The sequence below is a fragment of the Azospirillum sp. UENF 312511 genome (genome assembly GCF_058780635.1).
Window position 1 is genome coordinate 1,302,501 of record NZ_JBSNCG010000003.1, and the last position, 889,388, is coordinate 2,191,888.

Genomic DNA, 889,388 nt, shown 5'->3' on the forward strand with positions numbered 1-889,388 from the left:
CATCACTCACGCGGCATTGCTGGATCAGGGTTGCCCCCATTGTCCAATATTCCCCACTGCTGCCTCCCGTAGGAGTCTGGGCCGTGTCTCAGTCCCAGTGTGGCTGATCATCCTCTCAGACCAGCTACCGATCGTCGGCTTGGTGGGCCATTACCCCACCAACTACCTAATCGGACGCGGGCCCCTCTCTCGGCGTAAACTTTCTCCCGAAGGACGTATCCGGTGTTAGCGTCCGTTTCCAGACGTTATCCCGAACCGAAAGGCAGGTTCCCACGTGTTACTCACCCGTGCGCCACTAGGGCCGAAGCCCTCGTTCGACTTGCATGTGTTAGGCATGCCGCCAGCGTTCGTTCTGAGCCAGGATCAAACTCTCAGGTTCAAGCTGGACCGCGATCCGAAGACCGCTTCCACTTGACAGGGCCGCTCAACGCGACCTCACCCAAGCTTTCGAAACTGAAGTCTCTTACTGCTTGACCGAGATGCTCAAGCGACCCGCGATGCCGGTCCCACTCCGGAACCGGTCCGCGACCAACGGCCAAAACCGCCGCCTGCGCATCCCTTCTCACAACACGGTATCAACGATATCCAAGATCCCGCGGCCCTCAGAGAAGGACCGCTGCCCGTCTCGCGCTGCGCTACCGGAGTTCGGTGCGGCGCGTCGGGGCGCTTTATCTAGAAGATCCGAAGCGGTCTGTCAAGCCTTTGTTTTCACGCTGGCCAAACTTTACTTCGTCTCGTCTTCGGCATCTCTGCCGATCCCTTGCCGCCGTCGCGCTTCTCAGCGGCCCCGGCGTCGTGGGAGCCGGGTTATAGGCGGGTTGGATTAGCCCGGCAAGAGCTTTTTTCATCGCTCCGCATTTTTTTCGCTGCACCGCATCACGAGCCCAAAAGGACGGTCATCGCCCCCTCGATCAGCCGCCGGGCGTTGGCGAACAGCGTCGCCATTTGAAGGGTCACGAGAAAGGCCAGCGCGTAGACGATCCCCGGCTGCGCCTCCTGCCAATCGAGGACGCGGCGGCTCAGCCGCTCCGGCACCGGGACGGCCAGCACCGCCGCCATGATGAGGACACCGACCACCCCGCCCGCCAGGATGTCCGTCGGGAAGTGAAGCCCCAGATAGATGCGCGGCAAACAGATCACCATCAGCGTCCATAGAAAGGCGAAGGCCCCGACCAGCCGGCTCGACCACCACAGTGCAGCGGCCAGCGCGAAGAACAGCACGGCGTGGTCGCTGGGAAAGGAACTCCAGCCGTCGACCGCCCAGGCGTTCACATCATAAGGAACGACGAAGCCCAGTTCCGGATCATGGACCGGGCGCAGGCGCATCGGCAGGAAGTTCTGCATCCCGCGCCCGACGGCGATGGCCAGCAGCGCTCCGGCGATGGTCTTCACCGAATAGAGGTCCGGCCCGATCAGCCGCCCGCTGCGCCGGGTCCAGCACCACCACAGCAGCGCCATCAGCACGCCGCCCTTCAGCAGGTCGCTTTGGGCAATGACATAGATGGTCTTGTCCGCCGCCATGCTGGCGCGGCTGTAGCCGTTCAGCCAGCCGATGATGACGAGGTCGAATGCCGTGGTCACGCCGTTCCCTCCGTTCCGCCGAGCCGGCCGACCTTTGGAAGGCCGACCGCTGGGAGCAGGGAACGGAAGGGCAAGCCCCGAGGGTAGTGGGTATCGGGCTTATCCCGGAAGGGTCAGCGCCGCTCGTACACGCTGTCGCCGCCCGCCCCACCGAACAGCACGACGTCGTAGGGGTCCTTCACCCCCGTCTCCATGCCGGGCGAGCCCTGCGGCATGCCGGGAACGGCGAGGCCAACCGCCGCCGGACGTTCGCGCAGCAGCCGCTGCACGCTGTCGGCAGGCACATGGCCTTCCAGGGCATAGCCGCCCACCAGGGCGGTGTGGCAGGACTGGAGCCGAGCGGGCACGCCGAGGCGCATCTTCACCGGCTCCACATCGTCGACCTCCTGCACGGTCACCGGGAATCCGGCGGCCCGCATATGGTCCACCCAGCCGCCGCAGCAGCCGCAGGTCGGCGATTTCCACACCATCACCTCCGGCTTGGCCGCGGAGGAGGCCGAGGCGGGGGAGGTGCCGGCCAGGCTGCGCACCGCGATGGCCAGGGCGCCCACCGTCAGGCTCGCCCCCATGGCCGTGAGAAACATCCGACGATCCAACATTCGCAACACCCGCTCCACAGACTTGCGGAAAGATGGCCTGCCGCCACCCAGTTTCAAAGCAGTCTGCCGCCCGCCGCCGTCGCCCGCTTTGATCGTGGTCAAACGACACGCCGCGGACCGATGGTTGCGAAAGGACGAAATTCATTCCATAAGGACAACGAACCCGTTGCGCAGGTGAAGTTGCATCGGTTACCGCTGAATGGCAGCAATCCGCGTGGCGAACCCCGACCGGCACCGCCGGGGAACCGGTATGTCGGCCGGCAACGGGCCGAACGGACGGGCAGGCTGAACGGACGGGCAGGACGGGCGGAACGCACAGCATGGAAACCGACCTTCTGTTCGCAGACGACGACCAGCCGCCGCCGCCCGAGGACGGGGCGGAGCCGTGGATCGTGCTGATCGCGGACGACGATCCGGAGGTCCACGCGGTCACCCGGCTGGCTCTGGGAGGTCTGCGCTACAAGGGGCGGCGCCTGTCGCTCGTCAGCGCTTTGTCGGCGGGCGAGGCCGCGGCCATCCTGCGCTGCACGCCCAACGCCGCCATCATCCTGCTGGACGTGGTGATGGAGACGGACGACGCCGGGCTGCGGCTGGTCCGCACCATCCGCGAGGACCTGAACAACCACGCCATCCGCATCATCCTGCGCACCGGACAGCCGGGACAGGCGCCGGAGGAGGACGTGGTCCTCGCCTACGACATCAACGACTACAAATCCAAGGCGGAGCTGACGGCGAAGAAGCTGTTCACCTCCGTCGTCGCCGCCCTGCGCGCCTACGCCGACATCGTGGCGCTGGAAACCAACCGCCGGGGGCTCCAGCAGATCATCCAGTCCACCGACCGGCTGTTCGAGCTGCGCTGCATGCAGCAGTTCGCCGCCGGGGTGCTGACCCAGCTGTCCGCCTTCCTGCGGGTGAAGCCCGACGCCATTCTCTGCGCCCAGCGCGGCGCCGCCGGCCGGCCGCTGCCGGACGGCGCCTTCTACGTGCTGGCCGGGGCCGGATGCTACGCCGAGGCGGCCAGGCAGACGGCGTCGCCGACCGGAGCGGTGATCCCGCCGGCCCTCGCCGACCGCATCACCGACGCTTTCCGCAGCCGCCGCAGCCATTATGGCGCCAACGAGACGACCCTGTTCATCCGCGTCCCCGACGGGCACGAGGTGGCGGCGTGGATTCACACCGATCGACCGCTGGACGAGGTGGACCGTGGGCTGGTCGAGGTGTTCGCCTCCAAGATCGCCCTCAGCTTCGCCAACGTCAGCCTGTATGAACGGCTGCGCGAGGCCAACGAGACGCTGGAGGCCCGCGTCGCCGAGCGCACCCGCGCGCTGGAAGCGGCGAACGCCAAGCTGGAGCGGCTGGCCACGGTCGATCCGCTGACCGCCGTGTGGAACCGCCGGCATTTCCTGGACCTCGCCGCGGCGGAGCTGGGACGGGCGCATCGCCACGGGCGGCGGCTCAGCGTCATCCTGCTCGACCTCGACAATTTCAAGGCGGTCAACGACGGCCACGGACACGCCGCCGGGGACGAGGCGTTGCGCACGGCGGTGGTCCGCGCCCGCGAGGCGCTGCGCACCTCCGACCAGATCGCCCGCTTCGGCGGGGAGGAGTTCGTCGCGCTGCTGCCGGAAACCGACCTAGCCGGAGCCCGCATCGTGGCCGAGCGGGTGCGCGCCGCCATCGCCGGAAGCCCGGTGGTGACCGACGGCCGGGCCATCCCCATCACCGCCAGCCTGGGCGTGGCCGAGTGGAACGCGTCGGAGCCCTCCATCGAACTGACCCTGCGCCGCGCCGACGCCGCGCTCTACGAGGCCAAGCTGGCCGGGCGGGACCGCGTGTGCGCGGCGGACGAGCCGAAGGCACCGGGCCACCCTTGATCCGGCCCTGATCCTGCGTCACGCCGCGCGCGTCACCGGCCGCCTTGAGAGCATGATTTTGGAAAAGATGGCGCCGGAGCCCTGGAAGAGGGGGCGTCGCTTCCGGTCAGGGGACCGGACGAGACGAAGGCCCGGCAGAAGAGCAACGCCCGCCATCCCGAACACAAGGGCCTCTCCGTTCTTTCGGTGAAGCCCTACCTCGATTGACGACCCGGACGGATAGGCTTCCCCGTTTGGGGGAGCCCCGGTGGCGGTCATCTGCCGGACGGACGGTTGCTGTCACCTCTTTTCGCTACCATGTCCTTCACAGTTGCGTCATTCTGATCGGGTCAAGCGGAGGAGCCATGATGGATCTCGATCTGGTCGTGCTCGTTGGGGCGATGGCTGCGGCCCTCGCCGGTCTCGCTGCCGCCCGCCCGGCCATGAAGCCGGTGCGCGTGCGCAGCCGGGATCGCCGCCGGCACTGACCCCCGGCGCCGCGCAACGCGGCGCTTCGGTCAGACGGCGGCTTGGCCCCGGAGGCGTTCCGGGGCTGCCGTCAGCGGTCCAGGTTGCGGATCGCGCGGTTGAGTTCGTACTCTTTGGAAGCGACATGCGCTTCCAGGTTCCCCACGCGCTTTTCGAAATCGCGGAAGCGTTGCGTCAAGCCGGCCAGGGTGCGGTCGGGCTTGATCGACACGCCGCGCCAGAAGGCCTCCTCCTCCGGATTGCGGTAGACCGCCGGCGGCTTGACCGGCAGGACCAGAACCGCGATCACATAGGCGAGGATCACCGGCGGCATGAAGAAGAACAGGCTCAGCACCAAGGCCAGCCGCGCCAGTCCGGGCCGGAACCCGAAATAATCGGCGATGCCGGCGCACACGCCCCCCACCACGCCACGCTGCGGATCGCGGTAGAGCCGGTGCGGGTTGGGCGAGTCGTAGGGCGAAGAACGGTCCATCGTCGGGCTCCCGTCAGGTCGGAATGATCGTGGAATGCGGCCGGCTCACAGCTTGTCGCGCCAATTGGGCGACTCCGCGTCGAGCACCCGTTCCAGCGCGTGGATGCGGCCCTCCAGACGGTTGGAGATGTCCCACAGCTCGGCCAGAAGCTGCTCGTCCTGGGCCGACAGCCCGCGCTGCCCACGCCATTTGGTGATGTAGTGGAAGATAATCCAAAGCGGTGCCACCACGGTCATGAAGAGCGCCGCGAGGACGAAGCTGAAACCGCTCATCAGGGGACGGCCTTTCTTGTTGTTTGAGGAAACCCCTCTCCCGCGAAGCGGCGGGAGAGGGGGCTCAACACCAACCCCGCTGTCGGCAAAGACGAAGTCGGGGCCAGTGTCGACGCCGGTGTGGGATCAGCTTCCCCGGCGCGCGGCGACGCGGGCCTTCAGCGCGGCCAGTTCGTCCTGGACCTTCTTGTCGGCCTCCAGTTCCGCGATCTCCTCGGTCAGCGTCTTGGTGCGGCCCACGTCGTAGGCCTCCACGCGGCCCTCCAGCTCGTCGAGGTTGCGCTCCACCTGCTCGAAGCGGGAGAAGGCGTCGTTGATCCGCTCGTCGTGCAGGGTGGAGCGGACACGCACGCGGTTGGCCGCCGTCTTGGTGCGGGCGACCAGCGCCTTCTCGCGGTTCTTGGCGTCGGTCAGCTTGGCCTGGAGGCGGCCGATGTCCTCGTTGGACTTGGACAGCGCCTCCTCGACCTGGGCGAGCTGGGCGGTCAGGACGTCCGCCTCCTCAGCGGCGCGCGACTTGGCGAGCAGCGCCTGCTTGGCGAGGTCCTCGCGGTCGTGGGTCAGCGCGGTCTCGGCCTTGCGGTCCCAGGAGTCGCGCTCGCGGTGCAGGTCGGCGATGCGGCGCTCGATCTCCTTGCGCTCGGCGATGATCTTCACCGTGGAGGAGCGCACCTCGACCAGCGTGTCCTCCATCTCCTGGATGATCAGACGGATCAGCTTCTCCGGGTCCTCCGCGCGGTCGAGCAGGGAGTTGAGGTTGGACTGCACGATGTCGGTGAGGCGCGAAAAGATGCTCATGGGGATGTGTCCGTTCTTGGTCGCTTTGGGTGGGCGTTGGTTGCGTCAGCCGAGGATCGTGGCGATCAGCAGGCCGGCGGCGAAAAACGCCCAGCTCTCGGTGGGGCGGCTGGTCAGGTAGGTCCGGATGCGCGCCGCCAGCGGACGGGCCTCGCGGGTGTAGCGGCGGTGGTAGTCGCTGTAGTGGCTCATGCGGGTCTCCTTGTTTGGTCTCCTTCTTCGCAATGGCCGTGCCAAAGCCGGGAATCCCCGCAAAGCCTTGGATTTTCTGGAGCGGGTGATTGGCGCCCAGGCTTGGAGCATCGCCCTTTCCGCGATAGAATAAATAAATTCGCTAACTTTTTGCCTTTTTGACCATGCAACCCAATCCGCCCTCCCTGCTCGGGGAGTCCCCGGCCTTCCACGCGGTCCTTGCCCATGTCTCCCGCGTGGCGCCGCTGGAGCGCCCGCTGCTGGTCATCGGGGAGCGCGGGACCGGCAAGGAGTTGATCGCGGCCCGCCTGCACTATCTGTCCCGCCGCTGGGACCGCCCCTTCGTGAAGGTGAACTGCGCCGCCCTGACCGAAAGCCTTCTCGACTCCGAGCTGTTCGGGCACGAGGCCGGCGCCTTCACCGGGGCGATCCGGCGGCAGATCGGGCGGGTGGAGCAGGCCGACGGCGGCACGCTGTTCCTGGACGAGATCGCCACGGCCAGCGCCGCCGTTCAGGAAAAGCTGCTGCGCGCCGTGGAGTATGGCGAGATCGAGCGGGTCGGCGGGCGGACCCAGACGGTCGATGTGCGGGTGATCGGGGCGACCAACGCCGATCTGCCGGCGCTCGCCGAGACCGGGCGGTTCCGCGCCGACCTGCTGGACCGGCTGGCCTTCGACGTGGTGACCCTGCCGCCGCTGCGCGCCCGGCGCGAGGACATTCCGGTGCTCGCCGAGCATTTCGCCCTGGGCATGGTGCGGGAGTTGGAGCGGGCGCTGTTCCCCGGCTTCGCCCCGCGGGCGCTTGAGCAGCTTCTGGACCATGGCTGGCCGGGCAACGTGCGCGAGCTGCGCAACGCGGTGGAGCGGTCCGTCGCCGCGTCCGACCCGGAGGGGCTGGTGGAGGAAATCCTGCTCGACCCCTTCGCCTCCGCCTGGCGACCGGCCGCGCCAACGGCCCCGGCCCCGTCACCGGTCGCGGAGGAGGCGCCGCCCGTTGCCGCCGAAGACTTCCAGGAGCAGGTGCGGCGCTTCGAGTCCGGCTTGCTGGAAACGGCGCTGGAGCGCAACCGCTTCAACCAGCGCCAGACCGCCGAGGCGCTGGGGCTCGGCTACCACCAGCTTCGCGGGCTGCTGAAGAAGCACGGGCTGATCGGCAAGCCCGAGTAGCCTTCTCCCTCTCCCGGGACGGGAGAGGGACTTTACTTCTTCTCCAACAGCAGCGTGCCCTTGCTCTGCAGCCGGTCCTTGACCTTGTTGGCCAGCAGGCCAAGCGCCCAGGGAAGCTGCACCTCCACGGTGACGCTGTCGTCCTGCACGTCGATGAAGCCGGTGACGGTCTGGGCCATCGCCACCACGCGGAAATCCACGCGGTCGTCGGTCCAGTGGTCGTCCATGCTGCTGGCGACTGCGGCGAGGTGGGAGCGGGCCTGTCCCACCCCCTCCGCCACGCGCCGCTTCGCCTCGTCCCGGCCGAGCTTGTGGGGAATGGAAACGGTCAGGGGCTTCGACATGAACAGGCTCTCCGCTGCGTCAACGCTTATTCATGGAAACAACAGTCCACGGCGGCTTTTCTTCCACCCCCGTCATCCATCTGCAACGGTGCTAAGACAAATCTTATCTCTTTCGAGGGCGCTCTTTCGTCGCAACGGGGCGGCGGCGTATAGCTTTCCATCACAGATTACATCGGGCATGGATTTCTTGGGGGCCGCGACCGCGCCGTGAGCAACGATCGACCGGGCGAACTCTTTGCGGGGCCGCGCCCCATCCAGACGCGGGGCGAGGAACCGGCGCTGCGCCCCCGCCTGCCCAAACGCGCGCCCAAGCCGGAAAATCCTGCCAAGCCCGAGAAACCCAAGGCTGAGAAGCCGCGGAAAGCAGCGCCGCCGCGCAAGGCCACCCCGAAAACCGCCAGAGGCGGCGGACGGCGGACGATCCTCGGTACGCTGGTCTATGCCGGGATGGTTGCGGGCGTGTGGTGCGGCATCGCGCTGGGCGCGGTGCTGGCCTGGTTCGCGCTGGACCTGCCGGACATCTCCAAGGTCGCGCAGTTCGAACGGCGCGCCTCGGTCACCGTGCTGGCGGCCGACGGGGCGGAGTTCGCGCGCTTCGGCGACCTGCACGGCACGACGCTGGGCGTGCGCGACCTGCCGCCGCATCTGATCAACGCCGTGCTGGCCATCGAGGACCGGCGCTTCTATTCGCATTTCGGCGTCGACCCCATCGGTCTGGCCCGCGCGCTCTACGTCAACTGGCGGTCCGGGCGCTCGGCGCAGGGCGGCTCCACCATCACCCAGCAGCTCGCCAAGAACCTCTTCCTGACGCCCGAGAAGTCGCTGAAGCGCAAGATCCAGGAAGCCATGCTGGCGCTGTGGCTGGAGCACCGCTTCACCAAGGACCAGATCCTCACCGCCTATCTGAACCGCGTCTATCTGGGGGCGGGCACCTTCGGCGTGGACGCGGCGGCGCGCACCTATTTCGGTAAGCCGGCGACCCAGCTCGACCTGCGGGAATCGGCGATCATCGCCGGCCTGCTGAAGGCGCCCTCGCGCTACGCCCCATCCTCCAACCCGGACGAGGCGGCGGAGCGGTCGCGCGTCGTGATGGGCGCCATGGTGGACGCCGGCTTCATCACCGCGCAGGAGCTGGAGGCGGCGCGCAACGCCCCGCCGTCGGCCAAGCGCAAGCCGGGCGGCGACGGCCGCTATTTCGCGGATTGGGTGACGGAGCTGGTCTCGGCCTTCGTCGGCTCCGGCCACGGCGACGTGGTGGTCCGCACGACGCTGGACCTCAAGCTGCAGCGCGCGGCGGAGCAGCGGCTGGAGGAGATCCTGTCCGGCCCCGGTGCCGGTGCCAACGCGCGGCAGGGTGCGCTGGTCGCCATGACCACCGACGGAGCGGTGCGTGCCCTGGTCGGCGGGCGGGACTACGACAACAGCGAGTTCAACCGCGCCACCCAGGCGATGCGCCAGCCGGGGTCGGCCTTCAAGCCCTTCGTCTATCTGGCGGCGCTGGAAGCCGGCTGGTCGCCCGACAGCCCGGTCGAGGACGCCCCCGTCCGCATCGGCGGCTGGAGCCCCGGCAACTACGACGGCAAGTTCCGCGGCACCATCACCATGGCCAACGCGCTGGCCCATTCGTCCAACACCGCGACCGTGCGCATCATCGACCGCATCGGGGTGGAGCGGGTGCGCCGGGTGGCGGCGGGGCTGGGCATCAACTCGCCGCTGGGCAAGGACCTGTCGCTGGCGCTCGGCACCAGCGAGGTCAACCTGCTGGAGCTGACCCGCGGCTACGCCGGCATCGCCAACCGCGGCGCCCCGGTCTGGCCCTACGCCATCACCGAGATCCGCGACCGCGACGGCAACGTCCTGTACCGGCGGCAGGCCGGCGGCTCCGTCCCGGTGGTCGACCCGGCGCACGCGGTGCAGCTCACCCGCATGATGACCGGCGTCATCGAGTACGGCACCGGCAAGTCGGCCAAGCTCGACCGCCCGGCGGCGGCCAAGTCGGGCACCACCCAGGATTACCGCGACGCCTGGTTCGTCGGCTTCACCGCCGACCTCGTGGCCGGGGTCTGGCTGGGCAACGACAACAACGCCGAGATGAAGCGGGTCACCGGCGGCTCGCTGCCGGCCAAGCTGTGGCAGGGCTTCATGCTGGACGCCCACGCCGGACGCCCGCCCCGCCCCCTGCCGGGGATGGAGGGCGCCCCCGCCTACGTCGCGTCCGGCATCGCGGAGCCCGCCCGTGCCAGCCCGGCGGCGGCCCCGGCGCCCGCGCGCGGGTCGTCGGGCGGCGTGGCGGGCGGCATCGGCTCGCTGATCGAAAGCCTGACCGGCAAGGGCAGCGCGCCCCAGGTGCAGTACGACTACGGCAATCCGGTGCGGTGAGGGGGAGCGCATTGCCCCCACCCCGGCCCTCCCCCGCTCTCGCGGGAGAGGGTGCCGTCTGCGAAGCGGCGGCAGTCCCCTCCCCTGCGACAGCGGGGGAGGGTTAGGGAGGGGGCAATAGGGGCGAAAACTCAGCCCCCCAGATACCCCAGCACGCCCTTCCCCGCCCGCGTGCCCATGGCGAAGGAGCCCTGGAGAAGGTAACCGCCGGTCGGCGCCTCCCAATCCAGCATTTCCCCGGCGACGAAGATCCCCGGCAGGCGGGTCAGCATAAGCGAGCCGTCCAGCTCCGCCAGCCGGACGCCACCGGCGGTGGAGATGGCGCGCTCGATGGGCCGCAACCCGGTCAGCACCATCGACAGGCCCTTGATGTGGCGGGCCAGCGCCGCCGGGTCGGACAGCTCCGACGCCGGGGTGAACTCGCGCAGCAGGGCGGCGCGTGGACCGGTCAGCGACAGGGACTTCTTCAGGAAGGTGGACAGCGACTCCGCGCCGCGGCGGCGCAGCCGTTTGGCGATCGCCGACTCCGGCAGGTCCGGCATCAGGTCGATGGTCAGGGCGGCCCAGCCCTCGCGCTCGATGGCGTCGCGCAAGGCGGCGCTCAGCGCATAGACGGCGCCGCCCTCAATGCCGGTTTCGGTGATGACGAACTCGCCCTTCAGCCGGCGGTCGCCGAAGGCGAGGCCGACGCTCTTGACCGGCTGGCCGGCGAAGCGCTCGCGCAGGTGATCGGACCAGGGCACCTCGAAGCCCATGTTGGACGGGCGCAGCGGCGCGATGTCCACCCCGCGCGCGGCGAGAAGCTCCGTCCAGGCGCCGTCGGAACCGGTGCGCGGCCAGCTCGCCCCGCCCAGCGCCAGCAGGGTGGCGCGCGGGGCGACGGTGGTCTCGGTGCCGTCGCCGCGCAGGAAGCGCAGCGCGCCGGACGCGTCCCAACCGAGCCAGCGGTGGCGGGTGTGCAGGGTGACGCCCAGCCCCTCCAGCCGTCGCAGCCAGGCGCGGACCAGGGTGGAGGCCTTCATCTGCACTGGAAAGACGCGCCCGCTGGAGCCGACGAAGGTCTCGATCCCGAGCCCCGTCGCCCAGTCGCGCAGGTCTGCCGGGGAGAGGTCGGCCAGCAGATCGGTGAACAGCGGGGCTTGCGCGCCGTAGCGGGCGATGAAGGCGTCCAGCGCTTCGGAATGGGTCAGGTTCAGCCCGCCGCGTCCGGCCAGCAGCAGCTTGCGCGCCGGGGTGGGCATCCGTTCATAGACGGCGACCGAGCGACCCGCGGCGGCGATGACCTCCGCCGCCATCAGCCCGGCCGGGCCGGCGCCGACGATAGCGACGTCGGGAGAGGAAACGGTGTCAGGGGCGTCGGTCATCGGGTCCCCCGAGGGGCAGTAGGAAGTTTACCGGTCCCGTCCGCACCGCCTTCGCCAAAGGAAAAAGCAGCGTCGGACGGGACCGGGGCACTCAAGAAGCGGGTCGGCGGCGCGGGACCGGCTCAGTCCGCGTCGTCCTCCTGGGCCACCTCGTCGGCAAGGTCGTTGGCCATGTCGGCGAAATAGCCCGCATCCACCTCCAGCCCGTTCTCCTCGCAGATCCGCATGAAGATGCGGTAGGCGTGCAGGATCGCGACGTCGAGAACGACGAGGTCGCCCTCCTCGCTGTGCTTGTCGGTGATGCCACGCTCCTGGAGCGTGCCGACGATGTCGTGAGAGGCGGCCTGAAGCACCGCTTCCATGGCTTGTTTGTGCAGAGTCGACATCGCGGGGGTCCTCTTTCTCAAGTGGTCGTCTGCCGTCGGGCGCGGCGCGTTCAGCGCCGGCCCGTGGTAGAAAACCCCTCTTAGCAGCTTCGGGTTCTCGCCGCAGCGATCATCGCGCGCCGTTCTTCGCATGGCTCTGCAGATAGGTCAGCAGCAGACGGCCCTCCTCCTCGTCCAGCCGGGTCAGCCGCTTCATGGCGTTCATCTTGCCGATCCAGGCGTTCGCGTCGAAGTCGGCCGGCGGGTGCAGCGTGTGGCAGAGCGAGCAGTTGGCGTCATAGACCCGAGCGCCGTAATCCCACAGCGCGCCGAGCGCGCCCACATAGCCACCCGCGCCGGTCCAGGCGGTCAGGCGGACCTCCGTCCACTCCTGTTCGGTCTCGGGATCGGTGACGCTGCGCAGCGCAGCAGTCTGCCCGGCCGCCGCCGCGTTCAGCTTGACCGTGGTGATGCGCTTGCCCGGCTGGGCGTAGAGCGTCTGGGTGGAGCTGCCACGCTGCCAGCCGGTGATTTCCACCCGCAGGGCGCCGCCCTCCGTCGCCAGAACCTTCACCGGCGTCGCCGCGGCGATCTCGCCGTCCCCGGCGCTCCCAGGGGTCGGTGGCGCTCCGTACAGGGCGAGGCTGGTCAGGGCGTAGGCGGTGTCGCCGGGCTTCAGGGCCAGCGCCTTCGCCTGGTCCGACAGGCCGGCGAAGAGTTGGCGATGGCCGGCGGTGACGTCGGGGAAGCTGTGGGCGATTCCCTTATGGCAGTCGATGCAGGTTTTGCCGGCCTTCTCCGCCCCTTCCATGGCGCTGGCCGCCTTCGGCGTCTGCTTGTGAAAGTCCATGGCGCCGAAGGAATGGCAGTTGCGGCATTCCTGGCTGTCGGTGGCGCGCATGCGGTCCCATTCGCGGCGCGCCAGCGTGTGACGCTTGGCCTCGAACTTCTCCTTGCTGTCGATGGAGCCGATGAGCCAGTGGTACAGCTCGCCCGACGCCTGCACCTTGCGGATCACCTTGTGCGTCCAGTCGCGCGGGACGTGGCAGTCGGCGCAGGTCGCCCTTACGCCCGAGGCGTTCTGGTAGTGCGGCGAGGTCTTGTACTCGACATACACGTTGTCGCGCATCTCGTGGCAGGAGATGCAGAATTCCATGCTGTTGGTCGCTTCCATCGCGGTGTTGAAGCCGCCCCAGCCGACCACCCCGACGACGACGCCCACCAGACCGGCCAGCGCGAGCGCCCCGAAGCCGCCCGCCAAGCCGCCTGCCGTCTTCCATCCCCACCGCATGTCGATACCCTGGACACCCTGACAATCCTCAACCCTCTCCCCTCCGGGGAGAGGGTGGCCCGAAGGGCCGGTGAGGGGGTTGCGCGTTTCCGGCACGTCCGGCACAAGCGCAACCCCCTCACCCTAACCCTCTCCCCGCTTTCGGCGGACCAAAGGTCCGCCTGTCGCGTCAGCGCAAACTTCGTTTGCGCGTGAGCCGAGGGGAGAGGGAATAGCCTCCCAACCCCGTCAGTCGAAGGGATGCGGCTTCGGCGTCTTGTCCGTGGACGGCGGCAGGATCGGCAGAGCGAAGCTCGGCTGGTCACCGGTCAGCGTCTTCAGGAAGGCAACGATCTTGCCGTTCTCGTCGGGCGAGAACTTCTTACCCAACTGGATGCGGCCCATGACGTCCACGGCGTCGGACAGCGTCGCGGCCTCGCCGTCGTGGAAGTAGGGGTAGGTCAGCGCGACGTTGCGCAGCGTCGGAACCTTGAAGTTGAAGCGGTCGGCCTCCTCCTTAGTCACCGCGATGCGGCCCTCGGCGGGGTTGTTGGTCTTGTAGGGCTCGACGACGCCCATCTTCTGGAAGGTGTTGCCGCCGACGGCCGAGCCGTTGTGGCAGGCGGTGCAGCCCGAGTCCTTGAACAGCTCGTAGCCTTCCAGCTCGACGGTGGTCAGGGCCTTCTTGTCGCCCTTCAGCCACTGGTCGAAACGGGAGTTCGGCGTGACCAGCGTCTCCTCGAAGGCAGCGATGGCCTTGGTCACTTCCTCGATGGTGATCTTGGTCTCGCCAAAGACCTCGCCGAATTCCTTCTGGTATTCGGGAATGGAGCGCAGCACCTCAACCGCCAGGGCGTGGGTGGAGCCCATCTCTCCGGGGTTGGCAATCGGCCCGCCGGCCTGCTCCTGCAGGGTCAGCGCGCGGCCGTCCCAGAACTGCGCCACGTTCAGGCTGGAGTTCAGCACGGTCGGCGAGTTGATCGGACCCTGCTGCCAGTTGTGGCCGATGGAGGTCTTCAGGTTGTCGGTGCCGCCCATGGACAGGTTGTGGCACGAGTTGCAGGAGATGAAGCCGGACTTGGACAGCCGGGGATCGAAGTACAGCTTCTTGCCGAGTTCAACCAATCCGGGATTGGTGACCTTCGCCGGCTCGATCGGCGAAATCGGTTCGTCGGCGGCGAACGCCGGCACGCCGAAGGTGGCGACGGAGGCCGCCAGCATGGCCGCGAACGACACGGCAGCACGCATGGACATCGCACTTCTCCCTTATCGAAGTTCTAATATTTTGGCTAATGCCTTGATGCAAAATGACAGTGGCATGCCCTACTCTGGTGATACCAGTGACAGGCGTGTCGCGCGGCAACTTGCCGCATGTCCGTACACAAACTATGGCTACTCAAAACAATCCTTAATGCGGGCGTGAAAAAGGGGCGGCGGGACAGCCCGCCGCCCCCATCGGGACGATGCTCGAACAATGACTTTTGGTTGCGCCTAATCGGCGGCTTGGCTGGTCATGCCGCCTTGCACACCGGACGGCATGCCCTTCACCACCTCGTCCGCCGTGGCGCGGTGGACCTTCACGGAGCCGGTCCACTGGCCCCAGGCCTTTGGGTCGATGATGTCGCCGTTCTTGCCCAGCGACTTCAGCCGCTTCTGGTCCTCGTCGGTCAGCACCTGCTTGGGCAGGGGGGCCAAGCCGGCGACGTCGGCGGCGGTCATGCCCAGCATGCCGGCGACCCGGCTGCCGTAGTCGTCATGGATCAGGAAGAAGTGCCAGAGCATCCGCTCCTGGACATCGCGTTCGCACTGGCCGAGCAGGGTGCCCATGTTCAAGACCAGATCGTCGCGCTCCCAGTCCATCATGGTGCAGTAGCGGCCCCGCGCCTGAACGTAATCGTTGCGGCGCTCGATCACGCTGCGGGTCAGGCGACCGTGAATTTCCGGCGGGTTGTTCGGCTCCTCCCGCTGGGCTTCGCTGAGGCCGTTGTGGATGGACGGCTCGAAATTGACGTGCGGGTTCTGCCCCGGCGCCAGATCGCGCTGGTAGGACATCTGCCCGCCCGACAGGTTGGTGGCGACTGGCGCGTTCTTGGCCTGATTGATCGGCAACTGCTGATAGTTGGGGCCGACCCGGTAGCGCTGCGTGTCGGAGTAGGAGAAGGTCCGTCCGACCAGCATCTTGTCGTCGGAGAAGTCCAGCCCGTCGACCAGAACGCCGGTGCCCATGGCGATCTGTTCGTTCTCGTTGAAGAAGTCCTCGACATTGCGGTTCAGCGTCATCACCCCGACGTGGCGCAGCGGGAAGTCCGACTCCGGCCAGATCTTGGTGTCGTCCAGCGGGTCCCACTCCAGCTCGGGATGGTCGTGATCCTCCATGACCTGGACGAACACATCCCACTGCGGGTAATCGCCCCGGTCGATGGCCTCGAAGAGGTCCTTGGAGGCGGAGCCGAGATCCTGCCCCTGCACCTTCGCCGCCTCGTCCGCCGTCAGGCAGGCGACGCCGCAGCGCGGGTGGAAGTGGTACTTGACCAGCACCGTGTCGCCGTTGGCGTTCACCATCTTGTAGGTGTTCACGCCGAAGCCTTCCATGTGCCGGTAGTTGGCCGGAATCCCGCGCGGGCTGAACAGATGCGTCAGCATGTGCATGGATTCGGGCGTCTGGCTCATGAAGTCGAAGATGCGGTTCGGCTCCTGGCGGAAGGTCACCGGATCGGGCTTCAGCGAATGGATGACGTCGGGGAACTTGATGGCGTCGCGGATGAAGAAGACCGCGAGGTTGTTGCCGACGAGGTCCCAGTTGCCGTCCTCGGTGTAGAACTTCACCGCGAAGCCGCGCGGGTCGCGCGCCACCTCCGACGAATCGCGCCCGCCGATGACGGTGGAGAAGCGGATGGCCAGCGGGGTCTTCTTGCCGGCCTGTTGGAACAGCTTGGCGCGGGTGTATTTGGAGGCCGGCTCGTCGCCGATCTTGCCGGTCGCCTCGAACTCGCCGTAGCAGACGAAGCCGCGGGCGTGAACCACGCGCTCGGGGATGCGCTCGCGGTCAAAGTGGGTGATCTTTTCCAGGAACTGGTAGTTCTCCAGCGTCGCCGGACCGCGCGCCCCCACGGTGCGCTGGGATTGGTTGTTGGTGATCGGGTGGCCCTGACGGTTGGTCAGAGTCTTCGATTGGTCAGCCATCGCTTTCTCCCTGAACAGCAAGCCGTGCCGGCGCACCCCTGGGGCGTCCGGTTGGGAGGTCAACGGCCCCAGTTTGGAACCGTTCCAATCCAAAACGCCGGCCGGCGGCACCCTGTCCGTCAGGGAGATGCCCAAACGGAAAAGGGCGGCCCCGAGGGACCGCCCTTTCCGCAAACGTCGTGGATGACGTGAGCTATTAGAAGCCCATGCCGCCCATGTCGTCCATGCCACCCGGCATGCCGGCCGGAGCAGCCTTCTTCTCCGGCTTCTCGGCGATCATCGCCTCGGTGGTGATCAGCAGGCCGGCGATCGAGGCCGCATCCTGCAGGGCGGTGCGAACCACCTTCACCGGGTCGATGATGCCGGCGGCGACCAGATCGGTGAACTCACCCTTCTGGGCGTCGTAGCCGAAGTTGGCGTCGTTCTGGTCCAGCAGCTTGCCGACCACGATCGAACCGTCGGTGCCCGCGTTGTAGGCGATCTGACGGACCGGGGCCTGCAGGGCGCGGCGGATGATCTCGATGCCGACGCGCTGCTCGTCGTTGATCGGCTTCAGGGCTTCCAGAGCCTTGGTGGCGTACAGCAGAGCGGTACCGCCGCCGGCGACGACACCCTCTTCCACCGCGGCGCGGGTGGCGTGCATGGCGTCGTCAACGCGGTCCTTGCGCTCCTTCACCTCGACCTCGGTGGCGCCGCCGACGCGGATGACGGCAACGCCGCCAGCCAGCTTCGCCAGACGCTCCTGCAGCTTCTCGCGGTCGTAGTCCGAGGTGGTCTCCTCGATCTGCGCCTTGATCTGGCCGATGCGGGCCTGGATGTCCTCGGCCGAGCCGGCGCCGTCGACGATGGTGGTGTTCTCCTTGGAGATCACGACCTTCTTGGCGGTGCCCAGCATGTCGATGGTGACGTTCTCGAGCTTGATGCCGAGATCCTCGGAGATGACCTGGCCGCCGGTCAGGATGGCCATGTCCTCCAGCATCGCCTTGCGGCGGTCACCGAAGCCCGGGGCCTTGACGGCGGCGACCTTCAGGCCGCCACGCAGCTTGTTCACGACCAGGGTCGCCAGGGCCTCGCCCTCGACGTCCTCGGCGATGATCAGCAGCGGACGCGAGGACTGCACGACGGCCTCGAGGACCGGCAGCAGGGCCTGCAGACCCGACAGCTTCTTCTCGTGGAGCAGGATGAACGGGCTCTCGAGGTCCGCGATCATCTTGTCGGCGTTGGTGATGAAGTACGGCGACAGGTAGCCGCGGTCGAACTGCATGCCCTCGACGACGTCCAGCTCGGTCTCGAGGCTCTTGGCCTCTTCCACCGTGATGACGCCCTCGTTGCCGACCTTCTCCATCGCCTGGGCGATCATCTTGCCGATCTCGGCTTCGCCGTTGGCGGAGATGGTGCCGACCTGGGCGATCTCGTCGTTGGTCGTGACCTTCTTGGCGCGGCCGCGGATGTCGGCCACGACGGTCTCGACGGCGAGGTCGATGCCGCGCTTCAGGTCCATCGGGTTCATGCCGGCGGCCACCGACTTCACGCCCTCGCGGACGATGGCCTGGGCCAGAACGGTCGCCGTGGTGGTGCCGTCGCCGGCAAGGTCGTTCGTCTTCGACGCGACCTCACGCACCATCTGGGCGCCCATGTTCTCGAACTTGTCCGACAGCTCGATTTCCTTGGCGACCGAGACGCCGTCCTTGGTGATGCGCGGAGCGCCGAAGGACTTCTCGATCACGACGTTGCGGCCCTTCGGACCCAGCGTCACCTTCACGGCGTCGGCGAGGATGTCCACACCGCGCAGCATCTTCTCGCGCGCGGAGGCGGAGAACTTAACTTCCTTGGCAGCCATTGCTCACTTCCTTGAATTTCGGGGGGTTGGATCGCTCAGCGCGGGCGGAGGCTCAGGCCTCGACGACGCCCATGATGTCGGATTCCTTCATGATCAGGAAATCCTCGCCCTCGATCTTCACCTCGGTGCCCGACCACTTGCCGAACAGGATGCGGTCGCCGGCCTTCACGTCGAGCGCAACGACCTTGCCGCTCTCGTCACGGGCGCCCGGACCCACCGCGACGACCTGGCCCTCCTGGGGCTTTTCCTTCGCGGTGTCGGGGATGATGATCCCGCCCTTGGTCTTGGTGTCGGACTCCAGACGCTTGACGACGACGCGGTCGTGCAGCGGACGGAACTTCATGGGGATGCCTCCAGGATCAAGGCTTATTGAAAGGATTGGCGCCGGGCTCGGGGCTGTTAGCACTCTCCCCCGGCGAGTGCCAGACAGCTAATCGAGCTGCGGTTTTGATTCAAGAGGGTCGTTGCGGCAATCGGTGCGATTCCTGGCAGCAGTCGCCCCTCCTTGCTGCTAATGCATTGAAATAGCAGAAAAATTTTTGTTGCCTGCCGCAGCCGCGAACGGCACACTTTCACAAAAGAATCATCAGGACGCAGCGGAAGGACGCCACCGGTTCCACCATCACGGAGGCAGAGCATGGCCAGTCTGGGGCTTCAGCTTCGCGATTACCGCCTGACCACGGCGGAGATTCTGTACCACATGCCGGACCACCCGCACCTGTTGCAGAGCTATCTCTGGCAGGAGTTGGACCTCGCGCCCGGCTACCCGGTGCTGCGCCGGTTCCTGGATTTCTGGCAGGCCAACCTGGACGGCAAGCTGCATTCGGTGAAGCTGGCGACCCACCGCCTGCTCACACCGGGAGAGGCCCGCGCGGTGGCCGCGGAATTCCGCTGGAACTGACGCCCCCATACCCCGGAAACGCGGGAAAATGTGAAAAAATAAACCATTATTAAGAGCATAACTCTTTCGATACCCTTCCCTCAGCACGAACTGTCCGTGCCGATGCACGTCCACGACAAACTGGGGGAACGACGATCATGACGACGCCGGTCTGCGAAGAAGCGGTCAACCTCGTGAAGCATTTCGAGGGTCTCTACCTCAAGGCCTATCTGTGCCCGGCGGGGGTGCCGACCATCGGTTACGGGCACACCGCCGGGGTCGAGCTGGGGCAGAGCATCACCTCCGCCCAGGCCGACAACTTCCTGCAGTCGGACCTGACCGCCGCCGCCGCCCAGGTGGACAAGCTGGTCACCGTCACGCTGAACCCGGACCAGCGCGGCGCGCTGGCCTCCTTCGTGTTCAACCTGGGGGCCGGCAGCCTGCAGTGCTCGACCCTGCTGCGCCTGCTGAACCAGGGCGACTACGAGGGCGCCGCCGGCCAGTTCGGCCGCTGGGTCTACGCCACGGTCAACGGCGTCAAGACGCAGCTCCCGGGTCTGGTGAAGCGCCGCGCCGCCGAGGCCGACCTGTTCGAAAGCGCCACCACGCCGCTGCCCCAGGCGTCGGTCAGCACCGCCACGGGCGCGTGAACGCTCTTAATAACCCTCTCCCCTCTGGGGAGAGGGTGGCCCGGAGGGCCGGTGAGGGGGTTGTACGTGGCCGTTCGTCCGGCAAAAGCGCATCCCCCTCACCCTAACCCTCTCCCCAGAGGGGAGAGGGAAAAATATCCCCCTCACCCCTTCCGCTGGCCGGTCAGCCGCAGGCCGCGGTCGATCCACTGGGCGGTCAGCTTTTCCTGGACGGCGTTCTGGCGCAGCCGCTGGTTCAGGTTGGCGAAATCCACCCGGTCCAGGCTCTGGTCCTGGTTGAAGCAGGAGAAGACGACCGTCTCCTCGCCGGTCACCGGGTCGGTGTGCCGTTGCAGGCACTGGGCGCAGATCTCCTTCATCATGCATTGCATGGGGGAGTTGATGGAGCCGATGGCCGCGTGGCCGGGCTTCAGGTACGGCTTCAGCAGACCGTGCCGGGCCGCCCCCACCGCCGCCATCATGCGGTCGGAGCCGATGGCGATGATGCGGTCCACCGTCTCCAGCGGAATATCCGCCGGCCCCAGCCCGCCCGCCGCGTAGGCGCGCATGGCCTCCACGATGTTGCCCACGAAACTCAGGTCGCCGGGGCGCGTCGGCGTGAAGCCCGGCGCCTCGTCGCAGCACCAGACGACGCGGTCGGCGGCGGCCTCGATCTGGTCGGTCTTGTAACGATCCTCCATCCGCTTGTAGCCGGCGAAGTAGAGGACGCGGTTGCCGCGCGCCCGGCAGGCCTGCCCGATGGAGAAGAGCACGGCGTTGCCCAGCCCGCCGCCGACCAGCGCCACCGTCTCGCCCTCCGGAATCTCGGTGGGGGCGCCGGTCGGCCCCATCACCACCACCGGATCGCCGGGCTTCAAAAGGACGCAGAGGTCGGACGAGCCACCCATCTCCAGAACGATCAGGGAGAGCAGCCCGGTCTCCTTGTCCACCCAGGCGCCGGTCAGGGCCAGCCCTTCCATCGCCAGCGTGGTCCGGCCGATCCGTTGCGCCAGCGTTTCAAAATTCTGCAGCCGGTAGAACTGTCCGGGTTCGAAACGGCGTGCCGCGGCCGGGGCCTTCACCACCACCTCCACGATGGTCGGGGTCAGGCGGGTGACGCTGTGCACCAGGGGCCGCAACTCGGCGTTCAGGCGCCGCACCAGAGCCTCCGGCGTCACGGAGGTCGGCGCCCGGCGGGCCAGCGACCGGCTGACCACCGGATAGCCGCGCTTCGCCCCGCCCATCGCCTTCACCACATTGCCGGCGAAGGACGGGTGCAGGTCGCCGAAGAAGCTGAGGAACCGCCCGTCCGGCGCCCGCGCCATCAGCACATGCGCCTGGGCCGGCTTGGCCTGCCGTTCTGGTGTCACCGGCCGCCCGTCCTCATCGATGGCACGGAAGCAGCGCCCGTCCAGTTCCACCCACTCCGGCTCCTCGCGGGCCAGGACGGTGTTCGGCTGGGTGCCGGCGGCGACCAGGATGGTGCGGGCGGGGAGGCGCGCGTCCATGGCGGCGGGGGCCACCACCCCGTCCGGCCCGACCGGGTTGATGGCAAGGTGAATGGCCTGCGCGGCGCCCGTCTCGTCGATCTCCACCCCGCGCGGGGCGGCGCATTCCAGAAAGCGGATGCCCTCGGCCAGCCCGTGCGCCACCTCCTCGTGGTTCAGCGTGTAGCTGGGGCTGTCGATCAGGCGGCGGCGATAGGCGATGGTCGAACCGCCCCAGGATTGCAGCAGCGCCGTGACGCGCGGCTCGCGCCCCTGCTCCCCCGCTTCGAGACGCTCCGCCCGGATGGCGCGGGCGTGGGCCAGGAACTCGTCGGCCAGGTCCGCCTCGTCGGGCGTCCAGCGGGCGCGCACCGCCGCCTCCCCCCGCTCGGCCGCCAGAACCTCGTAACGGGTGAGGAACTTCTCGACCTGGACGGGGTAATAGGCCAGCGCCTCCGTCGCCGTGTCGATGGCGGTCAGGCCGCCGCCGATCACCACGATGGGCAGCCGGACCTGGAGGTTGGCGATGCTATCCGGCTTGGCCGCCCCGGTCAGTTGCAGGCCCATCAGGAAGTCCGAGGCCTGCCGCACCCCGCGGGCGATCCCGTTCGCCATCGGCACGACGGTCGGCTTGCCCGCCCCCATGCACAGGGCGATGTGGTCGAAGCCCAGCTCCAGCGCCCCGTCGATGGTCAGCGTGCCGCCGAAACGCACCCCGCCGATGATGGTCATGCGCGCCCGGCGTTCCAGCAGCAGCCGGATCACCTTCAGGAAATTCTTGTTCCAGCGCACGGTGATGCCGTACTCGGCCACCCCGCCGAAGCCGGCCATCACCCGCTCGTCCAGCCGGTCGTAGAGGTCGCGCACATCGCGGATCGGCCGGAAGGGCACCCGCGTGCCGCTGGGCAGAACGCCGGAGAGGTCGGCGGGCAGCGGCTCGATCTTCAGCCCGTCGATGCCGACCACCGTGTGGCCGTCGTTCATCAGATGGTGCGCCAGCGTGAAGCCCGCCGGCCCCAGCCCGGCCACCAGCACCTTGTAGCCGCTGTCCGGCCGCATCAGCGGGCGACGCAGGTCCAGCGGGTTCCAGCGGGTCAGCAGGCTGTAGATCTCGAAGCCCCAGGGCAGTTCCAGCACGTCCTTCAGCGTGCGGGTTTCCGCCTGCGGGATGTCCACCGGCTCCTGTTTCTGATAGATGCAGGCCTTCATGCAGTCGTTGCAGATGCGGTGGCCGGTGGCCGCGCACATCGGGTTGTCGACCACCACCACGGCAAGCGCCCCGATCGGCACCCCCTCGGCCTTCAGCGCGTGCATCTCGGAAATCTTCTCTTCCAAGGGGCAGCCGGCCAGCGCGACGCCGAAGGCGCTCTTCTGGAACTCCCCGGTCTTGCGGTCGCGCAGCCCCTTGGAGCAGCTGTCCTTGCCCTGGTTGTGGCACCAGATGCAGTAGTTGGCCTCGTCCAGCGCCCCGGCCAGATCGGTGCCGGGATCGGTCAGGTGGAAGCCCTGGCGCTCGCGGCATGCCTCGTCGGGCAGGCGCATCATGGTGACGCCGTGCCGTTCCACCGTCTCCACCGGAACCAGACGCTGCGGGTCGGTGCGGTGCGGCACCTGGAACAGCACGCCGCCGCCGTGCCGGACGCGACCGGCCTCGCTGAAGACCGCCCAGGCGGCGTATTGGGCGGCGCTGTCGAGCTGATCGGCGTGAGCCGCCTCGTCCTCCATCCAGGCCAGCACCTGCCGGGCGAAGGCGGCTTCGGTCAGCGGACCGCCCAGCCAGTCCTCCAGCCGCGCGGCCAGCTCCGCCCCGTCGAGCGCGGCGACCGCCTCCGGCTTCACCGCCTTGGCGGCGCGGCGCTGAACGAACAGGCGCTTGGCGGTGTAGAGCGGCGCCAGTTCGGTATGGCGGGCGCGCAGCTCGTCGAGCGCGGGGCGGATGCCGAACAGATCGCCGATGAAATCCTCGGCGTGGGGGGCGAGCGCGATCAGCAGGTCGCTTTCCGCCCTGGCCTCCAGCCGGTCGGGCTGGGCGCGGGCGGAGAGCAGCCGGTTGGCGAGCGCCACGTCCGTGTCGGACAGCCGGGCGAGGAAGGCGCGGTCGAGCCGGGCCAGCCCGTCCTGCCCGTAAAGCTCGTGGAACGACAGGCCGAAGCCGAGGGTTAGGTCCGCCATCGCCGCCCCGCATCCGAAGCCGTTGGTAAGACTGATATTTGTAACACCCACGGCGCGCCGCCTTCACCCGAAACCGGTGTCCGGTGCGGCGGGGTAACCCGTGTCCGTTTGACGCAGCCGTTGCCGCACCCCACATGAGCCGGAGGTCCCTATCCCCCCGGACCTTGTCCGCATCATCCGGAGCCGCCCGTCCGTGACCGACATCACCGCCCCCGCCCTCGCCGGGAAAGACGTCCGCGACCCCGTCTCCACCCGTCCCATCGCCTATTGGCTTCTCGTCTGCTGCGCGATGGTCTTCGCCATGGCGGTGATCGGCGCCATCACGCGCCTGACCGAATCCGGCCTGTCGATGGTGGAGTGGAAGCCGCTGATCGGCATCCTGCCGCCTTTGTCGGAAGCGGAATGGAACCGCGTCTTCGGCCTCTACCAGACCACGCCGGAGTTCCGCATCTACAACGCGGCGATGGATCTGGCGGCCTTCAAGCAGATCTTCTGGTGGGAGTGGTTCCACCGCTTCTGGGGTCAGCTGATCGGCTTCGTCTTCCTGATCCCCTTCCTGCGCTTCTGGGTCAACGGGCGCATCCCCGCCGACCTGTGGCCGAAGTTGGCCGGGCTGTTCCTGCTCGGCGGGCTCCAGGGGGTGATCGGCTGGTACATGGTCAAGAGCGGGCTGGTCGACCGGCCCGACGTCAGCCACTACCGGCTGGCGCTGCATCTCGGCACGGCGATCGTGATCTACGGGCTGCTGCTGCGCACCGCGCTGGGGATTCTCGACCCGCTGCCGCTGGCCGGCTGGGCGACCGAGTCCGGCCGTCTGCGCAAGCATGCGCGCTGGGCGCTGGGGCTGACCGGCGTCACCATCGTCTGGGGCGCCTTCGTCGCCGGGACGGACGCCGGGCTGGCCTACAACACCTTCCCGCTGATGGCCGGACACGTCATCCCGCCGGAGGTCGCCAACCTGACGCCCTGGTGGATCAACTTTTTCGAGAACACCGCCGCCATCCAGCTGACGCACCGGGCGCTGGCTCTGCTGACCGGGCTGGTGGTTCTGGGGCTGGCCCTGCGGGTGTGGGTGGCCCGCCTGCCGGGCCGCGCCGGGCGGGTGGCCTTGCTGACCGCGGCGATGGTGCTGGTGCAGATCGGGCTGGGCATCGCCACGCTGCTGAGCGTCGTGTGGATACCGCTGGGCGCCGCCCATCAGGCGGGGGCGATCCTGCTGGTGTCCGGGCTGGTCTGGCTGCTGCACGAATTGCGCCCGGTGGGCGTTCCGAAGCGCTGACTCAATAAAAACCCCTCTCCCGGGACGGGAGAGGGGTTTTCCACTCACCTCAATCGTGCTTGCGGATGAACTCCCGCACCGCCGGCATGATGCTCTCGCGCCAGCGGCGGCCGTTGAAGATGCCGTAATGGCCGACGCCCTTCTGGAAATGGCGGGCGCGCATGTCGTCGGGCAGCGAGGCGCAGAGGCGGTGCGCCGACTCGGTCTGGCCGGGGGCGGAGATGTCGTCCAGCTCGCCCTCCACCGTCATCACGGCGGTCCGGCGGATCGCCGCCGGCTCCACCTTGCGCCCGCGCGACTCCATGGTGCCGTTGGCGAGCGAATGCTTCTGGAACACCGTCTCGATGGTCTGCAGGTAGAATTCCGCCGACAGGTCCATCACTGACAGATACTCGTCGTAGAAGCGGCGGTGCTGCTCCGCGGAGTCGCCGTCGCCGCGGACGAGGTGGCGGAACAGCCCGACATGCTCCCCGATGTGGCGGTCCAGGTTCATCGACATGAAGCCGGAGAGCTGGATGAAGCCCGGATAGACCTGACGGAAGCCGCCCGGATAATAGGCCGGGACGGTGGTGATGACGTTGCGCTCGAACCAGGACAGCGGGTGGGTCGCCGCCAGCTTCACCGGCACGGTCGGGTTGGCCATCGGGTCGATGGGGCCGCCCATCAGCGTCATGGAGCGCGGCTGCACCGCCTCGTCCCCCGCCGCCATCAGCGACACCGCGGCCAGGACCGGGACCGCCGGCTGGCACACCGCGATGACGTGGGTCTGCGGCCCGAGGACGCGGATCAGCTCCGTCACCGTGTCGATGTAGTCGTCCAGGTCGAACCGGCCGCGCGCCAGCGGCACCAGCCGGGCGTCGATCCAGTCGGTCACGAAGACGTCGTGGTCGGCCAGCAGCGCCGCCACCGTGCCGCGCAGCAGCGTCGCGTGGTGGCCCGACATCGGGGCGACCAGCAGGACGCGCGGCTGCGCCGGGGTGCCCTCCGGCTTGGCGAAGTGCAGCAGGTTGCAGAAGGGCTTGCGGTGGGCGATGCGCTCGGTGACCGCCACCGTCTCGCCGTTCACGACCGTGGTCTTCAGGCCGAATTCCGGCTTGGGGAAGCGGCGGGTGGTGCGCTCCAGCAGTTCCGCGCCGGCGGCCATGGCGCGGCCGACGCGGGTGTAGGACACCGGGCTGAACGGGTTCTGGAAGGTGTGCTGGGTCGCTTCGGCCAGGAGGCGCATCGGGCGCAGGGCGGCGTGCTGCAGATCGTAGAGATGGTAGAGCAACAGGTCCTCGCTTCGGCGGTTGTTCCCACGCCCGATCGGCTGGGTGCTGTTATTGGTCGGCCGTCATTAGTCGTATGACCAATCAACAGATTGGCCAGCCCTTATCCGAAAGGTCAATAGCCGACACCCGTTCTCGGGCAAAAAACTTACAGAGGAAACAGTCAGCCACACGAAACAGACCACGCAACGCTGCACTGCAAAGGAGGCAAGGCAGGAGGATCAAGCCCAAAGAAAAAGGCGCGCCCGCGGAACCGCGCACGCGCCTTGCAGCAATCAGGGGCCCGGCATACCCGAGCGGGAATATCGGTTATGGCACGGCCACGGTGGCGCGCACCGGCAGATGGTCGGACGCGCGGCGCGTCAGCACCGTGCGCACCACCTCGTAAGACGGGATGGTCAGCCCGTTGTTCACGTAGATGCGGTCGAGCCGCAGCGTGGGCATCCGCGCGTGGAAGCTGCGCGGGCTGGCCCAGTCGGGAAAAGCCTCGGCCAGCTTGCGCAGCCGTGGGGAGTTGGGCGCCCATTCGTTGAGGTCGCCCATGAACAGGGTCGGCAGGGCCGGCTGTTCCTCCAGCCGGTCGACGATGGCGCCGACCTGCCGCGCCCGCTCCCACGGATCGAGGCCGAGATGGGCGACGATGATGCGCACCGGGCGCCCCTCCACCTCGACAATCACGTCGATGCCGCCGCGCGGTTCCCGCCGCCCGACGCTGAGGTCGATGGGCTCGCATTTCAGGACCGGCAGCCGGGTCAGGATGGCGTTGCCGTAATGGGCGTGGGCGTTGTGCTTGGTCGGGCCGGCGTGGGCCTTCAGGCCGGTGGCGCGCTCCAGGAAGGCGAACTGGTCCAGCCCGGATTCGCCGCGGTGGTGCCAGCCGACCTCCTGGAGCCCGACCAGATCGACGTCCAGCTCCTTGATGACCTCGGCGATGCGGTCCGGCGCGAAGCGCGCGTCCAGCCCGACGCAGCTGTGGATGTTCCAGGTCGCCACGCGCAGCGGCGCCATGCCCTCCGGCACCGGGCCGCTGCGGCTGTCGACGCGGCGCTTCGGGCGGCGGACGCGGGCGGCGCGCAGCGCGGAGGCGATCCGCTGCACACGCTCTCGGCTGAATCGGATCACCGCTGTTGGTCTCCCTTGACTGCTTCTCCAATGGCCGGCCCGGCGGTTGGCCGTCTCGCCGCCAGGGCCCGCACCAGCCGATTGCCGGCCCAGCCGAGCCCCAACGCGGTCACCGCCGCCAGCCCCAGAAGAACCATGTCGGTGGGCGTCGGTTCCGTCAACACACGCTCAAGCTGGTGCCCGAGCAGGTTGAAGACAAGGATTCCCGGCGCCATTCCCAGGATCGTCCCGAACAGATAGTCGGCAAAGCGGATGCGGGAAGCCCCCGCGACGAGGTTCACCACGGTGAAGGGCGCCACCGGCACCACCCGCAGCGCTGCCATGGCCAGCACGCCGCGCTCGCCGAGCGCGTCGCTGGCCCGCCGCACCACGGCACCACCGTAGCGCTCGATGGGGCGCCGGCCGGTGAACCGTCCCACCCAGAACAGCGCCGCGGCGGAGGCCAGCACCCCGGCCAGCGCGGTCGGGAAGCCCATCCACGGCCCCAGCGCGATGGCCGTCGCCGCGATCAGCAGCAGCACCGGAAACAGCACGAAGCCCCCGGCGACATAGAGCAGGATCAGCCACAGCGGCCCGAAAGCCGACTCGCGCAGGCGCTCGAACGCCCCCAGGACGGCGTCCAGGGTCGCCCAGTCGCGCAGCGGCGTGTGGTTCCACAGCCCCCACACCCCGCCGACCACCGCCAGGATGATGCCCAGGGCCAGCCAATGGTGACGGCGCGGGATGCGCGACGGCAGGACGCGCCACACGATGTCCGCAGCCCCCACCGGGCGTTCCGGATCGAAGAGCATGGAGTCGGCGACGGCGGTGGCCAGCAGGCCAGGGTCGGCGTCCTCCAGCAACTCCAGCGTCCGCCCGCCGGGCCGGCTCAGCGCCTCCACCGTGCGGATGAGCGAGCCTGAGCGGCGCAGCTCCGCCGCCACGCTTTCCGGCGCCACCCCGAGATGCTCGGCGATCAGGTCGTCGCGCACGCCGGCGATGGCCAGCCGGGCCTCGCGCCCTTCCACCTTCCCCTGGGGCGCCTCCAGCGCCAGATCGCATTCGGTGTCCAGCCCCATCGACCGGTTGTTCAGATTGGCCGAGCCGATGCGCAGAAGCCGGTCGTCCACCACCATCACCTTGGCGTGGATGGTGATTCCGACGCTGCCGGTTTTGGCGCTCTCGGTCTTGGCGATGTAGAAGCGGAAGCGCCCGTTGCGGTCGGCCTCGCGCAGTTCCTTCACCAGCCGGGCGCGGGCGCCGAGCATCACGGTGTTCTCCAGCCAGCTCGACGTGCGGGCGGAGTTGACGACGACCACCTCCGGCCCGTCCGGCTCGGCCAGCCGCGCCTTCAGCGCCTCGGCCACGGCGACCGAGGCGAAATACTGGCTCTCCATGTAGATGAAGCGCTCGGCCGCAGCGATGGCGGCGGTGTAGAGCGCCTCGACCTCCCGCACCTCGGCGCGCCCGTTGTAGCCGGGTTCGGTGCGGGCGATGCCGACGGGCATGCCCTTGAGCAGCGGGACGAGCTGTTGCGGCCAGGGGTCGGGGCTGTCCGGCCCGGCCCGGCGCGCCTTCAGCCGCAGCCGCCGGGGGCGCTTGCCATCGGCAATGCCGCCACCGCCGCCAAGCACGTCCATGGCGGGCGGCGACAGCACGCAGCCGGTGGCGCGGCGCCAGCGCTCGCGGAACAGGTCACCCAGCGCGCGGGCGGCGTCGCCGTCCACCGCCATCATCACGTCGTGAAAGGGCTCGTAGGGGGTGCCGTCCGGCTGGCGGCGCAGCGGCTCGTCGGCGCGGTGGGCGCGGGTGTCCCAGCGGTTGGCGGTGATGTCCAGCCCGCCGCAGAAAGCCAGCCGGTCGTCGATCACCAGCATCTTCTGATGGTGGCAGGCCCCGGCGGGATGGTCGCCGTCCAGCCGGTACTGGAGCCGCGGATGGCTGAGCCAGCCGCGCAGGAACAGCGGCTGCGACCAGCGGGCCAGATCGAACAGCTCCGCGAAGTCCCACTTCAGCACATGGATGGTCAGGTCCGGGCGGGTCGCGGCCAGCCAGTTCAGCAGGTTGCCGAGCTTGTCGGGGCGGCGCGGATGGCGCGCCTGCGGGGTCAGCCGGATGCGGGCGTCGAAGTCCCAGGCGGTCAGGTAGATGCTGCGCCGCGCCTGCCGCATCGCCGCCTTGGCGAGCGCGAAGTAGTCCTCGGCATCGACGATGACCCCGACCCGCTCCGCCCGCTCCACCCGCCAGCAGGTACGGCCCGGCACCAGCAGCGGGTCCGCGGCCGCGCTGGAAAGCGCCGCGGCGGGCGCCCCGGTGAGCGCCCCGGTGAGCGCTGGTTCAGGCGGCATTGGGAAGGACGGCTGGTCGGGCATGGGACGCGGCTGGACCGGGGTTCCTGCGGGGATCGGCATCGGGGGTTCACATATGGTGCGTCCGGGACGGGCTGCGACCGGCCAGGAAGGCGAATGCCCGAACAACACCGCAGCCGCCCAACCCTCCCCACCCCCCGCCGAGAGGCGAAATTCCATTGCCCGACCGGCCGGGACCTGGGTACCGTCAGGAGGACTCCATTCGTGTCCGCCATTGTCGGATGATCCGCCTGTTGTGATCCGCTTGTCCGCCGTCCCCTCAAATCCAATTGCCGCGGCCGCCCGCTCCCGGCGGGGCCGATGCTGAGCCTCGTCCTGCGTCGGGTGCTGGCCGTGGTGCCGGCCCTGCTGGGCCTCGCGCTCGCTGCCGCCGTGGTGGCCGCGCTGGCGGGACCCGGCTGGACGCAGGCGCTGGGCGCCGTGCTGGCCGCCATGCCGACGACGCTGGCGCTGGTCGTGCCGGCGCTGGCGCTGGGGACCGGGCTCGGCGCCCTGCTCGGTGTCCTGGGCGGGGCGGGCGCCGTCCTTGGCGGGGTCGGTCCGGCCATGCCGGGCTTTCTGCTGGCCGCGGTCTTCGCCGCCACGCTGACGAGGGCACCCGTCCTGCTGGGCCTCGCCGCCCTTGCCCTGCCCGCCGCCGCCCAGGCCGCGACGCTTGCCGGGCGGGCGCGGGCCGGGGCGGAGGACACCGTTTTGCTGGCGGCGCGCGGACGCGGGATCGACGGCTCCGCCCTGCTGTGGCGGCTCTCCCTGCCGCTGGGGCTGTCGGCGGCGATGGGCGGCCTGCGCAGCGCCGTGGCGGGAACGGTGACCGCGGCCGTGGCGGTGGAAAACCTGTTCGGGACCGGCTTTTCCGGCGCCGGGCGGCTGTTCGTCGAGGCGGCGCGCGCCGGGGACACCGGCATGGCCGTCGCCGCGCTCGCCGGACTGTGCGGCCTCGCCGTGCTGCTGGGCGCCCTGGGCGGCGCGCTGCACGGCCGGATCGACCCGCGGGCCCGGATGGCCTGATGCACGGACCCGCCGGCACCGACTCCCGCACTGATCCACACTGGCGCGATGGCCCCTGGCAGAAGGCCGGGCAGCGGCTGACCGCGCATCGGCCTGCCGCGACGGGGCTGACCGTTCTCGCGGCGCTGATGCTGGCGGTGGCGGCCGGCCTCGTCGCCGGGGGCGGCCCGGTGGGGACGGCGCTGGCCGCCGGGCACCAGAGCCTGACCTTCGCGCTGCTCGCCGGGCTGGGCGGGGCCGCCCTCGGCCTGCTCTGGGCCGCCACAGCGGTTGCTCTGGGCGAGCGGGCGGAGCGGGCGATGATGGCGCCCGCCGCCGCTCTGACCGGCCTTCCCCTGGCGCTGGCCCTGCCGCTGGCCGGCGGGTTGCTGGGTCCGGAGCGCGGGCTGGTGCCGATGGCCGTGGTGACCGCCCTGATCGCCGCCCCGGCGGTGGCCGTCATCGCGCGGGACGAGCTGCGCGCCCTGCTGCGGCGGGAGTTCCTGAGCGCCGCCCAGGCCGCCGGTATCCCCAACGGACGCCGGCTCCGCCGTCACATCCTGCCCAACGCCGTCCTGCCGCTCGCCGCCGCGGCGTGGACCGCCCTTCCCCGCGCCCTGATGGCGGAAAGCCTCGCCAGCCTGCTCGGCCTGGGCCTGCCGGAGGGGGTGACCGGCTGGGGAACCGCCATCGGCGCGGCAGTGCGGGCGGGCGACGCCGTGGCGCTGGCCGGGCCTGCGCTGCTGCTGGCGCTGACCCTGTGGGCGCTGCACGGGGTGGGCGACGGGATGCGGCTGGCCTTCTCCACGGCCGCGGGAGGGCACCAGTGAGTGGAGCGGACAACGGCGCGCCGCTGCGGGTGGAGGGTCTGTCCCTGCTGACCAGCCGCGACATCCTGCTCGACCGGCTGAGCTTCGCCGTCGAGCCCGGCGAGGTGCTGGCCCTGTCGGGCGGCGCCGGGGCCGGCAAGACGCTGCTGCTGCGCGCGCTGGCCGACCTCGCGCCCAAGGGCATCACGGTGCTGGGCGACATCCACATCCGGGGGCGGCGCATCCTGGTCACCCAGGACGGCGCCCTGGACCCGCTGCGCCCGCTCGGCGCCCAGTTCGCGGACCTGCTGGCCCGCCAGTCCGGGGTGGACGAGCGCACCGCCCTGCGCTGCGCTGCGGAGGCGCTGGAGCGCTTCCAGGTGCCCGCCGCCGCGCGCCGGCTGGCGCTCCACCCGCATGAGTTGGGCGAGGCGATGCGCTGGCGGGCCGCGCTGGCGCTGGCCATGGCGGCTCAGCCGGCGTTGCTGCTCGCCGACGCCCCCGCCGCCGCGCTCGACCCCACCCAGCGCGTGCGCCTGCTGAACGACCTCGCCGCCTGGACGCGGGAGACCGGAACGGCGCTGCTGCTGGCCGGGCGCCCGCAACCCGATCCGGTCCATCCCGGTCTGGCCGACCGCCGGCTGATCCTGGCCCAAGGGCGTCTGGAAGAACCCGAGGAGGAGCCCACCCCCGCTCCGCCCCCGGCGGAGCCGGCGCCCTCCGGCCCGCCCATCCTGTCGGTGCGCGACCTGCGCGTCGCCTTTCCGTTGGGGCGGGGCTGGCGCGGCGAGGAACGCTGGCTGACCGTCGTCGATGGCCTGTCCATCGCGCTGGCCGAGGGCGAGACGCTGGCCCTGCTCGGCGAGACGGGCAGCGGCAAGTCGGTGCTGGCCCGCGCCATCCTGCGGCTGGTCCCGCCGGTCGGCGGTCAGGTCTCCTGGCTGGGGACCGACCTCGCCGCCGCCCCGCCGGAGGCGATGCGCCGGGCGCGGCGGGACCTGCAAATCCTCTTCCCCGATCCGCTGGCCGCCTTCGACCCGCTGATGACCATCGGCGCGCAGCTCGCCGAGACGCTGGAGTCGCTGCGGCCCACCCGATCGTCAGCCGACCGCTCCGCCCGGCTGGCCGAGGCGCTGGAGGAGGTCGGGCTGCCCGCAGCGGTCCTCGACCTCCATCCCGGCGCGCTCCGTCCGGCGGAGGCGGCGCGCGCCGGGCTGGCCCGCGCCCTGCTGCCGGAGCCGCGCCTGCTGGTCTGCGACGAGCCGGCGGCGGCGCTCGACGGGGCGGAGCGGGCGGACTTCCTCGCCCTGCTGCAGGCGATCCGCCGCCGCCGCCGGCTGGCCCTGCTCTACGTCACCCAGGACGCGGCGGAGGGTTTGCGGATCGCGCGGCGGGCGCTGGTGCTCCTGCTCGGCCGGATCGTCGAGTCGGCGGACAGCGCGGTGCTGGCGGCCGGGGCGCGCCACCCCTACAGCCGCGCGCTGATCGCTGCGGCCGGCTTGGTCCGCCCGGCGCTGCACGGCGATCCGCCGTCCCCCCTGCGCCCGCCAACCGGCTGCGCGCTGCGGCTGCGCTGCCCGCTCGCCCATGACGGCTGCGCCCAGGTTCCCCCGACGCTCGACCCCGTGGCGCCCGGCCACCGAGTCGCCTGCCACGTTGCGCAGGACGAGGCGCAAGACGGCACTCAGGCTGGCGGAAAAGCGCCCTAAGCTCCGTTCCGGAGCCCACCGGTGCCTTGGGCGCGGCCGCAATTCCGTCCCAAAAAGGTCTGAAACTGCGCGGGTTGGCAAGGAGGCGGGCACGGGATAACGTCCCCGGCCTTCACTGACGCATTGCCGAAATCACGAAAAAGGACAGGGATGCTTCGCGCACGCACCCGGTGGACGGCCCCCTGCATGGGCGCACTCGCCGTCCTTCTGCTGCTTCTCGCCGGCCTCGGCGCGCCGTCGCTGGCTGCCGGCCCCGTGCCGGGCGCTGCCATGCCGGCCCCCGCCGCCGCGGCCCCTGCGGAACCCGCCGCCTCACCCGATCCGACGCCCGAGCAGATGCAGGCGATGATCACGACGCTGGAGGACCCGGCGGCCCGCGCCCGGCTGGTCGAGCAGTTGAAGGCGCTGGTCGCCGCGCAGAAGGGGCTGGAGCAGGCCAAGGCCGAGGAGGCCCCGGCGGCCAGCACCCTGCCCGAGACCATCGGCGCCAGCGCCCTGTCCTTCCTGGCCGAGCGCATGGACGTGCTGAGCCGCCAGCTCGTCCAGGTCGGCAACGTGTTCAAGGAGCTGCCCGGCGCCATCGAGTGGGCGAACCGGCAGATGGTCGACCCGTCGGCCCGCGACCGTTGGGTGCAGATCGCCATCCAGCTGACGATGATCCTGACCGCCGGTCTGGCGATCGAGCGTTTTGTCGGCTGGCTGCTCGCCCGCCCGCGCAACGCGCTCGCCGCCCGCCGGGGCACCACGGTGCTGGTGCGCCTGCCGCTGCTGCTTGGCCGCGCGCTGCTGGAGCTGGCGCCCATCGCCGCCTTCATCGTCGTCGCCTACGCCATCCTGTCGGTCAGCGAGCCGGGGCCGCGCGTCCGGCTGGTCGCCCTGGCCGTCATCAACGCCACCGTCATCCTGCAGATCCTGCTGGTCGCCGCCCGCATCCTGATCTCGCCCTTCGCGCCCTCCCTGCGCATGGTGCGGGTGGGCGACGCCAACGCCCAGCGCCTCTACCGCTGGCTCCGCCGGCTGGCGGCGGTCGGCGTCTACGGCTATTTCCTAGCCGAGGGCGCCTATGTGCTGGGCCTGCCGCTCGGCGCCTACGGCGCGCTGCTGAAGCTGCTGGGGCTGGCGATCGCCGGCATGCTGATCGCGCTGATCCTGCAGAACCGCCGCATCGTCGCCGACTGGATGCACGGCAACCCGCTGTCCGGCGACGGCGACCCGGCGGCCACCGCGGAGCGCGAGTCGGAGGGCCAGGGCGCCGTCCTGCGTTCCGCCCGCCGCCGCTTCGCCGACGTCTGGCACGTCCTGGCGATCATCTACGTCGTGGTGACCTTCGGCGTCTGGGTTCTGAACGTCTATGGCGGGTTCGAGTATCTGGCCCGCGCCACCGGCACCACCATCCTGGTCGCGGTGATCGCCCGGCTGCTGGTCAACGGCATCAACCGCGGCCTGCGCCGCGGCCTGCGCATGGTCCCGGAGAGCCAGGGCGCCCTGCCGCCGCTGAAGGACCGCGCTTCGCTCTACCTGCCCTTCCTGCACCGGGCGGTGAAGACGGTGATCTGGGTTGGTGCTGCGATGATGATCCTTTACGGCTGGGGCTTCGACACGCTGGCCTGGACGGACACCCGGCTCGGCCAGCGCATCCTGCGCAGCACGGTGACCATCGGCCTCCTGTTCGTCGGCTCCGTCATCGCCTGGGAGGTGGTGAGCGCGATGATCGAGCGCTTCCTCGCCTCCACCGACCGCAACGGCACGCGGATCGAGCGCAGCGCGCGGGTGCGCACCCTGCTGCCGCTGCTGCGCAACGCCTTCCTGATCGTCCTGGTCACCATGGTGTCGCTGATCACCCTGTCGGAGCTGGGCGTCAACATCGCGCCGCTGCTGGCCGGTGCCGGTGTGGTCGGTCTGGCCGTCGGCTTCGGGTCGCAGACGCTGGTCAAGGACATCATCACCGGCCTGTTCATCCTGTTCGAGGACAGCATCTCGATCGGCGACGTGGTGGATGTGGGCGGCGGCCATTCCGGCTCGGTGGAGGCCATCTCCATCCGCTCCATCCGGCTGCGCGACGGATCGGGCGCCATCCACACGGTGCCCTTCAACTCGGTCAGCACCGTCAAGAACATGTCGAAGGACTTCTCCTACGCCCTGTTCGAGGTGCGGGTCGCCTACCGCGAGGACCCCGACCGCGTGATCGAGCTGCTGAAGGACATCGGCGCCAGTCTGCAGTCCGACACCCAATTCGCGCCCGACATCATGGGGCCGCTGGAGGTGATGGGGTTGGACAAGTTCCAGCCCGACTCGACCCAGCTGATCACCGCGCGCTTCAAGACCCGTCCGACCAAGCAGTGGGGCGTCTCGCGCGAATTCAACCGCCGCATGAAGAAGCGCTTCGACGAGCTGGGGGTGGAGGTGCCGACCGGCTCCATGCAGCTCATCGTCGGCGGGAACCACCCCGACCGCGCGCTGGCCGAGGCGCTCAGCCAAGGCTCTTAAAAGGTCGGGACTCGCAAGAAGGAACGGTGCGGCCGGGGGCTGATCTACGCCTCCGGCCCGCAGCGCTCCAGGACCGCGACGAAGGCGTCGACGACGCGCGGGTCGAAATGCCGGCCCGCCTCGGCGCGGATCAGATCCACCACCGCCGCCATCTCCCACGCCTCCTTGTAGGGGCGGCGGTGCAGCAGGGCGTCGTAGACGTCGGCGACCGCCACGATGCGGCCCGACAGCGGGATGGCGTCGCCGGCCAGCCCGTGGGGATAGCCGGTGCCGTCGAACTTCTCGTGGTGGCTCTCGGCGATCTCCGCCCCCATCGACAGGTAGCTGCGCCCGCCGACCGGGCCGGAGGCGTCGCGCAGGATGCGCCCGCCGATGGCGGCGTGTTCGCGCATCTGGACCATCTCCTCGGGGTCCAGCTTGCCGGGCTTGCGCAGGATCCGGTCGGGGATGGCGACCTTGCCGACGTCGTGCAGCATGCTGGCCAGCCCGATCAGCTCGCAGAAGCGGTCATCGGCGTCACCGCCGCAGGCACCCCGCGCCTGAAGCTCCCTTGCGATGGCGGTGGCCCAGCGGCCGATGCGCCGGACATGCTCCCCGGTGACCTCGTCCTTGTATTCGGCCAGCTTGCCGAGGGCGTGCACCGTGGCGATCTGCGCGAGGCGGAGCTGTTCGTACAGCGACACGTTGTCGAACCCGACCGACATCCGGGAGCAGAAGATCTCCAGCAGCCGCCGTTCCACCTCCGGCAGGCCGCCGTGCCCGCCGATGAACAGCGCGCCGGGGCCGGGACTCTGGGTCTGGAACAGCGCGACGCTGTGGTCGTCGCCGTGCAGGCTGCGGCCCCGGGCCAGGGCGACGGCGATGTCGGCGCAGGCCGCCTCGGGCAGCACGGCACTGACCGGCCGGCCCGCCGCCCCGGCGAAAACGCCGGTCCCGCACAGCACCTCCGCCTCCCCGGTCCGGCCTTCCGGATTCAGGCCGTGCGGCACCGCGCACAGGAAGGCGCCGGTCGCCCGCGGCAGCAGGGCGGCGACCCGTTCCACCACGCCAACGGCGAAGCGGTCCATGGAGCGCTGCTCAAACAGGGTGCCGGCGGCGTCGACGATCGTCTCCAAGCCTTGCCGGTTGCGTTCGATGGCGTCGATGTGCTGGTAGGACCGCAAGGCGGCCACCGTGGCGGTGAACAGCTTCTGCGCGGTCAGCTCGCTCTTGGCCTTGTAGTCGTTGATGTCGTAGCTGACGATCACCTGCCGTTCCGGCGCCTGGCCGGGCTGGCCGGTGCGCAGGATGATGCGGACCCGCCGGTTGCCCAGCACCTCGCGGATGTGATGGACCAGCCGCAGGCCGGCGTCCTCCGTTTCCATCACCACGTCCAGCAGGACGGCGGCGATGTCGGGATGGTCGTTCAGGATCACCCGCGCCTCGACCCCCGAATGGGCGGACAGGAACTGCAGGCGCCGCCCGTCGAAGGTCACGTCGTTCAGCACCACGCGGGTGATCGCGTGCACCTCCGGATCGTCGTCGACGATCAGCAGCTTCCAGGGGGCCACGGCGGGGCCGGAGGTCGCGGACAACGGGTCCGGAGCGTCCTCGTCGGCGAACAACAGATCGTCGTCATCGTCCTGGCTCCAGCCCTGGATGTCCGACATCGCCGCTCCCCGCCCCGCTCTGCCAAAGCTGCATGGCTACAATTCGATTCTCTTTTTCAACGCTTGTCGCGGTTCGTGTCAACCGATCTGGCGCGTCCGCGCACAGGACTGCAGTCGCTGGGAGGCTGCGACGCTTTGTCCTTCCCCGTTGCGGCTACCGCCAAAGCGCCTACTCCGACGCGAGTGGAGGGGTTGCGGCCCGCCCCGAACGGGTGATCATAGGTAGAAAGGCGTGAGGCTGAAAACAACGCGAGAACGACGGGGGCAGGCCATGATACCGGACGCTTGGGACATCGAATTGCGCGAAGGGGCCGCCAGCGTGGCCCGCCATCTGATCGAGACCGGCTGCGTCCGGTACGACCCGGAGCATTTGTGCAACCACGGTTCGGGGCTGGTCAGCCCGGTCCATCTGGAGGGGCGGCGGCTGCTCTCCTATCCCGCGGTGCGCGACGAGGTGCTCGATTTCGCGCTGCGGATGATCGGGCAGGAGATCGGCGACGGCGAACTGGACGCCATCGCCGCCGCCGAGGGGGCCGGCGTGCCCTGGGCCGCGCTGATCGCCGACCGGCTGGAGTTGCCCCTCGTCTTCGTGCGCAAGGAGGCGCCGGAGGGCCTGCAGGGCTACAAGCACCGCATCGAAGGGCGGGTGGAGCCGGGCTGGCGCGTGCTTCTCGTCGAGCAGATCGCCGCCGACGGCCACCGCAAGGCCCGCTTCGCCCAGCCGCTGAAGGAGGCGGGCTGCGACGTGCGCGACCTGTTCGTGCTGTTCCAGTACGGGATCTTCGACGAGATCCAGGAGCATCTGGCCCCACTGGGCATCACGATGCACGCGCTGGCGACCTGGTGGGACGTGCTGGAGGTGGCGAACCGCGGCCATTACCTGGACGGGCAGGCACAGGGCGAAATCCACGCCTTCCTGCAGGACCCGCGGCGCTGGACCGCAGAGCACCAGAAAGGCCGGAAAAGCGAAAAGGCGGCCTGAGGCGGGGTAGGGCCCCTCTCCCTAAATATAACCCTCTCCCCTCCGGGGAGAGGGTGGCCCGGAGGGCCGGTGAGGGGGGTTGGCGTGTCGCTGCGTTCGGCAAAAGCGCAACCCCCTCACCCTACCCCTCTCCCCGGAGGGGAGAGGGAATAATGAAGGCAGCCTCGCCGCAGCGGGCGGCCAGGACCGCGGCGGCGTAGGGCACCGCCAGCAGAAGCTGAAGCCCGGCCCAGGACAGCGCTTCCCAGTTCGGGCTGGTCCACACCACCTCGTGCAGGGCCTCCATGAAGGGAAGCTGCCCGTAGATCAGCGACTCCATCGGCACCACGCCTTCCGCCAGCACGGTCAGCAGCGCGCCGAGCAGCAGCAGGACGGCCAGCGCCGACTCCAGCGGCAGGCGGCGGACGGCGCCGCACAGGCCATTCGCCGGCAGATCGGCCACCGGAACGGCGGGGCGGAACAGCCCGCCGATGCCCCAGGCGGCCAGCGCCCCCGTGCCCTCCGGACGCCGCGTGGCGCGCATGGCGCCGAGCGCCAGCAGGCCAAGCGCCGGCAAGGCGAAGTACCAGTTGGGGAAGTCGCGGTAGCGCCCGTCGAAGACGATCAGGAAGCTCCAGACGATCCCCAGCAGGGCGAGAACCACGGCGGCGGCCTTGCCCACCGTCTCCAACCGCGACAGCGCCGGACGGCCGCGCAGCGGCGCCAGCGGCTCCAGCGCCAGACCGCCGCTGCCCAGCGCCCGCCGGGCGGCCAGCAGGACGGCCATCGACAGCACGCCCGTCGCCGCCAGCATGACGACCGACAGCGCCACGTCCTGCGGGTAGTGCTTGCCGTGCAGCGCGCCCCAGACGGCGTGGACATAGAGTGTGGACAGCGCCTGCGCCAGGAAGGCCAGGGCGGCGAAGGCCCCGGCGGTCAGCGGACGGCCGCGCAGGGTCAGCCCGACGACCAGAAGCAGCGCGAGGCCGGAGGAGACGCCGAACAGCATCGGCCATTGGCGATTCTCCACCACCGGCCCGGCCAGGGCGAACTTCGCCTGACGGTCGGCGGTGTAGAGGCCCCAGTGGCCGCCCACCGTGCCCTCCAGCTTGGCCTTCCAGCCCTGGTCGAAGGCCTCGATCACGTTGTAGTCGAAGCCCTCCTGCTCGGCGAGGCGGACGAAGCCGTTGACGAACTTGGCCTTGTTGACCAGCCCGGTGACCGCGGCGCCGCGCGACCGGCCCTCGGTCGGCCAGCCGGTCTCACCGACCAGGATCGGCTTGCCGGGGAAGCGCTGGGCGATGGTGCGGTAGCTGCCGCGGATGCGCTCCATGGCGCCGGCCACGTCGGTCGGCACGTCTTCCCAATAGGGCAGCAGATGGATGGTCAGGTAATCGACGTGATCGGCGATCTGCGGGTATTTCAGCCACCATTCCCAGACGTCGGCGTAGGACACCGGCTGCTTCACCGCCGCCTTCACGCGGTCGATGTAGCCGGCCACCTGCTCCGGCGTCAGCTCGCGGCGCAGCAGCACCTCGTTGCCGACGATCACGCGGGTGATGACGTCCGGGTAGCGGTTGGCGAGGTCGATGAGGGAGGCGACCTCCTTCTCGTTCTTGTCCAGCCGCGACGACAGCCACGCCCCCATGGTGACCTGCATGCCGTGACGGCGGGCCAGTTCCGGCACCACCTCCAGCCCTTCCAGCGAGGTGTAGGTGCGCACCCCCGCCACCTGCGGGGCGAGGGCCGCCAGATCCTCGTCGATCTGCGCGGTGCTGGGGAATTTTTGCGTCAGCGGGCTCTGGCCGTCGCGGAAGGGCGCGAAGGACACGCTTTTCAGCTTCCCTCCGGGCGGCGGGTCGAGCGGCACCGGCTGGTTCGGCAGCGACCAGACGGCAAAATTCGCGAGGCCGGCCACGAGCAGCACGGCGAGGATCGTGATGAGGCGCATGGAGGGGATGTCTACACCAAATGCGGGATCGGCAAAACGGTCTGGCGAACCAGGTCAGTTCCAGAAGGAAAACGGGCGCGCCCCCGCGAGGGAGACGCGCCCGTCAAGGACCAACCCGGCCCAGGCGGGCCGGCTGGAGTTGATGACGTGCCATCGTCACGTCCCATCAACGAACCACGGCCCGCTTTATTCCAGCAATTCCGCTCAGCGTTCCACAAAAGCCTTTTCGATCACGTAATGACCGGGTTCGCCGTTGTGGCCCATGGAGAAGCCCAGCTCGTTCATGATGCCGCTGGTCTCGTCCAGCATGGCCGGGCTGCCGCAGATCATCACGCGGTCGACCTCGCGGTCGAAGGGGGCCAGCCCGACGTCCGAGAACAGCTTGCCGTTGCGGATCAGGTCGGTGATGCGGCCCTGGTTGCGGAACGGCTCGCGCGTCACGGTCGGGTAATAGATCAGCTTCTGCTTCACATCCTCGCCGAAGAACTCGTTCTCCGGCAGGACGCTGTTGATGATGTCGCCGTACGCCAGCTCGCCCACCGTACGCGTCGTGTGGGTCAGGATCACCTTGTCGAACCGGGCGTACATCTCCGGGTCCTTGATGATGCTGAGGAACGGGGCGAGGCCCGTGCCGGTGCTGAGCAGGTACAGGTTGCGGCCCGGCAGCAGGTTGTCGGTGACCAGCGTGCCCGTCGCCTTGCGGTTGACCAGCAGCGTGTCGCCTTCCTTGAGATGCTGGAGGCGCGAGGTCAGCGGGCCGTCCTGCACCTTGATCGAGAAGAACTCCAGCGTCTCCTCGTAGCTGGCGCTGACCAGGCTGTACGCGCGCAGCAGCGGCCGGCCGTTCACCTCCAGGCCGATCATGGTGAACTGTCCGGGATCGAAACGGAACGAGGGATCGCGCGTGGTGGTGAAGCTGAACAGCGTGTCCGTCCAGTGGTGAACGCGCAGGACGCGCTCATGAATCAGATTGCTCATGGAATCCGCAGGTCCGTTTCGGTGACCGGCATGCTGTGGCCGGTGTCGTTTCAGAAGCCAAGCCGTGCCGCATTGCAGCACATCTCTTTAACAACAAATTCGTCAACAGACCACTAATTTATACCAACAATTTTGTTGTGGCTTTTCAGTTACCACAAGACGATATCGCAAAATAAACGGCCTTACTCTCCCGCCGGCGGGGCGAAGAGATAAGGCGACAAACCGCGCAGATTCTCATCGACAATCAGGCGATGGTTCAGCGGCGGGAAAGCGCGCTGCGAACAGTCCAGCCGCGGGCAGAGCCGGCAATTCACACCGATGGGCGTCGCCGCCTCGGTGTTTTCCAGATCCACACCGTCCGCATAGGTGATCTGCGCCGCGTGCTGGAGATCGCAGCCCAGCGCGATGGCAAATTGCTGCGGCGGGCTGCGGAAACCGCCGCCGGCCTTCACCACCGTGCGGGCGATGGAGAAATAGGTGGTGCCGTCGGGCATCTGGGCCAGCTGGCTGTGGATTTTTCCCGGCGTGCGGAAGGCCTCGTAGACGATCCAGCGGGCGCAGCCGCCGCCGAAGCGCGCCAGATGGAAGCCGGCGCCGGAAAAGCGCTTGGACACGTTGCCGGCGCTGTCCACCCGCATCAGGAAGAAGGGAACGCCCTTCGCCCCCGGCCGCTGCAGCGTGGTCAGCCGCTGGCAGACCTGCTCGAACGAGGCATCGAACCGGCGCCGTAATATTTCGATATCGTATCGAACCTGATTGGCCGCCTCCCAGAAGCGGGCGTAGGGCATCACCACCGCCGCCGCGAAATAGTTGGCGAGACCGATGCGGGCCAAGCGCCGCGCCTCGTCCCCCGTCAGACCGGACGACTCGACGATCTGGTTCAGCAGGTCGCGATGGCGCAGCAGGGCGATCTGGCAGGCGAGCTGGAAGTTGCGCCCGGACGGCGCCAGCATCTCCGACAGCAGGATGCGCCGCCCATGCCGGTCGAACCGGCGCACCGCATAGCCCATGATGTCGGAGGGCAGCAGCCGGACGCGGACGCTGTGGTTGTTCAGCAGATAGTCGGTCAGACCCCGATAGAGATCGCCCTTCTCCAGCCGGCCCTCCTGCCACAGCTCCTCCGCCGCCGCCTCAAGCTCGGCGAAATGGTTGGAATGGGCTTGGAACAGGTCGCGCACCTCGTCCTGCGGGAAGGAGGAGGTCTGGACCAGATGCAGCTTCTCGCGGTCGGCCACCCGTTCCGACAGGGTCTGCAGGTCGTCGCGGCTGGTGCGGAAGGCGCGGTAGAGCGCCACCACCGCCTGCCCCAGCGTCGGGGCAACCGCCGCCAGTTCGCGGAAGTCCTGGTTCTTGATGTCGGAGCCGTCGAACAGCGGGTCGGCGAACACTTCGCGCAGGCCGGCGACGAGACGGCTTTCCTCATCCTCCGCGAAGCTCTGCAGATCCACCCCGAAATTCTGGCCCAGCTTCAGCAGCAGCGGCACGGTGACCGGGCGCTGGTTGTGTTCGATCAGGTTCAGGTAGCTGGGGGAGATGCCCAGCTGCTCGGCCATCTGGGCCTGGGTCAGCCCGTGGTCGCGGCGCAGCCGACGCACCTTCGGACCCAGCATCGCCTTCTTGTCCATGACCACCTGAACTCCAGCTGAGCAGATTTACAATATTTACTGATTTACAGAACTTTTCTGACGGCAGTTTACAAACAGACCCTTTTACAAACAAGGGCATGTTGCAAGGCAGCGAAGGCCGTTTTAGTTGTTTTGTCAGGGCAGCGCTCAAAAGCAGCGCAACGGTGACGAAAAGAAGGAAAACGACCATGTCGCTCGATGAAAAGACTAAGGCCGCTCTCCGCGCCGCGCGCTTCGAAGGCATCAAGCGCGATTACACCCAGGACGACGTGAAGCGCCTCAGCGGCTCGGTCAAGATCGAGTACACGCTGGCCGAGCTGGGCGCGCAGCGCCTGTGGGAGCTGCTGAACACCGAGCCGTACATCAACACGCTGGGCGCCCTGACCGGCAACCAGGCGATGCAGGCGGTGAAGGCCGGCCTGAAGGCCATCTACCTGTCGGGCTGGCAGGTCGCCGGCGACGCCAACCTGGCCGGCCAGATGTACCCGGACCAGAGCCTGTACCCGGCCAACTCGGTGCCGGCGGTGGTCGAGCGCATCAACAATACCTTCAAGCGCGCCGACGAGATCCAGACCGCCGAGGGCAAGGGCGACACCTACTGGTTCGCGCCGATCATCGCGGATGCCGAGGCCGGCTTCGGCGGTCCGCTGAACGTCTTCGAGCTGATGAAGGCGATGATCAAGGCCGGCGCCTCGGGCGTCCACTTCGAGGACCAGCTCGCGTCGGAGAAGAAGTGCGGCCATCTCGGCGGCAAGGTGCTGATCCCCACGCAGCAGCACATCCGCACGCTGAACGCCGCCCGTCTGGCCGCCGACACCATGGGCACCTCGACCATCGTGCTCTGCCGCACCGACGCGGAGTCCGCGCAGCTCATCACCTCCGACGTTGACGAGCGCGACCATCCCTTCATCGACTTCGACGCCGGCCGCACCTCGGAAGGCTTCTTCCGCCTGAAGAAGGGCACGGGTGTCGACCACTGCATCGCCCGCGGCCTGTCCTACGCCCCCTACTCCGACCTGCTGTGGTGGGAGACCTCGCGTCCGAACCTGGAGGAGGCCAAGCGCTTCGCCGAGGCGATCCGCAAGGAGTTCCCGAACAAGCTGCTGGCCTACAACTGCTCGCCGAGCTTCAACTGGAAGGCCAACCTGGACGAGGCGGACATCGCCAAGTTCCAGCGCGAGATCGGCGCCATGGGCTACAAGTTCCAGTTCGTGACGCTGGCCGGCTTCCACAGCCTGAACTACTCGGCCTTCAAGCTGGCCAAGGGCTACGCGGCGCGCGGCATGGCCGCCTACTCGGAGCTGCAGGAGGCGGAATTCGCGGCGGAGGCCGAGGGCTACACCGCGACCAAGCACCAGCGCGAGGTCGGCACCGGCTACTTCGACGCGGTCGCCACGGCGATCTCGGGCGGCCAGTCCTCCACCACCGCCTACAAGGACTCCACCGAGGCCGATCAGTTCCATTGATCCGCCTCCCTTGAACCAAAGGCAGGGCGCGCCCGGTTCCATTCGCCGGACGCGCCCGCCTTGAACGAGACAGCACTTTGCCCCCGCAAAGTGTGAAAGGGTCATACGGCCGCCCTTCGCGGCAGCCTCCCCGGCTCGGGCCGTATGACCGGTTTGCGCCGATCCCTCGGACGGTTGGCTTCGGCCCGCCGCCCCGGTGACCGGTGGTTCCCGATCCGGTGTGCGAGCCGGATCTCTTCGAACGGCTGACGCTATTGACTTCAAACGGCCGGGGGTCCGCCCCCGGCCGCTTCTTTTTGCGCCCGCCCGCTTTCCTCACGACCATTCGTTGTCACAGCCGCGCCATGACGGCATGGCTGACCTGCGCCATCCCAACCGCCACAATCGGAAAATCGTGATTAAGTCTTGAGCGCGACCGCGAAATTGCCGTGCCGGTAGCCCTGCCCGACGGTGGGGAAGCTGCGTTGCAGTGCGGAATAAGCCATTGACTTGGGACCTCGTTGCCGCCACTTGTGTTCCATGCTCACCACAAACCGATCAGGGGCGTGACCGCCCCCCCGCCGGACCTCATCTGACGAGGGCCGGCTGCGGGTTCCATCGCCGCGCAAATCTTTGCGCGGCGTGCGCCGTTTCTTTTCCCCGACGGCGCATTCCTCGGCGATGGCCCGCACACACTGGTTGAACGATGAAAGGACAAGACAGTATGGATCAACCCCTCGCAGGAAAGAGCATTGCCATTCTCGTCGCCAACGGCTTTGAGGAACTGGAGATGACGGAGCCGCAACGGGCTCTCCTCAAGACCGGCGCTACTCTTCGTACGATTTCCCCCGAGCAGGGTCTGGTGAACGGCTGGCACGGCAAGTCCTGGGGCCATTACTTCCCGGTGGACAAGCAGGTCGGCGAGGTTCTGGGTGCCGACTATGACATGCTGCTGCTGCCGGGTGGCGAGCGCAGCGTCACCAAGCTCCAGCAGAGCGCCCACACCCGCCGCATCGTCGGCCACTTCCTGGACGCCGGCAAGCCGATCGCCGCGATCGACCAGGGCATCCAGCTCCTGGCCATCCCGGGCAAGCTGAAGGGCCGCACGCTGACCGCTCCGGAGGCCGTCCGCGCCGAGCTGGAAGCCGCCGGCGGCAAGATCAGCGACGAGGCCCTGGTGGTGGACAACGTGACCATCACGGCGCTGGGCCATGACGAGTTGGCCGCTTTCGTCGAGCAGGTCGTCAAGGTCTTCTCCGAGGCTGCCGCCGTCCGCAAGGCCGCCTAAGGCCAAGCCAGCTTAAGGCCGAGCCAGCGCGCCTCGACAGGCCGCCCGTCTTTCCTGCGGGTTTCGTCTTGTGAGTCCACGGCCGCCGCGCCTCCAGCGCGCGCGGCCGTTGCGCGTTTTAAGGCGCGCGTTTTAAGGCGCGCCTTTCAGCGTGTGTCGTGTCCGGCCTTCAGGGCCGTTGCATGCCCCCACCGACCCGGCAGGGCGGGAAGGTCAGGCGCACGGTCGTTCCGGCCCCGAGCCGGCTGTCGATGTGGAAGGTGCCGCCGTGCAGCGCGATCAGCGCGCGGGTCAGCGGCAGCCCCAGGCCGGAGCCGCGCTCCGTCGCCCGGTCGCGGCCCTGGTTGCTATGCCCCTGGTTGCGGCCATGCACCTGCCCGAAGGCGTCCAGCGCCACCGGAATTTGTTCGGGGCGCATGCCGATGCCGTTGTCGGCGACGGTCAGCGCGATGCCGCCGTCCTCCGTCAGCTCCGCGCGCACCCGCACGCACCCGTCCTTGGGCGGCGAGAACTTGATGGCGTTGCCGATCAGGTTGGTCAGCATCTGCCGGATCTGCGAGGCGTCGCCATGCAGGCTGGGCAGATCGTCGGGGATTTCCATGCACAGCGCGACCGCCGCCTCGCACGCCCGCGGCTGCATCATGCCGAAGGTCAGATCGACCAGCAGGGACAGGTTGCAGGCCTCCTCGTGCAGATCCATCCGCCCCGCCTCGATCCGCGCGAGGTCGAGCAGGTTGTTGATGAGGTCCAGCATGTAGACACCGGCCGCCGCGATCTGCCCGGCATATTCGCGGTAGCGCGGGTTGTTCGGCCCCATCATCTCGTCATGGATGATCTGGGCGAAGCCGAGCACGGCGTTCAGCGGCGTGCGCAGCTCGTGGCTCAGATGGTGGACATAGTCGGATTTGCGCTGGTTGGCCTGCTCGGCCTCGTCGCGGGCGGCGCTCAGCTCGGCCTCGCGGGCCTTGAGGTCGGTGATGTCGGCGCGGATGCCGACGGTGCCGCCCTCGTAGGTCCGCCATTCCTCGATGCGGATCCAGCGCCCGTCGTGAAGCTCCATTTCCATGGGCGGGCCGGCGCCGCGGTGCTGCTCGATGCGCCGCTCGACCCAGCCCTCCAGGTCGCCGTCCGGCACCCGATAGACGCCCCGCTCCACCCCGCCGCGCAACACCTCCTCGAAGCTGGCCCCCGGCGTGATGAGGTCGGTGTTGGCGGAAAACAGCTCCCGATAGCGCCCGTTGCACAGCACCAGCCGGTCCTGGGCGTCGTACAGCACGAAGCCCTCGGTGATGCATTCGATGGCGTCGGAGAGCAGGTGATGGGCGCGCCGGGCCGCGCGTTCCGCCTCCACCCGCTCCGTGACGTTGCGGATGCTGCACATCACGCGGTCGCTGTCGGGCAGGGCGACCAGCCGCGCCTCGAAGAATTTGGTGTCCCCCGCCGATCCGGAAGGCGGCGGCAGGGAGAAGTCCAGGCCGATGACCGTTTGGCCTTCGTTCAGCCGGCCGAGCGCCGCGGCCAGCATCCCGGCGGCGGGATCGGGCAGCACCTCCTGCACGCGGTGCGCCAGGAAACGCTCGGCGGGGACGTTCAGGTCGCCGGGGCTGGCGGCGGCGAAGTCGAGGATGGTGCCGTCGCGCAGCAGTTCGAAGCGGATGTCGGGATAGGCGTAGGACAGCGCGATGAGCTGCTCGTTCAGCCGCATCATCTCCTGCCGGGCGCCGCTGTCGGCGGGGGCTTCGACCAGGATCAGCCCGCTCGGGCGCGGCGCCGGAACCAGCCGGAGGTCCACCTCCAGCGGCAGGGTCAGGGGGGCGTGGACGGTCGCCCGCGCGTCCACCGTCCGCCCCGCAGCGGCCTGCTCCAACGCGGCGGGGAACCGGCTGGACAGGCTGACCCGGACGGCGGCGGCGGGCGCGTCGTGCTCCAGGCCGATCAGCGCGCGGGCGGCGCCGTTCAGCCACACGGTCAGCCCATCGGGACGGAGCAGCCACAGCGGCGTGGCGAGCGCGTCCAGCCATTGCAATCCCGCGGCGTCCTCCGGGGCCATGTCCAGCTCGTCCTTCTCCAGCAGGGTCCGTCCCAGCCCGGAGGGCGCCGCATCAGTGTGCGGGGCGACGGGCAGGGCGGTGGTCATGGGCGGCAACATGGCAGGTCATGCATAGCGGACATGCTATCAGAGCAAGGCAGGGCGTGAACAGGGGCAGGGCAACCGTCCGAACCGTCTATTTCCGGCCAAACCGTGGAAAATGGGACGGAAGGGTAGCGGATCAGCCTTTCGCACCGCAAGAAACCGCGGGATCGGCGCTGACACCGGCCCCCATCCATGCATAAATCCGTACCGCTCACCAGAGACATCGCTGCCGATGCACCCCTTCGGAGGACCGCCATGGCCGACGAGACTCCTCAAGATGGCCCGCAGGACGTGCCGCAGGACGGCCGGATCCGCGACAAGCTGATCGCCACCAAGGAGCAATGGGCGCGGGAGGGCCGGGGCCTGACCGGGGAGACCGCCGACCCGGCGCGCGACCGCCTGCCGCCGGGCCAGCGCCTGGTGGAGACCTGGCCGGTGCTCGATCTCGGCATCGTGCCGCGGGTGAGCGAGGCGAACTGGACCCTGGCGGTAGACGGGCTGGTCGACACCCCCGTCACCTGGAGCTGGGCGGACCTTCAGGCCCAACCGCGGGAGCGCGTCGTCTCCGACATCCACTGCGTCACCACATGGTCACGCTACGACAACCGGTGGGAGGGCGTGTCCACGCGGCACCTGCTGTCGGTCGTCCAGCCGCGGCCGGAGGCGCGCTTCGTCCTCTGCCACTCCTCGGACGGCTACACCACCAACCTGCCGTTGGACGCCTTCGCGGCGGAGAACGCGCTGCTCGCCACCGGCTGGGAAGGCCAGCCGATCAGCCGCGACCATGGCGGCCCCGTCCGAGTCGTCGTGCCGAAGCTCTATTTCTGGAAAAGCGCCAAGTGGGTGAAGCGAATCGAGTTCCTGGCGGAGGATCGCCGCGGCTATTGGGAGGTCCGCGGTTATCACAATGACGCCGACCCCTGGCGGGAAGAACGCTACAGCGAGTAGCTGTGCGACTACGCCCGCCATTCCGGTCCAGAAACAATCCTGGCAACAGTCGGTGCCAAGGGATGGCCGTTCACCAGTCAAGACTTGGTCGGACCATTCCATGACGTGACTTCGCAAAATCGTGACGTCTTTCGTCTGATTTGCGCCAGATCATTCCCCTGTTCCGCAATGCTGACGTAGCCGTACGGGCGTCGGGCGACTCACATTCGGACGCAAGGGATTAACCAATGACAGTGGACTCGGTCACGATTGCCCTGGTGGGCAGCGGTGGCGCCGGCGCGATGACCGCCGGACAGATGCTGCTGGATGCCGCCGCCAACGTGGGATGGTACGGATTGATGTCGCGGTCCACCGGCCCGCAGATCCGTGGCGGAGAAGCCGCCGCCCTCGTTCGCCTGTCGCCCACACCCGTTCACGGTCCGGGGGACCGTTTCGACATCATCATCGCCTTCGACTGGCAGAATGTGGAGCGCTTCGCGGCCGAGCTTCCCCTGTCGGACAAGAGCGTCATCATCACCGACCCCAGCCAGGGCGAGGTGCCCGCGGTCCTGGCCGCCAGCGGCGCCAAACAGGTCGAGCTGCCGATCAAGGAACTGGCCGGGCGCATCCCCGGCGGGCGCGTCAACATGGTGGGGCTGGGCGCCGTCGCGGCGATCGTCGGCCTGCCGCGCGCCGGCATCGACGCGGTGATCCAGAAGGCGCTGGGCAAGAAGGGCGACGCCGCCATCCAGGCGTCCAACGCCGGCATCGACGCCGGGTCCAAGGAGGCCGCCGGCTGGAACCTCGGCCTGGAGCTGGCCGCCCCCAACAAGGAGGGCGCCACCCGCTGGAACATCTCCGGCAACGAGGCCGCCGGGTTGGGTGCCTTGAAGGGCGGGGTGAAGTTCTGCGCCGCCTACCCGATCACGCCGGCGACCGAGATCCTGGAATGGCTGGCCCCCAACCTCGCCAAGACCGGTGGCAAGCTGGTCCAGGCGGAGGATGAGCTGGCCTCCATCGCCATGTGCCTGGGCGCCTCCTTCAGCGGCGTGCCGTCGATCACCGCGACCGCCGGCCCCGGCCTGTCGCTGATGACCGAATGCATCGGCCTGGGTGTGGCCTCCGAAACCCCGGTGGTGATCGTCGATGTGCAGCGCGGCGGCCCGTCCACCGGCATCCCGACCAAGTCCGAACAGTCCGACCTGAACATCGCCGTCTACGGCCTGCACGGCGACGCCCCGCATCTGGTGGTCGGCCCGACCTCCATCGGCGACTGCCTGTTCACCACCCAGTGGGCGGTGCATCTGGCTGAGGCCCTGCAGACCCCGGCCATCGTGCTGTCCGATCAGGCGATGGGCCAGTCCCGCGCCATCGTCGACAAGCCGGCCGACGCCCCGCACAAGGCGAACCGCCTGCTAGCGACCGATCTCGGCGGCGAGGCGAAGTACAAGCGCTACGCCGACACCGAATCGGGCGTCTCCCCCGCCGCCATCCCCGGCATGCCGGGCGGCGAGCACACCGCCGACGGCTTGGAGCATGCGGAGAACGCCCTGCCCTCCTCGCAGGCGTCCGACCACCAGAAGCAGCTCGACAAGCGCCTGCGCAAGCTGACCAGCTACGACTACGGCGACGCCTGGGCCGACATCGAGGGCGAGGGTGAGATCGCCGTCGTCACCTGGGGCTCCGCCACCGGCCCGTCGCGCGAGGCGGTGCGCCGGCTGGAGGCCGCCGGCACCAAGGCCCGGCTGGTCGCCATCCGCCTGATCTCCCCGGTCCAGCCGGCCAAGCTGGCCGCGGCGCTGGACGGCGTCTCCAAGGTCCTGGTCGTCGAGCAGACGCACGGCGCCCAGTTCCACAAGTTCCTGCGCGGGCATTACGACCTGCCGGGCGCGGTGTCGGTGTTCAGCCGCCCCGGCCCGCTGCCGATCCGCGCCCGCGAGGTGCACGAGACGCTTCTTTCCCTGATCTGACCGGCCGGAGCACGAAATCCATGGATACCCATCTGACCGACGATGTCGTGGGCCCGCTGCCCGGCGACTACAAGTCCGACGTGAAGCCCATCTGGTGCCCCGGCTGCGGCGACTATTCCGTTCTGGCCGGCATCACCCGCGCCATGGCGACCATGGGGCTGGAGCGCAAGGACACCGTCGTGGTGTCGGGCATCGGCTGCTCGTCGCGCATCCCCGCCTACACCAGCGTCTACGGCTACCACACGGTGCACGGCCGCTCCCTGGCCGTGGCGTCCGGCGTGAAGCTGGCCCGGCCCGAGCTGAACGTGCTGATCTTCGGCGGCGACGGCGACGGCTTCTCGATCGGCGGCAATCACTTCCTGCACGCCTGCCGCCGCAACGTCGACATGACCTACATCGTCATGGACAACCAGGTCTACGGCATGACCAAGGGCCAGGCCTCGCCGACCACCGAGGCCGACTGGTGCGAGTCGAAGCTGACCCCGGAAGGGCCGGGCGTCAACCCGATCCAGCCGGTCGCCCTGGCGCTGGCCTGCGGCGCGAACTTCGTCGCCCGCGGCTTCTCCAACAACCCGAACGAGGTCGCGCGCCTGATCGTGGAAGGCGTGCGGCACCCCGGCTTCTCGGTCATCCACATCCTGTCCCCCTGCGTCACCTTCCGTCCCGAGCAGCGCAACTGGAAGAGCACGGTCCATCCCTACGGCCGCGAGCCGACGGACGACCCGAACGAGGCGATGCGCGCCGTCCTGGAGGACGACGGGTTCGGCCTCGGCATCTTCCTCGCCGGCAACCGCCGTCCGTTCCAGCCGGAATCGGCGGCCACCCGCAGCATCGCCCAGATCGAAGAGGGGTTCGCGGTATGAAGACGAAAGTGCTGAACGGGGCCGCCAACGTCGGCCTGTTCCTCGCCCACGCGCTGGCCCTGGAGATCGAGGCGGCGGAGCGCTACACCGAGCTGGCCGACAGCATGGAGGCCCACAACAATGTGGAGGTCGCCAAGCTGTTCCGCGATCTGTCCACCTACTCGGCCAAACACGCCGAAGAGGTGAAGCAGATCGCCCGGGAGTTTGGCGCGCTGCCCAAGGTCGCCCCCTGGGAGTTCCAGTGGGACGCCACCACCGAGTCCCCGGAGGCCGCGGCCTTCGAGAACGCCCATTACCTGATGAAGCCGCACCACGCGCTGAAGATGGCGCTGCTGAGCGAGCATCAGGGCAACAACTACTACGCCTCGGTCGCCGCCGAGACCAAGGACCCGGAGGTCGCCCGCCTCGCCCGCGAGTTCGCGGAGGAGGAGGCCGGCCACGTCGCCCTGGTCCGCAAGTGGCTGGAGCGCTACCCGGCCCCGAAGGACGACTGGTCGGACGATCCCGACCCGCCCAACATTTCCGACTGAAACGATCGGACAAAAGGCCTTTGGGATTGAGACCGGACGCTACCGGATGGTAAGGACGGGACGGCCCAGCGCCGTCCCGTTTCCTTTTTGGCTCCCGGAATGACCGACGGAACTCCCGATACCGCTGCCCCCAACACCGCCATCGTCCCGTCCCCCTGCATCAGCGTGTGCAAGCTGACCGCCGATCGCGCCTATTGCATCGGCTGCCTGCGCACGCTGGAGGAAATCCGCGGCTGGAAGCACATGGATGCCGGGCAGAAGCGCGCCCTGCTGGCCGATCTGGAGAACCGGCAGGCCGCCGCCGCGGAGTGATCGTCCCTCAACCGGTTTCTTTCGTCAGGCCGCGGCGCCGCGCAGCAGGGTCATGCGGTCGCGGTCGGCGCGAATGCGGTCGAGATGCTGGATCGCCACCGCGGTGATCGGCAGGGGAAGCTCCTTGGCCAGGGCCTCCTCGTAGGCGCGGACGCATTCGCCCTCGCCGCGCTGCACCTCGGCGAGGATCGCCTCGCGGTCGTGCCCCAACACGTTGTTCTTCAGTTCCAGGAAGAAGCGGTGCGCGCCGCCCATCACGGTCCCGCCCATGTCCGGCGCCCCGCCCTGCTCGGCGACGAGGCGCTGCACCTCGCGCACGATGGCGCCGCGCTGGGCGGCCAGATCGTTGAACAGCGCCTTCAGATCCTCGTCCTCCAAGGCTTCCGCGGCCTGACGATAGGCTTCGTGGCTGTCCTCGACGATGCGGATCAGATCGTTGAGGGTATCGACGATCTGGTCTTTTCCCATCACGGCCGGTTCATTTGCCGACATGGCCGGTTCCTCCCCTGGCAGGCTGCCCAACCACTTGAAAACCTGCCGCCCCGGTGAAGGTTCCTTGATGCATCCGAAGGGTGCTCCGCTTGGTCAGGCCGCATCGTCCGATGGTGACGAACCGCTGCTCCGCCTGTTGTCGGTCCATCCCCAATGGACTGTCTGATAACGCAACGAGGGAGAGGACCTGTGGCCAACACCACCAAGGAAACCCTGATCGACTGGCTGCGCGACGCCCACGCCATGGAAAGCCAAGCCGTCGAGATGCTGGAGCGGCAGGCGGAGCGCATCAAAAACTACCCGGACGTCCTCGCCAAGGTGCAGGAGCACATCGAGGTGTCGAACCGGCAGGCCGACCGGCTGAAGCAGTGCCTGCAGCGTCTGGGCACCGACACCTCGGCCATCAAGACCGGCGTCGCCATGCTGATCGGCAACGCCCAGTCGCTGTCCGGTGTGGTGGCGTCCGACGAGATCGTGAAGGCGTCGATCTTCGACTATTCCTTCGAGCATTTCGAGATCGCCAACTACCGCGCCCTGATTTCCGCCGCGGAACAGGCCGGGGAGCCGGAGATCGCCCGCATGCTCCAGCCGAGCCTGGACGAGGAGCTGGAAATGGCCGCGTGGCTGGAACAGCGCCTGCCGCAGCTCACCAAGACCTATCTGGAGCGCCGGGAAACCGCCGGCACCGCCGAAGCGAAGCGCTGATCCCGATCCATCGCCAAAACCGCGCCGGGGGCACTGTCCCCGGCGCGGTTTCCGTTCGTCAATGCACAGCCAGCGCCGACCGTCGGCGAACCGCCGGGCGGGCGCGCCACAGGGCGAGCAGATGGCCGGACAGGGTCATCGCGTCCGACGCCAGCCCGAAGGCCGAACCGGCCAGCGCGTTGTGGCCGGCCCCGACCACCGTCGAGGACAGGAAGAACAGCCGCATCCGGCCGACCGTGCCCTGCCAGCGCCCGATGGTCCCCAGGATGAAGCCCGCCGCCGACAGGGCGGACATCGGCCCCTGCCATGTTGTCACCGCGACGGCCAGCGCCGCGGGCACGGTCAGGGCGAACAGGACGCGCAGCCAGCGCGGCCGCCGTTCGGGATAGGCGGCGGCCATCTGCACGAGGCCGAGCGCGCACATCAGCATGCCCGTATGGGCACCCAGAGCGAAGAAATGGACGACGAACAGCGCACCGGCCCCGGCCTGCGCGGTCAGGATCGCCCGCCGGTCCTGAAGCAGCGTGGACAGGACGCCCAACGCCAGACCGGCAAGCCCGCTCACCGCGACCAGCGACAGGGACGGCAGGTAGTGCAACAGGAAAACCATGGATAACGCCTTCACCCTTCGGAAAATGCTGCGCCGCAGCAAAAGGCCGCGGCGAAGGGGGCGGACGCTAGGCGCCGATGGTTAACCGGCTGTGAATCGGGGTGTGATCAAGAGTGGGCGTTCGGTCCCGCAGCAGCGATTCGCGATAAGGGCAAAAAGCGTTTAATGCCAACGATCTCGCGACCTATGGCCTGACCATGGGCATACCCCTGTGGTCGGGGGCACCCCATGGGCATTTCACCTTTGCGACGTTTCCCCGGGACGGCCGGGCGGTCATTCTTCGCACCGCAAGATGACACGCCCAAGAAAACACACGCTCTCACACGCTCTCGACGCCGTGCCTTCCCGAAACGCCGTGCCTGAGACGCCTCCTGGAATAAGACGCTCTGGATGAGATGCCCTATGACCCAGCTGACGAAACGGGACGCCGCACGTCTTCCCGCGCCACCCACCTGTTGCCATTGCGGGAAGCCTTTGCGGGCCGGGGAACCGCATTGGGCTGGCGATAGCGAGAACCGCCCCTGGCACTATGGCTGCGCCGAGCGGGTCGGCCTGACCATGTCGTGGACGCGGGTCCGCCATCGCCGCGCGATCGTCGCGGGAGTTTGACCGCCTCGCGCTGTTACCTCCCTGGCCGAGCTTCATCGGCAGGGGCTTTCAAAAAGGGGAAAGCATGAAGGGGACACCACAAAGCATCTGGCTGTCCATGGCCAACCGGTCGGCCAGTCAGGCGATCGGTTTCTGGAGCGGCGTGTTCAACGCCGCCGCCCGGCGCAACCAGACCGCCCTGTTCAACGCCATGACCAAACCGCCCAAGCCGAAGCGCACGACACGGAAAAAGAAAAGCCGCTGAGGTGGATGCCAGTGTGGCAAGCACCAGAACGCAGAAAAGCCGCCCAAGGGCGGCTTTCTTGTGCAGACCGGAAGGAATGGCGCGCCCGAAGAGATTCGAACTCCTGACCCCCAGATTCGTAGTCTGGTGCTCTATCCAGCTGAGCTACGGGCGCATTCCTGTTTGTCTTCCCGGCGGCGGCGGTAACCGTCCGTCGTCGAGGCGCGCAACTTACTCAAAAGGATTCCGGGCTGCAAGACCTTTTTTCGCCTTTTCACGCGGTCGATTGCCCGGCGGTGGGGCTTGCGGTATAAGCGGCGCACGTTTCTTTCGGAGTCCATAGCCGTGCCAGAAGCCGTTCCGTTCAACAAGCACTTCCCGGTGTCGTGGGAGGAGCTTCACCGCAACGCCAAGGCGTTGGCTTGGCGCCTGATCGACAAGGGTCCCTGGAAGGGCATCATCGCCATCACCCGCGGCGGCCTTGTCCCGGCGGCCATCATCGCGCGCGAGCTTGAGCTGCGCATGATCGACACCGTCTGCGTCTCCAGCTACGACCACCAGAACCAGCGCGAGGCGACGGTCCTGAAGGGCGTGGAGGGCGCCAACGCCGGAGACGGCGAAGGCTGGCTGATCATCGACGATCTGGTCGACACCGGCAAAACCGCGGTGATCGTGCGCAAGATGCTGCCCAAGGCGCATTTCGCCACCGTCTACGCCAAGCCGCTGGGCCGCCCGCTGGTCGACACCTTCATCACCGAGGTGAGCCAGGACACCTGGATCCACTTCCCCTGGGACATCGAGCTGCAATTCTCCCAGCCGATCGCCAAGCAGCACCGCGGCGCCTGACCTGCCTCATTCAACCCTCTCCCCCCTGGGGAGAGGGTGGCCCGAAGGGCCGGTGAGGGGGTTGCGCTTGTGCCGGACGTGCCGCCACGCACATCCCCCTCACCCTAACCCTCTCCCCAGAGGGGAGAGGGGACACCATGCCACTTGACACAAGCCCAAGCGTCTTGTGTCAAGTCTACAGCAACCCCGCCGAGCGGTGGCGCGGGTCGAGCGCGTCGCGCAGACCGTCGCCCAGCAGGTTCAGCCCCAGCACCGTCACCGCGATGGCCGCCCCCGGAAAGATCGCCTGAAGGGGGGAGGTAAACAGGAAGGTCTGCGCGTCGCCCAGCATCTTGCCCCAGGAGGGCGAGGGCGGCTGAATGCCCAGCCCCAGATAGCTCAGCGCCGCCTCGTTCAGCACCGCCACGGCGAACAGCACCGTCCCCTGGACGATCACCACCCCGGCGATGTTGGGCAGCACATGCACCAGCGTCACCGACAGCGGCCCACGCCCCAGCGCCAGCGCCGCCCGCACGAAGTCCCGCCGCCAGACGGCCAGCGCCGCCCCGCGCGCCACCCGCGCAAAGACCGCGGCGTTGAACAGGCCGAGCGCCAGCACGACGTTCACCGCCCCCGCCCCCAGCGCCGCCGTCAGCAGGATCGCCGTCAGCACCGCGGGAAAGGCGAACAGCAGGTCGCCCAGCCGGGCCACCGCCTCGTCCCCCCAGCGCCCCCAGGCGGAAGCGGCCAGCCCCAGCGGCACGCCCAGCAGAGCGCCCAGCGCCACCGCCGCCGCCCCGACGGCCAGCGAGTTGCGGGCGCCGACCAGGATCATCGACAGCACGTCCCGCCCGAAATGGTCGGTGCCCAGCCAATGGACCGGCCCCGGCGGGCGCAACCGGGCGACCACCCGCACCTGCTCCGCCGGGAAGGGCGTCCAGACCAGCGACAGCAGCGCCGCCCCAACCACCAGCGCGGTGAGCAGCCCGCCCAGCAGCAGGCTGACCGGCAGGCGCCTCAGCCGTCTCATCCCCCCATTTTCGTGGGCCCCGTCATGCCGTCACCCGCGGGCGCGGGTCGATGGCGGCGCAGGCGATGTCGACCAGCGCGTTGACCGCCACCACCGTGACCGCCAGCAGCACGACGACGCTCTGCACCACGATCAGGTCGTGCTGGCCGATGGCCTGATAGAGCAGGCGGCCCAGCCCCGGCAGGGTGAAGACATTCTCCACCACCACCGCCCCCGCGACGAGGAAGGAGAATTGCAGGCCGAGGATGGTGGCGACGGGGATCAGCGCGTTGGGCAGCACATGGCGCCGCAGGACCACGCGGCGCGGCAGGCCTTTGGCGACCGCCGTGCGCACATACTCCTCGCGCAGCGTGTCGAGCGCCGCCGTACGGGTGATGCGCGCCAGGATCGCCGCCTCCGGCAGGGCCAGCGCCACGGCGGGCAGCAGCAGCGCCTTCAGCGCCGGCCCCGCCCCGGCCTCCCATCCCGGAAAGCCGCCGGCGGAGAACCAGCCCAGCCGCACGGAAAACAGCAAAATCAACAGGATGGCGAACCAGAAGCCGGGCACCGCGATGCCCATCTGCCCGAAGGCCATGACCGCCCAGTCCCCGGCCCGCCCCTGCCGCCCGGCCGCGAACAGGCCGAGCGGGATGGCGATGCCAGCCGAGAGGACCAGCGCCAGCCCGGCCAGCGGCAGGGTGATGGCCAGCCGGTCGGCGACCAGCCCGGCGACCGGGCGCGCGTAGGTCAGGCTGGTCCCGAAATCGCCGTGCAGCATGCCGCCCACCCAGCCGGCGTAGCGGACAGGCCAGGGCCGGTCGAGCCCCATCTGGGCACGCAGGGCGGCCACCGCCTCCGGCTGCGCGCTGGTGCCCAGCATCACCAGGGCGGGGTCGCCGGGGATCGCCTCCAGCACGGCGAAGACCACCAGCGTGGCCAGCCACGCCGTCAGCGCCAGCGTGAGCAGACGGCGCACCAGGAAGGCGAGCACGCGGGTCAGCCCCCGCGGGGTCCGGTCCGGCCGCGCCGGATCACTTCCACCGGACGCCCGTCACGTCGTTGGCCTGGATCGGGCGGTTGACCCACATGCCCTGCACCGCCGACTTCTGCACGGTGGCCGAGGGCAGCATGAAGAGGAAGCCGTTCACCGCGTCCTCGGCCAGGATGCGCTGCTGCTCGCCGTAGAGGGCGTTGCGCTTGGTGCTGTCCTGGGTGCGGTCCAGTTCCGCCCCCACGGCGTTGAAACGCTCGCTGCGGTAGTTGAAGTAGTAGTCGGGGCGCCCGTAGATGTCGATGTCCAGCGGCTCGGTGTGGGCGATCAGGGTCAGGTCGTAATCCTTGCCCTTGAACACCTTCTCAAGCCACGGCGCCCATTCCATCGGCTCGATCGTCACGCGGATGCCGACCTCGGCCAGCATGGCGGCGATCAGTTCGCCGGAGCGGCGGGCGTAGATCGGCGGCGGCAGGCGCAGCGTCGTCTCGAACCCGTCCGGAAGGCCGGCCTCGGCGAGCAGCGCCTTGGCCTTGTCCGGGTCGTAGGGGTAGAGGCCGGTCAGGTCGACGTAGCCGGCGCGGTGCGGCGGGAAGTGGCTGCCGATGGCCGCCCCGTTGCCGAACAGCACCCCGTCGATCAGCGTCTTGCGGTCGATGGCGTGGGCCATGGCCCGGCGCACCCGCACATCGTCGAAGGGCTTGCGGGCGTTGTTGGTGCCGAGGATCGTCTCCCCCTCCGTTGTGCCGACCATGACGGTGAAGGCCCCGTCGTCGCGGAACTGGGGCAGCGCCTCATAAGTGTCGAACTGCGGGAAACTGTCGATGTCGCCGGCTTTCAGCGCGGCGACCTGGGCCGCCGGATCGCTGATGAAACGGAAGGTGACGCGCTCCAGCGCCGGCTTCGGCCCGTCATAGTCGGGATTGCGCACCAGCACCACCCGGTCGCCGGCCACCCAGCGCTCGAACTTGAAGGGGCCGGTGCCGACCGGGGTCTGCTTGTTGGTGCCCGCCGATTCCGGCGCGACGATGGCGGCGTCGCCCGACGCCATGTGGAAGAGGAACAGCCCGTCCGGCCGCGACAGGGTGATGATTACGGTCCGCGCGTCGGGCGCCTCGACACCGGCGATGGCGGCGAAATAGCCCTTCTGCGCGTTGACCGACTCGGCGCCGCGCGCGCGGTCGAGCGAGAACTTCACGTCCGCCGAATCGGCGTCGGTACCGTCGTGGAACTTCGCGCCCTCGCGCAGGTGGAAGGTGTAGGTCAGCCCATCCGCCGACACCTGCCATTTTTCGGCGAGGCCCGGCACCACCTTGCCTTCGGCGTCGATGCGGGTCAGCGGCTCGAACAGGTTGGCGTAGGTCACCTCGTCGATGGCCGCGGCCGCACCCGCCGTGGGGTCGAGGTGCGGCGGCTCCAGCCGCATCCCGACCACCAAGTCAGTACGGGGGGCCGCCTGCGCGAGGACCGGACCGGCGGCCAGCGCGCCGGCCAGCCCGAGGAACGCTCCCATGGTGATGGCGAGCGCGGCGCGCCTCTGGCGGTTCGGCATGACGGCTGTTTCCCCCAATCGTTGTCTCGGCGCGGGATGATGCGGTGAAGCCCCGCCCGAGTTCAAGACCGCAGGCAGGCTTTTCCGCTCACGCCTCCGCCAGGAAGGCGCCGTACTGGCGGGAAATCGCCTCCACCGCGGTGTCGAACAGGCGCTTGCCGTGCTCCGGCGAGGCGAGGCCGGGGGCGGAGCCGATGCGCCCGTCGGGGTGGCGGCGCCGGAAGTCGCGGGCGTCGTAGAAGCCGCCGGGCGACGCGGTCTCCGGGTCCATCGCCGCCGTCTTGATCGACTCGGGATAGGCGTACTGGGTCAGCGACACCTCGCTGGGCGTGGCGTGGGAGCCCTCCTTGCCGCCGAACAGCTCCCGCGACAGGCGGCCGATCTCCTGGTTCTCCCACCAGTTGACCAGGGTGCAGCGCAGCTCCGGCGCCTGCCGGCCGCGCAGGGCGCGGTTCTCCGCGTAGATCTCGTAGAAGGCGGCGCGGACCGACGCGACGTTGCCGCCATGGCCGTTGACGAAGAAGAAGCGCTCGAACCCATGCTCGGCCAGCGACATCACATAGTCGCGCAGCAGGGCGATCAGGGTGGAGGGCTTCAGCGTCATCGAGCCGGCGAAGTCCATGTGGTGCACGGCCATGCCGACCGGGATGGTCGGCCCGACCATGGCCCCGGTGGCGTCGCCGACGCCGCGGGCCACGACCTCGGCGCAGATGGCGTCGGTGCCGATCAGGCCGTTCGGCCCATGCTGCTCGGTGGAGCCGATGGGCAGGATGATGCCCTTGGAGGTCTTCAGGTAAGCCTCGGCCTCGGCCCAGGTGCTGAGAAGAAGCTGCACGGTCCCGGTTCCTTGTTCGGTGTGGTCTCCGCCAAAGATAGGGCAGATCGGTTGGCTTCCCAAAAATCCGTTGCCGGCGCTCCTGCGGAGCGCGGAACGGGCGCGTTGAATTTCACGATAGTTTCTATACCTTGAAAAATCGCGGCGATTGGCATTGCCGTTTTTCGATCGGCGGCATCGCAAAAATGCAACCCATTCTTATCATGCTGATGCCAAAGCATTTTTGAAAGAAAATCATAAATTATAATGGGTATGCAATTGATGAGAAGCGAAAAGAATGATGACACGCTCATCGCCTACTCCTCAAAAACCCAGCAACTTTGCCTATTAGCAGCTGCCGCGTGCTTGGCTTCGTATGGTTTATATTTGATTATCTCGTTCGACCTGACCCAGGTCCGTGCCTGGATAGGCATCGCCGTGATTGTTGTAGCAAGCCATGAATTCATGGTGGTTCTGGCCACGGTGCCCTACAAGGGGCCACTTATCAAAGCGGACGAGACTGGCTTGTTCATTTATGGGCAAACCGTATCCCCCATACGATGGGAAGACATCGCATCGGCTGAACATGGTAGTCTTTGGGGAGAAAAACGCGCGCCATCCATGTATGTTTTGAGAGTCTCAAAGGACAGCCGGTACCTCATCCAGCCAAGCCGCGCCAATTTCTACACGGGGCGGGTTCTGAGATTGAGCAGCTTCGGCACCACCGCCTCCGGAGCGGACATTCGGCGGGTTCTGAAGGCCCGCGTTCCCGCCCTGCTCTGGCACATCGAATCGGATGCAACAGACACGTAGGCCGGCTGACGCGCGCAAGCGTAGGAGCCGGCTCCGCCTCACCAAACGCGTTATCCTGGCAAAATAAACGAGCGGACCATACACTCGCGTGCATTTCCCAAGGAATGGCGTCTGGCATGGTTGCGCGGATCAACACGGTTGCGTTCCAGGGCATCGAGGTTCTGGACATCGACGTTCAGGTGCAGATGTCCGGCGGCATCGTCGCCTTCACCGTGGTCGGCCTGCCCGACAAGGCGGTGGCGGAGAGCCGGGAACGGGTGCGGGCGGCGCTGCACGCGCTCGGCCTCGCCCTGCCGGCCAAGCGGATCACCGTCAACCTCGCCCCGGCGGACGTGCTGAAGGAGGGGAGCCATTTCGACCTGCCCATCGCGCTGGCCCTGCTGACCGTCATGGGCGTGCTGCCCGATCTGGAGATGAGCCGCTATTGCGCGCTGGGCGAACTGGCGCTGGACGGGGCGCTGACTCCGGTGGCCGGGGTGCTGCCGGCGGCGATCAACGCGCTGGCCCACGACCGCGGGCTGATCTGTCCCGAGGCCTGCGGCGGGGAGGCCGCCTGGGCGGGCGAGGGGCTGGACGTGCTGGCACCCGCGACGCTGCTCGCGCTCATCAACCATTTCCGCGGCCAGCAGGTGCTGACCCGCCCCCGTCCGCGCATCCAGGAGAGCGCCGGGGCGCCGCTCGACCTGCGCGACGTCAAGGGCAACGAGACGGCCAAACGCGCGCTGGAGGTCGCCGCCGCCGGATCGCACAATCTGCTGATGATCGGGCCGCCCGGCTCCGGCAAGTCGATGCTGGCCGCAAGGCTGCCGGGCCTGCTGCCGCCGCTCGACCCGGCGGAGGCGCTGGAGGTCTCGATGATCCACAGCGTCGCCGGGTTGCTGGAAGGCGGCAAACTGCTGCGCCAGCGCCCCTACCGGTCGCCGCACCAGTCGGCCAGCCTGCCCGCCCTGGTCGGCGGCGGGTCGCGCGCCAAGCCCGGCGAGATTTCGCTCGCCCACAAGGGCGTTCTGTTTCTCGACGAGCTTCCCGAATTCCCGCGCGGCACGCTGGAGGCGCTGCGCCAGCCCTTGGAAACCGGCAAGGCCGTCGTCAGCCGGGTGAACCACCATGTGACCTACCCGGCGCGGGTGCAGTTGATCGCCGCCATGAACCCCTGCCGCTGCGGGCATCTCGACGACCCGTCGCTGGCCTGCGCCCGCGCGCCGAAATGCGCCGCCGACTACCAGTCCAAAATAAGCGGGCCGCTGTTCGACCGCATCGACCTGCACATCGACGTGCCCGCCGTCAGCCCCGCCGACCTCAGCCTGCCGCCGCCCGCAGAGGGGAGCGCCGACGTGGCCGCCCGCGTGGCGGTGGCCCGCGCCGTCCAGGCGGAGCGCTACGCCGGTTTCGGCCCCTTTCCCGAGGGCCGGGCGGTGCGCACCAACGCCGAGGCGGATGGCGAACTGCTGGAGAAGGCCGCCGCCCCCGACCAGCCGGGCCGAGCCCTGCTGACCGAGGCCGCGGAGCGGCTGAAACTGTCCGCCCGCGGCTATCACCGCGTCATGCGCGTCGCCCGCACGCTGGCCGACTTGGATGGCGGGGGCGGCGTGCGCCGCCCGCACATCGCGGAGGCGCTCGGCTACCGCCGCATCGCCCCCGGACGATAAGCTTTTACTCCGCCGCCACGGCGTTGCCGTGGTTGGAATGATGATTCCGGTCGTGTAGGCAGCGGCGCAGGCGGACGGCGGTGATGATGGCCAGCGCGCCATAGGCGATCAGATAGCTGCCCACACCCAGCGCCACGGCCAGCAGGCCCAGCGACGGCAGGACCCACATGCCGAAACCGAACAGCACCGACAGGGCGCCGGCCACGCCCCAAGCCCATTTGCCATGGGTGCGGTGCATGCGCCACGCGGTCATGATCTTGGCGAAGCCGGTGATGACCGACCAAGCGGCGATCACGAAGATCAGCGCGAACAGGCTCGCCTCCGGCCACAGCAGGGCCACGGCGCCCGCCACCAGACTGACCACGCCGTCGAGAATGAAGGGCAGGCTGCGCTCCTGCGCCTGGGCGGCGCGGACGCCGCCGATGATGGCGAACAGTCCGTCCATCAGCAGGTAGGCCGCGAGCAGAACCGCCAGGGTGGCAACCGTCGCCCCCGGCAGAAGGAAAGCCAGCAGGCCGAGCATCACCGCCCCGGCACCGCGCAACGCCAGCGCCCACCAGTTGCGCGCCAGCAGATCGTTCATGCCCTGGATCCGCCGGGCCTCGTACATCGCCTCCGTAGCCATGTCTCGTCTCCCCTCATCCGTTCGAGTGCACCGGGGGCGGGTGAGCGCCCCCGATACATCACGGCAACAGGATCAGGAGGACTTCGTTGCGGCGGCGGGTTGTCGCAGCGGCGGGATTCGCGCGACTTCCGTGCAAACCCGCCGGGGCGGATCAGTTGCTGCGGCCGTAGTCGCCCTTGCTGGGTTCGATGAAGTAGAAGAGCTTTGAGTCGAACTGCATGCCCTCGCGCGGATTCATCAGCGCCACCTCGGTCGTCAGCCCCTGGGCGTCCAGCACCCGCCATTTGCGGAGCTGGAAGGGCCGGTCCTCGAAGACCAGCGTCAGGGTGCCCTTGCCGGGGTCCTTGGTCTCGGTCAGGCTGATTTCCACCAGCCCCGGCGCCTGATAGACGCCGGTCACCGTCACGTCGCCGGACAGCCGGATGTTCTTGCGCAGGATGAAGTCGGCCAGCGTGCTGCCGATGGGGGCGCTGGACTGCTGCCGCATCTCCCCGTCCCAATAGAAGATGAAGGCGCCGTCGGCGACGACGAAGTCCTTCACCGGCGCGTCGTACTCCAGCCGCATCCGGCCGGGACGCGCGAGGTAGAAGGTGCCGGTGGTCTGGTGCCCGTTCGGGGCGACCTGCACGAACTTCGATTGCAGCGTGCCGATGCCGTTCAGATAGCTTTCCGCCTGGGCCACCAGCGCCTGGTCCTGGGTGGACAGTGCGGCGGCGCGGGGAGCGGCGAGCGCTGGGTCGAGGACCGCTCCCGCCGTGGTGACGGACAGAGCGACGGCAGCGGCAGCCAGAATGCGGCGGAACGGGATCTTCATGATGCCTGCTAGGTAACCGGACGTTCCGGGCGGAAATGGGGCGCGGCGGTGGTGGTTCCAAGGAGAAAGAGCGCTCTACCCCCTCCCCAACCCTCCCCCTCTTCGAGGGAGAGGGGGCTTGGGCGAAGCGGCGGCAGTTCCCTCCCCTGCGAGAGCGGGGGAGAGTTAGGGAGGGGGCAAGCACCCGCTCACTCCTCGATGTTGCGGGCCAGGACTTCGCGTTTGCCGGCGTGGTTGGGCTTGCTGACCACGCCTTCGGTCTCCATCCGCTCGATCAGACGGGCGGCGGAGTTGTAGCCGATGCGGAGCTGGCGCTGGATGAAGCTGGTCGACGCCTTGCGCTCGCGGCAGACCACCGCCACCGCCTTGTCGTAGAGGTCGTCGCCCGACCCGCCGCCGGCGCCCGACCCGTCGTCGAAGGAACCGCCGTCCTCGTCGTCCTCCTCGGTGATGGCGTCGACGTAGCTCGGCTCGCCCTGGGTCTTCAGGAACTTCACCACCTGCTCGACCTCGCCGTCGGCGACGAAGGGGCCGTGGACGCGGGTGATGCGGCCGCCGCCGGCCATGTAGAGCATGTCGCCCTGGCCGAGCAGCTGCTCCGCCCCCTGTTCGCCGAGGATGGTGCGGCTGTCGATCTTGGAGGTGACCTGGAAGCTGATGCGGGTCGGGAAGTTGGCCTTGATGGTGCCGGTGATGACGTCCACCGACGGGCGCTGCGTCGCCATGATCAGGTGGATGCCGGCGGCGCGGGCCATCTGGGCGAGGCGCTGGATCGCCGCCTCGATGTCCTTGCCCGCCACCAGCATCAGGTCGGCCATCTCGTCGACGATCACGACGATGTAGGGCAGCTCCTTCAGGTCGAGCGGCTGCTCCTCGAAGATCGGCTTGCCGGTGTCGGGGTCGAAGCCGGTCTGGACGCGGCGGGTCAGCAGTTCGCCGTCGGCGCGGGCCTCGCGCAGGCGGGCGTTGTAGCCCTCGATGTTGCGCACGCCCAGCTTGGACATGTTGCGGTAGCGGTCCTCCATCTCCCGCACCGTCCATTTCAGGGCGACGACCGCCTTCTTGGGATCGGTGACGACCGGCGTCAGCAGATGCGGGATGCCCTCATAGACCGACAGCTCCAGCATCTTGGGGTCGATCATGATGAAGCGGCAGCGGTCGGGCGGCAGGCGGTAGAGCAGCGACAGGATCATCGTGTTGATCGCCACCGATTTGCCCGAGCCCGTCGTGCCGGCGACCAGCAGGTGCGGGAAGCGGGCGAGGTCGGCCACCACCGACTGGCCGCCGATGTCCTTGCCGAGCGCCAGCAGCAGCTTGCCCGCCGTCTTGTCGAAGACGTCGCCGGCCAGCAGCTCGCGCAGCAGCACCGTCTCGCGCTTGGCGTTGGGCAACTCGATGCCGATGACGTTGCGGCCCGGCACCACGGCGACACGCACGGACACCGCGCTCATCGAGCGGGCGATGTCGTCGGCCAGACCGATGACACGGGACGACTTGGTGCCGGGGGCCGGCTCCAGCTCGTAGAGGGTGACGACCGGGCCGGGATGGACCTTCTGCACCTCGCCGCGCACGCCGAAGTCGGACAGCACGCCTTCCAGCTTCACCGCGTTCTCGCGCAGCGCCGCCTCGTCCACCTTCTCGCCGCGCACGCTGGTCGGGACGATCTGGAGCAGGTCGAGCGGCGGCAGCTCGTAGCCGTCCGCCTCCTCCAGATTGAGGGCGGCCTGCTTGGACGGGCGCCCCTGGTCGGCGGCCTTCGTCTTGCCCCCGGCGGGCGGGGTGACCACCGGAACGGCGCGGGTCTTGGCCTCCACGCGCGGCTCGACGCTGATGGAGTCGGACAGCCGGCCGCGCGGCGCGGCGCGCAGGGTGATGGCGGCGCCGTCCTCGTCGGGTGTGTCGTCGAGAGTCGGGGCGACGGCCTTCTTGTCCGCGGTGGCGAGGCTGGGCTCCCGGCGCAGCAGGCCACCGGTCTGGCGCGCGGCGTTGCGCGCGGCCTCCGCGCCCTTGTCGCGCATGAAGGACACGCCGGCCCGCGCGCCCCGCCCGAGGCGGGCGAGGCCGGCGGCGGTCTCGCGCAGGCTGGCCGCCCATTCGCGGATCGACAGGCCCATGGCGACGAACAGGATCAGCCCGCCGGCCACGCCGGCCACGGTGCCGACCAGCGGATTGCCGGGGCCGCCGAACAGCAGCTTGCTGACCCCGTCCAGCAGCACGATGCCGAAGCTGCCGCCGGGATGGCCGTTCAGCGGGTCCTCGCCCCCGCCGCCCATCCCGGCCAGGAACATGGCGACCAGAAGCACGCCCCACACCGCCAGCACGCTGCGGAACAGCGGATGGCGGATGCTCTTCTGCAGGCTGAGCCGCCAGCCCCACATCATCGGGACCAGGGCCAGCAGATAGGCCGCCCAGCCCAGCGACTGGATCAGGACGTCCGCCAGATGGGCGCCGAACCGACCGAACAGGTTGTGGATGTGGGTGTTCGCCGCCGGAACGGCGTTCCACGAGGGGTCGGCCGGGTTGTAGCTGCCCAGGATGACCATCAGCACCAGACCGACCACGCCCAGCGCGAAGCCCGCCAACTCGCGTGCCCGCGCCACCACGAAGGCGCGCGTGGCGGGCGAGAAGAAGGGCGGCTTTTCCGGCCGCGCTCCGGCGGGCCGTGCTCCGGCGCTTTTGCCGCTTCCGCTGCGGGGGCTTGCGGGTCGTGCCATGGGCAGAAGGTCCTCAAGAACGTGCTGAACCGGACCCGTCCTTCGGGGCGAAAGACCGGGGTGACTTGGGCCGAACCGGGTTGGGCCGAACCGGGCGGCTCTTATCCCAGGATGCGGGCGATGGTGCTGCAGGCGTGGGCGACCGTCTCGGCGTCGTTCACCAGCGCGATGCGGATGAAGGGGGCGCCGGGGTTGGCCTCGCCGGGATTGCTGCGGGTCAGGTAGGCGCCGGGCAGCACGCGGATGCCGCCCTCCGCCCACAGGCGGCGCGTCGCCTCCTCGCCGTCGCCGACCTCCAGCCACAGGAAGAAGCCGCCGTCGGGCCGGTAGTAGCCGTAGCGCCCCTTCAGCGAAGCCTCCGCCGCGTCGAACTTGGCGCGGTAGAGCGCGCGGTTCTCCTCGACATGGGCCTCGTCCCGCCACAGGGCGGCGCTGGCCGCCAGCACCGGCAGCGGCATTCCGGCGTTGGAGTAGCTGCGCAGGCGGGTGAAGCGGGACATCAGCTCCGGATCGCCGGCCACGAAGCCCGACCGCAGCCCGGCGGCGCTCGACCGCTTGGACAGGGAATGGAAGACCAGGATGTTCGCCCAGGGCTTCCCGTCATGGACCAGCCCCGACGCGACCTGGAGCGCGCCGACCGGCGGCTTGTCCAGGTAGATCTCGGCGTAGCACTCGTCCACCGCCAGGATGAAGCCGTAGCGCCGCGCCAGCCCGATCGCCCGCTCCAGATAGGCGGCGTCCGCCGCCGCCCCCTGCGGGTTGGCCGGGGTGCAGAGGTAGAACAGCGCCGTGCGTTCCAGCAGTTCCGGCGTCAGCGCGTCGAGGTCGGGCAGGAAGCCGGTCTCGCGGGTGGAGGGCAGGAACACCGGCTCCGCCCCCGCCAGCAGGGCCGCTCCCTCGTAGGGCGCGTAGAAGGGGTTGGGCATCAGCACCGCCGGCTGGCGTCCCACCTTGGACGGCGGCACGGCCAGCAGGGCGAGGAGGAACAGCGCTTCGCGCGTGCCAGACACCGGCAGGACCGACTTTTCAGCATCGAACAGCCTGTCCGGCAGGGCGTAGCGGCGGGTCAGCCAAGCGCCCACCGCCTCGCGGAACTCCGGCGTGCCGCCGACCGGCGGGTATTTGCCCCACAGATGGGCGTTGGCGCGCAACGTCTCGTCGATGATGGCCGGCGGCTGGTGCTGCGGCTCGCCCACCGACATCATGATCGGCTCGGCGTTGGCGCGCGGCGTCACCCCGGACAGCAGGGCCGCCAGCCGGGTGAAGGGGTAGTCCGACAGCCGGTCGAGCCGGTCGTTGACGAGAGCGAAGGTGCCGAGGTCCGGGAGCGACATGCCGCCGAGAATCCTTTCCATGAGGACGGCCCGAGAAGGCCGGGCCGGCCCCGAGGGGCACGGCCCGTCAGGGGCCTCTGGGGGCCTCTGCCCGATACGAAACGGAAACGATCCTACCGGCGGTGGAGTCCCGGCACAAGGGCACAAAACCGGACGAAGCCCGGTCAAGGGAAAGCATACGCCGCCCGTTCCGGCGGCCTTGGTGCCACGGTGGAAAGACTGGCGTTCCCGGCCTCAAGTCACCGGGCAGATCATCGATGCCCCGCGGCAAGAAAAAGCGGACGCGCCTTCCCCCCTCGCGGGAGGGGCCGGGCGATGATGCCCCGCCCGGTCCGCTTCCTCCAGGACGCCTCAGAGAGCTTCGGTGTTGGTCTCGCCGGTGCGGATGCGCACGGCCTGGGCGATGTCCAGCACGAAGATCTTGCCGTCGCCGATGCGGCCGGTGTTGGCGGCCTTCTGGATCGCCTCGACCACCTGCTCGTACTGGTCGTCGGACACCGCGACCTCGACCTTCACCTTGGGCAGGAAGCTCACGGAATACTCGGCGCCGCGGTAGATCTCGGTCTGACCCTTCTGGCGTCCGAAGCCCTTGACCTCGCTCACCGTCAGGCCCTGGATCCCGAGCGACGTCAGCGCCTCGCGCACTTCGTCGAGCTTGAACGGCTTGATGATGGCCATAACCAGTTTCATGTGGCTTCCCCTTGGTATGCGTGTTTGCGGGCCCCTGCGGTCGCCCGGTCCCCCCTCGGCCGATCCCGCCGTGGCGGCGGGTTTTCCGAACGTGACTCGAGCGTGTTCGCCTCGACCATAAAAAGCAATGTCTTCAAAAATCGTGCCGGTTGCAGAATCGGCCCTTTTCAGCGGTTTTTGGCTGTTTCGCCGATCGATTGGGCAGGTCATGCCTAATAATTACGCAATTCGGGGGCCGCGACGCAGCGCCGCTGGACATCCGGAGCAAGCGGAACGATTGTTCGTACCCGTCTACACTGATCGAAGGGCAGCGCCATCATGACCGAATCGGGCACCACCGCAGCGCAGGAGATCACGACCGACGTCGTCGTGTTGGGCGGCGGACTGGCCGGACTCAGCATGGCGGCGGCCCTGGCCACCGCGGGCGTTCCGGTCGTCTGCATCGACCGCGACAGCCCCGACCGGCAGGCGGGGGACGACTTCGACATCCGCACCACGGCGGTCGCCTACGCCTCGATGAAGGTGCTGGAGGGGGCGGGCGTGTGGAAGCACATGGAGCCCTACGCCGGCCCGATCCTGGACATCCGGGTGGCCGACCAGTTCTCGCCCCTGTTCGTCCATTACGACCACACGGAGCTGACCTGGGACGGCAAGAACCAGCCCTTCGGCTGGATTCTCGACAACAAGGACATGCGCCGCGCCCTGTTCGCCCGCGCCAAGGAACTGCCCGGCCTGCACCATCTGGCCCCGGCCCAGGCGGTGTCGATCGAGCGCAGCCGCGCCGGCGCCACGGTGACGCTGGCCGACGGGCGGGTGGTCAAGGCGCGGCTGGTGGTCGGGGCCGACGGGCGCCGCTCGCTGGCGCGGGAGAGCGCCGGGATCAAGCTGCGCACCTGGGCCTACGACCAGACCGCGATCATCTGCACGATCCGCCATTCAGAGCCGCACAACGGCGTGGCCGTGGAGCATTTCCTGCCCAACGGCCCCTTCGCCGTGCTGCCGATGACCGAGAACCGCTCCTCCATCGTGTGGAGCGAGAAGCGATCGCTGGTCGACATGTATCTGAAGCTGCCCGAGGACCAGTTCATCGACGAGCTGACCCGCCGGTCGGGCGGCTATCTGGGCGACATCGAGCTGGTGACCCGGCGCGACGCCTGGCCGCTGTCGGTGCTGCTGGCCGAGCGCTTCATCGCGGAGCGCGTCGCCCTGATCGGCGAGGCGGCCCACGCCATCCACCCCATCGCCGGGCAGGGGCTAAACCTGGGCCTGCGCGACGTGGCGGCGCTCGCCGAGGTGATCGTGGACGCCCACCGGCTGGGGCTGGACGTCGGCTCGCCGGAGGTGCTGGCGCGCTTCCAGCGCTGGCGCCGCTTCGACACGGTGCTGCTGGCCGTGGTCTGCGACGGTCTGGTCCACCTGTTCTCGAACAACATCCCGCCGATCAAGCTGGCCCGCGACGTCGGCATGGCCGTCGTCAACCGCCTGCCGCCGCTGAAGCGCTTCTTCATGCGGCACGCGATGGGCGTGGTCGGCGAACTGCCGCGGATGATCAAGGGCGTGCCGCTGTAAGGCGCCGCCCGCCCGTCATCCCAGCCCGTATTCCGACAGCGCCTCGTACACCGCGGCCCCTTTGCCCAGGTGGCTGCGGTAGAGCGTGAAGTGCTCCACCCGGATCGGACCGGCGCGGAACATCCCGCGCTCCTCGACGAAGCGCCCGATCCGGTCCTTCGGCGCGTCCTTCAGGCGGGCGAGCGTGACGTGGGGCGAAAATTTGCGCTCTTCCGCCGGCAGGCCGCAGCGGACCAGCGCCGACTCGACCTTGGACTGGAGGTGCGACAAGGCGTCGCTGCGCTCCACCCCGGCCCAGAGGACGCGGGCGTTGCGGCCGCTGCCGTACACGCCCACGCCGTCCAGAACCAGATCGAAGGCCGGCGCAGCGATCTGCGCCAGCAACTCGTCGATCTCCGCCGCCTGATCCTCCGGCACCTCCCCGATGAAGCGGAGTGTCAGGTGCAGGTTATCCGCGTCGGTCCAGCGGGCGCCGGGCACGCCGCCGCCCAGCCCCGCCAGACGCCGGCGCACATCCTCCGGAAAATCGAGGGCGACGAAGAGACGGATCATTGGCCTTCCGGAACGGTTATGGGCAGGGGTCGGGATAGCGGGCGTTGACCGCCTCGATGTCCTTCATCACCTCGTCCGACAGCGTGACGTCCACCGCCGCGATGTTGGACTTGAGGTCCTCCATGGTCGTCGCGCCGATCAACGAGGACGCCACGAAGGGCTGCTGCAGGGTGAAGGCGATGGCCATCTGGGTCGGCGACAGGCCGTGGCGCCGGGCGACGTCCAGATACTCCCGGGTCGCCGCGTCGGCGTTGACGGTGGCGTAGCGCGACTTGCGGTGATCCAGCGCGCGGCGGGTGCCGGCGGGCACGACGCCGTCCAAATACTTGCCGGTCAGCGTTCCGGCGGCCAGCGGCGAGTAAGCCAGAAGCCCGACATCCTCGCGCAGCGACACCTCGGCCAGGCCCTGCTCGAAGGTCCTGTTCAGCAGGTTGTAGGCGTTCTGGATCGAGGCGATGCGCGGCAGGCCCTTGTCCTGCGCCAGCTTCAGGAACTGCATCACCCCCCAGGGCGACTCGTTCGACACGCCGATGTGGCGGACCTTGCCGGACGTCACCAGCTCGTCGAGCGCCGACAGAGTCTCCTCGATGGGCGTGCCGTCCTTCTCCGGCCGGTGGACGTAGTTTCGCGCGCCGAAGCGGTTGGTCGAGCGGTCGGGCCAGTGGAGCTGGTACAGGTCGATGTAGTCGGTCTGGAGCCGGCGCAGGCTGGCCTCCACCGCCGCGAAGATGTTGGCACGGTCAAGCTTCGCCTCGCCGTTGCGCACCCAGGCGAAGCCGCCGTCGCTGGCGCCGACGACCTTGCTCGCCAGGATCACCTGATCGCGCTTGCCGTTCGCCTTGAACCAGGTGCCGATCACCTCCTCCGTACGTCCGTACGTGTCGGCGGTCGGGGGGATGGCGTACATCTCCGCCGTATCCCAGAAATTCACGCCCTCGCCGAGCGCGTAGTCCATCTGGGCGTGGCCCTCGGCCTCGCTGTTCTGGCGGCCCCAGGTCATGGTGCCCAGGCCGATGGCGCTGACCGACAGGCCGGTGCGGCCGAGCGGACGGTATTGCATTTGTCTTTGATCCTTAAAGGAACAGGGTGAGCACGCCGGTGTATCCGTACAGGCGGGCGTTGGAGATCTCGCCGCTGGCGAAGAATCCGGCCAGCGGGATGTCGCCGAAGGTTTCGCGGATCAGCGCCAGCTCCTGGCTGCCCTCGCCGAACAGGCTGGGGCCGCGGGCGATGCAGCTGACGTAGAGGGCGCCCTTCGGGGTGGTCTTCACGCGCTTCTTCAGATTGGCCAGCATGCGGCGCATGTCGGCCTCGGCGCTCTGCTGGTCGCGGCGGGTGAACAGAATGGGCTGGCCGCTCTGCACATGGTGGGCGACGGCGATCCAGCCGGCGCGCGGGTCGATGGCGATCAGGTCGCGGACCAGATAGTCCGCGGTGTCGCTGCCGGCGATCGGCAGGCCGGCGAAGATGTAGCCGGACACCCGCTTGAGGTCGCGGGCCAGCAATTCGCCGATGTCCTCCTTGAAGACCTCCAGCGCCGGGCGCCCGTCGATCTCCAGAACGACGTTGTCCTCCGCCGCGGTGATGGTGCGCACCGGCCCGATGGGCGTGCAGCCCTGGCTGAGCCCGGTGGCGACCGGCACCTGCGGCGCGAACAGCACGCCCGACACGCCGCCGTCGGCCACCGGCCCGCCGACCATCGTGGCGGTGTTGCCGGGGATGGTGAATTGCGGGAACTCCGACCGCGAGGCCGACAGGCCGCCGACCAGGAAAGCCCCGGTTGATTCCGCCAGCGAAACGACCAAGCCGGCCAGATCCTGGTGGCGCGGGTCGGCGTGGGCGAGCGCCAGCATGGCGCCGTGCTTGTCCAGCCAGCCGCCGGCCATGCGGCGCAGCGGCTCCATGTCGCCCGACACCACCGGGAACAGACGGAAGCCCTCCGGCGGCAGGCGGGCCACCATCACGGCGATGCCCGGCTTGTCGAAGATTTCCTCGTCGTTGGCGCAGACGCCGATGCCGACCGTGCCCACCCAGTCGCGGATGCCGGTGACGCCGCGCAGCAAGGTGACCATGCTCGTCGCGTGCTCGGCCAGCGCGTCGGTGATGTAGAGGAAGCCGAGATTGCAGCCCTCCACCGCGCCGAGTTCGTCCAGGCACGACTTGACGACGGCGCCCCATTCGGTGCCGGTGGCCGATGCGGCCTTGAAGTAAGTCTCGGTGGTGGCGGTGTCGCCGGCCAGGGTCGCCATGGGTGTCAGTCTCCGCTTTTGGCGATGCCGTCCAGAAGGCGGGCGACGTGGGGCGTGATGCGCTCCACGATCACCTTCACGCCGGCCGCGTTGGGATGGATGCCATCGGGCTGGTTCAGCGCGGCGTCGGCCGCCACACCGTCCAGGAAGAACGGGTAGAGCTGCACGTCGTACGTCTTCGCCAAATCAGGGTAGATGGCGTTGAAGCGGTCCATGTACGCGCGGCCCAGGCTGGGCGACGCGTACATGCCGGCCAGCAGCACGGGCAGCGTCTCGCCGGTCAGCCGCTTCAGGATGGCGTCGAGGTTGGCGCGCGCCGCGGCGGGGTCGAGCCCGCGCAGCATGTCGTTCGCCCCCAGTTCCACCAGCACGGCGTCCGGCTTGTCGGCCAGCGCCCAGTCGAGCCGCGACAGACCGCCGGCCGTGGTGTCGCCCGACACGCCGGCGTTGACGACGGTCACGTCGTAGCCCTTCGCCCGCAGTGCCGCCTGCAACTGCACCGTGAAAGCCTGCGGTTCGGGAAGGCCGTAGCCGGCGGTCAGGCTGTCGCCGAGCGCCAGCAGGGTGTAAGGCCCCTTCCCCGCCCCGCTTTGGGCGAGCGCGGGGGCGGTCATGCCGACCCCAGCGCCGATGCCCGCAACGACGGCGAGAGCGGCCAGCCCCGACCGAAGGAGGGCCATGTTGAAATGGCGGCGCACCATGCCATATGGCGTGAGGTTTTCCCGCCCATTTCCCCGCCCGTTCCAGAGACGCATGCCAATGTCCCGACCCGATTCCGTTGAGTCCACCATCGTCGATCTCGACGAGGTGCATCTGAGATTGGACAGCGCGGCCGGACCCGTCAACATCCTGAGAGGCTTGAATCTCCGCATCCAGCCCGGTGAACGGGTCGGCGTGGTCGGCCCGTCGGGCTCCGGCAAATCGACCATGATGATGGTCATGGCCGGGCTGGAACGCCCCACGGGCGGGACCGTGCGTGTCGCCGGACAGGATCTGGGCCGGCTGGACGAGGACGGGCTTGCGCGCTTCCGCCGCGACCATGTGGGGATCGTCTTCCAGGCTTTCCACCTCGTGCCGACGATGACCGCGCTGGAGAACGTCGCCATCCCCCTGGAATTCGCCGGGGCTGCCGACGCCTTTGATCGCGCGCGGCAAGGGCTGGAGGCGGTCGGGCTGGCCCACCGGCTGACCCACTATCCGGGCCAGCTCTCCGGCGGCGAGCAGCAGCGCGTCGCCCTGGCCCGCGCCTTCGTCGCCGAGCCGTCGCTGCTGCTGGCCGACGAGCCGACCGGCAATCTCGACATCGGCACCGGCGCCACCATCGTGGAGCTGCTGTTCGACCTCGCCGAGCGGCGGGGCACGACGCTGGTGCTGATCACCCACGACCCGTCCCTGGCCGACCGCTGCGACCGGACCGTGCGCCTGATGGACGGGCGCATCGTCGACGACGGCACGGCCGCCCGCGCCGAGCGCGAGCGCGTGGCGGGGGATTGAAATGTCCAGGGGCGTGGCTGAGCCGGGCCCCCACCCAACCCTCCCCCGCTGCGCAGGGGAGGGCTTCTTCCACTGCCCACACATCGTCACACCCCGCTGGACGCCCCCATGACCAACCTCGCCCTCGCCTTCCGTCTGGCCCGCCGCGAGCTGCGCGGGGGACTGAAGGGGTTCCGCATCTTCCTGGCCTGTCTGACGCTCGGCGTCGCCGCCATTGCCGCGGTCAACTCCGTGTCCGGCGGCGTGCTGTCGGGCCTGCAGGCGGACGGACGGGCGATCCTGGGCGGCGACGTCGCACTGCGGCAGATCTACGCACCGCCGACCGACGAGCAGCGCTCCTGGCTGGAGCAGGCCGGGCGCCTGTCGCAGTCGGTGGAGATGCGCGCCATGGCCCGCTCCGCCGACGACGCGCGGTCCACGCTGGTCGAGCTGAAGGCGGTGGACGGCGTCTACCCGCTCTACGGCTCCGTGGCCCTGGCGCCGGAGGGTGACCTGCACACGGCGCTGGCCAACCGCGACGGGCGCTGGGGCGCGCTGGTCGAGGACGGGCTGCTCGACCGGCTGGGGCTGAAGACCGGCGACACGCTGCGCCTGGGCGAGGGCGAGTTCGCCGTGCGCGGCGTGCTGACGCGGGAGCCGGACCGGGCGTCCAACGGCGCCTTCTCGCTGGGGCCGCGGGTGATGATCGGCCTGCCGTCGCTGGAGGGCACCGGCCTGCTCCAGCCCGGCAGCATCGTCTATTGGACCGCAAAGCTGGCCCTGCCGCCGGGCACCGACGTGGCGGCGTGGCAGACGGCGCTGACGGCGCGCTTTCCCGACGCCGGCTGGCGGGTCCGCGACTTCACCAACGCCTCCCCGCAGATCGAGCGCTTCATCGACCGCATGACGCTGTTCCTGACGCTGGTCGGGCTGACCGCCCTGCTGGTCGGCGGGGTCGGGGTGGGCAACGCGGTGCGCAGCCATCTCGATTCGCGCGCCCGCACCATCGCCACGCTGAAATGCCTGGGTGCGCCGGGCGATCTGGTCTTCCAAGTCTATCTGCTGCAGATCCTCGCCCTGTCGGGGCTGGGCATCCTGCTGGGGCTGCTGCTCGGCGCCGTGGCGCCGCTGGGGCTGGGCTCGCTGCTCGACCAGGTGCTGCCGGTGCCCACCCGGATCGGCGTCTACCCGAGCGCCCTGGCGCTGGCCGCGCTCTATGGCCTGCTGACCGCGCTGACCTTCTCGCTGTGGCCGCTGGGCCGCGCGCGGGAGGTGCCGGCGGCAGCGCAGTTCCGCGACGTGGTCGCCCCCGCCGGCGGCCGTCCTCGCGCCGTCTATCTGGCGGCGATGGCGCTGACCGTGGCGGCGCTGGCCGGGCTGGCCGTCGCCACCGCCCACAACAAAATGTTCGCCGCCTGGTTCGTCGGCGGCTCCATCGCTACCTTCATCGCCTTCCGCGTGGCCGCCTGGCTGGTGGTGCGCGGGGCCGCGGCGGCGGGGCGGCCGCGCCGTCCAGGGATGCGGCTGGCGCTCGCCAACCTGCACCGGCCGGGCAACCCGACCGGGGCGGTGGTGCTGTCGCTCGGCCTCGGCCTGACGGTGCTGGTGGCCATCGCGCTGATCGAGGGCAACTTCTCCCGCCGGGTCAACGAGACGATCCCCAAGGACGCGCCCAGCTTCTTCTTCGTGGACATCCAGCCCGACCAGTTCGAGCCGCTGAAACAGATGGTCTCCGCCCTGCCCGGCACCAGCGGGTTCGAGGCGGTGCCCAGCTTGCGCGGGCGGATCGAGACGGTGAATGGCCAGCCGGCGGAAAAGGCGTTGGTCAACCCCGAGCAGTCCTGGGTGCTGTCCGGCGACCGCGGCATCACCTATTCCGCCAAGCTGCCCGAGCATTCGGAGATCGTCGCCGGCTCCTGGTGGCCGGAGGACTACAAGGGGGCGCCGCTGATCTCCATCCATCAGAACGTGGCGAGCGCCTTCGGCATCGGTCCTGGTGCCACCATGGGGATCAACGTCCTGGGCCGCACCATCGAGGCGACGGTGGGCAACGTGCGCGCCGCCGACTTCTCGACGCTGGCCATCAACTTCGCCCTGGTCTTCGCGCCGGGCACGCTGGAGCGGGCGCCGCAGACCTGGATCGCCACCGTCCGCAGCACCCCGGCGGCGGAGCCGGAGGTCCAGCGTTCCGTCCTGCAGCGCTTCCCCAACGTCACGCTGGTGCGGGTGAAGGACGCGCTGGACACGGTGGGCACCATGCTGGGCCACATCGGCACGGCGGTGCGCATCACCGCGGGCATCACGCTGGCCGCCGGCACGCTGGTCCTGGCCGGGGCGGTCGCCGCCGGGCACCGCCGCCGGGTCTACGACGCGGTGGTGCTGAAGGTGCTCGGCGCCACGCGGGCCGACGTGCTGAAGGCGTTCCTGCTGGAGTATGGGCTGCTGGGCATCCTGACCGCGGCCATCGCCGGGGTCATCGGCACCATCACGGCCTGGGCGGTGATGACCTTCCTGATGCGCTGGGACTGGACGTTCCTGCCGTCGGCGGTGCTGACCACGGCGCTGCTGAGCACGGCGATCACGCTGGCCTTCGGCTTCCTCGGAACGTGGCGGGCGCTCGGCCAGCCCTCCGCCCCGCTACTGCGCAACGACTGACGGAAGGCGGTCAGGCGGGTTCGGGGACGCGGTCGTCGGAGACGATCCGGTTCTTGCCGGACTGCTTGGCCGCGTACATGCGCTGGTCGGCCAGATCGACCAGCCTTTCCCAGTCCACCGGGCGGTCGTGGAGGTATTCGGCGACGCCGATGCTGGCGGTCTGCAGGGTGCCATCCGGGCGCTTGCCCAGGCCCCGCTCGTGCAGCCGCTCCACCGCGGTCAGGGCGCCCTGACGGCCGGTGTTGGGCATGATGACCACGAACTCCTCCCCGCCCCAGCGGACCAGCACGTCGGACTGGCGCAGCATGGCGCGGATCGCCTCCGCCGCCCGCCCGAGCTGTTTGTCGCCCTGGTCGTGGCCGAACCGGTCGTTGATCGACTTGAAATTGTCCAGGTCGAAGAAGATCACCGACAGCGGATGGTCCGAGCGCTGGGCGTGGGCGAACTGCAGCCGCAGAAGCTCCTCGCCGATGCGGCGGGAGAAGGCGCCGGTCAGCCCGTCGTGCGACGCCTGATCGACCAGGGCCATCATGAAGTGCAGCTGGCTCATCGCCGCCAGCGTCGCCACCACCATGATGAGCACCAGCAGCCACAGGGCGCCCAGATAGGAGGGGAAGGGGAAGACCAGCGAGCCGTAGACCCCGGCCAGCATGTGCGCCGCCAGCATCGGCGTCGCGAAGGCCAGCCCCTCCAGCGCGGTCAGCGGGAAGACGCTGAGCCCCGCCACCATCACGAAGGGCAGGAAGGCGTAGCCGGCGGCCACCGCCAGCGCGCTTCCCGCGATCATGTCCTCGTTCAGCATGGGGTGCGAGGCGAGGAAGAAGATCGTCGGCACCGCCAGCAGCAGGGCCAGCCCCCGCCACGCGCTGCCCATGTCGTCGCAGATCCGGTAGCCGAGCGCCAGCGCGCCGAAGGCGAAGCTGGACACCAGCCGCAGGCCGGCCAGATAGCCCCACAGCGGCCAGGGGAAGATGAAGACGTCGATGACGATCCACAGCGGCGTCAGCACCGCAAAGACCGCCGCGACCATGCGGACGCGGGAATGGATCAGCACGGCCCGGCGACGCTGGATGATCGGGGTGTGTCCGCCCGGATGCATCAGGTCGCGCAACTGCTCGAAGGAGAGATCGCCGCTCACCGCCTGGAATGCCCTCTCCGCGAACCGCCTGAGGAGATTAAGCGCTTGTTGATACACGCGATGCCCCCCATCGGCAACGGCAATTGCTGTGATTTCCAGGGATACGTGCGTATGCGGCGCGGCCTGTGGCATCAACGCATTTGTACGTGATTTGCCGGGACAGTCTTCCCGCCGCCCGCCGCTGTCAACGCCGGAGTGGTCATACCACTGGGGCAAAAGAACGCGGCGCGCATAAAAAAGGCCCGGCTGGCGGCCGGGCCTTTCTCACGGGGCGGAACGAAGGGAAGGCACTCAGTCCTTCAGGTCTTCCCACAGCTCCTTCACCTTGGCGAAGAAGCCTTCGGACTGCGGGTGGGAGCCTTCCTTGCCGGCGGTGTCGAACTCGCGCAGAAGCTCCTGCTGCTTCTTGGTCAGGTTGACCGGAGTCTCGACGACGGCCTGGATGTACATGTCGCCGCGCTGCTGGCTGCGCAGCACCGACATGCCCTTGCCCTTGATGCGGAACTGATGGCCGGACTGGGTGCCCGGCGGGACCGTCACCTTGGTGCGGCTGCCCTCGATGGTCGGCACCTCCACCGTGCCGCCCAGCGCCGCGGTGGTCATCGGGATCGGCACCCGGCAGTGGATGTTGGCGCCGTCGCGCTGGAAGATCGGGTGCGGCGCGATGGCCAGGAAGATGTAGAGGTCGCCCGGCGGCGCGCCGCGCAACCCCGCCTCGCCCTCGCCGGCCAGACGGATGCGGGTGCCGTCCTCCACGCCCGCGGGGATGTTGACCTGGAGGGTCTTCTCCTTGCGCAGGCGCCCGGCGCCGCCGCAGCTCTTGCAGGGGTCCTTGATGACGCGGCCCTGGCCGTGGCAGGCCGGGCAGGTGCGCTCGATGGTGAAGAAGCCCTGCTGGGCGCGCACCTTGCCATGGCCCTGGCAGGTCGGGCAGGTGACCGGCTGGGTTCCCGCCGCCGCCCCGGAGCCGCTGCAGGAATCGCAGGCGACGGTGGAGGGGACGCGGACGTTGGCCGTGGTGCCCTTGAAGGCCTCCTCCAGCCCGATCTCCAGATTGTAGCGCAGGTCCTGGCCGCGGCCCGACGCGCCGCCGCCGCCGCGGCGCCCGCCCATGAACTCCCCGAACATCTCGTCGAAGATGTCGGCGAAGCCGCCGCCACCGCCGCCGAAATCGAAGCCGCCGAAGCCGCCGCCGCCGCCGCGCCCGTTCTCAAAGGCGCCGTGGCCGAAGCGGTCGTAGGCCGCGCGCTTCTGCTCGTCCTTCAGAACGTCGTAGGCTTCGCTGATTTCCTTGAACTTGTGCTCGGCGTCCTTGTCACCCTGGTTGCGGTCCGGGTGATATTGCATCGCCATCTTGCGGTACGCTTTTTTGATCTCGTCCGCGCTGGCGCCCTTCGCCACCCCGAGCAGCTCGTAATAGTCCTGTTTCGCCATGGGCCCCGACCGCCTTCACATACAATAGACCAATCATATCTCCGGCCCGCCACCGCAGGACGGATGACGGGCCGGACGATACTGCATGGCGCCGGGTTCTCCCGGCTGTGACACCGGAGGCAACGGGCGGCTGCCCAACGATTGCCTCCGGTTCCGAACGCTTAGGCCGACTTCTTCTTGTCGTCGTCCACTTCCTCGAAGTCGGCGTCGACCACGCCCGGCTCGTTCGGGGCGGCGCCCGCCGCACCGGCGGCACCGGCGCCCGGGGCCTCGCCCTGGCCGGCCTTGTACATGGCCTCGCCCAGCTTCATCGACACCTGGGCCAGCGCCTCGGTCTTCGCCTTCACGGCCTCCAGATCCTCGCCGTCCAGCACCGACTTCAGCTCGGCCACGGCGGCCTCCGCGGCGGTCTTGTCGGCGGCCGGGATCTTGTCGCCGTTCTCCTTGATCGTCCGCTCGGTGGTGTGGATCAGCGCGTCCGCGTGGTTGCGGGCGTCCACCAGCTCGCGGCGCTTCTTGTCGTCCGCGGCGTGGGCCTCGGCGTCCTTCACCATCTTGTTGATGTCGGCGTCCGACAGGCCGCCCGACGCCTGGATGCGGATCTGCTGCTCCTTGCCGGTGGCCTTGTCCTTCGCCGTGACGCTGACGATGCCGTTGGCGTCGATGTCGAAGGTCACCTCGACCTGCGGCACGCCGCGCGGGGCCGGCGGGATGCCGACGAGGTCGAACTGGCCGAGCAGCTTGTTGTCCGCGGCCATCTCGCGTTCGCCCTGGAAGACGCGGATGGTCACCGCGTTCTGGTTGTCCTCGGCGGTCGAGAAGGTCTGGGACTTCTTGGTCGGGATCGTCGTGTTGCGGTCGATCAGGCGGGTGAACACGCCGCCCAGCGTCTCGATGCCCAGGCTGAGCGGGGTGACGTCGAGCAGCAGGACGTCCTTGACCTCGCCCTTCAGCACGCCGCCCTGGATGGCGGCGCCGATGGCGACCACCTCGTCCGGGTTCACGCCGCGGTGCGGCTCACGGCCGAAGAACTGCTTCACCGCCTCGATGACCTTGGGCATGCGGGTCATGCCGCCGACCAGAATCACCTCGTCGATCTCGTTGGCCTTCAGGCCGGCGTCGCGCAGAGCGGCCTTGCAGGGCTCGATCGTGCGGGCGACCAGCTCGTCCACCAGGGCTTCCAGCTTGGCGCGGGTCAGCTTGACGTTCAGGTGCTTCGGGCCGGACTGGTCGGCGGTGATGAAGGGCAGGTTGACCTCGGTCTGCATGGCCGAGGACAGCTCGATCTTCGCCTTCTCGGCGGCTTCCTTCAGGCGCTGCAGGGCCAGACGGTCCTTGCGCAGGTCGATGCCCTGCTCCTTCTGGAACTCGTCGGCGAGGTAGTCGATGATGCGGGCGTCGAAGTCCTCACCGCCGAGGAAGGTGTCGCCGTTGGTCGACTTCACCTCGAACACGCCGTCGCCGATCTCCAGCACGGAGACGTCGAAGGTGCCGCCGCCGAGGTCGTACACGGCGATGGTGCCGGCGCCCTTCTTCTCCATGCCGTAGGCCAGGGCGGCCGCCGTCGGCTCGTTGATGATGCGCAGCACTTCCAGGCCGGCGATCTTGCCGGCGTCCTTGGTCGCCTGGCGCTGGCTGTCGTTGAAGTAGGCCGGGACGGTGATGACCGCCTGGGTCACCTTCTCGCCCAGATAGTTCTCAGCCGTCTCCTTCATCTTCTGCAGGATGAAGGCGCTGATCTGCGACGGGCTGTACTTCTTGCCGACGGCTTCCACCCAGGCGTCGCCGTTGTCGCCGGGAATGATCTTGTAGGGGACGAGGCCCTGGTCCTTCTTGGTCAGCGGATCGTCGTAGCGGCGGCCGATCAGACGCTTGATCGCGAAGAGGGTGTTCTCGGGGTTCGTCACCGCCTGACGCTTGGCCGGCTGGCCGACCAGACGCTCCGCGTTCTGCGCGAAGGCGACCATGGACGGCGTGGTGCGCGTGCCTTCGGCGTTCTCGATCACCTTGGCGCTGGAGCCTTCCATGACGGCCACGCAGGAGTTCGTGGTGCCGAGGTCGATGCCAATGACTTTGCTCATGTTCAGCCTCTGTTGTTCGGCAGATGCGTGGCGGCCCGTTTGGTCCGGCACCGCCGCGATCCCCTTGGGGTCGGTGGAACGGTTGGGTGGAATAACGTCTGTCGCCGGAGATATAGGCAGGTGCGTTTCGGGCTGCAACGTCCTGGTCAATCCGCCAACCGTCAAAAGACCAAAAGGTGACGCGCACGCCGAGGCATATCGTCGCGCCTGCGGCTTCGCGCCGCAAGTGAATACTGGGGTATTCAGAAGCATAAGGCGTGCAACCGCCCCCCTTTATCCCCCGACCGTGCCGAAAGCGGTCTGTTACAGGGCTTTAACACAAGCAAAACGGTCGCAACCCAGCCATGTTAACTTTTCATTAACAAGTAATGGTGTGCATTACAGTGCACAATCAATTGCCGGTTGCCTTGTTTCTTTGTTGTCCGAAGATTCTAATAGTGGAGAATCGAAGGAAATATGATATATCCCTCACTGGTCAAGGGGCCGCTCTTGCCAGCGGATATGGCCTTCCGAAGCGGGACCGTGTGCAGCATTCCATAGGGGGATCAAGATGATGGACGAACGGCGCGACATGGCATTGGCCATCAAGTCCTGCCTCGACAGCCTTATGGACGACGCGACGAAGTGCGACCTGGACGATCTGGCGCGCTTCATCAGCCTGGCCGCCCTGGCGGCGGAAGAGGCGGCCATGGCCTTCGATCCGAAGGCGGCGCAGTTGAAGGCCCTGATGTCCGGCGGCGCCGGCCACTGCTGACCTCCGGAATCCTGACCTCATTGAACGCTGAACGCCTGGGTCTTGGGCGCCCGGGTCTTGACCGCCTGAATGCTGACCGCCTGAGCCGGTGCGGGAACGCCGGTGACTTCGGGCCCAAACAGTCAGGCCGCAAAAGAACCGGAAAAGAAAAAGCCGCCCTCGACGGGGCGGCTTTCCTGTTTCCGGACACGTCCCGAAGTCCTTTTACAGGATCTCCGCCGCGCGAATCGCCCCGTCGAGCAGGGCCAGCGTGCCGGCGCAGGACTCGTCCCCGTCCATGACCATGGGCAGGCGGTAGCTGAACATGGCCGCCGCCGCCTTGCCGTCCCGCTCCGCCCCGACCAGCCAGAGGTAATGGGCGTCGGTGTGGCCGTCCTCCTCCGTCATCATCACGGCCTGGGCCAAGACGCCGTCGTCGCCCCAGGGCTCGACGATCCGGTCGCTGGCGCGCTGGTCGTCGGGGCGCACGAAGCGCAGAGCCATCTCGCGCAGCACCGCCACGGCGCCGTCAGGCCCGTCCTTGGGCGCCACCCGGTCGGTGACCAGCCGCAGCACGCCCCCCGCCGGGGCCGGCGGGTGGAAGGCGGCCACGGCGTGGCCCTCGTGCTCCTCGACCTCCGGGCGCCAGCCGTCCGGCAACCGGAACCGCACCACCCCTTCCCACTCCACGCTGTGGCCCGCACCGTTGCCCACGCTGTGGCCATCCTGTCCGCCCGTCACGGCATCCTCCCCTGATCCTGTGCCCCTGATCCTGTGCCGGCACTTTAGGCCGAAGCGCCGGCGAATCCAGCCTTGATCGCGGCCCGCCGAGCCACCATGGTCCGGCGATGATCATTTCCGCCAGCTACAAGACGGACATCCCCGCCTTCTACGGGCGCTGGTTCCTGAACCGGCTGGAGGCCGGGCACTGCCGCATGGTCAACCCCTATGGCGGCCAGACCTACCGCATCGGGCTGAGCCGCGCAGAGGTCGACGGCTTCGTCTTCTGGACCAAGAATCTCGGCCCCTTCCTGCCGACGCTGGAGGAGGTGTCGGAACGCGGCTTTCCCTTCGTCGTCCAGTACAGCATCACCGGCCTGCCCACCGCTCTGGAGCGCTCCGTCCCCGACGCGGAGCGCGCGGTGGAGCATATGGCCCGGCTGTGCGACCGCTGGGGGCCGCGCGCCGCCGTCTGGCGCTACGACCCCATCGTCACAGCAGACGCCACACCGCCGTCCTGGCACCGCGAGACCTTCGCCCGGCTGGCCGCCCGGATGCGCGGCCTGACCGACGAGGCGGTGGTCTCCTTCCTCCAGCCTTACCGCAAGACGGCGCGCAATCTGGACGCCGCCGGTGTGCCCTGGCGCGACCCGGACCCGGAGGAGAAGCGCGCCCTTCTGGCCGATCTGGCCGGCATCGCCGCGGACCACGGCATGACGCTGGCGCTGTGCACCCAGCCGGAACTGGCCGGTGTTCCCGGCACGGAGCCGGCCCGCTGCGTCGACGCGCAACGGCTGTCCGACGTCGCCGGGCGGCCCGTCGCGGCCAGGGAGAAGGGCAACCGCGCCGGCTGCCTGTGCGCGGAAAGCCGCGACATCGGGGAGTACGACACCTGCCCGCACGGCTGCCTCTACTGCTACGCCGTCGCCAACCGCAACACGGCGCAACGGCGCTTCGCCGCTCACGATCCGGAGGGGGAGTTCCTGTTCACGCGGGAGCGGGCGGGGTAAGGCACCCGGCCCGCCGTCTCGTCGCCTTCCCGGTTACGGGCAGACCTTCTTCACGGTCTCGACCAGCTTGTCCGGGTTGAAGGGCTTGACCAGCCAGCCTGTGGCCCCGGCCTCGCGGCCGGCGGTCTTCTTGGCGGGGTCGGCCTCGGTGGTCAGCAGCAGGACGGGGGTCGCGCGGTTGAGCGCGCTGCCGCGGATGGCCCGGGTCAGGGCCAGACCGTCCATGCCCGGCATGTTCAGGTCGGTGATGATGCAGTCGAACTTCTGACGGTTGACCTCCGCCAGACCGGCGGTGCCGTCCGCCGCCTCGGTGACGCCATAGCCGGCGTTGCGCAGCGTGAAGGCGACCATGTCGCGGATGGTCTTGGAATCGTCGACGGTCAGAATGGTCTTGGCCACGGGTCCGGTTCCCTGAATGAGCGGCCGCCCGGAACGGGCAATTCACGGGGCGCCGCGAGACTCCCCGACGCGGATCGGGGTTGCGATGCGAATAGGCGAAGGACCAGCCCGGCGCAAGCCCTTCGGTACGCAAAGGATCGCGGGTGGACACTCATTCGGAAACCGCCGGACGAAAAAAAGCGGCGCGGCGGACCATGCCGCCGCGCCGCCGCAAGAGACGTGCCGCCTGCCATCCGGAGAGCGGCCGTTCCATCCCTCCAGAGGAGGGTCGGGCTATTCGTCCAAAGGACGGTCAGGCTTTCGTATCGACGTGCTGGCCGCCCATTTCGTGAGGACCGGCCTTGGCGACGCCCACCATGGCCTCGCGCAGCAGGCGGCCGTGGATGGTGTAGCCGGGCTGGAGCACCTGCACGACGGTGCCGGCGGGCTTGCCGGTGTTCTCGATCTCGAACATCACCTGATGGAAGTTCGGGTCGAACAGCTCGCCGGTCGGGTCGATCTTCTTGATGCCCGCACGCTCGAAGGCGGAGATGAGCTGGCGCTCCGTCGCCTCCACGCCCACGGAGAGGCCCTTCAGCACCTCGTCGTTCTCGCGGCCCTCGGCGGGGACGGCCTCCAGCGCGCGGCGCAGGTTGTCGGCCACCGTCACCAGCTCCTTGGCGAAGCTGGACACGGCGAACTTGCTGGCGTCCTCGCGGTCGCGCTGGGCGCGGCGGCGGGTGTTCTCCACCTCGGCCATCTGGCGCAGGAGCTGGTCCTTCAGGCTGGCAACCTCGGCCTCAAGCTGGGCCACGCGATCCCCGGCACCGGCGTCCGCAGCCTTGTCCTGGGCGGCCTTGTCCTGGACGGCTTCGGTCTGCTCCACCTCGGCTTCGGCGGGCTTGTTCTGCTCTTCGCTCATGGCTCTCTCGTTGTCGTCTTGGGTCGTCGTCTGATGGGGTATGGGTGAAGCATTGCCAAGGTCGTCACACGACAGGTCGTCACCCGACAAGGCGGCTGATGACCTTGGCTGTATAATCCACAAGCGGGATGATCCGGGCATAATTGATGCGGGTCGGGCCGATCACGCCGATGGCGCCGATCACCTGCTCGCGGCTGTTCTGGAACGGCGAGATGATCAGCGAACAGCCGGAATGGCCGAACAGCACATTCTCCGCGCCGATGAAGATCTGCACCCCGTCGCCCTTCCCGGTGGCGTCGAGCAGGCGCAGCATGGTCTCCTTGGTCTCCAGCGCCTCGAACAGGGCGCGCACGCGCTCCAGGTCCGACAGGGCGGTGACGTCCTCCAGCAGCTTCGCCTGGCCGCGCACGATGAGCTGGCCGCTGTTCTGCCCGCCGCTGCCCGCCCAGGTGGCAAGACCGGCGGAGACCACACGCTGCGACAATTCGTCCAGCTCGGTCTTCTGGTCCTCGATCTCGCGCAGGACGGCCTGCCGCGCCTCGTCCAGCGTGCGGCCGACCAGCTTCGCGCTGAGGAAGTTGGAGACCATCTGCAGCGTCGCGGCGGGCACGCCGACCGGAACCTCGATGACGCGGTTCTCGACCAGCCCGTCCTCGTTGACCAGCACGACCAGCGCCCGGCCGGGGGCCAGCGAGACGAACTCGATGTGCTTCAGCGGCCGGTCGGTCTTCGGCGCCACCACCAGCCCGGCGCAGTGCGACAGGCCGGACAGCAGGGTGGACGCCTCGCCCAGCACGTCCTGCAGCGACCGCCCGGAGGAGGCGCATTTCGCCTCGATGGAGCCGCGCTCGTCCTCGGTCAGGCTGCCGATCTCCAGCAGGCCGTTGACGAACAGGCGCAGACCGGCCTCGGTCGGGATGCGGCCGGCGGAGGTGTGGGGGGCGTAGAGCAGCCCCTGCTCCTCCAGGTCGGCCATGACGTTGCGGATGGTCGCGGGCGACAGGGCCATGCCGAGCCTCCGCGAGATCGTGCGCGAGCCCACCGGCTCGCCGGTCGCCACATAGGCGTCGACGATCAGCCGGAAGATCTCGCGGGACCGTTGGTTCAGCTCGGTGATCATGGCGGGGCGGGGACCGGACGATGCTGTTGGGGCACGGAAAGGGGCGTCCCGAATTTAGGCAGGTGTCCGCGCTGAATCAACGTGCGCCCCGGTTGCGCGCTGGACGGCGGGGGCGGCGGGCGCTAGCTTGCCGCCGATTTCAACAAATTCGCGGATCATGCCCGATGCGTCCCTCCGGCCGCGCCCACGACCAGTTGCGCACCATTTCCCTTGAGCCCCATTTCAGCAAGCACGCCGAGGGGTCCTGCCTGGTGCGGTTCGGCGACACGCACGTCCTGTGCACCGCCAGCGTGGACGAGGGCGTTCCCCGCTTCCTGAAGAACACCGGCCTCGGCTGGGTCACCGCCGAATACGGCATGCTGCCGCGCTCCACCCACAGCCGCACCGACCGCGAGGCTGCCAAGGGCAAGCAGTCGGGCCGCACCCAGGAGATCCAGCGCCTGATCGGCCGCGCGCTGCGCGCCGTCACCGACCGCGCCGCCATGGGCGAGAAGCAGATCAAGATCGACTGCGACGTCATCCAGGCCGACGGCGGCACCCGCACCGCCGCCATCACCGGCAGCTTCGTCGCCCTGCATCTGGCCTTCCAGCATCTGATGCAGATCGGCGCGCTCAAGACCATGCCGCTGACCGACCATGTGGCTGCCGTCTCCTGCGGCATCTACAAGAACACCAGCGTGCTGGACCTCGACTACGCCGAGGATTCGACCGCGCAGGCCGACGCCAACTTCGTGCTGACCGGCAACGGCGGCATCGTCGAGGTGCAGGGCACCGCCGAGGAGCGCCCCTTCGCCGAGCCGCAGTTCATGGAGCTGCTGGCGCTCGCCCGCAAGGGCATCGATGAGCTGGTGGCCTTGCAGAAGGCGGCGATCGCGGTGAAGTAAAGGCGCGGTTGCGCTTGCCCCTCCCTGACCCTCCCCCGCTTTCGCAGGGGAGGGGAAATCGGCCCTCCCCTGCGAAAGCGGGGGAGGGAGGGACCCGCGAAGCGGGAGGGTGGGGGCAACCCGCTGTGACAGAAGGAACTCCCCATGACCACGCCTCCCCGCCGCTTCACGGGCGGCACGCTGGTGATCGCCAGCCACAACAAGGGCAAGGTCCGCGAGATCGCGGCGCTGCTCGGTCCCTACGCCGCCTCCTTCGTGTCCGCGGGCGAGCTTGGCCTGCCCGAGCCGGAGGAGACGGGGACCAGCTTCGTCGCGAACGCCGAGCTGAAGGCCCTGGCCGCCGCCAAGGCGGGGCACGTCGCGCTGGCCGACGACAGCGGGATGGTGGTGCCGGCGCTGAACGGCGATCCCGGCATCTACTCCGCCCGCTGGGCCGGTCCGGAAAAGGATTTCCAGATGGCCATGGGCAAGGTCGAGGACGGGCTGAAGGGCCAGACCGACCGCAGCGCCTGGTTCGTCTGCGCCCTGTCGCTCGCCTGGCCGGACGGCCATGTCGAGACGGTGGAAGGCCGGTGCCCCGGCACCCTGGTCTGGCCGCCGCGCGGCGCGCATGGTTTCGGTTACGATCCGATGTTCAAGCCGGACGGCCACGACATCACCTTCGGCGAGATGGACCCGGCCAAGAAGCACGAGATGAGCCACCGGGCCGACGCCTTCCGCCAGCTTGTGGAGCGATGCTTCAAGTGACTCCTGATCCTGGCTTCGGGATCTACATCCACTGGCCCTTCTGCAAGGCGAAGTGCCCGTACTGCGACTTCAACAGCCACGTCCGCGACCGGGTCGAGCATGACCGCTGGCGCGCCGCGCTGGTGCGGGAGCTGGATCATTACGCGGACGCAACGACTGGCCGCCGGGTCACCTCCGTCTTCTTCGGGGGCGGCACGCCGTCGCTGATGGAGCCGGCGACGGTCGGCGCCGTGCTGGAGCGCATCGCCGCCCGCTGGACGGTCGGCGACGACCTGGAAGTGTCGCTGGAGGCCAACCCGACCTCGGTCGAGGCCGACAAGTTCCGCGCCTTCCGCGCCGCCGGGATCAACCGCCTGTCGATGGGCATCCAGGCGCTGGACGACACCGCGCTGAAGTTCCTCGGCCGCCAGCACAGCGCGGCGGAGGCGACCGGCGCCATCGCGCTGGCCGCCCGGACCTTCCCCCGCTTCAGCTTCGACCTGATCTACGCCCGCCCCGGCCAATCCGTCGCGGCCTGGGAGGCGGAGCTGACCCAAGCGCTCGACCACGCGGTCGGCCATCTGTCGGTCTACCAGCTGACCATCGAGGAGGGCACGGCCTTCTTCCCCCTGCACGCGCGGGGCGATCTGGTGCTGCCCGACGAGGATCTGGCCGGCGACCTCTACGAGGCGACGCAGAGCCTGCTCGACCGCGCCGGGCTGCCCGCCTACGAGATTTCCAACCACGCCCGCCCCGGCGAGGAGAGCCGCCACAACCTGACCTACTGGCGCTACGGCGATTACGTCGGCGTCGGTCCCGGCGCCCACGGCCGGCTGACGCTGGACGGCGAGAAATTCGCCACCCGCGCCCACCGCGCCCCGGAAATCTGGCTGGAGCGGGTGGAGCGCGACGGCCACGGCGCCGCCGCCCCCGAGCCGGTCGCCCGCGAGTCCCGCGGGTCGGAACTGCTGATGATGGGGCTGCGCCTGCGCGAGGGGGTGGCCCGCGCCCGGCTGGTCGAGGAGACCGGCCGCGACCTCGACGGGCTGGTCGATCCCGCCGCGCTGGAGCGTCTGGTGGCCGGCGGTTTCCTGGAGGTCGGCAAGGACACGTTGCGCGCCACGCATGAGGGGCGGCAGCGGTTGAACGCCGTGCTGGGGGTCCTTCTGGCCTGACCGCGCCAATACCCGCAAATGTGGTGTGACAAAGGCGCCCAGTGCCCGGTGCGCCCCGCATTCTTATACATCCGTTTATAAGTTTCCTGTGACTGTCGATCATTCTTGGAGTCCCGGCAAAGACAAGGGCAAACAACCGCCGCTTGCCGGGACGCGGGACAGGGCAGACAGTTGCAGGCAGACATCCCATGACCCTCACGAAGCTTTCCATTCGGGCCAAGCTGTGGGCGCTCGTCGTCGCGGCTTCGGTCGCATCCTTCGCCATCGCCGGTGCCGGCCTTTATCTCAATTACAGCCGAATGCACGCCGACCGGCTGGACACGCTGCACAGCATCGTGGAAACCGGGGTCACCCTGGCCACCACGCTGGAGGCGGACGCCGCCGCCGGCAAGATCACCCGCGACGAGGCGCAGGCGCGCTTCAAGGCGGCGGTGGCCGGCATCCGCTACGCCGGCGGCAAGGAGTATCTCTTCGCCCACACCATGGACGGCTACGGCTTCGCCCACGTCAACGCCAAGCTGATCGGCGCCGACGTCAAGCCGCTGAAGTCGGCCAACGGCGTCCACATGATCGTGGAGTTCATCCGCATGGTCCGCGCCACCGGCGACGGCCTGCTGGAGTACGACTGGCCGCGCACGGTCGGCGGCAGCGATCTGGCGGTGAAGCTGGGCTATGTCCGCGGCTTCGAACCGTGGAACATCTTCATCGGCACCGGCATCTTCATCGACGACATCCGGGCCGCCTTCCTGGACCAGCTGCGGACGCTGGCCTTCGTCATCCTGGCGCTGGCGGTGCCGGCCGTCGGCCTGATCGCCTGGGTCGGCACCGACATCAGCCGGGTGCTGCGCGGGCTGGGCGCCAAGATGCGCTCGCTGGCCGACGGCGACCTGAACACCCGCTTCCCCGAGGCGGAGCGCGGCGACGAGATCGGCGCCATGGCCAAGGCCGTGCTGGTCTTCCAGACCAACGCCCGCGACAAGCAGCGGCTGGAGGCCGAGCAGGCCGCCTCGGCCCAGCGCGCCGGGGAGGAGAAGCGCCGCGCCATGCTGGCGCTGGCCGCCAGCTTCGAGCAGAGCATCGGCGCCGTCGTCCGCACCGTGTCCGACGCGGCGGCGACGATGGAGGAGCGCGCAGCCGAGATGAACCGCGCCGCCGCCCAGACCGACGAGCTGGCGACTTCGGTCGCCGCGGCGACCGAGCAGACCTCCGCCAACGTGCAGACCGTGGCCGCCGCGTCGGAGGAGCTGGCCGGCTCGATCCAGGAGATCAGCCGTCAGGTCGCCGAGTCGTCGCGCATCGCGGGCGAGGCGGTCACCCTCAGCGGGCGGGCCAACGACAAGGTCGGCGGATTGGCCGAGGCGGTGCAGAAGATCGGCGCGGTGGTGCAGCTCATCAACGACATCGCCAGCCAGACCAACCTCCTGGCGCTCAACGCAACCATCGAGGCGGCGCGTGCGGGCGAGGCCGGCAAGGGCTTCGCCGTGGTGGCGAGCGAGGTCAAGGCGCTGGCCAACCAGACCGCCAAGGCGACCGAGGAGATCGCCGCCCAGGTCGCCAACATCCAGTCCGTGACCGGTGACGCGGTCGGCGAGATCCAGGGCGTGACCCAGGTCATCCTGCGGGTGAACGAGATCGCCACCTCCATCGCCTCCGCGGTCGAGGAGCAGGGGGCGGCGACCCGCGAGATCAGCCGCAACGTCCAGGAGGCGGCGGGCGGCACGCAGGAGGTGTCGGCCAACATCACCGGCGTCACCGGTGCCGCGACCCAGAGCGGCGCCACCGCCCGCGACGTGCTGGAGATGTCGCGCCAGCTCGGCCACCAGCTCGACACGCTGCACCGCGAGGTCGGGGGCTTCCTCCAGCAGCTTCGCGCGGCGTAAGGTGGGGTGAACGGGACGGGAAAAGGGGTTGGGATGCGCATCAGTCTGGTGGTGGCCGCCGCGCGCAACGGCGTGATCGGCCGCGACGGCACCCTGCCCTGGTCCCTGCCCGGCGACCTCAAGCGCTTCCGGGAGCTGACGATGGGCAAGCCGGTCCTGATGGGCCGGCGCACCTGGGAGTCGCTCCCCCGCAAGCCCCTGCCCGGCCGCGACAACCTCGTGGTCAGCCGCAGCGTCCCAGCGGGCGAGCGGGACGGCGCGCGCTGGTTCGGCGGCCTCGACGCGGCGCTGGACTGGTGCCACAGCCGCAGCGTTCCGGAGATCAGCGTGATCGGCGGCGCCGAACTGTTCCGCGAAACCCTGCCGCTCGCCGACATCGTCCACCTGACCCGCGTCGAACAGGATGTGGAGGGCGACACCGTCATGCCCCCGCTGGGGCCGGAGTGGGTGGAGACGGAGCGCGGCCCGCTGCTGACCGAGAACGGCCTGAATTACCGGTACCTGGACCTCGTACGGCGCCCCGTCAGCGCTGGGGCGTGAGCGCGACGATCGACAGCCCGCCCCACAGCAGCGCCAGTCCCATGCTCACAATGGCGTCGAATTGCAAATCCACCACTTCCAGATACAAGTGCATCTGGTTCAGGCTCCCAAGCACCCCGAGCGAGGGCTGGTAGCCGTTCATCATCGGGAACGCCATGACCGGCATCATCACGCCCCACACGACCATCAGCCGGCCCAGCAGATAGAATGGATCGAATGGCAGCATATCGGGTTGTTCCTTCCAAACCTGCCTCGGATTTTTACTGATAATCCGAGTTCAGCTCGGTGGTCAACCACTCTGGCCGGGAGGAAAGTCCGGCCATGGACCGAAAAATCGCATTTGGACTACAACTCCGCGCCATTCGGAAAGCGCAGGGCATGTCGCAGGAGCAGTTTGCCGAATTGCTCGACCGGTCCCCTGACGCTGTCTCGAACATGGAACGTGGCATCAACCTGCCGAGCGTAGAGACGCTGATCCGGTTGAGCGACAAGCTCGACATTCCACTTGGACATTTGTTCGCCGCGCTCGATGCGGTCGAGGGCACCGATGGGAAACGGGTTTCTTTGGAGTCGGCCTTGGCCGAAAACGCACGACGCCTGACTCTCCGCGATCTGGAAATCGCTCTGAAACAGATCGAGGCGTTTCCGAAGGGCGATTAGCTTTTCGTCTGGAACTACCGTCAGGCCATTGCAACGCCCTTGATAACCCTCGCCCCTCTGGGGAGAGGGTGGCCCGCAGGGCCGGTGAGGGGGATGTGCGTGGTGGTGCGTCCGGCAGAAGCGCAACCCCCTCACCCTAACCCTCTCCCCAGAGGGGAGAGGGGATTTCCATTTTAAATGGAATAGCTTAAGCTCCCTTGTTCTCCCGATGCCGGCGCTCGATGGCGTCCCACAGGGTGGCCTCCAGCGCCGACCCGTCGAGCCGGTTGATCTCCTGGATGCCGGTGGGCGAGGTCACGTTGATCTCGGTCATGTAGTCGCCGATCACGTCGATCCCGACGAAGACCAGACCCTTCTCGCGCAGCACCGGGCCGATGGCCTTGCAGATCTCCTGCTCGCGCGGGGTCAGCTCCGTCTTCTTGGCGCTGCCGCCGGCGTGGAAGTTGGCGCGGGCCTCGCCCTCCTGGGGCATGCGGCTGACCGCGCCGGCGGGCTCGCCGTCGATCAGGATGATGCGCTTGTCGCCCTGGCGGATCTCCGGCAGGTACTTCTGCACGATCACCGGCTCGCGGTAGAGCTGGGTGAACAGCTCCAGCAGCGAGCCCAGGTTTTCGTCGTCCGGCTTCAGGTGGAAGACGCCGGCCCCGCCGTTGCCGAACAGCGGCTTGACGATGATGTCCTTGTGCTGCGCCCGGAAGTCCAGGACGGCCTGCTTGTCGCTGGTGATCAGCGTCGGCGGCATCAAGTCGGGGAAATGGGTGACGAACAGCTTCTCCGGCGCGTTGCGCACCTCCGCCGGGTCGTTCAGCACCAGCACCTTGGGCTGGATGTGCTCCAGCATGTGGGTGGCGGTGATGTAGGCCATGTCGAAGGGCGGGTCCTGGCGCATCAGCACCACGTCCATGGTCGACAGGTCGACGATCCGCGGCTCGCCCAGCGTGTAGTGGGCGCCCTTCCGGCGGACCACGGTCATCTCGCGCACGCGGGCGGTCAGGACGTTGCCGGTCAGGCTGAGGTCGCGCGGGTGGTAGTGGTAGAGCGTGTGCCCGCGCTTCTGCGCCTCAAGCGCCATCATGAAGCTCGAGTCGGTGTCGATGTTGATGGACTCGATGGGGTCCATCTGGAAGGCGACGGCGAGGCTCATCCTGCGGGTCTCCGGAACGGGCTTTTGAAATGGGGTCAGTTCAGTTGGTTCTTGAGCTGCTGGATCAGCGCGGCGACCTGATGGCGGTGCCGTTCGCTGGCGGTCAGCTCCAGGAAGGTTTCCAGCGCGGCGATGGCGGCGGCGAGGTTGCCATTGTGGGCCTCCAGAAGGCCGGTTTCCCGCCACAGCGACGCCTCGGCCGGGGCGAACAGCCGCATCGCCTCCAGCACCTCCAGCGCGCGCGGCACGTCACGGGCGGAGAGGTGGCGCAGCTTGATGTTGTTCTGCAGCCGCAACAAAATCTCGCGGTTGGACACCGTCTGGTAATGGCCGGGCTCCAGCTCCGCGGCGCTGCCGGCGGTGGCCTTCAGCAGGTCGCGCAGGTCCACGGCGGTGCGCACCTGCCCCTCGTTGAAGGGGTCGAGGATGGCGCGGGCGCCGTCGGCCTCCAACCGCACCAGGAAATGGCCGGGGAAGTTTAGCCCCAGCATCGTCCAGCCCTGCGAGCGGGCGGCGTGCAGGTACAGGATGCCCAGCGCCACCGGCAGGCCGCGGCGGCGGTCGATGACGCGCAGCAGGTTGGCGTTCTGCAGGTCGTCGTAGGTTTCCTGGTCGCCGGCGTAGCCGTGGCGCTCCACGATGACCTCGTGCAGCCAGGAGATGCGGGCCTCCAGCCCGTCGAGGGTGGGCGAGACGCGCTCCGCCAGATCGTGGGCGATGTCGGCGAGGTGACGGCGGTAGTCGGCCAGCGCGGCGCCCGGCACCTCCAGCGCGCCCAGCGCCAGGGCGGCTTCAGCCAGATCGATCTGCTCGTCCGGCTGCTGCCCCACGCGGCGCAGGATGTCACGGGCCTCGGCGCGGCTGGTCACGGGCGGCGTCCTTCCTCTTCTTCAGCCTTCGCGTCAGGCCCGCCACGCGTCCGGGACGTGGCGCGGCCACGACCAAGGGGTAACGAGCATGACGTCGAAGCGCAAGACATAGCCGGCATAGCGGGGGTTGGCCCCCAGATAGGCGTGGGCGGCGCGGGCGAGGCGGCCCCGCTGGCGGGCGTTGACCGCCTCGTTCGCGGTGTCCCAGTCGCCACGGGCCTTGACCTCGACGATCGCCAGAGTGTCGCCCCGCCGGGCCACGATGTCGATCTCTCCCATGGGTGTGCGCAGGCGGCTTTCCAGGATGCGGTAACCCTTCAGCCTCAGCGCCAGCCGGCAGAGCTGCTCGGCGTAGCGGCCGTAATTCTCGGCCCGGCGGCGCAGGGCGTCCGGCGCGCTCATGGTTTTCCCTCCCGCGACAGCTCCAGCGCGCGGGCGTAGACGGTCCGCTTGTTCTGGCCGGTGCGGGCGGCCACGTCGGCGGCGGCGTCGCGGACCGACAGGCGGGTCAGCGCCTCGCGCAGCAGGGCATCCACGTCGGCCTCGGACGGGGTGGCCTCCTCGCCGGGCGGGCCGATGACCAGCACGACCTCGCCCTTCGGCGGGCCGGCCCCGGCGTAATGGGCCGCCAGCTCCGGCAGGGTGCCGCGCCGCACCTCCTCGTAGAGCTTGGTCAGCTCCCGCGCCACCGCGGCCTCCCGCGCGCCCAGGATGTCGGCGAGGTCGGCCAGCGACTCGGGCAGGCGCTGAGGCGACTCGAAGAAGACCAGCGTGGCCGGAACGCCCTTCAGCTCCCCGGCGGCGGCGCGCCGCGCGCTGCTCTTGTTGGGCAGGAAGCCGGCGAACAGGAAGCGGTCGGTCGGCAGGCCGGACAGCACCAGCGCCGCCAGCGGGGCGGAGGCGCCGGGCAGCGTGGTGACCGCCACCCCCTCCGCCACGCACTCGCGCACCAGCTTGTAGCCGGGGTCGGAGACCAGCGGCGTGCCGGCGTCGGTGACCAGCGCGATGGACTCGCCCGCTTTCATGCGGCCGATCAGGACCGGACGCATCTTTGCCGCGTTGTGTTCATGATAGGAGACGAAGGGCGTGTGGATGCCATGGATGCCCATCAGCTTCGCCGTCACCCGCGTGTCCTCGCAGGCGATGGCGTCGGCGCGGCGCAGCGTGTCGAGCGCGCGCAGCGTGATGTCGGCGGCGTTGCCGATGGGGGTGGCGACCACATAAAGGCCGGCGCCGAGTTTACTTGCGGCCCTCGGCTCGCTACCTTCAGCGTCACCAGAGACGCCGGGCCCGGAAACGGGCTCGGGCGCCGGACCGGATGTGGAGATCGTTGGTGGCACGCTTGACGACACCTTTCTCGCGCGCTTGGGGGCAGCAGGCTGCCGCCGCCCTGTTGGTCGTTGGCACGCTTTCGGCCTGCTCGACTGTAAAGGCCCCGGCGCCGCCGACTCAAGCGCCGCAAGCGCCCGTCGCCGCCGTTCCGGCCGCCCCGCAGACCTTGAAGGTGGCGATCCTGCTGCCGCTGTCCGGGTCCAGCGCCGCCATCGGGCAGGCCATGCTGGAGTCGGCGCAGATGGCGCTGTTCGATCTGGCCGGCGACCGGTTCGAGCTGCTGCCCCGCGACACCAAGGGTACGCCCACCGGCGCCGCCGACGCGGCGCGGCAGGCCATCGCCGAGGGGGCGAGCCTGATCCTCGGCCCGCTGTTCGCCGCCGACGTGGCCGCGGTGAAGCCGGTCGCCCAGTCCGCGGGCGTGGACGTTCTGGCCTTCACCAACGACTGGACCCAGGCCGGCAACGGCACTTATGTGCTGGGCTTCGTGCCCGCCGATCAGGTCACCCGCGTGATCGGCTTCGCCCGCTCGCGCGGTGCGACGCGCTACGTCGCGCTGGCCCCGCGCACCGCCTACGGCGACGCCGTGGTCAACGCCGTGCAGGCGGCCTCGCGCCAGTTCGGCGGGCAGGTGGCGCAGGTGGAGCGCTACGACCCGGCGGTGACCGACCTCGCCCAGCCGGCGCGGCAGGTGACCCAGGCCGGCGTTCAGCCGCAGGCGGTCATGCTGGCCGAAGGCGGGCCGCGCGCCCAGGGTCTGGCGTCGGCGCTGTCCGCCAACGGGCTGAACACCCAGCAGGTCAAGCTGCTCGGCACCGGCCTGTGGGACGAGCCCGGCCTGGGCCAGGAACCCGCTCTGGCCGGCGCCTGGTTCGCCGCCCCGGCCCCGCAGAGCCGCGCCGACTTCGAGGCGCGTTTCGAAAGGACCTACGGGCGCAAGCCGCCGCGCATCGCCACCCTGTCCTACGACGCCACGGCCATCGCCGCGGTGCTGGCCAAGATGCCCGACGCGGCGGGCCGCTTCGACCGCGCGGCGCTGAACAACCCCAACGGCTTCGAAGGCATGGACGGCGTCTTCCGCCTGCGCGCGGACGGCGTCGTGGAACGCGGTCTGGCCGTTCTGGAGGTCACCCCGAGCGGCCCGCGCGTGATCGATCCCGCCCCGTCCAGCTTCGAAGTGCTGGGGCAGTGATCGCAAGGCGCTGAAGAGAGCGTTCAACCGCGGCGGCGCAAAGGCACGAAGGAGATCGTGTCTTGGGCCGTCGCGGTGAACCGCGAACTTAACCGTGCTGCTTCGCCAGACGGCGGGCGTTGGCGCGGACGGTGCGGTAGGCGGGAGTCATGCCGGCCTGGGTCAGGGCCGTGGCCGACTCGACCATGTAGAGCGCGGCGTGGATGCCGGCCTCGACCGTCTCGGTGACGGTGCGGCGTTGCAGTTCCATCAGGTCGACGGGGTTGCGGCACTGGCCGAGGCCGGTCACCATCACCATGGCGGCCTGAAGCTGGCCCTGCATCAGGGTCATCCAGGCCTGCTGCATTTCCCCGATGCCCTTGGCGACGGCGTGGGTGGCCTCCACCATCGCCTCCACCTTCTCGGAGCCCATGCGGACGAACTCCGGGTTGGCGAGGTCGATGGGGTTGTTCATCGCCGCCGCCATCATCGCGGTTCGGTAGCCGATCGTCTGGGCCGCCGCCACCCCCATCTCGCCCGTCTTGACGCCGGTCCGGGTCAGATCGCCCGCCACCGTCAGAAAGCGCTGCGTCGGTTCGCCGTTGCCGGCCTTGCGTCTCGCCATTCGCTCCACCTCACCAAAGGACCCGACCGGAGCAAAGGCCCCGGCCGGGCCAAAAAACTGTGACCCGGACGCCAACGCTGCACTGCAGCATTTGGTTCCGGGTCCAGTCTTTACAGGGAAGCGAGCGCGCGGTCGAGATCTTCAACGATGTCCTGGGCGTCCTCCAGCCCGACGGACAGGCGGAGCAGGTTCGGACGGATGTTCGCCGCCGCCTTCTCCTCGACCGTCAGCTTGGAGTGGGTGGTGGTGTCGGGGTGGGTGATCAGGCTCTTGGAGTCGCCCAGGTTGTTGGAGATCATCACCATCCGCAGGTCGTTCAGGGCGCGGAAGGCTTCCTCCTTGCCGCCCTTCAGGAAGATCGACAGCATGGTGCCGCCGCCGGTCATCTGGCTGCGGACGAGGTCGTGCTGCGGGTGGCTGGCCAGACCCGGATAGAGCACCCGCTCCACCTTCGCGTGGCCTTCCAGGAACTCCGCCACCGTCAGGGCCGCCGCGCTCTGCGCCGACACGCGCAGCTCCAGCGTCTCCAGCCCCTTCAGCAGCAGCCAGGCGTTGAAGGGCGAAATGGTCGGGCCGGTGTGGCGCAAATAGGGATGGATCACGTCCGACCCGTACTGCTTGTCGTTGGTCAGGATGATGCCGCCCAGACAGCGGCCCTGGCCGTCGATGTGCTTGGTCGCCGAATAGATGACGACGTCGGCCCCCATCTCGAACGGGCGCTGCAGCACCGGCGTGGCGAAGGCGTTGTCGACCACCACCTTGGCCCCGGCCTTATGGGCGAGAGCACTGACCGCGCGCAGGTCGACGACCTCCAGCCCCGGGTTGCTGGGCGTCTCCAGGAAGACGACCTTGGTCGGCTTGGCCAGCGCCTCTTCCCACTGGGACAGGTCGGTGCCGTCGACGAAGACCGCCTCGACCCCGAAGCGGGCCGACAGCTCCTTGATCACCCAGTAGCAGGAGATGAACAGCGAGCGGGGCGCCACGATGCGGTCGCCGGTGCGCAGGTTCGACCACAGGGCGCCGTGCACCGCGGCCATGCCGCTGGTCGTGGCGTAGGCCCAGGCCGCTCCCTCATACTCGCACAGCCGGTCCTCGAACATCGCCGTGGTCGGGTTGCGGAAGCGCGAATAGACGTGGCGGGAGCCGTCGTTGACGAAGGCGCTCTCCGCCTCCTCCGCCGAGCCGTAGACGAAGCCGGAGGTCTGGTAGAGCGCCTCGCAGGTCTCGTCGAAGGACGAGCGGCGGACGCCGCCATGGACCAGACGGGAGCGCGGGCGAAGCCCCGCGACGTTCGGATTGCGATGATCGGTGCGCGCCATGGCCGCTGTGTCTCCTGTGTCCGCCGGCGGGGCAGACCGGCACAACAAAAAACGCCCCGACCGATCGGGTCGAGGCGCGGACGCGGCTCGGACCTTTTTAGCGGGTTGTTTTACGTGGCCCGCAAGCCGGTCGACCAAATCACCACGTACCCCCGCTTGTAGGACCGCCGCGCCGCGGCGTCAAGGGACAAGGGGCCGTGACAAAAAGGGGGCACCCTGCGTCAACATCGCGCAGGACCGCAGGCCGCCGACCGCTTGCCCAGGGAAGGCCCGGACCGGATCATGGCCGCCGGACGTCAGGAAGGGGTGCGGACCGTGCAGTATCGCAAGGAGCAGGAGCGGCACTTCACCCGTCTGGTGTTCACCGGGCGCTTCACCAGCCAGGACGCCGGCCCGGTGCGGCAGGCCATCGCCGACGTGACGGGCGGGCCGGAGCGCCGCCACCTCCTCGATCTGACCGGGCTTGAGTTCATCGACAGCACGGGCGTCGGCCTGCTGCTGGTGATGAATGGGGAGGCCCTGTCGGCGGGCAAGGCCCTGTCGCTGCTCTGCGCCTCCGGGCAGGTGCGCAAGGTGGTCGACCTGACCCGCATCGCCATGATCATCCCGGTGCACGAGACGGTGACCGATTATATCGCCGCCAGCGTGCCCGAGGCCCTGCTGGCCGCCACCCATCCCTGCGCGCCGGGCGAGGACCCCATGGCCGTCGCCGCCCGCGCGCTGCACGCCAAGCCGGTCCTGCCGCCCGCGAGCGCCCCGCCGGACGCTTCCGACCGGGACGGCGCTTCCGGGTAAGGCGGCTCGCAGCGCGGGCGCGGGCTTCCCATCTGAAGCATCGGACAGAGTCCGTTCCGCGTTGGGGGAGGCACCGAATGGTTCATCTGCACAAGTCGCTGGAATCAGAAGCGTCCAAGGCCGCCGAGCGGGAGGGCCGCTCGCTCGACCAGTTCGTAAACGAGGCGGTGGAGGAGAAGCTGCGCCACGCGCAACGCCCCGCTTCCCAACGTCATGTCACCCCCATCCGCGACCGCGGCGCCCCGATGGACGAGGACGCCGTGGAACGGGCGTAGCGCTCATGGGATGACCTTGGGGATGGGATTGCGGCGGCTGTGGTTCAGCGCTATATTTCCCGTACCAGTGGTCAATAGACGACACCTCCGGTACCGCGCGCTCGGAAAGGCCAATGGCCGGAACGGCGTGCACACGAAAAGAGGGGCGGCGCTGCTACGCCGCCCCTCCGTCGTCTGGGTTACAGCACGGCGACGAGCAGCGCGAGGATCGCGACGACCGTCTGAATGACCGTGCAGATCACCAGCACCTTACCAGGGGTCAATAAACACACCCCCTTTCCGCCGCTTGGATGACAACGCCCCTTGCCCATGGCACGGGACGCTGCGGCGGCGGGTTTTCATACAACGGCGTGTATTTCTTCGCAAATATTCCCGTTTATGAGAGCAATCCCCGCAGACGATACAACTCGTCGAGCGCTTGCCGCGGCGTCAGGCTGTCCGGGTCGATGGACTTCAGCGCCTCCTCCACCCGCGACGGCTCGGGCGGGGCGGCGGGGGACGCCGCCGGGGCGGGCGGCGGTCGCTTCAGGGCGGCGCTGAACAGCGGCAGATCCTCGGCCAGACGGTGGATGGCGGCGTTCTGGTCGCCCGATTCCAGGATGGTCAGCACCTCCTCGGCGCGGCCCACCACGGCGCCGGGCAACCCGGCCAGCTTCGCCACATGGATGCCGTAGCTGCGGTCCGCCGCCCCCGCCGTCACCTCGTGCAGGAAGACCACGTCGCCTTGCCATTCCTTGATGCGCATGGTGTGGCAGGACAGGCCCGGCAGCTTGCCGGCCAGCATGGTCAGCTCGTGGTAGTGGGTGGCAAACAGCGCGCGGCAGCGGTTGACGTCGTGCAGATGCTCCACGCAGGCCCAGGCGATCGACAGGCCGTCGAAGGTTGCCGTGCCGCGCCCGATCTCGTCCAGAATGACCAGCGCGCGCTCGCCGGACTGGTTCAGGATGGCCGCCGTCTCCACCATCTCCACCATGAAGGTGGAGCGGCCGCGCGCCAGATCGTCGGCAGCCCCCACGCGGCTGTAGAGCCGGTCCACCACCCCGATGTGGGCGCTCTCCGCCGGCACGAAACCGCCCATCTGGGCCAGCACGGCGATCAGCGCGTTCTGGCGCAGGAAGGTAGATTTACCGGCCATGTTCGGACCGGTCAGCAGCCACAGCCGGTTGTCCGGGGCGAGGTCGCAGTCGTTGGCGACGAAGGGCCCGGCGTTGCCGGCGTCCAGCACCGCCTCCACCACCGGGTGGCGTCCGCCCTTGATCGAGAAGGCGAGGCTGCCGTCCACCACCGGCCGGCGGTAGCGCCGCTCCGCCGCCAGCTCGGCCAGCGAGGCGGCGACGTCCAGCGCGGCCAGCGCGTGGGCGGCCTGGGCGATGGCCTCGGCGCGGCTGGTCACCTCCTCCACGAGGTCGTTGAACAGCTCCAGCTCCACGGCCAGCGCCTTGTCGGCGGCCTCGGAGATGCGGCGCTCCAGGTCCGACAGCTCGACCGTGCCGAAGCGCACGGCGTTCGCCATGGTCTGGCGGTGCATGAAGACCTCGCGCCCCTTCTCGGACATCAGCTTGTCCGCGTGGGTCGCCGTCACCTCGATGTGATAACCCAGCACGTTGTTGTGCTTGATCTTCAGCGCCGGCACCCCGGCGATGCCGGCGTATTTGACCTGAAGCCCGGCGATCAGCCGCCGGCTCTCGTCGCGCAGGGTCACCAGCTCGTCCAGCGCGTAGGAATAGTCGCGCGCGATGAAGCCGCCGTCGCGGGCGAGCAGCGGCAGCTCCGGCGCCAGCGCCTGGGTCAACTGATTGACCAGCTCGCTGTGCTCGCCCAGCCCCTTGGCCACGGCGCCCAGCCCGTCGGGCAGCGGGCCGCCGGGATGGCCGTTGAGCAGCAGGCGGATGGCCGAGGCCTGGGCCAGACCGTCGCGCACCGCCGCGAGGTCGCGTGGACCGCCGCGCCCCAGCGTCAGGCGGGACAGGGCGCGCTCCAGGTCCGGGCAGCGGCGCAGCGCTTCGCGCAGGTCGCCGCGCAGCCGCTCCTCGTTCAGAGCGAACTCGACCATGTCCAGCCGTTTGGCGATGGCCGCGGGGTTGGTCAGCGGCGCCGAGAGCTGGGCGGCGAGCAGACGCGCGCCCGCCCCGGTCACCGTGCGGTCGATGGTGGCGAGCAGGCTGCCGCGCCGGTCGCCGGTCAGGGTGCGGGTCAGCTCCAGGTTGCGGCGGGTCGCCGCGTCGATCTCCATGACGGCGCCGGGGCCGAGCCGGCGCGGCGGCGACAGGCGCGGCACGCGGCCCTTCTGCGTCAGTTCCACATAGGCGACCAGAGCGCCGGCCGCCGCCACCTCGGCGCGGGAGAACTGGCCGTAGGCGTCCAGCGTGCCGACGCCGTAGAGGGTGAGCAGCCGCTGCCGCCCGTTCTCGCTGTCGAAGCGCGGGGTCGGCTGCACGGTCAGGCGGGACTTCCACTCGCCCCACAGCTCGTAGAGGTCGGGGCTCTGGCACAGCTTCTCGGAGACCAGAACCTCCTGCGGGTCGAGGCGGCCGAGCGCCGCGCCCAGCCCGGCGCGCTCCACCGGCTGCACCACCAGTTCGCCGGTGGACAGCTCCAGCCAGGCCAGCCCGAGCCCGCCCGCCGCTTCCGCCACCGCGGCCAGCCAGTTGGAGGCGCGGGAGTCGAGCAGGCTGTCCTCGGTCAGCGTGCCGGGGGTGACGATGCGGATGACGCCGCGCTTCACCACCGACTTGGAGCCGCGCTTCTTGGCCTCCGCCGGGTCCTCCATCTGCTCGCAGATGGCGACGCGGAAGCCCTGGCGGATCAGGCGCTGCAGGTAGGATTCATGGCTGTGGACCGGGACGCCGCACATCGGGATGTCCTCGCCCAGATGCTGGCCGCGCTTGGTCAGCGCGATGTCCAGCGTCCGGGCGGCGTTCACCGCGTCCTCGAAGAACATCTCGTAGAAATCGCCCATCCGGTAGAACAGCAGGCAGTCGGGATGGGCCTGCTTGATCTCCAGATACTGCGCCATCATCGGAGTGGCGTCGGGGGGAATGGTGATGGGCGACATGGTGGCGGGCGCGTCGGACACGGGTCTTCAACCGGTTGCGTTGTGTCGGGCAAGGTCGGGCCGGCACCCTAGCACGCCCGCGCTGGTGCCGCGATGACCGCTTCGTTAGACTGTTCGATGCCCGTAGAACGAGCAAGCAGAACGAGCAAGCCGAAGCTGAAGGAGACCGCCGTGACGCAAGCGCCCGACAACACTGATGGCCGGACCACGGACGGCCAGGACACCGTCCGGGAGGTGCGCGAGGTCGTCGCCCTGTTCAAGACCCGCGAGGCGTTCGACAAGGCCGTGGCCGCCCTTCTGGACGCCGGCTTCGACCGCGACGACCTGTCGGTTCTGGCCAGCCACACCTCGCTGGAGGCCGCCGACCAGCGCCCGCCGGCCCCGTCGGACGAGGCCCTGACCGGCTTGGTGGGTGAGCTGAAATACGCCTTCCCGCTGACCACCGCCGGGCTTCTCGCCATCGTCGGCGGACCGATCGCCGCGCCGCTGGCGGCCATCGTCGCCGCCGGCCTGGGCGGCGTCGCCATCAAGGATTACCTGGACGAGCTGACCAGCCACCCCGACACCGACGAGTTCAGCCGCGCGCTGGAGGCCGGCGGCGTCATCCTGTGGGTGCGCACCGCCGAGGTGGAGGACGAGGTCGAGGCCGCCGAGATTCTCGAAGGCAACGGCGGCGCCAACATCCACCTGTCGGTGCGCGAGGAATAGGCGGAGAAGAAAACGCCGTCCGTCAGGCGGCGCAGGCGCGCCAGTCGCCTCCGCCGCCGACCACGGTCAGCCCGCGCAGGCGGAACTGCGCCCGCACCACCGCGGCCCAGCCCTTGCGGATCTGGGCGACCTTGACGGCGTCGGAGGCCTTGGCGTCGGTGGCGGTGCCGCAAATCTCGAACAGGAGCGCGTCGCCGATGGAGCCGGGGCACAGCGCCAGGGCGTGCACCAGCCAAGCCATCAGCTCGGCCGGGGTGTGGCGCGGCAGACCGCGCTCCGCCAGGGTCAGGGCATTCCCGAGGTTCGCCAGCTCCCGCCGAGCCGTTCCGGGGTTCGGGATCATCAATGGCCTCCCTCGCGCGTGTCTCACGGACGACTCCTTACCTCTTTGGAATGGAGCGCGTCAGTGACGGCCATCACAGCACGGCCGTCTCAGCACAGCCGTCCCCGCACTGCCGTCCCCGCGGCGCTCCGAATGGGATCATGCAGGAAACAGACGGCAGCCTCTTTTGGTGTGCCGCGTGCGAATTATCCTCTTTCCCGTTATAGTCGGGACGCCGCACGGTTCGTCGCACCCCTCGCATCCCTGGGAAGGCTCACGTTTTGTCGATGCTCTCCACCCGCGCCGCCTCCGCCGACGCGTCCGACGCCAAGGACGCCGGCACCGCCAACATCCCCAACAAGCGCGCGATCCTGTCCCGGCGCAAGCTGGCGGAGGATCTGGAGAAGCTGGTGGCGGAGCATGGCACCGGCGACAAGCTGCGCCCCGCCCTGATCGCCCGCCTGCGCGGCGCGCTGAACGACGGGCGGGCGGAGGTGCGCGCCCGCTTCGAGGCCAAGGGATCGGGCGAGGACTGCGTGCGGCAGAACTGCTACCTCGCCGACGGGGTGGTGCGTTCGCTGGCCGACCTCACGGTCACCCACATCTTCCCCTCGCCCAACCCGACCTCCGGCGAGGTGTTCGACATCGTCGCCACCGGCGGCTACGGCCGGGGCGAGCTGGCGCCCTTCTCCGACATCGACCTGCTGTTCCTGCTGCCCTACAAGCGCACCCCGCGGGTGGAGCAGGTGGTCGAGTACATGCTCTACATCCTGTGGGACCTCGGGCTGAAGGTCGGCCACGCGGTGCGCAGCGTCGACGACTGCATCCGCCAGTCCAAGGCCGACGTGACCATCCGCACCGCCATCCTGGAGTCCCGCTATCTCTGGGGTCCGCGCAAGCTGTTCACCGAACTGCGCCGCCGCTTCGACCGCGAGGTGGTGGCCGGCACCGGGCCGGAATTCGTCGAGGCCAAGCTGGCCGAGCGCGACAACCGCCACCTGAAGCTGGGCGACAGCCGCTACGTGCTGGAACCCAACCTGAAGGACGGCAAGGGGGGCCTGCGCGACCTGCAGACCCTGTTCTGGATCGCCAAGTACCTGTACCGGGTCGAGGACGTCGACGATCTGGTCGGCAAGAAGGTGCTTCTGCCGGAGGAGGCGCAGCGCTTCGCCAAGGCGCAGAATTTCCTGTGGACCGCGCGCTGCCACCTGCACTACCTGACCGGGCGCATGGAGGACCGGATGACCTTCGACGTGCAGACGTCGATCGGCACCCGCATGGGCTACACCGACCACGCCGGGACCAAGGGCGTGGAACGCTTCATGAAGCATTACTTCCTGGTCGCCAAGGACGTGGGCGACCTGACCCGCATCTTCTGTGCGGCGCTGGAGGCGGAATCGAAGCGCCCGCCCAAGTTCAACATCCTGCGGCTGGCAGCCCTGGCCCGCCGCAAGGACGTGGACGGCTTCGTGGTGGACGGCGAGCGGCTGAACGTCCGCAGCGACCGCCAGTTCAAGGACGAGCCGCTGGACATGATCCGGCTGTTCCACACCGCCCAGCAGAACGACATCGACATCCACCCCAACGCGCTGCGCGCCATCACGCGCTCGCTGTCGGTGGTGGGGCCTAAACTGCGCGCGGACGCGGAGGCCAACCGGCTGTTCCTGGAGATCCTGACCGGCCGCAAGGACCCGGAGATCACGCTGCGCCGCATGAACGAGGCCGGGGTGCTGGCCCGCTTCATCCCCGACTTCGGCCGGGTGGTCGCGCAGATGCAGTACGACATGTACCATGTCTACACCGTGGACGAGCACACGCTGTTCGCTCTCGGCATCCTGCACAAGATCGAGATGGGCGAGCTGACCGACGAGCTGCCGCTGTCGTCGGAGGTGATCCACAAGGTGGTGTCGCGGCGCGCGCTCTACGTCGCGGTGCTGCTGCACGACATCGCCAAGGGCCGCGGCGGCGACCATTCCATCCTCGGCGCGCGGGTGGCGGAGAAGCTGTGCCCGCGGCTCGGCCTGACGGCGGAGGAGACGGAGACGGTCGCCTGGCTGGTGCGCTGGCACCTCGCCATGTCCTACACCGCCTTCAAGCGCGATCTGGAGGACGACAAGACGGTGCGCGACTTCGTCTCGCTCGTCCAGTCGCCGGAGCGGCTGCGCCTGCTGCTGGTGCTGACGGTGGCGGACATCCGGGCGGTCGGGCCGCAGCGCTGGAACAATTGGAAGGCCACGCTGCTGCGCGAGCTGTACAACCGGTCGGAAGAGGTGATGTCCGGCGGCCTGTCGGTCGAAGGGCGCGGGCGCCGCATCCAGGCCGCCCAGGCGGCGCTGCGCGCCGAGCTGTCCGACTTCGACGACGCCGATTTCGAGCAACATCTCGCGCTCGGCTACCCCGCCTACTGGCTGGCCTTCGACGCGGAGACGCTGGGCCGGCAGGCGCGGCTGGTCCGCGAGGCGCTGCGCGACGAACGGCCGCTGACCGTCAACACGCGCATCGACCGCAGCCGGGCGATCACCGAGGTGACGATCTTCGCCACCGACCACCACGGCCTGTTCTCCCGCCTCGCCGGGGCGCTGGCGGCGGCGGGGGCGGACATCGTGGACGCCCGCATCTTCACCATGACCAACGGCATGGCGCTGGACGTCTTCACCGTGCAGGACGCGGCGGGCGGCGGCGCCTTCGAGAGCGGCGACAAGCTCGCCAAGCTGTCGGTGATGATCGAGAAGGTGCTGTCCGGCCAGTTGAAGCCGCTGCACGACCTGGCCAAGCGCAAGGCCCCGCACGCCAGCCGCACCCGCGTCTTCCACGTGCCGCCGCGCGTGCTGATCGACAACAACGCCTCCACCACCCACACGGTGATCGAGGTCAACGGGCGCGACCGCCCCGGCCTGCTCTACGACCTGACCCGCGCGCTGACCAACCTGACCCTGCAGATCTCCTCGGCGAAGATCTCGACCTATGGGGAAAAGGCCATCGACGTCTTCTATGTGAAGGACGTCTTCGGCCTGAAAGTCACCCACGAAAGCAAGCTGGCCCAGATCCGCGAGCGGCTGCTGCACGCGCTCGCCGATCCGGCGGGCTGAGGACGGAGCTGCGGGCGTGCTTTAGGAAAGCTGGTCCTCCGCCCAGCCGTCGAGCGCCTTGGCGGCCAGACCGGCCAGCACCCCGGTCGCCATGCCGGCGGCGTAGTCGGACGCCCAGTGCCGCTCGGTGGCGAGGCTCGACCAGCCCACCGCCGCGGCAAAACCCAGGCTGACTATGGTGGCCGGAGAGAGGCCGCGGTTCAGCCCGACCGCCGTGGTCAGCGCCGACACGTTGATGGCGTGGCCGGAGGGGAAGGAGGCGTGCTTGCCGTCCGCCTTGCCCCAGCGGCTGGGGTCGCGGCCCTCGTTCGGGCGGGCGCGGCAGACGACGCGCTTGATCCCCTTGCCGGCCACCGTCCCCAGCGCGATGGCGAGCAGCCCCTGCCGGGCGAGGCGTGACCAGCCCGGCTTCTCCATGCCCAGCCCGGCGGCCCACAGAGCGCCCAGGGCCGGCATCAGCACCATGCGGGAGCTGGGCACCTGAAGCCCGTCGCGCAGGGCCGGCACCTCCGCGCCCAGGGCGACGGCCTTGCGGCGGGCGGTTCCGTCCAGCCCGTTCACGCCGTCCAGAACGCGGTCCGTGAAATCCTCGTCGCTCATCTCGCGGATCTCCCAAAGCACGCCCCCATCACCGCGGAGGCCAAGCGTAAACAGCCGCGCTGGCGTTTCGTGCCCGCATGGTCCCGCAAGGCAGGGGTGCCCGGCATGAGGGGCGCCATCCTGGGGGGCACCGTCTTGGCAATCGCCGACCGTGCGGTGATGTCCCCTCTCCCCTCCGGGGAGAGGGTTAGGGTGAGGGGGTTGCGCATTGCGGTGTGTCCGGCAAAAGCGCATCCCCCTCACCGGCCCTTTGGGCCACCCTCTCCCCAGAGGTGAGAGGGTTTTAGATAAGGTTCTGGAGTCGGCGATTGCCAAGCCGGTTCGCCGCCACACCTTGGCAATCGCCGACCACCGGCCCGGACATCGGCCAGACATCGCCAAGACCACCCCATAAATTCCCGAGTCGCGACTCGTCCGTCCCGCCCCGCCTTGGCAATCGCCGACCAATGCCCGAGTCGCCTTAAGTCTGGGCCGAGTCTCCGATGATTCCCACATGGTCCCTTGGCGAACGCCGACGAGTCTTCTGGCAATCGCCGACGCACCCCCGAGTCGTCCCCAGGCAATCGCCGACCTAGCAAATAGACTCCAGCAATTAGGTCTCAATTAGCCTCGTCGGCGATCGCCAAATGGACTCTCCCGGCGGTGCATGATCGACTGCAGGCAGAATGGACGGGGGGACCTATGGGCGACGTGCACCAACTCATCATGACGCATGGCCGGCGCGAGGCGCGGAACCTCGTGGATCCGAAGCGGGCCAGCGTCGTCGATGTCGCGGCGGCGGTGCTGGAGGACGAGTCCAACGCGCTGGGCATCACCTACTCCGGCTTTTGCCTGACCAGCCTGCCCCACCGGAAGCTGGCGCCGGACGCCGAATGGCGCCGCGACCAGGGCCGCGTCACCCTGCTGGTCGAGCCGGGCAAGGAGCGCAAGCGCGACGGCAGCCTGATGCCGGTCGGCGTGCCCTACGGCGCCAAGGCGCGGCTGATCCTCCTCTATCTCCAGACCCGCGCCATCCAGGACAACAGCCGCGAGATCGAGCTTGGCCGCTCGATGAACGACTGGCTCGACCGCATGGGCGTGTCGGCCGGCGGCTCCACCTACAAGGCGGTGCAGGAGCAGGCGACCCGCATCAACCTGTGCCGCCTGACCTTCTTCTGGGACAAGGACGGGGCCGAGGGCTTCGCCAAGGAGAACATCGTCAACGGCGGCATCCGCCTGCGCGACGACGACGGCCAGGGCACGCTGTGGCGCGAGACGGTGCAGCTGTCGGAAACCTTTTTCGCCGCGCTGAAGCGCTCCCCCGTCCCGATCTGGGAGCCGGCGATCCGCCACATCGGCGGCTGTTCGATGGCGATCGACGTCTATGTCTGGCTGGCCTACCGGCTGCACGTGCTGCGCGACCCGATTCCGGTGACCTGGAAGGCGCTCTTCACCCAATTCGGCGGCGGCTACAAGGAGCTGAAGCACTTCAAGCCGGAGTTCCGCGTCGCGCTGGACTTGGCGCTGGCCGTTTACGAGGCGGCGCGGGTGGAGTTCTCCGACACCGGCGTCCTGCTTTACCCGTCGCCCCCGCCGATTCCGGAGCGCAAGATCCTGCCCGCCGCGCGCGGGTGAGTTGGTGGCGGGTCAGTCGGCGATTGCCAACCCGCCCGGCCCCGGAATCGGAGTCGGCGATTGCCAGAGGATGGAGCGGCATCCTCCCAACGCGGACGAGCAGAGCTTCGCCTACCTCGCCTTGAAGGCTTGCAGACTGCCGCCTTCCCGCGTGTAGATCTGCATCGGACGGCATGTCTCGTCCGTATTGACGATGAGCACGCCGGGTTTGTCCTTCGCGTACAGCCAGATTTCGTATTGCGACACCCGCCCACCCGGTCCGGTGCGCAATTCGCTATAGACCGCGGCCCGGAACTGCTCCACCGGAATCCCCTCACCCGCCAGGACGGACGCGACCTGACGATTGCAGGTTCTCTGCACCAAGCCGTTCAACGCCTCCACCGCTCCGGGGGCGGGCTCCGCGGTGCGCGGCGGAGCGAGACCGGCGCAGGCGCCGAGGCCGAGAAGGCCGGCGCACAGGATGATCCTGGCGGTCCTGCGATTGCGCGAACGGCGTCCGGCGTGGCGATGCATCGCGGCCTCCCTGCTCAATGGCGGTGTCTGGTGGCGGTGTCTGGTAGCGGTGTGTGGTTACCTCTGCGCAAACACGGCGGCGGGGAAAAAGGTTCGTGCCGGTCCTTGGCAATCGCCGACCCTTTGAAGAATCGGGCGGGCCGGGAATCAGGTGGGCAGAAAAAAGGCGGGGCACGGCGGCCCCGCCTTCCTTCCTTTCCGAATCGGCCCTTTCCGAATCGGCCGGATGACTTCAGTCCACCTGGACCTTCTCGCCGTTCTTCCAGGCCCAGAACACGTAGCCCGGCTGCTTCAGGTCGCCCTTGTCGTCGAAGGACAGCGAGCCGACCACCGTGTCGAAGGACGGGCCGGCGCGCAGCGCCTTCGCCACGGCGTCGGGCTTGGCGCTGTTGGCCTTCTGCACGGCCTCGGCGTAGGTCTGCACCGCGGCGTAGGCGAACAGGGTGAAGCCGTCGGTGCGGATGTTCTTGGCCTGCAGGGCCTCCACCACCGGCTTGGCGGCGGGGTTGCGCTGCGGGTCGGGCGAGAAGGTGAACAGCGTGCCTTCCGCCGTGTCGCCGGCGATGTTCCAGTAGGACTGCGGCTGGATGCCGTCGGCGCCGATGATCTGCGGGCGGAACTGCTGGTCGGCCGCCTGACGGGCAATCAGACCCAGCTCCTGATCGTAGCCGCCGTAATAGAGCACGTCGACGCCGTCCGACTTCAGGCGGGTGACGAGCGCGGAATAGTCCTTCTCGCCGGCGGTGATGCTGGTGAAGGCGGCCTCGGTGATGCCGGCGGCGTTCAGGCGGCGCTTCACGTCGTCGGCGAGGCCCTGGCCGTAGGCCTGCTTGTCGTGGACGATGGCGACCTTCTTGCCCTTGTAGCGGTCGGCGATCAGCTTGGCCGCCACCTCGCCCTGCTGGTCGTCGCGGCCGCAGACGCGGAAGACGTTCTTCAGGCCGCGGTCGGTGAGCTGCGGGCTGGTCGCGGTGGGGGAGATCATCACGATCCCCTCCTCGCCATAGACGTTGGAAGCGGCGATGGAGGCGCCGGAGCAGACATGGCCGATCACCGCGGCGACGTTCTGGCTCACCAGCTTGTTGGCGGCGGCCACCGCCTGCTTGGCGTCGCAGGCGTCGTCGGCGATGGTCAGGACCAGCTTCTGGCCGAGCAGCCCGCCCTTGGCGTTGATGTCGGCCACGGCGGCCTCGACGCCGGCGCGGGTCTGCTCGCCATAGGCGGCGGCGGCGCCGGTCATCGGACCGGCCAGCGCGATGGTGATGTCGGCCTGGGCGGCCCCGGCCCACAGGCCGGCCCCCAGGGCGACGACGGCGGCGGTCACAGCCAGCTTCGCACGGATCATGGGTGGATTCCTCTCTCCGGGAACAGGTTCTTTTTATCGAACGCTTTCGGGTCGGAGACCGCGGACGCCGCCTCCGAAACAGGCAAACAAGCAAAGGGACGAGTCCAGCGCAATGGGCAAACAAGCACAGGCAGCCGCACGCCCGGCGCATGACACGGTTTTCAGGATGGCGAAGGGCCGGTTCGGTCGACCAACTCAGTCGACCAATTCGCGCGGCGCTGCGCCGGACGGCGCCGGTGGGGCCAGCGCGGCCGGGGCCAGGGCCAGGGCGATGGCCCGGCGCAGATCGTCGGCCAGGACGGGCTTGTGCAGGATGCTGAACTTGCCGGCCTCGGCCTCGGCAAGACGCTCCGGGGCAGTGTCGCCGGTCACCAGGATGCCGGGGATCGGGCGCTTCGACCGCCGCCGCACCTCGCGGATGGTTTCGGTGCCGGTGTGCCCCTCGCCCAGCCGGTAATCGGCGACGATCACGTCGGGATCGGGGTGGCGGCGCAGCGCCTCCACCGCCTCGCCGAAGCTGGCGGCGGGAAACGCCTCGTGCCCCCATTGCCGGATCATCGCGCACAGCCCCTCGCGCACGATGGGGTCGTCCTCGACGACCAGCACGCGGGCGCCGGCCCGCATGCGGGCGGTCACAGGGAAGTCCTCCGGCAGCGTCTCGGCCGGGGCGGGGGGATCGGCGAGCGGCACCTCCACCCGGAACACCGACCCACGCCCCGGTTCGGAGCGCAGGCTGACCGGGTGGTCCAGCATGCCGGCCAGCCGGCGCACCACGGCGAGCCCAAGGCCCAGCCCCTGGTCGCGGTCGCGGCTGGCGTTCCCGACCTGCACGAACTCCTGGAAGATGTCCTCCTGCCGGTCGGTCGGGATGCCGATGCCGGTGTCCCACACCTCGATCCGCAGCACCGCGCCGCGCCGCCGGCAGCCGACCAGGATGCGCCCGCGGTTGGTGTAGCGCAGCGCGTTCTCCACGAAGTTCTGCAGGATGCGGCCGAGCAGCATCGGGTCGCTGTCCACATGGGCGCCGCAGGGCATGATGTGCAGCAGCAGCCCCTTGCGCACCGCCACCGGGCGGCTGTTGGCGGCGATGCGGTCCAGCAGCTCGGTCACCGGGAAGACCACGCGCTTCGGCTCGACCGCCCCGGCCTCCAGCCGCGACACGTCGAGCAGCCCGTCGAGAAGCATCTTCAGGGCGCCCAGCGCGCGGTCCATGGTGGTGAGGATCTTGCGCATGGCGGGGTCGGTGGCACGGGTGGACAGCGCCTCCATCAGCAGCATCAGCGACTGCACGGGCTGGCGCAGGTCGTGGCTGGCCGCCGCCAGGAACTTCGACTTGCCGATGTTGGCGCGGTCGGCCTCCCGCCGCGCCTCGGCCAGCGCGGCCTGGGCGGTCTTGTGCTCGGTGATGTCGCGGACGGTGGCGATCACGCTGACCAGCCTCCCCCCGGCGCCGCGCACCGGCGAGGCGCGCAGCTCCAGCCAGACCTCCGACGCACCGGGACCCGCAGCGCCGCCCGAACTGAAACCGGGACGCAGGAACTCCGCGCTCATGTCCCCGGCGTCCCCGGCACCGTCGCACAGCGGGCCCAGCCCCGCCTCGTCCCCCATCAGCCCGGCCAGCACCTCCCGCGCGGCACGCCCGTCGGCGGCGCCCGGGCCGATCCCCATCAGCCGGGAAAAGGCGGGGTTTGTGTAGACCACCGGCACGCCCGGCCGGGTGGCGTCGGCGATCAGGATGCCGTCGCCGCTCCATTCCATCGCCCGGTTGCGGATGCGCAGCGCCCGGTCGCCGTGGCGGCGGCGCTGAAGCTCCACGAGGAAGGCGGTGGTGAACAGCAGGATCACCGCGGTGGTGGCGGCGGCCCAGACGATGGAATAGAAGCGGTTCTGCCGCCACGCGCCGAACACCGTCTCCACCGACTCCCCGACCACCGTCATGAGCGGGTAGTCGGCGGAAGCGCGCAAGGCGTAGATGCGCTCCACCCCGTCCACCGGACTGACGATGCGGTGGTGCCGGACCGTTCCGCTCCCCGCCTCCGGCCAGAGTTCCGGATTGCGGAAGCTGCGGCCGAACACCTGATCTTGAAGGGCTTGACGGGCCAGCAAGGGGCCGTCCGCGCGGGCGATGGCGACCGCGCTGTCGTGCGGCAGGTCCAGACGGCCATAGAAACGGGAGAAGATCTCAGCCGGTACGTCGATCACGGCCACGCCGCGGAACGTCCCGTCCGACCCCTCCAGCCGACGCGACACCGGAATGAACACGTCTGTCGTGCCCGGACTGACGAAGGGCAGGCCGATGACGAAGCCCTTCTGGTTCCCCTTCCGGTGGGCGTTCGACTTATGCCGGGCGAACTCCTCCCACTCCAGCACGGGGTTGCGGGTGGTGGTCCGCCCCAAGCCCATGGACAGCCAGCTGTTCGCATCGTAAATCCGGATGGAGGCGGCCAAGCCTTCCGCGAACGACCGCCGGGTGGGAATCAGGAGCGGAATGTCCTTTTCGACATGGGAGGCGACGTCGACCAGAAGATCGTCCAGCCGGCGGAAGGTGGCGATGGCCTGTTCCTCGACCAGCTGCGCCATCGCCGCCGTATGCTGGCGGGTCGTCTGGTCGAGGAAGCGTTCCTCACGCTCGATGCGGGTCAGCAGCGTCCACCACAGCGCCACGATGGCGACGGCGACCGCAACGGCGGGAAGCACGAGACGGGCCTCCATCCCCCGCGAAAAAGCGATCCATCGTCGCACTGCCGACCTCAAACACTGCCTAATGAGCATTATGCGCCAGAAGACTTCTCCCTTCAATGGACAAAGCGGCAGCAAATGATACGAAAAATAGAAAGCAATCAAACTTTTGCGATTTTCTTTGCTGCGATTTTCTTCGCGGCGTCGGGGCGGGTTTCGGCGACCAACCGAACCGTGCCCGGCGGGACGGTCGGCGGATGAGTTTCGCCCGCGCCATCGCCACCGTCGGCAGCCTGACGCTGCTGAGCCGGCTGGCCGGCTTCGCCCGCGACATCCTGACCGCGGCGGTGCTCGGCGCCGGGCCGGTGGCCGACGCCTTCTTCGTGGCGCTGAAGCTGCCCAACTTCTTCCGCCGCCTGTTCGCGGAGGGGGCCTTCAGCGTCGCCTTCGTCCCGCTGTTCGCGGCGGAGCTTCAGCGCAACGGCCGCGCCGCCGCGGTGGCCTTCGCCGAGCAGGCGCTGGCGATCCTGCTGACCGTGCTGCTGCCCTTCACCGCCCTGGCCATACTGGGGATGCCCGCGCTGATGCACGTCCTGGCGCCGGGCTTCGTGGACGAGCCGGCGAAGTTCGCGCTGGCCGTGGACATGGCGCGGCTGACCTTTCCCTATCTGACGCTGATTTCGCTGGTGGCGCTGCTGGGCGGCGTGCTGAACGCGCTGGACCGCTTCGGGCCCTTCGCCGCCGCCCCCATCGCCTTCAACCTGACGCTGATCGCCGCATTGCTGACCGCGCCGCGGCTGGGGCTGGAGCCGGGGCGGGCGATGGCCGCGGCGGTGACCCTGTCGGGCGTCGTGCAACTCGTCTGGATGGGCTGGGCCTGCCGGGCGGCGGGGGTGACGCTGCGCCTGACCGCGCCGCGGCTGACCGAGGGCATGCGCCGCCTGTTCCGGCTGGTCGGACCCGGGGCCATCGGCGCCGGGGTCATGCAGATCAACCTGTTCCTGAACGTCGTCCTGGCCTCGCTGCTGCCGTCGGGCGCGGTGTCCTTCCTCTATTACGCCGACCGGCTGAACCAGATGCCGCTGGGCGTCATCGGCATCGCCATCGGAACCGCGCTGCTGCCCGTGCTCGCCCGCCACGCCGCGGCGGGGGACGAGCGGATGGTCCGCCACTACCTCAGCCGCGCCTTGGAATTCAGCCTGCTGCTCGGCCTGCCGGCGGCGGTGGCGCTGGGGGTGGCCGGGGCGCCCATCGTCTCGGTGCTGTTCGAGCGCGGCGCCTTCGGCCCGGCGGAGGCGCAGGCGACCGCCTGGGCGCTGGCCGCCTACGCCATCGGCATCCCCGCCCATGTGATCGTCAAGGCGCTGAACGCCGCCTTCTTCGCCCGCCAGGACACGGCGACCCCGGTGCGCGTCGCCGTGGTGGTGACGGTGGCCAACCTGGCGCTGGGCATCGCGCTGATGCCGGTGCTGGGGCATGTCGGGATCGCGCTGGCCACCGGGCTGACCGCCTGGCTGAACCTCGCTTTGCTGGCCCTCGCGCTGCGCCGCCGCGGCTTCCTGCAGCTCGACGGGCGCTTCCTCGGCCGCGCCCCGCGCATCGCCGCGGCGGCGCTGGGCATGGGGGCGGCGCTGCTGGCCGGCGCGTCGCTGCTGGCGCCGGGGCTGGAGGCGGCGTCCACCCTGGTCCGCTTCGGCGCGCTGGCCCTGCTGGTCGGCGGCGGCGTGGCGGTGTTCGGGGCGCTGGCGCAGCTGACCGGCGCTACCGATCTGGCCGACCTGAAGGGCTTCCTGCGCAAGGACACTCCGGAATTGGAGCCGCCCGTGTCTTGACCCCGCCCGGTTCCGGCGCGATAACAGCCGCCTTCCAGAAGTTTCGAGCGAGAGTCCTCCCGTGAACCGCATCTTCTCCGGCATGCAGCCGACCCGGCAGCTTCACCTCGGCAACTATCTGGGGGCGCTGCGCAACTGGGTCGAGCTGCAGAACAGCTACGAGTGCATCTTCTGCGTCGTCGACCTGCACGCGCTGACCATCGACCAGGACGCGGAAGTCCTGCGCAACAACATCCGCGAGGTCACCGCAGCCTACATCGCCGCCGGCATCGACCCGGAGAAGAACATCCTCTTCAACCAGTCCTTCGTCCCGGCTCATTCGGAGCTGGCCTGGATCCTCTCCTGCCACACGCCGCTCGGCTGGCTGAACCGCATGACGCAGTTCAAGGAGAAGGCCGGCAAGCAGAAGGACATGGCGAACCTCGGCCTCTACTCCTACCCGGTGCTGATGGCCGCCGACATCCTGCTCTACAAGGCCACCCACGTCCCGGTGGGCGAGGACCAGAAGCAGCATCTGGAGCTGGCCCGCGACATCGCCGGCGCCTTCAACCGCCGCTACGACACCGAGTTCTTCCCGCTGCCCGAGCCGCAGATCCTCGGCGAGGCGACGCGCGTGATGTCCCTGCGCGACGGCACCAAGAAGATGAGCAAGTCGGACGAGTCCGAATATTCGCGCATCAACATGACCGACGACGCCGACACCATCGCGACGAAGATCCGCAAGGCCAAGACCGATCCGGAGCCTCTGCCGGACACCGTCGCCGACCTGGAGAAGCGTCCGGAGGCCGACAACCTCGTGACCATCTACGCCGCCCTGTCCAGCCAGACGCGCGAGCAGACGGTGCAGCAGTTCGCGGGCGCCCAGTTCTCCGGCTTCAAGGCGGCGCTGGTCGACCTGTCGGTCGCCAAGCTGGCCCCGATGACCACCCGCATGAAGGAGCTGCTGGACGACAAGGCGGAAATCGACCGCCTGCTGCGCCGCGGCGGCGAGCGCGCGGCGGCCATCGCCGAGACGAACCTGAACGGCGTGAAGGACATCATCGGCCTTCTGCGTCCCTGAGCCAAAGTGATCGGGTTCAGCCTCCTTAGCCCTCTCCCCTCTGGGGAGAGGGTGGCTCGAAGGGCCGGTGAGGGGGTTGCGCTTTTGCCGGACATATCGACACGCGCCCCCCCTCACCCTAACCCTCTCCCCAGAGGGGAGAGGGGATTTGTAACGCGATAGTTTTGGTCCCTGCCCCACCGACCGAAAGGCGTCCGCCGTGACAGCTCCCATTCTGCTCACCGGGTTCCAGCCCTTCGGGGATCACGCCGTCAACCCGACGGCGCTCCTCATGGAGCGGCTGGCCGGCGAGCCGGGGATCGTCACCGCGGTCCTGCCGGTCGAATACGACGCCTGCGGCGCGGCCTTCGCCGCACTGCTGGAGGAGCACCGGCCCGCCGCCGCCCTGTGCTTCGGGCTGGCCGCCGGGTCCGAATACATCAAGATCGAGCGGCTGGCCTGGAACCGCGACGAGAGCGAGCAGGCCGACAACGCCGGGATGGTGCGCACCGACGACGCCATCGAGCCGGACGGGCCGACCGCCTACGGTTCCACCCTGCCCGTCCCGACGCTGGTCCGCGAGCTGGCCATTGCCGGCCTGCCGGTGACCTTCAGCGACCATGCCGGCGGCTTCGTCTGCAACCACCTGTTCTACCGCGCCCGCCACCTGATCGAGACGGCGGACCTCGACGTTCCCATGGGCTTCGTCCACCTGCCGCCGCTGCCGGAGCAGGTCGCCGACCAGCCGGGCCGCTCCGGCCTGACGCTGGACCAGCAGGAACGGGCGCTGCGCGTGCTGGTCGGGCTGCTCCGCCAGGGGCTGGGGATCGCCGCCTGACCCGGCGGCGCCGCTGCGATCAGGGGGACGCGATCAGGGGCGTTGCGCCAGCCGCTCCATCTCCTTCGCCCAGCCCGCGTAGTTCTTGTGGAAATCGGCCAGCGCCGGATCGCTCCGGGTGCGCTCGGCCATCGCCTGCATCAGCGGCGCCTGGGCCGCCGCCAGCTCCCGCGCGTCGGTGCGCCGGGTCGCCGTCAGGAAGGAGGACAGACTGGTCACCAGCTTTCCCCCCGCCGGGGCCGCGGCCATCTTCGCCAGATCGTTGACGATCCACGGCATGTATTTCAGCACATAGTCGGCGTAGATGCGCATGACCGGTGCCTGCTCCAGCAACTCGGCGCGCTCGCGGTCGAAGTCCGTGCGGTCGAGGATGGCGTGGTTGCGGTAGACGACCGGCGCCTCCGCCGAGACGTCGCACTCCCAGCCCTTGCGCGGAACCAGCAGATCGGCCTGATCCTTTTCCTCGCGGTAGGGGTAGAAGGGCATGGTCCGGCAGCGCGACGGCTTGTCGGCGTGGATGCCGCAGAGGTTGTCCGGCTGGAGCGCCGGGCAGGGAAAATGGTTCGGCAGATAGGCGGTGGGCTGGATCAGCACCGCCACCGTCTTGCGGTTGGGCAGCCGCACGCTGGTGCCCAGCCGGGTGGCGAGGTCGTAGGATTTCGCGTTCGACCGCACCACCGTCCAGACCAGCGCCAGCGGGAAGCGGACGGCGTGGGCCACCGCGTCGGTGAGCGTCAGCGGCAGCAGCCCGTGGCAGCATTTTCCGCAGGCGGTGCAGGCGAAGCGCGGTTCCATGATCCGGGTCCGCCCTCAGCGGCCGCAGCAGGCCTTGAACTTCTTCCCCGACCCGCAGGGGCAGGGCTCGTTGCGGCCGACCTTGACGACCCGGCGCGGCTCGCCCTTCGGGTTCACTTCGCCGGCGCTGTAGAACCACTGGCCGTCGATGCGGCGGAAGGAGGCGCGCTCGTGGTGGCGCATGTCCTGGCCGTCGCGACGGAACTGGATGAGGAATTCGACGGTGCCCTCGTCACCCTCCTCCGTCGCGCGCAGCACGTCGAGCCGCTGCCAGTCGCACTCGTCGGCCACCCGCTCCGCCTCGGCACGGTTGAAGTCCTCGCGGATCTCCGGCGCGTGGGTGCGCTCCACATGGTCGAGGTCGTGGCGCACGAAGGCGGTGTAGCGCGACCGCATCAGCGCCTCGGCCGTCGCGGCGGGCGCGCCGGCCAGGATCGGGCCGCAGCAGGTCTCGAAGGAAAGGCCGGAACAGCAGGGGCAGGCGGAGGAGGTCATGGCGCGCGGGTCCGTCGGTGGGTCCGGGGCTGGTGTGGCAGGATGGGCCACCCCGGTCAAGCGCTGCGGACCAAACACAACGGACGGACAGGTGAGGTCAGGCCGAACGGGCGCGGCGCGGTTCGGACGGGGTGTGGACCGCCGGCTTCACGATGGCGCGCAGCTCCTCGAGGAAGGCGCGGCCGGAGTCGGTGAGCGTGACGATCTTGCGGCGGCGTTCGCGCGGGTCTTCCTGGGCCTGGACGAGATCGAGCCCGGCCTTCCCGAAGCTGTGCCAGCGGCTGAGCGCGGCGACGTTGCGCGACGCGGAGGATTGGGCGATGCCCAGGCGTTCCGCAAGCTCGCCGATGGAAATCCCTTCGTTCTGCGCGATCGTCATGAAGGACAGCGCGTACTGAATCGGCAGGTCGGGATCGAGCTTGCGAAACGCCTCGAGCACATGGACGACGGTGGTCACCTCGTCAGGGCGAACCCCGTCAGCGCGAATAGGGGCCGGCATCAGCGACCCTCCCCGAGCGAGGACCCCATCGGGCCGGTGTGTAGATGATGTTCAGGCGTCCAAGCCATATCACGAATTCCCCGTTATCCCGCCGGGCGTCGAAAAAACGATCCGGAGAGGCCCAGTGGGCGTGCTCAACGAAGACCGAACGACCGCAAAACCCCAAAAAGACACACATGGCTTCCTCTCGATATCCGGAATTCGCGTTCCAATGCGCTGGGTTGAAGAAGGGAGCCGTTAGCTCGCTGGGTGGTATGGGCGGACCAATCGCCCTGTCGGCGATTCGGGGTGGTGGGTACGATGGCTTTCATCGTGGTCTCCGTGGGTTGAAGAAAGGCAGGGGTTGAAGGAAGGCGCGGCCCCGAAGGGAAACCGCAGGATCGGGTATCGCCTGTCAGCGATACGCTTGCAACGTCAAAAATGACCGGGCTTCCGAAAAGTTCCGCTCCCGGATGTGTTGAGCCGGAACAGAGCCCGCTTCGGTTCCGTCCAGCCCGATGTCGCGCCGCAGATGGGCGCTCAGCGTCTCCACGCCGGCATCGTCGCCGTCGCGGTCCAGCCACTGCCGCAGCAGGGCGTTCCACAAGGTCTGCATGACTCCTCTCCTTGGTGCAGAGGAGCAATTAATCCGCTATCGGATGATTTCCGTCAAGCGTGATTCCTTCCTGCCGGACCAAGCGGTTGGGCTGCTCCGCCTTCGCCCTTGGCGATCCGCCGTTCCCGCCGTATAGAGTCCCGTCATGAAGGCGACCCCAAGTACCACCCGCATCGCGCTCTGACGCGTCCGACGCGCAGAGCCTGAACGCGCGCCCCCCGATAGGGGAGCCCGCGGTGTGTGTCTGCGCCCGCGCGCAGGCGGAAAGCCGCCGGATCGGCGGCTCACAAGCCGTGAGTGGTTTGATGGAAAACGTCTTCGAAAGCCCGTTCAAGGGCATGTTGCTGGACAAGCAGGTCACCAACCCGAACATCGTCGTTGGCCGCTACAGCTATTATTCCGGCTATTATCATGGCCACAGCTTCGACGACTGCGCCCGGTTTCTTCTCCCGGACGAGGGCGTCGACCGGTTGGTGATCGGCAGCTTCTGCTCGATCGGGTCCGGTGCGGCCTTCATCATGGCGGGCAACCAAGGCCACCGGAACGACTGGATCAGCACCTTTCCCTTCTTCTGGATGCCCGAGGTGTCGTCGTTCGCCGGCGCCCGGAACGGCTATCGACCAGCCGGTGACACGGTGATCGGCAACGACGTCTGGATCGGGTCGGAAGCCATCGTCATGCCCGGCGTCACCATCGGCGACGGCGCCGTGATCGGCACGAGGGCGCTGGTGACGCGGGATGTCGAGCCCTACGCGATCGTGGGTGGCAACCCCGCCCGGGTGATCCGCAAGCGCTTCGATGACGATCTCATCGCGCTGCTGCTTGAGATGAGGTGGTGGGATTGGTCCGATGACCAGTTGCAGGAGGCGATGCCGATCCTGACCAGCGGCGACGTCGCGCTCCTGCACCGCCACTGGCAGGACGTGATTAAACACACCTGACGGCAACCTTGTCGGCTTCGCCTGTTCATTGGCAGGCGAAGCCATCCCCCGTGAGCGACACCGGACGCGTCTGGAACGCTCAGGGGGAGGGGCGGCCGCCGACGCGGGCGTCCCAGCCCAGCATGGCGACCTCGGCCACGGCCTCCAGTTCGGCGCGCTCCGCGCCGTCGCGGGCGAGGATCGACATGCCGGCCTGCACCGTCTGCACGAAACGGGCGAGCGCATGGAGATCGACCGAGGCCGGGATCTCGCCCTCGGCCACGGCCCGCGCCATACGCTCCGTCAGGATATTGACCGCCGAGGCGCGTGCCGACCGGACCACCTCGCCCAGTTCGGCGTGCCCCTCGCTGCCGACCGCCGAGAGCGTCACCATGCAGCCGCGCGGGATGTCGCCGCGGCAGCCGGTGAGCGCCGCGGCCGAGTCCATCAGCAGGCCCATGACCGCCTCGCGGGCGGTGCCGGCGGTGAAGAAGCGCCCCCAGACCAGCCCCTCGTAACTCTTGCGGTAATGGTTCACCGCCTCGACGTAGAGCGCCTCCTTCGATCCGAAGGCGGCGTAGAGGCTGGGCGAGCCGATCCCCATGGCCTCCGTCAGGTCGGCAATGGAGGTCGCCTCGTAGCCCTTGCTCCAGAACAGGCGGGTCGCCTGGGTCAGGGCGGCCTCGCGGTCGAAGGCCCGCGGCCGTCCACGCCCACGGGTGGGCGGCGTGCCGGCCGTCTGGGTGGTCCTGTCGTCGGTGGGCAGGGTCGGGCGTGATTTCTGCATCGATCACTATTTAATCCCGCCGTGGCGTGGGGGCAATGGCGTCGGACAGCGGTGCTCTATTTTTGTGTCGATCAATACAAAAAACATTGACCAAGGCGCCGAACGCCTCTAGCTGTTTTTGTATCGAACGACACAGAAAGGACGGATCATGGTTGAGCCGAGTGGTGAGTTGGTTGGCAAGCGCGCCCTGGTGACGGGCGGTTCGCGGGGCATCGGCGCCGCCATCGCGCTGGCGCTCGCCGACAAGGGCGCGGATGTGGCGATCTCCTACGAGCGGTCGGCCGAGCGCGCCACCGAGGTGGTCCGGGCGATCGAGGCGAAGGGCCGGCGCGCGGTCGCCATCCAGGCCGACAGTGCCGATCCGGCGGCCATGACGGCCCTGGTCGGCCGGACGGTGGAGGCACTCGGCGGCCTCGACATCCTGGTCAACAACGCCGGCATCGCCCGCCAGGGCATGGTCGCGGAGATGAGCCTCGCCGACATCGACGCGCTTCTGAACGTCAACGTGCGCGCGGCGGTGCTGGTGGCGCAGGCGGCCATCCCGCATCTCAAGGACGGGGGGCGCATCGTCTTCATCGGGTCGTGCCTCGCCGACCGCATCACCGCCCCGGGCGTCACCGTCTATTCGATGACCAAGTCGGCGCAGATCGCCCTGACGCACGGCCTCGCCCGCGAACTCGGCCCGCGCGACATCACGGTCAATCTGGTCCAGCCGGGGGCGACCAACACCGACATGAATCCCGCCGATGGCGCCCACGCCGAAATCCTGCGCTCGCAGACGCCGCTCGGCCGTTACGGCCAGCCGGAGGACGTGGCGGCGGCGGTGGCCTTCCTGGCCAGCCCGGCGGCGCGGCAGATCTCCGGGGCCACCCTGACGGTGGACGGCGGCCTGAACGCCTGAAGCCTGAAAGCCTGACGGCCCGATGCTGGAATCGGTTCGGGGAAGCCTTTGTTCGAAAAGGCTCCCCCGGACGGCTTCGGCCAAGGATTAACGATCCGTTAACGACGAATATGGGGCGACCCGAGGAGCGCCAACACCAGCGACGGAGACGCGACAGATGCGCCACGCACCGATGAAAACGGCCGTTTCCCCCGCAACCCGGCCGCCGCGGCGGAGCGTCGCCCGATGAGCCGCTCCGCGACGCTCGACGGGCTGCGGGGTTATTTCCTCGTCTTCATGATGGTGAACCATGTGGTGCTGGCCGGCGGCGTGCTGCTCGCCAAGGTCAACCACGCCGAACTCGGCTATGTGCAGGACGCCCAGGGCTTCGTGCTGCTGTCGGGCATCGTCGCCGGGATGTACTACACCCGCGTCTGGACCCAACGTTCGCCCGAGGCGGCCCGGCGGCGCCTGTTTGCCCGCGCCCGCGAGCTGTACGTCTCGACCATGCTGGTGATCGCGCTGGTCACCGCCATGGTGGTGCTGGTCCCCGGCGCGCGGGAGCCGCTGGGCGGCTTCCTCGGGCATCTGGCCTGGCTGGAGCCCGGCACCCTGCTGGCGAGCGCGCTCCTGCTGCATTCCCCGACCTTCACGGATCTGCTGATCCAGTACATCCTCTACCTCGCCGCGACGCCGCTGCTGCTCCGCCTGATCCTCGACGGCCACGCCCGCAAGGTCGCGCTGGGCAGCGCCGCGCTGTGGGCCGCCGTGCAGATGGGCCTGCATGTGCCGGTGCTGAGCGCGCTCGACGCTGGCCTGGGGCGGCTCAGCGACGGGCTGGCGGTGCGCGGGCCGTTCAACCCGCTCGCTTGGCAGGTGCTCTACGTCGCCGGGCTGCTGATCGGCAGCGCCGTGCAGCGGGGCCGCTTCGACACCGACCGCTGGTTCCCGGTCGAGCGGCCGCCCTGGCTGGTTCCGGCGCTGGTCACCGTGGTGGTCTGCGCGGCCTGGCACCTGTCCTTCGTCCATGAGCTGGTCAGCCCGATCGTCGGCGAGCGTTTCCTGCGCTACGTCGACCGCACGGAGTTCAGCCTCGTCTACCTCGCGAACTTCGCGGCGCTGGCCTATGTCGTGTCCTGGCTGCTCATCGCCGGGCCGCGGTCGTCCCACCCGGTCGCCGCCGGCACCGCCCGGCTGCTCACCGCGCTGTTCAACCTGCCCTTCCTCCGGCTGCTGGGGCGACACTCGCTGCAGGTCTACCTGTTCCACGTGCTGGTCGCCTACGCGATCCTGCTGATCGACCTGTTCGGCGGCCCCTTCAACCAGCTCACCAAGGCGGTCCTGCTGCTCGCCAGCGTCGCCAGCCTCGCCATCCCCGCCCTGTGGCGCGAGCGGAGCCGCGCCAAGCCGGCGGAGCGGGGCGCCGTCCGGATGGGCTCGTCCCGGGGCTGATGGTGCGAGGGCGCGGACGAACAGGACCCGTCTTGTCCTGGACAAGCCCGCCCCGCTGGGTCAAAGAGAAAGCATCAAAAGTGGTGGGACCGGTGGATGGGCCATCGCCCGGCCGATCCCCGCCCGCCCTTTCGCTGCTGAGGACGATCGACCCGCGTGACGAGACGCGCCCATCATCGGTGGTTCGGAACCCTGGCCACCGCCCTGCTGGCGGTGGTGCTGGCGCCGTCGCTGGTCCCGGCGCCGGCCAAGGCCGACCCCCGCTTCGTGCCCGGCCCCTGCTGGTTCTCCGTACCGGAGGGCGAGGCCGCGCTGTGCGGGACCGTCGGCGTGCCCGACCGGCGCGACCGGCCGGCGACCCGGGCCTTCCGTCTGCCGGTCGTCGTCCTGCTGTCCACCGCCAAGCAGCCGTCCCCCGACCCGGTCCTGTTCCTGGAGGGCGGCCCCGGCGCTTCCCCCTTCGGCAGCGGCGAGGCGGTGGAGGAGCGGATGGAGGTGTGGTGGTCGCTGACCGCCGGGTTCCGCCGGTCGCGCCACGTCGTGCTGTTCGACCCGCGCGGCGCCGGGCGGGCCGAGCCGGACGCCGACTGCCCGGAGCTGGACGTGCTGGGCGCCTCGCCCCGCCTGCGCCCGGTGTCGCGGGACCGCCGCGCCACGCTGGAGCGCACGGCCATTGCCGCCTGCCGGGACCGCTTCACCGCCGCCGGGCTGGACGGCGCCATGTTCACCACCCCCATCGCCGCCGACGACGCCATGGACGTCGCCGCGGCGCTGGGCGCGCCGCGGGTCAACCTGTTCGCCGTGTCCTACGGCACGCGGGTGGCGCTGGAGATCCTGCGGCGCCATGGCGGACGGGTGCGCACGGCGGTGCTCGATTCCATCTACCCGCCCGACGTCAACGCAACGGAGGAGGCGCCCTGGCTGGTGCACCGGGCGTTCAAGCGGCTGTTCGACGATTGCGCGGCCAACCGCGTGTGCCGCGCCGCCTATCCGGACCTGGAGCGCCATCTGCTGGAGCTGGTGGAGCGGCTGGGCAAGGCCCCGGTGGACGTGCCGGTGGGCGATCCGGAGATTCCGCGCTGGGTGCGGTTGGACAGCGCCGCCGCCCTGTCGGCCCTGCTGGAGGCGATGGCCGAGGGCGAGAGCGTGCCCCGCCTGCCCGCCCTGATCGAACGGGCGTGGCGCGGGCGGTACGACCGCCTGACCGACTGGGTCCCCGCCCCCTGGCTGGGCGACCCCGACTCGGCGGAGGGCATGGCCTTCTCCATCGAATGCCGGGAGACGGTGAATCCCGCCGACCCGCTGCGGCTGGCCGACGCCGCGCGCCGCTTCGCCCCCTACGGCGCCGTCACCGCCGACGATCCCGGCCGGCGTGTCTGCGCCCAATGGCCCGCCGCCGCGCAGGAGGCGTCGGAGCGGCTGCCGGTGGCCAGCCCGGTGCCGGTGCTTCTTCTGTCCGGCGCCTACGACCCGCTGACCCCGCCGGAATGGGCGGAGCGCGCCGCGACGACGCTGCCGAAAAGCCGGCATCTGGTCTTTCGCAGCGCCGGGCATCTGGTCACCGCGTCGGACGACTGCGCCGTCGCCGTCGCCGCCCAGTTCGTGGATTCGGAAAGCCTGCCCGCCAACGCCTGCCCGGCGGCGGCCAAGCCGCCAGGGTTCCAGCCGCCATAACCCTACTTCAGCGCGTCCAGCATGAAGGCCGGCAGGGCGAAGCTGGCGACGTGGATGTCGGGCGTGTAGTAGCGGGTGGTCAGCCCCGCCGCCTCGAAGCGCGGGCGGATCGCCTCTGCCGACTGGCGGCGCAACGCCGCGTCGTCGGTGGCCCAGCCGAAGGCCATGAAGCCGCCGTAGTAGCTGGGCACCGGTGCCACGAAGAAGCCGGCGTCGCCGAACAGCCGGCCCAGCCGCCGGTGGCTGTCCTTCAACTCGCCCGGCTGGAGGAACGGCACGCCGTTCTGGGTGACCATCACCCCGCCGGGGGTCAGCCGGGCCTTGCAGTCGGCGTAGAACTCCTCGGTGAAGAGGACGGCGCCCGGCCCGTGGGGGTCGGTGGAATCGACGATGATGACGTCGAACCGCTCCGCCGTCTCCTTCACGCCCTTATTTTTTACGAAGGCGCAGCCGTCGGCGATCACCAGATCGGTGCGCGGATCGTCGAAGGCCCCGGCGCTGATCGACGGCAGATGGGCGATGGACAGGTCGACCACGGAGCGGTCGATCTCCACCATCGTCACCCGCTCCACCGCCTTGTGCTCCAGGCAGCGGCGCAGCATGCCGCCGTCGCCGCCGCCGACGATCAGGACGCGGCGGACGCGCCCATGCGCCAGGATCGGCACATGGGTCAGCATCTCGTGATAGACGAACTCGTCGCCTTCGGTGGTCTGGACGACGCCGTCGAGCGCCATCACGCGGCCCAGCACCGGGTTCTCGAAGATCACCAAGTCCTGGAGGCCGGTGCGGTCGCGGTGCAGGACGCGGCCCATGCGCAAGCGCTGGGCCACGTCCTTATGCAGCGTCTCGTCGTACCAGCCGGAGCCGGAGTCGCTCATGACCCGGTTTCGCCGCGCAGCAGCTCGTCGCACTTCACGCCGGTGGGCTTGAAGGCGCGCTCCAGCACCGGAATGGCCTTCATGGGCTGGGCGTCGCCGCACATGAAGATGTCCAGCGCGGCGTAACCGCGTTCCGGCCAGGTGTGGATGCTGATGTGCGACTCGGCGAGCACCGCCACGCCGGAAATGCCGCCGTTCGGCGTGAAATGATGCAGGTGGATGTGCAGGAGCGTCGCCCCCGCCACCTCCACGGACTCGATCAGCGTGGAACGGACATGGTCCAGCTCGTCCAGACGTTCGGCGCCCCACAGATCGACGATCAGGTGGGTGCCGGCGCAGACCTTGCCATCGCGGACGATGAAATGGTCCTTGCGGTCGTCTTGAGATTCCCTCCAGGGACCAGAAGTCACGTTGGTCCGGTTGGAGATTTGACCTTCCGTTTGGGCTTTCCTTGGATCGCTTCCCAAGTCCATCCCCAATTGGAAGAGAGAAGCGGTCTTCGCCATCGTTCTCCCCCATCAGCAGATGTTCCGCGCAAATGGCGCGGAGGAGGGGGCATATGGGACAAATTCGCATGCGAATCAACACAATTCTGTCCCTCCATCCCCTTTGTGCTTGGCGGCGGGCCTCTGGCGCGGCGCGCGGCGGCGGCGCATAATCGCCCGGCCGCCGCCTTCCGGAGCGGTCCGGAATCCTGTCTGGAGTTCATTGTCATGAACCGCAAGCCGCTGATCGGCGTTCCCGCCTGCGCCCGCATGATGGGGGAGCATCCCTTCCACGTCGTCGGCGACAAGTATGTGCGCGCAGTGTCGGACGGGGCCGGCGGCATGCCGCTGCTGATCCCGGCGCTGGGGACGGCGCTGGACATGGACGACGTGGCCGGACGGCTCGACGGGTTGCTGGTCACCGGAAGCCCGTCGAACGTCGAGCCGCACCGCTACGGCGGGTCGCCCAGCGAGCCGGGCACCCTGCACGACCCGGAGCGCGACGACACCACCCTGCCGCTGATCCGCGCCGCGCTGGAGATGGGCGTGCCGCTGCTGGGCATCTGCCGCGGCTTCCAGGAACTGAACGTGGCGCTGGGCGGCACGCTGCACCAGCGGGTGCACGAGGTGCCGGGCTACGCCAACCACCGCGAGGACAAGGAGGCGCCGCTGGCCGTGCAGTACGGGCCGTCGCACAGCGTGCGGCTGACCCCCGGCGGCGTGCTGGAAAGGCTGGCCGGCGGCGAGGCGGCGGTGACCGTCAACTCCCTGCACGGGCAGGGCGTCGACCGGCTGGCCGATGGGCTGATCGTGGAGGCGATGGCCGAGGACGGGCTGGTCGAAGGGGTGCGCGTGGCGGGGGCGCCGGCCTTCGCGCTGGCCGTGCAGTGGCACCCGGAATGGCGGTTCTGGGAGAACCCGCTGTCGGCGGCGATCCTGCGCGCCTTCGGAAGCGCCGCCGCCGACCGGGCGCGGCGGCGCCTTTCCTGAAAGATGGTTTCAGGACAATAGATTAGGTCAACAATCGGCGGGTGCCGCGTGCCCAAATCTTGAGCACGCCGCCCTCAACCCAACGGCGTCAGCCGGCCCGCGAGATGCGGCGGAGGAAGTCGATGAGCTGCGCCTGCTCCTCGGCCGAGAGATCCTTCACCATGGCCTTGTCATGGGCCTGGATGCGCGGAATCAGCTCGTCCAGCAGCTTCTCCCCTTCCGGGGACAGGCGGAGCGCGTAGGAGCGGCGGTCGTTGGGCGAGGGCGCCCGGATGACGAGGCCGCGCGACTCGAGCCGGTCGATGACCGCGACCATGGTCGAACGGTCGATGCCCACCGCCGAGCCCAGGTCGGACTGCGACAAGCCCTCGTTCTCCTTGATCATGATCAGGACGCCGAACTGTCCCGGCGTCATGTCGTGGGGCGACACGGCGTTCTGGAAGCTCTGGAACACGGCCACCTGCGCCTTGCGCAGATTGTAGCCGACGAGCTCCGGCAGAGGGCCGAGGGCCATCTTTCCGGTCTTGCTCGGACGCTGGCGGGTGCGCCGGTCCGAGGGGGTGGGGCGGTCGATGTCGGTCAACGTGAAAGCCGTCGTTTATTGACTAGTCTATTGGTCGTGTAAAATGCAGGCAGGTGCCAATTTTGTCAGCAAGAACCACACAATCCGCCTCGTATGCATAGCACCCATTCCCGTTACGCATTGGTTCCGCCCGGAAGCGGCTCCACCTCTAGCCCTAAGAAGTGATCGCGCTCCTGACCCCGGACCCCCCGGAAACAGGCATGCCGGCGCGGTTGCCCGCCGACGGTTCATTCCCCTGCCGCAGACGGGTTCCGAACACGGAGCTTCCGACGCCCGGTCCCCCCCAGACCGGGCGTCTTCGCGCCAAAGCCCCGGCCCAACGGCTGGGGCTTTTTTCTGGTGCTCTTTCCGGTAGGGTGGTTGCCCGAACCGCACCCCTCCGAAAGAAAGGCGCGCCATGGCCTACGCCATTACCCTGTGGCCCCAGCCCACCGTTCCGGTCGCCGGCGGCGATCCGTTCCCGGTCCGCCGCATCTACTGCGTCGGCCGCAACTACGCCGCCCACGCGCGCGAAATGGGCGCCGATCCGGACCGCGAGCCGCCGTTCTTCTTCATGAAGCCCGCCGACGCCATCGTCGCCGACGGCACCGCCATCCCCTACCCGCCCCGGACCGCCAACCTGCACCATGAGATCGAGCTGGTCGTGGCCATCGGCACCGGCGGGCGCAACATCCCGGTGGAGCGCGCGCTGGACCATGTCTACGGCTATGGCGTGGGGTTGGACATGACCCGCCGCGACCTGCAGAACGCGGCGAAGAAGGAAGGCAAGCCCTGGGACATGGGCAAGGGCTTCGACCAGTCCGCCCCCTGCGGCACGCTGCGCCGCGCCGCCGACATCGGCCACCCCGACAAGGGTTCGGTGACACTGTCGGTCAACGGCGAGCTGCGCCAGAAGGGCGATCTGGCGGACCTGATCTGGTCCGTGTCCGAAACGATTTCCTACCTGTCGGGTCTGGTCGAGCTGCAGCCGGGCGACCTGATCTACACCGGCACGCCGGAGGGCGTCGGCCCGGTGGTCGCCGGCGACCGGCTGGAAGGCGCGGTCGAGGGCGTCGGCTCCATCGCCGTCACCATCGCCTGACATCGGGAATACGGACAACCGGACGATGCGCATCGCCACCTGGAACATCAACTCCGTCCGCATGCGGATGGACCTGCTGCTGCGCCTCATCGACGAGACGCAGCCGGACGTCATCTGCCTGCAGGAGACCAAGGTCGTCGACACCGACTTCCCGATGGCCCCGCTGGCCGAGAAGGGCTACGTCCACGCCCACATCCACGGGATGAAGAGCTACAACGGCGTCGCCATCCTGTCGAAGCTGCCCTTCGCGTCGCGCGACGTGCAGCACTGGTGCGGCAAGCAGGACTGCCGCCACGTCTTCGCCGAACTGCCCGGCGGGATCGAGCTGCACAGCGTCTACATCCCGGCGGGCGGGGACATTCCGGACCCGGAACAGAACGACAAGTTCGCCCACAAGCTTCAGTTCGTGGACGAAATGACCGAGTGGTGGACGACCCGGCGCAGCTCGGACCGCCGCATGGTCATGGTCGGCGACCTGAACATCGCGCCGCTGGAGAACGACGTCTGGAGCCACAAGGAGCTTCTGAAGATCGTCTCCCACACCCCGGTGGAGGTGGCGAAGCTGACGGCGATGCAGGCGTCCATCGGCTGGGTCGACGCGCTGCGCCATTTCGTTCCGCCCACGGAAAAGCTCTACACGTGGTGGAGCTACCGCGCGAAGGACTGGGCGGCCTCCGACCGCGGCCGGCGGCTGGACCACATCTGGGTCACCCCGCCGCTGAAGGACGCGCTGACCGGCCACCGCGTCCTGCGCGAGGCCCGCGGCTGGGAGCCCAAGCCCTCCGACCATGTTCCGGTGATGGTCGATCTCGCCGTGTGATCTCAACGCGTGATCCGCTGGGTCAGCCCGCCGCCAGCGGCACGTTCATCGCCACGATCGACGGCGTCCCGTCCTCCGCCACCCGGAAGCGGTGGGCGCAGCCGTCGGTCAGGCGGTGGGCGGGCTTGCCCACCATGTCCCAGCCGGTGGCCAGCGCGTAGAGCGCCCGCATCACCCCGTTGTGGGCCACCGCCCCGGTCGGCACGCCGCCGGCGCCCACCTCGGCCAGCCAGGGGATCAGCCGGCTCTGGACGTCGCGCGGGCTCTCCCCGCCCGGCGCCCGGAAGTCGAGGCCCATCCGCTCGCGGTCCGCGGTCAGTGCGCCGCCCGCCCGCAGTTCCTCCAGCAGGCGGCCTTCCCACTCCCCCCAACCCATCTCGACCAGACGCGGTTCGGGCGACGGGTCGAGGCCGAGCATCCGGGCGGTCTCCCAGGCCCGCCGCTTCGGGCTGGCGACCCAGCGGTAGCCCAGAACGTCCGGCGGCAGCCTCCAGGTGGCGACTCGGGCGCGGCCCTCGTCGGACAGCGGCTCGTCGATGCCGCCCTGGAGACGGTGCGCGGCGTTCCAGGCGGTCGGCCCGTGGCGCAGGATAATGAGGTCGGTCATGGGTTCCCTTTCCGCGCGGCACGCCGGACGACGGTGTCCAGAACCTCCATCGCGTTGGTCAGATCGTGCTCCGCGGCGGCGATGCGGCGCGCCGCCTCGCCGAAACAGCGGCGTTTCTCGTGGTCGTCGAGCAGCGCCCGGACGGCGGCGGCAAAGGCCTCCGCGTCGCCCACCGGCGGCAGCAGCCCGGTCACCCCGTCGCGCACCACGTCCGGCACCCCCCCGGTCCGCCCCGCCACCACCGGCAGCCCGGCGGCCTGGGCCTCCAGCAGGGCCATGCCGTACGCCTCGTTCACCGCCGGCCAGACCATCAGGTCGGCGGCGGCGTAGAGGGCGGTGAGGGCGTCCGAATCTTGCTGGCCGAGGAACACAACTCCCTGCCCTGCCCAGCTCTCGCGCAAACCAAAGGTTTGCGCTGACGCGGCAGGCGGACCTTCGGTCCGCCGAGAGCGGGGGAGGGTTGGGGTGGGGGCAAGTGCGCCTCCCCCGAACATCGCCTCAATCCGAGCGCGAGCGGGGCCATCGCCGGCGATCAGCAGATGCGAACCGCTTGCCCCCACCCCAACCCTCCCCCGCGGGGCGGGGGAGGGAGGGAGGGCTTTCGCCAAAATCTCGTAGGAGCGTTCCTTGTCGCCGCCGCGCATCATGCCGACGGCCAGCAGCCAGGGAACGCCCGGATTCAGACCGTAACGCTCGGCCAGCGCCGCCCGGTGCCGGTCGCGCTCCGCGGCGGCGGCCGCGAAGGGGCGCGTGTCGAGGAAGGGCCGCAGCCGCACCAGCCGGTCCGGCGACCGGAGCAACGGCAACACCCCCTCCGCGTCGTGGCCGGCGAGGTTGACGACCGCCGCCGCTTGCCGGATCGCCGCCTCGGCGGCGCGGTGGCCGGCGGCGAAGGGGCCGGTGGCCCGCTTCCCCGCGAAGGACGCCTCCGCCACCACATAGGGAATGCCGAAACGGCGGCAGACCGCTGGGCCGATCCAGTCCGGCGCCTTGTGGTAGAGGTGATAGGTGAACCAAAGGTCCGGCGGGTCGTCCCGCCAGCGCGCCGTCAGGCGGTCGGCGCAGCGCGCCCCCAGCGCCGCCAGACGCTCCGCCCGGCCCGGACGGCGCCCGTCGTCCCAGCTGCGCAAGGTGCAGGCCAGGGTCACCGCGTGCCCGGCCCCCTCCAGCGCGGCCATCAGCAGCCGGGCCATGCGCCGGTCGCCCGAGGGCACCGGGTGGGTCGGGGATTTCAGCGGGGCGTAGAAGGCGATGCGCATCGCGGCCCCGGTGTCATGATGGGAAGGATGCTCAGAAGGGGGTCGGTTCCAGGGCGCAGACGACCCGGTTCCGCCCGGCGGCCTTGGCGCGGTACAGCGCCTCGTCCGCGCTGGACAGCATGGCGTCCACGTCGCGCGTCCCGGCCGCGCAGCAGGCCACGCCGATCGACACGGTGAAGCGCACCGTCTCCCTGCCCGATGGTACCGTCAGTTCCGCCGTGCGGCGGCGGATGCGCTCCGCCACCATGCGCGCCCCGGCGATGTCGGTCTCCGGCAGCAGGATGGCGAACTCCTCCCCGCCGGTGCGGCCCAGCAGGTCGTTCTCCCGCAGCAGGGCGCGGCAGGCGGCGGTGAAGGTCCGCAGCGCCTCGTCCCCCACGGCGTGGCCGTGGGTGTCGTTGATGCTCTTGAAATGGTCGAGGTCGAGCATCAGCAGGGTGACCGGCCGGCCATAGCGGCGGGCGCGGGCCAGCTCCTGCTCCGCCGCCTCGACGAAATGGCGGCGGTTGGACACGCCGGTCAGCGAGTCGGTGATCGAGAGCCGGCGCAGCCGATCCTCCGACTCCTTCAGCGCCGTCACGTCGTTGATCAGGACGTAGATGACCGGCAGCCCGTCCCAGGGGAGGGGCGACATGCTGACCTGGACGCAAGTGCGCTGACCGTCGGCGGACATCATCACCCCGTCCTGGCACCGCACCAGCTCCCGCTGGCGCAGGCAGCGCAGGAAGGCGTCCCGCTGGTCGTCGATGCCCGATTCCTCGACGAAGTCCAGGAAATGGCGCCCGACCAGGGCGTCGCCGCTCTGGCCCAGAATGCGCGCGGCCTCCTGGTTGGCGAAGACGATGCCCATTTCCTGATGGATCAGCAGCCCGGCGGGCAGCAGGTCGAGCATGTTGCCCAGCTTGCTGCGCGTCAGCGACAGCTCGTGGCTGGTCGCCACGGCGTCCCTGTCGTCGTCGAAGTCGATAAAGGAAAGGGTGTCCGGTTCGGAAGAGGCGTAGAGACTCGACATAACGTCGCACAGGTGGAGCAAAGCCGCACTCTATCCCGTCGTCAGCCGCCGTGCAATGCACAGCATCCTCCCAAGGGCAGAAGAGAAGCATCGCTATTTTTGGTTGCGAAGCGGTCATGCAGCCGGTCGATGCCCGAATCGCTGCCGAAGTCGCGGCGCACCCGCGCGGCGCCCGCCGCGCCCAGCGCCGCCCGGCGGGCCGGGTCGCGGAGCAGCGACTCGAGCGCGCCGGCCAGTGCCACGGAGTCCTCGGGGTCCACCAGCGTGCCGGTAACCCCATCCTCGATCAGCTCCGCCACCGCGGCGGCGCGGGTGGACAGGCAGGCCAGCCCCTGGCTCTGCGCCTCCATCAGCACGTTGGGCAGCCCGTCGCGGTCGCCGTCGCGCGCGGTGCGGCAGGGCAGGACGAACAGGTCGGCGCGGCGGTACTGGGCGATCACCGCGTCCTGGGCCTTCGCCCCCTGCCAGTCGATCCGCCCCTCCAGCCCCAGCGCCGCCGCCTGCGCCTTCAGCGCGGGCAGCCGGTCGCCGCCGCCGATGTGGGTCCAGCGCCAGTGCAGCCCGGCGGGCAGGCGGGCCAGCGCGTCGAGCAGCAGGTCGAAGCCCTTCTTCTCCACCGCCCGACCGACCGACAGCAGCCGCACCGGGTCGGCGGAGTCGGACCCGTCGCGCGCCGGGCGCGCCTCCGGCGGGTCGGGGAAGCGGCTGAAGTCCAGGCCGTGGTAGAGCAGGTTCACCCGTTCCGGCTCCGGCGCCAACGCGCGCAGCCGGGCGAGGCCGAGCGCGGTGCAGGTGACGCCCCAGCGCGCCTCGGCCAGCTTGTCGCGCAGGTCCCAGTCGGGCGAGGTCCAGATGTCCTTGGCGTGGGCGGAAAAGCTCCAGGGCAGGCCGGTCAGCAGGGCCGCGTAGCGCGCGACGCTGGCCGGGGTGTGCAGGAAGTGGGTGTGCAGCCAAGTGACGTCCGCTGGCAGTTCCGCCGCCAGAACGCAGGCTTGGCCGAAGCGGCGGACGCGGTTGCGGCTGGGATCGCGCCGCAGGTCGGCCAGCCAGGCGGCCCGCGCCGCCGCCCAGCCGGGGCGCCGCCGCGCCGCGGCCAGGGCGCGCAGCAGGCGGGCCGGCGCGTCGTGCAGATATTCGGGCAGATAGGTCACCGGGGCGGTGACGCGGCGGTTCAGCTCGTGCACCGCCTTGTCAGTCGGTTGACGCAGACTGACGATCAGTTGACGCAACCCCCGCCGCTCCAGCCCCAGAATCTCCTGCGCGATGAAGGTTTCCGACAGGCGGGGCCAACCCTTGACGATGACGGCAATGGTCACGCGGCGTCCCCGGCGGCCATCTGGCGTTCCGGGGCGCACGGGGGCTGCGACGGGCCCAGGCTCGGGGCCGAGACCGAGGCCGGCAGGTAGCGGGCCGACAGGCGGTTGACGCTCTCCAGCCCGCCGAGCAGGCCCGGCACCACCACCGAGGAAGGCGGCGCCTGCCAGGGCAGCCGGCGCAGCGCCGCCGCCATGGCCGCGGCGTCGCGCACCCCGTCGTCCATCAGGACGGAGACCAAGCCCAGCTCCTGCGCGCGGGCGGCGCGGATGGTCTGCTCGCGCCGCGGCACCTCGCGCGGGACGATCAGCGCCTTCTTGTCGAAGGACAGGATCTCGCAGAAGGTGTTGTAGCCGCCCATGGCGACCACCCCGACCGCCCCCTGCATCAGCCGCTCGATCCGCGCCTCGAAAGCGGTGGCTTCGACGTTGGGCAGGGCGTCGGCGCGGGCCAGGAACTCGGCCTGGAGGTCCGGCTGCATGAAGGGACCGAACACCAGCACCGCGCGGTAGGGGATGCCGGGATCGCTCTCGTAGGCGCGCAGCACCCAGTCGATCAGCGCCTCGCCGTCGCCGCCGCCGCCGGGGGTGACCAGGATGTAGGGCTCGTCCGGCAGGCCGGGGCCGTGCGGGACCGCCGGGGGCACGGTGCGGTGCAGGTAACCGGTGTAGACCATCTTGTCGCGCACCGGGCCGGGCATGTCGATGCCCTCCAGCGGATCGCAGATCTGCGGCAGGCCGTAGACCCACAGCTCGTCGTAGAGGTTTTCCAGCGCCGGCAGGACCTTCTTGCGCTCCCACTCCGGGGCGAGCAGGGCCGGCTCGTCCATCACGTCGCGCAGGCCGAGCACCAGCGGCACGCCGCGGCCCTTCAGAAGCTCCAGCGTCTCCCGCACCTCGCCGCGCAGGCCGAGCGGTTCCTTGTCCACGATGAACAGGTCGGGCTGGTAGATCTCCGCCGTGTGGCGGATCAGCGAGGCCCGCATGGACAGGATCTCGTCGATGTCCAGATGCAGGTTCAGCGCCGTGTATTCGCCGTTGCGCAGCTTGATGACGCCGGGGATGCGCACGAAGTCCACCCGCGTGCGGAAATCGAAGCTGCCGACGATCGGCGAGCCGGACAGGATCAGCACGGACAGATTGCTGTAGCGCTCCACCAGCGCATGAGCGATGGCCCGGCAGCGGCGGAGGTGGCCGAGGCCGAACGTGTCATGGCTGTAGATGAGCACGCGGCCCGAGGTCGGACGTTCGCTCATAGACTTCCTACCTCTCCCGATTGGCCTCTTGTGTCCGGCCGCGGCTTGGCCGATGAACGGGTGTGCGCCGTGCCGCCGCCGGGATGGCGGCGGACCGCTTGCGGGCTCACCATATCCTCAGCGGCCAAGCGGCAGAGGGGGTAAGGTTTCTGCCTGCTCCCGGCACCGGCGTCCCCTTGCGTAGAATGGCGCTATGGAATCCAGCATTTTCCGATTCATCCTTCGGCACAGCGTCCGTCAGCAGATCGTGCTGACCCTGATGACCCTGGCGTCCTTCCCCTTCCTTTACGCCTCGCTCGACCTCCCGAAGCGGATCGTCAACGAGGCGATTGCCGGGAAGAAGCTGCCTGAGTCCTTCCTCGGATTCCATCTCGATCAGGTGACTTACCTGTTCGTCCTATGCGGCCTGTTCCTGACTTTGGTGCTGGTCAACGGCGCGTTCAAGTACGTCATAAACACCTACAAAGGCCGCCTGGGCGAGCGGATGCTCCGCCGCCTGCGCTACGAGCTGTATGTGCGCGTCCTGCGCTTCCCCCTGCCCCGCTTCCGCAAGATGTCGTCCGGGGAGATCATCCCCATGATCACGGCGGAGGTGGAACCGCTGGGCGGCTTCATCGGGGACGCCATCGCCATCCCGGTGTTCCAGGGCGGCACCCTGCTGGTCTACATCGTCTTCATCTTCGTCCAGGACCCGGTGCTGGGGGCGGCGGCGGTGTCGCTGTACCCGTTCCAAGGCTGGCTCATCCCACGGCTTCAGCGCAAGGTCAATCAGCTTGGCAAACAGCGCGTACGTGCCATGCGCCAGATCGCCGACCGCATCGGCGAGACGGTGTCCGGCATCCAGGAGGTCCACACCCACAACACGGCGTCCTGGCATCTCGCCGATCTCAGCCACCGCCTGGGCGACGTGTACCGCATCCGTTTCGAGATTTACCAAAGAAAGTTCTTTGTCAAATTTCTCAACAACTTCATAAACCAGCTGACGCCGTTCTTCTTCTATTCGATCGGTGGTTATCTGGTGATCCACGGCCAATTGTCCTTCGGTGCTCTGGTCGCGGTGCTGGCGGCCTACAAGGACTTGGCCGCCCCTTGGAAGGAACTCCTCGACTGGTACCAGCAGAAGGAGGACAACCGGATCAAGTACGAGCAGGTGGTGGAGCAGTTCCACCTCCCCGACCTGCTGGCCGAACGCCTGCTGCGCGAGGAGGAGGACGTCCCCTTCAAGGGCAGCCTGTCCTTCCACAACGTCGGGTTCGGCGAGGACGGCGGCTCGCCCATTCTGGAGGGGGTGACCTGCGACATCCCGCTGGACGGCCACACCGCGCTGATCGGCGTCGGCTCCGGGCGGGACGAGTTGGCGCAGCTCGCCGCGCGCGTGCTGCTGCCCTCCTCGGGCCAGATCCGGTTGGGCGAGCACGATTACGCGGAACTGCCGGAGAGCGTGACCGGGCGGCGCGCCGCCTATGTCGGGGCCTCCCCCTACCTGTTCTCGGCCTCGCTCTACGACAACCTCGTCTACGGGCTGCGCCACCGGCCGCTGCGCGAGAATGGCGAAAGCGAGGAAGCCGAGGAGCATCGCAAGAGCCGGATGACCGAGTCGGTGCTGTCCGGCAACGCCACCGAGGACGTGCACGCCGACTGGATCGACTACGCCGCCGCCGGCTGCGACGGGCCGGAGGACCTGAAGGCCCGCATCCTGCGCGTGGTGACGATGGTTTCGCTTCAGGACGACGTATACGGCATGGGTCTCAACCGCACCGTCGATCCGGAGCTTCGCCCCGACGTGGCCACCCGCGTGATGGAGGCGCGCGACGCCATGCGCGCCATGATGCTGAACAACCCGGACCTGGGGCGTCTGGTGGAGCGCTTCGACCCCGACCGCTACACCGTGAACGCCACGCTGGCCGAAAATCTGCTGTTCGGAACGCCGGTCGGGCCGATCTTCCAGACTGACGCGCTGGCCTCCAATCCCTATATGTTGCATGTGCTGGACAAGGTGGGGCTGACGGACACCATTCTGGAGACCGGCCACAAGGTGGCGGAGACCATGGTCGAACTGTTCGCCGGCCTGCCGCCCGGCCACGAGTTCTTCGAGCGCTTCTCCTTCATCGGCTTTGCCGAGCTGCCGGAATACCAGGGCATCCTGGCGCGCACTGCGAAGGAGGGGCTGGGCGCGCTGCGGCCCGAGGAGCGGACGCGGCTGATGACCCTGCCCTTCAAGCTGATCGGCGCCCGCCACCGTCTGGGTCTGATGACCCCGGACCTGGAGAAGAAGCTGCTGCAGGCGCGGCACCTCTTCGCCAGCGACCTGCCGGCCGACCTGAAGCACGCCGTCGCCTTCTTCGACCCGGACGCCTACAACGCGGCGGCCAGCATCCAGGACAACATCCTGTTCGGCAGGATGGTCTACGGACAGGCCCAGGTGCAATCCAAGGTGGGCCGCATCGTGGCGGAGCTGGTGGACCAGCTCCACCTGCGCGACACCATCGTGGAGGTCGGGCTGGACCATCCGGTAGGGGTGGCGGGGTCGCGCCTGTCCGCCGCGCAGCGCCAGAAGGCGGCGCTGGCCCGCGCCCTGCTGAAGCGCCCGGACCTGCTGGTGCTGAGCGAGGCGACCAGCGGCCTGGACACCAGCAGCCAGAGCAAGGTGCATTCCGCGATCCTGGGGGAACGCAAAGGGTGTGGTCTTGTGTGGGTTCTGCAGCGTGCCGGCTTGGCACGGGCGTTCGAGCGAGTCATTGTGATGAAGGACGGTCGAATCGCCGAGCATGGACGCTTCGACGAGTTGAACAAGCCCGGTACGTTGTTGCATGAGTTGATAGCCGCCGAATAAAGCCGGCGGCGTTGAGGAGGCAGACGGCATGAGCATCGCCGAAGAAGTCAATTGCCTGCGCAGGATTCCCCTGTTCGCCAACATCGACACTTCCAAGCTCAAGCTTCTCGCCTTCACCAGCGAGCGGTTGAGCTTCCGGGCGGGCGACATCCTGTTCGAGCAGGACGAGATGGGCACCTGCGCCTACATCCTTCTGCGCGGGGAGGCCGAGGTGATCATCACCGGCCCCGGCGGGCCGCTGGCCGTCGCGACGCTGGGGTCCAACGAGATCGTCGGCGAGATCGCCATCCTGTGCGACGTGCCGCGCACCGCCACCGTGCGCGCCAGCACCGACCTGGAGGCGCTGTGCGTGCCGAAGGATCACTTCCTCCAGATGATCGCCGACTTCCCGCAGATGGGACTGGAGATCATGCGCTCGCTGGCCCATCGCCTGGAACAGACGACCGTGCGCCTGCGCGAAGTCCTGGCCGCCCAGGCCACTTGAATTCCAGCCGTTTGATATTCTGGCAATTTGATATTCTGGCGACCGGACGACCCATGCGCGTTCTCTTCCACGTCCAGCATCTGCTGGGCATCGGCCACGACCGGCGCGCCGCGCTGATCACCCGCGGGCTGGCCGAGGCGGGCGTCGCCGTTACCGTGCTGCGCGGCGGGCATCCGGTGCCGGGGATCGATTACGGCCCGGCGGCCGAGATCGTCCAGCTTCCCCCGCCCGCGCCGCCGACAGCAGCTTCAAGACCCTGCTGGACGAGCACGACCGGCCCATCGACGACGCGTGGCGCGCCCGGCGCCGCGCCACGGTTCTGGAGGTTCATGAGCGGGCGCGGCCCGACGCGCTGTTGGTCGAATCCTTCCCCTTCGGGCGCCGCGCCTTCCGGTTCGAGCTTCTGCCGCTGCTGGAGACCGCAAAGGCCGGCGGGGCGGTCACCGCCGCGTCGGTGCGCGACATCCTGGTGACCAAGGGCAAGCCGGAGCGGCTGGAAGAAACCGTTTCGACGGTGGAACGGCTGTTCGACCATGTGCTGGTCCATGGCGACCCGGACCTGATCCCCTTCTCGGCGACCTTCCCCGCCGCCGCGCGAATCGCCGACCGCATCCGCTACACCGGCTATGTCGCGGCCCCGCAAGGCGGCGCGGCGACCGGCGCCGACGGCACCGGCGAGGTGATCGTGTCGGTGGGCGGCGGAGCGGTCGGCCTGCCGCTGCTGCGGGCGGCGCTGGCGGTGCGTGCGTCAACTCTCCCCGGACTTGACGCACCGTGGCGCCTGCTGGCCGGGCCGGACGTGCCGGAGGCGGAGTTCCGCGCCCTTGCCGCCGCGGCCCCGCCGGGAACCATCGTGGAGCGGGCGCGGCCCGACTTCCCCGCCCTGCTCCGCCGCTGCCGCCTGTCGATCAGCCAAGCCGGCTACAACACCGTGCTCGACGTGCTCCAGGCCGGCTGCCGGGCGGTCGTCGTCCCCTTCGCCGCAGGCAGCGAGACCGAGCAGGCCACCCGCGCCCATCTGCTGGAGGAGCGGGGCCGGCTGGCCGTGGTCGACGAAGCCACCCTGACCCCGGACACCCTGGCCGCGGGCGTTGCCAAGGCGCTCGCCCTGCCCCCGCCGCCGGCCATCCCGTTGCGCCTGGACGGCACCGCCGCCACCGCCCGCCTGCTGCGGGACGCGGTGGCCTACCGCCAAGGCAACAGCCGCTAAACCAATCAAGGCGCTTGGATTTTTCCGGTGCGAGGGCCATGCTGACGGTCACCGCGTTCGCTGTCCTTCTAACCCTCTCCCCTCTGGGGAGAGGGGAGGGTGAGGGGGTTGCGCAAGGCGGTATGTCCGGCACACGCGCAACCCCCTCACCCTAACCCTCTCCCCAGAGGGGAGAGGGAACAGAACAGGCGATGACCGCAACTGCCCCTTCCGACAGCCCGCCGCGCGCCGGTTGGGACGCGCTGACCGCCGAGTTGGACGCCTGGGCCGCCGCCGGGCGCACCGCCACCCTCTGGTGGCGCGACGACGACGCCGTCGAGCCGACGCCTGACCTCGACCGGATGATCGCCCTGTCCATCGAGATCGGCGCGCCGCTGGCCCTGGCGGTCATCCCGGCGGGCGTCACGGACGCCCTCGCCCCCGTTGTGGACGCGGCCCCCACCATCACGGTGCTTCAGCACGGCTGGTCGCACACCAACCACGCCGCTCCCCCCGCGAAGAAGGCGGAGCTTGGCGCGGACCGGTCCGCCGCCGCCGTGCTGGCGGAGCTGGCCGAGGGGCGGAGCGTGCTGGACCGCCGGTTCGGGCCGCGCGCCCTGCCGGTTCTGGTGCCGCCCTGGAACCGCATCGCCTCCGGCGTGGCGGCTGGCCTGCCCGGCGCGGGCTTCAGCGGCCTGTCGGTTTTCGGGCCGCGACGTGTGTCAACCGTCAACATGATGTGTGTCAATACACACATCGACCCGGTGGCCTGGAAGAACGGCAAGCGCTTCCTCAGCGACGCGGAGTCGCTGGGCATGGCGGTCGCCCATCTGCGCGCTAGGCGGCTGGGCGCGGTGGACGCGGCGGAGGCGACCGGCCTGCTGACGCATCATTTGGTCATGGACGGCGAAACCTGGGCCTTCACCGAGCGTTTCCTGACCGTGACCCGCCGCCATCCGGCGGCTCGTTGGTTGGCTGCTGATACCTTGTTCGCCGCAGAAGGACTTCGCTGAGACATGGCCGAGCTGCCCATGGCCCGACCCTCGACCGGAGAGACGCCGACCGTCGCGGAGATGCGCTACCCCGCCGGGGCGCTGGCCGGCGACTATGCGCGGGCCGGGGCGGGGCTGGCGCTGACGGTGCTGCCGCTGGCCTTCCTGCCCGTCACCCCCTGGATCGCCGTGCCGCTGGCGGCCTGCGCGCTGCTGTTCGCCGTCTTCGCGGCGCGCACCCTGCAACGCCAGCTGACCCGCCTGACCATGGACGGCGAGGGCCTGCGGGCCGACGGGCCGCTGGGCGGCGCCATCCGCTGGGACGCGCTGTCCGGGCTGAAGCTGCGCTACTACGCGACCAAGCGGGGGCGCGACGACGGCTGGATGCAGGCGGCGCTGAGCGGTGGCGGCACGACCCTGCGCTTCGACAGCAATCTGGAGGGCTTCGACGCGGTGATCGAACAGGCCGCCCTCGCCGCCGGGCGCAACGGCGTGGCGCTGACCCCGGTGACGGTGGACAATCTGATCGCCCTCGGCATCGAGCCGCCGGCAGATCCCAATGAAAAAGACCCCAACGAAACGAGGCCGGCGCCATGAGCCGCACGCTGCTCCGGGTGGAGGACCTGAAGGTCGATTTCCAGGTGCCGGGCGGCGTGGTCCACGCGGTGCGCGGCGTGTCCTTCCGGGTGCGGGCCGGTTCCACCGTCGCCCTGGTCGGGGAATCCGGCTCGGGCAAGTCGGTGGCGGCGCAGTCAATCCTGCGCATCCTGCCCCGCAACGCCGCCATCGCGGACGGGCGCATCCTGTTCGACGACGGCATAGTCAACGAAGGCGCCGGCCCCGTCGACATCGCCGGGCTGAAGGCCGACGGCACGGCGATGCGGGCGCTGCGCGGCGGCCGCATTTCGATCATCTTCCAGGAACCGATGACCTCGCTGTCGCCCCTGCACACGGTGGGCGATCAGGTAAGCGAGGCGGTGCGGCTGCACCAGCGGGTGACCGCCCGGCAGGCCCGCGCGCAAGCCGAGGACATGCTGCGCCGGGTGCGCTTCCCCGACCCGAAGCGGGCGTTGGACACCTACCCGTTCGAGCTGTCGGGCGGCCTGCGCCAGCGCGCGATGATCGCCATGGCGCTGGTCTGCCGCCCCGCCCTGCTGATCGCCGACGAGCCGACGACCGCGCTGGACGTCACCATCCAGGCGCAGATCCTGAAGCTGATCAAGGACCTCCAAGCCGATCTCGGGATGGCCGTCCTGCTCATCACCCACGACCTGGGGGTGGTCGCCAACCTCGCCGACGAGGTGGTGGTGATGCACCGTGGGCGGATCATGGAATCCGGCACGCGCGAAGACATCTTCGCCGATCCGCGCCACCCCTATCTCAAGGCGCTGCTGCGCGCCGTTCCGCGCTTCCACATGGCGCCGGGGGAACGGCTGGTGCCGATCCGCTCTATCACGTCGCAGGGCGGCAGCCTGCTGGAGAAGGATCACCAGCCCTGGCCGCCCGGCGCCGATGCGGCGGGACCGCTGCTGGCGGTGGAGGGGGTGCGCAAGCGCTACGGCGCGCGCAAGGCCGGCTGGTTCGGCGCCAAGGCCGGGGCGGGCACGCTGGCAGTGGACGATGTCAGCTTCGCCATCGCGCGCGGCGAATGCGTCGGGCTGGTCGGCGAGTCGGGCTGCGGCAAGACCACCCTGTCGAAGATCCTGATGCGCGCCCTGACTCCGGACGCCGGAGACGTGCGCTTCAACGACCATGGCCGGATCGTCGACGTGCTGGGGTTGCAGGGCGACGCGCTGACCGCCTTCCGCCGCAAGGTCCAGTTCGTCTTCCAGGACCCCTTCGGTTCCCTGAACCCGCGGATGACCGTCTTCGACATCATCGCCGAACCGCTGGTCATCCACGGCATCGGCGACGAGGCGGAGCGCGCCGCGCGGGTAAAGGAACTGATGGGGCTGGTCGGGCTGGACGCGCGGCATCTGCGCCGCTACCCGCACAGCTTCTCCGGCGGCCAGCGCCAGCGCATCGGCATCGCCCGCGCGCTGGCCCTGCGGCCCGAGCTTCTGCTGCTCGACGAGCCGGTGTCGGCGCTCGACGTGTCGATCCAGGCCCAGGTGCTGAACTTGCTGAAAGACCTGAAGGAACGGCTCGGTCTGACCTACCTGTTCGTCAGCCACAATCTGGCCGTGGTGGACTACATGGCCGACCGCATCCTGGTGATGTGCCGTGGCCGGATCGTCGAGTCGGCCCCGCGCGAGGCGCTGTTCCGCAACCCGGTCCACCCCTACACCCGTGCCCTGCTGACCGCTGTGCCGGAACCGGACCCCAGCCGCCCGCTGTCGCTGACCGACCTGGAGGAGGGCCGCGCCTCCGACCCCGCGCGCTGGCCCGCCCCCTTCACCATCGACGACGACCATCAGCCCCATCTGGTCGATCTCGGCGGCGGCCATTGCGTGCGCGCCGACGCCGCCATCCGCGTGCGGGAGGTGGCGTGATGAGGCTGGCCCGCCCTGCCCTTCTGCTGCTCGCCTTCCTCGGGCTCAGCGCTTTCGACGCGGTCGAGACGCCGATGCTGGAGAACGCGGTCGGCGCCGGGTCGCTGCCGCCGGTGGAGAAGCGGCTGCCGCTCACCCCGCTGGTCGAGCCGATGGACCGGCCCTGGCAGTCGCCGGGGCGCCATGGCGGCGACCTGCGCCTGCTGATGGCGAGGACCAAGGACACGCGACTGATCTACGTCTACAGCTACGCCCGGCTGGTCGCGCTGACCCCGAGCCTGCGCATCGTCCCCGACATCCTGGAGCGGGTGGATGTGGAGGAGGGGCGGATCTTCACCTTCACGCTGCGCCGCGGCCACCGCTGGTCGGACGGCCATCCCTTCACGGCGGAGGACTTCCGCTACTGGTGGGAGGACATGGCCAACAACGCCAAGCGCTCCCCCGGTGGGCCGCCGCCGGAGATGATGGTGGCCGGGGAAGCGCCCAGGTTCGAGGTGCTGGACGCCGCCGCGGTGCGCTACACATGGAACCGCCCCAACCCCTTCTTCCTGCCCATGCTGGCCGGGGCCAAGCCGGTGGAGATCTACGCCCCGGCCCATTACCTGCGGCGCTTCCACCCCCGCTTCACCGAGCCGCTGGAGCTGAAGCAGCGGGTGGAGGCGGAGCGGCAGAAAAGCTGGCAGCAGCTTCACAACCGCAAGGACAATCTCACCGAGTTCGACAACCCGGACCTGCCGACCCTGCAGCCCTGGGTGCCGACGACCGCTCCGCCCGCGGACCGTTTCATCTTCGTAAGGAACCCCTATTTCCATCGGGTCGACCCGGCGGGGCGGCAGTTGCCCTACATCGACCGGGTCATCATGACGGTGGCCGACGCCAAGATCATCCCGGCCAAGACGGGGGCGGGCGAGAGCGATCTCCAGGCGCGCTACCTGCGGTTCGACAACTACACCTTCCTGAAGCAGGGGGCGAAGCGCAACGACCAACGGGTCACGCTGTGGCGCACCGGCATCGGGGCGCAGATGGCGCTGTTTCCCAACCTGAACTGCAACGACCCGGTGTGGCGCGCGCTGAACCGCGACGTGCGCTACCGCCGCGCCCTGTCGCTGGCCATCGACCGCGAGGAGATGAACCAGGTCATCTATTATGGCCTCGCCATCCCGACCAACAACACGCTGCTGGAGGTCTCGCCGCTCTGGACAGCGGCCTACCGCGACCGCTGGGCGCAGTTCGACGTGAAGCAGGCCAACCGGCTGCTCGACGAGATCGGCCTGACCGAACGCGACGTCAACGGCGTCCGCCTGCTGCCCGACGGCCGCCCGCTGGAGATCGTGGTGGAAACCGCCGGGGAAAGCACGGAGGAGACCGACGCGCTGGAGCTGATCGCCGACGGCTGGCGGCGCGTCGGGGCGCGGCTCTACATCCGCTCCTCGCAGCTCGACGTGTTCCGCAACCGCATCTTCGCCGGCGACACCTGCATGTCGATTTCGCGCGGGCTGGACAACGCCATCGCCACCGCGGACATGAGCCCCGCCGAGCTGGTGCCGGTCGATCAGGCCAAGTACCAGTGGCCGAAATGGGGTCAGTTCTTCCAGACCATGGGCAAGGATGGCGAGCGCCCCGACATGCCCGAGGCGCGCGACCTGCTGGAGGCCTTCCGCGCCTGGCGCGACGCCCCGGACGAGGCCGGGCGGGCAGCGGCCTGGACGCGCATCCTGACGCTCAACACCGAGCAGGTCTTCACCATCGGCACGGTGGCCGGGGTGCCGCAGCCGGTGGTGGCGCGCCGCACCCTGCGCAACGTGCCGGAGGAGGGTCTGTTCAACTACGACCCCGGCGCGCATTTCGGGCTGTACCGGCCCGACGGCTTCTGGTTCGACGAGAAGGGGTGAGGCCATGCTGGGCTATGTGATCCGCCGCATCCTCATCATGATCCCGACGCTGCTGGCGATCAGCGTCATCACCTTCGTCATCATCCAGCTTCCGCCCGGCGACTATCTGACCACGCTGGTCAACGAGATGCAGAGCCGGGGCGAGAGCATGGACCAGGGCCGGCTGGCCATGCTGCGCGAGACCTACGGGCTCGACCGGCCGATGTACGAACAGTACGCGCTGTGGCTGGCCGGCATGCTGCGCGGGGACTTCGGCTATTCCTTCGAATACAACCTGCCGGTGGCCGACGTGGTGGGCGACCGGCTGTCGCTGACCGCCATCGTGTCCTTCGCGACCATTCTGTTCATCTGGGTGGTGTCCTTCCCCATCGGCATCTATTCGGCGACGCGGCAGTACAGCCTGGGCGACTACGTTCTGACCTTCCTCGGCTTCCTGGGGCTGGCGACGCCCAGCTTCCTTCTGGCGCTGGTCATGCTGTATTTCGCCAACGTGTGGTTCGGCACCTCGATCGGCGGGCTGATGGACCCGCGCTACATCGGCCAGCCCTGGAGCTGGGGCAAGGCGATGAGCGTGTTCGAGCACATGTGGATTCCGGTGATCGTCATCGGCACCGCCGGCACCGCCGCGATGATCCGCCGCCTGCGCGCCAACCTGCTGGACGAGCTGCACAAGCCCTACGTCGTCACCGCGCGGGCCAAGGGCCTGCCGCCGGGCCGGGCGCTGGTGAAATACCCGCTGCGGGTGGCGCTGAACCCCTTCGTGTCGGACATCGGCAACCTGCTGCCGCAGGTCGTCTCCGGTGCCGCCATCGTGTCGGTGGTGATGTCGCTGCCGACGACGGGGCCGATGCTGCTCCAGGCGCTGCGCAGCCAGGACATGTATCTGGCCGGGTCCTTCCTGATGTTCCTGGCCGTGCTGACGGTGATCGGGGTCTTCCTGTCCGATCTGGCGCTGGCCGCGCTCGACCCGCGCATCCGCCTGAGCGGAGGAGCCAGCCGATGAGCGCCACCCTGCCCCCTGCACCCCCCCTGCCCCACACCGTCGACACCGCTCCCTGGGACCCGGACGAGGTCGAGCGGCTGTCGCCGGAGCAGGAGCGCTTCACCACCGCCTCGCAATGGCGGATGGTCTGGTGGAAGCTGCGGCGGCACAAGCTGGCGGTGGCCTCAGGCATCGTGCTGCTGCTGCTCTACGCCTCGACCCTGGTCAGCGAGGTCCTGGCCCCCTACGCGGTGGACAGCCGCAATTCCCACTTCATCCACGCCCCGCCGCAGACCGTGCATCTGTTCCACGAGGGGCAGTTCGTCGGCCCGTTCGTCTACGGTTACAGCTATCGGCTGGACATGGAGATCCTGAAGCGGGACTACACGCCGGACCCCACGAAGGTGCAGCCGATCCGCTTCCTCTGCCGCGGCGACCGCTATGAATTCTGGGGGCTGGTGGAGAGCGACTGGCACCTCGCCTGCCCGGCCGACGGCGGGACTCTGTTCCTCATGGGCACCGACCGGCTGGGGCGGGACCTGCTGTCGCGGATGATCTACGGGACCCGCATCTCGCTGACCATCGGGCTGATCGGCGTCGCGGTCAGCTTCGTGCTGGGCATCGTGATCGGCGGTATCGCCGGCTATTACGGCGGCTGGGTGGACAACCTGATCCAGCGGCTGATCGAGATCATCCGCTCCTTCCCCGAACTGCCGCTATGGATGGCCCTGTCCGCCGCCCTGCCCGTCACCTGGAACCCGATCTTCATCTATTTCGGGATCACGGTGATCCTCGGCCTTCTGGAATGGACCGGCCTCGCCCGCGCCGTGCGGTCCAAGCTGCTGGCCCTGCGCGAGGAGGACTTCACCACCGCCGCCCAGCTGATGGGGGCCAGCCCGGCGCGCATCATCGGCCGGCACCTGCTGCCCAGCTTCATGAGCCACCTGATCGCCTCGGCGACGCTGGCCATCCCCGGCATGATCCTGGGCGAGACGGCGCTGAGCTTCCTCGGCCTCGGCCTGCGCCCGCCGATCACCAGCTGGGGGGTGCTGCTGACCGAGGCGCAGAACATCAACGTGGTGGCGCTGTACCCCTGGCTGATGCTGCCGGTGCTGCCGGTGATCGTGACCGTGCTGAGCTTCAACTTTCTCGGCGACGGCCTGCGGGACGCCGCGGACCCGTATCGGTAACCCTCAGGGCTTCTTCTTCGCCGCAGGCTCCGGCTGCTCCTTGAGGGAGGCCAGGACCATGCGGACGCGGGCGAGGTCGGCGTCGTTGCCCTTCGCCGGGGCGGAGGCGGGCGCGGCCTTGGCCGGGGGGCGCTTCGGCGGGGCGGGCTCGGCCGCCGCGACCTGCGTCCGCGGGGCGGCGGGTGCCGGTTTGGCGGCGACCGCCTTGCCCGACGCGGCCTTCGCGGGAGTCGCCCTGGCCTCCAGGATGCGGGGGTCGCCGCCCTTCGGGCTCCAGGTACGGACCGGGCCGGTGTCCACATGGACGTGGCCGGTGTGGGGATAGAGCGCGTAGCCGCCGCGCTGCAGGGCCGCGGCCTCGTCGGCGAGGCGGCGGGGCGGGACGCCGGGGATGGAGATGTCGGCGGCCTGCCCGCGCAGGTGATAGCTGTTCTCCGCCACGTTCGGGTTGCTGCGCGCCAGCGTGACGTTGGTCAGCGGCGAGCGGTAGCCCGAGGTGATGTGGACCGGCGTGTCGGCGTCGGCGCCGCAGCGATCCCGCAGGTCGGCCAGAAGCTCCACCAGCGTGGGATCGACGGGCACCGTCTCGCCAGTGCGGCGGTCGCGGAACAGGGTGGCGATGCGGTCCAGGGCCTGCGGGTCATAGCCGTCGGCGCGGCGGTAGGTGACGCTGACCGTCTCGCCGCTGGCGGGATGGTGCAGGACGATCGAGCGGGGGCCGCCATCGAACGAGGCCTGGGGACCCGGAGTGGAAGCACAGCCGGCGAGCGTTCCGCCGGCGAGCAGGCCCAGCAACGATAAGCGCAGAAGATGCCGCATGCGTCTCCCCAGAGTTCTCTCTGCGGTTGCAGGCGGTTTTCATACCATAATTGTCACACGATCCGGCAGTGACAACGGGCCACGGGACGCGAACGGAGGCTTGGCCGTGTCATCGGCGCATCACTGTCCAAGGGGATAGTTGCCGATCAGAGGGGAAGCGCCATGCCTTCGCGGGCGACCAGCGTGCCGGGGCGCCGGGCCTCGGCGGCGGTGGCGATGACGTCCAGCTCGGCGTCGCTGCGCCGGGGATCGTGGTGGAAGATGACCGCGCGCTTCACATCGGCCTCGTCGGCGATGCGCAGGCACTCCTCCCAGGTCGAATGGCCCCAGCCGACGCGGGTGGCGTATTCGGCGTCGGTGTAGGTGCAGTCGTAGATCAGCAGGTCGCTGCCGCGCACCAGTTCCATCACGGCGGGGTCGCGCCCGGCGGCGGGGTGCTCGGTGTCGGTGACGTAGCACAGGCTGCGCCCGGCGAACTCCACGCGGTAGCCGGTGGCCCCGTCCGGGTGGTTCAGCGCGGTGGTGCGCACGGTGACGCCCGGCTTGACCGCCAGCGTTTCGCCGCTGACGAAATCGTGGAAGGTGCAGTCGGCCCGGAAGATCTCCACCGGGACCGGGAACAGCGGTGCCGACATCATGCATTCCAGGACGGAGCGCATCGTCCGCTCCCGCTCCAGATGGCCGGCCCTGATCCGCACACGGCTGGCCGCGTCGAAGGCCGGCGCGAAGAAGGGCAGGCCGCAGATGTGGTCGAGATGGCTGTGGGTCAGCAGCAGATCGACGTCCACCGGCTCCCCCTGGCGCATCAGCGCCTCGCCCAGCGGACGAAGGCCGGTGCCGGCGTCGAGAACCAGAAGAGCGTCCCCGCAGCGCAGCTCGACGCAGGGGGTGTTGCCGCCGTAGCGGACCGTGTCCGGCCCCGGGGAGGCGATGCTGCCACGCACGCCCCAGAAGCGAACGGTGAAGTCCGGCGGGGTGTCGGGCGCACCGGAACAGGCGTCGGAAACGGTTCGTGCCGTCATGGTACCGACAATTTGGCGGTAGGACCCTCGCGAGTCGAGTGAAAAGGTTGTTTCACGAAACGACCCTCCGGCGCGTCCATAGGCCGGTCCGACGGCAGGCAGGCAGACATTCCGCCTCGATAGAAGGGGGGACGGCACAAGACGGGGGTAAGAGGAAAAGGCGTGCCGCACCGCCGAGATGTGGAGATGCCCAATCCAATAAGATGTGGTAGTTTGCGCCCGTTCGCCCATCGACGCGAAAAATCGCCTCCGGACCCCGACCCCTCGGATGGACCCAGACAAACTCGCCAAAGTCCTCGCCATGGCCGAGTCGGAGCATCAGGGCGAGGCCCAGTCCGCTCTGCGCGCCGCGCGCATCATGCTGTCGAGGGCCGGCCTGTCGTTCCGCGATCTTGCCCGCGGTGCCCGTCCGGTCTCCACCACCCCGGAACCGCCGCCCGCCGCCAGCGCCCCGCCGCCCGACCGTCCGCCGCCGCCCGACCAGCTCGTCCAGGGCTTACGCCGTCAGGTGCGCGATCTGGAGCTGGAGGTGGCCGGGTTGAAGCGTCAGCTTGAGAAGAGCAACGGCGACATGGAGCGCCAGCGCGAGGAGGCCGACCGCTGGCGCGGCCTCGCCCGCGAAACCGCCGAGAAGCTCTGGGACCTCGGCAAGGCGCTGGAGCGCAAGCACAGCCGCCACACCAGCCTGGACAAGCGCCGCGCCATCCTCGATCTGCTGCAGGACCCCAACAGCGCTCTGCTGGCCGACCACGAGATCGCGCGGCGGGTCGGCACCTCGCCGAAGCTGGTCGCCCACTGGCGCCGCCGGCTGGCCATCGTCGGGCGCAAGATCCGGCTGCTGCCCGTGGTGCCGCGCGGCCGCGGCCTGTGGGGCGGCGGGCGTCCGGCCGGGCCGGCCCGCGGCGGTGCGGCCCTGGAGAACAAGCGCCAGCGCTGGATGGGCTATCCGGTCGCCGTCACCATCTCGGACCGGTCAGGACCGCTCGGCAAGCGGCCCTGACACGGTGTTCCCGTTTCAGTTGGCCCGTTTCAGTTGGCCCGTTTCAGTTGGACGATCCGTTCCCATCGGTCGTCGCGCTGCCCAGATCCGCCGGTCCTTCCGCGCTGGGCGAGCGATCGGTCACCGCGACGCGCCAGACCGTGTTCGACAGGTCGTCGGCGACGATCAGCGCGCCCTTGGGGTCCACCGTGACGCCGACCGGCCGGCCGTAGGTGTGGCCGTCCTCGCCCATGAAGCCGGTCACCACCTCGACCGGATCGCCGGCGGGGGCGCCGTCGCGGAAGGGGACGAAGATCACCTTGTAGCCGCTGGGCACGCTGCGGTTCCAACTGCCATGCTCGCCAACGAACACGCCGTCGGCGAAGCGCTCGCCCATCACCGGCGAGGAGAAGGCCACGCCGAGGGCCGCGACGTGCGAGCCCAGGGCGTAGTCCGGCTTGATCGCCGCGGCGACCAGCTCCGGCTTCTGCGGCTGGGCGCGCGGATCGACGTTCTGGCCCCAGTAGCTGTAGGGCCAGCCGTAGAAGGCGCCCTCGCGGACCGAGGTCAGGTAGTCGGGAACGAGGTTGGGGCCAAGCTCGTCGCGCTCGTTGACCACCGCCCACAGCGTGCCGGTTCCCGGCTGGATGGCGAGCGCGGTGGGGTTGCGCAAGCCTGTGGCGTAGGGTCGGTGCGCGCCCGTCTGCGCGTCGATCTCCCAGACCATCGCGCGGTCGGCCTCGGCGGGCATCCCGCGTTCGGTGATGTTGCTGTTGGAGCCGATGCCGACATAGAGGAAGCGCCCGTCCGGGCTGGCGGCCAGCGACTTGGTCCAGTGATGGTTGATGTAGGAGGGCAGGTCGGCGACCTTCTCCGGCGGCCCCTCGGCGCGGCTCTGGCCCTCGCGGTAGGGGAAGCGCACCAGCGCGTCCTGGTTCGCGACGTAGATCTGGCCGTTCACGAAGGCCAGCCCGTAGGGGGCGTTCAGCTGGTCGGCGAAGACCGTGCGCTCCTCGTACTTCCCGTCGCCGTCGGCGTCGCGCAGCAGGGTGATGCGGTTGCCGCTGGGGACCGAGGTCGTGCCCTTGGCCTTGATGATGCCCGCAATGAAATCCTTGGGCCGCAGCGGCGGGGCCGAACCGCCCCGGCCTTCGGCGACCAGGATGTCGCCGTTGGGAAGGACGAGGGTCTGGCGCGGGATGCCGAGGTCGGTGGCGATCGCCGTGACGGTGAAGCCCTCCGGAACGGTCGGTTTCCGGTCGCCCCAGGAGGCGGGGTTGGCGATCTTCATGCTGGGCAGCAGGCCGTACTGCTGTTCCGGCAGAGGCGGGTTGGCGCCGTACACGGGCTGCGACGGGTTGTTGTCGTCGCAGGCGGTCAGCAGGGCGACGAGTGCTGCGGCGGCCAGCAGGCTGGAGCGTGTCATCGCGTCTCTCCCATCCGGCGGCTCATGCCGAAGCTGGAGAAGCCGAACCAAGTCGCCAGGAGGGCGGTCACGGCGACGGCCGCCGACAGGATCATGCCCTCCGGCATGACTCCCCAGGCGTCCCGCGCGTGCACGAAGGCATTGACGAGGCCAAGCGCGACGGTGACGAGCAGCAGGACGAAGTAGACGAGTCCGCGGCCACGGCGCCGGCCGGCGCGGAACAGGTCGATGAAGGCCCAGAGGAGCGAGAAGCCGGCGAAGACCATGCCGCCGGCGATCAGCCAAGCGGCGAAGTTGCTCCACTGGATTTCGAAGCTCCTGGAATAGGCGATGTCGCAGAGCAGGCCGCCCAGGAACAGCGGAAGGGAGGCCGCAAGCAGCACCGCGTGCAAGGGATGGATGGCCCTTGCCGGTCTGCCGTGATCGACGATGGCTACCAAGACGTCATCTCCTTGCCCGACGGGGGTCCGTGCCGACGCGGCGCGGAAATCAATCTTTTCAATGGGCAGGGATGAGGATGGTTCCGCGCTGCGGTGGGCTGGCGGCCGCCGGCCGGGGATCAGGGCACCAGCCGGTAGCCGCCGGGCTCCGTCACCAGAATTTCGGCGTTGGACGGGTCGCGCTCGATCTTCTGGCGCAGGCGGTAGACGTGGGTTTCCAGCGTGTGGGTGGTGACCCCGGCGTTGTAGCCCCACACTTCGCCGAGCAGCGTCTCCCGCCCGATCACCGCGCCGCCGGCCCGGTACAGGTATTTCAGGATCGCCGTCTCCTTCTCGGTCAGGCGGATCTTGCGGGCGCCGCCGTCGGCCAGGAGCAGCTTGCCCGCCGGGCGGAAGCTGTAGGGGCCGATAACGAAGACAGCGTCCTCGCTCTGCTCGTGGACGCGGAGCTGGGCGCGCAGCCGGGCCAGCAGCACCCCCATGCGGAAGGGCTTGGTGACATAGTCGCTGGCCCCGGAATCGAGCCCGAGGATGGTGTCGGCGTCGGACACCGCCGCGGTCAGCATGATGATCGGGCAGCGCACCCCCTCGCGCCGCAGCAGGCGGCAGAGGTCGCGCCCGTCCATGTCCGGCAACCCGACGTCGAGCAGGATGGCGGCGAAGCCGCCCTCCCGCGCCACGGCCAGCGCCGAGGCGCCGTCCCCGGCCTCCACCGTCTCGAATTCCTCCAAGAGCTGGAGCTGCTCGGCGAGGGACTGCCGGAGGGCGGTGTCGTCGTCAATCAGAAGGATGCGTTTCGCAAGCGTCATTCGGGGGCGTTCACCGGTGGCTCCGGGCGCGGAACTTATCATGGCCCGCGCGGGATTGCCCTAGACTTATCGGAAGGACCTGAGCATAGCGCAACCCGGATTCGCCCGCACCGGCAGCGGTTTGCACCACCGTTGCACCGCCGGCAACGGTGTGGCGCGCGGGATTTGCTGGACAGGGGTGCGCCACCTGCGCTTTGCTTCCCGCGCTCTCCGACCCATGTCGGGATCTTTCGCCCTTCGGGGCGCAGCACGCGAAGCCTCCGTTATGTACGCCGACGCCCCTTCCGACTCCGCCCCGCCCGAAGCCGTCCTGCCCATGGACGAAGCCGCCATGCGCGCGGTGGACCGGGCCACGGCCGCCCTGCGCCGGGGCGAGGCCGTCGCCATCGAGACCGCCGACGGCAGCGTCGGCGCCGCGGTGTCGGTGGAATCCGTGGCGATCGACGCCGTGCAGCGGCTGGTGCAGCTGACCGGCGCCGCGCCGGTCCTGGCCGTCACCCGCCGCCGCGCCACCGTGCTGAAGCTGATGGGCGAGGGGACGGGCGTCGTCGCCCTGTCGCTTCCCCGCTGCCTGACCGCGGACGAGGCACACGCGCTGGCCGACCCCGAACACCGCCCGGACGGAGCGATGCCGGAGGGCCTGACCGCCACGGCCATGGATCCCGGCTCGCGCGAGACCGCGGCGGTGGACCTCGCCCGGCTGGCGCGGCTGCTGCCGGCGGCCATCGTCGCCCCCGCTACGGGACACACGACTGCCGGCCACAGCGGCAGCGCCGCGGAATGGGCGGCGAAGCACGACCTTCTTCTGGTCCGCGCCCGCGACATCGCCGATTACCGCGTCCATGTGGTGCGCACGCTGCGCCGGGTGGCCGAGGCCCGCGTCCCGCTGTCCGGCGCCGAGAACACCAGCATCGCCGCCTTCCGCCCCATCGACGGCGGGCCGGAGCATCTGGCGATCATCGTCGGCAACCCGGTGGCCGGCGAGCCGGTGCTGGCCCGCCTGCATTCGGAATGCTTCACCGGCGACCTGCTGGGCAGCTTGCGCTGCGACTGCGGCCAGCAGCTGCGCGGCGCCATCGCCGAGATCGCCCGGCAGGGCAGCGGCGTTCTGCTCTATCTGGCGCAGGAAGGGCGGGGGATCGGCCTCGTCAACAAGCTGCGCGCCTACCGCATCCAGGACCGCGGCTTCGACACGGTGGACGCCAACGAGATCCTGGGATTCGAGGCGGACGAGCGGGTCTATCTGCCGGCGGCGGAGATGCTGCGGCAATTGGGCTTCACCGCCGTGCGGCTGATGACCAACAATCCGGAAAAGCTGCGTCAGCTCGCCCGCTGCGGGATCGAGGTGGTCGAGCGCGTTCCCCACATCTTCCCGTCCAACGGCCACAACGAAGGCTATCTGCGCACCAAGGCGGAGCGCAGCGGTCACATGTTCTGAGAGTCGATTCTTCGGGAGGCAGGAAACGCCCCTTGCCCGGCAGCTCTTGCCGGGTCGCGGGTCGCATCCGAGACCGAACGCGCCCGAGGGGGCGGGATTTCAGCCCGAGGGACTGGCACGCCGGTTGCTTAGGGTAGGGCTGGACACCGCGACGGGAGACCGCCCATGGCCATCGACGCCACCACCATCGACGCCGCCGCCGCTTCGCGGCCGGTGCAGCGCGAGCGGTCGCCGGCCCAAGCGGCGCCCCCCTTGACGGCCATGGAAAGCCGGGACAGCCCCGACCGCTACGAGGCCGAGGCCGAAATGTCCTTCGGCGACTTCCTGGACATCATCAACCCGCTTCAGCACATCCCCATCGTCAACACCATCTATCGCGAGATCACCGGCGACACGATCAAGCCGTCGTCCAAGGTCATCGGCGGCATCCTGTTCGGCGGCCCACTGGGCGGCATGGCGTCCATCGCCAACGCGGTGGTGGAACAGGCCCAGGGCAAGGACATCGGCGGGCAGATCATGGCCTCGCTCGGCTTCGACGGGGACGCCGCCGCCGGCCATCCGCCCGCCGGCACCTCCGGAGCCACCGCGGTCGCCGCCCTGCCGGACTCCGCCGCCGGCACCTCCGCGCCAGCTGCGGCCGCTGCGGCGCCCACCGCTCAGCCGGCCCGCACCGTCACGGCGGAGTTGCCCGACGCCAAGCGGCCCGCAGCGCCGCCCCATGGGGTGGGGGCGGCGGTGAGCGGGTCCGGGCGCGATGGCCTGACGGACACGCCGCACCCCTCGCGGATGCCGGCGCGCGACACCCCGCTGGCGAACAGCATGATGGCCAGATACGCTGCCGCCAAGCCGCATCCCTCCACCATCGGTTTCGCCGCCACGGCGACTCCCTCCGGCGCGCCGAAGGCCGGGGAAGCCCAGGCGACCACGGCCCAACCGGCCGCTGCAACCGGGGCCGCAGCCGGGGCCGCGAACGCGCCGGCCAACGCATCTGCGCAGGCGAACGCCACCCCGGCCGCCGCCAACAGCAACGCCTTCGCGCCCGTGACACCGGACATGCTGTCTGAGACGATGATGCGCAATCTGGCCAAGTACGAGCAGGGCCGGCGGGCCGCGCAGGCCCCCGCGCCCAGCCTGAGGGTGTCGGGCTGAACGCCGGTGACCCGGGAGATGGGCGGCGCGGATGCCGGTGAGGGAAGGGGGCGATGGAGATCACGGTTCGTCTTGAGGACCCGCCATCCGAAGGCCGCCTCGACTGGCCGGGCGGGTCGTTCCGCTGCGTGCTGGGCCGCGGCGGCATCCGTTCCGACAAGCGGGAGGGCGACGGCGCCACCCCGGTCGGCCGCTTTGCGCTGCGCCGCGTCCTGTGGCGCGCCGACCGGCTGCCGCAGCCCGAAACCGTCCTGCCGGCGTCCCCCATCGCGCCCGACGACGGCTGGTGCGACGATCCTACGGACCCCGCCTACAACCGCCCGGTCAAGCGCCCCTACGCCGCCAGCCACGAGGAGCTGTGGCGCGAGGACCATGTCTACGACGTCATCGTGGTGATGGGGCACAACGACGATCCGGTGGTGCCCGGCCTGGGCAGCGCCGTGTTCATGCATGTGGCGCGGCCCGACCGGGCGCCCACGGCGGGCTGCGTCGCGCTGCCCCTGCCGGACCTTCTGCGGCTTCTCAAGGATTGCACGTCGGGCACCGCGCTGACCGTCTCGGTGCCCGCGGAATAGCGCTGCGGCTTGACCGCTGTTATCCGGCGGCGGGGGTGGGGCGCGCGCCGAAGATCGCCGTGCCGACGCGTACGTGGGTGGCGCCGAAGCGGATGGCCGTCTCGTAATCGCCGCTCATCCCCATGCTGACCTCGGGCAGGCCGGCGCGGCGCGCCATGTCGGCGAGCAGGGCGAAATGCATCGCCGGCTCCTCGTCCACCGGCGGGATGCACATCAGGCCGGCCACCGGCAGGTTCCAGGTGTCGCGGCAAGCGGCCAGGAAGGCGTCCAGCTCCGCCGGGGAAATGCCGGCCTTTTGCGGCTCCTCGCCGGTGTTGACCTCGATCAGGCAGCGCGGGCGGCGCCCGCTGCGCGCCATCTCCTCCGCGAGCGCCTCGGCCAGCTTGGGCCGGTCCACCGTCTGGATCACGTCAAACAGGGCCACCGCGTCCTTGACCTTGTTGGTCTGGAGCGGGCCGATCAGGTGCAGTTCCAGGTCCGGGAAGCGCTCGCGCAACGCGGGGAACTTCGCCTTGGCCTCCTGCACGCGGTTCTCGCCGAAGACGCGCTGGCCGGCGGCCAGGGCTTCCTCGATCGCCTCCACCGGGTGGGTCTTGGAGACGGCGACCAGCGTCACCGCGCCGGGAGCCCGCCCGCCGGCGGCGCAGCCGTCCTGGATGGACCGGCGGACGGCCTCCAGCCGGGTCGTGACGCTGCCGTCTGATGTGTCGGTGTGCGAAGCGGACATGCCGGTTCTCCCCCTTTGCGGCCCCCTTGTGCGGCCCCTTCTGCGGTGCCTGCCTGTACAGGAACCGGAGGGCGTGGTAACGGACGGACCGACGAAACGCAAGCACCCCGAGGAGAACACGGCATGCGTGGTTGGATGCGTCCCCTGATCCTGTCGGCGCTGATTCTGGGGGCCGCGCCGTTCACGGCCGGCAGCGCCCTCGCCCAGAACGCCGGAAGCCAGAATGGCGGGAAGCCCGCCGCCGGCAAGGAAGCGGCGGGAAAGGAAGCCCCGAAGGAGGCCCCCAAGACGGCGGCGGGATCGGCCATCGCCCAGGCGCCCTTCGCCGAACAGCCGTTCCCGTTGCAGGACGACGGCACCTACAAGGAGTTCCTGGGCGCCGCCGCCGCCGACCTCAACCGGCGCTGCACCAAGCAGGAGAATTATGGTTGGGTGTTCAAAAAGGACGACGACGCCCGCCGCGACCAGATCCTGGAATCCACCCTGGGCGGCTTCCGAAAGGCTGGTTGGAAGCTGGGCGAAGTGAAGGTTCGCTCCATTCGCGATCCGGGAACCACCGCCTACATGGCGGAGAAGGCCAAACAGCGCCTGCTCGCGGTCTGGACGCCGATGGAGGATGCGGCGATCCTGCTGCTTTGCGAGACCGAAGCGGCGCAAGCCACCAAGAAGTAAGGGGCAATGCCCAAAGGAAAACGGCGGCGGATGGGTATCCGCCGCCGTTTCCGTTAGATTTGCCGCAAGGCCGATCAGAAGGCCAGACGGGTGTCGATCATGATGATGTGGGCACGGTCGTCGAGCCCGACAGCGTCGGTCTTCAGATCGAGATAGCTGTACTCCAGGCCCGTCGTCAGACCCGGCGCGACGGTGTAGGTCACGCCGCCCTGATAGAGGTCAGCCTTGGCCGGAGTCGTGCCGGTCGCAACGTCGTTGCCGCGCGAATGCGAGTAGTTGGCGGCCAGGATGAGCGGACCGGCGGTGTACTGGGCGCCGACGATCCAGATGTCCTGCTTTTCCTTCGTCGTGACCGACTTGTCGTAGCCGCTATCACCGCTGTAGGCGTAGCTGCCGCCGATCTTGAAGTTGCCGTAACCGAGGTTCAGGCCGGCGTGAACCGAGCTCAGCTTTTCGAAGCGGGTGGCCGCGGCGCCGACGCCGTCATCAACGGCATCGCCGAACTGGTAGAAAGCGCTGGCCGCGACGCTGAAGCCGCCGAACTCGTTGGTGTAGGTGCCGCCGACCTCGACGACATCCTGGAAGCCGCCGTTGTCCTGACGACGGTTGATCGAGGTGTGCGAGTCGCCGCTGCGCGGCATGTAGGAGACGCCGCCCTGGAAGCCCGCGATGGTCGGGGTCAGGTAGATGATCTTGGTGCCGACATCGCCCGAGGCGAGGGCACGGAAGTTGTTGGTGGTGCTCGGCAGCAGGTCGTAGGTCGAAGAGCCGTTGAGGAACTCGACCGTGTTGTTGTCCGGACCGCCGGCGATGCCTTCGACGTTCGGGCCGATGATGCCGAACTCGTCCGACAGACCGTTGATCGTGCCGGCCTGCAGCGTGCCGAAGCTGCTGTTCACGAAGATGAAGGCGCGGTCGGCGTCCATGGTGCGGACGTTGCCAGCACCGTTGAAGGCGCGCATGCGGATGCGGCCACCATACTCCAGCCCGTTGTCGGCCGTGGCGACCGGCGTGACGATCACGCGGAAGCGGTTGGCGAACTCCGTCGAGCGGGTGTCCTGGTCACGATCCTGTTCAACGTAGGCGCCCTGGAAGAACGCGTCGCCGCCGATCTTGACCTCGAACTTGGTCTGGGCGGAAGCCACGCCGCTGCAGGCGATGATCGCGATGGCTGCGCAGCCCGTAACAAGAGAACGCTTCATTGATGGTCCATCCTTCTAGCAGGCCCCCAAAGAGACTGGAGCCGTGCGGTTGTGCTTCCCACCAACTACTAAGCCACCCGTTCTCTTACCCGGCAAGGGTGATTCAACAGGGAAACCGGTTCAACTGTAACACAGTTGCTATTTCGACACAGTCATAAGTAATTGAAGGGAAATGGTTTTTCCCGTATGCCGCAAAAATAGCACATTACTTGGCCAGATTTTGAGCGCAGTGAACAAACTTTGCGCACGAAAATGCGTCCTCTCGACAGCGCGCTGGAAGGTGAATGATGCAGCATTATGGACACGGAAAAATGAACAAAGAAAAAGGGCGGTGGCCGAAGCCACCGCCCCCTTCATCCACGGATGACCGCAGATTAGAACGCCAGGACCGTACGGACCAGGACCACGTGACCTTCGTCGTCGCGGTTGACCAGGTCGGACTTGGCCTCGAAGTAGTCGTACTGAGCCTGCAGGGTCAGGCCCGGAGCAACGGTGTAGCCCGCGCCAACCTCGTAGACCTCGAGCTTACGCTTGCCCGGGGTGAGGAGAGAGCCGGCGTCCTGGCCGTTCTTGTAGTTCGCGCCGACCACGATCGGGCCCGCGGTGTACTGAGCGCCGACAACCCACACGCGGCTCTTGTCGTTGTTCGTACCGAGGCCCTGGACCTGGCCCGACTCGCCGAAGTCGGTGTACGAACCACCGATCGCGAAGCCGGCGTAGCCGACCTGCGCACCGACCTGCCAAGCGTTCAGGTCTTCGACGCTGGTGCCGGCAACAGTGGCGTTGGCGGCATCACCCCAGTAGTAGCCGGCGCTGGCCTTCACAGCAACGCCACCGAAGGTGTTGCTGTAGTTGGCGCCAACTTCGACCATGTCCTGGAACGTGGTGGAGAAGCTGCCGGCAACACCAGCGGTCGGCTCAATGCGATTGACATCGCCAGCCGAGCTGTCGTTGCGCGGGGTGTAGCTGGCACCGAGCTGCAGGCCGGCGAAGCGCGGCGAGAAGTACACGATCTTGGTCGAGTTGTTCTCGACGACCAGCGACTGGTTCAGGATCGAGCCGTTCAGGCCAGCCAGACCACCGCCGATGTCCGCACCGGCAACAGCGTTGCCACCGATCCAAGCGGTCACGCCGTCATAGATCGCCAGCGGCAGGTAATCCTGCGGGGCGGTGACGTAGGTGGCGTCGTTGAAGGAGTTGGTCACGCCCATCTGGACCTGACCGAAGGCGCCCTGCGCGAAGATGTAGCCGCGGTCGGCGTCCATCGTGCGGCCAGAGGCAGCGGAACCGGCATTGGCGCGCATGCGGATGCGACCGCCGTACTCCAGACCGTTGTCCGCCTTGGCGGTCGGGGTCACGATGACGCGGAAGCGGTTGCGGAACTCAACCGAACGCAGGTTGGTGTCACGGTCCTGGTCGACCCAGCCGCCTTCGAAGTAGGCGTCGCCGCCGACCTTGACTTCAAACTTGGCCTGGGCGTTGGCGGCGCCGGCACCCAGAGCCAGAGCGGCAGCGGCGCAGCCCGCGAGCAGATAACGGTTCATGATTGTTGCCTCCATCCTGGCAGCAGAATTTTCAGCCCGGTTAACGTCCTGGCTGGCTCTGTGGTACGCAGATGCAGGGACGCCAGCAAGCCGGAAATCGAAAAGTTGCAGCAATGAAGGAACAGTGTGTCCGACGGAACACACCTTGATTGTGCGCCGCCGTCGGGATTCCGCGGTGCACACAGACCCGTTGCAGCGTTCCGGTCCCGGACCCGAACACAGCAAAGGCACAGGCGGAGCCCCGCATCGGCTGTTGCCGCGGGCGGGCTTTTATGGTCTTTTCAGCCGCATCCGCCGCGGTATCGTGCGCGGTACCCCGAATTTATTGATCCAGGTTCCGACCATGCGCCGTTCCCGTGTCCTTCGCCTTGCCCCCGTCGTGCTCGCGGCGTCGCTCGCCGTGGCCGGTTGCTCCAGCTGGGGCGGCCAGACGGAAACCGTCGATGAGCAGATCAAGAAGGAATACAAGTTCGGCAGCCTTCTCGGCACCGACGGCGGCTTCAGCCTGTTCGGCAAGAACAAGCGCAACGGCGCCGAGCAGGGCGACCCCAACGGCATCGGCGTCAACAGCTTCCTGTGGCGCGCCTCGCTGGACACGCTGTCCTTCATGCCGATCGTCTCCGCCGACCCGTTCGGCGGCGTCATCCTGACCGACTGGTACACGCCGCCGGACACCCCGAACGAGCGCTTCAAGGTCAACCTGTACATCATGGACCGCCAGCTCCGCGCCGACGGCGTGCGGGTATCGGTGTTCAAGCAGCAGCGCGCCGGGTCGGACTGGCGCGACAGCGCGGTCGGGCCGGAGACGGCGTCGACGCTGGAGGACGCGGTGCTGACCCGCGCCCGCCAGATCCGCGTCGCCCAGCAGGCCGCGGCACGCTGAGCGCAGGCGCCGGGCGGGGTGGGGCGCGGGCATCGGTCCGCCGCCTGTTAACCCCGCCATCGGCGCCTTATGTGTCTGGATCCACGAAATTCACGGAACGGCGTCTGCGGTCATGTCGCGTTACAATGTCAAGGAAACCGAAGCGAAGTGGCAGGGCGAGTGGGAGCGGCAGGGCTGCTTCACCGCGCGCGAGGACGCTTCCCGTGAGAAGTATTACGTGCTGGAGATGTTCCCCTACCCGTCGGGGCGCATCCACATGGGGCACGTCCGCAACTACACCATCGGCGACGTGATCGCGCGCTACAAGCGCGCCCGCGGCTTCAACGTGCTGCACCCGATGGGCTGGGACGCCTTCGGCCTGCCGGCGGAGAACGCCGCGCTGGAGAAGAAGACCCACCCGGCGACATGGACCCGCGAGAACATCGCGGCCATGCGCGCCCAGCTGAAGACCATGGGCCTGTCCATCGACTGGGACCGCGAGATCGCCACCTGCGACGTGGAGTATTACCGCCACGAGCAGAAGATGTTCCTGGATTTCCTCAAGGAAGGCCTGGCCTACCGCAAGGAGTCCTGGGTCAACTGGGACCCGGTCGACAACACGGTCCTCGCCAACGAGCAGGTGATCGACGGCCGCGGCTGGCGCACCGGCGCGCTGGTCGAGAAGCGCAAGCTGTCGCAGTGGTTCCTCAAGATCACCGCCTACGCCGACGAGCTGCTGAAGGGGCTGGACACGCTGGACCGCTGGCCGGAACGCGTGCGTCTGATGCAGGAGAACTGGATCGGCAAGTCCACCGGCGTGCGCTTCCGCTTCGACCTCGTCGGGCGGGCGGACAAGCTGGAGGTCTTCACGACCCGGCCCGACACGCTGTTCGGCGCTTCCTTCGCGGCGATCTCCGCCAATCACCCGCTGGCCGCCGAGCTGGCCGCCGGCAACCCCGCGCTGGCCGAGTTCATCGCCGAGTGCAACCGCCTGGGCACCAGCGAGGAGGCGATCGAGACCGCCGAGAAGCGCGGCTTCGACACCGGGCTGCGGGTGGCGCATCCCTTCGACCCGTCCTGGGAGCTGCCGGTCTACGTCGCCAACTTCGTGCTGATGGACTACGGCACCGGCGCCATCTTCGGCTGCCCGGCCCATGACCAGCGCGACCTGGACTTCGCCCGCAAGTACGGCCTCCCGGTCATGCCGGTGGTCGTTCCGGCGGACGCCGATCCCGCCACCTTCACCATCGGCGACGAGGCCTACACCGGCCCCGGCCTGCTGCGCAATTCCCGCTTCCTCGACGGGCTGGAGGTCGAGCCGGCCAAGCAGGAGGTCGGCAAGCGTCTGGAGCAGCAGGGGCAGGGCGAGCGCACCACCCAGTACCGCCTGCGCGACTGGGGCGTCTCCCGCCAGCGTTACTGGGGCTGCCCGATCCCGGTCGTCCATTGCGAGAGCTGCGGCATCGTTCCGGTGTCGGAGCAGGATCTGCCGGTCGTTCTGCCGGAGGACGTGACCTTCGACAAGCCCGGCAACCCGCTGGATCACCACCCGACCTGGAAGCACACGAGCTGCCCAAACTGCGGCAAGCCGGCGGTGCGCGAGACCGACACCTTCGACACCTTCATCGAGTTCGAGCTGGTATTTCGCCCGCTTCTGCTCGCCCAAGGCCGAGGACGTCGCCTTCACGCGCGAGGCGGTGGACTATTGGCTGGCCGTGGACCAGTACATCGGCGGCATCGAGCATGCCGTGCTGCATCTGCTCTATTCCCGCTTTTGGACGCGGGCGATGAAGCAGTGCGGCTACCTGAACGTGGAGGAGCCCTTCGCCGGCCTCTTCACCCAGGGCATGGTGAACCACGAGACCTACAAGGACTCCGGCACCGGCGCCTGGCTGGCCCCGACCGACATCCGCAAGAACGATCTCGGCGACTACATCCGCAACGACAACGACGGCCCGGTGACGGTCGGCCGTGTCGAAAAGATGTCGAAGTCCAAGAAGAACGTGGTCGACCCGGCGCACATCATCGGCACCTACGGCGCCGACGCCGCCCGCCTGTTCATGCTGTCCGACAGCCCGCCCGAACGCGACCTGGAGTGGACGGAAGCCGGCATCGACGGCGCCTGGCGCTACATCAACCGCCTGTGGCGGATGGTGACGGAATCGCCCGTCGCGCTGCCGCCCGCCGGCGCGCCGAAGCCGGACGCCCTTGGCGCCAAGGCCGAAGCCACCCGCCGGATGGTCCACAAGGCCATCGCCGGCATCTCGGAAGACCTGGAGAAGTTCCGCTTCAACAAGGCGGTGGCCCGCGTGCGCGAGCTGTCCAACGCCCTGGCCGAGCTGGACGGCACGGGCGAGGGCGAAGCCTGGGTGCTGCGCGAAGGCTTCGAGGCCACCGTCCGCCTGATCGCCCCGATGATGCCCCATCTGGCCGAGGAGCTGTGGGCGCAGCTTGGCCACGCCACGCTGCTGGTGAACCAGCCCTGGCCGCAGGCCGACGCGGCCCTGGTGGTCGAGGACTCGGTCACCATGGCGGTCCAGGTCAACGGCAAGCTGCGCGCCACGCTGGAGCTGCCGCGCGACATGGCGAAGGACGCCGCGGAGCAGGCCGCCCTGGCCGATCCCAACGTCCAGCGCGCCCTGGAGGGCAAGCCGGTGCGCAAGGTCATCGTCGTCCCGAACCGGGTGATCAATGTCGTCGTCTGAGCATCACAACGGCAAAGCCGGCGTCCGGCGGCGGGGGCTTCTTGCCCTCGCCGTGCTGGCGCCGGCGGTGCTGGCCACGGCGGCCTGCGGTTTCCAGCCGATGTATGGGAACCTCGGGACCAACAGCATCGGCACCGCCCAGCTTCAGCAGGTGGACATCGGGGTCATTCCGGACCGCTACGGCCAGAAGCTGCGCAACCTCCTGATCGACCGCTTCTACGCCGACGGCCGGCCGGCCGCCACGCTCTACCGGCTGGAGACCACGCTGACCGCGTCGGAGCAGAAGCTGTCCATCCAGAAGGACGCGACCGCCACCCGCGCCCAGCTCGTCGTGCTCGCCCCTTACCGGCTGATCGACGCGACGACGGGAAAGATCCTGTTCCAAGCCAACGCGCGCTCCTTCATCAGCTACAACGTGCTGGAGCAGCAATACGGCGCCCTGGCCGCGGTCGAGAACGCCTACGACCGCGCCATTCTGGAAATCTCCAACGAGATGACCATCCGCGTGGCCGCCGAACTCGGCCGCAAGACCTGATCCGCACCGGACAACGGGAGGCCGCGCCTCCGCCACCAACGGTGTCTTCGTGAAGCTGCAAGCCCGGGCGATCGACGGCTTCCTGCGCAGCCCCGATCCCAAGATCCGCGCGGTCCTGCTCTACGGTCCGGACACCGGTCTGGTGCGCGACCGCGCCATGGGGCTGGGCCGCACCGTGGTCGCCGACCTGTCGGACCCCTTCCGGGTGACCGAGATGCTGGGCCGCGCCGTCGCCGACGATCCGGCGCGTCTGGCCGACGAGGCCGCCGCCCTGTCCTTCACCGGCGGCCGCCGCCTGATCCGCGTGCGCGAGGCGGAGGACAACGTCACCGCCGCCTTCACCGCCTTCCTGGCCAACCGGACGCCCGGCGATAGCTTGGTCGTCGTCGAAGCGGGCGATCTCGGCAACCGGTCGAAGCTGCGCACCCTGTTCGAGGGGGCCGACGGCGCCGTCGCCATTCCCTGCTATGTGGAGGAGGAGGCGGCGCTCGGCCGGGTCATCGCCGACATCCTGCATGGTCATGGCCTGACCGCCGACCCCGACGCGCTGACCTTCCTCGCCGGCAACCTGGTCGGCGACCGCATGGTGGCGCGCGGCGAGATGGAGAAGCTGGCGCTCTACATGGGAGCGGAGACGCGCGTCCGGCTGGAGGACGCCCAGGCCTGCGTGGGCGACAGCGCGGCCCTGTCACTCGACGAGCCGATCTGGGCGGCGGCCGAAGGCGACTTCGCGACGCTCGACCGCTCGCTGGCCCGCTTGTTCGCCGAAGGCATGTCCCCGGTGCCGATCCTGCGCGCCGCCCAGCGCCATTTCCAACGCCTGCAGCTGGTCGCCGGGCAGGTGGCGGCGGGCAAGTCGGCGGACGCCGCGGTGGAAGCGCTGCGCCCGCCGGTGTTCTTCAAGATGAAGCCGCGGCTGACCGGTCAGGCCCGCCGCTGGCCGGCGCCGCTGGTGCGGCAGGCGCTGGAACGTCTGGTCGAGGCCGAGGCGGACTGCAAGCGCACCAACATGCCCGACCAGACGCTCTGCGCCCGCGTCCTCTTCCAGCTCGCCTCGCTGGCGCGGCGCTGACGCTCTTCCTTATTTCGCAGCCAGGAACTGAGGCACGCGCAGCAGGATCAACTCGTTGTGGTCCTGCTTGCCCAGCGCGCGGCCCGACGAGTAGGGTAGGTTGTTGTCGTTGCCGACGACGATGTGTTCAGCGTCGACCACATCGACATTCTCGATGGTCACGAAGGGAAAGGTGAACTTGCCCTTGTCGCCGCCGAGCTGGGCAACGCCCTTCGGATCGTCGATGTCCATCAGGTCGACATAACCCACCTTCTTCACGAAGCCCTCCGCGTCGGCCTGGGCGAGGTCGATCTTGTAAACGCGCTTGAACTGGGCCGGGACGTTGAAGCAGTCTGGGGTGGGTTGGCCGGTGCAGCCCTGGGCCGGGTTGCCCTCGCCGTTGTCACGCTCGATGATCAGGCCAGTGGTGGCGTCGATCATGTTGAAGTCGCCGATGTTGTTCCCGTTGGCCTCCAGCAGGTACTTGAAGCTGCGGCCGGTGAAGTCGCCCTTGGCGACATCGAATTCGGCGATGCGCAGATACTCCCGCCCGTCCTTGGTCTCCCAGGCACTCCCCGTCCACAGCGGACCTTCGAACAGTGGGTAGAGGAACCGGCCGTCTTTCGACGCCGCCATCCCTTCAAAACCACGCGAGCGCCGCACCTCGAAGCCGACGGCGCCCGGCACCGCCGGGGTGGACACCGCGTAATGGTCGGGGGAGCGCACGGGCTTGCCGTCCACCGTGCTTTCATGCAGGGACAGCAGTTTGCCGGTCCGGTCGGTCACCAGGATGTAGGGGCCGAACTCGTCGCCGAAATACATCCGATCGCCAATGATCTGCACGCTCTCGACGTCGAAGTCGGCACCCGTCAGGTAGCGTTCCCTGGTCGCCTCGGTGACGATGGGGAAGGGCACCTTGCGGTCGGGATCGCGCAGGAACAGCGTCTCGGCCACCGCCACCGCGCCGGTCTTCCAGTCGATGGTCAGCTTGTGCACCGTCAACATCGCGTCGGCGGAGTTGCCCTTGCTGCCGAAACCGTTGTCGGTCAGCACCAGGAAGCTTCCGTCGCCCAGCGCCTTGATGCCGGAGAAACCCTGGACCGGCTGGCCCTCGAAGGGCAGCGCCATGCCGGTGGCGCGCGGCGCGTTGGGAGCCGACAGGAAGGACGTCCCGTCGATGCTGCGGGGCTGGTCGACGCGCTTGCGGTCGGCGGCCGTAAACTTGCCGGAGGTGCGGAAGAGATCCGGCGCATCGGCGGGCGGCGTCACGAAGGTCGCCGCCTCGATGACGCCGTGCCCGGCCAGCTCCGCCGGGAATTTCTGGTCTGCGAGAGCCGGCCCAGCAATCAGGGCCCCGGTGAGGCCGGCGAGGCACAGGCCGTGGATGGGCTTCATAAATTTCCCCCTCTGTGTCGGCTCCGGCCGCGTCGCTGCGGCCGGACGACCCTGTTTAGGGGGAGATCATGTTAGTGCCGTTTCACTAAAGTGACAGTTTGGTTCCGCGACGTCCTACTCTCCACCAAGCCGGCGCAGCACGTCGTCAAGCTGGTCGAGCGTCTGGTAATGGATGGTGATGGAGCCGCCCTTGCCCTGGGGCGTGATGGCGACCTTCAGCCCGATGCGGGCCGAGATCTCCTCCTCCAGATTCACCAGATCGACGTCCTTGAGCGTCGGGTCGGTGGCGGCACCGCCGCGCCCGCCGGCCTTCTTGGTCTTGACCGGCGCGCTGCCGCGCATCAGGTCTTCGGTCTGGCGGACGTTCAGCCCACGCTTGACCACCTCGCGCGCCACCGACACCGGATCGGAGGAGGTGAGCAGCGCGCGGGCATGGCCGGCGCTGAGCGCCCCCTCCTGCACCATGCCCTTGACCGGGTCGGGCAGGGCGAGCAGACGCATCATGTTGGCGACGTGGCTGCGGCTCTTGCCGACCGAGCGCGCCAGATCCTCCTGCGTGTGCTCGAACTCCTCCATCAGGCGCTTGTAGCCTTCTGCCTCTTCGAGCGGCGTCAGGTCCTGGCGCTGGATGTTCTCGATCAGCGCGATTTCCAGCGCCTCACGGTCCGACAGCTCGCGGATGACGACCGGCACTTCGTGCAGGCCGGCAATCTGCGCAGCGCGCCAGCGGCGTTCGCCGGCGATCAACTCATAGGAGTTGGTCGTCTCCGGATCCCGGCGGACAAGCAGGGGCTGGAGGATGCCCTTGTCGCGGATCGACTCGACCAACCCCTGCAGCGCCTCGTCGTCGAAGGTGCGGCGCGGCTGGTACTTGCCGGGATGGATGAACTCGATGGGCACCTGCTTGGACTGGCGCACCTTGTCGAGCGCGGAGTAATCCTCCGCCGCCTCGCCGAACAGGGCGGAGAGGCCCCGGCCCAGGCTGGCGCGGCGGGCACCGCCGTCCGAACGTTTGGTATCCTCCATCACGCGCTCAGCCTCTTCTCACGGCGCAGCACCTCGCCCGCCAGATGGATGTATGCCTGCGACCCGGGGCAGCGCATGTCGTAGATCAGCACCGGCTTGCCGTGGGACGGTGCCTCCGACACCTTCACGTTCCGCGGAATGACGGTGTCGTAGACCTTCTCCCCGAAGAAGCCGCGCACGTCGGCGGCCACCATGTCGGACAGGTTGTTGCGCTTGTCGAACATGGTCAGCACGACGCCGTGGATGTCCAGCTCGGGGTTGAAGGCGCGCTTCACCCGCTCGATGGTGCGGACGAGGTGGCTGAGGCCCTCCAGCGCGTAGAATTCGCACTGCAGCGGCACCATCACGGCGTGGGAGGCGACCAGCGCGTTCAGAGTCAGCAGGCCGAGCGCCGGCGGGCAGTCGATCAGCACGTAGTCGTATTCCAGCGCGCTCTTGTCGACTGCCTCGCGCAGCCGGAACTCGCGCCGCTCGGAGGTGACCAGCTCGACCTCGGCGCCGGACAGATCGACGGAGGAGGTGATGATCGACAGGTTCGGCACCGTCGACACCGTCGCGGCGTCCTCCAACGGCATGCCGTCGAACAGCACGTCGTAGATGCCGACACGACGCTCGGCACGCGGGATGCCGAGACCGGTGGAGGCGTTGCCCTGGGGATCGAGATCGATCACCAGGACGCGCTTGCCGATGGCGGCCAGAGCGGTTGCCAGATTGATGGTGGTCGTGGTCTTGCCCACGCCGCCTTTCTGATTGGCAATCGATATGACGCGGGCGGAGGGAAGGGCGGAGGGCATGTCAGCCTCTCGGGAAGCCTCGGAGCGGGAATGCATCAGGGTCGCGGTCTTAGACACGGGCGATACCACTCACACGCAGGATGGTTCCGGTGGGGTCGGTGCGGCTGTCGAAGCGCTCGATCCGCATCTTCCAATATTTGGTGGTATCGGTCAATTCGTCCGCCACATTTTGCCCCTTGGGAAACAGTGCCGCACCCCGGTCTTGGAGGAAGGGGTGGGCCCAATTCAGCAGATCGTTCAGCGGCGCCAGGGCGCGGGCCGTCACCACGTCGGCGGCAATCGGCGGCACCGCCTCGATCCGCTTGTTGTGCACGGTGACCGACGCTCCGGCCACCCGCGCCGCCTCCCGCAGGAAGGCGCATTTGCGGGAGTCGCTCTCCACCAGATGCACCTCCGGCACGCCCATGATGGCGAGGACCAAGCCGGGAAAGCCGGCGCCGCTGCCCAGATCGACCAGGACCCGAGCGCCTTCGGGCAGCAACGGGAAAAGCTGGGCAGAGTCGAGGAAGTGCCGGCGCCAGGCGTCGGGCAAGGTGGAGGGGCCGACGAGGTTGATCTTCGGCTGCCACTTGCGCAGCGTCGCCTCGTAAGCGGCAAGGCGGTCCAGCGTTTCACGTGAAACACCGGTTTCCGCCTGGAAGGCCGCGGCGTCGAACAGGCTCATCAGACGGCCACCTTCACGTCGCGCCGTTTCACGTGGCGGAGCAGGGCGACCAGCGCCGCCGGGGTCATGCCGGGAATGCGGGCTGCTGCCCCCAAGGTCGCCGGACGAGCCTGCCGCAGCTTCTGCCGGATCTCCGCAGACAGGCTGCCGATGCTGTCGGGATCGAGATCGTCGGGAAGCTCCAACGCCTCGTCCTTGCGGAAGGCGCGGATGTCGGCCTCCTGCCGGTCGAGATAGCCGGCGTACTTCCCGTCGATCTCCAGCTGCTCGACAACATCGGAAGGTATTGCCGACAGCTCCGGCCACAGCCGGGCGAGGGTGGCAAGGTCGAGGTCCGGATAGCGCAGCAGATCGGCAGCCGTCCGCCGCACGCCGTCCTGGTTGACCGCGATGCCCTGCCGCTGCAGCTCCGCGGGGGTGGCCTGGAGCGCGCGCACCAGCGTGCGACCGGCGGACAGCGCCTCGGCCTTCGCCGTGAAGGCATCGCGCCGCGCCGACCCGACGCAGCCGATGGCCAGCCCCTTCGGCGTCAGCCGCTGGTCGGCGTTGTCGGCGCGCAGGATCAGCCGGTACTCGGCGCGCGAGGTGAACATCCGGTAGGGCTCGTTGGTGCCCCGGGTGATCAGGTCGTCGACCAGCACTCCGATGTAGGCGTCAGCACGGTCGAGCACGAAGCCCTCCGCCGAGCCGCCAGCCAACAGAGCAGCGTTGATGCCGGCCATTAAGCCCTGCGCTGCCGCTTCCTCGTAGCCGGTGGTGCCGTTGATCTGGCCGGCGAAGAACAGGCGGGGGGTCCGGCGGGTCTCCAACGTCGGCTTCAGCTCCCGCGGGTCCACGAAGTCATACTCGATGGCGTAGCCGGGGCGGATCATCACCGCACGCTCCAGGCCCGGCATCGTCTTCAGGAAGCCGAGTTGGACGTCGCGGGGCAGGGAAGTCGAGATGCCGTTCGGGTAGACCGTGTCGTCGTCCAGCCCTTCCGGTTCCAGGAAGATCTGGTGACGTTCCTTGTCGGCGAAGCGCACCACCTTGTCCTCGATGGACGGGCAATAGCGCGGGCCGGTGCTCTGAATCTGGCCGGAATACATCGGCGCGCGGTGGAGGTTGCCGCGGATCAGCGCGTGCATCTCCGGCGTCGTCCAGGTGATCGCGCAGTCGATCTGCGGCGTGTCGATGCGGTCGGTCAGGTAGGAGAAGGGCGGGGGCGGGGTGTCGCCCGGCTGCTTCTCCAGAGCGGCCCAGTCGATGGTCTTGCCGTCGAGCCGCGGCGGGGTGCCGGTCTTCAAACGGCCAAGCGGGAAGCCCAGACGCGCCAGCGTGTCGGACAGGCCAATGGACGGCGCCTCGCCGACGCGGCCCGCCGGGGTGGTTTCCTCGCCGATGTGGATCAGGCCGCGCAGGAAGGTGCCCGTGGTCAGCACCACGCTTCCCGCCGCGAGGGTCTCGCCAGAACCGGTCACAACACCGGTGACCCGTCCATCCTCGCCGATGGTCAAGTCCTCGGCGCCGCCGGCCTCGATGGACAGGTTCGGCTGTTCCGCGAGGATCGCCTGCACCGCCTGCCGGTAGAGTTTGCGGTCGGCCTGGGCGCGCGGGCCGCGGACGGCCGGTCCCTTGCTGCGGTTCAGGATGCGGAACTGGATGCCGCCGCGGTCGATGGCGCGGGCCATGACGCCATCGAGCGCGTCGATCTCGCGCACCAGATGCCCTTTGGCCAACCCGCCGATGGCCGGGTTGCAGGACATCTCACCGATGGTGTCCAGCTTGTGGGTGAGCAGCAGGGTGCGCGCACCCATGCGCGCCGCAGCGGCGGCAGCCTCGCAACCGGCGTGGCCTCCGCCGACAACAATGACGTCGAACGTTCGCATGGCCGGACCATAGCCGAGTCAGCGCCGGACGCCAAGCGCGGCGACGCAGCAAAGTTCGTGTTTCACGTGAAACAGAGCGGCGCGGCGCCTTTGTCACGCCATCCTCGGCTCACTTGCCGATGCAGAAATCCCGGAAGATCACGTCCAGCAGGTCTTCGACATCGACCCGTCCGGTGATGCGGCCAAGGGCGCGGCTCGCCAGACGCACATCCTCGGCCATCAGCTCCGGCAGGGGGGCAGTCAAGGCGCGGCGCAGGGCATCCCGACACTCCTCCAAAGCCGAGCGGTGGCGGGCACGGGTGAGGGCTGGCGCACCGCTGCCGGCCAGCCGGTCGGCGGTAAACGCCGTCAAACGCCGCTCCAACTCCGGCAGGCCGGCACCGGTCCGGGCCGAGACCGCGACCGCCTCCCAACTGCCAACCGTCGGCACCGTGGCATCGACGACGTCCGTCTTGTTCAGGACCACCACCGTGTCCTTGTCGAGCAGGGCGACCGTCGCCGGGTCGAGCGTGGGCAGGGCGGTGGCGTCGAACACGGCGACCTTCACGTCGGCGCGGGCGGCGCGGTCGAGGGCGCGGCGAATGCCTTCCTCCTCGACCTCGTCGGCGGCCGCCTCGCGCAGGCCCGCCGTGTCGGCCAGCACCACCGGGTAGCCGCCGAGGTCGAGATGGACTTCGATCACGTCGCGGGTGGTGCCGGCGCGGGCCGAGACGATGGCGGCCTCGCGGCGGGCGAGGGCGTTCAGCAGGCTCGACTTGCCAGCGTTGGGCGCGCCGACGATGGCGATGTGCAGACCCTCGCGCAGCCGTTCCCCACGGCCGCGGTCGTCGAGATGGGCGTCGATCTCGGCGGCCAGGGCGTCCAGCACGGGACGCGCAGCGTCCGACACGCCGGAGGGCAGGTCCTCGTCGGGGAAGTCGATGTCGGCCTCGATGTGGGCGAGCGACCGGGTCAGCCGCTCGCGCCAGCCGTCGTAGAGTGTGCCGAGCGCGCCTTCCATCTGGCGCAGGGCCTGACGCCGCTGGGCGGAGGTCTCGGCATCCACGAGGTCGGCGACCGCCTCGGCCTCGGTGAGGTCGAGCTTGCCGTTCTCGAAGGCGCGGCGGGTGAACTCGCCAGGCTCGGCAACCCGTAGGCCGGGCAGAGCGGACAGCGCTTCCACCACGCCGGCCACCACAGCGCGCCCGCCATGCAGGTGCAGCTCGACCACGTCCTCGCCGGTAAAACTGCGGGGGGCGGTGAAGCGCAACACCAGGGCATCGTCCAGGGCCTCCCTGGTCTTGGGATCGCGCAGCCGGACGAGCGTGGCCATGCGGGGTTCGGGAAGCAGCTTGCCAGTCAGGGCGGCGAGCGCGTCGCCGGAAGCCGGGCCCGAAACGCGAACCACCGCCACACCGGCGCGGCCGGGGGCGGTGGCGAGGGCGAAGATGGTCGGGATCATCGTGCCAAATATCATCGTGCCGGTTCCGGAACGATCAGCCGACCTGTTCCGGCAGCAACTCTTTTTGTTCCGGCTTCAGCATGAGCCGCTCCACACGGCCACCGCCGATCACATGCGTCTCCAGGATCGCGTCGACGTCGGCGAAAGAGCGGTAGGTGTACCAGACGCCCTCCGGATAGACGACCAGCACCGGACCCAGCTCGCAACGGTCCAGGCAACCGGCGGCGTTGATCCGCACCCGGCCGTCCAGGCCCAACTCGCGGGCACGCGCCTTCATGTAGTCGCGGAGCTTTTCGGAACCCCGGGCGGCGCAGGAGCCGCGCTTGTGTCCATCGGGGCGGCGGTTGGTGCAGGAGAAAACATGGGCTTCGAAGTAGGGCTTCGGATCGGTCACTTGCGTCCATCCTGTCCCATGGCGGCGGCCATCTGGGACCAAAACATTTTCTGAAGCTGCTCCATGCCCTGAATTCCCGCCGGCAGCCACGTCTTCATCATCGTCTCGGGGTCCATGGCGAGCAGGGAGGCCTGCATCCGATCCTGGATCTCCTGCATCATGGCGTCCTGCATGGGCTTCACGTCGGGAAGGCCCAGGAAGTGGCGCGCCTCCTCGGGTGTGCAGTCGATGTCGATGGTGATCTTCATGGCCCCATTTCCTTGGAAGGCGCGCGGTGCGCGGGAAATTAAGGGTTGAGCGCCGCTTCGGCTCATGCCCCACTATACAGATAGGAAGCCCTGGCGCAACGGCACCGCCGCGCCAGTTTATTCCCAACCACGCCACAGACCGGAAACGCCTGCGATGCCCGCGAACCTGCTTGGCCGGGAGACCAGCCCCTACCTGCTCCAGCACAAGGACAACCCCGTCCATTGGATGGCCTGGGGTCGCGACGCCTTCGAACGGGCCAAGCGCGAGAACAAGCCGGTGCTGCTGTCGGTCGGCTACGCCGCCTGCCACTGGTGCCACGTGATGGCGCACGAGAGCTTCGAGAACCCAGAGATCGCCGGGCTGATGAACGAGCTGTTCGTCAACATCAAGGTGGACCGGGAGGAGCGGCCCGACGTCGACCAGATCTACCAGTCGGCCCTGGCGATGCTGGGGCAGCAGGGCGGCTGGCCGCTGACCATGTTCCTGACGCCGGAGGCCGAGCCCTTCTGGGGCGGCACCTACTTCCCGCCGGCCTCGCGCTACGGGCGGCCCGGCTTTCCCGACGTGCTGCGCGGCGTGGCGGAGACCTACCGCAACAAGCCGGAGAACGTGACCCGCAACGTTGCCGCGCTGAAGGACGCGCTGGGCAAGCTGGCCGAGAACCGGGCGGCGGGGGAGGTCGACCTCGCCATGCTCGACCAGATCGCCGACCGGCTGGTCCGCGAGGTCGATCCCTTCCACGGCGGCATCGGCCACGCCCCGAAATTCCCCCAGGTGCCGATCTTCACCTTGCTGTGGCGGGCCTGGCTGCGCACCGGCAAGGAGCCCTACCGCGAGGCGGTCACCAACACGCTGGCCCATATGAGCCAGGGCGGCATCTACGACCATCTGGGCGGCGGCTTCGCCCGCTACTCGGTGGACGAGATGTGGCTGGTGCCGCATTTCGAGAAGATGCTCTACGACAACGCCCAGCTCCTCGACCTGATGACGCTGGTCTGGCAGGCGGAGCGGGAGCCGCTGTTCGAGGCGCGCATCCGTGAAACGGTGGGCTGGGTGCTGCGCGAGATGATCGCCGAGGGCGGCGGCTTCGCAGCGACCCAGGACGCCGACAGCGAGGGCGAGGAGGGCCTGTTCTACATCTGGAACGAGGAGGAGATCGACCGGCTCCTCGGCCCCGGCGCGGAGGTCTTCAAGCGCGCCTACGGCGTCACGCCGCAGGGCAACTGGGAGGGGGCGACCATCCTCAACCGGCTGCACCGCATCGAGGCGCTGGACGCCGAGACCGAGGCGACGCTGGCCGAACAGCGGGCGGTCCTCTGGCGGGAACGCGAGAAGCGGATCAAGCCGGGCTGGGACGACAAGGTGCTGGCCGACTGGAACGGCCTGATGATCGCGGCCCTCGCCCAGGCCGGCATGGTCTTCGACGAGCCGGAGTGGATCGCGGCCGCGCAGCGCGCCTACGCCTTCGTCCGCGACCGCATGACCGAGGGCGGGCGTCTGCTGCACAGCTGGCGGGCCGGGCAGCTCAAGCACCGGGCGACGCTGGACGACTACGCCCACATGGCGCGCGCGGCGCTCGCCTTGCACGAGGCGACCGGCGACGCCGGCGCGCTGGAACAGGCGCGGGCCTGGGTGCGGGTGCTCGACGCGCATTTCTGGGACGCCCAGGCCGGTGGCTATTTCTACACGGCGGACGACGCGGACGACCTGATCGTCCGCACCAAATCGGCCGGCGACGCGGCGACGCCCAGCGGCAACGGCACCATGCTGGCCGTGCTGGCGACGCTGCACCACCGCACCGGCGAGGCCGCCTACCGGGAACGGGCGGACGCTTTGGCCGCCGCCTTCTCCGGTGAGCTGAGCCGCAATTTCTTCCCGCTGCCAACCTATCTGAACGCGGCGGAGCTTCTCCAGAAGGCGCAGCAGATCGTCATCGTCGGCGACCCGCAGGCGTCGGACACCGCGGCGCTGCGCCGGGCGGTGCTCGACCGGCCGCTTCCCGACCGCATCCTCAGCGTCCTGCCGCCGGGGACCGATCTGCCCACCGGGCACCCGGCGCACGGCAAGGGCATACAGGGCGGGGTGGCGACTGCCTATGTCTGCACCGGCATGACCTGCTCCCCCCCGGTGACCACGCCCGACGCGCTGGCCGCCGCTCTGACCCGGAGATGACTTCATGACGCAGACCCTCAAAAACCCGGCCACCGGCAGCCTGACCGTCGACAGCCCGCTGGGTCTGCTGACCCTGACCAGCGCCGCCGGCGCCATCGTGGCGCTCGACTGGGGCAGGCTGGGCGACGACCGGCCGGACCCTGTGCTGGAGGAGGCGGCGCGCCAGCTCCGCGACTATTTCGCCGGGACGCGGTTGGATTTCGACCTGCCGCTGTCCCACCGCGGGACGGCCTTCCGGCAGAAGGTCTGGGCGGCGATGCAGGCCATTCCCTACGGCGGCGTCCTGACCTACGGCGACGTCGCGCGGCTGCTGGACACGGCGCCGCGGGCCGTCGGCGGGGCCTGCGGGGCCAACCCGATCCCGGTCATCATCCCCTGCCACCGCATCGTCGGGGGCGGCGGGGCGCCCGGCGGCTATTCCGGCATGGGCGGCCTGCGGACCAAGGATTGGCTGCTCCGCCACGAGCGGCGGTACCGGGTGACAGCGGAACAGGCCGGCGATACGCTGGAGCTTCAGCTTCTATAAAAAGGGAAGGGACCAACCACCATGGTTCACGCGATCCGCATCCACGACTACGGCGGACCCGAAGCGCTGCGCTGGGACGAGATCGAGGTGGGCGACCCCGGCCCCGGTCAGGTGCGGCTGCGCCAGACCGCCGTCGGGCTGAACTACATCGACACCTACCATCGCTCCGGCGCCTACAAGCTGCCGCAGCTTCCCGCCATCATCGGGACCGAGGGCGCCGGCGTGGTCGAGGCCGTGGGGCCGGACGTGACGACGCTGAAGCCCGGCGACCGGGTCGGCTACGCGCCGCTGATCGGCGCCTACGCCGAATCCCGCCTCGCCCCCGCCGACCGGCTGATTCCGCTGCCGAGCTGGATCGAGGACCGGCAGGCCGCCGCCATGCTGCTCCAGGGCATGACCGCGCAGTTCCTCCTGCGCTCCACCTACGCGGTGCAGCCGGGCGACACCATCCTGGTCCAGGCCGCCGCGGGTGGCGTCGGCCAGATCCTCTGCCAGTGGGCGAAGCATCTGGGCGCCACCGTGATCGGCACGGTCAGCAGCGACGAGAAGGCGGAACTGGCCCGCGCTGCCGGCTGCGACCATCCCATCGTCTACACGCGCGAGAATTTCGTGAACCGCGTGAAGGACCTGACCGACGGACAGGGCGTGCCGGTGGTCTATGACGGCGTCGGCAAGACGACCTTCATGGACAGCCTGGACTGCCTGCGTCCCCGCGGCTTCATGGTGCTGTTCGGCGCGGCGTCCGGGCCGGTCCCGCCACTGGATCTCCAGGTGCTGGCAGCCAAAGGCTCGCTCTACGTCACGCGCCCGACCCTGTTCAGCTACGTTTCCAAGCGCGACGACCTGATGGCCAGCGCCGCCGACCTGTTCGAGGTGGTGCATACCGGCGGGGTGACCATCAACGTCGGCCAGGCCTTCGCGCTGCGCGACGCGGCCGAGGCCCACCGGGCGCTGGAGTCCCGCGCCACGACCGGGTCCACCGTGCTGCTGCCGTAAGGTTCAAAGCCCTCTCCCGGGACGGGAGAGGGAATGACAGCTCACTCGGCGGCCCAGAGCGGGTTCTTCAGCTTCTTGAGAAGCTCCGCATGGGCCGCCAGCTCCTCCTCGCTCGGGGCGTGGGCGCGCGGGGCGCGGTAGGGGCGGTCGATGCGGATCGCCGCGGGGCCGCCCGTTGCCGGGCCGGAGGCCAGCGCCAGACCGGCCTGCCGCCCGCCGCGCAGCTCCAGATACACCTCGGCCAGAAGCTGGGCGTCGAGAAGCGCGCCGTGGTAGGTGCGGCTGGAATTGTCGACGCCGAAGCGCTTGCAGAGCGCGTCCAGGGTGGCCGGCGCGCCGGGGAACCTCTGCCGCGCCATCAGCAGCGTGTCGATGGCCCGGTCCTTCGGCATCACCGGATAGCCGGCGATCCGCAGCTCCCAGTTCAGGAAGTGCATGTCGAAGGCCGCGTTGTGGATCACCAGCGGCGCGTCGCCGATGAAGGCCACGAACTCCGCCACCACGTCGTTGAACAGTGGCTTGTCCGACAGGAACTCCGTCGTCAGCCCGTGCACCGCCACGGCGTCCGGCGGCACGTCGCGCTCCGGGTTGACGTAGCAATGGAAGGTCTTGCCGGTGGCGACGTGGTTGTGCAGCTCGACGCAGCCGATTTCGATCAGCCGGTGCCCTTCCTCGGGCTTGAAGCCGGTCGTTTCCGTATCGAGGACGATCTCACGCATGAACCACCTGTCCGGGCTGGTATCCCCGCGGCGGCCATTGCCGTCCGCGGCGCCGCTTCACGTCGGCGAGGATGTTGCGCAGCGCCCGCCGCGTGGCCCGCCGCCCGTCGCCGGTGTTGACGACGTGGTCGGCGCGCCGCCGCTTCTCCGCGTCGGGCATCTGCCGGGCCAGAATAGCGGCGAACTTGTCCGGCGTCATGCCCGGCCGCGCCAGCACCCGTGACTTCTGCACCAGGAAGGGGGCGGTGACCACCACGCTGCGGTCCACCTTGCGCTCCCCGCCGGTTTCGAACAGCAGGGGAATGTCCAGCACCGCCACGTGCACACGGCGGCGCACCGCCTGCTTCAGGAAGCGCCTCTGTGCAGCCTGCACCGCCGGGTGGAGGATCGCCTCCAGCCGCTTCAGCGCCGCCGGGTTGCCGAAGACCGCGGCGCCCAGCGCCCGCCGGTCCACCGCACCATCCACCACGACGCCGGGAAAGGCCGCCGCGATGGCCGGCACCGCCGCGCCATGACGCCCCAGTAGGCCATGCACCACGGCGTCGCTGTCGCAGACCAGCGCGCCCATACGCTTCAGCATGCGCGCCGCCGTGCTCTTGCCCATGCCGATGGAGCCGGTCAGTCCCAAGACGATCATCGCGCGACCTCAGCCCTGGAGAACGGCGGCCTTCAGCCCCTCGGTCACCTCCGGTTCGCGGCCGAACCAAGCGGCGAAGCCAGGGCGGGCCTGGTGGAGCAGCATGCCGACGCCGTCCACCACGCGGTTGCCGCGGGCCTGCGCCGCGGCCAGCAGCGGGGTCATCAGGGGCGTGTAGACGATGTCGGTGACGACGGCCGAACCGGGCAGGGCGCGCAGGTCCAGCTCCAGCGGCGGCTGGCCCGCCATGCCCTGTGTCGTCGTGTTCACCACCAGCGCCACGCCTTCGAGAAGCGTTTCACGTGAAACCCAATCGGCGGTCTCGATGGCGCCTCCGATGTCGGCTGCCAGCTCGTCGGCCCGCGCCCGCGTGCGGTTGACCAGCCAAACCCGCGGCGCCCCTTCGTCGAGAAGCGAGGCGACGACGGCCCGCGCCGCGCCACCGGCCCCGATGACCAGCGCCGGACCGTCCGCAGCAGACCAGCCCGGTGCGCCGCTCCTCAGGTTCTCGATGAAGCCGAAGCCGTCGGTGTTGCGGCCCTCCAGAGACCCGTCCTCCCCCACCACGATGGTGTTGACGGCGCCCATCCGCTTGGCGGTGGCGTCCAGCCGATCGACCGTGCGGTAGGCGGCCTCCTTGTGCGGCACCGTGACGTTGCAGCCGCGGAAGCCGAGCGCGGGCAGGGCACGCATGGCCTGCTCGATGCGGTCGGGCGGCACGGCCAGCGGCACATAGGCGCCGTCGATGCCATACTGCTCCAGCCAATAGCCGTGCAGCCGGGGCGAGCGCGAATGGCCGATCGGCCAGCCCATCACACCGGCCAGCCTCGCCTTGCCGCTGATCGTCATTCCGCAATCACCCCATGCACCCGCAGGAACCCGAGCAGCGGCAGCAGCGGCAGCCCGAGGATCGTGAAGAAGTCGCCGTCCACCCGGTGGAAGAGCTGCGCGCCCAAGCCTTCCAGGTGATAGGCGCCGACCGACCCCAACACGTCGTCGCCCGCCGCGTTCAGGTAGGAGTCGAGGAAGGCGTCGCTGAAGGGGCGCATGGTCAGGCGGGCGCGGTCCACATGGTGCCACAGCCGCTCGCCGTCGCGGATCACCACGGCGCAGCTCACCAGCCGGTGCATCTTGCCGCGCAGATCCTGCAGTTGGACCCGGGCGGCGTCACGGTCGGCCGGCTTGTCGAACCAGCGGCCCTCGCACTCCAGCATCTGGTCGGCGCCGATCACCAGGGCGCCGGGATGCTTGCGGGTGACGCGTTGCGCCTTCAGCTCGGCCAGCGTCTCGGCCACATCCTCGACCGGGGCGCCCTCGGCACGGGCGGCCAGCTTGATCTCCTCCTCGTCCACCGCGGCGGGGGCAAGCGTGACGCGCACCCCGGCGCGCTCCAGCATCTCCGCCCGCGTGCGGGAGCCGGAGGCGAGGACGACCGTGGGAACCGCTGCGCTCACGTGATCGATCCTTCGGGCGGAAGGCCGGGCAGGCCGCCGGTCTGACGGCGGGCGAGCAGCATCATGATTTCCGCCGCCGTCTCCTCGATGGAGCGGCGCGACACATCGATCACCGGCCAGCCGCGGCGGGTGAACATGCGCCGCGCGTCGGTGACCTCGGCGCGCACCACCTCGGGATCGACGTAGGTCGAGGACTCGTTCTGGTTCAGCAGCTTCAGCCGGTTGCGGCGGATCTGCACCAGACGGTCCGGGTCCTTGGTCAGGCCAACGACCAGCGGCCGGGTCAGCTTCTCGATCTCCGGCGGCATCGGGCAACCGGGAACGATCGGGATGTTCGCCGCCTTGATGCCGCGGTTCGCCAGATAGATGCAGGTCGGCGTCTTCGACGTGCGCGACACCCCCATCAGGATCACGTCGGCCTCGTGCAGGTCCCAGCTCGACTGGCCGTCGTCGTGCGCCAGCGCGAAGTCCATCGCGTCCATGCGCCCGAAATACTCGGCGTCCAAAGCGTGCTGGCGGCCGGGCTGGCGCTGCGATTCCACGCCGAGGAAGGCGGCCAGCGCGTTGATCAGCGGGTCGAGCACCGGGATGCAGGGAACCTGCACCTCGCGGCAGAAGTCCTGGAGGCGGCGGCGCAGCTTCTCGTCGACCAGCGTGAACATGACGAGGCCGCGATTCTCCTGGACGCCCTCCAGAACCATGTCGAGCTGACGCTCGGTCCGCACGAGATTCCAGAAATGCTCGACCGGGCGAACATCGTCGAACTGGATGACGCAGGCGCGGGCGACGCTGTTGATCGTCTCGCCGGTCGCGTCCGACACAAGATGCAGGTGGAACTGTCTCATCCGTCCCCAACGTGTTGTGGAGAACCCGTCCGAATCTGTGGACAACGGGGATCTCCTGGATTCTGTCCCTCCGGGCGGGACTCGTCGCCCCCGCTGGCGCCCCCTTCGGGACAATCCGCGCGCCCTCTCCGGAACATGGGTACAATGACTCCCGCGGACCATGTTATCCACGGGATTCCCAGGCTTCCCGATATAGCATTTCCGCCGTTTCCGGCGAAAGCGTCCGGAGTCGTCCACAGAATCCGATTTTCGTCCACAGCACACCGTCCGGCCTGTGGACGATTCTGCGCAAAGCGGGGATTCCCGTTTTCCACAGGCATCCACCACCCCTTCTTCCTTTCTCTCTTTAAAAAGAATACTGAGTAGAGGGGAGACAACCCGCAGACCCGATTCACTTACAGGGGAACGATCCGCCGTGTCCGAGGCCGTGTCCAAGATTGCCAAGCCGATGCTCGCCGCCCTCGCCGGCGAGGTGCGTCCCCGCCCGCCCTTCTGGCTCATGCGCCAAGCCGGCCGTTACCTGCCGGAATATCGGGAATTGCGCGCCAAGGCCGGCAGCTTCCTGGACATGTGCTACAACCCCGACCATGCGGTGGAGGTGACCCTGCAGCCGCTGCGCCGCTATGACATGGACGCGGCGATTCTGTTCTCCGACATCCTGGTGGTGCCGCACGCCCTGGGCCAGCCGTTGGCCTTCCTGGAGGGCGAGGGGCCGAAGCTGGACCCTGTGAGAAGCGTGGAAGACCTCAAGCGCCTGTCGCGCGACCGCTTCCACGAGCGGCTGGAACCGATCTACGAGACCGTCCGCCGTCTCTCCAGCGCGATTCCGGCGCACACCACGCTGATCGGCTTCGCCGGAGCGCCCTGGACTATTGCCTGCTACATGGTCGAGGGGGCCGGGTCCAAGGAGTACGCGCACGTCAAGCGCTGGGCCTACGGCGATCCCGCCGGGTTCGGCGCGCTGATGGATCTGCTGGTCGAGGTGACCGCCGATTACCTGTGCACCCAGATCGAGGCCGGGGCCGAGGTCGTGCAGCTGTTCGACAGCTGGGCGGGTGTTCTGCCGGCTGGGGAATTCCGCCGCTGGGTGATCGAGCCGACGCGGCGGATCGTGGATCTCATCAAGGCGCGCCACCCCGCGATTCCGGTCATCGGTTTCCCGCGCGGTGCGGGCCTCTCCTATGAGGAGTACGTGGTGGGCAGTGGGGTGGATGCGGTCGGGCTCGACACCACCGTCCCGGTGGCTTGGGCGGCCGGGAATCTGCAATCCAGATTGCCGGTGCAGGGCAACCTCGACCCGATCATGCTCGCCGCCGGTGGCGATGCCCTGCGCACCGCCGCGTCGGAGATTCTGGAGACGCTCGCCGGCAAGCCCTTCGTCTTCAACCTGGGCCATGGGGTGATCCAGACCACGCCGCCGGACCACGTCGCCGAGCTGGCCCGTCTGATCAAGGACTGGCCGAACCGCGGCTGAGGCACCGGACGGTAAAAAAGCGCGCAACGGGAAGGGAAGGGGATTCCAGTGCTTTATCTCTGGGTCAAGGCTCTGCACGTCATCAGCATCATCGCCTGGATGGCCGGGCTTCTCTATCTGCCGCGGCTGTTCGTCTATCATTGCGAGACGGCGCCGGGCTCCGAATCCTCGGAGCGGTTCAAGGTGATGGAGCGCCGCCTGCTGCGCGCCATCATGAATCCGGCGATGGGCGCCGCTTATCTGTTCGGAATCGCGATGATCGTGATGGAGCCGGCCTGGATGAAGCAGGGCTGGCTGCACGCCAAGCTGCTGTTCGTCCTGGCGCTCACCGGCACGCACATGATGATGGCGCGCTGGCGCAAGGACTTCGAGGCGGACCGCAACACCCGCCCGCAGCGCTTCTTCCGCATGTGGAACGAGGCGCCGACCCTGCTGATGATCGGCATCGTCATCTTCGTGATCGTTAAGCCGTTCTGAGGGGACGGGGCGGCGGTCAGCCCCGCCGTCCCATCACCCGGCGGGTGACCGCCTTCTCCGCCTCCACCGCCAGGAAGATCGCCAGACCGGCCGCCGTCATGGCCACCCACTGGGTCCAGTCCACCGCCGCCGTGCCGAACAGGCTCTGCAGGGGCGGGGCGTAGGTGAAGGCGAGCTGGAAGACCAGCATCAGCCCGATGGAGATCCACACCGGGCGGCTGCCGAACAGCCCCCGCCGGTTCATCACCGAGGCGGTGATCGCCCGGGCGTTCAGCAGGAAGAAGATCTCCCCCATCACCAGCGCGTTGACGGCCATGGTGCGGGCAACCGGCGTCGGGTCGCCGTGGCCCTCGTGCAGCAGGAAGAAACCGAAGCTGGTGGCGACCAGGAGCGCCATCACCAGCACCATGCGCCCGATCAGGAAGCCGGGCAGGATCGGTTCGTCCTGCGGGCGGGGCGGGCGCTTCATCACCGCGGCCTCCGGCGGCTCGAAGGCCAGCGCCAGGCCCAACGTCACCGCGGTCACCATGTTGACCCACAGAATCTGGACCGGGGTGATCGGCAGCGTGTAGCCGGCCAGCACGGCGACCAGGATCACCAGCGCCTGGGCGCCGTTGGTCGGCAGCATGAACAGGATCGTCTTGCGCAGATTGTCGTAGACGGTCCGCCCTTCCTCCACGGCGTGGGCGATGGAGGCGAAGTTGTCGTCGGCCAGCACCATGCTGGCGGCTTCCTTCGCGGCTTCCGTGCCCTTGCAGCCCATGGCGACGCCGACGTCGGCGCGCTTCAGGGCGGGCGCGTCGTTCACCCCGTCTCCGGTCATCGCAACCGTGTAGCCCGCCGTCTGGAGCGCGCGGACGAGGCGCAGCTTGTGCTCCGGCGTGGTGCGGGCGAAGACGTCGGCGTCGCGTGCCACGGCGACCAGCGCCGCGTCGTCCAGCCGGTCCAACTCGGTGCCCGACACCGCGTCGCCCGACAGGTTGAATTGCCGCCCGATGGCCTGGGCGGTGCCGGCGTGGTCACCGGTGATCATCTTCACCCGGATTCCCGCCGCCTGGCACTCGGCCACCGCCGCCACCGCCTCCTCGCGCGCCGGATCGATGAAGCCGCACAGGCCGAGCAGGATCAGCCCCTCCTGCACGTCGTCCATGTCCAGCATGGTCTGGCCGGGCAAAGCGGGGCGGGCGGCGAGCGCCAGGACGCGCTGGCCGCGCGCCGCCAGCTCCTCCACCCGCGCCAGCCAGTGGGCCACGTCCAGCGGCGCGCTGCCGCCGTCGGCGGCCCGTACGTGCGCGCACATGGACAGCACGCGCTCCGGCGCCCCCTTGACGTACAGCAGCCCGTGCCCCTCATGGTCGTGGTGCAGGGTGGCCATGTACTTGTGTTCGGATTCGAAGGGGATGACGTCCGTACGTGGGCGATGGACGGCCTCCTCCCTTGGATCCAGTCCGGCCTTCATGCCCAGCGCCAGCAGGGCGCCGTCGGTCGGGTCGCCGGCCACCGTCCAGCCCTCCTCGCCCCGCTGAAGCTCTGCGTCGTTGCACAGCAGGGCGGCGCGGGCCAGCTCGGTCAGGACGGGATCGGCGGCGGGGTCCAGGGCCTTGCCGTCGCGGCGGAACTCGCCCTCGGGGCGGTAGCCGGTGCCGGTCACCGCGCAATCGCCCGCCGCGGTCACCACGGTCTGCACGACCAACTCGTTGCGGGTCAGCGTGCCGGTCTTGTCGGAGCAGATGATCCCGACCGAACCCAGCGTCTCCACCGCCGGCAGGCGGCGGATGATGGCATTGCGACGGGCCATGCGGGTGACGCCGATGGCCAGCGTGATCGTCATCACCGCCGGCAGCCCTTCCGGAATCGCCGCCACCGCCAGACCGACCGCGGCCATGACCATCTCCGGCCACGGCTCCCCCTGGACCAGCGAACCGTAGAGGAAGGTCAGCGCGGTCAGCGCCAGGATGCCGATGGTCAGCCAGCGCCCGAAGACGGCCATCTGGGCGAGCAGCGGCGTGGTCAGCTCCTCCACGCTCGCCAGGAGCGTGCCGATGCGGCCCAGCTCCGTCCGGTCCCCCGTGGCCACCACGACGCCGGTGGCCTGTCCCTGGGCCACCAGCGTGCCGGAATAGGCCATGCCGCCGCGCTCCGCCAGGGGAGCGTCCGCCGCCACGGCGTCGGCGCTCTTGGCGACCGGCACGGATTCCCCGGTCAGCGCCGCCTCCTGCACGCGCAGGCCCTTGACGCGGACCAGCCGCAGGTCCGCCGGAACCTTGTCGCCCGAGGCCAGCAGGACGCGGTCGCCGGGCACCAGCTCCTCCGCTGGAACGGTGACCTGATGGCCGCCGCGCAGAACCACCGCCTGCGGCGACAGCATGCTGCGGATGGCGTCCAGCGCCTGCTCTGCCTTGCCTTCCTGGACATAGCCGATGGCGGCGTTGATCAGCACGACGCCGGCGATCACCGCGGCGTCTACGAACTCGCCGAGCAAGACCGTGACGACTCCCGCGCCGATCAGCACGTAGATCAGCAGATTGTCGAACTGCGCCAGGAAGCGCATCAGCGCCGACCGGCGGGGCGGCGGGGTCAGCCGGTTGGGGCCGTACCGCCGCCGGCGCTCCGCCGCCTTATCGGGCGTCAGCCCGTCGTCGGGGCTGTCCAGCGCGGCCAAGGCCTGGTCCGGGGGCTGGGCGTGCCAGGGCAGGGGGTCGGTGGAAGCTTCGGGAGCAACGATGGTTCCGGGTTCGGAACGGTCATGCGGGCTCATGATGTCAATCTAACCGTTTCTGTCCTGCCAAACCGCTTCTGTCCTAAACGCCCAGGTCGTGGCCCGGTGGCCTGGATAACAGGGGATGCGGCATCGTGACCCGGACGAAGACGCGCAAGAATCCACTCCGTTTCCAAGAATTCGCTTTCATTTGACTTGCAGACGGCGTTCCGCTAACCATCTTTCCCACCACGGGGCGGCAAGCCTCGCGGGCACCCATCCCACATCCGCCGTTCCGTCCCTCCCCAACGATCTGGGCGCGACGTCCGACAGGCATTCCCAGCCTTCAGCGCCGTTCGACGCTCAACCGACGCACCCTGCGCCGGCCCGGGACCTCTGGCACTCCCCCTCGCATGACCGATTCCCTTAAGGCACCCCCATGCATCTCCAAGAGCTGAAGTGCAAGAGCCCCGCCGAACTGCTGGCGTTCGCGGAGGAACTGCAGATCGAGAACGCCAGCACGCTGCGCAAGCAGGACATGATGTTCGCCATCCTCAAGCAGTTGGCGGAAAACGATGTTCCGATCTACGGCGACGGCGTGCTCGAGGTTCTTCAGGACGGCTTCGGATTCCTGCGCTCGCCGGAGGCCAACTATCTTCCCGGCCCCGACGACATCTACGTCAGCCCCAGCCAGGTGCGCCGATTCAGCCTGCGCACCGGCGACACGGTCGAGGGGCAGATCCGCGCGCCCAAGGACGGCGAGCGCTACTTCGCCCTTCTCAAGGTCAACACGATCAACTTCGATGCGCCGGACAAGGTCCGCCACCGCATCAACTTCGACAACCTGACCCCGCTCTACCCGGAAGAGCGGCTGCGCATGGAAGTCGACGACCCGACCAAGAAGAACTACACCGGCCGCATCATCGACCTCGTGGCGCCGCTGGGCAAGGGCCAGCGCGGGCTGATCGTCGCCCCGCCACGCACGGGCAAGACCGTGATGCTGCAGAACATCGCCCATTCCATCGCGACGAACCACCCGGAAGCCTATCTGATCGTCCTGCTGATCGACGAGCGTCCGGAAGAGGTGACCGACATGGCCCGCTCCGTGCGGGGCGAGGTCATCAGCTCCACCTTCGACGAGCCGGCGACGCGTCACGTCCAGGTCGCCGAGATGGTCATCGAGAAGGCTAAGCGGCTGGTCGAGCACAAGCGCGACGTGGTCATCCTGCTGGACTCCATCACCCGTCTGGCCCGCGCCTACAACACCGTCGTTCCCTCCTCGGGCAAGGTGCTGACCGGCGGCGTCGACGCCAACGCGCTGCAGCGCCCGAAGCGCTTCTTCGGTGCGGCCCGCAACATCGAGGAGGGTGGCTCGCTGACTATCATCGCGACCGCGCTGATCGACACCGGCAGCCGCATGGACGAGGTGATCTTCGAAGAGTTCAAGGGCACCGGCAACTCGGAGATCGTGCTGGACCGCAAGCTCTCCGACAAGCGCACCTTCCCGGCCATCGACATCTCCAAGTCGGGCACCCGCAAGGAGGAGCTGCTGGTCGACAAGGGCACCATCTCCAAGATGTGGATCCTGCGCCGCATCCTGATGCCGATGGGCGTGACCGACGCGGTGGACTTCCTGGTCGACAAGCTGAAGCACACCAAGTCGAACTCGGAATTCTTCGAGTCCATGAACCAATAGTTCGGAACCGCGCCTCCCCCGTCCGATCGAAGGGCGGGGGAGGGCACGAAAAAGGCGGGAGGCCCCGGTGGAGCCTCCCGCCTTTTTGTTTGTCCGAAACCGATGGCCCGGATCAGAACGCTGCCGTCACAACCGCCGTATCAGAACGGCGACTGCGGCGCCTCTTCGGCCTGGGTCTGCTGGCCGGCGGTCTGGCGGCGGTACAGGTCGACGAAGTCGATCGGATTGATCATCAGCGGCGGGAAGCCGCCGTCCTGGGTGCAGCCGGCCACGATGGCGCGGGCGAACGGGAACAGCATCCGCGGCGCCTCGATCAGCAGCACCGGGCGGTGATGCTCCTGCGGCAGGCCCGGAAGCTGGAACAGGCCGCCATAGGCGACCTCGACCAGGAAGGCGGTCGCCTCGGCCTGCTTGGCCTCGCAATGCAGCTTCAGCACGACCTCGTAGACGTCCTCGCCCATTGGCTGAACCTGCACGTCCACGCCGATGTTGACCTGCGGCTGCGGCTGGCCGGGCAGCAGGCTCTGCGGCGCGTTGGGGTTCTCGAAGGACAGGTCCTTCACATACTGCGCCAGCACATGCATCGGCAGCGACGAGGCGGCTTCCTGATCTTGACCGTTGATCTGCTGATCGGACATGGACAACTCCTGGCCGCGGGGCGGCATCACGATGGAAAGGTCTTCAAGACCCGCTGGCTAGCACGGAACCGCGGGCTCCACAAAGTGAAACCGGTGCGTTTCACCCGCGGTCGTTGCGGTGGGGCGAACCGGGCGGCGCCCAGCGGGAGTCACCGAGCTTCGGCATGTCGTCCGGCCCGTCGCGGTCCGCCGGACCGGCATTTCCCGGACGGCCGCCGTCGGGGTCGACCTCCTGGTAATCGACGTCGATCACCCCCGGCGGCGGGCGGTTGCCCGGCCCACCATGGGGGCCGTTCGGATCGCCGGCGCTCCAACTCCGATTGCCCGTCTGACCGCCCATGCGGCCGTGCATCTGGAAGGAGGCGGCGCCCTTCATACGGTCGAACAGCCAGCGGCCCAGAGCGTTGCGGACCGGGCGCACGAACAGAAGGATTCCGACGAAGTCCGTGAGGAAGCCGGGGATGATCAGCAGCAGGCCGGCGACGACGACGCAGAATCCCTCGAACACCGCGCCGACCGGGCTCTCGCCGCGCTCCGCCGCCTGCTGCGCGCGCTTCAGCACGGACAGGCCCTGCCAGCGGATCAGGACGGACCCGAGGATGGCGGACAGGATGACCAGCCCGACCGTCGGGCCGGCGCCGATCCAGTCGCCGACCTCGATGAAGGTTGCGATTTCCGCGATCGGCAGCAGAAGGAACAACAGCAACAGTGGATTCATGGCCGTCCTTGCTCTTTCAACCCCAAGGGCCTATCTACACCAGGGTACGCACCCGATCTTTGGTTGGAAGAACAGCTCCGGCACGGGTCATCGGGTGGAATCCTCGGCGGAGAGAGCGAGCAGGGACTTGGTCCCGGCACCGTTCCGGTACACTTAATGCTCACCCGCCGGAGGGTCCAGTAGTGGATCAAGCGGGGCCGGTGATTTCGGGGCCGGCCTTCAGTCACCCGGAAGGATGGATGATGGGAGATGGGTTTGTGTTCGTCGAGATCCTGATCTTCGCGATGATCGCGGCGTTTCTCGTGTACCGGCTGCGCAGCGTGCTCGGCCGCCGCACCGGTGAGGAACGCCAGCGGCCGAACCCCTTCACGGCCCGCCCCAACAACCAGCCGGACAACGTGGTGGCGATGCCCAACCGCGAGCGGCCCGTGCCGAACGCCGCGCCGTCGCCCGACGAGCCGGTGTCGCTGGCCACCGCGCTGGAACAGATCAAGGCCGCCGACCCCAGCTTCGACGAGAAGTATTTCCTTCAGGGTGCCCGCGGCGCCTTCCAGATGATCGTGGAGGCCTTCGCCAAGGGCGACACGGCCACGCTGCGCCCCCTGCTGTCGGACGAGGTCTACGATAACTTCGCCCGGGCGGTGCGTGAGCGCCAAGCGGCCGGCGAGACGCTGGAGACCCGCATCGAGACGATCACCGACGCCGACGTGGTGGAGGCCCGCATGGACGGCCGCACCGCCCTGGTCACCGTGAAGTTCGTCTCGGAGCAGATGAACGTCGTGCGCAACAGCGCCGGTGCCGTGGTGGACGGCGATCCGAACAGCGTGGTCGAGGCCGTGGACGTCTGGACCTTCGCCCGCAACACGCGCGCCGGCGACCCGAACTGGGCGCTCGTCGAAACCCGCACCCCCCAATGACCGATCGGTTCTGATGCTCTCTCATCCGGTTGTTCGTCTCAGCGCCGCGGCAGTCCTTGCCGCGGCGTTTCTCATTGGCTGCGAGCGGAAGGAGGAGGAGGCCAAGGCGCCGCCTCCTCCGCCGCCCGAGAAGCTGGTCCTCACCCCCGTCGCCTTCACGGCGCTGCCCGGCTGGAGCGCCGACCGCGTGGCGGAGGCCGTCCCGGCCTTCCAGCGTTCCTGCGCGAAGGTCAAGGCGCTGGCCGCCGACCGCTCCATCGGCCCGGACGGGGTCGGCGGCAAGGCGGCCGACTGGCAGGGCCCCTGCGCCGAGCTGGCCAAGCTGCCACCCGGCGACGACATGGCGGCCCGCGCCTATTTCGAGACGTGGTTCACCCCCTACGCCGCGGCCAACAACGCCGAGCGGCGCGGCCTCTTCACCGGCTATTACGAGGTCGAGCTGAAGGGCAGCCGGACGCCGGACCCGGCCTTTCCGGTGCCGCTCTACAAGCGTCCCGCCGATCTGGTGATGGTCGACCTCGGCGAGTTCGCCGACCGCTGGAGGGGTGAGCGCATCGCCGGGCGCGTCACCGCCGGCCGGCTGAAGCCCTTCGAGGACCGCGCTGCCATCGAGGCCGGGGCGCTCAGCGGCAAGGGGCTGGAGCTGATCTGGCTGCAGGACCCCATCGCCACCTTCTTCCTGCACATCCAGGGGTCGGGCCGGGTCAGCTTCCCCGACGGGACGGAGACGCGCGTCGGCTACGCCGCCCAGAACGGCCACAAATACGTCGCCATCGGGCGGGAGCTGATCGACCGCGGCGCCCTGAAGCGCGAGGAGGTGTCGCTCCAGACCATCCGCGCCTGGCTGCAGGCTAACCCCGGCGAGGCGGCGGCGCTGATGAACAAGAACCCTTCCTACGTCTTCTTCCAGGAGCTGAAGGGGGAGGGGCCGAACGGCGCCCAGAACGTCGCGCTGACGCCGGGGCGCAGCCTCGCCGTCGATTCCAAGTTCCTGCCCTACGGCGTGCCGGTCTGGCTGGACGCTGAGGACCCGCTGGACGCCCAGACGCGGCTGCGCCGCCTGCTGATCGCCCAGGACACCGGCGGGGCCATCCGCGGCCCGGTCCGCGGCGACGTCTTCTGGGGCCACGGTCCGGAGGCGGAGGCGAAGGCCGGCGTGATGAAGAGCGCCGGGGAGTATTACGTCCTGCTGCCGAAGACCGTCGCCCCGGCGAGCTGACCACCGCCTCTTTCCCCCGCCGAGGAACCGAAGCGCAGCGGCTTCGGTTGTGTCAACCATCGCCGATCCTGGTCGTTCTGGCCAACGGCGGCTTTGGTTGACACACGGGGGAGGGGGCCATGACCCCGCTGCAACGGCAAATCGACAGGCTCAACGAAATCGAAGGGCTGGCGAGGCTCGGCTACGCCGCGCGCGGCCTCGTTTATCTGATCGTCGGCTGGTTCGCCGTCACGGCGGCCTATGGCAGCAACCGGCCGACCGACACCAAGGGCGCGCTGATCGAACTGTTCCAGAACCCCTTCGGCTCGGTCCTGCTGGCGCTGACCGCGCTCGGTCTGGCCGGATACGCGCTGTGGCGGGTCATGCAGGCGGTGCTGGACGTCGACCATGTCGGAACCTCGCCCAAAGGGCTGGTGGTCCGCGCCGGTTTCATCGTCGCCGGGGTGATCCACGCCGGTCTGGCGGTCTTCGCCATCAAGCTCCTGGCCGGGCGCGGCGGAGGCAGCGGCGATGGCGAGGCCGCGGCGCATGACTGGACGGCGTGGCTGCTCACCAAGCCGATGGGCCGCGTCCTGGTCGCCGCGGTCGGGGTCGCCATCATCGGCGCAGCCATCGCCCACGCCGTCAAGGCCTACAAGGCCAGCTTCCGCCGTGAGCTGGACGCCGATCCGAACACCATGAAGGTGATCTGCCCGATCGGCCGCTTCGGCTTCGCCGCCAAGGGTCTGGTCTTCGCGGTGGTCGGCAGCTTCTTCATGGTCGCGGCGTGGCAGTCGGACTCGTCGGAGTCCGGCGGGCTGCTCAAGGCGCTGCAGTTCCTCCAGCAGCAGCCCTACGGCCCCTGGCTGCTCGGGGTGGTGGCCGCCGGGCTGTTCGCCTTCGGCGCCTTCAGCGTCGTCCAGGCCGTCTACTGCCGCATTGACGGCGAAGCGGCGGAGCGGCAGATCCGCGCCATGGTGTGAGCGCGGCACGGGACCGAAAGAAAAGGGCGCCGAGGGTTTCCCCGGCGCCCTTTCCATTCGAGACAATGTTTCACGTGGATCGCCACGCCGAGGCTCACCCTTTGGTGATCACCCCTTGGTAATCATCGGGCCCAGGCGGCGGCCGGCGAAGACGTGGATGTGCAGGTGCGGAACCTCCTGGTTCGCGTCCTCGCCGCAGTTGGACAGGATGCGGTAACCGGGCTCGGCGGCTCCGGCGCCGCGCGCCACCTCGCCGACCGCGCGGAACAGGCCGGCGATCTCAGCCTCCGTCGCGCGGGCGCTGAAATCGTCCATGTCGACGTAGGCGCCCTTCGGGATCACCAGGATGTGCGTCGGGGCCTGCGGGTTGATGTCGTGGAAGGCCAGCGCGTGCTCGGTCTCCAGAACCTTCTTGCACGGGATTTCGCCGCGCAGGATGCGGGCGAAGACGTTGTTCGGATCGTAGGTCTTGGCCATCGCGTCGTTTCCCCTTCCGCCTTTATCGATTCAAGCCTTGCGCGCGTTCTTCTCAGCGATGCCGCTGGTGCCCTCGCGCTGGGCCAGCTTCTCCCACACCGCGGCGGGCTCCAGCCCGGCGTCGGCCCACAGCACCATCAGGTGATAGAGCAGGTCCGCCGATTCCGAGGCCACCGCCGCCTTGTCGCCACGCACCGCCTCGATGACCGTCTCCACCGCCTCCTCGCCGACCTTCTGGGCGATCTTGGCGGTGCCGCGGTGGAACAGCTTGGCGGTATAGGAGGTCTCCGGATCGGCGCCCTTGCGCGCCTGGACGGTGGCGTAGAGCCGGTCCAGCACCGCGGCGGTGGCGGCCGCCTTATCGTCAGACATGAGCGGCCTCCGCCGTGGAAGACACTGGCCGCGCCGGGCGCACCGGGATGCCGGCGTCGGCGAGCGCCGCCTTGGCCTGCCCGATGGTGTAGGTGCCGAAATGGAAGATGGAGGCCGCCAGCACCGCCGTGGCGTGGCCCTCGCGGATGCCCTCCACCAGATGGTCCAGCGTGCCGACGCCGCCCGAGGCGATAACCGGGATGCGCAGGCCATCGGCCACCTTGCGGGTCAAAGCGAGGTCGAAGCCGCTCTTGGTGCCGTCGCGGTCCATCGAGGTCAGCAGGATCTCGCCGGCGCCGTAGGACTCCATGCGCTTGGCCCACTCGATGGCGTCGATGCCCGTGGCCTTGCGCCCGCCGTGGGTGAAGATCTCCCAGCGGCCCGGCTCGACCTGCTTGGCGTCGATGGCGACGACGATGCACTGCGCGCCGAACTTTTCCGCCGCCTCTTGCACGAACTCCGGACGGTGGATGGCCGCGGTGTTGATCGACACCTTGTCGGCGCCGGCCAGCAGCAGCTTGCGGATGTCCTCGACCGTGCGCACGCCGCCGCCGACGGTCAGCGGCATGAACACCTGCTCGGCGGTGCGGCGCACCACGTCGTAGATGGTGTCGCGGTTCTCGTGGCTGGCCGTGATGTCGAGGAAGGTCAGCTCGTCCGCCCCCTCCCGGTCATAGACGCGGGCCTGCTCCACGGGGTCGCCGGCGTCGATCAGGTCGACGAAGTTGACCCCCTTGACGACCCGCCCGTCCTTGACGTCCAGGCAGGGGATGACGCGCATCTTGAGCATCAGCCGGCCTTTCCGGTGACGGGAGCGGGGGAGAGCAGGTCCAAGGCCGTCTTCGGGTCGATGCGCCCGTCGTAGAGCGCACGGCCGCAGATGACGCCCTCGATGCCGGTGTCCTCCTCCTTCTTCAACGCAATCAGATCGTCGATGGAGGAGACGCCGCCCGACGCGATCACCGGGGTGGTCAGGTGGAAGGCGAGGTCGGAGGTCGCCTCGACGTTCACGCCGCCCATGGCGCCGTCGCGGTTGATGTCGGTGTAGATGATGGCGGCCACGCCGCTGTCCTCGAACTTCAGCGCCAGATCCAGCGCCTTGATGGTCGAGGTCTCGGCCCAGCCGGCGACGGCCACGTAACCCTCGCGCGCGTCGATGCCCACGGCGACCTTGCCGGGGAACTCCCGGCAGGCTTCACGGACCAGCTCCGGCTCGCGCAGGGCAACGGTGCCGAGGATGACCCGGCTGACGCCCTTCTCAAGCCAGTGGGCGATGGTCTTCAGGTCGCGGATGCCGCCGCCCAGCTGCACCGGAATAGTCACGGCGCCCAGGATGCTCTCGACCGCCTTGCCGTTGACCGGCTTGCCCTCGAAGGCACCGTTCAGATCGACCAGATGCAGCCATTCGAAGCCCTGGCTTTCGAACAGGCGGGCTTGGTCGGCGGGTTCGGTGTTGAAGACGGTCGCCTGGCTCATCTCGCCGCGCAGCAGCCGAACGCAGGCACCGTCTTTGAGGTCGATGGCGGGATAGATGATCATCGCGGTGTCTCGTCCTATGGCGTGTCGTGGAGCGTGTCGGGGGTGAGGTCTTTCACATAGAAATGTCCGGCCAGCCTTTTGCCGTCCACCAGCGCATAGAAGGGATGCGTGCCCCAGCGGCGGAAGCCGAGGTCCTCGTAGAGCGCGATGGCCGCGGTCTGCGTCTCGCGCACGTCGAGGTTCAGCACGCGGAAGCCGGACGCCCGCGCCTCCTCCTCGACCGCCACGGTCAGGCGGCGGGCGAGGCCATGGCCGCGCGCCCAGGGGGCGACGAAGCTGGTGGTCAGGGTGGCGGCGTGGGCCTGCGCCTCGTTGTTGCGGGCCGGCTTCACCAGCTGGGCGGAGCCGGCGATGACGCCGTCCAGCCGGCCGACGAACAGGATGCGCTCCGGCACCACCAGAACGCCCTTCCAGTAGCGTTCCATGATCTCGCGGGCGGGCGGCGCGACCCAGCCGAAGCCGCCGCCGGCCTTTACGGCGTCGTCGGCGGCGTCGCACAGGTCGTGCAGGTCGCCGGTCTTCAGTGCGTCGATGCGCTCGACCGTGACGTCGGTCATCGTCAGACCCGCCAGGTCAGGAAGTTGGCGACCAGGGCGAGCCCGGTCTCCTGGCTCTTTTCCGGGTGGAACTGGGTGCCGACCAGATTGTCCCGCCCAACCACCGCGGCGAAGGCGCCGCCGTAATCGGCGCTGGCGATCACGTCCTCCGGCCGCTCCACGGCGAAGCGGTAGGAGTGGACGAAATACGCGTGCGCCCGCTCCGGCAGGCCGGCCAGCACCGGATGCTCCCGGCGGATGTCCAGCTCGTTCCACCCCATGTGCGGGATCTTCAGGGTGGGGTCGGCGGGCTCCAGCTTCACCACCTCGCCCTTGATCCAGCCCAGCCCCTCGGTCACGCCGTACTCGCGCCCGCGCTCCGCCATCAGCTGCATGCCAACGCAGATGCCCAGGAAGGGGCGGCCCTTGCCGTGCACCACCTCGTCCAGCGCGTCGAGCATGCCAGGAACCTCCGACAGGCCGCGCTTGCAGTCGGCGAAGGCGCCCACGCCCGGCAGGACGATGCGGTCGGCCTTGCGCACGGCGTCGGCGTCGGAGGTCACCAGGACCTGGAAGGAGGCGTGGCACCCCGCCGCCGCGCGCTCCAGTGCCTTGGCGGCGGAACGCAGGTTGCCGGAGCCGTAATCGATCAGCGCAACGGTTTCCATGAAACGAGGACCTTGTGACAGAGCGCCGGCCTTGTCGAAGCCGCCGGTTTTTTTAGAGGGAGCCGCCCAGCGTCCCCTTGGTGGAGGGCACGGCGTCGCGCTTGCGCGGGTCGATTTCGATCCCGGCCCGCAGCGCGCGGGCAAGCGCCTTGTAGCAGCTTTCCACGATGTGGTGGTTGTTCTCGCCATAGAGGCATTCGACGTGCAGCGTCACGCCCGCGGCCATGGCGAAGGCCTGGAACCACTCGCGGAACAGCTCGGTGTCCATGTCGCCGATCTTGTCGCGGCTGAAGGACACTTTCCAGATCAGGTAGGGCCGGTTGGAGAAGTCCAGCGCGACGCGGGTCAGCGTCTCGTCCATCGGGATATAGGCGTGGCCGTAGCGCTGGATGCCCTTGCGGTCGCCGAGCGCCTTCGCCACCGCCATGCCGATGGCGATGCCGCTGTCCTCGGTCGTGTGGTGGGCGTCGATGTGCAGATCGCCCTCCGCCGCCACCGACAGGTCCATCAGGCTGTGGCGCGACAGCTGCTCCAGCATGTGGTCGAGGAAGCCGACGCCGGTCTTCACGTCATAGACGCCGGTGCCGTCCAGATTCACGGCGACCCGGATCCGGGTTTCGGTGGTGTTCCGCTCGATCGAGGCGCGGCGGACGCCATTGGCAAGGCTCTGGTCCATGAGTCCGGGTTTTATCAGGAAGCGCGCGGGCGCGCCAGAGGCGCAGCCTCCGAAAACGCCTATGACCGTCGGCCGCGATGCCTCATAATGCGTGTGTGTGCATGGTCGTGCGCACGCTCAACGAGCATAATAGGGTATGCCACCGGACATGCCGACGCCCGGACGCCTCTTCCTGGCCCTCGCGGCCCTGCTGGCGCTGGCCGCCTGCATGGGCGGAGACCTGCCGCAGACCCGCAAATCCCTGCCCGTCGCCCGCGGTTCGACGGAGCCAGTCCGCTTCGACGGCCTGTCGCTGGGCTCGATGCGGCGGGGCATGGTGACGGGGCGCTATGTCTGGGCGCTGGAGTGCTGGCCGCCCTACGAGGACGTCTATTGGACCAGCGGGCGCAGCCTGCACGAGAACTCCACCTTTCAGGAACGCTTCGCCGAGGTTCTGGCCGACGCCGGCTACGACGTGGCGGGTGTCCAGGGCAGCGATTACGAGGCGGAGTTCGACCGCAAGCGCGCCCGCTACATCCTGCGCGGCGACCTGCGCGCGGTGAACAGCGACCTGTGCCTCCGCCGGAGCTGGCTGACGGGGGCAGCGAGGGGGTGTCCGGCATCGGCAGCCTGCGGGTTGACTGGGCGGTCTACGACGCCGTGACGGGCCGGCTCGTCCACCGCGTCACCACCACGGGGGTGGCCCGCAAGGACAGCGGCGTGCCGCAGGGCGACGTCCTGCTGATCGAGGAGGCCTTCGGCACGGCGGTGGAGGCGCTGGGCGCCGACCCCGGCTTCCGCGCCGCGGTGTCGCGGGGCGGGGCGATAGCGTCAAGTGGCCCCGCCATAGTGTCAAGTGGCCGGAGGGGAGTGTCAACCGCCCCTCCGGGAGCGTCAAGTGCGGCCCCGGTAGTGTCAAGTGGGGTGGCAAGAGTGTCAAGTGCGCCCCCGGGAGCGTCAAGTGGCCCGGCCGTGGTGTCAACCGCGGCGGTCGAAACGGCGACGGTCGATCCCGGCGGTGCCTCCGCCGGACCGGCTCCCTTCCTGGAGGAGGCCCGCTCCCCGACCTTGATCTTGCGCATCGCCGACCCGCTCCAGGGCTACGCCGACGATCCCGCCGCCCGTGTGTCCGCCGCCACGGTTCGCGTCGGACCGGACGAGCGCAAAGGCCGGGGGATCGTGCTGGGCGAACTGGACGGCCAATCGCTTCTGCTGACGCTCGACGCCGGGCTGGACGTCACTGTCACCGTCGCGCCGTCCCGTGGGGTGTCGCTGGACGGAACGGTGATGGCGCGGGACCGCTCCGGCGGGATCGCCCTGGTCCGCGTGCCGGCCCGGCTGCGCGCGGCGCCGCTGCGTCTGGACGTTCCGGCGGTCAGCGAGCCGGTGATGGCGGTTCTGGAGCGGGGCGACGACACGGCGCCGGGAATCCTGGCGGCCCGGCGCGCCGATCTGCAAGCCGCGCCGGAGGTGGAGGCAACGCTGCTCCAGGCCGATTTGGCCGGGCCGGACCCGGCGCCGGGCGACCCGCTGGTGGACGAGGCGGGCAATCTGCTGGGCATCGCCCGCTCCGGTCCGCTGCCGAGCGGCGGGCACGGCCTGTCCGCCTTCGTCCCGGTGATGGAGGCGCTGGCCCGCCTGGGGGTGGAGGTGACGCAGCTCGCCCCCCGGCCAATTCCGTCACGTGGCAGACCCGCCCATGACGCCAGACTTGACGGGACCCGCCGTCCCCCCACATAGACCCGTGTTCCGATGTGCCTATGTCGGCCGGCGTCGCGCCGGGCCGTTCGGGCACGGGCGCCTCTTCCTTAGACCACGGTCCCGATGACTTCCCACGATCCCATCCAGTGGCACGGCACCACCATCCTCTCGGTCCGCAAGAACGGACAGGTGGTGATTGCCGGCGACGGCCAGGTGTCCGTCGGCCAGACGGTCATGAAATCGAACGCCCGCAAGGTGCGCTGGCTCGCCGGCGGCACGGTGATGGGCGGCTTCGCCGGCGCCACCGCCGACGCGCTGACCCTGTTCGAACGGCTGGAGACCAAGCTGGAGAAGCACCCCGGCCAGCTGCTGCGCGCCTGCGTGGAGATGGCCAAGGACTGGCGCACCGACCGCTATCTGCGCCGGCTGGAGGCCATGATGGCCGTGGCCGACCGCAACGTCAGCCTGATCCTGACCGGCAACGGCGACGTGCTGGAGCCGGAGGACGGCCTCATCGGCATCGGCTCCGGCGGTGCCTACGCCCTGTCGGCGGCGCGCGCGCTGGTCGACGTCGATGGTCTGGACGCGGAGGCCGTGGCCCGCAAGGCGATGAAGATCGCCGCCGGCATCTGCGTCTACACCAACGAGAACGTCACGCTCGAAAAGCTCTAACCCTCAGACCGGGTCCGCCACCATGACTGCCCCCAGCATCGCCGCCGCCACCGCCGCCTTCAGCCCGCGCGAGATCGTCTCCGAACTCGACCGCTACATCGTCGGCCAGCATGAGGCCAAGCGCGCGGTCGCCATCGCGCTGCGCAACCGCTGGCGCCGCCAGCAGCTCCCCGAGGGGCTGCGCGAGGAGGTTCTGCCCAAGAACATCCTGATGATCGGCCCGACCGGCGTCGGCAAGACGGAGATCGCCCGCCGTCTGGCGAAGCTGGCCCAGGCGCCCTTCCTGAAGGTCGAGGCGACCAAGTTCACCGAGGTCGGCTATGTTGGCCGCGACGTCGAGCAGATCGTCCGCGATCTGGTGGAGGCCGCCATCGGCCTGACCAAGGAGCGGCTGCGCAAGGAAGTGGCTGCCAAGGCCGAGCTGCGCGCCGAGGAGCGCGTGGTCGATGCGCTGTGCGGCGAGAACGCCAGCCCGGAGACGCGGCAGAAGTTCCGCAAGATGCTGCGCGAAGGCACGCTGAACGACCGCGAGATCGAAATCCAGGTGGCCGACACCGCCGGCGGCCTGCCGACCTTCGACATCCCCGGCATGCCGGGTGCCCAGATGGGCATGCTGAACCTGAACGACCTCTTCGGCAAGGCGATGGGCGGGCGCACCAAGTCCCGACGCATGTCCGTCGCCGAAAGCTACACCGTCCTGATGGCGGAAGAGTCGGACAAGCTGCTGGACCAGGAGAAGGTCGTTTCGGAAGCGATCCAGGCGGTCGAGCAGAACGGCATCGTCTTCCTCGACGAGATCGACAAGATTTCCGCCCGCTCCGACTACAAGGGCGGCGCCGATGTCAGCCGCGAGGGCGTGCAGCGCGACCTGCTGCCGCTGATCGAGGGCACGACCGTCAGCACCAAGCATGGCGCGGTGAAGACCGACCACATCCTGTTCATCGCCTCGGGCGCCTTCCACCTGTCCAAGCCGTCGGACCTGCTGCCGGAGCTGCAGGGCCGCCTGCCGATCCGCGTCGAGCTGAAGGCGCTGGAGCAGGAGGATTTCCGCCGCATCCTGACCGAGCCGGAAGCCAGCCTGATCAAGCAGTACAAGGCGCTGCTGAAGACCGAGGAGGTCGATCTCGTCTTCACCGACGACGCCATCGACGAGCTGGCCCGCCTCGCCACCGAAATCAACGCCACGGTGGAGAACATCGGGGCGCGGCGCCTGCACACCGTCCTGGAACGGTTGCTGGAGGACATTAGCTTCACCGCCAGCGACAAGGCCGGCCAGACCGTCACCATCGACGCGGAGACCGTCCGCGCCCAGGTGGGCGGCCTCGCCAAGAACGCCGACCTGTCGAAGTTCATTCTGTAAGCCGTCATACGGCGCCGCGGGGCGGTCCCCCGCGGCGCTTTTCCTCACCCGCCTTGATCGGCGGCCCGGCTGGCCTTAGGATGGCCGGCGTCTCACCACAGCAGGATGCGCAGAACGATGGATTTCAACCCGACCGCAACGTCCGTTCGTTTCGTCTTCGGGGAAATCCGCGTCCATGCCTGCTTCCATCACACCGCCCGCCATCACTCTGGCGAACCTGTCCTGGTCCACGCCTGACGGGCGTTCCGTCCTATCCGACATCAGCCTGGGATTCGGCCTTGAACGGACCGGGCTCGTCGGACGCAACGGCACCGGGAAATCGACCCTTCTCAAGCTGATGACGGGCGTGCTGCGCCCGCAATCCGGAACGGTGTCCGTCCGCGGCAGCCTGGGAATCCTGAATCAAAACCTGTCGGTGACACCGGACGACACGGTCGCCGGCCTGTTCGGCGCGACCGCCATGCTGGACCTGTTGCGCCGCGCCGAGCGGGGCGACGCGGACGCCGACGCGCTGGCCGAGGTGGATTGGACGCTGGAAGGCCGCATCCGGTCGGCGCTCGGCCGGGTGGGGCTGGAGGCGGAGCCCGAGACGCCGCTGACGCGCCTGTCGGGCGGGCAGCGCACGCGCGCCGCCCTGGCGGCGGCGATCTTTCCGGAGCCCGATGTCCTGCTGCTGGACGAGCCGACCAACGATCTCGACCGCGAGGGACGGGAGGCGGTCGTCGGGTTGCTGGCCGCCTGGCGGGCCGGGGCGGTGGTGGTCAGCCACGACCGGGAGCTGCTCGACCGCATGGACGCCATCGTCGAGCTGACCACCCTCGGCGCCACCCGCTACGGCGGAAACTGGAGCCAGTACCGCGCCGCCCGTGCGCTGGCCCTCGACGCCGCCCGCCACGATCTGGCGGATGCCGAGAAACGCGTGGCGGAGGCGGCCCGGACGGCGCAGGCCACCGCCGAACGCAAGGCGCGCAAGGACCGGGCGGGCCAGCGGAAGGCGGCGAAAGGCGATCTGCCGCGCATCCTCCTCGGCGGCCGGAAGGAGCGCAGCGAGGTCACCGGCGGCGACAACGCCCGCCGCGCCGCCCAGCAGAAGGCCGACGCGCTCGACGCTGTGGCCGGCGCCCGTGCGCGCATCGAAGTCCTTCAGCCGCTGTCGGTCGTGCTGCCGCCCACGGGTCTTCCGCCCGGCCGGACCGTGCTGACGCTCGACGCCGTCACCGCCGGCTATGAACCGGGAAGGCCGGTCGTCCGCGACCTGTCCCTCACCATCACCGGGCCGGAGCGCGTCGCCGTCACCGGCCCTAACGGGTCGGGCAAGACGACGCTGCTGGCGCTCGTCGCCGGCCATCACGCCCCCTGGTCCGGGACGGTCCGCGTCGTTGCCGGTGCGGTGATGCTCGACCAGCGGGTGAGCCTGCTCGATCCGTCGGAAACGATCCTGGACAATTTCCGGCGCCTCAACCCGCGGGAAGGGGAGAACGCCTGCCGGGCGTCGCTGGCCCGCTTCATGTTCCGCGCCGACGCCGCGTTGCAACGCGTGTCGACCCTCAGCGGCGGGCAGACGCTGCGCGCCGGCCTCGCCTGCGTCCTCGGCGGTGCCGTCCCTCCGCCCCTGCTGATCCTGGACGAGCCGACCAACCACCTGGACACCGACTCCATCGAAGCGGTGGAAGCCGGGCTGCGCGCCTATGACGGGGCGCTGCTGGTGGTCAGCCACGACGAGGCCTTCCTCGGCGCCATCGGGCTCACGCGCCGGCTGGACCTCACCAGTCCGTCAGGAAACGCTCCTTCGGCAGGTGGATGACCACCGACGTGCCGGTCCCCTCCAGCGAGCGGATCTCCAGCCGGCCACCGTGGCGTTCCACCAGGGACTTGGCGATGGACAGGCCGAGCCCGATCCCCTCGAACCGGCGGGCCAGCGAGGAATCACCCTGGAAGAAGGGCTGGAAGACGGTCTCCAGACGGTCCTCCGGAATGCCCACGCCGCTGTCGAACACCTCGGCCACCAGGGCGCCCGCGGAATCGACGCGGGCCGACACGCCGATGCGCCCGCCTTCCGGTGTGAACTTGATGGCGTTGGACAGGAGATGCAGCAGCACCTGCTTCAGAGCCCGCGGGTCGGCAAGCAGGGGCGGCAGCTCGCTGGCGATGTCGGCTTCGACCTGCAGCTTGCCGCGCTCCGCCCGCTTGGCGACCAGACGGACGCAGGACACCACCACGTCGCGGAAGTCGCAGAGCGCCTCCTCCAGACCGACCTGACCGGCCTCAATGGTGGCCATTTCCAGGAGATCGTTGATGTTGGCGAGCAGCAGCTCGCCCGACCGTTTGATTTCCGCCGCGAAGTTGACGTACATGGGGTTTTCCAGCGACCCCAGCATCTGCTGGTGAATCACGTCGGCGAAGCCCAGGATGCCGTTCAGCGGCGTGCGCAGCTCGTGGCTCATGTTGGCGAGGAAGGCGGTCTTGGCGCGGTTGGCCAGCTCCGCCGCCTCCTTGGCCTCGATCAGCGCCTGCTCGGCGGCCTTGAAGGCGCTGAGGTCGCGCAGCATCGCGACGAAGACGTGGAATCCCGGCAGGTCGATCTCCGACAGGGACAGCCAGACGACGATGACGGTGCCGTCCCGCCGGATCGCGGTCACTTCCCGCCCGACGCCGATGACCTGCCGCACCCCCGTCTCCTTGTAACGGCGCATGTAGGAGGCGTGCTGCGCGGCCTCCTCCGGCGGCATCAGGATGGTGATGTGCCGGCCGGTCAGCTCGTCCGGGCTGTAGCCGAGGAGCAGCTCCGCCGCCTGGTTGGCGGCCAGGATGATGCCGCGGGCGTCCACGGTCAGGATGGTTTCGACCGCCTGTTCCACGATGGCGCGGTTGCGCGCCTCGCTGCGCTGGAGTTCCTCATCGGCGGCGCGGGCGGTCGTCACATCCTCGATCACCGCGGCGAGAGCGCGCACCCGCCCGTCGGGGCCGTGCAGGCAGGACGGGCGCATGGCGGCGCGCATCACCCCGCCGTCGGCGCGCAGAAAGCGCTTTTCGAAGGGGTCCGGCGCCGCTTCCCCCCGCATCACCCGGCCGAAGCGCAGGCTTTCCCAGGCCCAGTCCTCCGGGTGGGTGACGTCGGCCAGATGCCGGCCGGCCATGTCCTGCGGGCTGTATCCCAGGCTGCGGGCGAAGGCGGGGTTGGCGGCCAGAATGCGCCCGTCCGGTGCGGCCACGACCATGCCGACCGACGCGCTGTCGAAGATGGTGCGGAACAGGGCGTCCGTCACGCCATCCTGGGGCATCACGGACCCGACCTCGGCGGTCATACGATAATCCCGTCTGGTCAAGCCTGGCTTCGGGGCAACCCAGGCTGGATGGTAAGGGATTCGGCGTGGCGAAAGCGAACGCGAAACGTCCGGTTGCCGAAGCCGAAGGTGCGACCGATTAACCCACAAGGCAAATCAGGACGTTGCGACGCTTCCGCCGACCGCTTTACCGCCGACCGTTCTACCGCCGCCGGGGAGCCACCCGCCGCCGCACCGCCGCACCGCCGCGGGCTGGCGCCTCGTCCAGCAGCAGGAGCAGCCGGTCCAGCGTCCCGTCGTCCAGGTCGTGGATGCGTTCGGCCAGCCGGTTCGCCAGCTTGGTCGCCTTCGGGTTGAGCCCGGCGGTGTCCACCGTCACCCGCGGGTGCGACAGGTCGGCCAGCCGTTCCAGCTCCTCCGCCTCGTCCCAGATGATGCCGAAATAGGCGCAGATCTGCCGGACGAGCTGGGCGGAGGGCTGGCCGCGCTTGCCATGCTCCAGCGCCGACAGATAGGCCGAGGAGATGTGCAGGTCGGCCGCCATCTGCTTGAGCGTCACGCTCTTGCCCTCGCGCAGGGCGCGGACCCGTTCGCCGAAGGGTGTCATCGCGGCCCCGTCCTACCGATGATGGTCGCGCCGCCGTTTGACGAGGACGTACAGCGCCCCTTCGCCGCCGTGCCGGGGCTGCGCCGGGCGCACCGCCAGCACCATCGGGCGCAGGGAGGCGTCGGCCAGCCAGCGCGGCACCGACTGGCGCAGCACGCCGACCCCGCCGGTGTAGGTCCCCTTGCCGGTGATGACCAGCACGCAGCGCCGCCCCTCGTGCCAGGCGCGGCGGACGAAGCCGGACAGCGCGCCGTGGGCCTGGTCCTGACTCATCCCGTGCAGGTCGATCCGCCCGTCGATCTCCATCTCGCCGCGCGCGAAGCGGTCGGCGGTGCGGCGGTCGATGTTGTCGAGATTGCCGACCTTCAGCGGCGGCTGCGACGGGCGCCCGCCCTTCGGCACACCGCCGCGTGGCGGCAGGGTGGGGGGTGGGGAGGCGGTGGTGGCGACCGGTTCCGGCTCGCCCGTGGGGGCGGCGGGAGGATCGGGGTCCTCGACGGTCCGGCCCGGCATCGGCTCCGCGTCGCGCATGGCGATCCGCCACAACCGCCGTTCCTCGGTGGAGACCGAGCGGCGGCGGCTCATGACGGGGACCTCGGCGCGGCCCGTCCGGGCGCGCGGGTCGAAGGGCAGGGCGGATCAAACACGGTGAAACACGGGTTCCGGCACGGACAACGCTCCGATAAACCCTTGAACGCTCAGCCGTGTCAATCCTCCACCAGCAGAATGTGAAGGCGCCGCGGCCCGTGGGCGCCCAGCTCGATCCGCATCTCGATGTCGCCGGTCCGCGACGGGCCGGTGATGAAGTTGACGGTGCGGGGCAGGGCGCCCTTTCCGCCATCCGTCGCCCCGGCGGCGCGCAGCCGGTCCCAGGCGTCCTCCATGGTGCCGACGATCTGGCCGCGCCGCAGCACGACGATGTGGGTGTCGGGCAGGAAGTTCAGCGTGGTCGGCCGCTCGGCCCCGGACAGCAGCATCAGCGTGCCGGTTTCCGCCACCCCGGCGGAGGCGCCGGTCAGCGACGCGCCGTCGCTGTCGCGGGCCCGCCCCTTGGTCACGGTCAGGGTCGGGCGCTGGTCCCAGGGGATGGCGTCCAGGGCGGCGTCCGGGGCGACGCGGACCTCGGCGGGCAGATTCAGCCCGGCCAGATAGTCGGCCACCGCCCCCGGCACCTCGGCCATCCCGCCCAGAAGTTCGACGGTTGCCGAGACCTCCGTGGCCATGGCGGCAAACAGCTCGACCTGCTCGTCGTGGGGACGCTGGGCGCGGGCCGGGATCAGGTTGCGCGGGTGGGTGGCGAGCCTCTGGCGCGCCTCCTCCGACCCCTCGGCGGAGTTCAGCGCCTTGCGGATGCCGCCCAGGATCTGGGCGCGGGCGGAGCCGGTGTCGGCCATGGTCAGCGCGTCCCCTTCTTTTCGGCCGCTTTCCGTTCGGCTGCCTTTTTCTGGGCCCACATCTGCTGGAAGGTCCTGCCTTCCGGCGCCGGCATGTCGCGGTGCTGCGTCCAGCCCTGGGCCAGCGGCAGGCGGGCGAAGCGCCCCTTGCCGCGGCCCAGCATCCCCAGCGCCCGCACCGCCATACGGGTGGCGGCGTGGTACAGCGCCGGGCGCCGGGCGAACCAGCCCCACAGGGCCAACCCCCGGCGCATGGCGGCGGGCTGGAGATTCTGTTCGAACTCCTTTTCCCGCCAGTGGCGCATCATCTTGGGCAGGGGGATGCGCATCGGGCAGACCGCCTCGCACCGCCCGCAGAAGGTGGAGGCGTTGGGCAGGTGCCCGGCCTCCTTCACCCCCAGCAACGCCGGCTGCATCACCGACCCGATCGGTCCCGGATAGACCCAGCCGTAGGCGTGGCCGCCGACCGATCCGTAGACCGGGCAGTGGTTCATGCAGGCGCCACAGCGGATGCAGCGCAGCACGTCCTGGAACTCGGTGCCCAGAAGCGCCGACCGCCCGTTGTCGAGCAGCACGACGTGGAACTCCTCCGGCCCGTCGAGGTCGCCGGGACGGCGCGGCCCGGTGGAGAAGGTGGTGTAGGCCGACGCCTCTTGGCCCGTCGCGGAGCGCGCCAGCAGGCGCAGCACCAGCGCCGCGTCCTCCAGCGTCGGCACCACCTTGTCGATGGTGGCGATCACCACATGGACGCGCGGCAGGATCTGGGTCAGGTCGCCGTTGCCCTCGTTGGTGACGATGACGGTCGAGCCGGTCTCCGCCACCATGATGTTGGCGCCGGTGATGCCGACGTCGGCCTGCTGGAACTTGCGGCGCAGCACCTGCCGCGCTTCGGCGATCAGCACCTTGGGCTCGTCCAAGACGCGGTCCGCCGGCAGGTCGGTGTGGGCTTGGCGGAAGGTGCCCTCCACGTCCGCCTTGGACAGGTGGAAGGCCGGGGCGATGATGTGGCTGGGTGGCTCGCGGCGGAGCTGGATGATGTATTCGCCCAGATCCGTCTCGATGGGGGTCAGGCCGTTGGCTTCCAGATAGTCGTTGATCCCGATCTCCTCCGAGATCATCGACTTGCCCTTGGTGACGGTCTTCGCCCTGACCTTGCGGCAGATGCCCAGGATGGCGTCGCGCGCCTCCTGGTCGGTGCGGCACCAGTGCACATGGCCGCCCTGCTCGGTGACCTTGCCCTCGAAGGCCTCCAGATAGGTGTCGAGGTTGGCCAGGACGTGGTTCTTCAGGTCGCGGCCCTGGTCGCGCAGCGCCTCGAACTCCGGCAGCCGGTCGGCGGCCTGTTTGCGGCGGTTGACGAAACCGGCCGGCGCGATGGCCAGGACCTTCTGAAGCCGCTCGTCGCTCAGCGCCTTGCGGGCGTTCTCGGGGAAGGCGTGGGTGGTCGGCTGCATCCTCTTCACGCCTTCTCGCCGATGGGAGGGGTGTCGGTGACGCCGGCCAGCACCTCCGCGACGTGGCGGACGCGGATGGCGGAGCCCTCGCGCTTCAGCTTGCCCGCCATGTTCAGCAGGCAGCCCATGTCGCCGGCCAGCAGCGTGTCGGCCTTCGTCTCCTTGATGTCCGCGGTCTTGGCCTCGACCATGCGGTTGGAGATGTCCGGGTACTTGACGCAGAAGGTGCCGCCGAAGCCGCAGCAGACCTCCGCCCCCGGAAGCTCGTTCAGCGTCAGCCCCTCGACCTTGGCCAGCAGGCGGCGCGGCTGCTCCTTGACGCCCAGCTCGCGCAGGCCGGAGCAGCTGTCGTGGTAGGTGATCGTGCCGTCGTAGCGCGCGCCGGTGTCCGTCACCCCCAGCACGTCGGTCAGGAAGGACACCAGCTCGTGCGTGCGTGCCGACAGGTGCTGCGCCCGCCCCGCCCAGGCCGGATCGTCGGCCAGAAGCTCCGGGTAATGCTTGCGGATCTGCCCGGCGCAGGAGCCGGAGGGGACGACCACGTGATCGAACCCCTCGAAGGCGGCGATGGTGCTGCGGGCGAGGTCGCGGGCGGTGGCGCGGTCGCCGGCGTTGAAGGCGGGCTGGCCGCAGCAGGTCTGGGACGCGGGCACCTCGACCGTGCAGCCGGCGTCCTCCAGCAGCTTCACCGCGGCGAAGCCGACCGTCGGGCGGTAGACATCGACGAGGCAGGTGACGAACAGCCCCACTCGGGGGGCGGGGCGGGTGTCGGCCATGGTGTCCTGTTCTTCTTGTGTGCTTATCCCCTCACGCTGGCGACTGTAGGTCGTCCTGTTGGGGATGGCAACGGGCCGGACCGGCGGCGTCCGGTCGCGGTACGCCGCTGGTCGAAGGGCCTCTGCACAACCAAAAGTAAAACGGTCGAACATACAGAAAGCGAAACAAACAATGGGGCAGGCATGCTTTCTGTTTCAAAAAGATGGAAAACGTTTTTACCAAAATGAAATCTAAATTCACATATCATCCGTATACGAAAACAGACCGGCCGATCAATTCGGTCATGGGGATCGTCTGGAAGTTGTAGCGATTATCGTGTGAGGGGAGGGGGAAGTCGATGAGTCTGATGGGATTTTTCCGGGGTGGGTCCAAGGACGGCAACGGGCGCGGCGCTGAACTGGCCGAGCTGACCGAAGCGCTCGACCTCTACGGCAACCACGCCGGCGTCGGCCTGTGGGACGCGGTGTTCCACAACGGCGACCCGGCGCATCCGCAGAGCCGCTGGACCTGGTCCGGGCAGTTCCGCCGCCTGCTCGGCTTCGAGGGCGAGCAGGATTTCCCGAACCTGATGACCTCCTGGTCGGACCGGCTGCACCCGGACGACAGCGCCCGCACCTTCGCCTCCTTCGGCGCCTTCCTGGCCGACGCCAGCGGCCGCACGCCCTTCAACGTGCGCTACCGCGTGAAGATGCGCGACGGCTCCTACCGCTGGTTCCGCGCCATCGGCGGCTGCCGGCGCAACGCGGCCGGCGTGGCGCTGCGCGCCTGCGGCTCGCTGATCGACGTCCAGGAGGAGGAGGAGATGCGCCAGCGCGCCGGCTCCCTCGCCGCCGACTTCGACGTGAAGGTCAAGAGCGTGGTGCAGGCGGTGTCCGGCAGCTCGGCCGACATGCAGGGCGTGTCGCGCCAGCTCGGCGCCCTGTCGGAACGGTCGACCCGCCAGAGCGCGGAGGCCGCTGCCGCCACCGCCCAGGCGGCGTCCAACGTCCAGGCGGTGGCGGCCGCCGCTGAGCAGCTCTCCGCCTCCATCGGGGAAATCGGCCAGCAAGTCGAGCGGTCGGTCGCCATCGCCCGCGAGGCGGTGTCGCGCACCGAGCAGATCGGCGGCACCGCCGACAGCCTCGCCCAGTCGGCGCAGCTCATCGGCGACGTGGTCAAGCTGATCCAGGGCATCGCCGGCCAGACCAACCTGCTGGCGCTGAACGCCACCATCGAGGCGGCGCGGGCCGGCGAGGCCGGCAAGGGCTTCGCCGTGGTGGCGAGCGAAGTGAAGAGCCTCGCCAACCAGACCGCCAAGGCGACCGAGGACATCTCCGCCCAGATCGCCGGCATCCAGGCGGCGACCAACCAGACGATCGGCGCCATCCAGGGCATCGGCGAGACGATCCGGTCGATCAACGAGATCTCCACCACCATCGCCTCGGCCGTGCAGGAGCAGGCGGCGGCGACCCAGGAGATTTCCAACAACGTCGCCCAGGCCGCCCGCGGCACCGACGAGATCGCCCGCAGCATCGAGGCGGTCAGCGTGGCGGCGAACGAGACGGCGCAGGCCTCCACCCTCGTCATCCGCTCCTCCTCCGATTTGTCCGGCCAGTCCGACAGCCTGAAGCATCAGGTCGAGACCTTCCTGCAGGCGCTGAAGGCGTCCTGACGGACAGCCGGCGCGGGGAAGGGGGTTCCCTGCGCCGGCCCTCTATCGACGTCCCATTGTTCAGGCCACCAGGGTCACCGCAATCGTGCACATGACGACGCCGATGCCGGTGTCGAGCGCCCGCCACGCGCCGGGCCGGGCGAAGACGGGCCGCAGCAGGCGCGCACCAAAACCCAGCGCGAAGAAGAACAGGAGGGACGCGGTCATCGCCCCCAGCGCGAAGGCGTGCTTGCCCTCGGCGAACTGGGTGGACACCGACCCGACCAGCACCACCGTGTCCAGATAGACGTGCGGGTTCAGCCAAGTCAGCGCCAAGCAGGTCGCCAGCGTCGCGCCGAGCCCCGCCGGAACCGCCGAAGCCGGGTCCAGCGCGCCGCCCGCCCGCCAGGCCGAGCGGAAGCTGCGCAGCCCGTAGACCAGCAGGAAGGCCGCCCCGGCGTAGCGGGTCGCCGTCTCCAGCCAGGGCAGCCATTGGGCGGCCTGGGCGAAGCCGCCGATCCCGGCCAGGATCAGCAGGGCGTCCGACACCGCGCAGGTCGCGCAGACGGCCAGCACATGCTCCCCGCGCAGGCCCTGGCGCAGCACGAAGGCGTTCTGCGCGCCGATGGCGACGATCAGGCTGAGACCCAGCAGAAGGCCGGGAAGAAAGGCGGAGAGCATGGCGGCCCCATTCGTTGGCGATATCGGTGGCGGAGGCCGTTCCCCTACCATCGCCGTCCGGATTAGAATAACTAAAGTCCCTTATGCTGATTAAGGAACGCTAATCCCATGCTGGACTACGCCCTGCTCGCCGCACTGGCAGCGGTCGTCCGCACCGGCAGTTTCGAGCGGGCAGCGGCGCAGCTCCACGTCACCCCCTCCGCCGTGTCGCAGCGGGTGAAGCTGCTGGAGGAGCGGATGGGGACGATCCTGGTGGTGCGCGGATCGCCCTGCACCGGCACCCCCGCCGGCCTGCGGCTGAGCCAGCACGCGGAGCGGGTGGCCCTGCTGGAGAGCGAGCTGCGCGACGGGCTCCCCGGCCTGCCGCAGGACGGGCCGGCGGTGACCGTGCGCATGGCGGTCAACGCCGACAGCCTCGCCACATGGTTCGTCGCCGCCATGGCCGGGACGCCGGGCGTGCTGTTCGACCTCGTCCTCGACGATCAGGAACACAGCGCCGACTGGCTGCGTCGGGGGGAAGTGCTGGCGGCGGTGACGTCCGGCGCCCAGCCGGTGCAGGGCTGCGACAGCACCCCGCTGGGTGCCTTGCGCTACGTGGCGACAGCGAGCCCGGACTTCCTGCGCCGGCATTTTCCGGACGGGGTGGCGGCGGCGGCTTTGGCGCGCGCGCCGCGTCTGACCTACAACAGCAAGGACCGCTTGCAGACGCAGTGGACCCGTCAGGCCTTCGGGGTGGAGATCGCCTCGCCGACGCACTGGATGCCCTCCACCCACGCCTTCGTGGACGCGGCTCTGGCCGGGCTCGGCTGGGGCATGAATCCGGAGCCGCTGGTCGCCGGCCCTCTGCGCGACGGGCGGCTGGTGGCGCTGGTGCCCGACCAGCCGCTCGACGTGCCGCTGTTCTGGCAGCGCAGCCGCATCGCCAGCCGCACTCTGGCCGACATCACGCGCTCGGTGTTGACGACGGCGCGCGCCCAGTTGACGCAAGTGTGACGCCTGAAGCGGATTGCGATCCGCTTTGGACCGCGACTGCGGCCCCGGTCGCACATGCGACCGGAGCCCGCCGGCGAATGAGGCGATGTGAACCGCTAAAGCGAACGGAAGTTCGCTTTAGCGGTTCGCCGCCGGCACCATCATGCTCGCCAGGAAGAGGGCGGCGGCGGCGACCACGATGCTCGGCCCGCCCGGCAGGTCCCAGTTCAGCGAGGAGAGCAGGCCGCCCAGCACCGCGGCGATCCCGAAGACCGAGGCCAGGGCGGCCATCGCCTCCGGCGTGCGGGAGAAGCGGCGGGCCGCCGCCGCCGGGATGATGAGGAGCGAGGTGATCAGCAGGATGCCGACGATCTTCATCGCCGCCGCGATGACCAGCGCGATCAGCAGCATGAAGGCCAGCCGCAGCGCCTCGACCGGCATGCCCTCCACCCGCGCCAGATCCTCGTCCACCGTCACCGCCAGCAGCCGGCGCCACAGCAGCAGCAGCCCGCCCAGCGCCGCCGCCCCGCCGGTGTAGATCCAGGCCAGATCGCCGGTGGTGACGCTCAGGATGTCGCCGAACAGATAGGCGACCAGATCGACGCGCAACGTCTCCAGGAAGGCGATGGCGACGAGGCCCAGCGACAGCGACGAATGCGACAGGATGCCCAGCACGGTGTCCGTGGCCAGCGCGCGGCGCCGCTGCAGCCCGACCAGCGCCAGCGCCAGCGCGACGCAGACGCCGACCACGCCGATCAGCGGGTTGACGCCCAGCAGGAAGCCCAGCGCCACCCCCAGCAGGGCGGAATGGGCCAACGTGTCGCCGAAATAGGCCATGCGCCGCCACACCACGAAGGACCCCAGCGGGCCGGCGACCAGCGCGATGCCGCAGCCGGCGGCCAGCGCGCGCAGAACGAAATCATCCATGGCAGCAATCCCCGTCATGGCCGGGCACCACGGCGCCGTCGCTGGCGTGCGCGTGGTCGTGGTGGTGGACATAGACGGCCAGCGCGTCGGCGTGGCCGCCGAACAGCGCGCGGTATTCCGGGTGGCGCCGCACGTCCTCCGGCGCGCCCTGGCAGCAGACATGGCCGTTGAGGCAGAGCACGCGGTCGGTGCGGGCCATCACCGTGTGCAGGTCGTGGCTGACCAACAGCACGCCGCAGCCGCGGGTGCGGCGCAGCGTCTCGATGCGCCCGAACAGCTCGGCCTGCCCATGGACGTCCACCGCCTGGTCGGGCTCGTCGAGGACGAGAAGCTCGGGATCGCCCAGCAAGGCGCGGGCCAGCAGCACCCGCTGCATCTCGCCGCCGGACACCGTCTGGACCGGGCTGGCGGCGAGGTGGGAGACGCCGGCCTCCTCCAGCGCCGCGGTGATGCGCGCCTCGGTCACCGGGCGCCACAGCGCCAGGAAGCGGCGGACGGTCAGGGGCAGGGTCGCGTCGACGGTCAGGCGCTGCGGCATGTAGCCGATGCGCAGGCCCCGGCGGCGCTCCACCACCCCGGACGAGGCGCGGACGAGGCCCAGCACGGCGCGCACCAGCGTCGTCTTGCCGGCGCCGTTGGGGCCGATCAGCGTGACGATCTCGCCGGGCCGCACCTCCAGATCCACGCGGTCGAGGATCGTCCGCCCGCCCAGCCGCACCGTCAGGCCCTTGGTGTCGACCAGGGGAGGGGCCAGGGACGGGGCCGGGGACGAGACTGACGAACGCGCCGCGTGGGGGGCCGCGTGATGGGCCCCATGATGGATTGACATGTTATGTTATAACGTGACATTGCTGGAAACGAAGACAGCTATGCGCCGGAAAGACCCGGCTGTCCAGTCAGACGATGAGGAACCCACCCATGCGCGCCGCGATGCGTCCCCTGCCGCTCCTTGCCCTTGCTGCGACCCTAACCGCCGCCAGCCCGGCGCTGGCCGAGGCGCCGAAGGTCGTCGCCTCGATCAAGCCGGTCCATTCCCTGGTCGCCGCGGTGATGGAGGGGGTGGCGGAGCCGGCGCTGATCGTGCGCGGCGCCGCGTCTCCACACACCTACGCCATGAAGCCGTCGGACGCGAAGGCGCTGGCCGCCGCCGATCTCGTCTTCTGGATCGGACCGGAGCTGGAGGGCTTCCTCGACAAGCCGGTGACGGCGAACGCCAGGAAGGCCACCTCCGTCACGCTGCTGGAGGCGCCGGGCGTCACCCTGCTCGACGCCCGCGAAGGCGGCGCCTGGGAGGCCCACGATCATGGGCATGAGCACAAGCACGATCACGGGCACGACCATAAGCATGACGACAAGCACGACCATGAGGACGAGCACGGGCATGACGAGGTGAACACCCACATCTGGCTTTCCCCCGCCAACGCCCGCGCCATGGTCGCGGCGATCGCCGAGGCGCTGGCGGCCAAGGACCCGGCCAACGCCGCCGCCTACACCGCCAACGCCGAGCGCACCACCCGCTCCATCGACGCGCTCGACGCGGAGCTGAAGGCAACGCTGGCTCCGGTGGCCGGCAAGCCCTTCGTCGTCTTCCACGACGCCTATCAGTATTTCGAGGCGCAGTACGGCCTGAACGGCGTCGGCGCCATCACCGTCAACCCGGAACGCCGCCCCTCAGCCAAGCGGCTGTCGGAGATCCGCGCCAAGATCGGCGGCCTCGGCGCCGCCTGTGTCTTCGCCGAACCGCAGTTCGAGCCGGCCCTGGTCAACACCATCGTCGAGGGCACCCCGGCGAAGAAGGGCGTGCTCGACCCCGAAGGGGCGGACCTGAAGGACGGCCCCGGCCTCTACCCCGCGCTGATGCGCAACATCGCCGCCTCGCTGAAGGATTGCCTGGGGTCCTGACGCGTCTCGGCGCTTAAGCCTTGCCCCCGGCTGTGCTAGACCCGTGTCGGAATTCTCCCAGGGAGGCAGGCATGAAGATCGGGGTCGTCGGGTGCGCGGGGCGCATGGGGCAGATGCTGGTGCGCGAGATCGCCGCCACGCCGGGCTGCACGCTGGCCGGCGGCACGGAGCGGGTGGGCGGCCCCGCGCTCGGCAAGGACATCGGTGTCCTCGCCGGCCTCGAACCGCTGGGCGTCGTCGCCATCGAGGACACGGCGGCGCTGTTCGCCGAGGCCGATGCGGTGATCGACTTCACCAGCCCCGACGCCAGCGTCCGCCACGCGGCGCTGGCCGCCCAGTCGGAAACGGTGCTGGTCATCGGCACGACCGGCATCGGCCCGGCCCAGCAGGAGGCCATCGCCCAGGCCGCCACCCACACCCCGATCGTCCAGTCGCCGAACATGTCGCTGGGCGTCAACCTGCTGCTGGCGCTGGTCGAGCAGGTCGGCCGCGCGCTGGGCGACGACTACGACATCGACATCCTGGAGATGCACCACCGCAACAAGGTGGACGCGCCCTCGGGCACCGCGCTCGGCCTTGGCCGGGCGGCGGCGGCGGGGCGCGGGGTGGCGCTGGAGGATGTCTGGCAGAAGGTCCGCGACGGCCACACCGGCGTCCGCCCGCGCGGCGAGATCGGCTTCGCCACGCTGCGCGGCGGCGACGTGATCGGCGACCACACGGTGGTCTTCGCCGCCGAAGGCGAGCGGGTCGAGCTGACCCACAAGGCGTCGGGCCGCCAGATCTACGCCAAGGGCGCCGTCCGCGCGGCGCTGTGGGCCAACGACAAGCAGCCGGGCCTCTACAGCATGAAGGACGTGCTGGGTCTCTGACCGGTCAGGCTGCCCCTCAAGCGGCCGCCTCGTCCTCCGGCATGGCGTGCCCCTGCTCCCAGGCGAGCAGGGCGCGCTTGCGGGGGACGCCGTAGCGGTAGTTGTGGATGATCCCCGACTTCTGGATCACCCGGTGGCAGGGGATCAGCACGCAGACCGGGTTGCGCCCCACCGCCGCCCCCACCGCCCGCATGGCGGTCGGCTGGCCGATGGCGCGGGCCACGTCCTCGTAGGACACGACGGCGCCGGAGGGGATGCGCAGCAGCGCCTCCCACACCTTGATCTGGAAATTGGTGCCCTTCATCAGCAGGCGCAGCGGTTCACCCCCTGCGGAACCGTCCCAGCGGAAGGCGCGGGCGGCGACCGGGCGGGTGGCGTCGGCGTCCTCCACCAGACGGGCGGCGGGCCAGGCGGCGGCCATCTCGGCCAGCGCGTCGCGCCCGTCCTCCTCCTCGGCGAAGCTCAGCCAGCAGACGCCGCGCTCGGTGGCGGCGACCAGCGACGGGCCGAAGGGGGTGGGGTGCAGACCCCAGCGGATGGTCAGCCCGCCGCCCAGCGCCTTGTACTCGCCGGGCGTCATCGCCTCGCAGGCGACGAACAGGTCGTGCAGCCGCGACGGGCCGGACAGGCCGACGTCCAGCGCCACGTCCAGCACGCTCTGGTTCGCGGCGAGCAGACGCTTGGCGTTGTCCAGCGTCAGGAACTGCAGGAAGCGCTTCGGGCTAATCCCCGCCCATTGGGTGAACAACCGCTGGAAATGGAAGGGGCTCATGCCGGCGACCGCGGCCAGCTCGTCCAGCCCCGGCTGGTCCTGCCAGTGGTCCACGAGATGGCGGATGGCGGAGGCGATGGCGCGGTGACGCCGCGCGTCGACCGGATCTTCAGCAGGGTTCAGGCACGGCATGGCGGTTCTCTCCCAGGCTCCATGTCCGGCGCAGGATGCGCCGCCGGAGCGGGCCGACCAACCCGTTTCTTGCGCAACGCGCCTTGCGGTCAGGGCACCGGTTCGGGGTGGCAGGGGGCACGGCGCCACAGGGCCAGCGCGCCGCGCAGCGCCTTGGCGAAGTCCGCCCGCTCGTCCGGCGTCAGGAAGGCGCCGACGGTCACCGACTGCCCATGCGAGGAGAGAGTGACTTGGCCGCCGTGCCGGGGCGGGCCGTCCAGGGTGACGCGCAGCCAGTTGGGCTGAAGGCTCCAGCGCCGCTCCGGTTTGTTCCAGACGACGCGCTGGACGGTCAGGTCGGCGTCGGTCAGGCGCACCCGCTCGTACAGTTGGGCGGCACGGTTGTTGACGCGGAAGGCCAGCCAGAGGATCAACACGTCCAGCCCGCAGAAGGGCACCACCGGCCACGCCCCGTTGGCGGCGAAGATGCCGGCGATCAGCAGGTTGACGAGAATCACCACGCCCATCAGGACACGGAACCCGTGCCGACCCAGACTGCGGTGCGGGTGCAGGATCGCGTCGAAGAAGACGCGGGAAGCCGGGGGCAGATTATGACGGGCCATGGTCATGCACACAAACTGGTGTGGCTTGGGCGCGGGTTCCAGCCGTCCTGTTTGCATGGACGGCCAGGGTCCCGCTATGCTGCGCGCCATGAAGCCCGCCGCCGTCCAGGAATTCTTCCGCCGCCTCAGCGCCGCCAACCCGGAGCCGAAGAGCGAGCTGGAATACATCAATCCCTACACCCTGCTGGTCGCCGTCGTGCTGTCGGCGCAGGCCACCGATGTCGGCGTCAACAAGGCCACCGGCCCGCTGTTCCAAATCGTCACCACGCCGCAGCAGATGGTCGATTTGGGGGAGGAGCGGCTGCGCGGCTACATCAAGACCATCGGCCTGTTCAACACCAAGGCCAAGAACGTCATCCGGCTGTCGGAAATCCTGATCGCCCAGTATGGCGGCGAGGTGCCGCGCGACCGCGAGGCGCTGGAAACCCTGCCCGGGGTCGGGCGCAAGACCGCCAACGTGGTGCTGAACGTCGCCTTCGGCGAGGAGACCATCGCGGTGGACACCCACATCTTCCGCGTCGGCAACCGCACCGGCCTTGCCCCCGGCAAGACGCCCGACGCGGTGGAGGCCAAGCTGCTGAAGGTGGTTCCCAAAGCCTACCGCCGGCACGCCCACCACTGGCTGATCCTGCACGGCCGCTACGTCTGCAAGGCCCGCAAGCCCGACTGCCTCGTCTGCCCGGTCAGCGACCTGTGCGGCTTCAAGGACAAGGTCCTGCCGGCCGCCGTGGTGTGAGGCGCGGCGCGATGTTTCCCGTGAAACGCCGGAAATCCCCGCAAAAAGAAAAAGCCCGGCGAGGGATCGATCCCCGCCGGGCTTGATCGCGAAACCGCGTTTAACGGCGTTTAGCCGTCGACCACGATGGGGTCGAGCGCAGCCGGCGCCGGGGCCGCTTCCGCCGGGACGGCGGGGGCCGCGGCCGGCTTGGCCGCCGGGGTGTATTTGCCGATCTCGCCGTTCAGCAGGGCGCCGGCCTCGACCGCCAGCTCGCCATACTTGATCGAGCCGTTGATCTTGCCGGTGGAGCGCACGGTCAGGCGGCCGCGCACGATGATGTCGCCCTCGAAGCGGCCGCCGATGTCGGCCTCGTCGATCTCCACGGCGCCCTTGAACAGGCCGGTTTCGGCGATCTCGATGGACCGGCCGTCGCGCAGCTTGGCCTCCACCGTGCCTTCCACGACCAGCACGTCACAGGACCCGATCTCGCCGTTCAGGGAGATGTCGCGGCCGACGATCAGGCGGCGCTGGTCACTGGCGAGCGGAGCGGTGGGCGCCGGGGCCGGAGCGACCGGCGCGGGGGCGGCGGCGGGCGCCGAAGCCGGGGCGCCGTACCCGTCGGGACGGCGCGGCGCGGCACCCGGCAGGTCGACGGTGCGGCGCGGAATGTCCGTCGGCTTGTAGCTCGAACCGGGGATCGGGGCGCCGGCCGGCGGCTTCGGGGTGCTCGTGTTCATCTCGGGTCCCTTGGAGGAAAACGGCTCGGGTTGCGGCGTGCGGCCGGCCGGGGCGGGGCCGGTCGGCGGATTCGTCGCGGACGGGTTGCTCAGGGAGGCGAGCGGCGACACCGCCGCCGTGGGTTCGGCGGCGCCCGCCTGCGGTGCGGCCGGGGTGGCCGGGTCGGCGCTTTGGGTCTTCGGCGCACCGACGGGCGGATTCTTTCGTCCGAACAGCATGAACGTTGATCCCCAGGTCAGTCAGGTCGTGAAGGTTGGCAGGTCGTCGAGGTCGGGTCATCGGAGGCGGTGTCGCATGACCGGGCCCGACCGACAGCAGCCAAAAGACCACCCCGCCGGGGTAACACGGTCATCCGGCCGGCCGCAAGTGGGCTTTGGTGCACGGTCGGGGCCGCACCGCACCGCGGTCCGTCACGGCCCTTCCCGGCGGGAAAGGCCGGTCATGGACCCCGTCATGGAATGGTAGATGTGGACCATGAAGGCGCTCGCGATCACCGGCACCAGCAGGTTGACGAAAGGAATTGTCGAAAGAAAGGCAATTACCGCACCAGCCAAAAATGGTTTCAACGGATTGGAGCGCCGCAGAAACCCCGCCTCCTTCCGTCCCATCCGCCGGATCGCCACCATCTCGAAATATTCGCGGCCGAGAAGATAGCCGTTGGCGGTGTAGAAGATCAGCAGGTTCAACCCCGGCACCATCAGATACAGGGGCAGGGCGAACAGATTGACCAGCAGGACGATGGCGAAAAAGCGCAGCGCGGTCAGCAGTTCTTCGCCAAGGCCGGTCTGGCGGGGTGGCGGCAACTGGGGATAGTGGCGACGCTCCACCGCCTGCACCACCTCGTCCAGGAAGAAGCTGGACACCATGCCGACCGTGGCGGGAAACAGCACCCAGGCCAGCACCAGCACGGCCAGCCCGCCCAGCACGTCCAGCACCCCGTCCACCCAGGCGTAGCCGGTCAGCGCCGTGTGGAACAGCGCCCACCACACCGCCCCGGCGAGCAGGGCGAAGGCCGCGATGGCGGACAGCACGCCGATCCACACGACGCGGCGGGACGCCGGGTCGGAAAGCTGTCCGATGGCGAGAAGCAGGGCGCGGATCATCCGGACTCTCTCTTGATGGGGCCGTTGCGGCCAAGCGACGCTTATCTACGACGGCGGGCCGTTCCATTCCAGGGGGCCTTGCGCCGCGCTTGAGATGTGAAGGCGGACCGCTATACTCGCGCCCGGTTTTCCTTCGCGGTCCAGACACCGCATTTCACCAGCAGCTCAAGGAGCGCCCATGGCCACGGCCGAATTCGACGTCACCGGCATCGGCAACGCCATCGTCGACGTGATCGCCCATGCCGACGACGCCTTTCTCGCGGCCAACGGCATCGAGAAGGGAGCGATGACGCTGATCGACGCCGCTCGCGCCGAGGAGCTGTACGGCCGCATGGGCCCGGGCATCGAGGTGTCGGGCGGCTCCGCCGGCAACACCATGGCCGGCATCGCCTCGCTGGGCGGCAAAGGCGCCTACATCGGCAAGGTCCACGGCGACCAGCTCGGCCAGGTCTTCCGCCACGACATCCGCGCCGCCGGCGTGCATTTCGAGACGGCGGCCGGCCATGGCGGCGCCCCGACGGCGCGCTGCCTGATCCTGGTGACGCCGGACGCCCAGCGTTCCATGAACACCTTCCTCGGCGCCTGCGTGGAGCTGGGGCCGGAAGACATCGACGAGGCGCTGATCGCCAACTCGCAGGTCACCTACCTGGAAGGCTATCTGTGGGACCCGCCCCGCGCCAAGGAGGCCTTCCGCAAGGCGGCGTCCACCGCCCATGATGCCGGGCGCAAGGTCTCGCTCTCGCTGTCCGACAGCTTCTGCGTCCACCGCCATCACGCGGAGTTCCTGGATCTCGTCGAGGGCCATGTCGACATCCTGTTCGCCAACGAGCATGAGATCACCGCCCTCTACAAGACCGACCGCTTCGAGGATGCGCTGGAGGCGGTGAAGCGCCTCGGCAAGACCGCCGCCCTGACGCGCAGCGAGAAGGGCGCCGTCATCGTCTCCGGTGGCGAGGTGGTCGAGGTTCCCGCATCCCCGGTCGCTCGCGTGGTCGACACTACGGGAGCCGGCGACCTCTACGCCGCCGGCTTCCTCTACGGCTTCACCCGTGGGATGGCCCCGGCGGTCTGCGGCCGCATCGGCGCGCTGGCCGCGGCGGAGATCATCAGCCATGTCGGCGCCCGTCCGGACGTCGTGCTGGCCGATCTGCTGCCGGATCTGCTGAAGGATGCAGGCGTTCCGGCCTGATTGCCGCAAGACGGCCTGTGAGGTATAAGCTGGCGGACCTTCCCGTCCGCCGGCTCCGCCCCCATGCAAGTCTATCTGCCGATCGCCGAGATGTCGGTCAACGCCCTGCTCGTGCTCGGCATGGGGGGGCTCGTCGGCTTTCTGTCCGGCATGTTCGGGGTGGGCGGCGGCTTCCTGATGACGCCGCTGCTGATCTTCATCGGCGTTCCGCCCGCCATCGCGGTGGGCACCCAGGCCAACCAGCTCGTCGCCGCCAGCGTCTCGGGCGTGCTCGCCCACTGGCGGCGCGGCAACGTGGATGTCAAGCTGGGCGTCGTCATGCTGCTGGGCGGCATGGTCGGCACGGTGGTCGGCGTCTGGATCTTCTCCATATTGCAGCGGATCGGCCAGATCGACGCGGCGATCACGCTGTCCTACGTCTTCTTCCTCGGCACCATCGGCACGATGATGATGGTGGAGGCCAGCCGCGCGCTGATCCGCCGCCGCGCCCCCACCGCCAAGCGGGGCAAGCTGCACCGCCACATGTGGCTGCACGGCCTGCCGCTGAAGATGCGGTTCCAGCGCTCCAAGCTCTACATCTCCGCCTTGCTGCCGGCCGGGATTGGGGCGGTCGGCGGGATGCTGGTGGCGATCATGGGCATCGGCGGCGGCTTCATGCTGGTGCCGGCGATGATCTATCTGCTGAACATGCCGACCGGTCTGGTGGCCGGCACCTCGCTGTTCCAGATCATCTTCACCACGGCGATGGCGACGCTGCTCCAGGCGGCGACCAACCAGACGGTGGACGTGATGCTGGCGCTGCTGCTGCTGATCGGCGGGGTGGTCGGCGCGCAGTTCGGCACCAAGGCCGGCGGCCGTCTGCGCGGCGAGCAGGCTCGCCTGCTGCTGGCCTCGCTGGTCGTCGCGGTGGCGCTGAAGCTCGCCTTCGATCTGGTGGTCGAGCCGAACGACGTCTTCACCATCTCGACGAGGATGTCGTGAGCGCTGTCCGCAAGGGCACCGGGCGGCTGTGGTCCGTCCGGATCGCCGGCGGGGTGGTGGGGCTTCTGGCGGGGGTGTTCCTGGCCGCCACGGTGTGGGCGCAGCAGCTCGTCGCCGACCTGTCCAGCCACCTGATCGCCATCACCACCGGCTTCACCGGGACGGAGGTCGTGCTGTTCGGCACCACCGACGGGGCGGGCGACGTCGCCATCGTGGTGACCGGCCCGCGCACCCCGGTCACGGTGCGCCGCAAGGAGCGCATCGCCGGCATCTGGATCAACGCGCGCAGCGTGCGGTTCGAGCAGGTGCCCGGCTACTACATGGTCGCGACGAACCGCCCGCTGGACCAGTTCGTCGGCCGCCCGGTGCTGGAACGCCACCAGATCGGCCTGCCGAACCTCCAGCTCGGCCCGCGCGAGCAGCTGGCCCCGGACCAGCTCGCCCTGTTCCGCTCCGCCCTGATCCGCAACAAGCAGCGGGCCGGGCTCTACGGCATCACGCTGGGGCAGGTGGCCTTTCTCGGCGAGCGGCTGTTCCGGACCAACATCTATTTCCCGGCCAACGTGCCCACCGGCCTGTACAATGTGGAGGCGCTGCTGATCCGCGACGGCGAGGTGGTCAGCGCCCAGACCACGCCGCTGGTGGTGTCCAAGGTCGGCTTCAGCGCGGAAATCTACGACTTTGCGCGCAACCAGCCGATGATTTACGGTGTTGCCGCGGTGATTGGCGCCATCGCCGCCGGCTGGCTGGCCGGCGCCATCTTCCGGAGGGTGTGACCCATGTCCGATCCGATTGCGACCGATCCGATTGCGACCGCTTCCACGACGACTGGTTCCATTTCGACCGGTCCGGCCGCTCCCGAACCGGATTCCACGGCCAAGCCGCCGGTCCGCATCTTCCTGGTCGTGGTGGATGAGAGCCCGGAGCTTCAGCTCGCCCTGCGCTACGCCTGCCTGCGCGCCCGCAAGTCGGGGGGCAAGGTGGCGCTGCTCTACGTCATCGAGCCGGGCGAGGTGCAGCAGTGGCTGGCCCTGGAAAACCTGATGCGCGAGGAGCAGCGCGCGGAGGCGGAGCAGAAGCTGCAGAAGCTGGCCCGCGACGTAAACCGCCTGACCGGCACCCTGCCGGCTCTGTACGTGCGCGAGGGCAACCGCCGCGACGAGGTGCTGGCCCTGATCGACGAGGAGCCGAGCATCTCCATCCTCGTGCTGGCCGCCGGCATCGAACCGGAGGGGCCGGGGCCGCTGATCTCCTACTTCACCAACCGCGGCCTCGCCAAGATGCGCATTCCGCTGACCATCGTGCCGGGCGGCATCGGCATCGACGCGCTGGACGCCATCACCTAAGAGCCTGTTTGAGAACTAGCGCAGAACACAACATATAGTAGGTGGTCTGAGGTTATTTCCCTATATGCTGCGGATTTTCCGCATTCTCAAACGGGCTCTAAGGCGTCTCAACGTCCGTAAAGGGCGGTGAGGCTGCGCTGGTCGATGTCGGACCGGTCGTCGGTCAGCACCGGGTGCCCGGCCAGTTCGGCGGGGGCCAGCGTCTCCAGGATGCGCGAGGCCGCGTACGTCGCACCCGGCGGAGCGGCGCGCAGGCGTACGCTCAGATCCTCGAGCGTACGCGCCTCCTTCGTGGCGATCAGCAGGTAATTCCCGCGCCCGGCATCAGCGACGTACACCGACGGGAAGACCGCCCCCTGCGTCGCCGCCAGCGGCCCGACCAGAGCGTCGCGGTCCATGGGGGAGGCGACGTTCATGACCAGCACGCCGCCCGGCGCCACCCGCCGCTCCACCGCCGCGAAGAACTCCCGGGTCGCCGTGAAGAAGGGGATCAGCGCGGTCGAGTAGAGATCGACGATCACCACGTCGTGCTGCTCCGGCGACCGCTCGACGTGGCGGCGGGCGTCCTCCACAGCGACGCGCACTTCGGGCCGCAGCCCGAACTTCTCGCGCGCCACCTCGACCACCGCGGGGTCCAGCTCCACCCCCAGGATGTCGGCACCGGGCCAGACGTCGAGAATCTCCTTGGCCGCCGCCCCGCCGGCCAGCCCAAGCACCAGGACGCGCGTGCCGTTTCCCAGGGCCGGAACGGCGGCGAACAGGTCGTAATAGAGGCCGGTCGGGCCGCCGTCCTTGCGCAGCCGCGACTGAGTCGCCCAGGCCACGTTCAGATGCAGGCGGATTTGCTCGGCGTCCTCCTGCACCATGATCGTGTTGTGCGGCGTCTCGCGGTAAAGGGCGAAGCCCTGCCCCTCGCCATGGCCGGCGGCCCAAGCCAGGGGAACCGCCAGGGCCGCGGCGGCAGCCACCCGTTTCCCACCCGGAACGAACAGGCAGGCGAGCGCCGGCAGCACCGCCGCCAGTGCATAGCCCGCCGACACCCCGACCTGCGGGATCGCGTAGAAGGAGGCGAAGAAGGTGCCGCCGATGCTGCCCAGCGTGCCGACTGCGTAGATCCGCCCCGCCGCCGCTGCACCGGTCAGGCTGCTCAAGCCCGCGCAGATCGGCGACACCATGGCCAGCGCGAAGGACGGCACTCCGAGGATCAGCGCCGCCCCGACGACCGACCCCTCCACCGCGTTGAAGCGGCCCGCGGCGTCGGCCAGCATCGGCTTGCCCAGCCAGGGCGTCAGCGCCGCCGCGGTGACCCCGGCCAGCAGGGCGGCGCGCAGCGCCGGCACCGCCTTCGGCCCGTCGCCGAGCTGCCCGCCGGTCCAGTAGCCGGCGGCCATGAAGGTCATCACCACGCCGATGACGGCGCCCCACTGATAGACCGAGTAGCCGAAATGCGGCGCCATCAGCCGTCCGCCGAGGATTTCCATCATCATCAGCGACCAGCCCGCCGAGAAGGCGGCGGCGGCCAGCGCGAAGGAGCGGAGGGACGGGCGGGCGGGGGAGGGATCGCGACCGCTCAAGGCCGGCGACCGGGGGTTCGTTGCAGCGCCCTATTCATCGGTCCCTTCATTGGTCCCTGTCTTCTCCTTCAGCCCATAGACTTCAATCGGGTCGTTCAGCCCCTTCACCGGGTGCCAGCCGACCGAGACGAGACGGCTGGCGCAGGCCTCGGCCACCTCGGCGGAGGTCAGGACGTTGCGCTCCAGGCGGCTGCACAGCCCCTCGATCCGGCTGACCAGATTGACCGCCGGGCCGATGACGGTGAAGTCCAGCCGGTTGGCGGAGCCGATGTTGCCGTACATGACCTCGCCCATGTGGAGCGCGATGCCGCAGCGCAGGGTCGGCTGGCCCCAGGCGGCGCGCTCGGCGTTGCGGGCGGCCATATCGGTCAGCGCCTCCTGCGCGGCGTCCAGCGCCTTGGTGCAGGCGGCGGCCCCGGTCGGGTCGCTCTCCTCCAGCGGGAAGATGGCCAGCATGGCGTCGCCGATGAACTTCATGATCTCGCCGCCGCGGCTTTCCACGGCGCCGCCCATGATCTCGAAATAGCCGTTCAGCAGGGCGATCAGCTCCTCGCGCGGCAGCCGGTCGGCCAGCGAGGTGAAGCCGCGCAGGTCGCAGTACCACAGCACGGCGCGGACGTTGGCGCCGGTGCCGCGGCGGATGTCGCCGGACAGGATGCGCGCGCCGGTGCGGTGGCCGACATAGGTGTCCAGCACCGTCGTCGCCAGCCGCCGCAGCGCCAGCGTCTCCAGCACCGCGCCCAGCGCCGGCAGCACGGCGTCGACCAGCGCCAGATCGGCGGTGGAGAAGCCGCCGGGCCTGTCGGTGGTGAAGCTCAGCACGTTGCGCCGTCCTCCGGCGAACAGCACGGTCATGGCGACATAGTCCGTCGCCCCCTGCGCTTTCAGCTCGGCGAAGACCGGGTATGGGTAGGGCGGCTCCATCTGCTCCAGCCGGTAGCGCAAGCCGTCGGCGCCGTCCTCGATCAGGGTGGCGAAGGGGCTGGTCAGATATTCGTCGCTGGTCTCGGTGCCGTGGGCGCGGGTGGCGATCTCCACCTGCTCGGCGTTGCGGCGCCAGAAGAAGGCGATGGTGCGGATCTGCGGGTGCAGCAGGGGCAGGGCGCAGACCGCGCGCAGCAGCGGGACGCCGGACGCCATCAGGCGCCGGCAGAACCGGTCCATCATCGGCTCGAAGCCGGGGGCGTGCCGGCCTTCGAGCAACAGCCATTCGACGACCTCCCGCGCGGCGTCGTCGATGGATGGGGCCCCAGGGATGGCCGCGGGAACGGCCGGTGCGGTGGCCGCGGGCGGTGCCATGCTCACGGATCGATAACCATAAAGATGCGATGCTTGATCTGTCGGCGGATTCTGCCCAAGTTTCGCCTACGCCGCCAGTGTTGTTCGGCGCCGATGGAGGATATCACCATGTTCATTCAGACCGAGCAGACGCCCAACCCGGCGACTCTCAAGTTCCTGCCGGGGCGTGACGTGCTCGGACGCGGCACCGCGGACTTCCCGTCCCGCGATGGTGCCGCCGCTTCGCCGCTGGCCCAGCGGCTGTTCGAGATCGACGGGGTCCAGGGGGTGTTCCTGGGCGCCGACTTCGTGACCATCACCAAGGCCGGCGACAAGGAGTGGTTCCTGCTGAAGCCGTCGATTCTCGGCGTCATCATGGAGCATTTCACCGCCAACCGCCCGGTGCTTCTGGAAGAGGCGGCCGGCGACGGCCACGTTGCCAGCGCGGACGACGACGAGATCGTCACCCAGATCAAGGAGCTGCTGGACACCCGCGTGCGTCCGGCGGTGGCCCAGGACGGCGGCGACATCACCTTCTACGGCTTCGAGGAAGGCGTGGTGTATCTGGAGATGAAGGGGGCCTGCTCCGGCTGCCCCAGCTCCACCGCCACGCTGAAGGCCGGCATCGAGAACATGCTGCGCCACTACATCCCCGAGGTGGTCGAGGTTCGCGCCGTCCGCTGACGGCGTCCACCGGACGGGCGTGGCCGGCACAGGCCGCGCCCGCCGGCGTGTCTCTCCGCTTACTCCGGCCGTTTTATTCCGGCCGTTTTATTCCGGAACGACGAACTGCATGCCCAGCCAGCGCCACCGTCCTTCGGGACCCGGCAGGGTGCAGTTCACGCGCGTGCGGCCCAGCGGGAAGGGGTCGCGGATGCGCACCTCCACCCGGTCCTCCGTCACGCGCTCCAGCGCCATCCGGCCCTGGCCGGCGGCGAAGCAGGCCAGCCGCGCGATGTCGCCGATCTCGTCCGAGACGGTGAAGCCGATCGACGGCGGGTTGACGGTCAGCAGCGGATCGTCGGGCGTCAGGTCGGTCACCGGCAGCGGCAGCGCGTTGGCGGCCAGCCGGAAGCGGTCGACGCTGCCGAAACTCTCGTTCATCACGAAGCGGGGCAGGGTCGCCCGGTCGGCCTGCGGGTGCAGGACGCCCGACTGCTGGCCGAAGGCGGCGGCGAAGCCCTGCTCCGTCACGATGGTCCGCAGCGCCGACGACACCTCGCCCTGCGGGTAGGCGAACAGGGTGGGGCGCTGGCCGGTCTCCGCCTGCAGCCGGTCGGCCATGCGGCGCAGATCCGCCTTCACCTCCTCGGCGGGGCGGGACACCAGCGACTGGGTGGAGGCGCCGAGCCCGCCGAGCGTGACCCCGGCGGCGGCGAGCTGCCGCACCTCCGCCCAGCTCATGTGGGCGGGCGACCCGCGGTCGATGGCGTCGGTCGCCACGAACAGGGTGAAGGGAAGACCCGCTGCCTTCAGCCGCGGCCACGCCTCGCGGAAGGCGGAGCGGCTGGCCTCGTCGATGGTGATCGCCACCGCCCGGTCGGGCAGCGGCGCGCCGCTGCGCAGCGCGTCCAGGATGCGGGGCAGGGGCAGGACCTGATAGTCGCCGTCCTGAAGCTCGTCCAGATGGGCTTCGAACTGGTCGATCCGGATGCTGATGGACGGGGTCTGGTCCTCGCCGAAGCGGTCGTAGGCGAAGACGACGGCGGTGTTCGCGGTTCCGTCTGCCGCAACGCCGGGGCTTCCCGCCAGGGCCTGGAAGGCCCAGGCGGCGGCCACGGCGAAGAGGGTGGCGGCGCGGCGGAACGGCATGGCGGCCTGTCGTGGGTCCGGAACGGTCGCGCGGCCGGACGAGGGTCCGGGCTGCGCCACGGCTGGTGTGGCACAGGCACGCCGCTGGGAACAAGTCCGCAACACATACTCTGTGCTTCGCGTGCTTTCGTGATGCAGCCTTGCAACAACCCCTATGACACTAGGCCTTATGGCGTCCGGCCGCGGAGCCGGTGCCCGCAGCCGGATCGCCAGGGGCCGGATCGACAGGGATCAGCCCATCATCAGCCCGCCCAGGGCCGCGTCGGTCAGCAGGGGGTAGCGCTGCTCGTCCGGCAGTTGATAGTGCCACCACTCGCAGCTGTAATGCCGCCAGCCCGCCGCCGTCATGACGCCGAGAAGGGCGGCGCGGTTGCGCTGCTGCTCCGTGGTCAGGTCGGTGCGGCCATGGTGGGACTGCTCGGTCATGTCGTCGAAGCCGGTGCCCATGTCCAGCGGGCGCCCGGACCCGTCGGCCAGCGTCAGATCCACCGCGACGCCGCGGGAATGGGTGGAGCCGCCCGACGGATCGGCGATGTAGGACGGATCGGGCAGCGCCCGCCACAAGGCCCATTGCGCCTCGACCGGGCGGAAGGCATCGTACAGCCGCAACCGGCAGCCGATGCCGCGGGCCAGCCGGATCGCCGCGCGCAGCGCCGCCGCCGCGTCGGGGTGCAGCAGGCAATGCGGGTGCCGGTAGATGGGGACCCCGGTCAGGTTGTCCGGCGTGGCGTACAGCAGCTCGATGTCGACGTCGAAGTCCGGTGGTGCGATGGGTGTGAGCATGATCCATGCCGTCAGGGAAGGTCGGGGCTGTCTATCACGCTCTTGACCCAGGCTTGAAGTGGGGCTTTGAAGATGGCGGATCTGACGACGCGTGTGAGGCGATGAGAGTTCTGGGACTGGACACGGCGACCTCCGGCTGTTCCGCCGCGCTGTGGGACGACGGCGCCGTCACCGTGCGGCGGCGCGAGCCGATGGCGCGTGGGCAGGCGGAAGCGCTGGTGCCCCTGGCGCAAGCGGTGATGACGGAGGCCGGCTGCGCCTTCGACGCGCTGGACCGCATCGCCGTGACCGTCGGGCCGGGCGCCTTCACCGGCCTGCGCATCGCGCTGGCGGCGGCGCGCGGCTTCGCCCTGGCCGCCGGGCTGCCGGTGGTCGGGATCACCAGCTTCGACGCGGTCGTTCATGGGTTGCCGGACGCGGAGCGGGACGGCCGCGCGGTGCTGGTTGCCGTGGATTCCCGCCGCAGCGAGCCGTTCCTGCAACTCTTCCACCCGGACCTGACGCCGTTCGGCGAACCGGCGATGCTGGAGCCCGCCGCGGTGCCGGGCTGGCTGGACGGGCTGCTTGCCGGTGAAGCCGGTGCCGTGCCATTGCTGATCGCCGGGGACGGGGCGGCCGCGCTGCGCCCGCTTCTGGAGGGGCGTGCCGACACCGCTTTCGCCGCCGGGCCGGGCACGCCCGACGCCGCCGTGGTCGCCGCCCTGGGCGCCCGGCGGGAGGTCGGTCTGCCGGCCCAGCCCTTCTACCTGCGCCCGCCTGACGTCTCCCTGCCGCGGAAGACGGCATGACGGCGGCCCCGCCCGAGCTGTCCAGCCCCCGGACGTCCCATCCGGTGCGGCTTCAGGCCGCCGGCCTCGCCGACGTCGCGGTGATCGCGGCCTTGCAGCAGGTCTGCTTTCCCGACGATCCCTGGAGCGGCGAGGCGGTCGCCAGCCTGATCGGCCAGCCCGGCTTCTTCGCCGCGCTGGCCTTGCGGGAGGGCGCGGAGGGCGACGATCCGGTCGGCTTCCTGCTGGCGCGGGTGGCCGCGGAGGATGGCGAAATCATCGCCGTCGGCGTCCGGGCCGACGCGCGGGGGCAGGGCACCGGGCGGCGGCTGGTCGCGGCGGCGCTGGACGGCGCCCGGGCGCTGGGCGCCACGGCGCTGTTCCTTGAAGTCGCCGAAGACAATGGTATGGCGCAATCCCTGTATAAATCTTGTGGTTTCTTTGCCGTTGGCCGTCGTCCCGGCTATTACCGCAGGGCGGACGGAAGGGTTGCCGCCCTGGTGTTGCGGTATTCGTACACCGACAAATAAACCTTAACCTTTCTGAATCCACAAACGGTGCACCCCGTCCGGCTCATCCGGATTTTCGGGCGTTACGGCGAGAATGGAGTGACCCAGTTCGGCTAAGGATCGGGGTACATTCTCCAAGGGTTCGCCAGCGTTCAGCCGGACTTCAAGCGTCTGCCCGGCCGCCATGCGCTCCACCGACAACTTGGTCTTGACGAAGGTTAACGGGCACACCTCGCTGGTGATGTCCAAAAACAAATCCGGAGATTTTTTTTCGTACACTGCTTCCTCTTTAAGAGCAAAGGATGGATATTGCACGCGGCCACAAACCTCTTTATATGGAGAGGAACGCCAAGCTGCGGAGCAAGCTTACATGAGCAATGGTAACCCTTCCAACGCGCTGTTGTCTCTGACCACGGAGATCGTGGCGGCGCATGTCTCGAACAATACAGTCGCTCTCGGCGATCTTCCGACGCTGATTGAGCAGGTGTACAAGTCACTCGCGAATGTCGGGACCGAGCCGGTTGCGACTGAGGAGCGTCCGCAGCCCGCGGTGCCCATCAAGAAGTCCGTTACTCCCGACTACATTGTATGCCTGGAGGATGGCAAGAAGCTGAAGATGCTGAAGCGCCATCTGAAGACGGCCTACGACATGTCGCCGGAGGAATACCGCGACCGCTGGGGCCTGCCGGCCGACTATCCGATGGTCGCCCCGAACTACGCCCGCCAGCGCAGCTCGCTGGCCAAGCAGATCGGTCTCGGCACCCGCGCCCGCCGCGGCGCGGCCTAAGATCCATCGGGCTTGTGCGTTGGTGTCCGGCGGACCGCCGCTGTTCGGTCCGCCCCGGAACCTCATCGCCCGCATGTGATCGTTTCTTCCTTCCCGCGTGATCATTGCCGTCCCGCCTTGCCGCCGTCCCCGTTCGCCGGGGCCGGACCTTGTGGCTTGCCCGGAGTCCGGGCTTGCCGGGGACGGGTTCGTCACGTCGCGGTTGACCGGCAACCGGCCATTCGTGTTATCCCTGTTCCGTGCCCGACCGGGCTCCGGAAGGAGAACCGGCGGTTGCCGCGACCCGAACAACGCCAGCGAAGCGTCGAGTATGGCTGATACAGGCACGGACCAGGGCAGCTCTTCGGATCTGCGCATGGGCTCCCTCGAAGTGCGGCTGGCCGAAAGCGCCGCCGAGATCGATTGGGCGCAGGCGCTGCGCTACCGCGTCTTCTACGAGGAGATGTCGGCGGTGCCGTCGCCGGACATGGCCGCGCGCCACCGCGACTTCGACGATTTCGACACCATCTGCGACCATCTGCTGGTCATCGACCACGCCCGCGGCGACGGCCCGGAGTCCGTGGTCGGCACCTACCGGCTGATCCGCCGCCCGGCGGCGGCCAAGGCCGGGCGCTTCTATTCCAGCGACGAATACGACATCGGGCGGCTGCTCAGCTATCCGGGCGAGATCCTGGAGCTGGGGCGGTCCTGCGTCGACGCCGCCTACCGCACGCGCGGCAGCAGCATGCAGCTGCTGTGGCGCGGCATCGCGGCCTATGTCTTTCACCACGACATCGCGGTGATGTTCGGCTGCGCCAGCCTGCCGGGCACCGACCCGGTGGCGATGGCCGAACCGCTCGCCTACCTGCATCACTTCCATCTGGCCCCGGAGGAGCTGCGTCCCGTGGCGCTGCCGGAACGCTATATCGGCATGGATCTGATGCCCCGCGAGCAGATCGATCCGAAGCGCGCGCTGACCGTTCTGCCGCCGCTGATCAAGGGCTATCTGCGGCTGGGCGGCTTCATCGGCGACGGCGCGGTGATCGATCACCAGTTCAACACCACCGACGTGTCGATCGTGGTGAAGACCGACCTGATCACCAACAAGTATTCCAAGCATTACGAGCGGCGCAGCCGCGACGCCCAGATCGCGTGATCCGCGATTGCATCAGGAGACGGGTGGCATGACGGCGGTGGATGCAACCGGTGCGCGCGCCCTGGGATCGCCGGTGCGCGGCGGCCTGCGTCTGGCGGTCTATCTGCTGTGGACGCTCCTGCTGGTCCCGGTGCAGGCGCTGGCCGTCGCTGTGCGCTCGCCGCTGCGCTTCCGGATACCGCGGTTCTACCACCGGGTCTGCGCCGCCATCCTGGGCATCGGCGTCGTGGTGCGCGGCGAGCGCGCCACGGACGGGCCGGTGCTGTTCGTTTCCAACCATTCCTCCTACCTCGACATCACGGTGCTGGGGTCGGTCATTCCAGGCTCCTTCGTGGCGAAGAGCGAGGTCGCCGGCTGGCCCTTCTTCGGGGCGCTGGCGAAGCTGCAGCAGACCGTCTTCGTGGAGCGCAAGGCCCGCTCCGGGGTGGAGAAGCAGCGGGACGAATTGGGCGCCCGCCTGGACGCCGGCGACAGCCTGATCCTGTTCCCCGAGGGCACCTCCAGCGACGGCAACCGCACGCTCCCCTTCAAGACGGCGCTGTTCGCGGTGGCCGCCCGGCGCATCGGGGACCGGCCGCTGACCGTGCAGCCGGTCAGCATTGCGCCGACGCGGCTGGACGGCATCCCGATGGGGATCGCCTTCCGTCCCTGTTACGCGTGGTATGGCGACATGGATCTCGCCCCCCATCTGTGGACGGTCTTCACGCTGGGCCGCATGACGGTGGAGGTGGAGTTCCATCCCCCGGTGACCATCGACGGCTTCTCCAGCCGCAAGGCCCTGGCCGATCATTGCCAGCGCGCCGTGGCGCGGGGCGTGGAGCGCGCGGTGTCCGGAAAGCCGCCGCCCCCCGCCGCAGCGTGACGGAAACGTTCCACACCGCGAAATGGGCCGCGAAATGAATGATCGGCCTGCGGGCACGATTGACTCGTTTTCCCGCAGTCGTGCTACCATATCGGCAAGGTGCGATGCCGCGACGCGGCGGGTCGCGCGCCGGATTGCGCCGCTTGGCCGGTGCCGTCCAGGCGCGCGTTTTTGCATTGGTCGCGATCGCGGCTGGCCAAGACACACTTGGCCGAATTCACGTTTGGTCCGGATCGTTCAGCGCTGTGGAAGGGATCGTTGAGTAAGAAGCTCTTCATCAAGACCTGGGGTTGCCAGATGAATGTCTATGACTCCGCCCGCATGGCGGATGTCCTGGCACCCCTGGGATACCGGCCGGTGGACGAGCCGGACGGCGCCGACATGGTGATCCTCAACACCTGCCACATCCGCGAAAAGGCCTCCGAGAAGGTGTTCTCGGAACTGGGCCGCCTGCGCCAGCTCAAGGACGTCAAGGCCGAGGTCGGCGATGGCCGGATGATCCTCGCCGTGGCCGGCTGCGTCGCCCAGGCCGAGGGCGAGGAGATCGTCGCCCGCGCCCCCTTCGTGGACATGGTGTTCGGGCCGCAGACCTATCACACCCTGCCGGAAATGGTGGCCAAGGCCAGCCGCAAGGCGGGCAGCGTGCTGAACACCGACTTCCCCGTGGAGTCCAAGTTCGACTTCCTGCCGGACGAGAGCGCCAGCCAGGGCGTTTCCGCCTTCCTGGCGGTGCAGGAGGGTTGCGACAAGTTCTGCACCTTCTGCGTGGTGCCCTACACCCGCGGCGCCGAGTTCTCGCGGCCCGGCGCCCAGATCGTGGCGGAGGCCCGGCGCCTCGTCGCCGGCGGCACGCGCGAGATCAACCTGCTCGGCCAGAACGTCAACGCCTGGCACGGGGAGGGGCCGGACGGCACCAGCTGGGGCCTCGGGCGGCTGGTCCGCGAATTGGCGGACATCGACGGGCTGGAGCGCATCCGCTACACCACCTCGCACCCGCGCGACATGGAGGACGACCTCATCCGCGCCCACGCCGAGGTGCCGCAGCTCATGCCCTACCTGCATCTTCCGGTGCAGGCCGGGTCGGACCGCGTGCTGGCGGCGATGAACCGCAAGCACACGGCGGACGACTACCGCCGCATCGTCGACCGGCTGCGCGCCGCCAAGCCGGACCTGGCGCTGTCGGGCGACTTCATCGTCGGCTTCCCCGGCGAGAGCGACGCCGACTTCGCGGCGACCCTGCGCCTCGTCACCGACGTCGGCTATGCCCAGGCCTATTCGTTCAAGTACAGCGCGCGTCCCGGCACCCCGGCGGCGCTGGAGCATGGCCAGCTGCCGGAGGACGTCAAGGACGCCCGTCTCGCCGCGCTCCAGCAATTGCTGAACGCGCAGCAGCAGGCCTTCAACCAGAGCTTCGTCGGGCGCACCGTGCCGGTCCTGTTCGACCGCGTCGGCAAGCGCGCCGGCCAGCTCCTGGGCAAGAGCCCCTATCTGCAGTCGGTGCACGCCGACGCCAGCGAGCGGCTTCTCGGCCGCACCGTCGAGGTGCGCGTCGACGCCGCCCATCCGAACAGCCTTGCCGGCAGCGTGGCGACCGCTGAATACCGCAGCTCCGCCACCGGCACGCAACCCGTGGAGGCGACCGTTTGAACGGCTTGCCCGATCAGCGCCCTGACCCGCGCTCCGATCAACGTCCCGATCAACGGATTGATCTGAACTTCGACGACAACCGGCTGCTGCCGATGCTGTACGGGGAGCATGACCGCCACCTCGCCCGCATCGAGAACCAGCTCGGCGTCTCCCTGATTTCCCGCGGCAACACGCTGACCATCGCCGGTCCGGCGGAATCGTCGGAAGCCGCCCGCTCGGCCATCGACGCCCTCTATGAGCGCCTCAAGCGCGGCATGACCGTCGGCACCGGCGAGGTGGACGCCGCCGTCCGCATGGCGACCGGCGTGGGCGGTGCGGTGCGCGACCAGAATCTGGCGACGCTCAGCCGGGGCGAGGTCGCGGTGCGCACCCGCCGCAAGGGCGCCATCACCCCGCGTTCCCCCATGCAGGCCGCCTATCTGCAGGCGCTGGCGGAAAGCGAGATGGTCTTCGGGCTCGGCCCGGCCGGCACCGGCAAGACCTACCTCGCCGTCGCGCAGGCGGTGGCGCTGCTGACCACCGGCCAGGTGGACCGCATCATCCTGTCGCGTCCCGCCGTCGAGGCGGGGGAGCGGCTGGGCTTCCTGCCCGGCGACCTCAAGGAGAAGGTGGACCCCTATCTGCGCCCGCTCTACGACGCGCTGCACGACATGCTGCCGGCGGAGCAGGTGAAGAAGCGGCTGGAGTCCGGCGAGATCGAGATCGCGCCGCTCGCCTTCATGCGCGGCCGCACGCTCGCCAACGCCTTCGTCATCCTGGACGAGGCGCAGAACACCACGCCCATGCAGATGAAGATGTTCCTCACCCGCCTGGGCGAGGGGGGCCGCATGGCGGTCACCGGCGACATCTCCCAGACCGACCTGCCGGCCGGCGCCAAGTCCGGCCTGCGCGAGGCGCTGGACATCCTGGAGGGGGTGGAGGGCATTCGCTTCGTCCATTTCACCGCCGCCGACGTGGTGCGCCACCCGCTGGTCGCGCGCATCATCCGCGCCTATGACCGTGTCGAGGGCGCCCGCGCCGAGGATGATCGCGCCCGGGCCGCCCGCGCCGACGGCCGGCGCAAGCCCGCCCCGGACGGGGAGGGAACACCGTGATGGCCGTCGACGTCGTCGTTTCACGTGAAGCGGGCGATTGGGCGGACAACGCCGAATGGCTGTGCGAACGCGCGGCGCTCGCCGCCCTGTCGGTCACCTACGACGAGGATGAGGGGCCGGCGGAACTGTCCGTCGTGCTGGCCGACGACGCGCTGGTGCACCGCCTGAACCGCGAATACCGCGGCAAGGACAAGCCGACCAACGTGCTGTCCTTCGCCCTGACCGAAGCGGAGGAGCCCGAACTGGGCGAGGACGCGCCGGTCATGCTGGGCGACGTGATCCTGGCCTGGGAGACTGTCGCCCGTGAAGCCGCCGAGCAGGGTAAAACACCTTCGGACCATATGACCCACCTTGTGGTGCATGGCGTTCTTCATTTGCTCGGGTATGATCACGAGACGGATGACGAGGCCGAGGAGATGGAGCAGCTCGAAACCGACGTGCTCGCGACCCTCGGAATCGCCGATCCCTACGCCGCCACGCGCTCTCCGCCCGGAGAGCCGAATTTGGACGAACAACCGCCGGACCGATGAGCGAGATTTCCGACAGTCGAACGCCCCGTGAAGACGGGGCCGAAGATCAGCAATCCTTGGGCCACCTGTTTCGCGGGTGGATGAGGACCGTTTTGGGGGGGCGCGACGACGCCACCCTGCGCGCCACGATCGAAGACCTGATCGAGGATCAGGACAGCGGCGAGGGATCGCTGGGGGCGGGCGAACGTGCCCTGCTCGCCAACATCCTGAAGCTGCGTGATCGCACCGTCGACGACGTGATGGTGCCCCGCGCGGACATCGTGGCGGTCGACGTGGACACGCCGTTCCCAGCCCTGGTCCAGCGCATGGCGGAGGAAGCCCATTCCCGCCTGCCGGTGTTCCGTGAAACGCTCGACGACGTCGTGGGCATGGTCCACATCAAGGACGTGCTGGTGGCGATGGCCAGCCGGACGCCGGTCGAACTCAAGGACATCGTGCGCGATCTCAGCATCGTCGCGCCCAGCATGCCGGTGGTCGACCTGCTGGTGCAGATGCGCCAGAAGCGCCAGCACATGGCGCTGGTGGTCGACGAGTTCGGCGGCATCGACGGCCTCGTCACCATCGAGGATCTCGTCGAGGAGATCGTCGGCGAGATCGAGGACGAGCACGACGAGGAGGCGACTCCCCATTTCGTGGAGCGCCCCGACGGCACGATCCTCGCCGATGCCCGCGTCTCCATCGAGGATTTCGAGGACCGCGTCGGCGCCTTCCTGACCGAGGAGGAGCGCGAGGAGGTCGACACGCTCGGCGGTCTCGTCGTTTCGCTGGCCGGACGCGTGCCCGGTCGCGGGGAAATGCTGACCCATCCCTCCGGGCTGGAGTTCGAGATCGTCGAGGCCGACCCCCGCCGCATCAAGCGGCTGCGCGTCCGCACCGCGCCCGCCGAGAATTCCGCCCTGGCCGAGGTCGGGTAAGCCCGGCAGGGATTTTCACCGCGAAGGCACGAAGGACACAAAGACGGCACAAAGAGGCTCTACCGCATCCCTGAAATCACGGGGGGAGCGGGGGGCCTCTTCGTGACGCTCTTCGTGTCGCCGTGCCTTCGTGGTGAATCGGTTTCCAGACCGGCGCTTGTCGCGACAGCCGTTACCGGCCCACCCGCATCCGGAGTGTCCTTCCCTTGACCGCCACCGACATGACGACCACCCCGGCCCGGCTGGGCCGCCTGTCCGCGGGTCTGGCCGGGCTGACCGGTTGGCGCCGGCTGCTGGCGGCGGCGGGGTTCGGCGGGCTGGCGACGCTGGCCTTGCCGCCGGCCGACGCGGTGCCGGTGCTGCTGATCGCCTTTCCGGGGCTGCTCTGGCTGCTCGACGGGGCGCGGACCAAGCGGCAGGCCTTCGCGGTGGGCTGGTTCTTCGGCTTCGGCCATCACCTGCTCGGCCTCTACTGGATCAGCGCGGCGCTGTTCACCGACATCGAACGCTTCTGGTGGGCGCTGCCGCTGTCCGCGGCGGGGCTGCCGATCCTGCTGGCGATGTTCACCGGCTTCGCCACGCTGCTGGTCTGGACGCTGAAAGGAAGGGGGCTGGGCCAAGGGCTGGGCCGGGTGTTCCTGTTCGCCGCCTCCTGGGCGCTGTTCGAATGGCTGCGCGGCCATGTCTTCACCGGCTTCCCGTGGAACCTCGTCGGCTATGGCTGGACGGGCGTCCTGCCGGTCCTTCAGGGCGTCTCGCTGATCGGCATCTATGGCCTCAGCCTGCTGACCGTGCTGGTGGCGTCGCTGCCGGCGGTGCTGGCCGACGCGGCGGTGCCGCGCCGTCGCGCCTGGGGGGCGCTGGCCATCGGGCTGGCGCTGTTCGCCGCGCTGGGCGCCTGGGGCGGTCTGCGGCTGGCCGGGGCGTCGGACGCGGCGGTGCCCGGCGTGCGGCTTCGGCTCGTCCAGCCGGCCATCGACCAGCGGCTGAAATGGGCGGCGGGCGAGCGGGTGCGCAACGTCCAGCAGCAGATGGAACTCTCCGCCGCACCTTCCACCGAACCCATCACCCATGTGATCTGGGCGGAGACCGCGGTGCCCCTGTTCCTCGACCAGGACGCCCGCCTGCGTCAGGCTCTCGGGTCGGTCACCCCGCCCGGCGGGCTGCTCGTCACCGGGGTGCCGCGCATGGAGGCCGGGCCGGAGGGCGAGCCGCTCTATTACAACAGCTTGGCGGCGGTGGACGGCAGCGGCGCCGTGACGGGGCGCTTCGACAAGTTCCACCTCGTGCCCTTCGGCGAATACATGCCGCTGCGCCGCTGGCTGCCGGTCGGGGCCATCGCCGGCAACGGGGCGGAGTTCTCCGCCGGGCCGGGACCGGTGTCGCTCGATCTCAAGGGCCTGCCGCCGGTCAGCCCGTTGATCTGCTACGAGGTGATCTTCCCCGGCGCCGTGCTGCCCGCCGCGCAGGACGGTGCGGCACGGCCGCGCTGGATGCTCAACCTGACCAACGACGCCTGGTACGGCAACACCGCCGGCCCGCACCAGCATTTCGCCATCGCCCGGACCCGCGCGGTGGAGGAGGGGATGCCGCTGGTCCGTGTCGCCAACACCGGCATCTCCGGCGTGGTGGACTCCCACGGCCGCGTCACAGCCATGCTTCCTCTTGGTTACAGGGGTGTGGTCGATGCGGCCTTGCCGGAAGCGCTGCCCGCCCCCACTCTCTACGGACGGGTGGGCGATGGCGCGTTTGGGTTGCTTCTTTTGACCTGTTTCGCGGTGGGCCTGCGCGCACGACATCGCAGTTAGCGCATCCGAGACTCTTTTTTCAATCACGCGCATCGGGAGCGCTCGGGCGCCCTTGACTGCATACATGGATATGTCGTATCAAGGTTGCACAACTGTTTCAGGGAATTAGAGCAATGCAAGCAACGCCAGCGCGGGGCCGCCGGGCCACTGCCGGCCGTCCCAAGACGGGAAAGCCGAACCCGATCGACGTTCACGTCGGCTCCCGCGTCCGGTTGCGCCGGACCCTTCTGGGCATGAGCCAGGAAAAGCTGGGTGAGGCCATCGGCCTGACCTTCCAGCAGGTGCAGAAGTACGAGCGCGGCGCCAACCGCATCGGCGCGTCGCGTCTGTTCGACCTCAGCCGCGTCCTGGACGTGCCGGTGTCCTTCTTCTTCGACGACATGCCGGCGGAAGCCGCCGCGGCTCCGGTCGACGACGAGGACGGCGCCGCCGCCGGCTTCGAGGAGCGTTCGGGCGGCTACGAGCCGGACCCGATGGCCAAGCGCGAGACGCTGGAACTGGTGCGCGCCTACTACCGCATCAACGACCCGTCGGTGCGCAAGCGCCTGTTCGAGCTGACCAAGGCCGTCGCCAATTCCGGCATGGTCGAAGCCGCCGAATAAAGGTTGAGAGACCCGAGCCGAGCAACCGGAAGCAATCCGGACGGCAGGATGATTGGGGAACGCGGCCCTCCGGCCCGTTCCCCGATGTTTTTTTTAGGCGAATTTCTGTTGCCTTCGCCCAACCACGGGGAGATCGCTTGACCTGGAACGCAAACCTTGTCACATACGACAAATGACTGGCTTTCCGTGGGTGCTGCGCTGGTCTCCCCTTATAATTCTGTAAAATAGCCCCCGTCCATTGCCGAGGTTCGTCGTGGCCAAGCTCAACTACGTGTTCACCAGCGAGTCCGTGTCCGAAGGCCATCCGGACAAGGTGTGTGACCGCATCTCCGACGCGATCGTCGATCTGTACCTGTCGCACGATCCCTACGCCCGCGTGGCGGTGGAGACGCTGGCGACCACCAACCAGATCGTTCTGGCCGGTGAGGTGCGCGGGCCGGAAAGCATCACCCCCGACATGCTGGTCCAGGTGGCCCGCGCCGCGGTGAAGGACATCGGATACGAGCAGGACGGCTTCCATTGGGAGAAGATGGACGTCAAGTGCTTCGTCCATTCGCAGTCCGCCGACATCGCGGTCGGTGTTGACGCCGCCGGTGAGAAGGACGAGGGGGCCGGCGACCAGGGCATCATGTTCGGCTACGCCTGCAACGAGACCCCGGCCCTGATGCCGGCGCCGATCTACTACAGCCACGCCATCCTGAAGTCGCTGGCCGAGGCCCGCCACTCCGGCGCCGCCCCGCAGCTCGGCCCCGACGCCAAGAGCCAGGTGACGCTGCAGTACGAGAACGGCAAGCCGGTGCGCGCCACCGCGGTGGTCGTCTCCACCCAGCACGCCGACGGCCTGACCCAGGAGGAGGTGCGCGAGATCGTCCGTCCGCACGTCATCAACTGCCTGCCGGCGGGCTGGATGTGCGACGAGGCGAGCTTCTACGTCAACCCGACCGGCCGCTTCGTCATCGGCGGCCCGGACGGCGACGCCGGCCTGACCGGTCGCAAGATCATCGTGGACACCTACGGCGGTGCCGCCCCGCACGGCGGCGGCGCCTTCTCCGGCAAGGACCCGACCAAGGTCGACCGTTCCGCCGCCTACGCCGCGCGTTACCTCGCCAAGAACGTGGTCGCCGCCGGCCTGGCCGAGCGTTGCACGATCCAGCTCTCCTACGCCATCGGCGTGTCCAAGCCGCTGTCGGTCTATGTCGACACCCACGGCACCGGCACGGTGGACGAGGACAAGCTGTCGGAGGTGCTGCAGAAGCTGGTGGACCTCAGCCCGCGCGGCATCCGCACGCATCTGGGCCTGAACCGTCCGGTCTACGCGCGCACCGCCGCCTACGGCCATTTCGGCCGCGAGGCGGAGGCCGACGGCGGCTTCTCCTGGGAGAAGACCGACCTCGTCAACGACCTGCGCACCGCTTTCTTCTAAGAAGCGGCTTCTTCCAAGACCGGACCCGTTCGTCCGGGACGTAGGGGCCACACGGCCCCTGCGTTCGTTTTGGGACCCTGCTGTCACGATGACCGACTCCTTCCTGGACTCGTCCAAGAGGCTCTACGGGCGGCGCAAGGGGCGTCCGCTCCGCAAGCGCAAGACCGAACTGCTCGACGGACTCCTGCCGTCGCTGGAAATCCCGGTGCCGCAGCCGGGCGACCGCATCGACCCCCACGCCCTGTTTGCCAAACCCATGCGCGACGTCTGGCTGGAGGTCGGCTTCGGCAGCGGCCACCACATGGCGTGGCAGGCGGCGAACAACCGCGACGTCGGGGTGATCGGCGCCGAACCCTTCATCAACGGCGTGGCTGGCCTGCTCAAGCTGGTCGATGACGAGAAGGTTCAGGACAACGTCCGTGTCCTTGCGGACGACGCCCGCCCGCTGCTCGACGCCCTGCCGGACGCCTCCATCGGGCGCGCCTTCGTGCTGTTCGCCGATCCCTGGCCGAAGAAGCGCCACTGGGAACGCCGCTTCATCGGTCCGGACAACCTGCCGCGTCTCGCGCGCGTGCTGAAGGATGGGGCGGAGCTGCGTCTGGCCAGCGACGATATGGGGCTGGTGCGCTGGATGCTGGAGCACACGGTCCGGCACCCCGATTTCGAATGGACCGCCCGCGGCCCGTCCGACTGGCGCCACCGCATCGCGGACTGGCCGCCCACCCGCTACGAGGAGAAGGCCATCGAGGCCGGGCGAAAGCCGGTCTTCATGCGCTTCATCCGCAAGGCGCGGGGGTAGACACCACCGACTCTCCATAATGCTCCACCACCGGGAACGGGTCGTAGAAGTGGTGGAGCAGGGACTTCCAGCGGGCGTAGCGGCCGGACCCGCGGAAACCTTCGGTGTGGTCCTCCAGCCGCTCCCAGCGGACGAGCAGAAGGTAGCGGTCCGGCGCCTCCAGGCAGGGCCGCAGCTCCAGCCCGAGGAATCCCGGAGTCGCGGCGATGAGGGGCTGAGCCTCGGTCATCGCCCGTTCGAAGGCCGGGCCCTGGCCGGGTCTGACGGTCAGCAGGGCCGTTTCGAGGATCACGATGAACTCCGTCCTGGCGGCGTTTTCCGCGCGGTGCGACGGCCGCCGAGGGCTTGACTTTACCCGGGTCGGACCCGCTCACCAAGCGCCGGGCATAGGACCTTGCGGAAAAGCGCTTGCGGCCTGCTCCGGAATGTCTATATTCACCGCATGAACCCATACGGATCGGCGGCTCGGGAAACCGGGCCGGCGGGACGCTTTGCGGGTGGGCCTTGGCCCACTTATTTTTTTATCAGCGTATGGAATCCCCGTGTTGGTCCCAGGGCGCTGTGCCAGGGGAGACCGCGGGGGCGGGTCAGGTGGAATGGAAGCAACCGGTCGTATCGAGCAGATCATCACGCCGTCGGTCGAGGCCATGGGCTACGAACTCGTGCGTGTGCAGTTGACCGGTGGGCAGCGCATGGTTCTGCAGGTCATGGCGGAACGCGCCGACGGCGCGCCCATGACGGTCGAAGACTGCGCCGACATCAGCCGCGCGATCTCCGCGGTGCTCGACGTTGAAGATCCGATCAAGAGCGCCTACACGCTGGAGGTCAGTTCGCCCGGCATCGACCGGCCGCTGACCCGTCTGAAGGATTTTGAGCGTTTCGCCGGTTTCGAGGCCAAGCTGGAGACCCGGCTCGCCGTCGATGGCCGCAAGCGCTTCAAGGGCATGCTGAAGGGCGTCGACGACGGCCTCGTGTGCATCGAATCGGAACAGGGAGCCGCCCGGCTGGAGTTCGACAACATCCTGCGCGCCAAGCTGGTCTTGACGGATGAACTGATCCGCGCCAGCCAGGGCCAGGGTTGACGGCCGCTCCGGGCTTCACTCGAAGAACAAACGCCAGTCCAGGAAGTGTGACGGATGGAACTGCTGCAAGTCGCTGACGCGGTTGCCCGCGAAAAGAACATCGACCGGGACGAGGTCCTGGAGGCGATGGAGCAGGCGATTCAGAAGGCCGGGCGCTCCAAGTACGGCCACGAGCACGACATCCGCGCCCGCATCGACCGCAAGACGGGCGACATCCACCTGACCCGCCACCTGGAGGTGGTCGAGGCGGTGGAGAACGAGGCGACCCAGGTGACCCTCGCCTACGCCCAGCGCCGCAAGCCCGGCGCCCAGGTCGGCGACTTCCTGGTCGATCCGCTGCCGCCCATCGACTTCGGCCGCATCGCCGCCCAGACGGCCAAGCAGGTCATCGTCCAGAAGGTCCGCGACGCGGAGCGCAAGCGCCAGTTCAACGAATACAAGGACCGCACCGGCGAGATCGTCAACGGTCTGGTCAAGCGCGTCGAATACGGCAACGTCACCGTCGACCTGGGCCGCGCCGAAGCGATCCTGCGCCGCGACGAGCTGCTGCCGCGCGAGCACTTCAAGAACGGCGACCGCGTGCGCGCCTACATCTTCGACGTGCGCGAGGAAGCGCGCGGCCCGCAGATCTTCCTGTCGCGCACCCATCCGATGTTCATGGCGAAGCTGTTCGCCCAGGAAGTGCCGGAGATCTACGACGGCATCATCGAGATCAAGGCGGTCGCCCGCGACCCGGGCTCGCGCGCCAAGATCGCGGTGATCAGCAACGACAGCTCCATCGACCCGGTCGGCGCCTGCGTCGGCATGCGCGGCAGCCGCGTCCAGGCGGTCGTCGGCGAGCTGCAGGGCGAGAAGATCGACATCATCCAGTGGAACCAGGAGCCGGCGACCTTCATCGTCAACGCCCTGGCCCCGGCCGAGGTCGCCAAGGTCGTGATGGACGAGGACAACAGCCGCATCGAGGTGGTGGTGCCCGACGACCAGCTGTCGCTGGCCATCGGCCGCCGCGGCCAGAACGTGCGCCTCGCCACCCAGCTCACCGGCTGGGACATCGACATCCTGACCGAGCAGGAGGAGTCGGAGCGCCGCTCGGACGAATTCCGCACCCGCTCGCAGCTCTTCATGGAAGCGCTGGACGTGGACGATGTGATCGCCCATCTCCTGGTCGCCGAAGGCTTCACCTCCGTGGAGGAGATCGCCTACGTCGAGACCGAGGAACTGGCCGAGATCGAAGGCTTCGACGAGGATGTGGCGGAGGAGCTGAAGCAGCGCGCCCTCAACTTCCTCGACGAGCAGGACGTCCGCATGACCGAGAAGCGCCAAGCGCTCGGCGTCGAGGACGCGGTGGCGGAAGTCACCGGCTTCAGCCCGACCCTGCTGGTGAAGCTGGGTGAGAACGGCGTGAAGACGATGGACGACCTCGCCGACCTCGCCGCGGACGAACTGCGCGACATTCTCGGCAAGGAGGCCCCGACGGAAGACGAGGCCAACGAGATCATCATGGCCGCCCGTGCCCACTGGTTCGACGGCGAGGAAGGCGCGCCCACCGCGGCGCAACCCTCGGCGGACGACCAGGCGGCGCAGAGCTGAGCCGGGACTTAGGACGCACAAACGGTACGGATGGTTGGGCTGAGCGACAGGAACGAACAGACTCCGGCGGACGGTGAACCGGACGGCCTTGCGGCCGAAGGGGACGCGCTGCTGCCGGCGGACCTGGAAAAGGGTCCGCTGCGCCGCTGCATCGCCACCGGCACCGTGCAGTCGAAGGACGGCATGATCCGTTTCGTGGTATCACCCGACGGCGAGATCGTGCCCGATCTGGAGGAACGGCTTCCGGGCCGCGGCCTCTGGCTGTCGGGGGACAAGGCGGCCTTCACGAAGGCCATTGCCAAGAACATGTTCGCCAAGGCGGCGCGGCGCGCGGTGCGCGTCCCGCCCGATCTGGTGGAACGGCTGGAGAAGCTGCTGGAGCGGCGGTGCCTGGATGCCTTCGGGCTGGCGCGCCGGGCCGGGCAGGCTCTGGCCGGATACGAAAAGGTGCGCGAGGCGCTGAAGACCAACCAGGTCGGACGCGCCGGACCGCCCTATCTGCTGGTCGAGGCCAGCGACGGTTCGCCCGACCAGCGGGGCAAGATCACAGCGCTGGCGCCGGATATGCCGGTCGTGGACCTGTTCGACGCCGCGGCGATGGCCGCGGCCCTGGGACGGGAAAACGCCGTGCACGCGGTGGTGGCGCGCGGGAAGCTGGCCAAGGGATTGGCACGCGACTCCGCGCGTCTCAAGGGTATCAAAGGCTTTGTCGCCGGCTCTGCGCCGGCCGGCCACGTAAGCAACGTCTGACCATTCGGGAACCGATGACCGACAGCAACGACCAGGACCAAAAGAAAGTCTTGCACCTCTCCGGCTCCGGCAAAGGGAAGCTGGAGCTGAAGAAGCCGGTCGAGACCCAGGTCCGGCAGAGCTTCTCCCATGGCCGGTCGAAGCCCGTGACCGTGGAGGTCAAGCGTAAGCGGGCCGTGGAGAAGGGCGCCCTGCCGGGCGTGGCCGACGGTGGCGCCGCCGCGCGTCAGGCCGCCCAGGGCATCCCCGTCCGGGGTGGGCCGGGCCAGCGCCAGCGCGGCGGTGGCGGCGGTGCCGTCCGTCAACTGACCAACCAGGAACGCGAGGCGCGCATCCGCGCCCTGCAGGGGGCGGCTGAAGACAACCGCCGCCGCGCCGAGGAGGAGGCCGAGGCCGCCGTCCTGGCCGCCGAGGCCGCCGCCCGCGCCGCCGAGGAGGCGGCGTCCCAGCCGGCCCAGGTGGTCGAGGAGGAGCCGGAGATTCTCGACGCCGAGACTCTGCGCCAGCGCGAGCTGGCCGAGCTGCGCGGCATCGAGGAGGCGGAGCGCGCCAAGGCCCAGGAGGCCGAGCGCCGCCGCCAGGAAGAGGAAGCCAAGCGCAAGGAGGCCGACGAGGCCAAGCGCAAGGACACCGAGCAGACCCGCCCGCAGGGCGCGGGCGCCCGTCCCGCCGCCGGTGGCGCCGGTGCGCGCACCGCGGCCACCACCACGGAGGCTCCGGCCGCCCGTGGTCCGGGGGCTCCGGCCGCTCCGCGCTTCGGCGAGGAAGAGGACGATCGCCGCGGCAAGCCCGGGAACAAGAAGGCGCCGGCGCCGGCTCCGGTCCGCAAGGCCGCTCCGGGCGCCGACCGCCGCAAGGGCTCCAAGATGACCGTCTCGCAGGCGCTGAGCGACGAGGGTGGTGAGCGCACGCGCTCGCTGGCCGCCGTCCGCCGTGCCCGTGAGCGCGAGCGGCTCCGTCAGATGAGCCGTCAGGAGACGCAGAAAGTGACCCGCGACGTCGTGCTGCCCGAGGTCATCACCGTCCAGGAGCTGGCGAACCGCATGGCGGAACGCGGCGCGGACGTGATCAAGCAGCTCATGCGCATGGGCGTGATGGCCACCATCAACCAGACCATCGACGCCGACACGGCGGAGCTGATCATCGCCGAGTTCGGCCACCGCGTGCGCCGTGTGTCGGAGGCGGACGTCGAGGTCGGCCTGCGCCTCAACGACGATGCGGAAACGGCGCTGGTGCCGCGTCCCCCGGTCGTCACGATCATGGGCCACGTCGACCACGGCAAGACCTCGCTGCTCGACGCCTTGCGTCAGACCGACGTGGTCAGCCGCGAGGCCGGCGGCATCACCCAGCACATCGGCGCCTATCAGGTGCAGCTGGAGTCGGGTGCGAAGATCACCTTCATCGACACGCCGGGCCACGCCGCCTTCACCGAGATGCGCGCCCGCGGCGCCAACGTCACGGACGTGGTGGTGCTGGTCGTGGCGGCGAACGACGGCGTCATGCCGCAGACGATCGAGGCGATCCATCACGCCAAGGCCGCGAAGGTTCCGATCATCGTCGCCATCAACAAGATCGACCTGCCCGACGCCAAGCCGGACCGTGTCCGCCAGGAACTGCTCCAGCACGAGCTGGTCGTGGAAGAGCTGGGCGGCGACATCCAGACCGTGGAAGTGTCGGCCAAGGCCAAGCGCAACCTGGACAAGCTGGAGGAGGCCATCCTCCTGCAGGCGGAAATCCTGGAGCTGAAGGCCAACCCGGGCCGCACCGCCGAAGGTGTCGTGGTCGAGGCCAAGCTGGAGCGCGGCCGCGGTTCGGTCGCCACCGTGCTGGTCCAGCGCGGCACGCTGAAGGTCGGCGACGTGTTCGTCACCGGGTCGGAGTGGGGCCGCGTCCGCGCCCTGGTCAACGACCGCGGCCAGAGCGTCGAGCAGGCCGCCCCGGCCAGCCCGGTCGAAGTGCTCGGTCTCAACGGCACGCCGCTCGCTGGCGACGACTTCACCGTCGTCGAGTCGGAAGCCCGCGCCCGTGAGATCGCCGAGTTCCGCCAGCGCAAGAAGCGCGAAGCCGCCAACGCGGCGTCGGCCCGCGGCTCGCTGCAGGACATGTTCAGCCGCATCCAGGCCGGCGAGGCCAAGGAACTGCCGGTCGTCATCAAGGGCGACGTGCAGGGCTCCATCGAAGCGATCTCCAACGCCCTGGAGAAGCTCACGGCGGAGAACACCGAGGTCAAGGTCCGCGTGCTGCACGCGTCGGTGGGTGCGATCAACGAGTCCGACATCACGCTGGCGAACGCCTCCAACGCGATGGTCTTCGGCTTCAACGTCCGCGCCAACCCGCAGGCCCGCGACATGGCCAAGCGCGACGGCGTCGAGATCCGCTACTACTCGATCATCTACAACGTGATCGACGACGTGAAGGCGGCCCTCACCGGTATGCTGTCGCCGACCCTGCGTGAGCGTTTCATCGGCTACGCCGAAATCCGCGAGGTGTTCAACATCACCAAGGTCGGCAAGGTCGCCGGTTGTATGGTCACGCAGGGCACCGTCAAGCGCGGCGCCGGCTGCCGCCTGCTGCGCGACAACGTCGTCATCCACGAGGGCACGCTCAAGACGCTCAAGCGCTTCAAGGACGAGGTCAAGGAAGTGCGCGAGGGTTACGAGTGCGGTATGGCCTTCGAGAATTACGACAACATTCTGGCCGGCGACATCATCGAAGCCTTCGAGATCGAGGAGGTGGCGCGCGAGCTGTAAGCCCGCCGCCGCACCCCGGCTCTCGGACCGGCCACAGATGACATTGCAGATGACAAGGGCGCCCGTGCGCCCTTGTCGCGTTTTCGCGGAGGGACAGACCCCTCCCGCACCGCATTCGGGATCGACAGCATGAGAAAGAAACACGATCTGGCCGGAAAGCCGCCGTCCCAGCGCCAGCTCCGCATCGGCGAGGAAATCCGCCATGCCCTGGCGGACCTGTTCCGGCGCGGCGACTTCCACGACCCCGAACTGGCGGAACTGAACGTCACGGTGACCGAGGTGCGGATCAGCCCGGACCTGCGCAACGCCACCGCCTTCGTCACGCCGCTGGGTGGCGGCCCGATGGACGAGACGCTGTCGGCCCTGCGCCGCGCCGCCCCTTTCCTGCGCGGCCAGGTTGCCCGCGCCATCAACCTGCGCCACGCCCCGACGCTGAGCTTCGAGGCCGACACCTCCTTCGACTACGCCGGTCGCATCGACGACATCCTGCACAGCCCGGCGGTCGCCCGCGACGTCGGTTACCGTTCGCTTGCCGACCGCGTGAACGGCGACGACGACCATGACGACGAGGACGACGGCTGGGACGAGGAGGACGAGACCGAGACGGACGACCTCGACGACGATGAGGACATCGACGACGAGGACGACGACGAGGATGAAGGCAACGGCGGCGAGGGCGAGGGGCGCCGTGGCTCGTAAGCGCAAGGGCGAGCCGATCCACGGCTGGATTGTGCTGGACAAGCCGGCGGGGATGACCTCGACTCAGGCGCTGTCCAAAGTGCGCCGCCATCTGAACGCGGAGAAGGCCGGGCACGGCGGCACGCTGGACCCCATCGCCACGGGCATCCTTCCCATCGCGCTGGGCGAGGCGACCAAGACCGTCTCCTACGCCATGGACGGCGAGAAGACCTACCGCTTCACCGTGGCCTGGGGCACCCGCACGACCACCGACGACCGCGAGGGAACGGCGGTGGAGACCTCCGCGGCGCGTCCCGACGCCGAGGCGATCCGCGCCGCTCTGCCCGGCTTCCTCGGCTTCGTCGAGCAGATCCCGCCGCAGTACTGCGCTCTGAAGATCAACGGCGAACGCGCCTACGACATCGCCCGCGAGGGGGAGGTGGTGGACATCGCCCCGCGCACCGTGCGCATCGACCGGCTGGAGCTGATCGAGATTCCGGACGCCGACCACGCGGTGCTGGAGGTCGATTGCGGCAAGGGCACCTATGTCCGTTCCATCGCCCGCGACCTCGCCGAACGGTTGGGGACGGTGGGGCACATCCGCGATCTGCGACGCCTGCGCGTGGGGTCCTTCACGCTGGACGGGGCGATTTCCCTGGACGATCTGACCGCGATGGAGCAAGGTGCCGCGGTCGAAAGACTTCTGCTGCCGATCGAGACCGCGCTGGACGACATCCCGGCGCTGGCCCTGACGGATGCGGAAGCGCACCGACTGAAGCACGGCCAGACGGTGGCACTCCTCACCCGGCAGGACCGCGAACGCCTCACGGCGCTGCGCGGCGATGTTGGTGGGGATGGCACCGTTATTGCGCTTTTCGGCGGCAAGCCGGTGGCGCTGGCGCGCGTGGAGGGGGCGGAGGTCCGTCCGGTGCGCGTTCTCAACCTATGAACGATGGAGACCCCGATGTCGATCACGCCCGATCGCAAGCAGGAACTCATTAAGGACTATTCGCGCGGCACCAACGACACCGGTTCGCCCGAGGTCCAGGTCGCGATCCTGTCCGAGCGCATCCGGAACCTGACCGAGCATCTGCAGGGCCACAAGAAGGACTTCCACTCCCGCCGTGGTCTGCTGGTGATGGTCGGCCAGCGCCGCCGTCTTCTCGACTATCTCAAGAAGAAGGACAACAGCCGCTACGCCACGCTCATCGAGCGTCTGGGCCTGCGTCGCTGATTTCCAAAAGGCGTCCGTGCTGGTGACCGAACATCCGTCCCGATCAGCGCTCGACCCGCCGCACCGCGTTCCGGTGCACCGGGGAGCGTCGCGCCGGTCGGGACGTTCGGTTGTTCGCGAAGGTATGTTCTAGTCAGACGGCCGGCCCGGACCTTCCGGGACCGGCCGTTTGATTTTTTTAGCCCTTTTCGGGTTTTGCCCTTTGTTGGGTTTTCACATGCGGGGTCCGACGACCGATGACCCCGGCTTAGGCCAGCAATCCGGCGGGCCTAGGTGTCGGATGGAAGGAAGAATCCATGTTCAAAGTTTTCCGCAAAGAAATCGAATGGGGTGGACGCAAGCTGACGTTCGAGACGGGCAAGATCGCCCGTCAGGCCGACGGCGCGGTGCTGGTCACCTATGGTGAGACCACGGTCCTCTGCACGGTCGTCGGCGCCAAGTCGCCGAAGCCGGGCGTCGATTTCTTTCCGCTGACGGTCAATTACCAGGAAAAGTCCTTCGCAGCCGGCAAGATTCCCGGCGGCTTCTTCAAGCGTGAAGGCCGCCCGACGGAGAAGGAGACGCTGGTCAGCCGCCTGATCGACCGTCCCATCCGTCCGCTGTTCGCCGATGGCTTCCGCAACGAGACGCAGGTCATCTGCACCGTGCTGAGCCACGATCTGGAGAACGATCCGGACATCGTCGCGATGGTCGGCACCTCGGCCGCGCTGACGATCTCCGGCATTCCGTTCCTGGGTCCGATCGGCGCGGCCCGCGTCGGCTACGTCGACGGCCAGTATGTCCTGAACCCGACCATGGACGCCGTTGACGGTTCCGCGCTCGACCTCGTGGTCGCCGGCACCCAGGAAGGCGTGCTGATGGTCGAATCGGAAGCCAAGGAGCTGTCCGAGGAGGTCATGCTGGGCGCCGTGATGTTCGGCCACAGCGGCTTCCAGCCGGTCATCGACGCCATCATCGATCTGGCCGAGCAGTGCGCCAAGGAGCCGTGGGACCTGCCAGCCCCGGCCTACGACCGCGCCGCGCTGAAGGCGAAGCTGCGCGCGACCGTCGGCGCCGACGTCGAGGCCGCCTACACCGAGACGGTGAAGCAGGTCCGCTACGAGAAGATCGGCGCCGCCAAGGCGAAGGCGCTGGAGGCTCTGGCCGAGGCCCATGAGACCCAGGCCATCGTGACCGAGTTCAAGGAGCTGGAGGCCGACATCCTGCGCGGCGCCGTCCTGAAGACCGGCCGCCGCATCGACGGCCGCGACACCAAGACGGTCCGCCCGATCGTGTCGGAGGTCGGCGTGCTGCCGCGCGCCCACGGTTCGGCGCTGTTCACCCGCGGCGAGACGCAGGCGCTGGTCGTCACCACGCTGGGCACCAGCCAGGACGAGCAGATCATCGACGCGCTGCAGGGCGAGTACCGGGAGCACTTCATGCTCCACTACAACTTCCCTCCGTACTCGGTGGGCGAGGCCGGCCGCATGGGCTCGCCGGGCCGCCGCGAGATCGGCCACGGCAAGCTGGCGTGGCGCGCCATCCACCCGCTGCTGCCGAAGAAGGAAGACTTCCCCTACACGCTGCGCGTGGTGTCGGAAGTGACCGAGTCCAACGGCTCGTCGTCGATGGCGACGGTCTGCGGCACCTCGCTGTCGCTGATGGACGCCGGCGCTCCGCTGGCGCGCCCGGTGGCCGGCATCGCCATGGGCCTGATCAAGGAAGACGACGGCTTCGCGGTCCTGTCGGACATCCTGGGTGACGAGGATCACCTGGGCGACATGGACTTCAAGGTGGCCGGCACCGACGCGGGCATCACCGCGCTGCAGATGGACATCAAGATCACCTCGATCACCGAGGAGATCATGAAGATCGCCCTGGGCCAGGCCAAGGACGGCCGCCTGCACATCCTGGGCGAGATGTCCAAGGCCCTGACCGGCGCCCGCGAGGCGGTGAACGAGAACGCCCCGCGCATCACCGTGATCAACATCCCGAAGGAGAAGATCCGCGACGTGATCGGCTCCGGCGGCAAGGTGATCCGCGAGATCGTGGAGCAGACCGGCGCCAAGATCGACATCGAGGACGACGGCACGGTCAAGGTCGCCGCGGTGGACACCAAGGCCGCCCAGGCCGCCATCGACTGGATCAAGGGCATCGTCGCCGAGCCGGAAATGAACGTGGTCTACACCGGCAAGGTCGTGAAGGTCGTCGATTTCGGCGCCTTCGTGAACTTCCTCGGTTCCCGCGACGGCCTCGTCCACATTTCCGAACTGGCGCAGCAGCGCGTCGGCAAGGTGTCGGACGTGGTGTCGCAGGGTGATTCGGTGAAGGTGAAGGTCATCGGCTTCGACGACCGCGGCAAGGTCAAGCTGTCGATGAAGCAGGTCGATCAGGCCACCGGCGAAGACCTGACCAAGAAGGACGGCCCCGCCGCCTGACGATCAGGGTTGACCCTCCCTCGCACCAGCGGGGGAGGATGCCTCTCGCCTCCCTCTCCTGCGCAAGTGGGGGAGGGACGGGGAGGGGGCAAAGGCGCCGCAAGGCGCTTTTTTTTTCGCCTACCTTCGGCGCGCCCCCGGCGGGCGGCAAGCTTTCCCCTGTCGTTATCTCGAAAGGCTCCCAACCGGCGTTCCCGCGAAGGCGCGTTTCAAGACACTTACATGCAGGGCCGTCTCGTTCCCACCTTCGCGGGGCGACAACGGAAGCGGGTGATCGCGTCGAGTTCTCCTCCCTGTCAAATTTTCACGGCGTCTCTCAGATTGGCACCTCTCAAATTGGCGCCCGTCAGGTTGACGTCCCGTACGTTGGTGTCGGTCAGTTTGGCGTCCCGCAGGTTGGCGCCCGCCAGGTCGGCTCCCGCCAAGTTGGCGCCCGTCAGGTCGGCGCCTCTCAGGTTGGCGCCCGTCAGATTGGCCCGCTTCAGTTCGGCGCCCCTCAGGTTCGCGTCCGGCAAATCGGCGCCGGTCAGGTTGGCGTTTGGCAGTTTGGCGTCCCTCAGGTCGGCAACCCTCAGCTTGGCACTCCTCAGGTCGGCATCGGGCAGGTAGGCGTTGGTCAGGTTGGTGCCCCTCAGATTGGCATCCTCCAGGTTTGTGCCCGTCAGATCAGCGTCCGTCAGTTCGGCGCATGCCAGTTCGGCGTGTGCGAGGTTGGTTCTCGCCAGGATGGCACTTCTCAAACTGGCGCCGGTCAGGTTGGCGCCGGTCAGATTGGCGTCCGCCAAATTGGCACCCGTCAGTTCGGCATCCGTAACATCAGCGAATGTCAGGTTTGCGTTCATCAGATGGGCCGCTGTCAGATTGGCTCCCGCCAGTTTGGCGTCCTGTAGGTTTGCGCCCGTCAGATCAGCGTTCCTCAGAGTGGCATTCCGCAGATTTGTGCCCGTCAGATCAGCGCCCATCAGTTTGGCGTCGGTCAGGTTTGTTCCCACCAGATCGGCGCCCGTCAGGTTGACGCAGGTCAGATCGGCTTTCGTCAGGTTGGCGCTGGCAAGGTCTGCGCCGGCCAAGTTCAGGCAGGATAAACAGGAACGGGCGATGTTCGATTCAACGGGTGACCCAAGCAGGCGATGCAGGGTCGAGGCGGCGAGTGTGGAGTTTGTCAGGTCCTTCGGCTCCAGCCGGATGATGGAACGTTCGGACTCGGGCAACGTCGCTGTGATGATGGCGTGCAGGGTGGCGAGAAGGGTGAGTTCGGCGTTGCGCACCTGCCGTTCGGCCTCCCGTGCCCGGACATGGCCGGTGGGCAGCGGCGGGCCGAGTTGGAGACTGGTGTTGAACAGGCGTCCCAAGGTCTTCCCCCAACGAACGACCTCCTGCGCCGTTTCCTTTTTAGGTCTCGCCAGCGACGCCATCTCCGACTGCAGGAAATCCAGCAAATCGGGATCCATTGCCGTTGGCCCACACAGCGCCAGCCAGTTTCTCAAACAAGCCAACTGATTATTGGCGTTTCTGTCCTTGGTCAGCAGATCATGGATCGCCGCCACCTCCCGTTTGATCCGCCTCGCTGTCAGGAACTGTCCGAAGCTCTTGTGGGTGAATTCCACCGCCCGATGTGTTTTCCCTGCATGCGCGTGGCAGAAGAAACTGTCCAGAAGGCAGGTGAGGGCGTGGCTGCGGTTCTCCGTCAGTCGATCCAACTCGTCATGGAGTTTGGCTTCCGTCAAACGCTTCTCGACCACATGGATGGGCACCGTCCGGTCACCGCCATTGTGCCATGCCGCGATCGCCACCTCTTCCAGCATCCATTCAAGTTTGTCGCGCTCCAGACCGTCGATCGCCTCCAGCGCAAGGCTGTCGCTCCGCCGGTTCACACGTTCCAGCACATGGTTGAACAGACGGCTGTAAAGGTCATAAATGCTGTTGATGGTGGCAGCGCGCTCTTCTCCCTCCAGAGCCAGGATCTGGGCAGCCAGCCAATTGAGAAGCGGTTGCTCGGTCGCTGAAGCTATATGAACATTGTTTCCTTCAAGCACCGCTGGCAGACCGCCTTCATAGCCAAAGCGCTTCCACCAGTGCGGGCGCTGGTCGAGTTCGGCAAGCGCCTGATCAATGAACCAATCTTGTCGTTGGTAGTCGATCCGGTACCGCAAGACATGCAGATGCGCACCTTTGCTGCGGGACAGGGCATTCGTGCTTTCCGCAGCACCAGGGCGACCGGCCAACAGCAGCTGCACCCGTAAGTCATTCCGGTTCCAATTCGACCACGCGCGGCTCAAACTGCCGATGAAGCCATTCAGCAAAACGACGGCTTCATTGCCCGCCTTCGCCAACTCGTCGAGCCCGTCGAGGATCAGCAACAGCGGTGGCCCCGTCTCGTTTCTCGCGTATTCCAGCGCGTCATGGCCCAGGTCTTCCTTCAGGAAGTGCGACAGTTCGGCCCGAGCATCGCCTGTGTAGTTCAACCGGCTGAGCGGGATCAGCAACACCCGCCGCCCCTGATCGGCCAGATGGGCGGCCAGCATAGCGCAAGCGCTGGATTTGCCGGAGCCAGGCTCTCCCGACAGGACGCGGATCGAGTCCTGTGGATCGGCCCGCTTGATCCAATGATTGAGTTCCTCGTCCAGCCAGAAGATCGGAAGCTTCTTATCCGAATACCATCGATGTTCAGGCGCTGGCAGATCGCCCTGCGTTGCCCGCAGTGGCACATAAAGATCGTGCAACGAGAAGCGGGGAATCTCGTCTGAAGCGAGTGAGCGCAGGGGGGTGTAAATCGCAGCGACCAAACGGGCGCGATAGGCCCGCCAGTCCAAGACCCGCTGCGCGGCGGCGTCCAGCGGGGTCTGGCGCGTCACCTCCGTCAGCATGGCGCGGTAATCGGCTTCCCGGCTGCGGTCGCGCAGTTCGGCGGCCAGGGCTAGGATGAAATTCTCGCAGAAGGTGGCCAGCATCGGCGCGCGATGTTTCTCCTCCACCTCACAGGTGCGCATCCAGCTGGTGAAGGCGACCAGAACCACCGACAGTGCGGGCCATCGCTCTGCATCGGCAAAGGTGGTGGCGGTCAGGTCCAGCGGTGTCTTGGCAGCCAGCCGTTCGAGTTCGGCCTCCATTTCCCGTGGATCGGCCTGTGTTGCCAGGATGGGGGCCTGCCGGGCGTAGCGTTGGATGCAGCGGACTGCCGCGTTGTACGCGGCGCGCTGAAGCAGCAGGCGGGCACCGTCCTCCGCCGTGGCATCGCCCGGCCCCTCGCGGGTGAATGCGTCCCCTGCGTCGACAACGTCCTTCAGCGCATCGACAAAGTTTCCTGCGGCCGTGCTCAGGACCACCTTTCCAAGCGCAATGGCAAGTTTCTTTTTATCGACCCTGATCGTCATGCGGCGGCCCCGGCGCAGGAAGGCCGAAAAAATAGCGAAAATCCGAATATTTTTCAACCGATAGGGATTGTCGTCTACAGCCGCTCCGCCCGGAACGTGTCGCAGGCGTTCAGCTCGCCACGCTCCAGACCGGTGCGGAACCATTGCACCCGCTGGGCGGAACTGCCGTGGGTGAAGCTGTCGGGAGTCACGGTGCCGCGGGACTGGCGCTGCAGGCGGTCGTCGCCGATGGCGCTGGCCGCCGTCAGCGCCTCCTCGACGTCGCCGGGCTCGATGATCTGGCGCTCGCGGTTGGCGTGGTTGGCCCACAGGCCGGCGAAGCAGTCGGCCTGAAGCTCCAGACGCACCGACAGCCCGTTGGCCTCGGCCTGGGACCCGGCTTGCCGCTGGGCCTGCTGCACCCGGTCGGAGATGCCCAGCAGGTTCTGCACATGGTGGCCGACCTCGTGGGCGATCACATAGGCCTGGGCGAAGTCGCCCGGCGCGCGGAAGCGGTCGCGCAGGTCGCGGTAGAAGCTGAGGTCGATGTACACCTTGCGGTCCTGCGGGCAGTAGAAGGGACCCATCGCCGCTTGGGCGAAGCCGCAGCCCGAATCCACTGCGCCGGAGAACAGCACCAGCGCCGGGTCCTGGTAGGTGCGGCCCAACTGCTGGAACTGCGCGGCCCAGGTGTCCTCCGTGTCGGCGAGCACGACCGAGACGAAGCGCTTCAGCTCGTCGTCCCTGTTGTCCGGGCCACCGCCGCGCGGAGCGTCGGATTGCTCGTAACGGGCCTGATCCTGCGGCGCCGTGCCCTGCAGAAGATCCAGCGGGTTGATGCCGAGCAGGAGCGAGACCACGACGATCACCGCCAGCCCGCCGATGCCGATCCCGCCGCGCCCGATGGGAATGCCGATCCCGCCGGTGCGGAACCCGCCGCTTCCGGGCGCGCCGCGCCGGTCCTCGACATTCTCGCTCTCGCGACCGTCCTGCCACCGCATCGCCCGATCCTCCCCCGACGCATTGCGAGAGGAAAACCAGCGAGGGGGCGCGGCTGTTCCGGCGCTCCGCCGGATGAGCCAAACACGCGCTTGACCGCAAGCGGAGCCGTGCCATTTCCTAAGGCATGAACCACCGCTCCTTCGTCCCGACGGAACCCGCAACCGACACCGGCCCGCTGCCCTTCCGCGTGTATTGGTGGCAGGCTCTGGTCTTCTGGCTGCTCACCAACACCTATGGCGTGTTCGACCGGGGCGGGGAGCCGTTTCCCGGCTATCAGCCCTCGCCGCTGCAGCCGGCGGGTTGGGCCTTTCCCGTCGTCTGGTTCAGCATCAGCCTGATCCAGCTCTGGGGCTGCGTGCGGCTGCTGAACGCGCCCTGGACGATCCGCTGGCGCCCGGCGCTGATCGGCATGCAGGGGGCGCTGTGGCTACTCTACGCCAGCTTCGGATTCGCCTATTTCACCATGGGCAGCCCGATCCTGGCGGCGGCCTGGACCATCGCCTACTTCATCATCGCCTCGACCTGCGTGCTGCTGGTCTGGCCGGACGACCGCGCCATCGCGGCGAGCTGGCTGCCGCTGGTGCTGTGGACCGGCTTCGCCTCCATCGTCGCCGTCCATGGCGTCGTCCTGAACCCGGACCCGCTGTTCGGGCTGGGGCCGGGGCTGGGGACGCGCTGATCAGCCGCGGTAGCGGTGCGTCGCCCCGGTGAAGTCCTCCGCCACATAACCGCCTTCCCCGTCGGGCCGCACCCAGCCCGGCGCGGCGGGGGCCTTGCCGTGCCCGCCGGGGATGTCCAGCACATAGGTCGGCTGGCAGAGGCCGGAGACGCGCCCGCGCAGCCCCTTCACCAGCGCCTGCCCCTCGGCCAGGGTCGGGCGGAAATGGCTGGTGCCGGCGGCAAGGTCGGGATGGTGCAGGTAATAGGGCTTGATCCGGTTGCGCACCAATCCCCGGAACAGCGCCTCCAGCGCCGCCGCGTCGTCGTTGATGCCTTTCAGCAGCACCGTCTGGCCCAGCAGGGGAATGCCGGCGTCGGCCAGCTGGGCGATGGCGCCGCGCGCCGGCTCCGTCAATTCGTCGGCGTGGTTGATGTGGACAGCCATCCAGGTCGCCAGCTCCGGCGCCTTCAGCGCCTCGACCAGCTCCGCGGTGACGCGCGCCGGGTCGGCGACGGGGATGCGGGTGTGCAGCCGGACCACCCCGACATGGGGGATGTCCGACAGGCTGCGGACGATGTGGGACAGGCGCCGGGGCGACAGCAGAAGGGGATCGCCGCCGGTCACCACCACCTCCCACACCTCCGGATGCGCACGCACGTACGCCAGGGCGGCGTCCAGCTCGTCGGGCGACAGGGCCTCGCCGCCCGGGCCGACCATCTCGCGCCGGAAGCAGAAACGGCAATAGACCGCGCAGGCGTGCAACGGTTTCAGCAAGACCCGGTCGGGGTAGCGGTGGACGATGCCCTTGACCGGGCTGCGCACCACGTCGCCGATGGGGTCCTCGCGCTCCTCCGGCGCGGTGTACGCCTCCTCGGGAGAGGGGACGTACTGCGCGTACAGGGGATCGCCGGGCGCGGCATCCGCCAGCGTCTCCAGCAGGTACGGGGTCAGGGCGATGGCGTAGCGGTCGGCCACGGCGGCCACGGCCTCGCCCGCCGCGGGCGTCATCAGCCCGGCGGCCACCAGATCGGTCACGCTGTGGGCTGCCTTCATCGCTCGTTCCCGATCCGCCACTTTGCGCCTAGTATGAGGGGCTCGCTCTTACTCCCGCAGGACCCATGCTGTCGACTCTTCCCCGCCTGATCGGCCATCGCGGCGCCAAGGAAAGCGCGCCGGAAAACACGCTCGCCAGCCTGCGCGAGGCCGCCCGCCAGGGCGCCGCCTGGGTCGAGGTGGACGTGATGCTCACCCGCGACCGCGTGCCGGTGCTGATCCACGACGACACGCTGGAGCGCACCACCAACGGCGCCGGGCCGGTGCCGGACCTGACCCTGGCGGAGCTGAAGGAGCTGGACGCCGGTTCCTGGTTCGACACCCGTTTCGCCGGCGAAACGGTGCCGACCCTGGAAGAGGCGCTGGGCGTGATCCGCAAGTTGGGCCTGGGCCTGAATCTGGAGATCAAACCCTATCCCGGCCAGGAGGTGGTGACGGCAGACGTTGCGCTGGATCTGCTGACGCGGCTGTGGCCCGACGGACTGCCCCTGCTGGTGTCCAGCTTCGAGGTGCCCTGCCTGGAGGTGGCGCGCGACCGTGCGCCGGAGATTCCGCGCGGCTACCTGTTGTGGGACCCGCCCGCCGACTGGGCGGCCATCGCCGACCGCATCGGCGCGGCCACGCTGAACGTCCATCAGGATCGCCAGACGGCGGAGAGCGTCGCCGCCTACCGCGCCACCGGGCGTCCGGTGCTGGCCTACACCGTCAACGACGCGGCGCGGGCGCGGACGCTGTTCGGCTGGGGCGTGGCCGGTGTCTTCACCGACGCACCGGGCCGGCTGGCGGCGGAACTGGCCGCCGCGACGACCCCGTGAGGCGGTTCTCCCAGGGACCACCGGTTGACGTTTGGGGACATGTCGCCGTGACAGATTTTTTTCTAACACCGCGAATCCGCTCGTCCGCACGGAAATTTCCTCATATATAGATCGCTCATGGCGGCATGGGCCGTCGGGGGCACGACTCCCGGCGGCGTTTTTCGTCGTCTTTCGGGTCGCGCTGTCCGGGTGCCCGCACGCGGGCGCTCTCATGGTCTTGGAGGTTTCGTTGAAGGCGCTTAAGCCGTTGCTGATGTCTGGCCGGGAGGTTCTGCCGCTCGTCGAGGGTGGCAAGGGAATTGCCGTCTCCAACGGGGAAAGCTCGGGCGCCTGGGCGGCGGCCGGGGGTATCGGAACATTCTCGGGCGTGAACGCCGACAGCTACGACGAGAACGGGAATCTCCTGCCGCAGGTCTATCACGGCAAAACCCGCCGCGAGCGTCACGACGAGCTGATCAAGTTCGGCATCCAGGGCGGCATCGCGCAGGCGCGCATCGCGCACGAGGCGTCGAACGGCCAAGGCCGCATCCACATGAACGTCCTCTGGGAGATGGGCGGCGCCGAGCACATCCTGCACGGCGTGCTGGAAGGCTCCCAGGGTCTGATCCACGGCGTCACCTGCGGCGCCGGCATGCCCTACCGCGTGGCGGAGATCGCCGTTCACTACGGCGTGCACTACTACCCCATCGTCTCCTCGGCCCGCGCCTTCCGCGCCCTGTGGCTGCGCGCCTATCACAAGTTCCGCGAGAACCTGGGCGGCGTGGTCTATGAGGACCCGTGGCTGGCCGGCGGCCACAACGGCCTGTCCAACTCCGAGGACCCGCTGAAGCCGGAGGACCCGTTCCCCCGCGTCCTGGCGCTGCGCCAGATGATGAACAGCTTCGGCCTGAACGACACCCCCATCGTCATGGCGGGCGGCGTCTGGTGGCTGTCGGACTGGGAAGACTGGATCGACAACCCCGACCTCGGCCCGGTGGCCTTCCAGTTCGGCACGCGCCCGCTGCTGACCCAGGAAAGCCCGATCTCCAACGCCTGGAAGCACCGTCTGCTGACGCTGAAGGAAGGCGACGTCTTCCTGAACCGCTTCTCGCCGACGGGCTTCTACTCCTCCGCCGTCAAGAACCCGTTCCTGATGGACCTGATGGCCCGCTCGGAGCGTCAGGTGGCCTATCTGCCCAAACCGGTGGGCGAGCATTCCGCCGAGCTGCCGCTGGGCCCGCGCGGCCGCCCGGTCTATGTGACCGAGACGGACAAGGCCCGCGCCGAGGGCTGGCTGTCCCAGGGCTTCACCAGCGGCCTGAAGACGCCGGACAGCACGGTCATCTTCGTCACGCCGGAGCAGGCGGAGCGCATCCACCGCGATCAGGTGGACTGCATGGGCTGCCTGTCGGCCTGCAACTTCTCCAACTGGGCGCAGAACGAGGAAGGCACGAACGGCAAGCGCGCCGATCCGCGCTCCTACTGCATCCAGAAGACCCTGCAGGCGGTCAGCCACACCGACGACTGCGAAAACCAGCTCATGTTCGCCGGTCACAACGCCTTCCGCTTCGCGTCGGACCCTTACTACAAGGACGGGTTCATCCCGACCGTGAAGCAGCTGGTCGAGCGGATCGCCACCGGCTACTGACGCCGGCGGTTCGCGGCTTTGCGGGGGGCACTTGCCCCCTGACCTGAAATCGTTCTAAAGTGAGCGGGCTGCGGCAGATCGCCGCGGTCCGTTTCGCGTTCCGACTTTGTGACCTGAACCACGGCGAACAGACGACGATGACCGGCACCCGACCCTTCAAGCGCGCCCTCGACCGCCTGCAGACGGCAGGCTTCCGCCCGACGCGCCAGCGTCTGGGGCTGGCCCGCCTGCTGTTCGAAGGGGAGCACCGCCACGTCACCGCCGAGCAGCTCCACACCGAGGCGATGGGGGCGGACCTGCGGGTGTCGCTGGCCACGGTCTACAACACGCTGAACCAGTTCACCGCCGCCGGCCTGCTGCGCGAGGTGGTGGTGGAGGCGGGCAAATCCTATTTCGACACCAACACCAGCGACCATCACCATTTCTTCCTGGAAGGGACGGGCCGGCTGGAGGACATCCCCGGCGACGACGTGGTGGTGCAGCATCTGCCGCCGGCCCCGCCGGGCACGCGCATCGCGCGGGTGGACGTGATCGTCCGGCTAAGCGCGGAGCAGAGCGAGGAGCGCTGAGGGGGCGGGCGGCTCATGGATGCTGCTGGAAAAAATCCGTCTCCCGACCGGGTCTTCGGGGAATTTCCGGAACATTGACGCGTTTTGGGAGCAATGGCATAAGCCGTAGCCGAGGCTCGGCCGCCGGAGGCCCCACGCCCGCGCGCGGCCGGGCCGGACAGAACCCCGTCTGGAGAACGCCGCCATGTCGCTGAAGGGCACGAAGACCGAGCAGAACCTCAAGGCGGCCTTCGCGGGTGAGAGCCAAGCCAACCGCCGCTATCTCTATTTCGCCCAGAAGGCCGACGTGGAAGGCCACAACGAGGTCGCCGCCGTCTTCCGCTCCACGGCGGAGGGCGAAACCGGCCACGCCCACGGCCATCTGGAATTCCTGGAGGAGGCCGGCGACCCGATCACCGGCCTGCCCATCGGCGACACGGTGAGCAACCTGAAGGCCGCCATCGCCGGCGAGACCCACGAATACACCGACATGTACCCGGGCATGGCCCGCACCGCCCGCGAGGAAGGCTTCGAGGAGGTCGCGGACTGGTTCGAAACGCTGGCCAAGGCCGAGCGGAGCCATGCCGGGCGGTTCCAGAGGATGCTGGACCAGCTGTCGTCATGACGGCGCGCCGGATCGCGATCACCCGCGCCGACATCCTTCCCCTGGACCGCTACGCCCGCGAACGCGCCGCCCGCCGCAGCGCGCTGGTCGCCGTGAAGAAAAAGCGCCGCGTTGCGGTCGGCCCCTACGCCCTCGTCCATTTCGAGAATTACGAGACGATGTGGCAGCAGGTCCACGAGATGCTGTTCATCGAGCGGGGCGGCGAAGACCAGATTGCCGGTGAGCTGCGCGCCTACAACGGCCTGATTCCGCAAGGGACGGAACTGGTCGCCACGGTGATGTTCGAGATCGCCGACCCGGCGCGCCGCGCCGCCGAACTCGGCCGGCTGGGAGGGGTGGAGCGGACGGTGACTCTGCGCTTCGCCGGACACACGGTGACCGGCCGGCCGGAGGAGGACGTGGCGCGCACGAACGAGGCCGGCAAGGCGTCCGCCGTCCATTTCCTGCATTTCGACTTCACGCCGGAGCAGATCGCCGCCTTCCGCACCCCCGGCACGGAGGTGATCCTCGGCATCGGCCATCCCCACTACGGCCACATGGCGGTGATGCCGGAGGCGGTGCGGGCGGAGCTTGCGGGGGATTTCGGATAGGGGAGACCCTTGCCTCCTCCCTGCCCCTCCCCCGCTTCGCAGGGGAGGGAACTGTCTCCCTCTCCTGCGAAGCGGGGGAGGGAAGGGCCCCGCGGCGCCAGCCGTGGGAAGGGTGGGGGCAAACGGCCCGTCCGTTACTCGAACGTCTCGTCCTTGTAGGCGCCCCAGAACTCGCCGCGGCTCATCCAGCCGCGATAGCCCTTCAGGTCCACCTCGCACCACTCGCCCTTGCACTTGCGCAGCCAGCCGATCACCCCCGGCTGGGCGCGGGCCACGACGGCGGCGTCGCCGCGCGGCTCCTTGCGGACGGTGCGGATGTCGCCGGTGATGACGATGCTGCGCTTGCCCGACAGCATGCTCTGATGCACCCAGCCCTCGCTGCCTTCCCAGTCGCGGATGCGGCGCCAAGTGTCGAATTCCTGGGTGATCTCCACCGGCATTTCCTTGCGGGTGAACACCCATTCGATGGGGTAGCGCACGTTGGGGCCGGTGCGCGCGTTCACCTCGCCCGAGCGCAGCGACACGAAGCGGGGGATCGGCAGGCCCGAGGCGTGGGTCGGGTCCTTCTCGCGCCGCCCGCCGTCCGACGCGTCGGCGGTGGACGGCGTGACCGGCGCCAAGGCTGCGATGGCCAGCGCCAGAACGGCGAGAGCGCGGCGGATGGCAGACGTCGTCGGCAACGGCAACACCGGCAGCCCCGTGCTGTGGAGATCGGAAGGATTTGAATCGGACGCACTATAATTAGGGGTAGCCGCCGGGAGCAAGCGCAAGGCGCGGGCGGGCGCACGGCATCGGTTCTTGTCACATGGCGGGGCGGCTCATCGGGCTGGCCGCCGCGCCGAATCGTCACTGCCATCTGGACAGCTTACCAACCGCTTGATAGGACAAGCGTCGGCCCGGAATGGGGGAGGCACCGTCTATGACCGAAAAGAAGAAGCCGCTCGTCGTCGTCACCCGGAAACTGCCCGACGTCATCGAGACGCGGATGATGGAGCTGTTCGACGCACGGCTGAACTCCGATGACGAACCCTTGACCCACGCGCAGCTCATCGACGTGGCGCAGACGGCCGACGTGCTGGTTCCCACCGTCACCGACCGGATCGACCGCGAGGTGATCGAGAAGGCCGGGCCGCAGCTCCGCCTCATCGCCTCCTTCGGCACGGGCGTCGACCACATCGACCTGAAGGCGGCGCGGGAGCGCGGCATCAGCGTCACCAACACGCCGGGCGTTCTGACCGAGGACACGGCGGACATGACCATGGCCCTGCTGCTGGCGGTCGGCCGCCGGGTGGCGGAAGGCGAGCGGCTGGTCCGTTCCGGCCAGTGGAAGGGCTGGGGGCCGACGACGATGCTCGGCCACCGCATCCAGGGCAAGCGGCTGGGCATCCTCGGCATGGGCCGCATCGGGCAGGCGCTGGCGCGCCGGGCGCGCGCCTTCGGCATGTCGATCCACTACCACAACCGCCGCCGCGTCTATCCCGACGTCGAGCAGGAGCTTGAGGCCACCTATTGGGAGAGCCTGGACCAGATGCTGGCGCGCATGGACGTGGTGTCCATCAACTGCCCGCACACCCCGGCCACCTACCACCTGCTGTCGGAGCGCCGGCTGAAGCTGCTGCGCCCGCACTGCTTCATCGTCAACACCTCGCGCGGCGAGGTCATCGACGAGACGGCGCTGACCCGGATGCTGTCGAAGGGCGAGATCGCCGGGGCCGGCCTGGACGTGTTCGAGCATGAGCCGGCGGTGAACCCGAAGCTGCTGCGGCTCGACAACGTGGTCCTGCTGCCGCACATGGGCTCCGCCACCATCGAGGGCCGCATCGACATGGGCGAGAAGGTCATCATCAACATCAAGACCTTCGCGGACGGCCACGCCCCGCCCGACCGCGTCCTGGAAACGCTGCTGTAAAGGTGGAGTGTCGATGAGGGCGTCTACAGGACGCCCTCATACAGCACGGCCATGGGGATCTCGATCCCGACCGAGGGGAAGCGCAGCGTTCCATCCCCGATGACGTCGCGGACCACCCAGCTCCGCTCATCCTCGCGGTGCCACAGCTCGGCGCGGCGCTTCGTCGAGTCGAGCAGCAGGATTTCCTGCACCGACGGGATTTCCCGATAGATTGCCAGCTTCCGGCCACGGTCGAACTGGGCGGTGGAGGGCGACAGGATCTCAACGATGATCGTCGGGTCCACCGTCCCCGGCTTGCTCGACGTCGGTCCACACGCAACGGCGACATCGGCCTGGAACCAGGCATCGTCACGATCGGGCAGGTGGATGCCGGCTTCGACCCGCGCCCGGCAGGGCAGGTGGAGACGTTTCCCGAACTCGACGACGATGTTGGCCGCGAGAAGAGCGTGCGCGTCGGACGGCGGCGCCATGGCGACGGGTTGGCCGCCGTCCAGTTCATAGCGGGTGTCCGTTCCGTCATTCCAGACGAGGAACTCATCCACGGTCATCGGGCGGGGTGCCGGATCGCTCATGCCCATGAGTATGGCCCTCTCCCTCGTCGCTTCCAAGTGGGCGCCGTCCAAGGGGCCGCCGCGGTTATTCCGCGGCCAGCCCGCCGCCCAGCTCGATCCGCACCTCGACCACGCCGGGTTCGTCCAGGTTCTCCTTGCGGATGAAGCCGAGCGCGCGGCACATGCCGAGCATGCTGGTGTTCTCGCGCAGGACCTCGCCGTAGACCTCCTTGATCCCGCGGGAGCGGGCGTAGTCCAGGATCTTGTTCATCAGCTGGTAGCCCAGCCCTTGGCCCTTCATGTCCGACCGCACCATCACGGCGTATTCGGCGCGCAGATTGTCGGGATCGGCGGTGATGCGCACCACGCCGTACATGATGGTGTCGCCGGTCTCCGGGTCCGGTCCGACGGCGACCAGACCCATCTCGCGATCGTAGTCCATCTGGGTCAGGCGGGCGGCGGCCTGGTGCGACAGCCGCTTCAGCGGCGCGAAGAAGCGCAGTCGCAAGTCTTCCTGCGTCTGGTTGGCCACCATGTGGTGTACCAGCGGCTCGTCCTCCGGCAGGATGGGGCGGACGAGGAACTGGCGGCCGTCCTTGATGGTGATCCGGTCCTCCAGCCCCTTGGGATAGGGGCGGATGGCCAGACGCTTGGCGCCGGGCAGGGCCGGGACGCCGACCTTGATGCGGGCGTCCAGAGCCAGCACGCCCTCCGCGTCGGCGAGCAGCGGGTTGACGTCCAGCTCGGCGACCTCCGGGAAATCAACGATGAGCTGGGAAATCTTGTTCAGCGTCAGTGCCACCGCCTCCAGATCGACCGCGGCGCGCGAGCGGTAGCCCTGCAGCTGGCGCCAGATGCGGGTGCGGCCCATCAGCTCGGTCGCCAGCTTCATGTTCAGTGGCGGCAGGGCGAGCGCGTAGTCCTCCACCACCTCCACCCCGATGCCGCCCTCGCCGAACAGCAGGACGGGGCCGAACAGCTCGTTCTCGGTCATGCCGACGATCAGCTCGTAGGCGTCGGCGCGCACCGCCATCTCCTGGACGGTGAAACCCTCGATGCGGGCGTCGGGCACCGCCTCGCGCACGCGGGCCAGCATGGCCTCGGCCTCGGCCTTGACCTCCGCCGGCTCGGTCAGGTGCAGAGCGACGCCGCCGACGTCCGACTTGTGGGTGATGTCCGGCGACAGGATCTTCAGCGCCAGCGGCCCGCCGATCATCTCGGCGCAGTGGGCGGCCTCCTCCGGCGTGTCGGCGCGGCGGGTGTCCACCACCGGGACGCCGTAGGCGGCGAGCACGCGCTTGGCCTCATACTCGCTCAGCCAGTCGCGCTTCTCGGCGATGGCGCGGGAGATGATCTTGCGCACCGTGATGCCGTCGGGCTGGAAATCCTCCGGCACCGACGGCGGCGTCTCCATCAGCAGCTCCTGGTTCCGGCGGTATTCCACCAGATGCAGGAAGGCGCGCACCGCGTGGCTGGGCGTGTCGTAGGTGGGGACGCGGTTGGCGGCGAACAGCTTGCGAGCCTCCGCCGCGGTGTTGTCGCCCAGCCAGCTCGTCAGCACCGGGTGCTTGCGCGTCTTGTTGGCGATCATGGTGTCGACCACCGCCTGCGCCGCGGCCCGCCCGTCGGTCACCGCGGTCGGGCAGTTCAGCACCAGCACGGCGTCGTTGTTCGGGTCGGCCATCAGCGCGTTCAGCGCGTCGGCGTAGCGCTTGGGCGGGGCGTCGCCGCCGATGCGCAGCGGGTTGCGGGCGCTGCCGGCGCCCAGCGCCTTCTCCAGCGCGTCCATCGTCTCCGGCGCGAACTGGGCCAGCCGCCCGCCGGAGAGGATCAGGCTGTCGGTCGCCATCACCCCCATGCCGCCGCCGTTGGTCAGGATGGCCAGCCGGTCGCCGGTGATCGGCGACCCGGTGCCCAGCGTGCCCACCGCGTCGAACAGCTCGTCCAGCCCGGTGACGCGCAGGATGCCGGCGCGGCGGAAGGCGGCGTCGTAGACGGCGTCGGACACCGCCAGCGCCCCGGTGTGGGAGGTCGAAGCCTCCAGCGCCTCGTCGGTGCGGCCGGACTTGATGACGATCACCGGCTTCTGGCGGGCGGCGGAGCGCGCCGCCGACATGAACTTCCGCGCGTCGCTGATGCTCTCGATGTAGAGCAGGATGGCGCGCACGGTGGCGTCGCTGGCCAGATAGTCCAGCAGGTCGCCGAAATCGACGTCCGCCTTGTCGCCCATCGAGATCAGGTGGGAGAAGCCGATCCCCCGCGCCGTCGCCCAGTCGGCGATCGACGTCACCACCATGGACGACTGCGCCACCAGCGCCACGTCACCCTTCTTCGGCGTGACGTGGCCGAAGCTGGCGTTGAGCCCGCGGCCCGGCACCATGATGCCCAGGCTGTTGGGACCCAGGACGCGCATCAGGTGGGGCTTCGCCGCCTCGCGCAGGGTCTGGGTCTGCTCCTTGGAAAAGCCGCTGGAGATGACGATGGCCGCCTTGGTCCCGCGCTTGCCCAGCGCCTCGACGGTGGCGGGCACCGTGGCGGCCGGGGTGCAGATCACCGCCAGGTCCGGCGTGACCGGCAGATCGTCCACCGACTTGTAGGTCAGCACCCCCTCGACCGCGCGCTCGCCGGTCACCGGCATGATCGGGCCGTCGAACCCGGCGTTGAACAGGTTGCGGGCCACCACGGCGCCGATGGTGTTCGGCTTTCGGGTCGCCCCGATCAGGGCGATGGAGGCGGGCTTGAACAGGCGGTCGAGGTTGCGAACGGTCATGGCCGGGTTCCGGGGGTTCGTCTCACACAGCAAGGCTCGAACAGCCGCCATTCCGCTAAAGATCGGACCAGGGCCATCGACTTGCAATCAGCGGTAAGGAGGCAATCGCAGGACGGGAACGCGACCGATCGCCGCTCATGTTGCGGTGCAACATACACTTTGGTCATACCTTTGTACAGGCGCCCTTTGTCGCGCCCCCCTCCGGAACGGATATCCCCGCCGCGCATCGGGGCTTGAGCGGGCGGGCGCGATGCTCCACCCTGTTGACCTTCAACGGAAAAAACTGGGAGCGGGAGCCATGAAGGTCGGGATCGTCGGGGCCGGCGCGGTGGGCGCCACGGCGGGATTCGCCATGGTGATGAGCGGTGCGGCCAGCGAGGTCGTGCTGGTCGACATGAACGAGAAGCTGGCGGCGGCCCAGGCGCAGGACATCGCCCACGCCGTGCCCTTCGCCCGCGCCGCCCAGGTGCGCCACGGCGGTTACGCGGCGCTGGCCGGGGCCGGCGTAGTGGTGCTGGCCGCCGGCGTGGCGCAGCGCCCCGGCGAGACGCGCCTGCAGCTGCTGGAGCGCAACGCGGCCGTCTTCGGCGCCATCATCCCGGCGGTCCTGGCGGCGGCGCCCGACGCCATCCTGCTGGTGGCGACCAACCCGCTGGACGTGATGACGCAGATCGCCACCCGCATTTCCGGCCTGCCGCCGTCGCGGGTGATCGGCTCCGGCACGATCCTCGACACCGCGCGGTTCCGCGCGCTGTTGGCCGACCGGCTGGGGGTGACGCCGAAGTCGGTGCACGCCCATGTGGTGGGCGAGCATGGCGATTCGGAAGTCCTGCTGTGGTCCGGCGCCACCGTGGCCTGCCTGTCGGTGGACCGCGGCGCCGAGCGGCTGAAGCGCCCCCTGACCGCCGAGGACCGCGCCGCCATCGACGAGGGCGTGCGCCGGGCCGCCTATCACATCATCGACGGCAAGGGCCACACCGCCTTCGGCATCGCCGGCGGCCTGTCGCGCATCGTGGCGGCCATTGCCGGGGACGAGCGGGCGGTGCTGACCTGCTCCATCCTCAACGACGAGGTTCTGGGGGTGCCGGACGTGGCGCTGTCGCTGCCGCGGGTGATCGGGGCGGGCGGCGTCCTGGAGACGGTGATGCCCGACCTGTCGGAGGAGGAGGCGGCGGCGCTGAAGCGCAGCGCGGACATCCTGAAGGAGGCGGTGACCTCGGTGGAGAAGTCGCTGCCCTGACCGGGTGAGGGAAAAAGCGGGGCCGGTCCGCGTTGCAGGACCGGCCCCGCGCTGCGGAGCCGGCCCTTGCAACCCGTCCAGTCGACAGGCGCGTCAGACCACCGGGCCGAGCTGACCCTTGGTGGCGGCGGCGGCGCGCTCCATGCCTTCCTGGATCTTCTTGGCGGCTTCCTGCTCGTCGCCCCAGCGCAGGATCTTCACCCACTTGCCCTTTTCCAGATCTTTGTAGTGCTGGAAGAAGTGGGCGATCTGCTCGGTGGTGATCTCCGGCAGGTCCTTGTAGGACTTCACGCTGCTGTAGAACGGGTGCAGCTTGTCGACCGGAACGGCCAGCAGCTTCTCGTCCTCGCCGCCCTCGTCCTCCATGAACAGCACGCCGATCGGGCGCGAGCGCAGGACGGCGCCCGGGATGACCGAATGGCGGCCGACCACGCAGACGTCCACCGGGTCGCCGTCACCCGACAGGGTGTGCGGGATGAAGCCGTAGTTGCAGGGGTAGTACATGGCGGTGTGCAGGAAGCGGTCGACGAACATCGCGCCCGACTCCTTGTCGATCTCGTACTTCACCGGCTCGCCGCGCAACGGGATCTCGATGACCACGTTCACGTCCCACGGGGCGTTCTTGCCGACCGGAACCTTGCTGAGATCCATGGAAAACCATCCTTCGACTGCAAAAGCGGGTTGCGCTTGGTTGTGGACGCGGGCCAAAGCTCCCGGCGCCGCGCGCGCGGAGTTTAGGCAGATGCGGGCATAAGTCAAAGCCACTTGCGCAGGTGCGGCAAAGGGACGAGCCTTCGCCATGCCCTGCATCCTCTTTGCGCTGCTCTGTCTCGCCTTTTTTCCCCTTGCGGCACGGGCCGACCCCCCCGCGAAGGCTGTCCACGCCATCGCCATGCATGGCGACCCCGCCTATCCGGCGGATTTCGCGCATTTCGCCTACGTCAATCCCGACGCGCCGAAGGGCGGCACGCTGCGCCAGGCGGTGACCGGCGGCTTCGACACGCTGAACCCCCATGTGGTCAAGGGCGTGCCCGCCCTGGGGCTTGGTTTCGTTTTCGAAACGATGCTGGCCCGCTCGTGGGACGAGCCCTTCTCGCTCTACGGCCTGCTTGCCGAGAGCCTGGAGGTGCCGGAGGACCGCGGCGCTGCCGTCTTCCACCTGAACCCCGCCGCGCGCTGGCACGACGGAACGCCGGTGACCGCCGCCGACGTGCTGTTCTCGCTGGAGGTCCAGCGCGCCCACGGCACGCCGAACCGCCGCCAGTTCTATGCCAAGGTGGCGAGCGCCGCGGCGCCGGAAGACCGCACCGTCCGCTTCGTCTTCGCCACCGGCCCGGACGGTCGTTTCGACCGCGAGATGCCGCTGCTGATGGGGTTGATGCCGATCCATGCCCAGGCGTGGTGGGCGGGGCGGGACTTCGCCGCGACGACGCTCGACCCGCCGCTGGGCAGCGGCCCCTACCGGGTCAAACAGGCGGAGGCCGGACGGCGCATCGTCTACGAGCGGGTGGCCGACTACTGGGGGCGGGACCTGCCGGCGCGGCGCGGGCTGTTCAACGCCGACACGCTGGATTTCACCTATTACCGCGACGACTCGGTGGCTCTGGAGGCGTTCCTGGCCGGGCAGGGCGACGTGCGGCGTGAATCCGATCCCGCCAAATGGGCCACCGGCTACGACGGCCCGGCGCTCCGCGCGGGGCGGATCGTGCTGGAGGAATTGCCGCACCGCCGCCCGGAGTTCACCCGCGGCCTGATCTTCAACACGCGGCGTCCCCTGTTCCACGACATCCGGGTGCGGCGGGCGCTCGGCCTCGCCACCGATTTCGCCTGGATCGGCAAGACCCTGTTCCACGGCGCGTTGGTCCGCACCGCGAGCTACTACCCGAACTCCGAACTGGCGGCGGAGGGACTGCCGGGGCCGGAGGAATTGTCGGTGCTGGAACCCTTCCGCGACCTCCTGCCGCCGGCGCTGTTCACCGAGCCCTTCACCCTGCCGCACACCGACGGCAGCGGCCCGGCGGGGGCGCGGGGCAACCTGCGCGAGGCGCTGCGCCTGCTGGCCGACGCCGGCTGGCGGGTGAGCGGCGGGCGGCTGACCGACGGGGCGGGGCGTCCCTTCGCCTTCGAGATCCTGCTGGGCAACCCGGCGGACGAGCGGGTGGCGCTCGAGTACGCCCGTTCGCTGGAGCGGCTGGGCATCGCCGCCACGGTGCGCACGGTGGACAACGCGCAGTATCAGGGGCGGCTTGATCATTTCGATTTCGACATGACCCTGCGCTGGTGGGTTTCCAGCCTCTCGCCCGGCAACGAGCAGCTTTATTATTACGGGTCCGAGGCGGCGGACCAGCCGGGCAGCCGCAATTACCCCGGCATCCGCGACCCGGCGGTGGACGCCATCGCCGCCTCCATCGCCGAGGCGCGGACGCGCGCCGACCTCGTGGCCCGCGTCCGCGCGCTCGACCGGGTGCTGCTGTGGGGCCACTACATGGTGCCGCTGTTCCACAGCCCAGCCGACCGCATGGCCCGCTGGTCTCGGCTGAAGCACCCGGAAGCGACGCCCCTCTACGGCCCGCTGGTCGAGTCCTGGTGGATCGAGGAGGGCGGCTGAGCCTCCGCATGTCCACCATGATTCTGCCCGCCATGGACCCGGTGGGCGTGCAGGATCACATCGACCACGGCGTCCAGGTCGGTGAAGCGGTCGGTGTTGACGATCAGGTCGTACTGCAGCGGATCGCCGTTGGAGACCTTGAAGAACTCCTTGAAATACTTGGCGCGGGCGGCGTTGACCCGCTGCACCTCATGCAGCGCGTCGGCGACCTTGGCGGGATCGCCGCCGGCCAGCCGCGCGGCGCAGACCTCGTCCGAGCCGACGATGCGGACGCGGAAGCGCGGCGCCCCGCGCAGCAGCAGATGCGCCCCACGCCCGACGATCACCCCGCCGCGGAAGGCGATGCCGTTGACCACGCGGGTCAGCAGCCGCTGATACTCGGTCAGCGGGTCGTGCAGCCCCATCAGGCTGGCGTAGAGGAACATCCCCGTCCGCCCCGGCAGCTTCTCGTCGAGCTGGCGCATCAGCGCGGGGTCGGAGGTGGCCGTCGCCACCACGGCGTCGAGGATCTCCTTGTCGAAGCAGGACACCCCCAGCGACTTGGCGAGCTTCGCCGCGATCGCCTCGCCGCCGGTGCCGTGCTCGCGGGCGATGGTGACGACGGGGGGCGGCGACTCCAGCGGGCCGGAGCGGGGCCGGTGCGGCTGGAGCTGGTCGGTTCGGATGTAGGTCAGAAGCGCCTGGAAGTCGTCGCGGGCCATGGCTTCCCTCCGCGAACGGTTGCGACGGTTCCAGTGTCCGACCGGGCGGCGGCGGGGTCAACGGCGCCCAAGGGGGAGGGGCACGCCGTCGCACCCCTTCCGCGCGCCGCCGAAAGAGACCCTACAGCACCCGGACCGCGATCACCGTCAGCAGGACGACGATGATCCACAGGGCGATGCGCTCGCTGATCCGGCGTTCCACCCAGCGGTCGAGCATGTGCTTGACCGAATGCGGGTGCAGGCGCAGGCCGCCGTCGGCGAGCTGGGAGGCCGCGCGTTCGGCCTGGTTCACCAGACGGGGCAGGCGGCGGAACGTCGAGACCACGGCCTCCAGATCGTCGAGAACCTGGGCTTCCGGCCCGCGGTTCTCGCGCATCCAGTCCTCGATCAGCGGGCGCGCCAGCTCCCACATGTTGATGTCGGGGTTCAGGATGCGGCCCACCCCCTCCGCCGTCAGCATGCTCTTCTGGAGCAGGAGGAGCTGCGGCTGGGTCTCCATCTCGAACTGCTCGGTCACCGCGAAGAGCTGGGCGAGCAGCCGGCCGACGGAAATCTCGCTCAGCGGCTTGTTCTGCAACGGCTCGCCGATGGCGCGGCAGGCCTGGGTGAAGACCTCGATCGACTGGTGGCGGGGGACATAGCCCGCCTCGAAATGCACCACCGCGACGCGGCGGTAGTCGCCGGTCAGGAAGCCGATGAGCATGTCGGCGAGGTAGGTTCGCGTCGCCCGGTCCAGCCGGCCCATGATGCCGAAATCGACGGCGGTGATGTTGCCGTCCTGGGTGACGAACAGGTTGCCCGGATGCAGGTCGGCGTGGAAGAAGCCGTCGCGGAACACCTGGTTGAAGAAGCTGGCCGAAGCCTTGGCCAGGATCTCGTCGCGGTCGAAGCCGGCGGCGTCGAGCCTTTCCGACTCGTCCACCTTGAAGCCGCGGATGCGCTCCAGCGTCAGGACGCGGCGCGCCGTGCGGTCCCAGTCGATGGCCGGGACGTTGAAGGTGGGGTCGTCCTTGAAGTTGTCGCCCAGCTCTGACGCCGCTGCGGCTTCCATCCGCAGCTCCATCTCCAGGCGGGAGGTGCGGGCGAAGGTGTCCACCACCTCGCGCGGGCGCAGCCGCTTTAGCTTGGGCATGACCGCAACGGCCAGCTCGGCCAGCCAGTAGAACAGGTCGATGTCCCGCTCGAAGGCGTTCTCGATGCCCGGCCGCAGCACCTTCACCGCGACCTCCCGCCCGTCGGCGGTGACGGCGAAATGCACCTGCGCGATGGAGGCGGCGGCGACCGGCACCTCGTCGAAGCTGCGGAACAGCTTGCCGATGGGGGCGCCCAGCTCCTCCTCGACAATAGCGCGGGCCTGGGCGCCGGGGAAGGGCGGCAGCTTGTCCTGAAGCTCGGCCAAGTCCAGCGCCATCCGCTCACCGACGAGGTCGGAGCGGGTGGACAGCAGCTGCCCCAGCTTGATGTAGGTCGGTCCCAGATCGGCCAGCGCGCGGGCCAGCCGCTGGCCGACGCGGCCCGGCTCCTTGGCGTTGCCGACCCAGCGCCAGAACAGCGCGAAGCCGGGGGCGGTCTGCGGCAGCGTTTCCGGCAGCGCGTTGTAGCGCGCCAGCGTGCGGCCGATCACGAAGAGGCGGCCGATGTTTCGGGCGGTCCGGAACAGCATCCGGTCAGATCCGCCAGCCGGAATGGATGGCGGCGATGCCGCCCGTCAGGTTGCGCACGCGCACCGCGCCGAAGCCCGCCGCCTCGATGCGCTTGACCAGGGCCTGCTGCTCGGGGAAGCGGCGGATGCTCTCCGCCAGATAGCGGTAGCTGTCCTCGTCCCCGGCCACCATGCGGCCGAGCCGCGGCAGGACCTGGAAGGAATAGACGTCGTAGATCTCGCGCAGGACCGGAAGGACCACGTGGCTGAACTCCAGGCAGAAGAACTTTCCGCCGGGCTTCAACACGCGGCGCGCCTCGGAAAGCGCGGCGTCGATGCGCGTGACGTTGCGAAGGCCGAACGCAATCGTATAGGCGTCCACCGAACGGGAGGCGATGGGCAGCCTTTCGGCGTCGCCGACCGTCCAATTCACGCCGGTCAGCAGGTTGCGGTCGTAGGAACGGTCGCGCCCGACGCGGACCATCGACTCGGTGATGTCGCAGACCACGGCCCGCCCGCCGCCGCGCTCCAGAAAGCGGAAGGCGATGTCGCCGGTGCCGCCCGCCACGTCCAGCAGCGTCATGTCGGCGCGCGGGGCGACCATCTCCATCAGCGTGTCCTTCCACAGCCGGTGGATGCCGCCCGACATCAGGTCGTTCATCAGGTCGTAGCGCCCGGCCACGCTGTCGAAGACGGCGCGGACGAGGCCGGACTTGGCGTCGGGATCGACGGGGCGGTAGCCGAACCAGTTCCCTTCGGCCCCGGCGGACACGCCGGTGGCCTGGGCCGGAGCTGCGGGCTGGGACGGGGCGGAGGGGGTGCGCGGATCGGTCATGGCGCGCAACATAGCGCGCGACCTGGGCTTGCGCCAGCCGGGGCGTTGCCGTGACGCACCCCCGGCGCGCGGTTTTTGCGGGCTTGACCCCGCGCCCCGCCTTCGCCACCGTGCCGGCCGGTGGACGACGGCGGACGGACGGGGACCATGGCCACGCTGCAGGAAGCCCTGCTGATCGCTTTCGACCTCCAGCGGGAGGGGCGCTTCGCCGAGGCTGACTCGGTCTACGGGCAGATCCTCGACGCTGTTCCCGGCCACCCGCCGGCCCTGCATCTGCGCGGCCTTCTCCTCGCCCAATGCGGGCGCTTGGAGGAGGGCTGCGCACTGGTCGAACAGGCCATCGCCGGGGATGGAGGCCAGCCCGACCTGCACGCCAATCACGCCAACCTGCTGGAGGCGCTGGGCCGCTTCGGCGCGGCGGCGGAGGCGCTGGCCCGCGCCGCCGCCCTCGATGCGGAACGGGTGGCGCTTCTCAACAATTTCGCGCTGCGCCGGCTGGCCGCCGACGATCCGGCCCCGGCGGAACAGGCCCTGCGCGCGGCCGTGGTCCTCCGGCCGGAACTGGCCGATCCGCGCATCAACCACGCCGAGGCGCTGAACGCGCTGGGCCGCGCGGAGGAGGCGCTGACCCAGCGGCGGATCGCCGCGCTGCTGGCCCCGGACGACGCCGCCCTGCTGGGGGCGCTGGCCCTGCGGCCCGACGCCGCGGAGGCCGACCTGCGCCGCGCCCTGCGGCTCGACCCGGAACGGGCGGTGCTGTGGAACCAGCTGGGCGCGCGGCGGAAGGACCGCGGCGCGCTGTCTTCCGCCCGCGACGCCTATGAGCGCGGTCTGGCGCTGGACCCCGCCGACGCCGCCCTGTGGAACAACCGGGCCAATGTGCGCAAGGGGCAGGGCGATGCGGAGGGCGCGCGGGGCATCCTGCGGCGGGCGGCGGCGCTCCAGCCGGACTTGGCGGCCATCCGCAACAACCTCGCCGACGCCCACGCGCTTTGCGGCGATCCGGCGGCGGCGCTGGCCGAGGCGGAGGCGGCGCTCACCCACGACCCCGCTCTGGCCGACGCGCGGCTGGCGCGGGCCGCGGCGTTGCTGGCGCTCGGGCGCTTCGCGGAGGGCTGGGACGCCTGGGAGGACCGCTGGACCGCCGAACCCTGGTGCCGCACCGTCGGACGCTTCCCGCAGCCGCTGTGGAGCGGGCAGCCGCTGGGCGGCGGGCGGCTGCTCGTCTGGGGTGAGCAGGGGGTGGGCGACGAGCTGATGTTCGCCATGCTGCTCCCCTTGTTGACGCAATCGTCAACAGATAAGGCGCAATCATCAACGGGGGCTTCGGTGGGCTGCCTGCTGGAGTGCGACGCCCGGCTGGCGACGCTGTTCGCCCGCGCGCTGCCGGGGGTGGAGGTGGTGCCGCGCGGCCCGCGGCCGGACCCGCGCCTGTCGGCTCCGGACATCGCCGCGCAGATCCCGTCGGGAAGCCTGCCGCGCCTGCTGCTGCGCGCCGAGGAGGATTTCCGCCGGCTCCGTCCGATCCTGGCGCCCGATCCGGAGCGGACACCGGCGCTTCGGCGGACCGGCGGGCGTCCCCTGGTCGGGATCGCGTGGCACACCACCAACCCGAAATGGGGACGCCTGCGCAACGTGCCGCTGGCCAAACTGGCGCGCCGGCTCGATGCGGCGGGCGCCGACATGGTCGTCCTGCAATACGGCGACTGGACGGCGGAGGTGGCCGCGCTGGCGGCCGACGGCGTGGCCGTCGCGCTGCCGCCTGGGCTGGACCGCAAGGACGACCTGGAGGGGCTGGCCGCGCAGATCGCCGCCACCGACCTCGTCGTCACCATCGACAACGCCACCGCCCATCTCGCCGGCGCGCTGGGCCATCCGGTTTGGGTGCTGCTCTCCCACGCGGCGGACTGGCGCTGGCTGGTCGGCCGGGACGCCTCGCCCTGGTACCCCTCGGCCCGCCTGTTCCGGCGGACGGCGGCGGGGGACTGGCGGGCGCCGCTGGGGGCCGTGGCCGAGCGGCTGCGCGCCCTTTTCCCGTAGGTCTGCTACCCTTCGCACCCTTCACCATCCAGCGCGGACACACGCGGACACATGGCGACAATCGCGGAAGCCCTGGCCATCGCCTTCGACCATCACGAGTCCGGCCGTTTGGCCGAGGCCGAGATCCTCTATGGCCGCATCCTCGACGCCGATCCCCATCAGGCGACCGCGCTGCATCTGCTGGGCGTGCTCTACGGCCAGACGGACCGGCCAAAACTGGCGGCGGCGCTGTTCGTCGGGGCGATCGGGCTGGTCCCCGATGACCCGGGGCTGCGCTACGACCTCGCCCGCGTCCGGCTGATCCTGAAGGACGGGGAGGGGGCGGTGGCCGCCCTGCGGCGGACGCTGGCCCTTCAGCCCGACCACGCGGCGGCGCTGTTCCAGCTCGCCCTGGCCTGCCGCAGCGTCGGGCGGCACGGCGAGTCGCTGCGGGTGCTGGAACGGCTCCTGACGCTCCAGCCTGACAGCCTGGAGGCGCGCTACCTCGCCGACCGCGCGGTGGAGCGGGAGGGACGGGCGCTTTTGGAGCGTGGGGAGATCGGGCGGGCGGTGGCGCGGCTCACCCGCCCGGTGGCGGAGGCTGTGGGCGTGCCGATCCTCTCCGCCCACGCCGCCGCCCTCTACCGCGATGGCCGGACGGGGGAGGCCGCCCGGCTGCTGCGCGGGATGCTCGCCGTCCTGCCGGCAGAGGCCATGGCGCTGTGGAACCTGTCGCTGGGCCGGCTCGACGGCGGCGGCGGCGGTAGCGGCGACGCGGCGGCGGCGGAACGGCTGGCCCGCCGGGCGCGCGCCCTCGCCCCGCAGGAGGCGGAAGCCCACGCCAAGCTGGGGCTGGCGCTGGCCGCCCAGGGGCGGCGGGCGGCGGCGGCGGTGGCCGCGCGCGCGGCGCTGGCCTGCGATCCGGCGCACGCGCCGTCCCTGTCCAACCTCGGCGCGCTGCTCGTCCAGACGGAGTGCGGGCAGGCCCTGCGGCTGGCCGACCGGGCGCTGCGGCTGGCCCCGGATCTGGGCGAGGCCCAGGTGGTTCGCGGCGATGCCCTGGTGCATCTCGACCGCCCGCGGGAGGCGGAGGAGGCCTTCCGCAGCGCGTTGCGCGTGGCGCCGCAACTGGTCGTCGCCCATTGGAATCTGTCCCATTTGCTGCTGCGGCTGGGCGATTACGCCGCCGGCTGGGCGGAGTACGAGTGGCGCTGGCGCAGCGAGGCCCTGGCCGGGCAGCGCCGGCCCTTCCGCCAACCGCTGTGGGACGGCACGGGCCTGGCGGGGCGGACCATCCTGATCCACGCGGAACAGGGGCTGGGCGACACCATCCAGTTCGTCCGCTTCCTCGACGCGGTTCTGCGGGCCGGACCGGGGCGCGTCTATCTGGAGGCGCATGGCCCGCTGCTGTCCCTGCTGGAGCGCAACACCGACCCGGCGCGGGTGACGGTGATCCCGCGGGCCTCCGACTTTCCGGGGGTGGGCGGGTTGCCCGACACCGACGTCCAGATCCCGCTGATGAGCCTGGCCGGCCTGTTCTGCCCGAGCCTGGAGGCGATCCCCGCCCGCGTGCCCTATCTGCGTCCCGATCCGCGGCGCGCCGCCGCTTGGAGCGAGCGGCTGGCGGACGGGCAACCGACGGGTGGGCTGCGGGTCGGGCTGGTCTGGGCGGGCAACCCGTCCTTCCACGGCGACGCGCAGCGCTCGCCCCGGCTGGCCGGGCTGCGGCCGGTGCTGGATGTGCCGGGCGTGCGTTTCTTCGGTCTGCAGAAGGGGCCGGGGCGGGAGGATCTGGACGGGATGGACCTGCCGTCCTCCTTCACCGACCTGGGGCCGGACATCGCCGATGTCGCCGACACCGCGGCGATCATGGCCAACCTGGACCTCGTCATTTCCTCCTGCACCGGGCCGGCCCATCTGACCGGGGCGCTGGGGGTGCCGGTGTGGGTCGTGCTGCCGCACCCGGCGGACTGGCGCTGGCTGATGGAACGGGACGACAGCCCCTGGTACCCCACCGCCCGCCTGTTCCGCCAGACCCGGAGCGGCGACTGGTCCGGCCCGGCGGAGGCGGTGGCGCGGGCCTTGCGGGGGCTGGTGGACGGTTTGGAGGGCTGAAGGCGCCCCTTGCGTCAACCGGCGCTTCCCACCATCCTCCTTGCCATCATGCCCGAACTTCCCGAAGTCGAAACCGTCTGCCGTGGCCTCGCCCCGCATCTGGAGGGGCGGACCCTGGTCCAGGTGCTCCAGCGCCGCGCCAACCTGCGCGTTCCCTTTCCGGACGGCTTCTGCGAGCGGCTGACCGGCCGCCGCGTCGAGTCGGTGCGCCGCCGCGCCAAATACATCCTGGTCCATCTCGACGACGGGACGGTGCTGATCGCCCATCTCGGCATGTCGGGCCGCATGATCATCACGCCGGAGCGCCCCGACGCCTGGGACGCCCACGACCATGTCGTGCTGGAGACCGACGTCGGGACGGTGGTGACCTTCAACGACGCCCGCCGCTTCGGCCTGATGGACCTCGCCATGGCGGAGACGCTCGCCGAGCACCCGCTGCTGCGCGCGCTGGGGCCGGAGCCGCTGGGCAATGAATTCTCCGGACCGGTGCTGGCCGCACGGCTGGCCGGGCGGATGACCAGCGTCAAGGCCGCCCTGCTGGACCAGAGCGTGGTCGCCGGGCTCGGCAACATCTACGTGTCGGAGGCGCTGTTCCTCGCCCGCCTCAGCCCCACGCGCATCGCCGCCACGGTGACCGGCGCGAAGGCGGAGCGGCTGGCCACGGCGATCCGCGCGGTTCTGGAGCGGGCCATCGCCGCGGGGGGATCGTCCTTGCGCGACTACCGGCAGGCGTCGGGGGAACTCGGCTATTTCCAGCACCAGTTCTCGGTCTACGACCGCGAGGGCGCGCCCTGCCCAGGCTGCACCTGCGACGTGGCGAAGACCGGGGGCGTCCGCCGGATCGTCCAGGCGGGCCGTTCGACTTTCTATTGTCCGCAACGCCAGCGTTGATATAGGTGGAAGGTATGACGGCTCCATCGGCCACCGCGAGGGCGACGCTCGCCGCCCTCCTCCTCGCCGGCCCCGCCCTTGCGGGTCTGGCCGGGGTTCCTTTGCCCGCAACCTTGTCCGCCTGGGCGGCCCCCGCTTGGGCAGCCGACTCCGCCCGTTACGTCGAAGGCATGGGGGACGTGCCGGTCATGCCGGGCCTCGCCCCCGCCGAGGAGGCGCCGCTGGTCTTCGACAAGCCCGCCGGACGCATCGCGCAGTCCGTCATGGCGGGGGCCATGGACCGCAACGCGGTCCTGTCCTTCTACAACCAGACCATGCCGCAGCTCGGCTGGAGCCGCGCCCCGCAACGGGCGGGCGGAAGCGCCAGTTTCCTGCGGGAGGGCGAGGAGCTGCGCCTGGAATTCGTCGAGCCGGCCCCCGCCGTCCAGAAGGCGGCGGCCACGGTGGTCCGCTTCTCGCTGATTCCGCGCTGATCCTCCAATAAGAGACCAAGAGCAAACCAGAAGCACCCCCGCCCGGAGCGAGGGGGCAAACCACGGGAGCCTGCTGCATCATGCCGTACGAAACCATTCTTGTCGAAACCCGCGGACCGGTCGGGCTCGTCACGCTGAACCGGCCCAAGGCGCTGAACGCGCTGTCCGACCTGCTGGTGACCGAGCTGGGCCAGGCGCTGGACGCGCTGGAGGCCGACGACTCCGTCGGCGCCATCGTGGTCACGGGTTCGGAGAAGGCTTTCGCCGCCGGCGCCGACATCAAGGAGATGCAGAACTTCTCCTACATGGACGTCTACAAGGCCAACTTCATCACCGCCAAGTGGGAGCGGCTGGCCAAGTGCCGCAAGCCGACCATCGCCGCGGTCGCCGGCTACGCTCTGGGCGGCGGCTGCGAGCTGGCGATGATGGCCGACTTCATCCTGGCCGCCGACACCGCCAAGTTCGGCCAGCCGGAGATCACCATCGGCACCATCCCCGGCGCCGGCGGCACGCAGCGCCTGACCCGCTTCGTCGGCAAGTCCAAGGCCATGGAGATGTGCCTGACCGGCCGCCTGATGGACGCCGCCGAGGCCGAGCGCGCCGGCCTCGTCAGCCGCGTCGTGCCGGCGGCGGAGTTGGTGGACGAAGCGGTGAAGGTCGCCGAGAAGATCGCCAAGCTCTCGCGCCCGGTCGTCATGATGGCCAAGGACGCCGTCAACGCCGCCTACGAGACGACCATGTCCGAGGGCATCCGGGTCGAGCGCCGAATCTTCCACGCCACTTTTGCCGTCGAAGACCAGAAGGAAGGCATGGCCGCCTTCGCCGAAAAGCGTCAGCCGGATTGGAAGCATCGCTGACATCCCCCAACTCCTCCCCCGTATCTAGCGGGGGAGGACCAGAAATCCGTCAAGATCTCGTAATCTTTCCTTTGCCGAAAAACAGTGTTGGACGGTGCCTTGACTCTCATTCGGCTGGAGCGTATAAGGCCCCCTCGCACTGGGACAGGCGTGTCGTCCGGAGTAGGGTTTTCATGGCCAATCATAAGTCTGCTGAAAAGCGCATTCGTCAAACCGCGCGTCGTACGGAGATCAACCGTAACCGCGTCAGCCGTATCCGCACCTTCGTGAAGAAGGTCGAGACGGCGATCTCGTCCGGCAACAAGGCTGAAGCCGCTGAGGCTTTCAAGGCCGCGCAGCCGGAAATGATGCGTGGAGCCTCCAAGGGCGTTCTGCACAAGAACACCGTGTCGCGCAAGCTGTCGCGCCTGTCGGCCCGCATCAAGGCTCTCTGAGTTTACTCGGCGTTATAAAGCCGCGCACCAGGTCTGGGCGCGGCTTTTTGCGTTTTTGGTAAGTACAGTCTCCGTTCTTTCCGAGTCCTCCGGCAGAACTCCGGTGGGGCAGGGGATCGCGGCTGCTGGACGGCGAGTCGCCTCCGGCGGTCCTGGTCTTTGGCAAAGGCAGGGGCGGGTTTCGGAAACGCTGCGTGATTTTTGCCGCAGTCCGGACCGTTCGCTTTCTGTCCTATTGCCACGGCGAGGGCGGCTGATTAGACTTTCCTTCCGTTGGGAATGACGCACCGATGTCGTCTTTGACGTCACGCGCCGTTCGCTGAGGGACGGAGACGTTCAAAGCCGCGGGCAAGGTTGCGGGACGCTCAAGAAGCTCGACTCAACCCGTTGCTCCTGGAGCGATGCTTTTCTTAAAACTCGACGTGGCAAAGGCGGAGTCCAACTTCGCCGAAGGGATAGTATTGCCGTCCAGTTGGGAGGCATCCACCGTTGGAGTCTTCAGGAGAGGAACGTTTTGAAGGCAAGAAGCCTAAGTTAAAGGACCTGCGTTAAGGGGTCCGGGTTCGGTCGGGCGGGATGGTGCCCCCTGCGGCGCGGGGCCGTCCGGGGGGAAGGGAGCGGGGTAGGGGAAGCATGTCGGTCGGCGCGTCGTTGGATCAGCAGTGGGCCCGCATCCGGGGCCGCCTCAAGGACGAGGTGGGCGAGATCGCCTACCGCAGCTGGCTGCAGCCGCTTTCCTTCGCCGGAATCCGCGGCGGGGAGGTGCGCATCGTCGTGCCCACCCGCTTCATGCGCGACTGGGTGCTGACCCACTACGCCGACCGCATCCGCAACCTGTGGGCCGGCGAGAATCCGGACGTCCTGTCGATCGACGTCGTGGTCGCTTCGGCCAACGCCCCATCCATGCTGATGCCGGAGGAGGACGCGGGCGAGCCGTCGCGCGATCCCGCTCCGGCCGACGGTGCCGGCGGCGGCCCGGTTCCCCCGGCGCCTGCCCCGCGGGCCGCGGCGCTCAGCCAATCCGCTCCCTATGGGGCCAATTCCTACGGGGCCAATTCCTACATCGGCTCGTCCTATTCGGCGGGACCGCCCTCTTTCGCGTCGGACGAGTCGCCCACGGCGGTCGCCTCGGTGCTGGAGGACCGGACCGACATCTCGGCGCCGCTGGACCCCCGCTTCACCTTCGAGAATTTCGTGGTGGGCAAGCCGAACGAGCTGGCCCACGCCGCCGCCCGGCGCGTCGCCGACGCCACCTCGGTCACCTTCAACCCGCTGTTCCTCTACGGCGGGGTCGGGCTCGGCAAGACGCACCTGATGCACGCCATCGCCTGGCAGATCCGGCGGAACGATCCGAACCGCAAGGTGATCTACCTGTCGGCGGAAAAGTTCATGTACCAGTTCATCCGGGCGTTGCGCTTCAAGGACACCATGGCCTTCAAGCAGCAGTTCCGCTCGGTGGACGTGCTGATGATCGACGACGTGCAGTTCATCAGCGGCAAGGACAGCACCCAGGAAGAGTTCTTCCACACCTTCAACGCGCTGGTGGACCAGAACCGTCAGGTCATCATCTCCGCCGACAAGAGCCCGTCCGACCTGGAAGGCATGGAGGAGCGGCTGCGCTCCCGCCTCGGCTGGGGCCTCGTCGCGGACATCCACCCGACCACCTACGAGCTGCGGCTGGGCATCCTCCAGGCCAAGGCCGACGCGCTGAACGCGGCCATCCCGCTGAAGGTGCTGGAGTTCCTCGCCCACAAGATCACCTCCAACGTGCGCGAGCTGGAAGGGGCGCTGAACCGCATCGTCGCCCACGCCGAACTGGTCGGCCGGGCCATCTCGCTGGAATCGACGCAGGAGGTGCTGCACGACCTGCTGCGCGCCAACGACCGCCGCGTCACCATCGACGAGATCCAGAAGCGGGTGGCGGAGCATTTCAACATCCGCGTCGCCGACATGCATTCGGCCCGCCGCGCCCGCGCCGTGGCCCGCCCGCGGCAGGTCGCCATGTATCTCGCCAAGCAGCTCACCGCCCGCTCCCTGCCGGAGATCGGTCGCAAGTTCGGCGGGCGCGACCACACCACCGTGATGCACGCGGTGAAGAAGGTGGAGGAGTTGCGCACCACCGACCCCGCCTTCGCCGAGGACGTCGAGCTTCTCCGCCGCATGCTGGAGAGCTGACGACTTCGAGACGGTCCCTTGGGCCGTTACAGGTCGATGAAGTTTGCGCCCACTCCCGCTTGAGCCATGGACGGCGCCCGGATATCGCGGCACAGTTGCCGCTGCGGCGGAGTCCGGCTGGACCGGCCCCGCGGCCGGCCCCGCGATGGGCATGGCCGGCATGAATTCGGGCCAATAAGAAAAGGGGAGAGCAGGTGCCATGACCAAGGTTCCGGAAACCACCAGCTTGGAACAGCGCTCCAGCGCCGAGACGCAGCGCGCCGCCAAGGGCTTCACCCGCCGCCTGCTGCTCCAGGGGACCGCCGCCGCCGCGGGCGTCGCCGCGGTCGGCCCCTTCATCCTGCGCGAGGGCCGCGCCGCGTCGGGCAGCGTCAAGATCTTCTCCTGGGCCGGCTACATCAGCCCGGACATGCTGGCCGACTTCGAGAAGAAGACCGGCATCAAGGCCACCCTGACCGAATACGGCACCAACGACGAGCTGCTGAACCAGCTCAAGGCCACCGGCGGCGCCGGCTTCGACATCATCCACCCCACGGTGGACCGCGTGCCGAACTATGTGGAGTTCGAGCTGGTCCAGCCGCTGGACGAGTCGAAGGTCAAATGGGACGGCTGCCTGAAGTCGGCGGTCGAGGGCTCCGCCGCCATGGGTGGCGTGGTCGGCGGCAAGCGCTTCTTCGCTCCTGCCGACTGGGGGACCGAGGCCATCGCCTACGATCAGGCCAAGGCGCCGCTGACCTACGGCACCGCCAGCTACGGCGACCTGTGGAAGCCGGAGCACGCCGGCAAGGTGACGGTGCGCGGCCATTCCGGCCTGATCGGCATCGGCCTGTGGCTGGAAGGCCAGGGCAAGCTGCCCCACCCGATCCGCGAGCAGTTCAAGGACGAGGCGAAGGCGCGCGCCAACTTCGACGCGATCCTTCAGGTCGCCGCCGCCAACAAGAAGGCCATCGGCCAGTTCTGGTCGAACGAGAATGAGGCCCAGGGCGCCTTCCGCACCAACGGCTGCGTCATCGGCCAGACCTGGGACTCGTCCGCGGTCGCCCTGCGCAAGGAGGGGCTGCCGGTCCGCTTCCTGGCGCCGAAGGAAGGCGCGCTGGCCTGGATGGAGGGCTTCGCGATCCCGGCCAAGGCGGCGAACCTGGAGCAGGCCTACGCCTGGATCAACTGGTTCTACACGCCGGAGGCGGGCGCCCTCTACACCAACCATTCCGGCATCTCCAGCACGGCGGTCGGGGCGGAGGCGCATCTGTCCGACCTGAACAAGCAGTTCTTCGCCGACGCCTATCCGGGCGACGCGCTGCAGAAGCTGTGGTGGTGGCCGATCCAGGAGGCCTGGTACGTCTCCATCCGCAACGAGTACCAGGACCGCTTCCTGGCCGCGTGACAATTCCCCTCTCCCCTCCGGGGAGAGGGCTGGGGTGAGGGGGATGCGCTTTGGCCGGACGTACCGTCACGCGCACCCCCCTCACCGGCCCTCCGGGCCACCCTCTCCCCGGAGGGGAGAGGGCTAAGGGCGGCGACGTGTGATCGCCCCACAAGGGATTGACCTTCCAATCAGGTGCCTATGAGTCAGGACGTCCAGCTCGAGTCCGTCACCATGCGGTTCGGTTCCGTCACCGCCGTCCGCGACGTGTCGCTGACGGTCGGGGCGGGGGAATTCTTCAGCTTCCTCGGCCCCTCAGGCTGCGGCAAGACCACCATCCTGCGCATGGTCTCCGGCTTCATGGAGCCGACGGAGGGTGCCATCCGCATCGGCGGCCGGGACATGCGCGGCATCGGCCCCAACAAGCGCCCGACCGCGCTGATCTTCCAGAATCTCGCCTTGTTCCCGCTGATGACGGTGGCGGAGAACATCGGCTTCGGGCTGGAGGTGCGCGGCGTGCCCTCGGCGGAGCGCCAGGGGCGGGTGCGCAAGCTGCTCGACCTCGTGGCCCTGCCGGACGCCGCGGAGAAGAAGGTGACGGAGCTGTCGGGCGGCCAGCGCCAGCGCATCGCCATCGCCCGCGCGCTGGCCGTGGAGCCCGCCGTCCTGCTGCTCGACGAGCCGCTGTCGGCGCTGGACCTGAAGCTGCGCCAGCACATGCGCGCCGAGCTGCGCGACCTGCAGAAGCGGACCGGCGTGACCTTCATCTACATCACCCATGACCAGGGCGAGGCGCTGACCATGTCCGACCGCATCGGCGTGATGTCCAGGGGCGTGCTGGAGCAGGTGGGCGACGGACGGGCCATCTACGACCATCCGGAAACCGCCTTCGTCGCCTCCTTCGTGGGGGAGAACAACCGCTTTTCCGGCACCGTCGCCGAGTCGGCGGGCGGCATGGCCGCTCTGGACACGCCCCGCGGCCGTCTGGTCGGGCGCAACCCGCGCCGCCTCTCGCCCGGCGACCGCGCCACCCTGTTCGTCCGGCCGGAGCGCATGGCGGCGGGCGCGGGGGCGGAGAACGCGCTGGAGGCGCGGGTCACCCACCGCGATTTCGAGGGCGCCTTCATCAACGCCTTCCTGGAGGGCGGCATCACCGTTCAGGTGCCGCATCTCGGCGACGAGCCGCCGCTGACCCCCGGCGAACCCGCCCGGATCGCTTTCCGGGCCGAGGACGCCGTGGTGCTGCCCGACGCGCCGGCGTAAAGCCGTTCAGCGACCCACGGGGACAACCGCGCGGAAGGGCACCTTCTCGAAGTCGCTGACCAGCGCGTCCAGCCGCACCGCCCAGGACCCGGCCACCGGCAGGGCCACCCCGTCCGCCGCGTAGACGCCGGGCGCCAGCTTGGGCAGGGGGCGGGTGATGCCCTCGATCCCGGCGGCGGGCAGGGCCAATTCCGCCGACACCTCCAGGGCGTCGATCGGCGTGCCGTCCGGTCCCGTCAGGCGCATCTCGACGCGGTTCGCTCCCGGCGTCGCCGGGGTCACCGTGACGATGGCGGTGCGCCCGCGCGCCACAACCGCGGTGCTGAAGCCCGCCGGCTTCTCGGCGAAGACCGGCAGGGCCTGGGTGCGCGGCGGCGGTGTGGTGCCCAGCCCGGCGGTGAACAGCACGACCAGCGCGGCCACCACCATTTCGGTGTGGACGCTGGCGCGCAGCCGGACCGCTCCCTCGGCGCCCATGGTCTCCAGCCGCGGGGTCAGCCGCCAGCGGTTGACGGCGGCCAGCGCCAGCAGGGCCAACGCGCAGACGATCTTGCCGGTCCAGATCTGGCCGTAGGCGGTGGTCAGGATGGCGCGCGGGTCGGCGAGTTGCAACACGCTCAGCCCCGCCCCGGCGAGCAGCAGCACCGCCACCGCCGGAACCGCCCAGCCCGAGAAGCGCCGGACCAGCCACAGCGACTCGGCCGGCGGCTCCGTCCGCAGCAGCACGGCCAGCGGCCAGAAGCTGCCGATCCAGAAGGCCACCGCCAGACCGTGCAGGGCGACCAGCGGCACGCTGAGCCAGCGCGGCTCCGCGGTCGCGGCGTGGCCGGTGGCGGCCAGCGCCAGCGCTGCCCCGACCGCCCCGATGACCAGCAACACGCGGCCCATCGTCCCGCGGTCTTCCAGCGCCAGCCCCAGCGCGGCGGCAATCAGGCTGAGCAGCGCCAGCAGGACGCTCGGCCCCGCCGTGCTGGTCAGGCCGGCGATCCAGGGCGAGGCGCCGGCCAGGGCGGACAGCGGCGCCCCTTCCAGCACCGCGCCGGCCAGCCCGGCGTTCAGCAGCGCCACCAGGGCGGCGACGCCGACGCTCAGGCACAGGCCGGGGCGCAAGCGGCGGTTCAGCGGACTCCACCGCCCCGCCACCAGAACCAGGAACAGCCCGCCGCCCACCGCGGCGAGCAGGCTTCCGTAATGGGCCGCCCGGACCGCCGCCGCGGCCAGCAGCGTCGCCGGCGGCGTCGCCCCGCCCCGCTCCGCCGGTCGTTCCGGTTCCGCACCAATCCCGAACAGGAGCGATCCGGCGACCGGGTGGCCGTCCGCCGAGCTGACGCGGTAGCTGAGGATGTGCGTCCCCACCGCCAGCCCGCCGGGCAGCGCGATGCGCAGCGCCCCGTCCCCGGCGGCCGGGGCGGGCAGGGGAAGCGTCACCCCGCCGGGACCGATCAGCGTCACCGACACCGGCCGCACCGGCTCGTTGAAGCGCAGCACGGCCTCGGCGGGCGGGCTGTCGAGCCGCGCCCCGTCCTCCGGGGCGCTCTCGACCAGCACGGCATGCGCCAAGGCCGGCGCGGACAGGGACAGCAGCATCAGGGCGGCGACCCACCCCACGACCAGCTGGCGCATGCGTTTTTCCTTCCCTTACGGCTTGGCGGTCAGGGTAACGCCGGGGGCCGGCTCCTTGTAGTCGTGGTCGGTCTTGCCCGGTTCCGGGATCTCGATCCAGCGGTGCACGCCCGTCTCGCATTCCTGCACCACGGGGAAATAGACCACGGTGCCGGGGGCGGCGTCGGGCAGGCGGGCGCGGAAGACGAACTCGTCGTAATGGGCGTCGGGCAGCGAGCCGCCGGTCCAGGCGATCTCGGTGACGCCCTTGCTCAGCGACTCGCCGTAGTAATCATAGGCCTTGGCGTACGGACCTTCCTTGGTCGTCAGGGTCCAGCCGGGCTTGGGCATCGGCTTCACCGCGATGACCCCCTCCGGAATCTGCACGCGGAGGGCGACGGTGGGGGAGGCGCCGCAGCCATGGCCGACGCGCAGCACGCCCTTGTAGGTGCTGGCGGCGGGGGCCTGCTTGGTTTCCAGCGTGGTGTGGGCGAGGGCGGCGGACAGGGGCAGGCAAGCGAGGACGGCGGCAGCCAGCAGGGCGCCGCGGGTGTTGCGAATCATGGGAACTCTCCGGTGTGTGCACAGGCGCCGGGTTTGGCCGTAGGGCCTGGTTCCGACCGACGGCGTCTCCGTTTCCGCAGCGCGGCCCCCACCCCGGCCCTCCCCCGCTTTGCGGGAGAGGGTGCCTTGCGTGAGGCAGCGGCAGTCCCCTCCACCTCGTAGAGGGGGAGGGTTAGGGAGGGGGCAACCGTCAGCGACGACGGGGAGACGGAAAGAGAAGCGGTCGCGTGTCAGAAAAGGCCGTTCAGCCGCAGGTCCGCGCCTGCGAATGCGTGTGTGTCTGCGAGGGAACTCGATTCAGACACCCACCGGAGGCGCCCGGGCGGAGAAGGCGCGCGGGGCGCGGCCGGCTCCGGCCTCGTCGTCCGCGGGCAGCGGAACGGCGGCCAGCACGATCCCGGCCGGCGGCAGCGGGGCCGGCGCCACGGCCGGACCCAGCAGGGACCCGCCGCCCAGCGACAGGCAGATCGGGCAGTAGGTGACGTGGCCCGGCGTGCCGTCGGGGACGGGACCATGGTCGGCGTGCGGTGCGGCGGAGGCGTCGGGCGCGGCGCCGGAATGGCAGATCGAGCCGGCCATGGCGAACGGCACCGACTCCGCCAGCACCCTGGCCAGCGGCGCCGGGACGTGGGTGGCCATGACCAGGGCGTGAAAGATCAGCACCAGCGCGGCGACCCACGCTGTGGCTTCCCTCATCACCCCGGATGTCCGCCATGCACGCATGACGCCACTATGGGCACAGTCCAAGCCTCCAAAAAAGGCAATAAAGTTGTGGTTATTGGACGGGGCATGGCCTCGCTTGCGCTCCGGACCTGGGTCATGAGAGGCTTTCGATCCTAGAATTTCGGCGGGTGGGGGAGTGGTCATGGGCGGCGTGCTGCGCCGGTACGGTCCGGTTCTGACCGCGGCGATCCTGCTGGCGGTGGCCGCGTGGCTGCTGCTGCTGGTCGTGCTGCCGCAATTGCTGATGGTGGATTTCTCCTTCCGCCCGTCGCTGCCGCCCAGCAAGGCCGGCGGGCCGGAGGACGTCTACACGCTGCGCAACTACGCGACGCTGTGGACCAACCAGATCCATCTGGCGATCTTCCTGAAGACGATCTGGGCGAGCAGCCTCGTCACCGCGGTGACGCTGGCCGTCTGCTACCCCATCGCCTTCTACATGGCGCAGGTGGCGCCGCGGCGGCGCCTGCCGCTGCTCGTGTTGATGCTCGTCGTGCCCTTCTGGATCAACGAGTTGCTGCGCACCTTCGCCTGGTACATCATCCTGGCCTTCAACGGGCCGCTGAACGCGCTCCTGGTCGGGCTGGGCATTTTTTCGGAGCCGCAGCGGCTGCTCGGCGGCGACGCCGGGGTGATTATCGGGATGGTCTACGTCTACATCCTCTTCATGGTGTTCCCGATCATGAACGCCATGGAGTCGCTGGACCGCAACCAGATCGAGGCGGCGCGCGACCTGGGGGCCGGCTGGCTGCGCATCCACCGCCGCATCGTCATCCCCCACGCCAAGCCGGGCATCGCGGTCGGCTGCATCATGACCTTCATGCTGGCGGCGGGCAGCTACGCCGTGCCGGCCCTGCTGGGCGGACCGCAGAGCCGCTGGTTCACCGAGGTCATCTACAACTGGTTCTTCGAGGGCGGGAACTGGAACCAGGGGGCGGCTTACGCCTTCATCCTGCTGATCCTGTGCGTCGCCTTCATCCTGCTGATGATGCGGCTGTTCCGCGTCGGCCTCACGGATATTGCGAAATGATGGGGCCGACATGACCGCCGCAAGTTTCCGCCGCTGGGTCACCGGGGCCTATCTGGTCCTGTTCTTCGGCTATCTGTTCCTGCCGCTGGGGATCATGGCGGCGGCGACCTTCAACAGCAGCCGCTTCCCGACCGTCACCCCCTGGATGGGCTTCACGCTGCAATGGTTCGGCGCCCTGTGGGCCGATCAGCGCATGTGGCAGGCGCTGGGGACCAGCCTGCTGGTCGGGGCGGGGGTGATCGCCGTGGCGGTGCCGCTGGGGCTGGCGGCGGCGCTGCTGCTTGACCGGCTGCACAGCCGGGCGCGGACCTTCCTCTACGCCGTGATGGTGTCGCCGCTGCTGACGCCGGGGGTGATCGTCGGCATCTCCACGCTGGTCTTCTGGCGGGAGTGGTTCGGGGTGACCGGCGGCCTGTTCCTGACCATCCTGGCGCAGTCGAGCTTCATCGCGGCCTATGCGATGCTGCTGTTCCTGGCGCGGTTGCAACGGTTCGACCCGACGCTGGAGGAGGCGGCGCTGGATCTGGGCGCCACCCACGGGCAGGTGTTCCGGCGGATCACGCTGCCCTATCTGACGCCGGCCATCCTGTCGGCGTCCTTCCTGGCCTTCCTGCAGAGCTTCGAGAACTACAACACGACGCTGTTCGTCCGCGGGCTGGACACCACGCTGACGGTCTACATCGCCTCGAAGGTGCGCACGGGCCTGACACCCGCGGTCAACGCGCTGTCGCTGATCCTGATCGCGCTGACCATCCTGGGCGCCGTCGTCTACGAAATCCTGCGCCGGCGCGAAGCGCGCCGGCAGCCGGACCCCGCGTGACGGCGGCGCTTGAAGCGGATGTTCATCCGCTTCGGACCGCGACGGCGGTCCCGGCCGCACATGCGGCCGAAGCCCGCCGGCGAATGAGGCGTTAAAAACTAAAGCGAGCGACGTTCGCTTTATTCTTCGCTCTCGTCCGCGTCGGCTTCGATCTGGGCGGCCAGATCGCGCAGCATGTCGATGACGTCCTCGTGGCTGGTCTCGTCCACGGCGGTGTTCACGGCGGCCTCGATCATGGCGACGGCGATGTAGGGGCCGAGGACCCCGCCTTCCTTGATCGCCGCCTCGAGATGCTTCTCGGCGACCGACAGGGCCTTCTCGAAGAGGGCCTCGGCCGTCTGGTTGGTGCTGTCCTTGCTCATCTTGCGGTCCGTTGCGGGTGTATGGTGCGACTCCTATAACACCGGCCCGCCCGGGTTGGCGCGGCAAATCGGGACGGTGCGGGGAATGACCGTCATGCCCGGGCTTGCCCCGGCCCGCCGCACCGGCCACATTCGGCCGGAACCACCATCCGACAGGCGACCATGACCGATCCGACCCGCCCCGACCTCTACCGTTTCTGGATCGCGGAGCATGTGCGCTTCGCCGACCTCGACGCGCTCGGTCACGTCAACAACAACGCCATCGGCGTGTATTTCGAGCAGCTGCGCGTGTCGCTGGTCCATGAGTGCGGCGGTTTCCGCGGCGAGTCCCCCTGGACCGTGGTGCTGGCGCGCAGCGTCATCGACTACAAGGCGGAATTGCGGTTCCCGGCGGACATCCGCGTCGGCGCGCGGGTGGCGAAGGTCGGCAACACCTCCGTCGTGCTAGGGGCGGCGATCTTCGAGGGCGACCGCTGCATCGCCGTACAGGAGGCCGTCTGCGTCATCGTCGACAAGGACAGCCACCGCCCGACCCCGGTGCCGGCCGACCTGCGCGACGCCCTGGCCCGCTACGTGTGAGGACGCCGTGCCGCCTCTGTCCTTCAACCGTCGCACTCTGCTGACCGGCTCCGCCCTGCTGGCCGGGGCCGCTCTGCTGCCGCGCGCGGCCCGTGCGGCGGTGGGGGAGGGGACGGCGGTCCACCTGTCCGCCGGTCCGGCCCGCGCCAGTCTGGCGGGGACGGGCTTTCCCGATACGGCGGTCTGGGCCTATGACGGGCGGATTCCGGGGCCGGAACTGCGCTTCCGCCAGGGCGACACGGCGCGCATCGCCTTCGCCAACGCGCTGCCGGAGCCGACGACCATCCACTGGCACGGCCTGCGCGTCCCCAACGCCATGGACGGGGTGCCCGGCCTGTCGCAAGCCGTGGTGCCGGCGGGTGGGCGGTTCGACTATGAATTCCCGCTGAAGGACGCCGGCACCTTCTGGTACCACCCGCACGTCAACAGCGGGGTGCAGGTGGCCCACGGCCTGACCGGCGCCTTCATCGTGGAGGAGCGCGAGCCGATCCGCGTGGACCGCGACCTGCTCTGGCTGCTTGGCGACTGGCGCCTGACGAAGGAGGCGGAACTGGCCGGCGGTTTCGGCCATCCCATGGACGCCACCCACGCCGGGCGCATCGGCAACACCGTCACCATCAACGGCGCCGTCCGGGACAGCGTGCCGGTCCGCGCCGGGGAGCGTGTCCGTCTGCGCCTGATCAACGCGGCGAACGCCCGCGTCTTCGCGCTCGACTTCCAGGGGCACGCGCCGCGGGTGATCGCGCTCGACGGCCAGCCGGTGACGCCGCACGCCCCGCCGGACGGCAAGGTGGTGCTGGGACCCGGCCAGCGCGCCGACCTTGTGATCGACATGGCCGGCAGGCCGGGTGAGGGGTTCGACGTGGTCGACGGCTTCTACCCGCGCATGGCCTACCGGCTGACGCGGCTGACCTACAGCGGCGAGGCGCCCCTGCGCGACTCGCCGCTGGACGCCCCGATCGCGCTGGCCGCCAACCCGCTGCCCGAACCCGATCTTGCCGGCGCCGTCCGCCAGGACGTGGTGCTGGACGGCGGGATGCACGGTGCCATGCCGAAGAGCGCCGGGCCGCGCGGCCCCTTCTGGGCGCTGAATGGCGTGGCTGCTATGGGGCATCATCATCTGGAACCGCTCATCACCGTCAAACGCGGTCAAACGCAGGTGACGGCCTTCGTCAACGAGACCGGCTGGTGGCACCCCATGCACCTGCACGGTTTTCCCTTCCGCGTCCTCTCGCGCAACGGCCGGCCGGCCGAACACCGCGAGTGGCGCGACACCGTCCTGCTCGGCCCCCGTGAGACGGCCGAGATCGCCTTCGTGGCCGAAGAGGCCGGCGACTGGATGCTCCACTGCCATGTTCTGGAGCATCAGGAGACCGGCATGATGGCCGTCCTGAGAGTGACCGCGTGAAACGACCCGCCCCCAAACACCGCCCATCCCCCCGCAGCGGCGAGCCCCGCACCGCCCCCCGTGTCGCCCCGCAGGTTGCCGAGGTGACCGTCACCGAGGTCGGCGCCCGCGGCGACGGCATCGCCAGCTTCGAAGATGCCAAGCTCTTCGTGCCGCTGACTGTCCCCGGCGACCGGGTGCGGGTGTCCGTGAAGGAGGCTGCCAACGCTAAGGGAGACGGTCTGCGCGCCGACCTGCTGGAAGTCCTGGAGCCCGGCCCCGGACGCGCCGCGCCGCCCTGTTCCCATTTCGGAACCTGCGGCGGCTGCACGCTCCAGCATATGGAGGACGCCACCTACGCCGCCTGGAAGGTCGGGCTGGTGCAGGGTGCGCTGGCCCGCATCGGGCTGGGCGACACGCCCCTGGAGCCGCTGTCGCGGACTCCACCGGCTGCGCGCCGCCGCGCCCGCTTCGCCGCGCTGAAGCGGGGGCGCCGCGTCTGGCTCGGCTTCAACGAGCGGATGAGCCACCGGCTGACCGATCTGGCGGAGTGTCCGGTGCTGCGGCCCGGCCTGTTCGCCCTGGTGGAGCCGCTGCGCGGGCTGCTGCTGTCGGTTCTGCCGGACGGCGGAGGCTGCGACGTGATCGCCACCGATCTGGAGGGCGGGATCGACCTTGTGCTGGTCGGCCCGCGCAGCCTGGACCGCGCGGCGCGGGAACGGCTGGTGGCCTTCGGCGAGGCGGAGGGGGTGGCCCGCATCTCCTGGCAGGCCGATGAACGGCAGCCGGATGGCCGTGGCACACCGGAGCCCATCGCCCACCGCCGCCCGCTGGCGGTGTCTTTCGCCGGACTGCCGGTCACCCCGCCGCCCGGTGCCTTCCTCCAGGCGAGCGCCGAGGGGGAGGCCGCCCTGGTCGCCGCCGTCCTCGCCAACATCGGGGAGCCGAAGCGGGTGGCCGATCTGTTCGCCGGGCTGGGCACCTTCGCGGTCCCGCTGGCCCGGAAGGCGGCGGTCCATGCGGTGGAAGGGGACGCCGCGGCGCTGGCCGCGCTGAACAAGGCGGCCGGGGCGCTGCGCCTGACGACGGAGCGGCGCGACCTGTTCGAGAATCCGCTGACGGCGAAGGAGCTGGCGCGGTTCGACGCGGTGGTCTTCGACCCGCCGCGCGCCGGCGCCGCCGCCCAGACGCAGGCGCTGGCCGGGTCGAAGGTGCCGCGGGTGGTGGCGGTGTCCTGCAACCCGGCGACCTTCGCCCGCGATGCCCGAACGCTGGTGGACGGCGGGTACGTGTTGAGCCGCGTTTATCCCGTGGACCAGTTCCTGTGGTCCGCCCACGTCGAGGTCGTCGGGGTGTTCAGCCGCCCGTAGAGTCCGCGAAGGGGGACCACGAAGGCACGACGATCATCCACGTCCTCGTGCCTTCGTGCCGGGTTCTTCTCAGTCCAGCTGCATCACGATGGCCTTCAGATAGGCCGACTCCGGCAGATGCGGGTGCACCGGATGGTCCGGCCCGGCCCCGGCGCTGCGCAGGATGCGCCCGGTCCGCCCGGCATCGTGCAGGCCGCGGGCGACCTGCTCGGCGAAGGTCGGCGGGTCGACGTTGTGGCTGCACGACGCGCAGAGCAGGAAGCCGCCCGGCGCCGTGATCTTCGCCGCCAGACGGGTCATCTTGCGGTAGGCGCGGCAGCCGACGGCGAGGTCCTTCTTGGACTTCACGAAGGCCGGCGGGTCGGCGATGACGACCTCGAACGTCTCACCCTCGGCGTTCAGCCGCTCCAGTTCGTTGAAGGCGTCGGCGCGGCGCGCCTCGAAGCGGTCGGCCACGCCGTTGGCCTCCGCGGCGCGGGTGGCGTTGTCCAGCGCCCCTTGCGAGCGGTCGACCGACACCACCGACGACGCGCCCTCGACGGCGCAGAGCACGCCGAAGCCGCCGTTGTAGCTGAAGAAGTCGATGGCCCGCTTGCCCTTCGCAAGCTTGGCGATGAAGGCGCGGTTGTCGCGCTGGTCGTAGAACCAGCCGGTCTTCTGCCCGCCCAGCGGGTCGGCGAAGAAGGTGGCGCCGTTCTCCTCCAGCCGGATCGGGCCGTCGATCTCACCCTTCACCAGCCGGCTTTCCTCGGGCAGCCCTTCCAGCGCGCGCTGGGTGCTGTCGTTGCGCAGGATGACCGCGCGCGGAGCCAGCACCTCGTCGATGGCGGCGAGGATGGCGTCGATCCGCTGGTCCATGAAGACGCTGTTGGCCTGCACCGTCACCACGTCGCCATAGCGGTCCACGATCAGCCCCGGCAGCCCGTCGGCCTCCGCGTGCACGACGCGGTAGTAGGGCCGCTCGAACAGCGCATCGCGCATCGCCACCGCGCTCCTCAGCCGTCCGGCGAGGAAGGCGTGGTCGACCACCGTCGCCGGGTCGCCGGAGAGCATCCGCGCGGCGATCAGGGTGTGCGGGTTGAAGGTGGCGATGCCCAGCGGTTTCCCACCGGGGTCCAGCAGGCGCACCGGGCTGCCCGGCGGGATGGCCTTGGCCGCCGTGTCCATCTGGACTTCGTTGGAGTAGACCCAGGGGTGGCCGTGCAGGACGCGCCGCTGGCGGCCGGCCTGCAGATGGATCGCCCGGTACTTGACGGGGGTGGTGGGGGTGTCGGTCATGATGGCGCATCCTAGCCGCTCGCGCCCGCCGAGCAAACGGTCACATCGCCGGAGTCGTGGGAAACGGAGGGTGGAGTCGCGGGATGGGGCAGGGCGCCGGCCCGTTCCGGCGGGACTTACGGGATGCCGAGCGGGCTTTCCGCCTGCGACCGATGCGCGCGGTTGTCGTTGGCGCCGTCCATCGCCTTGCACAGCCGCAAGGTTTCCGTGCGGTGCCCGTCCTGGTGAAAGCAGGTCAGCAGGGACCCGCGCGACCCGGTCTCCCCGGCCAGCAATTCCGGCAGGGAGGTGTGGATCGCCGTGCATCCGTGGCTGCGCGCCAGACGATCCATGGAGTGCAGCAAAGTCTCCGCCGGACCCGTCATGTCGAACAGGTCGAGCACGACGAAATTCTCCACGGCCAGAATTCGGCCATGGCGAAGATGCTCCGCAATAGCGTATGAGAAAAGTCCATGGAGGTACCCCCGTGCATTCTGCACGGTCATGATGCCCGTCGGCGTCGCGGGGGTATCAACCGGCCCGATAAGTGCTGCGGCAAATGCGCGCCATTGCTCCACCGGCAAGTCCGGGAAGATGGCCCGCACCAGCGGATAGGCCTGGTCGATCTGACGCTGACCGAGAGGTTTCGCGATGAAGCTTTCGTCCATGCCCGTCCGACCGCGTGAAGGACGGTGAACGATGGCAGGCACCGGTAAGACCGGTCGTTGACGTAGATCAATGTTGCAAGGTCCACCCCTACACATATTGGGATTATTGGAGGCAGGCGCAACCGGCGTCCGCATAAGAAGTGCATCGTATGTGAACCTGCCCCCCTCCTTAACAGTACGTACCCAGCGGTGGTGCAACCTCAGGGGAAGCGGCCCGAGCCGCCCGGGGCAAACGGGAGAGATTGAATGACATCAGCGACTCTGACGCCAGGGGCCGCCCTGGGCAGCCAGCGGGTGTCGGAAAATGTGCGTTACTACGAAGACGCCGTCCAACTCTTCGTCATCGCTGCAGTGTTCTGGGGCGTCGTCGGCTTCCTGGCCGGCGTCTTCATCGCGCTGCAGCTCGCTTTTCCGGCGCTGAATCTCGGCCTTGAGTGGACGAGCTTCGGGCGCCTGCGGCCGGTCCACACGTCGGCCGTGATCTTCGCGTTCGGCGGCAACGTCCTGTTCGCCACCTCGCTCTACTCCGTGCAGCGCACCAGCCGCCAGTTCCTGTTCGGCGGCGAGGGCCTCACGAAGTTCGTCTTCTGGAACTACAACATCTTCATCGTCCTGGCGGCGCTCAGCTACGTGCTCGGCTACACCCAGGGCAAGGAGTATGCGGAGCCGGAGTGGATCCTCGACCTCTACCTGACGGTCATCTGGGTCCTCTACGCCATCCAGTTCGTCGGCACGGTGATGACCCGCAAGGAGTCGCACATCTACGTCGCCAACTGGTTCTTCATGGCGTTCATCCTGACCGTCGCGATCCTCCACATCGGCAACAACGTCAACGTCCCGGTGTCGCTGACCGGGATGAAGTCCTACCCGTTCGTCTCGGGCGTGCAGAGCGCCATGGTGCAGTGGTGGTACGGCCACAACGCGGTCGGCTTCTTCCTGACCGCCGGCTTCCTCGGCATCATGTACTACTTCGTTCCGAAGCGCGCGGAGCGGCCGGTCTATTCATACCGCCTGTCGATCGTGCACTTCTGGACGCTGATCTTCCTCTACATCTGGGCCGGCCCGCACCACCTGCACTACACGGCCCTGCCGGACTGGGCGCAGACGCTGGGCATGACCTTCTCGGTCATGCTGTGGATGCCGTCCTGGGGCGGCATGATCAACGGCATCATGACCCTGTCGGGTGCCTGGGACAAGCTGCGCACCGACCCGGTCCTGCGCTTCCTCGTGACGTCGGTGGCCTTCTACGGCATGTCGACCTTCGAGGGCCCGCTGATGTCGGTGAAGCCGGTCAACGCCCTGTCGCACTACACCGACTGGACGATCGGCCACGTGCACTCCGGTGCGCTCGGCTGGGTGGCCTTCATCTCCTTCGGCGCGATCTACTATCTGGTCCCGGTCCTGTGGAAGCGCTCGCAGCTCTACAGCCTGCGTCTGGTCAGCTACCACTTCTGGACCGCCACCATCGGCATCGTGCTCTACATCACCGCCATGTGGGTGTCGGGCATCATGCAGGGCCTGATGTGGCGCGCCTACGACAACCTCGGCTTCCTCCAGTACTCGTTCGTCGAGACGGTCGCGGCCATGCATCCCTTCTACGTGATCCGTGCTCTGGGCGGCGTCCTGTTCCTGGCTGGTGCCCTGATCATGGTCTACAACCTGTGGCGCACGGCCAAGGGTGACGTCCGCATCGAGAAGCCCTATGCCTCCGCCCCGCACAAGGCGGCGGTCGGTGCGGCCTGACGCCGGAGGAACTGAGAAAATGGCTGAGCAAAAAAAGGGCTTTAGTCACGACACGATCGAGCGGAACACGCTTCTGCTCATCGTTCTGATCCTGATCACCGTGTCGATCGGCGGCCTCGTCCAGATCGTCCCGCTGTTCACGATCGAGTCGACGATCGAGAAGGTGGATGGGGTCCGTCCCTACTCGCCGCTCGAACTGGCTGGCCAGAACATCTACTTCCGCGAAGGCTGCTACAACTGCCACAGCCAGCAGATCCGTCCGTTCCGCGATGAGGTGGAGCGTTACGGTCACTACTCGCTGGCCGCGGAAAGCATGTACGACCATCCCTTCCAGTGGGGCTCCAAGCGCACCGGTCCGGACCTGGCCCGCGTGGGTGGCAAGTACTCCAACGACTGGCAGGTGGCCCATCTGGTCGATCCGCGCGCCGTGGTGCCGGAGTCGATCATGCCGGGCTACGCCTGGATGAAGGACCGTCCGCTGAAGTACACCGACATCCAGGATCACATGAAGACCCTGCGCATCGTCGGCGTCCCCTACTCGGACGAGCAGATCGCCAGCGCCAAGGCCGACCTCGAAGCGCAGAAGAACCCGGACGCCGACACGGCCGGTCTGATGAAGCGCTACCCGAAGGCCGTCGTGGCCAACTTCACGGGCAACAAGGGCGTCACCGAAATGGACGCGCTGGTGGCCTACCTGCAGGTCCTGGGCACCATGGTGGACTTCACCAAGTACCAGTCGCCCAAGCAGCTCCAGCAGTAACCGGGAGGGATCCATGGACTTGGATTCGATCACTGTCGCCCTGCGGTCCTTCTGGACCGTCTGGCTGGCCCTGCTCTTCACCGGCATCGTGGTCTACGCCATGTGGCCAGGCAACCGGGGCAAGTTCGAAGACGCCTCCCGGATCCCGCTCAAGGAAGATGGTCAGGAGTTTTAGGCCATGGCACAGAAAGAAAAGGACGCCCTTTCCGGCGTCGAGACCACCGGCCACGAGTGGGACGGCCTGCGGGAGCTGAACAACCCCCTGCCCAAATGGTGGCTGTACATCTTCTACGTCTGCATCGCGTGGTCCCTCGTCTACTACGTGCTCTACCCGGCCTGGCCGCTGGGCAAGAGCTACACGAAGGGCCTGCTCGGCTACTCGCAGCGCGAGGAGCTGGTGCAGAAGGTCGCCGACGGCAAGAAGGCTCAGGAAAAGTACCTGACGGCCATCGCGGCGACCTCGGTCGAGGACATCCAGAAGAACAAGGACCTCCTTGCCTTCGCGATGGCCGGCGGCCGCTCCTACTTCAACGAGAACTGCGCGGCCTGCCACGGCGCCGGCGGTCAGGGCGCCAAGGGCTTCCCGACGCTCGCCGACGACGTGTGGCTGTGGGGCGGCACTTCCGCCGACATCTACAAGACCATCCAGCACGGCATCCGTGCGGATGACGGCGACACCCGCGGGACGGTCGGCATCGGCATGACCGCCTTCGGCCGGGACGGCATCCTGAACCGCGAGCAGATCGGTCAGGTCGCCGAGTACGTCCTGTCGCTGAACAAGCGGTCGACCGACGCCGCCGCCGCGGAAAAGGGCAAGACCGTCTATGAAGAGAACTGCGCCGCCTGCCACGGCGACAGCGCGCAGGGCTCGGTCGCGGTCGGCATGGACGTCGGCGCTCCGCCGCTCGTCACGGCCAACTGGCTCTATGGCGGCGACAAGGCCACGCTGGTGGAGACCATCACGAACGGCCGCGCCGGCGTGATGCCCGCCTGGTCGAAGCGTCTGGACGACGCGACGATCAAGTCGCTGGCCGTCTACGTCCACAACCTGGGCGGCGGCAAGTAAGCCGTCCAGCCAGGAGGAACCGGCCGGGGAGGGGGACGCCCCCCTGGCGGGTCCGCCGGACTTCGGTGCCGGGGAGGCGACTCCCCGGCATTTTCTTTTTCCGGGCGGCTTGTTGTCCGGCCCGCGATGGCTGCGTCGAGGCGGGTGATGATGCTCCGATCCGCCCCCGAATCCACCCCCGAATCCTTTGATCCAGCGCAATGCCCCTGTGACGTTCTGCCGCCATAGTCCCCTCGCCACGGCCGAACCATGTCGGCATGGCCAAGCCGCCCGCGCGGCGGTCGCCAGACGAAAAAGGGCGAGGTCATGAGCACGACCACCGAACAGCAACCGCCCCAAAGCGATCGATTGGGAAGCGACCGATTGGATGGCGACCGGTTGGAACGCCCGACCGCCGGGGACGCGCCCGCCGCTGCCCCGCCGAAGGCGCAGCGTCGCGCGTCGCGCTCGATGTACCAGAAGCATGCCAAGGTCTATCCCAAGGCGGTGCACGGCACCTTCCGCCGCATCAAATGGGCGGCGCTGTCGGTTCTCCTGGCGATCTACTACGTGCTGCCCTGGGTCCGCTGGGACCGCGGGCCGAACGCCCCCGACCAAGCGGTGCTGCTCGACCTCGCCAACCGCCGCTTCTACCTGTTCTTCGTGGAGCTGTGGCCGCAGCAGATCTATTACCTGACCGGCGCGCTGATCCTGGCGGCGCTGGGCCTCTTCCTGGCGACCTCGCTGGCCGGCCGCGTCTGGTGCGGCTACGCCTGCCCGCAGACGGTGTGGACCGACCTCTATGTCTGGGTCGAACGGCTGGTCGAAGGCGACCGCGGCGAGCGCATCCGCCTCGACCAGGGTCCCTGGACCGCCCGGAAGGCCGGGCGCAAGGTTCTGAAGAACCTGATCTGGCTGCTGATCGCCGTAGCGACCGGCGGCGCCTGGATCTTTTACTTCACCGACGCGCCGACTCTGCTGGGGGAGATGCTGCGGTTCGAGGTGTCCTCGACCGCCCTCGGCTTCATCGGGCTCTTCACCGCCACCACCTATCTGCTGGCCGGTTTCGCGCGGGAGCAGGTCTGCACCTACATGTGCCCGTGGCCGCGCTTTCAATCGGCGATGATCGACGAGGACAGCCTGATCGTCACCTACCAGGACTGGCGCGGCGAAGGCCGCAGCCTGATGCGCAAGTCGCAGAGCTGGGAGGAGCGCAGGGCCGAAGGTCTCGGCGACTGCATCGACTGCTTCAACTGCGTCCAGGTCTGCCCCGCCGGCATCGACATCCGCGACGGTCTGCAGATGCAGTGCATCGGCTGCGGCCTGTGCATCGACGCCTGCGACGAGATCATGACCAAGGTCGGGCGGCCGACCGGCCTCATCACATTCGACACCCAGACCAATCAGGTGGCCATCACCACCGGCGGGCAGCCGGTGCCCTTCCGCCTGCTGCGCCCGCGCACGATCCTCTACACGCTGATGATGCTGGTCATCGCCGGCGGCATCGGGGTCGGGCTGCTGCTGAAGCCGGGGCTGGACATCAGCGTCCTGCGCGACCGCGCCCCGCTGTTCGTGGCGCTGTCGGACGGGTCGGTGCGCAACGCCTACACCTTCAAGATCTCCAACATGACCCGCGACCCGCGCGCCTACACGCTGGCGGTCTCCGGGGTGACGGGGGCCAGCCTGTCGGTGGCCGGCGACGGCCAGGACGAGCAGGCCGGCACCCGGCAACTGACCGCCGATCCGGACATGGTGGCGACCTACAGAATTTTCGTGACCGCGCCGCGCACCGGTTTGCAAGGCGCCTCCCAGCCCCTTACCTTCAGGCTTACCTCGGCCGATGGTGAGGTGGCGACCTATGACTCCGTCTTCATGGGGCCGGCCAACTGATCCCGACCGGCTCTTCGCGCTGCATTCACCAAAGGTCAAGACGACGATGACGCTGTCCACCGACGCCGGAACCCGCCGCACCCCGCCCCGCCGGACCGGCCGCCAGCCCGGCTGGTACATCCCCTGGATCTTCGTGGCCGGTTTCGCCGTCGTGATCGCGGTCAACGGCGTGATGCTGCACTTCGCCCTGTCGAGCTGGACCGGCGTCCAGACCGAGCAGCATTTCATGAAGGGCCTGAAATACAACGAGGATCTGGCCGGCGCCCGCGCCCAGGCCGAGCGCGGCTGGAAGGTCGCCACCGAATTCACCAGCACCGAGGCGCAGAAGGGCATCCTGGCGCTGACTCTGCACGACAAGCACGGCAACCTGCTGAAGGACGCCGAGGTGAAGGTCGCCTTCATCCGTCCGACCAGCGAGGGCCACGACGTGCGCCTCGACCTTCCCTATCTGGGCGAGGGCCGCTTCGCCGCTCCGGTGGCGCTGCCGCTGCCCGGCCAGTGGGACCTGCGCGTGGAGATCCACCATTCCACGGGCGACTATCAGGACGAACAGCGCCTCTTCGTCAAGTAGGCGCCCCGTCCTCAAGATTACGGCACACCAGCACACGGGTTTCGTGACATGACCGTCTGCCTCCACTGCGGGCAGGAGCATCCCGAGGGCACCGGCACCACCGCCTCCGACGGCGCCGGCCCCTTCTGCTGCACCGGCTGCGCGGCGGCCTACGACCTCGTCCGCGGGCTCGGGCTGGAACGCTATTACGAGCGGCGCTGCGTCGATCCCGCCGCCCGGCCGCTGCGCCCGGACGGCGAGGCGCCGCCGCTCGACTACGCCCCCCACGCCAAGCACGCCGAGGATGGTACCGCCTCCCTGCACCTGATGATCGACGGGCTGCAATGCGCGGCCTGCGTCTGGCTGATCGAAACGGCGCTGGCCCGCCAGCCGGGGGTGACCCACGCGCGGCTGAACATGACGACGCGCCGTCTCTCGGTGACGTGGCGTGCGGCCGAGACCGACGCCAACACGGTCGTCGACACCGTCGCCCGCATCGGCTACCGCGCCGTGCCCTTCGACCCGGAGCGGCTGGGCGATGCGCAGCTGAAGACGGAGAAGGAGCTTCTGCGCGCGCTGGCCGTCGCCGGCTTCGGCGCCAGCAACGTGATGCTGCTGTCGGTGTCGGTCTGGGCCGGGCACGCGACGGGCATGGGCTCCGCCACGCGCGACCTGATGCACTGGCTGTCGGCGCTGGTCTGCATGCCGGCCATCGCCTACGCCGTGCGGCCCTTCGCGCGTTCAGCCTTTCAGGCGCTGCGGCGCGGGCGGACGAACATGGACGTGCCGATCACCATCGGCGTCCTGCTCGCCACCAGCATGAGCCTGTTCGAGACGATCAACAGCGGCCAGCACGCTTATTTCGACGGTGCGATGATGCTGCTGTTCTTCCTGCTGATCGGGCGCTATCTCGACCAGCGGGCGCGCGGCCGGGCCCGCTCGGCGGCGGAGCAGCTTCTCGGCCTGCACGCCACCTCGGTGACCGTGCTGAGCGAGGACGGGCGCAGCGCCATCGTCCCGCCCGATCAGGTCAGCCCCGGTTCCACCATTCTGGTGGCGGTGGGCGAGCGGGTCGCGGTGGACGGCACGGTGGCTGACGGCGTGTCCGATCTCGACACCGCCCTGATCACCGGCGAGACGGTGCCGGGCAGCGTGCGCCCCGGCGACCGCGTGTTCGCCGGCATGCTCAACCTCACCGCCCCGCTGCGCGTGACCGTGACGGCGGTGGGCGAGGGTACGCTGCTGGCCGAGATCGTCCGGCTGATGGAGGTGGCGGAGCAGGGCCGCGCCAAATACGTCGCCATCGCCGACCGCGTGTCGCGCCATTACGCCCCAGTCGTCCATGTGGCGGCGCTGGGCACCTTCCTGGGCTGGCTGCTGCTCGGCGGGCTGCCCTGGCAGGATTCGCTGATGAACGCGGTCGCCGTTCTGATCATCACCTGCCCCTGCGCGCTGGCGCTGGCCGTGCCGGTGGTGCAGGTGATCGCCAGCGGGCGGCTGATGCGGCAGGGCATCCTGCTGAAGACCGCCACGGCGCTGGAGCGGCTGGCCGTCATCGACACGGTGGTCTTCGACAAGACCGGCACGCTGACCGAGGGGCGGCCCGTCCCGCAACTCGACGGCGTGGCCGAGGACGACCTGCGCCTTGCCGCGGCGCTCGCCGGGGCCAGCCGCCACCCGCTGGCCCGCGCCCTGACCCGCGCGCTGCCCAACGTCCCCGTCGCCGTCGGCGTGCGCGAGATTCCCGGCGCCGGCCTCGCCCTGGATGACTCTGGTGGGGAGATCCGGCTGGGCAGCCGCGCCTTCACCGGCGCGCCGGACACGGCGGAGGACGCCGCCGGGCCGGAGCTGTGGCTGGCCCGCCCCGGCGCCGCCCCGGTGCGCATCACCTTCCTCGACGCGCCGCGCGCCGACGCCGCGGCGGTGGTGCGCGGGCTGAAGGCGCGGGGCCTCGACGTCCGGCTGCTGTCCGGCGACCGCCGCGGCGCCGTGGCCGCGGTGGCCGCGCAGCTGGGCATCGAGGACTGGCGGGCCGGCCAGACGCCCGCCGACAAGACCGCCGTTCTGGACGCGCTCGCCGCCGAGGGCCGCAAGGTGCTGATGGTCGGCGACGGGCTGAACGACGCCCCGGCGCTGGCCGCGGCCAGCGTGTCGATGTCGCCGTCCACCGCGGTGGACGTCAGCCAGACCGCCGCCGACGTGGTGTTCCAGGGCCGCCGCCTGCGCCCCATCCTGGAGGCGTTCGAGGTGTCCCGCCGCTCCGGACGGCTGGTGCGCCAGAATTTCGGCATCGCGCTGGTCTACAACCTGTTCGCGGTGCCCATCGCCATGGCGGGCATGCTGACGCCGCTGCTGGCGGCGCTGGCCATGTCCTCCTCCTCCCTGATCGTTATCGCCAACGCCCTGCGGCTCAGCCGCGGCGCGGTGACCAAGGACCTGACCGATGACCGAGCTTCTCTATCTGATCGCGATCGCGCTGAGCCTGGGGCTGATGGGCCTGGGGGCGTTCCTGTGGGCTCTCAAGTCCGGGCAGTTTGACGATCTCGACGGGGCGGCCCACCGCATCCTGTTCGACGACGAGCCGCCGCGCCCGAACGCCGAGCCGTCGAGCCCCCCGAAAGGGCGCTGATGGGCCGCTCATAAGGCATTCGTATGGCAATTCGGCCACGGTCCCTGTGAGCACCGTTGCGAAACAGACCGAATATGACGATTATGGGGGCGTTGTACGGCTAAGGGCTGGGTCATGCCATGCCACCCTTTGACATGGGACGCGCCCGCGAAAAGGGCGCGGCGAGTGAGATGAATCCCTGTGGGGCCTGTCCCGTGCGCAGTCTGACCGTCTGCGCCGCTCTGGACCCCGAGGAACTGCGCCGTCTCGCCGACATTCTCCAGACGTCCCGCGTCGAAGCCGGACAGACCCTGTTCAGCGAAGGCGACGCGGCCGACGCGCTCTACAACGTCACCGCCGGCACCGTGAAGCTCTACAAGCTGTTGCCGGACGGGCGTCGCCAGATCACCGGCTTTCTCGTCACCGGCGACTTCCTGGGGCTGGCCGTCAACGACAGCTACGCCTACACCGCGGAAACGGTCACGGCGGCGACGCTCTGCCGCTTCCCGCGCAAGAAGATCGACGCGCTGATGGACGAGTTTCCGAAGATGCAGCGCCGTCTCTTCTCCATGGCCTCGAACGAGCTGGCGGCGGCGCAGGACCAGATGCTCCTGCTCGGCCGCAAGACGGCGAAGGAGAAGATCTGCTCCTTCCTGCTGATGCTGTCCCAGCGCGCCGCCCGGCGCGGGCACAAGGAAAACCCCGTCTACGTGCCGATGAGCCGGGCCGATATCGCCGATTACCTGGGCCTGACCACCGAGACGGTGAGCCGCACCTTCACCCAGCTGAAGACCGCCGGCGTGATCTCGCTGCAGGAAGGCAACAAGGTCCTGATCAGCGACATGGACGCCATCTACGACATGGCCGAGGGCTGCTGAAGGTCGTTGTTCGTAGGCAATGGGAAAGGGTGTCAGAGCTTCTGAGCTTCCGGCGACTCGGAGCGGTGTTGGTCATGCATTCGTCCCGGTGGAACCGATGGAACGGCGTCCGCGGCGGGGTGCCGCTTTGAACAACGTGTCCGGTGCCCCGGAAAGTCTTTGTATGTTCTTTTCAAATCAATGCATTATCGCGTGACGCGAAAGTCTTCTGAGAAGTAATAATATTTTTGTTGACGCTGGGCTGGTGTGTGGCATTGATGTTCGACGCGGAAACCAACGGAAAAGATCAGGTTGGAAAACGCCGAGTCGCTCCCGCCGATGATGGCGCCGCGATCCGGGATCCGATCCAGCCACCGAACGACCATGAATGACCCGACCATAACTCCCCTGGATTTGGAACGCATCGAAGCACTTGCTATGGAATGGGCCAGCACGCAAGGGGCTAGCATCGATCGGGCGCTGGAGCGTTCGCAAACCTCCTGCGACGCTTTCTTTGAAGGCACACGGATCGATAGCCGTTCTCTTGATCAACCCGTATCCTTCTGAACTTTCCGGCCAGGGCGGGTGCCGTGCCTTACAGCGTCATTGCGTATTCGCCGGATGCGCTGCTCGGCGCGCTCGCTGATGGCTCATATCAGGGGGACGGATCGCCAGGGGCCGTGGCGGATACGCGAAAGCGGGTGGAGTCTAAACAGCACTATCGGTTTCTGACCAAATACTTCATGGCGCTGGAGAGTCGGGCGCCGCGAACGATTGTGATCGAAAAGCAATATGTCGATCATGATTTTCTAGAAGACTATGCGGCCTATTATTCCCGCTGTTTTCAGAGCTTTGAGCGGTTTTGCCGCCGTATACATTTCTTTTCTGCTGATTTTTGTCAGGATGATCTGCGCGGGGCGTTGGAAAACGGCGCATCTCCATTATTCGACGCCCTGAAGCGGAGCTATCTGGGATTCATCGTGGTGCGGCCTCTGCCGAACCGGATCATTGGGCGCACCTGTCTGTCGACCTACCCGGACACGGACTCCGCAACCCGCGAATTTCCGGCATTGCGCTCCTATGAGGTGAGTCTGTTCGGCATTGCCTTGAAAGTCCGGTCCGTTGCATTTCAGGAGCAGGACCGCGAGGTTGCAGCATGTGCGACCAGTGCCCTCTGGTCGATGTTCCAGAAAACCGGGGTGCTGTTTCATCACGGCATTCCGTCTCCGGTCGAAATCACCCGCGCAGCCACGGCGTCGGACGAGGACGGCTCGCGATCGCTGCCGAACGATGGGCTCACCCCACGCCAACAAGCCAACGCGATCCGCAGCATTGGCCTGGAACCGTTCCTGATCGGCATGCCGGAGTCCGGGATCGCCCGGAAGTGGGACTATCTGCGGGCGGTCACCCACGCCTACAGCGGCCTGGGGCTGCCGATCCTGATCTCGCTCGAATTGCAGGCTGTCGAGAACCCGGCCGCGGCACCGGGGGAGGGTCATGCGCCCAGGACGCCCCGGTCGCTGGGGTTTCACGCCGTCACCGCCGTCGGTCACCGCCTGGAGGCTGTCGAGGCGGGGGCCGTCAAGGACGACGGTCCGCGTCTGACCGCCACGCGCCTGAGCCGGATTTTCGTGCACGACGATCAGGCCGGCCCCTTCGCGCGGCTGTGGTTTCACAACAACCACATCCAGACCGCCCTGCCGCCCCGTGACAACGGCGACGTCGTGGTGGCCGAACCGCGCCATGTGATTGTTCCGCTTTACCACAAAATCCGCATTCCCTTCGACAACGTGTACCGTGCCGTGTCGGACTTCGATTCGGCCTACAATTCGTTCGTCCTTTTCCTGCAAAGCCGGGACGTCCGCTGCGCCGGCACGCCACTCGAATGGACCATCCGACTGGAAAGCGTGCAGGGGTTGAAGGAACGCTTCCTTGCGGAAATGCCCGATGCGGTGTCCTCCGTACGGGCGGCCATGTCACGTCTGCTGACCCGGAACATGCCCAAATACCTGTGGTGCTGCCGCGCGTCAAACGGCGGCCTTCCCATGGCCGAGTTGTTGTATGACGCCACAGGGCTTGTGCAAGGAAGCTTCTTCTACGATGCCTTTGCCCGCCACAAGCTGATGGAAGGTTTTTCCGCCGCTGCCGAGAGCCCCCAGGCGCCCGAAAACATCCGCCGGTCACCGGATTGTCTGGCCGTGCTGAGAGCCATTCGCCAGCACAAAGTTTGATCCGGCATAAAGTGGCGGCTGGTCCTTTCTCCGAATGTCGCTTGAGTGCGTCATTTCGAAACAAACATGCGAAACACCCGTCGCTCGGGCTAGCTCTGCGTGTCCAGGCAGGCTAACATCCGCCGCCCGACCGGCCGGAACCGAAAACAACAACGCCGGCCGGCCCAAAGAAGAACGGCTGCAACAGCCTACGCTCAGGAACCGAACCCCGATGACCGAACCCGATACAAAGCGCGTCACCGACGAAGAAGCCCTTCTGCTGCACTCCTCCGGGCGTCCGGGCAAGCTGGAGATCGCGCCCACCAAGCCGCTGACGACCCAGCGCGACCTGTCGCTGGCCTATTCGCCGGGCGTGGCCGTTCCCTGCCTGCGCATCGCCGAGGACCCCAGCACGGCCTATGACTACACGGCCAAGGGCAACATCGTCGCCGTCATCTCCAACGGCACGGCGGTGCTGGGCCTGGGCGACCTCGGCGCGCTCGCCTCCAAGCCGGTGATGGAAGGCAAGGCGGTCCTCTTCAAGCGCTTCGCCGACGTGGACGGCATCGACCTGGAAGTCGATACGAAGAACGTCGACGAGTTCGTCAACTGCGTCCGCTTCCTCGGGCCGAGCTTCGGCGGCATCAACCTGGAGGACATCAAGGCGCCGGACTGCTTCATCATCGAGGAGCGCCTGCGCGAGCTGCTGGATATCCCCGTCTTCCACGACGACCAGCACGGCACCGCCATCATCGCCGCCGCCGGCCTGATCAACGCCTGCGACATCACCGGGCGGAACCTCAAGGACGTGACGATGGTGGTCAACGGCGCCGGGGCGGCGGGCATCGCCTGCGCCGAGCTGTTCACGACCATGGGTGTGCCGCGCGAGAACATCATCCTGTGCGACACCAAGGGCGTCGTCTACCGCGGCCGCACCGACGGCATGAATCAGTGGAAGTCGTCCTTCGCTGTGGAGACGGACAAGCGCACGCTCCAGGAGGCGGTCGCCGGCTCCGACGTCTTCGTCGGCCTGTCGGCCAAGGGCGCGATGACGCCGGAGATGGTCAAGTCGATGGCGGCCAAGCCGATCATCTTCGCGCTGGCCAACCCCGACCCGGAGATCACCCCGGAGGAGGTGAAGGCCGTCCGCTCCGACGCCATCGTGGCGACCGGCCGCTCCGACTACCCGAACCAGGTCAACAACGTCCTGGGCTTCCCCTACCTGTTCCGCGGCGCGCTCGACGTGCGGGCGACCACCATCAACGAGGCGATGAAGGTCGCCGCTGCCAAGGCGCTGGCCGCCCTGGCCCGCGAGGACGTGCCGGACGAGGTGGACGCCGCCTATGCGGGCCGCCGCCTGCGCTACGGGCCGGAATACATCATCCCGGTGCCCTTCGACCCGCGGCTGATCGTGACGGTGCCCGCCGCGGTGGCCCAGGCGGCCATGGAGACCGGCGTGGCGCGCAAGCCCATCGTCGATCTGGCGGGCTACCGGAACGCGCTGCGCACCCGGCTCAACCCCACGGCGGACAGCCTCCAGCTCATCCTGGAGAAGGTGAAGGCCAACCCGCGCCGCGTCGTCTTCGCCGAGGGCGAGGAGGAGCGGACGATCCGCGCCGCGCTCGCCTACCGCGCCGCTGGCTTCGGCACGCCGGTGCTGATCGGGCGCGAGGAGGTCATCAAGGAGCAGCTGGCGGCGATGGGCCAATCGGGCGTCTCGCTGGAGATCCACAACGCCCGCGTCTCCGACGCCAACCGCCGCTACAGCGACTATCTGTACCGCCGGATGCAGCGCCGGGGGGCCCTGCTGCGCGACTGCCAGCGCATGGTGAACCAGGACCGCAACGTCTTCGCCGCGCTGATGGTGGCGCAGGGCGACGCCCACGCCATGGTCACCGGCCTGACCCGCACCTTCGGCGTGGCCTTCGAGGAGATCCGCCGGGTCATCGACGCCAAGGCGAACGAGCCGGTCTTCGGCCTGCACGTCTTCCTGACGCGCAACCGGACGGTGCTGATCGCCGACACCACGGTGCATGTCCGCCCGGACGGCCGGACGCTGGCCGACATCGCCATCGGCGCCGCGGCCAAGGCGCGCCAGATGGGGCACGAGCCGCGGGTGGCGCTGCTGTCCTTCTCAGACTTCGGCCAGCATCCCCACCCGAACACCGACCCGCTGCGCGAGGCCATCGCCATCCTCGACAGCCGCCGCGTCGATTTCGAGTATGACGGGGAGATGTCGGCGGACGTGGCATTGGACTATCAGCTGATGAAGCGGGTCTACCCCTTCTGCCGGCTGTCCGGCCCGGCCAATGTGCTGATCATGCCCGGCCTGCATTCGGCCAACATCACGGCAAAGATGCTGCACAAGATGGCCGGCGGCCAGATGATCGGCCCGCTGCTGATCGGCTTGGACAAGCCGGCGCAGATCGTCACCATGGGCGCCTCGGTCAACGATCTGGTCACCGCGGCGGCGCTGGCGGCCCACGACTCGCTGCCCTGGTAAGCAGCGAAGCGGCGCTTTTCGGACGGCGCGCGGGCCGGGTGTTTCCCCGGCCCGCGCGTTAATCTTTTGTGACGCCCGCTCACCGGCTTGCGGGATGGTGTAAAAGCGGAGTTCCGTCTCCAAGACCGTCCGCATGACGCACGAGAAGCGCCGTCCATGACTCCCAAGCCGATGCCGCCCCTCCGGTTGATCGTCGCCGCCGCGCTGGTGCTGGTGCCGCTGCTGCCGGCCCTTTGGGGGCTGTGGCGGCAGGGAGCGATCGGGCCGCTGGTGGCGATTCTGGGCGGGCTGGCCGGGGTCGGCGGGGTGGCGCTGATGATCCAGCTGTATTTCCGCGACCTGCGAACGGTGGCCGCCCACGCCGCACAGCTCGCCGCCGGCCCGACGGAGGTGGTCCCGCCCTTGCCCGTCACCGCCTCCCGCCCGGTGCGGGCGGCGGCGGCGGCGGCGGTGCGGCTGCACCGGGTGATGAACGCCCGCACCGAACTGGCGCTGGCCCAGCTCGAAGCCAACGAGTCCATCATCGAGGCGCTGCACGACCCTCTGGTGCTGGTCGGGGCGGAGCGGCAGGTGGCGCGGGCCAACCAGGCGGCGCGCGCCCTGTTCGGCGACCGCATCCTCGACCGCGACCTCGCCGCCTCGCTGCGCAACCCGGCGGTCTTGGAGGCGGTGGACGCCGTGCTGAAGGGCGGCGCCTCGCGCATCCTGGAATTCAGCCTGCCGGTGCCGGTGGAGCGCATGTTCGAGGTGCGGGTCAAGCCCTTCCAGCGGCGCGTCCCCCGCCCGGCCCTTGGTGAGGACGAGGTGCCCGCCGGAACCGTGCCGGGGCGAATGGTCATCCTGACGCTGCACGACATCACCGCGCTGCGCCGGTCGGAGCAGATGCGCGCCGACTTCATCGCCAACGCCAGCCACGAGTTGCGCACGCCGCTGTCCTCCCTGCTCGGCTTCATCGAGACGCTGCGCGGCCCCGCCCGCGAGGATCTGGAGGCGCACGAGCGCTTCCTGTCGATCATGCAGGACCAGGCCAGCCGCATGGCCCGCCTCGTCAACGACCTGCTGTCGCTGTCGCGGATCGAGCTGGACGAGCACATGCCGCCCGCCGGCAAGGTCGATGTGCTGGACCGGCTGGACGGGGTGATGGCGGCGCTGGAGCTGAAGGCGGCCAGCCGCCGCATCCGCCTGACGCTGGAGGCGCCGGACGGCCTGCCCGCGGTGGTCGGCGACGAGGACCAGCTCACCCAGGTCTTCCAGAACCTCGTCAGCAACGCGATCAAATACACGCGCGAGAACACCGACGTGACGGTCGCGGTGTCGCTCGCCGACGGCGTGGCGGTCGGGGTGTCCGGCCCGGCGGGCCGCGGCGGGCGGGGGATGCCGATGGTCGCCGTCGCCGTGCGCGACCAGGGGGAGGGCATCGCCCGCACCCACCTGCCGCGCCTGACCGAACGTTTCTACCGCGTCGACGCCGCGCGCTCGCGCGCCATGGGCGGCACCGGGCTGGGGCTGGCCATCGTGAAGCACATCGTGAACCGCCACCGCGGTCGCCTGACCATCGAAAGCGCGGTGGGGGTGGGCAGCACCTTCACGGTCTATCTCCCCGCCGCGTCGGAGGAGTCGGGAGAGGGCCGCGCCGCGGAGCCCGCGCGGCGCCAAGCCTAGAGGTTGCGTCTACCCCGTCCGGCGTGACCGAAAGTGGGCGTCGTCATGAAACTGTCATAAAACCGTAATCAGCGCGTCGCGGACCCCGACTAGTGTCCGCCCCGCAAGCCGCCCGCCCCTGGGGGAAGCGGCACGGGGTTGAACCATCGCGTTCCCCGGCAAAGGGGCAACCGGACCATCGGAGGGATACCGTGAATTCCAAGAAGCTCGCCGTCACCGCCGCCGCGGTCGTCGCCATGACCGCCGCCTTCGCGGGTGCTGCGAACGCCCAGTCGCGCGACCAGATCCGCGCCGTCGGCTCCTCGACTGTGTTCCCGTTCACCACGGCGGTTGCTGAGGCCTTCGGCAAGGGCGGCAAGTTCAAGACCCCGGTCGTCGAATCGACCGGCACCGGCGGCGGCCTGAAGCTGTTCTGCGCGGGCGTCGGCCCGCAGCACCCGGACGTCGCCAACGCCTCGCGCCGCATCAAGAAGTCCGAGGTCGAGCAGTGCGCCGCCAACGGCGTCGCCCAGATCACCGAACTGAAGGTCGGCTTCGACGGGATCGCGCTCGCCTACTCCAAGCAGGCCCCGCACACCGACCTGACCACCCAGATCCTGTGGAAGGCGCTGGCCAAGGACGTGCCGGTCGACGGCAAGATGGTCGCCAACCCCTACAAGAAGTGGTCGGACATCGACCCGAAGCTCCCGAACAAGGAGATCGAGGTCCTCGGCCCGCCCCCGACGTCCGGCACCCGTGACACCTTCAACGAGCTGGTGATGCTCGAAGGCTGCAAGAAGGTCGCCGAGGTGAAGGCCGCGGTCGCCGATGAGAAGGCCCGCGAAAAGGCCTGCATGACCATCCGCGAGGACGGCGGCTACGTCGAGGCCGGCGAGAACGACAACCTGATCGTCCAGAAGCTGACCGCCAACCCGGACGCCTTCGGCGTGTTCGGCTACAGCTTCTACGACCAGAACCGCGACAAGCTGCAGACCGCCAAGATGGACGGCGTCGAGTTGTCGCCGGAAGCGGTCCAGGCTGGCAAGTACGAGCTGTCGCGCCCGCTGTTCATCTACATCAAGAACGCCCACGCCGGCGTCATCCCGGGCATCCGCGAGTTCATCGCCGAGTACACCTCGGAGCGCGCGATGGGCGAGGATGGCTATCTGGGCGACAAGGGCCTGATCTCCATGCCGAAGGCGGAGCGCGACGCCGCCCGCACCTCGGCGACCAACCTGACCCCGCTCCAGCTCTGACCGGCTGACGGCACCGGCGGCTCTCCTCGGAGGGCGCGGCGATAGCGTATGGTCACCTAGCCCTCTCCCCTCTGGGGAGAGGGTGGCCCGGAGGGCCGGTGAGGGGGTTGCGCAAGGCGGTTCGTCCGGCACAAGCGCAACCCCCTCACCCTAACCCTCTCCCCAGAGGGGAGAGGGGACTTTGGATGCTATCGCCTGTTTCTTGACGAGGCCGCCGGTTTCCCGTTTGTGCCAGGAGCCCGTTTTCAGCCCATTTCCGGCGGTTTCGCATGCAGCTCACGGTACTGCTCATCATTCTGGCCCTGCTCACAGTGATCGGTTACCAGATGGGCCGGTCGCGTGCCGTCGCCTCCGTCGGCGGCCGCATCGTCGAGCTTCATTCGGTGCCGTCCTACCACGGCTTCTACGTCGCCCTCTGGGCGGGGCTTCCGGCCCTGCTGCTCTTCGCCTTCTGGGGGGCGTCGGAAGGCTGGCTGGTCATGCAGATGGTCCTGTCCGGCCTGCCGGACCGGCTGGTCAACGGCGACGCCCAGTCGCTCGGCCTGCTGCGCGCCGACATCCTGAACCTCGCCCACGGCGTCACCACCGGCCGCGAGCCCGATCCGGAGGTGGTCGCCGCGGCGGAGCGCTATCTGCGGCTGCACGCGCTCGGCGACTGGAGCCTGCTGGTCATCGGCTGCTGCATCGCCATCGGCGGCCTGCTCTACGCCCGCGGCCGGATCGACCCCGACCTGCGCGCCCGCAACCGGGTGGAACGCACGGTCAACATCGCGCTGGTCATCTGCTCGCTGGTCGCCATCCTGACCACCATCGGCATCGTGCTGTCGCTTCTGTTCGAGGCGATCCGCTTCTTCGCGGTGGTCAACCCGCTGGACTTCCTGTTCGGGACGCACTGGAGCCCGCAGATGGCCATGCGCGCCGATCAGGTGGGCTCCAGCGGCTCCTTCGGCGCGATCCCGCTGTTCGCCGGCACGCTGCTGATCACCGGCATCGCCATGGCGGTGGCGGTTCCGGTCGGGCTGATGGCGGCCATCTTCATGTCGGAATACGCCAGCCCGGGCTTGCGCACCTGGCTGAAGCCGATTCTGGAGGTGCTGGCCGGCATCCCGACCGTGGTCTACGGCTTCTTCGCCGCCCTGACCATGGCGCCCTTCGTCCGCGACGTGGGCAACAGCCTGGGGCTGAGCGTCAGCTCGGAATCGGCGCTGGCCGCCGGCTTCGTGATGGGCGTGATGATCATCCCCTTCGTCAGCTCGCTGTCGGACGACGTCATCAACGCGGTGCCGCAATCCTTGCGCGACGGCTCCTACGGGCTGGGCGCCACCAAGTCGGAGACGATCCGGCTGGTCGTGCTGCCCGCCGCCCTGCCGGGCATCGTCGCCGCCGTCATGCTGGCGGTCAGCCGCGCCATCGGCGAGACGATGATCGTCACCATGGCCGCCGGCCTCACCGCCAACCTGACCGCCAACCCGCTGGACGCCGTGACCACGGTGACGACGCAGATCGCCACGCTGCTGGTCGGCGACCAGGAGTTCGACAGCCCCAAGACGCTGTCGGCCTTCGGGCTGGGCCTCGTCCTGTTCGTCGTGACGCTCACCCTCAACATGGTCGCCCTCCGGGTGGTCCAGAAGTATCGAGAGAAATATGACTGACCTCGTGGAACAGGATACGCGGGCCATGTCGGTCGCCGTCACCAAGTCGCGCTACCAGAGCGAGGAATTCTCCGCCCGGCTGCGCCGCCGTTACGCCGCGGAGCGCCGGTTCCGGATCGCCGGGATGCTCGCCGTCGGGGTCGCGTCCCTGATGCTGGTGATCCTGCTCGGCTCCATCGTCAGCAAGGGCTACACCGCCTTCTGGCAGGCGCAGATCCGGCTTGAGGTGACCCTGGACAAGCAGCAGGTCGAGGAGCGGAACTACACCGCCCTCGTCCGGCAGGCGCTCTACGCCCAGGTCCCCGCGGCCACCGACCGCGCCACCCGCCGCTCGCTGAACGACCTGCTGTCTTCCGGCGCGCCGTACGAGCTGGAGGCGATGGTCAACGCCAACCCCTCCCTCGTCGGCACCACGCAGACGGTCTGGGTCCGCGCCGACGACGAGATCGACCAGTTCATGAAGGGCTTCATCCGGCGCGACGTGCCGGAGAGCGAGCGCCGGCTGAACGACGTCAAGATCGCCGCCATCGACGCGCTGGTCGCCAACGGCTCCATCCGCAGCACCTTCAACACCACCCTGTTCACCGCCGGCGACAGCCGCGAGCCGGAACAGGCGGGCATCCTGGGGGCCGTCGTCGGCTCCGCCCTGACGCTGGTGGTGACCATGCTGCTGTCGGTGCCCATCGGCATCGCCGCCGCGGTCTATCTGGAGGAGTTCGCGCCGAAGAACCGCTGGACCGACCTGATCGAGGTGAACATCAACAACCTCGCCGCGGTGCCGTCGATCATCTTCGGCCTGCTGGGTCTGGCGGTGTTCCTCGGCTTCTTCGGGCTGCCGCGCTCCGCCCCGCTGGTCGGCGGTCTGGTGATGGCGCTGATGACCCTGCCGGTCATCATCATCGCCTCGCGCGTCGCGCTGAAGGCGGTGCCGCCGTCGATCCGCGAGGCGGCGCTGGGCGTCGGCGCCTCGCCGCTGCAGACGGTGACGCACCATGTCCTGCCGCTGGCCCTGCCGGGCATCCTGACCGGCACCATCATCGGTATGGCCCGCGCGTTGGGCGAGACGGCGCCGCTGCTGATGATCGGCATGGTCGCCTTCATCGTGGACATCCCGGGCGGCCTGACCGACAGCGCCACGGCCATCCCGGTGCAGATCTACATGTGGGCGGACAGCCCCGAGCGGGCCTTCACGGAGCGCACCTCCGCGGCGATCCTGATCCTGCTCGCCTTCCTCATCCTGATGAACGGCCTGGCCGTCTTCCTGCGCAAGAAATTCGAGAGGCGTTGGTAACCCCATGAGCGTCCAGACCCACATCCCGGCCACGGCCATGGCTTCGCGTCCCGCCGCCGGCATCCACGGCACCAAGATGGTCGCCCGCGACGTCAAGGTGTTCTACGGGGCCAAACAGGCGCTCAAGGGCATCAACCTGGAGATCCAGGAAAACCGCGTGATGGCGCTGATCGGCCCGTCCGGCTGCGGCAAGTCGACGTTCCTGCGCTGCCTGAACCGCATGAACGACACCATCGAGAACTGCCGCGTCGAGGGGCTGATCGCGCTCGACGGCGAGGATGTCTACGGCAAGTCCATCGACGCCGTGCAGCTCCGCGCCCGCGTCGGCATGGTCTTCCAGAAGCCGAACCCCTTCCCGAAGTCGATCTACGACAACATCGCCTACGGTCCGCGCATCCACGGCATCGCCAGCCACCGCGACGAGATGGACGAAATCGTCCAGACCTCGCTGCAGCGCGCCGGCCTGTGGAACGAGGTGAAGGACCGCCTGCGCGAGCCGGGCACCGGCCTGTCCGGCGGCCAGCAGCAGCGCCTGTGCATCGCCCGCGCCATCGCCGTCAGCCCCGAGGTGATCCTGATGGACGAGCCCTGCTCGGCGCTCGACCCCATCGCGACCGCCCACATCGAGGAGCTGATCGACGAGTTGCGCGAGAACTACACGATCGTCATCGTCACCCACAACATGCAGCAGGCGGCCCGCGTCTCCCAGAAGACCGCCTTCTTCCATCTGGGCGACATGGTGGAGTGCGACGACACCGAGGAAATCTTCACCAACCCGCGGGACGAGCGCACCCAGGGCTACATCACCGGCCGCTACGGCTGATCCCCGGCATCGCCGCATCCTTTCCATCAGCGAAGGACGTGAAGCATGAGCAACGAACACATCGTGCGTTCCTTCGCGCACGAACTTGAGCGCCTGTCCAATCTGATCACCCAGATGGGCGGCGTCGCCGAAGCGCAGGTGGACGCCGCCGTGAAGGCGGTGGCCCGCCGCGACGTCGCGCTGGCCGCCCAGGTCATGCAGGCCGACCGGCGCATCGACGCCTACGAGCGCGACATCGACGCCGAGGCCGTGCGCCTGCTCGCCCTGCGCCAGCCGCTGGCCCAGGACCTGCGCGAGATCGTGTCGGCGCTGAAGATCGCGTCGGACCTGGAGCGGATCGGCGACTACGCCTCCAACATCGCCAAGCGCTCGCTGGCGCTGGCCCAGGTGCCGGTGGTGCGCCCGGCGGTGGCCATCCCGCGCATGGGGCGGCTGGTCGAGTCGATCATGAAGGACGTGCTGGACGCCTACATCGAGCGCGACGTCCAGCGCGCCATCGCCGCCTGGGAGCGCGACGAGGAGCTGGACGACCTCTACACCAGCCTGTTCCGCGAAGTCCTCACCTACATGATGGAGGACCCGCGCAACATCACGCCCTGCACGCACCTGCTGTTCATGGCGAAGAACCTGGAGCGGATCGGCGACCACGCCACCAACATCGCCGAGACCATCCATTATCTGGTGGTCGGGACGACACTGCGCGCCGCGCGTCCGAAGAACGACGGCAGCAGCTTCGCCGTGGTCGAGCCGGGCGGTTCGGTCATGGATGCGGCTACGGAGTCGGTGGAACGGGGGCCAGTGGAACGGGGATTGCCGCGGGACGGCGGCCCGGATAACGATGGAGCGGGACATGCCGCGTGACGGAGAGACGCGCAGTGGGAGCGGGACAAGCATGAATTCGGCGCTGAAGCCGCTCGTTCTCATCGTCGAGGACGAAGCCGACATCGTGACGCTGCTGAAGTACAATCTGGAGAAGGAAGGCTTCCGCGTGAACGCCGCCACCGACGGCGAGGAAGCTCTTCTGCTGGCCGGCGAGCAGACGCCGAACATTGTCCTGCTCGACTGGATGCTGCCGTTGATGTCGGGGCTGGAGGTCTGCCGCCAGATGCGCCGCAACAGCAAGATGCGCGACATCCCGATCATCATGCTGACCGCCCGCGGCGAGGAGGCGGACCGCGTGCGCGGCCTGAATTCCGGCGCCGACGACTACATCACCAAGCCCTTCTCCCCAACCGAGCTGGTCGCCCGCATGCGCGCCGTGCTGCGCCGCTCGGCCCCCGGCATGACCGACGAGACGCTGCAGTTCGCCGACGTGACCATGGATCTGGCCGCCCACCGGGTGCGCCGGAACGGCCGCGACGTGCATCTGGGGCCGACCGAATTCCGCCTGCTGCGGCATTTCATGCAGCATCCCGGCCGCGTCTTCTCGCGCGAGCAGCTTCTCGACGTGGTGTGGGGCCACGACGTCTATGTCGAGCCGCGCACCGTGGACGTTCACATCCGCCGTCTGCGCAAGGCGATGAACGAGGAGACGGAGATGGACCTGATCCGCACCGTCCGCTCGGCGGGCTACGCGCTGGACAGCAAATCGGTCTGACCGAAATGCGCCAAGCGCCGGCCTTGCCCTCTCCCTAACCCTCCCCCCGCTGACGCAGGGGAGGGGATTGTTTCCCTCTCCTGCGAAGCGGGGGAGGGAAGGGGCCCACGCGTCAGCGTGGGAAGGGTAGGGGCTATGTGTGCAATGCGAAAGCTACCCCTCCAGCAGCTCCACCGCCTCCCGCAAAATCGCCACCTTCGGGCCGAAGCGCTTCGCCGGGTCGCTGTCCTCGATGAAGCCGATCATCATGCGCAGGGCGTGCGCCACCCGCGGAGCGAGATCGGGATGCGCCGTCACATGCTGCGCCAGATGGACCAGCGCGTCCCGGTAGGGCCGGCCCTCGAAGCCCTCCGCGGCGATCGCCTCGAAGCGGTTCGCGTGTTCGATCACCAGGCTGTGGTCCACCGGGCTGTGGTCGTCCGTCATCGCGTTCACACGAACAGGATCGCGCCGGTCTTCGGCGCGTCGTTCAGGAAGGTGACGACCCCGCCGGTCGTCACCGGCACGTCGGGGCGCAGCGGCACGCCGGCTGGCAGGCCGAGCGCGCGCAGCCCCATCTCGCAGGCCATGACCGTGACCTTGAGCATCACGCAGGCTTCCAGCAACTCCTCGAAGCCGGCCAGCCCGTTGGCGGTGAAGGCGGCGTCGCGCTCCGCCGGGCGGCTGCCGTCGTCGGCCGGGTCCAGCCGGTGCCAGCCCGGCACGCCGTCGGTGTCTCCGGCCAGCAGCGTGTTCAGGGCGCGGCCGGTGAAGAACAGTGTGACCTTGCGGTTGGTCGCCGCCGCCGCGCTGGCCATCACCAGGGCGTAGTGCACCCGGTCGAAGCCGCCCGCGAACAGGACGATGGACAGGGACTCGGGGCCTTCCATGACTAAAGGGCTCTCCCAATCGCCGCTCAGTGGGCGGACAGGTCGTGGATGGTCGGGTGGGTGCCGCACAGCGGGCAGTCCGGGTCGCGGCGCACGGTGATGCGCTGGAAGGAGGCGTGCAGCGTGTCCAGCATCATCAGGCTGCCCGACAGCCCCTCGCCGATGCCCATGATCTCCTTCAGCACCTCGGTCGTCTGGAGCGAACCGACGAAGCCGGCCAGCGCTCCCAGAACGCCGCCTTCGGAGCAGGACGGCACCAGACCGCGCGGCGGCGGTTCCGGGAACAGGCACCGGTAGCAGGGGTGCGGGTCGCCGAGATGCGCCTTGAAGGTGGAGACCTGCCCGTCGAAGCGCAGGATTGCCGCCGACACCAGCGTCTTTTTCGCGAAGTAGCAGGCATCGTTCAGCAGGAAGCGCGTGGCGAAATTGTCCGACCCGTCGGCCACGATGTCGTAGCGCCCGATCAGGTCCAGCGCGTTGTCCTTCGTCAGCCGTGCCTTGTGCACCTCCACCGCCACGTCGGGGTTCAGCGCGCGGATGCGGGCGGCGGCGCTCTCCACCTTCGGAACGCCGAGCGACGACTCGTCGTGGATGACCTGCCGTTGCAGGTTGGACAGGTCCACCGTGTCGTCGTCGATGACGCCGATGGTCCCCACCCCCGCCGCGGCGAGGTAGAGCAGCAGCGGCGCGCCCAGCCCGCCGGCCCCGACGACCAGGACGCGGGCGCGCAGAAGCGCTTCTTGCCCGATCCCGCCGACTTCCGGCAGGATGATGTGGCGGGAATAGCGGTGAAGCTGGGTATCGGTGAAATCCATGATCCGCAGAATAGCGCTGAACGCCCCATGCCGCGCAAGCCCCCTCGCTCGGGAGCCTGACGCGGGCGGCAGCGTCAGGCGAGCAGGCTCATCTTGTAGGGGGTGGTCTTCGACGTGCTGGACGACTTGTTCGCATCCTCCGCCGCCCACTGCTTCAGCCGCGCCTCGCGCTCCCGCATGATCTTGTCGAACGGGCGTTCCTCGGTCGATTCGGGTGTCTTGGCGACCTTCTGGATGAAGTTCAGCTGATAGGGGATTTCGCCGACCACGTTCTTCGGCGGGACGATCACCAGCTCATACTGGCCGGGGTCGATCTTGAAGCTGGGCTTCTTCAGCATGTCCTCGCCCGCCTTCGTCGGGTCCATCGTGTCGCCGGAGGCCACGACCTTGCCCTCCTTGCTCATGAGGGCCCAGCGCGTGTAGGGCAGGGACATGTTGCCGACGAACTCGCCGCCCTGGGCGACGGTCAGCGTGTGCTTCTGGACGCCGCTGTCGTTGCCGACGACGGCGCGGGCGATGCCCTTCATCTGGGCACCGGTCCCCACCATCATGATGTTCTGGCGTTCGGTGATGTCCAGCGTGTATTCGCGCTCGTTCACCCCGCGGACGGCCTGGGAGATGACCGCGGTGTAAGTGCCGGGGCCGAGCTTGGCGCTGGTTTCCGCCGCCTCGTTCTTCGCCTTCGCCTCGGCGACGACCTTGTTGTTCTGGTCGACGATCTTGATGTTGGTGTTGATGTCGGCGATCTTGAAATTGAATTCGCCGGTCTTCGACACCGTGAACTGGCGGTAGTCGGTGGATGCGAGGTTGGAGTCCAATTCGTTGGTGATGCCGCGGAACTGGAACCAGTTCATCGTCGAGGCATTCGGAATCGTGACGCCCATGGTGGCCTCCCCCGCTGGTCCTGTGCCGTCCGCTCCGCATCGTCGCGCGGCCGCGCCGCAAGCCGGTCCGTTGCCCGGAACGGCGGAGCCGCGCCGGCCGAAATTCCCAGCGCCGACAGGTTAAATTACTAAAATCCAATCTTTTTGTCAAATCGCCTCCCGATTCCGGGGGCGGACACAAAGACCGGACGCTGTCCACTCTACAGCAGGATGCGTGGCGATGCAATATTCGCCGCCCGGTTGCGCGCCGGGAGTCCCTTCCCACGCCCGTGAGCGGGCGCGGGAAGGGATGCCGGTGTTACTCCAGCCCTTCGAACAGGGCGGTGGAGAGATAGCGCTCGGCGAAGGACGGCAGGATCACGACGATCAGCTTGCCCTCGTTCTCCGGACGGGAGCCGATCTCCAGCGCCGCAGCCAGCGCGGCACCCGAGGAGATGCCGACCGGGATGCCTTCCAGCTTCGCCACCTTGCGGGCCGTCTCGAAGGCGCGCTGGTTGGAGATGCGGACGACCTCGTCGATCAGGTCCTTGTTCAGGACGTCCGGCACGAAGCCGGCGCCGATGCCCTGGATCTTGTGCGGGCCGGGCATGCCGCCGGACAGGACGGGGCTGTCCTCCGGCTCCACCGCGATGGTGCGGAAGCCCGGCTTGCGGGCCTTCAGAACCTCCGACACGCCGGTCAGCGTGCCGCCGGTGCCGACGCCGGAAATCAGGAAGTCGGCCTTGCCGTCGGTGTCCTTCCAGATCTCCTCCGCCGTGGTGTTGCGGTGGATCTCCGGGTTGGCAGCGTTCTTGAACTGCTGGAGCATGTAGGCGTTCGGATCGGTGGCGACGATCTCGTCGGCCCGGCGGATGGCGCCCTTCATGCCCTCCGCCGCCGGGGTCAGCACCAGCTCGGCGCCCAGCAGCTTCAGCATCTTGCGGCGCTCGACCGACATGCTTTCCGGCATGGTCAGGATCAGCCGGTAGCCCTTGGCGGCGGCGACGAAGGCCAGCGCGATGCCGGTGTTGCCCGACGTCGGCTCGACCAGGGTGGTGCGGCCCGGCTCGATGGTGCCGGCACGCTCCGCCGCGTCGATCATCGCGAAGCCGATGCGGTCCTTCACGCTGGCCAGCGGGTTGAAGAACTCCAGCTTGCCGACGATCTGGGCCTTGGCCCCGGCGTCCTCGGCCAGCCGGTTGACGCGCACCAGCGGCGTGGCGCCGACGGTGTCGAGAATGCTGTCGTAGATCTTACCGCGAAACTCGGAACCCGGCATTTTTCACTCCTCCGGTGTGTAGTATTTTCCCACTTTCTACATCATGTGTAGAATTTAACCGTTTTCCGTGTGGGATCAAATCGTAAAATCGATGCGGTCTTCGGTCTCGCTCTCCACGCCGGCGGTGCGGGCGCGCAGGCAGAGATCCTCGATGGTGATGTCGTCGAGCTTCTTCATGCATTCCTCCTGAAGCTCGTTCCACAGCGGGCGCACCACCTTGTGCCCCAAGATGGAGCCGGCCGGCTCCTCGATGGGGTCGGTGGCGGTCTCCATGGAGCGGACGACCTTCACGATCTCGCCCAGCGTGATCCGCCGGCGCTCGCGGGCCAGCCGGTAGCCGCCGCGCGGCCCGCGCACGCCGGCCAGGACGCCGTCGCGGACGAGCTGCTGGAGAACCTGCTCCAGATAGCGCTTGGGAATGCCCTGGCGGCGGGTGATCTCGCCGGATTGCACGGGTTCGGTGCCGGCGTTGTAGGCGATGTCCAGCACCGCCTCGATCGCGAACATCAGCTTCTTGGAGATGCGGAGCATCAGTGCGACTCCTGCGCGGGGGAGGTCGAGACGAACTGGCCGGTGGAGCCGAAGCCCCCGGTGCCGCGGGCGCTGTCGGGCAGAACGGCCGACTCGGACCAGGCGGCGCGCTCGTAGCGGGCGATCACCAGCTGGGCGATGCGCTGCCCGCGCTCCACCGTGAAGGGCTGGTCGCCGTGGTTGATCAGGATCACCCCGACCTCGCCGCGGTAGTCGGCGTCGATGGTGCCCGGGCTGTTCAGCACCGTGATCCCGTGCTTCAGCGCCAGGCCGGAGCGCGGCCGCACCTGCGCTTCGTAGCCGTCGGGCAGGGCGAAGGCGACGCCCGTGGGGATCAGCGCGCGGCGGCCCGGTTCCAGGACGACCGGCTCCGCCAGCGCGGCCAGCAGGTCCATGCCCGCCGCGTGTTCGGTCGCGTAGGCCGGCAGGTCCAGCCCCGCGGCGTGGGCGAGCCGGACGATGGGAACGGGAATGGCGGATGCCGTTGCGCTCACGGAATGGTCTCCTGGGGGGCAGGGGGGAAGGCGGGTTGAAATGCCGGGCGATGGCCTCGGCCAAGCGGGCGGCCACGGCGTCCTTGCCCATGGTGGGCCAGTCCTCGGCGCCGTCGGCGCGGATCAGATGGACGGTGTTGTCGGCCCCGCCGAAGGTGGTGGTGCCCGGCGACACGTCGTTGGCGACGATCCAGTCGCAGCCCTTGCGCGCGCGCTTGGCGGTCGCGTAGTCCACCACGTTGCCGGTCTCCGCGGCGAAGCCGACGACCAGCGCCGGGCGGCGCGGCCCGGCCTGGGACAGGGTCGCCAGGATGTCGGGGTTCTCGGTCAGGGCCAGGCTCGGCGGGCCGCCGCCGTCCTTCTTCAGCTTGCGGTCCGACTCGCCGGCCACGCGCCAGTCGGCGACGGCGGCGGCGCAGACCGCGATGTCCGCGGGCAGGGCCGACTCGCAGGCCGCCAGCATCTCCCGCGCCGTCTCGATGGGGCGCACGGTGCAGCCGGCCGGGTCGGGCAGGCGGGTCGGGCCGGTGACCAGCGTCACCTCCGCCCCCAGCCGCCGCAGCGCCTCGGCGATGGCGTGGCCCTGCTTGCCGGAGGAGCGGTTGGCGATGTAGCGCACCGGGTCGATGGGCTCCACCGTCGGGCCGCTGGTGACCAGGGCGCGCTTGCCGGCCAGCGGCTTGGGCGCGTCCAGCTCCTCGAAATGGGTGGTGATGGCCTGGACGATCTCCATCGGCTCGGCCATGCGCCCGAATCCGTACTCGCCGCAGGCCATCTCGCCCTTGTTCGGGCCGACCCGGCGCACGCCGCGCTTTTCCAGGAGGGCCAGATTGTCGCGGGTCGCCGGATGCTCCCACATGCGGACGTTCATCGCCGGGGCGACGAGCACCGGCTTGTCGGTGGCCAGCAGAACGGTGGCGGCCAGATCGTCGGCCATGCCGGCGGCCATGCGGGCCAGCAGGTTGGCGGTGGCCGGGGCGACGACCAGCAGGTCGGCGTCGCGCGACAGCTGGATGTGGCCCATCTCCGATTCGTCGGTCAGGGACCACAGGTCCTGGTAGACGGTGTCCTCGGTCAGCGCCTGCACGGACAGGGGCGTGACGAACTGCGCCCCGGCCCGGGTCAGGACCGCGCGCACGCGCACGCCCCGTTCCTTCAGGCGGCGGATCAGCTCCAGGCTCTTGTAGGCCGCGATGCCGCCCGCGATGACGAGCAGGATGCGCTTGCCGGACAGCACGGATGTTTCGGCCACGGGGGTCCGCCGCTCCTTGCTATGGATTTTGTAGAATTCAGATATTCCATCACGGCGTCCGGTACAAGCGTCCTTCGCTCATCCACACAGCAAATCCGGTGTGAAATGCACATCCATGACCGGAATGTGAAACCATGGACGGGATATTTCGTTGCGCGGCCGCATTCCAGGTCTTTCGCCCATGGCCCGTCATCGCGTAGAGTGCATTTTTAAGGATTTGCTGATAACCAAGGCAATCCGGAGGCTCTTTTCCCTATTTTCCATTTGAATTCAAACGGTCCATGCCCGCGCGCTCCACGCCCGTTCTGCTCGTCGAAGACACGCCGTCGCTGGCCCGCGTCTACGCGGAGTTCCTGAAGAAGGACTGCAGCGCCGTCACCACGGTGGAGACGGGGGCCGCGGCGCTGGAGCAGCTGGCCGATGGCGTGCCGCGGATCGTGCTGCTGGACCTCCAGCTTCCCGACATGCACGGGATGGACGTGCTGAAGCGGATCAACGCCCAGGCGCTGCCCTGCGCGGTCATCATCATCACCGCCCACGGGTCGGTCGGGGTGGCGGTGGAGGCGATGCGCTACGGCGCCTATGATTTCCTGGTGAAGCCCTTTTCGGCGGAGCGGTTGACCGTCACCGTGCGCAACGCCATGGAGCGGCTGCGCCTCGCCCAGCTGGTCGACAGTTTCGAGAAGGATCTGGGGCGCAGCCGCTACCACGGCTTCCTCGGCTCCTCGCTGGCGATGCAGGCGGTCTACCGGATCATCGACAGCGCCGCCTCCTCCCGTGCGACGGTCTTCATCACCGGCGAGTCGGGGACCGGCAAGGAGGTCTGCGCCGAGGCCATCCACCGGCAGAGCCCGCGGGCCGACCGGCCCTTCATCGCCATCAACTGCGGGGCCATCCCCAAGGACCTGATGGAGAGCGAGATCTTCGGCCACATGAAGGGCTCCTTCACCGGGGCGGTGGCCGACCGCGAGGGCGCGGCGGCGCGGGCCAACGGCGGCACCCTGTTCCTCGACGAGATCTGCGAGCTGGCGCCCGACCTCCAGACCAAGCTGCTGCGCTTCATCCAGACCGGCACCTTCACCCCGGTCGGCGGCAGCAAGCTGGAGAAGGTCGATCTGCGCATCATCTGCGCGACCAACCGCGACCCCCTGCGCGAGGTGGAGGAGGGGCGGTTCCGCGAGGATCTCTATTACCGCCTCCACGTCATCCCCATCCATCTGCCGCCGCTGCGCGAGCGCGAGGACGACGTCCTGGAGATCTGCCGCCAGTTCCTGGCCGACTACACCCGGGAGGAGGGCAAGGGCTTCGTCCGCTTCTCACCGGCGGCGGAGCAGGCGCTGCGCACCTACCACTGGCCGGGCAACGTGCGGCAGGTGCAGAACGTGGTGCGCAACATCGTGGTGCTGCACGACGGCGACACGGTGACGCCGGCCATGCTGCCGGCCCCGTTCGGCACCCCGGCGGGGACCGCCGCGCCGCCGCCCGCCAACGGTGGCGGAAACGGTCATGGCGGCGGCCACGCCCAAGGCTCCGCGGCCCAGGCGCCGTCGCCCAAGACGGTGAAGCCGCTGTGGGAGGTGGAGCGCGACGCCATCGAGGAGGCCATCGCCGCCTGCGACGGCAACATCCCCCGCGCCGCGGCCCTGCTGGAGATCAGCGCCTCGACGATCTACCGCAAGCGCCTCGCCTGGCAGGCCGAAGGGAAACTCTGAGTCCCGTCCCCTGTTCTCGGCCCCGCTCCCGGCCCCGCGCCACTGGTCCTGCCGAAGCATAGGCTTCGTGTGCGTTCAATTCACGCAAGACCATCGAAAGTCTTGCCGTGCCGGGACCTGCCGCCATCGGCTTATTTCCAAATGACCGGTCTGGCCACATTGGGCATATGCCGTGAAGCCGCCTTGCCGGTTCCGGTGCCATCCGGCTAGCCTCCCCTCGCGTTGCTTTGCTTGCGCTTCCGCGTGGCGCCACACCGGACCGCTACACCGGATCGCCGGACATGACCGCCACACCGTCCATCGTCCTTCGCCGGCCCCTTGCGCCCCGCGGCGCGGACCGGCGGCAGCCCCCCCGACCGAGGAGCAGGAGTTCGCCTTATGACCACCGGCACCGTCAAATGGTTCAACACCACCAAGGGATATGGCTTCATCGCGCCGGAGGCCGGCGCCAAGGACGTGTTCGTGCACATCACGGCCGTGCAGAAGTCGGGTCTTCACGCCCTGTCCGAGGGCCAGCGCGTCGAGTTCGAGGTCGCGCGCGGCAACAACGGCAAGGACGCCGCGGTCAACATCAGCGTCATGGAGTGAAGCGACGTCATGAGATGACATAGCCGCGCAGCCGGTAAGCCTCCACGGCTTCCCGGGTGAGGCGGGGGATGTCGCGGCACAGCGACGTCACCTCGCCCACCGCGTTGCTCCGGCAGGCCAGCTCCAGCGCCCGGGCGGCCGCCGACAGGTCGCGGGCGCCGAAGGTCCCGGCGGTGCTCTTCAGCGTGTGGGCCTCCTTCGCCAGCCCGGCGAGATCGGCCGGGCCTCCCTCCGCCGCCTCCGCCCCGCTGCGGGCGATCCTCTCGGCCCGCTCCAGCGTCTCCTCCACGAACTGGCGGATGACGTCGGCCAGCAGATCCGCGTCGAGATCCCGGGCGAGCTGCTGCAGCACCTCCATGTCCAGCACGCCCGCCATGGCGAGGGTGTCCGATGGAACGGCGGGCCCAGAAGACTCCACCAGGGCGTGCTCCGCCGGGGTGGCGTTCAGCCAGCGGGCCACGGTTTCCAGCAGATGCGGGCGGTCGATGGGCTTGGCGACATGGCCGTTCATCCCGGCGGCCAGACAGCGTTCGCGGTCGCTGTCCATGGCATCGGCGGTCATGGCGATGATCGGGACGGTGCCGACCGGCGGCGGCAGGGCGCGCAGCCGGCGGGTGGCGGTCAGCCCGTCCATCTCGGGCATGGCGAGGTCCATCAGGACCAGCCCGTAGGGCGACGGGCCGGACGCCGCGGTTTCCACCGCCTCCAGCGCTTCCCGCCCGTTGTTGGCGATGTCCACCCGATAGCCGGCGCCGCGCAGCAGCAGAGCGGCGACCATCTGGTTGGTCGGGCTGTCCTCGACCAGCAGAATCCGCTGGCCCGCTCCGCCGCCGGATGGCGTGGCAGCGCCTTGCGGACCCGGCTCCGCGGCGGGCGGTGCCTCCGCCGCGCCCCGTCCGGTCATGGCGGCGAGCAGGCGGGAGGGCCGGGCCGGCTTCGTCACCGTGGCGTCGGTGCCGTTGCCGCCCCCGCCCACGGTGCGGTGCGGCAAGGCGAGCCGGACGATCCGTTCCACCCCGTGCGCGCGCAGCCGGTCGGGCAGGGACCCGGCGACCGGGGTTTCCACGCTGCCGATCACCGCGATGCCGGCGGCGGGCAGGGTTCCGGCGTCCAGCCCGGCCACCATCGCGATCACGTCCGGCGCACTCACCGTCGCCCCCCATGAGCGGAACTGTTCGGCCAGCGCCCGCCGGGCGACGGGGTTGGATTCCAGAAGCAGGACCGTCTGCCCGGCCAGCGGCGGCGTCTCCGCGCCAGCGGTCCGCTGCGCTCCTGGCTCCAACGGCCCGGTCTCCAGCGGCAGGGTGAACCAGAAGCGGCTGCCCTGGCCGGCGGCGCTGTCGAAGCCGATGCTTCCCCCCATCATCTCGACCAGCCGCCGGGAGATCGCCAGCCCCAGCCCGGCGCCGTCGTGGCGGCGCGACAGGCGGGGATGCACCTGGGAGAATTCGGTGAAGAGATCGGCCTGCGCGTTCTGCGGAATGCCGATGCCGGTGTCGGTCACCTCGAAGCGCAGGCGCGGCGGCGCGTGGGCTTCGCTCCCACATTCCGACAGGGTGACGGCGACGCCGCCGCGGTCGGTGAACTTCACGGCGTTGCCGACGAGGTTCAGCAGGACCTGCCTCACCCGGCCCGAGTCGCCGCGCAGCATCGCCGGCAGGCCGCCGGGGATGCAGACGGCCAGCTCGATCCCCTTGGCGAAGGCGCGGGCGGCCTGCAGCTCGACCACGCTCTCCACCACCTCGGCGGGGGAGAAGCGGCCCGATTCCAGGGTCAGCTTCCCGGCCTCCATCTTGGAGATGTCCAGGATGTCGTTGAGCATGGACAGCAGCGCCTCCGCCGATTCGCGGGCGGTGCGGGCGTAGGCGCGCTGCTCCTCCCCCAGCGGGCCGTCGAGCAGCAGCCCCAGCATGCCCAGAACGCCGTTCATCGGGGTGCGGATCTCGTGGCTGATGGTGCGCAGGAATTCCGACTTGGCGCGGCTCGCCAGCTCCGCCTGCTCCTTAGCGAGGCGGAGCTGCGCTTCGGTGCGGCGGTGGGCGGTGATGTCGCGGAAGGACACCATCGCCATGGTCCGCCCGCGGTAGGGCACGTAGCGGGTCTCCCCCTGCACCGTCAGCCGCTCGCCGTTGCGGCGCAGACAGACGGTCTCGAAGGGAGTCTCGTCGCGGGCGCGGATGCGCTGCCAGGAGAGGTCGCGGTCCTCCGGCGCCATCAGCGCGGTGATGGACTGCCCCGTCAGCTCGTCCGGCGCATAGCCCAGGATGGCGGCCGCGGCGCGGTTGGCGTCGGCGATCACCCCCTGCTCGTGCACCAGGATGCCGTCGATGGCGGCGTCCGACAGTTTGCGGAAACGGTCCTCGCTCTCGCGCAGGGCCTGCTCCACCCGGCGGTGATCGGTGATGTCGGTGTAGGTCATCAGGACCGAGCGGTCGGGCAGGAAGCTGGCGGTGATCTCCAGCACCCGGCCGTCGGGGCGCGTGCGCTCGATGCGGCTGACGCCTTCGGGACGCAGGTTGGTCAGGTGTCGCCCGACGATCTCCGCCGTGTCGCCGGGGCCGAACTCGCCGCGCTCGGCCATGAAGCGCAGGAAGCCGGGCATGGTCAGGCCGGGATGGAGCGCGTCGTCCGGCAGGTCGAGCATCTCGCGCAGGCGCCGGTTGCAGGTCAGGAAATGGCCGTCTGCGCTCCACACCACGAGGCCCTGCGACATGGCGCTGAAGGTGGCCTCCAGCAGGTCGGACTTGTAGGCCAGCTCCTGCTCGCGCCGCTTCAGCTCGCTGATGTCGGTGCGCAGCCCGACATAGCCGCCGTCGCTGGTCCGCCGCTCCTCAATCTTGAACCAGCGCCCGTCACCGATCCGCAGCACTTGCGGCCCCTGTGGGTTGCGGTGCCGCTCCATCTCCCGCTCGACCCAGCGGTCGATGTCGCCGGGGCCGCAGTCGGGGTAATGGCCGGTGGCGGCGGCGCGGCGAATCAGCGATTCGAAGGGGATGCCGGGCTCCAGAGGCCCCAGCAGGGCGTAGATTTCGCGGAAACGGGCGTTGCACTGGACCAGCCGGTCGTCGGCGTCGAACAGCGCGAAGCCCTCGTTGACGACCTCGATGGCCTCCGATAGGCGGCGGTGGGCGTCCGCCGCCCGGCTGTCGGCGGCGCGGGCCTCCGCCTGGGCGCGCTGGGTGGCCTCCCGTTCGCGCAGCACCGCCAGACCCATCACCACGCCGGCCAGCCCGATCCCGAAAAAGGGCCAGATCAGCTCGTCGGTCCCATGCTCCAGAAGATGCTGCAGCGTGTGCAGCGCGCTCGCCATCAGAAGGAGGAACGCGACCAGGGTGAGCCAGCTCCAGCGGCGCGGCCGGCGGTGGGGGAACGGCATTCGGCGCTCCGCATGGGACGAGGCGAAAACGTTACGGCTTTTACGCCTCCGGAGCAACGAATCCGGGGGCGGCGCGCAGCCGGCCGACGGCGCGGCGCCGGCCCAGCAGGCCGTGGCGCGGCCCGAACAGGACGGCCAGCGCCAGGATGAGGCCGGACGCCACCGCGATCATCCCCGCTGCGTTCAGCGAATGGGAGACCCCGAGCAGCATCGGCCCGAAGGCCGCAGTACCGTAGCCGGCCAGCGCCGCCAGCACCCCCAGCGCGACGCTGAGCAGGATCTGCGCGGCCAGCCGGTCGGTCAGCAGGCGCGCCGCGGCGGGCGGGGCGATCAGCATGGCGATCACCAGGATGGAGCCCACCGCCTCGAAGGCGGCGATGGCGGTGGCCGCCACCAGAAGCACCACCCCGTAATGGAACAGCCCGGCCGGGATGCCCAGCGTGGAGGCCAGCGCCGGGTCGAAGGTGGTGATCTTCAGCTCCTTGTAGAACAGCCCGACCAGGGCGACGCAGAGCGCGAAGACCGCGGCCAGCGTCAGCACCTCCCGCGGCAGGGCCGCCCACACCGCCGGGTCGGTCAGCGACGCCCAGCCCTTGGGAGCCAGCCAGAGGATGGTCTCCAACTGGCCGTAGAGCACGCAGTCGGCGTCGAGGTCGACCCCGCCGGCCGACGCCTGCTCGATCATCACCACGCCGGCGGCGAACATCACGGTGAAGACGACGCCCATGGCGGCGCCGGACTCCAGCCGGCCCAGCCGCCGCACCGCCTCGATCAGCAGGCCGGCCAGCGCCGCGGCGGCCAGCGCGCCGAGCATCATCGGCAGCGTCTCCCGCGTGCCGGCGACCAGGAAGCCGCCGACGATGCCGGGCAGGATGGCGTGGCTGACCGCGTCGCCCATCATCCCCTGGCGCCGCAGCACCAGGAAATTGCCGACCAGCGCGCAGGCGGCGCAGGCCAGCACCGCGGCGAGCAGGGCGGGGGCGTCGATCTGAAGGAATTCCTGGACGTCGGGCATCATGACGGGGCGCTCCGCTCCTCCAGCAGCCGGACCATGTCGCCGGGCAGGACCGAGTTGATGGGGTCGACGCCCCAATTGGCGTGGGCGGGCAGCAGCGCCGGGTAGTCGGCCAGGAACCGCTCCCACAGCCGGCGGTCGCGCGCCGCCGCACGGGCGGCGGTCTGCCCGGCGGGAGTCAGGGCGCCGTCCCGGATGTAGCCGCGCAGGCGCAGCCAGAGCGCCACGGAGCCCTCCACCGGCCGGCCGTCCAGCAGGTCGGCCAGGGCGCGCCGCTCCGCGAAGGTCAGGCGCAGCCGCCCCTGGCGCAGCGCGGCGGCGACCAGCCCGCGCGCCGGGGCGAACAGGAAGCTGAGCAGGAAGAAGCCCCCGGCGACCAGGACGATCACCGCCCCCGCCGGCAGCTTGGGCAGCAGGGCCGACAGGGCGGCGCCGAGCCAGCCGGACAGCGCGCCGATCACCGCCGCGGCGACGGTCAGGGCGGGCAGCCGGTCGGTCCAGAAGCGGGCGGCGGCGGGTGGGATGATGAGGAGCGCGACCACCAGGATCAGCCCCACCGTCTGGAGTCCGATCACCGTCACCAGCGTCGCCAGCCCCATCAGCGCGAGGTCGAGCGCCCCCACCGGCCAGCCCTGCACGGCGGCGAAGCCGGGGTCGAAGGCCAGCACCCGCAGCTCCTTGAACAGCAGGGCGACGGCCAGCGCCGCCCCGGCGGCCAGCAGGCCGATGGCGATGGCCTCGCCCTGGGCCATGGCGGCGGTCTGTCCCAGGATGAAGGTCTTCAGCCCGGCCTGCCCGCCCAGCTCCAAATTCTGGATGACGCTGAGCAGCACGACGCCCAACCCGAAGAAGACCGACAGCACCGCCCCGATCGCCGAATCCTCGGTCAGCCGGGTGAAGCGGGACAGGACCTGCACGGTCAGCAGCCCGACTACCCCGCTGGCCACCGCCCCGGCCAGCAGCAGCGGCAGCGACCGCTCCGGCAGGCCGAGCGCCGCCCCGACCAGGAAGGCGATGGCGATGCCGGGCAGGGTGGCGTGGCTCAGCGCGTCGCTGACCAGCGCGCGGCGGCGCAGCAGCAGGAAGGTGCCGACCGTCCCGCCGGCCAACCCCAGCGCGGCGGTCCCGGCAACCACCACGGCGCTGTTGAAGCCGGACTGGAAGGTCAGGATGCGCAACGCCTCGTCGAACACGGAGTCGATCATGACGCCTCCGCCCCCAATGCCGCGGGTGTCGGCATGGGCCGTCCGCCGTAGGTGCGGGACAGCAGGTCGGGCGTCATCACCCGTGCGACCGGCCCTTGGGCGACCACGCGGGTGTTGAGCAGCAGGGCGTGGTCGAAATAGTCGCTGACCGTCTGCAGGTCGTGGTGGACGCAGATCACCGTCCGCCCGGCGGCGTCGAGGTCGCGCAGCACCTGAAGCACCGCGCGCTCCGTCGCCGCGTCCACCCCGGCGAAGGGCTCGTCCATGAAGTAGAGCTGCGCCTCCTGGGCCAGCGCGCGGGCCAGGAAGACGCGCTGCTGCTGCCCGCCGGAGAGCTGGCCGATCTGGCGCTTGGCGAAGTCGGCCATGCCCACCCGCTCCAGCGCGTGCAGCGCCGCCTCCCTGTGGGCGCGGGTGACCGGGCGGAACCAGCCGATCTTCCCGTAGCGGCCCATCGCCACCACGTCGAGCGCCGAGACGGGGAAGTCCCAGTCCACGCTTTCCCGCTGCGGCACGTAGCCGATCAGGCGGCGCTGCCTGGCGATCGGGCGCCCGAACACCTCGACCGTTCCCGACACCCGCGGGACCAGCCCGAGACACGCCTTGATGAGGGTCGACTTGCCCGCGCCGTTCGGCCCGACCACGGCGATCAGCCCGCCCGGCGGGGCGGCGTAGTCGACGTTCCACAGCACCGGCCGGCGGTGGTAGGCGACGGTCAGGCCGCGGATCTCCAGGGGCGGCGGCCCGATGGGCGAGGCCTCTTCGGGGGCGGTGCGGCTGCCGGGGGTGCGCCAGAGATACTGCATGGTCCGTTTCTCCTCCGCCGCGTCAGCGCTGCGCCAGGGCGAGCTTGCCCTGGAAGCCGTCGGCCGGCGCCTCGCCGCCCAGCGCGCGGGCGATGGTCGTCACATTGTGGTCGATCATGCCGATGTAGGTGCCTTCGTAGCTGCCCGGCGCGCCCATGGCGTCGGAGAACAGGGCGCCGCCCAGCGTCACCCGGTGGCCGCGCGCCCCCGCCCCTTCGACCAGCGCGCGGACGTTGCGGTCGGACACGCTGGTTTCCGGGAAGACCGCCGGCACGCCGCGGTCCGCCAGCAGCGCGGCCAGCTCCTCGATGATTCGCAGCCCGGCTTCGGATTCCGTGCTGATCCCCTGGATGCCGCGCACCTCGATCCCGTAGGCGCGGCCCAGATAGTTGAAGGCGTCGTGGGCGGTGACCAGCACGCGGGCCTTGCCGGGGATGGAGGACAGGATGCGCCGGGCGTACGCGTCGAGCCGCGCCAGCTCCGCCCCGTACGCGTCGGCGTTGCGGGCGTACGCCTCGGCGCCCGCGGGGTCGAGCCGGGCCAGCCCGTCGCGGATGGACGGCAGGGTGCTCGCCCAGATCCCCACATCCATCCAGATGTGCGGGTCGTGGGCGCCCTCGAACTCGGGCGGGCTGAGCAGCCGCTCCTTGGGCACCGCGTCGCCCAGCGCCACCACCGGCTTGCCGGACTCGCGCAGCCGGTCGAAGGCGGCGGTCATCTTGCCTTCGAGATGCAGGCCGCTGATGAACACCGCGTCGGCCCGCAGCAGCTTCACCGTGTCGGAGCGGGTGGGCTTGAACAGGTGCGGATCGACGCCTTCGCCCATCAGCGCCTCCACCACTGCCCGGTCGCCGGCCACCGCCCGCACGAGGTCGGCGACCATGCCGGTGGTGGCGACGATCTTCGGGCGCTCGCCTTGGGGCCGTTCACCCTCGGCCATCGCGGCTCCCGGCAGCAGCAGGGCGGCGGCCAAGCCCATGATGGCAATAAACTTCGTCAGGCTCTTCGTTGCGAAGGTTTTTGAACATATGTTCATATTCATTGGTCCCGACAAAGATCGGCAAGGTTAGGGCAGGCGGACCAAGTAAACGGGGCGAAGTGCATTTGCGTTCCATGAATATATGAATCGCCTCTCCGGCCTTGCAAGGCGGCTCGTGACGATCCGTGTCTTACCGAACCGGGTGGAGTGCGCTACAGTGGCGGGATGATCGTGCTCTTTACGGATTTCGGGTTGTCCGGCCCCTACACCGGGCAGATGAAGGCGGTGCTGGCGCGGATGGCGCCGGGCCTGCCGGTCATCGACCTGTTCGCCGACGCGCCCGCCTTCGACCCGCAGTTCTCGGCCTATCTGCTGGCCGCCTACGCTCCGGAATTCCCGGCGGACAGCGTCTTCCTCTGCGTCGTCGACCCCGGCGTCGGGACCGACCGCCGCCCGCTGGTGTTCGAGGCCGACGGGCGCCGCTTCGTCGGGCCGGACAACGGCCTGTTCGAGTTGCTGCGGCGGCGGGCCGAGTCGGTGCGCGCCTGGAGCATCGGCTGGCGGCCCGAGCGGCTGTCGGCCAGCTTCCACGGGCGGGACCTGTTCGCCCCGGTGGCGGCCAGCCTCGCCATGGGGAACCCGGTCGCGCTGGAACCCGTCGATCCGGCCGGCCTCGCGCGGCCCGACTGGCCGGACGATCTGGCGCGGATCGTCTATGTGGATGTCTACGGCAACGCCATGACCGGCCTGCGCGCCGACCGGCTGCCGGAGGACGCGGTGCTGCGGGCCGGCGGGCGCACGGTGCGCCGGGGCCGGACCTTCGCCGACGTCCCGGTGGGGGAGGCGCTGTGGTACGCGAACTCCAGCGGTCTGGCGGAGATCGCCGTCAACCGGGGCCGCGCCGACCATGACGCCGGGCTGGCGGTGGGGACGCCGGTGGAGGTCGTCCTATAGCCCGTCCAGGCAGCAGTCGAGCAGCGCCAGATCCACGGGGCGGGCCAGCACGGTGACCGGGCTGTTGCCCGGCTCAGCGTCCAACTGGGCGTCCGGCGCGCCGGCGGTCAGGATGATCCGGGTGTGCGGGTAGAGCATGCAGGCCAGCGCCGCGGCCCGGTCCCCCTCGTCCTCCAGCCGGTGGCGGCGGAGCAGGGCGACGGCCGGACCCTCAGCCCCGATGAGGCTCAGCGCCTCGAAGCCGCCGGACACCGTGGACACGGTGAAGCCGCGTTCGGCCAGATGGCGGGCCAGCGCGTTCCGCTGGCCGGGATCGTCGTCGGCGACGACGGCGCTGCGGCCCCCCTGGCCGGGGAGGCGAATGTCGGCGTCGATGGAAAAGCCGGTCGTCATGGGGGGCTCACCACGGGCTTCTCTGAACTTCAGGGGGGTTCTACGCCAAGCGGATGCCGGTTGCAAATCCCTGTGGGCGGCACGCGCCGTCCGATCAGCGGATCTTGACGACGGTGGGACGGTCGACAATCGACAGCATGGGCAGGTCGCTGGGCCGGTTGCCATAGCCCCAGGTCTCGCCGAAGGGGCCGTTGGCGGCGATCCAGCCACGCACCCGCTCCAGCTTGTCCAGCCGGACGCAGTTGCCGGTGCACAGGCGCCCGGTCAGGGTGTTGTCCTCCACCTCCATCCCGGTGGCGAGCAGGTCGTCGACCTCCAGCCCGCGCAGCAGGGCCGGCATATAGACGTCGAGCGCCCCGGTGGCGACCACCACCCGGCGCCCCTCGCGCCGGTGCATCTTCAGGGTCTCGACCAGCGGGGCGTGCCAGCGGATGCGGTGGACCAGCCGTTCCGCGGCGGCCAGCGCGTCGGCCACCGGAACGCCCCGCAGCGTGCGGCGGAGCAGGATGGTCTTGACCGATCCCGGAAAATCCACCCCCGGCCCGCGCCCGCGCGCGTGGCGGTGCAGGCCGGACCGCAGGGCGTCCAGGAAGGCCAGCCGGGCGCGGTTGCGCCCGATGACCTCGCCGATGAACATCAGCAGGCTGTCGCCGTGGATCAGCGTCCCGTCGAAGTCGAAGAAGGCCACCCCCGGCGCGATGGAGGCCAGGGGGCCGGCGCCATGTGTGGTGGGGCTTCCGGTGGAGGGACCGGAGGCGATGGCGTCGAAAACGGGAGTGGCGCTGGTCTGCATGCGCCCTTATCCGGCGGAACGCGCCGCGTCACAAGCCAAATGCGTTGAACGGGGCCGTCCTGGGCAACTTAGTGCAGCGACGGGCTGGGGGAATCATCCGCGTCGTCCGCGTCGATGAGCATCTCGCCCATGGCGATGTCTCCGGCGCATTCCTCCAGCCCGGCCTTGACGGCGATCAGGAGGTTGATGATCTCGCCGTTGTCCTGCTCCAGGATGCGCAGGCGCTCCTCCAGCTTGTCCAGACGGCGGGTGACGCTGTCGGTCAGCCGGTCGAGGCGGGCGAGAACCGGGTCGTTGTTCGTATCGTCCATGGCGGCGGTTGGTCCGTCGATGATTCGTGTGCGTTCCTGAAGCTAGGACCACGCATCGCCTCTGGACAGACCCGCGCCCGGCGCAACCCACAATTGATGGGATTATCGTCCGGATGGTGCCCGGCGAGTCCCAAAGGACTCAAGCACGGGCACGCCCGGTCGTTATTCCCCCTCCGATGTGGTGGTGCGGCGGCTCAGCGGAACACCATACAGTTCAAGCCTATGGCCGAGCAGTTCATAGCCCAATTCGCGGGCTATGACTTCCTTCAGCCGTTCGAGATCTTCATTTTGGAACTCCACCACCTTTCCGGATTCGAGATCGATCAGGTGGTGATGGTGCTCCGACCCGGCTTCCTCGTAGCGGGCGCGGCCGTCGCCGAAGTCCAGCCGGTCGATGACGTTCGCATCCTCGAACAGGCGCATCGTGCGGTAGACGGTGGCGATGGAGATGCGCGGGTCGATGGTGGACGCCCGGCGGTGGACCTCCTCCACGTCGGGGTGGTCGGCGGCCTCCGACAGCACGCGCGAGATCACGCGGCGCTGGTCGGTCATCTTCAGCCCTTTCTCGATGCAGAGCTGTTCGAGGCGCGAAGGCATGGAAGTCCCCTTGTTGTCGTCTCATGGGCGCGCATATTCCGGCCGATGTGGCCCGGTCCTTGCGCTGGCCGCCGTCCCTCCCCGGTACGGCCACCCGAATGCCCGAGCACCATACTGTGATTCGGAACCATTCACAAACGCCGACGTTTGGTGTCGGCTTACGGAAAGGGCGCGGGCCATGATGACCCTGGACATCCACCACACCACCACCTACCGCTACGCCAACCCGGTGACCTTCGGCGACCATCGCCTGATGTTCCGGCCCCGCGACAGCCACGATCTGCGGCTGATCGAAACGGGTCTGGTGATCAGCCCGCCGCCGGCCTCCGTGCGCTGGCTCCACGACGTCTTCGGCAACTCCATCGCGGTGGCGAGCTTCGACCAGCCGGCGACCGAGCTGCGCTTCGAAAGCCACATCCGGGTCGACCACTACCCGATGGGCGAACTGGAGTTTCCCATCGAGGACTACGCGCGCTCCTATCCCTTCAGCTATTCCGCGGAGGAGGTGCCGGATCTGGCGCTGACCACCCAGCGGCACTACCCGGACCCCGACCATCTGGTGGACGAATGGGCCCGGCAGTTCTTGACGCTGGGCGAGGGCGGGCCGCCCGACACGCAGGACATGCTGGTGTCGATGACCCGCGCCATCAAGGAGACCTTCACCTATCAGGCCCGCGACCTGGAAGGCACCCAGAGCCCGGTAGACACCCTGACGTGGAAGAGCGGCTCCTGCCGCGATTTCGCGCTTCTGATGATGGAGGCCGTGCGCTCGCTGGGCTTCGCGGCGCGCTTCGTGTCCGGTTACCTTTACGATCCCGCACGGGACGGGCAGGAGGGCGCGATGACCGGCGGCGGGGCGACCCACGCCTGGGTGGAGATCTATCTGCCGGGCTGCGGCTGGGTGGAGTTCGATCCGACCAACGGCATCATCGGCGGCAAGAACCTGATCCGCGTCGCCGTCGCCCGCGATCCCTCGCAGGCGGTGCCGCTCAGTGGTTCCTGGACTGGGGCGCCGGCGGATTTCCTCGGCATGACGGTGGATGTGCAGGTCACCGCGACCGGCGGGGCGGGTGCCGGCGGTGCTCCGGAAAACCCGATGCCGGCGGCCGGCGCCGCCTGACACGGCAACCAATTGCAAACGAACGTCTGGCAGAATGGAGGGTCCGGGGCCGTTTCGGGTCCGGACCGACCGTCCCATCCGACAGACGAGGCTGCGTCACCCCGTGCTCGATTCCGATCCGACCAGTCCCGCCCCCAGCGGCACACCGGAAACGGAGGCTGCTCCCGCCCTGGTCGCGGCCCTGCTGGCCGTCCGTGAGCCGCCCGTCGGGCCGGACACGCCCTGCCATACCCTGCGGGACCGGCTGGCCGCCCAGCCCGGCCTGCCGGCGCTCGCCGTGACGGCGGAGGACGGGCACGTTCTGGGGCTGGTGGACCGTCTGGCGCTGGCGGGGATGGCCGATCCGCAGGCGCCGGCGCGGACGGCGATGGACCCGGCGCCGCTGCTGGTCGAGGCGGATGTGCCGCTCTGCGAGGTCGCGCGGCGGATCATGCAGGACAATCCCGGCGCGCTGGCTTCCGGCTTCGTCGTGCTCGAGGACGGGCGGTACCTCGGCATCGGGTCGGGGGTGGCCCTGCTGGCGCGAACGGACGAGCAGATCATCCAGCGGACCCGCCAGCTCGACGAGGCCCGCCGCGCTGCGGAGCGCGCCAACCGCGCCAAGACCGCTTTCTTCGCCTGCATGAGCCACGAGATCCGCACCCCGCTGAACGCCATGATGGGCTTCGCGGAACTGCTGGAGCAGGAGGTTCTGGGTCCGATCGCCAACCCGCTCTACCGCGACTACGCCCGCGACATCGCGGAAAGCGGCCGCCACCTGATGGACCTCATCAACGACCTGCTCGACCTGTCGAAGGCCGAGGCCGGACGGCTGGAACTAGCCGAATCGCTGGCGGACGTGCCGCGCGTCGCCGTGGGCAGCGCCCGGCTGCTGTCCGACCGCGCCGGGCGGGCCGGGGTCGGGATCGAGACGGACCTGCCGCCCGACCTGCCGCCGCTGCGCGCCGACGAGCGCAAGCTGCGGCAGATGCTGCTGAACCTGCTGTCCAACGCGGTGAAGTTCACGCCGCCCGACGGGGTGGTCACTCTGAACGGCCGCGTGGCGGCGGACGGGACGCTCTGCCTGTCGGTCCACGACACCGGCATCGGCATGACCGCCGACGAACTGGAAAAGGCGCTGGAGCCCTGGGGCCAGATCGACAGCGCGTTGGGCCGCAACCACATCGGCACCGGCCTCGGCCTGCCCCTGACCAAGCGGCTGGTGGAGCTTCACGGCGGGAGGCTGGACATCGACACCGCCCCCGACCGCGGCACCACCATGACGCTGGTCTTCCCGGCGGAGCGGGTGGGCGGGTAGCCTTGCCCCCACCCCGGCCCTCCCCCGCTTCGCAGGGGAGGGAGACCCAATCCCCTCCCCTGCGAAGCGGGGGAGGGTTAGGGAGGGGGCAACGGGGGGCGGTTTACGCCAGCCCCTTCTCCATCGCGCTCGCCAGGCGGCGGGCGAAGGCGGCGGGGTCGGGCAGGGCCTCGCCCTCCACGATGCGCGCTTGGTCGAGCAGCAGCCACGCCGCGTCGTCCAGCGAGGTCGCCGCACCGCTCGCCTTGGCGCGCTCGGCGAGGCGCTTGATCAGCGGGTGGGCGGGGTTGACCTCCAGGATGCGCTTGGCCGCCGGGGCGTCCATGCCGAGCTGCTTGTGCTGCTTCAGCAGGCGCTCCAGATGCATGTCCATGTCGTTCTCGTCGGCGACGAGGCAGACGGCGCTGTCGGTCAGGCGCTCCGACGGGCGGACGTCCTTCACCACGTCCTGGAGCGTCAGCTTCAGCAGGACCAGCAGGTCGGTCAGCTCGCCCTCGGACGCCTTCTCCTCGGCCGGCTTCTCCTCGCCGCCCTGGATCTTGCCGAGGTCGGCGCCGCCGCGGGTCACCGACTTGAAGGGCTTGTCCTGGAAGCTGCCGACCGACGGCACCCAGAACTCGTCCACCGGGTCGGTCAGCAACAGCACCTCGACGCCCTTGGCCTTGAAGCCTTCGAGCTGCGGGCTGCGCTTCAGAGTCTCGATGTCGTCGCCGCTGATCGTGAAGATGGCCTCCTGGCCCTCCTTCATGCGGCCCAGATACTCCTCCAGCGAGACCAGACCGTCACCGGCGGTGCTGCGGAAGCGCATCAGCTTCAGCAGATCGTCCCGGTGCTCGTAGTCGTCGTAGAGGCCTTCCTTGAGGACGGCGCCGAAATTCTCCCAGAAGGCCGCGTATTCCTCCGCCTTCTCGGTGTCGCGGGCCTTCTTGCCCAGTTCCGACAGGACGCGGCGGGTGATGCCGGCGCGGATCTTGGCCAGCATCGGGTTGTGCTGGAGCATCTCGCGGCTGATGTTCAGCGGCAGATCCTCGCTGTCCACCACGCCGCGCAGGAAGCGCAGGTAGGGCGGCAGCAGGCCTTCCGCCGAATCGGTGATGAAGACGCGCTTGACGTACAGCTTCACCCGGTGGGCGCGCTTGGGGTCGAACAGGTCGAACGGCTTGGAGGACGGCACGAACAGCAGGTTCGTGTATTCGATGGCGCCCTCGGCCCTCCAGTGCAGGGTCAGCCACGGATCGTCGAAGGCGTGCCCGACATGGTGGTAGAACTCCGTGTACTGCTCCGCCGTGATCTCGTTCTTGGAGCGCATCCACAGGGCCGACGCGCTGTTCAGCGACTTGGCCTCATCCCCCTCGCCGAAGAGGATCGGGATGGCGATGTGGTCGGAGTATTTGCGGACGATGCCGGAGAGGCGGTGCTCCTCCAGATACTCGTCGTCGCCCTCGCGCAGGTGCAGCTTGATCTGCGTGCCGCGCGGCAGGTCGGCGACGTCGGAGATGGTGAACTCGCCCTTGCCGTCCGACAGCCAGCGCCAGCCCTGCGTCTCCCCGGCCTTGCGGGTCAGCACCTCCACCCGGTCCGCGACCATGAAGGCGGAGTAGAAGCCGACGCCGAACTGGCCGATCAGGTTGACGTCCTTCTTGGCGTCGCCCTCTTTCGCGCTGTCCTTGAGGTTGCGCATGAAGGCGGCGGTGCCGGAGCGTGCGATGGTGCCGAGGTTCTCGACCAGATCCTCGCGGTTCATGCCGATGCCGTTGTCGGCCACGGTGAGGGTCCGCGCCTCCTTGTCCACGAGCAGCCGGACCTTCAGGTTCGGGTCGTCGGCGGACAGTTCGGGCTGCGTCAGCGCGGCGTAGCGCAGCCGGTCGCAGGCGTCGGAGGCGTTGGAGACCAGCTCGCGCAGGAAGACTTCCTTCTCACTGTAGAGCGAGTGCGCGACGATGTCGAGCAGGCGGCTGACCTCGGCCTGGAAGCTGAGCCGTTCCTCGGTCATGGTGTCATCCTTGATCGTTTTTGTTGGTGGTGGGCTTGCCGATGGGTCCGGAGGACGGCGCAGATATGTGCGAGCGCGCCGCCCCATGCAAGAGCGATCGGCTGGCGTTGTGCGGGAGTTTCGCAACCGGAGTGGGTGTGTTCTGGGGTGGAGGCGTTTGCCCCCTCCCTAACCCTCCCCCGCTAAAGCAGGGGAGGGGACTAAGATTCCCTCTCCTGCGAAGCAGGGGAGGGAAGGGGCCCGCGGCGAAGCCGTGGGAAGGGTGGGGGCAACCCGCCCCCAAGCCTCAGCGCTTCTTGCCCTGGATCGGCTCCGGCTCCGGCGCCGGCTGGCCCATGCCCATCATCGCGCTCATGTCCGCCCCGTTCAGCAGGAACTGGCCGGTCTCGGTGACGTCGATCTTGTAGCTGCGCACGTCGTTGCCGGCATCGTCCTTGGACGCCTGCCCGAAGGCCTGGAGCATGGCGATCACGCCCAGCGCGTTCTGGGTGCTCTCGTCGGCCTTCTTGCCCGGCTTGGGCTGCATCGCCTTGGTGGCGGCGTCCAGGCCGCGCAGCAGCACGGTGCTGCTGCCCACCGCGCCGAAGGCGGAGTTGGCGGCCATGCGCATGGCGCCGGTCATGGTGCCGGAGGCCGCCGGGGTGTTGACGACGAAGCGGTCGATGCGCAGCTCCGTCCCGACCTCCGCCATGGCGCCCATCAGCCGGTTGCCGATGGCGGCCACCGCCGCCTCGTCGGTCCCAACATCGGCGCCATCGTCCGGCAGGGCGGCCTCCTCCTCGCCCTCACCCTCTTCCTCATCCTCCTCACCCGTGGCGGCCTGGGATTCGGCCAGCGTGGCGAGGTCGGCGAAGGCCCGCCACAGCGAGGCGGTCGGCAGCTTCGCGGTGCTGATCTGGATGTCCAGCTTTTCCGGCATGAAGGCCTTCGGGGCCACTTCCGGCTCCAGCGTCAGGCCGCTGGACTCGATCCCGAAGGTGGTCGAGGCCATCGGCTTGTCCAGGTCCTCGGCGCTGCCGCGCAGGACGAGCTGGCCGAGGGCGAGGCGGGTGCCGTCCTCCGGGTTCAGGGCCGTCAGGCCGGACAGGCGGACGCGCCCGCTGGCCCCGCCCATCAGGTTCTGCATCAGCGGGATCAGCTCCGCCGCCGGGGGCTGGGTGCCGGCCAGGGCGTGGGTCTGGGTCAGCCGCTGCATGGCGTCGGCGCGGGCGAGGTCGACGCGGGTGTAGGTGCCCTCCATCGTCAGGCCGCCGAGGTTCAGCACCTCCTTCTTCGTCTCGTCGAGGAAGCGCAGGTTGCTGACGGACAGGGCGCCGGGGCCGCTCCACAGCGGGCTGCCGGCGGCGGCGGTGCCGTCTGGCTTCAGCTCCCCGGCGACGGTGATGGCGCCGACGGTCAGGGCGCTCTCGTCCTTCTTGCCCTTCTTGCCCTTGCGGTCGCTGGTGACCGACAGGTCGCCAAGCTCCGCGTCCATGGACAGCGCCGTCTCGTAGGCGCCGGACCACAGGGCGCTGATGCGCTGGCGGCCCAGCTTGACGGTGGCCGACGGCTTGCCGTTGTCCAGGATGGCGACGCGGTCGGGCAGGGTGGCGGTGACGGCGTGGGTGTTGCCCTCCTGCGGCTTCACCGTCAGGCGGATGGTGCCGATGTCGGCGGTGGTGCCGTCGTCCGCCACCGCGGTCAGGGCGGGCAGCGCCACCTCGTAATGGTCGCCCGCCGGAGTCGCCACCGGCTCGCCGGTCCAGCGCAGCTCGGTCGCGTCGCCCTCGCTCTTGGGGAACCAGCGGGCCAGCCCGTCCTTCAGCGCGGCGGCCAGCGCCCTGGCCCCGTCCTCGGTCACCGGGGGGGCCTCCGCGCGGGCGGTGGCGGGCGGCAGCGCCAGGGTTGCGAGCATCAGCGCGGCGGCGAGCGGACGGGCGGGAAGACGGCGCATGAGGAATCCCTTAGGGTGGAGTGCGCCAGGGTAGACGGGATAACCGGCGCCCGTCCATCGGTCCGAGGTTTTATACCATTCCCGGAAGAGTTCGGCTCCGGATGGGCGTTGCCGCATCGCACGGCCGCCCTGACGCTTGCATTGCCGGTCCCCAGGCCCAAAACTTACGCTTATGACCTCTGTCCTTTCTTCGTCCGGGGGCGGTCTGGGTGCGGGTGGCCGGGTGGTCGCCGTGCTGGGGCCGACCAACACCGGGAAAACCCATCTCGCCATCGAGCGCATGCTCGGCCACCGGACGGGGATGATCGGCTTTCCGCTGCGCCTGCTGGCCCGCGAGAACTACGACCGCATCGTGTCGATCAAGGGCAGGAACGCCGTGGCCCTGGTGACGGGGGAGGAGAAGATCCTGCCGCCCAGCCCGTCCTATTGGGTGTGCACGGTGGAATCCATGCCGCTCGACCGGGCGGTGGACTTCCTGGCGGTGGACGAGGTGCAGCTCTGCGCCGATCCGGAGCGCGGGCACATCTTCACCGACCGGCTGCTCAACGCGCGCGGGCTGGTGGAGACGATGTTCCTCGGCTCCGACACGGTGCAGCCGCTGATCCGCCGGCTGGTGCCGCGCGCCGAGTTCATCAGCCGGCCGCGCTTCTCGCAGCTGACCTACGCTGGCTACCGCAAGCTGACGCGCCTGCCGCCGCGCTCCTGCGTCGTCGCCTTCTCGGCGACCGACGTCTACGCGCTGGCCGAGATGATCCGGCGCCAGCGCGGCGGCACCGCGGTGGTGCTGGGGGCGCTCAGCCCGCGCACTCGCAACGCCCAGGTCGGGCTCTATCAGGCGGGGGAGGTGGACTATCTGGTGGCGACCGACGCCATCGGCATGGGGCTGAACATGGACGTCGACCATGTCGCCTTCGCCCGCATCGTGAAGTTCGACGGCTTCGCCCCGCGCCGCCTGCGCGCGCCGGAGGTGGCGCAGATCGCCGGGCGCGCCGGGCGGCACATGCGCGACGGCACCTTCGGCACCACCGACGAGGTGGGGGAGCTGGAAGCCGACGTGGTCGACCGCGTCGAGAACCACCAGTTCGAGACGATCAAGACGCTGATGTGGCGCAACAGCAAGCTGCGCTTCGACACGCCGGGCTTCCTGCTGAAGTCGCTGGAGGAGCGCCCGCCGATCCCCGAGCTGCTGCGCGCCCGCGACGCCGACGACCATCTGGCGCTCCAGGCGCTGGTCCGCGACCATGAGGTGATGGACCTCGCCAAGGGCCGCGACAACGTGCGCCTGCTCTGGGAGGTCTGCCAGGTCCCCGACTTCCGCAAGGTGCTGTCGGACGCCCACACCCGGCTGCTCGGGCAGATCTTCCGGCAGCTGCGCACCGGCATCGGGCGGCTGGACGAGGACTGGGCGGCCAAGCAGATCGCCCGGCTGGACCGCACCGAGGGCGACATCGACGCGCTGGTCGCCCGCATCGCCCACATCCGCACCTGGACCTACATCTCCAACCGGCCGTCCTGGCTGACCGACCCCGTGCACTGGCAGGCGCGCACCCGCGCCATCGAGGACAAGCTGTCCGACGCCCTGCACGAGCGGCTGACGCAGCGTTTCATCGACCGCCGCTCGGCCACGCTGGCCCGCACGCTGAAGGACGGGCGGGAGCTGATCGGCGGCGTGCGCGCCGACGGCGAGGTGGTGGTGGAGGGTCACCCGGTGGGCCGGCTGGAGGGCTTCCGCTTCGTCCCCGACGCCCCGGAGCGCTCGGAGGAGGCCAAGTCCCTGCTGACCGCCGCCCGCCGCGCGCTGCGCGAGGAGGTGGCGTCCCGCCTGCGCGCCTTCGAGCAGGAGCCGGACGACGTCTTCGCCCTCGGGCCGGACGGGGTGCTGACGGCGGACGGGCTGCCGGTGGCCCGGCTCGGCCCCGGCCCGTCGGTGCTGACCCCGGCGGTCCTGCCCTTCGACGAGGGGCTGCTCGACCAGGGGCAGCTCGACCGCGTTCGCGCCCGGCTGGAGCGCTGGTTGAAGGACCGCGTCGCCGCCCGGCTGCGCCCCCTGCTGGCGTTGCGCGATGCGGACGATTTGACAGGCGCGGCGCGGGGGTTGGCCTTCCAACTCGTCGAGAACATGGGGGCGCTGCCCCGCGCGCCGGTCGCCCCGATGGTCGAGGGGCTGGAGAAGGCCGACCGCAAGGCGCTGTCCCGCCATGGGGTGCGGCTCGGCGTGTCGCACCTCTACCTGACGGCGCTCGCCAAGCCGGGTGCGGTGGAACTGCGCGGGCTGCTGTGGGCGGTGAAGCACCGGCTACCCCTGCCCGTACCGATTCCGCCGCCGGGCCGCGTTTCGGTGGAAGCCACCGGCGCGCCGCCGGCCTTCTGGGAGGCCATCGGCTACCCGGCGGCCGGGCCGCGGGCGCTGCGCGTGGACATGCTCGACCGGCTTGAGACCGAGCTGCTGACCGCCGCCAAGGAGGGCCGGGCGGTGGCCGAGCCGGCGCTGGCCCAGATGATCGGCGCCAAGCCGGACGAGTTGGGCGCCGTGATGAAGGGGCTTGGCTATACCCGCTCCGTGGCGGAGGATGGGGCGGTCTCCTGGCGCCGCCGCCGCAACCCGCGCCACAAGCCCCGCCGCGAGACCCCCGTCAACGCCGACCACCCCTTCGCCAAGCTGCGCCAGCTTTCGGGAATTGGATGAAGAGATACACACTTGCCCCCACCCTGACCCTCCCCCGCTCTTGGCGGACCTTCGGTCCGCCTGCCGCGTCAGCGCAAACCTTTGGTTTGCGCGAGAGCTGGGCGGGGGAGGGGATGACGTTTGCGTGGTGGAAAACTCCCTCCCCCGCCCAGCGGGGGAGGGAAGGGGCCCGCGGCGTCAGCCGTGGGAAGGGTGGGGGCACCGCATGACCGACCTCGACGACGATGACGATCTCCCCGACTCCGGCTCCGACCCCACCCCGGCGGGCCGCTTGCGGATCGACAAGTGGCTGTGGTTCGCGCGCTTCTTCAAGACGCGCAGCCTCGCGGCGAAGCTGTGCAACGGCGGCGGCGTGCGGGTGTCCGGCACGGTGGTCGGCAAGGCGCATTACGCGGTGAAGCCCGGCGACGTGCTGACCTTCGCGCAGGGGCGGCACATCCGCGTCATCAAGGTGGTCGCGCTCGGCAGCCGGCGCGGCCCGGCGCCGGAGGCGCAGGCCCTCTACGAGGACCTCGCCCCGCCGGTGCGCGAGGAGGCGATCCAGGACCCCTACCGCGCGCCGCCGGCCCCGCGGGAGCCCGGCGCCGGGCGCCCGACCAAGCGCGACCGCCGGGCGCTCGACCAGTTGTACGGAGAGGAGTAAGCCGGAACAGCCGGGGAAAGCGGCGGTGAAGCGCGGGCGGGGGCATTGCCATTCCGGGGCCGCAACCTCATCTGCGCAAAATAATCCCGCAACGGCCGACTTTTTCGGAGCCCGCCGCCCTCATGCTCGAACTGTTCTCCGACCCGCAGGTCTGGGCCAGCCTCCTGACGCTCACCGCGTTGGAGATCGTGCTCGGCATCGACAACATCATCTTCATTTCGATCATGGCGGCCAAGCTGCCGGTCCACCAGCAGCAGAAGGCCCGGCAGCTCGGTCTGGCGCTGGCGCTCCTGATGCGGCTTGCGCTGCTCGCCTCCATCTCCTGGGTGGCGACCCTGACGGAACCGCTGGTCACCGTGCTCGGCATGGGCTTCTCGGGTCGCGACCTGATCCTGCTTGGCGGCGGCCTGTTCCTGCTGGCCAAGGGCACCATCGAGATCCACAACACCGTGGAAGGCCACGAGGAGGACAGCGCCGCCCCCAAGCTCGCCAGCTTCGGCGCGGTGGTCGGGCAGATCATCGTGCTGGACATCGTCTTCTCGCTGGACAGCGTGATCACCGCGGTCGGCATGTCCAACGACCTGCCGGTGATGATCACCGCCGTCGTCATTGCCATGGCGGTGATGCTGTTCGCCGCCCGCCCGGTGGGCGATTTCGTGAACCGCCACGTCACCGTGAAGATGCTGGCCCTGTCCTTCCTGCTGCTGGTCGGCGTGGCGCTGATCGCCGACGGCTTCGGCTTCCACATCCCGAAGGGCTACCTGTACTTCGCCATCGCCTTCTCGACGCTGGTCGAGGCTCTGAACCTGATGGCCGCCGCCCGCCGCAAACGGAAGAAGGCCGAAGCGCACTGACGCTCCGGCCTTCCTGAACGGGTCCTCCGACGGGCCGCCCCTTCGCGGGGGCGGCCCGTTCGCTTTCCGGGGATCAGGTCCGCATCAGACTGTCGCGGAACTCCACCTCCTCCACCAGATGCTCGTAGGCGAGCTTGAACAGGTCGCGGATCGAGACGATGCCGACCGCGCGCTTGCCCTGGGTGATTGGCAGGTGGCGGTAGTGCTTGGACTGCATCAGGGTTAACGCCTCGATGGCGTCCGCGTCCGGCGGCAGGGTGTCCGGGTTGCGGGTCATGATCGCCGACACCTCGGTCTCGAAGGCGTCGATCTGGGTGGAGAGCACCTTGTTGTTCAGGTCGCGCTCGGTGACGATGCCGACGAGGTCGCCGTGGTTCACCACCAGAACGGCGCCGATGTTCTTCTCCGCCATCAGCTTCGACACGGTCAGGACGGAGGTGTCCTCCGTCACCAGGATGAGTTCCTGCGACTTCACCACGTCCGGAACCAGCTTCCGCTTCATCATTTCCCCCAATTTGTAATTTGTTTACAAACTTAAGCGCTACAGGGAAACAATAGCAAATCTCGCGGGTGCAAAACTGCGGCAGAAGACCGCACCTCGGATGGGGTGGTCCGGATGGGGGCGGGCGGGGGTCAGTTGCGCCGGAGGACGACGGTCAGGTTGTTGGCGGGCATCTCCACCAGCTCGGCGAGGGTGAAGCCGGTGGCGGCACGCTCCACCGCGCCGAGGTCGCGCACGCCCCAGGCGGGGTTGCGGGCCTTCAGGTCGGCGTCGAAGGCGGCGTTGCTGGGCGCGCTGTGCCGCCCGCCGCGCGTGAAGGGGCCGTAGAGCAGCAGCGGCGCGCCGGCGGGCAACAGCCGCTCCGCCCCGGCGAACAGGCCGAGCGCCGCCTCCCACGGGGCGATGTGGATCATGTTGATGCAGACCACCGCGTCGGCGCTGCGGACCGGCCAGTCGGGCGCGGCGGCGTCGAGGTCCAGCGGGTCGCGCAGGTTGGGCAGCGCCGCGGCGGCGGCCCAGGAACGGACGCTGTCGCGCAGGCCCGGGTCGGGGTCGCTCGGCTGCCACGTCACGGCGGGCAGCGCTTCGGCGAAGGCGACGGCGTGCTGGCCGGTGCCGCTCGCCACCTCCAGCACCAGACCTTGCGGCGGCAGGACGCGGCGCAGCACCTCCAGGATGGGGGCGCGGTTGCGCTCCGTCGCGGGGGCGTGGCGGCGAAAGTCCTCGGGGTGCAGCGGATCGAACATGCCGGGCAGGCTACCCGCGCCCGGCGCCCAGGGCAACCGCGGCGGGGTCGCGGCGCCCGGCCATCCAGGCCCCGGCGGCGAGGAGGAGCGCGCCGGCCAGCACCGCGGCGGCGGCGCCCAGCAGGGCGGAATCGAAGCTGCCGGTACGCGCCACCACCAGCCCGGCCGGCACCGGCCCGATGATCTGTCCCAGCCCGTAGACGGCGGTCAGCGCGCCGATGACGCGGGCCGACGCTCCGCCCGACAGGTGGCGCCCCAGCGTGAAGGACAGGGTGACGATGCCGACGAAGGTCCCGCCGAACAGCACGGCTGACAGCAGGGCCGCCGCCGGGGAGCCGGTGATCGGCAGCAGGATGCCCACCGCCTGCACGACATGGGCGAGGATCAGCGCCCGCCAGAGGCCGAGCCGCCGCCCCGCCGCCGCCCAGAGGATGCCGGACGGCATGGCCGCCAGACCGGTGACCATCCAAGCCGCGCCGCCGAGCTGCGCCGTCTCCGGCATGGTCTTCAGGATGGCGACCAGGAAGGTGCCGGTGACGATGTAGCCGGCCCCCTCCAGGAAATAGGCCAGCGTCAGCAGGACCATGGGAACGGAAGGGCGGAAGGCGGGCGCGGATGTGGGCCGGGCGGCGACGGTGTGGCCGGGCTCGCGCGGCGGGTCGCTCACCCACAGCCAGGACAGGGTGCCGAAGCCCAGGCAGGCCAAGCCCAGCCACAGCCAGTCGCCGCGCCAGCCCAGCCGGTCGCCCATCACGGCGACGAACAGGCCGCTCGACGCGATGCCGAGGCCGACGCCGGTGTAGAGCCAGCCGGTCCAGGACTCCCGCCCGGCGCGGGCCAGCGCGTCCAGCGTCATGGCGATGCCCAGGATGAACAGGCCGGCGCTGGCCAGCCCGGAGACGAAGCGCAGCATGGCCCAGGCCACCATGCCCTCGGTGAAGCCCATGCCGGCGGTGGAGGTGACGCTGGCGATCAGCGCGGTGCGGAAGACGGCGGTGCGCGCCGCGCCCTGCGGCACCAGCCCGACGCCCAGCGCCCCCAGGAAGTAGCCGAGATAGTTCAGCGAGGCGAGCAGCCCCGCGGCGTCGGTGCCCAGCCCGGTGGCCGCCTGCATCGCCGGCAGGATCGGCGTGAAGGCGAAGCGCCCCACCCCCATGGAGATGACCAGCACCAGCACGCCGCCGATCAGCACCCGGACCATGGCTTCCTCCCGCAGGTTCTTTTTTCGTGTGGGTCCATCCTGGCGTGACGGAACCCTCATTTCTAATGATTTGTTTCGATGCTATGCTTCACTGTGAGTGATGGGAAGCGTGCGGATCGGGGAGGAGGCGATGGACCTCGCGGGCCTGCGGGTGGTCAAGGCGGTGGCGGACACCGGCAGCGTCAGCCGGGCGGCGGAGACGCTGAACTGCGTCCAGTCCAACGTGACGGCGCGGCTGAAGCGGCTGGAGGAGGATCTCGGCGTGCCGCTGTTCCTGCGGCTCAGCCGCGGCATGGCGCCGACGCCGGCCGGGCGGGTGCTGGCCGACTACGCCGACCGCGTGCTCCGCCTCGTCGCCCAGGCGCGCGACGCGGTGGCCGACGCGGCGGGGCGGGGCGGACGGCTGTCCGTGGGCACCATGGAGACCACCGCCGCCGTGCGGCTGCCGCCGATCCTCGCCCGCTTCCACGCGGAGAATCCGAACGTCGATCTGACCATCGTCCCCGGCCCCACAGAAACCATGCTGGGGGAGGTGCTGGCCGGGCGCATCGACGGCGCCTTCGTCTCCGGGGCGGTGGAGCATCCCGAACTGGTCAGCCAGCCCGTCTTCGAAGAGGAACTGGTGCTGGTCGAACCGGCCAGCGGCATCACCAGCGAGTCCGGGCGGAACACCCTGCTGGCCTTCCGGCGCGGCTGCGCCTACCGCGCGCGGGCCGAGACGGCGATGCGCGAGGCCGGGCGGGTTCCCTACCGGGTGATGGAGTTCGGGGCGCTGGAGGCCATCCTGGGCTGCGTCGGCGCCGGCATGGGGGTCACCGTCCTGCCCCGCGTGGTGGTGGAGCGGGAGCCCTGGCGCGGCCTGTTCACCGCCCGCCCGCTACCGCCGGAACTGGCCCGCATGCCCACCCGTTTCGTCCGGCGGGTGGATTCCATGGAGACGGTGGCCCTGCGCACCTTCCTGGAGGCGGTCGCGGAGGGGAATATGGAGGGTGGGGCTGCGTCGCTTGCGCCCACACAACCGGCGGGGTTGATCCCGTCTCGGGCGGCGTGCTAGGCAAGCGCCGCGGTCGGGCCATGGTCCATTCATGCCCCCGGCCGCGCCCACGCGCGAGCACGTCAGTCGAAGCGTCCATCGAAGCGACTCGAACCCCGGCGCGTGAACACCGCCGGAACTGGCGAGAACAGCGGAGAACAAATCATGCCCTACGTCGTGACGGAAGACTGCATCAAGTGCAAGTACACCGATTGCGTCGAGGTCTGCCCCGTGGACTGCTTCTACGAGGGCGAGAACATGCTGGTCATCCACCCGGATGAGTGCATCGACTGCGGCGTGTGCGAGCCGGAATGCCCGGCCGAGGCCATCGTGCCGGACACCGACGGCCGCGCGGAGAAGTGGATGGAGCTGAACCGCGACTACGCGGCGCAGTGGCCCAACCTGACCCGCAAGAAGGACGCGCTGCCCGACGCCGACGCCATGAAGGGCGTGGACGGCAAGTTCGACAAGTTCTTCTCTCCGAAGGCCGGCGGCTAAGCGGAGTCGGGACTATTGCGGCGCATGGCATTCTTTTGCCGCCATGCAAAAACGACAGGTCGGCCATCGGCGGGCAACGTCAGAATCCGGACGGCTGCCCGCGCGTAGCCTTTGTAACCCGGCCGTAACATCGCTATAATACGCGCCCGGAGCCGGCCTCAGCGTCATTGCCGGATTTCCCATCGACCAAGGGCTCAGTGCAACAGTGCGCGGCGTGGAGGACCCCATCCCCACGGTGTGTCGTTGTCACCGGGCCTTTTTCGCCCCCTCCACCGGGGCGGCAAAATGGCGCGATCGCGAGAAGTGAGAGCCAACCCAAATGTCGAACAAGCTTGACTTCGAGGCCGGTGACTTCGTCGTCTACCCGGCCCATGGCGTCGGTCGGGTCGAGGGAATCGAGACCCACAGCATCGCTGGCATGGATGTTCAGCTCTACGCGATCACGTTCGAAAAAGAGCGCATGACGCTCAAGGTTCCGGTCGGCAAGGCCAAGGCCGCCGGCCTGCGTCGCCTCAGCACGAAGGACCGCATCAAGGTCGCCCTGGAGACGCTGCAGGGCCGTTCGCGCGTCCGCCGCACGATGTGGAGCCGCCGCGCCCAGGAGTATGAGGCCAAGATCAACTCGGGCGACCCGGTGGCCATCGCGGAGGTCGTGCGCGACCTGTACCGCGGCGCCGACCAGTCCGACCAGTCCTACAGCGAGCGCCAGATCTATCAGGCCGCCCTGGAGCGTCTGGCCCGCGAACTGGCCGCCGTCGAGAAGATCGACGAGACCAAGGCCACCGAGCGGCTGGAGCTGGTCCTGAAGAAGGCCGCCTGATTCCGGTCCGAACCCGTTTCCCGGTTCGGGGGACGGGAACCGGTTCGAGAGTGTGATGTTGACGATGAAGGCGCGGCGCTTTGGCCGCGCCTTTGTCTTAAGTTTTCGTCTTTCGCCGGGCCTGCGCGGCGCCTACACTCCCGCCCCCGGCCTGTTCTGGGCCGGTCCGTGACCGCTGGATGGGGTGAGCGTCTCCGGCATGTCTGAAGCGCAGAAATTCATCGATCTCCGAAACCCGCGGCGCATCTGGGCCGTCGGCTCGATCCACGCGCAGACGGACCATCTCCACGCTGTGCACGAGGTGATCGCGGCGCGCTTCCTGCCCGGCGACCGGCTCGTCTATCTCGGCAACATGGTCGGCTGGGGCGAGCGGGTGCTGGAGACGGTGGACGCGCTGCTGGCCTTCCGCACCTGGCTGCTGAGCTGGCGGGGCATGGAGGCCGACGACATCGTCTATCTGCGCGGCGCGCAGGAGGAGATGTGGCACAAGCTGCTCCAGCTCCAGTTCGCGCCCGATCCCCAGCAGGTGCTCGACTGGATGACCCGCCACGGCGCGGGGGCGACGCTGGCCGCCTATGGCGGCACGGTGGAGCAGGGGATGGCGGCGGCCCGCGGCGGCACCATGACGCTCGGCCGCTGGACCCAGGGGCTGCGTCAGGCGATGCACGCGCAGCCCGGTCACGAAAATGTGTTCAACACCCTGCGCCGCGCCGCCTACTGCACCGGACCGGAACAGGGGCAGGGCGGCGTGCTGCTGGTCAGCGCCGGCGTGGACATCCGCCGCCCGCTGAACCATCAGGGCGACGCCTTCTGGTGGGGGGCGCCCGGTTTTGCCCAGATGTCAGAGCCTTACGGTGGTTTCGCCCGCGTCGTGCGGGGCTACGACCCGGCCCGCAAGGGCGTTGCGGTGACCGACCGCGTGGCGACCCTGGACGGCAATTGCGGGTTGGGTGGGCATCTCGTTTGTGGATGCCTGTCGCCTTCGGGTGAGATCCTGGACCTGTTCCAGGTCTGACCCATCTCCCTTTTTCCTAACCGTCTTACCCATCCCCTCGGCCTCCGCCACCGAATCCCTTCCGGTGCGGATGATCCGAAACGTCTTGTGCTGCGTATGACGTGCAACAGGGCGAGGGGAACGGCTGTTGTCCCAACCGTCGGCAATCCGAGGCGAACCGGCCATGGTGAACCGACGGACCATTGGACCTGAGGGGGCCTGTCCCTTCGGACTCCGCAGCACAGGGCACGAGCAGCCTGAAACGCGGCCGCCCAGACGGGAAGGAAGGGACGTATGGCCTACATCGACGATCCCGAGACTCAGCGCGCGAATCTGAGTTTCATCAAGGCTTCCATGCGTGAGCCTCTGCTGACGCGCGATCACGAATTCGATCTCGCCCGCAAATGGCGCGAGGGCGGTGACGAACGGGCCCTTCACGAACTGGTCCGCGCCTACACCCGGCTGGTGGTGGCGACCGCCGCGCGGTTCCGCAACTACGGCCTGCCCATGGGCGATCTCGTTCAGGAGGGCAATGTCGGGCTGATGCAGGCGGCCAGCCGCTTCGAGCCGGACCGTGAGGTGCGCTTTTCCACCTACGCGGCCTGGTGGATCCGCTCGGCCATGCAGGACTACATCCTGCGCAACTGGTCCATCGTCCGCACCGGCACCACCGCCGCGCAGAAGTCGCTGTTCTTCAACCTGCGCCGCCTGCGCGCCCGCATCGAGAGCATCACCCAGGGGAACAGCGGCGGAGGCAACGGCCTGACCAAAGAAGGGCGGGAGTGGATCGCCGGCGAACTCCAGGTCGACGTGACCGAGGTGGAGGCGATGGAGATGCGGTTGTCAGCCTCCGACCAGTCGCTGAACTCCCCGGTCGCCGACGGCTCGGATGAGGACTGGCAGGATTTCCTGGCCGACCAGCGTCCCTCGCCGGAGGAGGTGGTGATCGGCATGCGCGACAGCCGCACCCGCTCGCAATGGCTGGCTGAGGCGCTGGGCGAACTCAGCCCGCGCGAACGCACCATCATCCAGGAGCGCCGCCTGCGCGAGGAGGGCGCCACCCTGGAGGAGCTGGGCCGCGAACTGGGGGTGAGCAAGGAGCGCGTGCGCCAGCTCGAACACCGCGCCCTGCTGAAGCTGCGTCAGTCGATGCTGAAGCGGGTGGAGGGGTTTGGGGATCTGCTGGCGGACGCGTGAGGTGTTGTTTCGAAGGATAGATCAACGCCCCCTCCCTAACCCTCCCCCCTCTTCGAGGTGGAGGGAACTGCCGCCGCCTCGCGTAAGGCACCCTCTCCCGCCCAGCGGGGGAGGGCCGGGGAGGGCGCGCGGTCGGCTACGCCTTCTCCTCCTCCCGCATCGCCCCCGCGCCATCTCCGCCGCCGTCGCCATCCAAAGTCACCCGCCACACCTCGGTCGTGCCGGTGCGGCCACGGAGCGTGCGGTCGCCGACGCAGTCCAGCGGGGCGGCACCGTCGCCCTGGAAGGCGGTGGCGGCGCTCGACAGGACGATGACCTCCTCGTCCCCCTGGAGGGCGGAGGCCAGCTCCTCGATGCGGGCGGCAACGTTCACGGTGTCGCCGACGATGGTGTAGTTGATTCGGCTGGCCGACCCGATGTTGCCGACCACCACCGGCCCGGAATGCAGGCCGATGCGAACGCGGATCGCCGGCAGCCCCTCCGCCGCGCGGCGGCGGTTGCCTTCGCGCACGGCGCGGGTGATGGCATGGGCGGCGCGCAGCGCGCGGGCGGCGTGGTCCGGCTGCTCCTCCGGCGCGCCCCAGAAGGCCATGATGGCGTCGCCGATGAACTTGTCCACGGTGCCGCCCTCCGCCTCGATGCAGTTGGCGAGCAGGGTGAAATGCTCGTTCAGCAGGGCGGCGGTGTCGGCGGCGCCCATATGCTCGGCCATGCGCGAGAAGCCGCGGATGTCGGTGAACATCACCGTCACCTCCCGCTCCTCCGACTGGAAGCTGGTCAGGCCGCCGCGGCGGTGCATCAGCCGCAGCACCAGGGCCTTCGGCACATAGGTCTCGAACCAGCGCAGGCCGGCGACCATGGCGTTGAAGGCGCTGTTGGCGCGGGCCAGCTCGCGCAGGCGCGAATCGGGAAGCTCGTCGATCGCGCGGAAGTCGAAGGTCCGGACATGGTCGGCGGCCTCGGCCAGATGGGCCACCTGGGTGCTGATGCGCCGCCCGACGATCAGCGCCACCGCCACCGAGATCAGCAGGATGCCCAGACCGGCGAGGCCGGTGGTGTAGAGGCGGCGGACCTCGGCGCTGGCCTCGTTGGCGCGGAAGCTGATGCCGATGATCCAGTCCTGCTGGCCGTAACCGGCCATGCTGCGCATCAGGAACAGGTAATCCTCGTCCAGCACGTTGACGAGCCGGCCCTCCACCCGCTTCTTCAGGGCGTCCACCGGCTGGCCGGTCTGCCAGAGCGCCGCCAGCGCCGGGTCGGCCACCTGATCGATGCGCGGCAGGGGCGGGCCGTCGGTCTTGGTGGAGAAGTCGAACTTCATGCCGGCCAGCGACGGGTGGGCCAGAACGTGCTGCCGGTCGAACAGGACGAAGGCGTTCAGCCCCTGCTCCACATAGAGCGTGGACAGAAAGCGCGACAGGTCGCCCAGCGACACGCCGACGACCACCTGCCCCAGATAGGCGCCGTTGCGCCGCACCGGCTGGAACAGGGTGACGAAGCTGGTCCCCGCCTCCTTCGACCACAGCGGGTCGGCCCAGACGGCGGTGGTGCGGTCGGAGCCGTTGCGCAGCTCCGGCCCCAGTTCCGGCTCGTGGCGCAGATCCTCCCGCCCGATGTGGAGCTGGTTGCCCAGCCGGTCGGCGCGCAGGCCGGTGCGGTCGGGATGGAAGAAGGCGATGCCCGTCACGTCCGGCGCCCCGGCCAGCGCGCCGCGCAGCGTGTCCTGGAGCGAGCGGGAATCGGCGGGGTCCAGCTCCCCCCGCTCCATCAGTCCGGTCACGAAACGGGCCATGTCCCGTGCGGGGTTGAGCTGGTTGCGGATGCGCACCTCCACCCCCGACAAGGCGAGGTCGGCGCGGTCGTTCAGCAGCGCGAAGGTGTTGCGGCTGGCGCTGACGAGTCCGAGGACGAGCACGCTGGCCACCGCCAGCAGCATCAGCGACCCGAAGCCGGCCACCAGCACCGCCGCGATGGGCAGGCGCAGGCGCGGGCGGCCCAGCGCGGGCGGGCGCGTCCGGCGTGGACCACCCTTTTTGCGCACAGCCTCCTTCAGCCGGGCGACGCGCAAGCCGGTTTGCAGAAAACGCCGTTTGGTGGGGTGGTCAGCCATGGCGCGGAGCCTACAGGACGCACGCGGCCATCGGCAATCGGCCATCGCGCCGCGTCCCGCAACGGTCACTCCGCTGTCAACCGGGCGCCGCCAACCGGGTGCCGTCAGCCGGTGATGATCTTCACCGGACGTCCGGGCTGGATCGGCGTGCCGGGCGGCAGATCGTTGATGATCCGGAACAACTCCTCCGCGTAGGGCTCCCGCGGCATCTGGCGCACGAAGCCCTCCACGCTGTCGCCGGGGCGGGCGGTCTGCACGCGGATGCGCCGGGGCTGGTAGGACGCGGCCTCCTGCTGGGTCAGCCGGCGGAAGCTGACGGCGGTCTGGCGGAAATCGCCGTCGAAGCGCGACAGCGCGCCGCCGGGCGCCAGAAAGGTGAAGCGGTAGAGGGTGCCGGAGTCGGCGCGGATGGCGACCAGCCGCACGTCCACCGCCCCGGCGTCGGTCTTGCCCTGGGTCAGCGCGGTGGCCGCCGGCATGCCGTTGACGGCGAAGGATTGCAGGTCCCGCAACGGCGCCCCCTGCGCCCAGCTGCCGGTCAGATAGGCGGCCGGGTCGCGCGCCCCCGGCGCCTTGCCGCCGTCGAAGACGATGGCCCCGCCGTTGGGACCCTTGGCAATCACCTGCTGCGCTCCGTTGAGCAGGCTGTAGCCCTGCGGCACGTCGAAGGCGATGCCCAGCTGCGGGTGGGCGAAGGTCCGGCCGCGGACGAAGCCGTTCTCCGGGCTGTCGCCGTAGATCACCCCGTCCATCGCCGTCATGTAGGGATCGACGGGCCGCGCCCCGCGGGGCAGTTCGCGGGCGATGGCCGCCGCCTCGTCGACGCGCGACGCGGTCTGCGGGTGGGTGGCGAAGAAGTCGAAGCCGCCCTCCCCGGCACCCTTGCCGGAGCGCAGGCCGGAATATTGGGTGTCGCGGCGCATGGTCTCCAGGAAGGTCGCCATGGCGAAGGGGTCGTAGCCGGCGCGGTGCAGATACTCGATGCCCAGCCGGTCGGCCTCCGACTCCTGGCCGCGCGAGTAGCGGGCGAGCAGGGCGGTGCCGCCGATGTTGGCGATCTGCGCCAGCTCCGGGCTGCCCAGCACGAGGCCGATGCCGGCGGCGAGCAGCCCGGCGATGGTCTGGTTGGTCTGCCGCTCCTGGCCGTGGTGGGCGATGACGTGGCCGATCTCGTGCCCCAGCACGCTCGCCACCTCCGCCTCGTCCTTGGCGAGCGCCAGCAGGCCGCGGGTGATGTAGACGTAGCCGCCGGGCAGGGCGAAGGCGTTGACCACGTCGCTGTCCAGGACGGTGAAGGTCCAGGGGCCGGAGCGGTCGGTCTGGGCGGCCAGCCGGTTGCCAATGCCGGTGATGTAGGCCTGCAGCCGCTGGTCGGGGTAGGCCCCGCCATACTGGGCGAGGATCTTGGGATGCTCCTGCGCGCCGATCGACTCCTCGCTGCCGCCGAGGAGCTGGGCGCTGGCCGGGGCACAGGCCGAGGTGAGCAGCAGGACGGCCAGCCCTGCGGCGGCGATCCGGCGCAGTGGAGATGAGGAAGTCGGCTTGCGTTCGGTCGTCGGTTCGGGCGTCATGAGTCGTCATATCGGAAGGGGGCTCGCTGAGATCAAACTCCCCGTCCGGCCCGCCTGTTCCACGGCTCCACCCCTTCGCCCGCCATGCTGCGCCGCATTCCTTCTCTGATGCTGTCCGCCCTGCTGCTGATGGCGAACACCGCCGGGTCGGCGGAGCTGCGCGTCGCCGCGGTGACCGATGACGCCACGCTGCTGCTGGAGGACGGCCGCGGCCTGCGTCTGGCCGGCATCGAATCCGCCGCGCCGCCCATGGGGGCGGAGCCGGGCCAGAGCTGGCCGCTGGCCGAGGCGGCGCGGCAGGCGCTGGCGGAGCTGGCCGTCGGGCAAAGCTTGAGCGTGCGGGGGGAGGCGCGGACCGACCGGCACGGGCGCGTGCTGGCCCAGGTGGTGCGCGGCGACGGGCTGTGGCTCCAGGGCGAGCTGCTGGCGCGCGGCCTCGCCCGCGTGCACACCCGGCCCGACGCCCGCGCCCTGGCCCGTGAGATGCTGGCGGCGGAGGCCGTCGCGCGGGACGCCGGGCGCGGCATCTGGCGGACCCGCACCTACGCCGTGCGGCCCGCCGACCCCGACGCGCTGCGCCGGGACCGCGACAGCTTCCAGATCGTCGAGGGGCGGGTGCTGCGGGTGAGCAAGGCCGGCGGCGACGCCTATCTGGATTTCGGCGAGGACTGGCGGACCGACGTCACGGTGCACATCGGGCGGGCTGCGCTGCGCGAGTTCGTGGCCGCCGGCATCGACCCCCTGTCCTACGAAGGGCGGACCGTCCGGGTGCGCGGCTGGGTGGGCCTGCGCGCCGGCCCGCTGATCGAGGCGACCCATCCCGAGCAGATCGAGCGGCTGGACGGAGCCGGCCCGCCCCTCCGTCCGACGCCGCGCCCGTCCGCTCCGCCGCCGGACCTTTCCGACGACGACGAGGAGTGAGCCTGTGGCGGACGACGGACGGGCGTCCTACACTTGCTTCCATTCGGCCCGGACTGACAGGACCTCTTCATGCCCCGCAGCGAGCTTTTCCCGCCCATCGACCCCTACCAGACCGGCTTCCTGCCCGTGGACGAGATCCACACGCTCTATTGGGAGCAGTCGGGAAACCCGCGCGGCGTGCCGGTGCTGTTCCTGCATGGGGGGCCGGGGGCGGGTGCCTCGCCGACGCACCGGCGTTTCTTCGATCCCGGCCATTACCGCATCGTCGTGATGGACCAGCGCGGGGCGGGCCGCTCCACCCCGCTGGGCGAGGTCCGGCGCAACACGACCGAGCTGCTGGTGGAGGACGCCGAACGGCTGCGCCGCCATCTGGGGATCGAGCGCTGGCTGCTGTTTGGCGGAAGCTGGGGGTCGACGCTGGCGCTGGCCTACGGGCAGACCCATCCGGAACGCTGCCTGGGGCTGATCCTGCGCGGTATCTTCCTGATGCGGAAGACGGAGATCGACTGGTTCCTCTACTCCATGCGCACGATCTTCCCGGAAGCCTGGGCCACCTTCGCCGGGCACATCCCGCCGGAGGAGCGCGGCGACCTGCTGGAGGCCTATTGGCGGCGGCTCAACGCGCCGGATGCGGCGACCCGCATGGCGGCGGCGCGGGTGTGGAGCCTGTATGAGGGCTCCTGCTCCTCGCTGCTGCCCTCGCCGGAGCTGATCGCGACGAGCGCGGAGGACACCCACGCGCTGGGCCTCGCCCGCATCGAGGCGCACTACTTCCGCTCCAACCGCTTCACCCCGGAGGACAGGCTGCTGCGCGACGTGCACCGCATCCGGCATCTGCCGGGGGCGATCGTCCAGGGCCGCTACGACATCGTCTGTCCCATCACCAGCGCCGACGAGTTGCGCCGCGCCTGGCCGGAGGCCGATTACCGCGTGGTACCCGATGCCGGCCATTCCGCCATGGAGCCGGGCATCCGCGCCGCCCTGGTCCAGGCGACGGAGCGGTTCAAGGAATACCGGTAGAAAGACCGGTAGGGGAGGGGGCGCGCCGCACCCCTTCATACCTCTCCCGCATTCGCTCCCCCTTGCGTTGCGGCGTGGCCGCGCGTATAACCCTGCGCTCCAACGGGCGGCGAGGCCGGGTCCGAGACCCAGGGCATGCCCAACCGTCAGTCGGGAACATCCAACGCAAGGATTGAAAATGCCCAAGCTGAAGACGAAGAGCGGCGCCAAGAAGCGCTTCAAGGTGACCGCGTCCGGTAAGGTGCGCGCCCAGGCGGCTTTCAAGCGCCACTGCCTGGAGCAGAAGAGCCCGAATATGAAGCGCAATGCGCGCGGCATGATGACCCTGGCCGAGCCGGACCAGAAGATCGTGCTGAAGAACTGGCTGCGCAACGCTTGATATCGTAAGGGAATCTGAACCATGGCTCGTGTTAAGCGCGGCGTCACCACGCACGCCCGTCACCGCAAGATCCTGAAGCTCGCCAAGGGCTACCGGGGTCGCAATTCCAAGAACTTCCGCATCGCGATCGAGAAGGTCGAAAAGGCCCTTCAATACGCGTATCGCGACCGCCGCAACAAGAAGCGCGATTTCCGCGGCCTGTGGATCCAGCGCATCAACGCCGGTGTCCGCCAGTACGGCCTGACCTACTCGCGCTTCATCAACGGCATCAAGCTGGCCGGCATCGAGATCGACCGCAAGGTCCTGTCGGATCTGGCCGCCCGTGAGCCGGAGGCCTTCAAGGCCATCGTCGATCAGGCCCAGGCCGCTCTCGCCTCCAAGGCCGCCGCCTAAAGGGTCCGCCGCGCAAGCGGAAACCCGGTCCGGCGCCGGACACGAAAGAAGGGAGCCGTGCCTCTGGGCCGGCTCCCTTTTTCTTTACGCTCGCACTTCCTTATGGCTCGCGGGAAATGACATGCTCGATGCGCTGAAAGACGAACTCCTGTCGCAGGTCAACGCCGCTGGCGACCTCGCGGCCCTCGAAGAGGTGCGGGTCACCGCGCTCGGCAAAAAGGGGCGCATCACCGGCTTCATGAAGGAGCTGGGCGGGCTGTCGCCCGACGAACGGCGCGAGCGCGGCCAGCAGCTCAACGCGCTGAAGGACGAGATCGCCGCCGCCATCGACGGCCGCAAGGCCGACCTCGCCCGCGCCCATCTGGAGGCCCGCCTCCAGGCCGAGCGCATCGACGTCACCCTGCCGGTCCGTCCGGAGACCGAGGGGCGCATCCACCCGATCAGCCAGACCATCGACGAGATGGTGGCGATCTTCGCCGAGATGGGCTTCAGCGTCGCCGAGGGGCCGGACGTCGAGGACGATTTCCACAACTTCACCGCCCTGAACTTCCCGCCGGGCCACCCCGCCCGCGACATGCACGACACCTTCTATCTGCCGGACTCCGGCGACAAGAAGATGCTGCTGCGCACCCACACCAGCCCGGTGCAGGTCCGCACCATGCTGAACAAGAAGCCGCCGATCCGCATCATCGCGCCGGGCCGCACCTACCGGTCCGACTACGACATGACCCACACCCCGATGTTCCACCAGATCGAGGGGCTGGTCATCGACGAGGCGACCCACATGGGCCACCTCAAGGGCTGCCTGATCGAGTTCTGCCGCGCCTTCTTCGACGTGGACGACCTGCCGCTGCGCTTCCGCCCCAGCTTCTTCCCCTTCACCGAACCGTCGGCGGAGGTGGACATCGGCTGCTCCCGCAAGGGCGGCGAACTGAAGCTCGGCAACTACGGCGACTGGCTGGAGATCCTGGGCTGCGGCATGGTGCACCCCAACGTGCTGGAGGCCTGCGGCATCGACAGCACCAGGTACCAGGGCTTCGCCTTCGGCATGGGGATCGAGCGCGTGGCGATGCTGAAGTACGGCATCCCCGACCTGCGCACCTTCTTCGAAGCCGACCTCCGCTGGCTGAAGCATTACGGCTTCGTGCCGCTCGACGTTCCCAGCATGGCCCAGGGCCTGACGCGCTAAAGGAGCCGGACCCATGAAGTTCACGCTGTCCTGGCTGAAGGACCATCTGGAGACCGACGCCACGCTCGACCAGATCGTGGAGAAGCTGACCGCCCTCGGCCTGGAGGTCGAAGGGGTGGAGGACCGCTCCCGGGAGCTGAAGCCCTTCCGCGTCGCCCACATCGTCTCCGCCGAGAAGCACCCGGACGCCGACAAGCTGCGCGTCCTGGTCGTCGACACCGGCACCGAGAAGCTGCAGGTCGTTTGCGGCGCGCCCAACGCGCGCGCCGGCCTGAAGGGCGTCTTCGCGCCGGAGGGAGCCTACATCCCCGGCTCCGACATCACGCTGAAGAAGGGCGTCATCCGCGGCGTCGAGTTCGAACGGCATGATGTGCTCCGAGCGCGAGCTGAAGCTGTCGGAGGAGCACAACGGCATCATCGAGCTGCCCGAGGACGCGCCCGTCGGCGTCGCCTACGCCGACTATGCCGGCCTGGGCGACCCGGTCATCGACATCAGCCTGACGCCCGACCGCGCCGACTGCGCCGGGGTGCGCGGCATCGCCCGCGACCTCGCCGCCGCCGGGCTGGGCACGCTGAAGCCGCTGGCGGCGGAGCCGGTGAAGGGCGCCTTCCCGAGCCCGCTCGGCGTGACCATCGAGGCGCCGGACGCCTGCCCGATGTATGTCGGCCGCTATTTCCGCGGCGTGAAGAACGGCCCGTCGCCGAAGTGGCTGCACGACAAGCTGGTCGCCATCGGCCTGCGCCCGATCTCCGCGCTGGTCGACATCACCAACTTCATCACCTTCGACCTGTCGCGCCCGCTGCACGCCTTCGACGCCGACAAGGTCAAGGGCGGCATCGTCGTCCGCTTGGCCCGCGAGGGTGAGACGCTGGCGGCGCTGAACGGCAAGGAATACCCGCTCGACCCGAGCATGACGGTCATCGCCGATCATGAGCGGGCCGAGGCGCTGGGCGGCATCATCGGCGGCGAGGCGTCGGGCTGCACCGAGACGACGGTCAACGTCTTCCTGGAGGCGGCGATCTTCGACACCGTGCGCACGGCGCAGACCGGCCGCAAGCTGGGCATCGAGTCGGACGCCCGCTACCGGCTGGAGCGCGGCGTCGATCCGGCGGCGGTGGTGTCGGGGATGGAGCGCGCCACCCGCCTGATCCTGGAGATCTGCGGCGGCGAGGCCTCCGACCTCGTGGTCGCCGGCGAGGAGCCGCAGTGGCGCCGCACCCTGACGCTGCGTCCGGGCCGCGTCGCCGCCCTGGGCGGCGTCGAGGTGCCGCGCGACGAGCAGACCCGCATCCTGATCGATCTCGGCTGCGAGATCGTCGGCGAGGATGTGGACGGCACCCTGCGCGTCGTTCCGCCCTCCTGGCGCGCCGACATCCACGGCGAGGCCGATCTGGTGGAGGAGGTGCTGCGCATCCACGGCTTCGACGCCATCCCGGCGACCCCGCTGCCGCGCGACAGCGTGCTGACCCGTCCGGCCCTGACCACCAAACAGCGCCGCGTCGGGCTGACCAAGCGCACGCTGGCCGTCCGCGGCCTGTCCGAAGCCGTCACCTGGTCCTTCATGGCTGGTCCGGTGGCCGAGCTGTTCGGCGGGGTTGGCGAGGGGCTGACGCTGGTCAACCCGATCAGCGCCGACCTCGACGTGATGCGCCCGTCCATTCTCGGCAACCTGATCCAGGCCGCCGGGCGCAACGCCGACCGCGGCTACGCCGACGTCGGCCTGTTCGAGGTCGGCCCGGCTTTCCGCAAGCCCTCGCCGGACGGGCAGGACATCGTGGCCGCCGGCATCCGCGCCGGCAACGCGGTGCCGCGCCATTGGGCGGAGAAGGCCCGCGGCGTCGATGCCTACGACGCCAAGGCAGACGCCATGGCCGTCCTGGAGGCCGCCGGCGCGCCGGTGACCAACCTGCAGGTCACCACCGACGCGCCGGGCTGGTACCATCCCGGCCGCTCGGGCGTGCTGCGCCTCGGTCCGACGGTGATGGCCCGCTTCGGCGAAATCCACCCGACCGTTCTGGGCACGCTGGGCGTCAAGGGTCCGGTGGTCGGCTTCGAGGTGTTCCTGGAGGTCATCCCGCTGCCCAAGAAGAAGGGCGGCACGGCGCGTCCGCTGGTCCAGCTCTCGCCCTTCCAGCCGCTGGAGCGCGACTTCGCCTTCGTTGTCGGCAAGGACGTGGAGGCCGACAAGCTGATCCGCGCCGCCAAGGGCGCCGACAAGGCGCTGGTCAAGGACGTAACCGTCTTCGACGTCTACCAGGGCACCAACCTGGAAGAGGGCAAGAAGTCCGTCGCGCTCTCCGTCACGCTCCAGCCGACCGAGCGGACCCTGACCGAGCCGGAGATCGAGGCCATCGGCCAGAAGATCGTCGCCGCGGTCGCCAAGGCCACGGGCGGCAGCTTGCGAAGCTGACGTTCGCTCTCCCGACGCGGACGCATCCAAAGGCTGCGGATCCGGGAAAGGGTTCAATTTCATAAGACAAAGTTCGGGCCTCCGCCGCAAGGCGGGGGCCCATTGTTTTTCCATGTCCGCATGGAACGGCTCCCAATCCGGACAGTTCAAAGGATTGTTCCGCAGGCGACACGTCTGGATTCGGAAAACATGCCGGGGTCCGTTGTTTGAAGCACGTTTCGGTGCGGCATCCGTGCGCGCCTCATATGCGCTTTTTCAGAGTTGAACAGAGTTGGTCCATCAGATAAAGCGAATGAACATAGGTTTGCAAAACATGCGTCCGTATTGGCGCGATGCTGCATATCTCCGCCTATAAATTTCAGAAATGGAATGTTTTCTTTCCACGATACATGACAGACATTCCAAAAATTCGTCGGGCTGATATTTCGATTTTTTTAATATTTTTCGTTCTTTTTTGAAGTGGTCATGTTGGAAACGGCGCGGGGTGTTCTGGCCCCGCCGCCCTCAGCCCTGGTGAAGAATCCGATGGTGAGCTTAACGAACGACCACGCCAGAACCTCTTCCGTCCTCGCCATGACCGGGGATGCCGGCAAAGGTTCGGTGGACGGCGGCGGCGCGTTCCGCCGCGAGGATGGCGATGGAGGGACGCCGGCCGAGGCCAGCCGGCTGGTCATCGTGGTGGACGACGACCGGTCGATCGTGGAAGGGCTGGCGCTGCTTCTCGAAGCCTGGGGATACGACGTGCTGACCGCCCTGTCGCTGAATGAACTGGCGCAGCGGCTACCCCAGGCGCCCGGCCGTCCCGGGCTGGTCCTGGCCGATCACTTCCTGCCGGCGGGAGGCACGGGCGCCCAGGCGGTGGAGATGGTGCGCGCCCATGTCGGCGCTCCGGTGCCCGCCCTGATCCTGACCGGCGACACGATGCCGGAGCGTCAGGCCGAAGCCGCCGCCCTGGGCTGCCGGCTGCTGCACAAGCCGGTGCAGATCGGTCCGCTGAAGGACATGGTGGACACGCTGATGAGCGGCGCCGGCTGAGCCCGTCCGCCTCTCTCCAAAGGGCGTCACCCCCGGCGCAGGCTGCCGGACACCGCCAGGAAGGCGTCGACCACCAGCGGATCGAACCGGCTGCCCGACAGGCGCCGGATCTCCGCCACCGCCACGTCATGGTCCAGCGCCTTGCGGTAGGGGCGGTCGCGGGTCATGGCGTCGAAGCTGTCGGCCACCGCGACGATGCGGGCGCTCAGCGGGATGGCGTCGCCCTTGAGGCGGTCGGGATAGCCGGTGCCGTCCCAATTTTCATGATGCGACCGGGCGATCTCCGCCCCCAGATGCAGATGCGTCCGCCCCTCGGACCGCTGGCTCGCGCGGTCCAGCAAATCCCAGCCCGTGGTCGTGTGGGCCTGCATGACGGCCCGCTCATCCGGGCTCAGCGGCCCGGTCTTGCCGAGGATGGCGGGGTCCAGCGTGGCGTTGCCGACGTCGTGGAGGATGGCGGCCAGACCGACCGACTCCAGGAACACCGTGTCGAGGACGGCGGGATAGCGCCCCTCCTCGGCCAGACGGCGGGCGATGCGGTCGGTCACCATGGCGATGCGCGGGCCGGTCTCGGCCTCCACGCTCGGATGACCGGCGCGCTCCGCCAGATCGGCCATGGCGATGACCGTGTGCTCCTGGCTGCGCCGCAACTGCTCGTACAGGTGCAGATTGTCGAAGCCGACCGAGATCTTGCGGCAGAACACCTCGATCAGGTTGCGGTCGAGGTCGGACAGCGGCCGGTCGGAACTCAGATAGACCACATTCTCGCGGTCGTTCGGCGTTCGGATGTAGAGCGTGCAATGATCGGCGGCGTAGCGGTTGCTGCGCGACTCCAGGCAGCGCTTCACCTCCGCCAGGACGGAGGGCTCGACATGGTTGGCGGCCGGCTCGTCGATCAGCGTCTCGAACCGGCCGGAGCCGGCCAGGACATACAGCCCGTCCGCCGCGCCGCTGATGACCGGGCCGCGCTGCACGCACAGGATGGCGTCCGGCCCGACGCCGAGGATGCCGGACAGTTGCGTCAGCACGCCCGCGGCGAACAGCTTCATCGAGCGCGCCTGGAACAGCGACGACGACGCCTCGATGATCTTCTCGAGCCCGCGCCGGTTCATCTCGATCGCCATGATGTCCTCGTAGGAGCGCAGGGCGGCGACCGTGGTGGTGAACAGCTGCTGGGCGGTGAGCTGAGTCTTGGCCTTGTAGTCGTTGATGTCGTAGTCGAGGATCACCGCGCGCTCCGGAGCCTGCCCGGGCTGGCCGGTGCGCAGGATGATGCGGACGTGGCGGTTCTTCAGCTCCTCGCGGATGTGGTGGACGAGCTGCAGCCCGGCGTCGTCGGTCTCCATCACCACGTCCAGCAGGATGATGGCGATGTCCTCCTCGCGCTCCAGGATCGTCCGCGCCTCCGCGGCGGAATAGGCGGAGATGAACTGGGCGGAGCGGCCCTTGTAGGCGAAATCGGCCAGGACGAGCTTGGTGATGGAGTGCACCTCCGGCTCGTCGTCCACGATCATCATCTTCCACCGGTTTCCGGTGGCCGGCGACCCGGTTTCGCCGTTTCCGTCGCCGTCCTGGTCGTCCAGAAAGAGGAACTCGTCGTCGGAGTCGGTCATGGGCAAAGCCTGGGGCGGAGCGGGCGGGGGGTAAGAAAGATTAACACGGCACGGCGGCACCCGCCTACCGCCACGATCGATGCATTTTCGATGAAAAAGCTCCGTAATTTACCGGAGGCGGCGCGTTGCTGCCGCTTGGCGCAGGGCGGCGCCGGGGGCAGGCCAGGGTCAGCCCCGGGGTCAGAAGGTCTCCAGCTCGATCACCCAGCAGTCCATGGAGCGCTGCGCCAGAGCGCCGCAGACATTGTCCACCTGCGTCCGGGTGAAGGGGCCGACGCCCATCTGGTAGGTGGTGCGGGCACCGCGGAAGACCGGCCAGACCATCGGCGGCAGGTCGCGGTAGGTCGTTCCGGGGCCGTAGGTGAATTCCTGCCACGCCCGCAGCCCCTCGGCGTGGCTGACATACTCGCCGAGCCGCGCGGCGAACAGCGCCCCCGGCTCGATGGGCGGCATGCCGGGCAGCGGGTAGGGGGCGACCACCCCGATCAGCCCCTCGGCGGTGGCGACCGCGCGAGTCCGACCGGGCATGCCCAGCGTCACCCGCCCGTTCGCGGAGTCGATCAGGCTGACCACGTCGCCCTTGCGCAGGGTGAAGCTGCGCCGCTTCTTGTTGTCGAGGATCTCCGTCGCCTTGATGGCGTCCGCCGCGACGACATAGCCCTGGGCCGGCACCTGGGCGGCGATCTCCCACGCGCTGCGCGGCACCACGGCGGCGCTGCGGTGGATGACCGGCGGCTTGCCGGTCGCGGGGGGCGATCCGCCGGCGTTGGCCCCGGCGGCGGTGGCGCCCATGGCGGCGGTGATCGAGCGCGACACCATCAGCGCCGGGTCCAGCGAGTCGGAGGGGACGTAGCCGATGGGCTGACCGCCGATGGCGACCTCCGTCCAGCTGGTGCCGCGGGGCGTGCCCAGCGCGTTCAGCGCCTTGCCGCGCGGCAGGGTCTGGATGATCCGGGCATCGGCGTTGGGGCCGATGCGCACCTCGATGTCGCGGTTGAGGACCACCTCGCCGGTCAGCGGCGCGCCGATGGCGACGGGGCTCTGCGCCAGGGCGGCGTCCGGGGCGAACCACATCGTCGCCGCGGCCAGGATCAGCCGCAGCGCCAGGGCGCGGAGGGCGGTGGTGGAACGCGTGCGCACGGCGGTTTGCCCCTTTGGAGGAGGGGCCATTTTGCATCGGTCCGGCCCGCCGGGGCAACCCGGCGCGTGCGCGCCGGGACGGATGTCACGGAGCGGCACGGTCGGTCAGGCCGCCCGATTCCCGCCCACCAGATCGTGGATGGCCTCGGCCAGCAGGCGGACCGGCTTGGCGGCCATGCCGGGGGCGCGGTGCAGCGCGATGTCGATGTCCGGCAGGTCGGGGAAGCCGTCCGCCGCGGTCAGCCGGCGCAGGCTGGGCGGAACGGTGCATTCCTCCATGGCGGTGACGCCGAGCCCGCCCAGCACGGCGCCGTGCACCGCCACCACGCTCTTGCTGATGAAGGCGACGCGCCAGCCGCGCCCGATGCCCTCCAGCGCCGCGACGGCGAGATCGCGCACCACGCAGCCCTTGGGGAACAGGGCCAGCGGCAGCGGGTCCTCGCGCTCGATGGGGGTGGAATCGACGGCGGTGGAGCGCGGCGGGGCGACCCAGGCCACCGGCTCCCGCCGCACCAGCTCGCCGCTGCGGCTGTCGGGGTGGCGGGTGACCAGGGCGAGGTCGTAGCGGCCCTTGTCGATCTCCGCCACCAGATCGGGGCTGTTGTCGCAGATCACCTCCACCGGCACGTCGGGGTAGACGGCGGCGAAGCGGGCGAGCACGCCGGGCAGCAGCATGGTGGCGTAATCGTCCGGCGTGCCGATGCGCACGCTGGCGATCGAGGCGGGCCGGCGCATCAGGGCCAGAACCTCGTCGTTCAGGGTCAGCATCCGCCGGGCGTAGGTCAGCAGAAGCTCGCCCTGCTGGGTCAGGTGGACGCTCTTGGTGTCGCGCTGGAAGACGCGGGTGCCCACGACCTCCTCCAGCCGGCGGACCTGCTGGCTGACGGCGGCCTGGGTGCGGCCCAGCGTGTCGCCGGCACGGGTGAAGCTGCGCGCGTCGGCGACGGCGACGAAGGCGCGCAGAAGGTCGGTGTCGAGGTTGGCCGGCATGGTCACACATTCAAGCAGAGGGGACGCGCGGGTTCAACGCGCGGAAGGACCATCACGATCTGTGATGAACCTCATAAAGCCTATTCGTTTCCAAGATTTTTCGCGCGGGCGCAGGGTGCCCTCCGATCTTGGGAGGACGGAGCGATGGGCGTGTTCGACGCGATGACGACGGTGGTGCTGGAGGCCGGACGGCTGGACCGCGAGGAGGAGCGCCGCCCGATGACGGTGACGGCGGCAGCGCCGTCGCCGTGGCGCTTCCGGCTGCTGCGGATGCCGGCTCTGCCGGTGCTGCTGCTGACGATCCTGGTGGCGTGAGGGCCGGGTCAGGTGGCGGGCGTGCCGTCGGCGGGCTTGTCCGCCGGGGCCTCGGCCGCCGGCACCGGCTCGGGAGCTGGGGTTGCTGGCGGGGTGAGGCGGATGGGCGCCGGTCCGCCGCTGTCGGGAGTCGAAGCCGCCGGAGCTTCCACGGGGACCTCCACAGGCACCTCCGCAGGGGGCGGGGCGGCAAGCTCCTTCGCCTCGATCGTCTCGGTGGGCCTAGAGTCCTTAGGTGCGTCCTTTTGGGCGTCCTTCGCCGCTTCCTTCAGGGCGGGAGCCGGCTCGGGGTCCGTGGAATAGTCGGCGACGATGCGGGCTTGGCTGCCGGCGATGACCAGCACCTTCTGCCCGATCTCGATGGGCTTCTCCTCCCGCTGGGTGACCGACAGCAGCTCGCCGTCCGGCTTGCGGACGATGTATTCCCAGCCCGTGGTGTCACCGGTCACATGCTCGATCGACGTGCCGATCAGCCCGCCGATGGCCGTGCCGCCGACCGCGCCCAGCGCCGAGTTGATGCCGAAGGTGCCGGACTGCGAACCCAGAACGCCGCCCGCGGCCCCGCCGGTGACGGCGCCGACGGTGCCGCTGGTGCTGATCTTGACCTGACGGAATCCGATGACGACCGCCCGCTCCACCTTGTTCGCCTGCTGGGTCGCGGTGGCGGCGTAGGTGTTGGGCGAGTAGTTCGGGGTGCAGCCTGCGAGGATGCCGACGACCAGGGCGGCGGCTGGCAGGCCAAACATGACAGTGCGCGTCACGGGACATCATCCGTTTGGAAGCCTGTCCGGGTGATAGGCGATTCCATGCGGGGAGTCATTCGACTTTTTGTGGGCTCTGGGCTGCTGCGCCGGGCGGACAAAAAGAAAGCGGGCCTTGCCGGACCCGCTTTCCGTCATTCCACCAAGAGGCCGGCGCTTATTCGTCGCCCATCTTGAGGGCGGCGATGAAGGCGCTCTGCGGGATTTCGACCTGGCCGAACTGCCGCATGCGCTTCTTGCCTTCCTTCTGCTTGTCCAGCAGCTTGCGCTTGCGGCTGATGTCGCCGCCGTAGCACTTGGCCGTCACGTCCTTGCGCAGCGCGCCGATGCTCTCGCGGGCGATGATCTTGCCGCCGATGGCCGCCTGCACGGCGATCTTGAAGAGCTGGCGCGGGATCAGCTCCTTCAGCCGCTCGCAGAGCTGGCGGCCGCGCCGCTCCGACTGGGAGCGGTGGACGATCATCGACAGGGCGTCCACCGGCTCGGCGTTTACCAGGATCGACATCTTGACGAGGTCGCCTTCCTCGTAGCTGTCCATCTGGTAGTCGAAGCTGGCGTAGCCGCGGCTGATCGACTTCAGCCGGTCGTAGAAGTCGAAGACCACCTCGTTCAGCGGCAGCCGGTAGACCAGCATGGCGCGGGCACCGGCGTAGGTCAGCTCGATCTGCTGGCCGCGCCGCTCGGTGCAGAGCTGGAGGATGCCGCCCAGATACTCGTCGGGCAGCATGATGGTGGCCTTGATCCACGGCTCGTCGATGCGGTCGATCTTCATCACGTCCGGCATGTCCGCCGGGTTGTGCAGATCCATCACCGTGCCGTCGGTCATGTACAGCTTGTAGACCACCGACGGCGCCGTGGTGATCAGGTCGAGGTTGAACTCGCGCTCCAGCCGCTCCTGGATGATTTCCAGATGCAGCAGGCCGAGGAAGCCGCAGCGGAAGCCGAAGCCCAGCGCCGCCGACGTCTCGGCCTCGTAATGGAAGCTGGAGTCGTTCAGCTTCAGCTTGCCCAGGCTGTCGCGCAGCCGCTCGAAGTCGGCGGCGTCCACCGGGAACAGGCCGCACCACACCACGGGGATGGAGGGCTTGAAGCCGGCCAGCGGCTCGGCCGCCGGGCGGCGGTCTTCGGTGATGGTGTCGCCGACCTTGGTCAGCGTGATGTCCTTGATGGCGGCGGTGATGAAGCCCATCTCGCCCGGCCCCAGCTCGCCGGTCAGCAGGGCCTTCGGGGTGAAGACGCCGACGCGGTCGACCTCGTGGGCGCTGCCGGCGGCCATGAAGCGGACCTTCTGGTTCACCTTCAGCCGCCCGTCCACCACGCGCACCAGGATGACCACGCCGAGGTACGGGTCGTACCAGGAATCGACCAGCAGGGCCTTCAGCTCACCGTCGGCGTTGCCCTTGGGCGCGGGCAGGCGCTGCACCACGGCTTCCAGAACGGCGTCGATGTTCAGGCCGGTCTTGGCCGAAATCTCCACGGCGTCGGTGGCGTCCAGGCCGATCACATCCTCGATCTGCTGCTTCACGCGGTCGGGCTCCGCCGCCGGCAGGTCGATCTTGTTGAGGACCGGGATAATCTCGTGGTTGTTGTCGATCGCCTGATAGACGTTGGCGAGCGTCTGCGCCTCCACACCCTGCGAGGCGTCCACCACCAGGATCGAGCCCTCGCAGGCGGCGAGGCTGCGGCTGACCTCGTAGGCGAAGTCGACGTGGCCCGGCGTGTCCATCAGGTTCAGCGTGTACTGCTGCCCGTCCTTGGCCTTGTAGAGCAGGCGGACGGTCTGCGCCTTGATGGTGATGCCGCGCTCGCGCTCGATGTCCATGCTGTCGAGCACCTGTTCGCGCATCTCGCGCGAATCGAGGCCGCCGCACTGCTGGATCAGACGGTCGGCAAGGGTCGACTTGCCGTGGTCGATGTGCGCGATGATCGAGAAATTGCGGATGTGCGAAAGGTCAGTCATCGGTGCCCGGAGCCCTGGTTTGGGGCGGAACATAGGGCGGACGGACGATGCGCGCAATGGCGGCGTGGACAGGCCCTATGGAAAGGCCCCATCCCCGTTCCACTCCTTTCGCGGGAAACGCGGGGGTCGGCCCCGCGCTCTCCTACGCCACCAGAACCGGCGCCACCGCGCGGTATAGCTCCATGTACTCCTCCGCCGGGCCGTGCCAGCCGAAGTCGCGGGTCATCGCGTGCTGCTGCATGGCGTGCCAGCGCTCGGGCTTGCGGTAGAGGGCGGCGGCGCGGCGCAGCGCCCAGGTCAGCTCCTGGACATTGGCGTTGACGAACTGGAAGCCGGTGGCGCTGGCGTCGTTCACCGCCGCCGGGTTGGCGTCCACGATGGTGTCGGCGAGGCCCCCGGTGCGGCGGACCAGCGGCAGGGTGCCGTACTTCAGCGCGTACATCTGGGTCAGGCCGCAGGGCTCCGACCGTGAGGGCACCAGGAACAGGTCGGCGCCGGCCTGGATGCGGTGGGACAGCGCCTCGTCATAGCCGATGCGCACGCCGACCGACTTCGGGTACCAGGTGGCGAGGTGGCGAAAGCCGGCCTCCAGCGCCGGTTCGCCGCTGCCGAGGACGGCGAGCTGGCCGCCCCAGGCGATCCACTGCGACGCCGCCTCCAGCACCAGATCCAGCCCCTTGTGACCGGTCAGGCGGCTGACCACCGCGGCCAGCGGGGCGTCCGCCCGGCGGTCCAGGCCGAAGGTCGCCTGGAGATCGGCCTTGCACAGGTCCTTGCCGCCGAGGTCCGCGGCGCCGTAACGGGCGGCGATGTGCGGGTCGATGGCGGGGTCCCAGATGTCATAGTCCACGCCGTTGAGGATGCCGGTCAGCGCCTCGGCCCGCGTGGCGAGCAGCCCTTCCAGGCCCGAACCGTGCTCCGCCGTCTGGATTTCGTGGGCGTAGGTCGGGCTGACCGTGGTCAGGCGGTCGGAATAGAAGCAGCCGGCCTTGAGGAAGCCGACGCCGCCGTAATACTCGACCCCGTCGATGCGGAAGGCGGCGGACGGCAGGCCGAGGTCGCCCATCATCCAGGCGCCGAACAGGCCCTGGTAGGCGATGTTGTGGATCGTCGTCACCGTGCCCGGCCGGAACGGCCCGGCGAAGCGGTCGGGGCGCAGCTCCAGATAGGCCGGGATCAGCCCGGTCTGCCAGTCGTGCCCGTGCAGCACGTCGGGACGCCACCAGGGGTCGAGGCCGTCCTCCGCCGCGAAGCCCGCCGCGCACCAGGACAGGGCGGCGAAGCGTTCCGCGTTGTCCGGCCAGTCCTTGCCGTCCGGCCCCAGATAGGGGTTGCCGGGCCGATCGTAGAGCGCCGGCGCGTCCAGCACATAGGCCAGCACCCCGTCCGGCATCCGTCCGATCCGCAAGGTCGCCGGGGCGCCGCCGGGCAAATCGGTGCCAGGCAAATCGGTGAGCGGCGTGCCGACCGGCTGCAGGTCGGTCAGCCCGTTCAGCACCGCCGGATAGCCGGGCAGCAGCAGGCGGACCTCGGCTCCGGCGCGGTTCAGGGCGGGGGGCAGGGCGGCGGAAACGTCGGCCAGCCCGCCGGTCTTCACCAGGGGATAGCATTCCGGCGTGACGAACAGGACGCGCATGGAGGCGGGGTCTTTCGGTTTCTTCTTGGTCTTGCTCATCGCCCCCTCGCCCCAGGGGGGCGAAGGGGGATGGGGAGGGTCAGTCCTTGGGCAGGCGGTCGATCATGTCCTGGGTGATCAGGCAGACGCCGCCCTCGCTGCGGTGGAAGCGCTTTGCGTCCAGTTCCGGGTCCTCGCCAACGACCAGCCCCTCGGGGATCACCACGCCGCGGTCGATCACCACCTTGGTCAGGCGGCAGTGGCGGCCGATGTCGACGTCCGGCAGGACCACCGCCTGGTGCAGCTCGCTGAAGGAGTTGACGCGCACCTCGCTGAACAGCAGCGAGTTCTTCACCAGCGAGCCGGAGATGATGCAGCCGCCCGACACCAGGCTGTCCACCGCCATGCCGCGCCGGTTCTCGTCGTCGAAGACGAACTTCGCCGGGGGCAGCTGCTCCTGGTAGGTGAAGATCGGCCACTCGCGGTCGTACATGTTGAGCTGCGGCGTGACGTGGCAGAGGTCGAGGTTGGCCTCCCAATAGGCGTCGATGGTGCCGACGTCGCGCCAGTAGGGCTCGGACTCGTGGCCGTTCAGGATGGCCGAATCGGCGAAGTCGTGGGCCATCACCCGCGCCCCGCTGGTCACCAGATGGGGGATGATGTCCTTGCCGAAGTCGCGCGAGGAGGCGGGATCGTTGAAGTCGCGCTCCAGCTGGTCGTAGAGGAACTGCGCGTTGAAGACGTAGATGCCCATGCTGGCCAGCGACTTGTCCGGGTTGCCCGGCATCGGCGGCGGGTCGGCGGGCTTCTCGACGAAGTCGATGACGCGCTGCGTCTCGTCCACATGCATGACGCCGAAGCCGGTGGCCTGGGGGCGCGGCACCTGGATGCAGGGGATCGTCACATCGGCCTTCTTGGCGATGTGGTCGAGCAGAAGCGCGCCGTAATCCATCTTGTAGATGTGGTCGCCGGCCAGGATCAGGATGTATTCCGGCTCGTGGTCGCGCAGGATGTCCAGGTTCTGGTACACCGCGTCGGCGGTGCCCTGGTACCAGGCGGTCTCGCTGATGCGCTGCTGCGCCGGCAGCAGGTCGCAGAACTCGTTCATCTCGCCGCGGAAGAAGTTCCAGCCGCGCTGCAGGTGGCGCAGCAGGCTGTGCGACTTGTACTGCGTCAGCACGCCGATGCGGCGGAAGCCCGAATTGATGCAGTTCGACAGGGCGAAGTCGATGATCCGGAACTTGCCCCCGAAATAGGTGGCCGGCTTGGCGCGACGGTCGGTCAGCTGCTTCAGCCGGCTGCCCCGACCGCCAGCCAGGACAAGTGCCACGGCGCGGCGCGGCGCCAGCCGCAGATCCCGTTTGTCGAGCATGTGTCTCCCCTTTCGGTTCTCTTTTTTGCTGTCGGCCATCCGGAAGCGTCCGGCGGACCCGTATGGGCGGAGGCCGCTTGTCCCCAGCCCCGTCCGGCTCCGCCGGTTGAGAGGGTGACCGTGCCACATTTCCCGGGGGCGGGCCAATAGGCCGAGGGGAACAGGCCGGAAATAGAGGGGGGCTGCCCAACGGTTGTGCGGAATTCAGACGCATCATTGTGCATAAAAAACAGGCAAGCGCGCGGGAAACGGGCGCGCGACGCCTCAACAGGGGGCAGGCAACCTGCAATCCATGGGCGAATCACGCTGCGGCGCAAGGCTTTGGGTGGTCCGATTTTCTGCTCAATTTCTGGGCAAGGCCGTCCGGCGACTCGGGTCCTATGCTGCTTTGCGGTCATCCGAAAGGCCGCAATCACCGCGATTCCTAGCCCTTTTGGGTTGGCACGCTTCTTGAAGAGAAATCGGCGTACACGGTCCCCTCCCGCCGCCCCGTCTGTACCGGGGACGGGGCGAAACGGGCCAGAAGCATTCGAATAAAGAGGAGCCTCGATGAGCCGTCTCTTCACCCTCGCCGCGCCGACGATGGCGGCGATTCTGGGCTTGGCCGGTCTGCCTGCCGCCGCCCTCGCCCAGGAAGCGGCCGCCGCCGCGGCCGAGCCCACCCTGAGCAGCGGCGACACGGCTTGGATGCTGGTCGCCACGGCGCTGGTTCTGTTCATGACCATCCCGGGTCTGGCCCTGTTCTACGGCGGCATGGTCCGCAAGATGAACGTGCTGTCGGTCGTGATGCAGAGCTTCGCGATCTGCTGCCTGGTCAGCATCCTGTGGTTCTTCGCCGGTTACAGCATCGCCTTCACCGAAGGCACCCCGTATTTCGGCAGCCTTTCGAAGTTCATGCTGGCCGGCATCACCAAGGACAGCCTGACGGGCGTCATTCCGGAGACGATCTTCGTCGTCTTCCAGATGACCTTCGCCATCATCACGCCGGCCCTGATCACCGGCGCCTTCGCCGACCGCATGAAGTTCTCCTCGATGCTGGTCTTCACGGGCCTGTGGTCGCTGATCGTCTACGCGCCGATCACCCACTGGGTCTGGGGTCCGGGCGGCTATCTGGCGGGTGACGGCGTGCTCGATTACGCCGGCGGCACCGTGGTGCACATCAACGCGGGCGTGGCCGGTCTCGTCGCCGCCATCGTGCTGGGCAAGCGCAAGGGCTACCCGAACGAGAACTTCGCCCCGCACAATCTGGTGCTCAGCCTGATCGGCGCCTCGATGCTGTGGGTCGGCTGGTTCGGCTTCAACGCGGGTTCCGCCGTGGCCGCCGACGGCCGCGCGGGCATGGCCATGCTGGTCACGCAGATCGCCGCCGCCACCGCCGCCATGTCCTGGCTGCTGGTCGAGTGGGCCACCAAGGGCAAGCCCTCGGTCCTCGGCATCATCTCCGGCGCCATCGCCGGTCTGGTCGCCATCACCCCGGCCTCGGGCTTCGTCGGTCCGACCGGCGCCCTGGTCATCGGTCTGGCCGCCGGCGTGATCTGCTACTGGGGCGCCACCGGCCTGAAGCGCGCCCTCGGCTATGACGACTCGCTGGACGCCTTCGGCGTGCACGGCGTGGGCGGCATCGTCGGCGCCATCCTGACCGGCGTCTTCGCCCAGGAAGCCATCGGCGGCACCGCCGGCGCCCTGGAAGGCAACGTCGGCCAGATCTGGACGCAGGTCTACGGCATCCTGGCCACCATCGCCTACTCGGCGGTCGGCTCCTTCATCATCCTGAAGGTCATCGACGTGGTGATGGGCCTGCGCGTCGACGAGGACGTCGAGCGCGACGGCCTGGACCTCGCCCTGCACGGCGAGACCATCCACTAAGCACCCTTTTGCAGTCTGGTTGTTTCCTCCATGAACTTCCGCCGCCGGGGCCTCCCGGCGGCGGATTTTTCATTTTGGAAGCGGTGAAGCGCTCAGCGGCGCAGATACATCTTGCCGACGCCGTTCAGCGCCGTGAAAAGCTGCGCGAACTGCGCCAGGAAGGCGTCCCAGGCCAGGGGACCGGCCTTTTCCGCCAGCGCCTGGTGGATGGCCCCCAGGCTGGTCCGCCCGTCCACCCGCGCCAGGATCGGCCCGGCCAGACGGGGCAGGGGCAGTGGGACGACGGCCCTCATCAACTCGGCCTCCAGCACGCCGCCGGGGGGCAGGCCCTTGGCCACCGCGGCGCCGTCGAGGTCGCGCAGCACCGGGACCACCTCCGGCCCGTCGGGGCGGGCGACGGCACCCTCGGCATCCTCGGGACGGACGAGATAGGCGATGTGCTTGGTCATGCTGCCGGTGACCTGCTCGGCCCAGGCGGCGCGCTCCAGCCGGGACAGCCCGTCGAGCCGCTTCAGCACGCGGGGGTCCTTCACCCAGACGGCGGGGTCGTAGCGGTACGGGTCCACCAGCGCGGCGATGGCCAGCCCGCCCGCCGCGGCCAGCTCCGCCAGCTCCGGCACGGTGAAGGGCCGGTCGCAGGAATGCAGCAGCAGGTCGTAGAGGTCGGCGTCGGCCTGTTTGTGGTCGTTGATGAAGGGGTTGCGCAGCAGCCAGTTGGACGTCGGCAGGCGTTCGATCAGCCGGCGGGCCAGCGCCACCTGCTCCTTCGGCGGCAGGTCCGCCGCGATGGTGCGCAGCGCCGCCTGCATGGGATAGACGCCGGTGCGCCCGTACGGCGCGTAGACCATCAGCCCGATCCCGCCACCCGGCTTCAGCGCCCCGGCCAGCGAGCGGACGCCCGCCGCCGGCTCGTCCAGATGGTGCAGCACGCCGCAGCAGTCGATGTAGTCGAACGGCCCCCCCTCCTCCAACAGCGCGCCGAGGTCGAGCAGCGAGCCGCGGCGGAAGTCGATGTTGGTCAGCCCGCGCGCCTTGGCCCGCGCCTCGGCGACGTCCCGCGCGGCGTCGGAGAGGTCGAGGTAGGTGACGCGCCCCGGATTGCCGGCGTCGGCCAGCTGCTGGGCGATCATGATCGTCCCGTCGCCGGTCCCGCCGCCGGCCACCAGCACCCTGAGGGGCCTGGCGTGGTCGAGGCGCCCGCCGAAGACGTTGTGGTTCACCTCGTCCAGATGGCTGGGCGATCCGGTGATCAGGCGCTTTTTCTCGTCGGCGGGGTTGCGCGCGGGATAGGGGAAGGCTTCGTACTGGGCGCGCAGGGTGTCGATGCTCATGGATCGGGCAACCGGTCAGGTGGACGGGTGCCGGACCATAGCATCAATGGAGCGGGCTTGGGGGATGGCGAGGGGAGGAACGCCTCCCCTCCGCCTCCTCTCACGCCAAAGGCAACCGGATCTCCGTCAGCCACTCCTCGGGGGGAAGGGTGCGGGGATTGTTCAGATATTCCTCGACGCAGGGGCGGTCGGCCGGCGCGTGGCCGCTCGACGGCAGCCAGTCGCGGTAGAGCCAACGGTAGGGGCGTTCCAACTCCGCGTAGGGACCCTTGTGGATCAGAACGGCGTGCCGGCCGCCGGGAATGTCAAGTGCGCGAACCGGTCCGTCCCCGGGGATCGGTCCGTCGACCAGCAACGCGGCCTCGGAGCGGAGGCGGTCCGCCGGAACCGACTCCGGGTCGTCGTAATAGAGGGCGAAGGACCGCGTCTCCGGTCCCACGAGGCCGCGGCCCGCGGCCCAGGCGTACAGCCGCTCGAAGGTCGTGCCGATATCCATATAGGGGCCTTGGTGAGCCATGGCGGCCACGCGCAGCGGCGGCAGATCGCGGATGGTGACGTCGTGCATGTTTCGCTCCTCGTCCGGTGGTTGGTCGGGTGGAGGAACCAGGCAGCCTTGCCGCCGGTAGGCACCGGGGCTCAGCCCATAGACCTGCCCGAAGGCGCGGGTGAACGCCTCCACGCTGCCGTAGCCGGCGCGCCGTGCGACCTGCACCATGCCGTCTCCGCCCTTCACGAGGTCGCCTGCGGCACGGTGCAGACGCAGCCGACGCAACGTGTCCGCCGCCGTTTCCCCCGCCATGGCGCGGTAGATGCGGTGGAAATGGTATGGCGAGAAGCAGGCGACGGCGGCCAGCCGTTCCAACTCCAGCGTCTCGTCCAGATGGGCGGCGATGTGGTCGATGACACGCTCGATGCGGCGGCCGTAGTCCAGCAGGGTGTCGGGCTTGGTCATGGGTCCTCCATGCCCGGCACCCTAGCCGAGGGCGGCTTGATCGCGCTTGCGGACCTTCAGCCCTCCGCCGGGCGGACCACGCCGACCTCCAGGCCGTTGCGGTTGGTCACCGGCTGGTTGATGAGCTGGCCGGCCCGCGCCCACTGCTCGTCGGACAGAACCTTGGTGGCGCGGATCAGGGCGGCCAGGGCGACCTCGCGGGCGCGCGGGGTGCCGTCGTCGATCTTCAGGGCGATGCCCAGCCCCTGCTTGGGCAGGACGGCGCAGCCCACGCCCTCGGCCCCGCCCTTGACCAGCACCAGACCGCCCGCCGCCTGCATCATGCCGGTGTCGAAGCTGTCCTTGCCGGCGATCAGGTGCGGGTGCGACCGCCAGGCGCGGCGGATGCGGGCCACCGCCTCGGCGCGGGAGTCGGGCAGGTCCTTGGGGTCGCCGATGCGGGCCATGGCGTAGGCGATGGCGCCCAGCGGGATGCCGATGGTCGGGATGGCGCAGCCGTCGACGCCCCAGGGGGCCTGCGACAGGTCCTGGCCGGTCATCTGCTCCATCACGCCCAGGATGCGCTGCTGCACCGGATGGTCGAAGCGGACATAGCCCTTGGTCGGCTCGCCCTTGTGCAGGGCGGTGGTCAGGAAGCCGGCGTGCTTGCCGGAGCAGTTGTTGTGGAAGGCGGTCGGCGTCTCGCCGTGGCGGATCATCTCGTGGGCGGTCTCGGTGTCGGTCGGCAGATGCGCCCCGCACTCGTAATCGCCCACGGTCAGGCCGATGCGCTTGATCCAGGCCTCCGCGATGCGGGTGTGGCGGATCTCCCCGTGGTGGGAGGAGCAGGCCAGAGCCAGCTCCTGGTCGCCCAGCTCGTAGGCGTCGAGCGCGCCCGTCTCGACCAGCGGGATCGCCTGGATCGACTTGATGGCGGAGCGCGGGTAGACCGGCGCCTGGATGTCGCCCCACTGGGCCAGCACACGCCCGTCGGAATCGACGATGCAGGCGCGCCCGCGATGGACGGATTCCACCATGCCGCCGCGCGTCACCTCGACGAGGATCGGCGCCTCCGGCGGTCCGGACAGGTCGGCGTGCCCCTCGGCGGGGGTGTGAGGGGCGGCGTGGCCGTGGTGGTCACCGTGGCCGCCGCAGCAGGAGGAATGGTCGTGGCTCATGGGTGGAGAGCTTGCCTCTCTCCGGGTCGCGAGGCAAGGTGTCGCACCATCGGACCCGCCGGATCATGGCCAATTCGCGGCCGATCCGTGGTGTGTGCGGGCCGAAACTACGAGTGATTGTGCAAGCCATGCGTGGATATTTCGCCATCGGGGTGGAGCGGATCAGCAAGCCGGGCAACGTCGGCAACCTGATGCGCTCCGCCCACGCCTTCGGCGCCTCCTTCTTCTTCGCCATCGACCCGGAACCCGACCTGCACGAGGCGCACATCGTCGACACTTCCGGCGCGTCGGAGCATCTGCCGCTCTATGTCTACGACCGGGTGGCCGATCTGGCGCTGCCCAAGGACTGCCAGCTCGTCGGCGTGGAACTGACCGAGGACGCGGTGGAGCTGCCCAGCTTCCGTCACCCGACGCGCGCCGCCTATGTGCTGGGGCCGGAGCGCGGCAGCCTGTCCGAACCGCTGCTGGAGCGCTGCGACTTCACGGTGAAGATCCCGATGAAGTTCTGCATCAACGTCGGGGTGGCCGGCGCCCTGGTGATGTACGACCGGATGATCAGCCTGGGCCGCTTCGCCGAACGCCCGGTGCGCGTCGGCGGCCCGACCGAGCCGCTGCGCGATCACCAGCACGGCCGCCAGATCATGCGCAACCCGGAGCGCCGCCGCCGCATGCGCGGCATCCAGAAGCCGGTGATCGTCCGCGACGATGAGTGATGTCGTCCGCGACGATGAGTGATGTCGTCCGCGCCGACGGGTGATCCGGCTCAGAATTTCACAAACGGGTTGAGGATCAGCCCCAGCGCGCCGGTGAAATGAAGCGGCGCGTCGGTCACCGCCAGACACAGGCAGCCCTCCTCGTCGGCCACCGGGCGGTGGCGCACGGAGTCGTCGGCGACGGACAGGTCGCCGCGGGCGAACTGTCCCAGATCGTCGGTGAAGCCGCCGTCCAGCACCAGCGTCAGCTCGATCCCGCGGTGGGTGTGGTGGGGCGGCCCGACGCCGCTGGCCAGCCGCATCAGCCGGGCCTTGCCGCGGCGTTCGGAATCATAGCTGGAGCCGGACCCCAGCGGGATGTCGTAGCAGTCCATGCCGCGCATCAGCCGCTTCCAGGGCAGGCGCGACAGGTCGTTGCCGACATAGCGGCGCAGCGGTTCGGGCAGCAGCGGCACCTCGGCCGGCTGGCAGACCAGCTTCGGCCGGGGCGCGCGGGGCAGGGGCGGCAGGTCGTCCAGCCGGGCCAGCACCGTCTCCAGGCAGGCGGGGTCGACCTCCTCCGGCTCGATGCTCTCCAGCAGGGCGCCGCCGACCGCCTCCATCTCGGCGACGTTCAGACGGCAGCAGGGGCACAGCGCCAGATGGGTCGCCACGATCAGGGACGCCGCCTCGCCCAGAGCGCCGCCGGCGTAGTCGATCAGCAGGGTGTCGCCGGGATGGTGGGTGGGCACGGTCATCGGGAGTCCCTCATGGCCTTGCGCAGCCGCTCCATGGCCAGCCGCAGGCGCGACTTGACGGTGCCCAGCGGAATGCCCTGTTCAGCGGAGATCAGGCTGTGCGGCTTGTCCTCGAAATAGGCCAGACGCAGCAGGTCGGCCTGCTCCGGCGGCAGGGTCCTCAGCGCGGCCCGCAGGCGTCCCGCGGTCTCCCGCGCCGCCACCCCGTCGTCGGCGCTTTCCATCGGGTCGGGCACCAGTGTGGGGTCGGCGGGGTCGATCTCGGGCCGCTGTTCCCGCCGCAGCGCGTCGATCCGACGGTTGCGGGCGATGGTGAACACCCAGGTGGCGGCGGACGCCTGGGTCGGGTCATAGGTTTCCGCGCGGCGCCACACCAACAGCATCACGTCCTGCACCAACTCCTCCGCACCGCCCGCGTCGCAGCCCTGGCGGCGCAGATAGGCCTTCAACCGCGGGGCGAAATGGCCGAACAGCGCCGCGAAGGCCGCGCGGTCGCGGTCCCGCCCGACCGCGGTCAGCAGCTCTTCGAAGGTCCGGTCGGCGCCGGCGGCTGGGGAACCAAGATCCTGCATCCACGTCTTCGGGCACGTCTTCGGGGGCGCCGTCTCTGCGCGCATGGGCTTTGCGCAAGATGGCAAGCCCCGCAACACATGGTGCGCGGAGCGCCCCGCTGCAAAGCGTGTTTGGCGCTCCCCCGCGTCCTGTGCGCAGTCGTCTGCTCGGGCGGCCAAGGGTGTCATGGGGGCTGCGACGTTCCGTCGGGCGTTGGACTTGAGGTTCGATGGGTCTTCTACGCACCCCGCATGCCATCGGATCACCGGCTTTCGATACGAAATCGAGCGATCGATTGCAGGACCGGCCGTCGGGACAACCCGTGACTTCGCCGCCGGGACGGGGCGGCGGCCCTGGAAAGCCTCACCGAATTGGGGTAGGGTCCGACCCACTCCCGAACCCGTCCGCGAAACCATTCGAGCCTTCGCCAACCGATGTTGCCCATCCGCACCATCCGTCGCACCGCCGGCGCCGCTCTGCTTCTGGCCGGTCCGATCCTCGCCGCCGCCGTCACCATGGGCACCGTCACCACGGCCTCGGCCGCCGACCCGCGCCTGCTGGGGACCTTCAAGGACTGGAACGCCTTCGCCTTCGACGAGGGCGGGCACAAGGTCTGCTACCTGTCCAGCCAGCCCAAGAAGAAGGAACCCGCCGCGGCCAAGCGCGGGGACATCTATGTGCTGGTGACCCACCGCCCGGCGGAGAAGGCGCTGGACGTCGTCAGCGTCGTCGTCGGCTATCCCCTGAAGAAGGACAGCGAGTCCACGCTGGACGTGGCCGGCAAGTCCTTCAAGCTGTTCACCGACGGCGAGACCGCCTGGGCGCGCGACGCCGACACCGACAAGGCCGTCACCGCCGCGATGCGCGACGCCAAGGGCAAGTCCATGGTGGTGAAGGGTGTTTCGGGCCGCGGCACGAAGACCACCGACACCTACAGCACCGACGGCTTCGCCCAGGCTTACGACGCGATCAACCAGGCCTGCGGCGTGAAGCGCTGAGCAGCGCTGCTCTTTTCACTTGGTCGCTCCTCGTTTCGTCTTTTGACTCCTGACGCTCGTGGCCCTATTTAGGGGGCCATGAGCGCCTCCAACCATGCTGCTGCCTTTGCCCTGCCGGCTGTTGACGCCGACGGGCGCAAGAACCTTGTCGGCCTGTCCCGCGACGAGCTGGAAGCCGAAATGCTGTCCGTCGGCCTGGAGAAATTCCGGGCCCGCCAGCTCTGGCACTGGATCTACCACCGCGGAGCCACCGACTTCGCGGTGATGACCACGCTCGCCAAGCCGGTGCGCGAGAAGCTGGCGGAGAGCTACGCCGTGGCCCGCCCGACGATCGTGCGCGACCTGAAATCGGTGGACGGCACGCGCAAGTGGCTGCTGCGCATGCCCGACGGGCAGGAGGTGGAGAGCGTCCACATCCCCGAGGAGGACCGCGGCACGCTCTGCGTCTCCTCGCAGGTCGGCTGCACGCTGACCTGCCGCTTCTGCCACACCGGCACGCAGCGTCTGGTGCGCAACCTCGACGCCTCGGAGATCGTGGCGCAGGTCATGCTGGCCCGCGACGCGCTCGGCGAATGGCCGGCGCCGCCGGACGGGCGGATGATCTCCAACATCGTCATGATGGGGATGGGGGAGCCGCTCTTTAACTACGAGAACGTCGCCAAGGCGCTGAAGATCGTCATGGACGGCGACGGGATTTCGATCTCGAAGCGCCGCATCACGCTCTCGACCTCCGGCGTCGTCCCGGCCATGAAGCGCTGTGGCGAGGAGTTGAACGTCAACCTCGCTGTCAGCCTGCACGCCGTGACCGACGAGCTTCGCGACATCATCATGCCCATCAACCGGAAATACCCGTTGAAGGAGCTGATGGACGCCTGCCGCAACTACCCCGGCCTGAACAACGCGCGGCGCATCACCTTCGAATACGTGATGCTGAAGGGCGTCAACGACAGCCCGGCGGACGCCCGCGCCCTGGTCAAGTTGCTGGAAGGCATCCCGTCGAAGATCAACCTGATCCCCTTCAACCCCTGGCCGGGCGCCCCCTACGAGCGTTCGACCGACCGGGCGATCCAGGTCTTCGGTGACATCGTCAACAACGCCGGCTACGCCAGCCCCGTCCGCACCACCCGCGGCGAGGACATCATGGCCGCCTGCGGCCAGTTGAAGAGCGCGTCCGTCCGCCTGTCCGCCGCCGACCGCGCCGCCATCGAGAAGGTGCTGGCCGAGAAGGACGCGGCGCTGGCCGGATAAGGCCGGACCTATCCCTGGGAGTGCTCCGTGCCTGAGTTCGCCGTCGATCCCGGCCTGATCCTGTTCCTGTTCAACGCCGCGGCGGTCTGGCCGCTGATGCGCATCTTCCGCCGGGCGGGCTTCTCGCCCTGGTGGGCGTTGGTGATCTTCGTGCCGGTGATCGGGCTGGTCGGCGTGCTGGGGCTGCTGACGATGCGGCGCTGGCCGGCGCGGGTCCTGGTCGACGGGCCGGCGCGTCCGCGCAAGGCGCGGAGGGCCGCGTGATGGAGATGCTCGATTCCGTCGTCGCCCTGCTCAACGCCGTCTATTGGCAGCCCTGGGCGGCGATCATGTCCACCGACCCGTGGACGGCCAACCTCGTCATGGCGATCCTGCTGATGCTGAAGCTGATCTTCGGCGGCTGGGTGCTGGCCAAGGGCGGGCGCAGCCCGCTGTGGGCGCTGGTTCTGCTGATCAACGGGGCGGACATCCTGGCGATGTGGCTCTACGCCTACATCCGCTGGCCTTTCGTGGACCGGGCGCCCGCCCGCCCCGCCGCAGAGAGCACCGTTGCGGCCGACGCCGGGACGGATTAAGTGCCCCAGCCCTCTCCCCTCTGGGGAGAGGTGACTTATGAGCGGGACCGATTGATTCGCATCGGTCGTAGGGCTACTGTCCGGCACCGATATTTTTCCCCACCCGCGTGAGTAGTCCCATGAGCGGTGCGTCCGGCAAACAGATCAAGAAAGTGGTGCTCGCCTATTCGGGCGGCCTCGACACCTCGGTGATCCTGAAGTGGCTCCAGGAAACCTATCAATGCGAGGTGGTGACCTTCACCGCCGACCTCGGCCAGGGCGAGGAGCTGGAGCCGGCGCGCAAGAAGGCCGAGCTTCTGGGCATCAAGCCGGAAAACATCTTCATCGACGACCTGCGCGAAGAGTTCGTGCGGGACTTCGTGTTCCCGATGTTCCGCGCCAACACCCTCTATGAGGGCACCTACCTGCTCGGCACCTCGATCGCCCGGCCACTGATCGCCAAGCGCCAGATCGAGATCGCCAACCAGGTCGGCGCCGACGCCGTGGCCCACGGCGCCACCGGCAAGGGCAACGATCAGGTCCGCTTCGAGCTGGGCTACTACGCGCTCCGCCCGGACATCAAGATCATCGCCCCGTGGCGCGAGTGGGATCTGAACAGCCGCACCCGGCTGATCGACTACGCCGAGAAGAATCAGATTCCGATCGCGAAGGACAAGCGCGGCGAGGCCCCGTACTCCACCGACGCCAACCTCCTGCACATCTCCTACGAGGGGAAGGCGCTTGAGGACCCGTGGGTCGAGCCGTTCGAGGACATGTACACCCGCTCCGTCGCCCCGGAGAAGGCCCCGGACACTCCGACCTACGTCGAAGTCGAGTTCAAGCGCGGCGACGCCGTGGCGATCGACGGCAAGGCCCTGTCCCCGGCGGCCCTGCTGACCGAGCTGAACCGCCTGGGCGGCGAGAACGGCATCGGTCGCCTCGACCTCGTCGAGAACCGCTATGTCGGCATGAAGTCGCGCGGCGTGTACGAGACCCCGGGCGGCACCATCCTGCTGGCCGCCCACCGCGCGATGGAGAGCATCACGCTCGACCGCGGCGCCGGCCATCTGAAGGATGAGCTGATGCCGCGCTACGCCGAGCTGATCTACTGCGGCTACTGGTTCAGCCCGGAGCGGCTGGCGCTCCAGGCGCTGATCGACCAGACCCAGGATCCGGTGAACGGCGTGGTCCGCCTGAAGCTGTTCAAGGGCAACGTCACGGTCGTCGGCCGCAAGTCGCCGAACAGCCTCTACCGCATGGACTATGTGACGTTCGAGGAAGACAGCGTCTACAACCAGAAGGACGCGGAAGGCTTCATCAAGCTGAACGCGCTCCGCCTGCGTCTGGGCGCCATGGCCCGCGCGAACGTCAAGTAAGCGCGAGACCGTTGTGAACGTGGAACGAGGGGGCTTCGGCCCCCTCGTTTCGTTTCGGGCGATGGCTGCGTGGTGCGCTCACGCCGCCCGGATGTTGACGAGGAAGCGCTCGACCTCCAGGCGGAGCGTTTCCGCCTGCCGGCTGAGTTCCTCGGCCGACGACAGCACCTGGGAGGCCGCCGACCCGGTCTCCACCGCGGCCTGATGGACCTGGACGATGCTGCCGGATACCTCCGTCGTGCCGTGGGCGGCCTGCTGGACGTTGCGGGCGATCTCACCCGTGGCCGCGCCCTGTTCCTCCACCGCGGCGGCGATGGTGGTGGCAATGCCGTTGATCTCGCCGATCGTTCCGCCGATGGTCTTGATGGCGCGGACGGTATCGGTGGTCACCCCTTGGATCGTCTGGATCTGGGTGGCGATCTCCTCGGTCGCCTTGGCCGTCTGGTTGGCCAGCGACTTGACCTCCGAGGCCACCACGGCGAAGCCCTTGCCGGCCTCCCCGGCGCGCGCGGCCTCGATGGTGGCGTTGAGCGCCAGCAGGTTGGTCTGGTCGGCGATGGCCTTGATGAGCCCGACCACCTCGCCAATCTTCTGACCGGCCTCCGCCAATCCCTGGACCGTCCGGTCGGTGCGGGCCGCCTCCTCCACGGCGTTGCCGGCGATGGTGGTGGAGGTCGCGACGTGGCGGCCGATCTCGGTGATGGAGGCGGACAGCTCTTCGGTGGCGCCGGCGACCGCCTGGACGTTGGTGGTCGCCTGCTCCGACGCGGCGGCGACCGTTGACGCCTGCCGGCTGGTCTCCTCGGCGGTGGACGACATGGACTCCGCGGTGGCGCGCATCTCGGTGGCGGCGGAGGCCAGCATCTTCAGCGTCGCGTGCACCGTGCTGTCGAAACCGACGATGTATTTTTCCACGAGCGCCTGCCGGGCTTCCTTGCGGGCCTGCTCCTGGCGCTGCTCCTCCTCCATCCGGCGGTTCGCGACGGCGGAATCCTTGAAGACGGCCAGCGAGCGGGCGAGCGTGCCGACCTCGTCCATCCGGTCCGTGCCGTCGACGGTGATGCCGAGATCGCCCTTGGCGAGGCGCTGCATCAGTTCGGCCATGGCGCGCAGCGGGCCGACCACGCGGAACAGCGTCGTCGTCACGGCGAAGGCGGCGGCCAGCACGCCGAGCAGCACCGCGATCCCCAGGATCCAGCGGGAGGTGTCGTAAGCGGCGTTGGTCCGCTCGTACACCGCCTCGGCCTCCTTCAACTGCAGGTCGACCAGCTTGCCGACGGCCGCCGCCACCGGGTCGATGCTGGGGTAGAGCGTGGACACCGCGAAGGTGTCCAGCGCGGCCTGATCCTTGGCCTGCATCAGCGCGCGGGCGGTCGTCGCGGCGGCGCGCGCCTTGCCCATGTGGCGTTCGGCCTCGTTCGCCAGCTCCTTTTCGCGGGCGTTCATCGAGGTGGCCGTGAAGGCCGACCAGCGCGTCGCGATCTCGCCGAGCGCGGCATCGATGGATTTGAGACCGCCTTCCCACGTCTCGGCGCCGCCGCGCACCTTGTGCGTGGTGTCGACGATGTTGACGGCGAACATGTCGGAAACAACCTTCAGGTCGCGCAGCGGGACGACGCGGTCCTTGAACACCGTCTCCATGCCCTGATGCGACTGCCCAAGGGCCAGCCAGCCGGTGGCCGCAATCGCTAAAAGAAAGAAGCACAGAACTGAGAGGGCAACCAAAAGGCGTGCTTTGACCGTAGACATCGGCTCGTTCCACGATGCGTTGACGTTGCAGTTCATCGCATCGTGGATGATACATATTAATATTGGGATACATTTTAACGAAAATATATTTCGTCAAAATGTAACATTTCTCGTTTTCGAACGACACCGTCATGGGTGTCATGACGGTGTCTTGCTCTGAACGGTGTCAAACGCTTCCACCACATCTTCGAGCAAAGATTGCAAGCGGGCGATGTGCCGCTCACCCCTCCAGCTTGAAGCTTCCGTCCTCGCCCAGCGCGGCGAAGGGGTTCCAGGCGACCTCCCAGGGGTGGCCGTCCGGATCGGCGAAATAACCGCTGTAGCCGCCCCAGAAGACGTCCTGCGCCGGCTTCAGGATGCGTCCGCCGGCCCGCTCGGCCTGGGCCATGACGGCGTCCACCTCCGCCTTGCTGCGCAGGTTGTGGGCCAGCGTGATGCCGCCGAAGCCCGAGGTCGGGCCGGACTCCGCCAGATGCGCGTCCTCGGCCAGCGCCTCCCGCCCGAACAGGGCGAGCGCCACGCCGCCCAGCTGGTAGAAGGTGATGGCGTCCTGGCTGACCGGGGAGGGGGTCCAGCCCAGCCCCTCCTCGTAGAAGCGGCGGCTGCGCGCGAGGTCGGCGACGCCCAGCGTGATCAGGCTGACTCTCTGTTCCATTCAGCTGCCCTTCCGTTCCATGGCGGGCGGCATGGCGACGGGCAGCCCGGCCTCCTTCCAGCCCTTGAATCCGCCTTCGAGGTGGCAGACGTTCTCCAGCCCCATCGACTGCACGGTGTCGGTGGCGAGCGCCGAGCGCCAGCCGCTGGCGCAGTAGAAGACGAAGCGCTTGCCCGACGCGAAGACCGGCTTGTGATAGGGGCTGTCCGGGTCCACCCAGAATTCCAGCATGCCGCGGGTGGCCGGGAAGGCGCCGGGGATCATGCCGTCGCGCGTCAGCTCGCGCGGGTCGCGGATGTCCACGAACACTACGTCGGGGTCGCCGTGCAGGGACAGCGCCTCCTGCGGCGTGATCGCCTGGATGCGGGCGTTCGCTTCGGCCAGCAGTTCCTTGTAGCCCTTCTTCATCGGCATGGTGGTTTCCTCCTTCTGACCCTTTGGCCGTAGTCGAACCCTTGGCGGGACCGTTGGCGCGTCTGCGCTGTTGTCACTCCACGCAACTGTGCAACAGGCCGCCCCGCCCGGTCCACCGGGAAGGGCGGTAAGGCCAGGGGGAGCCCAGGGAAAGCCATGCCGATCGCCACCGACGGACCCACCGAAGCCGCCGCCGCTTTGCCCGCCGTCATCGACCCCGTCCGCGTGGAGCGGAACGAGCGCTACGTCCGCCGCCGCTTTTGGAACACGCTGCGCGCCAACCTGCACCGCATTCCCTTCCTGGAGCAGGCGCTGGCCGCCTTCTTCTGCGCGACCGACCCGCAGACTCCCTTCAAGGCGAAGGCGATCCTGATGGCGGCGCTGGCCTATTTCGTGCTGCCCGCGGATTCGATCCCGGACTGGCTGATCGCGGTCGGCTTCGTGGACGACGCGGCGGTGCTGGCGACCGCCGTCCATGCGGTGCGGAGCAATCTGAAGCCCGAGCATGAGGAGCGTGCCCGCGCCGCCCTGCGCAAGGAGCAGCAAATGAAGCCTGCCGCGGGTGACGCTTCCGGGATGAAGCCCGCCGGAAACGGCTGACGGCTTACGCCTTGGCCGCGCTCCGCTCAGCGCGCGACTGCGCGGCGTCGCGATGCGCGGTGTAGAGGGCGGAGGCGGCGATCACCCCGGCCCCGACCCAGCCCCAGACGTCCATGGCCTCGCCGAACAGCGGCCAGGCGAGCAGGGCGGTGAAGGGCAGGCGGGCGTAGTCGTAGGGCATCATCGCCGAGGCCGGCGCCAGCTTGAAGGCGCGGGTCATCGCCAACTGTCCCAGGGTCAGGATGCCGCCCAGCAGGACGAGCCAGCCGAGCGCCGTCCAGCTCGGCCACTCCCATACGAACAGCGCCGGCACCAGCGCCATCGGGGTCAGGAACAGCCCCATGTAGGCGACCACCACCATCACCCCGTCGGAGGTCGCCAGCGCCCGCACCTGGAGCGTGGTTATGGCGGCGGCAACGCAATGCAGGAGCATGACCAGGATCGTCGGGTCCAGGGTGGCGTCGTCGGGGCGGATGACGATCATCACCCCGGCCAGCCCGACCAGAACGGCGGCCCAGCGCCGCGCCCGCACCGTCTCGTTCAGGAACAGCGCGGCCCCGGCGGTGACGAAGAGGGGAATGGTGAAGCTGAGCGCCGTGGCGTCCGGCAGCGGCATGTGGGTGACGCTGTAGAACCAGCACAGCATCGCCACCAGACTGGTCGCCGACCGCGAAGCGTAGAGCCCCGCCCGTCCGGTGCGCAGCCGCCCCAGCCCGACCGCCGCGATCCAGGGCAGCATGAACATCAGGCTGAACAGGTTGCGGAAGAAGACGATTTCGAAGGGGTGAAGCTCGCCGCTGACGTGGCGGATCATCGCGTTGCCGATGGCGATGAACAGGGCGGCCCCCAGCATCCAGAAGGCCGCCTCCAGCGGCTTTCCCGCCATGCCGGGGCCGGTGGCGGGACCTTTGGCGGTGAGCGCGTGGGTGGGCAATCGGTCGCGTCCCTGGCGGATCGGCCTGCGGGTGGCGCTCCATTGCCGGAAACGCCACCCCAGCGTGCATCGCTATCCTGCTCTTCGGACCGGTCCGGGTGCAAGGGACATTCGGGAGAGGATCAGCCGCCGGCCTTCAGCGACTCGAGGCGGGCGCGAATCAGCGTGTATTCCGGCTCCTCCGGCTTGAACTGGGCCAGCAGGCGGTTCCACAGGTCGGTGGCTTCGGCGGTCTGGCCGACGCCCGCGGCGTTCAGGCCGAGCAGCCAGAGCGCGTCTCGGTTGTCGGGTTCGGCCGCCAGCGCCTGACGGAGCGAGGCGACGGCCTCCTCCGGCATCGGGCCGGGCTTGCTGCTCCGCGGCTCCGCCGACAACAGAGCGGAGGCGTAGGCGACCAGCACGTCGGGCCGCTGGGGCGCCCGCTCCCGCGCCTTGCGGGCGGCGTCGATGGCTTTCGCCGACTCGCCCATCACGCCGTAGGAGCGCGACAGCCGCAGCCAGCCGTCCACGTCGTCCGGGTTGGCCTCCAGCCGGGCGGCCAGCCCGTCGACCATGCCGCGGATCATCTGCTGCTGGTCCTCGCCCTCGGTTTGGCCCTGGCCCTGGTTTTGGGCGACCGGCGGCTGTTGCTGGGCGGGCAGCGGTTCCGGCGTCACCTTGGCCGGGTCGAGGTTCAGCGCCTTGGCGGCCTCCGCGATCTGCGTCCGGACGATCGGCACCCAGGGCGCGTCGGCGTGGGACTCGGCGAGCAGGGCGCTCCAGCGCTCCAGCGCGTCCTTGCTGTCGCCGGCCTGGAAACGGGCCAACGCGGCGTAGAAGCGGGCGCGCGGCTCCGTCGGGTCCTTCGCCAGCACGCGGTCGAAGGTCTTGCGGGCCTCGTCCGGCACGGTGCCGCCGTTGGCCGAGATCAGGACCTCGCCGTAGCTGCCGAGAAGCTCCAGATCGTCGCCGGCCAGGGCCACCGCCTTGCCCAGCGCGTCGGCGGCCTCGGGCAGGCGGCCCATCTTGGCGTAGGCTTGGCCGAGGATGGCCCAGCCCTGCGGGTCGTCGGGGGTCTCGGCGAGCTGGGCCTTCAGCTTGTCCATCGCCGCCAGCACGTTCTTCGGCGGCCCGCCGCGCTCATGGTCGAGATTGCGCGAGGCCAGCGGCTGGGCCGGCAGCTCCGGACGGCCCAGCTTGCCATAGACGGCCAGCGTGCCGAGCGGCAGCAGGACGGCCAGCAGGGCGGCCAGCGCCATCGCGCTGCGCGGGGCGCGGGCGGCGGGCACCTTACCCTTCGCACCATCCTTGGCATTGCCCTTGCCGCGGTCGGCGATGGCCAGCATGCGGCGGCCGATCTCGGCGCGGGCGGCGGCGGCCTGCGCCTCGCTGATCAGGCCGCGGCCCTGGTCGCGCTCCAGCTCGCCGAGCTGATCACGGTAGACCTCCAGGTCGTAGGCGGCGCGCTCCTCGGCGGCTCCCTCGGGCTTCCTCAGCAGCGGCGGCACGATCAGCAGCACCACGGCCGCCGTCAGGGCGGCGGCGACGATCCAGAACAGCATCAGGCTTTGTCCTTGCGGAGCAGGGCGTCGAGGCGCCGCCGCTCGTCCTCGGTCAGCGGGGCGGTGTCGCCGCCCGCGGCAACGGCGGCTCCCTTCCGCCCGCGCAGGTACAGGGCCGTGGCGACGCCGCCGATGGCCAGGACCACGAAGGGGCCGATCCACAGGAACAGCGTCGTCGCCTTGAAGGGCGGGCGCAGCAGCACATAGTCGCCGTAGCGGTCGGTGACGAAGCTCAGCACCTGCTGGTTGCTGTCGCCGGCGGTCAGCCGCTCGCGGACCAGCACGCGCAGGTCGCGGGCGAGCGGCGCGTTGGAATCGTCGATCGACTGGTTCTGGCAGACGAGGCAGCGCAGATCCTTGCTGATCTCACGGGCGCGGCCTTCCAGCGCCGGGTCCTTCAGCACCTCGTCGGGCTGGACGGCGGAGGCGGTGACCGGGGTCAACGCCAGCAGGACAGCGAGAAGGAAGGCTCTCACGACGCGCTCCGCAGATGCTTGACCATGGGCAGGATCTGCTCCTCGACCACCTGCGGGGTCAGGGGGCCGACATGCTTGAAGCGGATGCGGCCCTGGCGGTCGAGCAGGAAGGTCTCCGGCACGCCGTAGACGCCCCAGTCGATGGACACGCGGCCGTCCAGGTCGACACCGATGCTGGCGTAGGGGTCGCCGTTGCGGTTCAGCCAGGCGATGGCGTCCTCCGCCTTGTCCTTGTGGTTGATGCCGCGCACCGTCACGCCCTGCTCGCGGGCCAGACGGGTGATGATCGGGTGCTCGGCCTTGCACGGGATGCACCAGGAGGCGAACACATTCACCAGCGTGACGTCGCCCTTCAGCGTCGCGTTGGACAGCCCTTCCTTGTAGCCCGGCAGCGGCGGCAGCGAGAATTCCGGCGCCGGCTTGTCGATCAGGGCGGAGGGGATGTCGCGCGGGTCGCGGTCGAACCCGCGCAGGAAGGCCACGCCGACACCGACGAACAGCAGCAGCGGCAACAGATAGATCAGGCGGCGCATCGGAAGCGTGTCCTTACTCGGCGGGCTGAAGGGTGCCCTTGGCGGCGCGGCGGCGCTCCGGGGCGCCGACGCGGAAGCGGCGGTCGGACAGGCTGACCAGCCCGCCCAGCATCATCCCCAGCGAGCCGATCCAGATCCACGGCACCAGCGGGTGATGGTACAGCCGCACGGTCCAGGCCGTGCCATTCTGCGTCGGGTCGCCCAGCGCCACATAGACGTCGGACAGCCAAGTGGTGTGGATCGCCGCCTCGGTCGTCGTCATGCGGGTGACCGGGTAGCTGCGGCGCTGCGGCGTCAGGGTGGCGATGTGGTTGCCGTCGCGGGTGACGGTGAAGACGCCCTGCTCGGCGCTGTAGTTCGGGCCCTGCACCGTGCCGACGCGGTCGAAATGCACGGCGTAGGCGCCGACCGTGGCGTTGTCGCCCGGCTTCATCGCCTGGATGGTCTCGCTCTGCCACGCCGAAGTGCCGGTCATGCCGGCGATGGCGATGCCCATGGAGGCGTGGGCGATGGTCATGCCCCAGGCGCTGCGCGGCAGGTTGACCGCGCGGTTCCAGCTGTCCTTCACCGGGATGCGGAACAGGCGGATGCGCTCCGCGAACTCGGCGATCGAGCCGAAGAAGGCCCAGGCGGCGAGCGCGACGCCGACCAGCGCCAGCAGCGGGCCGCCGCCGTTGGTGACGTAGGCGGCGATGGCGACGCAGGCCACGGTCGCCACGCCGGCCGTCCACAGCCGGGTCAGGGCGCCCAGCAGGTCGGCGCGCTTCCAGGCCAGGAAGGGGCCGACCACCATGGCGATCACCATCGGGATGGCGACCGGGATGAAGGTGGCGTTGAAGAAGGGCGGGCCGACCGACACCTTGCCGAGGTCGAGCACGTCGAGGAACAGCGGGTAGAGCGTGCCGATGAAGACCGTCGCCGTCGCGGTGGACAGCAGCAGGTTGTTCAGCACCAGCGAGCCCTCGCGGCTGACCGGGGCGAACAGGCCGCCGGTCTTCAGGCTGGGCGCCCGCACGGAGTAGAGCAGCAGCGAGCCGCCGGTGGCGATGGCCAGCAGGACCAGGATGAAGACGCCGCGCGCCGGGTCCACCGCGAAGGCGTGGACCGAGGTCAGGATGCCCGAGCGCACCAGGAAGGTGCCCATCAGCGACAGCGAGAAGGTGATGATCGCCAGCAGGATGGTCCAGGTCTTCAGCGCGTCGCGCTTCTCCACCACGATGGCGGAGTGCAGCAGCGCGGTGCCGGCCAGCCAGGGCATGAAGGAGGCGTTCTCGACCGGGTCCCAGTACCACCAGCCGCCCCAGCCCAGCTCGTAATAGGCCCACCAGGAGCCGAGCGCGATGCCGGCGGTCAGGGTCGACCAGGCGGCCAGCGTCCAGGGACGCACCCAGCGCGCCCAGGCCGGGTCGACGCGCCCTTCGATGAGCGCGGCGACCGCGAAGGAGAAGGCGATGGAGAAGCCGACATAGCCCGCGTAGAGGAAGGGCGGGTGGAAGGCGAGGCCGGGGTCCTGCAGCAGCGGGTTCAGGTCGTTGCCGTCGAGCGGCGCCGGAACCACGCGGATGAAGGGGTTCGACGTGATCAGGATGAACAGCAGGAAGCCGACGCCGATCATGCCCTGGACGGAGATGACGCGGGCCTTCAGCGAGGGCGGCAGGTTGCGCCCGAAGATGCCGACGGCCGCGCCGAACGCCGTCAGCATGACGACCCACAGCATCATCGAGCCTTCGTGGTTCCCCCACACGCCCGACACCTTGTAGAGCATCGGCTTCATCGAGTGGCTGTTCTGGACCACGTTCGACACGCTGAAGTCCGACACCACATGGGCCCAGGTCAGGGCGCCGTAGGCGACCAGCACCAGCAGCAACTGCGCGATGGCGGCGGGGCGGGCGACGCCCATCCAGGCGGCGTTGCCGGTGGCGGCACCCACCAGGGGGACGCCGGACTGCACCAGCGCCACGAACAGCGCCAGCACCAGCGCGTAATGGCCGAGTTCGGGAATCACGGGCCCGATGCTCCCTAAAAGAACGGAATGAAGAGGATGCAGGAAGCCGCCAGCGTCACGAGCTGGGCTTCTGCTCCTTCGAGTTCGCCTTGAAGTGCTCCGCTTCCTTCAGCGCGGCGGCGACTTCCGGCGGCATGTAGTTCTCGTCGTGCTTGGCCAGCACCTCGCGCGCCTGGAAGACGCCGTTGATCATGCGGCCTTCCGTGATGACGCCCTGGCCCTCGCGGAACAGGTCGGGAAGCTGGCCGCGGTAGCTGACCGCGACGGTGTGCACCGTGTCGGTGACGCGGAACTGCGTCGTCACCCCGTCGGGCATCTTGCTGACGCTGCCTTCCTCGACCAGACCGCCCAGGCGGAAGTTGCGGTCGCCGATGTCCTGGGTCTGCAACTGCGTGGGGCTGAAGAAGAAGACGATGTTGTCCTCGAACGCCGTCAGCGTCAGGGCGGTGGCCGCGCCAAGGCCCAGCAGGGCGAGGCCCAGCATGTAGAGGCGCCGTTTCTTGCGGGTCATCCTTCACCAACCTCCGCCGCGGGCGACGCCGCGGCTCCGTTGCGCGCCCGGCGCCGCCGCGGCGGGCGGCTGCCTTCCAGCGCCTTCAGGGTCGTCTCGGCGCTACGAAGCGCCTTCAGCGTGGCGGCCAACAGGCCGACCATCACCAGCGCCGCCAGCGCGTAGGACGACCAGACATACGCGGCGTAGCCGCCCATCGCGAAAAACTCTGCCATCCTTACCTCCGGCCCCGCCTGTTCCCGTGCCTCAGCCCTGCGCCTCGGTCAGGCGCATCGTCTGGATCTTGCGTTGCACGATCTCCGCCCGCAGGCGCAGCAGGACCACCGTGATGAAGTAGGCGGTGAAGCCCAGCGCCATGACCAGCAGCGGGACCAGCATGGACCCGTCGATGGTCGGCCCGCCCATGCGGATGACGCTGGCCGGCTGGTGCAGGGTGTTCCACCAGTCCACCGAGAATTTGATGATCGGCACGTTCACGATGCCGACGAGAAGCAGCACGTTGCCCGCCCGCGTCCCGCGCTGCGGGTCGTCGAAGGCGTTCACCAGCGCCATGTAGCCGAGATAGAGGAAGAACAGGATCAGCACGCTGGTCAGCCGCGCGTCCCACACCCACCACGTCCCCCACATCGGCGCGCCCCACAGCGAGCCGGTGACGAGGCAGATGAAGGTGAAGCCGGCGCCGACCGGGGCGGCGGCCTTGGCGAACAGGTCGGCCAGCGGGTGCTTCCACACCAGCCCGCAGGCCGCGGCGATGGCCATGTTGACGTAGACGAACAGGCTCATCCAGGCGGCGGGCACATGGATGTACATGATCCGAACGGTGTCGCCCTGCTGATAGTCGCGGGGCGAGCCGATCAGCGCGACGTAGAGCCCGACGATCAGCAGGATCACGGTCGCCCCCGCCGTCCAGGGCAGGATCGCCGCCGACAGGCGCTGGAAGCGGGCAGGATTTGCAAATCGATGCATAGGACCTATGGGCCTCTGGTCGTGCTGCGGACGATATAAGCTCAGTGATGCCCCAGCGCGAGGGGTTTCGCCTTGATCTTGGTCAGGAAACATGGCCGCACACCGTGGTGTTTTCAGGACGGTGCGGCGGCCTGTCGCACTGACGGTACGACGGGTTGACGCGGCCTTTCCATGCTACGTTGGTGTGGGACGGGTGAAAAAGTCCGGCCGGCCCGGGTGAGGGAGCGAAACCGGGCTCAGTGCCGGTGCGCGTGGTGGGCGTCCGGAAAGTGGGCGTGCCGGTGCCGCAGGCGCCCGTGGCGGTGCCGGTGGCTGTGCGGTTCGATCACCGGGCCATCTTGCGGGCCGTCATGATGGTGCCGGTGATGCGCGTCATGGACGTGCGGATGGTCATGTTCCATCTCGTCATGATCGTGCTCATGATCGTGGTCCTCCGTCAGGTGCAGCCAGACGCCAACCCCCATCAGGACTGCCGCCGCCGCCAGCCCGAGCGTCACGGGTTCCCCGAAGATCGCCAGGGAGGCGATGCCGCCGACGAAGGGGGCCGTCGAGAAATAGGCCCCGGTGCGGGCGGCGCCGATGTGGCGCAGGGCGACCACGAACAGCACGAGGCTGACGCCGTAGCCGAGCAGCCCGACCAGCATCGCCCCCGCCGCGGTTGTCGCCGCGGTCGGCGCGGCGGGCAGGGCGTCGCCGAGTGCCAGGGCGATCCCGACGTTGACGGTGCCGGCCACCAGCCCCTTGATCGTGGCGATGTCCGCCGGGTTCGCCAGGGACACTTTGCGGGTCAGGTTGTTGTCCACCGCCCACATCAGGCAGGCGGCGGCGACCGCGGCCGGTCCCCAACCGCCGTTTCCCCAGCCGGCGGCGAGACTCACCGGTTCGCCCCAGGACAGCACGACCGCTCCCGCCACGATGGCGACCATTCCGGCGACGAGCCGCCGGTCGACGCCCTCGCGGAAGACGAACCACGCCAGCAGGGCGGTGAACACCCCTTCGAGATTGAGCAGCAGCGAGGCGGTGGATGCCGGCGTCGCCGTCAGGCCGGCCATCAGCAACACCGGACCGGCGACACCACCGGCCGCTACGGCGGCCAGCAGCCACAGCCATTCGGCACCGCGGAGGCCGCGTTCGCTGCGTTTTCGCGACCCTGTCACCCCGCGGACCAGCCGGACCAGCCCCAGCCCGATGCCGGAGCCGAGATACAGCAGGCCCGCCAGCATCCAGGGGGACAGGTCGTGCACCAGCAGCTTCGCCAGCGGCGTGCTGAGGCCGAAAAGGACCGCGGCCAGGATGGCGGTCGTCGCGCCGGTTCGGGGCATGAGCGCCTCGCACGCCTGTTGAGTGAGGGAAGAACTCTTGCCCCCACCCTAACCCTCCCCCGCTCTCGCAGGGGAGGGGATGAAGGCTACCCCCGCGCCCGCAGGTAGGGGGTCATGCGCCACTCCGCGTAGCGGATCAGGCGCGAGGCGATGAAGTTCAGCAGCAGATAGATGCTGCCGGCCACGATGAACACCTCGAACACCGCGAAGCTCTGCGCGATGATCTTGCGGGCGATGCCGGTGATCTCCAGCAGCGTGATGGTGCTGGCGAGCGAGCTGGCCTTGACCATCAGGATCACCTCGTTGCCGTAGGCCGGCAGCATCTGGCGGATCGCCACCGGCATCACGATCCTGCGGAACAGCAGCGTGCGCGACATGCCGCAGGCCCGCGCCGCCTCGATCTGCCCCTGCGGCACCGACAGGATGGCGCCGCGCAGGATCTCGCTGGTGTAGGCGCCGGTGTTCAGAGTCAGCGCCAGGATCGCACACCAGAAGGGCTCGCGCAGGTAGATCCACAGGAAGCTGCTGCGCACCAGCTCGAACTGGCCCATGCCGTAATAGATCAGGAAGATCTGCACGAGCAGCGGCGTGCCGCGGAACACGAAGACGTAGGCGGCCATCAGCCGCTCGGTGACGCGGTTGCCGTACAGCCGCAGCAGCGCCACCGCGAAGGCCACGCCCGCGCCGAACAGCAGCGCCAGCCCGACCAGCTGCAGGGTCACCGGAACGCCGCGCAGGAGGGTGGGCACGCTGTCCCACATCAATTCCCAGTTCATGGGTCAGGCCCTCCGCACGCCGCGATTGGCGTAGCGCTCCGCCCGCTCGAACGCCACCGTGGAGACGGTGGTGAGCAGGAGGTAGAGCACCGCCGCGGTGGTGTAGAACAGGAACGGCTGGCGGGTCGACCCCGCCGCCACATGCGACACGCGCATGATCTCGGCCAGCGCCGTCACGGAGATCAGCGCCGTGTCCTTCAGGGTGAGCTGCCAGACGTTGCCCAGCCCCGGCAGGGCGTAGCGCAGGGTCTGCGGCACCAGGATGCGGCGCAGGATCAGCCAGCGCGACATGCCGCAGGCGCGCGCCGCCTCGATCTGGCCGTGGGGGACCGCCTGGACCGCGCCACGGATCACCTCCGTCGAATAGGCGCCGGAGATCAGCCCGACCGCCAGCACGCCGATGGAGAAGGCGTTCAGCTCGATGTAGCCCTCGTAGCCGAAAACCCGGCCGACGGCCATGACCGCGCCGCTGCCGCCGAAGAACAGCAGGTAGATGACCAGCAGTTCGGGGACGCCGCGGACGACGGTGGTGTAGACCTCCGCGACGCCGGTGAGGGCGAGGTTGCGGCTGAGCTTCGCCGACGCGCCGAGCGAGCCGAAGACGAGGCCGAGGACGAAGGCCGACACCGACACGGCGACCGTCATCGCGGCCCCGCCGAGAAGCTGGCCGCCCCACCCGTTCGGGCCGAAGGAGAGAAGTTCGAACATGCGCTCCGAAATGGGCTCCGAAAGGGCTCCGAACCGGGGTCCCCTCCCCCCGCAACGGGGGAGAGGGGCATCCCTTCACATGATGGCCGGTTTTACTTGATCGACCGGTTACTTGATCGACCAGTTACTTGATCGAGATGTCGTAGCCGAAGTGCTGGGTGCTCAGCTTCGTGATGGTGCCGTCCTGGTTGGCCTCGGCGATGGCCTTGTTGAACAGCTCCTTCAGGTCGCCGTCGGCCTTGCGCAGGCCGACGCCCACGCCCTTGCCCAGCACGCCGCGCGCGAAGGCCGGGCCGAACAGGGTCATGTTGCCGGCGTCCGTCTTGAGGATGGCGTCCACCGCCGAACGGTCGCCGAAGATGGCGTCGACGCGGCCGGCGGCCATGTCGATGCCGGCGTTGTCCAGCTTGTCGTAGGTGCGGACCGCCACCTGCGGCAGAAGCTTCTCCATGAAGTTCGCCTGGATGGTCGAGGTCTGCACGCCGACCGTCTTGCCCTTCAGCGCGTCGGCCAGGGCGGCGATGGCGGCCTTCGGGTCGTCCTTGGACAGGTCGTAGCGCTCGCCGGGGAAGGTCGCCTTGGCGAGCGGCGAATTTTTCATGGTCCCGAACATCGACGGCTCGGTGCCGTAGGGGCCGGCGAAGGCGATGACCTTCTCACGCTCGTCGGTGATCGACATCGCCGCCATGATGGCGTCGTACTTGCCCTGCTGGATGGCCGGGATCATGCCGTCCCAATCCTGGGCGACGATCTCGCACTCGGCCTTGATCCGCTTGCACAGTTCCAGGGCGAGGTCCGGCTCGAAGCCGACCAGCTTGCCCGACGGGTCCGTCGCGTTCCAGGGGGCGTAGGCGCCCTCGGTGGCGATGCGGATCTTCTTCCAGTCCTTGGCTTCGGCGGCGGTGCCGGCAACCGCCACGATGGCGCCGAGCGCCAGGGCCGCAACGATCTTCTTCACGGGAAAACCTCCTCTGTTCTGATGCCCTTATGGATGGCTCTTATGCTCGGGCAGGCTCTGAGGTTTACGGTTTTACAGCGCCAGTCAAGGGAATTGAGCGGGTCGTCCTCGCGCGACCGAATCAGCCGCCGCCGGACAGGTGGCGCGACAGGAACTGTCGCACGCGGTCCGATTCCGGATTGACCAGAACCCGGTCGGGCGGCCCCCGTTCCTCGATCCGGCCCTGGTGGAGGAACACCACCTCCGACGCGACCTCGCGGGCGAAGCCCATCTCGTGCGTCACCAGAATCATGGTGTTGCCCTCCTCGGCGAGCTGGCGGATGACCAGCAGCACCTCGCCCACCAGCTCGGGGTCGAGCGCGGAGGTCGGCTCGTCGAACAGCATCACCTTGGGCTGCATGGCCAGCGCGCGGGCGATGGCGGCGCGCTGCTGCTGCCCGCCGGAGAGCTGCACCGGGTAGGACTCGGCCTTGGCCAGGATGCCCACCTTGTCCAGCAGCTTGCGGGCGCGGTCCACCGCCTCCGCCTTCGGGACGCCCAGCACATGGACCGGCGCCTCGATGACGTTCTCCAGGATGGTCATGTGGGTCCAGAGGTTGAAGCTCTGGAACACCATGCCGAGCCGGGTGCGGATGCGGTCCACCTGCCGGGAATCGGCGGGGACGGTCTGGCCGCCGCGCGCCTTCTTCAGGCCGATGGCCTCGCCGCCGATGACGATCCGCCCCTCGTCCGGCACCTCCAGCATGTTGATGCAGCGCAGAAGCGTGCTCTTGCCGGAGCCGGAGGAGCCGATCAGCGTGATGACGTCGCCTTCGCGCGCGGTCAGGGAGACGCCCTTCAGCACCTCCAGCGGACCGAAGCGCTTGTGGACATTCTCGACGAGGACGGCTTCGGGGGCGTTGGGATTCGTGGGCGGGTGTCGGTGCATGCGGGGCTTGTCGGCGGGGAACGGGGGCGGGGAGCGGTCTGGACCGCCCAACCCTGGACGGTGCCGCTAGGCTAGACCGCCGGACAAACTCCCGCAACGCGGATTTTGCGGGCTCCGGGGCAACCGCACGACGGGGGAAGCCGGCGGGTTTTTCACCACAGCATCAGCACCAGAAGCTGCGGCGCCAGGATGCGCAGGCACATGGCCAGCGGGTAGACGGTGGCGTAGGCCAGCGCCGGCGCCTCGGACGCGACCACCGCGTTGGCGTAGGCGAGGCCCGGCGGGTTGGTCTGTGCCCCGGCCAGCACGCCGCAGATGCTGAGGAAGTTCAGCTTCATCATTCCGCGCGCCAGCAGCCCGGTCAGCAGCAGCGGCACGATGGTCACCAGCACGCCCCAGGCCATCCAGGGCAGTCCGGCGCCGCTCGCCATCGTCTCGACGAAGCGGTCGCCCGAGGCGATGCCCAGCACGGCGAGGAACAGGACGATGCCGATCTCGCGCAGGGCGAGGTTGGCGGCGGGCGGCATGAACCAGACCAGCGGCCCGATGTGGCCGATGCGCGCCAGCACGATGGCGACGATCAGCGGCCCGCCGGCCATGCCCAGCCGCAGCGGCGCCGGCATGCCCGGCAGGAACAGCGGGATGGCGCCGAGCAGCGCGCCCAGCGTGATGCCGACGAAGACCGGGATCATCTCCACCGTCTGCAGCCGCCGTTCGGAGTTGCCGATGATGCAGGCGGCCGCCTTGAGGTCGTCGGGCTTGCCGATCACCGTCAGGATGTCGCCGAACTGCAGCTTCAGCGCGGCGTTGGGCACCAGCTCCACGCCGGCGCGGTTGACCCGGCTGACCACCACGTCGCACGCCCCCTTGAGGTTCAGCGCGGCGATGGACTTGCCCAGCACCGGGTTGGCGGTGACGACGATGCGTTCCCACCGCAGGTCGCTGCCCTTGGTGGTCAGCCGGACGTCGGCCTCGCGTCCCATCAGCAGGCGGACCTGCTCCAGCTTCGGGCGCGGGCCGACCATATGCAGCACGTCGCCCTCCTCCAGCCGCGTGTCCTCGCCGGGCACGCGGAGGTGGCCGCCGCGCAGCAGCCGCGACGCGCAGACCCCCAGGCTCGGCAGCAGGGTCAGGTCGCCCAGCCGCACCCCGCGCAGGGCCGGGTTGGTGACGGCGATGTCCATGGTGTCGAGCGCCGCGACCTCGGCGCGCCGGGCGGCCTCGAAGGCCCTGGCCTCCTCCTGCGGGTCGATGCGGAAGACGATCCGCACCGCCGCCATGGCCAGCAGGTTGCCGGCGATGCCGAAGGGGTAGGTGACGGCGAAGGCCAGGCCGGGCAGGGCCATCACCGCGGCGTCGGCCCCGACCTCCTTCAGCACCTGCTGCGAGGCGGCCAGCGCCGGGGCGTTGGTCACCCCGCCCGCGAAGACGCCGAGGCCGGAGCCCAGCGGCACGAGGTCGAACAGCACCAGGATCGCGGTCAGCAGGATGCTCGACCCGACCATCAGCAGCGCCAGCCCGTTCAGCGCCAGCCCGGACTTCTTCAGCGCCGCGAAGAAGCCGGGGCCGACCTGGATGCCGATGGTGTAGACGAACAGGATCAGGCCGAAGTCGCGGATGAACTCCATCATCTCGGCGTTCAGCGTCACCCCGGCCTGCTTGGCGAAATGGCCGACCGCGATGCCCGCGAACAGCACGCCGCCGATGCCCAGCCCCACGCCGCGCAGCCGTATGTGGCCGAGCGCCAGCCCGAGGGCCGAGGTGATGCCCAGCATGAACACCACGCGCGCGATCGGCGGCATGGCCAGGAAGAGGTCGATGAGCGCGTGCATGGCCGCGTCTCCTCACGCGAGGACAGACCGCCCGCCGATCCCGTGGGAAGCGTCCCCGCCGGGCCGCTTCCTTACCAGAGGAACAGGACGATCAACTGCGGCGCAAGGATACGCAGAAACATAACCATAGGGTAAACAGTGGCATAGGCGAGGGCGGGAGCCTCCGATGCGCTCATTGCGTTTGCAAATGCGAGCGCGGGCGGGTCCGTCATGCTGCCGGACAGCAGCCCGCAGATCGTCAGGTAGTTCTGCCCGGCGAAGGCCCGCGCGATGACGCCGACGACGAGCAGCGGGATCAGCGTCACCAGCACGCCGCAGCCGATCCACAGCAGCCCGTCGCCGTGCACCAGCGTCTCGACGAAGCGGTCGCCGGACATCAGCCCGACCACCGCCAGGAACAGGACGATGCCGATCTCGCGCAGCGCCATGTTGGCGGCGGGCGGCATGAACCAGACCAGCGGCCCGATGTGGCCGATGCGCGCCAGCAGGATCGCCGCCACCAGCGGCCCGCCGGCCAGACCCAGCTTCAGCGGCGCCGGCATCCCCGGAATGTAGAAGGGGATGGAGCCGAGCAGCACGCCCAGCAGGATGCCGATGAAGACCGGCACGAACTCCACCTGCTGGAGCCGCCGCGCCGAGTTGCCCATCAGCGCCGCCACCCGCTGGAGGTCCGACGGCTTGCCGATGGCGGTCAGGATGTCGCCGAACTGGAGGTGCAGGGCGGGGCTCGGCACCAACTCCACGCCCGCCCGGTTGACCCGGCTGACCACCACGTCGTAGGCGTCGGCGAGGTCGAGCTGGCCGATGGCCTTGCCCAGCACATGCTCGTTGGTGACGACCAGCCGGTCCCAGCGCATGTCGGTGCCCTTGGTGGTCAGGGTAACCTCCGCCGCCTCGCCGAGCAGCCGCTTCGTCGCCTCCAGCTTGACCCGCGGCCCGACCAGATGCACGACGTCGCCGGCGCGCAGGCAGGTGTCCGGGTGCGGCACCTGGAGCCGCCCCTCGCGCAGCAGGCGGGAGATCATCACCCCCTGATCGCCGAACAGCTCCATCTCGCGCAGCGGCAGCCCCATGGCCGACCGGTTGCGCACGGCGACGTCCAGCGTCTCCAGGGTTTCCACCTGGGCGCGGCGCTTGCGTTCGAAGGCTTCGGCCTCCGCCGCCGGGTCGATGCGGAAGACGACGCGGATCAGCCCCATGGTGATGAGGATGCCGACGATGCCGAAGGGATAGGCGACGGCGTAGCCGAGGCTGGGCGTGTTGATCTCCGCCGCCGAGGCCCCGACCTCGCGCAGCATCTCCTGCGCCGCACCCAGCGACGGCGTGTTGGTGACGGCGCCGGAGAAGATGCCCAGCACCGCCGGCAGCGGCACCCCACCGATCTCGTGGATCGCCACCGCCACCAGCACCCCCAGCCCGACCAGCGAGGCGGCCAGCAGGTTCAGCGTCAGGCCGGACTTCTTCAGGGCGGCGAAGAAGCCGGGGCCGACCTGCACGCCGATGGTGTAGACGAACAGGATCAGCCCGAACTCCCGCATGAAATGCAGGACGTGATGGTCGAAGGTCAGGCCCAGCGCCTTGGCGACGTGCCCCGCGGCGATGCCGGCGAACAGCACCCCGCCGATGCCCAGCCCCACGCCGCGCAGCTTGATCTGCCCCAGCGCCAGCCCCGACGCCGCCACCACGCTGAGCATCAGCATGATGCGGGCGATGTCGGGAAGGCCGTTGAACAGGTCGATCAGCAAGGTCATGGCAGACACCCGGTCCGGTTGAGCATTGAGGGGGCGAAGGCGCCTATGAATGCCCGCTCCGCTTCGCCCGGGCAATGCCCTGGACTGGAAAGGGACATTCATCGGATCAAAATTTCGCCACTTTCTGGCCCTAAACCGGACGGAGCCTTACGGCATGAAGTGGCTGGCCGGACCCGTGAACCCCTGCGGCCCGGCCCCTAAGCGACGATCAGGGCTCCGGTTTTCCGGCGCCCCCAGCCAGGCCCCGGCTGGATCGGCGGCCATCGCAAGAACCCCCTTGCGATGGCCGTTTCTTTTTGGGCCGTTTCCGTTTGGCCCGACCTTTTGTGAGGCCGTTTCTTTTTGGCACCCGGACGGGCTGTGCTATAGCTCCCCCCGCTTCGTCCACCGCAAGAGCCCGCCCGTCGCCATGCCCGTTTTCGCCGGTTCCGCGCTGACCTGCCTCCGTGGCGACCGGCTGGTCTTCACCGGGCTGGACTTCCGGATCGCGCCGGGGGAGGCGCTGTTCCTGCTCGGCCCCAACGGCAGCGGCAAGTCCAGCCTGCTGCGCGTCATGGCCGGGCTGCTGAAGCCGATCCGCGGCCAGTTGTCCTGGGATGGCGTGCCGGTGACCGACGATCCCGACGCCCACCGCGGCCGCATCCACTACGTCGGCCATCTCGACGCGGTGAAGCCGGTGCTGAGCGCGGTGGAGAACCTGTCCTTCTGGGCCACGCTGGGCGGCGCCGCCGATCCGCGGGGCAACGCGCTGAAGGCGCTGGAGCGGCTGGGTGTGCCGCACATCGCCAACGTGCCGGGGCGCTACCTGTCGGCGGGGCAGAAGCGGCGCCTGAACCTCGCCCGCATCATCGCCGCCCCCGCCGCCCTGTGGCTGCTCGACGAGCCGACCGTGGCGCTCGACCGCGCGGCCATCGCCCTGTTCGAGGAGATCATCGCGGAGCACCGGGCCGGCGGCGGCATGGTCGCCGTCTCCACCCATGTGGACATCGCCATGCCCGGCGCCGGCGAGCTGCACCTCGACGAGTTCACCCCCGTCCCTCATGGCGAGGACGACGACGTTTTGGAAGAGGAGGACGCGGCGTGACCCGCTTCCTGCGCCTGATCGGGCGCGACCTGCGGCTGGCGCTGCGCCAGGGGTCGGACGCCAGCATCGCCGTGATGTTCTTCGTTCTGTGCGTGGTCCTGTTCCCCTTCGGCGTCGGGCCGGAGCCGAACATCCTCGCCCGCATCGCCGCCGGGGTGATCTGGGTGGCGGCCCTGCTCGCCTCGCTGCTGTCGCTGGAGCGGCTGTTCCAGAACGATTACGAGGACGGCTCGCTGGAGCTGCTGTCGCTGTCCACCCTGCCGATGGAGGCGGTGGTGCTGGCCAAGACGCTGGCTCACTGGCTGGTGACCGGCCTGCCGCTGATCGCCGCCGCCCCGCTGCTGGCGTTGCTGCTGAACATGGACGCGGAAGGGTTCGGGGTGCTGGTGCTGACCCTGCTGGTCGGGACGCCGATCCTCAGTTTGATCGGCAGCATCGGCGCCGCGCTGACTCTGGGCGCCCGGCGCGGCGGCGTGCTGCTGTCGCTGCTGATCCTGCCGCTCTACATCCCCGTGCTGATCTTCGGCGCCGGGGCCATCGACGCCGCGCTGAACGGCCTGACTCCGCGCCCGCATCTGCTGCTGCTGGGCGGCCTTCTGGCCGGCGCCCTGCCGCTGGCCCCCTGGGCGAGCGCCGCCGCCCTGCGTCAGGCGGTGGAGTAGAAACGGGATGCCGTCGCTATCCGGAACGCCGTTGCCTGTGCCACCCGGTCTGATAGAGTGCCGCCGACTTGCACACTTTTGAAGAGACGTTGGGCTTGCAATGGGTGTTCCCGATTTTCAGACCCTGATGCTCCCCGTGCTGAAGACCGCCGCCGGGGGTGGCGAGGTCCGCATCCGCGATGTGGTGGACATTCTTGCGGATGAGTTCGCCCTGACCGACGAGGAGCGGGCTCATCTCGTGCCGTCGAAGCAACAGACGACCTTCGGCAACCGCGTGAGTTGGGCGAAGAGCTATCTCAGCAAAGCCGGGTTGGTCGAACCGACCCGACGGGCACATTTTCGTATCACCGAGACCGGCCGGCAGGTGCTGAACTCGCCCCCCGACCGGATCACCGTTCGGTTCTTGGAGCAATTCCCGAGCTTCAAAAGTTTCCGCGACGGCGAGGCTGGGACAGCCGAGGCGGCCGAGGTCGTGCTTTCGGTTGCCGAGAGTCCCCTGACTCCCGATGAGGTGATGCGGCAGGCCCATTTGCGGATCGAGGCGTCGTTGGCGGAGGAGATCCTCCTGCGGGTGAGGTCCGGGACGCCGGCCTTTTTTGAGAAGACCGTCGTTCGCCTGCTGATCACCATGGGTTACGGCGGGTCGGTGACGGAACTCGACAAGGCTCTGGTCGGCAAGTCCGGCGACGATGGAGTGGACGGTATCATCGACCAGGACCCGCTTGGGCTGGATCGCGTCTATGTCCAGGCCAAGCGGTACGCCGACGGGAACACCGTCGGAGCCGGGGCGATCCGTGATTTCTTCGGCAGCCTGAACCTGTTCAAGGCGACCAAGGGGCTGTTCGTCACCACCTCCGCCTTCACCGCCTCAGCCAGGGAAACGGCCGACCGGCTCGGCACCCGCATCGTGCTGATCGACGGCATTCAACTGGCCAAGCTGATGATCCGGCACGAGGTCGGCTGCCGGATCGAAGAGACCCTGCACATCAAGCGTGTGGACGAGGACTTCTTCGAGTAGAAGCGGTCTTATGCCGGGGATGGACGCGATTTGGCCGACGCCGTGTGCGACAGGGCGGTGTCACACCGCGGGGAATTCCGCCGCTGCCGGGCGAATTCCTGTGTCGCATCACTGTCTTGGGGGGATTGGTGGAGCCGAGGAGGATCGAACTCCCGACCTACGCATTGCGAACGCGTCGCTCTCCCAGCTGAGCTACGGCCCCACACACCGTCACCGGCGTGCGGCGGATAATGGTGATGCGGAGGAAGCCTGTCAAGCCCCCTGAACGCGCCCGGTCGCGGGCATCGGCGGTGGCGCCAAGGGGATGGCCAAGGGCATGATAGCGGCCCGCCGCGCGGCACTGGACAGCACTCGCCGCTTGTGCTTAGGGTGCCCCGCAAAATCGGACAATAAAGGGACGGGCCGGGCATGATTGCGCTCTACCTGCTGATCGACACCGTTCTCAGCCTCTATGTGTGGCTGCTCATCGCTTCGGCGGTGCTGAGCTGGCTGGTGGCCTTCAACGTCGTCAACACCCGCAACCGCGCGGTCTATGTCATCGGCGACTTCCTCTACCGCATCACGGAACCGGTGCTGCGCCCGATCCGCCGCGTCCTGCCGAACATGGGTGGCCTGGACCTGTCGCCGATCGCGCTGATCCTGCTGATCTTCTTCATCCGCAACCTGATGGCGGAATACTGGCCGCGCTTCTGATGCCGGGACCTTTGGAAGCCGCTCCCTTCGAAGCCGTGGCGGACGGCGTCCGGCTGGCGCTGCGGGTGACGCCCAAGGCGTCGCGCAACGCCATCGCCGGGCTGGCCGCGACGGCGTCCGGAGGAACGGCCCTGAAGGTGACCGTCACCGCCGTGCCGGAGAACGGCAAGGCGAACGAGGCGGTGGTGAAGCTGCTGACCAAGGCGTGGAAACTGCCCAAGACCAGCCTGACTGTGGTGGCCGGCGCCACCGACCGGAACAAGATTGTCCATATGGCCGGCGACCCGGCCGACCTGATGCGCCGGCTGACGGCGCTGGTGGAAACAGCAAAGCCTGATACGGGGAAGAGCGATGGCTGAGGCGAGGATCATCGACGGCAAGGCGTTCGCCGCGGGGCTGCGCGCCCGCGTGGCGGAGGGTGTGGCCGCGCTCAAGGCCAGCCACGGCGTCACCCCCGGCCTCGCCGTCGTGCTGGTGGGCGAGGACCCGGCGAGCCAGGTCTATGTCCGGTCCAAGGAAAAGGCCCTGGCCGACCTCGGCATGAACAGCTTCGACCACCACATGCCGGCCGATCTCGGCGAGGCGGAGCTGCTGGCCCTGATCGACCGGCTGAACGCCGACCCGGCGGTGCACGGCATCCTGGTCCAGCTTCCCCTGCCCAGGCACATCGACACGGCCCGCGTGCTGGCCCGCATCGTCCCGGAAAAGGACGCGGACGGCTTCCACGTCGTCAACGCCGGCCTGCTGGCGACCGGCGGCGCAGGCGCCATCGTGCCCTGCACGCCGCTGGGCAGCCTGCTGCTGCTCCGCGACACGCTGGGCAACGACCTGAAGGGCAAGCGGGCGCTGGTGCTGGGCCGCTCCAACATCGTCGGCAAGCCGATGGCGCAGCTTCTGCTCCAGCAGGACTGCACGGTCACCGTCGCCCATTCCCGCACCCAGGACCTGCCCGGCGAATGCCGCCGCGCCGACATCCTGGTCGCCGCGGTGGGCCGTCCGGAGATGGTGCGCGGCGACTGGATCAAGCCGGGCGCCGTGGTCATCGACGTCGGCATCAACCGCATCCCGCACCCGACCGAGCCGGGCAAGACCAAGCTGGTCGGCGACGTCGCCTACGACGAGGCGGTCAAGGTCGCCGGCGCCATCACCCCGGTGCCGGGCGGCGTCGGGCCGATGACCATCGCCTGCCTGATGCTGAACACGCTGGCCGCCGCCTGCCGGGCCGCCGGCGCCCCGGTCCCCGCCGAGGCCCTTGCATGATCACGGTCCACGCCCGGGTGGGCGGCCGCGTGGTCGAGCAGCCGCTCGCCCTCGGCGAGCCGCTGCCGCCCAACACGGTGTGGATCGATCTTCTCCGTCCCGACGAGGCGGAGCGCGCGCATGTCGGCGCCGTCACCGGCTGCGACCTGCCGACGCGCGAGGAAATGAAGGAAATCGAGGCGTCGAGCCAGCTCTACACCGAGGGGGAGGCCGTCTACCTCACCTCCTCGGTGATCGCGCGGGCCGATTCGCCGATGCCGGAGCAGGGCGAGGTCACCTTCGTCCTGACCCCCCGGCATATGATCACGGTGCGCTTCACCGAGCCGCGCTCCGTCGCCACCTTCGCCGCGCGGACCAGCCGCCAGCCGGAGCTTCTGGCCAGCGCGGAGGACGCGCTGCTGGGAATCCTGGACGCGGTGATCGACCGGGTGGCCGACGTGCTGGAGCTGATCGGCGCCCGCATCGACGGGCTGTCCACGCGCATCTTCACCAACTCGCTGAACAGCAAGGGGGTCGGAAGCTCCAAGAAGCCGGACGAGCTGCAGGACGTGCTGCGCGGCATCGGGCGGGCCGGCGACCTGACGCACAAGGTGCGCGACAGCCTCGCCGGGCTGGACCGGCTGGTCGCCTTCCTCTCCTCCGTCGCCGCCGGGCGGCTGACCAAGGAGCAGAAGGCCGCGCTGAAGACCCTGACGCGCGACCTGCGCTCCCTGAACGAGCACGCCGGCTTCCTGGCGCACGAGGCGAACTTCCTGCTCGACGCCACGCTCGGCCTGATCAACATCGAGCAGAACGCGATCATCAAGATCTTCTCGGTCGTCTCCGTGGCGCTGATGCCGCCGACCCTGATCGCGTCGGCCTACGGCATGAACTTCCACCACATGCCCGAGCTGGACTGGGACTTCGGCTATCCCATGGCCATCGTGATGATGGTGCTGTCCGCCGTCGTGCCGCTCTGGTACTTCCGCCGCCGCGGGTGGCTTTAACACGAAGAAGGGAACCGCCGATGATCGTCCTGTCCGATGCCGCGCTCGACGCGCTCCTCGCCCAGGACGTTCCCTACGGCGACCTGACCACCGACTCGCTGGGCATCGCCGCCGCCCCGGCGCGCATCCTGTTCAAGGCGCGCGGCGCCATGGTGCTGGCCGGGACGGAGGAAGCCGCCCGCCTGATCGGGAAGGCCGGCGGCACGGTGACGTCCGTCCGGCCCAGCGGCACGGCGGTCGAGGCCGGGGCGCCCTTCCTGGAGGGGCACGGCCCGGCGGGCGCCCTGCACCGCGGCTGGAAGGTGGCGCAGACGCTGGTCGAATACGCTTCCGGCATCGCCACCCGCGCCCGCCGCATCGTCGAGGCCGCCCCCGGCGTGACCGTCGCCTGCACCCGCAAGAACTTTCCCGGCGCCAAGGACCTGTCGGTCAAGGCGGTGCTGGCCGGCGGGGCGGTGATGCACCGGCTGGGCCTGTCGGAAACGATCCTGGTCTTCCCCGAACACCGCGCCTTCCTATCCGGGTCGCCGGAGATGTGGATCGCCGATCTGCGCCGCCGGGCGCCGGAAAAGAAGATCGTGGTGGAGGTCGACACGGTGGCGGACGCCATCGCCTTCGCCCGGGCCGGGGCCGACGTGCTGCAACTGGAGAAGCGCCCGCCCGAGGAGGCCCGCGCCGTGGTCGAGGCGACGCGCGGCCTGCCGCGCCCACCGGTCATCGCCGCGGCGGGCGGCGTGACCGAGGACAACGCGGCGGCCTACGCCGCGGCCGGTTGTCCGCTGCTGGTCACCACCGCCCCCTTCTTCGGGCGCCCGGCGGATGTGAAGGTGGTTCTGGAACCGGCCTGACGCCCTCCGGGCGCGCTGGGATCAGCGGTCGCGGTTCGGGGCGATCTGGTCCACGCGGTGGGCGAAATCGACGTCGGCCTGGGTCAGGCCGTCGGCGCTGCGGGTGCACAGGATGATCTCCACCCGGCCCATGTCGTTGAACCATTCCGGATGGTGGTTCGTCCGCTCCGCCAGCAGGGCGACCTGGCTCATGAAGCCCCAGGCGGCGGGGAAGTCGGGGAAATGGTAGGTCTTGCGGATCGCGTCGCGCTCCAGCACCTCCGCCCAGCCATGCAGTTCCTTCAGTGCGGTCTGCCGCTTGGCACCCACCAGCTTGTCCGACATTCCTTCCCCCGTTGTTGGTTGGCCTAAACTTGGTTGGCTTGTGCAAGGCGTAACGGACACGGATCGATTGTGGATCAAATCGGTGTTCCGGTCCGCCTTCCGGTTTAGCGCCGCTTGGCCTGGGCGGCAAGCAACGCTACCTTCCCCCGTATGATGCGCAAACCGGCACACACCCACACCGTTCCCCCCTCCACCCCCGACCTCGAGCGGATGGCCGAGGACGCGCTGGAGACGATTCCGCGGGAACTCCTGGCCCCGATCGCCAATCTGTCGATCCATGTCGAGGATTTCCCCGACGAGGAGACCGAGCGCGAGATGGAGCTGGAAAGCCCCTTCGACCTGCTCGGCCTCTATCGGGGCGTCGATATGACGCGGCAGAGCGTCGCCGACCTGCGCAGCGGGCCGGACATGATCTTCCTCTACCGCCGCCCGATCCTGGACTACTGGTGCGAGACCGGCGAGGACCTGTTCGCCATCGTCCGCCACGTCCTGATCCACGAGATCGGCCACCATTTCGGCCTGTCGGACGAGGACATGGAGCGCATCGAGGCCATGGAGGGGTGAGTCACCCGTCCAGGGCCTCGTCGACGCGGCGGCGCAGCGCGGGCACCAGCTCCGCGTCGAACCAGGGGTTCTTCTTCAGCCAGGCGGTGTTGCGCCAGCTCGGGTGGGGCAGGGGCAGGAACTCCGGCAGGTAATCCCGCCACGCCGCCACCGTGTCGGTCATCGTCCGTTGGCGGCGATTTCCCAGATAGTGGGCCTGGGCGTAGCTGCCGACCAGCAGGGTCAGCCGCACCCCGGTCAGGGCGGCGCGCAGCGGCGGGTGCCAGAGCGGCGCGCATTCCGGGCGCGGCGGGTAGTCGCCGCCCTTCGGCGCCGTGCCGGGATAGCAGAGCCCCATGGGGACGATGGCGATCCGGCTCTCATCGTAGAAGGCGTCACGGTCCATGGCCAGCCACTGGCGCAGCCGGTCGCCGGACGGGTCGTTCCAGGGAATGCCGCTGGCGTGCACCCGCGCACCCGGCGCCTGCCCGACGATCAGCAGGCGGGCGGACGAGCTGCCGCGCAGCACCGGGCGGCAGCCGTGCGGCAACACCCCCGCGCACAGCCGGCAGGCGCGGGCCTGTTCGAACAGGCTTTCGAGATCGCCGGTCACAGGTCCAGCAGCGCGGTCACGAAGGCCGGGACCAGCTCGGTTGCCGGGCCGTTGACGGAGTCCGTGAACAGGCTGGCGCCCGCCGACGGCTCCAGGTTCAGCTCCAGCGTCAGGGCGCCGGCGTTGCGCGCCTCGGCCACGAAGCCGGCGGCGGGATAGACGTTGCCGGAGGTGCCGATGGAGACGAACAGGTCGCAGGCGCCCAGCGCGCGGTAGATCCGCTCCATCTGGTAGGGCATCTCGCCGAACCACACCACGTCGGGGCGCATGCCGCCCTTGCGGGCGCAGGACGGGCAGACGTCTTCCACCGACAGGTCGCTGGTCCAGTGCTCGACCTTGTTGTGGCAGTGGCGGCAGAAGACCGCGTTCAGCTCCCCATGCATGTGGATCAGCGTCTGCGACCCGCCGCGCTCATGCAGGTCGTCAATGTTCTGAGTGACCAGCAGCAGGTCGCCTTTCCAGCGCCGCTCCAGCTCGGCCAATGCCAGATGGGCGGCGTTCGGCTGCACCGCGGGGTCGCGCAGGCCGCGCCGCCGGTCGTTGTAGAAGCGGTGGACCAGCGCCGGGTCGCGGGCGAAGCCCTCCGGCGTGGCGACGTCCTCCAGATCGACCTTGGCCCAGATGCCGTCGGCGCAGCGGAAGGTGTCCAGGCCGGATTCCTTGGAAATGCCGGCCCCGGTCAGGATGACGATGGAGTCGGTCGGCTTCAGATGATTGGCGATGGTCGTGATGGCGGCGGTCATATTGGCGGCGGTCATATTGGCGATGGTCATGGCGCCCTGGCGGGTTCGGGGAACGGCTGCTAGATCTCGGATGCGGGAAACAGAAAGGAGGAGACCGGAATGGTCAAGGTCCTGTTCGTGTGCACGGGCAACATCTGCCGGTCGCCCACCGCGGAAGGTGTGTTCCGCGAACGGGTTCGGCAAGCCGGTTTGGCGGGCCGCATCGGCACCGATTCGGCGGGCACCCACAGCTATCATGTGGGGGAAGCGCCCGACCCGCGCAGCCAGCGCGCCGCCAAGGCCCGCGGGGTGGACCTGTCGGACCTGCGCGCCCGCAAGGTGACCGCGGCGGACTTCGCCGACTTCGATTATATCCTGGCGATGGACGGTGGGCATCTGGCGCAGTTGCGGCGCATGGCCCCGCCGGACAGCCGGGCGACGGTCGCCCTGTTCCTCGACTACGCCCCCGACGCGCCGAAGCGCGAGGTGCCCGATCCCTATTACGGCGAGGGGCTGCACTTCACCGAGGTGCTGGACCTTTGCGAAGCCGGGGCCATGGGGCTGCTGGAGGCCATCCGGCGGGACCGGCTGTGACGCGTGCCATGACCGGCGCGCCAAGCCTGCGGAAGGGTCTGGAGGAGGCGCTGGGCAGCGCGGTCCGGTCGCTCGACCGGCTGGCCGACGGGCACAACGCGGCGCTGTGGGCCGTCACCCTGGCGGACGGCCGGCGGCTGGTGGCGAAGGTCGCCTCCGGGCGCGGGGCTGGGCTGGAGCCGGAGGGCTTCATGTTGCGCCATCTCGCCGAACGCTCCGCACTGCCGGTGCCGGCGGTGCATCACGCCGACGACCGGCTGCTGGTAATGGACCGCATCGACGCCGGCGGTGGCATCACCCCGGCGGTCGAGGAGCACGCGGCGGAGCTGGTCGCCGCCCTGCACGGCATCACGGCGGACCGTTACGGCTTCCCGCGCGACACGCTGATCGGGCCGCTGCCCCAGCCGAACGGCGAGACGGCGGACTGGATCGCCTTCTTCCGCGACCGCCGCCTTCTCCACATGGGCCGCAAGGCGCTGGAGGAGGGGCGCATCGACTCCGGCCTGATGGCCGGGCTGGAGCGGCTGGCCGCCCGTCTGCCGGAGCTGATCGGGGAGCCGGGGCCGCCCTCGCTGATCCATGGCGACCTGTGGGGCGGCAACGTGCTGGCCCGCGGCGGGCGGGTGGCGGCCTTCATCGACCCGGCGCTGCACCACGCCGACGCGGAGATCGAGCTTGCCTTCACCACCCTGTTCGGCACCTTCGGGGACGCCTTCTTCCGCCGTTACGGGGAGATCCGGCCCCTCCGTCCGGGCTTCTTCGAGCTGCGGCGGGACCTTTACAATCTCTACCCGCTGCTGGTGCATGCGCGGCTGTTCGGCGGCTCCTACGTCAGGTCGGTGGAGCGGACGGTGCGGCGTCTGGTGGGGTGAGGACCAGCGCCGGACGGGTCCGCCCGGATGGATCAGCGCCAGAGCGGTTTGCGCGCCTCGGTGACGGCGTCATAGCGGCTGATGCCGATGTCCCGCAACTCGCGGTCGGACAGGGACAGCAGGGCGTCGCGCTGGCGGCTCTGTTCGCGGAGATGGGCGATCCAGGCCAACAGCCCGCGAAGCCGGCGGGCCGGTGGCGGCGCGGTGCGGGGAAGGACGTGCAGGGTCATGGTGACCTCCGGCGGGTGTGGTGAGCACCAGCATCGGGCCGTCCCCGCCGCTCCGGCAAACGGGACCTTTTCATCGTCGAATGAGCGGATTTCACCCGAAGCGGGTCACCGCCATATCACCGCCCCTGGGCGAACTCCGCCCGCATCCAGGCGCGGAAGACGGCGACCTCCGGGCGGCGCAGGCTGTCTTGGGCGGTGACCAGCCAATAAGCGCTTTTCGCGCGCAGGCGCGGCCCCATCACCTCGACCAGCTGGCCTGACGTCAGCTCCGGATCGACGGTCGGACGCCGTCCGATGATGACGCCCAGCCCGCGCACCGCGGCGTCCACCGCCATGTGGATGGCGTCCAGCCGCAGCCCGCGCTTCAGCCCGTCGTCCAGCGCCGACGGCGGCAGGCCCGCGGCCTCGGCCCAGGCGGTCCAGTCCTCCGACACGTCGGCGACGTGGAGCAGCGGGACGGTGGCGAGGTCGGCGGGGCAGGCGATGCGCGCCGCCAGGGCGGGGGCAGCCACTGGGACGAGATCCTCCTCCATCAGCTTCAGCGCGGCCAGACCGGGCCAGTCGCCGCGGCCCAGCCGGATGCCGGCGTCGATGCCGTCGCGGGGGAACTCGACCACCCGATGGGCGGTGTCCAGGGCCACCGTGATCGCCGGGTGACGCTCCTGGAAGGCGGGCAAGCGGGGGATCAGCCAGCGCAGGGCGAAGGTCGGGGCGGCGCTGACCGACAGCCGCCCGCTGGGCGCACGGCCGGGCACGCTTTCCGTCGCCAGCGCCAGCGACTGCAGCGCGTCGCGCACGCGGGGCAGATAGGCGTGGCCGGCGGGGGTCAGTGACAGGCTGCGGTTGCCGCGCAGGAACAGCTCCACCCCCAGCCAGTCCTCCAGCGTCTGGATGCCGTGGCTGACCGCGCTGGGGGTCAGGTGCAGCTCTTCCGCCGCCGCCTTGAAGCTCTGGTGGCGGCCGGCGGCCTCGAACAGGCGCAGGGTGTTGAGGGGCGGCAGTCGGTAGGCCATGGTCCGCGCAGTCTCCGACAGGCCGCAAGGCCGCGCAAACAAAAAGCCCCGCCGGAGGGGCGGGGCTTTTCGATCGTCCGGGGAGCGGGGCTCAGAGAGCCTCTTCGACCCACGTGAACAGGGCGGTCTTCGGCAGGGCGCCGATCTTGGTGGCGGCGACGTTGCCGTTCTTGAACAGCATCAGCGTCGGGATGCCGCGCACGCCGTACTTGGTCGGGGTGCCGGGGTTGTCGTCGATGTTCAGCTTGGCGACGGTGACCTTGCCGCCATACTCCTTGGCGAGGTCGTCGAGCGCGGGAGCAATCATCTTGCAGGGGCCGCACCACTCCGCCCAGAAATCGACCAGGACCGGACCGTCGGCCTTCAGCACGTCCTGCTCGAAGCTGTCGTCGGTGACCTTGATGGGATCGCTCATGTGACCTCTATGCCTGGGTTCAGGGGCACCGCCGCGCCGATTTTCCACCGGCGGCGGACCCATCCCTCATCGGTGGAATTTGCCAAAATGTATGACCGACCCCCCTCGCTGGTCAAGCCGGGGCGCGAATGCGGTCTCGTCAACCCAATCCGCCGCCCCGTGCAACGCGGCCGGGGGTGAAAAGTTCCCACGGCGGACTATCGCGCGCGCCTCACTCCGGCAACTCCATCAAAGCGGGGGTATCGGTCCACAGCAGGACGCAGCGCACCGCCTTGTCCGGGTAGATGGCGCGCAGCGCCGCGCGGTAGGCCTCCATCTGGCGGACGTAGACGGGCGGCACGTCCTCCGCGCGGACGGGCGGCGGGCGGTTGGTCTTGTAGTCGACGATCCACACCGCGTCCTCCTCGATCACCAGCCGGTCGACCCGGCCCGACAGGGCGCGCCCGGTGACCAGACCGACCACCTCCACCTCGGCGCGGGAGTTGGGGCCGAACAGGCGGGCGAAGCGCGGGTCGGTCAGGACGCGCATCGTTTCGGATGCCATTTCATCCTGGCGCTCGGCCGTCAGCTCATGCCCGGGACGAGCAAGGTAACGTCGGGCGGCGGCTTCCCGCGCGTCGGGCGGCAGGTCCGGCAGGGTCTGCATCAGCCGGTGGATCAGCAGGCCGCGTTTGAAGCGCGCTCCGTCGTCCTCGCCCAGCGGGGAGCGCATCGCCGGCTCGTCGCCATCCGGGCGGGAGGGAGTGAGGGGGCGCGACGGCTCCGGCTCCTCCGGCGCGGTGGCGGTCAGCCAGGGCGGGGCCTCCTGCGCCGTCAGCACGCGGCCGGCCCCGGCGCCGTCCGGCTTGGGCACGGCGGTCTGCGGGTCGGCCAGCCGCCAGCCCTCGCCGCTCCAGCCGTCCGGGCAGAGGGTGGAGAAGTCGAAGGGGTGCGGCACGCCGATCTCGCCCATCGCGGCCTCGACCAGCTTGTACCAGCAGGCGTCGGACGGCTCCTTCTTGCCCTGGTAGCCGCAGACGTACAGCCGGTCCTCCGCGCGGGTCAGGGCGACGTACAGCAGGCGCCTGTACTCCTGGTCGCGGCGGCGGTTGGCGCGGGCGCGCGCCTCGGCGCACAGCGCGTCCTCCTGCGAGCGGCGGGCGGCGAAGAGCGGCACGACGCAGCCCTCGTCGGGCCAGAGGATCGGCGGGCTCTGGGTCGGCGTGCCCAGCGTGTCGGGCAGGAAGACGATGGGCGCCTGAAGCCCCTTCGACCCGTGCACCGTCATGATGCGTACGCGTCCGCCGCCCTGCTCCAGCTCGCGCTTGATCTCCGCCTCGCTGGCCGCCAGCCAGGCCAGGAAGTTCTGAAGGGACGGCGGCTCGGTCTTCTCGAAGGCCAGGCATACGGCCAGGAACTCGTCCAGAGGGTCCTGCGCGTCGGGGCCGAGCCGCTTCAGGAGGGCGCGGCGGCCCGACCCGTCCGGATCGGCAGGGCAGGGGGCGGCCAGCAGCCCGGCGAAGAGCTCGTAGGGCGCCAGGAAGTCGGTGCGGGCGAGCTGGGCGCCCAGATAGCGGCGGGCCGGGCGGTAGGCCGGGTCGTCCTCCGCCTTCGCCACCAGCGCCCGCCACAGCGTGCCGCGCCGCCCGTGGGCGAGGTCGAACAGCTGGTCCTCGGTCAGGCCGATCAGCGGCCCCTTGAGGACGGTGGCCAGCGTCAGGTCGTCCTCCGGCAGCAGCAGGAACTCGCACAGCGCCATCAGGTCCATGACCGCCAGCTGCTCGGTCAGCACCATGCGGTCGACGCCGGCCACCGGAACGGCGCGGTCCTTCAGCGCCCGCACCAGCTCCGTCACGAAGGCGGTGCGGCGGCGGACCAGCACCATGACGTCGCCGGGCTGGATCGGGCGGCCCCTCGACTCGAGCGACTCGCCGCGCTGGGTCCAGTCGCGGATGGTGTCGGCGATGACCGCGGCCAGCCGGGCCGACGGCGAATCGGCGGCCTCGCGCTCCACCGGGGGCGCCCAGGCGGGCAGGTCGGCGGCCTCCGCCGGCTTCACCGGGGGCCACAGCTCGACCAGACCGGCGTGGCCGCGGCGGAAGGCGCGGTGGCGGATCACCGGGCTCGTTTCGGACGCGACACCATCCTTGGCGCCGTCCAGCCCGAACACCGCGTCCACGGTCTGCAGCACGGTGGCGGTGGAGCGGAAGGAGATGTCCAGCGCCACCGCGTGCCAGTCGCGCTCGGCGGCCTTGGCGCGGGTCTGGAAATGGCGGCGCATCCGCGCGAATTCGGCGGGGTCGGCGCGCTGGAAGCTGAAGATCGACTGCTTCTCGTCGCCCACGGCGAAGACGGTGCGCGTCGTCTCGCCCCCGTCCCGGGCGCTGAGGCCGGCGAAGAACTCCTCGGCGATGGAGCCGACGACCTGCCACTGCTCCGGGTTGGTGTCCTGGGCTTCGTCGATCAGGATGTGGTCCAGCCCGCCATCCAGCTTGAACAGCACCCAGGGCACGGCGGGCACGCCGTCCTTGCCGCGCAGCAGGGCGTTGGCCGACAGGATCAGGTCGTCGTAGTCGAGCAGCGCCTTGGCCTTCTTCTTCGCCTCATAGGCGCTCAGAAGCGACTCGGCCAAGGTCAGCAGGGCGGTGGTGGAGGCGGCGACTCCGGCCGAGCGAACCCGTTTCATCAGCGAAACGAGCCGCTCCGCCTCACGCTCCAGCGCCGTCAGGGCGGCGGGGAAGGATGTCGCCGGCTTCTTGGTGATGAGGGTCTTGCGGGCACCGCCCTCCGCGGTCAGGAAATGGCGGGCGTAGATCTGGAAGGCGCGCACCCGGCTGTCCGCGGCGTCGAGCCAGCCCTGGATGCCGACCCCGCGCTCCTCGTCGGTCTTGCTGCCGGTGGACAGCGCGCGGCAGGCGTCGCGCAGCCCCGGAACGTCGAAGGCGTGGTCGGCGCAGGCCTCGCGCAGGATCGCAGCCTCGGTGATGCCCGGCGGCACGCCCAGCGCCTCGTGAACCGCGTCCACCGCGCCGTCCAGCCCGTGGAAGCTCTCGAACAGGCGCTGGATGCGCCCGCGCTCGCTGGCCAGCTCGGCCAGGATGTCGGCGAACTCCTCGGCGTTCAGCTCGGCGGTCAGGCGAGCCATCGCCTTGCCGAGCGGGCTGTCGGGCGCGGCGCGGCCGGCGTGCAGCACCTCGTCCCGCGCCTCGGTCAGCAGGCCGGCGGCGGTGCGCTCGTCCATCACCTCGAAATGCGGGGCGAGTCCGGCCTCCAGCGGGAAGCGGCGCAGCAGCGACTGGCAGAAGGCATGGATGGTCTGGATCTTCATGCCGCCCGGGCAATCCACCACCTGGGCGAACAGCCGCCGGGCGATGGTCCGGGTCTCGGCGCTCGGCCGCTCGCCGCAGAGGTCGGCGAGCCGGTCCTCCAGCCCCTCGTCGGGCAGGGTCGCCCAGATGCCCAGCGTGCGGTTGATGCGGATGGACATTTCCGCCGCCGCGGCCTTGGTGAAGGTCAGGCAGAGGATGCGCGCCGGCGCGGTGCCGGACAGCATCAGCCGCAGCACGCGGTCGGTCAGCACCTTCGTCTTGCCGGACCCGGCGGAGGCGCCCACCCACACCGACGACAGCGGGTCGGAGGCGAGCCGCTGTGCGACGTTGGGGTCCAGCGGAAGCTCGCGGACGGGGAAGTCGAGGACGGTCATGGGCGGGTCGTGGGGTGTGGGGCGGTGGGGGTGGCGGGTGCCCCCTCCCTAACCCTCCCCCGCTTTGCGGGAGAGGGGACTGCCGCCGCTTCGCGCAAAATCCCCTCCCTCGCCGAAGGCGGGGGAGGGTTAGGGAGGGGGCCGCGGCGCATCACCCCTCACCCCCATCGCCACCCGCCGACCACTCCTGCACCCGCGCGAGGTGGGCGTAGTCGGTGTAGCGCGGGGCCATGGCCGGGCGGGGGCAGGAGCGGTAAGGGGTGGCGGGGGCGTCGAAATGGCGGATCAGCTCCTCCAGACCGGCGCGGGCCTCGGCGGCCAGAGTCGCCGGGTCGCCCTTCACCGCCTTCTCCTCGCCCGGCGGGTCGCCGCCGGACAGGCGCCAGAAAGCCAGCTCGGCCACCCGGTTCTTCGCAACCCCGGCGAAGCCGCCGGCCTCGGCCATGGCGGCCTCCAACGGCAGCTGCGGGGCGAAGCCCAGCTCGATCTCGCGGGTCGAGGGCGGGGTGCCGGTCTTGTAGTCGATCAGGACCAGCCCCTCGCCGCCCGAATCGATGCGGTCGGCCTTGGCGGTCAGCAGGAAGGGGCCGGCGGGACCGCTCAGCGTCAGCTCGCCCGACACCTCGGTGGCGAGCGGCTTCAGGGTGCGGCGGCGGTCGCGCTCCAGCCCGACGAACCACTCGGCGATGCGCTCGAAGCGCGGCCACCAGAAGGCCCAGACGTCGGGATGGCTGTGCAGCAGCGGGCCGAAGGACTCGCGGCCCATCGCCAGCAACCGGTGCAGCGCGTCGTCGGGCAGTTGGCCCGGATAGGCCTTCACGAAGGCGTCCAGCGCGGCGTGGATGAACTGGCCACGGTCGGCGGCGCCGGGGTCGGCGGCGATGGGGTCGAGCTTGCGCAGCCGCAGCACATGCTCGGCGTAGATGGCGTAGGGGTCGCGCATCCACTTCTCGATCTTGGTGACCGACAGCTTGCGCGGTCGGGCGGACACCGGCGGGCGCGGCTCCGGCGGGGAAACGGGGCGCACGGCGTCCGGCTCGTCCAGACCGCGCGCCCAGGCCAGCCAGGGCTCACCGGCCAGCTCGATCCGCCCGTCCAGACCCAGCGCGCGCAGCACCGTCTCCAGCCGCAGCAGCCAGCGCGACGGGACGGTCGGCGTGCCGTCCACCCGCTCCGCGCGGGTCAGCACGACCTCCTCGGCGCCGCAGGCGTGGGTGAAGTCGTGGGCCGACAGGCCGACCATGCGCTCCGGGCTGGGCAGGCCGAAGTCGCGGCGCATCGGGCGCGACATCCAGGGATCGGCGTCGGGGTCGGGCGGCCAGGTCCCCTCGTTCAGCCCGCCGAGGACCAGCAGGTCGAAATGCTGAAGGCGGGCTTCCATGGGGCCGAGGATGTAGAGGCGCGGGTGCAGGCCGAAGCGCGGGCGCACCGGGCGCATCGCCATCAGCGCGTCGAGCAGCGCCGGATAGTCCTTGCCGGGAACGGCGGGGAAGCCGTCCGCCGCCTCCAGAAGCTCATGGACGAAGGTCGCGGCCTCCTCGCCGTCGTCCTGCCGCCACAGGAATTCCGACCCCGGCGCGTCGGTGCGCGAGGCCAGCGCCTCCGCGAAGGCGACGTGCGCGCGGACGAGGTCGCCGAGCGGGGCCTCGCTGAACAGCGCCTCCATGAAGGGGGCGGCGAGCGTTTCGAGATTTTCCAGCCAGCCGAGCAGGGCGGCCTGCTGGTCCGGGTGGTCGAAGCGGTCGGCGGTCTTCAGCGCGGCGATCAGCCCGGCGAAGCCCTCCGCCGGGCGGGGGCCGCGCAGCACGGTGCGCTCCAGCGCGCGGGCGGAGCGGCGGAACGCCGCCGGGTCGTGCCCGCCGGCGGTCAGCGGGTGCTTGGCGAGCGCCAGCAGGGCCAGCGGGTGGGCGCGGCTGGCGGCCAGCTCGGCGGTCAGCCGCAGATAGGTGCCGACCGCGGTGTGGACCAGCGGCTGGCCCGCCGAGTCGTTGACCGCGATGCCCCAGCGGGTCAGCGCCATGGCGACCCGGCGCGCGAGGTTGCGGTCGGGGGAGACCAGCGCCGCCGTCTTGCCCGGCGTCTCCAGCGCGTGGCGCAGCAGAAGGGCGATGACCGACGCCTCCTCCTCGGCGGTCGGGGCGTCGATGCGGGTCAGCCCATCCAGGGCCGCGGCGTCCAGCCCGTCCAGCTCCCGCCAGCTTTCCGTGGTGGCGGCGGGGCGCATGGCCTCGGCCAGCAGGCGGGCGCGGGCGGCCCGCGGCTCCTCCGCGTCGTTCCAGCGGCGGACGGCGGCGCGGCCGACCGACAGCCGGTCGAGCAGATGGGCGAGGCCGTGTTGCGGGTGCGCCTCGTCGGCGCGGATGGCGTCCCAGCTCGCCTCGTCGGCCTCCAGGTCGAGGCCGGGCAGCACGACGGCGCCCTGCGGCAGGGCGGCGACCACCGCCAGCAGGTCGGCGGAGGCCGGGATGGAGCCGGTGGAGCCGGCGGCGATGACCAGCCCCTGCGGCGGCTCCGCCCGCCAGAGCGCGGCCTGGGTCTGAAGCACGAGGTTGCGGCGTTGCGCCGGGTCGGTCAGCGCGCTGGCGCCGAGGATGGCGGGCCAGTGCTCGGTGACGATCTTCAGGAACTCCAGCGTCACCTGCCAATGCTGGGCGTAATCCTCCGGCACCAGCGAGGCGAGCCGGTCGAAGGCGACGTTCTCCGTCCACACCGCGTCGATCAGCCGCCCCAGATCGGCGCCCAGCCGCACCGCCTGCGCGGTGGTGGCCGACACGCCGGTCGCCTGGAGGATCAGCCGGGCCAGCATCATCTGGCGCTTCAGCCCGCTGATCGGGTCGGGCAGCTCCAGCGGCACGCCGGGCAGCTCCTCCGCCGAGGTCAGGCTGAGGGAGGCGGCGTCCAGCTCGCCCAGCGGACTCATCCGCGGCAGCAGCATCGGCTGCCCGCCGGAGCGGCGCAGGAAGGCCTCGCGCAGCGAGCGGCAGGAGCGGCGCGTCGGCAGCAGGACGGTCACCCCGGCCAGCGCCAGCGGGTCGTTCCCCACACGGTCCAGGATGCCCGCGGCAAGCTGGTCCACGAAGGACACGCCGGTGGGAATCGAATAGACCTTGGGCTCCGCCCTGCCGCTCATGCCTGCCCCGGAAGCTGTATCGTCAGACGCGCGAGGATACTAGATGTGGGGCAATGAGACCACAAAGCGTCAAGGAATACAAAAATTCTCACAAAGGGACGGTTAGGAGGCCGGTCAGGTGGTGACCACCGACACGTCGCTCATCGACAGCATCTCCTCCGTTTCGGCCAGCGCGTCGGGGGTGCCGATGTGGAACCACAACCCGTCATGGGCGAGGCCGAAGAGGCGCCCGGCCTCCTGCGCGCGGTCCCAGACGCGGTTGGTGGAAAAGGCGCCGTCGGGGGTGTCCTGGCCGAACAGCTCCGGCTTCACGATCTGGACGCCGGCGTAGACGAAGGGGGCGATCTCCATCTCGCCGCGCCGGGTCAGCCGGCCCAGCGGGTCCATGTGGTAATCGCCGCGCCCCTCGTAGCCCACCGCCTTGGTGGTCGCCATCAGGAGCAGAAGCGCGTCCATCTCCTCCGGGTTCCAGTGGCGGGCCAGCCGCGCCAGCGTGGGGGAAGGGCCGTCGAGCCACAGGATGTCGGCGTTGACCACATAGACCGGGTCGGTGCCGAGCAGCGGCAGCGCCTTCTTCACGCCGCCGCCGGTCTCCAGCAGCGTGTCCTCCGGCGACAGGGTGATGGCCGGGGCGGTCCGTCCGGCCAGATGGGCGGCGATCATCTCGCCCTTGTAATGGCTGTTGACCACGGCGGCGGTCACGCCGGCCTCCTCCAGCCGGTCGAGCGCGTGGTCGAGCATCGGCTTGCCCATCACCGGGATCAGGGGCTTCGGGCGCTCCAGGGTCAGCGGGCGCATCCGCAGGCCCAGCCCGGCGGCCATCACCATGGCCTTGGCGGGGGCGGTTGTCACAGGCGGCGTCTTGGTACGGGTCTTCTTCGAGACAGGCGACATAATCAATCCGGCTCCGGAACGACAAGCTCCGCGCGGGTACCCGGCGGCAGATGACGGGCAAACCAATCGGCGACCGGGGCCAGTTCGGGCTTGGCGAGCTGGCCTTCCAGAAGCCGCCAGACGCGCGGCAGGTGAAGGAGATAGCCGCGTCGGCGCTGCAACGCCAGACGCACGAAGATGGCGACGATGCGGGTGTGCCGGATCGCGCCCAGCACCGCGTAGGAGCGGCGGAAGGCGTCCCAGTCACGATCCGGGAAGGCTATCCGGTAGCGGTCGAGCAGAACGCCCTCCAGCCCGGCGGGCAGGTCGCGGCGGGCGTCCTCCAGCAGCGACACCAGATCGTAGGCGACGGGGCCGAGCCCGGCGCTTTGGTAATCGATCAACCCCGCCGCCCGCAGGCCGGGCCGGGGCAGCCGCATCACGTTGTCCACATGGTAATCGCGCAGCAGCAGCGACTGCGGCCCGGCGCAGGCCTCCGGAACGACGGCGGCCCAGGCCGCGTCGAAGTCGGACCGGGCCTTGTCCGACAGGGGTTTTCCCGTCGCCGCGGGCAGGTAGACGTCGGCGAACAGTGCCACCTGCCGGGTGAACAGGGCCGCGTCGTAGAGCGGCAGGTTCAGGCAGGCTGCCTCCTCCACCGGGAAGCGGCGGTGCAGTTCGATCAGGACGTCGGTCGCCAGTTCGTAGAGCGGGCGCGGCTCCTCCCCCACGTTCAGCAGGCGGGTCAGGGTGCCGTCGCCGAAATCCTCCTGGATGGCGAGCCCCGCCTCGACCTCCGCCGCCAGGATGGCGGGGACGGAGAAGCCCAGCCGGTCCAGCGTCGCGCCGATGGCGATGAAGGGCACCAGATCCTCGGCCGGGACGGGGGTGTCGACCAGGATCAGCGTGCCGCCGTCCAGCGTGGTCAGGCGCTCGTAGCGGCGTGCCGAGGCGTCGCCGGCCAGCGGCTCGCGTTTGGCCCCCTCCAGCCCGTGGCGGGCGAGGAAGGCGGCGATCTGCGACGCGCGGTCGGTCACGGCCCCTCCAGTCCGGAAAGGCCCAGTCCGGCGAGGTCAAGGGCGTGCAAGCGCGCTTCCCAGACGCCATGGCCGGTCAGGGTGGCGCGGCGCTCGGTCGGCCCGGCGAAGCTCATCGCGACGTCGAGACGGTCGGCGGGCAGCAGCGGCCCCAGCCGGTCCGGCCATTCCACCAGCAGGACGGCCTCGGCGCGGGCCTCGTCCCAGCCCAGCTCGGTCACCTCGTCGGGGCCGGACAGGCGGTAGAGATCGAAATGCCAGACCGGGCCGATGTCGGTGTCGTAGGTCTGGACCAGCGTGAAGGTGGGGGATGGCACCTCCGCGTCCTCCTCGGTCACGGCGCGGATCAGGGCGCGGCACAGAGCGGACTTGCCGGCGCCCAGGTCGCCACGCAGGGCCACGAGGTCGCCGGGAACCAGCGCCGCGGCCAAACGGCGGGCCAGCGCGGCGGTCGCCTCCTCGCTCGGCAGCGTGACGGCGCGCGTGTTGGGGGAATCGGTCTGGGTCATGTCACGGGATCGGTCAAATCAACGGCGGCAATCAACGGCGGGAGGCGGCCTTGCGCGGCACCGGGGGAGGAGCGGGGGGCGGCTCCGTCGCCTCGACGCGGTCTTCCACCAGACGCGGCGGCTTCTTGAAGTTCATGGTGATCATCAGCGTCAGGGCGCCGTTGATCAGGTGGAGCATCTTGTCGGACTCGACGGGCAGGGGAATCTTGCGGCCCATGCAATAGGACACCAGCGCCGCGGCGACCTCGGACTCGTGCAGGGTCATGCTGCGGTCGTCGCCCTCGTCCCCGGTCACCTGGATCAGCGTCTCCACCCCGCCGCCGCCGGGCTGGCCGGGGCGGTAGGTGACCGTGCCGACCGTGCCGCTGGGCAGCGGCTCCTTCATCCGGCGGCGGCGGTCGAGCACGGCCTTCACGACCTCCTGGTCGGTGAACACGAGGCAGCGCAACTCCTTCATCGCCAGTCCTTCATTGCGGCCGCTCCGGCACGGGGGAAACGGGCAAATCCTACCCCACCGCGACCGCACGCCCAGAAGGAAATCGGCGGGACCGCACCCATTTTGCGCGCGCCGTTCGCTCTCCCCGTGCAGGGCACTGGTGACGGCGGGGTTGACCGGGCGCGCGAAACCGGACAATTGAAGGCGTCATCGTTCCCCCCGTTTGCACAAGGCAGCGCGTCCCATGTCGCACACCGTCCATCGCACCGACGTCGTCATCGTCGGCGCCGGCCCCGTCGGTCTCTTCGCTGTGTTCGAATGCGGCATGCTGAAGATGCGATGCCATGTGGTGGACGCGCTGGACATGGTGGGCGGGCAGTGCACCGCGCTCTACCCGGAAAAGCCGATCTACGACATCCCGGCCCACCCGGCCATCGAGGCCGCCGACCTGATCGACCGGCTGGCGGAGCAGGCCGCCCCCTTCAACCCGACCTATCATCTGGGCCAGCAGGTCGAGAAGCTGACCCGGACGGACGAAGGGCGCTGGCTGGTCGAGACCAGCATCGGCACCCGCATCGACACCCAGGCGGTGATCATCGCCGCCGGCTGCGGCGCCTTCGGCCCCAACCGCCCGCCGCTGGACGGGCTGGAGCAGTATGAGGGCACGTCGGTCTTCTACATGGTCCGCCGCAAGCAGGATTTCGCCGGCAAGCGCGTGGTGATCGCCGGCGGCGGCGATTCCGCCGTGGACTGGACGCTGTCGCTGGCCGACGTGGCGGAGAAGGTCTACGTCGTCCACCGCCGGCCCAAGTTCCGCGCCGCCCCGGAAAGCGTCGCCCGCATGGACGTCCTGGTCCGCGAGGGCAAGGTGGAGATGGTGGTGCCCTACCAGCTCTCCGGTCTGGTCGGCGAGAACGGCCAGTTGTCCGCCGTGCGCGTCGCCACGCTGGACGGCGAGGAGAAGGACCTGCCGGCCGACGCGCTGCTCGCCTTCTTCGGCCTGTCGATGAATCTGGGGCCGATCGCCGAGTGGGGCCTGAACCTGGAGCGCAGCCACATCGGCGTCAGTCTGCCCGGCTGCGCCACCAGCGCCCCCGGTGTCTACGCCATCGGCGACATCGCCACATATCCCGGCAAGCTGAAGCTGATCCTCTGCGGCTTCTCCGAGGCGGCGCAGGCGGCCCACGCCATCCACCCGCTGGTCCATCCGGGCGAGGCGCTGCACTTCGAATATTCGACCTCCAAGGGCGTTCCGGGCGCCGAGTAAGAACGGAAACGGGCCGCCGGGAGTACCGGCGGCCCGCTCCGTCAACGGCTGACGGGAGGCATGACAGGGGGGCTGCATTCGAAGTTTCCCTCTCCCCTCTGGGGAGAGGGTTAGGGTGAGGGGGTTGCGCTTTTGCCGGACTTGCCGCCACGCACATCCCCCTCACCGGCCCTCCGGGCCACCCTCTCCCCGGAGGGGAGAGGGTTCATAAAGTCCGAATGCGACAGCCTTGGGAGGCAAGGGATCAGCCGCCGCGGGGGCCCTTGTCGGGACCCGGACCGGGGCCATGGCCGGGGCCGTGATGGCGCGGGCCGGGACCGCCCATGCCGGCGCCCATCATGCCGTGCCCGGCGCGATCGAGGAAGCGGTCGGCCTGCTTCTGCTGGTCCGGGGTGAGCTGGGCGTAGAGGTCGGTCGCCGCCGGGCGCACCTGCTGAAGCTGGGCGAGGCGGGCCGACATCATGGCCTCCATCCGCTCAAGCCGGGCCGGGGCCGCGGCAGGCATCGGCTGGTCCTTGTACTTGGCGCAGAGGTCCTGGGTGGGCTTCTGGCTCGCCTTCGCGGCGTCGGCGAACTTGGTCCAGGCGGCGCGCTGCTGGTCGGTGATGTTCAGCTTCTTCTCGGCGTAGGCCAGCATGCCGGCCAGCCGGGCGTCCTGATCCTCGCACATCCGGGAGAAATGCCGGCCGCCGTCCGGACCGGGGCCAGGGCCGGCGCCGGGACCCGGCTGCTGCTGGGCGAAGACCGGCACGGCGAGGCCGAGGCCGAGAACCAGCGCGGCGGTGGTCATCATAGCGCGTTTCATGGGGATGCTCCTTGTTATCGACGGGGTCTTGCGTTCCCGATGACCCCGATGATGGGCCGGCAACGTATCCGGTTGATGTCCGGCCTTCCGTGAATTGGTAACGCTGTGTAACAGCCGGCCTCCCCGTAACGTGGCGTTACACATTTCTTCTTCACCCCGGCGCCCGCGCGTCGGATCATGCGTTCCATGGACCGCACCCCTCACCTGCTGGTGGTCGACGACGACCGCGAAATCCGCACCCTCCTGTCGCAGTTCCTGACGCGGCACGGCTTCCGCGTCACCGGGGCCAAGGACGGGGTGGAGATGATGCGCACGCTGGACAGCGCGCGCGTGGACCTGATCGTGCTCGACCTGATGATGCCGGGGGAGGACGGGCTGAGCCTGTGCCGCCGCCTGCGCGCCACGCCGGAGACGGCGCAGACGCCGGTCATCATGCTGACCGCGATGGGCGAGGAGACGGACCGCATCGTCGGGCTGGAGATGGGCGCCGACGACTATCTGGCGAAGCCCTTCAGCCCGCGCGAGCTTCTGGCCCGCGTCAAGGCCGTGCTGCGCCGCGCCTCCGGCCCGCCGGTGTCCGGTGGTGCGGCGGGCAAGACGCTGGGCTTCGAGGGCTGGACGCTCGACCTCGCCAAGCGGGAGCTGCGCTCGCCCGACGGGGTGCTGGTGCAGCTCTCCGCCGGGGAATACGACCTGCTGGTCGCCTTCGTGGAGCATCCGCAGCGGGTGCTGACCCGCGACCAGCTTCTTGATCTGGCGCGCGGCCGCTCGGCGGTGCCCTTCGACCGCTCCATCGACGTGCAGGTCAGCCGTCTGCGCCGCAAGATCGAGCCCGACCCCGCCGACCCCACCATGATCAAGACGGTGCGCGGCGGCGGCTATCTGTTCACCCCGGCGGTGACGGGGGCCTGAGATGAGCAATCCCGGCTTGGAGGTGGGCCGCAAGAGCCGCCTGCTGGTGGCCCGGCGCTGGCTGCCGGACAGCATCGCCTCGCGGTTGGTGCTGACCGTGGTGCTGGCGCTTCTGCTGACCCAGGCGGTCAGCGCGCTGGTCTATCTGACCGACCGCCCTCCGGGACCGCCGGCCCACAGCATGCGCGTCCTCGTCCAGCGTGTGACGGCCATCGTCCAGCTCGTGGAGAGCACCCCGCCGCAGGAGCGGCGGCGGCTGGTCAAGGCGATTGACGACCCGGTGCTGCGGGTGGACTGGAATCCCGAGACGCCGCGCTTCGCCAACCAGCGCGAGGGCTTTCCCTTCGACCGGCTGCGCCGGGCCATCCGCGGCGAGCTGGACGATCCCGACCGCGCCGTGGTGGTCGAGGTCCGGCGGGAGCGCCCCATGCCCGGCCCCTTCCCGGTGGAGGAGCACCGCTGGGGCACCGACGTCCGGCTGTCGGTGGGGCTGAAGGACGGGTCCTGGCTGACCTTCGTCGGCGGCGACCCGCTGGAGGGGCCGTTCCGGCTGCTGCGCTTCGCGCTGTGGATGGCCGGCATCGTCGGGGCGGTGGCTCTGGTCTCGGTCTGGACCGCGCGCCGCATGACCGCCCCCATCGCGCGTTTCGCCGACGCGGCGGAACGGCTGGGCGTGGACGGCGAGGCGCCGCCCCTGCCCGAAGCCGGCCCGCAGGAGCTGCGCGCCGCCACCCGCGCCTTCAACCGGATGCAGGCGCGTCTGGCCCGCTTCGTCGCCGACCGCACGCAGATGGTGGCGGCGATGAGCCACGACCTGCGCACGCCGCTGACCCGCCTGCGCCTGCGCGCCGAGCTGGTCGAGGACCCGGAGATGCAGCGCAAGATGCTTGCCGACCTCGACGAGATGGCGGCGATGATCAACGCCACGCTGGCCTTCGCCCGCGACGACGCCAAACACGAGCCGCGCGGCCCGCTCGACCTCGCCGACCTGCTGCAGAGCCTGTGCGACGACCGCGTGGACGCCGGGCACGCGGCGGCCTACGAGGGGCCGGCGCACGCGACGGTGGACGGGCGCCCGGTGGCCCTGCGCCGGGCCTTCGCCAACCTGATGGACAACGCCATCGCCTATGGCGGCGGCTTCACCGTGCGCTTGCGGCCCGCGGACGGGGAACTGCGGGTGGAGATCGAGGACAGCGGTCCCGGCATCCCGGAGGAGGAATTCGAGAAGGTCTTCGCCCCCTTCTACCGGCTGGAGCGCTCGCGCTCCCGCGACACCGGCGGGGTGGGGCTGGGTCTGGCCACCGCCCGCACGGTGGTGCGCGGCCATGGCGGCGACATCGCGCTGGCGAACCGCCCGGAGGGAGGGCTGCGGGTGACGGTGACCCTGCCGCGGTGAGGCTCATGGATCTCGCATAGGCATCAATTTCGGTAGCTTTGCCCCCTCCCTAACCCTCCCCCGCTGCGCAGGGGAGGGAGATTGTTGCGAATGGGCGGCAGTTCCCTCCCCTGCAAAGCGGGGGAGGGTTAGGGAGGGGGCAAGGGCGGCATCCGTTAGACTCCGGAATGCACCGCAACATCGGCGGCGCATTGGCGTTTAACGGTGCAGGATCAACGTCACCGGAGGTTGCCGCCGTGCCGCAGATCGACCGCACCCCCTCGCCCGTGGACAGCCGCCCCCATGTCGTGATCGTCGGGGCGGGGTTCGGCGGGCTGGCCTGCGCGGAGGCCCTGGGCGGGACGAACATCCGCGTCACCATCATCGACCGGAACAACTATCACCTGTTCGTGCCGCTGCTCTACCAGGTGGCGACCGCCGCCCTGTCGCCCGCCGACATCGCCGAGCCGATCCGCCGCATCGTCAGCCGCCACCCCAACATCGACGTGGTGATGGGCGAGGTGACCGGCATCGACCGTACGGCCAAGCGGGTGGAGCTGGCCGACGGCAGCTTCGTCCCCTACGACCGGCTGGTGCTGGCGACCGGCTCCTCCTACAGCTATTTCGGGCACGACGACTGGGCGGAGATCGCCCCCGGCCTCAAGACCATCGAGAACGCCCGGCGGATCCGCGCCCGGCTGCTGATGAATTTCGAGCAGGCGGAGATGTGCGAGGACCCGGCCCGGCAGAAGGCGCTGATGACCACCATCGTGGTCGGCGGCGGTCCCACCGGCGTGGAGATGGCCGGGGCGGTGGCCGAGCTGGCCCGCTTCACGCTCGCCCGCGACTTCCGCCGCATCGACCCGCGCACCGCCCGCGTCCTGCTGGTCGAGGCCGGGCCGCGCATCCTGTCCACCTTCCCCGACGACCTCGGCCAGTACGCCCGCCGCAAGCTGGAGGAGCTGGGCGTCGTCGTGCTGACCGGGCAGGCGGTGGAGAGCATCACGCCGGAGGGTGCGACGGTCGGCGGGCGCTTCATCCCGGCGGGGGCCATCGTGTGGGGCGCCGGGGTCAAGGCGTCGCCCGCCGGCTCCTGGCTGGGGGTGGAGACCGACCGCAGCGGGCGCATCCCGGTCGGCGCCGACATGGCGGTGCCGGGCGTGCCCGACGTCTACGCGCTGGGCGACACGGCGGCGCTGGCCGGCGACGACGGCAAGCCGCTGCCCGGTCTGGCCCAGGTTGCCAAGCAGCAGGGCGAGCATCTCGGCGGCGGGCTGGAGGCGAGTCTGCTGCGCGGCCAGCCGCTGGAGCCCTTCCGCTTCCGCAACCGCGGCAACACCGCCATCGTCGGGCGCAGCGCCGCCGTCTTCGATTTCGGGACGCGCAAGCTGAAGGGCTGGTTCGCCTGGGTGCTGTGGGCGATCGTCCACGTCTATCTGCTGGTGAACTTCCACAAGCGGGTGCTGGTCACCATGCAGTGGCTGTGGCGCTGGGCCACCTACCAGCGCGGCGCGCGGCTCATCACCACCGACCGCCCGGTGTCGGCGGCCGAGTCCGTCACCTCGCCGCATGGTGGGAGCGCCGAGCCCTTCCGGGACGCGAGGCGCGGCCAGGGCTGACGGCTTTGGATCAGGAGGGCTTTGGACCGGAAGCGGGGGAAGCGGCAGGACGCAGCGGAAGCGGGTGCCGTGGCCCGGCCACTCCTCGACCTCCAGCCGCCCGCCGTGCAGCTCCATGACGTTGCGGACCAGCGACAGGCCGAGCGCCGCGGCGCCGCGCGGGTCGTTGCGGTCGTAGCGCGAGGGCAGGGCGGCCTCGCCCGGCCCGGCGCCGCTGCCCACGGTCAGCACGATGGTCCCGGCGGTCCGTTCCCCGGACAGCAGGATGCGGCGGTCCGTCGGCGGGTGGCGGATGGCGCCGACGACCAGGGTGAACAGCGCCTGCTTGAGCCGCCGGGCGTCGCCCTCCGCCTCGCCCAGCGACGACGGGGCGGTGAGGTCGAGGCGCAGCCCCTCGCGCCGCGCCCATTCACGGGTCAGCTCGCCCACCGTCTCCAGCAGGTCGGGCACGTCCACGACGGCGCGGTCCAGCGTGGTCACGCCGGCTCCCAGGCTGGTCATGTCGACGACGTCGTCGATCAGCTCCAGCAGCCGCTCGCCCGCGTTGAGGACGCCCTTCACATACTCGATCTGGCGCGGATTCAGCTCCCCGAAATACTGGTTCGCCAGCACCTCGGCGAAGCCGATGATGCCGTTCAGCGGGTTGCGCAGATGGTGCGAGACGTTGGCGATGAACTCGCTCTTCAACTGGTCGGCGGCCTCCAGCGCGGCGTTGGAGGCGCGCAGCGCCTGCTCCAGCCGGGCGCTGTCGGTGACGTCGAGATAGCTGTTCAGCACCGCCCCGTCGGGCAGCGGCAGGGTGGAGAACTCCACCACCGACCCGTCCGCCCGCTCCAGCCGGCCCGAGCGCACGGCGCGTTCCAGCGTCGCGCCGATCATCTCGTCCTTCAGGCTGTCCCAGTCGCCGCCATTCTCCAGGAAGGGCCGCATCCGCTCGAACAGGCTGGAGATGTGCGGCTCGCCCAGCAGGTCCTCGTCGTCCAGGTCCCAGACGCGTGCGAAGGCCGGGTTGGACAGCTTCAGCCGGCCGTCGCCGCCGAACACGGCGATGCCCTCGGCCAGATTGTCCAGCGTCTCCTGCTGCACGGCGATCAGCGTGTTGTAGGAGGATTCCAGGGCCAGCGTGTTGGTCACGTCCTCCAGGATCTGCATCAGCCCGCCCAGCGGGTGGGGGGCGGCGAGGCTGCGCAGGGTCGTGCCGTCCGGCAGGTGCATCAGCTCCTCGACCGGCTCCAGCAGGCGGGTGTAGCGGCTCAGCCGCTCGCGCTTGTAGCTCTGGTAGTCGGCGTATTCGGGCAGGCGGCGGCGGGTGCGCAGCTCCTCCAGGATTTCGCCGTGGGTGGGCTGGCTGCGCAGCCAGGACTCCTCCAGGTCCCACAGCCGGGCGTAGGCCTGGTTGAAGAAGGTCAGCCGCGTGTCGGCGCCGAAGATGGCGATAGCGGCGCCCAGCCGCTCCAGCACCTCGCCGTGGGCGGCGAGATGGCGGCTCAGCTCGCCGCGCATCTCCTCCACCGCCGTGACGTCCAGCGCGTAGCCGACGACCAGCGTGCCGCCGTCGGGGGCGGGCAGGGGGGCCTCGGTGACCTCCAGCAGGCGGCGCTCGGTGCCGATGACGGCGGAGACCCGCTCCGACTGGGCGACCCCGCTGTGCAGCGCCCGCTGCGCCAGGGCGCGCCCGGTGCCGTCCGCGGTCAGTTCCCGGCCGCTGTCCGGAACGGCGGCGGGGTCGGAATCCACGGCGCGGGCGTAGGCGCGGTTGCACCAGGACAGCGTCTGCCCGGCGCCGCGCAGCCAGACCGGCAACGGCAGGGCGTCCACCGCCGCGCGCAGCTCGGCCAGCGCCGATTCGGCGTCGTGCCGCCCCTGGGTCAGCCCCTCGCGCTCGGCGCTGCGGTCGGTGATGTCCTCCAGCCAGACGACGTCCTGATGTCCGGCGGCGCCGGTCCCGGTGGACGGCTCGGCCGCCCGCCGCCCGCTCAGCAACAGGCGCCGCCCGCCGCGGGTCGTCGCCTCGATTCGGAAGCCCTCGCCCGCGGTGCGCAGGCGGCGGACGGCCTCGGCGACCCGGGGGGCGTCGGCGTCGGCGAAAGCGTTCGCGATGTCCTGGCCCGGCGCCGCGCCGAGCAGCTTGGTGCAGTCCGGAGCCGCGCTGGCGCCGCCGTCGGCGTTCCAGGCGCACCAGGGGTGGGGGGAGGCGGCCAGCAGGGCTTCCAGGCGCGCCACGTCGGCCGCCAGCCGGTCGCTGCGGCGGCGCTCCTTGCCGGTCCAGAACAGCCCGCCGAAGCCGGCGGCGCCGAGGACGCCGGCAAAGCCCAGCATGGTTGACGAGCCGGAGGGGCCGGCCATCAGGCCGACTCCCACCGCCAGTCCCAGCGCGGCATAGGCGTATGATCGGGTCAGGACGCTCACGCGGGTGAGACTAGTCCACGCCTCCCGGCGGGGCAAGGTGGGCCGGCGGTGGTGCCACTTTCGGGGTGGTGAGGCGCGTTCTCCCGGCTACACCGCTTCCCCGATCCGCAAGGCGCGGATCGCTGTTTCCACCGCCGGATAGGCGGTGCGCACCGCCGCCAGGGCCTGCGCCGCCCCGTCCGGATCGCCGCGGTGGGCGGCGAGCTCCAGGGCCGACGCGCTGCGGCCCAGCCACTCGGCCCCCGCCGTGCGGGCGGCCCCGGCCAGCGTGTGGGCGGCGCCGCGCAGGGCCTCCAGGTCGTTGCGCTCCAGGGCGGCGGCGGCCTCGTCCAGCAGCGGGCGGGTGGTCTCCAGGAAGAAATCCAGCATGTCCAGCGCCATCCCGTCGAGCGCGCCGAAGGTGGTGCGGACATGGTCGAGGTCCAGCGCCCGGTCCGCCGCCCCGGCGGCCTCCGTAGCGGGCGGCTCGTCGGGGGCCGCGGCGCTGCCCTCGCCGAAGGCGCGGTTCAGGGCGGCGGCGAGCTGGCGCAGCGTCACCGGCTTGGCGATGTAGTCGTCCATGCCCGCGGCGGTGCAGCGTTCCATTTCCCCCGCCAGGGCGTTGGCGGTCATGGCGATGATGGCGGTGCGCGGGCGGGCGCCGGGCGCCGGGTTGGAGGCCGAATCGGGGGCCGACTCGGCAGCCGACTCGGCGCTGCGGATCTGGCGCGACAGCTCGTAGCCGTCCATGCGCGGCATGTGGCAGTCGGTGATCAGCAGCCGGTAGGGCCGCGTCCGCCAAGCGGCCAGCGCCTCCAGCCCGTCGCCGGTCATGTCGGCCTCGAAGCCGAGCTGGCGGAGCTGGCGCAGGATCACCTGCTGGTTGGTCGGATGATCCTCCGCCACCAGGATCATCGGCGGGGCCGCGGCCGCACCGGGGTCCGTCATGTCTTGGGCCGCCATGTCGAGGGCGGCCGGACCGTCGTCCGTCACGGAGGAGGGTGAGTCGGCGGGACGCTCCGGGGGAACGGCGCGCCCGGCCAGGGCGGCCAGACGGCGGAACAGCGCGTCGCGGCGGATCGGGCGGCCGAGATGGTCGTGGCGCGGCGGGTGCGCCGTGGACGGCGCGCCGCTCTCACCGCTTTCCGGCGGGCAGTCGCTGGCCTGCTCCCGCCCGTCCACCAGATGCAGCGTGGGCGGCGGACGGACACCGGCGGCGGCGATGCGGGCGAGCACCGCCGGAGCGGACAGCCGCGGGTTGGGCGCGCCGGGCGCGTCGTCGGGATGGTGCTCCAGCAGGCCGTCGGCGAGGACCAGCAGGTCGGCGTCGGTCATCGTCAGCAGCTCCACCGCCTCGTCCGCCGTGGTGGCGTCGGCGACCGCGGCGCGCTTGTCCTCCAGCGTGCGGATCAGGACGGCGCGCTGCACCGGGTCGGGCTCGGCCACGATGATCGACAGGCCGGACAGGTCGGTGTCGTCGCCGGGGACCATGCGCGGGTCTCCCGGCGCCAGATCGACCGTGAACCAGAAGGTGGCGCCGCAGCCCGGAGCCGACTCCACCCCGATGCGCCCGCCCATCATCTCCACCAGACGGGCGCAGATGGCCAGCCCCAGCCCGGTGCCGCCGAAGCGGCGGGTCGTCGAGCTGTCGGCCTGGCTGAAGGGCTGGAACAGGCGGGCCTGACCGGCGCTGCTGATGCCGATGCCGGTGTCCTCCACCGAAAAGCGCAGCCGCAGCCGGTCCGACCCGGCGGCGGAGGGCTCCAGCCGGGTGCGCAGGACGACCCGGCCGGTGTCGGTGAACTTGATGGCGTTGCCGGTCAGGTTGAAGAGGATCTGGCGCAGCCGCCCGGGGTCGCCGCGCACCGCCGCGGGCACCTTGCGGTCGAGGTCGCAGACGAGAAGCAGCGCCTTGTGGTGGGCCTGCGGGGCCAGCAGCTCCGCCACCCCCTCCACCAGCTCACGCGGGTCGAGGTCCATCTCGTCGAGGTCGAGCTTGCCGGCTTCGATCTTGGACAGGTCGAGGATGTCGTCGATGATCCGCAGCAGCGCCGTCGCGCTGTCGCGCACGGTGGTGACCAGCTCGGTCTGCTCGGCGTCCAGGGGCGTCAGGGCGATCAGCTCCAGCATGCCCAGCACGCCGTTCATCGGGGTGCGGATCTCGTGGCTCATGGTCGCCAGGAATTCCGACTTGGAGCGGGCGGCGACCTCCGCCTGGTCCTTGGCGTGGCGCAGATCCTCCTCGGCGCGCTTGCGGCCGGTGATGTCGTAGCTCCAGGCGAGGATCGCCGGCTCCCCCTCGAACTCCGTGCGCTGCAGCGTCTGGAGTGCCCAGACGCGGCTGCCGTCGGGCCGGTCCACCGCCACCTCGACGTCGCGGGCGACCAGCCCGGCGCCGTCGTGCGGCGGCGCGCGCCCCTGCAGGGTGGCGCCGGGCAGGGCCAGCGCGTGGCGGCGCCCGACGAAGGCGTCCGGCGGCAGACCGGCCAGCTCCGCCGCGCGGGCGTTGGCGAAGGCCACGGAGCCGTCGGGCCGTCCGATCGACACGCCGACCGGGCTCTGCTCCAGGATCGCGCGCAGGCGGCGCTCGCTGTCCGACAGGGCGTGCTCGCGCGAGCGGATGGTGGCGACGAAATAGTGCAGGGCGCGCGCCATGTCGGCGATCTCGTCCTGCCCGTGGGTGGGGATGGCGATGGACCGACCGGCGGCCGACGCAGCCATGGCCGTCTGCAGCCCGCGTAAACGCCGCACCACGTTGCGGTGGATGTAGAGGAAGATGCCGAGGGCCCCGAGGATCGAGATCACCGCCATCGCCAGGATGGCGTGATTGCCGTCCCGGATCACCCGCTCGAACTCGCCGGAGCGCGCTGCGATGTCCTGCTCAATGGCCAGGAAATGATCGGACACGGCGCCGACCAGCCGGTCGGAGACGTTCTGGTTGCGGGCGACCGAGCCCTTGATGGCGCGGGCCAGCCCGATCTCCGTCAGGCGGCTGGTGAACAGGTTGTGTTCCCCCAGCCCCAGCGCCTCCAGCTCCCGGTACAGCGGCTCCAGGTCGAAGGCGGAACCCGGAGGCAGGCCGGACACCGCCTCCGCCGCGCGGTCCATCGCGGCGCGGTAGTCCTGCCGCAGCCGGTCCACCCGCGCCTCGTGGTCGGCGCGGGAGGCGGCGAGCATCAGCAGGATGGCGTGCTGCGCCTCCGCCGTCCACAGGTCGACCCGCCGTTCGACGCCCCGAGCCTCCTCCCAGTCCTCCGGGGTCCGGGGAGCGGCGGTCTTGTCCCGCAGCGTGCCCTCGGCGTCGCGGATGCGCTCGGCGAGCTGAATCAGGCGACCGACCAGCCCGCCCGTCTCCGCCGCGGCGGCGAGCTGGCGCTCCACCTGGGTGTTCAGGGTCATCAGGTTGGCGACCAGCTCGTTCTTGCGGCGCTGCAGCTCGGCCACGTCCGCCACGTCGGTGTCGCGGTCGCGCAGCCGGGTCATCAGGTCTTCCAGCAGGGCGATCTGGTCGCTCAGCCGGGCCATCACCGATTCGCGCACCGACTGGCTCTGCACCGCGACCAGGGCCGGGGCGTTGGCGGCCAGCGTGCCGCTCTGCTGGGCCAGCTGCGAGGCGTTGACGAGGCCCGGCACCTTGGCCGTGGCGATCTGCTCGAACCCCTGGTGGAAACGGCCGAACAGGGACACGGCCACCACGCCGGTGGCGGCGGTCAGGCCGGCGATCACGGTCAGACCCGCCAGGATGCGAAACGCCACGCCCAGACGGGGAAGCCGCATGCCCGTGCCTCGATTTCTTGTCGTCCGCTTGAGATAACACGGGCAATCGACCGGGCGCAATTCACACCCCCCGCGCCGCAATCGCACGCTGCGCACTCGGGCATCGGGAAAGGGGGCACCGGGCGGGCTTGACCCGCGCCGGTTGCCGGACCAAAGCTGATCCCCGGGCGGCAAAGGTCGGCGGCAAAGAGGGATGGTCGATGGGCTTGGTCCGGTCTTTCGCGCGCGCCGCGGTGGTCGCCGCGGTTCTGGCGGCGGTGTCCGCGCCATCCGGCGGTCCGCGGGCCGAAACCATGGAGGATGTGCGGGAGCGTGGGCTGCTGCGCTGCGGCGTCTCGTCCAGCGGCGCCGGTCTGGCGGCGGTGGACGACAGCGGCCACTGGCGCGGCTTCTTCGTGGACATGTGCCGGGCGCTGGCCGCCGCCGTCGCCGGCAAGGCCGACCGGGTGGAGTTTGTCGAGACCAACTCCGAGAACCGCTTCGCCATCCTGCGCAACGGAGAGGTGGACGTGGTGATGGAGGGGACGACCTGGACCCTGCAGCGCGACGCCACCTTCGGCATCGATTTTCCGGTGGTCTACCTGTTCGACGGCCAGGGATTCATCGCGCACCGCGCCCAGGGCGTCGCCCGCCTGTCCGACCTGCCGGCCGGCGCCTCCGTCTGCGTGATCGAGCAGACCACCACCCTGCGCAACCTGGAGGACTGGATGGCCCGCACCGGCCTGCGCTTCCGTCTGAAGCCGGTGCGCTCGACCGAGGGGGCTCTGTCGGCCTTTTTCAACCACCATTGCGACCTCTACACCAGCGACCGCATCGGCCTGCACGCCCAGCGCCTGCTGAAGGCGCCCGAGCGCGACGACTACGTCATCCTGCCGGAGGCGATCTCCAAGGAGCCGCTGGGGCCGATGGTGCGCCCGGACGAGCGGCGGTGGTTCGACATCGTGCGCTGGGTGTTCCTGGCCACCGTCCTGGCCGAGGAGAAGGGGATCACCGCCGCCAACGCCCCGCGCCTGAAGGAGGAGGCCGAGGACCCGGAGGTGCGTCGCCTCCTCGGGGCCACCACCGGGGTCGGCTGGGGGCTGGGGCTGGACGACGACTGGGCCTTCCGCGTGATCACACAGGTCGGGAACTATGGCGAGATCTTCGACCGCCATCTGGGATCCGCCTCGCCGCTGGGCATCGACCGCGGGATGAACGGGCTGTGGATGAACGGCGGTCTGCATTACGCCCCGCCGCTGGGGGGATGAAGGTGGGTGAGGGCGGGCCTGAGGGTGGCGGCGCTCTGCCATGCGGCTCGGCCGGCCATGCCGCAATGCCGCATTGCCGGATTGCCTTTGCCCCGGCTTTTCCCATGTTGTGGGCATGTTCGGCGAAAGGTTCGGCGAACGCTTCAAATCCGGGCGAACCGCCGCTATGGTGGCGCCTTCCGGGCGCCGCGCGGCCCGCTTCAGGCAGTTTCCCAGGCCATGACCAGACCCAACACTTACCGTTCCGGTCCCGACGAGCGCGGGCATTTCGGCATCTATGGCGGACGCTTCGTCGCCGAGACGCTGATGCCCCTGATCCTTGAGGTGGAGAAAGCCTACCGCGAGGCCCGGGCCGATCCCGCCTTCGAGGGCGCGATCCGCGAGCAGCTCAAGCAATATGTCGGCCGCCCGAACCCGCTCTACTACGCCGAACGCCTGACGGAGAAGCTCGGCGGCGCGAAGATCTACTTCAAGCGCGAGGAGCTGAACCACACCGGCGCGCACAAGATCAACAACTGCATCGGCCAGATCCTGCTCGCCCGCCGCATGGGCAAGAAGCGGATCATCGCCGAGACGGGCGCCGGCCAGCATGGTGTGGCGACCGCCACGGTCTGCGCGCTGTTCGACATGCCCTGCGTCATCTACATGGGCGAGACCGACATCGCCCGCCAGCAGCCCAACGTCTTCCGCATGAAGCTGCTGGGGGCCGAGGTGGTTCCGGTGACCTCCGGCGCGCGGACGCTGAAGGACGCGATGAACGAGGCGCTGCGCGACTGGGTCACCAACGTCGCCGACACCTACTACCTGATCGGCACCGCCGCCGGCCCGCACCCGTACCCCGCCATGGTCCGCGACTTCCAGTCGGTGATCGGCGACGAGGTGCGCGTGCAGATGCAGGAGCTGGAGGGCCGTCTTCCGGACAGCCTCGTCGCCTGCGTCGGCGGCGGCTCCAACGCCATCGGCCTGTTCCACCCCTTCCTCGACGACCCGTCGGTGCAGATGGTCGCGGTGGAAGCCGCCGGCCACGGCATCGACAAGGGACCGCTGGCCCACGCCGCCTCGATCACCGGCGGGCGCCCCGGCGTCCTGCACGGCAACCGCACCTACCTGCTGCAGGACGAGGACGGGCAGATCCTGGAAGGCCACTCCATCTCCGCCGGTCTGGACTATCCGGGCGTCGGGCCGGAGCATTCCTGGCTGCACGACATCGGGCGCGTCGAGTATGTCTCGGCCACCGACCAGGAGACGCTGGACGCCTTCCAGCTCTGCGCCCGCACCGAGGGCATCATCCCCGCGCTGGAATCGGCGCACGCGCTGGCGGAGATCGTGAAGCGCGCCCCGAAACTGCCCAAGGACCACCTGATGGTGCTCTGCCTGTCGGGCCGCGGCGACAAGGACATCTTCTCCGTCGCCCAGCATCTGGGAGTGAAGCTGTGAGCGCCCTCAACGACAAGGCCGTTGACAATGGCCGCATCGCCCGGCGGTTCGCCGCGCTGAAGGCGGAGGGCCGCGCCGGCCTCGTTACCTTCATCACCGCGGGCGACCCGGACCTGGAGACCTGCCGCGCCGTCCTGCACGGCCTGCCCGCGGCGGGCGCCGACCTGATCGAGCTGGGGCTGCCCTTCTCCGATCCGATGGCCGACGGCCCGGCGATCCAGGCGGCCAGCCTGCGCGCGCTCCACGCCGGGACGACGGCGCGCAAGACGCTGGACCTCGTGCGTGGCTTCCGCAAAACGGACGCCGACACGCCGGTGATCCTGATGGGCTATTACAACCCGATCCACGCCTATGGGGTGGACCGCTTCCTGGCCGACGCCATCGAGGCCGGGGTGGACGGGCTGATCGTCGTCGACCTGCCGCCCGAAGAGGACGAGGAGCTGTGCATCCCGGCGCTGAAGGCCGGGGTGAACTTCATCCGTCTGGCGACGCCGACCACCGACGACAAGCGCCTGCCGGCGGTGCTCCAGAACACCTCGGGCTTCGTCTATTACGTGTCGATCGCCGGCATCACCGGTGCTGCCAGCGCCGACAACGCCGCGGTGGGTGCTGCGGTGGAGCGTCTGAAGCGCCACACCGACCTGCCGGTGGCGGTCGGCTTCGGCATCAAGACGCCGGAGCAGGCGGCCGATGTTGCCCGCGTCGCCGACGCGGCGGTGGTCGGCTCGGCCATCGTCACGCGGCTGGCCGGCGGCCTGGACGCGGACGGCAAGGCCCGTCCGGGCTTGGCCGAGGATGTGCTGGGCTTCGTCCGGGAACTGGCCGGCGGCGTGCGCGGCGCGCGCGTCTGAGTGCGTCGGCCTGCGAGCGCTGGCTGAGCGGGATATCAGGAAGAATTCGATGAACTGGCTTACCAACTACGTCCGTCCCAAGATCCGCGCCCTCTATGCCCGCAAGGAGGTTCCCGACAACCTCTGGCACAAGTGCCCGAGCTGCGAGGCGATGCTCTTCCACCGCGATCTGGAGGAGAACCTCAACGTCTGCCAGCATTGCGGCTTCCACATGCGGCTGGACCCGATCAAGCGGCTTGCCTCGATGTTCGACGAGGGCGACTACCAGTCGGTGGAGCTGCCGAAGTCGGTGGTCGATCCGCTGAAGTTCCGCGACCAGAAGCGCTACACCGACCGCCTGAAGGAGGCCCAGACCAAGACGGGCCGGCATGACGCCATCGTCGTCGGCTCCGGCCTGATCGGCGGGCAGCCGGCGGTCGTCGCGGCCTTCGACTTCGGCTTCATGGGCGGCTCGATGGGCATCGCGGTGGGCGAGGGCATCCTGGCCGCCGCCCGCACCGCCATCGCCCAGAAGGCGGCGCTGATCGTCGTTCCGGCCTCGGGTGGGGCGCGGATGCAGGAAGGCATCCTGTCGCTGATGCAGATGCCGCGCACCACCATCGCGGTGGAGATGGTCAAGGAAGCGGGCCTGCCCTACATCGTGGTGCTGACCGACCCGACGACCGGCGGCGTCACCGCCTCCTTCGCGATGATCGGCGACATCCACATCGCCGAGAAGGGCGCGCAGATCGGCTTCGCCGGCGCCCGCGTGATCGAGAGCACGATCCGCGAAACCCTGCCGGAGGGCTTCCAGCGCTCCGAGTATCTCCAGGAGCACGGCATGGTGGACATGGTCGTCCATCGCCGCGACCTGCGCCCGACCCTGTCGCGCGTCCTGACCCTGCTGATGCAGCCGGTCCTGGCCGTGGCGCCGGAAGCGCTGCCGGTCCCGGTCGTCCAGGCGGAGGAGCCGCGCAGCCAGGCCGAGGCCGCCGACGAGACGCCGGCCCAGGCGGGCGCCGAGAGGACCGGCTCCGAGCAGGCGGCCTGATCCCGCCATGCCGCTCGCTGAGTCGCTCGCCGATCCGGTTCTCGACCGGCTGAAGGGGCTGCACCCCAAGGTCATCGACCTGTCGCTGGACCGTGTGCACCGGCTGCTCGCCGCGCTGGGCCATCCGGAGCGGCGCCTGCCGCCGGTGGTCCATGTGGCGGGCACCAACGGCAAGGGCTCCACGCTCGCCTTCCTGCGGGCGATGCTGGAGGCCGCCGGGCTGCGGGTGCATGTCTACACCTCGCCCCACCTCGTGCGCTTCCACGAGCGCATCCGGCTGGCCGGCACGCTGATCGACGACGACCGGCTGGCCGCTCTGCTGGAGGAGTGCGAGGCGGCCAACGGCGGCGGACCGATCACCTTCTTCGAGGTGACGACGGTCGCCGCCCTGCTCGCCTTCGCGCGGGAACCGGCGGACGTGGTCCTCCTGGAAACCGGGCTGGGCGGGCGGCTTGACGCCACCAACGTGGTGGACCGCCCGGCGGTCACCGCGATCACGCGCATCTCCTACGACCACCGCCAGTTCCTCGGCGACACGCTGGAGGCCATCGCGGGCGAGAAGGCCGGCATCTTCAAGCCGGGAGTCCCCGCGGTGATCTACCCGCAGCCCGCGGAAGAGGCCGCCCGCACCCTGGCCATCCGGGCCGAGACGGTGGGCGCGCCGGTTCCCGGCTGGTCGGTCACCCCGACCGAGGGCGGTTTCCGCTTCGAAAGCGACCGCCGCCGCATCGAACTGCCGCTGCCGGGGCTGGCCGGGGCGCACCAGATCCTCAACGCCGGGGTGGCGCTGGCCTGCCTGGACCATCTGCCGGTCAAGGTCGACGACGCGGCGGTGCGCCGCGGCCTCGCCGCCGTGGAGTGGCCCGCCCGCCTGCAACGGCTGACCCGCGGCCCCCTGGCCGAGGCCCTGCCCGCCGGCTGGGACCTGTGGCTGGACGGCGGCCACAACGACTCGGCGGGCGAGGTGCTGGCGATCCAGGCCGCGCGCTGGGCGGAGGAGGAGCCGAAACGGCCGCTGCTGCTGGTCTACGGCATGCTGGCGAGCAAGGAGCCGCGGGAGTTCCTGGGTCCGCTGGCGCCCTTCGTCACCGTCGCCCGCACCGTCGCCATCCCCGGCGAGGAGGCGTCGCTGCCGGCCGAGGACACCGCCGCGGCCACCCGCGCCTGCGGCATCGCCGACAGCGCGGCGGCGGCGGACGTGGGCAGCGCCCTGGAGGATCTGACGGGGCGGGTCGATGGCCCGGCCCGCGTGCTGATCTGCGGCTCGCTCTATCTGGCGGGCACGGTCCTGGCGGAGAACGGCTGAATCTGACGGATGGGCAAGCGGGGCCTCAGCGTCCCTGCTTGCCGTCCAACTCCAGCATGTTGCGCAGCGCGGCGAGGGTCTTGCCGAGCGTGCCCGAGTCGTCCTTCGCGGTCTTCTTCGCGGACTCGTTGCTTTCGGCCCGCTTTCCGGCGCCGGGCTTGGGCTTTTCCGGTTCGATCACCGGGGCCGGCTCAACGAGGTCCAGAGGCTCGTCGTCCTCGTCCGGGGCCTCTTCCGGCGTGCGGCGCGGCAGCGGCTTGAAGCCGGGCAGGGCGTCCGCCTCGGGACGGCTGGTCGCCTCGCTTGTCCAGGCCGGGCTGGGCGGGTCGTCCAGATCGCTTTCCGCCTCGACGAGAGCGCGCAGGGCGCGCAATGCCTCCTCCATCTCCTGTTCCTGGGTGGACTTGCGCAGCACCGGGGCGCCGTCCTCGTCCGGCTCGTCGTCGTCCCGGCCGGCGTCGTCGTCCGAGTCGTCGCGGCTCCAGAAGGCGTCGTCGGCGTCGCCTTGCTCCTCCTCCGCGTCCTCGTCCTCCCGATCGTCGGAGCTGTCGAGGACCGGTTTGCGCGACCGGCCGAACAGCGGAGTCACCACGCCGCCGTCGCGCTCCTCCTCCGCGTCCGGCCGGCCACGGCCCGTCCCCGCATCATCGTCCTCGTCGCGGTCGGCGGCGGCCTTCTGGACCATGCTGCGCAGGGCGGCGATGGTGCGGTCCAGCGGTTCGCTGCCGGTCGGGGCGGGATCGCGCTCCCGCGGCCGCTCCCAGGGGGGCGGGGCCTTGTCCGGGTCGCGGATGGCGAAGCCCAGGATGTCGTCGTTGGACGGCTCCGCGTCCTCGGGTTCGTCGTTAGGGAGGGCACTGGGGGCGTCTTCGTCTGGCTCGTCGTCCCGGTGATCGACGGCGTTCCTGAGCGGAAAGGCTGTCGGTTGGGCCGGCGGTGGAGGCGCCTCCTCCGCGCGAGCACCGTCGCCGCGGCCGTCGAGGATGCTGCGCAGCGCCGCGATGGTGCGGTCGAAGGAGCGGGAAGCGTCGTCGTCCGGATCGTCCTCGGCCGCCGGGTGGCTCGTCCGAGGGGCCGGAGCCATGGCCTCGACCCGATTTGCTTCGTCGTCCCCGCCGTCATCCTCGTCCGCGTCCCGGTCCACGAGCGTCCAGCGGCGCGGACTCCAGTCCCCGTCATCGAAATCCGTGTCATCGAAATCCGTGTCATCGAAATCCGTGTCATCGGCATTCGTGTCGTCGGCGTCCCTCTCGGCGTCCCGCTTGGTGCTGTCCGCGTCGTCGTCATGGCCGGCGAGATCGGCGAGCGACACCGGCTCCCACAGCGGGCGCCGGCCCGACTCGGGGGGGGCGTCACCGTCCGCAACCAGCTGTTCCAGCTCCAGGTCCAAATCCGGATCCAGAGCGGTGGGGGCGGGCCGGGCGGCGGCCGGCACCGGGATGGGCGCCCGCGTCACCGGGGCCGCGTCTTCCGCGTCGGGCTCGTCCATCGCATCGCCGCGGGCCCGCACCGCGTCGAGCAGCCCTTGCAGGGCGGCGAGCGGTCCGGCGAAGGACGGGGCCTCCTCCGCCATGGTCGTCGCCGTCACGGGCGTGGCGAAGGGCGGGGGCGCCGGGCGGCTTTCGGTGTCGCGGGAATTGCAGCGCGAGCAGCGGTAATGGGGGGCGATGGACAGGACGGGGTAGTTGGGTCCGAAGCGCCGGTTCATGTCCGCGCGCGGCAGCACGCCCTCGTGGCCGCAGGCGCGGCAGCGGACGTGCACATCGACCTCGATGTCGCGCAGGTAAAGCATGCGTGCCATGGGCGCAGTATACGCAGCGGCGTGCCCAAGCCCAGCGGATTCGCCGCACGCGCCGCGCGCCGCGCCGGTGCCGGCGGTGACCTTTTCGGTCGGCCGTCCCGACGGGTCATCCCGGCGGGCCGTCCAGAGACGGATGGTTGGCAAGTCGTGGCGGAGCCGCTATGTTCAGCGCCGTGGCCCCGTAGCTCATCTGGATAGAGCGACGGTTTCCTAAACCGTAGGCAGCTGGTTCGAGTCCAGCCGGGGTCACCACCTCATTTCCGCGACCAATCCGTCGTCCGCCAGCCGGCCATATGCCGAAGGGCTTTCCCATGACCACATCCCTGTTGCAGGACGCCGTTCTCGTCACCGGCGCGGGCCGCCGCGTCGGTTTGCATCTGGCCGAGCGGATGATGGCGTTGGGGCACCCCGTCGTCGCCCATTACCGCACGCTCACTGACGATGTGGAGCGGCTGCGCGCCGCCGGGGCGGCCTGTCTGCCGGGCGATCTGGCCGAACCGGACGGTGGGCCGCGGCTGGCCGCGGCGGTGCGCGGCGTGGCGGGCAGCCTGCGTGCGGTGATCCACAACGCCTCGGCCTTCGAAGTGACGGCGGTGGACACCGGAGACGCGCTGCGGCAGCTCGACGTCTTTTACGCCGTTCATGTCCGCGCGCCCTTCGCGCTGAACCGCGAACTGGCGCCGCTGCTGGACGCCTGTTCGGCGCGGCGGGCCGACATCGTCCACATCACCGACATCTACGCCGACAACCCCAACCCGGCCTTTGACGCCTATTGCGCCAGCAAGGCCGGGCTCCAGAACCTCGCGCTGTCCTTCGCCAAGCGGCTGGCCCCCAAGGTGAAGGTCAACGTCGTCCAGCCGGGGCCGATCCTGTTCAAGGAGTGGCACGGTCCCGAGGCGCGGGCGCGCGTGCTGTCAGAGACGCTGCTCGGCGATGAGGGCGGGGTGGAGGCCATCGGTTTGGCGGTGGAAGCCATCCTGCGGAACCACTATCAGACCGGTGCCGTCGTCGCGGTGGACGGTGGCCGGCGCCTCGCCTAACCGGGGCGAGCCAAGGCGGCAGCCCGGGATGGTGGTGGCGCACAGGTCGCCCCGCGGCGGCGGGACGGGCCGCCCAGTCAGCAGCGCGACGATTTCCGCGAAGGGGGCGGCCAGATAGGCGTCCGGGCGCAGGGCCGCCAAGCCGTCCGCCGGGAAGGAGCGGTTCACCCGCCCGATCAGGTCGATGTCGGCGGGCCGGTCGCGAGTTCTTGCAGCCGGGGTGGGCGCGGTCGCGGCCCAGCGCCAGCTCGATCCCCACGCACAGTCCCTTGCAGCAGGAGGGGTCCAGCGCGCTCGGCACATAGGCGCAGTAATTGACGAAGGCGTGGGCGCTTGCCATGCCGACCGGTGCGGTGCGGTAGAAGCGGCTGAGCAGCACACCGCCGAACACATCGGCCAGATGGGCGGCGATTCGCGCCGCGTTCCGGTCCGGGTCCAGATTGGTTCCGATTCCCAGGATGTAGCCGGCTGTCGGCGCGATGGCGGCGGGCATCGGAATCAGGGCGTCCATGGGCGTTCCGTCGATCGGGATGTGCATAGGAAAGATGTGAAAAGCCGAACAGAAACGATGATGCCGAATTGTTGCAGGCTGATCATTTCACGAGGCAAATATGAGCGAATTTCGATACATCTTTCCGTATGTGAAAATTCGATGGCTGTTTTTTACAGAATTTTCGTTGGAACGTTCATAGAAAGCAATCATGATAAAGGTTGCATGGCCGAATTGCCGACGGTTAGCCGATATGGTGAATGGAATCCTTTACCGTTTTGTCGCCCTGGCGTTGTTTGTACTTGCCGGCGCAGCGAGCGCCGGAACGCTTCCGACGCCGACGGAAAAGCCGGTCCTGGTCGTGTCAGGCCTGATCGGAACGACGAACCAGGACGGCATGGCGGTTTTCGACCGTCCCATGCTGGAGGGGCTGGGCATGGTGTCCTTCACCACCGCCACGCCCTGGTACAAGGAGCCGGTGACCTTCGAGGGCGTGCCGCTGGCCCGCCTGATGGAGCGTGTCGAGGCGCGCGGCGAAACGCTGACCGCGACGGCGCTGAACGACTACACCGGCGAAATCCCCATGGACGACGTGCGCAACCGCAAGGTGATCCTGGCGCTGAAGCGCGACGGGGCCTACATGCCGGTCAGCGACAAGGGGCCGCTGTTCATCGTCTATGATTTCGACCATGATCCGGAAGCCAACCGGCAGAAGTATTTCGCACGCTCGGTCTGGCAGGTCGCCCGGTTGACCGTGAAGTGAAGGCACCCTCCGTGAGTTTGCCGACCGAGACCGCGCCGAACGGGAGCACGCGGCTGTCCCGCCTGTTGGGCTGGGCGTCGGAGGACCGCGCGCGCCGCCTGGGTCTCTGGCTGGCCATCCTGACCGGCGCATTCGGTCTGGCCGCCGCCTATCTGTCCCTGCTGGTGGTGAATTACGGCGAGGCGCTGCGCGGGGCCGCCCCCTACAACTTCGCCTGGGCCGCCGGCCAGACGGTGGGCGAGGTGACGCGGCTGGAGCAGCGCATCCTGGCCAGCGCGCTTCCCGGAACCAACATCGATGCGCAGGAGGTGCAACTCCGCCTGGACATCGTGCGCAACCGCATCGCCGTGCTGGGGCGGGGGCAGGCCTCCCTCTTCATGGACCGCTACCCGCAGCATCGCCGCACGGTGGCGCGGCTGGAGCAGGCGCTGGACAGCGTCGGCACGATCCTGGCCGGGCCGCTGCCGCCGGCGGAGAAGGCGCTTGCCGCCCTGGCGGTGCTGGAACCGGTCGACCGCGAGCTGAACGCCTTCGCCTCCGTCGCCTCCCAGTTCGGCGGGGAGCTGGTGGACGAGGGACACGACCACCTGCTCTATCTGCATGGGCTGTTCTCCATGCTGGCCGCCGGTCTGGCGGTCTGCGGCGTCCTGTTCATCACGGTGCTGCTGATCCAGAACCGGACCATCCGGCGCGCGCACGACCGGATGGAGGCGATGGCCGGCGCCCTGCAGACGGCCATCGCCCAGGCGGAGGAAGCCAGCCAGGCCAAGACCCGCTTCCTGGCGACCATGAGCCACGAGCTGCGCACCCCGCTGAACGCGATCATCGGTTTCTCGGAGCTGATCCGCGACGACGAAGGCGTCCAGGGCGACGGCCGGGCTTCCGGCGGGGGCGCAACGGGAAGCGCGAAGGAAGGCACCCGCCGGGAACACGCCCAATATGCGGGCTACATCCTGGGCAGCGCCCGGCACATGCTCAGTCTGGTCATCGACATCCTGACGGTGGCCCAGATGGAATCGGGCCATGCCAACCTGACCTTCGAATCCGTGGACCCGCGCAAGGTGGTCGGCACCGCCATCGCCACGGTGCTGGGCACCCAGGCCGGGCGCGGCCGGACGATCCGGACGGCGGCGGGGGCGGTCTGGCCGGTGCTTCAGGTCGACGAGCGGGCGGTGCGGCAGATGCTGCTGAACCTGCTGTCCAACGCGGTGAAGTTCAGCTCCGCCCCGTCGGCGATCGAGGTTCAGGCGTGGCTGGACCCGCAGGGCGGTTTCGTCATCGCCGTGCAGGACCAGGGCATCGGCATGACGCCGGAGCAGATTGAAAAGGCCGCGCAGCCGTTCTATCAGGCGGAGGACGGGGCGACCCGCCGTTTCCAGGGGTCGGGGCTGGGGCTCAGCATCGTGAAGAGCCTGATGGAGGCGCATGGCGGCCAGCTGCTGCTGGAAGGCGAGGCGGGGGCCGGCCTTCGGGCGTCCCTCCATTTCCCGGCGGAACGGGTCGGCGGGCCGATGACGCGTCCGGAGCCGGCCGGCCAGCTTTGAGGCCCAGCTTTAGGAAGGCCGGCGTCAGTCTCGCCGGGTGTGGAAAGAAGAAAGAAGGGATCGGGTTTTATGACGGTGCAGGCAAATGTTCTCGCCCTCGTGCAAGAGGCGATGGAGGCGCGCCGGTCGAACGAGGCGCTCGACACGCCGCTGGACGCCGCGGGCGAGGCTGCCATGATCGACGCCGCGGCGCGGAAGGTCGAAGAACTGCTCGACGTGCTGCGGATCGACCACCGCAACGACCACAACACCCGCGACACGCCGCGCCGCGTCGCCAAGATGCTGGTGCGCGAGCTTCTGAAGGGCCGCTTCACGGCGCCGCCCGAACTGACCGAGTTCCGGAACGCCGAGGAGTTCGACCATCTGATCGTCACCGGCCCGATCGCCGTGCGCTCCACCTGCGCGCACCATCTGATGCCGATCTACGGCACGGCCTTCATCGGCATCCTGCCGGCCAAGGGCGGCAACATCCTGGGCCTGTCCAAGTACGACCGGATCGTCGACCATTTCGCCGCCCGCTTCCAGATCCAGGAAGAGCTGGTCAAGCAGATTGCCAACTTCATCGTGGAGGCCACGCGGCCCCGCGGGCTGGCCGTGCGGATCAGCGCCGTGCACATGTGCAAGACCCACCGAGGCGTGCGCGCCGGCCATGACAGCCGCATGGTCAACAGCTCCTTCCACGGCGAGATGCTGGAGTCGCGCGAGCTGCGCGAGGAGTTCCTGAGGGAGTGCGCGACGCTTGAGCGGTCCGCCCGCTGAGCGGGCCATCCTGCCCGCCCGGACCATCCGGACGGGCGTGGGGTGGCAACCCGGCATCGTGGGGGCGGCGGTCCTCATGGCGGCGTCGCTCGCCCTGGTGCTGACCGCCGGGGCGCTGGCCCGCGAGCTGGGCGCCCGCTACGGCGCGGCGGAGGTGCTGTTCCTGCGCTTCCTGCTGTCGCTGCTGGTGGTCGTCCCGGCGGCCGTCGCGATGGCCGGGCGGCGCGCCCTGTCCGTCACCCGGCCCAGCGGTCACGCGGTTCGGGCGCTGAGCGGCGTCGGGGCGGCGCTGATCTTCTACGCGGCGACCCAGCATCTGCCCTTCGCCGATCTGGTCGCCCTGTCCTACGCGGCCCCGCTGTTCGTGGTGCTGCTGTCCGGCCGGGCCCTCGGGGAGCGGGCGGGGACGGCCTCCGCCGTCTGCGTCGCGCTGGGGATGGCCGGGGTCTTCCTGATCGCCCCGCCGACGCGGCTGGAGCCGTGGAGCCTCGCCATGCTCGCCATGGCCTTCCTGAACGCGGTCTGCATCCTGGCGACCCGGCGGACGGCCCAGGCCGACGGCCCGGCGGCGACCGGGCTGGTCTTCGTGCTGGCCGGGTGCCTGCTGACCGCCCCGGCGGCCCTGCTGACCGGCTTCCGGCTGCCCGATGCGGCCGACCTGCCGGCCTTCCTGCTGCTGGGCCTCGCCGCGGGGGCGGCCATCCTGCTGAACGCCGCCGCCTTCCGCCGGGCGCCGGCGGCGGTGCTGGCGCCCATCGACTATCTGGGGATCGCCGCCTCGGCGGCCATCGGCTTCCTGTGGTGGGGCGAAAGCCCGTCGCCCGCGGTGCTGCTGGGCGGGGCGCTGATCGCCGCGGCCGGGCTGGGCACGCTGTGGGCCGGCGCGCGGCGGCCGGGCTGAGACCCCGCCGGTTCGATCACAGCTCGATCAGGGCGTAGGGCCTCCCCGACTCCTTCTCGATGGTTTGGGCGACGTTGTAGACCGGCGTGCCGCGCAGGGTCTTGCCGGCGTAGCTGCCGTGGTGGGCGTGGCCGTGGACGACCGCCTGGACGTGGAAGCGGTCGATGGTCTCCGCCAGACGGGAGGAGCCGAGGAAGGGGTAGATCTCGGTCGGTTCGCCGCGCACCGTCTCGGCGATCGGGGCGTAGTGCAGGACGACCATCGTCCGCTCGGTCTCCAACTGGCGCAGCGCGCTTTCCAGCCGCATCGCCTCGTTCAGGGACTCCTGCACGAACTGCTTGATCGCCGGTTCGCCGAAGGCGTCGAGCATGCGGTTCTCGAAGCCGCCGCCGAAGCCCTTCACCCCGGCGAAGCCGACGCCGCGGATCTCCACCGGGTTGCCGTCGAGGAAGCGGACGCCCGCCTGCTCCAGGATGCGCTGAAGCTCCTCGACATGGCCGCATTCGTGGTCGTGGTTGCCCAGCACGGCGACCACCGGGATGCCGATGGCGCGCAGGTCCTCGGCCAGCACCTCGGCCTCGCGCGGCTTGCCGTGGTTGGTCAGGTCGCCGGCCAGCGCCAGGACGTCCGCCCGGTCGGCGATCTCCTGGAACAGCTCGCGGTAGGGGTGGGTGGAGGTCTCCCCCACATGGATGTCGCCGATGGCGGCGACCTTGATCGTTCCTTCAGCCCGAATGTGATCAGCCATGCTTCGTTTCCTCGCCGACGACGTCGGCGAACCCCCAGTCCGTGACGTCGATCCGATAATCCTCGCGCGAGAACAGCCGCCCCCGGCAGATGCGGGTCTGCGGCACCGGCAGCTTCGCGCGCTCGTTCAGCCGGTCCAGAAGCTCCTGCAACAGCCAGCCGGGGATGTGGTCGCGCTCCGTCGGGTAGATGAAGCGGAAGTTCAGGACGTGCATCAGCAGCACCTCCCAATACTGCTCCATGTGGCCGAGCAGCCGTTTCCAGTCGATGTGGGCGTGCTGCTTCAGGATCATGTGGGCGACGTCGGGACCGTCGTACTTGTGCCGCATCTGCACGAAGGCCTTGGAGAAGACCATTTCCGTCGGCGGGATGAGCTGCACGTCGGCGCCGCAGACCAGCGCGCGGTGATCCTCCTCGAACCAGCGGTCGTTGACCGGGTTGATGGCGGCGGCGGAGTTGAAGATGACGTCGAAGAACAGGTCGCCGTGCAGGACCTTGCCGATCCAGCGTTCGTCCTCGATCTCGGTGCCGAAGCCGCGGTCCTGGAAATGCGCGAGGATGCGCGGAAAGTCGCCGCCCCGGCAGAAGATGTCGATGTCCTTGGTCGGCCGGGTGATCCCGGTGTAGGCGCTGAGCGCGTAGGTGCCGCCCAGCAGGAAGGGTATGCCGGACTCCTTCAGAACTTTCAGACTCTCCGTGTAGAAGGCCTCGGCCTCGGCCGAGACATCGGCACGGCCTTCGCGCCCCCGGCTTTCGCGGTTGCCGTCCATCGCACCCCCTCTCCCCCGCCGTTGTCCATTGCGCCTTCAACAGGAGGAGCGGGCGAAACGGCACCACCGGGTGGCGTCCATGGCGGGAAAAAGCAGGTGGAACCGTCGCCCCACTACGCCGGTTGAGGGTGGTATTGCTGATGGGGAGGCAACCGATGGCACGACATCCGATCCCACAGGGCCTTTTGCTCGCCGCCGGCCTCGTGCTGTGCGGTGCCGCTCCCGCTTTGGCGCAGGGAAGCTGCGCCGCGCTGGTCGACCGCTTCGCCGCCGAGAACAACCTGTCGGCCAGCCCGCCGCCGGTCGCGACGCCGCCGGGCAGTTCCGGCTCCACCGCAGGGGACGGGGCGTTGCCCGATGGAGGTTTGGGCGGCAGTTCCGGCACGACGCCGGACCAGCTCGCCCGCTCGGGCGGGGTGGTGGCGCCGCCGGCCTCGGGCGATCAGGCGGTGATCGAGCCGCCGCGCACCGGGGCTCCCATGCCGACCGCCCCGGCGGTGCGACCCGACGCCGCGCCGAACAGCGGCTCCTCAATGGAGAGCGGGTCGATGGGGCAGGCGGCGCGCAACGCCCAGATCGAATCGCTGGTGACCGCCGCGCGCTCCGCCGCGAAGGACGGCAACGAGCAGCTTTGCATGGAGTCGCTGGACAAGGCGCGCGGCCTGACCCGCGCCGCGCCGGGTGCTACGGGTGGCACGATGGGCGGGGGCGGCTGATGGCGACAACGCGGATGATGGCTGAACTGATGGCCGCCGACCTGAGCATTGCGGGTCCCCTTCCTCCCTCCCCGCCGACTCCCGACATGCCGGTGCCGCCGCCCGGCATGCCGGACATGCCCGGCGACCCGTCGCGGCCGCCGATCAAGGAGCCGCCGGACGCCATCCCCGTTCCCCCGGAGGAACCGCCGCCCAACCCCGAACGGCTGGCCTGAATCCCTCCGCCGGGGAGAAAAATGGCACCAGGGCCGCGGGAGCGCGAAACGGCGCTCCTGCGGTCTTGTGATTCGCGCGGGGAAAGGCGATGTGTTCTGTCGGGCACCGGAGGCCGGTGCCGAGTCGCCTTTTGGAGTTCAGTGGGTCTCATGCACCGTCAACCCCCGCGCCAGCACGTTTACCGCCAGCCCGTCGTCCTCGGCACCCAGGTTCAGGCCACCGTCAAGTGGTACGATCCCAACCGCGGCTTCGGCTTCGTCAAGTTCGAGGACGGGTCGCCCGACGCCCTGATCCCCGCCGCCATCGTCGCCACCGCCGGCCACGAATCCCTGCCGGACGGCGCCACCGTCGTGGTGGACATCGTCGAGGGGCGCAAGGGCAATCAGGTCTCCGCCCTGCATTCGGTCGACACCTCCACCGCCGTCCCGGCGCGTCCGGCCCGTGCCCAGGGTCCGCGCCCGTCTTTCGGTGACCGCGGGGGCTTCGGCGACCGCAACGACCGCGGTGGCGACCGCGGGTTCGGCAACCGTGGTTTCAACGACCGGGGTGGGGACCGCGGCGGTGATCGTGGCGGCGACCGCGGGTTCGCTGGCCGGGGCGACAGCCGTGGCTTCAACGATCGGGGTGGTGATCGCGGCTTTAATGACCGGGGCGGCGACCGCGGCGGCTTCGGCGGCCCGCGCCGTCCGGCGGCGGGCGGCCCGACCACCCAGACCGAGGGCACCGTGAAGTGGTTCAACGCCACCAAGGGCTTCGGTTTCATCGCCCAGGACGGCGGCGGCCAGGACGTGTTCGTTCACGTCAAGGCGGTGGAGCGTTCCGGCCTGCAGGGGCTGAACGACGGCCAGCGCGTCCGCATCTCCATCCGCCAGGGCGACAAGGGTCCGGAAGCCGTTTCGGTCGAAGAGGCGTAAAGCGTCGGCCTACCGAAGGTAAGGTGTCGTTCGGCCCAGTTGAACGGCGGCGCAAAGCCGCGCATCGTGGCGGGGCCGGGACGGCGGTGCGACGGCGCGCCGCCCCGGCCCGACACGACCCAAGAGAGGACGTCCAGTGGTTCCCGTCACCTGTCCGACCACGCCCTTCGACGGCCAGAAGCCCGGCACCTCCGGGCTGCGCAAGGCCGTGAAGGTCTTTGAGCAGCCGCGCTATCTGGAAAACTTCGTCCAATCCATCTTCGACTGCGTGGACGGCCTGTCCGGCGCCACGCTGGTGATCGGTGGCGACGGGCGGTATCACAACCGCACCGCCGTTCAGACCATCCTGCGCATGGCCGCGGCCAACGGCGTCGCGCGCGCGGTGGTCGGGCGCGGCGGCATCCTGTCCACCCCGGCGGCCTCCTGCGTCATCCGCAAGCGCGGCGCCATCGGTGGCGTGATCCTGTCGGCCAGCCACAACCCCGGCGGCCCGGACGGCGATTTCGGCATCAAGTTCAACGCCGCCAACGGCGGCCCGGCGCCGGAGTCGATGACCGACGCCTTCTTCGCCCGCTCCAAGGCCATCACCGAATACAGGACGCTGGAGTCGCCGGACCTCGACCTCGACCGGCTCGGCGGGACGGCGCTCGGCGGTATGGCGGTGGAGGTCATCGACCCGGTGGCCGACTACGCGGAGCTGATGGAATCGCTGTTCGACATGGCGGCGATCCGCAAGCTGTTCGCGTCGGGCTTCCGCATGGTGTTCGATGCCATGCACGCGGTCACCGGCCCCTACGCCACGGAGATCCTGGAACGCCGGCTGGGCGCCCCCGCCGGCACCGTCATCAACGGCACGCCGCTGGAGGATTTCGGCGGGCACCACCCCGACCCGAACCTCGCCCACGCCGAGGAGCTGGTGGAGCGGCTGTTCGGCCCGGACGCGCCGGACTTCGGCGCCGCCTCGGACGGTGACGGCGACCGCAACATGATCCTGGGCCGCAACGTCTTCGTGTCGCCCAGCGACAGCCTCGCCGTGCTGGCCGCCAACGCCACCCACGTCCCGGCCTTCAAGGGCGGTCTGGCGGGCGTCGCCCGCTCCATGCCGACCAGCCGGGCGGTGGACCGCGTGGCGGCGAAGCTGGGGATTTCCTGCTACGAGACGCCGACGGGCTGGAAGTTCTTCGGCACGCTGCTCGACGCCGGGCGCATCAACCTGTGCGGCGAGGAGAGCTTCGGCACCGGCTCCGACCATGTGCGCGAGAAGGACGGGCTGTGGGCCGTCCTGATGTGGCTCAACGTGCTGGCCGCCCGCGGCCTGTCGGTAGCCGAGCTGATGGCCGAGCATTGGGGCACCTACGGGCGCACCTATTACGGCCGCCACGATTACGAGGCCATCCCGCAGGAGGCCGCCGACGCCCTGATCGCCGAATTGCGCGGGACGCTGTCCTCGCTGGCCGGCACGGTCCTCGGCGGGCGCACCGTCGCGGCGGCGGACGAGTTCGCCTACACCGACCCGGTGGACGGCAGCCGGTCGGAGCGGCAGGGCCTGCGCGTCGGGTTCGAGGACGGGTCGCGCATCGTCTACCGCCTGTCCGGCACCGGCACGTCGGGCGCCACGCTGCGCGTCTATTTCGAGCGGTACGAACCGGTCGGCGGCGAGCATGGGCTGGACGCCCCGGTGGCGCTGAAGCCACTGGCCGATCTGGCCGCGGAGCTGGCCGGCATCGAGCGCCACACCGGCCGCACCAAGCCGGACGTCGCCACGTAACGGCGCGACCTGAAGGAAGGCCCTTCCTCCGGAGCCGGGGGAAGGGCCTTTTTCCTTTTTCAGAACACCGCCTGGAGCAGGCCCAGCGTGCGCCGCTTGGCCAAGGCGGCGCTGGCCGCGTCGTAGCTGGCGCGCTCGTCGCAATTGAAGCCGTGTCCGGCCGGATAGAGGTGCGTGATGGCGGCGGGATGGCGATGGCGCACCGCCTCGGCCACCGTCAGGGGAATGGCGTGGTCCGTCTCCCCGAAATGCAGCAGCACGGGCGTGCGCGGCGCCTCGTCCAGCCGGTTGCCGATTCCGCCGCCGTAATAGGCGACGGCGGCGCGGACCGGCAGGCGCGACGCGGCGGCCCAGGCGATGGTGCCGCCCCAGCAATAGCCGGCGATGGCCGCCCCCTCCGCCCCGCCGAGATGGGCGAGCCCCGCCGCCACGTCGGTCAGCGCGTCCTCGACGCTGACCGCATTCATCAGGTCGCGTCCGCGCTGGACGCCGGCCTCGTCGTAGGGCAGCTCTACCCCGCGCTCCGCCCGGTCGAACAAGGCGGGGGCCAACGTGCGGTAACCGTCGGCCGCGTAGCCGTCGCAGACGCGGCGGATGTGGCTGTTGATCCCGAAAATCTCCTGGACGATCAGAAGCCGCCCCTTCTCCGGCCCGACGGGCCGGGCTTCGTAGGCGGTCAGCCGGTGCCCGTCGGACGCCGTCAGGTGCGTCCAGGCGCTGCTCGTGCCGGTGGTCGTTCCGGTCATGGCTGGTCTCTCCCTCCATTCGTTCCGTGCAGGGAAGATAGCAGCCTGACGCCGGGTGTCATCCGCGACCGACTGGCCCATATCCCCTAGGACCGTCACCCCGTCACTGGAGCCGCCCGATGTCCGCCCCCGCCGACCGTTCCCCGACCGCTGGACCCTTCGACCTGACGCCGCCGACGCCGGAGCAGCGCGCGGTGCTGGTGGAACGCCTGTCGGACGAGGAGCGGCACGTCCTGCTGAGCCACGGGACGGAGGCGCCCTTCTGCGGCGGCCTGCTCGACAACAAGAAGCCGGGCACCTACGCCTGCCGGCTGTGCGGCCTGCCGCTGTTCCGGTCCGGGACGAAGTTCGAATCCGGCACCGGCTGGCCCAGCTTCACCGCGCCCTACGAGAACGCGCATCTGAAGCTGGTGCAGGACAACAGCTACGGCATGGTGCGGGTGGAGACGCTGTGCGCCCGCTGTGGCAGCCATCAGGGCCACGTCTTCCCGGACGGCCCGCCGCCGACCGGCATGCGCTTCTGCATCAACTCCGTCTCGCTGGCCTTCCTGCCCGAGGGGCAGCCGCTGGCGAAGAGCGTTCAGGATTGGGTGGAGGAGGGGGCGGCGTTCTAGCAGACGCTTGGCCCCTCCCTCGTGCCCCCTCCCTAACCCTCCCCCTCTACGAGGTGGAGGGGACTTGGTTCTCCCTCCCCTGCGAAGCGGGGGAGGGCCGGGGAGGGGGCAACAGCACCTCCCCCAAACCTCCCGTTTCATTGGATACCCCCGTCATGCCGACCGACGACACCTCCCGCTTCCCCATCTCCGTCCTCGACCTCGCCCCGGTGCCGGAAGGCAGCACGCCGGGCGACGCCTTGCGCCACACGCTGGACCTCGCCCGCCACGCCGAGCGGCTGGGCTACCGCCGCTACTGGCTGGCCGAGCACCACAACATGACCGGCATCGCCAGCGCCGCGACCTCGGTCGTCATCGGCCATGTGGCGGCGGGCACCGCGACCATCCGCGTCGGCGCCGGCGGCATCATGCTGCCCAACCACTCGCCGCTGGTCATCGCCGAGCAGTTCGGCACGCTGGAGGCGCTGTTCCCCGGCCGCATAGACCTCGGGCTGGGCCGGGCGCCCGGCACCGACCAGATGACGCTGCGCGCCCTGCGCCGCGACCCGTCGGTGGCGGAGCAGTTCCCCCAGGACGTGCTGGAGCTTCAGGCCCTGCTCGGCCCCGTCCAACCGGGCCAGCGCGTGCAGGCGGTGCCCGGCGCCGGATCGAACGTGCCGCTGTGGATCCTTGGCTCCAGCCTGTTCGGCGCGCAGCTTGCCGCCGCCTTCGGCCTGCCCTACGCCTTCGCCTCGCACTTCGCGCCGGACGCCCTGATGCGGGCGTTGCAGGTCTACCGGGAGAACTTCACCCCCTCGGCGCAGCTCGACCGGCCCTACGCCATGGTCGGGGTGAACGTCGTCGCCGCCGAGACCGACGCGGAGGCGCGCCGGCTCTTCACCTCCGCCCAGCAGAGCTTCGCCCGTCTGATCCGCGGCACCCGCGGCCAATTGCCGCCGCCCATCGACGACATCGAGAGCTTCTGGTCGCCGCTTGAGAAGGCGCAGGCGATGAACATGCTGTCCTGCTCCTTCGTCGGCTCGGCGGAGACGGTGCGGCGCGAGCTGGAGGCCTTCCTCGCCGAGACCGGGGCCGACGAGATCATGGTGGCCTCGGCCATCCACGACCACGCGGCGCGGGTGCGCTCCTACGAGATTCTGGCGGAGGTCCACGGGGTGCTGCGGGCCGCGGCCTGACGCGCTCCAAATTGGGGGAGAGGCCCGGCGCAACCGCACAGCGCGCTTCGCGGACTGCGCCATGGACCGCGCCCAAGGGGAGTCTTATCGTCTGTGGCCCGGCGTCGCGCGACGCGGTTCACAGAGATGGAGAGGGGATATGGCCGAGTTTCCCCACGCCAGCAGGGTCAACGTTACGCTTGATCTGCCGCTCGACGTCTATCGGCGTCTGGAACAGCAGGCGCGCTACATGAGCGTTACCGTCGAGGCGCTGCTGAAGACTATCCTAGCGCAGCAGCTCTACGACTCCAGTCTTCGCAATATGGATTAGTTCATTGTCGTGAGGCGGCGCGCACGGCGGCCTCAAGGTCGCCGTGACTCTCCAGAAGCGCCGCCAGCCCGGCCTCCTCCAGCACGCCGCGGATCGGGCCGGGCACCGCCGCCAGCACGATCCGCACGCCGGACCGCACCCCTGCGCTTCCCGCGCCCGGCCGCGCCTGCCGCACCGCCAACAGCAGCGAGCGCAGTCCCGCCGGGGTCAGTTGCGTCACTGCCGACAGGTCGAGCACCAGCCCGGCCGGCGTCTTTCCGGGCGCGTCCGATGCGGGGTCCGGGGTGGCGGGGGCCAGCGCCGCGAACAGCCGCGCCTCGAACCGGGGGGCGGCGGCGCTGTCGATCGGTCCCACCGGGCGCAGGATCGTCACGTCGCCGCGCACCTCTTCCGCGATTTGCATCAAACCCTCCGATTTCCCCATCCGGCTGGGCCTGCTATACCTCCTCCGGCGGGGGATTTCCCATCACACGGATCATCATACAGCAGAGCGGCGGCGGGGGCATGGAATCGGACGGACGCTTCGGCGGCGGGGCGGGCCTGCGGGACGGCGGGGAGTTTTCCGCGGAGTCCGGCGGTGGGCCGCGCGCGCTCCCGGCCTTCCTCGCGGCGGGGCCCGCCGTGGCCCCGGAGGACCGCACGCCGGCGGAGGCGCCGCCGGACCAGCCGGCGCGGCTGCGTGGGGCGCTGAACCCGCTGCTGGCCGCTGCCGGGCCACTGCTGGACCTCGCCGGGTCGCTGCGCGAACGCTCGGGGCACGAGAATCCGGAGGGGCTGCGCGACGTCATCCTCGCCGAGGTCCGCCGCTTCGAGGAGGAGGCCGCCGCCATCGGCGTCCCGCCGGAGGAGGTGCGCGTCGCCCGCTTCGCCCTGTGCACCATGCTGGACGACGTGGTGCGGGCAACCCCCTGGGGGGCGCGCTGCCGCTGGGCGCGCGAGGGGCTGGCGGTGGTGGTCGATCCCGGCGCCGGCGGGCCGGACCGCTTCTTCGACCTGCTCGACACCATGCTGAGCGACCCGCGCCTGCACCGGCTGGAGCTGGAGCTGTTCTACGCCTGCCTGTCGCTGGGCTTCGAGGGCAAGTTCCGCGACAAGCCGCGCGGCGCCCACGACCTCGCCCACTTGCGGGACGAGCTGTTCCGCGTGCTGCGCCGCCTGCGCGGCGAGCGGGAGCGCGCGCTGTCGCCGCAATGGCGGGGCGTCGCCGAACGCTTCCGCCCGCTGGGGCACGTCCTGCCGCCCTGGCTGGCCGCGGTGGCGGTGGCGACGCTGCTCGGCGGGCTGTTCCTGACCCTGTCGGCCTCGCTGGGCGGCCGGGCGGACGCGGTGGTGGCCCGGCTGGGCGCGCTGCTCCCCGACCGGCCATTGGAGCTGGTCCGCGCCGTTCCGCCGCCGCCGCCCAGCGCGGGTCCGGCGCTGGCCGTCCGGGTCACCGCCCTGCTCCAGCCGGAGATCCGTTCCGGCGCCGTGGCGGTGCTGGCCGGCGACGACGGGGCGCTGGTCATCCGCATCGAGGGGGCGGGCATGTTCGCCACCGGCAGCGACGCGATCCGCGCCCGCTACCGCGCCGTGGTCGACCGCGTCGGGCAGGCGCTGGGTCCCGAGGCGGGGCGCGTGGTGGTGGTCGCCCACACCGACGACCAGACCCCGCGCGGCGGCGGGCTGCCGACGCCGGAGGCGCTGACCGAGGCGCGGGCGGTGGCCGTTCTGAAGATCCTGGAGCGCACGCTGGGCGCCGAGCGCCTGACCGCCGAAGGGCGGGGCGAGCGCGAACCGCTGGCCCCCAACACCACGCCGGCCAACCGGGGCGCCAACCGGCGCGTCGATGTCCGCCTCTACCCCGAATAGGCCGCGGTCCATGAGCGAACCGTCTCCGCACACCCGCTCCAAAAAGTCCCAGGGCAGGGTCCGCCGCGCCGATCCGGCGATGGCGCCGCGCCTGCGCTGGTGGACCACGCTCGCGGTCGCCCTGTCGGTCGGGCTGCTCGGCTGGGCGGTGATGCCGCTGCTCGGCTTCGGCGGCCTGGCCCGCCTGCTGCCGGCGCTGGTCCTGCTCGGCCTGTGGTACGCGCTGAACCGGCACGAGGACGGCCGGCAGAGTGCGGCCAACGCCCGCTTCGTCGAGGCGCTGGCGGCGTCCCGCGATCCCGAGCTGAAGGCGTCGCTGGACGAGCTGGGCACGGTGCGCGAGCGGCTGGACGCGGTGATCGACCGGCTGAAGACGCAGCGCTTCGGCGCGCGCTGGGGCGGTCAGTATCTCTACCAACTTCCCTGGTATCTGGTGATCGGCGCCCCCGGCTCGGGCAAGACGACGGCGCTGGCCAACGCCCGCCTGGGCGCGGCGCTGGGCGGCGGGCTGGACGGCATGCCGGTGCAGAATCTGGGCGGCACGCGCAATTGCGACTGGTGGTTCACCGACGAGGCGGTGCTGATCGACACGGCGGGCCGCTACACCACCCAGGACAGCCGCCGGGCCATCGACGGGCGCGTCTGGTCCGGCCTGCTCGACCTGCTGAAGGAGCACCGCCCGCGCCAGCCGGTGAACGGCGTGCTGCTGACCATCAGCCTGACCGACCTCGCCGGCTGGAGCGACGCGGAGCGGCACAACCACGCCATCACCATCCGCCAGCGGCTGGGCGAACTGCGCGCCCATCTCGGCATCCGCGTGCCGGTCTATCTGCTGTGCACCAAGGCCGACCTCGTCGACGGCTTCACCACCTATTTCGACCCGCTGGACCGGGCGGAGCGCGCCCAGATCTGGGGCATCACCTTCCCGGTGGAGGACCTGCCGCCTGGCCCGCTGGCCAGCTTCCACGCACAATACGCGGCGCTGCTGCGCCGGCTGGAGGAGCGTCTTCCCGAACGGCTGCACCAGGAGCCGGACATCCAGCGGCGCGGCGACGCCTTCGCCTTCCCGCTGCGCATGGCGGGCTTCGAGGCGGCGCTGGCCGACCTCGTCGACACCGCCTTCACCGCGGAGGCCGAGGAGGCGGTGCCGCTGCTGCGCGGCATCTACCTGACCAGCGCCACGCAGCCCGGCGCCTCCGCGGAATCGCCGGCCCAGACCTTCTTCCTGGAGCGGCTGCTGCCCGAGGTCGTCTTCCCCGAGGCCAACATGGTCGGGGTTGACCGCGCGCTGGAGCGGGCGCGGCGGCGGCGCCACGTCTGGGCGCTGGGCGGGACGGCGGCGGCGGGGGTGCTGCTCGGGCTGGCCGGGCTGAGCAGCCACCGCGCCAACGAGGCGCTGCTGGCGCGGGCGGAGACCGCCGTGGCGGTGGCGGAGGAGCGGCTGCGCGTCCTCGACACACCGCCGCGCTCGCTGACGCGGGTGGAGGATGCCGATTTCCTCGCCGTCCTGCCGGCGCTCGACGCGCTGCGCGCGCTGCCCGCCGGCTGGACCGAGCGATCGGAACGGCGGGCGTCCCTGCTCGGCTTCGGGCTGTCGCAGGGGGAGCGCGTCGGCCTGCCCGCCGAGGAGGTCTATCGGCGGGCGCTGCGCAGCGTGTTCCTGTCGCGCATCGTGCTGCGGTTGGAGGAGCAGCTGCGCACCGGCTGGGCGCGGCCCGACCTGCTGCGGCAGAGCCTGCGCGCCTACGCCATGATCGGCGGGCGGGAGCCGCTGGACCCGGCGGTTCTGGCCGAATGGCTGGCCGCCGACTGGCAGCGCACGCTCCCCGGCGCCGCTCATGAGGCGGAGCGCCGGGCGCTCGGCGACCATCTGGCCGCGCTGGTGGAGGCCGGCTTCGCCCCGGTGCCCCCGGACGAGGCTCTGGTGTCGCGCGTCCTCGACGTGCTGGGCCAGCCGACCGCGCCGATGCCGCGCATCCCCAACAACGGCGGGGCCGGCTGATGAGCCCCGGTTTCGCGGTGGGCTTCCATGGGAAGGTGCCGGCGCGCGGCGATTTCGTGGGCTACGGCCTGCCGCGCGGCGTGCTGCTTCCCTGGGACGCTTGGCTGACGGAGGTCCTGGACGCGGCGGTGCGCCAGCTCGGCTCGCCCTGGGAGCGGCTGTTCCAGTCGGCCCCGGTCTGGCGCTTCGCCCTGTCGCCCGGCCTGTGCGGGGAGCCGCCGCTGGCCGGCATCATGATGCCCAGCGCCGACCGGGTGGGCCGGCAATACCCCTTCACCATCGTCGGCACGCTGCCCTACGGCACCGACCTCGCGGTGGTGCCGGTGGCCTGCCTGCACTGGTTCACCCGCGCGGAATCCATCGCCGCCGACGCCTGCCGCGCCGGGGCCGACGTGGACGCGCTGCCCGCCCGCATGGCGATCCTGGGCCGCCCGGAACCGAACGGCGCCGACCCCACCGTCGCCACAGTGGTCGAGGAGCGCGTCGGCCCGCTGCCGCCCCGCGCCAGCCTGTGGTGGAGCCGCGGCGGCGGGCGGGTTCCGCCCTCGGTGCTGACCTGCTGCGGCCTGCCGCGCTCGTCCCGCGCCGCCGCCTTCATCGACGGCGCCTGGGAGCGGCGGGGCTGGGACGATCTGGACGGGTAGGGGGAAAGGTTCAAGCGTCGAGCCCCCCTCCCGACCTCCCCCCGCTTCGCAGGGGGAGGAGAACAGTCCTCACCCGCCCAAATTCACGATCTCCACCCGCCGGTTCTCCGCGGCCTTCGGCTTTTTGGGCAGCAGCGGTTCCCGCGCGCCCATCCCGGCGGTGTCCAGCCGGTCGCGGCGCACGCCGTGCCGCTCCGCCAGATAATCCGCCACGGCGTCGGCCCGGCGCTGCGACAGCGCCCGGTTGGCCGCGTCGCCGCCCACCGCGTCGGTGTGGCCGACGATGCGGAAGCGGGCCTTGGCCGTCTCCGGCGCCGTCATCACCGCGCCGATGCGGTCGAGCACCGCCCGCGATTCCGGGCGGATGCGCGCCGAGTTGAAGTCGAAGCCGATCCGGAAGGCGGCGCGCAGCCCGGCCTTCAGCGCCGCGACGGGCGGGTCCTGCGGCGGCCCCGGCAGGGCGGGCACCGCCACCGGTGCGGGGGTCGGTGCGGGAGCCGGGGACGATGCCGCCGCGACGGGCGGCGGCGGCGGGCGCTTCATCACGATGGGCGGGCAGCCGGGTCCGGCGGCGCCGAACAAGGCGGCCTGGATCTCGCATTCGCTGGGGTTGGGGCCGAGCGGGACGGCGGGCGCCGCCGACGATTGCGCCAGGGCCGGACCTGCAAGGAGGGCCAGCCCCCCCCCGAGAAGCCCCAAGGCCAAAAACCCGATTGTTGGGAACATCCGCATTTGCATGCCCGCATTGTCCCAGGCTTGGGGGCGGGCCGTCAAATTCCGCGTGGAACAGTCGTGCGTGCCTCTGTACGATCCCGGTCCGATCTTTCGTTTGCGGTATGCGGGAGGAAACAAGAATGAAGTCGATGAAGGCGCTGTTCGCCGGTCTGGCTCTGGCCGCCATGGTTCTGCCGGGCGTGGTCGCCAACGGCGCGGCGGCGGCGGACTACAAGGCCGAGTACAAGCTGTCCACCGTGCTGGGCAAGCCGTTCCCCTGGGGCATCGGCGGCGACCGCTGGGCCGAGCTGGTCAAGGAAAAGACCAACGGGCGCATCAATGTGAAGATGTATCCCGGCTCCGCCCTGGTGAACGGCGACCAGACCAAGGAATTCACCGCGCTGCGCCAGGGCGTGATCGACATGGCGGTGGGCTCCACCATCAACTGGTCGCCGCAGGTGAAGGAGCTGAACCTCTTCTCGCTGCCCTTCCTGATGCCCGACCACAAGGCGATGGACGCGCTGACCCAGGGACCGGTCGGCAAGCAGCTGTTCGACCTGCTCGCCACCAAGGACGTGGTGCCGCTGGCCTGGGGCGAGAATGGCTTCCGCGAGGTCTCCAACTCCAAGCACGCCATCAGTAAGCCGGAGGATTTGAAGGGCCTGAAGATCCGCGTCGTCGGCTCGCCGCTCTACCTCGACACCTTCACCGCGCTGGGTGCCAACCCGACGCAGATGAGCTGGGCCGACGCGCAGCCCGCCCTGTCCACCGGCGCCGTCGACGGTCAGGAGAACCCGGTTGCCGTCTTCACCGCCGCCAAACTGCCGACGCTCGGCCAGAAGCACCTGACCCTGTGGGGCTACGTCGCCGATCCGCTGATCTTCGTGGTCAACAAGGAGGTCTGGAACAGCTGGTCCAAGGAGGACCAGGAGGCGGTGCGCGCCGCCGCCGTCCAGGCCGCCGCCGAGGAGGTCGCCATCGCCCGCAAGGGCATCACCGCCCAGGACGACAGCCTGCTGAAGGAGTTGGCCGGCCAGGGCGTGGCGGTCGTGCAGCTCACGCCCGAGCAGCAGAAGGCCTTCCAGGCCGCCACCCGCGCTGTCTACGACAAGTGGGCCAAGACCATCGGCCCCGACCTCGTGAAGGCCGCCGAGACCTCGATCGCCGGCCGCAACTAAGCCTGCCCGGCGCCCGTCCGCTTCCGCTCCGGCGGTGAGCGGGCGGGCGCCATTCCTTTCCAAAGTCCGTTCCAGCCCGCCCGTCCCCGTCCAGAGAACCCGTTCATGACCGAAGACCCCGAACTGACGCCGCGCGAAGAGCCGCGCCCGCGCGTTCCCATCCGGATCGAGGAAGCGCTGGCGGCGCTGGCCATCGCGGCGATGGGGGTGATCACCTTCGCCAACGTGATCACGCGCTATCTGACCAACATCTCGCTCGCCTTCACGGAGGAATACGCCATCGCCCTGATGGTTGTGATGACCATGCTCGGCGCCTCGGTCGCGGTCGTGCGCAACCATCACATCCGCATCACCTATTTCGTGGACCGGCTGCGCCCGGTCATGCGCCGCCGGGCCGAGCTGTTCGCCATCGCCATCACGGCGCTGGTCTTCCTGGGGCTGGCCGTCTACGGCGCGCGGATGGTCTGGGACGAGTACCGGTTCGAGGAGACGTCGCCCGGCCTGGGCGTGCCGCAGTGGATCTACTCGATCTGGCTGCCGGTCCTGTCGGTGGTCATCGTGCTGCGGGCGCTGGGCCGCGGCATCCGCGTCGCGCGGGGGAACGAGCAATGACCACCGCGCTGCTGTTCGGCGGATTCTTCGCGCTGCTGATCGCCGGCGTGCCCATCGGCGCGGCGCTGGCGCTCGCCGGGGCCGTGGTGATCGGTGTCGCCGGCCTTGGCATCATGTCGCTGCCGACCACCGTCTACACCGGCATGGCAAAATACCCGCTGCTTGCCATTCCCATGTTCGTCCTGACCGGCCTGATCTTCGAGCGGTCGGGCGTGGCGGAGCGTCTGGTGAAGTTCGCGCTGGCCGTGATCGGCAAGCGGCAGGGCGCCCTGCCAGCGGTCGCCATCATCGTGGCGATGTTCATGGGCGGCATCTCCGGTTCCGGCCCGGCGACCTCCGCCGCGGTGGGGGCGGTGATGACCGCGGCCATGCTGCGCGAGGGCTATCCGCGGGCCTTCACCGCCAGCGTCATCGGCGCGGCGGCGGCGACGGACATCCTGATCCCGCCCTCCATCGCCTTCATCATCTACAGCGTGATGGTGCCGCAGGCGTCGGTGCCGGCCCTGTTCGCGGCGGGCATGATCCCCGGCATCCTGGCCGGTCTGGCCCTGGTCATTCCGGCGGTCTGGATGTCGCGCCGCAACGGTTTCGGCGAGGTCGCGCGGGAGGGCGAGAAGCGCCCGTCGATCTGGAAGGCCTTCAAGGAGGCGATCTGGGGCCTGATGGCGCCGGTGGTCATCCTGGGCGGCATGCGCGCCGGCCTGTTCACCCCGACCGAGGCGGCGGTGGTGGCCGCGGTCTACGGCCTGTTCGTCGGCTTCTTCATCTACCGGACGTTGACCCTGCGCATGGTCTACGACGTGCTGGTGGAGTCGGCGGAAATCTCCGCGATCATCCTGATGGTGGTGGCGCTGGCCGGCGTCTTCGCCTGGGCGACCGGGACGCTGGGCGTCATCGACCCCATCGCCCGGGGGATCGTCGATCTCGGCATCGGGCAGTACGGCGTTCTCGCCCTGCTGATCGCGGCGCTGGTGGTGATCGGGATGTTCCTGGACGGGGTGTCCACCTTCCTGATCCTGCTGCCGATCCTGGTGCCCATCGCCAACCACTTCAACTGGGACTTGGTGTGGTTCGGCGTGATCCTGACCATGAAGCTGGCGATCGGCCAGTTCTCCCCGCCGATGGCCGTCAACCTGATGGTCACCTGCAAGATCGCCGGCACCACCATGGAAGCCACGGTGCGCTGGGTCGGCTGGCTGATCCTGGCGATGTTCCTGGCGCTGGCCGCGGTGGTGGTCTTCCCCGGGCTGGCGCTCTGGCTGCCGCGCAGCCTGGGCTACTGAGGGTGACGGACGCGGGGGCGCCTTGCGCGTCCCCGCCTCAGCCCTTCCGGCGGGTCGCCAGCAGGATGCCCGCCGCGATCAACCCGATGCCAGCGGCGTGGTAGAGGTGGGGCTGCTCGCCGAGGAACAGGATGGCGAGGATGCTTCCGAACACCGGCATCAGATGGATGCACATCCCCGCCGTGTTGGCGCCCACCAGGGCCACGGCGCGGTTGAAGCAGAGATAGGCGGCTATTGACGGGAACAGCGCCACATAGGCGACCGCCCCCAGCGCCGTCGGGGTGATCGGCATGGGGTTCCCGCCGACGCTTTCCCAGAGATAGAAGGGCAGCAGCATCGCCGCCCCGCCCGCGAAGGTGACGGCGATGAAGCTGAGCCCATGCACCGCCGGGCGGCGGCGCAGCAGGGCGGTGTAGGCGGCGTAGCCGAGCACCGCCGCCAGCACCCACAAATCCCCGGCGGCGAGCTGCAACCCGATCAGCACCGCCGGGTCGCCCCGCGCGATCAGCGTCAGGGCGCCGGCCAGCGACACGGCGATGCCTACCCCCTGCAGCGGGGTCACCCGGTCGCCGAACAGCGCCAAGCTCATCAGCACGATCAGCACCGGCATGGAGGACTGCATCATCACCGCGTTCAGCGCCGTGGTGGTGTGCAGCCCCACATAGAGGAAGGTGTTGAAGACGGCGATGCCCAGCGCCGACAGCAGCAGCACGACGGGCCATTGGGCGGCCAGCGCCCGCACGTCGTGCCGCAGGTGCCGCCACGCGAAGGGCAGCACCAGCAGCATCCCCAGCGTCCAGCGCCAGAAGGCCAGCCCGACCGGCGGCACCTCGCCCGACACCGCGCGGCCCAGGACGGCATTGCTGGCCCAGAACAGCGGCGGCAACATCATCAGGAGCCATGCCTGATCGAACAGGCGGCGACGGACGGGAGAAGCGTTTTCGCTCACGGCTGGCGACTCATTGGACTGGACGCGTCAAGGTGGGTTCCGCGGCTCAGCCGCGGCGGCGCGGGGAGGCGAAGGGGGAAAGGGGGCCGTCGCCACGAGAGCCCTCGCCGCGCGGACCGTCACCACGGGGACCGTCCGACCGGAAGCTCTCGCTGCGGGAGAAGCCCTCGCGGCGCGGGCGGTCGCCCCGGGGGCCGTCACCACGGGGACCATCGCCACGGGGGCCGCGCCCCTCGCCACGGGGACCGTCGCCGCGGCCTTCGCGCGGCGGCTTCGGCGGCTGGCGCATCTCCGCGTCCAGCTCGGCGATGCGCTTCACCAGCGCTTCACGGATCGCCGGGGCCGCGTGGGACTTCAGGGTGGCGAGCTGCTCCTTCAACTGCTGGAGCTGAAGCTGCTTCTGCTCCCGCGTGCGCTTGATGGCGACGTTGTCGGAATGCTGGCCGTCGAAGGCGCGCATGAAAAGGTCCTCGTTGCAGAAAATAAGACACCCGCCGCGGCGTCCCAGCGGACGCCCGGTCGGGGAGCGCGGAATATTGGAAAGGCACCGGCGCCAAAGCAAGCCGGGAGTTTGCTCCGCCTGTGCGATAAAGCGGTTGACGGCGGCAGCCCGGATCAATCCTCCAACGAACGTCGGCTGCGGAACAGCGCCGCCGCCTCGTCGAGATACCGCGACAGGTCGGCGGCGGCCTCCGCCGGCCCGGCGCGCCGCGACCCTTGGACGCGGGCCTCTGCGGCGGCGGCGGCCAAGGCGGCGGGATCGGCCGCCAAAGCGGCCAGCCGCTCGACGAAGGCGCCGTAGTCGGGTTGAATGAAGCGCGGGCCGACGACGCTGGCAACGTCTCCGCCGGGAAGCGACAGCGGCACCGTCCCGGCGGCCAGGGCCTCGGCGGCGCTGGCGCCCCCGCCGGTCCGCCGGGGATTCACATAGGCGTCGCAGACCGCCAGCAGGGCGCCCATGTCCGACACATAGCCCAGGCACCGCAGCCGTGCTGCATGGCGTGACGCGGCCAGCCGCCGGGGCAGGGCGTCGGCGTGCCCGGCGAAGACGGTGACGGCGTGCGGCGCGCGGTCGAACAGCGTTTCCAGCATGGCGAGGAAGGCGCCGTCCGCCTCCTCGTCCAGCCGGTTGCCGACGACGGCGCAGACGAAGGCGCCCTCATCGAGCCCGAAGGTGGCGCGCGATCCCTCTTTCCTCGGGGTGGCCCCGGCCAGCGAATGCAGGAAGCGGAAGGGCCGCCAGGACCGGGCCAGCGGCCCGTGGTCGGGTGCCGCGCCTCCGCCGAAATCCAGCACGATGTCGGCCAGCGAGAGGGTGGCCCCGCTGGTGGTCGGGATGCACAGGGTGGGGCGCGCCCCGGCCATCAGGTCGGCCACGACGCAGGACCCGCCGAGCGACAGAACGGCGTCCGGGTCGAGCGCCGTGATGGCCTCCAGGAACCAGGCGATCTTGCCGGGGCTGACGCAGGGCTCGACCGACGACAGCATCCGGTACGTACGCCCGTCCGCTTCGATTCTCTGATCGCCGGAGAGGGTGGGCTCCACCGACGCCGCGAAGGAGGGCACGAACAGGCTGTGCACCTCCGTCGGCATGATGTTGGTGTTGAGGATCACCACCTCCCGCCCGCAGCGGTCCTCCAGCAAGGCGGCGTAGGACAGCAGGTCGCGCGATGGCTGGTGGCGCAGCGACAGGAACTGGTTGGTCACCAGCACGACCCGCCCGGTCTCCGCTCCCCCGGCCCGGCGGGCGCGTGGGACGATGGCCTGACGGCGGCGGATCTCGTCGAGGATGCTGCGGTAGAAGGGGAACTGCCGCTCCTCGAAGAAGCCGGGGCGGCTCGCCGGGTTCATGCGCATCAAAAAGAGCTGGCGTCCGATGCCGGCGTGGATGTGCAGCAGCCCCTCCAGCCCGGATTGCGCGATGTTGGCCTCCACCATGTCGAGCAACTCGTCGTAATAGCGCAGGTCACCGGAGACGGCGGCCATGGCCGACAGCAGCAGGACGGTATCCGTTCCCCGCGCCAAGCGGGGCAACTCCCGTGCCGCCCGCGCCCGCTCGGCCCTGGGCCGGTCGAGAAAAGCCTCGCAGAGGGTTTCGATGGCCTTCAGGTCGTGCCCGTTCGTCACGGGCCGGCACATCGCGGCGGCAAGGTTGATGAGGGGGGAGGTGGTGAGTGGCTGGGACATCGGCCTTGCTGCGGAAAGCGGGCGCGATGAGTCATGCCACATATGGAAAGGCCCCGGAAGGCGTTACCTTCCAGGGCCTTAGAGTGGTGCCGCAGCAGGGATTTGAACCCCGGACCTACTGATTACGAATCAGTTGCTCTACCCCTGAGCTACTGCGGCGCCGACGTCGGTGCGTCGTGGGCGCGGAAATTAACCGCGGGGGCGGACCGGCGCAAGCGCTTTTTTGGGAGATGGATAAAATTATCCTTTCTGGCGGATGACGTCCAAAAAGGGGTCGGCATAACGCTCCAGCTTGCGGGCACCGACGCCGGGCAGGCGAGCGAAGGCGGCGCGGTCCATCGGGCGCGTCGCGACCATCTCCAGCAGCGTGCTGTCGTGGAAGATCACATAGGGCGGCACGCCCTGCGCGCGGGCCAACTCGGTGCGGCAGTCCTTCAGCGCGTGCCACAGCGCGTCGTCGGCGGGCGACAGGGCGCCGCGCGCGCCGGCCCGCGACACGCCCTCGCCGGACAGGCCGCCGGAAGGAGTAGAGCCGCCGCGGGAGACGTGGCGGCGCAGCGCGTCGTGGACGCCGCGGCGCTTCTCCACCACCGGGTCCTTGCGCAGCTTGACCGTCTGCTGGCCCTTGATCACCGGGATGCCGGCGTCGGTCAGGCGGAAGCCGCCATAACCCTCCAGATCGACCGTCAGATAGCCGGCGGCGACGAGCTGGCGGTAGACCGACTGCCATTCCGCCTTGGACAGTTCCTTGCCGCAGCCGAAGGTCTTCAGCGCGTCGTGGGCCTGCTGCGCCACCTTCTCCGTGGCGTTGCCCAGCAGCACGTCGATCAGGTGCCCGGCGCCGTAGCGCTGGCCGGTGCGGTAGACCGCCGACAGGGCCTTCTGCGCGGCGACGGTGCCGTCCCAGGTCTCCACCGGCTCCAGGCAGGTGTCGCAGTTGCCGCAGGGCGCCTCCAGCGTCTCACCGAAATAGTTCAGCAGCACCTTGCGGCGGCAGGCCGAGGTCTCGCAGAAGCCGAGCAGCGCCTCCAGCTTGGAGCGCTCGACGCGGCGGTGGGAATCGCCGGCTTCCGACTGCTCCAGCATCTGGCGCAGGCCGACCACGTCGGCCATGCCGTAGCTCATCCAGGCGTCGGCGGGCAGGCCGTCGCGCCCGGCGCGGCCGGTCTCCTGATAATAGGCTTCCAGGCTCTTGGGCGGGTCGAGGTGGCAGACGAAGCGCACGTTCGGCTTGTCGATGCCCATGCCGAAGGCCACCGTCGCCACCATGACGATGCCCTCGCCCTTGATGAACAGGTCCTGGTTCGCCTCGCGCACCTCCGACGGCAGCCCGGCGTGGTAGGGAAGCGCCTCCCGCCCCTGCTGGTTCAGCCAGTTGGCGGTGTCCTCCACCTTCGCCCGCGACATGCAATAGATGATGCCGGCGTCCTCGGGGTGGTTTTCCCGCAGGAAGGCCAGCATCTGCTGGCGCTCGCTCTTCTTCGGGACGACGCGGTAGGTGATGTTGGGCCGGTCGAAGCTGGACAGGAAGACGCGGGCCTCGGTCAGCCCCAGCTTGTCCTTGATCTCCGCGCGGGTCTGCGCGTCCGCCGTGGCGGTCAGCGCGACGCGCGGCACGGTCGGGTGCCGCTCGTGCAGGATGGAGAGCTGGAGATACTCGGGCCGGAAATCATGGCCCCACTGGCTGACGCAATGCGCCTCGTCCAGCGCGAAGAGGGCGAGCTTGGTGCGGTCCAGCAGGTCGAGAAAGCGCGGGGTGACCAGACGTTCCGGCGCCACATAGACGAGGTCGATCTCGCCGCGGACCATGGCCCGCTCCACCTCGCGCGCCTCGGCGGCGTCGAGGGAGGAGTTGAGGAAGGCCGCCCGCACGCCCAGCTCGCGCAGCGCCGTCACCTGATCCCGCATCAGCGCGATCAGCGGCGATACCACCACCGTCACGCCATCGCGCACCAGCGCCGGCACCTGATAGCACAGCGACTTGCCGCCGCCCGTGGGCATGAGGACGAGCGCGTCGCCGCCACGGATGACGTGGGCGATGATGTCGGCCTGCTGCCCGCGGAAGGCGGAATAGCCGAAGACCGACCGCAGCACCTCCAGGGCGGGGTTGCCGTCAGGGTCCTGGGCCGGCTCCGCCGGAGGGGCCTTGAGATTGAAGAGCGAGTCCACGCCGATGCGGTTCAGATGCGGGTCCGTCTCTGGACGATTCAGAATCTGGTGGTCGGGATGCGATCCCGAACGCGACGGCTATGATGTGGCACAGATCACCCGATTCGTGAAGCCGCAATCCGGAAGAGGTGTGGGGACAAGGGTGGCGCATCGCACGATGCGGGAGAAACCGTGGCGTTGTTCGGCCGGCTACAGCAGGTCGCGCAGCATCGCCACCAGCGGCACGTCGGCGGGGGGCATGGGGTAGTCGCCCATGCGGTTCGGGTAGACCCAGGCAAGCTTTTGCCCCTCCCGCGCCATCACGTCGCCCTCCCAGACGCGGCAGACGAACAGCGGCATCAGCAGGTGGAATTTTTCGTAGCTGTGCGAGGCGAAGGTGAAGGGGGCGAGGCAGCTCGCCGCCGTGTCGATGCCCAACTCCTCCTTCAGTTCGCGGACCAGGGCGGCTTCCGGGGTCTCACCCGCGTCCACCTTGCCGCCGGGAAACTCCCACAGCCCGGCCAGCGACTTGCCGGGCGGGCGCTGGGCCAGCAGGACGCGGCCGTCGGCGTCCACCAGGGCCACCGCGACGACCAGCAGGGTCGGCAGCGAACCGGGGGCTGGGGTGGAGGAAGGATCGAAGCAGGCCGGCATCACGCGGTCTCCGGGGTGAGGAACCGCCAGCGTCCGGCGGTCAGTTCATATTGGTCGGCGGCGTCGAGCGGCAGGAAGCCGACCTTGTCCAGCACGCGGCGGGAGCGGTGGTTGTCCGGCGCGGTCCGCGCCCACAGGCGGGGCAAGCCCAGCGCGAAGGCGGCGGGGATGACGGCCCGCAGCATCTCGGTGGCATAGCCGACTCCCTGGTGAGGCTGGCCCAGCCAATAGCCGACCTCGCCGTCCGCCAGGATCACGCCGATGCCGCCCACCGGCTGCCCGTCGTCCTTACGGATCGCCAGCAGGTCGAGCGACGCGCGCTCCGCCCGGTTGCGGGCGGCCAGGGCGACCCAGGCGCGCCCGTCCTCCGGGCCGTAGGGATGGGGCACGCGGGCGAGCCAGCGCGCCACCTCCTGGTCCCCGATCAGCGGCGCGAAACGCTCCACATCCTCCAGGCGGAAGGGGCGGAGCGTCAGTCGCGCCGTGTCGAGGCGGTCGGGCAGAGGCGCGCCGGTCATGGTCTCCGCTTCGATCTCAGCTCCGGTAGGAGCCGTTGATGTCGATGTAGCCGTGGGTCAGGTCGCAGGTCCAGACGCGGGACGTGCCAGTGCCGATGCCCAGGTCGATGTGCACGTCGATCTCCTGGCCCTTCATGTGGGCGGCGACCGGCGCCTCGTCGTAGCCCGGAACCTCCATGCCCTCGGCGCAGATCAGCGTGCCGCCGATGGTGATCTTGATGAGGTCGCGGTCGGCCCGCTCGCCGGCCCGCCCGATGGCGGCGACGATGCGGCCCCAGTTGGCGTCCTCGCCGGCCAGCGCGGTCTTGACCAGCGGGGAGTTGGCGACGGTGAGCGCGATGCGCTTGGCGGCAGCGTCGCTCTCGGCGCCGACCAGCGTGATGGAGACGAACTTGGTCGCCCCTTCGCCGTCGCGCACGATCTGCAGCGCGAGGTCGAGCATCACCTCCTCCAGCGCCTTGCGGAAGTCGGCCAGCTCCGGCGCGTTGGCGTCGGTCACCGGGGCGTTGCCGGCCTTGCCGGTGGCGAACAGCAGCAGCGTGTCGCTGGTCGAGGTGTCGCCGTCCACCGTGATGGCGTTGAAGCTGCGCTCGGTGAACTCCGACAGCATGGACTGCAGCGCCGGGGCGGCAATGGCCGCGTCGGTGAAGAGGAAGCCCAGCATGGTCGCCATGTCCGGGGCGATCATGCCGGAACCCTTGGCGAAGCCGCTGATCGTCACCGTCGTCCCGCCGATGGCGACCTGACGGGTCGAGCCCTTGGCGAAGGTGTCGGTGGTCATGATGGCCCGCGCCCCGGCCTCCAGCGCCGCCGAGTCGTCCTTCAGCGCCGGGACCATGCCCGGCAGGACCTTGGCGATGGCGTCGGCGGCCAGCGGGATGCCGATCACGCCGGTGGAGGCGACGTAGACCTCGTCGGTGGCGCAGCCGGCGATCTTGGCGGCGGCCTCGACGGTCGCCTGGACGGTGGCGTCGCCGGCCTTGCCGGTGAAGGCGTTGGCGTTGCCGGCGTTGACCACGACCGCGCGGGCCGAGCCGCGGGGCAGGCTGTCGCGGCACCAGATCACCGGGGCGGAGCAGGTCAGCGACTTGGTCAGCACGCCGGCCACCGTCGTGCCCTCGTCAAGCACGGCCAGCATCAGGTCGTCGCGGCCCTTGTATCGGATGCCGCTGTTGGCGGTGGCGATGCGCACGCCCGCGACGGGCGGGAGCGTCGGGAAGCCGGCGGGTGCCAAGGGGGAGACGGTCGTGGCCATGGGGACGGGCTCGTGGGGCTGGTGGAGCGGGGAGTGTTGGACGGTGATTGGGATGCAAGGCGCTTGCCCCCACCCTAACCCTCCCCCGCTGGGCGGGGGAGGGGGCCAATCTCCCTCCCCTGCGTCAGCGGGGGAGGGGCGGGGTGGGGGCAACCGCTGCCGGACCTTAGTTCTTCTTCGGCTCTTCCGCCTTCGGGGCGGTCTGGGCCGGCGCGTCCGTGGCCGGGGCCGGCTCTTCCTTCGGCATCGGCGAGCCGTCGAGCTGGAAGGTCTCGACCTTGGCGACCTTGCGCAGATCATCCACGACGTTGGTCACGATGTCCTTGCTGAGCTGCTGCTCGAGCTGCGGCTTCACCTCGTCCAGGGACGGCTGCGGCTGGGTGCGCTTGTCCTCGACCTTGATGATGTGCCAGCCGAACTGCGTCTTCACCGGCTCCTTGCTCACCTCGCCCTTCTTCATGGCGAAGGCGGCGTCGGCGAAGGGCTCGACCATCGTGTCCTTGGTGAAGTAGCCGAGATCGCCGCCCTGCTCGGCAGCCACCGGGTCCTTCGACTTCTCCTTGGCCAGCTTGGCGAAGTCGCCGCCCTTCTTGAGCTGGGCGATGATCGCCTTGGCCTCATCCTCCTTCTCGACGAGGATGTGGGCGGCCTTGACCTCTTCCTGGGCCGGGTTCTGCTTCAGGAAGGCCTGATAGGCCTCGTCCAGCTTGGCCGGGGTGATGCGCGACTGCACTTCCTTCTGGATGTAGGCGCGCTGCACCGCGCGCTCCTCGGCGCGCTTGATCTCGTCCTTGACCTCCGGCGTGCCGGCGAGGTTGGCCTTGTAGCCGGCCTCGGCCACCAGCTTGGAGTTCACGAGCTGCTCGATCACCGCCGGGTAGATCATCTCCAGCGGCATCTGCTGCACCTGCGGCGGAAGCTGGGCGACCATGCGCTGGACGTCGGAGCGGTGGACCGCCTCGCCGTTGACGCGCGCCACCACCGGATCGGCGTCCGCCGGGGCGGGGGCGGCCTGCGCGGCGGGGGCGGGCGTGGCCGCGGGGGCCGGAGTCGGCGCCGGAGTCTGGGCGTGTGCGGCCAGCGCGAGGCCGCAGGCGGCCATCGACAGCAGGGCGGCGCGGAACACTCGATTCACCATGGAGTCTTTTCCTTCCGGCGGATGTGTCTTGTCACGGTCAATGGCATGACAGGCAAAGGTGTGACAGAACGTCTTATGATTGGCGGCGGCCGTTGATTTGGTGGCGGCTGTGCGGACGATCCGGCCCCGCGCCCGAATCCGCGGGGGATTAAGCATGGGTTCGCGGCGCGGGGCAAGCGGTCGTGATGAGCGGCCATGCCGCCGTCCTTCGGCCCCTTGCTTCGACCGTGTTCAAGGCGATATGGCGGCGGAACGGTGGTGCTTCCAGGGTGCGCCACACGCCGATCCCCGCCTCATGCAGGGCCGGCACCCCCGCGATGCCCCCCTCAAAGGGCCGGGCAAAGGGGCGGGTCTCGTTGACAGAAACTTGCTTCGGGCCTATGTGAGACCGGTCAAAAAGCCGGCTTCACGACGTTCCACCCCCGAGGTTTTCATGTTCGGTGCTCTCGCCCGCAAGATTTTCGGCACCGCCAACACGCGCACCGTCAAGGCGCTGCAAAAATCCGTCCAGCAGATCAACGCGCTGGAGCCCGAGTTGGCGGCGCTCTCCGACGACGCGCTGCGCGCCCGCACCGATTGGCTGCGCGGCCGGCTGTCGCAGGGCGAGACGCTCGACGCCATCCTGCCCGACGCCTTCGCCACCGTGCGCGAGGCGGGCAAGCGCGTGCTGGGGCAGCGGCATTACGACGTGCAGCTGATGGGCGGCATGGTCCTGCACCAGGGCAAGATCACCGAGATGCGCACCGGCGAAGGCAAGACGCTGGTCGCCACGCTGGCCGTCTATCTGAACGCGCTGGAGGGCAAGGGCGTCCACGTCGTCACCGTGAACGACTATCTGGCCTCGCGCGACAGCGCCTGGATGGGCCGCATCTACGGCTTCCTCGGCCTGACCACCGGCTGCATCGTGCACGGGCTGGACGACGAGGAGCGCCGCGCCGCCTACGCCGCCGACATCACCTACGGCACGAACAACGAATTCGGCTTCGACTATCTGCGCGACAACATGAAGTTCCGGCTGGAGGACATGGTCCAGCGGCCCTTCAACTTCGCCATCGTCGACGAGGTCGACTCGATCCTGATCGACGAGGCGCGCACCCCGCTCATCATCTCCGGCCCGTCGACCGATTCGTCGGAGATGTACGTGCAGGTGGATCGCCTGATCCCGCAGCTGACGCGGGACGACTACGAGTTGGACGAGAAGAACCGCACGGTCAGCCTGTCCGAGACCGGGCAGGAGCATATGGAACAGCTTCTGTCCGAGGCCGGGCTGCTGAAGGCGGGCGGGCTGTACGACATCCAGAACGTGGCGCTGGTCCACCACTCCCAGCAGGCGCTGCGCGCCTACACGCTGTTCCAGCGCGATAAGGACTACATCGTCAAGGACGACAAGGTCATCATCATCGACGAGTTCACCGGCCGCATGATGGAGGGCCGCCGCTATTCGGAAGGCCTGCACCAGGCGCTGGAGGCCAAGGAGAAGGTGACGATCCAGCGCGAGAACCAGACGCTCGCCTCCATCACCTTCCAGAACTACTTCCGCATCTACCCGAAGCTGGCCGGCATGACCGGCACGGCGATGACCGAAGCGGCGGAGTTCGCGGAGATCTACGGCCTCGAGGTCGTGGACATGCCGACCAACGTGCCGGTCCAGCGCAAGGACATGGACGACGAGGTCTACCGCAAGGCGTCGGAGAAGTACGACGCGATCATCGACCTGATCGAGGACGCCCGCAAGCGCCAGCAGCCGGTGCTGGTCGGCACCACCTCCATCGAGAAGTCGGAGCTGATCGCCGAGCTGCTGAAGAAGCGCGGCATCCCGCACAATGTGCTGAACGCCCGCCACCACGAGCAGGAAGCCTACATCGTCGCGCAGGCGGGCCGTCCGGGCGCCGTCACGGTCGCCACCAACATGGCCGGCCGCGGCACCGACATCCAGCTCGGCGGCAACGTCGAGATGCGCATCCAGATGGAGTTGGCCAACCTGCCGGAGGGGCCGGAGCGCGAGGCCAAGGTCAAGCAGATCGAGGCCGAGGTGGCCGAGGCGCGCGAGCTGGTCAAGCAGGCCGGCGGCCTCTACGTCGTCGGCACGGAGCGGCACGAGAGCCGCCGCATCGACAACCAGCTGCGCGGCCGTTCGGGTCGCCAGGGCGATCCGGGCGCCTCCAAGTTCTTCCTGTCGCTGGACGACGACCTGATGCGCATCTTCGGGTCGGAGCGCATGGACGGCATGCTGCAGCGCCTGGGCCTGAAGGAGGGGGAGGCGATCATCCACCCCTGGATCAACAAGGCGCTGGAGAAGGCCCAGACCAAGGTCGAGGCCCACCATTTCGAGGTGCGCAAGAACCTGCTCAAGTTCGACAACGTCATGAACGACCAGCGCAAGGTCGTCTATGAGCAGCGTCGCGAGATCATGGACACCGAGGACATCGCCGAGACCGTCCTGGAGATGCGCCATCAGGTCATTTCCAACATGGTCAACAAGGCGATCCCGCCGAACTCCTACTCCGAGGCCTGGGACATCGCCGGCCTGCACGAGGAGGTGAACCGCCTCCTGGGCATGGACCTGCCGGTGGCCGACTGGGCCAAGGAGGAGGGCATCGCCGAGCCGGAGATCGAGGAACGCGTCCGCGAGGCCGCCGACCGCAAGTATGCGGAGAAGGTGGAGACCTACGGCGCCGACACGATGCGCCATGTGGAGAAGAGCCTGCTGCTGCAGATCCTCGACCAGGAATGGAAGGATCACCTGCTCCAGCTCGACCATCTCCGCCAGGGCATCTCCTTGCGCGCTTACGCCCAGAAGGACCCGCTGAACGAGTACAAGCGCGAAGCCTTCGAGCTGTTCGAGACCATGCTGTCGACCCTGCGCGAGCAGGTGACCGCCGTGCTGATGCATGTCGAGATCCGCATTGCCCCGCAGCCGGAGGAGCTGTACGCCCGTCCGCCGCAGGAGATGCACGAGGGCCGCGACGATCCGGCGCTGGCGATGGCCGAAGCGGGAGCCGGGGCCGCTCAGGGCTACCCGCCGGCCGACGCGCCGCTGCCCGCCGGCATGGTCCGCCGCGAGGCCACCGCCTCGGTGGTGCCGGGGGCCGACCCCAACGCCTGGGCGAACACGCCGCGCAACGCGCCGTGCCCCTGCGGCTCGGGCCAGAAGTACAAGCACTGCCACGGCAAGGTCGGCTAAGCGCCGCCGCGAAGAACGCCGCCGGGGATGTTTCGGAAAGGGCCGGGCCGCAGGGTCCGGCCCTTTCCTTTTGCGGCCCTGGAAACTTCGGCTGGGCTGTGGCGTTCTTCCGGTCAACAAGCGGGAGCGCAGCCATGTTGCAGGAGTTCAAGACCTTCATCAGCCGCGGCAACGTCGTTGAACTGGCCGTCGGCATCATCATCGGCGCGGCCTTCACCGGCATCGTCAACTCGCTGGTCAAGGACATGCTGATGCCGCCCATCGGCTGGGTCATGGGCGGGATCGACTTCTCCAACTACTTCCTGAACCTGTCCGGCGGCCATTACGAGAGCCTGTCCGCGGCGGAGGCGGCGGGGGCGGCGACCATCAACTACGGCCGCTTCATCAACGCCCTGATCAACTTCTTCATCGTGGCGGGGGCGCTGTTCCTCATCGTGCGGCAGGTCAACCGCCTGCATTTCCTCCAGGATTCCAAGCCGAAGGCGCCGCCCCGCCAGGAGGTTCTGCTGGAGGAGATCCGCGATGCGCTGCGCGCACGGCAGGCACCCGCCCCGGGGGACACGACGCGACCGGGGGCGTGAAAGAATCTTCTTGGATTGTGCAGCGCAACCCATTATGTAAGGCGTCTTGATCGCTGGAGGCTCGCGCGTCTCTTGAGCGAGACGCGCTTTGATATTGCGGGATGGCCTTCCTTGGGACCCGGTCGCCCGTTGCTTCGGACAGACGCCTCTCCCTCTTCCGACCTCCTCCCGGCGAAAACGCCGGCGTTCCACCGCTCACCATCCTGGTGCGGCGGCCGTGCGCCGTCTTGGTCCTGAGGAAAGGTTACCCTACTTGTCGTCCATCGAAATCACCGCCGCCGACGCCCTCGTTGTTGAGACCGCCGTCGCCGAGACTTCTGTCGTCGAGACTGCCGTCACCGAGGTTGCCGTCGCCGACGAAACCGTGACCGACACCACTGAAACCGTTACCGCCAACGCTTTCGCCGGGCTGGGCGTTCACCCGCTCGTCGTGAAGGCGCTTGAGGCGTTCGAGTACAACACCCCGACCCCGGTCCAGGCCGAGGCGATCCCGCCGGCCCTGGAAGGCCGCGACATCCTGGCGACCGCCGAGACGGGCACCGGCAAGACCGCCGCCTTCATGCTGCCGGCGCTGACCCGCACCGTCGAGCTGCCGCGCCTCGGCGTGGCCGCCCCGCGCGTGCTGGTTCTGGCCCCGACCCGCGAGCTGGCCAAGCAGGTCACCGACGCCGCCCGCAAGTACGCCAAGTTCATGAAGTACAACATCGTGGACGTGGTCGGCGGCATGCCCTACCGCGACCAGCTGCGCCTGCTGTCGCGCGCGGTGGACGTGATGGTGGCCACGCCGGGCCGTCTGCTCGACCATGTGTCGCGCAACCGCATCGACCTCAGCGCCGTCGAGGTGCTGATCCTGGACGAGGCGGACCGCATGCTCGACATGGGCTTCCTGGACGATGTGGAAACCATCGCCAAGTGCTGCCCGGACAACCGCCAGACGCTGCTGTTCACCGCCACGCTGGACCGCCGCATGGCCCAGCTCGCCGGCAACCTGCTGCGCAACCCGGTGCGCGTCGCCGTGGAAAGCGCCACCACCTCGGTGAACGTCGAGCAGCGCCTGCACCATGCCGACGACATGGACCATAAGCGCCGCCTGCTGAAGCACTTCGCGGACCTGCCCGAGGTCGGCAAGGCGATCATCTTCGCCGCCACCAAGCGCGACGCCGATGCGCTGGCCGAGGAGCTGAGCGACGCCGGCCACGCCGCCGCCGCCCTGCACGGCGACATGGACCAGTTCAAGCGCAACCGCACGCTCCAGCGCCTGCGCACCGGCCAGGTCCGCCTGCTGGTGGCGACCGACGTGGCGGCGCGCGGCATCGACGTGCGCGACATCACCCACGTCATCAACTTCGACCTGCCGCGCTCGGCGGAGGACTATGTCCACCGCATCGGCCGCACGGGCCGTGCGGGCGCCTCGGGCGTGGCGATCTCCTTCGCCGCCCGCGCCGACCGCGACGCCCTGTTCCGGATCGAGCGCTACACCGGCACCCGCCTCGACATCCACGTCGTTCCGGGCCTGGAGCCGCAGCGTCCGTTCCAGACCGGCGGCGGCGGCCGTCCGGCGGGCCGTTCGGGTGGCCGTCCGGGTGGCGGCAACGGCGGCGGCTACAACAAGAAGCCGTGGGTGCGCAACGCCAACGGCGGCGCCGAGGGCGGCAAGCCGAACGGCGCCCCGGGTGGCCGTCCGCAGGGTCGTCCGATGAACCGCAACGAGCATGGCCGCAGCGACCATGCCCGCAACGAGCACGGCGGTCACGCCCGCCGCGACTCCCAGGGCGGCAAGCCGGCGCACCGGGCGTCCAAGTGGTAACAGCGGTTCGCCGCTGACATGAAAAAGGCGCGGTCCCTCGGGGCCGCGCCTTTTTTCTTGGGATGACCGTGGCGACGGGGGCAGGGCTTTACAACCCCGCGATCCCCCACAGCAGCAGCGCCACCAGCAGCGCCAGGATCAACCCGGCCACGGCGTAGACCGCCAGCGCCCGCCCGATGTCGGCGGCGGTGGCCCGGGCGCGGCCCTCGCCGATCCAGGGTTCGGTGATGACCACGCCGCCGTCGCGGTGCGGCCCGCCCAGCGCCAGACCCAGCGCGCCGGCCATGGCGGCGGTCGGCCAGCCCATGTTGAGGGAAGCCGCCTTGCCGCCGTCCCGCATCATCGTGCGGAAGGCGCCGCCGGCCTTCGCTCCGGCAAAGGGTGCGGCCAGCGCCAGGAGAACCGCCGCCAGCCGCGCCGGGATGGCGTTCAGCGCGTCGTCCAGCCGCGCCGCGGTCTGGCCGAACCGCTCGTGCCGCACGCCGGCGTGGCCCAGCGCGGTGTCGGCGCCGTCCACCACCGCCCAGACCAGCAGGCCGGGCACGCCGAGCAGGGCGTAGCCGAAGACCGGGGCCACCAGCTTGCGGGCGAAGCCCTTGGCGGCGGCCTCGATGGCGGCGCGGGCGATGCCGTGCTCGTCCAGGCTGAAGGCGTGGCGGCGGGTGAGGGGGGCGACGGCGTCCCGCGCCGGGGCGACGCCGCCCTTGTCCAGGGCACGGCGCACCGCACGCACCCGCGCCCAGGCGCTCCGCCCGCGCAGGGTGGCGAGGATCACCGCCAGTTCCAGCAGCCAACCGCGGCTCTGCGCGCCGATCCGCTCGACGATCAGGCCAATGGCGACGGCGGCCAGCACGAGCGCCAGCACGACCAACGCGCCGCGCAGCAGGCGGGCGGTCTTGCCGCGCTCCACCCGGTTCAGCCGCCGGTCGGCCCAGGCGCAGACGCGTTGCGCCAGCGCCGCCGGGTCGGGCAGGACGCGCCCGATCCAGTCGCCCGCGGCGGCGTCGATGGCCAGGGCCAGCAGCAGCAAGAACAGCGGCCCCGGACCGTTCAGGGGGGCGGCGCCGAGGACGGAGGTGAGCAGGGCGTCGCCCATCGCGGCCTCAGCGCGCGCCGGCCTGACGCAGCAGGTTCGCCACGCGGGCGTTGCGGCTGTCCTGCGCCCAGCTCAGCGTCGTGCGGCCGGTGAAGTCGGAGCGGTCGGCCTGCGCCCCGGCCTTCAGCAGCCGCTCCACCAGATCGACGCGGCCGAAGCGCGCCGCGGTCATCAGCGGGGTGACGCCCTGGCGGTTGTCCTGGTCGACCTTGGCGCCTTTGGCCAGCAGGAGGTCCACCGCCTCCGGCGTGTCGGCCTCCACCGCGTAGTGCAGCGGGGTGTTGCCGGACTTGTCGGCGCGGTTGGGGTTCGCCCCGCCGTCCAGCAGCAGACGCACCAGCTCGGGATGGCCGTTGCCGATGGCCACCAGCAGGACGGGGCGCCCGTTGGAATCGACCTGATTCGGGTTCTCCCCCTTCAGCAGCAGCAGCCGCAGCGCGCTGACGTCGTTGGACGCCACCGCCTTGACCATGGAGGGACCTTCCAGGAGGTTGATCTGGGCCAGGGCCGGCGTGGCGACGGGGGCAGTCAGGCCGAGGGCCAGCAGGCTGAGCATCAGCAACCGTTTCATGGCGCGTCCTTTTGTGCGATCCGTGTGTGATCCGTCTTTCGGCCGGGGATACTATCCAGTTTGGCCCGGTTTGGCGACGGCGACCCGCTGCAATGGAGCCGCCCATGGTCCGCAACCCGCTCGCCCGCCACATCGCCCTGTTCCTGGCGGTGAAGGCCGCGCTGATCGCGCTGGGCCTGTGGTGGTTCCTCGGGACCATGCCGGAGCCGCGCGGCGTGGTGACTCCGCCCGCCGCCGCGGCAAAGCCCTGACGCCGCCTGGTGTCACGGCGGGAACCTCCGCTCCGCGCCCATGGTTGAAGCTCAACCGGGAAGCGCAACAGGGGAAGACCGCCATGACCTTCGAGAACGATGTGAACGCGAACCGCTCCGCCGGCCATCTGCGCGGCGCCGTGCGCGAGGCCGTGGGCATCTTCGCCAGCCGCGACGCCCTGCAGAAAACCGTCGACGAGCTGACCCTGGCCGGCTTCCAGCGCCATGAGCTGAGCGTGCTCGCCAACGACCAGACCATCCGCGACCATCTCGGCCATGTGCCGGAGCGGGCGGAGGACATCGCCCATGATCCCGACGCGCCGCGCCAGTCCTACGTCTCGCCGGAGGATGTCGGCAGCGTGAAGGGCGTGGCGGTCGGGTTCCCGGCCTATGTCGGGGCGATCCTGGCGACCGGCGCCGTCCTGGCGACCGGCGGCACGGCCCTGGCCGCGGCGGCCGCGGCGGCGGCGGCGGGCGTGGGCGGCGGCGCCATGGGCTCGGTCATGTCGAACTGGCTGACCGACAAGCGCAACGAGCCGATGCTCCAGCACCTCGACAAGGGCGGCATCCTGCTGTGGGTCAATCTGGCCGACGCCGGGCGTGAGCAGCAGGCGCTGGAGATCATGAACCGCCACGCCGCGCAGCCAGTGGAGGTGCACGAGGTGGCGCAGTCCGGTTCCGAGACCTGATCCCGAAGACCGACCCGGCGCGGGCTGGAGCGCGTTGACTCAGGTCATGGCCTTCGCGGCGGGCTTCCCCTATACACGGGCGGTCTTCCAACCGGAGGTCCGCCTTGGACGCCCACTCGGCCCTGACGCTTCTCGAAGCCGGCCTCAACCAGTGCGCCGTCGTCATCGACCGCGACGGCGGGCTGCTGGTTGCGCTGCTGACCGCGGGGCTGGTCGGGGGATCGACCCATTGCGCGGGCATGTGCGGCCCCTTCGTGCTGGCCCAGGTCACCGCCCGGCTGGAGCAGGTCCCGGCCTCGCGGATGAGCGAGTTCCACCGGCTGGCCGGGGCGGCAGTGCTGCCCTACCATCTGGGGCGCGGCACCACCTACACGCTGATCGGCGCAGCGGCGGCGGCGGTCGCCGGCCATGTCGGGGCGCTGCCCGGGCTGAAATGGCTGTCGGTGGCGCTGCTGGCCTTCGCGGCGCTGTTCTTCCTCGGCTATGCGGTGAAGGGGCTGACCGCCTGGGTGCCCAAGCTCGACGGCGTGGTGCAGCGCTGGTGGGGCGACCGGGTGTCCCGGCTGGCCCGCCCCCTGTTCGGCAACCCCACGGGCTGGCGCGGCTACGGGCTGGGGCTGGCGCTCGGCTTCATCCCTTGCGGCCTTCTCTATGGCGCCGTGGCGGTGGCGGCGGCGAGCGGCAGCGCGCTGACCGGGGCGCTGGGCATGGCGGCCTTCGCGCTGGGCACGCTGCCGAGCCTGCTGGCGGTCGGCCTCGCCGGGCATCTGGCGGGGCGCACGTGGCGCTCCGCGGTGGCGCGGGCGGCGCCGGTCATCATGGTGGTGAACGCCGGAGTGCTCGGCTGGATGGCGATCCGGATGATCGGGTGAACGCCTTCCCGCTCCGGATTACCGGAGCTTTTCCGCCGATCCCTTCAACGCCTCGCCCAGCGGGACCTCGCCGCAGCCAGGCTTGAGCGGCTGTTGCTGGCTTTCGTGCGGCGACCAGCCGGCCAGATAGAGGATCTGGAAGGTCGCCTCGATGCGCCCGTCCGGCTCGGCGTAGCGCTCGGCGTAGCGGCGGGCGGCGTCGAACAGCAGGGCGCGGGTGGCCGGCACCTTGCGGCGGGCCAGCACGGCGTTGGTCTCGCCCATGCCGCGCAGGTCGCGCATCAGGCGGAAGGCGTCGCTGTAGGTGACGGTGATGACGTCGCTGTCCACCACCGGCAGGGCGAAGCCGGCGCGCTGCATCAGCCCGCCGACGTCGCGGATCTCGGCGAAGGGCGACACGCGGGGCGACACGCCGCCGGCCACCTCCATCTCCGCCTCGTACAGGCAGCGGCGCAGTTCCAGCAGCGTTTCCCCGCCCAGCATGGCCGCGCAGAAGAAGCCGTCGGGCTTCAGCGCCTGCCGCACCTGGACCAGCGCGCCGGGCAGGTCGTTGACCCAGTGGAGGCTGAGGTTGCTGACCACGAGGTCGAAGGTCTCCGGCACGAAGGGCAGAAGTTCCTCGTCGGCGGCGACGGCCAGCGGACCGGCCCGCCGGGCGAAGCCGGGGGAGAGGTCGCAGGCGACCAGCGTCTCGACGCCCTTGCGCCCGCGCAGCGTCCGCCCCATCACCCCGTCGTGGGCGCCAAGGTCGAGCACGGTGGGAAAGGGCCGGGCCACATCCTCCAGCCGGTCGACGAGGCGTTCGGCGACCTCCTCGAACAGGAAGGCGTGCTCGGCGAAGGCGGGGACGGCGCGGTCGCGGCGGCGGCGGACGAGCGCGCGGTCAAAGACGGTCATGCTGTCGGGCGTGGTCATGCCCGCAATATAGCCCAGCCCCGGCGGGCTACAACCATCGGCGAAAGAGCGCCATCGTGCTATGGTCGGCCGCGAACCTGCGGGAGCTTGCCATGGGCATCGAGGAAGCCATCGGCGCCACCTACGAGGCGCTGATCGTCATCATCAAGATCACCACCCCGGTCCTCGTCGTCACCACGGTGCTCGGCATGCTGCTGACCATCTTCCAGCAGGCGACCAACATCAACGAATCGACGCTGCAGCAGGATCTGAAGATCTTCGCCACGCTGGCGATCCTGTTCATCACCGGGCCGGCGATCTACATCGCGCTGCGCGACTACACCTTCGTGATCTTCGACCGCATCGCCGGCCTGAATTGAGGGGGCGCGCCGCCATGGCCCTTCCGCAGCGGCTAGCGACCAGGGTTCTCGGGGGAATTCTCGACACGCTGCTGCCGCCGCGCTGCCTGTGCTGCGGCGGGGCGGTGGACCGGCAGGGCGGGCTGTGCGCGCCGTGCTGGAGCGGGCTGACCTTCATCGCACCACCGCTCTGCGCCGGATGCGGCACACCCTTCGACTTCGCGCTGGAGGGGGAGCCGCTGTGCGGCGCCTGCATCGCCGAGCCGCCGCTCTTTGCCCGCGCCCGCGCCGTCCTGGCCTACGACGACGGCAGCCGCCCGCTGGTCCTCGGCTTCAAGCACGGCGACCGGATCCACGCCGCCAGCGCCTACGGCGCCTGGATGGCCCGCGCCGGGGCGGAGCTGCTGGCCGACGCCGACCTGCTGGCCCCGGTGCCGTTGCACCGCCTGCGGCTGTTCCGGCGCCGCTACAACCAGGCGGCCCTGCTCGCCCAGGCGGCGGGCCGGCAGGCCGGGCGTCCGGTGATTCCCGACCTGCTGGTCCGCCGCCGCTCCACCCCGTCGCAGGGCGGGCTCGACCGCTCGGGGCGGCGGCGGAACGTGAAGGGGGCGTTCGCGGTCCGGCCGGGGCTGGAGCCGCGGGTGGCGGGAAAGCGGATCGTCCTGGTCGACGACGTGCTGACCACCGGGGCGACCCTGTCGGAATGCGCGCGGGTTCTGCTGCGCGCCGGGGCGGAGCGGGTGGACGCGCTGACCCTGGCGCGCGTCGTCAAGACGTGAGCCGTGGGTGTGAGCCATGAAAACGTAACGGGTGACGCCGTGCGGCGGTTGATCTTATAACCGTTCAAAACAGCCAAGGAGCCCTCCGCATGGCCGACGTCGTCATCTACACCACGCCCTTCTGCCCCTACTGCTCGCGCGCCAAGCGTCTGCTCGACAGCAAGGGGGTGGCGTACGAGGAGATCGACCTCTACATGCAGCCGGGCCGCCGCGAGGAGATGGTGCAGCGCGCCGAGGGGCGCATGACCGTCCCGCAGGTCTTCATCGACGGCAAGCCCTACGGCGGCTCCGACGACATCCACGCGCTGGACCGCGCCGGCAAGCTCGACCCGATCCTGGGAATCGGGGATGAGCGGCGTCCTGAAGGCCGCCTGCGTCCAGGTCAACGCGGGCACGGAAATCCTTCCGAACCTTCAGGCGGCGGGCGATCTGGTCCGCCGGGCGCGCGACGCCGGGGCGGACTTCATCGCTTTGCCCGAGAATGTCAGCATGATCGTCCAGGGCCGCGCCAAGGTGCTGGAGCGGGTGAAGACGGCCGACGAGCATCCGGCGATCCCCTTCTTTGCCGATCTGGCGCGGGAGACCGGGGCCTGGCTGCTCGCCGGGACGCTGGGCGTCCTGCTCGACGACGGGCGGGTGGCCAACCGCAGCTACCTGTTCGACGCCGAGGGGCGGGCCGTCGCCCACTACGACAAGCTCCACATGTTCGACGTGGACCTGAAGGGCGGGGAGAGCTATCGCGAATCCGCGACCTTCCGGCCCGGCGACCGCGCGGTGCTGGCCGCCACGCCCTGGAGCGGGGTGGGGATGACCGTCTGCTACGACCTGCGCTTCGCCTATCTCTACCGGGCGCTGGCCCAGGCCGGGGCGTCGATCCTGACGGTGCCGGCGGCCTTCACCGTGCCGACCGGGCGGGCGCACTGGCACACGCTGCTGCGCGCCCGCGCCATCGAGACGGGCTGCTTCCTGCTGGCCCCCGCCCAGACCGGCAGCCACGACCAGGGGCGGCTGACCTACGGCCATTCCCTGATCGTCGCGCCTTGGGGCGAGGTGCTGGCCGACGCCGAGGAGGCGGTGGGCTTTGTCCTGGCCGAGCTGGACATGGCCCGCGTCGAGGAGGCCCGCCGCATGGTGCCGGCCCTCACTCACGACCGGACCTTCACGCTCGACCGGGTCGGCTTCTGAGCGGCCGTCAGGCGGGCAGGGGCCGGGGTTCCGGGTCGCCGTCCAGGTCGTGTCCGGCCTCCAGGTCCTTGACCGCGCACAGCCGCTGCATCACCGCCGCCTTGGGCGAGGCGACCTCGCCATGCTCGTAGGCGACGACCTGGAGACGCCCGCGCGCCACCTCCAGAAGCTCGCCGCTGCGCAGCAGGAAGGCGGGGGAGGCGGGGCGGCCGAAGCGGGCGTTGCCCAGGGCGAAGGTCTCATAAAGGAGAAGGCCGCCCGGCTCCAGCGCGTCGAGGATGGCGGGGAACAGCGGGCGGTGCAGGTAGTTGGTCACCACGATCGCGGCGAAGCGGCGGTCGCGCAGCAGCGGCACGGGCGCTCCGCTCTCCAGATCGCCCTCCACCAGTTCCACCCCCGCCGTCCCGGACAGGTCGGCCACCCCGCGCAGGTCGCGGTCCAGCCCGACCACCGGGTGGTTGCGCGCCTGGAACAGCCGCAGGTGCCGCCCCGACCCGCAGGCGAGGTCGAGGACCGGGCCGCCCGCCCGCACCAGCGGCGCGAAACGCGCGACCCAGGGGGAGGGCGGACTGATCGCGGCGTGCGGCGACCCGGAGGTGGACGGCGGTGTGGACAAGGGACGGACGCTCCCGCTCTTCTCATGACGTGTGTTTGACCGCGACGCCGGCGTCGTGCTGAACTGGCAAGCGGTCACCGACCGTATATCATGACCATCCGGTCTTCTCATCCTGGAGCATCCGACGGGGACATGATCCTCTTCGTTCTGAAATGCACGGCCGACCACCGGTTCGAAGCCTGGTTCCGCAACGGCGACGCCTACGAGACGCAGGCCGCCGCCAAGGCCATCGCCTGCCCGGTCTGCGGCGACACGCACATCACCAAGGCCCCCATGGCCCCGCGCATCGCCAAGGGGGGGCGCGCCAAGGACGACGCGGCCCGGGAGGGCGGCGCGCCGGAGGCCGCGCCCGCGGCGGGCGGCGGCGCGGTGGCCCCGGCCGCTTCCCCGGCGCCGGCGACCCCGTCGGTGCCGGCGGAACTGCGCGAGCGTTTCGCGGCGGAAGTCATGCGTCATTTGACGGAAGTTCGCCGCACGGTTGAAACGAATTGCGATTACGTCGGGGACCGCTTCGCCGAGGAGGCGCGGCGCATCCATTACGGCGAAACCGATCCGCGCGGAATCTATGGCGAGGCCACCGACAAGGAAGCGGAGGAGTTGAAGGAGGAAGGTGTGACTTTTGGTCGCATACCTTGGCTTCCGCGCACCAATTCTTAAGCCCACGCTTCACAATATTTCGTGCACCCCTTGCCCTTTCGCTGCCATGGGTTAGTGAACGAACCTCCGGAACAACGGCCGCGGGCTGCGTCAAGGCGCTTTTTAGCGGTTGGCCTGCATCAAAGTTGTTGACGGGATAGTTCGTTACAAAGACCATATGGTCCGAGTGTCTAATATGACCTTGCAAAAATCGCTCGGCACTCGCGAGGGGACGCACTATGAAAGAAAACGCTCAGAGGATTCTCGCGAATCCCAAGTTTCAGGAGCTGGTGCAGAAGCGTAGCGCATTCGCGTGGACGCTTTCGATCGCCATGCTCGTCATCTACTTCGGCTTCATCCTGCTGGTCGCCTTCGGCAAGGGGTTCCTGGGTACCCCGATCGGCAGCGGCGTGACCACCTGGGGTATCCCCGTCGGCCTCTTCACCATCATCTCGGCCTTCATCCTGACCGGCATCTACGTGCATCGGGCGAACGGCGAGTTCGATGAGCTGAACCGGCAGATCATGGAGGAGTCGAAGTGATGCGTTCGCTGGTCAATCGTGTGGGCGTCGCGGCCGTCGCGGCCGGCGCGCTCATCCCCGCGTCGGTGCACGCGGCGGCGGTCGAAGGTGCGGTCCAGAAGCAGGCGACGAATTTTTCGGCGATCGTCATGTTCCTGGTCTTCGTGCTGGCCACGCTCGGCATCACCTACTGGGCGGCGCGCCGCACGAAGTCGGCGAAGGACTTCTACGCCGCGGGCGGCGGCATCACCGGCTTCCAGAACGGCCTCGCCATCGCCGGCGACTACATGTCGGCGGCCTCCTTCCTCGGCATCGCCGGCCTCGTCTACACCTCCGGCTTCGACGGCCTGATCTTCTCGGTGGGCTGGCTGGTCGGCTGGCCGATCATCCTGTTCCTGGTCGCTGAGCGCCTGCGCAACCTCGGCAAGTACACCTTCGCCGACGTCGCCTCCTACCGCTTCCAGCAGACCCCGATGCGCACCATGGCCGCCTGCGGCTCGCTCGCCACGGTGACCTTCTACCTGATCGCCCAGATGGTCGGCGCCGGCAAGCTGATCCAGCTGCTGTTCGGCATGGACTACCTGTGGGCGGTGGTGATCGTCGGCGTCCTGATGATCGCCTACGTGACCTTCGGCGGCATGCTCGCCACCACCTGGGTGCAGATCATCAAGGCGGTGCTGCTGCTGTCGGGCGCCTCCTTCATGGCCTTCGCGGTGCTCGCCAAGTTCGGCTTCAGCCCGGAGGCGATGTTCTCCACGGCCGTGCAGGTCCACCCGAAGGCGACCGGCATCATGGCGCCGGGCGCCCTCATCACCGACCCGGTCTCGGCAATCTCGCTGGGCATGGCGCTGATGTTCGGCACCGCCGGCCTGCCGCACATCCTGATGCGCTTCTTTACGGTGTCGGACGCCAAGGAGGCCCGCAAGTCGGTGTTCTACGCGACCGGCTTCATCGGCTACTTCTACATCCTGACCTTCATCATCGGCTTCGGCGCCATCGTGCTGCTGTTGGCCCCGGACGCCACCGGCGCCTACCCGTTCCTCGACGCGGCCAAGCTGGCGGCGGCGGGCGGCAAGCCCAACCCGTCGATGATCATCGGCGGCTCCAACATGGCGGCCATCCACACCGCGCACGCGGTGGGCGGCGACCTGTTCTTCGGCTTCATCTCGGCCGTGGCCTTCGCCACGATCCTCGCGGTGGTCGCGGGCCTGACGCTGGCCGGCGCTTCGGCCGTGTCGCACGACCTGTACGCCTCGGTGATCGCCAAGGGCCGTGCGTCGGAGCATGACGAGATCCGCGTGTCGAAGATCACCACCGTGGTCATCGGCATCGTCTCGATCTTCCTCGGCATCGCCTTCGAGAACCAGAACGTCGCCTTCATGGTCGGCCTCGCCTTCGTGATCGCGGCCTCGGCGAACTTCCCGGTTCTGCTGATGTCGATGTTCTGGAGCCGGATGACCACCCGCGGCGCCGTTCTCGGCGGCTGGATCGGGCTGGTCTCGTCGGTCAGCCTGCTGATCATGGGCCCGACCGTGTGGAAGTCGGTGCTGGGCAACCCGGCCGCCCTCTTCCCGTACGACAACCCGGGCGTCTTCACCATCCCGCTGTCGTTCCTGGCGATCTGGTTCTTCTCGATCACCGACAACAGCAAGGCGGCGCAGGACGAGCGCGAGGCCTACAAGGCCCAGTACATCCGGTCGCAGACCGGCCTGGGCGCCGAAGGGGCTTCCGCTCACTAATGCGAATGGTCGCACCCGCCTTCCGCAGATGAAGGGGCTGGTGTAATCTTCAAGGCGCCTCAAGACCGCGGTCTTGGGGCGCCTTTTTTATTCACCCCACCGGTTCGTGGAGCGGCTTTTGTCCGACGCCTTCGATTTTTCCGTTCCGCCCTTCGACCGTCTGACGCCGGAGCAGCGGCAGCGGCTCGCCGCCGCGCTCGACCTCGGCGTCTACGCGCGGGACGGGGTGATCCTGAGCCGGGACGAGCCGGCGGATTGCCTGTTCGTGGTGCGGCAGGGGCTGGTCCACGAACGCCGGGGCGGCGAGGTGGTGGCGGTGCACGGCGCCCACGACAGCTTCGACCTTCAGGCGCTGTTCTCCGATGGGCAGGCGCGCAGCTTCGTCGCGGCGGAAGACACGCTGTGCGATCTGGTGCCCCGTCCGATCCTTCTCGAACTGGCGCACGAGAACGCCGCCTTCGGCGCGGTGATCCAGCAGGAGTTCGCCGACCGGCTGAGCGCGCTGGCCAACGAGCGGTCCAACCGCGAAACCGCCGCGCTGACGATGGCGCGGATCCGGCAGGCCTACCTCCGCCCACCGGTCTTCGTCGAGGCCGGGGCGTCCCTGCGCGACGCGGCGGCGGCGATGAAGAGGGACCAGGCGAGCAGTGTCCTGGTCCGCGACGGCGATCCCAAAAAGGGTGGCCGCGTCGGCATTCTGACCGGCACCGACCTGCGCGACCTCGTGGTGCTGGAGGGGCGGCCGGTGGACAGCCCGGTGGGGCCGCTCGCCCGCTACGAGCTGCTGGCGCTGGACCGCGACGACCTGCTGTTCAACGCGCTGATCCTGATGACCAAGCATTCGGTGCGCCGTCTGGTCATCACCGAACAGGGGGCGGTCGTCGGCCTGCTGGAGCAGACCGACCTGCTGGCCGTCCTGTCCAACCATTCCCAGGTCGTCGCGCTGAAGGTCGACCGCGCCGCCACGCCGGAGGATCTCGGCCGGGCCAGCCAGGACATCGTCGGGCTGATCCGCACGCTGCACGGCACGGGCGTCAAGGTGTCCTTCATCGCCGACCTCGTGACCGAGCTGAACCGCAAGATCTTCCGCCGCCTGTTCGAACTGCTGGCGCCGCCGGACCTGCTGGCCAACTCCTGCCTGATCGTGATGGGCAGCGAGGGGCGCGGCGAGCAGCTTCTGAAGACCGACCAGGACAACGGGCTGATCCTGCGCGACGGCTACGACTGCCCGTCGCTGTCCCAGGTGACCGGCGCCTTCACCCGCCATCTGGTCGAGTTCGGCTACCCGCCCTGCCCGGGGCGCATCATGGTGTCCAACCCGGACTGGACGCGCCCGCTGGCGCTCTACAAGGATTCCCTCTTCCACTGGATCCACCGGCCCGACGAGGCGGCGCAGATGAACCTCGCCATCTTCTACGACGCGGCGGCGGTGGCCGGGGACGCCGCCCTGCTGGCCGAGGCGAAGGGCTATCTGCTCGGCCGGCTTCAGGACAACCAGATGTTCTTCACCGCCTTCGCCCGCCCGGCGCTCGCCTTCGACACGCCGTCGGGTCTGTTCGGCGGGCTGTTCGAGCGGCGCCGCAGCGAGGCGGTGGACATCAAGAAGGCCGGCATCTTCCCCATCGTCCACGGCGTCCGCGCGCTGGCGCTGGAAAAGCACATGGCGGAGACCAACACGACCGAGCGCATCTGGGCGCTCGCCGACCAGGGCGTTCTCGATCGCGGCATGGCGGGCGAACTGGCCGACGCCTTCACCTTCCTGTCGACGTTGCGGCTGAAGGCCGGGCTGGACGGCAGCGTGTCCGGCACCCAGACCGACAACCTCATCCGCACGGAGTCCCTGGGCAAGCTCGACCGCGACCAGTTCAAGGACTGCCTGGCGCTGGTGAAGAAGTTCAAGGAACTGCTCGCCTACCACTTCCACCTGAACCACTGACCCTGAACCACTGACCCGCCGGGCGCGCGGGGAGAGGAGGCGGCATGCCGACCGAAACCATTGCCAGCGTGGTCGCCAACGGTGGAGCACCGTCCGTTCCGGCGATGCCCGAGCATCCCGACCGCGCCCTGCTGCTGTCGGGGGAGGAGAGCGGGGAGCGGGTGGCGATCCATTGCGAGGCCACCTCCTTCGACGCGGCCACGGCCGATCTGCGCAGCGTCGCGGCGCTGCGCATCCGCGGCGGGCGCGTCCTGACCAGCCAGCGTCTGATCTTGTCCTTCTGGCCCACCGAACCGGCGGAGCCCGCGCTGTCCCGCCTGCTGGCCTTCATCGGCAACCGGCCGCTGGTCGGCTACTACCTGGACTTCACCGTGGGGCTTCTCGACCGGCTGGTGCAGCCGATGGTGGGCATGGCCCTGCCGAATCCGCGCATCGAGGTGTCCAGCCTCTATTACGGCCGCAAGGCCAAGGCGCCCGGCAAATACGCGGTCGACCTGCGGCTGGACAGCATCCTGCGCGATCTCGACCTGCCGCCGCGCGGCGGGGAGGACGCCTACGCCAGCGCGCTCGCCGCCGCCATGGTCTATCTGCGCCTGGAGCCGCCACGGCCCTGACGGCTCCTCAGGCAGCCCCATTCAGGCGGCTTTCGTCTGCGACTTGGCGAGGGTGGACACCGACACGATGAAGCGGGTGCCCGGCCCGCCGTCCGGCTGGCGGTCGATGGTCACCGCTGCTCCGGCCTGCTGGGCCAGCGCGCGAACCAGAACCAGCCCCAGCCCGTTCTGGCGCTTTTCGTTCGGGCGGCCCTGGGTGGCAGATGGGTCCGGCGGCAGGCCGGTGCCGTCGTCGCGCACCACCATCCGCATGCCCTCCTCACCCTCTGGGAGCAGTTCGACCGTGATCGTGCCGGGATGGCCGAGGGGGAAGGCGTGGAGCAGCGCATTGGACACCAGCTCGCTGGCGATCAGGGCGAGCGGGGTGGCCTGATCGACGTCCAGGCTCCAGGGCTGGGGGGCGTTCACCGTCAGCCGCGCGCCGGTCGGGTTGGTCGAGCGGACCAGCCCGTCGCAGAGCTGGCGCAGGTAATCGGCGAAGTCGATGCGCGCCGGCTGGTCGGAGCGGTAGAGCAGCTCCTGCATCAGGCTCATGCACTGGATGCGGCGCAGGCTCTCGTCGAAGGCGCGGCGGGCCGGCTCGTCGATGCGGGCAGCCTGGAGGCGGAGCAGGCTGCAGATGACCTGAAGGTTGTTCTTCACCCGGTGCTGGACCTCCTTCAGCAGGACCTCCTTGTCGGTCACCGCCGTTTCGAGCTGGGCGTTGGTCTGTTCCAGCTCCGCCGTGCGCTGGTGGACCCGTTCCTCCAGCGTGTCGTAGGCGTGCTGGAGCGCGCTCTCCGCCTGCCGCTCGCGCCGGGCGCGCTGAAGGGCCATTCCGCCGACCACCGACACGGCGGCCAAGGCCGCCAGCGCGTAGGAGATGTAGGTCCACAGCTGGCCGTGCCAGCGCTCCATGACGCTGCTCACCGGGATGGCCACCTCGGCGGTCACGGGCACGCTGTCCACCCGGCGCAGCGCCGAAATTTCCGGCTCCCCGGCGGCCTCCGCCGCGGCGCTGTCGGTCGCGTCCGGTCCCTGGGTCTCGTGCAGCAGCACCGTGCCGTCGGCCCGGCGCAGGGTGATGGAGCGGGCGTAGTCGAAGTCGAAGCTCTTGTAGATGTCGCGGACGTAGCGCGGCGAGACGGCGACCAGGGCCACGCCGCGGAATTGCCCCGGCGCGGCGGCCAGCGGGCGCGCGAGGAGGATCAGCGGCTCCTGGCTGTAGCGGTTGCTGTCCAGAGCGGTGATGAAGAGATTTCCCCCCGCCTCGCTGCCGCCGGCCCGCTGGGCTACGAAGTAATCGCGGTCGGCGACGTTCATCGCCGGGGTGGGAAAGCGGCGGGTGGTCAGAACGGCGTTCCCTTCGGCGTCGAACAGCCAGATCGACACCAGATAGGGCGTGCCCCGCACCAGCGCCGCGTACCGCTCCCAGCCGGCCCGGTCGCTGGGCAGCGGGGCGTCCGCCGGCCCGGCGAGCTGGACCGCCTGCTTCAGGATCAGGTCGCTGGTCTCCACCAGCCGGGCCGCGTGCTCCGCGACCAGCAGGCTGGCGTTGCCGGCGGTGTCCTGGGCGTGCTGCAGGGCCGCCGCCCGGTCGCGCAACGCGAAGCTGGCCGACAGCCCGAGCGTCAGCAGCAGCGCCACCGCGCAGACCATCAGGACCAGCGCCGACCCCGGCATCCGGTAGAGCAGAGGGGAACCTTTGGATCGCAGGGCGCGCAGGGGCATGGGGACGATGCTTCGGGGCATGGAAGGTGGTGGCTTTCGTGGCGGACCAACACTTTTTTGCAGGCTCCTGTTCCCTGGGTACGCCCGTTGAACCGCGCCGCGCCACCCCCTATTGTCGCGTCGGGCCGAAAGGCCGAAGCGGCATCGAGCGCGGGGAGTATGGCGTATGAAGATCGACGGCACGGCCTACCGCACCATCTGGCTGGCGCAGGACGGCTGGGCGGTGGAGATCATCGACCAGACGCGGATGCCGCATGATTTCGCCGTCGCGCGGCTGACCAACCTCGATGAGGCCGCCCACGCCATCCGCGCCATGCTGGTGCGCGGCGCACCGCTGATCGGGGCGACCGCCGCCTACGGCGTGGCGCTGGCCATGCGGGCCGATCCGTCCGACGCGGCGCTGGAGGCGGCCCATGCCCGGCTGCTCGCCACCCGCCCGACCGCGGTCAACCTGCGCTGGGCGCTGGAGCGGATGCGCGCCCGTCTGGCGCCGCTGCCGCCCGCCGCCCGCGCTGGGGCCGCCTACGCCGAGGCCGCCGCGCTCTGCGACGAGGACGCCGCCATCAACCGCGCCATCGGCGAGCATGGCGCCGCCCTGATCCGCGAGGCCGCCCGCCGCAAGAAGCCGGGCGAGCCGGTGAACGTGCTGACCCACTGCAACGCCGGCTGGCTCGCCACCGTCGATTGGGGGACCGCGCTGGCCCCGGTCTATGTCGCCTTCGAGGAGGGCATCCGCCTGCATGTCTGGGTGGACGAGACGCGCCCGCGCAACCAGGGCGCCAGCCTGACCGCCTGGGAGCTGAACCGCCACGGCGTGCCCCACACGGTGGTGGTGGACAACACCGGCGGCCACCTGATGCAGCACGGCATGGTCGACCTGTGCATCGTCGGCACCGACCGCACCACGGCGACCGGCGACGTCTGCAACAAGATCGGCACCTACCTGAAGGCTCTGGCCGCCCACGACAACGGCGTGCCCTTCTACGTCGCGCTGCCCTCGCCGACCATCGACTGGGGCATGGCGGACGGGGTGAGGGAAATCCCCATCGAGGAGCGCGACGCCCGCGAGGTGACCGAGCTGACCGGCATCACCGCCGACGGGCGGATCGAGACCATCCGCGTCACCCCGGCCGGCAGCCCGGCGGTCAATTACGGCTTTGACGTCACCCCGGCCCGTCTGGTGACCGGTCTGGTGACCGAGCGCGGCGTCTGCCCGGCGAGCCGGGAGGGGCTGCTGGGTCTGTTCCCGGAGCAGGGCGCTGCGCCGCGCTGACGCCCTCTTTCCGGAAAGCCGCTTACGCCGCGGCGACGACGAGCAGCGCGATGGTGAGCGCCACCGCGTCCTCGATCAGCGCCGCCGGCCGGTCGCGGTCGAAGGCGGCGGCCATGCGCCGGCGCGCCTCGTAGAAAAGGAGCGTGCCGGCGACCGCGCCGAGCCCGCCGGCGAGCAATCCGGGGACCCATGCGCCTGCGTTCGCGCCGATGGCCGCGCCCGCGATGGCGCCGCTGGCGATCCGGCTGGCGAAGGGGAAGGGGCGTTTGCGGCTGGGGGTGTTCGGCAACTTGTCGGTGACCAGCTCCCCCACCGCCATGGCGGTGAAGACCCAGGGCGAGACCGGGTGGCCGAGGAAGAACAGCCAGCTTCCCGACAGGTCAAGCCAGCCGCCATAGGCGGCCCAGGAGACCGCCGCCGGCGCCAGCATGGTGCGCGAACCGGCGACGGCGCCGATCAGGACGGCGAGGATCAAAGCTATCGTCACGGGGGTCTCCGCGTCAGTCGGTCCGGCGGTCGCGCAGGGCCTGGATCAGGGTCCGGACCGCCCCAGCGCGGGCGCCGGGACCGCCATGGAGCAGGCGGAGCGCCGCCAGCATCAGCGCCGCGTCGCCGTCGCGCGGCGGGTCGGTGTGGGGAAGCCGCCGGCCGCGCCGCACCGAAACGGTCTTCACCCGCGTCATCTCCAGCAGCCCTTCGGCCCCGCGCGTGACACCCCAGCCGCTGGCGCGGCGCCCGCCGAAGGGCAGGCGGGGGTCGGCGGTCGGCACGATCAGGTCGTTGACCGTCACTGTCCCGGCGTCCAGCCGTCCGGCCAGGGCGCGCGCCTCCTCCTCCGGCCCGAAGACCGAGGCGCCGAGCGCGTAGGGGCTCTGCGCGGCGGCCTCCAGCGCCTCCTCGACATCGCGGATGGGCACCAGCGACAGGATGGGGGCGAACAGCTCCTCGCGCAGCAGCGCCATGCCCGGCCGCGCGTCGGCCACGATCAGCGGCGCCATCGCCGGGTCGGCGTCCTCGGGCAGCGGACCAACCGGGCGGGCGCCCTCCGCCATCGCCGCGCGGACCAGCCCGACGAGGCGCCGCCGCACCGGCAGGGGCACCGCTGCCGGCGGGATCGCCGCCACGCTGCGCGTCAAGGAATGCTCCAGCTCGGCCGCCAGGGCGCGCGGCACGAAGACCCGGCGCGGCGCGATGCAGGTGGCGGAGCCGTTGAGGCGCAGGCCGAAGGCCAGCGCGCGGGCGACCGTGCCGAGGTCGGCCCCCGGCAGGACGAAGACCGCGTCGTTGCCCGACAATTCCATGGTGGAGGGCACCAGCCCGTCGGCGAGCTGGCGGGCCACCACCCGGCCGGTGCCGGCCGATCCGGTCAGCACCAGCTTGTCGATGCCGGCGGTGATCGCGTCGGACACCGCGTCGGGGGACTCGTCCAAAAGCTGGAACAGGCCGTCCGGCAGTCCGGCCTCGGCCAGCCAGTCCGCCAGCCGCTCCATCGGCGCGGAGCAGCCGGGCGCCGGCTTGACCAGCACCGTGTTCCCGGCGGTCAGCGCCTGAAGCGCCTGCACCCCCGGCAGCAGCAGCGGGTAATTGGATGGGCCGACGATCAGAACGGTGCCGAACGGCTCCCGCCGGACCTCTGCGGCAACTCCGAACAGCCAGACCGGGCGGCCACGCGCGCCCAGGCGCCGTGGCGCCAGCAGCGCGGCGGCCTCGCGCTCCAGGAAGCGGCAGGCCTCGGCCAGCGGCAGGACCTCCGCGCTCAGGCTTTCGGCCGCGCTGCGTCCGGGGCGGGTCGCCAGCGTGTGCACAAGTTCCTCCGCATCCGCCGCGATGCGGCGGCGGATTTTGCGGATGATGGACAGTCTTTCGCCTGTATTGCCGACGGCCCACGCCGCGCGCGCAGATGAAAATGGATCGCCGCTCCCGCCTGTCCAAGGGGTTACACCCGGAGGGGTGTGATTGTGGCTGTGATCCATTTCCGGTCCATGTTCGTAACTGCCTTCACACAAGTCGGCAGCTCGGGAGCGTTTGACAAGCGGATGGAACGGCAAGTCGTGATCATTGGCGCTGGGCCGGGTGGATTGGCATCCGCAATGCTTCTGGCGCTCACCGGGGCGAAGGTCACCGTGCTGGAACGGCAGGACCGCGTCGGCGGCCGGTCGGCCGGTTTTGCGCTCGACGGGTACCGCTTCGACAGCGGCCCGACCTTCTTCCTGTATCCCCGCATCCTGGAGGAGATCTTCGAGGCCTGCGGGCGCCGCCTGTCGGACGAGGTCGACCTGATCCGTCTCGACCCGCTCTACCGGCTGGTCTTCGAGGCCGGTGGGGAGCTGCGGGTCCACGGCGAGATGAAGGCGCTGATGGCGGAGATCGCGCGCCTCAACCCGCGCGACGCCCAGGGGCTGCCGCGTTTCCTGGCCGACAACCGGGCGAAGATGGGGCTGTTCCGCCCGATCCTGGAGACCGACTTCTCCAGCCCTTGGGCGCTGGCCTCGCTGCCGATGCTGAAGGCGCTGGGACGGCTCTCGCCGCAGCGCTCGGTCGACCGCGACCTGTCCCGTTACTTCCAGGACCCGCGCGTCCGCCTCGCCTTTTCCTTCCAGAGCAAGTATCTGGGCATGTCGCCCTTCCGTTGTCCCAGCCTGTTCACCATCCTGTCCTTCCTGGAGCATGAGCACGGCGTCTTTCACCCGCGCGGCGGGACCGAGGCGGTGATGGAGGCGATGCGGCGGGTGGCCGAGGATCTCGGCGTCACCGTGCGGCTGAACGAGACGGTGCGCCACATCCGCTTCCAGGGCAGGCGCGCCGTGGGGGTGCGGACGGAGGCCGGCGAGTATCCGGCCGACGCGCTGGTCATCAACGCCGACTTCGCCCGCGCGATGACGAGCCTGGTGCCCGACGATCTGCGCCGCCGCTGGAGCGACGCCCGCATCGCCACCAAGAAATTCTCCTGCTCCACCTTCATGCTCTATCTCGGGATCGAAGGGCGGATGGAGGGGCTGGACCACCACACCGTCTATCTGGCGGAGGATTACGCCCGCAACCTCGCCGAGATCGAGAACGGCCGCGAGATGCCGCGCCGGCCGTCGATCTACGTGCAGAACGCCTGCGTGAGCGACCCGGATCTGGCTCCGCCCGGCGGCAGCACCCTCTACATCCTGGTGCCGGTCGGCCACCAGCGCGGCCACATCGACTGGACGGCCGAGGCGCCGCGCTACCGCCGCCTCGTGCTCGACCGGCTGGCCAGCTTCGGGCTGACCGACCTGGAGCGCCGCATCCGGGTCGAGCGGGTGGTGACGCCGGCCGACTGGGACCGCCAGTTCGCGGTGCACCGTGGCGCCACCTTCAATCTGGCGCACAGCCTGGACCAGATGCTCCACCTGCGTCCGCACAACCGGTTCGAGGATTTGGACGGCGTCTATCTGGTCGGCGGCGGCACACACCCCGGTAGCGGCCTGCCGGTGATCTTCGAAGGCGCGCGCATCACGTCGCGGCTGCTGGCCTCGGAACTGGGCCTGCCGACGCCCTGGCGCAGCGAAACCATGGGACTGTCCGGCCTGCCCAAGCGGGCCGTAGCGGGGGGATTGGCATGACGGATCGGATCGCGGTGATCGGCGGCGGCCTGGGCGGGCTGGCGTCGGCGGTGGTTCTGGCGGCGCGCGGCCACAAGGTGGTGCTTCTGGAGAAGAACGGCTGGGTCGGCGGCAAGGCGGCGGTGCTGGAGGAGGGCGGCTTCCGCTTCGACATGGGGCCGACGATCCTGACGGTGCCGCGCGTCCTGCGCCGCATCCTGGCGGAGGCCGGCTGCGACCTCGACCGCGAGTTGGAACTGGTCCGGCTGGAGCCGCAATGGCGCTGCTTCTTCGAGGACGGCACCGTGCTGGACCTGTCGGAGAACATCGGCGCGATGGCCGCGGAACTCGACCGTCTGACCCCCGGCCGCGGCGCCGGGGAGGGCTACCGCCGCTTCCAGGCGCTGTCGGAGCGTCTGCACGGCATTTCCGAACGCTTCTTCTTCTGGAAGTCGGTGGAGGATCTCGGCGACACGCTGAAGGTCCGCGAGAGCATGAACGCCAGCACCCTGTCCGACGTGCTGGCGCTGCGCATGGGCAGCACGGTGGCCGGCACCATCCGCAGCCACGTCCCCGACGCCCGTGCCGCCCAGATGCTCGATCATTTCACCCAGTATGTCGGCTCGTCCCCCTACGGGTCGCCGGCGGTGCTCTGCGCCATCGCCCACATGCAGACCAACGACGGCGTCTGGTACCCGATGGGCGGCACCCGCGCCGTTCCGCTGGCGCTGGAGAGGGTGGCGCGGCGCCTCGGCGTCGAGATCCGCACCGGCACCGGCGTGCGCCGGCTGGAGGTGACCGACAAGCGCGTCACCGCCGTCGAGACCGAGGGCGGGGAGCGCATCCCGGTGTCGGCGGTGGTCTCCAACATGGATTCCGTCCGCACCTACGAGGAGCTGGTGGGCGGCGCCCCGGCCAAGCGCTTCCGCAAGCGCCGCCGCTACGAGCCGGCCTGCTCGGGCGTGGTCTTCTATCTCGGGCTCGACCGCGGCTACGAGCATCTGCTGCACCACGACTTCGTCTTCTCCCGCGACCCGGCGGAGGAGTTCGACTGGATCTACCGCCGCGGCGAGCCGGCGCCCGACCCGACCTGCTACATCGCCGCCCCCGCCCGCACCGAGCCCGGCGTGGCGCCGCCGGGGGGCGAGGCGCTTTATGTGCTGGTCCACACCCCCTATCTGCGGCCGCACCACGACTGGTCGCGGATGTTGCCGGACTACCGCCGCGTGGTCTTCGACAAGCTGAAGCGCACCGCCGGCATGGCCGACCTGGAGGAGCGCATCCGGGTCGAGCGCGTCCTGACCCCGCAGGACATCCACGACCGCTACCGCGTGTTGAACGGCGCCATCTACGGGCTGGCCAGCCACGGCCGCTTCATGGGCGCCTTCAAGCCGGGCAACCGCTCGCGCGACGTGGCGGGGCTGTATCTGGCCGGCGGGGCCGCCCATCCGGGGCCGGGCATGCCAATGGTGCTGATGTCGGGCTGGATCGCCGCCGACAGCCTGGACCAGGACCTCCGGAGCAGAGCGCGCGACGGCGACCTGCGGGCCGTCGCCTGAGCGGCGGGCCGGGCATGGGGCAGGGTAAGGGGGATGATGGGCTGAAGGACGATCCGGTCGCGTGGCGCTCGCCGGCGCTCTGCCGCTTCTTCGGCGCCGTCATGGCGCGGCGGATGCGGCGCGACTTCCACGCGGTGCGGCTGGCCCGGCCGGGCTGGCCGGACCTGCCGGCGGACCGGCCGGTGATCGTCTGCCTGAACCACCCGTCCTGGTGGGACCCCGCCTTGCTGATCGTGATGGGGACGACCCGCTACCGCGACCGGCCGGGCTACGGCCCCATCGACGCGGCGATGCTGCGCCGTTACCGCTTCATGGCGCGCATCGGCCTGTTCGGGGTCGAGCCGGGCCGGGCCGGGGCCGCCGCCTTTCTGCGCCACGGCCGGCGCATCCTGGCCGACCCGCGCTCCATGCTGTGGATCACCGCGGAGGGCGCCTTCACCGACCCGCGCCGCCGCCCGGTCCGCCTGCGGCCGGGCATCGCCCATCTGGTCCGCCGCGCGCCGGAGGCGGTGGTGGTGCCGCTCGCCGTGGAATACCCGTTCTGGGACGAGAGCACGCCGGAGGCGCTGGCCCGCTTCGGCGAGCCCATGCCGGCGTCCGCCTTTGCCGGCCAGCCGGTGCCGGACATCGCCGCCGCACTGGAACGGCGGCTGGAGGCGGTGATGGACGCGCTGGCGCTCGACGCGCAGAGCCGCGACCCGGCGCGCTTCCTGACGCTGATCGATGGCTCGGCGGGGGTCGGCGGCGTCTACGACCTGTGGCGCCGGGCGCGCGCCTGGGCCGGCGGGCAACGCTTCAGCCCCGCGCATGGTGATGCATCCGATAAGGAAGGGGTTTCCCGCCGATGAGCGTCCTCACGCTGCTGGCCGCTCTGTCGCTGGCGCTCGCCCTGCTGCCGCTGGGGCTGGGCCTCCTGAATCTGTGCCTCTACCGCCGCCCAAAGGCCGAGCCGCCGCCGGGCGCCGCCGTCAGCATCCTGATCCCCGCCCGCAACGAGGAGGCCACCATCGCCGCCGCGGTGCGGGCGGCGCTGTCCAGCTGCGGCGTGACGGTGGAGGTGGTGGTGCTGGACGACCATTCCACCGACCGCACGGCGGCGATCGTCCGGGCCATTGCCGCCCGCGACCCGCGCCTGCGTTTGGAGACGGCGCCACCGCTGCCGCCGGGCTGGTCGGGCAAGCAGCACGCCTGCCAAGCGCTCGCCGGTCTCGCGCGGCACCCGGTGCTGCTGTTCCAGGACGCCGACGTGCGGCTGGCCCCGAACGCCGCCCGGCTGGCCTGCGGCGCGCTGCTGGCGGGCGGGGCGGGGCTGGTCAGCGGCTTCCCGCGCCAGGAGACCGGTACCCTGGCCGAGGCGCTGGTGATCCCTCTGATCCATGTGCTTCTGCTCGGCTATCTGCCGATGGTCGGGATGCGCTGGTCGGGCAGTCCGGGATTCGCCGCCGCCTGTGGCCAGTTGATCGCGGTGCGGCGGGAGGCCTACGCGGCGGCCGGCGGCCACGCCGCCATCGCGACCTCGCTGCACGACGGGGTGACGCTGCCGCGCGCCTTCCGCCGGGCGGGGCAGGGGAGCGATCTGTTCGACGCGACCCGCCTCGCCCGCTGCCGGATGTACCGCGGCTGGCGGGAGGTGTGGTCCGGCTTCTCGAAGAACGCGACGGAGGGGATGGCGACCCCCGTCGCTTTGCCGGTCTGGACCCTGCTGCTGTTCGGCGGCCATGTCCTGCCCTGGCTGCTGCTGGGCTGGGCGGCTCTGGCCCCGCTGCCGGATGCCGCGGTCGCCCTGGCGGCGCTGGCCGTGGCGGCGGGGCTGTCGTTCCGCTTGCTGCTGGCCTTGCGTTTTCGTCAAAGTCTGGCCGGCGCGTTGCTCCACCCCGTGGGGATCCTGATCCTTCTGGCGATCCAATGGTCGGCGCTGCTGCGCGCCCGCCGGGGCCGCCCCGCGGAATGGCGGGGGCGCGCCTATCCGTCCACCTCCAGAACGGGTGCACCATGACTCAATGGCAGTTCCGGAACGCCCGCAACGCCACGGTGGGCGGATCGCTGGCCGCGCTGGCGTTCGGTCTTGCAACGGCCCAGGCGGCCGCCGCCGACCTTGCCATCACCGTCGCCAACGTCGCGAACGCGCAGGGGAAGGTGCTGGTCGCGGTGTGCACGCCGGAGACCTTCCTGGGGCCCAACTGTCCCTACACCGCGGCTGAACCGGCTCGGCCGGGCAGCGTCACCGTGGTGGTGCACAAGGTTCCACCCGGAACCTACGCCGTGCAGTCCTTTCATGACGAGAATCAGAACCTTGAACTCGACCGCAACTTCCTCGGCCTGCCGAAGGAGGGGGTCGGCTTCAGCAACGACGCCCCCATGCGCTTCGGTCCGCCGCGCTACGCCGACGCCGCCCTGACCGTCGCCGAGCCGGTGAAGCGCACGACGCTGACGCTGCGCTACTTCGTCGAGCGCTGATCGTCAGATCACCGCCTTCAGATCACGGGCACCAGACGCCGCCGCCGGGGCGGCGGGTTGCCGCCCTTGCAGGGGCTGTAGCCGCCGGGCGCCAGCTGCCCGAACGTGATGCCGGTCGCCGTGGCGATGTCGCCCAGCCGCTCCAGCCCCAGAACGCGGGTGGCGGCGAGGGCGATGCGCCCGCAGGCCTCGGCGTCGCTGCCGGCGTGGTGGTGGTCGAGCGCGATGCCCAGATGGTCGGCCAAATAATTCAGCTTGTGCGCGGCCAGCTGCGGCCACGCCTTGCGCGCCAGAACCACGGTGCAGAGGTAGTGGCAGGCCGGCCACTCCAGCCCGTAATCGTCGAGCGTGTGGCGCAGCACGCTGATGTCGAAGGAGGCGTTGTGGGCCAGCACCAGACGGCCCTCCAGCCGGCGGGCGAAGCGGTGCCAGACCTCGGGAAACTCCGGCGCGCCGGCGACATCCTCCGCCCGCAGGCCGTGGACGGCGGTGTTGAAGGGGTTGAAGCGCATCTCCCGCGGGCGGATCAGATGCTCCTCCGTCTCCACCACGCGCCCGTCCTCGATCCAGGCGACGCCGATGGAGCAGGCGCTGGTCCGCGATTCGTTGGCGGTTTCGAAGTCGATGGCGACAGCCTGCATGACGTCGTTCCTCAACCCAGGATCAGGCGGGTGACGTCCTCGGGCAGGTCGCCGTCGAGCGCCATCAGGCGGACCCTCATCAGGCAGGCCACCGCGATGGCGTCGGTGATCTCGCCGCGCTTGACCATGGCGTAGGCCTCGACGAAGGGAACGTGGCGCAGCTGCAGGACCTCCGTCTCCTCCGGTTCGGCCTGCCCCTGTTCGATCCCCCAGGCGAGAAAGCAATGGGCGGTCTCGTCGGTGATGCTGTTGGACAGGTGCATGGTCAGGATCGGCAGCCAGTGGCGGGCGGTCTGGCCGGTTTCCTCCAGCAGCTCGCGCTTGGCCGACTCCACCGGATCGACGCCCTTCTTGCCGCCGCCTTCCGGGATCTCCCAGCTGTATTGCTCCAAGGGGAAGCGGTACTGGCCGACCAGAGTGACGCGGCCCTGGTCGTCGATGGGAACCACACCGGTCGCCAGATTCTGGGCGTGCATGACGCCGTAGATGCCGGGGTTGCCGAGCGGGGTCAGCACGTCGTGCTCCACCACCCGCATCCACGGATTCTCGTAGATCGGCTTGGTCGTCAGGACGGTCCAGGGGTTGCCGGTCTTGTGCGGCACGCCGGTGCTCCTTGCGCGGGGTGGGGACGGGCTGTGGGGGTGCTGGAGCGGAACTATAGGCATTGCGTCTCGATGCTGCAACGCGGTGCGCTTCGGCCACCGTGCCGCGCGTCGCCTTCGGGACCGCAAGCCGTGGGTGTTGCGGAAATATTTCACAGTTAGATAAAATTTTCGCGACAGTTCATGCAAGTCCTTTCCAACTGTTCGTGCTGGTTACTTGACTCCCCGACTGTTGAGGTCTACCTCTATATTGTGCGGTATCCGTTGATGCCGGCGGTGGCCGTCCTTTGTGGGGCAGCAATTTTGGAAACGCAGCGCCGGATGCGGCACAATTTTCAGGATAGGGAGCGCTGGCGCAATCCCGACTGGCGGACGAAATTCGTCGCCTGGTGGGAAGGCTACGACCTCGCCGCCCTGTCCCGGCTCGCCCGCACCGCCCCCGCCTCCCGCCTGCCCCTGCGCGGCCCGGTGGCGGCGCTGGGTTCCGCCGCGCCCGCTGGCGCGCTGCCGCCCGAGGCGCCGCGGGCCGATGCCGACCTGGAACGTCTGGAAAACCTGCAGCTGGACCGCCAGGGCGAGCCGGTCTGGTCGGTCGCCCGCACGGAAGGGGCGCAGATGCTGTGGGGCCAGGACTGCGTCGGGCCCGGCGACTCGCAATGGATGGTCGAATCCGTCCGCTCCTTCGGGCTGAACCCGGCCAAGAGCGTGCTGGACCTTTCGGCGGGGCTGGGCGGGCCGGCGCGCGGCATCGTCGACAGCTACGACACCTGGGTGACCGGGCTGGAGATGTCGCCTCTGCTGGCGAAGCTGGGGATGGAGCGCTCCAAGGCGCTGGGCGTGTCGAAGAAGGCGCCGATCGGCCATTACGACCCCGAGCATTTCAATCAGGCGGGCTCCTTCGATCTCGTGCTGGCCGACCGGGTGATGCACCGGGTGCGCGACAAGGAGAATTTCCTCGACCGCGTCTGCGACTGCGTCAAGCCGAAGGGCGGCGTGCTGCTGTTCGACTATGTGATCGAGGGCACCCCGTCCTCCTGGGAAAGCTGGAACGGCTGGCGCGACTCCGAGCCGCTGGAGGTCTATCCCTGGTCGGCCACCCGCATGGCCGACGAGTTGACCCAGCGCAACCTGGACCTGCGCATTTCCGAGGATCTGACCCAGTTCCACCGCCGCCAAGCCGTGGAGCGGGTGCGCCGGCTGGGCGAGGCGCTGAAGACCGCGGTCCCCGAGCCCCGCGTCCTGAAGGCGCTGGCCCGCGAACTGGCGCTGTGGTGGTCGCGCCTGCGCGTGCTGGGCAGCGGGCTGCGCTTCTGCCGCTACGTGGCGATGCGCCCGACCTGAAGGACTTCTAATCGCAGGCTCGCGGTTCAATTTTGCGTTCCGCCGCGAAGCGCCGGGCCGACTCCGCCACCAGCTTGCGGATCAGGGCGCGGCGCGGCTCGATGGGGCCGGAGACGTCCAGCCAGCGCTCCCCGTCCCATTGCTGCACATGCAGCGGCACGATCCCCTCATGGTCGGCGCAGGTGATGCGCAGCGGCTGCATGAAGCCGTCCAGCCCCAGATCGGCCAGCCGTTCGGCGGTCAGGTCCAGATGGTCGAAGCCCCAGGCCACCTGCGCCCCGGTCAGCGGTCGGCGCCCGTATTTGCCCTGCGCGGTGCGGATGGCCTCGACCAGGACGGCGGCGTTGAAGACCCCACGGTTGTACAGCACCGTGCCGATCTGGCCGGGGTCGCCGGCCCCCAGCCCGCGAGCGTGGACCTGTTCGCGGATCGCGCGGATCACCGGCAGGTCACTCCCGGCGGCGTGGAAGGCCACCGCCTTATAGCCGATCGCAGCAGGGCCGACCGGCCGGACGTCCAGCTCCGACCCGGCCCACCAGACGCCGATCATGCGGTCGGCCGGGTAGCCGGCGGCGGCGGCCTCGCGCAGGGCGGTGGAGTTCTGCACGCCCCAGCCCCACAGGATCACGTAATCGGGCCGGTAATGGCGGGCGATCTGCGTCCACACGGCGCGCTGGTCAAGCCCCGGCGGGGCGACGGGGAAGCTGCGCATCTCGAAGCCGAGCGGGCCGCGCAGCGCCTCCAGCATGGGCAGCGGCTCCTTGCCGAAGGCGCTGTCGTGGTAGACGTAGGCGATCTTGCGCCCGCGCAGCCGCTCCGTCCCGCCCAACTCCGTTGCGATGTGGCTGATCGCGGCGTCGATGCCCGTCCAATAGCTGGCCGGGGCGTTGACCGCGTAGGGGAAGACCCGCCCGTCGGACACGTCCGCCCGCCCGTAGCCGGAGGAGAAGACCGGGATATGGTCAGCGGCGCCGCGCTCGATCAGGGCGTAGGTGATGCCGGTGGACAGCGGCAGGACGGCGGCGGCGCCGGTCGGCCCCTTGGCCTTCAGCCGCTCGTAGCAGTCCACCCCGCGGTCGGTGTTGTAGCCGGTGTCGCACTCCTCCCAGGCGATGGGCACGCCGCCGATGCCGCCGTCGCGCCGGTTGACCAGCGTCAGATAGTCGGCCACCCCGTCGGCCAGCGGGATGCCATAGGGCGCATAGGGGCCGCTGCGGTAGACGAGGTGCGGGAAGAACTGCGCCCCTTGCGGCGGCTCCGGGGCGGCCGCAACCGGGGCGCACAGCACCACCGCCGCCAGGGCCACCGCCGCCAAAGCTGGGGCGCGCCATGCCATTCCGTTTCCTCCACCCGTCGTACGCCGGGCCGTTCCGCCCGTTCGCGCGATTCTAGTACGGACCGGCCCCGTTTCGCACGAAGAGAGCGCAGCCCCCACGCTTCCGCTTGCCTGCCCTTTGCACGGCGCCGTTTGAAGGGGGGCGGGACCGGCACTAAATCAGGCGGTTGAGACATGCGGAAACCACGGCCGCCGCCCGGCCGGTCCGCCAATAACGCGAAGGAGGGGTACCGTGACGACGTTCACCGGTCAGGACTCGCTGAAAACCCGCCGCTCCCTGTCCGTCGGGGGCAAGAGCTACGATTATTTCAGCATCAAGGCCGCGGAGGACGCCGGACTGGGCGACCTCTCCCGGCTGCCCTATTCCATGAAGGTGCTGCTGGAGAATCTCCTGCGCTTCGAGGACGGGCGCACGGTGTCCACCGACGACGTCAAGGCGGTGGCCCAGTGGCTGCACGACAAGCGGTCCGACCGTGAGATCGCCTACCGCCCGGCGCGCGTGCTGATGCAGGACTTCACCGGCGTGCCGGCGGTCTGCGACCTCGCCGCGATGCGCGAGGCGATGGCCGCGCTGGGCGGCGATCCCAAGAAGATCAACCCGCTGGTTCCGGTCGATCTGGTCATCGACCACTCGGTGATGGTCGACTACTTCGGCAACCCCTCCGCCTTCGAGAAGAACGTAGAGCTGGAGTTCGAGCGCAACCTGGAACGCTACGCCTTCCTGCGCTGGGGCCAGAAGGCCTTCGACAATTTCCGCGTCGTGCCGCCGGGCACCGGCATCTGTCATCAGGTGAACGTCGAGTATCTGGCGCAGGGCGTGTGGACCGACACCGACCCGGCGGGCAAGCTGGTCGCCTATCCCGACACGCTGGTCGGCACCGACAGCCACACCACCATGGTGAACGGGCTGGGCGTGCTCGGCTGGGGCGTCGGCGGCATCGAGGCGGAGGCGGCCATGCTCGGCCAGCCCATCTCCATGCTGATCCCCGAGGTCGTCGGCTTCAAGCTGACCGGGCGGCTGAAGGAGGGCACGACGGCCACCGACCTCGTGCTGACCGTCACCCAGATGCTGCGCAAGAAGGGCGTGGTCGGCAAGTTCGTGGAGTTCTACGGGCCGGGTCTGGATCACCTGACCCTGGCCGACCGCGCCACCATCGGCAACATGGCCCCGGAATACGGCGCCACCTGCGGCATCTTCCCGATCGACGCGGAGACCATCCGCTACCTGACCTTCACCGGCCGCGACGCCGACCGCGTGGCGATGGTCGAGGCCTACGCCCGCGCCCAGGGCATGTGGCGCGACGCCGGCACGCCGGACCCCGTCTTCACCGACACGCTGGAACTGGACATGACGACGGTCGAGCCGTCGTTGGCCGGCCCGAAGCGCCCGCAGGACCGCGTGCCGCTGTCCCAGGCGGCGCAGAGCTTCGGCACCGATCTGGTCGGCGCCTTCAAGGCGGAGGACGCCGACCGCTCCGTTCCGGTGAAGGGCTGCGGCTACAATCTCGACCAGGGGGCGGTGGTGATCGCCGCCATCACCTCCTGCACCAACACCTCCAACCCGGCGGTGCTGGTGGCCGCCGGCCTGCTGGCCCGCAAGGCGGTGGAGAAGGGGCTGAAGTCCAAGCCCTGGGTCAAGACCTCGCTGGCGCCGGGCTCGCAGGTGGTCACCGACTATCTGGCCAAGGCCGGGCTCCAGCCCTATCTTGACCAGCTCGGCTTCAACATCGTCGGCTACGGCTGCACCACCTGCATCGGCAACAGCGGCCCGCTGCCCGACCCCATCGCCGCGGCGGTGGAGGAGGGCAACCTCGTGGTCGCTGCCGTGCTGTCGGGCAACCGCAACTTCGAAGGCCGGGTGAACCCGCACACGCGGGCGAACTATCTGGCCTCGCCGCCGCTGTGCGTCGCCTACGCGCTGGCCGGCAACATGAAGATCGACCTGGCCAAGGACCCCATCGGCACCGGCCATGACGGCCAGCCCGTCTATCTGAAAGACGTCTGGCCGACCAACCAGGAGGTCCAGGACGCCATCGACGCCTCGCTGTCGGCGGAGATGTTCCGCAGCCGCTACGGCAACGTGTTCGAGGGGCCGGAGCAGTGGCGCGGCATCCAGACCGCCGAGGGCCAGACCTACGAGTGGCAGGCGGGCAGCACCTACGTGAAGCTGCCGCCCTTCTTCGCCGACATGCCGAAGACGCCCGACGCGGTCAGCGACGTGCGGGGCGCCCGCGCGCTGGCCGTTCTGGGTGACAGCATCACCACCGACCACATCTCGCCCGCCGGCTCGATCAAGAAGACCAGCCCGGCCGGCGAGTATCTGCTGAGCCATCAGGTGCGCCCGCAGGACTTCAACTCCTACGGCGCGCGGCGCGGCAACCACGAGGTGATGATGCGCGGCACCTTCGCCAACATCCGCATCCGCAACGAGATGCTGGCGGGCGTGGAGGGCGGCGAGACCCGGCACTATCCCTCGGGCGAGCAGTTGCCGATCTACACCGCGGCGATGCGCTACGCCCAGGAGGGCGTGCCGCTGGTGGTCATCGCCGGCAAGGAATACGGCACCGGCTCCAGCCGCGACTGGGCGGCCAAGGGCACCAAGCTGCTGGGCATCCGCGCGGTGATCGCCGAGAGCTTCGAGCGCATCCACCGCTCCAACCTCGTCGGGATGGGCATCCTGCCGCTCCAGTTCAAGGACGGGCTGACCCGCAACGATCTGGCGCTGGACGGCACGGAGACCTTCGACATCGACGGCATCGAGCAGGACCTGCGCCCGCGCAAGGACGTGACGATGACCATCACCCGCGCCGACGGGCAAACGCGGCAGGTGCCGCTGCTGCTGCGCATCGATACGGTGGACGAGGTCGAGTATTACCGGAACGGCGGCGTGCTGAACTTCGTCCTGCGCAATCTGGCGAAGTGACGGACGCCGGCGCAGCGGGGGCGGCGGCACCGCCTTCCCGCTGCGCGGCGTCCCGGCCGGGCCTCACTCTCCATAGGACGGGTCGGGAGCGCGCAGTATTTCCTGGATGCTCTGCACGATCAGGGTACTGCCGTGGGTCGAGAAATGGCCCTGGTCCAGGAAGTAGAAGCCCTGGTCGTCCCTGATCCGGCAGAGCGGAAGAGCCTTGCAGGGATCGGGATCGCAGAAATAGTCGGAGGTGTCGATGAACCGCGCGCCTTGCGTCGCGGCGATGACCGGCTGGTCGGCGGCTTGGCCGGTGATCGAGTAGGCCCGCTCCGACTTCATGAAATAGGTGTGGTCGTAGGGGTTGCGGAAGCGGAAGACCGGGCTCTGCCCGAGCACGACGATCCGGATGCCCCGGTTCAGCAGCGCGTCCACGGTCTCGTGCAGGCGGCGGAGATCGAGGGCGTTGGTGTCCATGTACCATTCCCACCGCGCCGCCATGATGACGATGCGGATGCCGTTGCGGTCGATGAGTTCTTCGACGCGGCGGTTGAACTCCTGGCAGTTCGGGCGGGCGTTGACGGACAGATCCTTGATGGGCGGACAGCCGGATGCCGTGTACTGGACGATGTTGAAGGGCAGGGTGTCGGCGACGGCTTGAAGCCCCGGCACATAGTGGGCGGCGAAGGAATCCCCCCAGAGCAGGGCGGTGGGCGCGTCCGCCTTCGGCGAACCGATCCGGCAATTCTCCAGGCCCGGCCACGCCTCGGGCGGCTGGTCGGTTTCGAGAAAGCAGGTGTGTTCCTTGTAGAGTTCCCGTCCGGAGATGTCCTGCGGCGCGTAGTCGGCGAAGCGCTGCGGCAGCCCGTTGGACAGATGACCGAGCAGCCCGACCCCCGCCAGTCCGGCCATGGCCCAGCCGGTCCGGGCGAAGACCTTGGCCGGCTGGCGGTCCGACTCCACCCCCGACTGTGCCCCCGACGCTGCCCTGGGCTTGCGGAAGGGCACCTCGATCAGCCGCCAGGACAGCACGGACACCGCGGCGATGGCCGCGAGAAGGATCAGCGTCTCCTTGGTGGACAGGTCCCGCCCCTTGTAGAAGCGCGCGAAGACCATCAGCGGCCAATGCCAGATGTACATGGAGTAGGAGATCAGGCCGATGAAGACCATGGGGCGCAGCGTCAGCGCCTTCCCGACCGCTGTCGGACCGCTCCGCCCCGCGTGGATCACCAGCGCCGCGCCCAGGCAGGGCAGCAGGGCGGCGTAGCCCGGAAAGGCCGTGGCCTCGGATAGGGCGAACACGCTGACGAGGATCAGGGCGGCACCGACCGCGCAGGCCAGTTCCCGCACCGCGCGGCTGCGGCTGTCCGGAACGGCGCCGAAGGCCAGAAGGGCGCCCAGCACCAGTTCCCACAGCCGGGGCGGCAGCAGGTAGAAGGCCGCCACCGGATGATCCCGGACCAGCGACACGCCCAAGGCGAAGGACGCCGCCGCCGCCGCCAGCAGAACGGCAACCCACACCGAACGCCTGTAAGGAATCAGGGCCAGCACGGCGAGGGGAAAGACGATGTAGAATTGCTGCTCCACCCCCAGCGACCAAGTGTGGAGAAGCGGGTTCATCTCCGCCGCGTTTTCGAAGTAACCGGACTTCAGATAATAGACGATGTTGGACGAGAACAGCGTGGTCGCCGCCAAGTTCTGGGCAAAGCTCTTCAACTCCTGGGGCGACAGCAGGAACAGGGCGAGCACCGTCGTGACCGCCAGCGCCGCGAACAGGGCGGGAAGGATTCGACGGATGCGGCGGACATAGAAGTCGGCGAGGGAAAAGCGGCCGCGCTGCGCGTCGTTCAGAACGATCGAGCCGATGAGGTAGCCGGAAATCACGAAGAACACATCGACGCCGATGTATCCGCCGCTGAACAGGGAAAACTTCGCGTGGAACAGCAGAACCGAAAGGATCGATACCGCGCGAAGGCCGTCGATGTCGGGGCGGTACGTCATGGGACCCGCAAGGTTTGGGTGGAATGGAGACGCGGGTCGGCTGTCCCGAACCCGGTTCTGCGGCGGGAGGCGAACGACGAGGGAGTATGGGAGTGTCCGGCTACGCGAGGGAAAGCGGTAAGATTGCTTCCTGACAGTCCAATGATGCCGAAAAGACTTTACGGTATAGGCGTAAGGTTGGCGCTTTTGCCCCCTGGATTGCTTTATTGTTTTCGATGCCCTTGATGGGAAAATCCCTGTGATTTCGATGGTATGGCATCGTGGCGGCGGGTTGAAGTGAATTATTGAATGAAAGCCTTAGGGTGTCGGCACTTTGAATGACCTAACAAGAATTCAACGGTAATGGCCGCCCGATGGGGATAGAGAAAACATCCGTTATTGCGTGGGGTGCCCGCGTCTGTTCAGATTTTCACAGTGTCTTTGTGTGTGTTGAGGGGGCGCTGGTTACGGCCCCGTCTTCTCCGTCCAGCCCGCCTCGCGGACCGCCGCTGCGTAACTGCGGCTGACCGGCACGCGACGGCCGTTGCGCAGGACCAGCACCAGCTTGCCGTCCGGCTTGCGCTCCACCCCGGCGACGGCCGCGGCGGCGACCCAGTGGGAGCGGTGGACCTGCATCCCTTGAAGTCCGGCCAGCTCCGCGATGGCGTCGCGCAGCCGCATCAGGATCAGGTCGCTGCCTTCCGCCGTGTGGGCGCGGACGTAATGGTCCTCCATCTCCAGCGCCAGCAGGTCCCGGCCGAGCCGCGCGGGCAGGCGGGCAAGGAAGGCGGGCTCCGGCCGCTCCGCCGGGGGTGCCGGTGCGTTGTCCGGGACGGGCGGGGATGGCGGTGTCGTGGGGCCGGCGAGAAGCCCGCGGTCGCGCAGCTCCAGCCAGACCGGAATGGCGGACACCAGCAGGGTGACGAGGACGACGTAGACGAACAGCTCCGCCAACCCCAGCGGGCGCAGGAAATCCATCCCGCGCAATGTCCGTTCAAGCAGCGCCACGGTCAGCGTCATCAGCGCCGCCACCGCCAGGACCACCCCGGCCAGCATGGCGCGCCACGCTCCCGCCCGCTTCCGCAGCCGATGGCCGGCGGCCAGGGTCAGAAGCTCGAAGGCGAGACCGCCCAGTCCGATCAGCCCGCACCAGTAAGCCAGCCGCTGCGCCAGCGTCAGATCCGCGAAGGTGCCGAACGGACCCAGCAGGGTCAGCACCAGCGCGGCGGCCAGCAGCACCGGCAGGCGCCGCCCCAGCAGCCGGCGGCGGTAGGGCGTGCGGGGCTGCCCGGCCGCGGGAACCGTCGCTTCACGCATCGTGAAACGCCGGTTCCCGCGCTTCGCGAAGCCGCATCCCGCCGCTCCCGCAATGGCGGTGGCCCGCCGCCCGCTCCGTCAGGCATGGAAGGGACCGGTTCGGAAGGGCGACGGTTCGCCCACGGCGAAGGAAAAGGACAGGAAATGGGAACCGCATGTCGGATTGGATTGGGGTTGGTCGGTGCGATGACGCTGACCCTTGCCGCGCCGGGGGTCAACTCGGCGGAGCTTCGCGCAACCATCGGCAACGTCAAGCCCCAACAGGGCAAGCTGTGGGTCGCGCTGTATGACGGCGCCGATGCCTACAAAGCGGAGCGGCGTTTCGCCGGGCAAATTCTGGAGGCGTTGGGGACGGAGGTGACGGCGGTCTTCGTCGGTCTGCCGGCGGGGCATTATGGAATCGCGGTGTTCCAGGATCGGAACGGCGACTCGGTGCTCACCACCAACATGGTGGGCATACCAAGTGAGCCCTACGGCTTCAGCGGCGGGGCGACGGGCAGCGCCTTCGGCCCGCCCGCCTTCGACGCCTTCGCCCTGGAGGTGCCGGACGGGGGGACGGTGACCACCAGGGTGCCGCTGACCGAGTGAGCCGCCGCTCCGGTCAACCGGAACCGTGCCGTGGAGGGCTCCTCACGCGCTGGCGGAGCGGGCGGACTGTTCCAGCGACTTGATGTGGGACAGGCCGGGCAGGATTTCCGACTTCACGAACTCCATGCGCCGGTTCGGGCCGCCGCCGCCGCGGGCGAAGCGGGCCTTCCACAGGTCCATCTTCACCGCCAGACCGCACAGCACCCCGCCGATGGTGACGTGGTGGGAGGCGATCAGCTCGCGGATGGAATGGAAGGTCTCGGCGTTGATGTCGCGCCAGAAGTCCTTGGACCGGTTGTCGAAGCTCTCGAAGCGCCCGGTGATCGAGGTCGAGATGTCGGTCAGGTCGCGGCTGATCTCGTCGAGCATGCGCATCTGCCGGGCGTCGCGCTTGACCTCGGTGGAGCTGCGGATCTCGGCCATCCAGGACAGGAAGCGCTGGATCTCCGGGACGATGTCGTCCAGGCATTTCTTGAAGTAGGCCAGCGACAGGAAGATGTCGCCGTACTCCTCGAGGAACTGCGGGATCTCCCCCAGCTCGATGTCCAGCCGGTCGGCCATCATGCGCAGGTTGCGCAGCGCCTCGTCCCGGTTGGGGTTGGAGAACATGCCGATGATGTCCTTCACGTCCTGGACCTGCATGTCCTCGGACCCGTAGACATACTCGACCAGCGGGCGCGTGAAGACGCGCATGTAGTTGGTCAGCTCCTCCTTCTTGCGGTCGGACAGGGTCAGCGACTCGACGCTGTTGACGTCGATGTTCATCCGGCGCAATTCGATGCGGGAGGTGTAGACGTCGAAGCTGGAGGCGGCGGCGATCTTCTCGATCTTGACGAGGTCGCGCTCCACCTCCTCCTTGTAGGATTCGAAATAGGCGGTGAGGTGGCGCGGCGAGACCTGCCCGCTGCCGGTCTGGACGTCGTGGAACATCTCGACGACAGTCTGCAACCGCACGTTCTTGATCAGCCGGGCGTGCTGAAGACCCGGCGTTTCCAGCGGGATGGCCGACAGCGGCATGATGTGCAGCGCGTCGCGGGCCTCGTCCTCCCACTGCCTGCGCCGTCCTCCGCCCTGGGGACGTGCCGATTTGTCCCCCGCACCCTCGGCCACAGCCTCGCTGGTGTCTGCCCCGTCGCTCAATGCCATCTCCCCGCAAGCCGGCGCCCATCCGCCCGCTCGTCCACTTTCGAGGTCCCCCACAAGGATAGCGGGTTGAGGGGGGCAGGCAAGGGTTGAAGGGGGCGTCCCGGAGCAATGTCATAGCACCGGACGTACAGAAACGAAAAGGGCCGGTCCGCGGTGGACCGGCCCTTTCGAAACCTCCGGGCGTCATCGGCAGGACGTCCCGGGCGTCAATGGACGCTCAGCGGCTCCATGTCGTTCTGGCGGACGGTGGCGAAGGCGACGTCGCGCTCGGCCAGCACCGTCAGCGGCGTGCCGTCGGCGGCGTGGACGGAGAAGGCCGGGGCGTCGTCGACGGTCACCGGCCGGACATAGGCCACATGGTCCAGCCCGAAGGTGGCGAAGTCCTGGGGCGACAGTTGGCGCAGGTAGGCCGCGGCCTTGTCGGTGTCGAAGCTGTTCATGAGGCAGTCCTTTGGACGAAACGGTCGAGGAGGTGTAAGCGGCGGGCAATCGCGCTGGTTGAGCGTGAAGACCGGTCAGGCGTCGCCGCGGTCGGGCGCGACGTCGATGGTCTGCGGTCCGGCGGTGCCGCTGGCGGCCTGGGCGGGCTGCTCGATCTTGATGGTGCGGACCTTCGGTTCCGGCAGGGGCCGCTTGAGGTCGATGTTGAGCAGGCCGTTGTCGAGCGAGGCGCCGACCACCTCGATCCCCTCCGCCAGCACGAAGCTGCGCTGGAACTGCCGGGCGGCGATGCCGCGGTGCAGGTAGATGCGCGAGCGGTCGTCGGTCTGGCGGCCGCGGATGACGAGCTGGTTGTCCTCGATCTGGACCGACAGGTCCTCGGAGGTGAAGCCGGCCACGGCCAGCGTGATGCGCAGGCCCTCGTCCCCGATCTGTTCGATGTTGTAGGGCGGATAGCCTTCCGCGGAATTCTTGGCGATGCGGTCCAGCGTGCGCTCGAACTGGTCGAAGCCCAGGAGCAGCGGACTGTTGAAGAGCGAAAGACGTGTCGTCACGGCGCATCCTCCTCGAGAGGCGAGCGAGTTGCACATTGGGCCCGTTTCCGGCGCCCGGCTGGCTGGCGGCCCGAAAGGGGAGGATCGGCGCCGCTCCGTCATAGATTGGGGTAGGCCGCCCGGCGGTCAAGGTTCGCCGTTGCGGCAAAGCGACCCCGCCCTCCGGCGGAGCCGCTCGGGCCGGGGACTCAGACGAGGGGATTGGCGGCCGGTGCGGTGAAGACGAAGCGCCGGCTGGACCAGTAGTTCCAGGCGAAGGTGACGGCGGTCGCCGCGATCTTGGCGACCAGCGGCGGAACGGCGGGGACCAGCAGGCCGACCACCAGCGTGGACAGCCCCAGCCCGACGAGGTTGAAGGCCAGGAACAGCGGCAGGCGGCGGGTCATCGGAGCGGCCTCCCGGCGCATCCGGAAGGTCCAGCTGCGGTTCAGCAGGAAGCTGCACAGCACGCCGGCGCCGTAGCCCACGGCGTTGGCAGCCAGAACGGGAGCGCCGGCCAGCGACACCAGGGCCAGGAACAGCGCGAAATCCACCCCGGTGTTCAGCAGGCCGACCAGGGCGAAGCGGATGGCCGTCCAGGGAACGGCCCGTCTCCGGCCTTCCGTGCCGCTCAACTGTTGGCCCCGCTCTTGGCTTCGATGCGGGAGAAGGCTCCGGCGGCGGCGGCGATGCCGGTTCCCAGATGCACCACGACGGGGTCGGGCATGGCCTGCACGCCGGCTTCGGCGGCGGCGGCTTGGGCGGCGATCTGGGCGGCCATGGCGTCGGGATGGCGGGCGATGCGGTCCACCACGAACAGCGGCCGCTGTTTGGTCTCCATATAGAGCCGTCCCAGATACTCGCCCAGGACGCCCAGGATCAGCAGCTGCGTGCTGCCCAGCACCAGCGAGACGACCATCACGCTGGTCCAGCCGGGAACCGTCGCGTGCTGCGACCAGCTCACCAGCGCGTAGCCCAGCGCCAGCAGCGCGCACAGAGCGAAGAAGAAGCCGACGTAGGAGGCGGCGCGCAGCGGCTTGATGGAAAAGCTGGTGATGGCGTCCACCGCGAAGCGGATCATCTTGCCCAGCGGGTACTTGGTCTCGCCGACGGCGCGGGCCTGCCGGTCGTAGGGCAGCGGCTCCTGCTTCAGCCCGATCCAGCTCACCATGCCGCGGATGAAGCGGTGCTGCTCCGGCATGGCGTTCAGCACCTCCAGGGCGCGGCGGCTCATCAGGCGGAAGTCGCCGGTGTCCTTGGGGATATCGATGTCGACCAGCCGGTCGAGCAGACGGTAGAACAGCGCCGCCGTGCCCTTCTTGAACCAGGTCTCGCCGTCGCGGGCCATGCGGGTGCCGTAGACCACGTCGGCCCCGGCGTCCATGCGGGCCATCATGGTCGTCAGCAGCTCCGGCGGGTCCTGCAGGTCGGCGTCGATGATCAGGATGCGCTCGCCCCGGCAGACATGGAGACCGGCGGTCAGGGCGAGCTGGTGGCCGTGGTTGCGCGACAGCCGCACCCCCGTCACCGCCGGATCGTCTCGCACCAGAGTGGCGATGCGGCCCCAGGTGCCGTCCCGCGACCCGTCATCCACCAGGATCAGCTCATAGCTCTCCCCGACCTCGGCGCGGCAGGCCGCGGACACCCGGCGGTGCAATTCGCCGATCCCCTCGGCCTCGTTGTAGCAGGGAACCACCACGGACAACCGCGGGGCCCCGGCAACGGCGTGCTGCATGAACCTTCTCCCGTCACCGCCTCCCGTCCACACCCCCGGCCCGATGCTGTCCCGCCGCCGGCTTTCACGGCGTGAAATCCAACGGAGGACCCCTTCGGGCGAGCGCGCAGACCTCGGGCGACACCGGCGCGGTACCGCCGGCATCCCGTTTCGCCAACGGGATCGCAGGCCATTTTGCCTCGCCGGAATTCGGTACTAATCCGGTCATGCGGCCACCACGCCGGCCCGGCCGGCAAAAGTCCCCGGAACGTCACAGGCCTATGGCATTTGCGACGATTGCCGGTGCGTACGGGGTGCCCCAAAGGGCGTGATGCAGCGCGGAACGCGGGGCCTTTCCCGTGCCGGGGCACCGCCGCTCCGCCACCCCGGACGGCGATGCCGGGTGGGGTGCCTCCACCGGGTTGCCTATGACGGGCGACCACCTCCGGAGCGGCACGTCCCTTGCGTGAAAACGGCGAACGGGCGGACCGGAACGGAGCGGCATCCGCCCGTATGCCGGGAATGCATCGCACGATGCGAATCCGTGTCGCGCCACACAAGCAAAATGCAAAACGGCATCGCCAGAGGGTTGCGATGGCCGAAGGGGTTGCAATGAACATGCTTGCCAGCGAACTGCTGCTCGGGCTGGCCCAGAACATTGGACTGTTCGCGGTCGTGGCGGTCGTCTTCCTGCAGATCCGCAGCCGCGCCGCCGGCTGGCCGGCGCCGCTGGCCAACGCCCTGCTGGGCCTGATGTTCGGCGGGGTGGCGGTGCTGGGCATGGCCGATCCGGTGCAGGTGGCGCCGGGCCTGTTCATCGACGCGCGCAACGTCATTGTCGGTCTGGCCGGCCCGTTCGGCGGTCCTCTGGCCGGGGTGGGGGCGGCGGCGGTGTCCGGCGCCTTCCGCGTCTGGATGGGCGGTCCGGGAGCGGTGGCGGGAGTCACCTCTCTGACCGGGGCGGGCCTGATCGGTGTTCTGGTGGCCGCGGCGGCGCGGCGGAGCGGGCGGTTCGGCAACCGGCATCTGGCCGTGCTGGCCCTGCTGGTGACGGTGATGGCGCCCTTCAGCTTCCTGCTGCTGCCGCCCGACATGGCGCGCCGGCTGATGGACACCGCTCTGGTGCCGCTGAGTCTCGGCAACTTCTTCGGAACGCTGGCGCTGGGCACCTTCCTGCGTAAGGAGCAGGAGCGCCTCGATCTCCAGATCGCCCTCACCGAAAGCCAGCGCCGCTTCGCCGCGACGGTGGCGAACCTGCCGGGCGGCGTGTATCAGCGGGTGCTCGGGGCGGCCGGCCGGCTGCGCTTTCCTTATTGCAGCCCCGGATTTTTCCAGGTGATGGGCCTGCCGCCGACGGAGCGGGTGACGCTGGAGGCGCTGAACCGCATCCTCCATCCCGAAGACCGCCCGCGCGTCTACGCTTCGATCCACGCCTCCGCCGAGACGCTGGACCCCTGGAATCTCGAATACCGGATCGTCCGGTCCGACGGCGAGATCCGCTGGATCAGCGCTTCCAGCCGCGCCGTCCGGCGCGACAACGGCGACATCGTGTGGGACGGCATCGTCACCGACGTGACCGAGGCCAAGCGCAACGAGCAGGCGCTGATCCAGGCCCGCCTGGAGGCCGAGGCGGCCAGCCGCGCCAAGGCCGAGTTCCTGGCGACCATGAGCCACGAGATGCGCACGCCGCTGAACGGCATCCTGGGCTTTGCCCGCCTGCTTCTGGACGAGGACCTGACACCCCGCCAGAACCACCACGCCCGTCTGGTGCGCGACGCCGGGCGGTCTCTGCTGACGGTGATCGAGGATGTGCTGGACTTCTCCCGGATCGAGGCGGGGCGGCTGGTGTTGACGGACACCCCCTTCGCCATCCGCGACCTGATCGCCAACTGCGCGGCGGTGCTGCGTCTGGAGGCCGAGGCGAAGGGTCTGACGCTGCACGCCGCTGTCGGGCCGGATGTGCCGGACTGGCTGCGCGGCGATCCCGACCGGCTGCGGCAGGTGGTTCTGAACCTTCTGGCCAACGCGGTGAAGTTCACCGAGCATGGCGGCGTCGGCCTGACCATCGTGAAGATCGCCGACACCCCCGCGGGCCCGCATCTGACGATCAGCGTCACCGACACCGGCATCGGCATCCCCACCGACCGGCAGGGTCAGCTGTTCCAGCGCTTCAGCCAGATCGACCGGTCGCGCGGGGGCACCGGCCTGGGCCTCGCCATCAGCCGACGGCTGGTGGAGATGATGGGCGGAACGGTCGGGGTGCAGAGCCAGGCGGGCGTCGGCTCGACCTTCTGGCTGTCGCTGGTGCTGCCGGAATCCACTCCACCGGTCCGGGGCTGCACCCCGTGCGCGGCGGAACTGCTGGTCCGCCGCCGTCTGGTGCGCATCCTGCTGGCCGAGGATCTGGCGATGAACCGGGAACTGATCGTCGCCATGCTGCTTGGGGCGGGCCACCGCGTGGACGCCGTCGCCGATGGGCGGCAGGCGGTGGAGGCGGTGCAACGCGGCGTCTACGATCTCGTGCTGATGGACGTGCACATGCCGGAGATGGACGGTCATGCCGCCACGCGGGCAATTCGCGGCCTGCCGTCGCCGGTGGGAAGCATTCCGATCCTGGCGATGAGCGCCAGCGCCCTGCCCGACGAGGTCCAGCGCTGCCACGACGCCGGCATGAACGGCCACATCGCCAAGCCGGTGGACCGTGCCGCCATGCTGGACGCCATCGATCACGCGGTGGGCAAGGTCCAACAATATGGTACCGCCACGGCGGTCCCGGTGGCCGTGATGGGAATGGGCGCTTTGCCGGATACCGTGGCGGAGCCGATTCCGCTCCGCCAGCCGCTCGATCTGGCGATGCTGCGCCAGCTGTCGGACGACCTGGGGGAGGACGCCTGCGCCCGTCTGGCCGCCGCCTTCCTCGACGAACTCCCCCGGCGGATGAGCCGGCTGCGCGCGGGCGGCGTGGCCTTCGTCCTGGCGGGTGGCATGGCGGTGGAGGCCCAGGCGCTGATCGCGCCGTCGGCCAGCCTGGGGCTGGTCCGGCTGGCGTCCGCCTGCCGCGCGCTTTGCGCCGCCCTCCGTGCGGGGCGCCGAGACGAGGCGGCCGGGTTGGCCGGCAGCGTTGTGGATGCGGCGGAGGAGGGGGCGCGGGCCCTGCGCGAGGCCCTGCCCGGCGACCGGGCGGAGGCCCTTTTCAAGTCTCTTGCGAAGGACATCGTCCGGACGCCATAATTGCCATGTGCGGCAATTTTTTCTCCTCCGGCGTGCGCCGGACTGGGCGGACACCGGTGATGGACGAAGCTTTCCTGACGGCGGAGGGGCCCGCCGCGGCCACCCGCACGCGGCTGCGGACCTTGCTGACGACCATCGTCGGGGTGATCACCCTGTTCGGAGTTGGCCTCTGGGGGGCGGCCACCTGGGCCGACCGCGACGAGGCGGTGAGCCACGCCCGCGACCGGACGCTGAGCGCCGCCCGCCTGCTGCATGAGCATGTGCGCCGCACCGTCGCCACCAGCGATCTCGTGCTGCAGCGCGTGGACGACCGGCTGCGCGTGCGGGATATGGAGGTGGTCGGGCGCGACGTGCCGCTATGGCAGGAACTGCGCGCCATGGCCGACGCCATGCCTGAGGTCAGCGCCATCTTGATTCACGATGCCGCCGGCAACGGGCTGCTGACCACCCGTCAGTTCCCGACGCCGCCGATGAACAACGCGGATCGCGCCTTCTTCCAGGCCCACCGGAGCGGCGAGGCGTTCCACATCGGCGGGATGATCCGGGGCCGGATGTCGGGCCGGCCGACCTTCACCATCAGCCGCCGCATCGGAACGGTGGAGAATTTCCAGGGCGTTGCCCACATCGCTCTGGATCTGGACTACTTCCGCTTTTTCTTCGAAGGGTTGAACATCGGCCGCGGGGGCGCCGTCGCCCTGTACCGCGAGGACGGAACCCTGCTGTTCAGCCTGTCCGGCCAGGACAGCGGCGCGCCGCCGTCCGCGGCATCGCCGGACCTGCCCCCGGTGCCTCCCCCGATGGACGAGGCGCCGCGGTCCACCGGCGGCACGGTCTTCAGCCGGTCCCCGGTGGACGGGTCGGAACGGATCGTCGCCAACCTGCGGGTCCAGGATCTGCCGCTGATCGTTCAGGTCGGCATGTCGCAGGAGGAGGCGCTGACACCCTGGCGCGAGCGCACGATTCACGGCGGCCTGCTGGTCCTGCTGGCGGTGGCCGCCTGCGCCGCGCTGGCGGCGGCGGCGGCGCGCAGCCTGTCGCGCGAGGAGGTGGGACGCCGCCGGCTGGCCGAGACGAACGCCGACCTGGACGCCACCGCCCGCAGCCTGGAACAGGCCAATCGCGCCTTCGCGGGGGCCAACCGCCGGCTGAACCTGATCCTGCAATCCGCGTCGGAGGGCATCTGCGGCGTCGACCGGGACGAGCGGATCACCTTCGCCAACCCCGCCGCCTGCGCGCTGACCGGCTACACCAACGAGGAGATGCTGGGCCGCAGCCTGCATGTGCTGCTGCATCACACCCGCGCCGACGGCACGCCGGCACCGACCATCGACTGCCCGGTCTTCGAGGTGCTGCGCACCGGCGAGGCGCGGGGCGGCTCGGAGGACATCTACTGGCGCAAGGACGGCACCAGCTTCCCGGTGGAGTTCGCGGCGTCGCCCATGCTGGAGGACGGGCGGGTCGAGGGCGCCGTCGTCGTCTTCCACGAGATCGCCGAGCGCAAGCGGGCCGAGGAGGCGCTGCGCCAGGCCAAATCCGTGGCCGAGGCGGCCAGCCGCGCCAAGAGCGAATTCCTGGCCAACATGAGCCACGAGATCCGCACGCCGATGAACGCCATCCTGGGTCTGGTCCATCTGATCCAGCAGACTGACCTGTCGTCGCGCCAGCGCGACTATGCCCAGAAGATCCGCGTCTCGGCGCAGTCGCTGCTCGGCATCCTGAACGACATCCTGGACTTCTCCAAGGTCGAGGCCGGCAAGCTGGAGCTGGAGAGGGTGGAGTTCCGCCTCGACGACCTGCTGCAGAACCTCGCGGTGATCGTCGGCGCGGCGGCGCAGGACAAGGACATCGAGGTTCTGTTCTCGGTCGGGCCGGAGGTTCCGCTCGACCTCGTCGGCGACCCGCTGCGCCTGCAGCAGGTGCTCATCAACCTCGCCGGCAACGCCATCAAGTTCACCGAAGCGGGGGAGGTGGTGGTGTCCGTCCGCGCCGTCGAGGTGGCGGAGGAGCGGACGGTTCTGGCCTTTTCCATCCGCGACACCGGCATCGGCATCGACGCCGAGCAGAAGGAGCGCCTGTTCCAGGCCTTCAGCCAAGCCGACAGCTCCACCACCCGGCGCTACGGCGGCACCGGCCTCGGGCTGGCCATCTGCACGCGCCTGGTCGCCCTGATGGGCGGGGTGATGGATGTGGCGAGCGAGCCGGGCCAGGGCAGCGATTTCCATTTCACCGCCGTCTTCGGGAATCCCGCCTTCGGGCTGGCCGGCCTGGCCGGGGCCGGGCGGATGGGCGCCGGGCGGGCGGGAGAGCGGCCGATGCGCTCCCGTGTGGTGCCGCGCGGCCTGTCCGTGCTGGTGGTGGACGACAACCTCACCGCGCGCGAGGTGCTGGGGGAGCTGGTCACGTCCTTCGGCTGGAAGACCTCGCTCTGCGCGTCGGGGGCCGAAGCGATCGTGGAGCTGGAGCGCGCGACCGCCGCGGGGCAGCCCTACGACATCGTGCTGATGGATTGGAAGATGCCTGGGATGGACGGGCTGGAAACCTCCCGCCGCATCCGCGACGACGGGCTGGTGAAGGCGCCCGTCATCATCGTGGTCTCCGCCTTCGGACGCGAGCGGATGGGCGCCGGGTCGGGGGACGAGGGGCTGGAGGAGCTGGGACTCGGCGGCGCGCTGGTGAAGCCGGTCACCGCCTCCTCCCTGCTCGACGCGGTGATCGACGCCTATGGGCGCGGCACCCGGGGCGACGCGCCGGAGGCGACGCCGCTGCACGCCTGCGCGGCGCATTCCGCCGGTCTCCTGCGGCCGCAGCAACTGCGCCCCCTGTTCGGGCAGCGCCTGCTGCTGGTGGAGGACAACGGCATCAGCCAGGAGGTGGCTCGCGAAATCCTGGAGCGCGCCGGTGCCCGCGTCACCCTGGCCGGCAACGGGTACGAGGCCATCGCCTGCGTCGAGGAGGCTAATCCGCCCTTCGACCTCGTCCTGATGGACGTGCAGATGCCGGAGATGGACGGATTCGAGGCGACGCGCCGGCTGCGCGCCCGGCCCGCCGGGCAGGGGTTGCCGATCATCGCCATGACCGCCAGCGCCCTGCCGTCCGACCGTCAGCGGTGCCTGGACGGCGGCATGGACGACCACATCGCCAAGCCGATCGACGTGGACCAGCTGTTCTCCGTGGTGACGCGCTGGCTCGGCCAGCCGGCGGGCGGTCTGGGGGCCGGTGGCTTGGGGGTAGGTGGTTTGGGGGCGGGCGCGCCGATCCTGCCCAAGCCCATGCCGTCCGCGGCCCGCGCGGCGCTTCCCTCCGAATTGCCGGGCATCGACGTGAAGGACGCGCTGCATCGGCTCGACGGCGATGTCGGGCTGTTCCGCAAGTTCGTCACCGATTTCGCCCGGACCTATGACGGCGTGGCCGATGGCATCGCCGTCGCCCTGGCCTCCGGGGATCTGCCGCGGGCCAAGGCGCTGGGGCACGAGTTGAAGAGTCTCGCGGGCAACATCGGCGCCCGCACGCTGTCCGCCGCCGCGGACGCCGTGCAGATCGCCGCCTTCCGCGGGGACGGGGCGGCGGCGGCGGCGCAGCTGCCGGTTCTCCGCGCGGAGCTGGAAGCGGTTCTGGATTCCGCCGCCCGGCTGACCGTTGCGCCGGGGCGCGCCCACGGCAGCGTTCCTGGCGGCGGTTCCGGCGGTGCTTCCGGTGGTGTCGGGGGCGGTGGGGAACCGGCGATGGACATCCAGACGCTGGAACCCATGCTGGACCGTTTCGCCCGGTTGCTGCGCGACAGCAACTTCGCCGCCGCGGAGGAGTTCGCCGTCCTGGCGCCGCCGCTGGCCGACTGGATCGATCCGGTGTCGATGAAGGCGCTGTCGTCGGCGGTCGATGGCCTCGACTTTACAAAAGCTCAAGGAATCTTGCGCAGGATCATGCTGGATCTCGGCCTGTCCCTGCCGGCCGACTGACCCGCTTCGCACCACACGCACACCGCCTTCCGGGAACCCGTTCTCCAGGAACCGATCATGACCGATGCACGCTCCAAGATCCTGGTGGTCGACGACATTCCGTCGAATGTGCATGTGCTGAGCCGCATCCTGAAGGACGACCACGACATCTACTTCGCCACCGACGGGGCGAAGGCGCTGGAGCTGGCGCAGTCCCGGCTTCCCGACCTCGTTCTGCTGGACATCATGATGCCGGGCATGGACGGCTACGAGGTCTGCTCCCGGCTGAAGGCCGAGCCGGTCACCCGCGACATCCCGGTCATCTTCATCTCGGCCAAGAGCGAGGTGGAGGACGAGACCTATGGGCTGGAGGTCGGCGCCATCGACTTCATCTCCAAGCCGATCAGCCCGCCCATCGTCAAGGCCCGCGTGCGCAACCATCTGCTGCTGAAGCGGCAGACCGACCTGCTGCGCACCCTGTCCTTCAACGACGGCCTGACCGGCATCGCCAACCGCCGCCGCTTCGACGAGGTGATGCTGCGCGAATGGCGGCGCTGCGGGCGGGCGCAGCTTCCGCTGTCGCTCATCATGCTCGATGTCGACCAGTTCAAGCCCTACAACGATCATTACGGCCATCAGGCGGGCGACGAGTGCCTGCGCGCCGTGGCCCAGCTCCTGGCCGAGCAGATGATGAGGCCGGGCGACCTGGCCGCCCGCTACGGGGGCGAGGAGTTCGTCTGCCTGCTTCCCGAAACCGACGAGGACGGGGCGGTCCAGGTGGCCGAACGCCTGCGCCGGACGGTGGCCGAGCGGCGCCTGCCGCACGCGGTGTCCCACGTCGCCGACCACATCACCATCAGCCTGGGCGTCGCCACCGCCCGGCCGACGCTGGACGACACGCCGGACCGGCTGAGCCAGCTTGCCGACGGCCTGCTCTACGAGGCCAAGCGCGCCGGCCGCAACCGTGTGTGCAGCGGCGGCGTGGAGGTTGCGGTATAAGGGGCTGACCTGAGGCATCACGGGTGCAGCCATGACCGCGGCCAGAGCCGGAGACGACAGCGCGACCGGAGGCCGGCTTCCTTTTGCAGCGACTCCGTCCGACGTGCGCGGGCGCGGATTCTCCAGCCGCGCCTCCCTGCCGGTCATGGAAGGCTGGATCGACGCCGCCGTCACTCCTCTGCCGCCGCGCGCCGTGGCGCTCGCCGACCTCGCTGCGACCCTGGCGGAGGGCGTGGTTCTCGCCGCGCCGCTGACCGCGCCGGGAGACTGGCCGCCCGCCGACCGGGCCGCCCGCGACGGTGTGGCGGTCGCCTCCAGCGACACGCTCGGCGCCGGCTCCTACAACCCGGTTCCGCTGCCGGATGCCGTGACGGTGGCGGCGGGCGAGCCGATGCCGCCGGGAGCCGACGCGATCCTGCCCGTCGAATGCATCCAGACCGACGGCCCCTTCGTCGAGGCGCTGGGCAGCGCCGCCCCCGGCGAGGGCGTGGAGCGGCAAGGGGAGGGCCTGCGCGGCGGGACGGTTCTGCGGGTGGCCGGGCACCGGCTGCGCCCGCAAGATCTCGGACTGCTCGCCGCGCTGGGGATCGACACGGTGCGCGTCGGCGCCCGCCCGTGGGTGCGCGTCGTGCTGGCCGGAGGGCCGCGGTCCGGTCCCGAGACGCTGGGCGCCATGCTGACCGCGCTGGTGGCGCGGGATGGCGGCGTGGTGGAACTGGTGGGGCCGCTGCCGGCGGACCGCGCCGTCCTGTCCGCCGCCTACGCGGCCCCCGGCGCCGACCTGCTGATCTCCGCCGGGCGCACCGGGGTGGGGGACGACGACGTGGCCCCCCTGGCACTGGCCGACGCGGGAGGGCTTGCCCTGCACGGCGTGGCTCTGCGCCCCGGCGATTCGGCGGCGCTGGGGACGGCCGGCGGCGTGCCCGCCGTGCTGCTGCCCGGCGAACCGATGGCTTGCCTGACGGCCTACGAGCTGCTGGCGGGGCGGGCGGTGCGCCGTCTGGCCGGGCGGGACCCGGCGCTGCCGCATCCGGCGGTCCCCGCCGTGACGGTGCGCAAGCTGGTGTCGGAGATCGGCTGCACCGAACTGCACCGCGTGCGTCGGACGGCGGATGGGCTGGTCGAGCCGGTGGCCTCCCCGCACCGGCCGGGTCTGGCCGGGGCGGTGCTGGCCGACGGCTTCGTGCTGATCCCCGCGGACAGCGAGGGCGTCCCGGCGGGGGCGACCGTGACCCTGCGCTGTTTTGACGGTACAAGTCTCTGAACAGAATTAAGCGAGGGGGGAGGGCGTGTCCAACCAGGACATCCGGCGGTTTGTCGCCCAGGCGGCCCGGCAGGAGCAGTTTCTCGAGGTGGTGAGCCGCGATGAGGCGGAGGCGCGGTTCCGCCGCCATCTCGACCTGACGCCCAAGGGGGCGGAGACGGTGCCGCTGGGCGCCGCGCTGGGCCGCGTGCTGGCCGCCGACGTGGTGGCGGAGGTCGATGTCCCCGGCTTCGACCGTTCCTCGGTGGACGGCTTCGCGGTGCGCGCCGCCGACACCCAGGGGGCGGGCGAGGACACGCCGGTCGTGCTGCGCCTGAACGACGAGGTGCTGTCCGCCGGGCGCGTCCCGGCGCTGACCGTCGCCCCCGGCACGGCGACGGTGCTCGCCACCGGCGGCATGCTGCCGCGCGGCGCCGACGCCGTGGTGATGGTCGAACACACCGAGTTCGCATGAGGAGGGCGACGCCCTTCTGGTGGAGATCCGCAAGCCGGTGGTGCCCGGCGCCTTCGTCGCCGCCGCCGGGTCGGACATCGGGCGCGGCGAGACGGTGATGCGCCGCGGGCAGGTGCTGACCTCGCGCGAGATCGGCGTTCTGGCGGCCATCGGGCGGGGCGAGGTGTCGGTGGTCCGCCGCCCCCGCGTGGCGATCCTGTCCACCGGCGACGAGATCGTCGCCCCGGGCGAACCGATCCGGCCCGGCGCCGTCTATGATTCGAACGCCGCCGTCCTCGCCGCCGCTGTGGAGGAACTGGGCGGGGAGCCGGTCCGGCTGGGCATCGCCCGCGACGACGCGGCGGAGCTGGCGCCGCTGGTCGAGCAGGGTCTGGCCTGCGACGCGCTGCTGCTGTCGGGCGGCACGTCGAAGGGGGCGGGCGACCTGTCCCACCGCATCATCAGCCGCCTGAGCGACCCCGGGATCGTTGCGCACGGCGTCGCGCTGAAGCCCGGCAAGCCTCTGTGCCTGGCCGTAACGAAGGGCAAGCCGGTGGTGGTCCTGCCCGGCTTCCCGACCTCCGCCATGTTCACCTTCCACGAGTTCGTCGCCCCGGTTCTGCGCGCGCTGGCTGGTCTGCCGCCCGCAGCGAAGGAGAGCGTGGACGCGACGGTGCCGATGCGGCTGGGATCGGAACGGGGCCGAACCGAATATGTGATGGTCTCGTTGGTGCGCGGGGCGGACGGGGGGCTGGCGGCCTATCCGCTGTCCAAGGGCTCCGGCGCGGTGACCGCCTTCAGCGCGGCGGACGGCTTCATCGCCATCGACCCGCAGGCCGAGGCGGTGGAGGCCGGCACCCCGGTGTCGGTCCAGCGCATCGGGCGCGACACCCGCCCCGCCGACCTGATCGTAATCGGTAGCCATTGCGTCGGGCTGGACGCCATCACCGGCCGGCTGGTCGGGGGGGGCTGACGGTCAAGGCGCTGAACGTCGGCTCCATGGGCGGCCTCGCCGCCGCCCGGCGCGGCGAGTGCGACGTGGCGGCCATCCATCTGATGGACCCGAAGAGCGGCGCGTACAACCACCCCTTCCTGACCCCGGCGCTCGGCCTCGTGACCGGTTACCGCCGCCTTCAGGGCATCGTCTTCCGCAAGGGCGACGTTCGTTTCGAAGGCAAAACGGCGGAGGAAGCTGGTCTGGCGGCGGCGCAGGATCCCGACTGCATCCTGGTCAACCGCAACGCCGGCAGCGGCACGCGCATCCTGACCGACCGGCTGCTCGGGGCGGCGCGTCCCACCGGCTATTGGTCGCAGGCCAAGTCGCACAACGCCGTGGCGGTGGCGGTGGCCCAGGGCCGCGCCGACTGGGGCGTCGCCATCGAAAGCGTCGCCACCCTCTACGGGCTGGGCTTCCTGCCTCTGCAGGCGGAGCATTACGACTTCGTGATCCCCAACGACCGTCGGGACCGGCCGGCGGTCCAGCGCTTCCTGGCGGCGCTGGCCGATCCGGCGGTGCGGGAGAAGCTGACGGCGCTCGGCTTCACCGTTCCGGAAGCGGAATGAACTCCGTCTCGCCGGGAACGGCGTCGAACCGGCCGGCCTTCCATTCGGCCTTGGCCTGTTCGATGCGGTCCTGGCGGCTGGAGACGAAGTTCCACCAGATGTGGCGCGGGCCGTCCATCACGGCGCCGCCCAGCAGGATCAGGCGGGCGGCGGTTTCGGCCTCCACCGTCACCGCGTCGCCGGGACGCAGCACCAGCAGCCGCCCGGACTCGAAGCGGTCACCGTGGATCGTCACGGTACCGTCGGCGATGTAGAGCGCCCGCTCCTCCGTCTCGCGGTCGATGGGCAGGCGGGCGCCGGCGTCCAGCGACGCATCGACGTACAGCGTGTCCCACAGCGTGTTCATGGGCGAACGTACACCGTACGCCTCGCCCGCGACGACGCGCAGCCGCTTGCCCTCGCCCTCCACCACCGGCAGCTCGTCAGCGCCGAGATGGACGAAGGCGGGGTCGGTCTCCTCATGGGTCTTGGGCAGCGCGACCCAGGACTGGATGCCCGACAGCAGCCGGTCGCGCCCGCGCTCGTCGGTGGCGGAGCGTTCGGAATGGGCGATGCCGCGCCCGGCGGTCATCCAGTTCACCGCCCCCGGACGGATCGGCAGGACGGTGCCCAGGCTGTCGCGGTGCAGGATCTCGCCGTCGAACAGGTAGGTGACGGTGGCCAGCCCGATGTGCGGGTGGGGGCGCACGTCGATTCCCGCCCCGGCCTTGAGGATCGCTGGCCCCATCTGGTCGAGGAAGACGAACGGCCCGACCATCCGCTTGCGGACGGAGGGCAGGGCGCGCCGCACCTCGAACCCGCCGATGTCGCTGGTGCGCGGGACGACCACCGTTTCCAGCCAGCCGTCCGGAGACTCGGTCAATGTTGGCGCCGTCGTCATGCTTGTCCTCCCCTTCCCGAAGCCTGTTCCCAATGGTGGGTGCCACCAACAGGTGGGGACCGGCGCCGCGAATGGGAGGGGGAAAGCGTTCAGTGCTTGGGGGTGCCGCAGCCGCCGCTTCCGCAGCCGCAGCCGCCGGCCGGGGCGGTGACGTGGATGGCGCCGCGCGCCGTGGCCAGCAGCACGTCCAGCGGGATGCCGGTGGCCTTGGCGAGATCGTTCAGGCTGGCGCTGTCGGGCACGCCGACGCCGGGGTTGAAGACCGGGTGGATCTGCGCCAGCCGGCCCACGGCGTCCGGATCGACGGCGTTCAGCGCGCCCAGGGTGGTCTCGCCCGTCAAGGTGTTGGCGATCAGGATGTCGGCCATGGCGTGTCCGAAGCGGGAGGAAAGGGGAATCGGCGGAAGCCGACGGTGCCGCCCGACCAAAGAGCGTTCCTTGACGCCTGTCAAGACGGTGGTGGCGGAAGGAATGGGAAGAAAAAGACGCTGAAACGCCGAAGGGCCCGCGCGGTGTTGCGCAGGCCCTTCGGGTGTTTGGTGGAGCCAAGGAGGATCGAACTCCTGACCTCTACAATGCCATTGTAGCGCTCTCCCAGCTGAGCTATGGCCCCGAAACTCTGGGCGGCGAGCCTTGCGGCCTGCCTCGGTGGAGCGGGATATTGGTCAGGACGGGGGTCCGATGCAAGAGAAAAATTCAGCCCCGCCCAGCTTTTTTCCGCTCACCCGCCCCCGTCTTTCAAGGGGGAGCGCGATCAGCGCTCCTCCTCGTCCTCGCCTTCGACGTCGACGACCTCGTCCATGTCGTCCTCGCCCAGCTCCGAGGTGTCCTCGATCAGGACATCGTCCTCGTCCTCGGGCGTCTCGTCGGTTTCCTCGATGTCGTCGACGGTCACATCGTCCTCGACCTCGTCGAGTTCCGTCGAACTCTTCGTCCTCGGTCTCGGTCTCGGTGTCCTCGTCCGAGGAGACCACCGGGGCCTTCTTGACATCGTCAACCGGCGCCGGGCGCGCCTTGCGGGACTTCAGCAACGCCTCGGGATCGAACTGCGCTCCGCAGCTCGGGCACACCGGCGGGTCCTTGCGCAGATCGTAATAGCGCGCGCCACAGCTCGGGCAGATGCGCTTGACGCCCCATTCGGGTTTGGCCACGCCTCGTCCTCCGTCACGTTCCTAGGGAATGCCCAATTCGGGAATTGCAAGCCGCGCCCTTTGCCACGCCAGCGGGCGCTTGTCAAAAAAAAGTTCGCTGAATGTCGCCGTCGACGTGGCAGGGCCGTCGGCCGGTGCCAAACTTCACCCTGCGGTGGTCCTTCGGGTCGCCGACAAGGATACCATGATAATGGGGGAGGAAGCCGATGCCGATCCTGCTGTCCCGCCGCTGGCGGGCATTGCTGACCGCCGGCCTGCTGGCGGCGCTGCCGCTGGAGGCCGCAGCCCAGACGGCGCCGTCCGCGGCGGGCGACGTGGCGCCGGAACGCGCGACCGGGCGCGGCAGCCGCAGCGTCGACACCGCCACGCGGCATATGGTGGCCGCCGCGAATCCGCTGGCGGCGGAGGCCGGGCGGGAGATCCTGCGCGCGGGGGGCAGCGCGGTGGACGCGGCGATCGCCGTGCAGCTCGTCCTCAATCTGGTGGAGCCGCAAAGCTCCGGCGTCGGGGGCGGCGCCTTCCTGGTCCATTACGATGCCGCAACGAAGGCGGTGACCTCCCTCGACGGGCGCGAGACGGCGCCGGCCGCGGCGACTCCGGAGCGTTTCCTGGGGGCGGGCGGCAAGCCGATGCCCTTCTACGACGCGGTGGTCGGCGGCCGGTCCGTCGGGGTGCCGGGCACGGTGATGCTGCTGGAGCACGCCCACCGCACGCACGGCAAACTGCCCTGGCCCCGCCTGTTCGAGCGCGCCATCGCGCTGGCCGAGAACGGCTTCACGGTCAGCCCGCGGCTGAACGGCCAGCTGGCGATGGAGAAGCACCTGCCGTCCAACCCTGCGGCGCGCGCCTATTTCTATCAGCCGGACGGCACGCCCTGGCCGGTCGGCCATGTGCTGAAGAACCCGGAGTTCGCGGCGACCCTGCGCGCCATCGCCGAGAAAGGCTCTGCCGCCTTCTACGAGGGTCCGATCGCCGCCGACCTCGTCAAGGCGGTGACCGGCCACCCCACCAACCCCGGCGACATGACCGAGGCCGACCTGAAGGCTTACCGGGTGAAGGAGCGGGAACCAGTCTGCGGCCCCTACCGCGCCTACACCCTGTGCGGCATGGGGCCGCCCAGCTCCGGCGGGGTCGCGGTGCTGCAGATGCTGGCCGTCCTAGAGGGCCGCGACATGGCTGCCACCCGCAGCGATCCGGCGCTGGCGGCGCATTGGATGTCGGAGGCTGGGCGGCTCGCCTTTGCCGACCGCGGGCTCTACTTGGCCGACCCGGACTTCGTGGCGGTGCCGGTGAAGGGGCTGCTCGATCGCGGCTATCTGGCGGGCCGCGCCGCCCTGATCGGCGAGCGGTCCATGGGCAAGGCGCAGGCGGGCGAGCCGCCCTTCCGCGAAGGCCCCGCTTGGGGCTTCGCCGAGGCCGAGGAGCACGGCACCAGCCACATCTCCGTGGTGGACGGGGCGGGCAACGCCGTCGCCATGACCACCACCATTGAGGACGGGTTCGGTTCCCGCCTGATGGTGCGCGGTTTCCTGCTGAACAACGAGTTGACCGACTTCGCCTTCACCCCGACGGAGGACGGCAAGCCGGTCGCCAACCGGGTCGAGCCGGGCAAGCGGCCGCGCAGCTCGATGGCGCCGACCCTGGTCTTCCGCGACGGCGCCCTGGTGGCTTCGGTGGGGTCGCCGGGCGGCAGCAACATCATCAATTACGTGGGCAAGACGCTGGTCGCGCTGCTGGATTGGGGCCTCGACCCGCAGGCGGCGGTGGACGCCCCCAATTTCGGCAGCCGCAACGGCCCGACCGAGCTGGAGCAGGGCACCGAGGCGGAGGGCTGGATCGCGGCGCTGGAGGCGCGGGGGCACACGGTCAAGGCGATGGAGCTGACCTCCGGCACCCAGGCGATCGTGGTGACCGGTCCGGGGCTGTCCGGCGGCGCCGACACCCGGCGCGAGGGGGTGGCGGCCGGCGACTGATCGCGGGAGCCGCGCATCGCTCGCATCGCCTTGCCCGCTGTGCTAGGTACTCCGCCCTGGTCACATTCTTGTCTGGGGAGTCCTCCCATGCTGCAGGCGAAGCCGCTTCGCTCATCCTCCACCGGCGCGCTGGCCGGCACCATCCGCGTGCCGGGCGACAAGTCGATTTCGCACCGGTCGCTGATGCTGGGTGCCGTCGCGGTGGGCGAGACGGTCATCCACGGCCTGCTGGAAGGGGAGGACGTGCTGAACACCGCCGCCGCCATGCGCCTGCTGGGCGCCCAGGCGGAGCGCGGCGGGGACGGCGTGTGGCGCGTGCGCGGCGTCGGTCTGGGCGGGCTGGCGGAACCGGCGCAGGTGCTCGACATGGGCAACAGCGGCACGGCGGCGCGCCTGCTGATGGGCCTCGTCGCGTCGCACCCGATCACCTGCGTCTTCACCGGCGACGCCTCTCTGAACAAGCGCCCGATGGCCCGCGTGACCGGCCCGCTGGAGCAGATGGGCGCGCGCTTCGTCGGACGGTCCGGTGGGCGGCTGCCGCTGGCCGTGGTCGGCAGCGACCGCACGGTGCCGATCACCTACCGCCTGCCGGTGGCCTCCGCCCAGGTGAAGTCGGCGGTCATCCTCTGCGGCCTGAACACCGCCGGCACCACCACCGTGATCGAGGCGGAGCCGACCCGCGACCACACCGAGCTGATGCTGCGCCATTTCGGCGCCACCGTGACGACCGAGCGGATGGAGGACGGCGCGCTGGCCGTGTCCGTCGTCGGCCAGCCGGAGCTGACCGGGCGCGAGATCGTCGTGCCCGCCGACCCCAGCTCCGCCGCCTTCCCGGCGGTCGCGGCGCTGCTGCGCCCCGGCTCGGAGCTGCTGCTGCCTGGCGTCGGCATGAACCCGCGCCGCACCGGCCTCTACGACACGCTGGTCGAGATGGGCGCGAACATCGCCTTCGAGAACCGCCGCGACGAGGCGGGCGAGCCGGTGGCCGACCTGCGGGTGAAGCACGGCCCGCTGAAGGGCATCGTCGTTCCGGCGGACCGCGCCCCCAGCATGATCGACGAGTATCCGATCCTCGCCGCCGCCGCCGCCTGCGCGGAGGGCACCACCGTCATGCTCGGCCTGAAGGAGCTGCGCGTGAAGGAGAGCGACCGCCTCGCCATGGTCGCCGACGGGCTGACCAAGTGCGGCGTGAAGGTGGAGGTCGGGGCCGACGACAGCCTGACCGTCTATGGCACCGGCAAGCCGCCGCAGGGCGGCGCCACCGTCGCCACCGCCATGGACCACCGCATCGCCATGAGCTTCCTGGTGCTGGGCATGGCCACGGCCGAACCGGTGCAGGTGGACGATGGCGCCTTCATCGACACCAGCTTCCCCGGCTTCGTCGCCCTGATGAACGGCGTCGGCGCCAAGATCGCGGGGGTGTGAGGGCGATGGGTCTGGTCATCGCCATCGACGGCCCCGCCGCCGCGGGCAAGGGCACGCTGTCCAAGCGGGTCGCCCAGACCTACGGCTTCGCGCATCTCGACACCGGGGCGCTCTACCGCGCCGTCGGTGTCGCCGTCCTGCGCGCCGGCGGCGACCCGGCGGACGCGGAGGCCGCGGCACAGGCCGCCCGCGCGTTGCGGCCGGACGACGGCATCCTGAACGACCCCGCCCTGCGCAGCGACGAGGCGGCGCAGGCGGCCTCCAAGGTCGCCGTGGTGCCGGCGGTGCGGGCCGCCCTGCTCGATTTCCAGCGGCGCTTCGCCGCCACCCCGCCCGGCGGCGCGCCGGGGGCGGTGCTGGACGGACGGGACGTCGGAACGGTCGTATGCCCGAACGCCGATGCCAAGCTGTTCGTTACCGCTTCCGTGGAGGTGCGGGCCGAACGGCGACTCAAGGAGTTGCGGGAACGCGGGATTCCGGCTATACCGTCCGACGTCCTGGAGGACATGAAGGCCCGTGACGCGCGCGACAGCCAGAGGACGGTAGCACCGCTCCTGCCGGCTGCCGACGCTTTTGTGCTTGATACCTCCGCCCTCGACGCCGATCAGGCGTTCGCAGCGGCGACCGCCTTTATCGGAACGAAAACCGGTTTCGGCCCCAAGGTCTGAGCATCAGGGTCCGGGCGCTTCGGCCCTCCAACGGAACATATGTCAACCAAGTCGCCGGGCGTGGTGCCCGGCGCGGTGGTCCCATCGGGGGCCGGCCCGTTTTGCCGCGGGACGGACCATGGCGGGATCGCTTTCGGCCAACCTTAGGAGTTTCAATGGCACAAGCTATGGCCCGGACCGGCGAGAAGGAAAGCTTTGCGGCTCTGCTCGAGGAGTCGCTCGGCACGGCCGAGTCCCTCGAAGGCTCGGTCGTCAAGGGCCGCGTCGTCTCCGTCGAGAACGACATGGTCACCATCGACGTCGGCCTGAAGTCGGAAGGCCGCGTCGCGCTGAAGGAATTCGCCGTTGCCGGCCAGCCGCCCGAGCTGAAGGCGGGCGACACCGTCGAGGTGTATCTGGAGCGTATGGAAGACAAGAACGGCGAAGCCGTTCTGTCGCGTGAGAAGGCCAAGCGCGAAGAGGCCTGGGCGCTGCTGGAGAAGTCCTTCCAGGACCAGACCCGCGTCACCGGCGTCATCTTCGGCCGCGTCAAGGGCGGCTTCACCGTCGACCTGTCGGGCGCCGTGGCGTTCCTGCCGGGTTCGCAGGTGGACATCCGTCCGGTCCGCGACATCTCCCCGCTGCTGGGCACCCCGCAGCCGTTCCAGATCCTGAAGATGGACCGCTCGCGCGGCAACATCGTCGTGTCGCGTCGCGCCGTGCTCGAAGAGAGCCGCGCCGAGGCCCGTTCGGAGCTGGTGGCCAACCTCAAGGAAGGCCAGGTTCTGCAGGGTGTGGTCAAGAACATCACCGACTACGGCGCGTTCGTGGATCTGGGTGGCGTCGACGGCCTGCTGCACGTCACGGACATCGCGTGGCGCCGCATCAACCACCCGTCCGAGGCCCTGCAGATCGGCCAGACCGTCACGGTCCAGGTCATCCGCTTCAACCCGGAGACCCAGCGCATCAGCCTCGGCATGAAGCAGCTGGAAGCCGATCCGTGGGAAGGCGTGGAAGCCAAGTACCCGGTCAGCTCGCGGTTCAAGGGTCGCGTCACCAACATCACCGACTACGGCGCCTTCGTGGAGCTGGAGCCGGGGATCGAGGGCCTGGTGCACGTCTCGGAGATGTCCTGGACGAAGAAGAACGTCCATCCGGGCAAGATCGTGTCGACTTCGCAGGAAGTCGAGGTCATGGTCCTGGACGTCGATCCGCAGAAGCGCCGCATCAGCCTGGGCCTCAAGCAGTGCCTGGACAACCCGTGGGAGACCTTCCTCGACAAGTTCGGCCCGGGCACGGAGCTGGAAGGCGAGGTCAAGAACATCACCGAGTTCGGTCTGTTCGTCGGTCTGCCGGGCGACATCGACGGCATGGTCCACATGTCCGACCTCGACTGGAACAAGTCGGGTGAGGAGGCCATCGCCGAGTACAAGAAGGGCGACCGCGTCAAGGTCAAGGTCCTGGACGTCGACGTCGAGAAGGAGCGCATCTCCCTCGGCATCAAGCAGCTCGCGAACGATCCGTTCGAGGCTGCCACGGCCGGCCTGAAGAAGAACGAGGTCGTCACCTGCACCGTCACCCAGGTCACCGACGGTGGCATCGAGGTCACGGTCGGCGAGGGCTACACCGGCTTCATCCGCAAGTCGGACCTGTCCCGCGACCGTTCGGAGCAGCGTCCGGACCGCTTCGCCGTCGGCGAGAAGGTCGACGCGAAGGTCACCCAGATCGACCGCGGCTCCCGCCGCATCTCGCTGTCCATCAAGGCCCGCGAGATGGAGGAGGAGAAGCAGGCGATGGCCGAGTACGGTTCGTCCGACTCGGGCGCCTCGCTGGGCGACATCCTGGGTGCGGCTCTGAAGCGCAAGCAGCAGAACGACGAGTAAGGCATGTCTCTCCCCCTCCCCTGCGTCAGCGGGGGAGGGTCGGGGAGGGGCCCCGCCTCTCGCACCTGATTACGAAAAAGCCGCCGCGGTCACCCCGCGGCGGCTTTTTCCTTTTTCAAACCGCTCTCACCCCTCCTCATCCTCCTTGATGAGGTCGCGGTAAGCGTGCCAACTCGCGTGCCCGACCAGGGGCAGGGCGACGATCAGCCCCAGGAAGCCGGTCAGCAGCCCGGCGCCGGTCACCAGCACGATCAGCCCGGCCCACAGCGCCAGGACGCGCGGGTTGCGCAGCACCGCCATCGCCGAGGCCAGCGCCGCGGCGAAGACGTCCACCGGGCGGTCCATCATCATCGGCAGGGCGGTGACGTTGGTGATGAAGGCGAAGGCGGCGAAGGCGAAGCCCAGCGCCGTGATGAAGACGGTGAACACCAGACCGTCCAAGCTGAACATCTGCGCCACGAAGTGGTCGAGCGCGATGGCCTCGTGCGGGAAGAACAGGGCGAAGGCCACCACGTTCATCCGCGCCCAGATCATCACATAGAGCATCAGGATCAGGCCGGCGGTCAGGATGTGGTAGGGGTTGGCCCGCCACGCGGTCAGCGCCCGCCACAGGCTGGGCCGGCGCCCCTCCTCGACGTCCTTGGAAATCCGGTAGAGGCCGAGCGCCAGGAGCGGAGCGATCAGCAGGAAGGCGCCGATCATCGGCGCGATCAGATAGGCCATCCCGGCCAGCACCAGCCCGCCGGTCAGCGCGAATCCGATGGCGACGAACAGGGCGCCGTAGGCGAGGCTGACCCAGCCCGACGCCCGCAGGTCCATCCAGCCCGCCCGCAGCCAGCCCAGCGCCTGCGCGGTGGTGACGGTGCGGACGCGGTCCGCGTAGGGCAGGCCGGCCAGCGGGTCGGAGGGGCCGGTGTGATGGCCGGTGTGGTGAGTGTGTGTCATGGCGAACCTCCAACCGAGTCCGGCAACCGGGACCGTGCCAACCAACTCATCGGAAATGGTGCGTTCAAAGGCAATCCGTAAGACGGATTAATCACATTTCGGGCCTTTTTCGGGGCGGAGGTCGGGCAAGCCGGAGCGTTGCCGGGAAAAGGGTTCCGCCAGAAAGGCTTAGCTTGACGGTCACCGGACCCGGTGGCACGCTTGCGCGCAGGTCAAGGAGCGCGGTGCAAGGGCGCTCGAACCGGGGGAAACGGAATCGCCATGACCAAATCAGAGCTGATCCAACGGCTCGCGGAGCGCAATCCGCATCTGTACCAGCGCGACATCGAAAAGATCGTCGGCACCATCTTCGACGAGATCTCCGAAGCGCTCGCCCGCGGCGACCGGGTGGAGTTGCGCGGGTTCGGCGCCTTCTCGGTCAAGCGCCGCGACGCCCGCACGGGCCGGAACCCGCGCACCGGCGAGGCGGTGGAGGTGGGCGAGAAGGCGATCCCCTTCTTCAAGACCGGAAAACAGTTGCGCGAGCGCTTGAACACCGACGAATGATGTCCGTTCATTGACAGACCGTCGCTGACTCAATCGGCCCGGACCCGGCGCTGACCCGGCCCCCGATCATGGATACGAGGACCACACCCGTGCGTTTCATCGCCCTCATCATCGCCGTTCCCATCGCGCTGGCCGCGGTGCTGTTCGCCATTTCCAACCGTGGCCTGGTCACGCTGTCGCTCTGGCCGCTGCCCTTCACGCTGGAGGTTCCGGTCTATCTCGCCACGCTGGTGGCGCTGGTGATCGGCTTCCTGGCTGGCGGCGTCGTCGCCTGGAACGCCCAGCGCCGCCACCGCCGCCGCGCCCGCCGCTCCTCGGACCGCGTCTCCTACCTGGAGCGCGAGCTGAAGGAGACGCAGGCCCGCGCCGCCGCCGCGGAAAAGCGTCTGGCCGAGATGAACCGCCCGCTGTCCGGCACCGCCGGCCTGCCCGCGGTGACCGGGTCCGGCGCCGCCCTGCCGGCGACCACGGTCCACTGACCGCCCGCCGGTAACCCCTTCGGCCTCCCGTCCGGCCGGGGGGCGGGAGGGGGGTTCCGCTTTGCCGGACCTGTGGAGGGAGCCGCCGATGCGCACCGTCACCGGAGCCGAGCTGAAATCCGTCCTGCACTTCCGCATGCTGATCGAGCGCATGCGGCAGACCTTCCGCGCCGGGGTCGAGGTGCCGATGCGGCACCACCACACGGTCGAGACCTACGGCCAGAACGACGGCACGCTGCTGCTGATGCCGGCGTGGCAGGTCAACCAGTCCATCGGCGTCAAGGTGGTCACCGTCTTCCCCGACAACGGGGCGAAGGATCTGCCGGCGGTGCAGGGCCTCTACCTGCTGATGGACGGCAAGACGGGGATGCCCCAGGCGGTTCTGGACGGCACCGCCCTGACCAAGCGGCGCACCGCCGCGGCCTCCGCCCTCGCCGCCTCCTACCTTGCGCGGCCCGACTCGGAGCGGCTGCTGATGGTCGGCACCGGGGCGCTGGCGCCCGAGCTGATCGAGGCCTTCGCCACCGTCCTGCCGATCAAGCATGTGCTGGTCTGGGGCCGCAGCCTGGAGAAGGCGAAGAAAGTGGCCAGCCGCTTCCACCGCCCGAAATTCCGCATCGAGGCCACTGCCGACCTGGAAGGGGCGGTGCGCGGCGCCCAGGTGATTTCCTGCGCCACGCTGGCGAAGGAGCCGCTGATCCGTGGCGAGTGGCTTCAGCCGGGCGCCCATCTCGATCTCGTCGGCGGCTTCACCCCGGAGATGCGCGAGGCGGACAACGACTGCATCCGCCGCTCCCGCGTCTTCGTGGACACCCGCGAGGGCGCCTGCACGGAAGCGGGGGACATCGTGCAGCCGATGAAGGCCGGCATCCTGACCGACGCGGACATCGCCGGCGACCTCTACGACCTGACCCGCGGCCAGCGCGCCGGGCGCCGCTTCTACGACCAGATCACCCTGTTCAAGTCGGTCGGCACCGCGCTGGAGGACCTCTGCGCCGCCCAGCTGGCGGTGGAGATGGTGATCCACAACGACACGATCCGCTGAGGCGTTTTTCCATCATGACTCTCCGCATCACCGTCGTCGGCGCCGGCATCATGGGGCTGTGCACCGCCTGGGCGCTGGCCCGCGCCGGGCACGAAGTCGCGGTCTTCGACCAGGGACAGGTGCCCAACCCCTTCGGCAGCTCCGTCGACCAGCACCGGCTGTTCCGCCACGCCTACGGCGCCAGCGCCGGCTACGCCCGCATGGCCGACACCTCCTTCCAGGCGTGGGAGCGGCTGTGGACCGATCTGGGCGAACGGCTGCTCGTCCCCAGCGGTACGCTCTGCACCGCCTCGGCGGAGGACGGGCGGCGCTGGCTGGCCGACAGCGTCGCGGTGCTGGAGTCGCTGGGCCATCCCTTCCGCCGCCTGACCCCGGCGCAAATCGCCGCGGAGTTCCCGCTGGTGGACGCCAACGCGGTGGCGGAGGGGCTGCATCTGGAGTCGGGCGGCGTGCTGCTCGCCGGGCGCATCGTGGAGCTGCTCAGCCACCATCTGAACGCGCTGGGGGTGACGGTTCACGCGCGTGCCCCCGTGACGGCCATCGACGCCGAGCGCGCCACCGTGACGCTGGCCGACCGCCGGACCATCGGCGCCGACGCGCTGGTGGTCGCCGCCGGGGCCTGGGTGACCAAGCTGCTGCCGGAAACGGCGGCGCGCCTGACCCCGTCACGGCAGGTCGTGGCCTACCTGATGCCGCCGGAGGGGCTGCGCGGCGTCTGGGCCAAGGCGCCGATGCTGATCGACGCGGACGGGGAGAGCGGAGTTCTACGTCGTTCCCCCGGTGGCCGGCACGACGATGAAAGCGGGCGACCACCGCTTCTCGCGCGTCGGCGACCCGGACACCGAGCGCGATCCCGATCCCGACGAGGCGCGCGATGTGCTGGACCGCGCCCGCCGGGTGCTGGCGGACGGCCACCGCTACAGCCTCGCCAACGCGGCGACCTGCTTCTACACGGTGACCGACGACGAGGGCTTCGTGGTCGAGCCGCTGTCCGCCCGCTGCTGGCTGATGAGCGCCTGCTCCGGCCATGCTTTCAAGTTCGCCCCGGCGCTGGGCGAGGCGCTGGCGGACGCCATCGGCGATCCGGCGCGGGCGTCCGAACTGCCTGATTGGGCCGCCGGGCGCTGAGCGCCCTCCCGGAACCGGCGGAACGGTGCGGCTCCACCCCTGTTGAGAGGGCAATCAGCCTGCTTTGGCTGAAGCCTTACCGACAGGGAGTGAAGCATCCATGGCCGACGAACCTCGCAAAGTGGGTGTCTATGACACGGACGGCAACCGGACGGCGACGGGCGGTGCGGCCGGCTCCATGAACTGGTGGGTCATCGCGCTGGTCGTGCTGGTGGTCCTCGCCCTCCTCTATTTCTTCCTCTGAGTCCGGACCGCGTCCGGATCGGACCAGCACAGGAGCGGGTTCATGAACAAGAAGACCATTGTCGCGCTGTATGACGATCTGTCCGGCGCCGAACGCGCGCTGAGCGAACTCGAAGCCGCCAATCTGCGGCAGGACTTCACCATGATGGGCGCCGACAGCGCGAAGCTGGGCTCCTCGTCCAGTCTGGCCACCGAGAACCGGCTGGAAAGCTGGCGCCACGCCGCCGACTTCGGGGGGGACCCGAACTTCGACGCCCGCGACCGCCGCGTCTCCATGCTGACCGGTGTCGGCGTGACGCGGGAGGACGCAGAGGTCTTCGCCGAGGGCGTGCGCCGCGGCGGCGTGCTGCTGGTTGGCCGGGTCGAGGAGTTGATGTGCGACTCCGCGCTGGCCGTCATGCAGCGCCACGGCTCGGTGGACATTCCCGGCCGGGCGCAGGGCTACCGCGAGGCCGGCTGGAGCGGCTATGACGCCGCCACCGCCGATTACGACAGCGCCCAGGTCGCCGAGGAGCGCCGCCGCGCCGCCGCCGCCTCGCTGCGCGACGTCAACACGCAGGGCGCCAACCCGGCAGCAGGCGCTCCGGCGGCCACGCCGATCGCGACTCCGATGGGCACCCCGGCGACTCCGCCGACCGGCCGCGTCGACGTGAACCGCGAATAGCGGTTCCGACCCACTCTCCGGCCCCGGAAGTCTGGTGATTGCCGCCGGCCCTTGTTAGGCTGCGCGCCATCACCACCTTCCAGGGTTCGGAGAGCCGTTTTTCCATGAGCACGCCCAGCATCGCGCCCGCCTCGCGCATCTTCTGCGCCGTCGACACGACCGACCTCGACACCGCCCGCGACCTCGGCCGGCGGATCGCGGGGGTGGTCGGCGGGATCAAGCTGGGGCTGGAGTTCTTCATCGCCCATGGCCCGACGGGCATCCGCACGGTGATCGGCGAGGATGGCCCGCCGCTGTTCCTCGACCTCAAGCTGCACGACATCCCCAACACGGTGGCGGGCGGCATCCGGGCGGCGCTGCCGCTGAAGCCCGCCTTCCTGACCATCCACACCTCCGGCGGCCCGGCGATGATGCGCGCGGCGGCGGACGCCGCGGCCAGCGCGGGCGCGGACCGTCCGAAGATCCTCGCCGTCACCGTGCTGACCAGCATGGACGCTGCCGACCTCCAGGCCGTCGGGCAGAGCGTCCCGGTGGCCGATCAGGTGAAGCGGCTGGCGCTGCTCGCCAAGGAGTTGGGGGTGGATGGCGTCGTCTGCTCCCCCGCCGAGGTGGCGCTGATCCGCGAGGCCTGCGGGCCGGACTTCATCCTGATGGTGCCGGGCATCCGCCCCGCCTGGGCCGCCGCCAACGACCAGAAGCGCGTCATGACTCCGGCCGAGGCGTTGGCCGCCGGGGCGGACCATCTGGTCATCGGGCGCCCGATCACCGGCGCCGCCGATCCGGAAGCCGCCGCCCGCCGCATCGTTTCGGAACTGTAAGGACCCGCCCCCATGCCCGTCAGCGTGAAGATCTGCGGCCTCACCGAGCCCCTGTCGCTGCACGCCGCGGTCGCCGGCGGGGCGCGCTACGTCGGCTTCGTCTTCTACCCGCCGAGCCCGCGCTCCATAGCACCGTCCATGGCGGCAGAGCTGGCGCGGCTGGTCCCGACGGGCGTGCGCACGGTCGGGCTGTTCGTCGACCCCGAGAACGACTTCCTGGAGCATGTGGTCAGCCAGGTCCCCTTCGACCTGATCCAGCTCCACGGCAAGGAGACGCCGCGCCGCATCGCCGAGGTGAAGGCGGCCTTCAACATTCCGGTGATGAAGGCGATCAAGATCGGCGGGCCGGAGGATCTGGCCGCCGCGCTGGAGGCCGCCGAGGTCGCCGACCGTCTGCTGTTCGACGCCAAGCCGCCGGCCAAGGTGCCGGCCCTGCCGGGCGGCAATGGCATCGCCTTCGACTGGACGCTGCTCGCCGGGCGGAGCTGGCCGAAACCCTGGATGCTGTCCGGCGGGCTGAAGCCGGAGAACGCGGCGGAGGCGGTGCGGACGACCGGCGCCACGGCGCTCGACGTGTCGTCGGGCGTGGAGGACCGTCCCGGCCACAAGGACCCGGAGCTGATCCGCCGCTTCCTGGACAGCGTGGCCGGGCTGTGACGCCGCGTCGCGGCGAGGCATTTGAATAAAATTTGATGTTGCCGCGGGGCTTTCCCTTTTGGCGCATAGGCACAACTTAATCGCACGACCGGGTTGCGGACCCGGGGTATGACTTCGTGCGATACTGTTGGCATCCGCCGGCTGCGACCGATGGATGTGTCCGAAGGGAAGCCGTGCAAGCCCGATGACCAACTCGTCCGACACACGCTCGCCATCCGACAGCCTCGGCCTCGTCCTCGACGAGCATTTGCGATGGATCGGGCAGTGGCACCGCGCCGTTTTCTTCCGCGGCGGGCAGGGGGGCGAGCGGGTGTCGGCCCCGGCCTCCTTCGCGGCGTGGTGCGTGGCGGTCAACGCCGACGATCTGGCCCACCAGCCCGCCGTCGAGAAGCTGGTCACCCTGCATGAGCAGATGCACCGCAAGGCCAAGCTGCTTCTGCTGAAGGCGGCCGGCGGCGAGAGCCCCAGCGAGGCCGACTATGAGGGGGTGATCGCCCGCTTCGAGGAGTTCGTCCTGCATCTGCGCCGGGTCGAGCGCGCCTTCGGTGCGGCGGCGAGCGGGCTGGACCCGCTGACCGGCCTGCGCACCCGCCGCGGCATGCAGGAGGCGCTGGAGCGTGAGCACAACCGCTTCCGCCGCAACGGCCCGGCCTTCTGCGTCGCCATCTGCGACATCGACCGCTTCAAGGGCATCAACGACACCTACGGCCACGACATCGGGGATCGCGTCCTGGCCGCCACCGCCGCCGCCATCAGCCGGGGCATCCGCAGCTTCGACGAGGCCTTCCGCATGGGCGGGGAGGAATTCCTGATCTGCCTGAAGGAAACCGGCCTCGCCGAGGGCTTCCGGGTCATCGAGCGGCTGCGCGGCGAACTGGCGCGGACGCCGGTGACGCTGCCGGACGGGCGGCGGATCGCGGTCACCGCCTCCTTCGGGCTGGTCGAGGCCGGGGAGGATCTGCCGGTGGAGGAGATGGTGGTCTGCGCCGACCGCGCCCTCTATCAGGCGAAGAACAGCGGCCGCAACCGCGTGGTCCGCTACGGGGTCGACCAGCCGGAGGTTGCGGCGGGGCGATCGGCGCTTCCCAACCGCCGCTGATTTTCGTCTCGCGAGCGGTGCATCCGGCGGGATCGCTTAAGGGCGGCTTGGCCGAAGCGGGTCCGCCGGGTTAGGATCGGGGTCTAGACAGGCCGCGGCACGAGATCCATGCGCACCCACACCGAATTTCCCAATCTGTTCATCCTCGACCACCCGCTGATCCAGCACAAGCTGACGCTGATGCGGGCCAAGGAACGCTCCACCGGCGGCTTCCGCACCCTGCTGCGCGAGATTTCGCTGCTGATGGGCTATGAGATCACCCGCGACCTGCCTTTGACGACCGAGCGGATCGACACGCCGCTCCAGCCCATGGACGCGCCGGTCATCGCCGGCAAGAAGCTGGCCATCGTGCCGGTGCTGCGCGCCGGCCTCGGCATGGCCCAGGGCCTGCACGAGCTGGTGCCGTCGGCGCGCGAGGGGCACATCGGCCTCTACCGCGACCACGACACCAAGATGCCGCACGAGTATCTGGTGAAGCTGCCGGAGGCCGAAGGCCGCCTGTTCATCGTGGTGGACCCGATGCTGGCGACCGGCAACTCCGCCGTCCACGCCTGCGACGTGCTGAACCGCCACGGCGTGGACGACGAAAACATACGCTTCATGGCGCTGGTCGCGGCGCCTGAGGGCATGCGCGTCTTTGCCGCCGCCCACCCGCGGGTGAAGGTCTTCACCGCCTCGCTCGACAGCCATCTCGACGAGAACGCCTACATCGTCCCCGGCCTGGGCGACGCCGGCGACCGCATGTTCGGCACCAAGTAACCGTAAACGGCGGCCGCATCCCTGTCATACCATCAGGGGAAAGGGATGCGGCATGTTGTCATTGCGAGTTATTCGCACAGTGTGAGACCATAGGGCTCCCGTTCGACACATCCCTATGGGCGTAACCGGCCTTGACGACGGACACCTTTCAAACCCCCGGCCCGACACCGGGCGGCCCGGTTCAGGCCGCCGGCTTCCATTCCTCCCTGTGGCAACGCATCGGTTTCAGCGGTTGGACGCTGGCGACGCTGGTGATCGCGGCGCTGGTCACCCTGCCGGTGCTGGCGGTGATCAGCCGCGTCTTCGTGCCAACGGACGGGGTGTGGCAGCATCTGGTCGACACGGTGCTGGCGGAGTATCTGCTGAACACCGTGCGCCTCGTCTTCGGGGTGGGGGTGGGCACGCTGGTGATCGGGGTGGGCACCGCCTGGCTGGTCACCATGTGCCGGTTCCCCGGCAGCCGTACGCTGGAGTGGGCGCTGCTGCTGCCGATGGCGGTGCCGGCCTACGTCATGGCGTACGTGTACACCGACCTGCTCCAGTTCGTCGGCCCGGTGCAGACCGCGCTGCGCGAGGTTTTCCACTGGTCGCGGCGGGATTACTGGTTTCCCGACATCCGTACGCTCGAAGGCGCCGCGTTGATGATGACGCTGGTGCTGTACCCGTACGTCTATCTGCTGTCGCGCGCCGCCTTCCTGGAGCAGTCCGTCTGCGTGCTGGAGGTCAGCCGTACGCTCGGCCGCGGACCGTGGCGCAGCTTCTTCACGGTGGCGCTGCCGCTGGCCCGCCCCAGCATCGTCGCTGGTCTCGCGCTGGTGCTGATGGAGGTGCTGGCCGATTTCGGTACCGTGCAGTATTTCGCGGTGAACACCTTCGTCACCGGCATCTACCGGACATGGTTCGCCATGGGGCAGCCGGTGGCGGCGGCGCAGTTGGCCGCCGTGCTGATGATGTTCGTTCTGGTGCTGGTGCTGATGGAGCGCTGGTCGCGCCGTCAGGCCCGTTACCACCACACCACCACCCGCTACCGCCGCCTGCCCAAGCACCAGCTGACCGGCTGGCGCGCCGCCGCCGCCATGACGGCCTGCGGGCTGCCGCTGCTGCTCGGCTTCCTGCTGCCCGCCGGATTGCTGGTGCGCATGGCGGTCACCGCCGGGGACCAGGCCTTCGGGCCGGTGTTCCTGACGCTGGCCCGCAACAGCTTCACGCTGGCGGCGCTGGCCGCGGTGCTGGCGGTGTCGCTGGCGCTGGTGCTGGCCTACGGGCAGCGGCTGCGCCCGACGCCGCTGCTGAAGGGCGCGGTGCGCGTCGCCGCCATGGGCTACGCCATTCCCGGCTCGGTGATCGCGGTTGGCGTGCTGATTCCCTTCGCCCATCTCGACAACGCCGTCGACGCCTTCATGCGCCAGACCTTCGGCGTGTCCACCGGCCTGCTGCTGAGCGGCACCATCGCGGCGGTGCTGTTCGCCTATCTGGTGCGCTTCCTGGCGGTGTCCTTCAACACGATCGAGGCCAGCCTGGGCAAGATCCGCCCGACGATGGACTTCGCCTCGCGCGTGCTCGGCCACACGGCGGGGCGGACGCTGATCCGGGTGCACGCGCCGATCATGTGGGGCAGCCTGCTGACCGCCGGCCTGCTGGTCTTCGTCGACGTGATGAAGGAGCTGCCGGCGACGATGATCGTGCGGCCCTTCAACTTCGACACGCTGGCCGTGCGCGTCTACACGCTGGCCTCCGACGAGCGGCTGACCGAGGCCGCCACGGGGGCGCTGGCCATCGTCGCGGTGGGCATCGTGCCGGTGATCCTGCTCAGCCTGTCGATCAGCCGCTCCCGCCCCGGCCAGACGGACGAGTGAGGCTGTTGTCCCCGCCGCAACAGTGTTGAGCGGCGGTGGGGCTTTATCCGGTGCCCTGGAAAGAATACCTCTCTCTCAGCGATGTTGCTTGAGGAGAGCGTCCGATGACCGCCGAAACCGTCCGCCCCGTCCTGACCGCCGTCGAAGGCATGGAAGCGTCCGACGGGGCCGGCGTGCGCATGACCCGCATGGTCGGCACGCCGCGCCTGCGCATGCTCGACCCCTTCCTGATGCTGGACTACTTCGGGTCCGACACGCCGCAGGACTATCTGGCCGGCTTCCCCGACCACCCGCACCGCGGTTTCGAGACGGTCACCTACATGCTGGCCGGCCGCATGCGCCACTGGGACAACCACGGCCATGAGGGCGTGATCGAGACCGGCGGCGTGCAATGGATGACCGCCGGGCGCGGCGTGATCCATTCCGAGATGCCGGAGCAGACCGAAGGGTTGATGAAGGGCTTCCAGCTCTGGATCAACCTGCCGGCGCGGCTGAAGATGTCGGAGCCCGCCTACCAGGAGTTCGCCGCCGACCGCATCCCGGTCGAGACGCGCGAGGGCGGGACCACGGTGACGGTGATCGCCGGCACCACCGGCAAGGGCACCGCCGGCCCGGTGCGCAGCGGCCCGACGGAAGCCCGCTACTTCGACGTCAATCTGCCGTCGGGTGCCACCTTCTCCGAGCCGGTGCCCGCCGGCCACGCGGCGGCGCTGGTGGTCTTCGAAGGATCGGTGGTGGCGCCCGGCAGCTCCGTCCGGCTGGGCGGGCCGCGGGTTCTGGTGCTGGGCGAGGGCGACCGGGCGGAGATCACCGCCGGCCCGTCCGGCGCGCGCTTCCTGCTGCTCTCCGGCCGCCCGCTCGGCGAGCCGGTGGCCTGGGGCGGCCCCTTTGTCATGAACAGCCGCGAGGAGGTGATGCAGGCCTACCGCGACTACGAAGAGGGAAAATTCTAAACCCACAAACAAAAAGGGCGCGTCTCCACCGCTGGGACGCGCCCCTTTGCTACGCCGGACGGTGGCTTACTTCCAGCCGGCGCGATCCATGATCTTCAGAGCCTCGGCGTTGTTCTTGCCGTAGACGGCGGCGTTCAGCGGGTCTTCCTTGAACTTGCCCCAGGTGACCAGCACCGGCGCGGTCTCGGCCCCGGCGACGATCGGGTACTCGTAGTTCTTTTCCGTGAACATCTTCTGGGCCTCGGGGCTGACCAGATACTCCAGGAACTGGATGGCCTGCTCCTTGTTCGGCGCGTTCTTCATGACGCCGGCGCCGGAGACGTTCACATGGGTGCCGCGACCGTCCTGGTTGGGGAAGATCACGCCCAGCTTGTCCGCGATGGCCTTGTCCTCCGGCTTGGCGGAGGAGGCGATGCGGGCGAAGTAGTAGGTGTTGGTCACGGCCACGTCGCCTTCGTTGGCGGCCACGCCCTTGATCTGGTCGGTGTCGCCGCCCTGCGGCTTGCGCGCCATGTTGGCGACGACGCCCTTGGCCCAATCCTCCGTCGCCTTCTCGCCGTGGGCGGCGAGCAGCGAGCCGACGAGCGACTGGTTGTAGACGCTGGTCGAGGAGCGGACGAGGACGCGGTCCTTCCACTTCGGATCGGCCAGTTCCTCGTAGGTCTTGATCTCGTCCGGCTTCACCGAGGCCTTGTTGTAGACCAGGATGCGGGCGCGCTTGGAGATGCCGAACCAATGGCCTTCCGGTTCGCGCAGGTGGGCCGGGATGGCCTCCTCCATGACCTTGGAGCGGGTCGGCTGGAGCAGACCGGCTTCCTGGGCGCGCCACAGGCGGCCGGCGTCGACGGTGATGAACACGTCGGCGGGGCTGTTGCCGCCTTCGGTCTTCATCCGCTCGATCAGCTCCTCTTCCTTGCCCTCGATGACGTTGATCTTGATGCCGGTCTTCTTGGTGAAGGCGTCGTAGAGGTCCTTGTCCACATCGTAATGGCGCGCGGAGTAGACGTTCACCTCGGCGGCGCTGGCGAGACCCGTCATGGTCAGCAGCGTGGCGGCGAAGGTGGCGGCAAAGACGCCGCGCGATCCGATGTGCATCCTCGTGACTCCCGAATTCTTGTCGGTTCACGCCCGCAATTGCGAAGCGTTCTCATGCGCCGACTTGACCATTCGGGGGCCGGGGTGTCAAGCGTGAACGATAACCATTCTCAATATTCAAAAAGGATGCGGAGCGGAACGATCATCGCGGACTAAGACGCCAACCAAAGGTGTAAAGGCTTGTTCGTCTTTGGGGTATGCCTATAATCCGTTCGCGATACCCGCCGTTGGGCGGGAGGTCGAGCGGCCGAACGGGACGACAGATGGGGAGCGTCAGGATGCGTTGGACAGGTCTCTTCGCTTTTGGTGCGGCGCTGCTGTCCGCGCTGGCCGTCACGCCGGCCTCTGCCGTCGATTTTTCCAAGTCCGCCGCCGAGTACGGCCCGGAGGGCGCCTGGACCAGCCGCTGCGAGATCGACCGGATGACCGACACCAAGGTCTGCCGGCTGATGAACTACCGGCTGTTCGACGACGGCAAGGAGGTCGGCTTCGTGGCGCTGAGCGTCATCCCGACCGGCAACGACTACCACCTGTTCCTGACGACCAGCCAGGGTATGATCGACAACTGCGCCATCCGCGTCGACCGTCAGCCGCGGATCGAGACGCAGATCGCCACGCTCAACATGTGCATGTTCCCGAACTTCGTGTCGGGCCGCGTGGTCGACCAGTTCCGCAACGGCTCCACGGTGCTGGTCCGCGTGAATTTCCTGCGCGCCGGCAAGCGCGACATCGACTTCCCGCTGAACGGCTTCTCGCGCAACTTCGAAGAGATGCAGCGCAGCCTGCAGTGACCAGACGAACCGGGCGGCATCAACAGAAACGGCGCGGAGTGATCCGCGCCGTTGTCGATTGTGCTGTTGTCGTTTCCGGTCCTGTCTTCGGCCTCAGCGCCAGCCGCTGCGGCCCCGGCGGTCGTCCTCGTCGAACAGCTCGGCCAGCTTGTTCATCATGGTGCCGCCCAACTGCTCGGCGTCCACGATGGTGACGGCGCGGCGGTAGTAGCGGGTCACGTCGTGGCCGATGCCGATGGCCACCAGCTCGACCGGCGAGCGGGTCTCGATGTACTCGATCACCTGCCGCAGATGCCGCTCCAGATAGTTGCCGGCGTTGACCGACAGGGTCGAGTCGTCCACCGGCGCGCCATCGGAGATCACCATCAGGATGCGCCGCTGTTCGGGCCGTCCGATCAGGCGGTTGTGCGCCCACATCAGCGCCTCGCCGTCGATGTTCTCCTTCAGGATGCCTTCGCGCAGCATCAGGCCGAGATTCTTGCGGGCGCGGCGCCAGGGCTGGTCGGCGTCCTTGTAGATGATGTGGCGCAGGTCGTTCAGGCGGCCGGGGTTGGCGGGCTTGCCCGAGGAGATCCAGTTCTCGCGCGCCTGTCCGCCCTTCCAGGCGCGGGTGGTGAAGCCCAGCACCTCCACCTTCACCGCGCAACGCTCCAGCGTGCGGGCCAGGATGTCGGCGCTCATCGCGGCGATGGAGATCGGCCGCCCGCGCATCGAGCCGGAGTTGTCGATCAGCAGCGACACCACCGTGTCGCGGAAATCCATCTCCTTCTCCTTCTTGAAGGAGAGGGGAAGGACCGGATTCACGACGATGCGGGCGAGACGCGCGGCGTCAAGGATGCCGTCGTCCAGGTCGAACTCCCACGACCGCTGCTGCTTGGCCAGGAGGCGGCGCTGCAGGCGGTTGGCCAGCTTGGAGATCACCCCCTGGAGATGGACGAGCTGCTGGTCCAGCATGTGGCGCAGCCGGGCCAGCTCCTCCGGGTCGCACAGCTCCGCGGCGTCGACCACCTCGTCGAAGCGGGTGGTGAATGGCTTGTAGGCGTTGGGGTCAGGCTCGTTGCGGCGGCTGGCCTCCGGGCGCCAGGGCTGGCCGGGGCCGGCGGGCTCCTCCGCCCCTTCGCCCTGGCCCATCTCGGTGTCGCCCTCCTCGCCGGTGCCCTCGTCGGCCTGCTCGCCCTGGTCGGACTCCTGCGTCTCCTGCGAGGTCATCGACTCGGCCTGACTCTGGGTGTCGTCCTCACCCTGGGTCTGGCCCTTGTTCGGCTCGTTCTCGTTCTCGCCGGAGTCGCGCTCGTCCTCCTCCGGCTCCTGCGGCTCGTCGGGGTCGTTGCCGACCTCCATGTCCAGTTCGGTCAGCAGCTTGCGCACGGCGCGGGCGTAGGCGTCCTGATCGGCCATATGGCCGGCGAGCCCGTGCAGGTCCTTGCCCAGCCGCTCCTCGATCCAGCCGCGCCACAGGCTGACCGCGTGCTCGGCGGCGGGGGGCGGAGCGGCGCCGGTCATCGCCTCGCGGGCGATCAGGCGCAGGACCTCGGGCAGGGGAACCTGCTCGCGCTCCTCCAGCCGCTCGAAACCCTGCTTGTGGTAGCGCTCGTCCAGCGCCGCCTCCAGGTTGGCGGCCACGCCGGGCATGTGGCTGGCGCCCAGCGCCTCGCAGCGGGCCTGCTCCAGCGCGTCGTAGGCGGCGCGGGCGCTGTCGCCCAGCGGCATGCGCTGGAGATGGATGGCGTTGTCATGGAAGCGCAGCCGGAGCGACACGGCGTCCGCGGCGCCGCGCAGCGTCGCGACGTCATGCGGGTTCAGGTCGCGCGCCGGGGTGGGAATGCGCACGCGCAGGCCGGCGACGCCGGGCGGCTCGGTGGAGAAGCCCACCTGCACGTCGGCCCGGCGGGAGAGGGCCCGCACCGCGGCGGCGGTGGAGCGCTTGAAGGCCTCGACGGGGTTTTCACGGTCGGTCATGGCGGGCTGTCAGCTCAAAATCTGGAATTCCGGCAGCCGGGCTGCCTTTCGGTCGAACGTCAGCGTGGCGGCGCAGCCGGCGTCCCGGTTGCGGAGGCCGATCAGGGCGTCGGAAAAGTCGGCTCCGTTGTCGCGGTAGCGACTCAACGCGCATTGCGCGGCGTCACGATCCTCTATGCACAGGTCGTCGTTTTCAAGGAAGGCTTCGATAAACCTGGAAATTTCGGCGCGCGGCTGGTCGTAAACGCTTTCCATGACCCAGACGAATTCGACCAGCGCAATGCGATTGATGAAGCAGCGCTTGCCTTCAGCGACAATCCCACGAACCGTTGCCCGGATGAGTTCCGCCTGCTCGGCATCGTCCTTGATGACGAGCCTGACCAAAGCATTGATGTCGAGTCCGATCATCCTTTAAGAAACCTTTGGGCGGTCCGCCGACGAACGGCTTCATTCATTTCCTCGACCGAAACGGACCGATGAAAGGTTCCTCCCATCCCGATCAGATCGTCGATGGTCTTTCGGGCCTGGGCCTTCCCGCTCGCCGTGGTCTGTCCGCGAGCCTGGTCTAGAACGTACCCTCGGAAGTAGGCGGCAATGAACACACGGACCGCCGAGGTTAGAGTCGCTTCCGAACGGTCCGCAGTCGGACCGTGACGCCGGAATTGCTCCTCCAGCCGCTCCTTGATCTGCGTGCAGAGCGTGTTGACGGTGAGTCCTTCGCGACGCGCGATATCCTCCAACGCGTCCCACATGGTCGGCTCCAGCCGCATGCTCGTGCGGTGCCCGCCGACGATGATGGACCGGCTTGCCAGCGGCTCGTTGCTTCGGGAAAGGGCGGCGATGTGGTGGTGTACAGGATCAACGTCGATCCGTGCGCAATCACCTGGCTTTAAACCAAGCTGGTCGCGCACGGCTTTCGGCAGCATCAGTTCGCCGTCTGGGCCGACCACAACGTAATCCATGAACCCCATCGCCGTCTCCGCCTTACACCAAGTTCGCCTGGACCCCCGTCTCCGGCAGCTCCGTACCGAAGCAGCGCTGGTAGTATTCGGCGACGGTCGGCCGCTCCACCTCGTCGCACTTGTTCAGGAAGGTGATCCGGAACGCGAAGGCGATGTCGTTGAAGATGTTGGCGTTCTGCGCCCAGGTGATGACCGTGCGCGGGCTCATCACGGTGGAGATGTCACCGTTGATGAAGCCGGCGCGGGTCAGGTCGGCCAAGCGCACCATCGACGCCACGGTCTTGCGGCCGGCCTCGCTGTCGTACTCCGGCACTTTGGAGGCGACGATCTTCACCTCGGCGTCCACCGGCAGGTAGTTCAGCGTCGCCACGATGTTCCAGCGGTCCATCTGGCCCTGGTTGATCTGCTGCGTGCCGTGGTAGAGGCCGGTGGTGTCGCCCAGGCCGACGGTGTTCGCCGTGGCGAACAGGCGGAAGGCCGGGTGCGGGCGGATGACGCGGTTCTGGTCGAGCAGGGTCAGCTTGCCTTCCACCTCCAGCACGCGCTGGATCACGAACATCACGTCGGGACGGCCCGCGTCATACTCGTCGAAGACCAGCGCGCAGGCGTGCTGGAGCGCCCAGGGCAGGATGCCTTCGCGGTATTCCGTCACCTGGACGCCGTCGCGCAGGACGATGGCGTCCTTGCCCATCAGGTCGATGCGGCTGATGTGGCTGTCCAGGTTGATGCGGATGCAGGGCCAGTTCAGGCGCGCGGCCACCTGTTCGATGTGGGTGGACTTGCCGGTCCCGTGATAGCCCTGGACCATGACGCGACGGTTGTAGGCGAAGCCCGCCAGGATCGCGAGCGTCGTGTCGCGGTCGAAGCGGTAGGCTTCGTCGATGTCCGGCACATGCTCCGTGCGCTGGCTGAAGGCCGGCACCTGCATGTCGCTGTCGATGCCGAACACTTGACGCACCGACAGGGTGATGTCGGGAACGTGATCGAACAGGGCCGAGCTGGCCTGGGTGGCTCCTTGAGAAGGCATGGGAGGTTCTTATCGTTCCAACGTGTCTGTTGTCGGGGCCGCCCGGCCAATCTGGTCCGGCCAACCGTCGGGGTTACGCACCATAGCAGGCTTTCAGCGTGTTGTAGGCCTGATTGATCTCCTTCAACTTTTCTTCGGCCGCCTTGTCCCCGCCGTTGGCGTCGGGATGGTGGATTTTCACCAGTTCGCGGTAGCGCGCCTTGATGCGCGGGAAATCCACCGGCGGGGCGAGGTCGAGGACGACCAGCGCCTCCTCCTCCGCGCTGCGGGCGGCCTGGCGGCGCTGCTTGCTCTCCTCGGACTGGTCCTTGCCGGCCTCGCGTCCGAACTCGAAGCTGAAGCCGTGCATCGCGCGGTCGCGCAGGAACTTCTCCTGCACCCCCCAGAAGCCGAGCGGCCAGCTCGGCCGCTGCCACGTGGTGTCGCGGCGGACCTCGGCCTCGATCTGCTCGGGCTTCATGCCGGCGTAATAGTCCCAGGCGCGGTTGTATTCGCGCACATGGTCAAGGCAGAACCAGTAGTAGTCGTTGAGCTGCCGACGGCTCTTCGGCGCCCGGTACTCGCCCTCGCCGGCACAGCCCGGATGATCGCAGGCGCGCACGGCGGTGCGCGGCTGGTCGTAGCGGCTGAAGTCGTAGCGGGTGCGTGGCTTGCTCATGTGCGAAGTATGGGAAGAGGCATCCTTTCTGGCAAGCGCACGCAAGGGGACGGTGCCGACCTGCGGAAAATGGCCGGTCTGCGGCATTGGCGTCTTGACGGGAGCGATGCCGCGCCGTCACCTCAATCCAAAACCCGACCCAGCCCAAACCCAGTGAGGACCCCCATGGAATACGCCACCCGCATGCGCCGGAAGCTGACCGACGCGCTGGCCCCCGAGCGGCTCGACATCCAGGACGATTCCGGTCGGCACGCCGGCCATGGCGGCGCCCACCCGGAGGGCGAGACGCATTTCCACGTCACCATCGTCTCCGCCGCCTTCGCCGGGAAGTCGCGCGTGGAGCGCCAGCGGCTGGTCTATGGCCTGCTGGCCCAAGAAATGGCGGAGCGCGTTCACGCCCTCGGCCTGACCACGCTGACGCCCGAGGAGGCCCGCTGACAGCAACGCCGACAAGAACGCCCGGCCGCCATCCGTGCAGCAAGGGAAAAGCGCCACCCGCAAATGCATACATACGCATGCAACTACTAGAGGTTCTTTTCCGTCTTCAAACATAATTGGAGTGCTGCCGTGGTTGCAATTCTCGCTGTATTTAGTAGAGTGCAGCGCATGCAACCAATCAATGCGCCGTGGGCGATGCACTTTTCGCGCGTCGTCCGGCGGGTTCGTGGAGAGGGCGGCGTATGGCGAAGCGCGGGCCGAAGAAGCGGTTAACAGTGAATCCCACCGCGTGTGTGGAGCCGCTGAAGAGCATGAACATCATGATTGCCGGGCGCCGCACGAGCATGCGTCTGGAGCCGACCATGTGGGACGCTCTGGAGGACATCGCCCGCCGCGAAGGCCTGACGGTCAACGGTCTCTGCACCCTGATCAAGGACCGGCTGGACGAGCAGATCCGGCGGCGCGGCCCGGGCGCGGACAATGCGGAGGTCACCCTGACCTCGGCGGTCCGCGTCTTCATCGCGGCCTATTTCCGCCGGGCCTGCACGGAGGACGGCCATGTCCAGGCCGGGCATGGCGGGGGAGACCCCTTCGTCGGCACGCCCTTCGACCTGCCGCCGCTGGACGAGCTGGACCGGCCGGAAAGCGGTGCCGACACCACGGCGTCCACCATGCCGCCGGCGGCCAGCCCGGCCACGCCGGGCGAAGGCTTGCGGTCCGCTCTGGAGGCGTGACGGTCCGACCGTCCCGATTCGGGAAAAGAGAGAGGGCGCGTCCATGGGGGCGCGCCCTTTTTTTCTGTGGTCGAGGGTGCCACGGCCGAGTGTGCTGCGGTCGAGGCGGGGAAGCGCGGTTCCTCGGGGTTGGGGGCTCTCGCGTAAACCGGCCGCCGTCTCAGTCCGCGGCGTCGCGCGGACGGTCGCCGGTGTAGTGGTCGGGCCAGTTCTTCCGCACGACCTCGCCGTTGCTGTCGAAGATGTGGCAGGTGTTCAGCAGCACCGGGCGCTTGGTGCGCAGCATGTCCTCCTTGCTGCCCGCCTCGCCGCCACCGGCCGCCCGGGCCTTCTCGGCCTGCTCGCGCGCCAGGATGGGGTAGATGGTCTGGAAGGCGGTGGTGGCGATCGGCCCCAGAAGCTCCACCAGATGCGTGCAGCCCTGGACGCCGCCCAGACGCTCCTTCACCGCGCGGGTCCAGCCCGGCCCGATCTTCAGCCCGACCAGCCGCTGGAAATTGGGGGTGACGGAGCCGCAGGTGCGGTAGGGGCTCTTCTCCGTCACCGCCTCGACCGCCTGGACGGTCAGGTCGTTGTCCACCGTCAGGCGAAGCCACATGCCGTGCACCGGGTCGCCGGGCAGGATCTGGCCGCGCTGCTCGGTGTGGAAGGCGTAGCTCTTCACGTCGGTCAGATGGCCTTCGACATCCCACAACCCATCGGTCCGCCGATAGCCCCGGCAAGTGACTTCCCGGGTGTGGATCGGTTCGCGTGCGGCGGGCTCGGACAGCGGCATGGGACTCTCTGACGTTCGGCCTAATTCGGATGGCCGGGTTGTTGGGGCGTACCCTGGAATATCGGTGGGGCCAGCGTTCAGGTCAAGCCGGCTTCGCCGCATTGCAGCATTACGTCCCCGTGGTTCATGGGGGAACGCTGGCGGAGTAGTTCGACCCGAAGATGAAGGCCTCGCGGTCGCGGATCTCGTCTTCCAGATGGGCGCGGACTACGGCGAACAGGTCGCGGATGGAGACGATGCCCATCACCATGCCGTCCGACTCGCCGTCCGCGGTGACCGGCAGGTGGCGGTAGTGGTGGCGCTCCATCAGGTCCAGCGCCTCGTAGGCGTGGGCGTCCGGTCCCAGCGTGTCGGGAGAAGCGGTCATGACCTCGGCGAGCCGGGTCGCCGCAGGATCACGGCCGGTGGCGACGACGCGGGCCGCGAGATCGCGCTCCGTGAAGATGCCCTTCAGCGACCGGCCCCCCTTCGGCCGGTCCTGAGTGACGAGAAGGGCGGCGACGCGGCGCTCCGCCATCAGGACGGCGGCATCCCGGACGCTGGCCTCCGGGGGCAGGCAGACGAGCTGCTGGTCCTTGATGACGTCGGGGATGAGCTTGCGGTTCGGCATGTCCAGTCTCCCTTTTTGGGGCGGCTTTTCCTCGCATCTTGGACGCGAATCGGAACTGTCGTTAACTCTGACAGTTTGCCACCCCAACGGTCAAGGGATTATGGTGCAGCGCATCAGCGCGCGACGGCATCCTCCAGTAGCGCCCGCACCACCGCCGGATCGACGTCGCGCTGGGTGAAGGCGTCGCCCAGCGCGCGCACCAGCACGAAGGTGATGCGCCCGTCCTTGACCTTCTTGTCCTTGGCCATGGACAGGATCAGCCCGTCGACGTCCCACTCCACGCCGGGCACGTCGGCGGGGCGGACCGGCAGGCCGACGCGGGCCAGATGGGCGCGCGCCTTCTCGGCGTCCGCCGCCGGGCACAGCCCCAGCCGCACCGACAGGTCGAAGGCCAGGACCATGCCGATCGACACCGCCTCGCCGTGCAGCAGGCGGGAGCCGAAGCCGGTCGCCGCCTCCAGCGCGTGGCCGAAGGTGTGGCCGAGATTCAGCAGGGCGCGGTCGCCGCTCTCCCGCTCGTCCACGCCGACGATGGCGGCCTTGGCCCGGCAGCTTTCGGTGACGGCGTGGCGGCGGGCGTCGCTGTCGCCGGCGACCACCCGCTCGCCGTTCTCCTCCAGCCAGGCGAAGAAGCCGGGCAGGCGGATCAGCCCGTACTTCACCACCTCGGCGTAGCCGGCCAGCACCTCGCGCCGCGGCAGGGTGTCCAGCGTGGCGGTGTCGGCGATGACCAGACGCGGCTGGTGGAAGGCGCCGATCAGGTTCTTGCCGTGCGGGCTGTTGATGCCGGTCTTGCCGCCGACCGAGCTGTCCACCTGGCTCAGCAGCGTGGTCGGCACCTGGATGAAGTCGATGCCGCGCAGCGCCGAGGCGGCGGCGAAGCCGGTGATGTCGCCGATCACCCCGCCGCCGAGCGCCAGCAGGACCGCCGACCGCTCGATCCCGCGCGCCAGGACGGCGTCCATCAGCCGTTCGAAATGGGCAATGTCCTTAGTCTTCTCGCCCGCCGGCAGGACGATGGCCTGGGTCGGCTCGATGCCGGCGTCGCGCAGCGTGCGCTCCAGTGTCGGCAGATGCCGCGGGGCGACGTTCTCGTCGGTGACGACGATGGGCGCCTTGCCCCTGGTGATCGCGGCGATGCGCGGCCCGGCGCCGTCGAGCACCCGGTCGCCGACCAGGATGTCGTAGCTGCGCGGACCGAGGTCGAGGCGGACGGTGTCGATGGCGGCGGGAGTATCTGAGGTGGGGGTGTCTGAGGTCATGGCGGGATCAGGGCTTGTCGTGGTGGTGGTGCGCCGGGTGGCGGTGATGATGATGGTGCGCGTGGGGCAGGGTGATGCCGAAATGCGCCTCCAGCGCCTCGATCACCTGCTCCACGGTCGCCTCCGGCGGGCGCTCGTCGCTGATCACCGTCAGGTCGGCCTCCGCATAGACGGGGTAGCGGGCGGTCATCAGCCGGCTCAGAATCTCCTTGGGATCGCCGGCGTTCAGCAGCGGGCGGTGGGAGCGCCGCGCCGTGCGGGCCAGCAGCACGTCCAGCTCGGCGCGCAGCCAGACCGACAGGCCGTGGGCGCGGATGGCCGCGCGCGTCTCCGGGTCCATGAAGGCGCCGCCGCCGGTCGCCAGGATGTGCACCGGCTGTTCGGTCAGCAGCCGGGTGATGATCCGCCGCTCCACCGAGCGGAACACCGCCTCGCCGTCGCGGGCGAAGATTTCCGCGATGGAGCAGCCCGCCGCCGTCTCGATCTCCGTGTCGGCGTCGGTGAAAGGCAGGTGCAGCCGCGCGGCCAGCCGCCGGCCGATCGCGCTCTTGCCCGCGCCCATCAGGCCGACCAGCACCACCGTCCTCGGAAGGGTCTTCGACGGGTCCGGCGGCTGTCCCTGCGGTGATGGGCGGGCGGTCATGGTGCTGTGGACTTTCCTGATGCTGTTCCGGCCTGATGCGGCCGGAGGGCGGGTGTTCGATTCGGTCGCAGGGGCCTGCGCATGTTGCGCAGCGGCGCCCCCGTGGCTAAAGTGGTACGTCCTGCGTTCATCGGCCATCGGGCCAGCGGTGCGGACGGTGTGCGATGATTAGCATGAAAGCGCACCCTTGTCCCAAGCCGCACGGACGCAGACCGTGATACAGCGCCGCCGTTCCTTCCACAGAAACACGACTCCGATCGCCATGAGCCGGGTTATTTCCGTTCTTTTCGTCCTGTTCCTCTTCGTCATCGGGGGTGGCATGGCCTTCCTTGCCTCCTGGGACATGCCGGCACCGTCCAAGACGGTAGAAAAGGTCATTCCGGATGAGCGGTTCCCCCGCTGACGCCGGGGACGCCGGGCGCCGCCGCCGGTTTGCCGCTCCGCCACGGGGCGGACGGGCCGGGGCCGGCGCCGTTTCCATGTTTGCCGCCGCTTCTCTGGTGCTGGCTCTGTCCGGTGTCGTGATGGGAGCGGTGACGCAGGCCCAGGCCCAGGCCTATACCCAGGCGGTGCCTTCCGGGCCGCCGATCCGTCTGTTTCCGCCGCCGGAACGGATGGCCGTTCCCGACGTTGGAGTCCGGGCCGGGGCCGGGCGGGTCCTGGACGATCCGCTGGCTTCGCCGGGGCCGTCCGCCGCCCCGCTGGCCCTGATGCCGCTCCCGACTCCGCCGCCCGCCCATACGCCGTCCTTCGACGTGGTGCCCATCGTGGTGCCGCCCTCGGCCATCGCGGTGGAGACGCTGGGACCGCTCGACCCCGACGGCGCCGGACCCCTGGCGGGGACCGCCGGACTGGGCAACGACCCCTGGCGCGGCATCCCGCGCGCCGAGGTGCTGGCCCTGCTGCCGGAACTGCCCACCCTCACCCCGTCGCCCGCTGTGAAGGAATTGCAGCGCCGGCTGCTGCTCAGCCGCGGCTCGCCCGCCGCCGCTCCGGGCGAACCCGAGCCGGCGCGCCGCTTCGGCGCGCTGCGGGTGGAGACGCTGGCGGCCATGGGCGACCCGCGCGGCGCCGCCGACCTCGCCGCTCTGCTGCCCGAGGCGATGACGGCCGACGAGGCCGCCGCACGCGCCCTGACCGACGCCGAACTGCTCGCGGGCCCGCTGGACTGCGCCGCCGCGACGGAGCGCGCCAAGCCCTTCTCCGGCCCCTACTGGCAGCGGCTGGAGCTGTTCTGCCGCCTGCGCGCCGGGCGGATCGGCGGGGGAATGCCCACCGAGGCCGGGGCTGCGCCGGTGGGCGACGACCTCGCCTTCGAGATGCTGCGCGAACAGCCGGGCGGCGACCCCGATTTCCTGCGGGTGGCCGAGGCGATGGCCGGCGGCCCGGCACCGCGGCTGCGCAGCCTGAAGGACCCCAGCCCGCTGACCCTGGCCGCTCTGCGGACGCTCCAGGCCGGGGTGCCCCCGGACGTGCTGTCCCTGACCGATCCGGCCCGTCTGGCCGCGGTGGCGTCCAACAATGGCGCCGACCCAGCGACCCGCGTGACCGCGGCGGAGCGCGCCGCCGTCGCCCTGTTTCTCGATTCCCGGCGGCTGGCGGAGGCCTACCGCGCCGCGCCGGCCAAGGGCGACGAGCTTCTGCGGCTGAAGGACGCCGCGGCGCGCGACCGCACGGCCCGCACCCGCGCGCTGGTGCAGCAGGCGATGCTCGCCGCCATGGGCGGTGGGCGGCGGGTGGAGCTGGCCGGGCTGGCGCTGGAGCTTCTCGATCCGCCGATGCTGGCCGGGCCGGTGGGAGCGGTGGTGGCGGACCTGCTCGACACCCTCTCGCCGACTCCCGACGCCGCCGCCCTGGCCCCCGCCGCGGCGCGGCTCTGCTTCGCGTTGGATCGGGCCGACAAGGGCAAGCGCTGGTACGACCTCGCCCTGCGCAGCCGCCCCACGGTGGAGGTGGCGCGGCTGTGGCCGCTCGCCGTCATCGCGCTCGGTCCGCCGCCGGGTGGCGGGGCGCTGGGCCTCGCCGGCTGGCTGGACGAATCGCTGCGCGGCGCCGATCCGGAAGGCCGTGCCCGCGTCGCCGGGCAGCTGGCCCTGCTTCAGGCGATGGGCGTCGCCGTGCCGGAGGAGGCGTGGCGCCGCACCGCCGACTCCGAGGAGACGACGCCCACGCCCGCCGACGCCCGTCCCCCCACCGCCGACCCCGCCTTGTGGCAGCGGCTGACGGAGGCCTCCGCCGACCGGCGCGTCGGCGAGACGGCGCTGGCCGCCCTGCTGCTGCTCGGCAACGCCGGGCCGGCGGGCACGCCGCCCGCGGTGGTGGCGCGGGTGGTCGGTGCCCTGCGCGCCGCGGGTCTGGACAGCGATGCCCGCGCCATCGCCCGTGAAGCCGCCGCGGCCCTGGCCGGATGAGTCCCATGCCCAAAACACCCCTGCCGAAAGCCCAGCCGAAGCGGCGCGGGCGTCCCTGCAAACCGCGCCCGATCGCGGCCTCGCCCCATGTCGACGCCTTTCTGGACATGCTGACGGCGGAGCGCGGCGCGGCGCTGAACACCCGCCTGGCCTACGAGCGCGACCTCGCCGACCTCGCCCTCTGGCTGGCCCAGCGCGGCCAGCCGCTGGAGAAGGCGGTGACGGAGGATCTGCGCGCCTACCTCGCCTTCCAGTATGTCGAGGGCGGGCAGAAGCCGGCGCCGCGCACGCTGGCCCGTCGCCTGTCGGCGATGCGCCAGTTCTACCGCTTCCTGGTTTCGGAAGGCCGGCGCGTCGACGACCCGGCTTCGGCGCTCGACAGCCCCAAGCAGGGCCGCCCGCTGCCCAAGATCCTGACGGTGGAGGAGGTCACCCGCATGATCGACTCCGCCCAGACCCGCGGCGGGCCGGAGGGGCTGCGGCTGGTCGCGCTTCTGGAGGTGCTCTACGCCACCGGGCTGCGCGTGTCGGAGCTGGTCGGCCTGCCGATGGCGGCCATCCTGCGCGACGGACGCGGGCTGATCGTGCGCGGCAAGGGCGGGAAGGAGCGCATGGTGCCGCTGTCCGAACCGGCCTCCGCCGCTCTGAACGCCTATCTCCCCTGGCGGAACCACTTCATCCTGGCCGGGCGGGAGAACGGGCCGATCGCCTTCCTCTTCCCGTCGCGCAGCTCCACCAACGGGCATCTGACGCGCCAGCGATTCGCCCAGCTTCTGAAGGAACTGGCCATCGAGTCGAACATCGACCCGGAGAAGGTCAGCCCTCACGTGCTGCGCCACGCCTTCGCCACCCATCTGCTCGACCGTGGGGCGGACCTGCGCTCGGTTCAGAAGATGCTGGGCCACGCCGACATCGCCACCACCCAGATCTACACCCACGTGGTGTCGGAGCGGCTGAAACAGGTCGTGCACGAGCATCACCCGCTGGCCCGGCGAAAAACCGTTCGTACGCAATAGTGTTGCGTATGTGTGGGTTTTTCCTTTCGCATAATGCCGATGCGGCTTTGGCCGCTCCTCCCGCTGTGGTATAGCCCTTGTTCCAATGGGGTTGCCCGGCGAGTGCGCCGGACCGCCCTCGCGACGAACAGGGGGAACCGCATGGCCACGACCATCTCCGGGCTTGAGATCCTGGGTCCGATCACGCCGGGCGTCGAGACGATCCTGACGCCGGAGGCGCTGGCCTTCCTGGCGGAGCTGGAAGGGCGGTTCGGGGCGGAGCGGTTGCGCCTGCTCGACGTGCGGACCAAGCGGCGGGCGCTGATCGACCTGGGCCACAGGCTAGACTTTCTGCCGGAAACCCGCGCCATCCGCGAGGCCGACTGGACCATCGCGCCGCTGCCGCACGATCTGCTCGATCGCCGGGTGGAGATCACCGGGCCGGTGGACCGCAAGATGGTCATCAACGCGCTGAATTCCGGCGCGAAGGTCTTCATGGCGGATTTCGAGGATTCGAACTGCCCGTCCTGGGCCAACCTGATCGACGGGCAGATCAATCTGCGCGACGCCGTGCGCCGGACCATCGCCTTCGACGATCCCGCGTCGGGGAAGAAGTACCGGCTGAACGACAAGACCGCCGTCCTCAAGGTCCGCCCGCGCGGCTGGCATCTGGCGGAGAAGCACGTCCGATTCGACGGCGAACCGGTGTCCGGCGCGCTGTTCGACTTCGCCCTCTACGTCTTCCACAACGCGCGGGAGCTGCTGGCCCACGGCTCCGGCCCCTACTTCTACCTGCCGAAGCTGGAAAGCCATTTCGAGGCGCGGCTGTGGAACGAGGTGTTTTCGGTCGCCGAGGATTATCTCAAGATCCCGCACGGCTCGATCAAGGCGACCGTGTTGGTCGAGACCATCCTGGCCGCCTTCGAGATGGACGAGATCCTCTACGAGCTGCGCGACCATTCCGCCGGGCTGAACTGCGGACGCTGGGACTACATCTTCAGCTTCATCAAGACCTTCCGCAACGATCCCGCCGCCGTCCTGCCCGACCGGGCGGAGGTGACGATGGCGACGCCCTTCCTGCAGTCCTACAGCCTGCTGGCGGTCAAGACCTGCCACCGCCGCGGCGCCCCGGCCATCGGCGGCATGGCCGCCTACATCCCGGTGAAGGACGACCCCGCGGCCAACGAGACCGCCTTCTCCAAGGTCCGCGCCGACAAGGAGCGCGAGGTGTCCAACGGCCATGACGGCACCTGGGTGGCTCACCCCGGCCTCGTCCCCGTCGCGCGGGAGGTCTTCGACGCCTACATGCGCAAGCCCAACCAGATCGACCGCAAGCGCGCCGACGTCAGCGTGACCGCCGCCGACCTGCTGGCCGTCCCGGAGGGGCCGAAGACGGAGCGCGGCCTGCGCAACAACGTGGCCGTCGCCATCGGCTATCTGGAGGCGTGGCTGCGCGGCATCGGTTGCGTGCCGCTGTTCAACCTGATGGAGGACGCCGCCACCGCCGAGATCAGCCGCACCCAGCTCTGGCAGTGGGTCCACCACGGCGCCGCGCTGGACGACGGGCGCCCGGTGACCATGGAACTGGTGGACGAGACCATCGCCGAGGAGCTGGCCGCCTGGAAGACCCGCGTCGGCGACCGCGCCTTCGAGCGGGGGCTGTACGAGGACGCCGCGGTGATGCTGCGCGACCTCGTGGAGCGTGACGACTTCGTGGATTTCCTGACCCTGCCGGCCTACGACCGGATCGTCGCGCAGGGGGCGTGAGGGCGTTGCCAAGCCCACGGCGTGTTCACCATATTGGTGTCGGCACACCACCCGAAGGGGCCGCCATGGGACGCAACGCCGCCGCGTATGGAGACGATTTCTACGGCTGGACGCAGGAGCAGGCCGGGCTTCTGCGCGCCGGCAAGCTGTCCGAAGTGGACGCCGAAAACCTCGCGGAGGAGATCGAGAGCATGGGCCGCAGCGAGGCCGACCGTCTGCGAAGCTGCCTGCGCCTGATTCTTTTGCATCTTCTGAAATGGCAGGAACAACCCGCCCGCCGGTCGCGGAGCTGGCGCAACAGCATCCAGCGGGAGCGGGACAACGCGGCCCTTGTGTTGGAGGACAACCCCAGCCTGACGCCCAAGCTGCCCGCGCTGTTCGCCAAGGCCTACCAGCTTGCCCGGCGTGAGGCCGCCCGCGAAACCGATCTGCCGGTGGAGCGATTTTCCGAGGACAGCCCCTTCACGGTGGAGCAGACCCTCGACCCGGCTTTTCCGGACGATCTGGAAGACGGCTGGCGCCGTGGTCCCCGGACCCCGCGGGTCTGACATTGACCCTTCCATCCGCCACCGTCCCGCCGGCCTCGCGCGGGGCCGAATCGCTCGCGCTGCTGCTCCTGGTCGGCGGGTTGATCGGGGTGATCTTTCCGGTCACCAAGATCGCGCAGGCGGCCGGCGTGCCGCCGCTGCCCTGGGCCTTTTCCATGATGCTGGGCGCCGGCGTGATCCTGGCCGGGATGGCGCGCGTCAAAGGCCAAGCCATGCTTCCCGCTGGGCCCCTGACCGGGCGGTACCTGCGCTACTTCGCGGTGTCGGGGCTGCTGTCCATGGCGCTGCCCAACGTGGTGCTGTTCTTCGTGATGCCCTGGCTGGGGGCCGGGCTGTCGGCGGTGGTCTACACGCTGCCGCCGATCCTGACGCTGCTGATGGCCGTGGCGGTGCGGATCGAAAAGCCCGACCGCGGGCGGGTGGCGGGCATCCTGCTCGGATTCGTCGGCGCGCTGATGATCGTCGGGCCGCGCGGCAGCCTGCCCTCGCCCGATCTGGCGGGCTGGATGGCGCTGGCCTTCGTCATGCCGGCCGCGGTCGCGGCGGGCAACGTCTACCGCACCGTGGCCTGGCCGCCGGGCGGGCAGCCGGTGGCGCTGGCGGCGGGGACCATGCTGGGCGGGGCGGGCTGGGTCCTGCTGGCGCTGCTCGCAACCGGGGCTGTGGCGGACCTGCCGGCGCTGGGTCTCGCACCCTGGCTCGCCCTGCTCCAGATCGCGGTGACGGCGCTGACCTATGTGCTGTATTTCCGGCTCCAGGTCGTCGCCGGGCCGGTCTATCTCAGCCAGATCGGCTACGTGGCGACCTCGGTCGGGCTGGGCACCGGGACGCTGCTGTTCGGCGAGCGCTATTCCCCCTGGGTGTGGGGCGGGGCGGCGGTGATCGTCCTGGGCGTGCTTCTGGTCAGTTTTGGCCGGCGATTCGCGCGATAAGCTGTGGCATCGCCGCCGCGCACCGTGGTACCAAGGCCGGTCCGCGACGTCCGCGTCCTATCCTATTCGGTCCGTGATCCTTCCGGCATGCAAACCTTCCTGGAATTCGAAAAGCCGATCGCCGAGCTTGAAGGCAAGATCGAGGAACTGCGCCACCTGACCAACGCCGGCGACATCAACATCGCCGACGAAGTGACGAAGCTGCAGACCAAGGTCGACAAGCTCCTCCGGCAGACCTACGCGAAGCTCACCCCGGCGCAGAAGGTGCAGGTGGCCCGCCACCCCAACCGTCCGCACTGTCTGGACTATGTGAAGGGGCTGATCGACGACTTCACGCCGCTGGCCGGCGACCGCGGCTTCGCCGAAGACCGCGCGGTCATCGGCGGGCTGGGCCGCTTCCGCGGCCGTTCGGTCGTGGTGATCGGGCAGGAGAAGGGCCACGACACCGAAACGCGCGTGCGCCACAACTTCGGCATGGCCAAGCCCGAGGGCTACCGCAAGGCTCAGCGCCTGATGGACCTCGCCGACCGCTTCACGCTGCCGGTCGTCTCGCTGGTCGACACCGCCGGCGCCTTCCCCGGCGTCCAGGCGGAGGAGCGCGGCCAAGCCGAGGCCATCGCCAAGAGCATCGAGCGCTGCCTGCGCCTCTCCGTGCCCATGGTGGCCGCGGTGATCGGCGAGGGCGGCTCGGGCGGCGCCATCGCCATCGCGACGGCCGACCGGGTGCTGATGCTGGAGCACGCCATCTACTCCGTCATCTCGCCGGAGGGCTGCGCGTCGATCCTGTGGCGCAACCCCGACATGGCCGGCGAGGCCGCCGTCGCGCTGCGCCTGATCAGCCACGACCTCAAGGAACTTGGCGTCATCGACCGGGTGGTGAGCGAGCCGATCGGCGGCGCCCACCGCGACCCGGCGGAGACCATCAAGGCGCTGGGCGACGCCATCGAGGAGTCGCTGGGCGATCTCGACGGGCTGGACGGCGCGGCGATCCGCGCCCAGCGCCGCCAGAAGTTCCTCGACATGGGCCAGAAGGGCCTGGGGTAAGACGCCATGGCCGCCGCACCGAAGACCCGTCCCTCCAAGACCCGTCTTCTGCGTCTGGCGGCCACCGTCAACCTCGCCGCGGTGGTTGCGGCGCTGCTGGCCCTGTGGCTGCTGCCGCCGCTGTTCGCGCCGCCGCCCGGCATCGCCGATCCGGGCGCGCGCATGGCCTTCTGGGGGCGGCTCGCCCTGTGGCCGGCGCTGGTGCTGTTCCTGACGGTGGGCGGGGTGCTGGTCGCCCGCGCCCGCTCCGTCGCCCTGAATCCCATTGACGACGCCGAGTCGCGCTTCTACCGGGTCAGCCAGCGCGTGCTGACCAACACGGTGGAGCAGACGCTGATCTTCGTGCCCGCCCTGGCGGCGCTGGTGGCGCAGATGCCGCTGCCCGACCTCGGCTTCGCCCGGCTGGCGACCGCGCTGTTCGTGCTGGGCCGCCTGCTGTTCTGGGCGGGCTATCTGATCCACCCCTATGTGCGGGCGCCGGGCATGGCGGTCACGCTGACCGTCAACCTCGTCGTGCTCGGCTGGGCGCTGCTGCTCGCCGTCGTTTAAAGCCCCGCTTTTTTCACACCTTATCTCCCAGGCGCGTCGGGCTTATGGCATAGGTTGCCTTGTGCCTTCCGACCGTTGGAGATGCCATGAAACTCCTGTCACGCTGCCCGTCTCTGCTTCAGGTCGCGCTGTCCTCGGTGCTTCTGCTGAGCGCGGTGCTCGAACTGTTCGACACCATGCTGGAGGATCTCGTCGGCGTGGAGATCACCACCGCGCACGGCCTGTTCCTGTTCGCCGCCGGCAAGATGCTCAAGGAGTGGCTGGAAGTGCGGAAGGAGTATTCCGAAGCACGGGAGAAGCTGGGCGGCGCGCGGGGCCGGGAAGCGGCCTCGTCGCAAGCCGGTTGAGCCAAACCAGCCGAGCGCCCCTTACAGCCAGCGCCGCCGCTTGAAGTAGATCATGGGCAGCGTTGCCGACAGGATCATCAGCATCACCGCCAGCGGATAGCCGAAGGTCCAGTCCTTTTCCGGCATGCTCACGAAATTCATGCCGTAGATGCTGGCGACCAGGGTCGGCGGGAACAGGGCGACCGTCAGAATCGAGACGATCTTCACGATCTCGTTCTGCTCCACGTTGATGCGGCCCAGCGTGGTGTCCAGCAGCAGGCTGACCTTGCCCGACAGGAACTGGGCGTACTCGCCGAGCCCCGTTACGTCCTGCAGGGCGGCGCGCGCCCAGCGCCGGGTCCGCTTGGCCGGGGTCCAGCCCTCGCCGCGGGCCAGGAAGGTCAGCAGGCGGTTGAGCGTCGACAGGCTGACATGCGCCTTGCCGATCAGGTGTCCGGTGTGGCCGATGCGCTTCAGCGTCCGGGTGTCGTTCCGCCGCTCCCCCTTGACCGGCAGGGCGCGCCCGCGGAAGGCGCGGCTGCCCATGGTGTCCAGCTCCAGCCCGACGCGGCGCAGGACGGCGGCGGTGCGCTCCACCACCCCGTCCAGCAGGGCGGCCAGGACCGCCTCGGCCGTCAGCTCCGCGCCGCCGCTGCGGGTGACGCGGCGGCGGAAGGCCAGGAAGGGCTGCGGATCGACGGCGTGGATGGTGGCGAGCCGCCCGCCGGCCAGGACGAAGCTGACCGGGACGATGCGCGGCTGGTCGGTGTCGGCCCAGACCAGGACGAGCGCGGTCATGTGCACGGCGTCGGGGGTGACGCGCAGGCGGCTCGATTCCTCGATCTCCGCCATCTGCTCCCGAGTCGGCAGCTTGATGCCCATCAGCGCCTCGGCGCGGGCCAGCTCCTCCGGGGTCGGGTTCTGCAGGTCGAGCCAGACGGCGTCGGCGGGCAGCGGGGTGCGGACGCCCTCGGCCTCGCGGGCCCAGCGCAGCCGGTCACCGTCGCAGGCGAACACGTGGAGCATGGCGGCCCTCTGGGTTTTAGAGGAGGCGGCCGAAACGGCGGGGCTTGCGCGGCTGGGGCGGCTCCTCGGCGGGGCCAGCGGAGTCGCTCGCGGCGTCGCCATCCGGAAGGTCGGCGGACGCGCCGTCCTGGCGCAGCGCGTCCTCCAGCTTGCGGCGGAAGGCTCCGCCGTCGTCCTTGGAGTCGAGGAAATGCCCGACGGCTTCCTTCGCCGAGTCGCGGTCGTAGGGGACCTTGCCGAAGACCGACAGCTTGGCGCGCTCCAGCAGCTTCGGGTCCATCCGTTCGCGGATGGCCTTCATCTGGCGGAGCAGGTCCTTGCGCACGTCGGACATGGCCGGTCCCCTTCGCTTGACCCGGTTACTCGCGGCCGATCAGCGTGCCGGCCCCGCCCTCGGTGAAGATCTCCAGCAGCAGGGCGTGCGGCACCCGGCCGTCCAGGATGACGGCGGCGTCCACGCCCTGCTCGACGGCGTCGATGCAGGTCTCGATCTTCGGGATCATGCCGCCGGTCGCGGTGCCGTCGGCGATGGCGGCGCGCGCCTGGTCCAGCGACAGGCGCGGCACCAGCTCCTTGTTCTTGTCCAGAACGCCGGCGACGTCGGTCAGCAGGAAGAAGCGGGTGGCGCCCAGCGCCGAGGCGACGGCGCCCGCCGCGGTGTCGGCGTTGATGTTGTATGTGTCGCCGTTGCGGTCGAAGCCGATGGGGGCGATGACCGGGATGATGTCCGACTGGGCCAGCGACGTGATGATCTGCGGGTTCACCTGATAGGGCTCACCGACGAAGCCGAGGTCCAGCACCTTCTCGATGTTGCTGTCCGGGTCGCGCTGGGTGCGGCGCAGCTTGCGCGCGGTGATCAGGCTGCCGTCCTTGCCCGACAGGCCGACGGCGCGGCCGCCCGCGTTGTTGATGGCGGCGACGATCTGCTTGTTGATGGAGCCGGCCAGCACCATCTCGACCACCTCGACCGTCTCCTTGTCGGTGACGCGCAGGCCGTCGATGAAGCTGGACTTGATGGCCAGCCGCTGCAGCATCTGCCCGATCTGCGGGCCGCCGCCGTGCACGACCACGGGGTTGATGCCGACCTGCTTCAGCAGGACGATGTCGCGGGCGAACTTCTCCGCCAGGCTGTCGTCACCCATGGCGTGGCCGCCGTACTTGATGACGAAGGTGCGCCCGGCGTAGCGGCGCATGTAGGGCAGGGCTTCGGACAGGGTGCGGGCCTTGGCGAGCCACTCGTCGCGGGTCGTGTTCTGCACGGGATGGAGCCGTTCGTCGGGGTGGGCCAATCGGGTGAGATTCCGCCGACTCTTTAACGGAAAGCGCCGGGGGTGCCTAGGGGGCTTTTTCAGGGGGCGCCGCGTCCGGGAACCCTTGCTGCGCCCGGCGGTTCGCCCGGGGTAGGATGAACCGCAAAGGACGGTGCCATGAACGACCGCATCATGCCGACGCCGCGCAACCCGTTCACCGAGGCCCACAAGGCCGAGATGGAGGAGACCGCCCGGCGGGCCGAGGAGATCTACGGCTCCCCCGACGCCCAGGAGGTGACGGAGGCCAACAAGGCGCTGAAGGAGCAGGCGCGCGGGGGTGGAAAGGCCGGGTCGGAGGGGCCGGGCGCCGATCCGGTGGTGACCGGGAACGTGCGCAAGCCCGGCTGAGAGGTCAGGACGCGCCGGCGTGGCCCGCCCGGCGGCCGGCGATCCGTCCGGCCAGCAGCGTCATCGGCTGGGTCAGCGCGGTGACCACCACCGCCATCAGCACCATGGCGGAGAAGCAGGCCTCCGACAGCACCCCGGCTTCCAGCAGGATGGTCAGGACAATGACCTCCATCAGCCCCTTGCAGGACATCAGCGTGCCGAGCCGCCAGGAATCGGCGGCGCTCTCGCCCGACAGCCGGGCGGGCAGGGCGGTGCCCAGGACCTTGCCGGCGATGGTCGCCACCGTCGCCAGCGCGAAGACCCACCATTGCGCCGAGGCGGCGAGGTCGAGATTGACCTTCAGGCCGGTCAGGGTGAAGAAGAAGGGCAGCAGGATCAGCGTGGCGAAATGCTCCAGCCGGTCCAGGATGGCCGCCGCCAGCCGCCGCGGCATGACCGTGCCGGCGACGAAGGCGCCCAGGATGTAATGCAGCCCGATCAGCTCCGTCACCGCGGCGGAGCCGAGAAGGGCGGCGCAGGTGACCACCACCACCATGTCGCCGACGTCGCCGTCCGGGGCGATGCGGTTCATCAGCCGGGTCAGCAAGGGGCGGGCGAACAGCTCCGTCGCGGCGAGATAGGCGAAGCCCAGCACGGCGATCTGCGCCACCCCGGCGAAGCCGCCGCTTCCCCCCGCCGCCAGGGCCAGCACGGCGGTGATGAGAATCCACAGCAGCGCGTCGTTGACCGCCGCGTAGCCCAGCGCCAGCCTCCCGACCCGCTCGCCGATCAGCCCCATTTCGCGCAGGATGGCGCCCAGCACCGGCAGGGCGGTCACCCCGACGCAGATGCCGAACCCCGCGGCGAACAGCAGCGGGTCGGCCTTCGGCCCGGCCATCTCGGGAAAGGCGCTGACGATCCACCAGCCGAGCGCCCCGCCGAGCAGAGTCGGCACCAGCATGCTCGACAGGCTGATCCCGACGAAGGCGCGCCCGCGTCCCTTGAACTCCTCCAGATCGAGATGCAGCCCGGTCAGGAAGGCGAAGAAGACCACGGCGAGCAGAGCCAGCCCGGAAAGCGGCGCCAGCGATCCCTTGGCGAACAGCGGTTGCCAAAGCTCCGGGGCGGCCTGCCCGAGAACCGACGGACCGAGCGCGATCCCGAACAGGATCTGGATGACCACCATCGGGGCCACATGCTTCAGGCCGGACAACCGCCACAGCAGGAACGGGCCGGCGATCAGCAGGATGGCCTGGATGAGGAACAGCAGGGCCGGCGTCAGCTCGAAGGGCATCGGGTCATCCCAGGTTGGCGAGCTGGGCGAGGCTGGCCCGCAGCTCCGCGATGCCCTGGCCCTTCTCGGAGCTGGTGGCGTGGATCTCCGGGAAGGCGGCGGGGTGCTTCTTCAGGGCCGCAACGGTGCGCTTGCTCACCTCGGCCAGCTCCTGCGACCGCACCTTGTCCGACTTGGTCAGGACGACGACGTAGGGCACCGCCGCCTGATCGAGCATCGTCATGATCTCTTCGTCGTTGGGCTTCAGCCCGTGACGCGAATCGACCAGCACCAGCGCCCGGCGCAGCGTGACGCGGCCGCGCAGGAAGCGGCGGACCATGTCGTTCCAGAGTTCAATCTTCTCCTTCGACTCCTTGGCGTAGCCGTAACCGGGCATGTCCACGAGCTTCAGCCGGTTGCCGAGGTTGAAGAAGTTGAGCTGCTGGGTGCGGCCCGGCGTGTTGGAGGTGCGGGCCAGCGTCTTGCGCCCGGTCAGCGCGTTGACGAGGCTGGACTTGCCGACGTTGGAGCGCCCGGCGAAGGCGACCTCCGGCAGGTCGGCCTCCGGCAGCTGCTCCGCCGTCTGGGCGCCCCAGATGAAATCGCATTCCTTGGCGAACAGAAGCCGCCCCGCTTCCAGGGCCTCCTCGTCGAAACCGGAGATCGGGGAGCTGCTGGAAGAGGTCATGGACGGCGCTTTCGAAAGACACGGGGTACGAATGATCGTGACCGGCCCAAAACATAACCGCCGGCAAACGCCCGTCAAGGGAGGCGCTTGCCGGCGGTCGATGCCCTGAAATCAAACAGGGAAGTCAGGGAAGCCGGGTATCAGATGGGAAGGACCCTCAGGTCACCTTCACACCGTCCTGCCGCATGATGATCCACTGCTGGGCGATGGACAGGGTGTTGTTCCAGGCCCAGTAGATCACCAGACCAGCCGGGAAGCTGGCGAGCATGAAGGTGAAGATGATCGGCAGGAACTGGAACACCTTCTGCTGCACCGGATCGGGCGGTGCCGGGTTCAGCTTCTGCTGGAAGTACATGGTGATGCCCATGATGATCGGCCACAGGCCCAGCATCAGGATGTGCGGCGGCTGCCACGGGATCAGACCGAACAGGTTGAAGATGGTGGTCGGATCGGGCGCGGACAGGTCGTGGATCCAGCCGAAGAACGGCGCGTGCCGCATTTCGATGGTCACGAACAGCACCTTGTACAGCGCGAAGAAGACCGGGATCTGGATCAGGATCGGCAGGCAGCCCGACACCGGCGAGACCTTCTCGCGCTTGTAGAGCGCCATCATCTCCTGGTTCAGGCGGACCTTGTCGTCGCCGAAGCGGTCGCGCAGCTCCATCATCTTGGGCTGCAGCTTCTTCATCTTGGCCATCGCGTGATAGGACTTGTTGGCCAGCGGGAAGAAGGCCGCCTTGACGATCACGGTGAAGACCAGGATGGCGATGCCGAAGTTGCCGAACAGGCGGCCCAGCAGGTCCAGCCCGTAGAAGAACGGCTTGGTCAGGAAGTAGAACCAGCCGAAGTCGATCGCCAGGTCGAAGTTGGCGATGCCCAGCTTGTCCGAATAGTCGTCCAGCAGGCGGACCTGCTTGGCGCCGGCGAACAGGCGGTCGGTCAGCTCGATGGTGGCGCCGGGGGCGACCTCCACGGCCTTGCCGAGCGTGTCGACCTGATAGCGGTCGGCGGCGCCGGGGGCGGAGTGGACGAAGCGGGCGGTGATCGGAGCCTTCTGGTCGGGGACCAGCGAGACCAGCCAGTACTTGTCGGTGATGCCGATCCAGCCGCCGGTCGACTGGGCGGAGATGGTGCCGGCCTTGCGCAGGTCGTCGTACTTGTGCTCGTTCAGCTTGCCGTCGAAGACGCCGAGCGGGCCCTCATGCAGGATGTAGTAGCCGTCGGTGTGCGGCGTGCCGGCGCGGCTGACCAGGCTGTAGGGCAGCAGGCTGACCGGGGCGGAGCCGGTGTTGCGCACCTTCTGGGTGATCGTGAACATGAAGTTCGGATCGACCGCGATGGTGCGCTCGAACACCAGCCCGTTGCCGTTGTCCCAGGTCAGGACCAGCGGCTGCTCCGGCGTCAGCGCGGTGCCGGCGGCGGTCCAGCGGGTGTCGGCGCCGGGAACCGGCTGCGACTTGTCCTCCGGAACCCAGCCGAACTCGGCGTAGTAGGCCTCGGGCGTGCCGGCGGGGGCCAGCAGGACGATTTCCGGGCTCTTGGGATCGGGGGTGACGCGGTAGTCGGCCAGCGTCAGGTCGTCGATGCGGCCCCCAACCAGATTGACCGATCCGTGCAGCGACGGCGTGTTGATCTTGACGCGCGTTCCGGCGGCCATCTGCTCGGCGAGCAGGCCGGCGCGGTCGCGGACCGTGGCGGGAGCCGCCGTGCCGGGAACCGAACCGGGAGCGGCGCCCGGAGCGGGCGCGGCGCCGGGGGCGACCGACTGCTCCGTCTGGGCGGCCTGCTGCGCAGCCTGCTGCTGCTTCACCCGGGGTCCATCGTAGAAATACTGGAATCCCAGGAGGATGGCGATCGACAGAGCGATCGCGAGGATGAGGTTGCGTTGATCGGTCATGGCATCCCGGTTGCCGTGGGCCTTCTGTTAAGAAGGGGGCCGAACGCCGGTTTTCAGGCCGGCATGCGAATTGCTGCATCGATGCGCCGCTTCGTCCGGCCCGTGCGAACAGCGGGTGGACCGCCCCGGCTCGGGCACGGGATCATATCCCCACCCGCCCCAGGGATGGCAGCGCAGAAGCCTCCGGACGGTCAGCCAACTGCCCCGGATCGCTCCGTGCTTAGATAGCGCATCCAGCGCATAGTTTGAACAGGTCGGCTGAAATCGGCAGTGCCACCCGATGAAGGGCGACAGGGTCCACTGATAACCGACCACGAGCGCGCGCAGAAAATAGGCGAGCGGGCTCACGCGCCGACCTCCCCGCCGCCGGAACCGTTGCCGGTCCCGCCGTTGGAAGTGACGGCGTTTGGCCCGCCATTCACCTCGTTCTTTGGCGCCTCGCTCTTGGAGACGTCGCGCCACAGACCGAGGCGTTTCAGCGCCGCGATCAGATCGCCCACCAGCTCCGTCCACGGCCGTTCGGCCGTCGCGGCGCGGGCCACCAGCACGAAATCGTGACCGGGGGCCGCGTGGGCGGTCAGAATTTGGCGGGCCGCTTCGCGAAGGCGGCGGCGTGCGCGATTGCGCACGACCGCGTTCCCCACTTTGCGGCTCGCCGTCAGGCCAAGACGAATCGGCGGCTCGCCAGGGGCGGGCCGCTGCCGTTCGTCATGTCGGCGCACCTGCAGGATAAGGCCGGGAGCCACATGCTTGCGCCGTGTACCGGCCACGGCCAGAAACTCCGGCCGCCGCTTCAGGCGCCCGACCCTGGGGTCCGGCGCCGCCATGCGTATCAGGCGCTCAGGACACTGCGGCCCTTGGCGCGACGGCGGGCAATCACCTTGCGGCCACCGACGGTCGCCATGCGGGCGCGGAAGCCATGCCGGCGCTTGCGCACGATTTTGCTGGGCTGGAACGTGCGTTTCACGGCACCATACTCCTCGATCTCAGGGCAAAAAATGAGCCCCGCTGTATAGAGGTACCGACCCCCGGAGTCAATCACGCGCTGCCACCCAAGCGTGGGAAATATTCTCCGTTCGGATGGGCAGAGGCAAGAAGGGTGGCGCAAAGGAGGGTGAAAAGGGGTAGGGCCCTGCCTCCCTTGCCGTGCGGCGTGTTTACCCCCTGACATTCGCGAAAGGTCCGGGGGAAGTCGGCATGCTGCACCGGCGGCAATTCATCGTGTCCAAAAACACCCACGCGCTCCGTCCGGATTGGGTGAGCCGTGACATCGGCGGGCTCGTCCTGTCCCATTGTCCCGACCTGCCGGTCCGGCGCGTGCTGGGCGCCGACAAGACGGTCTGGCATCTGCTGGGGCTGCCCGTGCAGACCGACCCGGCGCGCCCCGACCCGGTGGAGGCGCTGGCCGCGTCGCGCGCCGGCGACATCGCGGAACTGTGCCGCTCCTGGACGGGACGCTGGCTGCTGCTCAACAACCGGGCGGTCCACTTGGACACCGGCGGGACGCTCGGCTGCTTCTACGGGATGGTGGACGGCGCCCTGACCCTCACCTCCAGCGCCGGGGTGATGGCCGAACTGCTGGGCGAGGAGGCGAGCTTCCGCCGCCCGCTGGCGCACGAGGCCGGGTTGGACTGGTACCCGCTGCCCGGCTCCGGATTGACGGGGGTGCGCCGGCTGCTGCCGACCCAAGTGCTCGACCCCGCCCGCCCGATGGACGATCCGGGCTTTCTGACCTTCCGCCGGCCCTTTCCCGCGGTTCCGCCGGGCTTTTCCGATTCGCTCGCCTATGAGCGGATGGAATCGATCCTGGTCACCGCCATCCGCAACCTGCACCGGACCCTGGCGGGGCCGGAGGGCGGCAACCGCCCGCTGATGCTCCAGCTCACCGCCGGCTATGACACCCGGCTGCTGCTGGCGGCGGCGCAGAAGGCCGAGGTGCCCTTCGCCACCTTCACCTTCGACCACCGCGACCTGACGCCGGGCGACCGCAAGCTGCCGCCGAAGCTGGCCCGGCTGGCCGGGGTGGAGCATCACCTGATCCCCTGCCCGCCGCTGGACGCCCAGCGCCAGCGCGACTACGCCGCCCACACCGGCGGGCACACCGCGGCGATGGACGGCGAGTTCTACGCCAACGGCGCCTGGGACGGTGTGCCGGAGGGCGCGGTGGTCCTGCACGGCGGTGTTTTCGAGGTGGCGCGCTGCTTCTACTGGGGCCAGATCCCGCCGGGGCTCGCCGCCGACGGCGAGGATACCGCCGCCCGGATCTTCGACGCCTTCCGCGGCAAGCTCTACAACCCACCGTCCCATTGCGAGGCGCTGCGCGAGTGGCTGGCCTGGGTGGTCAAGACGCCGGACGTGTTGCCGGGTGGTACGATGGACCTGCGCGACCGCTTCTATCTGGAGCAGCGGGTGGCCGGCTGGCTGTCGGCCATCGACCAGGGGGTGGACCTGACCGGGCGACAGCTCTTCCAGGTTGGCAACTGCGCGGACTTCCTGGCGATTGCGCTCGCCATGCCGGTGGACGTCCGGCGCTCCAGCCAGCATCAGGCGGAGCTGATCCGCCGCATGGCCCCCGACCTGCTGAGCGAGCCGATCAACCCGCCGCAGCCCGCCGTGCTGCGCCAGCTCCGCAAGCTGCCGCGCCGCCTGAACAAGCTGCGCACGGCGATCGGGCACCATCTGGCGCGGACGTCGGCTTAGGGGAGGGCTTCAGGGGAAGGTGCGGTGGATGCCGGCCGGCCCCCTCCCTGACCCTCCCCCGCTGGGCGGGGGAGGGGATGAAAGGACCGTTGTGGACAACGGTGCGGCCGTTTTGGACAGGTGCAGCCAGCGGCGGTAGGCGTCCTCACTGACGGGGGCGCGGTGCTTCAGGCCGATGCGGAGAATCTCCGGCAGGGCCAGCAGAACCTTCAAGTCGGTCAGCCGCGGGCCGTGGCGCAGGTTCTTCCAGCTGTTGCCGATCCAGCTCCGCGCGAAGCGCCAGGGCAGCAGGCCGGCGGGGCAGCGGGCCACCTCGCGGATCAGGTCGTTGCGGTGGTTGTAGAAACGCTCCAGCCCCGGCTTGCGGCCCTTCTCGCTCTTGTCGTGGTAGACCATGATTCCGGGCAGGGCGACCACCCGGTGGCCGGCGCCGATCAGCCGCAGGCAGCGGTCCTTTTCCTCCCCCTGGCGGTACAGCTCCGGCATGTAGAGGCCGACGGCGGCGACCGCGCTGCGGCGCAGCAGATGGCCGCAGCCGACATACCAGGGCGCGTCGAAGGGATCGGCCTGCGGCGGGAAATAGACCAGCCCGTCGCGTGTCTCGATGTTGCAGGCCACCGCCGCCACGTCCGCGTGCGTCTCCATGTAGGCCACCGCACGGGCGAGGCCGTCCGGCTCGGCGAACCAGGAATCGTCGTCCACCGACAGCACGTAATCGCCCGCCGTGTTTACGAAGCCGAAGTTGCGGGCGTAGATCAACCCGGCGTTGTGCGGCAGCCGGACGTAGCGGACGGTCGGGAACTCCGCGCGCACCATGGCGTCGGTGCCGTCCGTGGACCCGTCGTCCACCACCAGGATCTCCGCGACGGGGTGCGTCTGGGCGAGCAGGCGGGACAGCGCGGTGCGCAGCTCCGGCGCGCGGTTGAAGGTGGCGATGACGGCGCTGACGCTGGGCATCAGGCGACCTCGCTGGAGGAGGACGGCGCGGCGCGCGGCCGCTCGGGCAGGGGCAGCCGGACTGGCGGGCGCTTCAGCTCCTCCGGATACTCGTCGCGCAGGCCGGACAGGTAGCTGTCCAGAAAGACCCGCAGGCCCCTAAAGTCCCGGTTCACCAAGTAATATGCGGTGTATTTGGCGATCATGCGCGGGATCACCCCGGCCTTCTCGTAGTTGGCGTGGATGTAGCCCATGTTGCGGAAGAAATGCGGCGCCCGGTCGGCCCGCATCGTCTCCACCGTGCCCAGCCGGCCACCCAACACCTTGTGCTCCGTCCGCGACATGCCGGGGTGGATGTGGAGCGCCTTCACCGCCGTGCCGACCTTCAGCCCGGCGCGGCGGGCGCGCAGGGTGAACTCGTACTCGTCGCCCCAGATGAACATCTCGCGCTTCACGTTGCCGATCCGCTCGAACACTGCCCGTCCGATCAGCGTGCCGTTGAACAGGGCGATGGTGCCCGGCGCCAAGCCGTCCACCGCCCGCGCCATCAGGCTGTCCGGGTCGCGGGTGCCCTGCATGGGGAAGGCCAGGGTGGAACGGTCCTCCGCCGCCAGCACCAGAGGGCCGACCATGGACAGGCCGTGGTGCCGCGCTTGGACCAGCAACTCGGCCAGCGCGCCGGGCTGCGGGATGCCATCGTCGTCGGTGCTCCAGATCCAGCGGGCGCCGAGGCCGAGCGCCGTCTCGAAGGCGGTGTGGTAGGCGCCGGCGGAGCCGCAATTGGCCTGCCGCACCACGACCAGCGCGTCGTCCCGCTCCTCCGCCTGCGCGGCCAGCCATTCCGGCGTGCCGTCGCTGGAGCCGCTGTCCACCACGACCAGCCGCTCCGGTCGCGGCTGCTGCCCGAGGATCGCCGCGACGCAGGTGGCCAGAAGCGGCAGGCGATTGTGAGTGACGACGATCGCCACGACGCCGTGGGCGATGCCCGCCGAAACATTGTCCGCGGGAAACGTGTCGTGAGCCATGGCTTGGCGGTTCCTCCTGGTCCTGTCCATCAGTCGGTTTGGGTGCGCGTGGGGGTGCAATCGCCCTGACCCGGCCGGCAGGGCAGGATGGCGACGTCGGGCGAGGGATCGGCGCCGGACAGCACGCCCAGCCGCCCCAGCGTGCGGGCGACCGTCCGCGCCGCGTAGAGCTGCCCTTCCAGCCCCCAGCGGCTGCCGTTGGGCGCGTAGAGGTCGCGCACCCCCCCGGCGGCCAGCGCCGTCAGGCCGGAGGCCAGCGGCACCGCCTGGAGCGTCGGATCGGCGGCCATGACCTCGTCCACCGCGGACCGCTGGGGCGGCGGATCGAGCAGGAAATCGGCATAGACCGTGCCCTTGTCCGGGGCGATCAGCAGCAGGAAGCGCGTCACCCCGTTGGCCTCCACCGCGTCCTGGATCGCGTGCAGCCCGGCGCGGCGCTCCTCCAGCAGGCGGCGGTCGGTGCGCCAGGGCTGGAAATCCTCCGCGCGGAAGAGGCTGGTCGTCGCGGCGGCGGAGCTGAACAGGCCCGCATAGGCCAGGGACCGCTCCTCGACCGGGCCGCCGGTCACGTTCAGCAGGGCGCGCGGCAGCGCCTTGACCAGCAGGTCGAGCGCGTGGCCGATGGGCGGCGGGTTCCAGGCCTGGGCGCGGGCGCGTTCCAGGGTCAGCGGCTGGCGGTGCAGGGGCTGGACGGCGAGGGGGCGCGGCGTCGTCACCCCGTGGGGGCGGGGGGTGGTGACGGTGGACAGGTCCAGCCCGCCGACGGATTCCTCCAGGTCGCGCTCCGATAACTGCAGGATCACCACGCGCGGCGGGCGCTCCCGGAAGTCGGGGGAGGCCAGATAGGCGGCCAGCGGCGCGGCGCCCGCGGCCCGCACGCCGACGGTCAGGCCGGTCAGGTTGCGCAGATGGTCGGTCCAGTAACGGCCGTAGCGGCCGTGGCGCTCCTCCGCCTCGGGGCGGGAGAAGCCGTCACCGAACACCAGCGCGTCGTAATCGGCGCCGGGCCGCGCCGCCTCGGCCAGCGGCGGCACGAAGATCGCCTGGGGCGTCCTGGGGCCGAAGCGATTCTCCGCGTAGCCGCCCAACTCCGTCAGGTCGCCGTCGGGCGGGTCCAGCACGAAGGCCAGCGGCAGGACCAGAGCCGCGGCGAGGGCCAGCCCGCGCAGAACGATCCTGTTTAACCCGCCCTTCACCGGTCGCCTCACGCCCGGTCCGCGGGGAACCGGACGCCGGGCAGGCGGAAGGCGGGCTTGTGGAAGACGGACATGCGGCTTTGGGCGAGCGGCGATCCGGCGGAGTCGCCGATCCACAGGCGCAGCGCCTTGGTCGCACCGATCCACAGCAGGATGGGCAGCAGCGAGAAGAAGCCGAACTTGACGATGGTGATGTTGCCGTCGCGGTACCATTGCAGCGACAGCGGGATGAAGGCGCAATAAAACAGCACCGCGTAGCGGTTGGTGAAGCCCGACTCCCAGAACCAGCGGTGCAGCCGGCCCAGGATCAGGCCGACCACCACCATGGTGACGATCACGCCGATCCACCCCGCGCTCATCCAGCCGTCGCCGGCCAGCGAGGTGGTCAGGTTGGAGAAGTTGCCGAAATCGTGCAGCGACACCCATTTGACCGGCGCGCCGATGGGCTTGTCCGGCCACAGCATGCGCGGGATCGGCTCGGTGAAGAGCTGGAGATACTGGGTGAACCAGGTGTAGGTCCCCGACTGCTGCGGCACCGCCCACAGGATGAAGGCCAGGAAGTCGAAGTTGGCGATGTCCTGGTTCGACACGCTCTCGACGAAGGAACCCTCGCCGCCCTGGAAGATGCTGAACAGCTTGCCCGGATTCTCGGTGCCGGCCAGCACGCCGCGCAGGAAGTCGCGGTTGTTGCCCAGCGTGTGGAACAGCAGCAGCACCGGCAGGCCGCAGGCGAGCTGCCACCAGCGGAACCACTTGGTGCGCGTGTGGTAGAGGATCAGCAGCACCATGCCCAGCACGCCCATGATGATCGCCCAGCGCCCCCAGCCCAGATAGGCGCGGTAGCTGACGAAGGCGATGAAGGGGATGAAGGACAGCGGGTGGAAGCGGCTGACCCAGATGATGCCCAGCGTCAGCGGCAGGCCCATCGAATGGGCCTCGGCGATGTAGCCGGTGGTGTTGACGTAGACCGGCTGGCCGGTCAGCGGGTCGCGCTCCATCTGCACGTCGCCGGTGCCGGTGAAGTCGGCGCCGTCCTGGCGCAGGATCGCCGAATAGATGGCCAGCGGCCCCAGCGCCGCCACGGTCAGGGCGAAGGCGGTGATGTCCAGCCGGTCGAAGGTGAAGGTGGGCGCCCGGCTGAGGTCCGGCTTGACCCGCCCGGCCCAGCCGCAGGCGATGGAGAAGGCGACGAGCGCGACCGAACTGACCGTCAGCGACTTCACGAACTCCGCCGCGCTCGGCCAGTAGCCCATGAACAGCCAGGCATTGTCGATGCCGAAACCGTGCACCAGCAGCGGTCGGATCACGAAGACCAGCGTGTGGAAGATCAGATAGTAGGTCAGCGGGTGGAACATCGACGCGGTGCCGGTGCTGAGGAACACCACGGTGACCAGGGCCACCACCAGCACCTGCGCGATCAACGCCGTTTCGATCATGCCGGACTCCGCCTTACCTCGTGAACGCGCGTCACCGCCGGCCACGGCCGGTGGTGTGACGGCCGGTGGGGCGGTGTCGTCGTGCCGGCCCCCGGGAGCGAAGGCGGCACTCCGGAAAGCAACACCGCCGGCCCCGCTCGGGTCCCCCCGTCCGGGAGCGCAGACGGCGAGGGCCGTTCGGTCAGGGCTATCCGCGCGGCACCTTCGAGGCACCCCGTCCGCGCTTTTGCTTCATCCGCCCCCCGCCGCCAGTTTCGCTGGGGTGCGGAACGGAGGTGATATGACGCGCCGGATTCCTGGACTCTTCGCGGGCGGGCTGTTGTGGCTGGTCCTGCTGCTGGCTGGTCCCACCCCGTCCTTCGCGGCGGAGCCGGCGATCCACGTCTCCCCCCAGGGCGACGACCGCTGGTCCGGGCGGGTCGCCGCCTCCACCCCGGACGGGCGGGACGGCCCGGTCGCCACGCTGGCCCGCGCGGTGGAGGAGGCGCGCAAGCGCGGCCTGCACCTGATCCTGCTGCGCGGCGGCACCCACCGGCTGACCGACACGGTGACGCTGGGTCCGGAGGATTCCGGGCTGCGCATCGCCGCCTTTCCCGGCGAGACCCCGATCCTGTCGGGCGGCGAAGTGGTGACGGGATTCAAGGCGGAGCGGGACGGCGTCGTCTCCGCCCCGCTGGCGCGCGAGCCGGGGCTGGACGTCAGCGTCGGCGGCGTGCGGCTGCGCGCGGCGCAGAGCGGCGCCTTCGACCCGCAGGACCCGATCCGCAGCGGCTGGTTCGTCGCCCAGCAGACCAAGGGCGGCGGCGACAAGCGGCAGTTCCGCTTTCCGCCGGGCACCGTCCAGGCGGCCTGGGCGGTGCCCGGCGTGCGCGTCCAAGCGCTCGACCGCGAGCGGCAGGCCGACGACATCCGCGGCATCGAGCGCATCGACCGCAACGGCACGCTGGTGCTCGACCGCGACGGCTGGTACCCGTTCCGCGACGGCAGCACCTTCCGCCTGCTCGGCCATCCCGATTTCCTGAAATTCCCCGGCCAGTTCGCCTGGAGCGCCAAGGACCGGCGCCTGCTGCTCCGCCCCCACGACCCGGCGGCCTTCGCCCGCGACGGCGAGGCGGTGGTGGCCCGCACCGCCCCGCTGATCCAGGCGGAGAAGGCGGATTCCATCACCCTCGACGGGCTGTCCTTCGCCGACGTGCCCTACAACGGGGCGGCGGTGCGGCTGGCCGGCGGCTCGGGGCACCGCGTCCTCGACAACCGCTTCACCGCCGTCGGGACGGGCGTGCTGCTGGTCGGCGTCGCGGACAGCGAGGTGCGCGGCAACCGGCTGGATCATCTGGGGCGCAGCGGGATCGAGCTCACCCCCGGCAGCGCCGGCAACCGGATCGTCGCCAACACCATCCGCCATGTCGGTGAGGTGAACTTCTACGGCGGCGGCATCATGAGCGCCGGAGTGACCCGCACGCAGATCGCCCACAACGACATCCGGCACGCCGCGCGCTACGGCATCTCCATGAAGAACTGGAACCCGGAGACGAAGAACACCGACAACGTGATCGAGTACAACCGCATCCGCGACATCGGGCGGGAGACCGCCGACCTCGGCGCCATCGAGACGCTGGGGCGCAGCGACATCGACACCAAGCTGGTCATCCGCTTCAACGACATCCGGGGGACCGGCGGGATCGCCACCGACGCGGCGGGGCGCTGGATGACCCGCTACAAGGGGTTCGGCGTCTATCTGGACGACCTGACCAACGGCGTGCGGGTCGAGGGCAACTTCCTGGAGGACACCGGCTGGGCGTCGGTGTTCATCCATGGCGGCGACGGCAACCGGGTGGAGAACAACATCGCCGTGCTGACCGACGAGCGCGACCGCTTCCTGCGCTTCGAATGGGTGCCGAAGGCGGGGACGGCGGGCTTCCTGCGCGACAACGAGGCCAGCCGCAACATCATCCACGCCCGCGTTCCGGTGGAGCAGCTGGTGACGGCGCTGACCGGCGGGGAGTACCGGCTGGAGAACAACATCTTCGACCGGCCGGGCCGCGGCCTGCGCGCGCCGGGGGCGCCCGTGGAACGCACGCAGGCGCGCTCCGTTCAAGGAGGCAATCAGCCGGACCCCTATTTCATGAACCCGTCGAAGGACGACTACCGCCTGCGCCCAAACTCCCCCGCCCTGAAGATCGGCTTCCAGGAGATTCCCTGGTCGCGCATCGGTCCGGAAGGGGCGCGCTGAGCCCGTGGACGCGCTCAGTCCGTCGCCCGCCCCCTCGCCGGAGGCCCCGCCGTCCGCCACCATCGGGCTGGCGCCGCCGCAACTCGACCTGTCCGTCCTGCCGCCGCGCATCCGGCGCGAGCTGCGTGCCAGCCATGTCGGCGAGACCGTGGCGGTCGCCCTTTACGACGGCGTCGCCGGCGCCACCAGCGACCCGGAGGTCCTGCGCTTCGCCGCGTCCCACCGAAGGGTCGAGCGGCGGCACCTGCGGCTGTTCGAGGCGGTTCTGCCGCCGGACAAGCGCAGCGCGCTTCCGGCCTTCTGGCGCTGGTCGGGCCGGGTGATGGGCGGGCTGCCGGCCTGGCTCGGCCCGCCCTATTTCTACGCGGTGGTCGCCGGGGTGGAGGCCTGGGTGGACGGGCATTACACCCGGCAGATCGCCCTGGCGCGGCGGCTCGCCCCCGATCCCGACCTGCTGAACCTGCTGGAGGCCTGCCGCCTCGACGAGCGCCTTCACGCCCGCGACGCCGCCCGCCTCGACCCGGCGCCGCCCTGGACCGCCCGCGCGCTGGCCGGGCTGGCGGTGTTTCTGTCCCGTGTGGGGGTGAGGGCGGCGCGCTGGGTGTGAGGGCGGTCAGACCCTGGCGCGCTCAGCCCATGGCGCGTTTTGGCCGGACGGCTGGCCCGGCGGCTTCGGGCAGCGGTCCGGCGATGCGGTCGAGCAGCGCGTCCATGCCGCTGTGCCCGGCCTCATGGGCGGCGCGGGCGCGGGCGTGGGCCTGCTCTGAGGCCAGCGCCAGCGCGTCGCGGTCCTTGGCCCACAGGCGCAGCGCCGGCAGCACCGCCTGGATGAAGTCCCGGTCCTGCGGGACGAGGCCGGGGCGGGGGATGTCGCTGCCGATGCAGCCGCGGTCGTAGGCGAGAACCGGCACGCCCGCCGCCATCGCCTCGAACAGCACCAGCGGCTGCGCCTCGTTGCGGTAGCGGGTGGGGAAGACGAAGACGTCGATGTCGCGGTAGAAGGCCGCCTTGGCGTCGTCGTCCACCGGGCCGCGATACTCCACGTCGCCGTCGAAGGCCACCAGCCCCGCCGCGACCAGCGCGTTGTCCATGCGGCCCAAGCCCGGCCCGGCCAGCACCAGCTTGACGTCCACCCCCTCCGACCGCAGGGCGCGCAGCAAGGTGAACAGCGTGTCCAGCCCCTTCTCGGCGCACAGATTGGACAGGTGGCCGATGCGCAGCGGGCCGGACTTGCCGTGGCGCGGGCGCGGCACCGGCGGGGTGAAGATGGCGTTGGAGACGCTCATCGCCGTTTTCGCCGCCGGGTAGAGCGCCTGGAAGCGCGCCTGCATGGCCGGGCAGAGCAGCACATGCATGCAGTCCGTGCCGGCGAGGCGGGTCAGCAGGCTCATCCGCCAAGTGGGTTTGGAGATGGTGGCGAAGGAATGGTGGTGCAGCGTCCGTTCATAGCCGAACAGCCGCGCCGTTCCGGCCAGCGCCGCCGTGTAGAAGATCCCCAGCCCCGAATCGACGGGCATGTAGAAACGCCGTCCGGGGATCGTCGCCCCGGCCGCCAGCCGCAAACCCGCCAGCAGGACGCGCATGGCCTTGGCCGCGTGGTAGCGCAGGCCGCCGCCGTTCCAGCCCGGCGACAGGTCCGCGACCTCCACCGTGGCCTCCACCGGGCCGCGGTTGCGCAGGCGGTCCAGCACCAGGGCGGTGACCCGACTCATCCCGTCCATGGGCGGGGGAAGGCGGCCCGAGACGACGATGTGGGGGGTGTTGCGGCGGTCGGTCATCACGCTTCGCTTTCACGGGTGCCCTTGCGGGCGCTTTCATCGGTGCTTTGGGCGGCGCCCTGGTCGGCATCCTTGCGGGCGCCCAGGCTGTGCAGGGCCTTCTCCACGGCCTCCGCGAAATAGCCGGCGTCGGCCAGCGCCTGGAAGGGACGTCCGTTGAGGCTGAGGCGCCGCCATTCCGCCTCGTCCGACGCGACGGACAGCATGTGGCGGGCCAAACCCTCCGGGTTGTCGGGCTCGACGATGTGGCCGTTCAGGCCGCTGCGGATCAGCACGTCGCGGGCGCCGCACTGGTCGGACAGGATCGTCGGCACGCCCATGGCCAGCGCCTCGTTCACCACCAGCCCGAACTGCTCCTCCAGCGAGGGCAGCAGCAGGCACAGGGTGGAGCCCAGCGTCTCCGCGATCCCCTTCTCCTGAAGGAAGCCGCGGAAGATGATGTGCCCGTCCAGACCGCGCTTGGCGACCTCCGCCCGCAGGTCGGCCTCCAGCGGGCCGGAGCCGCAGAGGTGCAGGGGCCGCGCCGCGTCTCCGGCCAGCCGGCGGTAGAGATCGTAGGCCTCGACCGCGCGGAACAGGTTCTTCTTCGGCACGAAGCGGGCGATGATCGTGAAGTGCCGCTCGGCGAAGGGCACGCCCTCCGGGGCCGGGGTCATGCCGGACAGCCGGCGCACCCGCTCCAGCGACAGGGTGTCGTAGCCGATGAACAGCCGGTCCTTGGGCAGTCCCAGGAAGCGGTAGTAGTCGACGGTGCGGTGGCTGCCCCCGATCGCCGCCTGATAGGGCTTGTAGAGCAGGGACTTCAGCGCCTCGCGCCAGAGGACGCGCGGCTTGTCGTCGAATTTGGAGGCGTTCATGTTGACGACGCGCCGGCCCATCAGCCGCATCGTCACTGCCAGGGCGAAGACGTCCGGCTCCTCGTAATGGCACAGGAAGACGTGGCTGGCCCCCGCCTTGCGGCATTCGCGCAGCAGGGCGCGGTAGACCTGGAAGGACGGGATGTCCGCCTTGGAGCGTCCGGGGAACAGCGTGATCTTGCGGAAATGCTGCCCCTCTCCGGTGGAGTCCCAGGCGTAGGTGTGGGACTTCGACCCGACCTCCAGACCGACCACGTCGTAGAGATGGCCGAGCCGCCGCCCGACCGCCTCCAGCCGGTCCATGTGGTAGGGGCCGAACATCTCCCAGGAAAAGACCAGGGCGGGCTTCGTCATGCGGCGTCGTCTCCCAGCAGCAGCGCGGCGTATTGCGCCAGGACGGCGCTGCGGCTGGCGTTGCCCTCCACCCAGGCACGGCCCCGGCGGCCCATGGCGGCGCTCCGGGCGGGATCGTTCAGCAGCTCGGCCACGGCCTGGGCCATGGCCTCCGGCGCGTCGGGCGGGGTGCGCCGGAAGGCGTCGATCTCCGTCCCCAGCCGGTCGAGCGCCGAGCCCGGCAGGCAGGTGCAGACGAAGGGCCGCCCGGCGGCCAGGATGGTCACCGCCTTGCCCGGCATGGCGAAGGCCGCCCCCTCCGGACGCTGCGGCACCAGATGCACGTCGCCCTCGGCCAAGCCCTCGGCGAGCCGGTCGGAGGCGATCAACGGCGCGAACTCCACGTTGGGCAGCGCCATCGCCTTGGCCTGGGCCTTCAGTTCCTCCTCAAGCCCGCCCTGACCGCGCAGCAGCACGCGGGCGTCGGGGCGCAGCGCGTGGAGGTGGCGGGCCATCTCCAGCACCTGGTCCAGCCCCTGCTTGCGGGCGAAGGCGCCGCTGTAGAGGACGGTCGGCGGCTGGCCCTCCGGCCGGGGCAGGGGGCGGATGGCCTCGGCATCGACGTGGGGCGGGATGACCGTGATCGGTCGCCGCACGCCGAGGTCGCGCAGCACGTCGGCCATCGCCTCCGACAGCACGACGATGCCGTCGGCGCGGTTCAGCGCCGTGCGCTCCACCGCCTGGATGGCCTTCAGCGCGGCCCCGCCGCCCATGCCCAGCGCGCCGGCAAGGCCCGACTGGATGTCGTGCACGATGGCGATGTGCCGCCCACCCGGCGCGCGGAAGCGGTCGGCGACGGCGACGCTGAAGATGGAGGGGCAGAGCGACAGCACCGCCTTGTGCCGCCCGACGCGCCCGCGGGCGCGCGCCGCCAGGAAGCCGGCGTGAAGCACCCCCTCGTGGATCAGCCGGCCCTTCATACCGCCGCCCTTCGGCGGGATGGTGAACAGCCGCTCGATGCGGACGCCGTTCACGGTGCGGCGGTCCTCGGCCCCGTCGGCGTAGCCGTCGTAGATGGCTTGGCCCGGATAGTTGGGACGCGCGGTCAGCACGGTCATGTCCGTCCCCGCCGCGGCGAAGGCGGTGGCGAGGTCGGTCATCATCGGCGCGCTGCCGGCGGGTTCCGGCCAGTAGCTCATCGCCACCAGCAGGACCGACGGCGGGAGGGTGGCCGGATCCACGATCCGGGTGCGCAGGGGTGTGGAATCATCGGGCATCGGCGGTCACTCCGCGGCTTCGCCGGTCGTGGTGGCGGCGGGCCGGGGAGCCGGCGGTGCGGCGTTCTCCAGGAACCAGCCGTAGGTGCGATTCAGCCCCTCCTCCAGCCCGACCTTGGGCCGCCAGCCGGTGGCGAACAGGCGCGACACGTCCATCAGCTTGCGCGGGTGGCCGTCCGGCTTGCTCAGATCCTGGGTCAGCGCCCCCTCGTAGCCGACCACCCCGCGGATCAGCCGGGCCAGATCGCCGATGGCGATGTCCTCGCCGGGGCCGACGTTGATGATGTCCTCGCCGTCGTAGCGTTCCATCAGGTGCAGGCAGGCGTCGGCCATGTCGTCCACATAGAGGAACTCGCGGCGCGGCGTGCCGGTGCCCCACAGGGTGACGCTGGGCGCCTGCTCCATCTTCGCGTCGTGGAAGCGTCGGATCATGCCGGGGATGGCGTGGGAGCCCTCCGGGTCGAAATGGTCGCCGGGGCCGTAGAGGTTCGACGGCATGGCGCAGATGGCGTTGAAGCCGTACTGCCGCCGGTAGGCCTGGCACTGGGTGATGCCGGCGATCTTGGCAATGGCGTAGGGCTTGTTGGTCGGCTCCAGCGCGCCGGTCAGCAGAGCCTCCTCCTTCAGCGGCTGCTCCGCGAATTTCGGGTAGAGGCAGGAGGAGCCGAGGAACAGCAGCTTCCTCACCCCCGCCCGCCAGGCCGCGTCGATGACGTTGGTCTGGATCAGCAGGTTGTCGCGGATGAAGTCGCCGCCGAAGCGCTCGTTCGCCAGGATGCCGCCGACCTTGGCGGCGGCCAGGATCACATAGTCGATCTTTTCCCGGTCGAAGAAGGCGCGCACCGCGGCCTGGTCGGTCAGGTCCAGCTCGTCGCGGCCGCGCAGCACGAGGTCGTCGTAGCCGCCCTCCACCAGACGGCGGACGATGGCCGAGCCGACGAGACCGCGGTGCCCCGCGACGAAGATGCGGCTGTTTCGCTCCATGGCTCTCGTGTCCCTTATTCGGCGGCGCTGGCGATCGGGGCGTCGCCGTCGCGGCTGCGGGCGGCGTACCAGTCCACCACGCCGGGCAGACCGTCCTTCAGCGGGATGCGCGGCGTGAAGCCGAGCGCGGACAGGCGGGCGATGTCGGGGCTGCGCCGCTGGGTGCCGCCGGGGGCGGGCGGTCCGATCTGGATGTCCGCCACCCGCCCCAGCGCGGCGACGACCTGCCGGGCGAGTTCGGCGATGGAGATCTCCTCCGGGTTGCCGACGTGGTAGATGCCGAGATGCTCGCCGCGCTCGATCACCGTCATGATGCCGTCCACCGCGTCGTCAATGTGGACGAAGGCGCGGGTCTGGGTGCCGTCGCCCTGGATGGGGAAGGGCACGAGGACCTCCGGGCTGCGGTCGATGGCGGCCACGGCGCGGCGGACGAACTCCGGCACCACATGCTCCCACCCCATGTCGGGGCCGTAGACGTTGTGCGGGCGGAAGATGGCGACGCGGTCGAAGCCGGTGCGGCCCCAGTTGACCGCCAGAAGCTCCGAGATCAGCTTCGACCCGCCGTAGCTGTAGCGCGGGTTCAGCACGTCCGGAACGACCAGCGGGATGTCCTCCGGGGTCGGCACCATCGGCGGGGTCTGGTAGGCCTCGGAGGAGGAGGCGACGACCAGATCGCCCACCCCGTTCGACCGGCAGGCGTCCAACACGTTCAGCATGCCGCGCACGCCGACGTCCAGCACCACCTCCGGCTTCTCGTAGAAGTGCTTGGTGCCGTTGACGGCGGCCAGATGCAGCACGCCGTCGACGCCGCGCACCGCCTTGTCCACCGCCGCCGGGTCGCGGATGTCGCCGGACACGAATTCGACCGCGTCCACGGCGTCGCCGAGCCGGCGCGGGTGGCCGCGGGAGTTGTCGTCGAGGACGCGGACGCGGTGCCCGTCGCGCACCAGCCGGCGGACCAGGGCGGCGCCGATGAAGCCGCTGCCCCCGGTCACGAGATAATGTTTCGGCATTGTTTTTTCCTTAGGCGACAGCGTCAGGGGACGCTTCTTCAAGCGACGTTTCTTCAGGCGATATGTCTTCAGGCGACATGGGCGAAGCGGGCGGCGCCGTGGCTGCCCAGCGCCACGTAGGCCGTGCCCTCGGGCAGGTCCACTTCGCGGCTGTTGAAGTTGTTCCAGAAGTCGTAGATGACCCCCGGCCGGTCCATGCGGCGCGCCAGATCCGGCAGCGGCATGGAGGTGAAGACCGGGTGGTTGTTCAGGATGACGGCGAGGTTGGCGCCATCCACCGCCTCGGCCATGCTGTTGGCCGGCTCCAGCCCGAAGCCGCGGATGTCGTCCGCCGCCACCACCGCGTCGAAGCCGCGCCAGCGCGCCTTGGGGAAACGGGTGCGCAGTTCCTCGAACAGCGGCTTGGCCATGGTGCCGCGCAGGTCGTCGGTCGCTGGGCGGCCCTTGAAGGCGAGGCCCATCAGGCTGATGGTCGGCTCCTGCGGGAAGCCTTGCATGGAGCCGGTCAGCCTCTCCAGGAACTCCGACACCTCGTGGGGCTGGCTTTCGTTGATGCGGCGCCCGGCGGCGGTGATGTCCATCTCCACCCCGAACCCGCGGGCGGATTCGATCAGGATGTGCGGGTCCTTCTCCAGGCAGGGGCCGCCGACCGGGCCGGGCAGCGGCAGCTGCGTGCGCGGGTAGCCCAGCTTGCCCGCCCGCGACACCTCCAGCGCCGACACCTCCATGGCGTTGCACAGCCGGGCGATCTCGTTGGCGAAGGCGAAGGTGACGTCGCGGTAGGTGTTGTCCACCAGCTTGATCATCTCCGCCGTCTCCAGCGTCGAGACCTTGACCGTCGTCGGCGTCAGCATGCCGAAGATCTGCGAGGCGCGGGCCGCCACCTCGACGCTTTCCGCGCCGATGATCTGGGGAAGCTGGTTCAGCTCGATCAGCGCCTGCCCCTCTAGCGTGCGCTCGGGGCAGAAGGCGATGTCGAAGCGCTTGCCGGTGCGGCGCAGGATCGGCGCCACCACCTCACGCGTGGTCCCCAGCTTCACGGTGGAGCGCAGGATGACGAGATCGCCGTCGTGGATGCAGTCGGCGACCTGCCGGGTCGCCGCCTCGATCATGTCGGTGCGCACACGGCCGTCGCGGTCCAGCGGGGTGCCGACGGTGATGATGAAGACGGTGCAGTCCCGGGCGCTCTCCGGCGTGCGGCCGAAGGTGAAGCGCCCGCGCTCCATCACATGCCGCAGCTTCTCGGCGAGGCCCGGCTCATGGAAATGGGGGACGCCGCGGGCCAGCTTGTCCAGCACCTCGTCCCGCACCTCCACGCCGTGCACCTGGAACCCCGCGTCCGCCATGGCCACGCCCAGCGTCAGCCCGACATAGCCGAGACCAAGCACGCAGACGTTCCGGTCGGGAAAGGACTTTGGGAGCATAGTCTTTCGATCCTGCTAGTGATTGGAGCATGCATCCAAAGGCGCCGCCATCCGCCACCCGCGCCATGCGCAATCCGAACGTCTTGCAACGCGGCATTGTTCCGGCCGTTCGGGATGGCGTGAAATGGCTATGCCGTTGATCGGGCATTGTTTTGTTCGTGGTACCCCGGACCGGCGGCAAGGGTGCGTCCGGTCGGCGTCCTTCGGGATTCGGGATGAGGCGTACGGGTCATGCCGCCGCCACGATCAGCCGGCGCAGCCGCGACGGACGCACCAGCCCGGTGAGCAGCGCCGCCAGCGCGTAGACCGCGACCAGCACACTGCCGCCGATCAGCAACGCGGGCAGGGGGTGCGCGGGAGCCATCAGGTCCGGCAGCGCGTGGGTCAAGCCCAGCGTGGCCCCCATGGCGAGTGCTGCGCACAGCGCCGCCCGCGCGACGATTCCGAGGTAGAGCTGCCCGACCTCGCGCCGGTGCAGCCAGGCGAGGCCGGTCATGGCGGTCAGCTCCGCAACGATGGTGGCGGCGGCGGAGCCCTCGATCCCGTAGCGCGGGATCAGGATCAGGTTCAGCGCGGCGTTGGTCAGGCCGCCGATCAGGATGGCGGTCATGTAGCCGGACTGCCGGTGCCAGACGAGCAGCGGGTTGCCCATCGTCAGGTTGATGTGGACGATGGCGACCGCGATCATCAGCAGCCGCAGCGTGTCGGCGGCCGGCGCGTAGGCCGGGCCGAAGACGGTGCCCAGGATGGCCGGGGCCAGGGTGAAGCCGCCTGCCGCGATCAGCGCGCCGATGGACAGGATGGTCGCGGCGTAGTCGCGCATCCGCGCCCGCATCGCCTCGCGGTCGCCGTAGGCGGCGGCGAGCTGCGGCATGAAGGCGCTGAGGATGATGTTCCCCGCGGTCAGCGACAGCACCAGCAGCTTGGTCACCGCGGCGTACCAGCCGACCTCCGTCTGCGGCGCCATGAAGCCGAGCATCACCAGATCGAGGTGGGAGAACAGCGCCCAGGCGAAGACGCTGACCGCCATCGGGGCGGAGGTCTTCAGGATCACCCGCCACTTGGCGAGGTCCACCCGCGGCCTCGGCATCCGGAAATCGCGGCTGAAGCGGGCCAGCATCAGGGCGGCGTTGATGACGAAGGAAACCGCGGTGATCCCGGCGGCGACGGCCAAATCGTCCGGCCCGTGCACCAGCGCCAGCACGGCGACCATGTTGCCGAGCGACGTGCCGATCTCGCGCACCGCGATGACGCTCATCCGCTCCGTCGCCTGATAGACGAAGTCGAGCAGCAGCGCGTTGCCCAGCAACTGCACCGCCTGGACCAGCAGCACCGCCTTGACCAGCGCCGATTTGTCGAGCTGGAGCACGAACAGGACGTAGAGCCCGCCGACCAGCACGGCCAGCAGCATCCGCAGGGTCAGCACATGGTCCGCGAGATCGGTGGCCTTCTCCCGGTCGCGGGCAATCTCGCGCACCGCGTAGGTGGACAGGCCGAGATTCACGAACAGCGCGGCGTAGGCCAGCATGGAGGTGCCGAAGCCGAGCACGCCGAACCCGTCCGGTCCGAGCGCGCGCGCGGTCCAGGCCGTGGTGATCAGCCCGCTCAGCAGCGTGGCGACGCGGGCCAGCCCCAGCGCGCGGATGTTCAGGAAAATGCGTCGTCCGGCGGTCATTTGGCGGCAGTCATCGGGTCTTTTCTGGGTGTGATGGCAAGTGCGGGCGTCGGGCCCCCACCCAACCCTCCCCCGCTGTCGCAGGGGAGGGCTTTTTCTCCTCCCCCTGCGAAGCGGGGGGAGGTCGGGAGGGGGGCCCCGACGCGACCGCTTCTCTCAAGCAAGCGCCGCCGTCAGTTCGCGTAGTAGCGACGGTAGCCGTGGTAGCGCCCGCTGTCCGGGAACTCGTATTGGGCGTGGCGGCGGATATCGACCTGGGAGAACAGGACGCCGACCACCTCGCCGCCCGCCTCGACGATCTCCTTCAGCCCGGCCATGGCGGTTTCCCGCTTGGTCTTGCCCCAATGCACGATGAAGACCGTCTGGTCGGCCAGCGCCGCCAGCAGCTTGCCCTCCGACACCGCCAGCACCGGCGGGCTGTCCAGGATAACCCGGTCATACTCCAGCGCCAGCCGCGAGATGAGCTGGTGCATCCGGCTGGAGCCCAGCATGTCCTGGGGCAGGGCGGAGCCGCGGCCCGACGCGATGAAATGCAGGCCGGTGCGCGGGTCGGTCTGGATCACCTCGTTCGGCGCGCATTCGCCGGACAGCACCTCGTACAGGCCGTGCCGGTTCTCCAGCCCCAGCATCGGGTGCAGCCCCTTGCGGCGCATGTCGCAGTCCAGGATGATCGTCTTCTGGCCGGCGTTGGCGCAGATGCGGGCGAAGGCCGCGGCGATCGAACTCTTGCCCTCGCCGGGGACGGAGGAGCTGAACAGGATCACCCGCTGGTGGCCGTCCGGGTTGGCGAGCAGCAGCGTGGTGCGCAGGTTCTGCATCGCCTCGGCGAAGGCCGACATCGGCTTGTCGATGGCGTAGGCGGCGGGGGAGGTGCCGCGCCGCCGCCGTCCGATGGCCGGGACGATGCCCAGGGAGCGCACGCCGGTCGCCGATTCGAACTGGTGCGGGCTGCGGAAGCCGCGCTCCGACTGCTCGCGCAGCATCGCCAGCAGAACGCCCAGCGTGGCCGAGGCGATCAGGGCCAGCAGCACGATCATCTTCTTGTTGGGCTGCGACGGGTTCAGCGGGATCGCCGCCTCCGACACGATGCGGGCGTCGGGCTGCTGGATCTCGGTCTGGCCGGCGATCTCCTGGAAGCGCGTCAGCATCGCCTCGTACATGGTCTGCGAGGTCTCGGCGTCGCGCTCCAACGTGCGCAGCGTCACGTTGGATTCCTGCTGCTGGTTGCGCTGGGCCTGGAGCTGGTCGAGGTTGGTCTTCAGGGCGGCCTCGCGCCCGCGCTCCAGCTCCACCTCGTTGCTCAGGTTCTGGACGATGCGGCCCACGTCGGCCTTGATCTGGCCCTGCAGGTCGCGCAGCTCGCTCTGCAGCGCGGTCAGCGTCGGGTGGCGGGCGCCGTATTTGTTGGCGGCGTCGGCGATCTTGCGCTGAAGCTCGACCTCCTGCTGGCGCAGCGCCTGGATCAGGGGGGAGCCGAGCACGTCGCCGATGGCCGAGACGCCGCGCGGGCTCTGCGCCAGGGTGGACACCTCGCGCAGCTTGGCCTCCGCCTCCTGCCGCTTGGTGCGGGCCAGGACGTAGCTGGTGTTCAGCTCGGCCAGCTGCTGGGCGATCAGGGTGGTTTCGCCGTTGGCGTTGGTCAGCCCGCTTTCGGCGCGGTACTTCTCCGCCGCCTCGCCGGTCGTCTTGGCCTCGCGGCGCAGCTCGGTGATGCGCTCCTCCAGCCAGGCCGTGGCGCGCTTGGCCGCCTTGAACTTCTCGTCGAGCTGGTCGACGAGGTACATCTCGCCGATGGTGTTGGCGATGAGGGAGGCCTTGCGCGGGTCCTCGCTGTCGAAATCCACGGCGATGACGTAGGAGCGGCCCTGCGGGCGCACCGCCAGATTTTCGATGAAGTTGTTGACGACCGAGGTCCGCTCGTTGGCCGTCTTCTCCTCCGGGCTCAGCGTGATCTCGGGGCGGTCGCCGCGGGCGCTGTTCCACCAGGAGTCGGGCAGCCAGTTCTTCGGATTCAGGTAGTAGAACCAGTTGGTCTGTTCGGGCCGCAGCGCCGCGTTGAACTCCGGGTCGTTCATCAGGCCGAGCTTGTCGACCACCTTTTCCGCGAAGGCGGGGGATTTCAGGATCGCCACCTCGCTCTGCAGGGCGCCCAGCTCCGTCGAGAGGCCGGAGACGACCTCCTGGTAGTTCATCACCTGGTTCTTGCGGTGCTCGACCATGATCAGGGTCTGGGCGGTGTAGAGCGGCGTCATGCGCAGCGCGACGAGACCCGCGATGCCCGTCCCCAGCACGATCACCGTCCCGATCAGCAGCTTGTGGCGCAGCAGCATGCCGGTGGTGCGGCGCACCGCGCTGGCCGCCGCGGTCGACAGGTCGAACGAAACCGGTCCCGGGACCGGTGCCGACTGCCGCCGCTGGGGTTGATCCTGAATGTCCTGGGTCGCCAAAGCGGGTCCTCCTCGCATGCCGAACGGCACCCCGTTCGGGGCGTTACGGTGCCTAGAACGTCATCGACCGTCCGGCCGTTTCATGCTGCCCGCAGTGCATATGGTGGGGAAGACACGCTCATTGGGTACCCTCCCCGGAGTCTCCATTGGGTGGAGTGGCCCAGGGCGAGGGTGCGTGGTGGACCGGGGAAGCCCCTTCGCGGATAATGGTCATCGCCGATCGAAGGGGGCCGGACATGCTGCCGCAACATATTGAAAAGATTGACGTTATCTGGGCGGGTGCGTTTCCGGCGCTGGCTGCGCTGGAGCCCGACGCGCGGGCCGTCCTGCGCGCGCAGGGGACGCGGATGGCGGTGCCGCGCGGCACGGTGCTGTTCCGCATCGGCGGCCTGTGCCACAATTTTCTCATGCTGCTGGACGGCACGGTGCGGGTCCAGATGACCGCCGAAACCGGGCGGGAGATCGTCCTCTACCGCGTCGGGGCGGGCGAAACCTGCATCCTGACCACCGCCTGCCTGATGACGCGCGCCGACTACAGCGCCGAGGGCGTGGCCGAAACCGACCTCGACGCCATCGCGCTCGGGGCTGGGGCCTTTCACGAGCTGCTGGCGCGGTCCGCGGTGTTCCGCGACGTCGTCTTCGCCTCCTTCGGCACGCGTCTGCTCGGCATGATGATGCTGGTGGAGGAGGTGGCCTTCGGGCGCATCGACCTGCGGCTGGCCCGCTTCCTGGTCGACCACCGCGACGCGCGCGGCGGGCTGGACACCACCCATCAGACGCTGGCCGTCGAGCTGGGCACGGCGCGCGAGGTGGTCAGCCGCCAGTTGAAGGAGTTCGAGCGGCGCGGCTTTGTGGAACTGTCGCGCGGCCGCGTCGGGGTGCGCGATCCCGACGCGCTGCTGGCGCTGGAGCGCGCGGGCGGGGTGTGACGGAGTCACAGACCGGAGGGCGGAAAGGGGCTTGGATGGGCGCACCAACCGCCCAATCCATCCCAGCCCGTAAGGTGCATCCATGCCCGTCAACGTCGGCACCATCGACCGCGCGCTGCGCGCCATCGTCGGCCTCGTCCTGATCGCCCTCGTCTTCGTCGGTCCGCAGACCCCCTGGGGCTGGATCGGCCTCGTCCCGCTGCTGACCGCGGTGGTCGGCTTCTGCCCGGCCTACACCCTGTTCGGCGTGCGGAGCTGCCCCATCAAAAAGTGAGGGACCGGGGGCAGGGCGCCAAGCGCCAGACCGCACCGTCCCCTTTCGGCGGGTGGTCGGCGCGCCGGATTTCGGTTATAGGAAGGCGATGTCCACATCGCCGCGCCTCAGCATCGATGTCCGCAGCTACGGCGCGGCGCACAGCGCCCACCGGCACGATTTCGCTCAACTCGTCCTGCCGTTGAGCGGCGCCCTGGAGATCGACATCGCCGGAAAGGGTGGCCGTCTTGGGCCGTGCCGGGCGGCGTTCGTCGAGGCCGGCTCCTCGCACACCCAGACGAGCGACGGGCCGAACCGCTCGCTCATCCTGGACCTCGATCCGGCTCTCCTGGAACCGGCGGTCGGCGACCGGCTGATCCGCCATCCCTTCGTCGCGCTGACCCCGGTGGCCGGCAAGCTGATCGACTACATGGGCCTGATGCTGGACAGCCGTGGCGTGTCGGCGGACAACCTTCGCCTCTGGGTGCCCCTGCTGCTCGACGCGCTTGCCGAGGAACCGGCGCGGCCCCGGTCGCGGCTCGGAACCCTGCTGGCTGCGGTCGAGCCCGACCTCGCGAAGCCGTGGACCGCCGAGACGATGGCCGAGCGGGCCTGCGTCAGCGTCAGCCGGCTGCACGCCCTGTTCCGCGCCGAACTGGACACCACCCCGCGGGCCTGGCTCGCGGAGGTCCGGCTGAAACGGGCTTGCGGCTGGCTCGCGCGGTCGGAGCTGCCGATCGCGGAGATCGCCTATCGCACCGGCTACGCCGACCAGAGCGCGTTCACGCGGGCGATGCGGCGGGCCACCGGCCTGACCCCCGCGGCCTATCGGCGCCAAAGCCGCGAGACCCGGCACAAAAGTCCGTAGCCCGGGACAAGACCACGGTCGCGCTCCATGCCATCCTCGCCCCGGAAATCAGAGAGGGTTGGGAGCAAGGATGGGCGCGACGTGGTTGGGGATCGCCTGCGGCATCGGCGCGGGGGCCTTGTGGGGGCTGGTCTTCCTCGCCCCGGAACTGGCCTCGGCCTTCACGCCGCTCCAGCTCGCCGCCGGGCGTTATCTCGCCTACGGCCTGTTCGCCGTCCTGCTCGTGCTGCCGCGCTGGCACGCCCTGCGCGCCGGGCTCGGTCTGCGCGAGTGGTGGGCGCTGGCGTGGCTGAGCCTGCTCGGCAACATCCTCTACTACGCCCTGCTGGCCACCGCCGTGCAAATGGGCGGGATGGCGATGACCTCGCTGGTCATCGGCTTCCTGCCGGTCGCGGTCACCGTCATTGGCAGCCGGGATCATGGGGCCGTTCCCGTCCGGAAGCTCGTGCCGTCGCTGCTGCTCGGCGCGGCCGGCATCCTGTGCATCGGCTGGCAATCAGTGGGTGACGCCCAAACGGGAATGCCGATGGCCGAGATGACCGGTCTGCTCTGCGCGGTCGGCGCGCTCGTCTCCTGGACGGTCTACGCCGTGGGCAACAGCCGTTGGCTCGCCCGGCTCGGCCATGTCTCGGCGCATGACTGGAGCCTGCTGACCGGGGTGGTGACCGGCGCGCAGGCGCTGCTGCTCGCGGTTCCCGCCTTCCTGTTCGCCCAAGGCGGCCACGCCGCCGGGGAATGGCTGCGCTTCGCCGCCGTGGTGACCGGCTTGGCCATCCTCGCCTCGATCGTCGGCAACGCCCTCTGGAACCGGATGAGCCGGCTGCTGCCGCTGACCCTGGTCGGCCAGATGATCCTGTTCGAGACTCTGTTCGCTCTGCTCTACGGCTTTCTCTGGGAACAGCGGCTGCCGACGGGGATGGAGCTTGCCGCCCTGGTCTGCGTGACCGGCAGCGTCCTGTCCTGCGTCGCGGCCCACCGCCCGAAGCCGCCGGAGACCGCGCGGCAGCCGGCCCCGGCGTGAGGGAAGCCTGAAACGAAAGCGCCCCCTCACCGGTGTGGAGAGGGGGCGCTTTCGTGTCGGAAGGAGAAGGATCAGCCGCGCGGGGCGTGCTTGTTCAGGATGCGCTGCAGGGTGCGGCGGTGCATCTTCAGCCGGCGGGCGGTTTCGGAGACGTTGCGGTCGCACTGCTCGAACACGCGCTGGATGTGCTCCCACCGCACGCGGTCGGCGGACATCGGGTTCTCCGGCGGCGAGGGCAGCGGGCGGCCGTCGGCCAGCAGGGCGGATTCCACGGCGTCGGCGTCCGCCGGCTTCGGCAGATAGTCCACCGCTCCGGCCTTCACCGCGGCCACCGCCGTGGCGATGTTGCCATAGCCGGTCAGCATGACGATGCGGGCGTCGGGGCGGGCGTCGCGCAGGGTCTTGACCACGTCCAGGCCGCTGCCATCGGCCAGCCGCAGGTCGACCACGGCGAAGGCCGGTGCCGATTCCTGGGCGACGTCGATGCCGAGCTGCACGCTGTCCACGGCGACCACGTTGAAACCGCGCTTTTCCATGGCGCGCGCGAGGCGGGTTCGGAAAGGCGCGTCGTCGTCGACGATGAGGAGGCTGCGGGTAACGTCACCCGTGAACGTCAGCTTGGCGGTTTCGCCCGTTGGACTCTCGTCCGTGGTCATCGCGCTATCCACCACTAGTCCTCTGGTTCTAAGACACCACGGTCCCAACGTACGACAACTCGCGCGCCGCCGCTACGGTTATTGCTAAAGGCTACAAGGGCACCCGTTTTCTCTAGCAGCGTTTGTGCAATAAAGATTCCCAGCCCCATATGGCCCGACCGCTCGCTTCTTGCGGACAGGTAGGGCTCGCCGATGCGGCTCAGCAGATGGGCGGGATAGCCGGGCCCGTCGTCCATCACCACCACCGTCGCGGACCGGGCATCCCAGGAGGCGGCGACCGTCACCCGCCCGTCGGCGAACTGGTGGGCGTTCTGGATGAAGTTGCCCAGGCCATGAATGATCTCCGGGCTGCGGCGGACGATGGGTTCTTCCCCAACGGAGCCGTCGCTGCGCTCGACCGTGAACTGGATGTGGCCCAGCCGGTGCGGCGCGCCGGCCGCCTCCACCAGCGCGGTCAGGGGCAGCCGCTCGAACGGGTCGCCGCCGTCGGCCTCCGGCTTGCGGGCCAGCTCCGCCAGGATCTCGCGGCAGCGCATCACCTGGCTTTGCAGAAGCGCCACGTCCTCGGTGAAGGGGCTGTCCGGTGGCATGTCGTGCAGCAGCTCCTTCGCCACCACTGCGATGGTGCCGAGCGGCGAGCCCAGCTCGTGCGCCGCCGCCGCGGCCAGGGCGCCCAGCGAGGACAGCCGCTGCTCGCGCGCCAGCGCCACCTGCGAGGCCGACAGGGCGTTGGCGAAGCGCCGCGCCTCCTCGGCCACGCGGAAGACGTAGCCGCTGATGAAGCCGGCCGACACCGACAGCGACAGCCAGATACCGAAGGCGTAGAGCGGGGCGACCGAGGGCATCGGCTCCGGCCAGGGCAGCGGGAAGTGCCACATCGCCAGCACGGTCAGGCAGACGAGGTTGAGTCCGGTCAGCAGGACCACGCTGTAGCGCGACAGGATCGCCGCGGCCACCGTCATCGGGGCCAGCAGCAGGATGGCGAAGGGGTTGGCGAGACCGCCGGTGAGATAGAGCAGCAGCGTGAGCTGCAGCATGTCATAGCCGAGATAGAGCGCCGCGTCCCGGTCGGCCAGCCGCAGCCGCCCGCCGCGCTGGGCCATCGCCACGAGGTTCAGCAGGACCGAGGCGCCGATGGCCGCCAGCACCGGCCCCAGCGGCAAGGGGAAGCCCATGACGAGCTGCACCGTCGCCACGGTGGCGAGCTGCCCGATCACGGCGATCCAGCGGATCAGGATCAGGGTGCGCAGCGTGACGCGCCCGTCCAGGTTGGTCCACTGGGCCGGACCCGGCCGGCCGGCCTGGGTCATGGCGTGGCGAAGGGAGGTGGCGGCGGTTGCGGAACCGACGGTCATGGGGACGGACTTTCCGGCAAGGCCGCTCTTCCCGCGGCGTCACATCGAATGGCTGGGTGCTGTTTTGCCACTCTGGCGTTTGCGCGCCAAGCGGCCATATTCTCCGCCTATGGATCAATGCGCAAAACAGCACGCCATCCGGGCCGTGAACCTGACCAAACGCTACGGCACCGCCCGGTCCGGCGAGGTCACCGCCGTGGACGGCATCTCCTTCACCGTCGCGGCGGGGTCGGTCACCGGGCTTCTCGGCGGCAACGGGGCCGGCAAGACGACGACCATCTCCATGCTGCTCGGGCTGCTGCTGCCGACCTCCGGCACGGTCGAGGTGCTGGGCGTGGACATGGTGCGCCATCGCCACGCGGCGCTGCCCCGCATGAACTTCTCGTCCCCCTATGTCGAGCTGCCGCACCGGCTGACCGTGCGGGAGAACCTGACCGTCTACGGCCATCTCTACGGCCTGAAGGGAGTGAAACGGCGGGTCGAAGAGCTGGCCGGGCATCTGGAGCTGACCCGCTTCCTCGAACGCCCCTCCGGCGGGCTGTCGGCGGGGCAGAAGACGCGGGTGGCGCTGGCCAAGGCGCTGCTCAACCGGCCGGAGCTTCTGCTGCTGGACGAGCCGACCGCCTCGCTCGACCCCGACACCGCGGACTGGATCCGCACCTATCTGGAGCGCTACCGCCTGGAGTCGGGGGCCACCATCCTGCTCGCCTCCCACAACATGCTGGAGGTGGAGCGGATGTGCGACGAGGTGCTGATGATGCGCCAGGGGCGGATCGTCGACCGCGGGTCGCCGGCCGGGCTGCTGGCGCGCTACGGCCGCACCTCGCTGGAGGACGTGTTCCTCGACATCGCCCGCGACCGCGCCGGCGCGGAGAACGCCAGTCGGGAGGCCGCCGATGCTGCCGAGTGACGCCGCTGCGATGGTTCACCCGAATCCGGCCTTCTCGCTGCGCCGGGTCGGGGCGATGGTGCTGCGTTACTGGTATCTGCTGCGCGGCTCCTGGCCGCGCTTCCTGGAGCTGGCCTACTGGCCGACCATGCAGATGATCCTGTGGGGCTACATCAACCAGTTCATGGCCTCCTCCAGCGCCTGGGTGGCGCAGGGGGCGGGGGTGCTGGTCAGCGCGGTGCTGCTGTGGGACGTGCTATTCCGCGGGCAGCTCGGCGTGTCGGTGTCCTTCCTGGAGGAGATGTGGTCGCGCAACCTCGGCCACCTCTTCGTCAGCCCGCTGCGCCCCGGCGAATGGGTGGCGGCGCTGTTCGGGATGAGCCTGATCCGCACGGTCATCGGCGTCGTCCCGGCGGCGCTGCTGGCGATTCCGCTGTTCGGCTATTCGCTGTTCGACCTCGGGCTGCCGCTGGCCGGCTTCTTCGCCAACCTGATCGTCTTCGGCTGGTCGCTGGGGCTGGTCATCGTCGCGCTGATCCTGCGCTACGGCATGGGGGCGGAAGGGCTGGCCTGGATCGTCGTCTTCATGCTCGCCCCCGTCAGCGCCGTCTACTACCCGGTCAGCGTCCTGCCGGGCTGGCTGCAATGGGTGGCCCTGTCGCTGCCCTCCGCCCACGTCTTCGAGGGGATGCGCGCCATCCTGTTCGACGGCACGATGCGCTGGGACCATCTGGCCTGGGCGGTGGGGTTGAACGCGCTGTTCATGGGGCTGTGCACGGCGGCTTTCCTCTATTCCTTCCATCAGGCGCGGGTGCGCGGGGCGCTGCTGCAGACCGGGGAATGACAAAAAGCGCCGGCCCTCGCCAGCACCGGCCCGCCGTGCTAGCGTCCCGGCCACTTCGGACCGACAGCCAGAGCCCCGCCATGACTCCCGTTTCCCCCGCCGCCCCGGTCACCCTCGCCGAGATCGCCGCCGCCCTGGGCGCGGCGCTGGAGGGCGACGGCACCCTGCAAATCTCCCGCGCCGTCCATCCGTCGGAGGCCGAGGGGCCGGAGGATCTGGCGCTCGCCATGGAAAAGGGCCTGACGGAGCTGCTGGCCAACGGCAAGGCCGTCGCCGCCGTGATCGCGGAGGGGGCGGAGGTGCCGGCCAATCTGAAGGGCTGGATCGTCGTGAAGCGCCCGCGCTTCGCCATGGCCGGCCTGACCACCGTCTTCGAGAAGCCGGTCCACGCTGAGCCGGGGGTCCACCCCGCCGCCTTCGTGGCGCCGGAGGCCATCCTGGGCGCGGGCGTCTCGGTCGGTCCCTTCGCCTATGTCGGGCCGAGGGCGGTGCTGGGCGCGGGCGTGATCGTCATGCCCCACGCCACGGTCGGGGCGGAGGCGGTGATCGGCAAGGACTGCCTGCTGCACCCCGGCGCCCGCATCGGCGAGCGGGTGGTGATGGGCGAGCGCTGCATCATCCATCCCAACGCCGCGGTCGGCAACGACGGCTTCAGCTTCGTGACGCCCGAGCCGGGCAGCGTGGAGTCGGCCAAGGCGACGGGCAAGGTGGTCGGCACCAACGTGCTGATTCACCGGGTGAACTCCATCGGCACGGTGATCCTCGGCGACGATGTGGAGGTCGGGGCGAACGCCACCATCGACCGTGGCACCATCACGGCGACCCGCATCGGCTCCGGCACCAAGATCGACAACCTCGTGCAGATCGGCCACAACGTGCAGATCGGCACCAATTGCATGCTGTGCGGCCATGTCGGCATCGCTGGCAGCACGACCATCGGCGACCGCGTGGTGCTGGCCGGCAAGGTCGGCGTGGCCGACCATGTGAAGATCGGCAACGACGCGGTGGTGGCGGCGAACTCCGGCGTGGGGACGGACATCCCGGCAAAGGCCGTCTACATGGGCTACCCGGCGGTGCCGCGCGACCGCGCCTTCGACCAGTACAAGGGGCTGGCCCGGCTGAAGCGGATGCACGCGGACGTGACCGACCTGAAGAAGCGGGTCGGGGCGCTGGATGGCGGCGGGAAGCCGGCGGTCGAGGAGAAGTGAGGGAGCACTTGCCCCCACCCTGACCCTCCCCCGCTGGGCGGGGGAGGTAAGAGGTTCGCGGGAGATGACTCCCTCCCCTGCCCAGCGGGGGAGGGAAGGGGCCCATGCGAAGTATGGGAAGGGTGGGGGCAAACCCTGCCCCCTGTGATGCTCCTACTGGAACGCGATCTTCGCGTGATCGCCCGGCTTCGGCGGCTCGCCGGTGATCTTCGCCTTGACATAGCCGTAGGCGTAGACCATCGCGCTCGATGGGCTGTCCCAATATTCGGCCTGATCGACGCTGACCTTCAGCAGCGCGAGGTCGGGGTCGTCCACCCCCTGCGGGAACCAGGTGGACAGGATGTCCCGCCACAGGAAGCGGATCTTGTCGCGGTCGCGCACCGTCTCCGCCACACCGGACACCGACACGTAATCCTGCTTGTCGGGGTCGGCGTAGGACAGGTTGACGCGCCAGTGCGTCTTCAGTTCATGGACCTTCGGTGAGTCAGCCCGCGTAAAGAACCACAAGGTTCCATCGTCGAATCCCGCGTGCGGCAGGGTGGCCATCGGGCGGGAGTGCAAAATGCCGTTCTCATCCAGCGTCGTCATCATGCAGATGCGGACGCCCTTGATCATGCCCCAGAGCTTCTCGGCGGCCTCGCGATCGTCAGCACTTCTTGCCATGGTCTGACCCTCTATTGGTAGCCCAACGGAGTCCGGTCAACGCCCTCTGCCCGGAAAGGTTCCGAGCGCGTTCAGGGCCGTGACCGACCAGGAGCCGCCCCCCTCGCTGCCGTAATGGTCGATCCGCGACAGCGAGAGCGGCGCCACCGCCAGCCGCAGCGCCGCCTGCGGCGTCAGGTCCAGGGCGAGCGCCAGCGCCGCGCGGATCGACCCGCCATGGATCACCGCCACGAGGTCGCGCCCGGCGTAGAGGTCGGTCAGCCGGCCGATGGCGCCGGCCACCCGCTCCATCACCGCCGCGAAGCTTTCGCCCTCCGGCGGGGCTTCCGCTGCCGGGTCGCTCCAGAATCGGCGGGCCTCCTCGGGATGCAGCTCCGCCACGGCGTCGTGGGACAGCCCTTCCCAGCGGCCGAAATCCTGTTCGGCCAGCGCCCGCTCGACCAGCGCCATGTCGCTGCCGGGCAGCCGCAGCGCCGCGGCCGTCTGCCGGGTGCGGCGCAGATGCGAGGTCACCCAGACCGCCTGCGGGGGCAGCCGCGCCGCCAGCGCCGCCAGCGCGTCGGAATCGCCGGTGTCGGCGGCGGGATCGCTCCGTCCGTAGATCATGTTTCCCGGATTCGGGACGGGAGCGTGGCGGATGAGCCACCAGCGAGTGTTTTTCATGCAACAGTCGCGGCCAGGGTGAGCAGAACGGCGGTCTCCGCCACCTGTTGAGCGGCGCCGAACACGTCGCCGGTGTGGCCGCCGATCTGCCGCCGCGCCTGCCACGCCACCGCCAGGACGGCCAGCGCGGCCGCGAGGACAGCGGCAAAGGCAAGCCCCTTCAGCGCCGCCATGGCCACGGCCAGCGCCAGCATGAGCGACAAGGCCATCGTGCCGGGCGACGGGCGTCCCTGCCGGGCGGCGAGGCCGTCGGCGCGGGCCGGGTCCATGAATCGGGCGATCACCGCCATGCCGCCGCGCGACAGGGCGCCCGAGGCGAGCAGGGCGGGGATGACAATGCGCGGTTCGGCCAGCGCCGCCACCGCCGAAGCGCGGATGGCGACCGAGAAGACGATGGCGAGCACGCCGTAGCTGCCGACCCGGCTGTCCCGCATGATCTCCAGCTTGCGGGCCTTGTCGCGCCCGCCGCCGAAGCCGTCGGCGACGTCGGCCGCCCCGTCCTCGTGCAGGGCGCCGGTCAGCCAAACCATGGCGCCCAGCGCCAGCAGCGCCGCCGGCAGCGGCGGCAGATGGGCCAGCGCGGCCAGTCCGTGGACGGCGCCGCCGAACAGCCCGACCCCGGCGCCCACCAGGGGAAACCAGCCCATGGCGCGGGCGTGGGCGTCCTCGGCCAGTGGGCCGGACAGGCGCAGTGGCAGCCGCGTCAGGAAGACGACGGCCAGCGCCAGATCGGAGGTCCAGCGGGAGAGGGACGGGGCGGGGGAATCGGCGGACATGGCGCTTCGGAGTACGGCAACCCCAGGCCCGCCGCAACGGATAACAGCCCAGCAATGGATGACAGACCGGACGAGAGGCGCTTTGACAGCGGGTCGGGAATGGTCCAAGGTCGCGCCGCTTTTTTCATCGCTTCCCGATCACATCCTCTGCCGTCAGCGCCAGGACCCTTCGCCATGAGCAACACGCAGCCCGCCATCACCTTCGAGGAAATCCGTGCGCTGGTGCGCAACCTGCCGGGGCCGGACCTCGACGCCGGCACGGCGGCCCTCCAGCGCGAACGGCAGCTCACCAAGCCGGCGGGCGCGCTCGGCCGGCTCGAGGAGACCGCCCAGTGGATGGCGACGTGGCAGGGCCAGCACCCGGCGGAGGTGCGCCGCCCGCGCGTCGCCGTCTTCGCCGGCAACCACGGCGTCGCCGCCCGCGGCGTCTCGGCCTACCCGGCGGCGGTGACCGCCCAGATGGTCCAGAACTTCCAGAACGGCGGCGCCGCCGTGAACCAGCTCTGCGAGGTGGCCGACGCCGACCTGCGCGTCTACGAGCTGGACCTCGACACCCCCACCGCCGACTTCACCGAAGGCCCGGCGATGGGCGAGGAGGACTGCTGCCAGGCCATGGCCTACGGCATGATGGCCGTGGAGACTGGCGTCCAGCTTCTGGCGCTCGGCGAGATGGGCATCGGCAACTCCACCGCGGCGGCGGCGCTCTGCCACGCGCTGTTCGGTGGCGAGGCCAAGGACTGGACGGGCCGCGGCACCGGGGTGGACGACGAGGGGCTGGCCCGCAAGGTCGCCGCCGTCGAGGCCGGTCTGGCCGCCAACCCGCAGGCCAAGGACGACCCGTTCGAGGCGCTGCGCTGCTTCGGCGGCTATGAACTGGCGGCCATCGCCGGCGCCATCCTGGCCGCCCGCATGGCGCGGGTGCCGGTGCTGCTCGACGGCTACGCCTGCACGGCGGCCGCGGCGGTGCTGTTCAAGGCTGACCGCCGGGCGCTCGATCATTGCATGGTCGCCCACCGTTCCGTCGAGCCGGGCCACGACCATCTGCTGGCAGCCATCGGCAAGGAGCCGCTGCTCGATCTGGGGATGCGTCTGGGCGAGGGCTCTGGCGCGGCGCTGGCCATCAACATCGTGAAGTCGGCCTGCGCCTGCCACGCCGGCATGGCGACCTTCGCCGACGCGGGCGTCAGCACCCGCGGGGTGTGAGGCGGGCAAGCGTTCTTGCCCCCTCCCCGGCCCTCCCCCGCTTGCGCGGGAGAGGGGGCTTGATCCCCTCCACCGCGAAGCGGGGGAGGGTTAGGGAGGGGGCAAAAGGTCTCTTACAGCAGCCCGTCGGCGAAATCGGTGATGAGCGCCGACAGGAACAGGTCCAGCAGCACCAGGACCGCCGCCGCGACGCCGGAGATGTCCAGCGCCGTGCGCATGACGAACCATTGGTAGGTCAGCATTGCCAGCATGATGCCGAACACCAGCCCTTCGGAGATCGGGCCGGGCAAAATTCCCGTGGCGGCCAGGATCACCACCGGCAGATAGATGCTCATCTGCACGACCGACGACCAGTTGTAGGCGCACAGGAAATCGATGTAGCGGCTCTGCCGGTCCAGCAGCCCGCTCACCCCGTGCATGACCACGGGGAAGGCCGTCCAACTGATAACGTAGGCGATGGCCTCCACCACCACGAGCTGGAACAGCGGCGTGTCCGGCACTTGGCCCCACAGCCGGATCGCCAGCAGCAGCGTCCAGGCCGGGGCGACGATCACAGCGGCGTAGAAGGACTTCCACGCCCCTTCGGGGGTGCGGTCCAGATGCTGCAATCCGGTGGGGTCGAACCGCGCCAGACGATAGGCGCCGAAGACGGAAGAGGCGACGTCCCGGGCGGTCAGCGGCATGTTGCGGTCACCGGAGGGTGGTGGGAACGGGCGGAGGAAGCCTTACGTCAACCGATCCGGTCGAAGACGTTCCGCAAAACCTCGCCGTAAATGTCGGTCAGGCGGGTCAGGTCGTCCAGCGCGGTGTGCTCGTCCACCTTGTGCATCGTCTGGCCGACGAGGCCGAACTCGACCACCGGGCAGAAATTCTTGATGAAGCGGGCGTCCGACGTGCCGCCGGTCGTCGAATATTCGGGACGGCGCCCGGTGACGCGCTCCGCGGCGTCCGCCACCAGCTCGGTCAGCGGGCCGGGCGGGGTCAGGAAGCTGTCGCCCGACACGAAATGGTCCAGCTCGTAGGAGCCGCCCACCCCGTCGAGCCGCTGGCGCAGCCACGCCAGCAGCGTGTCGGCGGTGTGCAGGTCGTTGAAGCGGATGTTCAGCGTCGCCTTGCCCTGCGCCGGGATGACGTTGTGCGCCGGGTTGCCGACGTCGATGGTGGTCAGCTCCAGGTTCGACGGCTGGAAATGCGGGGTGCCGGCGTCCAGCGGCTCCGCCGTGATGGCGGTGAGCATGCGGGCCAGCCGGGGCAGCGGGTTGTCGGCCAGATGCGGGTAGGCGACGTGCCCCTGCGCGCCGTGGACGGTCAGGAAGGCGGTCATGCTGCCGCGCCGCCCGATCTTGATCATGTCGCCCAGCGCCTTGGGGTTGGTCGGCTCCCCGACCACGCAGGCGTCGAGCTTTTCACCCTTGGCCTGCAGCCAGTCCAGCACCTTGCGGGTGCCGTTGATGGCGACCCCTTCCTCGTCCCCGGTGATCAGCAGGCTGATCGAGCCCTTGGGCGCGTCCCCCGTTTCTTTGACGGCCTTGACGTGGCGGGCCGCGGCGGCGACGAAGGCGGCAATGGCCCCCTTCATGTCCACCGCACCCCGGCCGTAGAGGCGGCCGTTGTGGATCTCCGCGGCGAAGGGGTCGATGGACCAGCCCTTCAGCTCGCCGGGGGGCACCACGTCGGTGTGCCCGGCGAAGCAGAAGTTCGGCCCCTCCGTGCCCAGACGGGCGTAGAGGTTGTCCACCGGCGCCGTGCCCTCCTCCTCGAACCGCAGGCGGTGGCAGACGAAGCCCAGCGGCGCCAGCGCCGCCTCCAGAACGCCCAGAGCGCCGCCGTCCTCGGGCGTCACGCTGGGGCAGCGGATCAGGGCCTGCGCCACCGCGACGGGATCGCAGGGGTCGAAGGAGGGAGCGGCGGCGGCGGTGCTCATCGTGGCGTCTTCCCCGGCGTCAGTCGCGCAGCAGGTCGTTGATGGAGGTCTTGGCGCGGGTCTGCTCGTCCACGCGCTTCACGATCACGGCGCAATAGAGGCCCGGACCCGGCGTGCCGTCGGGCAGCGGCTTGCCCGGCAGGGTGCCCGGCACCACGACGGAGTAGGCCGGGACGCGGCCGACGAAGACCTCGCCGGTGTTGCGGTCGATGATCTTGGTGGAGGCGCTAATGAAGACGCCCATGGACAGCACGGCGCCGCGCTCCACGATCACGCCCTCGACCACCTCGGAGCGGGCGCCGACGAAGCAGTCGTCCTCGATGATGACCGGGTTGGCCTGGAGCGGCTCGAGCACGCCGCCGATGCCGACGCCGCCCGACAGGTGGACGTTCTTGCCGATCTGCGCGCAGGAGCCGACGGTGACCCAGGTGTCCACCATGGTGCCGCTGTCGACATAGGCGCCGACGTTGACGAAGCTGGGCATCAGGATGACGTTCGGCGCGACGTAGGCGGAGCGGCGGACCACCGCGCCCGGAACGGCGCGGAAGCCGGCGGCCTGGAACTGCGCCTCGGACCAGCCTTCGAACTTCGGCGGCACCTTGTCGTACCAGGAGGCGCCGCCCGGCGCGCCGGGGATCGTCTCGTTGGCGTTCAGGCGGAAGGACAGCAGGACCGCCTTCTTCAGCCACTGGTTCACGACCCAGCCGGCGTCCGTCTTCTGCGCGACGCGCAGGTCGCCGGAGTCGAGGCCGGACAGGGCCTCCTCCACGGCGTCGCGAACGGCGCCCTTGGTCGAAACATTCAGGGTGTCGCGGGTTTCCCACGCGGCGTTGACGGCGGATTCGAGGCTGGCGTGGCTCATGGCGGCATTCGCTGGGCTGTCTGTTCGAGGGTTCGGAACATGGGCCGGGCCGCGCCGCCTTGTCAACGTTGCCTTGTCAACGTTGCCTTGTTCTTAAAGGGTTTCCACGGGGGAGGGAGGGGCCTTGCGGCCGCCGCTCAGCCCGCGATCTCCTCCAGCCACGCCGGCAGATCGTCCACCGTGTGGTCGATGTGGCTGCCGGTGCCGACTCCGCCCTCGTCGGGGCGGGCCCAGTCGGCTTCGCTGCGCACCCACACCGTCGTCATGCCCAGGGCGTGGGCGGGGACGAGGTTGCGGGCGATGTCCTCCACCATGCAGGCGCGGGCGGGGTCGATGTCGTAGTGATCCACCAGGATGTCGTAGGGGCGCGGGTCGGGCTTGGGCACATAGCCAGCCTCGACGATGCCGAAGGTCGCCTCGAAGCAGCCGTCGATGCCCAGTTGCCGCGTCACGTTCTCGGCGTGACGGACGGAGCCGTTGGTGTAGATGATCTTGCGCCCCGGCAGCCGGTTCAGCGCGCCCGCCATGCTGGGGCAGGGGGCCACCGGGCTGACATCGATGTCGTGGACGTAATCCAGGAAGGGCACCGGATCGACGTCGTGCTCCACCATCAGGCCGCGCAGCGTCGTCCCGTGCTCCCGGAAGAAGCGCTTCTGCATGACGCGCGCCTCGTCGTAGGTGATGCCGAAATGCCCGGCGATGAAATCGCCGATGCGCCGGTCCACCTGGGCGAACAGGTTGCAGGAGGCGGGATAGAGGGTGTTGTCGAGGTCGAAGATCCAGACCCCGGTGTCGCGAAGGGAAGCCATCATGGCCTGAACAATGGGGCTTCGCCGGCCCGCCCGCAAGCCGCTTCGCCGCACGGCCCGATTCCGTTTGCGCGCGGCGCCGGGCTCAATGGGAGGTTGCGTATGGCAGCTATCCGGACCGCCTGAAGAAAGATTCAGGATGGTTGCGCATTTTTCCGGTATACTCCGCGCCGCGCAGTCTCAGGTTCGCACCGTGTCCGCAGACCCAACATCCGACGTTCCGCCGGTCAATCCGCCCGGCCCCCTTCCGACCTCCACGCTTCTGGCCGCCTTCCCCGGTCCGGCGATCCGGTTGGATTCCGCCCACGCGGTTGCCGCCGCGAACGCCGCCGCGGACGAGTTGCTGTCTGCCGGCGGGCGCTGGCTGGCGGACATCCAGGGGTGGCTGGCGACCTGCAGCGTGGCGCCGGGCCTGCGCTCCCTTCCGGTGGAACTGCCGCGCGGCGTGATGATCGTCGAATGGGCGGCCACGCCGCTGCCCGATGGGGAAATCCTGCTGCTCGGACGCGACGCCACGCTGGAGCGGCAGCTCCGCCAGACGCTGATCGAGTCGCGCCGCCGCTACAAGGATCTGGTCGAGGTTTCGAGCGATTTTGCCTGGGAAACGGGCAGCGACGGGCGATTTGTCTTCGTTACACCCAAGGGCGCGCTGGGTTACACCCCCGATGCGTTGATTGGTCGCAACCCCAAGGATTTGGCGGTGACCGAGTGGGGCGACCTGCCGTTGCCGTTCGACAGCCGCCGCCCGGTCGATCAGGCGGAGCTGTGGCTGAAGCGGGTGGACGACCTGCCCGCCTGCTTCGTCGTGTCGGCGGTGCCGCTGTTCGGGCCGCAGGGCGACTGGGTGGGCGCGCGCGGCGTCTGCCGGGAGACGACGGAGCAGGTGCTGCGCTCCGCCGAGCTGGCGCGGGTGCGCAACCGCGAGAAGATGCTCGCCCACATCGTCCACACGCTGCGCGACCAGCTCGACGCCCAGCAGGCGTTGCGCGTCGCCGCGGTCGAGACCGCCCGCGCGCTGGGCGCCGACGGCTGCCGCATCTACCGTGCGACGGACACGGGCACCCTGCGTCCCGCCGCCGATTTCGCCGCGGAAATCCCGGAGGAACTGCTGTCCGACCTGTCGCGGCCGGTTCTGGAGGAGATCGCCGCCGGCGAGGACGCGCAGGAGCTGACCCTGGGAGCGAACCGGCTGCTGGCCGCCCGGACGGAGCACCGTCAGGCCGTCAACGGCGCGGTGGTGGTCTGGCGTGGCGACGATTCCGATCCCTGGGACGAGGAGGACCGGATGCTGCTGTCCGGCGTGGCCGACCACATCGGCATCGCCCACGCGCATCTGGCCTATCAGGAGCGGCTGCGCCGCCTGTCGGAGCGCGACGGGCTGACCGGCCTGTTCAACCGCCGCACCTTCTTCGAGCGGCTGGAGGAGGTGCTCGGCCGTTCGGACAGCGGGCCGTCCGCGCTGCTCTATGTGGACCTCGACAACTTCAAGGCGGTGAACGACCTGCACGGTCACCAGCAGGGCGACGCCGTGCTGATGGCCATCGGCGGGTTGCTGACCAACGGCGTCCGGCCCGGCGACCTGCCGGGGCGGTTGGGCGGCGACGAGTTCGTCCTGTGGCTGGGCCGCACCGACGAGGCGCAGGCCGTGGCGGTGGCCGAGCGGCTGCTGGCCGGCATGGCCGCGCTGCGCCACCTCTCCGCCGGGCCGGACAAGCCGCTGGGGCTGTCCATCGGCATCGCCGTCCACCGGGTGGGGCGCGAGACCGTGCAGGAGCTGACCGACCGCGCCGACTCGGCGATGTACGACGCCAAGAAGCGCGGGAAGGGCCATTACGCCGTTGCTCCGGCCCCCAGGGGGAAAGCTCTCCCGTGGCGGAGGCGTCCCTATGACCACCCGCGGTGACCGCGCCGACCCCCAGCTTCTCGATCCCGCCGATTACGAGGCCGCCAAGCAGATGGCGCGCAGCGCCGACCCGGCGGTGCGCCGCCGCGTCGCCGCGTCGCCCGAGACCCGCCCGGAACTGCTCTACTTCCTGGCCGCCGACGCGGTGACGGAGGTCCGTCAGGCCATCGCCACCAACGCCGGAACGCCGCGGCAGGCCGACCTGATGCTGGCCAAGGACCGGGAGGTCGCGGTGCGCGGCGCCCTGGCCCAGAAGGTCGCCCGGCTGCTGCCCGACCTGTCCGCCGACCAAGCGTCGCAGATCGAGCGGCTGACGCTGGAGTGCCTGGAGGCGCTGGCCCGCGATCAGGCGACGGAGGTGCGCGGCATCCTGTCGGAGGCGCTGAAGGAGCTGCCCGGCGCGCCGCACGGCGTCATCAACACGCTGGCCCGCGACGTGGAACTGTCGGTCTGCGCTCCGGTCCTGCAATTCTCGCCGATCCTGACCGACGAGGATCTGTCGGACATCATCATGCGCGGGCCGGTGGCCGGCGCCCTCTCGGCCATTGCCGGACGCAAGCAGATCTCGGCCTCCGTCGCCGACGCCATCGCGCGGTCCGACGACGAGGCGGCGATGACCGCTCTGCTCGCCAACCCCTCGGCCCAGATCCGCGAGGAGACGCTGGACCGCATCCTCGACCAAGCGCCGCAGCATGAGCCCTGGCACGCCCCGCTGGTGCGCCGGCCGCGCCTGCCGGCCCGCGCCGTGGCGCGTCTGGCGAGCTTCGTCGCCGACAACCTGCTGAAGGTCCTGCGGGAGCGCACCGACCTCGACCCCGCCGCCGCCCGCGCCCTGGCCGAGGGCGTGCGGGCGCGCGTCAACCGCGGGGCCGGGGGCAACGGCGGTGGCGGAGCCGGCGTGGCCCGCGGCCTCGTCGATTTCGGTGAGGAGGAGCTTGGCCATCTGCCGGGCGACAAGGACAAGGCGGCCGAACGCCCGTCCGACAAGGCGGCCCGGCTGAACAAGGAAGGCAAGCTGACGGAGAAGCTGCTGGAAGGCGCGCTGGCGGAGGGCGACCGTGCCTTCGTCCTGGCCGGGCTGGGCGAACTGGCGCAGCTTCCCATGCCGATCATCGACCGCATCATCGGCACCCACGCCCCGCGCGCCGTCACCTCTCTGGTCTGGCGCTGCGGCCTGTCGATGCGCTTCGCCCGGCAGGTGCAATTGCGCATCGCCCAGATTCCGCCAAAAACCGCGCTTATGGCAAAGGAAGGCGTCCTCTACCCGATGTCTGACGACGAGATGCGCTGGCAGCTCGCCTTCTTCGGGGTCGAGGAGAAAGTCTGACGCCGCGCCACCACACGGACCCGTTCATGCGCGCCCTGGCCCTGCTGCTGTTGTTCCTTGGTCTTTCCCTTCCCGTCTTCTCCCTTCCCGCCGCCGCCGCCCCGCCGCCCGCCTCTCCGGAGGAGCGGGAGGTCACGGCGGTCTTCGAAAGCGCCCGCTCCGCCCTGGCGCAGAAGCGGGGCGCGGCGGTCGTGCCGCTGCTCTCCCGCGCGTCGGTCGACAAGCTGGAGCAGGTGCGCGGCGTCGCCCGCAGCGGCAACGACGCCGGCCTCGCCAAGCTGGAACCGGCGGAGAAGTTCGCCGCCATGGGCTTGCGCCGCTATGTCAGCCCGGCCGACCTGCGCCGCATGTCGCTGGGCGAGTTGGCCGATCACGGCATGAAGAACGGCTGGCTCGGCTCCAACGTCATCGGCAGCAGCGGGCTCGGCCCGGTGCGGGTGCGCGGCGACCGTGCCTCCGCTTTGCTGATGGTCGACAACCGCCCGGCCCTGGTGCCCGCCGACTTCGTGCGCGAGGGCGGGGCGTGGAAGATCGACCTGACCGGCGTCTTCAGTTTCGGCAGCCAGATGCTGAAGGGCTTCGCCGCCATGTCGGGCAAGAGCGACGAGGCCTACATCGAGGACATGCTGCAGAAGCTGCCCGCCAAGCCGGCGATGATGCACCGCTGACCGGCCGGGCGACCGCCATCGGGCGGGGGAGTGCCGGTTTTGCGTTACACCTCTTGCGACGGGGTGGGCCGTTGCGCGGAATCCGGAGATTGCGTTAGAGTCGCGCCACACGCACGACGCGTTGGTGTTCCTCATGACCGCTCCGGATGGCTATCCCTTCGCCGCGCTGACCGAAGCGGACGCCGGGTTCTTCCCGTCGGCCAGGAGCGTCGGCGCTCCGCCCGCCATTCCCTACCGGGTTTCCTGTGCCCCCGCTTTCGCAGCGGCGGCGGTCCGTCTGGCCGCCAAGCGCGGAACCGACCTGTCGGCGCTCGCCGCCGCCGCGTTGCTGGTGGCGCCCGACCGCAGGCTGGACCCAGGGGCACCGGACGATGGTGCGGAGCGGGCGGTGCTGGAATTGCGGCTGCCGCCCGGCCACAGCGACGCGGCGATCCGCCGGGCGCTGGCGGCGGCGCTGGCGTTGGCCGAACCCGGCTGCCGGGTGATGCCCGCCGAGGAGGCGGGGCGGCTGGAGGGCGCCGTGGAAACGCTGACCTACCGCAACAAGGCGCTGGCCCACGCGCTGGAGCGGGTGTCCTTCCGCCCGCTGGACGGCAAGCTGACGCAGGTGCGCGACGCCGCGCAGATGTTCGGCTTCGTCAATGAATGGTGTTTCGACGAGGACCGGGTGGTGAAGCGCTTCCGCGAGCTGGCCCCGGTCTATCACCCGGACACCGGCGTGGTCGCCTGCCGCGACCGCATGGCCCAGCTGATCGACGCGCGCAACCTGCTGATCAACCACGTCCGGACTGCCTACCGCTCCGGCCCGTGGACGCAGCGGCGTCCCTGAAGACGAAAACGGATTGGGGCTGGGAACAGGTTGAGGCCGGGATCAGGTCCCGGTCATCTCCTCGATCCCGATGGCGTCGGTCAGGCTGGTGCCGTCCAGAACCGTCCCGTCGAGGTCCGCGCCGGTCAGGTCGGTGCCGGTCAGGTCGGCCTCGCTCAGGTTGGCGCCGCGCAGGTCCGCCCCGGCGAGGTTGGCACCGGACAGGTTCACCTTGCGCAAATCGGCGTCCTTCAGGACGGCCATGCCCATGCGGGCGCGCTGCAGGTTGGCCCGCCAGACGTGGCTGCTCGACCCCTGGATGTGCACAGGGCCGAGCTGGGCCTCGGTCAGGTTGGCGCCGGTCAGGGTCGCCCGCTCGAAGTTGACGCCGCGCAGGTCGGCCTTGGTGAAGTTGACCTTGCGCAGGTCCGACAGCGACAGGTCGGCGATGGCGAGCGAGGTGCCCATCATCGACGCGCCGCGCAGCGTGACGCATTGCAGGATGCCGGCCGACAGGTTGATGCCGTCCAGCTTGCGCCCCGACAGGTCGAGCGAGGAGAGGTCGGCGCGCTTGCCGTCCTTGCCGCCGCTGTCGATCCAGGAGAGGTGCAGGGTCAGGATGTTGCGCAGGTCGTCGTCCGGATTCTCCAGAACCTTCGCCATCACCGCGGCGGACAGGTTGGGCGAGCGGAGCTGGGCTGCGTCCAGGATGGCGCCGATCAGGTTGGCGTTGGTGAAGTTGGCGCGCCCGATGGCGCAGTTGGTCATCACCGCGCCGGACAGCCGGGCGCCGGACAGGTTGGCCTCCGACAGGTCGGCGTCGGTCAGGTCGCAGCCCGTCAGGTTGGAGTTGGTCAGGTTCGCGCGCATGAACTTGGTGCCGCGCAGGATCGCGTCGGTCAGGTCGGTCTGCATCACGAAGGCGTTCGCCACCTTGGCCCGTGACAGGTCGGCGCCGCGGATGACCGCCGCCGTCAGCTCCGAGGTCAGGACCGAATCCTCGAAGTTGTGCGGCATCATCTCGCCCGACGGGGTGTAATGCAGCAGCGTGCCGTCGCGCAGGTCCACCTCCACCAGCATGGCTTCCGACAGCACGGCGCCGCGTAGGCAGGCGCCGCGCAGGTCGGCGCGGCGCAGGTCGGCCTTCTCCAGATTCGCCAGCCGCAGGTCGGCGGCGTAGAGGTTCGCGTTGGTCAGATTGGCCCGGGTCAGCCGGGCGCTGAACAGCTTCGCCCCGGACAGGTCGGCGTCGGACAGGTCGATGCCGGACAGGTCCAGATGCGACAAATCGCGCATCTTCAGGTTCGCGCGCACACCGCCCGGCTGGCTTTTCCGGAAAGCCTGATGGCGGAGCAGGATCGTGTTCAGCTGACTCTGCGTCAGCTTCGTGCGCGGTGTGTTCGTTCCGAAGCCTTGCGCGGGGGGCATCAGGGAAATCCCGGGTTGGAGTCGCGGCACACTCTAAAGGGGAGCCGCGAAGAAAAAGTTAACAATCGGTAACGCTTTATTCAAGTACGCCTCGAATGCGTTCTATCGCGGGCGCTGTTCCCGGGCCGCAAAGCCCTTGTTTGTGTAAGGAAATAGTGACCCGTCGCGCGTCTTTGCGCAAGAGGGTCCAGCGGGGCGCGGTTGTTGGGTTGTTGACTCCGCCCCCCGCGATGCGTATGGTCCGCCGACCTGCATCCGTCGAGCCATCGACCGGGTACCATCGGCCTGCGTGCCGGGGACCTCCGCCAGTCCGCGAGTTTCGCGCACTGGCTCGTTTGTGCTTGAGCCGATCGCGTTCGAGCGGATGGAGACCGAAACTGAGGACCGCTGACCCATGTTCGATGGCCTGACCGGACGCCTGGGCGACATCTTCGACAAGCTGCGCCGCCGCGGCGCGCTGAGCGAGGAGGACGTCAACGCCGCGCTGCGCGAGGTGCGCGTGGCGTTGCTGGAGGCCGACGTCGCCCTGCCGGTGGTCAAGCAGTTCGTCAACCAGGTCAAGGAACGCGCGATCGGCCAGGAGGTCCTGCGCTCGATCACCCCCGGCCAGCAGGTCATCAAGATCGTCCACGACAACCTCGTGGAGATGCTGGGGCAGGGCGAGGAGATCAACCTCAACGCCGCCGCCCCCGTGCCGATCCTGATGGTCGGCCTGCAGGGCTCGGGCAAGACCACCAGCACCGCCAAGATCGCGCTGCGCCTGAAGAACCGGGACCGCAAGAAGGTCCTGATGGCCTCGCTGGACGTGCGCCGTCCGGCGGCCCAGGAGCAGTTGAAGGTTCTTGGTGAGCAGACCGGCGTCGCCACCCTGCCGATCGTTCCGGGCCAGGACCCCGTCGCCATCGCCCGCCGCGCCATCGAGACCGGCCGGCGCGAAGGCTACGACGTGGTCATGCTCGACACCGCCGGCCGCCTGTCCATCGACGAGGAGCTGATGGCCGAGGTCGCGGCCGTGCGCGACGCGACCAAGCCGGCGGAAACGCTGCTGGTCGCCGACGCCATGACCGGCCAGGACGCGGTGACGGTCGCCACCAACTTCAACGACAAGGTCGGCATCACCGGCATTCTGCTGACCCGCGTGGACGGCGATGCCCGCGGCGGTGCCGCCCTGTCGATGCGCCAGATCACCGGCAAGCCGATCAAGCTGCTGGGCATGGGCGAGAAGATCGACGCCCTGGAGGCCTTCCACCCCGACCGCATCGCCGGCCGCATCCTCGGCATGGGCGACGTCGTGTCGCTGGTCGAGAAGGCCGCCGAGACCATCGACAAGGAAGAGGCCGAGAAGCTCGCCCGCAAGATGGAGAAGGGCCAGGGCTTCGACCTCGACGACATGGCCTCCCAGCTCAAGCAGCTGCGCAAGATGGGCGGCATGTCCGGCCTGATGGGCATGCTGCCGGGCATCGGCAAGATCAAGAACCAGCTCAAGGACGCGAACATCGACGACGGGGTGATCAAGCGCCAGGAGGCGATCATCTCCTCGATGACGAAGAAGGAGCGAAAGCACCCCGAGCTCATCAAGGCGTCGCGCCGCAAGCGCATCGCCGCCGGCTCCGGCACCAGCGTGCAGGAGGTGAACAAGCTGCTCAAGCAGTACGACACCATGCGCGGCATGATGAAGCAGGTGCAGAAGCTGGGGCAGAAGGGGCTGATGCGCCACGGGCTGCAGAGCCTCCTGCCGAAGAATTTCCGGGGACCGAACTGATCCCCGGCGAAAACAACCGCGCGATGAGCGCGATCATGTTCAACCGCCTATCAAGCGACTACACCAAGGAAGCGACTGTCCCATGTCCCTGAAGATCCGTCTCGCCCGTGGCGGCGCCAAGAAGCGCCCGTTCTACTCGATCGTCGTTGCCGACGCCCGCAGCCCGCGCGACGGCCGCTTCATCGAGAAGATCGGCACCTACAACCCGATGCTGCCGCGCGAGCACGAGCAGCGCATCGTCCTGGACGCCGAGCGCGCCAAGCATTGGCTGTCGGTCGGCGGCCAGCCGACGGACCGCGTCGCCCTGTTCCTGGCGAACGCCGGCCTGATCGCCAAGCCGGAAATCCGCGAGACCCCGAAGAAGTCCGCCCCGAAGGCCAAGGCGCAGGAGCGCCTGAAGGCCGAGGCCGCCGCCAAGGCCGCCGCCGAGGGCTGATAGGGATCGGCGTCGGCCCCCTCCCTCCCGCTTTGCGGGTCCCTCCCTCCCCCGCCTTTGGCGGTGGAGGGCTGAGATTCCCTCCCTCGCCGAAGGCGGGGGAGGGTTAGGGAGGGGGCAAGTGACGCCCCGCAACGCACACGCTCAAGCCATGTCCACAAAAGTCTGCGTCGGCCAATTCGCCGGGGCGCACGGCGTCCGCGGCCTCGTGAAGGTAAAAAGCTTCACCGAGGATGCGGCGGCCGTGGCGTCCTACGGCCCCCTCTCGGACGAGCGGGGCGCCCGGCGCTTCGCGCTGACGCTTCAGGGCACCATGAAGGACCTGTTCCTGGTCCGCGTCGATGGCATCGCCACACGCGAACAGGCGCAGGAGCTGACCGGCGTCCGGCTCTATGTGGACCGTTCCGCCCTGCCCGAGACGGAGGACGAGGACGAGTTCTACCACGCCGACCTGATCGGCCTGCGTGCGGAACTCGCCGACGGCACCGTCTGGGGCACGGTGAAGGCGCTGTACGACTTCGGAGCCGGTGACGTGCTGGAGATCCGCACGGAATCGGGGCCGCTGGAGATGCTGCCCTTCACCCGCGCCTGCGTTCCGGTGGTCGATGTGAAGGGAGGCCGCGTCGTGGTCGATCTTCCCGCGGTCATCGAAGCGCGCGAAGGCGAGGCGGAAAAGGACGGAGAGGACGCGCCGGAGGGCGCGGATGTCGCTGAAGACGACGTTGAAAACAAGGGAACCCGCCCGTGAATCACGGCGCTTCTGGTTCTCTTGTCTGGACGGCCAAGGTTCTGACGCTGTTCCCGGAGATGTTTCCGGGTCCGCTGGGGCTCAGCCTCGCGGGAAAGGCGCTGGAAAATGGAGTCTGGGCGTTGGAATCAGTGGACATTCGCTCGTTCGCGCGCGATAAACACCGCTCCGTCGACGACACCCCCTTCGGCGGAGGGGCCGGCATGGTCATGCGGCCCGACGTGCTGGACGCGGCTCTGACCGCGACGGCGGGTCCTCCGGGCACTCCTGGACGCGGACGGGCGATCTACCTGTCGCCTCGCGGACGGGTGCTCGACCAGGAGCTGGTCAAGGAGCTGGCGGCCACCCCGGTGGTCACCTTGCTCTGCGGCCGGTACGAAGGGGTGGATGAGCGGGTGCTGGACGCGCACGGCCTTGAGGAGGTCAGCCTCGGGGATTTCGTGCTGTCCGGCGGCGAGACCGCCGCCCTGTGCCTGATCGACGCCGTGGTGCGCTTGCTCCCCGGTGTCATGGGCAATGTGGAGACGGCGGGCGAGGAAAGTTTCGAACGGGGGTTGCTCGAATACCCCCACTACACCCGGCCCGCGGTCTGGACCGACGGGCAGGGTGTGGAACGGTCGGTTCCGGACATTCTGTTGTCCGGCCACCACGAGAAGGTTCGCGCCTGGCGGCTCGCCGAGGCGGAGCGGATCACCCAGGCCCGGCGACCGGACCTGTGGGACCGCTACGAGGCGGGCAGGAAGGCCGAGGGTCAGATTGGAAAACGGGGTCGCCGGCGCGGCCCGAAACCAGAGTGACGGTCCGCCGCGAGGCGCACCGATGGAAAGGGGTAGTGTCATGAACCTGTTGCAGCAGCTCGAGCAGGAGCAGATCGAGAAGGCCCTCGGCGGCAAGACCATTCCCGTGTTCTCGCCGGGCGACACCGTCCGCGTGAACGTGAAGGTGGTCGAGGGCACGCGCGAACGTGTCCAGGCTTACGAGGGCGTCGTGATCGCCCGCCGGAACGCCGGCGTGAACTCGTCCTTCACCGTCCGCAAGATCAGCTACGGCGAGGGTGTGGAGCGCGTGTTCCCGCTCTACTCCCCGCGTCTGGAGTCGATCGAGCTGGTCCGCAAGGGCGCCGTCCGCCGCGCCAAGCTGTACTATCTGCGCGACCGTCGCGGCAAGTCGGCCCGTATCGCCGAGCGCACGACCGGCCGCGGCATGAACAACACGAAGGCCGCCGCGGAGTAATCCGGCGCCCTTTCGTTCGGTACGCCTGAACCTGCACCCGCCCGGAGCAATCCGGGCGGGTGTTTGGCGTTGGGGACGTGGTTGCCCGATGCCCCCCTCCCGACCTCCCCCCGCTTTCGCAGGGGGAGGAGAAAAGCCCTCCCCCTGCGAAAGCGGGGGGAGGGTTGGGTGGGGGCTCAACGAAACTACTTCCCAAGCAACTCCCCCTACCGCGCCCGCATCGTGGTCAGGATCCCGGCGCCGATCAGCGCCACCGCGATCAGCACGCCGGCCGTCAGCGGCTCGCCCATGAAGACCGCGCTCAGCAGCAGGGCGGTGACGGGGACGAGGCAGATGATCTGCCCGGCCTGGGCCGCCGGCATGGCGGTCAGCGACTTCGCCCACCACCAGAAGCACAGGCCCGTGGCGATCACCCAGTTGAAGGCCAGGACGGTGCCCAGCGCGGGTGTCCAATGGATCGGCCGGGCGTGCTCCGCCGCAAGGGCCAGCGGCGCGGTCGCCACGGCGCTGACGGCGATCTGCCAGAAGGTCTGGGTCCAGAAGGGCGTGCGCCAGCCGCCGTGTCGGCGGCGGTAGAGAGTGGCGCCGAGCGCCCAGCTCAGCGCGCAGGCCAGCAGCAGCCCGTTGCCGAGCAGCACCGCCGGATCGCTCCAGTCCATCAGCGCCGGGTTGAAGAAGACGAGGACGCCGGCGAAGGTGAGCAGAGCGCCGATCACCCGCCCGCGCGTGAAGCGTTCCCCGGCCAGCAGCACGCCCAGCGGCAGCGCCCACATCTGCATGGTGTAGGCGAGCACCGCGGCCCGCCCCGGCGGCACCACCCGCAGCGCGATGGAGCTGAGGTCGAGCATGCCGGCGATCTGAAGCAGCCCGACCAGGGCCAGCGGCCAGCGCTCCCCCGGCGGCGGCAGGAGGGGGAAGCGCAGCACCCGCGACAGCAGGGCCAGCACCGCCGCCGCCCCGGCGAAACGGAGAAAGCAGAAGGTCAGCGGCCCGATGTCGGACAGGGCCAGCTTCATCAGGGGCCAGTTGGCCCCCCAGAACAGCACGATTCCCGCAAGCTGCGCGTAGACCACGGTGCCCGGACCGCCCACGGGTCCCTGGCCGGCCGCGGCGCGTGGCATGGCCTGATCCGCCATGAGTCCTCCCAACCCTGAATTTTGCCGCATCCTACGGCGCGGGTGGGGGCGGGAGGTCTGCGTTCCCCGTGCGGCAGCCCCGCGAGGGGCCGGCGTTACGGCGTGCCGCCGGTGGAGAAGCCGGTGAAGACCTGGATGCCGAACCAGCCGCCGATGGCGAACAGCACCAGAAGGATCATGGTGGTGGCGATGGCGATGTTGGTCTGGCGGATGCGCCGGCAGTTCGGGCAGCCGGGAAGCTCGGCGGGATAAGGCCGTTCGCAGCGTTCACAGCGGACAGTGGGGTCCGTCACGGGATGACCCTTCATCGAATGGGGCAATGGAGATCGGTGGGCGGACGCTACCATAAGGAGCGCCTTCCCCGCCAGCCGATGGGCGGGGCAGGGTGGCTGCGATTTTTCGCTGCGGGATGCGGGATGTTTTCCACAGGCTCGGCCTTGTCCTGGTTGAAAGAGACGGCTATTGTGCGGCCCTCTTACCGCACGCTTCGTTCGTCCGGTCTGTGGTTTGCGAGAGAGAATTGCCGCGAGAGAGAGTTGCTATGTCCAAGCCGCGCACCCTGTTCGACAAGATTTGGGACAGCCACGTCGTCCACCGTCAGGACGACGGCACCTGCATCCTCTACATCGACCGCCATCTGGTCCATGAAGTGACCAGCCCGCAGGCGTTCGAGGGGCTGCGGCTTGCCGGCCGTCCGGTGCGCCGTCCGGAAGCGACCCTCGCCGTTCCCGACCACAACGTCCCGACCACCGACCGCTCCAAGGGCATCACCGAGGAGGAGAGCCGCATCCAGGTCGAGACGCTGGACAAGAACGCGCGCGACTTCGGTGTCCGCTACTTCCCGATGGACGACGTCCGCCAGGGCATCGTGCACATCGTCGGTCCGGAGCAGGGCTTCACGCTGCCCGGCGCCACCATCGTCTGCGGCGACAGCCACACGGCGACGCACGGCGCCTTCGGCGCGCTCGCCTTCGGCATCGGCACGTCGGAGGTGGAGCATGTGCTGGCCACCCAGACCCTGCTGCAGAAGCCGGCCAAGAACATGCTGGTCCGCGTCGACGGCGAACTGCCGGCCGGCGTGACCGCCAAGGACATCGTGCTGGCGATCATCGGCAAGATCGGCACCGCCGGCGGCACCGGCCACGTCATCGAGTTCGCCGGCGACGCCATCCGCGGCCTGTCGATGGAAGGCCGCATGACCGTCTGCAACATGGCCATCGAGGGCGGCGCCCGCGCCGGCCTGATCGCCCCGGACGAGAAGACCTTCGAGTATGTGAAGGGCCGCGCCCTGGCTCCGAAGGCCGGCGCCTGGGAGCAGGCGGTGGAGTACTGGAAGACCCTGCCGTCGGACGAGGGCGCGGTCTACGACACCACCGTCGTGCTGAACGCCGCCGACATCGTTCCGCAGGTCACCTGGGGCACCAGCCCGGAGGACGTGCTGCCGATCACCGCGACCGTGCCGAACCCGGCCGACGTGGCCGACGCCGGCAAGCGCGCCGCCGTCGAGCGCTCGCTGGCCTACATGGGCCTGGAGCCCGGCCAGAAGCTGACCGACGTGAAGGTGGACACCGTCTTCATCGGCTCCTGCACCAATGGCCGCATCGAGGATCTGCGCGCCGCCGCGGTGATCGCCCAGGGCCGCAAGGTCGCCGAGGGCGTGCGCGCCCTGGTCGTCCCCGGCTCGGGCCTCGTCAAGGAGCAGGCGGAGGAAGAGGGTCTGGACAAGATCTTCACCGAGGCCGGCTTCGAGTGGCGTGAGCCGGGCTGTTCCATGTGCCTCGCCATGAACGCCGACCGCTTGTCGCCGGGCGAGCGCAGCGCCTCGACCTCCAACCGCAACTTCGAGGGCCGCCAGGGTCGCGGCGGGCGCACCCACTTGCTCAGCCCGGCCATGGCCGCCGCCGCGGCGGTGACCGGGCACCTGACCGACGTGCGCAGCCTGTAAGCTCTCACGGTCCGCTGTGACGCCCGGAGCGGGGATGGCCTTCCAGCCGTCCCCGCTTCGTCGTTTTTAGGGGCATCCTCCGCTGTCGCGCGCCGAACGCCTCATCGATCTGATCCAGTGCCTGCGGCGCCATCGCCGGCCGGTCAGCGGGCATGTCCTCGCCGACGAACTCGGCGTCAGCCTGCGCACGATCTACCGCGACATCGCCACCCTCCAGGCGCAGGGCGCCCGCATCGACGGCGAGCCGGGCGTCGGCTATCTCCTCCAGCCCGGTTTCCTGCTGCCGCCGCTGATGTTCGCGGAGGAGGAGATCGAGGCGCTCGCCCTCGGCATCCGCTGGGTGGCCGACCGCGCCGACGGCGCGCTGGGGGCGGCGGCGCAGAACGCGCTCGCCAAGATCGCGGCGGTGCTGCCGCTGGATCTCCGCGACCGGATGGACGCCTCCGCGCTGCTCGTCGGGCCGGGGGAGCCGATCGTCGGGGACGGCGTCGACCTCGCCGTCGTCCGGCGGGCCATCCGCGGCGAGCGCAAGCTGTCCATCGCCTACCGCGACCGCGACGGGGCCGCCAGCGAGCGCATCGTCTGGCCCTTCGCGCTCGGCTTCTTCGACCGGCTGCGCGTCATGGTCGCGTGGTGCGAACTGCGCGGGGCGATCCGCCATTTCCGCGCCGACCGCATCGTCTCCGTGACGGCGCTGGAAGACCGCTACCCGCGCCGGCGGCAGGCGCTGCTCAAGGAGTGGCGCGAGGCCGAGGGCATCCCGGTGCGGTGAGCGCGCTCACGCACGACTGCTGACAGAAACTGACAGTATCCTCGCCTAGCCTGGGCTTCGCCGGACGGGATCGCTCGTGCCGGAGACCAGCGAGGAAACCAGCCCATGTTCAGCGCCAACATCATCCTCCTCTATGTGGACAGCTCGACCGCCAGCGCCGCCTTCTACGCCGACCTGACCGGCAAGCCGCCGGTCGAGGCGTCGCCCACCTTCGCCATGTTCGCCCTGGACTCCGGCGTCATGCTGGGGCTGTGGTCGCGCCATACGGTGGAGCCGGCGGCTTCCGTCGGGCCGCTCGGCGGCAGCGGCGAGATCGGCTTCCGGGTGGCCGGTGCCGAGGCGGTGCAGGCCCTTCATAACGACTGGGTGCGGCGCGGCCTGACCATCGCCCAGCCGCCGACCGCCATGGATTTCGGCCACACCTTCGTCGCGCTGGACCCGGACGGGCACCGCCTGCGCGTCTTCGCCCCGACGGAAGCGTGAGGTCCGTCATGGATCCGACCGCCGCCAGCCGCAGCTGGATCGCCGTCGCCTCCGCCGAGCATGTCCGGCGGGGGCGGGCGGAGGGCTTCATGCAGGTCTGCCACGGCAAGGCGGCGCCGCTGCGCCGCATCCGCCCGAGGGACCGCGTCGCCTACTATTCGCCGACCGAGCGCTTCCAGGGAAAGGACCGCCTGCAGTCCTTCACCGCCGTTGGGATCGTGCGGGAAGGAACCCCTTACCCATTCGACATGGGCGGGGGCTTCGTTCCCTTCCGCCGCGACGTGCGGTGGCTGGACGGGCGGGAGACGCCGATCCTGCCCCTGCTCGACCGGCTGGACTTCTCCGCCGGTGTGCGGAATTGGGGCTATCCGTTCCGCTTCGGGCTGTTCACGGTGACCGACCGCGACCTGGACACCATCGCCGCGGCCATGGGGGCGGTTCTGTGCTGACCGGCCGGCGGTGCGGGGGGCTCAATCGCCCCGCCCGCGGCGGCGGCCCATCAGCCCGTCCGGGCGGTAGATCAGGAAGAGGGTGAGCAGGGCAAAGGCCACGATGTCCTTGTAGGCGATGGCGAAGTAGGCCGACCAGAAGGTCTCGACGAGGCCGAGCAGGGCGCCCCCCAGCATGGCGCCGGGGACCGACCCGATGCCGCCGACCACCGCGGCGGCCAGCGCCTTGAAGCCGATCAGATAGCCCGTGTAGAAATTGACCCCACCGTAATAGAGCGCGATCACCGCCCCCGCTGCGGCGGCCAGCGCCCCGCCCACCGCGAAGGTGGTGGCGACGGTGCGGTCGACATCCACCCCGACCATCTCCGCCGCACCCACATCGTCGGCGCAGGCGCGATGGGCGCGGCCGTAGGCGGTGCGCTGCATGATCGCCCACAGCAGGGCGTAGAGCCCGCCGGTCATCAGCAGGATGACGACCTGCGAGGTCAGCGCGGTGACGGTGAAGGCGCCGTCGCTGAGCAGCTCGTGCCGGTCGGCCAGGAAGGGGGCGGGCCACCAGTCGCGGGCGCCGTGCAGAAGCCGCATCCCCTCCTGATAGGCGATGGACAGGCCGACGGCGGCGATCAGCGGCGTGTGGTTGTGGGTGCGGCGCAGGCGGCGGAACACCAGCCGGTCCATGGTCCAGCCCTGGACGGCGGTGAAGGCCATCACGGTGGCGAAGACGCCCAGCACCGCCATGGGCAAGCTACCCAGCCCGGCCATGCCCAGCGCCGCCGCCCCCATGGCGGTCAGCATGGCGCCGATCATGGTCAGCTCGCCCATGGCGAGGTTGATCTGCCCGAGGATGCCGTAGACCAGCGTGTAGCCGAGCGCCAGCAGCCCGTAGACGCAGGCCACCGTGGCGGCGTTGATGACCTGTTGCAGGAAGAAGAGCAGCGGCGCCCAGTCCGTTTGCGGCCCGCGTTCCGGCCCGGCCGCGTCCGGCGGCAGGCCGAGGCGGGCGGCGGGCAGGCCGGCCCAGATGCGCAGCATGGTGAATTGCATGGGCCGCAACCGCCCCATGCGGTCGGTCGCCACCATCACCAGCTCGTGCCGGCGCGAATCGAAGAAGCGTCCGCCGAAGCGGCAGGCGATCCAGTGGGTGCCGGTGTCGGTGCGGTAGGTCAGGCGCAGCGCCGGCTCGTCGCCGCCCAGCGCTTCCGTGCCCAGGATGGTGACGGGGCCGGAGTCGAAGGCGGGGATCAGTTTGCCGCACAGCGCGGCCTGATCGCCGTCCACGCCGCAGCCGGTCAGCAACAGCGCGACGACCAGCAGGAGAAAGGGCGGGAACAGGCGCGGCGGACGGCGGTGCACGGCGGAGGAACCCCGGCCGGTTGTTCGTTCGCCGGAGAATCTAACGGTTCCCGATGTGAAACGCCAGACGCCGCCTTATGGAAGTCAGTAGCGGGCGCCGACGAAATACAGGCCATCCGGCGGGGCGGTCGGCCCGGCGGCGGAGCGGTTGCGGGCCTCCAACGCGCGGCGCAGGTCGTCGGCGCTCCACTTGCCGGCCCCGACCAGCTCCAGCGTGCCCACCATGTTGCGCACCTGATGGTGCAGGAAGGAGCGGGCGGCGGCGTGCACCCGGACCTCGTCGCCGACCCGCTCGACGGCCAGCCGCTCCAGCGTCTTGACCGGGGAGTTGGCTTGGCAGAGCGCGGCGCGGAAGCTGGTGAAGTCGTGCTGGCCGACCAGGACCTGCGCGGCTGCGTGCATCGCCTCGGCGTCCAGTGGGCGCATGACGTGCCAAGCGCGGCCCGTCTCCAGGGCGAGCGGGGCGCGGCGGTTGACGATGCGGAAGACGTAGCTGCGCCCCAGGCAGGTCATGCGCGCGTGGAAGTCCTCCGGCACCGCCTCGGCCAGCAGGACGGCGACGGGGGCGGGCCTCAGGTGGAAGTTCAGCGCGTCGCGCAGCTTCAGCCCGGTGAAGGGCTTTTCCAGGTCGAAATGGCAGACCTGACCCAGCGCGTGCACCCCGGCGTCCGTCCGCCCGGAGGTGTGGACGCGCACGGTCTCGCCGGACAGGCGCTCGATCGCCTCCTCCAGTGTCTGCTGGACGGAGGGGCCGTTGTCCTGCCGCTGCCAGCCGACGAAGGGCCGGCCGTCATATTCGAGGGTCAGTTTCCAGCGCTGCATGCGGCGTCGCCGAGACGGGTGCCGACGGGCAGGGCGCCGTGCAGGCCGCGCAGGAAGTCCGCGCCGCTCACGGGCGCTTTGCCCGGTCGCTGGACGATCAGAAGGCGTATAGCCCCGAAGTGATCTTCGCAGGCGATGGTCAGGTAATCATCCAGCAGTGTTCCGGTCGGCCTTCCATGAGGAATATCCTCAACTTCGGCCGCCAGCACCTTGATGCGCTCGACTCTGTTCGCAATCGGCACGTCGAACCAGCAACCGGGCCAAGGCGTCAGTGCGCGCACCTGCTTGTCAATATACGGAGCGCCTTTACTCCAGTCGAGCCGGCCGTCCTCGCGCGTCAGCTTGGCGGCGTAGGTCACACCCGCCTCGGGCTGCGGCTCGGCGGTCAGGCGGCCGGCGGCGAGGCCGTCGAGCGCCTCGACGATCAGGCGGGCGCCCATCTCGGCCAGCGCGTCGTGCAGGCTGCTGGCGGTGGTCTCGGCGGTGATCGGCACCGCGTCCTTGAGCAGCATGGCCCCGGTGTCCAGCCCGATGTCCATCTGCATGATGGTGATGCCGGTCTCGGCGTCGCCGGCCAGGATCGAGCGCTGGATCGGGGCGGCCCCGCGCCAGCGCGGCAGCAGCGAGCCGTGCACGTTCAGGCAGCCCAGCCGCGGCGCGTCGAGGATCGGCTGCGGCAGGATCAGCCCGTAGGCGGCGACCACCGCGGCGTCGGCCTTCAACTCGGCGAACTCGGCCTGGGCCTCGGCGTTGCGCAGCGACTTGGGCGTGCGCACGGGGATGCCCCGTTCCTCGGCGAAGCGGTGGACCGGGGATTTCTGGACCTGCTGCCCGCGCCCGGCAGGGCGGGGCGGCTGGCTGTAGACGCAGACCACCTCGTGCCCCGCATCGGCCAGGGCGCGCAGGCTGGGCACGGCGAAGTCCGGCGTGCCCATGAAAACGAGGCGGAGCGGCGTCATGAAGAGTCGTCCAACGTCAGAAGGTTAGGCGCGCTGCATCTTCTGGACTTTGCGCAGGATCATGTTGCGCTTCAGCATCGACAGGTAGTCGACGAACAGCACGCCGTTCAGATGATCGATCTCGTGCTGGATGCAGGTGGCCAGCATGCCGTCGGCCTCGATCTCGCGCGTCTCGTTGGTCTCGTCCAGATAGCGGACGCGGACCGACGACGGGCGGGTGACCTCGGCATACTGGTCGGGCACCGACAGGCAGCCCTCCTCGCAGACCGAGGTCTCGTCCGATTTCCAGACGATTTCCGGGTTGGCAAGGCGGATGGGGTTCGGCTTCTCGTCCTTGTCGTGCACGTCCACGACGATCACCCGCTCCAGGATGCCGATCTGCGGCGCGGCGAGGCCGATGCCCTTCGCGGCGTACATGGTCTCGACCATGTCGTCCATCAGCTTGGCGATGCGGGCGTCGACCTTGTCGACGGGCTTCGCCTTCTGCTTCAGGACGGGGTGCGGGGCGACGAGGATATCGAGAACGGCCATGGGAACTCAGCAACGGTGCGTGGAGGTGCGACAATCCGTCAAAATATGGGGGGCGGGCCACGAGGTCAAGGAAGGCGCAAGGCACAACCCGCGGCGACCCGCCGATCCCATCGGGACGGCCGCACCTCAGAGGGGCGAGCGGGTGATCGACTTGATGGGGCCGCGGGGATTGCCGGACATCTCGGCGATCTTGCGGTCCTGCTCCTCGATGAAGCCGCGGGCCGGCTCGTCGCCGTCCAGGCCGCCGACCAGCGTGCCGGGGACCTTGCGGTTGGAGGTGCGGGCGCCGTCTTCGTACAGCACGTCGAACAGCACGAAGGCGCTGTCCACCGGCTGCTTCTTCTTGGTCTTGGCCATGGGGGGAAACTCCGAACGTCAGGGGGGTGCTTGTAGAGGAAAAGCGCGCAACGGAAAAGGGCACCGGTTTCCCGGTGCCCCCTCCGATGCCGTGCCGTGAGACGTGGCTCAGACGGCCTTCAGGTTCTCCGCCGAGGTCTTGCCGCGCTTCGGATCGCGCTGCTCCTCGTAGGACACCTTCTGGCCTTCATTCAGGCTGCGCAGGCCCGCACGCTCGACCGCGGAGATGTGGACGAAGACGTCCGCGCCACCGTTGTCCGGCTGAATGAAGCCATAACCCTTGGTGCTGTTGAACCACTTGACGGTACCGACGGGCATGATTGCTCTCCGTTTCGTATGAAAGGCGCCGCATCGGCCGGTGCGGCGCATCAGACTGTGTCCAGGCATAGCGACGATCTGGGCACCCGAAGGCGTAGCAGGCCGGCAGTCCGAAGCAGAATGACAGGAGGGAAATTGGGACCGCTCCCCTCCTTTGCAAGGCGAAACAAGACGGGCAAATCTGGGTTGCAGTCTTCGGCCCTACGCCCTGGCTGCCGCTCGCAGTTCCGCCGCTCTCAATTCTGTTGCCCTCAATTCCGCTGCCCGAGGCTCGGCCGCGCGAAGCTCCGGCGCCTGGAGCGGGCGCGGGGCGTGGTCCAGCGGTTCCAGCAGGGGAAGCTCCTCGGCGCTGTCCGGGGTGGCGTGCAGGTCGCGGAAGCGGCGGGCGGTGACCAGGACGCGGGATTCCAGGCTGCCGACCGCCCCGTTGTAGCTGCCCACGGCCTTTTCGAGCTGCCCGCCCAGCCGCTCCATATGGCCGCCCAGGTCGTGCAGGCGCTTGTAGAGTTCGGCGCCCAAGGCGCTGATCTCGCGGGCGCTGTCGGTCAGCCGCTCCTGCCGCCAGCCATAGGCGACGGCGCGCAGAAGCGCGATCAGCGTCGTCGGGGTGGCGAGGATCACCCGGTGGTCGATGCCCGCCTCGATCAGCGCCGGGTCGTGCTCCAGCGCCGCGGAGAAGAAGTTCTCGCCGGGCAGGAACAGCACGACGAATTCCGGGGAATCCGTGAACTGGTCCCAATAGGCCTTGGTGCCGAGCTGCTTCATGTGCTCGCGCACATGGCGGGCGTGGCGCGACAACCCGTCGCGGCGGGCGCCGTCGTCGGCGGCCTGCACCCCGTCGAGATAGCCCTCCAGCGGCGTCTTGGCGTCCACCACGATGGTCTTGCCACCGGGCAGCTTGACCACGAGGTCGGGGCGAAGCCGCCCGCCGGCGGCCTCCACGCTCATCTGCTCCGCGAAGTCGCAATGATCGAGCATGCCGGCCATCTCGCAGACCCGGCGGAGCTGGATCTCGCCCCAGCGCCCGCGGGCCACCGGGCTGCGCAGGGCGCGGACGAGGTTGCCGGTCTCAGCGCGGAGCTGGGACTGGGTCTCCACCAGCGACAGCACCTGCTGCTTCAGCCCCTCATAGGCACCGGCGCGGCTGCGCTCCATCTCCTGGATCTGGCCGTCCATGCGCTCCAGCGACTGGCGCACCGGGGCGACGATGTCGGCGATGGCGGTCTGCCGTTTCTCCAGGTCGCCGCGCGCCTGCTCCTGGAAGGTCGTCAGGGTTTCCTTGGCGAGGTCGAGGAAGCTCTGGTTGTTGGAGCGCAGGGCTTCGGCCGACAGGGCCTTGAAGCTGTCGGACAGGGTGGCCTGCGCGCGCTCCAGAAGGGCCAGCTTCTCCGCCGCAGAGGCGCGCTCGCGGGCCAGCGTGGTGGACAGCTCCGCCTGCCGTTCGCGGGCGGCGGACAGCTCGCCGTTCAGCCGGGTGATCTGGTGGTCGCGGGCCTCCACCTCTTCCCGCAGGTCGCCCTCGATTCGCTCGGCGACGTCGAGCCGGGTGGCCAGTTCGGCGTGGATGGCGGCGGCTTCCGCCTCGGCGCGTGCGGCGTAGAGGCGCACGATCATGCCGACGAGGATCGCCCCGAGAAGGGCGCCGGCAAGGCCGCCGAGAAGCACCGACTGTGCGTCGAACGCGAACTGCATGAAATTCCCCGGAGATCGCTGCGAACGCCGAGAGTACAGGAACGAATCAGGAAAGAGAACGGGCAATGAACAAAGAAGAACCCCCTCCGCGGCTTCGTTCCGCCTGCGCTGCGTGTCGGTGAAGCGGGCTTGCCCGCCGTCCCCGTCTGCGCCATATCCGACGGATGCCCCACGATCCGTCCTCCTCCGGTCTTCCCGCCGGCCCCCTCAAGGGCCCCCGCGTCCGCACCATCCCGCCCGGCGAGGACCGCGAGCGGCTGACCTGTCCGGACTGCGGCTACATCGCCTACCAGAACCCGCTGATCGTCGTCGGCTCGGTGGCGACGTGGGAGGACCGCATCCTGCTGTGCCGCCGCGCCATCGAACCGCGCAAGGGTTACTGGACGCTGCCCGCCGGCTTCATGGAGGAGCGGGAGAGCACCATGGAGGGTGCCGCCCGCGAGGCGTGGGAGGAGGCGCGGGCGAAAATCGCCATCGACTCGCTGCTGGCCGTCTACGACATCCCGCGCATCAGCCAGGTGCAGATGATCTTCCGCGCCCGCCTGCTGTCGCCGGACGTGTCCGCCGGGCCGGAGAGCCAGGAGGTCGGGCTGTTCCTCTGGGAGGAGATCCCCTGGGACGATCTGGCCTTCCCGACCGTCCAGTGGGCCTTGCGCGAGCACCGGTCGCGGCTGGGCCGCCAGGACTTCGCCCCGGCGGTGAACCCCACGCCGGACGTGCTGGCGCAGTGGGAGCGCATGCTCTAGCTCCCGATCACTCCACCCCGTTATTCCACGGTGGGCGAAGCGGGGAACTTCGCCACCAGTTCCGCCGTGCCCTGCTCGCGCTTCACGGTCAGCGGCAGCCATGTGCCGGGGGCTTGGCGCTGCACCACCGTCGTCAGGTCGGAGGCCTCGCGCACCGGGGACCCCGCCGCCGCGACCACGAGGTCGCCCGCCGTCAGGCCGGCGGCGGCGGCGACGCTGCCCTCGGTGACGGAGCGCACGCGCACACCCTCCGGTCCCGGCTCCAGCATCACGCCCAGCCGGGGGCGCGGCGTCTCGGCCGGCGCCTCGCTCTCGCCCAGCCCGTAGACCGCGTCGGCGATCCGCCCGTCCAGCTCGGTGCAGGGGCGGTCCTCGTCCCAGGGCAGCAGGACGACGCTGTTCCGGATGCCCAGATCGGCCAGCTGGTGGGGCACGCCGTCGCGGCCTTCGATGTGCCCTTGGCCCAGAATGGCGACGACAGTGCGGTTGGTCTGGCGGTGGGTGTCGGCGATGCGCTCGGCCATGGCGCGGTCCCAGACCGATTGCGCCTCGACGAAGCGTTCGAAGCTGCCGGAGCGGCGCTCGGTCGGGCCATGGGCGGCCATCACCTGGCGCAGCCGCTCGGTGTAGGAGGCGGGGGGAGGGGCCGGGTCACCCACGCCTTCCCGTTCGCCGGCGGGGACGGCGGCCCAGCCCTCGCGCGCGGTGCGGCTGACCAGCCCGCGGTCGACGTTCAGCGCGACCACCGGCAGCCGGTTCATCCGGGCGAAATGCAGGATCGGCAGATAGAAGCGCGCGTCGTAGCCCCAGACCTTCGGCCAGTTGGTCTCGCGCAGCAGCTCCGCCTCGCTCAGTTGCCCGGCGCTCCAGCGGTCGAGGATCGGCTGGACGCTGCGCGGGAACATCTCCATGCCGACCGCCAGATCGGGGTTCAGCGCGTGCAGCGCCGCCAAGCTATGAAGCTGCCAGCGGTGGTGGTCGGCGTTGTCGTGCCGCTCCCCCAGCAGCACGGCGGGCGACGCCGCGGCGCGGCGCAGCAGGTCGGCGGCGTTCAGCGGGCGGGCGGTGGCGTCGGACCAGCCGCCGGGCGGCACGCAGGCACTGGTCTGGGCGGCGGCCTTCGCCGCGGTGGCGTCACCCAAGCCGGCCAAGAGGCTGCCGGAGAGCAGAAGGACGGCCATCAAACGGGGGAGCACGTCGGCGGTCCTCCTGGACTCGGTGAAACGGTTGGACTCAGGCTGAAGGTTGGGCGGTGGAGGGCGCCCGTCAACGGTGCATGGTCTGACCGGCAACGGCCGCGCTGGCGCGGTGCGGCGAAGCGGGGTATCCTTGGACATCATGCCGCACCGTAAAACCGTCATTCTGACCGGCGCGAGCCGGGGCATCGGCCACGCCACCGTGCAGCGCTTCAGCGCCGAGGGCTGGCGGGTCATTTCCTGTTCCCGCGAGGAGGTGCCGGACCATTGCCGGCGCGATCCGAACTGGACACACCACATCCCGACGGACCTGTCCGATCCGGACAGCCGCGCCCGCTTCCTGGAGGAAGCCAACCGGGCGCTGGACGGGGCGCCGCTGCACGCGTTGATCAACAACGCCGGCATCTCGCCCAAGACGCCGATCAAGGAGCGTCTCGGCTGCCTGAACGGGGCCATCGAGGGTTGGCACCGGGTGTTCGAGCTGAACTTCTTCGCCCCGCTGGTGCTGGCTCGCGGCTTCGCGGCGCCGCTGTCGCGGGCGAAGGGGGCGATCGTCAACGTGACCTCCATCGCCGGCCATTCGGTGCACCCCTTCGCGGGGTCGGCCTATTCGACGTCCAAGGCGGCGCTGTCCGGCCTGACCCGCGAGATGGCCGTGGAGTTCGCCGAGATCGGCGTGCGCGTCAACGCTGTGGCGCCGGGCGAGATCGAAACCGCCATGACCGGGCCGGAATACGATGTGCTGATCCCGCGCATCCCGCTGAAGCGCATGGGCACGCCGGAGGACGTGGCGGCGGTGATCTTCTACCTGTGCGGTCCCGACTCGGGCTATGTCACCGGAACGGAGATGTTCATCACCGGCGGGCAGCACCTGTATTGATGCGGATGGCCGACCCACGGATTGCGCGGATTTCTCTATGTAACTCCGTGTAATCCGTGAAGCCGCTGTCGCCCGCAACGGTGTTCAGCCACCTCAGCCGAGGTTGTGCTTCGCCACCACCGCCGCGAAGTCGTCCCCGAAATGCTCGCCGACGCGGATGACCGAGACGCCGTGCGGGATTTCCTTGAGGGCCGGGTTGTCCAGGCTCATCGAGGTCAGCAGCGCCATCGGCACGTTGTGGGTGACGCTCATCGCGCGCAGACCGCGGATCAGGTCCAGGCCGGACAGGCCGTCCATCACCATCGACGCGATCAGCATGTCCGGCGGGACGCGCACGGCGAGGCTGATCGACTCGATGGGGTCGCTGACCGTCACGGTGCGGAAGCCGCAGGCCGCCAGTTCACTGCCCAGCTTCTTGGCGACGACCTTGGACGGGGTGACCAGCATGATCTCGACGTTGCTGATCTGGATGTCGGTGATCTCGAACTGGTAGCGCACCGGCAGAGCGCGGATGATCCGGTTCGTTTCCGCAACCTGCGGCTGCTCGGCGCGGTCCACCAGCTCGGCGATCCGGTCCACGAAAATCTGCGCGTCGTTCAGCTCGCGCGCCTCCAGCCGCTTCAGGCCGGACAGGTAATCCTCCAGGCGGTGCGCGACGAGGCTGACGGTGGGGTAGCCGAAGCTGGTGCCCATGCCCTTGAAATTGTGGGCTTCCAGGCGGAGCACGCCGATGACCGCGGTTTCCTCCCGCGTGCCCTTGGCCACGCCTTCCAGGGCGGCGTTCATCACCTCCAGCCGGTCGCGGGCGTCGTCCATGAATTCGACGCGCAGGCGGTCTTCAAGATCGTCGGGCGACAGGTTGGAGGCCATGGCGGGGGTCCTGACTATGCTTTCGGGTTAGGCATTATGCCCCGAAAGTTACACCAGAACCCTAACGCGAAACAAACTCCCGCATGAAACGCGGCTAAAACGCCGCGACGATCACAACCGGGACAGGAGATTGTTGAACCAGTTCAGCCGTTCCTCGGCCTGGGCGATGTCGTGCTCCAGCCAATCGGCGAAATGACCGTCGGTCCCCGCACTCGCCCGCTTCAGATCGCCCAGCCGGGCCAGCTCCGTCTCGCACAGGGAGGCGAGGTGGTCGATCTGGTCGCGCTGCGACTCGACGTCCAGCAGGTGCAGGAAGCGCAGCTTCAGCGCGATGACCAGCTTGTTCAGCCCGTCCGCCGAGGGGGCGCGGACGTTGGCGCGCATCAGCGTGTCGAACTCCGCCCGTCCGGCCTCGGTCGCGCCGAGCAGGGCGTTGTCCTCCATGCCGGTGCCATCCAGCGCTTCGATCAGCCCCTCGTAGCGCAGCATCTCCAGCGACGTGCCCATGAGGTCGAGCGAGGGGCCGACGATGCGGTCGAGGAAATGGCGGAGCGCGCCGGCCAGATCGGCGTAACGCTGCGGCCCGTTCTGGATCAGCGTGCCCAGGACGGCGAGGCGCACGGCCTCCTTCGGCATCAGCGAGTTGTCACGGTACATGGCGAACCCCTGGGCGGTGGCAATTGGACGGCGGCTGTCGACGGTTGCGGACCGAACGTTGCGAAACGTTCTCATCAACGTCTAAAGGTAAGGCGCTCCGGCCCACAAGTCCAGAGCGCCGATGCCATCATCGCAGGGAGATCACCGAATCCCCTCCTCCGCACGGGCGGGGCGCGGAGGAGGGGGAGGAGTTACGCCGCCAAGCGCAGGTCCAGGCGGCTCCACACGTCGAGCAGCGCGTCGACGAGCCGCGCCATCTCGGCGTCGCTGTGCAGCGGGGTCGGGGTGAAGCGCAGGCGCTCGCCGCCGCGCGGCACGGTCGGGTAGTTGATCGGCTGGACGTAGATGTCGTGCCGTTCCATCAGCTCGTCCGAGGCGCGCTTGCAGCGGTGGGCGTCGCCGACCATCACCGGGACGATGTGGCTGGCCGACGGCATCACCGGCAGGCCGGCCTCGGCCATCAGGCGCTTCAGGGTCGCCGCGCGCTCCTGATGCTGGTCGCGCTCCGTCTGGCTGGCCTTGAGATAGCGGATGCTGGCCAGCGCCCCGGCGGCCAGGACCGGCGACAGGGATGTGGAGAAGATGAAGCCGGCGGCGAAGCTGCGGATGCAGTCGACCAGCGCGGTGGAGCCGGTGATGTAGCCGCCCTGGACGCCGAACGCCTTGCCCAGCGTGCCCTCGATGATGGTCAGCCGGTCCATGGCGCCGTCGCGCTCCGCCACGCCGCCGCCGCGCGGGCCGTACATGCCGACCGCGTGCACCTCGTCCAGATAGGTCATGGCGCCGTGCTTGTCGGCGACGTCGCAGAGGTCATGGATCGGGGCGACGTCGCCGTCCATGGAATAGACGCTCTCGAAGGCCACGACCTTCGGGCGGTCCGGGGCGATCTGCGACAGCAGCTCGTCCAGGTGCTTGGGGTCGTTGTGGCGGAAGATGTGCTTCTCGGCGCCGCTGTTGCGGATGCCGGTGATCATCGAATTGTGGTTCAGCGCGTCCGACAGGATCACGCAGTTCGGCAGCAGCTTGCCCAGCGTCCCCAGCGTCGCGTCGTTGGACACGTAGCCGGAGGTGAAGAGCAGCGCCGCCTCCTTCTGGTGAAGGTCGGCCAGTTCGCGCTCCAGCAGCACGTGGTAGATGTTGGTGCCGGAGATGTTGCGCGTGCCGCCGGCGCCCGCACCCACGCCGTCGACGGCGTCGTGCATCGCCTTCAGGACGACCGGGTTCTGGCCCATGCCCAGATAGTCGTTGGAGCACCAGACGGTGACCTCCCGCTCCTTTCCGGCGGCGTCGCGGAAGGTGGCTTTCGGAAAGTTCCCCGCGTGCCGTTCGAGGTTGGCGAAGACCCGGTAGCGGCCATCCTGTTTCAGGCTGGCGATCTGGGTGCGGAAAAAGCTCTCGTAATCCATCGCGCGTTCCGTTCGCATTCATCCGAAGGGGCGGGTGCCGTCCGGGTGGTCCAGCCACCGGGCCTAGCACGTTAGGAAGATGGCATGATCGTTGCCGTGTTGCCACCCGGCATTGACCGAGGTCAAAAGGTCTGCCCTGTGAGACGTCAATTCTCGCCGATCCGCCGCCGCGAAACCATTCGACCTATGGATGATCGCTGTGGCGAAGCGTCTCATGTCCGGGACCCGTCATGCCGTTGCCGAGGCCGGGAAACTCCCTTTCGCGTCGCTGTTCCGTTGGTGATTACAAGTCTTTTTGAATGTCCGCAATGTATAACGGGCAGCAATAAGCCGGCCGTTTGCTGTCCGATTGCGCCGAATACCTTTGTCGTGTTCTTTTACGAACAAGGTCGTATGGACGCTAACAGGGGAGAAGTGAGAGGGTTCACTCAAGCCGTTGATGGGGAGTGTTGTGCAATGAATGCCGTTCTGACGTTCGACAGCGCGCGTGGCCGGCGAATGTCCGGCACGGAGCCGAGCCGTGGTGCCATCGGTTCCGGCGGGAGCAAGGTCATCCCCTTCCGTCCGGCCCCCGCTGCGATGGTTTCTCCGGCGGTCCTCCCGGCGGCACCCCTGCCGCGGCGTCCCGCGGTGCCGTCTCCGGCCCGCGCCGATAAAGCGGCCCAGCCGGCGGAGGCCGCGCCGCAGCCGGAGCGTCTGGCGCGGCTGATCTACATGGCGAGCGTGGGCGGCTACATGGCCGTGCGTGAGGACTCGCTGGTGGAACTGGGCGGGCGCATGGTCTGGCCGACCGCCGACGCGCTGATCCGCGACGCGGCGGCGGCGGGCGTCCCGGTCTCGTCGCACGTCATCAACACCGCCCGGACCTGACGCCTGCCACCAAATGAAAAGGACCGCCTGCGCCGGATGGCTGGGCGGCCCTTTCTCGTCGCGAAACCGGCCGTTAAAGCGGATTGCGATCCGCTTTGGACCGCGACGGCGGTCCCGGTCGCACATGCGACCGGAGCCCGCCGGCGAATGAGGCGATATGAGTCTAAAGCGAACGAATGTTCGCTTTAGCCGCGCAGGACGGGGATCGCGGCGTCCAGCGCCGTGGTCAGGCGGTCGAACATCAGGTTGATGTCCTCCTCGCCGATGACCAGCGGCGGGCAGACCGCCACGCTGTCACCCATGGCGCGGATGATCAGGCCGTTCTCCTGGCTCAGCCCGTTTACGACGGCACCGGCCCGTCCCACCGGATCGAACGGGGTCTTGGTCTCCTTGTCGGCGACCAGTTCGAGGGCGCCGATCAGCCCGACGCCGCGCGCCTCGCCGACCAGCGGGTGGTCGGCCAGGGCCTTCAGCCGGCGCTGGAACAGCGGGGCGACGGCGCGGACATGGCCGACCAGGTCCCGCTCCTCGTAGATCTTCAGCGTCTCGATCGCGACCGCCGCCGCCACCGGGTGGGCGGAGTAGGTGTAGCCGTGGCCGAAGGTGCCGATCTTCTTGCTCTCCTCGACGCAGGCCCGGTAGACCGCGTCCGACACCATAACGGCGGAGATCGGCAGATAGCCGGAGGACAACTGCTTGGCGCAGGTTATGATGTCCGGCTCCATGCCCATGGTCTGGCTGCCCCAGAAATTCCCGGTGCGCCCGAAACCGCAGATCACCTCGTCGGCGACCAGGAGGATGTCGTACTTCTTCAGGATCGGCTGGATCTTCGCGAAGTAGGTCGCGGGCGGCACGATGACGCCGCCGGCGCCCATCACCGGCTCGGCGAACATGGCGGCGATGGTGTCCGGCCCCTCGGCCAGGATCAGCGCCTCCAGGCTTTCCGCCAGACGGGTCGCGAAATCCTCCTCGCTCTCGCCCGGCTCGGCGAAGCGGTAATGGTGCGGGCAGTCGGTGTGCTGGATGCGCGCGATGGGCAGGTCGAAATCGCGGTGGTTGTTCACCAGACCGGTCAGGCTGGCCGTCGCCACGGTGACGCCGTGATAGGCCTTCACGCGCGACAGGATCTTCTTCTTCTCCGGACGGCCCAGCGCGTTGTTGTAGTACCAGACCAGCTTGACGGCCGTGTCGTTCGCCTCCGACCCGGAATTGGCGAAGAACACCTTGGACATCGGCACAGGGGCCAGCTTGATCAGCCGCTCGGCCAGATCGATGCCCGGCTCATGGCTCTTGTGGCCGAACACATGGTAGGTCGGCAGCTTGCGCATCTGGCGGGTGGCGGCCTCGACAAGGCGCTCCTCCCCCCAGCCCAGCGACACGCACCACAGGCTGGCCAAGCCCTCGATGTATTCCTTGCCGCTGTCGTCGAAGACGCGCACGCCCTCGCCCCGCTCGATGATCAGCGGACCCTGGGTCTCGTGCGCGTGCAGATTCGTGTAGGGGTGGAGGAAATACGCCTTGTCGCGGCTGGCGGCGGAATTTCCAGCGCCAGAATTATCAGTCGCCGCGACGCCCTGTTCGGTCATGATCTCTATCCCTGTGTTCGCTGCCGGAGTCGGTCGTTGCCGATGCTGGTTCGCCGCTGTTGAAAATGTTAAACGGCGCTCCCGATCATAGGCATGGTTGGCCCTCCTGACAAAGCCGGAGAATCGGGGGGTGGGGCGGGCATTCCCATCCTGCATGGCGCCCAGGCCCGTCGCACAAGCTCCGGGGTTTCGGAAGGAAAGGGGAACGATGATCACCTTGTACGGAATGCCGAGCAGCGCGTCGATGGCGCCGCACATCCTGTCGCGCGAGATCGGGCTGTCTTTCGAACTGGTCCTGCTGGACCGCGCCACCGCCGCGCACAAGGCGCCGGACTATCTGCGGCTGAACCCCAACGGACGGGTGCCGACTCTGGTGGACGGCGATCTGGTGCTGTTCGAGGCGGCGGCGATCTGTCTGCATCTGGCCGATTCGCACCCGGCCGCCGGGCTGGCCCCCGCGCCCGGCACGGCGGAGCGCGCGCATTTCTACCAGTGGTTGGTCTTCCTGACCAACACCGTCCAGGCCGACATGCTGGTCTATTTCTATCCGGAACGGCACGCCGAAGGGACGGAGGCGCAGGCCTCGGTCAAGGCGATGGCGGAGGCTCGGCTGCTGGAGCGCTTCACGCTGCTGGACCGCGCGTTGGGGAGCAAGGCGTGGTTCCTTGGCGACCGCTACAGCGCCGTCGACCCCTACCTGTTCATGCTGGCCCGCTGGACCCGCTTCATGGGCACCCCGGCGCGCAGCCTGCCCAACCTCGGCCCCTACCTCGCCCGCGTGCTGGACCGCCCCGCGGTCCAGGCGGCGTTCGAGGCCGAAGGGCTCGGCGACCCTTATTATTGAGTGGACGAGGGGTGCCGCTCCGTTTTGAAAACGGAGCGGCATCCGCCGCTCAGCGCGGCACCTGCCAGGGCAAATGCTCCGCGCCGACCAGCCGGTCGGCGTCGGCGGCGGGCATCGGGCGGGCGAAGTGGTAGCCCTGCCCATAGTCGCAGGCGAGCGCGCGCAGCAGGTTGGCGTCGGCGCTCGTCTCGATGCCCTCGGCGATGACGTCGAAGCCGAGAAGCCGCGCCAGATCCATGATGATGCGGACGATGGCGCGGTTCTCCTCCGACTGGTGCATGGCCATGACGAAGGAACGGTCCACCTTCAGGCTGTCGATGGGCAGCTTGTGCAGGTAGGACAGCGACGAATAGCCGGTGCCGAAATCGTCGATGGACATCTTGATGCCCAGCCCGCGCAGGGTCTGCAGCAGGCGGATCGACTGTTCGGCCTTTTCCATGACCGCGCTTTCGGTGATCTCCAGCTTGATCCAGGCCGGCTCGGCCCCGGTCTCGCGCAGCACCTCGCGCACCAGCGCGACCATGTCGGGGTCGTTCAGCTGGCGGGTGGACAGGTTGACGCTCATGAACAGGTTGGCGGAGCCGGGCAGGCGCTTGTCCTGCCATTCGGCGATCTGCCGGCACGCCTCGCGCAGCACCCAGGCGCCCAGCGTGACGATCAGGCCGGTGCTCTCGGCGATCGGGATGAAGACGCCGGGGGGGATGTTGCCGCGCTCCGGATGGTTCCAGCGCACCAGCGCCTCGAACCCGGCCAGCCCGCCGGTGACCATCTCGACGATCGGCTGGTAGGCGACCCACAGCTCCTCGCCGCGCTCCAGCGCGCGGCGGAGGTCGTGCTCCAGCCGCACCTGCTCGACGACGCGGGCGTGCATGGCCGGGTCGAACCAGGCGTGGCGCCCGCCGCCCTGCTCGCGGGCGCGGCCGGTGGCGATCTCCGCGTCGCGCAGCACGTCCTCGGGCCGGGTGTGGGTGTCGCAGGAGGCGGCGACGCCGATGCTGGCCGACAGGAAGACCGAGGCGCCCGACGCCGTCTTGGCGGAGCGGACCAGCGACGCGATGGTGGACAGCCGCTCCTCCACCGCCAGCGGGTCCTGCGTGCCGCCGATCAGCAGCGCGAAGGCGTGGTCGCTGATGCGGGCGATCAGGTCGACCGAGCCGGCCCGCACGCTCAGCCGCGTGGCGACGTCGGTCAGGATCTCGTTGGCGAACCCCTGGCCCAGGCTGGTGCGCACGTCGACGAAGCGGTCGAAATCCACGATCACCACCGTGAAGGGTTCCCCCATCGCGTGGAAATCGGCCATGTGCTTGACCAGCAGGAGCCGGTTCGCCAGCCCCGTCACCGGGTCGTAGTAGGCCAGCCGGAAGAGGTCGTCCTGGGTGCGCCGCCGCTCCGTCATGTTCTGCATGATGACGAAATAGCCGGCGATGGAGCCGTCCGGGTCGCGGTAGGGAGCGTGCACCCGCGTCACATAGTCGTTGCCGCCGCCGGACCGGGGAAGCCAGCCCTCCACCTGCACGGTCTCGCCGTCGAGCGCGCGTTCAACCGCGGCACTGTTGTTGCGCAGCGTCTCCGGCCCGAGGATGTCGCCCACCGTGGTCCCGATGAGGGAGTCCAGCGTGCGGCCCATATAGTCCAGATACGCCTGGTTGGCGTAGAGGTGCCGCCGCTGCGTGTCGAGCAGGCCGACCATCGCCGGCATGACGTCGAGAAGTTGCCGCAGGGTGTCGAGCGCCGGAGCCCCGGAAACGGTGCCGGACAGGGCTGAGGCAAGCGAGGCGAGATGAGGGTCCGGCTTCATGGGCGGGAATGGTCGAGACACCGTTGGGAAAACCACGATCAACACTTACGCGAAAGAATGCCCGCCCGTCAAAACCAAAGCCGCCGAAGATGGTGGAAAGCATCGCCCCACTATAATTGCCGAACGACCGGGCCAACCATCATACTCGGGTATTCGTGCAAATCACGGTTGATGTTTTGATGGATGTTGATTGGATTTGTAGCATCGGCGGGGTTCGGGGCCGGCGGGTCGCGTGCCGATCCGCGCCGGACCACGGCAGGTTGCTGGCCTCGCACAGGCCATCGGCGGTTGAATCGTAGGCCCGCGACCGGACCGGACGGGCGCGCAGATGCGGCATGTCAGCGTTCTCCATTCTGACCGTCGTCAGAACCGCCCGCGCCGGGCTATAATTTCGCCCAATGCGCGAGAAGAGGTGGTGCATCACGATCGCCCACCCGCGCGAGCGAGGGAGAATCGCCATGGCACTCAAGGATCTGCTGGTGGTCGTCGACGACACCGACGCCGCAGCGGCGCGAATCGATGCCGCCGCCCAACTGGCCGCGCGCACCGACGGCCACATCACCGGCCTCTACCCCGTCGTCCCGCTGACCCTGCCGGGCTATGTCGAGGCCGAGTTGCCGGACGAGGTGCGGGCCATGCAGCGCGGCTACACCGAGAGCCAGACCGCCAGGGCCGAAGCCCTCTTCGCCGACGCGGTGCGCCGCAACGGCCTGACCGACCGCTCGGAATGGCGGGCGGTCTACGGGCATCCGACGGACAGCGCGGCGCTGCACGGGCGCTACGCCGACGTGCTGGTGGTCGGACAGGCCGATCCGCACCGCGACCGCGACCGCCCGATCGCGCTGCCGCAGGATCTGGTGTTCGAATGCGGGCGCCCGCTGCTGGTCGTGCCCTACGCCGGCAGCTTCCCCCACATCGGGGAACGCGTTCTGGTCGCCTGGAACGGCAGCCGCGAGGCGGCCCGCGCGGTGGCCGACGCCATGCCCATCCTGACCGCCGCCAAGCGCGTGGTGGTGATGGCCGTCAACCCCAAGGCCGGTCCCGTCGGCATCGGCGACGAGCCGGGCGCGGACATCGCCAAGCACCTGTCGCGCCACGGTTGCCGGGTGGAGGCCACCCACATCGTGACCGACCAGATCGATCCGGGCGACACGCTGCTGAACACGGTCGCCGACGAATCCTGCGATTTGCTGGTCATGGGGGCCTATGGGCGGTCGCGGCTGCGCGAGCAGGTGCTGGGCGGCATGACCCGCTACATGCTGGAGCACATGACGGTGCCGGTCCTGATGAGCCATTGAGGCCATTCGGTCGTCCGGGAATAGTCCGGCGAGGCCGCCTGTTCATCCCAGTGTGGCGGCGCCGGACTTCGGCCGATGGGTTCGGTCGATGGACTTCAGTCGACGGGCGCCGCCGGACCTGTGAAGGAAGGCCGGCATGAGCGCGCTGATTCCCACGTTCCTCCACCGCATGCGTCCTTCGGGCGTTGCCGCGGTGTTTCGTCCGGCGGCCCGCGTCGCGGTGCTGGGCATCGCCGGGGCGCTGGCGCTGGCCGTCCTGCCAACGGCCGCGGACGCGCACGGCCCGCGCGACCGCGGGTCCTGGTATGGCGGTCCTCCCTACGGCGGGCCTTCTGTGATCGTGCCGCCGCCGGGAAGCCGGGTGATCGTCGTACCGGGCTATCGCCCGCCGCCGCCCATCGTGGTCGCCCCGCCGCCTTACTGGGGACCGCCGCCCCGCCATCATCATCATCGCGGGTGGCGGAACGATTGGGGGCCGCGCCCCTATCCGGGGCCGAGCGTGCAGTTCTATGGCGGTTGGTCCGCGGGCCGGGGCTGGTGACGGCCCGGTCCGTTTGAGGCCGGTCTGCTTGGGGCGGGTCCGTCGGGAAAGGGCAGGCTTCCCGTCATCGGCACCGAAGCGACTCATTCTCGCATGGACATCATCCCTTTGCCCGGCCATGCTCGCCGTGGTGGCGCTTGGTTCCAGGCGCCGCGCAGTGCGTGCATGAGGGTGTGATGCTTTTTTCCAATCGAGAAACGGACGTTCGGCGCGCCCTGAGGCGCGGCTTTGCCGCGGCGATGCTGGGGGTGGTGGCTTTGTCGCTCGGCGCCTGCGCCAGCCAGAGCCAGAACCGTTACAGCTACCAGGACGTCGGCCACGCGACCTCGGTCGAGTTCGGCACCGTGATGGCGACCCGTCCGGTGGATATCCAGGGGCAGAACACGGGGGCCGGCGGGCTGGTCGGCGGCGCTGCCGGCGGGCTGGCGATGTCCAATGTCGGCAAGGGCTCCGGCAACGTGGCGGTGATCCTGGGCGGTGCGCTGGTGGGCGCTGTGGCCGGCGCCGTGGCCGAACAGGCGATCTCGGACCGCACCGGGATCGAGTATGTGGTAACTCTGGCCACCGGCCGCACGATCACCATCGTTCAGGAGCAGGCGACCAACGAGCCGATCTTCGGTCCCGGCCAGCGCGTGATGGTGCAGACGAACGGCACCTACCAGCGTGTCCTGTCCGCCGATCATCTGCCGACCGAGACCAACCGCCCCAAGGGCATCAACGTGGTGGATTGAGGCGGATCGGCCGTGGGCTGATGCCCCGGCACGGGATATCCTCCCGCCTGTTGACCCGAGGGGACGAGGGAAACGGTGTGCGGGAGGATGGTTCGATGAGGGACGGAACGGTCAGGACGGCGGGGTGCCTCCGGACGATTTTGCGGGGTGGTGCCATGGCGTCGGCAGTCCTCATGGGCGCCTGTGCCGGACTGAGCCCGCCACCGCAGGCCGCCCCCGAACCCGGCGCGGTGAGCGCCCTGGACCGGCTGAGCGCGAACCCCTGCAACGGGGCCGTCGCCTCCTCCCTCGCCGGGGTGCGGATACCGGTGTCCGACGTCCGCTATCTCGCCTACGGCCTGTACCGCAACATACCGGGCGACATTGTCGGTTACGATGCCTGGGTGGGCTTGAACAGCCAGCCCGGAGCCGTGGTGGTGCAACTCGACGAATATTGCGCGCCGCGCCAGATCTACGCGCGCGAGGGCGCCCGGCTTCCCGACGCTCGATGACGCGCCGGCGCTCCCGGACAATAAGCTCCCCGGACAAAAAAACTGCCGCTAACCCAGTGGGCTAGCGGCGAGTTGAACAGGGAGGCTTCACGTCTGGGAGACGCTGGGTCCGAGGACCCAACCCCGGAAGCGGGCTTCCGGGACGAAACGCCGGATGCTGCGGCGCAACATCCAACGCCCAAGATTTGACCATTCTGCCCAAAGGATTCCATCCCCAAATATCCAATTCGGCCATGCGCGAACCGCATAGCTTGTAAGGGATTGAAGCAACGCGAGAAATTGGCGTGCGGGTGCGTATGGTGCTGAAGGGCAGGTTGCCTCGCACGGAAAACGGCAACCGTATTGCAAAGATGCGGGATGGGTTTCGGTACAATCCGTACAAAAAGAAAGGCGCCCGGCATGGCTGCACGGACGCCTTTGCATCAAAAATAGGCAAATACCTTGCCTGCACAACGACTGGGCTGGGTCAGAAGGCCGACTCCGCCACCTTCTTCACCAGGAAGTCGCGGAACACCGCGATGCGCTTGGAATGGCGCAGCTCCTCGGCATAGACGAAGTAGGCGTCGACCTTGGGGCCGTCCACGTCCGGCAGGACGCGCGTCAACTCCTTGCTGCCGTCCACCAGGAAATCGGGCAGGGCGGCGATGCCCAGGCCGCTCTCCACGGCGCGGTACATGGCGTAGATGCTGTTGACCTGCAGGATCGGCTTGCGCACGCCCGGCGCCGGATCGCCCACCTCGTTGATCCAGTTGACGTTGGCGATGGGCGCACGGACGTCCGGCGGGTAGGCGACGATGTCGTGCCCGTCCAGGTCGGCGGGGATCTTCGGGGCGCCGCGCTTCTTCAGATACTCCTGATGGGCGTAGAGGTGGAAATGCACCGACATCAGGTGGCGCTGGATCAGGTCGGGCTGGCGCGGCGTGTTCATGCGGATGGCGATGTCCGCCTCGCGCATTGCCAGATCCAGCTCGTTGTCGTCGATCAGCAGGGTGAGCTGGATGTCCGGGTAGATCGACAGGAACTCGTTGACGCGCGGGGTCAGCCAGGTCGAGCCGAAGGCCACCGTGGTGGTCACGCGCAGCGGACCCTTCGGATGCTCCCGGCTTTCGGTCAGCATCGCTTCGGTCATCGACAGCTTGGCGAAGACATCGCGGGCGGTGCGGTGCAGAAGCTCGCCCTGCTCGGTCAGGATCAGGCCGCGCGCGTGCCGGTGAAACAGCGGCACGCCGAGGCTCTCCTCCAGCGCGCTGATCTGGCGGCTGACCGCCGACTGGCTGAGGTTCAGCGTCTCGCCGGCGTGCGTGAAACTTCCAGCCTCGGCCACGGCGTGGAAGACCCGAAGCTTGTCCCAGTCCATCATGCCTGTCTTGCTGCCCGCGCCCTGGCGGGGAGCCTCCCGTTCATTCTTGAAGACGGCGCATAGCCGCCATGCTCATTTATACCGGGAACGCGCGGCGAACGCACCCCCAACCAAAGGCCCACCGCACGAAAAAGAGCCAAGCTTGGTAAGAATTTTCCTTTGTGCTGCGAAGAGCGCACATTTGTTTATCCCGCATTGTGGGATTTTTGCCGTTCCCGCAACCGAAGGACGACTTCGCCGCGCTGGATTTGCTCGGGCGACAATCGAGGACCGGTGCGGCAGCAGGAGACTCGGGCCGGCGAACCCTGGGAAGGCGCCTCCCTCTTGTTGCGGCGGGGCTTCCACCCTTGCGCGGTTGCGCCGGGCGGTGGACGGGCCGCTAATCGGGGGCGACGCGGATTTGGGAAGGAGGGGGTTCCGAATGCCCGATCAGCATCAGCCGGCGCTTACCCGCGATCAGGTGATCGACATCTGCGGGCGCCTGGACGACATGCGCATCGCCAGCATCATCGGCACGGGCGCGACGCCCGCCGAATTGATGGAGGCCACCAGCTGGACCGGCGCCGACGATTACATGGGGGAGGCGACGCGGCATCCCCCCTCGGGCCGGGTCGCCCGGCTCCTGGAGCTTCTCAAGGCCGACGAGCCGGACTGGGAAGACCGCTGATCCGGCTGCATGTGATCCGGCTGCTGTTCAGTCGGCGGCTTCGAGCGCGCGCGGCGGTTCCTTGGCCCGCGCGCGGGCGCGGTGGCCGCTGATCTCGGCACCGGCGTCGGCCGGCAGCCGCAGGAAGAACAGGGCCGACACGCAGGCCATCCCCCCGACCGTCAGGAAGGCCGGCACGAAGTCGGTGGGGGTCAGCGCGGCGCCGGGGCCGCCGGTGACGCTCTGCGTCAGGTGCAGCACCGTCGCCCCGACCGCGACGCCCAGGCTGAGAGAGACCTGCTGCATCACGCTGGCCAGCGTGTTGGCGCGGCTCAGACACTCCTTGGGCACCTCGGCGTAGGCCAGGCTGTTCAGGCCGGTGAACTGCAGCGAGCGGAAGAAGCCGCCCATCAGCAGCGCGCCCAGGATGACCCAGTGCGCCGTCTCGGGCCGGAAGGCGGCGTAGCTCGCCAGGATCAGGCCGCTGAGCAGCGCGTTGGCGGTCAGCACCCGGCGGAAGCCCAGCCGGCGCAGGATGGGGCCGGCCAGCGCCTTCATGGTCAGCGCCCCGGCGGCCCCGGCGAAGGTCAGCGCGCCGGACTCGAAGGGCGTGCGCCCGAAGCCGACTTGGAGCATCAGCGGCATCAGGAAGGGCACGGCGCCGATGCCGATGCGGAACAGCGTCCCGCCCATGACCGAGGCGAAGTAGGTCGGCAGCCGCAGCAGAGAGGGGTCGAGCACCGGCCGCTCCATCCCGCGGGCGTGGCGCAGGTAGAGCCACGCGGCGGCGAAGCCCAGCCCGAGCACACCGGCGACCGCGGCGGGCGGCAGCACGCCGCGGCCGACATTCTCCAGCCCGAACATCAGCGCGGCCAGGGCCAGTGCGCTCAGCATGAAGCCGCGGCCGTCGAAGGGGTCGCGTTCGGTCTCGCGCACGTTGGGGATCAGGGTCAGCACCAGCGCGATCCCGATCAGCCCGATCGGCACGTTGATGTAGAAGATCCAGCGCCAGGAGGCGTAGGTGGCGATGAAGCCGCCGACCAGCGGCCCCAGCGCCGGGCCGATCAGCGCCGGCAGGGTCATCTGGGCCATGGCGGCGACCAGCTTCTCCTTGGGCACCGTCTTCAGCAGGATCAGCCGCCCGACCGGCACCATCATCGCCCCGCCCAGCCCCTGGACGATGCGCGCCCCCACCAGCTCGTACAGCCCGTCCGACTGGCCGCAGAGGATCGAGCCGACGGTGAACACCCCGATGGCCGCCGCGAAGACCGTCCGCGTGCCGTAGCGGTCGGCCATCCAGCCGCTGACCGGCAGGAACACCGCCAGCGCCAGCATGTAGGAGGTCATGGCGAGGCTGAGGCGCAGCGGGTCCTCGCCCATCGACCGCGCGATCTCCGGCAGCGCCGTGGCGATCACCGTCGCGTCCAGATTCTCCATGAACAGGGCGCAGGCGATGATGAAGGGAATGTAGCGGGTGGCGCGGGGCATGGCGGGAAGCATGGCGGGGATGGGGCGGTGGGACGGGGGTACAGCCTTCCCAATCTGGACTTCCCCCGTCCGGAAACCATCGCTATGGGGTGAACCCTGGCATGCGCGGGCGCTCACCGCCCCTTGAAGACCGGCTTGCGTTTCTCCAGGAACGCCCGGTAGCCCTCGCGGAAATCCTCCGTGCCGAAGCAGTGGTAGCATTCGGCGATCTCCGCTTCCGACAGCGGGGCGGGGTCGGACAGGCGGCGGACGAACTGCTTGTGCAGCCGGGCGGCCAGTGGGGCGCCCCCGGCGATGCGTTCGCAGGTCGCGGCGATTTCCTCCTCGAAGGCGTCGTCGGCGACGAGGCGGTGGACCAGCCGCTTGTCCTTGGCCTCCTCCGCGCCGAAGACTCGGCCCTCCAGCAGGATCTCCAGAGCCGCCGGGCCGCCCGCGATGTCGTGGAGCAGCTTCAACTCGGGCAGCGCCATGGAGATGCCAAGCCGGCTGACCGGCACGCCGAAGCGGCTGCCGGCGGTGCAGACCCGCAGGTCGCAGGCCAGCGCCACGGCCAGCCCGATGCCGCAGCAGGCGCCCTGGATGGCCGCCAGCGTCGGGTGCGGCAGGTTGCGCAGCAGGGCCAGCCCTTCGTCCATCAGCACGCCGTAGTCGGCGCCCTGCTCGGGGCTGTTGCGCTCCGTCTCGAATTCGGAGATGTCGGCGCCGGGGCTGAAGGCCCGCCCGCCGGCGCCGCGCAGCACCACCGCGCGCACCGTGTCGTCGGCGCCGAGCCGGCGCAGCAGCGGGATCAGCGCCTGCCACATCGGCTTGTCGAAGGCGTTCAGCTTGTCGGGGTTGCTGAGGGTCAGCGTGGCGACGACGCCGTCGCGGCTCAGGGTCACGGTGCCGGCCATGGCCTGTCGGGCTCCCCATCCATTCGGTTGCGTATGGGGCAGACCACAAACACCGGCGGCCCCGATCCGTCAAGGGCTTCCCTAAAGCCGCATCGGCGCTGGACCACGGGGCCGCGGGTCCCCATAGTTCGTAGCCGGGACTTCACCGGACGGAGATGACGCCGCGATGCGAACGGGATTGGCGCGAACGGGATTGGCCGCTTTCACCTTGGCCGCCGCTCTGGCCGCCGCCCCCATGGGCTCGCCCGCCTTCGCAGCGAAGGACGAGCTGGTGATCGGCATGACCCAGTTCCCGTCCAACTGGCACCCCTCCATGGAAGCGATGATGGCGAAGAGCTACGTCCTGTCCATGGCGCGCCGGCCCTTCACCGCCTACGATCCCGACTGGCGGCTGACCTGCCTGCTCTGCACCGAGCTGCCGGCGCTGGACAAGGGCACCGCGGAGTACGAGACGCGGGCCGACGGCAAGAAGGGCATCAAGGTCACCTACACCATCAACCCCAAGGCGACCTGGGGCGACGGCACACCGGTGACGACCGAGGACGTGCTGTTCACCTGGACGGTCGGCAAGCACCCGCAGAGCGGCTACAGCAACTTCGACCTGTTCGCCCGCGACATCGTGGCGGTCGACGCCAAGGACGAGCGTACCTTCACCATCCACCGCGACAAGGCGGTGTGCAGCTATGCCGAGATCAACGACTTCGAGATCCTGCCCGCCCATCTGGAGCGCGCGGTGTTCGAGGCCGACCCGGCGACCTACCGCAACCGCTCCAAGTACGAGACGGACACGACGAATCCCGGCCTGTGGTTCGGCCCCTACCGCATCGCCCAGGTCGAGCCGGGCAGCCATATGGTGCTGGAGCCCAACCCGACCTGGTGGGGGGCGAAGCCGGCCTTCAAGCGGGTGATCGTCAAGTCCATCGAGAACACCGCCGCGCTGGAGGCCAACCTGCTGGCCGGGCAGGTCGACATGGTGCCGGGGGAGACCGGCCTTCCGCTCGATCAGGTGCTCGCCTTCGAGAAGCGGCACGGCAGCCGCTACAACGTCTTCTACAAGCCGGGCCTGTTCTTCGAGCATGTCGAGCTGAACCTCGACAACCCGGCGCTGGCCGATGTGCGGGTGCGCCGGGCGCTGCTCCACGCCATCGACCGCGAGGCGATTTCCAAGCAGCTCTACGACGGGCGCCAGCCGGTCGCCCACAACGAGATCAGCCCGCTCGACCGCGTGCACGCGCCGGGCTACCCGACCTACGCCTTCGACCCGGCGCTGGCCGGCAAGCTGCTGGACGAGGCGGGCTGGAGCGAGCGGCGCGCCGGGGTGCGCCACAACGCCAAGGGGGAACGGCTGTCGCTGGAGATCATGACGACCGCCGGCAACCGCTCCCGCGAGGTGTTGCAGCAGGTGCTCCAGGCGCAGTGGCGGCAGGCCGGGATCGAGGTGCGCATCGTCAACGAGCCGGCCCGCGTCCTGTTCGGCGACACGCTGGAGAAGCGCCGCTTCAAGTCGATGGCGCTGTTCGCCTGGATCAGTGCGCCGGAGAACATCCCGCGCACCATCCTGCATTCCAGCATGATCCCGACGGAGGCCAACAACTGGGCGGGCCAGAACTACACCGGCTACCGGAATCCGGAGATGGACAAGGTCCTGGAGGACCTGGAGCATGTCTGCGAGCCCGACGCCAACCGCGCGCTGTGGGCGAAGCTGCAGACGCTCTACGCCCAGGACCTGCCGAACCTGCCGCTGTTCTTCCGCGCCGATCCGTTCATCCTGCCGCCCTGGCTGGAGGGCGTGGTGCCGACCGGGCATCTGGATTCCAGCACGCTGTGGATCGAGACGTGGAAGGCGAAGGAGTGAGGATGTCGCGGGTGGTTGCCCCCACCCTCCCACGCTTGCGCGTGGGTCCCTCCCTCCCCCGCTTCGCAGGGGAGGGAAAGTTGGCCCCCTCTCCCGCGAAGCGGGGGAGGGCTGGGGGGAGGGCAATGGGACCATGACCCGCCCATGACCCGCTTCCTCGCCTCCCGCCTGCTCCAGGCGCTGGTCGTCCTGCTGCTGATGAGCTTCGTCATCACCGTCCTGATGACGCTGATGCCGGGCGATCCGGTGGACATGATGCTGGCCGGCAACCCGCGCGCCACCCCCGCCGACGTGGCGCGGCTGAAGGCGCTCTACGGTCTCGACAAGCCATTGCTGGACCGTTACTGGCATTGGCTCCAGGCGACGCTGATGGGGGATTTCGGCTTCTCCCGGCTCTACGCGCAGCCGGTGCTGACGATCCTGCTGCCGCGGCTGGGCAACACGCTGCTGCTGCTCGGGGCGGCGATGGCGCTGACCCTGGCGGTGGCGCTGCCGCTCGGCGTCTACGCGGCGCGGCGGCCCTACGGCTGGGCGGACAACGCCATCAACCTGTTCTGCTTCGCCGGCATTTCCGTCCCGGCCTTCTGGCTGGCGCTGCTGCTGATCCTGCTCTTCGCGGTGGAACTGCAATGGCTGCCGGCCTCCGGCCTCGGCCCGGTAGGGGGGAGGGCTGGTGGGAGCGGCTGCCCTACCTCGTGCTGCCGGTGGCCTCGCTGACGCTGGCGAGCATCGGCGGCTACACGCGCTACGTCCGCGCCGCGATGATGGGGGAGCTTCGCCAGGATTACGTCCGCACCGCCCGCGCCAAGGGGCTGGGGGAGGGGCGGGTGGTCTGGCGCCACGCGCTGCGCAACGCGACCATTCCCATCGTGACCATCGTGGCGCTGGAGTTCGGCGCCCTCTTCTCCGGCGCGCTGGTGACCGAGACGATGTTCGCTTGGCCGGGCATGGGCAAGCTGATCTACGACAGCATCATGGGCAACGACCTGAACGTGGCGCTGGTGGCGCTGCTCTTCGCCACGCTGACGACGCTGGCCGGCAACCTGCTGGCCGACGCCGCCTACGCCGGGCTGGACCCGCGCATCTCCTTCAAGGGGGACGGGGCGTGAGGGCCGAGCGCTTGAAGGCCGGGCGCTTCCTGCGGCGCTTCGCCCGCCACCGGCTGGCGGTGGTCAGTGCCTTGCTTCTGCTGGTGCTGGCCGTCGCCGCGGCGGCCGCACCCTGGGTGGAGCACTGGCTGGGGGTGGAATCCACGGGCATCAGTCTGCTCGATCGCTTCGGCCCGCCCTCGGCTCTGCACCCGCTGGGCACCGACGAGCTGGGGCGCGACGTGCTGGTGCGGCTGCTCTACGGCGGGCGGGTGTCGCTGTTCGTCGGCGTGGCGGCGGCGCTGGCCTCCGCCGTCATCGGCACGGGGATTGGGCTGCTGGCCGGCTATTTCGGCGGGCGGCTCGACGATCTGCTGATGCGCGTTACCGACGGGCTGATCGCGCTGCCGCTGCTGCCGCTGCTGATCGTGCTGGGCGCCATCGACCTGACGCGGCTGGGCATTCCGCCGGAGGTGGCGGGATCGGAGGACGCCAGCCTGCTGCGCATCGTTGTTCTGGTGGCGCTGTTTGGCTGGACGACGGTGGCGCGGCTGGTGCGCGGGGCCACCCTGTCGGCGCGGCGGCGCGACTATGTGCGGGCGGCAGTGGCGATGGGGGCGGGCAGCCGCCGCATCATGCTGACCCACATTCTGCCGAACGTCGCCGCCCCCGCCGTGGTGGCGACGACGCTGACGGTCGGCAACGTGATCCTGCTGGAGTCGGTTCTGAGCTTCCTCGGGCTGGGCATCCAGCCGCCGCTGCCCTCCTGGGGCAACATGCTGACCAACGCGCAGGAACTGGTGGGAACCGCGCCGCTGCTGGCGGTGTGGCCTGGGCTGTTGATCTTCCTGACGGTGATCGCCGTCAACCTGCTGGGCGACGGGCTTCAGGACGCGCTGGACCCGCGGGTGGTGGGGAAGCGGTAGTCGTTGGTGCCCCCTCCCTAACCCTCCCCCGCTGACGCAGGGGAGGGGACAAATCTCCCTCTCCTGCGAAGCGGGGGAGGGAAGGGGCCCGCGGCGAAGCCGTGGGAAGGGTGGGGGCAACGGCAAGCGCCCCCTCACTTCTCCCTTTGAAACTTCGCCGCCCCGGCCGCCAGCGGAATCAACCGCACCGCGTAGGGCGACGTCTGCATCTGCGCCACCGCCTGGGCCGGACCCGGAACCCGTTCGCGGTAGCCGACGACCACATCGCCGCCGGCCGGCCGCGCGCTGACGATGGACACGCCGTAGCCGCCGGTGTCGCGCGGGCCGAGGAAGACCGCCGCGGCCATGCGGTCGCCGGGCAGGGGACCCGGCGCGGCCTCGCCGACGCGGGCCCAGAGGTCGTTCCATTCCTGCGGGTTGCGCGCGACCACATAGGCGCGCTCGTAGGCCTGGCTGCGGTCGCCCTGCCAATAGGTGCCGGGATCGGCGTCGGCGGGGAGCAGGGCCTGCGGCTCCGCCCCGTCCGGGGTGGTCTGGCAGGCGCCGAGAAGGGGAAGCGTCACGGCGAGGGCAAGCAGGGCGGCGGTGGGGCGGGTCATGCGGCGGCTCACTCCGGCACTGCCATGCCGCGCTTGACCGCCGGGCGCTCGGCGACCGTGGCGTGCCAGCGCTTCAGGTTGGGGTAGCGGTCCAGCACGTTGCCTTCCGCCTTGGCGGCCACGGCCACGAAGGGGAAACAGGCGATGTCGGCGATGGAGTAGGCGCCGCCGGCCAGATAGTCCGACCCGCCCAGACGCTCCTCCATCGCGGCGTGGATGCGCTGCAGCTCGCCTTTGAAATAGTCGATGGCGTAGGGGATCTTCTCCGGCGCCATGACCGCGAAGCGGAACTTGCTCAAGCCCGAGGGGCCGAGGTCGCTGACGCCCAGCATCAGCCAGCTCAGCGCCTCCGCCCGCTCGTCCTCGTCCTCGGGCAGCAGGCGGCCGGTGCGCTCCGCGTAGTGCAGCAGGATGGCCCCCGAGCCGAACAGGCGCCGCCTCTTGCCGCCGGGTAGTTCCTCGACGACGGCCGGAATCTTGCCGATCGGGCTGACCGCCAGATAGTCGGGCTGACGGCCTTCGCCGGCCACGAGGTCGACCTTGTGGACCTTGTAGGTGAGACCCAGCTCTTCGAGCAGGATCGAAGCCTTTTGCCCGTTCGGCGAGGCGAAGGTGTAGAGCGTGATCATCGGTGCCCGTCCCTGGAGCCTGTTCCTTTGCCGCGTCCGCAAAGATGTTCAACAGGCGCCAGTTTCGCCGATTTGCGCGCGGAAGGCCAGAGGCAGGAAAAAGCGTCCTTTTTCCTGCCGATCACATCCTTTTCCTGCCGGTCACAAGAGCATCACGCTCACACCGCGCGGCTGTGCTTCCCGGCGCCGGTGGACAGGTAGGTGTCGAAGCGCGCGGCGACGATGCGCATCAGCGGGCGGGCGGGCTCCGGCACATGGACGCGGCGGCCCTCCACCACGGCGACCCCGTCGGCCACCAGATCGGCCATGGCCTCCAGGTCGGCGTCGAAGGTCCCGGCGGCCAGCCCATGGGCCTCGGCCACCGCGCCGACGTCCACCGACAGGTCGCACATCAGCCGCACGATCAGGTCGCGGCGCAGCCGGTCGTCGGCGGTCAGTGTCAGCCCCTTACCGGTCGGGAACCGTCCGGCCTCGACGGCCTGGGCGTATTGGTCGAAGGGAACGGCGTTCTGCACGTAGCCCTGCGGCAGCGCCCCGATGGAGGAGGCGCCGAAGCCCAGGAGCACCTCCGCGTCGTCGGTCGTGTAGCCCTGGAAGTTGCGGCTGAGCCGCCCTTCGCTCTGCTGCACGGCCAGCTCGTCGTCGGGCCGGGCGAAGTGGTCGAGGCCGATGGGCTGGAAGCCGGCGTCGGTCAGAACCCCGGCGATGGCCGCGAACTGCTCCCAACGGCCGAGCGTGCCGGCGAGCGCCGACTCGTCGATCTTCTTCTGGTGCGTCTTCATCCACGGCACATGGGCGTAGCCGAAGACCGACAGCCGGTTCGGCGCCATGGTCAGGGCGATCTCGGCGGACCGCGCGACGCTCTCCACCGACTGGCCGGGCAGGCCGTACATCAGGTCGAGGTTGATGTGGCGGATGCCGTTGGCGCGCAGCCATTCCAGCGTCTGCTCGGTCTGCTCCCGCGGCTGGATGCGGTTGATGGCCGCCTGCACCGAAGCGTCGAAGTCCTGCACGCCGAGCGAGGCGCGGTTGACCCCGGCGCGGCCCAGCGCCTCGGCCATCGCACGGGTCAGGGTGCGCGGGTCGATCTCCACCGCGATCTCCGCGTCCGGCGTCACGTCGTAACGCTCGCGCAGCAGGGCGATCAGCGATTCGAAGTCGTCCGGCGCCATCATGGTCGGGGTGCCGCCGCCGAAATGGATGTGCCGCACCCGCAGCCGTCCGGATATGCGGTCGGCGACCATGCCGACTTCGCGCCGCAGATGGCCGAGATACTCGGCGATGGGGGCGTAGCGGGCGACGATCTTGGTGTGGCAGCCGCAGTACCAGCACATCTTCGCGCAGAAGGGCACGTGCAGGTACAGCGACCCCGTGTGGGCCGCCGTGTCCAGCTCCGCCAGCCAATCCGCGTAGCGCTCCGCCCCCACGGCGGCGGTGAAGTGCGGCGCCGTCGGGTAGCTGGTGTAGCGGGGCACCCGCAGCCCATCGTACTTGGCCAGCAGGGCGGCGTTCAGCGGGGCGGTCGGGGCGGCGGTGGCGCAGGCCACGGGGGAGATCGCGTTCATGGCCGGGAGGATCGTGCAGACCGCCGTCCGCCGCTTTGACACAAGTCAAGCGTTCGAACGCCCGCCCGTCCGGCCGGCCCGTCAGTGGTGTGCGGCCAGCCGGTTCTCCAGATGCTCCAGCAGCAGGTTCAGGTTGCGGCGGTTGGCCTTGAAGCCGATGTCGAAGAGGGCGCCGACCACCGGAACCGAACCGCCGGCCCAATCCACCGCCATGTTGGCGATCATCCGGGCGATCAGGCTTTTCGGAAGGTCGAAGCGGGCGGCCTCCATGATGATGTAGGCGGCCACCACGGTGGTCGCCGTGCTGCCGGCGACCGGGACCAGCGCGGCGATGCCGTCCAGCCCGAAGGGAATGCGCGTGCCGGGAACGCGCCAGCGCGTGTCCATCAGCCGGGTCAGCCGGCGCAGCCGCTCCAGCCGTTCCAGATCGATGGAGATGACCGGCGGCGCCGTGGCGACGCCCGAGAGGGTGGTGGCGGGCGCGGGACGCGTGCGGATGTCGCTCATGGGGCTTCACCGGAGCAGGAGAGCCGCCGTGGGGAGCCGCCGGCGGGGGAAGCCGTGGGCGGTGCCGGTCGGGCGTGTCGGGTTGAGCAACCCGCGGCTGTCCCCGGCGGTTCCCGGCCTATCTCCATCGGGTGTCCGGCACCACGGACGCGCTCACGGCCCGGGTGGAGCCGTCGTCATACGGATGATCGGGCGGACGCAGGGTCATCGTCCGAACGGAGAGGGGGGTTGACGACCGGATGCGGCGAATGGACGCGCAGTCCGGATTTGCGGAAGCCAAGCAATTGTTGTTTCGACGATTTTTCCGGAATCGCCGGATTTTCAGACGGCCATATGCCGAAGGCATCTCTGGTCTGGGGCGTCCCAAAGCACAACAATGGTGCGCGCAGGTCGAGACTTAAGACCGAAAAGAACCGAACGGGCACCCGCTCCACAGGGTGATGGGCGGGGCACCAGTCATCGGAAAAAAACAGCTCGGAAAAACAGGGAGGATAACCATGACCACGCTTTATTGCGCCTGCTGCGGACAGCCATTCCGCCGCACTTCGCCGCGCGGACCGGCGCCGCTCTACTGCTCGCGTGATTGCCGCCGCCAGATCGAGGTCCGCCGCCGCGTCTGGGCGTCGCTGCGGGCAGCGGAACGGACGGCCGCCGCACCGCTGACGCCGGTGGTTCCGGCCGGTGCGGGATCTTTCCATAGGGTGGAAATCGTGTGGGAGCGCGCCTCCGCCTGATCGGGCGCCGCACGCGGTCTGCGTATTTTTTGGCCGGTTTGGTTGTGGTCCCTCTAAAACAGCAGGGCAGCCATACCATATAGGAGGACGCTACATGAGTGAGCGTCCCCCGAACCGAGGGCTTTACCGAACACGGCCATGACCCAGAAAACGCGATCCCCCCGCACCGTTTCCCGCACCCCGGCCCGCGCCTTCGGCGCCGTCGCTCTGGCGCTGGCCGTGGCGCTGACCGCCGGCACCGCCGATGCCCGCGCCGGCAAGAGCAGCTCCGCGGGCAGCCGCGGCTCGCGCACCTACGAGGCGCCGGCCCAGACCAACACCGCGCCGCGCGCCGCCCCGATGGAGCGCTCGGCCGCCCCCGCCCAGACGCCGGGCGCGCAGCAGCCGGGCATGCAGCAGCCGGGCATGGCGTCGCCGGCGGCGGCGCAACGCGGCGGCTTCTTCTCGCGCGGCGGCTTCATGCCGGCCCTGATGGGCGGCCTGATCGGCGCCGGCATCGCCGGCATGCTGTTCGGCGGCGGCTTCCTCGACGGGCTGGGCAGCTTCGCGGGCATCCTGGGCTTCATCCTCCAGATCCTGCTGGTCGTCTTCCTGGTCCGGCTGGCCATGCGCTTCTTCCGCAACCGTTCGGCGGGCGCGGCGCGGCCGGCGGGCATGGGCGCTTCCAACGCCGCCTATGCCGGTCCGAATCCGGGCGCCATGAACCGCGAGGCGGTGGACGCGCGCTCGAACCCGCTGGGTGGTGGCGCTCGCGGCAGCGCCGCTGCGGGTCCGGCTTCTTCCGGCCGTCCGGGCGTGCGCCGTGACGACCTGGGCATCGGCCCGGCCGACTATCAGGCGTTCGAGCAGACGCTGGTCGCGGTCCAGACCGCCTACGGCAACGAGGACCAAACGGCCCTGCGCAGCGCCGTGACGCCGGAGATGGCCTCCTACTTCACCGAGGAACTGGCGGCCAACCACAACCGTGGCGTGGTCAACCGTCTGTCCGACGTCCGCCTGCTCCAGGGCGACCTGGCCGAGGCGTGGCGCGAGGGCAACGCGGAATACGCCACCGTGGCGATGCGCTTCTCGCTGACCGACGTGACGGTGGACCGCGCGAGCAACCGCGTGGTCGAGGGCGACCCGAACCGCCCGGTCGAAGCCACGGAAATCTGGACCTTCACCCGTCCGCGCGGTGGGCGCTGGGTCCTGTCGGCGATCCAACAGGCCGGCTGATCCACTCTCCACTCCTCAACCGGTCTCGCGGGGGGGCGTCCGAAAGGGCGCCCCCTTTCGCATTTCCGGACTCCCCTGGGCAGATGGGACATGATAGAACATATCAGGAACAAATGCCTGCTCAGCGGAAGCAAGTCATGCCCGAACTTCCTGTGCCTGAGTCCTGCATCAAAGCGCCCCCGCCGGACCGGGCGGCCGTTCTGGCCGATCTGCGCGCTCGCATCCGTGGCCTGGAAGGGCTGGGCGGGGAGGGGGCGCGGGTGCTGCTCTTCGGCCTGCCGGATCTCGACGGAGCCTTTCCGGCGGGCGGTCTCCCGCTCGGCTGTCTGCACGAGGTGGCGGGGGAGGAGCCGGGGGCCGGGACGGCCTTCGCCGCGCATCTGCTGGCGCGCCTCGCCAGCGCGGCGGCGCCCGCGCTGTGGGTCGTGCGCGGGCGCGACCTGCACGCCGCCGGGCTGGCCGCCTATGGGCTGACGCCGGACCGGCTGATCGCCGTGCGCGCGACCCGCGACACCGACGCCCTGTGGGCGATGGAGGAGGCGCTGCGCTGCAAGCGGCTGTCCGCCGTGCTGGGGGAGGTCGGGGGGCTGGACCTGACGGCGAGCCGCCGGCTGCAACTGGCCGCCGAGTTGTCGGGTGTGACGGGATTCCTGTTGCAGAGCACCGCCCGCCGCTCGGCGGCGAGCGCGGCGGTCACCCGCTGGCGGATCGCGCCGGCACACAGTTGGACGGCGGAGCCGGGCGTCGGCGATCCGCGCTGGCGCGCCGAGCTGGAGCGCTGCCGGGGCGGTCGCCTGGGGTCGTGGCTTCTGGAATGGCGTGATGGTGCCCTGGTCCCGGCGCAAGCACCGGAGCGGGCCGTTCCCGCGCCGGCATCCACGTCCACCCCGGTTCGGCGTCCGGCTCCGGCGGGCGGACACGGACCGTCCTGGGCCGAGGTGGCGTGATGCGGACGGAAGGACGGGCGGTGATGTCGTTTACGCGACAGCCGTTCGAGATGTCGCTTATGCGACAGCCACCCGTCGTTTTCCGGTCAGTAGTTGGTGGCCCAGTCGGGCAGGGGATGCCCGGTCTCGGTATCCGGATCGGCGTCGGGCGGAAAGGGCGCGTCGTCCGCGTAGAGCGGCAGTTGCCGGGCGAATTCGGCCGATTCCTGAGCCCGGCGTTGCTCCAGCAAGCGGGCGGCCAAATGAGCGGGCAGCATGGCAAGCCTCCTTCTGAGCGTCGGGAGAGCCTGGGGAGCGGTCCTGTCGGCCGCCCTCGGCCCAACCCGTCCTGTGTGTCTGGACGCTATCATGCAAGGTCCAGGCCTCTAAGTGATGCAGATCACGCGTTATGCAAACTTTAATGCGCCCGGTTTCTTTTTCAGGCCCCGTTTCTTTTTTGAGGCCCGTTCCTTTTTTCGGATGGGAAGCTCATAGTCCCCGCCTCCCGCTTTTTCCGCCGATGTTCCTTCTGCCGAGACCGACCATGCACGCCGAACCCTGCCCCACCTGCCTAAAACCTATGCATTTGTGCGTTTGCGAGGCGGTGGAGCCGATCGACAACGCCGTCTTCCTGCTCATCCTCCAGCACCCGCAGGAAAAGCGCGAGACACTGGGCACCGCGCAGATCGCCCATCTCCAGTTCAAGAACTCCGCGCTTAAGGTCGGGCTGAGCTGGTCGAACCTGAAGCGCATCCTGGGGCGCGAGGTCGATTACAAGCGCTGGGGCGTGCTCTATCTCGGCCCGGTCAAGCAGGGCGCCGGCCCCTTGCCAGAGGTGTCCGTGGTGGACAAGGGCGGCGTCCCGCAGAAGGACAGCGAGCTGGTGCTGGGCGACCTGGAGGGCGTCATCGTCCTGGACGGCACCTGGAGCCAGGCCAAGACGCTGTGGTGGCGCAACCCGTGGCTCCTGAAATGCCGCCGCATCGTGCTGAACCCGCAGTTCCGCTCCCTCTACGGGCAGGCCCGCAAGGAGCCGCGACGCGACAGCGTGTCGACCCTGGAGGCCGCTGCTTTCCTGCTGTCGCGGCTGGAGGCCGAACCGGCGGTCCTCGACCGCGCGCTGAAGCCCTTCGCGCTGCTGCTGAAGAAGCTGCGCGCACCGCGCCCGCGCCCCGTTCTGCCGCCCCGCGCGGGGACGACGGAGCCCGCTGCGGAGACGGCCCTAAATCAGGCCCAGGATCAGGACGGGGCGGAATAATCCGCACCTCTTCCGGGATCGCCCTTTCCGGGTAAGCCCCCCTCGACCAGGGCGGCCGTGGCAACCAATGCGCTGTTGCGCTGTTGAGGATTGCATCGGCCGCTCGGGCCTCAACCAAGGGAGCGATCCATGAAGGGCGTTTTGCTGTGGCTTGTCGGTATTCCCATTCCGATCATTCTTCTGCTGTACCTGTTCAACGTCCTCTGATCGGGCCTCTGATCGGCTTGACGGCACGGACCGGCGGCGCCACATGCGAACCGCGCCGCCCTCCGCGCGCACGGCAAGAGACGAGGACCATGGCCCGCGATTTCGTTCCCTTCGGACTGACCGTCTGCGGCATCGAGGAGCTGAACGGCTTCTGCGAAGCCGGCGTGACCCACGTCCTGTCGATCCTCGACCCCGGCCACCCGGAGCCGACCGCCTTCGGCTCTTACGGTGAGCACAAGCGGCTGGAGCTGCGCTTCCACGACATCATCGACCCCTACATGGGGCAGTCCCTGCCGCAGCGCGCGGATGTCGAGCGCATCCTGGCCTTCGGGCGCGACCTGATGACCGAGCCGACCGGGGTGGGTGGGCTGCTGGTCCATTGCCACGCCGGCATCTCGCGCTCGACCGCCGCCCTGACCATGATCCTGGCCCAGGCCAGCCCCGACCGCCCCGCCGCCGAGGCGATGGCCGCCGTGGTCGGCATCCGCCACAAGGCGTGGCCCAACCTGCGCATGATCGAATTCGCCGATGAGATCCTGGAGCGCCGGGGCGAACTGGTCGCCGCCGTCCGCGCCCGCCATCGGAGCTACGGCCTGGAGCGTCCCGATCTGGTCCAGTTCATGATCGACAACGGCCGGGTGCGCGAGGTCGCGGACCTGATCGACTGACCGTTCCTTTCCAACCGTTCCTCAGCGGAAATTCCGCCCCTCCGGGAAGACCGCGGCGGCGGAGCGGTTGGGCAGCGCGTCGGGGTCGGTCAGGTCGCGCAGCCGGTGCGTCAGGTCGCTCAGCCGCTCGACGCGCAGGTGGATGACCTCGCCGCCCTCGTCGTTGGGCTTGCCGTTGCGCTCCACCCGGCCGGTGGCGGCGATCAGGCGGGCGCCGATGATCGTCTTGCGGAATGTCTCGAAGACGTCCGGCATGATGACGAGGTTGGCGATGCCGGTCTCGTCCTCCAGCGTGATGAAGACCACGCCCTCGGCGCTGCCCGGCCGCTGCCGGACCAGCGCCAGCCCCGCCACGGTCAGCCGCGTGCCGGCCCGCACCGTGCCCAGCCGTTCGGTCGGGGCCACGCCGGCAAAACCGTCGCGCAGCAGCGCCATGGGATGCGCCTTCAGCGACAGGCACAGGCTGCCGTAGTCCATCACCACATGCTCGCCCAGCGCCATGGCCGGCAGGAGGGCCTGGGGCTCGTCCTGGGCGGAGTCGGCGAGGCCGGCGAACAGGGGCAGCGGCTGCGCCCCCAGCGCCTTCACCGCCCACAGCGCGGCGCGCCGGTCCAGCCCGACGGAGCGGAAGGCGTCGGCCTTGGCCAGCCGTTCCAGCCCGGCGACCGGCATCTGTGCCCGGCGCCACAGATCGTAGGGATCGCGGTAGCCCGCCCCACGGCACAGCACGAGTTGATGCGCGTCCTTTTCGTCCATCCCGCGGACGAGCCGCAGGCCGAGGCGCAGGGCATGCTTTATTCCCTCTCCCGCCCCGGGAGAGGGTGGCCGCGCAGCGGCCGGGTGAGGGTGCATCCAAGGGTTGGTGCGCTGATTCTCGGCGTTACCCTCACCCTCCCGCCTTTGGCGGGTCCCTCCCTCTCCCGGGGCGGGAGAGGGTGACAGCGGTTCCAGCGTGCAGTCCCAGCCGGAGGCGTTCACGTCCGGGGGCAGAACGGTCACCCCGTGCTCGCGGGCGTCGCGGACGATCTGGGCGGGGGCGTAGAAGCCCATGGGTTGGCTGTTCAGCAGGGCCGCGGCAAAGACGTCCGGGTGATGGCACTTCATCCAGGCCGACACATAAGCCAGCAGGGCGAAGCTTGCCGCGTGGCTCTCGGGGAAGCCGTACTCGCCGAACCCCTCGATCTGCTGGAAGCAGCGCTCGGCGAAGGCGCGGTCGTAGCCTTTCCCGACCATGCCCTCGATGAACCGGTCGCGGAAGAGCTGGACCTCTCCGGTCTTGCGGAAGGTCGCCATGGCGCGGCGCAGCCGGTCGGCGTCCTCCGCGCTGAAGCCGGCGCCGACGATGGCGATCTGCATCGCCTGTTCCTGGAACAGCGGCACGCCCAGCGTCCTCTTCAGCACCGCTTCCAGGTCGGGAGATGGGTAGGTGACCAATTCCTCCTTGTTGCGGCGGCGCAGGTAGGGATGGACCATGTCGCCCTGGATCGGACCGGGGCGCACGATGGCGACCTGGATCACCAGATCGTAGAACTTTTTGGGCCGCAGGCGGGGCAGCATGGACATCTGCGCCCGGCTTTCCACCTGGAAGACGCCCAGGCTGTCGGCCCGGCACAGCATGTCGTAGGTCGCCGGGTCCCCCTGCGGCACCGTCGCCAGCGTGAGGTCGCTGTCATAGTGCTGCTTCAGCAGATCGAAGCCGCGGTGCAGGCAGGTCAGCATCCCCAGCGCCAGCACGTCCACCTTCAGGATGCCCAGCGCGTCGATGTCGTCCTTGTCCCACTCGATGGTCGTGCGGTCCTTCATGGCGGCGTTGGCGATGGGGCACAGATCGCTCAGGGGGCCGCGGGTGATGACGAAGCCGCCGACATGCTGCGACAGGTGGCGGGGAAAGCCGATCAGCTCCTGCGCCAGTTCCAGCGTCTGGCGGAGCCGCGGGTCGTCGGGGTCGAAGCCGTATTGCCGGGCGCGCTCCTCGTCCACGCCGTGGCGGCTCCAGCCCCAGACGGAGGAGGACAGCCGCGCCACCAGATCGGCGGACAGGCCCATGGCCTTGCCGACCTCGCGGATGGCGCCGCGGGCGCGGTAGCGGATGACGGTGGCGGTCAGCCCGGCCCGCTCGCGCCCGTATTTTTCGTAGATGTACTGGATGACCTTCTCGCGCTTCTCATGCTCGAAATCCACGTCGATGTCCGGCGGCTCGTTGCGGGCCGAGGAGATGAAGCGCTCGAACAGCAGCTTGAAACGAGCCGGGTCAATCTCCGTGATATGAAGGCAATAGCAGACGGCCGAATTGGCCGCCGAGCCGCGCCCCTGGCACAGGATGCCCTTTGAGCGGGCGTAGCGCACGATGTCGTGCACCGTCAGGAAATAGGGCGCGTAATCAAGTTGACCGATCAGCGTCAATTCGCGGTGCAGGGTCTGCGCCACCGTCTCCGGCACACCGCCCGGATAGCGCTGGACCGCTCCGGCCCAGGTCAGGTTGGTCAGCGTCTCCTGCGGACTGCGCCCGTCCTCGGCGACCTCGTCCGGGTATTCGTAGCGCAGCTCCTCCAGCGAGAAGAGGCAGGCGGCGGCGATCTCCACCGTGCGCGCGACGGCGTCGGGGTGGCGTTGGAACAGGCGGGCCATCTCCACCCCGGCCTTCAGGTGCCGCTCGGCGTTGGCCGACAGGCGCCAGCCCGCCTCGTCGATGGTCGTGCCGCTGCGGATGCAGGTCATCACGTCGGCCAGCGGGCGGCGGTCGGGCGTGTGGTAGAGCACGTCGTTGGTCGCCACCAGCGGCACCCGCTCCGCCTCCGCCAGCCCGCCCAGCCAGGATAGCCGCCGCTGGTCGTCGCCGCGGTAGCGGTGGCTGGCGGCGAGGTGCAGGCGGTTCCCCAGATCGTTGCGCCAGCCGCGCAGCGCGTGGACGAACGCGGGGTCGCGCTGGTCCGGCGGCACCAGCAGGAACAGCATCCCCTCCGCATGGTCCAGCACGTCGGCGCGGGCGATGAAGCAGGCCCCCTTGGGCGCCCGCCGCTTGCCCAGCGTCAGCAGCCGCGACAGCCGCGCGTAGGCCGCCCGGTCGGTGGGGTAGGCAAGCAGGCTGTCCGCGTCGGTCAGGTCGAGCCGGCAGCCGACGATCAGGCGCAGCCCGTGCTTGCGGGCGGCGGTGTGCGCCTGCACCACCCCGGCCAGCGAGTTGCGGTCGGTCACCGCGACGGCGGCGTGGCCGAGGCCGGCGGCGGTCAGCGCCAGCTCGTCCGGGTGGGACGCGCCCTCCAGGAAGGTGAAGCTGGTCGAGACCTGGAGTTCGGCGTAGGGGGTCATGGCGCTCCCGTCACCCGAAGAAGCCGTGCAGGAACCACAGCGCCGCCACGCCGGGCCGGTACAGCCCCTGCCGATAGACCCAGAAGCGGCGGCCGGCCTCGTCCTCGACGCGGTAATAGTCGCGGGGCTCGCCGTCGCGTCGCCACCATTCGGCCTCGATCCGCTCCGGCCCGTCGGCACGGCGGATGCGATGCTGGACGCCGCGCCAGAGGAACATCACCGGCGGGTCGTCGGGAACCAGGGCCATGGCTTCGATGGGCTCCGGCGGGGCGAGCAGCCGCACCGGGCGGGGGCGGTCGGTCGGCCACAGCGCACCGCCGGAGGCCTCCGAGAAGGCCGAGGCGGGGGCCACGCTGCGCTCCGGCAGCCAGCTTTGCCGCGGGACCAGCCGCAGCACCGCCCGCTCCCCCAGCCGGTTGCCCAGCCGGTCCATCAGCTCGCCCAGCTCCGGCTGCCCGTCCATGCCCCCATCCGTTGTGCCGTCCAGCGCGGCCTGTGCGGCGGCGAGCGGGCTGGCCTCGGTGGCCGACAGCACCATCAGCTCCAGACCGGGGCCGGGTTCCACGCGGTCGAGTTTCTGGGCGAACAGCCGCATCAGCGCGTCCGGGCGGCGCACCGGGTGGCCGGTGCCGATAACCAGCGTCTGGGGCGCGTCCTCCAACCGGCGGTCCACCCGGTGCAACTCCAGCCGCAGCCGGCGGGCGCCCTCGCCGGTGTTCTCCAGCCCGGCGCAGAGGGCGGCCAGCAGGCGGCGCAGCGCCTCGGCGATGGCCTCGGCGGTGGTGATCGGCTCGGGCAGGGCGAGGCGGACGCTGTGCGGCGGCACCGGCAGGCGGGGGGAGAGCGGCTCGTCCAGCCGCCCGTAGGCCTGATCGAGCCGTCGCAGCAGTTCCGGCCCGAAGCGGGCGGCCAGCGTGGCGCGGGGGAGGGCATGCAGATCCCCGATCCGCCGCAGCCCCATCGCGGCCAGACCGTCCACCGTGGCGGCGGGCAGACGCAGCGCGGCGACGGGGAGGGGGGAGAGATCGGGGAGCGCTTTGCCCCCACCCTCCCGCTTCGCGGGTCCCCCCCTCCCCCGCTGCGCAGGGGAGGGCCAGATTCCCTCCCCCGCCCAGCGGGGGAGGGTTAGGGTGGGGGCACCCCCGCCGAACCGCGCCAGCGCCCAGGCCGCCGCGGGCGTGTCGGCCACGGAAATCCGCGACTCGAAGCCCGCCGCGGTCAGGCGGGCGGACAGGTCGGCGGCCACGGCCTCCTCCCCGCCGAACAGGTGGGCGCAACCGGTGATGTCCAGCGCCACCCCGTCGGGGCCGTCCGGGGCGGTCCAGGGGGTGTAGCGCGTGCACCAGCCGGCGATCCGCTCCAGCAGGCGGGCGTCCGACTCGGGCTCGGCGTCGAAGACGGCCAGGGCGGGTTCGATGGCGCGGGCATCGGCCAGACTCATACCGGGATGCACCCCGGCCTCCGCCGCGGCGCGGTTGACGGCGGCCACGCCCAGCCGCCCGCGCTCGGCCAGGATGGCGGCCAGGGGATGGTCGCGCCGCTCCGGATGGCGGCGGCTGTGGGCGTCGGTGGGCAGCCGCGGCAGCCACAGGGACAGGATGCGCCGCGCCGTCCGTTCAGCACCCCCTTTCCCCATGCCACCCTCCCTGCACCGCTCGTTTCGTCAATCGTTTCAACTCGAACAAAACAAGAACATTCTAGCGGCAAAAGCCGGCGGTTGGGAGTCCCCTTATGGCCTCACCAAGAAGGGGGAGATCGCCGGGAGGGCCTTGTCCCGTCTCCGCGGAACACGACATGGTTGGTATGACACCGATCCGCCCCACCGCCGTGTTCCTGCCCGTCGCCGTGGCGCTCGCCGCCCTTGCGCTGGGGGCCTGCGCGCCGGATGTGCACGACGAGATGCCGGGACGGGCCCAGGCGGCCCCGCCGGTGTCCGCGCAAGGCGGCGGGCTGAAGACGCTGCGCCAGATTCAGGCGGAGGAGAATGCCCGCCCGACTCCCGCACCGCGGCCGGAGCCTGCACCCGCTCCGCCGCAAAAGCTCTCCGACGCCTCGCAAACGCCCAACCAGCCGCCGCCGGTGCGTCGCCGCGGCAGTTCGTCCCCGCCGCCGCCGCCCATCGACCAGCCGGCCACCCCCGCCCTGCCGGAGCCGGGCTCCACCCAGGGGCTGACCGACCGCGCCAAGCGCGACCTGATGAGTCCGGAGGTCGACCGGTTGCGCACCGAGGACGCCATGGGCCGGCTCGACCCGTTGCAGCAGCGCGACCTGCTCCGCAAGCAGCAGGACCTCCGCCAGTACGGCCCTGGCCCCCTGGGTTACTGATCTCCCGGTTCTTGAAGCCCGCCACCCTGGTCACTTGACCCCACCCCGCGCAGCGGCCATACCGGCCCGGTGCTGGGCAGAGGCGTTGGGGAAAAGGGGTGGGGGATGGTGGCGATCCGGTCGGTTCTTCTGGCGCTCGCATTGATCGGCGCCGGTGCCGCGCCCGCGCTGGCGCGGATGACGGTGACCGGGCCGTTCGGCACCGGCCTGACCGAACCCGTGTGGGTGCTGCAGCATCTGCTCGGCTTCCTCGCCATCGGGCTGTGGAGCGGGCAGAACGGCGGCCCTTCCGTCTGGCAGCTTCCGGTGGCGGCGCTGACCGCGGTGCTGGCCGCCGGGCTGGCCGCGCAGATCGGCATCCGTCTGCCCTACGCCGCGGAAGGGCTGTCGGCGTCGTTGATCCTGATGGGCGGGCTGGTCGCCTTCGGACTGAAGGTGCCGCTGGCGCTGGGGGTGCTGACGGTCGCCGCGGCGGGGGCTTTCCACGGCTATGTGCACATGGGCGGGCCGCTGTTCTGGGCCGGGCTGTCGTCTGGCGTGCTGCTGGTCATCGGCGCCGGGCTGGGCCTGTCGGTGGCGGTGGGACAGGCGGCGTCGGGCCGGGTCGTGCAAATGTGTGGCGGCGCGGTAGCACTCGCCGGGGTTCTTGATCTGGCGGGCGTCTTTTAAGGCCCCGACGCCTTGAAAAAGCCGGGCTGCGGGTATTCTTGTAAGAGCGTGTCCAACACACGCCGCCGATGGCCCATGCCGCCGGAACGGCTGGCCAGCAGGAAAGGTGGACCCGCCGGTGCCGCGCGCAGGAGCCAACCCCCGCCTTTCCGACGCCCGCCTTTCCCCCCAGGGCCTTCCCAGCCGCCGCCATGTGTTGGCCGGCATCGCCGGGGGCGCTCTCCTGGGCCTGCTGCCGCGGGGTGCCGTGGCGCAGGACATCCGCTATTTCCGGATCGGCACGGGCACCACGTCGGGCACCTATTTCCCGATCGGCGGGCTGATCGCCAACGCCATCTCCAACCCGCCCGGCTCGCGCCCCTGCGACCGCGGAGGAAGCTGCGGCGTGCCGGGGCTGATCGCGGTGGCCCAGGCCACGCTCGGCTCGGTGGAGAACATCGAGCTGTTGCGCTCGGGGGCGGTCGAGGCCGGGATGTCCCAAGCCGACATCGCCTATTGGGCCTACACCGGCTCCGGCATCTTCCACGGCAAGGCGCCCTTCGAAGGGCTGCGCTCCATCGGTATGCTCTACGCGGAGGCGATCCAGCTCGTCGTGCGCGCCGACAGCGACCTGCACGGCGTGGCCGACCTGAAGGGAAAGGCCGTCTCGCTGGGGGAGGAGGGTTCCGGCGTGCTGGTGGAGGCGCGGGCGATCCTCGACGCCTTCGGCGTGAAAGAGGGGGAACTGCGGCCCCCGGCCTACCTGAAGCCCGGCACCGCAGCGGACCGGCTGGCCAAGAAGGAGCTGGACGCCTTCTTCATGGTCGGCGGTTTTCCGGTGGCGGCGGTGACCGATGTGGCGAACCGCGAGCCGATCCGCCTGATCCCGCTCGACGGCGACATGGCCGACCGGCTGCGCATCCGCCAGCGCTTCTACATGGACCAGATCATCCCCGCCGACACCTATCCCGGCGTGCCGGAGGTCCATACGCTGGGGGTGGGGGCGGAGTTGCTGGTCCGCGCCGACCGCGACCCCGCCCTGATCCACGGCGTCACCAAGGCGCTGTGGCACGAGAACACCCGCCGCCTGCTGATCGAGGGCCACCCCAAGGGGCGCAGCTTCGACGCCACCAAGGCGGTCGCAAACGTCTCCGTCCCGCTGCATCCGGGCGCCGAGCGCTACTACCGCGAGGTCGGGCTGATCGGCAACGCCGCCAACGAGCCGACGGGCGGGGCGACGCCCTGATGTCGTCCTATTGCGGGTCCCGTTCGTCGGCGTAGAGGTCCCACGGCTCCGCCTTGGCGGCGTCCACCCACTCCACCATGGCCGGCAGCTCCATCACCGCCCGCGCGTAGTCGCCGCACGTCCTGTCCATCTCCACCCCGTAGGTGAGGAGGCGCGTCACCACCGGCGCGTACATGGCGTCGGCGATGGAGAAGTCGCCGAACAGGAAGGGGCCGCCCGCTCCGAAGCGGGCGCGCGTGTCGCGCCACAGGGTGAAGACGCGGGCGATGTCGGCCTCGCTCTCGGCGTTGCGGCCCACGCCGGGGCGGAAGGCCTTCAGGTCCATGGACATGTGGGTGCGCAGGCCGACGAAGCCCGAATGCATCTCCGCCGAGACCGACCGCGCCACCGCGCGGGCGTGGGCGTCCGCTGGCCAGAGGGCGGCCTCGGGGAAGGACTCCGCCAGATACTCGCAGATTGCCAGCGAATCCCAGATCACCCGATCGCCGTGCCGCAGACAGGGCACCCGGCCGGAGGGCGAATGCTCGGCGATGCGGTCCGCGGTGTCGGGCTGGCGCAGCGGGATCATGATCTCCCGGAAGGGCCGGCCGGTCCGCTTCAGCGCCAGCCAGGGCCGCAGGGACCAGGAGGAGAAGGCCTTGTTGCCGATGACCAGCGTCAGGTCGTCCATGGGTGCGCCTCGGGAGCGAAAGGAGGGGGGGCGGAGCATGCCTGTCCCGCGACCTTGCGGCAAGCCGGCACGCAATCCCCCTTTTCAGGGGCGCCCCGGCGCGCCATGCTTTCCTTCATTGTTTCCGTTTCCTGACGAAGGACGCCCGCCTTGCTCGCCACCCTGCTCGCCACGGCCGGTCCCGGCACCGTGACCATCACCCCGCTGAACAAGGCCGGCCTCGCCACGTGGCTGGAGGGTCAGCCGCCCGCCACCGCGGCCTGGGTGAAGGCCGTGAACTTCACGGCGGAGGCCGGCACCATTGCCTTTTTGCCGGGGGCTTTCCTGCCGGGGGAGGGCGGGGCGGTCGCCCGCGTGCTGGCCGGCGTGTCGGCGCTGGACGACCTGTGGGGTCTCGCCGGTCTTCCCAGCGGCCTGCCGCCGGGGAACTACCAGCTGGATGAGGCGGTGGACGCCGCGCTTGACCGCCGCGCTGCCACCCGTCTGGCCCTGGGCTGGGCGCTGGGCAGCTACCGCTTCGGACGCTACAAGGCGTCGGAGAAGTCCTTCGCCAACCTCGTCTGGCCCAAGCACGCCGACCAGGGCGAGGTGCAGCGCACCGCCACCGCGACCTATCTGCTGCGCGACCTCGTCAACACGCCGGCCAACGACCTCGGCCCGGCGGAACTGGCCGAGGTGGCCCATGCCGTGGCGGAGGAATTCGAGGCCGGGCTGGACGTGATCGTCGGCGACGACCTGCTCGACCGTGACTATCCGGCCATTCACGCGGTGGGCCGGGCCAGTCCGCGCGCGCCGCGGCTGATCGACCTGCGCTGGGGCAACCCGACGCACCCGAAGGTGACCATCGTCGGCAAGGGCGTCTGTTTCGACAGCGGCGGCCTGGACATCAAGCCGTCGTCGGGCATGCTGCTGATGAAGAAGGACATGGGTGGGGCGGCGCACGCCCTGGCGCTGGGCCGAATGGTGATGATGGCGGGGTTGCCGGTGCGGCTGCGCGTTCTGATCCCGGCGGTGGAGAACGTGATCTCCGGCAACGCCTTCAAGCCGATGGACGTGCTGAAGACGCGCAAGGGGCTGAGCGTGGAGGTCGGCAACACCGACGCCGAGGGCCGGCTGATCCTGTGCGACGCGCTGGCCGAGGCGGATTCGGAGAAGCCCGCCCTGCTGGTCGACTTCGCCACCCTGACCGGAGCCGCCCGCGTCGCGCTGGGGCCGGACCTGCCGGCGCTGTTCGCCAACGACGACGCCCTCGCCAACGACCTGCTGGCCGCCGGCGAGGAGCAGAGCGACCCGCTGTGGCGCCTGCCGCTGTGGGCGCCCTACCGCAAGGGGCTGGACAGCAAGGTGGCCGACCTCAACAACGTGACCAGCAACGGCATGGCGGGGGCGATCACCGCCGGGCTGTTCCTCCAGGAGTTCGTGTCGAAGGACACGCCCTGGGCGCATCTCGACACCTTCGCCTGGAACAGCGGCGCCCGCCCCGGACGCCCGGAGGGCGGCGAGGCGCTGGGCCTGCGCGCGGCCTATGCCGTCATCGCCAAGCGGTTCGGGTGACCGGCCGGCAGTGGTGCCGGCCAGTTCTGTGATAGACCGCTCCAACAACCGGCATATGGTTAAAATTGTCACCCCCGCGGGCGTCGCGGGGGTGGCGTGCCGATTCGGAAAGGACTAAAACCTTCGGGTAGGACCGGTGGACTCGGGTGCCGGCCGGGTTTTTGGAGGCGGATACATGGCGCTGAAGGTTCGTGAGGATTATCGCACCCTCACCGGTCCGGAGAAGGCGGCCATCCTGATGCTGGCGCTGGGCGAGGAGCATTCGTCCAAGCTGTTCGCGATGATGGACGACGAGGAGATCAAGGAGCTGTCGCAGGTGATGGCGAACCTCGGCACCGTCTCCGCCAACCTGATCGAGCGCCTGTTCGTCGAATTCGCGGAGCAGATGTCGGCCACCGGCTCGCTGGTTGGTTCCTTCGACTCCACCGAACGCCTGCTGCTGAAGACGCTGCCCAAGGACAAGGTCGACTCCATCATGGAGGAGATCCGCGGTCCGGCCGGCCGCACCATGTGGGACAAGCTGGCCAACGTCAACGAATCGGTCCTGTCCAATTACCTGAAGAACGAATACCCGCAGACCGTGGCGGTGGTGCTGTCGAAGATCCGCCCGGAACACGCCGGCCGCGTGCTGACCCAGCTGCCGGAGAGCTTCGCGATGGAGGTCATCATGCGCATGCTGCGCATGGAGGCCGTGCAGAAGGAGGTTCTGGACGACGTGGAGCGCACGCTGCGCACCGAGTTCATGACCAACCTCGCCCGCACCAGCCGCCGCGACAGTCACGAAATGCTGGCGGAAATCTTCAACGGCCTGGACCGCACGACCGAGCACCGCTTCATGGCCGCCCTGGAGGAACGCAACCGCGACAGCGCCGAGCGCATCAAGTCGCTGATGTTCACCTTCGAGGACCTGTCCAAGCTCGACCCCTCCGGCGTCCAGGCCCTGCTGCGCAGCGTCGACAAGCAGAAGCTCGCCACCGCCCTGAAGGGCGCGTCGGAGACGCTGAAGGACCTGTTCTTCTCCAACATGTCCGAACGCGCGGCGAAGATCCTGCGCGAGGACATGGCCGCCATGGGCCCTGTCCGCGTCCGCGAGGTGGACGAGTCCCAGATGTACATGGTCCAGCTCGCCAAGGACTTGGCGGCCCGTGGCGAAATCGTCATCTCCGAAGGCAGCGGCGAGAACGAGTTGATTTACTGAGCGGGTTCCCGACGAGGTGCCCCCCCTCCCCAGCTCTCAGCGGACCAAAGGTCCGCCTGCCGCGTCAGCGCAAACCAAAGGTTTGCGCGAGAGCTGCGCAGGGGAGGGCGTTGTCCGAAGCCAGCGGAGTTCCCTCCCCTGCGTCAGCGGGGGAGGGTGAGGGAGGGGGCGCCTGCCCCCGCGATACACTCCTCCACCTGCGACACCCTGACCGATCGACAGGAATCTCCATGGCCCTTGAAAGCCATATTGGAGCCGCATACCCTTTCTCCAGCATTCACCCCAGCGGGGCGCACCGATGTCCGAACCGGTATCCGTGACCATTCGCGTGGATGGAAAGACAGCCGAAGCGCTCGACCGACTTGCGCGGGCGACGGCGCACGATCCGGCTTGGCATGTCGAGCGCGCGGTCGAGAGTTACCTTGCCGACCAGTGTGAGGCGTTCGAGGACATCCGCCGGGCTGTCGCCGATGCCGATGAGGGTGACTTCGCCAGTGACGACGAGGTCGAAAACGCGTTTGCCTCTTTCGGCCAGCCTTTGAGGGCGCAGTGAAGGTCCGCTATCTGCGCGGTGCCCTTCGAAACATCGACGACATTTCCCGTTACGTCCGCGAGCACAATCCCGCCGCCGCAGTGCGCATCGCGCAGCGCATCCGTCAGTCTGTGGCGCTGATCGCCGAGCGGCCAACATTGGCAAGCCGGGCATTTTTCCAGGCACGCGGGAACGGAAGCTGTCCGATCTTCCTTATCGGATCGTCTATCGGGTGACGGTGTCCAATGACATGGATGCCCAACTGGAGATCCTGCGGGTTCATCACATCCGCCGCCAGCCGCCTCCGCCCGACTGGGCGTGAGCCTCCCGCGACACCCTGACCGATCGATCCGGCTGCGAAACGCTTGCCTGTCCGGGCCGGGTTGGGGGACACTCCTTCGCCGCACGTTCCGAATGCGGGGGCCTTCGGGGCAAGGGACGCGGCACGGGGGGAAAACATGGCACGGAACCTGAAAGCGCTCGGCCTGTGGCGGACGGCTCTGATCGCCAGCGTCCGGCAGGATGGGCCGGACCTGTCGGCGCGGCAGATGGCCATCATGCTCCAGGTCTATCTGACCGATCCGCCGCACACCGTGCGCGGTCTGGCGGCGACGCTGAACATCTCCAAGCCCGCGGTGACCCGCGCGCTCGACCGGCTGTCGCTACTCGGCTTTATCAAGCGCAAGCGCGACGTCGAGGACAAGCGCAGCGTCCTCGTCCAGCGCACCGTGAAGGGCAGCGTATTCCTGTCCGATTTCGCCGAGCTGGTGGTCGCTGCGGGCGCCGTTGCGCCGGAGGACATGGCGGTCATCCGCGCCGAGGAGGAGGTGGCTGCCTCCGCCAAGGCGCGGCTGGAGGCGCAGTTGGGCGCCTCCGGACCCGTGGTGGTGCCTGCCTGACCGCCGCCGTTTTCAATAGCCCTGGCTGCGGTCTACGAGGTTCGGCAGGGGGCGCCCCTCGCGGAACGCGGTGATCGCCTCGGCCACCACCGCGGCGGAGCGCGAGGGATGGGTGACGGCGGCAACGTGCGGCGTCACATGCACCTTCGGGTGGGTCCAGAAGGGATGGCCGGCGGGCAGCGGCTCCTCCGCGAACACGTCCAAGCTGGCACCGGCGATGTGCCCGCTCTCCAGCGCCGCCAGCAGATCGTCCTCCACCAGATGCCCGCCGCGGGCGGCGTTGACGACCACCGCCCCCTTGGGCAGAGCGGCGAACAGCTTGCGGTTCAGCAGGCCGCGCGTCTCCGCCGTCAGCGGCAGCAGGCAGACCAGCAGGTTGCACTGCCCGAGCATCGCCACCAGCCCGTCGGGTCCGGAGAAGCTTTCCACCCCCGGCAGCGTCTTCGGCGTGCGGCTCCAGCCCAGCACGCGGTAGTCCATGCTCAGCAGCGTCTTGGCCGAGGCCATGCCCAGCTCGCCCATGCCCAGGATGCCGACGCTGACCTCCGACGCCGGGCAGGGGTCCAGCGGCTCCCACCGCCCGGCCTGCTGGAGCGCCTTGTACTCGTCGAGGAGCCGGTGCCAGCGCAGCACCTGGAGCGCCACATAGCCGGCCATGTCCACCGTCAGCCCCTCCGACACCATGCGGACCAGCGGCACCTCGGGCAGGGTGGGGTCGAGCAGCAGCGATTCCACCCCGGCGCCCAGCGACACGATCAGCTTCAGGTTCGGCAGGGTGGCGAGCAGCCCGTGCGGCGGCTTCCACACCAGCGCCATTTCGATGTCCGCCGGGTCCCCCATCTCGGGCCACACCCGCACCTCCAGCCCGGGCAGGCGGGCGTCCAGCTCGCTCAGCCAGCGGTCGGAGCGGTCGGTGGTGGAGCAGAAAAGCAGCGTCACGGTGCAAACCCCTGTAGTGTTGTCGTTGTTCGTCTCAAACCCGTTCGAGCCAACCGTGCCCCGTCTGATCCTGCTGAACAAGCCCTATGGCGTGCTGCCCCAGTTTACCGATGAGCAGGGGCGCCCGACGCTGGCCGACCATGTGCCGGTGAAGGGGGTCTACGCCGCCGGGCGGCTGGACCGCGACAGCGAGGGGCTGCTGGCGCTGAGCGACGACGGCGCGCTGATCGCCCGCATCGCCTCGCCGAAGCACAAGCTGCCCAAGACCTACTGGGTGCAGGTGGAGGGCGTCCCGACCGAGGAGGCGCTGCAGCGCCTGCGCGATGGGGTGACGCTCAACGACGGGCCGACCCTACCCGCCGAGGCCCGCCGGATGGAGGAGCCGGACAGCCTGTGGCCGCGCGACCCGCCCGTGCGCTTCCGCGCCGCCATCCCGACGAGCTGGATTGCCCTGACCCTGCGGGAGGGGCGGAACCGTCAGGTGCGCCGCATGACCGCCGCGGTCGGCTTCCCGACCCTGCGGCTGATCCGCTGGTCCATCGGCGATTGGACGCTGGACGGTCTGGCGCCCGGCCAATGGCGCGAGGTGCCGGTGCCGGGGCGGGAATCCCCGAAGGCACCGCCGCATCGGCCGAAGGCGCCACCCGGCAATACGAAGGCGAAGCGCCCGCGGAGCCAAGGCAATCGCACTTGACCCTCATAGCCCTCTCCCCTCTGGGGAGAGGGTGGCCCGCAGGGCCTCTCGCGCTGGCTGAAAGCCAGCGCTGACGGCGGCAGGCGGATGCCTCTGGCATCCGCTGAGAGCCGGTGAGGGGGATGGGCGTGGCAGGTACGTCCGGCACAAGCGCAACCCCCTCACCCTAACCCTCTCCCCAGAGGGGAGAGGGGACATTGAATGCGATTGCGCTACATCCGCACGGCGTCGGACTTGACGGCTTCCAGGTTCAGTGCGGCGGCGAGCAGGGCGCGGGTGTATTCCTCCCGCGGCTCCTCGAAGATGCGGCGGGTGGGGCCCTGCTCCACCACCTTGCCGTCCTTCATGACGATGACGTGGCTGCTGAGCGCCCGCACCACCCGCAGGTCGTGGCTGATGAAGAGGTAGGCGAGGTTGTTGCGCGCCTGGATGTCGCGCAGCAGATCGACGATCTGCGCCTGCACCGACATGTCGAGCGCGCTGGTCGGCTCGTCCAGCACCACGAATTTCGGCTTCAGCACCAGGGCGCGGGCAATGGCGATGCGCTGGCGCTGGCCGCCGGAGAACTCGTGCGGGTAGCGGTGGCGGCTGGACGGGTCGAGCCCCACCTCCTCCAGCGCCTTCGCCACCATCGCATCGCGTTCGGCGCCGGAGCCGATGCCGTGGATGGTCAGCCCCTCGCCGATGATCTGGCCGACCGACAGGCGGGGCGACAGGCTGCCGTAGGGGTCCTGGAAGACCACCTGCATCTCCCGCCGCAGCCCACGCAGCTTCTTCGCCTGCCAGCCCTGGATGTCCTTGCCGTCGAAGCGGATCGCCCCCTCGCTGGCGTGCAGGCGCAGCAGGGCGAGGCCCAGCGTCGTCTTGCCGGAACCGGACTCGCCGACTACTCCGACCGTGTGCCCCTGCCGCACGTTGACCGACACGCCGTCCACGGCGCGGACGTGATCGACGGTGCGGCGCAGCAGGCCCTTCTTGATGGGGAACCAGACCTTGAGGTTGTCGGCGGCCATGACTTCCGGCGCGTCGGCGGGCGGGGTCAGCGGGTCGCCCTTCGGCTCCGCGGCCAGGAGCTTGCGCGTGTAGGGATGCTGCGGGCGGGCGAAGATGTCGGCGACTTCGGCCTGCTCGACGATCTCCCCCTGGTTCATCACGCAGACCCGGTCGGCCATCTTGCGCACCACGCCCAGATCGTGGGTGATGAGCAGCAGCGCCATGCCGAAGCGGCGCTGGAGGTCCTTCAGCAGTTCCAGGATCTGCGCCTGGATGGTGACGTCCAGCGCGGTGGTCGGTTCGTCGGCGATCAGCAGATCGGGCTCGTTGGCGAGCGCCATGGCGATCATCACGCGCTGGCGCTGGCCGCCCGACAGCTCGTGCGGGTAGGCATTCAGCCGCTTTTCCGGGCTGGGCAGCCCGACCAGCCGCAGCAGCTCCAGCGTGCGCTTGCGCGCGGCGGCGCGGGACAGGCCCTTGTGCAGGAACAGCGTCTCGTTGATCTGCCGCTCGATGCTGTGCAGCGGGTTCAGCGAGGTCATCGGCTCCTGGAAGATCATCGCGATGCGGTCGCCGCGCACGTCGCGCAGCACTTTCTCCTCCGCCCCCACCAGCTCGGTCCCGCGGAAGCGGATGGAGCCATGCGGGTGGCGGGCCATGGGGTAGGGCAGCAGTTGCAGGATCGACAGGGCGGTGACCGACTTGCCCGACCCGGACTCGCCGACCAGCGCCAGGGTCTCCCCCTTGGCGATGTCGAAGGACACGCCCTTCACCGCGTGCATCGCCCCGCCGCCCGAGCGGAACTCGACATGCAGGTTGCGGACCTGGAGGAGATCGTCGGTCCCATTGGTCGTCATGTCGGTCATGGGCGGTTCCGCCTTCTTGGGCTGGTGGTCGTCGGGGACATCATTCCGCGGCCTTCTGCGCCACCGCGCCCGCCTCGTTGGCGGTCCCGGTGGCGGTGGAGAGCTGGCCGATGGTCTTGCGCGGGTCGAAGGCGTCGCGCACCGCCTCGCCGATGAAGATCAGCAGGCTCAGCATGATCGCCAGCACGAAGAAGGCGGTCAGGCCCAGCCAGGGCGCCTGGAGGTTCGCCTTGCCCTGGGCCAGCAGCTCGCCCAGCGAGGGGGAGCCGGGGGGCAGGCCGAAGCCCAGGAAGTCCAGCGCCGTCAGCGTGGTGATGGAGCCGTTCAGGATGAAGGGCAGGAAGGTCAGCGTCGCCACCATGGCGTTGGGCAGCACGTGGCGCACCATGATCGTCGCGTCGGTGGCGCCCAGCGCGCGGGCGGCGCGCACATAGTCGAAGTTGCGCGCCCGCAGGAACTCCGCCCGCACCACATGGACCAGCGAGGTCCAGGAGAACAGAAGCAGCAGGCCGAGCAGCCACCAGAAGTTCGGCGTCACCACGCTGGACAGGATGATGAGGAGGAACAGGGTGGGCAGCCCCTGCCAGATCTCGATGAAGCGCTGGAACAGCAGGTCGGTGATGCCGCCGAAATAGCCCTGGACCGCCCCGGCCATGATGCCGACGACCGAGGAGAAGGCGGTCAGCACCAGCCCGAACAGAACGGAGATGCGGAAGCCGTAGATCAGCCGCGCCACCACGTCGCGCCCCTGGTCGTCGGTGCCCAGCCAGTTGTCGGCGGACGGCGGGGCCGGGGCGGGGACCGGCAGGTTGTAGTTGATGGTGCGGTAGCCGTAGGGGATCGGCGGCCAGACGATCCAGCCCTTCTCCTCGATCAGCTGGCGCACGTAGGGGTCGCGGTAATCGGTCTCCGTCTCGAACTCGCCGCCGAAGGTGGTCTCCGGGTAGGCGGTGAAGACGGGCCAATAGAGCGCGTTGTCGTATTTGATGAGCAGAGGGCGGTCGTTCGCGATGAACTCCGCGCCCAGCGACAGGGTGAACAGCACCAGGAAGATCCAGAAGGACCAGAAGCCCCGCCGGTTCGCCCGGAAATTCGCCAGCCGCCGCCGGGTGAGCGGCGTGACGCGCAGGCCGAGGAAGCGGTCGCCGCTCATGGGCACCCCCTCCGACGGGCATTTGCCCTCTCCCCTCTGGGGAGAGGGGAGGGTGAGGGGGTTGTGCGTGGCGGTGCGTCCGGCAAAAGCGCAACCCCCTCACCCCAACCCTCTCCCCGGGGGGAGAGGGGGAAAATGCGGATGTTTCGAGGTGCATCACACCCTCCGCGCTTCGAAGTCGATGCGGGGATCGACGGCGACATAGGTCACGTCGCCGACGAGGTTCATGATGAGTCCCAGCAGCGTGAAGAAGTACAGCGTGCCGAACATCACCGGATAGTCGCGGTTGATCGCCGCCTCGAAGCCCAGCAGCCCCAGCCCGTCCAGCGAGAAGATCACCTCAATCAGCAGGGCGCCGGTGAACAGGATGCCGATGAAGGCGCCGGGGAAGCCGGCGATGACGATCAGCATGGCGTTGCGGAAGATGTGGCCGTAGAGCACCCGCCGCTCCGCCAGCCCCTTGGCGCGGGCGGTGACGACATACTGCTTGTTGATCTCCTCCAGGAAGGAGTTCTTGGTCAGCATGGTCAGCCCGGCGAAGCCGCCGATCACCATGGACAGCACCGGCAGCACCATGTGCCACGCATAGTCCAGGATCTGCTGCCACCAGGGCAGGCTCGCCCAGTTGTCCGAGACCAGCCCCCTCAGCGGGAACAGGTCGAAATAGCGTCCGCCGGCGAAGACGACGATCAGCAGCACGGCGAACAGGAAGCTGGGGATGGCGTAGCCGACGATGACCACGCCGGAGGTCCAGACGTCGAAGGGCTGGCCGTCGCGCACCGCCTTGGCGATGCCCAGCGGGATCGACACCAGATAGACGATCAGCGTCGTCCAGATGCCCAGCGAGATCGACACCGGCATCTTCTCGATCACCAGATCGACGACGCTGCGGTCGCGGAAATAGCTCTTGCCGAAATCGAACATCAGATAGTTCGACATCATGTGGATGAAGCGCTCGTGCAGCGGCTTGTCGAAGCCGAATTCCTTCTCGAGCTGCTTGATGAATTCCGGGTCCAGCCCCTGGGCGCCGCGGTAGCGGCTGCCGGTGTCGCCGCCCTGGGCCTGCTGCGCCGCCGGACCGCCGGTCTCGCCGCCGCCGGTGCCGCCGATGCGGGCGGTCGCTTCCACCGCGGTGCCCTGGACGCGGGCGATCATCTGCTCGATGGGACCGCCGGGGGCGATCTGCACGATCAGGAAGTTGATGACCATGATCCCGAACAGCGTCGGGATGATCAGCAGCAGACGGCGGATGATGTAGGCCAGCATCGCGCGGGTTCGCCTTTCTGTTTGCCGTCTCAGGGCGCCGCGCGGCGGGCCGTGTTGGCGAGCTTCGCGTTCTTGTCGGGATCGACCCACCAGGTGTCGGTGAAGGCCAAGCCGTATTTGGGCGCAACCGCCGGATGGGAGAAACGGTTCCAATAGGCAACGCGCCGCACGTCGTCGTGCCATTGCGGGATGACGTACCAGCCCCACAGCAGCACGCGGTCGAGCACGCGGGTCGCCGTGATCAGGCTCTCGCGGTCGGGGGCCTGGATCACCCGGTCGATCAGCGCGTCGACCACCGGGTCCTTGATGCCGGCCAGATTGCGGCTGCCCGGCTGGTCGGCGCGGGCCGCCTGCCAGTAGTCGCGCTGCTCGTTGCCGGGCGAGGTCGATTGCAGGATGCGCTGGATGACCATGTCGAAGTCGTAGCGGTCGATCCGGTTCTGGTACTGGGCGGTGTCCACCACGCGGATGGCCGCCTCAATCCCGGCGCGCTCCAGGTTGCGGACGAAGGGCTGGACGATGCGGTCCATGTCCGGCTGCACCAGCAGGATCTCGAAGCGCATCGGCTCGCCGGTCTTCGCGTTCAGCAGCTTGTTGCCCTTCAGCTCCCACCCGGCCTCCTTGAGCAAGGACAGCGCCGTGCGCAGGTTCGGGCGGATGTTGCCGGACCCATCGGTCTGCGGCGGCTCGAAGGGCTTGGTGAAGACCTCCTCCGGCACCTTGCCGCGGAAGGGCTCCAGCAGTTTCAACTCCTCCGGCGAGGGCAGACCGGTGGAGGCGAGTTCGGAGTTGGAGAAGAAGCTCTTGGTGCGCTGGAACAGACCATAGGACAGGTTCGCCCGCGTCCATTCGTAATCAAACAGATAATTCAACGCCTCGCGCACCTTGCGGTCGGCGAAGACCGGGCGGCGGCTGTTGAAGACGAAGGCCTGCATGCCCTGCGGGTCCTGGTGCTTGATCTCCTCGCGGACGATGTGGCCGTCGCGGACCGCGGGCACGTCGTAGCCGGTCACCCAGTTCTTCGACGAATGCTCCACCCGGAAATCGATGGCCCCGGCCTTGAAGGCTTCGAACACCACGTCGAGGTCGCGGTAATAGTCGAAGCGGATGCGGTCGAAGTTGTAGCGCCCGCGGCTGACCGGCAGGTCCTTGGCCCACCAGTCGGTCACCCGCTCGAAGACGAGGGAGCGGCCGGGCTGCACCTCGACGATCCGGTAGGGGCCGCTGCCGACGATCGGGTCCAGCGTGGTGCTGGCGAAGTCGCGCACCCCGGAGCCGTTTCCTTCGAACACATGCTTCGGCAGCACCGGCAGCTGGCCCATGATGACCGGCAGTTCGGGGTTGCCGCCGTCGCGGAAGGTGAAGGTGACCGCGCGTTCCCCCGTCTTCTCCGCCTTCACCACGTCGGCGTAGTAGGTGCGGTAGAGCGGGTGGCCCTTGTCGCGCAACGTCTCGAAGCTCCACACCACGTCGTCGGCGGTCATCGGCGCACCGTCGTGAAAGCGCGCCTGCGGGCGCAGCGTGAAGCGCACCCAGCTCCGGTCCTCGGCGACGGTGATCGTCTCGGCGAGCAGCCCGTAGCGGGTCAGCACCTCGTCCCCGCTCTCCACCGTCAGCGTGTCGAAGGGCAGGCTGGCCCCCGCGGCGGTCGACCCGCGCAGGATGAAGGGGTTCAGGCTGTCGAAGCTGCCGTAGGTCGCCAGCTTGATCTCGCCGCCCTTGGGGGCGTCGGGATTGACGTAGTCGAAATGCTGGAAGTCCGGCCCGTATTTGGGCGTCCCATGGGCCGTGACGGCGTGCCCCCCGGTTTTCAGGGCGGCTTCCGGCTGGGTGGATTGGGCACGCGCCGTGGCGAAGGGTTCCGCCAGATACAGACACATGACCGCGGCCAGGATCGCTTTACCGGTCTTCCTCATGCCCTCTCGGTCCTTATTGTTTCCGGTAAGGTAGGGTCTCCCTTGTGTCACAATCAAGGCGGAGCCTCGGCTTTAAGGGGCTGAACAGGCGATCAGGGCTTCACCCACCACGCCTCGGGGAAGCCGCTGTTGCGGAAGCCCAGGTCGTATTTCGGCGTCTTCTCCGGGAAGCCAAGCGTCGTCCGGTAGGCGATCCAGTTGTCCGGGTTGTACCAGTGCGGCACCATGTAGAAGCCCCACAGCAGCACGCGGTCGAGCGCGCGGGTCGCCGCCTGGACCGACGCCAGATCCTTCGCCGCCAGCGCCTTTTCAATCATCGCGTCAGCCGCCGGCTCCTTGATGCCGGCGTAGTTGGCCGATCCCCGGACGTCCGCGGCGGCGGAGCCGAAATAGCTGCGCAGCTCGGTTCCCGGCGGGGTGAAGAAATTGAAGTTCGCCACCACCACGTCGAAGTCGAACTCGTCGGTGCGCGCCTGGAACTGGGCGGTGTCGACCACCCGCAGCACCGCGTCGATGCCCGCCTTGCGCAGCGCCTCCACGTAGGGCTGGATCACGCGGGTCAGCGCGCCGGTGCCGTCGAGGAACTCGATGCTCAGCACCTCGCCGGTCTTGGCGCTGGTCATCCGGCCGTTCTTCAGCTCCCACCCGGCCTCGCGGAACAGGCGCATGGCCTCGCGCAGGTTGTTGCGGTTGTTGCCGCTGCCGTCGGTCTTCGGCGGCTCGAAGGGGGTGGTGAAGACGCGCTCCGGCAACTGGGCGCGGAAGGGCTCCAGCAGGGCCAGCTCATCCGGCGTCGGCGGCCCCTTGGCGCCGAAGTCGGAGTTGGGGAAGTTGGAGGTGGTACGGAGATACTGGCCGTACAGGATGTTCTTCTGAATCCATTCGAAGTCGAACAGATAGCCCAGCGCCTCGCGCACCCGCGGGTCGGCGAACTTGGCGCGGCGGGTGTTCAGGCGGAAGCCCTGGGCGCCCAGCGGCAGGTCGCTCTTCACCTCGACGTGGTTCACCCGGCCGTCCTTTGCCGCGGGGAAGTCGTAGCCGATGGTCCAACGCTGCGCCCGGTGCTCGGTGCGGAAGTCATAGGCACCGGCCTTGAAGGCTTCGAACATCACGTCATCGTCGCGGTAGTAATCGACCTTCACGCTGTCGAAGTTGTAGAAGCCGCGCGCCGTCGGCAGGTCGCGGCCCCACCAGTCGGCCACCCGCTCGTAGGTGATGGAGCGGCCGGGATCGACGGTTTTGATGCGGTAGGGGCCGCTGCCCAGCACCGGCTCCAGCGTCGTCTTGGAGATGTCGCGCCCGTTGGCGGTCCACCAATGCTCGGGCTGGGGGGCGATGCTGGTGGCGAAGTCGATGATCGGCTTCATCTCCCCGGTGGTCTTCAGGGTGATCTTCAACTGATGCTCGTCCACCGCCTCCACCGCCGCGACGCGGTCGAGGAAGGATTTCAGGAATGGGTTGCCGTGCGCCTGGATGGAATCCCAGGCGAAGACCACGTCGCCGGCGGTCACCGGCACGCCGTCGTGCCAGCGCGCGTCCTTGCGCAGATGGAAGACGGCCCAGCTCTTGTCGTCGGGCAACTCCACCGATTCCGCCAACGACCCGTACGCCGCGTCCATCTCCCAGCCGGAGCCGACCATCAGCGAGTCGGCGATCAGCCCCAGCGTGCGCGGGGTGACGCCGCGCAGGATGATCGGGTTCAGGCTGTCGAAGCTGCCCTGCGCGGCCAGGGTGATCGAACCGCCCTTTGGCGCTTCGGGGTTGGCGTGCGGGAAATGGGTGAAGCCCGGCTTGAACTCCGGCTCGCCGAACTGCTTCAGGGCGGGGACGGTGACCGTTTCCGCTTGGACCGGCGCCGTCAGCGCGAGGAGGGCCAAAACGGCGGTCGTCCGGGCGGCAGCGAGAACTCGGCGCATCGTCGGTCCTGATGTGGTTGGCCTGAGATGAAGGCGGATCAGCCTTAGCATGTACGCGCCTTGCGGCGCGTCAAGTCCGCGTACGCAACGGTATCTTACGCCCGTCCGCTGGCGCCGGCCCGTCCGGGGGCGCAAAAAAGGCGGAAATGCGGCAAGCCCGACGAGGTGGTGACATGTCGATGGTCCGGCGCACGAGCGCGGAGTTTCTCGGCACCTTCTGGCTGGTCTTCGGCGGCTGCGGCAGCGCCGTGCTGTCCGCCGCCTTCCCGGAGGTCGGGATCGGGCTGACCGGCGTCTCCCTGGCCTTTGGGCTTACCGTGCTGACCATGGCCTACTCGGTCGGCCACATTTCCGGCTGCCACCTGAACCCGGCGGTCACGGTGGGGCTGTGGGCGGGCGGGCGCTTCCCGGCCAAGGACATCCTGCCCTACGTCATCGCGCAGGTCGTCGGCGCCTTCCTGGCGGCGGTGGTGCTGTACGTCATCGCCACCGGCAAGGCCGACTGGTCGCTGGCCGCCAAGGGGCTGGCCGCCAACGGGTACGGGGAGCATTCGCCGGGCGCGTACAACCTCACCTCCGGCCTGCTGATCGAGGTGGTGCTGACCTTCATGTTCCTGATCGTCATCCTGGGCTCCACCGACCGGCGGGCGCCCGCGGGCTTCGCGCCGCTGGCCATCGGTCTGGCGCTGACGCTGATCCACCTCATCAGCATCCCGGTCACCAACACGTCGGTGAACCCGGCGCGCAGCACGGGGCCGGCGCTGGTCGTCGGCGGCTGGGCGCTGCAACAGCTCTGGGCCTTCTGGGTGGCGCCGCTGGTCGGCGGATTGCTCGGCGGGCTGGCCTACCGCGCGCTGGCCGAGGAGATGCCGCCCAAACCGGCCATCACCGGCGAGGCCCGGCCTTCCACCTGAGCCTTTGCCACCTGAGCCCTTCCTGACCCTTTCCCTTCGGGTCCCTCCCGACTCAGCGGACCGTGCCCCTCCGGCGCGGTCCGTTTTTTATGGGGATGTTCACCCCCAACCCAGCCCCACCCGGCGGAAGTCACGGCCTTGTCGCGGGAACTTCGCGGGCGTCAACGGTTATTCTGAACACCCGTTGACGCACAGGGAGTATATCATGCGGCAGTTCGACCCCGATTCCAACCCGATGACCGACGAGGATTACGGCATCGTCCTCGGCCTGTTCATCGGCATCTACCTGGGGCTGCTGGCCGTCTCGCTGCTGCCCTGACCGGCGCGGGTCTTCTTCCAGTGGTCGGCCATACGCTCCATGAGCTGACGGTAGCGGCGGTCGGACCGCATCATCCGGCGCACCGCCTTGCCGTTGCGCGGGTCGGCGAGCATCCATTCCTCCGCGGCCATCTGGTGCTCCGGGTGGATGGACAGCATGTAGATCGCCGCCTGCTCCGGCTGCGTCACGGCCTCCTCCTTCAGCCCCTCCAGGATCGCCCCGACATAGAGCGGCAGGACGTTGCGGAAGTCCTCCGGCCCGGTGCCGTCCTGGCTGCCGTGGGAGGCGGCGTCGTCCCCGGCGCCCATCAGGGTGCGGCGTTCCTCCGCCGGCAGGGCGAAGAAGGCGTCCAGCCCCAGCAGCAGGTCGCAGACCGTCTTCTTGCGGACCATCCAGTTCGCCCCGCCCGACACCCGGCCGGCCAGAGAGTGCAGGAAGGGGCGCAGCTTCTCCGGCGAGGTCTCGAAGACGGAGCGGGCGGGCGTGGCGATGGTGGCCATGGGCGTGGTTCTCCTGTCTCAGCCGGCCAGGGCGGCCAGCGTCTCGCGGTGGGTGCGGGCGTCGCCCGCGGCGACCACGCGCCCGTTGGAGGTGGCGTCGAGCGGCTGGCCGTCCCAATCGGTCATCAGCCCGCCGGCTCCGGTCACCACCGGCACCAGCGCCGCGAAGTCGTAGAGCTTCAGCCCCGATTCGACGACGAGGTCGTAATAGCCCGCCGCCAGCAGGCCGTAGCTGTAGCAGTCGCCGCCATAGACCGACACCTTGGCCGTCCCCGCCACCCGGCGGAAGGCGTCCTGGTCCGCTCCGGGGAACAGGTCGGGGGAGGTGGTGCCCAGCGTCGCCGCGGCCAGCCCCCCGGCGCAGGCGCGCACACTGGCCGGCTGGCCGTTGAACAGGGTCGGGCGGCCCTCGACGCCCAGCCAGCGGTCCTGGACGATGGGCTGGTCGATGACGCCGAGCACCGGGCGCCCGCGTTGCAGCAGGGCGATCAGCGTGCCGAAGATCGGGCGGCCGGTGATGAAGGACTTGGTGCCGTCGATGGGGTCGATCACCCAGACCCATTCGGCGTCCAGGTTCTTCGTCCCGAACTCCTCGCCATAGATGCCGTCGTCGGGGCGCTCGGCCTCGATGATGGCGCGGATGGTCCGCTCCGCCTCGCGGTCGGCGATGGTGACGGGGGAGGCGTCGGCCTTGTCGTCCACCGCCACCGGCGTGCGGAAATACTGGCGGATGACCGGGCCGGAGGCGTCGGCCAGACGCTCCGCCAGGGTCACCAGGGGGGTGGGGCAGGGTTCGGTCATGGTCGCTCCGCCGGATCGCGCGTGGTTGGGACGAGGGCGGCATCCTAGTCGGGCGTTCCGTCGGCGCAAACCATCAATGAAGGAGGAGGGTTGCGCGGGACGCCGCTTCCCCGTTCCGCGGGCTTGTGGCAGCCTCTTCGCCATGCACGACCGCTCCTCCCCATCCGACCGCCCGAACGCCCGCCCGAACGCCTATGCCGGTATCCCGCTCGACCGCGCCGGGGTGCGCCGCAAGGACAAGGACTGGCTGAAAGACGCCTGGGCCTCGCCGACCGCGCGCCTGCTGCCCGTGGCGAAATCGCGCAACTTCGTGACCGGCGACGCCGACTCGGCCCGCGCGGTCGCCGTCGCCTGTGGTGGCGACTGGGGCGTGGAGCCGGTCTTCCTCGGCCTGCTGGACGGCGTTCCGCACTTCACCGTGGACCTGACCGGCCTGGAAGCGCCGGAGGATCATCCGGCCCTGGCCGGGCTCGGCCGCTTCGAGGACCTGCGCGCCGTCGGCCCCGTGATGGAGGCGACGGAGGCCGGGCTGTGCGCCTACGCCCGCGGCATCACCTGGTGGAACGCCCGGCACCGCTTCTGCGGCGTCTGCGGCTCGGTCGCGGCGGGTGCCGAGGGCGGGCATGTGCGCGTCTGCACCAACCCGGACTGCGCCACCCACCATTTCCCGCGCACCGACCCGGCGGTGATCATGCTGATCCATGACGGGGCCGGGCGCATGGTGCTGGGCCGCAACTCCCGCTTCCCGCCGGGCATGCATTCGGTGCTGGCCGGCTTCGTCGAGCCGGGCGAAAGCCTGGAGGACAGCGTGAGGCGCGAGGTGCTGGAGGAGGTAGGGCTGGAGGTCACCGACATCCGCTACCACTCGTCCCAGCCCTGGCCCTTCCCGTCCTCGCTGATGCTGGGCTTCAGCGCGCGGGCGGTGACGCTGGACATCCAGACGGACCTGGAGGAGTTGGAGACGGCCCACTGGTTCGACCGCGAGTTTCTGCGGACCTTCACGCCCAGCGAGGCGTTCCGCCTCGCCCGCCCCGACAGCATCGCCCGCCGCCTGATCGACGAATGGATCGCCGAGGGGGAGTGAGGGAGACGGCGGGTCGCGTGCCCCCTCGGTCATTGCCCCCTCCCTAAAACCTCCCCCGCTATCGCAGGGGAGGGGATCAAGCTCCCTCTCCTGCGATAGCGGGGGAGGGAAGGGGCCCGCGGCGAAGCCGTGGGAAGGGTGGGGGCAAGCGCTGCTCGCCCCTTTCCTCAATCCTCGCCGATGCGCTGGCTTTCCTGATAGCGGAAGGGATTGGCGGGGTAGACGCCCAGGATCTTCACCTCGCCGGCGCGGGCGAAGAAGGCCAACTCCTCCAGCGCCAGACGCAGGGAGCGCTCCTCCGGATGGCCCTCCACGTCGGCGTAGAACTGGGTCTGGGTGAAGTGCCCGCCCACCATGTAGCTTTCCAGCTTCGTCATGTTGATGCCGTTGGTGGCGAAGCCGCCCAGCGCCTTGTAGAGGGCCGCCGGCACGCTGCGCACGCGGAAGACGAAGGTGGTGATGACTTTGGCCCCGGTCCCCTCGGCGGGCAGCGGGGGGGTCTTCGGGTCGCGGGACAGGATCAGGAAGCGGGTGGTGTTGTGCTCCGCGTCCTCGATGCCGCCCTTCAGGATGTCCAGACCGTAGATGTCCGCAGCCAGCGACGAAGCGATGGCGGCGTGCTGCGGGTCGCCCAGCTTGGCGATCTCCGCGGCGGCGCCCGCGGTGTCGGCGTGGGAGATCGCCGTCAGCCCGAGTTCCCGCGTCATGTTGCGGCACTGGGACAGCGCCTGGATGTGGCTGCGCACCGTCTTCAGCCCGGCCAGCGTCGCGCCCTTGGGGGCGAGGAGCTGGTGGTTCACCCGCTGGAAATGCTCGCCGATGATGTGCAGGCCGCCCTCGGGCAGCAGATGGTGGTTGTCGGCCACGCGCCCGGCGATGGAGTTCTCCACCGGGATCATGGCGAGCGCCGCCCGCCCCTCGCGCACGGCGGCGAAGGCGTCCTCGAACGTGGCGCAGGGCAGCGTCGTCATCTCCGGAAAGACCGTCCGGCAGGACAGGTCCGAATAGGCGCCGGGCAGGCCCTGGAAGGCGATCACGTTCGAGGTCGTCATCGGGAGGTCTTCTTTTAAAGGGAGGTGCGCTTGGCGAGGATCGCGCGGGCGCGCTCCAGGTCGGCGGGAGTATCGACGCCGAGCGGAACCGCGTCAACGACGGCGGCGTCGATGCGCATCCCGAAGGCCAGCGCGCGGAGCTGCTCAAGCCGCTCCCGCTGCTCCAGCGCCGAGGGCGGCAGCCGGACGTAGCGTTCCAGCGCGGCGCGGCGGTAGGCGTACAGCCCGATGTGGTGGAACAGCGGCCCGTCGCCCCACGGGGCGGTGGCGCGGCTGAAATAGAGGGCGCGGCCCCGCCGGGCGCCGGGCGGCAGCTCCAGGACGGCCTTCACCACGTTGGGGTCGGTGCGCTCCTCCTCCCGCGTGATCTCGACCACCAGGGTGGCGATGTCCACCTGCGGGTCGGACAGCGGGGCGAAGGCGGCGCGGACCACCGCCGGCTCGATGGTGGGCAGGTCGCCCTGCACGTTCACCACCGCGTCGTACTTTCCCTCCGGGTCGAGCAGGCTGACCGCCTCGAAGATGCGGTCGGAGCCCGAGGGATGGTCGGGCCGGGTCAGCACGGCGGTGCCGCCCGCCGCCTCCACCGCCGCGGCGATCTCAGGCTCGGCGCAGGCGACCACCACCGGGCCGATCTCCGCCTCCATGGCGCGGCGCCACACCTGCACGATCATCGGCGCTCCGCCGATGTCGGCCAGCGGCTTCCCCGGCAGGCGGGTGGAGGCCATGCGGGCGGGAATGACCACGATGGGATTCGAGGGCGGCGGGTTCGCCGTGCCCCGGGTGTCTGCGCTGGCGTTCATGTCGGCGTTCATGATGGAACGGCCCCCTGTCGCGTCGGAAAGGTGGCGCGGGTGAACCATGGATCGCCCTTTGCGTCAAGCGGCGTCACTCCAATATTCAGGTAGCCAACAGTCGGAGAACCGATATTCCTGTGGCAAGGGAGGGGGCCGAAGCGGTGACAAGCCGCCGCGGTCACGCTATCGTGCGGCGGAGAACCAGCCAGCCCTGGCGACGGGCCCGCGGCACGACAAAAAAGGGGAACAAGACGTTATGAGCATGGAGTGGAACAAGATTTTCGGCGCCGTGCTGCTGGCGGGTCTGATCGCCATGCTGGCCGGCTTCGCCGCGGAAGTTCTGGTGCACCCGAAGACGCCTGAGAAACCCGGCTATGTGGTGGCCATGCCGGACGGTGCCGCTCCGGCCCCCAGCGGTGGCGCCGCCCCGTCCGGCCCCGCCGAGATCGCCCCGCTGCTCGCCAAGGCCGACGCCGCCGCCGGCCAGTCCGCGGCCAAGGCCTGCGCCGCCTGCCACAGCTTCGACAAGGGCGGCCCGAACAAGGTCGGCCCGAACCTCTACGGCATCGTCGGCGCCCCGCACGGCCATCTGGACGGCTTCGCCTATTCCGACGCCATCAAGGGCAAGGCCGGCCCCTGGAACTACGACGAGCTGAACCACTTCCTCTACGACCCGAAGGCCTACGCGCCGGGCACCAAGATGACCTTCGCCGGCGTGAAGAAGGACCAGGAACGGGCGAACATCATCGCCTATCTGCGCTCCCTGTCCGACAGCCCCGCGCCGCTGCCGCAGTAACGCGCAGCGGTCTTATCTAGGAATAAGGCAAAAGCCCCGCGTTCCGCCGGACGCGGGGCTTTTCGTTCCGCCTCAAACGGAAAGCCGGCAGATTGGCCTTGCATGGGACGGCGTGATCGCCGATATAAGGCGCGGGAGGCTGGCGGCGGACGAGTCCCTCGCCAACCCGGTCAGGTCCGGAAGGAAGCAGCCGTAACGAGTTTCGGCTCGGGTCGTTCGTCCAGCCTCCCACCCTTCCCCATAAATTCCTGCAGCGAATTGAAACGGCGACAGCCCCGTGCCGTGACGCTATTCTGCGCTCCGTCGTGAAGCCGATTACCGGGCCAGCCGCGTGACCGATACCACCGTTGCCGATATGTCCTCTTCCGTTTCCGGGACGTCCGGGGGCCTCGCCTACCGGGTGCTGGCGCGGAAATACCGTCCGAAGAGCTTTGCCGAGCTGATCGGGCAGGACGCGCTCGTCCGCACCCTGACCAACGCCATCAATTCGGGCCGCATCGCCCAGGCCTTCATGCTGACCGGCGTGCGCGGCGTGGGCAAGACGACCACCGCCCGCATCATCGCCCGCGCGCTGAACTGCACCGGGCCGGACGGCACCGGCGGGCCGACGGTGACGCCCTGCGGCGTCTGCGACAACTGCCGCGCCATCGCCGAGGACCGCCACGTCGACGTGATGGAGATGGACGCCGCCAGCCACACCGGCGTGGACGACATCCGCGAGATCATCGACGGCGTGCGCTACGCCCCCGTCTCGGCGCGCTACAAGCTCTACATCATCGACGAGGTCCACATGCTCTCCAAGAGCGCGTTCAACGCGCTTTTGAAGACGCTGGAGGAACCGCCGGCCCATGTGAAGTTCGTCTTCGCCACCACCGAGATCCGCAAGGTGCCGGTGACGGTGCTCTCGCGCTGCCAGCGCTTCGACCTGCGGCGCGTCGACGCCCAGGTGCTGAAGGAGCACTTCACCCGCGTCACCGGGCTGGAGGGGGCGGGGATCGAGCCGGACGCCGCCGCGCTGATCGCGCGCGCCGCCGACGGGTCGGTGCGCGACGGATTGTCGCTGCTCGACCAGGCCATCGCGCTGGCCGCCGGGACCGTGACCGCGCAGCAGGTGCGCGACATGCTGGGTCTGGCCGACCGCAGCAAGGTGATCGACCTGTTCGAGGCCGCCGTCTCGGCCAAGCCGGCGGAGGCGATGGACCTGCTGTCCGACCTGCACCGCGTCGGCGCCGATCCGGTGGTGATCCTCCAGGACCTTCTCGACCTCGTGCACAATCTGACGCGGCTGAAGGTCGTGCCGGACAGCGCCAACGATCCCGGCCTGCCGGAGGCGGAGCGCACCCGCGGCGCCGCCCTGTCGGCGAAGCTCGGCATGCCGGCGCTGACCCGCGCGTGGCAGCTCCTGCTGAAGGGGCTGGGCGAGGTCCAGGCGGCCCCGGTGCCGCAGCAGGCGCTGGAGATGGTGATCGTGCGGCTGTCCTACGCCGCCGATATGCCGACTCCGGGCGACCTGATCCGCCAGTTCCAGAATTTGCAGAATGGCGGTGGGCAGGGTGGACAAGGTGGTGGACAAGGCGGCGGTGGCGCCCCGCGCGGTCCCGGTGGTGGGCCGGTGGCGATTGGCGGCTCCGCCGTGCGCGCCGTCGCCCAGGCCCAGCCGAGCCCGCAGCCGTCTCCCCAGCCCGTGCCGGCCGTCGCCGTGGCGGACGAGGAGCGCGTGGCGATGCCGCGCGACTTCCGCACGCTGGTCCAGGTCTTTGCCGAGAAGCGCGAGGGCGCGCTCTACGGCCATCTGACCGGCAGCGTCCATCTGGTGCGCCTGGAGCCGGGGCGGCTGGAACTGCGCCTGACGACTCTGGCCCCGTCGACCCTGCCGAATCGCGTCGGCCAACTGTTGACGGAATGGACCGGCCAGCGCTGGGTCGTCATCGTCTCGGACGCGCCGGGCGAGCCGACGCTGATCCAGCAGGAGCAGGCCGCCCAGAGGCGCGCTCTGGAGGAGGCGGAGGCGCATCCGGTGGTGCGCGCCGTTCTGGACGCCTTTCCCGGCGCGAAGATCACCGATGTCCGCGACCTCAAGGCGGCGGTCGAGGCCGAGCCCCAGGTTGCGGATGACGGGGAGAATCCCGACCTTATGGTCATGCAGCAGGACGACGGGGTTTATTACCCGCTCGACGATGAAGGAGATTTCTGACCCATGAAGAACCTCGGCCAGATGATGAAGCAGGCCCAGCAGATGCAGGCCAAGATGCAGGAGATGCAGGCCCGCCTGGGCGAGGTCGAGATGACCGGCCAGTCGGGCGCCGGCATGGTCAACGTCACGGTCAACGGCAAGGGCGAGATGAAGAAGATCAAGCTCGACAAGTCGATCGTCGATCCGGAGGACATCGAGGTCCTGGAGGACCTGATCATCGCCGCCTTCAACGACGCCAAGGCCAAGGTGGAGCAGCACGTCGCCAACGAGACCCAGAACCTGATGGGCGGGATGAAGCTGCCGCCGGGCATGAAGCTGCCGTTCTGAGTTGCTATGGCCGGGTCGAACGCGGCCCGGCCGCCCTTTGAAATCCACGAAGCCGTTTCAACGAAGCCGTGCCAACGAAGCCGTGAATGATCGGACCTGAAATCGAGCGCCTGATCCAGCTCCTGTCCAAGCTGCCGGGGCTGGGGCCGCGGTCGGCGCGGCGGGCGGCGCTGCACCTGATGAAGCGCCGCGACAGCCTGCTGGTGCCGCTGTCCGAATCCATGGCGCTCGCCGCGGAGGCCATCCGCAACTGCTCGGTCTGCGGCAACCTGGACAGCCGCGATCCCTGCTCCGTCTGTTCCGACCACAGCCGCGACCGCTCGACCATCTGCGTGGTGGAGGATGCCGGCGACCTCTGGGCGCTGGAGCGCACGCGCGCCTTCCACGGCACCTACCATGTGCTGGGCGGCACGCTGTCGGCCTTGCAGGGGGTGGGGCCGGACGATTTGAACATCCCGTCCCTGGTGGAGCGCGCGAAGGACCCGGCGGTGACCGAGGTGATCCTGGCGCTGAACGCCACGGTGGACGGGCAGACCACCGCCCATGTGGTGACCGACCGCCTGTCCGGCAGCGGGGTTTCCGTGTCCCGTCTGGCCCACGGCGTGCCGGTGGGCGGGGAGCTGGACTATCTGGACGATGGGACGCTGACCGCGGCGCTGAAGGCGCGGCGGCCGCTGTAACGTGTTAGGGAGGGGAGGTTCTTGCCCCCTCCCTAGCCCTCCCCCGCTTCGCAGGGGAGGGGACTAAATCTCCCTCTCCCGCGCAGCGGGGGAGGGAAGGGGCCCGCGCAGCGGGAAGGGTGGGGGCCCGTCCCGACCACCCACCCATTCCCCCAAACCCTTACTTCTTCTTCAGCGCGGCGACGCCCGGCAGGTCCTTGCCTTCCAGCCACTCCAGGAAGGCGCCGCCGGCGGCGGAGATGTAGGTGAACTTCTCCTCCACGCCGGCGTGGGCCAGCGCCGACACGGTGTCGCCGCCGCCGGCCACCGACAGCAGGCCGCCTTCCGACGTGCGCTCGGCGACGAGGCCGGCGACGGCGTTGGTGCCGGCGTCGAAGGGCTGGATCTCGAAGGCGCCCAGCGGGCCGTTCCACACCACCGTCTTCGCCCCCTGGAGCTTCAGGCCGAGGAACTCGACCGTCTTGGGGCCGACGTCGAGCGCCATCTCGTCGGCGCCGATGCCGTCCGCCGGGACGGCGCGGTTGGCCGCACCGGCCTTGAATTCCTTGGCGACGATGAAGTCCTTGGGCAGCAGAAGCTCGCAGTTGGCGGCCTTGGCGGTCTCCATGATGGCGCGGGCCTGATCGGCCATGTCCTTCTCGCAGAGCGAGGCCCCGACATCCACGCCCTGGGCGAAGAGGAAGGTGTTGGCCATGCCGCCGCCCAGCGCCAGCATGTCGACCTTCTTCACGAGGTTGCCGAGCAGGTCCAGCTTGGTGGAGATCTTGGCGCCGCCGACGACGGCGGCCACCGGGCGCTCCGGCTTCTCCAGCGCCTTGGTCAGCGCCTCAAGCTCGGCCTGCATCAGGCGGCCCGCGGCGGCCGGCAGATACTGGGCGACGCCCTCGGTCGAGGCGTGGGCGCGGTGCGCGGCGGAGAAGGCGTCGTTGACGTAGAGGTCGCCGAGAGCGGCGATCTGCTTGGCGAAGGCCGGGTCGTTCTTTTCCTCTTCCGCGTGGAAGCGGGTGTTCTCCAGCAGCACGATGGCGCCCGGCTGCACGCCGTCGATGGCGGCCTTGGCCTTGTCGCCGACGCAATCCTCGCCGAAGGCGACGGTCTGGCCGACGGCGGTGCTCAGCGCCTCCAGCACGTTGCGCAGCGAGTTCTTGGTGTCCGGACCGTTCTTCGGGCGGCCGAAGTGCGACAGAACCACGACCTTCGCACCCTTCTTCGCCAGCTCGGTCAGAGTCGGCGCCAGACGGTCGATGCGGGTCGTGTCGGAGACCTTGCCGTCCTGCATCGGGACGTTGAGGTCGGCACGCACCAGCACCGTCTTGCCGTTCACGTCGAGGTCGTCGATGGTGTTGAACTCGGTCATGGCTGCTGTCCCTACGGGTTGAACTTTTGTCGGGCAATCCAGCACAGGGGCGCCCGCTTTGCAACGGCCCGCGTGGGCGACCGGTTGCCCCATGCGGCGAAAAGACGGGGCTCTGGGCGGGCGGGATCGCCGATCCCATCTCTATCCCCATGAACAGGATCACCCCGCCGTCCTCCGCCCAACTGGCTTCCCGGCTGGCCCCCCGGCTGGCTTACGCGGCCAGCCAGTCCGCCCGCGTCGCCTGGTTCCTCGGCCAGTACATGATGGCCGCGCGGATCGGCCGGCGGATCACCGGACCGCCGCGGACCACGCCGCCCGGCGGGCGTCCGGTGCCCGGCACCCGCGCGATTCTGGAGGAACTGCGCGCCCTGCTGGCCCGCGACCTCGCCAACATCGAGGCGGGCTACTACCGCCTGCCGCACGATCTGCTGCCCGACCCGCGCCGGCTGCTGACCGAGGCCGCAGCCTTCTTTCGCGACGTGCCGGAGGTGTCGCGCCGCCGCCGCGACCACGCGGCGGTGGAGGTGCGCGCCAACCCACCGCCCGGCAGCGGGGGGCTGCCCGCCTACTACCGTCAGAACTTCCATTACCAGACCGGCGGCTACCTGACCGAGGAGAGCGCCCGCCTCTACGACCATCAGGTGGAGGTGCTGTTCGGCGGCGGCGCCGACGCCATGCGCCGCCAGGTCCTGGTGCCCATCTTTGAGCATCTGAAAACGCGTCGGAGCGCCGACTGCCGCCTGCTCGACGTGGCCGCCGGGACGGGGCGCTTCCTGACCTTCGTGAAGGACAACCACCCGCGCCTGCCGGTCACCGCGCTCGACCTCTCCCCAGCCTATCTGCGCGAGGCGCGGCGCAACCTTGCCCCCTGGGCGCGCAGCAGCGCGCTGGTCCAGGCGGCGGCGGAGGCGATCCCGCTGGCCACCGGGTCGCAGGACATCGTGACCTGCATCTACCTGTTCCACGAGTTGCCGCCAAAGATCCGCGCCCAGGCCGCCGCCGAGATGGCCCGCGTGCTGAAGCCCGGCGGCATCCTGGTCTTCATGGACAGCGTGCAGTACGGCGACAACCCGATGATGGACGGGCTGATCGACCGCTTCCCGCAGTCCTTTCACGAGCCCTTCTACGCCCATTACGCCCGCGACGACCTGCCCGCCCTGTTCGCCGCCGCCGGGTTGCGCCTGCGCGAGACGTCGCTGGCCTACATGTCCAAGCTCCTGGTGTTGGAAAAGACGGACCCCTGATTGCGGGGACTGCAACAAAAGCGTCATGGTTCTGTAACTTGACCGTGGCTGGGGCCTGTGCAAAACGGGGACCCACCGGAAACGACGGGGCACGAATGGTGGTCGAAGCGGAGTCCAACCAGGAAACCGAGCTGAAGCTGGCCGTCAGGGCCGAAGACATGGCGAAGCTCCGGTCCTGCCCGGCGGTCGCATCCCGTGCCAAGGGAAAAGCCGGCACCAAGACCCTGGAAAGCACCTATTACGACACCGCCGACCGGCGTCTGGCCGGGCGGCTGGTGACGTTGCGCGTGCGCAAGGTCGGCAACCAGTATCTCCAGACCGTGAAGGGCGCGGCGGAGCACGGCGAGCTTGGCCGGGCGGAGTGGGAGCATCCGGTCGCCGGACCGGCCCCCGACCTGTCGGCCATTGAATCGCAGGAGGCGCTGGACCTGCTGGGCTCGATCAGCGCGGCGGAGCTGCAACCGCTGTTCACCACGCTCATCCAGCGCACCGTGCGCGTGGTGACGATGGGCGAGGGCGACGCCGCCAGCCGCATCGAGGTCGCCTTCGACAGCGGCGAGATCCGCAGCCCCGACGGCGCCTCCATCCCGGTGTCGGAGGTGGAGTTGGAGCTTCTCGAAGGCTCCGCCGCCGCCCTCTACGATCTGGCGCTGGAGCTGGCCCAGGCCGCCCCGCTGAGGCTCGACCCGCGCACCAAGGCGGAGCGCGGTTATGCGCTCGCCGATGGCACGGTGGACAAGGTGGTCAAGGCGGGCAAGCTGGAGCTTGACCCCGACACCACGGTGGAAGGCGCGCTGGCCCGCATCCTGCGCTCCTGCATCGGCCACATGCTGGCCAACGAGGCCGTCACCCTGGTCGGCGAGGATGCGGAAGGCGTCCACCAGATGCGCGTGGCGCTGCGCCGCCTGCGCTCGGCGCTCGCTTTGTTCAAGCACTTCATCCCCGCCGACTCCTACGCCTGGCTGGTCGGCGAGGTGAAGTGGCTGGGTGGCAGCCTCGGACCGGCGCGCGACTGGGACGTCTTCCTGGCCGAGTTGCTGGAGCCGGTGAAGGACTCCTTCCACCGCGCCGACGGCCACGGCAAGCCGCTCCAGGAGGACATCGACGCGCTCGCCGCCGCGGCGCGCGCGCGCCGCGACCGCGCCTACGAAGGGGTGCGCGCGGCCATCCGGTCCGAGCGCTACACCACCTTCCTGCTGAAGTTCGGGGCCTGGGTCGAGTCGCGGGGCTGGCGCGACCAGCCGGTCAGCGAGCATTCCGCCCGGCTGTTCGACCCGGTGGAGGATCTGGCCGACCATCTGCTGTCGCGCCGTGCCAAGAAGGCCCGCCGTGCTGGCCACGGCTTCGCGAGCTTGTCGGTGACCGAGCGGCACGAGCTGCGCATCGCCCTGAAGAAGCTGCGCTACGCGGCGGAGTTCTTCCGCAGCCTCTACGACGACAAGCCGGCCCGCCGCTACATCCAGGACCTGTCGGCCTTCCAGGACGCGCTGGGCCACCTGAACGACGTGGCGACGGCGACGCGCCTGCTGCACGAGCTGCACGACGACGGCAGCCGCCCCGAGCCGGGCGAGCCGCGCGCCGCCGGCATCGTCATCGGCTGGCACGCCCGCGGCGTCGCGGAGTCCGAACCGGCACTGCGCGACCTGTGGAAGGAGTTCGCCGACGCGAAAGCCTTCTGGTCAAAGCCCGACCGGGAGGGGTAATCTTCCCGCCCATGCGGACCATCCTCGTCGCCAACATCAAGGGCGGTTGCGGCAAGACCACGATCGCCACCCATCTCGCCGCGGCCTGCGCCGCCGCGGGTCACAGCACGGCGCTGGCCGATGTGGACCGCCAGCGCTCCTCGCTCGGCTGGCTGGCCCGCCGCCCGGCCACGGCCTCCGCCCTGGTCGGTCTGGACTGGGCGAAGGACCTGTCCGACGCGCCGAAGGGCATCCAGCGCCTCGTCATCGACGCGCCGGCCGCGCTGAAGACCAAGCAGATCGAGGATCTGGTGCGGATGGCCGACGTCGTCGTGCTGCCGGTGCTGCCCAGCGCCTTCGACGAGCAGGCCACGCAGCGCTTCCTCGGCAAGCTGGAGGAGCTGAAGTCGATCGCCAAGAACCGCAAGTCGGTGGCGGTGGTCGGCAACCGCCTGCGCGCCCGCACCAAGGCGGCGGACCGGCTGGACCAGTTCCTCGGCGGGGTCGGGCACAGCGTGGTGACCCGCCTGCGCGACAGCCAGATCTACGCCGACGCCGCGGCCTCCGGCCTCAGCCTGTTCGACCTGACCGGCAAGCGCGCCGCCGAGCACCGCGCCGACTGGGAACCGCTGCTGGCCTACATCGAGAAGGCGTAAGTCACCCCCGCCCGACCGGAATGGCGACGGCGAAGCGGGTTCCCGGATCGAGGCGTTCGGCGTCCACCGTGGCGTTGATCTGCCGGACGGTGTTGACCAGCAACCGCATGCCGAGGCTCTTCGTCGGCGCCGACAGGTCGAAGCCGGCGGGAAGCCCGACGCCCTGGTCCATCACCTCCAGGATCATCGCGTCCTCGCCGTCCCGGCGCAGGGTCACGCGGATCGGCCCCCCGCGGTCGCCGGGATAGGCGTATTTCAAAGCGTTGGTCACCAGTTCGTTGACCACCAGACCGATGGGGACGGCCTGATCGGTCGGCACGATCACCCGGTCGCCGGTGAAGCTCAGGTCATGGCCCGGCGCGGTTTCCTGGAGCTTCCGGCAGAGGCCGTGCAGGAAGCCGGACATGTCGATGAAGCTCGCGTCGTACTGCCGCCACAGATGGTCGTGCACCCCAGCGATGGTCAGAACGCGGCTGTAGGCGTCCATCAGGACGCTGCGGGCGTCGTCGTTGTCCGACGCGCGGGCCTGGAGTGAGAGCTGCGCCGCCACCAGCGCCAGACTGTTCTTCACCCGGTGGCTGACCTCCTGGGTCAGCAATCGCTGGCGCTCCTGCGCCTCGCGCTGCTCGTTGATGTCGGTGCTGGTGCCGAACCAGCGGGTGATGGTGCCGGCGGCTTCGTCGCGGATGGGCACGGCGCGGAACAGGTGCCAGCGGTACACGCCGTCGCGGCGGCGCAACGGTGCCGTGTATTCCCAAGGCTGGCCCTCCGCCCGCGCGGCGGTGACGGCCTCCAGCATCAGGTCGGCGTGGTCGGGATGGATCACCGTCCACCAGCCGTCGTTCTGCATCTGCTCCATCGAGGTGCCGGTGAAGTCGAACCAGCGTTGGTTGTACCAGATGCTGTAGTCGGCGGGATCGCGCATCCAGGCGAGCTGCGGGATGGCGTTGGCCATGGTGCGGAAGTTGGCCTCGCTCTCGCGCAGGGCGGCCTCGGCGCGGACGCGGTTGTCGATGTCCGTTGCGGCCCCGATCCAGGCGATCAAGCGACCATGCAGATGGACGGGGGACACCCGCCCGATGTGCCAGCGGTGCTTCCCGTCGCTCCGCCGCCGCAGCCGGACCTGGACGTCGTAGGGCTGGCCCAGGGGAACCGCCCGGCCGCGCACCTCGTCCAGGCGCGGGCGGTCGGCGGGGTGGACGACCTCCCGCCAGTTCAGCATGCCCTCGGTGCCGCTTTGTCCGGTGTAGTCGCGCCATTCACGGTTGAAGAACTCGACCGTCCCGTCAGGCCGGGCGATCCACATCTTGCGGGGCGCGCTTTCGATGAAGGCGCGCAGGCGCTCCTCGTTCTCGTCGCGCCATGCTTCCGGCTGCTCCTGCGTGCCCATGAACCGGAAGCCCCGATGGTTGCACCACGATCACGCAGTCATCTGGACCGTGGGGCGGGGCGGTCAAGCGTGCGGGCGACGATGGGCGCCGTTACACTCTGTAACGTTCGGCGGCGGCGCGGGACATCAAGTGGTTACAATCGGGCCCCATTTTGGCCGCATTCCGTTCAACCCGCGAGCCGTCCTCCATGCCCTCTCTCACCTCCACCATCACCCGGCAGATCGTCACGCCGGTGACCATCGTCCTGTTCGTCGTCTCCACGGTGACGGGAATCATGCTGCTGCTGCACTGGAACGGCAATCTGGTGCGCTTCTCCCACGAATGGCTCAGCGTCGGCTTCTCCGCCATCGGCCTGTGGCATCTGGCGCGCAACTGGACGGCCTTCCTTCAGTACTTCAAGCGCAACGTGGCGCTGTCGGCCTTCGTGGTCAGCGTTGCCGGCTCGCTGGTCTTTACGGCGATGACTGGGACGCCGGCCTCCACCGGCGGCCCCGGCGCGATGATGCGGGCGGTGGCGAACGCCCCGCTGGCGACGGTGGCGCCGGTCTTCGGGCTGGACGCCGACAAGGCCATCCAGGCGCTCAAGGCCGCCAACATCGAGGCGCAGCACGGCGAATCGCTGTCGGCCATCGGCGCCCGCGCCGGGATGAACGCGGTGGGCGTGGCGAACATCCTCACCGCCGCGAAGCAACCCCGACCGGCCTCGTGACGCCTTGCAAAAGGCTGCCCGCCTAGATCCGCGCCACCAGAAACAGTCGCTTGAAGGGAAACAGCGTGCGGCCGTCGGGGCGCCGGGGATAGGCGGCGTTCAGCCGGGCGCGGTAGGCCGCCAGGAAGGCGTCCAGCTCCGCGCCCGCCAGCGTGTCCAGGACGGGCAGCAGCGTCGTGCCGCGCGTCCATTCCAGAACCGGGTCGTCGCCTTCCAAGACCTGGAGATACTCCGTCTCCCAGAGGTCCAGGCGACGGGTGAGCGCGGCGAGCCAGCCGTAATAGACGTCGGGCGCGTGCACCGGGGCGGTGCGCAGGACCGGGGCCAGCCGCTCGGCCCAGGGGCCGTCCGCCGCCGTCTCGTACAACAGGCGGTGCGAGGGCGCGTCGAAGTTGCGGGGCATCTGCACGGCCAGCACCCCGCCGGGGGCCAGCGCCCGCAGCAGGTCCGGAAACAGCCGTTCGTGCCCGTCCAGCCATTGCAGGGCGGCGTTGGAGATCAGCAGATCGACCGGCCGATCGGGGCGCCAGTCGCGCAGGTCGGCCTGGAGCCAGCGCACGCGGGACGGCGTGGTCCGCGCGCGTTCCAGCATGGCCGGGGAATTGTCCACCCCCAGCACCTCGGCCTCCGGCCAGCGTTCGGCCAGCCGGCGGGCGAGCTGCCCGGCCCCGCAGCCGAGATCGACCACCGTCCGCGGGGTCAGCGAGGGCAGGGCCGCCACAAGGTCGTGGGCCGGGCGGCGGCGCCAGGACTCGAACCGTGCGTATTGTTCGGGGTCCCACGGCATGCCCGGTCTCCACCGGTTGAAGGGGTTTGGGGGTTATTCCTGCTCGCGCTGGCGGGCGATCTGCTCGTCCATGTGGTTGTAGTGCTTTGTGACCATCATGAAGATCGTCCCGATGCAGCCGATGGCCAGCAGCCAGCCGCCATAATAGAACGCCGTGTCCGCCGCGCGCGACGCCGCCAGCAGGCCGATGAATGCCATGAAGCCCAGGATCCCCCCGGTGATCCACTTGCCCGTGCCTTCCAAAGTCCCGTTCCCTTCCTTCGCTGCCGGTCCCGCGCGGGGCGTGCGCCCGGCGGGAAGCCGACGGGTTGACCGTGCCGCGAATTCTGGTGGAGCGGGCGCCGGAAATCAATCCGGGATGGGCGAATCCGATGTGGGCATTTCGCCCACCCGGCCGGCTTCCTCCACGACGATCCCCGGGGGAAGCTCCAGCGCGAAGACGGTGCCCGCCGCGGTGCTCTCCACCAGCCGCAGGTCGCCGCCATGGGCGCGCAGCACCTCCCGCGCGATGGCGAGGCCCAGCCCGACGCCGCCCGCTCGCGCGGAGCCGGCGAAGGGCTGGAACAGGTTGTCCCGCGCCCGCGGCGGCAGGCCCGGCCCGTCGTCGCTCACCAGCAGGAGCAGCCCGCCGCCGGGCCGCGTCTCCACCATCACCGTCACCGCTCCGGCCCCCGCCTGCGCCGCGTTGCGCCCCAGATTGACCAGCGCGCGGGAGAGCTGGGCGGCGTCGGCGCGGACGGTCAGCCCCTCCGGCACCCGGTTGTTCCAGCGCAGCTCCACCCGTTCCCCGTCCGGGCGCACGACATCCGGGCGCAGGGCGGCCAGCGCGGTGGTCCCGGCCTCCTCGACCAGCGGGCGCAGCGGCACCGCGGTCCGCGCCAGGGGCAGCAGGCCGTCGCGGGTGTAGGTCATCGTCTGGCCGCACAGCTCCACCGCCCGGTCGATGGAGGCCATCAGCCGCGGCGTGACCCGCCGCACCTCCGGATCGGCGCTCTCGGCCAGCCGCTCCGACAGCAGGGCGGCGGTCGACAGGATGGCGCGCAGGTCGTGGTTGATCTTGGCGACCGCGGTGCCCAGCGCGGCCAGCCGTTCCCGCTGGCGCAGCGCGCTGCGGATGGTGGCCTGCATGTCGGCCAGTTCGCGCTCCGCCACGCCGATCTCGTCGGTGCGGGCGCTCGGCTGGAAGGGCGGGGTGCCGTCCGGGTCGCGGCGGATGGCGACCAGCCCCTCGGTCAGGCGGCGCATCGGCCGCACCAGCAGCTGGGTCAGCGAGACGAAGACCAGAACCGCCGCGATCAGCGAGATCGCCACCGACAGCGCCAGGATGCGGCCCGAGAAGTCGATCATCGCCTGGATCATTGGCCGCTCGTCCATCACCATGTCGACCTGGAAGGCGGGGTCCTTGGGCGACGGCCCGATCACCCGGATCACCCGGTCCCGCCGCTGGGCCAGCGCCATGAAGGCGTCGGCGGTCAGCCGCGGCGCCATGGCGGCGCGCAGGTCGAAGACGGCGTCCACCGTCGGCGGCATGGAGCGGGACAGCATGTAGACGCGGCTGTCCGGCCGGATCAGCTCCACCGCGTGGGCGCCGACATGGGCCAGCAGCTCGTTCTGAAGCTCCATCGCCACCATCATGTCCGGCGTCGCCTCCACCGACAGGGCGGCGAGATGGGCGGCGGCCAGCCGCTCCTCCAGATAGGTCAGGCGGTAGCGGGCGATGGACGGCGTGTAGATCAGCACCTCGGCCAGCAGGACGAACAGCACGGTCAGCACCAGCAGCTTGGCCGACAGGCTGCGCGTCACGGAGGGCAGGGGCATGGGAGGGATGTCCGGATGCAGGGGATGCCGGAAGATAGGGCAGGCCGCCGTGATTGCCCAGCCGGTGCCGGGCCGGTGCGGGGTTTTGTCCGGTTGAGGGCGCGGTGCCGGGGGTCCATACTGGAACCTCCGAGCAGCCCGAAATGGAGGGCAGGCCATGTCCATCCTGAGATTCGAAGCGGTTTTGCAGACCGACCGGACCGCCGCGCTGATGGCGACGACCGACGGCATCACCGGCAACGGCGGCTGGATCGTCGACCACACGCTGTTCTCCGACGTGATGGCGGTCATCGCCTTCTGCGTTCCCGCCAACCGCACGACGGCGCTGGGCGAGGCGCTGGCCGCCGCCGGCATCCTGGTCAGCCCGCCGCTGCCGCCCTCCCTTCCGGGGACCGGCGAGGCGGCGGAGCGGGAGTTGCAGGGGCAGTTGACCCTGACCTTCGCCAAGGGCACCGGCGATCTGCGGCACGAGGTCCCGGCCTTCGAATGACGCCTTCGAATGACCGCCGCGCTCCGTCCGGGGCTGCGCTCTCCTCTGGCGCGCCACTTCCAAGATTGGTAGTAGAACCGGCATGAGCGACCTTGCCCGTCACATCGACTCCCTGTCCCGCGCCAGCGTGCTGTGCGTCGGCGACGTCATGCTCGACCGATTCATCTACGGGTCGGTCGACCGCGTGTCCCCCGAAGCGCCGATCCCCGTTCTGCGGATCGAGCGCGAGACGGCCATGCTCGGCGGCGCCGGCAACGTGGCCGCCAACGTCATGGCGCTGGGCGCCGGCTGCCGCTTCGTGTCGGTGGTGGGCGAGGACGCGGCGGGGCTGGAGCTGGTCCGCCTCGTGGCGAAGGAGACGGGCGACGGCGGCGGGCTGGTCGCCGAGCCGGGGCGCCAGACCACGGTCAAGACGCGCTTCATTGGCGGCCGCCAGCAGCTCCTGCGCGCCGACGCCGAAACCATCGCCGCCATCGCGTCGGAGGAGGAGGTGATGGTCGCCGCCCGCACCGGCCTGCTGACGGTGGGTGCGGTGATCCTGTCCGACTACGGCAAGGGCGTGCTGACCGACGCTTTGGTGGCGCAGCTCATCCTGGCGGCGCGGGAGGCCGGGGTGCCGGTGGTGGTCGATCCCAAGGGCGACGATTTCGGGCGCTACCGCGGGGCCAGCGTCATCACGCCCAACCGCAAGGAGCTGATCCAGGCGACGGGGATGCCCGCCGACAGCGACGCCGAGGTCGAGGCCGCCTGCCGCTTCCTGCTGGAAACCTGCGGCATCGACGCGGTGGTCGCCACGCGCAGCGAGCGCGGCATGTCCGTGGTGACCCGCGATGGGGCCACCCATTTGCCGGCCAATGCGCGCGAGGTGTTCGACGTGTCGGGCGCCGGCGACACGGTGGTGGCGACGCTGACCTCCGCCCTGTCGGTGGGGGTGGAGCTGACCGACGCGGCGCGGCTGGCCAATCTGGCCGCCGGGATCGTGGTGGGAAAGGTCGGCACCGCGGTGGTCCGCGCGCCGGAGCTGCTGTCCGCCCTGCACGAGCAGGAATGGCGCAGCGGCGAGGAGAAGGTCGACACGCTGGAGCAGGCCGTGGAGCGGGCGGCGCGCTGGCGCGCCCGCGGCAAGCGGGTGGGCTTCACCAACGGCTGCTTCGACCTGCTGCACCCCGGCCATATTTCGCTGCTGAACCAGGCGAAGGCCGCCTGCGACGTGCTGGTGGTCGGGCTGAACAGCGACGCCTCGGTGAAGCGGCTGAAGGGCGAGACGCGCCCGGTGCAGACCGAAACGGCGCGGGCGACGGTGCTCGCCTCGCTGGCCTGCGTCGATCTGGTGGTGATCTTCGGCGAGGACACGCCGGAGGAGCTGATCCGCGCCCTGCGGCCCGACGTGCTGGTGAAGGGGGCGGACTACACCGTCGCCACGGTGGTCGGCGCCGGCTTCGTGCAGAGCTACGGCGGAAAGGTCGTGCTGGCCGACCTCGTGGACGGCCAGAGCACGACCAACACCATCAAGCGCATGCAGCGCTGAACGCTGGGATGCGGAAATCGGGGCGCCGACCGCCCCGGCTTGCGGCCGGGGCGTCCACGCCACGCGATCACATCTTCTTCTGGACGCTGTCCGACGAGCGCTCCACGGCGCGGCCGCCCGCCTGCACGTCCTGCCCCATGCCTTCGACGGTGTTGCAGGCGGCGAGGCTGGTGGTCAGGGCGGCACCCAGGGCGGCGAAAAGGACGAGCTTCTTCAGGCTACGCATGGCATTTTCCTCTTGAGGTCGAAAACAATCGGCTGAAAAACGCGAGAAACCCGCCAAAGGTTTCCGAAGCCTCGCCGTGCGGAAGGACAGTTCTCCACACTCAAACGGATAGGGGAGGGCGCGCATGTTCGAAGGGTTCACCCGCCACCGCATCGCCACCGACGGCGCCGAGATCCACACGCTGGTCGGCGGGGAGGGGCCGCCGCTCCTTCTGCTTCATGGGTTTCCGCAGTGCCACGCCCTGTGGAACCGGGTCGCGCCGCGGCTGGCCGAGCGCTTCACCGTGGTGCTGACCGACCTGCGGGGGTACGGCCAATCGTCGAAGCCGCCGGGCGATTCCGCGCACGAGACCTACTGCAAACGCGCCAACGCGCGCGATCAGGTGGCGGTGATGGCCGCGCTGGGCTTCGACCGCTTCCGGCTGGCCGGGCACGACCGCGGCGCGCGGGTGGCCCACCGGCTCGTCCTTGACCATCCCGACCGGGTCGAGCGCGTCGCTTTCCTGGACGTGGTGCCGACGCTGGAGGTGTTCGCCCGCATCGACCAGCGCATGGCGACCGCCTATTACCACTGGTTCTTTCTGATCCAGCCCAACAATCTGGCGGAACGACTGATCGGGTCGGACCCCGACTTCTACCTGGGGCAGGTGCTCGGCTCGATCGGCAGCAGCGCCGACATCTTCGAGCCGGAGGCGATGGAGGCCTACCGCGCCGCCTTCCGCGACCCCGCCACCGTCCATGCGATGTGCGAGGATTACCGCGCCGCCGCCAGCATCGACCTGGAGCACGACCGCGAGGACCGCGCGGCGGGGCGCAAGGTGGAAGGACCGGCCCTGTTCCTGTGGGGCCGCAACAGCGCGGTCGGGCGTCTCTACGACGATCCGCTGGGCATCTGGCGCGGCTACGCCCCGGCCATCGGGGGCCATGTGATGCCCGCCGGCCATTTCATCCCCGAGGAGGCGCCGGAGGAGACGGCACGGGCGCTGCTGGATTTCTTCTCCGGCTGATCCTCACGCCGCGCATCGCGGAACCGTCCCTGTGCCGAGGCCCGGACCTTCGTCCGGCCCGGCATCGAGGAAGGAGACACCACCATGCGCTGCCAGCAGTTTTTGACCACCATCCAGGGCTGCGTCGCCAACGGCACCATCAATGGCCCGCGGGCCACGGTGCTGGCCCAGAACGCCAACATCCGCGGCGGCTGGGAGGGCTGGCTCCAGGCCGAGATCGCACATGGTTTCCTGAACGTCGCGGGCAATTGGACCTGCGACCGGGAATGGGCCTATCCGTCCACCAACGCCGCGAATCCCTACCTGACCTACACGACGGTCGGCGGCCCGGCCTGGGGAGTCTCCAACAACGCCAACGCCGCCGCCCGCGCCGACTTCTACCTGCGCCGCAACGCCGGAGTGGCCGACGACGTCTACATCGAACTGAAGTGCATCCTGCCGGCTCACGCCACGCCCCTCCAGGACGCCTGGAACCGCTTCAACGCCGACGTCGTGAAGCAGCTGACCCTGCGCGGCGGCAACGCCGGCCTGAACTACGTCTCGCTCCTGGCGACCTTCGGCACTTTCCAGGCCGCGGACGTGGCGGGACCCAACCCGAACCTCGGCTGGTACTGGGCGGGCGGGCGCACCGCCTATGTGTACGATGTGGCGAACAATCAGGTCACCACCCTGGCGAACGTCGCCCAGGGCGGCGCCCCGCGCCTGTTCCTGGTCGCCGTTTCGGTGTGATGCGACCGGGGCGCGAGCCCCGGTTCCGTCCTTTTCAGCACGGGTTCCGGCAGTTCCCATGCCGGTCGTTCAACCCGGCATCCCTCCCCCCGGACGAACTGTCCCGTTGCCAGTTGGCGTGAGCGGCGGCATAAATCGGCGCGCGGCCCTCCCCGCTGGACGGGAAGGCTTTTGGCAAACACAAAAATGGCGGAAGGAAAGCCCCCAATGGCTGAAAGCACTTTCGACGTCGTCGTGGTTGGCGGCGGTCCCGGCGGGTATGTCTGCGCGATCCGTGCGGCGCAGCTCGGTTTCAAGGTCGCCTGCGTCGAGAAGCGCAGCGCGCTGGGCGGCACCTGCCTGAATGTGGGCTGCATCCCCTCCAAGGCGCTGCTCGCCGCGTCGGAGAAGTACGAGGAGGCCAAGCACGGCCTCGCCAAGTTCGGCATCAAGGTCGGCGGCGTCGAGCTGGACCTGCCGGGCATGCTGTCCCACAAGGACAAGGTCGTCAAAGAGAACACCGGCGGCATCGAGTTCCTGTTCAAGAAGAACAAGATCGCCTGGCTGAAGGGTGCCGGCCGCATCACCGCCCCGAACACCGTCGAGGTCGAGGGCATCGGCACCATCACGGCGTCGAAGGCCATCGTCATCGCCACCGGCTCGGAAGTCACCCCGCTGCCGGGCATCGAGATCGACGAGCAGAAGATCGTCTCCTCCACCGGCGCCCTGGAGCTGCCGGAGGTGCCGAAGCGCCTCGTCGTCATCGGCGGCGGCGTGATCGGTCTTGAGCTGGGCTCGGTATGGGGCCGCCTCGGCGCGCAGGTCACCGTGGTCGAGTTCCTGGACCGCATCCTGCCGACCATGGACGGCGAGGTGTCCAAGCAGATGCAGCGCATCCTCGGCAAGCAGGGCATGACCTTCAAGCTCGGCTCCAAGGTCACCGGCGCCAAGGTCACCAACACCGGCGTCACCCTGTCGGTCGAGCCCGCCGCCGGCGGCACCGCCGAAGAGATCGAGGCCGACGTCGTGCTGGTCGCCATTGGCCGCCGCGCCTACACCAACGGCCTGGGCCTCGACACCGTCGGCGTGGAGATGGACAACCGCGGCCGCGTGAAGATCGGCAAGCATTTCGAGACCAACGTGCCGGGCATCTACGCCATCGGCGACGTGGTCGAAGGCCCGATGTTGGCCCACAAGGCCGAGGAGGAGGGCGTTGCGCTCGCCGAGCTGCTGGCCGGCCAGGCGGGCCACGTCAACCACGACCTCGTCCCCGGCGTCGTCTACACGTGGCCGGAAGTGGCCGCGGTCGGCAAGACCGAGGAAGAGCTGAAGGCCGCCGGCGTCGCCTTCAAGGCGGGCAAGTTCCCCTTCACCGCCAACGGCCGCGCCCGCGCCAGCGGCACCACCGACGGCTTCGTGAAGATCCTGGCCGACGCGCGCACCGACAAGGTGCTGGGCGTCCACATGGTCGGACCGAACGTGTCGGAGATGGTCGGCGAACTGGCCGTGGCGATGGAGTTCAGCGCGTCCGCCGAGGACATCGCCCGCACCTGCCACGCCCACCCGACCCTGTCGGAAGTGACCAAGGAAGCCGCCCTCGCCGTGGACGGCCGCGCCCTGCACATCTAAGGCGCGTCTTTCTCCTCTCCCTCCCCTGCGAAGCGGGGGAGGGCCGGGGAGGGGGCAAAGCACCTCTCACCCTCCGAACTTTACGGCGTCTTCTTCGCCCGCGGGTGCGCCGAGCGGTACACCTGCATCAGCTGCTCGCTCTCCACGTCGGTGTAGCGCTGCGTCGTGGACAGCGAGGCGTGGCCCAGCAAATCCTGGATCGCCCGCAGGTCGCCGCCGTCCGCCAGCAGATGCGTGGCGAAGCTGTGCCGCAGCGCGTGCGGCGTCGCGGTCTCCGGCAGCCCCATCAGGCGGCGCAGATCGCGCATCCGCCGCTGCGCGATGGCCGGAGCGAGCTGCCCGCCACGCACCCCGACGAACAGCGGCGCCTCCGGACCCTGTTTGTAGGGGCAGGCGTCCATGTAGGCCCGCACCGCCTCCGTCACCGCCGGCAGCACCGGCACGATCCGCTCCTTGTTGCCTTTGCCGGTGACGCGCAGCGTCTCACCCAGCGGCGCCTCGCGGCGCGTCAGGTTCAGCGCCTCCGAGATGCGCAGGCCGCAGCCGTAGAGCAGCGTGAACAGCGCCCGGTCGCGCTTGCCGACCCACGGCTCGTCCGGCTCCTTCTCCGATTCCTCCAACAGCCGGTCGGCGTCCAGCACGGTCAGCGGCTTCGGCGCCGGGCGCTTGATGCGCGGGCCGGAGAAGGTGTTGATCGCCGGGTTGTGCAGCCGCCCGTCGCGGTCCAGCCAGCGGAACAGGTTGCGCACCGACGACAGGGCGCGCGACCGGCTGTTGGAGCCGATCCCCTTCATGGCGAGGTGGGACAGCCAGGAGCGGAAGTCGGTGACGGTCAGCGCGGCAAGGTCGTTCATCGACGGTGGCTTGGCCTGATAACCGGTGATGAACTCCAGGAAGGTCGCGACGTCGCCGATGTAGGCGGTCAGCGTGTGGGGCGAGACGTTGCGCTCGCTCTCCATCCAGCGGCGCCAATGGACCAGCGTGTCCTGCACGTCGGGCTGGGCGGCGAAGCCGAGGACGGGGTTCTGTTTTCCGGTCATGCGCTCTTGCGGTTCAGGCCGGCAGTTCGAGCCAGCCGCGGATCACCCGCTCGACCACGCGGGCGAGGAAGCCGACCAGTTCGGTGCCCTGGCCGCTGTGGAAGCTGTCCGGCTCGCGGCTGCCGAAGGCCAGCATGCCGTCCGGCGTCTCGCTGGACACCTGGAGGCGGATCAGAACCTCCGACCGGACCAGCCCGGCGCCGGGGCCATACAGCTCCGGGTCGCCCTGGATGTCGGCGTTCAGCGCCACGTCGGCCTTGCCCAGCCAGCGGTCGACGGTCCCCGGCTCGACCACCCGCACGCCGGAGGTCTGGACATGCGGGGTGTCGTGGCCGTTCGACTCGACGATTAGGCAGGCGACGTCCAGGTCGAGCAGCACCGCCAGATCGGTGGTGATGGTCTGGATGAGCTGCTCGAAACTCTGCGCGTCGAGGAGGAACAGCACCGCCGCGTGGATGCGGTTCTGGCTGTTCATGTTGGCGCGCGAGGTGCCGATCAGCTCGCGCTGCTGGTCCTTCAGCAGGCGGACCTCGCCGCGCAGCCGCTCGACCATGTAGGCCTGCAAATCCACCACCCCGCGACCGCGGTCCTGGGACGGCGGGGTCAGGTGGTGGACCAGATCGCCGTGATGGACCAGGAAGTCGGGATGGTCCCGCAGGTAGGCGTGCACCTCCTCGGCGGTCGGCGCGTCCTTCCCGTGGGGGGTGTGTCCCGGCTCCCGGCCCATGCTGCCGTCCTCAGAGGATGGACTGGCCGGTCTTCTGCCAGTCGGCGACGAACTGGGCGAGGCCCTTGTCGGTCAGCGGATGGTTGAAGAGCTGCTTCAGCACCGACGGCGGGGCGGTGACGACGTGGGCGCCCAGACGGGCGGAGTCGACGATGTGGATCGGGTTGCGGATCGAGGCGACCAGCACCTCGGTCTTGAAGTAATCGTAATTGCTGTAAATCTCCACGATGTCGGCGATCAGGCCCATGCCGTCCTGCCCAATGTCGTCCAGGCGGCCGACGAAGGGCGACACGAAGCTGGCGCCGGCCTTGGCGGCCAGGATCGCCTGGGCCGGGGAGAAGCACAGCGTGACGTTGACCATCGTGCCTTCGGAGGACAGCGCCTTGCAGGTCTTCAGGCCGGCCGGGGTGAGCGGAACCTTGACCGTGACGTTGTCGGCGATCTTGGCAAGCTTCTTTCCTTCCGCCAGCATGGTCTCGAAGTCGGTGGAGGCCACCTCGGCGCTGACCGGGCCGTCCACCACATCACAAATTTCGGCCACGAGGTCGAGGAAGCTGCGACCGGTCTTGGCGACGAGGGAGGGGTTGGTGGTAACACCGTCCAGCAGGCCGGTGTCGGCCAGATCGCGGATCTCGGCGATGTCGGCGGTGTCAACGAAGAACTTCATGACCTGGAATCCATGCTTGCTGAGGAAGACCGTGCCCTGTTTCCCGGGATTCGCTGCCCGGCGTCGCGGCCAGGGGGCACTCTAGCCGATGCGTGAAAATTCCGCCAGATCCGGGGCCAAATCCGGTTCCGGAGATTCAGCGCAGGCGCTTCTGCCGGGCACGGTGCCGGTGGACGCGGACCCGCGCGTCCGCGTGCTTCTGCCCCTGCCGCTGCGCGAGGCCTACGACTACCGCGTGCCCGCCGGGATGACCCTCGTCCCCGGCGACTATGTGGAGGTTCCGCTGGGACCGCGCCGCGTGCTGGGGGTGGTGTGGGGCGACGGCGCCGGAGTGGTGGCGGCCGCCCGGCTGAAGCCGGTGGTCCGCCGCTTCGACGTGCCGCCGATGCCGGAGGTCGAGCGCAAGTTCGTGGAGTGGGTCGCGGCCTACACCATGACGCCGCCGGGCCATGTGCTGCGCATGGCGATCAGCGTGCCCTCGGCGCTGGAGCCGGCGAAGGCCATGCTCGCCTACCTGCGCAAGCCCGACGCGGAGCCGCCCCCCGGCTTCAAGATGACCGACCCGCGGCGGCGCGTCCTCGCCCTGCTGGACGACGGCCCGCCGCGCACCCCGGCGGAGCTGGCGGAGGAGGCCGGCTGCGGCGTCACCGTGGTGCGCGGGCTGGCCGAGGCCGGGCTGCTGGAGCCGGTGCTGCTCCAGCCGACCAAGCTCGGGCGGCCCGACTGCCACCGTCCCGGCCCCACCCTGTCCGCCGACCAGGAGGCCGCGGCGGCGGACCTGCGCGCCCGCGTCGAGTCCGGCGTCTATTCCACCGTGCTGCTCGACGGGGTCACCGGCTCCGGCAAGACGGAGGTCTATTACGAGGCGATCGCCGCCGCCCTGAAGGCGGGCAAGCAGGCGCTGGTGCTGCTTCCGGAAATCGCCCTGTCGGCGCAGTGGCTGGAGCGCTTCGCCCGCCGCTTTGGCGCGCCGCCGGCGGAATGGCATTCCGAACTGACCGGGGCGCAGCGCCGCGACACTTGGAGGGCCGTGGCCAACGGCGAGGTGCCGGTGGTGGTCGGCGCCCGCTCCGCCCTGTTCCTGCCCTACAAGAACCTCGGCGTCATCATCATCGACGAGGAGCATGACTCCGCCTACAAGCAGGAGGAGGGGTCGATCTACCACGCCCGCGACATGGCCGTCGCGCGGGCGCACATCGGCGGCATTCCCACCGTGCTGGTCTCCGCCACGCCGTCGCTGGAGACCAAGGTCAACGCCGACAGCAACCGCTACGCCCGCATCGAACTGCCGGGCCGCCACGGCGGCGCCGTGCTGCCCGACGTCGAGCTGGTGGACCTGCGCAAGGACCGGCCGCCGGCCCGCCACTGGCTGGCCCCGTCGCTGAAGAAGGCCATCGAGCAGACGCTGGCGGAGAAGGAGCAGGTGATGCTGTTCCTCAACCGCCGCGGCTACGCCCCGCTGACTCTGTGCCGGGCCTGCGGGCACCGGCTGCAATGCCCCAACTGCACGGCGTGGCTGGTCGAGCACCGGCTGGCCCGCAAGCTCCAGTGCCACCATTGCGGCTTGTCGCAGCCGCTCTCCCCGACCTGCCCGGAATGCGGCGAGGAGGGCACGCTGGCGGCCTGCGGCCCCGGCGTGGAGCGCATCGCCGAGGAGGTGGCGGAGCTGTTTCCCGACGCCCGCGCCGCCATCATGGCGTCGGACACGCTGTTCGGCCCCCGCGCCATCCAGGAGATGGTCCGCCGCATCGCCGACCACGAGCTGGACATCCTGATCGGCACCCAGGTGATGGCGAAGGGCCACCATTTCCCCATGCTGACCCTGGTTGGGGTGGTCGATGCCGACCTCGGGCTGGCTGGCGGCGATTTGCGGGCGGGGGAGCGGACCTACCAACTCCTCCATCAGGTGGCCGGGCGCGCCGGGCGCGGCGAGCGGCCGGGGCGGGTGATGCTGCAGACCTACATGCCCGAGCATCCGGTGATGCAGGCGTTGGCCGCCGGGGACCGCGACGGCTTCTACCAGCTGGAGGCGGAGATGCGGCTGGAGGCCGGGATGCCGCCCTTCGGACGGCTGGCCGCCCTGATCGTGTCGGGTGAGGACGCGGCGGCGGTGGAGAAGCTGTCCATTGCGCTGGGCCGCGCTGCGCCGCGCAGCGACACCGTCGCCGTGCTGGGGCCGGCCCCGGCGCCGCTGGCCCTGCTGCGGGGCCGGCACCGGCGGCGCCTGCTGCTGAAGGCGCCGCGCACCGTCCAGGTGCAACCCCTGATCGCCCAGTGGCTGGAGCAGGTGGACATTCCGCCCAACGTGCGCGTGCAAGTGGACGTGGATCCCTACAGCTTCCTGTAGAGATGCGGTGCCCGCTAAGAAACGTCGGACTCCTGTAAAGGGGGGCTGCGACCGATTGTCCCTGCGCGCTCCGCAAGGCACCTGTGACGTTTGGTCCGTTGCGGCCGGCGGGTCATGGTATTACCAGAGTATGGAAGTCATCTTTCGCCGAGCGATCTCATGTCCAGGCTGCGCGGTCGTTTCCACCTCCCTACCTTGCTGACGGTTCTCCCGGTTCTCGCGCTGCTGGCGATCATCGCCCTGGCGGCGGGCGTGCCCGCCCAGACCCGGGGGACGGAATCGGACGCCAAGGCGCTGCTCGACAAGACCAGCGGCTATCTGCGCCAGCACGGCGCGGAGGGCGCGGCGGACGCCTTCGCCCAGCGGGACGGCGCGCTGATCGACCGCGACCTCTACCCGATGCTGATCGACCGCGACGGCGTGATGGTGGCCCACGGCTGGACGCCGTCGCTGAACGGCGTGAACCTCAAGGACCTGAAGGACGTCGACGGCAAGCCCTTCATCCAGGAGGCGCTGGACATCGTGGCGGAGCGGGATTCGGGCGCCGTCAGCTACAAATGGACGGACCCGCTGTCGGGCCAGATCGCGCCGAAGACGATGATCGTGCGCCGCATCGTCCTGGGCGGCGAGCCCTATCTGCTGTCGGTCGGCGTCTATCGCTGACCGGGTTCCCCGGTGGGCGATCCGGCGGGTCGGCGGCGACCGAATCGGACTTTTCCGAAGGGTGAAAAAGAGGCTCAGAGCACCGAAACGGAGCGGTCGGCCCGCGGGCGGGGGCGCCAGATCGACAGGCATTCGGCGGCGCTGCTTCCCGACCCGATGCCGTACCAGCCGGAGCGGTCGTTGAAGGACAGGCTGTAACGCCCGCGCCCGTCGCGCTCGAACCGGAAGACGGGACGGTCCACGCCGGGCAGGAGGACGAGGAGCCGGTCATGCTCCCGGCCCGTTTCGCGGATGACCCCGGCCCAATGGCCAAGGCGCAGCTTCGGATCGGCCACCGCCTCGAACTCGTTGAGGTCGGCGGGGGTGAAGCGGGCGCAGGAGAAGGCGACGACGGTCATGATTGGCCTGGGTTTGTCCTGTCAGACGGGCTGTGAGGCGACCGTGCGCGTGAATGGTTAAACGGGTGTTAAACAGGGCGTTAGGTCACAGTCTGGTCTCTGGACCGCCGCGGAACGGGCTTTGGAAATCCGGCCTCGGGAAGGGCCGCGGAGAGGGCAGGTCCTTCAGATGGCAAGGTGATCCGTTGCGGTTGTGAAGTGGTATGCCCATTTCCAGCGCCCGCCGCCAAGAACGGACCCCACGCCGCAGGGGCGCAAAACGCCGCACTCACCCCGCGCGCAAATTGTCCAGACCCCGTTGCGCAGGGCCTAATCCTGTGATATTGGACCGCTCGCTTTCGCGGGCTGGGCCGCCGCGATGTGGGTGTTGCCCTATTTAAGGCCCTGAAAATTCACCGTCTACCGAACTCAATTCGAGGGATCAGGTGGCAATCGAAGGTACAGGCGTTTCCGAACTCGCTACGCGCTACTCCATCGCGCTGTTCGAGCTTGCGGACGAGAACAAAGCGTTGGATCAGGTCGCGAGCGATCTGGTTGCGCTGAAGCAAATCCTGGCTGAGAGCGCCGACCTTCGCCGCCTCGTCCGCAGTCCCGTGATCAGCCGCGCCGACCAAGGCCGGGCGATGGCCGCGGTTCTGGACCGCGCCGAAGTGTCCGATCTGACCAAGCGCTTCATCGGGCTGGTGGCCAAGAACCGCCGCCTGTTCGCGCTGGAAGGCATGATCGAAGGCTATCTCGCCGAACTGGCCCGCCGTCGTGGCGAAGTGACCGCCCAGGTCACCTCGGCCCAGCCGCTGAGCGACGCTCAGCTGGCCGCGGTCACCGACGCGCTGAAGGCGTCGATCGGCTCCAAGGTGTTGATCAACACCACGGTCGATCCCGCGCTGATCGGGGGCATGATCGTTAAGTTCGGCTCGCGCATGGTCGACACCTCGGTGCGCACGAAGCTGAACAAATTGCAACTCGCCATGAAGGCCTCAGGGGGATCAGTCTGATGGATATCCGCGCCGCAGAAATCTCTGCGATCCTCAAGCAGCAGATCGCGAATTTCGGGACCGAGGCGGACGTCGCCGAGGTCGGTCAGGTCCTCTCCGTGGGTGACGGCGTCGCCCGCGTGCACGGCCTGGACAACGTGCGCGCCGGCGAGATGGTCGAGTTCCCCGGTGGCATCAAGGGCATGGCGCTGAACCTCGAGACCGACAACGTCGGCGTCGTGATCTTCGGCACCGACAGCGAGATCAAGGAAGGCGACACCGTCAAGCGCACGGGCACCATCGTGGACGTGCCGGTCGGCAAGGGTCTGCTGGGCCGCGTCGTGGACGGCCTGGGCAACCCGATCGACGGCAAGGGCCCGCTGGTGGACGTCACCCGCACCCGCGTCGAGGTCAAGGCCCCCGGCATCATCCCGCGCAAGTCGGTGCACGAGCCGATGCAGACCGGCCTGAAGGCCGTCGACAGCTTGGTTCCGATCGGCCGCGGCCAGCGCGAGCTGATCATCGGTGACCGCCAGACCGGCAAGACCGCCGTCGTCATCGACACCTTCCTGAACCAGAAGCCGATCAACCAGGGCGACGACGAGAGCAAGAAGCTCTACTGCATCTACGTCGCCGTCGGTCAGAAGCGCTCCACCGTCGCCCAGATCGTCAAGACCCTGGAAGACGCCGGCGCCCTGGAATACTCCATCGTCGTCGCGGCCACCGCGTCGGAGCCGGCCCCGCTGCAGTTCCTGGCGCCCTACACCGGCTGCACGATGGGCGAGTACTTCCGCGACAACGGCATGCACGCCCTGATCGTGTACGATGACCTGTCCAAGCAGGCCGTCGCCTACCGTCAGATGTCGCTGCTGCTCCGCCGTCCGCCGGGCCGCGAAGCCTACCCGGGCGACGTGTTCTATCTCCACAGCCGCCTGCTCGAGCGCGCCGCCAAGATGGGCGACGCCCACGGCAACGGCTCGCTGACCGCCCTGCCGGTCATCGAGACGCAGGCTGGCGACGTGTCGGCCTACATCCCGACGAACGTGATCTCGATCACCGACGGCCAGATCTTCCTCGAGACGGGCCTGTTCTATAAGGGCATTCGTCCGGCCATCAACGTCGGCCTGTCAGTGTCGCGCGTCGGCTCCGCCGCCCAGATCAAGGCGATGAAGCAGGTCGCCGGCACCATCAAGATGGAGCTGGCCCAGTACCGCGAGATGGCCGCCTTCGCGCAGTTCGCCTCGGACCTCGACGCCGCCACCCAGCGCCTGCTGGCCCGCGGCGCCCGTCTGACCGAGCTGCTGAAGCAGCCGCAGTTCCAGCCGCTGCCGGTCGAAGAGCAGGTCGTGTCGATCTTCTCGGGCGTGAAGGGCTACCTCGACAAGATCAAGGTCGAGGACGTCAACCGCTTCGAGCAGAAGTTCCTCGCCGAGGTCCGCTCCAAGGGGGCCGACATCCTGGCGACGATCCGCAACGAGAAGCAGATCACCTCTGCGACCGAGGAGCGCCTGAAGGCCTTCCTCGACAACTTCTCCAAGGTGTTCGTCTGATCGACGGCGGGGGCGCAGTCCCTGCGCCCCGTCCGTCAACCCGAACGACCCCGAGCGGAATGAAGGGCCGGCATGCCTAACCTCAAGGACCTAAAGAACCGGATCGCCAGCGTCCAATCGACGCGGAAGATCACCTCGGCGATGAAGATGGTCGCCGCCTCCAAGCTCCGCCGTGCGCAGGAGCAGGCGGAAGCCGGTCGTCCCTACGCCGAGCGCATGGGCCGCATGCTGGCCTCTCTCGCGGCCAACGTGCAGGACTCGGGCAACGGCCCGAAGCTGATGACCGGCACCGGTTCCGATCAGGTGCATCTCCTCGTCATCATCAGCTCCGACCGCGGCCTGTGCGGCGCCTTCAACGGCGCCATCGTCCGTGAGTCCCGCCGCCAGATCCTGCGCCTCCAGTCGGAAGGCAAGACGGTCAAGCTGCTCACCGTCGGCCGCAAGGCCCGCGACCAGCTGCGCCGCGAGTTCGGCTCGCTGATCGTCGAGACCTACGAGGATGTGGGCCGCCGCAAGCTGTCCTTCGCCGACGCCGACGTCGTCGCGCAGAAGGTTCTGGCGATGTACGACGCGGGCGAGTTCGACGTCTGCTCGGTGATCTTCAACAAGTTCAAGTCGGCGATCTCCCAGATCGTGACCGTCCAGCAGCTCGTTCCCTTCGCCGTCGAGGCGCAGGCGGACGAGGACGCCGCGGGCGCCGAGGTCAAGGCGATCTACGAGTTCGAGCCCGACGAGGAGCAGATCCTCGCCGAGCTGCTGCCGCGTAACCTGTCGATCCAGGTTTATCGCGCCCTCCTGGAAAGCGCCGCGTCCGAACAGGGCGCCCGCATGACCGCGATGGACAACGCGACGCGCAACGCCGGCGACATGATCAACAAGCTGACGATCACCTACAACCGCACGCGCCAGGCCTACATCACCAAGGAGCTGATCGAGATCATCTCCGGCGCCGAGGCGGTTTAACGGCGCAGCGTTCGCGGTCGATACGACGGCACATCCGACAATTATCGAGTTCCGAGGGAGCTTTACTCCATGGCCACCACCACCCAGGCGACGAACGCCGTCGGCAAGATCACGCAGGTCACGGGCGCCGTTGTCGACGTCCAGTTCGACGGCGAGCTGCCGGCCATTCTGAACGCTCTGCACACCCAGAACGACGGCAAGGTCCTCGTGCTCGAGGTCGCCCAGCACCTCGGCGAGAGCACCGTCCGCGCCATCGCCATGGACAGCACCGACGGCCTGGTCCGCGGCGCCGAAGTGACCGACACCGGCGCCCCGATCGCCGTGCCGGTCGGCCCGGCCACCCTCGGCCGCATCATCAACGTGATCGGTGAGCCGATCGACGAGCGCGGCGACGTCGGCGCCGAGCGCACCCTGCCGATCCACCGTGCGGCCCCGGACTTCGTCGAGCAGTCGACGGACGCCGAAGTGCTGATCACGGGCATCAAGGTCATCGATCTGCTGGCCCCCTACGCCAAGGGCGGCAAGATCGGCCTGTTCGGCGGCGCCGGCGTGGGCAAGACCGTGACCATCATGGAGCTGATCAACAACGTCGCGAAGGCGCACGGCGGCGTGTCCGTGTTCGCGGGCGTGGGCGAGCGCACCCGTGAGGGCAACGACCTCTACCACGAGATGATCGAGTCGGGCGTCATCAAGCTCGACGGCCCGGGCTCCAAGGTGGCCCTGGTGTACGGCCAGATGAACGAGCCGCCGGGCGCCCGCGCCCGCGTCGCCCTGTCCGGTCTGACGCTCGCGGAATACTTCCGCGATGAGGAAGGCCAGGACGTGCTGTTCTTTGTGGACAACATCTTCCGCTTCACGCAGGCCGGTTCGGAAGTGTCGGCTCTGCTGGGCCGCATCCCGTCGGCGGTGGGTTACCAGCCGACGCTGGCCACCGACATGGGCGCCCTGCAGGAGCGCATCACCTCCACGAAGAAGGGGTCGATCACCTCGGTGCAGGCCATTTACGTGCCCGCCGACGATCTGACCGACCCGGCCCCGGCCACCTCCTTCGCCCACCTGGACGCCACCACGGTGCTGTCGCGTTCGATCGCCGAAATGGCGATCTTCCCGGCGGTGGACCCGCTGGACTCGACCAGCCGCATCCTGGACCCGCGCGTCGTCGGCGAGGAGCACTACACCGTCGCCCGTTCGGTGCAGCGCGTTCTGCAGACCTACAAGTCGCTGCAGGACATCATCGCGATCCTGGGCATGGACGAGCTGTCGGAAGAGGACAAGCTGGTCGTGGCCCGCGCCCGCAAGATCCAGCGCTTCCTGTCGCAGCCGTTCCATGTCGCCGAGGTGTTCACCGGCACCCCGGGCGTGCTCGTCAGCCTGGAAGACACCATCAAGGGCTTCAAGGGCATCGTGAACGGCGACTACGACCATCTGCCGGAAGCGGCCTTCTACATGGTCGGCACCATCGACGAAGCCATCGCCAAGGCGAAGAAGCTGGCCGCCGAAGCCGCCTGATAAGGGTCGGCTGACGTTCGGTAACGAGGCTAACCCTCTCCTCCGCCCACGCGGGGGAGGGGGTTCTTATGAAGAGGCACCAGGAAACCCATGGCCGATAAAGTCGAATTCGAGCTGGTCTCTCCGGAGAAGCTGCTGACCTCGCAGCCCGTCGACATGGTCGTGGTGCCGGGTTCGGAAGGTGACTTCGGCGTCCTCGCCGGCCACTCGCCGATGATTTCGACCGTCCGTCCGGGCGTGATCGACGTCTACGAGGCCGACCGCGTGGTCGACCGGGTGTTCGTCGCCGGCGGCTTCGCCGAGGTGACCGAGACCCGCTGCACCGTCCTGGCCGAGGAGGCCATCGCGGTCTCCGAGATCGACCGCGCCAAGGTCGAGCAGCAGATCCGCGACCTGGGCGAGGATCTGGAAGACGCCAAGTCCGACGACGAGAAGGCCCGCGTGGAGGCGAAGATCGCCATCGCCCGCGCCAAGCTCGACGCGACCGGCGCGACCACGCACTGACACCGGGCACGGCCCGGCGGCGGCGACCGCCGGCTGGGCCGTTTCCGTTGCATTGCGCCATCGCAGCCATACATAGTATCCCGCAAGGGATCGAACGCCTCCCGGCCCGTCCGTCGAGGCGTTTTTGTTTTTATGGTCCTGTTCTCCGTCAGAGCGTGGAACAACCGGCCCGGAACGGCGGCCAGCAGCGGGAGTGGAGTGTGGCGTTGCACTGGAAATACGAAGAGCTTCCCTGGGATCAATTGGACCACAGCAAGGTCGATCCCGATCTCGTCCCGCTCATCAAGGCGGCGGCCCTGGTGGAGTTCAACGCCGACGACTACACGGCCTATCTCTGCAACGTCTTCCACGACGATCCCGAGTTCCAGGAGGTTGCGCACGGCTGGGCGGTCGAGGAGGTCCAGCACGGCCGCGCGCTCGGCAAATGGGCGGAGCTGGTCGATCCGAGCTTCGACTTCGACCGGGCCGTCGAGCGCTTCCGCGCCGGCTACAAGGTGCCGATCGACCTCGACGCCTCGGTCCGCGGCTCGCGCACCGGCGAGATGATCGCCCGCTGCATGGTCGAGACGGGCACCAGCAGCTACTACGCGGCCATCGGCGACTCGACGGACGAACCGGTCCTCAAGCTGATCTGCAAGAACATCGCCGCCGACGAGCTGCGCCACTTCAAGCTCTTCTACACCTACACGAAGAAGTATCTGGAGCTGGAGCAGCTCAACAAGTTCCAGCGCCTGAAGGTCGCGCTGTCGCGCATCGGCGAGTCGGAGGACGACGAGCTGGCCTACGCCTACTACGCGGCCAACGCGCCGGAGGGCGAACCCTACGCGCACAAGACCTACAATCAGGCCTACATGCGCCGCGCTTACGGCCGCTACCGGCCCAAGCACGTCGACCGCGCGGTGGCGATGGTCTTCAAGGCCTGCGGGCTGAAGCCGCACACCCGCTTCTACAGCGTCGCCGCCCGTGGCGCCTGGTGGCTGATCGAAAGCCGCGCCAAGCGGCTGGCGAAGGTCGCCTAACAGCTGGCGAAGGTCGCCTAACAGCTGGCGAAGGTCGCCTAACAGGAAGAACGCGGCGGGGTCAGCCCCGCCGCAGCGCCGCGATCACCGGGGCGAATTCCGCCAGCACCGACTCGTAGACCGGGCGCTTGAAGGGCACGATCAGGCCGGGCAGATCGTCAGCATCGACCCATTTCCAGGCGTCGAACTCGGGATGCTCGGTGGCGAGGTCGATGTCGGCGTCCAGGCCGGTGAAGCGGGCGGCCAGCCAGACCTGCTCCTGACCACGCCAGCGGCCCTTCCAGACCTTGCCCAGCAGATGATCGGGCAGGTCGTAGCGCAGCTTCTCCGCCGTCTCACCGAGGATCTCGGCCTTGTCGGTGCCGATCTCCTCCTTCAGCTCGCGCAGGGCGGCCTCATGCACGCCCTCGCCCTCGTCGATGCCGCCCTGGGGCATCTGCCAGGCGTCCTTGCTGTCGCAGCGCCGGGCCACGAAGACCTGCCCGCGGTCGTTCAGCAGCATCACGCCCACGCAGGGGCGGTAGGGGAGGGACTCGCGGTCGATAGGCTTCTTGCTCATGCGCCTTATTGCTTCTGCATGTTGGCCACGGCGGAGACCGGCACGATGGCGATGCCACGGTCGGCCAGCCCGGTGAGCCACAGGTTGATCCGTTCGATGGTGCTGGGGTAGGGCGCACCGATGCCCACCGCGGCGCCGTTGGCCTTGGCGATGGTCTCCAACTCGGCGAGCTGGTCGTCGATGGCGCCGCGCGACAGGTCGCGGTCGATCACCCGGTCGGCGAAGGCCCGCGGCACGCCCGCCTGACCCGCCAGTGTTCCGGCGACGCTGCGCGGGTTGGCGCGGGCGTCCAGCACCATCAGGCCGCGCGCCTTCATCGCCGCGACGACCGGGTTCACTGCGTCGGGGTTGGTGGTGAATTTGCTGCCCGTGGTGCTGGTGATGCCGACATAGCCGGCCGCCTTGCCCAGCGACCATTCCAGCCGCTCCATGTTGCGCTCAGGCGGCAGCATGGTGAGAAGGGCGTTGGGGCCGGGATCGTTGCGCGGGTAGTCCTGCGGCTCCATGGGGATGGAGAGCATCACCTCGTGCCCCTTGCCGCGGGCACGCTCGACCCAGTTGTCCAGCCGCTCGGCGTAGGGCACGAAGGCCAGCGTGATCGTCGGCGGCAGCTTCTGCAGGGCATTGCCGGTGGTCACGCCGGAGATACCCATCTCGGCCAGCACGATGGCAATGCGCGGCCGGCGGTCGGCGGCGGGGAAGGGGCGGGCGTAGACCTGCCAGGGCTTGCGCCCGTCTTCGGCGATGCGCGGCAGCGGCCCGTTGCGTGAGTCCTCCACCAAGCCGGGGACCGGCGCCGGCGCCAGGGTGACCGGCTCATTCACGACCACGGCGAAAGGCGGCGGAGGCGGTGCGACCGCGGCAGGGGGCGCAGCCACCGCTGGAGCGGCGGCCGGAGGAGCCGGCTGGACGGGAACGGCCGCCGCTGCGGCGGGCGGTGCCGCTGGCGGTGTTGGCGCTTGCGCGCCCTTCACCGCCACCTCGACGCTGGGGATGGCGGCCTGCCACGCCTCGGTGGTGTGCTCTGCGTTCATCGCCAGCCAGCCGGCCAGCCCGCCCAGCCCGAGGGCCAGCACGGCGTAGGCGCCGAGCAGCCTCTTGGCGAGGGGTGACAGCGGGCGGCGCTCCTTGCGCGCGCGGGGAGCGTCGTCCGAATCGCCGCCGCCTTTTCGGCGCCGGAGGCGGGCCAGCAGGCCGGGTCCGGAACGTTCCCGTTTCGCGGGCTTCAGGCGGCCCAGCAGGGCGGCAGCGTTCACGGACCCGTCACTCCCCTCAGTGCGCGCGGGCCTGGAACAGGGCGACGCCCCGCAGCAGGTCGAGCGCGCGGGCCAGCTGGTAGTCGAAGGGCGGCTGGTTGGGCGCGCCTTCGCCGTTCTCCGCGGACGGCGCCGCCGGGGCGTTGCCGTTGGCGGGGGCCGGCGTCGCACCCGGCGCGGGGGCCGGAGCCGCCCCGGGAGCCGGTGCGTTGCTGGCGCCCGGTGCCGGGGCCGGCTGGGTGGTGGCCGGGCGGGGGGCGTCCGGGTTGCGCAGCGCGCCGCGCAGGTCGCTCTCGCGGCGGCGGATCAGACCCTGGTCGGTCTCCTCGACGCGGGCCGGGTGCACCTCGATGTCCGGGGTGATGCCCAGCGCCTGGATCGACTTGCCCGACGGCGTGTAGTAGCGCGCCGTGGTCAGACGCATGGCGCCGTGGCCGGGCAGCGGGATGATCGTCTGGACCGAGCCCTTGCCGAAGGACTGGGTGCCAAGGACGAGCGCCCGCTTGTGGTCCTGCAGCGCGCCGGCGACGATCTCCGAGGCCGAGGCCGAGCCGCCGTTGACCAGCACCACGATCGGCAGTCCCTTGGCAAGGTCGCCGGGCTTGGCGTTGTAGCGCGTGCCCTCCTCGGCCTTGCGGCCGCGGGTGGAGACGATCTCCCCCTTCTCCAGGAAGGTGTCGGAGACCGAGACCGCTTGGTCGAGCAGGCCGCCGGGGTTGTTGCGCAGGTCGAGGACGTAGCCCTTCAGCTTGTCGCCCAACTGCTGCTGGATCGAGGCGATGGCCTTCTCCAGACCCTGCTGCGTCTGCTCGTTGAAGCTGGTGATGCGGACGTAGCCGATGTCGCCCTCGGTGCGGTAGCGGACCGACTGCACCTTGATGACGGCGCGGGTCAGCGTGACCTCGAACGGCTCGCCGGCCTCGCCGCGGCGCACGGTGACCTTGATGTCGCTGCCCACCGGGCCGCGCATCTTCTCCACCGCCTCGTTCAGCGACAGGCCCATCACGGCCTCGCCGTTGAGCTGGATGATCAGGTCGCCCGGCTGCAGCCCGGCGCGGAAGGCCGGCGTCTCGTCGATGGGCGACACGACCTTGATCAGGCCGTTCTCCATCGTCACCTCGATGCCCAGCCCGCCGAACTCGCCGCGGGTCTGAACCTGCATGTCCTGGAAGCTCTTGCGGTTCAGATAGCTGGAATGCGGGTCGAGCGAGGTGAGCATTCCGTTGATGGCGGATTCGATGAGCTGCTCGTCCGTCGTCGACTCGACATACTCGGCGCGCACGCGCTCGAACACGTCGCCGAACAGGTTGAGCTGGCGGTAGGTCTCGGAACTGTTGCCGGTGCTGTTCACCTGCGCGGTGACGGTGGCGACGCCGGCCCCCAGAAACACCAGGGCCGCGGCGGTGGCGGCACGCTTGACTATCCTCATCTACCCTTGTCCTTTCCCCTCCGGGGCGCCGAAACCGCGCTGTGGATTGATCGGCTGTCCGTGACGTCGAAGCTCGAAGTAAAGATCGGGTGACCCGTCGGCGGGCATCAGGCCGATGGGTTCCCCCGTGGCCACGCGCCGTCCGACGGCCGTGTCGATGCGGCCAAATCCAGCGATGAGACTATGATATCCGTGGCTGTGTTCCACGATCAAGATTTGGCCATAGCCGCGGAACGGCCCGGCGAAGACGATCGTTCCGGCCTGCGGTGACACCACCGTCGAGCCGGCGCGGGCCTGGATGGTGACGCCCCGGCTGGTCGCGCCGTAGCGGTCGGCCTCGCCGTAGCGGACGGTCACCCGGCCGCCCACCGGCAGGCGTTCCCCGGCGGGCGGGCTGGGCGCGGCGCGGGCGGTTTCCGTCTCGGCCCTGGCCCGCTGTTCGCTAGCCCGCTGGTCTGCGGCCCGCTGTTCGGCGAGTTTCTGTTCAGCCTGCCGTTGCTCCGCCGCTTTCTGTTCCGCCAGCTTCTGCTCGGCTTGTCTCTGCTCCGCGGCCCGTTGCTCGGCGAGCCGGCGCTCGGCTTCGCGGCGCTCCGCCTCCAGCCGTTCGGCCTCGCGCTTGGCCGCCATGGCGGCAGCGGCACGGCGTTCGGCCTCGATGCGGTCCATCAACTGGCGCAGGTCGGCGGCCTGACCGGTCAGGCGGGCGGTGCGCTGGGCGACCTGCTGCCGCTCCTCCTCGGTCTGGCGCGACAGCTCCTCGCGCCGGGCGACGAGCTGGCCGATCTCCTTCTGGCGGTCGATCAGGGTGAGGCGGGCGGCGTAGGTGCGGCTGCGCTGGGCTTGCAGCGTCTCGCGCGTCTCGGCCAGCCGCGTCAGCGCCTGGGCCAGCGCGTCGGCGCGGGCGCGCAGGGCCGGCACCGTGTCGCGCAGCAGCAGGGCCGAGCGCAGCGTGTCCACCGGCCCGTCCGGGCGGGCCAGCGCCGCTTCCGGGGGGATGCGGGCGACGCGCTGCAGGGCGGCGAGCAGGGCGGCGATCTGCTGCCGCTCGCCCTCCAGCTTTTCGGCCTGGTTGCGCTCCTGCGTCTCCAGCGCGGTCAGGGACTCCTCAAGATGGGCGAGTTCGTCCTCCTGCGCCCGCTCCTGATCGGCCAGACCGACCAGCCGGTCGCGCAGCTCGTCCAATTCCTTCTGGAGCGTCTGCGACTGGCGGTCGAGCTGCCGTTGCAGGGCCTTGTCGGTCTGGAGATCCTGCTCCACCCGCTTCAGCGTCTGGCCGGGGGACTCGGTCTGCGCCGTGGCGGCGGTGGAGACAACGAGAAGGGTGGCGGTCAGCAGGGCCGGCCGCCAGAAAAACGCCCGTCTCCGCCCGGCGCCTTGCGGAACGGAGACGGGGAGGGGGAGCAGAGCAACACCCGCCGGATGATCGCGCCCTGCGCCCATGCCCGGTTCCGCCTTATTCCGCGGCGGCCCGCGCGCTGGCGCGGTCGATCAGGCTCTTGCCGGTCATCTCCGCCGGCTGCGGCAGCTTCATCAGGTCGAGCAGCGTCGGGGCGATGTCGGCCAGACGCCCGCTGCGGATCGCCGACACCCCGGCGGGGCCGTTCACCAGCACCAGCGGCACCTTGTCCAGCGTGTGGGCGGTGTGCGGGCCGTTGGTCTGCGGGTCCTTCATCAACTCACAGTTGCCGTGGTCGGCGGTGACCAGCATCACGCCGCCCTGGGCGCGCACGGCGGCCTCCAGCCGGCCCAGGCTGACGTCCACGGCCTCCACCGCCTTGATGGCGGCGGACAGGATGCCGCTGTGGCCGACCATGTCGGGGTTGGCGTAGTTGATGACCACCAAATCGTATTTCCCGCTGTCCACGGCGACGACGACCTTGTCGGTCACCTCGGCTGCGGACATCTCCGGCTGGAGGTCGTAGGTCGCGACCTTCGGCGAGGGCACCAGGATGCGGTCCTCGCCGGGGTATACGCGCTCCTCGCCACCGTTGAAGAAGAAGGTGACGTGCGGGTACTTTTCCGTTTCGGCGATGCGCAACTGGGTCAATCCGGCCTCGCTGACCACTTCGCCCAGCACCTTGGTCAAGGATTTCGGCGGAAAGATGGTCGTCATCAGCTTGGCGAGCGTCGACGAGTACTCGACCATGCCGACGGCGGCGGCCAGCTTCGGGACCGAGGCGCGCTCGAACCCGTCGAAGGCCGGGTCGACGAAGGCGGCCAGGATCTCGCGGGCGCGGTCGGCGCGGAAGTTCGCCATCAGGATGGCGTCGCCGTCCTTCATGCCGGTGTAGCCGTCGATGACGGTCGGCAGGATGAACTCGTCGTGGGTGCCGGCGGCGTAGCTCTGCTCGATGGCCTGGATCGGGTCGGCGGCCGTCTCGCCCTCGGCGCTCACCAGCGCGGCGTAGGCCTTGGCGACGCGGTCCCAGCGCTTGTCGCGGTCCATGGCGTAGTAGCGCCCGCTGACCGTGGCGACGTTGACGCCGGGCAGGGCGTGCACGTCAGCCATGAACTCGGCCATCTGGTCCTTGGCGCTCTGCGGCGGCACGTCGCGGCCGTCGGTGAAGGCGTGGATCTCGACCGGGACGCCCTCATGGGCCAGCACGCCGGCCAGCGCCGCGATGTGGTCCTGGTGCGAATGGACGCCGCCCGGCGACAGCAGGCCCAGGATGTGGCAGCGCCCGCCCGAGGCCAGCAGCGTCTTGGCGAGGTCGTTCAGCGCGGCGTTGCGCTCCAGCTCGCCCTCGACGATGGCGTGGTCGATCATCACCAGATCCTGGCGGACGACGCGGCCGGCGCCCAGATTCATGTGACCGACCTCGGAGTTGCCCATCTGGCCCTTGGGCAGCCCGACCTCCTCCTCGCTGGCCTCCAGGAAGGCGCGGGGCTCCGACGACCACAGCCGGTCCCAGTTGGGCGTGTTGCCCTGCGCGATGGCGTTGTCCTCGCGCTCCTCGCGGTAGCCCCAGCCATCCAGGATGCACAGCACTACGGGTCGGGGACGATTGGTCTCGGTCATCACGCTCCTCATACGCCTGTCACGGTCGGGTTGCGGGTCTCGGTCGAACGGTCTGATGCCAGTCTTCTTATGGCCGGATTCTTATTGCCTTGGGCCGGATCAGAAAATGGCATGCCTGCGCACGCGCACAATGGGAGTCATGCACGGTGATAGGGGTGTCCGGCCAGAATTTGCTGGGCACGGTAGATTTGCTCCGCCAACATGCCTCGCACCAGCATATGCGGCCATGTCATTGCGCCCAAGGCCAAAAGAAAATCGGCGCGCGCCCGTACGGCGTCGCCGTGCCCGTCCGCCCCGCCGATGAGAAAGGCGATGTCGCCCGCCCCCTGGTCCCGCCAGCCGCCGATCTTGGCGGCGAAGGCTTCGCTGGTGATGGTCTTGCCGCGCTCGTCCAGGGCAACGACGATGGCCCCGGCGGGGATGGCGGCCAAAAGCAGCTCCGCCTCCTGCCGCTTCAACTCGTCGGAGGCGAGGCGTTTCTTCACCTCGACCTCGCGCAGAGTCAGCGGCCAGGACAGGCGCCCGGCGTACTCGTCATACAGGTCGCGCGCCGGACCGGTTCGTGACCGCCCAACCGCGGCAAGCCACAGACGCATCGGTCCGACTCCCGTCCCTCACCCGTCCCGAATGGTGTCCGTCAGGCGCTCATGCGCTCGGCGGAGGGCCGCGGCGTCTCCAGACCCCACATCTTCTCGATGTTGTAGAAGGTCCGGACTTCCGGGCGGAACAGGTGGATGATGACGTCCCCGGCGTCGACCAGAACCCAGTCGCACTGGTTCAGGCCCTCGACCTCGACGCCGCGCAGGCCGGCCTGCTTCATGCGGTCGGCCAGCTTCATGGCCATGGCGGCGATGTGCCGGGTGTTGCGGCCCGACGCCACGATCATGTAGTCGGCGATGCTGGTCTTGCCGGCAAGGTCGATGACGACGACGTCTTCGGCCTGATCGTCGTCCAGGGACTTCTCGACGAGCGCCTTCAGTTCGTCCGGCTGGGGAACGGGAACGGGCGCGGGCCGCACAACGGGCGCGGCCGGTTCGATGAACGTGTTGATGGTACCTACCTCGCGATACAGGGTCACGACCCGCTGGCACGTGCCCGGCGGATCGCCGTCGCCGAAGCCGGATGCAGCGGGTTGCGGAGGAAAATCCAGGCCGGTGTCTTCGAACCGGCCAACCCCTTGGCCTTGTGCATGCTCACCCGGCGACGGGCATAGCGCTGAGCGGCTATGCCACCAAGCGCCCCCATAGAATAAGTTGGACGGGCGAGAACTGCAACCGGCACCAGCCGGAAGATTCGCGTCCACTGCCGCCAGCGGGGGATTTGCCGAAGATTGTCCGCCCCCATCAGCCAGACGAAGCGCGTTTTGGGGAAGCGGAGCGTCAGCTTGGCCAGCGTGTCGGCGGTGTAGCGGGTGCCAAGCTCTTGCTCGATGGCGGTGACCCGGATGGCCGGATGGCGGGCGGTGCGCCGGGCCTCCTCCAGCCGTTCGGCGAGCGGCGCCATGCCCCGGACGGGCTTGAGCGGGTTCTGCGGGCTGACCAGCCACCACACCTGATCGAGCCCCAGCGCCTTCAGCGCGTACAGGCTGATGTGCCGGTGCCCGGCGTGGGCCGGGTTGAAGGAGCCGCCGAGCAGCCCGACGCGCAGGCCGGCGTGGAGCGGGCCGCCGTAGCGGTGGGGGGGTGTCGCCATGCTTGCCCCCTCCCTAACCCTCCCCCGCTTCGCAGGGGAGGGGATCAATCCCCCTCCCTCGCCGAAGGCGGGGGAGGGTCGGGGAGGGGGCAGACGTAAGCTCCAGGGCCGTAAACCTCACGGCCGCGTCTGGCCATCGCCGCGCACGACATACTTGTAGCTGGTCAGCTGTTCCGCACCGACCGGGCCGCGGGCGTGGAACTTGTCGGTGGAGATGCCGATCTCGGCACCCATGCCGAACTCGCCGCCGTCGGCGAACTGGGTGCTGGCGTTCCACAGCACGATGCCGCTGTCGATGCGCTGCAGGAAACGCTCCGCCGCCGCCGGGTCCTCGGTCACGATGGCGTCGGTGTGGTGGGAGCCGTGGCGGTTGATGTGGTCGATCGCCCCGTCCACACCATCCACCACGCCGCAGGCGATGATGGCGTCGAGATACTCGGTGTCCCAATCCTCCGCCATCACCGCCGTCACGCGCGGATCGACCGCCTGGGCGGCGTCGTCGCCACGGACGGCGCAGCCGGCGTCGAGCAGGTCCTTCACCAGCACCGGCAGCATGGCGTCGGCGATCCTGCGGTCGACCAGCAGCGTCTCGGCGGCGCCGCAGATCGAGGTGCGGCGCATCTTGGCGTTCATCACCACCTTGCGCGCCTTCTCCGGGTCGGCCCCGGCGTCGACGTAGACGGTGTTGTTGCCGTCCAGATGCTTGATGACCGGGATGCGGCTCTCCTCGGCGATGCGCTGGATCAGCGACTTGCCGCCGCGCGGGACGATCACGTCGATGTAGTCGCGCATGGTCAGCATGTGGCCGACCGCCGCCCGGTCCGTGGTCGGGACGAGCTGGATCGCCGCCTCCGGCAGTCCGGCGGCGCGCAAGCCGTCGGCCAGACAGGCGGCGATGGCACGGGACGAGCGGATGCTCTCCGACCCGCCGCGCAGGATCGCCGCGTTGCCCGACTTCAGGCAGAGGCCGCCGGCGTCGGCGGTGACGTTGGGGCGGCTCTCGTAGATGATGCCGATCACCCCCAGCGGCACGCGCACACGCTGGATGGCCAGCCCGTTGGGACGGGTCCATTCGGCGATGACGCCGCCGATGGGATCGGGGAAGTCGGCGATGTCCTCCAGCCCCTTGGCCATCGCCTCGATGCGGGCGTCGTTGAGGGCAAGACGCTCGATCATGGGACCGGCGAGGCCGCGCTCCCGGGCGGCGGCGACGTCCGCGTCGTTGGCCGCCTGGATCTCCGCCTTGCGGGCGCGGATCGCGGCGGCCGCGGCCCGCAATGCCTGATCCTTCGACGGGCTTGGCACGGTCGCCAGCTCCGCCGCGGCGGCGCGGGCGGCGCGGCCGAGGGCGAGCATCTGATCGTGCAAGGCGTCGGTGGTCTCAAGCAGGGCGGACATCGGTCTCACTCCAGTGGCGTTCGCCAAGCGGCATCGGCCGGTTGAAAAGGGCGGAAACCATAGCCCATCCCGCGCCGCCGCGAAAGCCATGGCGGCTAAGCCGAATTGCTGATCGGTCTACTCAACAATCCGCCTGGGCCGCGGTTGATTGCGGGCGTAGCGTGGCCCTCTGCGTCATCGGTGAGGGAGAACTCCATGGTCCGGCTTGTCCGCCGCGGCAGCGTCGCCGCGTGCCTGATGCTGTCCGGCATGATCGCGACCGCCGGGGCCGAAACGCCGCCGCAATCGCCGGTGGAGCGGGGGCGCGCCCTGGTCAACGGCATCGTCGCCTGCGGCAACTGCCACACGCCGCAGGGGCCGAACGGGCCGGTCGCGGGACGGGAGCTGGCCGGCGGGACGCCTTTCGTCGAGGAGCCCTTCACCGCCTATGCCTCCAACATCACACCGGACCCGGAGACGGGGATCGGGCGCTGGACCGACGAGCAGCTGATCGCCGCCATCCGCGAAGGCAGGCGTCCCGACGGCAGCCTGATCGGGCCGCCGATGCCCTTCGGCTTCTACCGCGGCCTGTCGGACGGCGACCTGCGCGCCATCGTCGCCTATCTCCGCAGCGTGCCGCCGGTGCGGCATTCCGTCCCGAAGTCCGAGTACCGCATGGCGTTGCCCGCCGCCTACGGACCGCCGGTCGGGTCGGTGGCGGAGGTGCCGCGTACGGACCCGGTGACGTACGGCGCGTACATGGCCGGCCCGCTCGGCCACTGCATGGAATGCCACACGCCGATGCTTCCGGACGGGCGGCTCGACATGACCCGCATGGGAGCCGGCGGGCGGAACTTCACCGGACCGTGGGGCAACGCCGTCTCCCGCAACATCACGCAGGACAAGGAGCACGGGCTGGGCGGCTGGACCGACGCGGAGATCCGCAAGGCGATCACCGAGGGTGTACGTCCCGACGGCCACCGGCTGAGCCCGCCCATGGGCTATCACTATTACAAGTCCATGAGTGACGGCGAGTTGGGGGCCCTGGTCGCCTACCTCCGTACGCTTCCTCCGACCCGCTAGACCCCACCGGCCGTGCGTGAAATACCGCACCGCCGAAAACGCAATACCGTAAGCGTCGCCGAGAGGGCATAGTCCGCGGGCTTTTTCCACCCGCCGGACCGTGGCCCCATGCTGACCCTGCTGCTGATCGTCTCCGCCTTCTTCGCGGGCGTGCTCAACGCCGTGGCCGGTGGCGGCAGCTTCCTGACCTTCCCGGCGCTGATCATGGCGGGCGTGCCGCCGCTGAACGCCAACGCGACCAGCACGGTGGCGGTGTCGCCGGGCGCGCTGGCCAGTGCTTACGGCTACCGGCGGGAACTGGGGCGGATCAAGGAGGTCAGCCTGCCGGCCTTCCTCGGCGTCAGCCTGATCGGCGGTCTGCTGGGCGCGCTCCTCCTGCTGTGGACGCCGCAGCGCGTGTTCGAGGAGATCATCCCCTGGCTGCTGCTGTTCGCGACGGTGCTGTTCGCCTTCGGCCCGAAGGTGTCGGCCTACATCCGCCGCAACTTCAAGGTCGGCCACAACACCGTGCTGATCGTGCAGTTCTTCATCGCCATCTACGGCGGCTATTTCGGCGGGGGGATCGGCATCCTGATCCTGGCGACGCTGGGCGTCTTCGGCCTGACCGACTTGCACGCGATGAACGGGCTGAAGGCGCTGGTCTCGGGCTGCCTGAACGCGGTCGCGGTGGTGGCCTTCGCCTTCGGCGGCGCGGTCTATTGGAACGAAGCGCTGATCATGATGGCGGCTGCCGTGGCCGGCGGCTATGCCGGGGCCGCGGTCGCCCGCCACATCCCGCCGCCGATCCTGCGCAAGTTCGTGATCGTCGTGGGCGTGGCGATGACGGTCTATTTCTTCGTCACGAAGGGGTGAGGCGCCTTTCATCGCGCGGTTGATTGGGGAATAAATTCCTTGCATGCTCGGTGACGGACAGGGAACACGTGCGACCGAATGGGGCTGGCCAGCGGGCCGGCCCTTTTTCTTTGGCAGATCGCACCGTCCCGCTTGCATGGCATTCGACAAGGATGGAGGGCTTTGGCAATGGGCGCGATCAACCCGATGAAGATTGAGGAAATGATCGGACTTGGCGATGAGGCCGATTTCCCGCCGCGGGATGCCGGAGCCGACGGGGGTGGTGATGCCGGCGGCGGTGATCCGCCAAAGGCGGCGGCGCCTCCTGCGGACGACCGCGGGCCGGTTTCGCAGCCGACCGGCAGCCCGGAGTCGGAGGGTCCGTCTCCGAAGTCCAGCGAGGACCCGTCCGACGATGCCGGGCCTTCCACCGACACGAAGAATGCTGCGAACGACGAAGAGTTCGACGCGGCGTCGATGCCGGCCACCGAGTCCGTTTCCGTTGACAAGGCCGACGGACTGCCAAATCCCGCGGACGCCTTGAATCACCTGATCGAGGACCCACGCTATCGGTCGGACCAGGAGTATGCCGATTACGTCACGCGCCAGTTCGAGCGGGTCTATGGGACCGACGGGGAAACCGACGCAACCGGACGTCTGATCGTCGATGGCGATTTCTCACGGTTCGAGCCGTTTGCGGACCGGTCCTCGGTTACGGATGACGACGCCGATGGAGTGGGCGCTGCATCCGGTTCCTCGGTGAGGGACACGGTGGAGCGGTCCGGTGCGCCGTCACGGGTCGAGTATGCCGACGAGATCGAGAACTGGCTGCGCGACCGCAGGATCGATGTGGCGGAGAATTCCAAGCCGAAGACGGCAACAGATGTCGTGACTGTGAATGAAAGCAAGAATCCGGACATTCCAGACTTGCCCTATTTCAAAGTCGAATATTTCAAGAAGCAGCCCGGAGCGTGGAGGAATTTCAACGAGGCCATCGCGCGGGAGCCGAACCTGTCGCCGAACCAACGGCTGATCTACGCGGAAATCTTCGCCATGGAAGGCGGAATGACGACGCATCCGGGGTCGGGAGCGGCAAGCGGGATCACGCAGGATATTCTGGATCGGGCGAAGGAGGATCTGCCGGGTCTCGAAAAGGTCCGGAAACCCGATCAACTGACGGTGGGGCAGCGCGCGGCGATTTACCCTTACTATTTCGACGATGTGCTGCGGACCGTCGGTGGCCGGAAAGCGCTGGACGAGATCGGAAACGACGAAGCGGCGGCGGCCTTCGCCGACACCCTGTTCCGGTTCGGCCGGAGCCGAGGAACGGAGATCATCCAGGATGCGATGAACCGGGTGTTTCGGGAGAATGGCTATCCTGAAATGCCGAAGGACGGGCAAATGGGGCCGGGGACCCTTGCCGCCTATTCTTACCTTGCAACGGATGAAAAATTGGCCGAGAGGCTTTCTTATTATCTCGCTAATAGAAGAATAGAGCAGCTCGGTAGCCAGAAAAACAAGGAAGAAGATAGATCAAACTATTTCTCTTTCAAGAAAAATCCGCATTGATGAGGTGCAGTTCAATAAGGCGGCGAATACCACTCGTAGACAATCCATCGGCCATCGCCGTCCTTCCGCAAGTTATAGGTCGTTCCCATCTTGATGGGGTCCTTGTAGGGTGGCGGGCAGCCGTAGCTCCAGCACGAGCGTTCGCTCAGGGTGATCTGAACATCGCCGGCCTTGCACGTCGCTTCCAGATCATCATTGAGGCAGCGTCGCGGGATGTCCCGTGGCGTGAGCCGGCGCACTGCGACCACCCGGTAGAGCGTGGTCCCTTTGAACCGCCCTTCCATGTGTATGAACCGCCGTTCTCTTCCAGTGGCAAGTGTGCAGAGGGCGTTGATGCCGTGGTCGAAGCACGCGAGCAGGGTTTCCAGCGTGCAGATGGGGCTGATCAACTGGCCGATGCAGCGGCTGCTCGACTCGGCGTCGGTGGGGCCCATCCGGTGCCAGCGGCTGGGCGGGTCCACAGGCGGCAGGTCCGGGTCCTTCCCCGCCGCCGGAAGCGCCCATAAGGCGATGAGGAGGGCGAGAAACGCGCTCGTCGCGGGGTGCGGCATGGCTTTGTGGCCTTCCGATTTCAATAAGGCGGCGAATACCACTCGTAGACAATCCATCGGCCATCGCCGTCCTTCCGCAAGTTATAGGTCGTTCCCATCTTGACGGGGTCCTTGTCGGGTGGTGGGCATCCGTAGCTCCAGCACGAGCGCTTGCTCAGGGTGATTTGGACATCGCCGGCCTTGCAGGTCGGTTCCAGATCGTCGTTGAGGCAGCGTCGTGGGATGTCTCGTGGCGTGAGCCGGCGCGCCGCGACCACCCGGTAGAGCGTGGTGCCTTTGCCTCGTCCGTCCATGTACTCCGCTCGTATTTTTCTTCCGGTCGCGAGCGTGCAGAGGGCATTGATGCCGTGGTCGAAGCACGCGAGCAGGGTTTCCAGCGTGCAGATGGGGCTGATCAACTGGCCGATGCAGCGGCTGCTCGACTCGGCGTCGGTGGGTCCCATCCGGTGCCAGCGGCTGGGCGGGTCCACAGGCGGCAGGTCCGGGTCCTTCCCCGTAGCCGGAAGCGCCCATAAAGCGATGAGGAGGACGAGAAACGCGCGCGTCGCGGGGTGCGGCATGGTTCGGCAATCGAATGCAAAGGTGTGCATCCGGATCATGTCATGCCGTGGTTGCGGCGTCGCGTGCCGACCGGCAGCGCGTCAATCCGCCGCCATGCGCTCCGCGAGGCCGCAGAGGCCGTCCCAGTCGAGCGCCGCCGGGTCCGCCACCACATGGTCGGCGGCGTCGAACAGCAGGTCGGCGTGCTGGGGCCAGGCGATGGTCAGCATGCCGGCGGCCTTGGCGGCGCGGGCGCCGGTCGGGCTGTCTTCGATCACCGCGCAGGCCGCGGGCGAGACGCCGAGGCGGGCGGCGGCGGTCAGGTAGGGCTCGGGGTCCGGCTTGCCCTTGCTCACGTCGTCGCGGCTGAGGCCGAACAGGAAATGCGGGCTGCCCATGTGGCGCAGGTTGGCCTCGACCACGCGGCGCCCGCTGTTCGACACGCAGGCCTGCAGCATCCCCCGCTCCGCGAAGGCGTCGACCAGCGCCAGGGCGCCGGCCCGCGCCTCGACCTCGGCGATGCGCTCCAGATAGAGGTCGGTGATGGCGTCCGCCCATTCCCGGAAGGTCAGGGCCATGGGACGGGCGGCGTGCAGCCGGGCGTACAGCTCGGGGAAGGCGACGCCCAGCGTGGCGGCGTAGTCCGTGTCGGACATAACATGGCCGTGCAGCCGGCAGACCGCGATGGTGGCGCGCTGGTGCCAGGGCTCGCTGTCGAGCAGCGTGCCGTCGATGTCCCACAGGATGGCCTGGAGGGGCGGGCGGGCCAGTATCGAACCGCTCACCGCACCACCAGATCGTCGCGGTGGATCATCTCGTCGCGGCCCCGGTAGCCGAGGATCGCCTCGATCTCGTGGCTCTTGCGGCCGGCGATGCGGCGGGCGTCCTCGGCGGCGTAGGCGGTCAGGCCGCGCGCCACCTCGCGCCCGTCCGGCGCCTTGACCACCACCACGTCGCCGCGCTCGAAGTCGCCCTCGACGGCGCGCACCCCGGCGGGCAGCAGGCTGGCCCCCCGGGCGAGCGCCGACAGCGCGCCGGCGTCCACGGTCAGCGCGCCGTGGGCGTTCAGGTTGCCGCCGATCCACGCCTTGCGGGCGGAGGAGGGGGAGGCGGCGGGCAGGAACCACGTGCAGAGTGCGCCGCCCTGCTCGGGCCGCTGTTCCAGCGCGGCCAGCGGGTTCATGCGCTTGCCCTTGGCGATGACCATGCGGCAGCCGGCGGCCAGCGCGACGCGCGCCGCGACGATCTTGGTCACCATGCCGCCGGAGCTGTAGCCGGGCGGCGGCTCGCCCGCCATGTTCTCGATGTCGGAGGTCAGTTCCTGGACGACCGGGATGTGCCGGGCCTCGGGGTCCTTGCGCGGGTCGGCGGTGTAGAGGCCGTCGATGTCCGACAGCAGGACCAGCGTGTCGGCGCTGATCATCTGGGCGACGCGGGCGGCCAGACGGTCGTTGTCGCCGAAGCGGATCTCCGCGGTGGCGACCGTGTCGTTCTCGTTGATGACCGGGACGGCGCCCAGCTTCAGCAGCGTGTCGATGGTGGCGCGGCCGTTGAGGTGGCGGCGGCGCTCCTCGGTATCCTCCAGCGTCACCAGCACCTGGGCGACGGTCAGCCCGTGGCGGGCCAGCGTCTCCTGATAGGCGGCTGCGAGCCGGATCTGGCCGGTGGCGGCGGCGGCCTGCTTCTCCTCCAGCCGCAGGGCGCGCCCGACGAGGCCGAGATGCTCGCGCCCGCAGGCGACGGCGCCGGAGGTGACGATCACCACCTCCTGCCCGCGTTTGCGGCAGGCGGCCACGTCGTCGGCCAGCGCGTCCAGCCACTCGCGGCGCATCCGGCCGGTGGCGCTGTCGACGAGCAGGGCGGAGCCGATCTTGACGACCAGCCGCCGCGCGTCGAGCAGGGTGGGAAGCAGGGAGAGGGTCTCAGCCTTTGGCGTTGTCGTCGCCGTTGCCGCTGTGCTCGGTGTCGTCACCGTCATCGTCGCCTTCATCGTCCCAGTCATCCCCGTCCGAGTCGGAGTCGTCCGCCTCTTCGGGGAGATCGTCGTACTCGCCCGTCTCCTCGTTCCAGCCCGCATATTCGTCGTCCATCTTCCGGCCGACCGGGGCCCGGGGGATGGAGCGCGTGACCGGAGCCTGGATGACGTCGGGCTCCTCTTCCTTGGACTGTTTGATGAGCGTGAGCAAGCGGTAAAGCACCGCCTGGACGCCCTGGCCGGTGGCGCCGGACAGAACCATCACCTCGGCACCCGACGCCGCCTCAAGCGCGGCCTTCTTCTCCGCGACTTCCTCGTCGAGCAGGGCGTCGGCCTTGTTCAGGCCGATGATCTCCAGCTTGTCGGCGAGGTTGCCGCCATAGGCGACCAGCTCGTTGCGGATGGTGGTGTAAGACTGGACCACGTCCTCCGCCGTGCCGTCGATCAGGTGGAGCAGCACGCGGGTGCGCTCCACATGGCCGAGGAAGCGGTCGCCCAGCCCGTGCCCCTCGTGCGCGCCTTCGATCAGGCCGGGGATGTCGGCGATGACGAACTCCTCGTCACCCGCGCGGACGACGCCCAGGTTGGGGGCCAGCGTGGTGAAGGGGTAGTCGGCGATCTTCGGGCGCGCCGCGGTGGTCGCGGCCAGGAAGGTGGACTTGCCGGCGTTGGGCAGGCCGAGCAGGCCGGTGTCGGCGATCAGCTTCAGCCGCAGCCAGACCCAGCGCTCCTCGCCCGGCCAGCCGGGGTGCGACTTGCGCGGGGCGCGGTTGGTCGGGGTCTTGTAATGGGCGTTGCCGAAGCCGCCGTCGCCGCCCTTCAGGATGACGACGCGCTGGCCGGGCTCCGTCAGGTCGAGCAGCACGGTCTCCTGATCCTCGTCGAGGATCTGGGTGCCGACCGGCACGCGCAGGACCACGTCCTCGCCCCTGGCGCCGTTGCGGTTGGCGCCCATGCCGTGGTTGCCGCGCTGCGCCTTGAAATGCTGCTTGTAGCGGTAGTCGATCAGCGTGTTGAGGCCGTTCACGACCTCGATCACGACGTCGCCGCCGCGGCCGCCGTTGCCGCCGTCCGGTCCGCCATATTCGATGAACTTCTCGCGGCGGAAGGCGATGGCGCCAGGGCCGCCGTCGCCGCTTTTCAGATACACCTTGGCTTGATCGAGGAACTTCATCGGGGACCGTGCCGGCCAATCTACCGTTTGCGCACCGTCCTCCAACCGTGGGAAGGGGGCGGTGACCACACCATCAAAAAAAAGAAAATCGGGGGCCGGTTGCCCGAACCCCCGATCATCCCAACACACCGTACGGGCCGGACGAGATTACTCGGCCGCGACCGCCTGGACCTCGACCGCCTCGATGGCGACGTAGGTGCGCCCCTGGGCGCTGTGCTTGAAGGCCACCACGCCGTCCGCCTTGGCGAACAGGGTGTGGTCCTTGCCGATGCCGACGTTCTCACCGGGGTGGAACTTCGTGCCGCGCTGGCGGACGATGATGTTGCCGGCGACGACGTTCTCGCCACCGAAACGCTTCACGCCGAGGCGGCGGCCGGCGGAATCGCGGCCGTTGCGCGAAGAGCCGCCTGCTTTTTTATGGGCCATGGGGAGTTACTCCTGTGACTGGTCGGCGGCCGTTCAGGCGGCGCCGTTGATCCCGGTGATGCGCAGGACGGTCAGGTCCTGGCGGTGGCCGTTCTTACGGCGGTAGTTCTGGCGGCGCTTCTTCTTGAAGACGATGATCTTCGGACCGCGATCCTGGGCGACGATCTCGGCGGTCACAGCAGCGCCGGCAACCGTCGGGGTGCCAAGGGTGGTGCTGCCGCCGTCGCTGACCATCAGCACGTCGTTGAGCGTGATGGAAGCGCCGGCCTCGGCCTCGAGCTTCTCAACGCGGATCACGTCGCCATTGGCGACCTTGTACTGCTTGCCGCCGGTGCGGATCACTGCAAACATCGTCGTCACTGCCTATCTCAAAACAAACGGAAGGGCCGCTCGCCCACCGTTTGAGGTGCAAGCCCGTTCGTGAGAGCGGGGATTTAACCGATGGGCCACCGGGAGTCAACAGGCATGGTGGCATTTTCCCGTTCATTTTCCTGCAAACAAGGGCTTGCATCCCCCCAGGCTTTTGGGTAGGTTCCGCGCCACCCCGGAAACGGGGCAGCGGATGGGTGGCAGAGCGGTTGAATGCACCGCACTCGAAATGCGGCATACCCGCAAGGGTATCGGGAGTTCGAATCTCCCCCCATCCGCCACTCTCATTCGAGCGAACGCTCAAACGAAGAAGCCTTCCCGACCGGGAAGGCTTTTTTCGTTTCCGGCCTCGTGTGTTTCTCAGGCGTCCTTGAGCATCGCCAGCGCCGCCTCGAACAGCAGGCTGCCCGGTTCGGCGAAGCGGTCGACCACGCTGAAATGGTCGGCGCCCGGCTCCACGATCTCCCGCACCGCGTTGCCTTGCGCGGCCCAAGCCAGGGCGTAGTCGGCCTGCTGGCGGTGCATCGCGTCGGTCTCAAGGCCACCCAGCGCCGGCATCAGCAGCGGGGCCGGGGCGGGAACGGCGTGGATCGGGCTCAGCCGCCGCGCCGAGTTGGGATCGAGCCGAAGCTGCTCGTTCACCTCGAAGCCGAGCATCGGCTCCAGGTCGTAGAGGCCGCTGATCGGGATGCCGCCGGCCACGCGGTCGCAATTCTCCGAGACCAGTTTGGCCGTCAGATGGCCGCCCGCCGAATGGCCGGACACCACCACCCGACGCGGATCGCCGCCGAAGCTGGCCGCGTTGGCGAACACCCAGTCCAGCCCGGCCTCGGCGTGGCCGCACAGCTCGTCCATCGTCACGTCCGGGCACAGGCCGTAGCCGAGCAGGACGACCGCCACCCTGCGCTCCACATAGGGTGCTGCGATGAAGGAGTGCAGGTCCTTCGACAGGGCGCGCCAGTAGCCGCCGTGGATGAAGACCAGCACCGGTGTGCCCTCTCCGGCGGGGAAGACGTCGGCGCGCTGGCGGGGGTGCGGGCCGGTGGGAATGTCATAGCGCCCGCCGAGCCGGGCGCGCACCGCTTCGCTCTCCGCCTGCCAGCGGGCGAAATAGGCCGGGTGCTCCGGCACCAGCTTGCGGAAATTGTACTGGCGGTCGATCTCGGCGGCGGTCATGCCACCAAACAGGGCTTCAGACGCCAAGATAGCGCTCCTTCAGGGTGGGATCGGCGAGCAGGGCGGCGGAACTGCCCGACCACACCAGCCGCCCCTTCTCGATGACGTGATGGCGGTCGGCCAGGGCGGCGAGGGCGTGGACGTTCTTGTCCACCACCAGGATCGCCTGCCCCTCGTCCTTCAGGCGGGCGAGGCAGTCCCAGATCTCCTGGCGGACCAGCGGGGCCAGCCCCTCCGTCGCCTCGTCGAGGATCAGCAGCTTGGGGTTGGTCATCAGGGCGCGCCCGACGGCGAGCATCTGCTGCTCCCCGCCCGACAGGTTGCGGGCGAGGTTGCCGGCGCGCTCGGCCAGCCGGGGGAACAGGGCGTGGACCCGCTCCACCGTCCAGGGATCGCGCCGCGCGAAGCGGTTGGCGGCGGTGGCGATCAGGTTCTCGCGCACGGTCAGGGTGGGGAAGACCTGCCGCCCCTCCGGCACCAGGGCGATGCCGGCCCGCGCGATGCGGTGCGGCGGGCGCCCGGCAATCTCCGTGCCCTCGAAGACGATAGAGCCACCGGTCGGCGCCACGAGGCCCATGATGGCCTTGATGGTTGTGGTCTTGCCCATGCCGTTGCGGCCCATCAGGGTCACCGCCTCTCCGGCGTCGACGGACAGCTCCATGCCGAACAGCGCTTGGCTGGAGCCGTAGGCGGCGGTCAGGTTGGCGACGCGCAGCATCAGACGACCTCCAGTTCGTCGCCGAGATAGGCCTCGCGCACCGCCGGGTCGTTGCGGATCTGCTCCGGGGTGCCGCTGGCGAGGTCCTTGCCGCGCACGAGAACGGTGATGCGGTCGGCCAGCGCGAAGACGGCGTCCATGTCGTGCTCCACCAGCAGGATCGTCACGCCGCCCTTCAGCTCTTGCAGCAGTTCGACCATGCGGGCGGAGTCCTCCGGTCCCATGCCGGCCATCGGCTCGTCGAGCAGCAGCAGCCGCGGCCCGGTTGCCAGGGCCATCGCCAGTTCGAGCTGCCGCTTCTCGCCATGGGCCAGCGCGTCGGCGCGGGTATTGGCCCGCGCGCCCAGGCCGACCCGCTCCAGCACGATGCGGGCGGGGTCGGCCAGCCGGCGGTCGCGCCCGGCGTCGCGCCAGAAGCGGAAGCTGTGCCCGGCGTGGGCCTGCACCGCCAGCGTCACGTTGTCGAGCGCCGTGAAGCTGGGGAAGATCGAGGTGATCTGGAAGCTGCGGGCCAGCCCGCGCTGTGCCCGCTTGTGCACGGGCAGGCGGGTCACGTCGCGCCCATCGAACAGGATGGTCCCGGAATCGGGGGTCAACTCCCCCGACAGCTGGCCGATCAGGGTGGTCTTGCCGGCCCCGTTCGGGCCGATCAGAGCGTGCAGTTCCCCCTCCGCGACGGACAGCGAGAGGCCGTCGGTGGCGGCCAGACCGCCGAAGCGCTTGACCAGCGAGTCGGTGCTCAGCAGAGGGGTGCTCACGGGCGCCTCCCGGCGACAACGCCCCACAATCCTTTGCGGGCGTACAGCACCAGAAGGATCAGCACCGGCCCCAGCACGATCTTCCAATGCTCGCCCAGCCCGGCGTGGGCGAGGTCCATCAGCTCCGGCACGAACTCCTCCAGCAGCAGCAGCGCGGCGGCGCCCAGCACCGGGCCGATCAGCGTGCCGATGCCGCCCAGCACGACCATCACGATCAGGTCGCCGGACCGGCTCCAATGCAGATATTGCGGCCCGACGAACATGGTGGCGTTGGCGAGCAGCGCCCCGGCCAGCCCGGCCAGCGCCCCGGCGATGACGAAGGCGACCAGCTTGTAGCGGGTGACCGGGTAGCCGAGCGCGGCCATCCGCCGCTCGTTGTCCTTGGCGCCGCGGATCACCCGCCCGAAGCGGGAGTTGACCAGCCGCCAGCCCAGCGCCAGCGCCGCGACCAGAAGCCCGAGCACCACATAATAGAAGGTGGTGTGGTCGGCGATGTTCAGCGGGCCGGGCAGGGTGGAGCGGCTCCACAGCGCGATGCCGTCGTCCCCGCCATAGGCCTTCAGCCCGGTCATCAGGTAGAAGAGCATCTGGGCGAAGGCCAGCGTGATCATGATGAAGGGCACGCCGGTGGTGCGCAGCGAGATCGCCCCCACCGGCAGCGCCGCCAGCGCCCCGGCCAGCATGGCCAGAGGCCAGACGATCAGCCCGTTCACCGTGCCGGGAAAGCCGAACAGCGTCGATCCGTCCGACTGGTGGGCGAACAGGATGCCGACGGCGTAGCCGCCGATCCCGACGAAGGCGGCGTGGCCGAAGCTGACCATCCCGCCGAAGCCCAGGATCAGGTCCAGGCTGACCGCCGCCAGGGCGAAGACCAGGATGCGCGTCGCCAGCCGCACGTAGAAGGGTTCCCCCATCCAGTCGGCGACGGTGGGCAGGGCCAGCGCGACGGCCAGCAGGATCAGCAGGGCGATGCGGGGGCGGGTGAGCAGGGCGGTTCGGGGCGCGGTCGGGGGCATGGAGGGCCGGAAAAGAGGGGCGGTCAACCAATTAGCAGGCCAATCGGTAGCCCCGTCTTTTCGCACAGATGGGCGGGCTTGAACACAAAAGGTCGCGCCGACAGCGGGTGCCCGCCCGCTTGGCCCCGCCCGCTTAGCCCCAGGGCGTGTCGTGGTGGCGACGGCGCCGCGACCGCTGGAGGAGCTGGCGTTCGGTGCAGCGCTTCATGTGCTCCGGCACCTCCGAATCCTCACCGATGATGGGACCGCTCAGATAGGCGGCGCCCGCGGCTTCCGCCGCTTCCAGCTCCACCGGGGTGCGCACGCCGTCCACGTAGGCGAACATGCCGAACTTGCGCGGTCCGGGGCAGAAGGTCTGGACCCGCTCCAGGATGTGCGGCTCGTCCTCCCGCCCGTCCAGCCGCAGACCGACCCCCTTGACGCCGGCGGTGGCGTAGACCGACAGGTCGCCCGCGTCGTCGTGCAGGATGACCATGGCGGCGCGGGCAAAGGGGCGCAGCATCGCCACGATCTCCGCCAGCCGCCCATAGGGAACGCCGGCCGGCAGCCCGTCCAGCTCGAAGGCCAGGAAGGGCATCAGCACGCGCGGGATCATCCGGCAGGCCTGGATGTATTCCCGCCGCCGCCGGCTGGAAGCGAGCGTGCCGAAATGGACGGGGATGGTCTGGGCGTAGCGGAATTTGTTGGCGTACAGCTCGTTGTAGGTGCTGACCGCGAGGCTCAGCGTCTCCATGTCGAGGTCGAAGACGGCCTCCTCGCGCTCCGGGTCGAAGGTGTCCATCAGGTTCAGATAGCGGGCGGTGTCGGCGTCGGTGCGGCAGCAGTAGGTCGACACCACCTTGTGCTTCACGTCGAAGACCGGGCGGAACAGCACCTTGGGCCGGCTCTGCGGCGTGATGGTGTCCGCCGGCATCTCGGGCCGGTGCGGGCGCCGTGCCTCCGCCGCCGGAATGGCCGGCGGAATCGCGCCGTCCGCCGGCGGAGGGGAGGCCGCCGCGGTGCCCTCCGGCTTGTGAACGGCGTCCTTGAGCAGGTCGGCCAGCCGCGCGGTGTCCAGGGCGACCCCGCCGCCGACATCGACCACCGCGGTCTTGACGGTGATGCGCCGCGTGTCGGCGTGGCCCAGCAGCGCTTGGTGCAGGCTTTCCATCACCTTGCTGCAGGTCAGCTGCGCCGCTTTCCGGTCGGCCTGGGCGAAGACGATGATGTAGTGGTTCTCGCCATAGCGGAACCAGACGTCGCGCGGCGACAGAACCTTCTTGAGCATGCGCTCGGTGTAGACGTGCACCCGCTCGTTCACGCTTCCCCAGCGGTCGCCCAGCTCATTCCGGATCTCGTCGAGACCGATCAGGTGGACCGACCCCGCGGTAACCGTCTGGTTGTGCGTCAGGATCTGTCGGGCGCGCTCCTTGAAGGACTCGTCGATCGATTGTCCGGGGGTGGGGGGCGAGGACGACATGGCACCGTCATCCTGTTGCGGGATGGTGCCGTCCGGACCGGAGGGGTGATGCATGACCATGGCCGAGCGTCCCTTTCCGGTTGTGGGGGAGCGCGAGCCCAACGGCAGGGCCGCCGTCTGGACCGGGTACGGGCATCAATGGAATGACCGTATGAATAGGATGGTCCTTTCGCACTTGCTAATGCGTTAACGAAGCCGTCCAGGCGGCGCCTCCTGACGTCCTATGCGGAAAGGGACGTGCCTTGGCCGGACCTCTGTCTATGCGGATTCGCGCCGTGCCTTGACCCTGGCTCGCATGAGCATCTGCCGCTCGGTGCAGCGCCGCATGTGTTCGGGAACGTCGGAATCCTTGCCGACCACGGCCCCGCCGACATAGGCCGCTCCGGCCTCGATCGCGGCCTGGAACTGCTCGACGTTCCGGATGCCGTCCAGGTAGGCGAACAGGCCATGCTTGCGCGGGATGGGGCAGAAGGCGTTGATCTTGTCGATGCAGCGCTGATCGCCGTCCCGGAAATCCATAGCCAGTCCCACGCCCTTGACGCCGGCGTTGGCGTAGGTCGCGATGTCGGAGTTCTCCTCCCGCAGGATGACGATGGCGGCGCGGCCGAAGGGACGCAGCATGGTGACCATCTCGGCCAGCCGGCCGTTGGGAATGCCCTGCGGCAATCCTTCCAGCTCGAAGGCCAGGAAGGGGATCAGGCAATTGGGGATCATCCGGCAGGACTGGAGATATTCCCGCCGCCGCCGCACCGAGGCGAGGGTCTCGAAATGGACGGGGATGGTCTGGGCGTAACGGAATTTGTTCTGGTACAGCTCGTTGTAGGTGCGGACGGCATGGCACAGGGTTTCCATGTCGTAATCGAAGATGGCCTCCTCCTGCATGACATCGTCCGCGGTGATCTGGTTGATGTGCCGGCAGGTGTGGAGATCCGGCCGGCAGGTGTAGGTGGAGATCACCTTGTTGCGCACGTCGTAGACGGGGCGGAAGAGCACCTTGGGCCGCGGCGGCGGCTCGCCGTTGCCGAGCGCGAAATCCGTCAGCGATGGCCGCTGCCGCTCTTCGGACCGTTCTTCGGGGCGCCCCGCGCGCTGTGGCTTGGCGGATGGTCGCTCCGAAGGGCTGGCCGCGTGGAGCAGCAGGTCGTCCAGCCGTGCGCTGCCGACCGCGACACTGCCGTCGATTTCCACCAGCGCGGTCTTGACGATGATCTGGCTGGTGTCGCTGTGCCCCAGCAAGGACTGATGAAGGTCTTCGACGATCTTCCCGCAGATCAGCTGGGCCGCCTGGATGTCCGCGTGGGCGAACACGATGATGAATTGGGCCTCGCCGTGCCGGAACCACACGTCGTGAGGGGAAAGCATCTTTTCGAGCAGGCGGGTGGTGTAGATGTGGACCCGCTCCTTCACCCGTTCCCAGCGGTTGCCGAGCTGGTTCCGGATGTCCTCCAGACCGATCAGATGCACCGCCCCGGCGGTGATGAGCCGTCCGCTGAACAGGATTTCCTTGGCGCGATCCCGGAAAGCCGCGTCGTTCAGATGGCAGGAGGATTGGCAATCCGCCGCCTTGGCGGCGCCGTCGCAGTGACAAGGAGGGTCGATGCCGGTCCGGTCCGCGTGGTCGTCCTGGGCGCTGGGCGGCGGTTGGACTGCGTTCACGGCAATGTCTCCCTCGCAACCGGCGGAGGCCGCAGTGCCGGTTCTATGCCTGCTTTCTGGATGTTCGTTTTGCTAACAAGGGTGTTGCAAGGGGAATTTCCGAAGCGTTAACAGCCTGACGTTTTTCCGCCCGGCTGGAGATCGCCGCCGGTTGGCCGCCGCCGTTGACCAATGGCGAGGAGGGGATTATGCCGGGGCGGCCGGTGAGCATGGGAAAGGGCAGGGACATGACGGCAAGGAACGCGGTGGTGCTGGTCAGCGGTGGGCTGGACTCCACGACGGTGCTGGCGATCGCCCGGGAGCAGGGCTACCGGCTGAACGCGCTCAGCTTTCGCTACGGGCAACGCCATGCGGTGGAGCTGGAAGCGGCCAAGCGGGTCGCCGCGGCCATGGCGGTGGACCGCCACGTCATCGCCGACATCGATCTGCGGGCCTTCGGCGGCTCCGCCCTGACCGACGCCATCGACGTGCCCAAGCACGCCAGCGCGGCGGACCTGGGGACGGGCATCCCGGTGACCTACGTCCCGGCGCGCAACACGGTGTTCCTGTCCTTCGCGCTGGCCTGGGCGGAAACGCTGGAGGCATCGGACATCTTCATCGGCGTGAACGCGCTGGACTATTCCGGCTATCCGGACTGCCGGCCCGAATACATCGCCGCCTTTGAGACCATGGCGAACCTCGCCACCAAGGCGGGGGTGGAGGGCGCCAGCCGGTTCAAGATCCACGCCCCGCTGATGACGCTCGACAAGGCGGGCATCATCCGCCGCGGGCTGGAACTCGGGGTGGATTACGGCCTGACCCACTCCTGCTACGACCCGGCGCCGGACGGCGCGGCCTGCGGGTCCTGCGACAGCTGCCTGCTGCGGCTGAAGGGCTTTGCCGAGGCCGGGCTGGCCGATCCGGTGGCCTACGGGGGCGGGTCCTGATGCGCGGCGCCAACCCGGTCCGCCCGCAGGAGGGGGGCGACGGCCAAAGCCTGTGGATACAGGAGGTCTTCTACACCCTTCAGGGCGAAGGCCCCTTCGTCGGGGAGCCCAGCGTCTTCGTGCGGACCGGCGGCTGCAACCTGCGCTGCCACTGGTGCGACACCGACTTCGAAAGCTCGCCCTGGCGCCCGTCCCTGGGCGAGCTGCTGGCCCGCATCGGGGAACTGCGCCCCGCGGTCTGCGACCTGATCGTGCTGACCGGCGGGGAGCCGCTGCGCCAGAATGTCGTCCCGCTGATCCGCGCCCTGCTGGAGCGGGGCCTGCGCGTGCAGATCGAGACGAACGGCACGCTGTGGCTGGACGGCATGCCGGACGACCCGCGGCTGACCATCGTGTGCAGCCCGAAGACGCCCGGCCTGCACCCGGACCTCGTGCCGCGGGTGTCGGTCTACAAATACGTGCTGGCGGCGGGGGAGAGCGATCCCGGCGACGGGCTGCCCACCCTGTCCACCCAGTTGCCGGGGCAGGGCGCCCGGCTGTTCCGCCCGCCGCCCGGCGCCGCCGTCACGGTGATGCCGCGCGACGATGGCGATGCGGAGCGGAACCTCGCCAACCGGCAGGCCTGCACCGCCGTGGCGCTGGCCCACGGCTACCGGATGAGCGTCCAGCTTCACAAGCTGCTGGGGATTGCCTGAAGCCTGAAGCCTGAAGACGGTGCCCGTTACAGGTCGTTGATGCTCATGTCCCCGCGCAGCCACCAGGGCGCGCCCGGCAGGCCGAGGTAGCCGGCGTCCAGGTGATGCTCCGGCACGCCGCGGAAGATCACCGTGTTGGTCGGCGTCTCCTCAATCTCCACCTCGACGCAGCGCAAGGGCGAGGTCTCCGTGGCGAACAGCGCGTTGGCCTTGGCCATCATGCAGGCGGCCAGCGCCTCCGTCGTCGGGTCGCCGGGGGTGATCAGCAGCATGGGCAGCTTTTCCGGCTCGTGCTCCCGGAAATAGCCGATCAGCGGGTCGCGGTGGGACAGCTGGAGCGCATGGTCGACATGCCCGTCGATCCAGCGGTGCCAGGTCGCCTTGGCCCGCGCGAAGGACTCCACCATGTTCGCCGCCCCGTCGAGCGGTGCGGGGTCCACGGCCTCCAGCTTCACCGAAACGGTCTCGTTGTGGCCGTGCGGCACGGCGCATTTGACGGAATCGCCGGCGATCAGGCGATGGGCCATGCTGAAGCGCCGCCGGAACAGCAGCGTGAACTCGTTCGTGGTCATAAACTGAACCTAGCCGTTCCTCAATGCGCTGGGAACAGGCCCTTGGGCCTGATCGCCAGAACCACCGCCATCAGCACGTAGATCGCCATGGAGGCGAGCGCGGCCCCGGCGGCGCTGGCGTTGGCGGCGTCCATCACCAGACGGAAGGCGGCGGGCAGCAGGGCGCGGCCCAGCGTGTCCACCATGCCGACCAGCAGGGCGCCGGCCAGCGCCCCGCGGATCGAGCCGATGCCGCCGATGACGATGACCACGAAGGTCAGGATGAGGATCTGCTCGCCCATGCCGACCTGAACGGCCAGCACCGGCCCGGCCATGGCGCCGGCCAGCCCGGCCAGCCCGCAGCCCAGCGCGAAGACCAGCCCGAACAGCAGCCGGACGTCCACTCCCAGCGCCATCACCATCTCGCGGTTGGTGGCGCCGGCACGGATCAGCATGCCGACCCGCGTGCGGGCGATCAGCAGCCACAGGAACACCGCCACGGCGATGCCCACGGCGAGAATCGCCAGCCGGAAGGCCGGGTATTTCAGCCCGAACAGGTCCACCGTCCCGGCCAGCGCCGCCGGCGGGTTCAGGAAGATGGGGACCGGGCCGAAGACGATCTTCACCAGCTCGTTGAAGAACAGGATCAGCCCGAAGGTCGCCAGCACCTGGTCCAGGTGGTCGCGGCGGTAGAGCGTGCGCAGCGCCACCGCCTCCACCACCAGCCCGAGCAGCGCCGTCAGCAGAACCGCCGCCGCCAGCGCCAGCGGGAAGCTGTCCAGCACCGGCACCAGCGCCGCCGTCAGGTAGGCGCCGACCATGTAGAAGGTGCCGTGGGCGAGGTTGATGAGGTCCATGATGCCGAAGACGAGCGTCAGCCCGGCGGCCATCAGGAACAGCATCACGCCGAGCTGAAGCCCGTTCAGACCCTGTTCGACGAGGAGGAGCGCGTCCATTCTCCGGCGTCCTGGCTGCGCCTCACTTCATCGGGCAGTCTTTGACGTAGGCGTCGGCGTGGTTGGTGAAGACCGTGGCGACGGTCTTGTTGGTCACCGCACCGTCAGCCCCCTTCACGACCTCGCGCAGGTAGATGTTGTGGATCGGGTAGTGGTTGGTGTTGAAGGCCACCTCGCCGCGCAGGCTCTGCAGCTTGGCCGACGCCAGCGCGGCGCGCAGCTTGTCCTTGTCCTTCAGGTTGCCGCCGACCGCCTTCACCGCGCTGTCGATCAGCAGCGCCGTGTCGTAGCCCTGGGCGGCGTACATGGACGGGATGCGCCCGTACTTGGCCTTGAAGTCGGCGACGAACGTCTTGTTGGCGGCGTTGTCGAGGTCCGGGCTCCACTGCGCCGAGTTCTTGACGCCAAGCGCGAACTCGCCGACCGCCGCCAGGATGTCCTGGTCGAAGGAGAAGCCGGGGCCGAACAGCGGGACGGCGCCCTTCAGCCCGGCCTGCTCGTACTGCTTGATGAAGTTGATGCCCATGCCGCCGGGGTAGAAGACGTAGACGGCGTCCGGCGCCGCGGCCTTGAGCTGCGCCAGCTCCGCCGCGTAGTCGAGCTGCCCGACCTGGGTGTAGACCTCGCCCGCGACCGCGCCCTTGTAGTAGCGCTTGAAGCCGGCCAGACCGTCCTTGCCCGCCGGGTAGTTGGGGGCCATCAGATAGACCTTCTTGAAGCCCTCGTCCTGGACATGCTTGCCGACGGCCTCGTGGATCTGGTCGTTCTGGTAGGCGGCGTTGAAGAAGTACGGGTTGCACTGCGCGCCCGCCAGCTGCGACGGGCCGGCGTTCGGGCTGATGAAGAAGGTCTGCCCGCCGGCCAGCGTCGGCAGCATCGCCAGCGCGAGGTTCGACCAGACCACGCCGGTCACCACCTGCACGCGGTCGCGCTCGACCATACGGTTGGCGAGGCCGACGGCGACGTCGGGCTTCTGCTGGTCGTCCGCCTCGATGACCTGGGTGTCCTGCCCGCCCAGCTTGCCGCCCGCATGCTCGACCGCCAGCGCGAAGCCGTCGCGGATGTCGATGCCCAGCCCCGCGCCGGGGCCGGACAGGGTGGTGATCATGCCGATCTTCAGCGTGTCCGCCGCCGCCGGGGTGGCGAGCAGGGCCAGCGCGGAGGCCAGCGTAAGCAGGTTGCGGGTCATGACGGTCCAGCCTCCAGGGGTATTATGATTGATTTATGGGCAGCGCGAATGTCAGGCGGCCCGCATCCGTTCGTCCGCCCGCTTGTCCGCCCAGGCGCGCGCCGTGGACGGGCGGCCCTCGGCGTCGATCAGGCCGCGGGTGAAGAGTTCCTCGACGTGGCGGATGAAGAAGGCGGCGGTGCTCTCCCGCTCCCAGCGCTCCATCCAGTTCTGCTCCAGGAAGGCGAGGATCGCCGGCTGGCCCAGTTCGGCCTCCCACAGCACGCCGAGCAGGGAGGTCTGCTGCTCCTCGTGCATGCAGTCCTCGAAGGTCAGCTTCTGCTGGCTGCGCGCCTCCTTGCGCAGCGTCGTCTCCGGCCCCGGCCCCAGGCCGAAGTCGTAGAGCGGACGGCGCTCGGGCGCGGCGACCAGCCAGTGGGCGACCTCATGAACGATGACCGTCGATTCCACATCGGTGCGGATCACCTCGCCGTCCCACATGAAGGAGGCGTTCGGCGGCTCGTCCAGCGTGCCGATGCCGTGGGCGTGGGCCAGCCGCACCGCTTCGGCGCGCTGCTCCGGCGTGTCGACGCCGCCGGGCACCGGCCATGTGGCGGCGATGCGCCGGAAGGCGGCGAGGGGCAGGGGCTTGCCGGCCAGCAGGCGCTCGAAGGTCGCCAGGGCCTCCGGCATCGTCTCGGCCGGGATCGGGGTCAGGATCATGATGGGAAAAGCAGTCCGGGGTGCGCAATGACCCCTATTTGCCCAACAGGGCCGGGGCGGCGCAAGAAAAACCCCTCCTCCATCGCCATCGGATGGAGGAGGGGTGAAGACGAAACCGTCAGGCGGCCCGCATGTCGGTCAGGAAGCGGGAGACGAAGCCGCGCAGCCCTTCCGCCTCGCCGCTCAGCCCGTCGGCGGCGTCGAGCACCTGACGGGAGGCGTCGCCGGTGGCTTCCGCCGCCTGGGTCACCCCGGCGATGTTGCCCGACACCTCCTGCGTGCCGCGGGCGGCCTGCTGGACGTTGCGGCTGATCTCCTGGGTGGCCGCACCCTGCTCCTCGACCGCGGCGGCGATGGTGGTGGAGATGTGGCTGATCTCGCCGATCACCCGGCCGATCTCGGCGATGGCCCCGGCGGCCTCGCGGCTGACCTGCTGGATGCCGGCGATCTGGCCGGAGATGTCCTCGGTCGCCTTGGCGGTCTGGTTGGCGAGGCTCTTGACCTCCGACGCCACCACGGCGAAGCCCTTGCCGGCCTCTCCGGCACGGGCCGCCTCGATTGTGGCGTTGAGCGCCAGCAGGTTGGTCTGGCTGGCGATGTCGTTGATGAGCTGGACCACCTCGCCGATGCGCTGGGCGGCGTCGACCAGCCCGCGCACCGTGGCGTCGGTCCGCTCGGCGGTGCTGACCGCCTGCCCGGCGATGCTGTTGCTCTGGGCGACCTGCCGGCTGATCTCCTGGATCGAGCTGGTCAGCTCCTCCGCGGCGGCGGCGACGGTCTCCACGTTGGCGGTCGCCTGGGTGGAGGCGGCGGCGACGGCGCTGGCCTGCCGGGTGGTCTGCTCGGCGGTGGCCGACATGCCCTGGGCCGTGCTGTTGAGCTGGGTGGCGGCGGAGGAGACGCGGGACAGCACCTCCATCACCATGCGGTCGAACTCGCGGGTCAGGGAGTCGATGCGCTCCGACCGCTCGCGGCGGGTCGCATGCTCGGCGGCCTGCTCGGCGGCCATGCGGTCGGCCTCGATCAGGCTGTGCTTGAAGACTTCGACGGCCTTGGCCATGCCGCCGATCTCGTCGCCGCGGTCGAGGCCGGGCACGTCCACCCGGCGGTCGCCGCCGGCCAGACGGGTCATGGTGTCGGTCATCGAGACGATGGGCCGCGACAGGCCGCGCCCGATCAGCAGGGCGGAGATCAGCCCGAGCAGCACGGCGACCACGGCGGCGGCGGTGGTCACGGTGCGGGCGCGGTCGATGTTCTCCGCCGCGGTGGTGCCGAGCGCCGCCTGCTGGCGGGCGCTGGCGTCGCGGAGCTGCTCGACCCGCGCGTTGACGGTCGGGCCGAGCGTCTCCAGCACCTGCGAGACCAGCTCGTCCCGCTTGGTGGTGGCGACGACCGCCTTCTCGAACTGGGTGGCGAAGACGCGCTGATAGGCCAGGAAGGACGAGGCGCCGCGGCGGCGCTCCAGCTCGGTCAGCTTGGCGAGCATCGCGTTGCCGCGCTCGCGGGCGTTCTGCAACTCCTTGCGGAAGATGTCGGCGCTCTCCGCCGAGCCGTCGGTTAGGAAGCGGTTGGCGGTGTTGCGGGCGGCCAGGAAGTGGCGCGCCGCCATGCCCGCCTGATAGGCGGCCTCGGTGTCGCCGTCGGCGTAGGCGCTGTCCATGACGCCGCTGAGCGCCTTCTCCATCTTGACTCCGAGATCGAGAAGCTCCGCCGACGCCTCGTTGCGGGTCGCCTGGAACTCCATGATGCGGGCGAAGGCCTCGCGGTATTGGCCCAACTCGTTGTCCATCTGGGTCACCGTGCGGTTCAGCGTCGGCTCGGTGAACAGGGTCTTGGCCTCGTCGATCCGCCCGTCCAGGTCGGCGGCCAGCGAGTCCACCGCGTGGGCGGCCTCTTCGCTGCCGGTCAGCAGGAAGGTCTTGGCCTGAAGCTGGACCTCCAGCATCGTCGCCTGGATGCGGCCGACCTCGGTGGTCTGGCGCGCCAGGGTCTGGTAGGTCGCGAAGCCGTGCTTGGCGTCCATCAGGGCATAGACCCCGATGCCGCCGATGGCGACCAGGAAAAGGAGAACCCCGGCGTTCGCCGCCGTGATCTTGGTGCCGACCCGAAGATGGTTGAACAGGCTCATGGTCGGGAAAACTCCGGATGAGGCTGAATGGTTTAGATACAAAACATGGCAGTGTCCGCTTACCAATTCATTAAGTGTGCCAACTGCTTTCCGGCCCACGAAAACGGGCATGGGGGTCCTTCGCGCACGCTTGGGGATGCCCTTATCCTTCCGGGTTCTGGCGGTTTCGCGGGGCCTTGGAATATTTGTCGGGACCGTGGCGTTAGCCCACCAGCGACGGACCGTTCCGGCGCCGGTTCCAGCGGCGTGCTGGTCACGGCTTAGGCCGTGGATGGTCACAATAGAGGCGTTTTGCTCATCCACATGTATCGTGCTATATGCCAAAGGGCGAAGCGCCCCGCCGGGGACGCCTGCCAGGACCCTTCCGACCCGGCTCGTGATCATCTGACCCAACGGCCGGCCATGTCCCTGACCGACGCGCCCACTCTGGCGGCTTCCGCCAACACCGCCCCCACACCCGCCCCCATCACCGGTGACGCCGCTTCCGCCCCGAAGCCGTCGCGCTCCGCCCGCACGAAGCGGGGGCGCCTGTCGGTGGTGATCCCCTTCTACAACGAAGGCCCCAACATCGCGGCGCTGTTCGAGCGGCTGGTGCCCGTGCTCGACCGGCTGGACGCCGAGTGGGAGGTGGTCTGCGTCAACGACGGCAGCCGCGACGACACGCTCGACCGCCTGCTGGACGTCCATGACGCCGACCCGCGGGTCAAGGTGGTCGACCTGTCGCGCAACTTCGGCAAGGAGCTGGCCCTGTCGGCCGGGCTGCGCCACACCACCGGCGACGCCGTGGTGCCGATGGACGCCGACCTCCAGCACCCGCCGGAATTGCTGCCCCAGTTCCTCGCCAAATGGCGCGAGGGCTACGACGTGGTCGTCGCCGTGCGCCACGCGCGGGTGGGGCAGAGCCTGAAGCACCGGGCGTTCGCCCGCGCCTTCTACTGGATCTTCGACAACCTGTCGGAGGTCAAGCTGCCGCGCGAGGTCGGCGACTTCCGGCTGATGGACCGCCGGGTGGTCGACGTCATCAACCGCATGCCCGAACGCACGCGCTTCATGAAGGGCATCTTCGCCTGGGTCGGCTTCCGTCAGGCCAGCATCCCCTACCAACAGGGGGAGCGCGCCGGCGGCGACACCAAATGGGGCTTCCTGAAGCTGCTCAGCCTGTCCTTCGACGGGCTGACCGCCTTCTCCACCTTTCCGTTGCGGGTGTGGAGTCTGGTGGGCATGGCGATCTCCGGCTTCGCCTTCGTCTACATCCTGCTGCGCCTGCTGCGCACCCTGATCTACGGCATCGACGTGCCCGGCTATGAATCGCTGCTGGCCGCGGTGCTGTTCATGGGTGGCATCCAGCTCGTCACGCTGGGGGTCATCGGCGACTATCTGGGTCGCGTGTTCAACGAGGTGAAGGGACGCCCCCTTTACATCGTCCGTTCCGCGCACGGCTTCGAGGACGAGGCTGCCGCTCCGGTATCCAATCCAGCGGCCAATCCGGGGGCCAACGCAGGCGCTTGGCGCCGGCCCGGAAGCGAGGACCGCCCTTCATGAGCCTGATGCCGCCGCTCGGCCTGAATCCCCTCGGGGCGGCGCCCCCGGCGGGCGCGCTGTCGCAACGCCGCGCCGGTGCCCTGTGGGACGACATGGCGCGCGCGCTTTTGCTGTGCCTGATCATCCTCGCCGCGCTGACCTTCCGGAACTACGGGATCAGCACCGACGAGGAGGTGCAGCACATCTACGGCAAGAAGCTGCTGTCCTTCTACCTGTCCGGCTTCACCGACCGGTCGGCCTTCCATTTCAAGGACCTGTACCTGTATGGCGGGCTGTTCGATCTGGTGACCGCCCTGGTGGTCCCGATCTCGCCGTTCGAGGAGTACGAGACGCGCCACCTGCTGTGCGCGCTGGTCGGGGTGCTGGGCATCGCCGGCTGCTGGCGCTACGCGCGGCTGCTGGCCGGGCCGCGGGCGGGCTTCCTGGCGGCGGCGCTGCTGGCGCTGTCCGGCGTCTATTACGGCGCCATGTTCAACAACACCAAGGACGTGCCCTTCGCCGCGGGCATGGTGTGGACGCTCTATTTCGCCACCCGCATCATCGGCCAGATGCCGGCCCCGCGCCGCAGCGCCGTGCTGAAGTTCGGGCTGGCGCTGGGCCTGACCCTGTCGATCCGGGTGGGCGGGGTGCTGGCCGGCTTCTACCTCGCGGTGGCGCTGGCGCTCTATGTGGTGCTGGTGGCGTGGCAGGGTGGGCTGCGGCCGGCCTTCGGCGTCGTCCGGCGCTCCGTGCCGCCCCTGCTGCCGGCCATTCCGCTGGCCTACGCGGTGATGGCGCTGTTCTGGCCCTGGGCGGTGCAGAAGCCGCTGAACCCGCTGGAGGCGCTGCGCGTCGTCTCGCACTTCCCCATCGACATCCAGACGCTGTTCATGGGGCAGATGGTCAGCTCCGCCGCCCCGCCGGCGCTCTATCTGCCGGTTTATCTGGGGGTGAAGCTGCCGGAGGCGGTGCTGCTGGGCACCCTGGCCGCGGTGGTGCTGGCCGCCCTGTGGGTGGTGCGCGGCGGCTGGCGGAACGTGGACGGCGCCTTCGGCGCGGTGCGCTGGGTGCCGCTGGCGCTGGCGGCGTTCCTGCCGGTGATCCTGTTCATGCTGATGCGCCCGTCCGTCTACAACGGCATCCGCCATTTCCTGTTCGTGGCGCCGCCGATGGCGGTGCTGGCCGGCATCGCCTTCGACCGGCTGTGGAGCGGGGCCGAGGCGCTGGGCCGGCGTACGGGGCAGGCGTACGGGGCGGCGGCCATCGCGGTGGCCGTGCTGTACGCGTGGCAGCTCGGCGCCATGCACCCGAACCAGTACGTCTACTACAACCAGTTCGCCGGCGGGCTGAAGGGCGCCGAGGGCCGGTTCGAGCTGGATTACTGGGGCAACTCCCAGCACGAGGCGCTGGCCGAGCTGGTCGCCCTGGTGGAGCGTGAGAACGGCGGCAAGGCGCCGCCGCGCCAGTACACCCTGTCGGTCTGTGGCAACACGCTGGCCGTCCGCTTCGAGCTGCCGCCCTGGCTGAAGCTGGTCAACGGCACCGGTCTGGATTGGCGCAAGGCCGATTTCTTCATGGCCTTCACCCAGGTCAAGCAGTGCCCCAGCCTGCTGGGCGGCCAGCCGATCATCGAGATCGCTGCCGATGACGTGCCGCTGACCATCGTGAAGGACCGCCGTCCGCCGCTGGCGGAAATTCCCACCGAGTAGAAATTGGCCGAGTAGAAATCGGCCAAGTAAATTTCGGCCGGGTGGGGCGGGCCTCACCGGTCTAACCCGCCCGGCATGGCCTGCTCCGTTGGCGTGATGTCCGTCCGCGGACGTACCGGCGGGCGGGACCGCTTCCCACTCTTCCTTCAGCGCGCCCATTCCGCGCGCCGATGACGGAGGGTGGGGATGCGGGGGCCGGTGCTCGGTGTCGTGTCGTTTCTTGCGCTCACCGTCTGGGCGACGGCGCCGGCCCCGGCGGACGCGGTGCCCCCGGACCGTCTTCGGGAGGCGGTGACGGCGTTGGCCGATCGCCGTCTTGAGGAGGCGGGGGCGGGCAGCATCGTCGTCGGGGTGATCCGCGACGGGCGCAGCCTCGTCGTCGGGCGCGGCGACAGCGGGCGGCCCGACGGCGGCCCGCCGGACGGGCGGACCCTGTTCCAGATCGCCTCCCTGACCAAGCCCTTCACCGGCACCATTCTGGCGGAGCTGATCCGCGCCGGGCGCGTCGCCCCGACCGACCCGTTGGCCCGCCATCTGCCCAAACCGGTCCACGCCCCGGACTTCGACGGCACGCCAATCCGCCTGCTCGACCTTGCCACCCACACGGCGGGGCTGCCCAACGTGCCGGAGACTCCGCGCTTCTCGTGGAGCCGGCTGGAGGACCCGCGCAACCCCTACAAGCCGCTGACGCGGGAGGAGGTGGGATCGTGGCTGTCCGGCTTCAGCCTGACGGTGCCGCCGGGCACGCGCTTCCGCTACTCCAACGTCGGCATGGCGGTGCTGGGGGAGGCGCTGTCCACCGCGTCGGGCATTCCCTACGAGACGCTGTTGAAGCGGGTGGTCACCGACCGCTTCGGCATGACCGACACCACGCTGGCACCCACGGCCGGGCAGCGTGCCCGCAAGGCGGTGGGCCACGCCCGCGGGCAGGTGGTCCCCGATTGGGAGGCGCCGGCCATGCAGCCCTCCTTCGGCCTCTACTCCACCGCCGACGACCTGCTGCGCTGGCTGCGCGCCAACATGGGCGACTGCACCGGCCTGGGAAAGGCCGCCTGCGACGACGAGACCGCCGCCACCCTGGCGCTCGCCCAGTCGGTGCAGGTGGACGGGCGGGCGTTGCGCGATCCGGGGGCGCTGGGGCAGGGGGCAATGGCGCTCGGCTGGTTCGTCGCCTGGGCGGCGGACGGCACGCCGATCCTCTGGCATTCCGGTTCCACCGGCGGCTTCAACGCCTACATCGCCTTCTCACGCGCCCACCGCTGGGCCGCGGTGGCCCTGACCAACAGCGACCCCGAGCGGATCACCGCCGACCGGGTGGTGGGCGATCTGATCTGGCAGCTGGAGAGGGCGGCGGAGCGCCGCTGAACGCGTGAGGGGAAAGAGGGGCCGCGCTCAGTGCAGCATGCCGCCGGGCGGCAGACGGTCGGGCGGCGTCAGGATCTGTGAGGCGGGTTCGGCGACCGGTCCGGCCTGGTGGTGGGCCAGCCGCCACTCGCCGTCCTCGCGCGCGAACAGGTTGGTCGCCACCAGCACCGCGTCTCCCACGATCTCCTCGCAGAGGACGACCGCGGTGTCGCCGTACAGGCTGACGCGTTCGTTGCGCGCCTGCACCGCCGGGCCGCGGGGGGAACGCAGCACGTCCTGCCAGCTCGACACCACCGCCTCCCGGCCGAACAGGATGGTCCAGCCGGGATGGATGCAGGACACGGGCAGGCGGGAGGCCCACAGCCGGTCCATGGCGGGAAAGTCACGCCCGGTGAAGGCTTGGTAGAAAGCCCGGTTCGCGGCCAGAATGGCGTTGCGGTCGGTCGTGGGGCGGTCGGTCATGGGGAAGCGAATCTCCGAAACAGCGAAAGCCGCTTCTATACAGGGAGCCGGCTCGACGGCAAGCGCCGGCCCCCGTTATCACAGATCGCACCCCTTTTGCGGGCACTCCTTCCGGGAAAACGGCCCGCTCTTCCTCACGCCGTGATGTCGACCTTCTGGGCCGTGTCCGCCGTAGCGCCGCTCTTGGCGCTGCTGCTGCCGTCGGTCAAGCCGGCGATGGGCTGCGACAGGTCGAGGTTCAAGTGCATCACGCCATCGGCGCTCTTGGTCGGGGTCAGGGCGCCGAGGCCGTTCATCCCGCCCTTCGCGGCCATGCCGTTCAGCTTTTCCAGGACGCCCTTGATCTCGTCGTCGCTGAAGCCGTTGGCGCGGACGATCATGCCGGTGGCCTTGCCGGACACCTTGGTCGTGGCGGCGGAGAACATGGCGCTGCCCGAGCCGTCGGCGTTCAGCGTGGCCGCCAGCCCACGGTCCTCGCGGGTGAAATCCAGGGTGGACTTGGCGAAGGAGATGCGGACCGACTTGTCGCCGTCCTGGATGGTCAGTTCCATGCCGCGGGACTCGATGGACCACTGCGAGCGGGCTTCCTGCATGCTCATGCCCATCTGGCTGAAATCCATGGACTTCAGCTTGTCCTTCATGGCGCTGCCGAAATCGCCGACGGCGCCCTTCACGTCGTCGTCCGACATCCCCAGCCCGCCGAGCAGGCTGCCGAGGTCGCCGGCCATGTTGTCGATGGCCTTCTCGAACAGGCCGGAGAGGCCCTTGGACTGCTCCAGCGCCTTCTGCATGATCTGCTCGGCCTGCTTGGCCCGGTCGGCCATCGCCTGGGCGCCGGTCTTGCCGCCGCTGGCCGCATCGCCCGCCGCACCGGCGTTCGCGCCATCGGCACCCGCCGCGGGCTTCTTGCCCGACAGGTTGTCGAGCAGGTTCTCCATCGACTGGCTGATCGTGTAGGCCGGGCTGGCGCTTTTCGCGGGAGTCGCGGCGTCGGTCGTGGTGGCGGCCTTGGCGCCGTCCGCGGCCTTGCTCTCGGTTGCCTTCTTGGCGTTGTTCGCCTGTTGCAGGACCGTGGTGGTCGTCCCTGTCGGTCCGGACATTTCCGAGTAATACATCGCCGCCTCCCGCGCGTGATCGTTTCGCCGTTAGGGTATGATCGTACCGGAGTCCTTTACCACAGGTTAATTCGTCGCAGGGCTCCTGCAACGCCCGGTCGAAACTCTTCGGTTTCGAAGGATTTTATCAGTTTTTGCTTGCGGAGTCCTCCACGGGCGCGAGGGGCTGGGTGGCCGGACCGTTCAGAACCGTCCCGTCCACCGCGAAGCGGGAGCCGTGGCAGGGGCAGTCCCAGCTCCGCTCGCCGGGATTCCAGCGCACCACGCATTTCAGATGAGGGCAGATGGCGGAGCGGCGGTGCAGCACCCCCGACTCGTCGCGGAAAACGGCGACGGGCCAGACGCCCGATTTCAGGACCGCGCCCTGTCCGGGCTCGATGCGGTCCTCGCCCTCCAACTCCGGCCCCTGGACGTAGGGCAGGAAGTGGCGGGCCACGTCCAGGTTCTCCCGCAGATAGGTGCCGAGCTTGTTGGTCATCTTGCGGCCGGGATCGTACAGCGCGGCCCACGGGCTGCCGCTGCCGTGGATCAGCTCGCACAGGACCAGCCCGGCGATGGTGCCGTGGGTCATGCCCATGCCGCTGTCGCCGGTCGCGACGAAGACCCGCCCGCCATAGGCCGGGTCGGGGCCGATGAAGGCCAGCCCGTCGAAGGGCTCCATCACCTGCCCGGACCAGCGGTGCTCGACCGCCCCGGCCTGGGGGAAATGCGCGCGCGTCCAGGCCTCCAGCGCGGCCCAGCGCTCGGCCATGTCGCGGGCCTCGCCGGTCTTGTGGTCCTCGCCGCCGACGATCAGCCGGTCGTGGTCGGCCTCCGGCTGGAGCCGCGCATAATGATAGGCGTCGAGCGTGTCCCAATAGAGGGCGTCGGGCACGCTGCCCTTCGGCACCCGCAGGGAGATGGCGTAGGTGCGGTAGGGCGCCTGCTTGGAATGGATGGCGAAGCGGTCGCTGATCGGGGAGTTGGTGGCGACGACCACCGCATCGGCCTCGACCAGCGCGTGGTCCGGTCCGGCCTCGACGCGCACGCGCTCGCCGTCCTGCCGGATCGTGGAGACATGCGCCCCGGTGGCCAGCGCGCCGCCGCGCGCCAGGAAGGCGCGGGTCAGCCCGGCCAGATAGTCCAGCGCGTGGATGCGCGCCTGCCGGGGGAAGCGCAGGCAGGGGCCGGGATGGCGGATGGGCGGGGCGTCCAGCCGCTCCACATCGTCCAGCCCGGCGCGGCGGGCGGCGTCGCGCTCGCGGTCCAGCCCGGCGGGGTCCTGCCCCGGCGCCAGCATCAAATAGCCGTCGAGCCGGGCGAAGCCGCAGTCGATGTCTTCCTCGCGGGCGATCCGCTCGATGGTGTCGATGGCGGCGCCGTGGCTGTCCGCCGCCATGCGGGCGCCGGACTCGCTGTGCAGCCGTTCGATCTCGGTGAAGCGGTCGTCGATGACGTTGGAGAGATGCGCCGTGGTGCGCCCGGTCTCGCCGCCGCCCGGCGGCCCGTCGTCCAGCAGCAGCACCGACTTGCCGGAGCGCTGAAGCAGATAGGCCGTGGTGACCCCGGCGATGCCGGCCCCGACGACGATCACATCGGGTTGCAGGGCGCCCAGCCCCGCGGCGGTGGGGGCGACCGTCCCGACGGGCATCGCCGCCCCGCCGCGGTCCATCCAGACGGAGGTCGTGGCACCGGAACTCTGCCCGGACTGTTGCATGACCGGTCATCCTTCTGTTGGCGTCCTGTCCTTCCGGCAACACAGCGTTTGGTGGCGCGGTTCCGCTGCGGCCGTGCGCCGCTTCCGCCCCCGGCCTCCGGCTGTTACGGTGTCGCCGATCCGCCGCTTCACCGGACGACGCTGCCATGACCGACCGCCTTTCCATCGCGCTGGCCCAGATCAACCCGACCGTCGGCGCCATCACCGCCAACATCGACCGCATCCGCACCGCGCGGGCGGAGGCCGCCGCGCGCGGCGCCGACCTGATGGTCTGCCCGGAGCTGGCGGTGACCGGCTACCCGCCGGAGGATCTGGTGCTGAAGCCCTTCTTCCTGGACGTGGTGGAGCGGGCGGTGCGTGAACTCGCCGCCGAGACGGCGGACGGCGGTCCGGCCCTGCTGGTCGGCGCGCCCTGGCGCGACGGCGACAAACGCCACAACGCCGCCCTGCTGCTCGACGGCGGGCGGATCGCGGCGACCCGCTTCAAGGTGGACCTGCCGAACTACGGCGTCTTCGACGAGAAGCGCCTTTTCGACCCCGGCCCGCTGCCCGGCCCGATCAACGTCCGCGGCGTGCGGCTGGGCGTACCGATCTGCGAGGACATGTGGTCCGCCGACGTGATCGAGACTTTGGCGGAGAGCGGGGCGGAGATCCTGGTGGTTCCCAACGGCAGCCCGTTCGAGCTGGGCAAGCACGACCAGCGCGTGCAGCTTGCCGTCCGGCGGGTCACCGAGTCCGGCCTGCCGCTGCTCTACGTGAATCAGGTGGGCGGGCAGGATGAGCTGGTCTTCGACGGCTCCAGCTTCGCGCTGGGCGCCGATTGCCGGCTGGCCGCGCAGGCCCCCGCCTTCGCCGAGCATCTGCTGATCACCCGCTGGGAACGCGGCGAGGACGATGTGTGGAGCTGCGCCGACACGGAGTGCGTCGCCCCGCCCGACGAGTTGGAGTCGGTTTACGCGGCGCTGGTGCTGGCCTTGCGCGACTATGTGGCCAAGAACCGTTTCCCCGGCGTGATCCTCGGCCTGTCGGGCGGCATTGATTCGGCGCTGGCGGCGGCCATCGCGGTGGACGCGCTGGGCGCCGAGCGGGTGCATGGCGTGATGATGCCGTCGCCCCACACCGCGCCGGAGAGCCAGGAGGACGCCGCGGAGTCGGCGGAGCTGCTGGGCTGCCGGCTCGACACCGTTTCCATCCTGCCGGCGATGGAGGCGTTCGAGCGGATGCTGCGGCCGGCCTTCGCGGGACGCGATCCGGACGTCGCGGAGGAGAACATCCAGGCGCGCTCCCGCGGCGTCGCGTTGATGGCGCTGTCCAACAAGTTCGGCCCGATGGTGCTGTCCACCGGCAACAAGTCGGAGATGTCGGTCGGCTACGCCACGCTCTACGGCGATCTGTGCGGCGGCTTCGCCGTGCTGAAGGACGTCTACAAGACGACGGTCTACGCCCTGGCGCGCTGGCGCAACGCGCATGTGCCGGAGGGGGCGCTCGGCCCGGCGGGCCGCGTCGTGCCGGAGCGGGTGCTGGTCAAGGCCCCGACCGCGGAGCTGAGTCCCGGCCAGACCGACCAGGACACGCTGCCGCCTTACGAGGCGCTGGACGACATCCTGCGCTGCCTGATCGAAGAGGACCTGGGCGTCGCGGAGATCGTCGCCCGTGGCCACGCGCCGGAAGTGGTCAACGCGGTCTGGGGCATGCTGCATTCGGCCGAATACAAGCGCCGTCAGGCGCCTCCCGGCCCGAAGATCACCCGGCGGCAGTTCGGCCGCGAGCGCCGCTACCCGATCACCAACGGGTTCGGCAGCCTCCTGTGAGGGTGGGCTCTTCCTACTCCCCGCCGGTCTTCCGCGCCAGGAAGCCCTGCGCCGGGTTGTAGCCGTAGACCGCGCCGCCCAGGAACAGGGCCAGCGCCAGCACCGTCCAGCCCAGCGCCGGCAGGTTCACGTCCAGATACAGCGCGAAGCGGATCAGCTCGACCGCTTGGCTGAACGGGTTGACGGTGCACAGAAAATACAGAAGCTCCCCGGCCTCCTGCATCTTCCATAGCGGATAGAGCGCGGTGGACAGGAAGAAGGTCGGGAAGATGACGAAGTTCATCACGCCCGCGAAATTCTCCAGCTGGCGGATGGCCGAGGACAGCAGCATCCCCAGCGCCCCCAGCATCAGCCCGCTGACCACCAGGGCCGGCAGCACCGTGAGGTAGCCGAGCGGCGGCGCCTGCACCCCGTAGACCCAGGCGACGGTGAGGAAGGCGTAGACCTGGAGGATCGACACCGCCGTTCCGGCCAGCAGCTTTGCCGTCAGCAGGAACCAGCGGGGCAGGGGGCTGACCAGCAGCATCCGCATGCTGCCCATCTCGCGGTCGTAGACCATCGACAGCGAGCTTTGCATCCCGTTGAACAGCTGGACCATCCCGGCGAGGCCGGGGACGATGTAGACCTCGTAGGGAATGTAGGTCTCGTAGGGCGGGGTGATGGCGATGCCCAGCGCCGCCCGGAAGCCCGCCGCGAAGACGAACAGCCAGAGCAGGGGCCGGACCAGGGCCGACAGGAAGCGCTCCCGCTGGTGGACGAAGCGCAGCACCTCGCGCCCGACGATTCCGCCGAGGGCGCGCGCGTAATGGGCGGGGCCATTGTGGACGGGGGCTGTCACGCCGCCTCCTTCGCGGTGAGCCGGGTGAAGCTCTCGGTCAGCGTGTCCGCCCCGGTCGCGCGGTTCACCTCCGTCACCGGCCCGGCGGCGCGGACCCGGCCGCGGTGGATCACCACGACGCGGTCGCCGTCGCCGATCTCGTCGATCAGGTGGGTGGCCCAAAGCACGGCGATGCCGCGCTCCCGGCACAGCGCGTGGACATGCTCGACGATGGCGCGCCGCGCCGGGACGTCCAGCCCGACGGTCGGCTCGTCCAGCACCAGCAGGGCCGGCTCGTGCAGCAGGGCGCGAGCCAGCTCCACCCGGCGGCGGTGCCCGCCGTTCAGCGCCCGCACCGTCTCGCCGATGCGCTCCGCCATGCCGAGCCGCTCCAGCGACTCCCGCGCCCGCGCCTTGGCGGTGCGGCGGGGGATGCCGTGCAGGGCCGCGAAATAGAGCAGGTTCTGCCGCACCGTCAGGTCGAGGTCGAGCGTGGGTTGCTGGAACACCACCCCCATGCGGCCGAGCGCCTGGGCCGGCTCCCGCCGCAGGTCGATGCCGCCGATGCGGATGGTGCCGCCCGGCGATTCGAACAGGCGGGTGACCAGGGCGAACAGCGTCGTCTTGCCCGCCCCGTTGGGGCCGAGCAGGGCGGTGAAGGACCCCGCCCCGACCGCCAGCGACACGTCCTTCAGCGCGAAGGTTCCGCGCCCGTAGGCGTAGCTCAGCCCTTCGATCAACAGCGCCGGTTCCGCCATGCCCTTACCCTTCCACCCGCTTAGCCCTTCACCGCGACGCCCCAGGGGTAGCGGCCGACCTTGATCGACTTGACGACCTTCAGGCTGTCCACGTCGATCACCGACACGTCGCCCGACACGCCGTTGGTGGCGTATAGCCGCTTCTGGTCGGGCGACAGGTCGAGCTGCCAGACGCGGCGGCCGACCAGCAGATAGTCCTTCACCGCGAAGGTCTGGGCGTCCACCACCGCGACATGGTTGGCCGGGCCGAGCGCCACGAAGGCGTAGCGCCCGTCGTCGGTCAGCTTGATGCCCACCGGCTGGATGCGGTCCTGGGGCACGCCCTTGATCTTGAAGCGGATGGTCTGAGCCACCTTGCGGCTGGCCGTGTCGATCACCGACAGGGTGCCGCCGATCTCCGCCGACACCCACAGGCGGCTGCCGTCCTTGCTGAACTGGGCGTAGCGCGGGCGGGCGTCGACCAGCGTGTTGTCGACGACGGCGCGCTTCTCGGTGTCGATCCAATGGACCATGTTCGTCGTCTCCGACGTGTTCACCGCCCATTTGCCGTCGGGGCTGACCGCCATACCCTCCGGCTCAACGCCGACATCCACCTGATAGGCGACCTTGCGGCTGGGCACGTCCACGACGGTGACGACGTTGCTCTCCTCGTTGGCGATGAACAGGTGCTTGCCGTCGGGGTGCAGGGCGAACAGCTCCGGGTCCTCGCCCGAGGGCAGGTTGTGCAGGATCTTCTTGGTCGCGAGGTCCATCACCTGCACCGTGTCGTCGTCGCTGGCGCAGATGTAGAGATGCTTGCCGTCTGCGCTCAGCGTGATGCCGCGGGGGCGCCGCCCGACCTTCACCGTCTCCGTCACCGTCAGGGTCGTGCCGTCGATGATGGACAGGGTGTTGTCCTTCTCGTTCGAGACATAGACGGTCTCCGCCAAAGCAGGAACGGCGCAGCCGGCCAGCAGGGCGGCGAGGAGAAGGGAGCGGGCGGTGGTCATCGGGGCGGCGTCCTCTTTGCGGAAATGATTGGGAATATCAGCGGCGGCAGCCTGTTTCGGGCTGGTCGTGGCCCAGCGTGTCGAGTTCGGTTCGGGGGTGCAGGAAGCCGTCCTGCGGCGAGACGGACACCAGCGAGCGGTCGGCGGCGAGAAGCACCGGCTGGCGGAGCTGCCCGTCCCAGCTGCGGAAGGACAGCGGCACGCCCTTGAAGGCGGCCAGCGTGAAATCCGGCCCGCGGATGTAGGCGGCCAGCGCCGCCGGATCGGTGGAGCGGGTGCGGGTCGCCGCCTCGCCCACCGCGCGGATTGCGGCCCAGACGGCGTGGTCGCGGGGCAGCATGGTGCGCTGGACGGCGGCCTTGAAGCGGGACTGGAGCTGCGCGGCTCCCCACGCCTCGTGGGCGCGGTGCCAGTTGGTGGGGACGAGGCCCTGCGTGCCGGCGACCGGGCGCGGCTCCCAGGTGCGGTACAGCACATAGTCGCCGAAGTCGCCGATCTCGTCGGCGACGATCACCACGTCGTGGCGCTTGCCCTGGGTGAAGACCGGCATTTCGGCCTGGGCGGTGCGGCGGGCGTCGTGATCCTCGCTCCAGGTCTTCTCCTCGACCACCTCGGCGCCGAAGCGCTTGGCCGCCCGCTTCACCGCGGCGGCGTAGAGCCGGTCCTCGGGCCGGGTGCCGACGATCAGCAGCCACTTCGTCCAGCGCTTGACCGCCAAATACTGGGCCAGCGCGTCGGCCAGCATGGCGCGGTCGGGGGCCGTGTGCAGCAGGTTGGGCGCGCACAGCGCGTTGCGCAGGCTGTCGTCGGGGGAGCCGGCGTTGAACAGCAGCAGGTTCGCCGCCTCGGGCAGGCGGGCCAGCGCTCCGGGCGTCTCGCCGGGCAGGTCCAGCACGACGATGCGGTGTCCGGCGGCGGCGAGGTCGCGCAGCGCCTGCGCCGGGTCGCCGTCGATGGGGACGGTCACCGCCTCCAGATCGAAGCGCTGCTTGAGGAAGCGGCCGGTGGAATTGTTGTCCGCCACGGCGAGATGGGCGCCGGCCAACCCTTCGTCGGCGGGCGGTTCATCGAGGTTGGACAGGGCGGGGGGATGCTCGACCTCCTGCGTCAGGTAGGCGATGCGGACGGTGGAGTTGTCCGCGGGCGCCGCCTCCTGCGAAAAGGCGGCCGGCGAGGCGCAAAGCCCGCCGGCCAGCAAGGCGATCTGCATCAAGGAGGGTAACCAAAGGCTGAAACGCATCGCGGGTTTGCACTCGCCTGGTTTCGGGAGATCAGGGTATCCCCGCCTGGCGGCGTCCCGGAATGCAACTTTGGTACGATTGCGCGGGCGGAAAATTGCGGTTCGGTCCGATCACGGCGGGCTCGACGCACGGTTGCTACCAAAGTCCAATTATTGGCGGCACGGACCGCCCGCTATGCTCCGGGGCAACGGACAACGCTCCCTTCGCATCTTCTCTGAATGAGGACGCCCCTTATGAACGCACGGCTTCTCCGGCTCGCGATGGCCGGTTTCCTGACCGGCGCGGCCGCCGTCGCCTCCACGGTTGTCCCTACGGTGGCCTTCGCCCACGGCGACGTGACCCCCCAGGCGGTGGACACCACCGGCCTCGACAAGCTGGGCGAGGACTGGCGCGACGCGAACCCCTACCGCGGCAACCCGCGGGCGATCGAGATCGGGTCCTCCGCCTTCAACCAGAACTGCGCGCGCTGCCATGGGCTGGGCGCGGTGTCGGGCGGCATCGCCCCGGACCTGCGCTTTCTGGACAAGGGCGACACCGGCGACGAGTGGTTCAAGGAGCGGGTGATCAACGGTTCCATCCGCAACGGTGTTACCTACATGCCGCGCTTCGGCGAGGCGCTGGGCCAGGAGGCGCTGTGGGCCATCCGGTCGTGGCTGGAGACGGTGCACGAGGAATGAATGTGCTTGGAATGAGGGCGCTTCCGACGCGGCGCCACCTGCTGTCCTTCGCCGCCGCCGCGCTGGCCGCCGGGGTCCTCCCCCGGCGCGTCGGCGCGCGCCCGTTGGACGACGTGGTGGCCGCCGGGCGGCTGATGGTCGCGGTCTACCGCGACAACCCGCCCTTCTCCTACCGCAAGGGCGGCGCCCTGGTCGGCGTGGACGTGGACATTGCCCGCGCCATCGCCGGGCGGCTGGGCGTCGGCGTCGAGTTCATGGAGCTGACCGCCGGGGAGGCCGTGTCGGACGACCTGCGCAACGCGGTGTGGCGCGGCCCGGTCGTCGGGGGCGGCGTGGCCGACGTGATGATGCATGTGCCCTATCAGAAGGAGTTCGGGCTGCGCAACCCGGAGGCCGTGCTGTTCGGCCCCTACCAGCGGGAGGGCTTCGCGCTGGCCCGCAACCCGATGCGCATGACCCAGCCGATGCTCGCCTCCCTGCCCGACGAGCCGGTGGGGGTGGAGATCGACAGCATCCCCGACTTCTACCTGCTGGGGGCCTTCGGCGGGCGGCTGCGCGAGCGTCTGGTCCATTACATGACGATCCCCGAAGCGGTCGAGGCCCTGGTAAAGGGCGACGTCGCCGCCGTTGTCGCGACGCAGAGCCAGGTGGAAGCTGCGCTGGGCGACCGCGCCGCCGGCTTCCCGATCACCCCGGTGACCTTCCCCGGCATGATGGCGTCGAACTGGGACATCGGCATGGCGGTGAAGGAGAACTCCCGCGACCTCGCCTACGCAGTGGGCGACGCGGTGACCGCGATGCTGGAGGACGGGAGTTTGCCGGAGATCTTCCGGAAACATGGGGTGACGCACAACGCGATTCCGCTGGAGTGATGCGGCTGCGGCCCCCTCCCTAGCCCTCCCCCGCTTGCGCGGGAGAGGGGACTGCCGCCGCTTCCGCCCAAATTCCCTCCCTCGCCAAAGGCGGGGGAGGGTTAGGGAGGGGGCAAAGGCTGTGGAGGCAAAAAGGCTGTCAAGAATCGGGAGGGACCCAAGGTGAAGACCGTTCTGAATGCCCTTGCGCTCCTGGCCGCCCTCTCCAGCCCGGCTTATGCCGGCCCGCCGGACCCCGCCGACCCGCTCGCCTCGGTCATGTGGGACGTGCTGCGGCCGGAGCTGTTCGGTACGGCCCCCGTGCAATTCGACGAGCGGGTGACCGTCACCGCCCCCGACAACGCCGAGAACGCCGCCGCCGTCCCGGTGATGGCCGACGCCACGGCGCTCGGCGCGGTGGAGGAGATGGTGCTGTTCGCCGACCTCAACCCCTTCCCGGTCATCCTGCGCTTCCAGCCGCTGGCGGCGAAGCCGGTGATCGCCACGCGTTTCAAGGTGCAGCAGGCCACACCGTTGCGCGCCGCCGCCCGCACGCCGGACGGCGTCTGGCACATCGGCGGCAAGCTGCTCGACGCGGCGGGCGGCGGCTGCACCGCGCCGCCCGCGACCTACGCCGCCGCCGACTGGGCCGACCATGTGGGGGAGGTGCAGGGCCGCGCCTGGGCGCCGACCGGGGAGGACAAGGCGACGCGCGTGCGCTTCCTCGTCCGCCACCCCATGGACACCGGGCTGGTCGCCGGCATCCCCGCCTATTTCATCGAGGCGCTGACCCTGCGCGACGCCGACGGGCGGGCGCTGGCCCGGCTCCAGACGGCAGAGCCGCTGTCCGAAAACCCCGTCTTCACGCTGGAGGTGCAGCCAGCAGCGGGCGCGCGCAGCCTGACGCTCGACGGGCGCGACAACCAGGGCGGCGAGGTGAAGGCGGCCATCCCGCTTCCCTGGGTCCAGGGAGCGCTGCCATGAGAGCGCTCATCACCTTTCTCCTGCTGGTCGTCTCCGTCGCGCCGGGCTGGGCCGCCGGCCCGCTGACCTACACTCTGAAGCCCGTCGCCATCGCGCCGGACACCTGGGTCTTCGAGGGAACGCGGGAGCATTTCACCCGCACCAACGGCGGCAACATCCTCAACCCCGGCTTCATCGTGACCGACGACGGGGTGATCGTGATCCAGACCGGCCCGTCGCGCCGCTTCGGCGAGGAGATGCGCGCGGCGATCGCCACGGTCACCGACAAGCCGATCCGCAAGGTCTTCGTCAGCAACCTGCACCCCGACTACTGGCTGGGCAACCGCGCCTTCGCCGACGTGCCCATCGCCGCGCTGCCCGGCACCATCGAGGGCATCAAGGCCGAAGGGCAGGGGATGACGGAGAACATGTACCGCCTCGTCGGCGACTGGATGCGCGGCACCGAGCCGCTGGTCCCGACCGAGGCGGTCTACGGCTCCACCGTCGTCTTCGGCGCACACCGGCTGCGGCTGATCCCGCTGGAGGGCCACACCGCCGCCGACCTCGCCATCCTGGACGAGACGACGGGCGTGCTGTTCGCCGGCGGAGTCGTCTTCTGCGACCGGACGCCGACGACGCCCCACGCCGACATCGGAAAGTGGCTGGCGGCGCTCGACGCCTTGGACGCGCTGGAGGTGACGGTTCTGGTGCCCAACCACGGGCGCATCCGCTCCGACAAGGCCGCCATTGCCCAGACCCGCGACTGGCTGACGTGGCTGGACCGAACCCTGCGCGAGCGGGCGGAGGCCGGGGCCGACATGGCCGAACTGCTCGACGCGCCGATCCCCGAGCGCTTCGCCGGGATGGGTGTGCTGCGCGAGGAGTACCGGCGCTCCGTCTCGCATCTCTGGCCGCGGATCGAGAAGGCCGTGCTGCCGCGGGTGAATTGAAGCCGTTCGCAATGAAACGGTTCCCGCTGTCCAGCAGAACGCTCCGCCCATTCGACTATTTGCCAATGGACCCCAATTGGGGCGCCGGTAAACTGCTTTATTGTCAGAAGGATAGGGGCCTCGCGATGCCGCGTCGCCCCTGCGTCGAACCCCTGATTGTTCCGAAAAGAAGCCGAGGCGGGCGGACGAGGCAGACGGATTCCGCCAATTCGTCTGCGAATGATCTCTGCCCGCGCCTCCGGCTGTCCATTCCCCTGGGAGGTATCCGCACCATGAAGCGTCTCTTCCGCACCTGCCTGCTTGCAAGCGCCATGGCCGCCGGCCTTGGTCTGAGCGGCCCCGCATTGGCCGCTGATGGGCCGGGCAACGACGACCTGCTGAACGACGCCAAGTCGACGGGCGACGTCCTGACCTACGGCATGGGTCCTCAGGCGCAGCGCTTCAGCCCGCTCGACAAGCTGAACCCGGACACCGTCAAGGGGCTGGTGCCGGTGTGGTCCTTCTCCTTCGGTGGCGAGAAGCAGCGCGGGCAGGAGTCGCAGCCGCTCATCCATGACGGCACGATCTACGTCACCGGCTCCTACTCGCGCCTCTACGCGGTGGACGTGAAGACCGGGCAGAAGAAGTGGCAGTACGACCACCGCCTGCCGGAAGGCATCATGCCCTGCTGCGACGTGGTGAACCGCGGCGCCGCGCTCTACAAGGACAAGATCTACTTCGCGACGCTGGACGCCCGTCTGGTCGCGCTGAACAAGGACACCGGCAAGGTGGTCTGGTCGAAGAAGATCGAGGACTACAAGGCCGGCTACTCGGCGACCGCCGCCCCGCTGATCGTCGACGGCAAGGTCATCACCGGCAATTCCGGCGGCGAGTTCGGCATCATCGGCATGGTCGAGGCGCGCGACGCCGAGACGGGCGAGCTGGTCTGGCAGCGTCCGACCATCGAGGGCAACATGGGCACCCTCAATGGCAAGGAATCGACCATGACCGGCGTGATGAACGCCAGCTGGTCGGGCGATCTCTACAAGACCGGCGGCGGCGCCACCTGGCTGGGCGGCACCTACGACCCGGAAACCAAGACGCTGTTCTTCGGCACCGGCAACCCGGCGCCCTGGAACTCGCACCTGCGTCCGGGCGACAATCTCTACACCTCCTCGACGCTGGCCATCGACCCGGCCAACGGCGACATCAAGTGGCACTATCAGACCACGCCGCACGACGGCTGGGACTTCGACGGCGTGAACGAGCTGGTGTCCTTCGACCTGAAGAAGGACGGGCAGACCATCAAGGCCGGCGCCAAGGCCGACCGCAACGGCTTCTTCTACGTGCTCGACCGCACCAACGGGAAGCTGCTCAGCGCCTCGCCCTTCGTCACCAAGATCACCTGGGCCAAGGAGATCGACGTGAAGACCGGGCGGCCGGTCTACAACGACGACAACCGTCCGGGCACCCCGGTCGGTGCGGAGAAGGGCACGTCGGTCTTCGCCGCTCCGGCCTTCCTCGGTGCCAAGAACTGGATGCCGATGGCCTACAGCCCAGCGACCGAGCTGTTCTACGTTCCGGCCAACGAGTGGGGCATGGACATCTGGAACGAGCCGATCACCTATAAGAAGGGTGCCGCCTATCTGGGCGCCGGCTTCACCATCAAGCCGCTGTACGACGACTACATCGGCGCGCTGCGCGCCATCGACCCGAAGACCGGCAAGATCGTCTGGGAATACAAGAACCCGGCGCCGCTGTGGGGCGGCGTGCTGACCACCGGCGGCAACCTCGTCTTCACCGGCACGCCGGAGGGCTACCTGAAGGCCTTCGACGCGAAGTCCGGCAAAGAGGTCTGGAAGTTCAACACCGGCTCCGGCGTCGTCGGCTCCCCGGTCACCTGGGAACAGGACGGCGAGCAGTATGTGGCCGTGGTCTCCGGCTGGGGCGGTGCGGTGCCGCTGTGGGGCGGCGACGTTGCCAAGCTGGTCAAGGACATCAACCAGGGCGGCTCCCTCTGGGTCTTCAAGCTGCCGAAGGCCTGACGGGGAAACCCCATGCCGTGACCGGACCAGGAAAGGGCGGCCCGAAAACTTCGGGCCGTCTTTTCTTGCGAACCGCTTGCAAGAGGATTTGGGCATGGATTTAAAACGGAATTGCCTACGATCGTCTGTTTTGGGGAATACCCGTTCCCGTCCTTGCGCATTCTTGAACAGTCCGGCATGATCGGACCCGGAAACGCCCCGAAACGATGAGCGTGGGAACCACGCCATGAGCCGAATTCTGATTGCGGACGATCATCCGCTGGTGCGCGACGCCCTGCGCAGCGCCGTCCTCTATTCCTGCCAGGCGCAGGAGATCCACGAGGCCGGTTGCCTGGACGAAACCATCTCCATCCTCGACTCCATGCACGGCGGCAAGGGGGAGCCGGACCTCGTCCTGCTCGACCTCAACATGCCGGGCATGAACGGGCTGACCGGGCTGATCGCCCTGCGCCGCCGCTTCCCGGCCATCCCCGTCGCCGTCGTCTCGGCGCACGAGGACCGCAAGGTGATGCTGGAGGCGGTGCGCTGCGGCGCCGCCGGCTTCATCCCGAAATCAACGCCGCGGGACGCCATCGCCGGCGCGCTGCGCCAGATCCTGGCCGGGGAGGTCTATCTGCCCGCCTCGGTCGAGGAGGGGGCCGCGGCGGAGGACGAGGAAACGGCGGAGATCGCCCGCCGCCTGTCCACCCTGACGGCGCAGCAGCTCCGCGTGCTGGAGATGCTGGGCACCGGCAAGCTGAACAAGGAAATCGCCTATGAGCTGAGCATCACGGAAACTACCGTGAAGGCCCACGTCTCGGCGATCCTGCAAAAGCTGAAGGTCTACAGCCGCACCCAGGCCGTGGTCTTCGCCAACCGCCTGCAACTGGAAAAGGCCCGCTTCGGCATTTGAGCCGGCGGGCCTTTTTCGGCTCAGCGGTTCCGCATCCGCCGCGCGTCCACGGCGGCGCGCGCCGCCTCCTGTCCCGGATCGCCCCGCCCGAAGCCGAGCGGCACCGGGCCGTCGAGCCAGCCGAAGCCGTCCAGGGCATGGCCGTCGAACTCCGCCCAATCCGACCAGTCCTTGTCCTTGCTGCGCCGCTTCGCCTCCGCCTTGCGCACGGCGCGCCGGGCCTCCAGGCCGGGGTCGCGTCGACCGAGCTGCTCGTCGCGCGTCGTCCGCTCGATGATGACGATGGAGGACCCGGTGGCGGAATCGCCAATGATCGCCAGATCGCGCGACCGGTCGGCGTGGTTGGGGCTGGGACCGTGCGAGTCGAGGATCACGATCTCCCCGGCGCGCGCCGCGCCGGACAGGAGCGCCAGGCCGGCGCCCAGCAGGAACAGGGGCAGGAACAGGGTGCGCATCGTCGTCTCCGCCGGTTTCGTCGCAGCGGGACAGACTGCGCCCGGCGGACGGCGGCGGGTGTGAGCCGCTTCACAGTTTCGGTGAAAGACTCAGGCGAGCAGCCGGAAGGCCGGATCGGGCCGGGCCAGCAGGTCCGTCCGCACGCGCTCGACCAGCGCGTCGTCGCGCAAGGCGCGCGGCGTTTCAAGCGGCACCTCCGCCGCCACCCGCGTCGGGCCGGGGGCCATCACCAGGATGCGGTCGGCCAGCTGGATCGCCTCGCGCAGATTGTGGGTGACGAACAGCACCGTGGCCGGGGACCGCTCCAGCATCGTCGCGAGAAGGGCGCGCATCCGCTGCGCCGTCGGTTCGTCCAGCGAGACGAAGGGCTCGTCCATCAGCAGCAGGCCCGGCTCCACCGCGAAGGCGCGGGCCAGGGCCACCCGCCGCGCCATGCCGCCGGACAGGCGGGCCGGGTATTCGTCGGCCACCGCCTCCAACCCCATGGCGGACAGCCAGCGCTCCGCCGTGCCGTCGCTCCGCCGCGCCTTGGGCAGCACCAGCGCCACGTTCTGCCGCACCGTGCGCCAGGGCAGCAGGCGGGGCGTCTGGAAGACGCAGCCGAGCACCGGCTCCGGCCCGCCGAAATCCAGCGTTCCATCGAAATCCCGGTCCAGCCCGGCGGCGATGGTCAGCGCGGTGGTCTTGCCGCAGCCGGACGGGCCGACCAGCGCCAGGAATTCGCTTGGCGCGGCCGTCAGCGACAGGCCACGGATGACCTCCCGCCCGGCGAAGCGCTTGGAGCGGATCTCAAGCCTCAGCGCGCACCGGCCGCCACCGGGTGAGCCGGTGCTCGACGGGTTGCAGGACGCAGAGCTCGAGAAGTTGGACGACGGCCACGAAGGCGACGGTGTACGCAAGAATGCCGGCCACATCGAACATCTGGAAGTAAAGGTGGATCTGGAATCCCACCCCGTCGCTGCGGCCCAGAAGCTCGACCACCAGCACGATCTTCCAGATCAGCGCAAGGCCGGACCGCGCCGCCGCGGCGAAGTAGGGGGTGAGCTGGGGCAGCAGCACATGGCGCAGCACGTCGGACCGCGCCATGCGGAAGGTCCGCGCCATCTCGACATACTGCTCGTCGATGGCGCGCGTCCCTTCGCGCAGGACGACCACGACGTTGGGGATCTTGTTGACGGCGACCGCGCCGACCGCCGCCGCCTCGGTCAGGCCGAACCAGACATAGGCGAGCACGATCACGACCAGCGCCGGGATGTTCAGGAACACGGTCAGCCACAGCCCGAACAGCCGGTCGGCGGTGGCCGAGCGGCCGAGCAGGATGCCCAGCGCCGACCCGATGGACATGGCGATGACGAAGGCCGCGGCCATGCGCGCCAGCGTGATCCCCAGGTGATGGAACAGCGCGCCGTCCGCCGCCTCGCGGACCAGTACGGACAGCACAGCGGCGGGGCCGGGCAGGCTGCGGCTGGCCGCCAGATCGGCAGCGACGGCCCACAGCCCGACCAGCAGAGCCAGCGACAGGACCGGGGCCAGCCGCCGCCACGGCATCAGAATTGGACCCCCGGCCAGAAGGTGCCGTCCGGCAGGGCCATGGCGTTGCCCACCAGCTCCCGTCCGCCGAGCTTGGCCATCAGCCCGTAGAGTTTGGCCGCGGCCTCCCGCTCCTCCTCCGTCCAGCGGTTTGGGATGCCGGCGCGGAACTGGTCGCGCAGCGCCGCCCAGGTGGCCTCGTCCTCCGCCTTCATCAGCGGGCGCAGCCGGTCCCATTCCGCGTCGGATTGCGCCATGATCGCCTTGGCCTTGCGCGAGGCGGTGACGAAGGCGTCGAGCGCCGCCGGGTTGGCCTTGGCCCAGCCTTCATGGAAGACGAAGCCGACCGCCGGTACCTGGGCCGACAGGCCGAGGTCCCGCATCATCCCGTCCACCCCGATGACCGTCCGCATCCCCGCCGCCTGGAGACGGGCGGCGTAGGGCCAGAAATTCAGCACGGCGTCCAGCTCCCCCGTCGCGGCTTTCTGGTTCAGCAGGGGCGGGGCGGCGAAGACCGGCGTCGCCGCGGCGTCGAGGTCGAGCGCGTAGCGGTCGCGGGCCAGCGCCTTCAGCAGCAGCCAGCTCTTGTCGATGGGGGTTCCGGCGACGCCGATTCGCCGGCCCTTCAGGTCGGCGACGGAGGCGATGGGCGAGGCCGCCGGCACCATCAGCGCGCCGACCGCCGCGGAATGGGGGATGAAGGTCAGGTCGGCCCCCGCCGCGCGCTGGCGCGCCACCCACAGCCAGTCGCTGGCGATCATGTCCACCGCCCCGCCCTGCAGGGCGATCTGCGCCGCTTGACCGCTCGCCAGCTCCATCAGCTTCAGCTCGAAGCCGGCGGCCTCGTCCAGCCGGTGGTGGCGGATGACGTCCAGCTCCCAGCTGACCGTGCCGAATTTCAGCACCCCGATGGTCACCGTGGGCCGGTCCGCCGCATGCGCCAAGGTGGCGACGGAGACCAGCGTCAGGAGCAGGAACAGCCGGGCAAGGGACATCAGGTGCATGGCACCGCCCCTGCGTCAAAAATTGCATTTGTATGAAGGTTGGGCCGCGTCATGGTTGTGCGGTGGACCGGGCGGCGGATTGGCCACCGCCCGTGTCCCATCACAAGGAGGCGTCGAGGATGGAGAAAATCCTCACTCTCCTGATCCTGCTGCTTCGGGTGATCAAGGGCATCCTTGATCTCCTGAACCGCTAAGGATCGGGCCGGGAGGCAGGAGGGGCAAATCTCCTGTCTCCCTAGCCTGATGATGATGCGTCTTGCGGTCGTTTGCAAGGCAGGCCTCTGCGGTGCGGTGGCGCAGCGGAACGCGGGAATCCCACGGTGGCGAACCCATGGTGGCGAACGGTGAGCTTAGGCCTCGTCCGCCAGTCCCCGGTATTCGACTATCGGGCAACTTGACCCTGTCGGGCACGGGGGGATTTCGTGGATGCCGCAGAACAATGGGGGAGGGAACGTGGTGCGCGCAGGATGGCTGGGCGCCGCCGGGCTGGCGCTGTTGCTGGCCGGGCCGGCGGAAGACGCCGCGGCGGACGCGGTCCCGATGCCGGACGGCTACCGGATGACCGAATACCGGTCGCCGACCCCGGCGTCGTTGCCCGGGGCCGAGACGGTGGACACGGTGCGGGCCCGCGCTCTGGTGGAGTTGGGGGCGGCTCTTCCCATCAACGTGATGAAGCTGGACCGCAGCACGCTGCCCGGCGGTCCCTGGCTGGTGCCGAAGCCCTTTCCGCAAATCCCCGGCAGCGTCTGGCTTCCCAACGTCGGGCTCGGCGCGCTGACGCCGGAGCTGGACGGCTACCTCCGGTCCAACCTGGAGCGGCTGACCGGTGGCGACCGCGGGCGCGGCCTGCTGTTCTACTGTTTGGCGGATTGCTGGATGTCATGGAACGCGGGCAAGCGCGCTCTGGAGATGGGCTACCGCCGCGTCCTCTGGTACCGCGACGGGGCGGACGGCTGGGCCGAGGCCGGCCTGCCGACCGAGGATGGGAAGCCGGTTCCGGTCGCCGCACCGTAACCGGCTTTTCGATGCTTACTGCTTCAGCGATTTCAGGAAGGCGATCAGATAGTCCTGCTCCGCCGGGTCGGTGATGGCGACGTGGCGCATGCGGGTGCCGGGCACGAAATTGTCGTTGCCGGCGATCCAGTGGCGCAGGTTGTCTTCGGTCCAAGTGATGTTGGACGTCTTCAGCGCGTTGGAATAGTCGAAACGCGGGATCGAGCCGGCCTTGCGCCCGACGACGTTGTACAGGCTCGGCCCGAAGGCGTTCTTGCTGGAATCCAGCGAGTGGCAGGCCGCGCACTGATGGAAGATCTGCTTGCCGGCGGCTTCTTCGGCCGTCTTGGGCTGCGGCCCGCCTTCGGCGTTGGCCGTGCCGGCGGCAAGCAGAAGGGCGGCGGCGATGACGAATCTGGAAACGGTCATGTGAGATGGCTCCCCAGCCAAAACTCCGCGGCGCCGGTCGCGGCGGCGGTCGATGCCGCGCATTTTAAGAGGCTGGGTCGGGCCGCCGAATTGGACTTTGGAACAAGCCCGCATACGCAATGAGGTTTTGGGGCCGGTCCTGTTGCCTCACGCCCCGTACTGTTCGTCGGTGACCATTTCCATCCAGTCGACGGCCTTGCCGTCCAACTGCTCCTGGATGGCGATGTGGGTCATGAACATGGTCGGCGACGCGCCGTGCCAGTGCTTCTCGCCGGGCGGGAACCAGACGACGTCGCCGGGGCGGATCTCCTCGATGGGGCCGCCCTCGCGCTGGACCCGGCCGAAGCCGGCGGTGACGATCAGGGTCTGCCCCAGGGGATGGGTGTGCCACGCCGTGCGGGCACCGGGTTCGAAGGTGACGCTCGCCGCCGCTGTGCGGGCCGGGGCTTCGGTCTGAACGATGGGGTCGATGCGGACCGTGCCGGTGAACCAGTCGGCCGGTCCGGTGACGGATGGCTGCGCGCCAACCCGGGTGATCTGCATGGTCGAATCCTCCGGTGATCGCCCCAAGGGGGCGCGGTCTTCGTGCCGCCACTCTATCGGGGACCGTCGTTTCGGATCAGGCCAGCGGCGTCACATGCCGTCATGAACCGCGTTCATGAATGAAAGGCACGGAGCGTAGGGCAGAGGCCCATGGGAAGGGGTGGTGCGGGCGGTCGGACTCGAACCGACATATCCGTGAGGACGGCGGATTTTGAGTCCGCTGCGTCTACCAATTCCGCCACGCCCGCACGGTGCCTGCCGGACCCGGCGCTCGCGGCGACCGGTGCCCGCTATATAGAGGGGAAATGGCCCTGGGACAAAGTGTTTTGTGCGGATGCGTCGGCGTGTCTGGCCTAAGCCTGTGGGGCGCGCTAATCTCACCCGCATGATGAACCGCCTCCCCATCGACGATCCGCGCTACACCGCCGGGCTTCTGGCCATCGCCAGCGCCGGCGTGCTGGCCGCCGCGCTGTTTTTCCAGTTCGTGCTGGGCTACCAGCCCTGCGTCCTGTGCCTGTGGCAGCGCGTGCCCTACGGGGCGGTGATGGCCTTCGGCATCGTCACCCTGCTGTTCCGCCAGTGGCGCGGGCTGGGCGACGCGCTGCTGGTGGCGAGTGGGCTGGCCCTGCTGGCCGGTGCGGGAATTGCCGCCTATCATGTGGGGGTGGAGCAGCATTGGTGGGCCGGCACCTCGGCCTGCGGGGCCAGCGGACGCGCGCCCCAGACGCTGGAGGAATTGCGCGCCCAGGTGCTCGCCGCCCCGGTCACCCGCTGCGACGAAGTGGCGTGGTCGCTGTTCGGGATTTCGATGGCGGGCTACAACGTCGTGATTTCGCTGGCGCTGTCCGCCTTCGCCTTCGCGGCGGCCCGCGCCGCCTACATCCGGACCTCGGTTTCCAGGACCTTCGCATGACCCCGCTCGACGCCACTGCCGCCACCGCTTCCACCCCGTCCGCCGGCGAGTCGTCCGCTCCCCGGCCCCGCCCGCGCGGACGCCTGCCCGGCGACCCGACTCCGGAACAGCGGCTGGCGCGGATCGTGCGCGTGGATCATGCCGGCGAGTATGGGGCCAAGCGCATCTACGAAGGCCAGCTCTCCGTCATGGGCCGGGGCCGGCACGCCAAGACCCTGCGCCACATGGCCGACCAGGAGCTGGAGCATCTCCAGTATTTCGAGAAGCAGCTCGTCGCCCGTCAGGTTCGCCCGACTGTGCTGCAGCCGCTGTGGCACGTCGCCGGCTTCCTGCTGGGCGCCGGGACCGCGGTGATGGGCGAGCGGGCGGCCATGGCCTGCACCGTCGCCGTGGAGCAGGTCATCGACGGCCATTACGAGGCGCAGCTGAAGCACCTCGGCCCGGAAGAGGAGGAGCTGAAGACCTCCATCCTCAAGTTCCAGGCGGAGGAGGTGGAGCATCGCGACATCGGCCTGCTCAACGGCGCGGAGCAGGCCCCGGCCTATCCGGTGCTGTCCGCCGCCATCAAGGCCGGCACCAAGGCGGTCATCTGGGTGGCAGAACGGGTGTGACGGGCGCGGGTGTGACCGGGGGCGGGCGGAGCGGCGGACTCAGGCGGCTTTGCCGTCCGCTCCGGTTTCCGCTGGGATGGGTGCCGGAGCGGGCGGCGTGCCGTAGATCTCGTCCTCGCTCCGCCCGCAGCCTTCGCAAGTGCCGTCCTCGCCGATGATGCAGATGCCCACGCAGGGATTCTCGTCGTCCATACCCAATCTTTCCCGGCTCAGCCTTCCCGATCGCGGCGTTTCTACATCGGATCGAGTTCGGTGTCCCAATAAAGAAAATCCCGCCAACTTTCGTGAAGGAAGTTTGGCGGGAATGCACGTCCGTTCTCTTGAAGCTGGTAGGCACTCGGCTGGAACGGGGGACTGAGGGGGATCATGCCGCAACTGTGCGGCAGCCTGTTTCCCTTCGCCAGATTGCAGGCCGAGCAGGAGGTGACGACGTTGTCCCAGGTGGTGCGCCCGCCGCGCGACCGTGGAATGACGTGGTCGAAGGTCAGTTCCTGCGTGGGAAAGTGGTGGCCGCAATACTGGCAGGTGAAGCGGTCGCGCAGGAAAACGTTGAATCGGGTGAAGGCCGGCCGCCGCGTCGCCGGGATGAACTCCTTCAACGAAATGACGCTCGGCAGCTTGACCTCGAAGGTGGGGGAGCGGACGACGCGATCATATTCGGAGATGATGTTCACCCGGTCCAGAAAGACGGCCTTGACCGCCTCCTGCCAGGACCAGAGCGACAGAGGGAAGTAGCTGAGCGGCCGGAAGTCGGCGTTCAGCACCAGGGCCGGACAGTGATCGGGTGGTGGAGCCAATGGCCACTCCCTTATCTGAGACGTGTCTGGAACCTTTCTGGTGTTCCGCTCCCCCTTGCGGGATGCCACGCCGCCGGGTGACCGGAACACCAGATACATAGTTGATTTGTGCTTCGAACTCAATATGTCGCGCCGCACTGCGTCATTTCTTCACGATCCTGTAACCCTTTCGATGGACCGGGTTCCGGCGTTTCCGGCGGGCCGACAGGATGCCTGTGACATTTGGTTGTGGTGCCTTGAACATGCATTTTCCGACATCGTGGTTACTGAGCGTTAACCATGATCTGGGATGGTGACGGTGCCCTAGGGGGACGCTTTCAAAGGGAACATCCATGAGCGCCACGATCATCGACCTTGCCGAGAAACGCGCCGAGCGCGAGGAGCGCGACCGCCAGCGCCGCATCGACGCCTTCGACCGCGAACTGCGCCGTCGCCTCGCCATGTATCTGGAGGGTGAGGACATCCCGGTCGAGCCGATCAAGGACAACCCTTACATCTGACCGCCCTTTGCGCCCCCACCCGTTGCGCCGGCGGTCCCGCATGCAGGCCGGGCGCGGTTGGGGTATAAGGCGGGAATGACCGACGTCGTCACCCGCTTCGCGCCGAGCCCGACCGGCCATCTCCATCTCGGGCACGCCCATTCCGCTCTGTTCGGCTGGACCACCGCCCGCAAGGCCGGAGGGCGTTTCCTGCTGCGCATCGAGGACATCGATCCCCAGCGCTGCCGTCCGGAGTTCGACCGCGACCTGCGCGAGGATCTGGCTTGGCTGGGCCTGACCTGGGAAGAGCCGGTGCGCCGCCAGTCGGAGCATCTGGAGGATTACCGCGCCGCGCTGGCGCGGCTCTCCGGTCTGGGCGCCGTCTATCCCTGCTTCTGCACCCGCAAGGACATCGCCGCGGAGATCGCCCGCGCCGGCCATGCGCCGCATGGGCCGGACGGTCCGCTCTATCCCGGCACCTGCCGCAGCCTGTCGGAGCCGGAGCGGCAGGACCGCATCGCCGCGGGGGCGGCCTATGCCGTGCGATTGGATGTGGGAAAGGCCATGGCGATGACTGGGCCGCTGCGCTGGCACGACCGGCGGCGCGGCTGGCAGGACGCCCTACCGGGCCTTCTCGGCGACATCGTCCTGGCCCGCAAGGACGTTCCGACGAGCTATCATCTGGCGGTCACCCTGGACGACCACCTGCAGGGTGTGACGCTGGTGACGCGTGGAGACGATCTCTTTTTCGCGACTCACGCGCATCGTCTTCTTCAAGAACTTCTTCGAGTCGTCCCGCCCGATTACGAGCATCACTCTTTGCTGGTGAACGAGCGGGGCGAGCGTCTTGCCAAGCGCGACAATGCCAAGACCTTGCGATCTCTTCGGGAATCAGGGCATACGGCGGCGGCGGTGCGCGCCCTGGCCGGCTTCCCAGAAGAGTTATGATCTACCACCAACTGTGTATTACAACAATGAGCAAGCTATCCGTTTGAGGCGAGTCGCCTGGAATCTTCTTCCTCTTGCACGTATCTTTTGAATCGCGACCGATTGTTTGCACTGCCCAATGGGTGGCGCTGAACGGTCGGCCGGCTTGCAATCCGGAGGAGGCAAGCGATGCGAGAGGAGGAGGCGGAGGACAATCCTTGTCCCGCCGACCCTGCCGGACTGCGGCGGGTCTTCGACACGATCGGCGTGGCGACCGCCCTGCTCGATCGACAGGGGCGCATTGCCGATCTCAACGCGGCGATGCTGCGCGCCATCGGGTGCCGACCGGACCTTCTGATTGGACAGCCCATGGCCGGCGCCTTCGTCTGGGGCGGCCGGGAGGACGCGGCGGATCGCTTCGCCCAAGCGGTGGCTGGCGCGGGCCGGGGGACGGTTCAGGAACTGACCCTGACGGGCGACGGAACATGGTTCGACATCACGCTGACGCCGCTTCCGGCGGAGTCCGGCGGAGAGCCGGCGGGCATCGTGATGACCGCGGCGGACGCCGGCCGCCGCATGGCCGCGGAGGCGCAGCTGCGTGGGCAGGAGGAACGGCTGCGCGCCGCGCGGGACGAGGTGGTGCGCGCCGGTCAGGCCAAGGTGCGCTTCCTGGCCGCGGCCAGCCATGACCTGCGCCAGCCCGCCCAGTCGCTGACCCTGTTCGGCGCGGTCCTGGCGGAGCGCCTGTCCGATCACCCGCAATTGCCGCTGGTCCAGACGATGAACCGGGCGGTCGAGGCGATGCGCGGCCTGCTCGACGCGTTGCTGGACGTGGCCCGGCTCGACTCCGGGATCGTGTCGCCCGACATGGCGCCCTTCGCGGTGACCGACATGCTGGAACGGCTGGAGGCCGACTATGGCCCGCGCGCCGCCGCCAAGGGGCTGAAGCTGCGGGTGCGTCCGCTCAAGGCGCAGGTCCGCAGCGACGCCGCCCTGCTGGAGCGGCTGCTGCGCCACCTGCTCGACAACGCGGTGCGCTACACGGCGTCGGGCGGCGTGCTTCTGGGGTGCCGGCGGCGGGGCATGATGCTGTGCATCGAGGTGGCGGACACGGGCGTCGGCATCCCCACCGACAAGCTCGATGAGATTTTCGAGGAGTTCGTCCAGCTCGGCAACGCCGAACGCGACCGCAGCCGCGGTCTCGGTCTCGGGCTGGCGGTGGTAAGGCGGCTGTCGCATCTGCTCGGCCTGCCGGTTCGCGTGCGGTCGCGTCCGGGGCGGGGCACATGCTTTACGGTGGAGGTTCCCTTGCACGCTTCCTGGAATCCCAACGGGACGGAACGCGCCATGCCGTCCCTGGACCGTCCCGGCGCGCTGGCCCTGATCATCGACGACGAGGAGCTGATCCTGCAAAGCCTGCGGCTGGTGCTGGAGCAGTGGGGATGGGATGTGCTGGCCGCCGCATCGGGGGAGGAGGCGTTGCGCCAGCTCGACGGGGCGGAGCGGCTTCCCGACGTCATCATCGCCGATTACCGCCTGCGTTACGGCCGGACGGGGGTGGACGCCATCCGCGACATCCACGCCTTCGCCGGCGACATCATCCCGGCGATCCTGCTGACCGGCGACACCAGCCCCGACCGCATCCGCGAGGCCCGGCGCAGCGGCTTCACCGTCCTGCACAAGCCCGTCACCCTGTCGGAGCTGTCGTCCCACCTGGAGGAGGCGCGGGGGCGCGCCGCGGCGGAATGACCGGCGAAATGGCCGCCGCCGCCGCGGCGTCTACCGCCGCAGGCCCTTCACGATCTCCAGATAGTCCGGCTCATCCGGCGTCAGCCAGCCGTGACGGACCATGAAGTCGATGACGACGAGATTCACGTTGAACTTCCAGTCCTTCGTCGTGCGCACCGACTCCGCGACGCGGTCCAGCGGCCACAGCTCGAACCGCTCGACCTCGCCGTCGGTGTTTTGCGGGACGAAATCCGCGTCGAGTTCCAGGTCGTAGAGGAACAGCGTGTCCTGCTTCAGCCCGGCCTCCGTCTCCATGCGGTAGGTGACGGCCCCGACGGGGACGGCGCGGGACGCCAGGGCGGCGTCGATCCCCGCCTCCTCCTGCGCCTCCTTGACGAGGTTCTCCGCCAGCGTCAGGCCGATCGGCTGGCCGCCGGCGATCATGTTGTCCAGCTTGCCCGGCGCCACCTCGCGGTCGCGGGCGCGGCGCCCGATCCACAGCGACAGGCCGCCGTCCGGCTGGCGGACGAAGCCGTTGACGTGCAGCCCATAGGCGGGGGTGCCGAACTGCGCCACCACCGCGCGGTCGATGCGCATCAGCGGCTCGGCTCCCCAGGCGGGCGTGACTGGGTAGAACTCGCCGCGCAGGGCGGAAACCGCCCCCGTCTCGACGAGGAACTGGGCGGCGTGCGCCAGCACGGAGGACCGCGCCTCGAAGTCGCGGACCTCCGGGGCCAGCGTCACCCGGTCGGCGGTGACGACGAAGCCCGGATCGACGCCGGGAAGCTGCTCGGCCAGCGCGTGGCGGACCCAGCCGAGACGATGCCCCTCCAGCTCGAACGGACGGAAGCCGGACAGGTCGTGCGCGTTGCACGCGCGGATGTGGTCGAGGAAGCTCATGCGACTCCGTGTAGCCGCAGCACCCCCCGCCGTGCAACCGTTCTTCCGTGAACCGGCTCCGCGCCGGCCGTTCCGTCGTTATTCGGGGCGACGCCAACCGGGGGGCGATGCCGGACGGGGGCGATGCCAGCCCGTTGCAAAGGACAGGCTTGCGGCGTACACACACGGCCTATCGGACTCGGGGGACAGGTCGATGCCGGCGGCGTTCGGGGATTTTTCGGTTCTGGTGATCGAAGACGAGAGCTTCACCCGCATGGTGCTGGCGAAGATGCTGGCCACGCTGGGCTTCCGCTCCGTCCTTCAGGCCGCCGACGGCGAGGCCGGGCTGGCCGCCGTGCAGGCGCACGACCCCGATCTGGTCGTCTGCGACGTGGAGATGCAGCCGATGGACGGGCTGGGTTTCCTGAAGGCGCTGCGGACCAGCCCCGACGCCCGCCACCGTGCGCTGCCGGTGGTCTTCATGACGAACCGCGCCGACCAGAGCCGGATGGACGAAGCCGCGGCCTTCGGCGCCGACACCTTCATCGTCAAGCCGGCCACCCCGGCGTCGCTCAAGGAAACGCTGGGCGCCAAGCTCGGTTGAGGGGCCTCGGGCCGGCCGGGGGCGCCCGCGCCGGTCACACTTTTTCCCCGACCTGTGGCAGGACTGCAAAAACGCGGCCAAGTGCTTGATTCCAGCCGGCTTCCGGATTCACTTGAGATTGTGCGCCGCAACGGCAAAGGCGGCTCACCCAAATTCTGCCTTGTTGATCTGCTGTGATGAGGCTCACCATCCTTCTTTGGAAGGTGTGGACCGCGCCGATCGCCCATGCGTTAATATCCGGAGGCACGGCGGTGGTCACAGGCATGGAAGTGTGTTGTTAAGAAATAGACGGCACACTTAACGTTAACCGTAGCGCCTTAGTGGGTTAAGGCGCGTGGATGCACTGGAGGTCGATGGGTGATCGGCGAAGTCCAGCGAGTCCCCGACGAACGGCATCCGGGCCGCGTTCCGGAAGCCGGCTGGAAGTTTCAACCCCATCGAACTTCGTTGCTTTTGCCGTCTTTTCCGCCGGTGCTTGCGCGCCGGTTCTCCCGGACAACCCGGCCGCGTGGTCTATTACTGACGACCGGTGTGTCCGACCGCCCGTCTTTTCAGGCTATCAAGGCTTTCCTCCTGGAAAGCTCTAGGTCGAGCATTACATTCAGTTTTGAAGCATTCGAGTTTAGCACTCCGAAGGGGGCGCTTCATTTGAAGGGCAACTGGATAAAAGGTCTGGCTTTCGACGGTGAGCGGGGGTGCCGCGGGACCGTTGTGTCCGTGACGCCCCAGAGTTCGCACCTGCGGCAGGTGCCGCCCCCGCCGCCCGGGTCCCCCGGCGGCAGCCCCGACGCATCGGACTAAGAGACACGGAGAGCGGAATGTTCCCGGCCGACGAACTGTTCACGCGCTACACACAGTCCTACGAGGGGCGCCGTGAGGTCGAGATGAGCCTCACGGAATACCTCCAGGAATGCCGCGACGACCCGATGATGTATGCCTCCGCGCCGGAGCGCATCCTCGCCGCCATCGGCGAACCGGAAATCGTCGACACCGCCAAGGACCCGCGCCTTGGCCGAATCTTCATGAACCGGACGATCAAGATCTATCCGGCCTTCGCCGACTTCTACGGCATGGAGGAGACGATCGAGCGGATCGTCGGCTTCTTCCGCCACGCCGCGCAGGGTCTGGAGGAGCGCAAGCAGATCCTCTACCTGCTGGGCCCGGTGGGCGGCGGCAAGTCGTCGCTGGCCGAGCGGCTGAAGTCGCTGATGGAGAAATGCCCGGTCTATGTCCTGAAGGCCGGCAAGGAGGTCAGCCCGGTCTTCGAAAGCCCGCTCGGCCTCTTCAACCCGGACGAGATGGGCGACCTGCTGGAGGACCGCTACGGCATCCCGCGCCGCCGCCTGACCGGGCTGATGAGCCCGTGGGCGGTGAAGCGGCTGGACGAGTTCGGCGGCGACATCTCCCGCTTCCGCGTCGTCAAGCTGCATCCCAGCAAGCTGCGCCAGATCTGCGTCACCAAGACGGAGCCGGGCGACGAGAACAACCAGGACATCTCCTCGCTGGTCGGCAAGGTCGACATCCGCAAGCTGGAGGTCTACAGCCAGAACGATCCCGACGCCTACAGCTTCTCCGGCGGCCTGAACCGGGCCAGCCAGGGCCTGCTCGAATTCGTCGAGATGTTCAAGGCCCCCATCAAGATGCTCCACCCGCTGCTGACGGCGACCCAGGAGGGCAACTACGTCGGCTCGGAGAACATCGGCGCCATCCCGTTCCAGGGCATCATCCTCGCCCACTCGAACGAGGCGGAGTGGCAGTCCTTCAAGAACAACAAGAACAACGAAGCCTTCATCGACCGCATCTGTGTCATCAAGGTCCCCTACTGCCTGCGCGTGCAGGAGGAGCAGCGGATCTACGACAAGCTGGTCAAGGGCTCCGATCTCGCGACCGCGCCCTGCGCGCCGTCGACGCTGGAGATGCTGGCGAAGTTCTCGGTGCTGTCGCGCATGCGCGACCATCCGAACTCCAGCCTCTACTCCAAGATGCGCGTCTATGACGGCGAGAGCATGAAGGAGACCGACCCCAAGGCCAAGTCCATGCAGGAATACCGCGACCAGGCGGGCGTGGACGAGGGCATGGACGGCATCTCCACCCGTTTCGCCTTCAAGGTCCTGGCCGCGACCTTCAACTACGACTCCAACGAGATCTCGGCCGATCCCGTCCACCTGATGTACATCCTGGAGCAGTCGATCAAGCGGGAGCAGTTCCCCGACGACACCGAGAAGAAATACATCGAGTTCATCAAGGCCGAGATGGCGCCGCGCTATGCGGAGTTCATCGGGAACGAGATCCAGAAGGCGTATCTGGAATCCTACAGCGACTACGGGCAGAACCTGTTCGACCGCTATGTGGATTACGCCGACGCGTGGATCGAGGACCAGGACTTCAAGGACCCGGACACCGGCCAGCTGATGAACCGCGAGCTTCTGAACCAGGAGCTGACCAAGATCGAGAAGCCCGCCGGGATCGCCAACCCGAAGGACTTCCGCAACGAGGTCGTCAAGTTCGCGCTGCGCGCGCGGGCGGCGAACGCCGGGCGCAACCCCTCCTGGACGTCCTACGAGAAAATCCGTGAGGTGATCGAGAAACGCATGTTCTCCCAGGTGGAGGATCTGCTTCCGGTCATCAGCTTCGGGTCCAAGAAGGACGGCGAGACCGAGAAGAAGCACAACGAGTTCGTGTCGCGCATGATGTCGCGCGGCTACACCGAGCGGCAGGTCCGCCGGTTGGTCGAGTGGTACATGCGCGTGAAGCAGGCCGGCTGACGGCCCGCTTCGCCACACGAGCGTGAACGGGTAGGAGGGGCTCCCCCTTGATGAACATCATCGACCGTCGCCTGAATCCGCAAGGCAAGAGCCTGGCCAACCGCCAGCGTTTCCTGCGCCGTGCCAAGGAGCAGGTGGTGAAGGCGGTGCGGGATGCCTCCGGCAAGCGTGGCATCCAGGACATCGAAAACGGCGAGAAGGTGACCATCTCGACCGGCGGCGTGCGGGAGCCCTCCTTCCACCGCTCCGGCGCCGGCGGCGTGCGCGACTACGTCGTGCCGGGCAACAAGGAGTATGTGGAGGGAGACACCATCGCGCGGCCCGAGAGCGGCGGCGGTCGCGGCGGCAACGAAGGCAGTCCGGACGGGGAGGGCGACGACGATTTCCGCTTCGTCCTGTCCCGCGAGGAGTTCCTGGACATCTTCCTGGAGGACCTGGAGCTTCCCGATCTCGTCAAGCAGAAGGTCAAGCAGACGGAGTCCCACTCGCTGACGCGGGCGGGCTACTCGGTGACCGGTTCGCCGGCCAACCTGAACCTCGTCCGCACCATGCGCAACAGCCTCAGCCGGCGCATCGCGTTGAAGCGCCCCAAGCCGGCGGACATGCTGGAACTTGAGGCTCTTCTGCGCGAAGCGGAGGACCGCGGCGAGGATCCCGAGAAGCTGCGGGAGATGCGCGATCAATTGGAGCGGCACTATCTCCGCTCCAAGCGCATCCCCTTCATCGACCCGATCGATGTCCGCTACAACCGGTTCGAGACGGTGCCGAAGCCCATCGCGCAGGCGGTCATGTTCTGCCTGATGGACGTCTCCGGCTCGATGACCGAGCACATGAAGGATCTCGCCAAGCGCTTCTTCATGCTGCTGTTCCTGTTCCTGAAGCGGCGCTACCGCTCGGTGGACATCGTCTTCATCCGCCACACCCACGAGGCCAAGGAGGTGGACGAGGACACGTTCTTCTACTCCACCGAGACCGGCGGCACCGTGGTCTCCACGGCGTTGGAGGAGATGCAGCGCATCGTCAAGGAGCGCTACCCGGAGAACGAGTGGAACATCTACGCCGCCCAGGCATCGGACGGCGACAACATGTCGTCGGACAACGCGCGGTCGGCGGGTCTGCTGCGGGACGGCATCCTGCCGCTGTGCCAGTACTTCGCCTACATCGAGGTGGCGGCGGAGCACAACATGGGCCTGTCGGCGCTGGGCCGGGAGACGGAGCTGTGGCGAACCTACAAGACGGTCCAGGGGCCGGATTTGCCGATCGCCATGCGCCGCGTCCGCTCCCGTCGGGAGATTTTCCCGGTCTTCCGCGATTTGTTTGCCCGCGAAAAGGCGGGGGCCTGATTTCCGGCCCCCTCCCCCAACCCTCCCCCGCTGGCGCGGGAGAGGGGGCCGGTTCCCTCCACCGCGTAGCGGGGGAGGGCTAGGGAGGGGGCAATGCCCGCCACCGAGACGCCGCACCAAGAATCGGGGCCAACACCCCGCAGAGTTTGAGAGGATGTGAGGCATGAGCGCTGTGATCGACAAGCCCGACAGCCTGCTCTACGACGGGGCGGACTGGGATTACGACCAGATCAAGCGCGTCTACGACGCCATTGAGGACATCGCCCTGAAGGACATGGGCCTCAACGTCTATCCCAACCAGATCGAGGTCATCACCGCCGAGCAGATGCTCGACGCCTATTCGTCCATCGGCATGCCGCTGATGTACAAGCACTGGTCCTTCGGCAAGCATTTCGCCCGCGACGAGATGCTCTACCGCAAGGGCTACCGCGGCCTCGCCTATGAGATCGTCATCAACTCCAGCCCCTGCATCAGCTACATCATGGAAGAGAACACCATGACGATGCAGACGCTGGTGATCGCCCACGCCGCCTTCGGCCACAACCACTTCTTCAAGAACAACCAGCTCTTCCAGCAGTGGACGGACGCCGAGGGCATCCTCGACTATCTGGAATTCGCCAAGTCCTACATCGCCCAGTGCGAGGACCGTTACGGGCACCACGCGGTGGAGCGGGTGCTCGACGCCGCCCACGCGCTGATGAACCAGGGCGTGCACAAGTACCCGAAGAAGCGCAGCCTCGACCTGCGGCTGGAGCAGAAGCGCGAGCGGGAGCGGCAGGAGTACCAGGAGCAGACCTTCAACGATCTGTGGCGCACCGTGCCGAAGGTCGCCATCGGCGGCAACCGCCCGTCCAAGTCGGTGTCGGAGCGCAAGAAGCTGCTCGGCCTGCCCGAAGAAAACCTGCTCTATTTCCTGGAGAAGAAGGCGCCGCGGCTCGAGCATTGGCAGCGCGAGATTCTTCGCATCGTCCGCCACATGGCGCAGTATTTCTACCCGCAGAAGCAGACCAAGCTGATGAACGAGGGGTGTGCGACCTACACCCACTACACCATCCTGAACGAGATGCACCGGCGGGGGATGATCAGCGAAGGCGCGATGCTGGAATTCCTGCATTCGCACACCTCGGTGGTGTTCCAGCCGGAGTTCGACGACCAGCGCTTCTCGGGCATCAACCCTTACGCGCTCGGCTTCGCGATGATGCAGGACATCCAGCGCATCGCCGAGACCCCGACGGACGAGGACCGCTACTGGTTCCCCGACCTTGCCGGGCGGGGCGACGGCATGGGCGCGCTGCGCGACGCCTGGGCCAACTTCCGCGACGAGAGCTTCGTGCTCCAGTATCTCAGCCCGCACCTGATGCGGAAGTTCAAGATGTTCAGCGTGCGCGACGACGCGGAAGACCCCTATCTGCTGGTCGAGAACATCCACAACGAGCGCGGCTACCGTGGCATTCGCAAGCTGCTGGCGCGGCAGTACGACCTGGGCTTCCTGGAGCCGGACATCCAGATCGTCGACGTCGATCTGGCCGGCGACCGCAAGCTGATCCTGCACCACCGCGTGACCAACGGCGTGCTGCTGGACGAAAGCGACGCCAAGGCGGTGCTGCGCCACATCGCCAACCTGTGGGGCTACGAAGTCCAACTCGTCGAGGTGTCAGCCCTGTCCGACGCCATCCTGAAGGAGCACGCCGTCACCGCGCCGAGCGGCATCGGGGGGTGATTGGGCAGGGTGGGCCGCGTGTTGCCCCCACCCCAACCCTCCCCCGCTGGGCGGGGGAGGGAGATGATGGCGAAGCGGCGACAGTCCCCTCCCCTGCGAGAGCGGGGGAGGGTTAGGGTGGGGGCGACGCCTCCGGGTCCAGCGTGTACAGCTCCTGCGGGCGGCCGACGCCGCGCAGCAGGTAGCGCCCGACCGAGATCAGCCGCTCCCGGCATTCCGGAGCAGACTCGGTGAAGGCGGAGGACAGCAGGATGTCCTGGTCGAGCGACCGGCACATGGCGGCGATGCGGCTGGCCTCGTTCACCGCCGGGCCGACCACGGTGAAGTCCAGCCGGTCCACCCCGCCGATGTTGCCGTAGAACACCTTTCCCTGGTGCAGCCCCAGATAGAAGCGCGTCACCGGCAACCCGGCGGCGGAGCGGCGGGCGTTCAGCTCCTTGCAGCGCTCCCGTGCCTCCTCCGCCGCGTCGAGGGCGGCGCGGCAGGCGTCCTCGGCGCTGGAACGGTCGAAGACCGCCAGGATGCCGTCACCGATGAATTTCAGCACCTGCCCGCGGTGCCGGTGGATGGCCGTCACCACCAGTTCCGCGTAGTCGTTCAGCAGCGGCAGGATGGTTTCCGGGGCCGCGGTGTCGGTGATGCGGGTGAAGCCCTGGAGGTCGCTGAACCACAGCACGGCGTCCAGCTCCTCCGCGACACCGCGGCGGATGTGGCCGCGCAGCACCCGGTGGCCGGCGTCCCGTCCCAGATAGGTCTCGGCCAGCGTGTTGGCGATGTGCGCCATGGCGTGGCCGCGCAGCGCCAGCGCCAGACTGCCGGTGAGGGTGAGCAGGGCGTCGCGCTGGGCGTCGCTGAAGCCGTCGGGATGGTGCGACACCCAGGAGGAGAAGATACAGTCCAGCTCGCCGATGGCGGCGCGGGGGCCCAGGCGGTTGACGATGGCCATGTAGTCGGTGGCGCCCTGCGCCCGGAGCTCGTCGACGATCGGGAACTCGCCGCCCTCCGTGCCGTCGGTCAGCCGCAGGCGCAGCATCGTCTCGCCGGAGGTGTAGAGCCGGTGGAAGGGGCTGCGCAGCCATTTCTCGTCGATGTCGGGGTCGCTGCCGTCGCCGCCATACTCGGTCCGGCGCACCTCGGCGGCGTTGCGCCCGCTGCTGTCCCAGGTGACCACATGGCCGGCGATGGTCGGGTGCAGAGTGTCCGCTCCGACCACTGTCCGGGTCAGCGGCACGCCCGCCGCGACCAGCCGTTCGCAGAAGCCGCCGATGAGGTCCGTCTCCGGCACCCCCCGCAGCCCCGCCTCCGCGATCCAGCGGCTGAGGTCGAGAATCCCTTGCGCATCCATGCCCGCCATCCTGCCACAGGTGGCGCCCTTCGGGAACGGAGGGTCAGCGGCGGGACAGGACGTCCGCGACGAAGGCCGTGACCGTTCCGAAGTCGCCGGTTGTCCGCAATTCGGCGGGCATGGCCTGAAAGTCAAGCTCCGGTCCGAAACCGATCATAGGCTTTCCGAAGCGCAGGGCGAGCCGGACCTCGTCGAGCGTTCCGTGGCGGCCCGGCAGGACGACGATCACGTCGCTGGTCAGGATGTTGACGTGGTTGCGGCTCAGTTCCGTCGGCGGTGCGCCGGCCGGCTTGCGCGCGAAGGGCGTCAGGATGGGCAGGTCGATGTAGGGGTTGGGGTAGCCGGGCAGGGGCGCATGGCCGCGGATCGGATCGGGCTCGGACGGCAGGATGCCGATCGAGCGGCCGCGCCGCCCCGGCGTGCCGTGGAAGGCCCGCGCGGCCGACCGCATCACCCCGCCGCCGCCGCCGGTCAGCAGGTCGTGCCCGGCCCCGGCGATCCACGCGCCGAGCGGCTCGGCGTAGGCCGCCCATTCCTCCTGCCCAGACCCCATCACCCCGATGATCGCCATATCCATCCGCCTCCCTGTTACCGTCCGCGTGGTTTCGCCCGCGCCGTGGGCTCGGCCTCCAGCGGGTTGTCGGGCCAATAATGCTTGGGATACTGCCCCTTGAGGTCTGCCTTCACCGCCTTGTAGGCGTTGGCCCAGAAGCTGGCGAGGTCGCGCGTCACCTGCACCGGGCGGCGGGCCGGGGACAGCAGGTGCAGCAGCAGCGGCACCCGCCCGCCGGCGATGCGCGGCGTCTCGGCCAGCCCGAACATCTCCTGCAGCCGGACGGCCAGCACCGGCTCGTCCCCGCTGTAATCGATGGGGATGCGGGAGCCGCTGGGCACCTCGACATGGGTCGGCGCCTCCTTGTCCAGCCGCTGCTGCATCGCCCAGGGCAGCAACCCACGCAGCGCGTTGCCCAGCTCCACCCGGTCGAGATGCGCGCGGCGCGCGGCGCCGTTCAGGAAGGGCGCCAGCCAGTCCTCCATCGTCTCCAGCAGGGCGGCGTCGGAGACGTCCGGCCACTCCTCGCCCTCCCGGCGGCGCAGGAACAGGACGCGCGTCTGCCACTTGCGCAGCTCGTCGGTCCAGGGCAGGGCGGTCAGCCCCATCTCCCGGATGCCCTCCAGCATGGCGGCGGCGATGGCCTCGGCGGGCGGGTTGGGCAGGCGCTTGTCCTCCAGCGCCAGGGCGAACAGCATGCGGCGGCGGCGTGCCAGCACCGTCTGCTCACGCCCGTCCCAGGCGACCACGGTCTCGCTGCGGATGTGCTCGGCGAAGGCCTCCTCCAGCTCCGCCAGGGAGAGCGGGGCGGCGAGGAAGATGCGCGACTCGCGGGCCGCCCCGTCCAGGTCGGCGACGGCCAGCCAATCCTCGGCGCTCAGCGGCTCGGCGTCCTGGAAATAGGCACCGCGCCCGTTGGACAGCCGGTATTGCGCGGCGGCCCCGCCCGCGCTTCCTCCGGGGCGGCGCTGGCCGATGCGGTCGGGATAGGCGAGGGCGACCAGCAGCCCGGTGCTGCCGAGGTCTCCGCTATTGCCTTTGACGCCCAACTGCCGTTTCCAGTTCCGGGCCTGCTTCAGCGCCTGCTGGGCGCCGCCGCGCTCCACCGTCAGGCCGCGCCCGGCGCCGCGCACCCGGCCGTCATCGTCGAGCCCGCGCAGCAGCTCCACCCGCAGCCGCAGGTCGGCGTCGCGGAAGCCGGGCTGGGCGCGGACGATGTCGCGCTCGCCGAGCAGGGCGGCGACCTCGCAGGCCAGCGCGCCCAGCCCCATCGCCTTGCCCTTCAGCATCATGTGGGCCAGCCGGGGATGCACGCCGAAGCCGGCCATGCGGCGGCCGTGAGCGGTGATGCCGCCGCCGGCGTCCAGCGCCCCCAGCTCGCGCAGAAGCTCCCGCGCCTGGGCCATGGCGGCGGCGGGCGGCGGGTCGAGCCACGCCAGCGACGCCGGGTCGGACACGCCCCACACCGCCAGTTCCAGCGCCAGCGGCGCGAGGTCGGCGTCCATGATCTCCGGCGGGGTGAAGGCGGCCAGCGCCTTGTGCGACGGTTCCGGCCACAGGCGGTAGCAGACGCCGGGCTCCAGGCGCCCGGCGCGGCCCCGCCGCTGCTCCGCCGACGCCTGGGAAACCTTGGCGGTGACCAGCCGCGTCATGCCGCTGCGCGGGTCGAAGCGGGGGACGCGCATCAGCCCGCCGTCCACGACGATGCGGATGCCCTCGATGGTCAGGCTGGTCTCGGCGATGGGGGTGGCGAGCACGATCTTGCGCGTGCCCGGCGGGCTGGGGGCGATGGCGCGGTCCTGGGCGTCAGCCGTCAGGTCGCCGTAGAGCGGGGCGATCACCGTGCCGGGGCCGAGGTCGGCGCTCTCCAGAAGGCTCTGCACCCGCCGGATCTCCCCGGCGCCGGGCAGGAAGACCAGCGCGTTGCCGCTCTCCTCGCGCAGGGCGCGGCGGACGGCGGCGGCCACGGCGTCTTCAATACGGGTGTTGGTGCCAGGGGCGTCGAGGTGGCGGGTCTCCACCGGGAAGGCGCGGCCCTCGCTGGTCACCATCGGGGCGTCGCCCAGCAGGGCGGCGACGGGCGCGCCGTCCAGCGTCGCCGACATCACCACCAGCCGCAGGTCGTCGCGCAGCGCGCCGCGCGCCTCCTGCACCAAGGCCAGCGCCAGATCGCTGTCGATGCCGCGCTCGTGGAACTCGTCGAACAGCACGGCGCCGACCGCCGGCAGCTCGGGGTCCTCCTGAAGCTGGCGCAGGAACAGGCCGTCGGTCACCACCTCGATCCGGGTCTTCGGCCCAACTTTGGTGTCCAGCCGCACGCGGTAGCCGACCGTCTCGCCGACGCTTTCCCCCAGCATCGCGGCCATGCGGCGGGCGGCGGCGCGGGCGGCCAAGCGCCGCGGCTCCAGCACGATCACCTTGCACCCGGCCAGCCAGGGCCGGTCGAGCAGGGCCAGCGGCACGCGGGTGGTCTTGCCCGCCCCCGGCGGCGCCTGGAGCACCGCCACGCCGCGTCCGTCCAGCGCGGCCAGCAGCTCGGGAAGCACGGGATCGATGGGAAGGGGCGGGATGCTCATGAGTTCTGTGAACCGGTGGAGAAGGGCGCCGCCCGTGTTCCTGGCAGCGGCGGGCGCCCCGGTCAAGCCTTCCGCCGGGCGTTGGCGGCTATTCGGTCTCCTCCCGGCAGAAAACCCCGGCCTCGGTGTCGTGGGTGAACAGCTCGGCGTAGCGGGCCCAGCCGGTGACGGCGTTCAGTGTCTCTTCGGCGTAGTCCTCGCTCATGAAGGCTTCCAGCTCGCGGGCGAACGGGGCGTAGGGAACGCGGTGGTCGGGGCGCTCCGCCAGGGCGGCGTCGATGTGCGCGGCGAGCGGCACGAAATGGACCAGATGCTCGGCGAACAGCGCCTTGCGGTCGTCCATCCCGGCCTCGGCGAACAGGTGGCCCGGTTCGGTCAGCCGGATGTCGCCCTCCGCCACCTCGGCGAATCCGAGCATCTGGAGCGTCTCGGCGATGGGGAAGAGGTCGTCGATCTCGTGCCGCAGCGCCGCCGCGAGGTACGGCAGGTCCGCCTTGCCCTGGTAGGGCGGGGCGGCCAGCGTCTCCATCAGGCCGGACAACAGGTTCGTCGAGACGTGCTGGAGCGGCTCGGCGTAGACCGGCCGCGGACGCCCGACCGTTGTCCCCGGTGCCGTCGCCGGGGCGCTCAGCGGCTTGCGCGCGGTCATCCGGCCGTAGATGTCGTCGACCAGATCGCGGAAGTCCGGGGCCAGCCGGTTGCGCGGGTGCGGGATGTTCACCCGGATCTCCGCCGCGACGCGGCCCGGGTTGGAGGCAAAGACGAGGATGCGGTCGCACATCAGCACCGCCTCCTCGATGTTGTGGGTGACCATCAGGATCGACCGGGTCGGCAGCTTGCGCTCCATCCACAGGTCGAGCAGGTCGGTGCGCAGCGTCTCCGCCGTCAGCACGTCGAGCGCCGAGAAAGGCTCGTCCATCAGTAGGATTTCCGGATGAACCACCAGCGCGCGGGCGAAGCCGACGCGCTGGCGCATCCCGCCGGACAGTTCCTTGGGGTAGGCGCTCTCGAAGCCCGACAGGCCGATCAGGTCGATGGCCTCCTCGGCGCGCGCCGCCGCCTCGTTCGCGGGAACGCGCAGCGCCTTCAGCCCGGCCAGCACATTCTCCTCGACGGTCAGCCAGGGGAACAGCGCGAAGGACTGGAACACCATCGCCACCCCGTCGGTCGGCCCGGCCACCGGCGCGCCGTGGTGCAGGACTTGCCCGGAGGTCGGCTGGGCCAGCCCGGCGACGATGCGCAGCAGCGTGGACTTGCCCGAGCCGGAGCGGCCGAGCAGCCCGACGATCTCGCCATCGCGCAGCGTCAGGTCCACACCGTCGAGCACGACATACTGCTGGCCGGACGGCTTGCGGTAGGCCTGCCGGACGCCGTGGAGTTCAAAGAGGGGCGAGTTCTGCGTCATGGTACGGCCTCTGTCAGGCAAGGCGCAGGCGGCGTTCGGCGTAGCCGTAGAGCGGACGCCAGAGCAGCCGGTTGAGCAGGGTGACGAACAGGGACATCACGGCGATGCCGAGCACGATGCGCGGGTAGTCCCCGGCGGCGGTCGCCTGGGCGATGTAGCTGCCCAGCCCGTGCGCGGTCACCTCGGCGTCGCCCCAGCGCACCGCCTCGGCGACGATGCTGGCGTTCCACGAGCCGCCCGCCGCGGTCACGGCGCCGGTCAGGTAGTAGGGGAAGACGCCGGGCAGCATGACGTCGCGCCACCACTGCCAGCCGCGGATGCGGAAGCTGGAGGCCGCCTCCTTGAGGTCGCTGGGGAAGGCGGCGGTTCCGGCGACGACGTTGAACAGGATGTACCACTGCGTGCCCAGGATCATCAGCGGGCTGAGCCAGACGTCCGGGTTCAGGTCGAAGCGCAGGATGGTGACGACGGCGACCGGGAACAGCAGGTTGGCCGGAAAGGCGGCCAGGAACTGCGCCAACGGCTGCACCGCCTCGGCGAGGCGCGGGCGCAGCCCGATCAGCACGCCGAGCGGCACCCAGACGAGCGAGGCGATGGCGATCAGCACCATGACGCGCAGCAGCGTCGCCGCCCCGAGCAGCAGCACGGTCCCGACGTCGCCCCAGCCGGCGCCGCTGGTGATGAACCGCAACATGGTCCAGCCCAGGGCGAGCGCCGCCACCGCGACGACCGCGTACCACACCCGGTCGAGCGTGCGTTCGAGCGCGGGGGAGGGCGGGCCGGCGACCCGGCGGCGCAGCGCCGGAGGCAGGGCGTCAGTCAGGGCGGAGAGGGGTGACAGGCGCAGCCACCCCACCCGGCCAAGCAGAGATTCGACCGGCGCCAGCAGCGAGCGGCAGACGCGGGTGCGCTGGAACAGCCGAAGCACCCAGGACTCGGGCGCCTCCTGCGCGCCGGTCTGCTCGAAGCGGAACTTGTCGGCCCAGGCGACCAGCGGGCGGAACAGGAACTGGTCGTAGAGCAGGATGACCGCCAGCATCGCCAGCACCGCCCAGCCGACGGCGCCGAGGTCCTTCTGCGCGATGGCCTCGGCCAAATAGGAGCCAATGCCGGGCAGCGTGACGGTGTGGTCGCCGACGGTGATCGCCTCCGACGCGACGACGAAGAACCAGCCACCGGACATCGACATCATCATGTTCCAGACCAGCCCCGGCATGGCGAAGGGCGCCTCCAACCGCCAGAAGCGCTGCCAGCCGGAGAAGCGGAAGCTGGTCGCCGCCTCGTCCAGGTCGCGCGGCACCGAGCGCAGCGACTGGTAGACGCTGAAGGTCATGTTCCAGGCTTGGCTGGTGAAGATGGCGAAGATCGCCGCGCATTCGGCGCCGAGCACGCTGCCGGGGAACAGCGACAGGAAGAAGACCACGGTGAAGGAAATGTAGCCGAGCACCGGCACCGACTGGAGCACGTCCAGCACCGGGATCAGCACCATGCCGGCCCGGCGGCTCTTGGCCGCCAGCGTGGCGTAGGTGAAGGTGAAGAGCAGCGAGGCGGCCATCGCCGCCAGCATGCGCAGCGTCGAGCGCAGCGCGTAGTCCGGCAGGTTCCAGGGGTCGAGCGAGACGGCCGGCGCGTCGAGGCTCGCCAGCGGTGCCGCCATCTGGTGACCGCCGACGGCGGCCAGGGCGAGCAGGCCGACGACCAGCGGCAGGGCCACGAGGTCCCAGCAGTTTGGCGTGGCGGTCGCCGTCTTCACGGAAACGCTTGTCTGGGTCCAGACCATGGCCCCTCCATCCTGCGGCCGGATCGGAGTCCGGTCGCGTTCGGCATGCGCAATCGGCGTGTGCAGGCACCCGACGCCGTGCGGCGTCAGGTGGGCGTCAAAGGGAGAGGATGGCGGTCAGCCCGGCGCTGGCGGCGGCAAGGGCGCGCGGAACGGCATCGGAATGGTGATGGAAGACGTCACCATGGTTCACCTGTGCGGCTGTCGGCATCGCGGCCGGCCGTGGCGAACCTGCGGAAAGGTCAGCCCAGGATCGGCAGAGTACCGAAGATTGGTCGGGGTCGACGACTGTGGCTGTCCATCTCTTGCTTTCTCGGCGCGGGACCGGATCGCGCGTCCGGACGCCCGCCAATCATGCGGTGACGTTGGTGCTGATCTATTCCTGGAATTGAAGCCGGTCAAGCGCGCGGCGGCGTTTCTTGGCGATCATTGCAGAGGTTTCATGTTGCCCGCCCTTCCCCGTCGGAGCGAGGGCTGCGCCTCCGGATGCAGATCGTCGAGGGCGTGTCAAAGTGTCGCAGAAGCCCGCAACCGGCCAGCGATCCGAGAACCTTTCGCAACAAGGCGTTATGGTTCAAATAACCACAATCCATTTGTGACTTAACGATCTCGGGACCCTATGGCCAACATTCACGACCCCGCCCTGTTCCTCGCCCACGCCTGCGCGCTGGAGGAGGACGCCGCCAACCGTTTCGCCGACCTGTCGGAGGCCATGAAGACCTACGGCAACGCGGACGTCGCGGCCTTCTTCGCCAAGATGGCCGAGTTCTCGCGCCTGCATCTGGCGGACGCCCGCAAGCGCTCCGCCTTCCGCGACGTGCCGGTGCTCGCCCCCGAGGACTTCCAGTGGCCGGACGACGAGAGCCCGGAAGCGGCCTCCATGGAAGGCTCGCATTATCTGATGACGGTGGATTACGCGCTGGAGCTGGCGCTCGACAGCGAAAAGCGCGGGCACGCCTTCTACGCCGACGTGGCGGCCTCCACCACGGACCCGGAGGTCCGCATGATGGCCGAGGAGTTCGCCTCGGAGGAGGCGGAGCATGTGGCGGAACTGGAGCGCTGGATCGAGCGCTTCCCCAAGAAAGGGTAAAGGCCGTTTCCCGCGGTTTCCGCCCTTGCGGGAACCGCGGGAAGGGCGAACGAGCGCCTTACTTGGACAGGTCGGCGTAGTCGTACTCGTACTTCTTGTCCGCCGGCTTGAAGGTCTTGAAGGCGGCGATGATGTCGTCCACCGACACGCCCGCCGGCACGTTGAGAATCTCGTACACGACCGAGCTGCCGCTGGTCGGGCCAACGTCGGCGTTGCGGTGAGCCTGGGAAATCAGGCCCTCGCCGGCCTTCTTGATCATGATCGAAGCCATATCCGTTCCGTCTCCTGTTACACGTCGCCCGACGCAGCAATATCCATAACTCGAATAAGGGTATGGGGCCAATGGATAAATTGCTGCAGCGCGTCAGCGGCGGGTGATCCAGAGCGCGGTCACGTCGTCGTTCAACCGTTCGCCATGAAGTGCGGCGTGGTGGGCCATCAGGGCGGGCAGGGGGCGCTCGGGGGCGTCCGCCGCCGCGCGCTCGGCCAGACGGAGCAGGCCGTCCTCGCCCAGCATGGCGCCCTCGGCGTTCCGGGCTTCGCTCAGCCCGTCGGAATAGAGGAACAGGCTGTCGCCGCGCCGCAGTGGAACGCGCCGGTTCGTGTAGGCCGAGTCCGGGAAGGCGCCGAGGAGCGGGCCGGACGCGTCCAGCGGCTGGACGCCGAAGTTGGTCGCCAGGAGGGGGCTGGGCGACGCGGCGGCGGCGTAGAGCAGCGTGTCGTCGGCGCGGTCGATCACCCCGTAGAAGGCGGTGGCGAACTGGCCCAGCGGCAGGATCTCGCACAGCCGCCCGTTCAGTTGGCGCAGCAGGCCGGCGGGGTCGCGCAACTCCTCCGGCGGGGTGCGGGTGAGCAGCGTGTGCAGGCGGAAGGCGTTGATCGCCGCGGCGATGCCGTGGCCCGACAGGTCGGCGGCGAAGATCCCGACGCGGGTCCCGTCGAACGCGAAGGCCGTCCAGAAGTCGCCGCCGATCTCGTCCGACGCGCGGAAGACCGAATCCACCGTCAGCCCGTTCCGCTCGGCGAGGGTGGCCAACTCCGCCGGCTCCGGGACCAGGGCGAGCTGCATGGCGCGGGCTTGCCGCAGGTCGCGCTCCACCCGCTCGTGGAAGGCGCGCAGCTCCTGCACCATGGACCGGCGCTCCAGGTGATAGCGCACGCGGGCGATGCACTCGCCGGGGTTGATCGGCTTGGCGATCAGGTCGGTCGCCCCGGCGCTGAAGCAGACCGTCCTCATCTGGTCGGAGTGCAGCGCGCTCTGCATGAGGATCGGCAGGTCGCGCCAGCGCGGGTCGCCGCGCAGGCTGCGGCAGACGCCGATGCCGTCCATCCGCGGCATGGCCGCGTCGAGCAGCAGCAGGTCGGGCGCGAAGCTCTCCAGCCGCTCCATCACCTCGTCCGCGGAGGAGGCGAAGGCGACCTGGGTGATGCCGGCCCATTGCAGGAAGCGGGTCAACGTCCGGCGGTTGAAGGCGCTGTCGTCGGCGATCAGCACCCGGCAGCCGCCGAGCGGGATGCCCAGTTCCATCCCGTAGACCGACGCGCCGGGGCGGGCGGGGCGCGGCGGAGCGGCGTCGTCCGTGCCGGGCGGCACCGTCATGGTGCGGGCGTGCCCCATCGCGTCCGTTCCCGCCGCGTCAGTCGGCGATGTTGAACATGGTGTGGAACTTGGCGATCGTGATCAGGCGCCGCACCTCGTCGCGGGCGCCGCGGATCGCGAAGTCCAGATTGCGCCGCTGCGCGGTGTCGCGGGCGATGATGAACATGCCGAGGCCGGAGGAGTCGACGAAGTCGAGCCGCGACAGGTCGAAGACCACCCGGTGCCCCGCCGGCCGTTCGAAGGTGGCGATGACGTCGCGGAAGGTGTCGTGGTCGGCAAAGGTCATGCGCCCGCTCAGCACGATTTCGGTGCTGGCCGGGGCCTCGCGGACGGAGAAATCCATGGCGGCGCTCATCTGTGGTTCACCCGTGGCCGAAGAGAGGCGCAATCCCCCGTCGGTCGGACCGGCGAGGATGCGGGCGCATTCTAGGGCCTCGGGAATTGCACTTTGATGACGCTGCCGTGTCAGCGCGGCGTTATCCGGCTGAAATGGGCGGACTTCATTGCAGCGCGGCCTCCTCCACCCGTGGATGCGACAGACGTTCGGCGATTCCGCCGACGAGCCATGCCGAATAGGCATCGCGGCCCTCCGGCCCCAGCATGCCGTTGCGGCAGAAGGCCGACGCCTTGGCCGGCTTGGGAAGCGCCGAGTCGGGGAAACGCCAGAGCGGCAGGTCGGCTTGCCCGCTCAGCCGGTCGAGCGCGGCCGGCCGGTAGCCGTTGCCCGCGCCGTACAGCCTTTCCTCCACCGCCGCCGGGCGGGGTGGAAGCAACAGGGCGATCCCGACGCCGGCGGCACGCGCCTGATCGGCGAAGCGGCGCACCCGTTCGAAAGCGGGCGAGTCCTCGTTCATCTGGACGGCGGCGTCGCGGGCCTCAACCCAACGGTCGGCGGCGGTGGCGGTCCAGCCCTGCGGGCCGACGGCGTGGCACGGCTTGGCGTATTGCAGGGCGCTCTGGTCGGGCAGGTAGGAGCGGCCGAGCATCGCCACCTCGGTCAGGTGCGAGCCGTAGCGGCGCAGGCCGGCGAAGTCGCCGCGTTCGGCGAACAGCAGGTCCACGTCCAGGAGGACCAGAGCCGGCTTGAGCTTCAGCACGTCGCCCAGCAGCGGTTCGAAGTCCTCAATCCGGGCGTGGTCATGAACGATGCGCAGGAAATGCAGGCTTTCCATCCCGTGCTTCGCCGCCAGCGCGGCCATGCCGGGTTCGTCCAAGGTGGCGTGGCGCAGCGCCGAGTTGCCGAGCGCCACCACCACGGTCGGGGACAGGTCCCGCGCCGCCCGCTCCGCCGTCGCGGCGATGCGGTTGCTGTTGTACCAGGCGAAGGGCCGGTCGTGGAGGCTGTAGCCGGTCCAGAAGGCCCCCGCCGTCCCGGCCGCGAACAGGGCGGGGATCACCGCCAGAAGGGTGATCCACAACCGCCGCGGCTTCGCTTGCGGGCCGGTTTGGTCCGTCCGGTTTCTTTGCGGTTCAACAGGCCCGGTCATGGTACTTCTGCTCCTCCCAGCGTTGCGCCCGGCGATGCGCGGTGTCCGATGACACAAACAGTCCGGGAGGGAGCAGGGTCCCGTATGCCGCCATGTTTTCCTATGACGAAGGGGGCATCCGTCCGGATCGTGCCGGAGTAGCCGGATACGGGCGCTTTCGTGTAGTCTCGCGCGAAAGGCGAGGCACGCATCGAGGCACAGGATGAGCACCGAAATCCGCACCTTCACGATCCCCGACGCGAGCGCGGACGAGGCCCAGGGGCACCTCTCCTCCTTTCTGCGCACGGTCGAGGTGCAGCGCATCGACACCGCCTACGCCGATGGCGGCTGGCGTGTCCTCGTCCTTTACAAGGACCTGAAGCGCAAGGAGGAATCCCTCCAGATCGAGGCCGCGATCAACGCCGCCCTCACCGGTTGGCGGGACCGCAAGGCGGCCGGGGAAGGGGTGTCGCGCGACGCCATCCTGGCAGACGAACTGGTGCCGGAAATCGCCCGCTTCGCCCCCACGACGGAGCGCGAACTGTCCATCATCGTCGGCGCGCGTGACTTGGATGTCAGCCACTATGGCGGGGAGATCGTGCAGGTCGTCCGGGCGACCCTGGACGAGCTGATCGACTGACGAATCCGCTCTGCGGAAAAGCATAGGCTGAAGGGCCGGGCGGCCGATTCCGCTGTGCCGAAAGAGAAGCCGGACCCGCCGTAAGCCCGATTCCAGACGCGTCCACGCTGTGCCAGCATACCCTCGTAATTTGTGGCAATGCAGCATGGCGGGGCCATGGACGGCACTTCCGGATCGAGAGGCGGCGCTCCCGATTACCGCGCGATGGCGCGGGAACTGGAGGCCTTCAGCCGACAGGCGGCGGAGCGCGCGGCGGCCACCGGCGACGGCAGCTTGGACGCCCTGGCGCGGCGTCTGGAGCGCCACGCCGAACAAATCCAACATGATCTGGCCCAAGCCCCGACGCGCCGCTTCGGCTGGCGCCTAGGCCTTCTCCACCTTCAGCAGAGTGCCCTCGGCGCCGACGATGCGGACACGGGTTCCGGCGGGGAGGTCGGGCCCCTCGACGGTCCAAAGCCCGTCGCCGATCTGCGCCCGGCCCCGCCCGTTGACGATGGGGCCGTCCAGCGTGTGCAGCGTCCCGATGTATTGCGCCGTCCGGCGGTTCAGATGCGGCGTGTGCGTCGTATGCGCTGACGCGCGGGACAGGAAGCGGGTTCCCACCAGCGCGGCGATGGCGAGCAGGGCGAACAGAAGCCCCTGATGCTCCCACGGCAGGGACGGCCAGGCCAGAAGCACGAAGCCGACCAGCGCGGCGGCGCCACCCAGCCAGAGGAAGGCCGCTCCCGGCGCCACCGTTTCCAGCGCGCCCAGCAGCACGGCCAGAACCCACCAGTGCCAGAATTCGATCATCGCGGGTCCGCCTTCGGGGTTTCGCCCAATCCTACGACTCCGGCGGCACCGGCGCATCGCGCCTGTTCGGCTCGCCACGATTCCAGGGGCCGCGCTGCGGCGGCGGCGGGGCGGCGGCCGGCGGATTCGGGGGGCGGTTCGGGAAGGCTTCGCGGGCGATCTCCGCAATGCCGCCGATGGCGCCGATCACGTTGGCGGCCTCCAGCGGCATGAACAGCACCTTCTGGTTCGGGGCGGCGGCCACCGCGGTCAGGGCGTCCACATAGCGCTGGGCGACGAAGTAGTTGATGGCCTGGACGTTGCCCCCGGCGATGGCGTCGGAGACCAGCCGGGTGGCCTCGGCTTCGGCCTGGGCGGAGCGCTCGCGCGCCTCGGCGTCGCGGAAGGCGGCCTCGCGCCGGCCCTCGGCCTGGAGGATGGCGGCCTGCTTGGCGCCTTCCGCCCGCAGAATGGCCGCTTGGCGCTGGCCCTCCGCTTCCAGGATGGAGGCGCGGCGGTCGCGCTCCGCCTTCATCTGGCGGGCCATGCTGTCCACGAGGTCGCGCGGCGGCTGGATGTCGCGGATCTCGATGCGCGTCACCTTGACCCCCCAGGGGCTGGTCGCTTCGTCCACCACGCCGAGCAGGCGGGCGTTGATCTGGTCGCGCTGGGACAGCAACTCGTCCAGGTCCATCGAGCCCATCACCGTGCGGGTGTTGGTCATGGTCAGGTTGAGGATCGCCAGCTCCAGGTTGTTGACCTCGTAGGAGGCTTTAGCGGCGTCGATCACCTGGAAGAAGACGACGCCGTCCGCCGTGACCATGGCGTTGTCGCGGGTGATGACCTCCTGCGAGGGCACGTCGAGCACCGTCTCCATCATGCTCTGCTTGCGCCCGATGCGGTCGATCAGCGGCAGCAGCAGATGCAGGCCGGGCTGGAGCGTGCGGGTGTAGCGGCCGAACCGCTCCACCGTCCATTCCTGGCCCTGGGGCACGGTCCGCACGCCCAGCAGAACCAGCGCCAGCGCGAAGATCAGAAGCGCGATGACGAAGAGTGTCAGGCCGCTGACCACCATCACCCCACCTCCCATCCGGTCGTTTCCTCTCTCGGACCATGCCACGGCAGGGCCGCCCCGGCCAGAGCTTCAGCGGCCGGAACGTCAGCCCAGCAGGGCGCCGATGGGCTTCAGCGGCTCGTGCGCGTCGAACAGGATCTTCAGGATGGCCAGGATCGGCACCGCCAGCAGCGCGCCGGGGATGCCCCACATCCAGCCCCAGAACAGGATGGACACGAACACCGCGATGGGGTTCAGCGCCAGCCGCCGCCCGACGATCATCGGGGTCAGGAAGTTGCCCTCCATCATCGTCAGCGCCACGAAGGTCAGCGGCGGGCCGAAGATGTGCAGCCCCCCGTCGAAGGTGAGCGCCGAGACCAGGAACAGCACCGCCGTCATCACCGCCGGCCCGATGAAGGGGACATAGTTGATGAGCCCGGCCAGCGTCCCCCACAGCGCCGCGTTGGGCACCCCCCACAGCCACATCGCCAGCGTCGTCGCGAGGCCGAGCCCGATGTTGATGACCGTGATGGTCGCCAGATAGGCGGCGATGTTCTGCTGCACCGTGGCGGCGACCATGGCGTAATGCACGCGGTCGTCCACGTCGCGCATCGTGCCGATCAGCGCCTCCAGGCTCTGCCGGCCGCGGGCCAGGAAGAAATAGAGCAGCACTTGGAGGATCACCACATTGGCGATCACCGCCTCCGCCTGATGCAGCACCTGCTCGGCCAGCGACGGGCCGCGCACCACCACTTCCCGCGCCGCACCGTTGCGGTCGGAGGCCATCTGCTCGATCTGGCGGGAGGCCTCGCGGGCACGGTCAATCCCCTCGCGGATATCGCCCAGCTTGAACTCCAGCTCATGGACCACGCGGGGCATCCGGTTGACCCATTCGGTGGCCGGGGTCGCCAGCGTGAAGATGGCCCCCAGCCCGGCGCCGAACACCACGATCACCACCACCGCCGCACCCAGCGCCTCCGGCAGGCCGAGCCGGTAGAGGCCGCGCACGCAGGGGCGCAGCAGAAGGCTGAGGATCAGCGCCAGCATGATCGGCAGCAGCACGTCGCGCCCGAAATAGAGCGTGAACAGCAGCGCGATGACGAACAGCCCCACCACCGCCACCCGCACCGGGTCGCGGGGGTTCCGGGCCGGGGGCAGGGGCTCGGTCACCGGCTCCGGCGGCGGGCTCAGGGGCGGGTCGATCGTGCGGTCGCTCATCGGGGGCAGGCACTCCGGGAGTAGCGGGTCGGGGGGCGCTTGACGGCGCCGGACCCCCGCCCGATTTAGGGGTATTCCAGGACCGCGCCCACGCGGCCCCGCTTCGCGATGACCGGAGTTCCACGAGATGCGCAGCCCGTTCCCTTCGATAAACATCCGCCGCGGCCTGATGGTCCTGGCGCTATCCGTGCTGCCACCGATGGCCGCCTCCACCGCTGCTTTGGCCGAGGATGCCATCGTCGGGCGCTTCTCCAACGACTGGACCGGCAACGGGCTTCAGGTGCAGGCGATCGAGGACCCGAAGGTGAAGGGCATCACCTGCCATCTGGTGGATTTCGACCGCAGCGTGCTCGACCGGTTGACCAAGGGGAACTGGTTCGAGGACCCGTCCAACGCCTCCATCGCCTGCCGGCGCACCGGGCCGCTGGTGATCGGCGACATCGAGCTGTCGCAGAAGGGTGAGGAGGTCTTTTCCGAGCGCAAGAGTCTGGTCTTCAAGTCCATCGCCATCCGCCGCATCTACGACCGGGTGAACGACACGCTGATCTACGTCGTCTACAGCCGGCAGGTGAAGGATGCCTCGGCGAAGATGGCCATCTCCAGCGTGCCGCTGATCGACACGAACCCCCAGTGGGAAAAGGGCAAACCCCCCGTGAAGTGATCGGGGGAAATGATCGGATGGCTTGCAATCGGGCGGGTGCGGAGCCATCATCAGGCTTGGGAGGCAGGGGCCCTAATCCCCCGCCTCCCGGCCCGATCACTGCCGGTTCAGAAGATCAAGGATTGCCTTGACGATCTGGAGCAGCAGGATCAGGAGACCGAGGATTTCCTTCATCCTCCGAGCCTCCTTGTTGAGCGGCGGGGTGGTGGCGCTCCACCACCCGTCCGCGCCTCCACCTCGCACGGGGCGCGGGATGGGCGCAACGGAAACTCCACGCATGCGTGTGAGACGGATTGGTCGCCGGGATTGATCGCCGGTCCCGTGGCGTTTCGTCAGGTCTTGCCGCAGCGGGACCGCCACTTGCGCCACAGCAGGTAGACACCGGGCGCCAGTGTCACGATCAGGATGATGCGCACCATGTGGTGGGTGGCGACCAGCGCCACGTCGATGTTCAGCGCCAGCGCGACCAGCGTCATCTCGGCCAGCCCGCCCGGCGCGAAGGCGAGGATCAGCGCGGCCAGCCCCAGCCCCGTCGCCTCGTCCACCATCCAGGCCGCCGCCGTGGTGACCAGCAGCATCAGCCCGGTGAGGCCCAGTGCGGTCAGCCCGTCGCGTCCGATGCGGCGGATGTTCAGACCGGTGAAGCGGCAGCCCAGCGACGCCCCGATCACCACCTGGGCCGCGGCAACCAGCACGCCCGGCGGCTTGCCCTCGGTCAGGCCGGCGAGGTGGATCGCGGCGGACAGCAGCATCGGTCCGACGATCTGGGCGGCGGGGATGCGCAGCAGCTTCGCCAGGGGGTAGCCCAGCGCGCAGGCGGACAGCAGCGCCACGTCCAGCGGGGCGAGCGACAGCAGGGGTGGGCCGAGCGTGCCGCGCCGCGCCGGGTCGTACAGCCCCAGCGCCTGGAAGGCGAAGGGGATGACCAGCACCACCAGCATCACCCGCAGCGCGTGGGACAGCGCCATGGTCCGGCTGTCGCCGCCCATCTGGGTGCCGACCATCACCATCTCGTTCAACCCGCCGGGCGTGGCGGTGAAGAAGGATGTGGGCGGGTCCAGCCGGGCCGCGCGGCGCAGGTACTGCACGCCCAGCGTGGTCGCCAGCACCAGATAGACGGCCAGCGCACTCAGCGACAGGCTCCATTCGCCGAGCCGCCCCAGGATGTCCGGGGTGAAGCCGCTGCCCAGCATCACGCCGAGGATCATGATCATGGCGTTGCGCAGCGGCTTCGGCACATGCAGCGCGACACCGGCCATGGCGGCGACCGTGGTGGCGGTCATGGCGCCGATCATCCAGGCCAGCGGCAGGTGGAAATAGCTGAACAGCGCGCCCCCCGCCGTCCCCAGCGCGAGGGCGAGCGCGAAGGGCCGGAGCCCCGGTCCGATGGTCATGCCGTTCGTTGTGTCCGGTTCAAGGAACGATCCGCCCCAGCCGGACGGCGGTCTGCCCGGATTTGGGGCGCCGCGCCGGCATGATCAGCACGCAGTCGTCGTAAGGCGTCACGATCGGGCGGCTGCCGTCATGGCCCAGAACCGTTCCGGCGCGGGGAATGATCTCCATCCCCACATAGGGCTGGTCGAAGAAGAATTCGTCGGTTTCCGCGGTCACCGCCTCGGTCACCTCGACGGTGCGCAGCGGATCGGGGTGGCGGCGGATGTGGCGATCGGCCAGCGACGGGTCGATCATCTCCTGGGCGAGCAGGAAGCGCATGGCGCTTTCCAGGGCGACCATCGCCGTCTCATCCCGCCAGTGCTGGCCGCATTCGACCAGGATGGCGGTGCGCCGCCCGTCCGCTTCGGCGAAATCCGCGTAGTCGATCACTCGCCGCCCCGCCGCGTGCCCCTCGTCGGCAACGATCCAGGCCGGGTGGCCGAGCCGGCGGGCCAGCGTGCGGGCACGGTCCGTCCGTCCACACAGCGTCAGGGGCGGGGTGTCCGCCGTCATGGAATGCAGGTCGAGGATGACGTCCGCGGCGTCGAACACCGGACGGAGTTGCCGGGCGCGGCGCAGCTCCGCGCTGTCATGCGGGCCGTCCAGCACCTCCGGCGACCAGACGCGGTTCATGTCCTCGTCGACGAAGCGGGAGGCGTAGGGACGTTCGGCATCGAAGTTCTGATAGGCGGCGGTGTTGGCGAAGACCAGGGTCAGCCGCCCGCGGGTGGGCCGGACGCCCATCCGGAACAGCCGGTCCATCGCCACAGCGCCACTGATCTCGTTGCCGTGGATCAGCGAGACAATGACGGCGTGCGGGCCGGGGCGCCCGGAGTCCAGCGTCGTGACATGGTCGATGCCGGTGTTTCCACGACGGTAGGGGCCGATGTCCGGCGGCGTCAATTCGATCGGTGGCAGGGATTCGGTCAAGCGGATCTCGCCTTTGCGGGTCTGGCCGGTGCCGGGCGCTTTCGCCGAACGGTCAGTATGGCGGAGAGTCCGGCGGCGCGCCAGTCCCGCCATTTCCCTGGCCAATCATGTCCTTTGCCTTACCGGTGTATGACGGTTTTTGGTCGACGGGCACCCGGCCATCGTCTATACCCGAATCCATCCGCCGCAGCGCCCTGCTATGCCATCCGGGCAGGCACCCTGGCGCGTCGGAGCCGTTGGTACACCGGGGTCAGCCATGAGTTTCGTGATCGAGGACGTGCTCGTCCGCAACGATCCGATCGTCCCGCGCCTGCCGGTGTTCTTCGATTCACCGCACAGCGGCACCGTCTACCCGCGCGACTTCGCCTTCGTCTGTCCGCTGTCCACCCTGCGGCAGGCCGAGGACACCCATGTGGACGAGCTGTTCGCCCACGCGCCGGAGCATGGCGCGACTCTGCTCTGCGCCCTCTTCCCACGCACCTACATCGACGCGAACCGGGCCATCGACGACATCGACCCGGCGCTTCTCGACGGGCGCTGGCCCGAACCGCTGCGCCCGACGGAGAAGAGCGCCGCCGGCATGGGGCTGATCCGCACGCTGTGCCGCCCGGGGATGCCGCTCTACGACGGGCGGCTGTCGGTGGCCGAGGTGGCGGAGCGCATCGACCGCTACTACCGGCCCTATCATTTTCAGGTTGCCAGCGTGATGGACGATCTGGCCGACCGGTTCGGCGCCGTCTGGCACATCGACTGCCATTCCATGCCCTCCGCGGTCGGGCCGGGGGCGGCGCACAAGCTGGGCATGGATTTCGTGCTGGGCGACCGCGACGGCACCACCTGCGAGCCGGGCTTCACGGCACTGGTCGAGCGGGTGCTGACCGGGCTCGGCTACAAGGTCACGCGGAACCATCCCTTCAAGGGGGTGGAACTGGTGTCCCGCCATTCCAACCCGGCGCGGGGCCGCCATTCCCTGCAGCTCGAGATCAACCGCCGGCTCTACATGAACGAGGAGACGCTGGAGCGGAACGAGGGCTTCGCCCGGCTCCAGGCCGACCTGACCACCTTGACCCGCCGCATCTGCGCCCATGCGCAGGCCACCACGGCGCGCCGCGCCGCCGAATAACGGCCGGGCCAAAGAGGCGGAGCAGGGGTGTTACGGGGAGAACTGCTCCTTGAGGATCCGCTCCTCGAAATTCAGCTCCGGATCGAACAGCAGGGTCAGCGCGACGTCGCGCGCTTCTTCCACATCGACGCGGATGACCTCGCGCACCTCGGTCGAATCGGCCACGGCGCTGACCGGGCGCTTGACCTCCTCAAGGATGTCCACGGTGATCTTGGAGCTGTGAGGCAGCAGCGCGCCGCGCCAGCGCCGCGGCCGGAAGGAGCTGATGGGAGTCAGCGCCAGCACCCCGGCGCCCAGTGGGATGATCGGGCCGTGGGCCGACAGGTTGTAGGCGGTGCTGCCGGCGGGGGTGGCGACCAGCACGCCGTCGCAGATCAGCTCCGGCAGGCGGACGACGCCGTCCACGGTGATGCGCAGCTTCGAGGCCTGTCGCGTCTCGCGCAGCATCGACACCTCGTTGATGCCCAGCGCTTCGATCTGCTCGCCGTTGCAGCGGGTTGCCCTCATGCGCAAGGGGTGCAGCTTGACGCTCTGGGCGCTGGCCAGCCGTTCGGCCAGCTCGTCCTCGCGGAAGACGTTCAGCAGGAAGCCGACCGATCCCCGGTTCATGCCGTAGACCGGCGGCGGGTTCTGCCCGTCGCGCTTCAGCGCGCGGTGCAGCGTCTCCAGCAGGAAACCATCGCCGCCCAGCGCCACGACGACATCGGCGTCCTCCAGCGGCGCGTTGCCGTAACGGTGGACCAGCCGGGTGCGCGCCCGCATCGCCTCTTCCGTGTTCGCCGCGCAGAAGGCGATGCGGAGGTCGGCGGGCTTGCGGGCCGAGGAATCGGGCGCCAGCGGGTCCAGGGTCGGATCGGCGGGCAGCTTGGCGGCGGTTTCGGTCATGGCTCGGGGACCATAGCGCAGGATGCCCGGTTGCAGAAGGCCGCTTCGGTCGAGGGGAGGAGATGCACTTCTTCCGGACGCATCGCCACGCGCAACCCCCTCACCCTCCCCACGCCTGCGGCGTGGGTCCCCTCCCTCTCCCCAGAGGGGCGAGGGCGTTCGGCGGAATGGGGATCATCCGCCGGTCACGCTCATGTGGCGGGGGACCGCCGGGCCTTGGTGGCGGCGGTCGATGATGAAGTCGTGGCCCTTGGGCTTGCGGGCGATGGCGTCGCGCACCGTCTGGACCAGAAGCCCATCGTCGTCGCTGAGGCGCAGCGGGGTGCGCAGGTCGGCGGCGTCCTCCTGGCCCAAGCACATGTAGAGGGTGCCAGTGCAGGTCAGCCGGACGCGGTTGCAGCTTTCGCAGAAATTGTGGGTCAGCGGCGTGATGAAGCCGATGCGCCCGCCGGTTTCGGCCACCCGCACATAGCGGGCCGGGCCGCCGGTGCGGTAGTCGATCTCGTCCAGCGTCCAGCGCTTGGCCAGCTCCGCCCGCACGAGGCTGAGCGGCAGGTACTGGTCGAGCCGCGCCTCGTCGCCGATCTCGCCCATCGGCATGACCTCGATGAAGGTCAGGTCGAAGCCCTGCTCGCCGCACCAGCCGACCAGCCGATGGAACTCGTCGTCGTTCACGCCCTTCAGCGCGACCGTGTTGATCTTGACCTGGAGACCCGCCTCCTTGGCGGCCTGGAGCCCGCCCAGAACCTTGTCCAGCCGGCCCCAGCGGGTGATCGCCTGGAACTTGTGGGGGTCGAGCGTGTCCAGCGACACGTTGATCCGGCGCACCCCGGCCTCCGCCAGATCCCCGGCGTACTTGAACAGCATGTTGCCGTTGGTGGTCAGCGTCAGCTCGTCCAGGTCGCCGGCCTTCACATGGCGGCCCAGGCTGTGGATCAGCTCGTGGATGCCCTTGCGGACCAGCGGCTCGCCGCCGGTCAGGCGCAGCTTGCGGGTTCCCAGCTTGACGAAGGCGGAGCAGATGCGGTCGATCTCCTCCAGCGTCAGCACCTCCGCCTTGGGTAGGAAGCTCATGTCCTCCGCCATGCAGTAGACGCAGCGGAGGTCGCAGCGGTCGGTGACGGACACGCGCAGATAGCTGACGGTGCGCCCGAACGGATCGACGAGCGGGGCGGCGGCGGTCGGCGGAACGGTCGTCATCGTCAGGCTTCTCCCCAGGGGGGTCCGTGTCATGCGGTCCGGATCGCGATTATGACGCTGAATCCGGTTCTGATATATAGGTTTGCCTTGCGGCTTTTTCGCCACCTGGAATTTCAGGCGCAGGAGACCACGAAGCGCATCGCCGGAGCTTGACGGGGATCAAGTCCCGGTGAGGCGCTTCGTGAGGCGTCCGGCCCGTCAGTGGACGCTGCCGCCATCCGGGCCGCCGCCCTTGCCGTTCTGGGCGTTCTGGGCCAGCTCCCGCTCGCGCAGATAGTCCTCGGTCGTGCGGGGTGTGCGCGGCGCGCCCAGCGCGAAGGGCGAGTCGCCCCGCTCGAACTGGTCCACGACGCGACAGTCGCCGCACATGCGCATGCGCTCGGCGGCCTCCGGCGTGGCGAACATGGCGTGCCGCCCGGCCAGCACCGCGACGATCTTGTCGATGGAGGACTTGGTGGCGAAGGGCTTGCCACACTTGACGCAGCAGAAGGGCTCCTCCTCCTTCAGCACCTTGGCGCCGCGGGCGCTGTCGCGGAAATCGATCTCTGGAACCAGCGCGATGACCTTCTCCGGACAGGTCGTCTTGCACAGGCCGCACTGCACGCAGGCGTCCTGCGAGAAGGACAGCATCGGCTTGTCGGCGTTGTCGAGCAGCGCCCCGGTCGGGCAGGCGCCGACGCAAGACAGGCAGAGCGTGCAGCCCTCCGTCATCACCTGCACCCGCCCGAAGGGCGCGCCCGGCGGCAGCGGCAGGACCTCCACCGGTTCCGGCGCGACCTTGTGCAGGTGGCGCAGCGCCAGCATGGTGACGGTGCGCTTGCCGCCCATCGGCAGGAAGGTGCCGGGTGCGGGCGCGCCCTGGCGCGGCAGGCCCCACAGCTCGGCGGCCACCGCGTCGGGGTCCTGGGCGTCGATGATCGAGACCCGGCCCGAGCCGTAGCCCAGACCCGACATCGCCGTCTCGGCGAGGCCGATCTGGCTGGCCAGCCCCGCCGTCTCGCCGGCGTTGCCCGGCCCGACGAGGACGCGGACCCGCGCTGCGCCATAGGCCAGCGCCGCCGCGAACACGTCGAAGCCGAGCTGCGTCACCTCATTCACCGCGAAGGGCAGCACACGCGCCGGCAGGCCGCGCCCGTGGCGCGCGATCAGCGAGATCATCTCGTCGCCGTGCCGCGGGTCGTGGACGAGCAGCACCGGCTCCGTCCCGCCCGCCTTGGCGTAAGAGGACAGCAGCGTGCGCAGCCGCTCGTAAACCGTCTGAAGCGGCGGCAGGGCGTAGGTGCTCGCCCCTGTCGGGCAGACCGAGGCGCAGGAACCGCAGCCGGCGCAGATGTGCGGGTCGATCGCCACATGGTCGCCGTTCGGCGTGATGGCGCCGGTCGGGCAGACCTCCAGGCAGCGGGTGCAGCCGGTCTTGCGGCTGCGCGAATGGGCGCAGAGGTCGGCCTTGAAGTCGATGTAGCGCGGCTTCTCGAACTCGCCGATCAGGTCGGCGGCCTCGAACACCGCCTTGGCGACGGCGGCGGGGCTGTCCGGGTCGGGGCGCAGATAGCCGTCGCGCTTGCCGTGCGCCGGGAACAATGGCGCCCCGCCGGTCAGGTCCACGATGACGTCGCAGCGCGAGGCGGCGCCGTGCCGCGGCTGTTCGAAGCCCAGCACGGCGCGCGAGGCCGGAAGGGCCGGGGCGTAGTCGTCGACCACGATCTCGAAGTTGCCGAGCCAGCCCTTGGCGGCGCGGATGGTGCCCTTGAAGACCGGCACGTCCATGACGCGGGGCGGGGCGACGTCCTTCGGCGACTTCAACAGAACGGTGACGTCCAGGCTGCCGGACAGCTGCCGGGCCACCTCGATGGCGCGCTCGTCGGTGCCGTAGACCAGCGCGGTGCCTTCCGAGGCCAGGGTGATCGTGCCGGTCGGCGGGATGTCCATGGCCGCTTCGGCCAGCAGCGCGGCGATCTTCGGCCCGGCCAGCGCGCCCTCCTCCGACCAGCCGGCGCGCTCGCGGATGTTGGTGAAGGCCAGGGCGGCGTCGGGGTTGTCGGCGTTAGGATTGTCCTGGGCGGCGATCTCCGCGAACAGCGGGGCCTCCTGGGTGCAGGCGACGAGCAGCGGAGCGCCCTCCGCCACGCGCGCCTCGAACCGGTCGAGCTGGGTGCGGCAGAGCTGGGTGGCGACGGACAGGTCGCCCTCCGCCCCCGCCGCGGCCCCGCAGGCCCTGGCCAACGCCTTGCCGTCGAGCGCCATGCTGTGGGCGCAATCGCAGACGAGCACCGTCCGGCCGTTGATCTTCATCGCTTCCAACCCCTTGCCCTGAAAAAGACCTGCCCCAAAAAAGCCCTGTTGCACACAGCGCGTTCCAGTTCTGTACATATCGGCTGGGTGGCACGGTTGCGACAGCAAAATGCGTGCGGCAGGATGGTGGACCTGCCCCTCCTTCGGATTCATCCGGCCATGACCAGCATCCCTACCGTCCGCGACGCCCGCATCGAGGACGTTGCCGCCTTCCAGCGGATTTACGAGCATCATGTCCGGCACGGCGTCGGCACTTTCGAGGAGGAGCCGCCCGATGTGGCGGAGTTGGAAGGGCGCTTCCGCGCCATCACCGGCGCGGGGCTGCCCTGGCTGGTCGCCGAGCGCGACGGCGTGGTCCTGGGTTACGCCTACGGCAGCGCCTACCACGTCCGCTCCGCCTACCGCTTCACCATCCAGGATTCCGTCTACATCGGCGAGGAGGCGCGCGGCCAGGGCCTCGGGCGTCTGCTGCTCCAGGCGCTGATCGACCGTTGTGTGGCGCAGGGCTACCGCCAGATGGTGGCGCTGGTCGGCGGGTCGGAGAACGCCGGGTCCATCGGGCTGCACGCCGCGCTGGGCTTCCGCACCTGCGGTGTCGTCGAGGCCGTGGGGTTGAAGTTTGGGCGCTGGCTGGACGTGGTCATGATGCAGAAGGACCTGGGGGCGGGGCGGTCGGACATTCCGCAAGGCAAGGGGCCGAGCCAGCCGGTGGCGGTGCGTTAGCCGCCGCTCCACCGGTCCAAGGCGGCGAGCGCCGGAGGAACCGCGGCGTCCAGCGCACGGCACAGGGCGTCGGGATCGCCGTCGCCGGTGTCCAGGGCGCGTTCCAGCGCCTGCGCCGCGCGCCGCAGCGCCATGCAGCCGTAAATGCCGGCCACCCCGGCGATCTTGTGGGCCATGGCCGCGGCGGTCGCCCGGTCCCCGGCGCTCCAGGCCTGCTCCAGGGCGGCGTGGTAGCCGCGCAGCGTGACGAGGGTGTTGGTCACCAGGGTGGTCACCCGTTCCGCCGGCAGATGCTCGCGCATCTGGCGGATGGCGTCCTCATCGAACACGGGCTCGAACACGGGAGGGCTGGGTTCCGGGTCCGCAATAGCCGATGCGGGGCCGGCGTCGGTGGACAGGCGCTCCAGCAGGGCGGCCAGCGCGGGCAGGCGGAGCGGCTTTTCCAGGACGGCGTCGGCCCCCGCCGCACGGCACAGCTCCTCCGTTCCGGGAAGGGCGGAGGCGGTCAGCGCAACGATGCGCAGCCCGGCCGCCGTGGTTCCGGCGCCGTCGGGAAGGGCGCGGATGCGGCGGGTCGCCTCGACCCCGTCCATGCCCGGCATCTGCACGTCCATCAGGACGAGGTCGTGGCGCTCCCGCTCCACAGCCGCCAGGGCGGCCCGCCCGTCGCCCACCACCGTCACCGCGTGGCCGGCGCGGCGCAGCAGCATGGCCGCGGCCTGCTGGCTGACCGGCTCGTCCTCCGCCAGAAGGACGCGCAGCGAGGGCGTTTCGCGCGGTGCGCCGGTTCGCTCCGCCCCGGCCGAATTGGACGGTATTGGATCGGGCTGGGCTAAATTGGGATAAGCTAAATTAGGCTGGGCGGCCCGTGGAACCCGGGTCCGCGCAATGCCCAGACCGACCGCGAGGACCGCCAACCCGGTGACCAGCCCGACCCCGGCCGGTGCGGCGGCGGACAGCTCCGCCCCCGTCGGGTGGATGGATGCGTCCCCATCCCGCAACCCGTCGCGCAGGGCCAACGCGCCGCGCCCGGCCCGTTGGGCGATGTCCATGGCGGTGCCGCGCAGCAGCGCGGCGATCCCCGCCGCCTTGGCGGCCAGCGCCTCCTGCTCCTGCCGCAGGTCGAAGACGTTCTGATCGTCCATACCCAGCGCGACGAGCTGGCGCGCGGCGTCGGCGCGGCGCGGGCTCGCGGCGTCGATCGGCAGGTCGTTCAGGGCGTCGAACAGCGCCCCGGCGGCCTTGCGGAAATCGCTCAGGGCCGTGGTGGCCGAGGGCGCCGCCGTCGCGCTGGCGAGGAGGCGGAGGGCCACCGCCTGCCGCGAGTCGTCGATCCGGCGCAGCGTGGCGCTGTCCGGCGGTGGCGTGCGCGCCGTGGCGAGCACCGCCGCCAGAGCCTCGCTGCGCGCCGCCACCTGCCCGGTGAGATCCTGAAAGCGGTCCTGGACGGCCAGACGGCGCTCCACCGTGGCATTCAGCTCGTCCGCCTCCGCGCGGATGGCCAAGGCGGCGAACCGCAGCTCGGCGTGCCATTCCGGCGGCAGGGCGTCCAGCGTGGCGCCGAGCTGCTGAGTCCTCTGGCGCAACGCGTTGTGGGCGGCCAGCCGGCGCTGGGCGGTGCCCGCCGATTCCAGCTCGGCCGCGCTGGAGGACAGCCCGGCGGCCAGCTCCGCGACGCGCATGAGGCCGAGCGCTTCATCCAGGCTGCGGGCGGCCTGACCGCGGGCGCGGGCGTCCATCTCGGCCAGGGCGAGCCAAACGGAGCCGCCGGCACCGGCGCCGGCCAGCAGCGCGGCCACGGCGAGCGCGCCAATCCACGGGGCCCCGATCCTGAAGGCGCCCATCAGCGGGCCGCGGTCCCGACGGTGCGTCTGCGCCGCGGCGGCTGGCCCGGCGTCCTCTGCGTGCATGTCCGCCCGCCCGTTCCCGTTCGTGGCGCACATTACACCGGCTTGGCGAGGCTTTGCCATGGAGCTTCGATCACAGGGCTTCGATCACACTGGCGATGTGTCCTGCGTCCAGGACGGGTCCTCGATCCGGTGCAGGCGCCCGGCCCCGGTGAGCGCGGCGCGCAGGGTCAGCGCCTTGCGCCGCGCCGGGGCCAGCCGGTGCTCCGGCGCCTCGCGCAGGATCTCCGCGCCGTAGGCGTCGGCGACCATCAGGCCGCAATCGTCGGGGATCAGCTCCGCCGGAAAGGCGTCGTCCACCGCGAAGTAGAAGGCATCGCACCAATCCCGGTATTCCGGCCATTTCTGGTCGGAGCGGAAGTCGGCCACGCAGCTTTTCACTTCCACGATGACGACGGTGCCGGCGCCGTCCATCGCCAGGACGTCGGCGCGGCGCCCGCTGGCCAGCCGGAACTCCGCCATGCTGACGAAGCCGCGGGCGGCCAGCGCCCGGCGCACCCCGCGGAAGATCGGAACGGCGCCGCTCGCCGGCATCGGCGGCTCGTCGCCGTGCAACAGGGTATCGACCATTTGAAACGGAACGGTTCAGGAACAAAGCGGCACAATGACCCGGCTTCGCACCTTTGCCAAGGGACTTTTGCCGAATCCGGGCCGCGAGAAAGGGGTATGGCGAGAGGGGCGGGCGCCGGCTCAGGCCACGCCCTGAGGGATCCCATGGGAGGCGGCATGGGGCAGGCTGCGCCGCGGCGGGAACATCAGGATGGCGGTCGTGCCGGCGCCGGGTTCGCTGTACAGGTCGAGCCGTCCGCCGTGCATCTCCATCAGCCGCTTGACCACGGGCAGGCCGATGCCCGTCCCGGTGGGGCCGCGGGGTACGGTCATGTCGGCGCTGCCGAAAGGCTCCAGGACGCGGGCCATCTCGTCCTCGGCGATGCCGGCGCCGGTGTCGGCCACCATCAGCCCGATTCCACCGTCCGGCATGGGGCTGGCCGACAGCATCACCTGTCCGCCCGACGGGGTGAACTTCACCGCGTTCGACAGCAGGTTGGTCAGCATCCGCTGAAGCGCCCGGGCGTCGCCGTAGAGCAGGGGAAGGTCGCCGGACAGGTCCTCGCCGATGTCCACGCCGCGGGCCGCCGCCTTGTCGCCCACCTGGGCCAGCGCCTGACGGGCGGCGTCGGCCACATTGATGGCCTCCTCCTGCATTTCCGTTCGCGTCGTCTCGCTCTGTGACAGGTCGAGGATGCCGTCGATCAGCGAAAGAAGATGCGTGCCGCTGGCGTGGATGTCCGCGGCGTAGCTGCGGTATCGGGGGGAGCCGAGCGGGCCGAAGGTCTCCGCCAGAAGCACTTCGGAGAAGCCGAGAACCGCGTTCAGCGGGGTGCGCAGCTCATGGCTCATGTGCGCCAGGAATTCCGCCTTGGCCCGATGGGCGCGGTCCGATTCCGGCACGGTGGGAACCTCGGGGCCGAGTTCCACCAAGGATACGCAGACGGTTGGCGCCGCGAGGCCGGCGCCAGGAGAAGGCATGTCGAACGGGGTGGCGGCGATCCGCCAGCGCGCGCCGCCGGGGGCGACCACCAGGCGGCGCACCGTCTGCTTCTCCATCAGGCAGTCGGCCAGACAGGCGAACAGGCCGGCACCGTCGCCATCCTGAAGATCGTCGGCGCGGAGACGGCGCCCGGCCAGGGGATGCCCGAACAGCCGTTCCGCCGCGCGGTTGGCCGTCAGCCACTCGAAATCGGTGATGGTGCCCGTGCCCCTGATATCCGAGCCGTCCATGATCGCAGCCAGCACGCCGACGCCGTCGGCCAGCGCAGCCATCGCCGCGCCGACCAAGGCGTCGCCAGCCGGTGCATGGCCGGTGGAGCCATGTCCGACCGAAATGTGACCATTCAAAAGCGCAACAGGGTCTGCGCCAGCCGGCGTTGCCGCCTCCGGTTGTCGGTCGCGGAAAGGGGTTTCGGTCACGGCATCCATTGGTCGCATGATCGAAAAATTTTGAGGAACATGCAACCGACAAATTGCGACAACTCCTGTCGTTACTACGGCGCTCTGGGGCTGCTCAGGGCCTTTTCTTGACTTTTATATAAAAGTGCATGAAATTGTTTGCGTGGCCAGCGGCCTCGCGGTTGCCATGCGGGTGCATGCCGAATAGTCCTGTCGGGGGTCGGACGAACGGTGGGCTTGATCCGCGACGCCGCTTTCGTAGCCTGTTCGCAAGGCGACCGCTTCCGGTCGCCGGAAAATCGCGTGCACGCAGTGGGAGACGCCGCCCGTGACGAGCGAAGGAGCTTATCCGTTTGGCGTGGGACGGCATGGCGCGGTCCTGGTCTTCGACGCCGACGACCGGCTGACCGCCTGGAACGAGGCGGCGGAGGCGCTGGCCGATGCCGGGCGCCTTCTGGTCCAGGGTGCCTTGCCGGAAGCGCTGGCCCCGCTGTTCCGCGGCCTGCCGCCCGGTCACACCGTCACGGACTGGCCGCTCAGCGGGGGCGGGTTCGTCCGCCGCACCGCCGGAGAGGGCGCCATGGACGGCGGACCCGCGGCGGGTGGCGACCTGTCGGGGCGCCTGTTCGCCGCGGCCAGCCACGACCTGCGCCAGCCGCTGGCCGCCCTGTCGCTGTTGCTGGGGGCTTTGGAAGGGCGGCTCGACGGGGCCATGGGCGGTGGGAAGAGCGCGACGGCCCGGTCCGGCGCCCTCAACGACCCGGCGGCGCGCGACCTGCTGAACGCCATGGGCAACGCGGTGCAGTCGCTGCGCGGGATGGTGGACGGGCATTTCGACCTCGTGCGGCTGGAAGCCGGTCTGGTGCAGCCGGACATCGGCACGCCCGTGGTCAACGGCATCCTGACGCGGATCGCGCTGGACGCGGCCCCGCGCTTCGACGGGCGGGGGCTGCGCTTCTCGGTGCTGCCCTGCTCGGTGCGGGTCGCCACCGACGCCTCGCTTCTGGAGCGCATCCTCCAGGGGTTCGTCGCCAGCACCCTGCGCCATACCGAGCGGGGGCGGGTCGTGCTCGGCTGCCGCCGGCAGGGGGCGGATCTGCGGATCGAGCTGTGGTCCACCGGTCGCGGGCTGCTGCCCGATCAACTGCTCGCCCTGCGGCAGGAGTTCCAGCGTCCGGACGGGTCGGGCGATCCATCGGTGATCGACCTCGGCCTGCGGCTGGCCTGCGGGCTGGCGCGGCGGCTGGGGCACCGGCTGGAGGTCGAACTCGGCGCCGGGCCACGGCACGATGCTGGCGGTGCTGGTGCCGCAGGCGGCGGATGGTGCGGACGAGTCGCCTCCCGCCGTGGAGCCCGGCGCCGGCGATGCGGGCCCCGCTCCCGGCGCGGACGTCAGCCGCGCCCGCGTGCTGGTCATCGAGGACGACCCGATGGTGCTGGAGGCGCTGGGCGCGCTGCTCGGCCAATGGGGCTGCGCGGTGGTCGCCGCGGATTCGGTGGACGCCGCGCTGGAGCGGCTGGGGCCGGACCCGCAGCCGCCCGACCTCGTCATCTCCGACCTGCGGCTGAAGGGGGCGATGAACGGGATCGTCGCCATCCGCCAGATCGGCAAGGCGCTCGACGCCACGCTGCCCGGGTTGATCCTCACCGGCGACACCGATCCGATGCGCCTGCGCGAGGCGCGGCTGTCGGGCTATCCGCTGCTGCACAAGCCGGTGGCGCCGATGGCCCTGCGGGGGGCGGTGGCGCGGCTTCTCGGTCGCGAGCGGCTGAAGTCCTGAGAAGGTTTCGGGTCGCTCTCAAAGGCGGAACGTTGCCCTGCGCCTTGTATTGCAGAATTGACATCGAAATGTGAGCGCAATCCCGCTGCAAGTGACAATCAATAGTCGGCGGGCCTCATGTCCTCGTTGAAACCAACTATCCATTTGGGAGGATAAGGGCTTTTCCATTATCGACTCGCAGTCCTGCTTGCTATAGTCGAACGATCCGACGATTTTGGTGAAAACGCCGTTGGGAACGGGTGGCATGGCGCTGCTGGATAGAAGGAGGCGGGTCTCGTTTGCGGTTCCGGTGCTGGTCGCCGCGGGCCTGACGCTGACCTTCGGCGCCTTTTTCCAGATGCGCGCCGCCAACCGGGAGGACGAACGCACGCATCACGAGCGGCAGTTCGCTCAGTTCCATGACGCCCTGACGGAGCGGATCGGAAGCCACACGCTGCTGCTGCGCACGCTGCGCTCGGCCTTTTCGGACCCCCGCCCGGCCAACCGCGACGGATTCGCGGCCGCGGTCCGGCCGATCATGCCGCTCTATCCCGGCTTATGGTCGGTTACCTGGGTGAGCCGCATTCCGTCGGCTGAGGTTCCCGCGCTGGAAGCGGAAATGCGCGCCGCCGGCCGCCGGGACTTTGCTGTCCGGGACGCGGACGAGACGGGCGACGGCATCCGCGGCCCGGCCCTGGCGGCTTCCCATGGGGATCTGTTCGTCAACACGTTGATGGAGCCGGAGCGGAGCGGTGCCTTCGGGCAGGGGATCAACATTCTTTCCCTGCCCAACCGGGCGGAGGTGCTGGTGCGGGCCTGCGCATCCGGCGACCTGACGGCGACGGAGGCCCTGCCGCCGCGCCATCAGGGGGAAACTGGTCGCAGCATCGGCCTGTATCTTCCCGTTTACCGCTACTCCGTGGACGAAATGGACGGGGCCGACCGCTGCGCCGAGATCGCCGGTTACGTCGCCTCGGTCTTCGGCATCGCCCGCCTGCTGGAGGAGGCGGGCAACCGTGTGAATGGTCTGCACGGGGCCGTGCATCTGCTCGACGGGCCGGCGGAGGATGGCGGACGCATCCTGGCGTCCCGCGACCTCGACGCCCCGTCGGCGAGCCGGGAGGGCGTGTCCTTCCGCGACATCCGCAAGGACGGCGAAACGGTGCTCGAACGCGATCTGGTGATCGGTGGGCGTCGCTGGACGCTGGTGCTGGCGATTCCGCCCGAACCGGAACTGGCGCCAGCGGATTATCCGGCCTGGATCGTCCTGGTGATGGGACTTCTGCTGACCGGCGCGCTGGCCGGCTACACCCGGCGCGAGGCGCAGGCCAAGCGTTTCCTGGTGACCGAGGCCCGCGCCCGCGCCGCCATGGCCCGCGCGCTGCGCGAAAGCGAGGAGCGCTTCCGCATGGCGCTGCGCCATTCGCGGGTCGCCGTCTTCAGCCTGGACCGCAACCTGCGCTATATGTGGATGTACAACCCGCAGACCGGGCGGGCCGCGGAAACCTTCATCGGGCGGACCAACGCCGACATCCACGCCCCGGACGACGCGGCGCGGCTGGACGCGGTGAAGCGGGCCGTTCTGGACACCGGCACCGGCGCCCGGCAGGAGGTCCGCATCGGGGCGGCGCCCGGTCCCGAGCAGGTGTTCGACCTGATCGTCGAGCCGCTGCGGGACGAAGCCGGGGCGGTGTCGGGCGTGATCTGCGCCGCCATCGACATCTCCGACGGGGTGCGCATCCGCGAAGCGCTGGCCGAGGCCCATGACGAGGCGGAGCGGGCCAACCGGGCCAAATCGCGCTTCCTCGCCGCGGCCAGCCACGATTTGCGCCAGCCCTTCCAGGCGATGAGCCTGTTCCACCACATCCTCTCCGCCCGCCTGTCCGACGCCAAGCAGCTTGAGGTGGCCGACAAGCTGGGGGAGGCGATCGCCGCCGGCAACACGCTGCTCAACACGCTGCTCGACACCTCCGCGCTGGAGGCCGGCAACGTCAAGCCGCGCCCCACCGTCTTCCCGTTCCAGGACATTGCCGACCGGCTGAACCGCGAGTTCGCCGAGCAGGCGGCCAGCAGGGGCATGGTCCTGCGGATGGTCCCGACCTCCGCCTATGTGCTCAGCGATCCGGTGCTGCTGGAGCGCATGGTGCGCAACCTGCTGGTCAACGCGCTGCGCTACGCCGGGACCGGGGCGATCCTGCTGGGCTGCCGGCACCGCGACGGCCACGCGCTGGTCGAGGTGTGGGACACCGGGCCGGGCATCCCCGCCGACCAGCTCAAGCTGATCTTCGACGATTTCTACCGCTGCGGCACCGACCAGCGGGACAGCGGGCGCGGGCTGGGGCTGGGTCTGTCGATCGTCCGGCGCACCGCGCAGATCCTCGGTCATCAGGTCGATGTGCGATCGCGCGTGGGCAAGGGCACGGTCTTCTCCATTGCCGTGCTGATGGTCGGCGACCGTCACCATCCGTTGCCCGAGGAACCCACCACATCGGTGGCCAGCGCCTGAGCCGGTCCGGCGGAGCCGGCTTTGCCGCCGCTTTGCCATGCGCGCAGCGGGCCTGTGCGCCGCAAAATCGGCAGGGATGGTCGGGTGCCTTCTTCGCCTTTTCACGAAAAACCCAACGATCCGTCAATCCTGCGTCTCCGCACGCAAGGTCTTGCCATGCTGCGCCTGCTCAGTGATACAATGCTGCGCGAGCGGTTTGTGGTGCCGGGAAGTAAACAATGTCCGTCTTCCAACCGCTTGACATAGGTCATGGGGTGAGACCTTGGGCCGTCGTAAGACCGTGACGGAACGACATTTCCGCCGGTCGTCGAAGACGGTCGGCGTGGGATGCGGTGGGGCGGCGGTGCCGACGCGGCGACGGGGGGTGCGACATTGTTGCACCGCAACGGAACCGCGAAATGCGCCACCCTGTCACATCTCTTTCACGGTGCCGCGTTATTCAGGGCACCCCGAACCGGCCCCTGGCGGGCGGCCCTTCCCGGGCCAACCGATCCAGGGGTCCAACAAAAAGGCCGCGGACGACAGGGCGATCCGCAGGCCGGGAGGATTCGGCCCGGGGATCATGCGATTCCGAGCCGCTATCCGATTGAGGAGCTTCTCCAATGGACCGTGTTATTGCGCCCGCCACCCCCGACTTCGGCAAGAACGGCTCAGCCATGATCGAGAACGTCACCTTCGAGGAAATCCAGATCGGCCAGCAGGCGAGCCTGTCGCGGCGTCTGACCATGTCCGACATCGAGCTGTTCGCCACGGTGTCCGGCGACATCAACCCCGCGCACCTCGACGAGGAGTATGCGGCGGACAGCCAGTTCCACAAGGTGATCGGCCATGGCATGTGGTCGGGCTCGCTGATCTCGGCCGTCCTGGGCACGCTGCTGCCGGGTCCGGGGACGATCTACATGGGCCAGGACCTGCGCTTCAAGCGCCCGGTGGGCCTGGGCGACGTCATCACCGTGACGGTCACCGCCAAGGAGAAGCACGCCGAGAAGAACATCGTCGTCTTCGATTGCGTCGCCCGCAACCAGGACGGCAAGGAGGTCGTCTCCGGCCTCGCCGAGGTGATCGCGCCGACCCGCAAGGTCCGCCGCGCCGCGCACGAACTGCCGCAGGTCCAGGTCATCCGCCACGACGGCCATGACGAGCTGCTGGGCAAGACGGAAACGCTGCCCCCGGTGCCGACCGCCGTCGTCCATCCCTGCGACGAAAGCTCGCTGAAGGGCGCGGTCGAGGCCGCCGAGGCCAACCTGATCGACCCGGTGCTGATCGGCCCGGCCTCCAAGATCAAGTCGGTCGCCGAGGCCCATGGGCTGGACATCAGCCGCTACCGCATCGTCGACGTGGCGCATTCCCACGCGTCGGCCGAGACCGGCGTCCGGCTGGCCCGCTCCGGCGAGTGCGAGGCGGTGATGAAGGGCAGCCTGCACACCGACGAGCTGATGGCCGAGGTCGTCCGGAAGGAGACCGGCCTGCGCACCGGCCGGCGGCTCAGCCACGTCTTCGTGATGAACGTGCCGACCTACCCGCGCACGCTGCTGATCACCGACGCGGCGATCAACATCTACCCGACGCTGGAAGACAAGGTCGACATCGTCCAGAACGCCATCGACCTCGCCAAGGTGCTGGGCGTCGAGACGCCGCGCGTCGCCATCCTGTCGGCGGTCGAGACGGTGAACCCGAAGATCGCCTCGACGCTTGAGGCCGCCGCACTCTGCAAGATGGCCGACCGCGGCCAGATCAAGGGCGGCATCCTCGACGGCCCGCTGGCCTTCGACAACGCCATCAGCCTGGAGGCCGCCCGCACCAAGGGCATCGTGTCCGAGGTCGCCGGTCAGGCCGACATCCTGCTGGTTCCGGACCTGGAGGCCGGCAACATGCTGGCCAAGCAGCTGTCCTTCCTGGCGAACTCCGACGCCGCCGGCATCGTGCTCGGCGCGCGCGTGCCGATCATCCTGACCAGCCGCGCCGACAACGTCCGCACCCGTCTGGCGTCCTGCGCCGTGGCCGTCCTGGCCGCCGCCGCCCGCCGCCGTGGCGCCGCCGCTGCGGCCGAGTGAGAGGGGCGACCGTCATGACCAGCCAGAACGCGGGTGGCGGCAACGCCATCCTGGTCATCAACGCCGGTTCCTCCAGCCTGAAATTCTCGGTCTTCCGGGAAAGCGGGGCGGGGGGGCTGCGGGTGACGATCAACGGCCAGATCTCCGGGATCGGCACCGAGCCGAAATTCGAGGCCAAGGATGCCGCCAAGCGTCCGCTGGCCGAGCGGGTCTGGGCGGCGGGCGAGCCGTCCGACCGCACCGCCCTGCTGGCCTTCCTGTTGGAGTGGATCGAAGGGCGGCTGGACGGGGCGAAGCTGCTGGCCGCCGGCCACCGCGTCGTGCATGGCGGCACCCGTCACGCCGCCCCGGTGCTGCTGACCCCGGCGGTGATGGAGGAGCTTGAGAGCTTCATCCCGCTGGCCCCGCTGCACCAGCCGCACAACCTCGCCGCCATCCGCGCGCTGGCCGAGGCCCATCCGGAACTGCCGCAGGTCGCCTGCTTCGACACCGCCTTCCACCGCGGCCAGCCCTGGCAGGCGCAGATGTTCGCCATTCCGCGCGAACTGACCGACGAAGGCGTGCGCCGCTACGGCTTCCACGGCCTGTCCTACGAGTACATCGCCCGCCGCCTGCCGGAGCTGGCTCCGGAATTGGCGGATGGCCGGGTGGTGGTCGCCCATCTCGGCAGCGGCGCCAGCATGTGCGCCATCCACGCCGGGCGCAGCGTGGACAGCACCATGGGCTTCACGGCGCTGGACGGGCTGCCCATGGGCACCCGTTGCGGCAACATCGACCCCGGCGTGCTGATCTACCTGATGCGCCAGAAGGGCATGGGCGCCGACGCCATCGAGAAGCTGCTCTACAACAAGTCCGGCCTGCTCGGCGTGTCGGGCCTGTCCAACGACATGCGCGCCCTGCTGGACAGCGAGGACCCGCATGCCGGGGAGGCGGTGGAGCTGTTCTGCTTCCGCATCGCCAAGGAGACCGGCGCACTTGCCGCGTCCATGGGCGGCATCGACGCGCTGGTCTTCACGGCCGGCATCGGCGAACGCTCCGCCCCGGTGCGGGCGCGGGTGGGCGACAAGCTGGCCTGGCTGGGCGTGGTCATCGACCCGGCGGCCAACGAGGCCAACGGCCCGCTGATCTCCGCCCCCACCAGCCGCATCCCCGTCTACGTCATCCCGACCGACGAGGAGCAGATGATCGCCCTGCACAGCCGCAAGGCGCTGGAGACCGCTTGACCGGCGGTCCGTCCGGTGCCGCCGCATGAAGGCTGAATGAAGAAGGCCCGCCGTCGTGACGGCGGGCCTTCCTTTTGCGGGGGAGAGCGGTCCGCGTTTACAGACCTTTCCAGAGCTTCAGATACTCGATCAACTTGCGCGTGTGAACCGGTGGCGGCTGGTGGAAGCGGGCGACGAGGCCGACCTGCTCGTCCATCTTCACGACGACGCCCCGGCAGGCGAAATCCAAGCTTTCCTCGCCGAGCCGGAAGAGGATGCGGAAGTCGAACTGCTGCTTGGCGATCAAATCGCCGTCATAGGGGCGGATGCGGAAAGACCCGAGGACGAACTCCTCCGGCACATATTCGTGGCTGTCGATCCGGATGGTCGGGGGATCGGCGGGGCGTTCCTTGGCGTTGGACGCGGAAGCCGCGGTGGATTTGCCTCGTCCGCTCAATTTCGACAACCACGACATGGCGGCCCAGGCCCTTTCCAGACGACATCGTGACAGAACTGCAATTGTCCGGAGTTTCGGACCTATTTCCTTTAATAATGGTTAAGCCTGATCCGCCAGCGGGAAAGGTCTGATTTTTCATGCCAGAACCACCGCCGTCGGGCAATGGTGAGTGGTTTTGTCGCATGTTGCGCCGTCATGGCAACCATGACGTTGTTTTGCGGTGGCTTTGCTCGTCAAGTGGTGAGAAAGTGATTACCTTTTTCAACACTTGATAAATAGGTCTGTGAACAGATTTCGCCCGTTTCGGCATTTCGCAGATGCGGTATTCTTTTCGCATCCGCAAATGAACGGCGAAAGGAGGCGTAAGCCGATGACGAGGCGCGGGCGCGGCGGTCAGACCAATGAAAACAGCCGCCGTGGTCTTCCAAAACATCCGCACTTGGAGGAGGAAAGCCATGATGCATCGCAACATCGGAGATCTTTTGAACCGCCGCCGCGTGGTCAGCCTTCCGGCGGGGGCGTCGGTGCGGGATGCCGCGCGGCAGATGAAGGCCGCCCATGTGGCGTCCATCGTCGTCACCGCCTCCATCAACGAACAGATCGAAGGCATCTTCACCGAGCGCGATCTGACCGACCGCGTGGTGGCCGACGGGCTGGACCCGGATCAGACCCGGCTGTCGGAGGTGATGACCCCGTGCCCGGTCACCGCGGCCCACGACATCACGGTGGGCGAGGCGTTGCGCCGGATGGCCGACCATGGCCTGCGGCATCTGCCCGTCGTCCGCGATGGCCGCGTCGTCGGCGTCGTGTCCATGCGCGACTTCATGGGCGAGGAGCTGATGCTGATCGAGCATGAGCGGGAGATGATGGACAGCCTGACCGAAGTCATGATGTGACCGCGCGCCAAGCCTCCCACGCACTCCGGGCTGCGCGGGAGGCTTCGGCGGTCACGCCTCTTACCCCAGCTTCTTGAGAGCGGTCTCGACCTTGTCGATCTTGGTCTCGGCCTTGGTCAGGGCGGCGTGCGATTCCTTCAGCCCGTCCAGGGACACCTTCGCCTCGGCGAGCAGCGGGCCGAAGTCGGGGTCCTTGTCGGAAACCATGGCCGGGAAGGACTTGCGGGTGCCGGTGATCTCGTTGGCGGCGGCGAGGATCTCCTTCTTCGCCTGGGCGGCCTGCTGGCGCACCTGGGTGATGTAGAAGGTGGCCGTCTTGATCGAAGCCGCCCGCTTGTCGTCCTCCGCCTCTTCGGCGACCATCTGCTCCTGCTGCGCGCGGTCGGCCTGCCCACCGACGTCGCGGGCGATGTTGTCGTAGAAGGAGTCGGCGTCCTGCGCCCGCTTGGCCAGCTTGCGGCAGCTCGCCAGATAGGTGGCGCGCAGGTCCAGGGCGCCCTTCAGCGCCTGGGCGGCCTCCTTGACGATGCCAGCCGCCTCGGTGGCGGCCTCGGCGGTGTCGTCCTTCAACTGGTCCAGCTTCATGACGATGGCGTCGGCGCGGTCGAAGGCCCCCTGGGCCGGGTCGCGCCCGCCATATTGCTTGGGGTCGAGCTTCATCTTGGCGACGGCGGCCTTGGCTTGGCTGAACAGCTTGGCGGCCTGGACGGCGGTCGCGGCGACCTTCTTGGCCTGGGCGTCCACCGTCTTGGCGGCGGCCTGGACCGCGGCGACCTGGGCCTTCGCCTCCTTGGCGTTGCCGGCCCCCTGCGCCTCCAGCACGTTGCGCAGCGCGAGGTCGGCGTTGGCGGCGGCCTGATCGAGCAGCTTGATGTCGGCGTTGGTGGCCTTCAGCAGCCCGTCGATCTGCACCGCGACCTTGTCGGCGATGGCGCGGGCGGCCTTGCCTTGCTCCTCGGCCTCCTTGGCCTTCTCCGCCTCGGCGTCCTCGCGCATCTCGGCGATGCGCTCGTTGACGGCCACGCCGGCGCGGCGGCCGATGTCGTCCAGCGCCTGTCCGAGCTTCTTCAGCTCCGCCGCGATGGTCGCGACGCCCTCGGTCTTGGCCGACTTCTCCAGCGTCGTCTGATAGGCGGTGGCGCTCTTCACATAGTCGAGCAGCGCCTTCTCCAGCGCCTTGGCGTCGCTCTTGCCCAGGGCGCTGTCGAGCGCCTTGGTCACGTCCTCCAGCCCGGACTTGTGGAAGACGCCCATGAACTTGGCGCTCGGCTTCTTCTTGCCGGTGGCGGTTTCAAAAGCCGTCTTGGCGGATTTCCAGTCGCTCGCGAATCCCATGGCGTTCCTCCCCGGATTGGACCGCGGCACGATGGAACGGACGGGCTGGACCGACAATCCGGGATGGGTCCATTGCGGATGGGTTCAGGGAACGCTTCATGGGGGTGATTCACAGGGCGCGGGCCGGGGCGTAGACTGCAGCGGCCCGTCCCCGGAACCTCCTGGCGTGAGCAAGGCGATGCCACTGCCCTCCATCCACGACTTCACCGCCGAAGCCGCCGATCCCGCCCATTACGCGGCGCTGGACGGCGACTGGTCGCTGGCCGTCGCCGACGTGGTGGCGAGCACCTGTCTGGCCGCGGAGGGGCGGCACCGCGACGTGAATTTCGTCGCCGCCGCGGTGGTCGCCGTCCTGTCCGAGGCGGTGCGGGAGCCGGAGCAGCCCGCCGCCTGCCAGTTCGGCGGGGACGGTGCCATCGCCGCGGTTCCGCCGGGCCGCCGGGCGGCGGCGGAGCAGGCGCTGGCGGCGCTCGCCCATTGGGCGGCGACGGAGATGGACGTGCCTCTGCGCGTCGGCCTCGTGCCGGTGCGGGCGCTTCTCGACGAGGGGCTGGAGGTGCTGGTCGCCCTGCAGGATTTCGGCAACGGCGACGCCTTCGGCCTGTTCCTCGGGCGCGGGGTCACGGCGGCGGACGCCTGGGTGAAGGCCGATCCGCGCTGGCGGCTGGAGCCGCGACCCGGCCCGCTGACCGGGCTGGAGGGTGTGTCCTGCCGCTGGAATCCGGTGAACAGCGGACGCGGGGTGATCCTGTGCGTGATCGTCGACCCGTTGCCCGGTGGCGGTCCGGGGCTGCCGGTGCTGGCCCAGGTTCAGGCCGACATCGAGCGGATCGTGCCGACCGCCAAGGCGGCGCCGCTCGGCATGGGCGAACGGCTGGCAGTGCGCTGGCCGCCCTCCTGGCGGTCGCTGTGGCTGGAGGCGCGCACGCGCCCGCGCGGGCGGCGACTGGCCTGCGTCCTGTCGCTTCTCGGGAAATCCGCGCTGCTTGCCGCGATTCTGGGCGGCGGGTGGCGGGTGGCCGGCTTCGATCCGGACCGCTACCGCCGCGGCATGGCCGAACGGTCGGACTTCCGCAAGTCGGCGGGCGGGCCGCGCCTCGTCCTCGACGTGACGGAGACGGAAGCCGCCGCCATCGAGGCCATGCTGGCCGGCCACGCGGCGGCCGGGCGCATCCGCTACGGCACGGCGCGGGCGGCGGCTTCCACGGTGACCTGCCTGGTCGGCGACCTCGCCGCCGACCGGCACGTTCATTTCGTGGATGGGGCGGACCTCGGCTTCTGGCGGGCCTCGGTCATGCTGAAGGGCATGGCGGAGCGGGAGCCGTCTGCTCAGTAGGCCCCGCGGCCGAGCAGACGGCGGCGGGATTCCGCCTCGTCCACCGTCACGATCTCGGTGCCGACCGGCCACAGGGCCAGCAGGGCGAGCTTCAGATGCGCCCAGGCGAAGGGCAGGCCGATGATGGTGATGGCGAGGCCGACCGCGGCCACCAGATGGCCGAGCGCCAGCCACCAGCCGGCCAGCACGAACCACAGGATGTTGCCCAGTGTGCCGAGCAGGCCGGTGCCGATGTCCTCGCGGCCACGGAACTCATCCCGGCGGACGGCGGTTTGTCCAAAGGGCAACAGAGTGTACCAGGCGATCGTGAAGGCGGATCGCGCCCACGGAATGCCGACGATGGTGAGGACCATCAGGACGGCCGCGAGGAGCCATCCCGCGGCCATCCAGATGCCGCCGGTCACCACCCACAGGATGTTGAGAAGAAGGCTGAGGAAGGGCATCGGGTGTTTCTCCTTTTGCCCGCACATGTGGGGATGGCGGGCGGCTTCGCCCAGAGGAGGGATCGGCGAAAGTGGCGCATCGAAAGATTCATCCCCTCCCGGCTTCCGGTGGCTTGAATGCCCTCCGGAAAGGCCACAGATCGAACGAGGGGCCTTTGAGCAAAAAGCGGTTCCGCAGGGAACCGGGGTCCGCGCCGCACGCCATCCAGGGTATCACCGGATCGGAGGCCGCATGAACGAGGTCCAGAACCACGAAGAGTCCACCGACACCGCCGTCATGGGCGACGACGCCGAAAGCATGGCGCCGGTGGTCACCGCCATCCTTGGCACCGCCATCGCGGCGGCGGCCAAGCGCGCCGGCACCGCCGACGTCGCCCACGGGGTGATCGCGGGGTTGCGCCTGCTGCGCTCCGCCGCGGAGTCGGAGGCCGGCTACACCATGGGGGCGGCGATCGACACCGCCATCCGCACGCGCCTGCTGGTGGAGAACTTGTCGGCCCTGCGCACCACCGGGTCCGCCCCGGCGCCGGTGCCGTTGCCCGAACCGGGGCCGGGGGTGGCCATCGCGTCGGCCATCTTCGTCAGCGCCGCGGAGTCCTGCCTGACCGTCAACGCCCACGCCGAGGACAACGGGCCGCTGGAGATGGCCGTGTTCGCTTTCTCCACGCAGTTGATCCAGCAGCTCGGCGGGTCGCCGGACTGGCGGGATTTGATGCGCGAGCTGCACCGCCCGTCCGAGCCGCGCGACGACCGTCCGGTTGAGGCGCTTCCCGATGGCAACACCATTCACTGATGGTGCCGGGATGGTGCCGGCCCACTGACGTTTTCGGCCCTCGATAGTCCCAATTCTTGTGCGGATTTCGCCGATAATGGCGGGACTGCACAACAATTGGGGTAAAAACCTGCGATTTTCGGGATTTGCGGCCACCGTTCGCGCCATTTCGGGCCTTTTTATGGTACGGGACAAGGCTGCAGGCCCTCCATTAGGCTCCCTGTCAATCGGCGGAGACGATCTCCGCGACGTGTTCGGGAATCGGGGAGCGGAGCCTTGACCATACACAGCAGCGCCGGGCGGCCCGCGGGGGTCGCGTTCGGCATCGTGCCGTCGTCCCCCGGCGAGGCGCCAACCGCACGCTGCGGCGCATCGCGGGAGGTGGGGCCGGGCTGCGTCGTCGCCGGCGATCCCGCCGGACGGCGCATCATCCTGGTCCATGCGGCGTCGAGCGAATCCCGGGCCTGGACCCGCCTGCTGCGCGCCGTTCCGGCCGGGCAGGAGTGGGTGGCCGTGCCGCGTCCCGACCCGGCGCCGATCAGCGGCGCCTCCCGGCTGCGCGGCGGCGACCCCGGCGTGCCGGCGGCGGCGCTGCGCCCGCTGCTGACGCTCCGCCGTTCGCGAAAGCCGCTGCTGATCGGCTGCGGCAACGGCGTGCCGGTGGCGCTGCGGGCCGTGCTGGATTTTCCGGAGCTGGTCGGCGGCCTTCTGCTGATCGACCCGATGACCGAGGAGGCGGCCCGGCCGGGCGTGTTCCGCCGCATCGCCGCCCGCATCCTGCCGCCGGTCGTCCGCGACAGCGCGGCGGAGCTTCAGGCCATGGCGCCCGCGCTCGACGCGGTTCGCGTCCCGGTCACGCTGGTGCAGGGGAAGGACGTGCCGGACGGCTTTGCGGGCGCGTCCTTCCTGGAGCAGCGCCTGACCGGCTGCCGCACCTTGACGGTGGTGACCGTTCCCGGCCAGCAGGTTCTGCCCGCCAAGCACGAATCGGCCATCCGCGGCGCTCTGGCCGCGTTGGTCGCTTCGGTGGAGCGGGGAGGGGCCTGAGCGGAGCGGGCCCGGAAAGGGCGTCCGGTCAGAGACCGTTCGCGGTGATCGCCGCCTGGGTGCGGTTGCGCACACCGAGCTGGCGCAGGATCGCCGTCACGTGCACCTTCACGGTGCCTTCGGTCAGGCCCAGTTCGTGCGCGATCTGCTTGTTGGACTTGCCGTCGCGCAGGCGGTTCAGCACGTCGCGCTGGCGCGGGGTCAACTGGTCGCCCGCCCCGTCGGCCAGGGAGCCCAGCGGATCGGCGTCGCCTGAGCCGTTGCCGGCGTGCGGCGCGCTGTCGGTCATCCGGTCGCCGCGGATCGCCTGTTCCGGCAGATAGACGCCGCCGGCCAGCACCAGCTGCAGGGCACCCATCAGCACCTTCGCGCTGCTCGACTTCGGGATGAAGCCGGCGGCGCCGTTCTCCAGCGCGGCCAGCAGGTCCGACCGCTTTTCCGATCCCGACACCACGACCAGCAGCGCCTTGGGAAGCCGCTGGTGGATCTCGCCGAGCAGGGAGAAGCCGTTCCATCCCGGCATGCCGAGATCCAGGAGGATCAGGTCGAAGGCGATGGCGCCGTCGCACAGGCGGCGGACGTCGTCGAACGTCCCGGCCTCGTGAAACACCATGCTGTCGTCCGACTGGGCGAGCAGACGCCGCAGCCCGTCCCGGAACAGCAGGTGATCGTCGGCAAGCAGAACGTTCAGGGTCGGCTTTTCCGCGCTGTATTCCATGATGCTCATCGTGTCGGGGCTGCGATCCAAACAAATTCGGAGCGTATTGCCGAAATAGCCATCATCATTTCGAGGCGGAAGAGGGCCTTTGGTCCTATGGCGCACCACTTATGGCGTGTCGTCGCACCCAAAACGGGTGCTCCGGACGCGACAACGCCGGCCGCGGGATGGCGCGGCCGGCGTTGTGGGTGCCGGGAAGGCAGAACCGCAAGAAGCAGGACGATGGATCAGACCACGTTGGCGCTGACCCCGGCGGCTTCCGCCGGCTGGTCGCCGATGCCGTTGTTCAGCGCCCAGATCGCCGCCTGGGTGCGGTTGGAGGCGTTGATCTTGCGCAGCAGGCTCTTCAGATGGACCTTCACCGTAGCCTCCGTGATGTGGAGGTGGTTGGCGATCATCTTGTTGGAGTTGCCGTTCAGCAGGCAGCGCAGGATCTGGATCTCACGCTGGGACAGGCCCTTGCGGCGGGCCGGGACCTCGGTCGCCAGCTCATCGCTGCGGCCGTTGATCAGCAGCTCGGCCAGGTGGGTGGGGAACACCTTCTCGCCCATCATCACCAGCTTCAGCGACTGCATCAGCGCTTCGCAGGCGATGTCCTTCATCAGGTAGCCGTGGGCGCCGGCGCCGAGCGCGCCCGACAGGCGGCGGGTGCACAGGTCGGTGGTCAGGATGACGACGCGGATGCCGGGGTGGCCGTCGCGCAGGGCGCGGAGCTGGTCGGCCTCGTCCTCGCCGCCGTTGACGAGGTCGATGAGGACCAGGTCGGGCTGGGTGCCCGCCGCCTCGACCGCGGGGACGCCCTCGCGCAGGGTGCCGGCCTCGCCCATCACCTTGAAGGGCGTGTTCTCGAACAGACGCTTCATGCCTTCGCGGAAGAGCTTGTTCGCGTCGATCAGGAAAACGTTCACGGGGTCCATTGTTCCTACCCGCCCTCTGTTTGTTTCAATTCGGTCGTTGACTGGCGCCTCCGTGGACATCCGGTCCGGGGGGAGGGCCGCTCTCCGCGGCTGTCCGTTTGGTTTCGGGGTGCCACGATCTGATTGGACCTTACCCCGGATTTGCGGAACAGAAAATTTCCCCAAAGGAAAAGTTATGTCTCGCAATGGGCATATGCCCTAAGCCGAAATAAGACAAACCGTCCAACGAACCATTCACGAATGTCTCACCGGGAATAATCAATCGGTCTTGAATTCGGTTCTGCCTGTGATTTGTCTGTGACTGCGGGTGATTCTTGGGCTCCTATGGCCGATGTGACTTCGAGCGATTGTGGTAAGACAAGCGCTATGGTGTCGGACATAGTGCGGGTCGCGTCCATCCCTGCCCATGGGCCTAGGTCCATGCCCATTGGCGGAGCGCCCTGGCCGTTCCGTCAAGGGAAGGGGTTCGATGCGCCGGGGGGCGTGCTATATACGGTGTCCTCTTTCGATGAAGGGCGTCTCCCGACCGCGGGGGAGCCCACCCAGGAAATCCGGTGCCGCATGTCCGATCCCTACGCCTACGACGATCCGCTGGGCCATGATCCCCTCAGCCACGCGGGCGCCCCGGCCCCCGCGCCGGCGCAGCGTTTCGCCTATCTGGACGGGCTGAACCCCGTGCAGCGCGAGGCGGTCGAGGCGCTGGACGGTCCGGTTCTGGTGCTGGCCGGCGCCGGCACGGGCAAGACGCGCGTGCTGACCACCCGGCTGGCCCATCTGCTGATGACGCGCCGCGCCGCCGCCTTCCAGATCCTGGCGGTGACCTTCACCAACAAGGCCGCCCGCGAGATGCGCGAGCGCGTCGCCCATCTGGTGGGGATCGAGCCGGAAGGCTGGTGGCTGGGCACCTTCCACGCGCTGGCCGCGCGCATCCTGCGCCGCCATGCCGAGCTGGTGGGGCTGAAGTCCAACTTCACCATCCTCGACACGGACGACCAGATCCGCCTGATCAAGCAGCTTCTGGAGGCGGCGAACGTCGATTCCAAGAAGTGGCCGGCGCGGCAGGTGCTGGGCGTGATCGAGCGCTGGAAGGACCGCGGCCTGACCCCGGACCGGCTGAACGAGGGCGACGGCGGCGACGTGGCCGGCGGGCGCGTGGTGGCGCTCTACCGCGCCTACCAGGAGCGGCTGCGCACGCTGAACGCCTGCGACTTCGGCGACCTGCTGCTGCACAACATCACGCTGTTCCAGAAGCACCCGGACGTGCTGGCGGAATACCACCGCAAGTTCAAATACATCCTGGTGGACGAATATCAGGACACCAACGTCGCCCAGTATCTGTGGCTGCGCATCCTCTCGCAGGCCCACAAGAACATCTGCTGCGTCGGCGACGAGGACCAGTCGATCTACGCCTGGCGCGGCGCCGAGATCGGCAACATCCTGCGCTTCGAGGCCGACTTCCCCGGCGCCACCGTCATCAAGCTGGAGCAGAACTACCGCTCCACCGGCCACATCCTGTCGGCGGCCTCCGGCCTGATCGCCAACAACAAGGGGCGGCTCGGCAAGACGCTGTGGACCCAGGCGGACGGCGGCGAGCCGGTGCGCGTGCGCGGCGTCTGGGACGGCGAGGAGGAGGCCCGCTGGGTCGGCGACGAGATCGAGGCGCTGCAGCGCCAGGGCGTCTCGCTCGCCCAGATCGCCGTCCTGGTCCGCGCCGGCTTCCAGACCCGCGAGTTCGAAGAGCGCTTCATCACGCTGGGCCTGCCCTACCGGGTGATCGGCGGCCCGCGCTTCTACGAGCGGCAGGAGATCCGCGACGCGCTGGCCTATCTGCGCGTCGTCAACTCGCCCGACGACGATCTCGCCTTCGAGCGCATCGTCAATGTGCCCAAGCGCGGCGTCGGCCCGGCGGCCCTGCAATGCCTCTATCAGGCGGCGCGTTCGCGCGGGATGCCGCTGACCGAGGCGGGCTGGGCGCTGACCGAGACGGACGAGTTGAAGCCCAAGGTGCGCGGCGTGATGCGCAACCTGCTTCAGGACTTCTTCCGCTGGCGCACCCTGTCGGCGACCATGCCGCACACCGAACTGGCCCGCATGGTGCTGGACGAGTCCGGCTACACCCGCATGTGGCAGGAGGACAAGACGCCCGAGGCGCCGGGCCGGCTGGAGAACCTGAAGGAACTCATCACCGCCATGGCGGAGTTCGAGAACCTGTCGGGCTTTATGGAGCATGTCGCGCTGGTCATGGAAAACGCCGAGGCCGCCGGTGTCGATCAGGTCACGGTGATGACCCTGCACGGGGCCAAGGGGCTGGAGTTCGACATGGTCTTTCTGCCCGGCTGGGAGGAGGGCGTGTTCCCCAACCAGCGCGCGCTGGACGAGACCGGCATCGCCGGGTTGGAGGAGGAGCGCCGCCTCGCCTATGTCGGGCTGACCCGGGCGCGCAAGCGGGCCTACATCAGCCACGCCGCCAACCGGCGGCTCTACGGCAACTGGGTCAGCGCCATCCCCTCCCGCTTCGTCGAGGAGATCCCCGGCGGCGACGTCGAGGCGGAGGCGGCGAGCGGCCTTTATCCGGGCGGCAACGCCGGCGGCGGGGGATTTGGCGGGGGAGGGAGCTTCCGCGATTCGTCGAGCTACGCCGCCTTCCGCGCCGGCCAGCAGGCGGCAGGCCGCCAGCAGCCCCCGTCGCCGCGCACCATCACGCTGGACAGCGGTTCCTATCAGGTCGCCCCGCGCGCCCGTCCGAACGCGCCCTTCCCGAAGGGGGCGCGGGTGTTCCACCAGAAGTTCGGCTACGGCACCGTCACGGCGGTCGACCAGGACAAGCTGGAGATCGACTTCGATCAGGCCGGCAGCAAGAAGGTGATGGACAGCTTCGTGGTGCCGGCGGAGAAGGCGGGCTGACACAGGCGGGGTGATCGGGGCGGGGTGATCGGGGCAGGGTGACCGATTGCCGCAGCGCCCCGCCGCGGTGACGATCGTCACAGGCCGGGCGGCGGCGTTCGGCTACTGGTTGTGCACAGACATCGTGCCCACAGCCACGGAACCCGCACAGTGTTCGGCAAGAGCAGCACCGCGTTCGAGGTCCAGATCCGCCGCGAGGGTCGCTGGACCATCGAAGGGACCTACGACGAGGAGCGCCGAGCCCTGGCCTCCGCCCGCAGTTGGCTGGCGGTCAGCGGGGTTGAGGAGGTCAAGGCCCTCAGGTTCCGCTCGCTGGCCGGACTGTCGCTGGAGACGGTGATCTTCCAGAAGGCCGTTCCGGTGGTGAAGGACAAGCCCATGGCGCTGGGCGGCACGGCGGAGGGCGCGCCCTACTGCACGGCCCCCGGCGATCTCTACGGGTTCGAGTCGCGGGTGGTCACCGGCCGGCTGCTGCGCCCCTTCCTCGACAAGTTCCGCATCACCCCGACCGAGCTTCTCCACAGCTGGACCTACCTGCGCAAGCTCGACGAGCAGGGCCTGCTGCTGGGCGCGGCGCTCCAGGCGGTGGCCCGCCACCACGCGGATCGCCATGGCGTCGCCGTGCCGGCGCGGGCGCGCGAGCTGCGGGGCTTCGCCGACGTCGTGATGACCCGCGCCCGCGACTTCCAGGCCGAGCGCAAGGCCCTGCCGGCGTTCGATTCCGCCGACCTGTCCCTGTCCAGCCGGGTCCTTGCCGCCGCGGTGGGGGAGGAGGGGCACGACTTCGCCTTCCTCAGCCAGCTCACGTTTCATCTGGCCGACCGCAATTCGCTGGCTGGCAAGCTGGAGATGCTGCTCGACCTGATCGGGCCGGAGGTGGAACCGCGCCACCTCGCCCTGCTCGACGGGGTGATGGCCGACGCGCTGGGCTCCGCCGATCTGGTGAAGGAGCTTCTGGGCGCACAGCCGAACCTCGCCCTGGGGCTGTGCGCTCTGGCCGACCTGATCCTGGGCCGCGACCCGCAGCCGAAGAGCGAACCGGTCAGCCCGCTGCTGGCCCATGTCGGCGCGCTGATCGTCCAGGCGCGCGCGCCGTGCTGCCGCGCCGTCCTGCTGGAGCGCATCCAGCACTCGCTGAACGGCACCCAGCCGCTCGACCGCCGCGACCCGAAGAAGGAGGCGCTGCTCGCCGACCATCTCGCCACCCATCTGCGCGATCCGCAGGGGCGCCTGCTCGGCGGCGCCGAGGTCGAGAAGGCGCTGGCCCGCCGCCTCATCCGCCACCGTCAGGCGATCCTGCGCGAGCAGGGGATGCACGACATCGCGGACCGGCTGTCGGGACGGTGATTCCGCCGGCTTCGCCTCACGACGCCGGCGGCGACCAGGGGAGTTCGGTCTGCGGCTTGTCCCGCCGCAGCGCTTCGTAGATCTCCGCGCCCTTCCTGCGGTCCGTCTCGCACATCATCATCAGCACGTCGGAGTCGGCGCTGGCCGACGTGCAGACCTTCGAATCCCGGGTGCAGGTCGGCCGCGGGTGCGGCGCCAGCCAGTATCCGGGTTGAGCCTTCCGCGCCGCCTCCCAAAAGGCCGTCGTCAGCTTGGCGCTTTCCGCCTCGCTGCCGTCGTTTCGCACTGTGAACAGCGGCGAGTGCACGCTGCTCGAGAACAGGCCCGAACCGGTCATCTGGGCCACGCAGAAGCGCTCGCGCACCGGCGCGGCCGCCAGGACCGGCGCATCGGCGTACACAGCACCCGGCGGCAGGGCCGGGGTCGTGCTGATGATCGGGCCGACGATCAGCTCGCGCGGCTCGCGGGCGCGCCACAGCTTGACCAGCACGCTCTGCCCGCTGGGCACCGCGCCCAGAACACCGCGCATCTGCACCACATCGCCCACCGCGACGCCGCGCACTTCCAGGATCACGTCGCCGCCGCGGATGCCCGACAGCTCGGCCGCCTTGCCCGGGATCAGCGCCGTCACCACCAAACCCCGCGGCGAATCCAGCCCGACAGCCTGTGCCAGTTGGGCGGTCAACGGGCCCACAGCCGCTCCCATCGCCCCCTGCGGCTCGCTTGCCGGTGCCGCGGCGGGAGCGGCCGTGCCGGCCATCGCTCCGCTGATGCCATTGGGGCCGGTGGTGACGGTCGTCGCCGGTGCGGAGCCCGCATCCGCCACCGTGCCGCCACCCTCCGCGCAGCGCTGCTCCGCCATGACTTGACGCACCGCCTTGATGTTGACCACCACCGCTTCGCGGTACGCCGGGTCCACCGTGGGCAGTTGGTCGATGTACCCTCGCTGCAGCGACGCCAGCGCCTTGCAGTCCGTGCCCCGGTAGGAGGGAACCATATCGGCCACCAGCGACGCTTCCGATGGCATGTTCACTGTGCTCACCGCCCCGATCGCCAGCCCGACCGGATCGAGCGCGCAGCCCGACACCATCGCCGCCCCGGAAACCGCCACCAGCGCGGTCATCCATGCCCTGGCCGCTTTGCCAACGCGCTGCATCAAGCCCGTCTCCCCCGTGTCGCTCTTGCGGACCCCTCGATCCGCTGATCTCCGGGTGCAGTGTGCCCGCTCAAAAGTGGTAAGAAAAGCGGCGGCAAGCCCGTAACGTGCTTTCGCCGGTCAAAACGTTGCACACTGCGGTCGATCCAGCCCGGTGGACCCGTTTCCGGATGCGGCAGTCCTGTGCCGCGATGGGCGCGTGCGCGCGGTTGCAGGACGTTCCGGCTGCAGGAAATCTTTGTGTCGCCGCGTCTCTGTGGTTAAGTCTCCCACCAGACAACGACCACCCCATCATCGGCGACCTTCCCATGTCCTCCTCCAAGCTCTGGCGCATCGCGCTCGTCATTCCCGAAGCCCACGCCCCCGCGTTCGCCGAGGCGATTGGCGATCACGCCGACGCGGTGTCCACCTTCGAGCTGGAGGAGCACGGCGACTGGCTGGTCGAGGCGACGGTCTACGGGCAGCCGGACGAGCCGCGGCTGAACGCCCGCGTCGCCGTTCTGGCCGAGGCCATGGGCATCCCCGAGCCCAAGCTGATCGTCGAGGAGCTGCCCCTGATCGACTGGGTGTCGCACAGCTACCAGGGCTTTCCGCCGATCCAGGCCGGGCGCTTCTTCGTTCATGGCTCCCACCATGAGGGCATCGTCCCGGCGGGCAGCATCCCGCTGCTGGTCGACGCCGCCACCGCCTTCGGCACGGGCGAGCACGGCTCGACCAAGGGCTGCCTGATGGCGCTGGACCGGCTGGCCCGGCGGATGAGCCTGCCGCGCGCCGGGCGGGGCGGGGCGCTCGACATGGGCTGCGGTTCGGGCATCCTGGCGCTGGCGGTGACCAAGCGCTGGCGGGTGCCCGTCACCGCCGTGGACATCGACCCGGAGGCGGTGCGCGTCACCCGCGTCAACGCCGCGCTCAACGGGGTGAAGGCCCGCATCCGCTCGCAGGGCGGCGACGGCTACCACACCGCCATCGTGGGCAAGCACAAGCCCTACCGCCTGATCACCGCCAACATCCTGGCCCGTCCGCTGGCCCGCATGGCGCCGAAGCTCAAGCGCCATCTGCAGCGCGGCGGGGTCGCCGTGCTGGCCGGCCTGCTGAACCGGCAGGAGCGCCACGTCATCCAGGCGCACCGCACCCAGGGCCTGCATCTGGTCGCGCGCATCCCGGTCGGCGAATGGACCACCCTTGTGGTGAAGCGCCCGAAGCGGACGGCCGTAAAGGGCTGACGCCCCTGGATTTCGGTCCTCCCGCCGCCAATGTCTTCCGAATGTATGGACGACCCGCGGAGGACCGATGCTGAACCGGATCAGGGCGCTGTTCCAGGAGAACGACCCCGGCGACGACCGCCACAGGCTGGAGGCCGCCGCCGCCGCCCTTCTGGTCGAGGCCGCACGCACCGACAACACCATTTCCCCGGCGGAGCGCGAGCGCATCCTCGACGTCACCCGCCGCCACTTCCACCTGAGCGAGGAGGAGGCGCAGGACCTTCTGTCCGCCGCCGTGTTCGACACGGAGGGCGCCTCGCCCTACTACCGCTACGTCACGGTGATCAACGACCACTGCCCGCCGGACAAGCGGCTGTGGATCATCGAGATGCTGTGGGAGGTCGCCTACGCCGATGGCGAGCTGAACGACCTGGAGTCCAACCTGCTGCGCCGCATCGGCGGCCTGTTGCATGTGCCCGACGTCGACCGCGGCCTCGCCCGCAAGCGCGTCCTGGAGCGGCTGGGCCTGCCCGACGATTCGGGGCTGTAGGGCGTCCCGCCGGGGCCTTCGCGCGGCTATGCCCTTTCCCGCGCTTGCGCGGTGGGGCGTCCCTGCCTAGCCTGTCGCGGACGGCTTCACCGGATGAGGATCAGCCCCCGTGTCCAGCGCTTACCGCGGCGACGAAACCCTGGCGCAGCTCCTGGCTCAAGCGGGCCTGCCCCACACCCCCGCGGACATCCGCAGCCTCGTCGCCGGGGTGCTCGCCGCGCCGGAGGGGGAGGACCCTGACGGATGGATGGTCCTGGTCGGGGCGCGGCTTCCGGAGGATCTCGCCGGGCAGCTCCGCGCCCTGAAGGCCGACCTTGCTGATGGCCGTGTCGCCGAGGCACCGGATTACCCCGCCCGCATCGCCGCCCTGCGCGGTGTCCTGGGGCGCGCCGACCTCGACGGCTTCATCGTGCCGCGCGGCGACGAGCATCAGGGCGAGTATGTGCCGCCGCGCGCCCAGCGCCTCGCCTGGCTGACCGGCTTCACCGGATCGGCCGGCCACGCCGTGGTGGGACGGCAGCGCGCCGCCATCTTCGTGGACGGGCGTTACACCCTCCAGGTCCAGACGGAGGTGTCGGGCGACCTCTACGAATACCGGCATCTGGTCGACGACCCGCTGACCGAGTGGGCGGGAGAGGCGCTGCCGCGCGGCGGACGGTTCGGCTACGATCCGTGGCTTCACACCGCCGGCTGGGTGGAGCGCACCCGCCAGCAGCTGGAGCGCATCGGCCTGTCGCTGGTGCCCTGCCCGGATAACCCGGTGGACCGCGTGTGGATGGACCAGCCGCCGCCGCCACTGGCCCCGGTGGTCGCCCAGGACCTCGTCTTCGCCGGGGACAGCGCCGCCGACAAACGCGCCCGCATCGCCGGCGATCTGGCGCGCAACGGCATCGGCGCCGTGGTGCTGACCCAGCCCGACTCCATCGCATGGCTGCTCAACCTGCGCGGCGCGGACGTGCCCTGCACGCCGCTGCCGCTGTCCTTCGCGATCCTGAAGGACGACGCGCAGGTGGACCTGTTCATCGACCGCCGCAAGCTGGCGCCGGGCGTCGAGGCCCATCTCGGCAATCAGGTCGCCGTGCGCGCCCCGGACGAGCTGGGCGCCGCGCTCGACGGGCTGGGGCGCGAGGGGCGTAAGGTGATGGGCGACCCGGCCGGCACCTCGGCCTGGATCTTCGACCGGCTGCACATGGCCGGCGCCAAGCTGGAGCGCGACCCCGACCCCTGCGCCCTGCCCAAGGCCTGCAAGAACGAGGCGGAGCTGGCCGGCACTCGCGCCGCCCACGCCCGCGACGGCGCGGCACTCGTCCGTTTCCTGCATTGGCTGTCGCAGGAGGCGCCGTCGGGCACGGTGACGGAGATCGCGGCGGCGGACCGGCTGCTGGCCTTCCGCCGCGCCAACGACCGCTTCCGCGGCCTCAGCTTCGACACCATCTCCGGGGCGGGGCCAAACGGTGCCATCGTCCATTACCGGGTGTCGGAGGCGACCGACCGCCGGCTGGAGCCGGGCAGCCTGTTCCTGCTGGACAGCGGCGCCCAGTATCAGGACGGCACCACCGACGTGACGCGCACCATCGCCATCGGCGCGCCGACCCCGGAGATGCGCGAGCGTTTCACGCTGGTCCTCAAGGGCCACATCGCCGTCAGCACGGCGCGATTCCCGCGCGGCACCACCGGGTCGCAGCTCGACACGCTGGCCCGCCTGCCGCTGTGGTCGCTGGGGCTGGACTACGACCACGGCACCGGCCACGGGGTGGGCAGCTATCTGTCGGTGCACGAGGGGCCGCAGCGGATCTCCAAGGTGCCGAACAGCGTGGCGCTGCAGCCCGGCATGATCCTGTCCAACGAGCCCGGCTACTACAAGACCGGCGCCTACGGCATCCGCATCGAGAACCTGATCGTCGTCCAGCCGCTCGACCTGCCGATGGCGGAGCGGCCCATGCTGGGATTCGAGGTGCTGACCCTGGCCCCCATCGACCGCACTCTGGTCGAGCCGGCGCTGCTGACCCAGGCGGAGATCGCGTGGCTGAACGCCTATCACACCCACGTGCGCGAGGCGCTGGAGCCGCGGCTCGCGGGCGAGGGGGATGCCGCCGTGAGGCAATGGTTGAGGCAGGCGACCTCGCCGATCATCGACTGAGGGACATGGTCCGGGATGGAGCATTGCCGGCAGTTGGAAGGCGTGCCGCGCGAGAATCAGCCCGTGCGTTCGCCTGTGAAATCTGGCAAGGTCCCCACCCGACGCAGGGGTATGTCCGTTCGGACCGTCGCCGGACGCGCGTCCGTGCCTTGAAGCGATGCCTCATCGCCTCGGGGAGCGGCGGAAATTCGGCGGTCTTGGTAACCCGATATTTACGGGCGTACGTCACTGTGGCCGTGAGGGATGACTTTTCGGCAGACTTAAGGCATCACAGTCGGACCAGACCGACCCCGGCGCACGCCACGCAGCGCCGGGCGGCTGAACGCCGGGCCGGTGCCTAGCAACGGAAGAATGCGGAGACGCGTAGATGAAGATCCTTGTCGTCGATGACTACGCCACCATGCGGCGCATCGTGCGGAACCTCCTGACCCAGATCGGCTACACGGACATCGACGAGGCCGGCGACGGCGTCTCGGCCCTGCAGAAGCTGCGCGAGAGCAAGTTCGGCCTCATCATTTCCGACTGGAACATGGAGCCGATGACCGGCCTGCAGCTCCTCAAGGAGATCCGCGCCGACGCCAAGCTCGCCTCGACCCCGTTCATCATGGTCACCGCCGAGAGCAAGACCGAGAACGTGATCGCCGCCAAGCAGGCCGGTGTGAACAACTACATCGTCAAGCCTTTCAACGCCGATACCCTGAAGCAGAAGATCCAGGCCGTCATCGGCGGGTAAGGAGTGGTTGGGTTGGATCAGCTTCCGCAGCTTTCCGAGGAAGAGTTCGACCAGATCGAGGAAGCGATCGCCCGCACGACCAAGGGGCGAGCCTTCCTGCGCCGCTTCCACCGCCGGGCCCACGGGGCCGCGGCGGAGGAGGTGCGCAAGATGCTGCTGGAGTTCCGCAGCTCCTGGCATCAGCAGAGCGAGGTGGTGGAAGCCTCCAAGCACGTCGAGGTGCTGCGGCGCGAGCTGATGGAGATGGCTGCCTCCATCGAGCAGGCGCGGCGCGAGGTCGCAGCCCTGCGTCCGCCCGACGCCGGTGGCGACAAGATCACGTCGGCCACCAACGAGCTGGACGCCATCGTCATCTCCACCGAACGCGCGTCCTTCGAGATCCTGAACGCCGCCGAGCGGCTGATGGACCTGTCGGGCAAGCTGAAGGCGGACGGCGCCGACCCCGGCCTGTGCTCCGAGATCGAGGGGGAGGTGACCAACATCTTCACCGCCTGCTCGTTCCAGGACCTGACCGGCCAGCGCACCAGCAAGGTGGTCAACGCGCTCCGCTACATCGAGCAGCGGGTCAACGCGATGATCAACATCTGGGGCGTCGAGAAGCTCGCCGGCCTCCAGATCGCGCCTGAGAACACGGACACCCGGCCGGACTCCCATCTGTTGAACGGTCCCCAGCTCGACGGCCTCGGCGTCAGCCAAGCCGACGTGGACAGCATGTTCGACAGTCCGGCGATGGCGGCACCGCAGCCGGCTCCCGAACCGCCGCCCGCTCCGCCTCCCGCCTCCGCTCCGGCGGCCGCGGCCCAGACCGGAGCCAAGGCGAGCCAGGCCGACATCGACAGCCTGTTCGACAGCCCGGCCCCAGCCCCTGCCGCTCCGGCGAAGGCCAGCCAGGCGGACATCGACAGCCTGTTCGACAGCCCAGCACCGGCCCCTGCCGCTCCGGCGAAGGCCAGTCAGGCGGACATCGACAGTCTGTTCGATAGTCCGGCTCCCGCCCCGGCCGCGGCTCCGCCGGCCCCCGCTCCGGCTCCGGCGCCCGCCGCCAAGAAGCCGGTGCCGAAGCCGGCCTCGGCGACCAAGCCCGCCCCGAAGCCGGCCCCGGCTGCCAAGCCGGCGGCCGCCCCGCCGCCCGCGGCGGACGAGCCTCCGGCGCCGCTGGATCAGGCGGCCATCGACGCCCTGTTCGGCTGACCTCACGGTCAACAAGACGGTCCGGCGTCGGATTTGTGAAGAGTTGCCGCCGCTCCAATCGGCGGGCGAATTGGGACATGCAGTTTGCTATGACGATCGTCGCCCGCCGGGCCGATGCCGGCCTTGGCGGGCAGTCCTGACCAGACGGGCCGGCGTGCGCGGATGCCCCGGACGTCCCTTCGGAAAGAGGCGCAGCCCGCATGAAGAATCTCTCGAAACCCTTCATGGCGGAGCTTCAAAAGGCCCGCCGGACCGGCAATCCCTATCAGGCGGTGGTGGATGACGCCTCCGCCCTGGCGCCGGCGCTGGCGTCGCTGCCGTCCGGCCCGGTCACGGTGGACAACAGCGACGTCATCCGCGCCATCAGCGACCTCGGCGCGAAGCTCGACCGCTTCCTGACCATGGACGCCCAGCAGATCGACCAGATCCAGGTCGAGATCGCCGACATCTCGGGCCGCATCAAGGCCACCAAGGTGGAGATGGCGGCGATCCGCCACCCGCTGGCCGGCGACGACAAGTTCGTGCAGGCGTCGCAGGAACTGAACGCCGTCGTCTCGGCGACGGAGGCCGCGACCAACACCATCATGGCCTGCGCCGAGGAGTTGGAGGAGGTCGTTCACGAGCTGAAGTCGTCGCTGCCGGAGGGCTACCACGCCGACCGCGTCAACGACATGAACGACGTGATCGTCCGCATCTACGAGGCCTGCAACTTCCAGGATTTGACCGGCCAGCGCATCACCAAGGTCGTCCGCGCCCTGTCCTTCATCGAAGAGCGCGTCGACGCGATGATGAGCCACTGGAACAAGCGCGAGTTCGAGGCGATGCCGCTGCCGCCCACCGTCACCAAGATGGACGAGACGCTGGAGCTGCACGGCCCGGCCGACCATCAGGAGATGGGCAACATCAGCCAAGCCGACATCGACGCGCTGTTCGGCTGATCGCCGTCCATTCCGGGTGTCCGTCCGCGTCATGGCGGCGAGGTTCGAAATTTGTTCGCCGAAGCGGCTTGCCGCCCCCGCGCCCCGGCGTGCTATATAGGGCCAACTTCGAAAGCATCGCGACGACCATGCCCTGCCGTTTTTCCCGTCTGCCGCTTGCGGCCCTCCTCCTGGCTTCCGCCCTGACCGCCTGCTCCTCGACCAAAACCGAGGACCAGTATGTCGAGCGTCCGGCCGAGCAGATCTACCAAGAGGCCGACGCCGCCATGCGGGAGGAGCGGTTCAAGGTGGCCGCCAAGCTCTATGACGAGGTGGAGCGCCAGCACCCCTATTCCGAATGGGCGGGCAAGGCGCAGATCATGGCGGCCTACGCCCATTACCAGGATCTGAAGTACGACGACGCGATCCTGGCGCTCGACCGCTACATCCAGCTTCATCCGGGCAGCCCCGACGTCGCCTACGCCTACTACATGCGGGCGCTGTCCTATTACGAGCAGATCACCGACGTCCGCCGCGACCAGCGTATGACCCGTCTGGCGCTCGACGCGCTGTCGGAGGTCGTGCGCCGCTTCCCGGACAGCCAGTACGCCCGCGACGCCAAGATCAAGATCGACCTGACCAACGACCATCTCGCCGGCAAGGAGATGGAGGTCGGGCGCTTCTATCTGAAGCAGGGTCAGTACACCGCCGCCATCGGCCGGTTCCGCACGGTGATTGAAAACTACCAGACCACCTCCCACGTCCCTGAGGCGCTGCACCGGTTGGTGGAGTGCTATCTGGCGCTGGGAATCACGGACGAGGCGAAGACCGCCGCCGCCGTGCTCGGCCACAACTTCCCCGGCAGCGAATGGTACACGGACAGCTACGCACTGCTGGTGGACGCCAACGTGCGTCCGGAGCGAAACGAGAAGTCCTGGATCAGCAGAGCCTGGAGCTCCCTGTTCTAGGACGATCCATGCTGGCGTCGCTGACGATCCGGGACGTCGTCCTGATCGAACGGCTGGGGCTGGGCTTCCGCAAGGGGCTGTGCGTCCTCACCGGCGAGACCGGTGCGGGCAAGTCGATCCTGCTCGACGCGCTGGGATTGGCGCTCGGTGCGCGGGCCGATTCGGGCCTCGTCCGCCACGGCGCCGATCAGGCGTCGGTGACGGCGGAGTTCGACCTGTCCGGCGACCACCCGGCGCTCGCCATCCTTAGGGAGCAGGGGCTCGACCCCGAGGAGCGGCTGGTCGTCCGCCGCACCGTCAGCGCCGACGGGCGCAGCCGCGCCTGGGTCAACGATCAGGCGGTCGGCGTCGGCCTGCTGAAGCGGCTGGGCGAGGAGCTGGTCGAGGTCCATGGCCAGTTCGACACCCACGGCCTGCTGAATCCGCAAACCCACCGCGGCGTGCTGGACGCCTACGCCGGGCTGCCCGGCCACGCTGCCCAGGTCGCCGCCGCCCACCGGGCGTGGAGGCAGGTCGAGGACGCGCGCGCCAACGCCGCCGCCGAGATCGCCCGCGCCCGCTCGGAGGAGGAGTATCTCCGCCACGCCGTGGCCGAGCTGGATGCCCTCGCCCCCAAGGCTGGCGAGGAGGAGGATCTGGCCGAGACCCGCGCCGTGCTGATGCACCGGGAAAAGCTGGTCGACGCCCTGAACGCCGCCTATGGGGAGCTGTCGGGCGACCGCGGGGTGGAGCGCGCCCTGTCCTCGGCCATCCGCACGCTGAGCCGCATCGCCGACAAGGCCGCCGGCAAGCTCGATCCGGTCATTGCCGCTCTGGACCGCGCCGCGACCGAGGCAGGGGAGGCCATTGCCGGTCTCCAGGCCGTGTCTTCCGACGTGGACATGGACCCGCAGGCACTGGAGAAGCTGGAGGAGCGGCTGTTCGCCTTGCGCGCCGCCGCCCGCAAGCACGGGGTGGACGTGGACGCGCTGGCCCCCCTGCGCAAGGACATGGCCGACCGGCTGCTGCTGATCGAGGATCAGGGCGATCTGCTGGCCCGCCTCGCCCGTGAGGCCGAGGTCGCCCGTGACGCCTACCGCAAGGCCGCCGAGTCGCTGAGCCGGGAGCGCCAGCAGGCCGCCGGGCGCCTGGACGCCGCCGTTGCCACGGAACTCGCTCCGCTGAAGCTGGAGAAGGCGAAGTTCCGCACGCTGGTCGAGCCGCTGGCCGACGAGTCGGACTGGACGGCGTCGGGCATGGACCGCGTGGCCTTCCAGGTCGCCACCAACCCCGGCTCGCCTCCCGGCGCGCTGAACAAGATCGCGTCGGGCGGTGAGCTGGCGCGCTTCATGCTGGCGCTGAAGGTGGTGCTGGCCCAGACCTCGACCGTCGGCACGCTGGTGTTCGACGAGGTGGACACCGGCATCGGCGGCGCCGTCGCCGCCGCGGTGGGCGAGCGTCTGAAGACGCTCGGGCAGGGGCTTCAGGTGCTCGTGGTCACCCACAGCCCGCAGGTCGCCGCCCGCGGCTCCATCCACCTCAAGGTGCAGAAGTCGGTGAAGGGCGAGCAGGTGACGACCGGCGTGGTCGAGCTGGACGGCGACGACCGTCGCGAGGAGATCGCCCGCATGCTGTCCGGCGCCACCGTCACCGCCGAGGCCCGCGCCGCCGCCGACAGCCTGATCGCCGGGCGGGGGTAGCGCGGTACCATGATCCCGGCGAGCGGATGAATGGGCTTTCCCTGTTCATCCGCTCGCCGGAGCGCCCGACCGGGCGCCGCGCCCAAGATGGAATTTGGCTTGGCGCGAAAAGCCTGCGTGGCGTTTGAACGCAATACGTCAAGCCAAGTCCTTGGCTTGACGGTATCAGGTCACAGCAATCGCCCGCAGCGGTCATACGGCGGCCACAGCAAAACACGCATAGTCCAGCCCTGCGCGTCCGGTAACCGGGCGCCGTTCGCCCAAGAACGAACAAGGTTGGCAAGATGTCGAACAGCTCCGCTTCCGCCGGCAACGTCGTCGTGATCGACAGTGGCCTGTCCTCCGCCTGGAACACGGGCCGGCTGGTCTACCAGCATGACTTCTACGGAAACGACAACGACGTCATGGTCGCCAACGCGAACACGCACGGCGCCCTGGTCACCGCGGAAATCCTGGAGAACGCGCCCGACGTCGGCATCATCGCGCTGAAGGTCATGCCCGACGACGGCAGCGGCGCCAGCGAGGCCAACATCGAGAAGGCCCTGCAGTGGGTCGTCGCCAACGCCGACGCCTACAACATCACGGCGGTGAACCTGTCGCTGGGCGGCGGCGCGCAGACGACCGCGGCCACCACCTCGATCTCCGACGAGCTGGCCGCTCTGGCCGCCAAGCGCGTGCTGACCGTGGCCGCCGCCGGCAACAGCGGCGACGGCGGGGTGTCGCAGAGCGTGTCCAGCTACTCGGCCGACGTGAACCAGATCTGCGTGTCGGCCTCGACCGGCGACGGCGCCTTCCCGTCCTGGGCGCAGCGCAGCCCGTCCCTGACCGACGTCTGCGCCGATGGCACCGACGTGCGGATTACCAATCTGTCGGGCGTCACCTACACGGCCAACGGCTCCTCTTTCGCCGCTCCGGCGGTCACCGCGGCGGTGGCGAAAGCGCAGCAGGCCTGGGTGGAACAGACCGGCACCCGGCTGACCCAGGACGAGTTCCTCGACCTCGCCCGCAGCACCGGCAAGGCCATGGGCACCGCCGGCTATTTCGAGCTGGACACCGATGCCCTGCTCGCCAAGATCGCCCAGTCCGCTCCGGTCTCCACGGCGCAGAGCGCCACGACGATCACCGTCAACGCCTCCGGCGCCCCGGCCGGCGGGGTGAACGCCCATTTCAAGCTGCTGGTGGACGGCAAGACGGTGGGGCAGGCCACGGTGGATTCGGCGGCGAAGGACTACAGCTTCACCACGAACCTGACCGCCGACCAGGCGCACAAGGTCCAGGTCCAGTACGACAACGACGGCTTCGTGAACGGCCAGGACCGCAACCTGTTCGTCAACAAGGTCACCATCAACGGCACCGCCCACAGCCCGACCGCCGCCAACGTCACCTATGACAAGGGCGCTCTCGATGGCAAGGATGTGGTCAAGGGCCAGTCGTCCATGTGGTGGGGCGGCACGCTGGTGGTCGATGCTCCGGCCAAGGATTTCCCAGTCCAGACGGCGCCCGCCAACACGACCATCACGGTCAACGCCTCCGGTGCTGCGGCGGGTGGGGTGAACGCCCACTTCAACCTGCTGGTCGACGGCCACAAGGTCGGCGAGGGCTTGGCCGGCACGGCGGCCAAGGACTTCACCTTCGCCACCAACCTGACCGCCGATCAGGCGCACAAGGTCCAGGTCCAGTACGACAACGACGCCGTGGTGAACGGGCAGGACCGCTCGCTGTTCGTCAACAAGGTCACCATCAACGGCCACGCCGTCGCCCCCACGGCGTCGAACGTCACCTACGACAAGGGCGCGCTCGACGGGAAGGATGTGGTCAAGGGGCAGGCCGGCCTGTGGTGGAACGGCACGCTGGTCGTCGACGCCGACAAGTCCTGGTTCCCCTCCGCCACCGGGACGGGCGCCGTGGCGTCGGCCCTCTCCCACTCCACAGACGGGCAGGACACCGTGTGGCAGCATCTCGTCGCGCAGGGGTTGGAGGCGGCCCCATCGCATGGGGATCATGCGGCGTCGCTGTACGAGGCCGTGCCGTCGATGGACGCCTACGCCCACGCCGCGGCTCTGGCGGAGCATCACCCCGACCCGCTGCATCCGCTCGACATGGTTTGAGGGCGGTCGCCTCTTCACGAAGGTCCGCTCCGCTTCGTCCTTTCCGGAGGTGTTCGGCCGGTGCGCGCCTTCGCGGGCGCCGGCGGCACCGCTGCCGATCGAGGAGGAGCGATGCCCAGGGAAAAATTCATCGGGAACGACAGCCATCACGACATGGCGTGCCATGTCTTCGCCCTGTCCGGCGATCCCGAGACGGCCGTCGAAATCAACACACGCTACGCCAGGCTGGGCGATCTTCTCTACGGGGTGGAGGACGTCCCGGTCGACGACAACGTCGCCAATGGGCTGACGGCGGTCACCAACAACGACATCTGGAAATGTCCGGGACCCGATCAGCCTGCGGCGCAGGTCGCGCCGTCCAGCCTGATTCTGTTGTGCCGGGAGTTCGGGTTCACGCCGCAGGAAGGCAGCGGCATCCGTCTGTGGGGTCGCTTTCTTCCGGGGCAAGTGCTGCCGCAGCACATGTATGTGACCACGCCCAACGGCATGATCTGGGACACCATGCCGGAAATGCCCGTCTACCGCCGCATCGACAAGGACGGACGGAATCCGGGGGCCGAGGGTGACGGACCCGACGGGCAGGACATCATGCTGGCCCCCGACGAGGTCTTCAGCATCGAGGTGGCGTCCCTGGCCCCGAAAACCCGGGAGGTCATCGAAACCCCCAACGGCCAGTGGGAAAAGGACGTCGAGGACGCCGACGCAGGTCAGGCCGGGCTGGACGGGCTTGGAGCCGGCGGCGATTTCATCGGCGACGAGGACGAGAACGCCCTGGGCGATTCCTGATCCCCGACGGCTTGCCGTCTCCGATTTCCGCCTCCGATCCCCGCGCCCCCTATCCCCCTGCCGATGGTCCGGTCACGCCGCCACGCGCAGGGACATCATGTGCGACAGGAACTTGTCCAGCGCGGCACGCAGCTCCTCCGCCGTCCCGGTCAGCCGGGCGGTGGTGTGGAAGGCGTCCTCGACCGACGTCATGACCGACCGCGCGCCGTCGGCGAGGTGCCCGGCCTCGTCGGACATGCGTTCCGCGGACTGGCTGGCCTCGTGGATGTTCTGGGCGATTTCCCGGGTCGCCTCGTTCTGCTGGCCCATGATGGACAGCACGTCCTGCGAATGGGCGCGCAGCGCCCCGACCACCGTGCCGATCCCGGCGATCTCGTCGCGGGTCCGCCCGGTCGCGCCGTCGATTTCCTGAAGCAGGCGGGTGATGTCCTCCGTCGCTCCGGCGGTCTGCTTGGCGAGCACCTTCACCTCCGCCGCCACCACGGAAAAGCCGCGCCCGGCCTCGCCGGCGCGGGCCGCTTCGATGGTGGCGTTCAAAGCCAGAAGGTTGGTCTGGTTGGCGATGGCGTTGATCAGCTTCAGCGTCCCGCCGATCCGCCCGGCGATCCCGGCCAGCGCGGTGACCGCGTCGGTGGAGCGCTGGGTGGCGGCCTGGGCCTCGTTGACGATGGAGAAGGCGCTTTCCATGCGCGACACCACGCTGTGGTTGGTGGCGGTCAACTCCTCGGCGGCGGCGGCGATGGCCCGGGCGTTGCTGGCGGTGCCGGACACCGCGCCGGTCAGATGCTCCGTGCGCACGCCGGTGTCCTGGGCAATGCCGCGCACCGCGCCGGTCGCCGCGTTGACCGCCGCCGCCGACTGTCCGACGGTCTCGATGGCGCCCTGCACCGTGTCCCGGAAATTCTCCGCCAGCTCGACCAGCATCCGGTTGGTCATGGTCGTCACGGCGGTGCTGTAGGCGTCGAAGGACAGGTCGAGATCGAGGAAGATCGCGGTTTCCACCGCCCCCATGATCTTCATGGCGCGCGGCGCGTCGCGGCGGTGCCGCTCGCCGATCAGACCGCCCAGCCGCCCCATGACCAGCCGGTAGGCTCCGAAATACCAGCGCGGGTGCAGGCCGATGCGGTAATGCGCCTGACCCACTGCCTTCACGCGCGTCAGGTAGACATCGTCGAAGCTCCCGGAAAACAGGTATCGCCAGTGGTTGACCTGGGCTTCCTTCAACCGCTCGACGGATTTTCCATCCAGGATCTTCCGGAGTTCGGCAATGGCGAGAAGGTGGTCGTAGAAGTCTTTGAGAATGACGGGCAGGTGAGGCTCGGCGATGCTCCAGGCTTCCTTCAGAAGCGGTGCCGTCTCGCCGCCAATGCGCAGAAAGGAGAGGCGTTCCTGAATACCGCCTTGGTTGCCGCCTTGATTGCCGCCTTGATTGCCATTGTCCATGGTGTTGGTCTCTTTGTTCTTGGTTGGCAAGCGTTGAACTGCGGCGGGACCGGGGCTCCTCCCGGCTGATCGCCGCCCGGCTATCACCATGCAGGCATCATGGACATGACAATTTTAACGATTGGTTTCACACTCTATTGCAGCTCTGTAAAATATTAAACTTATCCAATTGTGAGAGATAAAAAGAGAAAATCACGGAAACAACATAATTTCAGACACCAACGCCTTGATGGCGGTCATAGGAAGTAAGGCGACAGATCAAGTCTCTGAAAAATTTCGCAAAGATGTGGCGCGCCAGAGCCGCTCTGCCCTCTGGAGATTCTCTGTCGGAACGTTTTAATACTCCGGTATGCGACAACCGGGCGCAGGCCTATGCCAGTCTCAGGCGGCGCGCTTCCAGGGCTGCCAGCCGCCCAGGCGAAGCCCGACCGCGATGCCCGTGAAGGGAATGCGCAACTCCAGGTCGCGGGGCTGGAAGAAGGTCAGGCGCTCCGGTGCGCCGGTAGGGCCGTATTCCAGGCGGGCGCCCTTCGGCTCCTCGGCGAACTCGTCGCTCATCACCTGCCAGATCTCGAGGTCGTCGCCGTGGTTGGAGATCTTGTACTGGCCGCAGCGCCAGACCAGGGACTCGCCCACGCCGCCCTCGACCACCGTCTTGTCGCCGTCCATCTTCACGTCGCCCACGCCGGCGGCGCGGCCCGACATGGACGGTCCCTGGCTTTCCGCGCGGAAGCCCAGCCGCAGCCAGGGGGAGCGGGTGCGCGGAATCATGCGGCGCAGCAGGCGCGCGTCCTCCGTCGCGAAATGGTCGGGATCGTCGTACAGGATGCGGTCAAGCGCCGCGGCGATGACGAATCGATCGTCGATGGTCAGGCTGCCTGCAGTCAGGTTGCCGGCGGTCGCACGGCTGGTCGGCTCGGTCATACAGCACATCCGTTCACGGGCGCCGGCTCATCATACACGCAACCCTCGCGCCCCCGCAGCTTTCTAGGTCTGCTCAATCTCGGCGGTTTCAAGGTTGGTGCGGACGGGGCCGAATGCCAGACCGGCTCAAGGCCGGACTCCACGGCACGCCCCCGCGGCGCTATGCTGCGCCCCCGGCGGCGCCCGCCGATCCAGCGCCGTCCACACGAGAAGGCACCGAAGAGACCCGCCATGAACGACCTGTTCGATACCCCCGCCGCGCTCCGCAGCATCCCCGTGGAGGAGCTGACGGTGGAGCAGGCGCAGGCGGAACTGGCCGCGCTGGCCCAGGAGATCGCCCACCACGACCGGCTCTATCACCAGCAGGACAAGCCGGAGATTTCCGACGCCGCCTACGATGCGCTGGTCCGCCGCAACAACGGGATCGAGGCGCGCTATCCGGAGCTGCGCCGGGCCGATTCGCCGTCGCTGCGTGTCGGGGCCGCCCCGTCGTCGGCCTTCCGCAAGGTGCGGCACGCGCTGCCCATGCTGTCGCTCGGCAACGCCTTCGAGCCGGAGGAGGCGCACGAGTTCGTCGCCCGCGTCCGCCGCTTTCTCGGCCTGTCCGACGACGCCCCGCTGGAGTTCGTGGCCGAACCGAAGATCGACGGGCTGTCCTGCTCGCTCCGCTACGAGAACGGCCGGCTGGTCCTGGCCGCCACCCGTGGCGACGGGACGGAGGGCGAGGACGTGACCGCCAACGTCCGCACCATCAAGGACGTGCCGCAGACCCTGGAGGCGCCCTATCCCGCGGTGCTGGAGGTGCGCGGCGAGGTCTACATGAACCGCGACGACTTCCTGGCGATGAACCGCGCCTACGCGGAGCGGGGGGAAGACCTGTTCGCCAACCCGCGCAACGCCGCCGCCGGGTCGCTGCGCCAGAAGGACTCGAAGATCACCGCGTCGCGCCCGCTCTGCTTCTTCGGCTACGCGCTGGGCGAGCTGTCGGAGCCGATCGCCGACACCCAATGGGGCATCCGCGAACGGTTGCGCGGCTGGGGCTTCTCGCTGAACCGCCCGGCCAACCTGTGCAACGGCGCCGAGGCCCTGCTGACCCATTACCGCAAGATCGGCGAGGAGCGCTCGGCGCTGCCCTTCGACATCGACGGGGTGGTCTACAAGGTCAACAGCCTGGAGCTTCAGCAGCGGCTGGGCTTCGTCAGCCGGGCGCCGCGCTGGGCCATCGCCCACAAGTTCCCGGCCGAGCAGGCGCAGACCCGGCTGAAGGGCATCACCATCCAGGTCGGCCGCACCGGCGCCCTGACCCCGGTGGCCGAGTTGGAGGACATCACCGTCGGCGGCGTGGTGGTCAGCCGCGCCACCCTGCACAACGAGGACGAGATCGCCCGCAAGGACGTCCGCATCGGCGATCTGGTGACCGTCCAGCGGGCCGGCGACGTGATTCCGCAGATCGTCGGGGTGGTGGAGGGGCAGCGCCCCGACGACGCCGTGCCCTACGTCTTCCCCGACCATTGCCCGGTCTGCGGCAGCCTCGCCGTGCGCGAGCCGGACGAGGCGGTGCGCCGCTGCACCGGCGGGCTGATCTGCGCCGCCCAGGCCAAGGAGCGGCTGCGCCATTTCGTGTCGCGCAACGCCTTCGACATCGAAGGGCTGGGCGAGAAGACCATCGAGGAGTTCTGGGAGGACGGGCTGATCCGCTCCCCCGTGGACATCTTCACGCTGGAGCGCCGGGTGGAGGCGGGCGAGATCGCCATCCTCGGCCGTCCGGGCTGGAAGGAGAAGTCGGTCGAGAACCTGTTCGCCGCCATCAACCAGCGGCGCGAGCGCATTGATCTGCACCGCTTCATCTTCGCGCTGGGCATCCGCCACATCGGCGAGGTGACGGCCAAGTCGCTGGCCCGCCAGTACGGCTCGATCGACGGCTGGCTGGAGGGGATGGAGCGGGCCGTCGCCAACATGCCGGGCGACGCGTGGCGCGATCTGCACGCCCTCAACGGCCTCGGCCCGGTGAAGGCCGACGCTTTGCTCGCTTGGTTCGCCGACCCGGAGAACCTGCCGAAGCTAGACTTCTACGCCGGCCAGGAGGCGCTGCGGCTGGACAGCGTCATCAAGCTGCTGGGCATCAAGAAGGTGGACAGCCGCGCCGCCCAGGCTCTGGCCGAACGCTACGGCACGCTGGCCGACTGGAAGGCGGCGATGCTCGCCGCCGTGGCCGCGCAGCCCGGTCCCGGCTGGGGCGAGCTGGTCGCCATCCCGGACGTGGGCGAGGTCGCCGCGGAGGAATTGGCCGGCTTCTTCCAGGAGGAGCGCAACCGCGCCATCATCGATGACCTGCGCGCCGCGGGCGTGCGGGTGGCCGATGCCGAGCGCCCGAAGGCGGCCAGCGGCTCCCCGGTCGCCGGCAAGACGGTGGTCTTCACCGGCACGCTGGAGACCATGACCCGCACCGAGGCCAAGACCCGCGCGGAGTCGCTGGGCGCCAAGGTCGCCGGCTCGGTCTCGGCCAAGACCGACTACGTCATCTGCGGGGCGGACGCGGGCAGCAAGGCCGCCAAGGCGCGCGACCTGGGCGTGACCATCCTCAGCGAGCAGGAGTGGGCCGAGCTGATCGCCGGCTGACCGGGGCTGAAAGGGAGGGTCGGCGCGGCTGTGTGCCGCGTTGACGCCCCTCGCCGCCAGTTCCATAAAGGGTCAAGCACCATAAGAAGAATGAGACGGGGGATCGCTATGGACTCCATTCAATGGTCGCGCTGGATGAGCGTCGGCATCGAAGAACTCGATGACGACCACCGCGTTCTCGTGGACATCGTCAACAAGCTGGGTGCGGACGAAAACCGCGCCTCTCCTGACGTCGTCGAAGCGATCCTCGACGAACTGATCCACTACACCAAGGATCATTTCGCACGCGAAGAAGCGCACATGGCGCAGGCCAATTACCCGACCTTCGCCGCGCACAAGGCCTTGCACGACACCCTGACGCGCAATGTGGAATCCTACCGCGAGCGCTTCCACGCCCAGCGCGACACCATCACGGGCGACGCGGTGTTCGAATTCTGCGCCGACTGGCTGGGCCAGCACATCCTGAAGGAAGACACCCGTTTCGGCGCCTACGCCGCGGAGCAGTGAATTGTTTCATTTCCCCTCTCCCGAGGCAGGAGAGGGGACTTCGACGGCGTCAGCTCAGACGAAGTCTCAAAAACACCGTATAAAATATTGATATAATTCAATATCTCTGCAATTTCGGGGAAAACGGCGCAGAAATCATGTCCTTCCACTCCCGGAAGGGGAGGGGAGTGCGCGCGCGACTCGCTTCGCGCGAATCCGAGAGGGGAGGGGGGTGCGCAAAACGAAAATGCCCTCCCCAGAAGGGGAGGGCAGGGGCAACGCGGCGCTGTGAGGCGCGTATCAGGCGACGGCCAGCCGCTCGGTCGCGTGCCAGACGGCGCCCGGCAGCGCCGTGCTCGGCGGGGTTTCGTAGCACCAGGCGCTGGCGTCGGCGAACAGCGCGTGCAGGAGCTGGTTGTTCAGGGCGTGGCCGGACCGGACGCCGTGGAAGTGACCGACGAACATCGCGCCGGCCAGATAGAGGTCGCCGACCGCGTCCAGGATCTTGTGGCGCACGAACTCGTCGTCGAAGCGCAGGCCGCCTTCGTTCATCACCTCGTCACCGGAGATGACCACCGCGTTGTCCAGCGAGCCGCCGCGGGCGAGGCCCATCTTGCGCAGCCCCTCGACCTCGTGCAGGAAGCCGAAGGTGCGGGCGGCGCTGATCTCGTCGCGGAAGGTCTCGGCGTCCAGCTCCACCTCGTGGCTCTGCTGGGCGATGGCCTTGCTGGCGAAGTCGATCTCGAAGCTGAAGCCCGTCGTGTGGTCCGGCGTGAAGGTGGCGCTCTTGTTGCCCTCGGTCACGGTGACCGTCTTCAGGATGCGGATGGCCCGGCGCGGCGCGTTCTGCGACACGGTGCCGACGCGCTCGATGGCCTCCACGAAGGGGGCGGCGCTGCCGTCCATGATCGGCACCTCGATGTTGTCCAGCGCGACCACGGCGTTGTCCACGCCGCAGCCGGCCAGCGCCGACATCAGATGCTCGATGGTGCCGATGGTGGTGCCGTGGGCGTTGCCGATGACCGTGCACAGCTTGGTGTCGACGACATGATCCCAGCGCGCCGGGATCACCGCGGCGGGGCCGCTGAGATCGGTGCGCCGGAAGACGATGCCGGTGTTCGGCTCGGCCGGGGAAATCGTCAGGGTGACCGTCGCGCCCGTATGCAGCCCGACGCCCGAGCAACGCACCGGCTTCGCCAGGGTACGCTGCAGCATGCCTTCGGTCTTGATGCGATTCTGAGCCACGGTGTCTGTCCCGTTTCAATCTTGGTCTTGTGCGGCCGGTCCGCGAAGTGCCGCCGGTCTCCGTTGGGAGGGGGCGGGGCAGCGCTTATGACCGCATATGCTAGGTATCATTGGCCCCTATGGAGGACAAATCACTCTTTGTTACCGTTTGTTGCAGGGCGGTAGAGCACCGTCGCCGGACGCGAAACGGGCATCCCCCAGACACGAAAAGACCGCCCCCGGAGCGCTCTTGCGAAGCTCTGGAGGCGGTTGAAGTCAAACAGGTTGTGGATGCCCGCCGATGCCGCTTCGAAAGAGGCGGCGGCGACCGGCGGGTTGCTGTTGCCCTCAGATCAATTGGGCCAGCCTCTGTGACGCGTCAGTTGGCCTGACGGCGCAGGAAGGCGGGGATGTCCAGCGCTTCCTCGTCGATCTTCTGGGTGGTGCCGTCGCCCATCGCCTGCGGGCGCGGGGCCTGGGCCATCGGCGGTTGCGGGGCGGCCATCGGCGGCTGCGGCATCACCGGCTGCTGGTGCTGCGGCTGATGATGCTGCTGGGGCTGATGGTGATGCTGCGGCTGGTGCTGCGGGGCCGGCTGCGGCGCCGGGTCGGCCTTGCGGCCGGCCAGACCGGTGACCAGACCGAACAGGAAGTTCGGCTTGCGGGCCGGCGGCTCCGCCTGGGGGGCGTGGCTCGCCATCGGCGGGGCGTTCATCGGCTGGCGCGGGCCGGGGTCGGCGGCCTTCGGGGCGATGAAGTGGCCGTCGCGGCGCTCGCTGTGCAGCGGGCCGGTGGCGACGTTGCGGGCCGGAGCGGACTCCACCGGCTGCATGGCGTCATGGCTCATCGGCATGTGCGGGTGGGGAGCATGCTGCGGAGCGTGCTGGACCATCGGGTCCATGGGCTGCTGGACCGGCTGCGGCGTCGGCTGCTGCGGAACGTGCTGCTGGAACTCCGACGGGTGCGGCGGCTGAACCTGGGGCTGCGCGACTCCGCCCATCGGGCGCGGGGCCAGACCGGCGCCGGGGATCGCCGGGGCGACCTGACCGGGGGAGGCGAGCGGCGCCGGGGCGGCCTGGGTCAGGCCGGTCGCGCCGGCGGGCTTCTTGGCGCCGGCGTTGCCGCCATTGCGGTCGGAGACCAGCGACAGGTTGACCGGGTGCAGGGTGCGCGGGTTGGACATGGCCGCGGCGTCGATGCCGGTGGCGACCACCGACACGCGCATCACGCCGTCCAGCGAGCTGTCGAAGGTCGAGCCGAAGATGATGTTGGCGTCCGGATCGACCTCGTCGCGGACGCGGTTCGCCGCCTCGTCGACCTCGAACAGGGTCATGTCGTAGCCGCCGGTGATGTTGATGAGGACGCCGCGGGCACCCTTCATCGACACGTCGTCGAGCAGCGGGTTGGAGATGGCGGCCTCGGCGGCCTCGATGGCGCGGCGCTCGCCGCCGGCCTCGCCGGTGCCCATCATCGCCTTGCCCATCTCGGTCATCACCGAGCGGATGTCGGCGAAGTCCAGGTTGATGAGGCCGGGCATCACCATCAGGTCGGTCACGCCGCGCACGCCGGAATGCAGAACGTCGTCGGCCATCTTGAAGGCGTCCGCGAAGGTCGTCTTCTCGTTGGCGATGCGGAACAGGTTCTGGTTCGGGATGATGATCAGCGTGTCGACATACTGCTGCAGCTCGGCGATGCCGGATTCGGCCAGCCGCATGCGGTGCGCGCCCTCGAAATGGAAGGGCTTGGTCACCACGCCGACGGTCAGCAGGCCGCGCTCGCGGGCCGCGCGGGCGATGACCGGGGCCGCACCCGTGCCGGTGCCGCCGCCCATGCCGGCGGTGATGAACACCATGTTGGCGCCTTCGAGGTGACCGATGATCTCCTCGAGCTGCTCCTCGGCGGAGGCCCGGCCGACGTCCGGCTTGGAGCCGGCGCCCAGGCCGCGGGTCATGGTGGTGCCGAGCTGGACGCGCTTCTCGCAGAGCGAGCCCTTGAGGGCCTGCGCGTCGGTGTTGCCGACCACGAAGTCCACGCCTTCGAGGTTGGACTTGATCATGTTGTTCACGGCGTTGCCGCCGGCGCCGCCGACACCGAAGACGGTGATGCGGGGCTTCAGCTCGGGTTCGATGCTGGGGATGGTCACGTTGATCATGTTATGGCCTCCACAACCTTTTGATTGGTTCGATGCTTTGCGTCGCGGGTTCTTGCCCGGTTGGTTCCGGGGTGGATTTGTATGGCAGGAATGGCACGGCGTGCCGGGAGCCTTTTTGGGTTCGGTTCAAAGGTTCTCCCGCAGCCACAGGCCGACGCGCCCGAAGAACCCCGTGCCGGCGCCAGCCTCATGGCCCGCCACGGGAAGTTCCGCCGGATTGCGCACGGCGTGGAGAAGGAGGCCCGCGGCGGTCGAATAGGACGGACCGCCTTGCGCCTCGTTCAGACCGGTGATCCGCGTCGGTCGCCCGATGCGGACCTGTTTGTCCAGGATCAGCTGCGCCAGTTCGCGCATGCCCGGAAGCTGGCTGGCGCCGCCCGTCAGGACGACGCGCCGGCCGACCAGCTTCGCGTAGCCGGAATGCTCCAGCCGCGAGCGGACATGCTCGAAGATCTCCTCCAGCCGTGGCTGGATGATGCGCACCAGATAGGATTTCGGCAGGTTGTTGGCGCCGAGGCGCTCCTCCTCGCCGACCTGGGGGACGTCGATCATCTCGCGCTCGTCGGCGGGGCTGGTGATGGCACTGCCGTGCAGCGTCTTCATGCGCTCCGCATGGACGACCGGCGTGGTCAGCCCGCGCGCGATGTCGTTGGTGACGTGGTTGCCGCCCAGCCGGATGCAGTCCGACCAGACCAGCGTGCCTTCGGAGAAGACCGAGATCGTCGTGGTGCCGCCGCCCATGTCGATGCAGGCCGAGCCCATCTCCATCTCGTCATCGACCAGACAGGCGAGGCCGGACGCGTAGGGGCTGGCGACCAGACCCTCGATGTCGAGGTGGCAGCGGGCCACGCAGGTTTGCAGGTTGCGCACGGCCCCGGCGGGCGAGGTGATGACGTGGGCCTGGACGCCCAGCCGCTCGCCGTACATGCCCTTGGGATCGCGGATGCCGCGGCTGCCGTCGAGCGCGAAGCCGACGGGGATCGCGTGGACCAGCGCCTGGTCCGGGCCGACCTGCAGGCTGCGGGCGTGGGCCAGTGCGCGGCGGACGTCGCTCTCCGTCACCTCCTGGCCGGAAACGGGGACCTCGGCGTTGAAACCGTGGGAGATCGGGGACGACACGTTGACGATCACGTCGCGGATCGTCTCGTTGGCCATCTGCTCGGCGGCGTGGACGGCGGCGCCGATGGAGGTCTCCGCCGCCTCCATGTCGATGATGGCGCCGGCGCGAACCCCCGTGGCGATCTGGTGGCCGATCCCCACGATGCGCACGGCCCCCGCATCCTCGACGCGGGCGATGAGGCAGCACACCTTGGTCGAGCCGACGTCCAGCGCGGCGATGATCCCGCCGCGGGTGGCTCGTTTTGGCTTTTTCGCCCCGTTGAAGCCCATGTTCAGCACAACCCTATGGCCTCGATGCGTCCGGTCGTCCGCGTTTCAGAAAGAGGGGTTCAGGAAAAGGGATGAGGGAGGATCACGTCTTCTTGCCCGGCTTCTTCTTGTTCTCCTCCTCCGTCCAGGGCAGGACGGCGGTGGCGGAGGTCTGAAGCACGGCGCGGTCGTTCTGGCGCAGGTCGATGGCCACGATGTCGCGGTCCAGGACCTGACCCGTCGCGTCCATCTCCGCCAACTGGCGCAGCGCGGACGGCATGCGGGCTTCCGGAAGCTTCACCACGACACCGTTCTTCAGCTTGAGATCCCAGCGGCGGTCGCCGACCCAGGAGGCGGCGCTCACCTTTTCGCGCAGCGCCGGCACGTTGTCGAGGGCCGCGAGCAGCTTCGGCACCTGCATCGGCGCGTTGGCGCCGACGACCTGCGGCAGCGTCTCGATCCGCCGGTTGCCGCGGCGCGCCAGCTCGGTCGCGTCGGCCAGCGGGCGGCCTTCGCGGTCGATGACGGTGAACTTGCGGTCGTGCTGCCAGATCGCCATCGGCTGCCGTTCGGTCAGGCGGACGAACAGGATGCCGGGCAGGTGGCGCTCGATGGAGGCCGAGGCCACCCAGGGCAGGCTTTCCAGCTTCTCCCTGGCGTCGGACAGCGTGATGGCGAGGATCGGGTCGCCGCGCTGCACGCCGAGCACGCGCAGGATGGAGGCCGGGTCGGTCTCCGTCCGGCCCTCGACCAGCACATCGGCGATGGCGAAGCCGGCGGACGCGCTGGTCTGGATCAGGCTTTCCTGAAGCGCCGCCGTGGTCTCGGCGAAGGTGCCGCGCTGCCACGCCGACACGGCCATGCCGGCGACGACCAGGACGGGCGTCAGCAGGATGGCCGCCTTGACCGCGGGACGGGTCCAGCGCGGCCAGGCGCGGCGGCGGTTGCCTTTCTGCGCCGACTTCGCCATGGCGCGCGGCGGCACTGGCATGTCCTCGCGGCCCCGGTTCGCAGAGCCCCCGAAGCCGGCGCGGAACTGCGGATCGATGCTCAGTCGAGTTGACATGCGGCGTTCTCCACCATCCAAGCGACGAGAGCCCCGTAGGAGAGCCCCACGGCAGCGGCCTGTTCGGGAACCAGCGACAGCGGCGTCATGCCCGGCTGGTTGTTGATTTCCAGGAAAAAGAGCCCGTCGGTCCCACTTTTACGATCATCCCAGCGGAAGTCGCTGCGCGAAACGCCGCGGCACCCCAGGGTCCGGTGGGCCAGGACCGCCAACCTCTTGGCTTCTTCCGCGACATGCTCGGGAATCTGCGCGGGCACAGTATGAACGGCATGGCCCGCGCTGTATTTAGCCGTGTAGTCATACACCTGTGCTTCGAAGCGGATCTCCGTCACGGTCAGGGGGCGGCACTCGCCGTCCAGCCCGCCCATGACGCCCACGGTCAGCTCGCGGCCCGGGATGAACTCCTCGACCAGGGCGCGCTCGCCGAAGGTCCAGGCGTCGCCGACCGGGCTGTTCTGCCCCTCGCGCACCAGCGTGACCCCGACGGTCGAGCCTTCGTCCACCGGCTTGACGATGTAGGGGGCGGGCATCGGGTGGGCGCCGCCGGTCAGCTCGCCCTTGGTCAGGACGAGGCCCTTGGGCGAGCGCACGCCGACCGGGGCGAGCAGCGCCTTGGTCATCGCCTTGTCCATGGCGACCGCGGCGGCGCGCACGCCGGAATGGGTGTAGGGGATGCCGAGGAATTCCAGCACGCCCTGGATGGTCCCGTCCTCGCCGCCGCGCCCGTGCAGGGCGTTGAACACCGCGTCGGGGCGCGGGTCCGTCAGCGCGCGCAGCAACCCCTCCAGGTCGCGCTGCACGTCCACCGCGGTGACGCGGTAGCCTTCCTCCTCCAGCGCCTTGGCGACGCCGGCGCCGCTGACCAGCGACACCTCGCGCTCCGCCGACCAGCCGCCCATCAGGACGGCGACATGCTTCTTGTGGGGGGTGGTCATGCGGACGCTCCTTCGCGGGCCACGCCGACCCGCTTGATTTCCCACTCCAGCGTGACGCCGGAGGTCTCGAACACGCGGCGCCGGACCTCTTCGCCCAGCGCCTCCAGCTCCGCCGCGGTGGCGGTGCCCTGGTTGATGAGGAAGTTGCAGTGCTTCTCCGACACCTGCGCGCCGCCGACGGTCAGCCCGCGGCAGCCGGCTTGGTCGATCAGCTCCCACGCCTTGTGGCCGGGCGGGTTCTTGAAGGTCGAGCCGCCGGTGCGCGAGCGGACCGGCTGGGTGTCGGCGCGCTTGCCGGAAATCTCCGCCATGCGCTGCGCGATCTCCGCCGGGTCGCCGGCCGTGCCGCGCAGGGTGGCGCCGGTGAAGATGACGTCCTCCGGCACTCCGGCGTGGCGGTAGGTGAAGCCCATGCCGGCGTTGTCGTAGGACACGCGTTCGCCGCGGCGGGTCACGCCCTGGGCGGAGACCAGCACGTCCTTGATTTCGTGGCCGTAGGCGCCGCCGTTCATGCGCAGCGCGCCGCCGATGGTGCCGGGAATGCCCGACAGGAACTCCAGCCCGGCGACGCCGGCGTCGCGCGCCACGGCGGCGACGTTCAGGTCGAGCGCCGCGGCGCCGGCCTCCAGAGTCAGCCCGTCCGCCGCGATGCCGGCGAAGCCGCGGCCGAGCCGGATCACCACGCCGGGGATGCCGCCGTCGCGGATCAGCAGGTTGGACGCGACGCCCAGCACCGTCACCGGCACGTCGTCCGGCAGTTCGGCCAGGAAGCCCGCCAGATCGTCGGCGTCCTCCGGCCGGAACATGACCTCCGCCGGACCGCCGACGCGGAACCACGTCACGTTGGCCAGCGGTGCCGCGGCGGTCAGCCGTCCGCGGCAGGCGGGCATCCGGTCGATGAGGGAGGCGGTGGTGGCTGTCATCGGAGAACCCGTCACGCCTTGCCCGACAGCTTGTCCAGTTCACCCGGCAGGGCGTTGGCCCACTGGGTGATGTTGCCGGCGCCCAGGCAGACCACGAGGTCGCCGGACCGCGCGATCTCGCGGACCAGCTGCGGCAGCTCGTCCGGGCCGTGCAGGGCGAGCACCTGACGGTGGCCGTGCATGCGCAGGCCCTCGACAAGGCTGTCGCGGTTGACGTTCTCGATCGGCTGCTCCCCGGCGGCGTAGACGTCGGCCACGATCACCGCGTCGGCGTCGTTGAAGCAGGTGCAGAACTCCTCGAACAGGTTGGCGAGGCGCGAATAGCGGTGCGGCTGCACGACGGCGATGGTGCGGCCGGTGCCGGCGGTGCGCGCGGCCTTCAGGACGGCGGCGATCTCCACCGGGTGGTGGCCGTAATCGTCGATGACGGTGATGCCGTTCGACTCACCGGTCTTGGTGAAGCGGCGCTTGACGCCCTGGAACTTCGCCATGCTGTCGCGCATGACCACGTCGGGCAGGCCCATCTCGTTGCCCACGGCGAAGCAGGCCAGCGAGTTCTGGACGTTGTGCGGCCCGTACATCGGCAGGCGCACGCCGATGATCGTCCGGCTCTCCCCGGTGTGGCGGTCGTCGATCACCACGTCGTACTCGGCGCCCTCGGTGCCCAGCCGCATGTTCACGGCGCGCACGTCGGCCTGCGGGCTGAAGCCGTAGGTGATGATGCGGCGGTCCGACACGCGCGGGATCATCGCCTGCACCTCGGGATGGTCGATGCACAGCGCCGCGAAGCCGTAGAAGGGGATGTTCTGGACGAAGCTGTCGAAGGCGGCCCGCATGTTGTCGAAGGTGCCGTAATAGTCCAGATGCTCCGGGTCCATGTTGGTGACCACGGCGATGCAGGCCGGCAGCTTGATGAAGGTGCCGTCGCTCTCGTCCGCCTCGACGACCATCCAGTCGCCGGAGCCGAGCCGCGTGTTGGTGCCGTAGGCGTTGATGATGCCGCCGTTGATCACCGTGGGGTCGAGGTTGGCGTGCTCCAGCATGTTGCCGACCATCGAGGTCGTCGTGGTCTTGCCGTGGGTGCCGCCGATGGCGATGGCCCATTTCAGGCGCATCAGCTCGCCCAGCATCTCGGCGCGGCGGACGACCGGGACCAGGGCGGCGCGGGCGGCGACGACCTCCGGGTTGTCGCGCTTGACGGCGGAGGAGACGACGACGACCGCGGCCCCGGCGATGTTCTCCGCGCGGTGGCCGATGCTGATCTGGATGCCCAGCCCGCGCAGGCGCTTGACGTTGGCGCTCTCCGCCAGGTCGGAGCCCTGGACGGTGTAGCCGAGGTTGCGCAGCACTTCGGCGATGCCGCTCATGCCGATGCCGCCGATGCCGACGAAATGGATGGTGCCGATCGAGAGGGGGAGGGCGCGCATGTCTGGATTACTTTCCGCGGCGGAGCATCAGGCTGAGGGTGGCGTCCACGGCCATGTCGGACAGGCCGTAGGGAAGGGGCTGGGAACCGATCGTGACGTGCAGCCGGTCGCGCAGGAAGCCGGCGCCGGCACGCGGCAGCAGCGGGCAGTCGGGCCGGTTGCCCCAGGCGCCTTCGGTCCGCGTCATGGCCGCCGGCCAGTCGCCCAGGGGCCGGGACAAGGGGGGCCGGGACGAGCGGGGGCGTGCGATGGTGCTGCGCGTTGCCTTGTTCATTCCGCGGCTTCCTTGGTTCGGGCGTGGTTGGGGTTGGCGATCATGTCGAGCACGGCGTCGGCCAGCCGGCGCGCGGCGTCGGCCATGCCCCAGCCGTGGGCGGCCTGCGCCGCTGCGGTCAGCGCATCGGGCGACTCCAGCAGCGCCGTCAGGCGGGCGGCGAGCGCGTCGGCGGTGAAGTCCGGCTGCGCCATCACCCAGGCGGCCCCGGCGGCGGCGAGCTGCCGCGCGTTGGCCGTCTGGTGGTCGTCCATGGCATGGGGATATGGCACAAGAATGGCCGGGCGCCCGATGCAGGTCAGTTCGGCGATGGTCGAGGCGCCGGCCCGCGTGATGGCGAGATGGCAGGCGGCCAGCCGGTCCGGCACGTCGCGGAAGAAGCTCTCCAGCTCCAGCCCGCCGAGACCCATGCCGGCGTAAGCGTTGCGGGCGGCCTCCAGGTCCTCGGGCCGGCACTGCTGCGCCAGATGAATGCGGGCGCGCAGTTCGGTGGGCAGGCGGTCCAGCGCTTCGGGGATGACCTCTGAGAAGACGCGCGCGCCCTGGCTGCCGCCCATCACCAGGATGCGGACGGGGCCGCCGGGGGCGGGAACGGCGTAGGCGGCGTCGCGCTGGGCGGCGATGGCGGGGCGGACCGGGTTGCCGGTGCGGACGAGGCGCGGCCGGTGCTCCTCCTTTACCGAGGCGACCTTGGGGAAAGCGACGGCGATGCGGCGGGCGGCGGCGGCGAGCATCCGGTTGGCGCGGCCGAGCACGGCGTTCTGCTCGTGCAGCATCACCGGCACGCGGCCCTGCGCGGCGGCGTAGACCGTGGGGACGGAGGGGTAGCCGCCGAAGCCGACGACCGCCGCCGGCTTCAGGTGGCGCATCAGCGCGTTGGCGCCGAGCAGGCCGAGGCCCATCTGCCACGCCGCGTTCACCTTGGCCAGCAGGTTGCCGCCGGGGGCGGCGGAGCGGATGCGGTGGACCGTCACCTCCGGCAGGCTGTCGCCGAAGGCTTGGCCGCGCTTGTCGGTGACCAGCGCCACCGCCTCGCCGCGGGCCAGCAGCTCGCGCGCCAGCGCTTCCGCCGGGAAAAAGTGCCCGCCGGTGCCGCCGGCGGCGAGGATGATGGGGCGTTGCGTGGTGTCGGCCATCGTCGTCACTCCGCCGGGCCGAAGCGCTTGCGGGTCAGCGCCAGCACCATCCCCATGCCGAAGCCCAGCGCCAGCAGCGAGGAGCCGCCGTAGGAGATGAAGGGCAGCGTCATGCCCTTGGTCGGCATCAGATGCAGGGCGGAGCCCATGTTGATCGCCGCCTGCAGGCCGAACTGGATCAGCAGGCCGCTCGCCGCCAGCAGCACGAAGTAGTTGGTGTCGTTGAACACCCGCGCGAAGCCGCGCAGCACGATGAAGGCGAACAGGATGATGATGATCAGGCAGAAGATCAGCCCCATCTCCTCGCCGGCGACGGCGAAGATGAAGTCGGCGTGGCTGTCCGGCAGCGAATACTTCACCGTTCCCTGGCCGGGGCCGGTGCCCATCAGTCCGCCGTTGGCGAAGGCCTCCAGCGAACGGCTGACCTGATAGGTGTCGCCGCTCGACGGGTCGAGGAAGCGGTTGATGCGGCTGTGGACGTGCGGCAGCGTGAAATAGGCGCCGACGAGGCCGGCGACGCCCAGCACACCCAGGCCGCCGACCAGCATGATGTTCAGCCCGGCCAGGAAGAACTGCGAGAACCACACCGCCGACACCACCACCGTCATGCCCAGGTCGGGCTGGAGCAGCAGGCCGCCGACGGTGAGGCCGTAGAGCAGGATCGACAGGATCGTGCCGGGAAAACCGGGGTTGGTGCGCGACAGCGAGAACAGCCACGCCCCGACCACCGCGAAGGCCGGCTTCACGAACTCCGACGGCTGGATCGACAGGCCGGGGATGTGAATCCAGCGCCGCGCGCCCTTGATCTCGACGCCGACGACCAGCGTCGCGTAGACCAGCGCCACCGAAATCAGGAAGACCGCCAGCGCCGCCCGCCGCACGCCGCGTGGGCTGAGCAGCGAGACGCCGCACATGATGGCGACGCTGGGGATCAGCATCATCAGATGGCGTTCGACGAAGTAGAAGGTGTCCTGGATGCCGATGCGCTCCGCCACTGGCGGGCTGGCCGCGGTGATCAGGACCGTGCCGAGCGCCATCAGCACCGCCAGCGCGGCGAGCTGCCAGCGGTCGACCGTCCACCACCAGCGGCCGAAGATGGATTGGTCGGTGCGGTCGAAGGTCATCATCAGGCGCGGTCCCCCGGAACGGCGTTGCCTTCGAGGCGGATCACGGCGTCGGCGAAGGCCTCGCCGCGCTTCTCGAAATTCGCGAACTGGTCCCAGGAGGCGCAGGCCGGCGACAGCAGCACGCAGGCGCCGGGCAGCGCTTCGGCCAGCGCCAGCTCAGCCGCGGCGTTGACCGCCACGTCCAGCGTGCCGCAGCGGGTGTGCGGGACCTTGTTGGCCTCCAGCCACGCGGCGAAACGGTCCGACGCCTCGCCGATCAGGAAGGCGTGGCGGACGCGCGGTGCGTAGGCCTCCAGCCCGTCCAGACCGGTCTCCTTCGCCTGACCACCGAGGATCCAGTAGATCGGGTCGAAGGTCGCCAGCGCCTTCTCCGTCGCGTCGGCGTTGGTCGCCTTGCTGTCGTTGACGAAGCGCACGCCGTCGATGGTCCGCACCAACTGCTGGCGGTGGGCGAGGCCGGGGAAGGTGGTCATGGCGGCGACGATGGCCGGGGTGGGCACGCCCGCCGTCTTGCAGGCCGCGAAGGCCGCGGCGGCGTTCTGCCAGTTGTGCGTGCCGAGCAGCGCCGGGAAGGCGGCCAGCTCGACCACGCGCTCCGCGGCGCCGAAGGTGTCGTCGACCAGCCAGCCGTCCGCGGCGTAGACGCCGCCGGGCACCGGGCCCAGGGCGGAGACCGGCCAGATCACCTGGTCGCCCTTGGCCTTCAGCTCCTCCCAGATCGCCCGGCAAATCGGGTCGTCCACGCCGATCACCGCGGTGCGCGGCTTGGTCTGGCGGTGGAAGATGAGTTTCTTTGCCGCGACGTAGCCGTCCATGCCGCCGTGCCGGGCCAGATGGTCCGGCGTGATGTTGAGCAGCACCGCCACGTCGAAGGTGATCGAGTAGGTCAGCTCGAGCTGGTAGCTCGACATCTCCAGAACGTAGCTGCCGCCGGCCCCCACGGAGGGAAAGGTCAGCGCCGGGGTGCCCAGGTTGCCGCCGACCGCGATGCGCCGCCCGGCGGCTTCCATCACATGACCGATCAGGGTCGTGGTGGTGGACTTCCCGTTGGTGCCGGTGATGCCGATGTAGGCCGAATCGCGCTCCGACCGGGCCAGCAGCTCGATGTCGCAGACCAGCTCGATGTTCGCGGCACGGGCGCGCAGGGCGACCGGATGCGGCTTCGGGTGGGTGTGCGGGATGCCCGGCGACCAGACGATGGTGGTCAGCTCGGTCAGGTCCGCGGTGGTCAGGTCGACGACCTTGTAGCCCTTGCTCAGCGCGTCCGCGCGGCTGGACTCGTTGTCGTCCCACACCCACACGTCGGCGCCACTCTGGGTCAGCGCCTCCGCCGTGGCGAGGCCCGACTTGCCCAGCCCCATGACCGCCACCGGCAGTCCTTCCATGTAGAACAGGTTGATCATCGGGCGGCGACCCTCAGCGGAGCTTCAGCGTGGACAGGCCGACCAGGGCCAGGATGGAGGCGATGATCCAGAAGCGGATGACCACGGTGGACTCCGCCCATCCCTTCTTCTCGAAGTGATGGTGCAGAGGCGCCATGCGGAACACCCGCTTTCCGGTCAGCTTGAACGAGGCGACCTGGACGATCACCGACACGGTCTCCAGCACGAACAGGCCGCCGATGATCGCCAGCACGATCTCGTGCTTGGTGACCACGCTGACGGCTCCCAGCGCGCCGCCGAGGGCCAGCGAGCCGGTGTCGCCCATGAAGACCATGGCGGGGGGCGCGTTGTACCAGAGGAAACCGATCCCCGCACCGACCAGAGCCCCGCAGAAAACGGCAAGCTCACCAGCACCGGGCACATGGTGGATCTGGAGATAGTTGGCGAAGATCGCGTTGCCGGTGAGGTAGGCGATCAGGCCGAAGCAGCCCGCCGCGATCATCGTCGGCACGATGGCGAGGCCGTCCAGCCCGTCGGTCAGGTTCACCGCGTTCGAGGCGCCGACCATGACGAAGGCGCCCACCGGGATGAAGAACCAGGAGAGCTGGATCAGGAAATCCTTCACGAAGGGCACGGCCAGACCGCCCGACAGCGGCGGCGCCGACACATACATGATGGCGGCGGCGGCGGAGACGCCGATGATGATTTCCCAGGTCAGGCGGAAGCGGCCCGACAGGCCCTTGGTGTTGCGCTTGGTCAGCTTCAGGTAGTCATCGCCGAAGCCGATCAGCCCGTAGCCGATCGTCACCAGCAGCACGATCCAGGTGTAGGCGTTGGTCAGGTCGACCCACAGCAGCGTGCTGATCGACACGGCGATCAGGATCATCAGGCCGCCCATGGTGGGCGTGCCCTTCTTCTTCGCATGGCTTTCCGGCCCGTCGGAGCGGATCGGCTGGCCCTCGCCCTGCTTGCGTTTCAGCCACGCGATCAGGCGCGGAAAGAACACGAAGCTGATGACGAGCGCCGTCAGCACCGCGCCTCCCGTCCGGAAGGTCAGATACCGGAACAGGTTGAACGGCGTGAAGACGTCCGCCAGAGGGAAGAGCAGGTTGTAGAGCATCGTGAAGCGGTCAGCCTTTGTGCCCGTGCGCCGCGGTCTGATCCGTGTCAGCCGCGGGCGAGGAGCCGTTGTTGTTCTTTTCGGTTTGTTTGCTGTCTTTGGTGTCCAGGGCGGACAGGGCGTCCACCACCGTCGCCATGCGGCTGCCCAGCGAACCCTTGATCAGCATCACGTCGCCGCCGCGCACCGCACCGGCCAGGAGGGGGGCCAGCTCGGCGCTGGTCTCCGTCCAGGCGCCGCGCATGGCGGCGGGCAGGCGGTCGAACAGGGCGCGCATGTGCGGACCGCAGGCGTAGACCGCGTCCACACGCGCGGCGCGCAGCGGTTCGGCCAGCGCGGCGTGCAGGGCGTCGGCGCGGTCGCCCAGCTCCCGCATGTCGCCCAGCACGGCGAGGCGCCGGCCGCCGGCGCCGGGGTCGATCTTGCCGAGCACCGCGAAGGTCGCGGTCATGGCGGCGGGGCTGGCGTTGTAGCTCTCGTCGATCAGGGTAAAGGCGCCCCGCGCGGTCTGGACGCGCTTGCGCGTGCCGCGGCCCTTGACCGGCGCGATGGTCGACAGCGCGCGGGCCGCTGCGGCGACGTCGGCGCCCAGCGCCTTGACCGCTAGCAGCACGGCGAGGCTGTTCATCACCCAATGCCGGCCGGGCAAGGCCAGGCAGTATTGGACGCGCTCGCCGCGGATGACCGCGGTCACGGCGCTGCAGGTGGCGTGCAGCGAGCAGTCGACCAGACGCGCGTCCGCGTCGGCGTGGGAGCCGAAGCTCCAGATGCGGCTCAGCCCCTGGGTGCGTGCGGCGGCCAGCAGACGGGCGAAATGCGGGTTGTCGCGGTTGAGGACGGCGACCCCGTTGGGGTTCATGCCCTCGAAGATCTCGGCCTTGGCGTCGGCGATCGCCTCGACGGAGTCGAAGAACTCCAGATGCGCCGCCTCGACCGTGGTGATGATCGCGACGTCGGGCATCACCTGCCGCGACAGCGGCCCGAGCTCCCCGGCGTGGTTCATGCCAAGCTCGAACACGCCGAACTCGCTGTCCTCCGGCATGCGGGCCAGCGACAGGGGCACGCCCCAATGGTTGTTCAGGCTGCCTTCGGTGGCGAAGGTGCGGCCCTGCGCCGACAGGACGTGGCGCAGCGCCTCCTTGGTGCTGGTCTTGCCGACCGAGCCGGTGACGCCCACCACCTTGGCCTGGGTGCGCAGCCGCGCGACGTGGCCGAGATCGCCCAGCGCCGCCAGCGTGTCCTGCTCCACCGCCAGAAGGGAGGCGTCGCCCGGCACGCCGGGCGGCACGGTGCTGACCAGCGCCGCGGCGGCGCCGGCCTCCAGCGCCTTCGCCACGAAGTCGTGCCCGTCGAAGTTCGGCCCCTTGATGGCGACGAACAGGTCGCCCGGCGCCACCTTGCGGCTGTCGATGCTGACCCCGGTCGCCGCCCAGGAGCGCGTCGCCTGGCCGCTGGTGGCGGCGGCGGCGTCCTCGGCGGTCCACAGGACGGTCTTGGCCTCGCTCATGCTGCTCCAACCTCTGCCACGGCGGCTCGTGCCTCGGTCGCGTCGTCGAAGGGAAGGACCTCCGTCCCGACGATCTGACCATGCTCATGTCCCTTGCCGGCGATGACCAGGACGTCACCGGGCCGAAGGCTGCGGACGGCGGCGCGGATGGCCTCGCGCCGGTCGCCGATCTCCTCCAGGGCCGGGTGGCCCGCCAGGACCTCCTTGCGGATGGCCGCCGGCACCTCGGTGCGCGGGTTGTCGTCGGTGACGATGGCGCGGTCAGCCAGACGGCCGGCCAGCTCCCCCATCACCGGCCGCTTCCCGCGGTCGCGGTCGCCGCCGCACCCGAACACCGCGATCAGGCGGTTCCGGGCATGCTGCTTCAGCGCCAGCAGCACCGTTTCCAGCGCGTCGGGCGTGTGGGCGAAATCGACATAGACCGCCGCCCCGCAGGGGTGGGTGGCGACGTGCTGCAGGCGCCCCGGCACGCCTTCCAGGCGGGTCAGGGTGGCCAGAGCCTCGTCACGGTCCGCGCCGGAGCCGATCACCAGGCCGAGCGCGCACAGCACGTTCCACGCCTGGAAGCGGCCCGCCAGCGGCAGGTCCACGGTGATGCCGCGGCCCAGGACCGTCAGGTCCAGACGCTGGCCGTGGGCCAGCGGCTCGACCCCGTTCACCCGGATCTCGCGACCGGCCAGACCGTATCCGAAGACGCGGTGACCGCGCTGTGAACAAATCCCGGCAAGCTCGGCAAAGGTGCCGCTGTCGGCGTTCAGGACGGCGGTTCCCCCATCGGGCAACACCCGTCCGAACAGCATCGCCTTGGCCTGGAGATAGGCCTCCATCGTGCCGTGGTAGTCCAGATGGTCACGGGTCAGGTTGGTGAAGCCCGCGGCCTTGAGGACGACGCCGTCGAGACGGAACTGCTCCAGCCCGTGGCTGGACGCCTCCATCGCCAGATGCTCGATCCCCTTATCCTTGACGGCGGCGAGGTCGCGGTGGAGCGACACCGGGTCCGGCGTGGTCATCCCGCCGTAATCGTCCAGCCCCGGCCCGATCAGCCCCAGCGTGCCCAGGCTGGCCGCCTTCAGGCCCATCAGTTCCCACATCTGGCGGGCGAACTGCACGGTGGAGGTCTTGCCGTTGGTTCCCGTCACCGCCACCACGGTGTCCGGCTGCCGCCCGTGGAAGGCGGCGGCGAGGCGCGCGAAGAGGCGGCGCGGCTGCTCGTCCGCAACCAGAGTCGCGGCGCTGCCGGCGGGCAGGGCGGTCCCGATGGGCGCCACCACCGCGACGGCGCCCTTGGCGAGCGCGTCGGCGATGAAGGCGCGCCCGTCCGCCTTCGCACCCGGCAGGGCGGCAAAGACGAAACCGGGCCTGACCGCGCGGCTGTCCGCGGTCAACCCGGTCACTTCGACGGCTGGCACCTCGACGGAGGAGGACGCAGCGTCAGCGCGGCTTGTTGCCAGCAGGTGGGACAGAAGCAACGGTGCTGCCTTTCGGTTGCGCGGGCGGAGGCGGCGGTGCGGGCGGGGTCGTCTGACCGGCGGTGTTGATGTAGGTGGCGTTGATGACGTCGGGGGAAGCCTCGTCCACCGGCTGGACGCCCAGCAGCGGGCCGATCTGCTTCACGATCCGGCCGACCGCGGGAGCGGCGACCCAGCCGCCGGTGGCGAAGCCGTAGGTCTTCTTGGTGCCCTTCGGCTCGTCCACCAGGACATAGACGATGTAGCGGGGATCGTGCATCGGGAAGGCGCCGAGGAACGACGACATGCGGGAGTTCCGGGCGTAGCTCCGGCCCTTCTGCTTCTCCGCCGTGCCGGTCTTGCCGCCGACGACGTAGCCCTTGGCGTTGGCCGACTTCGCCGTGCCGTCGGTGACCACGAAGCGGAACAGGCGGCGCATCATCGCCGAGGTCTTCGGGCTGATGACCTGCTCGCCCGGCACTTCGACCGCGGGGTCGCGCTTCAGCAGGGTCGGCGGGTGCAGCACGCCGCCATTGATGATCGAGGCGGCGGCGTTGACCGTGTGCATCGGGCTGACCGACATGCCGTGGCCGAAGGAGATGGTCATGGTGTTGACCTCCCGCCACGGATTCGGCACCAGCGGCCAGCCGTTCTCCGGCAGCTCCAGCGAGGTCGGGCGGGTCATGCCCAGCTTGGTCATGAAGGACTTCTGATGCTGCACGCCCAGAGACATGGCCATGCGCACCGACCCGAGGTTCGACGATTCCTGGAACACCTCCGCCACCGTCAGGTTGTGGCGGAAGGGGTGGTATTCACGGATCGTGAAACGGCCCACCTTGATGTTGTTGATCGTGTCGAAGGTGTCGGAGACGCGGATCTTGCCCGAATCCAGCGACATCGCCGTGTTGAAGATCTTGAAGGTGGAGCCCATCTCGTACACGCCGAGCGTCGCGCGGTTGAACAGCGTGTCCGGGTCGAGCCCCGTCGGGTTGTGCGGATCGAAATCGGGCAGCGAGACCATCGACATGACTTCGCCGTTGCGGACATCGTAGATGATGCCGGTGGCGCCGATGGCGCTGAACTCGTCGATCGTCGTCTGCAATTCCTTCTTCATGATGTGCTGAAGGCGCAGGTCGATCGACAGCTGCAACGGCTTGGGGTCGGTGGTCAGCCGCTTGTTGAACTGCTGCTCCAGCCCGGCGAGGCCGTTGTTGTCCACGCCGGTGAAGCCGACCAGATGCGAGGTCAGGTTGGAGGCCGGGTAGAAGCGGCGCTCCTCCCGTTCGAAATAGACGCCGGGCAGGCCGAGCCGGAACACCGCCGCCTGCTGCTTGGGCGTCAGGTTGCGCTTGATCCAGACGAACCGCTTGTCGCCGCTGAGCTTGGTCAGCAGGTCCTTGTAGTCCAGCTCCGGAAGGGCGGTGGTCAGCTTGCGCGCCACCTCGTCCGGGCGGCTGATCAGCTTCGGGTCGGCGTAGAGCGACTGCGTGGCGAGCGAGGTCGCCAGCAGGTTGCCGTTGCGGTCCACGATGTCGGCGCGGTTGACCGGCGGGGCGTCGACCTCCGCGGCCATGCGCGGGCGCGGTTCCGCCGCGTGGTTGAACAGCGTCGCGTCCACCAGCTTCACGCCGATGGCGGAGAAGACCACGGCGACCATGGCCGCGGTCACCATCAACCGGTTCCGGCTCTGCTCCAGCGCGACCGACAGCGACGTCCGCGGCTTGGAAGCCGGGGGCGGAACGCTGTAGGCGCCGTGCGCGGGATCGATGCCGGGCGGCGGAACGCTCATCGGTTGGCTCCGAGACGGGCGACGAGAAGACCGATGCTGTCATGCTGGGCCGGCGCGGCCGGCGGCGGCGGGGCGGCCTGGAAGCCGGCCTGCTGCGGCTGCGGACGGGCCGCGGGCGGCGGCGCCAGCGTCCGCGCGGTGACCGGCGGCTTGGTGGCGACCTCCGTCGGCTTGGTCGTCACCACCGGAGCCGGGGCGGACTTGGCGGCGGAGGGCAGGGGCGGGACCTTGGCCGAGGCGGGCACGATGGCCGAGGGCTTGATCGGGGCCGGTTTGATCGGCGAGGCCGAGGCCGGGATCACCACGCCACCCTGAATGATGGCGCCGCCGCCCACGACGCTGTCCCCGGTGGAGGCCGTCGCCACGTTCGGCGCCTTGCCCGGCGTCTGGTTGCGGACCATCGGCGGCAGCGGAGCTTCCTCCGGCGCGACGGTGGGGGAGGGGCGCATCGGGACGATGTTCATCGCCACGAACTGGCGTGCCTCGGTCGGCTGCAGCGCCAGATGCTCGCGCGACAGATTCTCAAGACGGGTCGGGTCGTTGAGGAAGCTCCACTCGGCCTTGAGGACCTGGATGGCCTCCTGCTCCACCATGATCTTGCGGTTGAGCGAGCCCAGCTTTTCCTCCAGCTCCTGAACCTCGTAGCTGGTCTCGAACAGAACGAAGCCGGCGGCGGCGATCAGGCCACCCCAGAAAAGTGCGGATTTGTATTTCATGCCGCCTCCTTGCCGGGCGCCGGATAGGCCGGCGCCGCCGTGCGTTCAGCCGCGCGCAGCCGGGCAGAGCGCGCGCGTGGGTTGCTGTGGGCTTCCTGATCCGTCGGCACGATGGGCTTGCGCGACAGGAGCCGGAAGGATGGGGAACGCGCGTCCGCCGCAAGGCTCGGCGCGTGTCGGGACGGGGAGGGCGGGGGCGAGGAGCGTTCCTTCAGGAACGTCTTCACTTCCCGGTCCTCCAGCGAATGGAAGGAGACGACGGCGAGGCGGCCGCCGGGCTTCAGCAGCGATTCGGCGGCGGCGAGGCCGCGGCGCAGCTCGCCCAGCTCATCGTTCACATGGATGCGCAGCGCCTGGAAGGTGCGGGTCGCCGGGTCGATGGCGTCGCCCTTCCCCTTCGGCACCACCGACCGTACCACGTCGGCCAGCTGCTTGGTGCGCGCGAACGGGGTGTCCAGACGCGCGGCGATGATGGCGCGGGCCACGCGGCGGGCCATGCGCTCCTCGCCGTAATGGAAGATGATGTCGGCCAGCTCGTCCTGGGTGGCGGTGTTCACCACGTCGGCGGCGGTCGGCCCATCGCGTCCCATCCGCATGTCGAGCGGACCGTCGAATCGGAAGGAGAAGCCGCGCTCCGGCTCGTCGATCTGCGGGGAGGAGACGCCGATGTCCAGCGCCACGCCGTCCACCGATTCGACGCCGTGCTCGGCGAGCAGCCGGTCCATGTCGCCGAATCGGCCTTCGACGATCTCCAGTCGGCCCGGGTAGGCGAGGGCGAGCTGGCGGCCGCGTTCGATGGCTTCGGGATCGCGGTCGATTCCCCAGACCCGGCAGTCGGCCCGGTCGAGAATCGCGCGGGAATAGCCGCCGGCGCCGAAGGTGCCGTCCACATAGACGCCGCCGTCGCGCGGGGAGAGAGCGTCCACGACCTCGTTCAGCAGGACGGAGATGTGGGGGGAGGCCGGAGCGGAGGAGATGGAGGCGGGGGTGATCATGCGCCCTCCCCTCCCCGGCCGGCGGCGGCGCGGGACGCCTTGGCGACGATCTGGCTCAGCGAAATGTCCTTGCGCACGACCTGGTCGCGCAGCGTTTGTTCATGGGCCTTCAGGGCGCCGGGCTCCCAGATCTGGAAGGTCTTGCGGCGGCCGATGAAGGCGGCTTCCTCGTCGATTCCGGCGAATTCGGCGAGTTCCTTGGGCAGGACGATCCGGCCTTCGGTGTCCAGCGAGACGGGGATCAGCTTGCCGAAGATGAAGGTCTCGATCATGTCGCGCTCGTCCGAATCCAGATCGGGGGATTCCAAGCTTTCGGAAAGCACGTCGAGGTAATCCTGGTCGGCGCCTTCCAGCGCCTGATGATTCAGCGAAGGCCAGAGATAGACGGTGCCGGGAGCCGACGTCTTGGCAAGCGACTGCCGGAACTGCGCCGGGATGGAGCAGCGGCCTTTCCTGTCAACTTTGTTGACGTATGTGGACAGGAAAATGGCCATCGGCCTGACGAACGCCCCCCTTATCCCGTTGCCGGTCTTCGCCGTCGCGAAGCCCTATCCGCTCTTGCCGCTGAACGCGCCCGGTTTGGCTACCTTGGTTGGGTAGTTCCCCCTCCGAACTGGGCTTTCATGGGATAGCATGGGACAGTTTGGGCGTCAACGCCCCCTCCAGTATTCATATGGTGCTGTCAAGACTTTTGGGGCGATGTGTTGCCAGCGTGCAAATAGGTGAACCGAATCGGCGAGAATCGGCAATATACCAGCGCGCTAATGAGCGATTACGCGGCGTTGCCCCACAGAGTTCGCAGGATGTTCCGTGAGTCCCGCGAATGGTTCCCACCATGTGGCTTTCCATAAAGGCGAATCGCACCCTACGAATGGTATAGCCAGCTGGGGTAACCTGCCGTGGTGAGGCATGGGACGGCATGGGAATTTGCCCCACAGTTATCCACCGGCTGTGGATGAAGCTGGGGACATCTGTGGACAAGGGGGCGCCATCCCGGTCCCGCGCCGCGGAAAAGGGGTGGTCCGGTGATCCGGAGGTGGTGGGGATAAACGCCAGATGGCCTGTAAGCCGGGTTTTGTCCTCAGGTTACCCTGATGGATGGCCATTCATCTGGGACGCCGGTTGCCCGGCGCCTCACGCAACCAACCCGGGCGGCGGCGCGGAAACGCGCTTGGCCCCAAACCATCCCAACCGATCAAGGATCAGGGGAGATGGCGGGCCGTGCCGCCCCTATTCGGTCTTGCTCCCGGTGGGGTTTACCGTGCCGCCCCTGTTGCCAGGCGCGCGGTGCGCTCTTACCGCACCCTTTCACCCTTACCGCCGGCACGAGGCCGGTGGCGGTTTGCTCTCTGTGGCACTTTCCCTAGGGTCGCCCCCGCCGGCCGTTAGCCGGCACCGTGTTTCCGTGGAGCCCGGACTTTCCTCCCCCGATCCAAAAGGTCAAAGGCGGCCATCCGGCCATCTGGCGCGGCACTGTGTACAGAGTCGCCGTTCGATTCGCAACGGTGTTCGGGGGCGATTCGGATTCTCAGCGCCCGGTCATCCGCAGCAGCGCGCGCAGGCGGCGCAGCGTTTCCGGATCGGGCTCCCCGGTCAGGCGTTCGGGGTGGAAATGGCGCTGGAAGGACAGCAGGACCCGCGATTCGGCGGTGTCGTACCCATAGCGTCCCAGAAGCGCCGCCACATCCTCCGCGGATTCCGCCGAGTCGACCGGCGAGTTGTCCACCGCGGTGGGCTGGGGCCACAGCCCGATTCCGCGCGCGGCCAGCCCCGGCCAGTCGAACAGCTCGCCGGGGTCCTCCTTGCGGGCCGGGGCGATGTCGCTGTGGCCGAGCACATCGGCGGGCGCGATCCCATGACGGCCCATGATGTCCAGGCAGAGATCGGCCACGGCGGCCATCTGCACAGCGGGGAAGGGGCGGTAGCCGAACTCGTGCCCCGGATTGACGATCTCGATTCCGATGGAGCGGCTGTTGACGTCGGCCCGCCCCCGCCAGGAGGACAGGCCGGCGTGCCAGGCGCGCCGGTCCTCCGGCACATGGGCGTAGACGGTGCCGTCCTCGTCCACCGTGTAGTGGGCGCTGACCTGGGCGGCGGGCTCGCACAGCCGGCTCAGCGCCGACTCGGCGGTGGGCATCCCCGTGTAATGGAGGATCAGCAGCTCCACCCCCACCCCCTCGGGCCGCGGCCCGTGGTTGGGGGAGGGGCGGTCGATGCATCCGGTGCCCGTGCGCGTCATGGTGTCCTCAGGTCGGGCTTCCTCAGGTCGGATTCGTCACCTTCTCCGCCAGCGTCGTCGGGCGCCGCTTCACGATGACGGCCATGCCGCCCACGGTCAACAGCCCGCCCAGGACCAGACGGAGCGTGAAGGGATCGTCCATCAGCAGAACGCCCGCCAGCACGCCGAAGACCGGCACGGTCAGCAGGAAGGGCATGGTCTGGTTGACCGAGTATTTGCGCAGCAGCGGGTACCACATCCCATAGGCGCCGATCGTCACGCCCACCGCCATGTAGGCGATGGCGCCCCAGCCCCACAGGGTGGCGTCTGTGAGCGCGGCCATCTGCCCCTCCTCGAACAGGAAGGAGAGCAGGAGCAGCTGCGGGGCGGCGAACAGCGCCATCCAGCCGTTCAGCGCGAAGCCGTCCACCCCGACGATCAGCTTCATCTGGATGCTGGCGACGGCGAAGGCGAAGCTGGCGCCCAGGATCATGAACAGCGACAGCAGCGATCCGGACAGCCGCGGCTCCCCCGCGATGACCATGACGCCGGCGAAGGCGGCGGCCATCCCGGCGGCGCGGCGCCAGCCCAGCTTGTCCTTGAAGACCAGCGCGGCCAGCAGGGAGGAGAAGGGCACCTGCGCCTGCGCGGCCAGCGAGGCGGTGGCCGCGTCGATGCCGTTCAACCCAGTGAACATCAGCGGGAAATGCACGGTCCCCAGCGTCACCGACAGGATCGCGATGGGCCGCACCGCGCTCCACGGAATCCGCTTGAAGGGCAGGATCAGTGCCGCCACCGCGACGAAGCGCAGCGCCATGATGAACAGCGGCGGGAACTCGGCCAGCCCCCATTTCGCGACAACGAAGTTCAGGCCCCAGGTCGCCATGACCAGGAGCGCCAGCAGCGAGTCGCGCAGACTCATCCGCGGCCGCCTTCCAGCTCCTCGCGCAGGGCCTCCAACTCCAGCCAGCGCTCCTCGGCGCCGGCCAGCTCGTTTTGTTTCGCCTGCAACTGATCGGACGTCTTCTGGAACTTGGCGGCGTCGCGGGCGAACAGGTCGGGATCGGCCAGCGCCGCTTCGAGCTTCGCCACCTCGGCGGTCAGCTTGTCCATGCGGGCGGGCAGGTCGTCCAGCTCCCGCTGGTCCTTGTAGCTGAGCTTGCCCTTCGGCTTGGCGGCCGCCGGGGCGGCGGGCTTCGCCTTGGCCGGGGCGGCGGCCTTCTCCTTGGGCGGCGGGCGCTGCACCAGATAGTCGGAATAGCCGCCGGGATACTCGGCGATCACGCCGTCCCCCTCCACTGCGATGGTGCTGGTGACCAGCCGGTCGAGGAAGTCGCGGTCGTGGCTGACCAGCAGCAGCGTGCCCTGGTAGTCGCCGAGCACGTCCTCCAGCAGGTCGAGCGTGTCCATGTCGAGGTCGTTGGTCGGCTCGTCGAGGATCATCATGTTGCTCGGCCGCGCGAACAGGCGGGCGAGCAGCAGCCGGTTGCGCTCACCGCCGGACAGCGCCTTGACCGGGCTGTCGAGCTGGCGCGTGTCGAACAGGAAGTCGCGCATGTAGCCGGCGACGTGGCGCGGCTGGCCGTTGACCATCACGCTGTCGCCGCCGAAGGGGCAGAGCACCTTGCGGATGGTGTCCTCGGGGTCCAGCCCGTCGCGCCGCTGGTCGAAATAGGCGGTTTCCATGTTGGTGCCCAGCCGGACCGTGCCGCTGTCGGGCTCCATCTGGCCGGTCAGCATCTTCAGCAGGGTGGTCTTGCCGGCGCCGTTCGGCCCGATCAGCCCGACCCGGTCGCCGCGCAGGATGCGGGTGGAGAAGTCGTTGACGATGGTCTTGCGGCCGTCCGCCGTGTCGAACCCCTTCGAGATGCGCTCGGCCTCGATGACCAAGCGCCCGCCGCGCTCGGCCTCGGCGACGGCGAGCTTGGCCTGCTGGCCGCCCTTGATGCGCTCGGCGCGGTCGGTGCGGAGCTGGAGCAGGGCGCGCACGCGGCCCATGTTGCGGGTGCGCCGGGCGGAGATGCCCTCGCGCAGCCACTTCATCTCGCCTTCGATCTTGCGGTCGAGCTTCTGGGCGGCGATCTCCTCCGATTCGAACACCTCGGCCTGCCAGGTCTCGAACTCGGCGAAGCCGCGGTCGGTGGCGCGCACCGTGCCGCGGTCCAGCCACAGCGTCCGCTTGGCCAGCCGGTTCAGGAAGCTGCGGTCGTGCGAGATCAGCAGCAGACCGCCGCGGTAGGCCAGCAGCTCCTCCTCCAGCCACTCGATGGTGGGGAGGTCGAGGTGGTTGGTCGGCTCGTCGAGCAGCATGACGTCGGGGGCGCCGACCAGCGTGCGGGCCAGCGCCGTGCGCCGCGCCTCGCCGCCCGACAGCGTGTTGGGGTCGAGATGGCCGGGCACCTGGAGCCGGTCCAGAACGGCGTCCACCCGGTGCGTCTCGTCCCGCTCGTCGGCGGGCAGGCCGGCGGCGACGTAGTCGTGGACGGTGGCGCAGCCGGTGAAGTCCGGTTCCTGCGGCAGATAGGCGATGCGGGCGCCCGGCTGGGTGAAGACGGTGCCGCCGTCCGGCTGGATCATGCCGGCCAGCACCTTCATCAGCGTCGATTTGCCGGACCCGTTCCGCCCGACCAGACAGGCCTTGTCGCCCCGTCCGATGGACAGGTCGATGGTTTCGAACAGCGGACGGCCACCGAAGGTGACGGACACGCCCTGGAGCGCGGTGATCGGAGCGGGAGGAGCCATGACCCAACGGTAAGGTGTGCGGAGGTGTGCTTATATAGCGTGCGGTCCGCAGGCTCGCGACACCCGATTGCGCCGGGGCGGGGATGCGTCGGGAGGGAAGGACGGCGCGACGCCTGGCTTTAGCCGCGCGCGCGCTCCTTCTCGATCCGGTCGAAAGCGGCGTTGATGGCGGCGACCTTCTGCGTCGCCAGATCAACGAACTCCTGCGGCATGCCCTGGGCAATCAGCACGTCCGGGTGATGCTCGCGCACGAGGCGGCGGTGGGCGGCCTTGATCGCCTCGTCGCTGGCGCGGCGGGAGACGCCGAGCACGCCGTAGGGATCGGTCTCGTTCGGCGTGCCGGCGATGTGGTGGCCGGCGACGATGCGCTCGAACTCCTCGTCGGTGAAGCCGAAGATGTGGGCGACGGTGCGCAGATACTCGACTTCCGTCTCGTGCAGCTCGTCATCGGCCTCGGCGATGGCCAGCAGGCTGTCGAGCAGTTCCTCCAGAACGGCGCGGCGGTCGTCGAACAGGCCGGCGATCTGCTGGGCGTATTCCTCGAAGCCGTGGGTGTCCTTACGGGCGAGGTCGAAGACGTGGCCCACCGTGTCCAGCTCCTCCGGCGGGACGCGGAACAGGCGCTTGAAGGTGTCCACCTCCACCCGCTTCACCACGCCGTCGGCGCGGGCCATCTTCGCCGACAGGGCGATCACGCCGATGGTGAAGGCGATGGACTTGGTGGCGTCCGCCGGGCCACACAGGCCGCGGATGCCGCGCCCCACCGCGTAACCGGCGGCCAAACCGATCAGGCCCCCGATCGGGCCGCCGATGGTGAAACCGGCCGCCCCGCCCAGGACGCTGCCCCAGATGCTCATTTTTATCCGCCTTTCGCCCGCGGGAGCAGCATACCGGCAGTCCGGCGCCGCGCCAACCGGCCCATACTTTTTCGTTGTTTCCCAGAATCTTCGTGCGCCGCGTCCTTTTCATCCGTTGGAGGTACGGGATTTTCCCGCGGTGCGGAATGTTGCTGCGCCGCAACAGAGCTTTGCCGTCATCGTCAGGGGTCTTGCCCTTCGGCCGCTCCTTCGTCATGTTGCGCCGCAACAAAAGAGGGCGGCCGGTCCAGGCCGCCGACGGGGAAGCGGACGACGCGAAGCGGTGCGATGTCCCAAATCACCAGCGCCACGAGTCCCCCATGTCCGCCATCCGCAAGCTTCTCCCCGCCGAGCGCGGTCCGTACCGCGCGCATCTGCTGCGGCTGGACAAGGCGGACCGCTACGCCCGCTTCACCGGCACCGTCTCCGACGAGGTCATCGCCCAGCATTGCGAGTCGCTCGACTGGACGCGGACCACGCTGGTCGGCTTGTTCGACCGCGGCGAGCTGCGCGGCGCGGTGGAGCTGTGCTTCGACCGGCAGCTGTGGCCCGGCGCGGCGGAGCTGGCGATCAGCGTCGAGAAGGGGTTTCAGGGGCGGGGCGTCGGCTCCGCCCTGGTCCGCCGCTCGCTGTCCATCGCCGCCAACCGGGGCATCCGGCAGGTCCACCTGATGTGCCTGTCCGACAACACCCGCATGCGCGCCCTGTCGCGCCGCTTCGGCGGACAGATGGAGCGCGACGGCGGGGAGTTCGCCATCACCATCGACCTGCCGCGTCCCTCGCAATTCTCGCTGGCGCTGGAGGCGTTCGAGGACGGAGCAGGGGCGGTGAACGCCGTGCTGGACGGGTTGCCCGCGCTGCTCAAGGCGGCCTGACCGGACGGGCAGGAGACGGGGGGCGCATCCCACCCTTTCGTGCACCCCGTCTTGACCCGCGGCGGCGTATCGTCACACTCCCGTCAAGACATCAGGCGTCGAGACAAGACATCAGGGAGTTGGGTATGGCGTCCCAAGCGCAGGGTCGGTGGCAGTTCTGGATCGACCGCGGCGGCACCTTCACCGACATCGTGGCCAAACGCCCGGACGGGTCGGTGGTCACGCACAAGCTGCTGTCGGAGAATCCGGAACGCTACCGCGACGCCGCCATCCAGGGCATCCGCGACCTGCTGGGCCTCGCCTCCGGCCAGCCGATCCCGGCGGAGGCGGTCGAGGCGGTGAAGATGGGCACCACCGTCGCCACCAACGCGCTTCTGGAGCGCAAGGGCGAGCGCACGCTGCTGCTGATCACCGAGGGGCTGGGCGACCAGCTCCGCATCGGCTACCAGGCGCGCCCGAAGATCTTCGCCCGCCACATCGTGCTGCCCGAGCTGCTCTACGAGCGGGTGGCCGAGGTGCCGGAGCGGGTCAAGGCCGACGGCACGGTGCTGAAGGCCGTGGACCTGCGCGCCGTGCGGGTCCAGCTGGAGCAGGCCTACCAGGACGGCTTCCGCGCCGCCGCGGTGGTGCTGATGCACGGCTACCGCTTCCCGGACCACGAGAAGCAGGTGGCGGCGCTGGCCCGTTCCATCGGCTTCACCCAGGTGTCGGTCAGCCATCAGGTCAGCCCGCTGATGAAGATCGTCGGGCGCGGCGACACCACCGTTGTCGACGCCTACCTGTCGCCGATCCTGCGGCGCTATGTGGAGCAGGTGGCCGGGGACCTCTCCGGCGTGCGGCTGATGTTCATGCAATCGAACGGCGGGCTCACCGACGCGCGCTGGTTCCAGGGCAAGGATGCGATCCTGTCCGGCCCGGCGGGCGGCATCGTCGGGGCGGTGCGCACCGCGCGCATGGCCGGCTTCGACCGGGTCATCGGCTTCGACATGGGCGGCACCTCCACCGACGTGTCGCACTACGCCGGGGAGTATGAGCGCGCCTTCGACACGGTGGTGGCCGGGGTGCGGATGCGCGCCCCGATGATGCACATCCACACCGTGGCGGCGGGCGGCGGTTCGGTCTGCTTCTTCGACGGGGCGCGCTTCCGCGTCGGGCCGGAGAGCGCCGGGGCCAACCCCGGCCCGGCCTGCTACCGCCGCGGCGGGCCGCTGACCGTGACCGACTGCAACGTCATGGTCGGCAAGCTGCACCCCGACTTCTTCCCCCACGTCTTCGGGCCGGAGGCCGACCAGCCGCTCGACGCGACCATCGTGCGCGAGAGGTTCGCCGAACTGGCCGAGGAGGTGAACGAGGCGCTGGGCACCGAGATGACCCCGCATCAGGTGGCCGAGGGCTTCCTGAAGATCGCCGTGGACAACATGGCGAACGCCATCAAGAAGATCTCGGTCCAGCGCGGCTACGACGTCACCCAATACACGCTGAACGGCTTCGGCGGGGCGGCGGGGCAGCATGTCTGTCTGGTCGCCGACGCGCTGGGCATGCGGAAGGTCTTCCTCC

General features: G+C 69.5%; 828 protein-coding genes, 7 tRNA genes, 2 other RNA genes, 10 pseudogenes, 1 riboswitch and 1 other annotated feature (2 of these 849 cut by a window edge). Of the genes and pseudogenes, 416 read left to right on the forward strand and 431 right to left on the reverse strand.

From position 1 onward, the window contains the following. Positions 1-379, reverse strand: a sequence feature (16S ribosomal RNA rRNA prediction is too short) (it extends 547 nt beyond the left edge of the window). A 497-nt stretch (positions 380-876) separates the two neighbouring features. Together ACWPN7_RS17515 and ACWPN7_RS17520 are read right to left on the reverse strand one after the other, a co-directional pair. Then, the gene (locus tag ACWPN7_RS17515) at positions 877-1,581 is read right to left on the reverse strand and encodes a phosphatase PAP2 family protein (protein ID WP_459196177.1); all 705 of its coding nucleotides are present in this window, start codon (positions 1,579-1,581) and stop codon (positions 877-879) included. A gap of 113 nt (positions 1,582-1,694) precedes the next feature. After that, positions 1,695-2,165 (reverse strand): DUF411 domain-containing protein, encoded by a 471-nt coding sequence (locus tag ACWPN7_RS17520; RefSeq protein ID WP_137103887.1) that lies wholly within the window; start codon positions 2,163-2,165, stop codon positions 1,695-1,697. A 335-nt stretch (positions 2,166-2,500) separates the two neighbouring features. Between ACWPN7_RS17520 and ACWPN7_RS17525 the strand changes: the two genes are divergently transcribed. Then, positions 2,501-4,054, forward strand: coding sequence for a diguanylate cyclase (locus ACWPN7_RS17525; RefSeq protein ID WP_459196176.1), 1,554 nt, complete (start codon positions 2,501-2,503; stop codon positions 4,052-4,054). 344 nt (positions 4,055-4,398) lie between these two features. Next, positions 4,399-4,521: a hypothetical protein gene (locus ACWPN7_RS17530; protein WP_456523077.1), complete on the forward strand. Its 123-nt coding sequence runs from the start codon at positions 4,399-4,401 to the stop codon at positions 4,519-4,521. 71 nt (positions 4,522-4,592) lie between these two features. Here ACWPN7_RS17530 and pspC read toward each other — a convergent pair whose 3' ends face one another. From pspC to ACWPN7_RS17550, 4 genes are all read right to left on the reverse strand, one after another. Then, positions 4,593-4,994, reverse strand: a complete 402-nt coding sequence (pspC, locus tag ACWPN7_RS17535; RefSeq protein ID WP_014239102.1) for an envelope stress response membrane protein PspC — start codon at positions 4,992-4,994, stop codon at positions 4,593-4,595. 45 nt (positions 4,995-5,039) lie between these two features. Then, the gene (pspB, locus tag ACWPN7_RS17540; protein ID WP_014239101.1) at positions 5,040-5,267 is read right to left on the reverse strand and encodes an envelope stress response membrane protein PspB; all 228 of its coding nucleotides are present in this window, start codon (positions 5,265-5,267) and stop codon (positions 5,040-5,042) included. A gap of 126 nt (positions 5,268-5,393) precedes the next feature. Next, positions 5,394-6,065: a phage shock protein PspA gene (gene pspA, locus ACWPN7_RS17545; protein WP_035670837.1), complete on the reverse strand. Its 672-nt coding sequence runs from the start codon at positions 6,063-6,065 to the stop codon at positions 5,394-5,396. Positions 6,066-6,110: 45 nt separating this feature from the next. After that, complete coding sequence (locus tag ACWPN7_RS17550) at positions 6,111-6,257, reverse strand: hypothetical protein (RefSeq protein ID WP_014239099.1); 147 nt, start codon at positions 6,255-6,257, stop codon at positions 6,111-6,113. Positions 6,258-6,421: 164 nt separating this feature from the next. Between ACWPN7_RS17550 and pspF the strand changes: the two genes are divergently transcribed. Further along, positions 6,422-7,423: a phage shock protein operon transcriptional activator gene (gene pspF / locus ACWPN7_RS17555; RefSeq protein WP_459196175.1), complete on the forward strand. Its 1,002-nt coding sequence runs from the start codon at positions 6,422-6,424 to the stop codon at positions 7,421-7,423. Positions 7,424-7,455: 32 nt separating this feature from the next. Here the strand turns inward: pspF and ACWPN7_RS17560 are convergent, their stop codons facing one another. Further along, on the reverse strand, positions 7,456-7,767 hold the full coding sequence (locus tag ACWPN7_RS17560) for a polyhydroxyalkanoic acid system family protein (RefSeq protein ID WP_014239097.1): 312 nt from the start codon (positions 7,765-7,767) through the stop codon (positions 7,456-7,458). A 207-nt stretch (positions 7,768-7,974) separates the two neighbouring features. Between ACWPN7_RS17560 and ACWPN7_RS17565 the strand changes: the two genes are divergently transcribed. After that, positions 7,975-10,146 (forward strand): transglycosylase domain-containing protein, encoded by a 2,172-nt coding sequence (locus ACWPN7_RS17565; protein ID WP_459196174.1) that lies wholly within the window; start codon positions 7,975-7,977, stop codon positions 10,144-10,146. 131 nt (positions 10,147-10,277) lie between these two features. Here the strand turns inward: ACWPN7_RS17565 and ACWPN7_RS17570 are convergent, their stop codons facing one another. The 7 genes from ACWPN7_RS17570 to groES all read right to left on the reverse strand — a co-directional run bounded on the left by ACWPN7_RS17570 (position 10,278) and on the right by groES (position 18,511). Beyond that, positions 10,278-11,510, reverse strand: a complete 1,233-nt coding sequence (locus tag ACWPN7_RS17570) for a BaiN/RdsA family NAD(P)/FAD-dependent oxidoreductase (RefSeq protein WP_459196173.1) — start codon at positions 11,508-11,510, stop codon at positions 10,278-10,280. 122 nt (positions 11,511-11,632) lie between these two features. Beyond that, positions 11,633-11,896 carry a hypothetical protein gene (locus tag ACWPN7_RS17575; protein WP_014239094.1) on the reverse strand — a complete coding sequence of 88 codons (264 nt, stop codon included), beginning with the start codon at positions 11,894-11,896 and terminating at the stop codon, positions 11,633-11,635. Between the two features lie 109 nt (positions 11,897-12,005). Continuing rightward, entirely contained in the window at positions 12,006-13,166 is a 1,161-nt protein-coding gene (locus ACWPN7_RS17580) for a NapC/NirT family cytochrome c (RefSeq protein WP_200775910.1), read from the reverse strand. A gap of 228 nt (positions 13,167-13,394) precedes the next feature. Next, positions 13,395-14,399 carry a cytochrome-c peroxidase gene (locus ACWPN7_RS17585; protein ID WP_014239092.1) on the reverse strand — a complete coding sequence of 335 codons (1,005 nt, stop codon included), beginning with the start codon at positions 14,397-14,399 and terminating at the stop codon, positions 13,395-13,397. A gap of 237 nt (positions 14,400-14,636) precedes the next feature. Then, positions 14,637-16,328, reverse strand: a complete 1,692-nt coding sequence (locus ACWPN7_RS17590; protein ID WP_459196172.1) for a catalase — start codon at positions 16,326-16,328, stop codon at positions 14,637-14,639. 196 nt (positions 16,329-16,524) lie between these two features. Next, on the reverse strand, positions 16,525-18,168 hold the full coding sequence (groL, locus tag ACWPN7_RS17595; RefSeq protein WP_014239089.1) for a chaperonin GroEL: 1,644 nt from the start codon (positions 18,166-18,168) through the stop codon (positions 16,525-16,527). A 52-nt stretch (positions 18,169-18,220) separates the two neighbouring features. Beyond that, a complete protein-coding gene (gene groES, locus ACWPN7_RS17600; RefSeq protein WP_014239088.1) occupies positions 18,221-18,511 on the reverse strand; it encodes a co-chaperone GroES in 291 nt (96 codons plus the stop codon). A 294-nt stretch (positions 18,512-18,805) separates the two neighbouring features. Here groES and ACWPN7_RS17605 point away from each other — a divergent pair, with 294 nt between their 5' ends. After that, positions 18,806-19,069 carry an usg protein gene (locus tag ACWPN7_RS17605; protein WP_038529958.1) on the forward strand — a complete coding sequence of 88 codons (264 nt, stop codon included), beginning with the start codon at positions 18,806-18,808 and terminating at the stop codon, positions 19,067-19,069. A 137-nt stretch (positions 19,070-19,206) separates the two neighbouring features. Continuing rightward, the gene (locus ACWPN7_RS17610; RefSeq protein WP_103040104.1) at positions 19,207-19,698 is read left to right on the forward strand and encodes a lysozyme; all 492 of its coding nucleotides are present in this window, start codon (positions 19,207-19,209) and stop codon (positions 19,696-19,698) included. Positions 19,699-19,841: 143 nt separating this feature from the next. On the opposite strand, the gene ACWPN7_RS17615 is transcribed toward ACWPN7_RS17610, so the two are convergent. Further along, positions 19,842-23,336: a pyridine nucleotide-disulfide oxidoreductase gene (locus tag ACWPN7_RS17615; RefSeq protein WP_459196170.1), complete on the reverse strand. Its 3,495-nt coding sequence runs from the start codon at positions 23,334-23,336 to the stop codon at positions 19,842-19,844. Between the two features lie 193 nt (positions 23,337-23,529). On the opposite strand from ACWPN7_RS17615, the gene ACWPN7_RS17620 reads away from it, so the two are divergent. Then, a complete protein-coding gene (locus tag ACWPN7_RS17620) occupies positions 23,530-24,615 on the forward strand; it encodes a COX15/CtaA family protein (RefSeq protein WP_459196169.1) in 1,086 nt (361 codons plus the stop codon). A 49-nt stretch (positions 24,616-24,664) separates the two neighbouring features. On the opposite strand, the gene ACWPN7_RS17625 is transcribed toward ACWPN7_RS17620, so the two are convergent. From ACWPN7_RS17625 to ACWPN7_RS17635, 3 genes are all read right to left on the reverse strand, one after another. Next, the gene (locus ACWPN7_RS17625; protein ID WP_038529969.1) at positions 24,665-25,885 is read right to left on the reverse strand and encodes a polyhydroxyalkanoate depolymerase; all 1,221 of its coding nucleotides are present in this window, start codon (positions 25,883-25,885) and stop codon (positions 24,665-24,667) included. Between the two features lie 307 nt (positions 25,886-26,192). Continuing rightward, on the reverse strand, positions 26,193-27,005 hold the full coding sequence (locus tag ACWPN7_RS17630) for an endonuclease/exonuclease/phosphatase family protein (protein ID WP_051658011.1): 813 nt from the start codon (positions 27,003-27,005) through the stop codon (positions 26,193-26,195). Continuing rightward, positions 27,002-29,395 (reverse strand): VTT domain-containing protein, encoded by a 2,394-nt coding sequence (locus ACWPN7_RS17635; RefSeq protein WP_459196168.1) that lies wholly within the window; start codon positions 29,393-29,395, stop codon positions 27,002-27,004. Before ACWPN7_RS17635 ends, ACWPN7_RS17630 begins: the two co-directional genes overlap by 4 nt. A 258-nt stretch (positions 29,396-29,653) precedes the next feature. Here ACWPN7_RS17635 and ACWPN7_RS17640 point away from each other — a divergent pair, with 258 nt between their 5' ends. The 4 genes from ACWPN7_RS17640 to ACWPN7_RS17655 all read left to right on the forward strand — a co-directional run bounded on the left by ACWPN7_RS17640 (position 29,654) and on the right by ACWPN7_RS17655 (position 35,345). Continuing rightward, entirely contained in the window at positions 29,654-30,361 is a 708-nt protein-coding gene (locus ACWPN7_RS17640; RefSeq protein WP_459196167.1) for an ABC transporter permease, read from the forward strand. Continuing rightward, a complete protein-coding gene (locus ACWPN7_RS17645; RefSeq protein WP_149649942.1) occupies positions 30,361-31,170 on the forward strand; it encodes an ABC transporter permease subunit in 810 nt (269 codons plus the stop codon). The genes ACWPN7_RS17640 and ACWPN7_RS17645 overlap by 1 nt, the downstream gene beginning before the upstream one ends. Further along, positions 31,167-32,858: an oligopeptide/dipeptide ABC transporter ATP-binding protein gene (locus ACWPN7_RS17650; RefSeq protein ID WP_459196166.1), complete on the forward strand. Its 1,692-nt coding sequence runs from the start codon at positions 31,167-31,169 to the stop codon at positions 32,856-32,858. The genes ACWPN7_RS17645 and ACWPN7_RS17650 overlap by 4 nt, the downstream gene beginning before the upstream one ends. A 186-nt stretch (positions 32,859-33,044) precedes the next feature. Next, complete coding sequence (locus ACWPN7_RS17655; protein ID WP_459196165.1) at positions 33,045-35,345, forward strand: mechanosensitive ion channel domain-containing protein; 2,301 nt, start codon at positions 33,045-33,047, stop codon at positions 35,343-35,345. A gap of 44 nt (positions 35,346-35,389) precedes the next feature. Here ACWPN7_RS17655 and ACWPN7_RS17660 read toward each other — a convergent pair whose 3' ends face one another. Beyond that, positions 35,390-36,994, reverse strand: a complete 1,605-nt coding sequence (locus ACWPN7_RS17660; RefSeq protein WP_492273400.1) for a DUF3369 domain-containing protein — start codon at positions 36,992-36,994, stop codon at positions 35,390-35,392. A 271-nt stretch (positions 36,995-37,265) separates the two neighbouring features. On the opposite strand from ACWPN7_RS17660, the gene ACWPN7_RS17665 reads away from it, so the two are divergent. Further along, positions 37,266-37,976: an orotate phosphoribosyltransferase gene (locus ACWPN7_RS17665; protein WP_014239071.1), complete on the forward strand. Its 711-nt coding sequence runs from the start codon at positions 37,266-37,268 to the stop codon at positions 37,974-37,976. Between the two features lie 121 nt (positions 37,977-38,097). Here ACWPN7_RS17665 and ACWPN7_RS17670 read toward each other — a convergent pair whose 3' ends face one another. The 3 genes from ACWPN7_RS17670 to ACWPN7_RS17680 form a co-directional block, all read right to left on the reverse strand. Beyond that, positions 38,098-39,906, reverse strand: a complete 1,809-nt coding sequence (locus ACWPN7_RS17670; protein WP_459196164.1) for a glycoside hydrolase family 17 protein — start codon at positions 39,904-39,906, stop codon at positions 38,098-38,100. A 204-nt stretch (positions 39,907-40,110) separates the two neighbouring features. Further along, a complete protein-coding gene (locus ACWPN7_RS17675) occupies positions 40,111-40,884 on the reverse strand; it encodes a ferredoxin--NADP reductase (RefSeq protein WP_103040096.1) in 774 nt (257 codons plus the stop codon). A 182-nt stretch (positions 40,885-41,066) separates the two neighbouring features. After that, positions 41,067-42,509 carry a helix-turn-helix domain-containing protein gene (locus ACWPN7_RS17680; protein ID WP_038529987.1) on the reverse strand — a complete coding sequence of 481 codons (1,443 nt, stop codon included), beginning with the start codon at positions 42,507-42,509 and terminating at the stop codon, positions 41,067-41,069. A gap of 188 nt (positions 42,510-42,697) precedes the next feature. Between ACWPN7_RS17680 and aceA the strand changes: the two genes are divergently transcribed. Together aceA and ACWPN7_RS17690 are read left to right on the forward strand one after the other, a co-directional pair. After that, entirely contained in the window at positions 42,698-43,975 is a 1,278-nt protein-coding gene (gene aceA / locus ACWPN7_RS17685; protein WP_038529990.1) for an isocitrate lyase, read from the forward strand. Positions 43,976-44,678: 703 nt separating this feature from the next. Then, a complete protein-coding gene (locus ACWPN7_RS17690) occupies positions 44,679-45,242 on the forward strand; it encodes a DJ-1/PfpI family protein (protein WP_014239063.1) in 564 nt (187 codons plus the stop codon). Positions 45,243-45,411: 169 nt separating this feature from the next. On the opposite strand, the gene ACWPN7_RS17695 is transcribed toward ACWPN7_RS17690, so the two are convergent. Further along, on the reverse strand, positions 45,412-47,379 hold the full coding sequence (locus tag ACWPN7_RS17695) for a sensor histidine kinase (protein WP_492273401.1): 1,968 nt from the start codon (positions 47,377-47,379) through the stop codon (positions 45,412-45,414). Between the two features lie 252 nt (positions 47,380-47,631). On the opposite strand from ACWPN7_RS17695, the gene ACWPN7_RS17700 reads away from it, so the two are divergent. The 5 genes from ACWPN7_RS17700 (at position 47,632) to ACWPN7_RS17720 (ending at position 51,978) form a co-directional block, all read left to right on the forward strand. Further along, entirely contained in the window at positions 47,632-48,324 is a 693-nt protein-coding gene (locus tag ACWPN7_RS17700) for a sulfite oxidase-like oxidoreductase (RefSeq protein ID WP_349619101.1), read from the forward strand. A 227-nt stretch (positions 48,325-48,551) separates the two neighbouring features. Then, positions 48,552-50,273: a 2-oxoacid:acceptor oxidoreductase subunit alpha gene (locus ACWPN7_RS17705; RefSeq protein ID WP_456530362.1), complete on the forward strand. Its 1,722-nt coding sequence runs from the start codon at positions 48,552-48,554 to the stop codon at positions 50,271-50,273. Between the two features lie 20 nt (positions 50,274-50,293). Continuing rightward, positions 50,294-51,136 (forward strand): 2-oxoacid:ferredoxin oxidoreductase subunit beta, encoded by an 843-nt coding sequence (locus ACWPN7_RS17710; protein ID WP_051658017.1) that lies wholly within the window; start codon positions 50,294-50,296, stop codon positions 51,134-51,136. Then, a complete protein-coding gene (locus ACWPN7_RS17715; RefSeq protein ID WP_014239058.1) occupies positions 51,133-51,666 on the forward strand; it encodes a ferritin-like domain-containing protein in 534 nt (177 codons plus the stop codon). The genes ACWPN7_RS17710 and ACWPN7_RS17715 overlap by 4 nt, the downstream gene beginning before the upstream one ends. A 99-nt stretch (positions 51,667-51,765) precedes the next feature. Then, on the forward strand, positions 51,766-51,978 hold the full coding sequence (locus ACWPN7_RS17720) for a DUF1289 domain-containing protein (RefSeq protein WP_038529993.1): 213 nt from the start codon (positions 51,766-51,768) through the stop codon (positions 51,976-51,978). Between the two features lie 24 nt (positions 51,979-52,002). Here the strand turns inward: ACWPN7_RS17720 and ACWPN7_RS17725 are convergent, their stop codons facing one another. Further along, positions 52,003-52,470 (reverse strand): PA2169 family four-helix-bundle protein, encoded by a 468-nt coding sequence (locus tag ACWPN7_RS17725; RefSeq protein ID WP_038529996.1) that lies wholly within the window; start codon positions 52,468-52,470, stop codon positions 52,003-52,005. Between the two features lie 189 nt (positions 52,471-52,659). Here ACWPN7_RS17725 and ACWPN7_RS17730 point away from each other — a divergent pair, with 189 nt between their 5' ends. Further along, the gene (locus tag ACWPN7_RS17730) at positions 52,660-53,175 is read left to right on the forward strand and encodes a YciE/YciF ferroxidase family protein (RefSeq protein ID WP_014239055.1); all 516 of its coding nucleotides are present in this window, start codon (positions 52,660-52,662) and stop codon (positions 53,173-53,175) included. Between the two features lie 58 nt (positions 53,176-53,233). Here ACWPN7_RS17730 and ACWPN7_RS17735 read toward each other — a convergent pair whose 3' ends face one another. Next, entirely contained in the window at positions 53,234-53,785 is a 552-nt protein-coding gene (locus tag ACWPN7_RS17735) for a YgjV family protein (protein ID WP_456525435.1), read from the reverse strand. A 673-nt stretch (positions 53,786-54,458) separates the two neighbouring features. On the opposite strand from ACWPN7_RS17735, the gene ACWPN7_RS17740 reads away from it, so the two are divergent. After that, positions 54,459-54,638 carry a hypothetical protein gene (locus tag ACWPN7_RS17740; protein ID WP_038529999.1) on the forward strand — a complete coding sequence of 60 codons (180 nt, stop codon included), beginning with the start codon at positions 54,459-54,461 and terminating at the stop codon, positions 54,636-54,638. Positions 54,639-54,715: 77 nt separating this feature from the next. Here ACWPN7_RS17740 and ACWPN7_RS17745 read toward each other — a convergent pair. Continuing rightward, a tRNA-Arg gene (locus ACWPN7_RS17745) sits at positions 54,716-54,792 on the reverse strand. 170 nt (positions 54,793-54,962) lie between these two features. Here ACWPN7_RS17745 and gpt point away from each other — a divergent pair. Next, entirely contained in the window at positions 54,963-55,463 is a 501-nt protein-coding gene (gene gpt, locus ACWPN7_RS17750) for a xanthine phosphoribosyltransferase (RefSeq protein WP_038530002.1), read from the forward strand. A gap of 175 nt (positions 55,464-55,638) precedes the next feature. On the opposite strand, the gene ACWPN7_RS17755 is transcribed toward gpt, so the two are convergent. From ACWPN7_RS17755 to ACWPN7_RS17770, 4 genes are all read right to left on the reverse strand, one after another. Then, positions 55,639-56,472 (reverse strand): ABC transporter permease, encoded by an 834-nt coding sequence (locus tag ACWPN7_RS17755; RefSeq protein WP_247887726.1) that lies wholly within the window; start codon positions 56,470-56,472, stop codon positions 55,639-55,641. A gap of 22 nt (positions 56,473-56,494) precedes the next feature. Next, positions 56,495-57,442 carry an ABC transporter permease gene (locus ACWPN7_RS17760; RefSeq protein WP_038530008.1) on the reverse strand — a complete coding sequence of 316 codons (948 nt, stop codon included), beginning with the start codon at positions 57,440-57,442 and terminating at the stop codon, positions 56,495-56,497. Positions 57,443-57,482: 40 nt separating this feature from the next. After that, on the reverse strand, positions 57,483-58,994 hold the full coding sequence (locus tag ACWPN7_RS17765) for an ABC transporter substrate-binding protein (protein ID WP_459196162.1): 1,512 nt from the start codon (positions 58,992-58,994) through the stop codon (positions 57,483-57,485). Between the two features lie 88 nt (positions 58,995-59,082). Then, entirely contained in the window at positions 59,083-59,829 is a 747-nt protein-coding gene (locus tag ACWPN7_RS17770) for a creatininase family protein (protein ID WP_014239044.1), read from the reverse strand. A 261-nt stretch (positions 59,830-60,090) separates the two neighbouring features. Between ACWPN7_RS17770 and ACWPN7_RS17775 the strand changes: the two genes are divergently transcribed. Both ACWPN7_RS17775 and ACWPN7_RS17780 read left to right on the forward strand, forming a co-directional pair. Beyond that, on the forward strand, positions 60,091-60,621 hold the full coding sequence (locus ACWPN7_RS17775; protein WP_144243544.1) for a hypothetical protein: 531 nt from the start codon (positions 60,091-60,093) through the stop codon (positions 60,619-60,621). 116 nt (positions 60,622-60,737) lie between these two features. Next, complete coding sequence (locus ACWPN7_RS17780) at positions 60,738-62,270, forward strand: YifB family Mg chelatase-like AAA ATPase (RefSeq protein WP_038530014.1); 1,533 nt, start codon at positions 60,738-60,740, stop codon at positions 62,268-62,270. Positions 62,271-62,274: 4 nt separating this feature from the next. Here the strand turns inward: ACWPN7_RS17780 and ACWPN7_RS17785 are convergent, their stop codons facing one another. The 5 genes from ACWPN7_RS17785 to glnK form a co-directional block, all read right to left on the reverse strand. Beyond that, positions 62,275-62,895, reverse strand: a complete 621-nt coding sequence (locus ACWPN7_RS17785; RefSeq protein WP_038530016.1) for an HdeD family acid-resistance protein — start codon at positions 62,893-62,895, stop codon at positions 62,275-62,277. A gap of 151 nt (positions 62,896-63,046) precedes the next feature. Further along, positions 63,047-63,709 (reverse strand): LolA family protein, encoded by a 663-nt coding sequence (locus ACWPN7_RS17790; RefSeq protein WP_149649956.1) that lies wholly within the window; start codon positions 63,707-63,709, stop codon positions 63,047-63,049. A 188-nt stretch (positions 63,710-63,897) separates the two neighbouring features. Further along, the gene (locus ACWPN7_RS17795; RefSeq protein ID WP_038530021.1) at positions 63,898-66,423 is read right to left on the reverse strand and encodes a DNA translocase FtsK; all 2,526 of its coding nucleotides are present in this window, start codon (positions 66,421-66,423) and stop codon (positions 63,898-63,900) included. A gap of 101 nt (positions 66,424-66,524) precedes the next feature. After that, positions 66,525-67,757: an aminotransferase class I/II-fold pyridoxal phosphate-dependent enzyme gene (locus ACWPN7_RS17800; RefSeq protein ID WP_459196161.1), complete on the reverse strand. Its 1,233-nt coding sequence runs from the start codon at positions 67,755-67,757 to the stop codon at positions 66,525-66,527. 351 nt (positions 67,758-68,108) lie between these two features. Further along, on the reverse strand, positions 68,109-68,447 hold the full coding sequence (gene glnK / locus ACWPN7_RS17805) for a P-II family nitrogen regulator (protein ID WP_035670687.1): 339 nt from the start codon (positions 68,445-68,447) through the stop codon (positions 68,109-68,111). A gap of 318 nt (positions 68,448-68,765) precedes the next feature. Here glnK and ACWPN7_RS17810 point away from each other — a divergent pair, with 318 nt between their 5' ends. Continuing rightward, entirely contained in the window at positions 68,766-70,016 is a 1,251-nt protein-coding gene (locus ACWPN7_RS17810) for a UbiH/UbiF/VisC/COQ6 family ubiquinone biosynthesis hydroxylase (protein ID WP_137115435.1), read from the forward strand. Positions 70,017-70,031: 15 nt separating this feature from the next. On the opposite strand, the gene thpR is transcribed toward ACWPN7_RS17810, so the two are convergent. The 4 genes from thpR to ACWPN7_RS17830 are packed head-to-tail and all read right to left on the reverse strand — an operon-like array spanning position 70,032 to position 73,497. Beyond that, positions 70,032-70,568, reverse strand: coding sequence for an RNA 2',3'-cyclic phosphodiesterase (gene thpR / locus ACWPN7_RS17815; RefSeq protein ID WP_459196160.1), 537 nt, complete (start codon positions 70,566-70,568; stop codon positions 70,032-70,034). A 16-nt stretch (positions 70,569-70,584) separates the two neighbouring features. Next, complete coding sequence (locus ACWPN7_RS17820; protein ID WP_459196159.1) at positions 70,585-71,628, reverse strand: NADP(H)-dependent aldo-keto reductase; 1,044 nt, start codon at positions 71,626-71,628, stop codon at positions 70,585-70,587. A 13-nt stretch (positions 71,629-71,641) separates the two neighbouring features. Beyond that, positions 71,642-72,817, reverse strand: a complete 1,176-nt coding sequence (locus ACWPN7_RS17825) for an FIST signal transduction protein (protein ID WP_103040082.1) — start codon at positions 72,815-72,817, stop codon at positions 71,642-71,644. A 5-nt stretch (positions 72,818-72,822) separates the two neighbouring features. Next, positions 72,823-73,497 carry an arylesterase gene (locus tag ACWPN7_RS17830; RefSeq protein ID WP_247891737.1) on the reverse strand — a complete coding sequence of 225 codons (675 nt, stop codon included), beginning with the start codon at positions 73,495-73,497 and terminating at the stop codon, positions 72,823-72,825. 79 nt (positions 73,498-73,576) lie between these two features. Between ACWPN7_RS17830 and ACWPN7_RS17835 the strand changes: the two genes are divergently transcribed. Further along, positions 73,577-74,311: an ABC transporter ATP-binding protein gene (locus ACWPN7_RS17835; RefSeq protein WP_103040080.1), complete on the forward strand. Its 735-nt coding sequence runs from the start codon at positions 73,577-73,579 to the stop codon at positions 74,309-74,311. A 108-nt stretch (positions 74,312-74,419) separates the two neighbouring features. Continuing rightward, positions 74,420-76,945 carry an ABC transporter permease gene (locus ACWPN7_RS17840; RefSeq protein WP_451990910.1) on the forward strand — a complete coding sequence of 842 codons (2,526 nt, stop codon included), beginning with the start codon at positions 74,420-74,422 and terminating at the stop codon, positions 76,943-76,945. A gap of 10 nt (positions 76,946-76,955) precedes the next feature. Here the strand turns inward: ACWPN7_RS17840 and ACWPN7_RS17845 are convergent, their stop codons facing one another. The 3 genes from ACWPN7_RS17845 to dnaK form a co-directional block, all read right to left on the reverse strand. After that, positions 76,956-78,083, reverse strand: coding sequence for a GGDEF domain-containing protein (locus tag ACWPN7_RS17845; protein ID WP_149649961.1), 1,128 nt, complete (start codon positions 78,081-78,083; stop codon positions 76,956-76,958). Between the two features lie 291 nt (positions 78,084-78,374). Further along, the gene (gene dnaJ / locus ACWPN7_RS17850) at positions 78,375-79,517 is read right to left on the reverse strand and encodes a molecular chaperone DnaJ (RefSeq protein WP_014239029.1); all 1,143 of its coding nucleotides are present in this window, start codon (positions 79,515-79,517) and stop codon (positions 78,375-78,377) included. Between the two features lie 161 nt (positions 79,518-79,678). Continuing rightward, complete coding sequence (gene dnaK, locus ACWPN7_RS17855; RefSeq protein ID WP_257722215.1) at positions 79,679-81,850, reverse strand: molecular chaperone DnaK; 2,172 nt, start codon at positions 81,848-81,850, stop codon at positions 79,679-79,681. Positions 81,851-82,148: 298 nt separating this feature from the next. Between dnaK and ACWPN7_RS17860 the strand changes: the two genes are divergently transcribed. Then, on the forward strand, positions 82,149-82,352 hold the full coding sequence (locus ACWPN7_RS17860; protein ID WP_014239027.1) for a hypothetical protein: 204 nt from the start codon (positions 82,149-82,151) through the stop codon (positions 82,350-82,352). 204 nt (positions 82,353-82,556) lie between these two features. Here the strand turns inward: ACWPN7_RS17860 and ACWPN7_RS17865 are convergent, their stop codons facing one another. After that, a complete protein-coding gene (locus ACWPN7_RS17865; protein ID WP_349619087.1) occupies positions 82,557-83,072 on the reverse strand; it encodes a hypothetical protein in 516 nt (171 codons plus the stop codon). Between the two features lie 107 nt (positions 83,073-83,179). On the opposite strand from ACWPN7_RS17865, the gene ACWPN7_RS17870 reads away from it, so the two are divergent. Then, positions 83,180-84,061, forward strand: coding sequence for a DUF1848 domain-containing protein (locus ACWPN7_RS17870; protein WP_459196158.1), 882 nt, complete (start codon positions 83,180-83,182; stop codon positions 84,059-84,061). Positions 84,062-84,094: 33 nt separating this feature from the next. On the opposite strand, the gene ACWPN7_RS17875 is transcribed toward ACWPN7_RS17870, so the two are convergent. From ACWPN7_RS17875 to hrcA, 3 genes are all read right to left on the reverse strand, one after another. Beyond that, the gene (locus ACWPN7_RS17875) at positions 84,095-84,460 is read right to left on the reverse strand and encodes a response regulator (RefSeq protein WP_014239024.1); all 366 of its coding nucleotides are present in this window, start codon (positions 84,458-84,460) and stop codon (positions 84,095-84,097) included. Positions 84,461-84,752: 292 nt separating this feature from the next. After that, a complete protein-coding gene (gene grpE / locus ACWPN7_RS17880; RefSeq protein WP_094301315.1) occupies positions 84,753-85,361 on the reverse strand; it encodes a nucleotide exchange factor GrpE in 609 nt (202 codons plus the stop codon). Positions 85,362-85,440: 79 nt separating this feature from the next. Continuing rightward, a complete protein-coding gene (gene hrcA, locus ACWPN7_RS17885; protein WP_094301316.1) occupies positions 85,441-86,481 on the reverse strand; it encodes a heat-inducible transcriptional repressor HrcA in 1,041 nt (346 codons plus the stop codon). Between the two features lie 164 nt (positions 86,482-86,645). Between hrcA and rph the strand changes: the two genes are divergently transcribed. The 5 genes from rph (at position 86,646) to ACWPN7_RS17910 (ending at position 91,686) form a co-directional block, all read left to right on the forward strand. Beyond that, entirely contained in the window at positions 86,646-87,365 is a 720-nt protein-coding gene (gene rph / locus ACWPN7_RS17890; RefSeq protein WP_459196157.1) for a ribonuclease PH, read from the forward strand. A gap of 144 nt (positions 87,366-87,509) precedes the next feature. Continuing rightward, positions 87,510-88,112, forward strand: a complete 603-nt coding sequence (rdgB, locus tag ACWPN7_RS17895) for an RdgB/HAM1 family non-canonical purine NTP pyrophosphatase (RefSeq protein ID WP_349619085.1) — start codon at positions 87,510-87,512, stop codon at positions 88,110-88,112. Then, entirely contained in the window at positions 88,100-89,266 is a 1,167-nt protein-coding gene (gene hemW, locus ACWPN7_RS17900) for a radical SAM family heme chaperone HemW (protein WP_492273402.1), read from the forward strand. The genes rdgB and hemW overlap by 13 nt, the downstream gene beginning before the upstream one ends. A 188-nt stretch (positions 89,267-89,454) precedes the next feature. Then, a complete protein-coding gene (locus tag ACWPN7_RS17905) occupies positions 89,455-91,146 on the forward strand; it encodes a methyl-accepting chemotaxis protein (protein WP_459196155.1) in 1,692 nt (563 codons plus the stop codon). A 33-nt stretch (positions 91,147-91,179) separates the two neighbouring features. Next, on the forward strand, positions 91,180-91,686 hold the full coding sequence (locus ACWPN7_RS17910; RefSeq protein WP_459196154.1) for a dihydrofolate reductase: 507 nt from the start codon (positions 91,180-91,182) through the stop codon (positions 91,684-91,686). Here the strand turns inward: ACWPN7_RS17910 and ACWPN7_RS17915 are convergent. Then, entirely contained in the window at positions 91,670-91,912 is a 243-nt protein-coding gene (locus tag ACWPN7_RS17915) for a hypothetical protein (RefSeq protein WP_451990894.1), read from the reverse strand. The genes ACWPN7_RS17910 and ACWPN7_RS17915 overlap by 17 nt on opposite strands. Before the next feature lie 95 nt (positions 91,913-92,007). Here ACWPN7_RS17915 and ACWPN7_RS17920 point away from each other — a divergent pair, with 95 nt between their 5' ends. Then, on the forward strand, positions 92,008-92,346 hold the full coding sequence (locus ACWPN7_RS17920; RefSeq protein WP_492273403.1) for a helix-turn-helix domain-containing protein: 339 nt from the start codon (positions 92,008-92,010) through the stop codon (positions 92,344-92,346). A gap of 187 nt (positions 92,347-92,533) precedes the next feature. Here the strand turns inward: ACWPN7_RS17920 and gshB are convergent, their stop codons facing one another. From gshB to rsmI, 4 genes are read right to left on the reverse strand one after another with little or no spacing between them, the layout of a single operon-like run. After that, positions 92,534-93,490, reverse strand: a complete 957-nt coding sequence (gene gshB, locus ACWPN7_RS17925) for a glutathione synthase (RefSeq protein ID WP_456530378.1) — start codon at positions 93,488-93,490, stop codon at positions 92,534-92,536. Between the two features lie 35 nt (positions 93,491-93,525). Next, a complete protein-coding gene (locus tag ACWPN7_RS17930) occupies positions 93,526-94,359 on the reverse strand; it encodes a SirB1 family protein (protein ID WP_038530071.1) in 834 nt (277 codons plus the stop codon). 33 nt (positions 94,360-94,392) lie between these two features. Then, positions 94,393-94,761, reverse strand: coding sequence for a YraN family protein (locus ACWPN7_RS17935; protein WP_459196153.1), 369 nt, complete (start codon positions 94,759-94,761; stop codon positions 94,393-94,395). After that, positions 94,758-95,699, reverse strand: coding sequence for a 16S rRNA (cytidine(1402)-2'-O)-methyltransferase (gene rsmI, locus ACWPN7_RS17940; RefSeq protein WP_372441531.1), 942 nt, complete (start codon positions 95,697-95,699; stop codon positions 94,758-94,760). Before rsmI ends, ACWPN7_RS17935 begins: the two co-directional genes overlap by 4 nt. Here rsmI and ACWPN7_RS17945 point away from each other — a divergent pair. After that, positions 95,693-96,883, forward strand: coding sequence for a penicillin-binding protein activator (locus tag ACWPN7_RS17945; protein ID WP_459196152.1), 1,191 nt, complete (start codon positions 95,693-95,695; stop codon positions 96,881-96,883). The genes rsmI and ACWPN7_RS17945 overlap by 7 nt on opposite strands. An 88-nt stretch (positions 96,884-96,971) precedes the next feature. On the opposite strand, the gene ACWPN7_RS17950 is transcribed toward ACWPN7_RS17945, so the two are convergent. After that, positions 96,972-97,487 carry a phasin family protein gene (locus tag ACWPN7_RS17950; protein WP_014239009.1) on the reverse strand — a complete coding sequence of 172 codons (516 nt, stop codon included), beginning with the start codon at positions 97,485-97,487 and terminating at the stop codon, positions 96,972-96,974. A gap of 110 nt (positions 97,488-97,597) precedes the next feature. Further along, positions 97,598-98,806, reverse strand: coding sequence for an O-succinylhomoserine sulfhydrylase (gene metZ / locus ACWPN7_RS17955; RefSeq protein ID WP_014239008.1), 1,209 nt, complete (start codon positions 98,804-98,806; stop codon positions 97,598-97,600). A 76-nt stretch (positions 98,807-98,882) separates the two neighbouring features. Continuing rightward, a riboswitch (SAM riboswitch) is annotated at positions 98,883-98,962 on the reverse strand. A 126-nt stretch (positions 98,963-99,088) separates the two neighbouring features. On the opposite strand from metZ, the gene ACWPN7_RS17960 reads away from it, so the two are divergent. Continuing rightward, positions 99,089-99,601, forward strand: a complete 513-nt coding sequence (locus ACWPN7_RS17960; protein ID WP_051658021.1) for an STAS domain-containing protein — start codon at positions 99,089-99,091, stop codon at positions 99,599-99,601. A 77-nt stretch (positions 99,602-99,678) separates the two neighbouring features. After that, positions 99,679-99,876, forward strand: a complete 198-nt coding sequence (locus ACWPN7_RS17965) for a hypothetical protein (RefSeq protein ID WP_149649971.1) — start codon at positions 99,679-99,681, stop codon at positions 99,874-99,876. A gap of 376 nt (positions 99,877-100,252) precedes the next feature. Here the strand turns inward: ACWPN7_RS17965 and mutS are convergent, their stop codons facing one another. After that, positions 100,253-102,931 carry a DNA mismatch repair protein MutS gene (mutS, locus tag ACWPN7_RS17970; protein WP_459196184.1) on the reverse strand — a complete coding sequence of 893 codons (2,679 nt, stop codon included), beginning with the start codon at positions 102,929-102,931 and terminating at the stop codon, positions 100,253-100,255. A gap of 171 nt (positions 102,932-103,102) precedes the next feature. Between mutS and ACWPN7_RS17975 the strand changes: the two genes are divergently transcribed. After that, positions 103,103-103,639 carry a hypothetical protein gene (locus ACWPN7_RS17975; protein ID WP_051658022.1) on the forward strand — a complete coding sequence of 179 codons (537 nt, stop codon included), beginning with the start codon at positions 103,103-103,105 and terminating at the stop codon, positions 103,637-103,639. Between the two features lie 22 nt (positions 103,640-103,661). Here the strand turns inward: ACWPN7_RS17975 and ACWPN7_RS17980 are convergent, their stop codons facing one another. After that, positions 103,662-103,982 (reverse strand): hypothetical protein, encoded by a 321-nt coding sequence (locus tag ACWPN7_RS17980; protein ID WP_051658023.1) that lies wholly within the window; start codon positions 103,980-103,982, stop codon positions 103,662-103,664. A gap of 266 nt (positions 103,983-104,248) precedes the next feature. On the opposite strand from ACWPN7_RS17980, the gene ACWPN7_RS17985 reads away from it, so the two are divergent. Beyond that, entirely contained in the window at positions 104,249-107,050 is a 2,802-nt protein-coding gene (locus ACWPN7_RS17985) for a [protein-PII] uridylyltransferase (protein WP_038530088.1), read from the forward strand. Positions 107,051-107,071: 21 nt separating this feature from the next. Here the strand turns inward: ACWPN7_RS17985 and ACWPN7_RS17990 are convergent, their stop codons facing one another. Further along, on the reverse strand, positions 107,072-107,650 hold the full coding sequence (locus ACWPN7_RS17990) for a phosphatase PAP2 family protein (protein ID WP_176025312.1): 579 nt from the start codon (positions 107,648-107,650) through the stop codon (positions 107,072-107,074). Positions 107,651-108,331: 681 nt separating this feature from the next. Here ACWPN7_RS17990 and ACWPN7_RS17995 point away from each other — a divergent pair. Further along, positions 108,332-109,264: a replication protein RepA gene (locus tag ACWPN7_RS17995; RefSeq protein ID WP_014238998.1), complete on the forward strand. Its 933-nt coding sequence runs from the start codon at positions 108,332-108,334 to the stop codon at positions 109,262-109,264. A 111-nt stretch (positions 109,265-109,375) separates the two neighbouring features. Here ACWPN7_RS17995 and ACWPN7_RS18000 read toward each other — a convergent pair whose 3' ends face one another. The 3 genes from ACWPN7_RS18000 to ACWPN7_RS18010 all read right to left on the reverse strand — a co-directional run bounded on the left by ACWPN7_RS18000 (position 109,376) and on the right by ACWPN7_RS18010 (position 113,819). After that, complete coding sequence (locus ACWPN7_RS18000; protein WP_459196151.1) at positions 109,376-109,777, reverse strand: hypothetical protein; 402 nt, start codon at positions 109,775-109,777, stop codon at positions 109,376-109,378. A gap of 232 nt (positions 109,778-110,009) precedes the next feature. Then, the gene (locus ACWPN7_RS18005) at positions 110,010-111,122 is read right to left on the reverse strand and encodes an ABC transporter substrate-binding protein (protein WP_137103822.1); all 1,113 of its coding nucleotides are present in this window, start codon (positions 111,120-111,122) and stop codon (positions 110,010-110,012) included. A 195-nt stretch (positions 111,123-111,317) separates the two neighbouring features. Then, complete coding sequence (locus ACWPN7_RS18010) at positions 111,318-113,819, reverse strand: ATP-binding protein (protein ID WP_349619077.1); 2,502 nt, start codon at positions 113,817-113,819, stop codon at positions 111,318-111,320. A gap of 239 nt (positions 113,820-114,058) precedes the next feature. Between ACWPN7_RS18010 and murJ the strand changes: the two genes are divergently transcribed. The 3 genes from murJ (at position 114,059) to ACWPN7_RS18025 (ending at position 117,510) form a co-directional block, all read left to right on the forward strand. After that, complete coding sequence (murJ, locus tag ACWPN7_RS18015) at positions 114,059-115,633, forward strand: murein biosynthesis integral membrane protein MurJ (protein WP_451990884.1); 1,575 nt, start codon at positions 114,059-114,061, stop codon at positions 115,631-115,633. A 61-nt stretch (positions 115,634-115,694) separates the two neighbouring features. Further along, positions 115,695-116,693 carry a tryptophan--tRNA ligase gene (trpS, locus tag ACWPN7_RS18020; protein ID WP_094301338.1) on the forward strand — a complete coding sequence of 333 codons (999 nt, stop codon included), beginning with the start codon at positions 115,695-115,697 and terminating at the stop codon, positions 116,691-116,693. A 199-nt stretch (positions 116,694-116,892) separates the two neighbouring features. Then, positions 116,893-117,510 (forward strand): pyroglutamyl-peptidase I, encoded by a 618-nt coding sequence (locus ACWPN7_RS18025; protein ID WP_201043710.1) that lies wholly within the window; start codon positions 116,893-116,895, stop codon positions 117,508-117,510. A 33-nt stretch (positions 117,511-117,543) separates the two neighbouring features. Here the strand turns inward: ACWPN7_RS18025 and ACWPN7_RS18030 are convergent, their stop codons facing one another. The 4 genes from ACWPN7_RS18030 to ACWPN7_RS18045 form a co-directional block, all read right to left on the reverse strand. Continuing rightward, positions 117,544-118,305: a YkgJ family cysteine cluster protein gene (locus ACWPN7_RS18030; protein ID WP_451990881.1), complete on the reverse strand. Its 762-nt coding sequence runs from the start codon at positions 118,303-118,305 to the stop codon at positions 117,544-117,546. Positions 118,306-118,320: 15 nt separating this feature from the next. Then, on the reverse strand, positions 118,321-118,800 hold the full coding sequence (locus ACWPN7_RS18035; RefSeq protein ID WP_014238990.1) for a YchJ family protein: 480 nt from the start codon (positions 118,798-118,800) through the stop codon (positions 118,321-118,323). Between the two features lie 97 nt (positions 118,801-118,897). Next, a complete protein-coding gene (locus ACWPN7_RS18040; protein ID WP_451990879.1) occupies positions 118,898-119,299 on the reverse strand; it encodes a MarR family transcriptional regulator in 402 nt (133 codons plus the stop codon). A 394-nt stretch (positions 119,300-119,693) separates the two neighbouring features. Further along, a complete protein-coding gene (locus ACWPN7_RS18045) occupies positions 119,694-119,894 on the reverse strand; it encodes a hypothetical protein (protein ID WP_038530109.1) in 201 nt (66 codons plus the stop codon). 305 nt (positions 119,895-120,199) lie between these two features. On the opposite strand from ACWPN7_RS18045, the gene catB reads away from it, so the two are divergent. Next, positions 120,200-120,835 (forward strand): type B chloramphenicol O-acetyltransferase, encoded by a 636-nt coding sequence (gene catB, locus ACWPN7_RS18050; protein ID WP_459196183.1) that lies wholly within the window; start codon positions 120,200-120,202, stop codon positions 120,833-120,835. A 79-nt stretch (positions 120,836-120,914) separates the two neighbouring features. Here the strand turns inward: catB and ACWPN7_RS18055 are convergent, their stop codons facing one another. Then, positions 120,915-121,601: a TetR/AcrR family transcriptional regulator gene (locus ACWPN7_RS18055; RefSeq protein WP_459196150.1), complete on the reverse strand. Its 687-nt coding sequence runs from the start codon at positions 121,599-121,601 to the stop codon at positions 120,915-120,917. 148 nt (positions 121,602-121,749) lie between these two features. Here ACWPN7_RS18055 and ACWPN7_RS18060 point away from each other — a divergent pair, with 148 nt between their 5' ends. The 3 genes from ACWPN7_RS18060 to ACWPN7_RS18070 all read left to right on the forward strand — a co-directional run bounded on the left by ACWPN7_RS18060 (position 121,750) and on the right by ACWPN7_RS18070 (position 125,607). After that, positions 121,750-122,502, forward strand: coding sequence for an SDR family NAD(P)-dependent oxidoreductase (locus tag ACWPN7_RS18060; RefSeq protein WP_407825296.1), 753 nt, complete (start codon positions 121,750-121,752; stop codon positions 122,500-122,502). 225 nt (positions 122,503-122,727) lie between these two features. Continuing rightward, the gene (locus tag ACWPN7_RS18065; protein ID WP_459196149.1) at positions 122,728-123,933 is read left to right on the forward strand and encodes an OpgC family protein; all 1,206 of its coding nucleotides are present in this window, start codon (positions 122,728-122,730) and stop codon (positions 123,931-123,933) included. A 156-nt stretch (positions 123,934-124,089) separates the two neighbouring features. Then, positions 124,090-125,607, forward strand: coding sequence for an alpha/beta hydrolase (locus ACWPN7_RS18070; RefSeq protein ID WP_456523048.1), 1,518 nt, complete (start codon positions 124,090-124,092; stop codon positions 125,605-125,607). Positions 125,608-125,609: 2 nt separating this feature from the next. On the opposite strand, the gene speE is transcribed toward ACWPN7_RS18070, so the two are convergent. Continuing rightward, positions 125,610-126,485: a polyamine aminopropyltransferase gene (gene speE / locus ACWPN7_RS18075; RefSeq protein WP_038530120.1), complete on the reverse strand. Its 876-nt coding sequence runs from the start codon at positions 126,483-126,485 to the stop codon at positions 125,610-125,612. Continuing rightward, the gene (gene speD / locus ACWPN7_RS18080) at positions 126,482-126,895 is read right to left on the reverse strand and encodes an adenosylmethionine decarboxylase (protein ID WP_236778146.1); all 414 of its coding nucleotides are present in this window, start codon (positions 126,893-126,895) and stop codon (positions 126,482-126,484) included. Before speD ends, speE begins: the two co-directional genes overlap by 4 nt. A gap of 303 nt (positions 126,896-127,198) precedes the next feature. Here speD and ACWPN7_RS18085 point away from each other — a divergent pair, with 303 nt between their 5' ends. Beyond that, positions 127,199-127,960: a gamma-glutamyl-gamma-aminobutyrate hydrolase family protein gene (locus tag ACWPN7_RS18085; protein WP_456523047.1), complete on the forward strand. Its 762-nt coding sequence runs from the start codon at positions 127,199-127,201 to the stop codon at positions 127,958-127,960. Between the two features lie 88 nt (positions 127,961-128,048). Here ACWPN7_RS18085 and ACWPN7_RS18090 read toward each other — a convergent pair whose 3' ends face one another. After that, positions 128,049-128,543, reverse strand: a complete 495-nt coding sequence (locus tag ACWPN7_RS18090; RefSeq protein WP_051658026.1) for a MarR family winged helix-turn-helix transcriptional regulator — start codon at positions 128,541-128,543, stop codon at positions 128,049-128,051. Positions 128,544-128,940: 397 nt separating this feature from the next. Between ACWPN7_RS18090 and ACWPN7_RS18095 the strand changes: the two genes are divergently transcribed. Both ACWPN7_RS18095 and xth read left to right on the forward strand, forming a co-directional pair. After that, complete coding sequence (locus ACWPN7_RS18095) at positions 128,941-129,624, forward strand: fumarylacetoacetate hydrolase family protein (protein WP_103040054.1); 684 nt, start codon at positions 128,941-128,943, stop codon at positions 129,622-129,624. A gap of 25 nt (positions 129,625-129,649) precedes the next feature. Then, positions 129,650-130,444 (forward strand): exodeoxyribonuclease III, encoded by a 795-nt coding sequence (gene xth, locus ACWPN7_RS18100; RefSeq protein WP_103040053.1) that lies wholly within the window; start codon positions 129,650-129,652, stop codon positions 130,442-130,444. Positions 130,445-130,466: 22 nt separating this feature from the next. On the opposite strand, the gene ACWPN7_RS18105 is transcribed toward xth, so the two are convergent. From ACWPN7_RS18105 to ACWPN7_RS18125, 5 genes are read right to left on the reverse strand one after another with little or no spacing between them, the layout of a single operon-like run. Then, complete coding sequence (locus tag ACWPN7_RS18105) at positions 130,467-131,051, reverse strand: histidine phosphatase family protein (RefSeq protein ID WP_103040052.1); 585 nt, start codon at positions 131,049-131,051, stop codon at positions 130,467-130,469. Next, complete coding sequence (locus ACWPN7_RS18110) at positions 131,048-132,310, reverse strand: glycosyltransferase family 4 protein (protein WP_146041826.1); 1,263 nt, start codon at positions 132,308-132,310, stop codon at positions 131,048-131,050. The genes ACWPN7_RS18105 and ACWPN7_RS18110 overlap by 4 nt, the downstream gene beginning before the upstream one ends. A gap of 31 nt (positions 132,311-132,341) precedes the next feature. Further along, on the reverse strand, positions 132,342-133,322 hold the full coding sequence (locus ACWPN7_RS18115; RefSeq protein ID WP_459196148.1) for a GGDEF domain-containing protein: 981 nt from the start codon (positions 133,320-133,322) through the stop codon (positions 132,342-132,344). Between the two features lie 41 nt (positions 133,323-133,363). Next, positions 133,364-134,638, reverse strand: coding sequence for a glycosyltransferase (locus ACWPN7_RS18120; RefSeq protein ID WP_149649988.1), 1,275 nt, complete (start codon positions 134,636-134,638; stop codon positions 133,364-133,366). Continuing rightward, positions 134,635-135,891 carry a glycosyltransferase family protein gene (locus ACWPN7_RS18125; RefSeq protein WP_038530133.1) on the reverse strand — a complete coding sequence of 419 codons (1,257 nt, stop codon included), beginning with the start codon at positions 135,889-135,891 and terminating at the stop codon, positions 134,635-134,637. Before ACWPN7_RS18125 ends, ACWPN7_RS18120 begins: the two co-directional genes overlap by 4 nt. Positions 135,892-136,084: 193 nt before the next feature. Here ACWPN7_RS18125 and ACWPN7_RS18130 point away from each other — a divergent pair, with 193 nt between their 5' ends. The 9 genes from ACWPN7_RS18130 to ACWPN7_RS18170 all read left to right on the forward strand — a co-directional run bounded on the left by ACWPN7_RS18130 (position 136,085) and on the right by ACWPN7_RS18170 (position 147,945). Continuing rightward, positions 136,085-138,724 (forward strand): ABC transporter ATP-binding protein, encoded by a 2,640-nt coding sequence (locus ACWPN7_RS18130; protein ID WP_103040049.1) that lies wholly within the window; start codon positions 136,085-136,087, stop codon positions 138,722-138,724. Positions 138,725-138,752: 28 nt separating this feature from the next. Continuing rightward, entirely contained in the window at positions 138,753-139,208 is a 456-nt protein-coding gene (locus ACWPN7_RS18135; RefSeq protein WP_038530137.1) for a cyclic nucleotide-binding domain-containing protein, read from the forward strand. Between the two features lie 355 nt (positions 139,209-139,563). Then, positions 139,564-140,418, forward strand: coding sequence for a glycosyltransferase family protein (locus ACWPN7_RS18140; protein WP_492273404.1), 855 nt, complete (start codon positions 139,564-139,566; stop codon positions 140,416-140,418). 191 nt (positions 140,419-140,609) lie between these two features. Further along, positions 140,610-141,410, forward strand: a complete 801-nt coding sequence (locus tag ACWPN7_RS18145; protein WP_349619060.1) for a polysaccharide deacetylase family protein — start codon at positions 140,610-140,612, stop codon at positions 141,408-141,410. 3 nt (positions 141,411-141,413) lie between these two features. Then, entirely contained in the window at positions 141,414-141,986 is a 573-nt protein-coding gene (locus tag ACWPN7_RS18150) for a hypothetical protein (RefSeq protein WP_038530141.1), read from the forward strand. Next, positions 141,983-143,881 (forward strand): ABC transporter ATP-binding protein, encoded by a 1,899-nt coding sequence (locus tag ACWPN7_RS18155; RefSeq protein WP_038530143.1) that lies wholly within the window; start codon positions 141,983-141,985, stop codon positions 143,879-143,881. The genes ACWPN7_RS18150 and ACWPN7_RS18155 overlap by 4 nt, the downstream gene beginning before the upstream one ends. Beyond that, positions 143,881-145,773 carry an ABC transporter substrate-binding protein gene (locus ACWPN7_RS18160; RefSeq protein ID WP_451990849.1) on the forward strand — a complete coding sequence of 631 codons (1,893 nt, stop codon included), beginning with the start codon at positions 143,881-143,883 and terminating at the stop codon, positions 145,771-145,773. Before ACWPN7_RS18155 ends, ACWPN7_RS18160 begins: the two co-directional genes overlap by 1 nt. Positions 145,774-145,777: 4 nt before the next feature. After that, complete coding sequence (locus tag ACWPN7_RS18165) at positions 145,778-146,776, forward strand: ABC transporter permease (RefSeq protein WP_014238963.1); 999 nt, start codon at positions 145,778-145,780, stop codon at positions 146,774-146,776. After that, on the forward strand, positions 146,773-147,945 hold the full coding sequence (locus tag ACWPN7_RS18170; protein ID WP_459196147.1) for an ABC transporter permease: 1,173 nt from the start codon (positions 146,773-146,775) through the stop codon (positions 147,943-147,945). The genes ACWPN7_RS18165 and ACWPN7_RS18170 overlap by 4 nt, the downstream gene beginning before the upstream one ends. 3 nt (positions 147,946-147,948) lie before the next feature. Here the strand turns inward: ACWPN7_RS18170 and ACWPN7_RS18175 are convergent, their stop codons facing one another. Both ACWPN7_RS18175 and ACWPN7_RS18180 read right to left on the reverse strand, forming a co-directional pair. Beyond that, complete coding sequence (locus ACWPN7_RS18175; RefSeq protein WP_407823569.1) at positions 147,949-148,764, reverse strand: YcbK family protein; 816 nt, start codon at positions 148,762-148,764, stop codon at positions 147,949-147,951. 146 nt (positions 148,765-148,910) lie between these two features. Next, positions 148,911-149,786, reverse strand: a complete 876-nt coding sequence (locus ACWPN7_RS18180) for an MBL fold metallo-hydrolase (RefSeq protein ID WP_459196146.1) — start codon at positions 149,784-149,786, stop codon at positions 148,911-148,913. Between the two features lie 268 nt (positions 149,787-150,054). Between ACWPN7_RS18180 and ACWPN7_RS18185 the strand changes: the two genes are divergently transcribed. Further along, positions 150,055-150,786 carry a hypothetical protein gene (locus ACWPN7_RS18185; protein WP_247896215.1) on the forward strand — a complete coding sequence of 244 codons (732 nt, stop codon included), beginning with the start codon at positions 150,055-150,057 and terminating at the stop codon, positions 150,784-150,786. A 43-nt stretch (positions 150,787-150,829) separates the two neighbouring features. Here the strand turns inward: ACWPN7_RS18185 and ACWPN7_RS18190 are convergent, their stop codons facing one another. From ACWPN7_RS18190 to ACWPN7_RS18200, 3 genes are all read right to left on the reverse strand, one after another. After that, positions 150,830-152,191 (reverse strand): PQQ-dependent sugar dehydrogenase, encoded by a 1,362-nt coding sequence (locus ACWPN7_RS18190; protein WP_459196145.1) that lies wholly within the window; start codon positions 152,189-152,191, stop codon positions 150,830-150,832. Beyond that, entirely contained in the window at positions 152,188-152,631 is a 444-nt protein-coding gene (locus ACWPN7_RS18195; RefSeq protein ID WP_103040040.1) for a DUF2231 domain-containing protein, read from the reverse strand. Before ACWPN7_RS18195 ends, ACWPN7_RS18190 begins: the two co-directional genes overlap by 4 nt. Positions 152,632-152,750: 119 nt before the next feature. Next, positions 152,751-153,440, reverse strand: coding sequence for a response regulator transcription factor (locus ACWPN7_RS18200; protein ID WP_459196144.1), 690 nt, complete (start codon positions 153,438-153,440; stop codon positions 152,751-152,753). Between the two features lie 265 nt (positions 153,441-153,705). Here ACWPN7_RS18200 and ribA point away from each other — a divergent pair, with 265 nt between their 5' ends. The 3 genes from ribA to ACWPN7_RS18215 all read left to right on the forward strand — a co-directional run bounded on the left by ribA (position 153,706) and on the right by ACWPN7_RS18215 (position 156,602). Then, a complete protein-coding gene (ribA, locus tag ACWPN7_RS18205; protein WP_175428644.1) occupies positions 153,706-154,878 on the forward strand; it encodes a GTP cyclohydrolase II in 1,173 nt (390 codons plus the stop codon). Positions 154,879-155,043: 165 nt separating this feature from the next. Continuing rightward, a complete protein-coding gene (locus ACWPN7_RS18210; RefSeq protein WP_176025313.1) occupies positions 155,044-156,027 on the forward strand; it encodes a hypothetical protein in 984 nt (327 codons plus the stop codon). Between the two features lie 53 nt (positions 156,028-156,080). Continuing rightward, entirely contained in the window at positions 156,081-156,602 is a 522-nt protein-coding gene (locus tag ACWPN7_RS18215; RefSeq protein ID WP_459196143.1) for a L,D-transpeptidase family protein, read from the forward strand. Between the two features lie 19 nt (positions 156,603-156,621). Here the strand turns inward: ACWPN7_RS18215 and ACWPN7_RS18220 are convergent, their stop codons facing one another. Next, on the reverse strand, positions 156,622-157,329 hold the full coding sequence (locus ACWPN7_RS18220; protein ID WP_200475365.1) for a YggS family pyridoxal phosphate-dependent enzyme: 708 nt from the start codon (positions 157,327-157,329) through the stop codon (positions 156,622-156,624). 123 nt (positions 157,330-157,452) lie between these two features. Between ACWPN7_RS18220 and ACWPN7_RS18225 the strand changes: the two genes are divergently transcribed. Next, positions 157,453-158,001, forward strand: coding sequence for a hypothetical protein (locus ACWPN7_RS18225; protein WP_038530169.1), 549 nt, complete (start codon positions 157,453-157,455; stop codon positions 157,999-158,001). A gap of 74 nt (positions 158,002-158,075) precedes the next feature. On the opposite strand, the gene ACWPN7_RS18230 is transcribed toward ACWPN7_RS18225, so the two are convergent. Together ACWPN7_RS18230 and ACWPN7_RS18235 are read right to left on the reverse strand one after the other, a co-directional pair. After that, positions 158,076-159,203 carry a porin gene (locus tag ACWPN7_RS18230; protein ID WP_038530172.1) on the reverse strand — a complete coding sequence of 376 codons (1,128 nt, stop codon included), beginning with the start codon at positions 159,201-159,203 and terminating at the stop codon, positions 158,076-158,078. Positions 159,204-159,577: 374 nt separating this feature from the next. Further along, a complete protein-coding gene (locus tag ACWPN7_RS18235; RefSeq protein ID WP_038530175.1) occupies positions 159,578-160,747 on the reverse strand; it encodes a porin in 1,170 nt (389 codons plus the stop codon). A 343-nt stretch (positions 160,748-161,090) separates the two neighbouring features. Here ACWPN7_RS18235 and ACWPN7_RS18240 point away from each other — a divergent pair, with 343 nt between their 5' ends. The 4 genes and pseudogenes from ACWPN7_RS18240 to holA all read left to right on the forward strand — a co-directional run bounded on the left by ACWPN7_RS18240 (position 161,091) and on the right by holA (position 165,921). Next, on the forward strand, positions 161,091-161,630 hold the full coding sequence (locus tag ACWPN7_RS18240; RefSeq protein ID WP_038531557.1) for a DUF3576 domain-containing protein: 540 nt from the start codon (positions 161,091-161,093) through the stop codon (positions 161,628-161,630). A gap of 112 nt (positions 161,631-161,742) precedes the next feature. Beyond that, positions 161,743-164,314 (forward strand): annotated as a pseudogene (gene leuS / locus ACWPN7_RS18245) (leucine--tRNA ligase). Beyond that, positions 164,301-164,849: an LPS assembly lipoprotein LptE gene (gene lptE, locus ACWPN7_RS18250; RefSeq protein ID WP_459196141.1), complete on the forward strand. Its 549-nt coding sequence runs from the start codon at positions 164,301-164,303 to the stop codon at positions 164,847-164,849. Before leuS ends, lptE begins: the two are co-directional and overlap by 14 nt. 49 nt (positions 164,850-164,898) lie before the next feature. Continuing rightward, a complete protein-coding gene (gene holA, locus ACWPN7_RS18255; protein WP_200475370.1) occupies positions 164,899-165,921 on the forward strand; it encodes a DNA polymerase III subunit delta in 1,023 nt (340 codons plus the stop codon). Positions 165,922-165,930: 9 nt separating this feature from the next. Here holA and ACWPN7_RS18260 read toward each other — a convergent pair whose 3' ends face one another. The 8 genes from ACWPN7_RS18260 to ACWPN7_RS18295 form a co-directional block, all read right to left on the reverse strand. Next, positions 165,931-167,295: an esterase-like activity of phytase family protein gene (locus tag ACWPN7_RS18260; protein WP_349619049.1), complete on the reverse strand. Its 1,365-nt coding sequence runs from the start codon at positions 167,293-167,295 to the stop codon at positions 165,931-165,933. Between the two features lie 114 nt (positions 167,296-167,409). After that, positions 167,410-168,321, reverse strand: a complete 912-nt coding sequence (locus ACWPN7_RS18265; RefSeq protein WP_014238939.1) for a ParB/RepB/Spo0J family partition protein — start codon at positions 168,319-168,321, stop codon at positions 167,410-167,412. Further along, the gene (locus tag ACWPN7_RS18270) at positions 168,321-169,115 is read right to left on the reverse strand and encodes a ParA family protein (protein WP_014238938.1); all 795 of its coding nucleotides are present in this window, start codon (positions 169,113-169,115) and stop codon (positions 168,321-168,323) included. Before ACWPN7_RS18270 ends, ACWPN7_RS18265 begins: the two co-directional genes overlap by 1 nt. Before the next feature lie 49 nt (positions 169,116-169,164). Beyond that, positions 169,165-169,779 (reverse strand): 16S rRNA (guanine(527)-N(7))-methyltransferase RsmG, encoded by a 615-nt coding sequence (rsmG, locus tag ACWPN7_RS18275; RefSeq protein ID WP_014238937.1) that lies wholly within the window; start codon positions 169,777-169,779, stop codon positions 169,165-169,167. Continuing rightward, positions 169,779-171,647 (reverse strand): tRNA uridine-5-carboxymethylaminomethyl(34) synthesis enzyme MnmG, encoded by a 1,869-nt coding sequence (mnmG, locus tag ACWPN7_RS18280; RefSeq protein ID WP_459196140.1) that lies wholly within the window; start codon positions 171,645-171,647, stop codon positions 169,779-169,781. The genes rsmG and mnmG overlap by 1 nt, the downstream gene beginning before the upstream one ends. A gap of 109 nt (positions 171,648-171,756) precedes the next feature. After that, positions 171,757-173,088, reverse strand: a complete 1,332-nt coding sequence (gene mnmE / locus ACWPN7_RS18285) for a tRNA uridine-5-carboxymethylaminomethyl(34) synthesis GTPase MnmE (RefSeq protein ID WP_459196139.1) — start codon at positions 173,086-173,088, stop codon at positions 171,757-171,759. A gap of 34 nt (positions 173,089-173,122) precedes the next feature. Further along, positions 173,123-173,482, reverse strand: coding sequence for a (2Fe-2S) ferredoxin domain-containing protein (locus tag ACWPN7_RS18290; RefSeq protein ID WP_014238934.1), 360 nt, complete (start codon positions 173,480-173,482; stop codon positions 173,123-173,125). Next, entirely contained in the window at positions 173,479-173,730 is a 252-nt protein-coding gene (locus ACWPN7_RS18295) for a DUF6489 family protein (RefSeq protein WP_014238933.1), read from the reverse strand. The genes ACWPN7_RS18290 and ACWPN7_RS18295 overlap by 4 nt, the downstream gene beginning before the upstream one ends. Positions 173,731-173,884: 154 nt before the next feature. Between ACWPN7_RS18295 and ACWPN7_RS18300 the strand changes: the two genes are divergently transcribed. The 3 genes from ACWPN7_RS18300 to ACWPN7_RS18310 are packed head-to-tail and all read left to right on the forward strand — an operon-like array spanning position 173,885 to position 177,425. After that, complete coding sequence (locus tag ACWPN7_RS18300) at positions 173,885-175,903, forward strand: thioredoxin domain-containing protein (protein ID WP_459196138.1); 2,019 nt, start codon at positions 173,885-173,887, stop codon at positions 175,901-175,903. A 4-nt stretch (positions 175,904-175,907) separates the two neighbouring features. After that, positions 175,908-176,429, forward strand: a complete 522-nt coding sequence (locus ACWPN7_RS18305; protein WP_459196137.1) for a methylated-DNA--[protein]-cysteine S-methyltransferase — start codon at positions 175,908-175,910, stop codon at positions 176,427-176,429. Positions 176,430-176,450: 21 nt separating this feature from the next. After that, a complete protein-coding gene (locus ACWPN7_RS18310; RefSeq protein WP_038530204.1) occupies positions 176,451-177,425 on the forward strand; it encodes a quinone oxidoreductase family protein in 975 nt (324 codons plus the stop codon). Positions 177,426-177,466: 41 nt separating this feature from the next. On the opposite strand, the gene dnaQ is transcribed toward ACWPN7_RS18310, so the two are convergent. From dnaQ to ACWPN7_RS18335, 5 genes are read right to left on the reverse strand one after another with little or no spacing between them, the layout of a single operon-like run. Next, on the reverse strand, positions 177,467-178,144 hold the full coding sequence (dnaQ, locus tag ACWPN7_RS18315) for a DNA polymerase III subunit epsilon (protein ID WP_456521798.1): 678 nt from the start codon (positions 178,142-178,144) through the stop codon (positions 177,467-177,469). After that, on the reverse strand, positions 178,137-178,781 hold the full coding sequence (gene coaE, locus ACWPN7_RS18320; RefSeq protein ID WP_456521797.1) for a dephospho-CoA kinase: 645 nt from the start codon (positions 178,779-178,781) through the stop codon (positions 178,137-178,139). The genes dnaQ and coaE overlap by 8 nt, the downstream gene beginning before the upstream one ends. A 9-nt stretch (positions 178,782-178,790) precedes the next feature. Continuing rightward, positions 178,791-179,630: a shikimate dehydrogenase gene (locus tag ACWPN7_RS18325; protein WP_038530210.1), complete on the reverse strand. Its 840-nt coding sequence runs from the start codon at positions 179,628-179,630 to the stop codon at positions 178,791-178,793. Beyond that, a complete protein-coding gene (locus ACWPN7_RS18330; RefSeq protein ID WP_459196136.1) occupies positions 179,627-180,235 on the reverse strand; it encodes a Maf family protein in 609 nt (202 codons plus the stop codon). The genes ACWPN7_RS18325 and ACWPN7_RS18330 overlap by 4 nt, the downstream gene beginning before the upstream one ends. Then, positions 180,232-181,080 carry a pyruvate, water dikinase regulatory protein gene (locus ACWPN7_RS18335; protein WP_038530215.1) on the reverse strand — a complete coding sequence of 283 codons (849 nt, stop codon included), beginning with the start codon at positions 181,078-181,080 and terminating at the stop codon, positions 180,232-180,234. Before ACWPN7_RS18335 ends, ACWPN7_RS18330 begins: the two co-directional genes overlap by 4 nt. 448 nt (positions 181,081-181,528) lie before the next feature. Here ACWPN7_RS18335 and hemE point away from each other — a divergent pair, with 448 nt between their 5' ends. Continuing rightward, positions 181,529-182,554, forward strand: coding sequence for a uroporphyrinogen decarboxylase (gene hemE / locus ACWPN7_RS18340; RefSeq protein ID WP_459196182.1), 1,026 nt, complete (start codon positions 181,529-181,531; stop codon positions 182,552-182,554). A gap of 48 nt (positions 182,555-182,602) precedes the next feature. After that, positions 182,603-183,031: a protoporphyrinogen oxidase HemJ gene (gene hemJ, locus ACWPN7_RS18345; protein ID WP_038530217.1), complete on the forward strand. Its 429-nt coding sequence runs from the start codon at positions 182,603-182,605 to the stop codon at positions 183,029-183,031. A gap of 16 nt (positions 183,032-183,047) precedes the next feature. On the opposite strand, the gene ACWPN7_RS18350 is transcribed toward hemJ, so the two are convergent. After that, the gene (locus ACWPN7_RS18350) at positions 183,048-185,789 is read right to left on the reverse strand and encodes a cation-transporting P-type ATPase (RefSeq protein WP_459196135.1); all 2,742 of its coding nucleotides are present in this window, start codon (positions 185,787-185,789) and stop codon (positions 183,048-183,050) included. A gap of 379 nt (positions 185,790-186,168) precedes the next feature. Here ACWPN7_RS18350 and rho point away from each other — a divergent pair, with 379 nt between their 5' ends. Next, the gene (rho, locus tag ACWPN7_RS18355) at positions 186,169-187,425 is read left to right on the forward strand and encodes a transcription termination factor Rho (RefSeq protein ID WP_014238917.1); all 1,257 of its coding nucleotides are present in this window, start codon (positions 186,169-186,171) and stop codon (positions 187,423-187,425) included. 140 nt (positions 187,426-187,565) lie between these two features. Here the strand turns inward: rho and secB are convergent, their stop codons facing one another. Together secB and ACWPN7_RS18365 are read right to left on the reverse strand one after the other, a co-directional pair. Beyond that, the gene (gene secB, locus ACWPN7_RS18360; RefSeq protein ID WP_459196134.1) at positions 187,566-188,063 is read right to left on the reverse strand and encodes a protein-export chaperone SecB; all 498 of its coding nucleotides are present in this window, start codon (positions 188,061-188,063) and stop codon (positions 187,566-187,568) included. 100 nt (positions 188,064-188,163) lie between these two features. Beyond that, entirely contained in the window at positions 188,164-188,781 is a 618-nt protein-coding gene (locus tag ACWPN7_RS18365) for an FxsA family protein (protein ID WP_051658030.1), read from the reverse strand. 242 nt (positions 188,782-189,023) lie between these two features. Between ACWPN7_RS18365 and ACWPN7_RS18370 the strand changes: the two genes are divergently transcribed. The 3 genes from ACWPN7_RS18370 to ACWPN7_RS18380 all read left to right on the forward strand — a co-directional run bounded on the left by ACWPN7_RS18370 (position 189,024) and on the right by ACWPN7_RS18380 (position 191,879). Continuing rightward, positions 189,024-189,698, forward strand: coding sequence for a Tim44/TimA family putative adaptor protein (locus tag ACWPN7_RS18370; protein ID WP_038531572.1), 675 nt, complete (start codon positions 189,024-189,026; stop codon positions 189,696-189,698). Positions 189,699-189,711: 13 nt separating this feature from the next. Further along, positions 189,712-190,917 (forward strand): murein transglycosylase A, encoded by a 1,206-nt coding sequence (mltA, locus tag ACWPN7_RS18375; protein WP_459196133.1) that lies wholly within the window; start codon positions 189,712-189,714, stop codon positions 190,915-190,917. 119 nt (positions 190,918-191,036) lie between these two features. After that, complete coding sequence (locus tag ACWPN7_RS18380) at positions 191,037-191,879, forward strand: DUF1206 domain-containing protein (RefSeq protein ID WP_051658031.1); 843 nt, start codon at positions 191,037-191,039, stop codon at positions 191,877-191,879. A gap of 108 nt (positions 191,880-191,987) precedes the next feature. Here ACWPN7_RS18380 and ACWPN7_RS18385 read toward each other — a convergent pair whose 3' ends face one another. Genes ACWPN7_RS18385 through hisB form a run of 7 tightly spaced genes read right to left on the reverse strand, consistent with a single transcriptional unit; the run spans position 191,988 to position 196,147 of the window. Then, positions 191,988-192,356, reverse strand: a complete 369-nt coding sequence (locus ACWPN7_RS18385; protein WP_014238910.1) for a histidine triad nucleotide-binding protein — start codon at positions 192,354-192,356, stop codon at positions 191,988-191,990. A gap of 30 nt (positions 192,357-192,386) precedes the next feature. After that, positions 192,387-192,728 carry a phosphoribosyl-ATP diphosphatase gene (locus ACWPN7_RS18390; RefSeq protein WP_038530223.1) on the reverse strand — a complete coding sequence of 114 codons (342 nt, stop codon included), beginning with the start codon at positions 192,726-192,728 and terminating at the stop codon, positions 192,387-192,389. Beyond that, positions 192,721-193,518, reverse strand: a complete 798-nt coding sequence (gene hisF / locus ACWPN7_RS18395; protein ID WP_014238908.1) for an imidazole glycerol phosphate synthase subunit HisF — start codon at positions 193,516-193,518, stop codon at positions 192,721-192,723. Before hisF ends, ACWPN7_RS18390 begins: the two co-directional genes overlap by 8 nt. Further along, on the reverse strand, positions 193,518-194,267 hold the full coding sequence (gene hisA, locus ACWPN7_RS18400; RefSeq protein ID WP_038530226.1) for a 1-(5-phosphoribosyl)-5-[(5-phosphoribosylamino)methylideneamino]imidazole-4-carboxamide isomerase: 750 nt from the start codon (positions 194,265-194,267) through the stop codon (positions 193,518-193,520). The genes hisF and hisA overlap by 1 nt, the downstream gene beginning before the upstream one ends. 14 nt (positions 194,268-194,281) lie before the next feature. Further along, on the reverse strand, positions 194,282-194,824 hold the full coding sequence (locus tag ACWPN7_RS18405) for a GNAT family N-acetyltransferase (RefSeq protein ID WP_038530228.1): 543 nt from the start codon (positions 194,822-194,824) through the stop codon (positions 194,282-194,284). A gap of 2 nt (positions 194,825-194,826) precedes the next feature. Then, positions 194,827-195,471, reverse strand: coding sequence for an imidazole glycerol phosphate synthase subunit HisH (gene hisH / locus ACWPN7_RS18410; RefSeq protein ID WP_103039967.1), 645 nt, complete (start codon positions 195,469-195,471; stop codon positions 194,827-194,829). Positions 195,472-195,523: 52 nt separating this feature from the next. Beyond that, positions 195,524-196,147 carry an imidazoleglycerol-phosphate dehydratase HisB gene (gene hisB, locus ACWPN7_RS18415; RefSeq protein ID WP_145623151.1) on the reverse strand — a complete coding sequence of 208 codons (624 nt, stop codon included), beginning with the start codon at positions 196,145-196,147 and terminating at the stop codon, positions 195,524-195,526. Between the two features lie 148 nt (positions 196,148-196,295). Between hisB and ACWPN7_RS18420 the strand changes: the two genes are divergently transcribed. The 5 genes from ACWPN7_RS18420 to ACWPN7_RS18440 all read left to right on the forward strand — a co-directional run bounded on the left by ACWPN7_RS18420 (position 196,296) and on the right by ACWPN7_RS18440 (position 201,663). Then, positions 196,296-196,790 carry a hypothetical protein gene (locus tag ACWPN7_RS18420; protein ID WP_492273405.1) on the forward strand — a complete coding sequence of 165 codons (495 nt, stop codon included), beginning with the start codon at positions 196,296-196,298 and terminating at the stop codon, positions 196,788-196,790. Continuing rightward, positions 196,739-197,866, forward strand: a complete 1,128-nt coding sequence (locus tag ACWPN7_RS18425; protein WP_492273406.1) for a hypothetical protein — start codon at positions 196,739-196,741, stop codon at positions 197,864-197,866. Before ACWPN7_RS18420 ends, ACWPN7_RS18425 begins: the two co-directional genes overlap by 52 nt. Positions 197,867-197,950: 84 nt before the next feature. Further along, positions 197,951-198,499 carry an ATP-dependent protease subunit HslV gene (gene hslV, locus ACWPN7_RS18430; RefSeq protein ID WP_014238902.1) on the forward strand — a complete coding sequence of 183 codons (549 nt, stop codon included), beginning with the start codon at positions 197,951-197,953 and terminating at the stop codon, positions 198,497-198,499. Positions 198,500-198,521: 22 nt separating this feature from the next. Then, a complete protein-coding gene (gene hslU, locus ACWPN7_RS18435; RefSeq protein WP_038530235.1) occupies positions 198,522-199,859 on the forward strand; it encodes an ATP-dependent protease ATPase subunit HslU in 1,338 nt (445 codons plus the stop codon). A gap of 175 nt (positions 199,860-200,034) precedes the next feature. Beyond that, positions 200,035-201,663, forward strand: coding sequence for an ABC-F family ATP-binding cassette domain-containing protein (locus ACWPN7_RS18440; protein WP_459196131.1), 1,629 nt, complete (start codon positions 200,035-200,037; stop codon positions 201,661-201,663). On the opposite strand, the gene ACWPN7_RS18445 is transcribed toward ACWPN7_RS18440, so the two are convergent. The 6 genes from ACWPN7_RS18445 to ACWPN7_RS18470 form a co-directional block, all read right to left on the reverse strand. Next, positions 201,623-203,164 (reverse strand): sensor histidine kinase, encoded by a 1,542-nt coding sequence (locus ACWPN7_RS18445; RefSeq protein ID WP_200475389.1) that lies wholly within the window; start codon positions 203,162-203,164, stop codon positions 201,623-201,625. The genes ACWPN7_RS18440 and ACWPN7_RS18445 overlap by 41 nt on opposite strands. Before the next feature lie 181 nt (positions 203,165-203,345). Then, the gene (locus ACWPN7_RS18450) at positions 203,346-203,750 is read right to left on the reverse strand and encodes a helix-turn-helix domain-containing protein (RefSeq protein ID WP_149650018.1); all 405 of its coding nucleotides are present in this window, start codon (positions 203,748-203,750) and stop codon (positions 203,346-203,348) included. A gap of 12 nt (positions 203,751-203,762) precedes the next feature. Next, on the reverse strand, positions 203,763-204,335 hold the full coding sequence (locus ACWPN7_RS18455) for a Smr/MutS family protein (protein ID WP_038530243.1): 573 nt from the start codon (positions 204,333-204,335) through the stop codon (positions 203,763-203,765). A gap of 122 nt (positions 204,336-204,457) precedes the next feature. Beyond that, a complete protein-coding gene (locus ACWPN7_RS18460) occupies positions 204,458-205,144 on the reverse strand; it encodes a LutC/YkgG family protein (RefSeq protein WP_459196130.1) in 687 nt (228 codons plus the stop codon). A gap of 2 nt (positions 205,145-205,146) precedes the next feature. After that, entirely contained in the window at positions 205,147-206,598 is a 1,452-nt protein-coding gene (locus ACWPN7_RS18465; RefSeq protein ID WP_459196129.1) for a LutB/LldF family L-lactate oxidation iron-sulfur protein, read from the reverse strand. 5 nt (positions 206,599-206,603) lie between these two features. After that, positions 206,604-207,374: a (Fe-S)-binding protein gene (locus ACWPN7_RS18470; RefSeq protein WP_038530250.1), complete on the reverse strand. Its 771-nt coding sequence runs from the start codon at positions 207,372-207,374 to the stop codon at positions 206,604-206,606. Between the two features lie 338 nt (positions 207,375-207,712). Between ACWPN7_RS18470 and ACWPN7_RS18475 the strand changes: the two genes are divergently transcribed. Continuing rightward, entirely contained in the window at positions 207,713-209,026 is a 1,314-nt protein-coding gene (locus tag ACWPN7_RS18475; protein WP_103039963.1) for a methyl-accepting chemotaxis protein, read from the forward strand. A 60-nt stretch (positions 209,027-209,086) separates the two neighbouring features. Here the strand turns inward: ACWPN7_RS18475 and ACWPN7_RS18480 are convergent, their stop codons facing one another. Continuing rightward, entirely contained in the window at positions 209,087-209,686 is a 600-nt protein-coding gene (locus ACWPN7_RS18480) for a LysE/ArgO family amino acid transporter (RefSeq protein ID WP_201042880.1), read from the reverse strand. Positions 209,687-209,794: 108 nt separating this feature from the next. Between ACWPN7_RS18480 and ACWPN7_RS18485 the strand changes: the two genes are divergently transcribed. Further along, on the forward strand, positions 209,795-210,679 hold the full coding sequence (locus ACWPN7_RS18485) for a LysR family transcriptional regulator ArgP (RefSeq protein ID WP_459196128.1): 885 nt from the start codon (positions 209,795-209,797) through the stop codon (positions 210,677-210,679). A gap of 117 nt (positions 210,680-210,796) precedes the next feature. Here ACWPN7_RS18485 and znuB read toward each other — a convergent pair whose 3' ends face one another. After that, the gene (gene znuB / locus ACWPN7_RS18490) at positions 210,797-211,585 is read right to left on the reverse strand and encodes a zinc ABC transporter permease subunit ZnuB (RefSeq protein WP_038530258.1); all 789 of its coding nucleotides are present in this window, start codon (positions 211,583-211,585) and stop codon (positions 210,797-210,799) included. Continuing rightward, positions 211,578-212,414, reverse strand: coding sequence for a zinc ABC transporter ATP-binding protein ZnuC (gene znuC / locus ACWPN7_RS18495; protein ID WP_211103695.1), 837 nt, complete (start codon positions 212,412-212,414; stop codon positions 211,578-211,580). Before znuC ends, znuB begins: the two co-directional genes overlap by 8 nt. Before the next feature lie 89 nt (positions 212,415-212,503). On the opposite strand from znuC, the gene znuA reads away from it, so the two are divergent. Both znuA and dapB read left to right on the forward strand, forming a co-directional pair. Then, positions 212,504-213,487, forward strand: coding sequence for a zinc ABC transporter substrate-binding protein ZnuA (znuA, locus tag ACWPN7_RS18500; protein WP_456530413.1), 984 nt, complete (start codon positions 212,504-212,506; stop codon positions 213,485-213,487). 71 nt (positions 213,488-213,558) lie between these two features. Next, positions 213,559-214,356 (forward strand): 4-hydroxy-tetrahydrodipicolinate reductase, encoded by a 798-nt coding sequence (gene dapB / locus ACWPN7_RS18505; RefSeq protein WP_014238885.1) that lies wholly within the window; start codon positions 213,559-213,561, stop codon positions 214,354-214,356. 16 nt (positions 214,357-214,372) lie between these two features. On the opposite strand, the gene ACWPN7_RS18510 is transcribed toward dapB, so the two are convergent. Both ACWPN7_RS18510 and ACWPN7_RS18515 read right to left on the reverse strand, forming a co-directional pair. Beyond that, complete coding sequence (locus tag ACWPN7_RS18510; RefSeq protein ID WP_459196127.1) at positions 214,373-215,260, reverse strand: bifunctional transcriptional activator/DNA repair enzyme AdaA; 888 nt, start codon at positions 215,258-215,260, stop codon at positions 214,373-214,375. A gap of 89 nt (positions 215,261-215,349) precedes the next feature. Beyond that, on the reverse strand, positions 215,350-215,862 hold the full coding sequence (locus tag ACWPN7_RS18515; protein WP_459196126.1) for a DUF2244 domain-containing protein: 513 nt from the start codon (positions 215,860-215,862) through the stop codon (positions 215,350-215,352). A gap of 76 nt (positions 215,863-215,938) precedes the next feature. Here ACWPN7_RS18515 and nth point away from each other — a divergent pair, with 76 nt between their 5' ends. Beyond that, a complete protein-coding gene (gene nth, locus ACWPN7_RS18520; protein WP_247881595.1) occupies positions 215,939-216,598 on the forward strand; it encodes an endonuclease III in 660 nt (219 codons plus the stop codon). Positions 216,599-216,708: 110 nt separating this feature from the next. Here the strand turns inward: nth and ACWPN7_RS18525 are convergent, their stop codons facing one another. Beyond that, positions 216,709-217,536, reverse strand: a complete 828-nt coding sequence (locus ACWPN7_RS18525; protein ID WP_038530265.1) for a bactofilin family protein — start codon at positions 217,534-217,536, stop codon at positions 216,709-216,711. 192 nt (positions 217,537-217,728) lie between these two features. Further along, on the reverse strand, positions 217,729-218,421 hold the full coding sequence (locus ACWPN7_RS18530) for an EI24 domain-containing protein (RefSeq protein WP_038530267.1): 693 nt from the start codon (positions 218,419-218,421) through the stop codon (positions 217,729-217,731). Positions 218,422-218,599: 178 nt separating this feature from the next. Between ACWPN7_RS18530 and ACWPN7_RS18535 the strand changes: the two genes are divergently transcribed. The 4 genes from ACWPN7_RS18535 to ACWPN7_RS18550 all read left to right on the forward strand — a co-directional run bounded on the left by ACWPN7_RS18535 (position 218,600) and on the right by ACWPN7_RS18550 (position 221,937). Further along, positions 218,600-219,610 carry an adenosine kinase gene (locus ACWPN7_RS18535; protein ID WP_407823538.1) on the forward strand — a complete coding sequence of 337 codons (1,011 nt, stop codon included), beginning with the start codon at positions 218,600-218,602 and terminating at the stop codon, positions 219,608-219,610. A gap of 63 nt (positions 219,611-219,673) precedes the next feature. Beyond that, the gene (locus tag ACWPN7_RS18540) at positions 219,674-220,591 is read left to right on the forward strand and encodes a sulfite exporter TauE/SafE family protein (protein WP_014238878.1); all 918 of its coding nucleotides are present in this window, start codon (positions 219,674-219,676) and stop codon (positions 220,589-220,591) included. Further along, positions 220,588-221,367 carry a TIGR02186 family protein gene (locus ACWPN7_RS18545; protein ID WP_038530271.1) on the forward strand — a complete coding sequence of 260 codons (780 nt, stop codon included), beginning with the start codon at positions 220,588-220,590 and terminating at the stop codon, positions 221,365-221,367. The genes ACWPN7_RS18540 and ACWPN7_RS18545 overlap by 4 nt, the downstream gene beginning before the upstream one ends. 3 nt (positions 221,368-221,370) lie before the next feature. Further along, positions 221,371-221,937, forward strand: coding sequence for a universal stress protein (locus tag ACWPN7_RS18550; protein ID WP_407823537.1), 567 nt, complete (start codon positions 221,371-221,373; stop codon positions 221,935-221,937). Between the two features lie 107 nt (positions 221,938-222,044). On the opposite strand, the gene ACWPN7_RS18555 is transcribed toward ACWPN7_RS18550, so the two are convergent. Then, on the reverse strand, positions 222,045-223,511 hold the full coding sequence (locus ACWPN7_RS18555; RefSeq protein WP_459196125.1) for a fused MFS/spermidine synthase: 1,467 nt from the start codon (positions 223,509-223,511) through the stop codon (positions 222,045-222,047). 30 nt (positions 223,512-223,541) lie between these two features. Next, positions 223,542-224,810, reverse strand: coding sequence for an adenylate/guanylate cyclase domain-containing protein (locus ACWPN7_RS18560; RefSeq protein WP_456525340.1), 1,269 nt, complete (start codon positions 224,808-224,810; stop codon positions 223,542-223,544). A gap of 108 nt (positions 224,811-224,918) precedes the next feature. On the opposite strand from ACWPN7_RS18560, the gene ACWPN7_RS18565 reads away from it, so the two are divergent. After that, positions 224,919-225,473 carry a NifU family protein gene (locus ACWPN7_RS18565; RefSeq protein WP_149650030.1) on the forward strand — a complete coding sequence of 185 codons (555 nt, stop codon included), beginning with the start codon at positions 224,919-224,921 and terminating at the stop codon, positions 225,471-225,473. An 87-nt stretch (positions 225,474-225,560) separates the two neighbouring features. Here the strand turns inward: ACWPN7_RS18565 and ACWPN7_RS18570 are convergent, their stop codons facing one another. Next, positions 225,561-226,601 (reverse strand): polysaccharide deacetylase family protein, encoded by a 1,041-nt coding sequence (locus ACWPN7_RS18570; protein WP_492273407.1) that lies wholly within the window; start codon positions 226,599-226,601, stop codon positions 225,561-225,563. A 231-nt stretch (positions 226,602-226,832) separates the two neighbouring features. Beyond that, entirely contained in the window at positions 226,833-227,384 is a 552-nt protein-coding gene (gene ddpX / locus ACWPN7_RS18575; RefSeq protein ID WP_103039957.1) for a D-alanyl-D-alanine dipeptidase, read from the reverse strand. A gap of 101 nt (positions 227,385-227,485) precedes the next feature. Between ddpX and tsaB the strand changes: the two genes are divergently transcribed. Together tsaB and ACWPN7_RS18585 are read left to right on the forward strand one after the other, a co-directional pair. Next, positions 227,486-228,172 (forward strand): tRNA (adenosine(37)-N6)-threonylcarbamoyltransferase complex dimerization subunit type 1 TsaB, encoded by a 687-nt coding sequence (tsaB, locus tag ACWPN7_RS18580; RefSeq protein ID WP_459196123.1) that lies wholly within the window; start codon positions 227,486-227,488, stop codon positions 228,170-228,172. After that, positions 228,169-228,681, forward strand: a complete 513-nt coding sequence (locus tag ACWPN7_RS18585) for a GNAT family N-acetyltransferase (protein WP_149650033.1) — start codon at positions 228,169-228,171, stop codon at positions 228,679-228,681. Before tsaB ends, ACWPN7_RS18585 begins: the two co-directional genes overlap by 4 nt. A gap of 3 nt (positions 228,682-228,684) precedes the next feature. On the opposite strand, the gene ACWPN7_RS18590 is transcribed toward ACWPN7_RS18585, so the two are convergent. Beyond that, positions 228,685-228,975 (reverse strand): sulfurtransferase TusA family protein, encoded by a 291-nt coding sequence (locus ACWPN7_RS18590; protein WP_014238868.1) that lies wholly within the window; start codon positions 228,973-228,975, stop codon positions 228,685-228,687. Between the two features lie 55 nt (positions 228,976-229,030). On the opposite strand from ACWPN7_RS18590, the gene ACWPN7_RS18595 reads away from it, so the two are divergent. The 11 genes from ACWPN7_RS18595 to trmB all read left to right on the forward strand — a co-directional run bounded on the left by ACWPN7_RS18595 (position 229,031) and on the right by trmB (position 240,261). Further along, a complete protein-coding gene (locus ACWPN7_RS18595) occupies positions 229,031-229,447 on the forward strand; it encodes a Ros/MucR family transcriptional regulator (RefSeq protein ID WP_014238866.1) in 417 nt (138 codons plus the stop codon). 310 nt (positions 229,448-229,757) lie between these two features. Continuing rightward, positions 229,758-230,582 carry a GNAT family N-acetyltransferase gene (locus tag ACWPN7_RS18600; RefSeq protein WP_349619016.1) on the forward strand — a complete coding sequence of 275 codons (825 nt, stop codon included), beginning with the start codon at positions 229,758-229,760 and terminating at the stop codon, positions 230,580-230,582. Between the two features lie 28 nt (positions 230,583-230,610). Further along, positions 230,611-231,444 (forward strand): lysophospholipid acyltransferase family protein, encoded by an 834-nt coding sequence (locus ACWPN7_RS18605; protein ID WP_014238864.1) that lies wholly within the window; start codon positions 230,611-230,613, stop codon positions 231,442-231,444. A gap of 258 nt (positions 231,445-231,702) precedes the next feature. After that, entirely contained in the window at positions 231,703-233,091 is a 1,389-nt protein-coding gene (gene miaB / locus ACWPN7_RS18610) for a tRNA (N6-isopentenyl adenosine(37)-C2)-methylthiotransferase MiaB (protein ID WP_459196122.1), read from the forward strand. Between the two features lie 5 nt (positions 233,092-233,096). Further along, positions 233,097-234,185 (forward strand): PhoH family protein, encoded by a 1,089-nt coding sequence (locus tag ACWPN7_RS18615; protein WP_137104264.1) that lies wholly within the window; start codon positions 233,097-233,099, stop codon positions 234,183-234,185. Next, positions 234,185-234,715 carry an rRNA maturation RNase YbeY gene (gene ybeY, locus ACWPN7_RS18620; protein ID WP_014238860.1) on the forward strand — a complete coding sequence of 177 codons (531 nt, stop codon included), beginning with the start codon at positions 234,185-234,187 and terminating at the stop codon, positions 234,713-234,715. The genes ACWPN7_RS18615 and ybeY overlap by 1 nt, the downstream gene beginning before the upstream one ends. Then, positions 234,712-235,629 carry a hemolysin family protein gene (locus ACWPN7_RS18625; protein ID WP_038530302.1) on the forward strand — a complete coding sequence of 306 codons (918 nt, stop codon included), beginning with the start codon at positions 234,712-234,714 and terminating at the stop codon, positions 235,627-235,629. Before ybeY ends, ACWPN7_RS18625 begins: the two co-directional genes overlap by 4 nt. 206 nt (positions 235,630-235,835) lie before the next feature. Continuing rightward, positions 235,836-237,437, forward strand: a complete 1,602-nt coding sequence (lnt, locus tag ACWPN7_RS18630; protein ID WP_407823529.1) for an apolipoprotein N-acyltransferase — start codon at positions 235,836-235,838, stop codon at positions 237,435-237,437. A gap of 113 nt (positions 237,438-237,550) precedes the next feature. Then, complete coding sequence (locus tag ACWPN7_RS18635; RefSeq protein ID WP_038530305.1) at positions 237,551-238,039, forward strand: helix-turn-helix domain-containing protein; 489 nt, start codon at positions 237,551-237,553, stop codon at positions 238,037-238,039. Between the two features lie 253 nt (positions 238,040-238,292). After that, positions 238,293-239,462 carry a methionine adenosyltransferase gene (gene metK, locus ACWPN7_RS18640; protein ID WP_038530307.1) on the forward strand — a complete coding sequence of 390 codons (1,170 nt, stop codon included), beginning with the start codon at positions 238,293-238,295 and terminating at the stop codon, positions 239,460-239,462. Positions 239,463-239,550: 88 nt separating this feature from the next. Next, entirely contained in the window at positions 239,551-240,261 is a 711-nt protein-coding gene (gene trmB, locus ACWPN7_RS18645; protein ID WP_459196121.1) for a tRNA (guanine(46)-N(7))-methyltransferase TrmB, read from the forward strand. Here trmB and ACWPN7_RS18650 read toward each other — a convergent pair. Next, positions 240,239-240,553 carry an antibiotic biosynthesis monooxygenase family protein gene (locus ACWPN7_RS18650; RefSeq protein WP_038530314.1) on the reverse strand — a complete coding sequence of 105 codons (315 nt, stop codon included), beginning with the start codon at positions 240,551-240,553 and terminating at the stop codon, positions 240,239-240,241. The two genes, trmB and ACWPN7_RS18650, sit on opposite strands and share 23 nt — an antisense overlap. A gap of 304 nt (positions 240,554-240,857) precedes the next feature. On the opposite strand from ACWPN7_RS18650, the gene rimP reads away from it, so the two are divergent. The 8 genes from rimP (at position 240,858) to pnp (ending at position 250,762) form a co-directional block, all read left to right on the forward strand. Continuing rightward, positions 240,858-241,343: a ribosome maturation factor RimP gene (gene rimP / locus ACWPN7_RS18655; RefSeq protein ID WP_014238849.1), complete on the forward strand. Its 486-nt coding sequence runs from the start codon at positions 240,858-240,860 to the stop codon at positions 241,341-241,343. 54 nt (positions 241,344-241,397) lie between these two features. Beyond that, a complete protein-coding gene (gene nusA, locus ACWPN7_RS18660) occupies positions 241,398-242,933 on the forward strand; it encodes a transcription termination factor NusA (RefSeq protein WP_014238848.1) in 1,536 nt (511 codons plus the stop codon). Positions 242,934-242,963: 30 nt separating this feature from the next. Then, on the forward strand, positions 242,964-243,683 hold the full coding sequence (locus ACWPN7_RS18665) for an RNA-binding protein (RefSeq protein WP_137103736.1): 720 nt from the start codon (positions 242,964-242,966) through the stop codon (positions 243,681-243,683). Between the two features lie 14 nt (positions 243,684-243,697). Beyond that, positions 243,698-246,433, forward strand: a complete 2,736-nt coding sequence (gene infB / locus ACWPN7_RS18670; protein ID WP_451990757.1) for a translation initiation factor IF-2 — start codon at positions 243,698-243,700, stop codon at positions 246,431-246,433. Positions 246,434-246,562: 129 nt separating this feature from the next. Continuing rightward, the gene (gene rbfA / locus ACWPN7_RS18675) at positions 246,563-247,132 is read left to right on the forward strand and encodes a 30S ribosome-binding factor RbfA (protein WP_349619010.1); all 570 of its coding nucleotides are present in this window, start codon (positions 246,563-246,565) and stop codon (positions 247,130-247,132) included. Beyond that, positions 247,122-248,060, forward strand: coding sequence for a tRNA pseudouridine(55) synthase TruB (gene truB / locus ACWPN7_RS18680; RefSeq protein WP_456510680.1), 939 nt, complete (start codon positions 247,122-247,124; stop codon positions 248,058-248,060). The genes rbfA and truB overlap by 11 nt, the downstream gene beginning before the upstream one ends. A gap of 15 nt (positions 248,061-248,075) precedes the next feature. Next, positions 248,076-248,345, forward strand: coding sequence for a 30S ribosomal protein S15 (gene rpsO, locus ACWPN7_RS18685; RefSeq protein ID WP_035670129.1), 270 nt, complete (start codon positions 248,076-248,078; stop codon positions 248,343-248,345). A 296-nt stretch (positions 248,346-248,641) separates the two neighbouring features. Further along, positions 248,642-250,762, forward strand: coding sequence for a polyribonucleotide nucleotidyltransferase (pnp, locus tag ACWPN7_RS18690; protein ID WP_459196120.1), 2,121 nt, complete (start codon positions 248,642-248,644; stop codon positions 250,760-250,762). 296 nt (positions 250,763-251,058) lie between these two features. On the opposite strand, the gene ACWPN7_RS18695 is transcribed toward pnp, so the two are convergent. Then, positions 251,059-254,136, reverse strand: a complete 3,078-nt coding sequence (locus ACWPN7_RS18695; protein WP_459196119.1) for a pentapeptide repeat-containing protein — start codon at positions 254,134-254,136, stop codon at positions 251,059-251,061. 74 nt (positions 254,137-254,210) lie between these two features. Then, positions 254,211-255,116, reverse strand: coding sequence for a KPN_02809 family neutral zinc metallopeptidase (gene ypfJ, locus ACWPN7_RS18700; protein ID WP_459196118.1), 906 nt, complete (start codon positions 255,114-255,116; stop codon positions 254,211-254,213). A 125-nt stretch (positions 255,117-255,241) separates the two neighbouring features. On the opposite strand from ypfJ, the gene ACWPN7_RS18705 reads away from it, so the two are divergent. Next, positions 255,242-255,796: a TspO/MBR family protein gene (locus tag ACWPN7_RS18705; protein ID WP_038530330.1), complete on the forward strand. Its 555-nt coding sequence runs from the start codon at positions 255,242-255,244 to the stop codon at positions 255,794-255,796. Here ACWPN7_RS18705 and ACWPN7_RS18710 read toward each other — a convergent pair whose 3' ends face one another. Next, positions 255,797-256,831, reverse strand: a complete 1,035-nt coding sequence (locus ACWPN7_RS18710) for a lysine-2,3-aminomutase-like protein (protein ID WP_459196117.1) — start codon at positions 256,829-256,831, stop codon at positions 255,797-255,799. Between the two features lie 65 nt (positions 256,832-256,896). On the opposite strand from ACWPN7_RS18710, the gene ACWPN7_RS18715 reads away from it, so the two are divergent. The 5 genes from ACWPN7_RS18715 (at position 256,897) to ACWPN7_RS18735 (ending at position 261,036) form a co-directional block, all read left to right on the forward strand. Further along, a complete protein-coding gene (locus ACWPN7_RS18715; RefSeq protein ID WP_459196116.1) occupies positions 256,897-257,646 on the forward strand; it encodes a glycerophosphoryl diester phosphodiesterase in 750 nt (249 codons plus the stop codon). Positions 257,647-257,875: 229 nt separating this feature from the next. Next, entirely contained in the window at positions 257,876-259,273 is a 1,398-nt protein-coding gene (locus ACWPN7_RS18720) for an NAD(P)H-dependent flavin oxidoreductase (RefSeq protein ID WP_038531606.1), read from the forward strand. Between the two features lie 137 nt (positions 259,274-259,410). Next, positions 259,411-259,842 carry an iron response transcriptional regulator IrrA gene (gene irrA, locus ACWPN7_RS18725; protein ID WP_038531609.1) on the forward strand — a complete coding sequence of 144 codons (432 nt, stop codon included), beginning with the start codon at positions 259,411-259,413 and terminating at the stop codon, positions 259,840-259,842. Positions 259,843-260,026: 184 nt separating this feature from the next. Continuing rightward, positions 260,027-260,446, forward strand: coding sequence for a rubrerythrin family protein (locus ACWPN7_RS18730; RefSeq protein ID WP_014238831.1), 420 nt, complete (start codon positions 260,027-260,029; stop codon positions 260,444-260,446). Next, positions 260,443-261,036 carry a DUF3501 family protein gene (locus ACWPN7_RS18735; protein ID WP_149650042.1) on the forward strand — a complete coding sequence of 198 codons (594 nt, stop codon included), beginning with the start codon at positions 260,443-260,445 and terminating at the stop codon, positions 261,034-261,036. The genes ACWPN7_RS18730 and ACWPN7_RS18735 overlap by 4 nt, the downstream gene beginning before the upstream one ends. A 134-nt stretch (positions 261,037-261,170) precedes the next feature. Here the strand turns inward: ACWPN7_RS18735 and ACWPN7_RS18740 are convergent, their stop codons facing one another. Further along, the gene (locus ACWPN7_RS18740) at positions 261,171-261,725 is read right to left on the reverse strand and encodes an SH3 domain-containing protein (protein ID WP_038530340.1); all 555 of its coding nucleotides are present in this window, start codon (positions 261,723-261,725) and stop codon (positions 261,171-261,173) included. A 230-nt stretch (positions 261,726-261,955) separates the two neighbouring features. Between ACWPN7_RS18740 and ACWPN7_RS18745 the strand changes: the two genes are divergently transcribed. After that, positions 261,956-262,945, forward strand: coding sequence for a 2-hydroxyacid dehydrogenase (locus ACWPN7_RS18745; RefSeq protein WP_038530341.1), 990 nt, complete (start codon positions 261,956-261,958; stop codon positions 262,943-262,945). Between the two features lie 23 nt (positions 262,946-262,968). Here the strand turns inward: ACWPN7_RS18745 and ACWPN7_RS18750 are convergent, their stop codons facing one another. Both ACWPN7_RS18750 and ACWPN7_RS18755 read right to left on the reverse strand, forming a co-directional pair. Beyond that, positions 262,969-263,523: a Uma2 family endonuclease gene (locus ACWPN7_RS18750; protein ID WP_038530344.1), complete on the reverse strand. Its 555-nt coding sequence runs from the start codon at positions 263,521-263,523 to the stop codon at positions 262,969-262,971. 58 nt (positions 263,524-263,581) lie between these two features. After that, a complete protein-coding gene (locus ACWPN7_RS18755) occupies positions 263,582-266,266 on the reverse strand; it encodes a bifunctional acetate--CoA ligase family protein/GNAT family N-acetyltransferase (protein WP_038530347.1) in 2,685 nt (894 codons plus the stop codon). Between the two features lie 298 nt (positions 266,267-266,564). Between ACWPN7_RS18755 and ACWPN7_RS18760 the strand changes: the two genes are divergently transcribed. Beyond that, positions 266,565-267,506, forward strand: coding sequence for an L-lactate dehydrogenase (locus ACWPN7_RS18760; protein WP_459196115.1), 942 nt, complete (start codon positions 266,565-266,567; stop codon positions 267,504-267,506). 93 nt (positions 267,507-267,599) lie between these two features. Here the strand turns inward: ACWPN7_RS18760 and ppa are convergent, their stop codons facing one another. Then, entirely contained in the window at positions 267,600-268,157 is a 558-nt protein-coding gene (gene ppa, locus ACWPN7_RS18765; RefSeq protein ID WP_035670072.1) for an inorganic diphosphatase, read from the reverse strand. 148 nt (positions 268,158-268,305) lie between these two features. Between ppa and ACWPN7_RS18770 the strand changes: the two genes are divergently transcribed. Then, on the forward strand, positions 268,306-270,114 hold the full coding sequence (locus ACWPN7_RS18770) for an extracellular solute-binding protein (protein ID WP_492273408.1): 1,809 nt from the start codon (positions 268,306-268,308) through the stop codon (positions 270,112-270,114). Here ACWPN7_RS18770 and ACWPN7_RS18775 read toward each other — a convergent pair. From ACWPN7_RS18775 to ACWPN7_RS18785, 3 genes are all read right to left on the reverse strand, one after another. Further along, positions 270,069-270,815: a cytidylate kinase-like family protein gene (locus ACWPN7_RS18775; RefSeq protein ID WP_038530356.1), complete on the reverse strand. Its 747-nt coding sequence runs from the start codon at positions 270,813-270,815 to the stop codon at positions 270,069-270,071. The two genes, ACWPN7_RS18770 and ACWPN7_RS18775, sit on opposite strands and share 46 nt — an antisense overlap. 121 nt (positions 270,816-270,936) lie before the next feature. Then, positions 270,937-272,478, reverse strand: coding sequence for a 2-polyprenylphenol 6-hydroxylase (gene ubiB / locus ACWPN7_RS18780; protein WP_247881596.1), 1,542 nt, complete (start codon positions 272,476-272,478; stop codon positions 270,937-270,939). A 4-nt stretch (positions 272,479-272,482) separates the two neighbouring features. After that, a complete protein-coding gene (locus ACWPN7_RS18785; protein WP_246472384.1) occupies positions 272,483-273,292 on the reverse strand; it encodes a class I SAM-dependent methyltransferase in 810 nt (269 codons plus the stop codon). 147 nt (positions 273,293-273,439) lie between these two features. Here ACWPN7_RS18785 and ACWPN7_RS18790 point away from each other — a divergent pair, with 147 nt between their 5' ends. The 9 genes from ACWPN7_RS18790 to ACWPN7_RS18830 all read left to right on the forward strand — a co-directional run bounded on the left by ACWPN7_RS18790 (position 273,440) and on the right by ACWPN7_RS18830 (position 284,882). Beyond that, complete coding sequence (locus tag ACWPN7_RS18790; protein ID WP_459196114.1) at positions 273,440-275,332, forward strand: glycosyltransferase family 9 protein; 1,893 nt, start codon at positions 273,440-273,442, stop codon at positions 275,330-275,332. Between the two features lie 51 nt (positions 275,333-275,383). Further along, complete coding sequence (locus tag ACWPN7_RS18795; RefSeq protein WP_492273409.1) at positions 275,384-277,426, forward strand: tetratricopeptide repeat protein; 2,043 nt, start codon at positions 275,384-275,386, stop codon at positions 277,424-277,426. 48 nt (positions 277,427-277,474) lie between these two features. Continuing rightward, on the forward strand, positions 277,475-278,317 hold the full coding sequence (mutM, locus tag ACWPN7_RS18800) for a bifunctional DNA-formamidopyrimidine glycosylase/DNA-(apurinic or apyrimidinic site) lyase (RefSeq protein ID WP_459196181.1): 843 nt from the start codon (positions 277,475-277,477) through the stop codon (positions 278,315-278,317). 14 nt (positions 278,318-278,331) lie between these two features. Continuing rightward, positions 278,332-278,790 (forward strand): hypothetical protein, encoded by a 459-nt coding sequence (locus ACWPN7_RS18805; protein ID WP_459196112.1) that lies wholly within the window; start codon positions 278,332-278,334, stop codon positions 278,788-278,790. A gap of 80 nt (positions 278,791-278,870) precedes the next feature. Next, complete coding sequence (locus ACWPN7_RS18810; RefSeq protein WP_038530361.1) at positions 278,871-279,647, forward strand: enoyl-CoA hydratase; 777 nt, start codon at positions 278,871-278,873, stop codon at positions 279,645-279,647. Between the two features lie 173 nt (positions 279,648-279,820). Beyond that, the gene (gene rpsT / locus ACWPN7_RS18815; protein WP_014238814.1) at positions 279,821-280,081 is read left to right on the forward strand and encodes a 30S ribosomal protein S20; all 261 of its coding nucleotides are present in this window, start codon (positions 279,821-279,823) and stop codon (positions 280,079-280,081) included. 633 nt (positions 280,082-280,714) lie between these two features. Continuing rightward, positions 280,715-282,256, forward strand: coding sequence for a chromosomal replication initiator protein DnaA (gene dnaA, locus ACWPN7_RS18820; protein WP_459196111.1), 1,542 nt, complete (start codon positions 280,715-280,717; stop codon positions 282,254-282,256). Positions 282,257-282,455: 199 nt separating this feature from the next. Next, on the forward strand, positions 282,456-283,640 hold the full coding sequence (locus ACWPN7_RS18825) for an extracellular solute-binding protein (protein WP_456529632.1): 1,185 nt from the start codon (positions 282,456-282,458) through the stop codon (positions 283,638-283,640). Between the two features lie 180 nt (positions 283,641-283,820). Further along, the gene (locus tag ACWPN7_RS18830; protein ID WP_492273410.1) at positions 283,821-284,882 is read left to right on the forward strand and encodes an ABC transporter ATP-binding protein; all 1,062 of its coding nucleotides are present in this window, start codon (positions 283,821-283,823) and stop codon (positions 284,880-284,882) included. Positions 284,883-284,888: 6 nt separating this feature from the next. On the opposite strand, the gene ACWPN7_RS18835 is transcribed toward ACWPN7_RS18830, so the two are convergent. The 3 genes from ACWPN7_RS18835 to ACWPN7_RS18845 all read right to left on the reverse strand — a co-directional run bounded on the left by ACWPN7_RS18835 (position 284,889) and on the right by ACWPN7_RS18845 (position 287,744). Beyond that, positions 284,889-286,505: a copper resistance CopC/CopD family protein gene (locus ACWPN7_RS18835; RefSeq protein ID WP_459196109.1), complete on the reverse strand. Its 1,617-nt coding sequence runs from the start codon at positions 286,503-286,505 to the stop codon at positions 284,889-284,891. Between the two features lie 15 nt (positions 286,506-286,520). After that, the gene (locus ACWPN7_RS18840; RefSeq protein ID WP_456510673.1) at positions 286,521-287,048 is read right to left on the reverse strand and encodes a YcnI family copper-binding membrane protein; all 528 of its coding nucleotides are present in this window, start codon (positions 287,046-287,048) and stop codon (positions 286,521-286,523) included. A 297-nt stretch (positions 287,049-287,345) separates the two neighbouring features. Then, a complete protein-coding gene (locus ACWPN7_RS18845) occupies positions 287,346-287,744 on the reverse strand; it encodes a DUF2946 family protein (RefSeq protein ID WP_459196108.1) in 399 nt (132 codons plus the stop codon). Positions 287,745-287,913: 169 nt separating this feature from the next. On the opposite strand from ACWPN7_RS18845, the gene ACWPN7_RS18850 reads away from it, so the two are divergent. Together ACWPN7_RS18850 and ACWPN7_RS18855 are read left to right on the forward strand one after the other, a co-directional pair. Further along, on the forward strand, positions 287,914-288,798 hold the full coding sequence (locus ACWPN7_RS18850; RefSeq protein ID WP_459196107.1) for an ABC transporter permease: 885 nt from the start codon (positions 287,914-287,916) through the stop codon (positions 288,796-288,798). 10 nt (positions 288,799-288,808) lie between these two features. Further along, positions 288,809-289,618: an ABC transporter permease gene (locus ACWPN7_RS18855; protein ID WP_103039937.1), complete on the forward strand. Its 810-nt coding sequence runs from the start codon at positions 288,809-288,811 to the stop codon at positions 289,616-289,618. A 119-nt stretch (positions 289,619-289,737) separates the two neighbouring features. Here the strand turns inward: ACWPN7_RS18855 and ACWPN7_RS18860 are convergent, their stop codons facing one another. Continuing rightward, positions 289,738-289,980, reverse strand: a complete 243-nt coding sequence (locus ACWPN7_RS18860; protein WP_035670021.1) for a hypothetical protein — start codon at positions 289,978-289,980, stop codon at positions 289,738-289,740. A 162-nt stretch (positions 289,981-290,142) separates the two neighbouring features. On the opposite strand from ACWPN7_RS18860, the gene ACWPN7_RS18865 reads away from it, so the two are divergent. Genes ACWPN7_RS18865 through ACWPN7_RS18875 form a run of 3 tightly spaced genes read left to right on the forward strand, consistent with a single transcriptional unit; the run spans position 290,143 to position 293,316 of the window. Further along, complete coding sequence (locus tag ACWPN7_RS18865; RefSeq protein ID WP_038525544.1) at positions 290,143-290,559, forward strand: acyl-CoA thioesterase; 417 nt, start codon at positions 290,143-290,145, stop codon at positions 290,557-290,559. A 7-nt stretch (positions 290,560-290,566) separates the two neighbouring features. Further along, positions 290,567-291,967: a multicopper oxidase family protein gene (locus ACWPN7_RS18870; RefSeq protein ID WP_459196106.1), complete on the forward strand. Its 1,401-nt coding sequence runs from the start codon at positions 290,567-290,569 to the stop codon at positions 291,965-291,967. Next, positions 291,964-293,316 carry a class I SAM-dependent RNA methyltransferase gene (locus ACWPN7_RS18875; RefSeq protein ID WP_149650051.1) on the forward strand — a complete coding sequence of 451 codons (1,353 nt, stop codon included), beginning with the start codon at positions 291,964-291,966 and terminating at the stop codon, positions 293,314-293,316. The genes ACWPN7_RS18870 and ACWPN7_RS18875 overlap by 4 nt, the downstream gene beginning before the upstream one ends. A 69-nt stretch (positions 293,317-293,385) precedes the next feature. On the opposite strand, the gene ACWPN7_RS18880 is transcribed toward ACWPN7_RS18875, so the two are convergent. Next, complete coding sequence (locus ACWPN7_RS18880; RefSeq protein ID WP_038525551.1) at positions 293,386-294,594, reverse strand: class I SAM-dependent rRNA methyltransferase; 1,209 nt, start codon at positions 294,592-294,594, stop codon at positions 293,386-293,388. Positions 294,595-294,710: 116 nt separating this feature from the next. Beyond that, positions 294,711-295,241 carry a hypothetical protein gene (locus ACWPN7_RS18885; protein ID WP_014238796.1) on the reverse strand — a complete coding sequence of 177 codons (531 nt, stop codon included), beginning with the start codon at positions 295,239-295,241 and terminating at the stop codon, positions 294,711-294,713. A 246-nt stretch (positions 295,242-295,487) separates the two neighbouring features. On the opposite strand from ACWPN7_RS18885, the gene ccoN reads away from it, so the two are divergent. The 18 genes from ccoN to phoB all read left to right on the forward strand — a co-directional run bounded on the left by ccoN (position 295,488) and on the right by phoB (position 317,667). Next, entirely contained in the window at positions 295,488-296,984 is a 1,497-nt protein-coding gene (gene ccoN / locus ACWPN7_RS18890) for a cytochrome-c oxidase, cbb3-type subunit I (RefSeq protein WP_492273411.1), read from the forward strand. 19 nt (positions 296,985-297,003) lie between these two features. After that, positions 297,004-297,744, forward strand: coding sequence for a cytochrome-c oxidase, cbb3-type subunit II (gene ccoO / locus ACWPN7_RS18895; RefSeq protein ID WP_014238793.1), 741 nt, complete (start codon positions 297,004-297,006; stop codon positions 297,742-297,744). Positions 297,745-297,757: 13 nt separating this feature from the next. Next, the gene (locus ACWPN7_RS18900) at positions 297,758-297,919 is read left to right on the forward strand and encodes a cbb3-type cytochrome c oxidase subunit 3 (protein ID WP_014238792.1); all 162 of its coding nucleotides are present in this window, start codon (positions 297,758-297,760) and stop codon (positions 297,917-297,919) included. A 3-nt stretch (positions 297,920-297,922) separates the two neighbouring features. Then, entirely contained in the window at positions 297,923-298,810 is an 888-nt protein-coding gene (gene ccoP / locus ACWPN7_RS18905) for a cytochrome-c oxidase, cbb3-type subunit III (RefSeq protein WP_014238791.1), read from the forward strand. Between the two features lie 306 nt (positions 298,811-299,116). After that, the gene (ccoG, locus tag ACWPN7_RS18910; RefSeq protein ID WP_459196105.1) at positions 299,117-300,679 is read left to right on the forward strand and encodes a cytochrome c oxidase accessory protein CcoG; all 1,563 of its coding nucleotides are present in this window, start codon (positions 299,117-299,119) and stop codon (positions 300,677-300,679) included. A gap of 46 nt (positions 300,680-300,725) precedes the next feature. Next, complete coding sequence (locus tag ACWPN7_RS18915; RefSeq protein ID WP_038525559.1) at positions 300,726-301,250, forward strand: FixH family protein; 525 nt, start codon at positions 300,726-300,728, stop codon at positions 301,248-301,250. 48 nt (positions 301,251-301,298) lie between these two features. Continuing rightward, a complete protein-coding gene (locus tag ACWPN7_RS18920; RefSeq protein ID WP_459196104.1) occupies positions 301,299-303,767 on the forward strand; it encodes a heavy metal translocating P-type ATPase in 2,469 nt (822 codons plus the stop codon). Then, positions 303,721-303,858, forward strand: coding sequence for a cbb3-type cytochrome oxidase assembly protein CcoS (gene ccoS, locus ACWPN7_RS18925; protein WP_247873944.1), 138 nt, complete (start codon positions 303,721-303,723; stop codon positions 303,856-303,858). Before ACWPN7_RS18920 ends, ccoS begins: the two co-directional genes overlap by 47 nt. A 194-nt stretch (positions 303,859-304,052) precedes the next feature. Beyond that, positions 304,053-304,715, forward strand: coding sequence for a Crp/Fnr family transcriptional regulator (locus tag ACWPN7_RS18930; protein ID WP_247873943.1), 663 nt, complete (start codon positions 304,053-304,055; stop codon positions 304,713-304,715). Between the two features lie 569 nt (positions 304,716-305,284). Continuing rightward, on the forward strand, positions 305,285-306,925 hold the full coding sequence (locus tag ACWPN7_RS18935) for a hypothetical protein (RefSeq protein WP_456521764.1): 1,641 nt from the start codon (positions 305,285-305,287) through the stop codon (positions 306,923-306,925). 211 nt (positions 306,926-307,136) lie between these two features. Then, positions 307,137-309,407: an NADP-dependent malic enzyme gene (locus ACWPN7_RS18940; protein ID WP_149650055.1), complete on the forward strand. Its 2,271-nt coding sequence runs from the start codon at positions 307,137-307,139 to the stop codon at positions 309,405-309,407. A gap of 156 nt (positions 309,408-309,563) precedes the next feature. Continuing rightward, the gene (locus tag ACWPN7_RS18945; RefSeq protein ID WP_451990713.1) at positions 309,564-311,069 is read left to right on the forward strand and encodes an ATP-binding protein; all 1,506 of its coding nucleotides are present in this window, start codon (positions 309,564-309,566) and stop codon (positions 311,067-311,069) included. 191 nt (positions 311,070-311,260) lie between these two features. Beyond that, a complete protein-coding gene (locus ACWPN7_RS18950; protein ID WP_114861506.1) occupies positions 311,261-312,304 on the forward strand; it encodes a PstS family phosphate ABC transporter substrate-binding protein in 1,044 nt (347 codons plus the stop codon). A gap of 269 nt (positions 312,305-312,573) precedes the next feature. Next, positions 312,574-313,956, forward strand: coding sequence for a phosphate ABC transporter permease subunit PstC (gene pstC / locus ACWPN7_RS18955; RefSeq protein ID WP_014238780.1), 1,383 nt, complete (start codon positions 312,574-312,576; stop codon positions 313,954-313,956). After that, positions 313,949-315,247 carry a phosphate ABC transporter permease PstA gene (gene pstA / locus ACWPN7_RS18960; protein WP_081862837.1) on the forward strand — a complete coding sequence of 433 codons (1,299 nt, stop codon included), beginning with the start codon at positions 313,949-313,951 and terminating at the stop codon, positions 315,245-315,247. Before pstC ends, pstA begins: the two co-directional genes overlap by 8 nt. A 37-nt stretch (positions 315,248-315,284) precedes the next feature. Then, on the forward strand, positions 315,285-316,070 hold the full coding sequence (pstB, locus tag ACWPN7_RS18965) for a phosphate ABC transporter ATP-binding protein PstB (protein WP_451992867.1): 786 nt from the start codon (positions 315,285-315,287) through the stop codon (positions 316,068-316,070). Between the two features lie 45 nt (positions 316,071-316,115). Beyond that, positions 316,116-316,931, forward strand: a complete 816-nt coding sequence (gene phoU / locus ACWPN7_RS18970) for a phosphate signaling complex protein PhoU (protein WP_137103702.1) — start codon at positions 316,116-316,118, stop codon at positions 316,929-316,931. 31 nt (positions 316,932-316,962) lie between these two features. Further along, entirely contained in the window at positions 316,963-317,667 is a 705-nt protein-coding gene (gene phoB / locus ACWPN7_RS18975) for a phosphate regulon transcriptional regulator PhoB (RefSeq protein ID WP_137103701.1), read from the forward strand. 153 nt (positions 317,668-317,820) lie between these two features. Here phoB and ACWPN7_RS18980 read toward each other — a convergent pair whose 3' ends face one another. The 8 genes and pseudogenes from ACWPN7_RS18980 to coaBC all read right to left on the reverse strand — a co-directional run. After that, positions 317,821-318,093, reverse strand: coding sequence for a hypothetical protein (locus ACWPN7_RS18980; protein WP_149650101.1), 273 nt, complete (start codon positions 318,091-318,093; stop codon positions 317,821-317,823). A 5-nt stretch (positions 318,094-318,098) separates the two neighbouring features. Beyond that, positions 318,099-318,536 (reverse strand): DsrE family protein, encoded by a 438-nt coding sequence (locus ACWPN7_RS18985; protein WP_038525582.1) that lies wholly within the window; start codon positions 318,534-318,536, stop codon positions 318,099-318,101. 26 nt (positions 318,537-318,562) lie between these two features. Next, positions 318,563-319,351 (reverse strand): HesA/MoeB/ThiF family protein, encoded by a 789-nt coding sequence (locus ACWPN7_RS18990; RefSeq protein ID WP_038525583.1) that lies wholly within the window; start codon positions 319,349-319,351, stop codon positions 318,563-318,565. Between the two features lie 74 nt (positions 319,352-319,425). Next, positions 319,426-320,235 carry a hypothetical protein gene (locus ACWPN7_RS18995; protein WP_051657711.1) on the reverse strand — a complete coding sequence of 270 codons (810 nt, stop codon included), beginning with the start codon at positions 320,233-320,235 and terminating at the stop codon, positions 319,426-319,428. A 298-nt stretch (positions 320,236-320,533) separates the two neighbouring features. Beyond that, positions 320,534-321,493, reverse strand: coding sequence for a cysteine synthase A (gene cysK / locus ACWPN7_RS19000; protein ID WP_014238771.1), 960 nt, complete (start codon positions 321,491-321,493; stop codon positions 320,534-320,536). Between the two features lie 75 nt (positions 321,494-321,568). After that, positions 321,569-322,024 carry an RrF2 family transcriptional regulator gene (locus ACWPN7_RS19005; RefSeq protein WP_014238770.1) on the reverse strand — a complete coding sequence of 152 codons (456 nt, stop codon included), beginning with the start codon at positions 322,022-322,024 and terminating at the stop codon, positions 321,569-321,571. Then, positions 322,024-322,518, reverse strand: coding sequence for a dUTP diphosphatase (gene dut / locus ACWPN7_RS19010; RefSeq protein ID WP_038525586.1), 495 nt, complete (start codon positions 322,516-322,518; stop codon positions 322,024-322,026). The genes ACWPN7_RS19005 and dut overlap by 1 nt, the downstream gene beginning before the upstream one ends. A gap of 34 nt (positions 322,519-322,552) precedes the next feature. Then, positions 322,553-323,755, reverse strand: a pseudogene (gene coaBC, locus ACWPN7_RS19015) (bifunctional phosphopantothenoylcysteine decarboxylase/phosphopantothenate--cysteine ligase CoaBC); the annotation flags it as partial. Positions 323,756-324,051: 296 nt separating this feature from the next. Between coaBC and ACWPN7_RS19020 the strand changes: the two are divergent. Beyond that, positions 324,052-325,482: a sigma-54-dependent transcriptional regulator gene (locus ACWPN7_RS19020; RefSeq protein ID WP_038525592.1), complete on the forward strand. Its 1,431-nt coding sequence runs from the start codon at positions 324,052-324,054 to the stop codon at positions 325,480-325,482. Positions 325,483-325,860: 378 nt separating this feature from the next. Next, on the forward strand, positions 325,861-326,070 hold the full coding sequence (locus tag ACWPN7_RS19025) for a cold-shock protein (protein WP_014238764.1): 210 nt from the start codon (positions 325,861-325,863) through the stop codon (positions 326,068-326,070). Between the two features lie 7 nt (positions 326,071-326,077). Here ACWPN7_RS19025 and ACWPN7_RS19030 read toward each other — a convergent pair whose 3' ends face one another. Genes ACWPN7_RS19030 through ACWPN7_RS19050 form a run of 5 tightly spaced genes read right to left on the reverse strand, consistent with a single transcriptional unit; the run spans position 326,078 to position 333,451 of the window. Next, positions 326,078-329,446 (reverse strand): PAS-domain containing protein, encoded by a 3,369-nt coding sequence (locus ACWPN7_RS19030; RefSeq protein WP_201044679.1) that lies wholly within the window; start codon positions 329,444-329,446, stop codon positions 326,078-326,080. Positions 329,447-329,486: 40 nt separating this feature from the next. Next, positions 329,487-330,464 carry a metal ABC transporter permease gene (locus ACWPN7_RS19035; protein WP_038525595.1) on the reverse strand — a complete coding sequence of 326 codons (978 nt, stop codon included), beginning with the start codon at positions 330,462-330,464 and terminating at the stop codon, positions 329,487-329,489. Further along, a complete protein-coding gene (locus ACWPN7_RS19040; protein ID WP_492273412.1) occupies positions 330,461-331,666 on the reverse strand; it encodes a metal ABC transporter permease in 1,206 nt (401 codons plus the stop codon). The genes ACWPN7_RS19035 and ACWPN7_RS19040 overlap by 4 nt, the downstream gene beginning before the upstream one ends. Beyond that, complete coding sequence (locus tag ACWPN7_RS19045; RefSeq protein WP_137115287.1) at positions 331,663-332,472, reverse strand: metal ABC transporter ATP-binding protein; 810 nt, start codon at positions 332,470-332,472, stop codon at positions 331,663-331,665. Before ACWPN7_RS19045 ends, ACWPN7_RS19040 begins: the two co-directional genes overlap by 4 nt. 22 nt (positions 332,473-332,494) lie before the next feature. Next, a complete protein-coding gene (locus ACWPN7_RS19050; protein WP_149650063.1) occupies positions 332,495-333,451 on the reverse strand; it encodes a metal ABC transporter solute-binding protein, Zn/Mn family in 957 nt (318 codons plus the stop codon). A gap of 225 nt (positions 333,452-333,676) precedes the next feature. Here ACWPN7_RS19050 and ACWPN7_RS19055 point away from each other — a divergent pair, with 225 nt between their 5' ends. Next, entirely contained in the window at positions 333,677-334,405 is a 729-nt protein-coding gene (locus tag ACWPN7_RS19055) for an SAM hydrolase/SAM-dependent halogenase family protein (protein WP_038525602.1), read from the forward strand. Here ACWPN7_RS19055 and ACWPN7_RS19060 read toward each other — a convergent pair. From ACWPN7_RS19060 to ACWPN7_RS19075, 4 genes are all read right to left on the reverse strand, one after another. Beyond that, positions 334,400-334,798, reverse strand: a complete 399-nt coding sequence (locus ACWPN7_RS19060; RefSeq protein ID WP_459196102.1) for a response regulator — start codon at positions 334,796-334,798, stop codon at positions 334,400-334,402. The two genes, ACWPN7_RS19055 and ACWPN7_RS19060, sit on opposite strands and share 6 nt — an antisense overlap. Positions 334,799-334,892: 94 nt before the next feature. Further along, the gene (locus tag ACWPN7_RS19065) at positions 334,893-335,591 is read right to left on the reverse strand and encodes an HAD family hydrolase (protein ID WP_137103691.1); all 699 of its coding nucleotides are present in this window, start codon (positions 335,589-335,591) and stop codon (positions 334,893-334,895) included. 68 nt (positions 335,592-335,659) lie between these two features. After that, on the reverse strand, positions 335,660-335,902 hold the full coding sequence (locus ACWPN7_RS19070; RefSeq protein ID WP_247887732.1) for a hypothetical protein: 243 nt from the start codon (positions 335,900-335,902) through the stop codon (positions 335,660-335,662). Between the two features lie 162 nt (positions 335,903-336,064). Continuing rightward, positions 336,065-336,499, reverse strand: a complete 435-nt coding sequence (locus ACWPN7_RS19075; protein WP_038525613.1) for a Fur family transcriptional regulator — start codon at positions 336,497-336,499, stop codon at positions 336,065-336,067. Positions 336,500-336,677: 178 nt separating this feature from the next. Between ACWPN7_RS19075 and ACWPN7_RS19080 the strand changes: the two genes are divergently transcribed. Further along, complete coding sequence (locus tag ACWPN7_RS19080) at positions 336,678-337,619, forward strand: transglutaminase family protein (RefSeq protein WP_492273413.1); 942 nt, start codon at positions 336,678-336,680, stop codon at positions 337,617-337,619. A 103-nt stretch (positions 337,620-337,722) separates the two neighbouring features. Next, positions 337,723-338,916 (forward strand): sensor histidine kinase, encoded by a 1,194-nt coding sequence (locus ACWPN7_RS19085; RefSeq protein ID WP_459196101.1) that lies wholly within the window; start codon positions 337,723-337,725, stop codon positions 338,914-338,916. 103 nt (positions 338,917-339,019) lie between these two features. Here the strand turns inward: ACWPN7_RS19085 and htpG are convergent, their stop codons facing one another. Both htpG and ACWPN7_RS19095 read right to left on the reverse strand, forming a co-directional pair. Then, a complete protein-coding gene (htpG, locus tag ACWPN7_RS19090) occupies positions 339,020-340,909 on the reverse strand; it encodes a molecular chaperone HtpG (RefSeq protein WP_137115281.1) in 1,890 nt (629 codons plus the stop codon). A gap of 286 nt (positions 340,910-341,195) precedes the next feature. After that, the gene (locus ACWPN7_RS19095; RefSeq protein WP_492273414.1) at positions 341,196-342,842 is read right to left on the reverse strand and encodes a hypothetical protein; all 1,647 of its coding nucleotides are present in this window, start codon (positions 342,840-342,842) and stop codon (positions 341,196-341,198) included. A gap of 172 nt (positions 342,843-343,014) precedes the next feature. On the opposite strand from ACWPN7_RS19095, the gene ACWPN7_RS19100 reads away from it, so the two are divergent. From ACWPN7_RS19100 to ACWPN7_RS19110, 3 genes are all read left to right on the forward strand, one after another. Beyond that, complete coding sequence (locus ACWPN7_RS19100) at positions 343,015-345,528, forward strand: helicase-related protein (RefSeq protein WP_459196099.1); 2,514 nt, start codon at positions 343,015-343,017, stop codon at positions 345,526-345,528. 205 nt (positions 345,529-345,733) lie between these two features. Then, positions 345,734-346,171 (forward strand): RNA-binding S4 domain-containing protein, encoded by a 438-nt coding sequence (locus tag ACWPN7_RS19105; RefSeq protein WP_014238746.1) that lies wholly within the window; start codon positions 345,734-345,736, stop codon positions 346,169-346,171. A gap of 122 nt (positions 346,172-346,293) precedes the next feature. Beyond that, positions 346,294-347,025, forward strand: coding sequence for a TerC family protein (locus ACWPN7_RS19110; RefSeq protein ID WP_459196098.1), 732 nt, complete (start codon positions 346,294-346,296; stop codon positions 347,023-347,025). Positions 347,026-347,098: 73 nt separating this feature from the next. On the opposite strand, the gene ACWPN7_RS19115 is transcribed toward ACWPN7_RS19110, so the two are convergent. The 3 genes from ACWPN7_RS19115 to ACWPN7_RS19125 form a co-directional block, all read right to left on the reverse strand. Further along, complete coding sequence (locus ACWPN7_RS19115) at positions 347,099-347,527, reverse strand: CBS domain-containing protein (protein WP_014238744.1); 429 nt, start codon at positions 347,525-347,527, stop codon at positions 347,099-347,101. Positions 347,528-347,658: 131 nt separating this feature from the next. After that, positions 347,659-348,273, reverse strand: a complete 615-nt coding sequence (locus ACWPN7_RS19120; RefSeq protein WP_149650067.1) for a DUF938 domain-containing protein — start codon at positions 348,271-348,273, stop codon at positions 347,659-347,661. 10 nt (positions 348,274-348,283) lie between these two features. Continuing rightward, the gene (locus tag ACWPN7_RS19125) at positions 348,284-349,474 is read right to left on the reverse strand and encodes a YbfB/YjiJ family MFS transporter (RefSeq protein ID WP_459196097.1); all 1,191 of its coding nucleotides are present in this window, start codon (positions 349,472-349,474) and stop codon (positions 348,284-348,286) included. A gap of 130 nt (positions 349,475-349,604) precedes the next feature. Here ACWPN7_RS19125 and ACWPN7_RS19130 point away from each other — a divergent pair, with 130 nt between their 5' ends. The 5 genes from ACWPN7_RS19130 (at position 349,605) to ACWPN7_RS19150 (ending at position 354,016) form a co-directional block, all read left to right on the forward strand. Continuing rightward, positions 349,605-350,528 carry a LysR family transcriptional regulator gene (locus ACWPN7_RS19130; protein ID WP_459196096.1) on the forward strand — a complete coding sequence of 308 codons (924 nt, stop codon included), beginning with the start codon at positions 349,605-349,607 and terminating at the stop codon, positions 350,526-350,528. 144 nt (positions 350,529-350,672) lie between these two features. Next, on the forward strand, positions 350,673-351,005 hold the full coding sequence (fdxA, locus tag ACWPN7_RS19135) for a ferredoxin FdxA (protein ID WP_014238741.1): 333 nt from the start codon (positions 350,673-350,675) through the stop codon (positions 351,003-351,005). Positions 351,006-351,324: 319 nt separating this feature from the next. Further along, on the forward strand, positions 351,325-351,825 hold the full coding sequence (locus tag ACWPN7_RS19140) for a CarD family transcriptional regulator (RefSeq protein WP_014238739.1): 501 nt from the start codon (positions 351,325-351,327) through the stop codon (positions 351,823-351,825). Positions 351,826-352,024: 199 nt separating this feature from the next. Further along, positions 352,025-352,840 (forward strand): hypothetical protein, encoded by an 816-nt coding sequence (locus ACWPN7_RS19145; protein WP_038525635.1) that lies wholly within the window; start codon positions 352,025-352,027, stop codon positions 352,838-352,840. Between the two features lie 273 nt (positions 352,841-353,113). After that, positions 353,114-354,016 (forward strand): RNA polymerase factor sigma-32, encoded by a 903-nt coding sequence (locus ACWPN7_RS19150; RefSeq protein ID WP_038525638.1) that lies wholly within the window; start codon positions 353,114-353,116, stop codon positions 354,014-354,016. A gap of 136 nt (positions 354,017-354,152) precedes the next feature. Here ACWPN7_RS19150 and ACWPN7_RS19155 read toward each other — a convergent pair whose 3' ends face one another. Then, positions 354,153-356,126, reverse strand: a complete 1,974-nt coding sequence (locus tag ACWPN7_RS19155) for an adenylate/guanylate cyclase domain-containing protein (RefSeq protein ID WP_459196095.1) — start codon at positions 356,124-356,126, stop codon at positions 354,153-354,155. A gap of 104 nt (positions 356,127-356,230) precedes the next feature. Further along, positions 356,231-357,697 (reverse strand): M48 family metalloprotease, encoded by a 1,467-nt coding sequence (locus ACWPN7_RS19160; RefSeq protein ID WP_459196094.1) that lies wholly within the window; start codon positions 357,695-357,697, stop codon positions 356,231-356,233. Between the two features lie 108 nt (positions 357,698-357,805). Between ACWPN7_RS19160 and ACWPN7_RS19165 the strand changes: the two genes are divergently transcribed. The 7 genes and pseudogenes from ACWPN7_RS19165 (at position 357,806) to ACWPN7_RS19195 (ending at position 365,045) form a co-directional block, all read left to right on the forward strand. Further along, complete coding sequence (locus tag ACWPN7_RS19165) at positions 357,806-358,618, forward strand: thermonuclease family protein (RefSeq protein WP_456525309.1); 813 nt, start codon at positions 357,806-357,808, stop codon at positions 358,616-358,618. Between the two features lie 69 nt (positions 358,619-358,687). Then, a complete protein-coding gene (gene pip, locus ACWPN7_RS19170; RefSeq protein WP_014238731.1) occupies positions 358,688-359,638 on the forward strand; it encodes a prolyl aminopeptidase in 951 nt (316 codons plus the stop codon). Positions 359,639-359,816: 178 nt separating this feature from the next. Then, complete coding sequence (gene rpmI / locus ACWPN7_RS19175) at positions 359,817-360,017, forward strand: 50S ribosomal protein L35 (RefSeq protein ID WP_014238730.1); 201 nt, start codon at positions 359,817-359,819, stop codon at positions 360,015-360,017. Between the two features lie 21 nt (positions 360,018-360,038). Beyond that, positions 360,039-360,410 carry a 50S ribosomal protein L20 gene (gene rplT, locus ACWPN7_RS19180; protein ID WP_014238729.1) on the forward strand — a complete coding sequence of 124 codons (372 nt, stop codon included), beginning with the start codon at positions 360,039-360,041 and terminating at the stop codon, positions 360,408-360,410. A gap of 121 nt (positions 360,411-360,531) precedes the next feature. Beyond that, the gene (gene pheS / locus ACWPN7_RS19185) at positions 360,532-361,599 is read left to right on the forward strand and encodes a phenylalanine--tRNA ligase subunit alpha (RefSeq protein ID WP_459196093.1); all 1,068 of its coding nucleotides are present in this window, start codon (positions 360,532-360,534) and stop codon (positions 361,597-361,599) included. A 13-nt stretch (positions 361,600-361,612) separates the two neighbouring features. Beyond that, a pseudogene (pheT, locus tag ACWPN7_RS19190) lies at positions 361,613-364,010 on the forward strand (phenylalanine--tRNA ligase subunit beta). A 525-nt stretch (positions 364,011-364,535) separates the two neighbouring features. Next, entirely contained in the window at positions 364,536-365,045 is a 510-nt protein-coding gene (locus ACWPN7_RS19195; RefSeq protein WP_247887735.1) for a response regulator, read from the forward strand. Between the two features lie 26 nt (positions 365,046-365,071). Here ACWPN7_RS19195 and ACWPN7_RS19200 read toward each other — a convergent pair whose 3' ends face one another. From ACWPN7_RS19200 to ACWPN7_RS19210, 3 genes are all read right to left on the reverse strand, one after another. Beyond that, complete coding sequence (locus ACWPN7_RS19200; RefSeq protein WP_456525307.1) at positions 365,072-366,658, reverse strand: DUF3369 domain-containing protein; 1,587 nt, start codon at positions 366,656-366,658, stop codon at positions 365,072-365,074. Positions 366,659-366,838: 180 nt separating this feature from the next. After that, a complete protein-coding gene (locus ACWPN7_RS19205; protein WP_456510654.1) occupies positions 366,839-367,798 on the reverse strand; it encodes an SH3 domain-containing protein in 960 nt (319 codons plus the stop codon). 105 nt (positions 367,799-367,903) lie between these two features. Further along, the gene (locus tag ACWPN7_RS19210; protein WP_103040539.1) at positions 367,904-368,788 is read right to left on the reverse strand and encodes a LysR substrate-binding domain-containing protein; all 885 of its coding nucleotides are present in this window, start codon (positions 368,786-368,788) and stop codon (positions 367,904-367,906) included. A gap of 144 nt (positions 368,789-368,932) precedes the next feature. Here ACWPN7_RS19210 and ACWPN7_RS19215 point away from each other — a divergent pair, with 144 nt between their 5' ends. Further along, complete coding sequence (locus ACWPN7_RS19215) at positions 368,933-369,103, forward strand: hypothetical protein (protein ID WP_459196091.1); 171 nt, start codon at positions 368,933-368,935, stop codon at positions 369,101-369,103. Between the two features lie 8 nt (positions 369,104-369,111). Here the strand turns inward: ACWPN7_RS19215 and ACWPN7_RS19220 are convergent, their stop codons facing one another. The 4 genes from ACWPN7_RS19220 to glgC all read right to left on the reverse strand — a co-directional run bounded on the left by ACWPN7_RS19220 (position 369,112) and on the right by glgC (position 374,811). Next, entirely contained in the window at positions 369,112-369,864 is a 753-nt protein-coding gene (locus ACWPN7_RS19220) for an outer membrane lipoprotein (protein ID WP_349618968.1), read from the reverse strand. 157 nt (positions 369,865-370,021) lie between these two features. Beyond that, positions 370,022-371,824: a translation elongation factor 4 gene (gene lepA, locus ACWPN7_RS19225; protein WP_014238719.1), complete on the reverse strand. Its 1,803-nt coding sequence runs from the start codon at positions 371,822-371,824 to the stop codon at positions 370,022-370,024. A 142-nt stretch (positions 371,825-371,966) separates the two neighbouring features. Continuing rightward, positions 371,967-373,460, reverse strand: a complete 1,494-nt coding sequence (glgA, locus tag ACWPN7_RS19230; RefSeq protein WP_459196180.1) for a glycogen synthase GlgA — start codon at positions 373,458-373,460, stop codon at positions 371,967-371,969. Positions 373,461-373,539: 79 nt separating this feature from the next. Continuing rightward, entirely contained in the window at positions 373,540-374,811 is a 1,272-nt protein-coding gene (gene glgC / locus ACWPN7_RS19235) for a glucose-1-phosphate adenylyltransferase (protein ID WP_038525668.1), read from the reverse strand. A gap of 549 nt (positions 374,812-375,360) precedes the next feature. On the opposite strand from glgC, the gene ACWPN7_RS19240 reads away from it, so the two are divergent. Further along, positions 375,361-376,677 (forward strand): ammonium transporter, encoded by a 1,317-nt coding sequence (locus ACWPN7_RS19240; RefSeq protein WP_014238715.1) that lies wholly within the window; start codon positions 375,361-375,363, stop codon positions 376,675-376,677. Positions 376,678-376,769: 92 nt separating this feature from the next. On the opposite strand, the gene ACWPN7_RS19245 is transcribed toward ACWPN7_RS19240, so the two are convergent. From ACWPN7_RS19245 to ACWPN7_RS19255, 3 genes are all read right to left on the reverse strand, one after another. Further along, the gene (locus ACWPN7_RS19245) at positions 376,770-378,008 is read right to left on the reverse strand and encodes a class I SAM-dependent methyltransferase (RefSeq protein ID WP_459196090.1); all 1,239 of its coding nucleotides are present in this window, start codon (positions 378,006-378,008) and stop codon (positions 376,770-376,772) included. Between the two features lie 100 nt (positions 378,009-378,108). Continuing rightward, positions 378,109-378,960, reverse strand: coding sequence for an AraC family transcriptional regulator (locus tag ACWPN7_RS19250; RefSeq protein WP_103040542.1), 852 nt, complete (start codon positions 378,958-378,960; stop codon positions 378,109-378,111). A 56-nt stretch (positions 378,961-379,016) separates the two neighbouring features. Beyond that, positions 379,017-380,117, reverse strand: coding sequence for an asparaginase (locus ACWPN7_RS19255; protein ID WP_149650080.1), 1,101 nt, complete (start codon positions 380,115-380,117; stop codon positions 379,017-379,019). Between the two features lie 128 nt (positions 380,118-380,245). On the opposite strand from ACWPN7_RS19255, the gene ACWPN7_RS19260 reads away from it, so the two are divergent. After that, positions 380,246-380,830 (forward strand): RNA methyltransferase, encoded by a 585-nt coding sequence (locus tag ACWPN7_RS19260; RefSeq protein WP_145623014.1) that lies wholly within the window; start codon positions 380,246-380,248, stop codon positions 380,828-380,830. A gap of 50 nt (positions 380,831-380,880) precedes the next feature. On the opposite strand, the gene ACWPN7_RS19265 is transcribed toward ACWPN7_RS19260, so the two are convergent. Together ACWPN7_RS19265 and ACWPN7_RS19270 are read right to left on the reverse strand one after the other, a co-directional pair. Further along, a complete protein-coding gene (locus ACWPN7_RS19265; RefSeq protein WP_103040545.1) occupies positions 380,881-381,567 on the reverse strand; it encodes a ChrR family anti-sigma-E factor in 687 nt (228 codons plus the stop codon). After that, a complete protein-coding gene (locus ACWPN7_RS19270) occupies positions 381,564-382,139 on the reverse strand; it encodes a sigma-70 family RNA polymerase sigma factor (RefSeq protein WP_103040546.1) in 576 nt (191 codons plus the stop codon). Before ACWPN7_RS19270 ends, ACWPN7_RS19265 begins: the two co-directional genes overlap by 4 nt. 414 nt (positions 382,140-382,553) lie before the next feature. Between ACWPN7_RS19270 and ACWPN7_RS19275 the strand changes: the two genes are divergently transcribed. The 5 genes from ACWPN7_RS19275 (at position 382,554) to ACWPN7_RS19295 (ending at position 386,295) form a co-directional block, all read left to right on the forward strand. Next, positions 382,554-383,117, forward strand: a complete 564-nt coding sequence (locus ACWPN7_RS19275) for an invasion associated locus B family protein (RefSeq protein ID WP_407823492.1) — start codon at positions 382,554-382,556, stop codon at positions 383,115-383,117. A gap of 78 nt (positions 383,118-383,195) precedes the next feature. Continuing rightward, positions 383,196-384,365, forward strand: a complete 1,170-nt coding sequence (gene rlmN / locus ACWPN7_RS19280; protein WP_459196088.1) for a dual-specificity RNA methyltransferase RlmN — start codon at positions 383,196-383,198, stop codon at positions 384,363-384,365. A 27-nt stretch (positions 384,366-384,392) separates the two neighbouring features. Continuing rightward, positions 384,393-384,629, forward strand: a complete 237-nt coding sequence (locus ACWPN7_RS19285; protein ID WP_094301545.1) for a DUF805 domain-containing protein — start codon at positions 384,393-384,395, stop codon at positions 384,627-384,629. Beyond that, positions 384,629-384,940, forward strand: coding sequence for a hypothetical protein (locus ACWPN7_RS19290; protein WP_114857868.1), 312 nt, complete (start codon positions 384,629-384,631; stop codon positions 384,938-384,940). The genes ACWPN7_RS19285 and ACWPN7_RS19290 overlap by 1 nt, the downstream gene beginning before the upstream one ends. Before the next feature lie 119 nt (positions 384,941-385,059). Beyond that, positions 385,060-386,295 carry an argininosuccinate synthase gene (locus ACWPN7_RS19295; protein ID WP_459196087.1) on the forward strand — a complete coding sequence of 412 codons (1,236 nt, stop codon included), beginning with the start codon at positions 385,060-385,062 and terminating at the stop codon, positions 386,293-386,295. 78 nt (positions 386,296-386,373) lie between these two features. On the opposite strand, the gene ACWPN7_RS19300 is transcribed toward ACWPN7_RS19295, so the two are convergent. The 3 genes from ACWPN7_RS19300 to ACWPN7_RS19310 all read right to left on the reverse strand — a co-directional run bounded on the left by ACWPN7_RS19300 (position 386,374) and on the right by ACWPN7_RS19310 (position 389,113). After that, complete coding sequence (locus ACWPN7_RS19300) at positions 386,374-388,080, reverse strand: methyl-accepting chemotaxis protein (RefSeq protein WP_492273415.1); 1,707 nt, start codon at positions 388,078-388,080, stop codon at positions 386,374-386,376. Between the two features lie 184 nt (positions 388,081-388,264). Continuing rightward, positions 388,265-388,699 (reverse strand): VOC family protein, encoded by a 435-nt coding sequence (locus ACWPN7_RS19305; protein ID WP_035669751.1) that lies wholly within the window; start codon positions 388,697-388,699, stop codon positions 388,265-388,267. Next, entirely contained in the window at positions 388,700-389,113 is a 414-nt protein-coding gene (locus tag ACWPN7_RS19310; protein WP_459196086.1) for a rhodanese-like domain-containing protein, read from the reverse strand. Positions 389,114-389,269: 156 nt separating this feature from the next. Between ACWPN7_RS19310 and ACWPN7_RS19315 the strand changes: the two genes are divergently transcribed. Further along, positions 389,270-389,713: a YkvA family protein gene (locus ACWPN7_RS19315; protein ID WP_137103668.1), complete on the forward strand. Its 444-nt coding sequence runs from the start codon at positions 389,270-389,272 to the stop codon at positions 389,711-389,713. A gap of 4 nt (positions 389,714-389,717) precedes the next feature. Here ACWPN7_RS19315 and ACWPN7_RS19320 read toward each other — a convergent pair whose 3' ends face one another. The 15 genes from ACWPN7_RS19320 to ACWPN7_RS19390 form a co-directional block, all read right to left on the reverse strand. Beyond that, positions 389,718-390,647 carry a DMT family transporter gene (locus ACWPN7_RS19320; RefSeq protein WP_200475416.1) on the reverse strand — a complete coding sequence of 310 codons (930 nt, stop codon included), beginning with the start codon at positions 390,645-390,647 and terminating at the stop codon, positions 389,718-389,720. A 122-nt stretch (positions 390,648-390,769) separates the two neighbouring features. Continuing rightward, complete coding sequence (gene ccmI / locus ACWPN7_RS19325; RefSeq protein ID WP_459196085.1) at positions 390,770-392,188, reverse strand: c-type cytochrome biogenesis protein CcmI; 1,419 nt, start codon at positions 392,186-392,188, stop codon at positions 390,770-390,772. Continuing rightward, entirely contained in the window at positions 392,188-392,664 is a 477-nt protein-coding gene (locus ACWPN7_RS19330) for a cytochrome c-type biogenesis protein (RefSeq protein WP_459196084.1), read from the reverse strand. The genes ccmI and ACWPN7_RS19330 overlap by 1 nt, the downstream gene beginning before the upstream one ends. Next, on the reverse strand, positions 392,661-393,197 hold the full coding sequence (locus ACWPN7_RS19335; RefSeq protein WP_038525709.1) for a DsbE family thiol:disulfide interchange protein: 537 nt from the start codon (positions 393,195-393,197) through the stop codon (positions 392,661-392,663). The genes ACWPN7_RS19330 and ACWPN7_RS19335 overlap by 4 nt, the downstream gene beginning before the upstream one ends. Positions 393,198-393,210: 13 nt before the next feature. Beyond that, complete coding sequence (locus tag ACWPN7_RS19340; RefSeq protein ID WP_149650085.1) at positions 393,211-395,202, reverse strand: heme lyase CcmF/NrfE family subunit; 1,992 nt, start codon at positions 395,200-395,202, stop codon at positions 393,211-393,213. 55 nt (positions 395,203-395,257) lie between these two features. Then, complete coding sequence (gene ccmE / locus ACWPN7_RS19345) at positions 395,258-395,713, reverse strand: cytochrome c maturation protein CcmE (protein ID WP_038525715.1); 456 nt, start codon at positions 395,711-395,713, stop codon at positions 395,258-395,260. Continuing rightward, on the reverse strand, positions 395,710-395,928 hold the full coding sequence (ccmD, locus tag ACWPN7_RS19350) for a heme exporter protein CcmD (RefSeq protein WP_038525718.1): 219 nt from the start codon (positions 395,926-395,928) through the stop codon (positions 395,710-395,712). The genes ccmE and ccmD overlap by 4 nt, the downstream gene beginning before the upstream one ends. A 31-nt stretch (positions 395,929-395,959) precedes the next feature. Further along, positions 395,960-396,679, reverse strand: a complete 720-nt coding sequence (locus ACWPN7_RS19355; RefSeq protein WP_014238690.1) for a heme ABC transporter permease — start codon at positions 396,677-396,679, stop codon at positions 395,960-395,962. 236 nt (positions 396,680-396,915) lie between these two features. After that, positions 396,916-398,001, reverse strand: a complete 1,086-nt coding sequence (locus ACWPN7_RS19360; RefSeq protein WP_200475414.1) for a DMT family transporter — start codon at positions 397,999-398,001, stop codon at positions 396,916-396,918. Between the two features lie 86 nt (positions 398,002-398,087). After that, entirely contained in the window at positions 398,088-398,777 is a 690-nt protein-coding gene (locus tag ACWPN7_RS19365) for an ABC transporter permease (RefSeq protein ID WP_035669708.1), read from the reverse strand. Positions 398,778-398,780: 3 nt separating this feature from the next. Then, the gene (locus ACWPN7_RS19370) at positions 398,781-399,485 is read right to left on the reverse strand and encodes an ABC transporter permease (protein WP_014238679.1); all 705 of its coding nucleotides are present in this window, start codon (positions 399,483-399,485) and stop codon (positions 398,781-398,783) included. A gap of 124 nt (positions 399,486-399,609) precedes the next feature. Next, a complete protein-coding gene (locus ACWPN7_RS19375) occupies positions 399,610-400,443 on the reverse strand; it encodes a transporter substrate-binding domain-containing protein (RefSeq protein ID WP_349618961.1) in 834 nt (277 codons plus the stop codon). 121 nt (positions 400,444-400,564) lie between these two features. After that, complete coding sequence (locus ACWPN7_RS19380; RefSeq protein ID WP_014238681.1) at positions 400,565-401,371, reverse strand: ABC transporter ATP-binding protein; 807 nt, start codon at positions 401,369-401,371, stop codon at positions 400,565-400,567. A gap of 152 nt (positions 401,372-401,523) precedes the next feature. Further along, positions 401,524-403,203 carry a putative transporter gene (locus tag ACWPN7_RS19385; RefSeq protein ID WP_459196083.1) on the reverse strand — a complete coding sequence of 560 codons (1,680 nt, stop codon included), beginning with the start codon at positions 403,201-403,203 and terminating at the stop codon, positions 401,524-401,526. 71 nt (positions 403,204-403,274) lie between these two features. Continuing rightward, positions 403,275-404,954, reverse strand: coding sequence for a putative transporter (locus ACWPN7_RS19390; RefSeq protein WP_459196082.1), 1,680 nt, complete (start codon positions 404,952-404,954; stop codon positions 403,275-403,277). A 409-nt stretch (positions 404,955-405,363) separates the two neighbouring features. Here ACWPN7_RS19390 and ccmA point away from each other — a divergent pair, with 409 nt between their 5' ends. From ccmA to ACWPN7_RS19405, 3 genes are all read left to right on the forward strand, one after another. After that, a complete protein-coding gene (ccmA, locus tag ACWPN7_RS19395) occupies positions 405,364-406,038 on the forward strand; it encodes a heme ABC exporter ATP-binding protein CcmA (RefSeq protein ID WP_459196081.1) in 675 nt (224 codons plus the stop codon). After that, positions 406,035-406,700 carry a heme exporter protein CcmB gene (ccmB, locus tag ACWPN7_RS19400; RefSeq protein ID WP_014238686.1) on the forward strand — a complete coding sequence of 222 codons (666 nt, stop codon included), beginning with the start codon at positions 406,035-406,037 and terminating at the stop codon, positions 406,698-406,700. Before ccmA ends, ccmB begins: the two co-directional genes overlap by 4 nt. 100 nt (positions 406,701-406,800) lie before the next feature. Further along, the gene (locus ACWPN7_RS19405) at positions 406,801-407,718 is read left to right on the forward strand and encodes a restriction endonuclease (protein ID WP_407825847.1); all 918 of its coding nucleotides are present in this window, start codon (positions 406,801-406,803) and stop codon (positions 407,716-407,718) included. A gap of 126 nt (positions 407,719-407,844) precedes the next feature. Here ACWPN7_RS19405 and ACWPN7_RS19410 read toward each other — a convergent pair. Beyond that, positions 407,845-407,920: transfer RNA gene (locus tag ACWPN7_RS19410), tRNA-Ala, on the reverse strand. A gap of 206 nt (positions 407,921-408,126) precedes the next feature. Here ACWPN7_RS19410 and ACWPN7_RS19415 point away from each other — a divergent pair. The 5 genes from ACWPN7_RS19415 to modD are packed head-to-tail and all read left to right on the forward strand — an operon-like array spanning position 408,127 to position 411,505. Beyond that, positions 408,127-408,411 (forward strand): YggT family protein, encoded by a 285-nt coding sequence (locus ACWPN7_RS19415; protein ID WP_014238675.1) that lies wholly within the window; start codon positions 408,127-408,129, stop codon positions 408,409-408,411. Continuing rightward, a complete protein-coding gene (locus ACWPN7_RS19420; protein ID WP_459196080.1) occupies positions 408,411-408,770 on the forward strand; it encodes a DUF167 family protein in 360 nt (119 codons plus the stop codon). Before ACWPN7_RS19415 ends, ACWPN7_RS19420 begins: the two co-directional genes overlap by 1 nt. Beyond that, complete coding sequence (gene folD / locus ACWPN7_RS19425; RefSeq protein WP_038525739.1) at positions 408,763-409,671, forward strand: bifunctional methylenetetrahydrofolate dehydrogenase/methenyltetrahydrofolate cyclohydrolase FolD; 909 nt, start codon at positions 408,763-408,765, stop codon at positions 409,669-409,671. The genes ACWPN7_RS19420 and folD overlap by 8 nt, the downstream gene beginning before the upstream one ends. Next, on the forward strand, positions 409,668-410,657 hold the full coding sequence (locus ACWPN7_RS19430; protein ID WP_492273416.1) for a magnesium transporter CorA family protein: 990 nt from the start codon (positions 409,668-409,670) through the stop codon (positions 410,655-410,657). Before folD ends, ACWPN7_RS19430 begins: the two co-directional genes overlap by 4 nt. 20 nt (positions 410,658-410,677) lie before the next feature. Beyond that, positions 410,678-411,505, forward strand: a complete 828-nt coding sequence (modD, locus tag ACWPN7_RS19435) for a ModD protein (protein ID WP_201044766.1) — start codon at positions 410,678-410,680, stop codon at positions 411,503-411,505. Positions 411,506-411,526: 21 nt separating this feature from the next. On the opposite strand, the gene ACWPN7_RS19440 is transcribed toward modD, so the two are convergent. Further along, positions 411,527-411,829 carry a 4a-hydroxytetrahydrobiopterin dehydratase gene (locus ACWPN7_RS19440; protein WP_014238670.1) on the reverse strand — a complete coding sequence of 101 codons (303 nt, stop codon included), beginning with the start codon at positions 411,827-411,829 and terminating at the stop codon, positions 411,527-411,529. 150 nt (positions 411,830-411,979) lie between these two features. On the opposite strand from ACWPN7_RS19440, the gene ACWPN7_RS19445 reads away from it, so the two are divergent. Then, positions 411,980-412,393 carry a metallopeptidase family protein gene (locus ACWPN7_RS19445; RefSeq protein WP_035669725.1) on the forward strand — a complete coding sequence of 138 codons (414 nt, stop codon included), beginning with the start codon at positions 411,980-411,982 and terminating at the stop codon, positions 412,391-412,393. Position 412,394: 1 nt separating this feature from the next. On the opposite strand, the gene ACWPN7_RS19450 is transcribed toward ACWPN7_RS19445, so the two are convergent. Beyond that, positions 412,395-412,985, reverse strand: coding sequence for a uracil-DNA glycosylase family protein (locus tag ACWPN7_RS19450; RefSeq protein ID WP_459196079.1), 591 nt, complete (start codon positions 412,983-412,985; stop codon positions 412,395-412,397). After that, complete coding sequence (locus tag ACWPN7_RS19455; RefSeq protein WP_459196179.1) at positions 412,982-413,728, reverse strand: NAD-dependent deacylase; 747 nt, start codon at positions 413,726-413,728, stop codon at positions 412,982-412,984. Before ACWPN7_RS19455 ends, ACWPN7_RS19450 begins: the two co-directional genes overlap by 4 nt. A gap of 99 nt (positions 413,729-413,827) precedes the next feature. Between ACWPN7_RS19455 and ACWPN7_RS19460 the strand changes: the two genes are divergently transcribed. Then, entirely contained in the window at positions 413,828-414,301 is a 474-nt protein-coding gene (locus tag ACWPN7_RS19460; protein ID WP_451990583.1) for a low molecular weight protein-tyrosine-phosphatase, read from the forward strand. Between the two features lie 8 nt (positions 414,302-414,309). Continuing rightward, positions 414,310-415,173 carry a fructosamine kinase family protein gene (locus ACWPN7_RS19465; protein ID WP_459196078.1) on the forward strand — a complete coding sequence of 288 codons (864 nt, stop codon included), beginning with the start codon at positions 414,310-414,312 and terminating at the stop codon, positions 415,171-415,173. A gap of 32 nt (positions 415,174-415,205) precedes the next feature. Here ACWPN7_RS19465 and ACWPN7_RS19470 read toward each other — a convergent pair whose 3' ends face one another. From ACWPN7_RS19470 to ACWPN7_RS19510, 9 genes are all read right to left on the reverse strand, one after another. Beyond that, positions 415,206-415,403 carry a DUF1127 domain-containing protein gene (locus ACWPN7_RS19470; RefSeq protein ID WP_038525756.1) on the reverse strand — a complete coding sequence of 66 codons (198 nt, stop codon included), beginning with the start codon at positions 415,401-415,403 and terminating at the stop codon, positions 415,206-415,208. Positions 415,404-415,519: 116 nt separating this feature from the next. Beyond that, a complete protein-coding gene (gene gcvA, locus ACWPN7_RS19475) occupies positions 415,520-416,416 on the reverse strand; it encodes a transcriptional regulator GcvA (RefSeq protein WP_459196077.1) in 897 nt (298 codons plus the stop codon). A gap of 91 nt (positions 416,417-416,507) precedes the next feature. Next, positions 416,508-416,831, reverse strand: coding sequence for a thioredoxin TrxA (trxA, locus tag ACWPN7_RS19480; protein WP_201044769.1), 324 nt, complete (start codon positions 416,829-416,831; stop codon positions 416,508-416,510). A gap of 211 nt (positions 416,832-417,042) precedes the next feature. Then, positions 417,043-420,513, reverse strand: coding sequence for a double-strand break repair helicase AddA (addA, locus tag ACWPN7_RS19485; protein WP_459196076.1), 3,471 nt, complete (start codon positions 420,511-420,513; stop codon positions 417,043-417,045). A gap of 151 nt (positions 420,514-420,664) precedes the next feature. Further along, positions 420,665-423,643: a double-strand break repair protein AddB gene (addB, locus tag ACWPN7_RS19490; protein ID WP_459196075.1), complete on the reverse strand. Its 2,979-nt coding sequence runs from the start codon at positions 423,641-423,643 to the stop codon at positions 420,665-420,667. 114 nt (positions 423,644-423,757) lie between these two features. Beyond that, positions 423,758-424,537, reverse strand: a complete 780-nt coding sequence (locus tag ACWPN7_RS19495) for a nucleotidyltransferase family protein (protein WP_459196074.1) — start codon at positions 424,535-424,537, stop codon at positions 423,758-423,760. A 2-nt stretch (positions 424,538-424,539) separates the two neighbouring features. Beyond that, the gene (locus tag ACWPN7_RS19500; protein WP_459196073.1) at positions 424,540-425,553 is read right to left on the reverse strand and encodes an aminoglycoside phosphotransferase family protein; all 1,014 of its coding nucleotides are present in this window, start codon (positions 425,551-425,553) and stop codon (positions 424,540-424,542) included. After that, positions 425,550-426,062: a tRNA (adenosine(37)-N6)-threonylcarbamoyltransferase complex ATPase subunit type 1 TsaE gene (tsaE, locus tag ACWPN7_RS19505; protein ID WP_459196072.1), complete on the reverse strand. Its 513-nt coding sequence runs from the start codon at positions 426,060-426,062 to the stop codon at positions 425,550-425,552. The genes ACWPN7_RS19500 and tsaE overlap by 4 nt, the downstream gene beginning before the upstream one ends. Before the next feature lie 31 nt (positions 426,063-426,093). Then, positions 426,094-426,519 carry a hypothetical protein gene (locus tag ACWPN7_RS19510; protein ID WP_038525767.1) on the reverse strand — a complete coding sequence of 142 codons (426 nt, stop codon included), beginning with the start codon at positions 426,517-426,519 and terminating at the stop codon, positions 426,094-426,096. A 223-nt stretch (positions 426,520-426,742) separates the two neighbouring features. Between ACWPN7_RS19510 and ACWPN7_RS19515 the strand changes: the two genes are divergently transcribed. Continuing rightward, positions 426,743-427,765: an NAD(P)/FAD-dependent oxidoreductase gene (locus tag ACWPN7_RS19515; protein ID WP_035669587.1), complete on the forward strand. Its 1,023-nt coding sequence runs from the start codon at positions 426,743-426,745 to the stop codon at positions 427,763-427,765. A 244-nt stretch (positions 427,766-428,009) separates the two neighbouring features. Here the strand turns inward: ACWPN7_RS19515 and ACWPN7_RS19520 are convergent, their stop codons facing one another. Further along, complete coding sequence (locus tag ACWPN7_RS19520; RefSeq protein WP_137139436.1) at positions 428,010-428,570, reverse strand: Spy/CpxP family protein refolding chaperone; 561 nt, start codon at positions 428,568-428,570, stop codon at positions 428,010-428,012. 186 nt (positions 428,571-428,756) lie between these two features. Between ACWPN7_RS19520 and ACWPN7_RS19525 the strand changes: the two genes are divergently transcribed. The 3 genes from ACWPN7_RS19525 (at position 428,757) to ACWPN7_RS19535 (ending at position 432,476) form a co-directional block, all read left to right on the forward strand. Further along, positions 428,757-429,482 (forward strand): response regulator, encoded by a 726-nt coding sequence (locus ACWPN7_RS19525; protein WP_038525773.1) that lies wholly within the window; start codon positions 428,757-428,759, stop codon positions 429,480-429,482. Position 429,483: 1 nt separating this feature from the next. Then, the gene (locus tag ACWPN7_RS19530; RefSeq protein WP_459196071.1) at positions 429,484-430,878 is read left to right on the forward strand and encodes an ATP-binding protein; all 1,395 of its coding nucleotides are present in this window, start codon (positions 429,484-429,486) and stop codon (positions 430,876-430,878) included. 167 nt (positions 430,879-431,045) lie between these two features. Then, complete coding sequence (locus ACWPN7_RS19535; protein ID WP_492273491.1) at positions 431,046-432,476, forward strand: NAD(P)/FAD-dependent oxidoreductase; 1,431 nt, start codon at positions 431,046-431,048, stop codon at positions 432,474-432,476. A 48-nt stretch (positions 432,477-432,524) separates the two neighbouring features. Here the strand turns inward: ACWPN7_RS19535 and ACWPN7_RS19540 are convergent. Together ACWPN7_RS19540 and ACWPN7_RS19545 are read right to left on the reverse strand one after the other, a co-directional pair. Continuing rightward, a pseudogene (locus ACWPN7_RS19540) lies at positions 432,525-434,822 on the reverse strand (PAS domain-containing sensor histidine kinase); the annotation flags it as partial. Positions 434,823-434,972: 150 nt separating this feature from the next. Next, on the reverse strand, positions 434,973-438,641 hold the full coding sequence (locus ACWPN7_RS19545) for an ATP-binding protein (protein WP_103040560.1): 3,669 nt from the start codon (positions 438,639-438,641) through the stop codon (positions 434,973-434,975). 206 nt (positions 438,642-438,847) lie between these two features. Between ACWPN7_RS19545 and ACWPN7_RS19550 the strand changes: the two genes are divergently transcribed. The 5 genes from ACWPN7_RS19550 (at position 438,848) to ACWPN7_RS19570 (ending at position 444,512) form a co-directional block, all read left to right on the forward strand. Then, a complete protein-coding gene (locus ACWPN7_RS19550) occupies positions 438,848-439,888 on the forward strand; it encodes an amino acid ABC transporter substrate-binding protein (RefSeq protein ID WP_459196069.1) in 1,041 nt (346 codons plus the stop codon). 219 nt (positions 439,889-440,107) lie between these two features. Beyond that, positions 440,108-441,325 (forward strand): tryptophan synthase subunit beta, encoded by a 1,218-nt coding sequence (gene trpB / locus ACWPN7_RS19555; protein ID WP_014238652.1) that lies wholly within the window; start codon positions 440,108-440,110, stop codon positions 441,323-441,325. Further along, a complete protein-coding gene (gene trpA / locus ACWPN7_RS19560; protein ID WP_459196068.1) occupies positions 441,322-442,176 on the forward strand; it encodes a tryptophan synthase subunit alpha in 855 nt (284 codons plus the stop codon). The genes trpB and trpA overlap by 4 nt, the downstream gene beginning before the upstream one ends. 49 nt (positions 442,177-442,225) lie before the next feature. Continuing rightward, positions 442,226-443,206, forward strand: coding sequence for an acetyl-CoA carboxylase, carboxyltransferase subunit beta (gene accD / locus ACWPN7_RS19565; protein ID WP_459196067.1), 981 nt, complete (start codon positions 442,226-442,228; stop codon positions 443,204-443,206). 7 nt (positions 443,207-443,213) lie between these two features. After that, positions 443,214-444,512: a bifunctional folylpolyglutamate synthase/dihydrofolate synthase gene (locus ACWPN7_RS19570; RefSeq protein WP_038525786.1), complete on the forward strand. Its 1,299-nt coding sequence runs from the start codon at positions 443,214-443,216 to the stop codon at positions 444,510-444,512. Positions 444,513-444,537: 25 nt separating this feature from the next. Here ACWPN7_RS19570 and ACWPN7_RS19575 read toward each other — a convergent pair whose 3' ends face one another. Next, positions 444,538-446,313, reverse strand: coding sequence for a hypothetical protein (locus ACWPN7_RS19575; protein ID WP_492273417.1), 1,776 nt, complete (start codon positions 446,311-446,313; stop codon positions 444,538-444,540). Positions 446,314-446,488: 175 nt separating this feature from the next. On the opposite strand from ACWPN7_RS19575, the gene ACWPN7_RS19580 reads away from it, so the two are divergent. Both ACWPN7_RS19580 and ACWPN7_RS19585 read left to right on the forward strand, forming a co-directional pair. Then, a tRNA-Arg gene (locus ACWPN7_RS19580) sits at positions 446,489-446,565 on the forward strand. Between the two features lie 59 nt (positions 446,566-446,624). After that, positions 446,625-447,353 carry an SDR family NAD(P)-dependent oxidoreductase gene (locus ACWPN7_RS19585; RefSeq protein ID WP_200776100.1) on the forward strand — a complete coding sequence of 243 codons (729 nt, stop codon included), beginning with the start codon at positions 446,625-446,627 and terminating at the stop codon, positions 447,351-447,353. Between the two features lie 235 nt (positions 447,354-447,588). Here the strand turns inward: ACWPN7_RS19585 and ACWPN7_RS19590 are convergent. Then, a pseudogene (locus ACWPN7_RS19590) lies at positions 447,589-447,891 on the reverse strand (hypothetical protein); the annotation flags it as partial. Positions 447,892-448,204: 313 nt separating this feature from the next. Here ACWPN7_RS19590 and ACWPN7_RS19595 point away from each other — a divergent pair. The 4 genes from ACWPN7_RS19595 to ACWPN7_RS19610 all read left to right on the forward strand — a co-directional run bounded on the left by ACWPN7_RS19595 (position 448,205) and on the right by ACWPN7_RS19610 (position 451,810). Further along, positions 448,205-448,606 carry a putative pterin-binding protein gene (locus ACWPN7_RS19595; protein WP_247881600.1) on the forward strand — a complete coding sequence of 134 codons (402 nt, stop codon included), beginning with the start codon at positions 448,205-448,207 and terminating at the stop codon, positions 448,604-448,606. Between the two features lie 11 nt (positions 448,607-448,617). Continuing rightward, positions 448,618-450,150: a sensor histidine kinase gene (locus ACWPN7_RS19600; RefSeq protein WP_146041841.1), complete on the forward strand. Its 1,533-nt coding sequence runs from the start codon at positions 448,618-448,620 to the stop codon at positions 450,148-450,150. A 69-nt stretch (positions 450,151-450,219) separates the two neighbouring features. Further along, on the forward strand, positions 450,220-450,909 hold the full coding sequence (gene folE, locus ACWPN7_RS19605; RefSeq protein WP_038525793.1) for a GTP cyclohydrolase I: 690 nt from the start codon (positions 450,220-450,222) through the stop codon (positions 450,907-450,909). Beyond that, complete coding sequence (locus ACWPN7_RS19610) at positions 450,890-451,810, forward strand: DMT family transporter (RefSeq protein ID WP_451990558.1); 921 nt, start codon at positions 450,890-450,892, stop codon at positions 451,808-451,810. Before folE ends, ACWPN7_RS19610 begins: the two co-directional genes overlap by 20 nt. A 16-nt stretch (positions 451,811-451,826) precedes the next feature. Here the strand turns inward: ACWPN7_RS19610 and ACWPN7_RS19615 are convergent, their stop codons facing one another. Both ACWPN7_RS19615 and ACWPN7_RS19620 read right to left on the reverse strand, forming a co-directional pair. Next, positions 451,827-452,558 (reverse strand): metallophosphoesterase family protein, encoded by a 732-nt coding sequence (locus ACWPN7_RS19615; RefSeq protein WP_207198044.1) that lies wholly within the window; start codon positions 452,556-452,558, stop codon positions 451,827-451,829. Beyond that, positions 452,551-453,327, reverse strand: coding sequence for a nucleotidyltransferase family protein (locus ACWPN7_RS19620; protein ID WP_137115185.1), 777 nt, complete (start codon positions 453,325-453,327; stop codon positions 452,551-452,553). The genes ACWPN7_RS19615 and ACWPN7_RS19620 overlap by 8 nt, the downstream gene beginning before the upstream one ends. 155 nt (positions 453,328-453,482) lie before the next feature. On the opposite strand from ACWPN7_RS19620, the gene ACWPN7_RS19625 reads away from it, so the two are divergent. From ACWPN7_RS19625 to ACWPN7_RS19640, 4 genes are all read left to right on the forward strand, one after another. After that, positions 453,483-454,043, forward strand: a complete 561-nt coding sequence (locus tag ACWPN7_RS19625; RefSeq protein ID WP_146041842.1) for a hypothetical protein — start codon at positions 453,483-453,485, stop codon at positions 454,041-454,043. After that, positions 454,043-454,258 carry a hypothetical protein gene (locus tag ACWPN7_RS19630; protein ID WP_149648232.1) on the forward strand — a complete coding sequence of 72 codons (216 nt, stop codon included), beginning with the start codon at positions 454,043-454,045 and terminating at the stop codon, positions 454,256-454,258. The genes ACWPN7_RS19625 and ACWPN7_RS19630 overlap by 1 nt, the downstream gene beginning before the upstream one ends. Positions 454,259-454,408: 150 nt before the next feature. After that, on the forward strand, positions 454,409-455,173 hold the full coding sequence (locus ACWPN7_RS19635) for a cold-shock protein (RefSeq protein ID WP_103040575.1): 765 nt from the start codon (positions 454,409-454,411) through the stop codon (positions 455,171-455,173). Between the two features lie 136 nt (positions 455,174-455,309). Then, on the forward strand, positions 455,310-456,941 hold the full coding sequence (locus ACWPN7_RS19640; RefSeq protein WP_459196065.1) for an alpha-D-glucose phosphate-specific phosphoglucomutase: 1,632 nt from the start codon (positions 455,310-455,312) through the stop codon (positions 456,939-456,941). Positions 456,942-457,000: 59 nt separating this feature from the next. Here ACWPN7_RS19640 and ACWPN7_RS19645 read toward each other — a convergent pair whose 3' ends face one another. Beyond that, positions 457,001-457,687: a dienelactone hydrolase family protein gene (locus ACWPN7_RS19645; RefSeq protein WP_459196064.1), complete on the reverse strand. Its 687-nt coding sequence runs from the start codon at positions 457,685-457,687 to the stop codon at positions 457,001-457,003. 119 nt (positions 457,688-457,806) lie between these two features. On the opposite strand from ACWPN7_RS19645, the gene msrB reads away from it, so the two are divergent. From msrB to ACWPN7_RS19660, 3 genes are all read left to right on the forward strand, one after another. Next, positions 457,807-458,301, forward strand: a complete 495-nt coding sequence (msrB, locus tag ACWPN7_RS19650; RefSeq protein WP_103040577.1) for a peptide-methionine (R)-S-oxide reductase MsrB — start codon at positions 457,807-457,809, stop codon at positions 458,299-458,301. A 155-nt stretch (positions 458,302-458,456) separates the two neighbouring features. Further along, entirely contained in the window at positions 458,457-459,476 is a 1,020-nt protein-coding gene (locus ACWPN7_RS19655; RefSeq protein ID WP_459196063.1) for an LLM class flavin-dependent oxidoreductase, read from the forward strand. Positions 459,477-459,615: 139 nt separating this feature from the next. Beyond that, on the forward strand, positions 459,616-459,786 hold the full coding sequence (locus tag ACWPN7_RS19660) for a hypothetical protein (protein WP_014239127.1): 171 nt from the start codon (positions 459,616-459,618) through the stop codon (positions 459,784-459,786). Between the two features lies 1 nt (position 459,787). Here ACWPN7_RS19660 and ACWPN7_RS19665 read toward each other — a convergent pair whose 3' ends face one another. Further along, a complete protein-coding gene (locus ACWPN7_RS19665; RefSeq protein WP_014239128.1) occupies positions 459,788-460,189 on the reverse strand; it encodes an STAS domain-containing protein in 402 nt (133 codons plus the stop codon). A gap of 101 nt (positions 460,190-460,290) precedes the next feature. Here ACWPN7_RS19665 and icmH point away from each other — a divergent pair, with 101 nt between their 5' ends. From icmH to tagF, 3 genes are read left to right on the forward strand one after another with little or no spacing between them, the layout of a single operon-like run. Next, positions 460,291-461,634 (forward strand): type IVB secretion system protein IcmH/DotU, encoded by a 1,344-nt coding sequence (gene icmH / locus ACWPN7_RS19670; RefSeq protein ID WP_103040579.1) that lies wholly within the window; start codon positions 460,291-460,293, stop codon positions 461,632-461,634. 10 nt (positions 461,635-461,644) lie between these two features. Beyond that, a complete protein-coding gene (gene tssM, locus ACWPN7_RS19675; protein ID WP_459196062.1) occupies positions 461,645-463,636 on the forward strand; it encodes a type VI secretion system membrane subunit TssM in 1,992 nt (663 codons plus the stop codon). Further along, the gene (gene tagF, locus ACWPN7_RS19680; RefSeq protein WP_014239131.1) at positions 463,636-464,280 is read left to right on the forward strand and encodes a type VI secretion system-associated protein TagF; all 645 of its coding nucleotides are present in this window, start codon (positions 463,636-463,638) and stop codon (positions 464,278-464,280) included. The genes tssM and tagF overlap by 1 nt, the downstream gene beginning before the upstream one ends. A gap of 69 nt (positions 464,281-464,349) precedes the next feature. On the opposite strand, the gene ACWPN7_RS19685 is transcribed toward tagF, so the two are convergent. Then, positions 464,350-464,979 (reverse strand): OmpA family protein, encoded by a 630-nt coding sequence (locus tag ACWPN7_RS19685; protein ID WP_459196061.1) that lies wholly within the window; start codon positions 464,977-464,979, stop codon positions 464,350-464,352. Between the two features lie 155 nt (positions 464,980-465,134). Here ACWPN7_RS19685 and ACWPN7_RS19690 point away from each other — a divergent pair, with 155 nt between their 5' ends. The 3 genes from ACWPN7_RS19690 to ACWPN7_RS19700 all read left to right on the forward strand — a co-directional run bounded on the left by ACWPN7_RS19690 (position 465,135) and on the right by ACWPN7_RS19700 (position 468,067). Beyond that, positions 465,135-466,172 (forward strand): DctP family TRAP transporter solute-binding subunit, encoded by a 1,038-nt coding sequence (locus ACWPN7_RS19690; RefSeq protein ID WP_162473406.1) that lies wholly within the window; start codon positions 465,135-465,137, stop codon positions 466,170-466,172. Between the two features lie 105 nt (positions 466,173-466,277). Continuing rightward, a complete protein-coding gene (locus tag ACWPN7_RS19695; RefSeq protein ID WP_038525812.1) occupies positions 466,278-466,784 on the forward strand; it encodes a TRAP transporter small permease in 507 nt (168 codons plus the stop codon). Further along, positions 466,781-468,067, forward strand: coding sequence for a TRAP transporter large permease (locus ACWPN7_RS19700; protein ID WP_200776280.1), 1,287 nt, complete (start codon positions 466,781-466,783; stop codon positions 468,065-468,067). Before ACWPN7_RS19695 ends, ACWPN7_RS19700 begins: the two co-directional genes overlap by 4 nt. A 37-nt stretch (positions 468,068-468,104) precedes the next feature. Here ACWPN7_RS19700 and ACWPN7_RS19705 read toward each other — a convergent pair whose 3' ends face one another. The 9 genes from ACWPN7_RS19705 to ACWPN7_RS19745 form a co-directional block, all read right to left on the reverse strand. Beyond that, complete coding sequence (locus ACWPN7_RS19705; protein ID WP_459196060.1) at positions 468,105-469,016, reverse strand: DMT family transporter; 912 nt, start codon at positions 469,014-469,016, stop codon at positions 468,105-468,107. A 46-nt stretch (positions 469,017-469,062) separates the two neighbouring features. Further along, positions 469,063-469,476 (reverse strand): hypothetical protein, encoded by a 414-nt coding sequence (locus ACWPN7_RS19710; RefSeq protein ID WP_459196059.1) that lies wholly within the window; start codon positions 469,474-469,476, stop codon positions 469,063-469,065. Between the two features lie 155 nt (positions 469,477-469,631). Next, positions 469,632-471,203 (reverse strand): glycosyltransferase, encoded by a 1,572-nt coding sequence (locus ACWPN7_RS19715; RefSeq protein ID WP_459196058.1) that lies wholly within the window; start codon positions 471,201-471,203, stop codon positions 469,632-469,634. Between the two features lie 84 nt (positions 471,204-471,287). Then, positions 471,288-471,362 (reverse strand) — tRNA-Thr (locus ACWPN7_RS19720). Positions 471,363-471,443: 81 nt separating this feature from the next. Beyond that, positions 471,444-473,372: a DNA helicase RecQ gene (recQ, locus tag ACWPN7_RS19725; protein ID WP_103039823.1), complete on the reverse strand. Its 1,929-nt coding sequence runs from the start codon at positions 473,370-473,372 to the stop codon at positions 471,444-471,446. Positions 473,373-473,561: 189 nt separating this feature from the next. Beyond that, entirely contained in the window at positions 473,562-474,005 is a 444-nt protein-coding gene (locus ACWPN7_RS19730; RefSeq protein ID WP_051140063.1) for a (deoxy)nucleoside triphosphate pyrophosphohydrolase, read from the reverse strand. Continuing rightward, positions 474,005-474,523 (reverse strand): GNAT family N-acetyltransferase, encoded by a 519-nt coding sequence (locus ACWPN7_RS19735; protein WP_459196057.1) that lies wholly within the window; start codon positions 474,521-474,523, stop codon positions 474,005-474,007. Before ACWPN7_RS19735 ends, ACWPN7_RS19730 begins: the two co-directional genes overlap by 1 nt. A gap of 16 nt (positions 474,524-474,539) precedes the next feature. After that, positions 474,540-475,778, reverse strand: a complete 1,239-nt coding sequence (gene argJ, locus ACWPN7_RS19740; RefSeq protein ID WP_201044652.1) for a bifunctional glutamate N-acetyltransferase/amino-acid acetyltransferase ArgJ — start codon at positions 475,776-475,778, stop codon at positions 474,540-474,542. Between the two features lie 166 nt (positions 475,779-475,944). After that, a complete protein-coding gene (locus tag ACWPN7_RS19745; RefSeq protein WP_407823652.1) occupies positions 475,945-476,916 on the reverse strand; it encodes a peptidylprolyl isomerase in 972 nt (323 codons plus the stop codon). A 433-nt stretch (positions 476,917-477,349) separates the two neighbouring features. On the opposite strand from ACWPN7_RS19745, the gene secA reads away from it, so the two are divergent. The 3 genes from secA to ACWPN7_RS19760 all read left to right on the forward strand — a co-directional run bounded on the left by secA (position 477,350) and on the right by ACWPN7_RS19760 (position 482,488). Next, positions 477,350-480,100 carry a preprotein translocase subunit SecA gene (secA, locus tag ACWPN7_RS19750; protein ID WP_201043784.1) on the forward strand — a complete coding sequence of 917 codons (2,751 nt, stop codon included), beginning with the start codon at positions 477,350-477,352 and terminating at the stop codon, positions 480,098-480,100. 134 nt (positions 480,101-480,234) lie between these two features. After that, positions 480,235-480,681 carry a large conductance mechanosensitive channel protein MscL gene (gene mscL, locus ACWPN7_RS19755; protein ID WP_103039819.1) on the forward strand — a complete coding sequence of 149 codons (447 nt, stop codon included), beginning with the start codon at positions 480,235-480,237 and terminating at the stop codon, positions 480,679-480,681. A 253-nt stretch (positions 480,682-480,934) separates the two neighbouring features. Next, positions 480,935-482,488, forward strand: a complete 1,554-nt coding sequence (locus ACWPN7_RS19760) for a DEAD/DEAH box helicase (RefSeq protein ID WP_247874881.1) — start codon at positions 480,935-480,937, stop codon at positions 482,486-482,488. Between the two features lie 88 nt (positions 482,489-482,576). On the opposite strand, the gene ACWPN7_RS19765 is transcribed toward ACWPN7_RS19760, so the two are convergent. Further along, complete coding sequence (locus tag ACWPN7_RS19765; RefSeq protein WP_051657729.1) at positions 482,577-483,584, reverse strand: cobalamin biosynthesis protein CobD/CbiB; 1,008 nt, start codon at positions 483,582-483,584, stop codon at positions 482,577-482,579. A 7-nt stretch (positions 483,585-483,591) separates the two neighbouring features. Continuing rightward, the gene (locus ACWPN7_RS19770) at positions 483,592-484,155 is read right to left on the reverse strand and encodes an ankyrin repeat domain-containing protein (RefSeq protein WP_038525827.1); all 564 of its coding nucleotides are present in this window, start codon (positions 484,153-484,155) and stop codon (positions 483,592-483,594) included. A 104-nt stretch (positions 484,156-484,259) separates the two neighbouring features. Between ACWPN7_RS19770 and ACWPN7_RS19775 the strand changes: the two genes are divergently transcribed. The 3 genes from ACWPN7_RS19775 (at position 484,260) to ACWPN7_RS19785 (ending at position 485,967) form a co-directional block, all read left to right on the forward strand. After that, positions 484,260-484,406, forward strand: coding sequence for a hypothetical protein (locus ACWPN7_RS19775; protein WP_014239193.1), 147 nt, complete (start codon positions 484,260-484,262; stop codon positions 484,404-484,406). An 83-nt stretch (positions 484,407-484,489) separates the two neighbouring features. Next, on the forward strand, positions 484,490-485,095 hold the full coding sequence (locus tag ACWPN7_RS19780; protein WP_038525829.1) for a hypothetical protein: 606 nt from the start codon (positions 484,490-484,492) through the stop codon (positions 485,093-485,095). Positions 485,096-485,199: 104 nt separating this feature from the next. Continuing rightward, positions 485,200-485,967, forward strand: a complete 768-nt coding sequence (locus ACWPN7_RS19785; RefSeq protein WP_459196056.1) for a sulfite exporter TauE/SafE family protein — start codon at positions 485,200-485,202, stop codon at positions 485,965-485,967. Between the two features lie 18 nt (positions 485,968-485,985). Here ACWPN7_RS19785 and ACWPN7_RS19790 read toward each other — a convergent pair whose 3' ends face one another. After that, positions 485,986-486,882: a methyltransferase domain-containing protein gene (locus ACWPN7_RS19790; RefSeq protein WP_038525832.1), complete on the reverse strand. Its 897-nt coding sequence runs from the start codon at positions 486,880-486,882 to the stop codon at positions 485,986-485,988. 92 nt (positions 486,883-486,974) lie between these two features. Between ACWPN7_RS19790 and ACWPN7_RS19795 the strand changes: the two genes are divergently transcribed. From ACWPN7_RS19795 to ACWPN7_RS19810, 4 genes and pseudogenes are all read left to right on the forward strand, one after another. Continuing rightward, complete coding sequence (locus ACWPN7_RS19795; RefSeq protein WP_035669536.1) at positions 486,975-487,241, forward strand: flagellar biosynthetic protein FliQ; 267 nt, start codon at positions 486,975-486,977, stop codon at positions 487,239-487,241. A gap of 14 nt (positions 487,242-487,255) precedes the next feature. After that, positions 487,256-487,999, forward strand: coding sequence for a ComF family protein (locus ACWPN7_RS19800; protein WP_459196055.1), 744 nt, complete (start codon positions 487,256-487,258; stop codon positions 487,997-487,999). An 89-nt stretch (positions 488,000-488,088) separates the two neighbouring features. Next, positions 488,089-488,343, forward strand: a pseudogene (gene grxC / locus ACWPN7_RS19805) (glutaredoxin 3); the annotation flags it as partial. Between the two features lie 4 nt (positions 488,344-488,347). Beyond that, entirely contained in the window at positions 488,348-489,184 is an 837-nt protein-coding gene (locus ACWPN7_RS19810; protein ID WP_459196054.1) for a carbon-nitrogen hydrolase family protein, read from the forward strand. Between the two features lie 7 nt (positions 489,185-489,191). Here ACWPN7_RS19810 and ACWPN7_RS19815 read toward each other — a convergent pair whose 3' ends face one another. After that, positions 489,192-489,800 (reverse strand): class I SAM-dependent methyltransferase, encoded by a 609-nt coding sequence (locus ACWPN7_RS19815; protein WP_459196053.1) that lies wholly within the window; start codon positions 489,798-489,800, stop codon positions 489,192-489,194. A gap of 132 nt (positions 489,801-489,932) precedes the next feature. On the opposite strand from ACWPN7_RS19815, the gene ACWPN7_RS19820 reads away from it, so the two are divergent. The 5 genes from ACWPN7_RS19820 to ACWPN7_RS19840 all read left to right on the forward strand — a co-directional run bounded on the left by ACWPN7_RS19820 (position 489,933) and on the right by ACWPN7_RS19840 (position 495,246). Next, positions 489,933-490,457, forward strand: a complete 525-nt coding sequence (locus tag ACWPN7_RS19820; RefSeq protein ID WP_103039815.1) for a DUF1178 family protein — start codon at positions 489,933-489,935, stop codon at positions 490,455-490,457. Between the two features lie 218 nt (positions 490,458-490,675). Then, positions 490,676-490,978: a DUF485 domain-containing protein gene (locus ACWPN7_RS19825; RefSeq protein ID WP_014239204.1), complete on the forward strand. Its 303-nt coding sequence runs from the start codon at positions 490,676-490,678 to the stop codon at positions 490,976-490,978. After that, on the forward strand, positions 490,978-492,696 hold the full coding sequence (locus tag ACWPN7_RS19830) for a cation acetate symporter (protein ID WP_038525843.1): 1,719 nt from the start codon (positions 490,978-490,980) through the stop codon (positions 492,694-492,696). The genes ACWPN7_RS19825 and ACWPN7_RS19830 overlap by 1 nt, the downstream gene beginning before the upstream one ends. 118 nt (positions 492,697-492,814) lie before the next feature. Continuing rightward, positions 492,815-494,632: a putative nucleotidyltransferase substrate binding domain-containing protein gene (locus ACWPN7_RS19835; protein WP_459196052.1), complete on the forward strand. Its 1,818-nt coding sequence runs from the start codon at positions 492,815-492,817 to the stop codon at positions 494,630-494,632. A 44-nt stretch (positions 494,633-494,676) separates the two neighbouring features. Next, positions 494,677-495,246 (forward strand): 3'-5' exonuclease family protein, encoded by a 570-nt coding sequence (locus tag ACWPN7_RS19840; RefSeq protein WP_349618925.1) that lies wholly within the window; start codon positions 494,677-494,679, stop codon positions 495,244-495,246. Positions 495,247-495,267: 21 nt separating this feature from the next. Here ACWPN7_RS19840 and ACWPN7_RS19845 read toward each other — a convergent pair whose 3' ends face one another. Then, a complete protein-coding gene (locus ACWPN7_RS19845; protein WP_459196051.1) occupies positions 495,268-496,956 on the reverse strand; it encodes a sensor histidine kinase in 1,689 nt (562 codons plus the stop codon). A gap of 166 nt (positions 496,957-497,122) precedes the next feature. Here ACWPN7_RS19845 and mtnA point away from each other — a divergent pair, with 166 nt between their 5' ends. Then, positions 497,123-498,229, forward strand: a complete 1,107-nt coding sequence (gene mtnA, locus ACWPN7_RS19850; RefSeq protein WP_349618923.1) for an S-methyl-5-thioribose-1-phosphate isomerase — start codon at positions 497,123-497,125, stop codon at positions 498,227-498,229. Positions 498,230-498,251: 22 nt separating this feature from the next. Here mtnA and ACWPN7_RS19855 read toward each other — a convergent pair whose 3' ends face one another. Together ACWPN7_RS19855 and ACWPN7_RS19860 are read right to left on the reverse strand one after the other, a co-directional pair. Then, the gene (locus ACWPN7_RS19855) at positions 498,252-498,716 is read right to left on the reverse strand and encodes a DUF4126 family protein (protein WP_349618922.1); all 465 of its coding nucleotides are present in this window, start codon (positions 498,714-498,716) and stop codon (positions 498,252-498,254) included. Positions 498,717-498,729: 13 nt separating this feature from the next. Further along, positions 498,730-500,202: an aldehyde dehydrogenase family protein gene (locus ACWPN7_RS19860; protein WP_459196050.1), complete on the reverse strand. Its 1,473-nt coding sequence runs from the start codon at positions 500,200-500,202 to the stop codon at positions 498,730-498,732. A gap of 63 nt (positions 500,203-500,265) precedes the next feature. Between ACWPN7_RS19860 and crtI the strand changes: the two genes are divergently transcribed. Genes crtI through ACWPN7_RS19885 form a run of 5 tightly spaced genes read left to right on the forward strand, consistent with a single transcriptional unit; the run spans position 500,266 to position 505,814 of the window. Next, positions 500,266-501,819: a phytoene desaturase family protein gene (gene crtI / locus ACWPN7_RS19865; RefSeq protein WP_492273418.1), complete on the forward strand. Its 1,554-nt coding sequence runs from the start codon at positions 500,266-500,268 to the stop codon at positions 501,817-501,819. After that, a complete protein-coding gene (locus ACWPN7_RS19870) occupies positions 501,816-503,357 on the forward strand; it encodes a phytoene desaturase family protein (protein WP_459196048.1) in 1,542 nt (513 codons plus the stop codon). Before crtI ends, ACWPN7_RS19870 begins: the two co-directional genes overlap by 4 nt. A 14-nt stretch (positions 503,358-503,371) precedes the next feature. Next, positions 503,372-504,205 (forward strand): lysophospholipid acyltransferase family protein, encoded by an 834-nt coding sequence (locus ACWPN7_RS19875; RefSeq protein ID WP_459196047.1) that lies wholly within the window; start codon positions 503,372-503,374, stop codon positions 504,203-504,205. Then, positions 504,202-505,353, forward strand: a complete 1,152-nt coding sequence (locus tag ACWPN7_RS19880; protein WP_349618917.1) for a glycosyltransferase family 2 protein — start codon at positions 504,202-504,204, stop codon at positions 505,351-505,353. Before ACWPN7_RS19875 ends, ACWPN7_RS19880 begins: the two co-directional genes overlap by 4 nt. Then, on the forward strand, positions 505,350-505,814 hold the full coding sequence (locus ACWPN7_RS19885; RefSeq protein ID WP_103039811.1) for a DUF2141 domain-containing protein: 465 nt from the start codon (positions 505,350-505,352) through the stop codon (positions 505,812-505,814). The genes ACWPN7_RS19880 and ACWPN7_RS19885 overlap by 4 nt, the downstream gene beginning before the upstream one ends. Positions 505,815-505,831: 17 nt before the next feature. Here the strand turns inward: ACWPN7_RS19885 and ACWPN7_RS19890 are convergent, their stop codons facing one another. Both ACWPN7_RS19890 and ACWPN7_RS19895 read right to left on the reverse strand, forming a co-directional pair. Then, positions 505,832-506,455, reverse strand: a complete 624-nt coding sequence (locus ACWPN7_RS19890; protein WP_459196046.1) for a 3'-5' exonuclease — start codon at positions 506,453-506,455, stop codon at positions 505,832-505,834. An 11-nt stretch (positions 506,456-506,466) separates the two neighbouring features. Continuing rightward, positions 506,467-507,057, reverse strand: coding sequence for an NUDIX domain-containing protein (locus tag ACWPN7_RS19895; RefSeq protein WP_038525860.1), 591 nt, complete (start codon positions 507,055-507,057; stop codon positions 506,467-506,469). Between the two features lie 321 nt (positions 507,058-507,378). On the opposite strand from ACWPN7_RS19895, the gene ACWPN7_RS19900 reads away from it, so the two are divergent. Then, complete coding sequence (locus tag ACWPN7_RS19900) at positions 507,379-508,398, forward strand: class I SAM-dependent methyltransferase (protein WP_407823644.1); 1,020 nt, start codon at positions 507,379-507,381, stop codon at positions 508,396-508,398. Between the two features lie 7 nt (positions 508,399-508,405). Here the strand turns inward: ACWPN7_RS19900 and ACWPN7_RS19905 are convergent, their stop codons facing one another. Then, complete coding sequence (locus tag ACWPN7_RS19905) at positions 508,406-509,734, reverse strand: ABC transporter substrate-binding protein (protein ID WP_459196045.1); 1,329 nt, start codon at positions 509,732-509,734, stop codon at positions 508,406-508,408. Positions 509,735-509,966: 232 nt separating this feature from the next. Here ACWPN7_RS19905 and acnA point away from each other — a divergent pair, with 232 nt between their 5' ends. Next, positions 509,967-512,657 carry an aconitate hydratase AcnA gene (gene acnA, locus ACWPN7_RS19910; protein ID WP_459196044.1) on the forward strand — a complete coding sequence of 897 codons (2,691 nt, stop codon included), beginning with the start codon at positions 509,967-509,969 and terminating at the stop codon, positions 512,655-512,657. Positions 512,658-512,720: 63 nt separating this feature from the next. On the opposite strand, the gene ACWPN7_RS19915 is transcribed toward acnA, so the two are convergent. Then, a complete protein-coding gene (locus ACWPN7_RS19915; protein WP_459196043.1) occupies positions 512,721-514,643 on the reverse strand; it encodes an acyltransferase family protein in 1,923 nt (640 codons plus the stop codon). 444 nt (positions 514,644-515,087) lie between these two features. Next, a complete protein-coding gene (locus ACWPN7_RS19920) occupies positions 515,088-515,939 on the reverse strand; it encodes a LytTR family DNA-binding domain-containing protein (RefSeq protein WP_459196042.1) in 852 nt (283 codons plus the stop codon). A 186-nt stretch (positions 515,940-516,125) separates the two neighbouring features. Between ACWPN7_RS19920 and ACWPN7_RS19925 the strand changes: the two genes are divergently transcribed. Further along, on the forward strand, positions 516,126-516,527 hold the full coding sequence (locus tag ACWPN7_RS19925; RefSeq protein ID WP_459196041.1) for a DUF2141 domain-containing protein: 402 nt from the start codon (positions 516,126-516,128) through the stop codon (positions 516,525-516,527). A 42-nt stretch (positions 516,528-516,569) separates the two neighbouring features. Here the strand turns inward: ACWPN7_RS19925 and ACWPN7_RS19930 are convergent, their stop codons facing one another. From ACWPN7_RS19930 to ACWPN7_RS19950, 5 genes are all read right to left on the reverse strand, one after another. Next, positions 516,570-517,667 (reverse strand): hypothetical protein, encoded by a 1,098-nt coding sequence (locus ACWPN7_RS19930; protein WP_035671054.1) that lies wholly within the window; start codon positions 517,665-517,667, stop codon positions 516,570-516,572. Between the two features lie 212 nt (positions 517,668-517,879). Further along, a complete protein-coding gene (locus ACWPN7_RS19935) occupies positions 517,880-518,113 on the reverse strand; it encodes a DUF1150 family protein (RefSeq protein WP_038525869.1) in 234 nt (77 codons plus the stop codon). Between the two features lie 75 nt (positions 518,114-518,188). Continuing rightward, the gene (locus tag ACWPN7_RS19940; protein WP_014239222.1) at positions 518,189-518,668 is read right to left on the reverse strand and encodes an Hsp20 family protein; all 480 of its coding nucleotides are present in this window, start codon (positions 518,666-518,668) and stop codon (positions 518,189-518,191) included. A gap of 188 nt (positions 518,669-518,856) precedes the next feature. Then, positions 518,857-519,282 (reverse strand): GtrA family protein, encoded by a 426-nt coding sequence (locus ACWPN7_RS19945; protein WP_459196040.1) that lies wholly within the window; start codon positions 519,280-519,282, stop codon positions 518,857-518,859. After that, positions 519,279-520,382 carry a glycosyltransferase family 2 protein gene (locus ACWPN7_RS19950; protein WP_459196039.1) on the reverse strand — a complete coding sequence of 368 codons (1,104 nt, stop codon included), beginning with the start codon at positions 520,380-520,382 and terminating at the stop codon, positions 519,279-519,281. The genes ACWPN7_RS19945 and ACWPN7_RS19950 overlap by 4 nt, the downstream gene beginning before the upstream one ends. Positions 520,383-520,973: 591 nt before the next feature. On the opposite strand from ACWPN7_RS19950, the gene ACWPN7_RS19955 reads away from it, so the two are divergent. From ACWPN7_RS19955 to ACWPN7_RS19985, 7 genes are read left to right on the forward strand one after another with little or no spacing between them, the layout of a single operon-like run. Further along, entirely contained in the window at positions 520,974-523,592 is a 2,619-nt protein-coding gene (locus ACWPN7_RS19955) for an ATP-binding protein (protein ID WP_459196038.1), read from the forward strand. 59 nt (positions 523,593-523,651) lie between these two features. After that, positions 523,652-527,548, forward strand: a complete 3,897-nt coding sequence (locus tag ACWPN7_RS19960) for a response regulator (protein WP_451990490.1) — start codon at positions 523,652-523,654, stop codon at positions 527,546-527,548. Positions 527,549-527,605: 57 nt separating this feature from the next. Further along, complete coding sequence (locus ACWPN7_RS19965; protein ID WP_038525874.1) at positions 527,606-528,526, forward strand: diguanylate cyclase; 921 nt, start codon at positions 527,606-527,608, stop codon at positions 528,524-528,526. A 31-nt stretch (positions 528,527-528,557) separates the two neighbouring features. Then, positions 528,558-529,790 (forward strand): molybdopterin molybdotransferase MoeA, encoded by a 1,233-nt coding sequence (locus ACWPN7_RS19970; protein ID WP_459196037.1) that lies wholly within the window; start codon positions 528,558-528,560, stop codon positions 529,788-529,790. Positions 529,791-529,815: 25 nt separating this feature from the next. Beyond that, positions 529,816-530,244, forward strand: a complete 429-nt coding sequence (locus tag ACWPN7_RS19975; protein WP_492273419.1) for a hypothetical protein — start codon at positions 529,816-529,818, stop codon at positions 530,242-530,244. A 19-nt stretch (positions 530,245-530,263) separates the two neighbouring features. Further along, entirely contained in the window at positions 530,264-531,196 is a 933-nt protein-coding gene (locus ACWPN7_RS19980; RefSeq protein WP_492273420.1) for a molybdopterin-binding protein, read from the forward strand. Between the two features lie 26 nt (positions 531,197-531,222). Next, complete coding sequence (locus tag ACWPN7_RS19985; RefSeq protein WP_492273421.1) at positions 531,223-531,786, forward strand: substrate-binding domain-containing protein; 564 nt, start codon at positions 531,223-531,225, stop codon at positions 531,784-531,786. Here ACWPN7_RS19985 and ACWPN7_RS19990 read toward each other — a convergent pair. The 5 genes and pseudogenes from ACWPN7_RS19990 to ACWPN7_RS20010 form a co-directional block, all read right to left on the reverse strand. Beyond that, complete coding sequence (locus tag ACWPN7_RS19990; protein WP_459196035.1) at positions 531,764-532,666, reverse strand: pirin family protein; 903 nt, start codon at positions 532,664-532,666, stop codon at positions 531,764-531,766. The two genes, ACWPN7_RS19985 and ACWPN7_RS19990, sit on opposite strands and share 23 nt — an antisense overlap. 89 nt (positions 532,667-532,755) lie before the next feature. After that, positions 532,756-533,034, reverse strand: coding sequence for a hypothetical protein (locus ACWPN7_RS19995; protein WP_035671069.1), 279 nt, complete (start codon positions 533,032-533,034; stop codon positions 532,756-532,758). Between the two features lie 169 nt (positions 533,035-533,203). Further along, a tRNA-Ala gene (locus tag ACWPN7_RS20000) sits at positions 533,204-533,279 on the reverse strand. A 141-nt stretch (positions 533,280-533,420) separates the two neighbouring features. Then, the gene (locus ACWPN7_RS20005) at positions 533,421-533,561 is read right to left on the reverse strand and encodes a hypothetical protein (protein WP_492273494.1); all 141 of its coding nucleotides are present in this window, start codon (positions 533,559-533,561) and stop codon (positions 533,421-533,423) included. 91 nt (positions 533,562-533,652) lie between these two features. Further along, positions 533,653-533,817 (reverse strand): annotated as a pseudogene (locus ACWPN7_RS20010) (TIGR02300 family protein); the annotation flags it as partial. A gap of 206 nt (positions 533,818-534,023) precedes the next feature. Between ACWPN7_RS20010 and ggt the strand changes: the two are divergent. The 4 genes from ggt (at position 534,024) to rpsA (ending at position 539,745) form a co-directional block, all read left to right on the forward strand. Next, complete coding sequence (ggt, locus tag ACWPN7_RS20015) at positions 534,024-535,790, forward strand: gamma-glutamyltransferase (RefSeq protein ID WP_492273422.1); 1,767 nt, start codon at positions 534,024-534,026, stop codon at positions 535,788-535,790. An 87-nt stretch (positions 535,791-535,877) separates the two neighbouring features. Then, complete coding sequence (gene aroA / locus ACWPN7_RS20020) at positions 535,878-537,215, forward strand: 3-phosphoshikimate 1-carboxyvinyltransferase (RefSeq protein WP_038525883.1); 1,338 nt, start codon at positions 535,878-535,880, stop codon at positions 537,213-537,215. Between the two features lie 5 nt (positions 537,216-537,220). Continuing rightward, on the forward strand, positions 537,221-537,883 hold the full coding sequence (gene cmk, locus ACWPN7_RS20025; protein ID WP_349618904.1) for a (d)CMP kinase: 663 nt from the start codon (positions 537,221-537,223) through the stop codon (positions 537,881-537,883). 155 nt (positions 537,884-538,038) lie between these two features. Continuing rightward, the gene (rpsA, locus tag ACWPN7_RS20030) at positions 538,039-539,745 is read left to right on the forward strand and encodes a 30S ribosomal protein S1 (protein ID WP_038525887.1); all 1,707 of its coding nucleotides are present in this window, start codon (positions 538,039-538,041) and stop codon (positions 539,743-539,745) included. 126 nt (positions 539,746-539,871) lie between these two features. On the opposite strand, the gene ACWPN7_RS20035 is transcribed toward rpsA, so the two are convergent. Then, positions 539,872-540,690, reverse strand: a complete 819-nt coding sequence (locus ACWPN7_RS20035) for a DUF2189 domain-containing protein (RefSeq protein WP_459196033.1) — start codon at positions 540,688-540,690, stop codon at positions 539,872-539,874. A gap of 261 nt (positions 540,691-540,951) precedes the next feature. Between ACWPN7_RS20035 and ihfB the strand changes: the two genes are divergently transcribed. From ihfB to ACWPN7_RS20100, 13 genes and pseudogenes are all read left to right on the forward strand, one after another. After that, positions 540,952-541,236 carry an integration host factor subunit beta gene (gene ihfB / locus ACWPN7_RS20040; protein ID WP_014239239.1) on the forward strand — a complete coding sequence of 95 codons (285 nt, stop codon included), beginning with the start codon at positions 540,952-540,954 and terminating at the stop codon, positions 541,234-541,236. A gap of 89 nt (positions 541,237-541,325) precedes the next feature. Continuing rightward, on the forward strand, positions 541,326-541,715 hold the full coding sequence (locus tag ACWPN7_RS20045) for a lipopolysaccharide assembly protein LapA domain-containing protein (protein WP_038525891.1): 390 nt from the start codon (positions 541,326-541,328) through the stop codon (positions 541,713-541,715). A gap of 88 nt (positions 541,716-541,803) precedes the next feature. Then, positions 541,804-542,760 (forward strand): bifunctional Delta(1)-pyrroline-2-carboxylate/Delta(1)-piperideine-2-carboxylate reductase, encoded by a 957-nt coding sequence (lhpI, locus tag ACWPN7_RS20050; protein ID WP_201044521.1) that lies wholly within the window; start codon positions 541,804-541,806, stop codon positions 542,758-542,760. A 14-nt stretch (positions 542,761-542,774) separates the two neighbouring features. Further along, positions 542,775-543,494: pseudogene (locus ACWPN7_RS20055) on the forward strand (NAD(P)/FAD-dependent oxidoreductase); the annotation flags it as partial. A gap of 61 nt (positions 543,495-543,555) precedes the next feature. Continuing rightward, positions 543,556-543,888 carry an FAD-dependent oxidoreductase gene (locus tag ACWPN7_RS20060; protein ID WP_492273423.1) on the forward strand — a complete coding sequence of 111 codons (333 nt, stop codon included), beginning with the start codon at positions 543,556-543,558 and terminating at the stop codon, positions 543,886-543,888. Between the two features lie 100 nt (positions 543,889-543,988). After that, positions 543,989-544,132, forward strand: coding sequence for a hypothetical protein (locus tag ACWPN7_RS20065; RefSeq protein ID WP_014239243.1), 144 nt, complete (start codon positions 543,989-543,991; stop codon positions 544,130-544,132). 42 nt (positions 544,133-544,174) lie between these two features. After that, entirely contained in the window at positions 544,175-544,795 is a 621-nt protein-coding gene (locus tag ACWPN7_RS20070) for a hypothetical protein (protein ID WP_492273424.1), read from the forward strand. Positions 544,796-544,899: 104 nt separating this feature from the next. Beyond that, positions 544,900-545,613, forward strand: a complete 714-nt coding sequence (gene pyrF, locus ACWPN7_RS20075; protein ID WP_492273425.1) for an orotidine-5'-phosphate decarboxylase — start codon at positions 544,900-544,902, stop codon at positions 545,611-545,613. A 12-nt stretch (positions 545,614-545,625) separates the two neighbouring features. Continuing rightward, positions 545,626-546,270 carry a phosphoribosylanthranilate isomerase gene (locus tag ACWPN7_RS20080; protein WP_459196031.1) on the forward strand — a complete coding sequence of 215 codons (645 nt, stop codon included), beginning with the start codon at positions 545,626-545,628 and terminating at the stop codon, positions 546,268-546,270. 184 nt (positions 546,271-546,454) lie between these two features. After that, positions 546,455-547,369 (forward strand): diguanylate cyclase, encoded by a 915-nt coding sequence (locus ACWPN7_RS20085; RefSeq protein ID WP_038525904.1) that lies wholly within the window; start codon positions 546,455-546,457, stop codon positions 547,367-547,369. 108 nt (positions 547,370-547,477) lie between these two features. Then, positions 547,478-548,128: a uracil phosphoribosyltransferase gene (upp, locus tag ACWPN7_RS20090; protein ID WP_014239248.1), complete on the forward strand. Its 651-nt coding sequence runs from the start codon at positions 547,478-547,480 to the stop codon at positions 548,126-548,128. A gap of 131 nt (positions 548,129-548,259) precedes the next feature. Next, positions 548,260-549,984, forward strand: a complete 1,725-nt coding sequence (locus ACWPN7_RS20095; RefSeq protein ID WP_149648271.1) for an ABC transporter permease — start codon at positions 548,260-548,262, stop codon at positions 549,982-549,984. 104 nt (positions 549,985-550,088) lie between these two features. Next, complete coding sequence (locus ACWPN7_RS20100; RefSeq protein ID WP_459196030.1) at positions 550,089-550,937, forward strand: pirin family protein; 849 nt, start codon at positions 550,089-550,091, stop codon at positions 550,935-550,937. 66 nt (positions 550,938-551,003) lie between these two features. On the opposite strand, the gene ACWPN7_RS20105 is transcribed toward ACWPN7_RS20100, so the two are convergent. Next, complete coding sequence (locus tag ACWPN7_RS20105; protein WP_038525913.1) at positions 551,004-552,032, reverse strand: Fe(3+) ABC transporter substrate-binding protein; 1,029 nt, start codon at positions 552,030-552,032, stop codon at positions 551,004-551,006. 278 nt (positions 552,033-552,310) lie between these two features. Between ACWPN7_RS20105 and ACWPN7_RS20110 the strand changes: the two genes are divergently transcribed. Then, the gene (locus ACWPN7_RS20110) at positions 552,311-552,823 is read left to right on the forward strand and encodes an invasion associated locus B family protein (RefSeq protein WP_014239253.1); all 513 of its coding nucleotides are present in this window, start codon (positions 552,311-552,313) and stop codon (positions 552,821-552,823) included. Positions 552,824-552,916: 93 nt separating this feature from the next. Here the strand turns inward: ACWPN7_RS20110 and cobT (ACWPN7_RS20115) are convergent, their stop codons facing one another. From cobT (ACWPN7_RS20115) to ACWPN7_RS20135, 5 genes are all read right to left on the reverse strand, one after another. Then, complete coding sequence (cobT, locus tag ACWPN7_RS20115) at positions 552,917-554,782, reverse strand: cobaltochelatase subunit CobT (RefSeq protein WP_407823631.1); 1,866 nt, start codon at positions 554,780-554,782, stop codon at positions 552,917-552,919. Positions 554,783-554,791: 9 nt separating this feature from the next. After that, positions 554,792-555,190 (reverse strand): type II toxin-antitoxin system VapC family toxin, encoded by a 399-nt coding sequence (locus ACWPN7_RS20120; RefSeq protein ID WP_459196029.1) that lies wholly within the window; start codon positions 555,188-555,190, stop codon positions 554,792-554,794. After that, complete coding sequence (locus tag ACWPN7_RS20125; protein ID WP_247887538.1) at positions 555,187-555,753, reverse strand: ribbon-helix-helix domain-containing protein; 567 nt, start codon at positions 555,751-555,753, stop codon at positions 555,187-555,189. The genes ACWPN7_RS20120 and ACWPN7_RS20125 overlap by 4 nt, the downstream gene beginning before the upstream one ends. 13 nt (positions 555,754-555,766) lie before the next feature. After that, complete coding sequence (gene cobS, locus ACWPN7_RS20130; protein WP_014239256.1) at positions 555,767-556,771, reverse strand: cobaltochelatase subunit CobS; 1,005 nt, start codon at positions 556,769-556,771, stop codon at positions 555,767-555,769. Between the two features lie 73 nt (positions 556,772-556,844). After that, positions 556,845-557,429, reverse strand: a complete 585-nt coding sequence (locus ACWPN7_RS20135; RefSeq protein ID WP_038525925.1) for a J domain-containing protein — start codon at positions 557,427-557,429, stop codon at positions 556,845-556,847. A gap of 165 nt (positions 557,430-557,594) precedes the next feature. Here ACWPN7_RS20135 and ACWPN7_RS20140 point away from each other — a divergent pair, with 165 nt between their 5' ends. Both ACWPN7_RS20140 and ACWPN7_RS20145 read left to right on the forward strand, forming a co-directional pair. After that, the gene (locus tag ACWPN7_RS20140; protein ID WP_014239259.1) at positions 557,595-557,867 is read left to right on the forward strand and encodes a BolA family protein; all 273 of its coding nucleotides are present in this window, start codon (positions 557,595-557,597) and stop codon (positions 557,865-557,867) included. Positions 557,868-558,178: 311 nt separating this feature from the next. Beyond that, complete coding sequence (locus ACWPN7_RS20145; protein WP_247875127.1) at positions 558,179-558,601, forward strand: ribbon-helix-helix domain-containing protein; 423 nt, start codon at positions 558,179-558,181, stop codon at positions 558,599-558,601. A gap of 160 nt (positions 558,602-558,761) precedes the next feature. Here the strand turns inward: ACWPN7_RS20145 and ACWPN7_RS20150 are convergent, their stop codons facing one another. The 4 genes from ACWPN7_RS20150 to ACWPN7_RS20165 all read right to left on the reverse strand — a co-directional run bounded on the left by ACWPN7_RS20150 (position 558,762) and on the right by ACWPN7_RS20165 (position 561,891). Then, a complete protein-coding gene (locus tag ACWPN7_RS20150) occupies positions 558,762-559,376 on the reverse strand; it encodes a DUF2889 domain-containing protein (RefSeq protein ID WP_035671124.1) in 615 nt (204 codons plus the stop codon). 124 nt (positions 559,377-559,500) lie between these two features. Then, positions 559,501-559,986: a CBS domain-containing protein gene (locus ACWPN7_RS20155; RefSeq protein WP_200775712.1), complete on the reverse strand. Its 486-nt coding sequence runs from the start codon at positions 559,984-559,986 to the stop codon at positions 559,501-559,503. 113 nt (positions 559,987-560,099) lie between these two features. Next, positions 560,100-561,248 carry a 3-dehydroquinate synthase gene (gene aroB, locus ACWPN7_RS20160; protein WP_349618898.1) on the reverse strand — a complete coding sequence of 383 codons (1,149 nt, stop codon included), beginning with the start codon at positions 561,246-561,248 and terminating at the stop codon, positions 560,100-560,102. Between the two features lie 7 nt (positions 561,249-561,255). Then, a complete protein-coding gene (locus tag ACWPN7_RS20165) occupies positions 561,256-561,891 on the reverse strand; it encodes a shikimate kinase (protein ID WP_459196028.1) in 636 nt (211 codons plus the stop codon). 214 nt (positions 561,892-562,105) lie between these two features. On the opposite strand from ACWPN7_RS20165, the gene ACWPN7_RS20170 reads away from it, so the two are divergent. The 9 genes from ACWPN7_RS20170 (at position 562,106) to ACWPN7_RS20210 (ending at position 570,484) form a co-directional block, all read left to right on the forward strand. Continuing rightward, positions 562,106-562,294, forward strand: coding sequence for a hypothetical protein (locus ACWPN7_RS20170; protein ID WP_103039827.1), 189 nt, complete (start codon positions 562,106-562,108; stop codon positions 562,292-562,294). Continuing rightward, a complete protein-coding gene (locus ACWPN7_RS20175) occupies positions 562,275-564,302 on the forward strand; it encodes a hypothetical protein (protein WP_459196027.1) in 2,028 nt (675 codons plus the stop codon). Before ACWPN7_RS20170 ends, ACWPN7_RS20175 begins: the two co-directional genes overlap by 20 nt. After that, a complete protein-coding gene (gene xerD / locus ACWPN7_RS20180; protein ID WP_459196026.1) occupies positions 564,299-565,318 on the forward strand; it encodes a site-specific tyrosine recombinase XerD in 1,020 nt (339 codons plus the stop codon). Before ACWPN7_RS20175 ends, xerD begins: the two co-directional genes overlap by 4 nt. A 141-nt stretch (positions 565,319-565,459) precedes the next feature. Beyond that, positions 565,460-567,064: a malate synthase A gene (gene aceB / locus ACWPN7_RS20185; RefSeq protein ID WP_459196025.1), complete on the forward strand. Its 1,605-nt coding sequence runs from the start codon at positions 565,460-565,462 to the stop codon at positions 567,062-567,064. Positions 567,065-567,129: 65 nt separating this feature from the next. Continuing rightward, positions 567,130-567,612: a DUF29 domain-containing protein gene (locus ACWPN7_RS20190; protein ID WP_103039786.1), complete on the forward strand. Its 483-nt coding sequence runs from the start codon at positions 567,130-567,132 to the stop codon at positions 567,610-567,612. 2 nt (positions 567,613-567,614) lie between these two features. Next, positions 567,615-568,544, forward strand: coding sequence for a DMT family transporter (locus ACWPN7_RS20195; RefSeq protein ID WP_051657735.1), 930 nt, complete (start codon positions 567,615-567,617; stop codon positions 568,542-568,544). An 87-nt stretch (positions 568,545-568,631) separates the two neighbouring features. Then, positions 568,632-569,588 (forward strand): acetyl-CoA carboxylase carboxyltransferase subunit alpha, encoded by a 957-nt coding sequence (locus ACWPN7_RS20200; RefSeq protein ID WP_038525944.1) that lies wholly within the window; start codon positions 568,632-568,634, stop codon positions 569,586-569,588. Between the two features lie 6 nt (positions 569,589-569,594). Continuing rightward, a complete protein-coding gene (locus tag ACWPN7_RS20205; RefSeq protein WP_459196024.1) occupies positions 569,595-570,137 on the forward strand; it encodes an MAPEG family protein in 543 nt (180 codons plus the stop codon). A gap of 86 nt (positions 570,138-570,223) precedes the next feature. After that, positions 570,224-570,484, forward strand: coding sequence for a hypothetical protein (locus ACWPN7_RS20210; RefSeq protein ID WP_200775844.1), 261 nt, complete (start codon positions 570,224-570,226; stop codon positions 570,482-570,484). 21 nt (positions 570,485-570,505) lie between these two features. Here ACWPN7_RS20210 and ACWPN7_RS20215 read toward each other — a convergent pair whose 3' ends face one another. The 3 genes from ACWPN7_RS20215 to argB are packed head-to-tail and all read right to left on the reverse strand — an operon-like array spanning position 570,506 to position 572,748. Further along, positions 570,506-571,489, reverse strand: coding sequence for a magnesium transporter CorA family protein (locus tag ACWPN7_RS20215; protein WP_459196023.1), 984 nt, complete (start codon positions 571,487-571,489; stop codon positions 570,506-570,508). 16 nt (positions 571,490-571,505) lie between these two features. Next, positions 571,506-571,823, reverse strand: a complete 318-nt coding sequence (locus tag ACWPN7_RS20220; RefSeq protein ID WP_200775846.1) for a hypothetical protein — start codon at positions 571,821-571,823, stop codon at positions 571,506-571,508. A gap of 25 nt (positions 571,824-571,848) precedes the next feature. Next, entirely contained in the window at positions 571,849-572,748 is a 900-nt protein-coding gene (gene argB, locus ACWPN7_RS20225; protein ID WP_094302012.1) for an acetylglutamate kinase, read from the reverse strand. Positions 572,749-572,916: 168 nt separating this feature from the next. Between argB and ACWPN7_RS20230 the strand changes: the two genes are divergently transcribed. Next, positions 572,917-573,147 carry a hypothetical protein gene (locus ACWPN7_RS20230; protein WP_038525955.1) on the forward strand — a complete coding sequence of 77 codons (231 nt, stop codon included), beginning with the start codon at positions 572,917-572,919 and terminating at the stop codon, positions 573,145-573,147. Between the two features lie 4 nt (positions 573,148-573,151). On the opposite strand, the gene ACWPN7_RS20235 is transcribed toward ACWPN7_RS20230, so the two are convergent. The 6 genes from ACWPN7_RS20235 to rpmH all read right to left on the reverse strand — a co-directional run bounded on the left by ACWPN7_RS20235 (position 573,152) and on the right by rpmH (position 577,951). Continuing rightward, complete coding sequence (locus tag ACWPN7_RS20235) at positions 573,152-574,420, reverse strand: cation:proton antiporter (protein ID WP_459196022.1); 1,269 nt, start codon at positions 574,418-574,420, stop codon at positions 573,152-573,154. 4 nt (positions 574,421-574,424) lie between these two features. After that, on the reverse strand, positions 574,425-575,087 hold the full coding sequence (yihA, locus tag ACWPN7_RS20240) for a ribosome biogenesis GTP-binding protein YihA/YsxC (RefSeq protein WP_014239276.1): 663 nt from the start codon (positions 575,085-575,087) through the stop codon (positions 574,425-574,427). A 157-nt stretch (positions 575,088-575,244) separates the two neighbouring features. Then, the gene (gene yidC / locus ACWPN7_RS20245) at positions 575,245-576,984 is read right to left on the reverse strand and encodes a membrane protein insertase YidC (protein ID WP_349618891.1); all 1,740 of its coding nucleotides are present in this window, start codon (positions 576,982-576,984) and stop codon (positions 575,245-575,247) included. 27 nt (positions 576,985-577,011) lie between these two features. Beyond that, positions 577,012-577,446 (reverse strand): membrane protein insertion efficiency factor YidD, encoded by a 435-nt coding sequence (gene yidD / locus ACWPN7_RS20250; RefSeq protein ID WP_307832865.1) that lies wholly within the window; start codon positions 577,444-577,446, stop codon positions 577,012-577,014. Beyond that, positions 577,329-577,811 (reverse strand): ribonuclease P protein component, encoded by a 483-nt coding sequence (gene rnpA / locus ACWPN7_RS20255; protein WP_038525967.1) that lies wholly within the window; start codon positions 577,809-577,811, stop codon positions 577,329-577,331. Before rnpA ends, yidD begins: the two co-directional genes overlap by 118 nt. Before the next feature lie 5 nt (positions 577,812-577,816). Next, on the reverse strand, positions 577,817-577,951 hold the full coding sequence (gene rpmH / locus ACWPN7_RS20260) for a 50S ribosomal protein L34 (RefSeq protein WP_014239280.1): 135 nt from the start codon (positions 577,949-577,951) through the stop codon (positions 577,817-577,819). Between the two features lie 230 nt (positions 577,952-578,181). On the opposite strand from rpmH, the gene ACWPN7_RS20265 reads away from it, so the two are divergent. After that, positions 578,182-579,684 carry a hypothetical protein gene (locus ACWPN7_RS20265; RefSeq protein WP_038525970.1) on the forward strand — a complete coding sequence of 501 codons (1,503 nt, stop codon included), beginning with the start codon at positions 578,182-578,184 and terminating at the stop codon, positions 579,682-579,684. 9 nt (positions 579,685-579,693) lie between these two features. On the opposite strand, the gene ACWPN7_RS20270 is transcribed toward ACWPN7_RS20265, so the two are convergent. From ACWPN7_RS20270 to ACWPN7_RS20285, 4 genes are read right to left on the reverse strand one after another with little or no spacing between them, the layout of a single operon-like run. Continuing rightward, entirely contained in the window at positions 579,694-580,641 is a 948-nt protein-coding gene (locus tag ACWPN7_RS20270; protein ID WP_459196021.1) for a glycosyltransferase family 2 protein, read from the reverse strand. After that, positions 580,641-581,645 (reverse strand): glycosyltransferase, encoded by a 1,005-nt coding sequence (locus tag ACWPN7_RS20275; RefSeq protein WP_459196020.1) that lies wholly within the window; start codon positions 581,643-581,645, stop codon positions 580,641-580,643. Before ACWPN7_RS20275 ends, ACWPN7_RS20270 begins: the two co-directional genes overlap by 1 nt. Before the next feature lie 29 nt (positions 581,646-581,674). Continuing rightward, positions 581,675-582,841 carry an alginate O-acetyltransferase AlgX-related protein gene (locus ACWPN7_RS20280; protein WP_459196019.1) on the reverse strand — a complete coding sequence of 389 codons (1,167 nt, stop codon included), beginning with the start codon at positions 582,839-582,841 and terminating at the stop codon, positions 581,675-581,677. 8 nt (positions 582,842-582,849) lie between these two features. Beyond that, positions 582,850-584,277: a hypothetical protein gene (locus ACWPN7_RS20285; RefSeq protein ID WP_459196018.1), complete on the reverse strand. Its 1,428-nt coding sequence runs from the start codon at positions 584,275-584,277 to the stop codon at positions 582,850-582,852. A 280-nt stretch (positions 584,278-584,557) separates the two neighbouring features. On the opposite strand from ACWPN7_RS20285, the gene ACWPN7_RS20290 reads away from it, so the two are divergent. Continuing rightward, on the forward strand, positions 584,558-586,510 hold the full coding sequence (locus tag ACWPN7_RS20290; protein WP_492273426.1) for a right-handed parallel beta-helix repeat-containing protein: 1,953 nt from the start codon (positions 584,558-584,560) through the stop codon (positions 586,508-586,510). 4 nt (positions 586,511-586,514) lie between these two features. After that, a complete protein-coding gene (locus ACWPN7_RS20295; protein WP_459196016.1) occupies positions 586,515-587,117 on the forward strand; it encodes a demethoxyubiquinone hydroxylase family protein in 603 nt (200 codons plus the stop codon). A gap of 22 nt (positions 587,118-587,139) precedes the next feature. Here ACWPN7_RS20295 and ACWPN7_RS20300 read toward each other — a convergent pair whose 3' ends face one another. From ACWPN7_RS20300 to ACWPN7_RS20335, 8 genes are all read right to left on the reverse strand, one after another. Further along, the gene (locus ACWPN7_RS20300; protein ID WP_175428619.1) at positions 587,140-588,288 is read right to left on the reverse strand and encodes a glycosyltransferase family 4 protein; all 1,149 of its coding nucleotides are present in this window, start codon (positions 588,286-588,288) and stop codon (positions 587,140-587,142) included. Then, positions 588,288-589,499 (reverse strand): glycosyltransferase family 4 protein, encoded by a 1,212-nt coding sequence (locus tag ACWPN7_RS20305; RefSeq protein WP_456521699.1) that lies wholly within the window; start codon positions 589,497-589,499, stop codon positions 588,288-588,290. The genes ACWPN7_RS20300 and ACWPN7_RS20305 overlap by 1 nt, the downstream gene beginning before the upstream one ends. Further along, a complete protein-coding gene (locus ACWPN7_RS20310) occupies positions 589,496-590,755 on the reverse strand; it encodes a glycosyltransferase family 4 protein (protein ID WP_459196015.1) in 1,260 nt (419 codons plus the stop codon). The genes ACWPN7_RS20305 and ACWPN7_RS20310 overlap by 4 nt, the downstream gene beginning before the upstream one ends. A gap of 6 nt (positions 590,756-590,761) precedes the next feature. Beyond that, on the reverse strand, positions 590,762-591,739 hold the full coding sequence (locus tag ACWPN7_RS20315) for a GDP-L-fucose synthase family protein (protein ID WP_103039776.1): 978 nt from the start codon (positions 591,737-591,739) through the stop codon (positions 590,762-590,764). A 14-nt stretch (positions 591,740-591,753) separates the two neighbouring features. Continuing rightward, positions 591,754-592,752 (reverse strand): NAD-dependent epimerase/dehydratase family protein, encoded by a 999-nt coding sequence (locus ACWPN7_RS20320; RefSeq protein ID WP_149648291.1) that lies wholly within the window; start codon positions 592,750-592,752, stop codon positions 591,754-591,756. Between the two features lie 68 nt (positions 592,753-592,820). Beyond that, positions 592,821-594,176 (reverse strand): nucleotide sugar dehydrogenase, encoded by a 1,356-nt coding sequence (locus ACWPN7_RS20325; protein ID WP_103039775.1) that lies wholly within the window; start codon positions 594,174-594,176, stop codon positions 592,821-592,823. Between the two features lie 229 nt (positions 594,177-594,405). Further along, complete coding sequence (locus tag ACWPN7_RS20330; RefSeq protein WP_349618882.1) at positions 594,406-595,851, reverse strand: flippase; 1,446 nt, start codon at positions 595,849-595,851, stop codon at positions 594,406-594,408. Between the two features lie 173 nt (positions 595,852-596,024). Further along, a complete protein-coding gene (locus tag ACWPN7_RS20335; RefSeq protein ID WP_103039773.1) occupies positions 596,025-598,298 on the reverse strand; it encodes a GumC family protein in 2,274 nt (757 codons plus the stop codon). 236 nt (positions 598,299-598,534) lie between these two features. On the opposite strand from ACWPN7_RS20335, the gene ACWPN7_RS20340 reads away from it, so the two are divergent. The 4 genes from ACWPN7_RS20340 to ACWPN7_RS20355 all read left to right on the forward strand — a co-directional run bounded on the left by ACWPN7_RS20340 (position 598,535) and on the right by ACWPN7_RS20355 (position 601,369). After that, positions 598,535-599,227: a Crp/Fnr family transcriptional regulator gene (locus ACWPN7_RS20340; protein WP_459196014.1), complete on the forward strand. Its 693-nt coding sequence runs from the start codon at positions 598,535-598,537 to the stop codon at positions 599,225-599,227. 82 nt (positions 599,228-599,309) lie between these two features. Next, the gene (locus tag ACWPN7_RS20345; protein WP_145681332.1) at positions 599,310-599,501 is read left to right on the forward strand and encodes a YgaP family membrane protein; all 192 of its coding nucleotides are present in this window, start codon (positions 599,310-599,312) and stop codon (positions 599,499-599,501) included. 88 nt (positions 599,502-599,589) lie between these two features. Next, a complete protein-coding gene (locus tag ACWPN7_RS20350) occupies positions 599,590-600,348 on the forward strand; it encodes a helix-turn-helix transcriptional regulator (RefSeq protein WP_103039826.1) in 759 nt (252 codons plus the stop codon). 70 nt (positions 600,349-600,418) lie between these two features. Beyond that, a complete protein-coding gene (locus ACWPN7_RS20355; RefSeq protein ID WP_103039772.1) occupies positions 600,419-601,369 on the forward strand; it encodes a DMT family transporter in 951 nt (316 codons plus the stop codon). A gap of 71 nt (positions 601,370-601,440) precedes the next feature. On the opposite strand, the gene ACWPN7_RS20360 is transcribed toward ACWPN7_RS20355, so the two are convergent. Further along, positions 601,441-602,025: an ActR/PrrA/RegA family redox response regulator transcription factor gene (locus ACWPN7_RS20360; RefSeq protein WP_014239303.1), complete on the reverse strand. Its 585-nt coding sequence runs from the start codon at positions 602,023-602,025 to the stop codon at positions 601,441-601,443. Positions 602,026-602,039: 14 nt separating this feature from the next. Beyond that, positions 602,040-603,380, reverse strand: coding sequence for an ActS/PrrB/RegB family redox-sensitive histidine kinase (locus tag ACWPN7_RS20365; RefSeq protein WP_459196013.1), 1,341 nt, complete (start codon positions 603,378-603,380; stop codon positions 602,040-602,042). Between the two features lie 109 nt (positions 603,381-603,489). Between ACWPN7_RS20365 and ACWPN7_RS20370 the strand changes: the two genes are divergently transcribed. The 3 genes from ACWPN7_RS20370 (at position 603,490) to ACWPN7_RS20380 (ending at position 606,321) form a co-directional block, all read left to right on the forward strand. Then, positions 603,490-604,290 carry an ABC transporter ATP-binding protein gene (locus tag ACWPN7_RS20370; RefSeq protein WP_456529727.1) on the forward strand — a complete coding sequence of 267 codons (801 nt, stop codon included), beginning with the start codon at positions 603,490-603,492 and terminating at the stop codon, positions 604,288-604,290. Beyond that, positions 604,277-605,113 (forward strand): ABC transporter permease, encoded by an 837-nt coding sequence (locus tag ACWPN7_RS20375; RefSeq protein ID WP_051657739.1) that lies wholly within the window; start codon positions 604,277-604,279, stop codon positions 605,111-605,113. Before ACWPN7_RS20370 ends, ACWPN7_RS20375 begins: the two co-directional genes overlap by 14 nt. Before the next feature lie 80 nt (positions 605,114-605,193). Next, a complete protein-coding gene (locus ACWPN7_RS20380) occupies positions 605,194-606,321 on the forward strand; it encodes a UDP-3-O-(3-hydroxymyristoyl)glucosamine N-acyltransferase (RefSeq protein ID WP_014239307.1) in 1,128 nt (375 codons plus the stop codon). 153 nt (positions 606,322-606,474) lie between these two features. On the opposite strand, the gene ACWPN7_RS20385 is transcribed toward ACWPN7_RS20380, so the two are convergent. From ACWPN7_RS20385 to cobS (ACWPN7_RS20395), 3 genes are read right to left on the reverse strand one after another with little or no spacing between them, the layout of a single operon-like run. Next, positions 606,475-606,984 (reverse strand): pyridoxamine 5'-phosphate oxidase family protein, encoded by a 510-nt coding sequence (locus ACWPN7_RS20385; RefSeq protein ID WP_014239309.1) that lies wholly within the window; start codon positions 606,982-606,984, stop codon positions 606,475-606,477. Between the two features lie 36 nt (positions 606,985-607,020). Continuing rightward, positions 607,021-607,647, reverse strand: coding sequence for a histidine phosphatase family protein (locus tag ACWPN7_RS20390; protein ID WP_459196012.1), 627 nt, complete (start codon positions 607,645-607,647; stop codon positions 607,021-607,023). Further along, positions 607,644-608,423, reverse strand: coding sequence for an adenosylcobinamide-GDP ribazoletransferase (gene cobS, locus ACWPN7_RS20395; protein WP_103039768.1), 780 nt, complete (start codon positions 608,421-608,423; stop codon positions 607,644-607,646). Before cobS (ACWPN7_RS20395) ends, ACWPN7_RS20390 begins: the two co-directional genes overlap by 4 nt. Before the next feature lie 174 nt (positions 608,424-608,597). Here cobS (ACWPN7_RS20395) and cobT (ACWPN7_RS20400) point away from each other — a divergent pair, with 174 nt between their 5' ends. Further along, complete coding sequence (gene cobT / locus ACWPN7_RS20400) at positions 608,598-609,626, forward strand: nicotinate-nucleotide--dimethylbenzimidazole phosphoribosyltransferase (RefSeq protein ID WP_459196011.1); 1,029 nt, start codon at positions 608,598-608,600, stop codon at positions 609,624-609,626. Between the two features lie 113 nt (positions 609,627-609,739). Here the strand turns inward: cobT (ACWPN7_RS20400) and ACWPN7_RS20405 are convergent, their stop codons facing one another. The 4 genes from ACWPN7_RS20405 to ACWPN7_RS20420 all read right to left on the reverse strand — a co-directional run bounded on the left by ACWPN7_RS20405 (position 609,740) and on the right by ACWPN7_RS20420 (position 613,221). Beyond that, positions 609,740-610,309, reverse strand: a complete 570-nt coding sequence (locus tag ACWPN7_RS20405; protein ID WP_014239314.1) for a hypothetical protein — start codon at positions 610,307-610,309, stop codon at positions 609,740-609,742. Positions 610,310-610,356: 47 nt separating this feature from the next. Then, positions 610,357-611,550, reverse strand: a complete 1,194-nt coding sequence (gene dapE, locus ACWPN7_RS20410) for a succinyl-diaminopimelate desuccinylase (RefSeq protein ID WP_201044782.1) — start codon at positions 611,548-611,550, stop codon at positions 610,357-610,359. Between the two features lie 19 nt (positions 611,551-611,569). Continuing rightward, positions 611,570-612,412, reverse strand: a complete 843-nt coding sequence (dapD, locus tag ACWPN7_RS20415; RefSeq protein WP_014239316.1) for a 2,3,4,5-tetrahydropyridine-2,6-dicarboxylate N-succinyltransferase — start codon at positions 612,410-612,412, stop codon at positions 611,570-611,572. Between the two features lie 137 nt (positions 612,413-612,549). Further along, on the reverse strand, positions 612,550-613,221 hold the full coding sequence (locus ACWPN7_RS20420) for a pyrimidine 5'-nucleotidase (RefSeq protein WP_372441578.1): 672 nt from the start codon (positions 613,219-613,221) through the stop codon (positions 612,550-612,552). A 193-nt stretch (positions 613,222-613,414) separates the two neighbouring features. Between ACWPN7_RS20420 and ACWPN7_RS20425 the strand changes: the two genes are divergently transcribed. The 4 genes from ACWPN7_RS20425 to ACWPN7_RS20440 all read left to right on the forward strand — a co-directional run bounded on the left by ACWPN7_RS20425 (position 613,415) and on the right by ACWPN7_RS20440 (position 617,948). Then, complete coding sequence (locus ACWPN7_RS20425) at positions 613,415-615,124, forward strand: sensor domain-containing diguanylate cyclase (RefSeq protein WP_492273427.1); 1,710 nt, start codon at positions 613,415-613,417, stop codon at positions 615,122-615,124. Further along, on the forward strand, positions 615,108-616,451 hold the full coding sequence (locus tag ACWPN7_RS20430; protein ID WP_200775249.1) for a DUF2336 domain-containing protein: 1,344 nt from the start codon (positions 615,108-615,110) through the stop codon (positions 616,449-616,451). The genes ACWPN7_RS20425 and ACWPN7_RS20430 overlap by 17 nt, the downstream gene beginning before the upstream one ends. Positions 616,452-616,477: 26 nt before the next feature. Next, entirely contained in the window at positions 616,478-617,119 is a 642-nt protein-coding gene (locus ACWPN7_RS20435) for a hypothetical protein (RefSeq protein WP_459196009.1), read from the forward strand. Between the two features lie 133 nt (positions 617,120-617,252). Next, a complete protein-coding gene (locus tag ACWPN7_RS20440; protein ID WP_451992832.1) occupies positions 617,253-617,948 on the forward strand; it encodes a hypothetical protein in 696 nt (231 codons plus the stop codon). A gap of 42 nt (positions 617,949-617,990) precedes the next feature. Here ACWPN7_RS20440 and ACWPN7_RS20445 read toward each other — a convergent pair whose 3' ends face one another. Then, positions 617,991-619,355 carry a pentapeptide repeat-containing protein gene (locus ACWPN7_RS20445; protein ID WP_038526049.1) on the reverse strand — a complete coding sequence of 455 codons (1,365 nt, stop codon included), beginning with the start codon at positions 619,353-619,355 and terminating at the stop codon, positions 617,991-617,993. Between the two features lie 394 nt (positions 619,356-619,749). Between ACWPN7_RS20445 and ffh the strand changes: the two genes are divergently transcribed. The 5 genes from ffh to rplS all read left to right on the forward strand — a co-directional run bounded on the left by ffh (position 619,750) and on the right by rplS (position 623,534). After that, positions 619,750-621,117 carry a signal recognition particle protein gene (ffh, locus tag ACWPN7_RS20450; RefSeq protein ID WP_038526052.1) on the forward strand — a complete coding sequence of 456 codons (1,368 nt, stop codon included), beginning with the start codon at positions 619,750-619,752 and terminating at the stop codon, positions 621,115-621,117. 82 nt (positions 621,118-621,199) lie between these two features. After that, the gene (gene rpsP, locus ACWPN7_RS20455; RefSeq protein WP_014239325.1) at positions 621,200-621,553 is read left to right on the forward strand and encodes a 30S ribosomal protein S16; all 354 of its coding nucleotides are present in this window, start codon (positions 621,200-621,202) and stop codon (positions 621,551-621,553) included. Positions 621,554-621,704: 151 nt separating this feature from the next. Continuing rightward, on the forward strand, positions 621,705-622,301 hold the full coding sequence (gene rimM, locus ACWPN7_RS20460) for a ribosome maturation factor RimM (RefSeq protein WP_103039765.1): 597 nt from the start codon (positions 621,705-621,707) through the stop codon (positions 622,299-622,301). Then, positions 622,298-623,098: a tRNA (guanosine(37)-N1)-methyltransferase TrmD gene (gene trmD / locus ACWPN7_RS20465; protein WP_119509113.1), complete on the forward strand. Its 801-nt coding sequence runs from the start codon at positions 622,298-622,300 to the stop codon at positions 623,096-623,098. The genes rimM and trmD overlap by 4 nt, the downstream gene beginning before the upstream one ends. Positions 623,099-623,138: 40 nt before the next feature. Further along, the gene (gene rplS / locus ACWPN7_RS20470; protein WP_014239328.1) at positions 623,139-623,534 is read left to right on the forward strand and encodes a 50S ribosomal protein L19; all 396 of its coding nucleotides are present in this window, start codon (positions 623,139-623,141) and stop codon (positions 623,532-623,534) included. Between the two features lie 206 nt (positions 623,535-623,740). Here the strand turns inward: rplS and ACWPN7_RS20475 are convergent, their stop codons facing one another. After that, entirely contained in the window at positions 623,741-624,655 is a 915-nt protein-coding gene (locus tag ACWPN7_RS20475) for a DMT family transporter (RefSeq protein WP_456524145.1), read from the reverse strand. Positions 624,656-624,765: 110 nt separating this feature from the next. Then, positions 624,766-624,963, reverse strand: coding sequence for a hypothetical protein (locus ACWPN7_RS20480; protein ID WP_014239330.1), 198 nt, complete (start codon positions 624,961-624,963; stop codon positions 624,766-624,768). Between the two features lie 248 nt (positions 624,964-625,211). Between ACWPN7_RS20480 and leuC the strand changes: the two genes are divergently transcribed. The 5 genes and pseudogenes from leuC to ACWPN7_RS20505 all read left to right on the forward strand — a co-directional run bounded on the left by leuC (position 625,212) and on the right by ACWPN7_RS20505 (position 628,319). Further along, entirely contained in the window at positions 625,212-626,615 is a 1,404-nt protein-coding gene (gene leuC, locus ACWPN7_RS20485) for a 3-isopropylmalate dehydratase large subunit (protein ID WP_094301772.1), read from the forward strand. Between the two features lie 109 nt (positions 626,616-626,724). Further along, a pseudogene (locus ACWPN7_RS20490) lies at positions 626,725-626,862 on the forward strand (helix-turn-helix domain-containing protein); the annotation flags it as partial. A 45-nt stretch (positions 626,863-626,907) separates the two neighbouring features. Continuing rightward, positions 626,908-627,387, forward strand: coding sequence for a helix-turn-helix transcriptional regulator (locus ACWPN7_RS20495; RefSeq protein WP_459196007.1), 480 nt, complete (start codon positions 626,908-626,910; stop codon positions 627,385-627,387). Positions 627,388-627,492: 105 nt separating this feature from the next. After that, positions 627,493-627,870 carry a VOC family protein gene (locus ACWPN7_RS20500; RefSeq protein WP_459196006.1) on the forward strand — a complete coding sequence of 126 codons (378 nt, stop codon included), beginning with the start codon at positions 627,493-627,495 and terminating at the stop codon, positions 627,868-627,870. Positions 627,871-627,878: 8 nt separating this feature from the next. Continuing rightward, positions 627,879-628,319: an EVE domain-containing protein gene (locus ACWPN7_RS20505; protein WP_459196005.1), complete on the forward strand. Its 441-nt coding sequence runs from the start codon at positions 627,879-627,881 to the stop codon at positions 628,317-628,319. 21 nt (positions 628,320-628,340) lie between these two features. On the opposite strand, the gene ACWPN7_RS20510 is transcribed toward ACWPN7_RS20505, so the two are convergent. The 7 genes from ACWPN7_RS20510 to ACWPN7_RS20540 all read right to left on the reverse strand — a co-directional run bounded on the left by ACWPN7_RS20510 (position 628,341) and on the right by ACWPN7_RS20540 (position 634,351). Beyond that, positions 628,341-629,672, reverse strand: a complete 1,332-nt coding sequence (locus ACWPN7_RS20510; RefSeq protein ID WP_459196004.1) for a branched-chain amino acid ABC transporter permease — start codon at positions 629,670-629,672, stop codon at positions 628,341-628,343. An 84-nt stretch (positions 629,673-629,756) separates the two neighbouring features. Continuing rightward, the gene (truA, locus tag ACWPN7_RS20515) at positions 629,757-630,494 is read right to left on the reverse strand and encodes a tRNA pseudouridine(38-40) synthase TruA (protein WP_038526072.1); all 738 of its coding nucleotides are present in this window, start codon (positions 630,492-630,494) and stop codon (positions 629,757-629,759) included. Next, positions 630,476-631,453 (reverse strand): methionyl-tRNA formyltransferase, encoded by a 978-nt coding sequence (gene fmt, locus ACWPN7_RS20520; protein WP_149648309.1) that lies wholly within the window; start codon positions 631,451-631,453, stop codon positions 630,476-630,478. The genes truA and fmt overlap by 19 nt, the downstream gene beginning before the upstream one ends. A gap of 24 nt (positions 631,454-631,477) precedes the next feature. Further along, positions 631,478-631,984: a peptide deformylase gene (gene def / locus ACWPN7_RS20525; RefSeq protein ID WP_014239338.1), complete on the reverse strand. Its 507-nt coding sequence runs from the start codon at positions 631,982-631,984 to the stop codon at positions 631,478-631,480. 126 nt (positions 631,985-632,110) lie between these two features. Further along, positions 632,111-632,341 carry a hypothetical protein gene (locus tag ACWPN7_RS20530; RefSeq protein ID WP_014239339.1) on the reverse strand — a complete coding sequence of 77 codons (231 nt, stop codon included), beginning with the start codon at positions 632,339-632,341 and terminating at the stop codon, positions 632,111-632,113. A 108-nt stretch (positions 632,342-632,449) separates the two neighbouring features. Further along, positions 632,450-632,659 carry a cold-shock protein gene (locus ACWPN7_RS20535; protein ID WP_014239340.1) on the reverse strand — a complete coding sequence of 70 codons (210 nt, stop codon included), beginning with the start codon at positions 632,657-632,659 and terminating at the stop codon, positions 632,450-632,452. Positions 632,660-632,860: 201 nt separating this feature from the next. After that, positions 632,861-634,351 (reverse strand): DNA recombination protein RmuC, encoded by a 1,491-nt coding sequence (locus ACWPN7_RS20540; RefSeq protein ID WP_456521687.1) that lies wholly within the window; start codon positions 634,349-634,351, stop codon positions 632,861-632,863. A 164-nt stretch (positions 634,352-634,515) separates the two neighbouring features. On the opposite strand from ACWPN7_RS20540, the gene ACWPN7_RS20545 reads away from it, so the two are divergent. After that, a complete protein-coding gene (locus ACWPN7_RS20545; protein WP_349618867.1) occupies positions 634,516-635,097 on the forward strand; it encodes an NUDIX hydrolase in 582 nt (193 codons plus the stop codon). 20 nt (positions 635,098-635,117) lie between these two features. Here the strand turns inward: ACWPN7_RS20545 and ACWPN7_RS20550 are convergent, their stop codons facing one another. Beyond that, positions 635,118-636,293 carry a ChaN family lipoprotein gene (locus ACWPN7_RS20550; RefSeq protein WP_201044664.1) on the reverse strand — a complete coding sequence of 392 codons (1,176 nt, stop codon included), beginning with the start codon at positions 636,291-636,293 and terminating at the stop codon, positions 635,118-635,120. A 142-nt stretch (positions 636,294-636,435) separates the two neighbouring features. On the opposite strand from ACWPN7_RS20550, the gene ACWPN7_RS20555 reads away from it, so the two are divergent. Next, positions 636,436-637,173, forward strand: a complete 738-nt coding sequence (locus ACWPN7_RS20555; protein WP_014239345.1) for an SDR family NAD(P)-dependent oxidoreductase — start codon at positions 636,436-636,438, stop codon at positions 637,171-637,173. A 93-nt stretch (positions 637,174-637,266) separates the two neighbouring features. Here the strand turns inward: ACWPN7_RS20555 and ACWPN7_RS20560 are convergent, their stop codons facing one another. The 3 genes from ACWPN7_RS20560 to hemA all read right to left on the reverse strand — a co-directional run bounded on the left by ACWPN7_RS20560 (position 637,267) and on the right by hemA (position 640,106). Beyond that, a complete protein-coding gene (locus ACWPN7_RS20560) occupies positions 637,267-638,043 on the reverse strand; it encodes a response regulator (RefSeq protein ID WP_038526086.1) in 777 nt (258 codons plus the stop codon). A gap of 111 nt (positions 638,044-638,154) precedes the next feature. Further along, positions 638,155-638,700: a transcriptional regulator gene (locus ACWPN7_RS20565; RefSeq protein WP_038526089.1), complete on the reverse strand. Its 546-nt coding sequence runs from the start codon at positions 638,698-638,700 to the stop codon at positions 638,155-638,157. A gap of 191 nt (positions 638,701-638,891) precedes the next feature. After that, positions 638,892-640,106: a 5-aminolevulinate synthase gene (hemA, locus tag ACWPN7_RS20570; protein ID WP_038526093.1), complete on the reverse strand. Its 1,215-nt coding sequence runs from the start codon at positions 640,104-640,106 to the stop codon at positions 638,892-638,894. A gap of 456 nt (positions 640,107-640,562) precedes the next feature. Between hemA and ACWPN7_RS20575 the strand changes: the two genes are divergently transcribed. Then, the gene (locus tag ACWPN7_RS20575; protein ID WP_201044665.1) at positions 640,563-640,976 is read left to right on the forward strand and encodes a hypothetical protein; all 414 of its coding nucleotides are present in this window, start codon (positions 640,563-640,565) and stop codon (positions 640,974-640,976) included. 185 nt (positions 640,977-641,161) lie between these two features. On the opposite strand, the gene ACWPN7_RS20580 is transcribed toward ACWPN7_RS20575, so the two are convergent. Beyond that, positions 641,162-642,562 (reverse strand): aspartate aminotransferase family protein, encoded by a 1,401-nt coding sequence (locus ACWPN7_RS20580; RefSeq protein ID WP_456521685.1) that lies wholly within the window; start codon positions 642,560-642,562, stop codon positions 641,162-641,164. Between the two features lie 208 nt (positions 642,563-642,770). Between ACWPN7_RS20580 and ACWPN7_RS20585 the strand changes: the two genes are divergently transcribed. Continuing rightward, on the forward strand, positions 642,771-643,406 hold the full coding sequence (locus ACWPN7_RS20585; RefSeq protein WP_459196003.1) for a glutathione S-transferase family protein: 636 nt from the start codon (positions 642,771-642,773) through the stop codon (positions 643,404-643,406). Between the two features lie 49 nt (positions 643,407-643,455). On the opposite strand, the gene ACWPN7_RS20590 is transcribed toward ACWPN7_RS20585, so the two are convergent. Then, positions 643,456-645,204, reverse strand: a complete 1,749-nt coding sequence (locus ACWPN7_RS20590) for a putative bifunctional diguanylate cyclase/phosphodiesterase (RefSeq protein ID WP_459196002.1) — start codon at positions 645,202-645,204, stop codon at positions 643,456-643,458. A gap of 458 nt (positions 645,205-645,662) precedes the next feature. Between ACWPN7_RS20590 and ACWPN7_RS20595 the strand changes: the two genes are divergently transcribed. The 4 genes from ACWPN7_RS20595 to ACWPN7_RS20610 all read left to right on the forward strand — a co-directional run bounded on the left by ACWPN7_RS20595 (position 645,663) and on the right by ACWPN7_RS20610 (position 648,265). After that, complete coding sequence (locus ACWPN7_RS20595) at positions 645,663-646,502, forward strand: universal stress protein (RefSeq protein WP_038526106.1); 840 nt, start codon at positions 645,663-645,665, stop codon at positions 646,500-646,502. A 136-nt stretch (positions 646,503-646,638) separates the two neighbouring features. Continuing rightward, positions 646,639-647,043, forward strand: coding sequence for a hypothetical protein (locus ACWPN7_RS20600; RefSeq protein ID WP_137115066.1), 405 nt, complete (start codon positions 646,639-646,641; stop codon positions 647,041-647,043). Positions 647,044-647,219: 176 nt separating this feature from the next. After that, a complete protein-coding gene (locus ACWPN7_RS20605) occupies positions 647,220-647,774 on the forward strand; it encodes an outer membrane lipoprotein (RefSeq protein ID WP_459196001.1) in 555 nt (184 codons plus the stop codon). A gap of 155 nt (positions 647,775-647,929) precedes the next feature. Further along, positions 647,930-648,265, forward strand: a complete 336-nt coding sequence (locus tag ACWPN7_RS20610; protein ID WP_038526114.1) for a hypothetical protein — start codon at positions 647,930-647,932, stop codon at positions 648,263-648,265. Positions 648,266-648,731: 466 nt separating this feature from the next. On the opposite strand, the gene ACWPN7_RS20615 is transcribed toward ACWPN7_RS20610, so the two are convergent. After that, a complete protein-coding gene (locus ACWPN7_RS20615; RefSeq protein ID WP_035675533.1) occupies positions 648,732-649,622 on the reverse strand; it encodes a LysR family transcriptional regulator in 891 nt (296 codons plus the stop codon). A gap of 424 nt (positions 649,623-650,046) precedes the next feature. On the opposite strand from ACWPN7_RS20615, the gene ACWPN7_RS20620 reads away from it, so the two are divergent. Then, complete coding sequence (locus ACWPN7_RS20620; RefSeq protein ID WP_014239362.1) at positions 650,047-650,292, forward strand: hypothetical protein; 246 nt, start codon at positions 650,047-650,049, stop codon at positions 650,290-650,292. 27 nt (positions 650,293-650,319) lie between these two features. Here ACWPN7_RS20620 and ACWPN7_RS20625 read toward each other — a convergent pair whose 3' ends face one another. Together ACWPN7_RS20625 and ACWPN7_RS20630 are read right to left on the reverse strand one after the other, a co-directional pair. Then, the gene (locus ACWPN7_RS20625; RefSeq protein WP_349618859.1) at positions 650,320-651,759 is read right to left on the reverse strand and encodes a DHA2 family efflux MFS transporter permease subunit; all 1,440 of its coding nucleotides are present in this window, start codon (positions 651,757-651,759) and stop codon (positions 650,320-650,322) included. A gap of 113 nt (positions 651,760-651,872) precedes the next feature. After that, positions 651,873-652,652 carry an enoyl-CoA hydratase-related protein gene (locus ACWPN7_RS20630; RefSeq protein ID WP_149648319.1) on the reverse strand — a complete coding sequence of 260 codons (780 nt, stop codon included), beginning with the start codon at positions 652,650-652,652 and terminating at the stop codon, positions 651,873-651,875. 193 nt (positions 652,653-652,845) lie between these two features. Between ACWPN7_RS20630 and ACWPN7_RS20635 the strand changes: the two genes are divergently transcribed. From ACWPN7_RS20635 to ACWPN7_RS20650, 4 genes are all read left to right on the forward strand, one after another. Continuing rightward, positions 652,846-654,507, forward strand: coding sequence for a peptide ABC transporter substrate-binding protein (locus ACWPN7_RS20635; RefSeq protein WP_459196000.1), 1,662 nt, complete (start codon positions 652,846-652,848; stop codon positions 654,505-654,507). A gap of 144 nt (positions 654,508-654,651) precedes the next feature. Next, positions 654,652-655,224: an ABC transporter permease gene (locus ACWPN7_RS20640; protein WP_492273428.1), complete on the forward strand. Its 573-nt coding sequence runs from the start codon at positions 654,652-654,654 to the stop codon at positions 655,222-655,224. Then, complete coding sequence (locus tag ACWPN7_RS20645; RefSeq protein ID WP_492273429.1) at positions 655,203-655,616, forward strand: ABC transporter permease; 414 nt, start codon at positions 655,203-655,205, stop codon at positions 655,614-655,616. The genes ACWPN7_RS20640 and ACWPN7_RS20645 overlap by 22 nt, the downstream gene beginning before the upstream one ends. Further along, positions 655,613-656,521 carry an ABC transporter permease gene (locus tag ACWPN7_RS20650; RefSeq protein ID WP_456521684.1) on the forward strand — a complete coding sequence of 303 codons (909 nt, stop codon included), beginning with the start codon at positions 655,613-655,615 and terminating at the stop codon, positions 656,519-656,521. The genes ACWPN7_RS20645 and ACWPN7_RS20650 overlap by 4 nt, the downstream gene beginning before the upstream one ends. A gap of 134 nt (positions 656,522-656,655) precedes the next feature. Here the strand turns inward: ACWPN7_RS20650 and ACWPN7_RS20655 are convergent, their stop codons facing one another. The 4 genes from ACWPN7_RS20655 to ACWPN7_RS20670 form a co-directional block, all read right to left on the reverse strand. Then, positions 656,656-657,120: a protease complex subunit PrcB family protein gene (locus ACWPN7_RS20655; protein ID WP_459195998.1), complete on the reverse strand. Its 465-nt coding sequence runs from the start codon at positions 657,118-657,120 to the stop codon at positions 656,656-656,658. 8 nt (positions 657,121-657,128) lie between these two features. Beyond that, positions 657,129-657,749, reverse strand: coding sequence for a glutathione S-transferase family protein (locus tag ACWPN7_RS20660; protein WP_407823586.1), 621 nt, complete (start codon positions 657,747-657,749; stop codon positions 657,129-657,131). A gap of 158 nt (positions 657,750-657,907) precedes the next feature. Continuing rightward, positions 657,908-659,314: an oxygen-independent coproporphyrinogen III oxidase gene (gene hemN / locus ACWPN7_RS20665; protein WP_176025189.1), complete on the reverse strand. Its 1,407-nt coding sequence runs from the start codon at positions 659,312-659,314 to the stop codon at positions 657,908-657,910. A gap of 81 nt (positions 659,315-659,395) precedes the next feature. Then, positions 659,396-659,821 (reverse strand): DUF4112 domain-containing protein, encoded by a 426-nt coding sequence (locus ACWPN7_RS20670; RefSeq protein WP_459195997.1) that lies wholly within the window; start codon positions 659,819-659,821, stop codon positions 659,396-659,398. 497 nt (positions 659,822-660,318) lie between these two features. Here ACWPN7_RS20670 and ACWPN7_RS20675 point away from each other — a divergent pair, with 497 nt between their 5' ends. The 3 genes from ACWPN7_RS20675 (at position 660,319) to ACWPN7_RS20685 (ending at position 662,717) form a co-directional block, all read left to right on the forward strand. Continuing rightward, the gene (locus ACWPN7_RS20675; RefSeq protein ID WP_201044904.1) at positions 660,319-660,555 is read left to right on the forward strand and encodes a hypothetical protein; all 237 of its coding nucleotides are present in this window, start codon (positions 660,319-660,321) and stop codon (positions 660,553-660,555) included. A gap of 138 nt (positions 660,556-660,693) precedes the next feature. Continuing rightward, positions 660,694-661,770 carry a TIM44-like domain-containing protein gene (locus ACWPN7_RS20680; RefSeq protein WP_349618852.1) on the forward strand — a complete coding sequence of 359 codons (1,077 nt, stop codon included), beginning with the start codon at positions 660,694-660,696 and terminating at the stop codon, positions 661,768-661,770. Positions 661,771-661,907: 137 nt separating this feature from the next. Then, entirely contained in the window at positions 661,908-662,717 is an 810-nt protein-coding gene (locus ACWPN7_RS20685) for an ImuA family protein (RefSeq protein ID WP_492273430.1), read from the forward strand. Positions 662,718-662,803: 86 nt separating this feature from the next. Here the strand turns inward: ACWPN7_RS20685 and ACWPN7_RS20690 are convergent, their stop codons facing one another. After that, positions 662,804-662,974 carry a hypothetical protein gene (locus ACWPN7_RS20690; RefSeq protein ID WP_014239377.1) on the reverse strand — a complete coding sequence of 57 codons (171 nt, stop codon included), beginning with the start codon at positions 662,972-662,974 and terminating at the stop codon, positions 662,804-662,806. A gap of 302 nt (positions 662,975-663,276) precedes the next feature. Between ACWPN7_RS20690 and ACWPN7_RS20695 the strand changes: the two genes are divergently transcribed. Together ACWPN7_RS20695 and ACWPN7_RS20700 are read left to right on the forward strand one after the other, a co-directional pair. Continuing rightward, positions 663,277-663,954 carry a tRNA-uridine aminocarboxypropyltransferase gene (locus tag ACWPN7_RS20695; protein ID WP_459195995.1) on the forward strand — a complete coding sequence of 226 codons (678 nt, stop codon included), beginning with the start codon at positions 663,277-663,279 and terminating at the stop codon, positions 663,952-663,954. A 296-nt stretch (positions 663,955-664,250) separates the two neighbouring features. Then, positions 664,251-664,829, forward strand: a complete 579-nt coding sequence (locus ACWPN7_RS20700; RefSeq protein WP_038526139.1) for a tyrosine phosphatase family protein — start codon at positions 664,251-664,253, stop codon at positions 664,827-664,829. A gap of 21 nt (positions 664,830-664,850) precedes the next feature. Here the strand turns inward: ACWPN7_RS20700 and ACWPN7_RS20705 are convergent, their stop codons facing one another. Beyond that, positions 664,851-668,138, reverse strand: a complete 3,288-nt coding sequence (locus ACWPN7_RS20705) for an error-prone DNA polymerase (RefSeq protein ID WP_459195994.1) — start codon at positions 668,136-668,138, stop codon at positions 664,851-664,853. 10 nt (positions 668,139-668,148) lie between these two features. Further along, positions 668,149-669,774, reverse strand: a complete 1,626-nt coding sequence (locus ACWPN7_RS20710) for a Y-family DNA polymerase (RefSeq protein ID WP_456524168.1) — start codon at positions 669,772-669,774, stop codon at positions 668,149-668,151. A gap of 158 nt (positions 669,775-669,932) precedes the next feature. On the opposite strand from ACWPN7_RS20710, the gene ACWPN7_RS20715 reads away from it, so the two are divergent. From ACWPN7_RS20715 to ACWPN7_RS20725, 3 genes are all read left to right on the forward strand, one after another. Continuing rightward, entirely contained in the window at positions 669,933-670,463 is a 531-nt protein-coding gene (locus ACWPN7_RS20715) for a hypothetical protein (protein ID WP_014239382.1), read from the forward strand. 105 nt (positions 670,464-670,568) lie between these two features. Continuing rightward, complete coding sequence (locus ACWPN7_RS20720) at positions 670,569-671,132, forward strand: HupE/UreJ family protein (protein ID WP_014239383.1); 564 nt, start codon at positions 670,569-670,571, stop codon at positions 671,130-671,132. Between the two features lie 118 nt (positions 671,133-671,250). Beyond that, positions 671,251-672,357 (forward strand): TAXI family TRAP transporter solute-binding subunit, encoded by a 1,107-nt coding sequence (locus ACWPN7_RS20725; RefSeq protein ID WP_459195993.1) that lies wholly within the window; start codon positions 671,251-671,253, stop codon positions 672,355-672,357. A 7-nt stretch (positions 672,358-672,364) separates the two neighbouring features. Here ACWPN7_RS20725 and ACWPN7_RS20730 read toward each other — a convergent pair whose 3' ends face one another. Beyond that, positions 672,365-673,027: a glutathione S-transferase family protein gene (locus tag ACWPN7_RS20730; RefSeq protein WP_456524170.1), complete on the reverse strand. Its 663-nt coding sequence runs from the start codon at positions 673,025-673,027 to the stop codon at positions 672,365-672,367. A 150-nt stretch (positions 673,028-673,177) separates the two neighbouring features. Here ACWPN7_RS20730 and ACWPN7_RS20735 point away from each other — a divergent pair, with 150 nt between their 5' ends. The 5 genes from ACWPN7_RS20735 to ACWPN7_RS20755 all read left to right on the forward strand — a co-directional run bounded on the left by ACWPN7_RS20735 (position 673,178) and on the right by ACWPN7_RS20755 (position 677,210). After that, positions 673,178-674,581 (forward strand): leucyl aminopeptidase family protein, encoded by a 1,404-nt coding sequence (locus ACWPN7_RS20735; protein WP_456524171.1) that lies wholly within the window; start codon positions 673,178-673,180, stop codon positions 674,579-674,581. Positions 674,582-674,756: 175 nt separating this feature from the next. Then, complete coding sequence (gene fliG / locus ACWPN7_RS20740) at positions 674,757-675,779, forward strand: flagellar motor switch protein FliG (protein ID WP_014239388.1); 1,023 nt, start codon at positions 674,757-674,759, stop codon at positions 675,777-675,779. A gap of 298 nt (positions 675,780-676,077) precedes the next feature. Beyond that, positions 676,078-676,332: a CopG family ribbon-helix-helix protein gene (locus ACWPN7_RS20745; RefSeq protein ID WP_038526152.1), complete on the forward strand. Its 255-nt coding sequence runs from the start codon at positions 676,078-676,080 to the stop codon at positions 676,330-676,332. Continuing rightward, on the forward strand, positions 676,329-676,547 hold the full coding sequence (locus ACWPN7_RS20750) for a type II toxin-antitoxin system RelE/ParE family toxin (protein ID WP_149648330.1): 219 nt from the start codon (positions 676,329-676,331) through the stop codon (positions 676,545-676,547). The genes ACWPN7_RS20745 and ACWPN7_RS20750 overlap by 4 nt, the downstream gene beginning before the upstream one ends. 222 nt (positions 676,548-676,769) lie before the next feature. Then, positions 676,770-677,210, forward strand: a complete 441-nt coding sequence (locus tag ACWPN7_RS20755) for a MarR family transcriptional regulator (protein ID WP_038526155.1) — start codon at positions 676,770-676,772, stop codon at positions 677,208-677,210. A 12-nt stretch (positions 677,211-677,222) separates the two neighbouring features. Here ACWPN7_RS20755 and ACWPN7_RS20760 read toward each other — a convergent pair whose 3' ends face one another. After that, entirely contained in the window at positions 677,223-678,149 is a 927-nt protein-coding gene (locus ACWPN7_RS20760) for a 2-hydroxyacid dehydrogenase (RefSeq protein ID WP_459195992.1), read from the reverse strand. A 55-nt stretch (positions 678,150-678,204) separates the two neighbouring features. Here ACWPN7_RS20760 and ACWPN7_RS20765 point away from each other — a divergent pair, with 55 nt between their 5' ends. Then, the gene (locus ACWPN7_RS20765) at positions 678,205-678,843 is read left to right on the forward strand and encodes a pseudouridine synthase (RefSeq protein WP_149648332.1); all 639 of its coding nucleotides are present in this window, start codon (positions 678,205-678,207) and stop codon (positions 678,841-678,843) included. Between the two features lie 212 nt (positions 678,844-679,055). Here ACWPN7_RS20765 and ACWPN7_RS20770 read toward each other — a convergent pair whose 3' ends face one another. The 5 genes from ACWPN7_RS20770 to ACWPN7_RS20790 all read right to left on the reverse strand — a co-directional run bounded on the left by ACWPN7_RS20770 (position 679,056) and on the right by ACWPN7_RS20790 (position 686,953). Next, positions 679,056-680,693, reverse strand: a complete 1,638-nt coding sequence (locus ACWPN7_RS20770) for an ABC transporter ATP-binding protein (RefSeq protein WP_451992915.1) — start codon at positions 680,691-680,693, stop codon at positions 679,056-679,058. A 49-nt stretch (positions 680,694-680,742) separates the two neighbouring features. Next, complete coding sequence (locus ACWPN7_RS20775; protein WP_149648333.1) at positions 680,743-681,855, reverse strand: ABC transporter permease; 1,113 nt, start codon at positions 681,853-681,855, stop codon at positions 680,743-680,745. A gap of 156 nt (positions 681,856-682,011) precedes the next feature. Then, positions 682,012-683,121 (reverse strand): microcin C ABC transporter permease YejB, encoded by a 1,110-nt coding sequence (locus tag ACWPN7_RS20780; protein WP_114861849.1) that lies wholly within the window; start codon positions 683,119-683,121, stop codon positions 682,012-682,014. 29 nt (positions 683,122-683,150) lie between these two features. Further along, positions 683,151-685,037 carry an extracellular solute-binding protein gene (locus ACWPN7_RS20785; RefSeq protein ID WP_492273431.1) on the reverse strand — a complete coding sequence of 629 codons (1,887 nt, stop codon included), beginning with the start codon at positions 685,035-685,037 and terminating at the stop codon, positions 683,151-683,153. A 92-nt stretch (positions 685,038-685,129) separates the two neighbouring features. Continuing rightward, positions 685,130-686,953 carry an extracellular solute-binding protein gene (locus ACWPN7_RS20790; RefSeq protein ID WP_459195990.1) on the reverse strand — a complete coding sequence of 608 codons (1,824 nt, stop codon included), beginning with the start codon at positions 686,951-686,953 and terminating at the stop codon, positions 685,130-685,132. A 173-nt stretch (positions 686,954-687,126) separates the two neighbouring features. Here ACWPN7_RS20790 and aqpZ point away from each other — a divergent pair, with 173 nt between their 5' ends. After that, entirely contained in the window at positions 687,127-687,867 is a 741-nt protein-coding gene (aqpZ, locus tag ACWPN7_RS20795; RefSeq protein WP_451992779.1) for an aquaporin Z, read from the forward strand. Positions 687,868-688,149: 282 nt separating this feature from the next. On the opposite strand, the gene ACWPN7_RS20800 is transcribed toward aqpZ, so the two are convergent. Together ACWPN7_RS20800 and hisN are read right to left on the reverse strand one after the other, a co-directional pair. Then, the gene (locus ACWPN7_RS20800) at positions 688,150-688,686 is read right to left on the reverse strand and encodes a hypothetical protein (RefSeq protein WP_451992777.1); all 537 of its coding nucleotides are present in this window, start codon (positions 688,684-688,686) and stop codon (positions 688,150-688,152) included. A gap of 18 nt (positions 688,687-688,704) precedes the next feature. After that, positions 688,705-689,487, reverse strand: a complete 783-nt coding sequence (gene hisN / locus ACWPN7_RS20805) for a histidinol-phosphatase (protein WP_451992775.1) — start codon at positions 689,485-689,487, stop codon at positions 688,705-688,707. 142 nt (positions 689,488-689,629) lie between these two features. Here hisN and nudC point away from each other — a divergent pair, with 142 nt between their 5' ends. Then, the gene (gene nudC / locus ACWPN7_RS20810; RefSeq protein ID WP_459195989.1) at positions 689,630-690,571 is read left to right on the forward strand and encodes an NAD(+) diphosphatase; all 942 of its coding nucleotides are present in this window, start codon (positions 689,630-689,632) and stop codon (positions 690,569-690,571) included. A gap of 167 nt (positions 690,572-690,738) precedes the next feature. Here nudC and ACWPN7_RS20815 read toward each other — a convergent pair whose 3' ends face one another. Together ACWPN7_RS20815 and ACWPN7_RS20820 are read right to left on the reverse strand one after the other, a co-directional pair. Continuing rightward, positions 690,739-691,623: a prephenate dehydratase gene (locus ACWPN7_RS20815; protein WP_459195988.1), complete on the reverse strand. Its 885-nt coding sequence runs from the start codon at positions 691,621-691,623 to the stop codon at positions 690,739-690,741. 14 nt (positions 691,624-691,637) lie between these two features. Next, complete coding sequence (locus ACWPN7_RS20820; RefSeq protein ID WP_051658053.1) at positions 691,638-692,426, reverse strand: 3-deoxy-manno-octulosonate cytidylyltransferase; 789 nt, start codon at positions 692,424-692,426, stop codon at positions 691,638-691,640. 250 nt (positions 692,427-692,676) lie between these two features. Here ACWPN7_RS20820 and ACWPN7_RS20825 point away from each other — a divergent pair, with 250 nt between their 5' ends. From ACWPN7_RS20825 to recR, 5 genes are all read left to right on the forward strand, one after another. Then, the gene (locus ACWPN7_RS20825) at positions 692,677-693,216 is read left to right on the forward strand and encodes a c-type cytochrome (protein WP_014239407.1); all 540 of its coding nucleotides are present in this window, start codon (positions 692,677-692,679) and stop codon (positions 693,214-693,216) included. 134 nt (positions 693,217-693,350) lie between these two features. Next, positions 693,351-693,448: signal recognition particle sRNA small type (gene ffs, locus ACWPN7_RS20830), an RNA gene on the forward strand. 99 nt (positions 693,449-693,547) lie between these two features. Then, positions 693,548-695,410 carry a DNA polymerase III subunit gamma/tau gene (locus tag ACWPN7_RS20835; protein WP_459195986.1) on the forward strand — a complete coding sequence of 621 codons (1,863 nt, stop codon included), beginning with the start codon at positions 693,548-693,550 and terminating at the stop codon, positions 695,408-695,410. A gap of 3 nt (positions 695,411-695,413) precedes the next feature. Further along, positions 695,414-695,737 (forward strand): YbaB/EbfC family nucleoid-associated protein, encoded by a 324-nt coding sequence (locus ACWPN7_RS20840; protein WP_014239409.1) that lies wholly within the window; start codon positions 695,414-695,416, stop codon positions 695,735-695,737. An 86-nt stretch (positions 695,738-695,823) separates the two neighbouring features. Continuing rightward, positions 695,824-696,417: a recombination mediator RecR gene (gene recR, locus ACWPN7_RS20845; protein WP_014239410.1), complete on the forward strand. Its 594-nt coding sequence runs from the start codon at positions 695,824-695,826 to the stop codon at positions 696,415-696,417. A gap of 160 nt (positions 696,418-696,577) precedes the next feature. Here the strand turns inward: recR and ACWPN7_RS20850 are convergent, their stop codons facing one another. Beyond that, positions 696,578-697,774: a phosphoglycerate kinase gene (locus ACWPN7_RS20850; protein ID WP_459195985.1), complete on the reverse strand. Its 1,197-nt coding sequence runs from the start codon at positions 697,772-697,774 to the stop codon at positions 696,578-696,580. Positions 697,775-697,923: 149 nt separating this feature from the next. On the opposite strand from ACWPN7_RS20850, the gene ACWPN7_RS20855 reads away from it, so the two are divergent. The 3 genes from ACWPN7_RS20855 to ACWPN7_RS20865 all read left to right on the forward strand — a co-directional run bounded on the left by ACWPN7_RS20855 (position 697,924) and on the right by ACWPN7_RS20865 (position 701,356). After that, positions 697,924-699,018, forward strand: coding sequence for a class I SAM-dependent methyltransferase (locus ACWPN7_RS20855; RefSeq protein ID WP_459195984.1), 1,095 nt, complete (start codon positions 697,924-697,926; stop codon positions 699,016-699,018). 95 nt (positions 699,019-699,113) lie between these two features. Further along, positions 699,114-700,721: a CYTH and CHAD domain-containing protein gene (locus tag ACWPN7_RS20860; RefSeq protein WP_459195983.1), complete on the forward strand. Its 1,608-nt coding sequence runs from the start codon at positions 699,114-699,116 to the stop codon at positions 700,719-700,721. An 11-nt stretch (positions 700,722-700,732) separates the two neighbouring features. After that, positions 700,733-701,356 (forward strand): nucleotide-binding protein, encoded by a 624-nt coding sequence (locus ACWPN7_RS20865; protein WP_014239415.1) that lies wholly within the window; start codon positions 700,733-700,735, stop codon positions 701,354-701,356. A gap of 1 nt (position 701,357) precedes the next feature. Here the strand turns inward: ACWPN7_RS20865 and ACWPN7_RS20870 are convergent, their stop codons facing one another. Then, the gene (locus ACWPN7_RS20870; RefSeq protein ID WP_349618830.1) at positions 701,358-702,746 is read right to left on the reverse strand and encodes a sensor histidine kinase; all 1,389 of its coding nucleotides are present in this window, start codon (positions 702,744-702,746) and stop codon (positions 701,358-701,360) included. 188 nt (positions 702,747-702,934) lie between these two features. Here ACWPN7_RS20870 and ACWPN7_RS20875 point away from each other — a divergent pair, with 188 nt between their 5' ends. Continuing rightward, a complete protein-coding gene (locus ACWPN7_RS20875) occupies positions 702,935-703,456 on the forward strand; it encodes a DUF4405 domain-containing protein (protein ID WP_174452408.1) in 522 nt (173 codons plus the stop codon). Between the two features lie 22 nt (positions 703,457-703,478). Here ACWPN7_RS20875 and ACWPN7_RS20880 read toward each other — a convergent pair whose 3' ends face one another. From ACWPN7_RS20880 to ACWPN7_RS20890, 3 genes are all read right to left on the reverse strand, one after another. Then, positions 703,479-704,243: a methyltransferase domain-containing protein gene (locus ACWPN7_RS20880; RefSeq protein ID WP_451992758.1), complete on the reverse strand. Its 765-nt coding sequence runs from the start codon at positions 704,241-704,243 to the stop codon at positions 703,479-703,481. A 33-nt stretch (positions 704,244-704,276) separates the two neighbouring features. Then, positions 704,277-704,441 carry a hypothetical protein gene (locus ACWPN7_RS20885; RefSeq protein WP_160174793.1) on the reverse strand — a complete coding sequence of 55 codons (165 nt, stop codon included), beginning with the start codon at positions 704,439-704,441 and terminating at the stop codon, positions 704,277-704,279. Between the two features lie 150 nt (positions 704,442-704,591). After that, positions 704,592-706,061, reverse strand: a complete 1,470-nt coding sequence (locus tag ACWPN7_RS20890) for a sensor histidine kinase (RefSeq protein ID WP_459195982.1) — start codon at positions 706,059-706,061, stop codon at positions 704,592-704,594. A 157-nt stretch (positions 706,062-706,218) separates the two neighbouring features. On the opposite strand from ACWPN7_RS20890, the gene ACWPN7_RS20895 reads away from it, so the two are divergent. Beyond that, complete coding sequence (locus ACWPN7_RS20895; protein ID WP_038526210.1) at positions 706,219-706,551, forward strand: hypothetical protein; 333 nt, start codon at positions 706,219-706,221, stop codon at positions 706,549-706,551. An 82-nt stretch (positions 706,552-706,633) separates the two neighbouring features. Then, positions 706,634-708,079 (forward strand): D-glycero-beta-D-manno-heptose-7-phosphate kinase, encoded by a 1,446-nt coding sequence (gene rfaE1, locus ACWPN7_RS20900; protein ID WP_459195981.1) that lies wholly within the window; start codon positions 706,634-706,636, stop codon positions 708,077-708,079. Positions 708,080-708,146: 67 nt separating this feature from the next. Here rfaE1 and ACWPN7_RS20905 read toward each other — a convergent pair whose 3' ends face one another. After that, positions 708,147-708,305 carry an entericidin A/B family lipoprotein gene (locus ACWPN7_RS20905; protein ID WP_038526216.1) on the reverse strand — a complete coding sequence of 53 codons (159 nt, stop codon included), beginning with the start codon at positions 708,303-708,305 and terminating at the stop codon, positions 708,147-708,149. A 124-nt stretch (positions 708,306-708,429) separates the two neighbouring features. On the opposite strand from ACWPN7_RS20905, the gene ACWPN7_RS20910 reads away from it, so the two are divergent. The 3 genes from ACWPN7_RS20910 (at position 708,430) to lpdA (ending at position 711,648) form a co-directional block, all read left to right on the forward strand. Continuing rightward, positions 708,430-709,311 carry an alpha/beta fold hydrolase gene (locus ACWPN7_RS20910; RefSeq protein WP_103039263.1) on the forward strand — a complete coding sequence of 294 codons (882 nt, stop codon included), beginning with the start codon at positions 708,430-708,432 and terminating at the stop codon, positions 709,309-709,311. Between the two features lie 84 nt (positions 709,312-709,395). Then, entirely contained in the window at positions 709,396-710,040 is a 645-nt protein-coding gene (locus ACWPN7_RS20915; protein ID WP_038526222.1) for a hypothetical protein, read from the forward strand. 207 nt (positions 710,041-710,247) lie between these two features. After that, complete coding sequence (gene lpdA, locus ACWPN7_RS20920) at positions 710,248-711,648, forward strand: dihydrolipoyl dehydrogenase (RefSeq protein ID WP_456524187.1); 1,401 nt, start codon at positions 710,248-710,250, stop codon at positions 711,646-711,648. Between the two features lie 80 nt (positions 711,649-711,728). On the opposite strand, the gene ACWPN7_RS20925 is transcribed toward lpdA, so the two are convergent. Genes ACWPN7_RS20925 through fsa form a run of 3 tightly spaced genes read right to left on the reverse strand, consistent with a single transcriptional unit; the run spans position 711,729 to position 714,082 of the window. Continuing rightward, positions 711,729-712,688: a tyrosine recombinase XerC gene (locus ACWPN7_RS20925; RefSeq protein WP_137115023.1), complete on the reverse strand. Its 960-nt coding sequence runs from the start codon at positions 712,686-712,688 to the stop codon at positions 711,729-711,731. Between the two features lie 13 nt (positions 712,689-712,701). Then, positions 712,702-713,415, reverse strand: a complete 714-nt coding sequence (locus ACWPN7_RS20930) for a DUF484 family protein (protein ID WP_038526230.1) — start codon at positions 713,413-713,415, stop codon at positions 712,702-712,704. Positions 713,416-713,425: 10 nt separating this feature from the next. After that, positions 713,426-714,082 carry a fructose-6-phosphate aldolase gene (fsa, locus tag ACWPN7_RS20935; RefSeq protein ID WP_014239434.1) on the reverse strand — a complete coding sequence of 219 codons (657 nt, stop codon included), beginning with the start codon at positions 714,080-714,082 and terminating at the stop codon, positions 713,426-713,428. An 88-nt stretch (positions 714,083-714,170) separates the two neighbouring features. Here fsa and ACWPN7_RS20940 point away from each other — a divergent pair, with 88 nt between their 5' ends. Together ACWPN7_RS20940 and ACWPN7_RS20945 are read left to right on the forward strand one after the other, a co-directional pair. Continuing rightward, positions 714,171-716,429 carry a primosomal protein N' gene (locus ACWPN7_RS20940; protein ID WP_459195980.1) on the forward strand — a complete coding sequence of 753 codons (2,259 nt, stop codon included), beginning with the start codon at positions 714,171-714,173 and terminating at the stop codon, positions 716,427-716,429. Positions 716,430-716,588: 159 nt separating this feature from the next. Then, the gene (locus ACWPN7_RS20945) at positions 716,589-717,092 is read left to right on the forward strand and encodes a cache domain-containing protein (protein ID WP_038526233.1); all 504 of its coding nucleotides are present in this window, start codon (positions 716,589-716,591) and stop codon (positions 717,090-717,092) included. Between the two features lie 74 nt (positions 717,093-717,166). On the opposite strand, the gene ACWPN7_RS20950 is transcribed toward ACWPN7_RS20945, so the two are convergent. Next, a complete protein-coding gene (locus tag ACWPN7_RS20950; protein ID WP_035671444.1) occupies positions 717,167-717,490 on the reverse strand; it encodes a hypothetical protein in 324 nt (107 codons plus the stop codon). Between the two features lie 425 nt (positions 717,491-717,915). Here ACWPN7_RS20950 and ACWPN7_RS20955 point away from each other — a divergent pair, with 425 nt between their 5' ends. The 6 genes from ACWPN7_RS20955 (at position 717,916) to ACWPN7_RS20980 (ending at position 724,009) form a co-directional block, all read left to right on the forward strand. After that, positions 717,916-718,485, forward strand: a complete 570-nt coding sequence (locus ACWPN7_RS20955) for a F0F1 ATP synthase subunit delta (RefSeq protein ID WP_038526237.1) — start codon at positions 717,916-717,918, stop codon at positions 718,483-718,485. Further along, entirely contained in the window at positions 718,485-720,014 is a 1,530-nt protein-coding gene (atpA, locus tag ACWPN7_RS20960) for a F0F1 ATP synthase subunit alpha (RefSeq protein ID WP_035671446.1), read from the forward strand. Before ACWPN7_RS20955 ends, atpA begins: the two co-directional genes overlap by 1 nt. 72 nt (positions 720,015-720,086) lie before the next feature. Then, complete coding sequence (locus ACWPN7_RS20965) at positions 720,087-720,977, forward strand: F0F1 ATP synthase subunit gamma (protein WP_038526240.1); 891 nt, start codon at positions 720,087-720,089, stop codon at positions 720,975-720,977. 69 nt (positions 720,978-721,046) lie between these two features. Beyond that, a complete protein-coding gene (atpD, locus tag ACWPN7_RS20970) occupies positions 721,047-722,486 on the forward strand; it encodes a F0F1 ATP synthase subunit beta (protein WP_014239441.1) in 1,440 nt (479 codons plus the stop codon). Positions 722,487-722,576: 90 nt separating this feature from the next. Then, complete coding sequence (locus tag ACWPN7_RS20975) at positions 722,577-722,990, forward strand: F0F1 ATP synthase subunit epsilon (protein ID WP_103039260.1); 414 nt, start codon at positions 722,577-722,579, stop codon at positions 722,988-722,990. A gap of 200 nt (positions 722,991-723,190) precedes the next feature. After that, positions 723,191-724,009 (forward strand): acyl-ACP desaturase, encoded by an 819-nt coding sequence (locus ACWPN7_RS20980; RefSeq protein WP_038526243.1) that lies wholly within the window; start codon positions 723,191-723,193, stop codon positions 724,007-724,009. A gap of 61 nt (positions 724,010-724,070) precedes the next feature. Here the strand turns inward: ACWPN7_RS20980 and ACWPN7_RS20985 are convergent, their stop codons facing one another. From ACWPN7_RS20985 to ACWPN7_RS21025, 9 genes are all read right to left on the reverse strand, one after another. Beyond that, a complete protein-coding gene (locus tag ACWPN7_RS20985; protein ID WP_038526246.1) occupies positions 724,071-724,568 on the reverse strand; it encodes an RNA pyrophosphohydrolase in 498 nt (165 codons plus the stop codon). 5 nt (positions 724,569-724,573) lie between these two features. Further along, positions 724,574-725,824, reverse strand: a complete 1,251-nt coding sequence (locus ACWPN7_RS20990; protein ID WP_459195979.1) for a divergent polysaccharide deacetylase family protein — start codon at positions 725,822-725,824, stop codon at positions 724,574-724,576. Between the two features lie 16 nt (positions 725,825-725,840). Continuing rightward, entirely contained in the window at positions 725,841-727,253 is a 1,413-nt protein-coding gene (locus tag ACWPN7_RS20995) for a S41 family peptidase (protein ID WP_038526251.1), read from the reverse strand. Then, entirely contained in the window at positions 727,254-728,693 is a 1,440-nt protein-coding gene (locus tag ACWPN7_RS21000; RefSeq protein WP_081862853.1) for a murein hydrolase activator EnvC family protein, read from the reverse strand. It lies immediately after the preceding gene. Positions 728,694-728,706: 13 nt separating this feature from the next. Next, positions 728,707-730,272, reverse strand: coding sequence for a 2,3-bisphosphoglycerate-independent phosphoglycerate mutase (gene gpmI, locus ACWPN7_RS21005; RefSeq protein ID WP_459195978.1), 1,566 nt, complete (start codon positions 730,270-730,272; stop codon positions 728,707-728,709). Between the two features lie 137 nt (positions 730,273-730,409). Further along, positions 730,410-730,868: a 23S rRNA (pseudouridine(1915)-N(3))-methyltransferase RlmH gene (gene rlmH / locus ACWPN7_RS21010; protein ID WP_014239449.1), complete on the reverse strand. Its 459-nt coding sequence runs from the start codon at positions 730,866-730,868 to the stop codon at positions 730,410-730,412. Positions 730,869-730,909: 41 nt separating this feature from the next. Next, positions 730,910-731,350 (reverse strand): ribosome silencing factor, encoded by a 441-nt coding sequence (gene rsfS, locus ACWPN7_RS21015; protein ID WP_014239450.1) that lies wholly within the window; start codon positions 731,348-731,350, stop codon positions 730,910-730,912. Next, complete coding sequence (locus tag ACWPN7_RS21020) at positions 731,347-731,964, reverse strand: nicotinate-nucleotide adenylyltransferase (protein WP_038526258.1); 618 nt, start codon at positions 731,962-731,964, stop codon at positions 731,347-731,349. The genes rsfS and ACWPN7_RS21020 overlap by 4 nt, the downstream gene beginning before the upstream one ends. 117 nt (positions 731,965-732,081) lie before the next feature. Beyond that, positions 732,082-733,362: a glutamate-5-semialdehyde dehydrogenase gene (locus ACWPN7_RS21025; protein WP_492273432.1), complete on the reverse strand. Its 1,281-nt coding sequence runs from the start codon at positions 733,360-733,362 to the stop codon at positions 732,082-732,084. Between the two features lie 195 nt (positions 733,363-733,557). Between ACWPN7_RS21025 and ACWPN7_RS21030 the strand changes: the two genes are divergently transcribed. The 3 genes from ACWPN7_RS21030 to ACWPN7_RS21040 all read left to right on the forward strand — a co-directional run bounded on the left by ACWPN7_RS21030 (position 733,558) and on the right by ACWPN7_RS21040 (position 736,824). Then, the gene (locus ACWPN7_RS21030) at positions 733,558-734,424 is read left to right on the forward strand and encodes a c-type cytochrome (protein WP_459195976.1); all 867 of its coding nucleotides are present in this window, start codon (positions 733,558-733,560) and stop codon (positions 734,422-734,424) included. 108 nt (positions 734,425-734,532) lie between these two features. Further along, the gene (locus ACWPN7_RS21035) at positions 734,533-735,276 is read left to right on the forward strand and encodes a sulfite exporter TauE/SafE family protein (protein ID WP_038526266.1); all 744 of its coding nucleotides are present in this window, start codon (positions 734,533-734,535) and stop codon (positions 735,274-735,276) included. Between the two features lie 168 nt (positions 735,277-735,444). After that, a complete protein-coding gene (locus ACWPN7_RS21040) occupies positions 735,445-736,824 on the forward strand; it encodes a lysozyme family protein (RefSeq protein WP_459195975.1) in 1,380 nt (459 codons plus the stop codon). 11 nt (positions 736,825-736,835) lie between these two features. Here the strand turns inward: ACWPN7_RS21040 and ACWPN7_RS21045 are convergent, their stop codons facing one another. From ACWPN7_RS21045 to rplU, 7 genes are all read right to left on the reverse strand, one after another. Further along, positions 736,836-737,417 (reverse strand): hypothetical protein, encoded by a 582-nt coding sequence (locus tag ACWPN7_RS21045; RefSeq protein WP_200776730.1) that lies wholly within the window; start codon positions 737,415-737,417, stop codon positions 736,836-736,838. Continuing rightward, positions 737,396-737,965 carry a hypothetical protein gene (locus ACWPN7_RS21050; protein ID WP_200776729.1) on the reverse strand — a complete coding sequence of 190 codons (570 nt, stop codon included), beginning with the start codon at positions 737,963-737,965 and terminating at the stop codon, positions 737,396-737,398. The genes ACWPN7_RS21045 and ACWPN7_RS21050 overlap by 22 nt, the downstream gene beginning before the upstream one ends. Positions 737,966-738,016: 51 nt before the next feature. Further along, positions 738,017-738,700 (reverse strand): HAD family hydrolase, encoded by a 684-nt coding sequence (locus ACWPN7_RS21055; RefSeq protein WP_200776728.1) that lies wholly within the window; start codon positions 738,698-738,700, stop codon positions 738,017-738,019. Continuing rightward, complete coding sequence (proB, locus tag ACWPN7_RS21060) at positions 738,697-739,905, reverse strand: glutamate 5-kinase (protein WP_456521655.1); 1,209 nt, start codon at positions 739,903-739,905, stop codon at positions 738,697-738,699. The genes ACWPN7_RS21055 and proB overlap by 4 nt, the downstream gene beginning before the upstream one ends. Next, the gene (obgE, locus tag ACWPN7_RS21065; RefSeq protein WP_200475953.1) at positions 739,838-741,064 is read right to left on the reverse strand and encodes a GTPase ObgE; all 1,227 of its coding nucleotides are present in this window, start codon (positions 741,062-741,064) and stop codon (positions 739,838-739,840) included. Before obgE ends, proB begins: the two co-directional genes overlap by 68 nt. A 147-nt stretch (positions 741,065-741,211) precedes the next feature. Continuing rightward, the gene (rpmA, locus tag ACWPN7_RS21070; protein WP_014239458.1) at positions 741,212-741,490 is read right to left on the reverse strand and encodes a 50S ribosomal protein L27; all 279 of its coding nucleotides are present in this window, start codon (positions 741,488-741,490) and stop codon (positions 741,212-741,214) included. A 33-nt stretch (positions 741,491-741,523) separates the two neighbouring features. Further along, complete coding sequence (gene rplU, locus ACWPN7_RS21075; RefSeq protein ID WP_014239459.1) at positions 741,524-741,841, reverse strand: 50S ribosomal protein L21; 318 nt, start codon at positions 741,839-741,841, stop codon at positions 741,524-741,526. Positions 741,842-742,050: 209 nt separating this feature from the next. On the opposite strand from rplU, the gene ACWPN7_RS21080 reads away from it, so the two are divergent. Then, a tRNA-Ser gene (locus tag ACWPN7_RS21080) sits at positions 742,051-742,140 on the forward strand. A 79-nt stretch (positions 742,141-742,219) separates the two neighbouring features. On the opposite strand, the gene ACWPN7_RS21085 is transcribed toward ACWPN7_RS21080, so the two are convergent. The 6 genes from ACWPN7_RS21085 to ACWPN7_RS21110 form a co-directional block, all read right to left on the reverse strand. After that, entirely contained in the window at positions 742,220-743,062 is an 843-nt protein-coding gene (locus tag ACWPN7_RS21085; protein ID WP_492273433.1) for an alpha/beta hydrolase, read from the reverse strand. Beyond that, the gene (locus ACWPN7_RS21090) at positions 743,052-743,753 is read right to left on the reverse strand and encodes an ABC transporter ATP-binding protein (RefSeq protein WP_459195973.1); all 702 of its coding nucleotides are present in this window, start codon (positions 743,751-743,753) and stop codon (positions 743,052-743,054) included. Before ACWPN7_RS21090 ends, ACWPN7_RS21085 begins: the two co-directional genes overlap by 11 nt. Further along, positions 743,753-744,511, reverse strand: a complete 759-nt coding sequence (locus tag ACWPN7_RS21095) for an ABC transporter ATP-binding protein (protein WP_459195972.1) — start codon at positions 744,509-744,511, stop codon at positions 743,753-743,755. Before ACWPN7_RS21095 ends, ACWPN7_RS21090 begins: the two co-directional genes overlap by 1 nt. After that, complete coding sequence (locus ACWPN7_RS21100) at positions 744,508-745,527, reverse strand: branched-chain amino acid ABC transporter permease (protein ID WP_014239463.1); 1,020 nt, start codon at positions 745,525-745,527, stop codon at positions 744,508-744,510. The genes ACWPN7_RS21095 and ACWPN7_RS21100 overlap by 4 nt, the downstream gene beginning before the upstream one ends. Positions 745,528-745,660: 133 nt before the next feature. After that, complete coding sequence (locus ACWPN7_RS21105) at positions 745,661-746,986, reverse strand: nucleotidyl cyclase domain-containing protein (RefSeq protein ID WP_459195971.1); 1,326 nt, start codon at positions 746,984-746,986, stop codon at positions 745,661-745,663. A gap of 258 nt (positions 746,987-747,244) precedes the next feature. Then, the gene (locus ACWPN7_RS21110; protein WP_051657754.1) at positions 747,245-748,642 is read right to left on the reverse strand and encodes a hypothetical protein; all 1,398 of its coding nucleotides are present in this window, start codon (positions 748,640-748,642) and stop codon (positions 747,245-747,247) included. A 227-nt stretch (positions 748,643-748,869) separates the two neighbouring features. Here ACWPN7_RS21110 and queC point away from each other — a divergent pair, with 227 nt between their 5' ends. Next, positions 748,870-749,568, forward strand: coding sequence for a 7-cyano-7-deazaguanine synthase QueC (queC, locus tag ACWPN7_RS21115; RefSeq protein WP_149648365.1), 699 nt, complete (start codon positions 748,870-748,872; stop codon positions 749,566-749,568). Continuing rightward, positions 749,568-750,263 carry a 7-carboxy-7-deazaguanine synthase QueE gene (locus tag ACWPN7_RS21120; protein ID WP_103039249.1) on the forward strand — a complete coding sequence of 232 codons (696 nt, stop codon included), beginning with the start codon at positions 749,568-749,570 and terminating at the stop codon, positions 750,261-750,263. The genes queC and ACWPN7_RS21120 overlap by 1 nt, the downstream gene beginning before the upstream one ends. Before the next feature lie 26 nt (positions 750,264-750,289). Here the strand turns inward: ACWPN7_RS21120 and ACWPN7_RS21125 are convergent, their stop codons facing one another. The 5 genes from ACWPN7_RS21125 to ACWPN7_RS21145 form a co-directional block, all read right to left on the reverse strand. Further along, a complete protein-coding gene (locus ACWPN7_RS21125) occupies positions 750,290-750,835 on the reverse strand; it encodes a 6-pyruvoyl trahydropterin synthase family protein (protein WP_038526290.1) in 546 nt (181 codons plus the stop codon). A 20-nt stretch (positions 750,836-750,855) separates the two neighbouring features. After that, positions 750,856-751,770, reverse strand: coding sequence for a branched-chain amino acid ABC transporter permease (locus tag ACWPN7_RS21130; protein WP_038526293.1), 915 nt, complete (start codon positions 751,768-751,770; stop codon positions 750,856-750,858). Positions 751,771-751,792: 22 nt separating this feature from the next. Next, positions 751,793-752,959 (reverse strand): ABC transporter substrate-binding protein, encoded by a 1,167-nt coding sequence (locus tag ACWPN7_RS21135; RefSeq protein WP_492273434.1) that lies wholly within the window; start codon positions 752,957-752,959, stop codon positions 751,793-751,795. A gap of 51 nt (positions 752,960-753,010) precedes the next feature. Further along, complete coding sequence (locus tag ACWPN7_RS21140) at positions 753,011-753,661, reverse strand: elongation factor P hydroxylase (RefSeq protein WP_038526299.1); 651 nt, start codon at positions 753,659-753,661, stop codon at positions 753,011-753,013. A gap of 118 nt (positions 753,662-753,779) precedes the next feature. Next, positions 753,780-755,789 (reverse strand): methyl-accepting chemotaxis protein, encoded by a 2,010-nt coding sequence (locus tag ACWPN7_RS21145; protein WP_103039246.1) that lies wholly within the window; start codon positions 755,787-755,789, stop codon positions 753,780-753,782. A 402-nt stretch (positions 755,790-756,191) separates the two neighbouring features. On the opposite strand from ACWPN7_RS21145, the gene ACWPN7_RS21150 reads away from it, so the two are divergent. The 3 genes from ACWPN7_RS21150 (at position 756,192) to ACWPN7_RS21160 (ending at position 760,384) form a co-directional block, all read left to right on the forward strand. Further along, a complete protein-coding gene (locus ACWPN7_RS21150; protein WP_459195970.1) occupies positions 756,192-757,331 on the forward strand; it encodes a glycosyltransferase family 2 protein in 1,140 nt (379 codons plus the stop codon). After that, positions 757,328-759,019 carry a glycosyltransferase family 39 protein gene (locus tag ACWPN7_RS21155; RefSeq protein WP_456521649.1) on the forward strand — a complete coding sequence of 564 codons (1,692 nt, stop codon included), beginning with the start codon at positions 757,328-757,330 and terminating at the stop codon, positions 759,017-759,019. Before ACWPN7_RS21150 ends, ACWPN7_RS21155 begins: the two co-directional genes overlap by 4 nt. Before the next feature lie 210 nt (positions 759,020-759,229). After that, positions 759,230-760,384, forward strand: a complete 1,155-nt coding sequence (locus ACWPN7_RS21160) for a serine hydrolase domain-containing protein (RefSeq protein ID WP_247881610.1) — start codon at positions 759,230-759,232, stop codon at positions 760,382-760,384. Positions 760,385-760,411: 27 nt separating this feature from the next. On the opposite strand, the gene ACWPN7_RS21165 is transcribed toward ACWPN7_RS21160, so the two are convergent. The 3 genes from ACWPN7_RS21165 to ACWPN7_RS21175 form a co-directional block, all read right to left on the reverse strand. After that, a complete protein-coding gene (locus ACWPN7_RS21165; RefSeq protein WP_137103439.1) occupies positions 760,412-760,846 on the reverse strand; it encodes a nuclear transport factor 2 family protein in 435 nt (144 codons plus the stop codon). 134 nt (positions 760,847-760,980) lie between these two features. After that, entirely contained in the window at positions 760,981-761,961 is a 981-nt protein-coding gene (locus ACWPN7_RS21170) for a hypothetical protein (RefSeq protein ID WP_459195969.1), read from the reverse strand. A 127-nt stretch (positions 761,962-762,088) separates the two neighbouring features. Further along, complete coding sequence (locus ACWPN7_RS21175; protein WP_459195968.1) at positions 762,089-763,657, reverse strand: FAD-dependent oxidoreductase; 1,569 nt, start codon at positions 763,655-763,657, stop codon at positions 762,089-762,091. Positions 763,658-763,803: 146 nt separating this feature from the next. Between ACWPN7_RS21175 and ACWPN7_RS21180 the strand changes: the two genes are divergently transcribed. Further along, positions 763,804-765,468 carry an NAD+ synthase gene (locus ACWPN7_RS21180; RefSeq protein ID WP_459195967.1) on the forward strand — a complete coding sequence of 555 codons (1,665 nt, stop codon included), beginning with the start codon at positions 763,804-763,806 and terminating at the stop codon, positions 765,466-765,468. A gap of 13 nt (positions 765,469-765,481) precedes the next feature. Here ACWPN7_RS21180 and ACWPN7_RS21185 read toward each other — a convergent pair whose 3' ends face one another. From ACWPN7_RS21185 to ACWPN7_RS21200, 4 genes are read right to left on the reverse strand one after another with little or no spacing between them, the layout of a single operon-like run. Next, positions 765,482-766,306: an ABC transporter permease gene (locus ACWPN7_RS21185; protein WP_459195966.1), complete on the reverse strand. Its 825-nt coding sequence runs from the start codon at positions 766,304-766,306 to the stop codon at positions 765,482-765,484. After that, positions 766,303-767,043: an ABC transporter ATP-binding protein gene (locus ACWPN7_RS21190; protein ID WP_459195965.1), complete on the reverse strand. Its 741-nt coding sequence runs from the start codon at positions 767,041-767,043 to the stop codon at positions 766,303-766,305. Before ACWPN7_RS21190 ends, ACWPN7_RS21185 begins: the two co-directional genes overlap by 4 nt. 20 nt (positions 767,044-767,063) lie before the next feature. Continuing rightward, a complete protein-coding gene (locus tag ACWPN7_RS21195; protein ID WP_459195964.1) occupies positions 767,064-768,032 on the reverse strand; it encodes a YVTN family beta-propeller repeat protein in 969 nt (322 codons plus the stop codon). Positions 768,033-768,069: 37 nt separating this feature from the next. Further along, on the reverse strand, positions 768,070-769,242 hold the full coding sequence (locus ACWPN7_RS21200; protein ID WP_459195963.1) for an ABC transporter substrate-binding protein: 1,173 nt from the start codon (positions 769,240-769,242) through the stop codon (positions 768,070-768,072). Between the two features lie 264 nt (positions 769,243-769,506). Here ACWPN7_RS21200 and pedF point away from each other — a divergent pair, with 264 nt between their 5' ends. From pedF to ACWPN7_RS21230, 6 genes are all read left to right on the forward strand, one after another. Further along, a complete protein-coding gene (gene pedF / locus ACWPN7_RS21205) occupies positions 769,507-769,950 on the forward strand; it encodes a cytochrome c-550 PedF (protein WP_103039239.1) in 444 nt (147 codons plus the stop codon). Between the two features lie 11 nt (positions 769,951-769,961). Next, complete coding sequence (locus ACWPN7_RS21210) at positions 769,962-770,822, forward strand: substrate-binding periplasmic protein (RefSeq protein ID WP_459195962.1); 861 nt, start codon at positions 769,962-769,964, stop codon at positions 770,820-770,822. A gap of 162 nt (positions 770,823-770,984) precedes the next feature. After that, entirely contained in the window at positions 770,985-771,785 is an 801-nt protein-coding gene (locus tag ACWPN7_RS21215; protein ID WP_200775321.1) for a quinoprotein dehydrogenase-associated SoxYZ-like carrier, read from the forward strand. Beyond that, positions 771,782-772,714: a quinoprotein relay system zinc metallohydrolase 1 gene (locus tag ACWPN7_RS21220; RefSeq protein ID WP_459195961.1), complete on the forward strand. Its 933-nt coding sequence runs from the start codon at positions 771,782-771,784 to the stop codon at positions 772,712-772,714. Before ACWPN7_RS21215 ends, ACWPN7_RS21220 begins: the two co-directional genes overlap by 4 nt. Positions 772,715-772,986: 272 nt before the next feature. Further along, on the forward strand, positions 772,987-774,738 hold the full coding sequence (locus tag ACWPN7_RS21225; RefSeq protein WP_103039235.1) for a methanol/ethanol family PQQ-dependent dehydrogenase: 1,752 nt from the start codon (positions 772,987-772,989) through the stop codon (positions 774,736-774,738). 226 nt (positions 774,739-774,964) lie between these two features. Continuing rightward, complete coding sequence (locus tag ACWPN7_RS21230; protein WP_014241328.1) at positions 774,965-775,630, forward strand: response regulator; 666 nt, start codon at positions 774,965-774,967, stop codon at positions 775,628-775,630. A 20-nt stretch (positions 775,631-775,650) separates the two neighbouring features. On the opposite strand, the gene ACWPN7_RS21235 is transcribed toward ACWPN7_RS21230, so the two are convergent. The 4 genes from ACWPN7_RS21235 to ACWPN7_RS21250 form a co-directional block, all read right to left on the reverse strand. Continuing rightward, a complete protein-coding gene (locus ACWPN7_RS21235; RefSeq protein WP_459195960.1) occupies positions 775,651-776,085 on the reverse strand; it encodes a hypothetical protein in 435 nt (144 codons plus the stop codon). A gap of 90 nt (positions 776,086-776,175) precedes the next feature. After that, positions 776,176-776,985 carry an ABC transporter ATP-binding protein gene (locus ACWPN7_RS21240; protein ID WP_459195959.1) on the reverse strand — a complete coding sequence of 270 codons (810 nt, stop codon included), beginning with the start codon at positions 776,983-776,985 and terminating at the stop codon, positions 776,176-776,178. Further along, positions 776,876-777,634, reverse strand: coding sequence for an ABC transporter permease (locus tag ACWPN7_RS21245; RefSeq protein WP_459195958.1), 759 nt, complete (start codon positions 777,632-777,634; stop codon positions 776,876-776,878). The genes ACWPN7_RS21240 and ACWPN7_RS21245 overlap by 110 nt, the downstream gene beginning before the upstream one ends. Then, entirely contained in the window at positions 777,634-778,620 is a 987-nt protein-coding gene (locus tag ACWPN7_RS21250; RefSeq protein ID WP_459195957.1) for an ABC transporter substrate-binding protein, read from the reverse strand. Before ACWPN7_RS21250 ends, ACWPN7_RS21245 begins: the two co-directional genes overlap by 1 nt. Before the next feature lie 426 nt (positions 778,621-779,046). Here ACWPN7_RS21250 and ACWPN7_RS21255 point away from each other — a divergent pair, with 426 nt between their 5' ends. Continuing rightward, positions 779,047-779,634, forward strand: coding sequence for a PQQ-dependent catabolism-associated CXXCW motif protein (locus ACWPN7_RS21255; protein WP_492273435.1), 588 nt, complete (start codon positions 779,047-779,049; stop codon positions 779,632-779,634). 15 nt (positions 779,635-779,649) lie between these two features. Here the strand turns inward: ACWPN7_RS21255 and ACWPN7_RS21260 are convergent, their stop codons facing one another. From ACWPN7_RS21260 to ACWPN7_RS21270, 3 genes are all read right to left on the reverse strand, one after another. Beyond that, positions 779,650-780,042: a c-type cytochrome gene (locus tag ACWPN7_RS21260; protein ID WP_200775315.1), complete on the reverse strand. Its 393-nt coding sequence runs from the start codon at positions 780,040-780,042 to the stop codon at positions 779,650-779,652. Positions 780,043-780,189: 147 nt separating this feature from the next. Beyond that, positions 780,190-780,585: a (R)-mandelonitrile lyase gene (locus tag ACWPN7_RS21265; RefSeq protein ID WP_459195955.1), complete on the reverse strand. Its 396-nt coding sequence runs from the start codon at positions 780,583-780,585 to the stop codon at positions 780,190-780,192. Between the two features lie 161 nt (positions 780,586-780,746). After that, positions 780,747-780,833, reverse strand: a tRNA-Leu gene (locus ACWPN7_RS21270). A 137-nt stretch (positions 780,834-780,970) separates the two neighbouring features. On the opposite strand from ACWPN7_RS21270, the gene ACWPN7_RS21275 reads away from it, so the two are divergent. Continuing rightward, entirely contained in the window at positions 780,971-781,498 is a 528-nt protein-coding gene (locus ACWPN7_RS21275; protein WP_081862857.1) for a disulfide bond formation protein B, read from the forward strand. Then, complete coding sequence (locus ACWPN7_RS21280) at positions 781,495-782,109, forward strand: demethoxyubiquinone hydroxylase family protein (protein WP_144243448.1); 615 nt, start codon at positions 781,495-781,497, stop codon at positions 782,107-782,109. The genes ACWPN7_RS21275 and ACWPN7_RS21280 overlap by 4 nt, the downstream gene beginning before the upstream one ends. Positions 782,110-782,148: 39 nt before the next feature. Here the strand turns inward: ACWPN7_RS21280 and ACWPN7_RS21285 are convergent, their stop codons facing one another. Next, positions 782,149-782,301 (reverse strand): DUF1289 domain-containing protein, encoded by a 153-nt coding sequence (locus tag ACWPN7_RS21285; RefSeq protein ID WP_459195954.1) that lies wholly within the window; start codon positions 782,299-782,301, stop codon positions 782,149-782,151. Positions 782,302-782,342: 41 nt separating this feature from the next. Continuing rightward, complete coding sequence (locus tag ACWPN7_RS21290; RefSeq protein WP_038526361.1) at positions 782,343-782,906, reverse strand: HNH endonuclease; 564 nt, start codon at positions 782,904-782,906, stop codon at positions 782,343-782,345. Between the two features lie 332 nt (positions 782,907-783,238). Between ACWPN7_RS21290 and ACWPN7_RS21295 the strand changes: the two genes are divergently transcribed. From ACWPN7_RS21295 to ACWPN7_RS21305, 3 genes are all read left to right on the forward strand, one after another. Further along, positions 783,239-783,406: a hypothetical protein gene (locus tag ACWPN7_RS21295; protein WP_014241314.1), complete on the forward strand. Its 168-nt coding sequence runs from the start codon at positions 783,239-783,241 to the stop codon at positions 783,404-783,406. A gap of 75 nt (positions 783,407-783,481) precedes the next feature. Next, positions 783,482-784,333 (forward strand): tRNA glutamyl-Q(34) synthetase GluQRS, encoded by an 852-nt coding sequence (gluQRS, locus tag ACWPN7_RS21300; protein WP_137103419.1) that lies wholly within the window; start codon positions 783,482-783,484, stop codon positions 784,331-784,333. A gap of 168 nt (positions 784,334-784,501) precedes the next feature. Then, complete coding sequence (locus tag ACWPN7_RS21305) at positions 784,502-786,061, forward strand: hybrid sensor histidine kinase/response regulator (protein WP_103039232.1); 1,560 nt, start codon at positions 784,502-784,504, stop codon at positions 786,059-786,061. Positions 786,062-786,091: 30 nt separating this feature from the next. On the opposite strand, the gene ACWPN7_RS21310 is transcribed toward ACWPN7_RS21305, so the two are convergent. Continuing rightward, a complete protein-coding gene (locus tag ACWPN7_RS21310) occupies positions 786,092-786,940 on the reverse strand; it encodes a DUF4743 domain-containing protein (RefSeq protein WP_459195953.1) in 849 nt (282 codons plus the stop codon). Positions 786,941-787,133: 193 nt separating this feature from the next. On the opposite strand from ACWPN7_RS21310, the gene ACWPN7_RS21315 reads away from it, so the two are divergent. Further along, entirely contained in the window at positions 787,134-787,523 is a 390-nt protein-coding gene (locus tag ACWPN7_RS21315; protein WP_038526370.1) for a response regulator, read from the forward strand. A gap of 34 nt (positions 787,524-787,557) precedes the next feature. Here ACWPN7_RS21315 and ACWPN7_RS21320 read toward each other — a convergent pair whose 3' ends face one another. Then, positions 787,558-787,788 carry a hypothetical protein gene (locus ACWPN7_RS21320; protein ID WP_137103416.1) on the reverse strand — a complete coding sequence of 77 codons (231 nt, stop codon included), beginning with the start codon at positions 787,786-787,788 and terminating at the stop codon, positions 787,558-787,560. A 553-nt stretch (positions 787,789-788,341) separates the two neighbouring features. Here ACWPN7_RS21320 and ACWPN7_RS21325 point away from each other — a divergent pair. The 3 genes from ACWPN7_RS21325 to ACWPN7_RS21335 all read left to right on the forward strand — a co-directional run bounded on the left by ACWPN7_RS21325 (position 788,342) and on the right by ACWPN7_RS21335 (position 793,351). Next, positions 788,342-790,288: a PrkA family serine protein kinase gene (locus tag ACWPN7_RS21325; RefSeq protein WP_038526373.1), complete on the forward strand. Its 1,947-nt coding sequence runs from the start codon at positions 788,342-788,344 to the stop codon at positions 790,286-790,288. Positions 790,289-790,338: 50 nt separating this feature from the next. Beyond that, on the forward strand, positions 790,339-791,631 hold the full coding sequence (locus ACWPN7_RS21330) for a YeaH/YhbH family protein (RefSeq protein WP_035682340.1): 1,293 nt from the start codon (positions 790,339-790,341) through the stop codon (positions 791,629-791,631). A gap of 163 nt (positions 791,632-791,794) precedes the next feature. Continuing rightward, complete coding sequence (locus ACWPN7_RS21335) at positions 791,795-793,351, forward strand: SpoVR family protein (protein ID WP_038526379.1); 1,557 nt, start codon at positions 791,795-791,797, stop codon at positions 793,349-793,351. Between the two features lie 112 nt (positions 793,352-793,463). Here ACWPN7_RS21335 and ACWPN7_RS21340 read toward each other — a convergent pair whose 3' ends face one another. The 5 genes from ACWPN7_RS21340 to ACWPN7_RS21360 form a co-directional block, all read right to left on the reverse strand. Next, positions 793,464-794,696, reverse strand: coding sequence for an adenylate/guanylate cyclase domain-containing protein (locus ACWPN7_RS21340; RefSeq protein ID WP_137103414.1), 1,233 nt, complete (start codon positions 794,694-794,696; stop codon positions 793,464-793,466). 43 nt (positions 794,697-794,739) lie between these two features. Beyond that, positions 794,740-795,267 (reverse strand): SLOG cluster 4 domain-containing protein, encoded by a 528-nt coding sequence (locus tag ACWPN7_RS21345; protein ID WP_459195952.1) that lies wholly within the window; start codon positions 795,265-795,267, stop codon positions 794,740-794,742. A 17-nt stretch (positions 795,268-795,284) separates the two neighbouring features. Then, positions 795,285-797,825 carry an ATP-dependent helicase HrpB gene (hrpB, locus tag ACWPN7_RS21350; protein WP_459195951.1) on the reverse strand — a complete coding sequence of 847 codons (2,541 nt, stop codon included), beginning with the start codon at positions 797,823-797,825 and terminating at the stop codon, positions 795,285-795,287. Between the two features lie 88 nt (positions 797,826-797,913). Beyond that, positions 797,914-799,230, reverse strand: a complete 1,317-nt coding sequence (locus tag ACWPN7_RS21355) for an ABC transporter ATP-binding protein (protein WP_459195950.1) — start codon at positions 799,228-799,230, stop codon at positions 797,914-797,916. A 13-nt stretch (positions 799,231-799,243) separates the two neighbouring features. Beyond that, complete coding sequence (locus tag ACWPN7_RS21360; protein ID WP_456510543.1) at positions 799,244-801,010, reverse strand: ABC transporter permease; 1,767 nt, start codon at positions 801,008-801,010, stop codon at positions 799,244-799,246. Between the two features lie 619 nt (positions 801,011-801,629). On the opposite strand from ACWPN7_RS21360, the gene ACWPN7_RS21365 reads away from it, so the two are divergent. After that, positions 801,630-802,100: a ferritin-like domain-containing protein gene (locus tag ACWPN7_RS21365; RefSeq protein WP_014241291.1), complete on the forward strand. Its 471-nt coding sequence runs from the start codon at positions 801,630-801,632 to the stop codon at positions 802,098-802,100. A gap of 58 nt (positions 802,101-802,158) precedes the next feature. On the opposite strand, the gene ACWPN7_RS21370 is transcribed toward ACWPN7_RS21365, so the two are convergent. The 4 genes from ACWPN7_RS21370 to ACWPN7_RS21385 form a co-directional block, all read right to left on the reverse strand. After that, a complete protein-coding gene (locus ACWPN7_RS21370; RefSeq protein WP_038526393.1) occupies positions 802,159-802,371 on the reverse strand; it encodes a hypothetical protein in 213 nt (70 codons plus the stop codon). 93 nt (positions 802,372-802,464) lie between these two features. Next, entirely contained in the window at positions 802,465-803,718 is a 1,254-nt protein-coding gene (locus tag ACWPN7_RS21375) for a PP2C family protein-serine/threonine phosphatase (RefSeq protein WP_038526395.1), read from the reverse strand. Between the two features lie 19 nt (positions 803,719-803,737). Next, on the reverse strand, positions 803,738-804,055 hold the full coding sequence (locus tag ACWPN7_RS21380; RefSeq protein ID WP_236778167.1) for an STAS domain-containing protein: 318 nt from the start codon (positions 804,053-804,055) through the stop codon (positions 803,738-803,740). Between the two features lie 145 nt (positions 804,056-804,200). Then, positions 804,201-805,187: a hypothetical protein gene (locus ACWPN7_RS21385; RefSeq protein WP_492273436.1), complete on the reverse strand. Its 987-nt coding sequence runs from the start codon at positions 805,185-805,187 to the stop codon at positions 804,201-804,203. A 202-nt stretch (positions 805,188-805,389) separates the two neighbouring features. On the opposite strand from ACWPN7_RS21385, the gene ACWPN7_RS21390 reads away from it, so the two are divergent. Further along, positions 805,390-805,806 (forward strand): HRDC domain-containing protein, encoded by a 417-nt coding sequence (locus tag ACWPN7_RS21390; protein WP_038526400.1) that lies wholly within the window; start codon positions 805,390-805,392, stop codon positions 805,804-805,806. A gap of 363 nt (positions 805,807-806,169) precedes the next feature. Here the strand turns inward: ACWPN7_RS21390 and ACWPN7_RS21395 are convergent, their stop codons facing one another. The 3 genes from ACWPN7_RS21395 to ACWPN7_RS21405 form a co-directional block, all read right to left on the reverse strand. Then, complete coding sequence (locus tag ACWPN7_RS21395; RefSeq protein ID WP_038526403.1) at positions 806,170-806,598, reverse strand: NfeD family protein; 429 nt, start codon at positions 806,596-806,598, stop codon at positions 806,170-806,172. A 31-nt stretch (positions 806,599-806,629) separates the two neighbouring features. Next, positions 806,630-807,667, reverse strand: a complete 1,038-nt coding sequence (locus ACWPN7_RS21400) for an SPFH domain-containing protein (RefSeq protein ID WP_492273437.1) — start codon at positions 807,665-807,667, stop codon at positions 806,630-806,632. 69 nt (positions 807,668-807,736) lie between these two features. Continuing rightward, positions 807,737-808,849: an AI-2E family transporter gene (locus tag ACWPN7_RS21405; RefSeq protein ID WP_038526409.1), complete on the reverse strand. Its 1,113-nt coding sequence runs from the start codon at positions 808,847-808,849 to the stop codon at positions 807,737-807,739. Positions 808,850-808,976: 127 nt separating this feature from the next. On the opposite strand from ACWPN7_RS21405, the gene ACWPN7_RS21410 reads away from it, so the two are divergent. Further along, positions 808,977-809,510: a CreA family protein gene (locus ACWPN7_RS21410; protein WP_038526412.1), complete on the forward strand. Its 534-nt coding sequence runs from the start codon at positions 808,977-808,979 to the stop codon at positions 809,508-809,510. A 332-nt stretch (positions 809,511-809,842) separates the two neighbouring features. On the opposite strand, the gene ACWPN7_RS21415 is transcribed toward ACWPN7_RS21410, so the two are convergent. Together ACWPN7_RS21415 and ACWPN7_RS21420 are read right to left on the reverse strand one after the other, a co-directional pair. Next, positions 809,843-810,904 (reverse strand): AbrB family transcriptional regulator, encoded by a 1,062-nt coding sequence (locus tag ACWPN7_RS21415; protein ID WP_038526417.1) that lies wholly within the window; start codon positions 810,902-810,904, stop codon positions 809,843-809,845. A 19-nt stretch (positions 810,905-810,923) separates the two neighbouring features. Continuing rightward, the gene (locus tag ACWPN7_RS21420; RefSeq protein WP_459195947.1) at positions 810,924-811,874 is read right to left on the reverse strand and encodes a M14 family metallopeptidase; all 951 of its coding nucleotides are present in this window, start codon (positions 811,872-811,874) and stop codon (positions 810,924-810,926) included. Positions 811,875-812,130: 256 nt separating this feature from the next. Between ACWPN7_RS21420 and ACWPN7_RS21425 the strand changes: the two genes are divergently transcribed. After that, entirely contained in the window at positions 812,131-812,997 is an 867-nt protein-coding gene (locus tag ACWPN7_RS21425) for an N-formylglutamate amidohydrolase (RefSeq protein ID WP_349618785.1), read from the forward strand. 30 nt (positions 812,998-813,027) lie between these two features. Here ACWPN7_RS21425 and ACWPN7_RS21430 read toward each other — a convergent pair whose 3' ends face one another. The 3 genes from ACWPN7_RS21430 to ACWPN7_RS21440 form a co-directional block, all read right to left on the reverse strand. Then, positions 813,028-813,882 (reverse strand): NAD kinase, encoded by an 855-nt coding sequence (locus ACWPN7_RS21430; RefSeq protein ID WP_200776907.1) that lies wholly within the window; start codon positions 813,880-813,882, stop codon positions 813,028-813,030. 174 nt (positions 813,883-814,056) lie between these two features. After that, complete coding sequence (gene moaA / locus ACWPN7_RS21435) at positions 814,057-815,082, reverse strand: GTP 3',8-cyclase MoaA (RefSeq protein WP_038526423.1); 1,026 nt, start codon at positions 815,080-815,082, stop codon at positions 814,057-814,059. Between the two features lie 198 nt (positions 815,083-815,280). After that, positions 815,281-817,374, reverse strand: a complete 2,094-nt coding sequence (locus ACWPN7_RS21440; RefSeq protein WP_459195946.1) for a 4Fe-4S binding protein — start codon at positions 817,372-817,374, stop codon at positions 815,281-815,283. Positions 817,375-817,533: 159 nt separating this feature from the next. Between ACWPN7_RS21440 and ACWPN7_RS21445 the strand changes: the two genes are divergently transcribed. Then, positions 817,534-818,097 carry a GNAT family N-acetyltransferase gene (locus ACWPN7_RS21445; RefSeq protein ID WP_407823701.1) on the forward strand — a complete coding sequence of 188 codons (564 nt, stop codon included), beginning with the start codon at positions 817,534-817,536 and terminating at the stop codon, positions 818,095-818,097. On the opposite strand, the gene ACWPN7_RS21450 is transcribed toward ACWPN7_RS21445, so the two are convergent. The 3 genes from ACWPN7_RS21450 to ACWPN7_RS21460 all read right to left on the reverse strand — a co-directional run bounded on the left by ACWPN7_RS21450 (position 818,094) and on the right by ACWPN7_RS21460 (position 821,828). Further along, entirely contained in the window at positions 818,094-820,007 is a 1,914-nt protein-coding gene (locus ACWPN7_RS21450) for a response regulator (RefSeq protein WP_459195945.1), read from the reverse strand. The genes ACWPN7_RS21445 and ACWPN7_RS21450 overlap by 4 nt on opposite strands. A gap of 84 nt (positions 820,008-820,091) precedes the next feature. Then, entirely contained in the window at positions 820,092-820,574 is a 483-nt protein-coding gene (locus ACWPN7_RS21455; protein WP_459195944.1) for an MmcB family DNA repair protein, read from the reverse strand. 120 nt (positions 820,575-820,694) lie between these two features. Then, the gene (locus ACWPN7_RS21460; protein WP_459195943.1) at positions 820,695-821,828 is read right to left on the reverse strand and encodes a sensor histidine kinase; all 1,134 of its coding nucleotides are present in this window, start codon (positions 821,826-821,828) and stop codon (positions 820,695-820,697) included. Between the two features lie 706 nt (positions 821,829-822,534). Here ACWPN7_RS21460 and ACWPN7_RS21465 point away from each other — a divergent pair. From ACWPN7_RS21465 to ACWPN7_RS21485, 5 genes and pseudogenes are all read left to right on the forward strand, one after another. Continuing rightward, positions 822,535-822,753, forward strand: a pseudogene (locus ACWPN7_RS21465) (histidine kinase dimerization/phospho-acceptor domain-containing protein); the annotation flags it as partial. A gap of 490 nt (positions 822,754-823,243) precedes the next feature. Next, positions 823,244-823,735: a response regulator gene (locus tag ACWPN7_RS21470; RefSeq protein WP_492273438.1), complete on the forward strand. Its 492-nt coding sequence runs from the start codon at positions 823,244-823,246 to the stop codon at positions 823,733-823,735. A 244-nt stretch (positions 823,736-823,979) separates the two neighbouring features. Then, positions 823,980-826,220, forward strand: coding sequence for a CHASE domain-containing sensor histidine kinase (locus ACWPN7_RS21475; protein ID WP_459195941.1), 2,241 nt, complete (start codon positions 823,980-823,982; stop codon positions 826,218-826,220). A 656-nt stretch (positions 826,221-826,876) separates the two neighbouring features. Beyond that, entirely contained in the window at positions 826,877-828,274 is a 1,398-nt protein-coding gene (locus ACWPN7_RS21480; RefSeq protein ID WP_081863017.1) for a bifunctional enoyl-CoA hydratase/phosphate acetyltransferase, read from the forward strand. 14 nt (positions 828,275-828,288) lie between these two features. Beyond that, the gene (locus ACWPN7_RS21485) at positions 828,289-829,497 is read left to right on the forward strand and encodes an acetate/propionate family kinase (RefSeq protein WP_456524226.1); all 1,209 of its coding nucleotides are present in this window, start codon (positions 828,289-828,291) and stop codon (positions 829,495-829,497) included. A 97-nt stretch (positions 829,498-829,594) separates the two neighbouring features. Here ACWPN7_RS21485 and ACWPN7_RS21490 read toward each other — a convergent pair whose 3' ends face one another. Both ACWPN7_RS21490 and ACWPN7_RS21495 read right to left on the reverse strand, forming a co-directional pair. Then, positions 829,595-829,951 (reverse strand): hypothetical protein, encoded by a 357-nt coding sequence (locus ACWPN7_RS21490; RefSeq protein WP_038526437.1) that lies wholly within the window; start codon positions 829,949-829,951, stop codon positions 829,595-829,597. A 175-nt stretch (positions 829,952-830,126) separates the two neighbouring features. Beyond that, positions 830,127-830,390, reverse strand: coding sequence for a hypothetical protein (locus ACWPN7_RS21495; RefSeq protein WP_459195940.1), 264 nt, complete (start codon positions 830,388-830,390; stop codon positions 830,127-830,129). Between ACWPN7_RS21495 and ACWPN7_RS21500 the strand changes: the two genes are divergently transcribed. Next, a complete protein-coding gene (locus ACWPN7_RS21500) occupies positions 830,389-830,829 on the forward strand; it encodes a CBS domain-containing protein (protein WP_014241257.1) in 441 nt (146 codons plus the stop codon). The genes ACWPN7_RS21495 and ACWPN7_RS21500 overlap by 2 nt on opposite strands. Positions 830,830-830,889: 60 nt before the next feature. On the opposite strand, the gene ACWPN7_RS21505 is transcribed toward ACWPN7_RS21500, so the two are convergent. Then, the gene (locus ACWPN7_RS21505; protein WP_459195939.1) at positions 830,890-832,164 is read right to left on the reverse strand and encodes a hypothetical protein; all 1,275 of its coding nucleotides are present in this window, start codon (positions 832,162-832,164) and stop codon (positions 830,890-830,892) included. 166 nt (positions 832,165-832,330) lie between these two features. Here ACWPN7_RS21505 and ACWPN7_RS21510 point away from each other — a divergent pair, with 166 nt between their 5' ends. Continuing rightward, complete coding sequence (locus ACWPN7_RS21510; RefSeq protein ID WP_459195938.1) at positions 832,331-833,500, forward strand: DUF3095 family protein; 1,170 nt, start codon at positions 832,331-832,333, stop codon at positions 833,498-833,500. On the opposite strand, the gene ACWPN7_RS21515 is transcribed toward ACWPN7_RS21510, so the two are convergent. Continuing rightward, entirely contained in the window at positions 833,494-833,943 is a 450-nt protein-coding gene (locus ACWPN7_RS21515; protein ID WP_103039224.1) for a YccF domain-containing protein, read from the reverse strand. The two genes, ACWPN7_RS21510 and ACWPN7_RS21515, sit on opposite strands and share 7 nt — an antisense overlap. 232 nt (positions 833,944-834,175) lie before the next feature. Between ACWPN7_RS21515 and ACWPN7_RS21520 the strand changes: the two genes are divergently transcribed. Together ACWPN7_RS21520 and ACWPN7_RS21525 are read left to right on the forward strand one after the other, a co-directional pair. Beyond that, on the forward strand, positions 834,176-834,736 hold the full coding sequence (locus ACWPN7_RS21520; protein WP_201042023.1) for a hypothetical protein: 561 nt from the start codon (positions 834,176-834,178) through the stop codon (positions 834,734-834,736). Between the two features lie 255 nt (positions 834,737-834,991). Further along, complete coding sequence (locus ACWPN7_RS21525; RefSeq protein ID WP_456530108.1) at positions 834,992-835,762, forward strand: alpha/beta fold hydrolase; 771 nt, start codon at positions 834,992-834,994, stop codon at positions 835,760-835,762. Between the two features lie 28 nt (positions 835,763-835,790). Here the strand turns inward: ACWPN7_RS21525 and ACWPN7_RS21530 are convergent, their stop codons facing one another. Together ACWPN7_RS21530 and ACWPN7_RS21535 are read right to left on the reverse strand one after the other, a co-directional pair. Then, positions 835,791-836,453, reverse strand: coding sequence for a LuxR C-terminal-related transcriptional regulator (locus ACWPN7_RS21530; RefSeq protein WP_038530569.1), 663 nt, complete (start codon positions 836,451-836,453; stop codon positions 835,791-835,793). A gap of 254 nt (positions 836,454-836,707) precedes the next feature. After that, positions 836,708-837,397, reverse strand: a complete 690-nt coding sequence (locus tag ACWPN7_RS21535; RefSeq protein WP_059398640.1) for a LuxR C-terminal-related transcriptional regulator — start codon at positions 837,395-837,397, stop codon at positions 836,708-836,710. Positions 837,398-837,958: 561 nt separating this feature from the next. Here ACWPN7_RS21535 and ACWPN7_RS21540 point away from each other — a divergent pair. Next, positions 837,959-840,301: an ATP-dependent helicase gene (locus ACWPN7_RS21540; RefSeq protein WP_038526454.1), complete on the forward strand. Its 2,343-nt coding sequence runs from the start codon at positions 837,959-837,961 to the stop codon at positions 840,299-840,301. Between the two features lie 150 nt (positions 840,302-840,451). Further along, positions 840,452-841,648 (forward strand): hypothetical protein, encoded by a 1,197-nt coding sequence (locus ACWPN7_RS21545; protein WP_451992643.1) that lies wholly within the window; start codon positions 840,452-840,454, stop codon positions 841,646-841,648. Between the two features lie 16 nt (positions 841,649-841,664). Here ACWPN7_RS21545 and ACWPN7_RS21550 read toward each other — a convergent pair whose 3' ends face one another. Next, on the reverse strand, positions 841,665-842,804 hold the full coding sequence (locus ACWPN7_RS21550) for a PDZ domain-containing protein (protein ID WP_149648404.1): 1,140 nt from the start codon (positions 842,802-842,804) through the stop codon (positions 841,665-841,667). 308 nt (positions 842,805-843,112) lie between these two features. On the opposite strand from ACWPN7_RS21550, the gene ACWPN7_RS21555 reads away from it, so the two are divergent. The 10 genes from ACWPN7_RS21555 to ACWPN7_RS21600 all read left to right on the forward strand — a co-directional run bounded on the left by ACWPN7_RS21555 (position 843,113) and on the right by ACWPN7_RS21600 (position 855,078). Next, entirely contained in the window at positions 843,113-844,027 is a 915-nt protein-coding gene (locus tag ACWPN7_RS21555) for a 50S ribosomal protein L11 methyltransferase (protein WP_038526462.1), read from the forward strand. Positions 844,028-844,094: 67 nt separating this feature from the next. Further along, positions 844,095-844,556, forward strand: coding sequence for a tellurite resistance TerB family protein (locus tag ACWPN7_RS21560; protein ID WP_038526465.1), 462 nt, complete (start codon positions 844,095-844,097; stop codon positions 844,554-844,556). Positions 844,557-844,665: 109 nt separating this feature from the next. Further along, a complete protein-coding gene (locus ACWPN7_RS21565; RefSeq protein ID WP_459195937.1) occupies positions 844,666-846,696 on the forward strand; it encodes an aminopeptidase P family protein in 2,031 nt (676 codons plus the stop codon). Between the two features lie 367 nt (positions 846,697-847,063). Continuing rightward, positions 847,064-847,429, forward strand: coding sequence for a chemotaxis response regulator CheY (locus ACWPN7_RS21570; protein ID WP_014241240.1), 366 nt, complete (start codon positions 847,064-847,066; stop codon positions 847,427-847,429). Between the two features lie 3 nt (positions 847,430-847,432). Then, the gene (locus ACWPN7_RS21575) at positions 847,433-848,620 is read left to right on the forward strand and encodes a protein phosphatase CheZ (protein ID WP_456530112.1); all 1,188 of its coding nucleotides are present in this window, start codon (positions 847,433-847,435) and stop codon (positions 848,618-848,620) included. Positions 848,621-848,820: 200 nt separating this feature from the next. After that, positions 848,821-849,558 carry a protein phosphatase CheZ gene (locus tag ACWPN7_RS21580; protein ID WP_038526475.1) on the forward strand — a complete coding sequence of 246 codons (738 nt, stop codon included), beginning with the start codon at positions 848,821-848,823 and terminating at the stop codon, positions 849,556-849,558. A 128-nt stretch (positions 849,559-849,686) separates the two neighbouring features. After that, positions 849,687-850,505, forward strand: a complete 819-nt coding sequence (locus ACWPN7_RS21585; RefSeq protein WP_103039218.1) for an outer membrane protein assembly factor BamD — start codon at positions 849,687-849,689, stop codon at positions 850,503-850,505. Between the two features lie 8 nt (positions 850,506-850,513). Beyond that, positions 850,514-852,184 (forward strand): DNA repair protein RecN, encoded by a 1,671-nt coding sequence (gene recN, locus ACWPN7_RS21590; protein WP_456524230.1) that lies wholly within the window; start codon positions 850,514-850,516, stop codon positions 852,182-852,184. A 284-nt stretch (positions 852,185-852,468) separates the two neighbouring features. Beyond that, positions 852,469-854,292: a carbohydrate-binding domain-containing protein gene (locus tag ACWPN7_RS21595; protein WP_459195936.1), complete on the forward strand. Its 1,824-nt coding sequence runs from the start codon at positions 852,469-852,471 to the stop codon at positions 854,290-854,292. 111 nt (positions 854,293-854,403) lie between these two features. Then, the gene (locus ACWPN7_RS21600) at positions 854,404-855,078 is read left to right on the forward strand and encodes a hypothetical protein (protein ID WP_451992633.1); all 675 of its coding nucleotides are present in this window, start codon (positions 854,404-854,406) and stop codon (positions 855,076-855,078) included. A gap of 72 nt (positions 855,079-855,150) precedes the next feature. On the opposite strand, the gene ACWPN7_RS21605 is transcribed toward ACWPN7_RS21600, so the two are convergent. Both ACWPN7_RS21605 and ACWPN7_RS21610 read right to left on the reverse strand, forming a co-directional pair. After that, positions 855,151-856,521: a protoglobin domain-containing protein gene (locus tag ACWPN7_RS21605; RefSeq protein WP_459195935.1), complete on the reverse strand. Its 1,371-nt coding sequence runs from the start codon at positions 856,519-856,521 to the stop codon at positions 855,151-855,153. 381 nt (positions 856,522-856,902) lie between these two features. Continuing rightward, positions 856,903-857,445, reverse strand: a complete 543-nt coding sequence (locus ACWPN7_RS21610) for a hypothetical protein (RefSeq protein WP_459195934.1) — start codon at positions 857,443-857,445, stop codon at positions 856,903-856,905. Between the two features lie 231 nt (positions 857,446-857,676). Between ACWPN7_RS21610 and ligA the strand changes: the two genes are divergently transcribed. Together ligA and ACWPN7_RS21620 are read left to right on the forward strand one after the other, a co-directional pair. Beyond that, complete coding sequence (gene ligA, locus ACWPN7_RS21615; RefSeq protein WP_103039217.1) at positions 857,677-860,064, forward strand: NAD-dependent DNA ligase LigA; 2,388 nt, start codon at positions 857,677-857,679, stop codon at positions 860,062-860,064. Positions 860,065-860,172: 108 nt separating this feature from the next. Beyond that, a complete protein-coding gene (locus tag ACWPN7_RS21620) occupies positions 860,173-860,571 on the forward strand; it encodes a bacteriohemerythrin (protein ID WP_038526494.1) in 399 nt (132 codons plus the stop codon). A gap of 279 nt (positions 860,572-860,850) precedes the next feature. On the opposite strand, the gene lpxC is transcribed toward ACWPN7_RS21620, so the two are convergent. The 23 genes from lpxC to ACWPN7_RS21735 form a co-directional block, all read right to left on the reverse strand. Then, complete coding sequence (gene lpxC / locus ACWPN7_RS21625; RefSeq protein ID WP_051657765.1) at positions 860,851-861,795, reverse strand: UDP-3-O-acyl-N-acetylglucosamine deacetylase; 945 nt, start codon at positions 861,793-861,795, stop codon at positions 860,851-860,853. A 358-nt stretch (positions 861,796-862,153) separates the two neighbouring features. Next, on the reverse strand, positions 862,154-863,926 hold the full coding sequence (gene ftsZ / locus ACWPN7_RS21630) for a cell division protein FtsZ (RefSeq protein WP_103039216.1): 1,773 nt from the start codon (positions 863,924-863,926) through the stop codon (positions 862,154-862,156). Between the two features lie 126 nt (positions 863,927-864,052). Further along, complete coding sequence (ftsA, locus tag ACWPN7_RS21635; protein WP_038530575.1) at positions 864,053-865,315, reverse strand: cell division protein FtsA; 1,263 nt, start codon at positions 865,313-865,315, stop codon at positions 864,053-864,055. An 82-nt stretch (positions 865,316-865,397) separates the two neighbouring features. Next, positions 865,398-866,360 (reverse strand): cell division protein FtsQ/DivIB, encoded by a 963-nt coding sequence (locus ACWPN7_RS21640; RefSeq protein WP_459195933.1) that lies wholly within the window; start codon positions 866,358-866,360, stop codon positions 865,398-865,400. After that, positions 866,345-867,295 carry a D-alanine--D-alanine ligase gene (locus ACWPN7_RS21645; protein ID WP_137139126.1) on the reverse strand — a complete coding sequence of 317 codons (951 nt, stop codon included), beginning with the start codon at positions 867,293-867,295 and terminating at the stop codon, positions 866,345-866,347. The genes ACWPN7_RS21640 and ACWPN7_RS21645 overlap by 16 nt, the downstream gene beginning before the upstream one ends. Continuing rightward, positions 867,292-868,218 carry a UDP-N-acetylmuramate dehydrogenase gene (murB, locus tag ACWPN7_RS21650; RefSeq protein ID WP_451992625.1) on the reverse strand — a complete coding sequence of 309 codons (927 nt, stop codon included), beginning with the start codon at positions 868,216-868,218 and terminating at the stop codon, positions 867,292-867,294. The genes ACWPN7_RS21645 and murB overlap by 4 nt, the downstream gene beginning before the upstream one ends. Before the next feature lie 11 nt (positions 868,219-868,229). After that, complete coding sequence (murC, locus tag ACWPN7_RS21655) at positions 868,230-869,645, reverse strand: UDP-N-acetylmuramate--L-alanine ligase (protein WP_014241223.1); 1,416 nt, start codon at positions 869,643-869,645, stop codon at positions 868,230-868,232. Positions 869,646-869,652: 7 nt separating this feature from the next. Next, entirely contained in the window at positions 869,653-869,919 is a 267-nt protein-coding gene (locus tag ACWPN7_RS21660) for a hypothetical protein (protein WP_014241222.1), read from the reverse strand. Then, entirely contained in the window at positions 869,916-871,055 is a 1,140-nt protein-coding gene (gene murG / locus ACWPN7_RS21665; RefSeq protein ID WP_456530120.1) for an undecaprenyldiphospho-muramoylpentapeptide beta-N-acetylglucosaminyltransferase, read from the reverse strand. Before murG ends, ACWPN7_RS21660 begins: the two co-directional genes overlap by 4 nt. 5 nt (positions 871,056-871,060) lie before the next feature. After that, a complete protein-coding gene (gene ftsW / locus ACWPN7_RS21670) occupies positions 871,061-872,182 on the reverse strand; it encodes a putative lipid II flippase FtsW (RefSeq protein WP_173400344.1) in 1,122 nt (373 codons plus the stop codon). After that, a complete protein-coding gene (gene murD / locus ACWPN7_RS21675; RefSeq protein WP_459195932.1) occupies positions 872,182-873,585 on the reverse strand; it encodes a UDP-N-acetylmuramoyl-L-alanine--D-glutamate ligase in 1,404 nt (467 codons plus the stop codon). Before murD ends, ftsW begins: the two co-directional genes overlap by 1 nt. A gap of 13 nt (positions 873,586-873,598) precedes the next feature. After that, positions 873,599-874,684 carry a phospho-N-acetylmuramoyl-pentapeptide-transferase gene (gene mraY, locus ACWPN7_RS21680; RefSeq protein WP_035675379.1) on the reverse strand — a complete coding sequence of 362 codons (1,086 nt, stop codon included), beginning with the start codon at positions 874,682-874,684 and terminating at the stop codon, positions 873,599-873,601. A gap of 10 nt (positions 874,685-874,694) precedes the next feature. Further along, positions 874,695-876,191, reverse strand: a complete 1,497-nt coding sequence (locus ACWPN7_RS21685) for a UDP-N-acetylmuramoylalanyl-D-glutamyl-2,6-diaminopimelate--D-alanyl-D-alanine ligase (RefSeq protein WP_459195931.1) — start codon at positions 876,189-876,191, stop codon at positions 874,695-874,697. After that, positions 876,188-877,642 carry a UDP-N-acetylmuramoyl-L-alanyl-D-glutamate--2,6-diaminopimelate ligase gene (locus ACWPN7_RS21690; protein WP_456510713.1) on the reverse strand — a complete coding sequence of 485 codons (1,455 nt, stop codon included), beginning with the start codon at positions 877,640-877,642 and terminating at the stop codon, positions 876,188-876,190. The genes ACWPN7_RS21685 and ACWPN7_RS21690 overlap by 4 nt, the downstream gene beginning before the upstream one ends. Continuing rightward, positions 877,623-879,428: a peptidoglycan D,D-transpeptidase FtsI family protein gene (locus ACWPN7_RS21695; protein WP_038526519.1), complete on the reverse strand. Its 1,806-nt coding sequence runs from the start codon at positions 879,426-879,428 to the stop codon at positions 877,623-877,625. The genes ACWPN7_RS21690 and ACWPN7_RS21695 overlap by 20 nt, the downstream gene beginning before the upstream one ends. Then, the gene (gene ftsL / locus ACWPN7_RS21700) at positions 879,425-880,144 is read right to left on the reverse strand and encodes a cell division protein FtsL (RefSeq protein ID WP_459195930.1); all 720 of its coding nucleotides are present in this window, start codon (positions 880,142-880,144) and stop codon (positions 879,425-879,427) included. The genes ACWPN7_RS21695 and ftsL overlap by 4 nt, the downstream gene beginning before the upstream one ends. After that, positions 880,141-881,139, reverse strand: a complete 999-nt coding sequence (gene rsmH, locus ACWPN7_RS21705; protein ID WP_051657766.1) for a 16S rRNA (cytosine(1402)-N(4))-methyltransferase RsmH — start codon at positions 881,137-881,139, stop codon at positions 880,141-880,143. Before rsmH ends, ftsL begins: the two co-directional genes overlap by 4 nt. Then, a complete protein-coding gene (locus ACWPN7_RS21710; protein ID WP_038526524.1) occupies positions 881,136-881,633 on the reverse strand; it encodes a division/cell wall cluster transcriptional repressor MraZ in 498 nt (165 codons plus the stop codon). Before ACWPN7_RS21710 ends, rsmH begins: the two co-directional genes overlap by 4 nt. Before the next feature lie 554 nt (positions 881,634-882,187). Then, positions 882,188-882,605, reverse strand: an RNA gene (gene rnpB, locus ACWPN7_RS21715) — RNase P RNA component class A. A gap of 62 nt (positions 882,606-882,667) precedes the next feature. Further along, positions 882,668-883,378 (reverse strand): N-acetylmuramoyl-L-alanine amidase, encoded by a 711-nt coding sequence (locus ACWPN7_RS21720; RefSeq protein WP_407823719.1) that lies wholly within the window; start codon positions 883,376-883,378, stop codon positions 882,668-882,670. 22 nt (positions 883,379-883,400) lie between these two features. Then, positions 883,401-884,279, reverse strand: coding sequence for a DMT family transporter (locus tag ACWPN7_RS21725; protein ID WP_038526530.1), 879 nt, complete (start codon positions 884,277-884,279; stop codon positions 883,401-883,403). Then, positions 884,276-886,099: an ATP-binding cassette domain-containing protein gene (locus ACWPN7_RS21730; RefSeq protein WP_038526532.1), complete on the reverse strand. Its 1,824-nt coding sequence runs from the start codon at positions 886,097-886,099 to the stop codon at positions 884,276-884,278. Before ACWPN7_RS21730 ends, ACWPN7_RS21725 begins: the two co-directional genes overlap by 4 nt. A gap of 119 nt (positions 886,100-886,218) precedes the next feature. After that, positions 886,219-886,956 carry a TerB family tellurite resistance protein gene (locus tag ACWPN7_RS21735; RefSeq protein WP_103039211.1) on the reverse strand — a complete coding sequence of 246 codons (738 nt, stop codon included), beginning with the start codon at positions 886,954-886,956 and terminating at the stop codon, positions 886,219-886,221. Between the two features lie 320 nt (positions 886,957-887,276). Between ACWPN7_RS21735 and ACWPN7_RS21740 the strand changes: the two genes are divergently transcribed. Further along, positions 887,277-887,831 (forward strand): GNAT family N-acetyltransferase, encoded by a 555-nt coding sequence (locus ACWPN7_RS21740; protein WP_451992612.1) that lies wholly within the window; start codon positions 887,277-887,279, stop codon positions 887,829-887,831. Between the two features lie 125 nt (positions 887,832-887,956). Then, positions 887,957-889,388 carry the 5' end (the start) of a hydantoinase B/oxoprolinase family protein gene (locus ACWPN7_RS21745; RefSeq protein WP_459195929.1) on the forward strand. The gene runs 2,177 nt beyond the window's last position, so the window shows 1,432 of its 3,609 coding nt (coding positions 1-1,432); the start codon lies at positions 887,957-887,959; its stop codon lies beyond the right edge, outside the window.

Excerpts from the sequence above, each read along its gene's own strand:
- ACWPN7_RS17520 (WP_137103887.1), bottom strand. The coding sequence starts at position 2,165 with ATGTTTCTCACGGCCATGGGGGCGAGCCTGACGGTGGGCGCCCTGGCC.
- ACWPN7_RS17525 (WP_459196176.1), top strand. The coding sequence starts at position 2,501 with ATGGAAACCGACCTTCTGTTCGCAGACGACGACCAGCCGCCGCCGCCC.
- ACWPN7_RS17530 (WP_456523077.1), top strand. The coding sequence starts at position 4,399 with ATGATGGATCTCGATCTGGTCGTGCTCGTTGGGGCGATGGCTGCGGCC.
- pspC (WP_014239102.1), bottom strand. The coding sequence starts at position 4,994 with ATGGACCGTTCTTCGCCCTACGACTCGCCCAACCCGCACCGGCTCTAC.
- pspB (WP_014239101.1), bottom strand. The coding sequence starts at position 5,267 with ATGAGCGGTTTCAGCTTCGTCCTCGCGGCGCTCTTCATGACCGTGGTG.
- pspA (WP_035670837.1), bottom strand. The coding sequence starts at position 6,065 with ATGAGCATCTTTTCGCGCCTCACCGACATCGTGCAGTCCAACCTCAAC.
- ACWPN7_RS17550 (WP_014239099.1), bottom strand. The coding sequence starts at position 6,257 with ATGAGCCACTACAGCGACTACCACCGCCGCTACACCCGCGAGGCCCGT.
- pspF (WP_459196175.1), top strand. The coding sequence starts at position 6,422 with ATGCAACCCAATCCGCCCTCCCTGCTCGGGGAGTCCCCGGCCTTCCAC.
- ACWPN7_RS17560 (WP_014239097.1), bottom strand. The coding sequence starts at position 7,767 with ATGTCGAAGCCCCTGACCGTTTCCATTCCCCACAAGCTCGGCCGGGAC.
- ACWPN7_RS17570 (WP_459196173.1), bottom strand. The coding sequence starts at position 11,510 with ATGACCGACGCCCCTGACACCGTTTCCTCTCCCGACGTCGCTATCGTC.
- ACWPN7_RS17575 (WP_014239094.1), bottom strand. The coding sequence starts at position 11,896 with ATGTCGACTCTGCACAAACAAGCCATGGAAGCGGTGCTTCAGGCCGCC.
- ACWPN7_RS17580 (WP_200775910.1), bottom strand. The coding sequence starts at position 13,166 with ATGCGGTGGGGATGGAAGACGGCAGGCGGCTTGGCGGGCGGCTTCGGG.
- ACWPN7_RS17585 (WP_014239092.1), bottom strand. The coding sequence starts at position 14,399 with ATGTCCATGCGTGCTGCCGTGTCGTTCGCGGCCATGCTGGCGGCCTCC.
- ACWPN7_RS17590 (WP_459196172.1), bottom strand. The coding sequence starts at position 16,328 with ATGGCTGACCAATCGAAGACTCTGACCAACCGTCAGGGCCACCCGATC.
- groL (WP_014239089.1), bottom strand. The coding sequence starts at position 18,168 with ATGGCTGCCAAGGAAGTTAAGTTCTCCGCCTCCGCGCGCGAGAAGATG.
- groES (WP_014239088.1), bottom strand. The coding sequence starts at position 18,511 with ATGAAGTTCCGTCCGCTGCACGACCGCGTCGTCGTCAAGCGTCTGGAG.
- ACWPN7_RS17605 (WP_038529958.1), top strand. The coding sequence starts at position 18,806 with ATGGCCAGTCTGGGGCTTCAGCTTCGCGATTACCGCCTGACCACGGCG.
- ACWPN7_RS17610 (WP_103040104.1), top strand. The coding sequence starts at position 19,207 with ATGACGACGCCGGTCTGCGAAGAAGCGGTCAACCTCGTGAAGCATTTC.
- ACWPN7_RS17615 (WP_459196170.1), bottom strand. The coding sequence starts at position 23,336 with ATGGCGGACCTAACCCTCGGCTTCGGCCTGTCGTTCCACGAGCTTTAC.
- ACWPN7_RS17635 (WP_459196168.1), bottom strand. The coding sequence starts at position 29,395 with ATGCCGATCCCCGCAGGAACCCCGGTCCAGCCGCGTCCCATGCCCGAC.
- ACWPN7_RS17640 (WP_459196167.1), top strand. The coding sequence starts at position 29,654 with ATGCTGAGCCTCGTCCTGCGTCGGGTGCTGGCCGTGGTGCCGGCCCTG.
- ACWPN7_RS17645 (WP_149649942.1), top strand. The coding sequence starts at position 30,361 with ATGCACGGACCCGCCGGCACCGACTCCCGCACTGATCCACACTGGCGC.
- ACWPN7_RS17655 (WP_459196165.1), top strand. The coding sequence starts at position 33,045 with ATGGGCGCACTCGCCGTCCTTCTGCTGCTTCTCGCCGGCCTCGGCGCG.
- ACWPN7_RS17660 (WP_492273400.1), bottom strand. The coding sequence starts at position 36,994 with ATGTCGGACATCCAGGGCTGGAGCCAGGACGATGACGACGATCTGTTG.
- ACWPN7_RS17665 (WP_014239071.1), top strand. The coding sequence starts at position 37,266 with ATGATACCGGACGCTTGGGACATCGAATTGCGCGAAGGGGCCGCCAGC.
- ACWPN7_RS17670 (WP_459196164.1), bottom strand. The coding sequence starts at position 39,906 with ATGCGCCTCATCACGATCCTCGCCGTGCTGCTCGTGGCCGGCCTCGCG.
- ACWPN7_RS17675 (WP_103040096.1), bottom strand. The coding sequence starts at position 40,884 with ATGAGCAATCTGATTCATGAGCGCGTCCTGCGCGTTCACCACTGGACG.
- ACWPN7_RS17680 (WP_038529987.1), bottom strand. The coding sequence starts at position 42,509 with ATGGACAAGAAGGCGATGCTGGGTCCGAAGGTGCGTCGGCTGCGCCGC.
- aceA (WP_038529990.1), top strand. The coding sequence starts at position 42,698 with ATGTCGCTCGATGAAAAGACTAAGGCCGCTCTCCGCGCCGCGCGCTTC.
- ACWPN7_RS17690 (WP_014239063.1), top strand. The coding sequence starts at position 44,679 with ATGGATCAACCCCTCGCAGGAAAGAGCATTGCCATTCTCGTCGCCAAC.
- ACWPN7_RS17695 (WP_492273401.1), bottom strand. The coding sequence starts at position 47,379 with ATGACCACCGCCCTGCCCGTCGCCCCGCACACTGATGCGGCGCCCTCC.
- ACWPN7_RS17700 (WP_349619101.1), top strand. The coding sequence starts at position 47,632 with ATGGCCGACGAGACTCCTCAAGATGGCCCGCAGGACGTGCCGCAGGAC.
- ACWPN7_RS17705 (WP_456530362.1), top strand. The coding sequence starts at position 48,552 with ATGACAGTGGACTCGGTCACGATTGCCCTGGTGGGCAGCGGTGGCGCC.
- ACWPN7_RS17710 (WP_051658017.1), top strand. The coding sequence starts at position 50,294 with ATGGATACCCATCTGACCGACGATGTCGTGGGCCCGCTGCCCGGCGAC.
- ACWPN7_RS17715 (WP_014239058.1), top strand. The coding sequence starts at position 51,133 with ATGAAGACGAAAGTGCTGAACGGGGCCGCCAACGTCGGCCTGTTCCTC.
- ACWPN7_RS17720 (WP_038529993.1), top strand. The coding sequence starts at position 51,766 with ATGACCGACGGAACTCCCGATACCGCTGCCCCCAACACCGCCATCGTC.
- ACWPN7_RS17725 (WP_038529996.1), bottom strand. The coding sequence starts at position 52,470 with ATGTCGGCAAATGAACCGGCCGTGATGGGAAAAGACCAGATCGTCGAT.
- ACWPN7_RS17735 (WP_456525435.1), bottom strand. The coding sequence starts at position 53,785 with ATGGTTTTCCTGTTGCACTACCTGCCGTCCCTGTCGCTGGTCGCGGTG.
- ACWPN7_RS17740 (WP_038529999.1), top strand. The coding sequence starts at position 54,459 with ATGAAGGGGACACCACAAAGCATCTGGCTGTCCATGGCCAACCGGTCG.
- ACWPN7_RS17755 (WP_247887726.1), bottom strand. The coding sequence starts at position 56,472 with ATGAGACGGCTGAGGCGCCTGCCGGTCAGCCTGCTGCTGGGCGGGCTG.
- ACWPN7_RS17765 (WP_459196162.1), bottom strand. The coding sequence starts at position 58,994 with ATGCCGAACCGCCAGAGGCGCGCCGCGCTCGCCATCACCATGGGAGCG.
- ACWPN7_RS17775 (WP_144243544.1), top strand. The coding sequence starts at position 60,091 with ATGAGAAGCGAAAAGAATGATGACACGCTCATCGCCTACTCCTCAAAA.
- ACWPN7_RS17780 (WP_038530014.1), top strand. The coding sequence starts at position 60,738 with ATGGTTGCGCGGATCAACACGGTTGCGTTCCAGGGCATCGAGGTTCTG.
- ACWPN7_RS17785 (WP_038530016.1), bottom strand. The coding sequence starts at position 62,895 with ATGGCTACGGAGGCGATGTACGAGGCCCGGCGGATCCAGGGCATGAAC.
- ACWPN7_RS17790 (WP_149649956.1), bottom strand. The coding sequence starts at position 63,709 with ATGAAGATCCCGTTCCGCCGCATTCTGGCTGCCGCTGCCGTCGCTCTG.
- ACWPN7_RS17795 (WP_038530021.1), bottom strand. The coding sequence starts at position 66,423 with ATGGCACGACCCGCAAGCCCCCGCAGCGGAAGCGGCAAAAGCGCCGGA.
- ACWPN7_RS17800 (WP_459196161.1), bottom strand. The coding sequence starts at position 67,757 with ATGTCGCTCCCGGACCTCGGCACCTTCGCTCTCGTCAACGACCGGCTC.
- glnK (WP_035670687.1), bottom strand. The coding sequence starts at position 68,447 with ATGAAACTGGTTATGGCCATCATCAAGCCGTTCAAGCTCGACGAAGTG.
- ACWPN7_RS17810 (WP_137115435.1), top strand. The coding sequence starts at position 68,766 with ATGACCGAATCGGGCACCACCGCAGCGCAGGAGATCACGACCGACGTC.
- thpR (WP_459196160.1), bottom strand. The coding sequence starts at position 70,568 with ATGATCCGTCTCTTCGTCGCCCTCGATTTTCCGGAGGATGTGCGCCGG.
- ACWPN7_RS17820 (WP_459196159.1), bottom strand. The coding sequence starts at position 71,628 with ATGCAATACCGTCCGCTCGGCCGCACCGGCCTGTCGGTCAGCGCCATC.
- ACWPN7_RS17825 (WP_103040082.1), bottom strand. The coding sequence starts at position 72,817 with ATGGCGACCCTGGCCGGCGACACCGCCACCACCGAGACTTACTTCAAG.
- ACWPN7_RS17830 (WP_247891737.1), bottom strand. The coding sequence starts at position 73,497 with ATGGCCCTCCTTCGGTCGGGGCTGGCCGCTCTCGCCGTCGTTGCGGGC.
- ACWPN7_RS17835 (WP_103040080.1), top strand. The coding sequence starts at position 73,577 with ATGTCCCGACCCGATTCCGTTGAGTCCACCATCGTCGATCTCGACGAG.
- ACWPN7_RS17840 (WP_451990910.1), top strand. The coding sequence starts at position 74,420 with ATGACCAACCTCGCCCTCGCCTTCCGTCTGGCCCGCCGCGAGCTGCGC.
- dnaJ (WP_014239029.1), bottom strand. The coding sequence starts at position 79,517 with ATGGCGAAACAGGACTATTACGAGCTGCTCGGGGTGGCGAAGGGCGCC.
- dnaK (WP_257722215.1), bottom strand. The coding sequence starts at position 81,850 with ATGCTTCTGAATACCCCAGTATTCACTTGCGGCGCGAAGCCGCAGGCG.
- ACWPN7_RS17860 (WP_014239027.1), top strand. The coding sequence starts at position 82,149 with ATGATGGACGAACGGCGCGACATGGCATTGGCCATCAAGTCCTGCCTC.
- ACWPN7_RS17870 (WP_459196158.1), top strand. The coding sequence starts at position 83,180 with ATGATCATTTCCGCCAGCTACAAGACGGACATCCCCGCCTTCTACGGG.
- grpE (WP_094301315.1), bottom strand. The coding sequence starts at position 85,361 with ATGAGCGAAGAGCAGAACAAGCCCGCCGAAGCCGAGGTGGAGCAGACC.
- hrcA (WP_094301316.1), bottom strand. The coding sequence starts at position 86,481 with ATGATCACCGAGCTGAACCAACGGTCCCGCGAGATCTTCCGGCTGATC.
- rph (WP_459196157.1), top strand. The coding sequence starts at position 86,646 with ATGCGTCCCTCCGGCCGCGCCCACGACCAGTTGCGCACCATTTCCCTT.
- rdgB (WP_349619085.1), top strand. The coding sequence starts at position 87,510 with ATGACCACGCCTCCCCGCCGCTTCACGGGCGGCACGCTGGTGATCGCC.
- hemW (WP_492273402.1), top strand. The coding sequence starts at position 88,100 with ATGCTTCAAGTGACTCCTGATCCTGGCTTCGGGATCTACATCCACTGG.
- ACWPN7_RS17905 (WP_459196155.1), top strand. The coding sequence starts at position 89,455 with ATGACCCTCACGAAGCTTTCCATTCGGGCCAAGCTGTGGGCGCTCGTC.
- ACWPN7_RS17910 (WP_459196154.1), top strand. The coding sequence starts at position 91,180 with ATGCGCATCAGTCTGGTGGTGGCCGCCGCGCGCAACGGCGTGATCGGC.
- ACWPN7_RS17915 (WP_451990894.1), bottom strand. The coding sequence starts at position 91,912 with ATGCTGCCATTCGATCCATTCTATCTGCTGGGCCGGCTGATGGTCGTG.
- ACWPN7_RS17920 (WP_492273403.1), top strand. The coding sequence starts at position 92,008 with ATGGACCGAAAAATCGCATTTGGACTACAACTCCGCGCCATTCGGAAA.
- gshB (WP_456530378.1), bottom strand. The coding sequence starts at position 93,490 with ATGAGCCTCGCCGTCGCCTTCCAGATGGACCCCATCGAGTCCATCAAC.
- ACWPN7_RS17935 (WP_459196153.1), bottom strand. The coding sequence starts at position 94,761 with ATGAGCGCGCCGGACGCCCTGCGCCGCCGGGCCGAGAATTACGGCCGC.
- ACWPN7_RS17950 (WP_014239009.1), bottom strand. The coding sequence starts at position 97,487 with ATGGCGAGACGCAAGGCCGGCAACGGCGAACCGACGCAGCGCTTTCTG.
- metZ (WP_014239008.1), bottom strand. The coding sequence starts at position 98,806 with ATGGCGCGCACCGATCATCGCAATCCGAACGTCGCGGGGCTTCGCCCG.
- ACWPN7_RS17960 (WP_051658021.1), top strand. The coding sequence starts at position 99,089 with ATGGCCGCCGGACGTCAGGAAGGGGTGCGGACCGTGCAGTATCGCAAG.
- ACWPN7_RS17965 (WP_149649971.1), top strand. The coding sequence starts at position 99,679 with ATGGTTCATCTGCACAAGTCGCTGGAATCAGAAGCGTCCAAGGCCGCC.
- mutS (WP_459196184.1), bottom strand. The coding sequence starts at position 102,931 with ATGTCGCCCATCACCATTCCCCCCGACGCCACTCCGATGATGGCGCAG.
- ACWPN7_RS17980 (WP_051658023.1), bottom strand. The coding sequence starts at position 103,982 with ATGATCCCGAACCCCGGAACGGCTCGGCGGGAGCTGGCGAACCTCGGG.
- ACWPN7_RS17985 (WP_038530088.1), top strand. The coding sequence starts at position 104,249 with ATGCTCTCCACCCGCGCCGCCTCCGCCGACGCGTCCGACGCCAAGGAC.
- ACWPN7_RS17990 (WP_176025312.1), bottom strand. The coding sequence starts at position 107,650 with ATGAGCGACGAGGATTTCACGGACCGCGTTCTGGACGGCGTGAACGGG.
- ACWPN7_RS17995 (WP_014238998.1), top strand. The coding sequence starts at position 108,332 with ATGGGCGACGTGCACCAACTCATCATGACGCATGGCCGGCGCGAGGCG.
- ACWPN7_RS18000 (WP_459196151.1), bottom strand. The coding sequence starts at position 109,777 with ATGCATCGCCACGCCGGACGCCGTTCGCGCAATCGCAGGACCGCCAGG.
- ACWPN7_RS18005 (WP_137103822.1), bottom strand. The coding sequence starts at position 111,122 with ATGATCCGTGCGAAGCTGGCTGTGACCGCCGCCGTCGTCGCCCTGGGG.
- murJ (WP_451990884.1), top strand. The coding sequence starts at position 114,059 with ATGAGTTTCGCCCGCGCCATCGCCACCGTCGGCAGCCTGACGCTGCTG.
- ACWPN7_RS18030 (WP_451990881.1), bottom strand. The coding sequence starts at position 118,305 with ATGGAACCGCGCTTCGCCTGCACCGCCTGCGGAAAATGCTGCCACGGG.
- ACWPN7_RS18035 (WP_014238990.1), bottom strand. The coding sequence starts at position 118,800 with ATGACCTCCTCCGCCTGCCCCTGCTGTTCCGGCCTTTCCTTCGAGACC.
- ACWPN7_RS18040 (WP_451990879.1), bottom strand. The coding sequence starts at position 119,299 with ATGCCGGCCCCTATTCGCGCTGACGGGGTTCGCCCTGACGAGGTGACC.
- ACWPN7_RS18045 (WP_038530109.1), bottom strand. The coding sequence starts at position 119,894 with ATGCAGACCTTGTGGAACGCCCTGCTGCGGCAGTGGCTGGACCGCGAC.
- catB (WP_459196183.1), top strand. The coding sequence starts at position 120,200 with ATGGAAAACGTCTTCGAAAGCCCGTTCAAGGGCATGTTGCTGGACAAG.
- ACWPN7_RS18055 (WP_459196150.1), bottom strand. The coding sequence starts at position 121,601 with ATGCAGAAATCACGCCCGACCCTGCCCACCGACGACAGGACCACCCAG.
- ACWPN7_RS18060 (WP_407825296.1), top strand. The coding sequence starts at position 121,750 with ATGGTTGAGCCGAGTGGTGAGTTGGTTGGCAAGCGCGCCCTGGTGACG.
- ACWPN7_RS18065 (WP_459196149.1), top strand. The coding sequence starts at position 122,728 with ATGAGCCGCTCCGCGACGCTCGACGGGCTGCGGGGTTATTTCCTCGTC.
- speE (WP_038530120.1), bottom strand. The coding sequence starts at position 126,485 with ATGAGCGACTCCGGCTCCGGCTGGTACGACGAGACGCTGCATAAGGAC.
- ACWPN7_RS18085 (WP_456523047.1), top strand. The coding sequence starts at position 127,199 with ATGAACCGCAAGCCGCTGATCGGCGTTCCCGCCTGCGCCCGCATGATG.
- ACWPN7_RS18095 (WP_103040054.1), top strand. The coding sequence starts at position 128,941 with ATGGCCTACGCCATTACCCTGTGGCCCCAGCCCACCGTTCCGGTCGCC.
- xth (WP_103040053.1), top strand. The coding sequence starts at position 129,650 with ATGCGCATCGCCACCTGGAACATCAACTCCGTCCGCATGCGGATGGAC.
- ACWPN7_RS18105 (WP_103040052.1), bottom strand. The coding sequence starts at position 131,051 with ATGACCGACCTCATTATCCTGCGCCACGGGCCGACCGCCTGGAACGCC.
- ACWPN7_RS18110 (WP_146041826.1), bottom strand. The coding sequence starts at position 132,310 with ATGCGCATCGCCTTCTACGCCCCGCTGAAATCCCCGACCCACCCGGTG.
- ACWPN7_RS18115 (WP_459196148.1), bottom strand. The coding sequence starts at position 133,322 with ATGTCGAGTCTCTACGCCTCTTCCGAACCGGACACCCTTTCCTTTATC.
- ACWPN7_RS18125 (WP_038530133.1), bottom strand. The coding sequence starts at position 135,891 with ATGAGCGAACGTCCGACCTCGGGCCGCGTGCTCATCTACAGCCATGAC.
- ACWPN7_RS18130 (WP_103040049.1), top strand. The coding sequence starts at position 136,085 with ATGGAATCCAGCATTTTCCGATTCATCCTTCGGCACAGCGTCCGTCAG.
- ACWPN7_RS18135 (WP_038530137.1), top strand. The coding sequence starts at position 138,753 with ATGAGCATCGCCGAAGAAGTCAATTGCCTGCGCAGGATTCCCCTGTTC.
- ACWPN7_RS18145 (WP_349619060.1), top strand. The coding sequence starts at position 140,610 with ATGACCGCAACTGCCCCTTCCGACAGCCCGCCGCGCGCCGGTTGGGAC.
- ACWPN7_RS18150 (WP_038530141.1), top strand. The coding sequence starts at position 141,414 with ATGGCCGAGCTGCCCATGGCCCGACCCTCGACCGGAGAGACGCCGACC.
- ACWPN7_RS18155 (WP_038530143.1), top strand. The coding sequence starts at position 141,983 with ATGAGCCGCACGCTGCTCCGGGTGGAGGACCTGAAGGTCGATTTCCAG.
- ACWPN7_RS18160 (WP_451990849.1), top strand. The coding sequence starts at position 143,881 with ATGAGGCTGGCCCGCCCTGCCCTTCTGCTGCTCGCCTTCCTCGGGCTC.
- ACWPN7_RS18165 (WP_014238963.1), top strand. The coding sequence starts at position 145,778 with ATGCTGGGCTATGTGATCCGCCGCATCCTCATCATGATCCCGACGCTG.
- ACWPN7_RS18170 (WP_459196147.1), top strand. The coding sequence starts at position 146,773 with ATGAGCGCCACCCTGCCCCCTGCACCCCCCCTGCCCCACACCGTCGAC.
- ACWPN7_RS18175 (WP_407823569.1), bottom strand. The coding sequence starts at position 148,764 with ATGCGGCATCTTCTGCGCTTATCGTTGCTGGGCCTGCTCGCCGGCGGA.
- ACWPN7_RS18180 (WP_459196146.1), bottom strand. The coding sequence starts at position 149,786 with ATGACGGCACGAACCGTTTCCGACGCCTGTTCCGGTGCGCCCGACACC.
- ACWPN7_RS18185 (WP_247896215.1), top strand. The coding sequence starts at position 150,055 with ATGGACCCAGACAAACTCGCCAAAGTCCTCGCCATGGCCGAGTCGGAG.
- ACWPN7_RS18190 (WP_459196145.1), bottom strand. The coding sequence starts at position 152,191 with ATGACACGCTCCAGCCTGCTGGCCGCCGCAGCACTCGTCGCCCTGCTG.
- ACWPN7_RS18200 (WP_459196144.1), bottom strand. The coding sequence starts at position 153,440 with ATGACGCTTGCGAAACGCATCCTTCTGATTGACGACGACACCGCCCTC.
- ribA (WP_175428644.1), top strand. The coding sequence starts at position 153,706 with ATGTACGCCGACGCCCCTTCCGACTCCGCCCCGCCCGAAGCCGTCCTG.
- ACWPN7_RS18210 (WP_176025313.1), top strand. The coding sequence starts at position 155,044 with ATGGCCATCGACGCCACCACCATCGACGCCGCCGCCGCTTCGCGGCCG.
- ACWPN7_RS18215 (WP_459196143.1), top strand. The coding sequence starts at position 156,081 with ATGGAGATCACGGTTCGTCTTGAGGACCCGCCATCCGAAGGCCGCCTC.
- ACWPN7_RS18220 (WP_200475365.1), bottom strand. The coding sequence starts at position 157,329 with ATGTCCGCTTCGCACACCGACACATCAGACGGCAGCGTCACGACCCGG.
- ACWPN7_RS18225 (WP_038530169.1), top strand. The coding sequence starts at position 157,453 with ATGCGTGGTTGGATGCGTCCCCTGATCCTGTCGGCGCTGATTCTGGGG.
- ACWPN7_RS18230 (WP_038530172.1), bottom strand. The coding sequence starts at position 159,203 with ATGAAGCGTTCTCTTGTTACGGGCTGCGCAGCCATCGCGATCATCGCC.
- ACWPN7_RS18235 (WP_038530175.1), bottom strand. The coding sequence starts at position 160,747 with ATGAACCGTTATCTGCTCGCGGGCTGCGCCGCTGCCGCTCTGGCTCTG.
- ACWPN7_RS18240 (WP_038531557.1), top strand. The coding sequence starts at position 161,091 with ATGCGCCGTTCCCGTGTCCTTCGCCTTGCCCCCGTCGTGCTCGCGGCG.
- lptE (WP_459196141.1), top strand. The coding sequence starts at position 164,301 with ATGTCGTCGTCTGAGCATCACAACGGCAAAGCCGGCGTCCGGCGGCGG.
- ACWPN7_RS18260 (WP_349619049.1), bottom strand. The coding sequence starts at position 167,295 with ATGAAGCCCATCCACGGCCTGTGCCTCGCCGGCCTCACCGGGGCCCTG.
- ACWPN7_RS18265 (WP_014238939.1), bottom strand. The coding sequence starts at position 168,321 with ATGGAGGATACCAAACGTTCGGACGGCGGTGCCCGCCGCGCCAGCCTG.
- ACWPN7_RS18270 (WP_014238938.1), bottom strand. The coding sequence starts at position 169,115 with ATGCCCTCCGCCCTTCCCTCCGCCCGCGTCATATCGATTGCCAATCAG.
- rsmG (WP_014238937.1), bottom strand. The coding sequence starts at position 169,779 with ATGAGCCTGTTCGACGCCGCGGCCTTCCAGGCGGAAACCGGTGTTTCA.
- mnmG (WP_459196140.1), bottom strand. The coding sequence starts at position 171,647 with ATGCGAACGTTCGACGTCATTGTTGTCGGCGGAGGCCACGCCGGTTGC.
- mnmE (WP_459196139.1), bottom strand. The coding sequence starts at position 173,088 with ATGATCCCGACCATCTTCGCCCTCGCCACCGCCCCCGGCCGCGCCGGT.
- ACWPN7_RS18295 (WP_014238933.1), bottom strand. The coding sequence starts at position 173,730 with ATGAAGATCACCATCGACATCGACTGCACACCCGAGGAGGCGCGCCAC.
- ACWPN7_RS18300 (WP_459196138.1), top strand. The coding sequence starts at position 173,885 with ATGCCCGCGAACCTGCTTGGCCGGGAGACCAGCCCCTACCTGCTCCAG.
- ACWPN7_RS18305 (WP_459196137.1), top strand. The coding sequence starts at position 175,908 with ATGACGCAGACCCTCAAAAACCCGGCCACCGGCAGCCTGACCGTCGAC.
- ACWPN7_RS18310 (WP_038530204.1), top strand. The coding sequence starts at position 176,451 with ATGGTTCACGCGATCCGCATCCACGACTACGGCGGACCCGAAGCGCTG.
- dnaQ (WP_456521798.1), bottom strand. The coding sequence starts at position 178,144 with ATGCGTGAGATCGTCCTCGATACGGAAACGACCGGCTTCAAGCCCGAG.
- coaE (WP_456521797.1), bottom strand. The coding sequence starts at position 178,781 with ATGATCGTCTTGGGACTGACCGGCTCCATCGGCATGGGCAAGAGCACG.
- ACWPN7_RS18325 (WP_038530210.1), bottom strand. The coding sequence starts at position 179,630 with ATGACGATCAGCGGCAAGGCGAGGCTGGCCGGTGTGATGGGCTGGCCG.
- ACWPN7_RS18335 (WP_038530215.1), bottom strand. The coding sequence starts at position 181,080 with ATGAGACAGTTCCACCTGCATCTTGTGTCGGACGCGACCGGCGAGACG.
- hemE (WP_459196182.1), top strand. The coding sequence starts at position 181,529 with ATGCTCGCCGCCCTCGCCGGCGAGGTGCGTCCCCGCCCGCCCTTCTGG.
- ACWPN7_RS18350 (WP_459196135.1), bottom strand. The coding sequence starts at position 185,789 with ATGAGCCCGCATGACCGTTCCGAACCCGGAACCATCGTTGCTCCCGAA.
- rho (WP_014238917.1), top strand. The coding sequence starts at position 186,169 with ATGCATCTCCAAGAGCTGAAGTGCAAGAGCCCCGCCGAACTGCTGGCG.
- secB (WP_459196134.1), bottom strand. The coding sequence starts at position 188,063 with ATGTCCGATCAGCAGATCAACGGTCAAGATCAGGAAGCCGCCTCGTCG.
- ACWPN7_RS18365 (WP_051658030.1), bottom strand. The coding sequence starts at position 188,781 with ATGAATCCACTGTTGCTGTTGTTCCTTCTGCTGCCGATCGCGGAAATC.
- ACWPN7_RS18370 (WP_038531572.1), top strand. The coding sequence starts at position 189,024 with ATGGGAGATGGGTTTGTGTTCGTCGAGATCCTGATCTTCGCGATGATC.
- mltA (WP_459196133.1), top strand. The coding sequence starts at position 189,712 with ATGCTCTCTCATCCGGTTGTTCGTCTCAGCGCCGCGGCAGTCCTTGCC.
- ACWPN7_RS18380 (WP_051658031.1), top strand. The coding sequence starts at position 191,037 with ATGACCCCGCTGCAACGGCAAATCGACAGGCTCAACGAAATCGAAGGG.
- ACWPN7_RS18385 (WP_014238910.1), bottom strand. The coding sequence starts at position 192,356 with ATGGCCAAGACCTACGATCCGAACAACGTCTTCGCCCGCATCCTGCGC.
- ACWPN7_RS18390 (WP_038530223.1), bottom strand. The coding sequence starts at position 192,728 with ATGTCTGACGATAAGGCGGCCGCCACCGCCGCGGTGCTGGACCGGCTC.
- hisF (WP_014238908.1), bottom strand. The coding sequence starts at position 193,518 with ATGCTCAAGATGCGCGTCATCCCCTGCCTGGACGTCAAGGACGGGCGG.
- hisA (WP_038530226.1), bottom strand. The coding sequence starts at position 194,267 with ATGATCATCTATCCCGCCATCGACCTCAAAGACGGTGCCTGCGTTCGG.
- ACWPN7_RS18405 (WP_038530228.1), bottom strand. The coding sequence starts at position 194,824 with ATGACCGACGTCACGGTCGAGCGCATCGACGCACTGAAGACCGGCGAC.
- hisH (WP_103039967.1), bottom strand. The coding sequence starts at position 195,471 with ATGGAAACCGTTGCGCTGATCGATTACGGCTCCGGCAACCTGCGTTCC.
- hisB (WP_145623151.1), bottom strand. The coding sequence starts at position 196,147 with ATGGACCAGAGCCTTGCCAATGGCGTCCGCCGCGCCTCGATCGAGCGG.
- ACWPN7_RS18420 (WP_492273405.1), top strand. The coding sequence starts at position 196,296 with ATGCCGACGCCCGGACGCCTCTTCCTGGCCCTCGCGGCCCTGCTGGCG.
- hslV (WP_014238902.1), top strand. The coding sequence starts at position 197,951 with ATGACTTCCCACGATCCCATCCAGTGGCACGGCACCACCATCCTCTCG.
- hslU (WP_038530235.1), top strand. The coding sequence starts at position 198,522 with ATGACTGCCCCCAGCATCGCCGCCGCCACCGCCGCCTTCAGCCCGCGC.
- ACWPN7_RS18440 (WP_459196131.1), top strand. The coding sequence starts at position 200,035 with ATGCCTGCTTCCATCACACCGCCCGCCATCACTCTGGCGAACCTGTCC.
- ACWPN7_RS18445 (WP_200475389.1), bottom strand. The coding sequence starts at position 203,164 with ATGACCGCCGAGGTCGGGTCCGTGATGCCCCAGGATGGCGTGACGGAC.
- ACWPN7_RS18450 (WP_149650018.1), bottom strand. The coding sequence starts at position 203,750 with ATGACACCCTTCGGCGAACGGGTCCGCGCCCTGCGCGAGGGCAAGAGC.
- ACWPN7_RS18455 (WP_038530243.1), bottom strand. The coding sequence starts at position 204,335 with ATGAGCCGCCGCCGCTCGGTCTCCACCGAGGAACGGCGGTTGTGGCGG.
- ACWPN7_RS18460 (WP_459196130.1), bottom strand. The coding sequence starts at position 205,144 with ATGGCCGACACCGGCTCCGCCCGCGCCCAGATCCTGGGCGGCATCCGC.
- ACWPN7_RS18465 (WP_459196129.1), bottom strand. The coding sequence starts at position 206,598 with ATGCAGCCGACCACCCACGCCTTCCCCGAGAACGCCCGCAAGGCGCTG.
- ACWPN7_RS18470 (WP_038530250.1), bottom strand. The coding sequence starts at position 207,374 with ATGGCCGACACCCGCCCCGCCCCCCGAGTGGGGCTGTTCGTCACCTGC.
- ACWPN7_RS18475 (WP_103039963.1), top strand. The coding sequence starts at position 207,713 with ATGAGTCTGATGGGATTTTTCCGGGGTGGGTCCAAGGACGGCAACGGG.
- ACWPN7_RS18480 (WP_201042880.1), bottom strand. The coding sequence starts at position 209,686 with ATGCTCTCCGCCTTTCTTCCCGGCCTTCTGCTGGGTCTCAGCCTGATC.
- ACWPN7_RS18485 (WP_459196128.1), top strand. The coding sequence starts at position 209,795 with ATGCTGGACTACGCCCTGCTCGCCGCACTGGCAGCGGTCGTCCGCACC.
- znuB (WP_038530258.1), bottom strand. The coding sequence starts at position 211,585 with ATGGATGATTTCGTTCTGCGCGCGCTGGCCGCCGGCTGCGGCATCGCG.
- znuC (WP_211103695.1), bottom strand. The coding sequence starts at position 212,414 with ATGTCAATCCATCATGGGGCCCATCACGCGGCCCCCCACGCGGCGCGT.
- znuA (WP_456530413.1), top strand. The coding sequence starts at position 212,504 with ATGCGCGCCGCGATGCGTCCCCTGCCGCTCCTTGCCCTTGCTGCGACC.
- dapB (WP_014238885.1), top strand. The coding sequence starts at position 213,559 with ATGAAGATCGGGGTCGTCGGGTGCGCGGGGCGCATGGGGCAGATGCTG.
- ACWPN7_RS18510 (WP_459196127.1), bottom strand. The coding sequence starts at position 215,260 with ATGCCGTGCCTGAACCCTGCTGAAGATCCGGTCGACGCGCGGCGTCAC.
- ACWPN7_RS18515 (WP_459196126.1), bottom strand. The coding sequence starts at position 215,862 with ATGGCCCGTCATAATCTGCCCCCGGCTTCCCGCGTCTTCTTCGACGCG.
- nth (WP_247881595.1), top strand. The coding sequence starts at position 215,939 with ATGCTGCGCGCCATGAAGCCCGCCGCCGTCCAGGAATTCTTCCGCCGC.
- ACWPN7_RS18525 (WP_038530265.1), bottom strand. The coding sequence starts at position 217,536 with ATGCTGTTCGGACGAAAGAATCCGCCCGTCGGTGCGCCGAAGACCCAA.
- ACWPN7_RS18530 (WP_038530267.1), bottom strand. The coding sequence starts at position 218,421 with ATGATCCGCGCCCTGCTTCTCGCCATCGGACAGCTTTCCGACCCGGCG.
- ACWPN7_RS18535 (WP_407823538.1), top strand. The coding sequence starts at position 218,600 with ATGGCCACGGCCGAATTCGACGTCACCGGCATCGGCAACGCCATCGTC.
- ACWPN7_RS18540 (WP_014238878.1), top strand. The coding sequence starts at position 219,674 with ATGCAAGTCTATCTGCCGATCGCCGAGATGTCGGTCAACGCCCTGCTC.
- ACWPN7_RS18550 (WP_407823537.1), top strand. The coding sequence starts at position 221,371 with ATGTCCGATCCGATTGCGACCGATCCGATTGCGACCGCTTCCACGACG.
- ACWPN7_RS18560 (WP_456525340.1), bottom strand. The coding sequence starts at position 224,810 with ATGGCACCGCCCGCGGCCACCGCACCGGCCGTTCCCGCGGCCATCCCT.
- ACWPN7_RS18565 (WP_149650030.1), top strand. The coding sequence starts at position 224,919 with ATGTTCATTCAGACCGAGCAGACGCCCAACCCGGCGACTCTCAAGTTC.
- ACWPN7_RS18570 (WP_492273407.1), bottom strand. The coding sequence starts at position 226,601 with ATGCCGTTCCGCCGCGCCGCCACCCTCTTCGCCGTGGCCGCCGCCTGG.
- ddpX (WP_103039957.1), bottom strand. The coding sequence starts at position 227,384 with ATGCTCACACCCATCGCACCACCGGACTTCGACGTCGACATCGAGCTG.
- tsaB (WP_459196123.1), top strand. The coding sequence starts at position 227,486 with ATGAGAGTTCTGGGACTGGACACGGCGACCTCCGGCTGTTCCGCCGCG.
- ACWPN7_RS18585 (WP_149650033.1), top strand. The coding sequence starts at position 228,169 with ATGACGGCGGCCCCGCCCGAGCTGTCCAGCCCCCGGACGTCCCATCCG.
- ACWPN7_RS18595 (WP_014238866.1), top strand. The coding sequence starts at position 229,031 with ATGAGCAATGGTAACCCTTCCAACGCGCTGTTGTCTCTGACCACGGAG.
- ACWPN7_RS18600 (WP_349619016.1), top strand. The coding sequence starts at position 229,758 with ATGGCTGATACAGGCACGGACCAGGGCAGCTCTTCGGATCTGCGCATG.
- ACWPN7_RS18605 (WP_014238864.1), top strand. The coding sequence starts at position 230,611 with ATGACGGCGGTGGATGCAACCGGTGCGCGCGCCCTGGGATCGCCGGTG.
- ybeY (WP_014238860.1), top strand. The coding sequence starts at position 234,185 with ATGGCCGTCGACGTCGTCGTTTCACGTGAAGCGGGCGATTGGGCGGAC.
- ACWPN7_RS18625 (WP_038530302.1), top strand. The coding sequence starts at position 234,712 with ATGAGCGAGATTTCCGACAGTCGAACGCCCCGTGAAGACGGGGCCGAA.
- ACWPN7_RS18635 (WP_038530305.1), top strand. The coding sequence starts at position 237,551 with ATGCAAGCAACGCCAGCGCGGGGCCGCCGGGCCACTGCCGGCCGTCCC.
- trmB (WP_459196121.1), top strand. The coding sequence starts at position 239,551 with ATGACCGACTCCTTCCTGGACTCGTCCAAGAGGCTCTACGGGCGGCGC.
- rimP (WP_014238849.1), top strand. The coding sequence starts at position 240,858 with ATGGAAGCAACCGGTCGTATCGAGCAGATCATCACGCCGTCGGTCGAG.
- nusA (WP_014238848.1), top strand. The coding sequence starts at position 241,398 with ATGGAACTGCTGCAAGTCGCTGACGCGGTTGCCCGCGAAAAGAACATC.
- ACWPN7_RS18665 (WP_137103736.1), top strand. The coding sequence starts at position 242,964 with ATGGTTGGGCTGAGCGACAGGAACGAACAGACTCCGGCGGACGGTGAA.
- infB (WP_451990757.1), top strand. The coding sequence starts at position 243,698 with ATGACCGACAGCAACGACCAGGACCAAAAGAAAGTCTTGCACCTCTCC.
- rbfA (WP_349619010.1), top strand. The coding sequence starts at position 246,563 with ATGAGAAAGAAACACGATCTGGCCGGAAAGCCGCCGTCCCAGCGCCAG.
- rpsO (WP_035670129.1), top strand. The coding sequence starts at position 248,076 with ATGTCGATCACGCCCGATCGCAAGCAGGAACTCATTAAGGACTATTCG.
- pnp (WP_459196120.1), top strand. The coding sequence starts at position 248,642 with ATGTTCAAAGTTTTCCGCAAAGAAATCGAATGGGGTGGACGCAAGCTG.
- ACWPN7_RS18695 (WP_459196119.1), bottom strand. The coding sequence starts at position 254,136 with ATGACGATCAGGGTCGATAAAAAGAAACTTGCCATTGCGCTTGGAAAG.
- ypfJ (WP_459196118.1), bottom strand. The coding sequence starts at position 255,116 with ATGCGGTGGCAGGACGGTCGCGAGAGCGAGAATGTCGAGGACCGGCGC.
- ACWPN7_RS18705 (WP_038530330.1), top strand. The coding sequence starts at position 255,242 with ATGAACCACCGCTCCTTCGTCCCGACGGAACCCGCAACCGACACCGGC.
- ACWPN7_RS18710 (WP_459196117.1), bottom strand. The coding sequence starts at position 256,831 with ATGAAGGCAGCCCACAGCGTGACCGATCTGGTGGCCGCCGGGCTGATG.
- ACWPN7_RS18715 (WP_459196116.1), top strand. The coding sequence starts at position 256,897 with ATGCTGTCGACTCTTCCCCGCCTGATCGGCCATCGCGGCGCCAAGGAA.
- irrA (WP_038531609.1), top strand. The coding sequence starts at position 259,411 with ATGACCGGCACCCGACCCTTCAAGCGCGCCCTCGACCGCCTGCAGACG.
- ACWPN7_RS18730 (WP_014238831.1), top strand. The coding sequence starts at position 260,027 with ATGTCGCTGAAGGGCACGAAGACCGAGCAGAACCTCAAGGCGGCCTTC.
- ACWPN7_RS18735 (WP_149650042.1), top strand. The coding sequence starts at position 260,443 with ATGACGGCGCGCCGGATCGCGATCACCCGCGCCGACATCCTTCCCCTG.
- ACWPN7_RS18745 (WP_038530341.1), top strand. The coding sequence starts at position 261,956 with ATGACCGAAAAGAAGAAGCCGCTCGTCGTCGTCACCCGGAAACTGCCC.
- ACWPN7_RS18750 (WP_038530344.1), bottom strand. The coding sequence starts at position 263,523 with ATGGGCATGAGCGATCCGGCACCCCGCCCGATGACCGTGGATGAGTTC.
- ACWPN7_RS18755 (WP_038530347.1), bottom strand. The coding sequence starts at position 266,266 with ATGACCGTTCGCAACCTCGACCGCCTGTTCAAGCCCGCCTCCATCGCC.
- ACWPN7_RS18760 (WP_459196115.1), top strand. The coding sequence starts at position 266,565 with ATGAAGGTCGGGATCGTCGGGGCCGGCGCGGTGGGCGCCACGGCGGGA.
- ppa (WP_035670072.1), bottom strand. The coding sequence starts at position 268,157 with ATGGATCTCAGCAAGGTTCCGGTCGGCAAGAACGCCCCGTGGGACGTG.
- ACWPN7_RS18770 (WP_492273408.1), top strand. The coding sequence starts at position 268,306 with ATGCCCTGCATCCTCTTTGCGCTGCTCTGTCTCGCCTTTTTTCCCCTT.
- ACWPN7_RS18775 (WP_038530356.1), bottom strand. The coding sequence starts at position 270,815 with ATGGCCCGCGACGACTTCCAGGCGCTTCTGACCTACATCCGAACCGAC.
- ubiB (WP_247881596.1), bottom strand. The coding sequence starts at position 272,478 with ATGCTGTTCCGGACCGCCCGAAACATCGGCCGCCTCTTCGTGATCGGC.
- ACWPN7_RS18785 (WP_246472384.1), bottom strand. The coding sequence starts at position 273,292 with ATGACCGATCCGCGCACCCCCTCCGCCCCGTCCCAGCCCGCAGCTCCG.
- ACWPN7_RS18790 (WP_459196114.1), top strand. The coding sequence starts at position 273,440 with ATGGCCACGCTGCAGGAAGCCCTGCTGATCGCTTTCGACCTCCAGCGG.
- ACWPN7_RS18795 (WP_492273409.1), top strand. The coding sequence starts at position 275,384 with ATGGCGACAATCGCGGAAGCCCTGGCCATCGCCTTCGACCATCACGAG.
- mutM (WP_459196181.1), top strand. The coding sequence starts at position 277,475 with ATGCCCGAACTTCCCGAAGTCGAAACCGTCTGCCGTGGCCTCGCCCCG.
- ACWPN7_RS18805 (WP_459196112.1), top strand. The coding sequence starts at position 278,332 with ATGACGGCTCCATCGGCCACCGCGAGGGCGACGCTCGCCGCCCTCCTC.
- ACWPN7_RS18810 (WP_038530361.1), top strand. The coding sequence starts at position 278,871 with ATGCCGTACGAAACCATTCTTGTCGAAACCCGCGGACCGGTCGGGCTC.
- rpsT (WP_014238814.1), top strand. The coding sequence starts at position 279,821 with ATGGCCAATCATAAGTCTGCTGAAAAGCGCATTCGTCAAACCGCGCGT.
- dnaA (WP_459196111.1), top strand. The coding sequence starts at position 280,715 with ATGTCGGTCGGCGCGTCGTTGGATCAGCAGTGGGCCCGCATCCGGGGC.
- ACWPN7_RS18825 (WP_456529632.1), top strand. The coding sequence starts at position 282,456 with ATGACCAAGGTTCCGGAAACCACCAGCTTGGAACAGCGCTCCAGCGCC.
- ACWPN7_RS18830 (WP_492273410.1), top strand. The coding sequence starts at position 283,821 with ATGAGTCAGGACGTCCAGCTCGAGTCCGTCACCATGCGGTTCGGTTCC.
- ACWPN7_RS18835 (WP_459196109.1), bottom strand. The coding sequence starts at position 286,505 with ATGCGCCAGCTGGTCGTGGGGTGGGTCGCCGCCCTGATGCTGCTGTCC.
- ACWPN7_RS18840 (WP_456510673.1), bottom strand. The coding sequence starts at position 287,048 with ATGATTCGCAACACCCGCGGCGCCCTGCTGGCTGCCGCCGTCCTCGCT.
- ACWPN7_RS18845 (WP_459196108.1), bottom strand. The coding sequence starts at position 287,744 with ATGAGGGAAGCCACAGCGTGGGTCGCCGCGCTGGTGCTGATCTTTCAC.
- ACWPN7_RS18850 (WP_459196107.1), top strand. The coding sequence starts at position 287,914 with ATGGGCGGCGTGCTGCGCCGGTACGGTCCGGTTCTGACCGCGGCGATC.
- ACWPN7_RS18855 (WP_103039937.1), top strand. The coding sequence starts at position 288,809 with ATGACCGCCGCAAGTTTCCGCCGCTGGGTCACCGGGGCCTATCTGGTC.
- ACWPN7_RS18860 (WP_035670021.1), bottom strand. The coding sequence starts at position 289,980 with ATGAGCAAGGACAGCACCAACCAGACGGCCGAGGCCCTCTTCGAGAAG.
- ACWPN7_RS18865 (WP_038525544.1), top strand. The coding sequence starts at position 290,143 with ATGACCGATCCGACCCGCCCCGACCTCTACCGTTTCTGGATCGCGGAG.
- ACWPN7_RS18880 (WP_038525551.1), bottom strand. The coding sequence starts at position 294,594 with ATGACCGACACCCCCACCACCCCCGTCAAGTACCGGGCGATCCATCTG.
- ACWPN7_RS18885 (WP_014238796.1), bottom strand. The coding sequence starts at position 295,241 with ATGGACGAAAGCTTCATCGCGAAACCTCTCGGTCAGCGTCAGATCGAC.
- ccoN (WP_492273411.1), top strand. The coding sequence starts at position 295,488 with ATGACATCAGCGACTCTGACGCCAGGGGCCGCCCTGGGCAGCCAGCGG.
- ccoO (WP_014238793.1), top strand. The coding sequence starts at position 297,004 with ATGGCTGAGCAAAAAAAGGGCTTTAGTCACGACACGATCGAGCGGAAC.
- ACWPN7_RS18900 (WP_014238792.1), top strand. The coding sequence starts at position 297,758 with ATGGACTTGGATTCGATCACTGTCGCCCTGCGGTCCTTCTGGACCGTC.
- ccoP (WP_014238791.1), top strand. The coding sequence starts at position 297,923 with ATGGCACAGAAAGAAAAGGACGCCCTTTCCGGCGTCGAGACCACCGGC.
- ccoG (WP_459196105.1), top strand. The coding sequence starts at position 299,117 with ATGAGCACGACCACCGAACAGCAACCGCCCCAAAGCGATCGATTGGGA.
- ACWPN7_RS18915 (WP_038525559.1), top strand. The coding sequence starts at position 300,726 with ATGACGCTGTCCACCGACGCCGGAACCCGCCGCACCCCGCCCCGCCGG.
- ACWPN7_RS18920 (WP_459196104.1), top strand. The coding sequence starts at position 301,299 with ATGACCGTCTGCCTCCACTGCGGGCAGGAGCATCCCGAGGGCACCGGC.
- ccoS (WP_247873944.1), top strand. The coding sequence starts at position 303,721 with ATGGGCCTGGGGGCGTTCCTGTGGGCTCTCAAGTCCGGGCAGTTTGAC.
- ACWPN7_RS18940 (WP_149650055.1), top strand. The coding sequence starts at position 307,137 with ATGACCGAACCCGATACAAAGCGCGTCACCGACGAAGAAGCCCTTCTG.
- ACWPN7_RS18945 (WP_451990713.1), top strand. The coding sequence starts at position 309,564 with ATGACTCCCAAGCCGATGCCGCCCCTCCGGTTGATCGTCGCCGCCGCG.
- pstC (WP_014238780.1), top strand. The coding sequence starts at position 312,574 with ATGCAGCTCACGGTACTGCTCATCATTCTGGCCCTGCTCACAGTGATC.
- pstA (WP_081862837.1), top strand. The coding sequence starts at position 313,949 with ATGACTGACCTCGTGGAACAGGATACGCGGGCCATGTCGGTCGCCGTC.
- pstB (WP_451992867.1), top strand. The coding sequence starts at position 315,285 with ATGGCTTCGCGTCCCGCCGCCGGCATCCACGGCACCAAGATGGTCGCC.
- phoU (WP_137103702.1), top strand. The coding sequence starts at position 316,116 with ATGAGCAACGAACACATCGTGCGTTCCTTCGCGCACGAACTTGAGCGC.
- phoB (WP_137103701.1), top strand. The coding sequence starts at position 316,963 with ATGAATTCGGCGCTGAAGCCGCTCGTTCTCATCGTCGAGGACGAAGCC.
- ACWPN7_RS18980 (WP_149650101.1), bottom strand. The coding sequence starts at position 318,093 with ATGACGGACGACCACAGCCCGGTGGACCACAGCCTGGTGATCGAACAC.
- ACWPN7_RS18985 (WP_038525582.1), bottom strand. The coding sequence starts at position 318,536 with ATGGAAGGCCCCGAGTCCCTGTCCATCGTCCTGTTCGCGGGCGGCTTC.
- ACWPN7_RS18990 (WP_038525583.1), bottom strand. The coding sequence starts at position 319,351 with ATGGATTTCACCGATACCCAGCTTCACCGCTATTCCCGCCACATCATC.
- ACWPN7_RS18995 (WP_051657711.1), bottom strand. The coding sequence starts at position 320,235 with ATGGGCGTCACGATTCCGAATGCCTCGACGATGAACTGGTTCCAGTTC.
- cysK (WP_014238771.1), bottom strand. The coding sequence starts at position 321,493 with ATGCCGGGTTCCGAGTTTCGCGGTAAGATCTACGACAGCATTCTCGAC.
- ACWPN7_RS19005 (WP_014238770.1), bottom strand. The coding sequence starts at position 322,024 with ATGCTCCGCATCTCCAAGAAGCTGATGTTCGCGATCGAGGCGGTGCTG.
- ACWPN7_RS19020 (WP_038525592.1), top strand. The coding sequence starts at position 324,052 with ATGCCCGCGCGCTCCACGCCCGTTCTGCTCGTCGAAGACACGCCGTCG.
- ACWPN7_RS19025 (WP_014238764.1), top strand. The coding sequence starts at position 325,861 with ATGACCACCGGCACCGTCAAATGGTTCAACACCACCAAGGGATATGGC.
- ACWPN7_RS19030 (WP_201044679.1), bottom strand. The coding sequence starts at position 329,446 with ATGCCGTTCCCCCACCGCCGGCCGCGCCGCTGGAGCTGGCTCACCCTG.
- ACWPN7_RS19035 (WP_038525595.1), bottom strand. The coding sequence starts at position 330,464 with ATGATGCCCGACGTCCAGGAATTCCTTCAGATCGACGCCCCCGCCCTG.
- ACWPN7_RS19040 (WP_492273412.1), bottom strand. The coding sequence starts at position 331,666 with ATGATCGACTCCGTGTTCGACGAGGCGTTGCGCATCCTGACCTTCCAG.
- ACWPN7_RS19045 (WP_137115287.1), bottom strand. The coding sequence starts at position 332,472 with ATGCAGTATCTCTGGCGCACCCCCGGCAGCCGCACCGCCCCCGAAGAG.
- ACWPN7_RS19050 (WP_149650063.1), bottom strand. The coding sequence starts at position 333,451 with ATGGGCTTGGCCGCCGCCCTGCTGCTGCCGGGAGCCGCGATGGCCGAG.
- ACWPN7_RS19055 (WP_038525602.1), top strand. The coding sequence starts at position 333,677 with ATGATCGTGCTCTTTACGGATTTCGGGTTGTCCGGCCCCTACACCGGG.
- ACWPN7_RS19060 (WP_459196102.1), bottom strand. The coding sequence starts at position 334,798 with ATGACGACCGGCTTTTCCATCGACGCCGACATTCGCCTCCCCGGCCAG.
- ACWPN7_RS19065 (WP_137103691.1), bottom strand. The coding sequence starts at position 335,591 with ATGCAGACCAGCGCCACTCCCGTTTTCGACGCCATCGCCTCCGGTCCC.
- ACWPN7_RS19070 (WP_247887732.1), bottom strand. The coding sequence starts at position 335,902 with ATGGACGATACGAACAACGACCCGGTTCTCGCCCGCCTCGACCGGCTG.
- ACWPN7_RS19075 (WP_038525613.1), bottom strand. The coding sequence starts at position 336,499 with ATGCCTTCGCGCCTCGAACAGCTCTGCATCGAGAAAGGGCTGAAGATG.
- ACWPN7_RS19080 (WP_492273413.1), top strand. The coding sequence starts at position 336,678 with ATGATGACCCTGGACATCCACCACACCACCACCTACCGCTACGCCAAC.
- htpG (WP_137115281.1), bottom strand. The coding sequence starts at position 340,909 with ATGACCGAGGAACGGCTCAGCTTCCAGGCCGAGGTCAGCCGCCTGCTC.
- ACWPN7_RS19095 (WP_492273414.1), bottom strand. The coding sequence starts at position 342,842 with ATGCGCCGTCTTCCCGCCCGTCCGCTCGCCGCCGCGCTGATGCTCGCA.
- ACWPN7_RS19100 (WP_459196099.1), top strand. The coding sequence starts at position 343,015 with ATGACCTCTGTCCTTTCTTCGTCCGGGGGCGGTCTGGGTGCGGGTGGC.
- ACWPN7_RS19105 (WP_014238746.1), top strand. The coding sequence starts at position 345,734 with ATGACCGACCTCGACGACGATGACGATCTCCCCGACTCCGGCTCCGAC.
- ACWPN7_RS19110 (WP_459196098.1), top strand. The coding sequence starts at position 346,294 with ATGCTCGAACTGTTCTCCGACCCGCAGGTCTGGGCCAGCCTCCTGACG.
- ACWPN7_RS19115 (WP_014238744.1), bottom strand. The coding sequence starts at position 347,527 with ATGAAGCGGAAGCTGGTTCCGGACGTGGTGAAGTCGCAGGAACTCATC.
- ACWPN7_RS19120 (WP_149650067.1), bottom strand. The coding sequence starts at position 348,273 with ATGTTCGATCCGCTGCACCCCGAGGACTTTCGCCGCCACGCCCCCGCG.
- ACWPN7_RS19125 (WP_459196097.1), bottom strand. The coding sequence starts at position 349,474 with ATGGTCCGGGTGCTGATCGGCGGCGTGCTGGTGCTGGTCATCTCCATG.
- ACWPN7_RS19130 (WP_459196096.1), top strand. The coding sequence starts at position 349,605 with ATGGACCTCGCGGGCCTGCGGGTGGTCAAGGCGGTGGCGGACACCGGC.
- fdxA (WP_014238741.1), top strand. The coding sequence starts at position 350,673 with ATGCCCTACGTCGTGACGGAAGACTGCATCAAGTGCAAGTACACCGAT.
- ACWPN7_RS19140 (WP_014238739.1), top strand. The coding sequence starts at position 351,325 with ATGTCGAACAAGCTTGACTTCGAGGCCGGTGACTTCGTCGTCTACCCG.
- ACWPN7_RS19145 (WP_038525635.1), top strand. The coding sequence starts at position 352,025 with ATGTCTGAAGCGCAGAAATTCATCGATCTCCGAAACCCGCGGCGCATC.
- ACWPN7_RS19150 (WP_038525638.1), top strand. The coding sequence starts at position 353,114 with ATGGCCTACATCGACGATCCCGAGACTCAGCGCGCGAATCTGAGTTTC.
- ACWPN7_RS19155 (WP_459196095.1), bottom strand. The coding sequence starts at position 356,126 with ATGGCTGACCACCCCACCAAACGGCGTTTTCTGCAAACCGGCTTGCGC.
- ACWPN7_RS19160 (WP_459196094.1), bottom strand. The coding sequence starts at position 357,697 with ATGACGCCCGAACCGACGACCGAACGCAAGCCGACTTCCTCATCTCCA.
- ACWPN7_RS19165 (WP_456525309.1), top strand. The coding sequence starts at position 357,806 with ATGCTGTCCGCCCTGCTGCTGATGGCGAACACCGCCGGGTCGGCGGAG.
- pip (WP_014238731.1), top strand. The coding sequence starts at position 358,688 with ATGCCCCGCAGCGAGCTTTTCCCGCCCATCGACCCCTACCAGACCGGC.
- rpmI (WP_014238730.1), top strand. The coding sequence starts at position 359,817 with ATGCCCAAGCTGAAGACGAAGAGCGGCGCCAAGAAGCGCTTCAAGGTG.
- rplT (WP_014238729.1), top strand. The coding sequence starts at position 360,039 with ATGGCTCGTGTTAAGCGCGGCGTCACCACGCACGCCCGTCACCGCAAG.
- pheS (WP_459196093.1), top strand. The coding sequence starts at position 360,532 with ATGCTCGATGCGCTGAAAGACGAACTCCTGTCGCAGGTCAACGCCGCT.
- ACWPN7_RS19195 (WP_247887735.1), top strand. The coding sequence starts at position 364,536 with ATGGTGAGCTTAACGAACGACCACGCCAGAACCTCTTCCGTCCTCGCC.
- ACWPN7_RS19200 (WP_456525307.1), bottom strand. The coding sequence starts at position 366,658 with ATGACCGACTCCGACGACGAGTTCCTCTTTCTGGACGACCAGGACGGC.
- ACWPN7_RS19210 (WP_103040539.1), bottom strand. The coding sequence starts at position 368,788 with ATGCCGGCCAACCTCGACACCGACCTTCTGCGCGCCTTCGTCGCCGTC.
- ACWPN7_RS19215 (WP_459196091.1), top strand. The coding sequence starts at position 368,933 with ATGGGCGTGTTCGACGCGATGACGACGGTGGTGCTGGAGGCCGGACGG.
- lepA (WP_014238719.1), bottom strand. The coding sequence starts at position 371,824 with ATGACTGACCTTTCGCACATCCGCAATTTCTCGATCATCGCGCACATC.
- glgA (WP_459196180.1), bottom strand. The coding sequence starts at position 373,460 with ATGCGCGTCCTGTTCGTCACGCCGGAATGCTATCCCCTGGTGAAGACC.
- glgC (WP_038525668.1), bottom strand. The coding sequence starts at position 374,811 with ATGCTCGACAAACGGGATCTGCGGCTGGCGCCGCGCCGCGCCGTGGCA.
- ACWPN7_RS19240 (WP_014238715.1), top strand. The coding sequence starts at position 375,361 with ATGAGCCGTCTCTTCACCCTCGCCGCGCCGACGATGGCGGCGATTCTG.
- ACWPN7_RS19245 (WP_459196090.1), bottom strand. The coding sequence starts at position 378,008 with ATGAGCATCGACACCCTGCGCGCCCAGTACGAAGCCTTCCCCTATCCC.
- ACWPN7_RS19250 (WP_103040542.1), bottom strand. The coding sequence starts at position 378,960 with ATGACCAAGCCCGACACCCTGCTGGACTACGGCCGCCGCATCGAGCGT.
- ACWPN7_RS19255 (WP_149650080.1), bottom strand. The coding sequence starts at position 380,117 with ATGAGCCACGACCATTCCTCCTGCTGCGGCGGCCACGGTGACCACCAC.
- ACWPN7_RS19260 (WP_145623014.1), top strand. The coding sequence starts at position 380,246 with ATGCGTGGATATTTCGCCATCGGGGTGGAGCGGATCAGCAAGCCGGGC.
- ACWPN7_RS19265 (WP_103040545.1), bottom strand. The coding sequence starts at position 381,567 with ATGACCGTGCCCACCCACCATCCCGGCGACACCCTGCTGATCGACTAC.
- ACWPN7_RS19270 (WP_103040546.1), bottom strand. The coding sequence starts at position 382,139 with ATGCAGGATCTTGGTTCCCCAGCCGCCGGCGCCGACCGGACCTTCGAA.
- ACWPN7_RS19275 (WP_407823492.1), top strand. The coding sequence starts at position 382,554 with ATGTTGCCCATCCGCACCATCCGTCGCACCGCCGGCGCCGCTCTGCTT.
- rlmN (WP_459196088.1), top strand. The coding sequence starts at position 383,196 with ATGAGCGCCTCCAACCATGCTGCTGCCTTTGCCCTGCCGGCTGTTGAC.
- ACWPN7_RS19290 (WP_114857868.1), top strand. The coding sequence starts at position 384,629 with ATGGAGATGCTCGATTCCGTCGTCGCCCTGCTCAACGCCGTCTATTGG.
- ACWPN7_RS19295 (WP_459196087.1), top strand. The coding sequence starts at position 385,060 with ATGAGCGGTGCGTCCGGCAAACAGATCAAGAAAGTGGTGCTCGCCTAT.
- ACWPN7_RS19300 (WP_492273415.1), bottom strand. The coding sequence starts at position 388,080 with ATGAACTGCAACGTCAACGCATCGTGGAACGAGCCGATGTCTACGGTC.
- ACWPN7_RS19305 (WP_035669751.1), bottom strand. The coding sequence starts at position 388,699 with ATGGAACAGAGAGTCAGCCTGATCACGCTGGGCGTCGCCGACCTCGCG.
- ACWPN7_RS19310 (WP_459196086.1), bottom strand. The coding sequence starts at position 389,113 with ATGCCGATGAAGAAGGGCTACAAGGAACTGCTGGCCGAAGCGAACGCC.
- ACWPN7_RS19315 (WP_137103668.1), top strand. The coding sequence starts at position 389,270 with ATGCCGATCGCCACCGACGGACCCACCGAAGCCGCCGCCGCTTTGCCC.
- ccmI (WP_459196085.1), bottom strand. The coding sequence starts at position 392,188 with ATGCTGTTCTGGATCGTCGCCGCCGCCCTGACGGCGGCCGTGGTGCTG.
- ACWPN7_RS19335 (WP_038525709.1), bottom strand. The coding sequence starts at position 393,197 with ATGCGCCGCCTGATCTATCTGTTGCCGCTGCTGCTGTTCGTCGGTGTC.
- ccmE (WP_038525715.1), bottom strand. The coding sequence starts at position 395,713 with ATGACCCGCAAGAAACGGCGCCTCTACATGCTGGGCCTCGCCCTGCTG.
- ccmD (WP_038525718.1), bottom strand. The coding sequence starts at position 395,928 with ATGGCAGAGTTTTTCGCGATGGGCGGCTACGCCGCGTATGTCTGGTCG.
- ACWPN7_RS19355 (WP_014238690.1), bottom strand. The coding sequence starts at position 396,679 with ATGCATCGATTTGCAAATCCTGCCCGCTTCCAGCGCCTGTCGGCGGCG.
- ACWPN7_RS19360 (WP_200475414.1), bottom strand. The coding sequence starts at position 398,001 with ATGCCCCGAACCGGCGCGACGACCGCCATCCTGGCCGCGGTCCTTTTC.
- ACWPN7_RS19365 (WP_035669708.1), bottom strand. The coding sequence starts at position 398,777 with ATGAACTGGGAATTGATGTGGGACAGCGTGCCCACCCTCCTGCGCGGC.
- ACWPN7_RS19370 (WP_014238679.1), bottom strand. The coding sequence starts at position 399,485 with ATGTTCGAACTTCTCTCCTTCGGCCCGAACGGGTGGGGCGGCCAGCTT.
- ACWPN7_RS19380 (WP_014238681.1), bottom strand. The coding sequence starts at position 401,371 with ATGCACCGACACCCGCCCACGAATCCCAACGCCCCCGAAGCCGTCCTC.
- ACWPN7_RS19385 (WP_459196083.1), bottom strand. The coding sequence starts at position 403,203 with ATGCACGCGCTCATCGACCTCTTCCTGGCCATGCCGCCGATCGCGCGC.
- ACWPN7_RS19390 (WP_459196082.1), bottom strand. The coding sequence starts at position 404,954 with ATGACCTTGCTGATCGACCTGTTCAACGGCCTTCCCGACATCGCCCGC.
- ccmA (WP_459196081.1), top strand. The coding sequence starts at position 405,364 with ATGCCCGTTTTCGCCGGTTCCGCGCTGACCTGCCTCCGTGGCGACCGG.
- ACWPN7_RS19405 (WP_407825847.1), top strand. The coding sequence starts at position 406,801 with ATGGGTGTTCCCGATTTTCAGACCCTGATGCTCCCCGTGCTGAAGACC.
- ACWPN7_RS19415 (WP_014238675.1), top strand. The coding sequence starts at position 408,127 with ATGATTGCGCTCTACCTGCTGATCGACACCGTTCTCAGCCTCTATGTG.
- ACWPN7_RS19420 (WP_459196080.1), top strand. The coding sequence starts at position 408,411 with ATGCCGGGACCTTTGGAAGCCGCTCCCTTCGAAGCCGTGGCGGACGGC.
- folD (WP_038525739.1), top strand. The coding sequence starts at position 408,763 with ATGGCTGAGGCGAGGATCATCGACGGCAAGGCGTTCGCCGCGGGGCTG.
- ACWPN7_RS19430 (WP_492273416.1), top strand. The coding sequence starts at position 409,668 with ATGATCACGGTCCACGCCCGGGTGGGCGGCCGCGTGGTCGAGCAGCCG.
- modD (WP_201044766.1), top strand. The coding sequence starts at position 410,678 with ATGATCGTCCTGTCCGATGCCGCGCTCGACGCGCTCCTCGCCCAGGAC.
- ACWPN7_RS19440 (WP_014238670.1), bottom strand. The coding sequence starts at position 411,829 with ATGTCGGACAAGCTGGTGGGTGCCAAGCGGCAGACCGCACTGAAGGAA.
- ACWPN7_RS19445 (WP_035669725.1), top strand. The coding sequence starts at position 411,980 with ATGATGCGCAAACCGGCACACACCCACACCGTTCCCCCCTCCACCCCC.
- ACWPN7_RS19455 (WP_459196179.1), bottom strand. The coding sequence starts at position 413,728 with ATGACCGCCGCCATCACGACCATCGCCAATCATCTGAAGCCGACCGAC.
- ACWPN7_RS19460 (WP_451990583.1), top strand. The coding sequence starts at position 413,828 with ATGGTCAAGGTCCTGTTCGTGTGCACGGGCAACATCTGCCGGTCGCCC.
- ACWPN7_RS19465 (WP_459196078.1), top strand. The coding sequence starts at position 414,310 with ATGACCGGCGCGCCAAGCCTGCGGAAGGGTCTGGAGGAGGCGCTGGGC.
- ACWPN7_RS19470 (WP_038525756.1), bottom strand. The coding sequence starts at position 415,403 with ATGACCCTGCACGTCCTTCCCCGCACCGCGCCGCCACCGGCCCGCCGG.
- gcvA (WP_459196077.1), bottom strand. The coding sequence starts at position 416,416 with ATGGCCTACCGACTGCCGCCCCTCAACACCCTGCGCCTGTTCGAGGCC.
- trxA (WP_201044769.1), bottom strand. The coding sequence starts at position 416,831 with ATGAGCGATCCCATCAAGGTCACCGACGACAGCTTCGAGCAGGACGTG.
- addA (WP_459196076.1), bottom strand. The coding sequence starts at position 420,513 with ATGACCGTCCTCGACTTCCCCGTCCGCGAGCTTCCGCTGGACCCCAAC.
- addB (WP_459196075.1), bottom strand. The coding sequence starts at position 423,643 with ATGAGCGGCAGGGCGGAGCCCAAGGTCTATTCGATTCCCACCGGCGTG.
- ACWPN7_RS19495 (WP_459196074.1), bottom strand. The coding sequence starts at position 424,537 with ATGTCGCCTGTCTCGAAGAAGACCCGTACCAAGACGCCGCCTGTGACA.
- tsaE (WP_459196072.1), bottom strand. The coding sequence starts at position 426,062 with ATGACCCAGACCGATTCCCCCAACACGCGCGCCGTCACGCTGCCGAGC.
- ACWPN7_RS19510 (WP_038525767.1), bottom strand. The coding sequence starts at position 426,519 with ATGAAGGAGTTGCGCTGCCTCGTGTTCACCGACCAGGAGGTCGTGAAG.
- ACWPN7_RS19515 (WP_035669587.1), top strand. The coding sequence starts at position 426,743 with ATGTCGCACACCGTCCATCGCACCGACGTCGTCATCGTCGGCGCCGGC.
- ACWPN7_RS19520 (WP_137139436.1), bottom strand. The coding sequence starts at position 428,570 with ATGAAACGCGCTATGATGACCACCGCCGCGCTGGTTCTCGGCCTCGGC.
- ACWPN7_RS19525 (WP_038525773.1), top strand. The coding sequence starts at position 428,757 with ATGGACCGCACCCCTCACCTGCTGGTGGTCGACGACGACCGCGAAATC.
- ACWPN7_RS19530 (WP_459196071.1), top strand. The coding sequence starts at position 429,484 with ATGAGCAATCCCGGCTTGGAGGTGGGCCGCAAGAGCCGCCTGCTGGTG.
- ACWPN7_RS19535 (WP_492273491.1), top strand. The coding sequence starts at position 431,046 with ATGCACCGCAACATCGGCGGCGCATTGGCGTTTAACGGTGCAGGATCA.
- ACWPN7_RS19545 (WP_103040560.1), bottom strand. The coding sequence starts at position 438,641 with ATGCGGCTTCCCCGTCTGGGCGTGGCGTTTCGCATCCTGGCGGGTCTG.
- trpB (WP_014238652.1), top strand. The coding sequence starts at position 440,108 with ATGACCAGACCCAACACTTACCGTTCCGGTCCCGACGAGCGCGGGCAT.
- accD (WP_459196067.1), top strand. The coding sequence starts at position 442,226 with ATGAACTGGCTTACCAACTACGTCCGTCCCAAGATCCGCGCCCTCTAT.
- ACWPN7_RS19570 (WP_038525786.1), top strand. The coding sequence starts at position 443,214 with ATGCCGCTCGCTGAGTCGCTCGCCGATCCGGTTCTCGACCGGCTGAAG.
- ACWPN7_RS19575 (WP_492273417.1), bottom strand. The coding sequence starts at position 446,313 with ATGGCACGCATGCTTTACCTGCGCGACATCGAGGTCGATGTGCACGTC.
- ACWPN7_RS19585 (WP_200776100.1), top strand. The coding sequence starts at position 446,625 with ATGACCACATCCCTGTTGCAGGACGCCGTTCTCGTCACCGGCGCGGGC.
- folE (WP_038525793.1), top strand. The coding sequence starts at position 450,220 with ATGACGGTGCAGGCAAATGTTCTCGCCCTCGTGCAAGAGGCGATGGAG.
- ACWPN7_RS19615 (WP_207198044.1), bottom strand. The coding sequence starts at position 452,558 with ATGGCTGATCACATTCGGGCTGAAGGAACGATCAAGGTCGCCGCCATC.
- ACWPN7_RS19620 (WP_137115185.1), bottom strand. The coding sequence starts at position 453,327 with ATGGACGGCAACCGCGAAAGCCGGGGGCGCGAAGGCCGTGCCGATGTC.
- ACWPN7_RS19625 (WP_146041842.1), top strand. The coding sequence starts at position 453,483 with ATGGCACGACATCCGATCCCACAGGGCCTTTTGCTCGCCGCCGGCCTC.
- ACWPN7_RS19630 (WP_149648232.1), top strand. The coding sequence starts at position 454,043 with ATGGCGACAACGCGGATGATGGCTGAACTGATGGCCGCCGACCTGAGC.
- ACWPN7_RS19635 (WP_103040575.1), top strand. The coding sequence starts at position 454,409 with ATGCACCGTCAACCCCCGCGCCAGCACGTTTACCGCCAGCCCGTCGTC.
- ACWPN7_RS19645 (WP_459196064.1), bottom strand. The coding sequence starts at position 457,687 with ATGACCGGAACGACCACCGGCACGAGCAGCGCCTGGACGCACCTGACG.
- msrB (WP_103040577.1), top strand. The coding sequence starts at position 457,807 with ATGTCCGCCCCCGCCGACCGTTCCCCGACCGCTGGACCCTTCGACCTG.
- ACWPN7_RS19655 (WP_459196063.1), top strand. The coding sequence starts at position 458,457 with ATGCCGACCGACGACACCTCCCGCTTCCCCATCTCCGTCCTCGACCTC.
- ACWPN7_RS19660 (WP_014239127.1), top strand. The coding sequence starts at position 459,616 with ATGGCCGAGTTTCCCCACGCCAGCAGGGTCAACGTTACGCTTGATCTG.
- ACWPN7_RS19665 (WP_014239128.1), bottom strand. The coding sequence starts at position 460,189 with ATGCAAATCGCGGAAGAGGTGCGCGGCGACGTGACGATCCTGCGCCCG.
- icmH (WP_103040579.1), top strand. The coding sequence starts at position 460,291 with ATGGAATCGGACGGACGCTTCGGCGGCGGGGCGGGCCTGCGGGACGGC.
- tssM (WP_459196062.1), top strand. The coding sequence starts at position 461,645 with ATGAGCGAACCGTCTCCGCACACCCGCTCCAAAAAGTCCCAGGGCAGG.
- tagF (WP_014239131.1), top strand. The coding sequence starts at position 463,636 with ATGAGCCCCGGTTTCGCGGTGGGCTTCCATGGGAAGGTGCCGGCGCGC.
- ACWPN7_RS19690 (WP_162473406.1), top strand. The coding sequence starts at position 465,135 with ATGAAGTCGATGAAGGCGCTGTTCGCCGGTCTGGCTCTGGCCGCCATG.
- ACWPN7_RS19695 (WP_038525812.1), top strand. The coding sequence starts at position 466,278 with ATGACCGAAGACCCCGAACTGACGCCGCGCGAAGAGCCGCGCCCGCGC.
- ACWPN7_RS19700 (WP_200776280.1), top strand. The coding sequence starts at position 466,781 with ATGACCACCGCGCTGCTGTTCGGCGGATTCTTCGCGCTGCTGATCGCC.
- ACWPN7_RS19710 (WP_459196059.1), bottom strand. The coding sequence starts at position 469,476 with ATGCGCGCCTTCGACGGCCAGCATTCCGACAACGTCGCCATCAAGCGC.
- ACWPN7_RS19715 (WP_459196058.1), bottom strand. The coding sequence starts at position 471,203 with ATGTCCCAGCCACTCACCACCTCCCCCCTCATCAACCTTGCCGCCGCG.
- ACWPN7_RS19730 (WP_051140063.1), bottom strand. The coding sequence starts at position 474,005 with ATGCCGGCCTGCTTCGATCCTTCCTCCACCCCAGCCCCCGGTTCGCTG.
- ACWPN7_RS19735 (WP_459196057.1), bottom strand. The coding sequence starts at position 474,523 with ATGACCGGCGCGCCTCTGCCCGACCGCCTCGACACGGCGCGACTGACG.
- argJ (WP_201044652.1), bottom strand. The coding sequence starts at position 475,778 with ATGGCCACGACCGTCTCCCCCTTGGCACCCGCCGGCTTCCCGACGCTC.
- ACWPN7_RS19745 (WP_407823652.1), bottom strand. The coding sequence starts at position 476,916 with ATGGTGAATCGAGTGTTCCGCGCCGCCCTGCTGTCGATGGCCGCCTGC.
- secA (WP_201043784.1), top strand. The coding sequence starts at position 477,350 with ATGTTCGGTGCTCTCGCCCGCAAGATTTTCGGCACCGCCAACACGCGC.
- mscL (WP_103039819.1), top strand. The coding sequence starts at position 480,235 with ATGTTGCAGGAGTTCAAGACCTTCATCAGCCGCGGCAACGTCGTTGAA.
- ACWPN7_RS19765 (WP_051657729.1), bottom strand. The coding sequence starts at position 483,584 with ATGGGCGACGCCCTGCTCACCTCCGTCCTCGGCGCCGCCCCCCTGAAC.
- ACWPN7_RS19770 (WP_038525827.1), bottom strand. The coding sequence starts at position 484,155 with ATGAAACGGTTGCTGATGCTCAGCCTGCTGGCCCTCGGCCTGACTGCC.
- ACWPN7_RS19775 (WP_014239193.1), top strand. The coding sequence starts at position 484,260 with ATGGTCCGCAACCCGCTCGCCCGCCACATCGCCCTGTTCCTGGCGGTG.
- ACWPN7_RS19780 (WP_038525829.1), top strand. The coding sequence starts at position 484,490 with ATGACCTTCGAGAACGATGTGAACGCGAACCGCTCCGCCGGCCATCTG.
- ACWPN7_RS19790 (WP_038525832.1), bottom strand. The coding sequence starts at position 486,882 with ATGACCACGCCCGACAGCATGACCGTCTTTGACCGCGCGCTCGTCCGC.
- ACWPN7_RS19795 (WP_035669536.1), top strand. The coding sequence starts at position 486,975 with ATGGGCATCGAGGAAGCCATCGGCGCCACCTACGAGGCGCTGATCGTC.
- ACWPN7_RS19800 (WP_459196055.1), top strand. The coding sequence starts at position 487,256 with ATGGCCCTTCCGCAGCGGCTAGCGACCAGGGTTCTCGGGGGAATTCTC.
- ACWPN7_RS19810 (WP_459196054.1), top strand. The coding sequence starts at position 488,348 with ATGAGCGGCGTCCTGAAGGCCGCCTGCGTCCAGGTCAACGCGGGCACG.
- ACWPN7_RS19820 (WP_103039815.1), top strand. The coding sequence starts at position 489,933 with ATGATCCTCTTCGTTCTGAAATGCACGGCCGACCACCGGTTCGAAGCC.
- ACWPN7_RS19825 (WP_014239204.1), top strand. The coding sequence starts at position 490,676 with ATGAAAGAAAACGCTCAGAGGATTCTCGCGAATCCCAAGTTTCAGGAG.
- ACWPN7_RS19830 (WP_038525843.1), top strand. The coding sequence starts at position 490,978 with ATGCGTTCGCTGGTCAATCGTGTGGGCGTCGCGGCCGTCGCGGCCGGC.
- ACWPN7_RS19840 (WP_349618925.1), top strand. The coding sequence starts at position 494,677 with ATGCCGACCGAAACCATTGCCAGCGTGGTCGCCAACGGTGGAGCACCG.
- ACWPN7_RS19845 (WP_459196051.1), bottom strand. The coding sequence starts at position 496,956 with ATGCCCCTGCGCGCCCTGCGATCCAAAGGTTCCCCTCTGCTCTACCGG.
- mtnA (WP_349618923.1), top strand. The coding sequence starts at position 497,123 with ATGAAGATCGACGGCACGGCCTACCGCACCATCTGGCTGGCGCAGGAC.
- ACWPN7_RS19860 (WP_459196050.1), bottom strand. The coding sequence starts at position 500,202 with ATGGATCACAGCCACAATCACACCCCTCCGGGTGTAACCCCTTGGACA.
- crtI (WP_492273418.1), top strand. The coding sequence starts at position 500,266 with ATGGAACGGCAAGTCGTGATCATTGGCGCTGGGCCGGGTGGATTGGCA.
- ACWPN7_RS19870 (WP_459196048.1), top strand. The coding sequence starts at position 501,816 with ATGACGGATCGGATCGCGGTGATCGGCGGCGGCCTGGGCGGGCTGGCG.
- ACWPN7_RS19875 (WP_459196047.1), top strand. The coding sequence starts at position 503,372 with ATGGGGCAGGGTAAGGGGGATGATGGGCTGAAGGACGATCCGGTCGCG.
- ACWPN7_RS19880 (WP_349618917.1), top strand. The coding sequence starts at position 504,202 with ATGAGCGTCCTCACGCTGCTGGCCGCTCTGTCGCTGGCGCTCGCCCTG.
- ACWPN7_RS19885 (WP_103039811.1), top strand. The coding sequence starts at position 505,350 with ATGACTCAATGGCAGTTCCGGAACGCCCGCAACGCCACGGTGGGCGGA.
- ACWPN7_RS19890 (WP_459196046.1), bottom strand. The coding sequence starts at position 506,455 with ATGCAGGCTGTCGCCATCGACTTCGAAACCGCCAACGAATCGCGGACC.
- ACWPN7_RS19900 (WP_407823644.1), top strand. The coding sequence starts at position 507,379 with ATGCGGCACAATTTTCAGGATAGGGAGCGCTGGCGCAATCCCGACTGG.
- ACWPN7_RS19905 (WP_459196045.1), bottom strand. The coding sequence starts at position 509,734 with ATGGCATGGCGCGCCCCAGCTTTGGCGGCGGTGGCCCTGGCGGCGGTG.
- ACWPN7_RS19915 (WP_459196043.1), bottom strand. The coding sequence starts at position 514,643 with ATGACGTACCGCCCCGACATCGACGGCCTTCGCGCGGTATCGATCCTT.
- ACWPN7_RS19920 (WP_459196042.1), bottom strand. The coding sequence starts at position 515,939 with ATGCGTGAAGCGACGGTTCCCGCGGCCGGGCAGCCCCGCACGCCCTAC.
- ACWPN7_RS19925 (WP_459196041.1), top strand. The coding sequence starts at position 516,126 with ATGACGCTGACCCTTGCCGCGCCGGGGGTCAACTCGGCGGAGCTTCGC.
- ACWPN7_RS19935 (WP_038525869.1), bottom strand. The coding sequence starts at position 518,113 with ATGAACAGCTTCGACACCGACAAGGCCGCGGCCTACCTGCGCCAACTG.
- ACWPN7_RS19950 (WP_459196039.1), bottom strand. The coding sequence starts at position 520,382 with ATGCAGCACGCCGTTGCCGGGGCCCCGCGGTTGTCCGTGGTGGTTCCC.
- ACWPN7_RS19955 (WP_459196038.1), top strand. The coding sequence starts at position 520,974 with ATGAACATGCTTGCCAGCGAACTGCTGCTCGGGCTGGCCCAGAACATT.
- ACWPN7_RS19960 (WP_451990490.1), top strand. The coding sequence starts at position 523,652 with ATGGACGAAGCTTTCCTGACGGCGGAGGGGCCCGCCGCGGCCACCCGC.
- ACWPN7_RS19965 (WP_038525874.1), top strand. The coding sequence starts at position 527,606 with ATGACCGATGCACGCTCCAAGATCCTGGTGGTCGACGACATTCCGTCG.
- ACWPN7_RS19970 (WP_459196037.1), top strand. The coding sequence starts at position 528,558 with ATGACCGCGGCCAGAGCCGGAGACGACAGCGCGACCGGAGGCCGGCTT.
- ACWPN7_RS19985 (WP_492273421.1), top strand. The coding sequence starts at position 531,223 with ATGGGCGGCCTCGCCGCCGCCCGGCGCGGCGAGTGCGACGTGGCGGCC.
- ACWPN7_RS19990 (WP_459196035.1), bottom strand. The coding sequence starts at position 532,666 with ATGACGACGGCGCCAACATTGACCGAGTCTCCGGACGGCTGGCTGGAA.
- ACWPN7_RS19995 (WP_035671069.1), bottom strand. The coding sequence starts at position 533,034 with ATGGCCGACATCCTGATCGCCAACACCTTGACGGGCGAGACCACCCTG.
- ggt (WP_492273422.1), top strand. The coding sequence starts at position 534,024 with ATGCCGATCCTGCTGTCCCGCCGCTGGCGGGCATTGCTGACCGCCGGC.
- aroA (WP_038525883.1), top strand. The coding sequence starts at position 535,878 with ATGCTGCAGGCGAAGCCGCTTCGCTCATCCTCCACCGGCGCGCTGGCC.
- cmk (WP_349618904.1), top strand. The coding sequence starts at position 537,221 with ATGGGTCTGGTCATCGCCATCGACGGCCCCGCCGCCGCGGGCAAGGGC.
- rpsA (WP_038525887.1), top strand. The coding sequence starts at position 538,039 with ATGGCACAAGCTATGGCCCGGACCGGCGAGAAGGAAAGCTTTGCGGCT.
- ACWPN7_RS20035 (WP_459196033.1), bottom strand. The coding sequence starts at position 540,690 with ATGACACACACTCACCACACCGGCCATCACACCGGCCCCTCCGACCCG.
- ihfB (WP_014239239.1), top strand. The coding sequence starts at position 540,952 with ATGACCAAATCAGAGCTGATCCAACGGCTCGCGGAGCGCAATCCGCAT.
- lhpI (WP_201044521.1), top strand. The coding sequence starts at position 541,804 with ATGCGCACCGTCACCGGAGCCGAGCTGAAATCCGTCCTGCACTTCCGC.
- ACWPN7_RS20060 (WP_492273423.1), top strand. The coding sequence starts at position 543,556 with ATGAAAGCGGGCGACCACCGCTTCTCGCGCGTCGGCGACCCGGACACC.
- ACWPN7_RS20065 (WP_014239243.1), top strand. The coding sequence starts at position 543,989 with ATGGCCGACGAACCTCGCAAAGTGGGTGTCTATGACACGGACGGCAAC.
- ACWPN7_RS20070 (WP_492273424.1), top strand. The coding sequence starts at position 544,175 with ATGAACAAGAAGACCATTGTCGCGCTGTATGACGATCTGTCCGGCGCC.
- pyrF (WP_492273425.1), top strand. The coding sequence starts at position 544,900 with ATGAGCACGCCCAGCATCGCGCCCGCCTCGCGCATCTTCTGCGCCGTC.
- ACWPN7_RS20080 (WP_459196031.1), top strand. The coding sequence starts at position 545,626 with ATGCCCGTCAGCGTGAAGATCTGCGGCCTCACCGAGCCCCTGTCGCTG.
- ACWPN7_RS20085 (WP_038525904.1), top strand. The coding sequence starts at position 546,455 with ATGACCAACTCGTCCGACACACGCTCGCCATCCGACAGCCTCGGCCTC.
- upp (WP_014239248.1), top strand. The coding sequence starts at position 547,478 with ATGCGCACCCACACCGAATTTCCCAATCTGTTCATCCTCGACCACCCG.
- ACWPN7_RS20100 (WP_459196030.1), top strand. The coding sequence starts at position 550,089 with ATGACCGCCGAAACCGTCCGCCCCGTCCTGACCGCCGTCGAAGGCATG.
- ACWPN7_RS20105 (WP_038525913.1), bottom strand. The coding sequence starts at position 552,032 with ATGCACATCGGATCGCGCGGCGTCTTTGCCGCCACCTTCGCCGCCACG.
- ACWPN7_RS20110 (WP_014239253.1), top strand. The coding sequence starts at position 552,311 with ATGCGTTGGACAGGTCTCTTCGCTTTTGGTGCGGCGCTGCTGTCCGCG.
- cobT (WP_407823631.1), bottom strand. The coding sequence starts at position 554,782 with ATGACCGACCGTGAAAACCCCGTCGAGGCCTTCAAGCGCTCCACCGCC.
- ACWPN7_RS20120 (WP_459196029.1), bottom strand. The coding sequence starts at position 555,190 with ATGATCGGACTCGACATCAATGCTTTGGTCAGGCTCGTCATCAAGGAC.
- ACWPN7_RS20125 (WP_247887538.1), bottom strand. The coding sequence starts at position 555,753 with ATGGGGTTCATGGATTACGTTGTGGTCGGCCCAGACGGCGAACTGATG.
- cobS (WP_014239256.1), bottom strand. The coding sequence starts at position 556,771 with ATGCCTTCTCAAGGAGCCACCCAGGCCAGCTCGGCCCTGTTCGATCAC.
- ACWPN7_RS20135 (WP_038525925.1), bottom strand. The coding sequence starts at position 557,429 with ATGAGCAAGCCACGCACCCGCTACGACTTCAGCCGCTACGACCAGCCG.
- ACWPN7_RS20140 (WP_014239259.1), top strand. The coding sequence starts at position 557,595 with ATGGAATACGCCACCCGCATGCGCCGGAAGCTGACCGACGCGCTGGCC.
- ACWPN7_RS20145 (WP_247875127.1), top strand. The coding sequence starts at position 558,179 with ATGAACATCATGATTGCCGGGCGCCGCACGAGCATGCGTCTGGAGCCG.
- ACWPN7_RS20150 (WP_035671124.1), bottom strand. The coding sequence starts at position 559,376 with ATGCCGCTGTCCGAGCCCGCCGCACGCGAACCGATCCACACCCGGGAA.
- ACWPN7_RS20155 (WP_200775712.1), bottom strand. The coding sequence starts at position 559,986 with ATGCCGAACCGCAAGCTCATCCCCGACGTCATCAAGGACCAGCAGCTC.
- aroB (WP_349618898.1), bottom strand. The coding sequence starts at position 561,248 with ATGACCTCAGACACCCCCACCTCAGATACTCCCGCCGCCATCGACACC.
- ACWPN7_RS20165 (WP_459196028.1), bottom strand. The coding sequence starts at position 561,891 with ATGACCGCCCGCCCATCACCGCAGGGACAGCCGCCGGACCCGTCGAAG.
- ACWPN7_RS20175 (WP_459196027.1), top strand. The coding sequence starts at position 562,275 with ATGAGCGGTTCCCCCGCTGACGCCGGGGACGCCGGGCGCCGCCGCCGG.
- xerD (WP_459196026.1), top strand. The coding sequence starts at position 564,299 with ATGAGTCCCATGCCCAAAACACCCCTGCCGAAAGCCCAGCCGAAGCGG.
- aceB (WP_459196025.1), top strand. The coding sequence starts at position 565,460 with ATGGCCACGACCATCTCCGGGCTTGAGATCCTGGGTCCGATCACGCCG.
- ACWPN7_RS20190 (WP_103039786.1), top strand. The coding sequence starts at position 567,130 with ATGGGACGCAACGCCGCCGCGTATGGAGACGATTTCTACGGCTGGACG.
- ACWPN7_RS20200 (WP_038525944.1), top strand. The coding sequence starts at position 568,632 with ATGCAAACCTTCCTGGAATTCGAAAAGCCGATCGCCGAGCTTGAAGGC.
- ACWPN7_RS20205 (WP_459196024.1), top strand. The coding sequence starts at position 569,595 with ATGGCCGCCGCACCGAAGACCCGTCCCTCCAAGACCCGTCTTCTGCGT.
- ACWPN7_RS20210 (WP_200775844.1), top strand. The coding sequence starts at position 570,224 with ATGAAACTCCTGTCACGCTGCCCGTCTCTGCTTCAGGTCGCGCTGTCC.
- ACWPN7_RS20215 (WP_459196023.1), bottom strand. The coding sequence starts at position 571,489 with ATGCTCCACGTGTTCGCCTGCGACGGTGACCGGCTGCGCTGGGCCCGC.
- ACWPN7_RS20220 (WP_200775846.1), bottom strand. The coding sequence starts at position 571,823 with ATGTCCGACGTGCGCAAGGACCTGCTCCGCCAGATGAAGGCCATCCGC.
- ACWPN7_RS20230 (WP_038525955.1), top strand. The coding sequence starts at position 572,917 with ATGAACGACCGCATCATGCCGACGCCGCGCAACCCGTTCACCGAGGCC.
- ACWPN7_RS20235 (WP_459196022.1), bottom strand. The coding sequence starts at position 574,420 with ATGCCCTTCGAGCTGACGCCGGCCCTGCTGTTCCTCATCCAGGCCATC.
- yihA (WP_014239276.1), bottom strand. The coding sequence starts at position 575,087 with ATGACCTCTTCCAGCAGCTCCCCGATCTCCGGTTTCGACGAGGAGGCC.
- yidC (WP_349618891.1), bottom strand. The coding sequence starts at position 576,984 with ATGACCGATCAACGCAACCTCATCCTCGCGATCGCTCTGTCGATCGCC.
- rnpA (WP_038525967.1), bottom strand. The coding sequence starts at position 577,811 with ATGGCGGCGCCGGACCCCAGGGTCGGGCGCCTGAAGCGGCGGCCGGAG.
- ACWPN7_RS20265 (WP_038525970.1), top strand. The coding sequence starts at position 578,182 with ATGCTGCACCGGCGGCAATTCATCGTGTCCAAAAACACCCACGCGCTC.
- ACWPN7_RS20270 (WP_459196021.1), bottom strand. The coding sequence starts at position 580,641 with ATGCCCAGCGTCAGCGCCGTCATCGCCACCTTCAACCGCGCGCCGGAG.
- ACWPN7_RS20275 (WP_459196020.1), bottom strand. The coding sequence starts at position 581,645 with ATGGCTCACGACACGTTTCCCGCGGACAATGTTTCGGCGGGCATCGCC.
- ACWPN7_RS20285 (WP_459196018.1), bottom strand. The coding sequence starts at position 584,277 with ATGATCGAAACGGCGTTGATCGCGCAGGTGCTGGTGGTGGCCCTGGTC.
- ACWPN7_RS20290 (WP_492273426.1), top strand. The coding sequence starts at position 584,558 with ATGACGCGCCGGATTCCTGGACTCTTCGCGGGCGGGCTGTTGTGGCTG.
- ACWPN7_RS20300 (WP_175428619.1), bottom strand. The coding sequence starts at position 588,288 with ATGACCGACCGCCGCAACACCCCCCACATCGTCGTCTCGGGCCGCCTT.
- ACWPN7_RS20305 (WP_456521699.1), bottom strand. The coding sequence starts at position 589,499 with ATGACGAAGCCCGCCCTGGTCTTTTCCTGGGAGATGTTCGGCCCCTAC.
- ACWPN7_RS20310 (WP_459196015.1), bottom strand. The coding sequence starts at position 590,755 with ATGCCCGATGATTCCACACCCCTGCGCACCCGGATCGTGGATCCGGCC.
- ACWPN7_RS20315 (WP_103039776.1), bottom strand. The coding sequence starts at position 591,739 with ATGGAGCGAAACAGCCGCATCTTCGTCGCGGGGCACCGCGGTCTCGTC.
- ACWPN7_RS20320 (WP_149648291.1), bottom strand. The coding sequence starts at position 592,752 with ATGCCGAAACATTATCTCGTGACCGGGGGCAGCGGCTTCATCGGCGCC.
- ACWPN7_RS20325 (WP_103039775.1), bottom strand. The coding sequence starts at position 594,176 with ATGCTCCCAAAGTCCTTTCCCGACCGGAACGTCTGCGTGCTTGGTCTC.
- ACWPN7_RS20330 (WP_349618882.1), bottom strand. The coding sequence starts at position 595,851 with ATGACCGCCGGACGACGCATTTTCCTGAACATCCGCGCGCTGGGGCTG.
- ACWPN7_RS20340 (WP_459196014.1), top strand. The coding sequence starts at position 598,535 with ATGCTGCCGCAACATATTGAAAAGATTGACGTTATCTGGGCGGGTGCG.
- ACWPN7_RS20345 (WP_145681332.1), top strand. The coding sequence starts at position 599,310 with ATGCCCGTCAACGTCGGCACCATCGACCGCGCGCTGCGCGCCATCGTC.
- ACWPN7_RS20350 (WP_103039826.1), top strand. The coding sequence starts at position 599,590 with ATGTCCACATCGCCGCGCCTCAGCATCGATGTCCGCAGCTACGGCGCG.
- ACWPN7_RS20355 (WP_103039772.1), top strand. The coding sequence starts at position 600,419 with ATGGGCGCGACGTGGTTGGGGATCGCCTGCGGCATCGGCGCGGGGGCC.
- ACWPN7_RS20360 (WP_014239303.1), bottom strand. The coding sequence starts at position 602,025 with ATGACCACGGACGAGAGTCCAACGGGCGAAACCGCCAAGCTGACGTTC.
- ACWPN7_RS20365 (WP_459196013.1), bottom strand. The coding sequence starts at position 603,380 with ATGACCGTCGGTTCCGCAACCGCCGCCACCTCCCTTCGCCACGCCATG.
- ACWPN7_RS20370 (WP_456529727.1), top strand. The coding sequence starts at position 603,490 with ATGGATCAATGCGCAAAACAGCACGCCATCCGGGCCGTGAACCTGACC.
- ACWPN7_RS20375 (WP_051657739.1), top strand. The coding sequence starts at position 604,277 with ATGCTGCCGAGTGACGCCGCTGCGATGGTTCACCCGAATCCGGCCTTC.
- ACWPN7_RS20380 (WP_014239307.1), top strand. The coding sequence starts at position 605,194 with ATGACTCCCGTTTCCCCCGCCGCCCCGGTCACCCTCGCCGAGATCGCC.
- ACWPN7_RS20385 (WP_014239309.1), bottom strand. The coding sequence starts at position 606,984 with ATGGCAAGAAGTGCTGACGATCGCGAGGCCGCCGAGAAGCTCTGGGGC.
- ACWPN7_RS20390 (WP_459196012.1), bottom strand. The coding sequence starts at position 607,647 with ATGAAAAACACTCGCTGGTGGCTCATCCGCCACGCTCCCGTCCCGAAT.
- cobS (WP_103039768.1), bottom strand. The coding sequence starts at position 608,423 with ATGTCCGCCGATTCCCCCGCCCCGTCCCTCTCCCGCTGGACCTCCGAT.
- cobT (WP_459196011.1), top strand. The coding sequence starts at position 608,598 with ATGAGCAACACGCAGCCCGCCATCACCTTCGAGGAAATCCGTGCGCTG.
- ACWPN7_RS20405 (WP_014239314.1), bottom strand. The coding sequence starts at position 610,309 with ATGCCGCTGACCGCCCGGGACGTCGCCTCTTCCGTCTTCGGCGCCTAT.
- dapE (WP_201044782.1), bottom strand. The coding sequence starts at position 611,550 with ATGAGCACCGCCGCCGCCGCTCCCTCCTTCGACCCCTGCGATCCCGTC.
- dapD (WP_014239316.1), bottom strand. The coding sequence starts at position 612,412 with ATGAGCCACGCCAGCCTCGAATCCGCCGTCAACGCCGCGTGGGAAACC.
- ACWPN7_RS20420 (WP_372441578.1), bottom strand. The coding sequence starts at position 613,221 with ATGGCTTCCCTTCGCGACACCGGGGTCTGGATCTTCGACCTCGACAAC.
- ACWPN7_RS20430 (WP_200775249.1), top strand. The coding sequence starts at position 615,108 with ATGACCACCCGCGGTGACCGCGCCGACCCCCAGCTTCTCGATCCCGCC.
- ACWPN7_RS20435 (WP_459196009.1), top strand. The coding sequence starts at position 616,478 with ATGCGCGCCCTGGCCCTGCTGCTGTTGTTCCTTGGTCTTTCCCTTCCC.
- ACWPN7_RS20440 (WP_451992832.1), top strand. The coding sequence starts at position 617,253 with ATGACCGCTCCGGATGGCTATCCCTTCGCCGCGCTGACCGAAGCGGAC.
- ACWPN7_RS20445 (WP_038526049.1), bottom strand. The coding sequence starts at position 619,355 with ATGCCCCCCGCGCAAGGCTTCGGAACGAACACACCGCGCACGAAGCTG.
- ffh (WP_038526052.1), top strand. The coding sequence starts at position 619,750 with ATGTTCGATGGCCTGACCGGACGCCTGGGCGACATCTTCGACAAGCTG.
- rpsP (WP_014239325.1), top strand. The coding sequence starts at position 621,200 with ATGTCCCTGAAGATCCGTCTCGCCCGTGGCGGCGCCAAGAAGCGCCCG.
- rimM (WP_103039765.1), top strand. The coding sequence starts at position 621,705 with ATGTCCACAAAAGTCTGCGTCGGCCAATTCGCCGGGGCGCACGGCGTC.
- rplS (WP_014239328.1), top strand. The coding sequence starts at position 623,139 with ATGAACCTGTTGCAGCAGCTCGAGCAGGAGCAGATCGAGAAGGCCCTC.
- ACWPN7_RS20475 (WP_456524145.1), bottom strand. The coding sequence starts at position 624,655 with ATGCCACGCGCCGCGGCCGGCCAGGGACCCGTGGGCGGTCCGGGCACC.
- leuC (WP_094301772.1), top strand. The coding sequence starts at position 625,212 with ATGTCCAAGCCGCGCACCCTGTTCGACAAGATTTGGGACAGCCACGTC.
- ACWPN7_RS20495 (WP_459196007.1), top strand. The coding sequence starts at position 626,908 with ATGTTCGCGGAGGAGGAGATCGAGGCGCTCGCCCTCGGCATCCGCTGG.
- ACWPN7_RS20500 (WP_459196006.1), top strand. The coding sequence starts at position 627,493 with ATGTTCAGCGCCAACATCATCCTCCTCTATGTGGACAGCTCGACCGCC.
- ACWPN7_RS20505 (WP_459196005.1), top strand. The coding sequence starts at position 627,879 with ATGGATCCGACCGCCGCCAGCCGCAGCTGGATCGCCGTCGCCTCCGCC.
- truA (WP_038526072.1), bottom strand. The coding sequence starts at position 630,494 with ATGCAGCGCTGGAAACTGACCCTCGAATATGACGGCCGGCCCTTCGTC.
- fmt (WP_149648309.1), bottom strand. The coding sequence starts at position 631,453 with ATGACGCCGCTCCGCCTCGTTTTCATGGGCACGCCGGACTTCGCCGTG.
- def (WP_014239338.1), bottom strand. The coding sequence starts at position 631,984 with ATGGCCGTTCTCGATATCCTCGTCGCCCCGCACCCCGTCCTGAAGCAG.
- ACWPN7_RS20530 (WP_014239339.1), bottom strand. The coding sequence starts at position 632,341 with ATGGCCAAGACCAAGAAGAAGCAGCCGGTGGACAGCGCCTTCGTGCTG.
- ACWPN7_RS20535 (WP_014239340.1), bottom strand. The coding sequence starts at position 632,659 with ATGCCCGTCGGTACCGTCAAGTGGTTCAACAGCACCAAGGGTTATGGC.
- ACWPN7_RS20540 (WP_456521687.1), bottom strand. The coding sequence starts at position 634,351 with ATGCAGTTCGCGTTCGACGCACAGTCGGTGCTTCTCGGCGGCCTTGCC.
- ACWPN7_RS20545 (WP_349618867.1), top strand. The coding sequence starts at position 634,516 with ATGCCCCACGATCCGTCCTCCTCCGGTCTTCCCGCCGGCCCCCTCAAG.
- ACWPN7_RS20555 (WP_014239345.1), top strand. The coding sequence starts at position 636,436 with ATGCCGCACCGTAAAACCGTCATTCTGACCGGCGCGAGCCGGGGCATC.
- ACWPN7_RS20560 (WP_038526086.1), bottom strand. The coding sequence starts at position 638,043 with ATGGCCTCCAACCTGTCGCCCGACGATCTTGAAGACCGCCTGCGCGTC.
- ACWPN7_RS20565 (WP_038526089.1), bottom strand. The coding sequence starts at position 638,700 with ATGTACCGTGACAACTCGCTGATGCCGAAGGAGGCCGTGCGCCTCGCC.
- hemA (WP_038526093.1), bottom strand. The coding sequence starts at position 640,106 with ATGGATTACGAGAGCTTTTTCCGCACCCAGATCGCCAGCCTGAAACAG.
- ACWPN7_RS20575 (WP_201044665.1), top strand. The coding sequence starts at position 640,563 with ATGAATGCCGTTCTGACGTTCGACAGCGCGCGTGGCCGGCGAATGTCC.
- ACWPN7_RS20580 (WP_456521685.1), bottom strand. The coding sequence starts at position 642,562 with ATGACCGAACAGGGCGTCGCGGCGACTGATAATTCTGGCGCTGGAAAT.
- ACWPN7_RS20585 (WP_459196003.1), top strand. The coding sequence starts at position 642,771 with ATGATCACCTTGTACGGAATGCCGAGCAGCGCGTCGATGGCGCCGCAC.
- ACWPN7_RS20590 (WP_459196002.1), bottom strand. The coding sequence starts at position 645,204 with ATGAAGCCGGACCCTCATCTCGCCTCGCTTGCCTCAGCCCTGTCCGGC.
- ACWPN7_RS20595 (WP_038526106.1), top strand. The coding sequence starts at position 645,663 with ATGGCACTCAAGGATCTGCTGGTGGTCGTCGACGACACCGACGCCGCA.
- ACWPN7_RS20600 (WP_137115066.1), top strand. The coding sequence starts at position 646,639 with ATGAGCGCGCTGATTCCCACGTTCCTCCACCGCATGCGTCCTTCGGGC.
- ACWPN7_RS20605 (WP_459196001.1), top strand. The coding sequence starts at position 647,220 with ATGCTTTTTTCCAATCGAGAAACGGACGTTCGGCGCGCCCTGAGGCGC.
- ACWPN7_RS20610 (WP_038526114.1), top strand. The coding sequence starts at position 647,930 with ATGGCGTCGGCAGTCCTCATGGGCGCCTGTGCCGGACTGAGCCCGCCA.
- ACWPN7_RS20615 (WP_035675533.1), bottom strand. The coding sequence starts at position 649,622 with ATGGACTGGGACAAGCTTCGGGTCTTCCACGCCGTGGCCGAGGCTGGA.
- ACWPN7_RS20620 (WP_014239362.1), top strand. The coding sequence starts at position 650,047 with ATGCCCGATCAGCATCAGCCGGCGCTTACCCGCGATCAGGTGATCGAC.
- ACWPN7_RS20625 (WP_349618859.1), bottom strand. The coding sequence starts at position 651,759 with ATGCCCCGCGCCACCCGCTACATTCCCTTCATCATCGCCTGCGCCCTG.
- ACWPN7_RS20630 (WP_149648319.1), bottom strand. The coding sequence starts at position 652,652 with ATGGCCGGCACCGTGACCCTGAGCCGCGACGGCGTCGTCGCCACGCTG.
- ACWPN7_RS20640 (WP_492273428.1), top strand. The coding sequence starts at position 654,652 with ATGACCCGCTTCCTCGCCTCCCGCCTGCTCCAGGCGCTGGTCGTCCTG.
- ACWPN7_RS20655 (WP_459195998.1), bottom strand. The coding sequence starts at position 657,120 with ATGACCCGCCCCACCGCCGCCCTGCTTGCCCTCGCCGTGACGCTTCCC.
- ACWPN7_RS20660 (WP_407823586.1), bottom strand. The coding sequence starts at position 657,749 with ATGATCACGCTCTACACCTTCGCCTCGCCGAACGGGCAAAAGGCTTCG.
- hemN (WP_176025189.1), bottom strand. The coding sequence starts at position 659,314 with ATGAACGCGATCTCCCCCGTGGCCTGCGCCACCGCCGCCCCGACCGCC.
- ACWPN7_RS20670 (WP_459195997.1), bottom strand. The coding sequence starts at position 659,821 with ATGAGCGACATCCGCACGCGTCCCGCGCCCGCCACCACCCTCTCGGGC.
- ACWPN7_RS20675 (WP_201044904.1), top strand. The coding sequence starts at position 660,319 with ATGACCACGCTTTATTGCGCCTGCTGCGGACAGCCATTCCGCCGCACT.
- ACWPN7_RS20680 (WP_349618852.1), top strand. The coding sequence starts at position 660,694 with ATGACCCAGAAAACGCGATCCCCCCGCACCGTTTCCCGCACCCCGGCC.
- ACWPN7_RS20685 (WP_492273430.1), top strand. The coding sequence starts at position 661,908 with ATGCCCGAACTTCCTGTGCCTGAGTCCTGCATCAAAGCGCCCCCGCCG.
- ACWPN7_RS20690 (WP_014239377.1), bottom strand. The coding sequence starts at position 662,974 with ATGCTGCCCGCTCATTTGGCCGCCCGCTTGCTGGAGCAACGCCGGGCT.
- ACWPN7_RS20695 (WP_459195995.1), top strand. The coding sequence starts at position 663,277 with ATGCATTTGTGCGTTTGCGAGGCGGTGGAGCCGATCGACAACGCCGTC.
- ACWPN7_RS20700 (WP_038526139.1), top strand. The coding sequence starts at position 664,251 with ATGGCCCGCGATTTCGTTCCCTTCGGACTGACCGTCTGCGGCATCGAG.
- ACWPN7_RS20705 (WP_459195994.1), bottom strand. The coding sequence starts at position 668,138 with ATGACCCCCTACGCCGAACTCCAGGTCTCGACCAGCTTCACCTTCCTG.
- ACWPN7_RS20710 (WP_456524168.1), bottom strand. The coding sequence starts at position 669,774 with ATGGGGAAAGGGGGTGCTGAACGGACGGCGCGGCGCATCCTGTCCCTG.
- ACWPN7_RS20715 (WP_014239382.1), top strand. The coding sequence starts at position 669,933 with ATGGTTGGTATGACACCGATCCGCCCCACCGCCGTGTTCCTGCCCGTC.
- ACWPN7_RS20720 (WP_014239383.1), top strand. The coding sequence starts at position 670,569 with ATGGTGGCGATCCGGTCGGTTCTTCTGGCGCTCGCATTGATCGGCGCC.
- ACWPN7_RS20730 (WP_456524170.1), bottom strand. The coding sequence starts at position 673,027 with ATGGACGACCTGACGCTGGTCATCGGCAACAAGGCCTTCTCCTCCTGG.
- fliG (WP_014239388.1), top strand. The coding sequence starts at position 674,757 with ATGGCGCTGAAGGTTCGTGAGGATTATCGCACCCTCACCGGTCCGGAG.
- ACWPN7_RS20745 (WP_038526152.1), top strand. The coding sequence starts at position 676,078 with ATGTCCGAACCGGTATCCGTGACCATTCGCGTGGATGGAAAGACAGCC.
- ACWPN7_RS20755 (WP_038526155.1), top strand. The coding sequence starts at position 676,770 with ATGGCACGGAACCTGAAAGCGCTCGGCCTGTGGCGGACGGCTCTGATC.
- ACWPN7_RS20770 (WP_451992915.1), bottom strand. The coding sequence starts at position 680,693 with ATGACGACCAATGGGACCGACGATCTCCTCCAGGTCCGCAACCTGCAT.
- ACWPN7_RS20775 (WP_149648333.1), bottom strand. The coding sequence starts at position 681,855 with ATGAGCGGCGACCGCTTCCTCGGCCTGCGCGTCACGCCGCTCACCCGG.
- ACWPN7_RS20780 (WP_114861849.1), bottom strand. The coding sequence starts at position 683,121 with ATGCTGGCCTACATCATCCGCCGTCTGCTGCTGATCATCCCGACGCTG.
- ACWPN7_RS20785 (WP_492273431.1), bottom strand. The coding sequence starts at position 685,037 with ATGAGGAAGACCGGTAAAGCGATCCTGGCCGCGGTCATGTGTCTGTAT.
- ACWPN7_RS20790 (WP_459195990.1), bottom strand. The coding sequence starts at position 686,953 with ATGCGCCGAGTTCTCGCTGCCGCCCGGACGACCGCCGTTTTGGCCCTC.
- aqpZ (WP_451992779.1), top strand. The coding sequence starts at position 687,127 with ATGTCGATGGTCCGGCGCACGAGCGCGGAGTTTCTCGGCACCTTCTGG.
- ACWPN7_RS20800 (WP_451992777.1), bottom strand. The coding sequence starts at position 688,686 with ATGGCCACCATCGCCACGCCCGCCCGCTCCGTCTTCGAGACCTCGCCG.
- hisN (WP_451992775.1), bottom strand. The coding sequence starts at position 689,487 with ATGACCGAACCCTGCCCCACCCCCCTGGTGACCCTGGCGGAGCGTCTG.
- nudC (WP_459195989.1), top strand. The coding sequence starts at position 689,630 with ATGCACGACCGCTCCTCCCCATCCGACCGCCCGAACGCCCGCCCGAAC.
- ACWPN7_RS20815 (WP_459195988.1), bottom strand. The coding sequence starts at position 691,623 with ATGACGACCTCGAACGTGATCGCCTTCCAGGGCCTGCCCGGCGCCTAT.
- ACWPN7_RS20820 (WP_051658053.1), bottom strand. The coding sequence starts at position 692,426 with ATGAACGCCAGCGCAGACACCCGGGGCACGGCGAACCCGCCGCCCTCG.
- ACWPN7_RS20825 (WP_014239407.1), top strand. The coding sequence starts at position 692,677 with ATGAGCATGGAGTGGAACAAGATTTTCGGCGCCGTGCTGCTGGCGGGT.
- ACWPN7_RS20840 (WP_014239409.1), top strand. The coding sequence starts at position 695,414 with ATGAAGAACCTCGGCCAGATGATGAAGCAGGCCCAGCAGATGCAGGCC.
- recR (WP_014239410.1), top strand. The coding sequence starts at position 695,824 with ATGATCGGACCTGAAATCGAGCGCCTGATCCAGCTCCTGTCCAAGCTG.
- ACWPN7_RS20850 (WP_459195985.1), bottom strand. The coding sequence starts at position 697,774 with ATGACCGAGTTCAACACCATCGACGACCTCGACGTGAACGGCAAGACG.
- ACWPN7_RS20855 (WP_459195984.1), top strand. The coding sequence starts at position 697,924 with ATGAACAGGATCACCCCGCCGTCCTCCGCCCAACTGGCTTCCCGGCTG.
- ACWPN7_RS20860 (WP_459195983.1), top strand. The coding sequence starts at position 699,114 with ATGGTGGTCGAAGCGGAGTCCAACCAGGAAACCGAGCTGAAGCTGGCC.
- ACWPN7_RS20865 (WP_014239415.1), top strand. The coding sequence starts at position 700,733 with ATGCGGACCATCCTCGTCGCCAACATCAAGGGCGGTTGCGGCAAGACC.
- ACWPN7_RS20870 (WP_349618830.1), bottom strand. The coding sequence starts at position 702,746 with ATGGGCACGCAGGAGCAGCCGGAAGCATGGCGCGACGAGAACGAGGAG.
- ACWPN7_RS20875 (WP_174452408.1), top strand. The coding sequence starts at position 702,935 with ATGCCCTCTCTCACCTCCACCATCACCCGGCAGATCGTCACGCCGGTG.
- ACWPN7_RS20880 (WP_451992758.1), bottom strand. The coding sequence starts at position 704,243 with ATGCCGTGGGACCCCGAACAATACGCACGGTTCGAGTCCTGGCGCCGC.
- ACWPN7_RS20885 (WP_160174793.1), bottom strand. The coding sequence starts at position 704,441 with ATGGCATTCATCGGCCTGCTGGCGGCGTCGCGCGCGGCGGACACGGCG.
- ACWPN7_RS20890 (WP_459195982.1), bottom strand. The coding sequence starts at position 706,061 with ATGCCCCTGCCCTCCGTGACGCGCAGCCTGTCGGCCAAGCTGCTGGTG.
- ACWPN7_RS20895 (WP_038526210.1), top strand. The coding sequence starts at position 706,219 with ATGTCCATCCTGAGATTCGAAGCGGTTTTGCAGACCGACCGGACCGCC.
- rfaE1 (WP_459195981.1), top strand. The coding sequence starts at position 706,634 with ATGAGCGACCTTGCCCGTCACATCGACTCCCTGTCCCGCGCCAGCGTG.
- ACWPN7_RS20905 (WP_038526216.1), bottom strand. The coding sequence starts at position 708,305 with ATGCGTAGCCTGAAGAAGCTCGTCCTTTTCGCCGCCCTGGGTGCCGCC.
- ACWPN7_RS20910 (WP_103039263.1), top strand. The coding sequence starts at position 708,430 with ATGTTCGAAGGGTTCACCCGCCACCGCATCGCCACCGACGGCGCCGAG.
- ACWPN7_RS20915 (WP_038526222.1), top strand. The coding sequence starts at position 709,396 with ATGCGCTGCCAGCAGTTTTTGACCACCATCCAGGGCTGCGTCGCCAAC.
- lpdA (WP_456524187.1), top strand. The coding sequence starts at position 710,248 with ATGGCTGAAAGCACTTTCGACGTCGTCGTGGTTGGCGGCGGTCCCGGC.
- ACWPN7_RS20925 (WP_137115023.1), bottom strand. The coding sequence starts at position 712,688 with ATGACCGGAAAACAGAACCCCGTCCTCGGCTTCGCCGCCCAGCCCGAC.
- ACWPN7_RS20930 (WP_038526230.1), bottom strand. The coding sequence starts at position 713,415 with ATGGGCCGGGAGCCGGGACACACCCCCCACGGGAAGGACGCGCCGACC.
- fsa (WP_014239434.1), bottom strand. The coding sequence starts at position 714,082 with ATGAAGTTCTTCGTTGACACCGCCGACATCGCCGAGATCCGCGATCTG.
- ACWPN7_RS20940 (WP_459195980.1), top strand. The coding sequence starts at position 714,171 with ATGCGTGAAAATTCCGCCAGATCCGGGGCCAAATCCGGTTCCGGAGAT.
- ACWPN7_RS20945 (WP_038526233.1), top strand. The coding sequence starts at position 716,589 with ATGTCCAGGCTGCGCGGTCGTTTCCACCTCCCTACCTTGCTGACGGTT.
- ACWPN7_RS20950 (WP_035671444.1), bottom strand. The coding sequence starts at position 717,490 with ATGACCGTCGTCGCCTTCTCCTGCGCCCGCTTCACCCCCGCCGACCTC.
- atpA (WP_035671446.1), top strand. The coding sequence starts at position 718,485 with ATGGATATCCGCGCCGCAGAAATCTCTGCGATCCTCAAGCAGCAGATC.
- ACWPN7_RS20965 (WP_038526240.1), top strand. The coding sequence starts at position 720,087 with ATGCCTAACCTCAAGGACCTAAAGAACCGGATCGCCAGCGTCCAATCG.
- atpD (WP_014239441.1), top strand. The coding sequence starts at position 721,047 with ATGGCCACCACCACCCAGGCGACGAACGCCGTCGGCAAGATCACGCAG.
- ACWPN7_RS20975 (WP_103039260.1), top strand. The coding sequence starts at position 722,577 with ATGGCCGATAAAGTCGAATTCGAGCTGGTCTCTCCGGAGAAGCTGCTG.
- ACWPN7_RS20985 (WP_038526246.1), bottom strand. The coding sequence starts at position 724,568 with ATGAGCAAGAAGCCTATCGACCGCGAGTCCCTCCCCTACCGCCCCTGC.
- ACWPN7_RS20995 (WP_038526251.1), bottom strand. The coding sequence starts at position 727,253 with ATGAGGATAGTCAAGCGTGCCGCCACCGCCGCGGCCCTGGTGTTTCTG.
- ACWPN7_RS21000 (WP_081862853.1), bottom strand. The coding sequence starts at position 728,693 with ATGGGCGCAGGGCGCGATCATCCGGCGGGTGTTGCTCTGCTCCCCCTC.
- gpmI (WP_459195978.1), bottom strand. The coding sequence starts at position 730,272 with ATGACCGAGACCAATCGTCCCCGACCCGTAGTGCTGTGCATCCTGGAT.
- rlmH (WP_014239449.1), bottom strand. The coding sequence starts at position 730,868 with ATGCGTCTGTGGCTTGCCGCGGTTGGGCGGTCACGAACCGGTCCGGCG.
- ACWPN7_RS21020 (WP_038526258.1), bottom strand. The coding sequence starts at position 731,964 with ATGGCGACACCCCCCCACCGCTACGGCGGCCCGCTCCACGCCGGCCTG.
- ACWPN7_RS21025 (WP_492273432.1), bottom strand. The coding sequence starts at position 733,362 with ATGTCCGCCCTGCTTGAGACCACCGACGCCTTGCACGATCAGATGCTC.
- ACWPN7_RS21030 (WP_459195976.1), top strand. The coding sequence starts at position 733,558 with ATGGTCCGGCTTGTCCGCCGCGGCAGCGTCGCCGCGTGCCTGATGCTG.
- ACWPN7_RS21035 (WP_038526266.1), top strand. The coding sequence starts at position 734,533 with ATGCTGACCCTGCTGCTGATCGTCTCCGCCTTCTTCGCGGGCGTGCTC.
- ACWPN7_RS21040 (WP_459195975.1), top strand. The coding sequence starts at position 735,445 with ATGGGCGCGATCAACCCGATGAAGATTGAGGAAATGATCGGACTTGGC.
- ACWPN7_RS21050 (WP_200776729.1), bottom strand. The coding sequence starts at position 737,965 with ATGCACACCTTTGCATTCGATTGCCGAACCATGCCGCACCCCGCGACG.
- proB (WP_456521655.1), bottom strand. The coding sequence starts at position 739,905 with ATGAAGGCGACGATGACGGTGACGACACCGAGCACAGCGGCAACGGCG.
- obgE (WP_200475953.1), bottom strand. The coding sequence starts at position 741,064 with ATGAAGTTCCTCGATCAAGCCAAGGTGTATCTGAAAAGCGGCGACGGC.
- rpmA (WP_014239458.1), bottom strand. The coding sequence starts at position 741,490 with ATGGCCCATAAAAAAGCAGGCGGCTCTTCGCGCAACGGCCGCGATTCC.
- rplU (WP_014239459.1), bottom strand. The coding sequence starts at position 741,841 with ATGTTTGCAGTGATCCGCACCGGCGGCAAGCAGTACAAGGTCGCCAAT.
- ACWPN7_RS21090 (WP_459195973.1), bottom strand. The coding sequence starts at position 743,753 with ATGCTGCGCGTCGCCAACCTGACCGCCGCCTACGGCTCCAGCCAAGCG.
- ACWPN7_RS21100 (WP_014239463.1), bottom strand. The coding sequence starts at position 745,527 with ATGCCCCCGACCGCGCCCCGAACCGCCCTGCTCACCCGCCCCCGCATC.
- ACWPN7_RS21105 (WP_459195971.1), bottom strand. The coding sequence starts at position 746,986 with ATGTCGTCCTCGCCCCCCACCCCCGGACAATCGATCGACGAGTCCTTC.
- queC (WP_149648365.1), top strand. The coding sequence starts at position 748,870 with ATGACGGCAAGGAACGCGGTGGTGCTGGTCAGCGGTGGGCTGGACTCC.
- ACWPN7_RS21120 (WP_103039249.1), top strand. The coding sequence starts at position 749,568 with ATGCGCGGCGCCAACCCGGTCCGCCCGCAGGAGGGGGGCGACGGCCAA.
- ACWPN7_RS21125 (WP_038526290.1), bottom strand. The coding sequence starts at position 750,835 with ATGACCACGAACGAGTTCACGCTGCTGTTCCGGCGGCGCTTCAGCATG.
- ACWPN7_RS21130 (WP_038526293.1), bottom strand. The coding sequence starts at position 751,770 with ATGGACGCGCTCCTCCTCGTCGAACAGGGTCTGAACGGGCTTCAGCTC.
- ACWPN7_RS21135 (WP_492273434.1), bottom strand. The coding sequence starts at position 752,959 with ATGACCCGCAACCTGCTTACGCTGGCCTCCGCGCTGGCCCTGCTCGCC.
- ACWPN7_RS21140 (WP_038526299.1), bottom strand. The coding sequence starts at position 753,661 with ATGATCCTGACCCCGATCCCGGCCGAGACGATGCCGGAGGCCCTGGCG.
- ACWPN7_RS21145 (WP_103039246.1), bottom strand. The coding sequence starts at position 755,789 with ATGAGCCTGTTCAACCATCTTCGGGTCGGCACCAAGATCACGGCGGCG.
- ACWPN7_RS21150 (WP_459195970.1), top strand. The coding sequence starts at position 756,192 with ATGTCCCTGACCGACGCGCCCACTCTGGCGGCTTCCGCCAACACCGCC.
- ACWPN7_RS21155 (WP_456521649.1), top strand. The coding sequence starts at position 757,328 with ATGAGCCTGATGCCGCCGCTCGGCCTGAATCCCCTCGGGGCGGCGCCC.
- ACWPN7_RS21165 (WP_137103439.1), bottom strand. The coding sequence starts at position 760,846 with ATGACCGACCGCCCCACGACCGACCGCAACGCCATTCTGGCCGCGAAC.
- ACWPN7_RS21170 (WP_459195969.1), bottom strand. The coding sequence starts at position 761,961 with ATGTATTACTCGGAAATGTCCGGACCGACAGGGACGACCACCACGGTC.
- ACWPN7_RS21175 (WP_459195968.1), bottom strand. The coding sequence starts at position 763,657 with ATGCAACAGTCCGGGCAGAGTTCCGGTGCCACGACCTCCGTCTGGATG.
- ACWPN7_RS21180 (WP_459195967.1), top strand. The coding sequence starts at position 763,804 with ATGACCGACCGCCTTTCCATCGCGCTGGCCCAGATCAACCCGACCGTC.
- ACWPN7_RS21190 (WP_459195965.1), bottom strand. The coding sequence starts at position 767,043 with ATGGCGGAACCGGCGCTGTTGATCGAAGGGCTGAGCTACGCCTACGGG.
- ACWPN7_RS21195 (WP_459195964.1), bottom strand. The coding sequence starts at position 768,032 with ATGACCACCGCCCGCTCCCTTCTCCTCGCCGCCCTGCTGGCCGGCTGC.
- ACWPN7_RS21200 (WP_459195963.1), bottom strand. The coding sequence starts at position 769,242 with ATGCAGATCGCCTTGCTGGCCGGCGGGCTTTGCGCCTCGCCGGCCGCC.
- pedF (WP_103039239.1), top strand. The coding sequence starts at position 769,507 with ATGAACGCACGGCTTCTCCGGCTCGCGATGGCCGGTTTCCTGACCGGC.
- ACWPN7_RS21210 (WP_459195962.1), top strand. The coding sequence starts at position 769,962 with ATGAGGGCGCTTCCGACGCGGCGCCACCTGCTGTCCTTCGCCGCCGCC.
- ACWPN7_RS21220 (WP_459195961.1), top strand. The coding sequence starts at position 771,782 with ATGAGAGCGCTCATCACCTTTCTCCTGCTGGTCGTCTCCGTCGCGCCG.
- ACWPN7_RS21225 (WP_103039235.1), top strand. The coding sequence starts at position 772,987 with ATGAAGCGTCTCTTCCGCACCTGCCTGCTTGCAAGCGCCATGGCCGCC.
- ACWPN7_RS21230 (WP_014241328.1), top strand. The coding sequence starts at position 774,965 with ATGAGCCGAATTCTGATTGCGGACGATCATCCGCTGGTGCGCGACGCC.
- ACWPN7_RS21235 (WP_459195960.1), bottom strand. The coding sequence starts at position 776,085 with ATGCGCACCCTGTTCCTGCCCCTGTTCCTGCTGGGCGCCGGCCTGGCG.
- ACWPN7_RS21245 (WP_459195958.1), bottom strand. The coding sequence starts at position 777,634 with ATGCCGTGGCGGCGGCTGGCCCCGGTCCTGTCGCTGGCTCTGCTGGTC.
- ACWPN7_RS21250 (WP_459195957.1), bottom strand. The coding sequence starts at position 778,620 with ATGCACCTGATGTCCCTTGCCCGGCTGTTCCTGCTCCTGACGCTGGTC.
- ACWPN7_RS21255 (WP_492273435.1), top strand. The coding sequence starts at position 779,047 with ATGCCGCAGAACAATGGGGGAGGGAACGTGGTGCGCGCAGGATGGCTG.
- ACWPN7_RS21260 (WP_200775315.1), bottom strand. The coding sequence starts at position 780,042 with ATGACCGTTTCCAGATTCGTCATCGCCGCCGCCCTTCTGCTTGCCGCC.
- ACWPN7_RS21265 (WP_459195955.1), bottom strand. The coding sequence starts at position 780,585 with ATGCAGATCACCCGGGTTGGCGCGCAGCCATCCGTCACCGGACCGGCC.
- ACWPN7_RS21275 (WP_081862857.1), top strand. The coding sequence starts at position 780,971 with ATGATGAACCGCCTCCCCATCGACGATCCGCGCTACACCGCCGGGCTT.
- ACWPN7_RS21280 (WP_144243448.1), top strand. The coding sequence starts at position 781,495 with ATGACCCCGCTCGACGCCACTGCCGCCACCGCTTCCACCCCGTCCGCC.
- ACWPN7_RS21285 (WP_459195954.1), bottom strand. The coding sequence starts at position 782,301 with ATGGACGACGAGAATCCCTGCGTGGGCATCTGCATCATCGGCGAGGAC.
- ACWPN7_RS21295 (WP_014241314.1), top strand. The coding sequence starts at position 783,239 with ATGAGCGCCACGATCATCGACCTTGCCGAGAAACGCGCCGAGCGCGAG.
- gluQRS (WP_137103419.1), top strand. The coding sequence starts at position 783,482 with ATGACCGACGTCGTCACCCGCTTCGCGCCGAGCCCGACCGGCCATCTC.
- ACWPN7_RS21305 (WP_103039232.1), top strand. The coding sequence starts at position 784,502 with ATGCGAGAGGAGGAGGCGGAGGACAATCCTTGTCCCGCCGACCCTGCC.
- ACWPN7_RS21310 (WP_459195953.1), bottom strand. The coding sequence starts at position 786,940 with ATGAGCTTCCTCGACCACATCCGCGCGTGCAACGCGCACGACCTGTCC.
- ACWPN7_RS21315 (WP_038526370.1), top strand. The coding sequence starts at position 787,134 with ATGCCGGCGGCGTTCGGGGATTTTTCGGTTCTGGTGATCGAAGACGAG.
- ACWPN7_RS21320 (WP_137103416.1), bottom strand. The coding sequence starts at position 787,788 with ATGCCTGTGACCACCGCCGTGCCTCCGGATATTAACGCATGGGCGATC.
- ACWPN7_RS21325 (WP_038526373.1), top strand. The coding sequence starts at position 788,342 with ATGTTCCCGGCCGACGAACTGTTCACGCGCTACACACAGTCCTACGAG.
- ACWPN7_RS21330 (WP_035682340.1), top strand. The coding sequence starts at position 790,339 with ATGAACATCATCGACCGTCGCCTGAATCCGCAAGGCAAGAGCCTGGCC.
- ACWPN7_RS21335 (WP_038526379.1), top strand. The coding sequence starts at position 791,795 with ATGAGCGCTGTGATCGACAAGCCCGACAGCCTGCTCTACGACGGGGCG.
- ACWPN7_RS21340 (WP_137103414.1), bottom strand. The coding sequence starts at position 794,696 with ATGGATGCGCAAGGGATTCTCGACCTCAGCCGCTGGATCGCGGAGGCG.
- ACWPN7_RS21345 (WP_459195952.1), bottom strand. The coding sequence starts at position 795,267 with ATGGCGATCATCGGGGTGATGGGGTCTGGGCAGGAGGAATGGGCGGCC.
- hrpB (WP_459195951.1), bottom strand. The coding sequence starts at position 797,825 with ATGAGCATCCCGCCCCTTCCCATCGATCCCGTGCTTCCCGAGCTGCTG.
- ACWPN7_RS21355 (WP_459195950.1), bottom strand. The coding sequence starts at position 799,230 with ATGACGCAGAACTCGCCCCTCTTTGAACTCCACGGCGTCCGGCAGGCC.
- ACWPN7_RS21360 (WP_456510543.1), bottom strand. The coding sequence starts at position 801,010 with ATGGTCTGGACCCAGACAAGCGTTTCCGTGAAGACGGCGACCGCCACG.
- ACWPN7_RS21365 (WP_014241291.1), top strand. The coding sequence starts at position 801,630 with ATGGCCAACATTCACGACCCCGCCCTGTTCCTCGCCCACGCCTGCGCG.
- ACWPN7_RS21370 (WP_038526393.1), bottom strand. The coding sequence starts at position 802,371 with ATGGCTTCGATCATGATCAAGAAGGCCGGCGAGGGCCTGATTTCCCAG.
- ACWPN7_RS21375 (WP_038526395.1), bottom strand. The coding sequence starts at position 803,718 with ATGGGGCACGCCCGCACCATGACGGTGCCGCCCGGCACGGACGACGCC.
- ACWPN7_RS21380 (WP_236778167.1), bottom strand. The coding sequence starts at position 804,055 with ATGAGCGCCGCCATGGATTTCTCCGTCCGCGAGGCCCCGGCCAGCACC.
- ACWPN7_RS21385 (WP_492273436.1), bottom strand. The coding sequence starts at position 805,187 with ATGACCGGGCCTGTTGAACCGCAAAGAAACCGGACGGACCAAACCGGC.
- ACWPN7_RS21390 (WP_038526400.1), top strand. The coding sequence starts at position 805,390 with ATGAGCACCGAAATCCGCACCTTCACGATCCCCGACGCGAGCGCGGAC.
- ACWPN7_RS21395 (WP_038526403.1), bottom strand. The coding sequence starts at position 806,598 with ATGATCGAATTCTGGCACTGGTGGGTTCTGGCCGTGCTGCTGGGCGCG.
- ACWPN7_RS21400 (WP_492273437.1), bottom strand. The coding sequence starts at position 807,667 with ATGGGAGGTGGGGTGATGGTGGTCAGCGGCCTGACACTCTTCGTCATC.
- ACWPN7_RS21405 (WP_038526409.1), bottom strand. The coding sequence starts at position 808,849 with ATGAGCGACCGCACGATCGACCCGCCCCTGAGCCCGCCGCCGGAGCCG.
- ACWPN7_RS21410 (WP_038526412.1), top strand. The coding sequence starts at position 808,977 with ATGCGCAGCCCGTTCCCTTCGATAAACATCCGCCGCGGCCTGATGGTC.
- ACWPN7_RS21415 (WP_038526417.1), bottom strand. The coding sequence starts at position 810,904 with ATGACCATCGGACCGGGGCTCCGGCCCTTCGCGCTCGCCCTCGCGCTG.
- ACWPN7_RS21425 (WP_349618785.1), top strand. The coding sequence starts at position 812,131 with ATGAGTTTCGTGATCGAGGACGTGCTCGTCCGCAACGATCCGATCGTC.
- ACWPN7_RS21430 (WP_200776907.1), bottom strand. The coding sequence starts at position 813,882 with ATGACCGAAACCGCCGCCAAGCTGCCCGCCGATCCGACCCTGGACCCG.
- moaA (WP_038526423.1), bottom strand. The coding sequence starts at position 815,082 with ATGACGACCGTTCCGCCGACCGCCGCCGCCCCGCTCGTCGATCCGTTC.
- ACWPN7_RS21440 (WP_459195946.1), bottom strand. The coding sequence starts at position 817,374 with ATGAAGATCAACGGCCGGACGGTGCTCGTCTGCGATTGCGCCCACAGC.
- ACWPN7_RS21445 (WP_407823701.1), top strand. The coding sequence starts at position 817,534 with ATGACCAGCATCCCTACCGTCCGCGACGCCCGCATCGAGGACGTTGCC.
- ACWPN7_RS21450 (WP_459195945.1), bottom strand. The coding sequence starts at position 820,007 with ATGCACGCAGAGGACGCCGGGCCAGCCGCCGCGGCGCAGACGCACCGT.
- ACWPN7_RS21455 (WP_459195944.1), bottom strand. The coding sequence starts at position 820,574 with ATGGTCGATACCCTGTTGCACGGCGACGAGCCGCCGATGCCGGCGAGC.
- ACWPN7_RS21460 (WP_459195943.1), bottom strand. The coding sequence starts at position 821,828 with ATGGCTGCGCTGGCCGACGGCGTCGGCGTGCTGGCTGCGATCATGGAC.
- ACWPN7_RS21470 (WP_492273438.1), top strand. The coding sequence starts at position 823,244 with ATGCTGGCGGTGCTGGTGCCGCAGGCGGCGGATGGTGCGGACGAGTCG.
- ACWPN7_RS21475 (WP_459195941.1), top strand. The coding sequence starts at position 823,980 with ATGGCGCTGCTGGATAGAAGGAGGCGGGTCTCGTTTGCGGTTCCGGTG.
- ACWPN7_RS21480 (WP_081863017.1), top strand. The coding sequence starts at position 826,877 with ATGATCGAGAACGTCACCTTCGAGGAAATCCAGATCGGCCAGCAGGCG.
- ACWPN7_RS21485 (WP_456524226.1), top strand. The coding sequence starts at position 828,289 with ATGACCAGCCAGAACGCGGGTGGCGGCAACGCCATCCTGGTCATCAAC.
- ACWPN7_RS21490 (WP_038526437.1), bottom strand. The coding sequence starts at position 829,951 with ATGTCGTGGTTGTCGAAATTGAGCGGACGAGGCAAATCCACCGCGGCT.
- ACWPN7_RS21500 (WP_014241257.1), top strand. The coding sequence starts at position 830,389 with ATGATGCATCGCAACATCGGAGATCTTTTGAACCGCCGCCGCGTGGTC.
- ACWPN7_RS21495 (WP_459195940.1), bottom strand. The coding sequence starts at position 830,390 with ATGGCTTTCCTCCTCCAAGTGCGGATGTTTTGGAAGACCACGGCGGCT.
- ACWPN7_RS21505 (WP_459195939.1), bottom strand. The coding sequence starts at position 832,164 with ATGGGATTCGCGAGCGACTGGAAATCCGCCAAGACGGCTTTTGAAACC.
- ACWPN7_RS21515 (WP_103039224.1), bottom strand. The coding sequence starts at position 833,943 with ATGCCCTTCCTCAGCCTTCTTCTCAACATCCTGTGGGTGGTGACCGGC.
- ACWPN7_RS21520 (WP_201042023.1), top strand. The coding sequence starts at position 834,176 with ATGAACGAGGTCCAGAACCACGAAGAGTCCACCGACACCGCCGTCATG.
- ACWPN7_RS21535 (WP_059398640.1), bottom strand. The coding sequence starts at position 837,397 with ATGGACCCCGTGAACGTTTTCCTGATCGACGCGAACAAGCTCTTCCGC.
- ACWPN7_RS21540 (WP_038526454.1), top strand. The coding sequence starts at position 837,959 with ATGTCCGATCCCTACGCCTACGACGATCCGCTGGGCCATGATCCCCTC.
- ACWPN7_RS21550 (WP_149648404.1), bottom strand. The coding sequence starts at position 842,804 with ATGCAGCGCGTTGGCAAAGCGGCCAGGGCATGGATGACCGCGCTGGTG.
- ACWPN7_RS21555 (WP_038526462.1), top strand. The coding sequence starts at position 843,113 with ATGTCCTCCTCCAAGCTCTGGCGCATCGCGCTCGTCATTCCCGAAGCC.
- ACWPN7_RS21560 (WP_038526465.1), top strand. The coding sequence starts at position 844,095 with ATGCTGAACCGGATCAGGGCGCTGTTCCAGGAGAACGACCCCGGCGAC.
- ACWPN7_RS21570 (WP_014241240.1), top strand. The coding sequence starts at position 847,064 with ATGAAGATCCTTGTCGTCGATGACTACGCCACCATGCGGCGCATCGTG.
- ACWPN7_RS21580 (WP_038526475.1), top strand. The coding sequence starts at position 848,821 with ATGAAGAATCTCTCGAAACCCTTCATGGCGGAGCTTCAAAAGGCCCGC.
- ACWPN7_RS21585 (WP_103039218.1), top strand. The coding sequence starts at position 849,687 with ATGCCCTGCCGTTTTTCCCGTCTGCCGCTTGCGGCCCTCCTCCTGGCT.
- recN (WP_456524230.1), top strand. The coding sequence starts at position 850,514 with ATGCTGGCGTCGCTGACGATCCGGGACGTCGTCCTGATCGAACGGCTG.
- ACWPN7_RS21595 (WP_459195936.1), top strand. The coding sequence starts at position 852,469 with ATGTCGAACAGCTCCGCTTCCGCCGGCAACGTCGTCGTGATCGACAGT.
- ACWPN7_RS21600 (WP_451992633.1), top strand. The coding sequence starts at position 854,404 with ATGCCCAGGGAAAAATTCATCGGGAACGACAGCCATCACGACATGGCG.
- ACWPN7_RS21605 (WP_459195935.1), bottom strand. The coding sequence starts at position 856,521 with ATGGACAATGGCAATCAAGGCGGCAATCAAGGCGGCAACCAAGGCGGT.
- ACWPN7_RS21610 (WP_459195934.1), bottom strand. The coding sequence starts at position 857,445 with ATGACCGAGCCGACCAGCCGTGCGACCGCCGGCAACCTGACTGCAGGC.
- ligA (WP_103039217.1), top strand. The coding sequence starts at position 857,677 with ATGAACGACCTGTTCGATACCCCCGCCGCGCTCCGCAGCATCCCCGTG.
- ACWPN7_RS21620 (WP_038526494.1), top strand. The coding sequence starts at position 860,173 with ATGGACTCCATTCAATGGTCGCGCTGGATGAGCGTCGGCATCGAAGAA.
- ftsZ (WP_103039216.1), bottom strand. The coding sequence starts at position 863,926 with ATGATCAACGTGACCATCCCCAGCATCGAACCCGAGCTGAAGCCCCGC.
- ftsA (WP_038530575.1), bottom strand. The coding sequence starts at position 865,315 with ATGGGCTTCAACGGGGCGAAAAAGCCAAAACGAGCCACCCGCGGCGGG.
- ACWPN7_RS21640 (WP_459195933.1), bottom strand. The coding sequence starts at position 866,360 with ATGTCAACTCGACTGAGCATCGATCCGCAGTTCCGCGCCGGCTTCGGG.
- ACWPN7_RS21645 (WP_137139126.1), bottom strand. The coding sequence starts at position 867,295 with ATGACCACCCCCCACAAGAAGCATGTCGCCGTCCTGATGGGCGGCTGG.
- murB (WP_451992625.1), bottom strand. The coding sequence starts at position 868,218 with ATGACAGCCACCACCGCCTCCCTCATCGACCGGATGCCCGCCTGCCGC.
- murC (WP_014241223.1), bottom strand. The coding sequence starts at position 869,645 with ATGCGCGCCCTCCCCCTCTCGATCGGCACCATCCATTTCGTCGGCATC.
- ACWPN7_RS21660 (WP_014241222.1), bottom strand. The coding sequence starts at position 869,919 with ATGAACAAGGCAACGCGCAGCACCATCGCACGCCCCCGCTCGTCCCGG.
- murG (WP_456530120.1), bottom strand. The coding sequence starts at position 871,055 with ATGGCCGACACCACGCAACGCCCCATCATCCTCGCCGCCGGCGGCACC.
- ftsW (WP_173400344.1), bottom strand. The coding sequence starts at position 872,182 with ATGATGACCTTCGACCGCACCGACCAATCCATCTTCGGCCGCTGGTGG.
- murD (WP_459195932.1), bottom strand. The coding sequence starts at position 873,585 with ATGATCAACCTGTTCTACATGGAAGGACTGCCGGTGGCGGTCATGGGG.
- mraY (WP_035675379.1), bottom strand. The coding sequence starts at position 874,684 with ATGCTCTACAACCTGCTCTTCCCTCTGGCGGACGTCTTCACGCCGTTC.
- ACWPN7_RS21685 (WP_459195931.1), bottom strand. The coding sequence starts at position 876,191 with ATGAGCGAGGCCAAGACCGTCCTGTGGACCGCCGAGGACGCCGCCGCC.
- ACWPN7_RS21695 (WP_038526519.1), bottom strand. The coding sequence starts at position 879,428 with ATGAGCGTTCCGCCGCCCGGCATCGATCCCGCGCACGGCGCCTACAGC.
- ftsL (WP_459195930.1), bottom strand. The coding sequence starts at position 880,144 with ATGAAATACAAATCCGCACTTTTCTGGGGTGGCCTGATCGCCGCCGCC.
- rsmH (WP_051657766.1), bottom strand. The coding sequence starts at position 881,139 with ATGATCACCCCCGCCTCCATCTCCTCCGCTCCGGCCTCCCCCCACATC.
- ACWPN7_RS21710 (WP_038526524.1), bottom strand. The coding sequence starts at position 881,633 with ATGGCCATTTTCCTGTCCACATACGTCAACAAAGTTGACAGGAAAGGC.
- ACWPN7_RS21720 (WP_407823719.1), bottom strand. The coding sequence starts at position 883,378 with ATGACGCGCACGGGCACCGGATGCATCGACCGCCCCTCCCCCAACCAC.
- ACWPN7_RS21725 (WP_038526530.1), bottom strand. The coding sequence starts at position 884,279 with ATGAGTCTGCGCGACTCGCTGCTGGCGCTCCTGGTCATGGCGACCTGG.
- ACWPN7_RS21730 (WP_038526532.1), bottom strand. The coding sequence starts at position 886,099 with ATGGCTCCTCCCGCTCCGATCACCGCGCTCCAGGGCGTGTCCGTCACC.
- ACWPN7_RS21735 (WP_103039211.1), bottom strand. The coding sequence starts at position 886,956 with ATGAGCATCTGGGGCAGCGTCCTGGGCGGGGCGGCCGGTTTCACCATC.
- ACWPN7_RS21740 (WP_451992612.1), top strand. The coding sequence starts at position 887,277 with ATGTCCGCCATCCGCAAGCTTCTCCCCGCCGAGCGCGGTCCGTACCGC.